The sequence below is a fragment of the Micromonospora sp. NBC_00821 genome (genome assembly GCF_036347035.1).
GTDB lineage: Bacteria > Actinomycetota > Actinomycetes > Mycobacteriales > Micromonosporaceae > Micromonospora > Micromonospora hortensis.
The window spans coordinates 114,381-1,029,791 of record NZ_CP108880.1 but is presented as its reverse complement, the minus strand read 5'-3'; the positions used below and the strand labels follow the sequence as shown (position 1 = coordinate 1,029,791).

Annotated in this window: 851 protein-coding genes, 12 tRNA genes, 10 pseudogenes and 2 riboswitches (2 of these 875 running past the window's edge); of the genes and pseudogenes, 362 read left to right on the top strand and 511 right to left on the bottom strand. The window is 71.0% G+C overall.

The window, feature by feature from the left end; translation table 11 throughout:
* Both cydC and OHB44_RS04900 read left to right on the top strand, forming a co-directional pair.
* Window positions 1-1,702, top strand: partial view of a thiol reductant ABC exporter subunit CydC gene (cydC, locus tag OHB44_RS04905; protein ID WP_330439731.1) — the 3' portion only. 92 nt of this gene lie to the left of the window's left edge; the window shows 1,702 of its 1,794 coding nt (coding positions 93-1,794); the start codon falls outside the window, past its left edge; it ends in the stop codon at window positions 1,700-1,702.
* Between the two features lie 68 nt (window positions 1,703-1,770).
* Window positions 1,771-2,445: a permease prefix domain 1-containing protein gene (locus OHB44_RS04900; RefSeq protein ID WP_266303697.1), complete on the top strand. Its 675-nt coding sequence runs from the start codon at window positions 1,771-1,773 to the stop codon at window positions 2,443-2,445.
* Between the two features lie 21 nt (window positions 2,446-2,466).
* Here the strand turns inward: OHB44_RS04900 and OHB44_RS04895 are convergent, their stop codons facing one another.
* The gene (locus OHB44_RS04895) at window positions 2,467-2,805 is read right to left on the bottom strand and encodes a PadR family transcriptional regulator (RefSeq protein WP_266303698.1); all 339 of its coding nucleotides are present in this window, start codon (window positions 2,803-2,805) and stop codon (window positions 2,467-2,469) included.
* Between the two features lie 160 nt (window positions 2,806-2,965).
* Here OHB44_RS04895 and OHB44_RS04890 point away from each other — a divergent pair, with 160 nt between their 5' ends.
* A complete protein-coding gene (locus tag OHB44_RS04890) occupies window positions 2,966-3,919 on the top strand; it encodes a DNA primase (RefSeq protein ID WP_266303699.1) in 954 nt (317 codons plus the stop codon).
* 39 nt (window positions 3,920-3,958) lie between these two features.
* Window positions 3,959-6,403: a transposase gene (locus tag OHB44_RS04885; protein WP_238684480.1), complete on the top strand. Its 2,445-nt coding sequence runs from the start codon at window positions 3,959-3,961 to the stop codon at window positions 6,401-6,403.
* A gap of 273 nt (window positions 6,404-6,676) precedes the next feature.
* On the opposite strand, the gene OHB44_RS04880 is transcribed toward OHB44_RS04885, so the two are convergent.
* The 4 genes from OHB44_RS04880 to OHB44_RS04865 form a co-directional block, all read right to left on the bottom strand.
* Window positions 6,677-7,270 (bottom strand): GTP-binding protein, encoded by a 594-nt coding sequence (locus OHB44_RS04880; RefSeq protein ID WP_007455465.1) that lies wholly within the window; start codon window positions 7,268-7,270, stop codon window positions 6,677-6,679.
* Between the two features lies 1 nt (window position 7,271).
* Complete coding sequence (locus OHB44_RS04875) at window positions 7,272-7,646, bottom strand: DUF742 domain-containing protein (protein ID WP_124820399.1); 375 nt, start codon at window positions 7,644-7,646, stop codon at window positions 7,272-7,274.
* A gap of 98 nt (window positions 7,647-7,744) precedes the next feature.
* The gene (locus tag OHB44_RS04870; RefSeq protein ID WP_030329023.1) at window positions 7,745-8,149 is read right to left on the bottom strand and encodes a roadblock/LC7 domain-containing protein; all 405 of its coding nucleotides are present in this window, start codon (window positions 8,147-8,149) and stop codon (window positions 7,745-7,747) included.
* The gene (locus OHB44_RS04865; protein ID WP_330439730.1) at window positions 8,146-11,829 is read right to left on the bottom strand and encodes a nitrate- and nitrite sensing domain-containing protein; all 3,684 of its coding nucleotides are present in this window, start codon (window positions 11,827-11,829) and stop codon (window positions 8,146-8,148) included. The genes OHB44_RS04870 and OHB44_RS04865 overlap by 4 nt, the downstream gene beginning before the upstream one ends.
* Window positions 11,830-12,331: 502 nt before the next feature.
* Here OHB44_RS04865 and OHB44_RS04860 point away from each other — a divergent pair.
* Window positions 12,332-12,625, top strand: coding sequence for a hypothetical protein (locus tag OHB44_RS04860; protein ID WP_238683575.1), 294 nt, complete (start codon window positions 12,332-12,334; stop codon window positions 12,623-12,625).
* Window positions 12,626-12,627: 2 nt separating this feature from the next.
* Here OHB44_RS04860 and OHB44_RS04855 read toward each other — a convergent pair whose 3' ends face one another.
* Together OHB44_RS04855 and OHB44_RS04850 are read right to left on the bottom strand one after the other, a co-directional pair.
* Window positions 12,628-13,701: an adenosine deaminase gene (locus OHB44_RS04855; RefSeq protein WP_238680481.1), complete on the bottom strand. Its 1,074-nt coding sequence runs from the start codon at window positions 13,699-13,701 to the stop codon at window positions 12,628-12,630.
* Window positions 13,702-13,754: 53 nt separating this feature from the next.
* Window positions 13,755-14,177, bottom strand: coding sequence for a PPOX class F420-dependent oxidoreductase (locus OHB44_RS04850; protein WP_266303701.1), 423 nt, complete (start codon window positions 14,175-14,177; stop codon window positions 13,755-13,757).
* Window positions 14,178-14,234: 57 nt separating this feature from the next.
* Between OHB44_RS04850 and OHB44_RS04845 the strand changes: the two genes are divergently transcribed.
* Window positions 14,235-14,723: a MarR family winged helix-turn-helix transcriptional regulator gene (locus OHB44_RS04845; protein ID WP_238683578.1), complete on the top strand. Its 489-nt coding sequence runs from the start codon at window positions 14,235-14,237 to the stop codon at window positions 14,721-14,723.
* Between the two features lies 1 nt (window position 14,724).
* Complete coding sequence (locus OHB44_RS04840; RefSeq protein WP_330439729.1) at window positions 14,725-15,603, top strand: putative RNA methyltransferase; 879 nt, start codon at window positions 14,725-14,727, stop codon at window positions 15,601-15,603.
* A 2-nt stretch (window positions 15,604-15,605) separates the two neighbouring features.
* Here OHB44_RS04840 and OHB44_RS04835 read toward each other — a convergent pair whose 3' ends face one another.
* The 11 genes from OHB44_RS04835 to OHB44_RS04785 all read right to left on the bottom strand — a co-directional run bounded on the left by OHB44_RS04835 (window position 15,606) and on the right by OHB44_RS04785 (window position 28,827).
* Window positions 15,606-16,286, bottom strand: a complete 681-nt coding sequence (locus OHB44_RS04835; RefSeq protein ID WP_330439728.1) for a DUF4272 domain-containing protein — start codon at window positions 16,284-16,286, stop codon at window positions 15,606-15,608.
* Window positions 16,287-16,396: 110 nt separating this feature from the next.
* Window positions 16,397-17,680 carry a thymidine phosphorylase gene (locus OHB44_RS04830; RefSeq protein WP_238683581.1) on the bottom strand — a complete coding sequence of 428 codons (1,284 nt, stop codon included), beginning with the start codon at window positions 17,678-17,680 and terminating at the stop codon, window positions 16,397-16,399.
* A gap of 174 nt (window positions 17,681-17,854) precedes the next feature.
* Window positions 17,855-18,565: a cytidine deaminase gene (locus OHB44_RS04825; RefSeq protein WP_238683582.1), complete on the bottom strand. Its 711-nt coding sequence runs from the start codon at window positions 18,563-18,565 to the stop codon at window positions 17,855-17,857.
* Window positions 18,566-18,757: 192 nt separating this feature from the next.
* On the bottom strand, window positions 18,758-20,038 hold the full coding sequence (locus OHB44_RS04820) for an ABC transporter permease (protein WP_238683583.1): 1,281 nt from the start codon (window positions 20,036-20,038) through the stop codon (window positions 18,758-18,760).
* 3 nt (window positions 20,039-20,041) lie between these two features.
* Window positions 20,042-21,415: an ABC transporter permease gene (locus tag OHB44_RS04815; protein ID WP_266303703.1), complete on the bottom strand. Its 1,374-nt coding sequence runs from the start codon at window positions 21,413-21,415 to the stop codon at window positions 20,042-20,044.
* The gene (locus OHB44_RS04810) at window positions 21,412-22,986 is read right to left on the bottom strand and encodes an ABC transporter ATP-binding protein (RefSeq protein WP_330441181.1); all 1,575 of its coding nucleotides are present in this window, start codon (window positions 22,984-22,986) and stop codon (window positions 21,412-21,414) included. The genes OHB44_RS04815 and OHB44_RS04810 overlap by 4 nt, the downstream gene beginning before the upstream one ends.
* A 251-nt stretch (window positions 22,987-23,237) precedes the next feature.
* Window positions 23,238-24,305 carry a BMP family lipoprotein gene (locus OHB44_RS04805; RefSeq protein WP_238683850.1) on the bottom strand — a complete coding sequence of 356 codons (1,068 nt, stop codon included), beginning with the start codon at window positions 24,303-24,305 and terminating at the stop codon, window positions 23,238-23,240.
* 277 nt (window positions 24,306-24,582) lie between these two features.
* Entirely contained in the window at window positions 24,583-24,924 is a 342-nt protein-coding gene (locus tag OHB44_RS04800) for a hypothetical protein (RefSeq protein ID WP_330439727.1), read from the bottom strand.
* 86 nt (window positions 24,925-25,010) lie between these two features.
* Window positions 25,011-25,940: a sugar ABC transporter permease gene (locus OHB44_RS04795; RefSeq protein WP_330439726.1), complete on the bottom strand. Its 930-nt coding sequence runs from the start codon at window positions 25,938-25,940 to the stop codon at window positions 25,011-25,013.
* Window positions 25,937-27,577 carry an ABC transporter permease subunit gene (locus tag OHB44_RS04790; protein WP_330439725.1) on the bottom strand — a complete coding sequence of 547 codons (1,641 nt, stop codon included), beginning with the start codon at window positions 27,575-27,577 and terminating at the stop codon, window positions 25,937-25,939. Before OHB44_RS04790 ends, OHB44_RS04795 begins: the two co-directional genes overlap by 4 nt.
* Window positions 27,577-28,827, bottom strand: a complete 1,251-nt coding sequence (locus tag OHB44_RS04785; protein WP_266303706.1) for a sugar ABC transporter substrate-binding protein — start codon at window positions 28,825-28,827, stop codon at window positions 27,577-27,579. Before OHB44_RS04785 ends, OHB44_RS04790 begins: the two co-directional genes overlap by 1 nt.
* Window positions 28,828-29,026: 199 nt before the next feature.
* Here OHB44_RS04785 and OHB44_RS04780 point away from each other — a divergent pair, with 199 nt between their 5' ends.
* The 3 genes from OHB44_RS04780 to OHB44_RS04770 all read left to right on the top strand — a co-directional run bounded on the left by OHB44_RS04780 (window position 29,027) and on the right by OHB44_RS04770 (window position 32,324).
* Window positions 29,027-30,073 (top strand): LacI family DNA-binding transcriptional regulator, encoded by a 1,047-nt coding sequence (locus OHB44_RS04780; protein WP_330439724.1) that lies wholly within the window; start codon window positions 29,027-29,029, stop codon window positions 30,071-30,073.
* Between the two features lie 32 nt (window positions 30,074-30,105).
* Complete coding sequence (locus tag OHB44_RS04775) at window positions 30,106-31,743, top strand: glycoside hydrolase family 13 protein (protein ID WP_330439723.1); 1,638 nt, start codon at window positions 30,106-30,108, stop codon at window positions 31,741-31,743.
* A 209-nt stretch (window positions 31,744-31,952) separates the two neighbouring features.
* Window positions 31,953-32,324 (top strand): VOC family protein, encoded by a 372-nt coding sequence (locus OHB44_RS04770; protein WP_238683590.1) that lies wholly within the window; start codon window positions 31,953-31,955, stop codon window positions 32,322-32,324.
* A 4-nt stretch (window positions 32,325-32,328) separates the two neighbouring features.
* Here the strand turns inward: OHB44_RS04770 and OHB44_RS04765 are convergent, their stop codons facing one another.
* The 6 genes and pseudogenes from OHB44_RS04765 to OHB44_RS04740 form a co-directional block, all read right to left on the bottom strand.
* Window positions 32,329-32,766 (bottom strand): hypothetical protein, encoded by a 438-nt coding sequence (locus OHB44_RS04765; protein WP_330439722.1) that lies wholly within the window; start codon window positions 32,764-32,766, stop codon window positions 32,329-32,331.
* Window positions 32,767-32,847: 81 nt separating this feature from the next.
* The gene (locus OHB44_RS04760; protein WP_238683591.1) at window positions 32,848-33,234 is read right to left on the bottom strand and encodes a GntR family transcriptional regulator; all 387 of its coding nucleotides are present in this window, start codon (window positions 33,232-33,234) and stop codon (window positions 32,848-32,850) included.
* A complete protein-coding gene (locus OHB44_RS04755) occupies window positions 33,234-34,160 on the bottom strand; it encodes a YihY/virulence factor BrkB family protein (protein WP_266303707.1) in 927 nt (308 codons plus the stop codon). The genes OHB44_RS04760 and OHB44_RS04755 overlap by 1 nt, the downstream gene beginning before the upstream one ends.
* Window positions 34,161-34,269: 109 nt before the next feature.
* Window positions 34,270-34,851, bottom strand: a complete 582-nt coding sequence (locus OHB44_RS04750) for a 2'-5' RNA ligase family protein (protein WP_372488292.1) — start codon at window positions 34,849-34,851, stop codon at window positions 34,270-34,272.
* A 14-nt stretch (window positions 34,852-34,865) separates the two neighbouring features.
* The gene (gene trpS / locus OHB44_RS04745; RefSeq protein ID WP_238683594.1) at window positions 34,866-35,891 is read right to left on the bottom strand and encodes a tryptophan--tRNA ligase; all 1,026 of its coding nucleotides are present in this window, start codon (window positions 35,889-35,891) and stop codon (window positions 34,866-34,868) included.
* A gap of 294 nt (window positions 35,892-36,185) precedes the next feature.
* A pseudogene (locus tag OHB44_RS04740) lies at window positions 36,186-37,160 on the bottom strand (hemolysin family protein); the annotation flags it as partial.
* Between the two features lie 195 nt (window positions 37,161-37,355).
* Between OHB44_RS04740 and galE the strand changes: the two are divergent.
* Entirely contained in the window at window positions 37,356-38,339 is a 984-nt protein-coding gene (gene galE / locus OHB44_RS04735) for a UDP-glucose 4-epimerase GalE (RefSeq protein ID WP_330439721.1), read from the top strand.
* Window positions 38,336-39,505 carry a galactokinase gene (gene galK, locus OHB44_RS04730; RefSeq protein WP_330439720.1) on the top strand — a complete coding sequence of 390 codons (1,170 nt, stop codon included), beginning with the start codon at window positions 38,336-38,338 and terminating at the stop codon, window positions 39,503-39,505. The genes galE and galK overlap by 4 nt, the downstream gene beginning before the upstream one ends.
* A 290-nt stretch (window positions 39,506-39,795) precedes the next feature.
* Here the strand turns inward: galK and OHB44_RS04725 are convergent, their stop codons facing one another.
* From OHB44_RS04725 to OHB44_RS04690, 8 genes are all read right to left on the bottom strand, one after another.
* Window positions 39,796-41,124, bottom strand: a complete 1,329-nt coding sequence (locus tag OHB44_RS04725) for a sulfate adenylyltransferase subunit 1 (protein WP_442932652.1) — start codon at window positions 41,122-41,124, stop codon at window positions 39,796-39,798.
* A complete protein-coding gene (gene cysD, locus OHB44_RS04720) occupies window positions 41,124-42,035 on the bottom strand; it encodes a sulfate adenylyltransferase subunit CysD (protein WP_091394617.1) in 912 nt (303 codons plus the stop codon). The genes OHB44_RS04725 and cysD overlap by 1 nt, the downstream gene beginning before the upstream one ends.
* Window positions 42,036-42,110: 75 nt before the next feature.
* Window positions 42,111-42,941 (bottom strand): 3'(2'),5'-bisphosphate nucleotidase CysQ, encoded by an 831-nt coding sequence (locus OHB44_RS04715; protein ID WP_330439719.1) that lies wholly within the window; start codon window positions 42,939-42,941, stop codon window positions 42,111-42,113.
* Window positions 42,942-43,073: 132 nt separating this feature from the next.
* A complete protein-coding gene (gene pth / locus OHB44_RS04710) occupies window positions 43,074-43,664 on the bottom strand; it encodes an aminoacyl-tRNA hydrolase (protein WP_266303711.1) in 591 nt (196 codons plus the stop codon).
* A 94-nt stretch (window positions 43,665-43,758) separates the two neighbouring features.
* Window positions 43,759-44,454 (bottom strand): 50S ribosomal protein L25/general stress protein Ctc, encoded by a 696-nt coding sequence (locus tag OHB44_RS04705; protein WP_266303712.1) that lies wholly within the window; start codon window positions 44,452-44,454, stop codon window positions 43,759-43,761.
* Between the two features lie 333 nt (window positions 44,455-44,787).
* On the bottom strand, window positions 44,788-45,768 hold the full coding sequence (locus tag OHB44_RS04700; RefSeq protein ID WP_091394633.1) for a ribose-phosphate diphosphokinase: 981 nt from the start codon (window positions 45,766-45,768) through the stop codon (window positions 44,788-44,790).
* 58 nt (window positions 45,769-45,826) lie between these two features.
* Window positions 45,827-47,386, bottom strand: coding sequence for a bifunctional UDP-N-acetylglucosamine diphosphorylase/glucosamine-1-phosphate N-acetyltransferase GlmU (glmU, locus tag OHB44_RS04695; protein WP_308193639.1), 1,560 nt, complete (start codon window positions 47,384-47,386; stop codon window positions 45,827-45,829).
* Window positions 47,387-47,496: 110 nt separating this feature from the next.
* Window positions 47,497-47,568, bottom strand: a tRNA-Gln gene (locus tag OHB44_RS04690).
* A 313-nt stretch (window positions 47,569-47,881) separates the two neighbouring features.
* On the opposite strand from OHB44_RS04690, the gene OHB44_RS04685 reads away from it, so the two are divergent.
* Window positions 47,882-48,847, top strand: coding sequence for an acyl-CoA desaturase (locus OHB44_RS04685; protein ID WP_238683600.1), 966 nt, complete (start codon window positions 47,882-47,884; stop codon window positions 48,845-48,847).
* 224 nt (window positions 48,848-49,071) lie between these two features.
* Complete coding sequence (locus OHB44_RS04680; protein WP_330439718.1) at window positions 49,072-49,770, top strand: TetR/AcrR family transcriptional regulator; 699 nt, start codon at window positions 49,072-49,074, stop codon at window positions 49,768-49,770.
* A gap of 6 nt (window positions 49,771-49,776) precedes the next feature.
* Here the strand turns inward: OHB44_RS04680 and OHB44_RS04675 are convergent, their stop codons facing one another.
* The 6 genes from OHB44_RS04675 to OHB44_RS04650 all read right to left on the bottom strand — a co-directional run bounded on the left by OHB44_RS04675 (window position 49,777) and on the right by OHB44_RS04650 (window position 55,788).
* Window positions 49,777-50,253 carry a DUF4383 domain-containing protein gene (locus OHB44_RS04675; RefSeq protein ID WP_238683602.1) on the bottom strand — a complete coding sequence of 159 codons (477 nt, stop codon included), beginning with the start codon at window positions 50,251-50,253 and terminating at the stop codon, window positions 49,777-49,779.
* A 203-nt stretch (window positions 50,254-50,456) separates the two neighbouring features.
* Complete coding sequence (locus OHB44_RS04670) at window positions 50,457-50,912, bottom strand: DUF4383 domain-containing protein (RefSeq protein ID WP_238683603.1); 456 nt, start codon at window positions 50,910-50,912, stop codon at window positions 50,457-50,459.
* Window positions 50,913-51,012: 100 nt separating this feature from the next.
* The gene (locus OHB44_RS04665; protein WP_330439717.1) at window positions 51,013-52,818 is read right to left on the bottom strand and encodes an ABC-F family ATP-binding cassette domain-containing protein; all 1,806 of its coding nucleotides are present in this window, start codon (window positions 52,816-52,818) and stop codon (window positions 51,013-51,015) included.
* A 120-nt stretch (window positions 52,819-52,938) separates the two neighbouring features.
* The gene (locus OHB44_RS04660; protein WP_238683605.1) at window positions 52,939-53,886 is read right to left on the bottom strand and encodes a 4-(cytidine 5'-diphospho)-2-C-methyl-D-erythritol kinase; all 948 of its coding nucleotides are present in this window, start codon (window positions 53,884-53,886) and stop codon (window positions 52,939-52,941) included.
* An 86-nt stretch (window positions 53,887-53,972) separates the two neighbouring features.
* The gene (gene rsmA / locus OHB44_RS04655; protein WP_238683606.1) at window positions 53,973-54,842 is read right to left on the bottom strand and encodes a 16S rRNA (adenine(1518)-N(6)/adenine(1519)-N(6))-dimethyltransferase RsmA; all 870 of its coding nucleotides are present in this window, start codon (window positions 54,840-54,842) and stop codon (window positions 53,973-53,975) included.
* 46 nt (window positions 54,843-54,888) lie between these two features.
* A complete protein-coding gene (locus OHB44_RS04650) occupies window positions 54,889-55,788 on the bottom strand; it encodes a TatD family hydrolase (RefSeq protein WP_330439716.1) in 900 nt (299 codons plus the stop codon).
* Between the two features lie 129 nt (window positions 55,789-55,917).
* Here OHB44_RS04650 and OHB44_RS04645 point away from each other — a divergent pair, with 129 nt between their 5' ends.
* Window positions 55,918-57,165 (top strand): hypothetical protein, encoded by a 1,248-nt coding sequence (locus tag OHB44_RS04645; protein WP_238683608.1) that lies wholly within the window; start codon window positions 55,918-55,920, stop codon window positions 57,163-57,165.
* Window positions 57,166-57,207: 42 nt separating this feature from the next.
* On the opposite strand, the gene metG is transcribed toward OHB44_RS04645, so the two are convergent.
* On the bottom strand, window positions 57,208-59,010 hold the full coding sequence (metG, locus tag OHB44_RS04640) for a methionine--tRNA ligase (protein WP_238683609.1): 1,803 nt from the start codon (window positions 59,008-59,010) through the stop codon (window positions 57,208-57,210).
* A gap of 476 nt (window positions 59,011-59,486) precedes the next feature.
* Here metG and OHB44_RS04635 point away from each other — a divergent pair, with 476 nt between their 5' ends.
* The gene (locus OHB44_RS04635; protein WP_266303716.1) at window positions 59,487-60,221 is read left to right on the top strand and encodes a hypothetical protein; all 735 of its coding nucleotides are present in this window, start codon (window positions 59,487-59,489) and stop codon (window positions 60,219-60,221) included.
* A 31-nt stretch (window positions 60,222-60,252) separates the two neighbouring features.
* On the opposite strand, the gene rsmI is transcribed toward OHB44_RS04635, so the two are convergent.
* The gene (gene rsmI / locus OHB44_RS04630; protein ID WP_274530802.1) at window positions 60,253-61,092 is read right to left on the bottom strand and encodes a 16S rRNA (cytidine(1402)-2'-O)-methyltransferase; all 840 of its coding nucleotides are present in this window, start codon (window positions 61,090-61,092) and stop codon (window positions 60,253-60,255) included.
* 149 nt (window positions 61,093-61,241) lie between these two features.
* Between rsmI and OHB44_RS04625 the strand changes: the two genes are divergently transcribed.
* The 3 genes from OHB44_RS04625 (at window position 61,242) to OHB44_RS04615 (ending at window position 65,319) form a co-directional block, all read left to right on the top strand.
* Entirely contained in the window at window positions 61,242-62,894 is a 1,653-nt protein-coding gene (locus OHB44_RS04625) for a dolichyl-phosphate-mannose--protein mannosyltransferase (RefSeq protein WP_266305222.1), read from the top strand.
* Between the two features lie 365 nt (window positions 62,895-63,259).
* Window positions 63,260-64,537 (top strand): VWA domain-containing protein, encoded by a 1,278-nt coding sequence (locus tag OHB44_RS04620; RefSeq protein ID WP_330439715.1) that lies wholly within the window; start codon window positions 63,260-63,262, stop codon window positions 64,535-64,537.
* The gene (locus tag OHB44_RS04615; protein ID WP_330439714.1) at window positions 64,537-65,319 is read left to right on the top strand and encodes a peptidase; all 783 of its coding nucleotides are present in this window, start codon (window positions 64,537-64,539) and stop codon (window positions 65,317-65,319) included. Before OHB44_RS04620 ends, OHB44_RS04615 begins: the two co-directional genes overlap by 1 nt.
* 46 nt (window positions 65,320-65,365) lie before the next feature.
* Here the strand turns inward: OHB44_RS04615 and OHB44_RS04610 are convergent, their stop codons facing one another.
* Window positions 65,366-65,635, bottom strand: a complete 270-nt coding sequence (locus tag OHB44_RS04610) for a hypothetical protein (protein ID WP_203122828.1) — start codon at window positions 65,633-65,635, stop codon at window positions 65,366-65,368.
* Window positions 65,636-65,833: 198 nt separating this feature from the next.
* Here OHB44_RS04610 and OHB44_RS04605 point away from each other — a divergent pair, with 198 nt between their 5' ends.
* Window positions 65,834-66,490: a 4'-phosphopantetheinyl transferase family protein gene (locus tag OHB44_RS04605; RefSeq protein ID WP_238683615.1), complete on the top strand. Its 657-nt coding sequence runs from the start codon at window positions 65,834-65,836 to the stop codon at window positions 66,488-66,490.
* 203 nt (window positions 66,491-66,693) lie between these two features.
* Window positions 66,694-67,464 carry a DUF4352 domain-containing protein gene (locus OHB44_RS04600; protein ID WP_238683616.1) on the top strand — a complete coding sequence of 257 codons (771 nt, stop codon included), beginning with the start codon at window positions 66,694-66,696 and terminating at the stop codon, window positions 67,462-67,464.
* A gap of 64 nt (window positions 67,465-67,528) precedes the next feature.
* Here the strand turns inward: OHB44_RS04600 and OHB44_RS04595 are convergent, their stop codons facing one another.
* Together OHB44_RS04595 and OHB44_RS04590 are read right to left on the bottom strand one after the other, a co-directional pair.
* The gene (locus tag OHB44_RS04595) at window positions 67,529-68,548 is read right to left on the bottom strand and encodes a hypothetical protein (protein WP_330439713.1); all 1,020 of its coding nucleotides are present in this window, start codon (window positions 68,546-68,548) and stop codon (window positions 67,529-67,531) included.
* Window positions 68,549-68,668: 120 nt separating this feature from the next.
* Window positions 68,669-69,754 (bottom strand): Gfo/Idh/MocA family protein, encoded by a 1,086-nt coding sequence (locus OHB44_RS04590; protein WP_330439712.1) that lies wholly within the window; start codon window positions 69,752-69,754, stop codon window positions 68,669-68,671.
* A 59-nt stretch (window positions 69,755-69,813) separates the two neighbouring features.
* On the opposite strand from OHB44_RS04590, the gene OHB44_RS04585 reads away from it, so the two are divergent.
* Window positions 69,814-70,548, top strand: a complete 735-nt coding sequence (locus tag OHB44_RS04585; RefSeq protein ID WP_330439711.1) for a hypothetical protein — start codon at window positions 69,814-69,816, stop codon at window positions 70,546-70,548.
* A 98-nt stretch (window positions 70,549-70,646) separates the two neighbouring features.
* Window positions 70,647-71,195 (top strand): hypothetical protein, encoded by a 549-nt coding sequence (locus OHB44_RS04580; protein ID WP_266303719.1) that lies wholly within the window; start codon window positions 70,647-70,649, stop codon window positions 71,193-71,195.
* A gap of 72 nt (window positions 71,196-71,267) precedes the next feature.
* Here OHB44_RS04580 and OHB44_RS04575 read toward each other — a convergent pair.
* The 6 genes from OHB44_RS04575 to OHB44_RS04550 form a co-directional block, all read right to left on the bottom strand.
* Window positions 71,268-71,341: transfer RNA gene (locus OHB44_RS04575), tRNA-Ala, on the bottom strand.
* Between the two features lie 251 nt (window positions 71,342-71,592).
* Window positions 71,593-72,375: a divisome protein SepX/GlpR gene (sepX, locus tag OHB44_RS04570; RefSeq protein WP_266303720.1), complete on the bottom strand. Its 783-nt coding sequence runs from the start codon at window positions 72,373-72,375 to the stop codon at window positions 71,593-71,595.
* 200 nt (window positions 72,376-72,575) lie between these two features.
* Window positions 72,576-73,226: a GNAT family N-acetyltransferase gene (locus tag OHB44_RS04565; RefSeq protein WP_196920962.1), complete on the bottom strand. Its 651-nt coding sequence runs from the start codon at window positions 73,224-73,226 to the stop codon at window positions 72,576-72,578.
* A 112-nt stretch (window positions 73,227-73,338) separates the two neighbouring features.
* Window positions 73,339-74,652, bottom strand: coding sequence for a molybdopterin molybdotransferase MoeA (locus OHB44_RS04560; protein ID WP_091394702.1), 1,314 nt, complete (start codon window positions 74,650-74,652; stop codon window positions 73,339-73,341).
* Window positions 74,649-75,611: a UTP--glucose-1-phosphate uridylyltransferase gene (locus OHB44_RS04555; protein ID WP_238683622.1), complete on the bottom strand. Its 963-nt coding sequence runs from the start codon at window positions 75,609-75,611 to the stop codon at window positions 74,649-74,651. Before OHB44_RS04555 ends, OHB44_RS04560 begins: the two co-directional genes overlap by 4 nt.
* 9 nt (window positions 75,612-75,620) lie before the next feature.
* Window positions 75,621-77,966, bottom strand: coding sequence for a diguanylate cyclase (locus OHB44_RS04550; protein ID WP_330439710.1), 2,346 nt, complete (start codon window positions 77,964-77,966; stop codon window positions 75,621-75,623).
* Window positions 77,967-78,051: 85 nt separating this feature from the next.
* Here OHB44_RS04550 and OHB44_RS04545 point away from each other — a divergent pair, with 85 nt between their 5' ends.
* Together OHB44_RS04545 and OHB44_RS04540 are read left to right on the top strand one after the other, a co-directional pair.
* Entirely contained in the window at window positions 78,052-78,729 is a 678-nt protein-coding gene (locus tag OHB44_RS04545; protein WP_238683624.1) for a 5-formyltetrahydrofolate cyclo-ligase, read from the top strand.
* A pseudogene (locus OHB44_RS04540) lies at window positions 78,726-78,932 on the top strand (FmdB family zinc ribbon protein); the annotation flags it as partial. The gene OHB44_RS04545 and the pseudogene OHB44_RS04540, both read left to right, overlap by 4 nt.
* Before the next feature lie 14 nt (window positions 78,933-78,946).
* Here OHB44_RS04540 and OHB44_RS04535 read toward each other — a convergent pair.
* Complete coding sequence (locus tag OHB44_RS04535) at window positions 78,947-79,183, bottom strand: hypothetical protein (RefSeq protein ID WP_238683866.1); 237 nt, start codon at window positions 79,181-79,183, stop codon at window positions 78,947-78,949.
* 314 nt (window positions 79,184-79,497) lie between these two features.
* Here OHB44_RS04535 and OHB44_RS04530 point away from each other — a divergent pair, with 314 nt between their 5' ends.
* The gene (locus OHB44_RS04530) at window positions 79,498-79,701 is read left to right on the top strand and encodes a hypothetical protein (protein WP_330439709.1); all 204 of its coding nucleotides are present in this window, start codon (window positions 79,498-79,500) and stop codon (window positions 79,699-79,701) included.
* Between the two features lie 10 nt (window positions 79,702-79,711).
* Here the strand turns inward: OHB44_RS04530 and OHB44_RS04525 are convergent, their stop codons facing one another.
* On the bottom strand, window positions 79,712-79,894 hold the full coding sequence (locus tag OHB44_RS04525; protein ID WP_112581848.1) for a hypothetical protein: 183 nt from the start codon (window positions 79,892-79,894) through the stop codon (window positions 79,712-79,714).
* Window positions 79,895-79,999: 105 nt separating this feature from the next.
* Here OHB44_RS04525 and OHB44_RS04520 point away from each other — a divergent pair, with 105 nt between their 5' ends.
* Window positions 80,000-80,347, top strand: coding sequence for a hypothetical protein (locus OHB44_RS04520; RefSeq protein ID WP_238683626.1), 348 nt, complete (start codon window positions 80,000-80,002; stop codon window positions 80,345-80,347).
* A gap of 241 nt (window positions 80,348-80,588) precedes the next feature.
* Here OHB44_RS04520 and OHB44_RS04515 read toward each other — a convergent pair whose 3' ends face one another.
* Complete coding sequence (locus OHB44_RS04515; protein WP_238683853.1) at window positions 80,589-81,071, bottom strand: DUF2231 domain-containing protein; 483 nt, start codon at window positions 81,069-81,071, stop codon at window positions 80,589-80,591.
* 201 nt (window positions 81,072-81,272) lie between these two features.
* On the opposite strand from OHB44_RS04515, the gene OHB44_RS04510 reads away from it, so the two are divergent.
* Both OHB44_RS04510 and OHB44_RS04505 read left to right on the top strand, forming a co-directional pair.
* Window positions 81,273-81,701 carry a Fur family transcriptional regulator gene (locus OHB44_RS04510; protein ID WP_330439708.1) on the top strand — a complete coding sequence of 143 codons (429 nt, stop codon included), beginning with the start codon at window positions 81,273-81,275 and terminating at the stop codon, window positions 81,699-81,701.
* A 61-nt stretch (window positions 81,702-81,762) separates the two neighbouring features.
* A complete protein-coding gene (locus OHB44_RS04505) occupies window positions 81,763-82,623 on the top strand; it encodes an oxygenase MpaB family protein (protein WP_238683627.1) in 861 nt (286 codons plus the stop codon).
* A 21-nt stretch (window positions 82,624-82,644) separates the two neighbouring features.
* Here OHB44_RS04505 and OHB44_RS04500 read toward each other — a convergent pair whose 3' ends face one another.
* The 11 genes from OHB44_RS04500 to OHB44_RS04450 all read right to left on the bottom strand — a co-directional run bounded on the left by OHB44_RS04500 (window position 82,645) and on the right by OHB44_RS04450 (window position 91,104).
* Window positions 82,645-83,595, bottom strand: a complete 951-nt coding sequence (locus OHB44_RS04500) for a RecB family exonuclease (protein WP_274530788.1) — start codon at window positions 83,593-83,595, stop codon at window positions 82,645-82,647.
* Between the two features lie 13 nt (window positions 83,596-83,608).
* Window positions 83,609-84,223, bottom strand: a complete 615-nt coding sequence (locus OHB44_RS04495) for a MarC family protein (protein WP_330439707.1) — start codon at window positions 84,221-84,223, stop codon at window positions 83,609-83,611.
* Window positions 84,224-84,264: 41 nt separating this feature from the next.
* Window positions 84,265-85,137, bottom strand: a complete 873-nt coding sequence (locus OHB44_RS04490) for a PHP domain-containing protein (RefSeq protein ID WP_330439706.1) — start codon at window positions 85,135-85,137, stop codon at window positions 84,265-84,267.
* 53 nt (window positions 85,138-85,190) lie between these two features.
* Window positions 85,191-86,453, bottom strand: a complete 1,263-nt coding sequence (locus OHB44_RS04485; protein ID WP_330439705.1) for a hypothetical protein — start codon at window positions 86,451-86,453, stop codon at window positions 85,191-85,193.
* Complete coding sequence (locus OHB44_RS04480; protein WP_330439704.1) at window positions 86,450-87,265, bottom strand: SigE family RNA polymerase sigma factor; 816 nt, start codon at window positions 87,263-87,265, stop codon at window positions 86,450-86,452. The genes OHB44_RS04485 and OHB44_RS04480 overlap by 4 nt, the downstream gene beginning before the upstream one ends.
* Before the next feature lie 103 nt (window positions 87,266-87,368).
* Complete coding sequence (locus tag OHB44_RS04475; protein ID WP_088951386.1) at window positions 87,369-88,244, bottom strand: PH domain-containing protein; 876 nt, start codon at window positions 88,242-88,244, stop codon at window positions 87,369-87,371.
* 6 nt (window positions 88,245-88,250) lie between these two features.
* On the bottom strand, window positions 88,251-88,409 hold the full coding sequence (locus OHB44_RS04470) for a hypothetical protein (protein ID WP_007455302.1): 159 nt from the start codon (window positions 88,407-88,409) through the stop codon (window positions 88,251-88,253).
* A gap of 116 nt (window positions 88,410-88,525) precedes the next feature.
* Window positions 88,526-89,203, bottom strand: a complete 678-nt coding sequence (locus tag OHB44_RS04465) for a DUF6758 family protein (protein ID WP_330439703.1) — start codon at window positions 89,201-89,203, stop codon at window positions 88,526-88,528.
* 79 nt (window positions 89,204-89,282) lie between these two features.
* Entirely contained in the window at window positions 89,283-89,906 is a 624-nt protein-coding gene (locus OHB44_RS04460; protein WP_112732894.1) for a TrmH family RNA methyltransferase, read from the bottom strand.
* A gap of 51 nt (window positions 89,907-89,957) precedes the next feature.
* Window positions 89,958-90,494: a hypothetical protein gene (locus OHB44_RS04455; RefSeq protein WP_238683633.1), complete on the bottom strand. Its 537-nt coding sequence runs from the start codon at window positions 90,492-90,494 to the stop codon at window positions 89,958-89,960.
* 94 nt (window positions 90,495-90,588) lie between these two features.
* Window positions 90,589-91,104 (bottom strand): MaoC family dehydratase, encoded by a 516-nt coding sequence (locus OHB44_RS04450; protein ID WP_030486570.1) that lies wholly within the window; start codon window positions 91,102-91,104, stop codon window positions 90,589-90,591.
* Between the two features lie 548 nt (window positions 91,105-91,652).
* Between OHB44_RS04450 and trxA (OHB44_RS04445) the strand changes: the two genes are divergently transcribed.
* From trxA (OHB44_RS04445) to OHB44_RS04435, 3 genes are all read left to right on the top strand, one after another.
* A complete protein-coding gene (trxA, locus tag OHB44_RS04445; RefSeq protein WP_007455291.1) occupies window positions 91,653-92,015 on the top strand; it encodes a thioredoxin in 363 nt (120 codons plus the stop codon).
* Between the two features lie 153 nt (window positions 92,016-92,168).
* Window positions 92,169-92,609 (top strand): hypothetical protein, encoded by a 441-nt coding sequence (locus OHB44_RS04440; protein ID WP_238683634.1) that lies wholly within the window; start codon window positions 92,169-92,171, stop codon window positions 92,607-92,609.
* The gene (locus OHB44_RS04435; RefSeq protein WP_238683635.1) at window positions 92,606-93,577 is read left to right on the top strand and encodes an HTTM domain-containing protein; all 972 of its coding nucleotides are present in this window, start codon (window positions 92,606-92,608) and stop codon (window positions 93,575-93,577) included. The genes OHB44_RS04440 and OHB44_RS04435 overlap by 4 nt, the downstream gene beginning before the upstream one ends.
* Here OHB44_RS04435 and OHB44_RS04430 read toward each other — a convergent pair.
* Window positions 93,541-93,960 (bottom strand): thiol-disulfide oxidoreductase DCC family protein, encoded by a 420-nt coding sequence (locus OHB44_RS04430; RefSeq protein ID WP_109819716.1) that lies wholly within the window; start codon window positions 93,958-93,960, stop codon window positions 93,541-93,543. The genes OHB44_RS04435 and OHB44_RS04430 overlap by 37 nt on opposite strands.
* A gap of 93 nt (window positions 93,961-94,053) precedes the next feature.
* Here OHB44_RS04430 and OHB44_RS04425 point away from each other — a divergent pair, with 93 nt between their 5' ends.
* Window positions 94,054-95,100, top strand: a complete 1,047-nt coding sequence (locus OHB44_RS04425) for an Rv2578c family radical SAM protein (RefSeq protein ID WP_330439702.1) — start codon at window positions 94,054-94,056, stop codon at window positions 95,098-95,100.
* Window positions 95,101-95,119: 19 nt separating this feature from the next.
* A complete protein-coding gene (locus OHB44_RS04420) occupies window positions 95,120-95,527 on the top strand; it encodes a CoA-binding protein (RefSeq protein WP_238683638.1) in 408 nt (135 codons plus the stop codon).
* A 127-nt stretch (window positions 95,528-95,654) separates the two neighbouring features.
* On the opposite strand, the gene OHB44_RS04415 is transcribed toward OHB44_RS04420, so the two are convergent.
* On the bottom strand, window positions 95,655-96,851 hold the full coding sequence (locus tag OHB44_RS04415) for an acyl-CoA dehydrogenase family protein (RefSeq protein WP_238683855.1): 1,197 nt from the start codon (window positions 96,849-96,851) through the stop codon (window positions 95,655-95,657).
* Window positions 96,852-97,028: 177 nt separating this feature from the next.
* Between OHB44_RS04415 and OHB44_RS04410 the strand changes: the two genes are divergently transcribed.
* Entirely contained in the window at window positions 97,029-97,568 is a 540-nt protein-coding gene (locus tag OHB44_RS04410; RefSeq protein ID WP_238683639.1) for a DUF4190 domain-containing protein, read from the top strand.
* 27 nt (window positions 97,569-97,595) lie between these two features.
* Here OHB44_RS04410 and OHB44_RS04405 read toward each other — a convergent pair whose 3' ends face one another.
* Entirely contained in the window at window positions 97,596-98,501 is a 906-nt protein-coding gene (locus OHB44_RS04405; protein ID WP_210781830.1) for an SDR family NAD(P)-dependent oxidoreductase, read from the bottom strand.
* Between the two features lie 118 nt (window positions 98,502-98,619).
* On the opposite strand from OHB44_RS04405, the gene OHB44_RS04400 reads away from it, so the two are divergent.
* A complete protein-coding gene (locus OHB44_RS04400; protein WP_238683640.1) occupies window positions 98,620-99,189 on the top strand; it encodes a DUF4190 domain-containing protein in 570 nt (189 codons plus the stop codon).
* A 75-nt stretch (window positions 99,190-99,264) separates the two neighbouring features.
* Here OHB44_RS04400 and OHB44_RS04395 read toward each other — a convergent pair whose 3' ends face one another.
* A complete protein-coding gene (locus OHB44_RS04395; protein ID WP_266303730.1) occupies window positions 99,265-100,221 on the bottom strand; it encodes an HpcH/HpaI aldolase/citrate lyase family protein in 957 nt (318 codons plus the stop codon).
* 128 nt (window positions 100,222-100,349) lie between these two features.
* Here OHB44_RS04395 and OHB44_RS04390 point away from each other — a divergent pair, with 128 nt between their 5' ends.
* Entirely contained in the window at window positions 100,350-101,174 is an 825-nt protein-coding gene (locus OHB44_RS04390; protein WP_266305223.1) for an SDR family NAD(P)-dependent oxidoreductase, read from the top strand.
* Complete coding sequence (locus tag OHB44_RS04385) at window positions 101,167-101,460, top strand: hypothetical protein (RefSeq protein ID WP_112673907.1); 294 nt, start codon at window positions 101,167-101,169, stop codon at window positions 101,458-101,460. Before OHB44_RS04390 ends, OHB44_RS04385 begins: the two co-directional genes overlap by 8 nt.
* 42 nt (window positions 101,461-101,502) lie before the next feature.
* On the opposite strand, the gene OHB44_RS04380 is transcribed toward OHB44_RS04385, so the two are convergent.
* A complete protein-coding gene (locus tag OHB44_RS04380) occupies window positions 101,503-102,447 on the bottom strand; it encodes a DMT family transporter (RefSeq protein WP_266303731.1) in 945 nt (314 codons plus the stop codon).
* A gap of 106 nt (window positions 102,448-102,553) precedes the next feature.
* On the opposite strand from OHB44_RS04380, the gene OHB44_RS04375 reads away from it, so the two are divergent.
* The gene (locus OHB44_RS04375) at window positions 102,554-103,273 is read left to right on the top strand and encodes an HAD family hydrolase (protein ID WP_266303732.1); all 720 of its coding nucleotides are present in this window, start codon (window positions 102,554-102,556) and stop codon (window positions 103,271-103,273) included.
* A gap of 8 nt (window positions 103,274-103,281) precedes the next feature.
* Here the strand turns inward: OHB44_RS04375 and OHB44_RS04370 are convergent, their stop codons facing one another.
* Both OHB44_RS04370 and OHB44_RS04365 read right to left on the bottom strand, forming a co-directional pair.
* Entirely contained in the window at window positions 103,282-103,812 is a 531-nt protein-coding gene (locus tag OHB44_RS04370) for a hypothetical protein (protein ID WP_238683645.1), read from the bottom strand.
* 12 nt (window positions 103,813-103,824) lie between these two features.
* Window positions 103,825-104,694, bottom strand: a complete 870-nt coding sequence (locus OHB44_RS04365; RefSeq protein WP_238683646.1) for a PhzF family phenazine biosynthesis protein — start codon at window positions 104,692-104,694, stop codon at window positions 103,825-103,827.
* A 33-nt stretch (window positions 104,695-104,727) separates the two neighbouring features.
* Between OHB44_RS04365 and OHB44_RS04360 the strand changes: the two genes are divergently transcribed.
* The 3 genes from OHB44_RS04360 (at window position 104,728) to OHB44_RS04350 (ending at window position 107,882) form a co-directional block, all read left to right on the top strand.
* On the top strand, window positions 104,728-106,014 hold the full coding sequence (locus OHB44_RS04360; protein WP_238671210.1) for a magnesium transporter MgtE N-terminal domain-containing protein: 1,287 nt from the start codon (window positions 104,728-104,730) through the stop codon (window positions 106,012-106,014).
* Window positions 106,007-106,657, top strand: a complete 651-nt coding sequence (locus tag OHB44_RS04355; protein WP_238683647.1) for a DUF1003 domain-containing protein — start codon at window positions 106,007-106,009, stop codon at window positions 106,655-106,657. Before OHB44_RS04360 ends, OHB44_RS04355 begins: the two co-directional genes overlap by 8 nt.
* Before the next feature lie 76 nt (window positions 106,658-106,733).
* Window positions 106,734-107,882 (top strand): Mrp/NBP35 family ATP-binding protein, encoded by a 1,149-nt coding sequence (locus OHB44_RS04350; RefSeq protein ID WP_238683648.1) that lies wholly within the window; start codon window positions 106,734-106,736, stop codon window positions 107,880-107,882.
* A 161-nt stretch (window positions 107,883-108,043) separates the two neighbouring features.
* Here OHB44_RS04350 and OHB44_RS04345 read toward each other — a convergent pair whose 3' ends face one another.
* Window positions 108,044-108,466 (bottom strand): preprotein translocase subunit TatB, encoded by a 423-nt coding sequence (locus OHB44_RS04345; protein ID WP_091394791.1) that lies wholly within the window; start codon window positions 108,464-108,466, stop codon window positions 108,044-108,046.
* Window positions 108,467-108,563: 97 nt separating this feature from the next.
* Entirely contained in the window at window positions 108,564-109,985 is a 1,422-nt protein-coding gene (locus OHB44_RS04340; protein WP_330439701.1) for a S1C family serine protease, read from the bottom strand.
* A gap of 314 nt (window positions 109,986-110,299) precedes the next feature.
* Here OHB44_RS04340 and OHB44_RS04335 point away from each other — a divergent pair, with 314 nt between their 5' ends.
* Window positions 110,300-110,869 (top strand): O-methyltransferase, encoded by a 570-nt coding sequence (locus tag OHB44_RS04335; RefSeq protein WP_238683858.1) that lies wholly within the window; start codon window positions 110,300-110,302, stop codon window positions 110,867-110,869.
* Between the two features lie 54 nt (window positions 110,870-110,923).
* Here OHB44_RS04335 and OHB44_RS04330 read toward each other — a convergent pair whose 3' ends face one another.
* Window positions 110,924-112,399 (bottom strand): leucyl aminopeptidase family protein, encoded by a 1,476-nt coding sequence (locus tag OHB44_RS04330; protein WP_330439700.1) that lies wholly within the window; start codon window positions 112,397-112,399, stop codon window positions 110,924-110,926.
* 147 nt (window positions 112,400-112,546) lie between these two features.
* Window positions 112,547-112,714 carry a DUF3117 domain-containing protein gene (locus tag OHB44_RS04325; RefSeq protein ID WP_007455245.1) on the bottom strand — a complete coding sequence of 56 codons (168 nt, stop codon included), beginning with the start codon at window positions 112,712-112,714 and terminating at the stop codon, window positions 112,547-112,549.
* Window positions 112,715-112,904: 190 nt separating this feature from the next.
* On the opposite strand from OHB44_RS04325, the gene OHB44_RS04320 reads away from it, so the two are divergent.
* The 4 genes from OHB44_RS04320 to OHB44_RS04305 are packed head-to-tail and all read left to right on the top strand — an operon-like array spanning window position 112,905 to window position 117,133.
* Window positions 112,905-113,723, top strand: a complete 819-nt coding sequence (locus tag OHB44_RS04320) for a PaaX family transcriptional regulator (RefSeq protein ID WP_091394799.1) — start codon at window positions 112,905-112,907, stop codon at window positions 113,721-113,723.
* A 4-nt stretch (window positions 113,724-113,727) separates the two neighbouring features.
* Window positions 113,728-114,519, top strand: coding sequence for an enoyl-CoA hydratase-related protein (locus OHB44_RS04315; protein WP_266303734.1), 792 nt, complete (start codon window positions 113,728-113,730; stop codon window positions 114,517-114,519).
* A 59-nt stretch (window positions 114,520-114,578) separates the two neighbouring features.
* Complete coding sequence (locus OHB44_RS04310; protein ID WP_266303735.1) at window positions 114,579-115,877, top strand: DUF1800 domain-containing protein; 1,299 nt, start codon at window positions 114,579-114,581, stop codon at window positions 115,875-115,877.
* Between the two features lie 14 nt (window positions 115,878-115,891).
* Complete coding sequence (locus OHB44_RS04305) at window positions 115,892-117,133, top strand: DUF1501 domain-containing protein (protein ID WP_330439681.1); 1,242 nt, start codon at window positions 115,892-115,894, stop codon at window positions 117,131-117,133.
* Here the strand turns inward: OHB44_RS04305 and OHB44_RS04300 are convergent.
* Window positions 117,130-117,753 carry a hypothetical protein gene (locus tag OHB44_RS04300; protein WP_330439680.1) on the bottom strand — a complete coding sequence of 208 codons (624 nt, stop codon included), beginning with the start codon at window positions 117,751-117,753 and terminating at the stop codon, window positions 117,130-117,132. The two genes, OHB44_RS04305 and OHB44_RS04300, sit on opposite strands and share 4 nt — an antisense overlap.
* A 13-nt stretch (window positions 117,754-117,766) precedes the next feature.
* Window positions 117,767-118,348, bottom strand: a complete 582-nt coding sequence (locus OHB44_RS04295; protein WP_323181883.1) for a DNA-3-methyladenine glycosylase I — start codon at window positions 118,346-118,348, stop codon at window positions 117,767-117,769.
* A gap of 113 nt (window positions 118,349-118,461) precedes the next feature.
* On the opposite strand from OHB44_RS04295, the gene OHB44_RS04290 reads away from it, so the two are divergent.
* The gene (locus tag OHB44_RS04290; protein ID WP_238683654.1) at window positions 118,462-119,382 is read left to right on the top strand and encodes a sterol desaturase family protein; all 921 of its coding nucleotides are present in this window, start codon (window positions 118,462-118,464) and stop codon (window positions 119,380-119,382) included.
* On the opposite strand, the gene OHB44_RS04285 is transcribed toward OHB44_RS04290, so the two are convergent.
* On the bottom strand, window positions 119,327-119,824 hold the full coding sequence (locus tag OHB44_RS04285; protein WP_238683655.1) for an SRPBCC family protein: 498 nt from the start codon (window positions 119,822-119,824) through the stop codon (window positions 119,327-119,329). The genes OHB44_RS04290 and OHB44_RS04285 overlap by 56 nt on opposite strands.
* Window positions 119,821-120,456: a DivIVA domain-containing protein gene (locus OHB44_RS04280; protein WP_266303738.1), complete on the bottom strand. Its 636-nt coding sequence runs from the start codon at window positions 120,454-120,456 to the stop codon at window positions 119,821-119,823. The genes OHB44_RS04285 and OHB44_RS04280 overlap by 4 nt, the downstream gene beginning before the upstream one ends.
* A gap of 156 nt (window positions 120,457-120,612) precedes the next feature.
* On the opposite strand from OHB44_RS04280, the gene folP reads away from it, so the two are divergent.
* Entirely contained in the window at window positions 120,613-121,482 is an 870-nt protein-coding gene (gene folP, locus OHB44_RS04275) for a dihydropteroate synthase (protein WP_330439677.1), read from the top strand.
* Between the two features lie 67 nt (window positions 121,483-121,549).
* On the opposite strand, the gene ndhC is transcribed toward folP, so the two are convergent.
* Complete coding sequence (ndhC, locus tag OHB44_RS04270) at window positions 121,550-121,927, bottom strand: NADH-quinone oxidoreductase subunit A (RefSeq protein WP_091394827.1); 378 nt, start codon at window positions 121,925-121,927, stop codon at window positions 121,550-121,552.
* A 129-nt stretch (window positions 121,928-122,056) separates the two neighbouring features.
* On the opposite strand from ndhC, the gene OHB44_RS04265 reads away from it, so the two are divergent.
* The 3 genes from OHB44_RS04265 (at window position 122,057) to OHB44_RS04255 (ending at window position 126,689) form a co-directional block, all read left to right on the top strand.
* Window positions 122,057-123,535, top strand: coding sequence for a hypothetical protein (locus OHB44_RS04265; RefSeq protein WP_266303740.1), 1,479 nt, complete (start codon window positions 122,057-122,059; stop codon window positions 123,533-123,535).
* 279 nt (window positions 123,536-123,814) lie between these two features.
* Window positions 123,815-125,662: a 2-oxoacid:acceptor oxidoreductase subunit alpha gene (locus OHB44_RS04260; protein ID WP_238683659.1), complete on the top strand. Its 1,848-nt coding sequence runs from the start codon at window positions 123,815-123,817 to the stop codon at window positions 125,660-125,662.
* Entirely contained in the window at window positions 125,655-126,689 is a 1,035-nt protein-coding gene (locus tag OHB44_RS04255) for a 2-oxoacid:ferredoxin oxidoreductase subunit beta (protein WP_330439675.1), read from the top strand. Before OHB44_RS04260 ends, OHB44_RS04255 begins: the two co-directional genes overlap by 8 nt.
* Window positions 126,690-126,758: 69 nt before the next feature.
* Here OHB44_RS04255 and OHB44_RS04250 read toward each other — a convergent pair whose 3' ends face one another.
* A complete protein-coding gene (locus OHB44_RS04250) occupies window positions 126,759-127,403 on the bottom strand; it encodes an FMN-dependent NADH-azoreductase (RefSeq protein WP_266303742.1) in 645 nt (214 codons plus the stop codon).
* 82 nt (window positions 127,404-127,485) lie between these two features.
* On the opposite strand from OHB44_RS04250, the gene OHB44_RS04245 reads away from it, so the two are divergent.
* Window positions 127,486-127,965, top strand: a complete 480-nt coding sequence (locus OHB44_RS04245; protein ID WP_238683662.1) for a MarR family winged helix-turn-helix transcriptional regulator — start codon at window positions 127,486-127,488, stop codon at window positions 127,963-127,965.
* Between the two features lie 68 nt (window positions 127,966-128,033).
* On the opposite strand, the gene OHB44_RS04240 is transcribed toward OHB44_RS04245, so the two are convergent.
* Window positions 128,034-129,047, bottom strand: a complete 1,014-nt coding sequence (locus tag OHB44_RS04240; RefSeq protein ID WP_112603739.1) for a potassium channel family protein — start codon at window positions 129,045-129,047, stop codon at window positions 128,034-128,036.
* Window positions 129,048-129,213: 166 nt separating this feature from the next.
* On the opposite strand from OHB44_RS04240, the gene OHB44_RS04235 reads away from it, so the two are divergent.
* The 6 genes from OHB44_RS04235 to OHB44_RS04210 all read left to right on the top strand — a co-directional run bounded on the left by OHB44_RS04235 (window position 129,214) and on the right by OHB44_RS04210 (window position 134,068).
* Window positions 129,214-129,726, top strand: a complete 513-nt coding sequence (locus tag OHB44_RS04235; RefSeq protein WP_238683663.1) for a SigE family RNA polymerase sigma factor — start codon at window positions 129,214-129,216, stop codon at window positions 129,724-129,726.
* 11 nt (window positions 129,727-129,737) lie between these two features.
* The gene (locus OHB44_RS04230) at window positions 129,738-130,859 is read left to right on the top strand and encodes a hypothetical protein (protein WP_330439672.1); all 1,122 of its coding nucleotides are present in this window, start codon (window positions 129,738-129,740) and stop codon (window positions 130,857-130,859) included.
* Window positions 130,860-130,980: 121 nt separating this feature from the next.
* Window positions 130,981-131,478 (top strand): helix-turn-helix domain-containing protein, encoded by a 498-nt coding sequence (locus tag OHB44_RS04225; protein WP_266303745.1) that lies wholly within the window; start codon window positions 130,981-130,983, stop codon window positions 131,476-131,478.
* A gap of 137 nt (window positions 131,479-131,615) precedes the next feature.
* Window positions 131,616-132,215 (top strand): ClpP family protease, encoded by a 600-nt coding sequence (locus tag OHB44_RS04220; RefSeq protein ID WP_330439671.1) that lies wholly within the window; start codon window positions 131,616-131,618, stop codon window positions 132,213-132,215.
* Window positions 132,216-132,299: 84 nt separating this feature from the next.
* Entirely contained in the window at window positions 132,300-133,616 is a 1,317-nt protein-coding gene (locus tag OHB44_RS04215; protein WP_330439670.1) for a M23 family metallopeptidase, read from the top strand.
* Window positions 133,617-133,995: 379 nt separating this feature from the next.
* Window positions 133,996-134,068 (top strand) — tRNA-Arg (locus OHB44_RS04210).
* Between the two features lie 332 nt (window positions 134,069-134,400).
* On the opposite strand, the gene OHB44_RS04205 is transcribed toward OHB44_RS04210, so the two are convergent.
* Entirely contained in the window at window positions 134,401-135,111 is a 711-nt protein-coding gene (locus tag OHB44_RS04205; RefSeq protein WP_266303748.1) for a CGNR zinc finger domain-containing protein, read from the bottom strand.
* A 196-nt stretch (window positions 135,112-135,307) separates the two neighbouring features.
* Between OHB44_RS04205 and OHB44_RS04200 the strand changes: the two genes are divergently transcribed.
* A complete protein-coding gene (locus OHB44_RS04200) occupies window positions 135,308-136,552 on the top strand; it encodes an MFS transporter (RefSeq protein ID WP_238683671.1) in 1,245 nt (414 codons plus the stop codon).
* A 110-nt stretch (window positions 136,553-136,662) separates the two neighbouring features.
* Here OHB44_RS04200 and OHB44_RS04195 read toward each other — a convergent pair whose 3' ends face one another.
* From OHB44_RS04195 to OHB44_RS04105, 19 genes are all read right to left on the bottom strand, one after another.
* Window positions 136,663-138,036 (bottom strand): glycoside hydrolase family 6 protein, encoded by a 1,374-nt coding sequence (locus OHB44_RS04195; protein ID WP_266303750.1) that lies wholly within the window; start codon window positions 138,034-138,036, stop codon window positions 136,663-136,665.
* Window positions 138,037-138,194: 158 nt separating this feature from the next.
* Window positions 138,195-141,074 carry an AfsR/SARP family transcriptional regulator gene (locus tag OHB44_RS04190; RefSeq protein ID WP_330439669.1) on the bottom strand — a complete coding sequence of 960 codons (2,880 nt, stop codon included), beginning with the start codon at window positions 141,072-141,074 and terminating at the stop codon, window positions 138,195-138,197.
* 100 nt (window positions 141,075-141,174) lie between these two features.
* Window positions 141,175-142,152 carry a carbohydrate kinase family protein gene (locus OHB44_RS04185; RefSeq protein ID WP_238683674.1) on the bottom strand — a complete coding sequence of 326 codons (978 nt, stop codon included), beginning with the start codon at window positions 142,150-142,152 and terminating at the stop codon, window positions 141,175-141,177.
* 15 nt (window positions 142,153-142,167) lie between these two features.
* Window positions 142,168-143,613, bottom strand: a complete 1,446-nt coding sequence (gene ahcY, locus OHB44_RS04180) for an adenosylhomocysteinase (RefSeq protein WP_238683675.1) — start codon at window positions 143,611-143,613, stop codon at window positions 142,168-142,170.
* A 106-nt stretch (window positions 143,614-143,719) separates the two neighbouring features.
* A complete protein-coding gene (locus tag OHB44_RS04175) occupies window positions 143,720-145,210 on the bottom strand; it encodes a peroxidase family protein (RefSeq protein ID WP_330439668.1) in 1,491 nt (496 codons plus the stop codon).
* A gap of 127 nt (window positions 145,211-145,337) precedes the next feature.
* On the bottom strand, window positions 145,338-146,723 hold the full coding sequence (locus OHB44_RS04170; RefSeq protein ID WP_330439667.1) for an acetyl-CoA carboxylase biotin carboxylase subunit: 1,386 nt from the start codon (window positions 146,721-146,723) through the stop codon (window positions 145,338-145,340).
* 4 nt (window positions 146,724-146,727) lie between these two features.
* Window positions 146,728-147,165 carry an acetyl-CoA carboxylase biotin carboxyl carrier protein gene (locus OHB44_RS04165; protein ID WP_266303753.1) on the bottom strand — a complete coding sequence of 146 codons (438 nt, stop codon included), beginning with the start codon at window positions 147,163-147,165 and terminating at the stop codon, window positions 146,728-146,730.
* A complete protein-coding gene (locus OHB44_RS04160) occupies window positions 147,152-148,813 on the bottom strand; it encodes an acetyl-CoA carboxylase carboxyltransferase subunit alpha (RefSeq protein WP_266303754.1) in 1,662 nt (553 codons plus the stop codon). The genes OHB44_RS04165 and OHB44_RS04160 overlap by 14 nt, the downstream gene beginning before the upstream one ends.
* Window positions 148,810-149,280 carry an SRPBCC family protein gene (locus OHB44_RS04155; RefSeq protein WP_238683679.1) on the bottom strand — a complete coding sequence of 157 codons (471 nt, stop codon included), beginning with the start codon at window positions 149,278-149,280 and terminating at the stop codon, window positions 148,810-148,812. Before OHB44_RS04155 ends, OHB44_RS04160 begins: the two co-directional genes overlap by 4 nt.
* A gap of 4 nt (window positions 149,281-149,284) precedes the next feature.
* Window positions 149,285-149,542, bottom strand: coding sequence for an acyl carrier protein (locus OHB44_RS04150; protein ID WP_091394916.1), 258 nt, complete (start codon window positions 149,540-149,542; stop codon window positions 149,285-149,287).
* Complete coding sequence (locus tag OHB44_RS04145) at window positions 149,539-150,003, bottom strand: cupin domain-containing protein (protein ID WP_238683860.1); 465 nt, start codon at window positions 150,001-150,003, stop codon at window positions 149,539-149,541. Before OHB44_RS04145 ends, OHB44_RS04150 begins: the two co-directional genes overlap by 4 nt.
* Complete coding sequence (locus tag OHB44_RS04140; RefSeq protein WP_266303755.1) at window positions 150,003-151,010, bottom strand: methyltransferase; 1,008 nt, start codon at window positions 151,008-151,010, stop codon at window positions 150,003-150,005. The genes OHB44_RS04145 and OHB44_RS04140 overlap by 1 nt, the downstream gene beginning before the upstream one ends.
* Window positions 151,007-151,348: a TcmI family type II polyketide cyclase gene (locus tag OHB44_RS04135; RefSeq protein ID WP_266303756.1), complete on the bottom strand. Its 342-nt coding sequence runs from the start codon at window positions 151,346-151,348 to the stop codon at window positions 151,007-151,009. Before OHB44_RS04135 ends, OHB44_RS04140 begins: the two co-directional genes overlap by 4 nt.
* A 4-nt stretch (window positions 151,349-151,352) precedes the next feature.
* On the bottom strand, window positions 151,353-152,975 hold the full coding sequence (locus tag OHB44_RS04130; protein WP_330439664.1) for an FAD-dependent oxidoreductase: 1,623 nt from the start codon (window positions 152,973-152,975) through the stop codon (window positions 151,353-151,355).
* On the bottom strand, window positions 152,968-153,294 hold the full coding sequence (locus tag OHB44_RS04125) for an antibiotic biosynthesis monooxygenase family protein (protein ID WP_210781784.1): 327 nt from the start codon (window positions 153,292-153,294) through the stop codon (window positions 152,968-152,970). The genes OHB44_RS04130 and OHB44_RS04125 overlap by 8 nt, the downstream gene beginning before the upstream one ends.
* Window positions 153,295-153,309: 15 nt before the next feature.
* A complete protein-coding gene (locus OHB44_RS04120) occupies window positions 153,310-154,368 on the bottom strand; it encodes a methyltransferase (RefSeq protein WP_238683683.1) in 1,059 nt (352 codons plus the stop codon).
* Complete coding sequence (locus OHB44_RS04115) at window positions 154,365-155,585, bottom strand: ketosynthase chain-length factor (RefSeq protein WP_330439663.1); 1,221 nt, start codon at window positions 155,583-155,585, stop codon at window positions 154,365-154,367. The genes OHB44_RS04120 and OHB44_RS04115 overlap by 4 nt, the downstream gene beginning before the upstream one ends.
* Window positions 155,582-156,844, bottom strand: a complete 1,263-nt coding sequence (locus OHB44_RS04110) for a beta-ketoacyl-[acyl-carrier-protein] synthase family protein (protein WP_238683685.1) — start codon at window positions 156,842-156,844, stop codon at window positions 155,582-155,584. The genes OHB44_RS04115 and OHB44_RS04110 overlap by 4 nt, the downstream gene beginning before the upstream one ends.
* Window positions 156,845-156,925: 81 nt before the next feature.
* The gene (locus tag OHB44_RS04105) at window positions 156,926-157,735 is read right to left on the bottom strand and encodes an AfsR/SARP family transcriptional regulator (RefSeq protein ID WP_196920881.1); all 810 of its coding nucleotides are present in this window, start codon (window positions 157,733-157,735) and stop codon (window positions 156,926-156,928) included.
* A 211-nt stretch (window positions 157,736-157,946) separates the two neighbouring features.
* Here OHB44_RS04105 and metK point away from each other — a divergent pair, with 211 nt between their 5' ends.
* Window positions 157,947-159,134 (top strand): methionine adenosyltransferase, encoded by a 1,188-nt coding sequence (metK, locus tag OHB44_RS04100; RefSeq protein WP_238683686.1) that lies wholly within the window; start codon window positions 157,947-157,949, stop codon window positions 159,132-159,134.
* A gap of 91 nt (window positions 159,135-159,225) precedes the next feature.
* Here metK and OHB44_RS04095 read toward each other — a convergent pair whose 3' ends face one another.
* The 6 genes from OHB44_RS04095 to OHB44_RS04070 form a co-directional block, all read right to left on the bottom strand.
* On the bottom strand, window positions 159,226-159,927 hold the full coding sequence (locus tag OHB44_RS04095; RefSeq protein WP_266303759.1) for a response regulator: 702 nt from the start codon (window positions 159,925-159,927) through the stop codon (window positions 159,226-159,228).
* Window positions 159,928-160,056: 129 nt separating this feature from the next.
* Complete coding sequence (locus OHB44_RS04090) at window positions 160,057-161,178, bottom strand: ScyD/ScyE family protein (RefSeq protein WP_238683688.1); 1,122 nt, start codon at window positions 161,176-161,178, stop codon at window positions 160,057-160,059.
* A gap of 88 nt (window positions 161,179-161,266) precedes the next feature.
* Complete coding sequence (locus OHB44_RS04085; protein ID WP_330439662.1) at window positions 161,267-163,342, bottom strand: multicopper oxidase family protein; 2,076 nt, start codon at window positions 163,340-163,342, stop codon at window positions 161,267-161,269.
* A 105-nt stretch (window positions 163,343-163,447) separates the two neighbouring features.
* Window positions 163,448-164,107 carry a response regulator transcription factor gene (locus tag OHB44_RS04080; protein ID WP_330439661.1) on the bottom strand — a complete coding sequence of 220 codons (660 nt, stop codon included), beginning with the start codon at window positions 164,105-164,107 and terminating at the stop codon, window positions 163,448-163,450.
* Window positions 164,104-165,222: a sensor histidine kinase gene (locus OHB44_RS04075; RefSeq protein WP_330439659.1), complete on the bottom strand. Its 1,119-nt coding sequence runs from the start codon at window positions 165,220-165,222 to the stop codon at window positions 164,104-164,106. The genes OHB44_RS04080 and OHB44_RS04075 overlap by 4 nt, the downstream gene beginning before the upstream one ends.
* Before the next feature lie 82 nt (window positions 165,223-165,304).
* Window positions 165,305-166,330: a methyltransferase gene (locus OHB44_RS04070; RefSeq protein ID WP_266303760.1), complete on the bottom strand. Its 1,026-nt coding sequence runs from the start codon at window positions 166,328-166,330 to the stop codon at window positions 165,305-165,307.
* Between the two features lie 127 nt (window positions 166,331-166,457).
* On the opposite strand from OHB44_RS04070, the gene OHB44_RS04065 reads away from it, so the two are divergent.
* Window positions 166,458-167,996, top strand: a complete 1,539-nt coding sequence (locus OHB44_RS04065; RefSeq protein ID WP_238683693.1) for an aminotransferase class III-fold pyridoxal phosphate-dependent enzyme — start codon at window positions 166,458-166,460, stop codon at window positions 167,994-167,996.
* Window positions 167,997-168,157: 161 nt separating this feature from the next.
* Entirely contained in the window at window positions 168,158-169,858 is a 1,701-nt protein-coding gene (locus OHB44_RS04060) for an MFS transporter (RefSeq protein ID WP_330439658.1), read from the top strand.
* 53 nt (window positions 169,859-169,911) lie between these two features.
* On the opposite strand, the gene OHB44_RS04055 is transcribed toward OHB44_RS04060, so the two are convergent.
* The 3 genes from OHB44_RS04055 to OHB44_RS04045 all read right to left on the bottom strand — a co-directional run bounded on the left by OHB44_RS04055 (window position 169,912) and on the right by OHB44_RS04045 (window position 172,291).
* Entirely contained in the window at window positions 169,912-170,478 is a 567-nt protein-coding gene (locus OHB44_RS04055) for a PadR family transcriptional regulator (RefSeq protein WP_266303762.1), read from the bottom strand.
* A gap of 65 nt (window positions 170,479-170,543) precedes the next feature.
* The gene (locus tag OHB44_RS04050) at window positions 170,544-171,218 is read right to left on the bottom strand and encodes a response regulator (protein ID WP_238683696.1); all 675 of its coding nucleotides are present in this window, start codon (window positions 171,216-171,218) and stop codon (window positions 170,544-170,546) included.
* On the bottom strand, window positions 171,215-172,291 hold the full coding sequence (locus tag OHB44_RS04045; RefSeq protein WP_330439657.1) for a sensor histidine kinase: 1,077 nt from the start codon (window positions 172,289-172,291) through the stop codon (window positions 171,215-171,217). Before OHB44_RS04045 ends, OHB44_RS04050 begins: the two co-directional genes overlap by 4 nt.
* A 334-nt stretch (window positions 172,292-172,625) precedes the next feature.
* On the opposite strand from OHB44_RS04045, the gene OHB44_RS04040 reads away from it, so the two are divergent.
* Together OHB44_RS04040 and OHB44_RS04035 are read left to right on the top strand one after the other, a co-directional pair.
* The gene (locus OHB44_RS04040; protein WP_330439656.1) at window positions 172,626-174,089 is read left to right on the top strand and encodes a multicopper oxidase family protein; all 1,464 of its coding nucleotides are present in this window, start codon (window positions 172,626-172,628) and stop codon (window positions 174,087-174,089) included.
* Between the two features lie 19 nt (window positions 174,090-174,108).
* Window positions 174,109-174,543, top strand: a complete 435-nt coding sequence (locus OHB44_RS04035; protein ID WP_238683699.1) for an SRPBCC family protein — start codon at window positions 174,109-174,111, stop codon at window positions 174,541-174,543.
* Window positions 174,544-174,640: 97 nt separating this feature from the next.
* Here OHB44_RS04035 and OHB44_RS04030 read toward each other — a convergent pair whose 3' ends face one another.
* From OHB44_RS04030 to OHB44_RS03995, 8 genes are all read right to left on the bottom strand, one after another.
* Window positions 174,641-175,924 (bottom strand): cellulose binding domain-containing protein, encoded by a 1,284-nt coding sequence (locus tag OHB44_RS04030; RefSeq protein WP_330439655.1) that lies wholly within the window; start codon window positions 175,922-175,924, stop codon window positions 174,641-174,643.
* 208 nt (window positions 175,925-176,132) lie between these two features.
* Window positions 176,133-177,278, bottom strand: coding sequence for an alanine racemase (locus OHB44_RS04025; RefSeq protein ID WP_238683701.1), 1,146 nt, complete (start codon window positions 177,276-177,278; stop codon window positions 176,133-176,135).
* Window positions 177,275-178,873 carry an IucA/IucC family protein gene (locus tag OHB44_RS04020; protein WP_330439653.1) on the bottom strand — a complete coding sequence of 533 codons (1,599 nt, stop codon included), beginning with the start codon at window positions 178,871-178,873 and terminating at the stop codon, window positions 177,275-177,277. The genes OHB44_RS04025 and OHB44_RS04020 overlap by 4 nt, the downstream gene beginning before the upstream one ends.
* On the bottom strand, window positions 178,870-180,498 hold the full coding sequence (locus OHB44_RS04015; protein WP_330439652.1) for an IucA/IucC family siderophore biosynthesis protein: 1,629 nt from the start codon (window positions 180,496-180,498) through the stop codon (window positions 178,870-178,872). The genes OHB44_RS04020 and OHB44_RS04015 overlap by 4 nt, the downstream gene beginning before the upstream one ends.
* Window positions 180,495-181,664, bottom strand: coding sequence for an ATP-grasp domain-containing protein (locus tag OHB44_RS04010; protein WP_330441180.1), 1,170 nt, complete (start codon window positions 181,662-181,664; stop codon window positions 180,495-180,497). Before OHB44_RS04010 ends, OHB44_RS04015 begins: the two co-directional genes overlap by 4 nt.
* A 50-nt stretch (window positions 181,665-181,714) precedes the next feature.
* A complete protein-coding gene (locus OHB44_RS04005; RefSeq protein WP_330439651.1) occupies window positions 181,715-183,214 on the bottom strand; it encodes an MFS transporter in 1,500 nt (499 codons plus the stop codon).
* Window positions 183,211-184,482: an MFS transporter gene (locus OHB44_RS04000; RefSeq protein WP_330439650.1), complete on the bottom strand. Its 1,272-nt coding sequence runs from the start codon at window positions 184,480-184,482 to the stop codon at window positions 183,211-183,213. The genes OHB44_RS04005 and OHB44_RS04000 overlap by 4 nt, the downstream gene beginning before the upstream one ends.
* Complete coding sequence (locus OHB44_RS03995; RefSeq protein WP_266303771.1) at window positions 184,479-185,189, bottom strand: siderophore-interacting protein; 711 nt, start codon at window positions 185,187-185,189, stop codon at window positions 184,479-184,481. Before OHB44_RS03995 ends, OHB44_RS04000 begins: the two co-directional genes overlap by 4 nt.
* An 81-nt stretch (window positions 185,190-185,270) precedes the next feature.
* Here OHB44_RS03995 and OHB44_RS03990 point away from each other — a divergent pair, with 81 nt between their 5' ends.
* On the top strand, window positions 185,271-185,831 hold the full coding sequence (locus OHB44_RS03990; RefSeq protein ID WP_266303772.1) for a GNAT family N-acetyltransferase: 561 nt from the start codon (window positions 185,271-185,273) through the stop codon (window positions 185,829-185,831).
* A gap of 33 nt (window positions 185,832-185,864) precedes the next feature.
* Here OHB44_RS03990 and OHB44_RS03985 read toward each other — a convergent pair whose 3' ends face one another.
* From OHB44_RS03985 to OHB44_RS03975, 3 genes are read right to left on the bottom strand one after another with little or no spacing between them, the layout of a single operon-like run.
* The gene (locus OHB44_RS03985; RefSeq protein ID WP_238683709.1) at window positions 185,865-186,563 is read right to left on the bottom strand and encodes a hypothetical protein; all 699 of its coding nucleotides are present in this window, start codon (window positions 186,561-186,563) and stop codon (window positions 185,865-185,867) included.
* Window positions 186,564-186,587: 24 nt separating this feature from the next.
* Complete coding sequence (locus tag OHB44_RS03980; RefSeq protein ID WP_266303773.1) at window positions 186,588-187,250, bottom strand: DUF305 domain-containing protein; 663 nt, start codon at window positions 187,248-187,250, stop codon at window positions 186,588-186,590.
* A gap of 14 nt (window positions 187,251-187,264) precedes the next feature.
* Window positions 187,265-189,145, bottom strand: coding sequence for a sigma-70 family RNA polymerase sigma factor (locus OHB44_RS03975; RefSeq protein WP_266303774.1), 1,881 nt, complete (start codon window positions 189,143-189,145; stop codon window positions 187,265-187,267).
* Between the two features lie 321 nt (window positions 189,146-189,466).
* On the opposite strand from OHB44_RS03975, the gene OHB44_RS03970 reads away from it, so the two are divergent.
* Both OHB44_RS03970 and OHB44_RS03965 read left to right on the top strand, forming a co-directional pair.
* Window positions 189,467-189,652, top strand: coding sequence for a hypothetical protein (locus OHB44_RS03970; RefSeq protein WP_330439648.1), 186 nt, complete (start codon window positions 189,467-189,469; stop codon window positions 189,650-189,652).
* 229 nt (window positions 189,653-189,881) lie between these two features.
* On the top strand, window positions 189,882-190,682 hold the full coding sequence (locus OHB44_RS03965) for an RNA polymerase sigma factor SigF (protein WP_330439647.1): 801 nt from the start codon (window positions 189,882-189,884) through the stop codon (window positions 190,680-190,682).
* 6 nt (window positions 190,683-190,688) lie between these two features.
* On the opposite strand, the gene OHB44_RS03960 is transcribed toward OHB44_RS03965, so the two are convergent.
* From OHB44_RS03960 to OHB44_RS03920, 9 genes are all read right to left on the bottom strand, one after another.
* On the bottom strand, window positions 190,689-191,756 hold the full coding sequence (locus OHB44_RS03960; protein ID WP_330439646.1) for a DUF2855 family protein: 1,068 nt from the start codon (window positions 191,754-191,756) through the stop codon (window positions 190,689-190,691).
* Window positions 191,757-191,825: 69 nt separating this feature from the next.
* Window positions 191,826-193,040, bottom strand: coding sequence for a PP2C family protein-serine/threonine phosphatase (locus tag OHB44_RS03955; protein ID WP_266303778.1), 1,215 nt, complete (start codon window positions 193,038-193,040; stop codon window positions 191,826-191,828).
* Between the two features lie 30 nt (window positions 193,041-193,070).
* Complete coding sequence (locus OHB44_RS03950; protein WP_330439645.1) at window positions 193,071-194,561, bottom strand: glycoside hydrolase family 130 protein; 1,491 nt, start codon at window positions 194,559-194,561, stop codon at window positions 193,071-193,073.
* A complete protein-coding gene (locus OHB44_RS03945) occupies window positions 194,558-195,610 on the bottom strand; it encodes a glycosyltransferase (RefSeq protein ID WP_238683717.1) in 1,053 nt (350 codons plus the stop codon). The genes OHB44_RS03950 and OHB44_RS03945 overlap by 4 nt, the downstream gene beginning before the upstream one ends.
* Window positions 195,607-196,743 (bottom strand): glycosyltransferase, encoded by a 1,137-nt coding sequence (locus OHB44_RS03940; RefSeq protein ID WP_266303780.1) that lies wholly within the window; start codon window positions 196,741-196,743, stop codon window positions 195,607-195,609. The genes OHB44_RS03945 and OHB44_RS03940 overlap by 4 nt, the downstream gene beginning before the upstream one ends.
* 115 nt (window positions 196,744-196,858) lie before the next feature.
* Window positions 196,859-197,863, bottom strand: a complete 1,005-nt coding sequence (locus tag OHB44_RS03935; protein ID WP_238683719.1) for a glycosyltransferase family 4 protein — start codon at window positions 197,861-197,863, stop codon at window positions 196,859-196,861.
* Window positions 197,860-198,033: a hypothetical protein gene (locus tag OHB44_RS03930; protein ID WP_238683720.1), complete on the bottom strand. Its 174-nt coding sequence runs from the start codon at window positions 198,031-198,033 to the stop codon at window positions 197,860-197,862. Before OHB44_RS03930 ends, OHB44_RS03935 begins: the two co-directional genes overlap by 4 nt.
* Before the next feature lie 289 nt (window positions 198,034-198,322).
* Window positions 198,323-199,354 carry a medium chain dehydrogenase/reductase family protein gene (locus tag OHB44_RS03925; protein WP_238683721.1) on the bottom strand — a complete coding sequence of 344 codons (1,032 nt, stop codon included), beginning with the start codon at window positions 199,352-199,354 and terminating at the stop codon, window positions 198,323-198,325.
* An 88-nt stretch (window positions 199,355-199,442) separates the two neighbouring features.
* Window positions 199,443-199,985 (bottom strand): TetR/AcrR family transcriptional regulator, encoded by a 543-nt coding sequence (locus tag OHB44_RS03920; protein ID WP_266303782.1) that lies wholly within the window; start codon window positions 199,983-199,985, stop codon window positions 199,443-199,445.
* A 266-nt stretch (window positions 199,986-200,251) separates the two neighbouring features.
* Between OHB44_RS03920 and OHB44_RS03915 the strand changes: the two genes are divergently transcribed.
* Window positions 200,252-200,743, top strand: a complete 492-nt coding sequence (locus OHB44_RS03915; RefSeq protein ID WP_330439644.1) for a winged helix-turn-helix transcriptional regulator — start codon at window positions 200,252-200,254, stop codon at window positions 200,741-200,743.
* Window positions 200,744-200,748: 5 nt separating this feature from the next.
* Here OHB44_RS03915 and OHB44_RS03910 read toward each other — a convergent pair whose 3' ends face one another.
* On the bottom strand, window positions 200,749-201,630 hold the full coding sequence (locus tag OHB44_RS03910; protein WP_266303785.1) for a helix-turn-helix domain-containing protein: 882 nt from the start codon (window positions 201,628-201,630) through the stop codon (window positions 200,749-200,751).
* Between the two features lie 132 nt (window positions 201,631-201,762).
* On the opposite strand from OHB44_RS03910, the gene OHB44_RS03905 reads away from it, so the two are divergent.
* Window positions 201,763-202,629: an oxidoreductase gene (locus tag OHB44_RS03905; protein WP_238683725.1), complete on the top strand. Its 867-nt coding sequence runs from the start codon at window positions 201,763-201,765 to the stop codon at window positions 202,627-202,629.
* On the opposite strand, the gene OHB44_RS03900 is transcribed toward OHB44_RS03905, so the two are convergent.
* Window positions 202,626-204,095 (bottom strand): MFS transporter, encoded by a 1,470-nt coding sequence (locus OHB44_RS03900; protein WP_330439643.1) that lies wholly within the window; start codon window positions 204,093-204,095, stop codon window positions 202,626-202,628. The genes OHB44_RS03905 and OHB44_RS03900 overlap by 4 nt on opposite strands.
* Before the next feature lie 211 nt (window positions 204,096-204,306).
* Between OHB44_RS03900 and OHB44_RS03895 the strand changes: the two genes are divergently transcribed.
* Window positions 204,307-204,786, top strand: coding sequence for a winged helix-turn-helix transcriptional regulator (locus tag OHB44_RS03895; protein ID WP_210785683.1), 480 nt, complete (start codon window positions 204,307-204,309; stop codon window positions 204,784-204,786).
* A 126-nt stretch (window positions 204,787-204,912) separates the two neighbouring features.
* Here OHB44_RS03895 and OHB44_RS03890 read toward each other — a convergent pair whose 3' ends face one another.
* Genes OHB44_RS03890 through OHB44_RS03870 form a run of 5 tightly spaced genes read right to left on the bottom strand, consistent with a single transcriptional unit; the run spans window position 204,913 to window position 212,289 of the window.
* A complete protein-coding gene (locus OHB44_RS03890; RefSeq protein WP_330439642.1) occupies window positions 204,913-207,126 on the bottom strand; it encodes a glycoside hydrolase family 27 protein in 2,214 nt (737 codons plus the stop codon).
* 46 nt (window positions 207,127-207,172) lie between these two features.
* Window positions 207,173-209,260, bottom strand: coding sequence for an alpha-galactosidase (locus OHB44_RS03885; RefSeq protein WP_330439641.1), 2,088 nt, complete (start codon window positions 209,258-209,260; stop codon window positions 207,173-207,175).
* Window positions 209,257-210,078, bottom strand: coding sequence for a carbohydrate ABC transporter permease (locus tag OHB44_RS03880; RefSeq protein ID WP_196920834.1), 822 nt, complete (start codon window positions 210,076-210,078; stop codon window positions 209,257-209,259). Before OHB44_RS03880 ends, OHB44_RS03885 begins: the two co-directional genes overlap by 4 nt.
* Window positions 210,075-210,992 (bottom strand): carbohydrate ABC transporter permease, encoded by a 918-nt coding sequence (locus tag OHB44_RS03875; protein WP_238683732.1) that lies wholly within the window; start codon window positions 210,990-210,992, stop codon window positions 210,075-210,077. The genes OHB44_RS03880 and OHB44_RS03875 overlap by 4 nt, the downstream gene beginning before the upstream one ends.
* A gap of 1 nt (window position 210,993) precedes the next feature.
* On the bottom strand, window positions 210,994-212,289 hold the full coding sequence (locus OHB44_RS03870; protein ID WP_330439640.1) for an ABC transporter substrate-binding protein: 1,296 nt from the start codon (window positions 212,287-212,289) through the stop codon (window positions 210,994-210,996).
* Between the two features lie 159 nt (window positions 212,290-212,448).
* Between OHB44_RS03870 and OHB44_RS03865 the strand changes: the two genes are divergently transcribed.
* From OHB44_RS03865 to OHB44_RS03830, 8 genes are all read left to right on the top strand, one after another.
* The gene (locus OHB44_RS03865; protein ID WP_330439639.1) at window positions 212,449-213,195 is read left to right on the top strand and encodes an SDR family NAD(P)-dependent oxidoreductase; all 747 of its coding nucleotides are present in this window, start codon (window positions 212,449-212,451) and stop codon (window positions 213,193-213,195) included.
* A 35-nt stretch (window positions 213,196-213,230) separates the two neighbouring features.
* The gene (locus OHB44_RS03860) at window positions 213,231-213,941 is read left to right on the top strand and encodes a FadR/GntR family transcriptional regulator (protein WP_330439638.1); all 711 of its coding nucleotides are present in this window, start codon (window positions 213,231-213,233) and stop codon (window positions 213,939-213,941) included.
* Complete coding sequence (gene dgoD / locus OHB44_RS03855; protein ID WP_238683735.1) at window positions 213,938-215,083, top strand: galactonate dehydratase; 1,146 nt, start codon at window positions 213,938-213,940, stop codon at window positions 215,081-215,083. The genes OHB44_RS03860 and dgoD overlap by 4 nt, the downstream gene beginning before the upstream one ends.
* Complete coding sequence (locus OHB44_RS03850; protein ID WP_330439637.1) at window positions 215,077-215,916, top strand: hypothetical protein; 840 nt, start codon at window positions 215,077-215,079, stop codon at window positions 215,914-215,916. Before dgoD ends, OHB44_RS03850 begins: the two co-directional genes overlap by 7 nt.
* 10 nt (window positions 215,917-215,926) lie before the next feature.
* Complete coding sequence (locus tag OHB44_RS03845; RefSeq protein WP_330439636.1) at window positions 215,927-216,547, top strand: bifunctional 4-hydroxy-2-oxoglutarate aldolase/2-dehydro-3-deoxy-phosphogluconate aldolase; 621 nt, start codon at window positions 215,927-215,929, stop codon at window positions 216,545-216,547.
* On the top strand, window positions 216,544-217,485 hold the full coding sequence (locus OHB44_RS03840; protein ID WP_330439635.1) for a sugar kinase: 942 nt from the start codon (window positions 216,544-216,546) through the stop codon (window positions 217,483-217,485). The genes OHB44_RS03845 and OHB44_RS03840 overlap by 4 nt, the downstream gene beginning before the upstream one ends.
* A 20-nt stretch (window positions 217,486-217,505) precedes the next feature.
* Window positions 217,506-218,387: an SMP-30/gluconolactonase/LRE family protein gene (locus OHB44_RS03835; protein WP_330439634.1), complete on the top strand. Its 882-nt coding sequence runs from the start codon at window positions 217,506-217,508 to the stop codon at window positions 218,385-218,387.
* A gap of 100 nt (window positions 218,388-218,487) precedes the next feature.
* Window positions 218,488-219,591 (top strand): major royal jelly family protein, encoded by a 1,104-nt coding sequence (locus OHB44_RS03830; protein ID WP_238683740.1) that lies wholly within the window; start codon window positions 218,488-218,490, stop codon window positions 219,589-219,591.
* A gap of 123 nt (window positions 219,592-219,714) precedes the next feature.
* Here OHB44_RS03830 and OHB44_RS03825 read toward each other — a convergent pair whose 3' ends face one another.
* On the bottom strand, window positions 219,715-220,470 hold the full coding sequence (locus OHB44_RS03825) for a dienelactone hydrolase family protein (protein WP_330439633.1): 756 nt from the start codon (window positions 220,468-220,470) through the stop codon (window positions 219,715-219,717).
* 152 nt (window positions 220,471-220,622) lie between these two features.
* On the opposite strand from OHB44_RS03825, the gene OHB44_RS03820 reads away from it, so the two are divergent.
* The 4 genes from OHB44_RS03820 to OHB44_RS03805 all read left to right on the top strand — a co-directional run bounded on the left by OHB44_RS03820 (window position 220,623) and on the right by OHB44_RS03805 (window position 223,046).
* Entirely contained in the window at window positions 220,623-221,585 is a 963-nt protein-coding gene (locus OHB44_RS03820) for an SDR family oxidoreductase (RefSeq protein ID WP_238683742.1), read from the top strand.
* A gap of 101 nt (window positions 221,586-221,686) precedes the next feature.
* Window positions 221,687-222,097 carry a hypothetical protein gene (locus tag OHB44_RS03815; RefSeq protein WP_330439632.1) on the top strand — a complete coding sequence of 137 codons (411 nt, stop codon included), beginning with the start codon at window positions 221,687-221,689 and terminating at the stop codon, window positions 222,095-222,097.
* Window positions 222,094-222,597: a universal stress protein gene (locus tag OHB44_RS03810; protein WP_238683744.1), complete on the top strand. Its 504-nt coding sequence runs from the start codon at window positions 222,094-222,096 to the stop codon at window positions 222,595-222,597. The genes OHB44_RS03815 and OHB44_RS03810 overlap by 4 nt, the downstream gene beginning before the upstream one ends.
* A complete protein-coding gene (locus tag OHB44_RS03805) occupies window positions 222,594-223,046 on the top strand; it encodes an SAV_915 family protein (protein WP_330439631.1) in 453 nt (150 codons plus the stop codon). Before OHB44_RS03810 ends, OHB44_RS03805 begins: the two co-directional genes overlap by 4 nt.
* On the opposite strand, the gene OHB44_RS03800 is transcribed toward OHB44_RS03805, so the two are convergent.
* The 8 genes from OHB44_RS03800 to OHB44_RS03765 form a co-directional block, all read right to left on the bottom strand.
* The gene (locus tag OHB44_RS03800; protein ID WP_330439630.1) at window positions 222,950-224,965 is read right to left on the bottom strand and encodes an FAD-dependent oxidoreductase; all 2,016 of its coding nucleotides are present in this window, start codon (window positions 224,963-224,965) and stop codon (window positions 222,950-222,952) included. The genes OHB44_RS03805 and OHB44_RS03800 overlap by 97 nt on opposite strands.
* Window positions 224,966-225,068: 103 nt before the next feature.
* Entirely contained in the window at window positions 225,069-225,749 is a 681-nt protein-coding gene (locus OHB44_RS03795) for a response regulator (protein ID WP_238683747.1), read from the bottom strand.
* On the bottom strand, window positions 225,746-228,295 hold the full coding sequence (locus OHB44_RS03790) for a sensor histidine kinase (protein WP_330439629.1): 2,550 nt from the start codon (window positions 228,293-228,295) through the stop codon (window positions 225,746-225,748). The genes OHB44_RS03795 and OHB44_RS03790 overlap by 4 nt, the downstream gene beginning before the upstream one ends.
* 73 nt (window positions 228,296-228,368) lie before the next feature.
* Entirely contained in the window at window positions 228,369-229,250 is an 882-nt protein-coding gene (locus tag OHB44_RS03785) for a potassium-transporting ATPase subunit C (RefSeq protein ID WP_330439628.1), read from the bottom strand.
* Window positions 229,250-231,445 (bottom strand): potassium-transporting ATPase subunit KdpB, encoded by a 2,196-nt coding sequence (kdpB, locus tag OHB44_RS03780; RefSeq protein WP_238683750.1) that lies wholly within the window; start codon window positions 231,443-231,445, stop codon window positions 229,250-229,252. The genes OHB44_RS03785 and kdpB overlap by 1 nt, the downstream gene beginning before the upstream one ends.
* A 20-nt stretch (window positions 231,446-231,465) precedes the next feature.
* Window positions 231,466-233,121 (bottom strand): potassium-transporting ATPase subunit KdpA, encoded by a 1,656-nt coding sequence (gene kdpA / locus OHB44_RS03775; protein WP_238683751.1) that lies wholly within the window; start codon window positions 233,119-233,121, stop codon window positions 231,466-231,468.
* Window positions 233,121-233,210 (bottom strand): K(+)-transporting ATPase subunit F, encoded by a 90-nt coding sequence (gene kdpF, locus OHB44_RS03770; RefSeq protein WP_036410889.1) that lies wholly within the window; start codon window positions 233,208-233,210, stop codon window positions 233,121-233,123. The genes kdpA and kdpF overlap by 1 nt, the downstream gene beginning before the upstream one ends.
* Before the next feature lie 463 nt (window positions 233,211-233,673).
* A complete protein-coding gene (locus OHB44_RS03765) occupies window positions 233,674-234,714 on the bottom strand; it encodes a TRM11 family SAM-dependent methyltransferase (protein ID WP_330439627.1) in 1,041 nt (346 codons plus the stop codon).
* A gap of 72 nt (window positions 234,715-234,786) precedes the next feature.
* Between OHB44_RS03765 and OHB44_RS03760 the strand changes: the two genes are divergently transcribed.
* Window positions 234,787-235,665, top strand: a complete 879-nt coding sequence (locus OHB44_RS03760) for a zf-HC2 domain-containing protein (protein ID WP_330439626.1) — start codon at window positions 234,787-234,789, stop codon at window positions 235,663-235,665.
* Window positions 235,666-235,674: 9 nt separating this feature from the next.
* Here OHB44_RS03760 and OHB44_RS03755 read toward each other — a convergent pair whose 3' ends face one another.
* The 3 genes from OHB44_RS03755 to OHB44_RS03745 all read right to left on the bottom strand — a co-directional run bounded on the left by OHB44_RS03755 (window position 235,675) and on the right by OHB44_RS03745 (window position 238,023).
* Complete coding sequence (locus OHB44_RS03755) at window positions 235,675-236,334, bottom strand: CGNR zinc finger domain-containing protein (protein WP_330439625.1); 660 nt, start codon at window positions 236,332-236,334, stop codon at window positions 235,675-235,677.
* A gap of 4 nt (window positions 236,335-236,338) precedes the next feature.
* Window positions 236,339-237,187: an MBL fold metallo-hydrolase gene (locus tag OHB44_RS03750; protein ID WP_330439624.1), complete on the bottom strand. Its 849-nt coding sequence runs from the start codon at window positions 237,185-237,187 to the stop codon at window positions 236,339-236,341.
* 182 nt (window positions 237,188-237,369) lie between these two features.
* Window positions 237,370-238,023, bottom strand: coding sequence for a TetR/AcrR family transcriptional regulator (locus tag OHB44_RS03745; RefSeq protein ID WP_330439623.1), 654 nt, complete (start codon window positions 238,021-238,023; stop codon window positions 237,370-237,372).
* Window positions 238,024-238,643: 620 nt separating this feature from the next.
* Here OHB44_RS03745 and OHB44_RS03740 point away from each other — a divergent pair.
* From OHB44_RS03740 to OHB44_RS03715, 6 genes are all read left to right on the top strand, one after another.
* A complete protein-coding gene (locus tag OHB44_RS03740; RefSeq protein WP_238683756.1) occupies window positions 238,644-239,810 on the top strand; it encodes an acyl-CoA dehydrogenase family protein in 1,167 nt (388 codons plus the stop codon).
* Window positions 239,800-241,014 carry an acetyl-CoA C-acetyltransferase gene (locus tag OHB44_RS03735; protein ID WP_238683757.1) on the top strand — a complete coding sequence of 405 codons (1,215 nt, stop codon included), beginning with the start codon at window positions 239,800-239,802 and terminating at the stop codon, window positions 241,012-241,014. Before OHB44_RS03740 ends, OHB44_RS03735 begins: the two co-directional genes overlap by 11 nt.
* Window positions 241,015-241,028: 14 nt before the next feature.
* A complete protein-coding gene (locus OHB44_RS03730; RefSeq protein WP_330439622.1) occupies window positions 241,029-243,185 on the top strand; it encodes a 3-hydroxyacyl-CoA dehydrogenase NAD-binding domain-containing protein in 2,157 nt (718 codons plus the stop codon).
* Window positions 243,182-244,312: a CaiB/BaiF CoA transferase family protein gene (locus tag OHB44_RS03725; RefSeq protein ID WP_330439621.1), complete on the top strand. Its 1,131-nt coding sequence runs from the start codon at window positions 243,182-243,184 to the stop codon at window positions 244,310-244,312. Before OHB44_RS03730 ends, OHB44_RS03725 begins: the two co-directional genes overlap by 4 nt.
* A 133-nt stretch (window positions 244,313-244,445) precedes the next feature.
* Window positions 244,446-245,402, top strand: coding sequence for an NAD(P)H-binding protein (locus OHB44_RS03720; RefSeq protein WP_330439620.1), 957 nt, complete (start codon window positions 244,446-244,448; stop codon window positions 245,400-245,402).
* Window positions 245,403-245,487: 85 nt separating this feature from the next.
* Window positions 245,488-245,766 (top strand): hypothetical protein, encoded by a 279-nt coding sequence (locus OHB44_RS03715; RefSeq protein ID WP_330439619.1) that lies wholly within the window; start codon window positions 245,488-245,490, stop codon window positions 245,764-245,766.
* Here OHB44_RS03715 and OHB44_RS03710 read toward each other — a convergent pair whose 3' ends face one another.
* Together OHB44_RS03710 and OHB44_RS03705 are read right to left on the bottom strand one after the other, a co-directional pair.
* Entirely contained in the window at window positions 245,767-246,624 is an 858-nt protein-coding gene (locus OHB44_RS03710; RefSeq protein ID WP_330439618.1) for a cytochrome c oxidase assembly protein, read from the bottom strand.
* Window positions 246,621-247,097, bottom strand: a complete 477-nt coding sequence (locus tag OHB44_RS03705; protein ID WP_238683763.1) for a DUF2243 domain-containing protein — start codon at window positions 247,095-247,097, stop codon at window positions 246,621-246,623. Before OHB44_RS03705 ends, OHB44_RS03710 begins: the two co-directional genes overlap by 4 nt.
* A 189-nt stretch (window positions 247,098-247,286) precedes the next feature.
* Here OHB44_RS03705 and OHB44_RS03700 point away from each other — a divergent pair, with 189 nt between their 5' ends.
* The 4 genes from OHB44_RS03700 to OHB44_RS03685 all read left to right on the top strand — a co-directional run bounded on the left by OHB44_RS03700 (window position 247,287) and on the right by OHB44_RS03685 (window position 251,078).
* Window positions 247,287-248,549 (top strand): DUF2786 domain-containing protein, encoded by a 1,263-nt coding sequence (locus OHB44_RS03700; protein ID WP_238683764.1) that lies wholly within the window; start codon window positions 247,287-247,289, stop codon window positions 248,547-248,549.
* 147 nt (window positions 248,550-248,696) lie between these two features.
* Window positions 248,697-249,053 (top strand): YciI family protein, encoded by a 357-nt coding sequence (locus tag OHB44_RS03695; RefSeq protein ID WP_238683861.1) that lies wholly within the window; start codon window positions 248,697-248,699, stop codon window positions 249,051-249,053.
* Window positions 249,050-250,303: an RNA polymerase sigma factor gene (locus tag OHB44_RS03690; RefSeq protein WP_330439617.1), complete on the top strand. Its 1,254-nt coding sequence runs from the start codon at window positions 249,050-249,052 to the stop codon at window positions 250,301-250,303. Before OHB44_RS03695 ends, OHB44_RS03690 begins: the two co-directional genes overlap by 4 nt.
* 91 nt (window positions 250,304-250,394) lie before the next feature.
* Window positions 250,395-251,078, top strand: a complete 684-nt coding sequence (locus tag OHB44_RS03685) for a class I SAM-dependent methyltransferase (protein ID WP_330439616.1) — start codon at window positions 250,395-250,397, stop codon at window positions 251,076-251,078.
* Between the two features lie 91 nt (window positions 251,079-251,169).
* On the opposite strand, the gene OHB44_RS03680 is transcribed toward OHB44_RS03685, so the two are convergent.
* From OHB44_RS03680 to OHB44_RS03665, 4 genes are all read right to left on the bottom strand, one after another.
* Complete coding sequence (locus OHB44_RS03680) at window positions 251,170-251,343, bottom strand: CsbD family protein (RefSeq protein WP_145787746.1); 174 nt, start codon at window positions 251,341-251,343, stop codon at window positions 251,170-251,172.
* An 83-nt stretch (window positions 251,344-251,426) separates the two neighbouring features.
* Window positions 251,427-253,673 carry a heavy metal translocating P-type ATPase gene (locus tag OHB44_RS03675; protein WP_330439615.1) on the bottom strand — a complete coding sequence of 749 codons (2,247 nt, stop codon included), beginning with the start codon at window positions 253,671-253,673 and terminating at the stop codon, window positions 251,427-251,429.
* A 12-nt stretch (window positions 253,674-253,685) separates the two neighbouring features.
* A complete protein-coding gene (locus OHB44_RS03670) occupies window positions 253,686-254,633 on the bottom strand; it encodes a hypothetical protein (RefSeq protein WP_330439614.1) in 948 nt (315 codons plus the stop codon).
* Between the two features lie 13 nt (window positions 254,634-254,646).
* Entirely contained in the window at window positions 254,647-254,856 is a 210-nt protein-coding gene (locus tag OHB44_RS03665) for a heavy-metal-associated domain-containing protein (protein WP_238681977.1), read from the bottom strand.
* Window positions 254,857-254,950: 94 nt separating this feature from the next.
* Between OHB44_RS03665 and OHB44_RS03660 the strand changes: the two genes are divergently transcribed.
* Window positions 254,951-255,247 carry a metal-sensitive transcriptional regulator gene (locus tag OHB44_RS03660; protein ID WP_030329541.1) on the top strand — a complete coding sequence of 99 codons (297 nt, stop codon included), beginning with the start codon at window positions 254,951-254,953 and terminating at the stop codon, window positions 255,245-255,247.
* A 6-nt stretch (window positions 255,248-255,253) separates the two neighbouring features.
* Here OHB44_RS03660 and OHB44_RS03655 read toward each other — a convergent pair whose 3' ends face one another.
* Window positions 255,254-257,302, bottom strand: coding sequence for a heavy metal translocating P-type ATPase (locus tag OHB44_RS03655; protein ID WP_330441179.1), 2,049 nt, complete (start codon window positions 257,300-257,302; stop codon window positions 255,254-255,256).
* 362 nt (window positions 257,303-257,664) lie between these two features.
* Here OHB44_RS03655 and OHB44_RS03650 point away from each other — a divergent pair, with 362 nt between their 5' ends.
* Both OHB44_RS03650 and OHB44_RS03645 read left to right on the top strand, forming a co-directional pair.
* Window positions 257,665-259,035, top strand: a complete 1,371-nt coding sequence (locus OHB44_RS03650; protein WP_238683770.1) for a YibE/F family protein — start codon at window positions 257,665-257,667, stop codon at window positions 259,033-259,035.
* Window positions 259,036-259,201: 166 nt separating this feature from the next.
* Window positions 259,202-259,332: riboswitch (cyclic di-AMP (ydaO/yuaA leader) on the top strand.
* Between the two features lie 4 nt (window positions 259,333-259,336).
* Complete coding sequence (locus OHB44_RS03645) at window positions 259,337-260,356, top strand: coiled-coil domain-containing protein (RefSeq protein WP_330439613.1); 1,020 nt, start codon at window positions 259,337-259,339, stop codon at window positions 260,354-260,356.
* A gap of 56 nt (window positions 260,357-260,412) precedes the next feature.
* Here OHB44_RS03645 and OHB44_RS03640 read toward each other — a convergent pair whose 3' ends face one another.
* Window positions 260,413-261,147, bottom strand: a complete 735-nt coding sequence (locus OHB44_RS03640; RefSeq protein WP_238683772.1) for a carbonic anhydrase — start codon at window positions 261,145-261,147, stop codon at window positions 260,413-260,415.
* A 228-nt stretch (window positions 261,148-261,375) separates the two neighbouring features.
* Here OHB44_RS03640 and OHB44_RS03635 point away from each other — a divergent pair, with 228 nt between their 5' ends.
* Complete coding sequence (locus tag OHB44_RS03635) at window positions 261,376-261,711, top strand: helix-turn-helix transcriptional regulator (RefSeq protein ID WP_238683773.1); 336 nt, start codon at window positions 261,376-261,378, stop codon at window positions 261,709-261,711.
* A gap of 50 nt (window positions 261,712-261,761) precedes the next feature.
* The gene (gene mycP / locus OHB44_RS03630; RefSeq protein ID WP_266303813.1) at window positions 261,762-262,991 is read left to right on the top strand and encodes a type VII secretion-associated serine protease mycosin; all 1,230 of its coding nucleotides are present in this window, start codon (window positions 261,762-261,764) and stop codon (window positions 262,989-262,991) included.
* A gap of 99 nt (window positions 262,992-263,090) precedes the next feature.
* Here the strand turns inward: mycP (OHB44_RS03630) and OHB44_RS03625 are convergent, their stop codons facing one another.
* The 3 genes from OHB44_RS03625 to eccCa all read right to left on the bottom strand — a co-directional run bounded on the left by OHB44_RS03625 (window position 263,091) and on the right by eccCa (window position 267,873).
* Window positions 263,091-263,369 carry a WXG100 family type VII secretion target gene (locus tag OHB44_RS03625; protein ID WP_030329555.1) on the bottom strand — a complete coding sequence of 93 codons (279 nt, stop codon included), beginning with the start codon at window positions 263,367-263,369 and terminating at the stop codon, window positions 263,091-263,093.
* A gap of 25 nt (window positions 263,370-263,394) precedes the next feature.
* Window positions 263,395-263,703: a WXG100 family type VII secretion target gene (locus OHB44_RS03620; protein ID WP_030329557.1), complete on the bottom strand. Its 309-nt coding sequence runs from the start codon at window positions 263,701-263,703 to the stop codon at window positions 263,395-263,397.
* A 204-nt stretch (window positions 263,704-263,907) separates the two neighbouring features.
* Entirely contained in the window at window positions 263,908-267,873 is a 3,966-nt protein-coding gene (eccCa, locus tag OHB44_RS03615) for a type VII secretion protein EccCa (RefSeq protein WP_330439612.1), read from the bottom strand.
* 166 nt (window positions 267,874-268,039) lie between these two features.
* Here eccCa and eccD point away from each other — a divergent pair, with 166 nt between their 5' ends.
* Entirely contained in the window at window positions 268,040-269,437 is a 1,398-nt protein-coding gene (eccD, locus tag OHB44_RS03610; protein ID WP_266303815.1) for a type VII secretion integral membrane protein EccD, read from the top strand.
* A gap of 22 nt (window positions 269,438-269,459) precedes the next feature.
* Here the strand turns inward: eccD and OHB44_RS03605 are convergent, their stop codons facing one another.
* Window positions 269,460-270,647 (bottom strand): type VII secretion protein EccE, encoded by a 1,188-nt coding sequence (locus OHB44_RS03605; protein ID WP_330439611.1) that lies wholly within the window; start codon window positions 270,645-270,647, stop codon window positions 269,460-269,462.
* A 164-nt stretch (window positions 270,648-270,811) separates the two neighbouring features.
* Between OHB44_RS03605 and eccB the strand changes: the two genes are divergently transcribed.
* From eccB to OHB44_RS03565, 8 genes are all read left to right on the top strand, one after another.
* Window positions 270,812-272,416, top strand: coding sequence for a type VII secretion protein EccB (eccB, locus tag OHB44_RS03600; RefSeq protein WP_266303816.1), 1,605 nt, complete (start codon window positions 270,812-270,814; stop codon window positions 272,414-272,416).
* 46 nt (window positions 272,417-272,462) lie between these two features.
* Complete coding sequence (locus tag OHB44_RS03595; RefSeq protein ID WP_238683779.1) at window positions 272,463-272,873, top strand: hypothetical protein; 411 nt, start codon at window positions 272,463-272,465, stop codon at window positions 272,871-272,873.
* The gene (locus tag OHB44_RS03590; protein ID WP_330439610.1) at window positions 272,866-274,161 is read left to right on the top strand and encodes a WXG100 family type VII secretion target; all 1,296 of its coding nucleotides are present in this window, start codon (window positions 272,866-272,868) and stop codon (window positions 274,159-274,161) included. Before OHB44_RS03595 ends, OHB44_RS03590 begins: the two co-directional genes overlap by 8 nt.
* A gap of 242 nt (window positions 274,162-274,403) precedes the next feature.
* Window positions 274,404-274,724: a hypothetical protein gene (locus OHB44_RS03585; protein WP_330439609.1), complete on the top strand. Its 321-nt coding sequence runs from the start codon at window positions 274,404-274,406 to the stop codon at window positions 274,722-274,724.
* 157 nt (window positions 274,725-274,881) lie between these two features.
* Window positions 274,882-275,700, top strand: coding sequence for a hypothetical protein (locus tag OHB44_RS03580; protein WP_330439608.1), 819 nt, complete (start codon window positions 274,882-274,884; stop codon window positions 275,698-275,700).
* A 33-nt stretch (window positions 275,701-275,733) separates the two neighbouring features.
* Window positions 275,734-276,075: a YkvA family protein gene (locus OHB44_RS03575; RefSeq protein WP_330439607.1), complete on the top strand. Its 342-nt coding sequence runs from the start codon at window positions 275,734-275,736 to the stop codon at window positions 276,073-276,075.
* 32 nt (window positions 276,076-276,107) lie between these two features.
* A complete protein-coding gene (locus tag OHB44_RS03570) occupies window positions 276,108-276,515 on the top strand; it encodes a pyridoxamine 5'-phosphate oxidase family protein (protein WP_330439606.1) in 408 nt (135 codons plus the stop codon).
* A 220-nt stretch (window positions 276,516-276,735) separates the two neighbouring features.
* Window positions 276,736-277,380 carry a C39 family peptidase gene (locus OHB44_RS03565; protein WP_091395184.1) on the top strand — a complete coding sequence of 215 codons (645 nt, stop codon included), beginning with the start codon at window positions 276,736-276,738 and terminating at the stop codon, window positions 277,378-277,380.
* 10 nt (window positions 277,381-277,390) lie between these two features.
* On the opposite strand, the gene OHB44_RS03560 is transcribed toward OHB44_RS03565, so the two are convergent.
* Complete coding sequence (locus OHB44_RS03560; RefSeq protein ID WP_238683785.1) at window positions 277,391-278,707, bottom strand: FUSC family protein; 1,317 nt, start codon at window positions 278,705-278,707, stop codon at window positions 277,391-277,393.
* 172 nt (window positions 278,708-278,879) lie between these two features.
* On the opposite strand from OHB44_RS03560, the gene OHB44_RS03555 reads away from it, so the two are divergent.
* Window positions 278,880-279,479: a hemerythrin domain-containing protein gene (locus tag OHB44_RS03555; RefSeq protein ID WP_238683786.1), complete on the top strand. Its 600-nt coding sequence runs from the start codon at window positions 278,880-278,882 to the stop codon at window positions 279,477-279,479.
* 97 nt (window positions 279,480-279,576) lie between these two features.
* On the opposite strand, the gene OHB44_RS03550 is transcribed toward OHB44_RS03555, so the two are convergent.
* Complete coding sequence (locus tag OHB44_RS03550) at window positions 279,577-279,747, bottom strand: antitoxin (protein WP_231393380.1); 171 nt, start codon at window positions 279,745-279,747, stop codon at window positions 279,577-279,579.
* 213 nt (window positions 279,748-279,960) lie between these two features.
* Here OHB44_RS03550 and OHB44_RS03545 point away from each other — a divergent pair, with 213 nt between their 5' ends.
* A complete protein-coding gene (locus tag OHB44_RS03545) occupies window positions 279,961-281,061 on the top strand; it encodes an AI-2E family transporter (RefSeq protein WP_238683787.1) in 1,101 nt (366 codons plus the stop codon).
* On the opposite strand, the gene OHB44_RS03540 is transcribed toward OHB44_RS03545, so the two are convergent.
* Window positions 281,062-281,712: a dienelactone hydrolase family protein gene (locus OHB44_RS03540; protein ID WP_330439605.1), complete on the bottom strand. Its 651-nt coding sequence runs from the start codon at window positions 281,710-281,712 to the stop codon at window positions 281,062-281,064.
* Between the two features lie 192 nt (window positions 281,713-281,904).
* On the opposite strand from OHB44_RS03540, the gene OHB44_RS03535 reads away from it, so the two are divergent.
* The gene (locus tag OHB44_RS03535) at window positions 281,905-282,099 is read left to right on the top strand and encodes a hypothetical protein (protein ID WP_091395197.1); all 195 of its coding nucleotides are present in this window, start codon (window positions 281,905-281,907) and stop codon (window positions 282,097-282,099) included.
* A gap of 130 nt (window positions 282,100-282,229) precedes the next feature.
* Here the strand turns inward: OHB44_RS03535 and OHB44_RS03530 are convergent, their stop codons facing one another.
* The 10 genes and pseudogenes from OHB44_RS03530 to OHB44_RS03485 all read right to left on the bottom strand — a co-directional run bounded on the left by OHB44_RS03530 (window position 282,230) and on the right by OHB44_RS03485 (window position 295,805).
* The gene (locus tag OHB44_RS03530) at window positions 282,230-284,602 is read right to left on the bottom strand and encodes a glycoside hydrolase family 65 protein (protein ID WP_238683789.1); all 2,373 of its coding nucleotides are present in this window, start codon (window positions 284,600-284,602) and stop codon (window positions 282,230-282,232) included.
* Window positions 284,599-285,402 carry an HAD family hydrolase gene (locus tag OHB44_RS03525; protein WP_330439604.1) on the bottom strand — a complete coding sequence of 268 codons (804 nt, stop codon included), beginning with the start codon at window positions 285,400-285,402 and terminating at the stop codon, window positions 284,599-284,601. The genes OHB44_RS03530 and OHB44_RS03525 overlap by 4 nt, the downstream gene beginning before the upstream one ends.
* Window positions 285,403-285,461: 59 nt before the next feature.
* Window positions 285,462-285,926, bottom strand: coding sequence for a DUF4442 domain-containing protein (locus OHB44_RS03520; RefSeq protein ID WP_238683791.1), 465 nt, complete (start codon window positions 285,924-285,926; stop codon window positions 285,462-285,464).
* A gap of 61 nt (window positions 285,927-285,987) precedes the next feature.
* Window positions 285,988-286,986, bottom strand: a complete 999-nt coding sequence (locus OHB44_RS03515) for a hypothetical protein (protein ID WP_330439603.1) — start codon at window positions 286,984-286,986, stop codon at window positions 285,988-285,990.
* Window positions 286,987-287,079: 93 nt separating this feature from the next.
* A complete protein-coding gene (locus tag OHB44_RS03510; protein WP_238683793.1) occupies window positions 287,080-288,378 on the bottom strand; it encodes an ABC transporter ATP-binding protein in 1,299 nt (432 codons plus the stop codon).
* Window positions 288,379-288,504: 126 nt separating this feature from the next.
* Window positions 288,505-290,715 (bottom strand): bifunctional glycosyltransferase/CDP-glycerol:glycerophosphate glycerophosphotransferase, encoded by a 2,211-nt coding sequence (locus tag OHB44_RS03505; RefSeq protein WP_238683794.1) that lies wholly within the window; start codon window positions 290,713-290,715, stop codon window positions 288,505-288,507.
* Window positions 290,716-290,729: 14 nt separating this feature from the next.
* Window positions 290,730-292,790, bottom strand: coding sequence for a DUF5941 domain-containing protein (locus OHB44_RS03500; RefSeq protein ID WP_372488295.1), 2,061 nt, complete (start codon window positions 292,788-292,790; stop codon window positions 290,730-290,732).
* A pseudogene (locus tag OHB44_RS03495) lies at window positions 292,787-293,392 on the bottom strand (ABC transporter ATP-binding protein); the annotation flags it as partial. The pseudogene OHB44_RS03495 and the gene OHB44_RS03500, both read right to left, overlap by 4 nt.
* A 142-nt stretch (window positions 293,393-293,534) precedes the next feature.
* A complete protein-coding gene (locus OHB44_RS03490) occupies window positions 293,535-294,362 on the bottom strand; it encodes an ABC transporter permease (protein WP_330439602.1) in 828 nt (275 codons plus the stop codon).
* A gap of 72 nt (window positions 294,363-294,434) precedes the next feature.
* Complete coding sequence (locus OHB44_RS03485; RefSeq protein WP_330439601.1) at window positions 294,435-295,805, bottom strand: L-serine ammonia-lyase; 1,371 nt, start codon at window positions 295,803-295,805, stop codon at window positions 294,435-294,437.
* 373 nt (window positions 295,806-296,178) lie between these two features.
* Between OHB44_RS03485 and OHB44_RS03480 the strand changes: the two genes are divergently transcribed.
* Entirely contained in the window at window positions 296,179-296,388 is a 210-nt protein-coding gene (locus OHB44_RS03480) for a PspC domain-containing protein (RefSeq protein WP_030486383.1), read from the top strand.
* A 194-nt stretch (window positions 296,389-296,582) separates the two neighbouring features.
* Here OHB44_RS03480 and OHB44_RS03475 read toward each other — a convergent pair whose 3' ends face one another.
* The 7 genes from OHB44_RS03475 to pdxH form a co-directional block, all read right to left on the bottom strand.
* Entirely contained in the window at window positions 296,583-297,437 is an 855-nt protein-coding gene (locus OHB44_RS03475; protein ID WP_238683798.1) for a DUF4230 domain-containing protein, read from the bottom strand.
* A 99-nt stretch (window positions 297,438-297,536) separates the two neighbouring features.
* Entirely contained in the window at window positions 297,537-298,700 is a 1,164-nt protein-coding gene (locus OHB44_RS03470) for an acyl-CoA dehydrogenase family protein (protein WP_330439600.1), read from the bottom strand.
* 44 nt (window positions 298,701-298,744) lie between these two features.
* The gene (locus tag OHB44_RS03465) at window positions 298,745-299,050 is read right to left on the bottom strand and encodes a type II toxin-antitoxin system VapB family antitoxin (RefSeq protein ID WP_030329612.1); all 306 of its coding nucleotides are present in this window, start codon (window positions 299,048-299,050) and stop codon (window positions 298,745-298,747) included.
* Window positions 299,051-299,237: 187 nt separating this feature from the next.
* Window positions 299,238-299,840, bottom strand: a complete 603-nt coding sequence (locus OHB44_RS03460; protein ID WP_091395235.1) for a nitroreductase family protein — start codon at window positions 299,838-299,840, stop codon at window positions 299,238-299,240.
* Entirely contained in the window at window positions 299,840-300,769 is a 930-nt protein-coding gene (locus tag OHB44_RS03455) for an aldose 1-epimerase family protein (protein WP_266303824.1), read from the bottom strand. The genes OHB44_RS03460 and OHB44_RS03455 overlap by 1 nt, the downstream gene beginning before the upstream one ends.
* An 18-nt stretch (window positions 300,770-300,787) precedes the next feature.
* Complete coding sequence (locus OHB44_RS03450) at window positions 300,788-302,086, bottom strand: MFS transporter (RefSeq protein ID WP_210782817.1); 1,299 nt, start codon at window positions 302,084-302,086, stop codon at window positions 300,788-300,790.
* Window positions 302,083-302,712 (bottom strand): pyridoxamine 5'-phosphate oxidase, encoded by a 630-nt coding sequence (pdxH, locus tag OHB44_RS03445; RefSeq protein ID WP_330441178.1) that lies wholly within the window; start codon window positions 302,710-302,712, stop codon window positions 302,083-302,085. The genes OHB44_RS03450 and pdxH overlap by 4 nt, the downstream gene beginning before the upstream one ends.
* A gap of 278 nt (window positions 302,713-302,990) precedes the next feature.
* Here pdxH and OHB44_RS03440 point away from each other — a divergent pair, with 278 nt between their 5' ends.
* The 3 genes from OHB44_RS03440 (at window position 302,991) to sepH (ending at window position 306,683) form a co-directional block, all read left to right on the top strand.
* Window positions 302,991-304,097 carry a citrate synthase 2 gene (locus OHB44_RS03440; RefSeq protein ID WP_210782815.1) on the top strand — a complete coding sequence of 369 codons (1,107 nt, stop codon included), beginning with the start codon at window positions 302,991-302,993 and terminating at the stop codon, window positions 304,095-304,097.
* A 196-nt stretch (window positions 304,098-304,293) separates the two neighbouring features.
* Window positions 304,294-305,421 (top strand): phosphoserine transaminase, encoded by a 1,128-nt coding sequence (serC, locus tag OHB44_RS03435; protein WP_330439599.1) that lies wholly within the window; start codon window positions 304,294-304,296, stop codon window positions 305,419-305,421.
* Between the two features lie 185 nt (window positions 305,422-305,606).
* Window positions 305,607-306,683, top strand: coding sequence for a septation protein SepH (gene sepH / locus OHB44_RS03430; protein ID WP_238683803.1), 1,077 nt, complete (start codon window positions 305,607-305,609; stop codon window positions 306,681-306,683).
* Window positions 306,684-306,737: 54 nt separating this feature from the next.
* Here the strand turns inward: sepH and OHB44_RS03425 are convergent, their stop codons facing one another.
* On the bottom strand, window positions 306,738-307,568 hold the full coding sequence (locus OHB44_RS03425) for an alpha/beta fold hydrolase (RefSeq protein WP_238683804.1): 831 nt from the start codon (window positions 307,566-307,568) through the stop codon (window positions 306,738-306,740).
* A gap of 15 nt (window positions 307,569-307,583) precedes the next feature.
* Window positions 307,584-308,249 carry a DUF4097 family beta strand repeat-containing protein gene (locus OHB44_RS03420; RefSeq protein ID WP_330439598.1) on the bottom strand — a complete coding sequence of 222 codons (666 nt, stop codon included), beginning with the start codon at window positions 308,247-308,249 and terminating at the stop codon, window positions 307,584-307,586.
* A 239-nt stretch (window positions 308,250-308,488) separates the two neighbouring features.
* Here OHB44_RS03420 and OHB44_RS03415 point away from each other — a divergent pair, with 239 nt between their 5' ends.
* Complete coding sequence (locus OHB44_RS03415; protein WP_330439597.1) at window positions 308,489-309,256, top strand: helix-turn-helix domain-containing protein; 768 nt, start codon at window positions 308,489-308,491, stop codon at window positions 309,254-309,256.
* Here the strand turns inward: OHB44_RS03415 and thpR are convergent.
* The 5 genes from thpR to OHB44_RS03390 form a co-directional block, all read right to left on the bottom strand.
* Complete coding sequence (thpR, locus tag OHB44_RS03410) at window positions 309,226-309,804, bottom strand: RNA 2',3'-cyclic phosphodiesterase (protein ID WP_330439596.1); 579 nt, start codon at window positions 309,802-309,804, stop codon at window positions 309,226-309,228. The two genes, OHB44_RS03415 and thpR, sit on opposite strands and share 31 nt — an antisense overlap.
* Window positions 309,805-309,817: 13 nt before the next feature.
* Window positions 309,818-310,327 carry a hypothetical protein gene (locus tag OHB44_RS03405; RefSeq protein WP_266303826.1) on the bottom strand — a complete coding sequence of 170 codons (510 nt, stop codon included), beginning with the start codon at window positions 310,325-310,327 and terminating at the stop codon, window positions 309,818-309,820.
* A gap of 96 nt (window positions 310,328-310,423) precedes the next feature.
* On the bottom strand, window positions 310,424-311,707 hold the full coding sequence (locus tag OHB44_RS03400) for an MFS transporter (protein WP_238683809.1): 1,284 nt from the start codon (window positions 311,705-311,707) through the stop codon (window positions 310,424-310,426).
* A gap of 72 nt (window positions 311,708-311,779) precedes the next feature.
* Window positions 311,780-312,229 carry a MarR family winged helix-turn-helix transcriptional regulator gene (locus tag OHB44_RS03395; protein ID WP_030486369.1) on the bottom strand — a complete coding sequence of 150 codons (450 nt, stop codon included), beginning with the start codon at window positions 312,227-312,229 and terminating at the stop codon, window positions 311,780-311,782.
* 114 nt (window positions 312,230-312,343) lie between these two features.
* Complete coding sequence (locus tag OHB44_RS03390) at window positions 312,344-313,822, bottom strand: NCS2 family permease (protein ID WP_330439595.1); 1,479 nt, start codon at window positions 313,820-313,822, stop codon at window positions 312,344-312,346.
* Between the two features lie 88 nt (window positions 313,823-313,910).
* Here OHB44_RS03390 and OHB44_RS03385 point away from each other — a divergent pair, with 88 nt between their 5' ends.
* The gene (locus tag OHB44_RS03385) at window positions 313,911-314,156 is read left to right on the top strand and encodes a DUF2530 domain-containing protein (protein ID WP_091395273.1); all 246 of its coding nucleotides are present in this window, start codon (window positions 313,911-313,913) and stop codon (window positions 314,154-314,156) included.
* A gap of 36 nt (window positions 314,157-314,192) precedes the next feature.
* Here the strand turns inward: OHB44_RS03385 and OHB44_RS03380 are convergent, their stop codons facing one another.
* Complete coding sequence (locus tag OHB44_RS03380; RefSeq protein ID WP_238683811.1) at window positions 314,193-315,032, bottom strand: DUF3027 domain-containing protein; 840 nt, start codon at window positions 315,030-315,032, stop codon at window positions 314,193-314,195.
* Window positions 315,033-315,120: 88 nt separating this feature from the next.
* On the opposite strand from OHB44_RS03380, the gene OHB44_RS03375 reads away from it, so the two are divergent.
* Together OHB44_RS03375 and OHB44_RS03370 are read left to right on the top strand one after the other, a co-directional pair.
* Entirely contained in the window at window positions 315,121-316,734 is a 1,614-nt protein-coding gene (locus OHB44_RS03375; protein ID WP_330439594.1) for an MFS transporter, read from the top strand.
* Entirely contained in the window at window positions 316,731-317,381 is a 651-nt protein-coding gene (locus OHB44_RS03370) for a futalosine hydrolase (protein WP_330439593.1), read from the top strand. Before OHB44_RS03375 ends, OHB44_RS03370 begins: the two co-directional genes overlap by 4 nt.
* 92 nt (window positions 317,382-317,473) lie before the next feature.
* Here OHB44_RS03370 and OHB44_RS03365 read toward each other — a convergent pair whose 3' ends face one another.
* Entirely contained in the window at window positions 317,474-318,343 is an 870-nt protein-coding gene (locus OHB44_RS03365) for a helix-turn-helix domain-containing protein (RefSeq protein WP_330439592.1), read from the bottom strand.
* Window positions 318,344-318,862: 519 nt separating this feature from the next.
* On the opposite strand from OHB44_RS03365, the gene OHB44_RS03360 reads away from it, so the two are divergent.
* Complete coding sequence (locus OHB44_RS03360) at window positions 318,863-319,711, top strand: 1,4-dihydroxy-6-naphthoate synthase (protein WP_112677681.1); 849 nt, start codon at window positions 318,863-318,865, stop codon at window positions 319,709-319,711.
* On the opposite strand, the gene OHB44_RS03355 is transcribed toward OHB44_RS03360, so the two are convergent.
* Window positions 319,672-320,058 carry a cold-shock protein gene (locus tag OHB44_RS03355; RefSeq protein ID WP_124816498.1) on the bottom strand — a complete coding sequence of 129 codons (387 nt, stop codon included), beginning with the start codon at window positions 320,056-320,058 and terminating at the stop codon, window positions 319,672-319,674. The genes OHB44_RS03360 and OHB44_RS03355 overlap by 40 nt on opposite strands.
* 27 nt (window positions 320,059-320,085) lie before the next feature.
* Window positions 320,086-320,709 (bottom strand): HAD family hydrolase, encoded by a 624-nt coding sequence (locus OHB44_RS03350; RefSeq protein ID WP_330439591.1) that lies wholly within the window; start codon window positions 320,707-320,709, stop codon window positions 320,086-320,088.
* 83 nt (window positions 320,710-320,792) lie between these two features.
* On the opposite strand from OHB44_RS03350, the gene OHB44_RS03345 reads away from it, so the two are divergent.
* Window positions 320,793-323,276, top strand: a complete 2,484-nt coding sequence (locus tag OHB44_RS03345) for a helicase-associated domain-containing protein (RefSeq protein WP_238683816.1) — start codon at window positions 320,793-320,795, stop codon at window positions 323,274-323,276.
* 33 nt (window positions 323,277-323,309) lie between these two features.
* On the opposite strand, the gene OHB44_RS03340 is transcribed toward OHB44_RS03345, so the two are convergent.
* Both OHB44_RS03340 and OHB44_RS03335 read right to left on the bottom strand, forming a co-directional pair.
* Window positions 323,310-323,546 (bottom strand): hypothetical protein, encoded by a 237-nt coding sequence (locus OHB44_RS03340; protein ID WP_091395293.1) that lies wholly within the window; start codon window positions 323,544-323,546, stop codon window positions 323,310-323,312.
* A 97-nt stretch (window positions 323,547-323,643) separates the two neighbouring features.
* Window positions 323,644-324,522: a L,D-transpeptidase family protein gene (locus OHB44_RS03335; protein WP_330439590.1), complete on the bottom strand. Its 879-nt coding sequence runs from the start codon at window positions 324,520-324,522 to the stop codon at window positions 323,644-323,646.
* 172 nt (window positions 324,523-324,694) lie between these two features.
* Between OHB44_RS03335 and OHB44_RS03330 the strand changes: the two genes are divergently transcribed.
* Window positions 324,695-326,374, top strand: coding sequence for a DNA repair helicase XPB (locus OHB44_RS03330; RefSeq protein WP_124854244.1), 1,680 nt, complete (start codon window positions 324,695-324,697; stop codon window positions 326,372-326,374).
* A gap of 379 nt (window positions 326,375-326,753) precedes the next feature.
* Here the strand turns inward: OHB44_RS03330 and OHB44_RS03325 are convergent, their stop codons facing one another.
* Window positions 326,754-326,963 (bottom strand): GntR family transcriptional regulator, encoded by a 210-nt coding sequence (locus tag OHB44_RS03325; RefSeq protein ID WP_238683818.1) that lies wholly within the window; start codon window positions 326,961-326,963, stop codon window positions 326,754-326,756.
* Between the two features lie 28 nt (window positions 326,964-326,991).
* Between OHB44_RS03325 and OHB44_RS03320 the strand changes: the two genes are divergently transcribed.
* A complete protein-coding gene (locus OHB44_RS03320; protein ID WP_330439589.1) occupies window positions 326,992-327,240 on the top strand; it encodes a hypothetical protein in 249 nt (82 codons plus the stop codon).
* A gap of 10 nt (window positions 327,241-327,250) precedes the next feature.
* On the opposite strand, the gene OHB44_RS03315 is transcribed toward OHB44_RS03320, so the two are convergent.
* Entirely contained in the window at window positions 327,251-327,823 is a 573-nt protein-coding gene (locus tag OHB44_RS03315; RefSeq protein ID WP_330439588.1) for a TetR/AcrR family transcriptional regulator, read from the bottom strand.
* A gap of 88 nt (window positions 327,824-327,911) precedes the next feature.
* Here OHB44_RS03315 and OHB44_RS03310 point away from each other — a divergent pair, with 88 nt between their 5' ends.
* On the top strand, window positions 327,912-328,283 hold the full coding sequence (locus OHB44_RS03310) for a DUF4267 domain-containing protein (RefSeq protein WP_330439587.1): 372 nt from the start codon (window positions 327,912-327,914) through the stop codon (window positions 328,281-328,283).
* 104 nt (window positions 328,284-328,387) lie between these two features.
* Here the strand turns inward: OHB44_RS03310 and OHB44_RS03305 are convergent, their stop codons facing one another.
* The 4 genes from OHB44_RS03305 to OHB44_RS03290 form a co-directional block, all read right to left on the bottom strand.
* Entirely contained in the window at window positions 328,388-329,107 is a 720-nt protein-coding gene (locus OHB44_RS03305; protein WP_330439586.1) for a hypothetical protein, read from the bottom strand.
* 237 nt (window positions 329,108-329,344) lie between these two features.
* Entirely contained in the window at window positions 329,345-329,689 is a 345-nt protein-coding gene (locus OHB44_RS03300; protein WP_330439585.1) for a type II toxin-antitoxin system HicB family antitoxin, read from the bottom strand.
* Entirely contained in the window at window positions 329,689-329,934 is a 246-nt protein-coding gene (locus OHB44_RS03295; RefSeq protein ID WP_238683824.1) for a toxin HicA, read from the bottom strand. Before OHB44_RS03295 ends, OHB44_RS03300 begins: the two co-directional genes overlap by 1 nt.
* 39 nt (window positions 329,935-329,973) lie before the next feature.
* Window positions 329,974-330,726 carry a TIGR03089 family protein gene (locus tag OHB44_RS03290; RefSeq protein ID WP_330439584.1) on the bottom strand — a complete coding sequence of 251 codons (753 nt, stop codon included), beginning with the start codon at window positions 330,724-330,726 and terminating at the stop codon, window positions 329,974-329,976.
* 144 nt (window positions 330,727-330,870) lie between these two features.
* Between OHB44_RS03290 and OHB44_RS03285 the strand changes: the two genes are divergently transcribed.
* Window positions 330,871-331,941: a hypothetical protein gene (locus OHB44_RS03285; RefSeq protein ID WP_266303838.1), complete on the top strand. Its 1,071-nt coding sequence runs from the start codon at window positions 330,871-330,873 to the stop codon at window positions 331,939-331,941.
* A gap of 54 nt (window positions 331,942-331,995) precedes the next feature.
* Complete coding sequence (locus tag OHB44_RS03280; protein ID WP_330439583.1) at window positions 331,996-334,302, top strand: esterase-like activity of phytase family protein; 2,307 nt, start codon at window positions 331,996-331,998, stop codon at window positions 334,300-334,302.
* Between the two features lie 317 nt (window positions 334,303-334,619).
* Here the strand turns inward: OHB44_RS03280 and ligD (OHB44_RS03275) are convergent, their stop codons facing one another.
* Both ligD (OHB44_RS03275) and ligD (OHB44_RS03270) read right to left on the bottom strand, forming a co-directional pair.
* Entirely contained in the window at window positions 334,620-335,531 is a 912-nt protein-coding gene (ligD, locus tag OHB44_RS03275; RefSeq protein WP_330439582.1) for a non-homologous end-joining DNA ligase, read from the bottom strand.
* Complete coding sequence (gene ligD, locus OHB44_RS03270; protein ID WP_330439581.1) at window positions 335,521-336,462, bottom strand: non-homologous end-joining DNA ligase; 942 nt, start codon at window positions 336,460-336,462, stop codon at window positions 335,521-335,523. The genes ligD (OHB44_RS03275) and ligD (OHB44_RS03270) overlap by 11 nt, the downstream gene beginning before the upstream one ends.
* Window positions 336,463-336,547: 85 nt before the next feature.
* Here ligD (OHB44_RS03270) and ku point away from each other — a divergent pair, with 85 nt between their 5' ends.
* The 6 genes from ku (at window position 336,548) to OHB44_RS03240 (ending at window position 341,849) form a co-directional block, all read left to right on the top strand.
* Window positions 336,548-337,573: a non-homologous end joining protein Ku gene (ku, locus tag OHB44_RS03265; RefSeq protein WP_238683830.1), complete on the top strand. Its 1,026-nt coding sequence runs from the start codon at window positions 336,548-336,550 to the stop codon at window positions 337,571-337,573.
* A gap of 75 nt (window positions 337,574-337,648) precedes the next feature.
* On the top strand, window positions 337,649-338,287 hold the full coding sequence (locus tag OHB44_RS03260; protein ID WP_266303843.1) for a DUF4241 domain-containing protein: 639 nt from the start codon (window positions 337,649-337,651) through the stop codon (window positions 338,285-338,287).
* A 145-nt stretch (window positions 338,288-338,432) separates the two neighbouring features.
* A complete protein-coding gene (locus OHB44_RS03255) occupies window positions 338,433-339,104 on the top strand; it encodes an FKBP-type peptidyl-prolyl cis-trans isomerase (RefSeq protein ID WP_238683832.1) in 672 nt (223 codons plus the stop codon).
* Window positions 339,105-339,296: 192 nt separating this feature from the next.
* On the top strand, window positions 339,297-340,124 hold the full coding sequence (locus OHB44_RS03250) for an SCO6745 family protein (protein ID WP_330441177.1): 828 nt from the start codon (window positions 339,297-339,299) through the stop codon (window positions 340,122-340,124).
* Window positions 340,125-340,156: 32 nt separating this feature from the next.
* Window positions 340,157-340,810, top strand: a complete 654-nt coding sequence (locus OHB44_RS03245; RefSeq protein ID WP_330439580.1) for an HAD family hydrolase — start codon at window positions 340,157-340,159, stop codon at window positions 340,808-340,810.
* Between the two features lie 28 nt (window positions 340,811-340,838).
* Window positions 340,839-341,849, top strand: coding sequence for an NADPH:quinone reductase (locus OHB44_RS03240; RefSeq protein WP_330439579.1), 1,011 nt, complete (start codon window positions 340,839-340,841; stop codon window positions 341,847-341,849).
* 183 nt (window positions 341,850-342,032) lie between these two features.
* Here the strand turns inward: OHB44_RS03240 and OHB44_RS03235 are convergent, their stop codons facing one another.
* Window positions 342,033-343,682, bottom strand: a complete 1,650-nt coding sequence (locus OHB44_RS03235) for a fatty acid--CoA ligase (protein ID WP_266303846.1) — start codon at window positions 343,680-343,682, stop codon at window positions 342,033-342,035.
* Window positions 343,683-343,738: 56 nt separating this feature from the next.
* Between OHB44_RS03235 and OHB44_RS03230 the strand changes: the two genes are divergently transcribed.
* Window positions 343,739-344,230: an NUDIX domain-containing protein gene (locus tag OHB44_RS03230; RefSeq protein ID WP_030334282.1), complete on the top strand. Its 492-nt coding sequence runs from the start codon at window positions 343,739-343,741 to the stop codon at window positions 344,228-344,230.
* Window positions 344,231-344,265: 35 nt separating this feature from the next.
* On the opposite strand, the gene OHB44_RS03225 is transcribed toward OHB44_RS03230, so the two are convergent.
* Window positions 344,266-345,300 carry an aldo/keto reductase gene (locus tag OHB44_RS03225; RefSeq protein WP_330439578.1) on the bottom strand — a complete coding sequence of 345 codons (1,035 nt, stop codon included), beginning with the start codon at window positions 345,298-345,300 and terminating at the stop codon, window positions 344,266-344,268.
* Between the two features lie 124 nt (window positions 345,301-345,424).
* On the opposite strand from OHB44_RS03225, the gene OHB44_RS03220 reads away from it, so the two are divergent.
* Complete coding sequence (locus OHB44_RS03220; RefSeq protein ID WP_330439577.1) at window positions 345,425-346,057, top strand: TetR/AcrR family transcriptional regulator; 633 nt, start codon at window positions 345,425-345,427, stop codon at window positions 346,055-346,057.
* A 61-nt stretch (window positions 346,058-346,118) separates the two neighbouring features.
* Here OHB44_RS03220 and OHB44_RS03215 read toward each other — a convergent pair whose 3' ends face one another.
* Window positions 346,119-347,795 (bottom strand): MDR family MFS transporter, encoded by a 1,677-nt coding sequence (locus tag OHB44_RS03215; RefSeq protein ID WP_330439576.1) that lies wholly within the window; start codon window positions 347,793-347,795, stop codon window positions 346,119-346,121.
* 157 nt (window positions 347,796-347,952) lie between these two features.
* The gene (locus OHB44_RS03210) at window positions 347,953-348,492 is read right to left on the bottom strand and encodes a type 1 glutamine amidotransferase domain-containing protein (RefSeq protein ID WP_238683837.1); all 540 of its coding nucleotides are present in this window, start codon (window positions 348,490-348,492) and stop codon (window positions 347,953-347,955) included.
* Between the two features lie 181 nt (window positions 348,493-348,673).
* Here OHB44_RS03210 and rfaE2 point away from each other — a divergent pair, with 181 nt between their 5' ends.
* The gene (gene rfaE2 / locus OHB44_RS03205; RefSeq protein ID WP_238683838.1) at window positions 348,674-350,509 is read left to right on the top strand and encodes a D-glycero-beta-D-manno-heptose 1-phosphate adenylyltransferase; all 1,836 of its coding nucleotides are present in this window, start codon (window positions 348,674-348,676) and stop codon (window positions 350,507-350,509) included.
* Window positions 350,506-351,384, top strand: a complete 879-nt coding sequence (locus tag OHB44_RS03200) for a glycosyltransferase family 2 protein (protein ID WP_330439575.1) — start codon at window positions 350,506-350,508, stop codon at window positions 351,382-351,384. Before rfaE2 ends, OHB44_RS03200 begins: the two co-directional genes overlap by 4 nt.
* A 1-nt stretch (window position 351,385) precedes the next feature.
* On the opposite strand, the gene OHB44_RS03195 is transcribed toward OHB44_RS03200, so the two are convergent.
* Genes OHB44_RS03195 through OHB44_RS03185 form a run of 3 tightly spaced genes read right to left on the bottom strand, consistent with a single transcriptional unit; the run spans window position 351,386 to window position 353,555 of the window.
* Entirely contained in the window at window positions 351,386-352,492 is a 1,107-nt protein-coding gene (locus OHB44_RS03195) for a glycosyltransferase family 9 protein (protein WP_330439574.1), read from the bottom strand.
* Window positions 352,493-352,500: 8 nt separating this feature from the next.
* The gene (locus OHB44_RS03190; protein WP_330439573.1) at window positions 352,501-353,052 is read right to left on the bottom strand and encodes an Hsp20/alpha crystallin family protein; all 552 of its coding nucleotides are present in this window, start codon (window positions 353,050-353,052) and stop codon (window positions 352,501-352,503) included.
* A complete protein-coding gene (locus tag OHB44_RS03185) occupies window positions 353,052-353,555 on the bottom strand; it encodes a DUF2231 domain-containing protein (protein WP_238683842.1) in 504 nt (167 codons plus the stop codon). The genes OHB44_RS03190 and OHB44_RS03185 overlap by 1 nt, the downstream gene beginning before the upstream one ends.
* 168 nt (window positions 353,556-353,723) lie before the next feature.
* Here OHB44_RS03185 and OHB44_RS03180 point away from each other — a divergent pair, with 168 nt between their 5' ends.
* Window positions 353,724-354,341: a pyridoxamine 5'-phosphate oxidase family protein gene (locus tag OHB44_RS03180; protein WP_238683843.1), complete on the top strand. Its 618-nt coding sequence runs from the start codon at window positions 353,724-353,726 to the stop codon at window positions 354,339-354,341.
* A gap of 309 nt (window positions 354,342-354,650) precedes the next feature.
* A complete protein-coding gene (locus tag OHB44_RS03175) occupies window positions 354,651-356,099 on the top strand; it encodes a hypothetical protein (protein WP_330439572.1) in 1,449 nt (482 codons plus the stop codon).
* A 15-nt stretch (window positions 356,100-356,114) separates the two neighbouring features.
* Here the strand turns inward: OHB44_RS03175 and OHB44_RS03170 are convergent, their stop codons facing one another.
* Together OHB44_RS03170 and OHB44_RS03165 are read right to left on the bottom strand one after the other, a co-directional pair.
* A complete protein-coding gene (locus OHB44_RS03170) occupies window positions 356,115-356,666 on the bottom strand; it encodes a DUF4240 domain-containing protein (protein ID WP_330439571.1) in 552 nt (183 codons plus the stop codon).
* 31 nt (window positions 356,667-356,697) lie between these two features.
* Window positions 356,698-357,147: a VOC family protein gene (locus OHB44_RS03165; RefSeq protein ID WP_330439570.1), complete on the bottom strand. Its 450-nt coding sequence runs from the start codon at window positions 357,145-357,147 to the stop codon at window positions 356,698-356,700.
* Between the two features lie 29 nt (window positions 357,148-357,176).
* Here OHB44_RS03165 and OHB44_RS03160 point away from each other — a divergent pair, with 29 nt between their 5' ends.
* The 4 genes from OHB44_RS03160 to OHB44_RS03145 all read left to right on the top strand — a co-directional run bounded on the left by OHB44_RS03160 (window position 357,177) and on the right by OHB44_RS03145 (window position 362,235).
* Window positions 357,177-357,821, top strand: a complete 645-nt coding sequence (locus tag OHB44_RS03160) for a class I SAM-dependent methyltransferase (protein ID WP_330439569.1) — start codon at window positions 357,177-357,179, stop codon at window positions 357,819-357,821.
* 84 nt (window positions 357,822-357,905) lie between these two features.
* Complete coding sequence (locus OHB44_RS03155) at window positions 357,906-358,781, top strand: patatin-like phospholipase family protein (protein ID WP_330439568.1); 876 nt, start codon at window positions 357,906-357,908, stop codon at window positions 358,779-358,781.
* A gap of 2,262 nt (window positions 358,782-361,043) precedes the next feature.
* Window positions 361,044-361,559: a hypothetical protein gene (locus tag OHB44_RS03150; protein ID WP_330439567.1), complete on the top strand. Its 516-nt coding sequence runs from the start codon at window positions 361,044-361,046 to the stop codon at window positions 361,557-361,559.
* 97 nt (window positions 361,560-361,656) lie between these two features.
* Complete coding sequence (locus tag OHB44_RS03145; RefSeq protein WP_330439566.1) at window positions 361,657-362,235, top strand: hypothetical protein; 579 nt, start codon at window positions 361,657-361,659, stop codon at window positions 362,233-362,235.
* Between the two features lie 101 nt (window positions 362,236-362,336).
* Here OHB44_RS03145 and OHB44_RS03140 read toward each other — a convergent pair.
* Window positions 362,337-362,410: transfer RNA gene (locus OHB44_RS03140), tRNA-Thr, on the bottom strand.
* A 144-nt stretch (window positions 362,411-362,554) separates the two neighbouring features.
* Between OHB44_RS03140 and OHB44_RS03135 the strand changes: the two genes are divergently transcribed.
* The gene (locus tag OHB44_RS03135) at window positions 362,555-364,309 is read left to right on the top strand and encodes a metallophosphoesterase family protein (RefSeq protein WP_238684761.1); all 1,755 of its coding nucleotides are present in this window, start codon (window positions 362,555-362,557) and stop codon (window positions 364,307-364,309) included.
* Window positions 364,310-364,490: 181 nt separating this feature from the next.
* Here the strand turns inward: OHB44_RS03135 and OHB44_RS03130 are convergent, their stop codons facing one another.
* The 6 genes from OHB44_RS03130 to tmk all read right to left on the bottom strand — a co-directional run bounded on the left by OHB44_RS03130 (window position 364,491) and on the right by tmk (window position 370,438).
* Entirely contained in the window at window positions 364,491-365,330 is an 840-nt protein-coding gene (locus tag OHB44_RS03130; RefSeq protein WP_238684762.1) for a PSP1 domain-containing protein, read from the bottom strand.
* A gap of 307 nt (window positions 365,331-365,637) precedes the next feature.
* Complete coding sequence (locus OHB44_RS03125; protein ID WP_266303922.1) at window positions 365,638-366,318, bottom strand: hypothetical protein; 681 nt, start codon at window positions 366,316-366,318, stop codon at window positions 365,638-365,640.
* Window positions 366,318-366,623: a type VII secretion target gene (locus OHB44_RS03120; protein WP_112725261.1), complete on the bottom strand. Its 306-nt coding sequence runs from the start codon at window positions 366,621-366,623 to the stop codon at window positions 366,318-366,320. The genes OHB44_RS03125 and OHB44_RS03120 overlap by 1 nt, the downstream gene beginning before the upstream one ends.
* A gap of 1 nt (window position 366,624) precedes the next feature.
* Window positions 366,625-366,954: a YbaB/EbfC family nucleoid-associated protein gene (locus tag OHB44_RS03115; RefSeq protein ID WP_007454690.1), complete on the bottom strand. Its 330-nt coding sequence runs from the start codon at window positions 366,952-366,954 to the stop codon at window positions 366,625-366,627.
* Between the two features lie 122 nt (window positions 366,955-367,076).
* Entirely contained in the window at window positions 367,077-368,339 is a 1,263-nt protein-coding gene (locus OHB44_RS03110; RefSeq protein WP_330439565.1) for a DNA polymerase III subunit delta', read from the bottom strand.
* Entirely contained in the window at window positions 368,339-370,438 is a 2,100-nt protein-coding gene (tmk, locus tag OHB44_RS03105) for a dTMP kinase (RefSeq protein WP_266305230.1), read from the bottom strand. The genes OHB44_RS03110 and tmk overlap by 1 nt, the downstream gene beginning before the upstream one ends.
* Window positions 370,439-370,745: 307 nt before the next feature.
* On the opposite strand from tmk, the gene OHB44_RS03100 reads away from it, so the two are divergent.
* Window positions 370,746-371,954 (top strand): amino acid deaminase/aldolase, encoded by a 1,209-nt coding sequence (locus OHB44_RS03100; RefSeq protein ID WP_238684766.1) that lies wholly within the window; start codon window positions 370,746-370,748, stop codon window positions 371,952-371,954.
* Between the two features lie 50 nt (window positions 371,955-372,004).
* Here the strand turns inward: OHB44_RS03100 and OHB44_RS03095 are convergent, their stop codons facing one another.
* Window positions 372,005-372,610 (bottom strand): TetR family transcriptional regulator, encoded by a 606-nt coding sequence (locus OHB44_RS03095; RefSeq protein WP_266303924.1) that lies wholly within the window; start codon window positions 372,608-372,610, stop codon window positions 372,005-372,007.
* A 226-nt stretch (window positions 372,611-372,836) separates the two neighbouring features.
* Here OHB44_RS03095 and OHB44_RS03090 point away from each other — a divergent pair, with 226 nt between their 5' ends.
* The gene (locus tag OHB44_RS03090) at window positions 372,837-374,153 is read left to right on the top strand and encodes a D-arabinono-1,4-lactone oxidase (RefSeq protein WP_238684768.1); all 1,317 of its coding nucleotides are present in this window, start codon (window positions 372,837-372,839) and stop codon (window positions 374,151-374,153) included.
* 31 nt (window positions 374,154-374,184) lie between these two features.
* On the opposite strand, the gene OHB44_RS03085 is transcribed toward OHB44_RS03090, so the two are convergent.
* The 9 genes from OHB44_RS03085 to OHB44_RS03045 all read right to left on the bottom strand — a co-directional run bounded on the left by OHB44_RS03085 (window position 374,185) and on the right by OHB44_RS03045 (window position 384,481).
* Window positions 374,185-375,285, bottom strand: a complete 1,101-nt coding sequence (locus OHB44_RS03085; protein WP_330439564.1) for a GDSL-type esterase/lipase family protein — start codon at window positions 375,283-375,285, stop codon at window positions 374,185-374,187.
* Entirely contained in the window at window positions 375,282-375,581 is a 300-nt protein-coding gene (locus tag OHB44_RS03080; RefSeq protein ID WP_330439563.1) for a hypothetical protein, read from the bottom strand. The genes OHB44_RS03085 and OHB44_RS03080 overlap by 4 nt, the downstream gene beginning before the upstream one ends.
* Window positions 375,578-376,204 (bottom strand): TetR/AcrR family transcriptional regulator, encoded by a 627-nt coding sequence (locus OHB44_RS03075; protein ID WP_330439562.1) that lies wholly within the window; start codon window positions 376,202-376,204, stop codon window positions 375,578-375,580. The genes OHB44_RS03080 and OHB44_RS03075 overlap by 4 nt, the downstream gene beginning before the upstream one ends.
* Before the next feature lie 142 nt (window positions 376,205-376,346).
* The gene (topA, locus tag OHB44_RS03070) at window positions 376,347-379,178 is read right to left on the bottom strand and encodes a type I DNA topoisomerase (protein ID WP_266303927.1); all 2,832 of its coding nucleotides are present in this window, start codon (window positions 379,176-379,178) and stop codon (window positions 376,347-376,349) included.
* Window positions 379,179-379,619: 441 nt separating this feature from the next.
* Window positions 379,620-380,381 carry a hypothetical protein gene (locus tag OHB44_RS03065; protein WP_330439561.1) on the bottom strand — a complete coding sequence of 254 codons (762 nt, stop codon included), beginning with the start codon at window positions 380,379-380,381 and terminating at the stop codon, window positions 379,620-379,622.
* Window positions 380,372-380,911 carry a hypothetical protein gene (locus OHB44_RS03060; protein WP_238684774.1) on the bottom strand — a complete coding sequence of 180 codons (540 nt, stop codon included), beginning with the start codon at window positions 380,909-380,911 and terminating at the stop codon, window positions 380,372-380,374. Before OHB44_RS03060 ends, OHB44_RS03065 begins: the two co-directional genes overlap by 10 nt.
* 103 nt (window positions 380,912-381,014) lie before the next feature.
* On the bottom strand, window positions 381,015-383,375 hold the full coding sequence (locus tag OHB44_RS03055) for a sodium-translocating pyrophosphatase (RefSeq protein WP_238684775.1): 2,361 nt from the start codon (window positions 383,373-383,375) through the stop codon (window positions 381,015-381,017).
* A gap of 315 nt (window positions 383,376-383,690) precedes the next feature.
* Window positions 383,691-384,128, bottom strand: coding sequence for an ATP-binding protein (locus tag OHB44_RS03050; protein ID WP_238684776.1), 438 nt, complete (start codon window positions 384,126-384,128; stop codon window positions 383,691-383,693).
* Window positions 384,125-384,481, bottom strand: coding sequence for an STAS domain-containing protein (locus tag OHB44_RS03045; RefSeq protein WP_091395433.1), 357 nt, complete (start codon window positions 384,479-384,481; stop codon window positions 384,125-384,127). The genes OHB44_RS03050 and OHB44_RS03045 overlap by 4 nt, the downstream gene beginning before the upstream one ends.
* Before the next feature lie 188 nt (window positions 384,482-384,669).
* Here OHB44_RS03045 and OHB44_RS03040 point away from each other — a divergent pair, with 188 nt between their 5' ends.
* The 3 genes from OHB44_RS03040 to OHB44_RS03030 all read left to right on the top strand — a co-directional run bounded on the left by OHB44_RS03040 (window position 384,670) and on the right by OHB44_RS03030 (window position 388,095).
* Complete coding sequence (locus OHB44_RS03040) at window positions 384,670-387,042, top strand: DEAD/DEAH box helicase (RefSeq protein ID WP_442932684.1); 2,373 nt, start codon at window positions 384,670-384,672, stop codon at window positions 387,040-387,042.
* Between the two features lie 99 nt (window positions 387,043-387,141).
* On the top strand, window positions 387,142-387,351 hold the full coding sequence (locus OHB44_RS03035; RefSeq protein WP_030334221.1) for a hypothetical protein: 210 nt from the start codon (window positions 387,142-387,144) through the stop codon (window positions 387,349-387,351).
* 165 nt (window positions 387,352-387,516) lie between these two features.
* A complete protein-coding gene (locus tag OHB44_RS03030; protein ID WP_238684778.1) occupies window positions 387,517-388,095 on the top strand; it encodes a hypothetical protein in 579 nt (192 codons plus the stop codon).
* A gap of 670 nt (window positions 388,096-388,765) precedes the next feature.
* On the opposite strand, the gene OHB44_RS03025 is transcribed toward OHB44_RS03030, so the two are convergent.
* The 10 genes and pseudogenes from OHB44_RS03025 to OHB44_RS02980 form a co-directional block, all read right to left on the bottom strand.
* Window positions 388,766-389,179, bottom strand: a complete 414-nt coding sequence (locus OHB44_RS03025) for an Rv3654c family TadE-like protein (RefSeq protein WP_442932651.1) — start codon at window positions 389,177-389,179, stop codon at window positions 388,766-388,768.
* A complete protein-coding gene (locus tag OHB44_RS03020; protein WP_266305232.1) occupies window positions 389,179-389,574 on the bottom strand; it encodes a TadE family type IV pilus minor pilin in 396 nt (131 codons plus the stop codon). Before OHB44_RS03020 ends, OHB44_RS03025 begins: the two co-directional genes overlap by 1 nt.
* A gap of 47 nt (window positions 389,575-389,621) precedes the next feature.
* The gene (locus tag OHB44_RS03015; RefSeq protein ID WP_081883916.1) at window positions 389,622-389,789 is read right to left on the bottom strand and encodes a DUF4244 domain-containing protein; all 168 of its coding nucleotides are present in this window, start codon (window positions 389,787-389,789) and stop codon (window positions 389,622-389,624) included.
* Between the two features lie 22 nt (window positions 389,790-389,811).
* Window positions 389,812-390,435, bottom strand: coding sequence for a type II secretion system F family protein (locus OHB44_RS03010; RefSeq protein WP_330439559.1), 624 nt, complete (start codon window positions 390,433-390,435; stop codon window positions 389,812-389,814).
* A 194-nt stretch (window positions 390,436-390,629) separates the two neighbouring features.
* Window positions 390,630-391,223 (bottom strand): annotated as a pseudogene (locus OHB44_RS03005) (type II secretion system F family protein); the annotation flags it as partial.
* A 701-nt stretch (window positions 391,224-391,924) separates the two neighbouring features.
* Window positions 391,925-393,136, bottom strand: a complete 1,212-nt coding sequence (locus OHB44_RS03000; protein WP_330439558.1) for a TadA family conjugal transfer-associated ATPase — start codon at window positions 393,134-393,136, stop codon at window positions 391,925-391,927.
* Window positions 393,133-394,236: a septum site-determining protein Ssd gene (gene ssd, locus OHB44_RS02995; RefSeq protein WP_266303932.1), complete on the bottom strand. Its 1,104-nt coding sequence runs from the start codon at window positions 394,234-394,236 to the stop codon at window positions 393,133-393,135. The genes OHB44_RS03000 and ssd overlap by 4 nt, the downstream gene beginning before the upstream one ends.
* Window positions 394,237-394,456: 220 nt before the next feature.
* Entirely contained in the window at window positions 394,457-395,467 is a 1,011-nt protein-coding gene (locus OHB44_RS02990; RefSeq protein ID WP_330439557.1) for a CU044_5270 family protein, read from the bottom strand.
* Window positions 395,467-396,021: an RNA polymerase sigma factor gene (locus tag OHB44_RS02985; protein ID WP_330439556.1), complete on the bottom strand. Its 555-nt coding sequence runs from the start codon at window positions 396,019-396,021 to the stop codon at window positions 395,467-395,469. Before OHB44_RS02985 ends, OHB44_RS02990 begins: the two co-directional genes overlap by 1 nt.
* A gap of 110 nt (window positions 396,022-396,131) precedes the next feature.
* Entirely contained in the window at window positions 396,132-397,319 is a 1,188-nt protein-coding gene (locus tag OHB44_RS02980) for a serine hydrolase domain-containing protein (protein ID WP_330439555.1), read from the bottom strand.
* Window positions 397,320-397,858: 539 nt separating this feature from the next.
* Here OHB44_RS02980 and OHB44_RS02975 point away from each other — a divergent pair.
* On the top strand, window positions 397,859-398,662 hold the full coding sequence (locus OHB44_RS02975) for an HAD family hydrolase (protein ID WP_030486293.1): 804 nt from the start codon (window positions 397,859-397,861) through the stop codon (window positions 398,660-398,662).
* A gap of 18 nt (window positions 398,663-398,680) precedes the next feature.
* Here OHB44_RS02975 and OHB44_RS02970 read toward each other — a convergent pair whose 3' ends face one another.
* Window positions 398,681-399,427, bottom strand: a complete 747-nt coding sequence (locus OHB44_RS02970) for an oxidoreductase (RefSeq protein WP_330439554.1) — start codon at window positions 399,425-399,427, stop codon at window positions 398,681-398,683.
* Window positions 399,428-399,647: 220 nt separating this feature from the next.
* On the opposite strand from OHB44_RS02970, the gene acs reads away from it, so the two are divergent.
* The 4 genes from acs to OHB44_RS02950 all read left to right on the top strand — a co-directional run bounded on the left by acs (window position 399,648) and on the right by OHB44_RS02950 (window position 408,570).
* Window positions 399,648-401,612 (top strand): acetate--CoA ligase, encoded by a 1,965-nt coding sequence (gene acs / locus OHB44_RS02965; RefSeq protein WP_330439553.1) that lies wholly within the window; start codon window positions 399,648-399,650, stop codon window positions 401,610-401,612.
* A 267-nt stretch (window positions 401,613-401,879) separates the two neighbouring features.
* Entirely contained in the window at window positions 401,880-404,675 is a 2,796-nt protein-coding gene (locus tag OHB44_RS02960; RefSeq protein ID WP_330439552.1) for an immune inhibitor A domain-containing protein, read from the top strand.
* Window positions 404,676-405,008: 333 nt separating this feature from the next.
* Window positions 405,009-407,447, top strand: coding sequence for an immune inhibitor A domain-containing protein (locus OHB44_RS02955; protein WP_330441176.1), 2,439 nt, complete (start codon window positions 405,009-405,011; stop codon window positions 407,445-407,447).
* Between the two features lie 190 nt (window positions 407,448-407,637).
* Window positions 407,638-408,570: an alpha/beta fold hydrolase gene (locus OHB44_RS02950; protein ID WP_112638703.1), complete on the top strand. Its 933-nt coding sequence runs from the start codon at window positions 407,638-407,640 to the stop codon at window positions 408,568-408,570.
* A 4-nt stretch (window positions 408,571-408,574) separates the two neighbouring features.
* Here the strand turns inward: OHB44_RS02950 and OHB44_RS02945 are convergent, their stop codons facing one another.
* On the bottom strand, window positions 408,575-408,940 hold the full coding sequence (locus OHB44_RS02945; RefSeq protein WP_266303938.1) for a hypothetical protein: 366 nt from the start codon (window positions 408,938-408,940) through the stop codon (window positions 408,575-408,577).
* On the bottom strand, window positions 408,937-411,735 hold the full coding sequence (locus OHB44_RS02940; RefSeq protein ID WP_330439551.1) for an SseB family protein: 2,799 nt from the start codon (window positions 411,733-411,735) through the stop codon (window positions 408,937-408,939). The genes OHB44_RS02945 and OHB44_RS02940 overlap by 4 nt, the downstream gene beginning before the upstream one ends.
* A gap of 152 nt (window positions 411,736-411,887) precedes the next feature.
* On the opposite strand from OHB44_RS02940, the gene mycP (OHB44_RS02935) reads away from it, so the two are divergent.
* Window positions 411,888-413,111, top strand: coding sequence for a type VII secretion-associated serine protease mycosin (gene mycP, locus OHB44_RS02935; protein ID WP_330441175.1), 1,224 nt, complete (start codon window positions 411,888-411,890; stop codon window positions 413,109-413,111).
* Window positions 413,112-413,322: 211 nt separating this feature from the next.
* Here the strand turns inward: mycP (OHB44_RS02935) and OHB44_RS02930 are convergent, their stop codons facing one another.
* Together OHB44_RS02930 and OHB44_RS02925 are read right to left on the bottom strand one after the other, a co-directional pair.
* Window positions 413,323-413,616 carry a WXG100 family type VII secretion target gene (locus OHB44_RS02930; protein WP_238684789.1) on the bottom strand — a complete coding sequence of 98 codons (294 nt, stop codon included), beginning with the start codon at window positions 413,614-413,616 and terminating at the stop codon, window positions 413,323-413,325.
* Window positions 413,617-413,637: 21 nt separating this feature from the next.
* Window positions 413,638-413,958 carry a WXG100 family type VII secretion target gene (locus OHB44_RS02925; RefSeq protein ID WP_238684790.1) on the bottom strand — a complete coding sequence of 107 codons (321 nt, stop codon included), beginning with the start codon at window positions 413,956-413,958 and terminating at the stop codon, window positions 413,638-413,640.
* Between the two features lie 362 nt (window positions 413,959-414,320).
* On the opposite strand from OHB44_RS02925, the gene eccE reads away from it, so the two are divergent.
* From eccE to rarD, 4 genes are all read left to right on the top strand, one after another.
* Complete coding sequence (gene eccE, locus OHB44_RS02920) at window positions 414,321-416,210, top strand: type VII secretion protein EccE (RefSeq protein WP_442932683.1); 1,890 nt, start codon at window positions 414,321-414,323, stop codon at window positions 416,208-416,210.
* A gap of 62 nt (window positions 416,211-416,272) precedes the next feature.
* Entirely contained in the window at window positions 416,273-416,659 is a 387-nt protein-coding gene (locus OHB44_RS02915) for a phage holin family protein (RefSeq protein ID WP_091395522.1), read from the top strand.
* Window positions 416,660-416,786: 127 nt separating this feature from the next.
* Window positions 416,787-417,284 carry a GNAT family N-acetyltransferase gene (locus tag OHB44_RS02910; protein ID WP_238684792.1) on the top strand — a complete coding sequence of 166 codons (498 nt, stop codon included), beginning with the start codon at window positions 416,787-416,789 and terminating at the stop codon, window positions 417,282-417,284.
* The gene (gene rarD, locus OHB44_RS02905; RefSeq protein ID WP_238684793.1) at window positions 417,281-418,207 is read left to right on the top strand and encodes an EamA family transporter RarD; all 927 of its coding nucleotides are present in this window, start codon (window positions 417,281-417,283) and stop codon (window positions 418,205-418,207) included. The genes OHB44_RS02910 and rarD overlap by 4 nt, the downstream gene beginning before the upstream one ends.
* A gap of 111 nt (window positions 418,208-418,318) precedes the next feature.
* Here the strand turns inward: rarD and OHB44_RS02900 are convergent, their stop codons facing one another.
* On the bottom strand, window positions 418,319-419,035 hold the full coding sequence (locus OHB44_RS02900; protein WP_238684794.1) for an anti-sigma factor family protein: 717 nt from the start codon (window positions 419,033-419,035) through the stop codon (window positions 418,319-418,321).
* Entirely contained in the window at window positions 419,032-419,547 is a 516-nt protein-coding gene (locus tag OHB44_RS02895; protein ID WP_051708644.1) for a sigma-70 family RNA polymerase sigma factor, read from the bottom strand. The genes OHB44_RS02900 and OHB44_RS02895 overlap by 4 nt, the downstream gene beginning before the upstream one ends.
* A gap of 226 nt (window positions 419,548-419,773) precedes the next feature.
* On the opposite strand from OHB44_RS02895, the gene OHB44_RS02890 reads away from it, so the two are divergent.
* Complete coding sequence (locus OHB44_RS02890; RefSeq protein ID WP_330439549.1) at window positions 419,774-421,900, top strand: PhoX family protein; 2,127 nt, start codon at window positions 419,774-419,776, stop codon at window positions 421,898-421,900.
* Between the two features lie 102 nt (window positions 421,901-422,002).
* Here the strand turns inward: OHB44_RS02890 and OHB44_RS02885 are convergent, their stop codons facing one another.
* Window positions 422,003-422,785, bottom strand: a complete 783-nt coding sequence (locus OHB44_RS02885; RefSeq protein WP_091395539.1) for an IclR family transcriptional regulator — start codon at window positions 422,783-422,785, stop codon at window positions 422,003-422,005.
* 154 nt (window positions 422,786-422,939) lie between these two features.
* Between OHB44_RS02885 and OHB44_RS02880 the strand changes: the two genes are divergently transcribed.
* Entirely contained in the window at window positions 422,940-424,169 is a 1,230-nt protein-coding gene (locus tag OHB44_RS02880) for an MFS transporter (protein WP_330439548.1), read from the top strand.
* Here OHB44_RS02880 and OHB44_RS02875 read toward each other — a convergent pair.
* The 25 genes and pseudogenes from OHB44_RS02875 to paaA form a co-directional block, all read right to left on the bottom strand.
* Window positions 424,145-425,230 carry a polyprenyl synthetase family protein gene (locus tag OHB44_RS02875; protein ID WP_238684797.1) on the bottom strand — a complete coding sequence of 362 codons (1,086 nt, stop codon included), beginning with the start codon at window positions 425,228-425,230 and terminating at the stop codon, window positions 424,145-424,147. The genes OHB44_RS02880 and OHB44_RS02875 overlap by 25 nt on opposite strands.
* Before the next feature lie 90 nt (window positions 425,231-425,320).
* Window positions 425,321-426,874, bottom strand: coding sequence for an NADH-quinone oxidoreductase subunit NuoN (gene nuoN / locus OHB44_RS02870; protein ID WP_238684798.1), 1,554 nt, complete (start codon window positions 426,872-426,874; stop codon window positions 425,321-425,323).
* A 52-nt stretch (window positions 426,875-426,926) separates the two neighbouring features.
* Window positions 426,927-428,462: an NADH-quinone oxidoreductase subunit M gene (locus OHB44_RS02865; protein ID WP_145794932.1), complete on the bottom strand. Its 1,536-nt coding sequence runs from the start codon at window positions 428,460-428,462 to the stop codon at window positions 426,927-426,929.
* Window positions 428,463-428,526: 64 nt separating this feature from the next.
* Window positions 428,527-430,452, bottom strand: coding sequence for an NADH-quinone oxidoreductase subunit L (nuoL, locus tag OHB44_RS02860; RefSeq protein WP_238684799.1), 1,926 nt, complete (start codon window positions 430,450-430,452; stop codon window positions 428,527-428,529).
* Between the two features lie 12 nt (window positions 430,453-430,464).
* Window positions 430,465-430,782, bottom strand: coding sequence for an NADH-quinone oxidoreductase subunit NuoK (gene nuoK / locus OHB44_RS02855; RefSeq protein ID WP_238684800.1), 318 nt, complete (start codon window positions 430,780-430,782; stop codon window positions 430,465-430,467).
* 58 nt (window positions 430,783-430,840) lie between these two features.
* A complete protein-coding gene (locus OHB44_RS02850) occupies window positions 430,841-431,611 on the bottom strand; it encodes an NADH-quinone oxidoreductase subunit J (protein WP_238684801.1) in 771 nt (256 codons plus the stop codon).
* The gene (nuoI, locus tag OHB44_RS02845; RefSeq protein ID WP_238684802.1) at window positions 431,608-432,249 is read right to left on the bottom strand and encodes an NADH-quinone oxidoreductase subunit NuoI; all 642 of its coding nucleotides are present in this window, start codon (window positions 432,247-432,249) and stop codon (window positions 431,608-431,610) included. Before nuoI ends, OHB44_RS02850 begins: the two co-directional genes overlap by 4 nt.
* A 1-nt stretch (window position 432,250) precedes the next feature.
* The gene (nuoH, locus tag OHB44_RS02840; protein WP_238684803.1) at window positions 432,251-433,603 is read right to left on the bottom strand and encodes an NADH-quinone oxidoreductase subunit NuoH; all 1,353 of its coding nucleotides are present in this window, start codon (window positions 433,601-433,603) and stop codon (window positions 432,251-432,253) included.
* A gap of 61 nt (window positions 433,604-433,664) precedes the next feature.
* Window positions 433,665-436,172, bottom strand: a complete 2,508-nt coding sequence (locus OHB44_RS02835; RefSeq protein ID WP_330439547.1) for an NADH-quinone oxidoreductase subunit G — start codon at window positions 436,170-436,172, stop codon at window positions 433,665-433,667.
* Complete coding sequence (gene nuoF / locus OHB44_RS02830) at window positions 436,172-437,488, bottom strand: NADH-quinone oxidoreductase subunit NuoF (RefSeq protein WP_112585688.1); 1,317 nt, start codon at window positions 437,486-437,488, stop codon at window positions 436,172-436,174. The genes OHB44_RS02835 and nuoF overlap by 1 nt, the downstream gene beginning before the upstream one ends.
* Entirely contained in the window at window positions 437,485-438,684 is a 1,200-nt protein-coding gene (nuoE, locus tag OHB44_RS02825) for an NADH-quinone oxidoreductase subunit NuoE (RefSeq protein WP_330439546.1), read from the bottom strand. Before nuoE ends, nuoF begins: the two co-directional genes overlap by 4 nt.
* A 52-nt stretch (window positions 438,685-438,736) precedes the next feature.
* The gene (locus OHB44_RS02820; RefSeq protein WP_210785487.1) at window positions 438,737-440,062 is read right to left on the bottom strand and encodes an NADH-quinone oxidoreductase subunit D; all 1,326 of its coding nucleotides are present in this window, start codon (window positions 440,060-440,062) and stop codon (window positions 438,737-438,739) included.
* Window positions 440,059-440,796 carry an NADH-quinone oxidoreductase subunit C gene (locus OHB44_RS02815; RefSeq protein ID WP_112620361.1) on the bottom strand — a complete coding sequence of 246 codons (738 nt, stop codon included), beginning with the start codon at window positions 440,794-440,796 and terminating at the stop codon, window positions 440,059-440,061. The genes OHB44_RS02820 and OHB44_RS02815 overlap by 4 nt, the downstream gene beginning before the upstream one ends.
* A complete protein-coding gene (locus OHB44_RS02810) occupies window positions 440,793-441,470 on the bottom strand; it encodes a NuoB/complex I 20 kDa subunit family protein (protein WP_124821345.1) in 678 nt (225 codons plus the stop codon). Before OHB44_RS02810 ends, OHB44_RS02815 begins: the two co-directional genes overlap by 4 nt.
* A 14-nt stretch (window positions 441,471-441,484) precedes the next feature.
* Window positions 441,485-441,850, bottom strand: coding sequence for an NADH-quinone oxidoreductase subunit A (locus OHB44_RS02805; protein WP_007454588.1), 366 nt, complete (start codon window positions 441,848-441,850; stop codon window positions 441,485-441,487).
* A gap of 135 nt (window positions 441,851-441,985) precedes the next feature.
* A complete protein-coding gene (locus OHB44_RS02800) occupies window positions 441,986-443,263 on the bottom strand; it encodes a geranylgeranyl reductase family protein (RefSeq protein WP_238684806.1) in 1,278 nt (425 codons plus the stop codon).
* A gap of 139 nt (window positions 443,264-443,402) precedes the next feature.
* Window positions 443,403-443,627 carry a hypothetical protein gene (locus OHB44_RS02795; protein ID WP_091395588.1) on the bottom strand — a complete coding sequence of 75 codons (225 nt, stop codon included), beginning with the start codon at window positions 443,625-443,627 and terminating at the stop codon, window positions 443,403-443,405.
* Window positions 443,628-443,714: 87 nt separating this feature from the next.
* The gene (locus OHB44_RS02790; protein ID WP_196920656.1) at window positions 443,715-444,425 is read right to left on the bottom strand and encodes a demethylmenaquinone methyltransferase; all 711 of its coding nucleotides are present in this window, start codon (window positions 444,423-444,425) and stop codon (window positions 443,715-443,717) included.
* Between the two features lie 876 nt (window positions 444,426-445,301).
* A pseudogene (locus OHB44_RS33415) lies at window positions 445,302-446,357 on the bottom strand (cell wall anchor protein); the annotation flags it as partial.
* Between the two features lie 374 nt (window positions 446,358-446,731).
* Window positions 446,732-447,922, bottom strand: a complete 1,191-nt coding sequence (gene mqnC, locus OHB44_RS02780; RefSeq protein ID WP_238684808.1) for a cyclic dehypoxanthinyl futalosine synthase — start codon at window positions 447,920-447,922, stop codon at window positions 446,732-446,734.
* A 219-nt stretch (window positions 447,923-448,141) separates the two neighbouring features.
* Window positions 448,142-449,251, bottom strand: a complete 1,110-nt coding sequence (gene paaE / locus OHB44_RS02775; protein ID WP_266303949.1) for a 1,2-phenylacetyl-CoA epoxidase subunit PaaE — start codon at window positions 449,249-449,251, stop codon at window positions 448,142-448,144.
* Window positions 449,248-449,760: a 1,2-phenylacetyl-CoA epoxidase subunit PaaD gene (paaD, locus tag OHB44_RS02770; protein WP_330439544.1), complete on the bottom strand. Its 513-nt coding sequence runs from the start codon at window positions 449,758-449,760 to the stop codon at window positions 449,248-449,250. The genes paaE and paaD overlap by 4 nt, the downstream gene beginning before the upstream one ends.
* Window positions 449,761-449,765: 5 nt before the next feature.
* The gene (gene paaC, locus OHB44_RS02765; protein ID WP_238684811.1) at window positions 449,766-450,491 is read right to left on the bottom strand and encodes a 1,2-phenylacetyl-CoA epoxidase subunit PaaC; all 726 of its coding nucleotides are present in this window, start codon (window positions 450,489-450,491) and stop codon (window positions 449,766-449,768) included.
* Between the two features lie 43 nt (window positions 450,492-450,534).
* Window positions 450,535-450,819, bottom strand: coding sequence for a 1,2-phenylacetyl-CoA epoxidase subunit PaaB (paaB, locus tag OHB44_RS02760; RefSeq protein WP_238679931.1), 285 nt, complete (start codon window positions 450,817-450,819; stop codon window positions 450,535-450,537).
* A 32-nt stretch (window positions 450,820-450,851) separates the two neighbouring features.
* Entirely contained in the window at window positions 450,852-451,928 is a 1,077-nt protein-coding gene (gene paaA / locus OHB44_RS02755; RefSeq protein ID WP_330439543.1) for a 1,2-phenylacetyl-CoA epoxidase subunit PaaA, read from the bottom strand.
* A 371-nt stretch (window positions 451,929-452,299) separates the two neighbouring features.
* On the opposite strand from paaA, the gene OHB44_RS02750 reads away from it, so the two are divergent.
* Both OHB44_RS02750 and OHB44_RS02745 read left to right on the top strand, forming a co-directional pair.
* A complete protein-coding gene (locus OHB44_RS02750) occupies window positions 452,300-453,286 on the top strand; it encodes a hypothetical protein (RefSeq protein ID WP_330439542.1) in 987 nt (328 codons plus the stop codon).
* Entirely contained in the window at window positions 453,286-454,248 is a 963-nt protein-coding gene (locus OHB44_RS02745) for a hypothetical protein (RefSeq protein WP_330439541.1), read from the top strand. The genes OHB44_RS02750 and OHB44_RS02745 overlap by 1 nt, the downstream gene beginning before the upstream one ends.
* Window positions 454,249-454,315: 67 nt before the next feature.
* On the opposite strand, the gene OHB44_RS02740 is transcribed toward OHB44_RS02745, so the two are convergent.
* The 3 genes from OHB44_RS02740 to OHB44_RS02730 form a co-directional block, all read right to left on the bottom strand.
* Window positions 454,316-455,167 (bottom strand): menaquinone biosynthetic enzyme MqnA/MqnD family protein, encoded by an 852-nt coding sequence (locus tag OHB44_RS02740; RefSeq protein ID WP_238684815.1) that lies wholly within the window; start codon window positions 455,165-455,167, stop codon window positions 454,316-454,318.
* 92 nt (window positions 455,168-455,259) lie between these two features.
* Window positions 455,260-456,630, bottom strand: coding sequence for an MFS transporter (locus OHB44_RS02735; protein ID WP_330439540.1), 1,371 nt, complete (start codon window positions 456,628-456,630; stop codon window positions 455,260-455,262).
* 42 nt (window positions 456,631-456,672) lie between these two features.
* Entirely contained in the window at window positions 456,673-457,257 is a 585-nt protein-coding gene (locus OHB44_RS02730) for a winged helix-turn-helix domain-containing protein (protein ID WP_238684817.1), read from the bottom strand.
* 421 nt (window positions 457,258-457,678) lie between these two features.
* On the opposite strand from OHB44_RS02730, the gene OHB44_RS02725 reads away from it, so the two are divergent.
* The 3 genes from OHB44_RS02725 to OHB44_RS02715 all read left to right on the top strand — a co-directional run bounded on the left by OHB44_RS02725 (window position 457,679) and on the right by OHB44_RS02715 (window position 462,239).
* The gene (locus OHB44_RS02725; RefSeq protein ID WP_330439539.1) at window positions 457,679-458,929 is read left to right on the top strand and encodes an HNH endonuclease signature motif containing protein; all 1,251 of its coding nucleotides are present in this window, start codon (window positions 457,679-457,681) and stop codon (window positions 458,927-458,929) included.
* A gap of 276 nt (window positions 458,930-459,205) precedes the next feature.
* Complete coding sequence (locus tag OHB44_RS02720; RefSeq protein ID WP_330439538.1) at window positions 459,206-459,571, top strand: hypothetical protein; 366 nt, start codon at window positions 459,206-459,208, stop codon at window positions 459,569-459,571.
* Between the two features lie 364 nt (window positions 459,572-459,935).
* Window positions 459,936-462,239, top strand: a complete 2,304-nt coding sequence (locus OHB44_RS02715) for an AAA family ATPase (protein ID WP_442932682.1) — start codon at window positions 459,936-459,938, stop codon at window positions 462,237-462,239.
* On the opposite strand, the gene OHB44_RS02710 is transcribed toward OHB44_RS02715, so the two are convergent.
* Genes OHB44_RS02710 through OHB44_RS02695 form a run of 4 tightly spaced genes read right to left on the bottom strand, consistent with a single transcriptional unit; the run spans window position 462,228 to window position 464,511 of the window.
* A complete protein-coding gene (locus OHB44_RS02710; RefSeq protein ID WP_330439536.1) occupies window positions 462,228-462,839 on the bottom strand; it encodes a hypothetical protein in 612 nt (203 codons plus the stop codon). The two genes, OHB44_RS02715 and OHB44_RS02710, sit on opposite strands and share 12 nt — an antisense overlap.
* On the bottom strand, window positions 462,839-463,183 hold the full coding sequence (locus OHB44_RS02705) for a YbaB/EbfC family nucleoid-associated protein (protein WP_330439535.1): 345 nt from the start codon (window positions 463,181-463,183) through the stop codon (window positions 462,839-462,841). The genes OHB44_RS02710 and OHB44_RS02705 overlap by 1 nt, the downstream gene beginning before the upstream one ends.
* Before the next feature lie 9 nt (window positions 463,184-463,192).
* Window positions 463,193-464,119 carry a WXG100 family type VII secretion target gene (locus OHB44_RS02700; RefSeq protein WP_238687144.1) on the bottom strand — a complete coding sequence of 309 codons (927 nt, stop codon included), beginning with the start codon at window positions 464,117-464,119 and terminating at the stop codon, window positions 463,193-463,195.
* The gene (locus tag OHB44_RS02695) at window positions 464,116-464,511 is read right to left on the bottom strand and encodes a type VII secretion target (protein WP_266303957.1); all 396 of its coding nucleotides are present in this window, start codon (window positions 464,509-464,511) and stop codon (window positions 464,116-464,118) included. The genes OHB44_RS02700 and OHB44_RS02695 overlap by 4 nt, the downstream gene beginning before the upstream one ends.
* A 134-nt stretch (window positions 464,512-464,645) precedes the next feature.
* On the opposite strand from OHB44_RS02695, the gene OHB44_RS02690 reads away from it, so the two are divergent.
* The 5 genes from OHB44_RS02690 (at window position 464,646) to OHB44_RS02670 (ending at window position 468,137) form a co-directional block, all read left to right on the top strand.
* Entirely contained in the window at window positions 464,646-465,284 is a 639-nt protein-coding gene (locus OHB44_RS02690; RefSeq protein ID WP_330439534.1) for a transporter, read from the top strand.
* Complete coding sequence (locus tag OHB44_RS02685; protein ID WP_238687147.1) at window positions 465,281-465,592, top strand: transcriptional regulator; 312 nt, start codon at window positions 465,281-465,283, stop codon at window positions 465,590-465,592. The genes OHB44_RS02690 and OHB44_RS02685 overlap by 4 nt, the downstream gene beginning before the upstream one ends.
* Window positions 465,589-466,530, top strand: a complete 942-nt coding sequence (locus tag OHB44_RS02680) for an ABC transporter ATP-binding protein (RefSeq protein ID WP_330439533.1) — start codon at window positions 465,589-465,591, stop codon at window positions 466,528-466,530. Before OHB44_RS02685 ends, OHB44_RS02680 begins: the two co-directional genes overlap by 4 nt.
* Window positions 466,531-466,540: 10 nt before the next feature.
* Window positions 466,541-467,278, top strand: coding sequence for an ABC transporter permease (locus tag OHB44_RS02675; protein ID WP_330439532.1), 738 nt, complete (start codon window positions 466,541-466,543; stop codon window positions 467,276-467,278).
* 94 nt (window positions 467,279-467,372) lie between these two features.
* The gene (locus OHB44_RS02670) at window positions 467,373-468,137 is read left to right on the top strand and encodes a VOC family protein (protein ID WP_091395664.1); all 765 of its coding nucleotides are present in this window, start codon (window positions 467,373-467,375) and stop codon (window positions 468,135-468,137) included.
* A gap of 16 nt (window positions 468,138-468,153) precedes the next feature.
* On the opposite strand, the gene OHB44_RS02665 is transcribed toward OHB44_RS02670, so the two are convergent.
* From OHB44_RS02665 to OHB44_RS02650, 4 genes are all read right to left on the bottom strand, one after another.
* A complete protein-coding gene (locus tag OHB44_RS02665; protein WP_238687150.1) occupies window positions 468,154-468,972 on the bottom strand; it encodes an ABC transporter ATP-binding protein in 819 nt (272 codons plus the stop codon).
* On the bottom strand, window positions 468,969-469,997 hold the full coding sequence (locus tag OHB44_RS02660) for a FecCD family ABC transporter permease (protein WP_238687154.1): 1,029 nt from the start codon (window positions 469,995-469,997) through the stop codon (window positions 468,969-468,971). Before OHB44_RS02660 ends, OHB44_RS02665 begins: the two co-directional genes overlap by 4 nt.
* A 154-nt stretch (window positions 469,998-470,151) precedes the next feature.
* Window positions 470,152-471,081, bottom strand: coding sequence for an ABC transporter substrate-binding protein (locus tag OHB44_RS02655; RefSeq protein WP_330439531.1), 930 nt, complete (start codon window positions 471,079-471,081; stop codon window positions 470,152-470,154).
* A gap of 355 nt (window positions 471,082-471,436) precedes the next feature.
* Entirely contained in the window at window positions 471,437-473,314 is a 1,878-nt protein-coding gene (locus OHB44_RS02650) for a M14 family metallopeptidase (RefSeq protein ID WP_330439530.1), read from the bottom strand.
* Between the two features lie 210 nt (window positions 473,315-473,524).
* Here OHB44_RS02650 and OHB44_RS02645 point away from each other — a divergent pair, with 210 nt between their 5' ends.
* On the top strand, window positions 473,525-474,862 hold the full coding sequence (locus OHB44_RS02645; RefSeq protein ID WP_330439529.1) for a C39 family peptidase: 1,338 nt from the start codon (window positions 473,525-473,527) through the stop codon (window positions 474,860-474,862).
* A gap of 72 nt (window positions 474,863-474,934) precedes the next feature.
* Here the strand turns inward: OHB44_RS02645 and OHB44_RS02640 are convergent, their stop codons facing one another.
* The 3 genes from OHB44_RS02640 to mqnE form a co-directional block, all read right to left on the bottom strand.
* Window positions 474,935-475,216 carry a DUF4229 domain-containing protein gene (locus OHB44_RS02640; protein WP_330439528.1) on the bottom strand — a complete coding sequence of 94 codons (282 nt, stop codon included), beginning with the start codon at window positions 475,214-475,216 and terminating at the stop codon, window positions 474,935-474,937.
* 73 nt (window positions 475,217-475,289) lie between these two features.
* On the bottom strand, window positions 475,290-475,727 hold the full coding sequence (locus OHB44_RS02635; RefSeq protein WP_238683250.1) for a hypothetical protein: 438 nt from the start codon (window positions 475,725-475,727) through the stop codon (window positions 475,290-475,292).
* Window positions 475,728-475,750: 23 nt separating this feature from the next.
* On the bottom strand, window positions 475,751-476,920 hold the full coding sequence (mqnE, locus tag OHB44_RS02630) for an aminofutalosine synthase MqnE (protein WP_238683249.1): 1,170 nt from the start codon (window positions 476,918-476,920) through the stop codon (window positions 475,751-475,753).
* Between the two features lie 239 nt (window positions 476,921-477,159).
* On the opposite strand from mqnE, the gene OHB44_RS02625 reads away from it, so the two are divergent.
* The 4 genes from OHB44_RS02625 to OHB44_RS02610 all read left to right on the top strand — a co-directional run bounded on the left by OHB44_RS02625 (window position 477,160) and on the right by OHB44_RS02610 (window position 483,287).
* Entirely contained in the window at window positions 477,160-478,710 is a 1,551-nt protein-coding gene (locus OHB44_RS02625) for a C40 family peptidase (RefSeq protein WP_238683248.1), read from the top strand.
* Window positions 478,711-478,824: 114 nt separating this feature from the next.
* Complete coding sequence (locus OHB44_RS02620) at window positions 478,825-480,303, top strand: hypothetical protein (protein WP_330439527.1); 1,479 nt, start codon at window positions 478,825-478,827, stop codon at window positions 480,301-480,303.
* A 197-nt stretch (window positions 480,304-480,500) separates the two neighbouring features.
* Window positions 480,501-482,564: a DEAD/DEAH box helicase gene (locus OHB44_RS02615; protein ID WP_442932650.1), complete on the top strand. Its 2,064-nt coding sequence runs from the start codon at window positions 480,501-480,503 to the stop codon at window positions 482,562-482,564.
* Between the two features lie 102 nt (window positions 482,565-482,666).
* The gene (locus OHB44_RS02610) at window positions 482,667-483,287 is read left to right on the top strand and encodes a putative glycolipid-binding domain-containing protein (RefSeq protein WP_124854297.1); all 621 of its coding nucleotides are present in this window, start codon (window positions 482,667-482,669) and stop codon (window positions 483,285-483,287) included.
* Between the two features lie 62 nt (window positions 483,288-483,349).
* On the opposite strand, the gene OHB44_RS02605 is transcribed toward OHB44_RS02610, so the two are convergent.
* Genes OHB44_RS02605 through OHB44_RS02595 form a run of 3 tightly spaced genes read right to left on the bottom strand, consistent with a single transcriptional unit; the run spans window position 483,350 to window position 485,813 of the window.
* Window positions 483,350-484,441 carry a PLP-dependent cysteine synthase family protein gene (locus OHB44_RS02605; RefSeq protein WP_238683246.1) on the bottom strand — a complete coding sequence of 364 codons (1,092 nt, stop codon included), beginning with the start codon at window positions 484,439-484,441 and terminating at the stop codon, window positions 483,350-483,352.
* A 32-nt stretch (window positions 484,442-484,473) separates the two neighbouring features.
* The gene (locus OHB44_RS02600) at window positions 484,474-485,304 is read right to left on the bottom strand and encodes an SDR family NAD(P)-dependent oxidoreductase (protein WP_238683245.1); all 831 of its coding nucleotides are present in this window, start codon (window positions 485,302-485,304) and stop codon (window positions 484,474-484,476) included.
* Window positions 485,305-485,354: 50 nt separating this feature from the next.
* Entirely contained in the window at window positions 485,355-485,813 is a 459-nt protein-coding gene (locus OHB44_RS02595) for an Lrp/AsnC family transcriptional regulator (RefSeq protein WP_030486226.1), read from the bottom strand.
* Window positions 485,814-486,083: 270 nt separating this feature from the next.
* Between OHB44_RS02595 and OHB44_RS02590 the strand changes: the two genes are divergently transcribed.
* Window positions 486,084-486,350 carry a BldC family transcriptional regulator gene (locus tag OHB44_RS02590; protein ID WP_007454516.1) on the top strand — a complete coding sequence of 89 codons (267 nt, stop codon included), beginning with the start codon at window positions 486,084-486,086 and terminating at the stop codon, window positions 486,348-486,350.
* A gap of 164 nt (window positions 486,351-486,514) precedes the next feature.
* Here OHB44_RS02590 and OHB44_RS02585 read toward each other — a convergent pair whose 3' ends face one another.
* Window positions 486,515-487,144 (bottom strand): UbiX family flavin prenyltransferase, encoded by a 630-nt coding sequence (locus OHB44_RS02585; protein ID WP_238683244.1) that lies wholly within the window; start codon window positions 487,142-487,144, stop codon window positions 486,515-486,517.
* A gap of 152 nt (window positions 487,145-487,296) precedes the next feature.
* On the opposite strand from OHB44_RS02585, the gene OHB44_RS02580 reads away from it, so the two are divergent.
* The gene (locus OHB44_RS02580; protein ID WP_330439523.1) at window positions 487,297-488,283 is read left to right on the top strand and encodes a terpene synthase family protein; all 987 of its coding nucleotides are present in this window, start codon (window positions 487,297-487,299) and stop codon (window positions 488,281-488,283) included.
* 21 nt (window positions 488,284-488,304) lie between these two features.
* Here OHB44_RS02580 and mqnP read toward each other — a convergent pair whose 3' ends face one another.
* Together mqnP and OHB44_RS02570 are read right to left on the bottom strand one after the other, a co-directional pair.
* Window positions 488,305-489,216: a menaquinone biosynthesis prenyltransferase MqnP gene (gene mqnP / locus OHB44_RS02575; RefSeq protein ID WP_238683242.1), complete on the bottom strand. Its 912-nt coding sequence runs from the start codon at window positions 489,214-489,216 to the stop codon at window positions 488,305-488,307.
* On the bottom strand, window positions 489,216-490,676 hold the full coding sequence (locus OHB44_RS02570; RefSeq protein WP_330439522.1) for a menaquinone biosynthesis decarboxylase: 1,461 nt from the start codon (window positions 490,674-490,676) through the stop codon (window positions 489,216-489,218). The genes mqnP and OHB44_RS02570 overlap by 1 nt, the downstream gene beginning before the upstream one ends.
* Window positions 490,677-490,860: 184 nt before the next feature.
* Here OHB44_RS02570 and OHB44_RS02565 point away from each other — a divergent pair, with 184 nt between their 5' ends.
* A complete protein-coding gene (locus OHB44_RS02565; protein ID WP_330439521.1) occupies window positions 490,861-491,826 on the top strand; it encodes an alpha/beta fold hydrolase in 966 nt (321 codons plus the stop codon).
* 140 nt (window positions 491,827-491,966) lie between these two features.
* Here the strand turns inward: OHB44_RS02565 and OHB44_RS02560 are convergent, their stop codons facing one another.
* From OHB44_RS02560 to OHB44_RS02535, 6 genes are all read right to left on the bottom strand, one after another.
* On the bottom strand, window positions 491,967-492,791 hold the full coding sequence (locus OHB44_RS02560; RefSeq protein WP_330439520.1) for a hypothetical protein: 825 nt from the start codon (window positions 492,789-492,791) through the stop codon (window positions 491,967-491,969).
* A gap of 8 nt (window positions 492,792-492,799) precedes the next feature.
* Complete coding sequence (locus tag OHB44_RS02555; RefSeq protein WP_330439519.1) at window positions 492,800-493,765, bottom strand: ATP-binding cassette domain-containing protein; 966 nt, start codon at window positions 493,763-493,765, stop codon at window positions 492,800-492,802.
* The gene (locus OHB44_RS02550) at window positions 493,762-495,243 is read right to left on the bottom strand and encodes a PH domain-containing protein (RefSeq protein ID WP_238683237.1); all 1,482 of its coding nucleotides are present in this window, start codon (window positions 495,241-495,243) and stop codon (window positions 493,762-493,764) included. Before OHB44_RS02550 ends, OHB44_RS02555 begins: the two co-directional genes overlap by 4 nt.
* A 35-nt stretch (window positions 495,244-495,278) precedes the next feature.
* On the bottom strand, window positions 495,279-495,725 hold the full coding sequence (locus tag OHB44_RS02545) for a PH domain-containing protein (RefSeq protein WP_266303967.1): 447 nt from the start codon (window positions 495,723-495,725) through the stop codon (window positions 495,279-495,281).
* A 61-nt stretch (window positions 495,726-495,786) separates the two neighbouring features.
* Window positions 495,787-496,077, bottom strand: coding sequence for a hypothetical protein (locus tag OHB44_RS02540; RefSeq protein ID WP_238683235.1), 291 nt, complete (start codon window positions 496,075-496,077; stop codon window positions 495,787-495,789).
* Window positions 496,078-496,166: 89 nt separating this feature from the next.
* A complete protein-coding gene (locus tag OHB44_RS02535; protein ID WP_238683234.1) occupies window positions 496,167-496,493 on the bottom strand; it encodes a LysR family transcriptional regulator in 327 nt (108 codons plus the stop codon).
* A gap of 608 nt (window positions 496,494-497,101) precedes the next feature.
* On the opposite strand from OHB44_RS02535, the gene OHB44_RS02530 reads away from it, so the two are divergent.
* Window positions 497,102-497,272, top strand: a complete 171-nt coding sequence (locus OHB44_RS02530) for an aureocin A53 family class IId bacteriocin (protein WP_238683233.1) — start codon at window positions 497,102-497,104, stop codon at window positions 497,270-497,272.
* Window positions 497,273-497,490: 218 nt separating this feature from the next.
* Here OHB44_RS02530 and OHB44_RS02525 read toward each other — a convergent pair whose 3' ends face one another.
* Window positions 497,491-498,045, bottom strand: coding sequence for a carboxymuconolactone decarboxylase family protein (locus tag OHB44_RS02525; RefSeq protein ID WP_330439518.1), 555 nt, complete (start codon window positions 498,043-498,045; stop codon window positions 497,491-497,493).
* Between the two features lie 83 nt (window positions 498,046-498,128).
* Between OHB44_RS02525 and OHB44_RS02520 the strand changes: the two genes are divergently transcribed.
* Window positions 498,129-498,605, top strand: coding sequence for a MarR family winged helix-turn-helix transcriptional regulator (locus OHB44_RS02520; RefSeq protein WP_238683231.1), 477 nt, complete (start codon window positions 498,129-498,131; stop codon window positions 498,603-498,605).
* 89 nt (window positions 498,606-498,694) lie between these two features.
* Here the strand turns inward: OHB44_RS02520 and OHB44_RS02515 are convergent, their stop codons facing one another.
* The gene (locus OHB44_RS02515; protein WP_330439517.1) at window positions 498,695-498,883 is read right to left on the bottom strand and encodes a DUF397 domain-containing protein; all 189 of its coding nucleotides are present in this window, start codon (window positions 498,881-498,883) and stop codon (window positions 498,695-498,697) included.
* On the bottom strand, window positions 498,874-499,680 hold the full coding sequence (locus OHB44_RS02510) for a helix-turn-helix domain-containing protein (protein WP_238683229.1): 807 nt from the start codon (window positions 499,678-499,680) through the stop codon (window positions 498,874-498,876). The genes OHB44_RS02515 and OHB44_RS02510 overlap by 10 nt, the downstream gene beginning before the upstream one ends.
* Window positions 499,681-499,962: 282 nt before the next feature.
* On the opposite strand from OHB44_RS02510, the gene OHB44_RS02505 reads away from it, so the two are divergent.
* On the top strand, window positions 499,963-501,324 hold the full coding sequence (locus OHB44_RS02505; protein WP_330439516.1) for a hypothetical protein: 1,362 nt from the start codon (window positions 499,963-499,965) through the stop codon (window positions 501,322-501,324).
* Between the two features lie 128 nt (window positions 501,325-501,452).
* On the opposite strand, the gene OHB44_RS02500 is transcribed toward OHB44_RS02505, so the two are convergent.
* From OHB44_RS02500 to hemL, 7 genes are all read right to left on the bottom strand, one after another.
* A complete protein-coding gene (locus OHB44_RS02500; RefSeq protein ID WP_238683227.1) occupies window positions 501,453-502,934 on the bottom strand; it encodes an AAA family ATPase in 1,482 nt (493 codons plus the stop codon).
* Between the two features lie 69 nt (window positions 502,935-503,003).
* Window positions 503,004-503,975: a c-type cytochrome biogenesis protein CcsB gene (gene ccsB / locus OHB44_RS02495; RefSeq protein WP_330439515.1), complete on the bottom strand. Its 972-nt coding sequence runs from the start codon at window positions 503,973-503,975 to the stop codon at window positions 503,004-503,006.
* A complete protein-coding gene (gene resB, locus OHB44_RS02490; RefSeq protein ID WP_330439514.1) occupies window positions 503,975-505,618 on the bottom strand; it encodes a cytochrome c biogenesis protein ResB in 1,644 nt (547 codons plus the stop codon). The genes ccsB and resB overlap by 1 nt, the downstream gene beginning before the upstream one ends.
* The gene (locus OHB44_RS02485; RefSeq protein WP_238683224.1) at window positions 505,618-506,436 is read right to left on the bottom strand and encodes a cytochrome c biogenesis CcdA family protein; all 819 of its coding nucleotides are present in this window, start codon (window positions 506,434-506,436) and stop codon (window positions 505,618-505,620) included. The genes resB and OHB44_RS02485 overlap by 1 nt, the downstream gene beginning before the upstream one ends.
* On the bottom strand, window positions 506,436-507,005 hold the full coding sequence (locus OHB44_RS02480; RefSeq protein ID WP_238683223.1) for a TlpA family protein disulfide reductase: 570 nt from the start codon (window positions 507,003-507,005) through the stop codon (window positions 506,436-506,438). The genes OHB44_RS02485 and OHB44_RS02480 overlap by 1 nt, the downstream gene beginning before the upstream one ends.
* The gene (locus tag OHB44_RS02475) at window positions 507,005-507,652 is read right to left on the bottom strand and encodes a histidine phosphatase family protein (protein WP_266303973.1); all 648 of its coding nucleotides are present in this window, start codon (window positions 507,650-507,652) and stop codon (window positions 507,005-507,007) included. Before OHB44_RS02475 ends, OHB44_RS02480 begins: the two co-directional genes overlap by 1 nt.
* A 64-nt stretch (window positions 507,653-507,716) precedes the next feature.
* Window positions 507,717-509,054, bottom strand: a complete 1,338-nt coding sequence (hemL, locus tag OHB44_RS02470; RefSeq protein WP_330439513.1) for a glutamate-1-semialdehyde 2,1-aminomutase — start codon at window positions 509,052-509,054, stop codon at window positions 507,717-507,719.
* A gap of 180 nt (window positions 509,055-509,234) precedes the next feature.
* Between hemL and OHB44_RS02465 the strand changes: the two genes are divergently transcribed.
* Window positions 509,235-509,570: an STAS domain-containing protein gene (locus OHB44_RS02465; protein WP_088951070.1), complete on the top strand. Its 336-nt coding sequence runs from the start codon at window positions 509,235-509,237 to the stop codon at window positions 509,568-509,570.
* Between the two features lie 15 nt (window positions 509,571-509,585).
* On the opposite strand, the gene OHB44_RS02460 is transcribed toward OHB44_RS02465, so the two are convergent.
* Window positions 509,586-510,140 carry a response regulator gene (locus tag OHB44_RS02460; RefSeq protein ID WP_091395745.1) on the bottom strand — a complete coding sequence of 185 codons (555 nt, stop codon included), beginning with the start codon at window positions 510,138-510,140 and terminating at the stop codon, window positions 509,586-509,588.
* Window positions 510,137-514,507 carry a HAMP domain-containing protein gene (locus OHB44_RS02455; protein WP_372488280.1) on the bottom strand — a complete coding sequence of 1,457 codons (4,371 nt, stop codon included), beginning with the start codon at window positions 514,505-514,507 and terminating at the stop codon, window positions 510,137-510,139. The genes OHB44_RS02460 and OHB44_RS02455 overlap by 4 nt, the downstream gene beginning before the upstream one ends.
* A gap of 291 nt (window positions 514,508-514,798) precedes the next feature.
* Here OHB44_RS02455 and OHB44_RS02450 point away from each other — a divergent pair, with 291 nt between their 5' ends.
* Together OHB44_RS02450 and OHB44_RS02445 are read left to right on the top strand one after the other, a co-directional pair.
* The gene (locus OHB44_RS02450; RefSeq protein WP_330439512.1) at window positions 514,799-516,871 is read left to right on the top strand and encodes a SpoIIE family protein phosphatase; all 2,073 of its coding nucleotides are present in this window, start codon (window positions 514,799-514,801) and stop codon (window positions 516,869-516,871) included.
* A gap of 48 nt (window positions 516,872-516,919) precedes the next feature.
* Window positions 516,920-517,351: a hypothetical protein gene (locus OHB44_RS02445; protein ID WP_238683218.1), complete on the top strand. Its 432-nt coding sequence runs from the start codon at window positions 516,920-516,922 to the stop codon at window positions 517,349-517,351.
* 69 nt (window positions 517,352-517,420) lie between these two features.
* Here the strand turns inward: OHB44_RS02445 and OHB44_RS02440 are convergent, their stop codons facing one another.
* Window positions 517,421-518,779, bottom strand: coding sequence for an FAD-binding oxidoreductase (locus OHB44_RS02440; protein ID WP_330439511.1), 1,359 nt, complete (start codon window positions 518,777-518,779; stop codon window positions 517,421-517,423).
* Between the two features lie 96 nt (window positions 518,780-518,875).
* On the opposite strand from OHB44_RS02440, the gene OHB44_RS02435 reads away from it, so the two are divergent.
* Window positions 518,876-520,972, top strand: coding sequence for a S9 family peptidase (locus OHB44_RS02435; RefSeq protein ID WP_330439510.1), 2,097 nt, complete (start codon window positions 518,876-518,878; stop codon window positions 520,970-520,972).
* Window positions 520,973-521,129: 157 nt separating this feature from the next.
* Window positions 521,130-521,315: a hypothetical protein gene (locus OHB44_RS02430; protein ID WP_266303978.1), complete on the top strand. Its 186-nt coding sequence runs from the start codon at window positions 521,130-521,132 to the stop codon at window positions 521,313-521,315.
* A 24-nt stretch (window positions 521,316-521,339) separates the two neighbouring features.
* Here OHB44_RS02430 and OHB44_RS02425 read toward each other — a convergent pair whose 3' ends face one another.
* The 4 genes from OHB44_RS02425 to OHB44_RS02410 form a co-directional block, all read right to left on the bottom strand.
* Window positions 521,340-522,869, bottom strand: a complete 1,530-nt coding sequence (locus OHB44_RS02425; RefSeq protein WP_330439509.1) for an FtsX-like permease family protein — start codon at window positions 522,867-522,869, stop codon at window positions 521,340-521,342.
* Complete coding sequence (locus OHB44_RS02420; protein WP_330439508.1) at window positions 522,866-523,567, bottom strand: ABC transporter ATP-binding protein; 702 nt, start codon at window positions 523,565-523,567, stop codon at window positions 522,866-522,868. The genes OHB44_RS02425 and OHB44_RS02420 overlap by 4 nt, the downstream gene beginning before the upstream one ends.
* A complete protein-coding gene (locus OHB44_RS02415; protein ID WP_238683212.1) occupies window positions 523,564-524,100 on the bottom strand; it encodes a PadR family transcriptional regulator in 537 nt (178 codons plus the stop codon). The genes OHB44_RS02420 and OHB44_RS02415 overlap by 4 nt, the downstream gene beginning before the upstream one ends.
* Before the next feature lie 210 nt (window positions 524,101-524,310).
* Window positions 524,311-524,925, bottom strand: coding sequence for a TIGR03086 family metal-binding protein (locus OHB44_RS02410; protein WP_330439507.1), 615 nt, complete (start codon window positions 524,923-524,925; stop codon window positions 524,311-524,313).
* Window positions 524,926-524,956: 31 nt separating this feature from the next.
* Here OHB44_RS02410 and OHB44_RS02405 point away from each other — a divergent pair, with 31 nt between their 5' ends.
* On the top strand, window positions 524,957-525,784 hold the full coding sequence (locus OHB44_RS02405; RefSeq protein ID WP_330439506.1) for an AraC family transcriptional regulator: 828 nt from the start codon (window positions 524,957-524,959) through the stop codon (window positions 525,782-525,784).
* Window positions 525,785-525,798: 14 nt separating this feature from the next.
* Here OHB44_RS02405 and OHB44_RS02400 read toward each other — a convergent pair whose 3' ends face one another.
* Genes OHB44_RS02400 through OHB44_RS02375 form a run of 6 tightly spaced genes read right to left on the bottom strand, consistent with a single transcriptional unit; the run spans window position 525,799 to window position 531,396 of the window.
* The gene (locus OHB44_RS02400) at window positions 525,799-527,328 is read right to left on the bottom strand and encodes a SpoIIE family protein phosphatase (RefSeq protein ID WP_266303983.1); all 1,530 of its coding nucleotides are present in this window, start codon (window positions 527,326-527,328) and stop codon (window positions 525,799-525,801) included.
* A 13-nt stretch (window positions 527,329-527,341) separates the two neighbouring features.
* Window positions 527,342-528,667 (bottom strand): sensor histidine kinase, encoded by a 1,326-nt coding sequence (locus OHB44_RS02395; protein WP_330441173.1) that lies wholly within the window; start codon window positions 528,665-528,667, stop codon window positions 527,342-527,344.
* A 32-nt stretch (window positions 528,668-528,699) separates the two neighbouring features.
* Window positions 528,700-529,713 (bottom strand): SpoIIE family protein phosphatase, encoded by a 1,014-nt coding sequence (locus tag OHB44_RS02390; RefSeq protein ID WP_238683252.1) that lies wholly within the window; start codon window positions 529,711-529,713, stop codon window positions 528,700-528,702.
* On the bottom strand, window positions 529,710-530,129 hold the full coding sequence (locus OHB44_RS02385) for an anti-sigma regulatory factor (RefSeq protein ID WP_238683209.1): 420 nt from the start codon (window positions 530,127-530,129) through the stop codon (window positions 529,710-529,712). Before OHB44_RS02385 ends, OHB44_RS02390 begins: the two co-directional genes overlap by 4 nt.
* A complete protein-coding gene (locus tag OHB44_RS02380) occupies window positions 530,126-530,536 on the bottom strand; it encodes an STAS domain-containing protein (protein ID WP_112586344.1) in 411 nt (136 codons plus the stop codon). Before OHB44_RS02380 ends, OHB44_RS02385 begins: the two co-directional genes overlap by 4 nt.
* Window positions 530,536-531,396, bottom strand: a complete 861-nt coding sequence (locus OHB44_RS02375) for an STAS domain-containing protein (RefSeq protein WP_330439505.1) — start codon at window positions 531,394-531,396, stop codon at window positions 530,536-530,538. The genes OHB44_RS02380 and OHB44_RS02375 overlap by 1 nt, the downstream gene beginning before the upstream one ends.
* 163 nt (window positions 531,397-531,559) lie before the next feature.
* Here OHB44_RS02375 and OHB44_RS02370 point away from each other — a divergent pair, with 163 nt between their 5' ends.
* The gene (locus OHB44_RS02370) at window positions 531,560-531,916 is read left to right on the top strand and encodes an STAS domain-containing protein (RefSeq protein ID WP_030332365.1); all 357 of its coding nucleotides are present in this window, start codon (window positions 531,560-531,562) and stop codon (window positions 531,914-531,916) included.
* 13 nt (window positions 531,917-531,929) lie between these two features.
* On the opposite strand, the gene OHB44_RS02365 is transcribed toward OHB44_RS02370, so the two are convergent.
* A complete protein-coding gene (locus tag OHB44_RS02365; RefSeq protein ID WP_442932649.1) occupies window positions 531,930-533,210 on the bottom strand; it encodes an MFS transporter in 1,281 nt (426 codons plus the stop codon).
* Between the two features lie 110 nt (window positions 533,211-533,320).
* Here OHB44_RS02365 and OHB44_RS02360 point away from each other — a divergent pair, with 110 nt between their 5' ends.
* From OHB44_RS02360 to OHB44_RS02345, 4 genes are all read left to right on the top strand, one after another.
* Window positions 533,321-534,001: a FadR/GntR family transcriptional regulator gene (locus OHB44_RS02360; protein WP_210786897.1), complete on the top strand. Its 681-nt coding sequence runs from the start codon at window positions 533,321-533,323 to the stop codon at window positions 533,999-534,001.
* A gap of 39 nt (window positions 534,002-534,040) precedes the next feature.
* The gene (gene mscL / locus OHB44_RS02355; RefSeq protein WP_238689216.1) at window positions 534,041-534,502 is read left to right on the top strand and encodes a large conductance mechanosensitive channel protein MscL; all 462 of its coding nucleotides are present in this window, start codon (window positions 534,041-534,043) and stop codon (window positions 534,500-534,502) included.
* 81 nt (window positions 534,503-534,583) lie between these two features.
* Window positions 534,584-534,835, top strand: a complete 252-nt coding sequence (locus OHB44_RS02350; RefSeq protein ID WP_238678688.1) for a hypothetical protein — start codon at window positions 534,584-534,586, stop codon at window positions 534,833-534,835.
* Window positions 534,836-535,090: 255 nt separating this feature from the next.
* Entirely contained in the window at window positions 535,091-535,462 is a 372-nt protein-coding gene (locus OHB44_RS02345) for a hypothetical protein (RefSeq protein WP_091395802.1), read from the top strand.
* Here OHB44_RS02345 and OHB44_RS02340 read toward each other — a convergent pair.
* A complete protein-coding gene (locus OHB44_RS02340; RefSeq protein ID WP_330439504.1) occupies window positions 535,375-536,670 on the bottom strand; it encodes a benzoate/H(+) symporter BenE family transporter in 1,296 nt (431 codons plus the stop codon). The two genes, OHB44_RS02345 and OHB44_RS02340, sit on opposite strands and share 88 nt — an antisense overlap.
* Window positions 536,671-536,725: 55 nt before the next feature.
* Between OHB44_RS02340 and OHB44_RS02335 the strand changes: the two genes are divergently transcribed.
* The 7 genes from OHB44_RS02335 to OHB44_RS02305 all read left to right on the top strand — a co-directional run bounded on the left by OHB44_RS02335 (window position 536,726) and on the right by OHB44_RS02305 (window position 542,740).
* Window positions 536,726-537,352, top strand: coding sequence for an XRE family transcriptional regulator (locus OHB44_RS02335; RefSeq protein WP_330439503.1), 627 nt, complete (start codon window positions 536,726-536,728; stop codon window positions 537,350-537,352).
* 49 nt (window positions 537,353-537,401) lie between these two features.
* Window positions 537,402-538,121, top strand: coding sequence for a PP2C family protein-serine/threonine phosphatase (locus OHB44_RS02330; protein WP_112586332.1), 720 nt, complete (start codon window positions 537,402-537,404; stop codon window positions 538,119-538,121).
* Between the two features lie 102 nt (window positions 538,122-538,223).
* The gene (locus OHB44_RS02325; RefSeq protein WP_238683203.1) at window positions 538,224-538,562 is read left to right on the top strand and encodes a PadR family transcriptional regulator; all 339 of its coding nucleotides are present in this window, start codon (window positions 538,224-538,226) and stop codon (window positions 538,560-538,562) included.
* Complete coding sequence (locus tag OHB44_RS02320; protein ID WP_330439502.1) at window positions 538,559-539,404, top strand: ATP-binding cassette domain-containing protein; 846 nt, start codon at window positions 538,559-538,561, stop codon at window positions 539,402-539,404. Before OHB44_RS02325 ends, OHB44_RS02320 begins: the two co-directional genes overlap by 4 nt.
* Window positions 539,401-540,093, top strand: a complete 693-nt coding sequence (locus OHB44_RS02315; protein ID WP_238683201.1) for an ABC transporter permease — start codon at window positions 539,401-539,403, stop codon at window positions 540,091-540,093. The genes OHB44_RS02320 and OHB44_RS02315 overlap by 4 nt, the downstream gene beginning before the upstream one ends.
* An 83-nt stretch (window positions 540,094-540,176) precedes the next feature.
* A complete protein-coding gene (locus tag OHB44_RS02310) occupies window positions 540,177-541,352 on the top strand; it encodes a GNAT family N-acetyltransferase (protein WP_330439501.1) in 1,176 nt (391 codons plus the stop codon).
* A gap of 197 nt (window positions 541,353-541,549) precedes the next feature.
* Entirely contained in the window at window positions 541,550-542,740 is a 1,191-nt protein-coding gene (locus OHB44_RS02305) for a hypothetical protein (RefSeq protein WP_330439500.1), read from the top strand.
* 141 nt (window positions 542,741-542,881) lie between these two features.
* On the opposite strand, the gene OHB44_RS02300 is transcribed toward OHB44_RS02305, so the two are convergent.
* Entirely contained in the window at window positions 542,882-543,964 is a 1,083-nt protein-coding gene (locus OHB44_RS02300; RefSeq protein ID WP_330439499.1) for an NAD-dependent epimerase/dehydratase family protein, read from the bottom strand.
* 147 nt (window positions 543,965-544,111) lie between these two features.
* Complete coding sequence (locus OHB44_RS02295; protein ID WP_124861128.1) at window positions 544,112-544,414, bottom strand: hypothetical protein; 303 nt, start codon at window positions 544,412-544,414, stop codon at window positions 544,112-544,114.
* A 211-nt stretch (window positions 544,415-544,625) separates the two neighbouring features.
* On the opposite strand from OHB44_RS02295, the gene OHB44_RS02290 reads away from it, so the two are divergent.
* Window positions 544,626-544,697 (top strand) — tRNA-Lys (locus OHB44_RS02290).
* A gap of 169 nt (window positions 544,698-544,866) precedes the next feature.
* On the top strand, window positions 544,867-545,454 hold the full coding sequence (locus OHB44_RS02285; protein WP_330439498.1) for a nucleoside monophosphate kinase: 588 nt from the start codon (window positions 544,867-544,869) through the stop codon (window positions 545,452-545,454).
* A 330-nt stretch (window positions 545,455-545,784) separates the two neighbouring features.
* On the opposite strand, the gene OHB44_RS02280 is transcribed toward OHB44_RS02285, so the two are convergent.
* A complete protein-coding gene (locus OHB44_RS02280) occupies window positions 545,785-546,510 on the bottom strand; it encodes a DUF4839 domain-containing protein (RefSeq protein WP_330439497.1) in 726 nt (241 codons plus the stop codon).
* Between the two features lie 186 nt (window positions 546,511-546,696).
* Between OHB44_RS02280 and OHB44_RS02275 the strand changes: the two genes are divergently transcribed.
* From OHB44_RS02275 to OHB44_RS02260, 4 genes are all read left to right on the top strand, one after another.
* Window positions 546,697-547,599: an SdrD B-like domain-containing protein gene (locus OHB44_RS02275; RefSeq protein WP_330439496.1), complete on the top strand. Its 903-nt coding sequence runs from the start codon at window positions 546,697-546,699 to the stop codon at window positions 547,597-547,599.
* A gap of 180 nt (window positions 547,600-547,779) precedes the next feature.
* Window positions 547,780-548,550, top strand: coding sequence for an IclR family transcriptional regulator (locus OHB44_RS02270; RefSeq protein ID WP_238685354.1), 771 nt, complete (start codon window positions 547,780-547,782; stop codon window positions 548,548-548,550).
* A 454-nt stretch (window positions 548,551-549,004) separates the two neighbouring features.
* Window positions 549,005-550,435 carry an extracellular solute-binding protein gene (locus tag OHB44_RS02265; protein ID WP_238685353.1) on the top strand — a complete coding sequence of 477 codons (1,431 nt, stop codon included), beginning with the start codon at window positions 549,005-549,007 and terminating at the stop codon, window positions 550,433-550,435.
* Window positions 550,436-550,560: 125 nt separating this feature from the next.
* On the top strand, window positions 550,561-552,468 hold the full coding sequence (locus OHB44_RS02260; RefSeq protein WP_330439495.1) for an ABC transporter permease: 1,908 nt from the start codon (window positions 550,561-550,563) through the stop codon (window positions 552,466-552,468).
* An 86-nt stretch (window positions 552,469-552,554) separates the two neighbouring features.
* Here OHB44_RS02260 and OHB44_RS02255 read toward each other — a convergent pair whose 3' ends face one another.
* Window positions 552,555-553,502: a GNAT family N-acetyltransferase gene (locus OHB44_RS02255; protein ID WP_330439494.1), complete on the bottom strand. Its 948-nt coding sequence runs from the start codon at window positions 553,500-553,502 to the stop codon at window positions 552,555-552,557.
* Window positions 553,499-554,110, bottom strand: coding sequence for a dihydrofolate reductase family protein (locus tag OHB44_RS02250; RefSeq protein WP_330439493.1), 612 nt, complete (start codon window positions 554,108-554,110; stop codon window positions 553,499-553,501). The genes OHB44_RS02255 and OHB44_RS02250 overlap by 4 nt, the downstream gene beginning before the upstream one ends.
* Window positions 554,111-554,247: 137 nt before the next feature.
* Between OHB44_RS02250 and OHB44_RS02245 the strand changes: the two genes are divergently transcribed.
* On the top strand, window positions 554,248-555,129 hold the full coding sequence (locus tag OHB44_RS02245) for a LysR family transcriptional regulator (RefSeq protein WP_266303997.1): 882 nt from the start codon (window positions 554,248-554,250) through the stop codon (window positions 555,127-555,129).
* Between the two features lie 9 nt (window positions 555,130-555,138).
* Here OHB44_RS02245 and OHB44_RS02240 read toward each other — a convergent pair whose 3' ends face one another.
* Window positions 555,139-555,783 (bottom strand): TetR/AcrR family transcriptional regulator, encoded by a 645-nt coding sequence (locus OHB44_RS02240; protein WP_238685348.1) that lies wholly within the window; start codon window positions 555,781-555,783, stop codon window positions 555,139-555,141.
* A 56-nt stretch (window positions 555,784-555,839) separates the two neighbouring features.
* On the opposite strand from OHB44_RS02240, the gene OHB44_RS02235 reads away from it, so the two are divergent.
* Genes OHB44_RS02235 through OHB44_RS02225 form a run of 3 tightly spaced genes read left to right on the top strand, consistent with a single transcriptional unit; the run spans window position 555,840 to window position 557,415 of the window.
* On the top strand, window positions 555,840-556,133 hold the full coding sequence (locus OHB44_RS02235) for a hypothetical protein (protein ID WP_330439492.1): 294 nt from the start codon (window positions 555,840-555,842) through the stop codon (window positions 556,131-556,133).
* The gene (locus OHB44_RS02230) at window positions 556,133-557,035 is read left to right on the top strand and encodes a class I SAM-dependent methyltransferase (protein WP_330439491.1); all 903 of its coding nucleotides are present in this window, start codon (window positions 556,133-556,135) and stop codon (window positions 557,033-557,035) included. Before OHB44_RS02235 ends, OHB44_RS02230 begins: the two co-directional genes overlap by 1 nt.
* Window positions 557,032-557,415: a hypothetical protein gene (locus tag OHB44_RS02225; RefSeq protein WP_330439490.1), complete on the top strand. Its 384-nt coding sequence runs from the start codon at window positions 557,032-557,034 to the stop codon at window positions 557,413-557,415. The genes OHB44_RS02230 and OHB44_RS02225 overlap by 4 nt, the downstream gene beginning before the upstream one ends.
* Window positions 557,416-557,455: 40 nt before the next feature.
* On the opposite strand, the gene OHB44_RS02220 is transcribed toward OHB44_RS02225, so the two are convergent.
* From OHB44_RS02220 to OHB44_RS02205, 4 genes are all read right to left on the bottom strand, one after another.
* Complete coding sequence (locus OHB44_RS02220; RefSeq protein ID WP_330439489.1) at window positions 557,456-558,352, bottom strand: helix-turn-helix domain-containing GNAT family N-acetyltransferase; 897 nt, start codon at window positions 558,350-558,352, stop codon at window positions 557,456-557,458.
* A gap of 175 nt (window positions 558,353-558,527) precedes the next feature.
* The gene (locus tag OHB44_RS02215) at window positions 558,528-560,852 is read right to left on the bottom strand and encodes a hypothetical protein (protein WP_330439488.1); all 2,325 of its coding nucleotides are present in this window, start codon (window positions 560,850-560,852) and stop codon (window positions 558,528-558,530) included.
* Window positions 560,853-561,170: 318 nt separating this feature from the next.
* Entirely contained in the window at window positions 561,171-562,331 is a 1,161-nt protein-coding gene (locus tag OHB44_RS02210; RefSeq protein WP_330439487.1) for a low temperature requirement protein A, read from the bottom strand.
* Window positions 562,332-562,407: 76 nt separating this feature from the next.
* Window positions 562,408-563,196 (bottom strand): SAM-dependent methyltransferase, encoded by a 789-nt coding sequence (locus tag OHB44_RS02205; protein ID WP_330439486.1) that lies wholly within the window; start codon window positions 563,194-563,196, stop codon window positions 562,408-562,410.
* Window positions 563,197-563,341: 145 nt separating this feature from the next.
* Between OHB44_RS02205 and OHB44_RS02200 the strand changes: the two genes are divergently transcribed.
* Window positions 563,342-563,806: a hypothetical protein gene (locus OHB44_RS02200; protein ID WP_238685340.1), complete on the top strand. Its 465-nt coding sequence runs from the start codon at window positions 563,342-563,344 to the stop codon at window positions 563,804-563,806.
* A 13-nt stretch (window positions 563,807-563,819) separates the two neighbouring features.
* Here the strand turns inward: OHB44_RS02200 and OHB44_RS02195 are convergent, their stop codons facing one another.
* Entirely contained in the window at window positions 563,820-566,216 is a 2,397-nt protein-coding gene (locus tag OHB44_RS02195; protein ID WP_330439485.1) for a glycoside hydrolase family 65 protein, read from the bottom strand.
* 170 nt (window positions 566,217-566,386) lie between these two features.
* Between OHB44_RS02195 and OHB44_RS02190 the strand changes: the two genes are divergently transcribed.
* Window positions 566,387-567,016, top strand: coding sequence for a phosphatase PAP2 family protein (locus OHB44_RS02190; RefSeq protein WP_266304004.1), 630 nt, complete (start codon window positions 566,387-566,389; stop codon window positions 567,014-567,016).
* Window positions 567,017-567,162: 146 nt separating this feature from the next.
* Here the strand turns inward: OHB44_RS02190 and OHB44_RS02185 are convergent, their stop codons facing one another.
* The gene (locus OHB44_RS02185) at window positions 567,163-567,840 is read right to left on the bottom strand and encodes a prepilin peptidase (RefSeq protein ID WP_330441171.1); all 678 of its coding nucleotides are present in this window, start codon (window positions 567,838-567,840) and stop codon (window positions 567,163-567,165) included.
* 854 nt (window positions 567,841-568,694) lie between these two features.
* Between OHB44_RS02185 and OHB44_RS02180 the strand changes: the two genes are divergently transcribed.
* The 12 genes and pseudogenes from OHB44_RS02180 to OHB44_RS02125 all read left to right on the top strand — a co-directional run.
* Window positions 568,695-569,204, top strand: a complete 510-nt coding sequence (locus OHB44_RS02180) for a hypothetical protein (protein ID WP_442932681.1) — start codon at window positions 568,695-568,697, stop codon at window positions 569,202-569,204.
* Window positions 569,198-570,124, top strand: coding sequence for a hypothetical protein (locus tag OHB44_RS02175; protein ID WP_372488348.1), 927 nt, complete (start codon window positions 569,198-569,200; stop codon window positions 570,122-570,124). Before OHB44_RS02180 ends, OHB44_RS02175 begins: the two co-directional genes overlap by 7 nt.
* Window positions 570,121-570,780, top strand: a complete 660-nt coding sequence (locus tag OHB44_RS02170) for an SAF domain-containing protein (RefSeq protein ID WP_238685336.1) — start codon at window positions 570,121-570,123, stop codon at window positions 570,778-570,780. Before OHB44_RS02175 ends, OHB44_RS02170 begins: the two co-directional genes overlap by 4 nt.
* A gap of 2 nt (window positions 570,781-570,782) precedes the next feature.
* Complete coding sequence (locus OHB44_RS02165) at window positions 570,783-571,583, top strand: ParA family protein (RefSeq protein ID WP_238685335.1); 801 nt, start codon at window positions 570,783-570,785, stop codon at window positions 571,581-571,583.
* Window positions 571,573-573,114, top strand: coding sequence for an ATPase, T2SS/T4P/T4SS family (locus OHB44_RS02160; protein WP_330439484.1), 1,542 nt, complete (start codon window positions 571,573-571,575; stop codon window positions 573,112-573,114). Before OHB44_RS02165 ends, OHB44_RS02160 begins: the two co-directional genes overlap by 11 nt.
* A 4-nt stretch (window positions 573,115-573,118) precedes the next feature.
* Window positions 573,119-574,021, top strand: a complete 903-nt coding sequence (locus OHB44_RS02155) for a type II secretion system F family protein (protein WP_238685333.1) — start codon at window positions 573,119-573,121, stop codon at window positions 574,019-574,021.
* Window positions 574,022-574,135: 114 nt separating this feature from the next.
* Window positions 574,136-575,008, top strand: coding sequence for a type II secretion system F family protein (locus tag OHB44_RS02150; protein WP_330439483.1), 873 nt, complete (start codon window positions 574,136-574,138; stop codon window positions 575,006-575,008).
* A gap of 25 nt (window positions 575,009-575,033) precedes the next feature.
* Window positions 575,034-575,237, top strand: coding sequence for a hypothetical protein (locus tag OHB44_RS02145; RefSeq protein WP_210784183.1), 204 nt, complete (start codon window positions 575,034-575,036; stop codon window positions 575,235-575,237).
* 5 nt (window positions 575,238-575,242) lie between these two features.
* On the top strand, window positions 575,243-575,686 hold the full coding sequence (locus OHB44_RS02140; protein WP_266304011.1) for a TadE family protein: 444 nt from the start codon (window positions 575,243-575,245) through the stop codon (window positions 575,684-575,686).
* Window positions 575,683-576,150 (top strand): TadE/TadG family type IV pilus assembly protein, encoded by a 468-nt coding sequence (locus OHB44_RS02135; protein WP_238685330.1) that lies wholly within the window; start codon window positions 575,683-575,685, stop codon window positions 576,148-576,150. The genes OHB44_RS02140 and OHB44_RS02135 overlap by 4 nt, the downstream gene beginning before the upstream one ends.
* Complete coding sequence (locus OHB44_RS02130) at window positions 576,147-576,596, top strand: pilus assembly protein TadG-related protein (protein WP_238685329.1); 450 nt, start codon at window positions 576,147-576,149, stop codon at window positions 576,594-576,596. Before OHB44_RS02135 ends, OHB44_RS02130 begins: the two co-directional genes overlap by 4 nt.
* A gap of 14 nt (window positions 576,597-576,610) precedes the next feature.
* A pseudogene (locus tag OHB44_RS02125) lies at window positions 576,611-577,711 on the top strand (LysM peptidoglycan-binding domain-containing protein); the annotation flags it as partial.
* Window positions 577,712-578,860: 1,149 nt separating this feature from the next.
* Here OHB44_RS02125 and OHB44_RS02120 read toward each other — a convergent pair.
* On the bottom strand, window positions 578,861-579,715 hold the full coding sequence (locus OHB44_RS02120) for a Rieske 2Fe-2S domain-containing protein (protein WP_238678720.1): 855 nt from the start codon (window positions 579,713-579,715) through the stop codon (window positions 578,861-578,863).
* Window positions 579,716-579,900: 185 nt separating this feature from the next.
* Here OHB44_RS02120 and OHB44_RS02115 point away from each other — a divergent pair, with 185 nt between their 5' ends.
* On the top strand, window positions 579,901-580,701 hold the full coding sequence (locus OHB44_RS02115; protein ID WP_330439482.1) for a crotonase/enoyl-CoA hydratase family protein: 801 nt from the start codon (window positions 579,901-579,903) through the stop codon (window positions 580,699-580,701).
* Between the two features lie 70 nt (window positions 580,702-580,771).
* Here the strand turns inward: OHB44_RS02115 and OHB44_RS02110 are convergent, their stop codons facing one another.
* From OHB44_RS02110 to OHB44_RS02075, 8 genes are all read right to left on the bottom strand, one after another.
* Window positions 580,772-584,467, bottom strand: coding sequence for a discoidin domain-containing protein (locus tag OHB44_RS02110; RefSeq protein WP_330439481.1), 3,696 nt, complete (start codon window positions 584,465-584,467; stop codon window positions 580,772-580,774).
* A gap of 189 nt (window positions 584,468-584,656) precedes the next feature.
* Window positions 584,657-587,524 carry a galactose-binding domain-containing protein gene (locus OHB44_RS02105; RefSeq protein WP_330439480.1) on the bottom strand — a complete coding sequence of 956 codons (2,868 nt, stop codon included), beginning with the start codon at window positions 587,522-587,524 and terminating at the stop codon, window positions 584,657-584,659.
* Window positions 587,525-587,667: 143 nt separating this feature from the next.
* Window positions 587,668-589,287, bottom strand: coding sequence for a glycoside hydrolase family 13 protein (locus OHB44_RS02100; RefSeq protein ID WP_330439479.1), 1,620 nt, complete (start codon window positions 589,285-589,287; stop codon window positions 587,668-587,670).
* Window positions 589,288-589,426: 139 nt separating this feature from the next.
* Window positions 589,427-590,314, bottom strand: coding sequence for a carbohydrate ABC transporter permease (locus OHB44_RS02095; protein WP_330439478.1), 888 nt, complete (start codon window positions 590,312-590,314; stop codon window positions 589,427-589,429).
* An 11-nt stretch (window positions 590,315-590,325) separates the two neighbouring features.
* Window positions 590,326-591,282 carry a carbohydrate ABC transporter permease gene (locus tag OHB44_RS02090; RefSeq protein ID WP_330439477.1) on the bottom strand — a complete coding sequence of 319 codons (957 nt, stop codon included), beginning with the start codon at window positions 591,280-591,282 and terminating at the stop codon, window positions 590,326-590,328.
* 86 nt (window positions 591,283-591,368) lie between these two features.
* Window positions 591,369-592,748, bottom strand: coding sequence for an ABC transporter substrate-binding protein (locus OHB44_RS02085; RefSeq protein WP_330439476.1), 1,380 nt, complete (start codon window positions 592,746-592,748; stop codon window positions 591,369-591,371).
* A gap of 333 nt (window positions 592,749-593,081) precedes the next feature.
* A complete protein-coding gene (locus OHB44_RS02080; RefSeq protein WP_238685321.1) occupies window positions 593,082-594,086 on the bottom strand; it encodes a LacI family DNA-binding transcriptional regulator in 1,005 nt (334 codons plus the stop codon).
* Between the two features lie 92 nt (window positions 594,087-594,178).
* Complete coding sequence (locus OHB44_RS02075; RefSeq protein ID WP_330439475.1) at window positions 594,179-595,666, bottom strand: dihydrolipoyl dehydrogenase family protein; 1,488 nt, start codon at window positions 595,664-595,666, stop codon at window positions 594,179-594,181.
* An 80-nt stretch (window positions 595,667-595,746) separates the two neighbouring features.
* Between OHB44_RS02075 and OHB44_RS02070 the strand changes: the two genes are divergently transcribed.
* Window positions 595,747-596,823 (top strand): serine hydrolase domain-containing protein, encoded by a 1,077-nt coding sequence (locus OHB44_RS02070; protein WP_330439474.1) that lies wholly within the window; start codon window positions 595,747-595,749, stop codon window positions 596,821-596,823.
* Here OHB44_RS02070 and OHB44_RS02065 read toward each other — a convergent pair whose 3' ends face one another.
* Together OHB44_RS02065 and OHB44_RS02060 are read right to left on the bottom strand one after the other, a co-directional pair.
* Window positions 596,824-598,137: a cryptochrome/photolyase family protein gene (locus OHB44_RS02065; RefSeq protein WP_330439473.1), complete on the bottom strand. Its 1,314-nt coding sequence runs from the start codon at window positions 598,135-598,137 to the stop codon at window positions 596,824-596,826.
* Entirely contained in the window at window positions 598,134-599,057 is a 924-nt protein-coding gene (locus OHB44_RS02060) for a phytoene/squalene synthase family protein (RefSeq protein ID WP_238685317.1), read from the bottom strand. The genes OHB44_RS02065 and OHB44_RS02060 overlap by 4 nt, the downstream gene beginning before the upstream one ends.
* A 65-nt stretch (window positions 599,058-599,122) precedes the next feature.
* On the opposite strand from OHB44_RS02060, the gene OHB44_RS02055 reads away from it, so the two are divergent.
* The 8 genes from OHB44_RS02055 (at window position 599,123) to OHB44_RS02020 (ending at window position 604,718) form a co-directional block, all read left to right on the top strand.
* Complete coding sequence (locus OHB44_RS02055) at window positions 599,123-600,265, top strand: polyprenyl synthetase family protein (protein ID WP_330439472.1); 1,143 nt, start codon at window positions 599,123-599,125, stop codon at window positions 600,263-600,265.
* A 28-nt stretch (window positions 600,266-600,293) separates the two neighbouring features.
* Window positions 600,294-601,775, top strand: coding sequence for a phytoene desaturase family protein (gene crtI / locus OHB44_RS02050; RefSeq protein WP_238685315.1), 1,482 nt, complete (start codon window positions 600,294-600,296; stop codon window positions 601,773-601,775).
* On the top strand, window positions 601,772-602,392 hold the full coding sequence (gene idi / locus OHB44_RS02045; protein WP_266304020.1) for an isopentenyl-diphosphate Delta-isomerase: 621 nt from the start codon (window positions 601,772-601,774) through the stop codon (window positions 602,390-602,392). Before crtI ends, idi begins: the two co-directional genes overlap by 4 nt.
* A complete protein-coding gene (locus tag OHB44_RS02040) occupies window positions 602,382-603,329 on the top strand; it encodes a MerR family transcriptional regulator (RefSeq protein ID WP_266305236.1) in 948 nt (315 codons plus the stop codon). The genes idi and OHB44_RS02040 overlap by 11 nt, the downstream gene beginning before the upstream one ends.
* A 75-nt stretch (window positions 603,330-603,404) precedes the next feature.
* On the top strand, window positions 603,405-604,187 hold the full coding sequence (locus tag OHB44_RS02035) for a polysaccharide deacetylase family protein (protein ID WP_238685313.1): 783 nt from the start codon (window positions 603,405-603,407) through the stop codon (window positions 604,185-604,187).
* A 154-nt stretch (window positions 604,188-604,341) separates the two neighbouring features.
* A tRNA-Glu gene (locus tag OHB44_RS02030) sits at window positions 604,342-604,414 on the top strand.
* Window positions 604,415-604,471: 57 nt separating this feature from the next.
* A tRNA-Asp gene (locus OHB44_RS02025) sits at window positions 604,472-604,545 on the top strand.
* A 99-nt stretch (window positions 604,546-604,644) separates the two neighbouring features.
* Window positions 604,645-604,718: transfer RNA gene (locus OHB44_RS02020), tRNA-Phe, on the top strand.
* A 416-nt stretch (window positions 604,719-605,134) separates the two neighbouring features.
* Here the strand turns inward: OHB44_RS02020 and OHB44_RS02015 are convergent.
* Window positions 605,135-606,184, bottom strand: coding sequence for a hypothetical protein (locus OHB44_RS02015; RefSeq protein ID WP_330439471.1), 1,050 nt, complete (start codon window positions 606,182-606,184; stop codon window positions 605,135-605,137).
* 166 nt (window positions 606,185-606,350) lie between these two features.
* Here OHB44_RS02015 and OHB44_RS02010 point away from each other — a divergent pair, with 166 nt between their 5' ends.
* Complete coding sequence (locus OHB44_RS02010) at window positions 606,351-606,878, top strand: SRPBCC family protein (protein WP_330439470.1); 528 nt, start codon at window positions 606,351-606,353, stop codon at window positions 606,876-606,878.
* 12 nt (window positions 606,879-606,890) lie between these two features.
* On the opposite strand, the gene OHB44_RS02005 is transcribed toward OHB44_RS02010, so the two are convergent.
* Window positions 606,891-607,592 carry a DUF2786 domain-containing protein gene (locus OHB44_RS02005; protein ID WP_266304023.1) on the bottom strand — a complete coding sequence of 234 codons (702 nt, stop codon included), beginning with the start codon at window positions 607,590-607,592 and terminating at the stop codon, window positions 606,891-606,893.
* Between the two features lie 129 nt (window positions 607,593-607,721).
* Between OHB44_RS02005 and OHB44_RS02000 the strand changes: the two genes are divergently transcribed.
* A complete protein-coding gene (locus tag OHB44_RS02000; RefSeq protein ID WP_238685309.1) occupies window positions 607,722-608,162 on the top strand; it encodes a hypothetical protein in 441 nt (146 codons plus the stop codon).
* A 57-nt stretch (window positions 608,163-608,219) separates the two neighbouring features.
* Here the strand turns inward: OHB44_RS02000 and OHB44_RS01995 are convergent, their stop codons facing one another.
* Entirely contained in the window at window positions 608,220-608,609 is a 390-nt protein-coding gene (locus OHB44_RS01995) for a hypothetical protein (protein ID WP_091396011.1), read from the bottom strand.
* Between the two features lie 155 nt (window positions 608,610-608,764).
* Here OHB44_RS01995 and OHB44_RS01990 point away from each other — a divergent pair, with 155 nt between their 5' ends.
* Entirely contained in the window at window positions 608,765-610,108 is a 1,344-nt protein-coding gene (locus OHB44_RS01990; RefSeq protein ID WP_330439469.1) for an ABC transporter substrate-binding protein, read from the top strand.
* 68 nt (window positions 610,109-610,176) lie between these two features.
* Here the strand turns inward: OHB44_RS01990 and OHB44_RS01985 are convergent, their stop codons facing one another.
* Both OHB44_RS01985 and OHB44_RS01980 read right to left on the bottom strand, forming a co-directional pair.
* On the bottom strand, window positions 610,177-610,920 hold the full coding sequence (locus OHB44_RS01985) for an enoyl-CoA hydratase/isomerase family protein (protein WP_238685307.1): 744 nt from the start codon (window positions 610,918-610,920) through the stop codon (window positions 610,177-610,179).
* Window positions 610,917-611,774: a 3-hydroxyacyl-CoA dehydrogenase family protein gene (locus OHB44_RS01980; RefSeq protein ID WP_330439468.1), complete on the bottom strand. Its 858-nt coding sequence runs from the start codon at window positions 611,772-611,774 to the stop codon at window positions 610,917-610,919. The genes OHB44_RS01985 and OHB44_RS01980 overlap by 4 nt, the downstream gene beginning before the upstream one ends.
* Before the next feature lie 177 nt (window positions 611,775-611,951).
* On the opposite strand from OHB44_RS01980, the gene OHB44_RS01975 reads away from it, so the two are divergent.
* Window positions 611,952-612,239, top strand: a complete 288-nt coding sequence (locus tag OHB44_RS01975) for a hypothetical protein (RefSeq protein ID WP_091396025.1) — start codon at window positions 611,952-611,954, stop codon at window positions 612,237-612,239.
* Between the two features lie 53 nt (window positions 612,240-612,292).
* Here OHB44_RS01975 and OHB44_RS01970 read toward each other — a convergent pair whose 3' ends face one another.
* Window positions 612,293-613,072, bottom strand: coding sequence for a class I SAM-dependent methyltransferase (locus OHB44_RS01970; RefSeq protein WP_330439467.1), 780 nt, complete (start codon window positions 613,070-613,072; stop codon window positions 612,293-612,295).
* A 54-nt stretch (window positions 613,073-613,126) separates the two neighbouring features.
* Between OHB44_RS01970 and OHB44_RS01965 the strand changes: the two genes are divergently transcribed.
* On the top strand, window positions 613,127-613,516 hold the full coding sequence (locus OHB44_RS01965; protein WP_238685304.1) for a PPOX class F420-dependent oxidoreductase: 390 nt from the start codon (window positions 613,127-613,129) through the stop codon (window positions 613,514-613,516).
* A gap of 113 nt (window positions 613,517-613,629) precedes the next feature.
* On the opposite strand, the gene OHB44_RS01960 is transcribed toward OHB44_RS01965, so the two are convergent.
* Together OHB44_RS01960 and OHB44_RS01955 are read right to left on the bottom strand one after the other, a co-directional pair.
* On the bottom strand, window positions 613,630-613,839 hold the full coding sequence (locus OHB44_RS01960) for a BldC family transcriptional regulator (protein WP_007073996.1): 210 nt from the start codon (window positions 613,837-613,839) through the stop codon (window positions 613,630-613,632).
* Between the two features lie 250 nt (window positions 613,840-614,089).
* Complete coding sequence (locus OHB44_RS01955) at window positions 614,090-614,929, bottom strand: hypothetical protein (RefSeq protein WP_238685423.1); 840 nt, start codon at window positions 614,927-614,929, stop codon at window positions 614,090-614,092.
* Window positions 614,930-615,122: 193 nt separating this feature from the next.
* On the opposite strand from OHB44_RS01955, the gene OHB44_RS01950 reads away from it, so the two are divergent.
* Window positions 615,123-616,205 (top strand): Glu/Leu/Phe/Val family dehydrogenase, encoded by a 1,083-nt coding sequence (locus tag OHB44_RS01950; RefSeq protein ID WP_266304026.1) that lies wholly within the window; start codon window positions 615,123-615,125, stop codon window positions 616,203-616,205.
* Window positions 616,206-616,506: 301 nt separating this feature from the next.
* Entirely contained in the window at window positions 616,507-616,722 is a 216-nt protein-coding gene (locus OHB44_RS01945) for a DUF3073 domain-containing protein (RefSeq protein ID WP_030332207.1), read from the top strand.
* A 136-nt stretch (window positions 616,723-616,858) separates the two neighbouring features.
* On the opposite strand, the gene amcA is transcribed toward OHB44_RS01945, so the two are convergent.
* The 5 genes from amcA to OHB44_RS01920 form a co-directional block, all read right to left on the bottom strand.
* Window positions 616,859-617,086, bottom strand: coding sequence for a multiple cyclophane-containing RiPP AmcA (gene amcA / locus OHB44_RS01940; protein ID WP_238685302.1), 228 nt, complete (start codon window positions 617,084-617,086; stop codon window positions 616,859-616,861).
* The gene (gene amcB, locus OHB44_RS01935; RefSeq protein WP_308193696.1) at window positions 617,055-618,158 is read right to left on the bottom strand and encodes a cyclophane-forming radical SAM peptide maturase AmcB; all 1,104 of its coding nucleotides are present in this window, start codon (window positions 618,156-618,158) and stop codon (window positions 617,055-617,057) included. Before amcB ends, amcA begins: the two co-directional genes overlap by 32 nt.
* 185 nt (window positions 618,159-618,343) lie before the next feature.
* Complete coding sequence (purM, locus tag OHB44_RS01930) at window positions 618,344-619,498, bottom strand: phosphoribosylformylglycinamidine cyclo-ligase (RefSeq protein WP_091396042.1); 1,155 nt, start codon at window positions 619,496-619,498, stop codon at window positions 618,344-618,346.
* Window positions 619,499-619,555: 57 nt separating this feature from the next.
* Window positions 619,556-621,094, bottom strand: a complete 1,539-nt coding sequence (gene purF, locus OHB44_RS01925; RefSeq protein ID WP_124853505.1) for an amidophosphoribosyltransferase — start codon at window positions 621,092-621,094, stop codon at window positions 619,556-619,558.
* Between the two features lie 168 nt (window positions 621,095-621,262).
* Entirely contained in the window at window positions 621,263-621,616 is a 354-nt protein-coding gene (locus tag OHB44_RS01920) for a sterol carrier family protein (protein WP_238685300.1), read from the bottom strand.
* Window positions 621,617-621,777: 161 nt separating this feature from the next.
* Here OHB44_RS01920 and OHB44_RS01915 point away from each other — a divergent pair, with 161 nt between their 5' ends.
* Window positions 621,778-623,793 carry a hypothetical protein gene (locus OHB44_RS01915; protein WP_330439464.1) on the top strand — a complete coding sequence of 672 codons (2,016 nt, stop codon included), beginning with the start codon at window positions 621,778-621,780 and terminating at the stop codon, window positions 623,791-623,793.
* Window positions 623,794-623,999: 206 nt separating this feature from the next.
* On the opposite strand, the gene OHB44_RS01910 is transcribed toward OHB44_RS01915, so the two are convergent.
* The 4 genes from OHB44_RS01910 to purS form a co-directional block, all read right to left on the bottom strand.
* On the bottom strand, window positions 624,000-624,755 hold the full coding sequence (locus tag OHB44_RS01910; protein ID WP_330441170.1) for a 2-phosphosulfolactate phosphatase: 756 nt from the start codon (window positions 624,753-624,755) through the stop codon (window positions 624,000-624,002).
* Between the two features lie 4 nt (window positions 624,756-624,759).
* Window positions 624,760-627,429: a phosphoribosylformylglycinamidine synthase subunit PurL gene (gene purL / locus OHB44_RS01905; protein WP_238685298.1), complete on the bottom strand. Its 2,670-nt coding sequence runs from the start codon at window positions 627,427-627,429 to the stop codon at window positions 624,760-624,762.
* 67 nt (window positions 627,430-627,496) lie between these two features.
* On the bottom strand, window positions 627,497-628,180 hold the full coding sequence (gene purQ / locus OHB44_RS01900; protein WP_266304029.1) for a phosphoribosylformylglycinamidine synthase subunit PurQ: 684 nt from the start codon (window positions 628,178-628,180) through the stop codon (window positions 627,497-627,499).
* Entirely contained in the window at window positions 628,177-628,440 is a 264-nt protein-coding gene (gene purS, locus OHB44_RS01895; protein ID WP_030491392.1) for a phosphoribosylformylglycinamidine synthase subunit PurS, read from the bottom strand. The genes purQ and purS overlap by 4 nt, the downstream gene beginning before the upstream one ends.
* A 357-nt stretch (window positions 628,441-628,797) precedes the next feature.
* Between purS and OHB44_RS01890 the strand changes: the two genes are divergently transcribed.
* Window positions 628,798-629,481 (top strand): S1 family peptidase, encoded by a 684-nt coding sequence (locus tag OHB44_RS01890; protein ID WP_238685296.1) that lies wholly within the window; start codon window positions 628,798-628,800, stop codon window positions 629,479-629,481.
* Window positions 629,482-629,505: 24 nt separating this feature from the next.
* Window positions 629,506-630,069 carry a YbjQ family protein gene (locus OHB44_RS01885; RefSeq protein ID WP_238685295.1) on the top strand — a complete coding sequence of 188 codons (564 nt, stop codon included), beginning with the start codon at window positions 629,506-629,508 and terminating at the stop codon, window positions 630,067-630,069.
* Window positions 630,070-630,224: 155 nt separating this feature from the next.
* Here the strand turns inward: OHB44_RS01885 and purB are convergent, their stop codons facing one another.
* The 3 genes from purB to OHB44_RS01870 form a co-directional block, all read right to left on the bottom strand.
* On the bottom strand, window positions 630,225-631,649 hold the full coding sequence (purB, locus tag OHB44_RS01880) for an adenylosuccinate lyase (RefSeq protein ID WP_266304030.1): 1,425 nt from the start codon (window positions 631,647-631,649) through the stop codon (window positions 630,225-630,227).
* A 174-nt stretch (window positions 631,650-631,823) separates the two neighbouring features.
* Window positions 631,824-634,166 (bottom strand): hypothetical protein, encoded by a 2,343-nt coding sequence (locus OHB44_RS01875; RefSeq protein WP_330439460.1) that lies wholly within the window; start codon window positions 634,164-634,166, stop codon window positions 631,824-631,826.
* Window positions 634,159-635,136, bottom strand: coding sequence for a glycosyltransferase family 2 protein (locus OHB44_RS01870; RefSeq protein ID WP_323181901.1), 978 nt, complete (start codon window positions 635,134-635,136; stop codon window positions 634,159-634,161). Before OHB44_RS01870 ends, OHB44_RS01875 begins: the two co-directional genes overlap by 8 nt.
* 273 nt (window positions 635,137-635,409) lie before the next feature.
* Between OHB44_RS01870 and OHB44_RS01865 the strand changes: the two genes are divergently transcribed.
* On the top strand, window positions 635,410-637,734 hold the full coding sequence (locus OHB44_RS01865) for a PKD domain-containing protein (protein ID WP_330439459.1): 2,325 nt from the start codon (window positions 635,410-635,412) through the stop codon (window positions 637,732-637,734).
* A 68-nt stretch (window positions 637,735-637,802) separates the two neighbouring features.
* On the opposite strand, the gene OHB44_RS01860 is transcribed toward OHB44_RS01865, so the two are convergent.
* Window positions 637,803-639,095, bottom strand: coding sequence for an acetyl-CoA C-acetyltransferase (locus tag OHB44_RS01860; protein ID WP_330439458.1), 1,293 nt, complete (start codon window positions 639,093-639,095; stop codon window positions 637,803-637,805).
* A gap of 55 nt (window positions 639,096-639,150) precedes the next feature.
* On the opposite strand from OHB44_RS01860, the gene OHB44_RS01855 reads away from it, so the two are divergent.
* The 7 genes from OHB44_RS01855 to OHB44_RS01825 all read left to right on the top strand — a co-directional run bounded on the left by OHB44_RS01855 (window position 639,151) and on the right by OHB44_RS01825 (window position 646,311).
* Window positions 639,151-640,509, top strand: a complete 1,359-nt coding sequence (locus OHB44_RS01855; protein ID WP_330439457.1) for a 3-oxoacyl-ACP reductase — start codon at window positions 639,151-639,153, stop codon at window positions 640,507-640,509.
* Entirely contained in the window at window positions 640,509-641,375 is an 867-nt protein-coding gene (locus OHB44_RS01850) for a MaoC/PaaZ C-terminal domain-containing protein (protein WP_330441169.1), read from the top strand. The genes OHB44_RS01855 and OHB44_RS01850 overlap by 1 nt, the downstream gene beginning before the upstream one ends.
* Window positions 641,376-641,526: 151 nt before the next feature.
* The gene (locus tag OHB44_RS01845; RefSeq protein ID WP_330439456.1) at window positions 641,527-642,282 is read left to right on the top strand and encodes an NUDIX hydrolase; all 756 of its coding nucleotides are present in this window, start codon (window positions 641,527-641,529) and stop codon (window positions 642,280-642,282) included.
* On the top strand, window positions 642,279-643,247 hold the full coding sequence (locus OHB44_RS01840) for a serine/threonine protein kinase (RefSeq protein WP_330439455.1): 969 nt from the start codon (window positions 642,279-642,281) through the stop codon (window positions 643,245-643,247). The genes OHB44_RS01845 and OHB44_RS01840 overlap by 4 nt, the downstream gene beginning before the upstream one ends.
* 9 nt (window positions 643,248-643,256) lie before the next feature.
* Complete coding sequence (locus OHB44_RS01835) at window positions 643,257-644,216, top strand: hypothetical protein (RefSeq protein ID WP_238685286.1); 960 nt, start codon at window positions 643,257-643,259, stop codon at window positions 644,214-644,216.
* The gene (locus tag OHB44_RS01830) at window positions 644,213-645,475 is read left to right on the top strand and encodes an adenylosuccinate synthetase (protein ID WP_238685285.1); all 1,263 of its coding nucleotides are present in this window, start codon (window positions 644,213-644,215) and stop codon (window positions 645,473-645,475) included. Before OHB44_RS01835 ends, OHB44_RS01830 begins: the two co-directional genes overlap by 4 nt.
* Before the next feature lie 203 nt (window positions 645,476-645,678).
* Window positions 645,679-646,311, top strand: coding sequence for a DedA family protein (locus OHB44_RS01825; RefSeq protein ID WP_330439454.1), 633 nt, complete (start codon window positions 645,679-645,681; stop codon window positions 646,309-646,311).
* A 6-nt stretch (window positions 646,312-646,317) separates the two neighbouring features.
* Here OHB44_RS01825 and OHB44_RS01820 read toward each other — a convergent pair whose 3' ends face one another.
* Together OHB44_RS01820 and OHB44_RS01815 are read right to left on the bottom strand one after the other, a co-directional pair.
* Window positions 646,318-646,959 (bottom strand): response regulator, encoded by a 642-nt coding sequence (locus OHB44_RS01820; RefSeq protein WP_238685283.1) that lies wholly within the window; start codon window positions 646,957-646,959, stop codon window positions 646,318-646,320.
* A complete protein-coding gene (locus OHB44_RS01815; protein WP_330439453.1) occupies window positions 646,956-648,107 on the bottom strand; it encodes a sensor histidine kinase in 1,152 nt (383 codons plus the stop codon). Before OHB44_RS01815 ends, OHB44_RS01820 begins: the two co-directional genes overlap by 4 nt.
* 170 nt (window positions 648,108-648,277) lie before the next feature.
* Between OHB44_RS01815 and OHB44_RS01810 the strand changes: the two genes are divergently transcribed.
* Window positions 648,278-648,943 carry a DedA family protein gene (locus OHB44_RS01810; RefSeq protein ID WP_442932648.1) on the top strand — a complete coding sequence of 222 codons (666 nt, stop codon included), beginning with the start codon at window positions 648,278-648,280 and terminating at the stop codon, window positions 648,941-648,943.
* Here the strand turns inward: OHB44_RS01810 and OHB44_RS01805 are convergent.
* Entirely contained in the window at window positions 648,918-649,556 is a 639-nt protein-coding gene (locus OHB44_RS01805) for a TetR/AcrR family transcriptional regulator (RefSeq protein ID WP_112586169.1), read from the bottom strand. The two genes, OHB44_RS01810 and OHB44_RS01805, sit on opposite strands and share 26 nt — an antisense overlap.
* Before the next feature lie 67 nt (window positions 649,557-649,623).
* On the opposite strand from OHB44_RS01805, the gene OHB44_RS01800 reads away from it, so the two are divergent.
* From OHB44_RS01800 to OHB44_RS01790, 3 genes are all read left to right on the top strand, one after another.
* A complete protein-coding gene (locus OHB44_RS01800; RefSeq protein WP_196920508.1) occupies window positions 649,624-650,076 on the top strand; it encodes an SCP2 sterol-binding domain-containing protein in 453 nt (150 codons plus the stop codon).
* Window position 650,077: 1 nt separating this feature from the next.
* Entirely contained in the window at window positions 650,078-651,292 is a 1,215-nt protein-coding gene (locus tag OHB44_RS01795; RefSeq protein WP_238685281.1) for an acyl-CoA dehydrogenase family protein, read from the top strand.
* Between the two features lie 196 nt (window positions 651,293-651,488).
* Window positions 651,489-653,051 carry an AMP-binding protein gene (locus OHB44_RS01790; RefSeq protein ID WP_330441167.1) on the top strand — a complete coding sequence of 521 codons (1,563 nt, stop codon included), beginning with the start codon at window positions 651,489-651,491 and terminating at the stop codon, window positions 653,049-653,051.
* Window positions 653,052-653,101: 50 nt separating this feature from the next.
* On the opposite strand, the gene purD is transcribed toward OHB44_RS01790, so the two are convergent.
* From purD to OHB44_RS01770, 4 genes and pseudogenes are all read right to left on the bottom strand, one after another.
* A complete protein-coding gene (gene purD, locus OHB44_RS01785; protein ID WP_330439451.1) occupies window positions 653,102-654,352 on the bottom strand; it encodes a phosphoribosylamine--glycine ligase in 1,251 nt (416 codons plus the stop codon).
* Between the two features lie 105 nt (window positions 654,353-654,457).
* Entirely contained in the window at window positions 654,458-655,027 is a 570-nt protein-coding gene (locus tag OHB44_RS01780) for an endonuclease domain-containing protein (RefSeq protein ID WP_238689268.1), read from the bottom strand.
* Window positions 655,028-655,252: 225 nt separating this feature from the next.
* Window positions 655,253-655,393 (bottom strand): annotated as a pseudogene (locus OHB44_RS01775) (type IV toxin-antitoxin system AbiEi family antitoxin domain-containing protein); the annotation flags it as partial.
* A 184-nt stretch (window positions 655,394-655,577) separates the two neighbouring features.
* Complete coding sequence (locus OHB44_RS01770) at window positions 655,578-656,867, bottom strand: adenylosuccinate synthase (RefSeq protein WP_238678776.1); 1,290 nt, start codon at window positions 656,865-656,867, stop codon at window positions 655,578-655,580.
* A gap of 124 nt (window positions 656,868-656,991) precedes the next feature.
* Here OHB44_RS01770 and OHB44_RS01765 point away from each other — a divergent pair, with 124 nt between their 5' ends.
* Together OHB44_RS01765 and OHB44_RS01760 are read left to right on the top strand one after the other, a co-directional pair.
* Complete coding sequence (locus tag OHB44_RS01765) at window positions 656,992-658,086, top strand: hypothetical protein (RefSeq protein WP_330439450.1); 1,095 nt, start codon at window positions 656,992-656,994, stop codon at window positions 658,084-658,086.
* A gap of 740 nt (window positions 658,087-658,826) precedes the next feature.
* Window positions 658,827-660,584: a chromosome partitioning protein gene (locus OHB44_RS01760; protein WP_442932680.1), complete on the top strand. Its 1,758-nt coding sequence runs from the start codon at window positions 658,827-658,829 to the stop codon at window positions 660,582-660,584.
* Window positions 660,585-660,628: 44 nt separating this feature from the next.
* Here the strand turns inward: OHB44_RS01760 and OHB44_RS01755 are convergent, their stop codons facing one another.
* Window positions 660,629-661,057, bottom strand: coding sequence for a DUF3151 domain-containing protein (locus OHB44_RS01755; RefSeq protein ID WP_238685276.1), 429 nt, complete (start codon window positions 661,055-661,057; stop codon window positions 660,629-660,631).
* A 249-nt stretch (window positions 661,058-661,306) separates the two neighbouring features.
* Between OHB44_RS01755 and OHB44_RS01750 the strand changes: the two genes are divergently transcribed.
* A complete protein-coding gene (locus OHB44_RS01750; protein ID WP_330439448.1) occupies window positions 661,307-662,500 on the top strand; it encodes an LOG family protein in 1,194 nt (397 codons plus the stop codon).
* A gap of 51 nt (window positions 662,501-662,551) precedes the next feature.
* On the opposite strand, the gene fbaA is transcribed toward OHB44_RS01750, so the two are convergent.
* Complete coding sequence (gene fbaA / locus OHB44_RS01745) at window positions 662,552-663,577, bottom strand: class II fructose-bisphosphate aldolase (protein WP_266304042.1); 1,026 nt, start codon at window positions 663,575-663,577, stop codon at window positions 662,552-662,554.
* A gap of 136 nt (window positions 663,578-663,713) precedes the next feature.
* Complete coding sequence (locus OHB44_RS01740; protein ID WP_238677616.1) at window positions 663,714-664,097, bottom strand: phage holin family protein; 384 nt, start codon at window positions 664,095-664,097, stop codon at window positions 663,714-663,716.
* Between the two features lie 124 nt (window positions 664,098-664,221).
* On the opposite strand from OHB44_RS01740, the gene OHB44_RS01735 reads away from it, so the two are divergent.
* Complete coding sequence (locus OHB44_RS01735) at window positions 664,222-664,434, top strand: hypothetical protein (RefSeq protein WP_238685273.1); 213 nt, start codon at window positions 664,222-664,224, stop codon at window positions 664,432-664,434.
* A gap of 146 nt (window positions 664,435-664,580) precedes the next feature.
* Window positions 664,581-666,173 carry an LPXTG cell wall anchor domain-containing protein gene (locus OHB44_RS01730; protein WP_330439447.1) on the top strand — a complete coding sequence of 531 codons (1,593 nt, stop codon included), beginning with the start codon at window positions 664,581-664,583 and terminating at the stop codon, window positions 666,171-666,173.
* A 109-nt stretch (window positions 666,174-666,282) separates the two neighbouring features.
* Here the strand turns inward: OHB44_RS01730 and OHB44_RS01725 are convergent, their stop codons facing one another.
* Window positions 666,283-667,344 (bottom strand): LCP family protein, encoded by a 1,062-nt coding sequence (locus OHB44_RS01725; protein ID WP_330439446.1) that lies wholly within the window; start codon window positions 667,342-667,344, stop codon window positions 666,283-666,285.
* A gap of 2 nt (window positions 667,345-667,346) precedes the next feature.
* Window positions 667,347-667,826: a SigE family RNA polymerase sigma factor gene (locus OHB44_RS01720; RefSeq protein ID WP_238685270.1), complete on the bottom strand. Its 480-nt coding sequence runs from the start codon at window positions 667,824-667,826 to the stop codon at window positions 667,347-667,349.
* A gap of 182 nt (window positions 667,827-668,008) precedes the next feature.
* Here OHB44_RS01720 and OHB44_RS01715 point away from each other — a divergent pair, with 182 nt between their 5' ends.
* Both OHB44_RS01715 and OHB44_RS01710 read left to right on the top strand, forming a co-directional pair.
* Complete coding sequence (locus OHB44_RS01715) at window positions 668,009-669,565, top strand: LPXTG cell wall anchor domain-containing protein (protein WP_330439445.1); 1,557 nt, start codon at window positions 668,009-668,011, stop codon at window positions 669,563-669,565.
* A gap of 158 nt (window positions 669,566-669,723) precedes the next feature.
* Entirely contained in the window at window positions 669,724-670,545 is an 822-nt protein-coding gene (locus OHB44_RS01710) for a DedA family protein (protein WP_238685268.1), read from the top strand.
* 165 nt (window positions 670,546-670,710) lie between these two features.
* Here the strand turns inward: OHB44_RS01710 and OHB44_RS01705 are convergent, their stop codons facing one another.
* From OHB44_RS01705 to OHB44_RS01685, 5 genes are all read right to left on the bottom strand, one after another.
* Window positions 670,711-671,088 carry an ArsR/SmtB family transcription factor gene (locus OHB44_RS01705; RefSeq protein WP_030332125.1) on the bottom strand — a complete coding sequence of 126 codons (378 nt, stop codon included), beginning with the start codon at window positions 671,086-671,088 and terminating at the stop codon, window positions 670,711-670,713.
* A gap of 57 nt (window positions 671,089-671,145) precedes the next feature.
* Window positions 671,146-671,685: an orotate phosphoribosyltransferase gene (pyrE, locus tag OHB44_RS01700; RefSeq protein ID WP_112586136.1), complete on the bottom strand. Its 540-nt coding sequence runs from the start codon at window positions 671,683-671,685 to the stop codon at window positions 671,146-671,148.
* 169 nt (window positions 671,686-671,854) lie between these two features.
* Window positions 671,855-672,664 (bottom strand): SDR family NAD(P)-dependent oxidoreductase, encoded by an 810-nt coding sequence (locus OHB44_RS01695; protein ID WP_091396159.1) that lies wholly within the window; start codon window positions 672,662-672,664, stop codon window positions 671,855-671,857.
* Window positions 672,665-672,674: 10 nt separating this feature from the next.
* Window positions 672,675-673,331 carry a hypothetical protein gene (locus tag OHB44_RS01690; RefSeq protein ID WP_330439444.1) on the bottom strand — a complete coding sequence of 219 codons (657 nt, stop codon included), beginning with the start codon at window positions 673,329-673,331 and terminating at the stop codon, window positions 672,675-672,677.
* 72 nt (window positions 673,332-673,403) lie between these two features.
* Window positions 673,404-674,102 carry a hypothetical protein gene (locus OHB44_RS01685; RefSeq protein ID WP_330439443.1) on the bottom strand — a complete coding sequence of 233 codons (699 nt, stop codon included), beginning with the start codon at window positions 674,100-674,102 and terminating at the stop codon, window positions 673,404-673,406.
* A gap of 514 nt (window positions 674,103-674,616) precedes the next feature.
* Here OHB44_RS01685 and OHB44_RS01680 point away from each other — a divergent pair.
* Window positions 674,617-674,910 carry a hypothetical protein gene (locus OHB44_RS01680; protein ID WP_238685265.1) on the top strand — a complete coding sequence of 98 codons (294 nt, stop codon included), beginning with the start codon at window positions 674,617-674,619 and terminating at the stop codon, window positions 674,908-674,910.
* Window positions 674,911-675,018: 108 nt separating this feature from the next.
* On the opposite strand, the gene OHB44_RS01675 is transcribed toward OHB44_RS01680, so the two are convergent.
* The 10 genes from OHB44_RS01675 to OHB44_RS01630 all read right to left on the bottom strand — a co-directional run bounded on the left by OHB44_RS01675 (window position 675,019) and on the right by OHB44_RS01630 (window position 684,272).
* A complete protein-coding gene (locus tag OHB44_RS01675) occupies window positions 675,019-675,609 on the bottom strand; it encodes a DUF4178 domain-containing protein (RefSeq protein ID WP_330439442.1) in 591 nt (196 codons plus the stop codon).
* A gap of 82 nt (window positions 675,610-675,691) precedes the next feature.
* On the bottom strand, window positions 675,692-676,546 hold the full coding sequence (locus OHB44_RS01670; protein ID WP_330439441.1) for a hypothetical protein: 855 nt from the start codon (window positions 676,544-676,546) through the stop codon (window positions 675,692-675,694).
* Window positions 676,547-676,615: 69 nt separating this feature from the next.
* A complete protein-coding gene (locus OHB44_RS01665; protein WP_330439440.1) occupies window positions 676,616-676,996 on the bottom strand; it encodes a hypothetical protein in 381 nt (126 codons plus the stop codon).
* A 112-nt stretch (window positions 676,997-677,108) separates the two neighbouring features.
* Window positions 677,109-678,701, bottom strand: a complete 1,593-nt coding sequence (locus OHB44_RS01660; RefSeq protein WP_330439439.1) for a polyamine aminopropyltransferase — start codon at window positions 678,699-678,701, stop codon at window positions 677,109-677,111.
* Window positions 678,702-678,753: 52 nt separating this feature from the next.
* A complete protein-coding gene (locus tag OHB44_RS01655) occupies window positions 678,754-679,176 on the bottom strand; it encodes a DUF350 domain-containing protein (protein ID WP_124815985.1) in 423 nt (140 codons plus the stop codon).
* Between the two features lie 33 nt (window positions 679,177-679,209).
* Window positions 679,210-679,635 (bottom strand): DUF4247 domain-containing protein, encoded by a 426-nt coding sequence (locus tag OHB44_RS01650; RefSeq protein WP_330439438.1) that lies wholly within the window; start codon window positions 679,633-679,635, stop codon window positions 679,210-679,212.
* The gene (locus OHB44_RS01645) at window positions 679,632-680,144 is read right to left on the bottom strand and encodes a DUF2617 family protein (RefSeq protein ID WP_238685259.1); all 513 of its coding nucleotides are present in this window, start codon (window positions 680,142-680,144) and stop codon (window positions 679,632-679,634) included. The genes OHB44_RS01650 and OHB44_RS01645 overlap by 4 nt, the downstream gene beginning before the upstream one ends.
* Before the next feature lies 1 nt (window position 680,145).
* Window positions 680,146-680,772: a DUF4178 domain-containing protein gene (locus tag OHB44_RS01640; RefSeq protein ID WP_238685258.1), complete on the bottom strand. Its 627-nt coding sequence runs from the start codon at window positions 680,770-680,772 to the stop codon at window positions 680,146-680,148.
* A 178-nt stretch (window positions 680,773-680,950) separates the two neighbouring features.
* A complete protein-coding gene (clpB, locus tag OHB44_RS01635; RefSeq protein ID WP_330439437.1) occupies window positions 680,951-683,542 on the bottom strand; it encodes an ATP-dependent chaperone ClpB in 2,592 nt (863 codons plus the stop codon).
* Between the two features lie 85 nt (window positions 683,543-683,627).
* Window positions 683,628-684,272 carry a TetR/AcrR family transcriptional regulator gene (locus tag OHB44_RS01630; RefSeq protein WP_238685257.1) on the bottom strand — a complete coding sequence of 215 codons (645 nt, stop codon included), beginning with the start codon at window positions 684,270-684,272 and terminating at the stop codon, window positions 683,628-683,630.
* An 85-nt stretch (window positions 684,273-684,357) separates the two neighbouring features.
* Here OHB44_RS01630 and OHB44_RS01625 point away from each other — a divergent pair, with 85 nt between their 5' ends.
* The 3 genes from OHB44_RS01625 to OHB44_RS01615 all read left to right on the top strand — a co-directional run bounded on the left by OHB44_RS01625 (window position 684,358) and on the right by OHB44_RS01615 (window position 687,332).
* Window positions 684,358-685,494: an epoxide hydrolase family protein gene (locus OHB44_RS01625; protein WP_330439436.1), complete on the top strand. Its 1,137-nt coding sequence runs from the start codon at window positions 684,358-684,360 to the stop codon at window positions 685,492-685,494.
* 117 nt (window positions 685,495-685,611) lie between these two features.
* A complete protein-coding gene (locus OHB44_RS01620; protein WP_030332098.1) occupies window positions 685,612-686,112 on the top strand; it encodes a cation:proton antiporter regulatory subunit in 501 nt (166 codons plus the stop codon).
* Window positions 686,113-686,117: 5 nt separating this feature from the next.
* Window positions 686,118-687,332 carry a cation:proton antiporter gene (locus tag OHB44_RS01615; RefSeq protein ID WP_238685255.1) on the top strand — a complete coding sequence of 405 codons (1,215 nt, stop codon included), beginning with the start codon at window positions 686,118-686,120 and terminating at the stop codon, window positions 687,330-687,332.
* On the opposite strand, the pseudogene OHB44_RS01610 reads toward OHB44_RS01615, so the two are convergent.
* Window positions 687,321-687,551: pseudogene (locus tag OHB44_RS01610) on the bottom strand (GNAT family N-acetyltransferase); the annotation flags it as partial. The gene OHB44_RS01615 and the pseudogene OHB44_RS01610 overlap by 12 nt on opposite strands.
* 219 nt (window positions 687,552-687,770) lie before the next feature.
* Between OHB44_RS01610 and OHB44_RS01605 the strand changes: the two are divergent.
* Entirely contained in the window at window positions 687,771-688,202 is a 432-nt protein-coding gene (locus OHB44_RS01605; protein ID WP_112677468.1) for a hypothetical protein, read from the top strand.
* A gap of 241 nt (window positions 688,203-688,443) precedes the next feature.
* Here OHB44_RS01605 and OHB44_RS01600 read toward each other — a convergent pair whose 3' ends face one another.
* The 5 genes from OHB44_RS01600 to dnaK form a co-directional block, all read right to left on the bottom strand.
* Window positions 688,444-688,638 (bottom strand): hypothetical protein, encoded by a 195-nt coding sequence (locus OHB44_RS01600; RefSeq protein WP_238685252.1) that lies wholly within the window; start codon window positions 688,636-688,638, stop codon window positions 688,444-688,446.
* 136 nt (window positions 688,639-688,774) lie between these two features.
* Entirely contained in the window at window positions 688,775-689,215 is a 441-nt protein-coding gene (locus OHB44_RS01595; RefSeq protein ID WP_030332087.1) for a heat shock protein transcriptional repressor HspR, read from the bottom strand.
* Window positions 689,216-689,245: 30 nt separating this feature from the next.
* A complete protein-coding gene (dnaJ, locus tag OHB44_RS01590; protein WP_210782998.1) occupies window positions 689,246-690,427 on the bottom strand; it encodes a molecular chaperone DnaJ in 1,182 nt (393 codons plus the stop codon).
* Between the two features lie 85 nt (window positions 690,428-690,512).
* Window positions 690,513-691,268 carry a nucleotide exchange factor GrpE gene (gene grpE / locus OHB44_RS01585; RefSeq protein ID WP_238685250.1) on the bottom strand — a complete coding sequence of 252 codons (756 nt, stop codon included), beginning with the start codon at window positions 691,266-691,268 and terminating at the stop codon, window positions 690,513-690,515.
* 48 nt (window positions 691,269-691,316) lie between these two features.
* Window positions 691,317-693,185: a molecular chaperone DnaK gene (gene dnaK, locus OHB44_RS01580; RefSeq protein ID WP_238685249.1), complete on the bottom strand. Its 1,869-nt coding sequence runs from the start codon at window positions 693,183-693,185 to the stop codon at window positions 691,317-691,319.
* Window positions 693,186-693,405: 220 nt separating this feature from the next.
* On the opposite strand from dnaK, the gene OHB44_RS01575 reads away from it, so the two are divergent.
* The 3 genes from OHB44_RS01575 to OHB44_RS01565 are packed head-to-tail and all read left to right on the top strand — an operon-like array spanning window position 693,406 to window position 698,189.
* On the top strand, window positions 693,406-695,226 hold the full coding sequence (locus tag OHB44_RS01575) for a GTPase domain-containing protein (RefSeq protein ID WP_330439435.1): 1,821 nt from the start codon (window positions 693,406-693,408) through the stop codon (window positions 695,224-695,226).
* Window positions 695,223-696,908 carry a GTPase gene (locus OHB44_RS01570; protein ID WP_238685247.1) on the top strand — a complete coding sequence of 562 codons (1,686 nt, stop codon included), beginning with the start codon at window positions 695,223-695,225 and terminating at the stop codon, window positions 696,906-696,908. The genes OHB44_RS01575 and OHB44_RS01570 overlap by 4 nt, the downstream gene beginning before the upstream one ends.
* A gap of 57 nt (window positions 696,909-696,965) precedes the next feature.
* Window positions 696,966-698,189, top strand: coding sequence for a hypothetical protein (locus OHB44_RS01565; protein ID WP_330439434.1), 1,224 nt, complete (start codon window positions 696,966-696,968; stop codon window positions 698,187-698,189).
* A gap of 120 nt (window positions 698,190-698,309) precedes the next feature.
* Here OHB44_RS01565 and OHB44_RS01560 read toward each other — a convergent pair whose 3' ends face one another.
* Together OHB44_RS01560 and OHB44_RS01555 are read right to left on the bottom strand one after the other, a co-directional pair.
* Window positions 698,310-698,933 (bottom strand): phosphatase PAP2 family protein, encoded by a 624-nt coding sequence (locus tag OHB44_RS01560; RefSeq protein ID WP_238685245.1) that lies wholly within the window; start codon window positions 698,931-698,933, stop codon window positions 698,310-698,312.
* Between the two features lie 65 nt (window positions 698,934-698,998).
* The gene (locus tag OHB44_RS01555; RefSeq protein ID WP_330439433.1) at window positions 698,999-699,874 is read right to left on the bottom strand and encodes a hypothetical protein; all 876 of its coding nucleotides are present in this window, start codon (window positions 699,872-699,874) and stop codon (window positions 698,999-699,001) included.
* Between the two features lie 524 nt (window positions 699,875-700,398).
* On the opposite strand from OHB44_RS01555, the gene pdhA reads away from it, so the two are divergent.
* The 7 genes from pdhA to OHB44_RS01520 all read left to right on the top strand — a co-directional run bounded on the left by pdhA (window position 700,399) and on the right by OHB44_RS01520 (window position 709,937).
* Window positions 700,399-701,574 (top strand): pyruvate dehydrogenase (acetyl-transferring) E1 component subunit alpha, encoded by a 1,176-nt coding sequence (gene pdhA, locus OHB44_RS01550; RefSeq protein WP_238685243.1) that lies wholly within the window; start codon window positions 700,399-700,401, stop codon window positions 701,572-701,574.
* Window positions 701,574-702,563 (top strand): alpha-ketoacid dehydrogenase subunit beta, encoded by a 990-nt coding sequence (locus OHB44_RS01545; RefSeq protein ID WP_238685242.1) that lies wholly within the window; start codon window positions 701,574-701,576, stop codon window positions 702,561-702,563. The genes pdhA and OHB44_RS01545 overlap by 1 nt, the downstream gene beginning before the upstream one ends.
* Window positions 702,560-704,014 carry a dihydrolipoamide acetyltransferase family protein gene (locus tag OHB44_RS01540; protein WP_266304058.1) on the top strand — a complete coding sequence of 485 codons (1,455 nt, stop codon included), beginning with the start codon at window positions 702,560-702,562 and terminating at the stop codon, window positions 704,012-704,014. Before OHB44_RS01545 ends, OHB44_RS01540 begins: the two co-directional genes overlap by 4 nt.
* A gap of 218 nt (window positions 704,015-704,232) precedes the next feature.
* Window positions 704,233-704,370, top strand: coding sequence for a hypothetical protein (locus OHB44_RS01535; RefSeq protein WP_165435866.1), 138 nt, complete (start codon window positions 704,233-704,235; stop codon window positions 704,368-704,370).
* Between the two features lie 343 nt (window positions 704,371-704,713).
* Entirely contained in the window at window positions 704,714-707,443 is a 2,730-nt protein-coding gene (locus OHB44_RS01530) for an LppU/SCO3897 family protein (RefSeq protein WP_330439432.1), read from the top strand.
* 82 nt (window positions 707,444-707,525) lie between these two features.
* Window positions 707,526-707,912, top strand: coding sequence for a hypothetical protein (locus OHB44_RS01525; RefSeq protein WP_238685239.1), 387 nt, complete (start codon window positions 707,526-707,528; stop codon window positions 707,910-707,912).
* A 186-nt stretch (window positions 707,913-708,098) separates the two neighbouring features.
* Window positions 708,099-709,937: an NHL domain-containing thioredoxin family protein gene (locus tag OHB44_RS01520; RefSeq protein ID WP_330439431.1), complete on the top strand. Its 1,839-nt coding sequence runs from the start codon at window positions 708,099-708,101 to the stop codon at window positions 709,935-709,937.
* Between the two features lie 33 nt (window positions 709,938-709,970).
* Here the strand turns inward: OHB44_RS01520 and OHB44_RS01515 are convergent, their stop codons facing one another.
* From OHB44_RS01515 to OHB44_RS01505, 3 genes are read right to left on the bottom strand one after another with little or no spacing between them, the layout of a single operon-like run.
* A complete protein-coding gene (locus OHB44_RS01515) occupies window positions 709,971-710,720 on the bottom strand; it encodes a LamB/YcsF family protein (RefSeq protein ID WP_238685227.1) in 750 nt (249 codons plus the stop codon).
* Window positions 710,704-711,666: a biotin-dependent carboxyltransferase family protein gene (locus tag OHB44_RS01510; protein ID WP_442932679.1), complete on the bottom strand. Its 963-nt coding sequence runs from the start codon at window positions 711,664-711,666 to the stop codon at window positions 710,704-710,706. Before OHB44_RS01510 ends, OHB44_RS01515 begins: the two co-directional genes overlap by 17 nt.
* The gene (locus OHB44_RS01505) at window positions 711,564-712,421 is read right to left on the bottom strand and encodes a 5-oxoprolinase subunit B family protein (protein WP_330439429.1); all 858 of its coding nucleotides are present in this window, start codon (window positions 712,419-712,421) and stop codon (window positions 711,564-711,566) included. The genes OHB44_RS01510 and OHB44_RS01505 overlap by 103 nt, the downstream gene beginning before the upstream one ends.
* A 107-nt stretch (window positions 712,422-712,528) precedes the next feature.
* Here OHB44_RS01505 and trhA point away from each other — a divergent pair, with 107 nt between their 5' ends.
* Complete coding sequence (trhA, locus tag OHB44_RS01500; RefSeq protein WP_112601190.1) at window positions 712,529-713,206, top strand: PAQR family membrane homeostasis protein TrhA; 678 nt, start codon at window positions 712,529-712,531, stop codon at window positions 713,204-713,206.
* A 555-nt stretch (window positions 713,207-713,761) separates the two neighbouring features.
* Here trhA and OHB44_RS01495 read toward each other — a convergent pair.
* Entirely contained in the window at window positions 713,762-714,049 is a 288-nt protein-coding gene (locus OHB44_RS01495) for a DUF6458 family protein (protein ID WP_238685224.1), read from the bottom strand.
* A gap of 103 nt (window positions 714,050-714,152) precedes the next feature.
* Here OHB44_RS01495 and OHB44_RS01490 point away from each other — a divergent pair, with 103 nt between their 5' ends.
* Window positions 714,153-714,692 carry a SixA phosphatase family protein gene (locus tag OHB44_RS01490; RefSeq protein ID WP_330439428.1) on the top strand — a complete coding sequence of 180 codons (540 nt, stop codon included), beginning with the start codon at window positions 714,153-714,155 and terminating at the stop codon, window positions 714,690-714,692.
* Window positions 714,693-714,742: 50 nt separating this feature from the next.
* Here OHB44_RS01490 and OHB44_RS01485 read toward each other — a convergent pair whose 3' ends face one another.
* From OHB44_RS01485 to OHB44_RS01470, 4 genes are all read right to left on the bottom strand, one after another.
* A complete protein-coding gene (locus OHB44_RS01485; protein WP_030487564.1) occupies window positions 714,743-715,012 on the bottom strand; it encodes a DUF6458 family protein in 270 nt (89 codons plus the stop codon).
* Between the two features lie 195 nt (window positions 715,013-715,207).
* Complete coding sequence (locus tag OHB44_RS01480) at window positions 715,208-717,064, bottom strand: acyl-CoA dehydrogenase (RefSeq protein WP_330439427.1); 1,857 nt, start codon at window positions 717,062-717,064, stop codon at window positions 715,208-715,210.
* A gap of 129 nt (window positions 717,065-717,193) precedes the next feature.
* On the bottom strand, window positions 717,194-718,318 hold the full coding sequence (locus tag OHB44_RS01475; RefSeq protein ID WP_330441166.1) for a PP2C family protein-serine/threonine phosphatase: 1,125 nt from the start codon (window positions 718,316-718,318) through the stop codon (window positions 717,194-717,196).
* Window positions 718,319-718,422: 104 nt separating this feature from the next.
* Window positions 718,423-719,058, bottom strand: coding sequence for a septal ring lytic transglycosylase RlpA family protein (locus OHB44_RS01470; protein WP_238685221.1), 636 nt, complete (start codon window positions 719,056-719,058; stop codon window positions 718,423-718,425).
* 187 nt (window positions 719,059-719,245) lie between these two features.
* On the opposite strand from OHB44_RS01470, the gene OHB44_RS01465 reads away from it, so the two are divergent.
* The 3 genes from OHB44_RS01465 to OHB44_RS01455 are packed head-to-tail and all read left to right on the top strand — an operon-like array spanning window position 719,246 to window position 721,366.
* Window positions 719,246-719,797: a phosphoribosyltransferase family protein gene (locus OHB44_RS01465; RefSeq protein ID WP_330439426.1), complete on the top strand. Its 552-nt coding sequence runs from the start codon at window positions 719,246-719,248 to the stop codon at window positions 719,795-719,797.
* 33 nt (window positions 719,798-719,830) lie between these two features.
* Window positions 719,831-720,877, top strand: coding sequence for a questin oxidase family protein (locus OHB44_RS01460; protein ID WP_330439425.1), 1,047 nt, complete (start codon window positions 719,831-719,833; stop codon window positions 720,875-720,877).
* Between the two features lie 57 nt (window positions 720,878-720,934).
* The gene (locus OHB44_RS01455) at window positions 720,935-721,366 is read left to right on the top strand and encodes an ASCH domain-containing protein (RefSeq protein ID WP_112700111.1); all 432 of its coding nucleotides are present in this window, start codon (window positions 720,935-720,937) and stop codon (window positions 721,364-721,366) included.
* Window positions 721,367-721,398: 32 nt separating this feature from the next.
* Here the strand turns inward: OHB44_RS01455 and OHB44_RS01450 are convergent, their stop codons facing one another.
* Complete coding sequence (locus OHB44_RS01450; RefSeq protein WP_330439424.1) at window positions 721,399-722,307, bottom strand: LLM class flavin-dependent oxidoreductase; 909 nt, start codon at window positions 722,305-722,307, stop codon at window positions 721,399-721,401.
* A gap of 123 nt (window positions 722,308-722,430) precedes the next feature.
* Between OHB44_RS01450 and OHB44_RS01445 the strand changes: the two genes are divergently transcribed.
* From OHB44_RS01445 to OHB44_RS01435, 3 genes are read left to right on the top strand one after another with little or no spacing between them, the layout of a single operon-like run.
* Entirely contained in the window at window positions 722,431-722,799 is a 369-nt protein-coding gene (locus OHB44_RS01445) for a hypothetical protein (protein ID WP_330439423.1), read from the top strand.
* The gene (locus OHB44_RS01440; RefSeq protein ID WP_330439422.1) at window positions 722,771-722,983 is read left to right on the top strand and encodes a hypothetical protein; all 213 of its coding nucleotides are present in this window, start codon (window positions 722,771-722,773) and stop codon (window positions 722,981-722,983) included. The genes OHB44_RS01445 and OHB44_RS01440 overlap by 29 nt, the downstream gene beginning before the upstream one ends.
* A gap of 32 nt (window positions 722,984-723,015) precedes the next feature.
* Window positions 723,016-723,660: a dihydrofolate reductase family protein gene (locus OHB44_RS01435; protein WP_330439421.1), complete on the top strand. Its 645-nt coding sequence runs from the start codon at window positions 723,016-723,018 to the stop codon at window positions 723,658-723,660.
* Window positions 723,661-723,685: 25 nt separating this feature from the next.
* On the opposite strand, the gene OHB44_RS01430 is transcribed toward OHB44_RS01435, so the two are convergent.
* Window positions 723,686-724,027: a VOC family protein gene (locus OHB44_RS01430; RefSeq protein WP_238685215.1), complete on the bottom strand. Its 342-nt coding sequence runs from the start codon at window positions 724,025-724,027 to the stop codon at window positions 723,686-723,688.
* Between the two features lie 185 nt (window positions 724,028-724,212).
* Here OHB44_RS01430 and OHB44_RS01425 point away from each other — a divergent pair, with 185 nt between their 5' ends.
* From OHB44_RS01425 to OHB44_RS01410, 4 genes are all read left to right on the top strand, one after another.
* The gene (locus tag OHB44_RS01425) at window positions 724,213-724,968 is read left to right on the top strand and encodes a hypothetical protein (RefSeq protein WP_330439420.1); all 756 of its coding nucleotides are present in this window, start codon (window positions 724,213-724,215) and stop codon (window positions 724,966-724,968) included.
* Window positions 724,965-725,318 (top strand): transcriptional regulator, encoded by a 354-nt coding sequence (locus OHB44_RS01420; RefSeq protein WP_238685213.1) that lies wholly within the window; start codon window positions 724,965-724,967, stop codon window positions 725,316-725,318. Before OHB44_RS01425 ends, OHB44_RS01420 begins: the two co-directional genes overlap by 4 nt.
* 645 nt (window positions 725,319-725,963) lie before the next feature.
* Window positions 725,964-726,902 carry an LD-carboxypeptidase gene (locus OHB44_RS01415; RefSeq protein WP_238685416.1) on the top strand — a complete coding sequence of 313 codons (939 nt, stop codon included), beginning with the start codon at window positions 725,964-725,966 and terminating at the stop codon, window positions 726,900-726,902.
* Window positions 726,903-726,929: 27 nt separating this feature from the next.
* A complete protein-coding gene (locus OHB44_RS01410; protein WP_238685212.1) occupies window positions 726,930-727,355 on the top strand; it encodes a DUF6924 domain-containing protein in 426 nt (141 codons plus the stop codon).
* Window positions 727,356-727,455: 100 nt separating this feature from the next.
* Here OHB44_RS01410 and OHB44_RS01405 read toward each other — a convergent pair.
* A tRNA-Gly gene (locus tag OHB44_RS01405) sits at window positions 727,456-727,529 on the bottom strand.
* Window positions 727,530-727,784: 255 nt separating this feature from the next.
* On the bottom strand, window positions 727,785-728,342 hold the full coding sequence (locus OHB44_RS01400; RefSeq protein ID WP_238685191.1) for a pyridoxamine 5'-phosphate oxidase family protein: 558 nt from the start codon (window positions 728,340-728,342) through the stop codon (window positions 727,785-727,787).
* A 99-nt stretch (window positions 728,343-728,441) separates the two neighbouring features.
* Between OHB44_RS01400 and dcd the strand changes: the two genes are divergently transcribed.
* Window positions 728,442-729,020 carry a dCTP deaminase gene (dcd, locus tag OHB44_RS01395; protein ID WP_030332009.1) on the top strand — a complete coding sequence of 193 codons (579 nt, stop codon included), beginning with the start codon at window positions 728,442-728,444 and terminating at the stop codon, window positions 729,018-729,020.
* Between the two features lie 74 nt (window positions 729,021-729,094).
* Here dcd and OHB44_RS01390 read toward each other — a convergent pair whose 3' ends face one another.
* The gene (locus tag OHB44_RS01390; RefSeq protein WP_266304074.1) at window positions 729,095-730,135 is read right to left on the bottom strand and encodes a C40 family peptidase; all 1,041 of its coding nucleotides are present in this window, start codon (window positions 730,133-730,135) and stop codon (window positions 729,095-729,097) included.
* A gap of 13 nt (window positions 730,136-730,148) precedes the next feature.
* Window positions 730,149-730,284: riboswitch (cyclic di-AMP (ydaO/yuaA leader) on the bottom strand.
* A 235-nt stretch (window positions 730,285-730,519) separates the two neighbouring features.
* On the opposite strand from OHB44_RS01390, the gene OHB44_RS01385 reads away from it, so the two are divergent.
* Window positions 730,520-732,502 carry an N-acetylmuramoyl-L-alanine amidase gene (locus OHB44_RS01385; protein ID WP_266304075.1) on the top strand — a complete coding sequence of 661 codons (1,983 nt, stop codon included), beginning with the start codon at window positions 730,520-730,522 and terminating at the stop codon, window positions 732,500-732,502.
* A gap of 55 nt (window positions 732,503-732,557) precedes the next feature.
* Here the strand turns inward: OHB44_RS01385 and OHB44_RS01380 are convergent, their stop codons facing one another.
* The 5 genes from OHB44_RS01380 to OHB44_RS01360 all read right to left on the bottom strand — a co-directional run bounded on the left by OHB44_RS01380 (window position 732,558) and on the right by OHB44_RS01360 (window position 738,833).
* On the bottom strand, window positions 732,558-733,571 hold the full coding sequence (locus OHB44_RS01380) for a C40 family peptidase (RefSeq protein ID WP_238685188.1): 1,014 nt from the start codon (window positions 733,569-733,571) through the stop codon (window positions 732,558-732,560).
* Window positions 733,572-733,738: 167 nt separating this feature from the next.
* Window positions 733,739-734,740: a hemolysin family protein gene (locus OHB44_RS01375; RefSeq protein ID WP_330439419.1), complete on the bottom strand. Its 1,002-nt coding sequence runs from the start codon at window positions 734,738-734,740 to the stop codon at window positions 733,739-733,741.
* Window positions 734,733-736,058 carry a hemolysin family protein gene (locus OHB44_RS01370; protein WP_330439418.1) on the bottom strand — a complete coding sequence of 442 codons (1,326 nt, stop codon included), beginning with the start codon at window positions 736,056-736,058 and terminating at the stop codon, window positions 734,733-734,735. The genes OHB44_RS01375 and OHB44_RS01370 overlap by 8 nt, the downstream gene beginning before the upstream one ends.
* Before the next feature lie 103 nt (window positions 736,059-736,161).
* Window positions 736,162-738,360, bottom strand: coding sequence for a (Fe-S)-binding protein (locus OHB44_RS01365; protein WP_238687705.1), 2,199 nt, complete (start codon window positions 738,358-738,360; stop codon window positions 736,162-736,164).
* Between the two features lie 206 nt (window positions 738,361-738,566).
* Window positions 738,567-738,833 carry a cell division protein CrgA gene (locus OHB44_RS01360; RefSeq protein ID WP_238687690.1) on the bottom strand — a complete coding sequence of 89 codons (267 nt, stop codon included), beginning with the start codon at window positions 738,831-738,833 and terminating at the stop codon, window positions 738,567-738,569.
* 221 nt (window positions 738,834-739,054) lie between these two features.
* Here OHB44_RS01360 and OHB44_RS01355 point away from each other — a divergent pair, with 221 nt between their 5' ends.
* The 4 genes from OHB44_RS01355 to OHB44_RS01340 all read left to right on the top strand — a co-directional run bounded on the left by OHB44_RS01355 (window position 739,055) and on the right by OHB44_RS01340 (window position 742,625).
* Window positions 739,055-739,855, top strand: coding sequence for a DUF881 domain-containing protein (locus OHB44_RS01355; RefSeq protein WP_238687689.1), 801 nt, complete (start codon window positions 739,055-739,057; stop codon window positions 739,853-739,855).
* Window positions 739,856-740,150: 295 nt separating this feature from the next.
* Complete coding sequence (locus tag OHB44_RS01350; RefSeq protein WP_330439417.1) at window positions 740,151-741,686, top strand: class E sortase; 1,536 nt, start codon at window positions 740,151-740,153, stop codon at window positions 741,684-741,686.
* 4 nt (window positions 741,687-741,690) lie between these two features.
* Window positions 741,691-741,972, top strand: coding sequence for a hypothetical protein (locus OHB44_RS01345; RefSeq protein ID WP_238687687.1), 282 nt, complete (start codon window positions 741,691-741,693; stop codon window positions 741,970-741,972).
* 2 nt (window positions 741,973-741,974) lie between these two features.
* Entirely contained in the window at window positions 741,975-742,625 is a 651-nt protein-coding gene (locus OHB44_RS01340; protein WP_330439416.1) for an aminodeoxychorismate/anthranilate synthase component II, read from the top strand.
* A 57-nt stretch (window positions 742,626-742,682) separates the two neighbouring features.
* On the opposite strand, the gene OHB44_RS01335 is transcribed toward OHB44_RS01340, so the two are convergent.
* The 8 genes from OHB44_RS01335 to OHB44_RS01300 are packed head-to-tail and all read right to left on the bottom strand — an operon-like array spanning window position 742,683 to window position 752,392.
* The gene (locus tag OHB44_RS01335) at window positions 742,683-743,345 is read right to left on the bottom strand and encodes a SanA/YdcF family protein (protein WP_330439415.1); all 663 of its coding nucleotides are present in this window, start codon (window positions 743,343-743,345) and stop codon (window positions 742,683-742,685) included.
* A gap of 52 nt (window positions 743,346-743,397) precedes the next feature.
* A complete protein-coding gene (gene pknB / locus OHB44_RS01330; protein WP_238687684.1) occupies window positions 743,398-745,215 on the bottom strand; it encodes a Stk1 family PASTA domain-containing Ser/Thr kinase in 1,818 nt (605 codons plus the stop codon).
* Window positions 745,212-746,612 (bottom strand): serine/threonine-protein kinase, encoded by a 1,401-nt coding sequence (locus OHB44_RS01325; RefSeq protein ID WP_238687683.1) that lies wholly within the window; start codon window positions 746,610-746,612, stop codon window positions 745,212-745,214. Before OHB44_RS01325 ends, pknB begins: the two co-directional genes overlap by 4 nt.
* 1 nt (window position 746,613) lies before the next feature.
* Complete coding sequence (locus OHB44_RS01320; RefSeq protein ID WP_330439414.1) at window positions 746,614-748,119, bottom strand: peptidoglycan D,D-transpeptidase FtsI family protein; 1,506 nt, start codon at window positions 748,117-748,119, stop codon at window positions 746,614-746,616.
* On the bottom strand, window positions 748,116-749,609 hold the full coding sequence (locus tag OHB44_RS01315; protein WP_266304081.1) for an FtsW/RodA/SpoVE family cell cycle protein: 1,494 nt from the start codon (window positions 749,607-749,609) through the stop codon (window positions 748,116-748,118). The genes OHB44_RS01320 and OHB44_RS01315 overlap by 4 nt, the downstream gene beginning before the upstream one ends.
* 30 nt (window positions 749,610-749,639) lie before the next feature.
* Entirely contained in the window at window positions 749,640-751,115 is a 1,476-nt protein-coding gene (locus OHB44_RS01310) for a PP2C family protein-serine/threonine phosphatase (RefSeq protein WP_238687680.1), read from the bottom strand.
* The gene (locus OHB44_RS01305) at window positions 751,112-751,597 is read right to left on the bottom strand and encodes an FHA domain-containing protein FhaB/FipA (RefSeq protein ID WP_238687679.1); all 486 of its coding nucleotides are present in this window, start codon (window positions 751,595-751,597) and stop codon (window positions 751,112-751,114) included. Before OHB44_RS01305 ends, OHB44_RS01310 begins: the two co-directional genes overlap by 4 nt.
* Before the next feature lie 6 nt (window positions 751,598-751,603).
* Window positions 751,604-752,392 (bottom strand): FhaA domain-containing protein, encoded by a 789-nt coding sequence (locus tag OHB44_RS01300; RefSeq protein WP_007454122.1) that lies wholly within the window; start codon window positions 752,390-752,392, stop codon window positions 751,604-751,606.
* Between the two features lie 206 nt (window positions 752,393-752,598).
* On the opposite strand from OHB44_RS01300, the gene OHB44_RS01295 reads away from it, so the two are divergent.
* The 3 genes from OHB44_RS01295 (at window position 752,599) to OHB44_RS01285 (ending at window position 754,667) form a co-directional block, all read left to right on the top strand.
* Window positions 752,599-752,684 (top strand) — tRNA-Leu (locus OHB44_RS01295).
* Window positions 752,685-752,748: 64 nt separating this feature from the next.
* Complete coding sequence (locus OHB44_RS01290) at window positions 752,749-753,864, top strand: NAD-dependent epimerase/dehydratase family protein (protein ID WP_238687678.1); 1,116 nt, start codon at window positions 752,749-752,751, stop codon at window positions 753,862-753,864.
* Window positions 753,861-754,667 (top strand): WecB/TagA/CpsF family glycosyltransferase, encoded by an 807-nt coding sequence (locus OHB44_RS01285; protein ID WP_238687677.1) that lies wholly within the window; start codon window positions 753,861-753,863, stop codon window positions 754,665-754,667. Before OHB44_RS01290 ends, OHB44_RS01285 begins: the two co-directional genes overlap by 4 nt.
* 66 nt (window positions 754,668-754,733) lie before the next feature.
* On the opposite strand, the gene OHB44_RS01280 is transcribed toward OHB44_RS01285, so the two are convergent.
* Entirely contained in the window at window positions 754,734-756,290 is a 1,557-nt protein-coding gene (locus OHB44_RS01280; RefSeq protein WP_330439413.1) for a S8 family peptidase, read from the bottom strand.
* 216 nt (window positions 756,291-756,506) lie between these two features.
* Here OHB44_RS01280 and OHB44_RS01275 point away from each other — a divergent pair, with 216 nt between their 5' ends.
* Complete coding sequence (locus OHB44_RS01275; RefSeq protein WP_238687675.1) at window positions 756,507-757,106, top strand: hypothetical protein; 600 nt, start codon at window positions 756,507-756,509, stop codon at window positions 757,104-757,106.
* On the opposite strand, the gene OHB44_RS01270 is transcribed toward OHB44_RS01275, so the two are convergent.
* From OHB44_RS01270 to OHB44_RS01260, 3 genes are all read right to left on the bottom strand, one after another.
* The gene (locus OHB44_RS01270) at window positions 757,074-757,472 is read right to left on the bottom strand and encodes a hypothetical protein (RefSeq protein ID WP_238658498.1); all 399 of its coding nucleotides are present in this window, start codon (window positions 757,470-757,472) and stop codon (window positions 757,074-757,076) included. The genes OHB44_RS01275 and OHB44_RS01270 overlap by 33 nt on opposite strands.
* A gap of 213 nt (window positions 757,473-757,685) precedes the next feature.
* Complete coding sequence (locus OHB44_RS01265) at window positions 757,686-757,907, bottom strand: DUF397 domain-containing protein (protein ID WP_091396369.1); 222 nt, start codon at window positions 757,905-757,907, stop codon at window positions 757,686-757,688.
* A complete protein-coding gene (locus OHB44_RS01260; protein WP_091396372.1) occupies window positions 757,877-758,758 on the bottom strand; it encodes a helix-turn-helix domain-containing protein in 882 nt (293 codons plus the stop codon). Before OHB44_RS01260 ends, OHB44_RS01265 begins: the two co-directional genes overlap by 31 nt.
* Before the next feature lie 624 nt (window positions 758,759-759,382).
* On the opposite strand from OHB44_RS01260, the gene OHB44_RS01255 reads away from it, so the two are divergent.
* Together OHB44_RS01255 and OHB44_RS01250 are read left to right on the top strand one after the other, a co-directional pair.
* The gene (locus OHB44_RS01255) at window positions 759,383-759,667 is read left to right on the top strand and encodes a hypothetical protein (protein WP_091396374.1); all 285 of its coding nucleotides are present in this window, start codon (window positions 759,383-759,385) and stop codon (window positions 759,665-759,667) included.
* A 103-nt stretch (window positions 759,668-759,770) separates the two neighbouring features.
* Window positions 759,771-760,226 (top strand): hypothetical protein, encoded by a 456-nt coding sequence (locus OHB44_RS01250; RefSeq protein WP_442932647.1) that lies wholly within the window; start codon window positions 759,771-759,773, stop codon window positions 760,224-760,226.
* 7 nt (window positions 760,227-760,233) lie between these two features.
* Here the strand turns inward: OHB44_RS01250 and OHB44_RS01245 are convergent, their stop codons facing one another.
* Both OHB44_RS01245 and OHB44_RS01240 read right to left on the bottom strand, forming a co-directional pair.
* Entirely contained in the window at window positions 760,234-761,085 is an 852-nt protein-coding gene (locus OHB44_RS01245) for a PASTA domain-containing protein (protein ID WP_330439411.1), read from the bottom strand.
* Window positions 761,086-761,246: 161 nt separating this feature from the next.
* The gene (locus tag OHB44_RS01240; RefSeq protein WP_330439410.1) at window positions 761,247-761,927 is read right to left on the bottom strand and encodes a PASTA domain-containing protein; all 681 of its coding nucleotides are present in this window, start codon (window positions 761,925-761,927) and stop codon (window positions 761,247-761,249) included.
* A 123-nt stretch (window positions 761,928-762,050) separates the two neighbouring features.
* On the opposite strand from OHB44_RS01240, the gene OHB44_RS01235 reads away from it, so the two are divergent.
* Complete coding sequence (locus OHB44_RS01235) at window positions 762,051-763,484, top strand: hypothetical protein (protein ID WP_330439409.1); 1,434 nt, start codon at window positions 762,051-762,053, stop codon at window positions 763,482-763,484.
* A gap of 174 nt (window positions 763,485-763,658) precedes the next feature.
* Here the strand turns inward: OHB44_RS01235 and OHB44_RS01230 are convergent, their stop codons facing one another.
* Both OHB44_RS01230 and OHB44_RS01225 read right to left on the bottom strand, forming a co-directional pair.
* Complete coding sequence (locus OHB44_RS01230; protein WP_238687670.1) at window positions 763,659-765,137, bottom strand: glutamate--cysteine ligase; 1,479 nt, start codon at window positions 765,135-765,137, stop codon at window positions 763,659-763,661.
* Window positions 765,138-765,447: 310 nt separating this feature from the next.
* Window positions 765,448-766,029: a YceI family protein gene (locus OHB44_RS01225; protein ID WP_330439408.1), complete on the bottom strand. Its 582-nt coding sequence runs from the start codon at window positions 766,027-766,029 to the stop codon at window positions 765,448-765,450.
* Between the two features lie 99 nt (window positions 766,030-766,128).
* On the opposite strand from OHB44_RS01225, the gene OHB44_RS01220 reads away from it, so the two are divergent.
* On the top strand, window positions 766,129-766,647 hold the full coding sequence (locus OHB44_RS01220; RefSeq protein WP_238687668.1) for a MarR family winged helix-turn-helix transcriptional regulator: 519 nt from the start codon (window positions 766,129-766,131) through the stop codon (window positions 766,645-766,647).
* Window positions 766,648-766,877: 230 nt separating this feature from the next.
* On the opposite strand, the gene OHB44_RS01215 is transcribed toward OHB44_RS01220, so the two are convergent.
* From OHB44_RS01215 to OHB44_RS01205, 3 genes are all read right to left on the bottom strand, one after another.
* Complete coding sequence (locus tag OHB44_RS01215; RefSeq protein WP_330439407.1) at window positions 766,878-769,532, bottom strand: ATP-binding protein; 2,655 nt, start codon at window positions 769,530-769,532, stop codon at window positions 766,878-766,880.
* Window positions 769,533-769,665: 133 nt separating this feature from the next.
* On the bottom strand, window positions 769,666-770,814 hold the full coding sequence (locus OHB44_RS01210; RefSeq protein ID WP_330439406.1) for an acyl-CoA dehydrogenase family protein: 1,149 nt from the start codon (window positions 770,812-770,814) through the stop codon (window positions 769,666-769,668).
* Window positions 770,815-770,892: 78 nt separating this feature from the next.
* Window positions 770,893-772,425 (bottom strand): acyl-CoA carboxylase subunit beta, encoded by a 1,533-nt coding sequence (locus OHB44_RS01205; protein ID WP_238669690.1) that lies wholly within the window; start codon window positions 772,423-772,425, stop codon window positions 770,893-770,895.
* A gap of 168 nt (window positions 772,426-772,593) precedes the next feature.
* Here OHB44_RS01205 and OHB44_RS01200 point away from each other — a divergent pair, with 168 nt between their 5' ends.
* On the top strand, window positions 772,594-773,154 hold the full coding sequence (locus OHB44_RS01200; protein WP_330439405.1) for a snapalysin family zinc-dependent metalloprotease: 561 nt from the start codon (window positions 772,594-772,596) through the stop codon (window positions 773,152-773,154).
* Between the two features lie 54 nt (window positions 773,155-773,208).
* On the opposite strand, the gene OHB44_RS01195 is transcribed toward OHB44_RS01200, so the two are convergent.
* The 5 genes from OHB44_RS01195 to OHB44_RS01175 form a co-directional block, all read right to left on the bottom strand.
* The gene (locus OHB44_RS01195; RefSeq protein WP_330439404.1) at window positions 773,209-774,129 is read right to left on the bottom strand and encodes a hydroxymethylglutaryl-CoA lyase; all 921 of its coding nucleotides are present in this window, start codon (window positions 774,127-774,129) and stop codon (window positions 773,209-773,211) included.
* Window positions 774,130-774,294: 165 nt separating this feature from the next.
* Entirely contained in the window at window positions 774,295-775,632 is a 1,338-nt protein-coding gene (locus OHB44_RS01190) for an acetyl-CoA carboxylase biotin carboxylase subunit (RefSeq protein WP_330439403.1), read from the bottom strand.
* Window positions 775,633-775,703: 71 nt separating this feature from the next.
* A complete protein-coding gene (locus OHB44_RS01185; RefSeq protein ID WP_238669677.1) occupies window positions 775,704-776,303 on the bottom strand; it encodes a TetR/AcrR family transcriptional regulator in 600 nt (199 codons plus the stop codon).
* Window positions 776,304-776,403: 100 nt separating this feature from the next.
* Window positions 776,404-779,274 carry a hypothetical protein gene (locus tag OHB44_RS01180; RefSeq protein WP_330439402.1) on the bottom strand — a complete coding sequence of 957 codons (2,871 nt, stop codon included), beginning with the start codon at window positions 779,272-779,274 and terminating at the stop codon, window positions 776,404-776,406.
* A 2-nt stretch (window positions 779,275-779,276) separates the two neighbouring features.
* Window positions 779,277-781,064 carry an HSP90 family protein gene (locus OHB44_RS01175; protein WP_238687661.1) on the bottom strand — a complete coding sequence of 596 codons (1,788 nt, stop codon included), beginning with the start codon at window positions 781,062-781,064 and terminating at the stop codon, window positions 779,277-779,279.
* A gap of 121 nt (window positions 781,065-781,185) precedes the next feature.
* On the opposite strand from OHB44_RS01175, the gene OHB44_RS01170 reads away from it, so the two are divergent.
* Window positions 781,186-782,409 (top strand): MFS transporter, encoded by a 1,224-nt coding sequence (locus OHB44_RS01170; RefSeq protein ID WP_330439401.1) that lies wholly within the window; start codon window positions 781,186-781,188, stop codon window positions 782,407-782,409.
* Here OHB44_RS01170 and OHB44_RS01165 read toward each other — a convergent pair.
* Window positions 782,406-783,563, bottom strand: coding sequence for an FAD-dependent oxidoreductase (locus tag OHB44_RS01165; protein WP_238687659.1), 1,158 nt, complete (start codon window positions 783,561-783,563; stop codon window positions 782,406-782,408). The genes OHB44_RS01170 and OHB44_RS01165 overlap by 4 nt on opposite strands.
* A 105-nt stretch (window positions 783,564-783,668) precedes the next feature.
* Between OHB44_RS01165 and OHB44_RS01160 the strand changes: the two genes are divergently transcribed.
* The 3 genes from OHB44_RS01160 to OHB44_RS01150 all read left to right on the top strand — a co-directional run bounded on the left by OHB44_RS01160 (window position 783,669) and on the right by OHB44_RS01150 (window position 786,059).
* On the top strand, window positions 783,669-784,250 hold the full coding sequence (locus OHB44_RS01160; RefSeq protein WP_266304092.1) for a TetR/AcrR family transcriptional regulator: 582 nt from the start codon (window positions 783,669-783,671) through the stop codon (window positions 784,248-784,250).
* A gap of 70 nt (window positions 784,251-784,320) precedes the next feature.
* Window positions 784,321-784,869, top strand: a complete 549-nt coding sequence (locus OHB44_RS01155) for a SigE family RNA polymerase sigma factor (RefSeq protein WP_330439400.1) — start codon at window positions 784,321-784,323, stop codon at window positions 784,867-784,869.
* A complete protein-coding gene (locus tag OHB44_RS01150) occupies window positions 784,866-786,059 on the top strand; it encodes a hypothetical protein (protein ID WP_330439399.1) in 1,194 nt (397 codons plus the stop codon). Before OHB44_RS01155 ends, OHB44_RS01150 begins: the two co-directional genes overlap by 4 nt.
* A 104-nt stretch (window positions 786,060-786,163) precedes the next feature.
* Here OHB44_RS01150 and OHB44_RS01145 read toward each other — a convergent pair whose 3' ends face one another.
* The 7 genes from OHB44_RS01145 to OHB44_RS01115 form a co-directional block, all read right to left on the bottom strand.
* Window positions 786,164-787,066 carry a sulfurtransferase gene (locus OHB44_RS01145; protein WP_238687655.1) on the bottom strand — a complete coding sequence of 301 codons (903 nt, stop codon included), beginning with the start codon at window positions 787,064-787,066 and terminating at the stop codon, window positions 786,164-786,166.
* Window positions 787,067-787,158: 92 nt separating this feature from the next.
* A complete protein-coding gene (locus OHB44_RS01140; protein WP_330439398.1) occupies window positions 787,159-788,517 on the bottom strand; it encodes a hypothetical protein in 1,359 nt (452 codons plus the stop codon).
* A gap of 129 nt (window positions 788,518-788,646) precedes the next feature.
* Window positions 788,647-789,093 (bottom strand): imidazolonepropionase-like domain-containing protein, encoded by a 447-nt coding sequence (locus OHB44_RS01135; protein ID WP_238687653.1) that lies wholly within the window; start codon window positions 789,091-789,093, stop codon window positions 788,647-788,649.
* A gap of 2 nt (window positions 789,094-789,095) precedes the next feature.
* Window positions 789,096-789,863 (bottom strand): SGNH/GDSL hydrolase family protein, encoded by a 768-nt coding sequence (locus OHB44_RS01130; protein ID WP_238687704.1) that lies wholly within the window; start codon window positions 789,861-789,863, stop codon window positions 789,096-789,098.
* Window positions 789,864-790,036: 173 nt separating this feature from the next.
* On the bottom strand, window positions 790,037-791,167 hold the full coding sequence (locus tag OHB44_RS01125; RefSeq protein ID WP_330439397.1) for a hypothetical protein: 1,131 nt from the start codon (window positions 791,165-791,167) through the stop codon (window positions 790,037-790,039).
* A 226-nt stretch (window positions 791,168-791,393) separates the two neighbouring features.
* The gene (locus OHB44_RS01120) at window positions 791,394-792,599 is read right to left on the bottom strand and encodes a hypothetical protein (RefSeq protein ID WP_330439396.1); all 1,206 of its coding nucleotides are present in this window, start codon (window positions 792,597-792,599) and stop codon (window positions 791,394-791,396) included.
* Complete coding sequence (locus OHB44_RS01115) at window positions 792,596-793,126, bottom strand: SigE family RNA polymerase sigma factor (RefSeq protein WP_112726603.1); 531 nt, start codon at window positions 793,124-793,126, stop codon at window positions 792,596-792,598. Before OHB44_RS01115 ends, OHB44_RS01120 begins: the two co-directional genes overlap by 4 nt.
* Before the next feature lie 141 nt (window positions 793,127-793,267).
* Here OHB44_RS01115 and OHB44_RS01110 point away from each other — a divergent pair, with 141 nt between their 5' ends.
* Genes OHB44_RS01110 through OHB44_RS01095 form a run of 4 tightly spaced genes read left to right on the top strand, consistent with a single transcriptional unit; the run spans window position 793,268 to window position 796,646 of the window.
* Entirely contained in the window at window positions 793,268-795,037 is a 1,770-nt protein-coding gene (locus OHB44_RS01110) for a proline--tRNA ligase (RefSeq protein WP_330439395.1), read from the top strand.
* A 57-nt stretch (window positions 795,038-795,094) separates the two neighbouring features.
* On the top strand, window positions 795,095-795,520 hold the full coding sequence (locus OHB44_RS01105) for a CBS domain-containing protein (RefSeq protein WP_030487636.1): 426 nt from the start codon (window positions 795,095-795,097) through the stop codon (window positions 795,518-795,520).
* Between the two features lie 35 nt (window positions 795,521-795,555).
* Window positions 795,556-795,984 (top strand): SufE family protein, encoded by a 429-nt coding sequence (locus tag OHB44_RS01100; protein WP_238687650.1) that lies wholly within the window; start codon window positions 795,556-795,558, stop codon window positions 795,982-795,984.
* Between the two features lie 20 nt (window positions 795,985-796,004).
* On the top strand, window positions 796,005-796,646 hold the full coding sequence (locus tag OHB44_RS01095) for a DsbA family oxidoreductase (protein ID WP_330439394.1): 642 nt from the start codon (window positions 796,005-796,007) through the stop codon (window positions 796,644-796,646).
* A gap of 74 nt (window positions 796,647-796,720) precedes the next feature.
* Here OHB44_RS01095 and OHB44_RS01090 read toward each other — a convergent pair whose 3' ends face one another.
* The 6 genes from OHB44_RS01090 to OHB44_RS01065 all read right to left on the bottom strand — a co-directional run bounded on the left by OHB44_RS01090 (window position 796,721) and on the right by OHB44_RS01065 (window position 800,233).
* The gene (locus tag OHB44_RS01090; RefSeq protein ID WP_091396461.1) at window positions 796,721-797,269 is read right to left on the bottom strand and encodes a YbaK/EbsC family protein; all 549 of its coding nucleotides are present in this window, start codon (window positions 797,267-797,269) and stop codon (window positions 796,721-796,723) included.
* Window positions 797,270-797,364: 95 nt separating this feature from the next.
* On the bottom strand, window positions 797,365-797,559 hold the full coding sequence (locus tag OHB44_RS01085; protein ID WP_030331904.1) for a hypothetical protein: 195 nt from the start codon (window positions 797,557-797,559) through the stop codon (window positions 797,365-797,367).
* Between the two features lie 37 nt (window positions 797,560-797,596).
* Window positions 797,597-797,740, bottom strand: coding sequence for a hypothetical protein (locus OHB44_RS01080; protein WP_330439393.1), 144 nt, complete (start codon window positions 797,738-797,740; stop codon window positions 797,597-797,599).
* Between the two features lie 79 nt (window positions 797,741-797,819).
* Complete coding sequence (locus tag OHB44_RS01075; protein ID WP_330439392.1) at window positions 797,820-798,473, bottom strand: GAP family protein; 654 nt, start codon at window positions 798,471-798,473, stop codon at window positions 797,820-797,822.
* Window positions 798,474-798,524: 51 nt separating this feature from the next.
* Window positions 798,525-799,913 carry an MFS transporter gene (locus OHB44_RS01070; protein WP_330439391.1) on the bottom strand — a complete coding sequence of 463 codons (1,389 nt, stop codon included), beginning with the start codon at window positions 799,911-799,913 and terminating at the stop codon, window positions 798,525-798,527.
* 59 nt (window positions 799,914-799,972) lie between these two features.
* Window positions 799,973-800,233, bottom strand: coding sequence for a hypothetical protein (locus OHB44_RS01065; protein WP_196920384.1), 261 nt, complete (start codon window positions 800,231-800,233; stop codon window positions 799,973-799,975).
* A 218-nt stretch (window positions 800,234-800,451) separates the two neighbouring features.
* Here OHB44_RS01065 and OHB44_RS01060 point away from each other — a divergent pair, with 218 nt between their 5' ends.
* Both OHB44_RS01060 and OHB44_RS01055 read left to right on the top strand, forming a co-directional pair.
* Window positions 800,452-804,894, top strand: coding sequence for a cation-translocating P-type ATPase (locus tag OHB44_RS01060; RefSeq protein ID WP_330439390.1), 4,443 nt, complete (start codon window positions 800,452-800,454; stop codon window positions 804,892-804,894).
* Between the two features lie 149 nt (window positions 804,895-805,043).
* A complete protein-coding gene (locus tag OHB44_RS01055) occupies window positions 805,044-805,562 on the top strand; it encodes a hypothetical protein (RefSeq protein WP_266304095.1) in 519 nt (172 codons plus the stop codon).
* A gap of 183 nt (window positions 805,563-805,745) precedes the next feature.
* Here OHB44_RS01055 and OHB44_RS01050 read toward each other — a convergent pair whose 3' ends face one another.
* Entirely contained in the window at window positions 805,746-806,945 is a 1,200-nt protein-coding gene (locus OHB44_RS01050; protein ID WP_330439389.1) for a DUF418 domain-containing protein, read from the bottom strand.
* A gap of 111 nt (window positions 806,946-807,056) precedes the next feature.
* On the opposite strand from OHB44_RS01050, the gene OHB44_RS01045 reads away from it, so the two are divergent.
* The 3 genes from OHB44_RS01045 (at window position 807,057) to OHB44_RS33410 (ending at window position 808,585) form a co-directional block, all read left to right on the top strand.
* Window positions 807,057-807,815: a TetR/AcrR family transcriptional regulator C-terminal domain-containing protein gene (locus tag OHB44_RS01045; protein WP_266304097.1), complete on the top strand. Its 759-nt coding sequence runs from the start codon at window positions 807,057-807,059 to the stop codon at window positions 807,813-807,815.
* Between the two features lie 432 nt (window positions 807,816-808,247).
* Window positions 808,248-808,514, top strand: coding sequence for a hypothetical protein (locus tag OHB44_RS01040; RefSeq protein WP_330439388.1), 267 nt, complete (start codon window positions 808,248-808,250; stop codon window positions 808,512-808,514).
* Complete coding sequence (locus OHB44_RS33410) at window positions 808,511-808,585, top strand: hypothetical protein (protein WP_442932678.1); 75 nt, start codon at window positions 808,511-808,513, stop codon at window positions 808,583-808,585. Before OHB44_RS01040 ends, OHB44_RS33410 begins: the two co-directional genes overlap by 4 nt.
* A 1,048-nt stretch (window positions 808,586-809,633) precedes the next feature.
* Here OHB44_RS33410 and OHB44_RS01035 read toward each other — a convergent pair.
* From OHB44_RS01035 to gyrB, 6 genes are all read right to left on the bottom strand, one after another.
* A tRNA-Ala gene (locus OHB44_RS01035) sits at window positions 809,634-809,706 on the bottom strand.
* A 43-nt stretch (window positions 809,707-809,749) separates the two neighbouring features.
* A complete protein-coding gene (locus OHB44_RS01030) occupies window positions 809,750-809,878 on the bottom strand; it encodes a DLW-39 family protein (RefSeq protein ID WP_209444550.1) in 129 nt (42 codons plus the stop codon).
* A gap of 42 nt (window positions 809,879-809,920) precedes the next feature.
* Window positions 809,921-809,994: transfer RNA gene (locus OHB44_RS01025), tRNA-Ile, on the bottom strand.
* A 150-nt stretch (window positions 809,995-810,144) separates the two neighbouring features.
* Window positions 810,145-811,059, bottom strand: a complete 915-nt coding sequence (locus OHB44_RS01020) for a DUF3566 domain-containing protein (RefSeq protein ID WP_266304099.1) — start codon at window positions 811,057-811,059, stop codon at window positions 810,145-810,147.
* A 4-nt stretch (window positions 811,060-811,063) separates the two neighbouring features.
* The gene (gene gyrA, locus OHB44_RS01015) at window positions 811,064-813,586 is read right to left on the bottom strand and encodes a DNA gyrase subunit A (RefSeq protein WP_238687641.1); all 2,523 of its coding nucleotides are present in this window, start codon (window positions 813,584-813,586) and stop codon (window positions 811,064-811,066) included.
* A gap of 130 nt (window positions 813,587-813,716) precedes the next feature.
* Window positions 813,717-815,663 carry a DNA topoisomerase (ATP-hydrolyzing) subunit B gene (gene gyrB / locus OHB44_RS01010; protein ID WP_266304100.1) on the bottom strand — a complete coding sequence of 649 codons (1,947 nt, stop codon included), beginning with the start codon at window positions 815,661-815,663 and terminating at the stop codon, window positions 813,717-813,719.
* 521 nt (window positions 815,664-816,184) lie between these two features.
* On the opposite strand from gyrB, the gene OHB44_RS01005 reads away from it, so the two are divergent.
* Window positions 816,185-816,739: a hypothetical protein gene (locus tag OHB44_RS01005; RefSeq protein ID WP_210782112.1), complete on the top strand. Its 555-nt coding sequence runs from the start codon at window positions 816,185-816,187 to the stop codon at window positions 816,737-816,739.
* On the opposite strand, the gene OHB44_RS01000 is transcribed toward OHB44_RS01005, so the two are convergent.
* Window positions 816,724-817,212, bottom strand: coding sequence for a MarR family winged helix-turn-helix transcriptional regulator (locus tag OHB44_RS01000; RefSeq protein ID WP_238687639.1), 489 nt, complete (start codon window positions 817,210-817,212; stop codon window positions 816,724-816,726). The genes OHB44_RS01005 and OHB44_RS01000 overlap by 16 nt on opposite strands.
* Window positions 817,213-817,337: 125 nt before the next feature.
* Between OHB44_RS01000 and OHB44_RS00995 the strand changes: the two genes are divergently transcribed.
* Complete coding sequence (locus tag OHB44_RS00995; protein ID WP_091396532.1) at window positions 817,338-817,565, top strand: hypothetical protein; 228 nt, start codon at window positions 817,338-817,340, stop codon at window positions 817,563-817,565.
* 9 nt (window positions 817,566-817,574) lie between these two features.
* Here the strand turns inward: OHB44_RS00995 and OHB44_RS00990 are convergent, their stop codons facing one another.
* The 5 genes from OHB44_RS00990 to dnaA all read right to left on the bottom strand — a co-directional run bounded on the left by OHB44_RS00990 (window position 817,575) and on the right by dnaA (window position 824,090).
* Window positions 817,575-818,180 (bottom strand): DUF721 domain-containing protein, encoded by a 606-nt coding sequence (locus OHB44_RS00990; protein ID WP_330439387.1) that lies wholly within the window; start codon window positions 818,178-818,180, stop codon window positions 817,575-817,577.
* The gene (gene recF / locus OHB44_RS00985; RefSeq protein WP_238687637.1) at window positions 818,170-819,303 is read right to left on the bottom strand and encodes a DNA replication/repair protein RecF; all 1,134 of its coding nucleotides are present in this window, start codon (window positions 819,301-819,303) and stop codon (window positions 818,170-818,172) included. The genes OHB44_RS00990 and recF overlap by 11 nt, the downstream gene beginning before the upstream one ends.
* A 16-nt stretch (window positions 819,304-819,319) precedes the next feature.
* Complete coding sequence (gene gnd, locus OHB44_RS00980) at window positions 819,320-820,192, bottom strand: phosphogluconate dehydrogenase (NAD(+)-dependent, decarboxylating) (RefSeq protein ID WP_091396544.1); 873 nt, start codon at window positions 820,190-820,192, stop codon at window positions 819,320-819,322.
* A 40-nt stretch (window positions 820,193-820,232) separates the two neighbouring features.
* On the bottom strand, window positions 820,233-821,366 hold the full coding sequence (gene dnaN, locus OHB44_RS00975; RefSeq protein ID WP_238687636.1) for a DNA polymerase III subunit beta: 1,134 nt from the start codon (window positions 821,364-821,366) through the stop codon (window positions 820,233-820,235).
* A 777-nt stretch (window positions 821,367-822,143) separates the two neighbouring features.
* Window positions 822,144-824,090: a chromosomal replication initiator protein DnaA gene (gene dnaA / locus OHB44_RS00970; RefSeq protein ID WP_274531851.1), complete on the bottom strand. Its 1,947-nt coding sequence runs from the start codon at window positions 824,088-824,090 to the stop codon at window positions 822,144-822,146.
* Between the two features lie 508 nt (window positions 824,091-824,598).
* Here dnaA and rpmH point away from each other — a divergent pair.
* From rpmH to rsmG, 6 genes are all read left to right on the top strand, one after another.
* Entirely contained in the window at window positions 824,599-824,736 is a 138-nt protein-coding gene (gene rpmH, locus OHB44_RS00965) for a 50S ribosomal protein L34 (protein ID WP_007453904.1), read from the top strand.
* Window positions 824,737-824,770: 34 nt separating this feature from the next.
* The gene (gene rnpA, locus OHB44_RS00960) at window positions 824,771-825,187 is read left to right on the top strand and encodes a ribonuclease P protein component (protein WP_330439386.1); all 417 of its coding nucleotides are present in this window, start codon (window positions 824,771-824,773) and stop codon (window positions 825,185-825,187) included.
* On the top strand, window positions 825,184-825,480 hold the full coding sequence (yidD, locus tag OHB44_RS00955; protein WP_091396555.1) for a membrane protein insertion efficiency factor YidD: 297 nt from the start codon (window positions 825,184-825,186) through the stop codon (window positions 825,478-825,480). Before rnpA ends, yidD begins: the two co-directional genes overlap by 4 nt.
* A 2-nt stretch (window positions 825,481-825,482) precedes the next feature.
* Window positions 825,483-826,472, top strand: coding sequence for a membrane protein insertase YidC (gene yidC, locus OHB44_RS00950; RefSeq protein ID WP_266305245.1), 990 nt, complete (start codon window positions 825,483-825,485; stop codon window positions 826,470-826,472).
* A 212-nt stretch (window positions 826,473-826,684) separates the two neighbouring features.
* Entirely contained in the window at window positions 826,685-827,302 is a 618-nt protein-coding gene (locus OHB44_RS00945; RefSeq protein WP_091397533.1) for a Jag family protein, read from the top strand.
* 4 nt (window positions 827,303-827,306) lie between these two features.
* Window positions 827,307-828,161, top strand: a complete 855-nt coding sequence (gene rsmG / locus OHB44_RS00940) for a 16S rRNA (guanine(527)-N(7))-methyltransferase RsmG (RefSeq protein ID WP_330439384.1) — start codon at window positions 827,307-827,309, stop codon at window positions 828,159-828,161.
* Between the two features lie 331 nt (window positions 828,162-828,492).
* Here the strand turns inward: rsmG and OHB44_RS33405 are convergent, their stop codons facing one another.
* Window positions 828,493-828,834 carry a hypothetical protein gene (locus OHB44_RS33405; RefSeq protein WP_442932720.1) on the bottom strand — a complete coding sequence of 114 codons (342 nt, stop codon included), beginning with the start codon at window positions 828,832-828,834 and terminating at the stop codon, window positions 828,493-828,495.
* Between OHB44_RS33405 and OHB44_RS00935 the strand changes: the two genes are divergently transcribed.
* The 3 genes and pseudogenes from OHB44_RS00935 to OHB44_RS33400 all read left to right on the top strand — a co-directional run.
* Complete coding sequence (locus tag OHB44_RS00935) at window positions 828,773-829,744, top strand: ParA family protein (RefSeq protein ID WP_442932677.1); 972 nt, start codon at window positions 828,773-828,775, stop codon at window positions 829,742-829,744. The two genes, OHB44_RS33405 and OHB44_RS00935, sit on opposite strands and share 62 nt — an antisense overlap.
* Before the next feature lie 27 nt (window positions 829,745-829,771).
* Entirely contained in the window at window positions 829,772-830,788 is a 1,017-nt protein-coding gene (locus OHB44_RS00930; protein ID WP_266304105.1) for a ParB/RepB/Spo0J family partition protein, read from the top strand.
* A 1,577-nt stretch (window positions 830,789-832,365) separates the two neighbouring features.
* Window positions 832,366-832,957: pseudogene (locus tag OHB44_RS33400) on the top strand (hypothetical protein); the annotation flags it as partial.
* A gap of 754 nt (window positions 832,958-833,711) precedes the next feature.
* On the opposite strand, the gene OHB44_RS00920 reads toward OHB44_RS33400, so the two are convergent.
* Complete coding sequence (locus OHB44_RS00920) at window positions 833,712-834,713, bottom strand: D-alanine--D-alanine ligase family protein (RefSeq protein WP_238687632.1); 1,002 nt, start codon at window positions 834,711-834,713, stop codon at window positions 833,712-833,714.
* A gap of 7 nt (window positions 834,714-834,720) precedes the next feature.
* Window positions 834,721-836,034 carry an aminotransferase-like domain-containing protein gene (locus OHB44_RS00915; RefSeq protein ID WP_238687631.1) on the bottom strand — a complete coding sequence of 438 codons (1,314 nt, stop codon included), beginning with the start codon at window positions 836,032-836,034 and terminating at the stop codon, window positions 834,721-834,723.
* 292 nt (window positions 836,035-836,326) lie between these two features.
* On the opposite strand from OHB44_RS00915, the gene OHB44_RS00910 reads away from it, so the two are divergent.
* Complete coding sequence (locus OHB44_RS00910) at window positions 836,327-836,992, top strand: GNAT family N-acetyltransferase (RefSeq protein ID WP_091396576.1); 666 nt, start codon at window positions 836,327-836,329, stop codon at window positions 836,990-836,992.
* A 14-nt stretch (window positions 836,993-837,006) separates the two neighbouring features.
* Here the strand turns inward: OHB44_RS00910 and OHB44_RS00905 are convergent, their stop codons facing one another.
* The 7 genes from OHB44_RS00905 to murJ form a co-directional block, all read right to left on the bottom strand.
* Entirely contained in the window at window positions 837,007-838,170 is a 1,164-nt protein-coding gene (locus OHB44_RS00905) for an N-acetylmuramoyl-L-alanine amidase (RefSeq protein WP_266304106.1), read from the bottom strand.
* Window positions 838,171-838,341: 171 nt separating this feature from the next.
* Complete coding sequence (gene trxA / locus OHB44_RS00900) at window positions 838,342-838,665, bottom strand: thioredoxin (RefSeq protein ID WP_030331849.1); 324 nt, start codon at window positions 838,663-838,665, stop codon at window positions 838,342-838,344.
* Between the two features lie 31 nt (window positions 838,666-838,696).
* The gene (gene trxB / locus OHB44_RS00895) at window positions 838,697-839,647 is read right to left on the bottom strand and encodes a thioredoxin-disulfide reductase (protein WP_330439380.1); all 951 of its coding nucleotides are present in this window, start codon (window positions 839,645-839,647) and stop codon (window positions 838,697-838,699) included.
* A 183-nt stretch (window positions 839,648-839,830) separates the two neighbouring features.
* Window positions 839,831-840,853, bottom strand: coding sequence for a hypothetical protein (locus tag OHB44_RS00890; RefSeq protein WP_330439379.1), 1,023 nt, complete (start codon window positions 840,851-840,853; stop codon window positions 839,831-839,833).
* Window positions 840,850-841,560, bottom strand: a complete 711-nt coding sequence (gene sigM / locus OHB44_RS00885) for an RNA polymerase sigma factor SigM (RefSeq protein WP_238687627.1) — start codon at window positions 841,558-841,560, stop codon at window positions 840,850-840,852. Before sigM ends, OHB44_RS00890 begins: the two co-directional genes overlap by 4 nt.
* A 43-nt stretch (window positions 841,561-841,603) precedes the next feature.
* Window positions 841,604-843,211, bottom strand: coding sequence for a protein kinase family protein (locus tag OHB44_RS00880; RefSeq protein ID WP_238687626.1), 1,608 nt, complete (start codon window positions 843,209-843,211; stop codon window positions 841,604-841,606).
* A 446-nt stretch (window positions 843,212-843,657) separates the two neighbouring features.
* The gene (gene murJ, locus OHB44_RS00875; RefSeq protein WP_238687625.1) at window positions 843,658-845,397 is read right to left on the bottom strand and encodes a murein biosynthesis integral membrane protein MurJ; all 1,740 of its coding nucleotides are present in this window, start codon (window positions 845,395-845,397) and stop codon (window positions 843,658-843,660) included.
* A gap of 126 nt (window positions 845,398-845,523) precedes the next feature.
* Between murJ and OHB44_RS00870 the strand changes: the two genes are divergently transcribed.
* Together OHB44_RS00870 and OHB44_RS00865 are read left to right on the top strand one after the other, a co-directional pair.
* A complete protein-coding gene (locus OHB44_RS00870) occupies window positions 845,524-846,984 on the top strand; it encodes a CCA tRNA nucleotidyltransferase (RefSeq protein WP_238687624.1) in 1,461 nt (486 codons plus the stop codon).
* Between the two features lie 272 nt (window positions 846,985-847,256).
* Window positions 847,257-849,368 carry a S8 family serine peptidase gene (locus tag OHB44_RS00865; RefSeq protein ID WP_330439377.1) on the top strand — a complete coding sequence of 704 codons (2,112 nt, stop codon included), beginning with the start codon at window positions 847,257-847,259 and terminating at the stop codon, window positions 849,366-849,368.
* Between the two features lie 128 nt (window positions 849,369-849,496).
* Here OHB44_RS00865 and OHB44_RS00860 read toward each other — a convergent pair whose 3' ends face one another.
* Both OHB44_RS00860 and OHB44_RS00855 read right to left on the bottom strand, forming a co-directional pair.
* Window positions 849,497-851,020: a flotillin family protein gene (locus tag OHB44_RS00860; protein ID WP_266304110.1), complete on the bottom strand. Its 1,524-nt coding sequence runs from the start codon at window positions 851,018-851,020 to the stop codon at window positions 849,497-849,499.
* 28 nt (window positions 851,021-851,048) lie between these two features.
* The gene (locus OHB44_RS00855) at window positions 851,049-851,606 is read right to left on the bottom strand and encodes a hypothetical protein (protein WP_372488438.1); all 558 of its coding nucleotides are present in this window, start codon (window positions 851,604-851,606) and stop codon (window positions 851,049-851,051) included.
* Window positions 851,607-851,704: 98 nt separating this feature from the next.
* Here OHB44_RS00855 and OHB44_RS00850 point away from each other — a divergent pair, with 98 nt between their 5' ends.
* The 3 genes from OHB44_RS00850 (at window position 851,705) to OHB44_RS00840 (ending at window position 852,972) form a co-directional block, all read left to right on the top strand.
* Window positions 851,705-852,184 carry a methylated-DNA--[protein]-cysteine S-methyltransferase gene (locus OHB44_RS00850; RefSeq protein ID WP_238687620.1) on the top strand — a complete coding sequence of 160 codons (480 nt, stop codon included), beginning with the start codon at window positions 851,705-851,707 and terminating at the stop codon, window positions 852,182-852,184.
* A 198-nt stretch (window positions 852,185-852,382) separates the two neighbouring features.
* Complete coding sequence (locus OHB44_RS00845) at window positions 852,383-852,589, top strand: ribbon-helix-helix protein, CopG family (RefSeq protein ID WP_238687619.1); 207 nt, start codon at window positions 852,383-852,385, stop codon at window positions 852,587-852,589.
* Window positions 852,590-852,627: 38 nt separating this feature from the next.
* Window positions 852,628-852,972 carry a hypothetical protein gene (locus OHB44_RS00840; RefSeq protein ID WP_238687618.1) on the top strand — a complete coding sequence of 115 codons (345 nt, stop codon included), beginning with the start codon at window positions 852,628-852,630 and terminating at the stop codon, window positions 852,970-852,972.
* A gap of 62 nt (window positions 852,973-853,034) precedes the next feature.
* Here OHB44_RS00840 and OHB44_RS00835 read toward each other — a convergent pair whose 3' ends face one another.
* Together OHB44_RS00835 and OHB44_RS00830 are read right to left on the bottom strand one after the other, a co-directional pair.
* Complete coding sequence (locus OHB44_RS00835) at window positions 853,035-854,114, bottom strand: inositol-3-phosphate synthase (RefSeq protein WP_238687617.1); 1,080 nt, start codon at window positions 854,112-854,114, stop codon at window positions 853,035-853,037.
* A gap of 23 nt (window positions 854,115-854,137) precedes the next feature.
* Window positions 854,138-854,776 carry a PadR family transcriptional regulator gene (locus OHB44_RS00830; RefSeq protein WP_030331823.1) on the bottom strand — a complete coding sequence of 213 codons (639 nt, stop codon included), beginning with the start codon at window positions 854,774-854,776 and terminating at the stop codon, window positions 854,138-854,140.
* 175 nt (window positions 854,777-854,951) lie between these two features.
* Between OHB44_RS00830 and OHB44_RS00825 the strand changes: the two genes are divergently transcribed.
* The 3 genes from OHB44_RS00825 to OHB44_RS00810 all read left to right on the top strand — a co-directional run bounded on the left by OHB44_RS00825 (window position 854,952) and on the right by OHB44_RS00810 (window position 860,165).
* Window positions 854,952-855,401, top strand: a complete 450-nt coding sequence (locus OHB44_RS00825; protein WP_030487681.1) for a DUF5318 domain-containing protein — start codon at window positions 854,952-854,954, stop codon at window positions 855,399-855,401.
* A 197-nt stretch (window positions 855,402-855,598) separates the two neighbouring features.
* The gene (locus OHB44_RS00815; protein WP_442932646.1) at window positions 855,599-858,526 is read left to right on the top strand and encodes a transglycosylase domain-containing protein; all 2,928 of its coding nucleotides are present in this window, start codon (window positions 855,599-855,601) and stop codon (window positions 858,524-858,526) included.
* A gap of 130 nt (window positions 858,527-858,656) precedes the next feature.
* Window positions 858,657-860,165 (top strand): glycosyltransferase family 87 protein, encoded by a 1,509-nt coding sequence (locus tag OHB44_RS00810; RefSeq protein WP_238687614.1) that lies wholly within the window; start codon window positions 858,657-858,659, stop codon window positions 860,163-860,165.
* Window positions 860,166-860,284: 119 nt separating this feature from the next.
* On the opposite strand, the gene OHB44_RS00805 is transcribed toward OHB44_RS00810, so the two are convergent.
* Together OHB44_RS00805 and OHB44_RS00800 are read right to left on the bottom strand one after the other, a co-directional pair.
* Window positions 860,285-862,345: a hypothetical protein gene (locus OHB44_RS00805; RefSeq protein ID WP_330439368.1), complete on the bottom strand. Its 2,061-nt coding sequence runs from the start codon at window positions 862,343-862,345 to the stop codon at window positions 860,285-860,287.
* A complete protein-coding gene (locus OHB44_RS00800; RefSeq protein WP_238687612.1) occupies window positions 862,342-863,133 on the bottom strand; it encodes a deoxyribonuclease IV in 792 nt (263 codons plus the stop codon). Before OHB44_RS00800 ends, OHB44_RS00805 begins: the two co-directional genes overlap by 4 nt.
* Before the next feature lie 626 nt (window positions 863,134-863,759).
* On the opposite strand from OHB44_RS00800, the gene rpsF reads away from it, so the two are divergent.
* From rpsF to rplI, 4 genes are all read left to right on the top strand, one after another.
* Complete coding sequence (gene rpsF / locus OHB44_RS00795; protein ID WP_036391391.1) at window positions 863,760-864,050, top strand: 30S ribosomal protein S6; 291 nt, start codon at window positions 863,760-863,762, stop codon at window positions 864,048-864,050.
* 80 nt (window positions 864,051-864,130) lie between these two features.
* Window positions 864,131-864,673 (top strand): single-stranded DNA-binding protein, encoded by a 543-nt coding sequence (locus OHB44_RS00790; protein WP_238687929.1) that lies wholly within the window; start codon window positions 864,131-864,133, stop codon window positions 864,671-864,673.
* Window positions 864,673-864,954: a 30S ribosomal protein S18 gene (gene rpsR / locus OHB44_RS00785; RefSeq protein WP_051723758.1), complete on the top strand. Its 282-nt coding sequence runs from the start codon at window positions 864,673-864,675 to the stop codon at window positions 864,952-864,954. Before OHB44_RS00790 ends, rpsR begins: the two co-directional genes overlap by 1 nt.
* A gap of 14 nt (window positions 864,955-864,968) precedes the next feature.
* Window positions 864,969-865,415: a 50S ribosomal protein L9 gene (gene rplI, locus OHB44_RS00780; RefSeq protein WP_030487689.1), complete on the top strand. Its 447-nt coding sequence runs from the start codon at window positions 864,969-864,971 to the stop codon at window positions 865,413-865,415.
* 112 nt (window positions 865,416-865,527) lie between these two features.
* Here rplI and OHB44_RS00775 read toward each other — a convergent pair whose 3' ends face one another.
* Entirely contained in the window at window positions 865,528-867,081 is a 1,554-nt protein-coding gene (locus OHB44_RS00775; RefSeq protein ID WP_238687611.1) for a hypothetical protein, read from the bottom strand.
* 203 nt (window positions 867,082-867,284) lie between these two features.
* Here OHB44_RS00775 and OHB44_RS00770 point away from each other — a divergent pair, with 203 nt between their 5' ends.
* The gene (locus OHB44_RS00770; RefSeq protein WP_330439366.1) at window positions 867,285-871,577 is read left to right on the top strand and encodes a replicative DNA helicase; all 4,293 of its coding nucleotides are present in this window, start codon (window positions 867,285-867,287) and stop codon (window positions 871,575-871,577) included.
* Between the two features lie 23 nt (window positions 871,578-871,600).
* Here OHB44_RS00770 and OHB44_RS00765 read toward each other — a convergent pair whose 3' ends face one another.
* The 5 genes from OHB44_RS00765 to OHB44_RS00745 all read right to left on the bottom strand — a co-directional run bounded on the left by OHB44_RS00765 (window position 871,601) and on the right by OHB44_RS00745 (window position 877,386).
* Entirely contained in the window at window positions 871,601-872,278 is a 678-nt protein-coding gene (locus tag OHB44_RS00765) for a maleylpyruvate isomerase N-terminal domain-containing protein (RefSeq protein WP_238687609.1), read from the bottom strand.
* Window positions 872,279-872,383: 105 nt separating this feature from the next.
* Window positions 872,384-872,767 carry a TFIIB-type zinc ribbon-containing protein gene (locus tag OHB44_RS00760; protein ID WP_210782052.1) on the bottom strand — a complete coding sequence of 128 codons (384 nt, stop codon included), beginning with the start codon at window positions 872,765-872,767 and terminating at the stop codon, window positions 872,384-872,386.
* A 22-nt stretch (window positions 872,768-872,789) separates the two neighbouring features.
* Window positions 872,790-873,422: a phosphoribosyltransferase gene (locus OHB44_RS00755; RefSeq protein WP_238687608.1), complete on the bottom strand. Its 633-nt coding sequence runs from the start codon at window positions 873,420-873,422 to the stop codon at window positions 872,790-872,792.
* A 41-nt stretch (window positions 873,423-873,463) separates the two neighbouring features.
* Window positions 873,464-874,813 (bottom strand): glycosyltransferase family 87 protein, encoded by a 1,350-nt coding sequence (locus tag OHB44_RS00750; RefSeq protein ID WP_330439365.1) that lies wholly within the window; start codon window positions 874,811-874,813, stop codon window positions 873,464-873,466.
* A 50-nt stretch (window positions 874,814-874,863) separates the two neighbouring features.
* Window positions 874,864-877,386, bottom strand: coding sequence for a putative bifunctional diguanylate cyclase/phosphodiesterase (locus tag OHB44_RS00745; protein WP_330439364.1), 2,523 nt, complete (start codon window positions 877,384-877,386; stop codon window positions 874,864-874,866).
* 748 nt (window positions 877,387-878,134) lie between these two features.
* Between OHB44_RS00745 and OHB44_RS00740 the strand changes: the two genes are divergently transcribed.
* The 5 genes from OHB44_RS00740 (at window position 878,135) to OHB44_RS00720 (ending at window position 884,241) form a co-directional block, all read left to right on the top strand.
* Window positions 878,135-881,239, top strand: a complete 3,105-nt coding sequence (locus OHB44_RS00740; RefSeq protein ID WP_330439363.1) for an AfsR/SARP family transcriptional regulator — start codon at window positions 878,135-878,137, stop codon at window positions 881,237-881,239.
* 260 nt (window positions 881,240-881,499) lie between these two features.
* A complete protein-coding gene (gene moaC / locus OHB44_RS00735) occupies window positions 881,500-881,991 on the top strand; it encodes a cyclic pyranopterin monophosphate synthase MoaC (protein ID WP_210782042.1) in 492 nt (163 codons plus the stop codon).
* Window positions 881,988-882,458, top strand: a complete 471-nt coding sequence (locus tag OHB44_RS00730; RefSeq protein WP_091397543.1) for a MogA/MoaB family molybdenum cofactor biosynthesis protein — start codon at window positions 881,988-881,990, stop codon at window positions 882,456-882,458. The genes moaC and OHB44_RS00730 overlap by 4 nt, the downstream gene beginning before the upstream one ends.
* Window positions 882,459-882,559: 101 nt before the next feature.
* Entirely contained in the window at window positions 882,560-883,816 is a 1,257-nt protein-coding gene (locus OHB44_RS00725; protein ID WP_238687604.1) for a molybdopterin molybdotransferase MoeA, read from the top strand.
* The gene (locus OHB44_RS00720) at window positions 883,813-884,241 is read left to right on the top strand and encodes a molybdenum cofactor biosynthesis protein MoaE (protein ID WP_330439361.1); all 429 of its coding nucleotides are present in this window, start codon (window positions 883,813-883,815) and stop codon (window positions 884,239-884,241) included. Before OHB44_RS00725 ends, OHB44_RS00720 begins: the two co-directional genes overlap by 4 nt.
* A gap of 4 nt (window positions 884,242-884,245) precedes the next feature.
* Here the strand turns inward: OHB44_RS00720 and OHB44_RS00715 are convergent, their stop codons facing one another.
* Together OHB44_RS00715 and OHB44_RS00710 are read right to left on the bottom strand one after the other, a co-directional pair.
* Window positions 884,246-885,712, bottom strand: coding sequence for a glycosyltransferase 87 family protein (locus OHB44_RS00715; RefSeq protein ID WP_238687602.1), 1,467 nt, complete (start codon window positions 885,710-885,712; stop codon window positions 884,246-884,248).
* Window positions 885,713-885,926: 214 nt separating this feature from the next.
* Window positions 885,927-886,472 (bottom strand): DoxX family protein, encoded by a 546-nt coding sequence (locus tag OHB44_RS00710; protein WP_238687601.1) that lies wholly within the window; start codon window positions 886,470-886,472, stop codon window positions 885,927-885,929.
* Window positions 886,473-886,605: 133 nt separating this feature from the next.
* On the opposite strand from OHB44_RS00710, the gene OHB44_RS00705 reads away from it, so the two are divergent.
* Window positions 886,606-887,154 (top strand): GNAT family N-acetyltransferase, encoded by a 549-nt coding sequence (locus OHB44_RS00705; RefSeq protein WP_091396674.1) that lies wholly within the window; start codon window positions 886,606-886,608, stop codon window positions 887,152-887,154.
* Window positions 887,155-887,177: 23 nt separating this feature from the next.
* On the opposite strand, the gene OHB44_RS00700 is transcribed toward OHB44_RS00705, so the two are convergent.
* The 3 genes and pseudogenes from OHB44_RS00700 to OHB44_RS00690 all read right to left on the bottom strand — a co-directional run.
* Window positions 887,178-888,419: an ATP-binding protein gene (locus tag OHB44_RS00700; protein ID WP_091396677.1), complete on the bottom strand. Its 1,242-nt coding sequence runs from the start codon at window positions 888,417-888,419 to the stop codon at window positions 887,178-887,180.
* Window positions 888,420-888,575: 156 nt separating this feature from the next.
* Window positions 888,576-889,025, bottom strand: coding sequence for an LppU/SCO3897 family protein (locus OHB44_RS00695; protein ID WP_330441164.1), 450 nt, complete (start codon window positions 889,023-889,025; stop codon window positions 888,576-888,578).
* Between the two features lie 397 nt (window positions 889,026-889,422).
* Window positions 889,423-889,905 (bottom strand): annotated as a pseudogene (locus OHB44_RS00690) (LppU/SCO3897 family protein); the annotation flags it as partial.
* Between the two features lie 417 nt (window positions 889,906-890,322).
* Between OHB44_RS00690 and OHB44_RS00685 the strand changes: the two are divergent.
* Both OHB44_RS00685 and OHB44_RS00680 read left to right on the top strand, forming a co-directional pair.
* Complete coding sequence (locus tag OHB44_RS00685; protein WP_330439360.1) at window positions 890,323-891,327, top strand: EamA family transporter; 1,005 nt, start codon at window positions 890,323-890,325, stop codon at window positions 891,325-891,327.
* Between the two features lie 10 nt (window positions 891,328-891,337).
* Window positions 891,338-891,991, top strand: a complete 654-nt coding sequence (locus OHB44_RS00680) for a prepilin peptidase (RefSeq protein WP_266304123.1) — start codon at window positions 891,338-891,340, stop codon at window positions 891,989-891,991.
* Between the two features lie 181 nt (window positions 891,992-892,172).
* On the opposite strand, the gene OHB44_RS00675 is transcribed toward OHB44_RS00680, so the two are convergent.
* The 5 genes from OHB44_RS00675 to OHB44_RS00655 form a co-directional block, all read right to left on the bottom strand.
* Window positions 892,173-895,352, bottom strand: coding sequence for a UvrD-helicase domain-containing protein (locus tag OHB44_RS00675; RefSeq protein ID WP_330439356.1), 3,180 nt, complete (start codon window positions 895,350-895,352; stop codon window positions 892,173-892,175).
* Window positions 895,353-895,413: 61 nt separating this feature from the next.
* Window positions 895,414-896,658, bottom strand: a complete 1,245-nt coding sequence (locus OHB44_RS00670) for a metallophosphoesterase (RefSeq protein WP_330439355.1) — start codon at window positions 896,656-896,658, stop codon at window positions 895,414-895,416.
* Window positions 896,659-896,672: 14 nt separating this feature from the next.
* Complete coding sequence (locus OHB44_RS00665; RefSeq protein WP_330439354.1) at window positions 896,673-896,927, bottom strand: MoaD/ThiS family protein; 255 nt, start codon at window positions 896,925-896,927, stop codon at window positions 896,673-896,675.
* Window positions 896,928-896,929: 2 nt separating this feature from the next.
* Entirely contained in the window at window positions 896,930-897,943 is a 1,014-nt protein-coding gene (gene moaA, locus OHB44_RS00660; RefSeq protein ID WP_330439352.1) for a GTP 3',8-cyclase MoaA, read from the bottom strand.
* Window positions 897,940-898,854, bottom strand: coding sequence for a fructosamine kinase family protein (locus tag OHB44_RS00655; RefSeq protein ID WP_330439350.1), 915 nt, complete (start codon window positions 898,852-898,854; stop codon window positions 897,940-897,942). The genes moaA and OHB44_RS00655 overlap by 4 nt, the downstream gene beginning before the upstream one ends.
* Window positions 898,855-899,027: 173 nt before the next feature.
* On the opposite strand from OHB44_RS00655, the gene OHB44_RS00650 reads away from it, so the two are divergent.
* The 4 genes from OHB44_RS00650 (at window position 899,028) to OHB44_RS00635 (ending at window position 901,614) form a co-directional block, all read left to right on the top strand.
* Entirely contained in the window at window positions 899,028-900,071 is a 1,044-nt protein-coding gene (locus tag OHB44_RS00650) for a DUF4192 domain-containing protein (RefSeq protein WP_330439349.1), read from the top strand.
* A gap of 59 nt (window positions 900,072-900,130) precedes the next feature.
* Window positions 900,131-900,382 carry a hypothetical protein gene (locus OHB44_RS00645; RefSeq protein WP_238687591.1) on the top strand — a complete coding sequence of 84 codons (252 nt, stop codon included), beginning with the start codon at window positions 900,131-900,133 and terminating at the stop codon, window positions 900,380-900,382.
* On the top strand, window positions 900,379-900,777 hold the full coding sequence (locus tag OHB44_RS00640) for a hypothetical protein (protein WP_330439347.1): 399 nt from the start codon (window positions 900,379-900,381) through the stop codon (window positions 900,775-900,777). The genes OHB44_RS00645 and OHB44_RS00640 overlap by 4 nt, the downstream gene beginning before the upstream one ends.
* 120 nt (window positions 900,778-900,897) lie before the next feature.
* Window positions 900,898-901,614, top strand: a complete 717-nt coding sequence (locus OHB44_RS00635) for a GAP family protein (RefSeq protein WP_238687589.1) — start codon at window positions 900,898-900,900, stop codon at window positions 901,612-901,614.
* A gap of 13 nt (window positions 901,615-901,627) precedes the next feature.
* Here the strand turns inward: OHB44_RS00635 and fdhD are convergent, their stop codons facing one another.
* Window positions 901,628-902,494, bottom strand: a complete 867-nt coding sequence (gene fdhD / locus OHB44_RS00630) for a formate dehydrogenase accessory sulfurtransferase FdhD (RefSeq protein WP_330439345.1) — start codon at window positions 902,492-902,494, stop codon at window positions 901,628-901,630.
* 249 nt (window positions 902,495-902,743) lie between these two features.
* Here fdhD and OHB44_RS00625 point away from each other — a divergent pair, with 249 nt between their 5' ends.
* The 3 genes from OHB44_RS00625 (at window position 902,744) to OHB44_RS00615 (ending at window position 905,076) form a co-directional block, all read left to right on the top strand.
* On the top strand, window positions 902,744-903,625 hold the full coding sequence (locus OHB44_RS00625) for an NTP transferase domain-containing protein (protein ID WP_330439343.1): 882 nt from the start codon (window positions 902,744-902,746) through the stop codon (window positions 903,623-903,625).
* Window positions 903,622-903,888, top strand: coding sequence for a DUF6457 domain-containing protein (locus tag OHB44_RS00620; protein WP_238687586.1), 267 nt, complete (start codon window positions 903,622-903,624; stop codon window positions 903,886-903,888). Before OHB44_RS00625 ends, OHB44_RS00620 begins: the two co-directional genes overlap by 4 nt.
* 81 nt (window positions 903,889-903,969) lie before the next feature.
* A complete protein-coding gene (locus OHB44_RS00615; protein ID WP_238687585.1) occupies window positions 903,970-905,076 on the top strand; it encodes a YbjN domain-containing protein in 1,107 nt (368 codons plus the stop codon).
* Between the two features lie 6 nt (window positions 905,077-905,082).
* Here OHB44_RS00615 and OHB44_RS00610 read toward each other — a convergent pair whose 3' ends face one another.
* Both OHB44_RS00610 and OHB44_RS00605 read right to left on the bottom strand, forming a co-directional pair.
* Window positions 905,083-906,039, bottom strand: coding sequence for a zinc-binding dehydrogenase (locus OHB44_RS00610; RefSeq protein WP_238687584.1), 957 nt, complete (start codon window positions 906,037-906,039; stop codon window positions 905,083-905,085).
* 72 nt (window positions 906,040-906,111) lie between these two features.
* Entirely contained in the window at window positions 906,112-906,576 is a 465-nt protein-coding gene (locus OHB44_RS00605; RefSeq protein ID WP_124770828.1) for an Lrp/AsnC family transcriptional regulator, read from the bottom strand.
* 59 nt (window positions 906,577-906,635) lie between these two features.
* Between OHB44_RS00605 and ddaH the strand changes: the two genes are divergently transcribed.
* Complete coding sequence (ddaH, locus tag OHB44_RS00600) at window positions 906,636-907,469, top strand: dimethylargininase (RefSeq protein WP_353962155.1); 834 nt, start codon at window positions 906,636-906,638, stop codon at window positions 907,467-907,469.
* Between the two features lie 68 nt (window positions 907,470-907,537).
* Here the strand turns inward: ddaH and OHB44_RS00595 are convergent, their stop codons facing one another.
* Window positions 907,538-908,725, bottom strand: coding sequence for an ABC transporter substrate-binding protein (locus OHB44_RS00595; protein WP_266304131.1), 1,188 nt, complete (start codon window positions 908,723-908,725; stop codon window positions 907,538-907,540).
* Window positions 908,726-908,805: 80 nt separating this feature from the next.
* Complete coding sequence (locus tag OHB44_RS00590) at window positions 908,806-909,603, bottom strand: alpha/beta hydrolase family protein (RefSeq protein ID WP_330439342.1); 798 nt, start codon at window positions 909,601-909,603, stop codon at window positions 908,806-908,808.
* 84 nt (window positions 909,604-909,687) lie between these two features.
* Here OHB44_RS00590 and OHB44_RS00585 point away from each other — a divergent pair, with 84 nt between their 5' ends.
* Window positions 909,688-910,290 (top strand): bacterial proteasome activator family protein, encoded by a 603-nt coding sequence (locus OHB44_RS00585; RefSeq protein ID WP_330439341.1) that lies wholly within the window; start codon window positions 909,688-909,690, stop codon window positions 910,288-910,290.
* A 2-nt stretch (window positions 910,291-910,292) separates the two neighbouring features.
* Here the strand turns inward: OHB44_RS00585 and OHB44_RS00580 are convergent, their stop codons facing one another.
* From OHB44_RS00580 to OHB44_RS00570, 3 genes are all read right to left on the bottom strand, one after another.
* On the bottom strand, window positions 910,293-911,105 hold the full coding sequence (locus OHB44_RS00580) for an HAD family hydrolase (RefSeq protein WP_238687580.1): 813 nt from the start codon (window positions 911,103-911,105) through the stop codon (window positions 910,293-910,295).
* Window positions 911,105-911,926 (bottom strand): HAD family hydrolase, encoded by an 822-nt coding sequence (locus tag OHB44_RS00575; protein ID WP_238687579.1) that lies wholly within the window; start codon window positions 911,924-911,926, stop codon window positions 911,105-911,107. Before OHB44_RS00575 ends, OHB44_RS00580 begins: the two co-directional genes overlap by 1 nt.
* A gap of 278 nt (window positions 911,927-912,204) precedes the next feature.
* Window positions 912,205-912,945 (bottom strand): hypothetical protein, encoded by a 741-nt coding sequence (locus OHB44_RS00570; RefSeq protein WP_330439340.1) that lies wholly within the window; start codon window positions 912,943-912,945, stop codon window positions 912,205-912,207.
* A gap of 131 nt (window positions 912,946-913,076) precedes the next feature.
* Between OHB44_RS00570 and OHB44_RS00565 the strand changes: the two genes are divergently transcribed.
* From OHB44_RS00565 to OHB44_RS00555, 3 genes are all read left to right on the top strand, one after another.
* A complete protein-coding gene (locus OHB44_RS00565) occupies window positions 913,077-913,508 on the top strand; it encodes an OsmC family protein (RefSeq protein WP_091396762.1) in 432 nt (143 codons plus the stop codon).
* Window positions 913,509-913,657: 149 nt separating this feature from the next.
* Window positions 913,658-914,005 (top strand): metallopeptidase family protein, encoded by a 348-nt coding sequence (locus tag OHB44_RS00560; RefSeq protein WP_238687698.1) that lies wholly within the window; start codon window positions 913,658-913,660, stop codon window positions 914,003-914,005.
* A 107-nt stretch (window positions 914,006-914,112) separates the two neighbouring features.
* The gene (locus tag OHB44_RS00555) at window positions 914,113-914,835 is read left to right on the top strand and encodes an AIM24 family protein (RefSeq protein WP_238687577.1); all 723 of its coding nucleotides are present in this window, start codon (window positions 914,113-914,115) and stop codon (window positions 914,833-914,835) included.
* An 80-nt stretch (window positions 914,836-914,915) separates the two neighbouring features.
* Here OHB44_RS00555 and pheA read toward each other — a convergent pair whose 3' ends face one another.
* Window positions 914,916-915,411 carry the 3' portion of a prephenate dehydratase gene (gene pheA, locus OHB44_RS00550; protein WP_238687576.1) on the bottom strand. Its footprint extends 458 nt past the window's final position, so the window shows 496 of its 954 coding nt (coding positions 459-954); its start codon lies beyond the right edge, outside the window; the stop codon is at window positions 914,916-914,918.

The following is a 915,411-nucleotide window of genomic DNA, read 5'->3' as shown; positions in this document are numbered from 1 at the left end:
GTACCTGGGCCGCCTGATCGGAGCCGGGCTGCTGGCGGCCGCCACCGAGTTCGCCGGCCTGGCCCTGATGGCCACCGCCACCTGGCTGCTGATGAGCGCCGCCGGTCAGCCTCCGCTGGACCGCCTCACTGTGGCGATCGTCGCGGTCCGGGCGCTGGCGATCAGCCGGGGCGTGTTCCGCTACACCGAACGGCTCGCCGGGCACGACGCGGTGCTCCGCATGATCACCGATGTCCGGGCCCGGGTCTTCGCCACCCTGGCGGCCCGCCGTGGCACTGCGCACCGCTCCGGGGACGTGCTGAGTCGACTGGTCTCCGACGTGGAGGCCGTCCAGGACCTGTTGTTGCGGGTGCTGGTGCCCGCCTCGGCGGCGGCAGTGGTCGGTGTCCTGGCGGTCGCCGTGGCGGCGCTGATCTCACCACCGGCCGCTGGCGCGCTCGCCGTCGGGCTGCTGGTCGCCGGGGTGGCGCTGCCCGCTCTGGCCACCGCTGTCACCCGCCGCAGCGCGGCCGAGGTGGCCCCCCTGCGGGGCGCGCTGGCCACCGACGCGATCGACCTCACCCACGGCGCGGCCGACCTGGCCGCGTTCGGGGCGACCGACGTCACGTTGCGCGCCGCCGAGCAGCGCGCCCACCGGCTGGCCCGGCTGGAACGTCGGCTGGCCGCCACCGGCTTCGCTGTGGACGCGGCCGGCGTGCTGGCCGCCGGCGTGACCGCGGCAGCGGTGGTGCTTGTCGCGCTCGCCGCCGACGTGTCGGGCGTGCTGGTGGGCGTCCTGGCCGTCGGCACACTGGCCGCCGTCGAGGTGACGCTGGCGTTGGTCGCGGCGGCCCGGCAGTGGACGCAGCTACGGCCCGGCCTGAGCCGGGTGGCCGACCTGCTCGACGCCGACCCGCCGACGGCCGCGCCGCCGGCGGCCGGTCCAACGGACCTGACCGGCCCGCACGAGCTGCGTTTCGACGACGTGACAGTGCGGTACCGGGCCGGTGCGGCGCCCGCCCTGGACGGGGTCAGCCTGGACCTGCCGGCGGGACGCCGGATCGCTGTCGTCGGCCCGAGCGGCGCCGGCAAGAGCACACTGGCCGCGGTGCTGACCGGCACCGTCCGGCCCGTGTCCGGCCGGGTCACCCTGGACGGTCAAGACCTCTCGGCGTACGCCGAGGAGGCCCTGCCGCGCGCCGTCGGCGGGCTGCTGGCCGAGGCGTACGTCTTCCATGCCACGGTGCGGGAGAACCTGCTGCTCGGGCGGGCCGGAGCGGGCGAGGAGGAGCTGACCGCGGCCACCGCCGCCGCCGGACTGCTGGACTGGGTCCGCGCCCAGCCGGCGGGCTGGGACACGCTGGTCGGCGAGGAGGGCGGGCAGCTCTCCGGCGGGCAGCGGCAGCGGCTGGCGCTGGCCCGGGCCCTGCTCGCCGCGCCGCCGGTGCTGGTGCTCGACGAGCCCACCGAAGGTCTGGACCCGACCGCCGCGGACGCGGTGCTCGCGTCCGCCCTCGCCGCCACCCCCGCCGGGCACTCGGTGCTGCTGATCAGCCACCGACTCAGCGGGCTGGCCGAGCTGGACGAGATAGTGGTCCTGGACGGCGGTCGGGTGATCCAGCGTGGTCGGCACGCCGAGTTGGTAGCGGCCCCGGGCTGGTACCGGGACCAGTGGCTGCTCCAGGCCGCGGCCGAACGGGGTTACCTGGCGCTCGCCCCCTGACCCGACTCGGGGACGGACCAGGGTTCTCCCGGACGTCGACCGGCGGGAGTCCGTGGCAGTGTGGTGCCATGGGGCGCGGTGAGGACGTGATGGTCGACGAGCACCTGCGGGAGCTGGCCGCTCGACTGCAGGGGCCGGCGCGACTCAAGTCCGATCTACTGACCGAGGCCCGACACGGGTTGCTGGACGCCGTCGAGGCGTACCGCGAGAGCGGGGTGCCACCCACCGAGGCGCAGCGCCGGGCGGTGGTGGAGTTCGGCTCACCGGCGCAGGTGCTCCCGTCCTGGCAGGCCGAGCTGGCGGTGGGCGCCCTGCGTGGGCTCTCCCTGCGGATGCTGGCGATCGCTGGGGTGGGGGTGTTCGCCGGTGATCTGACCTGGCGGGGGTCGAGCTGGAGTGGTGGCCCACGCCCTCCGGCCGGCTACCTGCTGCTCTCCAACTCGGTCGACTGGATCTGGATGAGCGCGCTGGTGCTCTCGGTGGCCGGTCTGCTGGTGGTCTGGGCGACCGCGCGAGCGCCACGGCCCGGCCTGGCCCTGGCCCAACGCGCGGTGGGCGCCGGCCTGACCGGCGTCCTGATCCTCGGCATAGTGGCCGGCAGCGCCCTCTTCACCTGGTCGCTCAACCTCTGGGACGCGGCGGCGCACTGGCCACCGATGATCATCGGTGCGGTGTTGGTGGGTGGCGCCTACTTCTCGCTGACCCGCGCGGCCCGCGGCTGGCTGCTGGCCGCCACGCGCTGATCGGCTTCGGATTCGAGCGGGTCAGGCCGGGGTGGGCGGGCTGCCGGGGTCGAGGAACCGGCCGACGGTCAGTTGGAACTCGCGCCAGCCGGCCCGCTCACCGGCCAGCGCCCGCCGGCCGGAGTCGGTGAGCTGGTACGTCCGCCGTTCCCGGCCGCTGACGGTGCTCCAGGCGCTCGCCACGTGACCGGCGCGTTCCAGGCGACGAAGCGCCGGATAGATGGTGCCGGTGGGCAGATCCAGACTGCCGTCACTGCGGGCGCGCAGCGCCTCGATGATCGCGTAGCCGTGCAGCGCGCCCTGTTCGAGCACGGCGAGCAGCAGAGCGTCGAGATGGCCGTGCAGTTCCTGGGCCTTCATGCGTAGCTACGCTACTTGTCGAACCGCCGCTTCGCCAGCGGTGACGACCAGCAGGTCGGACCCGTGCGCCAACCGGCCACCGGGGTGCGGGCATCGGTCACCCAGGGCTGCCGACTAGGGTATGTGCCCAGAGTCACTCGCCGGTCAGAGACCCCGGTGGGTGGGCAACCCGAAGCACACGGAGGTCAGCGTGGCCCGCCAGTCGCCCCAACGGCCCGACGCCGACGAGCCCGAGCTCGACGACACCACCGGCGCGGTCGAGCCAGACGAGACCGAGACCGACCGCCCGTCGGCGTCGATCGACCGCTCACTCTGGGACGAGCTGCGCATCGACCCAGTGGAGATCGCCCTGCCCGCCGGCACCGGCTTCACGCTCCGGGCGTACCGACCGGCCAGCTCGCTGACCCCGACCGACGTGACCGAGCGCGACCAGGACGACCCCTTCCTCGCCCGCCGCCAGGCGATCGAGGAGGAAGAGGACGACGAGACCGTCGTCATCCTCGACGAGGAGCTGGCCCAGGAGTTCGCCGACGAGGACGACGAGTCGAAGCGCCGCCGTGACGGCGCCGCCGCCGACACCGAGACCGACGACGAGTCGGACGAGGCCGTCACGGACGAGGCGGACGACGAGGAGGTGCCGGTCTTCCTCAGCAACCGAGGCAAGCTGCTGCTGTTCAAGACCCCCGAGTCGCTCGTCAGTTTCATCCGATCCGGTGCGCCAAACGATCTGTCCCAACTGGACAGCTGGAATGAATTGTCCGAACGGGTGGAGCCGGCAGATATCGCTCCGCTGGACGAGGACACCTACGAGCTCGACCTGGTCGTGGAGAACCTGCGCGGCGGGCACGACACGTGGGATTCGACCCTGCTGATCGAGGCGGGTGAGGCCGCGCGGGACCTCTCGTACGCATTGCGGCTGCCTGCGGTACTCGACATGCTCTCCGCCGGCTCCAGCCTCGACGACCTGGACGAGGCGCTGCGTGGCACCGCCAACGGTGGGATCGGCGCGTTCATGGCTCGGCGACGGCTGAAGAAGATCGGGGCGCAGACCGCAAGTTTGGGTTGGCGCACCATTGTCGGCAAGATCTCTGCGGTGGTGGACTGGCGCGACTGACCCGTACCGGGGAGCATCAGTTGCTGGCAGAGGAAAGACCTGTCCCGGGAGGAGGACGACGCCGTGGCGCTCGTGCGCGTTTACTGCGGTCTGGCCTCGGCGGATTCGGCTGACCGACCGGCCTCGGCCGGTTCGATGCTGACGTCCGCTGTGGTCGACGACGCAGGCCGTCTGCTGCATGTCTGCGAGATCAGCGATGACGCCGCTGGCTACGCCCAGCTCGTCGCGCTGCTCGTGGAGCGGTCGGGCGGGCCGAGCGGTGCGGCCATCGCCGCCGACAGCGACGACCACACGGTCACCTCGCTGCTGAGCGCGGCGGGGCGACCCCTGGCGATCGCTGACGACGACTCGGTGGACGACTTCGCCGAGCGGTTCGCCGATGACGACTCCCTTGAGGAGATGCAGTCGCCTCCGGTCGAACGACGGGCGGTCGGCCTCGCCCGCGCGTTGCAGGCGGGGGCGCTCTCCGCCGTCACCCTGCCGGCACCCCGGGACCTCGCCGGCTACAAGCAGGTGCTCGCCGCGCACGCCGCGCTGGCCAGTGGCCGACACTCCGCCGCCGTGGCGCTGCGCGAGGTTCTGCGGGAGCTCTACCCGGCTGCCCTGCGCGCATACCCGGACCCGGCCGAGCCGGTCTCCCTGGCCGTGCTGGACGCGCTGCCCGAGCCGGGCATGCTCGGCGGCACCGTGGCCCGGGGCCGCGAGGTGTCGGTCGCGGCTGATGCCATCGCCGCGCACCTGGCCGCGGACGGGGTCGCCGATGCCGAGGAGATCAACGAGGCGGTCACCGCCCTGCGGGTCGCCATCTCCGAGACACCCCGACGTGCCGCGGTCAACCGGGCGCTCACGTCCGCGGTGGCAGAGACGGTCCGCCAGGCCGTCGCCTCCGTACGGGCCTGCGACGCCGGCTGTGAGGCGCTGGTCAGCGCGCTCAGCTCACGGGTCAGCACGCCTGTCCAGGCACCCGGGCGGCGGGCCGCGGCCCGACGCGGCGAGTCCGTCGGCGAGTTGACCGGCCTGGCCGGCACCAACGCCGGGATGACCGGCCTCGCCGGCACCAACGCCGGGTTGCGGTCGGTCCGACCCACCCCGGCAGCCGCCGACCCGGCGCCCGCCGTCGGGCGGCGCAGCCGTCCCGAGCCGGTCCCCGGTAACGCGCCGTTGGCGTCGCCCCGCCCGCTCGGGCCGCCGCCGGTCGCCCCCGCGCCGGTCACGCCGCCGCCGGTCGCACCCGCGCCGATGACCCCGGCGGCGATGGCTGGTCCGCCGGCGTCCACGCTGCCCAGTCGCAGTGAGCCGCTTCCGAGCCGGATCGACGGCCCGACCAACCGGCCCGTCTCCTCTCCGCCGCCTCCGCCGCCCGGGATCACCCCGATCGCGCCGACGCAGCGCGGCATGGTGCCGCCAGCCGAGGCCGGTGAGCCGTTCCGGCCGACGCTGACCACCGCCGCGATCAACAACGCGCGGGCCGAACGGCAGCGGACGGTCATTCCGCCCCGCCCCAAGACCAACGGCGAGCCCCGGCCGAGCCACCAGCAACGCCCTGTCGACGAGCCACCCACCGGCGGGTTCAGCGCCACCGATCTCAGCATTCCGGTGCCGACCCCCCGACCGGGGCAGGAGGCGGCACCGCCCGGCTCCCGAGCCAACTGGCCGCTGGTCAACAACCCGGAGGACCCGTCCGACAGCTCACCGAACAACCCGGTGGCCTACTCGTACGGCGGCAGCCGCGGTGTCGACGCCCCGACCGACCCGGGTCGGGCCGACGGTCGGGTCACCCCGCCGTGGTTGGCGGACGACCTGCCTCCGGAGCCGCCGATGCTGCGGCTGGTGGAGCCGCCGCCGCTGGCCGACCGGGCGCTGCGCGAGGGGCTCAACCCTCCCGCGGACCAGCACCTGGAGACGCCGCCGCTGCGCCTGGTCGACCGGGAGCAGGCCGCTCGCAACGGTCGGGCGGCTGCCCGCACCGAGCGCGCCGCCGAGCACCGGCCGCCGCCCCCGGTCGAGCACCGGCCGCCGCCGATGGAGCACCGACCGCCGCCGGTCGCCGATGAGGGCGACGGCGATCTGCTGATCTTCGCGCAGGCCAAGTCGGCCTGGTTCGTCGGGCAGGCCGAGGAGTCCGACCTGGACTGGTCGACCACCGCCGACACCGGCTGGCAGGCCGCGGAGCAGGCCGCCCGCCCGGCGGTGGGCGCCGAGACCAACGCCGGGCTGCCGAAGCGCGTGCCGCAGGCCAACCTGGTGCCGGGTTCGCCGCTTCGCGAGGAGCGCCCATTGCGGATAGTGCGTGATGCGGCAAGCCTCGCGGAGAACACGACCGGCTACTTCCGTGGCTGGCGTCGCGGCCAGGAGATCGGCGGTTTCGCTGTGGGTGGTCGGCCCGGTCGCGAGGCGGCCGGCGGCTGGGACTTCAGCCGCGACCACGGGGACCGCGACGACGACCGGGAGTACGAGTACCGCTCGGCGGGCTACCAGTCCTGACCCCCCTTCTCACACGTAGAAGCGCCCCCAGCCAACTGGCTGGGGGCGCTTCTACGTCAGCAGGGCGATCCCCCGGGCACGCAGAAGCCGCCTCGCGAGGACCGTGGCTGGGCCTGGCCCCGGGAAGGGGCTGACAGCTTCCAGGTCGTCAGGAGGCGGCTTGGCGGCGCGCAGGCTCGTCTGAGCGACGAGTCGGCGCGGAGGCACCCACCGGGGCGGCTGGCAGCGCCCGGTGGCGGCCGGAGCCACCACCGGGGCGTGCAGCGTCCCGGATCAGGCCGGGGCGACGGCGCGCGTACGGCGCATGGTCAGCACGTACTCGACCAGCGAGATCAGCACGTGCTTCGTCGACTCCCGGTTACGGGCGTCGCAGGCCACCACCGGCACGTCGCTCGAGATCGCCAAGGCGTCCCGGACGTCCTGCGGGTCGTGGTACTGCATCCCGTCGAAGCAGTTGATCGCCACCAGGTACGGCAGGCGTCGGTGCTCGAAGAAGTCGATCGCCGCGAAGCAGTCGGCCAGCCGGCGAGTGTCCACCAGCACGACCGCACCGATCGCACCCCGCACCAGTTCGTCCCACATGAACCAGAAACGGGTCTGACCCGGCGTACCGAACAGGTACAGGATCAGGTCACGGTCGATCGAGATCCGGCCGAAGTCCATGGCCACCGTGGTCGTCGTCTTGCCCGGCACCTGCCGGGTGTCGTCGACGCCCACGCCAGCGGAGGTCATGATGGCCTCGGTGGTCAGCGGCGTGATCTCCGAGACCGAGCCGACCAGCGTCGTCTTACCGACGCCGAATCCACCGGCAATAACGATCTTCGCCGACGTCACGCGGCCGCTCGGGTTCGGCGGGCGGTGCGACATGTCAGAGCCTGCGAAGTCCACTCAGCACCCTCTCCAGCAGTTCAGTGCCCACCGCGTCGTCGGAGTCGTCCAAAATGGTCGGCTCGTGGACCGCGACCAGGCCGTCCGTCGCCATGTCGGCGATGAGCACCCGGGCCACACCGAGCGGGAGCTGCATCCGCGCCGCGATCTCCGCGAGCGATTGCACGCGACCGTCACACAGCGCGGCGATGTACTGGTGTTCGCGGCCACCACCGTTGCCATTGGCAGCGGTACGGCCGCGCACCGTCGTCTCGACGAGCGCCTCCAGCGCGATGTCGAGCCGGGGACGGGTGCGACCACGGGTCACGGCGTATGGACGGACCAACGCTCCGGTCGGTTCGTCACGATCGGCCATCTCGCCGCTCACCTCCTTCGCACCCGTTACCGGCTCCCACCGGTGAAACCCGTCGTTGTCGTTGCTGCAGTCGTGCCGACCTCACGATCGGCGAGACGTCAGCCCAGCATGCCCGCGGCCGCACGCGGCTGCGGGGTCAGTGCGTCGCCCACCCGGTCGACCAGCAGCGCCATCTCGTAGCCAACCTGGCCCACGTCGGAGCTGCGGGCTGCCAGCACGGCGAAGGACGAGCCGTCCGAGATGGACATCAGGAACAGGAAGCCATTGTCCATCTCCACGACGGTCTGCAACACCGCGCCTCCCTCGAAGCAGCGTGCCGCCCCTTGGGTCAGGCTGACCAGACCCGACGAGATCGCGGCGAGCTGGTCTGCCCGGTCGCGCGGCAGATCCCGTGACGACGCGAGGAGTAGGCCGTCCGCCGATACGGCGACCGCATGCGCGACGCCGGGCACCCGGTCGGCGAAGTTGGCCAGCAGCCAACCAAGATCCTGCGTAGTTGTCATCCTTCTTGCTCCTTCTGCCCGCTCCCGGCCACCGGGCCTGAGCCAGACTGCGAGGATTGCCCTCCCGGAGTCGCCTCCGGGCTGGTCGGGTTGTCCGAGGTGCTACGCCCTCGCTGCACGCCCCGGTGGTAGGCGGAGAGCAGGCCACGAACCGCCTCCGGGGAGCGCCGCTGGACCGAGGTGGTGGGCTTCTCTACCGCACCGGGTACCAGCTGCGCCATCGGCTTGCGCTTCGGCAGACCGGTAGTGGTGGTCTCGCTCACCGGCGCCGCGCCGGCCGCTGCGGAGGCAGCACGCCAGCCGTCGTCGGCGGCGGTCTGCCAGCCGTTGCTCTGCGGTTGGGGCCGGCGGTTCGGCAGGCTCTCGGCGAGGCTGGGGCGGGTGCCCTCGTTCGCTGTGGAGCCGTTGTCCCGCGGCGCTCCTCCGACCGTCGGAGTGTCTGCCATCGGTGTGTTACCTGTCGTCCCGGGTGGTGTCTTGTGGACTGCCCGACCGCTGGCCTCGACTGTGGCGAACTGCTGGGTCGCGGAGTCGCCGTTCGTCGTTGGCTGAGCGCCGGCCGCGGTCTCCTCGGAGCCCGGGCGACGGGTACGGAACCAGGCCGACTCGAGCTCCCGGAAGATCGGCAGCTCCATCGTCTCATCCGCGTACCGCTGACGGTTCTGCGCCTGCGGCTGCTGCGGTGCCGGCCGTGTCTGCGGAGCCGGAGCCGGAGCCGGCGCTGCTGCCGGAGTCGGCGCTGGAGCCGGAGGCTGGGCTGCGGCCGGCTGCTCGCCGGGTCGCGGCACCCGCGGCAGTTCCGTCGTCATGTCCAGCGCGGCGGCGAGCCGCTCGGGCACCGGCGGGGTGGCCGTGTCCCGGTCGCTACCCGGCACTGGCGGCCAAGCCGGCGGCGCCGGAGCGTTGGGTGCCTGCGCGGGCGGGGCGGATCGGGGCGCGAAGCCGCTGAACGACTGGCTGGACGCCGGCGGCGCCGAGTAGGGCTGGTTCGAGTACGGCAGACCGGACGACGGCGAGGCCGAGACCGGCGACGCGGACACCGGCGGACCGGCGTACGGCTGCCCGGAGGCCGGAGCGGCGGACACCGGCGCGCCGCCGTACGGCGCGCCCGAGTAGGGCTGGCCGGAGTACGGCTGGCCGGAGGCCGGCGAGGCGGAGACCGGCGCACCGGAGTAGGGCTGCGCGGAAACCGGTGGTGCCGAGTACGGGTGCGTCTCGGGGCTGCTCGGCAGCTGACGCGGAATGGAAGGCTGCTGGCCGGTGGTCGGGGTCTCGTCCCCGGCCCGGCGCTGCGGCAGCGGGTCGACCCCCGGGCCGTTCGCCGAGCGGGGGGTGAACCCGTCGCCGCCGTTGACGCCGTTCGTCCCGGCCGCGCCGGTCAGATCGGACCAGGCCGGCATCGAGCGGTACGCGCCGCCGTTGGCGGGAGTGCCGGCACCGTTGCGCGTCGCGGGGTCGAACGGGCGACCGCCCAGGGTGACCTGGTTGCCGGACTCGCTCGGGCGGGGGCCGTTGCCCAGCGCGGGCAGCGCGCCGAAGACCGGCGCGGGCCCACCGGACTGCGGACCACCAAACTGGGGAGCACCGGACTGCGGACCACCGAACTGGGGAGCACCGGACTGCGGGCCACCGAACTGGTGAGTACCGGCCGCCGGCAGCGCCGGAGGCTGCTGCACCCGACCGGACAGCGCCCGGGGCACCAGCACCGAGGTCGGCAGGCTCACTTCGGCGACGGTGCCGCGATCGCTGCCGGGGCGCAGCTCGACCCGGACACCGTGCCGCGACGCCAGCCGGGCGACCACGACCAGGCCCATCATCCGGGAAACGGCCACGTCCACCTGGGGCGGCGTCGCGAGCCGCTCGTTGAGGTCGTGCAGCTGGTCGGCGCTGATGCCGATGCCGCGGTCCTCGACGTACAGCGAGGAGCGGTCGCCGACTCGGCGAGCCTCGACCATGACCTGCGAGTCGGGCGGGGAGAACGCTGTGGCGTTGTCGAACAGCTCCGCGACGAGGTGCACCAGGTCGTTGACCGCGTGCGCGGCGACCTCGATGTCGCGGTCGATGACACCGAAATCGATCCGGGTGTAGTGCTCGACCTCGGACTGCGCGGCGCGCAGCACGTCGATGAGGGCGGCCGGCTCACGCTGCACACGGGTGGAGTCGGCACCGGCGAGCACCAGCAGGTTCTCGTCGTTACGGCGCATCCGGGTGGCCAGGTGGTCGAGCTGGAACAGCTCGGCCAGCCGGTCCGGGTCCTCCTCGCCGCGCTCCAGCCGGTCGAGGTGCCCGATGAGGCGGTCGACCAGGATCTGGGAACGGCGGGCCAGGTTGACGAACATGGTCGCGACGGAGGCACGCAGTGCCGCCTGCTCGGCGGCCGTGCGGACGGCTTCCAGGTGGACGGCGTTGAACGCCTCGGTCACCTGGCCGAACTCGTCCTTGCTGCGCACCGGCAGCGGTTCGGCGATCTGGTTGGCCAGCTGCACCGGGGAGAGCTGCCCGACGACCTGCGGGTCGCGCAGACGGGCCACCGCCTGTGGCAGGCCGTACTGGGCGACGGAGAGCGCGCCCTGCCGCAGCTCACGGAGTGAGCGGGCCATCGAGCGGGCCACCAGGTAGGCGAAGAGGATGGCCAGCAGCAGCATGCTGAGCAGCAGGCCGGTCTCCAGGAAGACCTGGCGCTGGACGTCCGAGCGGAGGGTGTCGGCCTGGTTGACCACTTCACTGTCGAGCTTCCGCTCGACGGTGCGGATCAGCTTGGCGTTGGCCGTCATGGCGGCTTCCCACTGGTCCGGGCCGAACGGCGCACCGCGCATGTCGCCGGTGGTGTTGCCGTCGATCCAACCGGTGTAGTTCTGTGCCTGCCGGCGGTCGCCGCCCGCGACCGTCTGGTCGTGGAACTTCGCGTCGTCCGGGGTGGCGACGGCCTTGAAGCTCTGCAGAGCCTGCTGCTGACCGGTGTCACTGGCGACGTAGTCCCTGCGCAGTGCCGGGGTCAGGCGCTGTCGGCCCTGAACGCCCAGCGCGCGGTGCACGACGACCCGGCGTACGGCCAGGAACTCCTTCTCCCGGGCGACCGCCGCGGCGGCGCGCATCCGGTCGCTCAGTTGGTTGTCACCGGCGAGCTGCGTGGACGAGTCGCGGATGGCGAGCAGGTCACTGATCAGACCCTCGTACGCCTGCACGGTCTCGGTGAGCGCGAGCTTTCCGTTGAACACCTGGCTGCGGACGCCCGCCAGGTCCTGGAGGTTCTGGTCGATGCTGTCGAGGAGACCCTCAAGGCTGCTCGGCAGGTCCTCGACCTCGGCCCGCTGCTGCCGGTACGGGGCCGCATCCTGATCCACCCGGGAGTTCACCCGGTTGTAGGCCTCCTGGTACTGGGCCGTCGGCTGCGTCCCGTTCGCGCCCAGCAGCAGCACGGCGGCGGTCCGCTCGTCCTGCAGGCTGTCGACCAGATCACCTGAATAGCTCGACAGATTCGCCAGGTCGCCAGCTCGGTTGGCATTGTTGAGCGTCTCCACGTGGTCGATAAGACCACTGGTGCCCACCACGACCGTGGCGATGGTCGGCACGATCATGATGAGACCGAGCTTGGACCAGATCGGCATGTCCCGGAGCCGGCTGGCCGGCCGGCGCAGCCGCGACAGGAAGGAGCCCGCCGTCTTTGGCCGTTTGCTCACGTCACCGCCCTCGCGATTACAGCTTGAACGCGTTGCCCCGGGCAACGCCCAGCGACCGACCCGGCGGGTCGGACCCCCGAGATTCCATCACGCCGGTCGACAAGAAGAAAGCCCAGGTTGTCCCGGACCGAAGGTGTGATGAGATGTTGATGCGATTTGATAGCAGTCTGTCTGGCCGGAGTAACTGAAGGTAATGGAACATCCGCACCGTGTTGTCCTACTGGCCGGCCCATCGGGGTCCGGAAAGTCGTACATAGCGCAGCAAACCGGTTTGCCGGTGCTGTGCTTGGACGACTTCTACAAAGACGGCGATGACCCTACGTTGCCGAGACGAAACGGGCAGGTGGATTGGGAATCGCCGCACTCTTGGGACGCCCCCAGTGCGGTGGAAATCATTGCCCAACTAGCCCGCGAGGGCCGAGCCGATGTGCCGGTTTATGCGATCGGTGCCGATCGACGGGTGGCCACCCGGCCATTTGATGTCGCCGGATCGCCACTTTTCGTGGCCGAAGGGATCTTCGCCGCCGAGATCGTCGAGGAGTGCCGCAGCCGCGGCCTGCTCGCCGGGGCGTACGCGCTGCGCCGCCCGCGCGGGGCCACCTTCCTGCGCCGACTCGCCCGCGACCTGTCCGAGCAGCGCAAGGCGCCTCGGGTGCTGATTCGACGCGGGGTGTCGCTGCTACGGGCCGAGCCCGCGGTGCTGCGTCGGCAGATGGGCCTCGGCGCGGAGGCGGCCCGCGCCCGGGAGGTGCTGCGCCGGGTGGCCGGGCTGCTCGCCGGCCACCCACATGGCTGAGCTCAGGCCAACAGCTTCGCGTACGCCGGCTTGATCACGTCATCGATGATCCGCAGCCGCTCGTCGAACGGGATGAAGGCGCTCTTCATCGCGTTGATGGTGAACCACTGCAACTCTTTCCAGCCGTAGCCGAACGTCTCCACCAGCAGCGACATCTCCCGCGACATCGAGGTGCCGCTCATCAACCGGTTGTCGGTGTTGACTGTGGCCCGGAAACGCAGGTCCCGCAGCAGGCCGATCGGGTGGTCCGCGATCGAGGCCACCGCGCCGGTCTGCACGTTCGACGAGGGGCACAGCTCCAGGGGGATCCGCTTGTCCCGGACGTACGCGGCCAGCCGGCCGAGTGATCCGTCGGGTGCGATGTCGTCGACGATCCGCACCCCGTGGCCGAGCCGGTCCGCCCCGCACCACTGGATCGCCTGCCAGATGGAGGGCAGACCGAACGCCTCGCCGGCGTGGATGGTGAAGTGGAAGTTCTCCCGCTGCAGGTACTCGAAGGCGTCCAGGTGCCGGGTGGGCGGGAAGCCCGCCTCGGCGCCGGCGATGTCGAAGCCGACCACCCCGGCGTCCCGGTGCCGCACGGCCAGCTCGGCGATCTCCTGGGAACGGGCGGCGTGCCGCATCGCGGTGAGCAGGGTGCCCACCCGGATGGTCAGGCCCGCCTCGACCGCCTGTGCGGTGCCCTCGGCGAACCCGGCCAGCACCGCCTCGACCACCTCGTCCAGGCTGAGGTCCCGTTCCAGGTGCTGCTCCGGGGCGAACCGCACCTCGGCGTAGACCACACCGTCGGCGGCCAGGTCGAGGGCGCACTCGCGGGCGACCCGACGCAGCGCGGGCGCGGTCTGCATGACCGCCACCGTGTGCGCGAACGTCTCGAGGTAGCGCTCCAGGGAGCCGGAGTCCGCCGCGTCCGCGAACCAGCGTCCGAGCGCCTCCGGGTCGGTGGTGGGCAGTTCGTGGCCCACCTCGGCGGCCAGGTCGACGATCGTCGCCGGCCTCAGCCCGCCGTCGAGGTGATCGTGCAGCAGCGCCTTCGGGACCTTGACGATGTCCTCGTACCGGATAGTTGCGACCATGCTCAGACCCTAGTCAGCGGCCTGGACGGACCGGTACGGGACCGGCCGGGGCGTCACGGCCGCCAGCCGTACACCCCGTGCACGTCGAGCCGGATCACGAGCCGCCCGTCGGCAACCATGGCGGCCCGGTAGTCCGCCCAGTCCGGGTGGTCGCCGCGAATCCGGCGGTAGACCTCGACCAGTTCGTCGACCGTCTCGTCGGTGGTGGCCCCTGCCGGCTCGCTGAGCGTCACGGTCCCCTCCGCGACCGCGTACGCGTCGCCGTCCGGAGTGGTCACGTGGAAGCTGGCCCGGGGATCGCGGCGCAGGTTGCGCACCTTCGCCCGGTCCCCGGTGGTGGAGCAGCGGATCAACCCCGGCTCGGCCAGGTAGTCGAGGTTGGAGAGCTGGGGCCGCCCGTCCCGACGCACTGTGACCAGCACTCCGCGCCCTCGCTGACCGAACAGCTCCCACAGTCGGTCGGAATTGGTTGACATGTCATCGAATCTAGAGCCAGATCGATGACATGTCAACGAAAGCGTTAGACTCGACGGATGGACGCACCCCGGTGGCTGGACGAACGCGAGGACCGCGCCTGGCGCGGCTACCGCAGGATGCGTCGACTGCTCGACCTGGAGCTGGCCCGGGAGCTGGCCCAGGACGCCGGCCTCTCCGAGCCGGACTACGACGTGCTGTCCGACCTCTCCGAGACGCCGCATGGGCAGCTGCGCCTGCGGGAGCTGGCAGACCGCATGCTGTGGTCGCGCAGCCGGCTCTCCCACCACCTGACCCGGATGCAGCAGCGCGGCCTGGTGACCCGCGAGGAGTGCGCCGATGACGCCCGGGGCTCGGTCGTCGTCCTCACCCCCGCCGGGCGGCAGGCCATCGAGTCCGCCGCCCCCGGCCACGTGGCCGCCGTCCGCCGACACCTGATCGACCTGCTCACCCCGGCGGAGATCGACGCCCTCGGCGCGCTCACCCACCGGGTGGTCGACCACCTCGGTGGGCGGGCGCCCCAGCCACGGCACGATGCGGAGGTCTGACGTGGACCCCCGCATCCTCGACCGGCTGCGCTGCCCGATTTGTGGCGAGCCGCTGGCCGAGGCGACCGCCGGCACCACCAGTGCGCTGCGCTGCCCGCGCCGGCACAGCTTCGACATCGCCCGGCAGGGATACGTCAACCTCCTCGCCGGGCGCGCCCCGCACGTCGGCGACAGCGCCGAGATGGTCGCCGCCCGGGCGGACTTCCTCGCCGCCGGGCACTACGACCACATCTCGGCCGCCCTCTCCACCGCCGCGACGGAAGCCGCCGGTCGGCGCCACGCGTCGCCGACGCCCGACTTCGGGGCGTACCCCTTGGTGGTGGATGCCGGCGCCGGCACCGGCCGGTACCTCGGCGCGGTGCTGGCGGCGCTGCCGGACGCCGTGGGTCTGGCCCTGGACGTGTCCAAGCCGGCGCTGCGCCGCGCCGCCCGCGCGCATTCCCGGGCCGCCGCCGCGCTCGCCGACACCTGGCAGCGACTGCCGCTCGCGGACGCCTCGACCGCCGTGCTGCTGAACGTCTTCGCCCCGCGCAACGGCCCGGAGTTCCACCGGGTGCTCGACCCGGCCGGCACGTTGCTGGTGGTCACGCCCGACACCGACCACCTCGCCGAGCTGGTGGACGCCCTCGACCTGCTGCGGGTGGACCCGGACAAGGCCGACCGGGTGGCCGGCAGCCTGGGTGAGCACTTCACGCCGGTCAGCTCGACCGTGCACCGGGCGGAACTGGCGCTGACCCGGCCGGAGGTCGCCACACTGGTCGGGATGGGCCCCAGCGCCTGGCACACCGACCCAGCCGCGCTCGCCACCCGGCTGGCCGCGCTGCCCGACCCGGTCCGGGTCACGGTGGCGGTCCGGCTCGACGTCCTGCGACCTCGCTGACCTCAGGTGGAGAGGTCGACCTCTTCCCAGCCGGGCGGCTCGTCGTGGTACGGCCCACGCAGGATGACCGCCCACTCCAGCGCCCAACGTCGCTGCCCGATCGCGTTCGCGTCGACCAGGCCCGGCGCCCGCCGGCCGCCGCGCTCGGTCTCCAGGTACGCCCAGTCCAGGCAGTAGTGCAGGTCGAGCAGGGCGGCCGCGTCGGCCGGGTGCTGCGGCGCGGTGAGGATCCGGGAGCGCCAGTGCGGGAAGGTCTCCCCCTGGGCGATGTGCGGCAGCCGCTCGACCAGCCGCTCGTCGACGGCCAGCGTCGGGTCGAGCTGTTTGCTCAGCCCGAGCACCCAGGCCAGCGCGAAGAGCGCGTCGTGGTGCAGCACGAACGACCGGTGGTCACCCTTGCCGCCCATCACGAACTGCCACTCCGGCGGGGTGACCATGTCGACCAGGTGCGAGCCGAGCAGCCAGCTCATCGCCGCCTGCGGGGGCATCCCGAAACAGCGGGCCAGGATCAGGTGCAACACCGCGATCCGCGCCTCGATCTCCGCTGTCGGGCGCAGGTCGATCTGGTCACCCGGCTCCCACACGAGGGGAAACTGGGCCGGCGGCAACGGCAGGCCGAGCCGGGACAACTCGTCCAGGCTCGCCTCGCGCACCTCACGTGGGTCGGGGGCAGCAACGGTCACGGCGGATCTTCCTGTCTGCTCGCGCCGGCGCAAGGCCGGTTGTCCCCCCTTGGCCTGCGACAATAGCGCTCCCAGGTGACCGGCACCACGCCAGGGCGACGCCGGATCGATCAGCCGATGCGCTCGATGACCAACGACGTCGCCGCCGGAGCCGTCGGCGCGATCCGCACCGCGTTGGCGGCCTCGGTCAGCGCGGCCGGAATCCGCGTCGCGTCGTCGGCACGCAGCTCGTAGAGCGCGTCACCGGCCCGCACCTCGTCACCCGGCCGCTTGTGCAACACCACACCGGCCGGCACGCTGACCGGGTCCTCCTTGCGCGCCCGACCCGCGCCGAGCCGCCACGCCGCAACCCCCATGGCGTACGCGTCGACGGCCGCGACGTACCCGTCCCGCTCGGCGCGGACCACCTCCACCTCGGCGGCCGTCGGCATCGGCGCGTCCGGGTCGCCGCCCTGCGCCCGGATCATCGCCCGCCACGAGTCCATGGCCCGGCCGTCGCGCAGCGCCGCAGCCGGATCGGCGTCCGGCAATCCCGCGGCGTCGAGCATCTCCCGGGCCAGTGCGAGGGTCAGCTCCACCACGTCGGCCGGTCCGCCACCGGCCAGCACCTCGACCGACTCGGTCACCTCGACCGCGTTGCCGATCGCCAGGCCGAGCGGGGTGGACATGTCGGTGAGCAGGGCGACAGTCCGCACACCGTGCGCGCCGCCCAGCTCGACCATGGTGCGGGCCAACTCGCGGGCCTGGTCGACGGACTTCATGAAGGCGCCCGAGCCGACCTTGACGTCGAGGACCAGCGCCCCGGTGCCCTCGGCGATCTTCTTGCTCATGATCGAGCTGGCGATCAGCGGGATCGCCTCCACGGTGCCGGTCACGTCGCGCAACGCGTACAGCTTGCGGTCGGCGGGGGCGAGCCCGGATCCGGCCGCACAGATCACCGCACCGACCTCGTCCAGCTGGGCGATGAACTCGTCGTTGCTCACCGTGGCCCGCCAGCCCGGGATGGACTCCAACTTGTCCAGCGTGCCGCCGGTGTGCCCGAGACCCCGGCCGCTCAGCTGCGGCACTGCCGCGCCACACGCCGCCACCAGCGGGGTGAGCGGCAGAGTGATCTTGTCGCCGACGCCGCCGGTGGAGTGCTTGTCGACAGTCGGGCGGCGTACCGCCGACAGGTCCAACCGCTCACCGCTGGCGATCATCGCGGCGGTCCACCGAGCGATCTCCGGGCCGGTCATGCCGTTGAGCAGGATCGCCATGGCCAGCGCTGACATCTGCTCGTCGGCGACAACCCCCCGGGTGTACGCGTCGACCACCCAGTCGATCTGCGCGTCCGACAGCACACCGCCATCCCGCTTGACCCGAATAACGTCAACAGCAGCAAAACCACTACTCATCAGAAGATCTTCCCTAGTCGGATGGAGATGCCGCCCCGCAACCGTGCCCTGGAACGGCGGGTGCCCACGACGGGGCCGGGGCCGACCGTGCCCGGCGGAGGGATCAAGCCTGACCGCCGGGAGCCGGGCACGGTCGGCCCCGGCCCCCAACCGCAACCAAACCCAAACTCAAGCTCAACCAGCAGCCCAGCGCACCGGAATCTCCACCGGCGGCTCACCCTCGCCAGCCCAGAAGATCGTGCCGGTGGCGTCCACCACTACCACCCGGGGCGTGCGAGCCAGACCCCAGGTGATCACCTCGGCCGGGTCTGCCCAGCTCGGCGCCTCCTCCAGCACCCCGGTCTCGGCGCCGGCGTCGTCTCCCGCCGACCGCTCCCAGTACGCCGTCCAGACCTGCTGACCAGCGGACATGTCGGGATGCACGAAGACGGTGCCGCGTCCGCGCCAGGCGGCGAGCCGCTCCGGGACCACCGGCACCGGCGTCTCCCCGGTGACAGCTTCCAGGTCCTCCACGCCGAAGGCGTGCGGCAGCAGCTCGGCCATCCGCAGTGGCCGGGTCTTGCTCTCGATCAGGCACTCCGGCCCGCCATGCTCCCAGAGCAGCTGCCGGCAGCGGCCGCACGGCATCAACGGCTCACCGGTCGCGTCGACACAGGAGAGCGCGACGAGCCGGCCGCCACCGGTGGCGTGCAGGCTGGACACGACACCGCACTCGGCGCAGAGCGTCACCCCGTACGCGGCGTTCTCCACGTTGCAGCCGACCACGACACGGCCGTCGTCGACCAGCGCGGCGGCGCCGACCGGGAACGTCGAGTACGGCGCGTACGCGTGCCTCATCGCTTCGATGGCGGCGGCGCGCAACCGCGCCCAGTCAATGTCGGTCATTCCACCATCCTGCCGAAGTAGCCCAGGTCAGAAGCCGTCAGGGTACTGCGATCGGCACGTCGGCCCGCAGTGAGCCGCGCTGCTCGCGCCGGCCCGCCGGCCGCGTCGATCATGCGGTTGTGGTGGCCGACAGATGCAACGTCGCGACTTCTGTGTGGCACCACAACTCCATGATCGACGGACCAGCGCGGGTCAGCCCTTGATGTACGGCTTGCCGTCGGCGGCCGGTGCCCGGACCCGGCCGACCAGCCCGGCGACGGCCAGGATGGTCGCCAGGTAGGGCAGCATGGCGAGGAACTGGCTGGGGATCGAGCTGCTGATCGCGCCCAGGTAGGTAGCGAGCTGGTCGGCGAATCCGAAGAAGAGCGCGGCGAGCAGCGCGCCGGTCGGGTTCCACCGGCCGAAGATCAGCGCGGCCAGGGCGATGAAGCCCTTACCGCCGATCATGTTCTTGGTGAACGAGTAGAGCGCCAGCGTGTAGGACGCGCCGCCGATGCCGGCGACCACACCGGCCAGCAGCACGTTGCGGTAGCGGACCCGCAGCACCTTGACGCCGAGCGTGTCGGCGGCGATCGGGTGCTCACCGACCGAGCGGGTCCGCAGCCCCCACCGGGTACGGAACAACCCGATGTGGATCACCAGCACCAGGAACAGCCCGAGGTAGAGGAAGATGTTGCCGCGGAACAGCGCCGGCCCGAGCACCGGGATGTCCTTCAGCAGCGGAATCTCCCAGTTGCTGAACCGGGGCGCGCTGTTGTACTTCTCGGCGTCGGTCTGCATCAGCCGCTCGTAGAGGAAGCCGGTGACGCCGACCGCCAGCAGGTTCAGCACGATGCCCATGACGACCTGGTCGACCAGGTAGCGGATGGCGAAGACGGCGAGCAGCAGCGAGATGAACGCGCCGCCGATGGCGGCGGCGACCAGGCCCACCCACACGCTTCCGGAGATGCTGCCGAACAGGGCCCCGCTGAACGCGCCCATCAGCAGTTGGCCCTCGATGGCCACGTTGACCACACCGGAGCGTTCGCAGAGCACCCCGGCGAGCGCACCGAAGATCAGCGGCAGGGCCAGGATGAACGTGCCCCGGATGATGTTGACCAGCGGCATGAAGTTCTGCCCGGCCGGCGCGGCGGAGACCTGCCAGCAGAGGAACGACAGCACGAAGCCGACGAGCCCGACGCCGAGCACGGGAAGGAACCACCGCTTCGGCACCCCGGCGAGCAGCGCCGCGCCGGCGGCGATCGTGATGATCCCGAACAGGATCGCCCCGATGGTGCCGTTGATCTCCAGTGCGGCGCCGGCCGCGTCGTCGCTGAGGGTGAACCGGGCCTGCTGGTCGGTGGCGAGCGCGCCGAAGAGCACCGCCGACAGCAGGCCGAGCGCCAGCAGCGTGAGACCGACCTTCCGGCTGCGGGTCCAGAAGCCCTCGTCGACCGGGGCGACCGCGATGTCGGGGACAGCCATGGTGGACATGAGTTACCAGCCCTTCGCCAGGCTCGTCTGCAACCGGGCGGCGCGCGCGGCCCGGAGCTGGAAGATCGCCTTCACCAGGGCCGGTGCGGCGATGAAGATGACGATCAACGCCTGGAGCACTGTCACCAGCTCCAGCGAGATCCCGGAGTACGACTGCATCCGGTTACCACCGGCCTGCAGCGCCCCGAACAGCAGCGCGGCGAGCAACACTCCCCAGGGCTTCACCCGCCCGAGCAGCGCCACCAGGATGCCGTCGAAGCCGATCTGCGCGACCACCAGTGGGGTCAACGCGCTGGCGGTGGAGCCGAGCACCATGTTCGAGCCGCCGAGGCCCGCCAGGATTCCGGCGAAAACCATGATCAGGATGTACGTCCGGGTGACGCTGATGCCGGCGGTCCGGGCGGCGTCCGGGTTGGCGCCGACCGCGCGCAGCTCGAAGCCGAGCGTCGAGCGGTTGAGCAGCCAGGCGACCGCCCAGGTGGCCAGCACGGCGAGCAGGATGCCGGCGTGCACCCGCAGGTTGTCACCGAGCAGCCGGGGCAGTTGGGCGGAGGTGTCCACCGCCTTGCTGATCGCGTCGGTGCGGTTCGGGTCCTGCACGCCGTTCTGCACGATCAACCAGGTCAGGAAGTACGTGGCGACGTAGTTGAGCATGATCGTGTTGATCACCTCGTGCGCGCCGGCACGGGCCTTGAGGATGCCGGGGATGAAACCCCAGATCGCTCCGCCCAGCGCGCCGGCCAGCACCGCCACCAGCAGGTGCAGGCCGGGCGGCAGCGGCAGCAGGAAGCCGGCCAGCGCCGCCATGATCACGCCGATGGTGGCCTGGCCCTGGGCGCCGATGTTGAACAGGCCGCCCCGGAAGGCCAGCGCCACGGACAGACCGGTGAAGACCAGTGGCGCCGCGTAGGTCAGCGTCTCCGAGATCGGCGCGAGCACTGCCTGCCAGCCGTTGGCGCCGTCCAGCCAGCCGGAGAACGCCTCCGGGTCGAAGATCGAGCCCTTGAACAGGTTCGCGTACGCCTCGCTGACCAGCGTCCAACTGGAGTTGATCGCGTCGGACGGCCGGGAGGTGATGTACGAGTAGGTGGAGAGCACGTCGGGATCAGAGATGATCATCAGCACCGCGCCGACCACGATCGCCAGCACCAGCGACAGCAGCGTCACAGTGAAGGTGTTCGCCGCCCAGAGGTTGTCCAGGAACAACCGGCCCAGGCTGGGCTTCGGCTCGGGCTCCGGGCCCGGCTTCGCCACCGAGCGGTCCGGCTCGGTGGCCACCTCGGCGCGTTCGGTGTTGCCGAGCGCGTTCTGCGCGGCCTGCGCCTCGCTCGCCGGCTCCTTGTCCGGGGAGCCGGACTGCGGGTTGGGGTTGGTCATGACTCGTCCTCGCTCGCGGAGCCTGCGTCGCTCGCCGGGCCCCCGTCGGCCGCACCCGGCTTGTCGGCGGCGGGTGCCGCACCGGGCTTGTCGTCGGCGGGTGCGGCGATGGCGTCGTGGGCCGCGTCCGGGCTGATGCCGGCCATCAGCAGACCGATCTCCTCACGCGGGGTGTCCGGGCCGACGATGCCGATGATCCGGCCGCGGTACATCACAGCGATCCGGTCGGCCAGCCCGATCACCTCGTCGAGTTCGCTGGAGACCACCAGAACGGCGGTGCCGATGTCCCGTTCGCGGATGACCTGGCTGTGGATGAACTCGATCGACCCGACGTCGACGCCACGGGTCGGTTGGGCGGCGATGAGGAGCTTCAGCGGCCGGGACAGCTCCCGGGCCACGATCACCTTCTGCTGGTTGCCACCGGAGAGGGTGCCCACCGCCGCGTCGGCCGATGAGGTGCGGACGTCGAACTGCTCGATCCGCTCCTTCGCCGAGGCGGCGATCGCGTCCGGCTTCAGCGCGAGCCCGGCACCGAACGGCGGCCGGTCGTAGATGTCCAGCACCAGGTTCTCCGCGACGCTGAACTCCTTGATCAGGCCGTCCACGCTGCGGTCCTCGGGCACGTAACCGACACCCGCCCGGAGCACCTTCTTGGGCTTCCAGCCGTTGATCCGGTCGCCAGCCAGGCTGATCGTGCCGGCGAGCGCCGGGCGCAGGCCCATGATCGCCTCGATCAGCTCGGTCTGACCGTTGCCCTGTACGCCCGCCACGCCGAGCACCTCGCCCGCGCGCACTGTCAGGTCGACGCCGTCGACAGCGCGGATCTGCCGGTCGTCGTCGACGACCAGCCCGGCCACCTCCAGCACCGGCTCGCCCGGCGTGGCCGGGGTCTTGTCCACTGTGAGCCGGACGTTGCGCCCGACCATCAACGCGGCCAGTTCGTCCCGGCTGGCCTCCGGCGAGGCGGTGCCGACGGTCTTTCCGCGTCGGATCACTGTGATCCGGTCGGCGATGGCTTTGACCTCGCCGAGTTTGTGGGTGATGAAGACGATCGACTTGCCAGCCGCCTTGAGCGACCGCATGACCGTCAGCAACTCCTCGGTCTCCTGGGGGGTGAGCACCGCGGTCGGCTCGTCCAGGATGAGCAGGTCGACGTCGCGGGTGAGCGCCTTGACGATCTCGACTCGTTGCTGGATGCCGACCGGCAGGTCCTCGATCACCGCGTCCGGGTCGACCCGCAGGTTGTAGCGCTCGGACACCTCGGCGACCTCGCGCCGGGCCCGCCGCCGGTCCAGGAAGCCGGCGACGCCGCCCCTGATCTGCTCGGCGCCGAGCATGATGTTTTCGGTGACGGTGAAGACCGGCACCAGCATGAAGTGCTGGTGCACCATGCCGATCCCGGCTCCGATCGCGTCGGACGGGCCCTTCAGCTTCAGCGGCTTGCCGTCGACCAGGATCTCGCCCTCGTCGGGCTGGTACAGCCCGTAGAGCACGTTCATCAGGGTCGACTTGCCCGCGCCGTTCTCGCCGAGGAGGGCGTGAATCTCTCCAGGCTCCACCGTCAGGTCGATGTGATCGTTGGCGACCAGATCACCGAACCGCTTGGTGATGCCGCGCAGTTCGAGTCTCAGCGCAACCTCCTGGAGTGCGAGCGATGGTGCAGCGTAGCTGCCGTCGTACCGGCCGGACCGGACCGGCCGCCGTGGTGCGCGATCGGCCGCTCCGACCCCGCGGGGTATCCGCAGAGCCGGAGCGGCCGATCGGGTCGTACCTGTCCCCCGCCGACCCCCCCGATGATCTCACCGGAGCGGCCGGCCGGTTGTCACTTGGTCGGCTGGGCCTTCGAGGTGACGGTGATGGTGCCGGCGGCGATGTCCGCCTTGATCTTGTCGACCTCGGCCTTCAGCTCGGCCGGAACCTTGCTGTCGAAGTCGTGGTACGGGGCGATCGAGACACCGTTGTTGGCCAGGGTGCCGACGAAGCCCGGCTTGGCCGGCAGCTTGTCGCCGGCGGCGGCCTTGATCACGGCCTCCTTGACGGCCTCCGGGATGTTCTTGACCACGGTGGTCACGATCGCGGAGCAGTCCGGGGTGCTCTCGCAGCCGTCCACGTCCACCCAGATGGTGCTGTACTTGCCACCCGAGGCCTTGGCCGCGGCGGTGGTGCCGAGGCCGGAGCCGCCGGCGACCGGCATGATGATGTCCGCGCCCTGGGCGACCAGCGCGTCGGAGACCTTCTTGCCCTCGTCCTGCTTGTCGAAGGCGTTGGAGAACGAGCCCTTCTGGGTCTCCTTGTTCCAGCCCAGCGCCTGGACGTTCTTGCCCTTGGTGGTGTTGAAGTACTTCACACCGTCGACGAAACCGTCCATGAAGATGGTCACCGGCGGGATCGGCACGGCGCCGTAGGTGCCGACCTTGCCGCTCTTGCTCATCCCGGCGGCCAGGTAGCCGGCCTGGAACGCGGCCTGAGCGGTGTCGAACTGCATCGGGTAGATGTTGTCCACGCCCGGGTTCGCGTCGACGATGCCGAACTCCTGGTTCGGGTTCGCCGTCGCGATCTTCTTGGTGGCGTCGCCCATCAGGCCACCGACCGCCAGGATGAAGTCGCACTTCTGGTTGACGAACTGCGTCAGGTTCGGCTCGTAGTCGGCCTCGGCCTTCGACGCGACGTACTTGATGTCGATGTTGTCGTTGGCGGCCTTGGCCTCCTCGAGGCCCTTCCAGGCCGAGGCGTTGAACGACTTGTCGTCGATGCCGCCAACGTCGGTCACCATGCAGGCGCTGAACTTCTTGGCGCCACTGCCGGCGTTGTTGTCATCCTTGGGCGCCTCGCCACAAGCGGCGGCGGTGAGCGCGAGCCCACCCACCGCGAAGATCGAGGCGATCCGCATCCCACGCACCGAGCGCAAGACGTCTCCTTCCCATTGCACACCGCGCCTTGTGCGGTGGCAGCCCATCAGCCGACCTGCGGGTGTGCCGCCGGCTGTCCCACGTTACGGACGGGAGCGTACGCCCGCGTCCACCCACCGGCCGACAATCGTGCACGACTGTTGAGCGCCTGTTACCCGGGTGTAACCCTTGCGTGGGGCAAGTCACTCTTCGTGCTGGTAAGCAAGCGCCACGGCGTCCGCAACGTCCGTTTTCTGGAGGCGTTTTCCTCCTCGGACGTTACCGCCAAAAGACCGCGACCGCCGCGTTGACCAGGGTCAGACCGACGATCGCGAGGAAATGACCGCGGTTGACCACGTCCCGCTTCCGGGAGAAGAAGACCATGACGAAGATCAGCAGCGCGATCACCAACTTCGTCACAAGTTTGGCCGGCGCCGGTTCGTCGCCGTCGCGCAGCGGCGCGGAGAGACCCAGCCCGGTCAGCAACTGGATCACCGCCCCCCACAGCATGGCCGGGTTGATCCGCAGCCGACCGCTGGCGTACTGGGCGATCGAGCCACCGAGCAGCAGGGCGAACCCGATCATATGGACATAGAGAAGGATGAGTCGGAGTGCTTCCACGCCGCCCATCCTCCCCCATCAACGACAGTTTGTAGTAGTGGGTGGGCCGGTCGGCGCGTCCCGGCCGCCCGGCCACTGTCGACTACCTATCCCTTCACGGCGCCGGAGGTGAGGCCGGAGACGATGTAGCGCTGGAGCAACTGGAAGACCAGCACTGTCGGGATCGCGGTCAGCAGGGTGCCGGCCGCGAAGATGCCGAAGTTGGTGTTCCGCTCGCCGCCCTGCAACATGCCCCGCATGCCGACCGCGAGGGTCTTGGCGTCCGTGTCGGTGAGGAAGACGCTCGCCATCAGGAACTCGTTTATGGTGTTGATGAAGGCGAGCAGCCCGGTCACCGCGAGGATCGGCGCCACCAACGGCAGCATGATCCGGAAGAAGACCTGGGCGTGTGAGGCGCCGTCCACTGTGGCCGACTCGTCCAACTCCCGGGGCAGGGTGTCGAAGAAGCCCTTCATCAGCCAGGTGTTCACGCCCAGCGCGCCACCCAGGTAGAGCAGCAACAGACCCCACGGGGTGTTGAAGCCGATGGCCGGCCACAGGTCGGTGATCGTGCCGAAGATCAGGAAGATCGCGACGATCGCCAGGAACTGCGGGAACATCTGGATCAACAGCAGTGACAGCAACCCCACCCGTCGCCCCTGAAACCGCATCCGGGAGAAGGCGTACGCCGCGAGCGCGGAGAGGAAGACCGAGGCGAACGCGGCCCCGCCGGCGATGAGCAGCGAGTTCAGGAGCCAGTCGGCGAACTCGGTGCGCGCGAACAGATTCCCGAAGTTCTCCAACGACACCCCGCCGGTCGGCACCAACTCGGTGGACGACAGGGTGCCGAGCGGATTGAGCGCCGCCGAGACGACGAACACGAGCGGAAAGAGACTGAACAGCACGCCGAGCAGGCCGACCAGGTGCCGCCAGCCGACCTCGGCGAACCATCGCTTCTTCCGCTTGCCCGCGTTGCGGTTGACCGCTGCCGGGCCGTTCGCGCCACCCGGGACGGCGGTGCCGGTGAGCATGGTCATGCGTACACCTCCTCCTGTTGGCGGGTCCGCCGGAAGCTGACCGCCGACACCACAGCGACGATGGCGAAGATGAACAACGAGATGGCAGCGGCGAAGCCGAACTGTGCGGCCTGGCCACCGAACGCCAGCCGGTAGGTGTAGGTGATCAGCAGGTCGGTGGCGCCGTTGCTGGGGTTGTCCGCCGGGAACGGCGCGCCCTCGGTGGTCAGGTAGATCGCGTTGAAGTTGTTGAAGTTGAACGCGAACGACGAGATCAGTAGCGGCGAGAGCGCGACCAGCAGCAGCGGCAGGGTGACCGCCCGGAACGACTGCCAGCGCGACGCCCCGTCGACCGAGGTGGCCTCTGTCAACTCCCGTGGGATGGCCTGTAGCGCGCCGGTGGCCACCAGGAACATGTACGGGTAGCCGAGCCAGAGCTGCACCAGGATCACCGCGGCGCGGGCCGACCAGTCCTGCCCGAACCAGTCGACGCCGAGCCCGAACAGATTGTTGATCAGCCCGAAGTCGGTGTTGAACATGTCCCGCCAGACCAACAGCATCGCGAAGGACGGCATGGCGTACGGCAGGATCAGCAACATCCGGTAGAGGTTGGTGCCTCGCATTCGGGGCGAGTGCAGCGCCAGGGCGATCACCATGCCGAGGATGAACGTGCCGCCGGTGGAGCCGATGGCGAAGGCGAAGTTCCAGATCAGCGTGCCGAGGAACGGCCCGGAGATCCGCTCGTCGGTGAGCACCCGGGTGAAGTTGGACAGCCCGACGTTCACCTTCCACCCCTGGGCGAGCCGCTCGCCGTCGGCGGCGACGAACGCGCCGACCTCGCCGTCCGCGGTCCAGGTCTTGCCACTGTCGCTGTCAGTGACGCAGTCGCAGCCGGCGTCGTACGCCCGGACGGCCTTGCCCTCGTACGCCCGGGACAGGCCGGACGAGCGCAGCGCGCCTCCGGCGGTCGGCACCACCAGGTCCGTGATGTCCTTGCTGCGGGCGCTGGCCTGGCCGACGTTCAGCACTGTGTAGCCGTCGGCCGCGGTGATCTTTCCGCCGGGGCCGACGGTGGCCGCGCCGGGATCGAGCGGACGCAGGCCGCCGGCGTCGCCGACGGAGACCGTGTCGCTTCCTGGCTTGGTGATCAGGAAGACCAGGGCGCCGGTGGCTGGGTCACCCTTGGTGGCGACCGACAACGGGTACTGGGTGGACCCCGGGACCTGCTTGACCGAGGAGCTCTGGATCGCGACGATCGCGTCGTCCTTGCTGCCGCGGTGGCCGTCGCCGAAGTTGGTGAAGGCGGTGCTCGCGGTGTAGAGCACCGGTACGACCTGGAAGGCGATCAGGAAGAGCGTGCCGGGGATGAGGTACTTCGCCGGGACGTGCCGGCGGCCCAGGTACAGATAGAACAGTGCGGCGGTGGTCAGCACGAGCACCGCCAGCCCGATCCACTTCTCGGCCGCCACGAGCGGGAAGGCCGCCCAGATCGCGATCCCGGCCACCAGGCCGAGCAGGATCACCTTCGCGGCGAGGCCGGCCACGGTGATCGGCGCGTGGTTCCGCGCGGTACGGGAGGTGCGCGGGGACCCGGTGCGGACGGGCCCCCGGCCCGGGGCCTGCTGGGCAGACCCCGGGCCGGACAGCGGTGCGCTCATTACTTGATCGAACCGGCGATCGTCTTGCCGGCCGCGGTGACCGTGCTGGTCGGGTCGGCGCCGCCGATGACGGCGGCCTCGGCCTTGCCGAACGGGTCCCAGATCGCGGCCATGGCCGGGATGGCCGGGAGCACCTGGCCGTTCTTGCCGGCCTCGATGAACTTGGCCAGGTCCGGGTCACTGCTCTTGACCTGGTCCAGCGCGGCGGTCAGCGCCGGGGGACGCGGGTCGGCCTGGTAGAGCGCCACGGCCAGGTCCGGCGTGGTGACGTGGTTGGCCACGAACTCCTGGGCGAGAGCCTTGTTCTTGCCCTTTGCCGCCACGTAGAAGGACTGGACGCCCACGAACGGCGCGGCCGGCTTGCCGCCGGCGAAGCCGGGAACGGCGGAGACGTCGTACGTGATGCCGGCCTTCTTCACGTCGGCGGTGGCCCACGGCCCGGAGACCAGGAAGGCGCACTTCTTGCCGGTGAAGGTGGCTGTCGCGTTGGTGTCGGCGATGGAGCGCTTCAGCACGCCCTCGCCCTTCTCACCGAGCGCGGCGATCTTCTTGAACGCGGCGATCGACTCGGGCTTGCCCACGCCCAGGTCCTTCGGGTCGTAGTCGCCGTTCGCCGTGGTGCCGAAGAGGTAACCGCCGGCCGAGGTGTACAGCGGGTAGATGTGGTACGCGTCGCCCTTCTGGCCGACCTGGAGGCAGAGCGTCTCGGTGACCTTCTTCTGCGCCTTGAGTTGCTTGCCGGTGGCGACCAGGTCCTCGATTGTCTTCGGTGCCTCGGGGGCCAGTTCGGTGTTGCGGATCAGCGCCAGGTTCTCCTGGGCGTAGGGCACGCCGTAGAGCTGGCCGTTGAACGTGACGGCCTTGACGGCGGTCTCGTTGAAGGCGGCCTTCTGCTCGTCGGACAGCTGCACCGGGTCGATGGCACCGTTCTGGACCAGGTTGCCGATCCAGTCGTGCGCGCCGATCACCACGTCCGGGCCGCCGCCCTGGCTCGACACGGTCACGAAGTTGTTCTGGAGGTCCTCGTTCGGGACGGCCTGGACCTCGACGGTGACACCGTTCTCCTGGCCGAACTTCTCGGCGAACGGCTTGAGGGCGGCGGTCCGCTTGTCGTCCGCCCAGATCACCAGTTTGCCACCGGCGGCCTTGGGGGTGTCCTTCGCGGCCGGCTCGTCGCTGTCGCCACCGCAGCCCGAGGCGGCGAGCGCCAGGGCGAAGAGGGCGACCACACCCGCGGTACGGATGCGCATCGGTGCTCCTGTCGTCATGGCGGGCCGCCGGGGGAAGGGCGGGCCCGCCAGTGGAAAGCTCTGGAAGTTCTTGCCAACCGGCGCATGGATGCTGCGCCGCTGCTATCGCATGTTGCGGGGACGTTAGCAAGGCGTTGCAAGTTATGGAAGGGCTTGCAGAGCACCCCGCAAGAACTTGCCGGTGGGCTAAAGTGCCGCCATGCGCGCTCGACTGTCCGACATCGCCCAGCAGGCCGAAGTCAGCGAGGCCACGGTGTCGCGGGTGCTCAACGACCGCCCCGGCGTGGCCCCCGAGACCCGGCAGGCCGTCCTCACCGCCCTCGACGTGCTCGGGTACGAGCGCCCGGCCCGGCTGCGTAAGCGCAGCGCCGGCCTGGTCGGCCTGGTGGTGCCGGAGCTGGACAACCCGATCTTCCCCGCCTTCGCCCAGGTCATCGAGTCCACACTGGCGCAGAGCGGTTTCACCCCGGTGCTCTGCACCCAGAGCGCCGGCGGCGTGACCGAGGACGAGTACGTGGAGATGCTGCTGGACCGACAGGTCTCCGGGATCGTCTTCGTCTCCGGTCTGCACGCCGACACGGCCGCCAACCACGACCGCTACCGGGCGCTGCTCGCCCGACCGTTGCCGGTCGTGATGATCAACGGCTACGTGCCCGGCATCGGCGCGCCCTTCGTCTCCTGCGACGATCGGGAAGCGGCCGAACTGGCCGTCGCCCACCTGGTCGCGCTCGGGCACCGACGGATCGGCCTGATCACCGGCCCGGACCGGTTCGTCCCGGTGCAGCGCAAGGTGGCTGGCTGGCGCTCCGCGATGACCCGGCTGGCCGGGGTCGCCGAAGCCGACCTGGGTCCGCTGGCCGAGCTGTCACTGTTCGGAGTGGAGGGTGGCGAGGCGGCGGCCGGCCGCCTGTTGGACCGCGGCGTCACCGGCGTGGTCTGCGGCTCCGACCTGATGGCGCTCGGCGCGATCCGAGCCGCCCGCCAACGCGGCCTCGACGTCCCCAATGGCCTCTCCGTGGTCGGCTATGACGACTCCCCACTGATGGCTTTCACCGATCCGCCGCTGACCACCATGCGGCAGCCGGTCACCGCGATGGCGGTGGCCGCCGTCCGCGCCCTGGTGGACGAGATCAACGGGCACGGCGCCCCGCACTCGGAGTACCTGTTCCGCCCGGAGCTGGTGGTGCGCGGCTCCACAGCTGTCGCGCCGAGTTCCGCACGCCTTTCTTACGCAAGATCTGCTTGACTCTTGCAGCGGCGGGCCGGCATATTGCTCGAATGATCAGCACCACCATCCCGCCGCACGCCACCGACGACGACTGGTGGCGCTCCGCCGTCGTCTATCAGGTGTACGTCCGCAGCTTCGCCGACAGCGACGGCGACGGCACCGGCGACCTCCAGGGCATCCGGCAGCGCCTGCCGTACCTGCGCGACCTCGGGGTGGACGCGCTCTGGCTGACCCCCTTCTACACCTCGCCGATGATCGACGGCGGGTACGACGTGGCCGACTACCGGGACGTCGACCCGATGTTCGGCACCCTCGCCGACTTCGACGCGATGATCACCGACGCGCACGCCCAAGGCCTGCGGATCATCGTCGACCTGGTGCCCAACCACACCTCCAGCGCGCACCACTGGTTCACCGCGGCGCTCGCCGCCGGCCCCGGCTCACCGGAACGGGCCCGCTACCTCTTCGCCGACGGTCAGGGCACGCACGGCGAGTTGCCCCCGAACGACTGGGAGAGCATCTTCGGCGGCCCCGCCTGGACCCGGATCGCTGACGGTCAATGGTATCTGCACCTGTTCGACCCTTCGCAGCCGGACCTGAACTGGCGTCACCCGGAGGTCCGCGCCGAGTTCGAGGACGTGCTGCGGTTCTGGCTGGACCGGGGCGTCGACGGATTCCGCGTCGACGTGGCGCACGGCATGATCAAGGCGGAAGGGCTGCCGGACGTCGGCTTCAGCTCGGCGACCACCGGCCAGCGCCAGGTCGAACTGCTCGGCAAGGGCCGGCTGCCGTACTTCGACCAGGACGAGGTGCACGAGATCTACCGGGCCTGGCGGCCCATCCTGGACAGCTACCCGGGCGGTCGGATGGCGGTCGCCGAGGCGTGGGCCGAGACGCCACAGCGCCTGGCCCGCTACATCGGTCCGGACGAGTTGCACCAGGCGTTCAGCTTCGACTTCCTGGACGCCACCTGGTCGGCCGACTCGTTCCGCAAGGTGATCGACACCGCGTTGGCCGAGGCGACAGTCGTCGGAGCGCCGACCACCTGGGTGCTGTCCAACCACGACAAGCAGCGGCACGTCACCCGGTACGGCGACGGCGTCGAAGGGCTGCGCCGAGCCCGGTCCGCCAGCCTGCTGATGCTCGCCCTGCCCGGCTGCGCCTACCTCTACCAGGGCGAGGAACTGGGCCTTCCAGAGGTCCTCGACCTCCCCGACGAGCTGCGCCAGGACCCGGCGTTCCTGCGCACCGGCGAGAGCCGCGACGGCTGCCGGGTGCCCATCCCGTGGAGCGGCGAGCTGGCCCCGTACGGCTTCGGGCCGGCCGGCAGTGAGCTGAGCTGGCTACCCGCCCCGGCGCTCTGGCAGGCGCTGTCCGTCACGGCGCAGACCGACGTGCCCGGCTCGACCCTGGAGCTGTACCGGACCGCGCTCCGCATCCGCCACGAGCATCCCGCGCTCGCCCTCGACGCCGACGGGGTCACCTGGCGGGAGAGCGAGCCGGGCGTGCTGGCCTTCTCCCGCCGCTCCGCCGACGCGACAGTGCTGACCTGCGTGGTCAACTTCAGCGGCGCGCCGGTCCTGATCGACGGGTACGGTCAGCCGCTCGTCGCCAGCGACGAGCTCACCGAACAGGGCTCCGGCCAGCTGCTGCCAATTGACGCGGCAGTCTGGTTGGAACGGCGCTGAACGGGTAACTCGTTCTCGACCTGGTCGTTCGTCGTGCCCCGCGCCGACGGGCGACTGGGCTACCGGCCCCTTGTGGTGGGGGGTGAGGTGCCACCGGCGCCGCGCGGAGTCCGCTCCGCGTGGCGCCGGTGTCCGTGTGCCACCCGCAGGTTAGATCCGCGGATGGCGCGGGTACCGAATCGGGCACCATCACTACGGAGGTGACCCCCATGGTGGTACGGATCGCCCAGTGCACGCTCGACGTCGAGGACCTGGACCTGATGGTCTCGTTCTGGTCCGCGGCGCTCGGCTACGAGGTCGAGAAGGGCGACGACGGCAGCGCCAAGCTCTGGCCGCCGGGGCAGCCGTCCGCCGCCGCGCCCACAGTGTGGTTGCAGGGCTCGGGCACCGCCAAGCGGGGCAAGAACCGGCTGCACCTCGACCTGGTCGCGGACACCGACCCCCAGTCCGAGGTACGGCGGCTGCTGAGCCTCGGCGCGCGGCAGGTCGACGTCGGGCAGACCGGGACCGAACAGTTCACGGTGCTCGCCGATCCCGAGGGCAACGAGTTCTGCGTGCTGGACCGCGCGCCGACCCGCTGAGGTCTCACTTCGCGGTGAGCAGCGCCGCGATCCGGGTGAAGCCGGCGCGTACCTCTGCCTCGTCCGGCGGTTCGGCGGGCTCACCGTGGCCGGCCTCGTCGGCCGCCGCGTCCAACTCCTCGTCGATCACGTCCTCGAAGTCCCCGTACAGGTCGGCCCCCTCCACCTGACGGGCCTCGTCCTCGGCGGCGACCTGCGCTGCGGTGATCTCGCTGCGGATCTCGTCGGCGGACAGCGCCGGCAGCAACGGCTCCACCACTGCCATCAACTGCTCCTCGGCCACCACCGCCTCGGCCAGGGCCAACGCGTGCGGTCGCTCGTACGGCCCGCAGACCACCGGCTCCCACTCGTCGAGGTCACCGAGCGGACCGAAAGTGATGATCCATGGCAGGCCGAGGAGCGGTGAGTCCGCCGGCAGGTCCAGTGTCATGAGTGCGCCCACCGGCTCATCATGGTCCGCGAACGCGAGCGACGACGCCGTTCCGCTCAGTTATCGCCCGACCGGCGGTCGATCGGCGGCCGGTCAGCCGGGACGGACCGCATCCAGGGCCGCGCGGACCAGGGCGAGCGCGGTGGCCGGCGGCACGCCGAGCCGGGCGGCCTCCGCCGCGTAGCCGGCCGCCGCCTGCTGCAACCTGTCGACGGCGTCGTTCCGCCCGGGGGCGACGAAGGTGCCGTTGCGCCCCCGGGTCTTCAGCAGCCCGGCCGCCTCCAGCTCCCGATAGGCGCGGGCCACAGTGTTCGCGGCCAACCGCAGGTCGGCGGCGAGCTGCCGGACGGTGGGCAGACGGCTGCCCACCGGCAACCGGCCGTCGCCGATCAGCTCGGCGAGCTGCACGCGCACCTGCTCGTACGGGGGCACCGACGAGTCCGGGTCGACCGAGATCAGCACCTGCGCGCCTTCCGTCATCAGCCCGCACCGCCCGGCGTACCGGGGTCGATGCCCTCATCGACATCCCTCGGTGGGGCGGGGGTTTCCGCCAGGTCCACCACTCGGCCGTTGGTGCTGGTCGCCAGGAGCGCCGCGCCGAACAGCACCAACTGGTTGAGCAGGTAGAGGTACAGCAGCAGACCGACGGCGCCGGCCACCACCGTGTACGCCGGGTTCCGCTCGGTCCGCACCACGTAGTATCGCCCGACGGTGTTGAGCAGCGTGATGCCGACAGCCACCAGCACCACCACCGGACGCAACCGGGACCGGCTCATCCGCAGCCGAGGCACGGCCAGCAGCAACGCGGTGGCGAGCACGGTGTTGACCAGCACGCTGAGCACCGCGCTGATGGTGGTCAGACCCACCGACCCGGTGCTGCGCAGCAGGAAACGCAGCAGCGACTCCAACGCGTCCACAGCCGCGACCGAGACGCCGAGCAGCACGAAGACGCCGATCATCACGCCCAGGTCGACGAGTCGCCGCACCACCAGATTGCCCGGCTGCTGGTTGAGCTGGTACATCAACCGCTGCGAGGACCGGATGGCCTCGACCCAACCGATCCCGGTGAAGACCAGGATGACCAGGCCCACCACACCGACGGTGCCGCTGGAGTTGGCGATCTGCTCGGCGTCCAGGAACGGCAGGTTCTCCTTGAGGAAGTCGGCCGCCGCCGCGCTGACCTCGTCGTTGTCCTCGAGGATCGCCCCGAAGATGGAGAACGCGACCAGGGCGAGGGCGAACACGGCGAAGAAGCCGTAGTAGGCGATCGCGGCGGCCAACCGGCCGGCCAGCACCTCGCCGTACAGCACCCCGGCCCGCCAGACATGATCGAAGAGCCCCGACCGGTGGCGCGCGGCGCTCACCCAGCGGTCGATGCCCGTCTCGATCCGGCCGATCACGTTCACGCGGTCATCCTCGCCGATCTCCCACCGCTGTAGTGGCAACCGGCTTCCGATGCTCGCCGGCCGGCGCGTCGCAGATGCTTCAGGTGCTGACGGCTCGGTTGCCGGCGTTTCAGTTGCCGAGGCAGAAGTCCCGACGCGGCTGCCACCTGGCCTGCCCGCTGTGCGAGAAGAGGGTGAACCCGTCGACCTCGAACATCGCGGAGAAGTCGGCCAGATCCTCGTACACCTTGTCCAGAGCCTCCGGTGCGACGTCCTGAGCCACTGTGACGTGCGGATGGTACGGGAAGCGGAGCTCGCGGTGCAGGCCCGGCGCCGCGGCGATTGCCGCGGCCAGCAGCTCGCACTCGCTGATCCCGGCGGCCACCGCGACGAACACCACCTGGGTGACCGGACGGAACGTGCCGGTGCCCCGCAGGTGCAGCGTGAACGGCAGGTGCCCGGCGGCGACGGCGGCCAGGTGCCGCTCGACCGCCGGCAGGTTCGCCGTCCGGATCTCGGTGGGCCCGAGCAACGTCACGTGCGCGGGCACCGCCAGCGGATCACCGGCCTCGACCCGCCGCCGGGTGAGCAGGGCACCCCACGGCTCGGGGATGTCCACCGCGATGCCGATCTGGATGGTGTCGCCGGCCGGCGGCACCCCGCCACTGCGATCCACGCTTCGCGCCGCCCCTCCGACCACCGAGCCGTCCACCTGTACCGCGGGAGCTACTCGCCGCGCACGGGCGGGAAGAACCCAACCCGCTCGTACGCGGACCGCAGGGTCGTCGCGGCCACCGCACGGGCCTTCTCCGCGCCGGCCGCGAGCAGCTTGTCCAACTGCGCCGGATCGTCGAGGTAGGCGCGGGTGCGCTCCTGGATCGGCCGGACGAAGTCCGTCACCACCTCGGCCAGCTCCTTCTTCAGATCGCCGTAGCCGCGGCCCGCGAACGCGGCCACCAACTCGTCGATGCCGCGGCCGCTGAGCGCCGAGTAGATGGTCAACAGGTTGGACACACCCGGCTTGGTCTCGGCGTCGAAGACGATCTCCCGGCCGGTGTCAGTCACCGCCGAACGGATCTTCTTCGCGGATCGGGCCGGATCGTCGAGCAGGTCGATGATGCCGGCCGGCGAGGACGACGACTTCGACATCTTCGCGGTCGGGTCCTGCAGGTCAGTGATCTTGGCAGTGTCCTTGACGATGTGCGGCGCGGGCACCGTGAACGTCGCGCCGAACAGCGAGTTGAAGCGCTGGGCCAGATCCCGGGAGAGCTCCAGGTGCTGGCGCTGGTCCTCGCCGACCGGGACCGCGTTGGCCTGGTACAGCAGGATGTCGGCGGCCTGGAGGACCGGATAGGTGAACAGCCCGACGCTGGCCCGCTCGTTACCCTGCTTCTGCGACTTGTCCTTGAACTGGGTCATCCGGCTGGCCTCGCCGAAGCCCGTGATGCAGCCGAGCACCCAGGCCAGCTGCGGGTGCTCGGGCACCTGCGACTGGACGAACAGGGTGCTGCGCTCCGGGTCGAGCCCAACCGCGAAGAGCTGGGCCGCGGCCACCCGGGTCCGCTGACGCAGCAGCGCCGGGTCGTGCCCCGCGGTGATGGCGTGCAGGTCCACCACGCAGTAGAACGCGTCGTGGGTGTCCTGCAGCGCCACCCAGTGCCGCACCGCGCCGAGATAGTTGCCGAGATGGAACGAGTCGGCTGTCGGCTGGATGCCGGAGAAGACGCGGGGCCGGGCGGGAACGTCGGACATGGCGATAATTCTGTCAGCAAGCACCCCGGTCCGTCATGACGGGCCGGCGGGTCGGCTCCGGCCCGCCGGTGCCGGGGTGCTGACCTCGCGTGGTTCGCCCGCGCCGACCCGGCGCGTCGGCCCGACCGCGACCCGGCGGTGCTGCCCCGCCATCGCCTCCCGGGCCGGCTCGGGGCCACCTGCCGAGGCCGACGCGGACTCGCGGCGCCGCCCGGTGCTCTGCCCGGTGCTCTGCTCGGTGCTCTGCTCGGTGCTCTGCTCGGTGCTCTGTTCGGTGCTCTGTTCGGTGTTCTGCTCGTGGCGCTGCTCGGTGCGGGCGGCGGAGACGGCGAGTTGGGCCACCCGGCGGCCGTCCAACGCGAGGACCCGCAGCAGCCAGCCGGCCGGCATCTCGGCCGGATCGGGCGCGCCGACCTCGGCGGTGGGCGCGCCCGGCACCGGCACCTCGTCGCCGGTCACCGGGAGCCGGCCCAGCGCGGCCATGACGAACCCGCCCACCGTCTCGTACGGTCCGGCGGGTAGGGCCACCCCGGTCCGCTCGGCGAAGTCAGCGAGGTTGAGGCGGCCGTCCACAACGGCGGGCAGGCCGGCGTGCACCGGGTCCGGGGTGGCGTCGTACTCGTCGTGGATCTCGCCGACCAACTCCTCGATGAGGTCCTCCAGGGTGACGATCCCGGCCGTGCCGCCGTACTCGTCGACCACCACCGCGAGGTGCTGGCCCTCGCGGCGCATCTCGGTCAGCGCGGCGAGCACCCGTTTACTGCCCGGAAGCCGCTTCACCTCGCGGGCCAACTCGCCGACGGTGACGCACGGGTCGGCGTCCGGGCGCAGCAGTACGTCACGGAGGTGCACGAAGCCGACCACGTCGTCGTGCGTGCCGTCGGTGACCGGGTAACGGGTGTGCGTTTCGGCGCGGACCAGTCGGGCGGCTTCGACGATGGTCAGCCGCGCCGGGAGGAAGACCACCTCGGTGCGCGGCATCATCACCTCGCGGATCAGACTGGCACCGGCCACCAGGACCTCGTCGATGATCCGCCGCTCGTCCGGGTCGAGCACCGTGTTCGCCGCCACCAGGTCCCGCAGATCAGCCTCGGAGATGTGCTCCCGGCCGGCCGTCGGACCGGTCCCGAGCAGATCGGTGACGAGTCGGGTGGCGCCATCCGCGGCGCGCACCAGCACCCGGGCGACGGCCCGGGCGAGCGGGCCAGGGTCGCGGCGGGGGTGTGCCCGCGCGTGTCGCCGGAGCCCGGTACGGGCCGCTTCCCGCATGACAGAGATGGTAGACACCGTGGGCCCACCACGCCGGGGATCACGCGGAGCGGCCGAGAGATGTTCGGCTCTGTTTAATCATGATAGATTATGATGGAATGGGGTTGACGGTGGCGACGGCGAGAGCGCCGACCACCGCCCTAGTGTGATCACCGAAGGGCCACGTCCCGGGCGGGCCAGGCAGGAGGCAACGACGTGAAACTGCTCGTCACCGGGGGCGCCGGCTTCATCGGGAGCGTGGTGACCCGGATGCTGCTCGACGCGGGTCACCAGGTGGTCATCCTGGACGACCTGCGCACCGGCCACCGCGAGGCCCTCGCCCCGGACGCCACCCACGTGGAGGCGTCCATCCACGACGCCGCCCGGGTCGTCACCGCGAGCGCCGGGTTCGACGGGGTGCTGCACTTCGCCGCCCTGATCGCCGCCGGCGAGTCGATGGTCAAGCCGGAGCTGTACTGGCACAACAACACCATCGGCACGCTCGCCCTGATCGACGCGGTACGGGCCGCCGGGGTGCCCCGGATGGTCTTCTCCTCCACCGCCGCCGTCTACGGCAACCCCACCGAGCTGCCCATCACCGAGAACGCGGTAAAGGCGCCCACCAACACGTACGGCGCCACCAAACTCGCCGCCGACATGGCACTCACCTCCGAGGCGATCGCGCACGGGCTGGCCGCCGTGTCGCTGCGCTACTTCAACGTGGCCGGCGCCCACCTCGACGGCGAGATCACACTCGGCGAGCGGCACGACCCGGAGACGCACCTGATCCCGATCGCGCTGGACGTCGCCGCCGGCCGGCGGGAGAAGCTCCAGCTCTTCGGGGACGACTACCCCACAGTCGACGGCACCTGCGTCCGCGACTACATCCACGTCGCCGACCTGGCCCGCGCGCATCTGCTGGCGCTGGACGCGGCCACCGGCGGCCAGCACCGGATCTACAACCTGGGCAACGGCAACGGCTTCACCAACCGGCAGGTCGTCGACGTGGTCCGCGAGGTCACCGGGCACCAACTGCCCGTCGAGGTCGCCCCGCGCCGCGAGGGCGACCCGGCCGAGCTGGTGGCGTCGTCCGCGCTGGCCCGCGAGGAGCTGGGCTGGGTGCCGCAGAAGCCGACCCTGCACGACATGGTCGGGGATGCCTGGGCGTTCTACCGCACGCACATCCTGGGCCAGTCATGAATCACCCGAGCGATGATGTCGCCGAGCGGGCTACGGCCGGCTTCTCCGCGCAGTTCGGTGCCGAGGCTGCCGGCCGCTGGGCGGCCCCGGGCCGGGTCAACCTGATCGGTGAGCACACCGACTACAACGAAGGTTTCGTGCTGCCGTTCGCCCTGCCGATGCGTACCGTCGTCGCTGCCGACCGACAGGACGGGGAGCACTGGACGGTCTGGTCCGAGCTCTCCGGCGAGGCGATCACCTTCGGCGCGGACGACGTCGCCGAGCCGGGTCGGGTCACCGGCTGGGGCGCGTACGTCGCGGGCGTGGTCTGGGCGCTGCGGGAGGCCGGTCACCCGGTGCCGGGCGCCCGGCTGGCGATCGCCTCCGACGTGCCACTGGGCGCGGGGCTCTCCTCCTCGGCCGCGCTGGAGTCGGCAGTGCTGGCCGCCCTGCTCGACCTCGGCGAGCTGGAGCTCGCCCCCGAACTGCAACCCCGGCTGGCGCAACGGGCGGAGAACGTCTACGTGGGCGCGCCGACCGGGATCATGGACCAGTCCGCGGCCATCCGTTGCCGCGCCGGGCACGCCCTCTTCCTGGACTGTCGCGACGAGTCGGTCGAGCACATCCCGTTCGACCTGGACGCCGACGGGCTGGCTGTGCTGGTCATCGACAGCCGGGCGCCGCACCGCCACGCCGACGGGGAGTACGCGGCCCGCCGTCGCTCCTGTGAGGCCGGGGCCAACGCGCTCGGCGTTGCCGCCCTGCGCGACGTGGGCGTCGACCAGCTCGACGCCGCGTTGGCGCAGCTCGACGACGAGGAGACCCGGCGACGAGTCCGGCACGTGGTGACCGAGGACCAGCGCGTACTGGACACTGTGGCGCTGCTCCGCGCCGCCCGGGTCCGCGACATCGGTCCGCTGCTGACCGCCTCCCACGTCTCGATGCGTGACGACTTCGAGATCACCGTGCCGGAGATCGACACCGCGGTCGAGGCGGCATTGGCGGCTGGCGCGCTGGGTGCCCGGATGACCGGGGGCGGCTTCGGCGGCTGCGTGCTCGCGCTGATCGAGGCCGACAGTGCCGACGCGGTAGCCGCCGCCGTGACCGACGCGTACGCGCAACGAGGTTTCACCGCCCCCGGCACCGTGACGGTCCTCCCCTCCCCCGGCGCCACCCGCCTGCCCTAACCCGAACCGCCCCCACCCACCCCCTCCCACCCACCCCCACCCACCCACCCACCCCCCACCCCAGCCGGTGATCAAGAGGTTTGCGTCAATTCGGGCCCGAATCCTGACGCAAACCTCTTGATCACCCGCCGCAGGCGGAGGGGGGTGGGGGAGTGGGAGGCGGGGCGGGGTGGGGATCGTGCTTGTTCATGGAAGTAGTGGCCTCACCCGTTGGGTGAGGCCACTACTTCATGGATCGAGCGCGATCTTGCGGGCGGGCGGGCGGGCTCGGGCTTGCCGGCGGGGTGGGGTTAGCTGGCTTCGACGATCATGGCGGCGCCTACCGTGCGGTTGGTCGCCTCGTCGATGATGACGAAACCGCCGGTGGTGCGGTTACGGCGGTACTCGTCGGCCAGCAGCGGCACCGTCGTGCGCAGTCGCACCCGGCCGATCTCGTTGAGCCGCAGTTCGTCGGCGGACTCGTCGCGGTGCAGGGAGTTGATGTCCAGCCGGTAGTGCAGCCCGCGCACGATCGCCCGTGCCGACCGGGTGGTGTGCTTGATCGCGTACCGGGCGCCGACCCGCAGCGGGGCCGTCTCGTCCATCCAGCAGACCATCGCCTCGATGTCCTGCGCCACCGCCGGTGCGTTGTTCGGCCGGCAGATCAGGTCACCCCGCGAGATGTCGATCTCGTCGGCCAGTCGTACCGTCACCGACATCGGCGGGAACGCTTCCGGCACCGGCCCGTCGGCGGTCTCCACGGCGGCGATCCGGCTGGTGAAGCCGGAGGGCAGCACCATCACCTCGTCACCCGGCTTCAGCACGCCGGAGGCGACCTGGCCGGCGTAGCCGCGGTAGTCGGTGACAGTGGTGGACTGCGGACGGATCACGTACTGCACCGGGAACCGGACGTCGACCAGGTTGCGGTCGCTGGCGATGTGCACCCGCTCCAGGTGGTGCAGCAGCGACGGGCCCTCGTACCAGGGCATGTTGTCCGACCGGGTGACGATGTTGTCGCCGCGCAACGCGGAGACCGGCACCACTGTCAGGTCCGGTGCGTCGAGCTTCGCCGCGAACGCTGTGAACTCGTCGGCGATCCGCTCGTAGACCTCCTGCGACCAGTCGACCAGGTCCATCTTGTTGACACAGAGGACCAGGTGCGGCACCCGCAGCAGGGAGCAGAGGAACGCGTGCCGGCGGGACTGCTCGACGAGGCCCTTGCGCGCGTCCACCAGGATCAACGCCAGGTCCGCCGTCGACGCGCCGGTGACCATGTTGCGGGTGTACTGGATGTGGCCCGGAGTGTCGGCGATGATGAACTTGCGCCGGGGGGTGGCGAAGTACCGGTACGCCACGTCGATGGTGATGCCCTGCTCCCGCTCGGCCCGCAGACCGTCGGTGAGCAACGCCAGGTTGGTGTATTCGTCACCACGGGCCGCGCTGACCGCCTCCACGGCGGCCAACTGGTCGGTGAAGAGCGACTTGGTGTCGTAGAGCAGCCGCCCGATCAGGGTCGACTTCCCGTCGTCCACGCTGCCGGCGGTGGCGAACCTCAGCAGGTCCATAGCCCGGGCCTCCGGCCCGGCCCCGGTGGCAGCCTGGGCCTCCGCATTCGCGGACGCCACGATCTCGGTGCTCATCAGAAGTAGCCCTCCCGCTTGCGGTCTTCCATGGCGGCCTCACTGACCCGGTCGTCACCACGGGTGGCGCCGCGCTCGGTGATCCGGGTGGCCGCCACCTCCTCGATGACCTTCTCCACGGTGTCCGCGTCGGAACGGACCGCGGCGGTGCAGGAGGCGTCGCCGACGGTGCGGTAGCGCACCTGCGCTTTGAACCGCTCCTCACCCGCGCGCGGACGGAAGAACTCGTTGACGGCGTAGAACATGCCGTCCCGCTCGATCACCTCACGCTCGTGGGCGTAGTAGATCGACGGCAGCGGGATGCGCTCCCGGGCGATGTAGTGCCAGACGTCCAGCTCGGTCCAGTTGGACAGCGGGAAGACGCGGATCGACTCGCCCGGGTGGTGCCGGCCGTTGTAGAGCGACCACAACTCCGGTCGCTGGTTCTTCGGGTCCCACTGACCGAACTCGTCCCGGAAGCTGAACACCCGCTCCTTCGCCCGGGCCTTCTCCTCGTCCCGGCGGGCGCCACCGAACAGCGCGTCGAAGCGGTGCTTCTCCACCGCGTCCAGCAGGACCGGTGTCTGGATCCGGTTGCGCATGCCGTCACCGGACTCCCGGACCATGCCGCTGGCCAGGGCCTCCGGCACGCTCGCCACCACCAGTTGCAACCCCAACTCCGCGACCCGTTGGTCGCGGTATTCGAGGACCTCGGGGAAGTTGTGCCCGGTGTCGACGTGCATGACCGGGAAGGGGACGTTGGCCGGGGCGAACGCCTTCTGCGCGAGCCGCAGCATGACGATCGAATCCTTGCCACCGGAGAAGAGCATCACCGGGCGTTCCATCTCGGCGACCACCTCGCGCATCACGAAGATGCTCTCCGCTTCCAAGGCGTCCAGGTGGGAGACCTGGTACGCCGCGGGGGTGGTCATGACACCGGCTCGATTCGCTCGCTCATCCGATTTCCAGACCTTTCCGGTCGGGCATGTCAAGAAAGTTCGCTCAGGCTACCCGGAATGCTTCTGCAGCGCTGCAAGCAACCGGGTGGCGAGATCCTCGCGGCAGACCAGGAGGTCAGGCAGCCGCGGATCCGCCTCGTTGTATTTCAGCGCAGAACCGTCGATCCGGGAAGCGTGCAGTCCGGTGGCCGTCGCCACAGCGATCGGGGCTGCCGAGTCCCACTCGTACTGCCCACCTGCGTGGATGTACGCGTCCACCTCGCCGGTGACCACTGCGGCGATTTTCGCTCCGGCCGAGCCCATCGGCACCAGGTGCGCCCCGACGTCCTCGGCCAGATCGGTCAGGAAGACCGGCGGCCGGCTCCGGCTCGCGGCCAGGCGGATCTTCCGCTCGCCGGCCGTCGCCGCCTCCACTGTCATCGGCGGGTACGCCGGCGGGTAGTCAGTGCCCAGCACCCGGTGCTGCGCCGGCAGCCCCACCGCCCCGGCGATGAGCCCGTGCGGGCTCGGCGCGTTGCGCGCCCAGAGCGCCACGTGCACCGCCCAGTCCGAGCGGCCCTCCTCGGAGAACTCCCGGGTGCCGTCCAACGGGTCGACGATCCACACCCGGTCCGCGTTCAACCGGGACACCGCTCCGGTGTTCACCTCCGCGGCCCAGGCCAACCGGGAACCCTCGTCCTCCTCGGAGAGCACCGCGTCCCCCGGACGCCACTTCGCCAACTCCGTGCGGATCAGGTCGTGCGACACCTTGTCCCCGGCCGACTTCAGCGCACCGGCGTCGGCGAAACCCATCTCCGTACGCAGGTCGAGCAGCGCCTGCCCGGCCCGGGACGCCAACCATCGGGCGAACGCGCCATCGATCATCGGAGGACTGCTCATCTGTCCGCTCCCGTCGCCTCGCCGCGCTGCCCGCACGGGCCGATCCGCCGCGACTCGCGTCGCCGGTCGCGGCACGCTGAAAGGCGCAGACTACCGGCCCGCCGTTTCCGATTCGGGTACGCCCCGCCCGGCTCAGCCGCCGTGGTAGAGGTTCTGGGTCGGCTCCACGCCCTTGGTGATCACCGACTCCACCACGTCGGCGGCCCGGTCCACCAGGAAATCGAGCTCCTTGCGCTCGGCCGCGCCAAAATCCGACAGCACGTAATCCGCCGGATCCTGCCGCCCCGGCGGTCGGCCGACGCCGAACCGCACCCGGGCGTAGTCCTTCGTCCCCAACGACTTCGACATCGAACGCAGGCCGTTGTGCCCGCCCTCGCCGCCACCGAACTTGATCCGCACCTGACCGAAGTCGATGTCCAGCTCGTCATGCACCGCGATCACCTGCGTCGTCGGCACCTTGTAGAACTGTGCCAACGCCGCTACCGGCCCGCCGGACAGGTTCATGTACGTCAGTGGCTTCACCAGCACCAGCTTCGGCCCACCGAACCCGAGCCGCGCCTCGGCCACCTCGGCCACCGCCCGCTTGTGCCTGCCGAAACGCGCACTCACCCGCCCGGCCAGCAGCTCGGCCACCATGAACCCGACGTTGTGCCGGTTGCCGGCGTACTCCCGACCCGGGTTGCCCAGGCCGACCACCAGCCACGGCCCCGCCTCGTCCGTCACTACCCGTCCCTTCCGACGCCCATCCCATCGACTCCCGATATGCCGACAGGCGCCCCCGAACATCCGGGGACGCCTGTCGCACAGTACGAACCGATCAGGCCTCGGTACGCGCCTCGGTCGTCTCGGCGCCCTCGGCCGGGGCGCCGTCCGCGCCCTCGGAGCCCTCGGTGGTCTCGCCGACCTCGGCCTCGGCCTCGTCGGTGGCGGCCTCGACCTCGGGCAGCGTCGCCTCGAGCTGCTCGGCGGTCGGGGCGGCGGTGATCGACGCGACGGTCAGCTCCGAGTCGACGGCCAGCTCGACGCCGGTCGGCAGCTTGACATCGCCGGCAGTCACCAGGGTGCCCGCCTCCAGGCCCTCGATCGACGCCTCGAGGTGGTCCGGAACCTTGGTGGCGTCCGCGGTCACCGAGAGGGTGTCGTGGTCGTGCACGATCAGGGTGTCCCGGGCGGCCTCGCCGGTCAGCTGGACCGGGACCTCGACGGTGACCTTCTCGCCCCGGCGGACCAGGATCAGGTCGACGTGCTCGAAGGTGTCGCGGATCGGGTCACGCTGGATCGCCTTCGGCAGCGCCAGCACCTGGGTGCCGTCGGCGATGTCGATCGCGAAGAGCTGGTTGGCACCACCCTTGCGGATCGCGGCGGCGAACTCCCGCGACGGCAGCGCGATGTGCTTGGGCTTCTCGCCGTGGCCGTACAGCACGGCGGGCACCTTGCCGGCCCGGCGGGTACGGCGGGCACCACCCTTGCCGAACTCGGTACGGGGCTCGGCGCTGATCTTTACCTCGGACACGGGGAAACTCCTGATGCTTTTCGCTGCGGCGGCTTGTCGTCTAACGGTGCTGGGGCGAGGGGCTCGCTGGGGCTCATGCGTCATGAACGACTGCCCGGAGCACCGCGTCGATGACGGTGCCTCCGTGCGGCGCTTTTCAGCGGCCCGCCGGGCACCCTCGCCGTGGCAACCGCACCAGTCTACCCGAGCTGTTTCCAGGGTTTCCGGCAGTCCCCGATCACGGCTCAGGACCGGCGCGTCGGTGGTGCTCCCACCAGCGTGCCGGCCCCGTTTCGACCAGTTTGCCAGCCCCGCCCCCGCCAGCGTGTCGAGTGGCGGAAACGGGGCTCAGGCTCAGCTCAGACCACCGAAGAGGGTGGTCACCGAGCCGTCGTCGAAGACCTCGCGGATCGCACGCGCCAGCAGCGGCGCGATCGACAGCACCGTGAGCTTGTCCAGCTGCTTCTCCGGCGGGAGCGGCAGGGTGTTCGTCACCACGATCTCGCTGATCGAGCTGTTCTTCAGCCGCTCGGTGGCCGGGTCGGACAGCAGCGCGTGGGTGGACGCGACCACGATCTCCGCAGCGCCCGACTCCTTGAGGATGTCGGCGGCCTTGGCGATGGTGCCCCCGGTGTCGATCATGTCGTCGACGATCAGGCAGACCCGGCCCTCCACCTCGCCGACGACCCGGTTCGCCACGACCTGGTTCGGCTTCATCGGGTCACGGGTCTTGTGGATGAACGCCAGCGGGCAGCCGCCCAGCCGGTCGGTCCACCGCTCTGCCACCCGCACCCGACCCGAGTCCGGTGCCACCACTGTCATCGGCCGGCCGGCGTACTTGTGTTCCACGTACTCGGCCAGGATGTCCATGGCGAAGAGGTGGTCCACCGGGCCGTCGAAGAAGCCCTGGATCTGCGCGGTGTGCAGGTCGACGGTGAGGATGCGGTTCGCGCCGGCGGTCTTCAGCAGGTCCGCCACCAGTCGGGCCGAGATCGGCTCCCGACCACGGTGCTTCTTGTCCTGACGGGCGTACGGGTAGAACGGCAGCACCACTGTGATCCGCTTGGCGGACCCCCGCTTCAGCGCGTCCACCATGATCAGGGTCTCCATGACCCAGGTGTTCACCCCGTGCGTGACGGACTGCACCACGAAGGCGTCCGAACCACGTACCGAGTCCTTGAACCGTACGAAGAGCTCGCCGTTGGCGAACTCGTACGCGTCGGCCGGCGTCGGCGCGACGCCGAGCACCTCGCCGATCTCCTTGGCCAACTCCGGAAAGCCACGTCCGGAAAAGAGCATCAGGCTTTTGCGGTTTTCGGCGACGATGCTGCCCATGGGCCCGTCTGCTCCCGTTATGTCGGCGGTACCCGACCCGGTGGTGGTGGGTCGGGGACTATTCGGTTGCAGTATCTCCCGCGCCGGATGCGCCGCCCACCGTCTCGGTCGCACCGTGGATTGCCTCACTGTGGCTTGCGGCACCAGTCGTACCGGACGCACCCTTCGCGTCGCCGGTCGGCTGCTCATCCTTCGCGTCGCGGGCCCGCTGCGCCGCCTCCGCCGCGGCAGTGCCGGCGCGCCGCTTGACCACCCAGCCCTCGATGTTGCGCTGGCGCGCCCGGGCGACGCCCATCGCTCCGGCCGGCACGTCGTCGACGATCACCGAACCAGCCGCCGTGTACGCCCCGTCGCCCACCTCGACCGGTGCCACGAACATGTTGTCCGCACCGGTCCGCGCGTGGCTGCCGATCACGGTGCGGTGCTTGTTGACCCCGTCGTAGTTCACGAAGACCGACGCGGCGCCGATGTTGGTCTGCTCGCCGATCGTCGCGTCGCCGACGTACGTCAGGTGCGGCACCTTCGCGCCGGCGCCGATCTGCGAGTTCTTCACCTCGACGAACGTGCCGACCTTCGCCTTCTCGGCCAACTGGGCGGCCGGCCGCAGGTACGCGTACGGCCCGACGGTTGCGCCCGCGCCCACCTCGGCGCCGACGGCGTGACTGCGGATCACCGACGCGGCGGGGCCGACGATCGTGTCGATCAGGGTGACGTCCGGCCCGATCAGCGCGCCCGCGCCGACCACAGTGCCGCCGCGCAACTGGGTGTTCTGGTCGACCACCGCGTCCCGGTCCAGCGCGACAGTCACGTCGATCCAGGTGGTGGCGGGGTCGAGCAGGCTCACCCCGGTGCGCATCCACGCCTCGTTGATCCGGTCGCGCAGTAGTCGACGCAGCGTGGACAGCTCCACCCGGTCGTTGCAGCCCAACGTCTCGACGTGGTCCACGGCAACGTGCACCGCGACCGGCTCACCGGCGGAACGGAGCAGACCGAAGACGTCGGTCAGGTACTCCTCGCCCTGGTCGTTGTCGGTGGAGAGCTTGCCCAGCGCCTCGCGCAGTCGCACGGCGTCGAACGCGTAGATGCCGGCGTTGATCTCCCGGATGGCGCGCTGCGTCGTGTCGGCGTCACGCTCCTCGACGATCTGCTCCAAGCGACCGTCGGCGTCCCGCACGATCCGTCCCAGGCCGGTCGGGTCGGGCACCTCGGCGGCCAGCACGGTGGCCGCCGCGGAGGCCTCCTCGTGCGCGGTCACCAGCGCGCCCACCGTCTCGGGTCGCAGCAGGGGCACGTCACCGTTGATCACCACGACGGTGCCGGCACCGTCCGGTACGGCCTCCAGAGCGATTCGTACGGCATGCCCGGTGCCGAGCTGCTCGGCCTGGAGCACCGGAGTGGCGTCCGGGGCGACCTCGGACAGGTGCGCCCGCACCTGGTCGGCGCCGTGGCCCACCACGACGACGGTGCGGTCCGCGCCCAACGGTGCGGCGGCGCTCAGCACGTGACCGAGGAGCGTCCGACCGAGCAGGGGGTGCAGCACCTTGGGCAGTGCCGACTTCATCCGCTTACCCTCACCGGCGGCAAGTACGACGACGGTACGGAGGTGGGGCTGGGGCACGACGTGGCTCCCGTCGGGACGGCGGACACTCTCGCGGCCATGCTAGCCGCGAGGCCCGGCACGTTCCTCTCTTACCCCCACCGGACCCTAAAGCGGACGTAGGTGGGCAGCTCGGCCGCCAGGGTTCGAACCTGAAATACGGGTACCAAAGACCCGGGTGTTGCCAATTACACCACGGCCGATCAGCGACGCGAGCACGTCGCACAGGGGATGGACATCCCGCCGCTACACCTTAGCGCCCCCGCCGTCGGATGCCAGCGCTCATCCCGCCGCAGGGCGAGTGGTCGATGCCGCCGGTCTTCCGGGAGTCGTCGGCCCGCGCCTCAGCCGCCCTCTTCCCGGACCGGTCAGGCACCCGCCACGGAGCCGGCTGACCTGCGACTTCGAGCAGTTACACGAAGACGATTCGAAAGTTCCTCGTGCGATCTACGGTGCCGTAAGTTACGGTGACGTAGGCGTAGCTTCGTGATCGTTACCATCCCCCTGCGAGGTCCCATGTCCACTGCTCTGCTCGATTCCAACACCGCCGGCCCCGGCCCCAAACCACTCACCGACGGCAGCCAGTCCCCCGGCATCCTGGCGGCCCTCTGGGCCTTCGTGGTGATCCCCTTCGTCGCCCTGCTGATCGCCGTGCCGGTGGCGTGGGGCGGCTGGCTGGGCTGGACCGACGTCATCATCGGCCTGGTCTGGTACGTCGTCTCCGGGCTCGGCATCACCGTCGGTTTCCACCGCTACTTCACGCACGGCTCGTTCAAGGCCAAGCGGTGGCTTCGGGTGACTCTGGCGGTCGCGGGATCGCTTGCGGTGCAGGGCGAGATCATTCAGTGGGTCGCCGACCACAGGCGTCACCACGCGTTCTCCGACCTGGAGGGCGACCCGCACTCGCCGTGGCGCTTCGGCACCAGCTTCTGGGCGTTGACCCGGGGCCTGTTCCATGCGCACGTGGGCTGGCTGTTCCGCCGGGAGCTGTCCAATCGCGGGCGTTTCGCACCGGACCTCATCGCCGACCGGGACATCAGCCGCGTCGACCGACTCTTTCCCGCGCTGGTGGCCATCTCACTACTCGGCCCGGCGCTGATCGGCGGCCTGGTGACCTGGTCCTGGCAGGGCGCGCTGACCGCGTTCTTCTGGGCCGGGCTGGTCCGGATCGGCCTGCTGCACCACGTCACCTGGGCGATCAACTCGGTGTGCCACGTCTACGGTGAACGTCCGTTCGCGATGCGCCAGGGCGACCGCGCGTCGAACTTCTGGCCGCTGGCGATCCTGTCGTTCGGCGAGAGCTGGCACAACCTGCACCACGCCGACCCGACCAGCGCCCGGCACGGCGTGTTGCGCGGTCAGGTGGACATCTCCGCCCGGGTGATCTGGTTGTTCGAGAAGACCGGCGCGGCGACGCAGGTGCGCTGGCCGAAGCCCGAGCGACTCGCCGCCAAGCTGGTGAAGCCTGTCGCACCCCACTGAAACCGGGCGGTGCACGGGGATGCCGCCTGGCAGGATGGCCGGGTGACCGAGCCATGCGGGGGGACCGGGCGGCTCGGCGGACGGGGAGCCGAGCCCGATCCGGGTACGGTCGAACGGCGCGTCAGGGCGGTCGAACCGCCCGACAGTGAGGCGACGACGTGAACGGGCACAGCGGAGGAACCATTCCACGGCAGGGCGTCACCGAGCGCCAGCGAGGCGGCGACATGCCCGAGGTCAGCGACGACGCGGCGGCAGCTGTCGGCGGCCGACGGGCGACGCCGACGGCGGCGCCGAAGGCCAAAGCTCCCTCCCGGGTCCGCATGTCGGCGGCCCAACGCCGGGAGCAGTTGATCGCGACCGGCCGGCAGCTCTTCGCCGAACGCGGCTTCGACGCCACCTCCATCGAGGAGGTGGCGGCCCGCGCCAAGGTCTCCAAGCCGGTGGTCTACGAGCACTTCGGTGGCAAGGAAGGGCTCTACGCGGTGGTGGTGGACCGGGAGGTCCGGGCCCTGTTGGACCGGATCACCACGGCGTTGACCGCAGGGCATCCGCGGGAGCTGCTGGAACAAGCGGCGCTCGCCCTGCTGACCTACATCGAGGAGGAGACCAGCGGTTTCCGGGTGCTGGTCCGCGAGTCGCCGCTGATGTCCGGCACTGCCAACTTCAGCAGCGTCATGAACGACGTGGCGCACCAGGTCGAGCACATCCTGGGCGCGGAGTACAAGAGCCGCGGGTACGACCCGAAGCTCGCCGAGCTGTACTCGCAGGCGCTGGTCGGCATGGTGGCGTTGACCGGTCGCTGGTGGTTGGAGGTGCGTAAGCCGCGCAAGGAGACGGTGGCGGCGCACCTCGTCAACCTGGCCTGGAACGGGTTGTCGCACCTGGAGGCCAAGCCGACGCTGATCACCGCGCGGCGCAGCTGACCTCGATCAGCGGCGGTGCACGTCGGCCACCGGGTGCTTGCGGTGCTCCAACTCCGCCTCGGCGGATTCCGGTGGGCCGACCTTGTCGTAGAGGCCGGTGCCGAGCAGGATCAGGCCGAACAGCATCGACACGACCACTGTCGACATCGAGAAGTTGAGAAAGTTCGCTTCGGTCTGCAGCACCGACATCATCAGGATGCTGGTCACCAGGAACACCACGCCCGCTGTGAGGTTCATGTAGTGGCCGAGGTTGGTACGCCGCGAGGCCCCGATGATCAGGACGATCCCGAAGATCACCGAGGCGAGCGAGAAGGCCAGGTTGGTCCGGAGGCCGAGGGCCCAGGTGCTGGTGCGGGCAAAGAGCGGATCCCCGATCGTCTCGGCGACGCCCCACACGCCGAAGACCAGGATGTAGACGCCGATCAGCCCGGAGAGGACCCGGTAGAGCGGCCGTGCCGGATGGTTGACCGGAAAATGCGGCATGCCCAGACCCCCTGATGTGACCGTTTCAGGGGAATTGTCGCCCAAGGCAGGACCGACTGTCCGAAGAACCACAAAGCCGGAAGGTCCGCCGAAGGCTGGACCGGGTCAGGGTTTCGCCGGAGCCCGAGCTGCGCAGGGATCAAGCCTGACCGCCCGGAGCAGCTCGGGCTCCGGCGAAAACCCACGGCCGCAACCAAAAGGGCTCAGAGAACCAGACGAGCCTTCTGGAACGCCTCCGCCTCGTCCTCGGTGCCGACCTTGCCGTACATGCCGACCATGAGCAGCACCAGGGCGGCAGTCATCACCACGACCACCGTGGTGATGCTGAAGTTGAAGATGTTGGCGTCGGTCCGGATGAACGCGAGACCGGCCAGGCTGACCACCATGAGGCTGTACGCCAGCCACTGGTTGATCGCCACGTCGATGTTGCGGCCGAGCGCGGTGCCGACCAGCACGATGATCCCGAGCAGCACGCTGAGCAGCGAGAAGCCGAGGTTGGTGCCCTGACCGAGGACCCGGGTGTCGTCCTGGGCGAGGATCTCGTTGCCGGTGCTCGCGATGATGCCGAGCGCACCGAAGACGACCAGGTACAGACCGGTCAGCCCGCCGATCGCCCGGTAGATCGGCCGCGCGGGGTGGTTGACGGGGGTGTGTGCCATGTCTGTGTCTCCAACGCCGTGGGGTAGGTGTCGCCGACGATTGTCTCGCATGTGGTGGTGTGACGCCGCACACGGGGCCCGGGCCGGCGCGCCCGGCCGGTCAGCTCTCGGGCAGGTCCTCGGCGAGGGTCATCCAGCTCTCCTCGATCCGCTCCCGTTCGGCGCGCAGATCCTTGAGCTGGGTGTCCAACTCGGCGACCCGGGCGTAGTCGGTGGCGTCCGCCGCGAGCTGATCGAGCAGCGTGGTCTCGCGCTGGTCGAGCTTGCTGAGCTGCCGCTCCAGCCGGGTCAGCTCCTTGCGGGCCTGACGGACCTCGGCGGCGGACATGCCACCTCCCGAGGGGGCAGCGGGCGCGGAGGTCGAGGTGGCGCCCGCCCGAGGAGAGCCGGCCCGCTCGGCGGTCCGCGCGAGGTATTCGTCCACGCCACCCGGCAGGTGCACCAGCCGACCGTCGCCGAACATCCCGTACGCCGTGTCGGTGACCCGCTCGATCAGGTACCGGTCGTGGCTGGCCACGATGATCGTGCCGGGCCACGAGTCGAGCAGGTCCTCCAGCGAGGCGAGGGTGTCCGTGTCCAGGTCGTTGGTGGGCTCGTCGAAGAGCAGCACGTTGGGCTCGCCGGCCAGCAGCCTCAGCATCTGCAACCGGCGGCGTTCCCCACCGGAGAGGTCACTGACCGGGGTCCAGAGGCGGCGGTCGTCGAAGCCGAACACCTCGGCGAGCTGAGAGGCGGAGACCTCCCGGTCGCCGAGCTGAACCCGGCGGGCGACCTCCTCCACCGCCTCCAGCACCCGTAGGTGCCCGGGCAGCTCGGTGAGCTCCTGGGAGAGGAACGCGGGCCGCACTGTCGAGCCGGTGCCGAGGCGACCGCCGTCGGGGCGGGTGATGCCGGCGAGCATCCGCAGCAGCGTGGTCTTGCCGGCGCCGTTGGCGCCGAGGATCGCGATCCGGTCGCCGGGGCCGACCAGCCAGGTGACGTCGCGAAGGATCTCCTTCGGGCCGGCGTGCAGCTCGACGTTCTCCAGGTCGTACACCTGCTTGCCCAACCGCGAGGTGGCCATCCGCTGCAACGACATGGTGTCGCGCGCCGGCGGCACGTCGGCGATCAACGCGTTCGCGGCGTCGATGCGGAACTGCGGCTTGGAGGTCCGGGCGGGTGGGCCACGACGCAGCCAGGCGATCTCCTTGCGGAGCAGGTTCTGCCGGCGGGCCTCGGTGGCGGCGGCGACCCGCTCACGCTCGGCACGGGCGAGGGTCCAGGCGGCGAAGCCACCCTCGTAGGCGCGGACGGTCTGGTCGGCGACCTCCCAGGTGTTGGTGCAGACCGCGTCCAGGAACCACCGGTCGTGGGTGACCACGACCAGGGCGCCCTTGCGGCCGACCAGGTGCCGGGCCAGCCAGTCGACCCCGCCGACGTCCAGGTGGTTGGTGGGCTCGTCGAGGATGAGCAGGTCGGAGTCGCGCACGAGCAGCGCGGCGAGCGCCACCCGGCGGCGTTCGCCACCGGACATCGGGCCGACCGGCTGGTCGAGGCCGAGGTGCGGCATGCCGAGGCCGTCGAGGATGGCCCGCACCCCGGAGTCGCCGGCCCACTCGTGCTCGGCGCCCATGCCCTCGGCGAGCCAGGCGGTGCCGAGCACCACGTCCCGGACGGTGGCCTCGGGGGCGAGGGCGAGCTGCTGCGGCAGCCAGAGCACACGCAGGTCACGGCGGTGGGTCACCCGACCGTCGTCGGGGTCCTCCTGCTTGGTGAGCAGTCGCAACAGGGTGGACTTGCCGGCGCCGTTGAGGCCGACCACGCCGATCCGGTCGGCGTCGTCCAGGCCGAGCGAGACGTCCGTGAGCAGCCGCCCGGCGGCGCCGTACCCCTTGGACACCCGGTCCAGATTGACGATGTTCGCCACGTTCCACCCTTCATGATCAAGGCGTCCCGGTGCCGGCGGGCACCTGGACGCCTTTCCCAAGGGTACGCGGAAGCCCCGGACGCCCGCGCCGCGCGCCAGCAGCTCCGGTGGAACGCGTCGTCAGCCGACGCGGGCGCCGGCTACCGGACCGTGCGCGACCCGCGCCTCCCGGCAGACGCCCGCGGCGGTCAGCTCGGCGGCGATCCGCTCCGCGTCGGCCGCGTTGGCGGCGAGAAACACGCAGGTCGGGCCGGAGCCGGAGACGATGCCGGTGAGCGCACCGGCCGCCTCGCCGGCCTTCAGCGTGTCGGCCAGCGCCGGGCGCATGGCCAGCGCGGCGTCCTGGAGGTCGTTGCCGAGCGTACGGGCGAGCACCCGGGGGTCACGCTGGCGCAGCGCGCCCAGCAGCGCGTCGGTGCTGCCCAGCGGGGCGCCGGCGGCGCCGGAGTCGCGGAGCCGATCCAGCTCCCGGTACGCGGTCGGGGTGGACAGGCCGCCGTCGGCGATCGCCACCACCCAGTGCCAGGAGGTGGGGCGGGCCAGCACGGGGCTGATCGCCTCACCCCGGCCGGTGCCCAGCGCGGTGCCACCGTAGATCAGGAACGGCACGTCGGAGCCGAGGTCGGCGGCGATGCCGGCCAGCTCGTCGCGGGACAGCCCGGTGCCCCAGAGCGCGTCGCAGGCCACCAGCGCGGCGGCCGCGTCGGCGCTACCGCCGGCCAACCCACCGGCGAGCGGGATCTGCTTGCGCAGGTGCAGTCGGGCGTGCGGCAGCACCCCCGCGTACCCGGCGAGGGCGTGCGCGGCGCGGATCACCAGGTTGGTGTCGTCCAGGGCCAGCTCGCCGGTGCCCTCACCCTCCATGGTCAGGGCGAGGGTGTCGCCCCGGCGGGCCGTCAGCTCGTCGTAGATCGAGATGGCGTGGTAGATCGTGTTCAGCTCGTGGTAGCCGTCCCGGCGCAGCGGGCCCACCCCGAGGTGCAGGTTGACCTTCGCGGGCACCCGCACCCGCACCGGGCCGATGGCCCCCCGTCGCTCGTCGTCGTCCGGTCGCCAGGCCTCGGTCACGGGGTGATGTCCCGCACGCGCAGGCGGATGTCGAACGGCTTGGCCACGATCAGCTCCTCAGCGTCCTGGGCGGGCACCGCGTCAGCCTACTTCCCGGCCGGCGTACCGACCGGAGCCGACGCGGCGATGGCAGCGAACTGCTCGACGGTCAGTGACTCCCCACGGGCGCCGGGGTCGACGCCGGCGGCGGTGAGCGCCGCGGCGGCCCGGTCCGCGCCACCGGCCCAGCCGGCCAACGCGGCGCGCAGCGTCTTGCGCCGCTGCGCGAACGCCGCGTCCACCACGGCGAAGACCCGCTCCCGCGGTACGTCGGTGCGGGGCGGCTCGTGGCAGGTGAAGGAGACCAGACCGGAGTCGACGTTGGGCACCGGCCAGAACACGTTCGGCGGCACCTTGCCGGCGCCCCGGGCCTGGGCGTACCAGGCGAGCTTCACCGACGGAATGCCGTACACCTTGGAGCCGGGACCGGCGACGAGCCGGTCGGCGACCTCCTTCTGCACCATCACCAGGCCGCGTCGCAGGCTGGGCAGCACGGCGAGCAGGTGCAGCACCACTGGCACGGCCACGTTGTAGGGCAGGTTCGCCACCAGCGCTGTCGGCGCCGGGTCGGCCAGCTCGGCGGCGGCGATACGCAGCGCGTCCGCGCGGTGCACTGTGAGCCGGGCGGCGTCAGCCCCGGCGTGCCGCGCGACGGTCTCCGGTAGCGCCCCGGCGAGCACCGGGTCGATCTCCACGGCGTGCACGTGCCCGGCGACCGGCAGCAACCCCAGGGTCAGCGAGCCGAGCCCGGGCCCCACCTCCAGGGCGACGTCGTCGGGGGTCAGGCCGGCGGCGGTCACGATCCGGCGCACCGTGTTCGGGTCGTGCACGAAGTTCTGGCCCAGCTTCTTGGTGGGCGCGACGCCCAGCCGGGCGGCGAGTTCCCGGATCTCCGCCGGGCCGAGGAGACCGGTCATGGCTGGCAGCGTAGCGACGGGGTCGGTGCCGACCGTCGAGCCGGGCTCACCACGGGCCGAAGGCCCGGTCGCCGGTGGCGGAGATGGCCGCGCACAGCTGGTCCAGGTCACTGCCGGTGGTCGCGGCGAGCGCGCGGACGGTGAGCGGAATCAGGTACGACGCGTTCGGCCGGCCGCGGTACGGCATCGGGGTGAGGTACGGGGCGTCGGTCTCCACCAGCATCTGATCCGCCGGGGTGAGCGCGGCGGCCTCGCGCAGCGCCGTCGCGCTGCCGAAGGTGACGGTGCCGGCGAAGCTCAACAGGTAGCCGCGGCGGACGCACTCGCGGGCGAAGTCGGCGTCGCCGGAGAAGCAGTGCAGCACCACCCGGTCGGGAGCACCCTCGTCGTCGAGGATCCGCAGCACGTCGGCGTGCGCGTCGCGATCGTGGATGACCAGCGTCTTGCCGTACCGCTTGGCGATGGCGATGTGCGCCCGGAAACTCTGCTCCTGCGCGGCACGCCCCTCGTCCCCGGTCCGGAAGAAGTCCATTCCGGTCTCGCCGATCCCCCGGACCCGATCGCGGGCGGCGAGTGACTCGATCTCCCGCAACGCCTCGTCGAGGTCGCTGAGCCGGGGTGCCTCGTTGGGGTGCAGCGCCACGGTGGCCAGCACGGCCGGGTACCGGTCGGCGGTGTCCGCGCCCCACCGCGAGGAGGCGACGTCGACACCCACCTGGACCAGCCGGTCCACGCCGACCTTCGTTGCCAACGCGATGGCCACGGCAACTGGGTCGTCGGCCGGCCCGCCGCCGGGCACGCCGGCCTCGCTGACAGTGATGTCCAGGTGGGTGTGGCTGTCCAGCACCGCCCGGGGCAACGCCTCGGGGGCGGGCGGAAACTCTCCGGCCCGCCGGGCGGCACGCTCGCGACGGGATTCAGTGGGCTCGCTCATCAGCGACAGCATCACACACCGGGCCTGTCCATCTGCCCGCCACCCGACGTTCACCCGGGCTACGCCGTGCGACTCTACGGTCGCTCACGAGCGGACGCGACAGCGTGCGGACCTCATCCCACCGAGCAGCGAGGCGACGGCATGAGCGTCACCCCCCAGGCCGGTGGCAGCGCCGGCGAACGGACCGGACTGCACGTGGCGTTCGGCGGCGGTCTCTACCCGGCTGAGGAGATCGCCCGAGGCGCCGCGTACGAGTTGTTCAGCGCCGACGAGGTGGCCGGCTTCGAGTGGGCGCCCCGCCCGGGCAGCGCCCTGCCGTGGCACCGGTTCGTGCACGTCACCGAGGTGACAGCTGTGCACGGTGCCACCGAGCCGGCCGACGAGCCGGAGACGCCGCTGCTGATCCCCGCTCACCGCGAGCGGGGTTGGGCGTACCTGCACCAGCTCAGCCAGCAGCCGGCGACGGCGGGCGACCCGATGCTGGTTGAGGCGCGCGCGTCGGCGGTGGTCCGGCGGGGCACCCGGATGATGAAGGTGCTCTCGGCCCAGCAGCTCGCCGGCTACGTACGGGGTTGGCTGCCGCACGGCTTCTGCTACCGCGAGCACGATGTGGCGCACCTGCGTACGCCGGCGACGACGACGGTGCTGCGTACCGATGGCGACGCTGGCCGGGACGGCCCGGACGTGGCGTACGCGCTGCGCTGGCGCGCGTCCGACCCGGGTGACTACGACGTGCCGGTGGGCCCGGCACACCGCGGCCTGACCGCGCTGGCCGCCCGGGACCGGCTCGGCGCCCCGGTGCTCGGCACCGGCTTCGTGCCCAGCAACGGTCAGCTCATCCCGGAGTTCATCACCAGGGACTTCGCCGACCTGCCGATGCCGGCGAACGCCGCCCTCATCGCGTACCCGGCGGAGGGGGTGGAGGTGGTGCTCTACACCTACCAGGCCGAACAGCGCGGGTGGCTGCGGATGGTGGGTCCGCAGTGGCGGCACCTGCTGGCCTCGGTGCCGGGCCTCTCCCCGGACCAGGAGTACGTGCCGAACGCAGACGCTCCCCGCTCCACCCAGCTGGTCGGCATGTACGGCGACAGCGAGTACGAGGCGGTCGCCGACCTACCCGGTGGGTTCCGGGTGCTGGCGATGACCCGGGCGGCCCGTTACCCGGTGGACGCGGTGGCTCGCCGGCTCCGGTTCGCCCAGTGGCGGGGGGTGCCGTGCCTGGTGCTGCGGGAGGAGGCCGGCTGGCTGCGGGTGCGCCTGCGCTACCCGAACCCGGACACGGTGGTCACGACCGGCGCGCAGTGTCAGGAACGCGGCGTCTACGAGGCCTGGGCGCCGGGCGCCGAGGTGACCGACGACCAGGTGATGGACACCCGGTACGCGATGTGACAGCGCGCGGCGGCGGGGCACCCGCCGCCGCGCGTCGCACGCTCAGTCGGCGAGCCGGGCCAGTTCCTCGTCGACGATCGACGGGTCGAGCTTGCGGAACACCGGCTTCGGCGCGGCCAGCGGGCGACCCGCCTCGATCGACACCGACTCCCAGCGCGCGCCGACTGTGTAGTCCCCGGTGAGCACCGGGTACGCCGGGCCGCCGTCCAGGTCGTCGACCTGCTCGATCACCGGCATCGGCGCGTGCACGCCGGTGCCCCCGAGCAGCTCGTGCACCTGTTGCGCGGAGTGCGGCAGGAACGGGGTGAGCAGCGTGTTGGCGTCGCTGATCACCTGAAGGGCGACGTGCAGGATGGTGCCCATCCGGGGCTTGTCCGCCTCGTCCTTGAGCTTCCATGGCGCCTGCTCGGAGAGGTACCTGTTGGCCTCGGCGACCACCTTCATGGCCTCGCCGATCGCCTGCTTCTGGCGGTGCCGGCCGATCAGGTCGCCGACAGTGGTGAACCCGGTCCGAGCGACGGCGAGCAGCGCCTCGTCGGCCTCGGTGAGCCCGGCCGGGTCGACCGGCGGGATCGCCCCGAAGTTCTTCGCGGCCATCGAGACGCACCGGTTGACCAGGTTGCCCCAACCGGCGACCAACTCGTCGTTGTTGCGGCGCAGGAACTCGGCCCAGGTGAAGTCGGTGTCGTTGCTCTCCGGGCCGGCGGCGGCGATGAAGTAGCGCAGCGCGTCGGCGTCGTAGCGCTCCAGGAAGTCGCGAACGTAGATGACCACCTTGCGGGACGAGGAGAACTTGCGCCCCTCCATGGTCAGGTACTCGCTCGAGACCACCTCGGTGGGCAGGTTGAGCCGACCCAGCTCGCCCGGCTCACCGTCGCGGGAGCCCTCGCCGGAGTAGCCGGAGAGCAGCGCCGGCCAGATCACCGAGTGGAAGACGATGTTGTCCTTGCCCATGAAGTAGTACGACTGGGCGTCCTTCCCCGCGCCGTCGGCGGACCAGTACTTCCGCCACGCGTCCGGGTCGCCGGAGCGACGGGCCCACTCGATCGAGGCGGACAGGTAGCCGATCACGGCGTCGAACCACACGTAGATCCGCTTGTCCGACCGGTCGCGCCAGCCGTCGAGCGGGATCGGCACGCCCCACTCCAGGTCACGGGTGATCGCCCGGGGCTGGAGGTCGTCGAGCAGGTTGCGGGAGAACCGCAGCACGTTGGGCCGCCACCCCTCGCGGGTGTCCAGCCACTGCCGCAGCACCTCGGCCAGGGCCGGCAGGTCCAGGAAGAAGTGCTCGGTCTCGACGAACTTCGGAGTTTCCCCGTTGATCCGCGACTTCGGGTTGATCAGGTCGATCGGGTCGAGCTGGTTGCCGCAGTTGTCGCACTGGTCACCGCGGGCGCTGTCGTACCCGCAGATCGGGCAGGTGCCCTCGATGTAGCGGTCGGGCAGGGTGCGCCCGGTGGACGGGGAGATCGCGCCCATGGTGGTCTTCGGCACGATGTAGCCGTTGCGGTACATCCCCTCGAACAGCTCCTGCACCACCGCGTAGTGGTTGCGGGTGGTGGTGCGGGTGAACAGGTCGTACGAGAGGCCGAGGCCGTGCAGGTCCTCGACGATCACCCTGTTGTACCGGTCGGCCAGCTCGCGCGGGGTCACCCCGTCGGCGTCGGCCTGCACCTGGATCGGGGTGCCGTGCTCGTCGGTGCCGGAGACCATGAGCACGTCGTGGCCGGCCATGCGCATGTACCGGGCGAAGACGTCGGAGGGAACGCCGAAACCGGAGACGTGGCCGATGTGGCGGGGGCCGTTGGCGTACGGCCAGGCCACTGCCGCGAGAACGTGACTCATGAGCAGTGAGCCTAGTGACCCGTCCGGGGCGTTCGCGAACCAATGGGGGGTGCCCGACCGTCGGACCGGGCCGACCACCTCGCCCGTTGGTCCGATTTGTCGTCGACACGCGGCTCACCTGCCCGTTTCATCTCCTGGCGCGGTGTGCAATGAACGTCGTGACGGGCAGAGGAGCGGCGCGGGACCACGAGGACCGTCCCACCGGGTCGGCGGTCGGCGACGACCCGGGGCCCGAGCCCGCCGTGTCCCGGGTCGCCGGGGTCGCACCGCAACCTCGGTTCGTGCGCAGCGCCGACCCGGGGACACAGCGGCCCACGCCGGCAGGGAGGTCCGCCGCCCCGGCCCGCCCCGCGCCGGCGGCACCGTCACCCACACCGACTCGTCCGACCCCGGGGGCACCCGTACCCAGCCCGGTCCGTCCCGGCTCGTCAGGCTCGCCGACCGGCGCGGCACCGACCGGCGCGGAGCCTGTGGAGGTGGAGCCGACCACCGGCGCGCCGGTGGACGCGGTGCCGCGTCGGGTGCCGGTCCGAGAGCAGGGCCGCCGGCAGCGCGACCACGGGCCCGACGGCGACCCGCCGGACGACGACGGCGGCGCTTTCTGGGCGCCGATCGAGCAGGTGCACTGGGACGGCACCCCGGTCCGCAAGGACGCGGCACCGGCACGGCTCCGCGGCTTCCGGCTGGCGCGGCGCCGGGCACCCAGCCGCACACCCCCACCGCCGGATCCGTTGCCCGGGCTCGCCGCGCTGGTGGTGCTGAGCCTGGTCGCGGCCTTCTTCGCCTGGGTCAGCGCCGGCCCGTTCTGGCTCGCGGTCGGGCACGCCCGGACGGGCACCGTGGTGATCGACGACTGTTCCGGCGGCGGGCTCACCCTGCGGTGCCGGGGGATCTTCACTGCCGAGGACGGGCTGTTCATCGCCCATGGTGTCCGGGTCAGCGGCGTGCCCGTCGATCAGCGCACGGCCGGCACCGCGCTGCCGGCGCGGATGACCGGCCCGGACAGCGGCACCGCGTACGCGGACGTCGGCGTGGGCCGGCACCTGCGGTGGCTGCCCGGTCTGCTGGTGGTGCTGGCCTGCGCCGCCGGCATCGTCCGGTGGACCGGGTCGGCACGGCTGCCCGGTCGCCGGCACCGCCGGTGGGCAGTGGCCGCCGCCATCGCCGGCCCGACGCTGATCACCGTCGGCTTCCTGGCCGCCGCGTGGTGAACCCTCCGCCCGGCGGAGCGCACCACATCGGTCAGCTGTGCACGATCGTGTAGACGTCCCGGCGGCGCAGCGCGTACTCGGTGGCGACGTCGGTGATGGCGTCCCGGCGGGACCGGCCGGCGGCCTCCCGCTCGGCGACGGCGGCGCGCAGGGTGTCGTCGTCGGGGCGTTCGGCAGCGGTCACCGGAGCTCCGGCCACCACCAGGGTGATCTCGCCGCGCGGGTCCCCCTCGGTGGCCCACCGGGCCAGCTCGCCGAGGGGGCGGCGGAGCACCTCCTCGTAGGTCTTCGTGAGTTCGCGGCAGACTGCGGCCGGCCGGTCCGCCCCGAACGTGTCCGCCAGGTCGGTGAGCGTCGCCCCGATCCGGTGGGGGGCCTCGAAGAAGACAAGGGTGCGCTCCTCGGCGGCGAGGGCGCGCAGCCGGGATCGGCGGCCGCTGGGGGTACGGGGCAGGAAGCCCTCGAAGCAGAACCTGTCGCAGGGCAGCCCGGAGACGGCCAGCGCGGTGGTGACCGCGCTGGGCCCGGGGGCGACGGTGACCGGCGCCCCGACGTCCAACGTGGCACGGACCAGCCGGTAGCCGGGGTCGGAGACGCTGGGCATTCCGCCGTCGGTCACCAGCGCCACCACGTATCCGCCGAGGATGGCCTCGACCAGCTCGGGGGTGCGCCGCTCCTCGTTGCCCTCGAAGTAGGAGACGATTCGACCACCGACGGTGAGGTCGAGATCGCGGGCCAGCCGGGTGAGTCGGCGGGTGTCCTCGGCGGCGACCACGTCGGCGCTGATCAGCACCTCCCGGAGTCGGGCTGAGGCGTCGGCGGGGTTGCCGAGCGGAGCACCGAGCAGGATCAGGCGCCCAACTTCGGACATTTCACCCACGGATTCGTCTCCTTCATTGCAGGGAATACCGGTATCAGGGACGACGGACGCCACCGGGCACCCTGGCAGCCTACGATCGCCGGGTGACGAGTGCGTCGACAGCGCAGAGCCCGAGCGCCGATCCGGACAAGATGATCCAGATGACGGGCGAGCCCAGTGCCACCCAGGAGCCGACGGCGCCGAGTGCCGAGGGCGGCGGGGTGGCAGCTGTGGTCCGGCGACGGTTCGCCACCGTCGACACCCAGGTGGACCGCTTCTCCTGGCTGGCCACGGCAGTGGTGGTGGCCATCGCGGCGATCGTGCGCTTCGTGGGGCTGTCCAGCCCGAAGGGCAAGATCTTCGACGAGACGTACTACGCCAAGGACGCCTACGGGCTGATCTCGCGTGGCGTGGAGTGGAACTACAAGGACAACGCTCCGTCGTACGTGGTGCACCCGCCCCTGGGCAAGTGGTTGATCGGCGTCGGCGAGTGGGCGTTCGGCTATCAGGACGCCGATTCCAAGGTCTCCGTCCCCGGGCACCTGATGACCACCGCACCGGAGTTCGGCTGGCGTTTCTCGGCGGCGGTCATCGGCACGCTGTCGGTGCTGCTGCTGGTCCGCATCGGTCGGCGGATGTTCCGCTCGACGGTGCTCGGCTGCGCGGCCGGCCTGCTGCTCGCCCTGGACGGCTTCCACCTGGTGCTGTCCCGGGCGGCCCTGCTCGACATCTTCCTGCTTTTCTTCGTGCTGGCGGCGTTCGGCGCGCTGGTGCTCGATCGGGACGCCCGCCGTCGGCGCTGGGCTCGGGCCCTGGACGACGGGCTCGATCCGAGCCAGCCGGGCCGGGCCGGCCGCCCGCCGACCGGTTGGCGCACCTGGCCGTGGTGGCGGCTGGCCGCCGGGGTGCTGATCGGCTGCGCCTGTGCGGTGAAGTGGAGCGCTCTGTACTTCGTGCCGGCCTTCGCGCTGCTGGTGCTCTTCTGGGAGGTCGGCGTCCGCCGCTCGGCGGGCGTCCGCCGGCCCTGGCGGGACACGCTCGTCGACGAGCTGCCCTGGCTGGTGCTCGCCGGCGTGCTCATGGTGGGCACCTACCTCGCCACCTGGTCGGGCTGGCTGCTCACCGACGACGGTTACTACCGGCTGGCGTCGTCCTACCCGGGCTCCCGGCTCAGCGACCGGCCGGTGATCGGTCCGCTGATCAACCTCTTCGAGTACCACCGCGCGGCGTACGGCTTCCACGCCCAGCTCGATGACGCGCACAAGTACCAGTCGTGGCCGTGGCAGTGGCTGCTGTTGGGTCGGCCGGTGGCGTTCCACTACGCGGGCGACGGCGTCTGCGGCGCGGCGAGCTGCGCCTCGGAGATTCTGCTGCTCGGCACCCCGCTGCTCTGGTGGTCGTTCCTGCCCGCTCTGGTGGCGCTGGTCTGGCTGGGTGTGGCCCGTCGGGACTGGCGGGCCGGCGCGATCCTGCTGACCGTGGCCGCCGGGCTGCTGCCGTGGTTCTGGTTCGCCCTCGACGGCCGGACGATGTTCTCGTTCTACGCCGCGCCGGCGGTGCCGTTCCTGGTGCTGGCCGTGGTGTACGTGCTGGGCGCGCTGATCGCGCCCGCCGGGGGTGACGTGGGTACGGTGGCGCCGCTGGTGCCCGGCGACCCGAGTTATGAGCGCCGACTGGTGGGCAGCATCGCGGCGGGGGCGTACGTGCTGCTGGTGGCGCTCTGCTTCGCGTACTTCTATCCGATCTTCGTGGGTCGGGTGATTCCCTACTCGGACTGGTTGTCCCGGATGTGGCTCGACGGTCGGTGGATATAAGCATCGACAGGCGACGCGCCGCACAGCGCGACGGAAGAAGGGCCCGCACGCCGAAGCGTGCGGGCCCTTCTTGACAAAGACGCGCGCCCCGATCGCCTGCCACGGGGGAAGCGGGCGATTGGGGCGCGCATGAAGAGCTTAACCACCCCGCACCACCGGCACAACGGGTCGACTTGGGTCAGATTTCCGACGGATGCTGGCCGAACCGACACCTTCCCTCGCACAGTTGACCGAGGGTGACCCGGCGTGGACCCTGAGCGCGGGCGCGGCCGGTCAGAGGCGATCCCCGGCGTGGCCGGAGTCGCCGGTTCCGCACGCCTCCACCCAAATGATCATCCAAAGTGGATCTCACTACACTGCGGGTCGTGATCAACTTCAGACGATCGACGGCGGTCCTTCTCGGACTGTTGGCGACCACCGCGCTGACCGGGCCGGCGCAGGCCGACGAGGAGCCGGCGCCCGAGCCGCCCCGGGTCGAGTTGGTGCTCGACGTCAGCGGGTCGATGCGCGCCGCCGACATCGACGGACGCTCCCGGATCTCGGTCGCCCAGCAGGCCTTCAACGAGGTGGTCGACGCGCTGCCCGAGGAGACACAACTCGGCATCCGGGTGCTCGGCGCGACCTACCGCGGCAAGGACAAGAAGGTCGGTTGCCAGGACACCCAGCAGATCGTGCCGGTCGGGCCGGTGGACCGGTCCGCCGCCAAGGCCGCGGTGGCGACACTTCGGCCGACCGGGTTCACTCCGGTCGGGCTGGCGCTGCGCTCCGCCGCGCAGGACCTGGGCACCGGGGCAACCACGAGACGGATCGTGCTGATCACCGACGGCGAGGACACGTGTGCTCCGCCGGACCCGTGCGAGGTGGCCCGGGAACTGGCCGCCCAGGGCACCAGGCTGGTCGTCGACACCCTCGGCCTGGCCCCCGACGAGAAGGTTCGCCGACAACTGCTCTGCATCGCCAGCGCGACCGGCGGGACCTACACCGCCGCGCAGAGCGCCGAGGAGCTGACCGACCGGATCAAACAGCTCGTCGAGCGGGCCGGGGACACGTACACCCGGGCCCCGACCGTGGTCGGCGGCACGAGCGCGTGCGACTCGGCGCCCCTGCTCGCCCCCGGCGTCTACGCCGACCGGGAGGCGTTCTCCGAGCATCGCTACTACCGGGTGCCGATCCGTCCCGGGCAGGAACTGCGGGCGTCGGTGAGCATGGCGTTGGACCGGGCCGTCAACCGGGACTACGGGGTGCTGTTGCGGGCCACCGCGGCCGACGGCCGGGAACTCGTTCGCGGCGCGGACGCCGGCAGCGGGCGGGCCGACGTGCTCTCCGCCGGGCTGCGCTGGTCGGCCACCGCCGACGACGAGGATGCCACCGAGACCGAGCAGAGCTCCGCGCCGGTCGTCGAACCCACCACCGTCTGCCTGGTGGTCAGCAACTCGTTCGCCCCGCGTCCCGGCACCGCGGCGACCCCGGGCATGCCTGTGGAGTTGACCATCGACGTGGTCGCCGCCGCACCCGCACCGGACGGACCGGACCTCGGCCGGGGCTGGGTGCTGCTCGCCCTGCTCACCATCGCCGGGCTGATCACCGGTCTGCTCGCCGGTCTGCTCACCCGCTGGTGGGTCGCCACCTGGAGGGAGAACTGATGCCTACCGCACTGTTCCGGTCGATGGCGGCGCTGCTCGCCGCCGGCGTCGCCGCTCTGCTTCCCGCTGCGGCCGTAGCCGCACCGACCCCCTCCCCGGGTGCCACGCCGGTGAACCGTGCCGGCACGTCGTTCCTCACCGCCACCCCGATCACCGCCGGACAACCGGTACGGGTGGACGCCTCGATCGGTGACCACCTCTACTGGTCGTTCCCCGCGACGGCCGGCCAGGTGCACGAGATCAACGCCACCGTCACCTTCCCGAAGGGACGCGGCGGCGCCTCCACCTGGACGGTGGACGTCTTCGACGGGCTGCGCCGACGCCAGGCGTGCACGGCGGGGGCTCAGACCCCGACCGTGGACGCGAAGGCGTCGAACGTGGCGCTGGGCTGCACGCTGCGCGAGGTGCGGCCGTGGGCGGAGCCCTGGTCGGCCGATCCGCTGCCCGGCACGTACGTCGTCCGGCTGTCCGTGATCGAGCTGCCGGAGGCGGATCTGGGTGCGCCGATCGACGTCGACCTGCTGGTCGGCACCATCGCCGACCGGGGCGCCTCGGCTGACGACGGCGAGTTGGCCGCCCCGCTGGTGCCGAACACCAAGGCCGGCACGGTGCTCAACGCCGTACCCCCGGTGGACGCGGAGGCCGACGACGAGAGCGGCTCGCTGGCGGACTGGTTGCCGGATCTCGGCTCGCGCTGGGTCTGGACCGGCATCGGCGGCGCGCTCGCCGCGGTGGCCGGCGTGTGCGGCTTCGCGGTGACCCGACGCCCTCGACGTCGCTGAAACGCCACCTCTGGTGGCCCCGCTCAGCGGCGGGGCCACCAGAGACTCAGCTACGTCGGGAGCCGCGCGGCAACCAGCCGATGAACCTATCCTGGAGCGACATCACCGGGGCCGCGCGCAGATCCTCGGTGGCGGCGGCGAGGCAGGAGCCCAGATAGACGCTGAGCATTGCGCGATCACCCCCGTACTCCGCCAGCAGCCGGGTGCGCTTCGTCGCGCACGGCCACTCGTCGCCGCAGGAGCCGCAGCTCCAGCAGGGGGTCTTCGGGGCGTGTTCGTCAGCCCGCACCCCCGGCCGTTCCAGGCCATCGGTCATCGCACGTCCTTCCAGATGTCCACGGGACTGGCGGCTGCCGTGCCGGCCAGCATTGATGGTGGTCCCCCCGGAGCCATCAGGGAGAGCGCTGCGCGTCCCTCCGGTGTTACATCTTTGCGGTACCTTCGACGGTCGTGGGAGTCGGAAATTTGACGGTTAACTCTGTGCGTCATTCCTACCGACCAGTAGGCCACCGAAATGCGTGACCTGCTTCCATCGACGGTCGCGGTCGCCGTCGCCGGGCCGGAGGACTGGACAGGCGAATTGCTCCCCGCTGAGCAGGCGTGTCTCGGCGAACGGGCGGTGCAGACCCGTCGGCGGGACTTTGTCGCGGGAAGGACTTGCGCCCGCAGGGCATTGCGCGACCTCGGCCTGCCGACGACCGCGGTGCCGGCCGCCAGCGACCGCGCGCCGGTCTGGCCGGCCGGGGTGGTCGGCAGCATCACCCACACCGCCGGCTACTGCGCCGCAGCGGCGGCGCACACCACCGACATCCGGTCCGTCGGGATGGATGCCGAGCAGCACCGCGAGGTCAATCCGGGAGTACGCCGACTCGTGCTGCTGCCGGAGGAGGAGGCCACCTGCGCACGGCTACCCGGCGGCACCCACTGGCCGGTCGTGCTGTTCAGTGCGAAGGAGACCGTCTACAAGGTGTGGCATCCGATCGTCCGCGGCTGGTTGGACTTCCACGACGCTCTCCTCGACATCGATCCGGATGCGGGCACGTTCACTGCCCGGATCGCACCGGCCCGCGTGGACGCGGCCGGGGTCGACAACCCCCCGACATCGATCAGCGGCCACTTCGTGATCGCCGACGGGTTGGTCCGCACCGCCGCTGCGCTTCCGGCGCGTTGACCTCGCCTGGTTACTCATAGCGATGATTGGAATACCGATCCACAGTGGCGTTCGGCGACCGACCAAACACCGTCCACGCTGGCCAGACTGGCTTCGCATCCTCGCGATGGGATGCCCTCCGGCGTGACCACTGGACGTTCCGCCACCCACGGTAACGTCGAAGAGTTCCCCGCACCGCACGTACCGAAGCGTCAAGGAGTACGGTGACCCACCCCCAGCCACGCGTCAGGCCGCACAATCCCCAACAGCCGAACCCGCAGCCGCCGGCCCGCTCCTTCGCGGCGACACCGCAGCCGCCGTTCTCGGGGCCTGCGTACCCGGCGGCCGGCGGGCACACGGACCATGGCGGCGGATATCGGGCACCCGGTGGGTCCGGCTACCCGATCATCGCACCACCACCGGCGCAGACGGACCGCGCCAAGAAGTCCGTCGTTGCCGTCGCGGTCTCCGCGGCCGTACTCACCCTGCTCACCTGCGCCGGCGGCATCGTGGCGGTCGTCATCGGCACCAAAGGCACCTCGACCACTGTGAGCGAGGCACAGGCCACCCCGCCGACCCCGCCGCCGGCGAACGGCGACACCCGCGACCTGTCGCCGGGCGACACCCTGGTCGTCAACAGCGAGGCCGGCACCGTCGAGATCACCGTGACGAAGTTCAGCAGCGCCACCAAACCCTGCAGGTCCCACGGACTGAAGCCCGGCGAGGGCATGTACGTGATCGCCGACGTGACTGTGGCTGTCACCAAGGGCACCGTGTCGACGAACCCGCTCTACTTCCAGTGGGTGGCCGCCGACGGCACCAAGACCACTGCGATCGGCGGAGCCTTCTCCGGCTGCGGCAAGCCGATGCCGGCCGTCGACGACCTGACCGCCGGCACCAGACGCACCGGCAGCGTGGTGTTCGACGTGCATGACACCTCGGGCGCGTTGGAGTACCAGGACCAGTTCCAGACCGCCGGTTCCTGGAAGCCGTGACGCGCTGACGCGACGTGGGGCCGACCCGTCCGGGCCGGCCCCACGCGGTGGGCGAGTCGGTGGGTCAGCAGCCCGTCCAACGCACCGGAGTCAACCGGTCGGCGAGGACGTTGCGGAACCCGACGATGGTGCCCGAGTTGGAGATGGACCGCGCACCGACGACCACCCCTTCGCCGCCGCCCGGCAGAACCCGGGAGGTGGCGCCCCTGGCAACGCGGTCACCACCCACCACGGCGCCCTTGGCGTTGACACCGGTCAGTGCCGGCATTTCCTGGTCGAGCAGCGTGTGCGAGCCGTTCCGAAGGTCCCACCGCACCCTGCTCGACGAGGTGGCGCCGCCCAGCCATACCTGGCCGATCGCCCAGCGCCCCGCCGCCTCGCCGGCAGTGCTCCACTCGGCGCCCGGGAACGTGAGCGCGTCGATCCGGCCGTTCGGCCGGCGGACCCAGCTGTTCCAGTCTCCGAAGGGCCCGGCGCTGCCGACGATGGTCCCGTTGTCAGTGATCCCACCCGCCTGGGCGTCGACCGGGGCGTCGAGCACCTCCACAGTGCCCGGACGGGCAGCCGGCCAGCGCAGCGCGACAATTTCCCCGGAGACGATGTCGGAGCCGTGGCCGACGATGTCGCCGGCATCGTTGATGGCGCTGACATACGTGGCGGTGGACGGCAGCACCGGCAACTGCTCGAGCTTGCCGTCGCGGTACCTCCACGGCTGCCCGTAGCCGGTCTCCGCCGATCCGTTGCCGATCACGACGCCGTCGGCGTTGATGTCGACGGGGGTGGCCGAGGCCTCCGACTCCAGCTCGGTGACCCGCTGCCCGTCCCAGAACAGCAGCAGGTACTGGTTGTCGGTCCCACCGACCCGCAGCGCGGTCCCCGCGACGTAGCGACCCGTCGGGTCGACCGCGTTCGCGTCGGCGCGATACGTGTCGGTCGGGTACGGCAGCGTACTGATCTTGCAGGTGCGGGGGGTCGCCCCGCCGGGCGCGGCGGTCGCCGTCGCGGAGACAGCGACGCCGAGAGAGGTAGCCAGCAGACCGGTCGCTGTGGCTGCGAGCATCCGGCGTCGAATGCTTCGATTCATGCTTGCTCCCCGTGTGCGGCCCGGGTGCTCCCGGGCATTCGGTTGATACCCGGCTTCACAGGTGAGCTGGCTTCACGGTTGCGCACTGTCAGCCAAGAGACAGAAACGGATCCGGCGGACCTACCGTCCCCATGCCTCGGTGGCGGTGACGACCGGCCGGCCGGTGCGTACCGATTCGTCGACGGCGAGGCTGATCAGGTGGTCCTGGCAGGCTTCGGCAAGCGGATACGGAGCCGGGCCCTCCTCCCGCGCCCACGCCCCGGCGCGGGCGACGATGTCGGCGACCGCGATGTCGTCGTCGGACATCCCGCTGCCGACGAACGGATTGCGGTAGACCACGTCGCCGTCGAAGCTGATGTGCTTGAGGTCGAGCCCTTCCAGGTTGAGGTCGAGACCGGTCTGCCGCCGGGTCAGGAACGACTCCACCGGCGTGCTCGGGTCGACCAGGCGGACCACCCGGTCGTCCACCAGCTCACCGCGCGAGCCCCGGACCACCAACCGGCGGGTACGCAGCGGGTTCCACCACTGGTTGTCGGTGAAGTCGTACAACCCCATCCGCCCGCCGAAGTCGATGGTCGCGAGGGTGGTGGAGAGCTGCTGCGGGGTGTCGTCGCCGCTCCAGCCAGCCGGCGAGAGCGGGTCGGCCAGCGGCGCGACGAAGGCGCGCGCGCTCACCTCGGCGCTCTCGTGACCGACGCCGAGAAGACCCCGGATCAGTGAGACCGCGTGGTACAGGTGGGTCGAGGAGATCTGGACCGAGGTCGGCTCGCCGAGCACCCCGGCGCGGACCAACGCCAGCCGCGCCGCGTGTCCGGGCATCAGCAGGTACTGCTCGGCAACCTGCACCAGACCGCTGCCTCCGACGTCGGCCCAGAGCGAGCGCAGACCCGCCAGGTCGGGGGCGGGCGGCGTCTCGGCGAGCACCGGTACGCCGGCCGCCACCAACTCCCGGGTCGCCTCTGGCGTCACCGGCCACGGCACCGACACGATGACGAAGTCCGGCCGCTCGTGGGCGAGCATCTCCCCCGTCGTGCGGAACGTCGGCACGCCCCAGTCGGCAGTCACGGCGGCTCCCCGTGATTCGGTACGCGTCACCACCCCGGTCACCCGGAACCGCTCGGGGAGCAGCCGGGCCAGGCGAAGGAAGAACTCACCTCGCCAGCCACTGCCGATGATGCCGAACCGGGTCTGGGCGACCGAAGTCATCTTGGCTCCTCACGTAGAGGTCCGGATGCTAACCGTTCTCCTTCGCTACGGTTGTGCCGATGACCACCGAGCCGACGCGGGCCGTACCCGTGCTGGTGCCCGACGCGGGACCGTCCCTGGACTACTACCTGGTCCTCCCTCGACGCGACGAGCGCGACCCGGCCACCACTGTGGAAGGGATCGTCGTCGAGGAGTTCACCCGCCACCACGACCTCACCACGACGGGGCTGGACAGCGCCGGTTGGACGCCGGAGACCGGCTGGTGGAGTTCCGCCACGCTGAGCCGCGGCATGCGCACCGACCCCGAGGTGCTGGAGCGGGTGTTCCCCACCTCCCGCCGGAAGGCCGAGGACGTCTACCGCGCGCTCGGTGGCGGGCAACTGCCGGACGAGTCGGTGCTTCGTACGCACTTCCTCGACCATCAACCGATCGCCACCGCCCCGCCGTTGCGGCTCGGCCCGGCGCGGCCACCGGCCGGCTTTCACGAGCGGCGGGTGTACCGCGTCCTCTTCGCCAAGGACCTCCGCGCCGAGCAGGTGGCGAGCCTCCGGACGGCCTGGCGGACACCGACGGGCGGCACTGTCGCGTCAGTCGCGAGCGGTCGTCTCGACGAGCACGGCGACCAGTTCGCCTGGGATCTGCGACGGGTCGGCCACACCCTGGCCTGGTGTCTCGACGTGACGGTTCTGCTGAGCACCGACGCGTCCGAGGCGGTGGGCTCGACCCTGACCGGCCTGACCAACGTCCTGCGCGAACACGGCCTGATACCGGTGACGACCGAACGCTTCGCCTAGCGCGTGGCACCTGACCACCTGACCGCCCGACAAGACTGGAGGCTTGGATGTCAGTCGACCTTGAGGCAACACTGGCCCGGCCCATCTCGCTCGCTGAGATGGTGACCGCCGCGCGCGCCACCCTGTCCGAGCTGCTCGGCGTGGACACGACGCCCGAGCTGAGCGTGTTCACCGACCGACGTTACGAGCAGGGACGCCGCGTCGCTTCCGGCCGCCGCCTCGACGCGGCGGAACTGCGGTCCACCACCATCGGCCACCGCATTGACCCCAAGCCCAACGGAATGCCGGGCTCGATCCACCTTGAGATCGACGTCTCGGGCTTCGCGGACGGTGCGTGGCTCCTGGTCATCGACCACGAGCCGGAGACCGGCGGTGTCCCGGAGGCAGTCTTCAGCCCCTACCGCACGTGTGTGAGTGTCGTCGTAACGCTGGCCATGGCGCTTGCCGTCGCCGACCTCACCGGCGGCCAGTTCACTGACGACCAGATCCGGCTGCTGCGGCCAGGCCACACCCACCCGCGCCATCTGGTCACGGCGACTCGACTGCCACGTGAGCCGGGCGAGTTCACCCAGAGATGCGAGCGCTACCTTCGCCAGTTCGCGCATCTCGGCGGGTGGCCGCGCCAGGTGTCGATGGAGCGCACGTGATGGGTTCGGTCCGCCACCCGGAAGATCGCAAAAGGCCGCCTCCGACTCGCGGAAACGGCCTTTGGCCTGGGGTGGAGCTGAGGGGATTTGAACCCCTGACCCCCTCGATGCGAACGAGGTGCGCTACCAGTCTGCGCCACAGCCCCCCGCCGGCGAACCGGCTTCGGTCCCACCCGGCTTACACCGGGCGGGCCGGCAGCAAGGCTAACAGGTCGTCGGCCTTCACCGCGAATCCGCCCCCGGCCCGGCGCTTCGACCCGCCCGAAGATCGACTCGGGCTCCTGGAAATCGGAGCATCCCGGACGCCACAACCACCCGACTTTCAGGAACCCGAGTGGATCAAGCCGGCCGGGCACGGCCGAGACCGCGGCACGGCCGAGACCGGCCGGGACCGGCGTCAGGCGCCTCGGCCGGCCTCGTAGGGACGGCCGCGCAGTCCGCCCGACCGCCGGTACGAGACCGATCCACCGTTGACCGCCGCCGGGAGGTCTCCCGGCCGGTCCAGGCCCATGGCGGCTCGGCGTACCCCCTCCCGCTGGGCGGCGAGGCGGCGCTGCGCCTCCCGGCGGGCCGCGGCCCGGCGGGCCTGCTCCCGGCGCACCTCGGCCTGCCGGGCGGCCAACCAGGCGGCCTCCCGGGCCCGGACGCGGCGGCGGCGACGCCCGGCCAGGGCCTGACCCCGCAGGTGCACGACGTACAAGGCCAGGAGCAGGAAGGTGACCCCGAAGCCGACCCAGAAGCCGGGGCTGACGAACAGCACGCCGATCAGCTCGACGACGTTGAGGAGCAGCAGGGCGGCGAGCACCCGGCGACGCCGGTACACGGCGGGGGTGTGCTGTCGGCGCGGCGGTGGGCGGCGACGGGACCGCTTCGGCGCGGCGGGCACGGCGCGCAGTCGACCGGAGCGGCGGACGGCTGGTGGCGCGGAGACCGGGGCGCTCAACGCACCGGTAGTCACGTCTTCACTGAGGGTGACGACCAGTGAGCGCGGAGGATGGACGGGTCGCCGTCCCGGCACAGTGCGGCGCCGTCGGCGGCGCTGGAGCACCCGCGCCGTCGACTGCGCCCGCTCCGCCACCAGCCGCTCGGTGGCGTCGTACCGACGAACCAACGCCGGGGCCAGGGCGAGCAGGCCGGCGGCGGCGAGGACGGCGAGGAGCACCGAGGTCGGCACCCTCACCCCTCCCGTCACCGAATTCGAAGCAACCGCCATCCGACCGCAGGATCTTCCATCGATCACGCCTGGGCGCGTGGATCGTCCGGCCGGGGAGCGCTTGCCGCAGCTTGCAGTTACTTGAGGTTACGGCGCACCGACCGGGATGCCACCGCGCCGCGCCGATCCCGTCCGTGGGACGAGTGGGCGGATGTCGGGAAATCCTCCTACCGAGCGGTGGCGCGAACCCGGTGCCAGCGGGCCAGCAGGCCACCCTCGGCGGCGATCTCCTCACTCGTCATCGCGTACCCGATGTGGTCCCGCCAGGCGCCGTCGATGTGCATGTAGCGCACGTGGTACGACTCCTCGCGGAAGCCCAGCTTCTCCACCACCCGCCGGGACGGCCGGTTCTCCGGACGGATGTTCACCTCCACCCGGTGCAGCCCGCCCGGGCCGAACGCGTGGTCCACGGCGAGCGCCAGCGCCGTCGGGATCACACCCTGGCCGGCGACCCGCGCGTCCACCCAGTAGCCGACGTAGCCGGAGCAGAGCGCCCGCCGCACGATGCTGCCCACGTTGATGTGCCCGACCAGCCGGTCCCGGTCGGCCTCACGCAGACAGACCGCGAACGGCATGCCCTCACCCTCACGGGCGGAACGCCGCTGGTCACGGTGCACCCAGCGGAACGCGGCCGGCGAGTTCATCTCGTCCCAACCGCCGGGCAGTGACGACTCCCAGGGTGCCAGCCAGGCCCGGTTGGCCCGCCGCACCTCCGACCACGCCGCCGCGTCGGAGCGCCGGTAGGGCCGCAGCAGCACTGGGCCGTCGGCCAACTCCACCGGCCAGCCCGGTGCCCGCGCGGGTCCGAAGAGACTCACCCGCACAGTCTCCCGCGCGGGACCGCGTCGCGCGCAAGTGGTCCCACCGCGTTCACCGCACAGACCCCGACGATCACCCGACGCGGGCCGCGAGCGGACCGGCCGGGACGCGTCACCGGCGGCGGTCCAGCAGCAGCACGTCCACAGTGGAACCGGCTGCGGCCGTGGTGACCCGCTCGCCGAGCACCAGCAGCCCGTTGGCCTCGGCCAACCCGGAGAGGGTGAACGGCCCGCCGCTGAGCGGTTGGACCGTATACCCGCCGCCGCGTCGCTCGGCGACGTGCGCCGGCCGGAACTCGCGCAGCCCCGTCGGCGACGACACGGTCTCCAGCAGGTGTGCCCGCACACTGGGTCGGAACACCGGCTCGGCGCCGGCGAGCAGTTGGATGGCGGGGCGGGCCAGCACCTCGAAGCCGATCAGCGCGGCACCCGGGTCGCCGGGCAGGCAGACCACCGGCACCTCCTCGGCGCCGACAGTGCCGAACCCGAGCGCGGTGCCGGGGTAGAGCGCCACGTCGGTGAAGGTGACCGGCCCGGCGCGACCGCCCTCACGGCGGGAGAGGATCCGACGCACCATGTCTCCGGGGCCGGTGCCGGTGCCACCGGTGGTGATGATCAGGTCGGCGCGCAGCGTCTGGTCCTCCAACAACCCGCGCAGCCCCTCCGGGTCGTCGTCGCAGATGCCCACCCGGTACGCCAGTGCGCCCACCTCGGCCGCCGCGGCGGTCAGCGCGTGCGAGTTCGCGTCCACCACCTGACCGGGCTGACTGCCCCGGCCCACGTCGACGAGTTCGTCACCGGTGGCCACGATGACCACCCGTGGACTGGGCCGGACCACCACGTGCCCGATGCCGGTCGCCGCGAAGACGGCGACCAGGGCCGGGGACACGTAGGTGCCGGCCCGGGCCAGCAGGGTGCCGGCGGGCAGCTCCTCACCCGCTCGGCGTACCCCGTACCCCCGTTTGGGGGTACGAAAGATCTCCACCGCGGCCATGCCCTGGTCGGTCCACTCCACCGGGACCACGACGTCGGCGGCGACCGGCAGCGGAGCCCCGGCGGCCACCGAGAAGCACGAGCCGGGGGTGAGCCGGACCGGCCGCCAGCTCGCGGCGCCGAGATCGCCGACCACGTTGAGCCGAATGGTGCGGCCTCCGGGCGTGCCGGAGGGGGCCGGGACGTAACTCGGCCCCCGGCCCCCTCCGGAAATGTCCTCCCAGCGCGCGGCGTAGCCGTCCACGGCAGCCTGGTCGAAGGCCGGGAAGGCGTGCGGCGCGACGACGTCCTCGGCGAGGACGTTGCCGTGCGCCTGGGTGAGGTCGAGGTCGAGTGGCGGCAGCGCGCGCAACCTGCGCAGCACGCTGCCCAGGTAGTCGGCGAGCGGCGTCAACTCGTTCGCGGCCGCCTCGGCGTCGGCCGTCGCGGTCATGTACCAGATCCGCCTGCCGCGTCGGCCTTGACGAAGTCGGCCAGCCAGGACCTGAACTCGGCGCCCAGGTCCTCGCGCTCGGCGGCGATCTGCACCACCGTCTGGAGGTATCCCAGCGGCATGCCGGTGTCGTAGCGGGTGCCGCGGTAGACGATCGCGTGCACCGGGATGCCCTCGGTACGCAGCAGCTCCATCGCGTCGGTCAGCTGGATCTCGCCGCCGCTGCCCGGCTTGGTCCGCCGGATCGCGTCGAAGATCTTGCCCGGCAACACGTAGCGGCCGAGCACCGCGAGGTTGCTCGGGGCGTCCTCGGGCTGCGGCTTCTCCACCATCCCGGTCACCTTGACGACCTCGCCGATGTCGGTCAGCTCCGACTCGGCCGGCTCGACGGAGGCGATCCCGTACCGCTTGGTCTCGGACGGGTCGACCTCGAAGAAGGCGAGCACCACACCGCCGGTGCGGGCCTGCAACTCGATCATCGCCGGCAGCAGCGGCTCCGACGGCTTGACGAACTCGTCGCCGAGCAGCACCGCGAAGGGCTGGTCGCCGACGTGCGACTCGGCGTACCCGATGGCGTGGCCGAGCCCGAGCTGCTCGGGCTGCCGCACTGTGTAGATCTCGGCCAGCTCGCTGGGCCGACGTACGGCGGCCAACCGCTCGGAGTCGCCCTTCTCCTCCAACCTGGTCTCCAGGTCCGGGCGTCGGTCGAAGTGGTCCACCATCGACGTCTTACCCCGACCGGTGATCAGCAACACGTCACCGATGCCAGCCTGCGTGGCCTCCTCGACGATGTACTGCAACACCGGCCGATCCACCACCGGCAGCAGCTCCTTGGGCACCGCCTTGGTGGCCGGCAGGAACCGGGTGGCCAGTCCGGCCGCCGGGATGACGGCCTTGACCGCCAGGGGACGGCCGTTTGCGGCGACCGTCGATGAGGGGTTCGCTGAGTGCTCCGACATGCCGCGAGACTATCGGCCACGGCTCTGCCGCGGCGGGTGTGGCCCAGAAGACGCGCCGCCACCCGGCCCCGGCCGGGCCGCGTCCGGGCCGGCCCGCGCCGCGCCCGACGCGCTGTCCGGCGTGTCGTCGACCGAATCCGGCCGGGCGTGCGCCGGGCCCGCCAGCGATGATTCCGGTACGCCCACCGCCGGGTCGGACCGGGCGGGCCCGCCCGGCTCCCGGCTGGCCTGCACCGGCTGGCCGGCGCGCGGCAGCCCGTCGGTCGGGCTCACCGCACACGCGAGCACCGGAATTTCCCGGGTCGGCAGATCCGAGCGCGCCTCGGCGACCCGGTACGTGTCGCGGCCCGCCGCCTTGGCCGCGTAGAGCGCGTCGTCGGCGGCCTCCAGCACCTCCCGTCCGGTGCTGCCGTGGTCCGGGAAGACGGCGATGCCCACCGACACTGTCACCAGGACCGGTCCGGCGTACGCCTCGACGGCGATGGGCGTCTCGCGCACCGCCGCGCCGAGCCGCTCTGCCACGATCGCCGCGCCCCGCGCGTCGGTTTCCGGCAGCAGCAGCACGAACTCCTCACCACCCTGACGGAAGGCCAGGTCGACCTCACGGATCTCCCCGCGCACCCGGCGGGCGAACTCGGCCAGGACGGTGTCCCCCGCGGCGTGCCCGTAGGTGTCGTTGACGTCCTTGAACCGGTCCAGGTCCAACGCGAGGACGCTGAGCATCCGCCCGAATCGGCTGGCCCGTTCGACCTCCCGCCGGATCGACTCGCGCAGGTAGCGGTAGTTCCACAGCCCGGTGAGCGGGTCGGTGAGGGAGAGCCGCTGCGCCTCCTCGTGCACCCGGACGTTGTCCACCGCCACTGCCGCGTGCCCGGCGAAGGTGCGCAGGGTGGCCAGGTCGTCATCGTCGAACTCGTCGGCGCCCAACCGGTCGTAGAGGGCCAGCACGCCGAGCGCGGCCGCCGCGCCCGCCTCGTCGACCGGCCCCGAGGGCCCGCCGAGGGTGGCCGTGGCACCGCCGGCCGGGGCGGCGAACGGAACGGCGACGTAGGTGCGACAGCGTGGCTCACCCGTTGGTGCCCCGGTCGGCTCCGTCCTGCCCCGCTGCGGTTCCCCGGTGGCGGCGACCTCGCCGACCACACCGACGCCGACCGGCACCCGCAGCGTCTGCGACCCGTCCGCCTCCTCGGCCGACCAGCGCCCGTCCAACCCCTCGGTGCACTGCGCGACGAGCACCCCGCCGGTCTCCACCAGCAGCACGGCACCCGCACGCGCGCCGGTGGCCCCGATGGCACTGCGCAGGATCACCCGCAGGATCCGTTGCAGGTCGTGCGTGCTGGCCAGGGTGTCGCCGAGCACCGCGAGGTGCCCGCGCAGCTGATCCCGGTTGCTGGTCAACGCCGCGACGTAAGATCCGGTCTCCCTCGTCATCCGGTTGAACGCCGCGGCCAACCGTCCCACCTCGTCGCGGCTGCGTACCGGCACCCGGGCGGTCAGGTCGCCCTGGGCCACCCGGTCGACAGCACCGGCCAGCTCCGCCAGCGGCCGGGTGGTCACGCGGGCCAGCCGCCAGGCGGTCAGCACCGCGAGCAGCCCGGCCAGCACGACCACCCCGACCAGCGTGGCGTGCAGCCCAGGTGGCCGTTCACTGGGAACGGAGAGCACCAGTGGCAGCGGCTGCGCGTCGGAGGGCCCGAGCCTGCGCACGTACCGGCCCTGGTTGGTCTCGGTGACCTGCTCTCCCCGTACGCCGACGGCGGCGGCCAGCACCGCGTCGCGGACGTCACCGGACTCGGTCGTGTGGGTGACCCGCGCGGCGCTCGCCCCACTGTCGAGCAGGGTGACCGCCACCCCGGTCACCGCCGCCAGTCGGGCCACGAAGGCCGGGTCGACCAGTTGCGCGGCGGTCACAGTGCCCAGCCGGGTGCCGGCGCGGTCGTGCAGGTCGACCTGGGCGGCCAACGCACGGACCGGGCCGGGGTTCGAGCCCCCGTTCGTGCCCTCGGTCGAGCCGGCGCAGTCCTTCCACGGGGTCGACGGAGCACCGGGCGAGATGTAGGTGACCTGGCCGGCCACGTCGGTGACCAGCACCGCTGCGGCCAGACCCCGGCCGACCAGTTGCGCGGCGGCGACCGCCGGATCGGCGGTGAGCGCCACCGCGTCGGCCGTGGCGCGTAGCTGCTGGCAGAGCGCGTCGACCGAGGTACGAACAGTGGACGCCGCCACCGCCAGGCGCTCGGTGGAGCGGCTACGGTCGACCGCAGCGACTGTGGAGGCGACGAAGAGCGCGCCGAGCAGGACGGGCCCGAGCACCACCACGAGGAAGGCTGCCGTCAACCGCCCGCGTAGCGTCACTCGGTCCCCCCGGAAGTTCCGCCTCCGTTGCTTGCGATGCTGACACAGTGCAACCGTGGGAGAGGCGTTGCGTCAGGAGTGTTGCGTGCCGGAATTTTCTGATGAAGCGGAAGTGACCCGGATGGCGAAGCGGGACACCCGCGTCGAGCTGCTCGCTCGCCGCCGGTCCCTGCCCGCCGAGACCCGGGCAGCCGCCGCCGGGCGCGTGCAGGCCGAGCTGGTCTCCCTGGTACGCCGGCTGCGCCCACACCGGATGACGGCGTACGTGCCGGTCGGCTCCGAACCGGGCGGCGCGGACCTGCCCGAGGTGCTGCGGGCGGCGCTGCCGGCGGACGCCGAGTTGCTGCTGCCGGTGCTCCTGACCGACCTGGATCTGGACTGGGCGGCATATGCCGGGCCCGCTGCCCTGATCGCGGCGGGACGGGGTATCCGTGAACCAGTCGGTGCTCGTCTCGGGGTGGCCGCCGTGGCGCACGCGGAACTCGTGGTCGTACCGGCTCTCGCTGTCGACCGCCACGGTCGACGGCTCGGGCGCGGCGGGGGCTCGTACGACCGCGCACTCGCCCGGGTGCCCCAGGCAGCCCTGACGGTGGTGCCGCTGCACGACGGTGAGCTAGTCGAGGCGCTGCCGGCGGAGCCCCACGACCGTCAGGTGCGCGCGGTCGTCACTCCCGCCGACGGGGTGCGTACGCTTGACGGCGGCCCAGGTGCGGCGCACGGTGTCGCGCCCCACACGTCTGCTGGACGAACCCGGGCCGAATGACGCACCATTGGCACTCGAATACGTCGAGTGCCAACTGGCTGAGCCCAGATCCGGAGGAGAACGTGCCCACGTACCAGTACGCCTGCACCACGTGCGGTCAGCAGCTCGAGGCGGTGCAGTCCTTCTCTGACGAGCCGCTGACCGAGTGCCCGGCGTGTCAGGGGCGGCTGCGCAAGGTCTTCAACTCGGTCGGCATCGTCTTCAAGGGTTCGGGCTTCTACCGCACCGACTCCCGGGCGTCCGGTTCCGAGACGACCGCCGGCGGCACGGCGACCAAGCCGGCGAAGTCCGAGTCGTCCTCCGGTGACAGCTCGTCGTCCTCGTCGGGGTCCTCGTCCTCGTCGGGGTCCTCGTCCTCGTCCGGGTCGTCTTCGGGCTCGTCGTCCTCCTCGGGGTCGTCTTCCGGGTCGTCCTCGGGTGGATCGGGCGGCGGCAAGGCGGCGGCCAGCTCCACGTCCTGATCGCCGAAGGCCCGACCCCACCACGGGTCGGGCCTCGATCAACTCGGTCGCCCCCTCAGCAGGCGGGTTGATCCACTCGGGTTCCAGGAAGTCGGCCTGTCCCCGTCGCTCTGACCACCCGGCTTCCGTGATCCGAGTTGATCAAGTCAGGTGCCTTAGCAGGTCGAGGCGGCGGATGGGCGTTATCCACAGGCCGTGCGGTTGTCCACAGGCGTCGGCCAGAGGGTCGGTCGAGGCGGCGAAAGCTGCCTAGCCTGCCGTCCATGGGTGCCACTGCGGCGCTCGGGGACGGGAGGCGGCAGAGGCGATGGTCGATCCGGATTCCGCGCGGGCGTTGCGCCCGCTGCGCCAGCTCACTCTGCCCGGCGGGCGCACCCTGCTTCGGGCCGGCCTGGTCGCCGCGCTGCTCGGCCTGGCCGCCGCAGTCCTGCACACCCCGACCGGATGCCCGCCGACCGCTGTGCCCTCCGACGCACCATCGGTGGCCGGCGACACGCGGGGAGCTGGTTGAGCCGCCGGGGTCAGTCCCAGTGCGGGGGGCGTTCGGCGAGCAACCAGTCGTCGTTGCCGCCGGACCGCTCGCCCCAACCACGGTCGGTGTCGTCAGAGGTCTGCTCGGGCAGCACCACGAAGTCTTCGCTCAGGTCGACGGCGCGGTCGTCGTCTCCACGTACGCCGTGCGTGCCGGGGTCTTCGGTGCTCACGAGCGGCAAGACTAGCGCAGCCGACGACGGTAGACCTGACGGTCGACCGTGGCACGCCGGCCAGAAGCGACCGGGCCGCCGGTGGCGTTGGTAGCGTCGGACGGCGTGACGACCCCCAGCGGTGGCAGCACCTCGGACGACTACTGGCGACGGCCCGACACCGGCGACGACGCCGTGGCGGACCAACCTCCCACCGCGCCCGCGGCCACACCACCGGCCGGGGGTCCTGCCACCGGATACTCCGGCCCGCCGCCGAGCGTGGCGCCGCCGGCGGGTTGGCGTCCACCCGTACATCTGCAGCCGGTGCCGCCACGACAGTTGCCGCCGCAGGACATGGCCGGCCTGGACGCGGCCGAGCAGCGCTCGCAGAGGGTCACCTACGGCTTCGGCGCGGCGGCCGGCGTGGTGCTGCTGGTTCTACTCTGCCTGCTCTGCTCGCGAGTGATCTTCTGATCCTCACCCCTGGGCAGCAGCAGTGGCACTGGCGTGGAGGAACAGGTCCGGGAGCGCAACCCCCAGCATGCGTGTTGGCTGGCCTGGCACGTCGATGTGCTGTTGAGCGGCATACCTCAGAGTCATATTCATACCTCTGAGGTATGCCGCTCAATGCCGTGTCCGCCCCGACGGTGGCGACCGCCGGCTGCGACCACAGCCCCAGCCAGGTCCAGTGCAGTCGATCAGAAGGGGCAGCAGCTCAGAGGGTGGTGCCCCAAACCGTCTCGGCACCGGAGTGGCCGGTCAGGTAGACGTAGACCAGTGCGGCGATGGAGAGCCCCACGGCCGCTACCGCCAGCACCGGGGTGACCAGCGCGGGCAGTTGCGGCACCCGAGGGTGCCCACTTGTCGCCACCAGCAGCAGGATGGCCACGATCCCGAGCGGCACCACGACGCGTAACAGGATGTCACCGTAGCGGGAGTGCTCGAAGATCTGATCGAGGATCGGCCCCTGGAAGCCCCGGGCCACCAGCGCGTCGGTCAGTGCCTCACCCGACTTGACCGCGACGTAGGCGGTCACCGGCGCGGCCACGGCGAGGAGGCCCAGGGCCCAGTCCAGCCGGTGCCGCCACCGCGGTAGCCCCACGTACGCGATGGCCAGCACCGCCAGCAGCGGCACGAACACGACGACAGCGTGGATTACCAGGACGTGCACCGGTAGACCCAGGATCTCCTCGAACATCGAACCCTCCAGGTGGATCATGGTCAGGGGTGGTCAGCCTATGGTCCGCCGATCGTCCGCAGGCTCTCGACCGGTGACACGCGCGGCGCGTCGATCGGGTTCATCCTCTGGGCCGTACTCCCGATCTTGCCTGGCTGTGTCGGTGGCCACCCGGAGCGGGCGACGGTTGTCGATGCGGGTCGGGCGTGTTGTCATTGGCCAATGTCCGGTGCCGAGGAGCTGCTGCGGTCGAGGGGCCTGCGCGTCACGCGCCCCCGCCTCGCGGTGCTGGACGTGCTCGCCGACGGCGGCCACCTGGAGGTCGACGAGGTCACCCGGCGGGTGCGCGAACGCCTCGACTCGGTCTCCACCCAGGCCGTCTACGACGTGCTGGGCGCGCTGTCCCGGGCCGGGCTGTCACGCCGGATCGAGCCGGCGGGCAGTCCCGCCCGCTATGAGGCGCGGGTGGGCGACAACCATCACCACGTTGTCTGCCGGGGCTGCGGCGAGATCGCCGACATCGACTGCGCGGTGGGCAGCGCGCCATGCCTGGAGCCGAACAGCGCGCACGGGTTCGAGGTGGACGAGGCCGAAGTGACGTTCTGGGGCCTCTGCCCGGGCTGCCGGGCCCGCCGCTCCGCCGACGTCTGATCAGCCGGCACCGGCAGCACGTGAACCGGCGAGGTCGGCCCGACCGTGGCACTCTTGGGCGGTGGACTCCGATGACCTCGGCCTTTTCGGTCCGGGTTCGGTCACGTGGAAGGTGCACGAGGAGCCGATCCTGATCGTCGCCGGCCTGCGCTCGCTCTACCTCCAGGCGTTGCACCCCCGGGCCATGGCCGGGGTCGCGCAGAACAGCAACTACCGCACCGACGCCTGGGGCCGACTGGTCCGCACCGCTACCTATGTGGCGACCACCGTCTACGGGACCACCGCCGAGGCGGAGGCCGCCGGGGCCCGGCTGCGCCGCCTGCACGACCGGCTGCGGGCCACCGACACGCTCACCGGTGAGCAGTTCCGGATCGACGAACCGGACCTGCTGCGCTGGGTGCACGTGACCGAGGTCGAGTCGTTCCTGAGCACGGCCCGACGCGCCGGGCTGCCGCTGAGCGACGACGAGGTGGACGCCTACTACACCGAACAGCGCCGCGCCGCCGCCCTTGTCGGCCTGGACCCGGCCACCGTTCCAGGGACCGCCGCCGAGGTCGCGGACTACTACGAGACCGTACGGCCACAGTTGCGGATGACCCGGGAGGCCGCCGAGACGGCGGTGTTCCTCACCGCCCCGCCGCTGCCGTGGAAGCTCAGCCTGCCGGTCCGGTTGGGGCTCACCCTGGGCCCGCCACGCTGGGCGTACCTGGGGATCGCCGGCACCGCGTTCGCGCTGCTGCCGACGTGGGCACGCCGAATGTACGGAGGTCTCGGTCTACCGACCACCGAGCTGTCGGCGGACCTGAGCCTGCGCGCGCTGCGGCTCGCGTTCGCCGCCGTCCCCCGCCGCTACCTGGAGGGACCGTTGATTCAGGCAGCGAAGGAGCGGGCCGCACGGCACGCCGCCTCGCTGCCCGGCTGACCCGACCCTCTGCACGGGCGATCAGCCGTCGGCGGGCCGGTCCATGGCCGCCCACGGCTCCTTGCCCGGGACCTGCGCGCCCGTCGGGCAGTGCCGCCGAAAGTCGCACCAGCCACAGCGCGGGCCGGGCGCCACCGGGAAAGCCTCGTCCGCGTCGGCGCCGTCGGAGACCGCGCGCTCGGCGGCCATGATGTCGCGGGCTGTCTCTTCCGCGCGGGTCAGTTGTCGGGCCAGCGACTCGACTGTGTGGTCGTGGCCGGCGACCGTGCCGGTCGGCAGGTGGTGCAACTCCACCCGGCGGCACGGCCGACGGAACACCCGCTCGGCGGCGTACGCGTAGAGCGCCAGCGCCTGCGAGCCCCGGGCGTCGTCAGTGTCCAGCCCGGTGCGGCCGGTCTTGTAGTCGACGATGACCAGCTCCGGCCCCTCCGGGCCGGGCCGCGAGTCGATCCGGTCGGTACGACCGTTGAACGCCAGCACTGCTGTCTTGACCGCCACCACCCGCTCCACGCCGAGCGGGTCGGAATCCGGCTCCAGCGTCTCGACGTACGCCTCGAGCCATCCCAACGCCCGCCGGTAGGCGGCCCGCTCCTGCTCGTCGTCGCGGTAGCCCTCGCGGACCCAGGTGCCCTTGAGCAGCGTGGCCAGCGCCTCGGGACGCCGCCGGTCGGCGGGCAGCGCATACCAGTTCTTCAGGGCGGTGTGCACGCTGGCGCCGAGCGAGTTGTGCGCCCACGGTGGGCCCTTGGGCGGGGCGGGGCGGTCGACGTAGGAGTAGCGGTAGCGACGCGGGCAGTCCGCGTACGCGCCGAGCTTGCTCGGGGTGCAGACGAACAGCCGCTCCGGCATGCCCTCGAAGCCGAGCTGCTCGGCGTCGCCGGCGCGTTGCCGCGGGGCCCGGCCGCCGGCGGCCGGCCGCCCCGCTGATGAGGATCGTCGCACGCCTGCGATCCTGCCATCCGCCTCCGACATCGCGCGCGTGCCGTCAGGCCATGTTCACGTACTGCCTGACGAAGGCGGCCACCGCGTCGGCGATGAGCTGCACGGCGATCGCGGCCAGCAGCAGGCCGGCGATCCGGGTCAGCACCTCGATCCCGCCCGGCCGGAGGATCTTCACGATGCCGCCGGAGAAGCGCAGGACGATCCAGACGGCGACCATCACGGCGAGGATCGCCACGGCGATGGCGCTGAACTCTCCCAGCCCGTCGGCCTGCTGGACGAAGAGCATGGTGGCCACGATGGCGCCCGGTCCGGCCAGCAACGGCGTGCCCAGCGGCACCAGCGCGATGTTGGAGGTGACCTGCTGGCTCGGGTCGTCGGCCTTGCCGGTCAGCAGCTCCAAGGCGACGAGTACGAGCAGCAGGCCACCGGCGGCCTGCAACGCCGGCAGGTCCACGTGCAGGTAGTCGAGCAGGGTCTGCCCGGCCACCGCGAAGATCACGATGACGCCGAGCGCCAGCGCGACGGCCTGCCAGGCTGCCCGGTTGCGGTCGCGGGCGGGCAGCGGGCCGGTCAGCGCCAGGAAGATCGGCATCATGCCCGGCGGGTCGGTGATCACCAGCAGGGTCACGAAAACCTCGCCGAACAGCTTCAGATCCACGTGATCAACCTAGCCGCGCAGCGATGGGCGAAATACCCGGATCAGCCCGAAGCGACCTCGGTCACCCCCTCGGCGACGATCCGCTCGTACGCCTCGACGCTGGTGCTGAACGCGCCGAGTTGGACGGTCTTGTGGGTGCCGTGAAAATCCGAGGAGCCGGTGACGAGCAGACCCAGCTCGGCGGCGAGCGCCCGCACGTGTTCCCGCTCGGCCGGGCTGTGGTCCTCGTGGTCGGCTTCGAGCCCGGCGAGCCCGGCGGCGGCCAGCTCGGCGATCAGCTCGTCGGGCACCACCCGGCCACGTCGGGTGGCTCGCGGGTGGGCGAAGACCGGCACGCCTCCGGCCGCCCGGACCAGCCGGACGGCCCGGAACACGTCGATGTCCTCCTTGGGCAGCCGGTACCGCTCGCCCAGCCAGTCCGGGCCGAACGCCTCCCGGACGCTGCCGACCAGGCCGACGCGGATGAGTGCCTGCGCGATGTGCGGGCGTCCCACTGTGCCGCCACCCGCACCGGCCAGGATGTCCGGCCAGTTCACGTCGATGCCGTCGGCCCGCAGGAGACCGACCATCCGTTCGCCACGCTCTTCCCGGGCGGCTCGGACCCGCGCCAGCTCGGCCACCAGCTCCGGGTGGCCCGGATCGAACAGGTACGCGAGCAGGTGCAACGACACCGCCGGCTGCGCACCGGACCAGCGACACGACAGCTCCGCGCCCCGGATCAGGCGCAGACCTGACGGCAGCGCGCCGACTGCCGGCGCCCAGCCGGCCGTGGTGTCGTGGTCGGTGATCGCCAGCACGTCCAGCCCGGCGTCGGAGGCCGCGCCGACCAGCTCGGCCGGGGTCAGCGTGCCGTCGCTGGCCGTCGAGTGGGCGTGCAGGTCGATCCGGGGGGCGGGGCCGGTACGCGAGGTCACCGCCCGACGTTACCGAGGAAACGGTGAGCCCGGCTCACATGGGTCACCCGGGGTCAGAAGCCCTTCACCAGGATCGGCCGCTCTCCGGCCGGCATGCCGGGCACCGCAGCGGGGCTGGCTGGCTTTCCCGCCCGCACCTGGCCGACGTCGACCCGGACCAGCTCGCCGGTGCCGTCGAGGTAGGAGGCGTGGGCCTCGTCGCTCCACACGATCGCCCCGGTCATCGGCGGCCCGGCCGCAACGGCTGTCGCTCCCGGCCCGAGCCGCTGAAGGTCGACGAGCAGGGACCGACCGCCAGTGCCGCTCCCCTCGTTGACCAGCAGCCACCGCCCGTCCGGCGAAACCCCGCCGACGCCGTCCCGGCTCAGGTCTGGACCGCAGCCGGTGCGTACCGGGTCCAGGCGACGTGTCGGGGTGAGGATGGCGAGGCACGTCCGGTCCGGATCGGTAGTGGTGACCTGGCCGACGAGCCGCCCGTCGGGCAGCCGCCCGTAGACGTTGAGGCTCTCCCGGTCGAGGGCCTCGGGCAACGGCCCCGCACCGGGCCGCCAGAGCGTGTGACCGGCGTCGGCCCTGTCGAGTCGGACCAGCACGCTGTCACCGACGAACCGGACGGGCTCCGCCGCCGCCGGCACCGGGGTGCGCACCGACCCGATGAGTTGGGTGCCGACCACGCCCGCCATCAGGAGATCGTCTCCGTCGCGCCAGGCGACCTGGTGGCTGTCCGGGGCCAGGACGATCGCGCCGGCACCGGCCAGCAGCACCTGCACCAGTCCGTCGTCCTGCACCACCCACAGGGAGCGTCCCGCGGTGCTCGGCGCGCCGACCACCAGCCAACCGCCGCCGCTGGGCAGCGGCTGGACGCGTTCGGCTGGCCCGACGTCGGGCAGCACCAGCCGCCGCCCGTCGGCGCTGACCAGCGTCTCGCTGATGAGAAGAGAGGTCGACGTCGTGGGCGAGGGTGCGGGCCCGGGAATGCTGGCCGTCGGAAGCGGTCGGTTTGTCGGGTCCGGGTCGCCTATCACGACGATGGGTGAGCCGTCCCGCCTGGTCTCGGCACCGAGCTGGGCCATGCCGGCGCTGAGCAGCACTGTGGTGACCGCCGCGAGGGCGAGGCCGGCGGCGGTGCGTCGACGCCGGATCCGGTTCGCGCGACGGATGGCCTGGCCGGCCGGATCGACGCTCAGCGGGCGGGCAAGCGCGACCTGGTGCGAGAGTGTCTCCCGCACCGCACCTTCCATCTCGTCAGGCCGCACCTGGTAAGAACGCTGCGGGCCGTCCCGCAGGTTGTCGCGCCGGCCCGGGAGATGACTCACTGCTGTTCCCCGGAGCCCGTGCCGACGGGCACGGCCGCCGGGGCGGTGGGCAGGACGACCTGCGGGGTGATCGCACGCGGCACGGCGGGGCGCGGCGCGGTCGGGCGGGCCACGGGTCGGCCAGCCGCCCGTCCGGGACGGGGTGTGGCAGCGGCACCGGTGGCCGGGACACGCCCGGTCCGGGAGCCCGACCCCGTCGTCCGGCCGGGGGCACCGGTCGCGGCCGCCGCTCCCGCACCGCCGGCAGCGGCAGACCTGCCGGCGATGCCGGCGGCGGCCGATCTGCCGGCGATGCCGGCGGCGGCTGCCAGCTCTGGTGCGTCCGCGCCCAGTCGCCGACGCAGCGTGGCGAGCGCCCGGGACGCCTGGCTCTTCACAGTGCCCGGCGAAATGTCCAGCATCGCGGCGGTCTGCGCCTCCGACATGTCCTCGTAGTAGCGCAGCACCAACACTGCCCGCTGCCGGTTGGGCAACTCCCGGAGATGCCGCCAGAGCAGGTCACGGTCAAGTTGCTGCTCGATCTCGTCGACGCCGGCCCGCTCGGGCAGCACCTCGGTCGGGCGTTCGCCGTGCCAGCGTCGCCGCCACCAACTGGTCGACGTGTTGACCATCACACGCCGGGCGTACGGCTCGACCGCCTCGATTCCGCCGAGCCGTTTCCACGCGAGGTAGGTCTTCGTCAGCGCCGTCTGGAGCAGATCCTCGGCCGTGGCCCAGTCGCCGGTGAGCAGATAAGCGGTGCGTAGGAGCGCGGCGGAGCGGGCCGCGACGAACTCGCGGAACTGCTCCTCCAACGAGTCCTTGCTCGCCACCGCCCACCTCCACACCCCTGCCGTCCTGGCAGAGTGCCACGTCAGGGGCGCTCTGGTCCATGACGAAAGGTGCGCACTTGCTCCGATGTTCGGTCGAAAACCTTCACGCTCCGTCGTCGGCCTTGGCCTCGTCGGCCTCCTTGCCGAGCCGCGCCTCGACCGCCTGCGGCTCGTACATCTCCTCGACGACGCGCAGGTAGAGCTCGTTCGGGTTGGGCAGGTTCTTGATCTCGCGGAGCGCCTGCTCCTGGCCGGCGGACTCCAGCACGAAGGTGCCGTAGTTGAGCGCTCGACCGGTCGGGGTCTGCTCGTACTTCATGTCGGTGACCCGGACCAGCGGCATCATCGCCACCTTGCGGGTGACGATGCCGTTGACCACCATGACCCGCTTGTTGGTCAGAATGAACCGGTCATACCACCAGTCGGCGACCTTCCACGCCACCCAGCCCATCACCGCGAACCACAGCAGCACGGCGATGGTGGTCAACGCGCCGACGTCCTGGCCGGCGAGGAAGCCGGAGAGGTAGCCGAGCACGAAGGTCGCCGCGACGCCGATCAACAGCGGGTTGGTGAGGTGGATCCAGTGTCGCTTCCACTCGCCCCGGTAGCGCTCGGTGGGGAAGAGGTAGCGAGCCACCAGAGAACTGGGCTCGTCTTCCAGTGGCAGCACCCGCCGAGGGGTCGAGCCGGTCGCGTCGGCGCGCAACCCAGCCAGCTCGTCCTCGGAGATCTGCGGCGGCTGGTAGCTGGCCTCCGGATCACGGATCCACCCCCGACCGGAACGACCCTGACCGGCATAGCCGGGCCCGTCGCCATAGCCGACGTCGTCCGAAAGGGACGGACCGTCGGACAGGCCGGGACCGGCCCCGTAGCCCGGGCCGTCATCAGGCCCGATCCGCGGGATCGGCTCGGTGTCGCGCTCGCGGCGTTCCCGGTCGGGGTCGTCCGGGTCGAAGGGTGGACCGGAGGGGCTGCCCATCGGCTGCTAGGCGACGAGGCTGGTGAAGAAGTCGCCAAACCCCTGGGCGATATCCATGATCCCGCCGCCGAGCGACTTGAACACGTCCGCCGCAGAGTTTGGCCGGTAGGCGACGAAGAAGATCAAGAATGCGATTCCGGCCCAGGTGAGGACCTTCTTGACCATGGCGGGCCATCCTCTCGCGCGGCGCCGGGTCCCATTACCGCAGCGGCACCCAGAGTATCAGTGTGGTGTCGTACAGTGAATATCTGCGTCCGTTCTCCGTCAATCCGGAAGAGTTGTCAAGCTCTACCGGGTAGATACGGGGACGGTGCGCCGTACACGAGCTCGGGCGGAGTCCACTCGGTCAGGTCGTGTAGCACGACGTCTTCCGCGAGCAGGTGACCCGCACTCGCCGGCCAGGCTATCGCATGGAGCCACATTCCCCGAGCTTCGCCGGCGTACGCGCTTCGATCCGTTGATGAATTCACCACCCACAGTGGAGTCGGGTGCCCGCCGACCTTGATCTTCGCCTGTCCGACGTGGTCGGGGTGACCCGACCCCGGGTCGGTCAACGCGTCCACCAACTCCGGCCCCGGATCCGGGCCGGTCAGACCGGCGAGCCGGGTGCCCAGGCCGACACCGGGTTCCTCGGCCACGAAGACCAGATCGGCCGGACCACCACCGAGCGGCGCCGGGCCCGCGCAGGCCACCACCGTCGCCCGCACGCCCGTCCGGTCGTCCCCGGCGTACGCGACGCCGGTGAGTGTCCAACCGGGCGGCAGCGGCCACGGGCACCACAACGGCGTCACCGGCGGATCGCCGGTCGCGGTGATCCGTTCCACCACGCTCGCCACGATGTCCGCTCCGATGTGCTCAGGCACGTGCAACGGCGGCACCGGGCCGCAGCGCACACACCTCGAGTCGGCGTTCATCAGATCCGGCGCCCGTACCGGGCCCCCGCATCTCGGACAACTCACCGCGACACTCACATCCCCACCGTCGCCCCGGACCGCCGGCACGTCAAGCCGGAACGTCCGATTCGGCACCGTACGTGGGTCAGTCCGGCGGCGTACCGGCGTGCGCGCGGATCCAGGCGTGCATGGCGATTCCGCTGGCCACGCCCGCGTTGATCGACCTCGTCGAGCCGTACTGGGCGATGGAGTAGAGCTGGTCGCAGGCCGCACGGGCCGGCGCGGAGAGGCCGGGCCCCTCCTGGCCGAACAGCAGCACGCAGTCCCGCGGCAGGGTGCCGGTCTCCAGCGGACGCGACCCCGGCAGGTTGTCGATGCCGAACACCGGCAACTGCCGCTCGGCCGCCCAGGCGACGAACTCCTCGATCGTCTCGTGGTGCCGTACGTGCTGGTACCGGTCGGTCACCATCGCGCCGCGCCGGTTCCACCGTCGCCGTCCGACGATGTGCACCTCGGCGGCGTTGAACGCGTTGGCGTTGCGCACCACGGTGCCGATGTTGAAGTCGTGCTGCCAGTTCTCGATAGCGACGTGGAAGCCGTGCCGGTGCCGGTCCAGGTCGGCGACGATCGCCTCGTGCCGCCAGTAGCGGTAGCGGTCGACGACGTTGCGCCGGTCCCCCTCCGCGAGCAGTTGCCTGTCGTAACGGGGGTCGTCCGGTGGGTCCCCCGGCCAGGGGCCCACGCCCACCTCGAGTTGGTCGTCGGTCACGGTCATCAGAGGGTACGGACCGCGCCGGCGCCGGCCGCGACGACCTGCCGGTCAGCCCAGGTCGAGGGCGGCACCGAGCCGGTCCAGGAAGCGCCGGTCCGCCGGGCTGGCCGGTGGGTCCACCCGGCGCGCGCCGGTGCCGGGCACCGCGCGACACACCCGGGCCGCTACCGACTGCACCCACTGGCGGTACGCGGCCGAGTCGGCAGGGTCGGCCCGCCGCCGAAGGACCCGGCTCGCCGCACGACAGGCGGCCAGCAGGTCCACCAGGTCGGTGAGCCGCTCGGCGGGTTGCGGGGCGCCGTCGTGGCGGGCGTAGATCGTGGCGACCACCGCACGGACCAGGTCGCTGTCGGAGGCTCGGCCCGCGGCCACGGCATCCAGACCGGCCAGGCCGGCCAGGACTCCACGCTCCGTCCGGCCGGGAGCGGGTGCCGCGGCGGCCACGAGAACCCGACCGGGCAGGCTGGTGAGCAGATCCCACTCGGCGGCGGAGTAGACAGCGGTGGTCAAGGGTGCGGCTCGGCGGCCGGCAGAGGACGGCTCTCCCGCTACGGAGTGGCTCATCGGAACCTCCGGCGTCAGCATATGCCCCGCGACGGGAACAGGGCCCCTTCCCCAGCAGACCCGCCCAGGGGAAGGAGCCCGGTGTTCGTCGGCGGTCGAGCCTGCCGCGCGGCTGTCAGCGCGGCTCGGGGAAGCTGGGCCGCTCCGGATCCACTCCGTCGGGCACCGCAGCGGCCGCGTACTCCCGCTTGGGGACCATCACCTTGCGCCGGAACACGCAGACCATCGTGCCGTCCTGGTTGTAACCACGGGTCTCCACCGACACCACGCCCCGGTCGGGTTTCGAGCCGGACTCACGCTTGTCCAGCACCGTGGTCTCGCCGTAGATGGTGTCGCCGTGGAAGGTCGGCGCGACGTGCCGCAGCGACTCGACCTCCAGGTTGGCGATCGCCTTGCCACTCACGTCGGGCACCGACATGCCGAGCAGCAACGAGTAGATGTAGTTGCCGACCACGACGTTGCGCTTGAACTGGCTCGCCGTCGCGGCGTAGTGCGCGTCCATGTGCAGCGGGTGGTGGTTCATGGTGAGCAGGCAGAAGAGGTGGTCGTCGTACTCGGTGACGGTCTTGCCCGGCCAGTGCCGGTAGACCGCGCCGACCTCGAACTCCTCGTAGTAGCGACCGAACTGCATGCTGGTCCCTTCGACGGGCGGCGATGGAGTTCGGCACAGCATGCCTTATCGATGGTTAAGGCGACCGGCGGGGCGCGACGGCGGCGGAAATGTCACACCGGTCACTCGCCTGGGGGGAGACGCAATGAGCGGCGGGGCCCTCCCCGGCACCCGCCGCCCACGCTCTGATGTGAGGAATTCTGCCCTACGCCTGCGTAGGTTCAACAGAGATCGCGGTCACATTTATCTTTTTGTAACACTACTGTGTGTGACGACGGGGAGGTTGATCAGCGATCTCCGCAGGCCGGATACCTCCTTGTCAAGGCCCAAGTTACCGATTCGTAGTGCTCAATCGCGTGGATCTCCCTGGAAACGCTCCCATTACCGCAGGTCACGCAAGTGCGTCATGCACTTGCGTTCCGCAGGTCGGGTGTGAACAGATGCACGTCGATGACCTGCGGCACCCCCCGGCAGCCCCGGGCACGTTTCGTGCCCCACCGCACGGGAATTCGATACGGTCAGCCCTGGTTCTACGGGACGTAGATAAACCGCGGTGATCGGAGAGTGCAATGGCAACCGTTGAGCTGACCTCGACGAACTTCGACGAGGTGACCGGCAACGACGGCATCGTCCTGGTCGACTTCTGGGCCGACTGGTGTGGTCCGTGCAAGCGGTTCGCCCCGGTCTACGAGCGCTCCTCGGAGAAGCACCAGAACATCGTCTTCGGCAAGGTCGACACGGAGGCTCAGCAGGAGCTGGGCGCCAAGTTCGACATTCGCTCGATCCCGACGATCATGGCGATCCGAGACGGCGTCATCGTCTTCGCCCAGCCGGGCGCCCTTCCCGAGTCCGCGCTGGAGAACCTGATCGAGCAGGTCGAGGCGCTGGACATGGACGACGTCCGCAAGCAGCTGGCCGAGCACAACCACTGAGTCGTCCCCACGACGACACCGAAGGCCGGGCCCGATGCGGGCCCGGCCTTCGTCGTACCCCCAGCAACCCCGCATGATCACCTGCCTGGTCAGGCCGAACTGGCCGTCGGAGGGACCCGAGGCCGTCGGTACATCCCGTATCGTCACGACCCGATGGAGAACCTGACCACCCGCGGGCGCGTGACCCGGCTGGGCGTGACCGCACTGGGCCTCGTCCTGCTCGTCGTCGGCACCTTCTGGGGCAGCGACGACGACTTCCCGTTCGGCCCGTTCCGGATGTACTCCACCTCCAACCCGCCGAACGCGCCAGCACCCGACACCCGCGTCGAGGGGGTGAACAGCTCCGGGGCGGTGATCGACCTGGACCAGAACGCGACAGGCATCCGCCGCGCCGAGATCGAGGGTCAGCAGGCCCGATACGCCGCCGACCCGACGCTGCTCACCGAGGTCGCCGACGCGTACGCCGAACGCCACCCGGACGCTCCCGCGCTGGTCGAGGTCCGCATCGTCATCCGCTGGCACGGCATCCGCGCCGGCCGACCGACCGGCCAACACACGGACCAGACCGTCGTCCGCTGGCAGGCCACCCGATGAACCGCTGGCTGACCGAGGCCGTACCCCGGGGGCGGGTGGCCGCCTTCCGCACCCTGATCTACCTTTTCGTCGCCGCCGATCTGGTGATCTTCACGCCCTGGGTACGCACCCGGGTGAGCGTGCCCGGCGACCTGTACCAGCCACTCCTGATCGGCCGCCTGCTCCCACTGCCGACGCCGACCGAGACGCTGGTGACGGTGATCTTCTGGGCGTTGCTGCTGCTCGCACTCCTCGCCGCCACCGGACGAGCGCCCCGGCTGCTCGGCTGGGCGGTGTGCGCGCTGTACCTGGAGTGGATGATCATCGCGATGAGCTACGGGAAGGTCGACCACGACCGGTTCGGGCTGCTCGTCGCCCTGGCCGTGCTGCCCACCGCCGGTCGCGCCCGACACGGCGACACCACCCGCACCGAGGCCGGCGGCTGGGCCCTACGCGTCACCCAGATCGCGGTGATCTGCACGTACTTCCTGGCAGCCTTCGCCAAGCTGCGCTTCGGCGGTCTGGACTGGCTGACCGGCTCGGTCCTGGCCCGCGCGATCATCCGGCGCGGCACCGACCTGGCGGACCTCATCGCCCAGGTGCCGTACCTGCTGATCGTCGCCCAGTTCGGCATCGTCGCGTTCGAGCTGCTGAGCCCGCTGGTCTTCTTCCTGCCGCCCCGCTGGCGACTCGCCATGGTCGGCTTCTTCTACTCGTTCCACGCGGTCACCATCGCGACCATCACGATCTCGTTCGCGCCGCACCTGGCCGCGATGACCAGCTTCCTACCGCTGGAGCGGGTGCGCCCGCTGGTCTGGGCACGCCGGCTCGTCGGCCGCGGCTCTCCCGAGGCGGCGACGACGGATGCCCCGGAGCCGCGCCCGGCCGACGTCGACAGGGTGCCGCCTGACCCGGGCCCGGTGACAGCCGGCGCGGGGCCGGCGCTGGACGATCAGGCGCCGGTGGTCGGGCGACCGGCCGGCCCGTAGAGCCGCTCCCGGGCCTCCTGCGGCAGGGAACAGGCAGCAGTGCCACCGGGAAGTCGGTGCCGGTTACGCGCCACCCAGCGGTACAACGGCCAGGCAGCGACGCGTACCGGAGGAATCCGCAGACCGGCGCCGGCGACCCGCCAGAGCGGACCACTCGCGGCGAGCAGCTTCGCGATGGCGTCCGGGCCGGCCGCCCGCGAGCCGTCCGCGCCCACCCACTGCACGGCCTCCTCGCACTCGGCCACTGTGAGGCCGAGCGCGTCCAGGTCGGCGAACTGCCAGGGCACGACACGTGCGGCGGTGGGGATGCGACGTTCGATGAACTCCGCACAGCTCGTGCAGAACGCGCAGTCCCCGTCGTAGACGAAGGTCGACGTCTCCATGGCGTCCATCCTCCCCTCTCCGACCACCCGGACGCCCACCGGTGTACGGCGGGTCACTTGCGCTTGCCTCGTACACGTGTTCGAATAGTGGCCATGCGCTGGGACAACCTCACCGCTCCCCCGGCCGAGGGAGACCCCGAGCGGGCAGCGCCAGCGACGCCACCCCTGCCGCTGGCGCTGCCCGGCGCCGTCGCCCGCACCTTCGACACCCCCGAGTTCGCCGGGATGACGTTCTACGAGGTGCAGGCCAAGTCCATCCTCAACCGGGTGCCCGGGCAGTCCCGCGTCCCGTTCGAGTGGACGATCAACCCATACCGAGGCTGCTCTCATGCCTGCGTTTACTGTTTCGCGAGGAATACACACACTTATCTCGATCTCGATGCCGGTGCGGACTTCGACCAGAAGGTGATCGTCAAGGTCAACGCCGGTGAGCTGGTCCGGCGGGAGCTGGCCGCGCCACGCTGGCGGGGCGCGCACGTGGCGATGGGCACCAACGTGGACTGCTACCAGCGCGCCGAGGGTCGTTACCGGCTGATGCCGCAGATCATCGGCGCGCTGCGGGACTTCGCCAACCCGTTCTCGATCCTCACCAAGGGCACGCTGATCCTGCGCGACCTGCCGCTGTTGCGCGAGGCTGCCGAGGTGACCACGGTGGGCATCTCCTTCTCGGTGGGGTTTGTCGACGAGCACCTCTGGCGCACCGTCGAGCCCGGCACACCGCACCCACGCCGCCGGCTGGACGCCGTCCGGGCACTCGCCGACGCCGGTTTCTCCGTCGGCGTGCTGATGGCACCGATCCTGCCCGGCCTCAGCGACAGCGACGAGTCGATCGACACCACCGTCTCGGCGATCGCCGCCGCCGGCGCGACGAGCGTGACCGCCCTGCCCCTGCATCTGCGTCCCGGCGCCCGGGAGTGGTACGCGCACTGGCTCGCCCGCGAGCACCCGCACCTCGTGCCCCGCTACCGCGAGCTCTACCGGGCCGGCGCGTACGCCCCGCAGGCGTACCAGCGGGAGCTGACCGCCCGGGTGCGGATCGCGGCACGCCGGCACGGGCTGCACCGCGGGGAGCGGGGCGACAACCGCAGCCTGCCCGAGCCACCGCCACCGTCGGCGGCCGAGCAGCTGACGCTGTTGTAGTCGGAGCTACAGTCGGCGGGTGCGTACCGCTCAGCAGATCCTCGCCGACTCCGCCGTGATCGCCGTCGTGGGCGCGTCCCGCGACCCGTTGAAGGCCGCGCACGGCGTGCCGTTGCAGATGCAGCGGTACGGCTGGCGCATCATCCCGGTCAACCCGACCGTCGACGAACTGTTCGGGGAACGGGCCTACAAGTCGCTGGCCGACATCCCGCACCCGGTCGACCTGGTGGACGTGTTCCGGCCGGCGGCCGACGCCGTGCAGGTGGTCCGGGACGCGGCGGCGATCGGCGCCCCGGCGGTCTGGCTCCAACTGGGCATCGTCTCGGCCGAGGCGCGGCGGATCGCCGAGGAGGCCGGCATGGACTACGTCGAAGACCGCTGCCTCATCGTCGAACGCGCCGCCGCCAACCTGACCCGCCTAACCTGACCCAGCCCTCACCCTCGCCCTCGCCCTCGCCCTCGCCCCCGCGATCTTGCACTTACTGTCCCGGCATAACCGACATAAGCGGCAACCGGGCAACCGAAAGTGCAAGATCGCGGAGGTTGGGCGCGGGTCAGAGCTTGTACTCCTTGAGGAGGCCTCGGGAGATGATGGTCTTCTGGATCTCCGAGGTCCCCTCGCCGATGAGCAGGAACGGGGCCTCCCGCATCAGCCGCTCGATCTCGTACTCCTTGGAGTAGCCGTAGCCGCCGTGGATGCGGAACGCCTCCTGGACGACCTCGGCGCAGTATTCGGAGGCGAGCAGCTTGGCCATCCCGGCCTCCACGTCGTTGCGCTGGCCGGCGTCCTTGAGCCGGGCGGCGTTGACCATGAGGGCGTGTGCGGCCTCGATCTTCGTGCCCATCTCGGCGAGCTTGAAGGCGATCGCCTGGTGCTTGGCGAGCGGCTGGCCGAAGGTCTTGCGCTGCTGGGCGTAGCTGACCGCCAACTCGAAGGCCCGGATGGAGATGCCGCAGGCGCGGGCGGCGACGTTGACCCGTCCCACCTCGATGCCGTCCATCATCTGGTAGAACCCGCGGCCCACCTGGTTGGCGCCACCGAGGATCGCGGAGTCGGGGACGGTCACCCCGTCGAGCACCATCTCGGTGGTCTCGACGCCCTTATAGCCCATCTTCTCGATCTTGCCGGGGATGGTGAGGCCGGGGGCGGTCTCGCCGAAGCCCGGCTCCTTCTCCAGCAGGAAGGTGCTCATGTTGCCGTAGACGGACTCCGCGCCGGTGTCGGTCTTGACCAGGGTGGCCACCACCGAGGAGTACGCCCCGTTGGTCAGCCACATCTTCTGTCCGTTGAGCACGTAGTTGTCGCCGTCGCGGACGGCCCGGGACTTGATCGCCGACACGTCGGAGCCGGTCTCGGGCTCGGACATGGAGAACGCGCCGCGCACCTCGCCGGTGGCCATCCTCGGCAGCAGGCGGGCCTTCTGCTCGGCGGAGCCGTGCTGGGAGATCAGGTACGCCACGATGAAGTGGGTGTTGACGATGCCGGAGATCGACATCCAGCCTCGGGACAACTGCTCCACCACCAGCGCGTAGGTGAGCAGCGATTCGCCGAGGCCGCCGTACTCCTCGTCGATGGTGAGACCAAACAGCCCCATCTCGCGCATGCCGTCGAGGATGTCGGTGGGGTACTCGTCGGCGTGCTCCAGCCGCTGCGCGTGCGGGATGATCTCCTTGTCGGCGAAGTCCCGAACGGTCTCCAGGATCGACTGTTGCACATCGGTCAGGCCGGGCGTCTGGGCGAGTCGGGCCATCTCAGCCTCCGGGGATCCGCGCACTACTCGTGGGTAACTGAACGCTGGGTCAGTATCGGCCCCTCGGGTCGACGAGGCCAAGGTGACCAGTCCACACAACCGCTGTGAAAAGGTTCACCGCTGCGGGTAGCGTCCGGCAAGAGGGACTTTTCCGGCACCGGCAGGAGGAGGACAGCTGTGAGCTACCCGCCGCCGTCGGGACCGCCCGAGGACGAGCCGCCGCCGTCACCCTACGAGCCACCGAAGGACCAGTCGCCGTACGCGCCACCGCCGGCCGGCCAGTCGCCGTACGCGCCGCAGCCGGACCAGCCGGCGTACGAGCTGCCAACGGAACGCTCACCGTACGGGCCACCGGCTGGCGAACCGTCCCCGTACGGCCACCAGGGGCCGCAGCAGTCGGCGCACTGGAGCCAGCAACCGCCGTACCCCCCGCAGGGCCCCTACGGTCAGTACGGCCCACCGCCTTCCGGGCCGGGTCGGGGCACCAACGTGCTGGCGATCCTGTCGCTGGTGTTCGCCTTCGTCTTCCCGCCGGCCGGCGCCGTCCTCGGCCACGTGGCCAAGCGGCAGATCCGCACCAGCGGCGAGGAGGGCGACCAGCTCGCCACCTGGGGGCTGATCCTTGGCTACGTCTTCACCGGCCTCACCGTGCTGGCCTGCTGCGGCTGGCTGGCGCTGGTGGCCTTCGGCAACACCGGCGACAGCGGCAGCTACTGACGACCGGGCCGCCGCGGACCGTCGTCGTCAGCGGAAGCGGGCCTCCCGGACGCTGTTGCCGCCGTCCACCACCAGCATCTGGCCGGTGATGTACGAGGCGGCCGGCGAGCAGAGGAAGCTGATCGCCGCGGCGACCTCGTCCGGCGTGCCCGGCCGCCCCACCGGGGTGCCCAACCCCTGCTTGATCTCGGCCATGGTGGACGCCGCGGTGTAGATGGTGCCCGGCGCCACCGCGTTGACTGTCACCCCGTCGGCGATCATCTCCATGGCCAGGGCCCGGGTCAGCCCGACGACCCCGGCCTTCGCCGCGGCGTACGCGGCCTCGGTGGGCAGGGCGTTGACCGGGCCGGCCGTGGCCGACAGGTTGACGATCCGACCCCAACCCCGCTCGGCCATCCCCCCGATGAACGCCCGGCTGCACAGGAACGCTGTGGAGAGGTTGCGGTCGATCTCACCGCGCCACTCGTCGTAGGTCAACTGCGCTACCGGCCGCAGCACCCCCTGGCTGGCGCGACTGGCCAGGCCAGCGTTGTTTACCAGCACCTCGACGTCGCCCAACTGCTCGGCGACCGCATCGGCCAGCGCGCCGACCTCGGACTCGTCGGTCAGGTCCGCGACGAAGCCGGTCACCCCCAGCTCGGTCGCCCGCTCGTGGATGCGTCGGGTGGTGGAGACGATGGCCACCCGCGCGCCCAGGTCGGCGAGTCGCCGGGCGGTGGCGTACCCGATGCCGTCCGGGCTGCCCGCCCCGGTGACCAGGGCGACCCGCCCGTCGAGGCGCATGGTAACCGGGTCGGTGAGCGCGACCGGCTCGTCGGGGCCGGGGCTGCCCGCCGGGGCGGCCGTCCGGGCGCGCCGGGCCGCACCCGGGCGGCTGACGTCCCGTCGGGGTCGACTGCCGGAGCGGTCCGCGGCGCGCGCGTCGTATGCCATGACAGGGATCCTGCCCGTTACGACCGGCCCGAGCAACGCGGCACCCGGAAGCAGGGGCGTCGGGTTTGGGCGGCGCTGGCTACCCTGTCTCCGCACCCCAACCTGACGGAGAGTTCGTATGACCAATCCCCCGCCGCCCGGCAACTGGAGCGATCCCACGTGGTCGGCCCAGCCGTCGAGCCCCGCACCGGATCCGACACTGGTGGCCGGTCAGCCGGTGCCCGCCCAAGCTGGCCCGGTCGACCCGTACGCCCCGGACCCGTACGCCCCGGCCCCGTACGCCCCGACCGCGTACGCCCCGGACCCGTACGCCCCGGTCGACCCGTACGCCGGTGCGAAGCAGCCAGCGGCCCAGCCGATGCCCGGTTACGCCCCGCCCGGTTATCCGCCGCAGTACCCCGGCTACGGCTACCCCCAGCCGCCGAAGACCAACGGGCTGGCCATCGCGGCGTTCGTGCTGGCCCTGATCGGTTTCACGTCCTGCATCACCGCGCCGATCGGCGCGATCCTCGGCCACGTGGCGCAGAAGCAGATCCGGCTCAGCGGCGAGGGCGGGGCGGGGATGGCGAAGGCTGCCATCATCGTCGGCTGGATTCTCACCGGGTTCCTGGTGCTGGTGATCCTCATCTACGTCGCCGCGATCGTCTACGCGATCGCGACCAGCGACAACAGCAGCAGTAGCTACTGACCGGCGGGCGGGCCGGCGTACCGCCGATTGTCGGGCCGGACCGACAGCCGGCGGCGGTCGTCCCGGCCCGGCCGGTCACTGCTCCGGTGGGGTGAACGACGAGGTGCGGCTCATCCCGGCGGCCCGGCCCTTGGCCGCGACCACCAGCGCCATCTTGCGGGACGCTTCGTCGATCATCTCGTCGCCGAGCATCACGGCGCCGAGCCGGCCGCCGGCCTCCGAGGTGTAGTGCTCGTACGCGTCGAGGATCAGCTCGGCGTGGTCGTAGTCGGCCTGGGCCGGCTGGTAGACCTCGTTGGCGGCGTCGATCTGGCCCGGGTGCAGCACCCACTTGCCGTCGAAGCCCAGCGCGGCCGAGCGCTTGGCCACCTCGCGGAACGCGTCGACGTCGCGGATCTGCAGGAACGGGCCGTCGATGGCTTGCTTGTCGTGCATCCGCGCGGCCATCAGGATCCGCATCAGGATGTAGTGGTACGGGTCGCCCGGGTAGTCCGGGATCAGGCCGCCGACCACCATCGACTTCATGTTGATCGACGCCATGAAGTCGGCCGGGCCGAAGATGATGGTCTCCACGCGCGGCGAGGCGGCGGCGATCGCGTCCACGTTGACCAGACCGGCGGCGTTCTCGATCTGCGCCTCGATGCCGATCCGACCGACCTCCAGGCCGATCGTCTTCTCGATCTGGGTGAGCGTCAGGTCCAGCCACTGCACCTGGGCCGCGGTCTGCACCTTCGGCAGCATGATGCAGTCCAGGTTGGCGCCGGCGCCCTCGACGACCTCGATGACATCCCGGTAGGTCCACGGGGTGGTCAGGTCGTTGACCCGGACCACCCGGGTCTTGCCGGCCCAGTCGCCCTCGTTGAGGACGGCCACGATGTTCTTGCGCGCGTCCGGCTTGGCCAGTGGGGCGACGGCGTCCTCCAGGTCGAGGAAGACCTGGTCGGCCGCGAGGCCCTGAGCCTTGCCGAGCATCTTCACGCTGGAACCCGGCACGGCGAGGCAGGACCTGCGGGGGCGACCGACTGCGGCCATGGATGCGCTCCTTCCAGCGTCCGGCGGGCATGCCGACGCCACCTGACGACAGATCCGGGACCTTAACGATCCCAAAGGGCGTTGTGACGCCACGGTAACCTCGCGCCATGACCGGGGTGAATGGACCTGTGGAAGATCTCACTGGGCGCCGACTGGTGGTGGTGACCGGGGCCAGCTCCGGCATCGGGCTGGCCGCCGCCGTGCACCTGGCCTGTCGGGGCGACCAGGTGGTGCTGGTCGGGCGGGACCCGGCCCGCCTGCAGGCCGCTGCCGTTCGGGTACGGGAGAACTCCGGTGAACGTCCGGAGCTGTTCCGGGCCGACTTCGCGATCCTCGACGACGTACGTCGACTGGCCGAGCAGCTCCGGTCCGCCTACGACCGGATCGACGTGCTCGCCAACAACGCCGGCGCGATCGCGCTGCAACCACTGAGCACTGTCGACGGCTTCGAGATGTCGATCCAGGCCAACCACCTGGCCCCGTTCCTGCTGACCAACCTGCTCGCCGACCGGGTGGGCCGGGTCGTGGTGACCGCCTCCGGCGCGCACCGTTTCGGCGCACTGGACCCGGACGACCTGAACAAGCCACTGCGTGACTACCGGCCGATGGGCGCGTACGGCACCAGCAAGCAGGCGAACGTCCTGTTCACCGCCGAGGCCGCCCGGCGCTGGCCGGACGTTGCCGCCTACAGCTTCCACCCCGGCGTGGTCCGTACCCGGTTCGCCAACGACAGCAGGCTTGTCGCGTTCGGCATGCGGTTCATGCCGTTCCGCAGCCCGGAGAAGGGTGCGGAGACCCTTGTGTGGTTGGCCAAACAGGAGCGCTCTCGGCTGATCAACGGGGGTTACTACGTCGACCGCCGACCGCGTCGACCGCTCCGGAAGGCTGCCGATCCGCAGCTCGCCGCCCGGCTGTGGACGGCGAGCGCCAAGGCCGTCGGTCTCGATGACTGACCGGGCCGGTGTGCTGACACTCGTCGCGATCGTCGAGTTCGCGGTCGGGGCCGAGGCCGCCGGGCAGCGCTACGAGGACGCCGTGCTGGCCCTGCTCGAACGGCACGGCGGCCGGTTGGAGCGGCGTCTGCGCGGCACCGACGGGCAGGCCGAGGTGCACGTGATCCGGTTCGACGGGCGGGCCGGCTACGAGTCGTTCCTCGCCGACCCGGACCGGGCTGCCCTGCGTACCGCCCTCGGCGAAGCCGCGCCGACGACCCGGGTGATCGAGGTGCACGAGGGCTAGCCCGGTAGGTGGGTGGGGCCTCGGTCCGCCCGCTTGGGTTGATCAGTCGGCCAGCGGGGTCGGGTCGGCCGGGAGGGCGGTGGGTTCGCTCCGCCGGCCGCCGAGCACCACCACCGCCACGCCGGCCAGCAGCAACGCCATCCCGAGCAACGCGTACGGGCGGGGCAGCTGACCCAGCCAGGCCCAGCCGAGCACTGCCGCCCCGGGCGCCTCCAGCAGGATCAGCACGCTGACAGTGGTAGCCGGGATTCTCCGAAGGGCGTAGTTGAACATCGAGTGCCCGAGCAGTTGGGCGCCCGCCACCAGGGCCAGGATGGCCAGCCAGGTACGCCCGTCGAAGCCGGTCAGCCGTACGCCGCCGACCACGCACAGGGTCAGCAGGATCAGCGCGCAGATCCCGTAGCAGATGGTGGTGTAGGTGGTGGTGCTGATGCTGACCCGGGCCCGTTCCCCGAAAGCGGTGTAGACGGCGGCGAACATGGCACCGATCAGCGCCAACACGTCACCGAGGACGGCCCGGCCGGAGACCCCCACGTCCACCCCGGTGGCGACCGCCGCGCCGCCGACCGCCACCGCGATGCCGATCCACACCACCCGGGGCAGCGGACGCCCCTGGGCGCGGGCGATCAGCCCCTGCCAGACCGGCTGGGTGGCGACCAGGGCTGTGGACGTGGCGACCGAGGTGAGCTGGGCGCTCGGCACCCAGGTCGCGAAATGCCCGGCCAGGGCGACCCCGGACAGCACGCAGAACAGACCCTCCCGCCGACCCGCACTCACTGTCAGTCTGCGGAACTCGGCGCGGCGTCGGGCCAGCGCGAAGGGACTCAGCACGGCCACCGCGAGCAGGTTGCGCCAGAACGCGATGGCCAGCGCGGGGGCTGCGGCGTACGCGATCAGCGGCGCGGACGACGACACGGCGACCACTGCCAGCCCGACCGCGCCGGTGGTCAGCGGGTCCAGGGACGGCCGGGGTGGAGGTGGGGGCACGGGACGTAATCCTCACACGTATGACGGTCAGCACGGAGGGTCATCACTCCGTTACGATCACGCGGGTTCGCGCCGGCGACCCTCGACCGCCCGGAGGCGCTCCCCCATGCCCAGCTACCAGGCGGTGCTGTTCGACTTCTTCGGCACCCTGACCCGTTCGGTACAACGCGGTGTCGCGCACGTCGGCACCGCCGAACTGCTCGGCTGTCCCACTGAGATCTTGACCGAGGTGCTGAACCGCACCTACTACGAGCGGGCCAGCGGCCGGCTCGGCGACGCGGAGGCGACGCTGCGCTGGGTGTGCGCCCAGGCCGGCGTACACCCCAGCGACCATGCGGTGCGGGCAGCTGTGGCGTCCCGGCACCGGGCGGTCCGCGCCGACACCTGGCTCCGGGCCGACGCGGTGCCGGTGCTGGCGGCTCTGCGCCAGCGCGGCCTGCGCACCGGCGTGATCAGCGACTGTACGCACGAACTGCCGGCCTTCCTGCCGCAGCTCGCTGTCGCCCCCCTGCTCGACGTTCGGGTCTTCTCGGTGCAGGTCGGGCGGTGCAAGCCGGATCCGACGCTCTACCTGACGGCCTGCCAGCGGCTCGGGCTCGCTCCGGGCGACTGCCTCTACGTCGGTGACGGCGGCAGCCAGGAGTTGACCGGCGCCGAGCGGGCCGGGATGACCGCCGTCCGGCTCGCCGCACCGGATCTGGCCACGCACATGGTCTTCAACGCCGACCGGGACTGGTGCGGCCCGACGCTCGGCGCCTTGGGCGACGTGCTCGCCCTCGTCGACGCCGACGCCGCGGTGGCGGGCGTCGGCGGTCGGACGGGCTGATCGACCGATCAGCGGCGGCGGACCCGGTGCAGTCGGAACGGCTTACGGGTGGCCCGGACCGCCGGAGTCGGCCGAGGTGGCTCGGCCTGCGCGTCGGCCGGCAACTCCGATCCGGCCAGCGGCGTACCGGCCGGGGCGAGCCGGTTCACCGCGCATCCGTCGGCCGCCCAGCGGGCCACCAGGTCGGCTGTCGGACCTGGCGCGTTGAGGCGCTTCGCCGCCACCAGCGGCGCGGTCACCTCCCACGCCTCGGTGCCTGGCTGCAACCGGCTCACCCGGGCCGGCCAGGTGACGATCCGACCGCCGTGGTCGCCGCGCAGGGTGACCTGGGCCTCGGTCGCGTCGGCCAGACCCGGTGCGGCCTGCTCGCCCGGCCCGCTGACCACCAGCAGCGCGCCCTCCAGCGGTGCGCACCAAAGCGCGAGCGCCGGCCCGTCCGCAACGCTGACCCAGGCCACGGCGGCCTTCTTCATCGCCTCGTCGACCAGTGGGGTGCCCCCGGGGGCGTCCTCGTCCGTCACACCAGCATCCTCCCGCATCGGCGCCTCCGCTCAGCCCACGAACGGCGGCACGGCGATCTCACCGCGGGCCACCGGCACCACCTGGCCGGCGACCGTCGCGCCGACCGCCACCCCGTTCGCCGCGGTGACAGTGCAGGCCAACGCGGACGGACGGTTCATCTCCACGCCCTGACGGACCGCGTACTCCGAGCGCCCCTCGCCGGGCAGCAGACCACTCGCCACCAGCCAGACACCGAGGCCGAGCGCCGCCGAACCGGTCGCCGGGTCCTCCGGAACGCCGATCCCCGGCACGAAGACCCGGGCGTGCGCGGTTTGCGCGGCCGCGTCCCAGGAGAAGACGCTGACGTGCGACACCCCGTACCGCTGCGCCGCCGCCGGGTCCACCCGGGCGCGGGCCACCGACTCCGGACGCACCGGCAGGTACGGGAACTCCAGCCCGCAGCCGGCGACCCGTGGGGGCGGCCCGAGGTGGTCGTCGGCGACCAGCCCGGCGATCTCCAGCAACGGCTCCGGGTCCAGCTCCGGCCCGAGCGTCGGAGCGCCACCGGTCAGCGTCGCCCCGGACGCGGTCACCTCGATCGGCAGCACACCGGCCCGGCACTCCTGAGTGACCTGCCCCACACCGAACATGCCCCGTCTGCAGGCGGTGACCGCCGCGCCCACGCTGGGGTGCCCGGCGAACGGCAACTCCTCCACCGGGGTGAAGATCCTGGCCCGGTAGGTGACGCCGACCTGGGTCGGAGGCAGCACGAACACCGTCTCGGACAGGTTGAACTCCAACGCGAGCGCCTGCATCTGCTCGGTGGCCAGCGCCTCCGCGCCGAACACCACCGCCAGCGGGTTGCCGGCGAAGGGGCGATCGGTGAAGACGTCCACGATCTCGTAGGCCAAGGTCGACATGTTGATAAACACTAGGCGCTTAGGCTGGTGCCCGTGAGTACGCCGACCCGGGTCTACATCGCCCGTCTCGCCGGAGTCGCCGTCTTCGACCCGAACGGTGACCAGGTGGGGCGGGTTCGTGACGCCGTGGCACGGCTGCGGGCGACGAAGCGTCCGCCGGAGGTGGTGGGTCTCGTCGCCGAGATGCCGATGCGTCGCCGGATCTTCCTGTCCATCAACCGGATCACCTCCATCGACGCGGACGCCGTGGTGCTCGGCTCCGGCACCCTCAACCTGCGCCGGTTCGAGAAGCGCCCGAACGAGCTGCTGGTGCTCCAGGAACTGCTCGACCGGCGGGTGCAACTCGACCCGGGCGGCCAGCCCGGCGCGGTCGTGGACGTCGCGATGGAGTGCACCCGGGGTGGCGAGTGGTCGCTGACCCGTGTCGCCGTACGCGAGCAGACCGGTCGGCTCAGCCGCCGCGGCCACCTGCACCAGGTCGAGTGGGACCGGGTGCGCGGGCTCAGCGGCATCGCCGACAACCGGGGTACGGCGAACCTGCTCGCCGTACTGGAGGACATGCGCCCCGCCGACCTGGCCAACGCGTTGCAGGATCTGCCCGACGCGCGACGCAACGAGGTGGCGGCCGCGCTGGACGACGAGCGACTGGCCGACGTGCTCAGCGAGCTGCCGGAGCACGACCAGGTGGAGATCCTCGCCGCCCTCGACCGGGAGCGGGCCGCCGACGTCCTGGAGGAGATGGACCCGGACGACGCCGCGGACCTGCTCAACGAGCTGCCCCCACCCGAGCAGGACGTGCTGCTGGACCTGATGGAGCCGGACGAGGCCGATCCGGTACGCCAACTGCTGAAGTACACCCCCGGCACGGCGGGCAGTGTGATGACCTCGGAGCCGGTCATCCTGCCGCCGGACGCCACAGTCGCCGAGGCGCTGGCCCGGATCCGGGAGCCACAGCTCTCCCCCGCCGTCGCCGCGCAGGTCTTCGTGACCCGAGCACCGCAGAACACGCCGACCGGCCGTTACCTGGGCATGGTGCACTTCCAGGCGCTGCTGCGCGAGCCCCCGGCCGACCTGCTCGGCAAGGTGGTGGTCAACGACATCGACCCGCTGCGCCCCACCACGCCGCTGCCGGAGATCACCCGCCGGATGGCCACCTACGACCTGGTCGCCATGCCGGTGATCGATCGCAACAACCGGCTGGTCGGCGCCGTCACCGTCGACGACGTGCTGGACCACTCGCTGCCCCGGGACTGGCGGGACCGCGACGCCCTCGCCGCCCCGGGCACCACCGACCCTGCGCTGGACGGCGCAGATGGCTGACCAGCGTCGGACGGAGCGTCTCGACCAGCCACGCGAGCCCCGGGGCGTGAAGCTGCCCCGGTTCGACGCGGAGGCGTTCGGTCGGTGGTCCGAGGGCATCGCCCGGGGCATGGGCACCGCGAACTTCATCGTCGTCATGACTGTGGTGATCGCGATCTGGTTCGTCTGGAACACCCTGGCCCCGGCGGACCTGCGCTTCGACCCGTACACCTTCACGTTCCTGACCCTGGTGCTGTCGTTGCAGGCCAGCTACGCGGCCCCGCTGATCCTGCTGGCCCAGAACCGGCAGGCCGACCGGGACCGGGTGGCCCTGGAGGAGGACCGGCGGCGGGCCACCGCGCAGAAGGCGGACACCGAGTATCTGGCCCGGGAGATCGCGGCCCTGCGGATCGCGCTGGGTGAGGTCGCCACCCGCGACTTCCTCCGCTCCGAGCTGGCCCGGCTGGCCGAGGAACTGGACGAGGTGGGGCAACGCCGGCAGCGACTGGAACGCCGCCAGCAGGAGAAGGACAGCCGGCAGGAGCGGCGTGGCCAGCGGCCGACCGACGGCGTCGGCCTGGAAGAACCCCGCGACGACCTGGACGGCGACTTCACCCGAGACGCCCGGCCGGACGGCACCGGCCCGCGCCGGTCGGAGAGCTGACCGACGGGTCATCGATTGGCTCACACCGCCCCGGGCAGCGGCGGCAACGGATGCCCCGCGACGTAGCATTGCGGGCATGTCAGCACCCGTGAGCACCGTCGAGGACGCGATCCAGGCCGCCCTGGCCACCGTCAACGACCCGGAGATCCGCCGGCCCATCACCGAGCTGGGCATGGTCCGCTCCGCCACGATCGGTGCCAGCGGTGTCGTCCGCGTCGAGCTGCTGCTCACCGTCGCCGGCTGCCCACTGAAGGACAAGCTGCGTAACGACATCACGGCCGCCGTCGCCGCGGTGCCCGGCGTCACCGGCGTGGAGATCGACTTCGGTGTGATGACCCCCGAGCAGCGGCAGGGGTTGCAGTCGCAGCTGCGCGGCGGCGGCGCGACCGAGGAGCCCGTCATCCCGTTCGCCCAGCCCGGCTCGCGCACCCGCGTGTACGCGGTGGCCAGCGGAAAGGGTGGCGTCGGCAAGTCCAGCGTCACTGTCAACCTGGCGGCGGCGCTCGCCGCCCGCGGGCTCTCCGTCGGCGTGGTCGACGCCGACATCTACGGCCACTCGGTGCCCCGGATGCTCGGCACGGAGGCACGGCCCACCCGCGTCGAAGACATGATCATGCCGCCGCAGTCGCACGGCGTGAAGGTGATCTCCATCGGCATGTTCACCTCCGGCAACGCCGCAGTCGTCTGGCGCGGTCCAATGCTGCACCGGGCACTGCAGCAGTTCCTGGCCGACGTCTACTGGGGCGACCTGGACGTGCTCCTGCTCGACCTGCCGCCGGGCACTGGTGACGTGGCCATCTCGCTGGCCCAGTTGCTGCCCAACTCGGAGATCCTGATCGTCACCACCCCGCAGACCGCCGCCGCCGAGGTCGCCGAGCGGGCCGGGGCGATCGCCCTGCAGACCCACCAGCGGGTGGTAGGCGTCATCGAGAACATGTCCTGGCTGGAGCTTCCGGACGGCTCCCGGATGGAGATCTTCGGCGCCGGCGGTGGTGAGGCGGTGGCCGCGTCGCTGAGCCGGACCATCGGCGCGCAGGTGCCGCTGCTCGGTCAGATCCCCCTGGACACCCGGGTCCGCGAGGCCGGCGACGCCGGCAACCCGATCGTGCTGGCCGAGCCGGGCTCCCCGGCCGCTCAGGCGCTCGGCACGATCGCCGACCGGCTCGCCCTGCGCCGCGAGTCACTGCTCGGCAAGCCACTCGGTCTCAAGCCCGCTGGGCGCTGACCACCCGGAACACCGTCAGCCCGTCGGCCACTGTTGGCCGGCGGGCTGAGTCGTGCCGGTGGGTGGTCCAGCAAGGCCGCCGCGGCGGGCGCGATCCGGCCGAGTCCGGGCAGGGCGGGACCAGCCGGTCGCGGGCACTAGCCGGTCGGGGCGCGGGTCGGTCAGGTGGCGTCGTCGTAGCTGGCGCGGGGGGCCGGAGCCGAGGGGCTGCTGGTGGCAGTGCCGGAGCGGGCCTCGTTCGACCGGAGGTCTGCGGCGTTGGCCACGTCCTTCAGGTCGTTGTGCACGCCGCTGACGTCCGCGCGCAGGTTGTCGTAGACGCCCTGCAACGGCTTGCGGATCGCCGCCTCGTCCTCCTCGCTGAGGAGGTGCTTGCGGATGAACGCCTTCGGATGCAGGTCTTCCAGCTGAATGTCGGTGCCCAGCTCACGGCTCAGGTCGCCGGTGGCGTTGCGGGCCATGTTGCGCAGGTTGCGCACCAACCGCAGGCCGTCGGTGATCACGGCGGGGAGCCGGTCGCCGAAGATCAGCAGCGCCAGGAGCAGCAGCGCACCGATCTCCCACCAGTTCAGGTTGTCGAGCATCCCGCGGGCCTCCTCTCGGCGTCAGCAGCAAGACTACGCACGGCGGACGGCTTTCGGGCAAGGGGTGCGCCGCTGTTCACTTCGCTTCCGTGGTGAGTCACTTCGCGTCCGCGGCGAGAGTTACCGAAGTGTTCTGCCGAGCGGAGCCCCGCCGATACTCGACGGTCACGACCGAGCCCGGCGCGTACTTGCGGACCAACGCCGTCAGATCCGTCGGCTCGGTCATCGGCCGCCCGTTGATCTTGAGAATCACGTCGCCGACCTTCAGTCCGGCGCCGTCCGCGGGGCCGGACGGCTCCACCTCGGCCAGCCGCAGGCCACCCCCGACAACCCCGGTGGGGCCGTCCGCCCGGGCGCCGATCACCGTACGCCGGGCCTTACCGGTGCCGATGATGTCCTGGGTCACCCGCTTGGCCTGGTTGATCGGGATGGCGAAGGCGAGCCCGATGTTGCCCGCCTCGTGTCCCTCGGCCACGAGTGACTTGATGGTGGAGTTCACTCCGACCACCCGGCCGGCACCGTCGACAAGTGGGCCGCCCGAGTTGCCGTGGTTGACCGCGGCGTCGGTCTGGATGGCCGCGTAGTACCGCACCGGGCCGCCCGGCTCACCGGCCTGCATCGTCCGGTCCAGCGCACTCACGATGCCGGCGGTGACCGTGTTGGCAAGCGACAACGGCGAGCCGATGGCGAGCACGGGGTCGCCGACCGCCAGCGCGTCGGAGTCGCCGAACTCCACGGGTCGCAACCCGGGACGACTCACCTTGATCACCGCGATGTCCGACTCCGCGTCCTGGCCGACGATGGTCGCCGGCGCGGTGCTGCCGTCGTTGAAGACCACCGAGGCCTTGCCGGTGCCGCCGGCCACCACATGGTCATTGGTGATCACATGGCCGTCGGCGGTGGCGATGAACCCGGAGCCCTCACTGGTCCCGCCGAGGCTGCTCATCCGTACGGTGACCACGCTGGGCAGAACCCGTTCGGCGACCCCGGCCAGCGACTCCGGTTTGCGCTGCGCCAGCGCCGGCACCTCCGCGGGCGCACCGCCGAGGACCGCCGCACCGGCGCCGCCGCGCACCGCGAACGCGTAGCCCAACGCACCGCCGAGGGTGCCGGCGAGCAGCGCGGTGATCACGGGAATGAGCAACAGGTGGCGCAGAGTCGGCCGGCCCGGCGCGTCGGGGTCGCTGACCGGCTCGGGCTCGGTGCCGGGGGCCACCACCCCGGGCACCACCACTGCGGTAGGGGCCGCCGGGTCGCGCCAGGGGTCGGCGAGCGCGTCCGACCACCAGGCCGACGCGTCGGCCGAGTTGGGGGCGCCCGCAGCCGGCCCCGGCCAGCCCGGTGTCGGCCCGCCGGCAGACGCCGGCCAGCCCGGTGCCGGTCCGCTGCCTGGCGGGGCGAGGGGCGCACTGTTGGCCCCCGGCATGGTCGGCGGCCCCACCGACGGGGCTCCTGCCCCGGGCGGTCGCGCCGGAGCCGGAGTCTCACCGCCCCGGCGCCAGTCCCAGCCGTCGGTCACGTCGGTGCCTCCCAGTCCGTCCCCGGATCCCGCGCCGCATCGCCCGGCCACGGGCCGGTCTGGTCGCGGCTGACGGGATACCGCCTCCAGGATTGCACGGATGGACGCGGTGCAGTCAGCGGTTGCCCCGGTGATCGCTTCCGGCGGAGGCGCGGCTGCGCCCCACGACGGTCGCCTCTACGCTCACAGTGCCAACCCGCCCCCGCACCACGCACCGCCCCCGGAGGTGCCCCATCGCCACGGTCGCCGGTTCCGGCAGTTCGACGACACAGGCCCAGCATTTCGCCGAGTCGTACGTCACCGAGGATCTCGTTCTGCGTACCGCCCGCAGCCTGGCCCGGGAGGTGGGCCTCGACGCGGTCACCCCCGGCGCGGGGGCGGCGCTGCGGCTGCTGGCCGCCGCCGGCAACGCCCGTGCGGTGGTGGAGATCGGCACCGGCACCGGAGTCAGCGGCGTCTGGTTGCTGCGCGGCATGCGCGTCGACGGCGTGCTCACCACCATCGACGTGGAGGTGGAGCACCAGCGGATCGCCCGGCGGATCTTCGCCGAGGCGGGTTTCGCGGCCGGGCGTACCCGGATCATCACCGGTCGGGCGCTCGACGTGCTGCCCCGGCTCGCCGACGGTGCGTACGACCTGGTCTTCGTGGACGCGGAGGCGACTGGCTTCCACGCCTGTGTGGAGGCGGCGCTGCGGCTGTTGCGCCCAGGGGGCGTGCTGGCGCTCAACGGTGTGCTGGCCAGCGGCCGGATCGGCGACCCGTCCGCCCGGGACGCGGAGACGGTGACGGTTCGCGAAACGATCAAGGCGGTCCGGGAGTCGGAGCACTGGATTCCCGCGCTGCTTCCGGTCGGGCACGGGCTGCTCGCCGCGGTGAAGTGCTGATCCGAGCCCAGGACGGGTCAGAGCCTCGGTCGGGCCGGGGCTCTGACCCACGCGCTAGTTGACGTCGGCGAGCCAGCGCAGCAACGAGCGGACTCCCCAACCGGTGGCGCCTCGGCTGACCTCGGCCTGGTCGCTGTCGGCCCAGGACGGGGCGGACATGTCCAGGTGCAGCCAGCGGTCTCGTAGCTCGCCGGTGAACTCGCGCAGGTAGAGCGCGGCCAGCACCGACCCGGCACCCTGCGCGGGTGCGCTGTAGAGATCGGCGATCTCGCTGCCGAGGTACTCGATGTAGTCGGTGTGCAGCGGCATCCGCCACGCCGACTCGCCGGCCGCCTCGGCCGCCGCCAGCACGCTGGCGGCCAACTCGTCGTTCTCGCTGTAGAGGGCGGCGGTGCGCTTGCCCAGCGCCACCGAGTTCGCGCCGGTGAGCGTCGCCAGGTCGAGCAGCAGGTCCGGTTTGAGCTGCTGCACCGCGTACGCCAGCGCGTCGGCGAGGACCAGCCGACCCTCGGCGTCGGAGTTGGTCGTCTCGCTGGTCGTACCGCCGTAGTGCCGGATGACGTCGCCGGGGCGGAACGCCGAGCCGCTGACCATGTTCTCGGCCAGCGGGGTCAATGTGGTGATCCGGACCGGCAACCGCAGCGCGGCGGCACCAAGGGTGGCGGCGACGACAGCGGCCGCGCCGGCCATGTCCTTGCGCATGAGCTTCATCGACGCCACCGGCTTGATCGAGATGCCACCGGTGTCGAAGGTGATGCCCTTGCCGATCAGCACCACATGGGTGCGCGCGTTGGCGGGGTGCCAGTCCAGTTCGACCAGCCGGGGTCCGCTGGCGGATCCACCGCCCACGGCGAGGATCCCGCCGAAGCCCTCGGTGGCCAGCTCTGCCGGGCCACGGACCCGCAACCGCAGGTCCGGAAGGTCGGCCGCGGCGGAGGCCACCTGGTCGGCGAACCACTGCGGGGTCTTCACCGACGAGGGAGTGTTGGTCAGGTCCCGCGCGAGATGGGTCATCGCGGCCGTGGTGCGGGCCGTGGCGACGGTGTCCTCGTACCCGGCGGGGTCGTCGAGCAGTAGGTCGACGCCGGTGAGCGCCGGTCGGTCGCCGGCCTCGGTGAGCCGGAACCGGTACGGGGCGAGCAGCAGCCCCTCGGTCAACCCGCGAACTGCGGCCGGGGTCACCTCGGCGGGCAGCGCGATGGTGATATGCGTCTCAGCTGAAGCTGAGCGGGCCAGGGCCGCGCCGGCTGTCCGCCAAGCCGCCTCGCCGCCGTCACCGATGCCGAGCAGCAGCAGCCGGCCGGGGGTACGCCCGGGGCGCAGCTGAGTGTGGATCTCGCCGGCTCGGCCCGTCAGCCGGGCCGCTGACGCCAGCGCGGCCGCCTCGTCGGCCGTGCCGTCCGGGCCCGCCACGGCTGTCGATACTGGCTCGGCCGAGGTGTCACCTTCCGCCGTCGAATCGGCGGAGCGGACGGGCAGGACGAGGACGTCGAGCCGGTCCGGCTCGGCGATCAGACGGATTGCGAGCACGCGGAACCGTACCTCCAGGAAAGTGTCGCGGACCGGTGGCGAACCCACCTGACCGCAGCGTTGAAGACCCTGAGCCACCGGCGATTCCGGTGGCTCAGGGTCCAAAGAACGTTCCGGGCGGCGTGAGCCGCCCGGAGCACTCCTTACTCAGCCGGCCGCTGCCTTCAGTGCGTCACCGAGCGCGTTGGCCTCGTCGGGAGTCATCTCGACGACGAGCCGGCCACCGCCCTCCAGCGGGACCCGCATCACGATGCCCCGCCCCTCCTTGGTGACTTCCAGCGGACCGTCGCCCGTCCGCGGCTTCATCGCCGCCATGTTGTCTCCCCTCAGACCTACACCAGGGTCGGTGGGTTGCCCCACAGCCACTTCGTCACGACCACCCGCAACGGTCACGGGGGTGTCGACAAACGATTTTCCCTGATGAACACCGCCGGACCCAAACCGGAGCAGCATTGATGTAACAGCATCTAGCTTATCTTGAGAAGGCCTGTCACAATGTGCGGTCATGCAGGCACGGTCGGCACTCTTCGACCTGTACGGCGACCACCTCCGTCCGAGGGGTGGCCGGGCACCGGTTGCTGCCCTGGTCAAGCTACTGGCGCCGCTGGGAATCGCACCGCCAGCAGTTCGCACCGCCGTCTCCCGGATGGTGCGCCAAGGCTGGCTCGAGCCCCTCCGGTTGGTCTCCGGACCGGGATATTCGATCACACCGAAAGCTGCCCGCCGACTCGACGAGGCAGCCGCCCGGATCTACCGGACCGGCCGGGTCACCTGGGACGGCCGGTTCGACCTCCTGGTGTTGGAGGCCCCGGGCTCCCGGCGGGACCGCCAACGGCTCGCCGCGAATCTGAGCTTCCTCGGCTACGGAACGCTCGACGAGCAGACCTGGGTCGCCACCCGCCCCGCCGAGGACGTCGACCTCCTCCTCGCCGAGACCGGCATCCGGTTCGAGCGGTTCACCGCCTCGCACTTCTCCGGCACCCCCGGCGCGATGGGCGTGGTCCGACGCGCCTGGAACCTGGCCGAGATCGGCCGCGCCTACGAGCGGTTCGTCGCGGACCAGCGCCCGCTGCTCGCTGCGGTCACAGTGCGCAGCAGCGACGAGGAGGCGTACGCGACGCGGTTCCGCCTCGTGCACGCGTGGCGTACGTTCCTCTTCCAGGATCCGCAGCTGCCCCCGGCGCTGCTGCCCGAGCGGTGGCCCGGCACCGCCGCGGCCAGTTTCTTCGACCGGCACGCAGCCCGCCTGCGTCCGGCCGCCGACCGGTACGTCGAACAGTGCCTCGACGCCGGCAACCGCATCGTCCGACAGAAGGGTCGTTAGACACGTGACCGAGCCGCTGCTGGTCGACCGGACCGACGCCGTCGTCACCCTCACGCTGAACCGGCCGAACGCGATGAACGCGCTCGACGTGGCGCTCAAGGAGGCGCTGCGGGACGCCCTCGCGGAGCTGGAGACCGACCGGTCCTGCCGTGCTGTCGTCCTGGCCGGGGCCGGCGGAGCGTTCAGCGCCGGTCAGGACCTACGCGAACACGTGGCCACCCTGGAAAACTCCGCCAATGACCCGCTGGGCACCGTGCGGGCGCACTACAACCCGATCGCCGCCCGGCTCGCCAACCTGCCCAAGCCGGTGATCGCCGCGGTCCGCGGGATGGCCGCCGGGGCGGGCGCGTCGCTGGCGTTCCTGGCCGACATCCGCATCGGCGGTCCGACCACCAGTTTCCTGATGGCCTTCGCCAAGATCGGTCTCGCCGCCGACACCGGCGCTTCCTGGACGTTGCCCCGGCTGGTCGGCCACGCCAAGGCGGTGGAGCTGCTGCTGCTGGCCGAGCCGGTCCGCGCCGAGGAGGCCTGCCGGTTGGGCCTGCTCAACCGGCTGACGGACGACGACGAGCAGGTGTTGCCCGTCGCCCAGGAGTTGGCCGCCCGCCTCGCCGCCGGCCCGACCATCGCGTACGGGGCGATCAAGCGACAGCTCTCCATCGCCGACGCCGGCACCCTCGCCGACGCGCTCGCCGCCGAGGCGCAGGCCCAGTCGATCTGCGGCGCCACCGCCGACCACCGGGCGGCCACCCTCGCCTTCGTCGGCAAGCAGAAACCGGTCTTCGAGGGACGCTGAACGCGATCCGGACGCCGCCCTTACCGTCCTCGAACACGGAACGCCTAGCGTCGGCCGGTATGAGCGATCGTGAATCGGTGGCGCACCTGCTGCGCCGGGCCACCTTCGGGCCGACCGCCGACGAGGTGGACGCGGCCGAGCGGGCCGGGCCGGCGGCGACACTGGACCGGCTGCTCACCCCGCCCGCGACGGACCGGGGTGCGGCGGCCACACCGGTTCCGACGCTACCCCCGGACCCGTACGCCGGGCTGACCAAGGACTCCACCCGTGAGCAACGGCAGCAGGCCAACGCGGAGCGCCGCAAGCAACTCCAGCAGGTCACCGAGTGGTGGCTGGACCGGATGGTGGCCGCCGAGGACGGGCTGACCGAGAAGTTGCTCTTCTTCTGGCACGGGCACTGGGCCACCAGCGCGCAGAAGGTCAAGTCAGCGCGGCTGATGGTGGGCCAGTTGGAGACGCTGCGCCGGCACGGTCGTGGGCCGCTGGGCCCACTGTTCGCCGCGATGGTGCGCGACCCCGCCCTGATCGTCTGGCTGGACGGGCAGAAGAACACCCGCAAGGCACCGAACGAGAACCTGGCCCGCGAGCTGATGGAGCTGTTCACCCTCGGCATCGGCGCCTACAGCGAGGCCGACGTGAAGGCCGGCGCGCGGGCCCTGACCGGCTGGGTGGTCGACCGGCGTACCGGTGCGGCCCGCTTCGAGACCCGCCGGCACGACCCCGGCGAGAAGAGCATCCTCGGACGGAGCAGCCGGTTCGACGCCGAGGCGTACGCCGGCCTGCTGGCGGCCCAACCGGCAGCGGCGACCTTCGTCGCCGGTCGGCTCTGGTTCCGCTACGCCGGCACCGAGACCCCGGCACCGGATGGCCTCGCCGGCGCGGACACCATCGCGACAGTGCGCGCGCTCTTCTCCGCGCCGGCCTTCGCGCAGACCCGGGGCACGCTGGTGAAGCAACCGGTGGAGTGGTTGGTCGGTGCGCTGCGGCAGCTCGGTATCCGACCGTCCGCGCTGCCCGAGCAGCAACGTCGACAACTGCTGGCCGGTCTGAACGCGCTCGACCAGGTGCCGTTGCGCCCACCGAGCGTCGGCGGTTGGCCGGCCGGGTCCGCCTGGCTGACCACCTCGTCGTTGCAGGCCCGGCTGCGGACGGCCGGGGTGCTCGCCGCCGCCACGGCACCAGCGGTGCTGGCCCGCCTGACCGCCGCGCCCACCGCCGGCCGACCGGACGCGCTGGCCCGACTGCTGGTGGTCGACGGCTGGGGCGCACGCACCCGGGCGGCTCTCACCCCGCTGGCCGGTGAGCCCCGCAAACTGCTGGCCGCCGGCCTGGTCAGCCCCGAATACACAGTCAGCTGAGCGGAGGAGTCGACATGGACGCAGTGACCCGACGCAGGTTCCTGCTGACCAGCGGGGTGGTCGGCGCGGGCGCGTTGGCCGCCGGGGCCGGCGCGTACAGCCTGCGAGACCTGCTGGACACCAGCGGGGACCGGGACCCGCAGTCCCGCACGCTGGTGCTGGTGACCCTCTACGGCGGCAATGACGGCCTCAACACTGTCATTCCGTACGGCGACCCGGCCTACCGGGCGGCTCGCCCGGAGCTGGCGTACCCGGATGGGGAGGTGCGGCGGTTGGACGACGACTTCGGCCTCAACCCGGCGCTGGCCGGCCTGCACCAGCGGTGGTCCGGCGGTGGGTTGGCGATCGTGCGCGGAGTCGGCTACCCGAAGCCGGACCGCAGCCACTTCCGTTCGATGGACATCTGGCACACGGCGCAACCGGACCGGCCCGGCAACACCGGCTGGCTCGGGCGGTGGCTGGACCGCGCCGGCGGCGACCCCCGGCTGGCGGTCTCCTTCGAGCCGGCGCTGCCGCCGCTGCTGGCCGGGGCCGAGAGCGCCGGTGCGGCAGTGCCGGTGACCGACCGGAAGGCCGCGAAAGGGCTGCCCGCGGCGACACTGACCGCGTTCGCCGCCGCCGAGGCGGGCGAGTCGGCGGCCCGGGGCCGGGCCGCCGCCTGTTTCGCCGACCTGCGCTCGGTGGACGAGATGATCCGCCAGGTACGCGACTCCGCCGACCCGGACACGGCGGACCCGGACGGCGAGCAGGCCCCCGCGACGGCCACCGGCGGGGCCCGCACCCCACTGGACGCGCAGCTCGACCTGGTCGCGCAGTGCGTCGAGGCGGGGGTGTCCACCCGGGTCTTCTCGGTGTCGCTGGGCGGCTTCGACACGCACGCCGACGAGAAGCAGTTGCAGGCCGTGCTCCTGGGTCAGCTGGACCGGGCGTTGACCGGGTTCGCCGACCGGATGAGTCGCACCGAGGCGGGCCGGAAGGTGGTGGTGGCGGTCTACTCCGAGTTCGGCCGTCGGGTACGGGCCAACGCCTCGGACGGCACCGACCACGGCACCGCCTCGGACGTGCTGCTGCTCGGCGCGGGCGTTCGGGGTGGCTGGCACGGCGCACCACCGAGCCTCACCGACCTCGACGACGGCGACCTGAAATACACCACCGACTTCCGGGACGTCTACGCCACGCTGCTGGAGCGGGTGCTGGACACCGACCCGGGCCCGGTCCTCGCCGACTGGCGGGGACGAGTGGAGAAGCTCTTCTAGTCGTCCTCTTCCGGGTCCTGGTTGGCCTGCTCGCCCAGCACGAACGCCTGCATGGCCAGCTCGTCGCCGGCCGGCGAGACGAAGGCGGGCAGCTCACGCGGGCCCAGCTCCTGCACGTAGGACCAGAACAGCCGAACCGCCTCGGCCGGCGTGCCGGCCTCGATCGGCAGGTCGAGGCTGACCAGCCAGGTGCGCCGCGCCGGGGGCGGGCCGAGCTGGTCGGCCAGCGCCCGGAAGGCCGCCGGCGCCACGGCGGTGACCGGCCCGTCGAACGTCAGCAGGTCGGCCGGCACCGGCTCGTCGAAGGCCCGCCGGGTGTACGCGACAACGAGCGTGCCCGGCTCGACCGGGGACTGCGGGTCGTCCGGGTCTTCGCGATGGCGTCGACCCGGCGCGGTGACCCGGCCGAGGGCCACCAGCCGTGGCGGCGCGTCGACAAGCACGGCCACCTGGTCGCCCAGCCCTGGCCGGGCGACGTCGGTCAGCCCGGTCAGCTCCAGCGTGTCGTGGTGCACGAGCCGCTCGGCCTCGTACCGTTCGGCGGGCAGCAGCACCGCCCAGGTGCCCACCCCGTCGGCGTTGCCGGCCGCACCGGCCCGGTGCGCGGTCTCGGTCGTCATGCCTGCAATCTCATCACGCCGCCGATGCAAGGGTGACGTGACAGCCGACGATGTGATCGTCGACCATCCCGGTGGCCTGCATGAGCGCGTACGCGGTGGTCGGGCCGACGAACCGGAAACCGCGCTTCTTGAGTGCCTTGGCCATCGCCGTCGACTCCGGCGTGATCGGCGCCAGCTCGGCGAACGAGGCGGGGCGAGTTGGTCGTGGCTCCGGCGCGAAGGACCAGAGCAGCGCGGACAGGCCCTCCGGCAGCTCCAGTGCGGCGCGGGCGTTGGCGATCGCCGCCTCGATCTTGGCCCGGTTGCGGACGATGCCGGCGTCGGCGAGCAGCCGGGTCACGTCGGCGTCGTCGTAGCGGGCGACGGTCGGGATGTGGAACTCGTCGAAGGCCAGTCGGAACGCCGGACGCTTGCGCAGGATGGTCAGCCAGGACAACCCGGACTGGAACGCCTCCAGCGTCATCCGCTCGTAGAGCGCGTCGTCGCCGCGCAGCGGCCGCCCCCACTCGGTGTCGTGGTAGATGGCGTAGTCGGGGGTGCTCGACCCCCAGGCGCAGCGAGGCAGCCCATCGGCGCCGATCACCAGGTCAGTCACCTCGTACACGCTAGGGCATCCGTCCGACACCCCATTGCCACCGGCCGTCCGGCTGCCTATGGTGCTTGTTACCGACCGGTAGGTCGAGGTCACCCGACGGTGCGCCCCGACCGGTGACGGCGAGCGGAGGCCGCGCGGTGAAGGAGTTCCCGGACGTCATCGCCTGGTCGATCCCGGCCTTCGTGCTGCTCATCGTGCTGGAGCGGGTCTCCTACCTGCTGCACCGCGACGACGACGAGGTCGGCTACGGCGGCGCCGACACCGCGACCAGCCTGACGATGGGCCTGGGCAGCATCTTCGCCGACCTGCTCTGGAAGGTGCCGATCGCCGCCGCGTACGCGCTGCTCTACGCGCTCACCCCGCTGCGGGTCGCCGAGCTCTGGTGGACCTGGCCGCTGATCCTGCTCGCGCAGGACTTCTGCTACTACTGGTCGCACCGCGGCCACCACGTGATCCGCATCCTCTGGGCCTCGCACGTGGTGCACCACTCGTCGCAGCGGTTCAACCTCTCCACCGCGCTGCGCCAGCCGTGGACCGGCCTGACCAGTTGGGTGTTCTACATCCCGCTGATCGTGGCCGGCGTCCACCCGGCCGTGGTCGCGTTCTGCGGCTCGGTCAACCTGCTCTACCAGTTCTGGATCCACACCGAGCGGATCGACAAGATGCCGCGCTGGTACGAGGCGGTGTTCAACACCCCGTCGCACCACCGGGTGCACCACGCGTCGCAGGGCAGCTACCTGGACCGCAACTTCGGGGGCATCCTGATCGTCTGGGACCGGCTCTTCGCGTCGTTCGCGCCGGAACGGGAGCGTTGCGTGTACGGCCTGACCACTAACGTCGGCAGCTACAACCCGGTCCGGGTGGCCTTCCACGAGTACGCCTCGATCGCCCGGGACCTGCGCGCCGCGGTGACCTGGCGGCACCGGGTCGGGCATCTCTTCCGCGCACCGGGCTGGCAGCCAGCGCCGGGCTCCCCGGTCAGGGCAGCCGGCCCTGCTCGACCAGACGGGCAAACCTCTTCAGCGCCTGGGTGAGGCCGAGCTTGGAGCCGGGCCAGAGCACCGGCCACGCCAGCCGACCGGCCCGACCGCCCGGCAGGTGGAACCACTCGTGCCAGACGACCTGGGTGCGGTCCCGGTCCAGTTGGGTGCAGCGCAGCACCCCCGGGCCGCGCAGCAGTTGGCCGTGGTGCACGACACCGATCTCGTACGGCTCGTCGACCCGGACCACCAGCATCTCGTCGCGCAGCGTCGCCCGGCCGAGCGCGGTCACCGCCTCGATCCGGCTGCCCTCGCGCCCGTCGCCCTCGACCACCCGGACGCGGGTGAACGGGATCCAGTCGGACTGACGTTCCCACGCGAGCAGCGCGGCGAACACCCGCTCCGCCGGGGCCTCGACGATCACCGTGGCGGTCACCTCACCGGCGCCGGGTCGGGCCGCCTCGCGAAGATCGTCGGCACCCCCCGGCTCGGTCATGCCGACTCCGACCGAACCACCGCGTCGCGCTGCTCGGTGTCGGCGGTCTGCTCACGATCGGCCGATTCGTCGTCGTCGGCGGGCGCGGCGGCAGGTGCCACCCCGTCGGAATCCGCCGGGGACGAGCTGGCGGCGGGCAACGGACCGGGAGTCGTCGAGCCGACCGGGGCCGAGCCCGCCTCGCCGTTCAGCGGCGCGTCCTTGCCCGGCTCCGCCGTCTCGCCCGGCTCGGTCGCCTCGCCGGCCTCGGCCGCGTCCACGGGAGTCACCCTGCTGGCGGACTGCTCACGGGCCTGCCGCAGCACGTCCGCGTCGTCGGTGCGCCCCTCACGCAAGGCGATGACCTCCGACTCCAGTACGCCGATCAGCTCGGACTTGTAACCGATGTCGTAGGCGGCACGGCGCAGCGCCTTATCGACCTGGTCCATCCGGTACCCGCGCAACCCGGTGTCGAAACGGACCGCCCCCACGTCGGATTCGCGCAACGGGCGGGTGCCCGGCAACGCCACGGCCTGCGAATCCGGCTCGGCCGGCACCAGACCGGGATCGCGCCCGCTGACCAGCACCGTCACGCCGAATATCACCGCCGCGACGGTCAACGCCACGACCAGGAGGAGCAGAAGCTGACCCATGCACTGATCGTGGCATGGCAGCCGGCCGGGAGCGACCCCGCCACCCGCCTCGATCATGATCGGTGCCGACGCCCGCCCGGAATCGTGGACGGGCGACCGACTAGCGTCGGGACCGGCCGACGCGGCGGCGACGGCGTGAACTTCCAGGAGGCGGGCATGGCCGGGGCGCTTCGGCTGGGTGGGCACACGTTCGCCCCCGGCGAGTTGGTGGTGATGGCGATCATCAACCGCACGCCGGACTCGTTCTTCGACCGCGGGGCCACCTACGCCGCCGACAGCGCTCTGCGCGCTGTGGAGCGGGCGGTGGACGAGGGCGCGGCCATCATCGACATCGGCGGCGTCAAGGCCGGCCCCGGCGCGGACGTGGACGTCGCCGAGGAGATCCGGCGAACGGTGGACACCATCGCTGCCGTCCGAGCCGCGTTTCCGGAGGTGGTGATCTCCATCGACACCTGGCGGGCCGAGGTGGCGACGGAGGCCGTGGCGGCCGGGGCCGATCTCCTCAACGACACCTGGTCGGGCGTCGACCCGGCGTTGGTCCGGGTGGCCGCGCGGACCGGCGCCGGCCTGGTCTGTTCGCACGCCGGCGGGCTGACGCCGCGGACCAGGCCACACCGGGCCGCCTTCACCGACGTGGTCGCCGACGTGGTCGCGACGGTGACCGGGCTCGCCGAGCGCGCGGTGGCGGCAGGGGTACGCCCCGACGGCATCCTCATCGACCCGGCGCACGACTTCGGCAAGAACACCCGGCACTCGCTGGAGATCACCCGCCGACTGGACGAGTTGACCGCGACCGGCTGGCCGGTGCTGGTGGCGCTCTCCAACAAGGACTTCATCGGTGAGACGTTGGACCTGCCGGTGGCGGAACGGCTGGAGGGGACGCTCGCCGCGACGGCCGTCTCGGCCTGGTCGGGCGCCCGGGTCTTCCGGGCCCATCAGGTCGGCCCGACCCGCCGGGTGCTGGACATGGTGGCCTCGATCCGAGGCGACCGCCCGCCCACTGTCACCCGCCGGGGGCTCGCCTGACCGGTCGTCGCCGTAACCGACAGCAAACGGTCGGACGGACCGACACGATCGCCGGAGGCAGTGGCGCTCAGGTCCAGCGAAGGATGTTCCTACGCCAGGCGTAGAGGATGCCGAGCGCGAGCACTGCCACGAACACCGCCATCTCCACCACCGTCACCAGACCGAAGCCCGGCCGGTCGAAGACCACCGCCCACGGAAAGAGAAACACCGCCTCGACCGCGAACAGCACGTAGAGGTAGGCGTACACGTAGTAGCGGATCTGCATCTGCGCCCAGTCGGCGCCGACCGGGTCGAGCCCGCACTCGTAGCTGGCCCGCTTGCCCGGCGGGTCGGCCGGACGCGCCGGGCGTAACACCCGGTTGGCCGAGAACGCCGTAACGAAGAAGAGAACGCTGGCGAGCAGCAGGAGACCGAGCGTCGCGTACGAGCCCAGGTATCCGTTCACAGTCGGCAGCCTACCGCCCGCCCGGACGGGCCGTCCCAAACACGTTACGGATTTGTTTCCAGATGGGACTAGTGCACCGGGGCAACTGTTACCGAATATTGGACACCCACCCATGTCACCGGAGGACAGATGGCCCGCGTGAAGGCATCGCCCGGTAACCGGGCGGAGGGGCGGCGTTCCACGCCCCTGCTGGCGACCGCGCTCGCGCTCGGCCTCCTCACGGCACTCGCCGTGGGGCCAGCCTGGGCAAGCGCGGCCGCACCGGACGCGGACCCGGTCGCCACCTCGGCCGAGCCGGTCAACGAGCCGGGAGGCGAGGAACCCCCGACCACACCGGCGGAGGAACCCACCCCGACCGAAGACCCGGGCGGTGACCCGGAGCCGACCGACCCGGCACCGGAGACCGCCGCGCCACCACCGGAGACGACGCCACCGGCGCCGGTGACCACCGCCCCGGAGGTCCCGCCACCGCCGACCACCAGCGCGCCCGCGCCGGGCAGCACCACCCGGCCGCCCAGCCCGGCTCCCCCGGTGCCACCGACGGCGCCCCCCGCCCCGCCGACACCGCCGGCCCCGACGGTCCGCCCGCCCGCGCCGGGTTCGGCGCCGCCGCCGCAGAGCCCGCTGGGCGTGCAGGTCACCACCGGCGACGTCACCCTCGGCGAGACGTACTGGAACACACCGAGTACGGCCGCCACCCTCCAGGTCACGGTGCACAACACAGGTACCACAACGGAACAGATCCGGCTCTCGTACACGCTGCCCGCCGGGCTGACCGACGCCGGAACGAAGGGCTGCGCCGCCGCCGGTGGTGGGACGTACCGCTGCGGTGCCTGGACCGCCGGGGCGGGCGTTCGGTTCAGCACTGTGCTGCGGCTGCGGGTCGCCGGCACGGCGTGGAAGCAGATGCCGCTCAGCGGCTCCGTCCAGGTCGTCGCGGACGCGCCGGGAGCCGCCGGAGAGGTGACCGACGACCAGGGCTTCGCGGTGCTCTTCCCGGCGGGCCCGCCGGTACCCGGGATCGACCTCGCCGCCGACGAGGTGGCCTTCGACATCAGCGGCGGCCCCAGCACCCTCACGCTCCGGCTGGGTAACACCGGCGCTGTGGACGCCGCCGGCCGGGTCGAGGTCGTCCTGCCGGCCGGGGTCACCGTGCCGACCCCGCCGCTCGGCTGCGTGGCGGTCGACCCGACGCGTACCCGCTGCGACGCCGGCCTGGTGCTGGCGGGCACGACCGCGGAGGTGCAGTTGCCGGTGGAGGCGACGCCACAGGCGCAGCGGGAAGCGCCGCTGTCCGGGGCCGTGGTCGGTCAGCTCGATCCGCGCAGCGGCCCGACCCGTCGGGTGCAGATGAGCTTCCGGATCACCGCGGCGGCCGCGCTGGCCACGCCGGTGGTCTCCCCGCCCGCGCCAACCGGCTCGCAGGGCGTACTGCCCGCCGGTGCCGCGACCGGAGACGGCGGGGTGACCTCGGTGCAGCGCACCGCCGTGATCCTGATCGCGGTCTCCACGCTGCTGGTGGTGCTGGCCCTCACGCTAGCCACGATCTCGCTACGCCGCCGGCTCGGCGGCCCGTCGCCGGAGCCCGCGCCCAGCCCCGCCGACTGATCGACTGACGACCCCCGCAGCGCGCGGCCGGGTCGTCGGCGGAAGCCGGTGGTGATCTGAATTACGGCGGGCGGTGCATAACCCCGCAAAAGCGGGCATTCTGCAACCCGATCCGGTCCCAGTCGGCGGACCTCCGGGGATGGTTAGGGCTCCCTTAGACGTAGGCTCTCAGGTGAGGAACGACAGCGGCCGGGCCAGCCTGGGGCGGTGCGGTGAAGCGTTGCGTCAAGGAGGTTCCGTGGCCGGGCAAGCCCCGCAGTCGCGAACGAAGGTGGCACAGTGACCAAGCAGATCCGTCAACTCGACCGCGTGGTCATCCGGTTCGCCGGTGACTCGGGCGACGGCATGCAGCTGACCGGCGACCGGTTCACCTCGGAGACGGCGCAGCTCGGCAACGACATCTCCACGCTGCCAAACTTCCCCGCCGAGATCCGGGCTCCCGCCGGCACCCTGCCCGGCGTGTCGAGCTTCCAGGTGCACTTCGCCGACTACGACATCCTCACGCCGGGCGACGCGCCCAACGTGCTGGTGGCGATGAACCCGGCGGCACTCAAGGCCAACCTGGCCGATCTGCCGCGCGGCGCGGACATCATCGTCAACACCGACGAGTTCACCAAGCGCAACCTCGCCAAGGTCGGTTACCAGGCCAGCCCACTGGACGACGACTCGCTGGCAGGTTACGTCGTGCACCCGGTGGCGCTGACCTCGATGACGGTCGGCGCGCTCGCCGCCCACCAGGTGTCCAAGAAGGACGCCGAGCGGTCGAAGAACATGTTCGCGCTCGGCCTGCTCTCCTGGATGTACTCCCGGCCCTACGAGTCGACGCTGCGCTTCCTGGAACGCAAGTTCGCGTCCCGGCCGGAGCTGGTCGCCGCGAACGTCGCCGCCTTCAAGGCCGGCTGGAACTTCGGCGAGACCACCGAGGACTTCGCGGTCCGCTACGAGGTCAAACCGGCCAAGATGAAGCCGGGCACGTACCGCAACATCACCGGCAACGCGGCGCTCTCGCTCGGGTTGGTCGCCGCCGGGGTCCGCTCCGGGCTGCCGGTCTTCCTCGGCGCGTACCCGATCACGCCCGCGTCGGACATCCTGCACGAGCTGAGCAAGCACAAGCGCTTCGGTGTGCTCACGATGCAGGCCGAAGACGAGATCGCCGCCGTCGGCGCGGCACTGGGCGCCTCCTACGGCGGGTCGCTCGGCGTGACCACCACCAGCGGCCCCGGCGTGGCGCTCAAGAGCGAGACGATCTCGCTCGCGGTGGCGCTGGAGTTGCCGCTGGTGATCGTGGACGTGCAGCGTGCCGGCCCGTCGACAGGCATGCCGACCAAGACCGAGCAGGCCGACCTCAACATGGCGCTCTACGGTCGGCACGGCGAGGCACCGGTCGCGGTGATCGCGCCCCGGTCACCGTCGGACTGCTTCTTCGCGGCACTGGAGGCGGCCCGGATCGCGCTCACCTACCGCACCCCGGTGATCCTGCTGTCCGACAACTACGTCGCCAACGGCTCCGAGCCGTGGCTGCTACCGGACGTGGAGTCGCTGCCCGACCTGCGGGTCGAGTTCGCCACCAAGCCCAACGGCGACGACGGCACCACCTTCCTGCCCTACCTGCGTGACCCGGAGACCCTGGCCCGACCGTGGGCGATCCCCGGCACTGCGGGCCTGGAGCACCGGATCGGCGGTCTGGAGAAGGCCGACAAGACCGGGGACATCTCCTACGACCCGGCCAACCACGACTTCATGGTGCGTACCCGGGCCGCTCGGATCGAGACCATCCCGGTGCCGGACATCGAGGTGGAGGACCCGGACGGCGACGCCCGGGTGCTGGTCCTCGGCTGGGGCTCGACGTACGGGCCGATCGGCGCGGCGTGCCGCGGGGTCCGTCAGCGTGGCCTCTCCATCGCCCAGGCGCACCTGCGGCACCTGGCACCGATGCCGGCCAACCTCGGTGAGGTGCTCCGCTCGTACGACAAGGTGGTCATCCCGGAGATGAACCTGGGCCAACTGGCCCACGTCATCCGGGCCCGCTACCTGGTCGACGCGATCAGCTACAACCAGGTCCGCGGCCTTCCGTTCACGGCCGCCGAGCTGGAGACGACGCTGGAAGAGGTGCTGAAGAATGTCTGAGCCCGTCGCCGTCAAGCTCACCGCGAAGGACTTCAAGTCCGACCAGGAGGTGCGCTGGTGCCCCGGCTGCGGTGACTACGCGATCCTGGCGGCCATCCAGCAGTTCATGCCGGAGCTGAACATCCCCCGGGAGCGCACCGTCTTCGTCTCCGGGATCGGCTGCTCGTCCCGCTTCCCGTACTACATGAACACGTACGGGATGCACTCGATCCACGGTCGGGCCCCGGCGATCGCGACCGGCCTGTCGGTGTCCCGGCCGGACCTGTCGGTCTGGGTGGTCACTGGCGACGGCGACGCGCTCTCCATCGGCGGCAATCACCTGATCCACGCGCTGCGGCGCAACGTCAACCTCAAGATCCTGCTGTTCAACAACCGGATCTACGGTCTGACCAAGGGCCAGTATTCTCCGACATCCGAGGTCGGCAAGGTCACCAAGTCGACACCGACCGGCTCTGCGGACGCCCCGTTCAACCCGCTCTCGCTCGCCCTCGGCGCAGAGGCCAGCTTCGTCGGCCGCACCATCGACTCCGACCGCAAGCACCTCCAGTCGGTGCTACGGGCCGCCGCCGAGCACGAGGGTTCGGCGTTCGTGGAGATCTACCAGAACTGCAACATCTTCAACGATGGGGCGTTCGAGCAGCTCAAGGACCCGTCCACGCGGGACAACTACCTGATCCGCCTGGAGCACGGCCAGCCGATCACCTTCGGGGCCGACGGGCAGTTCTGCGTGGTGCACCCACCGGGTGGCTTCGGCCTGGAGGTCCGGGACACCAGCTCGGTCCGCCCGGAGGAGATCGTCGTGCACGACGCGACGGTGACCGACCCTGCTTACGCCTTCGCGCTGTCCCGGCTGCCCGGCCTGGACCTGCGCAACACTCCGATCGGGGTGTTCCGCTCGGTGGACCGGCCGTCCTACGACAGCGTGGTGCAGGCTCAGCTCGCGGCCGCGAAGGCGAAGGTCACCGAGACCCCCGAGCAGCAGCTCGCCAGCCTGCTGGGCAGCGGCGACACCTGGACGATCATGTAACCCGTCCGCACCGACGAGAGCGGCCGTCCCCGATCCGGGGGCGGCCGCTCTCGTCGTACCGGCGCTTTATCAGCGCTGGGCGGTGGCCGGCATCCAGAGGTTGTCGATCTCCTTCTCGGCCGTCGCGAGGCTCGCCTCGTGCAGCGGGATCAACTCGGCCATCGCCGGCACCGACGGCGCCAGGGTCAGCTCGGCGCTGATGAAGCGCGGCTGCAGGCCGGTCATCGACAGGCCGTGCGGGAGCCACGGCTCGGCGTGGTCCCAGCCGAAACGAGGGGTGCCCTCGCCGTAGCCGCCGCCGCGGGTGGCCAGCACCACGAACTCGCGTCCGCCGAGCAGGCCCTCCTGCGTCGTCGGGTCGTACGCCAGCCCGGGAACGATCAGGTGGTCGACCCAGGACTTGACGCTGCTCGGCGCGCCGAAGTTGTAGAGCGGCAGGCCGAGCAGCACCACGTCGGCCTGCTTCACCTCGTCGACGAGCCGCTCGCTGAGCTGCCAGGACTCGCTCTGGGCCGGCGTGTGCTGGTCCGGAGGGGTCATTCGCGCCAGCCCGCCGTCCGCGTCCAGGTGCGGCAGCGGCTCGGCGCCCAGGTCCCGGTAGGCCACGGTGCCGTCCGGGTGGGCCGCACGCCATGCGTCGACCGCACGGGCGGTGAGCCGCCGGCTGACCGACCAGTCACCGCGGATGCTCGAATCAATATGCAGCAGATGCATCATTCCTCCTTCAGAGATCGTTCGTGAGGCACCAACTATTTATAGCAGGCCGATGTTCCGCTGAGTCGGTAGACTGGGTCACATGTCCGCGCAGCCGCTCGACTCCTCCGAGCACCGCTCGGGCGCACTCCTGGACCATCTGGCCCGGCGGATGCGACTGCGGTCGGAGTCGGTGCTGGCGCCGCTGGGGCTACGCCCCCGGCATCTGGTCGCACTCACAGTGCTGCGCGCCGGCGGCGGCACCGGGCAACAGGCGCTGGCCACCATCCTGGAAATGGACAGCACCAACATCGTCGGGCTGCTCAACGACCTGGAGGCGAAGCAGCTGATCGAACGTCGGCGCTCACCCGAGGATCGCCGCCGACACGTCGTCGAACTCACCGAAGATGGGGCAAAACGCCTCAGCGAGGCCGAATGCGCCCTGGCCGGCGCCGAAGACGAGGTGCTGGGCGCGTTGGATCGCGCCGAGCGGGAGACGCTCTACGAACTGCTCAGCCGGGCCTCCACCGGCACGGCCGTCAGCTGCACCGAGGCGATCTGCGTCGCCGACGACACCTGCTGACGCCGCCTCGCAGCGGCGAGAGCGGCACCGTCATGCCAGCGGTCACCACCGCGACAGCGGTGTGACGATCAGGCGGTGGTGGCCGACTGGGGGCGGTCGTCGCGTACGTGCACCAGCATGTCGCCGGTCTCGATCACCGCGCCGGCCCGGTCCGCCAGGGTTACCACCTTGCCCCGCCGCACCAGGGCGATCACCAACGACTCCAGCTCGCGCGGCGAGCGACCCACCTCGTCCCGCTCGGCGGAACGCATCGCCAGCGCCATGCCCTGGCCGGGGGTGAGCAGGTCCTCCACCACGTCGATCAGCGGCGGCGCCGAGGTGGACAGGCCGAGCAGCCGGCCCGCCGTGGCCGAGGAGACGATCACGTGGTGCGCGCCGCTCTGCTTGAGCAGCGGGGCGTTCTCCGCCTCCCGCGCCGCCGCGATGATCCGGACCTGTCCGGCAGTGAGCTGCCGTACCGTCAGCGCGACCAGCACCGACGCGTCGTCACTGTCGGTCGCGATGATCACGGCCTTCGCGTTCTTGACGTGCGCCTCGTTCAGCACCGACGAACGGGTCGCCGAACCCTCGATCGCCACCAGCCCGGCAGAGGTGGCCTGCCGCAGAGCGGCGGCGCTGCGCTCCACCACCACGATCCGCGAGCGGTCCAGACCGTTCTCCATCAGGGCGGACACCGCGCTGCGCCCCTTGGTGCCGTAGCCGCAGATGATGACGTGGTCCTTCACGGCTCTCCTCCACCGCGACAGGCGACGGCCGGTCCGGTACTGCTCGGTCAGAACTTCCAGGGTGGTGCCGACCAGGATGATAAGGAAGATCACTCGGGCCGGGGTGATGAAGAGGACGTTGACCAGCCGAGCCGACGGCGCGGCCGGGGTGATGTCCCCGTAGCCGGTGGTCGAGAGCGACACGACCGCGTAGTAGAAGCAGTCGAGGAGGGTGAGGCCGTCCTCGTTGACATCGCGGTAGCCGTCCCGGCCGAGGTAGACCGCGGCGACCACGGCGAAGACCAGGCCCAGCGCGGCGGCGAGCCGAAGGCTCAGCGCGCTCAGTGGGCCCCGGCGCTGCGCGGGAAAATGGATCACCGTCGAACCTGCTCCCCCGCCGTCGCCTGCACGCCCACAACATAGCGGGTACACCGTCGACCGCACGCCCGGGTTGCGGCGGACAACCGGCGGCGTGCCCGCACCCGACTACCGGACGACAACGACGAACCGGTGCAGGCCGGCAGACGGAGGGGGCGCGACCCTCGTGACGACGAGCGGCAGACGGCGAGCCGAGGCCGACGACGAATACACCGAGTACGTCAGATCCCGGATGGTGCAGTGGCGGCGCACCGCCTACCTGATGTGCGGGGACTGGGACCGGGGCGACGACATCCTGCAACGGGTGCTCACCGAGCTGTACCGCTCGTGGGCGCGGGCCCGGCAGGCCGATCACCTGGACGCGCTGGTCCGGACCATGTTGGTGCGGCGACTGATCGACGAGCGGCGGTTGCGGTGGGCGCGGGTCCGCCTCGGCGCCGCGCTGCCCGACGTGTCCAGGTCCTTTGCCGACCCGACCGACCGGATCACGGTGGTGGGCGCGCTGCGGCAGGTGCCGCCACGCCAACGGGCGGTGCTGGTGCTGCGGTACTTCCAGGACCTCAGCGTCGAGGAGACCGCCCGGGCCATGGGCTGCTCGACGGGGACGGTGAAGAGCCAGACCGCCAAGGGCCTTGCCACCCTGCGCACCCTGCTCACCCCCACCCTGACCGCGAACTGAGAGGAGCGACGATGCTTGACGAACGCCACATCGGCGACCTGATGCTGACCGAGATCGAGTCGGCCGAGCGGCCCTCCGTCGTGCTGGACGTGGAACGGGCGATGAGCACGGCACGGCGGCAACGCCGCCTCGCCCAGGGTGCCGGCGCCGCGCTGCTGGCGGTGGCACTGACCGTCGGCGGGCTCACCGTCCCCGACCTGCTCACCCCGGACCGACCGCCGGCCCCCGCCCCGTTCGGCACGGCGCCCGCCGATGGCGAGACCGGTCTGCCGGTCGCGCTCACCACTGTCGACCCACAGCGGGTTTACGTCCGGTTCGGCTGGCTGCCGGACGGGCTGCGGGATCTCCAGTACCAGGCCGGACTGCTCCTCTCCGGCCCGGGTGTGCACCTCAGCGCGTCGAACGGCCGCACCGACGACCAGCGACAGTTCGTGGCCGTCTCGCTTCTTCCGAAGGACGTGCAACCGTCGGCACCGCAGCGTGACAGCGGGGAGTTGGCCCTGGCCCGTGCCACCGAGGCCGGTCCCGAGCTGAACGGCGGGCCCAGCGTCTTCACCAGCTATTCCGGTGCCGAGAAGCCGGAGGCGATCCTGCGCTGGGAGTACGCCCCGAAGGGCTGGGCGCAGGTCCGGGTGTTAGGGGTGGAACCGGATGCGCGGGACGCCGCGGTGCAGGTGGCCCGTTCGCTACGGTTCGATACGAGCCTCGTCCCGATGCCGGCGACGGTGACGGTGACAGGCTTACCGGCCAACCTGGGGCTGATCACGGTCGACGTGTCCGAGTCCCTGGATGAGCCCCTGACCTGGTACGTCGGGATGACCTGGACAGCGGAGCCGGGCACCGAGCCCGGTCGGCAACGGGCCCGGACGCTGTCCCTCGGCGTCTCCCGCTACCGCAACATCACCGATCCCACGGCCAGGGGGTACGTCGACCCGAACACCACACTTGACGGACACCCGGCGCGGTTCACCGGAGAGAACGGCAACGAGTCGTTGACCGTCTACGACGTCCACGGAGTGAATGTGTCGATCGACGACAGCGCTCTGCTTCCCACCGGCGGCACCCGGGCGCTGTTCCCGGCGGTCACGCTGGTGGCCGATCCGGCCAACTGGCACACCCACCTGGCCCGGTGACGGGGTCGGGCCCGCGCCTGACGCGGCGCGGGCCCGCACGGGCAGCCGGCAGGTCCGGCAGGTCCGGCAGCGGGCATGATGGGGATGTCCCCCTGACGACGACCGCGAAAGTGAGGCCGGCATGTCGTTGCTGCGACGAGTGATCGGCGGGGTGCTGCGCCGCCACCGCCAGCGTCAGGGCCGCACGCTGCGCGAGGTGGCCGCGTCGGCGGACGTCTCCGTGCCCTACCTCTCGGAGGTCGAGCGGGGTCGAAAGGAGGCCTCGTCGGAGGTGCTGGCGGCGATCTGCCGGGCGCTCGGCATCAGCCTTGCCGACCTGCTCGGCGAGGCCCGCGACGACATGCGCAGGGTCGAGCCCCGCCTCCCGGCCGCGCCGCGCGCCGCGCTTACCGACCTGGAGCGGGTCGATGCGACTCGCCGGGAGATCGGCAACGCCACCCTGCTGGTGGGTCCACGTGTCGATGGGTTCGTCCTGCACCGCGGGCCGGTGGCGAGCGAGCCGACCCTCAGCGTCGGCGCGATGGCCTCCGCTGGTGGCTCGCGCCCCGGTCCGCGTACCCCCGCTCTGGTGGGCTGCGCGCGGGCCCGGGCGGGTGCGCGGCGGGTGACCGTCGCGTAGGCCGCGTGGGTTCTGCCGTCGGCGGATCTGCCGGCGGCAGAATCACTGGGCCAGCCACCGTCGTCGCCCGCACGCTGAAGGGGCCGGTCCACCGGGTGGTCCCCACCGCCCGCCGGCGCGGTGGAAGGCGGCGGCACATGATCGGGTACGACGTGCGGATGTTGGAGGGCGGGCAGCCGTCCTTCGGTGACCATGTGTTCGAGCGGCTGCTGCGCGAGCGGATCGTCTTCCTCGGCACCGAGGTGACGGAGGAGTCGGCCAACCAGATCTGCGCGCAGATCCTGCTGCTCGCGGCCGAGGACGACGACCGGGACATCTACCTCTACATCAACTCGCCGGGCGGTTCGGTGAGCGCGGGAATGGCTGTCTACGACACGATGCGCTACGTCCGCAACGACGTGGCGACGCTGGCGCTCGGGTTCGCCGGCTCGATGGGGCAGTTCCTGCTCTGCGCGGGTACGGCCGGCAAGCGGTACGCGCTGCCGCACTCGCGGATCATGATGCACCAGCCGTCCGGTGGGATGGGCGGAACCGCAGCCGACATCACCATCCAGGCGGAGAACATGCTGCACGTGAAGCGGACGATGCAGGAGCTGATCGCCCAGCACAGTGGACGCACCCTCGACGAGATCCAGCGGGACTGGGACCGGGACCGGTGGTTCACCGCCGAGCAGGCCCGGGAGTACGGCCTCATCGACCAGGTGGTCACCCGAGCCGAACAGCTCCCGTCGCTCTGATCAACGTCTGGTGGCCGCGGTACCGCAAGACCATCCCACCCATTAGCCTCCGTAGATATCTCGGCGGGTGCAGAAGGAGTGGGAATGACTGACGGTTACGAAGGCCGCTGCTGCGGCGACGACACGGCCACCTCCGCCGTGAGTCGCCGCACGATGTTACGCGCGGCGGTGCTGGGTGCGGGCGCCATCAGCGCCGGTGGCCTGCTGGTTCCCGAGGCCGCGCAGGCCGCGCCGTCGATCTACAACCCGTTCGGCGCCTACCCGATCACCGACACCTGGGAGGGCCACCTCCGCCGCGGGTCACTAGGCGGCATCGACTTCGGGATGGGGGTGGGCACGGCGTTGCCGGCCTGCGGCGCCGGCACCATCCAGAACATCCCCAACAACGGCACGGGCGGGCACACCGTCACGATCCAACACGCGGACGGGTACCGCAGCCAGTACCTGCACCTGTCGCAGTTCCTGCTCGGCAACGGTGCCAGCGTGGGCGCGGGCACGATCGTGGGCCGCTCCGGCGGCGCGGCCGGCGCACCCGGCTCGGGCAGCTCGACAGGCCCACACCTGCACTGGCACATGATCGACCCGTCCGGCACCCGGATCAACCCGCTGGTCTTCATCCAGCAGAACCCGGCCGACCAGCCCCGTCAGGTGTTCGAGGCGGCCAGCAACACCGGCTGGCGCGCCCTGCCGGTCTCCGGCAGCGCGGGCGCGGTCACCGGAACGGCGACGACCGCGATCACCCTCGGATCCACGAAGATCCTCTACACCCTCAACGGCGGCCGGGTCCACGAGGCCGCCAGCAACGCCGGCTGGACCAACCTGTGGACCGGCATCCACGGCGCACAGGGCACCGCACTGGCCGCGATCAACCTCGACGGGGTGAAGCTGGTCTACAACGTCGTCGACGGCTACGTGCACGAGGCCGCCAGCAACAACGGCTGGCGCAACCTCAACACCGGCATCGGCGGGGCAAGCTCGTCGTCGATCTCGGTGATCACGCTGAACGGCGTCAAGTACGTCTACAGCATCGTCGGCGGCTACGTACACGAGGCGCACAGCGCCAACGCCTGGCGGAACCTGAACACGGGCATCCCGGCCTCGGCGGTAGCGGCGATCACAGTGGGCAACACGAAGATCCTCTACACACTGAACGGCGGCCGGGTCCACGAGGCCGCCAGCAACGCCGGCTGGGCCAACCTGTGGACCGGCATCCACGGCGCACAGGGCACCTCGCTGGCCGCGCTCAACGTCAACGGGGTGAAGCACATCTACAACGTCGTCGACGGGTGGGTACACGAGGCCGCCAGCAACAACAGTTGGCGCAACCTCAACAGCGGAGTCCGCGGCACACGGGCGGCGGCACTCGGTCTGAATGGCGTCAAGCTGATCTACGCAGCCTGAGTCGCCCTCCGCGCCGCGAACCCCCCTTCGCGGCGCGGAGCACCACTTCTCTCAGCGGATCCCAGGCAGCGCGCCGGTCAGGGGCGGCCGTTGATGCTCGCTCGGGCGCGGAGCCCGGCGCGTGGTCCCTGGGGGAATCGGGCGGGTGGCATCGAGTGCGAATGCCAACCGATGAACGCGGGAACGTGTCCGCAGGTGATGAAGCTTTGTGGAGTCCCGCGCCAGCGCAGGGCGCCAATGAGACCGCCAGTCGAGAGCGAGGTTCGTTTGCCCGACTGTGGTCCTGGGCTGGGAAGACAGGGGTCCGGGTGGCAGGGTGAACCGGGACCACTCCCTGCCACCCCAGTTGAGTGCCCGGGTCGCTAGACTGGGCCCTCGCGCCCCCGTAGCTCAGGGGATAGAGCATCGGTTTCCTAAACCGTGTGTCGCAGGTTCGAATCCTGCCGGGGGCACCGTGAAGATCGGCCAGAACTGGCTCTGCGACTACTGGCCGTCCCGATCGTTAGCGGGCGACCTGTCCAGGGTGTGCGTCGACTCGACGAGGCGAGGCGTGGGCGCTTTCGGGGCGCGCGGTCGGTGCCGCGCTGCTGCCAGGTGACCTCGGATGTGTTCGACAAACCTAGGCGTACCGCCCCTGCTGAGACAATCAAGCAACTCGTCAACGCCAGTTGGGGCTTGCCGGCGGGCACGCTTCGCCAGCGCAACCTCGGATCTTCGCTGCTCAAGCCCCTGATGACCGGCCTGCACGCCATCTTTGCGCTGCCATAGCCGGTGGTCGGTCCAATCAGCCCGCCGCCGTGCCTGGCGCTGGTCGATCCGGCCCGTCATCGATTTCGGCGCACCTTTGGGCGCCGGAGGGCCGGGCGGCACGGCGGCGCTCGGTGAGCCGTCGCGCCTTCACCGCGTTGCCGCAGTCGGCCATGCGGCACCAGCGGCGGGAACCGTTGCGGCTCTGATCGAGGAACAGCCAGTCACAACCACCTTCGAGCACCGGGCAGCGGCGCACCCGGGTCAGGTCGGCTGTCAGCATGACGTCGAGGGCGGCCTCGGCGATCCGGTCGGGCACCAGCATGGCCGGCGCCGTGCCGTAGACCAGTCGCACCTGCGACGAGTCGAGCACGAATCTCGCTCGGGCGGCCGCGCCGGACCAGCGCTGATGTAGTGCGACAAGGGCGGCACCGGCCACGATGGGGTCACCCGCCGTGTCACCGTTCGCGTCGGTGATCGCCGCGAGCATCACGAGGTACAGCCCCTCACGGATGTCCCGCACGGCGGCCAGTCCCGCGTGCGCGGCGGCGGGCTCGTCGTGCCACGCCCGGCCCACCTGGTCGGCCTCCGCGTCGCTGATCACGCCCACCCGGACCGACCAGCGCAGCAGAGCGGAACTGTCGGACAGGAAGTCGTGCGGCGACTCGCCCCCTCGCTCCAGCGTGTTGGCCAGATCGAGTGCCGGGTGACCGCCGACCAACGGTAGTTGGCACACGTCGAGTGGCATACCGGCGATGCTACCACCTAGACCCTTTAAGGCGGTTACATTCTTCGCTGGCTCTTCGCATCTGCTCTCGACACACCGAGACCAGCAAGGAATCCACAACTAGCTATGCTACCGTCAAAACCCATTTAGCCGGGATCACGAGGTCCCATCGCCCTGGCTGATCGCTACACCTCGTCCAGGATCTGGGAGGTCGCCAATGGTGCACCAACGACGCGCGGTCTATGCCCTCGCCGCGTTGTCCGCAGCCACTTTCTGTTACGTCACCACCGAAGTGCTTCCGATCGGGTTGCTCACGCTGATCGCGCCAGACCTGGGACGCTCCAGGTCCGAGGCCGGTCTGCTGGTGACCGGGTACGCGGTGGTGGTCATGATTGTGGCGCTCCCGCTGACCCGGGTCACTCGGCGTGTGCCCCGGCGTCCGCTGCTCGCCGGCGCCCTCGGCGTGTTCGCCGCGGCGACGACGGTGTCGGCCTTCGCAACCTCCTACGAGGTGTTGCTCGCCGCGCGGCTGGTGTCCGCCACCACAAACGGTGTCTTCTGGGCTGTGGTGTTCCCGGTGGCGATCTCGATGTTCCCCGCGAACATCCGGGGCCGCATCGTGGCTCGGCTGTCGATCGGCAACGCGCTCGGCCCGGTCCTCGGCGTGCCGCTGAGCACCTGGTTGGGAGGGCAGGCCGGGTGGCGGGCGGCCTTCGTCGCGATGGCCGTCTTCGGCTTCGTCACCTGCGTCGCGGTCGCCCTGCTCCTACCGAGCGTCACACCGCAGGAGAGTGCGGGCGACATCGGGCCGATGCCGGACCGGCCACGCTTCGTCGTGCTCCTCCTCGCCACCGTCCTCGCGGTCACCGGCGCCATGGGCGCGTTCACCTACATGACCGTCTTCCTCCTCGACGTCAGCGGGTTCGCCGCGGCGTCTCTCGGCCTGCTGCTCTTCGTTCAAGGCTCGTTCGGCGTCGCCGGCACCTGGGCGGTCGGCCGGGTCCTGGACCGCTTTCCGCTCGGTGTCGTGCTGGTCCTACTCGGGCTCCTCACCGCCGCGATGCTCGGCCTCTATGGAGTTGGCTCGAGCAAGGTATTGACGATCCCGTTGCTCGCCGTGGCGGGGATGTCGTTCAGTTCGCTGATCGCGGGAGTCCAGCACCGCGTCATGCAGGTGGCCCCGTCGACCACCGACATGGCGTCGGCCAGCCTCAGCGTCGCGTTCAACTTCGGCCTCGCGGCCGGCTCGTTGATAGGCGCGGGTCTGCTGGCGACGGCCGGTGTGCGCGTCATCCCGTTGTTCGGTGGCCTGCTGACAGCCGTGGCGATCGCCTTGCTCGCCGGCCACGAAATGTCCCGCAGGAGAGGGAGGAACCACGAGCCTGACCACAGCGGTTGGTCGGTACGACCGAACCACAGCCGCGGTGCCGAGAAGCCGCAGGCCACCACCGTGCGGACATAGATCGCGGGGCGTCCCCTGAGCTGACGGGGGGGTGCGAGCGCTACCTGGGTGGCACAGAGCGGCCCGGCGCGGAGAGTGTCCTCCGTGCCGGGCCGCCGCATCGGGTGGAATCAGCTGGTCACGCAGTCGGCCAACACGCCGGGGCCGGTGCCGGTGCCCTGGAAGCCGAAGTTGGTCGACTGCCGGCCGAGGACCCGTCCGTTGTAGCTCACGTTGGTGAACCCGACGGTTCCGCTGGTGCCGCTGACCTGCGCGTTCCAGGCGCTGGTGACCGCGCCGCCGGGCAGCGCGACGGACACGGTCCAGCCGTTGATGTCCGACTTGCCGGCGGTGACCGTCACGCTCGCTGTGAAACCGCCAGCCCACTGGTTGACCGCGATCGACGCGTAGCAGCCGTCACCGGCCGGCGGAGTGGTGGTCGGCGGAGGGGTGGTCGGCGGCGTGGTCGTCGGCGGGGTCGTGGTCGGGGGAGTGGTAGTCGGCGGGGTGGTGGTGGGCGGGTTGGGCGCGCCGTTGGCCAGGCTGAAGGCCAGGTCGGGCTGGAACGAACCGGCAGTGAAGCGGCAGCCGTCCGCCTCCCCCGGCGGCTTCACCCACAGGTACGCGTCGATGTTGCTGTCACCCGTGTTGGTCGTCGGGTACTGCCCGATGCGTCGGTCGGTGTTGTCGTCGCCGCACCAGTCCCCGCTGGCACCCCCGTTACGGCTGGTGTCGATGACCTGGCGCTTGCCCGAGACCCCCATGCCGTTGAGCGCGGAGATGACCGCCCGACCGAAGTTCGCCTCGCTGGAGGTGGAGTTGTAGTTCGACACGTTGGTGAAGAAGCCGTCGGCGTACTGCACGCCGGCCGCCCGGAGGCGGTTGGCCGTCTCACCGGCGCTGTTCCAGGTGGAGTGGCCGCCGTCGAGGTAGACCTTGGCGTTGGGGTTACCTGACTTGATGGTCCGGGTGGCCGTCGAGATCGCCTCGTTGCGCGCGTTGATCTCGGCGCTGCTCAGGCACGTCAGCAGAGCGAGCGAGTCGGTTTCCAGGATGATGATGACGGTCTGGTTGCCCAGTCCCCTGGCGAAGTTGGACACCCACGTCTGGTACTGGTTGAGGTCGGGCGCCCCACCGGCGCTGGCCCCGCCGCAGTCCCGGTTGGTGATCTCGTAGACGGCCAGGACCGGGATCTGCTGCGCTGCGTTGGCGGCACCGATGAACCCGGAGACCTCGGACTGCACTGTCGAGGGGTTGAAGTTGGCGAACCAGCGTGCCTGCGGCTGACTCGCGATCTTGTCGCGGATGACGGCCGTGCGCGAGTCGCCGGGGTTGGCGGCGACCCAGCGGACGACTGCCGAACTCGGGTCGCGGTAGAGCGACCCGGACAGCGTGCCGGCGGAGGCGCTGCTGACGGCGAGGCAGACGCCGACGGCGGTGGCGCCCGCGACGGCCGCCACGCTGATGGCGGCCGATCTGCGGCGGAGCGAGGAGAGGATAGCCACGACGTGTTGCCTCCAGATCACATAGATGTATCTAAGTTCATGGGAGCGTTCCCATGGACGTTAGCGGAGGCGCGCACCGCTGCCAAGGTGTGAACACCCGTCGATGGGTTGGAGATCCGCGTTCGGGCCCATGTCTGATTGTCACGACCGGCAGGAGGTCAGGAGCCGTAGATGCTGACCTTCAGCTTTTCTCGAATGGCCGCCGCCTGCACCTCGTCGCGTCCGTTGTAGACATCCAAGGCCTGATGCCACACCTTCCACGCGGAGGCGAGGTCACCCGCCGCCTCGTAGGTGTCGCCGAGGCGGGCCAACGCGCTGGCTTGGAGGGTGGTCTCACCAACCTCCGTAGACAGGTCGACCGCGCGCCGCCCACAGGAGAGCGCCTGGGCGTGGTCACCTCGTTGGTGGTGAACATGCGCCAGGCTGTCCCACACGTACGCCTCACCGTGGAGGTCGCCCAGGCGTTGCGTGAGAGTGACGGCGCGTCCGCAGTAGTCAAGAGCGCGGGTGTGGTCCCCCAGCAGGCTGTGATACCACCCGACCGCATTGAGCGCGCTGGCTACGCCGGCTTCGGGGCCCACACGCCGGTAGAGGTGCAACATTTGTTCGGCGTGCGCCAGCGCGTCACCGTAGCTTCCCTGGCGCTCGGCCAACCAGGACAGATTGCTGTGGACCTGCGCCTGTCCCGTCCGATCCCCGATCTCGACGTACAGATTCAGGGCAGAGCCGTGGTGCTGGCGGGCACGGTCGTAGTGCCCCAGGCGGGTGTGGGCGTTGGCGAGGCCGCGATGACAGCGCGCCTCGGCCCTGCGGTCCTTCAGCCGCTGCGCGGCGACGAGACCCGTGGCCTCGACCGCGGCCCACTCGTGCCACCACCCGAGCCGGTTGAGGAAGGTGGTCAGTGTCCAGCCAAGTTGCCATGCGTGCGAGTCGAACCCGTTCGACGCTGCCATGTCGACCGCAATGACGAGTGCCCGCCGTTCGTGCGTATACCAGGCGAACGCCGCGTCGCTGTCAGCGAGGATCTCCGTGGTCACGCCGGGCTGCGGCGCCGCGAGGTCGATCGAGTCACGCCGGTGCGGATAGATCAGCCGATCGGCGACATGGGCGGTGTGCAGGTAGTGGTCGAGCATCCGATGCCGCGCGGCGCGTCGATCGCGCTCGGTCTCGTGGACATCGACGAGTTCGCGCGCGTACGCGCGCAGGAGATCGTGGAGCGCGTACCGGTCGGTCGAACGCCGCTCGACCATGTGGACGGCTACCAGGTCGGCCAGCAGTCGACTGGTCTGGTCCAGCGGCAGTCCGGCCAGGCTGGCGCAGGTCGAGACTGCCATCTCCAGGCCGTGGTGCAGGCCGAGCAGGCGAAACAGTCGGGCGTGTTCGGGGCTGAGAGCGCGGTAGGAACCGGAGAGAACTGTGCGGAGGTCGGAGCCCGGATCGTCTCCGGCAAGGACGTCCAGGTCCTTGCCGCTCCCGAGGCGACTGGCGAGGACCTCGATCGAGAGCTGGACGTCGGTGGCCGCACGCGCCGCGACGATGGCCAGCGCCAGGGGTAGTCCCGCACACCGGCGGATGATCTGGTCGACGGCTTCCGCGTCCCGCACGACCCGGGCGACGCCGAGGCGGCGGGTGAGCAACTCGTGCGCTTCCACCTCGGTGAGCATGTCGAGTGCGACGGGTTGAGCCCCTTCGTTCACGACGAGTCCGGTGAGCCGGTTTCGGCTGGTGACCACGACCAGGCAGGACGGGCTGCCCGGAAGCAGTGGGCGTACCTGTGCCGCGTCGCGGGCGTTGTCCAGCACTACCAGCACCCGCCGATCGGCCAGGACACTGCGGTAGAGACTCGCCTGGGCGTTGAGCCCGGGAGGTATCCGGTCCGGCGGAACGTTCAACGCTTCCAGGAAGTCTCGGAGGACGTCGGTCGACTTGAGGGCCGCCGTTCCGTCCGGGCCGAACCCGTCCAGGTTCACAAAGAGCTGCCCGTCCGGGAAACGGTCACGGACCCGATGTGCCCAACGGACGGCAAGCGTGGTCTTGCCGACACCGGCGTGGCCCACGATGGACAGGACCGTCGGGCGCGGCTGGTCGGTGGGATCGGTCGCCAGAGCCCCATCCAACTCGGCCAGACTGGCGGAACGGCCGACGAACAGGGCCCCTTGCATGGGAAGTTGAGCCGGGCGAACAGGTGTCGCACCGGCGCCGGACACAACGGCGACGCCCTCGGGACGCGCCGACGGGTCGAGGGCTCGGTCTTGCCGAAGAATCGCCTCGTAGGTCTTCCGCAGTTCGTCGCCCGGGTCGACGCCCAGTTCGTCGGCGAGCGTGGAAGCGACGCGCTGGTACGCCTCGATCGCCTCGGCCTGCCGTCCGGACTGGTAGAGGCCTGTCATCAGCATTGCCGCGAGCCGCTCGCGCAGCGGATGTCTCACCACCAGATCAGTCAGTTCGGCGACCACGGCAGCCCCGGCGCCGACGGTCAGCTCGCACTCCAGACACTCTTCGAGAACCGCGATGCGCATCTCCTCCAACACGGCCGCCTCGCGCTCCAGGACGATGCCGTTCAGATCCGCGAGCGCAGGACCCCGCCACATCGACACCGCCTGACGCAGCACGACAGCAGCCTTGCGCTTGTCATCGAGCGCCATGAGGCGCCGCCCCTCGGACACGGCGTCCTTGAATCGGGCGAGGTCCAGCTGACTCGCGTCGACCCGAAGCCGGTAGTTGGCGCGCTCACCAACCAGCAGATGCGCCGCACCGTAGCGATCAAGTGTGCGACGTAGCTGCCAGATTCCGCTGTGGATCTGGTTGCGAGCTGTCGCGGGCGGGTCCCCGCTCCAGGCGACGGCGATCAGGTCCGCGGCGGACACCAGCTGACCATGGCGGAGGAGCAGACCGGCCAGCAGCCTTCTCTGCCGCTCGCCGCCCATCTCTACGCGTTGGTCACCAACGCGAACCTCCAGGGGCCCGAGCACCATGAAGTCGATCGGCACCGCCACGATGACACCCCCGATGTGCGGATCGGCCCGTAGGGTAGTCATCCGGTATCACAGTGTCAAGATCGAGCTTCGCTAGTCGTCGTAAATCGTCTGAAGACCGCCCCCGGGACGGGCCCGGCTCGTCCCCGGGGCGGCGGTCCGATCAGACCCGAGCCAGCCCCAGCGCCCGCACGTCGACGGCGACGTCCGGGCCGTAGGAGTCGGCGATGCGGCGCTCGAAAGCAGCGGCGTCGACCGTGTATTCCTGCGGGCCCTCGACCTCCAGCACGTGCGCCGCCAGTACGCAGCCCACCTGTGCCGCGCGCTCGATGGGCAGGTCGGCGGCGAGCGCGGCGAAGAAGCCGGCCCGGAAGCCGTCGCCGACACCGGTCGGGTCGACGATGCGGCCCACCCGCGCCGCCGGCACCAGGAAGTCACAGTCCTGACCGGTGACGCGTACCCCGTTGGCGCCCAGGGTCACGACCCGCACGCCCACGCGGCGCAGGATGTCGTCCTCACTCAGCCCGGTCTTCGACTCCAGCAGCGCCGCCTCGTACTCGTTCGTCAACAGGTAACCAGCACCGTTGATCATGGCCTCGATGTCGGCCGACGGCATCCGGGCCAGCTGCTGTGACGGGTCCGCGGCGAAGGGCAGGCCCAGCCGGCGGCAGGCGGCGGCGCGGGCGAGCATCGTGTCCGGGTTCTCCGCGGCGACGATGACGAGCCCGAGCCCGCCAGCCCGCGCGGCGACACCGTCGAGGCTGATCCGGTCGGGCTCGCCCATCGCGCCGGGGTAGAAGGACGCGATCTGGCAGAGGTCGGTGTCGGTGGTGCAGATGAACCGGGCTGTGTGTGCGACGGAGCTGACCTGCACCTCCGAGCAGTCGACCCCGTGCCGCTCCAGCCAACTGCGGTAGTCCCCGAAATCGCCGCCGACCGCGCCGAGCAGCACCGGCCGGTGCCCGAGTTGAGCGAGCCCGAAGGCGATGTTGGCAGCGACCCCGCCGCGCCGGACGACCAGGTCGTCGACGAGGAACGAGAGCGAGACGGTGTCGAGGCTGCCGGCGATGAGTTGCTCGGCAAACCGCCCCGGGAAGCGCATCAGATGGTCGGTCGCGATCGAGCCAGATACGGCGATCATGCGAGGCGCGCCCTCTCAGTAGCGGTAGTGGTCGGGCTTGTACGGCCCCTCGACCGGGACACCGAGGTAGTTGGCTTGTTCCTTCGTCAGTTCGGTGAGGCGGACACCCAGCGCGGAGAGGTGGAGTCGGGCCACCTTCTCGTCCAGGTGCTTCGGAAGGGTGTGGACACCGATCGGGTACTGGTCGGTGGTGGTGAACAGCTCGATCTGCGCGATGGTCTGGTTGGCGAAGCTGTTCGACATCACGAAACTCGGATGCCCGGTGGCGTTGCCCAGGTTCAACAGCCGACCCTCCGACAAGACGATGATCGAGTGGCCGTCCGCGAACCGCCACTCGTCCACCTGCGGCTTCACAGTGATCCGCTCGACGTCCCCGCGCTTCGCGAGACCAGCCATGTCGATCTCGTTGTCGAAGTGGCCGATGTTCCCCACGATCGCCTGGTGCTTCATCCGCGCCATGTGCTCGTTGGTGATGACGCTGAAGCAGCCCGTCGCCGTCACGAAGATGTCGGCGGTCTCGACAACGTCGTCGATGGTCGCGACCTGGTAGCCGTCCATCGCTGCCTGCAGGGCACAGATCGGGTCCACCTCGGTCACGATGACCCGCGCTCCCTGACCACGCAGACTCTCGGCGCAGCCCTTACCGACGTCGCCGTACCCGAACACCACCGCGACCTTCCCACCGATCAGCACATCGGTGGCCCGGTTGATCCCGTCGATCAACGAGTGCCGGCAGCCGTACTTGTTGTCGAACTTGCTCTTGGTCACCGAGTCGTTCACGTTGATCGCCGGGAACAGCAGGCTTCCTGCCTGCTGCATCTCGTACAGCCGGTGCACGCCGGTAGTGGTCTCCTCGGTCACCCCCTTGATCCCGGCGGCGACCCGCGTCCAGCGACCGTTGTCCTCCCGCAGCGACTGCGTCAGCACACCGAGGATGACCTCGTACTCCTCGGAGTCGGCGCTCTCCGGCGACGGAACCGCCCCGATGGCCTCGAACTCGGCGCCCTTGTGCACCAGCAGCGTGGCATCACCGCCGTCGTCGAGAATCATGTTCGGGCCCTGCCCGTCCGGCCAGAGCAGCACCTGCTGGGTGCACCACCAGTACTCGTCGAGGGACTCGCCCTTCCAGGCGTAGACCGGGACACCCGCCGGGGCTTCCGGGGTGCCGGTCGGGCCGACAACGATCGCTGCCGCCGCGTGGTCCTGGGTCGAGAAGATGTTGCAGGACGCCCACCGGACCTGCGCGCCGAGGGCCACCAACGTCTCGATCAACACCGCCGTCTGGATGGTCATGTGCAGCGAGCCGGTGATCCGCGCACCCTTCAACGGCTGCCGCGAGGCGTTCTCCCTCCGGATCGACATCAGACCCGGCATTTCATGCTCGGCCAGTTCGATCTCCTTACGCCCGAAGGCCGCCAACGACAGATCCGCCACCTTGAAATCGCTGAAGTTGCCAGTCATGTCCGCACCCTCCCGCACCAGTGTCGAGGACCGTTGGAGTCCCGTTCAACCGCGCCCGTGCTCCACACACCGAGCCACTGCGGGCCCGGGTGCGGAGCAGGCGCCGTCAGGAGTTGCGACTGGCCGGGTCGACCCTGGCGTACGTGAGCAGGTCGGCCATCGTGAACTGGCCCGAGAAGCGGGCGGGCAGGGTCGGGCGCCAGTTGGGCTGCACCTTCAGGTAGCTCGCCGGGTCCAGCTGGGCGACGCCGATGAGCACCTCCGCCACGATTCGCCCCCCTACCGCGCCCAGCGAACCGCCGCCGGCCTGGAGTTGTGCCTCCTTGAGGATGTAGTAGAAGAGCGGGGTGTTGGAGTCCAGTCCGAGGCCGTACCCACTGAGCTCCGGGAAGTTGAAGCTGCCGAGGGCGGGCGCCCCGATGTGTGCGGCGACCCGCTGGCCCGATGGGATGCCGAAGGTGAGCTGACGGAGCAGGTCACGTCCGAGCAGGTTGGCCGACGGCGAGCCGGACGGCGGTGGGGGCAACGGAAAGCCGAACAGCGGCGTCGAGTTGCGGACGTCGATCCACTTGCTCCACCGCACCTGGCCGTCGAAGAACTGGAACCAGAACTGGTGGTCGAGGTAGCGACGGGCGGCCCGCTTCCCACCGCGCAGGTCGGCCGGGTCGGCGCCGCTCAGCGCCGGGTCGAAGAGCATGGCGTAGAACTCGTCGCCGCCGTTGCCGGTCCGGTTGACCAGGTAGGCCGGTCGTGGCTGGCTGTGGCCGAAGCGGAACGCCGCCGCGGTGAACTCGACCGGGATGAACGTCGCGTTCGGCTCCGGCTTGTAGAAGCGACGGCCGCCGTTGAGCACTGTGAAGACAGTGCCCGGGCCGGCGATCAGCGGAAGGAACTCGTTGAGCACGATCCACTGGTAGTGCCAGGTGACGAGTTGCCGGGCGGCGCCGAAGACCTGTGCCGCCGGTGTGCCCTGTGCGCGCACCAGGTCGACCACCCGGTTGTGGAAGAGGATGAACGCCGCCGTGATCTGCGCGATCGGCAGATTCTCGTCGTTGCGGACGTCGAACACGATCGCCCTGCCACTGGAGTTGCGGGGCAGGTCCTCGAAGCGTCCACCGGACTCGATCTTGAGTTTGGCGGGATCGGCCGAGTTGTACAGCTCCGGGTTCCCGGTCGGCCCGCCACCGTAGAGCGAGTCGAGGTCGAGGGCCGGCGTCCGCGGGTTGGGCACGGTGGTCGGGTCGACCGGCGTGCCCAGTGGCGCCGTCGTCTCGAAGGCCAGGTCGTGGTCGATGAACTGCCCGAAGTACGTCATGCCCTGCGGGATCGAGAAGTTGTCGGGGTTGTTGATGCTGTGCTGCTGCTGGTCGGCGAGCGCCTCCGCGCCGACGGTGAGCGGGTCGCGGGCGTCCATCGGGCCGCCGACGCGCGACAGGTCGATCAGCGCGTTCCGCATCTGGTTCGTCGCGGACCCGAACGCCGGCAGCGACGGGAACATCCGACCGAACCGGTTGGAGAACGCGGCCGCCGCCGGCGTCGCGTCGAGCAGGACTCCCCCGGTGCCGGCCGCGAGCGCCCCCGCGCCGACTCCGGCCAATAATCGCCGTCGGCTGACACCTCGAGAAGCGTTGTCAATTGCCATGTCGGCCACCTTCCGTCCGCGGGCGCCCGCGTGGACGCACGGGCCGCAAACCCGCGAACCGGCAGCAGTGTGAACCCTTCGGTTAGTGGCGCCCTGGAGCTTCGGTGGTGTCCGGCTGGAGGCCGGTGAGCATGGTGTCGACAAGCGAGGTGTCGTGTTTCGCGGCGCGGAACAGCGGGTGGTCGAGCGTCGATCGGAGGAAGTCCCGGGTGGTGGCCACACCGGGCCCTTCGATGGCGCACTCGTCGAGCGCCCGGGCCATCCGGGCCAGGGCCTGGGTGCGGTCGGGCGCCCAGACGACCACCTTCGCGAGGAGGGAGTCGTAGTCGGCCGGGACCCGGTAGCCGGCGTACCCGTGTGTGTCGACCCGGACGAACGGGCCGGCGGGCAGGTCGAAGCGGGTCAGCTCACCCGGCGTCGGTACGAAGCCGCGCGCCGGGTCCTCGACGTTGACGCGACACTCGATCGCCGTGCCACGCGGCGTCACGTCGGCCTGGGTCAGCGCCAGCCGCTCGCCGGCCGCGACGAGGATCTGTTGCCGCACCAGGTCGACGCCGGTCACCAACTCGGAGACCGGGTGCTCGACCTGGAGCCGGCAGTTGACCTCCATGAGGTGGAAGTCGTCCCCACCGCCGACCAGGAACTCGAAGGTGCCCGCGCCGACGTAGCCGACACCGAGCGCGCCGGTGACCGCGGCGGCGGTCATCCGGTCGACCATGTGTTGCGGCAACCCGGGCGCGGGTGACTCCTCGATCAGCTTCTGGTGACGCCGCTGCACCGAGCAGTCGCGCTCGCCCAGGTGGATGCCGTTGCCGTAGCGGTCGGTGAGCACCTGCACCTCGACGTGGCGGGCCGACTCGAGGTAGCGCTCGATGTAGACCCGGTTGTCGCCGAAGAGCAGCTGCGCCTCGGCCCGTGCGGACGCGAACTCACCCAGGAACGAGGCCGGGTCGCGGACCACCCGTACGCCCCGGCCGCCGCCACCGGCGACCGCCTTGATGATCAGCGGGAAACCGATCTCCTCGGCGACCCCGCGGGCGTGGGCCGCCGACTCGACGGCGTCGGTCGTACCGGGGAGTACGGGCAGGCCGAGGCCCGCCATGATGCCCCGCGTCCGAGCCTTGTCCCCCAGCGCGGCCATCACGGCGGGCGGCGGCCCGATGAACGTGATCCCGTCGGCCTCGCAGATCTCGGCGAAGTCCGGGTCCTCGGAGAGGAAGCCGTAGCCCGGGTGGATGGCCTCGGCCCCGGTGCGGCGGGCCGCCTCGATGATGGCCGGGGCGCTCAGGTAGCTGCGCCGGCTTGGACCCGGCCCGATCTGGACGGCTTCGTCGGCCAGCCGCACCACCGCCGAGTCCCGGTCGACCGTCGAGTAGACCGCAACGGTACGCAACCCCATCTCCCGGCAGGTCCGGGCGATCCGGACCGCGATCTCGCCCCGGTTGGCGATCAGCACCGACTCGAACACTGGGTCAGCCCTCCGACACAGCTAAGGCGATCAACCGTTCGCCGTACTCGACCGGGGTCGAGTTGGGCACCAGCACCTTCACCACCTCGCCCGCGCGGTCGGCTTCCACCGGAATCATCATCTTCATCGCTTCGAGAATCGCGACCTGCTGGCCGGGCACGACCTGGTCGCCCTCACTGACGAACGGGTCGGCGCCGGGCGACGGGGCGAGGTAGAGCGTCGCGACCATCGGCGCGCACACGTAGTGCAGGCCGGCGTCGGCCTCCACCGGCGGGGCCGCCGGGGCGGCCGCCACCCCGGGTGCGCCGTCCGGCCACTCCACCTCGACCACCAGGTCACCGTGCTGGAGCCGGGCGCGGCGGACCGGACCAGGCGTCGACCCGATCAGCCGCGCGAGACTGCGGACCGCGGCATCCAGCGGGTCGCCGTTACCCTCCGGCATTCGTCAGACCTCCGATCTGTCGGAAGCGGGCCCGGCGCTGGGCCCGCACCTCCTCGCGGTTGAGACCAGCCAACTCCGCGAACGCGTCGACAACCGCCCGGTGTACGGCCGACGCTGTCGCCCCGGGATCGGCCGGTGCCCCGCCGGGTGGTTCGGGGACCACCCCGTCGACGACGCCGAGCGCCAGCAGGTCGCCGGCCTGGAGCTTGAGCTGCTCGGCGGCCTCGTCGGCCCGGCCCGAGTCGTTCCAGAGGATCGCGGCGCAGCCTTCCGGGCTGATCACCGAGTACGTCGCGTTGGCGAGCATCAGCACCCGGTTGCCGACGCCGAGGGCGAGCGCACCTCCGCTGCCACCCTCGCCGGTCACTATCGCGACGACCGGAACCGTCAGCCCGGCCATCAGCCGGATGCTGTCGGCGATGGCGAGGGCCTGCCCGTTCTCCTCCGCGGAGATGCCGTGGTAGGCGCCGGGCGTGTCGATCAGCGTCACGATCGGCGTGCCGAGCTTCTCGGCCAGGCGCATCAGCCGGGCCGCCTTGCGATAGCCGGCCGGTGTCGCCATGCCGAAGTTGCGGCTGGCCACCTCGGCGACCGTGTGGCCCTTCTGATGGCCGATCACCACTGTGGGCCGGCCGTCGATCAGACCGAGGCCGCCGACGATCGCCGGGCAGTCACTCGCCAGCCGGTCGCCGTGCAGCTCCACGAAACCGTCCACGAAGTGGCCGATGTAGTCGAGTGTGGATGGTCGGCCGAGGTCGCGGGACAGCGCCACGACCGCCCATGGGTCCGCCGACTCGGGGGGCGTGGTGGCCCGTACCGGGTAAGGATCCGGCGCGGACCGGTCGGCCCCCGCGAAGGCCAGCAGCCGGCCGATCGTCGGCCGCAGGTTCGACCGGGGCACCAGGTCGTCGAGCATGCCGCGGGCGAAGAGGTACTCGGCGGTCTGGAAGCCGGCCGGCAGCGGCTGACGCAGCGTCTGCTGGATGACCCTCGGCCCGGCGAAGCCGAGGCGCGCGCCCGGCTCGGCGAGGATGACGTCGCAGAGCGTCGCGAACGATGCCGCGACACCACCGTAGGTCGGGTCGCTGACCAGCGAGATCGTCAACACCCCGGCCTCGTCGAGGGCCCCGAGCGCCGCGCTCGTCTTGGCCATCTGCATGAGCGACAACACGCCCTCCTGCATCCGGGCGCCGCCGGAGGCGCTGACGATCAGCAGCGGCGTACGGGTTTCGAGCGCCAACTCGGCGGCCCGGGTGATCCGCTCGCCGACGCCCGTGCCGAGGCTGCCGCCGAGGAACCGGAAGTCCATGACCGCAGCTATCAACGGCTGCCCCTCGACAGTGCCCCGGACGCAGACGACCGCCTCGTCGAGCCCGGTACGTCGGCGGGCGGCCTCGATCCGCTGCGGGTAGGGCCTGGTGTCGACGAACCCCAGCGGATCGCCCAAGGCGCCGACCGGTGGCAGCTCCTCGACCGAGTCGAGATCGAAGAGTTGCTCGATCCGCTGGTGTGCGGTGACCTGGTCGTGGTGGTCGCACTCCGGGCAGACGCCCAGGTTGCGCTCGACCCGGCGCTGGTAGAGCAGCGCCCGGCAGCCCGGGCAGATCAACCAGCTCTTGCCGACGGGCGTGTTGACGGTGGCGGTCATGACTGTCCGCGTTCGGCCGCGGCCTTCTCCACGATCTCCCGGATGCGTGCCTGCTGCTCACGTGTGGTCCGGTTGAGGTGGGCGGTCATGCCCTCGTCGTCGGCGTGCCCGCCCGCCCGCATCTCGAAGTCCTGTACCCACCGCATCCGCACGCCGCCGTCCGGGATCTCGGTGTACTCCCAGAACAGGTTCATGTACTTGAAGGCGCCGGTCTCCAGCCGCCGTGCCCGCACCACCCGGTCGCTGCGGTCGGGCACCCGCTCAGAGACCCAGCTCCAGACCCGGCCGGCCGGGTCGGGGTGCATGGTCAGGCGGAAGACGACGGCCCCGTCGGCGGACGTCGAGAGCACTTCGGTGCTGGCGTACTCGCTGAACAGGGAGGGCCAGTTGGGGATGTCGTTGGTCAGATCCCAGACGAGGTCGAACGGTGCGTTGATGACGACCGCGTTGTCAGTGTGTCCGGCCATGGGGTCACCGATCCGCGAGTCGTTGGTTGACGTAGTCGACGGCGAGCCGCGGCGTCTTCATGATCGACACAGCGTCGTCGGGGATGCGCACCTCGTACTCCTGCTGCACCCGCGCCGCCAGCTCCAACAGCGCGAGCGAGTCGTAGCCGAGGTCGTCGAACGGCGCGTCGAGCGTCGCCGGATCGGCCCAGTCGGTCTGCTCGACCACGCCGGAACTGGTCTCCAGGATCCGACGCAGGTCGTCGAGGGTCAGCTGGCTCATGAGGTTCCTCCCGTCGGTCGCTGCCACCCGTCGCGCACGCCGCCGACCTGCGGCACCGGCGACTCGGGGTGCGGGACCTCCTCGGTGTCGACGTGGCCCAGCTCGGGGCGCGGGGCCAGCGGGCTGATCTGGAACACGATCAGCGCGGTCTCGCCACCGGCGTTGACGATGCGGTGCCGCTGGCCGCGACGGACCATGAGAGCCTCGTCGGGCGCGAGCTTGACCTCCGCGCCGTCGACGCGGATCACCACCTCGCCGCGCACCAGATAACAGAACTTGTCCGAGTACGGGTTGTACTGCTCCGCCAGGAACTCGCCCGGCTCCAGCCGGACCGTGCCCATGAAGCCCTCCGTCGCGTCGACGGTCTTCGGGCTGAGCAGGATCCGCACCTCGCCGCCGATCCGGTTGATGCCGGGCACGTCGGTGGCGGCGACCTTCACGATCGGTTGCCGATGCATGATCATCCCTTCTCTGCGACGAGCACTCGGAACGGCAGGTCCGTCGGGTGGACGGCGGCCGGGCCGAAGCCCGCCGCTGCGAGGGCCCGGTTGTAGGCGGCGACGGAGTGCGACTCCCCCTCGAAGGTCCAGACCAACATCAACACCGAGAAGAGGTACGGCGCCGGGTCCAGTGCCGGCGACTCGTCGCCAGTGGTGAAACCGACGATGACCAGCCGCCCACCCGGCTTGACCACGGAACCGAGCCGGGCCACCAACTCGTGCACCCGCTCCTCGGAGAAGTGGTGGGTGACGTTGGTGAGCAGCGCGACGTCGTAGGGGCCGCCGAGATCGGTGGTGAACATGTCACCCGGCAGGAACGACGCCCGGTCGCGCACGCCGAGCCGCTCGGCGTGCTTCTCCGTCACGGCGAGCACGTTGGGCCAGTCCAGCGAGGTCACCGCCGCCTGGGGGTTGTGCTGCGCGAGGGTGTAGCCGTAGACGCCGTGGCCACAGGCGACGTCGAGGATGTCGAGTTCGGCGCGCTCCTTCGTCCACGGCGCGAGCGCCTCGGCCATCACCTCGGCGGTCGGCTGCGCGACCTTCGTCGCGTAGGCGGCGAAGTCCTCCCAGTAGGTGTACTCCGGGGTCTCGGCGTGCACGTCGAGCACTGTGCCGCCGGCCCGCACGGCGGCGCTGAGGTCGCGCAACGCGTCCCACTCCCAGTCGCTCGACATCACCTTGACCATGCCGCCCAGGTAGTCCGGACGGGTGCTGACCAGGTGGTCGGCGGCCGCCGGGGTGAGCGAGAAGTGCTCGCCGGTCCGGTCGGTGAGGCGGATCGCGGTGAGCGCGTCGAGCAGGATGCGCGCCCCCCGTGGGTGGATGCCGAGCTGCGGGGCGAGCCCGCTGGCCGTGGCCGGGCCTGCGGCGAGCGCGTCGAACACACCCAGCTCGACACCGGTACGCAGCAGGCTCGTCTTCTTGTATGCCTGCATCATGTCGTTGATGTCGCGGCGGGTCAGCGTCACGTGATGCTCCCTGTCTCGGGGCTCCAGGTGTAGAAGGGCGTGGCCTTCGAGTCCTGCAACTCGGTCATGCTGTCCGGGGCGTAGCGCTGCAGGTAGGCCGAGAGCCGCCGGTTGACGTCCTGGAAGTCCGCGCGGGCTCGGGCCGCGAGGAGCTTGTCGAAGACGTCGGTGTCGGCCTCGAGCAGGTGCATGTAGAGGTCCTGGTACTGGAAGAGCGTGCGCCGCGAGATGCCGACGACGTGGGGCATGTCGCCCTTGTCGTGCTCGGCGAAGAGCTCGGCGACCGCGTCGGCGTGACCGGGGGCCATCCGCATGACCATGAGGGCGCGGTAGGACATGTGCTCACGCTCCCCGCAGGATCGTGGCCAGGGCGGCGGCAAGGGTCTGCGCCTGGTCGTCGACCGGGCCGGCGCTGCGGAAGGCGACGATCCCGTCGGGGCGTACCAGCAGCGCCCCGCCGTGGCCGACTCCGCAGCTCGCGAGCCACGAACCGTCGTCGGCGAGGTCACCGTCGGGGCCGGCGGTCAGCGCCTTGATCGGAAGCCCGGTCTCCGCCGAGACCGCCTCGGCCGCCGCCAGCCAGGCGTCGTCGCCCGGAGCCGTGGCCAACGTCCAGCCCTCGGTCAGCACGTCGATAGTGGAGACCCGAGCGCCGTCGTGGTCCACCCAGCCGTGCGGGGCACGCGATCCGGGTTGGCCGGTGAAGGTCAGCTCGCGGGGCAGCAGCTCGGTGTCGGCGGGCGCGCCGACGATCGCGTTGGAGGTGTAGCGGTAGCCCATCGTCACGATGACGAAGTCCCGGTAGGCGGCCTTGTCCTCGTCGGCGAGCTGGCCCCGGGTGCGGAAGAGCATCCACGCCTGGTCGGCGGTAGCGGCGCCGACCGGACGACGCTCGGCTTCGTAGGAGTCGAGCAGGCTCTCGTCGGCCCGCCCCGCAAGGACGTCGGCGAGCTTCCACGCCAGGTTGTGCGCGTCCTGGATGCCGGCGTTGACGCCGAAGCCGCCGGCCGGCGGGTGGGCGTGACACGCGTCGCCGGCGAGGAAGACCCGCCCTGACTGGTACGCGTCGGCGACCATGTGCCGCGCGTCCCAGGGCTGGGCCGACTCGACCTCGACCTCCAGCTCGGGGTCACCGGCCGCGATCCGGGCCAGTTCGACGCAGCGTTCCGGTGTGAAGTCGGCCGGCGACTGCCCCCGCTCGGGGTAGTAGTTGACGCCGAACATCCACCGCCCCGGCTCGATGAAGAGCAGCAGACCCTGGGCGAGCTGGTTCATCAGGTAGATCAGCGTGAACCGGGGTGCCGACTCGGGCAGGTCGACCTTGGCGCGGAAGATGATGCTGACGAAGTTCCCGGCGACACCGTTGCTGCGGTCTCCGATCTCAAGCATGTTCCGGACGGGGCTCTTCACGCCGTCGGCCGCGACGACGTAGCGCGCCCGGATCGTGCGTGTGGTGCCGTTGTCGTTGACTGTCGCGGTCACCCCGTCCTGGTCCTGGGTCAGCCCGATCAGCTCGTTCTGGAAGCGGATCTCCGCGCCCGCCTCGACGGCGGCGTCGTGGAGCAGTGGCTCGTAGTGGTCCTGGCCGCACCAGATCGGCCAGCTCGGCGTGAACGGGTCGTAGTCGACGTCATGCGCCTCCATGACGAACGACTTGTGGAGATCGGCCAGGGACTGGGCGCCGAGCATGACCAGTGGCGTGGCGCGGCCTGCGCGGACGAGGTCCAGTTCGGCGCCCGGCCCGACGATCTTCATGCCGGCCTGCTGCACGGCCGGTTCCAGGCCGACGGTGCGGAAGATCTCCACAGTGCGGGCGTGCAGACCGGTCGCGCGGGGGATCGTCGACAGCCGGGGCCGACGTTCGACCAGGATCGGCCGGATCCCCTTGCGGGCCAGAAAGAGCGCGGTCGACAAACCGACCGGGCCGCCGCCGACGATCAGGACGTCGGTGCTTCCGTCAGACATGAGCGTCCTCCGTGTAGACGACTTTGTAGAGGTGGCGTTCCGGCGTGGCGATCGCGCGTACCTCGCCGAAGTGAGGGTGGACCTCGGGGTTCTGGAGCATCGCCGTGAAGTGCTCTTCGCTCTTCCACTGCGCGTAGTTGACGACCCGGGTTCCGTCGAGGCTGGCGTGGATGTTCGCCGACACGAAACCGTCGACCTTGGACATCACCGCGTCGGTGGCCTCGATCAGGATGTCGACGAGCTTCTGCTGGTTGGCCGGCTCGACGGTGAAGACGTTGACCATCGTCACGACCGGCTGGTCGATGCCGATGTGTGCCATTGCGGGCTTCCTTTCCTAGATCGGACGCGCTTCGAGCAGGGCCCAGCCGCGGGACGCCGGGGTGTTGACCAGCTCGAAGCCGGACGCGGTGAACAGCGCCTGCCATTCGCGGAGGTCGCGCTCCTTGCCGCCGAAGAGCACCAGCATGTCGATGTCGATGATCTTGGCGTGGTCCCACTGGTTGCGCGGCGGCACGATCTGGTCGATCGCGATGAGGCGGGAGTCGGCGTCGCCGATCGCCGCGCGGATCCGACGTAGCAGCGTGACGCAGGTGTCGTCCGGCCAGTTGTGGACGATCGACTTCAGGATGTACGCGTCGGCGCCGGCCGGCAGCTCGTCGGTGAAGAAGTCGCCGCCCCGCACCTCGACCCGCTCGGTGACACCGTGCTCCTTGAGCAGCGGCTCGGCATCGGCCACCACCTCGGGCAGGTCGAAGAGGACACCGGTGCCCTCGGGGTGACGCTGGAGCATCTTGGCCAGGAAGTAGCCGTTGCTGCCGCCGATGTCGGCGATCCGGCCGAACCGCTCGGGCGCCAACTCCGCCGCGAACCGGTCGGCGAGCCGCCGGCTCCAGTGGGCCATGAAGCCCTCGAAGAACCGGTTGGCCTCCGGGTGGGCCTGGAGGTAGTCGTAGAAGCCCATGCCGAAGACCTTGTTGAAGGCCGGCTCGCCGGTGCGGACGCTGTGCAGGATCTCCGCGTACGGGAGGCGGTTGAAGTCGGCGCCGCTGAACTGCACCATCGGCCGCAGCCCGCCGATTCGGGCCGACGTCAGCCCCTCGCCGAGCGGGGTCAGCGCGAACGCCCCGTCCTCCTGCTCGTCGAAGATGCCGACCGCGCAGGCCGCGCGCAGGATCCGCCGCAGCGCGTCCTCGTGCGACTCGGTCGCCGCCGCCAGTTGGGCTACCGGCACCGGTCCGTCGACGAGCAGGTCGGCAACGCCGAGCTCGGTGACCACGTAGATCACGTTGGCGATCTGTTTGGCGCTTCCCAGCACCGCGATCTGCCGTTCACGCAGGTCAAGTGCCTGCTGCTCGTCGAAGTTCGCGACGGCGGCGAGGCTGGCGTCGGTCATCGTCCATTCCTTTCGTCGGTCACGACCATGGCCGCGTTGAACCCGCCGTAGCCCCTGGCGAGGACGAGCGCCGCGCGTACGGGTGTCTCCCGCGCGACGTCGCGCACCAGGTCGAGGTGCAGGCCCTCGGCCGGCTGGCGGATGTTTGTGGTGGGCGGGATGACTCCGTGCCGGATCGACAGCAGCGCGGAGACGAGGTCGAGCGCCGCCCCGCCCGAGTAGAGCCGGCCGGTCATCGTCTTGGGCGCGGTCACCGGCACCCCGCGTGGGCCGAAGACCGCGGTGATCGCCTCGGCTTCGACGCGGTCGAGCTCCGCGACACCGGCGCCGTCGGCGAAGACGACGTCGATGTCGGCCGGTGTGAGACCGGCGTCGGACACTGCCATCTCGGCCGCCCGACGCAGACCCGGCGGACGGCCGGAGCCGGGCCGGGGGTCGAACGTCGCGCCGTAACCGGCGATCACCCCGTAGACGGCGGCCCCGCGCCGGGCGGCGGCGTGTTCGTCCTCCAACACGAGGATCGCCCCGCCCTCGCCCGGCACGTAACCCGACGCGTTGGCGTCGAACGGCAGGTACGCCGTGGCCGGATCGCGCCCCGTACTGAGGAGGCCGTTGGCGAGCTGGGCCGTCCAGCCCCACGGGCAGAGCGACGCGTCGACACCGCCGGTCATCACGAGCTGCACGCCCTTGCGCACCTGACGTCGGGCCTGCGCCACCGCGTCGAGCCCGCCCGCCTGCTCGGTGACGAGCACGCCGGTCGGCCCACGCATCCCGTGACGGATGGAGATCTGGCCGGTGTTGACAGCGTAGAACCAGGCGAACGACTGGTAGGCGCTGACGTGCTCCGAGCCCTTGCTCCAGAGCTTCTCCAGCTCACGATGGCCGAACTCGAAGCCGCCCGACGCGCTGGCCGTGACGACACCCATGCCGAACTCGGGCAGCGCCGACGGGTCGACCGACGCGTCGGCCAGCGCCCACTGCGCCGCCGTCAACGACAGCCGGGTCATGTGGTCCGTCTGCGCCATCAGCCGGCTCGGGATGTGCTCGGCCGCCTCGTACCCGGGCACCTCACCGGCCAACTGGGCGGGATAACCCGAGGGGTCGAAACGGCTGATCGGCCCGATGCCACCCACCCCGGCGACGGTGGCCGCCCAGAAGGCGTCGCGGCCCAACCCGTTGGGCGCGGCCACCCCGACCCCGGTGACGACAGTGGTCATGCCACACGCGCCAGGAGCATCGCGCTCTGGAAGCCGCCGAACCCGCTGCCCACGCTCAACACCACGTCGGTCTGCTGCTCACGGGCGGTGAGCGGCACGTAGTCGAGGTCGCACTCCGGGTCGCGTTCGTGCAGGTTGGCCGTCGGCGGCACCGCCCCGTACTTGATCGCCAGGGCCGACGCCGCGATCTCGATCGAGCCGATGGCGCCGAGCGAGTGGCCGATCATCGACTTGATCGAGCTGACCGGGGTGCGGTACGCGTGGTCGCCGAGGCTCCGCTTGAACGCCGCAGTCTCGTGCCTGTCGTTCTGTTTCGTACCCGAGCCGTGCGCGTTGATGTAGTCGACGGCGTCGCCGGGCAGCCGGGCGTCGGCGAGCGCGACCCGGATCGCCTCGGCCATCTCCCGCCCGTCGGGTCGCAGGCCGGTCATGTGGAACGCGTTGGAGCGCGAGGCGAACCCGACCAGTTCGGCGTAGATCTGCGCGCCTCGCCGGCGGGCGTGCTCGAGCTCTTCGAGGACGAACATCGCCGAACCCTCACCGAGAACGAACCCGTCGCGACTGTTGTCGAACGGCCGGGAGGCGTGCGTCGGGTCGTCGTTGCGGGCCGTGGTCGCCTTGATCGCGTCGAAGCAGGCCACGGTGATCGGCGAGATCGGGGCGTCGGTCGCGCCGGCGATCATCACGTCGGCCGAGCCCTCCCGGATCAGCTCCCGGGCGTGGCCGACCGAGTCGAGGCCCGACGTGCAGCCGGTGGAGACCACCGTCGCCGGACCTTCCGCCCCGACCGACCACGCCACCTCGCGGGCGAACGAGCTCGGTACCAGATAGTCGTAGAGGTGCGGGGTGGCGTACCGGTGGTCGGTCAGCCATTTCCGGCCGCCGTCGCTGACCACGACGTACTCCTCTTCGAGGCTCATCGTGGCCCCAACCGCCGTGCCGACACTCACGCCGACCCTTGTCGGGTCGACGACCTCGAAGCCGCTGTCGGCCAGCGCCTCCCGGGTGCAGACCACTGCCATCTGGGCCGCCCGGTCCATCCGGCGGACCTCCTGCGGCGACAGGCCCTCGGCGACCGGGTCGAAGTCGGCCTCCGCGGCCACCCGCGACCGGAAGGGGGTGGCGTCGAAGAACGACAGGGTACGGGTGGCCGTGCGGCCAGCGGTCAACAGTTCCCAGAACGCCTTGGTGCCCAGTCCACCGGGGGCGATGACGCCAATCCCGGTGATGACCACCCGACGGTCGGATGTGCTCGTCATGGAAGACCTCCTGGCCGCGATATCCGTGTGAAAGCTAGGGACGGCCGGTCGAACGGCGCTGGAGCGTCGGTCGAGGGCCTGTCACGAGGCCCTGGCGAGCCCCGGGCGCAGTGGCCCGCCGGCGGCCAACACCTCCCGCTGGAGCCGCTGGAGGTCAGGCGAAGGGTCCAGGCCCAACTCCTCACTGAGCACCCGGCGCAGGTGGTGGTACGCCTGCAACGCCTCGCCACGGCGCCCGGAGCGGCTGAGCGCCACGATGAGCTGGCGGTGGAACCACTCGTTGAGCGGGTACGTGCCCACGAGATAGCGCAGCTCGCCGATCAGCTCGCGGTGGCGGCCGAGCGTGATGTCGGCCTGGATGCGCAGCTCCAACGCGCGGATCCACTGCTCCTGGAGGTGGATCGCGTGCGCCTCCAGCGCCGGCCCGAACGTCACGTTGGCGCCCACCGGCCCCGTCCACATGGCCAGCGCCCGCCGCAGCACCTCGGCGCCCTCCTCGGGCCGGTCCGACTCGATGTGCGAGCGACCCTGGTCGAGCATCGTCTCGAACACCTCGGCGTCGAGCTGGCCCGGCTCCACCCTGAGCAGGTAGCCGCGGGCGCGGCTCTCCAACACGGTCCGGTCCGGGGTCTCTATGCCCTCCTTCGCGAAGAGCTTGCGCAGGTGGTAGATGTAGGTCTGCACAGTGGTGACGGCGCTGCGCGCCGGATCGTCACCCCACAGCTCCCGGATTATCGAGTCGACCAGAACGACCCGATTGGCCCGCATCACCAGCAGCGCCAACACGGTCCGCACCTTCGGCGGCGTCGGCGTGCAGATCCGGCCCTCGTGGATCACTTCAAGCGACCCGAGAATCTCGTACCTGACCACAGTGGTCCCCCCATTCCCCATAGCACTCGTCGAGACGCTCTCAAGCTATGGATGAGCAGGACGTGTCGGAACGACCGCAGGTAGCGACATCGCGGGTTCTTCCGAGGATCGATGCGTGTCGAAAGTTGTACGGCGCGTACCCCTTCGATCGCTCGATGTTTCCTCCAGGCAACCTCCACCAGGGGCGGGAAGACTCGCCGGGCCCCCACGCCCCTCGGGTTAGGAGTCACACATGTCGCGCCGCCTCTTCACCTCCGAGTCGGTCACCGAAGGTCATCCCGACAAGATCGCCGATCAGATCAGCGACGGGATCCTCGACGCGCTACTGGCGCAGGACCCGCACAGCCGGGTCGCCGTCGAAAGCCTGATCACCACCGGCCAGGTCCACGTCGCGGGCGAGGTCACCACGCAGGCCTACGCCGACATCCCGCGCATCGTGCGGGAAACGGTCCTGGGCATCGGGTACGACTCGTCGAAGAAGGGCTTCGACGGCGCCTCCTGCGGCGTCAGCATCTCGATCGGCGCCCAGTCGCCCGACATCGCGCAGGGCGTCGACACGGCTATCGAGCTGCGCGACGGTTCGTCCGGCGGTGGGCTCGACGCCCAGGGCGCCGGTGACCAGGGCATGATGTTCGGCTTCGCCTGCTCGGAGACGCCGGAGCTGATGCCGCTGCCGATCGCTCTGGCCCACCGGCTGGCCCGTCGTCTGGCCGCCGTCCGCAAGGACGGCACAGTGCCGTACCTGCGGCCGGACGGCAAGACCCAGGTCACCGTCGAGTACGACGGCCTACGCCCGGTCCGGCTCGACACCGTCGTGGTCTCCACGCAGCACGCCGCCCACATCTCCCTCGACGAACTGCTCGCCCCCGACATCCGGAACCACGTGATCACGCCGGAGCTGGAGGCGCTCGACCTCGACACCGAGGGTTACCGGCTGTTGGTCAACCCGACGGGCCGGTTCGAGATCGGTGGCCCGATGGGCGACGCCGGCCTGACCGGCCGGAAGATCATCGTCGACACCTACGGCGGGTACGCCCGGCACGGTGGTGGCGCCTTCTCGGGCAAGGACCCGTCGAAGGTCGACCGCTCGGCGGCGTACGCGATGCGGTGGGTGGCGAAGAACGTCGTCGCCGCGGGCCTGGCCGAACGGTGTGAGGCGCAGGTGGCCTACGCGATCGGCAAGGCCCACCCGGTGAGCCTGTTCGTGGAGACGTTCGGGACGGAGACGGTGCCGCTCGACCGGATCGAGAAGGCGATCGGTGAGGTCTTCGACCTGCGCCCGGCGGCGATCATCCGCGACCTGGACCTCCTGCGTCCGATCTACCAGCAGACGGCAGCCTACGGCCACTTCGGCCGTGAACTCCCGGACCTGACCTGGGAGCGCACGGACCGCGCCGCAGACCTCAAGGCCGCTTGTTGAGGAACGTCGCCGGTCGCCAGGGCCTGTTTCATGAGGGCGGTCGAGCCGAGGCGGGCCCGCCGCAGGCCGGCCAGTTCCTATGGAACAGGCCCTAGAACGGCGGGCGGCGCGGGCGTGGCACCAACCGGTCGTGTGGCAGCGTCACCAGTGACGCTGCCACCGCCTTGTTGACCGCGTCGATGCGGGAGACCGCGCCGAGCTTCGCGAAGATGCGACGCAGGTGGCTCTTCACAGTGGCCTCGGTCAGGTCGAGTCGCCGTGCGATCTGGGCGTTGGTCATCGCCTCGGCCGCGAGTTGCAGGATCTCCAGCTCGACGGGAGACAGAATGGTGGACTCCGCGTTCTGCACCTGCACGAGGCTCTGACCGGAGACCGAGAGCAGCACCGAGCCACTGCCGTCCCGTGCCTTGCGGATCGCGGCGACCAACTCCTCACGACCCACGCTCTTGAGCAGGTAGGCGCGAACCCCGGCGGCGATCAGCCGGCGCAGCAGGTCGGGGCTGTCATACATGCTGAGGATGACGACAGCGCTGTCCGGCGACACCTCACGGATGCGGCGCACCGTTACCACCGGGTCGTCGCCGGGAATCTCGACGTCGAGCAGCACCACGTCGGGCCGCTCCGACGCCGCCTTGGCGACCGCGGTGGACGAGTCGCCCGCCTCGTCGACCACGTCGAGGTCGGCGTGCACCTCGAGCACCCAGCGCAGCCCCTCGCGGACGAGAGCGTGGTCGTCGACTATGAGGATGGTGGTGGTGGCGCCGGCGGGAAACCCGCCGTCGGACCGCGTCAACCTAACCCCCAGACCCCATCCCCCGACGCCAGCGTGCACACGATTGGCACCGTATCGCGGACGTGTGACACCACAGCCATCGTGGCGTCCTCCCGACACGAAGAACGCCACGATCGCCGCGCGACTCTGTCAGTCTTGTGTGGACAGACGGACCAACTCGCCGATGCCGAGGCCCTTGTTGGCGATGTAGAAGCTGCCGTCCTTGGCGATGGCGAACGACATCGGGGAGTCCAGGCCGGTGCTCGCCAACTCCCGGTGGCTACCGTCGCGCTCCACCCGGATCAACGCGCCGGTGGAATCCCCGGAGCTGAGCCCGTTCTTCGCGATCTCCAGCACGACCAGTCGACCCCGCTTGTCGAACGCGATGTCGATGATGTTGGTGAAGCCGGTCGCGAAGATCGTCGGTTCCTGCCCGGGCACCAGCCGCCACACCCGGGCGCCGCCGTTCGGGAAGGGGTGGCCCGTCAGCTGCCCGATGTAGAAGGCGCCGTCCGGCCCACGGGTGATGGTGACCGGCACGAACTGGATCGGCGTCGTCGAACCGGGCGGCAGACCCCACTCCGGCGGCGCTGGAACCTGCTCCTGCGGCCACACGTGTTCGGCAGTGACCACACCGCGACGGTCGATCTTGAGCACGTCGTTTGCGGCCGCGTCGAGCGCGTAGACGTCACGCCCGTCGGCGACGACCGCGTACGGCTGGCTCTCCGGAATGACCCCGTCGGGGTTGTTTTGCCCCTCGTAGGCGGAGAGGTCGCCGACGACAGACCAGCGGCGCTTCCCTTCGACCCGGAGGATGGTTCCCATCGTGGCCCCGGCCGCACCGAGCAGGTCACGCGAGACCGGGTCGGTGCTGTAGCCCATCGCCACCAGGAGCTTGCCCTGCCGATCGAAGGCCAGGTCGTGTGCGCCGTAGACGGAGAAACCGCCGCCGGTGCTCCGCAGCGACGGCAGGCCCGTCACGACTCGCTTCTGCCAGCCGTGACGGACCGCAGTGATCGCACCGGTCGAGCCGTAGCAGAGGTTGGTGCCGAACGTGCCGGGGATGCACACGTCTTCGCCGCCGAGCCCGGCCTCGGCGACGTAGACGATGCCGGCCCGGTCGATGGCGACACCGCGAGGGTTGTCGAGGTTGCGGGCGACGACGGTCAGTCGCCCAGTGGTCGAGGTGGCCGCCGTGGCGGGCGCGGCAATGCCGGCCACCAGTACCAGCGGCACAGCCAGCGACAACGTTCGTCGCATCGCGTCGAGCATGGGTTCTCCTCAGCAAGCGGGGTTCGGATGCGAACGACGCTGCCGCCGTTGCCTCGAGGCCCGGTGGAGGAAGGCTCGACAGGTCCGCCTACTCCGGCTGATTGGGAGTGCCCCGCCCCAGCTCATAGGGGGATGTCACGCCCTCGTAGGCGAGGTGCATCACCATGCCGTTGGCCGCGTGGTCGAGGTTGTGGCAGTGGTCCATCCAGAGCCCCGGATTGTCCGCCTTGAAGCCGATCTCGTAGATCTCACCGGGAATCACGTCGAGGCTGTCGATCCACCACGGTGACCCGGTCGCGCGGACCCCGTTGCGGGACAGCACCAACGCGTGGTGGCCGTGCAGATGCATCGGGTGGTTCTGGTGGCTGCGGTTGACGATCCGTACCTTGACCACGTCGTCCATTCGGACCATGAGCGTCGGCGTGTTGGGGAAGCTGTGCCCGTTGATGATCGGCACCAGGTGGAGGCCCCCGTTGTAGAAGGACAGCCGGTCGTCGAGGAGCTGGGTGAACGAACGGTCGTACGACGAGCCCGCGTCGAAGGGCCGGGTGCCGCCAGACCCGTACGAGAGCGGGTCGAAGTGGTCCCCGTCGTCAACGATCTTCGGCGTCGAGGTGTCACCCGGTGGTGCCAGGACCAACCCTGCGTCACGGTTGGCGAGGTCGGTCAGGCGCACCGGGCCCGCCGGCATCGTGAACGTCACGTCGTAGCGTCCACCGGTCGCCAGACCGAACCGCGGCTCGGTCAGCGGGGTCGGACCGTTGACGTCGACCCCGTCGATAGCCGCCACCCGCACCGGCGTGCCGTTGACCGTCAGGGCCCGAGGGCGGCTGTCGGTGGACGGATTGTTGTCGGTGTTGATCAGGCGCAGCCGCACCGGCGTGCCCGGGGCCACCTCCTGGCGTTGCAGCGTGTCACTCGTGCCGAACGAGACGATGTTGTCGTCGGGCGTACGCCACTCGTGGGCCTGCACGACGAAGTCCCGCTCGCCGGCTGGTGGGCCGTCGCGCGGCTCCACGATCAACGCGCCGAACAGACCCCGCCTGATCGCCTCGAGCGGGTTCTGGTGGGTGTGGTACCAGAAGGTGCCGACCTGCTCGGCGATGAACCGGTAGGTGAAGCTGCCGCCGGGCTCCACAGCGTTCTGCGTCGCGCCGGCAACGCCGTCCTCACCGTTGGGGACGTCGAGGCCGTGCCAGTGGATGGTCACGTTCTCGTCGGGAATCTCGTTGTGCAGCGTCACCTCGACGAGGTCTCCCTCGCGGACCCGCAGCTCCGGCCCGGGCGACTGTCCGTTGTACGTCAGCGCCTCGATCTCGGTGCCTGACGAGAGCCGTACCGTGGCGTTCTTCGCGGTCAGGGTGAAGGCCTTGTTGGGCTTGCCGGTCCGCGGCCCTCGCAGGTCGTCGACGGAGGTCCCGCCGTGACCACCGTGACCGATCGACGGGCCGCCGCCGTAGTCGACGTTGTCGTGGGACGTCATGCTCATCCGGTCGGGCAGCCTGCTGCTCTGCGCCACGTAGGTGATACCGGCGACGACGACCAGCACCACGACGGCGGCCTGCGCGGTGGCGCGCAGGGCGCTGGCACGCCGGCCACGGCGTGCGAAGTCGGTAGCGGTCACGACCCGCAGACGATGCACCTGCCAGAACCACAGCACCAACACCGACAGCAGGATCGGCGCGGCGTGGGTCGCGATGTCGTCGAGGTAGGACGGGACCGGGCGGGACACGTACGCGAAGTAGACGCCGATGACCGTCGCCACCGCCGTCACCTGGACCGGCACGACGAATCGGGGATCGGCGGCGGCGGAGCGCGTCTCGACGTCGACCGGTGCGTCGTCGCGGTTGGCCAGGGTGCGCAGGCCGGGCACGGTCCAGATGACGACGGCCAACATCGGCAGCAGCAGGAGCGGCATCTGCACGATCACGCGGTTGTCGGCAAAGATCCAGTCGACGGCGAGCATCAGCCCTATCGCGACGCACTTGAGGACCAGCACCACCAGCGCGGCGACGAGCAGACGCAGCAGTCGACGGGCGCTCTTGCGCAGCGCCTCGGGCGTTGGCCGCCAGGCCAGCCGCGTGGCGAGGATCGCCGCGGACAGCCAGATCAGGAACAGGACCCCGGCCAGGATCCCATCGGCGTTCTCTCCGACCTCAAACATGACGCCAACATACGAAGGATGCGCACCGCACGGCATCCGTTGAGGAACGGTCGGTGCGTACGGCGATCGCCGTAGCGGGCACCGCCCGCGAAACACGGGCCGTAGTCAGCTGCCGGGAGCGACGAGCCCCGTCTGGTAGGCGAGGACGACGAGTTGCGCGCGGTCGCGGACGCGGAGCTTGACCATGGCTCGGTGGACGTGGGTACGGGCCGTGGCCGGGCTCATCGACAGGCGGCGCCCGATCTCCTCGTTCGTCAGCCCGCTGGCCACCAGGCTCATCACCTCGCGCTCGCGGTCGGTCAACACCGCCAGCCGGCCGCCGTCGACCGGCATGGGCGCGACCTTGCTGACGAACGCGCTGACCAGCCGGGCCGTCACCCGCGGCGAGATCAACATGTCGCCGCCGGCCACCACCCGCACCGCCTGGCGCAGCTCGTCGGGCTCGATGTCCTTGAGCAGGAACCCGCTCGCGCCGGCGCGCAGCGCCTCGAAGACGTACTCGTCGAGCTCGAAGGTGGTCAGGACGATGACCCGCACGGCCGGGAACCGCTCGACGATAGCGGCGGTCGCCCGCACGCCGTCGAGCACCGGCATTCGCACGTCCATCAGCACGATGTCCGGCCGGGTCGCGGCGACCATCTCGACAGCCTGGGCGCCGTTGGATGCCTCACCGACCACCTCCAGGTCGTCGCTGTGGTCGAGCAGGCCCCGGAAGCCGGCCCGCACGAGTGTCTGGTCGTCCGCCAGCACCATCCGGATCGTCACGCTGTCTCCTCCACCTCGACCGGCAGCCGCGCGGCCACTCGGAACCCCCCGCCCTGCGACCGGGGCCCGGCCTCGAGCGACCCACCGGCCGCCGTGGCCCGTTCCCGCATGCCGGCCACCCCGTGCCCCCGCCGGCCCGCCCCGGCCCCGACTCCGTCGTCGACGATCTCCACTGTGACGGCGTCACCCGCGTAGGCGATGGTGACGTCGACGGTCGTCGCCGCGGCGTGTTTGACGGTGTTGGTGATTGACTCCTGCACGATCCGGTAGACCGAGAGCGCCACCTCCGGCGGGATCGGGCGCGGGGTGCCGGCGATCCCCGACCGCACCTTCACGCCGGCCTGCTCGGCGACCGCGAAGACGCGGGCCAGATCGGGCACCTCTCCGGCGTCGCGGAGCATGCCGATCGCCGAGCGGACCTCGTGCATGGCGTCTCGGGCCGCGCCCCGGATGCTCCGCAGCGCGGCCCGCGCCTCGGCCGGCTTGCTGTCGAAGATGTCGTCGGCGAGGCTCGCCTGCACACTGATGGCGGCGATCGTGTGACCGAGTACGTCGTGGACCTCGCGAGCGATGCGGAGCCGCTCCTGGGCGACCTCGTGTTGACGCTCCTGGCGCATCACCGCGAGACGCTGCTGTGCCTCGGCCAGCCGGTCCCGGCGGGTGCGGATCGTCTCGGCGAGCAGCACCACTGCCGCGAGCAACGAACCCTCTTCGAGGGTGGCCGAGAGGGCGGGAAAGAAACCCTCGCCGAACAGCGTGTACCGCATGATCAGCTCAAGGACGACGAAGAACCCGGCGACGACGAGCGCCCAGGTGAACCGGCCGGCGGCCGCCACGGAGAAGAGGGCGGCGGCCAGCGGGAGGGCGGGCGGGATGCCCGGGTACTCGAGCGCGTAGTAGATCATCAGCGCGGTGACCGAGCCGACCAGCACCAGCAGCGGCCAGCGGCGCCGGAAGACCAGCAGCAGCCCGATCACCGCGCCGATCGCGTAGGCGCGCGCGTCCGGCGGCCGGGCGCCGGGCTCGTCGGCGACCCGGATCGCCACTGCCACGACGGCCGCGACGACGACCGCGATGAGCGCATCGATCGCGATTCGTCTGACCGCCGGTTTCATGTCCGCAACGGTACGACGCGCGCACGGTCCGTTAGCGAGGGCCCCTTCCCAACCGGAAACCGTCGGCAAGGGGCCCGTCGGCTCAGCCGCGGCGGAGCGAGAGCAGGGTCTGCCCGGTGGGGATCACGGTGCTGCCGTCCACCTGGAGCCCGGCCTTCTCGCCAAGTTCGGCGTACTCCCGCCAGGTCCTCGCCTTGCCCGCCATGAGCGAGAGGAGGCGCAGGTCCATCTGCGTGATGAACATCAGTCGGGCCGGGTCATCGGGGAAGTTGTCGTTCTCGTCCTTCACCAGGATCTGCACGATCAGCACCTTTCCGGTAGTGCCGATCGCGTCCGCCGCCCGCTGGAGGATCTTCTCGGCGGCGCTGTCGTTCCAGTCGTGCAGGACGTTCGACAGGATGTAGACGTCGGCGCCGGTCGGAAGCGGGTCGAAGATGCTCCCGCTGACCACCTCGGCGCGGTCGGCGATGCCCGCCGCCTCGAACCGGGCCCGGCCCTGCTCGACGACGCCCGGCAGGTCGACCACTGTGCCGCGCAGGTGCGGCTGGGCCTTGAGGATCTCGGTGAGCAGGGCGCCGGTGCCGCCGCCGACGTCGATGACGTGGTTGACGGTGCTCCAGTCGTAGCCCTGGACGACCTGGTCGAAGTAGCTCGCGTGGGTGGCCATCAGCGCGCCGAACGACGTGGCCCGGTCGGGGTTGGTGGCCAGGTCGTCCCAGAACTCGATGCCGTAACGCACGGGGTACGCCGCGTCGCCGGTGCGGATCGAGTGGGTCAGCGAGCTGAACGTGCCCTCGATCCGGCCGGCCATCGAGTCGACGTCGAGCCAGGGACGTTGGGCGGCGGGATGGTCGGTCTTGAGGAACTCGGCGGCTTCCGTCAGGGCGTACACCCGTGGCTCGGTCTCCTTGAAGACGCCGCGGACCGCGAGGTAGCGCAGCAGCCGGTGCAGCGCGTCGGGATTGGCCTTCGTCGCCGCGGCGAGCTCGTCGAGCGTGGTGGTGCCCGCGGCGATCAGGTCGGCGAGGCCGAGCGTCGCCGCGGCCCGCACTGCCCACGGCGTGATCGTGTCGGTCAGCGAGTAGAGATTGACCCGATTTTCCGTCATGGCGGCGAGCTTCGACGACGGCGCTCAAGACCTGCTCGAAGCCGCGTCGATCGACCGGTTCTCCAGCCGGGTTCGAGTGGGCGGGCGCAGGCTGCGCCTGTCACGGCCGCCATGCGAAGGGGACACGATGGGCGCCAGCCACCAGGAGCGCGGAGCGATCGAGGTCATTCAGGACCTCATGCAGCAGAAGTGGGTCTACGAGCTGTTCGGCGAGATCGGCGCGCGCCAGGGTGCCTCGGCCGCGCACGTCGAGCGGCTGAGGGCGGTCGACGCCGCCGCGCACGTGTTCTGGCCGTTCCAGGCACCGCCATTTCCGGTGATCGCGGCCACCGCCAGCGGATCGACGTTGACCGACGTCGACGGCAACGACTACCTCGACTGCCACATGGGATACGGCGCTCAGGCGCTGCACGGGCACAACCCGGCGCCGGTCGTCGACTTCGTCCGCGAGCACCTCGGCAAGGGCACCGGCAACGGCTACACCAACGCGTTGGAGCTGGAACTGGCGACGCTGCTGCGGGAACTCCTCCCGCACAACGAGAAGTTCGCCTTCCAACACTCGGGTACGGGTGCCACCCAGTCGGCGATCCGGCTCTGCCGTGCGCACACCGGGCGGAGGATGGTCGCCAAGTTCGAGGGCACCCTGCACGGGTCCCACGACCTGGCTGTCCACAACACCGCGCCCTGGTATCACGGGCACCCCGCGGTGCCGTTCCCAGAGATCGGCAAGGACGGCATTCCGCTGGTCTCGGCATTCGCCGGCGTCACCCCGGCCGAGCCGCGCGACCTGCTGATCCTTCCCAACGACACAGCTCTCGCTGTCGAGTTGATCGAGCGACACGCGGGCGAGTTGGCGTGCATCCTGGCCGAGCCGGCCGCCTCGTCGTTCCCGTTCGAGGAGACGACGATCCCGATGATCCGCGAGGTGGCGGTGGCCGCCCAGCGGCTCGGGGTGCCGTTCATCCTCGACGAGGTGCTGACGGGCTTCCGTTCGGGGCTCGGCGGCGCCGCGCAGAAGTTCGACATTCCGACCGACCTCGTCACCTACGGCAAGGTGATCAGCGGGCTCGGGCTGCCGCTGTCGGCGATCGGCGGTCGGGCCGACATCCTGGACATCTCGCAGACCAGTGGGCAGTCCTGGACCGACTTCGGCCAGAAGACCGGCCTGCAGGGCAGCCACACCGGCAACCACCTGTCGGTGGCGGCGTCGCTGGCCACGCTCCAACTGCTCCGCGACAAGGGGCCCGCCTACTACACGGACCTGCGGGCCAAGGTCGACCGGGTCCAGGCGCGGCTGGCCGCGTTCCGGGCGGCCGAGGGGATCCCGCTGCGCATGGTGGGGTTCGGTGACTACATCGGGTGCTTCCAGTTCCTTCCGGAAGACTCCTACACCGACTACCGGGACTACTCGCGGGCACTCAACCCCGCGACGTTCATCCTCACGCTGCTGCTGCGCAAGCGCGGCATCTACACGCTGGGCATGCCGATGTTCTTCGCCGGCGGCGCTCACAGCGACGCCGACGTGGACCGGCTGACCGACGCCGTGCTGGAGAGCACGCTGGAGCTTCGCGCCAACGACTTCCCCTTCGACCTGGCGTGGCCGGCGACGTCCGCGTGGGGCTCCGGCTCCTCCGAGTGGGGTTCGGGCTCCTCCGACTGGTCGTAGCCACCTCCGCGTCATCGGGCCCGGGTCAGCTCCTGACCCGGGCCCTCCTCATGTGCCGTACAGGTCATACGCAAATAGCCGTACTTGACTAATCGTACGCGAAAGCGTGTAGTCGAAGGGTGGGTCCGCTGTCGACCCCGTCCGACTTCAGGAGGAACGCGATGACGGAGAGCTGGACCGACGAACGCAGCGCCGCCCCACCCAATCCGCGCCGATGGCTGATCCTGGCCGTCATTCTGGCCGGGGCATTCATGATTCTGTTGGCAACGACGATCGTCAATGTCGCTGTCGCGCCGATCCAGCGCGACCTCCAGTCGACCTACACGGCGATGGAGTGGGTCATCGCCGGCTACGCGCTCGGCTACGGCCTGCTGCTCATCCCCGCCGGGCGGATCGGCGACCGCTTCGGCCACCGCAAGCTGTTCCTCATCGGCGTCGCGGGGTTCACTATCGCGTCCGCGGCGTCGGCGCTCGCTGCCACACCCGGCCAGCTGATCGCGTTCCAGGTGGTGCAGGGCATGATGGCCGGCATCCTCAACCCGCCAGTGCTGGCGCTGATCCAGACCACGTTCCCGGCGAAGGAGACCGGAAAGGCGTACGGGATCTACGGCGCGATCGGCGGCATCGCGACGGCCAGCGGCCCGCTCCTCGGCGGCCTGCTGATCGCGTGGGACCTCAACGGCTGGGACTGGCGACCGGTGTTCCTGCTCAACGTGCCGATCGGCCTGGCCACGTTCATCGCCGCGCTGATCCTGGTGCCCGAGTCGCGAGGCCGCCGCGGTGGGCTCGACGTGATCGGCATGCTGCTCGTCTCGGCCGCCGTCCTGCTGCTGGCCGTCCCCCTGGTCGAGGGCCAGCGCCTGGGTTGGCCGGCATGGACGTTCGTGTCGATGGCAGCGGCGCTGCCCGCGCTGGCCGTCTTCGCGGTGTGGGAGTTGCGCCGGGCCCGACGCGCCCAGGTCCCGCTCGTGAGCATGCGCCTGTTCTCGCACCGCTCGTTCTCCGCCGGCGTCGGCATCAGCCTCTGCTACTTCGCGGGCTTCATCGGCCTGCTCTTCGCACTCTCGCTGCACCTGCAGATCGGCCTGGAGAAGTCCGCCCTGACGACCGGCCTGATCCTGCTGCCGTTCTCGTTCGGCACACTGGTCGGCGCGGCCATCTCCGACAACGTCGCCCGGGCGCTCGGTCGTGGCGTTCTGATGCTCGGCGCGGGCATCGTGATCGTCGGCATGGTGGGCATCATCGCCACGATCCACTGGTGGGGCTCCGGCCTGGAACTACTGCCGGCCCTGCTCTTCGCCGGCTTCGGCTCGGGCCTGGTGATCGCGCCGAGCGTCGAGATCGTGCTGGCCGGTGTGCCCTGGCAGGACGCGGGCGCGGCCAGCGGTGTGCTCGGCACCGCCCAGCGTCTCGGCCAGGCGATCGGCGTCGCGGTGGCCGGCGTGGTCCTCTTCGGAACGCTCGGCTCCTACTCGGGGACGGCCGCCGAGAAGGCGAGCCCGGAGCTGCAGGCATCGCTCGTGGCGGCGGGCCTGCCGCCGGCCGAGGTGAGCGCCGCGACGACCACCTTCGCCGACTGTTTCATCCGCCAGTCGCGCGCGTCGGATCCGACGGCCACGCCGCCCGGCTGTGCGGACTCGGCGCCGGGTCCGGTCGGCGAGGCCTTCGACAGCGCTGCCACGTCGGCATTGGAGACCAACTTCAACCGCGCGGTCCAGTGGACCGTCGGCACCGTCCTGGTCGGCGTGATCCTCACGTTCCTTCTCGTCTACCTGCTGCCCCGCCGACCCGAAGAGCCCTGGGCCGAGGCGAGCAAGCCCGATTGGAACGTGACGACGACCCAGCCCGAGCCCGCTCAGTGACAGGCCGCCAGCCCCGGCCCCCGGAGATGCCACAGGGGTCGGGGCTGGCGTCGTCACGAGGTGGTCATCGAGGTCGGTTGGTTGGCCATCAGCTTGGGCAACTGGTCGAGCAGCTCGTCGTGCCAGGCGAGCTCGGTACGAAGTCGGAGTTCGGTATGACGGAAGGTCGTCCACTCCAGGCCGCGGATGTGCGGCGCCGCCAGCTCCCGGAGCGCGAGCCACGAGTCGAGCTGCTCGGCGAGGGCCTTCCGGCGCGCCACGATGATCGTGCGCAGCGCGGCCTCTCCGATGTCGATCACGTTCTGCAGGGCCAGGTCGACCGGGTCGTGACGGAGCTTGGTGTCGCGCAGCGCCTCGTCGCGGTGGTCGATCAGCTCCGCCGCGCCAGCCGAGGTGAGCGCGTAGATCGTGCGGGCGGGTCGGTTGCCCTCCTGCTCGGTCCGGACCGCCTCGATGACGCCCTCGACCTGCATTCGGTGCAGCGCGCCGTAGAGCGACCCCGGCTTGACGTCGCTCCACAGCTCGGTACGGTCGACCTGGGCCGCCCGGCGGATCTGGTGCCCATGCATGGGGCCCCCGCGCGCGAGCGCACCGAGTACGAACAGGCGAGTGCTATTCACGGCATTAGTCCAACACGAGTGCCCGTTTGCGGGCAAGTTACCCAGAGCAATCCTTGAGCGGCCCGCTATCCATGAAACGTCGGGTCGCAGAGCCTCGGCAGGACGATCAGCGAAGCCGCGATGGCCCTGTTGACCGCGTCGATCCGGGACACCGCGCCGAGTTTGGCGAAGATGTTGCGCAGGTGGCGCTTGACCGTCGCCTCCGACAGGCAGAGCCGGCCGGCGATCTGGGCGTTGCTCATCGCCTGACCGACCAACTGCAGGACCTCGCGCTCACGGTCCGACAGCGTGCTGTGCACCGGCCCTTGCACCTGGGTCAGGCTCTCCCGCGACACCGCCAGCATCACCGGCGCGTCATCGGCGCGGGCGCCGCGGATCGCCGCCACCAACTCCTGGCGCGTCGAGTTCTTCAGCAGGTAGCCGCAGATGCCGAGGGTCAACAACTCACGCAACAGCGTCGGGCCGTCGAACATGCTGAGGATGATGACCCGGCTCGCCGGCGCGACGTCGCGGATCCGGCGGACCGTCGTGGTCACCCCGTCGCCGGGGATCTGCACGTCGAGCAGCACGATGTCGGGCTGGCGGATTCGGATCTCGTTGATCGCGGCGCCGCTGTCGCCGGCCTCGCCGACGACCACCAGGTCGCGCTGGGCGTCGAGGATCTCCCGGAGGCCGTCGCGCACCACGACGTGGTCGTCGACCAGCACGATGCGGGTCGGCTCGATCATCGTGACGGTCACCGGCCGGCCCCCGCCCCGACGGCGAGCAGCGGCACGACAAGCTCGACCGAAGCGCCCTGGTGGCCCGCCGCGCGCAGCGCGAGGCGACCGCCGACGACCGCCGCGCGCTCAACCATGGCGCGCAGGCCGGAGCCGTCGCGCACCGTCGCGAGGTCGAAGCCCACCCCGTCGTCGGCGACTGTCGCCCGCAGCTCGTGCGGGGTGATGTCGATGACCGCGTGGATCACCCGAGCGCCGGAGTGGGCCACCGCGTTGCGCAGCGCTTCGCGGACGACCAGAAACACCTCGTCGAGCACCTCGGGCGGCACCCACGACTCGTCGCCGTTGATCTCGGTGTGCAGACGTGTGTCGCCCGTCTCGACAGTCGACAGGAAATTGGCCAGCGCCTCGTCGAGTGATCCGAGCGGCTGAGAGAGCCGAAGGTCGGCGATGAGCACACGCAGATAGCCGACCGCGTCGTGAAGCGACTCCCGGGCGATGACCACCCGGCGGTCCACGTCGTCGTGGCGTCGTTCCTGGGCAAGCTCGTGGGCCTCCAGGTTGCGGTACGCCGCACTGAGGCTGTGGCCCAGCCGGTCGTGCAGCTCGCGCGCGATCAACGAACGCTCGGCGATCTGCGCCTGATGGACCTCGTTCATCAGGCCGGCGGCATAGCGCGAACTCGCGTCGGCCAGCCGGGTCAGTGTCGTACGGGTGAGCGCGTCGGCGACCAGCGCCAGGATCGCGCCTTGATCGGGCTGGCCGGCCAACTGCTCCAGCGCGTCTGCCAACACGATGTCGGCCAGCGCGACGACCGCGCGAAAGCACTCGCGTGGGTGAAGCTCGACGTCCTCCGTGGACACTGCCGGCGGCGGTGTCGACAGCGGGTCGGTCGTCTCACGACGAATCTCGGCCATCGTCTCGTGCAGCAGGACGTCGGCCTGCGCCGTGTAGCTGTCGATCAGGCCAGCGGCTCCTTCGAAGTCGTCACTCGCAGCGGCAAGACGCTGACGGTAGGCGGCAAGAATCGGTTGATGCCTGCGTTCGAGAACCTTGGCAGCGGTCCTCCGCAGCGCATCGTTTCCAACAACCATTGCGGATCCCCCGGTGTGTGCCCTATTGCTCCCCAGGTGCGGGCACGGACGGCTCTCCCCAGCGCCGGCTGCCCGCCGTGTCGCCGACTCCCCCCGTCGTGGGCGACAAAAGCACTCAGATCGGATCGGCCTTCTACGAGTTGTCACGGCCGACTACTCGCACGAGTCTACGGTCTCATCGCGCATCGTTGGAAGCATCGAAGCTTAGCTTTTGGTAGTCACACCAAAACTTAAGGTGAAATCCATATTTGGCCGCGACCAGTTTTCGACGGCGCGTCGAGGGGCCTGCCCGACAGTTCACCCGAGACCTCGACCACCAGGAGTGGAGCGACCAATGGTGAGCAGACGCAACGTCATGAAGGCCGGTGCCACCGCGGGAGCAGCCGCGCTGGTCACGGCCACCGCGGCGGCGGCGGCCCGCGGTTCCACCCCGTCCGCGACACCGGTCCACGGCCCCCACACCGGCCATGGAAAAACGGCACACGTCGCGGCCGTCACCGCCCCGTTCGCTGTCCGGATGCCGATACCGCCCGTGCAGCAGCCGATCGCCTCGGTAGCCAACACCGACTTCTACGTCGTTTCCACCCGTAAGGCTCAAGCGGAGATCCTGCCCGGGACGCGTACCGAAGTGTTGACCTATGACGGGCTCTTTCCCGGCCCGACGTTCCGGGTAAAGACGGGCCGGCTCGCGGTCATCGCCCACAGCAACCACCTCGACATGCCGACCGCGGTGCACGTGCACGGAGGCCACACACCGTCGAGCAGCGACGGGTTCCCGACCGACGTGCTGGACCCGGGGAAGAGCCGGATCTACAGCTATCCCAACAAGCAGCGGGCGGCCACGCTCTGGTATCACGACCACGCCCACCACATGGAGGCCGAGCACGTGTTCCGCGGGCTCGCCGGCTTCTTCCTGATCGACGACCCAGCCCAGGCCGAACTGCGGTTGCCCTCCGGCAACCACGACATCCCGATCATGTTGCGCGACGCGCGGTTCGCCGACGACGCGAGCCTGGTCTTCGAACACGACGACTTCCAGTTCCGCAACACGATCCTCGTCAACGGCAAGCCGCAGCCCTACTTCCCGGTGGCCGCCCGCAAGTACCGGCTGCGCTTCGTCAACGCGTCCAACCTCCGCACGTTCACCCTGCGGCTCGGCAACGACGCCGAGGTCGCCCAGATCGCGAGTGACGGCGGGCTGCTCGCCGGGCCGACGCCGATCCGCTCGTGGAGCCTGACGCCCGGCGAGCGGATCGAGATCGTCGTCGACTTCGGCGCGTTCCCGGTCGGCAGCCAGGTCTTCCTCGACGACGCGGTGGCCGGGCCGGTGCTGCGCTTCGACGTCAACCGGGCTGCCGCCGACACCAGCCGGGTGCCCGACCGGCTGAGCACCATCCCCGCGCTGCCGGCGGCCACGAAGGAGCGGGCGTTCACGCTCAACTTCAACCCGTCGACCGGCCAGTTCCTCATCAACGGGCAGCAGTTCGACGCCGAACGGGTTGATACCGAGATCAAACGCAACACGACCGAGGTGTGGACGGTGACGAACGGCGACACGCTCTTCGGCATCCCGCACAACTTCCACCCCCACCTGGTCCAGTTCCGGGTGCTGGATCGCAACGGTCAGCCGCCGGCGCCGGGCGAGGCCGGGGTGAAGGACACCATCTCGGTGGGGCCGGGCGAGACGGTCCGACTCCAGGCGACATTCGGGCCATACCTTGGCCGATATGTCTACCATTGCCACATGATCGACCATTCGGCGAGTGGGATGATGGCACAGATGAAGATCATTCCCTGACCCCTGAGAAAGGTTTCTTGTGCCCTCGGCAGAGAAGACTGTGCAGATTGGACGGACCCCCGAGGCCGTCTTCGCCTTTCTCGCCCGCGGCGAGAACGACGCGCGCTGGCGTCCCAACGTGCTCGACGTCGCGCGCGTCTCCGGCGAGGGGGTCGGCGCTCGCTACAAACAGGGGCTCAAGGGCCCCGGTGGGAGCCGCATCCCTGCCGACTACGAGGTGACCGGGTTCGAGCCGGGTCGACGTCTGGCGTTCCAGGCGACCGGCAGCGTGGTACGCACCCAGGGCGAATACACGCTCACCCCGGCCGACGGCGGCGGGACGCGGCTCACGCTGAAGCTGGCGTGGCAGCCGAGCGGGCTGTCGCGCTTCCTCGGCCCGGTCGTCGGCAAGACGTTCGAGGAGGAGATCGCCGCCCTCGACGCCCTTCGCGACCTGCTGGAGAGCGAAGCCTGAGCGCGGCGTGAGCCGGTGGCGCCGGCGGCAACCGCCGCCAGTGGATGTCGCCCGAGGGCCCGGAGCCAACTGGCTCCGGGCCCTCATCCTGTCGAACTCAAGGACTGGCGCAGGTGACGTTGCTGGGTGCGGTGGCACCGTTGCCGGTGGCGGTGAACCCGAAGGTGGTGGAGGCGCTCGGGCCGACCGTGCCGTTGTAGGCGGCGTTCTTGACGGTGACACTGCCGGTGGTGCCCGTGTTGGTGCCGCTCCAGAGACTGCTGATGGCCTGACCACTGGCCAGGGTCAGGCCCACCGTCCAGCCGTTCAGGGGCGCTGTGGAGTTGTTGGCCACTGTCACCTCAGCCTGGAAGCCGCCGGGCCAGGTGTTGAGCGTCCGGTAGGTGGCAGCGCAGGTGCCGGGCTCACCGGTCGGCGGCGGGGTGGTCGGCGGATCGGTGGGCGGGTCGGTCGGCGGCGGGGTCGTCGGAGGCGTGGTCGACTCGAACTGGCTGAAGAACCTCCAGATCTCACCCGACGTCCAGGTCCGCGAGTCGTTGGGACTGCCCGACCCGTCCACCGGGCTTGGGGTGTGGTCCCCGTCGAACGCCGCCCACTGCACGGGGTAGCCGGCCCGGCAACCCGCGTACGTGGTGGTGATGTGGGTGAGGCTGCCCCGGCTCGGCTCGCGGGGGCTCTGCGCGGTGCACCCGTTGTTGCGCACGAACGTGTCGCGCAGCTGCCGACCCTGGGAGATGTTCAGCACGCTGTCGTAGATGCCGTGGATGCCGAAGTAGGCGACCGGCTGCGTACCCCCGTTGCATCCGCTGAGGTTCGCGCCGGATATGACGGTGACCGCGCGGATGATCGTGGGCCGGGCACAGGCCACCGCGTAACTCATCGCCCCGCCGTAGCTCCAGCCCAGGGCGAAGCGCTGGGTGGTGTCCACGCACAGATCGTTCTCGATCTGCCGGGAGATGTCGTCGAAGAGGGTCAGGTCCCGACCGTTGGTGTTGGCCCAGCCGGCGTTGAGACCCTGCGGAGCAACGAAGATCGTGCTGTTGTTCGACAGCGGCTGGAGCCCGTAGTAACCGGCCGAGGTGACGTTGTTGGCTGATCCGTTCAACCAGTGGAAGCCGAAAATCAGCCGGTACTGGCGGTTACGGTCGTACCCGTCCGGGATCCGCAGGTTGTACGTACGGCTCTGGCCGCTGCTCTGAATCGTCCGCGTCCCGGTGGCGAGTGTGGGGGCCTTGCCGCAGCCGGCGGTCGCCGCGAGGGTGCCGTTGGTGGCGGCCACCGCCGTCGCACCGAAACCGCCGCTCAACGCGGCGCCGGTGGTGGCCGCGAGGAGAAGCGCCGCGGCCGCGATGGATGGGAGGAAGAACCTACGTCTGAGCATTGCTTGGGCTCCTTGCCGTTCGACGACAAACAGTGGTCGCCAGGCATCAACGGGGGCCCGGACTGGTCACCGACCGGAAAGGCGGGAGGGGCGGACCCCTCGGCGCGTCTTCGCCGGCTGGCTCGGGTGACCGGGAGCGTGCCCTTCACTCCCGGGTGAAAGATAGCATGTTATCGATAACACGCCGAGCTGATCGCGCCTCGCGGGCTCACGTCCCGAGCGGCCGGGCCGCCCACTCGGCCGCCACTTCGTGCAGGTCACCGGTGCGGAAACGCGGGGGCTCGTGCAGCAGGAAGTCACGGTGGCTGATGTTCCAGGCGTACGCCCCGGCCATGGCGAAGGCCAGCACGTCGCCCACGCCGATCGGCCCCGCGGTGACCGACCGGGACAGCACGTCCTTCGGGGTGCAGAGCTGCCCGACCACTGTGACCGGCCCGCCGTCGGTGCGGGGGCCGCCGGCACCCGGTCGCGGGTGCACAGTGAACGGCTGCGCGTGTCCCTTCGCCGCCGGAGTCCGCAGGTGGTGCGTCCCGCCGGCCACCACCACGAACCACTCGCCGTAGGAGCGCTTCACGTCGACGACCTCGGTGAGGTACGCCCCGCAGTAGGCGGTGACCGACCGGCCCGGCTCGATGCGCAGCCGCACGCCCGGATGCCTGTCGAGGACGTCCGTCAGGGCCTGGCCGTAGCCGTCCCAGTCGAATCGCGCGTCCGGGTCGGTGTAGTCGACTGTCATGCCGCCGCCGACGTCCACCTCGGCCGCGTCGACCTCGGCCGCAGCCCAACCGACCACGGCGGCGGCGACAGTCGCGGCGAGCGGCGCGTCCAGTCCACTGGCCAGGTGGGCGTGGATGCCGCGTACGTCGATGCCGGCGGGCGGGCGGCGGGCGCACGCGATCGCATCGGCCGGGTCCATGCCGAACGGGCTCGGTCCACCGCCCATGACCAGGCTCGCGCCCGGCGCGTCGACCGGCAGGTTCACCCGCAGCAGCACCTGGGCCGACCGGCCAGCCGCGGTGGCCAGCGCGCCGAGTCGCGCCAGCTCGGTGGGTGACTCGACGTGGATGCGGTGCACCCCGGCGGAGAGAGCGGCGGCGAGGTCCGCGTCGGTCTTGCCCGGCCCGGCGTAGGCGGCCGGCGCCCGTCCCGGCAGCACCTCGGCCAGCCTGCGCAGCTCGCCCCGGCTGGCGGCCTCGAACCCGTCGACGATCGGGGCGAGGGTTCGCAGCACACCGGGATCCGGGTTGGCCTTGACCGCGTAGAGCAGCTCGACCGGCTGGGGCAGCGCCGCCCGGATGGCTCGGGCCTGCCCGGCGAGCGCGTCGAGGTCGTGGACGTAGACCGGGCGGGTCATCGTGGCCCACCCATCGGGTTCGGCACCGGCACGAACGGTGCGGCCCGGTCGGCGTCACGCCGCCACCGGACCAGCAGGTTCGCCTTGGCCAGCAGCGGCTCCCCGGTCAGCAGCGGGTGCAGCTCCTCCGGCTCACCGAGGTCGGCGGCCACCGCCTCGACGACGGCGCGCAGCTCCTGCCACAGCCGCCGTTCGATTCCCGGTCGCGCGTCGGCGAGGGCCCCACTGATCCCACCGAGGTGGTTGACGAACAGGCAGTAGACGATCCGGCGATGGGCGGCCCGGGGACCGTAGCGGACCTGCGCCGGGACGCCGTCCGGCCAGGTATCCCACCGATTGGCGTCCAGCTTCACCCCCTCCAGGTCGCGCAGCAGCATCCGTACCGGGCGGCGGTCCCGGTCGAGCACGACGACCACGTTCTGCAGGTGCGCCTCGTGCACGACGCCGTGGCTGAGCCAGCTGCGCAGCACCGCCGGCACCAGCAGGCCGACGTACGCGCGCCACCAGGCCACCGGGTCCGGTGTCACCAGCGGCGTCGCGGCCAGCGCCGCCGCGAGCACCGGGGTGTCGCCCGGACGCAGGTGCGGACGCAGGCCGTCGCGCAGGATCGTTCCGTACGCCTCGTCCGGGCCGGGTACGTCGACGGTGCGGTAGGCGGGCTCGGCGAGCAGCCCCACCCCGTCCGGCAGCGGCACCCGGGCCAGCAGGTCGGTCAGCGCCACCGCGCCGGTGAGTTCGTAACGCGCGTTCTTGCGCAGGCAGTTGGTGATCCGCACGTGCAGGCTGGTCTTCACGAACAGGTCGGCCTCGGGGGCGTAGAGGGTGCGGACGCTCGCCGTGGGTCGTACCGGCACACCGGCCGCCCCCAGGTCGCGCAGCCGTGGGTGGGTGGGCGGCATCAGCGACAGCTGCCAGGGGTGCACCGGCAGGACGCGGTGCCCGCGTGGGGGCCGTGGCGGGTCGAGCGCGGCCACCAGCGGATCGAACGGCCCGGCGTCGGCGATCAGGTCGTCCGGTACGGCCAGCCAGTGCAGCCGGAACGCCGTGCGCAGCTCCGGTGCGTACGCCCGCCACCTGTCCGGGTCGCCGCTGCGCCACTTCGGGGTGGGGTGGTGCGGGTGGCCGAAGACCAGCGACTGCTCGGAGTCGACGTACGCGTCGATGGCGGGCTCACCGGTGGGGGTCGGATCCTCGGCCGGTCGGTCGGCCAGCAGTCGGGCCACTGTGTCCCGGCTGGCCCGGACCTGCTCGGCGAACTCGTCGTTGACCAGGCCGGTACGTGTGGTGAGTTCCGCCGCTACCAGGGCGGCCAACCCGTCCGCGTCCAGGTCTTCCCACCGCCCGCCGCCGGTGGTGCGTTGGACCGGGCCGGTGTAGCGGTGCGCGCCGATCGGCGAGGTTCGCGCGACCTCGCAGCGCACCGTGACATCGAGGTGCCGCAGTGGCAGCCGGACGGCGCCGTCGACAACTGTCGGGGTGCCGTCCGGCGGGGCCAGCTCGCGCAGCAGGCAGCCGAAGACGGCGTGGGCGGCGGCCAGGTCGGCGCGCTGAGCGGTGTCGCTGGCCGGCCGGGAGCGCAACTGGGCGCTCGTCATCGTGTCTCCCGGAGGTAGTTCGGGCCGGTACGCAGGTAGTACTTGTTGATGTCGGCGCAGCCCAACCGCTGTTTGGGCAACAGGGTGCCGGCGGTGATCATCGCCTTGATGGGCAGCTGGGTGGCGTGCAGGACCCGCTCGGTGAAGGTCCGCGCCGCCGGTCCGTCGCCCCACCGGTCGCGGGCGGCGGCGAGCCGGGGCACCAGCGCCTCGGCGGGTGTCGGCACGGGCAGCCCCCGGGCGGCCAGGGCGACCAGTGGCGCGGCGGCGGCCAGGTGCAGGGTGATGGTGATGAACACGTCGGCCAACTCGAGCGGGTCGCGCGCCCACATCCGGTCGTCGTGCAGGGCGAGCCCGTTCGTGCCGTCGTGCCGCCTGTCGAGCCGGGCGCCGTCGTTGTCCTTGTAGAGCAGGCCGACAGTGCCGTCCGGGTGCACCAACAGGTGGATGTTCTGCGGGTGCGCCTCCAGTGCGATCCCGTGGCGTAGCAAGAGGAAGACGTGCCAGTCGAGCAGCAACTCCAGGTAGGACTCCAGCAGCGCGACGGGCCGCTGCGGGCTGATCCGTTCCAGGACCGTGCCCGCCACCGGATCGGCGGCGGCGAGGGCCGCTACCGGCACCACCTGGACGCCGGCCAGGTCGCGCGGAAATCGGCGCAGCAGGAAACCGCGGCGCTCGTCGCCGTCGACGTGCGCCCAGGTGCTCTCGTCGACGTGCCGGATCCGACCGGCGAAGCTGGGTTCGGCGGTGGCGATCCGGTCGAGCAGTCCGGCGACGGCGGCGCCGTCGGCAAGCGAGCCCGGTTGCAGTGTGCGTCGGTTACGCGCGCCGAGACTCGCGGTCGGCAGCGGCAGCTTGAGATGCAGGTACGGGTCGTGGTCGAGCGCCACCGTCCGCATGGAGAGGGTGGGTCGCACCGGGGTCACCGGCAGGTCGGCCACCGGGAGCGCGTCGCGGGCCACCGTGATCGGATGTGCCGGCAGCAGCAGCTGATCCGGTCGCGGCGCGCGCGGCCACCACGATGGAAGCTCGCCCGCGAGCCGGACGTCCTCGGCCGGGGCGGCGTACCAGCGCAGCGCGAACCGTGGGGCGTGCTCCGGGGCGTACCGGAGCAGTTCGTCGTCGCGCAGACCGTGCCGGCACCGGTCGGTGGGGTACACGGGGTGGCCGTGGTGGGCGGCGAGCACGTCGTCCAGGAGCGCCGCCGGCAGACCGGTCGGGGTGAGCGCGCGTTCGGCGGCCACCTCGGTGAACACCCGCGCCCGGCTGCGGGCGGCAAGCCGTCGGGCCCGCAGGTCGGCGCGGCACTCGACGCCGAAGTCCCGCCAGCCGGCCTCGGCCTCGGCGTTGTCGCGTGGGGCGAGCAGGGTCACCAGCCCGTCCAACGTCTCCGTACGCTGCGTTTCGCCGGCGCGGGTCACCAGCAGCACCATCGGCGCGGCGCTGCGCAGAGTCTGCTGGAACCCGTCCGCCCGGACCGGTATGCGCAGCAGGCCAGCGGGGTGTGGCACCTGCCACCAGTCGGGCCCGTCCGGTCGACCGGCGCTGCGCAGCCCGAGGTGGTCCTCGCGCAGCAGGGCGTCGAGCACCCGGGTGAAGACCTCCCGCTCGCAGTCGTCGCTCACTCGACTATGGTCCACTGGAGGCCGTTGCGGAGGGCGGTCAGCGACTGCCGGACGGTGCCCTCGTCGGGGCCGATTCCGTGCAGCACGGCCAGGTAGTCGCGGTTCGTGCCGGTGTGCTCGGCGGTGCGGCCCACCTCGCGCAGCGGACGGCAGCCCAGTCGGACGTCGCCGTGGACGGTGTCGAGTGGGCCCGGTGCGGCGACGAGTCGGCCGGACCGGTCCGCGCAGACGTACTCGACGTGGGCGTAGCGGTCGACGGTGTCGGGTAGGCCGAGGGCGGCCAGCGGCTCGCCCAGGTGCAGCCGGATGACGTACTCGAACAACGGGACACCGAGCAGGTCGGCGAGGATCAGGTCCATCCGGTCGCCGATGAGGCGGTAGTTCACCTCGATCAGCCGGACCCGGCCGTCGGAGACGACGTACTCGGTGTGGCAGGCGCCGAAGCCGACCCCGAGCGCGTCGAGCCGCGCCCGCAGCTGGGTGCGCGCCTGCTCCGCCGGGGGCGACCAGGCGAGGCTCTCCTCGGTGAAGGTCGGCGGCGGACCGAGGCCGGTACGCCATCCGCCGAGGGAGGCCAGCTCGGCGCCGTCGCCGAGGGTCTCGAAGGTCCGCAGCTCGCCGTCGAGGTACTCCTCGACCACCAGTGCCACGTCCGGCCGCCGGCCACGGATCTCGGCGACCCGGGCGACCAGCTCGGCGTGGTCGGCCACCAGGTACGCGTCTTCACTGGCCACCCCCTCGCGGGGTTTGACCACCGCCGGGAACATCCCGGTCGGCACGTCCGGCGTGGTGTCGGGGTCGATGGTGACGGTGCGGACCAGATCGAGGCCGGCAGCGGCGATCGCCCGGCGGGCCGCGGCCTTGTCCTTGCAGAGACGGGCGGCGTCCGGGTCCTTGCCGGGCAGGCCGAGCTTTCGAGCGGCGATCGCGGTGGCCTCCTGGAGATGGTCGCTGTTGGACAGTAGCGCCACCGCTCGGGTGGCTGCCGCCGCCGCGACCACGGCGGCCGGGTCGCGGACCGCGCAGCGCGCCACAGGCACGTCGGCAGGCCAATCGGCCGGCCGGTCGGTCAACACGGTGGCCGACAGCCCGAGCGACGCCGCCGCCGGGAGAAACCCGTCCAGGACGGCGTCGGTGGGGTTGAGCGCGGTCAGGTAGAGCCGCATACCGCCTCCGTCGACTACCACGATGTGACTATTAGGGTGGCCTACCCTTATTAGACGGTTTTGGTGCGATCTGCCCGGTGCAGCAACCCCGCGGCGACCAGGCCACCGATCAACACCGCAGCCGCGCCCACCAACTGCCCCATCTCCAGCGCCGAGGCGAAGGCGACAGTCACGGCCTCCCGTTCGGCCCCGTCACCTGCGGCGGCGAGAGCCGCCGGGAACGACCCGGCACCGGCCAGGGCCGCCGGCAGCAGCGCCGCGAACCGGGCGTTCAGCACGGCACCCAGCACCGCGATGCCGAGGCTGCTGCCGACCTCGGTCATGGTGCCGTCGACACCCGCGCCCGCGCCGGCCTTCGCCGCCGGGATCGCGCTCATCACCGCCTCGACGATGGCCGGATTGGCGAGCGCGCACCCAACACCCATGACGAGCAGCCCGACCAGCAGCACCGCGTACCCGTCGGACGGGAAGAGGGTGACCAGCGCGAGACCGGCCGCGAGCAGCGTCATGCCAACGGCGATGGCGACCGCCAGGCCGAGCCGGCGGATCACACTCGCGACGACGCCGCTGACGTTGAGCAGCACGATGGACAGCGCGAAGGGCGCCATCCGCAGACCGGCCTCCCAGGCGGGATAACCCCTGACGAACTGGAGGTGCTGGGTGAGCAGGAACAGCGCGCCGGTGGCGCCGAACGTGATCAGCACGACGCCGGAGATCGCACCGACGAAGCGCCGGTCCCGGAAGAAGCGCATGTCCAGCATCGGGTGCGCGATCCGTCGCTCCCACCGCACGAAGACACCGAGCAGGAGTACGCCGACGACCCCCGCGCCGATCACAGCGGTCGACGCCCACCCGCGCTCCGGCCCGGAGATGATCGCCCAGACGACAGCGGTCAGGCCGGCGGTGGAGAGCACCGCGCCGAGCACGTCGAGTCGGCCGCCGGCCGGCCCGCGGGACTCGGGGACCAGCGCGCGGCCGACGAGCAGGCAGACCAGCACGATCGGCACGTTCATCAGGAAGATCGCGCCCCACGGCAGATGCGCGAGGATCGTGCCGCCGATCGGCGGCCCGATGGCGAAGCCCAACGCGCTGGTGGCGGCCCAGATGCCGATCGCCCGGGAGCGCTCGGCCGCGTCGAAGACCTGCATCGCCACCGCGAGCGTCGCGGTGACCAGCAACGCGCCACCGACTCCCATCCCGGCCCGCGCGGCGATCAACTGCCCACTGGTGCTGGCCAGACCGGCGGCCAGCGAGCCGACCCCGAAGAGGACCAGACCGGCGAGCAGCATCCGACGACGGCCGTACCGATCGGCGGCGCTACCCGCGGTGAGCAACAACCCGGACAACACCAACGCGTACGCGTTGATCATCCATTGCACCTCGGCGGTGCTGGCACCCAACTCGGTGGTGAGCACCGGCACCGCCACGGTCAGCACCGTGTTGTCCAACACCACTACCAGTTGCGCGACGCACAGCACGGCCAGGATGAGCCATCGCTGTGGCAGTCGTGCCGATGTCGTGGTGTCGGTGGTCGGCTGAACGGTGGTCACGCCACCGCCTTGACGCCGTCCACTGCGGGCTGCTCGGTCGACTGCTCGGCCGTCGGGCCGACGGCGGGGCCGGGCCGGTGCGGGAATCGCCGCTGGTGAGAGAGGCCGAGGGCGACCCCGGCGGCCACCAGCACGATGGCCGCGACAGCTACCGCCGGATAGCCGACCCGGTCGGCCGCCGCGAGACCGATGGACGCGGCCACGAACGAGCAGACCAGGCCGAACGACGACAGCACAGTGAAGTCGGTGCCGCCGGTGTCGGGCCGGGAGTAGTCCATGTTGACCGTGTAGAGCACGACGTTGGCGATGGTGTAGGCCACCATGAAGCAGCAGAGCGCGGCGACCGTCCCGCCCAGCGGAGCGTTGCCGTTCATCAGCGGCAGCAGCAGCAACGTCGACACGGTGAGCGCCACGCCGCCGACCACCAGCACTCCACTGCGCCCGAACCGCCCGATCCCGAGCCCCGCGACAAGGCCCGCCACGATGGCCGGGGCGCTGATCACCACGCCGGTGACGACGCCGATCCGACCCAACGACCACCCGGCGTCGACCAGGGCCGGGGTGACCAGGGCGTACGCCATGCCCGCACCGACGTAGACCAGCGGCACCACGCCGAAGGTCCACCACCGGCAGCCCGGCTGGCCGAACACCGACAGCAACGCCCGGTAGGCAGCGCCGACCCGTTCCACCCGATCGGTGCGGGGAGGCTCCCGGAACCGCCACACCACCACCAGGCCGACCGCCGTCATCGCGGCCAGCAGGCCGATCGCCGGCACCCAGCCGAACTGGTCGTAGACCAGGACGCAGGCGCCACCGCCGAGCAGGTTGCCGAGGTAGCTAGCGGCGACCTGGATGCCGTTGCCGGTGCCCCGGGCCGAGTCGGCCAACATCCGGACCGCGACGGCGTCCACCGCGATGTCCTGGGTGGCCGAGAAGAACACGTACGCGGCGCAGATCGCGATGATCGGGCCGAGCGCGTCGGCCGGGCTGGCGAACGGCAGCAGCGCCAGCAGGGCGAGCACCAGGGCGGTCTGGAGCACGAGCAGCCAGGAGCGGTAGTGGCCGCGGTGCCGTGAGCCGTACCGGTCGAGGATCGGCGCCCAGAGGAACTTGATGGGCCAGATCAGGCCGACGATCTGCAACAGCGCCAGCGTGTCCAGCGAGGTGCCGCCGTCGCGCAGGATGGCGGTGAGCCCAACGGTGATGAAGCCGACGCCGAGGTACTGGGTGACGTACAGCGCGGTCAGGGTGCCGAGGCGGCCCTTCATGCCGCTTTCCAGTAGCCGAGGGAGGTCAACCGGTCCTTGTCGACGCCCAGCGTCTTGCGCAGGTGTCGGGTGATGCCCCGGGTGGTGGCCGCCTCGCAGGCCACCCAGTAGTGGCCAGCGCCGCTGGTCGGCACTGCCGAGCAGACCGTGTCGACGAGATGCTGACCCGCTTCGCGCCGCGGCACCCAGGTGACGTCGTGGTGCGCCCGGGCCCGCAGCGCGAGTGCCTTCTCGCCCTCGTGGGCGTACTCCAGCCACACCGTCGCCGGAATGTTGGCGCCGGCGTCGAGCAGGCTGTTCACCGCGGGCAGCGAGGCCGCGTCGCCGATCAGGTAGAGGTGCTCGGGCGCCGGGTCGGGCAGCTCGAAGGCGCTGCCCTGCATCGTCGCGCTGATGGTGTCGCCAACCGTGGCCGTGGTGGCCCAGCGGGCCGCACAACCGTCGTGGATGGCGAACTCGAGTGTGAATCGGCCGGTGGCCGGATCGGGGTCCACCAGCGTGTACGCGCGCTGGTGGACCCGGCCGTCGTTGTCGAACCACAGCCGGATCCACATCGTGGGGTGCACCCCGCACGTCTCCAGCAGGCCGCCCCCGTCCATGAGGAGCCGCTGGTAGTGCCCGTCGATCGACTCGGTGCTCAGGACGGTCAACTGAAAGTCCCGCCCTCCCATGGCCTTGAGGACCAGGGCCTCCCAGTTCCGTTTCACGCACCCCTCCAGGTAAGGTCATCCTTGGTTAGGGGAGGTTAACCTAAGTTGCGCCCCGGATGGAACAGAGGACAGCGCCCGATGACGTACCAGGAGAAGATCGCCGGTCTCGGCGAGCTGTCGTTGGTGACCGTGGACCCGGACCGGGACGCCGCACTCCTGCACGGTTGGGTGACCCTGCCCCGCAACTCCTTCTGGGGCATGGGTTCGCACAGCCTCGAAGAGGTCCGCGAGATCTATGCCTTTGTGGACAGTCTGCCCACGCACCACGCGTACCTGATCAGTGTCGACGGGGAGCCGGTCGGCCTCTTCCAGAGCTATCAGCCCGAGGCGGACCCGGTCGGCGAGCGCTACCCCGTCCAGCCCGGTGACGTGGGGATGCACCTGCTGCTCAGCCCCGACCGACGCCTCGCCCGCAGCCTCACCAACGCGGCCGGCCCGGCCGTCGCCCGCTTCCTGTTCCGCGACCCGGCCGCGCAGCGGATCGTTGTGGAGCCGGACGTCCGCAACCACCTCGCCCTGCGCCGGCTGGAGATCGAGGGCTTCACCTTCGACGCCGAGATCGACATGCCGGACAAGCGTGCCCAACTGGCGTTCCTGACCCGCGCCCGGTTCGCCGAGAGGCACCCGACGCCGGCCTGACCAGCGCCGTCAGCCGACGGCCCCTGGCGACCGTCAGCCGTTGGCGTTCCAGAACCCGACGAGGGTCGCTGTCCACCAGGCGAGCTGCGAGATCGTGGCAGCGGCGACACCCGGCAGCAGGGCGGACCAGGGTGGGCGGCCCCGCACGGCCACGAGTCGATCCCGGACCCGGCCGAGGAACAGCCCGTTGATGCCGACCACCAACACCGCGAGCAACTTGACCCAGACCAACGCGGACGACGTGTCCGGTCCGAGGGCGGTCCCACTGGCGAGCAGACCCACCAGACCCAGCCAGATGAGCAGGTGCGCGCCGCGGGCGGCGGTCAGCACGGTGCCGAGCGGTTCCTGGCGCAGCAGCCAACGCAGGCTGAACCAGTCCACAGTCAGCACCGCGCCGAAGCCCACCACGAGGCAGGTCAGGTGGCAGAAGAGGGCGACCATCCGCGCACCCGGAGAGAGGGTGACGTGCGGCGCGACCAGGATCGCGATCAGCCAGCCGAGACTGACCGTCAGCACCGAGGCGACGATGGTGGCCCGGCCGGCGGCGCGACGGTGGCCGCCGCGCCAGCCGGCCGCCGGCACCGGGGCGACCGTGTCGGGCGGTGACGCGTTGTGGGTCCGGTGCGTCGCGCGGCGCACCGGGCGGACGGTGTCCGACGTGACGGCACGGTGGGCGGGACGGGACGCCCGGGTCGGGGGTTTGACGTCGGCGCGCAGGTCAGACGTCCGCATCGACCGGTCCTCTGGGCCGCATGTTCAGCCGCCCGGCGCGGCGGGAGGCGCGCCGGGCCGGTTGTCCAGCGTGTTCAGCTCGGCGGCCCGCGCCTGCTGGATCCGGCCTGCGAGCGCCCTCAGCTCCGGGCTTCCCCCGGCGGTCTGCTCGCCCCGGCACAGCACCACAGTCTGCGCGAGGTGCGCCCGGATCAGGCCAGCCGCCCGGGACGACACCTCCGCGTCGGACGCGGCACGTAGCTCGGCGAGGCTGGCCTGGGTGACCATCCCTGGCATCTGATGGCCCTCGTGGATGTTCAGCTCCGGCACGTTTCCCGCGGCCAACAGCCCACGCAGGTCCCGCAACTCCGCCTGATGGGCCTTTCGGACCTCGCCGAGGAGAGCCCGTAGCGACGGATCCGCCGGGCGGGTGTCGAGCTGATCGATCAGCGCGAGCGCTCCCTCGTTCATCGGGATCAGCAGTTGAATGAAGGCATCATCGGTGCCGTTGAGCACCACCGGGGCGGTCGGCGCCGCAGCGGCCGTCGACGCTGCCACCGACGACGCTGCTGGTGCCTGGTCGGTGCGGCCCCAGCCCTGGGTGAGCCCGACGGCCACCGCCGTGGCGGCCAGTGTCGCGACGACGCCGACCAGCCGCCCGGCCCGCACGCGAAGCCCTCGGCGCTGCACCGTGATCTGCTCGTCCATCCGTTCGCCGGTGCTCAACGGGCCGCTTGGAACGCGCGGCCGACCACTGTCGCCTCGGTCCCGTCGCTGAACAACCCGGACCGATCCTTGTCCGTGGCGGGTAGCCCGAACCAGGCGTAGCGCTGCAGGTAGGGGAGTTGGCCGAGCATGGCGGTGGCCGCCGTGAGGAAGGCCGCCTGCTGCTGCTGACTGGGGAACTGCGAACCGCCACCGGCGAAGCGGATCAGCGCGAACTCGGTCAGCCAGATCGGCTTCCGGTACCGCTGGTAGACGGCCTGGAGGTACTGCCGGAGTTGGGCCACCGCGGCGGCGGTCGTGAAGTCGGCACCGAACCAGTGCAGCGTGATGAAGTCCACCCGGTGGCCGCGGGCCTGGGCCCCGGTCATGAACCTGTCCAGCCAACCCTGCGGGTCCGGCCCACCCCAGGCGACCGCCGGGCTGCCCAGCTTGCTGCCCGTCGCCATCAGCTGCGGCCACAGGTCCAACGCCTGCTCGACTGTCATGTTCGCCTGCTCAGGCATGTCCGGCTCGTTGAAGGTGAGCAGGTACGGCCCGGCGGCCTTGGCCCGAGCCAGCTCCGCAGCGGTGACGTTCTCCGCGCTGCGGATCATCGGCACGAACGTCGCACCGCGCGGCGTGCTGATCCCCGGGTGCTGGGTGCCCCAGGTGTAGTACCAGCTGGCCTTGGAGTTCGCCAACGCCTGAGTCGCCCCGGCGAAGTTCCACACCCCGACGCCCTTGCGGGCGGAGCTGACCGCCGGCGCGACCGGCGCCTTCGACGAGGGGCGTGCGCTCGGCGAGGGCGCGACGCTCGGGGCGGCGACGGTGGGCGCGGCAGACGGCGGCGCCGCCCACGAGGGCGCGGACGGATCGTCCGGCTGGATCACCACCGCCATGGTGATGGCCAGGACGGCGGCGGCCACACCGGCGGCGAGGGACGGCACGAGGCCACGGGGCCGGCTCACCGCGAGGTCGACGACACTCGGGCCGCCGCTGGCATCGGTGGGCACCGCGCTCTGTGGGGTCGGCCCGCCGGCGGATCCGGCCGTCGGGCCGGACGGCGCGACGGCCTGCGCGGCGGCTGCCGGGGCGGCAGCGCTCGGCAGGTGGGCGCCGAGACCCGCCGGCAGCGGCAGCAACGGCATACCGGCGAGCAGCCGGTCGATCGGCAGGAGGGTGGTGCCCAACCGTCCACAGAACGCGCAGTCGCGGACGTGTCGAGCCAGTCGTTTGCGCCACAGCGAGCTGGGCGTGCCGTCCCACTCGGCGGTCACGGCGCCCAGGTCCGGGCAGCCGGGGCGGGCGCGGAGCGCGCGTACGACGCCACGGGCGCTCTGGATCTGCTCCTTCATCCGGTGGATCCGCACCGCGACGTGCCCGGGTGACAACCCGAGCGCGTCGGCGACCTCGTTGCGGGTGATCTCGCCGGTCTCCTCCAGCCACCACAGCGAGAGCAGTTCCTGATCGTCCGGGTCGAGCCAGCGGGTCGCCTCGGCGACCTCACGTCGTTGGTCGGTGAGGCCGAGCCGGAGGATTGTCATCCCCGCGAAGTCGGAGGCGGGGTCGGGCACGTTGTGGATCGCGTCCAGCCCGGCGTCGCGGTTGAGCGCGACACGTCGGCGCGTCTCCCAGTCACGCACCTGACGGATGGTGATCGCCACCAGCCAGGACCGGTATGCCGCCGGGTCGTTGAGCGCGGGCAGGTACCGGATCACCCGTACCAACGTCTCCTGGACCACGTCGTCGACGTCGGCGTGCCCGCGCAGCGCACGCCCGACGATGTTGTAGACCAGCGGGAGCGAGGCCGCCACGACGTCGTCGAGAGCGCGCTGGTCGCCCTGCCGGGCCGCGACGACCAACCCGACATCGGGCAGTGCTCGACCGGCTGACGACATGGGTCTCACTCCTTGGGTGCTCATCCGCGCGGCGCCCACGCTGGGTGTGCTGACCGCCCTCAAGATCGGAGACTCGCGGCAGCGGGTGGGATTACAGAATTCCCGGGCGCCCGGTTCGCCACAAGCGAGACGGGTCCGTCGGCGGCGCATATGTGGTGCCGGCGCCGGGTATGGTGCGGGGTGTCGGTGTCGCCGGGCGTTCGCCCGTGCACAGGACACCAGCATTCGGGCGCCAGCGTGTGCGCCGAAGCGTCACCAGGTCGCACGGCCGACGTTGCCGAGGCCCCAGACGCACCCCTCTCGTAGAGACAGGATCCCTGCATGACATCGAACGACAACGGTCGACCCGCCCTGTTCCTCGCCACGTCGCACGGTGACGTGTTGGACGGACCGGCGGTGACCTTCGACAGCAGCGAGGAGGCCATGCGGCAACTGCGCCACCCGTTCGCCGTGAAGCCGGCCCAACCGGCCGCGACCGCCGCCGACGCCTCGGATCAGCGCGGCTGATCCCCGCCCGCTCGCCCCTTAAACGCCTAGCCTCATACTTTCGGCTAGAAAATAGTCGGTCTTTCGGGTAGTGTCCGGGTCATCAAGTGAACGACATGACGCGGTGGCGAGGCCCGTGCTCGTGGCCTTGCGACAGCGCACCTTCGCCCGTACGTGCGCCCCGGCGGCAGCCGGTTCGGAGACTCTTCCGGTCGACTCGATCGACGGGCCTGCGGGAAGGACCACCCACATGGCCACCATTGTCGACAACGCCACCACCGTCGATCAGCGGAGCAGCGAGCAGGACCCGGACGACCTCCTCGCCGTCCTGGCGGCGACCCCGGCGGACTCTCCCCGCCGCCCGGCAGTGCGGGACCGCGCCATCGAGGCGTGGCTGCCGCTCGCCCGGCACCTGGCGCGCCGCTACGGCGGGCGCGGCGCACCCGACGACGACCTGGTCCAGACCGCCTGCGTCGGGCTCATCAAGGCCGTTGACAACTTCGACCCCGACCGGGGTGTCGACTTCAGCGGGTACGCCATTCCCACCATCATCGGCGAGATCAAGCGATACTTTCGGGACCGCACCTGGGCGGTGCGCGTGCCCCGCCGCCTCCAGGAGCTGCGCCTGTCGATCAGCGCGGCGAACAGCGCCCTGACCCAGACCCTCGGCCGCTCGCCGACCGTCGCCGACATCGCCTCCTACCTCGACGTGACCGAGGAGACCGTCCTGGAAGGGCTGGAGGGCGCGCGCGCCTACCGGGCCACCTCGCTGTCCACCCCGACCGGGGCTGACGGCAGCCGGGAACTCGGGGACACCCTCGGCGACGACGACAGCGCGTTCGACCTCGTCGAGATCCGCGTCGCCCTCGGCCCGGCCCTCGCCACGCTGCCGGAACGCGAGCGCCAGATCCTGAGCCTGCGCTTCCACGGCAACCTGACCCAGGCTCAGATCGCCGACCGGATCGGCGTCTCACAGATGCACGTGTCCCGGCTGATCACCCGCTCGCTGGCCGCACTGCGTCACCAGCTCAGCCCGGACATCGCCGCCTGAGCCCGATCAAAGTTGGATGACGTGGCCCACCCGTGGCGGCGTACGACCGGCGAGAACGTCGAGCCAGGCGTGTCGCAGCGCCTCCGGCCCGGCACCCACCCGAACGTCCAACCATCCGCTCACCACTGCGGCGAAGCGTTGCCAGGCCTCGGTGAACCGCTGGTCGAGGCCGTCGCGGCCCCAGTCGTGGCTGCGCTTGCGCATCTGCACCGGCGCGAAGAACACCTCCTCGGCGGCGTCGGCGTTCGGCGTCTGGTTGGTGAGCCCGACCGCGATGTCCCGGACGAGCCGATCGCCGAGGCGTCGACGCAGGGCGGCACGGGTCGAGGGTGCCCCGGACAGGTCGAGGTAGACGGTCGGGACCACGTCGAGGGCGTCGATGTCGTCGTACGACACGACCTCGTCGTAGCAGCCGAGCGACCGGGTGAACTCCAGGTTGCCCGGTGAGGTGAGACCGACCAGGCGCGGCCCGCGCCGGTGCAGCTCGAACGCGGCGGCGTACGCGGTCTTGCTCGACGCCGACGACACCAGCAGCGCCTCGGCACCGTAGAAGTCGTTGTCGACGACCTGATCGGCCAGCATGAACGAGGTGAAGAACAGCGGCCGGAAAAGGATCAGCAGATCCTCCTGGTCGCGCTGGTACGCCGGGTCGCCGGTGGTCGACCGGTACGCGTTGTACGGCGACGGCAGCTCGGCCCGGTGCGGGCTCGCCTCCCGGAACCCGGACACGTCCACCCGGTCCGGCCGCACCACGAGGTGACCGGCGGGCGGGAGGTAGCCGTAGATCCGTTGCCCCACCTCGACGCCGGCCACCGCCGAGGCGACCACGTCGGCGAAGCCCCAGAGCGGCGGCAGGCCCCACTGCGGCCCGAGGCCCTGGGCCGCCGGCGGAAAGAACTGCCAGTACCGCATCGAGTCGCCGAGCACCGCGTAGGTCACGTTGTTGGCGGTGAGGCCGACGCGGTCCACGCGCAGCAGCGCCTCGCCGTCGGCCAGGGCGGGGGTGGAGCCATCGACGAGCGTGGTCCGCCCAAGGTCGTCACGCGCCACGGCGAAGGTCCATGAGTCAGCCATGAGGTGACGCTAGACAGCCTCACAACCGGAGACAAGTGCACTGGGAGTGCAAAATCCCACTGCGCGCGGTCAGTGTCGGAGCGCGGCGAGGTCGCGGAGGTGCGCGAGCGGCAGGTGCGGTGGCCGCCACTCCACGAAGAGGGCCGTCGCGTCGTCCTCGAGTTGGTCGTCCTGATAGCCGACGACCGCGCGGACCAGGCGACGCATCGTCTCCGGGCTGGGCAACCCGTCGTTCAGGGCACGGTTGACGAAGTCGACGAGCCGGTCCAGACCGAACTGCTCACCCTCCGCGCTGCGGGCGTCGGTGATGCCGTCGGTGTAGGCGAGTATGCGGTCGCCCGGGTGCAGATTCTCCACGTGCACCCGCGGTCGGCGAGGTGACAGGTGGCCCAGGCCGAGCGGCAACACGGTCGGCCCGGGTAGCTCCCGGACGGCCTTGCCGTCACGCAGCAACATCGCACCGGGATGCCCGGCGTTGATCATGCTGAGCTGACCGGTCTGGCGGTCCAACTCGATGAGCAACCCGGTCGCGAAGAAGTTCGGGTGCTCGGAGCGCACCCACCGGTCGATGCTGATCGCCGTGTCGACCAGGTCGAGGCCACACCGACGGGCATTGCGGTACGCGCTGACCACCAGCGAGGCCAGGGTGCTCGCCTTGATGCCGTGCCCGCAGGTGTCGAAGAGCCCGACGCTGAGCACGTCGTCGTTCAACGCGTAGTCGAAGATGTCGCCGCCGACGTCGTAACACGGTTCGAGGATGGCGGTGACCACCAGGTCGTCGGTGGCGAAGGTCAGCGGCGGGAGCAGGCCCCACACGATCTCGGCCGCGACCTGCATCGGCATCCGCCGCCGCATCCGCTCGACCACGTCACCGTAGAGCCGGCGGTTGACCAGGATCTGGGCGACGTTGACCGCCACCTCCCAGGCCGGGGCATCCATCGTCTCGTCGGCGGCGGCCGGGGAGACGATCTCCAGTACGCCCATCCGCTCACACCCGAGCAGCAGCGGCACCCACACCCGGTCCGGATTGTCGGGCGCACGCTGGATGTCGAGGGTGGTGAAGGCCCGGCCGGCGAGCGTCGTCTCGATCGGCAGCTGGTCCCGGTCGAGCCCCGCGCCGAGCAGCGGCACGAGCAGGGTCTGCGTGTAGTCGGCCAGATAGATCACGATCTCGCTGGCATCGAGAGCGGGCGCCGCGCGGGCGACCAGTTGCGACACCTCGTCCGGGCCACCCCGGGGCGCGTTGAGCTGCAACCAACGCACCACCTCGCCGACGTCAGCCATGCTCCACCTCCCCCCTGTCCAGCGGTGAGGCTACCTCGCCCCAGCGCATTCTCCGCCCGCCCCGACCATCGCGCCGAGGAGCGCGGACAACGGCACGGTGGCGAATCCCACTCGCGCGTCACTCGCCCCGTACGGCACCCACAGCTCACCGTCGTGCACGAGCGCACCGCAGGAATAGACGACGTTCGGCACGTACCCGTCCCGATCGTTGTCGTCGGGTGCGAGAAGCGCACCAGGCAGGTGGGCGACGACCCGCTCCGGTGTGTGCAGGTCGAGCAGGAGCGCACCGATCGCGTACCGACGCATCGGCCCGACGCCGTGGGTGAGCACGAGCCAGCCGACGTCGGTCTCGATCGGTGATCCGCAGTTGCCGACCTGGATAAGTTCCCAGCTCTCGCCCGGTGCGTGCAACGGGGTCGGGGCCTGCCAGCGGCTCTCGCCGTCCAGGGCGGTCAGGCCGATGGTCTCGCCGTCGGCACGGCACAGTGCCAGGTGCCGGCCGCCGACGGTACGCGGAAACAGCGCGAGCCCCTTGTTGCGGGCACCTGGTCCGCGCATCGGGGTCATCTCGAAACGGCGCAGGTCGTCGCTGGCCAGCGCGCGGGTGGCGATGTTCCGGCCGTCGTAGGCGGTGTAGGTGGCCCGGTACACCGGCCCGGATTCATCGACGAAGCGGACGAACCGGGCGTCCTCCATGCCGTTGCTCTCCGCCGGGGTCGCCGGCCACAGCACCCGTTCGTGCAGGGCCGTGTCCGCGGGGAAGGCAGTGGCGTAGCTACCGGCGTTGGTACGACGCAGTTGTTCGACGGTCGCCAACCCGGTGCTGCGGGAGAGCAGATCGGGTGGCAGGTTGCCGAGCACCCGCTCGAAGGCGGCCCCGTCGTACCACTCGGGCAACGCGTCCAGCACGGTGGCAGCGACCTCGTTGTCGCAGCCCTCCTCGGCCAAGCCGGCAACGAGCAGGTCCCGACGGTGCCGTACGCCAGTCCGTTGCCCGACGGCCAACGGCCCGGCCCGGTCGGCGATCCTGAGCTGTTCACCTGGTCCGACGATCGCGGTGGCGAAACCGATAGAGGACACGTGGCCCTCCCCGACCTGGCGCAGGCTGATGGCGACGCGCAGTTGCCCCGGGCCGAGACCGCCCTGGTCCGGGTGGACCACCATCGACGGGTTGCACAGGGCGGCGGCCTCGACGGCGTACTCGTGGCTGAAGTAGGCGCCGACCAGCAGCCGGCTGCTCGGTGAGAGGTCCCGGGCCCGTGCGGCGCGGTGCCGGACCAGCTCGTAGTGGTGGTGGAAGGTGCCGGCCAGGTCGCGGTGCCGGGCGCCGAACCGGTCGAGGGTTTCCCGCAGCAGCCGTGCGGTCTCCTCGTCGTCGAGCTGCCCGACCCGGTCGATCAGCGCCTGCGCGCGGGTCCGTACCACGGCGGCGTCCTCACCCGGCACGAAGAGCTTGACGATGACGCGGCGCGGATCCGGGGTGAGAGTGACGTCCTGTCGGACGGCCAGACTCCCTGTCACGACCACCGCCGGGCGTGCTGCAGCGTGGAGATGAGCGCGAGGGTGGACTCGGCGCCCTGGTTGAGGTTGGGCCCGTGCGCGGTCAGCCCGTCGTAGCCACCGCCGGTCGCCGGATCCCACATCGGCGTGCCGAGGTCGTTGTCGCCGAGGAACCACCCGACCGCCTGCCGCACCCCGTCGTCCCACGCCGGGTCACCGGTGACGGTGGCCGCCGTGGCGCAGGCATCGGCGAAGGCGGCGACCTCGATCGGCTGCTGGTCGTGGTGCAGCCGTACGGCGCCGCGCCGCCAACCTCCGGCCGGTACGACCGACAGCCGCCCGTCGCGGAGCTGGACATCGCGCAGCCAGGTCAACATGCGTAGGCCATCGTCGAGAGGTGGGCCACCCTCGCGAAGCTGACTCGCGGCGATGACCACCTCGGCGAGGGCGGCACTGGCGTACGTCAGCTCCTGCCGTGGCCACGGCCACCCCGCGTCGGAGGCCGGCGGGCCGATCGTGCTGGCCGCGTCCGCCAGCAGGGACGCGGCGGCGACGTGACCCGGGTGACGGCGAAGCACCTCGGCCGCGCCCAGACCGGCGAAGGCCATCGTGTGCGGGGCCTTGGCCCGGCGGGCGGCACCCCGACTGAAGGCGACCAGCGCCTCCTCGCGTACCCATGGGGCGGGGCTGCGGGCGACGGCAGTGCCCAGGCCCCACAGAGCTCGACCCCACCAGTCGCCGAGCCCTGCCTCGTCGACCCAGCGCCGGTCGTGCCCGAGCCGGTTGCGGAACGCTCCGCCAGCGTCCTGCGCGTGGGTCAGGAACGCCAGGTAACCCTCCGCCAGCCGGAGCAGTTCCTCGCTCGGCTCCGGCTCGCGGCTCACGACCAGCAGGCCACGGGCCACGTCGTCGGTGCAGTAACCATGCTCACGCCGGACGATGGCGTGCCGTGCGTGCTCGAACAGGCCGGTGTCATCGCTGAGCCGAGCCAGGTGCGCGAAGCTGGGCGCGGGTGCCGTCACCCAGCGCCCACCCGTCGACGTCCGGGAGCGTCCGGTGGTCGCCGTCACGCCGGCACGGCGCTGATGGCGGGTTTGCGGGCGTCGACGAGCTCTTCGGCGAGAGCGCCGTAGCGGGCCGCCACCGCAGGCCAACGCAGGTGCGCGGCCAGCGGACGAACCCGTCCGGCCAGCCGGGCGGCCAGGCCCGGTTCGATCAGGACCCGCCGGATCGCCTTGGCCAGTGCCGCCGGGTTCTGGTGGGGTACGACCAGGCCGGGCCCACCGGTCAGCAGCTCGACGGCGTGCGGGAACGCCGTCGCCACGACGGGCACTCCGGCGGCCACCGCTTCGATGAGTACTCCGGAGGTGACCTGTTCGCGGGAGTCGTAGGGCAGCACGACCACGTCGGCGGAGCGGATCAACCGGCCCAGCGCCTCCTGGTCGTGGTAGACGTCCTGGTAGTCGACGGCGTGCGCGACGCCCAACTGGGCACCGAGCTGGTGCAGCCCCGCCCGGTACGCCTCACCGTGGTGCTCGATCACCTTCGGGTGGGTCCGCCCCGCCACCGTGTAGGTCGGAGTCGGTTCCAGATCCTGCAAGCGCGCGAGGGCCCGCAACGACCACTCGATGCCCTTGCCCGGCCCGAGCAGCCCCCAGGTCAACAAGTGCGGGCGGGTACGTCGGTCGACGGGCACACCGGCGAGTTCGGCCGCGCCGTGCGGGATCACGGTCACCTTGCCCGGTGGCACGGCGTACCCGACGAGCAGCCGGTCGCGGGCCGTGTCGGTCATCGTGACGACCGCCCCGGCGGTCGCCACGATCTGCTCCAACAGGGATTTCTGCCGGGCCGAGGGCTGGCTGAGCACTGTGTGCAGCACCACGATGCTCGGCACGCTGAGCCGCCGCAGCAACGGCAGGACCTCCTCGCCGTCGGTGCCGGGGTAGATGCCGTACTCGTGCTGGACGATCGCCACGTCGTACGCGTTCAGAGCGGCCGCAGCCTCCCGCCAGCCGGCCGGGTTACGCGCCGACCAGGTGTGCACCACCCCGGGTACGGGCCGCTGGTCGTCGCCGTGATCGGTGACCCGGACGATGCCGCCGCGGGTGCCGTCGGCGGTCAACTGGGCGGCGAGGGCCGCGTTGAAGGTGGCCAGTCCGCACCGGGTCGGTGGGTGGGTGCTGAGGAATCCGTAGCTGAGCATGAACGTCGGGCCTTCCGGTTGTCGGCCACCGCAGGAGTACGGGTGAGCCTCACGCGGGGACGGCGCACGCCGGTCAGCGTGTGTGACCGGCGGAACGGAGAGCGGTGCAGTTCAGTCAGTTGCCGACGAGCTTGTCGTAGACGGCGAGATAGTCGGTGACCATCCGGTCCGCGCTGAAGCGCTTCAACGCCAGCGCCCGACACTGCACCCGATCGAGGCCGGCGACCTGGGTGATCGCTTCGACGGCCTGGTCGACGGTGGAGACGAGGAGACCCGTCACCCCTTCGTCGACGACCTCGGGCATGGACCCTCGCTTGTAGGCGACGACCGGTGTGCCACAGACCATCGATTCCACCACCGACAGCCCGAACGGCTCGTCGAAGGCGATCGGGTGCAGCAGTGCGGTGCTGTCACCCAGCACCTCGGCACGCCGTCGCGGACCCACCGACCCGAGGAAGATGACCTGGTCGCCGTCGATGTGTGGGGCGACCTGCTCAGCGAAGTACCGCTCGTCCTGCACGATCCCGCAGATGGTGAGGGGCCGGCCGGCGCGGCGGGCGATCTCGATCGCGGTGTGGGTGCCCTTGTCCGGGTGGATCCGGCCGAAGGCGGCCAGCCCAGGACCGGCCTCATTGGTGAACGGCAGTCCGGCGACATCGACGCCGTGGTAGACCGTGGCCACGTAGTCCAGCTCCGGCGCCCGGTCGGCGTCGGAGATCGACACGTACGACGAGCGGGCTCGGCCATAGGCGGGCAGGATCCCCGCGCCGGAGAAACCGTGCACTGTGGTCAGCAGTGGCGCGCGGCAGTGCTCCGCGAACGCCAGCGGCAGCCAGTCCAGGTGACTGTGCACCAGGTCGAACTGCGCCGAGCGGGCCATCGCGTGGGAGACGTGCATCGCCTCCCACACCCGACCGTCCAGATCAGGGTCGTCCGCGTACCCCCGTGGGCAGACTCCGTCGAGCTGGGCGGACGTGACGGAGTCCAGTGTCGCGAAGAGCGTCACGTCGACCCCGCGGCTGACCAGCCCCTCGGCGAGCAAGCCGGTCACCTGCTCCCACGGGCCGTAGTGGTGCGGGGGCGTACGCCAGGCGACCGGTCCGAGCAGCGCAACCCTCAAGGGGAGGACGCGTCGACGAGATCAGCTGGGTTGAGGTTCAGGGTGGCGAGCAGCCCCGAGTGCTTGGCCGGGTCCACGCGCTCCGGCAGCTCGCGCTCGACCCAGTCGGCCCGCGCCTGCTGGCCCCGGTCGCGAAGTGCGGCGACGATCCGATCCCTGGCGATCCTCATCTGGTACTCCCTAGTTAAGGCGTTCGGAACAATTCGCACGGAGGGTGTACCCAAGTGCGCGCGTCGGGCAACCGACCGCCGGACACCGGCGACGCGGCGCCGGTCGGTCGGGACGCGGTCTGCGATCAGCCGACACGACCGTTACGTCGCGGCGATGGAGAAGATGAGCGGTAACGCCCCTGGCGGGCTGGTGGCGACGGCGTCTGGCGGCCACCGGGGTCCCGGGCGACATGTTCACCGTACGCCCTCGCGGCGTCCCGCCGCACCAGCGCCCTGGACGGGCCGGAGGTCAGGGCTCCAGCACCACCTTGCCGGCCCGGCTGCGGTTCTCGGCGAACACCAGTGCCGCGGAGACCTCGCTGAGGGGGTAGCGAGCGGCGATCTGCGGCACGATCACTCCCTGCCGTAGCAGGTCGAGCACGATGCCGAGGTCGGTGCGCAGGCGACGGCGGAACGCGGCGCGGCGGGTGAGCTGACCGGCCCAGAAGTTGTAGAAGCCGGCCCGGTGGCCGTTGGGCAGCGCGTTCCAGGTGTAGAGGCGGGTCAGCAGCTTCACGAAGACCCACGCGACCGACTGCCCGGTGCCCACGGCGGCGGCGTTGCCGTAGACGACCAGCTTGCCGCCGGGGGCGAGCAGGGCGTACGAGGTGCGTACGCCCGGGCCGGCGACCGGGTCGAAGACGGCGTCGACGCCACCGGGCGACAGAGCGCGGACCCGCGCGGCCATGTCCGGGTCGCGGTAGTCGAGCGGTTCGACGCCGAGCGCGCGCAGCCCGGCGTGGTGTCGTTCGGCGGCGGTGCCGATGACCCGCAGTCCGAGGTGTCGGCCGAGTTGGACGAGCACGCTCCCGACGCCGCCGTTCGCGCCGTGCACGAGGATCGTCTGCCCGGCCGTCAGGTCGGCGTCCCGCAGCATCTGCCAGGCGGTCACCCCGTTGACGACGACGGTCTCGGCCGCGGCGGGGTCCAGGCCGACGGGCACCGGGGCCAGGGCGTCGATGTCGACAATCGCGTGCGTGGCCCAGGCGCCGGTCTTGGTGACCGCCGCCACCCGGGTGCCGACCAGTGCGTCGTCGCCGCCGGGACCCACCGCCCGGACGGTGCCGACGAGGTCGTAGCCGGGCACGAACGGGAACTTCGGCTGGCCGGGGTAGAGCGCGTGGCGCATCTGCTGCTCGGCGAACGAGATGCCGGTGGCCTCGACCTGGACGAGTGCCTGCCCCGGGGCGGGGACGGGCATGGCGCGCCGGTGCAGCCGGAGGCCGTCGGGCTCCACCACGCCGGGCAGTACCACTTCGGTGATCGTCGTCTCGGTGGTCATCGGGGTTCTCCCTTGTTTGTAAGTGTGCACTCACACACTTGTCGGTCCAAAAGAGTGGGCCGCCGAGGCGGCCCAGCATCGGGGTCGGTCAGGGGTGGCGAATGCCGGCGGTCAGGGCGCGAGCCCATGGCTCCGCGACCTGCTCCAGGCCGGCGGTCACGATCAGGTGACACAACTGGCCGTACGCGAAGAACTGCTGCACCTGCGCGTCGCTGGCCCGGGCCCGACTCTGCACGAAGGTCGCGACCCGCCGGTAGCCGGCCCGCACCGCCTCGGCGACCTCCGGGATGTCAGTGACGGCCTGCGCCTGCACCTGGAAGAGCAGCAGGTCGCGATCGGCGATCAGCTCCGCGTAGGCACCGCCCATGGCGTCGAGGATCTCCTCCGGGCTGTCACCCCCGGCGCGCTCCGCACCCGCCTCGATCGCGTCGGCGATCCGGTCGAAACACGCCCCCGCTGCCGCCACGAACAAGCCGAGCTTTCCGGAGAAGAGCCGGAAGACGTACGCCTCGGAGATGCCGGCGGCGGCGGCCACGGCGGTGACCGGGGTGGCGTGGAAGCCGGCGCGCGCGAACACCGACACTGCGGTGTTCAGGACGGTGACCCGGCGGGCCTCGGCGGTGGATCGCATGTTTGTAAGTGTGCACTCACAAACAAGTGTCGTCAAGTCCGCCGCCCTGCCATCCCGTCCGCCGCTCGGCCACCAGCGCCCATGCGGTCGCGAGGGCGCGGTGCGGTCGTCGGGGGCGCGGCGTGTCGTCAGGGGGCGATGCGCAGTCGCCGGATCGCGGTGTCGTCGTAGTCGCTGAAGCGGTACCGGAGGCCGGCGAACGGGCTGCCGGGGAAGTCACCGGTGATCGTCGCGGTCACCACGGTGCCGGCCGGAGTGTCCTCCGCTTGGAGGACCGCGAATGCCCGCTGTCCAGCGCGCTCGGCCACGTGGGCGAGTGGTGGACGCTGCTGATCCTGCACGACGCCTTCGACGGCTACACCCGGTTCGACCAGTTCCAGGCCAACCTGGGCGTGTCGTCCAGCATCCTGACCAGCCGGCTGAAGACCCTCACCGGGCAGGGGTTGCTCGAACGTCGCCGTTACCAGACCAGGCCCGACCGCTACGAGTACGTCCTCACCGACCTCGGCCGCAGCCTGCGGCCCGTCGTCGTCGCCCTCGCCGCCTGGGGTAACTCACGCCTCGATCCGAGCGAGCGCAGCATGATCCTCGTCGACCGGACCACCGGGGTGGAGGCCGACCCGGTGATCGTGGACCGCCGCACCGGCCGCCCGCTCGACGACGTCGACTTCGTGTACGCCGCCGGCCCGGCCGCCAGCGAGGCCATGCGCAAACGCTACGACCACCTCCCCACCCAGGTAGCCCCGCAGCGGCCCTGACCGGCTCACTCCAGCGGATAGAGGCGCGCCGGGTCGCCGGGCCGGAGGCTGTCCGGCGTGTCGTCGGCGCTACTGGCGGCGATCGAGCCGAGCAGCGCCAACGAGCGGGCCGACTCCGTACCGGGCTCGGCGTGGTAGATCACCAGTAGCTGCCCGTCGGCGCCCGCCACCGCGAGCTTGTCGCAGTACAGGTCGAGGTCGCCCACCTCAGGATGGTGCAGCCGGCTGACGATGCCCTCCCGCCGACGCACCTCGTGGCGCGCCCACAGTTGCCGAAAGCAATCGCTCTTGAGTGACAACTCGCCCACCAGAGCCGTCAACCGTGGGTCGTCGGTGGCCCCGCCCGAGTCGGCACGCATCTGCCCCACGACGCCCTGCATCGCCTGCCGCCAGTCGCGGAACAGCTCTCGCTCGGCCTCGTCCAGGAACACCGCCAGGAGTCGGTTGGCACCCGGGGCGAGATTCGGCGACAGCGCCCTCGCCATCGGGTTCGACGCCAGGATGTCGAGGTAGCGATTCTGCACGAAGGCCGGCATGGAGAGCTGCCGCAGCAGGTGCAGGATGCTGGCCGGGACCCGCTCGGCGGCCGGTCGGGACGCACGGCGCGACCGCGCACGGCTCAACCCGATCATGTACGCGGTCGCCTCCGGATCCAGCCGCAGCACTCCGGCGAGGGCGTCGAGGACCTGCACCGAAGGGTGCCGCTCGCGACCCTGCTCCAATCGGAGGTAGTAGTCGGCGCTGATGCCGGCCAGCATCGCCACCTCCTCACGCCGCAGTCCCGGCACCCGTCGTAGGCCCACGCCGGGGCCGAGCCCGACGTCCTCGGGCCGGGTCTGCTCCCGGCGGGCGCGCAGGAAGTCGCCGAGCGGGTTCGTTGCGTCCATGCCACCGACGGTAGATCGCCGGGCGGCCCGGTGACTGGCTGTGTCACTACCAGGAACAGCTCGCCCTGCCGCCCGGCCGGCTGCCGGCGGACAGTCGACGCGTACCTACTGCGATCACGGATAGAGGATGAGATGAGCGAGAACCTTCCCGGCGGTGCCCTCACCCCCGCTGACGGCCTCACCCTGAGCCGGATGGGCTACGGGGCGATGCAGTTGGCCGGCCCGGGTGTCTTCGGCCCGCCCCGCGACCGCGAGCAGGCGCTCGCCGTGCTCCGCGAGGCCGTCGACCTGGGCGTCCGGCACATCGACACCAGCGACTTCTACGGGCCCGTCGTCGTCAACGAGCTGATCCGCGAGGCACTCCACCCGTACCCCCAGGGTTTGCACCTCGTCACCAAGGTCGGCGCGCGCCGCGGCGCCGACCGCTCCTGGATCCCGGCTCTGGAGCCGGACGACCTCAAGGCCCAGGTACGGGAGAACCTGGAACACCTCGGCCTGGACGTGCTCGACGTGGTCAACCTGCGGGTAGGCATGGCCGAGGGCACCGGCGACGCGCCGCTCGGTGCGCAGTTCGCCGCCCTGGCAGAGCTGCGGCAGGAAGGGCTGATCCGGCACCTGGGGCTCAGCAACGTGACGCTCGACCAGCTCGACGAGGCGCAGGCCATCGCGCCGGTGGTCACCGTGCAGAACCTCTACAACCTCGCCAACCGGCGGGACGACGCCCTGGTCGACAGGTGCGCGGAGGAGAACATCGCGTTCGCGTCGTTCTTCCCGCTCGGCGGGTTCACGCCGTTGCAGTCCGACACGCTCGACGACGTGGCCGCCCGACTGGGCGCCTCACCGCAGCAGGTCGCCCTCGCCTGGCTGCTCCAGCGCTCCCCCACCACGGTGCTGATTCCCGGCACCTCCAGCCTGGCGCACCTGCGGGAGAACATGGCGGCGGCCGACCTGAAACTGCCGACCGACGCCGTCGAGGAGTTGGACGCGTTGGCTTCCTAGTGCTGGTGCGGCCGGTTGCGGATCAGGGTGACCGCCAGCACCGCGGTGACGAGGAAGACGACGCCGTTGACCCGCAATCCGGCCTGGACACCGGAGGTCAGTGCCTCGGCGATCGCCGCCCGGACCGGGTCGGGCAGTGGTTGGCCGCCGTTGGCGCCGGAGGCCACCGCAGCCTGCACGGCGGTGCGGGTGGGTTCGCCGATCTGGTGCGCGGCGAGCCGGTCCGGCAGGTCGGCCACCATCGTTGTGGTGAGGAGCGTGCCGAGCACTGACGAGCCGAGCACCGAGCCGACCTGGCGGGCGGCGTTGACAGCGCCGGAGGCCATGCCGGCCTGGGCGGGCGAGACGCTGGCCAACGCCGCCGCCGTCGCCGGGGCCACCACCAGACCGCCGGCCGCCCCGAACAACGCGAACAGTGCCCAGCGGTCACCGAACGACGTGGTCGGCCCCTGGTTCGCCAGCGCGAAGCTGGCCACCGCACCGAGGACCAGGCCGAGGGTCAACGGCGCCTTGAATCCGGTACGACGAATCGCGCGCCCGGCACCGAAGGCGACCAGCACGTACGCCCCGAAGAGCACCAGCATCCGCCAGCCGGTGTCCAGCGGGCTGAGCGCCTGGGCACGTTCGTGGAAGAGGACCAGCAGGATCGCCACACCGGTGAAACCGAACAGCGACACCGCGGCGACGACCATGACGGCGCTGAACGACGCGGACCGAAACAGCCGCACGTCGAGCATTGGCGCGCTGGCCCGCAGCTCGACCAGCACGAACGCGACAAGTGCGACGACTGCGACGACCCAGCCCGTCGACACCACCGGGCTGGTGTAGCCGACCTTGCCGCCCTGGATCAGCGCGTAGACGGCTGCCGCGATGGCGACGGTGCCCAGCAGCAGGCCGGGCACGTCGAGTCGGGCGGCGCTCGGCCGGGACTCGGCCACCCCGACGATGGCGACGACGAGGGTGACCAGACCCAGCGCGATCGTCGACAGGTAGACGCTGTGCCACTGGTAGTGCCGCAGCAGGAAGCCTGCGATGAGCGGGCCGATCGCGAGGCCGATGCCGGACGCCGCCGACCACGCGGTGATGACCTCGGTCCGTCGGTGCGGGTCGGTGAAGGTCGCGCCGAGGATCGCCAGACTGTTCGGCAGGATCAGGGCCCCGCCGAGGCCGGCGACCAACTGCCCGACGATCACCCACGCGACGGTCGGAGCGCCAGCCACGACGGCCGCGCCGGCGATCATCGCGACGACCCCCGCGCCGAACATGCGCCTTCGCCCGTAGCGGCTGCCCAGGGTGGCCGCGGACAGCACGACGCTCGCCACCATCAGGGTGTAGGCGCTGGGGATCCAGACCAGAGTGGTGGGGTCGACCCGCAGGTCCCGCTGGATCGTGGTCAACGCGGAGACCGTCGCGGTGATCTGAAGGAACGTGATCATCGCGCCCAGGCACATGGCGATCAGGGTCACCGGGCGGGACCCACGCACCGACGAACGAGCGGTCGCGGCCGGTCCTGGTGGGTTCTTCCCGGTTGGGGTCGCTCCGGGTGGGGTTGGGGCCGTGGCGCTGGTCGTCACTGAAGATCCTTCAGGCTGGTGATCTGACTTGCGTATGCTGAAGTCAGCGCAACCCAGTGAAGCGCCTGGCTAGCATCTACGCAAGCCAGGTAGGCTGGGGGGCATGGAGGACCTCCGAGACGATCGCGATTCCTGGACGAGCGAAAACTGCTCGGTGGCCCGGGCGATGGACATCGTGGGCAGCAGGTCGACGGTCCTGATCATGCGCGAGGCCCTGCTCGGCACGCGCCGCTTCGACGACTTCGTCCGCCGGGTGGGCGTCGGCGAGCCCGCCATGGCCGCCCGCCTCAAGGAGATGGTCGCCGCCGAACTGCTCGAACGAATCCCCTACCGGGAGCCCGGGCAGCGCACCCGCCACGAGTACCAACTCACCCGCAAGGGCCGCGAACTCCTGCCCGTCATCACCGCACTACGCAACTGGGGCGACACCTGGGCCGCCACCGACACCGGCCCGTCCGTCGTCGCCACCCACCACGACTGCGGCGAGCCGATCCGCGCCGTGCTCCGGTGCGCCGCCGGCCACGAGATCGCCGACGGCGACATCGACATCATCGCCGGCCCGGGCCTCGTCCGGCGCGACTGAAACCCCTGACCACGACCGGACCACCGCACTGCCACCACTGGAGGCCGTGTTGGTGCTGGCCGAGGCGGCAGCCGAGTCACGCTGGCGGGGTGGCGGGCCGTCAGGTCGACGGCCCGCCACCGTGAATCAGAGGGTGACCTGGTGCACCCGGTCGTCGACGCCACGCACCGCCAGCCAGGCGCTGCCGTTGGCACCGGCGGCGGCCCCGGGCGCACCCCGGAACGCGTCGGTGGCGAACTCACCGCGTCGGAACCAGCCGCCCCAGGCCCCGTCGGCCAGGTTGCGCTGCCAGAGCCGGTTGTCGGCGGCCAGCGCGAACAGGTAGACCCGGCCGGAGGTGGCAAGCAGTGTCGGGCTGCCGCTGGTGGTACCGCCCAGGTTGGTCCAGGCCGACCAGGTGGTGCCGGTCCGGCTGCTCCACCACACCTCGTCGGTGCGGCTGCGGACCGCCACGTGCAGCACACCGGCCTCGTCGACGACAGCGCTCGGCCGACCGTAGAACGGCCGGTTCTCCGGAGCCCCGACGCCGGTCCAGCCGGCGTTCGGCGTACGCGACCAGAGCTTGCCGTCGGCACCGCGGGCGACGAGCGTCCACTGCGTCGGACTGGTCCAGGCAACCGTCGGCGCGTCGGTCAGCGTGCCGCCGAGGCTGCGCCACGGTCCCCACCCGCCGGCCACGTAACTGCGCTGCCAGGCGGCGTTGTCGGTGCCACGGACGAAGACGTCGAGCCGCCCGTCGGCGGAGCCGTACGCCGCCGGCTGACCGAGGATCCGGCCGCCGACCGGGCCGCCGAGCGAGGTCCAGCGCGTGCCCCACGTCGTACCGGTGCGGGTGTTGACGGCCAGCGCACCGGAAGCGTCGCGAACGAAGGCGGTGGCGTGGGTGTCGCCCACCCGGACCAGCGCCGGGCTGGCGCTGGCGGTGCCACCGAGGTCGGCGCCGGCGACCTGGTCGGCGCCGGTCAGGCCGAGCATGGCCACCCCGTGCGCCGGCACCTCGACTGTGTACGAGCCGGTGAACGGCTGTACGCCGGGGGTGCCCGGCTGGGCGTCCACGTTGGAGCGGGACCACAGGTCACGGACCCTGACCGACCCACCGAGGGCGACGTCGGCGAAGTTCACTGTGATCCGCTGGGCGCTGTCGTGCCGGTTGAGCAGCGCGACGGCCCGCTTTCCGGAGCCGGCGAGCACCTTGCTCCACACCTGCGCGTCGGTGCCGGTGTCGGCGACCTTGACGCCCTGCCGGACCAGCGGGTCCTGGTCCACCGCGATGATCTCCGGGTTGGTCAGCGCCGAGATCATCTCCTTCGGCAGGCCACGCGGGTCGGAGCCGATCACCAGCGGCGCGGCCATGATGGCCCACATGCCGAGCTGCGTCTTGGACTCGTCAAGGCTCAGCTCGTACCCGCCGTCGGGCAGCGGGCGCATCGGCAGCAGGTAGTCCGGGTCGTTGTAGTGCCCCGGCCCGGTGGCCGCCGGGTGGTACGCGTTGACGTCCATGTTGCGCAGCACCCACGGGTACGCCCACTGCGGGGACGGGTCGGTGAGCCCCACGTCTGTATACGTCCGCCAGGAGTCGGCGATGGTGGGCGCGTACGTGTAGCTCCAGGTGGAGAGCTGCTCCGGGGTGTACGGGCCGCCGCCCCAGTCCGAGCTGACCGGGTTGCAGATGTTGAGCAGCATCGGTCGGGGCGACTGGCGTACCGCCTCGGCCAGTTCCCGGAAGGTGGTCTCCGGGTCGAGGCCGGCGGCCCGGCCGCACAGCCAGTCGGCCTTCAGCGCGTCGAAGCCCCAGCCGGCGAACTGGGCGATGTCCGCCCGGTAGTGGCCGTTGCTGCCGAGCCCACACTGCCCCGGCAGGTACGGGCCAGCGTCGGTGTAGATGCCGGCCTTCATCCCCCTGCTGTGGATGTACGCGGCCAGCGCCGCCATCCCGCCGGGGAAGCGGGCCGGGTCGGCGACGAGCTGACCGGCCTCGTTGCGCGGGGTGGGCGCGGCCCAGTTGCCGTCGATCCACACGTAGGTGTACCCGGCGTCCCGCAGGCCACTGTTGACCATGTAGTCGGTGACCGACCGTACTTCGGCCTCGGTGGGGTCGCCACCGAGACCGAAGTAGGTGTTCCAGCCCTGGTAGGGCGTCGGGGCGAGGCCGCTGTTGAAGAAGGTCGGCGCGCCCTGGTCCTCGGCGCCGGTGGCCGCCGGGGCGTGACCGGGGCGGCCGGGTCCATGGCCGGCCGGTGGCGGGTCGGCGTGGGGTGGGCCGGCCATCGCCGGCATCGGGCTGGCCAGGCCCAGGCCGAGCACGGCCAGGGCTGCGGTCATCTGTCGGTTCAGGCGCATGGAGGTACTCCTGTCCCTCGGGGGTGGGGGTGGTGGTGCTCCGAACTCAGTCGCGGGTCAGCACGATGAGGTCGGCGTCGTGGGTCGCGCTCCACCGCACGGGCAGGCCGACGGTGGCGAGGTGGCTGCCGGAGTAGTGCCGATCGCCGTGCGAGTAACGGGCCGCGGGGTCGAGGCCACGAAGGGGCAACCGGACCGGGCGGGACGGAAGCAGCCCCGCGCCGTCGAGCCGACCGGTGTGCCAGGCGAGCACGACGATCTGGTTCTCGTCCGGCGCGGAGTACTGCACCGCGCAGCGGGCCTGGTCGGGGCCACCGATCAGGTGCACCTCGCCGTGCGTGACGACGTCCCGGATCTCCTTGTAGCGGGCGATCCAGCCGGCCGCCTCGGCCCGCTCGGCGGGGGTCCACGACCGGATGTCCGCGCCGATGCCGAGCACACCGGCCATCGCCAGGACGAATCGGAACGCCAGCGACCGGGGGCGGGTGTCGAACAGGCCGGGCGCGTCGGTGACCCAGGAGCTGAGCAGGTGTGGGGCGTTGGCGTGCAGGAAGCCGTACTGGATGGCCAGCCGGTCCAGTGGGCCGGTGTTGTCGCTGGGCCAGAAGACGTCGGCCCGGGCGGCCATCGCCAGGTCGGTCCGCGCACCTCCCCCGGCACACGCCTCGATCAGCACACCGGGATGGTCCCGGCGCAACCGCTCGTAGATCCGATGCAGGTTGGCGACGTGCGCGCCGTCCAGGTCGAGGGGGCCCAACCCGCCGGACCGACCCGGCTCGGTACGCGGCCTGTTGAAGTCCCACTTCAGGTAGTCGATGTCGTACCGGCGCAGTAGGCCGTCGACCGTGGAGTGGACGAACTCGGCGACCTCCGGCCGGCCCAGGTCGAGCAGGTACTGGTTGCGGATCGGGGTGAGCGGTCGGCCGTCGACGGAGTAGACCCAGTCTGGGTGCTCGGCGTACAGGGATGACTTCGGGTTGACGCACTCCGGCTCGACCCAGAGCCCGAAGTTCAGCCCGAGGGCGCGGACGTCGGCGATGAAGGTGTCGAACCCGGCCGGGAACTTCGCCGGGTCGGGCGTCCAGTCGCCCAGCCCGGCGGTGTCGTCGTCGCGGCCCACGAACCAGCCGTCGTCCACGACGAACGTCTCCACGCCCAGCTCGGCGGCGATCCGGGCGAGCGCGAGCTGACTCTGCGCCTCGACCGCGAAGTAGGTCGCCTCCCAGGAGTTGTAGAGCACCGGGCGGGGGCTGAGCCGGTCGCCGGCCAGCGACCGCTGGTGGGTGTGCCAGACCCGGGCCAGCCCGTCCAGGCCGTCCGGGCTGTACGCCCCGGTGGTCACCGGCAGTGCCAACCGCTCGCCGGCGGCCAACTCCAGCGGCCCGTCGACCAGCTGACGGCCGACCCGGACGCGGGTCAGGCCGCCGGTGTCCCGCTCGGCGCTGATCTCCCACGAGCCGGTCCAGGCCAGCGCCATCCCCCACGCCGGACCGGCCGGCTCCGCCGTGTCACGCACGGCCAGCCAGGGCACGTGCAGATGCCCGGGTACGCCCTGGGAGCTGCCGATGCTGAACGCGCCGTGGCCCAGCTCGACGTGGGAGAGCTGGAACTCCTGCTCCCACTGGCCCCACTGGTGGCTGAGCAGCGCGCCGTGCGGCGTCGGTACGCAGAACCCGCCCGATCCGGCCCGGACGACCCGCAGCGCCTCGCTGCCGTCGTTGGCCAGTTCGACCCACCGCTGCACCACGTCGGTGCCGACCGGCACCCGGTAGTGCACTGTGGCGCGCAGCCCGGTGACCGGGTCGGCGAACTCGACGGCCAGCTCCCGCTGGTCGGCGTCGACCCGCGCGTCGGTGTGCACGAAGCCCACCCGGCGCTGCCCGTTCGAGGTCTCGATCACCAGGTCGGCGCCGGTGAACGGGCGGTCGGCGTCGGTGGCGTACTCGATGGGGGCCGCGTCCCCGGCGGTGAGGAACGGGACCGGGCCGTCGTAGGCGACCGGCGAGGGCCCGTCGGAGACGCCATGCGGCCCCCACGCGACAAGTTCCAGCCAGCGGCCGTGCGCCGGCACCGTCACCGTGTACTCGGTGTGCGTGCCGCGCAGCGTCCAGCGCTGCCCGGCCTCGGCGGTCACTTCACCGCTCCGAGCGCCAGGCCAGAGACGAAGTGCCGCTGGAAGCGGAGGAACACCGCGACGGTGGGCACGGCCGCGATGACGGTGCCGGCGGCGATGACGTTCCAGGACGAGACGAACTGGCCCTGGAGGGCGAGCAGCGCCGGGGTGACCGGCATGTTGTCATCGGTACGCAGCACGGTGATCGCCCAGAGCAGGTCGTTGAAGATCCAGGTGAACGACAGCGCCCCGAGGGCGGCCAGCGCGGGTCGGGTCAACGGCAGCATCACCTTGGTGAAGATCTGCGCCGTGCCGGCGCCGTCGATGGTGGCCGCCTCCTGGATCTCGCCCGGCAGGTCCCGCATGAAGCCGTGCAGGACGAACGTGTAGAAGCCGAGCCCGAAGCCGACCTGCACCGCGATCAACGCCCAGAGCGTGTCGTACAGGCCGGTCAGCTCGCTGAACTTGGCCACCGGGATGAGCAGGATCTGCGGTGGGAGCAGGTTGCCGGCGAGCATCAGCAGCAGGATCGTGCGCCGCCCGGGGATCCGGAAGCGACTCAGCGCGAACGCGGCCATCGCTGCCAGCCCCAGGCTCAACGCCACCGACGGGACGGTGACCAGCATGCTGTTGATCAGCGCGCGCAGCTCGCCGCCGTCGGTCCACGCCTGCCGATAGGTGTCCAGTGTGAACGACCGGGGCAGGCTGCCCACGCCGTGCGCGGCGATGTCGTCGAACGACCGGGTGGACATCACCACCACCCAGAGCACCGGGCCCAGCCAGAGCAGCGAGAGCAGGATCATGCCGGTGTGGAAGGCCCCGGTACGGAGCTTGTTCATGACGCTTCCTCCCGGAACGCGCGGACCAGGTAGCCGAGGATGACGGCCAGCGCGAGCACGAAGATCACGACAGCGATCGCCGAGGCGTAGCCCAGCCGCAGGCTCTGGAACGCGGTCGAGTACATGTAGGTGCTGAGCAGCTCCGACGAGTGGTACGGCCCGCCCTTGGTCAGCGACCAGACGATGTCGAACGAGCGCAGCGAGTCGATCACGATGACCGACAGCACCACTGCGTTGACCCCCTTGAGCTGGGGAATCGTGACGTGCCGTAGCCGCTGCCAGGCGCTTGCGCCATCCATCCGGGCCGCCTCGTGCAGGGCCGGGTCGATCGCCTTCAACCCGGCCAGGAACAGCACCATCACGTACCCGATCTGCCGCCACAGCGCGGGCAGGATCACCGCGTACAGGGCGGTCTGCGGGTCGGCGAGCCACGGCCGGATCAGCTGTTCCAGGCCGACGGCCCGCAGCAGCGTGTCGGCGACGCCGTCGGGCTGGTAGAAGACCCGCCAGACCAACGCGGTCACGACCAGCGAGAACACCACAGGGGTGAACAGCGCGGCCCGGTAGAAGCCGACAAAGCGCCGCTCCTTCTGCAGGACGAGCGCCATGCCGAAGCCACCCAGCACGGAGAGGCCGCCGAAGAGCACCAGCCAGATCACCGTGTTGACCAGCGCGCCCCGGAAGGTGGCGTCGCCGGCCAGCTCGACGTAGTTGTCGGTGCCGACGAAGGTCGGCGGTGTCATGCCGTCCCAGCGGGTGAGGGAGAACCAGAAGCCCTGGATCGCCGGCCAGAAGACCCAGACGCTCTCGACAGCGAACGGCACGAGGACGAACGCCACCAGCAGCGGCGACAGTCGAGCCGACCGTCGCCGCCGGGTGGGGGTGACCGAGGTCGTGGAGATCGTTGCTGTCACGTCAGCCCTTGAAGACCTTCTCGGCGCCGGCCTGCCACTCCCGCAGGATCGCGTCGATCTGGTCCGGCTTGTCGATGAACTTGGTCAGCGCGGTGTCCGCTGTCGGCTGGAGCGCGTCGCTGGAGTCGCGGTTGAAGAACTGGGTCAGCTCCTTGGCCTCGTCCAGCATCGCCTTGCCCTTGACCACCAGCGGCGAGTCCGACGCCTTGGCCTTGGGGTTGGCTGGCAGCACGATGCCGGAGCTGGCCTTGACGTACGCCTCCTGGGCCTCGACCCCGGAGAGGTAGCTGAGCAGGGCCTTGGTGCCGGTCGGGTTGGCGGTCTTCGCGCTGGCGAAGAAGCCGTCGGTCGGCGCCTCCTCGGCCAGCGGCACCGCCGGGTCGATGATCGGGAACCGGAAGAAGTCCAGGTCGCCGAGTGCGTCCTTGGGTGCGGCGTCGGCGAAGAACGTGCCGATCAGGAACATGCCGGTCTTGCCGGCCAGCAGCGCGGTGGTCGCCTCCTGGAACGGGTACGCCTTGCCCTTGGGGTCGAAGTAGGGCAGGGCCTCGCGCCAGCGGGTGAAGACCGCCTTGACCTTCGGGTCGTCGAAGCGCTGCTTGCCGGCGAGCAGCTCGCGGTGGAACGGCGCGCCGTTGATCCGGATGTTCAGGTAGTCGAACCAGGCCGAGGCCACCCACGGGGTGTCGCCGAGGCCGATGCCGATCGGCGGGACGCCCTTGCTCTTCAGCGTCTCGCACAGCGCCAGGAACTCGGTCCAGGTCTTCGGCTCCTGCACGCCCCACTTGGCGAAGTTGGACTTGCGGTAGAAGAAGCCCCACCAGTAGTTGTTCATCGGCACGAAGATCTGCTTGCCGCTGGCGTCGGTGGAGAGCGTGCGCAACGACTGGGGGTAGTCGTCCAGTGACTTCCACACCTCGGAGACGTCCAGCAGCAGGTTCTTGCTGGCGTAGTCGTTGGCGACCGAGCCCGCGTACCAGGTGTAGAGGTCCGGCGGGTTGGCCGAGGTCAGGTAGGTCGGCAGCTGGGTCCGGAAGGTCTCCGAGGCGATCGTGTTGAGACTGGCCGTGCCCTTGCCCTGCGCGTTGAACGTCTCGATCAGCTTCTCCATCGCCGCCTTGGCCTGCGGCGAGGAGAGGTTGGACTGGATGGTGATCGCGCCCGAGCCGTTGCTCGTGGTCGGCCCACTGGCGGAGCTGGCGCACGCGCTGAGGAACGAGCTGGCGCCGAGCGCGCCCAGGCCGGCGAGCCCAAGGTGGCCAAGGAATCGCCGGCGACCGGGGTCGAAGTCGCTCACGGAGGTATCCCTTCCTTTACGACACTCAGCGTCACCGCGCGATGTGTCGACCATGTGAATGCTGTGACGAGAAGGTTGCATCGGCCGTCGCCGACTGTCAAGATATCTTCGTAATTAATGATTAGACGAGACCAAGGCGAGGGCCAGGTGGATCAGCTTATGCGCCGGCTTGAGGGCAAGAACGCGCTGGTCACCGGTGCGATGGGCGGGATCGGTGCGGCCATCGCCCGGCGACTCGCTGCCGAGGGGGCAGCGGTCGCGCTGCTCGACGTGGCCGACCCGGCACCGTTGGCCGAGGAACTGACCAGGCGAGGCGACCGCGCACTGTCCGTAGTGGGCGATGTCAGCGACGAGGCCGACTGGACGGCCGCCGCGAGCGCCGTACGGGACCGCCTCGGCCCGGTCGACATCCTGGTCAGCACCGCGTACGCCGTGCGGGTCGCCCCGGCGCACGAAACCAGCCGGCAGTCCTGGGACCACCAGCTCGGCGTCAGCCTCACCGGCTCGTTCCTCGGCGTCCGCGCCTGCCTTGACGACCTGCGGGCACGCTCGGGCGCGGTGGTGCTGATCTCCTCGGTGCACGCGCTGGTCGGGTTGCCCGGCCGGCCCGCGTACGCCGCGGCCAAGGGTGGCCTGGTCGCGCTCGGCCGCCAACTCGCCGTCGAGTACGGCCCACAGGTCCGGGTCAACACGGTGCTGCCCGGGCCGATCCTCACCGCCGCCTGGGCCGACGTGTCCGAAGAGGACCGCCAGCGCAGCATCGCGGAGACCGTAGCGAAGCGCTTCGGCACACCGGACGAGGTGGCCGCCACCGTCGCCTTCCTCGCCTCGCCGGACGCCGCGTACGTCACCGGCGCGAGCCTCGTGGTGGACGGTGGCTGGACAGCGGTGAAAGCCTCGGCCTGAGAGATCGATACCGACCAGCGAAAAGGCCAGGAGCATTGGCACAGTACGCACGCCGCGGCGTCCACGGGCAGACCGTCGAAGCGATCGCCCGTCGCATCCTCACCGGCGAGATCGCCGCCGGCGCGACGCTGAACATCGTCGCGTTGCAGGAGGAGTTCGACGTCAGCCTCACCGCGCTCCGCGAGGCGCTGAAGGTCCTCTCGGCCAAGGGCATCGTCGACGCCCGACAGAAGCGCGGCACCTTCGTCCGACCCCGTGCGGACTGGAACCTGCTCGACGGTGACGTGATCCGCTGGCAGTTCGCCGAGGGCACCGACCAGCGGTTGCTCGACCAACTGCACGAGGTGCGCGCCATCATCGAGCCGGCCGCCGCACGGCTGGCCGCCACCCGCGCCACCGAGGACGACCTGACCGCCCTCGACCGGGCGCTGGCCGAGATGGCCCAGGCCAACGGTGATCCCGCCGCCGCCATCGCCGCCGACCTCGCCTTCCACCGCGCGCTGCTCACCGCCACCCACAACGAGCTGCTGGAGCGGATGGAGGTGGTGATGGAGACCGGGCTCGCCGAACGGGACCGGCTGGTGCACGGTGGCAGCCCCCACGACGACCCGGTACCCAGCCACCGCGCGGTGGTCGACGCGCTGCGCGACCGGAACGAGACGGCGGCCGAGACCGCTATGCGTCAGTTGCTGGACAAGGCCGTCCGCGACGTCGAGAAGGCACGGGGACGAAGGGGCAGTCAGTGAAGATCGAGCGGATCGAGACCTTCCTGGTCGCGCCACGGTGGTTGTTCTGCCGGGTGGAGACCGACGACGGGCTGGTCGGGTGGGGTGAGCCGGTGGTCGAGGGCCGCGCCGAGGTGGTGCGCGGCGCCGTCGAGGTGCTCTCCGAGTATCTGATCGGTGCGGACCCCCTGCGCATCGAACAGCACTGGCAGGTGCTCACCAAGGGCGGCTTCTACCGGGGCGGCCCGATCCTCTCCAGCGCGGTCGCCGGCCTCGACCAGGCGCTCTGGGACATCGCCGGGCAGGCGTACGGCGCGCCGGTGCACGCGCTGCTCGGCGGGCACGTACGCGACCGGGTACGGATCTACTCGTGGATCGGCGGGGACGAACCCGGCGAGGTGGCCGACGCCGCCGCCGCGCAGGTCGCCGCCGGCCTCACCGGGGTCAAGATGAACGCCTGCGGCCGACTCTCGCCGATCCCCACCTCGGCCGAGGTGGACGCGGTCATCGGCCGGGTGGCCGCCGCCCGTGAGGTGCTCGGCCCCGACCGGGACATCGCCGTGGACTTCCACGGTCGCGCCGGAATGGCCGCCGTCCGCCGGATCCTGCCCGAGCTGGCCGCCCTGCGCCCGTTCTTCGTGGAGGAGCCGGTCCTGCCGGACCAGGCTCACCACCTGCGCGACATCGTCGCCAGCACGCCCATTCCGGTGGCCACCGGCGAGCGGCTCTACGGTCGGTCCGAGTTCCTCGGCCCGTTGCAGGCCGGGGTCGCCGTGGTTCAACCGGACCTGTCGCACGCCGGTGGGATCTCCGAGGTCCGCCGGATCGCCGCGCTGGCCGAGACGTACGGCGCGCTGCTCGCCCCGCACTGCCCGCTCGGCCCGATCTCCCTGGCGGCCAGCCTCCAGGTGGCCTTCGCGACGCCGAACTTCCTGATCCAGGAGCAGAGCATCGGCATCCACTACAACGCCGGCTCGGAGTTGCTGGACTACCTGATCGACCCGGAGCCGTTCCGGTTCGTGGACGGGCACATCGCCCGCCTCGACCGGCCCGGTCTGGGCATCACCGTCGACGAGACGGCGGTCCGCAAGGCCGCCCAGACCCCACACGCCTGGCGCAACCCGGTCTGGCAGCACGCCGACGGGTCCTTCGCCGAGTGGTGACCGGCACGCGGCCGGTGGCCCTGCGAGTGGCGTACGACGCGGCGCACGGCGGTCGGTGGACGAGTCTGCGCGGCGGCGGCCGGGAGTGGCTGTGGCGTGGCCCGGAACCCGGCCGGCACGAGGTACGCCCCGACGGCGCGTTCGTCGACGCCGGCGGTCTGGAGGAGTGCCTGCCCACAGTGCGCGGCGAGCCCGACCACGGCGAGGTGTGGTCGCGGCCGTGGCGCGACGGCGGCCCCGGCACCGCGGTCCTCGAGCGGCCGACGTTCACCCTCACCCGCCGGATCACCGACTCCGCCGGCGTGGTGGCGGCCGACTACCTGTTGGCCGCCGACCCCGGGTACCGGTTCGTCTGGGCCGCGCACGCCCTGCTCGACCTCTCCCCCGCCGCCCGCCTCGACGCGCCCGCCGGCACCCCGACCCGGCTGCACCCGGAGGCCGCCGCGCTCCTGCCACCGGGCGGCTGGCCCGCCGGCGAGCCATGGTTGACCGGGCCGTGGCCGGCCCCGGCCGGGCTGACGCTGGACACGTTCGGCAGGGACGACGGGACGGCGCTCGGCGCGGTGCTGCTCGACTGCGCCCGGGTCCAGGTCATCGACGGAGCCGACCGGCTGACTCTGGAGCTGGAGTGCGCCGACCAGCCCCGCGGCACCGCCCTCTGGCGCAACCTGGGCGGCTGGCCGGCGAACGGCCCCTACCGCAGCGTCGGCATCGAACCGATGCTCGGCGCGGCCTTCGACCTGGCCGACGCCGGCCCCTCCGACGCGGCGGTCGTCCCGCCCACCGGCGAGGTCACCTGGCGACTCACCATCTCCGCCCACCGCGACCACTGAGGACACCGGAATGAACCTGCTCGACGAGCTGCGTACCCATCGACTGTTGGCCATCGTGCGCGGCCCGGACCCGGACGCCGCGCTGACCGCCGTACTCACAGTGGCCGAGAGCGGCGTCGCACTGGTCGAGGTCTCGATGACCAGCGCCGACGCGCTCGGTGTCATCCGCCGCGCCCGGGCCGCCCTCGGGCCCGACTTCGCCCTGGGCGCCGGCACCGTGCTCAGCGTCGAGGACGCCCGCGCGGCGGCCGACGCGGGCGCCGGTTTCCTGGTCACCCCGGCCATCGCGGCGAGCCTCGCCGAGGGCGGCCGGCTCGGGCTGCCGGTGCTCGCCGGCGCCCTCACCCCCACCGAGGTGGTGCGGGCCAACGACGGCGGGGCCACCGCGATCAAGCTCTTCCCTGCCTCACTTGGCGGGCCCGACTACCTCGGCGCCCTGCGCGACCCGTTCCCCGGTACCGCGTTCGTGCCGGTCGGTGGTGTCGACGCCGACGGTGCTCGGCGCTACCTCGACCGGGGCGCGACAGCCGTCGGCGTCGGTTCGCCGCTGCTCGGCGACGCCGTCCGAGGCGGCGACACGACGGCGCTGCGCGAGCGCGCCGCAGCCTTCCTCGCGGCGGTCCGGCCATGACCGACCTGCTCACCCTCGGCGAGACGATGGCGGCGTTCCGCACCACCGGCCCACTGCGACTGGGCGGCACCGCCGCAATCTCCGTCGCCGGATCCGAGTCGAACGTGGCGATCGGCGTGGCCCGGCTCGGCCACCGGGCCGCCTGGGTCGGCGTCACCGGCGCCGACGAGCCCGGTGAGCTGGTCCGCCGTACGCTGCGCGCCGAGGGTGTCGACCTGACCTGGTCCCGGGTCGACGCGACCGCCCCCACCGGCCTGATCCTCTTCGAGAATCGGGTCGCCGACATCAACCGGGTCACCTACCACCGCGCCGGGTCGGCCGGCTCGCGGCTGGGCCCGGCCGACGTGACCCGGGCCTTCGACGCGCCCGGGTCACCACCCCGGCTGCTGCACGTCACCGGCATCACCTGCGCGCTCGGCGCCGAGCCGTACCAGGCGGTGGTGGAGGCCGTGCGGCGCGCCCGCGTCGCCGGCAGCACGATCTGCCTGGACGTCAACCACCGCAACCGGCTGTGGTCGGTCGCCGAGGCCGCCGCCGCGCTGCGCCCGCTGCTGCCCTCGATCGACCTGGTGGTCGCCTCCGACGACGAGTTGGCGGTGCTGACCGATGCGACCGATCCGGCCTCGGCGCTACTCTCGGCCGGCGTCACCGAGGTCGTGGTCAAGCACGGTGCCGATGGAGCGACCAGCCACAGCGCGACCGGTGCCATTCACCGTCCAGCCCGGACGGTGTCGGTGGTGGACACCGTCGGCGCGGGCGACGCCTTCGTCGCCGGGCTGCTCTCCGGCTGGCTCGACGGCGTCGACGCGTCGGCCCGACTGGACCGGGCCGTCACCACCGGCGCGTTCGCTGTCGCCACCCGGGGCGACTGGGAGGGCCTGCCCGACCGGGCCGAGCTGGCGCTGCTCGACCACGGCCCCGGCGGTACGGTCCGCTGACGACCCTTTGGAGGAGCACCATGGAGCTGACCGAGCCGACCGTCTGGAGCACCGACCGGCTGGAGTTGGGTGAGGGCCTGCGCTGGGTCGACGACCGACTGGTCCTCGTCGACCTGCTGGCCGGGCGGCTGTTGGAGACCGACGGCGACGCCCCGAACCCGCTGCGGGAGCTACGCCACCTCGACGTGCCGCTCGGCGCTGTCGCCCCGGTGACCGACCGACCCGGTGAATGGCTGGCCGCCGCCGGGACCGGCGTCGCGGTGCTGCCCGCCACCGGCGACCCCCGACCGGTCGCCGAACTGGTCGCCGACGCGCCCGAGCCGACCCGGATGAACGACGCGGTCGCCGACCCGCACGGCCGCTTCTGGGCCGGCAGCATGACGTACGCGATGGTGCCCGGCGGGGGCACCCTGTTCCGCCTCACCCCCGGCGCCGAGCCGGTCCCCGCGGTGACCGGGCTGACCATCCCCAACGGGCCGGCGTTCGACGCGACCGGCACCACGATGTACCTGGCCGACACCCCGCGCGGCGAGATCGACCGGTTCACCGTCGACCCCGCCACCGGTGACCTGAGCGGGCGGGAGCCGTTCCTGCGGTTGTCCCCCGCCGACGGCGGGCCGGACGGCATGACGCTCGACGCGGCCGACCACCTCTGGATCGCGTTGTGGGGCGGCTCCGCGGTACGCCGTTACCGGCCCGACGGCACCCTCGACCGGGAGATCCGACTGCCGGCCAGGCAGCCGGCCGGCATCTGCCTGGGCGGCCCCGACCTGCGGCGACTCTTCATCGGCACGGCCCGGGTGGGGCTGGACTCGGCGGGTCCGCAGGACGGCGCGCTACTCGCTGTGGACGTCCCGGTGCCCGGCCTGCCCGCAGCGCGGGCCGGCGCGCCAGCGAGCTGATCGGAGGCATACCGGACGCCAGGGCGGGAACAACCGCACCGAAGCGCCGTAACAGCCGACCGGTAGGGAGCGAGCCGATGAGCACCGTGGGGCGGACGTCATGAACGGGCCGGTCGGCGACGAGCCGATGGGCGAACTGGAGCTGGTGCACACCTTCACCGGCCCGATGCCGACCGGGGTGAGCGTCTCGCACCGGGGCCGGATCTTCGTCAACTTCCCCAAGTGGGGCGACGAGGTGCCGGCCACAGTCGTCGAGCTGCGCGACGGTCAGGAGATGCCCTACCCCGACCAGGCCTGGAACGACCCGTCCGGCGACGACGACGCGGGCGCGTTCGTCTCGGTGCAGAGCATCGTGGTGGACCCGGCCGACCGGCTCTGGGTGCTCGACACCGGCAGCCCGATGTTCCAGCCCACCAAGCCGGGCGGCCCCAAACTGGTCCGGATCGACCTGGACACCGACACGGTCGCCCAGGTGATCACCTTCCCGACGGACGTGGCGCTGCCGACGACGTACCTCAATGACGTCCGCTTCGACCTGCGGCGGGGCGAGGCGGGGGTCGCGTACATCACCGACTCCGCCGACTCCGGGCCCAACGGGATCATCGTGGTGGACCTGGCCAGCGGGGCCTCCTGGCGGCGGCTGCACGACCACCCGTCCACCAAGGCGGAGCCGCTGACGTCGTTCCGGCCGGTGGTGGAGGGCCGACCGTTCCTCGAACGGCCGGCCGACGGCCCGCCGAAGCCGGTGAGCATGGGCTCCGACGGCATCGCCATCTCCGCCGACGGCGATCGGCTCTACTACTGCCCGCTGGCGTCCCGACGACTGCACAGCGTGTCCACCGAGGCGCTGGCCGACCCGGGCGTCACCCAGGAGGCGGTCGCCGCGACTGTCGTCGACGAGGGCGACCGGGGCACCGCCTCGGACGGGTTGGAGAGCGACGACGCGGGGCGGCTCTACCTCACCGCGTACGAGCACAACGCGGTGCTGCGTCGACTGCCCGACGGCGAGTACGAGACGCTGGTGCACGACCCGCGACTGCTCTGGCCGGACACCATGTCGGTGGCCACCGACGGGTACCTCTACGTGACCGCCAACCAACTGCACCGGCAGCCGCAGTACCAGCGGGGCAAGGATCTTCGGCGCAAGCCGTACGCGCTGTTCCGCACCCGCATCGACGCCGGCCCGGTGCTGCTGCGCCGCTGAGCGGCCGTCGCGCCCGTCAGCGCAGTTTCGCGCCGATCTTGCAGATTCTGTCGCGACAAAGCAGGTCTAAGCCGGCAATTCGACGACACAAAGTGCAAGATCGCGGAGCGGGGGCACAGCGGGTCAGCTGACGGGCAGGGTGCGGTTCAGGAGGTCGAACAGGGCGGCCCAGTGACGTTCGGTGGCCTGCTCGTCGTACGCCGGGGTGTCGGCCATGGTGTAGCCGTGGTGCGCCCCGGCGTAGACCTCGGAGCGGTAGCGCACTCCGGCGGCGTCGAGCGCCTCCTCCAGCGCGGCGATCTGCTCGGGCGTCATCGACTGGTCGGCGTCGGCGTGCCCGAAGTACACCTCGCCGGTGATCGAGGCGACGCCCCGGTGTGGGCTGTCCGGCGCCTCGGTGACGATCCGCCCGCCGTGGAAGCTGGCGATCGCGGCGATGCGGTCCGGGTGCGCCTCGATGGCCCGCAGCGCGTTCGTGCCGCCCATGCAGTAACCGGTGATGGCGACCGGACCCGGTCGGACGTCGTCGCGGGCGGCCAGGAAGTCGAGGAACGCGGCGGTGTCCCGGCTGATCACCTCGGGGGTCAACGCGCCGACCAACGGCATGATCTTCTCGAAGAGCGCGCCGCGCTGGTCGGCCTCGCCGAGCCGGGACAGGTCGAACAGAGGTGCCCGACCGGCCCGGTAGAACAGGTGAGGCGTCAACACCAGGTAGCCCCGGGCGGCGATTCGCTCGGCCATCTCGACCAGGCGCGGGCGCGGCCCGAAGGCGTCCATGAAGAGCAGCACCGCCGGGAACGGGCCGTCGCCGTCCGGTCGGGTCAGACTCGCGTCCGCCACTCCGTCACCGGTCGGGATGTCCACCGTCGTCGTCAGCACCGTGCCTCCTCGTACGCCGATCTTGGTCCGTTCGGAACGTTACTCGCCGGGCCGGCGAGTCCGGCACCGGTCCGTCAGGCAGGGACTACCGATCCCTGGACAAGACCACCCTGGGCGGTGGCCGAAGTCTGACCCAGTGTTGGTGGCGACCAATGAAGGACACCGTTGACCTGGGGGTTGTCGTGCTCGACCTGACCGTTCCAGAACTGACCGGAAAGCTCGCCGTGGTGACCGGCGGCAGCGACGGGCTGGGTCTCGGCCTGGCCACCCGGCTGGCGCGCGCCGGTGCCGAGGTGGTGCTGCCAGTCCGCAACCCGGCCAAGGGCGCCACCGCGCTGGAGGCCGTCCGGGCCGCCGCGCCGGGTGCCGTCGTGTCGACCCGGCCGCTGGACCTCGCCTCGCTGGGGTCGGTGGCCGCGCTGGCCGACACGCTGCTCGGCGAGGGCCGACCGATCCACCTTCTCATCAACAACGCGGGCGTGATGACCCCTCCCACCCGACATGCCACCGCAGAGGGCTTCGAGCTCCAGTTCGGCACCAACCACCTCGGCCACTTCGCGTTGACCGGACGGCTGCTGCCGCTGCTCCGGGCGGGGCAGGCCCGCGTCACCACGATGTCGAGCAGCGCCGCCCGCTCCGGCCGGCTGGACTGGGGCGACCTCCAGAGCAACCGCAGGTACGCGCCGATCCGCGCCTACAACGCCTCGAAGCTGGCCACCCTGCACTTCGGGCTGGAACTCGACCGGCGCAGTCAGGCCGGTGACTGGGGCATCGTGAGCAATGTCGCCCACCCGGGCACCACCATGACCAACCTGTACGCGTCCGGCCCCAATCTGGGCCGCAGCCGCCCCTCGCTGCACCACTCGATCATGGGTCGACTGGCCCACTGGGGGATCCTGGTGCATTCGGTGGATGCTGGGCTGCTTCCTGCCCTGTACGCGGCCACCAGCCCGCAGGCGCAGGGCGGCCGGTTCTACGGCCCGGACGGTCTGGGCCAGTTCACCGGCGCACCAACCGAGTTGACCGTCTACCGCTCGGCGCGCAATACCGACGACGCCGCCCGGCTCTGGGCCGCCTCGGAGCGGCTGGTGGGCGTCGAGTACCCCGGCAACTGACTGGGCGTCCGCCGTGAACGCGGCGTCAAGAAATGGCGGTGGCCCGTCGAAACCGCGTATCGACCGGTGTTCCGCAGTCGCGCGGTGGTGACGATGGGTCCATGAGTCCTTGGCGGATGACACGCTGGGAACGCGGCGAGCCGCCACCCGGTACCGACACGGCCAGCGATCCCGGCGAGCCCGTGACAGGAGCGGACGAGCCGGAGCGGCGGCACGAGGCGCTGGTCAGCGTCCGGCTCGGTCCGTCCGCGCCCGGTAGTCACCTGGTGGAGTACCTGCGGCGCGAGCCGTGCGCGGTCGCGGCGTGGTGGATCGCCGCCGACGTCGACGCGGTGGTCCGCCTCTCCGCCGACAGCATCACCGTGCTGCACCGCGCCGTGGCCGACCTGCGCCTGCGCGCCGGGGTGGAGGTGGCGGAGGCCAACTACATCCTGCGCGCGCTCGACCTGACCAGGCCGACCGACCCGCGTACCGCAAAGGAAAGTCCGGCCTGGGTGCGGTCCGCCGCATGAACCGCCGCACTGGTGTTCACCGGATCGTGGTGGGAGTCGACCGCTCGTTCGCCGGGATGCAGGCGCTGCGCCGGGCGATGGGACTGGCCCGCCGCGACGGCGCGCAGGTGGACGCCGTCCGCGCCTGGGTCTTCGCGCCGACGTGGCGGCCTGGCACCCTGACCTGGCGGTGGCAGGACGAGTGCGACCGGGCGGCCCTGGTCTACCTGCGTGGCGTCTTCGACGCGGCGCTCGGTGGCCTGCCCCGGGACGTGACAGTGCGGCTGGTGGCCACTCAGGGGTACGCCGGGCAGGTGCTTGTCGACCACGCGCACCGCGATTCCGATCTGCTGGTCGTCGGCAGCCCGGATCGCGGCCGGTTCGGCCGGTCCCGTGGCCACGTCACCCGATACTGCGTGACCCGTGCGGCCGTGCCGGTCGTCGCGGTGCCCGCGCCGACCTGGGCACGGGCCGCGACGATCCGCCGCTTCGCCCGCGACCTCGAACGATTCAGCCGATGACCAGTGCCCTGGCGCCGCCGCCGGTGACTGCCGCTCTCGCGACACGTGTGGAAAGGACCAACCCGACGATGGACGAGGCCCCGATGATCTTCGCCGTTCCGGTGCGCGACCTGCCGGGACGGCTGATACGGACGGTGCGGACCGGCAGTTCGCCGCAGGGGCAACGGGTGGGCATCGCCTTCACCCGACCGGAGTTACTGGTCGCCGCGATGGGCGCGGAGCAGCAGTGGGAGGAGCTGTGCGAACCCGCACTGCGGGGGATGCTGCGCCCGCTCGGCATCTCGGTGATCCAGGTCGACCCGCTGCTGGTGGCCCCGCCACTTGACCGGGTCGACCCGGCACCCGCCTCCGGTCAGGCGCGTACGAAACGCACCGCGTCCGCGACCACGTGGCCGTCGGTGTCCTCGGTGCGGATCAGCACGCTTCCGTCGCTGCCCGCAGTGAACTGATAGGTGCCCAACGGCACCCACTGACCGCCCGACTGTCGCTGGTTGACCGTCCGGGTGACCAACCCCCCGGAGTACGCGATGTCCACCGGCACGTTCGTCGCGCGGTTCGGGTCTGCGGTCCAGCGCAACTGCACTGTCCACGACCCGGAGGCGGGCAGTGAAGGGCGGAACCGCAGCCGGTTGACGCCCTTGGCGGTGTTGCCGTCGTGCTCGTAGTCCGGGCCGTAGTAGCCGCCGATGCTGGTGCTGCGCAGCCACGTTCCGGCCCTGGTGATGCCGCTGGACGCGGCGTTGTCCAGGATCACCTCGCTGGTGGAGCCCCACTCCAGCACCGCGCCGTCCTGGCGCAGCCGGGTCTGCAGGGTGGGCACGGAGACGGCCTGCACGGCGAGGTTCCCGGCGAGCGCCAGGGACGCCGCTGTGGCAGCGGCCTGCCCGAGGATCATGAACACGGGTTCCATCCGGATCGAGCCGTACGCGATGTGACTCGCCGAGAGACAGACCGGCACCAGCAGGTTGGCGCACTGCGCCTGGTGCGGCACTATCGCGCGGTAGCTCACCGGGTACGGCGCCGGCACGCCGATCTGCACGTCTCCCTCGTTGCGCACCCTGCCGTCGACGACCACCCGCTGACAGTTGTGCGAGTCCATCGTGTAGCTGGCCAGGCCCACGGAGTCGGTGGCGCGTACCCGGCCCCGACAGTCGGCCTCGGTCATCACGTACGCGGAGATCATCCGGCGTGCCTCGCGGATGTAGAGCATCGGTGGCCAGCCGCCGGTGCCGGTGAACTCGTCCACCGGCAGCCCCCACCGGGCCGTCGAGTCGCGGACCGACGCCGGCAGTCGGGGGTCGTTGGCCAGGAACCACATCAGCCCCTGCTGGTAGGTGCGGTGCTCGGCGATGATGCTCTCGCGCGTGGCCCAGCTCGCCGTCGGGTACGCGTAGTTGAAGCCGATGTTGTCGGTCGACACGGCGCCGTTGTTGTTGGAGTCGGTCTTCCCGCCGCCGACCGAGTGGGTGGTGAAGTACGGCCCGGTGTAACCGGCCTGGATGTGCCGCAGCAGCAGCTCGTACCGGATCGGGTCGTACCCGGACGGTTTGCCGAACGGGATCCGGTTGGCCGCCTGGGTCAGGCACATCCGGAAGCAGTACGCCTGGATCTTGTCGTCGCCGCTGCCCTGCGGGGCGAGCGGGGTGGCGGAGATGCCCGGCAGCAACCCACTGGCGGGCGAGCCGGCCGTCACGTACGGGTCGACGGGGTAGGCGAACTGGTGGGTGTTGCGCGACTGCACCCCGTTGATCGTCTCGCCGTAGGTGTCGTTGGACTCCCGCCCGACGGTGAACCCCACCCCGGCCATGGCCAGCAGATCGCCCTCGTAGGTGGCGTCGACGAACACCCCGCCCCGGTAGATCGACCCGTCCTCGGTGCGCAGCTCGGTGATCCGGTTCCCGGTTCGGCCCAGGCCGGCCAGCCGGGCGTCGACGACCACCGGGACGCCCGCCTCGGCCAGCATCTCGGCGAAGACGGCGGTGGCGACGCGCGGTTCGAAGGTCATCCGCAGCGGCGACGTCGGCGTGAGGGTTCCGCCGTGGTACTTCACGTACACCCGGCGGTAGAACTCGGCGGCCAGCCCGCCGATGGACGCCTGGACGCCGGTGTCGGTGGCGCCCAGCCCTGCCGTGCTCAGCCCGCCGACGTGACCGGTGGGCTCCACCACCACTGCGGTGTGGCCGAGCCGGCGCATGGTGATCGCCGCGGCCAGCCCGCCGGAGGTGGCGCCGTAGACGACAAGGTCGGCGGTGGTGACGGCGGCCCGGGCGGGGCCGGCCCGGAACGGGTCGGTGAGACCGGCCAGGACGAGGCCGGCGCCGCCGGCGACGAGCAGCCGACGACGGGACAGGGGCAGGGGCAGGGACACGGCGGAGCTCCCGAGGGGTAACCGGTGAAGGGGACGGTTACAGAAGCACGCCGCTGCCGCTGCGAAAGAAATTCTTCAATCTCTGCGGGCGGGTGTCAACGGTTCACGGCCGGTAGCGGTAACCCATTCCCGGCTCGGTGATGAGGTGGCGGGGGCGGGCCGGGTCGTCCTCCAGCTTGCGTCGCAGCTGGGCCAGGTACTGCCGCAGGTAGTTGGTCTCGTTCTGGTACTCCGGCCCCCACACGTCCTGGAGGAGCTGACGTTGGCTGACCAGCTTGCCGGGGTGGCGCAGCAGCTTCTCCAGCACGCTCCACTGGATGGGGGTCAGCTTGACCTCGGTGCCGTCGTCACGCAGCACGCTGTGGTCGGCCAGGTCGACTGTGTGCTGGCCGATCCGCAGAGCCGGCACCGCTTCGCTGGGCGCGCCCAGGCGGCGGGTCACCGCGCGGATGCGGGCCAGCAGTTCCTCCACCCCGAACGGCTTGGTGACGTAGTCGTCGGCGCCCGCGTCCAGCGCCGCGACCTTGTCCTCGCTGCCGGCCCGGCCGGAGAGCACGATGATCGGCACTGTGGTCCACCCGCGCAGGCCCCGGATCACCTCCACGCCGTCGATGTCGGGCAGGCCGAGGTCCAGCACCACCAGGTCGGGCGGGTGGCTGGCGGCGGCCTTCAACGCGGCGGCCCCGGTGCCGGCGACGTCCACGTCGTACCGGCGGGCGCGCAGGTTGATCCGCAGGGCGCGCAGGATCTGCGGTTCGTCGTCGACGACCAGGATGCGCGTCATTCCTGCGGCCCCTCCGAGCTGGTCGGCGCGGCGGGCAGCCGCAGCACCATGGTGAGCCCACCGCCGGGGGTGGTCTCCGGGGTGATGCTGCCACCCATCGCCTCGGCCAACCCCCGGGACAGGGCAAGACCGAGACCGACACCCGTCTGGTTGTCCCGGTCGCCGAGACGTTGGAACGGCAGGAAGACGTGCTCCCACTGATCTTCCGGGATGCCCGGCCCCCGGTCGATCACCCGCAGCTCCACCTGACCGGCGTGGGCGCTGGCGGTGATCGTGGGCGGTTGGTCCGGCGGGCTGTAGCGCAGCGCGTTGGCGACGATGTTGACAAGCACCCGTTCCAGCAGGCCCGGGTCGGCGGTGGCGGCCGGCAGGTCGGCCGGGATGTCCGTGCCGACCGTCGCGGCCACCGGGCCAAGTTCGTCCAACGCCAGGGGTACGGCGTCCTCCAGGCCGATCGCTGTCGCCGAGATGCCCAGCACGCCCGCCTGGAGCCGGCTCATGTCCAGGAGGTTGCCGACCAGCCGGGCGAGACGGTCCAGTGACTCCTCGGCGGTCTCCAGCAACTCCTCGCGGTCGGACTCGTCGAACTCGATGTCGTGGCTGCGCAGGCTGGTCACTGCCGCCTTCGCGGACGCCAGTGGCGTACGCAGGTCGTGGCTGACCGCCGCGAGCAGCGCGGTGCGCATCCGGTCGGCGGCGGCGAGGGGCCGGGCGGTGGCGGCCTCCTGGGCGAGCCGTTCCTGTCGCAGCGCGACGGCGGCCTGGGCGGCGAACGCCTCGACGATCCGCCGGTCGGCGGCCTCCAACCGCCGGCCGCTGAGCACGACGGTGATCCGGTCGTCGACCGGTACCGCCGTCTCGCCAGCGTCGGGCGTGCAGGCCGGCTGCTCGCCGACGCTGGCCACCACACACCAGGCGTGCTCCTCGCGGGCCCGCTCCGGTCGCCCGCTGGCCTCCTCGGCCAACTCCAGCACGCTCACCGCGCGGAGCCCGAACGTTTCCCGGAGCTGATCCAGCAGGGCGGGCAGCGGACGTTCGCCGCGCAGCACGCCACCGGCGACGGCGGCGAGGGTCTGCGCGTCGGCGGCGGCCCGCGCGGCTTCCCGGGTACGACGGGCGGCCACGTCGACGATCCAGCTCACCGCGAGGGCCACCCCGACGAAGACGGCCAGGGCGAGCAGATTGTCCGCCTCGGCGATGGTCAGCGTGCGGAAGGGCGGGGTGAAGAACCAGTTGAGCAGCAGCGAGCCGCCGAGCGCGGCGACCAGGGCCGGCCACACCCCACCGACCAGCGCGACCCCGACGACCCCGGCGAGGAACAGCAGGATGTCGTTCGTCAGCGTCAGGTCCGGCAGGGTCTTCAGCAGCACTGTGAGCAGCGGCATGCCCAGCACCGCCAGGCCGAAGCCAAGCAGCCGGCGGCGTCGGGACAGCGCCGCCGGTACCGCCGCCGCCCGGCGGCCCTTGCCGGCCTGCTTGTGGGTGACCAGGTGCACGTCGATCGAGCCGGACAGCGCTGTGGTGGTCACCCCGACGCCTCTGGCGAAGATCTGCGCGAGGCGACCCCGCCGGCTGGCTCCGAGCACCAACTGGGTGGCGTTCACGCCCTGAGCGAAGTCCAGCAGCGCGGCCGGCACGTCGGTGCCGAGCACCTGGTGGTACGTGCCGCCGAGGCTCTCCACCAGCACTCGTTGCCGGGCCAACTGGGCCGGGTCGGCACCGGCCAGGCCGTCGCTGCGGGCCACGTGCACGGCGAGCAGGTCGGCGCCCTTGCTGCGGGCCGCGACCCGGGCCGCCCGACGGATCAGCGTCTCACCCTCCGGGCCACCGGTCAGCGCGACCACTACCCGTTCCCGGGCCTCCCAGGTGGCAGCGATCCCCTGCTGGCTGCGGTAGCGGTCGAGCTGTTCGTCGACCTTGTCGGCCAGCCAGAGCAGCGCCAGCTCGCGCAGCGCGGTGAGGTTGCCGACCCGGAAGTAGTTGCCCAACGCGGCGTCGATCTTGTCGGGTCGGTAGATGTTGCCGTGCGCCATCCGCCGCCGCAGCGCTTCCGGGGTCATGTCGACAAGCTCGACCTGCTCGGCGGCGCGGACGATCTCGTCCGGCACTGTCTCCCGCTGGGTGGTGCCGGTGATCTGCGCGACGACGTCGTTCACCGACTCCAGGTGCTGCACGTTGACAGTGGACAGCACGTCGATCCCCGCGTCGAGCAGCTCCTGGATGTCCTGCCAGCGCTTGTCGTGCCGGGAACCGGGCACGTTGCTGTGTGCCAGCTCGTCGACGACAGCGATCTGTGGCCGGCGGGCCAGCACCGCGTCCAGGTCCATCTCGGTGAACGCCGCGCCGCGGTAGTCAATGGTCCGGCGGGGCACCTGCTCCAGGTCGCCGAGCATCGCGGCGGTGTGTTGACGGCCGTGGGTCTCCACGAAACCGATCACCACGTCGGTGCCGCGCGCGGCCCGCCGCTGGGCCTCCTCCAACATGGCGTACGTCTTCCCGACGCCGGGGGCGGCACCGAGATAGATGCGCAGTTCTCCGCGTGGCACGGGGACCATCCTCCCTGGTCAGATCGGCGGGCGGGGCCGCGCCCGGTTGGCACGGCCCCGCCCGCGAAGGTGCTCAGCGTGCGGCGAACTGCTTGTCGAGGGCGAGGTTGAGCTCCAACACGTTGACGCCGGGCGCGCCCATGAAGCCGAGCCCGCGCCCGTCGGTGTGCTCCTCGACCAGCTTGCGGACCGCCGCCGGGTCCGCGCCGCGCTCCCGCGCGACCCGGTTCACCTGCAGTTCGGCGTACGCCGGGCTGATCTGCGGGTCGAGACCGCTGGCGCTGGCGGTGACCGCGTCGGCGGGCACCGCCGGGTCGGCGGGCGCGTCGCCCCGGATCGGGGTGACCACGCCACCGGCGGCCACGTAGTCCTCGCCGGGCTGGGCCACCTCCACCGACACCCCCTCATAAGAGGAGACGAACGGCGTCGACGGGGCGGCCTGGTTGACGCTGACCACCCGAGTGACAGTGCCGGTCAGGCCGTCGGCGCGGAAGACCGCCAGGACGGCGCCCACCCCGTCGTCGGTGCAGTACGGGCGCCGGCCGTCGACGCCGTTGAGCTCGCCGACCGACTTGCTGCGCCCACACACCTGGGTGAGCAGGCTCTCGCTGGATTCCTCCGGGTCGGTGGCGATGGTGTCGACAACGCTCTCCGGGCCCAGGTTGCTGGCGGACGTGGAGGTCGGGTCGTAGCCGTCGCCGGCGGCGGAGGGGCGGGACTGGAAGTACCGGGCGACGGGGTTGCCGTCGGCGTCGGTGAAGGACTGACCGATCAGCGCGCTACCGACGGTCGTCCCTCCCGAGGAGATCAGCGAGCCGTCGGCCTTGTGGTTGAGGCCGGGTAGCTGACCGAGCGCTACCAGGGCCAGTGGGTAGACCAGGCCGAGCAGCACGGTGAAGACGAGTACGGCGCGCAGCGCGGCGAGGTGTTGGGCGATCCAGGTAGGTAGGCGCATCACGAAATCCCCGGGATGAACTGGATGAGCAGGTCGATGAGTTTGATCCCGATGAACGGCACGATGATGCCGCCCAGCCCGTAGACCAGCAGGTTGCGGCTGAGCAGCTTCGACGCGGCGGCCGGCCGGTACCGCACGCCACGCAGGGCGAGCGGGATCAGCGCGATGATCACCAGGGCGTTGAAGATGACAGCGGACAGGATCGCCGACTCCGGGCTGGACAACCGCATGATGTTCAGCGCGTCCAGGCTCGGGTAGAGGCCGGCGAACATGGCCGGGATGATCGCGAAGTACTTCGCGATGTCGTTGGCGATGCTGAAGGTGGTCAGCGCGCCACGGGTGATCAGCAACTGCTTGCCGATCTCCACGATCTCGATCAGCTTGGTCGGGTCGGAGTCGAGGTCGACCATGTTGCCGGCCTCCTTGGCGGCCGACGTGCCGGTGTTCATGGCCACCCCGACGTCGGCCTGCGCGAGCGCCGGCGCGTCGTTGGTGCCGTCACCGGTCATCGCGACCAGCCGGCCACCCTCCTGCTCCCGCTTGATCAGCGCGAGCTTGTCCTCCGGTGTCGCCTCGGCCAGGAAGTCGTCCACCCCGGCCTCGTCGGCGATCGCCTTCGCGGTCCGCGGGTTGTCGCCGGTGATCATCACGGTTCGGATGCCCATCCGGCGCATCTCGTCGAACCGCTCCCGCATGCCGGACTTGACCACGTCCTTGAGGTGGATGACGCCAAGCGCTCGGGCGGGCGCACCGTCGACGTGCTCGGCGACCACCAGCGGGGTGCCGCCGGTGCCGCTGATCGCGTCCACGATCTCGCCGACCTGCTCGGTCGGGTGGCCCCCGTTCTCCCGTACCCACTTCATCACCGCGGCGGCGGCGCCCTTGCGGACCCGGCGGGCGGTGCCCACCGCGCCGGCGTCCACGCTGGCGTCCGGTGTGAGGTCGACGCCGCTCATCCGGGTCTGCGCGGTGAACGGTACGAAGGTGGCGTGCGGCATCACGCCCGGCTCACGCTCGCGCAGCCCGAACTCGTTCTTCGCCAGGACGACCACCGAGCGCCCCTCCGGGGTCTCGTCGGCCAGGCTGGACAGCTGCGCGGCGTCGGCCAGGGCCGCGGGGTCGACCCCCTCGACGGGTACGAACTCGGCGGCCTGCCGGTTGCCCAGCGTGATGGTGCCGGTCTTGTCCAGCAGCAGGGTGTTGACGTCGCCGGCCGCCTCGACGGCCCGGCCGCTCATGGCCAGGACGTTGCGCTGCACCAGCCGGTCCATGCCGGCGATGCCGATGGCGGAGAGCAGCGCGCCGATGGTGGTGGGGATCAGGCAGACCAGCAGCGAGATCAGCACCACGCCGGTCACACCGGAGTCGGTGATCGCCCCGCTGTCCGGCGCGGCCGCCTGGTACGCCTTGGAGAAGATGGCCAGCGGCTGGAGGGTGACCACGGCCAGCAGGAAGATGACAGTGAGCGCGGCGAGCAGAATGTTCAGCGCGATCTCGTTCGGCGTCTTCTGCCGGTTGGCCCCCTCGACCAGGGCGATCATCCGGTCGATGAAGCTCTCCCCCGGCTTCTGGGTGATCTTCACGATGATCTGGTCGGAGAGCACCTTGGTGCCGCCGGTGACCGCGCTGCGGTCGCCGCCGGACTCCCGGATGACCGGGGCCGATTCGCCGGTGATGGCCGACTCGTCGACGCTGGCGATGCCCTCGACGATGTCGCCGTCGCCGGGGATGATGCCGCCCGCCTCGACGAGCACGACGTCACCCTGACGCAGGTCCGGCGCCGGCACCGCCTCATCGCGGTAGGTGTTGGCCCGCGCGCCCGGCTTCCAGTCGATCAGCCGGGTGGCGATGGTGTCCTTCTTCGCCTGCCGCAGGGTCGCGGCCTGGGCCTTGCCCCGGCCCTCGGCGACCGCCTCGGCCAGGTTGGCGAAGACCACTGTCAGCCAGAGCCAGATGGTGATCGCCCAGGCGAACACCGACGGGTCGATCACCGCCAGGACCGTGGTGAAGGCCGCGCCGACCTCCACGATCAGCATCACCGGGTTGCGCCAGAGCGTGCTGGGGTTGAGCTTGCGTACCGCGTCCGGCAGGGACCGGATCAACTGCTTGGGGTCGAGCAGGCCCCCGCCGATCCGGTTGCCCTGGGTGGCGGGCGTGCCGGGGAGTTGCTCTGTCGGGGCGGACGTGACGGACATGTCCTCGTTCCTCATGATGGTCAGAGCCCCTCTGCCAGCGGACCGAGCGCGAGCGCGGGCAGGAAGGTCAGCGCGACGAGGACCACTGTGACGCCGACGACCATGCCGATGAACAGCGGTCGGTGGGTCGGCAGGGTGCCCTCGGACGCGGGGGTGGGTGCCTGGCGGGCCAGCGAGCCGGCCAACGCGAGCACGAAGATGAGCGGCAGGAACCGGCCCAGCAGCATGCACAACCCGAGCGCGGTGTCCCACCAGGTCGTGTTGACGGTGATGCCGCCGAACGCCGAGCCGTTGTTGTTGCTGGCCGAGGTGAACGCGTACAGCACCTCGGAGAGGCCGTGCGGGCCGACGTTGAGCGCCGTAGAGTTGTTGCCGGTGCCGAACGCCGCAGCCGTGCCGACGAGCACCAGGATCGGCGTGATCAGGAAGTAGAGCGAGGCGAACTTGATCTCGCGCGACCCGATCTTCTTGCCCAGGTACTCGGGAGTGCGGCCCACCATCAGCCCGGCCACGAAGACCGTGATCACCGCGAGGATGAGCAGGCCGTACAGCCCCGAACCGGTGCCGCCCGGCGCGACCTCGCCGAGCATCATGTTGACCATCGTCATCATGCCGCCGAGCGAGGTGAACGAATCGTGGAACGAGTTCACCGCACCGGTCGAGGTGAGCGTGGTGGCGGCGGCGAAGGTGGCCGAGTTCGACACGTCGAACCGCACCTCCTTGCCCTCCATCGCCGCGCCGACCGCCTGCGGCACCGTGCCGTGGCCGGCCAGCTCGAAGATGTTGGTGATGGCGACGCTGAGGAACGCGAGGATGCCCATCACCGCGGCGATGGCGTAGCCCTGCCGGTTCTGCCCGACCATCCGGCCGAAGACCCGGGGCAGACTGAACGGGATCAGGAGGATCAGGAAGATCTCCAGCCAGTTCGTCCAGGTGGTGGGGTTCTCGAACGGGTGCGCGCTGTTGACGTTGTAGAAGCCGCCACCGTTGGTGCCCAGCTCCTTGATCACTTCCTGGCTGGCGACCGGACCACCGGTGATGGTCTGGGTGCCACCGGTCAGCGTGCTCACGTCGGTGCCGGCGGACAGGTTCTGCACCGCCCCGCCGATCATCAGCGCGATGGCGCCGAGCACCGCGATCGGCAGCAGGATCCGCAGCGTGATCCGGGTCAGGTCGACCCAGAAGTTGCCGAGCTGCCCGGTACGACTGCGGGCGAAGCCGCGTACCAACGCGACAGCCACCGCGATGCCGACCGCCGCCGAGACGAAGTTCTGCACGGCCAGGCCGGCCATCTGCACCAGGTGACCCATCGTCGACTCACCCGAGTACGACTGCCAGTTCGTGTTGGTCACGAACGACACGGCCGTGTTCCACGCGCCGTGCGGCACCACCGGGTCGAATCCCAGCGACAGCCACAGGTGGTTCTGCACCCGTTGGAACAGGTACAGGAACAGGATCGAGACCGCGGAGAACGCCAGCACGCTGCGGGCGTACACGCCCCAGGTCTGCTCGGCGGCCGGGTTGACCCCGACCAGACGGAAGACGCCCCGCTCGACCCGCGACTGCTTCGTGCCGGAGACCGCCCGGAACATGTAGTCGCCGAACGGCTTGTAGACGGCGACCAGGGCCGCCACCAGCGTCAACACGAAGATGACGCCCGCTGTTGTCATGGTCATCAGAAGCGCTCCGGAAACAGCAGGGCGAACACCAGGAACGCGCCCAGGACGACCGCGAGCACCAGACCGACGGCGTTGACAGCGTTCACAGCTTCTCCACCGCCCGAACCACCAGGGCGAGCACTGCGAACAGCACCACCGTCAGGACCACGAACACCACGTCAGACACGCTGACTCCTCAGCCGGAAAGGTTCGTCGCGACCGCCTTCCGGTCGCGCCGGGCAATCAAAGCCCCACCACCCGCCGGACGGCAGGGGTCATAACGCGACCATGACGGCGGCGGACCCTTTCTTGACGTGGTTTTCACACCTGCGCACTGAACAGGTGAAATGCGGCACAGACCCTCGGTGGCCCGCGAGGTCAGGACCGGTTGTCCGCCCTTTGCTCTGCACCCGCGGAGGCGACACTTGCTCTGCACCCGGGGAGGCGACACTCACGGTCTGTAGCTGGCGCCTCCGCGGGTGCAGAGCAAAGGGGAAAAAGCACGACAGAGACCAGGCGCGACCCGGAAGGGGTGCCTCATGGCACGGCGGGGCGGAGGTGCGAGGCCCGTCAGGCCGGGCGGCGGGCCACCAGCACGTCGCGCATGATCGACTGGTCCACCCGGTGCCGCAGCGCGCGGTAGGGCTCGGCGTCGACAACTGTCAGGCCGGCGTCGGCCAACGCCGCCGCCGCGTCGTCCCGGCTGGCGACGTGGGTGTTCCAGGAGACCCCGAGCGCACCACCGGGACGCAACAACCGGGCCCAGATCGGCGCGGCGTCCGCGAGCAACGCCAGCGGGTCTCGGGTCAACCCCTGCCCAGCGGTACGACTGCCGTGCTGCACGCCGTACGGCACGTCGGCGACGACCAGGTCCACCGTCTCCGGGCGGAAGAACTCCGCCGAGCGGGCGGTGTCGGCGTTGACCACGTCCAGCAACTGCGTCTGGCCGGCCTTGTGCTCCTCGCGGGTCGGCGCCAACTCGATCCGCACCCGCCGGCCGACCACCTTGCGCTCCCGCCGCACCGGTCCCGACTCCAGCACCCGGTGCTTGACCCGCTTCTGCTTCAGCCAGGTCGTGATGAACGCCCGGTACGCCTCGACGTCCTTCTGATCGCGCTCGACCCCGGCGGCGTCGAAGCCGTACATGAGCGCCTGGTTGAGGGTGGTGCCCCGACCACAGAGCGGATCGAGCACCCGAAACCGGCGGCTGGTCATCTCGGCGGCCCAGTCCGAGGCGAGCAGTGTCACGTTGAGCAGCAGCTTGGTGAACTGCTCATTGGTCTTGCCCGGGTACTTCTGGATGGTGAGCAGATCGTCGTCGTAGCGGTCCAGACGGCTCCACTCGATCGGCCGCAACAGCTCACCGACGATCTCGAACAACGCGTACCCGGCAGAGAGGTTGCCCAGGACGGCCAGATCACGCTCGGTCAGCCCGTCGCCGGTGAACGTGATGTACGACGCCCCTCCGACGACCTCGGTGTCCAACTCGCCGATCCGGCCGTCCAGCGCCGAGCGGCCGAAGATCTCCAGCTCGGCTCGGGTGAGGTCGACGGCGGCGCGGGCGTACACCCGGTTGGTGGCGGGCAGGATCAGCAGGCCGTAACGCGTCATGATCCGGCGAGTATTCCACAACCAGTCACTGTCGCCGGGAACCGGAGCGGCTGCCGGAGCGACTACCGGTACATGGGGTGTGAGCAGTGGCGGGAGGTCCTGTCCGCGCAGTTGGACCGGGAGGAGACCGCCGCCGAACTGACGGCGGTGCAGGGGCACCTCGACGGGTGTGCCGAATGCCGGGCCTGGTTCACGGCGGCGGCCGCGGTGACCCGTCGGGTTCGTACCCGATTGGTGGTTGAGGTGCCCGACCGGACGGCGGCGATCCTTGCCGCGGCCAGCGCGGCTCCGGCCCGCCAGTCACTGTGGCGGCGTGGCCCGCTGGTCGCCGGCCTGCGAAAGGCGCCCGGGCGGGGCCGGCTCGCCGCCGGATTGCGCGCGGCGTTCGGACGTGGCCCGCTCGTCGCCGGCCTGCGGTCGGCACTCGGGCTGCTCGGCGCGGTGCAACTGGTGCTCGGCCTGGCCCAGGTGGGCCGGGGCGCGACCGCCGACCACCTGCACCCCACCGGCCAGCACCTGTGGCACGAGTCGGCGGCGTGGAACGTGGCAGTGGGCGCGGGCTTCCTCTTCGTGGCGCTGCGCCGCAGCCCACCCGCCGGGCTGCTGCCAATGCTCAGCGCGTTCGTCGGCACGTTGCTGCTGCTGTCGGTAAACGACCTGGCCACCGGTTCGGTGGGCGGGGAACGGCTGATCAGCCACGGCTTCCTGGTGGTCGGCTACCTGATCACCGTGCTGCTGTCCCGCCCCGGCCTGCGCCCCGGAGGCCCGGCACCGCAGCGGCAGCCGACACCGTCGCGCTGGCGATTCGGGTCCGACGAGGTGGACCGGCCGCTGCGGGTGGTAGGCCCCGAGTCCTATCCGGCGCAGGCCGCCGATCGCTTCGCCGCCCCGGCGGCGCATGCCGGTCGATCCACCCGCACCGGCGAGGCCGAGGAACGCCGGGCCGCCTGATCGGCTGAGTCAGTCCACCTGCCGCTGCCGCGCCCGGTGGGCGCGCAGGTTGGTGGGGTGCCCACAGGCCCGTACGGAGTGCCAGACTCCGCTGTTGTTGCGTGAACGGTCGTAGAACGCCACTCGGCAGCGGGGGTTGCGGCAGGTCTTGATCCGCCGTCCGACGTCGGCGAGCTGCGCCTCGAACAGCGTGGCGAGGACGAGCGAGACCAGCAGATCGGCACCGACCCCGGCCGGGTCGAGGTGGACGGATCCGCCTCGATCGAGCCGGAGGGTGGCACCGCTGGTACGAGATCCGGTCGAAACCCGGTCCGACGCCGTGACGGGTTGCCCGGGGTCGGGCGTGACGTGGAGCCTGGCATCGATCTCGTCCAGCAACTCCTCGCGAAAGATCCGTAGTGCCCGGAGCCCCTCGGCGTCGAGCGTGACGTCGGGCGCCGGGCGCCCGGTGGCCGTCGACCACTGCCCGACGGCCACCCGTGCCCACTCGGTAGCGCTGCCCAGATCGTCCAGGAGGTCCGGATGCCGTGGCGCGCCGGCCGAGATCGTGTTCAGTAGATCCTGGACGAGACCGAGGCCGCCCGGGGCGTGGTCGATGCCGTACCTCGCGGTGGCGATCCACGGCCCGGCCACCGCATCTGCCGTGCGTTCGGGCATGGAAGGCGTCATCAGCTCACTTCCCGAGCAGGGCAAGTGCCCCGTACCACGCCGGTCCCGGATTCACCCAGTCTGGGTAGAGCCGCACCATCTCGTCGAAGAACTCGCGGGCGGTCGACTTCTCGGCCAGCAGTCGCTCCACGTTCAGCAGGTACTTCCGGGTCAGGTCGATGCTTGCCGGGTCGTCGGGGCGGTTCCGATTCTTGTGGCCGGCGACGACTGCGCGCGGTGCGAGCGCTTCGACGCGGTCGAGGGCGTCGAGCCAATGCCGTAGGCCGCCGTCGACCGTCTCCACGATGTACTGGTGAACCCCGTTGTAGACCACGTCACCGGCCACCACCAGGCCGATCGACGGAACGTGCAGGACGGTGGTCTGATCGGTGTCGGTGTGTCCGGTCTCGACGGGCTGGACGAGATTGCCCTCGAGCAGCAACCCTTCGGCCGGCACGGGCACCGCGTCGACTGGCGACGCCGGGATGAGGCCGGGGAAGACCCGGTCGAACAACTCACTTCGTCCGACGGTGGCCTGCTGGTGCATGACCTCGATGGTGCCGGGCGTCGCGTAGGTGACCGCGCCGGGGAAGCGCTTGACCAGCTCACCCGCGCCGAACCAGTGGTCGCCATGCCCGTGGGTGGCGTAGATGCACGTCAGCCGCTTACCCGACTGTGCGATCCAGTCGCCCACCTTCGAGATCTGCTCATGGGTGAACGGTGGATCCACGAGGAGCGCCTCCTCGGCTCCGAAGATCAACGTTGAAGAGACCGGATTCCAGTGGATCCGTGACCCGTCCGGCATGCGTTGGTCACCCGCTCGCACCGGACCGTCCGAGACGAAGACCTCGTAGGACAGGGCAGCTGTGGTCATGTCTCCTCCTCGGTGACTCGATCGCCCGCAGGTCCCGGGTGCGGTTACCCGCCGACCGTTGAAATAACCATAACCTCTATGCCTATTTCATCGCGATCATCGCGCCCGTGGCCCGCGGCACACCACAGGTCGGGCACGCCGAGGACCGCCGGCTGAAGGTGAGCCGGCCTGCCTTCCACTCCCTACGCCGGAGGCTCAGCCGGCCGGGTCGAACCGTCCACGCCGAGGACCTGCGGGATGACCTGTTCGACGATGGTCAGCAGGGTCGCGGTGAGCAGCAGGTGCACCTGGGCGCGGGTCAGCGCGCCACGCTGAAGCCATTCGCGGGCCGTCGAGGTGGCCAGACCCCCGTACGCCCGGACCATCCCGCGCAACTCCTCGCGGTGCTCCGCCTCGCCGGCCAGCCCGACGGCGACCAGCATGCGGTCCGCGGCGACCTCCTCGGCCTCGGCGAGCACCCGCTCCACGTCGGCGTCGCCGCCCATCCCCCGCGCGGTGACGGCCGCCAGCCACGAGGTGCTGTGCCGGGACACCACGTCGAGGAACCAGGTGACGCTGGCGTCGACCCGGGTCCGAAGATCACCCTTGGGTAGCCGCTCAAGGGCAACCTCGGGGATGGTCACCATGACCCGGACGACCTCCAGGTAGAGGTCCTTCTTCGCACCGAAGTAGTGGTTGACCAGGCCGCGGGCGACACCTGCCTCGCGGGCGACGTCGGTGGTCGACACGTCCGCGTACGGGCGCTCACCGAACAGCCGGACCGCGCAGGCCAGGATCTGCCCACGCCGGGCGTCCGGCTCCAAACGGCGGCGGCGCGGAGCCGTCTCGACACTCATCTGCCCGACCCTATCGACAGCCCACCGGCCGGCCGCCTTTCCTCACCATGATCACTTGATGCTCAGTAGTCGTCAGCGCTGTCTCTGAGCTTCTCAGCATCAAGTGATCGCCACGGGCCCCGGCGACGCCGTTCAACCGACAGCGCAGCGACCACTTTCGGTTGAGAGTCAACCTTTCGGGGACCCCTGATCGGGGATCGGCGCCGAGTAGTTCGCCCGCCCCGCCTCGCGCCCGCCCACTCGCCGCCCGCCCGTGGTGTCTGACAACAGCGGATTCGCACGATTAATGCACCCACACAACCCCGCAGGCCGCACGGCGCACGCCTCGCGGCGGGGCAAGTTCCCGCAATCTTGGACAGTTTCCGTTAGCTCGTAACGGAAACTGTCCAAGATCTCCGCGCACACGGCCCGCGTGCCGCCCGGACCACCGTCGACCTTGGAGGTGTGGTGGCGATATGGCCGCCCGTTCCCTCTTTGTGAGGCACCACAACTCCATGATCGGCCACGTCTAGGCCAGGGTCAGCGGTGCTGGGCTGCGGACCGGACGTCCAGACGGCCCGTGGCCGGACGTCCATCTCGACTTATTGACATGCCGCCAACAGCGCGCGAGGGTGGTGCACATGCCGACCCCCCCGCCCGACGGCTCCCCCTCACAGTGGCCCGAGCCGGAGCATGACGACCTGGCCGAGCTGGCCCGCGCCTTCTTCACCAAGGAGGTGTTGCCGCACGCCGACCGCCTTCAGGAGCAGGGCCACCCGGACCGCGAGCACTACCGGCGCGCCGGTGAGCTGGGGCTGCTCGGCCTGTCGGTCCCGGAGGAGTACGGCGGTGGGGGCGGCGGGTTCACCCACGAGGCGGTGCTGCTGCACGAGCAGGCGTACGCCGGGGAGAGCAGCCTCGGCCTGGCCGTCCACAGTGGCATCGTCACCGGTTACCTGGTGGCGTACGGCAGCGAGGAGCAGAAGCGACGCTGGCTGCCCGGCCTGTGCAGCGGTGAGCTGGTCGGCGCGATCGCGATGACCGAGCCGGACGGTGGCTCCGATCTTCAGGCGATGCGTACCCGGGCGGTCCGCGACGGCGACGACTATCTAGTGACCGGCGCGAAGACGTTCATCACCAACGGTGGTCTGGCCGATCTGGTCATCGTGGCCGTGAAGACCGACCCGGAGCAGCGGGCGTCCGGCGTCTCGCTGCTGGTCTGCGAGGTGGGCGGCGACCCGGAGGGCTTCCGCCGGGGCCGGCTGCTGTCCAAGATCGGCCTGCACGCCAACGACACGGCGGAGTTGTTCTTCGACGAGTTCCGGGTGCCGGCGGCCAACCTGCTGGGCGGCGCCGAGGGGCTGGGCTTCATCCAGCTCATGCAGCAGCTTCCGCAGGAACGGCTGGTCATCGGCGTCGGCGCGGTAGCGGTCATGGAACGGGCGGTCGCGCTGACAGTCGCGTACGCCAAGGAGCGCACCGCCTTCGGCAAGACCCTGATGGGTCACCAGAACACCCGGATGGTGCTCGCCGAGTGCGCCACCCGCACCCGGGTCAGCCGCGTCTTCCTGGACGACTGCATCGTCCGACACACGCGTGGCGACCTGGACGTCTCCACGGCGGCGATGGCGAAGTCATGGCTCACCGACGGGCAGTGTGAGGTCGTCGACAGGTGCCTTCAGCTCTTCGGCGGCTACGGCTACACGACGGAGTACCCGATCGCCCGGATGTACGCCGACGCCCGCGTCCAGAAAATTTACGGCGGCACCAACGAGATCATGAAGGAGCTGATCGCCCGTGCTCTCTGAGGCGTACGTCTATGACGCGGTCCGCACCCCGCGCGGACGCGGCCGGGACACCGGCGCGCTGCACGGGGTCAAGCCCATCTCCCTGGTGGTCGGCCTGATCGACGCGTTGCGGGAGCGCAACCCCGGCCTGGACGTCGGCCGGCTGGAGGATCTGCTGCTCGGCATCGTGACTCCGGTCGGCGAGCAGGGCGGCGACCTGGCCCGGGCGGCCGCGCTGCTGGCCGGGCTGCCCGACCAGGTGGGCGGGGTGCAGCTCAACAGGTTCTGCGCCTCCGGGTTGGAGGCGGTCAACTCCGCCGCCGCGCGGATCCGCTCCGGCTGGGAGCATCTGCTGCTCGCCGGTGGGGTCGAGTCGATGTCCCGGGTGCCGATGGGCTCCGACGGCGCGGCCTGGGCCACCGATCCGCAGACCGCGTTGGCCACGTCGTTCGTGCCGCAGGGCGTCAGCGCGGATTTGATCGCCACACTGGAGGGCTTCACCCGCGACGACGTGGACGGCTACGCGCTGCGGTCGCAGGAGCGGGCCGCCAAGGCATGGGCCGGCGGGTACTTCGCCCGCTCGGTGGTGCCGGTCCGCGACGGCAACGGGCTGGACATCCTCACCGTCGACGAGCACCCGCGCCCGGAGACGACCCGGGAGGCGCTGGCCAAGCTCACCCCGTCCTTCGCCACGATGGGTGAGGCGGCCGGCTTCGACGCTGTCGCGTTGCAGAAGTTCCACTGGCTGGAGGCCATCGAGCACGTCCACCACGCGGGCAACTCGTCAGGCATCGTGGACGGGGCGGCGCTGGCGCTGATCGGTTCGGAGCAGGTTGGTCGGGATCTCGGCCTCACTCCGCGCGCCCGGATCGTCGGCGCGGCGGTCACCGGCGCGGACCCGACGTTGATGTTGACCGGTCCGATCCCGGCCACCCACAAGGCGCTCGCCGTCGCCGGGCTGACAGTCGACGACATCGACCTGTTCGAGATCAACGAGGCGTTCGCCGCCGTGGTGCTCAAGTACGTCCGCGACCTGGGCCTCGACCCGGACCGGGTGAACGTCAACGGCGGCGCTATCGCGCTCGGCCATCCGCTCGGCGCGACCGGAGCGATGCTGCTCGGTACGGCGTTGGACGAGTTGGAGCGCCGCGACCTGCGCCGTGCCGTGGTGACCCTCTGCATCGGCGGCGGCATGGGCGTCGCCACAGTTCTCGAGCGCTGCTGACCCGGAGGACGACAATGACAAACACCATCCGGTACGACCGCGGCGCCGACGGCATCGTCACGCTCACACTGGACGACCCCACCCAGTCCGCCAACACCATGAACCGGGCGTACGCCGCCTCGATGAGTGCCGCACTGGACCGGCTGGAGGCCGAGCCCGATCTCGTCGGCGTCATCGTGACCAGCGCGAAGTCGACGTTCTTCGCCGGCGGCGACCTGCCCGAGATGATCCGGGCCACCCGCGCCGACGCGCCCGACCTGGCCGCCCTGCTCGGTGCCATCAAACGGGACCTTCGCCGGCTGGAGACGCTGGGCCGACCGGTGGTCGCCGCTGTCAACGGCTCGGCGCTCGGAGGCGGCCTGGAGATCGCGCTCGCCTGCCACCACCGGATCGCACTGGACGCGCCCGGCAGCCGGCTCGGGCTGCCCGAGGTGACGCTGGGCCTGCTGCCCGGGGCGGGTGGCGTCACCCGGACCGTGCGGATGCTCGGCCTGGCCGGCGCGCTGACCACTGTGCTGCTCACCGGCCGACGGATGCGCCCGGCCGACGCCCTGTCGGCCGGGCTGGTCGACCAGGTTGTCGCCACGCCCGCCGAGTTGCTGGAGCGGGCGCGGGCCTGGGTCGCGGCGAACCCGCACCCCAGGCAGCCGTGGGACCGGCCGGACTATCGGATGCCCGGTGGCACCCCGGCCAGCCGCTCGCTGGCCGCACAACTGCCCGCCTTCCCGGCGACGCTGCGCAAGCAACTCAAGGGTGCCCGGCTGCCCGCGCCCGAGGCGATCCTCGCCGCCGCCGTCGAGGGCGCACAGGTCGACCTGGAGACCGCCCTGACAGTGGAGACCCGGCACCTGATCGGCCTGCTCACCGGCCAGGTCGCCAAGAACATGATCGGTGCGTTCTTCTTCGACCTGAAGGCCGTCAACGGTGGCGCGGCCCGACCAACCGATGTGGACGCCGCACCGGTGCGCCGGGTGGCGGTGCTCGGGGCCGGCATGATGGGCGCGGGCATCGCGTACGCCTGCGCCAGCGCCGGGCTGGACGTGGTGGTCAGGGACGTCACGCCGGAGGCCGCCGGCCGGGCCCGCGAGCACGCCGAGCGGTTGCTGGCCCGCGCGGTACGCAAGGGTCGCACCACCGAGGCGGACGCCCGCGCCGTACTGGACCGGATCACCACCACCGACCAGGTGGACGCGCTGGCCGGCTGCGACGCTGTCATCGAGGCGGTCTTCGAGGACCCGGCGCTGAAACAGCAGGTCTTCGCCGAGGTGCTGCCCGTACTGGCACCCGACGCGTTGCTCGCCTCCAACACCTCCACCCTGCCGATCACCGGGCTGGCCGCCGGCGTGGACCGGCCGGCGGACTTCGTCGGCATGCACTTCTTCTCCCCTGTGGACCGGATGCCGCTGCTGGAGATCGTGGTGGGCGAGCGGACCGGGGACGTGGCGCTGGCCCGGGCGTTCGACCTGGGTCGGCGGATCGGCAAGACCCCGATCGTGGTCAACGACGGCCGGGGTTTCTTCACCAGCCGGGTGATCGGCAAGTTCATCGACGAGGCTGTCGGCATGGTCGCCGAGGGTGTTCCCGCCGCATCGGTGGAACAGGCCGCCCTTCAGGCCGGCTACCCGACCGGGCCGCTGGCGCTGGCCGACGAGGTCAGTCTCACGCTGATCCAGCGGATCCGCCGCCAGTTCGAGGCGGCCAGCGAGGAGTTCCGCCCACTGCCGGCGCACCGCCTGGTGGACGAGCTGGTCGACGCGTACGACCGGCCGGGGCGCACCGCCGAACGCGGCTTCTACTCCTACGACGACGGCGCCCGCGGCCGGCTGTGGCCCGGTCTCGCCGACCTGACCACCGACGCGGGCCGGGCGGTGCCGTTCACCGACCTCCAGGAGCGGATGCTCTTCGCCGAGGCGCTGGACGCGTTGCGCTGCCTCGACGAGGGGGTGCTGCGCACCGAGACCGACGCCAACATCGGCTCGATCTTCGGCATCGGCTTCCCGGCCTGGACGGGCGGGGTGATCCGCTACGTCCGGCAGTACGCGGGCGGCCCGGCCGGCTTCGCGGCCCGTGCCACCGAGTTGGCCGGCAACTACGGCGACCGGTTCACGCCCCCCGCCGACCTGGCCGACCGGCTCGCCACCCCTCGGGCCGAACCGGCTGACGTCGCGTGACGGCGGCACGCGGCGGGCCGCTGGCCGGGGTGCGCGTGATCGAGCTGGCCAGCCTCGCCCCGGCGCCGTTCGGCTGCATGGTGCTCGCCGACCTCGGCGCGGACGTGGTGCGGGTGGACCGGCCGGGCGCACCGGGAACGGGCCGGCTGGCCGCCCCGACCAGCGGGCCGTTGCAACGCGGCCGGCGGGTCACCGCGCTGGACCTGAAGTCCCCGGCCGGGGTGGCGGACCTGCTGCGCCTCGCCGAGCGCGCGGACGTGCTGGTCGAGGCGTACCGGCCGGGGGTGGCCGAGCGGCTCGGCATCGGGCCGGAGGTGTGCCAGGCCCGCAACCCCCGACTGGTGTACGCGCGGATGACCGGCTGGGGTCAGGATGGCCCGCTGGCAGCCCGAGCCGGGCACGACATCGACTACATCGCTGTGGCCGGGGCGTTGGAGCCGCTGGGACGGGCCGGCGAACGCCCGTACGCGCCGATGAACCTCCTTGGCGACTTCGGCGGCGGCGGGATGCTGCTCGCCGTCGGGGTGCTGGCCGCGCTGCTGGAGCGGGAGCGCTCCGGCTTCGGCCAGGTGGTCGACGCGGCGATGGTGGACGGCTCGGCGCTGCTCACCTCGTTCCTGCACGGGCTGCTCGGCACCGGCCTGTGGGCCGCCCCGCGCGGGCGCAACATGTTCGACGGTGGGGCGCCGTTCTACGACACGTACGCCACCGCCGACGGTGGATTCATGGCGGTCGGCGCGATGGAACCGGCTTTCTACGCCGTACTGCTCAGCGGCCTCGGCCTCGCCGACGATCCGGACCTACCCGCCCAGTACGACCCGAGTGGCTGGGACGAGCTGCGCCGCCGGTTCACCGAGCGGTTCGCCGAGCGCACCCGGGACGAGTGGACGGCGGTCTTCGCCGACCTGGACGCCTGCGTCGCGCCGGTGCTCGCGCCCGGCGAGGCGCACGCGCACCCGCACAACGCGGCCCGGGGCACGTTCGTCGAGGTGGGCGGCGAGATCCAGCCGGCCCCCGCACCCCGCTTCGACCGCACCCCGACCGACCGCCCAACCCCGGCACCAGATCCGGAGCAGGACGCCCTACCGGTCGAGGACATCCTTACCAACTGGCCGGAACACCCGTGACCTGGCGCGTGCAGGCGCGCCGACGGCCCGGCCCGCCGTTGCGGTGGCTGGTAGCGTTGACGACCTCACGATCCGCAACCTCCCATCGAGCGGGAGGCGCAAGATCTCCGCTTTCCTGCTGGAGGGTCTTGCCATGGCTGAAAACAATCGGGCGGCGGCTGCCTCACGCACTCGCCTGCTCCTGCTGACCGCGGTCAACGCCCGGATGGACGCGGGCAGCAGCCCCACGGGGATTGTCGGGCGGAGCCTCGCGCGGCAACTGCTGGACGCTGGTGACCGGGTGCGTGTTCTCGCCGAATCCGACCAGGTGGATGGCTGGCCCGACGGGGTCGAGGTCGTCGAGGGATCCATCACCCGGCCGCTCGAGCACGTCCAGGTCTACGACGACGTCGACGGCGTCTTCCTCGCCGGAGCCTCGCCGACGACGGTGCGGAATGCCCTGGACCTCGCCGGTGGTGCCGGTGTGCGGCGAATCGTCGTGCTGTCCTCGCACGGGCCGGAGTACGAGGAGAGGTACCCGCCCGAGACCTGGTTCTGGCTGTCGATCGAGCGGGCTGTCGAAGGCTCCGGGATGGAGTGGGTACACATCCGGCCGTCGGCGGTGATGGGCGCGGTGATCGAGGGCACCTATCCGGCCACCGGATCGGACTGGCCAGAGACGATCAGGGGCGAGGGCACCGTACGGGAGGCACACCTGGACGGCGGGCACTACCCCTTCATCCACGAGGACGACCTCGCCGCTGTCGCGTTGGCGGCGCTGCGTACCGACGACCATGTCGGCGCTGTCCTCGAAGCGGTAGGGCTGCCGATCAGCAGCCGTTCGCGGGTGGCGAGCATCGCCAGAGCGGTCGGCCGCGACATCGTCGCCATTGAGGTGACGCCCGACCACAGCCGTGCGAGTTGGCGGCGTCGCGGCTGGCCCGACAGCGGTATCGACGTGACCCTGTACGCCCTTGAGGAGTACGGCACGCGGCTCGCTGACCTCACCCAGTGGACGCTCGACCAGCGGCCGACCGTGCGCGAGATCATCGGCCGCCCGCTACGCGACTTCGACGGCTGGGCGGTTGAAAATGCCCGACTGTTCCGCTGAACGTGCCGCAACCGAGCGCTGCCATTCCAGCCGCGGCAATTCCTGGCCGGGACGGCAGCCAGAGCTTCACAGGGAGTCAACGAGCATGGGTACGGACAGCTGGAGGGGCCACGTCAACGGAATCCTCTACGGGGTTCAGTTCGACAGAACGCTCGACGATTCGGTGGTCACGCGGGTAGTCGACGGGGTGGCCGCTGGGCTCTACCCGGGGGACCGGGCCGAGACGCGGGACGCGCTGGTCCACGCGCTGCGCTACTCGGGTCCCCTGAATGAGCAGGCCGGAACGCACCACAGCGAGGACGACCTCATCGAGTTCCTCCGCCGGCTGTCCACCGCGCTGGCAGCGCCCGCTCCGTCAGATTGATCAAGAAGTTCGCGTCAGGGATTCGTCCTCCGGTGACGCAAACTTCTTGATCAACCTGGTTGGACGGGGTGGCCGCCGCCGACCAGGGCGGCGGGAGTGGTACCAGGTGGCGAAGAGGGCTGCCGCCAGGAGCAGCTCGGCCAGGTCGCCGCCGTAGTACATGAGTTGGGCGGCCGAGCGGAACGCTTCCGGGTCCCGGTCGGTGAGGCCGGGCGGGAGGGTTTCGGCCCGGGCGTACAGGTACTTGGCCAGCACGGCGTGGCCAGCCGACGCGGCCAGTAACGCGCCGACCCGTACCGCCAGTCGGGGGCGACGCGGCGCCGGGTCCGGCCCGGCCAAGGACCAGGCGAAGAGGTACCCGGCTGCCAGATAGTGCAGGTGCACGGCGTGGTGCAGGATGGGTTGCCGTTCGGCCGCCACGTACAGCGGGGTGAGCAGCACCAACGCCAACCCGCCGGTGGTCAGCAGCGCGGCGGTGACCGGGTGGGCGAGCAGGTGCAGCGGGCGGGCGCGCAGCAGCCGACCGACAGCTCGGCGTACCAGCGGCGGCGCGACCCGGAGCAGCAGCGTCACCGGGGCGGCGAGCACCAGCCCCAGCGGGGCCAGCATGCCGAGCAGCAGGTGCTGCGCCATGTGCCCGCTCGGGTTGTCCGGGAGTGGAGCCAGCGGCCCGACGGCGACCGCCAGCAGGGCGCAGCCGACCAGCCAGGAGGCGGTGCGACGGTGGTCCCAACCCCGCGGGTCCCGGACGGCGGCCAGCACGTAGCCGACCGCCAACAACGCGACCGGGAACAGTGGGAACCAGCTCGGCCCGGCCGCGCCGTGCCCGGCGTGCGCCAGCGGCCCGGCCACCGTCATCGGGCGCCGGGCTGGCGGGAGCGGGCCCGCCAGAGGACGGCGACGCCGGCCAGCAGCAGCACCGCGCCGGCCACGTTCCAGACCACGTCGTACGGCACCAGGTGTACGCCGTAGCGGATCTGGTGCAGCCGGAGCACCTTGTGGTCGACGAGACCGTCGAAGAGCTGGAATCCTCCGGCGCCGAGCAGGAGGCCACCCCAGGCCAGCCGGCTCGCCAGGGCATGCCGTCGACGCAGGTCGGCGAACCAGAAGAACCCACCGACCAGGGCGATCACCTCGGCGGCGTGCAGCAGCCCGTCGGAGAGCAACGCCACCGAGGGGGTGGAGCGGTCGTAGAAGTGGTGCCAGGCGAGCAGTTGGTGAAAGACGATCTCGTCGATCGCGGCCATGATCGCGATGCCGATCAGGACGCCGACGAGGGTGGAGGAACGAACGTCGACGGAACGGGGCCTTGGCAGGCTCGAATCGACCACCACACACCTCGCAGTCAGGTCGGATCGGGTCGTAAATACCCCGAACCGCACCAAACATGCCGGACCGGAGCAGCGGAAAGGCCCAGCGGGCCGGTGGCACATCCCCGTTTCGTGACTCCCGGGCCACTGACGGCATGATCATGGAGCCTGGAGGGGCAGCGACAGCCAGATACCGAGAAGGAGGTGCCCGTGCCGGACGCGGACGAACTCGTCGCCAACGCGCTCGCGGCGGTGCGCGGCACTGACGTACGGCAGGCCGAACGGCAGCTGGACCACCTGATGGTCGGCACCGGCGCCGCGGACGGCACCACGGCGGTGGACGCCGCTCTGCTGCGTCGCCTGGTCCGCGGCCTGGGCCGGCTCTGGCCGCGCGGTTGGCAGCCGGTCGACGTGGACCGGATCACCAGTCGACGGCTCGACGCCCGCGCCGCGCGGCTGGTCCGAGCCGCGATGGCCGCCCAGCGGCGCGACCAGGCCGAGCCGGTCCCGGCCTGGTGGGACGACCAGCTACGCGAGCTGGTGCCCGCCGACGGCGGTGCCGACGGCAGCGTGCTGGCCGGTTGGGCCAGCCGGGAGGGCCTGGACCGGGCCGACGCGCTCCGCGCGGCCGTGGACACTCTCGCGCTGGTGGAGAGCCTGCCGCCGATCGCGGTGCTGCGCCCACCGCCGGGCACGAGCGGCGCGGCACTGCCCCGCACGGCGGGCACGGCTCGCAGCGGGTCGCCGATGCTGGATCGGGTGCGGGCGCTGCTGGCGAAGGCCGAGTCGACCACCTTCCCGGCGGAGGCGGAGGCGCTGACCGGGAAGGCCCAGGAGCTGATCGCCAGGCACAGCATCGACGAGGCGCTGCTGGCGGCCGGGTCGGAGCGCGGGGATCTGCCCGGCGGCGTACGCCTGAGCACCGACACCCCGTACGCGGGCGCGAAGGCGCTGCTGGTGCAGGAGGTCGCGGCGGCGAACCGGTGCGAGGCGGTCTGGTCCGACGATCTCGGCTTCGCCACAGTGCTGGGCTGGCCGGCGGACCTGGTGGCTGTGGAGTTGCTCTACACGTCGCTGCTGGTCCAGGCCACGGCGGCGATGCTGCGGGGGCGTGCCGAGCGACGGCAGGGGTCGGGGCGACGGACGAAGGTCTGGGACGAGTCCTTCCTCAACGCGTTCGCGCTGCGGATCGGCGAGCGGCTGCGCACGGCCACCGAGGCGGCGACCAACGCGGCGGACCAGGCGGCGGCCGAGACCACCGGGGCGGAACGGCTGTTGCCGGTGCTCGCGGCCCGGGGCGAGGCGGTCCGGGAGCGGTTGGACACCCTCTTCCCCGGCGTCACCCGGCACCGGCTCAGCGTGCGCGACGCCGAGGGCTGGTCGTCCGGCACCTCCGCCGCCGACCGGGCTTCGCTCGACGTCGGCAGCGCCCGGAAGCCCCGACAGGTGCCCGGCCGACCCGATCCGCGCTGAACCATCCGGCGTGGGAGCGCCCCAGGCGGATGTTTCTGCGATTTTCTTCGGTACGCGGTAGGGATCGGGGAAACGACTCCGACCCTCCGCTGAGTCGCGCCCCGATCGGGGTGCGACCAGAGCCTGAGGAGCATCGCCGTGAAGTACATGCTGCTGATCTGGAACCGGCCCGGCTTCACCGAGGAGCTGAGCGAGCAGGAGCGCACCGCCCTGTTCGGTGAGGTCGACGAGATCATGAAGGAGCTGACCGAGACCGGCGAGCTGATCGGCGGCCAGGCGTTGGCCAATCCGTCGCAGACGGTGACGGCCCGACTCGTGGACGGCACCCCAGAGGTCCTCGACGGCCCGTTCATGGAGAGCAAGGAGCAGTTCGCCGGTTACCTGGCCGTCGACTGCGACAGCCCGCAGCGAGCTGCCGAGATCGCCGCCCGCTGGCCGGACGTCCGGTACGGCGGCGCGATGGAGGTCCGCCCGATCATGGACGAGGCCGGGACGGAGATGTGACCGAGGACCGGACGGTCGAGGATCTGCTGCGCACGCTCGCGCCGCAGGTCCTCGGTCTGCTGGTCCGTCGGCACGGACAGTTCGACAGGTGCGAGGACGCGGTCCAGGAAGCCCTGCTCGCCGCCGCGACCCAATGGCCCGGGCAGGGCGTACCGGACAAGCCGCGCGCCTGGTTGCTCACAGTGGCCACCCGCCGGCTCACCGACGAGTGGCGCAGCGAGAGCGCGCGCCGGGACCGCGAGGTGGCGGTGGCGCGGCGCGAACCGGCGTACGCCGGGGTGGTGCCCGCTGTGGACGCGGAGCCCGCCGTCGCGGCCGACGACGACACCCTCACGCTGCTGTTCCTCTGCTGCCACCCGGCGCTGCCCGGATCGGCGCAGGTGGCGCTCACGCTGCGCGCGGTCGGCGGTCTCAGCACCGCCCAGATCGCCAGGGCGCACCTGGTGCCGGAGGCGACGATGAGTCAGAGGATCCGGCGGGCCAAGCAGCGGATCGAGGCCGCCGGGGCACGGTTCACCATGCCCGGGCCGGCCGAGCGGGGCGAGCGGCTGGGAACGGTGCTGCGGGTGCTCTACCTGATCTTCAACGAGGGCTACACCGCGTCCAGTGGCCCGGAGCTGCGCCGGGCCGAGCTGACCGGCGAGGCGATCCGGCTGGCTCGCATCCTGCGCGGCCTACTGCCCGACGACGGCGAGGTGACCGGGCTGCTGGCGCTGATGCTGCTGACCGACGCGCATCGGGCAGCCCGGGTGGGGTCCGACGGGGAATTGGTGCCCCTCGCCGAGCAGGACCGTTCACTGTGGGACGCCGCCGCCGTCGCGGAGGGGGTCGCGCTGATCACCGAGGCGCTGACCTGGTCGCCGCCCGGCCCGTACCAGCTCCAGGCGGCGATCGCCGCTGTGCACGCCGAGGCGTCGACGGCGGCGGAGACGGACTGGCGGCAGATCGTCGCGCTCTACCGACTGCTGGCCCGGATCGCGCCGAACCCGATGGTCACCCTCAACCAGGCGGTGGCGGTGGCCATGGTCGACGGGCCCCGGGCCGGGCTCGCCCTGCTCACGTCGTTGGACGCCGACGACCGCACGGCCGGGCACCACCGGCTGGCCGCCGTCCGGGCCCACCTGTTGGAGCTGGCCGGGAACGTCGGCGCGGCGCGGGAGGCGTACCTGGTGGCGGCGCGGGGCACCACGAGCCGGCCCGAGCAGCGCTATTTGGAGGTACGGGCGGCCCGGCTGACCGGGCAGGGGTGAGCCACGCCGAATTGCCAATTTGGCAACAATCTTTGCGCATCGCCCGGTCGCCGGTCACAGTCGGGGGCGACGCGCGAAGGAGCAGACACAGATGACCGAGCAGCACGAGTTCGACAAGGACTACTGGGAGCGGCACTGGCACCAGGCGCACCACGACCGTCCCGGCGCGATGAGCACGAGTCCCGCGCACCCGTACCTGGCTCGGGAGATCGGCGCTCTGACGCCGGGCTCGGCGCTGGACGCCGGGTGCGGCGCGGGCGCCGAGGCGATCTCGCTCGCCGCCCACGGCTGGCAGGTCACCGCCGTCGACATCTCATCCGTCGCGCTCGCCCGAGCCGCCGAACGCGCGACGGAGAGCGGGGTCTCCGAGCGCGTGCGGTGGGTGGAGGCGGACCTGACGACCTGGGCCCCGGAGACGCGGTTCGACCTGGTCACGACGCACTACGCGCACCCCGCGATGCCGCAGTTGGCCTTCTACGACCGCGTCGCCGGGTGGGTGGCCCCCGGCGGCACCCTCCTGATCGTCGGGCATCTGCACACCTCGGAAGCCACCGCGCCAGGCCACGGACACGGGCACGGACATGGGCACGGGTCTGGGCACGGGTCTGGGCACGGGCACCCGCCGGACGAGGCGTCGGTCACCCTGGCGGACATCACCGCCGGCCTGGACGGCAGCACCTGGGAGATCGTCACCGCCGAGGAGCACCGCCGCACCGTGCCGGGCCGGGACGTCCCGCTGTACGACGTGGTCGTACGCGCCACCCGACGCCCCTGAGCACACCTCGGGTTCGACGGCCGAGAGGCCGGACACACAGCACGCCGGGCCGGTGATGATCACCGGCCCGGCGTGCGAGGTACGTCGTACGTCAGCTCTTGAAGGCGTCCTTGATCTTCTCGCCCGCCTGCTTGAGCTTGGCGGTGGACTGGTCAGTGCGACCCTCCGCCTCCAGCTGCTCGTTGTCGGTGGCCCGACCGGCGCCTTCCTTCAGCTTGCCGGTCGCGTCCTCGGTGGCGTTGTTGATCTTGTCGTCGAATCCCATTGCCAACCTCCATTGCAAGCATCGCAAGCTTCGCTACGACCACAGAGGTACCCCCGTCGTCACCGGCCCAACCATTACCGTCGTCACAGATCGGCAGCGGCCGGACGAAAGCGACGCAGCCGCAGGCTGTTGGCCACCACGAAGACCGAGGACAGCGCCATCGTCGCGCCGGCGATCATCGGGTTGAGCAGCCCGGCGGCGGCCAACGGCAGGGCCGCCACGTTGTAGCCGAACGCCCAGAACAGGTTGCCCCGGATGATGCCGAGCGTGCGCCGAGACAAGCGGATGGCGTCCACCGCGGCGTCCAGGTCGCCCCGGACGAGGGTGAGATCGGCCGCCTCGATCGCCACGTCGGCGCCGGTGCCCATGGCCAGCCCCAGGTCGGCCTGGGCCAGCGCCGGGGCGTCGTTGACCCCGTCACCGACCATCGCCACCGACCGCCCCTCGGCCTGAAGCCGCTTGATCACGTCGACCTTCCCGGCCGGCAGCACCTCGGCGATCACCTCGTCGACGCCCACCTCGGCGGCGACCGCGCGAGCCACAGTGGTGTTGTCCCCGGTCAGCAGGACCGGAGTCAGCCCCAGCCCGCGCAGCCGGGCCACCGCCGCCCGGCTGGTCGGCCGCACCACGTCGGCGACAGTGAGCACGCCTCGGGCCTGTCCGTCCCAGCCGGCGACGATCGCCGTACGGCCTGCGGCCTCCGCGTCGCGGACGGCCCACTCGACCTCCGGCGGTACGTCGATCTCACGCTCGCGCAGCAGCCGGACCCGGCCGACCAGCACGGCCCGCCCGTCGACGGTGCCGGTCACCCCCAGCCCTTCGAGGTTGCCGAAGGCGGTCACCGGGGGCAGCGCGCCCTCGGCGGCGGCAGCGGCGGCGATCGCACTGGCGATCGGGTGCTCGGAGGCGGCCTCCACCGCCCCGGCGAGCCGGAGCAGCTCGGCCCGGTCCACACCGCTCGCCGGCACCACGTCCACGACTGTCATCCGGCCGGTCGTCACGGTGCCGGTCTTGTCGAGCACCACGGTGTCCACCCGGCGGGTCGACTCCAGCACCTCCGGGCCCTTGATCAGCACGCCGAGCTGGGCGCCCCGACCGGTGCCGACCAACAGCGCGGTCGGGGTGGCCAGGCCGAGCGCACACGGACAGGCGATGATCAGCACGGCCACGGCGGCGGTGAACGCGGCGGTCGGGCCGGCCCCGGTGCCGAGCCACCAACCGAGCGTGCCGACGGCGAGGGTGATGACGATCGGCACGAAGACCCCGGAGATCCGATCCGCCAACCGCTGCACGGCTGCCTTGCCGCTCTGCGCCTGCTCCACCAGGTCGGCCATTCGGGCGAGCTGGGTGTCCGCGCCAACCCGGGTGGCGGTGACGATCAGCCGCCCACCCGCGTTGATCGTGGCGCCGACCACGCCGTCACCCGGGGCGACCTCGACCGGCACCGACTCACCGGTGAGCATGCTGGCGTCGACAGCGGAGGTGCCCTCGTCGACCACCCCGTCGGTGGCGATCTTCTCCCCGGGGCGGACCACGAACCGGTCACCGACGGCGAGCCGGTCCACGGGGATCAGGGTCTCCACGCCGTCACGCAGCACCGTCACGTCCTTGGCGCCGAGGTCGAGCAGGGCGCGTAGGGCGGCGCCGGCAGTCCGCTTGGACCGGGCCTCGAAGTAGCGACCGGCCAGGATGAACACGGTGACCCCGGCGGCCGCTTCCAGGTAGATGTTGCCGGCGCCGTCGCTCCGGGTGATGTCGAAGCGGAACGGGTGCGTCATGCCGGGCATCCCCGCGTCACCGAGAAAGAGCGCCCAGAGCGACCAGCCGAAGGCGGCCAGGGTGCCGAGCGACACCAGGGTGTCCATGGTGGCCGCGCCGTGCCGCAGGTTGGTCCAGGCGGCCCGGTGGAACGGGAGCCCACCCCAGACCACCACCGGAGCGGCCAGGGTCAGCGACAACCATTGCCAGTAGTCGAACTGCCAGGCCGGGACCATCGCCAGCAGGACCACCGGCACGCTCAGGGCCACCGACACCCAGAGCCGGGTACGCGGCCCCCGCAACGGGTCCACCGGGGGTTCGGCGCTGGGCGGGGCCGGCAACGCCGCCGTGTAACCGGTCTTCTGCACGGTCCCGATCAGGTCGTCCGGCGTGACGCCGTCGGCGTAGCGGACGGTCGCCTTCTCGGTGGCGTAGTTGACGGTGGCGCTCACCCCGTCCATCCGGTTGAGCTTCTTCTCGATCCGGGCGGCGCACGCGGCACAGGTCATTCCGCCGATCGCGAGTTCGATCCGGTTCGGCGCCTCGGGCAGCGGTCTGCTGGTGGTGGTCATCGTCTGGTCCCGTCAGTTGTGTCCGTGCCCGGGGGTGCCGTGGTCGGCCCCGCCGGTCGGTGCGGGCCCGCTCGGGGTGGGGTTGTCTCGGGTCGGGGCAGTGCCGGCGACCACAGTGAACTCCGCGGTGCGCACCCGCCCGCCGTGTTGGAAGTCGAGGTAGAGCCGGTAGCTGCCGGCCGAGGGCACCTCGGCGAGGAAGGTGACGGCCGGACCGGGCCGGGTGCGCCCATCGCCGGGCGTTCCGTCCGGGTGCACGTGCAGGTACGCCAGATCACCCCGACGTAGTGCCACGAGGTGCCCGTACGCGCCCAGGTAGGGCTCCAGGTCGGTGACCGGCTGCCCGGCCCGGCTGACGGTCAGTGTCAGCGGCGACGTGCGGCCGGGCTGCGGCGTGCCGGTCAGGGTGACCGTGTAGCCGTCGACCGTGGTGCTGGTCGCCGGGGCGGGCAACGGCCGTTCGGTCAACTCGCCGGGGACCGTCACGTCCACGCCGAGGGTCAGCGGCTCACCCCCGGTCGGGGCGAAGTCGGCGAACGCCCGCCACTGCCCGGGGCCGGCCAGCGGGGTGTCGACCCGCCAGGTGCCGTCCGGGGCCAGCTCGGGGTGGACGTGGCGGAAGCCGGAGAGGTCCCGACGGGCGACGATCAGGTGCATCTGCTTGTCGTGCGCCACGTCGTACCGTGTCACCGGGCGGCCGTTCGGGCCGGCGATCCGGAAGGCGAACTCGCCGGCCGGGGCGTCGACCGGTTCGAGGGTGTAGCCCCGGTCGGAGACGAGCAGCCCGCCGGGGAGCCGGTCCGCCGTCTCGTCGTGCTCGCCCGTCGCATGGGCGGCATCGCCGTCGTGTCGGCCCTCGACCACCGGGGCACTGTCGACGACCCGGCCGACCCCGTACGTCGTGCCGAAGATCGCCGCCAGGCCGACGGCGAACCCGGCCAGTCTCGTCACGGTGCGCACGCTGGCCCGCCGATCACGCGTCGACGAGGTCGTAGCCGGCCTCGTCGACTGCGGCTCGGACAACAGCGGTGTCCAGTGGCTGATCACTGCTGACGGTGACCCGGCCGGCCGCGAGGTCGACCTGGACGTCGCGCACCCCCGCGATGGCACCGACCTCGGCGCTCACCGCGCTGACGCAGTGCCCGCAGGTCATGCCCTGAACCTGGTACGTCGTGTCGACCATCGGATCGTCTCCTTCGCGGTACCGGTACCCGGTGGGGGTATCTCAACAGAACCGACCGTACCATACCCCCTGGGGGTACGCTATCCTTGTCGGCATGACCGCACCCACCCCGATCCGCGGATACACCGCCAGCAAGGACCAGCTGCTCGCGCGGCTCCGCCGCGTCGAGGGGCAGGTCCGGGGCATCGAGAAGATGGTCGACGACGACCGCTACTGCATCGACGTGCTCACCCAGATCTCGGCCATCCAGGCCGCCCTCGACAAAGTGGCCCTCGGGCTGCTCGACGGGCACGCCCGGCACTGCATGCACGAGGGCGCCGCCGAGGGTCGGGCCGACGAGATGGCCACCGAGATGATGGCGGCGGTCGGCCGGCTCATGAAGCGCGGCTGAGCGGGCTCAGTCCGGCGCGGGGTCGAGACGGACCCGGCGCAGCAACTGCGCGTTGAGCGCCACCACGATGGTGGACGCCGACATCAGCACCGCGGCCAGCGCCGGGCTCAACGCCACGCCGGCCCAGGCCAACACCCCGGCGGCCAGCGGCAGCGCCACCACGTTGTAGCCGGCCGCCCAGGCCAGGTTCTGTCGCATCTTCCGGTACGACGCCCGGGACAGCCGGACCACGGCCCCCACCCCGCGCGGGTCCGAGGATGCCAACACCACCCCGGCGGACTCGATGGCCACATCGGTGCCCGCGCCGATCGCGATCCCCACGTCCGCCCGGGCCAGCGCCGGTGCGTCGTTCACCCCGTCACCGACCATCGCCACTACCAACCCCCGCCGCTGGAGCTCGGCCACCCGATCGTCCTTCTCCGCCGGCAGCACCTCGGCGAAGACCTCGTCGACGCCAGGTCGGAAGCCCAGGTCGGCGGCGACCGCCTCGGCCACCGGCCGGGCGTCACCAGTGATCATGGCGATGGTGCGGACACCCTCGGCACGCAGCTCGTCGACGGCGCGCCGGGCCTCCGGACGCACCTCGTCGGTCAACGCGAACGCACCGAGCACGGCGTCCGGCAGCCGCACCAGGTGCAACACCGCGGCACCCCGCGCCGACCACCGCCCGGTCGCGGCCTCCAGCTCCGCCGGGAGCCGAAGGCCCAGCTCGCGCAGCAGCGCCGGCCCGCCCACCGCGTACTCCGTACCGTCGATTGTCGCCTGCACACCGCGGCCCGGCAGCGACCGGAACCCGGCCGCCCGGGCCGGCCCGGCGCTCCCGGCGGCCGCCACTATCGCCCTGGCCAACGGGTGTTCGCTCTCCGACTCGACACCGGCCGCGATCCGCAGCACCTCGTCCCGCTCGACGCCGGACGCCGCCACCAGGTCGGTCACCCCGTGCTCGCCCCGGGTCAGCGTGCCGGTCTTGTCGAAGAGCACCGCGCCGACGGTCCGCATCCGTTCCAGGGCCAACCGGTCCTTGACCAGGATCCCGGACCGCGCGGCGAGCGCTGTGGAGAGCGCGACGACCAGCGGGATGGCGAGACCCAGCGCGTGCGGGCAGGCGATCACCAGGACGGTGACCGCACGGACCACCGCCTCGTCCGGCTGACCGAGCGCGGTCCAGACCAGCACGGTCAGCACGGCGGTGCCGGTGGCCAGGTAGAACAGCGCGGCGGCGAACCGGTCGGCCAACAGTTGGGCCCGTCCACCGGAAGCCTGGGCCTGCGCGACCATCCGCTGGATGCCGGCGAGGGCGGTCTGCTCACCCAACGCCTCGACGCGCACCCGGATCGCCGAGTCGGTGGCGACGGTGCCGGCCACCACCCGGTCGCCCGTCGACCGGGCGACCGGCCGCGACTCCCCGGTGATCATCGACTCGTCCAGCTCGGCGCCGCCCTCGACGACCCGGCCGTCCGCCGGCACCCGACCCCCCGGCCGGACCAGCACCACGTCGCCGATCCGCAGACCGGTCACCGGCACCGCCTCGACCCGCCCGTCCGCCGCCACCCGTTCGGCCTCGTCCGGCAACAGCGCGGCGAGCGCCGCGAGCGCTCCCCGGGCCTGCCCGATGGCCTTCATCTCCTGCCAGTGCCCGAGCAGCATGATGGTGACGAGCGCGGCCAACTCCCACCAGAAGTCCAGGTCGAAGGCGCCGACGCTGGTCGCCAGGGACGCGGCGTACGCGACGGTGATCGCCATCGCGACCAGCAGCATCATCCCGGGCGCCCGGTCCCGCACCTCCCTGACCGCACCGACCAGGAACGGCCAACCGCCCCACCAGAACACCACCGAGCCGAGCACCGGCCCCACCCAGGCCTGGCCGGGGAGGCCGTCGTCCCCGGTCAGGCCCAGCCGATCCGATACGAGACGACTCGTCAACACCACCGGGACGGTCAACACCAGGCAGACCCAGAACCGGCGGCGGAACAACGCCGGATCGTGCCCGGCGTGTTTGTCGTGCCCGGCGTGTTTGTCGTGCCCGGCGTGCCCGGGGTGCTTGCCGTGCGGCATGGGCTCGGCGCGTCGCTGGCGATCCGGGTCGGGCGGTGACGGAGCGGGCATGGCTCCAACATGCCGCCCCGGAGGCCGCCGCGCGAGCGGTTCGGCCGCCCGACACTCCGCCACGACCTGCAACCCCCAGGAGGGCTGGCTAGCATCTCCCACGATGGCCCTCCGAATGCCGCTGCACAGTCGGGCACCGGCGCCGCCCCGTCGTGGCGTCGTCCCCGGCCGACCGGGCCGAGCACTGACCGTCCGTGATCAAGCGGTCGTCAGGCAGCGATCCGCCCCGCCGTCCGCCGCGTTTCCACCGCCACGGTGAACCGCTCGGCCCGCTGACCCGTATCCCGCACCGGATCGTTGGGAGTCTCACCTTGGCCGCCGACCACACTCACCCCGCTCCGTCCGCCCCGCCACGGGTGCGACGGATCCTCATCGTGACTGTGGTACCCCTCTTCGTCGCCACCGTGCTGGCCGCGTTACTGCTCTGGCCCCGCGGCGGGTCACCGCAGACCGATGGTGGCGCGGACGTGCCGCGCCACCCCGGCACCGTCACCCGGGTGGTGAGCGAGCCGTGCCCGCCGGCACCGTCGGTTCCGGAGGGCACACCGAGGGTCGGCGACGGGCGGTGCGGCACTGTCGACGTCCGGGTGGACGACGGGCCGACCGCCGGCCAGCAGGTACGGACACCGGTGCCCGACGGGCCCGGCGCACCCCGGGTCGAGGTCGGCGACGAGGTCGTCCTGGTCGAACTGGCCGATCCGATCGATCCCACGGTCAGCAACTGGAACATCGCCGAGCACCAACGCGGCACCCCGATGGTGTGGCTGGCGGTGGTCTTCGCGGCCGCGATCGTCGCGTTCGGGCGGTGGCGAGGTCTGGCAGCGCTCGCCGGGCTGGCCGCCAGCTTCGCCATCCTGCTCACCTTCGTGCTGCCGGGCATCAGCGCCGGCAGGTCACCGCTGCTGGTGGCGGTGGTCGGTGCGGCCCTGATCATGTTCGTGGTGCTCTATCTGACCCACGGGGTCACCGCACAGACCTCGGTCGCGGTACTCGGCACCCTGGGCAGCCTGGTGCTGACCGGCGTGCTCGCCACCATCGCCACGGCCGCGACCCACCTCACCGGCTTCGGCAGCGAAGACGCCACCACCCTGTCGATGTTCCAGGGCGACGTGGACCTGCACGGTCTGCTACTCGCCGGCATCATCATCGGATCGCTCGGGGTGCTCGACGACGTGACGGTCACCCAGGCGGCCACCGTCACCGAACTGGCGAACGCGAACCCCGGGCTGACCCGGTTGCAGCTGTACCGTGCGGCCACCCGGGTCGGCCGCGCGCACATCGCCTCCACCGTCAACACCATCGTGCTGGCGTACGCGGGCGCGTCACTGCCCCTGCTGCTCCTGCTCACCGCCGACTCGCGGCCGATCGGGCAGATCCTCACCAGCGAGTTCCTCGCGCAGGAGATCGTCCGCAGCGCGGTCGCCACCCTCGGTCTGATCGCCGCCGTGCCGTTGACCACCGGGCTGGCAGCGGTGGTGACCGCCGCCGGGCGCGGCGATGCCACGCCGTCCAGCGGCGCTCCCGCGCCCCGGCCCCAGCCGGACCGCAGCGAGGCTCTGGCCGCACTCAGCTCACCGCGTACGGCCGGCTCCGACGAGCCGGACCGGACGCGGACCGCACCCCCATCCGAGGCCACCGACCGGTGGCCGGAGTCGAACAGGAGCACGGATACGGCATGGTGACACTCCTCAGCGTGACCAGATCGGGCATCCACCCTGAGAACCGCGCCACTGGTCACTCAACGCTATGGCGAAATGACGCTTTTGGTCGGCATCCAGGCATAGCTCAGCCGGTCGACTCTCGGGTAACCTCGCTGCCGGTTACCGATGAAGGCGCGAAGCGGCGCCTGCGGTGCCACCGCCCAATCGCCAACCGGCGAGCCGGGGACCCAGGTGCCTGGGGTGAATCCGCGTCAGCGGTAGGGGCCACTTCCGCCCCGAACCCGTCAGCTAACCCGGTCGGCGGTCGACGGAAGGGAACATTGTGACGGCACCCCTACGCCGCTGGTTGACACCCGTGGTGGCCGTGATCGCCGCACTGACCGTGCTCGCCGGGCCGCTCCCGGCGCACGCCGCCCCGACGAACCCCACACCGTCCGGGCACGAGGAGGACGGCGAGCCCAAGCTGCTCAACGACGTCATCGAGCAGGCCAACCGCGACTACTCCGCCGCGAAGTCCAAGCTGGACAAATCCAAGAAGCGGCAGGGCGAGTTGGCGGCGGAGGTCAACCGCGCCAAGGCCGACCTGGACGCGCTGGCGCCGCAGGTCGGGCAGATCGCCGCCCAGGCGTACCGGACCGGCCGGATCGGCGCGGTCGCGATGCTGCTGGAGAGCGACGCTCCCGACTCGTTCGTCCAGCGCGCCGGGCTGCTCGACGAGATAAACATGGTCAACGAGAAGAAGCTCTCCGAGGTCAACGAGGTGAAGGCCCGCGCCGAGCAGGCCAAGCTGGCCCTCGACACGGAGGTCCGCGAGCAGCAGAAGCAGACCGCCCTGATGGCGAAGCGCAAGAGCGAGGCCGACAAGGCGCTCTCCCTCGTCGGCGGCAAGGGTTTCACCGGCGGCCTGGTGGATGCCACCTCCAAGGTCGCGAAGATTGGCCCGGGTCGCACTGCCGACGGTGACTGGAAGCCCCAGTCGTGCAGCGAGAACGACCCCACCACGTCCGGCTGCGTCACGCCGCGCACGCTGCACGCGTACAAGGAGGTCAAGGCGGCCGGCTTCAACCGGTTCGTCGGCTGCTACCGCCCCGGCGGTCCGTGGGAGCACCCGAAGGGCCGCGCCTGCGACTGGTCGCTGCAGAAGAGCGGGTTCTCCCCGTGGCACAACAACGACACCCGGACGTACGGCAACAACGTCGCCGCGTTCCTCATCCGTAACGCCGACCGGCTCGGCATCTACTACGTGATCTGGAACCGGCAGATCTGGTTCCCGGCCACCGGCTGGAGTTCGTACAGCGGGCCGTCGAACCACACCGACCACGTCCACATGTCGCTGCTCTGACCCGCACGATCCCCGTCGAGGGCCGTTCCGCGTCACGCGGAGCGGCCCTCGACGCGTCAAACGGTGGCAGGCGCGGCCGGGTCGGTCGACTCGGTCGAGGCCGGGGTCTCCACCGTCGCGAAGCCGGCCGGCACCGCGGCCACCGGGCGCACGGCTCCGGCGGCGAGCCGGTAGGACACCCCCACCACCGCACAGCGTCCCAGCGCCACCTCGTCGGCCAGCACGGGCGACTGCCCGAGCAACGTCTCGACGGTCTGGGCGATGTGGATGTCCACGATGCCGTCGATGTCGTCAACGCCCTCGGACGCGGCGCGGCGCAGACTGGGCAGCACGGCGTCGACCACCGCGCGCAGATGCCCACTCGGTGCGGTACCGGTCGCGGCGGACTCCCGGGCGGCCTGCACCGCACCACACGAGTCGTGGCCGAGCACCACCACCAGCGGGGTGCCGAGCACTGTCACCGCGTACTCGACGCTGCCGAGCACCTCGGGGCCGGCGGTGTGCCCGGCGGTGCGAACCACGAACAGGTCGCCCAGACCCCGGTCGAAGATGATCTCGGCAGCCAGCCGCGAGTCGGAGCAGCCGACGATCACCGCGAACGGGTGTTGCCCGTCGGCCACGGCGGCCCGGTGCCCGGCATCCTGGTTGGGGTGGCGTGGGGCGCCATCGACGAAGCGCCGGTTGCCGGCGACCAGTTCGGCGTAGGCCCGGGTCGGCTCGCTGAGCGCGGTGGCCCGGTCGGTGGTCCGCTGCGGACCCGGCTGACCGCCGGAGCTTCCGGTATGACTCATCCCCGCACCTCGTCTCGACGCGTCTGCCCTGGTCAAGCCGGCTTTCCGCCGGCCGGGCGGGCGGGCGCTGGCTCGTGCTCCACCGTCACACGCACCGTAAGATGCGTCAAGGTATGCGTGATTTAGATTTCATACGTTGACTCCGGCCGCACCCTGGGCAACCTTCCCGAGGCAGGGCGGACCAGACTCTCGCGAGGGCAGGCGGACATCCGGAAAGGCGGTCACACGATGGCGAGCACGGTGACGGACGACACCGGCGGCGGGCGGAACTGGACGTTCCTCACCAATCACGGGCACGTGCTGCTGGCCATCGCCCGCGATCCGACCGCCCGGCTACGCGACGTCGCGGCCGAGGTCGGGGTGACCGAACGGGCCGCGCAGGCGATCGTCGCCGACCTGGAGGCGGGCGGCTACCTGCACCGCACCCGGGTCGGGCGACGCAACGAATACACCCTCAACCCGGCCGGCCGGTTCCGGCACCCCGCCGAGGCCGACCGGCAGGTCGGCGACCTGCTCGCGCTGTTCGCCGACGTTCCCCCAGCGAAGGCAGAGCCCCGGGCCTGACCCCGGTCACCGGGGCCGCTGACCGACGGTCACGGCGGTAACCTTTGCGGGTGCGCGAATGCCCGCCGTTGAGCGCGACCCCGTCCCGCCGTGCCCTTCGCGGCGTCCTCAGTGGAACGCTGGCGGTCCTGCTCGGCGCCGGCCTGGTGGCACCCTCCCCCGCGACCGCCGCACCGCCCCTCTGCGGGCCCACCGGCACCGACAGCCTGGCCCAGATGCCGTGGGCGCTCCGCCGGCTGGAGCCGTCGTCGGCGTGGCCGCTGTCCCGGGGCGCCGGGATCACGGTCGCCGTGATCGACTCCGGAGTCTCCGCCGCCCACCCGCTCCTCAAGGGGCAGGTGCTCGAGGGTCGCGACTTCAACGGCCTGCCGGCCCGGCAGGGCCAGTGCGACGAGGCCGGGCACGGCACGCTGATCGCCGGCATCATCGCGGGCCGGGAGGGCACTGTCGTCCCCTTCAGCGGCATCGCCCCGGCCGCCCGCATCCTGCCGATCCGGGTTCTGCCACAGCTCGGCGCGGTCAACAACCCGCAACTCCCCGCACAGATCGCCGCGGCCATCGACTGGGCGGTCGCGCAGGGCGCCGACGTGATCAACCTGTCCCTGACCACAATTCCCCGCCCCGAACTGACGGAGGCCGTCGAGCGCGCGCTGGACAAGGGGGTGGTGCTGGTCGCCGCCGCGGGCAACCGGTCGGAAGACTCGCAGAACCTGCCGGGTTACCCGGCCGCGTACCCCGGGGTGATCGCGGTGGGCGGTGTGGACGAGCAGGGCGGCCACGTCGGCACCTCGATCAGCGGCGACTACGTCGACATCGCCGCACCCGGGATGAACATCGTCGGGCCGGCGCCCGGAAACAGCGGCTACCGCACCGTGCCGGAGGGCGGCACCAGCTACGCCGCCGCGTACGTCTCAGGAGTGGCCGCGCTGGTCCGGGCCGCCTACCCGAGTCTCGACCCGCAGCAGGTCGCGGATCGGCTGAAACGCACGGCGGACAACCCACCCGAGGGTCAGAACGCCGACATCGGGCACGGGATGGTCAACCCGTACCGGGCGGTGTCGAGCCTGCTCGGCACCAGGGCGAACCCGCCGGCCGGCGCGCTTCCGGCACCCGCCGTGCGGGACGACCCGCTGAGCTGGCAGCGCCCCACCGCGATCTGGGCGGCGGTCATCGGCGGGCTAGTCGCCGTGCTGCTGCTGGTCGCGCGACCGATCACCGCCCTTGGCCGTCGACGCGACTGGCGCCCCGGCCGACGCCCCGACGCCCCGACCGCCGGCTGAGCGGCGCACCGCAGCCCGGCGCCGACACCTGCCGCCAACGTCACACACAGAGCGGCTCCGGGCCGGGCGAACCGGACCGGAGCCGCTCGTGCGGATGCCTCAGCTCCACACCTTGGAGTTGCTCATCTCCGTGGTGAGGTAGTTTTCGCGGGCGATGCCCACGGCACCGCCGATCTCGTTCAGGATCCGGTTGATGTCCCGGACCGCCGCGTCCCACTTCGCCTGGTGCTGCTCGTAGGCAACCCGGTCCTCGCCGTCCCAGTGCAGCTTGGTCAGCATCGACCGCAACGTGTCGAGCTTCTCCTCAAGGGTCTTCGAGATGGCCTGCATCTGCTGGTTGCTGCTCTCGAGGACCGCATAGTCAACTTTGATCGTCACGATTTCCTCCTCTGCCGGCTACGGATCACGGGTTGAGAGCAGAGTGGAACTTGTCCAGCATCTGCTGCTGCTCTTCGTCGTTGACCTGGTGCGTCGTACCCGACTTGTCGAGCAGGTCAGCGATGCTGTCCATCGCCGTCAGCAGCTTGACGGTGTCCTCGTTCCAGCGCGTCATCAGCGACTGGAAGCCAGTGGACGCCTGACCCTTCCACGCGATGGCCAGGTCATCGACGACGTTCCACAGCTTCTTCAGCTCGCCGTCGACCTCGCTGCGCGTGGACCGCACGTCACTCGCGGCGGTATGCAGAGTCGCAGCTTCGACCTCGAACGCCATGCTTCACACCCTTCCGTCTGTTGTGGTGGCGGCTTCGCCGCACCCCTCCCCCGCGGCAAGGCAGCAACACCCCACCGACGGACACTCCTGTGAAGACCGTAGCGGAACGCGTCCAGCCCTCGCAGCCCTGACCGGTGACGTTCGATGGATGGTGGTGAATCGGGCCGGACGGCCCACCACCCCCTACCGAACGACCGACAGCGCTCAGGTCGGCTCAGACCACGCGGTCTGAATCAGCTGCTGGCCATCACGACGGCGAACCAGGGTGCCCCGACCGGGCGGTTGCGGGCTCGGCCGCAACGTGCCGAAGACCGCGCCCTCCTCCCGGTTGCCGGACATCAGTAGGCCCGGCGAGTCCAACTCGCGCAGTCGTTGCAGCACCGGCTCGTACAGCGCCCTGGACACACCACCGACCCGGCGCGTGACGATCAGGTGCAGACCGATGTCGCGGGCCTGCGGCAACAACTCGTGCAGGGCGCTCAGTGGGTTGCTGCCGCCAGAGGCCACCAGGTCGTAGTCGTCCACCAGGATGTACAGGTCCGGACCCTTCCACCAGCTCCGATCACGTAGCTGGGCGGTCGTCACGTCCGGGCCGGGCAGTCGGTTGGACAGCGCACTGCGGATCGACCCGAGCCCCTGGGCGAACGCCTGGTTCGACGGGGCGTAGTCGAGCAGGTGGTCACCCTCCACCGCCCCCAGCAGGCCACGCCGGTAGTCGGCGATCACCAACCGGGCCTGCGCCGGCGTGTACCGCTCGGTGATCCCCCGGGCGATCAGGCGCAGCAGGTTGGTCTTGCCGCACTCCGCGTCGCCGAAGACCGTCAGGTGCGGCTCGTTGGCCAGGTCCAGGTAGACCGGCGCGAGTGCCGACTCGTTGACACCGACCGGGAGACCCGGTGCCGACCGGTCGATGATCCGGGCCAGCTCCGCCACCGGCAGCCGACGCGGCAGCAACCGCACCTTCGGCGCCGGACGACCAGGCCAGTTCGCCGCCACGTGCCCGGCCAGGGACAGCGAGGCCTCGCTCAGATCGTCGATGTCGCGGCGGCCGTCGATACGCGAGATGGCAGTGAGGAAGTGCAGCTTGTCCCGGGTCAGGCCGCGACCGGGCGACTTCTCCGGCACATTGTTCGCCGCCCGACGGTCGATCTCGGACTCCGACGCGTCGCCGAGGCGCAGCTCCAACTTGGTGCCGAGCAGATCCCGCATGTTGATCCGGATCTCCGCCCACCGCACGGCGGTGAGGACCACGTGCACACCGAAGCCGAGGCCCCGGTTGGCCAACGTGGTGATGGTCTGCTCCAGCTCCTCGTACTCCTGGCGCAGGGTGTTCCACCCGTCCACCACCAGGAACACGTCGCCGAACGGGTCGTCGGCGAACTCGCCGGCGGCCCGACGACGGCGGTAACTCGCCACCGAGTCGATGCCGTGCTGGGCGAAACGCGCCTCCCGCTCGTCCAGGACGGCGACCACCTCGGCCACCGTCCGGCGGACCGCCTCGACGTCACGCCGACCCGCCACCCCGGCCAGGTGCGGCAACCGCTCCATGCTGCGCAGCGCGCCCCCGCCGAAGTCCAGACAGAAGAACTGCACCTCCCGCGGCGTGTGCGTGAGCGCCAGCGAGGCCAGCAGCGTACGCAGCATCGTGCTCTTGCCACTCATCGACCGGCCGACGATGACCACGTTGCCGCCGGCCCCGGCCAGCTCGACCATCATCGGGTCGCGGCGCTGCTCGTAGGGACGGTCCACCACGCCGACCGGCACTGTCAGTCGCCCGCGCCCGGGCCAGGAGGCGGTGCACAACCCATAGGTCGGGTCCACCGCCAGCGGACCGAGCAGCTCACCCAGGCCCGGCGGGTCGGCAAGCGGCGGCAACCACACCTGGTGCGCCGGGCGGCCCCGGCCCTTGAGCTGGTCGATCAGCACGTCGAGCATCGCGACGGCCTTGCCGTCGGCCGGCTGCTCCGGCTCCGGTGCCGCCGCCACCGGTACCTGCGGGACCTGCACCGGAACGAAGTCGAGACCGTACGGCACGATCCGGCGCTGCACCAACGCCTGCGAGGCGGACGCCTGCTGCCCCGGCGCCCGGTACGCCCCCGACACGTACGCGGCCCGGAACCGCAGCATGGTGCTGGTGTCCGTCTTCAGGTAGCCGTGGCCCGGCGCGTTCGGCAGCTCGTACGCGTCCGGTACGCCGAGCACGATCCGGCTCTCCACAGCGGAGAACGTCCGCAGACCGATCCGGTACGACAGGTGCGTGTCGAGGCCCCGCAACTTGCCCTCTTCGAGGCGCTGGCTTGCCAGCAGCAGGTGCACGCCGAGGGACCGACCCAACCGGCCGATCATCACGAACAGGTCGATGAAGTCCGGTTTGGCGGCGAGCAACTCGCTGAACTCGTCACAGATGATCAGCAGGCTGGGCATCGGCGCCAGCGGCTCACCGGCCGAGCGCGCCTTCTCGTACTCGAAGCGCGAGACGTAGTTGCCGGCCGCCCGCAGCAGTTCCTGCCGGCGCACCATCTCGCCGGCGAGCGCGTCGCGCATCCGGTCGACGAGCGGCAACTCGTCGGCCAGGTTGGTGATCACCGCGCTGGTGTGCGGCAGGGCCTCCAGCGAGGCGAAGGTCGCGCCGCCCTTGAAGTCGACCAGGACGAAGTTCAGTTCCTCCGACGAGTGGGTCACCGCCAACGCGGCCACCACCGTACGCAGCAACTCGCTCTTGCCGGAGCCGGTCGCACCGATCACCAGACCGTGCGGGCCCATGCCCTCGTGCGCCGACTCCTTGAAGTCGAGCTCGACCACGTTGCCGTCCGGGCCGACGCCGAGCGGGATGCGCAGCCGGTCGCGGTGCCCACGCGGGCGCCAGGTGTTCTGCACGTCCACCGCCGCGGCGTCACCGACGCCGAGCAGATCCGGCAGCTCCGTGCTGCGGGCCAGCGGCTCGTCGCCGCCGGTCTGCTGCTGGGAGAGCCGGAAGGGGGCGATCTGTCGGGCCAGCCCCTCCGCGGCCTCGGCGCTGAGCCGGTCGGGCCGACCCAGCGTCGACGACGAGCTGCCCCGGACCAGGTCGAGTGAACCTCCGTCATTGACGTCGAGGCAGAGCAGCCAGCGGCCGGCGTCGCGTGGCACCGTCCCGGAGAGGTCGATCACTGTGGCGCCGAGCAGCCCTGGACCAACCAGCTGGCAGGTCGGCGAGATCTCCCCGCCGTCGATCACCACGACCAGGTGCGGGGCGGTGGTGAGCGGCTTGGCCTCCGGCGCGAACCGGGGCCGCCCGGCCAGTTCGGCGGCGAGCGAGGCCTCGGCCTCGGCCAGGCTGGCGAAGACCAGACGGCGCGCGCCGGCCGCGTCCGTACGACCGCTGTGGTGGGCGTGTGGCAGCCACTTCACCCAGCCCCAGGAGGACTGCCGGTCGGGTGCGGCGACCACCGCGATCACCAGGTCGTCCGGTGCGTGGAAGGTGGCCAGCTGCCCCAGCGCCGCCCGGGTCAGGTCGAGCACCGGCTCGCGGTCGCCGCGCAGCACCACCCGGCTGAACGCGCGAACCGACAGCGCAGTCGGCAGCTCGGGCACAGTGGAGTGTGCCCGGACGAACCGGCGAAGCGCGATCGCGCTCATCGGCTCCAGGTCCTCCACCGGCTTCGTCTCCGGTGGGACGATCTCCACGGCGAGCCGCTGCGGGCCGAGGGCGATCCGGGTCTCGCCGAAATCGTCCTCGGTGATCCGCCGCTCCCAGAGTCGCCGGGACGCGGCGATCGACCAGAGCGCGTCGGGCTCCGGGTGCCGCCAGGCCATCGCGGCCCGCTGCTGCTCGGCGGCACGGCGGGTGCGCTTGCGCATCTGCGCCAGGTAGCGCATGTAGTCGCGGCGATCAGCGTTCAGCTCCGCCTTGTCCTTGCCACCGCTGTTGGCCAGCGAGCCGATTGCCATGCCGAGCATCGAGACACCGAACAGACCACCGGCGACGTAGGTCATCATGCCGCCGCCCTTGCCGGCGTAGAGGAACGCCATGGCGCCGACCCCGCAGAACATCGGCAGGATCATGAGTAGCTGCCCCATCCCGCGGGGCGTCGGCTCGGGCAGCTCGGGAGGCGACTCCAGCAGCACCTCGCCGCGCGGTAGGGCCGGCCCCGGCTGACGCGGGAGCCGGCGGAACACCACAGTGCTCACGGCTGTCTCCTCCCCAGAAGCGGCCCTGATGACGTGCGGCCCGCGGAACACCGCCCGCGGGTGGGCATCGTACGTGCCGTCATCGTAGGTAATCTGCCGTGTGCGCGGTGGACCCGGACCGCAGCATTCCAGCCAGCCGATCACAGACGCACACCTGGAGGCCACTGTGGCGACGAAGACGGCGACCGGTGGTCTCAGCCGAATCACCATCGTGGCTCCGCGTACCCGGATGGATCTGGCGCTGCCGTCGGACGTGCCGTTGGCCGACCTGCTCCCCACCCTGCTGCGCTACGCCGGTGAGGACATGGCCGACGAGGGTGCGCGGCACGGCGGATGGGCACTGTCCCGATTGGGCGGTGCCCCCCTCGACGGTGGTCGTACCGCTGCGCAGCTCAGCGTCCGCGACGGTGAGGTGCTCTACTTCAACCCCCGCTCCGACGCCGCACCGGAGATCGTCTTCGACGACGTGGTGGACGCGGTCGCCACCGCCACCAACCAGCGCCCCGGCGCCTGGCAGGTCGGCGCGACCCGCTCCTTCGCTGTGGTCTTCGCGGCGGCGGCGTTCGGCGCCGGCGCGCTGGCTGCCCTCTTCGCTGGTCCGCCCCACCTGCCCGGCGCGTTGGCCGCGCTGCTGGTAGCGGTGGCGCTGCTGGTGGGCTCGGCGGTGCTGTCCAGGGCCGCCGGTGACAGCGGCATCGGCTCGGTGCTGGCCCTGGTCGCCCTGGTGCACGCGGCCACCGGTGGCCTGCTGCTGCTCGCCGGTGATCGAGCGCTGACCGACCTGGCCAGTCCGCATGTCCTTGTCGCGGCGACCGCCGCCGTGGTGGCCGGCGCGGTGGCCGTGCTGGCGGTCGGCGACCGGTACCCCCTCTTCTTCGCGGCGATCGGTGTCGCGGCCGCGACCGGCCTGGGCGCGGTGCTCTGCCTGGCCCTCGGCCTCGACGCGGCGGCCTCCGCCGCGGTGGTGGCGGCTGTCGCGTTCGGCGTGGTGCCGGCGCTGCCGATGATGGCCTACCGGCTGGCCCGGCTGCCGGTGCCGTCGATTCCGACCGGCCCGGAGGACCTGAAGACCGACAGCGAGTCGGTGGACGGCAGGCAGGTGCTCCAGCAGAGTGAGCGCGCCGACCAGTTCCTCACCGGTCTGCTGTGGACGGTGTCGCTGCTGGTGCTGGGCGCGCAACTCGTGCTGGCCCTGGACGGGCGCCTGCCCGCGGTGCTGCTGTGCCTGGTGCTGGCCCTGCTGGCGCTGCTGCGGGCCCGCCCCCTCCTGGGCCGGGCCCAGCGCACCCCGGTGCTGCTGGCAGGCACCGTGGGTCTGGGCCTGGCCGCCGCGACCACGTTCGCCGGTGGGTCGCTGCCGGTCCGGCTCGGCCTGATCCTGGGCGGTCTGGTGCTCGCCGCGGTGATCAGCCTGATCTACGGTCTGACCGTCGCCGGCAAGCGCATCTCGCCGGTCTGGGGTCGCCTGCTCGACATCGCCGAGATCCTGCTCATCATCTCGCTGGTGCCGCTCGCCTTCTGGGTCTGCGGCCTCTACGGCTGGATCGTCAACCTCCGACCCTGACCGCGCGCCGCCGCCGCACCGGTCAGCGCGACCGCGGACCGGCGGAGACGCCCAGCGCCGACGCGACCGGAGCGGTCGCGTAGACGCCCGGAGCATGCTGGCCGTCCATCGGCCGGGTGGACGCGCCGACCCGGCCGGCGACCTCACGAACCACCTTGACCAGGGCCTCGACGTGGTTGTCCATCGCGGCAACCCGCAGCAGCGGTGCCGCCACCCGACCGTCCGACGAGACGGTCACGGCCACCGTGTGCGACGGCGCCGAGGTCGCGGTGATCGCGTCGACCAGCGGACCGAGCTGCGCGTCGAAGCGGCCCCGCAGCGCCATGCAGCGGTGCGTCCAGCCGCCGCCCCGCAACCCACGCCAACTCTCCGCCGGCGCCTCGGGCACCAGGTCCAGACCGGCGGCCGAGACGATGGCCGCGCGTAGCTCCTCCCGGCCCAGCGGGCGATGGGCCAGCCCCGCCGAGGTCAGCGCCTTGCCGAGCCGGCCGATCCCGGCCGCCACCGTCCGGTGTACGCCGGTCAGCCCGCCGCCCCGGCTCACGGCCTCGACCCGCGCGTCCCGGACGGTGAGCCGCACCGCGACCCACACGGTCCGGTGGGCAGCCGGCGGCGCACCGGGTGCCGGGTACCAGACCAACGTGTGCGCGACGATCTGGGCCCGGGAGACCGGGGCGCTGAAGTCCGCGAGCACCCGCAGCGCGTGGTCCACCGCGGCGGCGTCGACGGAGCCGACCGCCGCACCGGTCGCGGACTGCAGGGCGACGGCCGCGAACCAGCCCTGGTCGTCCCGCCCGATGCCGAGCCGGGTGCCCCGGTCGGTCAGCTCGATGACGCTCAGCTCGGGAGCGAGCGCAGCCAACCTCGGGTCGGTCGCCGTACCGCTGGCCAGCGCTGCCGACGCCCGATCGCCGCGTCGCCGCAACCGCTGGCGCAGCAACAGGTCCTCGAACCACCAGCGGCCACCCCGACGGGCGAAGGCGGCCAGGACCACCAGCAGCGCCGTGGCGCCGGCCGCGGCGAGCACCCAGCTGGGTCCGGCGGTGGCGGCCCAGACGCCGACCAGGCACAACTCCAGTACGACGAGCTGCCCGACCAGCACGGGGCCGACCCGCCCACGGCCGGGCCGCTCGGCCGGGGGCGCCGGCCGGGTCGGAACGTCGACAGGGTCCGTGACCGCTCGGACGGGTGCCGCCTGAACCTGCGTCATCGCTGACTGTCCCTCCTGCACGGTACGACTCTGCGCCGGGGTCTCCTCCGGTGCCGGCCACGAGCGGTGGTCCCAAGGAACCACCGTCGGCCCCTTATCGTAGGGAAGCCCGCGACGGCACTCCGACCCTGATCGTCGCGGATCCACCCCGCCGGAGGTAAGTCATGCGGACCCGCCGCGATCAGGTGCAGGCGTACCGCTTCGTCACCCGCCGCATCGTCTCCGCGTTGCTGTCGGGCGATCCGGAGACCACCAACCTGCCGATGCGACGGCTCGGCATGGCCGTCTTCGGCAGTGTCCTCACCGCGGCCATCGTGCTCGGCGGGGTGGGTGCCTACGGGCAGTTGACCGGTGGCGCGGCGCCGCTGGACGACCAGACCCTCGTCATCGAACGGGAAACCGGCGCGACGTACGTCTTCATCGAGGGCAAGCTGCACCCGACGCTGAACTACACCTCGGCGCGCCTCATCGTGAACGACGCGAGTGCCCAGGTGCGGACGATGTCCCAGGCGTCGCTGCGGGACCGGCCCCGCGGCGTCACCGTCGGCATCGTCGGGGCACCGGACGCCCTGCCGGACCGCAAGTCACTGACCGGGCTGCCCTGGTCGGTCTGCGACGTGCCCGACCCGGTCGACAGGCAGCGGTCCAGCACCCGGCTGGTGATCGACCGGGCCCTGCCCGGCGGCACGCCGCTGGGTGACCGGGCGGTGCTGGTCTCGGTGAACGACCAGCGATACCTGGTCACCAACAACACCCGGCTCCAACTGCTCGATCCGTCCCGCACGATCACGGCGCTACGGATGGCCGGCACCGAGCGACTCCAGGTCGGGCAGCAGTTGCTCAACGCCGTGCCGGCCGGGCCACCGCTGCGCCGGCCGTCGCTGCCGGGTGAGGGGGAGCCCAGCAGTCGCACGGTGGCCGGGCAGACGCACGACGTCGGTTCGGTGTTCAAGGCCGCCGGGCGGCACTACGTGCTGACCCGGGACGCTCTCGTCTCGATCAGTGAGATCACCGCTCTGCTGCTCGTCAGCAACGGCGGTCGGATCACCGACATCACCCCGAACCAGGCGAGCGAGGCGTTCGAGGAGCGGCGGATCGAGGAGGAGGGGGTGCCCTCGACGATGCCCGCCCTCTACCCGGCCCAGCCCGGTCAGACCACGCTGTGCGCGACGTACCGCAAGGGCACCGCGGGCGGCCCGCCGACCACCACACTGGAGGTCTTCGACCGGGTGCCAACCGAGTTGACCGACAGCGATCCGGGCCTGGTGCCGGTGCGCCAGACCAGGCGCGACGCCGTACGCACCGCCGAGGCGGTGCTGCTGCCCGGCGGCAAGGGTGTCATCGCACAGGCCTCACCCGGCGCCGGGACCAGCGGTTCCGGCGCCGCCGGGTCGACGATCTACCTGATCAGCCCGCAGGGCATCCGGTATCCGCTCGGCTCGGCGGCGACACTGGACGTGCTCGGCTACGGCGGGATCACCCCGCTGGCGGTGCCCGGCTCCCTGCTCGCCCTGATCCCGACCGGGCCGACTCTGGATCGCGAGGACGCATTCGCCGTCTTCACTGCCGACGGTCCGGCACCGTCCGCACCACCGTCGGCCGCGTCGGAGCCCGGCTCACCATCCGCTGCGCCGCCCTCGGGCACGCCGTCCGCGGCGCCACCGTCGGGGTCGTCGTCCGCGGCGCCACCGTCGGGGTCGGCCAGTGGCAGCCCGTCGAGCGGTGGGACCGGCGGGGGGTCCACGGAATCGACCGACGCCGACGGCTGAGCAGCTTCGACGGGTCGCCCGGAGTCGCACTGGTGGACTAACCTGAATGTCGCTGACGGTTGTCAACCAGAACGACGGGGATGTTGCCATGGCCGGGCGTACGGAAGTCGACCTGTTGTCCCTTGAGGACTTCCACGAGCACCTGGCGTCGCGGTTGAGTCAGGCCGAGTCGGTGCTGCGCAAGCTCAACACCGAGATGCAGTGCCGTCCTCCGGCGCTGGGCTCGTTCTTCGACGCCACCGACAAGGCGCGTCGCTACAGCGAGGTCCACCAGTCCTATGTCGAGCAGGCCGAACGAATCCGGCAGGCGGTGCTGGCGGCACAGCAGGCGACCAGCACGATCCTGAGCAACTACCGCACCGCCGAGGCGCGTAACGCCGCCAACGCCGACGACGTCACCGCCGCGCTGACCCCTGTCGACCGGGCGTTGCAGCCGAAGGAGGACGGGCGTGTCTGAATACACCCAGCGCTACCAGGACAACAGCCACCAGCAGCTGTACGACGGCCTGATGGCGGGCAAGCCGGAGCAGATCGAGGGCGTGGCCACCCAGTGGGCCGAGCTCAAGGGCATCCTCGACGGCCTCGGCCGGGAGTTGAGCGGCGACCTCGACAAGCTGAGCAACACGTGGACGGGTTCGGCGGGTCGGGAGTTCCACCGGCGACTCAGCTTCATCGTCGCCCACAGCGACGCGTTGGGCGAAGGGATGGCCGGCATCAAGCAGGGGTTGACCATGATGGCCGACCATCTGCGCGCCGCCCACAAGGAGGCCGAGAGCCCTGAGGAGACCGACGACAACGACAAGGCGATCGGCGGTGCGATCAAGGGTGGTGCCACCTTCGGGCTGACCGGTCTGATCATCGGGGGCATCGCGGGTCACCAGCAGGACAAGGCAGAGCAGGAGAAGGCCCACCAGCGGATGGTGAACCTGGTGGCCGGCCTGGCCAACAGTTACGAGATCTCCGCCTACGACCGGGTTGTCGAACCACCCCCGCCCGACCCGGACACTCCGACCACCGCCCGCAAGGATCCGACGACTCCACAGAGTGTCTCGGCCATCGCCAGGGTGTCCGGCGGTCCCACCACCGGCGCTGACACCGCGCGCACCGGTGACGCGACCATCTCGTCGCCCGACCGCGTTGCCCAACTGCCGGGCGACGGTTCGACTCCGGGTGAGGTCGGCTCGGGCACCGGTGGCAGCCCGGCTGTCGGCGCCGCGCCGATCGGCGTTGGCAGCGACCTCGCTGACCGCGGCACCTCCCTCGCCGGAGCCGACCCCCTCGTCGGTGGCGCGCTGCTCGGCGGTGGTGCCGCCGGGCTGGTCGGGCTGTCCGGGCCGGCCGGCGCGCCCCCTGCGGCGAGCACCGGTCCCGGCCTGCTCTACGGAGCACAGGGCGGGTCACCGGCCGGCGGGGTGTTGCGCAGCGGCGCGCTCGCGGGCTCGGGCAACGCACCCCCCGCCTCGGCTCGACCGACCGGCGGTGGTGCTCCCCCGGCGGAGACCCGCGCCGCCAACGGGGTCGGGCGCAGCATCGACGGCCAACGCGGTGGCAGCGGCGGGCGCCCGGCCATGACCGGCGGCAACGCCCGGCCGGGGTCCGGCGGCGGCCGGCCCGGTGTGCTCGGCGGGCAGGGTCGAGCGCAGGACGACGACTCCGACGAGCGGCTGACCTGGTTGACCGAGGACGAGATGGTGTGGCAGGGCGACGACAAGGCCGCGCCTCCGGTGCTCGGCACAAGCGACTGATGACGGCCTGACGCCGGCACACACCACCAGCGGTGCCGCCCCCGGCGACGCACGGTGCCCCCGATCGGACCCGCTCCGGTCGGGGGCGCTGCCATTCCTGGGCCCCGACCGTCGGCGTCCACAGTGCGCATGGTGGTGGCGGTCACGCCCGCGCCGTCCATCGCCGTGCTGCGGTAGGCCAGGACGGACGATAGGTTGGTCTGGTGTCGTCCGCAGCGTCTGTCCGCCCAGCCAGGTGGGCTGTGCTGCGATCACTGCGGGAACTGACCCGCCTGGCGGTCACCGCGCTGGTGCTCGCGGTCGGCCTCGGTGCCGCTCTCGCCGCGACCCCACCGCCCGCCCCCACGCAGCTGCGGCCCAGTGCCGTGAGCAGCCGGGTGCCGAGTGTCCGCCCCGATGCCGTTCCGGCCAACCAGCGGGCCGCCCAGCCCGCTGAAGCCCCGCCGGCTGGCACGTTCGATACCGCCACGGTGACCGGTCCGGTCGCGGCGGGCCCGGTGCACGTCCCGGCCATCGATCCCGGCCGTGGCTCTCCTGCACGACGCGGCCCGCCCGCCCGCTGAGCCAGGCCCGGCGACCCCCGGGGCCCGATCCCGGCTGATCATCCCGCACGGCACCCTGAGGTCGCCGTCGACGGGACCATCCCGCCACCGGGCCGACCGGCGATACCGGGCCCTCTGCCGCCCGTCGATACCCGCCTTCGACCGCGAGGTGCTGATCATGCAAACCATCCTCTCCGCCGTCCTGCCAGACATCTCCCGGGCCGCCGTCATCTGGCTGAGCCTGCTCGGGGTGGTAGCCGTCGCTGTCTCCACTCTCCTGCTGCGGCCCGGCCGATTCCGCTTCGACCCGGGCTCCCGGATCCGTCGCGCCGCCATGCCGAGCCACCTTGAGCAGGCGCAGGAGGAGCGGGAGCAGAGCCGCTACGCGCAGGAGGTCGCGGTGGCGGCGGAGCGGGCGACCACCACAGTGCGGCGCCGCCGGGAGGAGTGGGTGGCCGCGCAGGAGGCGGTCGAGGCGGCCTGGCTGGCGTACGAGGCGGCCGAGGCCGGCGTACGGCGGCTCGACGCGGCGGCCGCGATGCCGCTGCCGCACACCGCACGGACCCCCGCGGAGTACGCGGACCGCGAGCGCTACCTGCACCGGGCGGCACTGGATGCGTACTGGCGGCGGGAGCTGTCGGTGGAGCAGCTCAGCGACGTCTTCGCGCACCGCGACGGCTGGGACCCGCGACTGCACCCGGTCGAGCAGGAGCTGGTGCTCCAGCGGGCGATCCGAGACAACCTGGCGGCCCGGCACGCCGCAGCCCGCGAGCGGGAGCAGACCGCGTGGCGGGCGGCAGAGTTGGCGGTGGCCGCGGCTCGCAGTCTGCGCGAGGAGGCGTACGCCGCGACCGGTCGACGGGTCGCCGAGTCGGCGTCGGTGCTGCCGCTGAGCGAGGTTGCCCGACCGGTGGGCGCGCAGCCTCGGGAGAACGTCGAGCAGACCCGGGAGAACAAGGTGACCGCGCGCGGCCGTGCGACGGTGCCCGCGTTCTGAGCCGCGCGGGCTCGGGTGGGTTAGCGTGACGGCATGTCCCGACAGGCGTGGGTCCTCGTGGTGATCGCCAGCATCCTGGCGCTCGCCACACTGGTCGGTGCCGTGGTGCTGGCGGTGCGGGTGGTGCGTACCCGGCGGATGCTGACCGGGCTCGGCGCGGGCGGCAAGGTCGCCTTCTACGGGGCGTTGATCTACACGATCTTCCCGGTCGACGTGCTGCCGGACCCGATCTACCTGGACGACATGGGCGTCCTGGCCGCCGCGCTGATCTACCTGACCCGGCTGGTGCACCAACGTCGGGCGGCGGGTCGGCAGCTGCCCGGTCAGCCGGACGCGCCGACGGATCGGAGTCAGGTGCGCCGCCGCGTGCCATGATCGGGGTCGGTTCGGCGGACAGGGGACGGGGCATGACGGGCGATCATCGGTTGGACGTGCACGATGAGCGGGTTGTCGCCTTCTGCGCCGAACGACACCTGGCGACGCTGACCACACTGCGGGCGGACGGCACCCCACACGTCGTACCGGTCGGGGTGACTCTCGACCCGGCGGCCGGCCTGGCCCGGGTCATCACCTCCGGCGTCTCCCGGAAGGCCCGCCAGGTGGCGGCTGCCGGCGCGGCGGGCGCTGCGGTGGCCGTGTGCCACGTGGATGGCCGCCGCTGGTTGACGATCGAGGGCCGCGCGGTGCTGCGGTCGGATCCGGCCGCCGTGGCCGAGGCGGAGCGGCGGTACGCCGAGCGGTATCGGACACCACGGCCGAATCCGGAGCGGGTGGTCATCGAGATCACCGTGACCAGGCTATTGGGCAGTCTCTGAGCTGACAGTTTGTCCCCGACGACCGGTTCGGGTCGGGCAGGGACGCCGCGCGACACCGGTGCCCGCAGTCGGCGGAATTCTCCGTGGAGCAGAGCGGTTACGCCCTCGGTACGCCCAGGGCCGAGACCACCGATGGTCGGCCGTGTTGCGCCGAGCGCCATTCCCGGTGCTGCCGCCCTCCGCTGGCCGGAGGCGCCAACCCCCGAACGGAGACTCGACCATGAACCCGATCGTCCAGAAGAGCGGCCTGTCCGTCGTCGGCCTGCTCGTCGCCGGCGGCTGCGCCCTCGGCCCTGCGGTGGCCGCGCAGGCCGCCCCGGCTCAGGCGGCCCCGGCCTCGTCGAGCCAGAACGACCGGCACGCCGAGCGGATCCTCGGCGTCGACTACCAGGCCCAGCCGAACTTCTACTACTGCGGCCCGGCCGCGACCCGGATCGCGTTGTCCGCCCAGGGCAAGGCGCTGTCCCAGGACGAGGTGGCTCGGCTGCTCGGTACCACCGAGGCGGGTACCCCCTCCGCCCTGGACACCACCCGGGTGCTGAACGAGCTGACCGGTGGCAAGTACCGGACCACCGAGATCCGTGATTCGGTGGCCCGCCCCGACCAGGTCGAGCAGCTGCGCCGTGACGTGCTGGCGGCGGTGGACGCCGGTCGCCCGGTGGTGGCCAACATCAAGGGCACGACGGTGGATACCGACGGCAACCCGCACTCGTACGAGGGTGGCCACTACCTGACCCTGGTCGGCTACCGCGACGGTGGTGACACGATCCGGGTCGCCGACCCGGCCGACCCGGCGTTGGGCGAGTACTGGATGAGCCTGCCGAAGGTCGCCAACTGGATCGCCGAGCGCGGCTACTCCTCCTGATCACCACGGTTCACCGGGCCGGCCTCTCCCGTGCGGGGAGGCCGGCCCGACCGTCGTTACGGGCCCGGGCGGCGAGGTGCGCGCGTCGACGGGCTCGGGCGGCTCGCGTCGGTCGGGCCCGGTGCAGTTGTCGGCGGACCGGCGGGTGGATCTCCGCCTCGCCGGCTCCGGCCGCCCGGCGCACGATCCGATTGGCGTCCTCGGGTTCGGAACCGGCGGCCCGGAGCAGGTCGCTGGCTGCGGTGCGCAGTCCGGTGACGAGGGATTCGCCGAACGACTTGACGCCGGTCGCGGATGCCCGCCCGGCCAATTCTGCACACTCCTCGATCAACCGGCGGGTCCGTCGAGGGTCGTCACCGACCCTGCACTCCACCCGCATCTCCGCCACCGCCTGACCCAATCGGGCCATCGCCTCCGGCAGCTCCGGCGGAATCGGTTCGTCGTACTGCAACGCGGTGGTCGACCAACGGGCCATGGCGCGGGTGTCCAGCAGCAGCCGTTCCAGGTGACCCGCGCTGCGGGCGTAGCGGTGGTACTGCTGTCGACGGTGCCAGCGCACGGGGGCGATCGTCACCACCTCCTCGGCGCCGCTGAGCGCATCGTGCAACCGGCCCAGGTCGTCGTCGGTGCCGCGGAGCCGCTCCAGGACACCCATGGTCCCGGCGCCGTCGCGCTCCCGCAGCGCACGCGCCAGCTCGGCGAGTTGCTCGCAGAGGATCGTGAAGATCGGTGCCGCGGCCCGGTCCAGCACCCGCATCGGGTTGATCGGCAACAGGAGCGCGACAACCACCAGGCCGACAGCCCCACCGACCAGCGCGTCGAAGATCCGGGGCACCTCCAGGCCACGCTCCATCGGGGCCAGCGTGGCGATCAGCACGGCGGTACCGCCGGCCTGACCGACAAGCGGACCACCCTTTCCCGCGACCAGCAACGCGGCGGCGATGGCCAGCGCGACCACCACGCCGGTCTGCCACGGGCCCGAGCCGAGCAGGAATCGCAGCGTGTCACCGATGACGATGCCCAGGGCCACGCCGCCCAACAGTTCGAAGGTCCGGCGGGCCCGCTGCCCGATGGCGGTGGCGATCGTGCCGACGGCGGCGGCGGGGGCGAAGACGTGCGATCCGGGGCCGAGCAGATTCTTGGCGAGCAGGGCGGCGATGGCCGCGGCCAGCCCCGCCTGGATGGAGATCACCAGGGTGACCTCCCACTGCCGGGCCCGGATCCGGCCGGCCTGCCCGCCACGGTGCCGCACCCGCCGGACCGTCCGCTCGGCGGTCTCATCGAACCGCGACTGATCGCGGTCGGCGGGTGGGCGGTCGGCGGCCATGGCGGCGGTTACCCCGGCGGCGGCAGGGCAATCGTGGCGGCCGGGTCACCACCGCCACCGCCAGCACCACGGACACCGTCGGACGCATCGTCAACCATGGGTTCGCGCAGCCCGGTGGGGGTACCAGAGCCACACACCTCCCACCGATCCGCAACCGGTAAGGGGCCGTGACATGACCAATCCACCGACCACCGACGACCACGATGTCGTCGACATCCTGGTCTCCGATCATCGTGAGATCGAGGCAGTCCTCGTCGAGTTGGCGACCCGGCAGGGCACCCCCGAGCACCGCCGACGCCTCGCCGACGTGGTGATCGCCGAACTCGTCCGCCACTCGGTGGCCGAGGAGGCGTACGTGTATCCGGTCGCCCGAAAGGTGCTGCCCGACGGCAACGAGATCGCCGACCGGGAGATCGCGGAGCACGCCGACGCCGAGCGGACCATGAAGGAGTTGGAGTCCGTCGACGCGTCCGACGCCCGCTTCGACCAGCTGCTCGCCCACCTGACCAGCACCGTCCGACACCACGTGACGGAAGAGGAGAAGGAACTCTTTCCCCGGCTGCGCGCGGCGACGGCTCGGGAGGAACTCGTCGAGATCGCCGCCCAGGTGACGGCGATCAAGGAGATCGGGCCGACCCGGCCACATCCGGGGAGCCCGGAGCACCCACCGGCGAACAAACTGCTCGCACCCGGCCTCGGTCTCGTCGACCGGTTGCGCGACGCGTTGAGCGGCCGGCCCACCTCGATGGACGACCTACGCGACAAGCGCTGACCCGGCCATCATCCGGACCCGGCACTCCCGGGTCGCCGACGGCTCGGCGGCCCGGGAGGAGCGCGCAGGGTCAGCGGCCCGGGAGGAGCGCGCAGGGTCAGCGGACCTGGTCGCCCTCACCGGTGCGCGCCTGGGCCTGGTCCACGCCCTTGTCGATCTGATCGCCGTACTTGCCGCCGGTGCGCTTGTCGGCCATGTCGCCGGCCTTCTCCGCGCCCTGGTCGACCTGCTTGTCATGCTTGTCCGCGAAGTCCTTGGCCTTGTCCATGAAGTCACCCACGGTGTTCCTCCTCAGTCCGGTCCGTCCCCTTCGCGTTCCCTCGGCCGGACCACGCAAACGCCGCCGCTCCGGACGTGATTCGCGAACACCCGCCCACGTCATTCCGGCCGACGTACGATCCGCGCGGGCGACGGCCAGCGATTCGGGTGTCGGGGCACGGCCGACCGGGTACCGACCTCGTCGACATCGAGGAGGACCGACATGGCCGCAGAGGAACCCGGACCGACAGGCGGCCCCGGGCCGCGCCAGACCTGGGCGGCGCTGCCGTGGCTGGTCCGGACCGCTGTGTTGTGGAGCGCCTGCCTGGTGGTGATCGCCGCTGGGCTCTACCTGCTCGGCCGGATCGCCGTCCTGTTGGCGCCGCTGGCCATCGCGCTGGCCGCCACCATCTTCCTCACCGCGCTCCTCGACCCGGTCCTGCTGCTGCTGCGCCGGTTGCGCCTGCCGGCGGCGCTGGCCGCGCTCTGCACCGTACTGGTGCTGCTCGGCATCCTGGTCGGCGTCGGCGCCCTGGTGTGGAACCTGACCGCCAGCCAGTTCGATCAGCTCAGCCAGGAGTTGACGCAGGGGGTCGAACGCAGCCGCGACTTCGTGACGTCCACCCTGCCGGTCAGCGAGGCACAGCTGGACCGGCTGGTCGACCAGGCCCGGGAAGGGCTCAGCGGCAGCTCTCCGGACCCGGTGGCCGGCGCCCGGACCGCCACCGAGGTGTTCGGCTCCGCGCTGCTGGCTCTGGTGCTGCTCTTCTTCCTGCTCAAGGACGGCCGGTCGATGTGGCACTGGGTGCTGTCCCGGGTCTCCGGCCCGAACCAACCCGTGCTGGCCGAGGCCGGCCGGGCCGGTTGGCGGACGTTGGGCGCGTACAGCCGGGGCACCATGTTCATCGCCGCGATCGACGCGCTGGGCATCGGGCTGGCTCTCGTGGTGCTGCGGGTGCCACTCGCCCTGCCGCTTGCGTTGATCACGTTTCTCGGTGGGTTCGTGCCGATCATCGGGGCGACGGTGGCCGGTGCGGTGGCGGTGCTGGTGGCGCTGGCCGCGAACGGTCCCACCACAGCGCTACTCACCCTCGCGGCGGTGATCGCCGTGCAGCAGATCGAGGGCAACCTGCTGGAGCCGCTGGTGATGAAGCGGCAGGTCCGACTGCATCCGGCGGTGATCCTGGTGGCGGTCACCGCAGGCACGCTGATCGCGGGCATCGCCGGCGCCTTCGTCAGCGTTCCGATCACCGCCGTCCTCTGGCGCGTCATCGACACCGTCCAGCAGCGCCGCTCGACCTCGGCTCTCCTGCCCTCAGAATGATCACCGAGCGAGGTGCGTGGTGAACCAGGTGCCGGCCTGATCGGCGACCTGCTCAAGGGTGCCGGGCTCCTCGAAGAGATGGGTGGCGCCGGGGATCACCCCTAGCTCGCCGACCTGCCCCAACTCGGCCAGCGCCCGCTCGTTGAGCGTGATCACCTCTTCGTCCAGCCCGCCGACCAGGAGCAACGTGGGGGTACGCACCTGGGCCAGCGCGTTACCGGCCAGGTCCGGCCGACCACCCCGGCTGACCACCGCGGCCACCCGATCGGCGCGGGACGACGCCGCGACCAGGGCAGCGGCAGCACCTGTGCTGGCCCCGAACAGACCGATCGGCACATCGCCGGCGGGACGCTCGACGGCCAGCCAGTCGACGATCCCGGCCAGCCGACTGGCCAGCAGCCCGATGTCGAAGCGCAGTTCGGCTGTTCGCGCGTCCACCTCGTCCTCGGCCGGGGTGAGCAGGTCCGCCAGCACCGTGCCGAGTCCGCGGCCGTTCAACGTCCGGGCCACCGCCACATTGCGCGGGCTGTGCCGGGAACTGCCGCTGCCGTGCGCGAACAGCACCACGCCGACCGGCTGGGCGGGCAGCGTCAGGTCGGCGGGGAGTTGAGCGTCCCCGATCGGAATTGTCACGCTGCGCTGCTCGTCCATGCCCCCCACCTCCGCGTACTCGCCGGTGGTCCGGGTACCCCGCCCGCCGCCGGGCACGCACGCCGCGACGGCGTCACCCCGGGCCGTGGGCCCGCAGCCGTGCCGCGTTTGCCCGCTGGGGCGTCGGGTACGCGACGAGCGACCGCAGACCGTGTCGGCGCAGCCGCGCCCCGACGGATCGCGAGGATCGCCATGGCCAAGCAGCAGATTTCCCGGCAGCAGCAGCTGACCGAGCGAACCCAGCGTGAACAGGACGCCGAGCGCAACCAGGACGTCGGGGACCAGGATTTCGGGGACCAGGCCGCTTCGGCCCGGCTGCCCGACGACCCGAAGGCGGCGGCGCCCCGGGACGCGATCGGGCGTCCGTCGACCGGCGAGCCGGTCTGAGCGACCTGGGCCGGCGAGCCGGTCTGAGCAACCTAGGCCGGCGAGCGCCGGTCTGAGCGACCTGGGCCGGCGAACGCCGGTCTGACTCACAGCGCGGGCGGGCGGGGCGGGAAGACTCCCGTCCCGCCCGTCACTGTTCGCGTTCGGGCAGCCGCAGCAACGGAGACCGGCCCGGTGGCTGCTCGGGCGGCGGGCCGGACGGTTCGGCCGGTGGCACCGGCACGGTCACCGGCTCGTCGCAGGTCACCCGCAGCAACTGGTCGTGGTGGCGCAACTCCACCACGTCGTCCGGGCCGCCGTGGCGCAGCGAGTACGTCGTCTGGTGGGGCCGGACGTCCACCCGCAGCGCCAACCCCCGCCACTGGAGTGAGAACTCCAACCGGCTGAGTCGGCTGGAGAGCCGGGGGGCGAAGGACAGCTCGCCGTCGTGGTCCCGTAGACCGCCGAACCCGCTGACCAGGGCGAGCCACGCGCCGGCCAACGACGCCATGTGTACGCCGTCGCGGGTGTTCTCGTTGAGGTCGTGCAGGTCCATCAGCGCGGCCTCACGCAGGTAGGTGTGCGCGAGTTCGGGGTGGCCCACCTCGGCGGCGAGCACGGACTGGGTGCACGCCGACAACGACGAGTCTCGTACGGTGCGGCGCTCGTAGTAGAGGAAGTTGCGCACCTTCTCCTCGGGGGTGAAGGCGTCCCCCCGCCAGTGCATGGCGAGGACCAGGTCGGCCTGCTTCACCACCTGCTTGCGGTACAGCTCGAAGTACGGGTAGTGCAGCAGCAACGGGTACTTCTCCGCCGGTGTGTGCGTGAAGTCCCATTCCTGGAGCCGGGTGAAGCCCTCCACCTGCTGGTGGACCTCGAGCTCCTCGTCGTACGGGATGTGCATGGAGGTGGCGGCGTCCCGCCAGCTCGCGGCCTCCTCGTCGGTGACGCCGAGGTGGAACGCCTCGTCCCGGTAGCGCATGACCACGTCGGCGGCGGCGAGCAGGTTCCGCTGTGCCATCAGGTTGGTGTAGACGTTGTCGTTCTTCACGGCGGTGTACTCGTCCGGGCCGGTGACTCCATCGATGTGGAACTGCCCGTGCCGGTCGTGGTGGCCGATCGAGCGCCACAGCCGGGCGGTCTCCACCAGCAGCTCCAGCCCGATCTCCCGCTCCAACTGGGTGTCCCCGGTGACCATCACGTAGCGGCGCACGGCGTCGGCGATGTCGGCGGCGATGTGGAAGGCTGCCGTTCCGGCCGGCCAGTACCCGGATGACTCCGGGCCGCCGATGGTGCGCCAGGGGAACGCCGCGCCTCGGAGGTTGAGCGTCTCGGCGCGTTCCCGCGCCGAATCCAGCGTGCTGTGTCGCCACTGCAACGCGCTGCGCACCGCGCTCGGCTGGGTGTACGTGAGCACCGGCAGGACGAACATCTCGGTGTCCCAGAAGGCGTGACCGTCGTAACCGGGGCCGGTCAGCCCCTTCGCCGAGATCGGCCGCTGCTCGGCTCGCGCGCCGGCCTGCAACACGTGGAAAAGCCCGAACCGGACCGCCTGCTGCACCTCCGGGTCGCCCTCGACCAGCACGTCGGAGGCATCCCAGAACGCGTCGAGGTAGTTGCGCTGCTCCCGGTGCAGCCCGTCCCATCCGTCGAGCCGGGCACCGGCCAGTGCCGCGCCGACCTGGTCGCGCAGCGCCGGCAGGGACCGGCGACTCGACCAGCTGTACGTCAGATACTTGATCACCCGCAGCTTCTCGCCGGGCTGGAGCACGCAGGCGATGGTGGTACGCACCCAGTCCTGGTAGCCCTCGGACTCGATGGTGGTGTGGTCCGGGCCGTGCACCTCGTGCTCCATGGCCGAGGCGACCCGCAGACCGGAGACCTTCGTGCGGTGGATCAGCTGGCCGCCGTCGGGGGTGGTCAGCTCCTCCTCGGCCTGCAGCGGCGACTCCAGCACCGCCGCGACCCGCGGGTCCTTGCTCTGCGCTGGCAGCGACTCGTTCGCCACCAACTCGGACTGCACGATCAGCCGCAACGGGCCGTCGACGGCCTCCACCTCGTAGCTGATGGCGGCCACGGACCGCTGGGTGAACGAGACGAGACGGGTGCTGCGGACCTTTACCTCCCGGCCGGCGGGCGAGCGCCAGTGCAGCTCCCGGTGCAGCGTGCCGGCCCGCAGGTCGAGTATCCGCTCATGGGCGATCAGCTCGCCGTACCGCACGTCGAGTGGTTCGTCGTCTACCAGCAGCCGGATCAGTTTGCCGTTTGTGACGTTGACGATGGTCTGCCCGGACTCGGGGAAGCCGTAGCCCGCCTCCGCGTACGGCAACGGACGCAGTTCGTAGAACGAGTTGAGGTAGGTGCCGGGCAGGCCGTGCGGTTCGCCCTCGTCGAGGTTGCCCCGCAGGCCGACGTGCCCGTTGGAGAGCGCGAAGACCGACTCCGACTGGGCCAGCACGTCCATGTCCAGTCGGGTCTCCCGGACGTGCCACGGCTCTACCGGATAGGCGCGCTCCCGAATCATCCGGAGCCTCGTTCGGTGGCGATCGGGTCGGTCGCGGCGCGGTGCGGCGCCGGTGGGTCCTCGCGGTCGAGGAGGTCGGCGAGGTCCGTCACCACGATGTCGGCGCCGTGAGCGAGCAACTCGTCGGCCTGCCCGACCCGGTCGACGCCGACCACGTAGCCGAAGCCACCGGCGCGGCCGGCGGCCACCCCGGAGAGCGCGTCCTCGAAGACGGCGGCCCGCGTCGGGTCGACGCCGAGCAGCTTGGCCCCGGCGAGGAACGTGTCGGGGTGTGGTTTGCCGCGCAGCCCCTGCGCGCGGGCGACCAGCCCGTCCACCCGAGCCTCCAGCAGCGGCTCGAACCCGGCGACGGCCACCACCTCACCCCCGTTCGCGCTGGCGGTGACCACGGCTCGGCGGAGGCCCGCGGCGGTGGCCGCCTTCAGATACCGCACCGATCCCGGGTAGACCTCGACGCCGTCGGTACGCAGACGGTGCAGCAGCAGGACGTTCTTGCGGTTGCCCAGGCCGTTGACGGTCTCCGCCTCCGGCGGGTCGTCCGGGCCACCCTCGGGCAGCACGATGCCGCGGGAGGCGAGGAACGACCGGACGCCGTCGGCCCGGGGGCGGCCGTCGACATAGCGGTTGTAGTCCGGGCCCGGATCGAACGGTTGGAACGGTTCGCCGGAGACGGTGGCGCGCTGGCGGAGAAACTCGTCGAACGTCTGCGTCCAGGCGGCGTTGTGTACGCGGGCGGTCTGCGTCAGCACACCGTCCAGATCGAAGAGACAGGCGGTCACGTGAGCAGGTAGGCCCAGCACGGTTCGAATCTATCCACCCCGCTGGGCCCGCAAACCCATTTCGGCCGCCCTGGGGCGTTTCAGTTCGGTCGCAGCGTCCAGATCACCGTCATCTCCGAGGTCGGCTTGCCGTCCTCGGTGGCGATCTGGACCGCGACGGGGAATTCCGGGCGCTGACCGGCGGCCAGTTCCTCGGCCACCTCGGCCACCGGCCGGCCGAGGCGCGCGGTGGCCAGCACCGGGCCCATGGCGAGCTTCCGGTAGGCGATCTCGGCCCGGACGGCCAACGGCACGGCCCGGTCGAGCAGCTGCCCGAAGGCGGCCAGCACCACCGCGCCGGAGGCCGTCTCGCCGAGGGTGAACATGGCGCCGGCGTGCGGGCCCCCGATGTGGTTGTGGGTGGCCGGCGAGTCGGGCAGCCGGACGACTGCCCGCACGCCGCCCTCCGCCTCGGGTGCCACCTCGACGAACTCGATACCGAGCGTACGAGCGAACGGCACCGCTTCCAGCATGCCGGCCGCCACCTGGCGGGAGTCGATAGTCATGGCCTGACGTTACTAACCGGTAACCAGGCCGGCAACCAGCGACTTCGCCGTCAGGGCACGGTCAGAGGTTGCCGATGATCCGCAGGATCTCCGCATAGAAGTTGCCGTCGATGCTGCGGAAGAAGGAGAAATCCTGCCCCGGGTCGCCAAAGAACGGGCGCAACGTCCACGCCAGCTGGGTGCCGACAAAACCGAAGAGCAGGATCCAGATGTAGAGCAGGGTCATGCTGGCCGGCCGCTGCGTCGGCTCACCGCGTCGGGCCGTACGGCCGTCCCATGGGCGTTGCGCCACGTAGCCGGGCGGCAGCATGCCGGGCGGGAACGAGGCACCCGCCGGCTGACCGGCCCACTGCGTCGGAACCTGGGCCGGAGCCGTCGCGGTGGTCACGGCACCGTTCGCTGTCGACTCGGCCACTGCGGCCCCGGCCGGCACGGCGACCGGCTCGGCGCTCTGACCGGCGGCCGGCGACGGCCCGGCGGGCACCGCGGCTGGCACGGCCTGGACCGGCGCCGGGGCGCCGGCCCGCTCGTCGGCAGTGACCTTGGCGGCCTCGGGCGCGAGCAGCCCGTTGTCGTTGAGCACCTGCATCCCGCTGGTCAGGAAGCGCAACCCGACCAGCGCAGACAGGGTCAGGATCGACACGTTGAGCAGCTTGAAGAAACCGTAGTCGTTGGCCGTGATCAGGAAGAAGAGGCTGATCGGCGCGAACGCCACAGCGAGCATCGAGGTGACAGTGATCGCCACCATCACCAGCGCCAACGACTGCCGCACCGAGAGCCGGGCGCCGAAGACCAGGTTGAAGAGGTAGAGCGTGGGCAGGCAGATGACCAGGGTGACCAGGAACAGCAACGGCAGCTTCAGCGCCGAGGTCAGCGCCATCAGCGGGCTGTGGAAGAAGCCCAGCACCGCCCCGTAGCAGGCCAACGCGATGGCGGAGCTGGTCAGCATCCGCCCGGTGAGGGCGTTGAGGTCACGCTCGGCCACGATCTGCTGCCAGATGCTCTCGCGATCCCGCAGGATGCGCTCGATGACGAGCGGGCTGGGACGGTCACCCGACACGGGTGCACCCCTCTCGGTGGTCTTTCACAGTGGACTGGTGGGCAGACGGTAGGGCACGGGGTGGCGGGCCCGCCACCCCGTCCGGGTACGTCGTCAGCGCCAACCCACGTCGATCCGGTCACCGCGCTCGTCGAAGAAGTGCAGCGCGTCCATCCGTACCGAGACGGCGAGCGGGTGACCGGCGCTGACCGCCGGGTACGGCGCCAGCCGCACCGCCAACTCCGCCGGGCGGCGGTGGTGCCGGCCCGGATCGGGGAGCACGCTGGTCTGGACGCCACTGGGCGGGGCCTCCTGCGCGTCCACCGGCTTGCCGGTGAGTCGCTGCATCACCGAGCCGAAGCGGCGCAGGCCGCGCTGGCCGACCGGCGGCGGTTCGAGCGGGGCACCCATCTCGTCGACAACGATCGCTGTCGCGCCGATGTCGAGGAACGCCAACGACTCGTGCCCGTGGTGCTCCAGGTAGCGGATCCGCCCACGCAGCACGTCGCCGGGGCTGTCCGGTGCGACCGGAGTGAGCGCCTCGGCCCGCATGCCGACCACGATCCGCTCACCGTGGTAGTGCGCCACCGCCCGACTGCGGATGTCGTTCCAGGGCAGGTAGAGCGACTGGTCACCGAGGTTGAGCGTGACGTACCGGTCGAGATGGACGTAGACCGACGCCTCCAGCAGGTTCATCCGTGGGCTGCCCAGGAACGCCGCCACGTAGAGAGTCGCCGGCCGGCCGTACACCTGGGTCGGTGTGCCCACGTCCTGGAGCACGCCACGGCGCATGATGGCCACCCGGTCGGCCATGGTGAGCGCCTCGGCCTGGTCGTGCGTGACGTAGACAGTGGTGACGCCCAGCTCGCGGGTCAGGCCGGAGATCTCCGCACGCAACTCGGCCCGCAGGCCGCTGTCCAGGTTGGACAACGGCTCGTCCATCAGGAACAGGCCGGGCCGGCGGACGATCGCGCGCCCCATCGCCACCCGCTGCCGCTGCCCGCCGGAGAGCTGACCTGGCTTGCGGGCCAGCACGTCACCGATGCCCAGCGCGCTCGCCACGTCGCTGACCCGTTCGCCCCGCGGCTCGGGCTCGACCCCGGCCAGCCGCAGCGGAAACGCGATGTTGTCGCCAACGCTCATGTGCGGGTAGAGGGCGAAGTCCTGGAAGACCATGGCGATCCTGCGGTCCCGTGGGGGCAGGTCGTTCGCCACCTCCCCGTCGAGCATGACCGCGCCGGTGGTCGGCTCCTCCAACCCGGCGATCATTCGCAGCACTGTCGACTTGCCGCACCCGGACGGCCCAAGCAGCACCATGAACTCGCCGTCGTTCACATCCAGGTTGATGCTGTCGACGGCCAGCGTGCCATCTCGGAAAACCTTGGTCACATCCTTGAGCGTGACGGTGCTCACCGTCTTCCCCCCCAGCGCGCGTCGACCGAACCCCACAAGACTGTGACCAGGATCATGGGTTTGTGACATCGGGTAAACGTCTCATGTTCGATCGATGACACTGCTATTACACGACAGAAGCCGCGATCAGCAGCGCGTGGACCGCTCGCCCGGCTCCCCGAGGAACACCTGCCGCACCACCCGCTCCGCCGCCCGGCCGTCGTCCAACGTGCAGAACCGGGCCCGGAAATGCTCGCGGGCCTTGGTCGCCGCGTCCGAGCGCACACCGTCGGTACGGAACAGGTCGAGCAGATCGGCGAAAGTGGAGGCCACCGCGCCCGGCGGTTCGGCGGTGACGTCGAAGTAGACACCCCGGGCCAGCCGGTACGCCTCCCAGTCCGGGGTGTAGAGCACTATCGGCCGGTCCAACACCGCATAGTCGAACATGGCCGACGAGTAGTCGGTGACCAGCACATCCGCCACCAGGTAGAGATCCTCCACCCGTTGATGGCCGCTGACGTCACGAACCCTCTCCCAGTCCCTCGGCTGGCCGGGACGTCGATCACGGTCGTGGAAGTAGTGGCTGCGCATCAGCAACCGGCCGGAGTCACCCAGCGCCTGGACGAACCGGTCCGGGTCGAACGGCGGCCGGTAGCCGGGCAGGTGCTCACGGTGCGTCGGGGCGTACAGGACGACCTGCTCGTCGGGGTCGAGGCCGAACGTCGCACGGAGTCGGCGCACCTCGTCCGGGCTGGCCGTGACCAGGCGGTCGTTGCGCGGGTACCCCACCTCCAGCGTGGTGTACGTGGCCGGGTACGCCCGGTCCCACATCTGGGTGGAGAAGCTGTTGGCGCTGACGCTGTAGTCCCAGCGGTCCACCCGGCGCAGCAGCCCGGCGAAGTCCATCCGGCCCGCGCCGATCGGGTAGCGCTGCTGATCCAGCCCCATCACCTTGACCGGCGTGCCGTGGTGGGTCTGCACGTGCACCTGTTCCGGCCGCTTACGGACGAAGTCCGGAAAGTTGACGTTGTTGACCAGCCACCGGGCGCGGGCGAGCACCCGGTAGTACGCCGGCGTGCCGGCCACCACGTACTCCACTCCGGCCGGCACGGTGTCCACCCGGTCCCGGCGGACCACCCACACCCCGCGCACCCCCGGCGCCAACCGGCGGGCGACCTCGTAGATGGCCGCCGGGTTGCAGGAGTAACCCCGGTACCAGTACGCCGCGTACACCGCGAGCGTCGGGTCGACCGGCCGCCGCAACTCAGCCCGGTAGTACTCGCGCAGCAGCCCGTCCCGGGTCAGCCGGGCACCGCGCCGGGCGACCGGGCCGACAGTGCGGCGCGCGGTGCGGGCCCGCCGGCGGGCGGCGTCGCGGGCCCGGCTGGCGGCCCGCAACGCGCTGAAGGTGCGCCACCGGCCGGACGCGACCAGCTTGTGCTTGATCCCCTCGACCCCGTCCGGCACCGGGTAGCCGCCGGCCGGCAGCCAACGCTCGTAGTCCGCGGTGATCTGCGCGAAGAACGCCTCCCGCAGCTCCGGCGCGATCCGCTGACCGTTGCCGAGCACTGTCAGGTAGTGCCAGATCATCCGTTCGAAGACCGCCGGCCGCAGGGCCTCCGTCGCCGACCCCCACGAATCCATCAGGTGGAAGACGCGGTGCCACTGCGGAAAGACCTCGAAGTGCCGGTCACCCCGGGTCCGGGTGATCGCGCCGGCGCGGCGTTGGCGGTAGTTGACGCAGACCAGGTCCAGTACGCCGATCCGGTGCGCTGCCATCAGCACCGGGTAGCTGAACGAGACGTCCTCGTACCAGCCGGGCGCGAAGCGAAGCCCCAGGTCGGCGAGGAACTCCCGACGGACCAGCCGGTTCCACGCGGTGTGCAGCAGGTGCATCGCCTGCGGCCGGTCCCGCAGGCGGAAGGTGCCCGGGCCCGGCGACTCCGGAAACACCTCGGCCATCGCGCTGCGGGTGGCGGTGTCGTTCCAGTGGGTGCGCACGTGGTCGACCAGCAGGACGTCCGGGCGAGTGACCCGCAACCGTTCGGCGACCTCGGTCAGGCACTCCGGAGCCAGCCAGTCGTCGCCGTCGAGGAACCACACGTACTCGCCGACGGCCCGGTCCAGCCCGATGTTCCGGGCCGGACCGAGGCCGACGTTCTCCGACAGCCGGACCGAGTGCACCCGCTGGTCGCGGGCCGCGTACTCGTCGATGATGTCGCCGCTGGCGTCCGGCGAGCAGTCGTCGACGGCGATCACCTCGATGTCGGTCTCCGGCTGACCGAGGATGGAGTCCAGGCATTCCCGCAGGTATCCCTGCACCCGGAAGGCCGGCACCACGAAGCTGATCAGAGTCATCCGGCCGCCCTCCGTCAGCGCGGCGCGGCACCTCCAGCGCCCGCCGGCGCCACCGACGCCCGCGCGCTACGGGCCGGTCGCACGAACCAGGCCAGGACGACGCTCACCACGAAAACCACGAGAAGGTACGCACCGAGTGTAGCCAGTCCGATACCCGCAATACCGGCGATCGCCGCGAGGGCCAGCAGCACCGAGCGCCCCTCCCAGCCCAGCGTCGCCGCGTGCAGGGGCGGTGCCACCTGTCGCTTCTCCAGCCGGGCGGTCAGGTCGTAGTGGTGCACGGTGAGCACGAAGACGTACCCGAAGATCAGCCAGCCGGGCGCCTCGCCGACCACCCCGACCGCGATGGCGAACAGGTACTCGGCGGCCCGCAACGCGGCGGGCACCAGCCAGTCCAGCGGACCGTTGTGCGCCGCCCCGGCGCCCAGCCCTCCGACCAGCAACACCAGCAGCGCCACCGGCACCGCCCAACGCAGCCCTTCGGGCGCGTCGCTGAGCAGCGCCCCGACCAGCAGCACCGCCGGGCCGAGCGCGGCGATCACCGCCAGGGTCAGCGGCCCCATCGGGCGGACCACAGGCAACCAGCGGGCCAGCGGCCCGTCGTCGCGGTGCAGCGTGGCGTCGACAGTGTCCAGCACGGGCACCCACATCCAGCGGGCCCGCAGCGTCCGCAGCGCCCCGGTGTACGCGAACGCCAGCACCCCCCAGACCAGCACGGCGATCAGGCTGACCAGCGGGTTGAACAGCGCCACTGTCAGCGCGATCAACGCCCACCGCTCACCGATCGGGAAGACCACTGTCCGCTTCAGCCAGTACGACAGCGAGCCGGTGTCCGCCTGCACCCGGGTCGACGCCGCGTTGAGCCGGTCACCGATCCCGCCGCCGGCGTTCGTCGCCGTACGCGGCCGACGCGCCGCCTCGTCGTGCAGCACCCCGTACCAGGTGTCGGTCATGTGCCGGACGGTCTGCAACGTCATCGCGGCGATCGCGAGCGCCCACCCGTTGCCCAGCCCGGCGTGGCTCACCCCGAAGCCCAGCCCGGCGTAGACCAGGTACTCCTTGGCCCGGTCCGCCATCGTGTCCAACCAGCCACCCCAGGCGCTGAAGTGCCGGGTGTAGCGGGCCAGCTGGCCGTCGACGCAGTCCAGCACGAAACCCAGGTAGAGCAGCACCGCGCCACCGACCAGCGCGGGCCGCCCACCGACCCCGAACAGCACCGCCGCGCCCAACGCGAACAGCACCGAGATCACCGTCACCCCGGTCGGGGTGAGCCGGAGCCGGGCCGAGAGCCGGACCACGTACGGCGACCAGGTGCTGACGAAGTAGGTGGAGAAGAAGTCGTCCTTCTCCTTCACCGACAGCCGCAGCTCGGCCCGGTCCTCGTCGACAGCGGTCACCGCCGTCTCGGCAGCGGTCAGCCCGGCCTGGTCCTCGACCCGGTGGGCGACGAGCAGGCGTACCCGCTGGGCGAAGATCAGGGTGCCGAGCGCCGCGAGACCCGCGAAGATCCGGTCCACGGCGGACCCGGGGCCACCGGCCGCTACCGACCCTCCGGAGCCGGTTCCGCCGGTCGCCGGCAGCGGCGCCACGTCGCCGGCCGGGCCGATCGGGGCGGCGACGGGAAGCATCCCGGACGCGGCGGCACGGGCGGCGGCCGCGAGGTTCGGCAGGTCGTCCACGCCGACCCGCAGCGCGCCGCCGAACACGCCGGTGGCGGCCCCGTCGAGGGCGTCCAACGCGCCGGCGTCGACCACCTGGCCGCGCTCCTCGCGCACCGCGGTCCGACCGGGCACCGGCGGGTCGCCGAGGACCAGCGCGACAGTGGGGCCCACCGGGCTGGTGGCCAGGTGCCGCAGTACGGCGGTGTGCGCGACCAGGTCCGTGCCGGTGATCAGCACCGGGGCGGTCGCCCTGGTGACCAGGTCGGACAGCTCGTCGAGGTTGGCGGCGAAGCGCACCTCGTCCGCCCCGGCCAGGCGCAACTGGGCGGCCAGCCGGTCGGCCAGCGGCTCACCGGTCGCCGTGGTCAGGCCCGCCGCGGGTGTCCCGGCGGCGAGCACGATCGCGAGCGTCACCGCGGAACCGCGGCGTGGTACGCGTCGAGCGCCTCGGCGATGGTGCCGTCGAGCGTCAACCGGCCCGCGTCGAGGTACAACCCCCGACGGCAGAACCGGGTCAGGTCCTTTTCGTTGTGTGACACCAGCACCAGCGTGCGCCCCTCCCCGAGCAGACGATCAATAGTCGCGTAACACTTCTTGCGGAACTCCGCGTCCCCGACCGCGGTCACCTCGTCCATCAGCAGGATCGGGTGCGGCAGGTGCGAGATGATCGCGAAGCCCAGCCGCACCTTCATCCCCGACGAGTAGTGCCGCACCGACGTGTCGATGGCCCGTTCCACCTGCTCACCGGCGAACTCGACGATCTCGTCGAAGTGCCGCTTCAGGTAGCTCGTCGACAGTCCGTGCAGCCCACCGACCAGGTGCAGGTTCTCCCGCCCGGTCAGGTCGTTGGAGAAACCGGCGGACAACTCCAGCAACGGCGCCACCGCGCCGTGCACCCGGATGCCGCCCTCGTCGGGGATGAGCACCCCGGCGATCAGCCGCAGCAGTGTGCTCTTGCCCGTGCCGTTGCGCCCGATCACGCCGACCGTCTCGCCGGGCTCGATGGTGAACGACACGTCCCGCAACGGCCAGAACTGGCCGGGCAACGCGCCACGGGCGCCCCGGTGGATGAACAACTCCCGTAGCCGTAGCTGACGGCGACGGTTGCGGACGAACCGAATGCCCAGGCCGTCGGCCTCGATGATCGGCGCGGCCACCTCAGAGCTCCTTGAGCACGGCGGGCTCCAACCGGCGGAACGACCACCAACCGGCGGCCAGCACCAGCACGCTGCCGACGATCGTGGTGGTGAGCAGCCGCGCGTCCGGAAACTCGTCCGGGTACCAGATCGCGTGGTGCAGCTGGAAGATCCCGACCAGCGGGTTCAGCTCGTACACCACCTTCAACCAGCCGGGCAGCCCCGACTGCCGGACCAGGCTGAGCGGATAGATGATCGGCGTGGCGTAGAACAGCACCCGGATGATCAGCCGCATCAGCCGTTCCACGTCGCGCATCAGCACGTTCCACGCGGACAGCAGCAGGGCGAGTCCGGTCAACAGGACGGCCTGGACGGCCACCGCCAGCGGCAGGGAGAGCAGCGACCAACCGGTGTGGATCCGACCGTGCACCGCGTAGATCACCGCGATGGCGATCAGGATCGGCAGACCGGCCGCGTACTCGGCGAACCGGCCGGTGACCCGGCCGATCGGAAAGACCTGGCGCGGCACGTTCATCGTGGTGATCAGCCGCGACTGGCCGGTCAGCGCGTTCGTCGCCTCGCTCAGCGCCGAGCTGGTCCACATCCAGGCGAAGATGCCGGTGATCAGGAACAACGGGTACGACGCGGCCGCCTCACCGAGGTGCCGACCGGTGTCGGAGGAGTAGAGCACCCCGAAGACGAACCAGTAGATGGCGCCCATGCCGAGCGGCTCGATCAACGACCAGAAGTAACCCAGCACCGACTGCTGGTACTTGACCGCGAGATCCCGCCTGACCAGGATGCGCAGCGAGTTGCGGTGCGACCACAACGCCGCGACGCCAGAGGTCACCGCGAGCCTCCCGCCTCCTGAAACGGACGACAGGTTAGCAGTCGGTGAACGATTGCCCCGAATCGACCGGACTCAGCACTCGATCACGTTGACGGCCAAACCGCCACGCGCCGTCTCCTTGTACTTGACCTTCATGTCGGCGCCCGTCTCCCGCATGGTCTTGATGACCTTGTCCAGCGACACCTTGTGCACCCCGTCGCCGCGCAGCGCCAGCCGGGCGGCCGTGATCGCCTTGATGCTAGCCACCGCGTTCCGCTCGATGCAGGGGATCTGCACCAGGCCACCCACCGGGTCACAGGTCAACCCGAGGTTGTGCTCCATCCCGATCTCGGCCGCGTTCTCCACCTGCTCAGGGGTGCCACCGAGCGCCTCGGCCAGCCCCGCCGCCGCCATCGAGCACGCCGAACCGACCTCACCCTGGCAGCCCACCTCGGCGCCCGAGATCGACGCGTTCTCCTTGAACAACACACCGATCGCCCCCGCCGTCAGCAGGAACCGCACCACACCCTCGTCGTCGGCGTCCGGCACGAACCGGGTGTAGTAGTGCAGCACCGCCGGAATGATCCCGGCCGCACCGTTCGTCGGCGCGGTGACCACCCGGCCGCCCGCGGCGTTCTCCTCGTTGACAGCGAGCGCGAACAGCGTCACCCAGTCCATCACGTGCAGCGGGTCGACCGAACCGGCCTCCGCCTCCAGGCCGCGCCGCAGCTCCGCCGCGCGCCGCCGAACCTTCAACCCCCCAGGGAGTACGCCGTCCCGCTCGCAGCCGCGCTGCACGCACTCCTGCATCACCCGCCAGATCTCCAGCAGACCGGCCCGGATGTCCGCCTCGCTGCGCCAGGAGCGCTCGTTGGCCAGCATCACCTCGCTGATCGACAGCCCGGTGCGGGTGGTGACGTCGAGGAGTTGCGCCCCGGTCAGGAAGGGGTACCGCACCGCTGTGCTGTCCGGCTTGATCCGGTCCGCCCCGGCCGCCGCCTCGTCCACCACGAACCCGCCACCGACGGAGTAGTAGGTGCGGCTGCGCAGCACGGCGCCGGACCGGTCGTACGCCACGAAGGTCATCCCGTTCGGGTGGTACGGCAACGACCGGCGGCGGTGCAGCGTCAGGTCCCGATCCGGGTCGAAGTCGATCTCGTGCGCGTCGAGGATGTTGATCCGCCGCTCGGCCCGGATCCGCTCGACCCGAGGCCCGACGGTGTCCGTGTCGACAGTCTCCGGCGACTCGCCGGCCAGCCCGAGCAGCACCGCCGGACCGCTGCCGTGGCCGTGCCCGGTGGCACCCAGCGAGCCGAACAGCTCGGCCTGCACCCGCGCCGTGTCGCTGAGCAGCCCGTCGGCCTTCAGCCCGCCGACGAACGTCCGCGCGGCCCGCATCGGCCCCACAGTGTGTGAGCTGGACGGCCCGATACCGACGCTGAAGAGGTCGAAAACACTGATCATGGCTGCGCTTCCTCGCCGTCGTCCCGGCGTACGGGACCCGGCCGGGTCGTGACCGCCGATCTGGCGGCCCCGCTCGTGACCGTCCGGGGTATGGGGTGCCGGCCCTCCGGGGTGTGGAAGGCCGATCAGCCAGCCTACCCGCCCAGCTCACCGCCCACCCGGTCCGGGACGTGAACACCCGATCACCGTCTCCCGCCGGCACCGCCCCGCGGTGGGCGGGGCGCTGCGGGGAGGCGTCAGCGGGGGGCTGCCCGGGTAAAGCACCTACGGGTCCACTGGTTGCCGCTCCTCCTCGGGACCGAGGGCGAGGTGGCCATCCCTTTCTACCGTGGATTGCAGACGCGGCGCACCGCCGCAGAGTGGGAGTACGACGATGAGTCGCAAACTGGTCCGGCCCCGCGAGGGGCGCATGATCGCCGGTGTCTGCGCCGGCCTCGGACGGCGGTTCGGCATGTCGGCCGGAATGGTCCGGCTGCTGTTCCTGCTGTCGCTGCTGCTGCCCGGCACGCAGGTGATCGTCTACCTGATCCTGTGGGTGCTGATGCCGAACGAGGACCGCTACCTCGCCTCCACCGGCCACTGACCCGCCCGCCGCACCTCACGTAATCGCAGATCTTGGACGGTTTCCGTCAGCTGGGCGGGAACCGTCCAAGATTGCTCGTGTCGCGGCGGTCCTGGCATCTCAGGCCCGGCAGCGGATCGGGGCCGCAGGCCCCCACACGGAAGCGCCCGCTCCGACGGAAGTCGGTGCGGGCGCTTCGGCGTACGGGACGCAGGTCAGGGGGCTATGTAGGTGACAGTGATCTGCTGGTAGCCGAGGGAGCGGAGCAGCCCCTCCAGCATCTTGCGGGTGTTCTCCTCGGCTCGGGCCGAGAGCCCGCTGTCCCGGGCGGCGGCGGTGATCCGCTCCTCGGCGAGCTGGTAGACCTGCTGCTGCCGGTTGGGGTCGTTGCCGACCAGGTCACCGAGTCGGTTGAGCAGACCGCGCTGCTCGGCGAAGACGTAGCTCTTCTCCATGTCGAGGTTTGTCTCACCGAGCTGCGGCGCGGGCAGCTTGATCTCGACGGACTTGCCGTCGGCGGACTGGACGACGGCACCCTCACCGATCTTGGTGAAGTCGACGTACGCCTCGATGCTGCCGGCCCCGACGAACAGGGTGCGCTCGTTGAGCAGGAAGTCCGGAACGTTGCGCCGGTCGTTCTGCGTGTCGACCACTACCTGGAAGTTGCCTTCCGCCGCCACGTAGCGGCTGAGGTCCTGGATCGACTTCAGCAGCGGTGGCTGACTGCGGTCGGTCTGCTCCTTGGCGAACGGGTTGCGGAACTCCGGCAGGATCCCGGTCGCCTGAATGCCGAGCAGCGCGACAACGGCCAGCGCGGCGGCGCCGAGCAGCAGGAGCAGGCCTCGGGCCGCCCCACCGCCACCGCCACCGACGGGGCCATCGCCACCGCTCGTCGGACCACCGGGACCTCCAGGCCCACCGGGGCCAGCGGGACCGGCCGGCTCGCCGGGACCACCCGGCGCATCAGCGGTCCACTCGGGTGTCGCGGTCGACCGCGCCTTGAGATCGTCACCGGTCGGGTAACCGGGGAACTCTCTCGTGGGCTCGTTGCTGCCAGCGTCGCGGGCCATCACGCTCACCGTCCTCGTCAGACAAGTCGTCTGTCAATGACGGTACGGCCCCGATACGACAGTCGCGCGGCGAGCGCCAGGAAGCGACAAAAGGGCAGGTCAGGCGAACGCGGAGAGCCCGGTGAGCCGCTGCCCGATGACCAGTTGGTGGATCTCGGAGGTGCCCTCGTAGGTCAGCACGCTCTCCAGGTTGTTGGCGTGCCGCATCACCGGGTACTCACCGGAGACGCCGTTGGCACCGAGGATGGTGCGGCACTGCCGGGCGATGGCCAGCGCCTCCCGCACGTTGTTCAGCTTGCCCACGCTGACCTGCTCGGGCCGCAGCCGCCGGCCGTCGGCGAGCCGGCCCAGGTGCAGCGCGAGCAGTTGCCCCTTCACCAACTCGACGGCCATGTCGGCGAGCTTGGCCTGGGTGAGCTGAAAACCGGCCAGGGGGCGACCGAACTGGGTGCGGGTGCCCGCGTACGCCAGTGTGGTTTCCAGGCAGTCGCGGGCCGCGCCGACCGCGCCCCAGACGATGCCGTAGCGGGCCTCGGTGAGGCAGCTCAGCGGCGCCTTCAGCCCGACCGCCTCAGGCAGTTGGGCGTCGGCCGGGAGCCGGACGTCGTCGAGCACGATCTCGCCGGTCACCGACGCGCGCAGCGACATCTTGCGGCGGATCTCCCGGGCCGTGACGCCGGGGGTGTCCATGGGTACGGCGAAACCCCGTACGCCCTCGTCGGTGCGCGCCCAGATCACCGCGACGTCCGCGATCGGGGCGTTGGTGATCCACATCTTCCCGCCGGTGAGCACCCAGTCGTCGCCGTCGCGGCGGGCCCGGGTGGCCATCGAGGCGGGGTCGGAGCCGTGATCCGGCTCGGTCAGACCGAAGCAGCCGATCGCCTCACCGGTGGCCATCGACGGCAGCCACCGTTGCTTCTGCTCCTCGCTGCCGTAGCGCCAGATGGCGTACATGGCGAGCGATCCCTGCACCGAGACCAGGGAGCGGAGGCCGGAGTCGCCGGCTTCCAACTCCTGGCAGGCCAGCCCGTAGGCGACAGCGGAGGCGCCGGCGCAGCCGTAGCCGGTCAGGTGCATGCCGAGCAGGCCGAGCTTGCCGAACTCGCGGGCCAACTCCCGGGCGGGCACCGTGCCGTCCTCGTACCAGTCGGCGACGTGGGGTCGCACCCGGTCGTCGACGAGTTGGCGGACGACGTCGCGGATCTGCCGCTCCTCCTCGCTGAGCGACGGGTCCAGGTCGAGCAGGTCCAGCGCAGCCGTCATGGACGCCACCCTAACGAAGGTTCAGCTCGGGAAAGAAGGGCTCGTCACTCGATCGGCTCGGAGAGCACCAGCACCCGCGCGTGGATCTGGTTGCGCTGCTGGAGGGCTGCGCGCAGCGCCCGGTGCAGCCCGTCCTCCAGGTAGAGCCCGCCGTTCCACTGCACGACGTGCGGAAAGAGGTCACCGTAGAAGGTGGAATCCTCGGCGAGGAGCTTGTCCAGCGCCAACTCGCGCTTGGTGGTGATCATCTGATCCAGGCGCAGTGGCCTCGGCGGGATCTCCGCCCACTGCTTGAGCGTCAGATTGTGCTCCGGATAGGGACGCCCGTCCCGGACCGCTCTGAAGATCACGACGGCACGCTCCCCTCCCCGTGGCCGGGCCGACCGACGGCGCCGAGCCGGGCCGCGGCGGGCACCGCGCGGCGCGGCACCGATGACCGTGCCAGCCTAGCGGCCCAGCGCACGCTACGTTCTGCTCCCTGATGTCAGTTTCGCTATCGCTCGTCCGATCCTCAACCGGACGAACGGGACGTCCGCGTCAGTTCCACCGGCCTCGTCGCACGACCTCGTCCATCGGACGACGTCCACGGCGCAACGACGGTGACCGATGGTCAGCCGCGCGGTAACCGATTGTGACGGCTCCGATGGGTTGGTACTCCGCCGGCACGCCGAACGCGTCCCGGTAGGCGGCGAGCCGCTGCGGCGGAATCCCGAAGAAGCACGCCCCAAGCCCTTCGTCCACAGCGGTGAGCAGCATCAGCAACGCCGCGAATCCGGCGTCCACGTGCCAGTACGGCACCGGCCAGCGGTCCGTGGACTGATCCGTCCAGCCCTTGTCCGGCTCCGCGTACCGCCGCAGGTAGGCCGACTCGTTGGCATGCGGCACCACGATCAGGGGTGCCCGGCGCATGCCCGCGAGCCAGCGCTCCCGCCCACCGCCATCGGGGGTGGTGGCGGCCCAGAACCGATCCCGATCGGCCAGCTCCTCCAACACCAGGAAACCCCAGCCCTGGGCGAAGCCGGCCGACGGCGCGCGGACCGCGTGGTCGAGCAACCGGTCCACCACGTCGGGCGGGACCGGGCGGTCCGGGTCGTAGTTGCGCACCATCCGCCGTCGGCGGACGACCTCGGCGAACTCCATCAGGCGCCGGGGCGGATGCCCCAGGCACCTCGCCAGGTGGTGCCGGGCTTGAGGGTGAGCAGGTCCTTGCCCGACCGGAACGCGTCCGGTGGGCAGGTCATCGGCTCGACCGCCACCGAGCGGCGGTGCCGCTCGCCGGTGAGGGCGTCCCCGGTGAACACCTGCCACCAGCCGAACTCGGCGTCCGCCCAGATGCTCACAGCGGCCGAACCGTCCGGCGCGGCGAGGCTCACCGACGAACCGCCGTCGGCGTCGGAGATCACGTCGCCGAAACAGGAGTCCAGCACGGCCGCACCGATGCGGCGAGGGCTGGTCCAGTCGTACTCGGTGCCGGCCACCGGGGTCACCCCCACCGGCAGCAGCCGACCGTCCACCAGCACCCGGCTCCGGGTGGGCAGCCGCAGCACCAGGTCGTCCACAGCGACGCCCGGCAGTTGCAGGTACGGGTGTACGGAGAAGCCGAACGGGGCCAGCTCCCCACCGATGTTCGTCACCTCGTGCTCGGCGCGCAGCCCGTCCGCGTCGACGCTCCACCGGCTGCGCAGCCGCAGCGGCCACGGGTAGCCGGGCTGCGGCGGCAGGTCGTAGCCGACCGTCACGGCGTCCGCCGACTGCTCCAGCAACTGCCACGGCACCCAGTTGACCAGCCCGTGGATGGCAACGTGCCGCTCCGGCTCGGTCAGCGAAAGCTGGTGCGTCCGCCCGTCGAACGAGTAGCGACCGTCGCGGATCCGGTTCGGCCAGGGTGCCAGCACCTGCCCTGTGCAACCGGGGCAGACCTCGTCGGTCTGGTACCCGTCGAGCAGGTCGACACCGTCGTGCCGGTACGTCCGGAGCCCACCGCCGACCTCCACGATGACGGCCTCGTGGCCGGCGGCGGAGATGGTCCACTGGGCGCCGGAGAACGGGCGCGGATCGGGGCTTTCCATGCCGGCGACACTAACCGGTCAGGTCCGGTTGTCGCTCGACGCCGTCGCCGCCCGGTAGCGCAGCAGCGCCGGGAACGCGACAGCGAGCACCACCACGAGCACCGCGGAGGCGAGCCCACCGGCCACCCAGGCCACCCCGCCACCGAACCCGGCGGCCATGGTGCCGGCGCGCAGATCACCCAGGCGTGGGCCACCCGCCACCACTACCGTGTTCACGCCCTGGAGTCGGCCGCGCATCCGGTCCGGTGCGTAGACCAGCAGCATCGACTGACGCAGCACCGCGCTGATCAGGTCGGCGGCGCCGGCCACGGCGAGCAGCACGACCATCAACCAGAGCTGGTGGGCCAACCCGGCCGCGGCGATCGCCAGGCCCCAGCCGACCACCGCGAGCACCAGGCCGAGCCCTTGGCGGCGGAGCCGGCCGATCCAGCCGGACGTCAGCCCACCGATCATCGAGCCGATCGCGATGGCGCTGTAGAGCAGACCGACCGAGCCACCGCCGCCGAACCGCTCGTGCGCGATCTCCGGGAAGAGGGCCCGTGGCATGGCGAGGATCATCGCGATCAGGTCCACCCCGAAGGACAGCAGCAGGACCGGGGTGGTGGCCAGGTAGCGGAACCCGTCGACGACGCTGGCCAGACCGGCACGCCGGGCCTGGCCGTCGGCGGTGGGCTCGGGCGGGAGCGAGGGCAACCGCAGCGCGGCCCAGAGCATCGCGGTGAACAACACCGCGTCCAGCCCGTAGGCGATCGGTAGGACCACAGTGGTGTCCGGCGAGGCGGAGAGGATCAGGCCGGCGGCGAGCGGGCCGGCGACCGAGGCGGCGGTGAAGGTCGTGTAGTTCAGGGTGGTGGCGGACGCCACCAGGTCGTCGGGCACCAGCCGGGGCAGCATGGCGCTGCGGGCCGGCGAGCTGATCGCGAACGCCACCGACTGCAACGCCATCAACGCCAGCAGCAGCACCGGGCTGCCCACGTCCAGCACCGCCTGGAGCAGCAGCCCGAGAGTGGATGCCCAGAGCAACAATGAGCCGCCGAGCAGCACCGCACGCCGGTCACGGGCGTCGGCGACCGCGCCGCCCCAGAGCCCGAAGACCAGCAACGGTACGAAGGCAGCCACACCCAGCAGGCCCACCCAGAACGAGTCCCGGGTCAGGGCGTACATCTCCACCGGCACCGCGACGGCGGTGAACTGGAAGCCGAACATCGCCACCGTGTTGCCGAGCCAGAGCCGGCGGTACGCCGGAACCCGCAGCGGACGCACGTCGATCGCCCAGCGTCGCGCTGCGCGCGGCCGGGTCTCCCGCACACCCGTCACGGCGCCAACCGCTCGACGACCCAGCCACCCTGGTCGAGGCGGCGGAAGCGGAGCCGGTCGTGCAACCGGCCGGCCCGCCCCTGCCAGAACTCCACCGACTCGGGTTGGACCCGCAGCCCGCCCCAGTGCGACGGGGTCGGGATCTCCGCCTGGTCGGCGAAGCGCTCGGCCACCTCCTGGTACCGCTGCTCCAACGCCGCCCGACCCGACACCACCTGCGACTGCGGGCTGGCCCAGGCACCCAGTTGGGAGCCACGCGGCCGGCTGGCGAAGTACGCCTCGCTCGTGGCGCGGTCGACGGGCGCGACCCGTCCGGCGACCACCACCTGACGCTGCATGGGAAACCACGGAAAGACCAGGCTGGCGTACGGGTTGGCGGTCGTCTCGACGCCCTTGCGCGACAGGTGGTTGGTGAAGAAGACGAAGCCCTCCGGGTCGTACCCCTTCAGCAGCACCGTCCGCCCGCTCGGCCGGCCGGCAGAGTCGGCGGTGCCCACCACCATGGCGTTCGGTTCGGGCAGCCCGAAGGCCACCGCGTCGGCGAACCAGCCGTCGAACTGGGTGTGCCAGTCGACGGCCAGGTCAGCCTCGGTCAGGCCCAGGTCCGCGGCGTACTCGTTACGCATCGCGGCCGGGGCGGGTGTGTCACCCGTCACGTCCCCACTCCTTTTCGCGGGCCCCACCAGCACCCTCCCGCGCTGACCAGCCCGCCCTGCCCAGTCTCACTGAGCCGCGCGGAGAATGCGCGTCCGGGGATGTCGCGTGCGGCACAGTCGCAGCGGGTCGCGTATCCCTTACTCAGCAGGCAGTATGTTCCGAACACATCCCTGAGGGTCGCCTAAGGCGCTCGGCCGATCGGGCCGGATGAGCGATCGGGCGCACCGACCAGATCCAGGAGAGCGACATGGCCGATTTCAAACCCGGGCTGGAGGGCGTCGTCGCCTTCGAGACCGAGATCGCCGAACCTGACCGTGAGGGCGGTGCGCTGCGCTATCGCGGAGTCGACATCGAGGATCTGATCGGCCAGGTGTCGTTCGGCAACGTGTGGGCACTGCTGGTCGACGGCCGGTTCGGGCCGGGCCTGCCGCCGGCGGAGCCGTTCCCGGTGCCGGTGCACTCCGGTGACATCCGCGTCGACGTGCAGTCCGCTGTCGCCATGCTGGCCCCGTACTGGGGTCTCAACCAACTGCTGGACATCTCCGACGAGCAGGCCCGTGAGGATCTCGCCCGGGTCTCGGTGACCGCGCTCTCCTTCGTCGCCCAGTCCGCCCGCGGCCTCGGCCTGCCGGCGGTGCCGCAGAAGGAGATCGACAAGGCGCAGACCATCGTCGAGCGGTTCATGAAGCGCTGGCGCGGCGAGCCTGACCCGCGGCACGTCAAGGCCGTCGACGCGTACTTCATCTCGGCCGCCGAGCACGGTCTGAACGCCTCCACCTTCACCGCTCGCATCGTCGCCTCCACCGGGGCGGACGCGGCTGCCTGCATCTCGTCGGGCATCGGCGCCCTCTCCGGCCCGCTGCACGGCGGCGCCCCGTCCCGGGTGCTCAGCATGCTGGAGGCGGTGGAGCGCAGCGGCGACGCGGAGGGCTACGTCAAGGGTGTCCTCGACCGGGGCGAGCGGTTGATGGGCTTCGGCCACCGCGTCTACCGTGCCGAGGACCCGCGCGCCCGAGTGCTCCGGCGTACGGCCAAGGAGCTGGGCGCGCCACGCTTCGAGATCGCCGAGGCGCTGGAGAAGGCCGCCCTCGCCGAGCTTCAGGCCCGCCGCCCGGACCGGGTGCTGGCCACCAACGTCGAGTTCTGGTCGGCAGTGGTGCTGGACTTCGCCGAGGTGCCGGCGCACATGTTCACCTCGATGTTCACCTGCGCGCGGATGGGCGGCTGGAGCGCGCACATCCTGGAGCAGAAGCGCCTGCAGCGGCTGGTCCGCCCGTCCGCCCTCTACATGGGCCCGGAGACCCGCAAGCCGTCCGACGTCGAGGGCTGGGCGGCCATCCCGCACGGCGTCTGAGCTGGTAGGAAAGGGCCCCTCCCCGACGCCGGGCGTCGAGGAGGGGCCCTTCTCGTCGGCGACCGGAGCCGACTGTGGCGAAGGACTCAGACCGACCGCCGGGACCCCGCCCGTCGCCGTCCGGTGCGGGTGCGAGGATGAGGGCCGGCAGTGTCGCCGGGCCCGCCCTCGCCCTTGCGGAAGGATCTTCAAGACCGTGGCTGACGCACCGATCATCCGGATTCCCGATGAGATCAAGCCCGCCGATGGACGCTTCGGCTGCGGCCCGTCCAAGGTCCGCTCGGCGGCGGTTTCCGCTCTCGCCGAGGTAGCGACCACCTACCTCGGCACCTCGCACCGGCAGAAGACGGTCCGTGACCAGGTGGCCCGGCTGCGCTCCGGCATCGCCGAGTTCTTCTCCCTGCCCGAGGGCTACGAGGTGATCATCGGCAACGGCGGCACCACAGCGTTCTGGGAGGTCGCCACCTTCGGCCTCATTCGCGACCGGGCCCAGTTCGCCAGCTTCGGCGAGTTCGGCGCCAAGTTCGCCAAGTCGGTCAAGGACGCCCCGTTCCTGGGTGAGCCGACAGTGCGCAAGTCCGATGCGGGCAGCGCGCCGACCCTGGTCGCCGAGTCCGGCGTCGACGCGTACGCGACGCCGCAGAACGAGACCTCGACAGGTGTGGCCGTCCCGATCAGCCGGGTGGCCGGGGCCGACGAGGGCGCGCTGCTGCTTGTCGACGCGACCTCCGGCGCGGGTGGCCTGGATGTCAACGTCGGCGAGACCGACGTCTACTACTTCGCTCCGCAGAAGTGCTTCGGCTCCGACGGCGGTCTCTGGCTTGCTCTGATGTCCCCGGCCGCACTGGACCGGGCCGCCGAGATCAAGGCGTCCGGGCGCTACATTCCCGCCTTCCTCGACCTGGTCACCGCTATCGACAACTCGCGGCTGGAGCAGACCTACAACACCCCGGCGTTGGCCACCATCTTCCTGGCCGCCGAGCAGACCGACTGGATGAACGCGCAGGGCGGCCTGTCCTGGGCGGCGAAGCGCACCGCCGAGAGCGCCGCCGCGGTCTACGGCTGGGCCGAGCGGTCCAGCGTTGCCACCCCGTTCGTCACCGACCCGGCGCTGCGCTCCAACGTGGTCGCCACCATCGACTTCGCCGACTCGGTGGACGCCACGGCGATCGCCAAGGCGCTGCGCGCCAACGGCATCGTGGACACTGAGCCCTACCGCAAGCTTGGTCGCAACCAGCTGCGAGTGGCGCTGTTCCCGGCCGTCGAGCCCGCCGATGTCGAGGCGCTCACCGCGTCCATCGACTACGTGGTCGAGCGACTCTGACGTTCGTCACGGTCGGTGTCCGTTGGGGCCTCCACGGACACCGACCGTGATCATCGCCGCAGCTCAGTCACGACATGCGGGGTGTCGCTTCCCCCACCCCGAGGCAGATGCGCGTACGGTGGTCCGAGACGCCTGGGTGGCCGACTCGTGGCGTGCGGCCAGCGAAGCGGGACGGAGGCAACGCTATGCGCCCAGTACGCTTCGTCGCCCTCTCCGAGGACGGCCAGGCCCTGGTGCTCGCCGACGAGGTGGGGCGACTCCTCGCCCTGCCGATCGACGAACGCATCGCCGGCGTGATGCACCCCGAGCCGGGTGCCCCGCCGCTCGCTGTGGCACCGAGCACCGCCGATCCGATTCCCTCACTGTCTCCTCGGGACATCCAGGCCCGCATCCGTTCCGGTGAGTCCGCCGAGGATGTCGCCCGGATCGCCGGGGTGCCTGTCGACCGGGTGCTGCGCTACGCCGGCCCGGTGCTCCAGGAGCGGGCGATGCTCGCCCAGCACGCCCGTCGCACCCGCCTCAAGGGCGCGGAGAAGCCCACCCCGCTCGCCGAGGTGGTAAACGGTCGGCTGAGCCAGCACGGCATCGACACCGAGAAGATTTCCTGGGACGCCTACCGACGCGACGACGGCACCTGGCGGATCATCGCCACCTGGCCGTCCGGCAAGGCCACCGCCCAGGCCATCTGGGACATGGACAAGGCCCGGCAGGTGGTCACGCCGCACGACGACATGGCGCAGTACCTGTGCGCCGAGCGGCCCACGCCGATCCTCGGTCAGGAGCCGGCACCGGAGCGGACGGGGCACGCCCTGCCCGGTCCGTCGCGTGGCGAGCCGAGCCGTGGTGGGCACGGGTTGCCTGCCGCGTCCGAGCACCCGCGCCCCGGCCGCGATCCGATCCGGGCTGGCCGGGACGCGCTGCTCGCCTCCCTGGACCGCCCGCTCGGCGGCTCGTCGGGTCGTGGCCTTGAGCCGCGTACCCCGGCTGCTCTTGCCGGGTCGGACGCACCTCGGCAGCGGCCCGTCGCTGGGGGTGCCGCCGCGATGCTCGGCGGCGGCCAGGGGTCGGCCTTCGACGACGATTCGGACGCGCCCAAGGAGGTGCCGGCCGTGCCGTCGCTGGCGGTGCTGCGACCCCGACGGACGGCCGCCGCGGCGGCCTCCGGGGAGTCCACCGACGCCAACGGCAAGCCACGCAAGCGGCTGCCGAGCTGGGACGACGTGCTCTTCGGCAGCGGCCCGGCCGCCCGCGAATCCTCCTGACGCCTCGCGTTGACGGGTGACAGTGCGTCACCCGTCAACGCGTGCGTTCGGATCTCACCGACTGTCTCCGGCGTCTTCGCGATGAGGGGCGGCGACCCCGCGTACGGCCTCGGCGACGGCGCGGAAGTCCTTCTTGAGGATCGCACCGTGGTTGCTGGCGACCTTCGCCCCGATGGTGATGTGCGGGTTGCGGGCGGTCACGGCGTCGAGGCTGGCGCGGATCTGCTCCTGTTCGTCCCCGCGACTACCGAGGGACGTTCCCGAGGCGACCACGTACCGCACCGGGACACTGATGGCGTCCAGCACCGGGCCCAGTTCGCGCTCGCGGGAGAGTTCGCCGAGTTCGATGTTGCTGTCCGCCATCTGGTCGGCGTTCATCCGTGGGGTGAGGCCGGTCGGGCGGAGCAGCGGCATGAACAGGTTCATCCGTCGGAACATCGTGCGGATCCGCCGCGCCATGGCCTCGTCGAGCCAGTCGTGCGGGAACGCGCCGTCGACCAGGACCGCGCCCAGGGCCCGCTCCGGGTTCCGGTTGGCCCAGTGGGCTCCGACCACCGCTCCGTAGGACCAGCCCACCAGCACCGCCCGGGCCACCCCCCGGGCGGCGAGAACGGCGTCGACGTCCCGGACGGCCGCTTCGAACGAGTAGTCGGCTGAGCGCTTCGACTTCCTGCCGCGAGCCCGCTCGTCGTAGGTGATGTGCCGGAATTCGGTGCCCAGCTCGGCGATGACCCGCCGCCAGTAGCCCTGGGTGGCGAACTGGCCGTTGAGGTAGACCACCGGGATGCCGGGGCCGCCGGTGTCGGTGACGGCCAGGGCCGTGTCGTCGACCGGCACCATGCCGGTCCACGCCGAACTGGTCGAGGACACGCTGTTGTTAGTCATCTCGATTCGTCCTTTTCAGAGGCTGCGGGCGTTGATGTCGCCCTGCATGGTGCTGGCGTGGATGTCGAGCTCGACGGTGCCGTCGTTCTTGAGGGCGTTGCTGACGCGGCCGTGGCCGGTGCCGGCGTCAAGGGCGGCCGAGACGCCGGCCGCCGCCGCGATCGAGATGTCGCCGGACTGGGTGCGGAGGACGACAGTGCCGCGCATGGCCTCGGCGACAGTGATGTCACCCCGGGTGGTGCTGATCTCGGCGGGGCCGTTGAGCCGGCCGACCTCGACGTCGCCGTCGATCGCGGTGAGGCGAACACTCGCTGCCTCGTCAATCTTGATTCTCCGGTACGCCCCGTCGAAGGCCACGTCGCCGAGGCGGCCGACGCCCCGAAGCTCGGCGCTGGCGGCCCTGGCCTCGACGTGGGAGCCGGCGGGCACCCGGACGGTGACCTCCAGGGAGCCGGAGGGGCCGAAGAGCTTGTTGACGGGAGGTGCGGTCATGATGCGCAGGACGCCGTCGGCGTAGGAGACGGTGGTCTGCTCGGCGGCCCTCGTGTCGCTGCTCTTGGCGGGGTCGGCCGGGAGGACCTCGACGGTGGCGTCGGCGCGGTCCGCGGCGATGAGCTGGATGCGTCCGGCGGGAATGTCCAGGACGGCGGAGATGGGGGCGGGGGTGGCGAACGTCTGCATCGTGCTCTCCCAGGTCGGCGCTTGTTTCTTATGTGGGAAACGCTACGTTGCTTTCCAGATTCTGCAACAACTATGTTGCAGTGAGCCTGTGTTTACGCCGCTCAAAGCCGTGGTTTTGTTGCAACGACCCAGAATCTAATGCAACATCGCGGATTGCTGCGTTGCATTGGCATGGGAGTTAACGCTATGGTGGTGGAGGCTGGGGCCACCGCCCTACGGGGACCACGAGGGAGATCGCGATGCCGGGAGGCAGGCTCACCCGACAGGAACGTCAGCAGATCGCGCTGGGGCTGGCCGACAGCCTCCCCTACGCCGAGATCGCCCGACGCCTCGACCGTCCCACCTCGACTGTCACGCGGGAGGTGATGCGCAACGGCGGTCCCACCGGCTACCGCGCCGACCTGGCCCATCACGCGACCGAGCGCCGCGCCCACCGGCGCAGGCCCGCCCCCTCCCGAGGCACCGAGGCAGCCCCCCGACAGGACGGACGCGACGCCCAGGCGGCAGCCGACTACGAGGAGTCGTTCACCACGGTCCTCATGGCCTCCGGCCTGAACAAGATGGGGGCCCGGGTGTTGACCAGTCTGTTCCTCACCGACTCCGGCAGTCTCACCGCGTCCGAGCTCGCCCAGCGCCTCCAGGTCAGCCCGGCGTCGATCTCCAAGGCGATCACCTTCCTGGAGGGCCAGAGCCTCGTCCGCCGCGAACGCGACGAACGCCGCCGCGACCGCTACCTGGTCGACGACGAGCTCTTCTACCAGGCGACGATCGCCAGCGCTCGGGCCAACGACCATCTCGTCGCGATCGCACGCCAGGGTGTCGCCCTCCTCGGCGCGCACACCCCCGCCGCCGCCCGACTGGAGAACATCGCCCGCTTCCTCGACTTCATCAGCGAGAGCATCACCCGCGCGGCCGAACAGGCCCGCGAGGTTCTCCGCAGCAGGCCATCCAGCGCGACCAGCGACGTGCTGCCGACTCACAGCGACCAGGCGGCGATCCGTTCGTAGCGCGGTCGGCCGCCGAGGTGGCTGCGCACCAGCAGCAGCTCCGATGCCGGCCACGATGGTCCTTCGTACCCGTCCAGGCTGACCCGGTCGGCCTCGACGTCGGCCGGGTCCATCCGGTCGCCGGGCCGGGCGACGGTCAGGTGGGGCCGAAACGGCTTCTCGTCGTACGGCAGCCGGCCCTGGCTCAGCCGGGACCGGATCAGCCCGGCGAGCACGTGCAACGCCTCGACCTCCCCGCGCAGGTCCACCCAGAGCACTGTGGATCGGACCCGGCCGAACCGCCCACCGCCACCGAGGCTCAACCGGGGTACGGCATCCCGGCCGTCCCGGAACCGCTCGGTGGCCAAACCGAGCGCACTGTCCACCTCGACCAGCCGGGCAGACTCGACGGCACCGAGGAACGCCAGAGTGAGGTGCAGGTCGGCCGGGTCGGCGAGGCGGACATTGATGCCAGCCGCGGTCGCCGCGGCGACGCGCAGGCGCGCGACCTGTGCGACGAGATGATTGACGGCCTCGACGGACGGACGGACCGCGACGAAGAGTCGCACAGCGTACGGCCGATCAGCGGTGCCGCTGCCGAAGCCCAGCCCGGGCCGCGGGGAGGGCCAGCCCGGCGGCGTGCAGCACGCCCTCCACCCGGACCCGCTCGATCTCCTGATCGACGCCCTCCAGCTCGGCGAGGTGTTCGGCGATGCCGAGGGCGCGGCAGGCGAGGCGGAGCCTGTCGTCGTACGCCTGAAGCAACGCGCTGTGCCAGACCATCGAGCGACCGCTGCCGCCGACCCGCTGACCGCCGAGACGGCGCAGGTCGGCGGCGAGCTGCTCCAGCGGCCGGCGGTCAACGCTGTCGAACTCGCTGAGGTCGATGTCCCGGGTCAGCGCGTCGGCCTCGATGGCCCGGTCGAGACGGGCGATCGTGCGCTGCTCCCGGCGGCGGTCACGCCACTCGGACCAGCCGCAGACCACCCGGTCGACAATCTCGTCGTAGCAGAAGATCAGGGCGAATGCCACCGGCAGCGTGGCCACGGCGAGGAACGCCAGGGCCAGCATCAGCGCGCGTCCGACTCCCACGTATCGACGCTAAGCCCCACCGTGCCACCCCGCCACCGGTTTCGCCGCATCCGCGCGATCCGCGCAACCGGACGCGGCCGGCGCCGGTGGTAAACCTCAGCAGTCGGCGGAGGTGACGTAGAAGCGGGGCATCGGCAGCACTCGGAACCGCAGCCGGGCACCGGAGTGGCGCAGCTGCCAGGTGAGGGCGATCACCGCGGCGGCCAGCGAGATGAGTCCACCCATCCAGATGCTGGCACCGGCCCCGTAGTGCTCCGCGACCCAGCCGATCAGCGGCGCGCCGACCGGGTTGGTGCCCAGGAACACCAGCACCCACAGGGCCATCACCCGTCCCCGGAAGGCAGCGTCGACGCCCATCTGGATCCGCTGGTTGGCGGCCTGGGCGAAGAAGACCATGCAGAAGCCGGTGGGCACCAGCAGCGCCACGACCAGCCAGTACGCAGTGGAGAGGCCGACCAGGGTGCCGAAGCTGGCGCAGGCGATCGCCGCGCCGAGCACCAGCCACACCGACGGGCGGCTACGGCGACCGGTGCCGCTGAGCGCACCGCCGAGCGCGCCGACGGCAAGCGCCGTGCTGAACAGGCCGAAGGAGGCGGCGCCGGTGTGGAAGACGGTCTTCGCCAACGCGGCCAGGGTGAGCTGGAAGTTGAACAGCGACATGCCGATCACCGACATGATCGCCATTGGCAGCAGCAGGTCGGGGCGGCGCCACACGTACCGCAGCCCGTCGACGACCCGGGCGGACGCCCGCTCGTCGCGAGGCAGCAGGGCGTCGCGGTGCAGCTCGGTCGTCCGCATCCGGACGACATTGACCAGGGGCGCGACCGAGCTGAGGGCGGTGAAGAGGAAGACCGGGCCGACGTCGAACGCGGCGATGGCCAGGCCGGCCACGGCCGGGCCGACGATCCGGGCGGAGTTGAACACGGCGGCGTTCAGCGACAGCGCGTTGGGCAGCAGCGGCGTGCCGACCAGTTCGGAGACGAACGCCTGCCGGACTGGTGTCTCCACCGCGTTGGCAGTGCCGAGCAGCGCGGCGAAGGCGAAGACGTGCCAGAGCTGCACCAGGTCGGTGAGGACCAGCACCGCCATGCCGAGTGCCAGCAGGCTCCAGAAGGCGTTGGCGGCGAAGAGCAGCACCCGCTTGTCGTACCGGTCGGCGAGCCGGCCGGAGAGCAGGGTGAGCAGGAGCACCGGGGTGAACTGGCAGGCGGTGACCACGCCGAGCGCTGTCGCCGAGTTGTTGGAGAGCTCGAGGACGAGCCAGTCCTGGGCGATGAACATCATCCAGACGCCGATCAACTTGATCAGCTGCCCGGATGCGAAGAGGCGGTAGTTGCGGACCTGTAGGGACTGGAACATCGTGCTCAGCTTCGCCTGCACTCTTGGTGCGCCTCCTCCGGACGTACGCGTCATCGACACGTGACGGCACGGACCCGGTGGCGCGGGTGCGGCTCAGGCGCGAGCGAGCTGCTGAAGAATCTCGGCGGCCCTCTGCAGGGTCTCCCGTTCGTCCTCGTCGAGTGCGGCCAGCCGGTGGGCCAGCCACTCGTCGCGGGCCCGCTCGAACTGGTCGAGCACGGCCTGCCCTCCTTCGGTCGCCGCGAGGATGACCTGCCGCCCGTCGGTCGGATGGGGTGTCCGCCGCACGAGGCCGCGGTCCTCCAACTTTCCGACGATCTTGGTCATCGTCGGCGGCTGCACCCGCTCCACGTCGGCCAGCTCACGGGGTGTCATCGCGCCCGCCAGCCGCAGGCTGGTGAGCGCGGAGACCTGGGTGACCGTGAGGTCGCCGACCGGTCGGGCCTGTCGGACCCGCCGGTTGAGTCGGGTGATCGCATCACGCAGCTGGGGAGCCAGCTGCGCCGGTGGCACGCGTTCCGCCGTCACCGTCCGCTCCGTCACAGTAGTTAGCTTAACTAATGAGCATGGCTAACGACATCCGTTATGACCAGGCTCACGAGGGGATTCAGATGGTACGGGCGGGGAATCCCGATCGACTCCCCGCCCGGACGCGCCTCAGAGCACCAGGGACTCGATCGGCCCACGCAGGAAGTACAGCACGAAGAGCGCGGCCACCCCGTACAGCAACGGGTGGATCTCCCGGGCCTTGCCCCGCGCCAGCTTGACCACCACGAAGGTGATCAGACCAGCGCCGATCCCGTTGGAGATCGAGTAGGTGAACGGCATCAGCACGATGGTGAGGAACGCCGGAATGGCGATCTCGTAGTCGGACCAGTCGATCGTCCGCACCGCTGTCATCATCAGGAACCCGACCACCACCAGGGCCGTCGACGCCGCCTCGAACGGCACGATCACGACCAGCGGCGCCAGGAACATCGCGAGCAGGAAGAGCGCGCCGGTGACCAGGTTGGCCACGCCGGTCCGCGCACCCTCAGCGACACCGGCCGCGCTCTCGATGTACGACGTGTTGCTGGAGGTGCTGGCCGCACCGCCGGCCGCCGCCGCGATCGAGTCGACGAGCAGGATCTCCTTGGCCTTCGGCGGGGTGCCCGACTCGTCGAGCAGGCCGCCTTCCTGGCCGACAGCGACCATCGTGCCCATGGTGTCGAAGAAGTCCGTGATCAACAGCGTGAAGATGAACATCAGCACGACCAGCCAACCGGCCCGACCCCACGAGTCCAGCACGTTGAACTTGCCGAGCAGCGACAGGTCCGGCAGGTCGACCACCGACGTCGGCAGCTCCGGCACGTTCAGCGACCAACCCTTCGGGTTGGGCTGACCGTTGACGAACGACGGGCCGATGTTGCCGATCGCCTCCACGATCACCGCCAGCACCGTCGAGGCGAGGATGCCGATCAGGATCGCGCCCTTCACCCGACGGACCACCAGCACCAGCGTGATCAGCAGGCCCACCACGAAGACCAGCATCGGCCAGCTCACCAGCTTGCCGCCGATGCCCAGGCCGACCGGAACCGTGGTGTTGGCATCATCCGGGATGCGCCGGACGAAGCCGGCGTCCACCAGGCCGATGATGGTCAGGAACAGACCGATGCCGACCCCGATCGCGCTCTTCATCTGGGTCGGCACCGAGCGGAACACAGCGGTGCGCAGACCGGTCAGCACCAGCACCGCGATGATCAGACCCTCGATCACCACCAGACCCATCGCGTCTGCCCAGGTCATCTCGGGGGCGATCTCGTACGCCACCAGGGCGTTGACACCCAGACCGGCGGCGAGCGCCAGCGGGAACCGGCCGACCACACCCATCAGGATGGTCATCAGGCCGGCGACCAGCGCGGTCGCGGCAGCCAGCGCCGGAATCGGAAGGCTCTTGCCGTCACCGTCGACGGCACCGCCCAGGATCAGCGGGTTGAGCACCACGATGTACGCCATCGTGAAGAAGGTCGCCAGGCCACCGCGTACCTCACGGCTCACCGTCGAGCCACGGGCGGAGATCTCGAAAAACCGGTCGAAACCGTTACGCGGATGAGCGGGGTTGGAAGGTGTGCCGTTCTCGGGCGGCGCTACGGCCATCAGGTCCTCGCAGGTGATCTTCCAGTTGTCGCGCGCATCGTCCCAGATCGTCGGTGGGCAGGGGAAGTAGATCCCGTACGCTTGCCGAATGCCGAACGAGCAGCCACCGCGGCCCGCACCACTGGATCCGCCGATGGTGCCGTTCGCCCTCGCCGGGTTGATCGCGTGGGCGGTGGCCGGGCTGGTCCTGCTGATCTTCTTCCGGGGCTGGCTGACCGACCACGGTCACCAGAACTGGCTCTGGACCTGCCTCGCCGGTTTCCTGTGGGGCTTCCCGGGCCTCGCCGTGATGATGCGGCACGACGCCAACCGACGCCGCCGCCGCGCGAGGTGAGCTGGCCGCCGCGCCGGAGCACTCCGGCGCGGACGATCAGGAGTGTCCGTACGGCTCCGCCGGCTCAGCGGCCTCCACCGAACCCGGAGCCCGGCTGACCGACATGGCCTCCACCGCGCTGTCGTCGTACACAGTGGGCAGCTCGTCGACAGCGGTCTCGGCCGCCTCGATCAACGTCTCGGAGTGGGCGCCGCACCCGTGGTCGGCACTCACCACCCGGCCGTCGTCGGGGGCGTAGAAGTTGCCGCACGCCCCGAAGGCCTGCCGCATCGCACCGGCCAGCGGCAGGTAGAAGCCGCAGGTGCCGCAGCGGGCGGCGGACGGAGCGGCGGACGAGATGGCCGCGGCGGGGCCGTGGTCACCTTCGTACCAGCGCTGCGCCGTGTCGATGCGACCCTCCCGGGAGAGCACGCGGGCGCGCCCGAGGCCCAACTCCCAGGCCGTCTCCTCGACCGCCGGGTCGTCGGAGAGCAGGTAACCGGGGACCAGTCGATCGTCGTCGGGCGAGGTCGGGAGCAGGTCACCCGGCCCCAGGTCGCCCGGCTTGAGCCGCTCCTGCCAGGGCAGCCAGCCGGGTGCGAGCAGCGCGTCCGGGCCGGGCAGCAGCACCGTCTCGCAGATGGTCACCGTCTTGCTGCGCGGCACCCGGGTGACGGTGACCGCCCAGCGCCAGCCGTTGTAGCCGGCGAGGCGACATTCGAAGTAGTGGGTGACCAGCCGATCACCCTCGGCAACGACCTGCAGGTGGTCGCCGACATCGTCGGCGTCCACCTCGGTGATGCCGGCGCGGGCCACCTCGACGGCGGCGGCGCAGACCTGGTCGAGACGGGCGGCACGGGTGGAGACGGGCCTGGTCACCAGACCATTGTTCCCCATGCGCCCCGCAGGGGTGACAGGGACTCCCGGGGAACCTTTCCCAGCGGTGGTGCGGCGTACCCGGATCAGATGGGCGAGGATGGTGCACATGCCGTCGTACTCCCGCTCCGGGCGTTCCGTCCTCGGGCGGACCGTCGGCACCGGCATTCGCGCCATCCGTCTGCTGTTGCGTGGTTCGGTGGGCAGCGGCCGCTGGGTGACCCGCCGGGCCGGCCGGGCCCGCGCCCGGGGTGCCGGCGGCGAGGTCGGCATGGTTCGCCTGTTCGACCTGCACGCGCTCTCCTGCGCCGGCGACACCCTGATCGCCATCGGTCTGGCCGGCACGATCTTCTTCAACGTGCCGCTCGGCGAGGCCCGCAGCAAGGTCGCGCTCTACCTGCTGGTGACCATGGTGCCGTTCGCGATGCTCGCCCCGGTGGTGGGTCCGCTGCTGGACCACTTCCGGCACGGCAGGCGTTACGCCCTGGCCGCGACGATGCTCGGCCGCGCCTTCCTGGCCTGGTTGATCTCCGACTACATCCACGGATTCGGGCTCTACCCGGCCGCGTTCGGGGTGCTCGCGCTCTCCCGGGCGTACGGCGTGGCCCGCTCCGCGGCGGTGCCCCGGTTGCTGCCGGAAGGGCTCGGCCTGTCCCAGGTGGGTGCCCGGGCGAGCGTCTACGGCACTGTCGCGGGTGCGCTGGTGGCACCGATCGGGTTGGCCGCGTTCTGGTTCGGGCCGCAGTGGCCGCTACGGGTCGCATCGCTGATCTTCCTGGTCGGCATGGTGATCTCGCTGCGGCTGCCACCGAAGGCCGACTCGGAGCCACCGGAGCGGGTCCCCCGGCCCCTACGCGCGCTGGGCCGCCGCCGTGGCGACCGGCCGCTGGGCCGAGGCCGACCGTCCGGCCGGCTGGTGATCGCCACCCTGATCGGTGCGGCGACGCTACGCGCGCTCTACGGCTTCCTGCTGCTCTTCCTCGCCTTCGCGATCAAGAAGGGCGACCTGACCACAGTCGTGTTCGGCCGGGATCTGGGCGCCGAGTGGGCGTTGGGCGTGGTCGGCGGCGCGCTCGCTGTCGGCACCTTCCTGGCCACCGCCATCGGCACCCGACTGCGCATCCACCGGCCGACCGCCATCCAGTCCAGCAGCATGATCATCGTGGCCGGGGTGGCGGTGCTCGCCGTCATCCAGTTCTCGCTGCTGATGGTTGCCCTGCTCTGCCTGGTCGCCGCGCTGGCCAGCGGGGTAGCGAAGCTGGCCGTGGACGCCTCGATCCAGGAGCGCATCCCGGAACGGTTGCGGGCCAGTTCCTTCGCCCACTCCGAGACGGTGCTGATGCTCGCCTTCGTCGCTGGCGGCGGGCTCGGGCTGGTGCCGTTCGATGGCCGGATGGGCATCGCCGTGGCCGCCGGGGTCGGCGTACTGGCCGCGATCCGGGGTGTGCTGGCCGCCGCCCGGCTGCGCGGCGAGAAGCTGGCCGGCCGACCGCTCGGTGACGACGAGCTGACCGAGGACGAGCCGGCAGACGAGCCGGCGGACGAGCCCGGCGACCCCACACCGACCTCACCGGCGCCGACCCAGACCAGCTCACCGCAGTACGACGACCCGAGCCTCGCCCCGCCGGGCTACCACATCTACCGCCCGTCGTCGGCAGTTGGCGGCCCGGGTGGCGGGGCCGACGACGAAACCCGGCGCGAGTCCCCCGGCTCACTCTCGTGACCGGTCTGCTGGTGGTGACGGCGGTTCCCGCCGAGGCGGACGCGGTCCGCGCCGGGCTGACCGACCGCAGCGTGACAGTCACCCCGATCGGTGTGGGTCCGGCCGTCGCCGGTGCCGCCACCGCCCGGCTGCTGGCGCTGGCCGAGGCCGCCGGCCGCCCGTACCGTGCCGTCGTCAGCGCCGGCGTGGCCGGCGGCTTCAGCGACCGGGCCGAGGTCGGCGACACCGTGCTCGGCACGGCCAGCATCGCCGCCGACCTGGGAGCCGAGTCGCCCGAGGGTTTCATCCCGGTCGACGAGTTGGGCATGCCGCCCGCGCTGCTCGGTGCGGGCAGCAGGGTGCCCGCGGACCCGGGTCTGCTGGCGGCACTGCGAGCCGCCCTCCCGAGGGCCACGGCCGGTCCGGTGCTCACTGTCAGCACCGTCACCGGCACCACGGCCAGCACCGACGAGTTGCGTCGGAGGCATCCGGAAGCGGTCGCCGAGGCCATGGAGGGGTACGGCGTGGCGGTCGCCGCGGCGCAGGCCGGGGTGCCGTTCGCCGAACTGCGCACCATCTCCAATCCGATCGGCCCCCGCGACCGGGACGCCTGGCGGCTGCGCGAAGCCCTGGCCGCCCTGACCGCAGCAGCCCCAGCGCTGCGCTGAGCCGGCACTGCGCTGACTCGGCGTTGCGCTGAGCCGGCGTTGCGCTGAGCCGGCACTGCGCTGAGCCGGCACTGCGCTGAGCCGGACGACGGTCAGGAGAAGCAGCCTTTGCCCGGGTGGCCCAGGCGCAGTGCGGCCGGGCGGCGTCCCTCGATCTCGAAGCCGCACGCCAGCAGCAGGTCGGTGCCGGATCCCTCAGCGATAGCCGCCGCGTCGTCGATGCCCGCCTCGCGCATCCCGGTCACCAGCGCGGTGACCAGCCGACGCCCGAGCCCCAACCGCCGGTACCGGGCGTCGACAAGCACGCCGTCGAGCACCATCTCGCGCTCCGGCAGGTGCGGATGCCACTCTCCGTACTCCAGGAATGGGCTCCGCTCATGGGCCCGCAGCTCACCAACCAGCTTGCCGTCGGGAAGCTCGGCGACGTACCGCCAGCAGGTGGCCGGCAGGTCGTCACTGATCACCCGACGCACCCGCGCAGTCCGCCGGACCTCGGCAGCCCACCGCCGATTGTCGCGATAGCGCCGGTTCAGCTCGTACGCGGCCGGCGGCAGCGGGAGCGGATACCGCTCGGGCGGCAACCGGTACCACTCCGCCCACCAGGCACCGGGCCAGTCCCGCGGCTCGTGCACCGGCCAGACGTCGAGGTGAGCCGGGTATCGGCGGCCCGCCTCGTCACGCATGTCGTCGTGCGGAACCGGCGCGGGTTCGGTGACGCCGGACGCGGATGGTGGGACGCCAACGGCCAACGTCCCACCCGCGGCCTGGACGAGGCGTTCCACTGTCCGGAATCGGGGATCGAGCGCCCGCCCCGACTCGATGCGGGCAAGCGTCGGCTGGGGCACGCCGGATTTCTCGGCCAACTGTCGCTGACTCAGATCGGCCCGCCGACGCAGCGCGCGGAGCGCCCGCCCGAGGTCGGCGCCGCCGGTTTCGTCGGTGTGGTCACTCACCTCGGTCACAGGCCGATGTTCCCGGCTGGTCAGCGAGTTATCAACACCATGCGCGGAGCTGTGGATAACGCTGTGGACAACCTCGACCACCGGTGGATGACCTACTCCCTCGACCCCTTTGGAGCTGAATCGTCTGCGGCATCACCACCCTCTCGGGGCCCCGGTCAACCGGCCCCGCCCCTGTGGCTGGGTCTGAGGCCGGGGCTGGGTCTGAGGCCGGGGCTGGGTCTGAGGCCGGGGCCGGGGCCGGGGCCGGGGCCGGGGCCGGGGCCGGGGCTGGGGCCGGGGCCGGGGCTGGGGCTGGGGCCGGGTCCTGGTCTGCGAGCACCCTTGGCCCCAGCTCCAGACCACGGTCACCGACTCCGGGCGATTCGTTTACGACATCAGCTCCAAAGGGAGACCGGGATGGGTGCTCGACCCTGCTGGGCCAGTCGTTTCCCCGCGTTGTTCCACCCGGCGTCACGGTCGCGGATCACAGTCGTGGGGTGGGCGAGGAACTTGGGCGGAGGGCGGGGCTACCGTGAGGGTGTGGCGCTCTCCCTGGCGATCTCGCCCTGCCCCAACGACACCTTCGTCTTCCACGCGCTGGTGCACGGACGGGTGCCCGGCGCGCCGCCGGTCGAGGTGACGTACGCCGACGTGGACGTCACCAACACCGCGGCCGAGCGGGGTGCGTTCGACCTGGTGAAGGTGAGCTTCGCGGCGCTGCCCTGGCTGCTCGACGACTACCACCTGCTGCCCTGCGGCGGCGCCCTCGGTCGCGGTTGCGGTCCACTGGTGCTCACCCGGGGCGACCGTGACGGCGGGCCGGACCGCACCGACCTGACCGGTGCCACGGTGGCGGTGCCGGGCGACCGCACCACCGCGTACCTGCTGTTCCGGCTCTGGTCGGCCGGGCGACCGCCGGCCCGGATCGAGGTGGTTCCGTTCCACGAGATCATGCCGGGCGTGGCGGCTGGGCGCTACGACGCTGGGCTGGTCATCCACGAGGCCCGGTTCACCTACCACCGGCACGGCCTGAGCGCGCTTGTCGACCTCGGCGAATGGTGGGAGGCAGACACCGGCCTGCCCATCCCCCTCGGCGCGATCCTGGCCCGACGCGGGGCGGTCGACCCGGAGGCCGCGGCCGGCTGGGTCCGCGAGTCGGTCCGGCAGGCCTGGGCGGACCCGGCGGCCAGCCGGGAGTACGTGCTGGCGCACGCCCAGGAGATGGAGCTCGACGTGGTCGACCGGCACATCGGCCTCTACGTCAACGAGTTCACCGCTGACCTGGGCGAGGCCGGTTTCGCCGCGGTGGCGGCACTGCTCGACCGGGCCGCCACCGCCGGCCTGGTGCCTCAGACCTCCAGCTCGCGGGCCACCGCGTGGACCAGCTGAGCGATCTTCTGCGCGGACTTCTTGTCCGGGTACCGACCCCGGCGCAGGTCCGGCTGGACCTTCGCCTCCAGCACCTTGATCATGTCTTCGACCAGGCCGTGCAGCTCCTCGGCCGGCCTGCGGCGCAGCTCCGACATCGACGGCGGCGCGTCCAGCAGCTTGACCCCCATGGCCTGCGCGCCCCGGCGGCTGTCCACCACGCTGAAGTCGACCCGCTGGCCACCCTTGAGGTCGGTGACACCCGCCGGCAGCGCCCCCTTGGGCAGGAACACGTCGCCGCCCTCGTCACTCGTGACGAAGCCGTATCCCTTGGCCGTGTCGTACCACTTCACTCGACCCGTAGGCACCTGAAAACCCCTGCTTCACTTGAGCCGCTACTGCTCCAAGGCTAGCTGGATCATCCGGTCGAGCGCCGCTGGGAATTCGGTGAGCTCGTTCAGCACGACTTCCGCCCCGGCCGCGCGCAGCTCATCCGAGGAGCAAGGGCCGGTTGCCACACCGATGCCGGGCACCCCGGCCGCTGCGGCCGCCACCATGTCCGCGACATGATCACCGACGTAGTGGGTCGCGCCGTGCTCCCGCAGAGCGGTCGCCTTCTGCTCGGCGAACAGGTCGCCGGCCAACTCGTCGACAGCAAGACCGAGGTGATCGAGGTGCAACCGGGCCAGCCGGCCGATCTTGGACGTGACGACCAGCACCCGGCCACCCCGCGCACGGATCGCCTCGATGGCCTCCCGGGCACCGGGCAGCAGGAGCGTCGGGGTGATCGCGTACGCCGGGTACAGCTCGCGATACACCCGCACGGCCGACTCGACCTGCTCCGGAGGGAACCAGTGCGCGATCTCGGTACGCAGCGGCGGCCCGAGCCGGGACACCGCCAACTCGGCGTCGACCCGCACGCCGGTCCTGGCGGTCAGCGCCCGGTACGCCGCGGCGATGCCGGGGCGGGAGTCCACCAGGGTCATGTCGAGGTCGAATCCGACGGTCAGTGCGGGCATGTCGAGAAACGTACCGGCTACTCCCAGCCGACCGGACGTCCGAGGGGCGCGGAAGCCCGGTGCCGGGCTAGCGTGGAAAGACGATGACCACCTCACTCGCCGACCACCTGCGGTCGCTGCCCGACGAGTCACTGGCCGCGCTCCTCCAGCTGCGGCCCGACCTCGTCGTGCCCGTGCCGGCCGACGTCTCCGCCCTGGCCATCCGAGCCCAGTCCCGGGTCTCCGTGGCCCGCGCGCTGGACGGTCTGGACCAGTTCACCCTCCAGATCCTCGACGCCGCCCGCCTCACCCGGAGCCCGGACGACGCCACCACGGCCACCGACACCGTGCTCGCGATGGCGACCTCGGGGCCGCAACCGCCGGCTCCGACGGCCGTCCGGGCCGCCGTGGGCCGACTGCGTGCGCTCTTCCTGCTGTACGGCCCGGAGCACGCGCTCCAGGTGCTGCCAGCCGTCGACGAAGTCTCCCCGTACCCCGCTGGGCTCGGCCGACCGGCCGCGGAGCTGGACCCGCGCACTGCCGCGCTCTGCGCGGACCCGGCGAAGCTCCGACGGACGGTGCTCGCCGCCCCGCCCTCGGCCCGGGCGATCCTGGACCGGTTGGCGGCCGGCCCGCCGGTGGGCAGCGTGCCGCCCGGGGCGTTGCAGGCGCCGCCGCTCGGCGCGGCGGACCCGGTCCTGTCCGACCCGACAAACGGTGGCGCGCCGACCGGCTCCCCGGTGCGGTGGCTCGTCGACAACCGACTGCTGGTCCCGGCGACGACCGGTTCGTCCACGGCCAGCGGAACTGTGGAGCTGCCCCGCGAGGTCGGCCTGCTGCTGCGCCGCGACAGCGGCCCCCTCGGGCCGCTGCGTACCAGCCCACCGCCGGTGGCCGCCGCGCCGCGCGAGCCGAAAGCGGTCGACTCGGCCGGAGCCGGGCAGAGCATGGAGGTGGTCCGGCACACCGAAGGGCTGCTGGAGCAGCTGGGCGACGAGCCCGCGCCGGTGCTGCGTTCGGGTGGCATCGGTGTACGGGACCTGCGCCGGTTGGCGCGTACCGCCGGGTTGGACGAACCGACCACCGCGCTGCTGCTGGAGGTGGCGTACGCGGCGGGGCTCCTCGGTGAGCTGGAGATGCCCGGTGCGACCACCAGCCGGTACGGGGCGGATCAGCAGGTGCTGCCGACCGGCGGGTACGAGGTGTGGCGGGCCGCCTCGCTGGCCCAACGGTGGGAGCAACTCGCCCGGGCGTGGCTGACCATGACCCGGCAGGTGGGGCTGGTGGGCCGCCGTGACGACCGGGACCGGCCGATCACCGCGCTCTCCGCCGAGGCCGAGCGGGCCAGCGTGCCGGCCACCCGACGGGCGGTGCTCGGCGTACTGGCCGATCTGGAGCCGGCGACGGCGCCCACCCCGGAGGAGGTGCAGGAGCTGCTGGACTGGCGGGCTCCGCGTCGCAGCCGGGGCCGGGACGCCGCCCACCGGGAGGTGCTGGCCGAGGCCGCACAGCTGGGCGTGACGGGGCTGGGGGCGCTCACCTCGTACGGTCGGCTGCTGCTGGGGGACCTGACGTCGACCGACGGGCGGGGTGACGACCCGCTGGGCGTGCACGCCGACGTCGAGAGCGGCGACCCGTCCAGTGCCGCGCGGGCGCTGGACGCCCTGCTGCCCGCACCGGTCGACCACTTCCTGGTGCAGGCCGACCTGACAGTGGTGGTGCCCGGCCCACCCGAGCCGGCGCTCGCCGTCGAGTTGGAGGCGATGACGGAGCTGGAGTCGGCCGGCGGGGCCAGCGTGCACCGTGTCACGACGGCGAGTGTGCGGCGGGCCCTGGATTCCGGCTACACGGCCGACGACCTGCACGACGTGTTCCGGCGTCGGTCACGTACCCCGGTGCCGCAGGGGCTCACCTACCTGATCGACGACGTGGCCCGTAAGCACGGCGGGCTGCGGGTCGGCCTGGCCGGGGCGTACCTGCGCAGCGACGACGAGACGCTGATCAGCGAGGTGTTGGCCGACCGGCGACTGGAGTCGTTGGCGCTGCGCCGGCTCGCGCCGACGGTGCTGTGTACGCAGTACCAGGTTGGTCGGCTGCTGGGCGCGCTGCGCGACGCGGGGTACGCCCCGGTGCAGGAGGACGGCACCGGCAGCACGGTGCTGGCCCGGCCGCGAATCCGGCGGGCCCCGCCCCGAGTGTCGGTGACCACCCGGACGATCGACCCGCTGGCCGCCCCGAAGCTACCCATGCCCCGGCTGCTGGGCGTGGTGGAACACATCCGGCGGGGCGACGCGGCGGCGCGGGCCGCCCGACGGGCGCCGGCGGTGGTGCGCGGCGGGGCGCCTGGGCTGGGTGGCGGCCCGGTGCCGGCCCACACCCACAGCGAGGCGCTGGCGGTGCTCCAGCAGGCGGTCCGGGACAAGGCGCTGGTCTGGGTGGGTTATGTCGACGCGCACGGGGCGACGGCGTCACGTCTGCTCAAGCCGGTCTCGATCGGTGCCGGCTACCTGCGGGCCGAGGACGAACGGACCGAGATGCTGCACACGTTCGCGCTGCACCGGATCACCGCGGCGGTGGTGGCGGACTGACCGGCGGCGTAACCGCGCGGGGTGCACCGTCGGTCAGCGGCGGCTGCGGCGTACGGTGCCGACCACCGAGATGATCAGCAGCAGCGCGAAGCCGGCGCCGGCGGATTCCCCGACCGAGTCGACGAAGCCCTGCTGGAGCACCAGCCAGCCGAAGAGGAACCATCCGAGCAGGAGCGTCGCCGCGACGGCGTACGCGATCACCGTCGCTCGGGACACCTCGTCGGGTGGTGCGTGCTCGTGCTCCGCGATCACGTCACGGTCGACCGTCATACCCAGCCTCCCCGCCCGGTCCGGCCCTGGACTCCAAGGGTGACACTCAAGAGTCCGGTCGGACAGGGGGTTACCGCCGCGATTCGCTCAGTGTCACTCAGGTGCCGGGGCGTCGGCCGATCAGCACCACCCGGGTGCCGACCTTGCCGAGCTCCCACATCCGGACGGCGTCGGCGTGCAGCAGGTTGACGCACCCGTGCGAGCCGATCGACTTCTCGTGCAGGTAGGTGGTGGTCTCGTGGAAGCCCATCCCCTGGGTGAAGTGCTGCCAGTACGGCAGCCACACCTCGTACGGGTTGGACCATTCCTTGGGGTTGCGGTAGTTGACGGCGTACGTGCCGGCCGGGGTGCGGTAGCCGGACATGCCGGTGCGGGTCACCGTCGGTGCCATGATCACCTTGCCGCCGCGCAGCGCCCAGACGGTCTGCCGGGTCAGGTCCACGCAGAACGTGGTGCCGGTGCCGGCCTTGCAGCGGGTCGTGTCGGTGGTGGCGAGGCGCTGGGCCACGTCGAGGGTGGTGGGTCCGGCGCGACCCTCGACGGGGCGAATGCCGTACCTCTTCTGGAACTTCTTGATCGCCGCGCAGTCGGCGGCGGACTGCCGACCGTCAACTGTCACGGCCCCGAACCCGCCCAACCGGGCCAGGTGGGTCTCCACCGCCCGCTGGTGCTGCCCCTGGGGGCAACCGGCGACGGTCGGCGTACCGGTGCCGGGGGTTTTCGTGGGTGTCGGGCGGGTCGGCTTCGGCGTGGGTTTCCGGGAGGGTTTCGGGGTGGGCGAGACCGGGGTGGGCCGGCCGTGCTGGTCGGGCCCGGACGTGTCGCCCGCCCCCGTTGCCTGTTCCGCCGCACCGGCTGGGGCGGCTCCCCCGCCACCACTCCCGCCGGACTGCGGATCGAACGCGCACGCTCCCGCGCCGACCAGCACGACCACCACGAGGGCAACCAGCCGGGAAGTGGTCCGAACGTGCTTCATGGGCCCTCCCCAGACAGTCGTCCCTCTACTAGACGTTCGTGAGTGCCATCACGGTTGCGCCCGGTGAGCATCTTTCTTCCGCGGTCCCGCGTCGTGCAACACTGGATGGTCGGCCAGCAGCGGGTATGCGACCCGTTTCGGCCGGTCGGCCAACCGAGGAGAGGACGCTGGCGTGAGCGGTGGACCACTGATCGTGCAGTCGGACAAGACCCTGCTGCTGGAGATCGACCACCCCGACGCGCAGGCCTGCCGGATGGCGATCGCGCCGTTCGCGGAGCTGGAACGCTCGCCGGAGCATGTGCACACCTACCGGCTGACGCCGCTGGGTCTGTGGAACGCCCGCGCGGCGGGGCACGACGCCGAGGGTGTCGTGGATTCGCTGCTCAAGTACTCCCGCTACCCGGTGCCGCACGCGCTGCTGGTGGACGTGGCCGAGACGATGGACCGGTACGGCCGGCTTCAGCTCGCCAACGACCCGGCGTACGGGCTGGTGCTGCGCGCACTGGACCGGCTGGTGCTGATCGAGGTGGCCAAGAGCAAGAAGCTCGCCGGGATGCTCGGCGACAAGATCGACGACGACACCATCCGGGTGCACCCGTCCGAGCGTGGCCGGCTCAAGCAGGCGCTGCTCAAGCTGGGCTGGCCGGCGGAGGACCTGGCCGGTTACGTCGACGGTGAGGCGCACCCGATCGAGCTGGCCGAGGCCGGCAAGGACGGGCGCAAGCCGTGGACGCTGCGCTCGTACCAGCGGGAGGCCGTGGAGGCGTTCTGGGCCGGCGGGTCGGGGGTGGTGGTGCTGCCGTGCGGCGCCGGCAAGACCCTGGTCGGCGCGGCGGCGATGGCCGAGGCGAAGGCGACCACGCTGATCCTGGTGACCAACACGGTCGCCGGCCGGCAGTGGAAGCGGGAGCTGATCGCCCGCACCTCGCTGACCGAGGAGGAGATCGGCGAGTACTCCGGCGAGCGCAAGGAGATCCGCCCGGTCACCATCGCCACGTACCAGGTGCTCACCTCGCGGCGCGGCGGCGCGTTCACCCACCTTGACCTCTTCGGGGCCCGCGACTGGGGCCTGGTCGTCTACGACGAGGTGCACCTGCTGCCCGCGCCGATCTTCCGGTTCACAGCGGACCTCCAGGCCCGCCGCCGGCTGGGCCTCACCGCGACTCTGGTACGCGAGGACGGCCGCGAGGGTGACGTGTTCAGCCTGATCGGGCCCAAGCGGTACGACGCGCCGTGGAAGGACATCGAGTCGCAGGGCTGGATCGCCCCGGCCGAGTGCACCGAGGTCCGGGTGACACTGACCGACGCGGAGCGGATGTCGTACGCGACGGCGGAGGCGGAGGAGCGCTACCGGATGGCGGCGACCGCCCGCACCAAGCTGCCAGTGGTCAAGGCGCTGGTCGACAGGCACCCGGACGACCAGGTACTGGTGATCGGCGCGTACATCGACCAACTGCACCAGCTCGGCGAGTATCTCGACGCGCCGATCATCCAGGGCTCGACCACGAACAAGGAGCGGGAGCGGCTGTTCGACGCGTTCCGGTCCGGCTCACTGCGGACCCTGGTGATCTCGAAGGTCGGCAACTTCTCGATCGACCTGCCGGAGGCTGCGGTGGCGATCCAGGTGTCCGGCACGTTCGGCTCACGCCAGGAGGAAGCCCAGCGGCTGGGTCGGGTGCTGCGACCGAAGGCCGACGGTCGACAGGCGCACTTCTACACCGTGGTGTCCCGGGACACGATCGACACCGAGTACGCGGCGCACCGGCAGCGCTTCCTCGCCGAGCAGGGGTACGCGTACACGATCGTCGACGCCGACGACGTCCTCGGCCCGAAGCTCCCGACCGTCGACTGACCCGTGCGGCCTTGATCGACTCGGTCTTCCGGCCTTGATCGACTCGGTTTTCAGGACGTCGCGGTGTCCGGGGCGCTGTGATGCCCCGGCTTCCTGGAACCCGAGTCGATCAGCGCGGTGGGTGCGGGCGCGGGGCGGGGGACAGGGGTCTCGCGCGCTCGCTATGGAGCTGATGTCGTAGACGAATCAGCCGTCCGGGGTGGACGGCGGCCACTGGCAACGCCGGGCAGCCACGCCTCGTGCGCCGCGCTCCACACGCCCGCGCACCGCGCTCCACGCGCCCGCGCACCGCGCTCCACGCGCCCGCGCACCGCGCTCCACACGCCCGCGCACCGCGCTCCACACGCCCGCGCACCGCGCTCCGGGCAATCAGCGGAACTCAGCGCTTGCGGGACTCCGCGACGAAGACCCCGCGCCCCGGACGACCGACCAACACGCCCTCTTTCCGCAGCTTCGCCACCGCACGGCTGATCGTGGACTGCGAGACGTCGTATTCGTCTGCCAGCACGCGCCCGGACGGAAGCTGTGACCCTGGCGGATAGGTCCCGTCCTTGATCTTCTTCAGAAGATCGTCGAGCAGCTCGTCCATTGTGGGCGGGATAGGCACGTGGAGCCCCTTGCAGTCGGTTGGCTCGCCCAGTAACGATCAGCCGCTGCTGCGCGCCCGGATCTTCGCGCGTACCGCAGCTCGGGTGTTGGTCCGGCTCAGCGCGCGGGTCGAGCCGGGCGGGGTGACCGTCTCGGCGGAGGACCAGCAGGGCGTACGACATTGGGTCTTCTGTGACCGACCACTGCCCGGCGGCGCGCGGTGCGCCCTGCCGGTCGACCACCTCGCGCCGTGCGCGCGACGACCGCGTCAGCCCTGACCGGCGACGCTCACCGGGAGAAGCGGTCCACCAGGACCGCGAGCCGGCGGTCGTGGTCGGCGCGGCGGAGCCGGCCGCTGCGCATCAGCGTGACCAGCCCGTGCAGGCCGCTCCAGAACGTCTCGGTGACCGCCTCCAGGTCGTCGTCCCCGGCGACCGGGCGCACCGTCTCGGACAGTTCGGCGAAGCCCCGGGCCAGGTCGGTTGGCACGTCTTGGCTGGCGAACGGCAGGTCCACGGCGAGTGTGAACATCGCGTCGTAGATCGCGGGCCGCTGCTGGGCGAACGCGACGTACGCGGCTGCCACGTCGGCGACCGCCTGCCGGGGATCGGCGGCGGAGGCTCGGGCCGAGACCAGTGCGGTTGCCAGTTCGGCGAAGCCCTCGACGGCTACCGCCGCCATGATGGCGTCCTTGCCCTTGAAGTGGCTGTAGAGGACGGGCTGGCTGTATTCGATCTCGGCGGCGAGCCGGCGGGTGGTCACGGCGTCCCAGCCTTCCGTCAACGCCAGGTCGCGTGCCGCGGTGATGATCGCCTGCTCCCGTTTTGCCCGCTCGCGCTCCCGGCGCCCCTGTGTCGACATGACAGCAATGCTAGCACCGCTAGCGTTCCTGTCGGCGCTCTGCTAGCGTCGCTCGCGTATCTAGCGGCGCTAGCAATTGGAGCGGATCATGCTGTCCTTCATCGCCTACGGGCTCGCCGTCGTACTCAGCCTCTTCGTCGTCTTCATCGGTGCACGGTTCCTGCTGGTACCGCAGGCCGCCGCCGCCGGGTACGGCGTGCCGGCCCGCCCGGACGGCGACTCCGCCTACCTGACCGTCAAAGGGCTCAAGGACCTCACGTTCGGGCTGCTCGGCCTCGCCCTGATCGCCTTCACGACCGCCGACGCTGTCGCGTGGTTCATGCTGATCGTCGCGCTCGTACCGCTGGGCGACACAGTCATCGTGCTACGGAACGGCGGAACGAAGGCTGTCGCCTTCGGCATCCACTTCGCCACCGCCCTCGTCGTCCTCCTGAACGCCGCCCTGCTGTTCGCCCTGTAGCTGCCAAGATCGCCGGCCGCGCCCTCGCCCGTGTCGATCAAGAGATTTGCGTCATCGATCGGCCTGATGACGACGCAAACTTCTTGATCAACGGAGTCGATGGGTCACGACGTGGGGGGTGGGCAGCGGTCGGGGAGGGTTACCTCGCCGGGGCGGTGGTCGAAGGTGTCCATGGTGAACCATTCGTCCAGCTCCGGGTCGAAGAGGTTCTGCAGGCCGAACTGCAACACCTGCCACCACCGGCTCGGGTCGTGCTGGTCGACGTAGATGTCGCCGAGCGCGATCGGGAACCGGAAGAACTCCCCCGGCACCGTGGAACCGCCGACCACCCCGACCCGCCAGTGGTCCACGTGCCGGCCCTTCTCACCCTGCAGGATCTCGGGCCCCACATAGCGGGCGGTCTTCAGCTTGTCGTTGAAGATCTGGCGGTTGAAGAACCCCGGGACTTTGCTGCACGCGCGCGGCGGAAACAGCGGGATGTTCGGCCACCTGTAGGTGAGCGTGTAGAGCGTGTTCTCGTAGATCAGGTTCGTGAACCAGATCGGATGGTCCGGGCCACCGGCGGTCATCTGGCTGTTGCCGTCGCGGCCCTGCCAGGAGAACGGCACGTCGATGCCGAGGTCCCGCACGACGTACCGGCCGGTGCCCTGGAAATCGGCGGGGAGCAGCGGTGGGCGCGGCTCCCGCGAATCGGGGACCGTGGGGCCGTCGGCCTGCGTCGCGCGAGGCAGCGGCGCCGCCGCCGGACCGGGCGCGACCACCCCGAGGGCGAACAGAGCGCCGGCCACCGCCGAAACCAGAGTCCGACGGGTACGCCTCGACACCATGCCTCCTTCGCCGACGTGCACAGTGGCCGGCGCACTGACCGCGCGCGTGCCTTCGGCGAAGCGTAGGAGCAGGAAAAATGTGAGAACGGGCGGAAGGCTGCGGCTCCACCTGACGAGTGACGGGACGCGCACCGCCTGGAACCGAAAGCGGGCCCGAGCCGGCGTAAAGCGCACCTAGCCGCTTGATCAACAGCGCCCTTCGAGGCGCGGGCAGGACATGAGCTGTCCGACCGCTCAGGCGGCGCGGAGCTTACGAAGGACGTACTGGTTGAGACTCATCCCGTCCTCGGCGGCCTCGATGGCGAGCTCGCGATGCAGGCTCTCTCCGACACGGAGGTTGAACTTGCCCGAGTAGCTTCGCTCCGCGAACGGCTGCGGCACCGCCTCGCCCTGCTCCTGCATGTCGACGATCACCTCCTGCAACAGATCTTGAAGGCCCTGCAGCGCCTCCACCTGCGTGGGGGCCAGCCAGGAGAGCGACGCGAATTCGGCGCAGGTGGCGACAAACTCCTGGTCATCGATCGACCAGGTGACACGGTAGGTGTAGTGCGTGATCTCGGGACGGGCGTCGGCTTGCATCACATGGCCTCCTTCTTGTCGATCGCCTTGAGAACCTGCCGGACCTGGTACGCCTTGGCCTTGCCCTTGTCGTCCTGGATGTTGACGCGTGGGTCACCGGCCCACGGCATCCGGAACACGGCATGCGAGGTGCCCGTCTGCCGCGGCTTCCCGAAGTAGTGCTCGCACACCCGATAAAGATCGTTGTAGGCGATGTTCTGCTGACGCTGCCGCATCGCTTCGACAAGCCTGGCTATCGAGGGCACCCAGCAATGGTACTACCTGCAGTACCAGTACTCCACTCTTTAGAGGACCCGGGTCACCTGTTCGGCAGCGACCACCGCGTCCCGCCGCGCCGGGTCGAGGTTGGCGCTGATCACCACTGACGCGCCGGCCGAGAGCGGCGCGAGCAACCACTTCAGTGGCTGCTCGGTCTCGGCGGCGTCGACCAGGAGGCGGTCGCCGGCGCGCAGGTCCAGCATCGTGGCGAACTCCTGGGCGAGCGCACCCCACTGACCGTAGGTGGTGCCGTCCGCGGTGGCCGGATCAGACGGGTGGATGGCGGTGTGGTCGGGCACGCCGTCGCCGTGTCGCAGCACCTCGGCGGACCAGTCCAACCAGCCCAACGGCACGTCGTCCAGCCGCCCCGGCCCGGTGCCGACGAGATAGCGGTGCGGCGCGTCCGGCACGTCCTCCAGCCAGTCGTCCTGCCGCTCCGGCGTCACGAAGACCGCGTCGAACGGCCGATCGCCGCCCGGTTCGAGCACCGCCAGGCCCGCTGTGGCGCGCGGTCGGAACGACACCGCCAGGCCCGAGGCCCAGGCGCCCAACAACACCGCGGCGGTACGCCAGTGCGGCGGCAGCAGGACCGCTACGCGGCTGCCGGGGCCCAGTCGGCAGCCGTCCCGCAGCAGGCTCGCGCTGCGTGCCGCCCACTGACCGACCTGCTGTGCGGTCAGGTCGACGCGCTCGCCGGTCGCCTCGTCGCGGTAGCTGAGCAGCGGACGTTCGGCCTCGACGGGCCGGGCCGCCTGGTCGGCCGTGACGGTTGGCTGCATCTCCACGCTCCCCGGGTCGACGTCGGCACCACAGTACTCAACGACTTTCGTCGCAGCGGTCGTCGGCCGATGGCCGTATCGGGTGACCGGGTGGCCCGCGCACGGTGCAGAGAACGATCCCCGAAACGCCGCCGAGGAGCGCCCATGCCGACCGGACCCGACCCCGTCACCGCCGACCATCCCGCCACCGACCACCCGGCCGCCGCTGGCCGTCTGCCGCTGCGTCGGCGGCTCCTGCCGGTGATCGCGTTGCTGCTGCTCGCGCCGTGGGCGGCCGAGTGCTCGTGGGGCGGCTTCGCCATCGACGACTTCCTGCCGGTGCTGATCTTCCTGGGCCCGATGTACGGCGGCGCGGCGATCCTCATCCGGGAGACCGCTCGGCACCTCGGCGCGGGCTGGCCGACCATCGTCCTGCTCGCCGCCGCGTTCGGCGTACTCCAGGCCGGGCTGGTCGACCAGTCACTGTTCAACCCCGACTACCTCGACGACACCCAGTACGCCGACACCCGGGCCGCCGCCGAGGCGACGCTGGTGCCGGGGCTCGAATTCAGCCTCCGGCAGGCGTTCGACTACGTCGGCAACCACATCATGCTGACGATCTGCGCGCCGATCGTGCTCATCGAGTCGTTCCTCGGGCCGCAACGGCGGCTGCGGCCGTGGCTGGGCCGACCCGGTCTCGCCGTGGTGGGCGTGCTCTACCTGCTCGGCAGTCTGTTGATCTTCTCCGACAGCAGCGGCCGGAAGGGCTTCCTGGCCAGCCCGCTCCAGCTGGCGTTCGCGGCGCTGCTGGTCCTCGCCCTCGTCGCGACGGCCCTGCTCCCTCGCTGGCGTCGCGCCCACCCGCGCCGGGTCCGCCGGGTGCCGCATCCGCTCTGGGTCGGTCTGCTGGTCGTCGTCGTCCGCCTCGGCTCCGACCTGACGCCCGGCTGGACGGGGATGATCATCGCGCTTTCGCTGTCCGCCGTCGCCGGAGGGCTTGTGGCGTACTGGTCGTCGGGCAACGGCTGGGGGCAGCGGCACGTGCTCGTTGCCGGCACCGCGGGCCTGGTCACCGCCGCCGCGTTCGCGTACCTGGTGCCGCCGTACTCCCCTGCCTCCCCGGCGGCTGCCCTGGCCGGCGACGTCGCGGTCACCGTCATCACTGTCGCCCTGGTCGGCGGTGCCTGGTGGCAGCTGCGCCGTGCTTCGCCGACTGTTCATGTCGGCGCAAGCTGATGCTCCCCGACAACTGTCAGCCTCCGTGCGGGTACGACCTAACGGAGGAAGTCCTTGACACTCAGAAGAGCATTCACCGCGCTCACCGCAGCCGGTGTCGCCGCCGCCAGCCTGACCGGGGCCACCCCCGCGTCGGGCGGCGGGCACCACCATCCAGGCCTGTCGCTCGCCTTCGACCGGGTCGCCACGTACCCGGTGTTCCAGAACCGTCCGGCCGGCGAGGATCCGACGACAGCGACGGTCGCCGAGATCTCGGCGGTCAGCGAGGACGGTCGCACCCTGATCCACACCGACGCGCTGGCCCGGCGCATCGGCTTCCTGGACATCTCCCGTGTCGACCGGCCACGCGGCCTCGGCACGCTCTCCCTGTCCCAGCTCGGCGACGCCGAGGACGAGCCGACCTCGGTCGCCGTGGTCGGCAGGTACGTGCTGGTGGTGGTGAACACCAGCGCCAGTTACACAGCGCCGTCCGGCCGCCTCGACGTGATCGAACTGGCCAGTCGCGAGCGGGTGGCCAGCTTCGATCTCGGCGGTCAGCCCGACTCGATAGCGATCAGCACTGACAAGCGGTACGCCGCGATCGCCATCGAGAACGAGCGCGACGAGGAGGCCACCCCGCCCGGCGGCGAGGAGGGCGACCTGCCCCAGGCGCCCGCCGGTTTCGTGCAGATCGTCGACCTGGCCGGCACGTCTCCGGCCGGTTGGCGGCTGCGGCCTGTCGCGCTGACCGCTGCCGACGGCAGTGCGCTGCCCGCGCTGGCGCAGGCCGGCCTCGCCGCGCCGACCGACCCCGAGCCGGAGTACGTCTCGATCAACGGCCGCAACCAGTTGGCCGTGACGCTTCAGGAGAACAACGGCGTCGCCCTGATCGACCTGCCCACCGGCCGGATCACCACTGTGTTCAGCGCCGGCACCGCCACGATCAGCGGCATCGACACCAAGAAGGACGGTGTCATCGACCTGACCGGCGGCATCACCGACGTGCCGCGCGAGCCGGACGCGGTGGCCTGGGTGGACGACCGCTATCTCGCCACTGCCAACGAGGGCGACTGGCACGGCGGCACCCGTGGCTGGTCGGTCTTCGACAGCCGCAGCGGACGCGTCGCCTGGGACGCCGGCAACACCTTCGAGCGGCTCGCCGTCTCGTACGGGCTGCACAACGAGGACCGGGCCGGCAAGAAGGGCACCGAGCCGGAGGGCGTGGCCGTCGCCGAGTACGACGGTGTCCGGTACGCCTTCGTCGGCTCGGAGCGGAGCAACTTCGTCGCCGTCTACGACCTGGACGACCCCACCCGGCCGGTCTTCAAGCAGGTGCTGCCGACCACCAACGGGCCGGAAGGGCTGCTGCCCATTCCGTCGCGCGGGCTGCTCGCGGTCTCCAGCGAGGAGGACGACGCCGCGGTCAACGTCCGGGCCTCGGTGTCGCTCTTCCAGCTCGGCAGTGCCACCCCGGCGTTCCCGAGCATCGTCTCCGGCACCGACCGGGCCGGCACCCCGACCGGTTGGGGAGCGCTCGGCGCGCTGAGCGCGGTCCCGGGCAAGCGGGACCAGCTCTACAGCGTCACCGACGCGGCGTACGGCCAAACCCGCATCCTCACCGTCGACGCGAAACGGACGCCGGCCGTGATCACCGCCGCGCTGCCGGTGCGGGACGCGGCCGGCGCTCCGGTCGGGTACGACGCGGAGGGCATCTTCGCCCGCCCCCAGGGCGGCTTCTGGCTCGCCGTGGAGGGCGCCAGGGGCGCGGAGAACAAGCTGGTCCGGCTCGACGCCGCCGGGGCGACCCGGCAGACCGTCGCGCTGCCCGCCGAGGTCGCCGCCGGCCTCGGCAAGCAGGGCCTGGAGGGGGTCACCGCGACGACCGACCGGCAGGGCCGGGAGATCGTCTGGGTGGCCGTACAGCGGGAGTTGAGCACCGACCCGGCCGGCGTCGTCCGGCTCGGCCGGTACGACGTCGCGGCGGGCACCTGGAGTTGGTTCGGCTACCAGTTGGGGGCCACCACAGTGCCCGGCGACTGGATGGGCCTCTCCGAGATCACAGTGGTCGGTGACCGGCTCGCGGTCATCGAACGGGACAAGCTGAACGGCCCGGCCGCCACTGTCAAGCGGATCTACACGGTGCCGTTGCCCGGTGCGGCGGCGACCGGTCCGCTGACAGTGCTGCCGAAGACGCTCGCCGTCGACGTGCTGCCCGCGCTTCGCGCCAGCAACGGCTGGACGCAGGAGAAGCTGGAGGGTCTGACAGTGGCCGGCGACGGCGAGGTGTACGCGATCACCGACAACGACGGGGTCAAGGACGCCACCGGCGAGACGGTGCTCCTACGCCTCGGCTCCAGCCGCACGGTCTTCGGCCGCCGCTGACCCACCGCCAGTTCCCCTTCGGCCGGCGTCCACCCTCGCGGTGGGCGCCGGCCGATCACGTCGAGTGACCCCGGCTACAGGCCCACCGCACCCACCGAGGAGCCTTTGCTCTGCATACCTATATGCGACACGCACGCTCCGTGATGAGCGTTCCCACCCCTCGACCGCGCGGCCGTGATGAAGTCCCAGTTCAGCGCGGTGGTGCATATAGGTATGCAGAGCAAAGGCGGTGGGTGGCCCGGCCGGGACACTGCGGCCCGTGACACTCTGCTGCTGGTACCGCCCGCGAGCATCCGGGCATCGATCGTCACCCAGTGTCAGCCGGGCAACTCCGGGCCGCCGTCCAGCAGGGGGGCGAGCAGGTCGTCGTACTCGTCGACCCGGGCCAGGACCTCGGCTGCGGTGAACTGGCGGACGGCCGGTTTTCGGCCACGCGCGCCGGCCTCGACCTCGTCCCAGGTCAGCGGCGTCGACACCGACGGTACCGACTGGGCCCGCAGCGAGTACGGCGCCACAGTGGTCTTCGCCGCGTTGTTCTGGCTCCAGTCGATGAAGACCTTTCCCGGTCGGAGGTTCTTCGCCATCTTCGACACGATCAGCTTCGGGTGGGTCTTCTCCAACTCCTGGGCGATCCGTCGGGCGTAGTCGGAGACGAGGTCGGACGACTGGGTGCCGGCGATCGGGCAGCAGAGCTGCATGCCCTTCTTGCCGGACGTCTTCGGATACGACTCGATGCCGTCGTCCGCGAGACGGTCGCGCATCAGGACCGCCACCGGGCAACACTCGGCGAGCCCGGCCGGCGGGCCCGGGTCCAGGTCGACGACCATCATGTCCGGGTGTTCGCCCACCTTCCACTGCGGTGTGTGCAGCTCCAACGCGGCAAGGTTGGCCAGCCAGACCAGGGTGGGCAGGTCGTCGGCGACCACGTAGTCGATGGTTTCCCGGCCTTTCGTCGAGCCGGGCGCGGGCAGGTTCTCCACCCGCACCCAGTCCGGGGTGGCGGCCGGCGTGTTCTTCTCGAAGAACGACTTGTCGTCCACCCCGTTGGGGAAGCGGATCCGGGTGAGCGGCCGGTCCCGCAGGTGCGGCAGCAGCACCGGGGAGATCCGGGTGTAGTAGTCGATCACCTCGCCCTTGGTGAACCCGGCCGCCGGGTAGAGCACCTTGTCCAGGTTGGACAACTCCAGCGCGCGACCCTCGACGTTTACCCGTAGCCGTTCAGCCGGCATCGTCGACCTCCTCCGGCGGCTTGTCCGGGCGCAACCGCAGCACTCGGGGGAAGCGCAGCCGGCCGTCGGGGGTGCGCTGGCCGTACTTCACCTCCACCACCACCTGGGGTGTTACCCAGATGGCGCCCCGCGCATCCTCGCGCGGCACACCCGGCGCGAACGGTGACACGCCGGAGCGCAGCGGCTCCAGATCGGCGAGGAGCTGCCGCTCGATGGCCGCGCCGATCCCGCCGCCGACCCGACCCCGGTAGATCAGTCGGCCGTCCGGGCCGGGCACCCCGACCAGCAGCCCGCCGATCCGGCGCGCGCCCGGTCGCCAACCGCCGATGACGAAGTCGCCGGTCACCTCCAGCTTGACCTTCACCCAGTCCGGCGAGCGCACCCCCGGGCGGTAGACGGCCCCGACCCGCTTGGCCATCACCCCCTCCAGGCCGTGCTCCCCGGCCGCCTCGTAGGTGGCCGGCCCGTCGGCGAACATCGGCGGCACTGCCCAGCGGAGGCCACCGAGCGCGAGCGCCTCGAGGGCCTCCCGGCGGCGCTCGTACGGCCAGCCGGTCAGGTCGTCGCCGTTCAGCCGGAGCAGGTCGAAGATCATGTACGTCACCGGCATGACCGCTGCCAACCGGGCCGCCTTGGCCCGATCCCGGACGTGCATCCGCTCGGCCAGCGCGGTGAACGACGGCTGCCCGCCCTGGCCGAGCAGCACCACCTCGCCGTCGAGCAGTGCGTCGTCGACCTGCTCGGGCAGGGTGGCCAACTCCGGGTACGCGGCGGTGATCTCCACGCCGGAACGGGCATACAGGTGCTGACCGCCACCTGAGATGTCGGCCAGGGCGCGGACGCCGTCCCACTTGAACTCGTAGGCCCAGCCGTCACCCGCCGGGAGCGGCCCGGTCATCGCGAGCATCGGCTTGAGCGGCGCGCCGGGCACGACCCGACTGTAGTAGCAGCCCGAACACCTCGCGTCCGGTTCTTTCGGATGCGAGCATGGTCGATACCGGGGAAGGGAGCGCAGGATGCGTGCCATCTGGAAGGGAGCCGTGTCGTTCGGGCTCGTCTCGATCGGGGTGAAGCTCTACTCCGCGACCGAGGAGAAGGACATTCGGTTTCACCAGGTGCACCGCGAGGACGGCGGTCGAATCCGCTACAAGCGCACCTGCTCGGTCTGCGGCGAAGAGGTCACCTACGACGACATCGCCAAGGGCTACGACATCGGCGGCGGCGAAATGGTGATCCTCACCGACGAGGACTTCGCCGACCTGCCGCTGACCAGCTCCCGTGCCATCGACGTGCTGGAGTTCGTGCCGGCCGAGCAGGTCGACCCGATCCTCTACAACAAGGCGTACTTCCTCGAGCCGGAGGGCGCGGCGACCAAGCCGTACGTGTTGCTGCGCGACGCGCTCATCGACTCGGAGCGGGTGGCCATCGTCAAGGTGGCGCTGCGCCAGCGGGAGCAGCTGGCCACGCTGCGGGTCCGCGAAGGTGTGCTGCTGCTCAACACCATGCTCTGGCCGGACGAGATCCGCACACCGGACTTCGGTTTCCTCGACGAGGACCTCAAGGTGCGCCCACCGGAGCTGGCCATGGCCAGCTCTCTGATCGACTCGATGACCGGCGAGTTCGAGCCAGACGTCTTCACCGACGACTACCGAGCCGCGTTGCAGGAGGTCATCGACGCCAAGGTGGAGGGTCGGGAGGTCGTCCAGCCGGAGGAGGTCGAGGAGGCCCCGGCTGCGGCGGTGGACCTGATGGCAGCGTTGAAGGCCTCGGTGGAGCGTGCCAAGGCGGCTCGTGGCGAGCAGCCCGCCCGCGGCGGTGGTGGCGGCGAGCCGACGCCCATCTCGTCGGCCCGGTCGGCGCAGAAGGCAGCCGAGAAGAAGGCGGCCAAGGCACCCGCGAAGAAGGCCGCGGCCAAGAAGACGGCCGAGAAGAAGGCGGCGGAGCCGGCGAAGAAGACCGCCGCCAAGAAGACCGCCGCGAAGAAGGCGGAGCCGGCGAAGAAGACCGCCGCACGCAAGACCGCACCTCGCAAGAGCGCCTGACCGGGTACGGCAGCGGCGGCGGTGTCCGCCTCGCCGGGTACGCTCCGCCGGCCGCTGGCGACCGGAGGAGCCCCCATGCCGTACACCCCTGATCTGGACCGGTTACTGACGCCCGGCGCCCGCTTCACCGACCAGCACGGCGGGTACCTGATCGAGGTTCACCCGGTGGGCGACATCGTGTTGCCGACCGGTCGCGTGGTCGGGTGTGACCCGCTGGTCTGCCCGGAGGCGGAGCCGTTCACTGTGACAGTGCCGCCGGGGCGGCATCCCGCCCGCGCCTGGGTGGCGGTGGTGCTCCGGGAGGACGCCGAGGTGGACCGCCGGGTCGCCGCGCTGGAGCTGGTCGTCTCGGCGGAACCGACGATCCGCTGGGAGCCGGCCGTCGCGGGCGACCAGGACGTCGCCACGCTCGGCGCGGACGACTACTTCGGATACGGGGTGGACGCCGGTGTCGGCACCCTCGCCGACCCGACCGCGCTCGCCGTCCTGGAGAGCTGGGACTCCGACCGGGTCGAGGAGGTCTTCATCCCGACCGAGCTGCCGTCGTCCCCGGTCCCGGGGCTGATCACCGCAGTGTTGGACGAGGCCAGCGGCGCCAACGTCGTCACGGTGGCCACTGGTTGGGGCGACGGCTGCTACGGCACCTGGATCGGCCGTACCGCCGACGGACGGATCACGTCGTTCGTGACCGACTTCATGGTCGTCCCGGAATAACCGCCCGGGAAAGCCTCGGAATGTCGCACTGGGCGATCCGAGGCGTCGGCGGCGGGCACGGTAGGCCGCGGTGCGGGTACCGTGTGCGTCGGCTTTCCCCCCGGCACCGGGTGCCGGCCACACTTCGCAGCAGGGAGTCGACGACGTGAGCGAGCGGACGCAGCAGACGGGCCCGGACCAGAGCCCGGCAACCAAGTCGGGGCGCCGCCTGGCCGCCCAGTTGGCGGAGAAGAAGGCCGCCGACCGGAGGCGGAAGATCAACGCCGGGCTCAGCAGCCTCGCCGCCCTCGCCGTGGCCGCGACGCTGATCGGCGTCTTCGTGGCGATCGGTGGGGGCGACGACAAGCCCAAGACCCAGGCCGACGCGACCCCGTCCGCCTCCGCCCCGGCCCCCGACGAGGCTGGCGCGCCCCCCGCTCCGCAGCTGCCCGAGGGCTCCGACCCGGCGCTGGGCACCAAGCCGACGGTGACGCCGGGCACTGGCGAGCTCAAGAAGCTCACCGTCACCCCGCTGATCAAGGGCAAGGGTCCGGCAGTGCAGAAGGGCCAGAACATCACCACCAACTACGTGGGGGTGTTCTTCAAGGACGGCAAGGAGTTCGACTCCTCGTGGAAGGCCGGGCAGCCGGCCACCTTCCCGATCGGCGTCGGCCAGGTCATTCCGGGCTGGGACCAGGGCCTGGTCGGGGTGACGGTGGGCAGCCGGGTGCAGCTCGACATCCCGGGCGAGCTGGCGTACGGCAACGACGAGGCCGCCGCAGGTGGACGTCCCACCGGTCCGCTGCGCTTCGTGGTGGACGTGCTCGCCGCCCAGTGACCTGTCCAAGTCGTCCCGGTTGTCGCCGGGACGCGATGGAGTTGTTCACATGGGGCTTCCGGCCCGTCACCCAGCGGCAGTAGGTTCGGCGTCACCCCGGGCGGTTCGCCGCCCGGGGTGAGCAGCATCCGGAACCGGGACGCGGAGGTGCATGTGACGGCGCTGGACGAGCCTGGGCGGACCGCCCGGTCGATGTGGGCGTTCTTCGAGCCGGTGCACACTGTCACCTACCTGCACCCCCGGGCCCGGGCCGCGTACGAGGCGGTCGGGCTGCGCGGCTACTGGCGTGGTTACTTCGCCGGCCGGGCCGCGCCGCTGGGAGCCGCCGAGGCGGCCCCGGTGATCGCCGCCTTCTTCAACTTCGCGCCGCAGATGGTGGCCCGCGCGCTGCCGGCGGTGTGGCGGTTGGCCACCCCGCAGGAGGCGCTACGCGCCCGACTGACCGGTGCCGTGCAGGCGCTCGCCGAGCTGACCTACGAGCTACCCGAGTCGCACCTGGTGGAGGCCGCCGACCTGCTGGATCGGGCCGCCTCGGCGGCGCAGACCGCCGGCCGGGTGCTCGGCGCGGCCAACGCGGCCCTCCCGGCCGGCGAGTACCCGCTGGCGCGGCTCTGGCAGGCCGCCACCACGCTGCGCGAGCACCGGGGGGACGGGCACGTGGCGGCGCTGGTGGCCGCCGGCCTGGACCCGGTGGAGACGCTGGCCGGGCGGGTCGCGCTGGACGGTTCGTCGCCGCAGTACCTGCTGGGCCGGGGCTGGTCCGAGGAGCAGTGGCAGGCCGCCCGCGTGCGGCTCACCGAGCGGGGCTGGCTGACCGGGGACGGCGCGGCCACCGACCACGCCCGGGCCGGGTTCCAGGCCATCGAGGACGCCACCGACCGGGCCGCCGCGCACCCGTGGCAGGCGCTCGGCGCCCACGACACGGACCGGCTCCGGGAGCTGCTGGAGCCGATCGCCCGTTCCGGTCACACTCTGCTTCCCGAGGGCAGCCCGCTCGGTCTGCCCGCGTTGCCCGGCTGACCGGGCACCCACCGGTCGGGCAGGATGGGCCCGTGACTGATGCGGTGGTCTTCGACCTGGACGGCGTGATCGTGGATTCCGAGCCGGTGTGGGAGGAGGTCCGCCGGGCGTACGTGGCGGCGCACGGCGGGACGTGGCAACCGGACACGCAACGCCGACTCATGGGGATGAGCACCGGGGAGTGGGCCCACTACCTAAGCGGAGAACTGGGCGTCGACCGCACCGCCGAGCAGGTAGCCGTCGAGGTGGTCGAGGAGATGACCCGACGCTACCGGGACCACGTACCCCTCATCGACGGCGCCGACCAGGTCGTTCGCCGGCTGGCCGCACGGTGGCCGCTCGGGTTGGCCAGTTCGTCGCCGACCCGGCTGATCGAGGCGGCGCTGGCGGCGACCGGCCTGACCGACGCGTTCGGCGCGACCCTCTCCACCGAGCAGACCGAGCGGGGCAAGCCCGCACCGGACGTGTACCTGAGCGTGGCGCAGCGCCTCGGCGTGGACCCGACCCGCTGTGTGGCCGTGGAGGATTCGTCAAACGGGGTGCGTTCCGCAGCGGCGGCGGGGATGCGGGTGGTGGCGGTGCCGCACGGCTCGTACCCGCTCGACCCGGACGCGGCCGGGTTGGCGGTGGTGACGCTGAACGCGATCGGTGAGCTGACCCCGGAGCTGGTGGACGAGCTGGGTTGACCCGTGTCGAGCCGGGTAGAGACCACGGATGAAGGCCATCGTGTACGAGCGCAACGGCGACCCTTCGGTGCTCGATCTGGTCGACCGGCCGGTGCCGGAGCCGGGTGCGGGCGAGGTCCTGGTGCGGATGGCGGTTTCCGGGGTGAACCCGACCGACTGGAAGTCCCGCCGCAACGCCCCGCCGAACGGGTGGCAGATCCCCGGGCAGGACGGCGCGGGGGTGGTCGAGGCGGTTGGCGAGGGGGTCGACCCCGACCTGATCGGTGAGCGGGTGTGGGTCTGGGAGGCCGCCTGGCAGCGACAGTGGGGCACAACGGCGGAGTACACGCTGTTGCCGGTCCGGCAGGCGGTACGCCTCGGCGCCGCCCCGTTCGAGCTGGGCGCGGCCCTGGGCATCCCGTTCCTCACCGCGCACCGCTGTCTGACCGCCGGCGAGTTCATGCCGGACACGCTGCGGGCCGGCGCGTTGGCGGATCACACGGTGTTGGTGCAGGGCGGCGCGGGCGCTGTCGGCAACGCCGCGATCCAGCTCGCCCGATGGGCGGACGCCACTGTGATCGCCACTGTGAGCAGCGCGGAGAAGGCACAGCTCGCGGCCTCGGCCGGCGCTTCCTTCGTGATCAACTATCGGGAGCAGGACGTGGTCGAGGAGGTCCGCAAGATCGCCCCCGACGGGGTGCACACGATCGTGGAGGTCTCCCCCGCCCGCAACGCCTCGGTCGACGTACGGGTGCTGCGGCACGGCGGCGCGGTCTGCATGTACGCCGACAACGGCGGGGACGAGGTGAGCATCCCGATCCGGGCGATGATGGCGCCGAACGCCCGCTGGCAGTTCGTGCTGGTCTACACCGAGCCGAAGGCGGCCAAGGCGCAGGGCGTGAAGGACGTGGCTGCTGCGGCGAGCCAGGGTGGCATCCGGGTCGGCGCGGAAGCCGGTCTGCCGCTGCACTACTACCCGCTGGCGGAGGCGGCCGCGGCGCATCAGGCGGTGGAGGACTCGACGGTGGGCAAGGTGCTCATCACGACCAGCGATGCCTGATCGGGTCGCTGACCACCCGATTTCCCCGTCAGCAGGACAGAAGCGAACAACTTTCGCAACAATGACGGTGCGGGTCACCCCGCGTGGAGCGGGCGGCCCCGGCGCGGTGCGAACGCCGGGGCCGCCCCTGGGGAGGGTTCAGGAGTACTCCCGCCCCAACAGGCGACAGTGCCGGGGAAAACGTTACGGGGCTGTCAGCTCCCGGACAGTCAGCTCGCCCTCGGCGTACCGCGAACGGACGACCTTCTTGTCGAACTTGCCGACGCTGGTCTTCGGCACCGTGTCGATGAACGCCCAGCGCTCGGGCAACTGCCAGCGCGCCACCGACCCGGCCAGGAAGTCCCGCAACTCCTCGGCGGTCACCGAAGCGCCCTCCCGGACCACAACCGTGGCCAGCGGGCGTTCGTCCCATCGCTCGTCCGGGACCCCCACCACGCACGCCTCCAGCACCGCCGGGTGGGCCATCAGCGCGTTCTCCAACTCCACCGACGAGATCCACTCGCCACCGGACTTGATCACGTCCTTGGCGCGGTCGGTCAGGTTGATGTACCCGTCCGGCGAGAGGGTGCCGACGTCGCCGGTGCGCAGCCAGCCGTCACGGAACTTCTCCTCGTCCGGGGCGTCGTCTCCGACGTACCGGGCGGTCACCCACGGCCCTCGGACCTCCAGCTCCCCCACGGCCGTGCCGTCGGCGGGCATCGGGTCGCCAGACGGGCCGACGATCCGCGCCTGCACGCCCGCGGGCACCCGCCCCTGGGTGTAGCGGTAGCGCCAGGCCTGCTCACCTGTCGCACCGGCAGGCGGACGCGAGACCGACCCCAGTGGGGACATCTCGGTCATCCCCCAGGCGTGGATGACGTCGATTCCGTGCCGCTCGTCGAACGCGTGCATCAGCGCCGGCGGGCACGCCGAGCCGCCGACGATCACCTCACCGAGCGACGAGGTGTCCACGTCGTGGGTGTCCAGGTAGGCCAGCAGGTCGGTCCAGATGGTCGGCACCGCGCCGGCCAGTGTGGGCCGCTCGGCGGCGATCATCTCGGCGATCGGCGCGGCCTGGAGGAACCGGTCCGGCATGATCAGCGACGCGCCAGACAGGAAGGCCGCATAGGGCAGACCCCACGACATGGCGTGGAACATCGGCACGATGGCCAACTCGCGGTCGGTCGGCCCGAGGCCGAAACCCTCCGGCATGCAGACCTGCAACGAGTGCAGATAGATCGACCGGTGCGAGTAGGCCACGCCCTTCGGGTTGCCTGTGGTGCCCGAGGTGTAGCAGAGCGCTGCGGCGTCGCGCTCGTCCACCTCGGGCCAGTCGTACGTGTCGGGCCGGTCGGCGAGCAACGCGTCCCAGTGGTGCACGGTGATCCGGTCGCCGGCCGCCGCCACCAGCGGCGCCGGGTCACCACCGCCGACCACCACGACGTGCCGCACAGTGATCAGCTCACCGATCACCCGGCCCAACAGCGGGATGAGCGTGCTGTCGACGAGGACCACCCGGTCCTCGGCGTGGTTGGCGATGTAGACGACCTGGTCGGGGAAGAGCCGGATGTTGAGCGTGTGCAGCACCGCGCCCATGCTCGGCACCGCGAAGTAGGCGATCAGGTGCTCGTTGTTGTTCCACATGAAGGTGGCGACCCGCTCGTCGCCGGTCACCCCGCACTCGTCGCGCAGCCCGTGCGCCAGCCGGGCGGCGGCCCGGCCCACCTCGGCGTACGTCATCCGGCGGGCTTCGGCGCCCGTCCAGGTGACCACCTCGGCCGTGCCGTGCACCAGTGCACCGTGGTCGAGGATCCGGGAGATCTGCAGAGGGGCGTCCATCATCGTGCTACGCATGGGTAACAAGCTAGTGTCGGCGGTCACACGTTGGGAACCCCCGTAAGTTGTCGCAGGTGAGCATCTCCTGGGCCGACTCGTACGTGGGGCAGTTGCGCGCGCTCGCCGGGGACCGGACGCTGATGTTCGTCGGCGCCCGTGCCGTGGTCAACGACGATGCCGGGCGCATTCTGCTGATCAAACGCTCGGACAACGGCCAGTGGGCCATGCCGGCCGGCGCGATGGAGCTGGGCGAGTCGATCGCCGACTGCGCGGTACGCGAGGTCCGCGAGGAGACCGGGCTGCGCGCGCTGCGGGTCTGCGCGTTCGCCCTCTACACCGGCCCGGACCGGACGAGCACCAACATGTACGGCCACACCTACCAGGTGTTCACTACCGCGTTCAAGGTGGAGGAGTGGGACGGGCAGTTGGCCCGGGTCACCGACGAGACCACCGACGCCGGCTTCTTCGCCCGCGACCGGTTTCCCGCCCCACTCTCCACGTCGGTCATCGAAACCCTGGCCGACCTGGACGTCTTCGAGCAGACGAACCGGCTCATCCTCAAGTAGGGCGGCCCCGGAGCCACCGACCCCGGGGCCGTGCCTCACTGCGGCAGCCGGAGCCCGGCGAAGAACCCTTCCTGGATCCAGTTCGGGTACGCGACGGGCAGCTTGGTGGCCTCGTCCAGCTCGGTGAGGTCCTGCTCGGTCAGTGTGAGATCCGAGGCGGCGATGTTGTCGACCAACTGCTCGTGCTTGCGGGCACCGACGATCACGCTGGTCACTGCCGGTCGGGACAGCAGCCAGGCGACCGCCACCCGGGCCGGGCTCACCTCGTGCCGCTCGGCGACGCCCTTGAGCACGTCGACCACTCCGAAGGCGTGCTCGGGGTCGAACGGGGTGAAGCTGGCGTAACCGGGCTGGGCGCTCCGCGCGCCACTGTCGGCGACGGCACCGTCCCGGCTGACCTTGCCGGAGAGGAAACCACCGGCGAGCGGGCTCCAGACGGTCAGCCCGACACCCTCGTTGAGTGCCATCGGCACCACGTCGCGCTCCACGTCCCGGCCCAGCAGCGAGTAGTACTCCTGCACCGCGACGAACCCGGCCAACTTCTCCCGAGCGGAGATACCCAGCGCCTTGGAGATCTGCCAGGCGGCGAAGTTCGCAGCGCCGATGTAGCGGACCTTGCCCTGCCGGACCGCGTCGTCGAGCGCGCGCAGCATCTCCTCCATGGGAGTGATCTGGTCGAAGTTGTGGATCTGGTACAGGTCGATGTGATCGGTGCCCAGTCGGCGCAGGCTGTCCTCCAGGTTCTGCATGATGTGCAGCCGGGAGGTGCCGACGTCGTTCGGGCCGGGGCCCGTCCGTGAGTGCACCTTCGTCGCCAGTACGACGTCGCGACGCCGCTTGCCGAGCGCCTTGCCGAGCAGTTCCTCGCTCTCGCCGTCGCTGTAGCCGTCGGCGGTGTCGACGAAGTTGACGCCCGCGTCCAGCGCGGTGTCCACCAGTCGCTGCACCTCGGGCAGCGCCAGCCCACCCAGGGTGCCCCAGAGCGGGTGCCCGCTGCCGCCGAAGGTCATCGCGCCGAGCGAGATCTCCGAGACGTACACCCCGGTGGTGCCCAGCAGTCGGTACTTCACGTGTGTTGCTCCTCATGGTGGGTCGGAGGCCGAGGTCAGGCACTCCGTGGTCACTATGTCGGACACTGTGTCCGGCAACGAGCGTACGTCGCCGCCCCGACCCCGGCCACCTAGGATTCCGGCTATGCCCTCGATCACCCGCCGCCGCCCGCGCAATCCCGACGGACGCGCGGCCGTCGAAGCGCGGGTGCTGGCGGCCACCGAACGGCTCCTGAAGGAGGGGATCCGCTTCACCGACCTCGGCGTACAGCGGATCGCCGCCGAGGCCGGCGTGGCGCGGTCGACCTTCTACACCCACTTCCGGGACAAGAGCGAACTGCTCATGCGCCTCGCCGGCACCATGCGGGAGAGTGCGTTCGACCGCACCGGCGAATGGGACCCGGGCGGCCCCGGCGACCCGCTCGCTCGGCTCACCGACGTGTTCGCCGACGTGATCCGGATATACCGGACGTACGCCCCGGTGCTGGCCGCGGTCAGCGAGGTCGCCGCGTACGACGAGGTGGTCCGGGACTACTGGGCGGCCGGGCTGGAGCGGTTCGTCGCCCGCACCGTGGACGCGCTCCGGATCGAGCAGCAGGCCGGGCGTACCCGCGCCGACCTGGACGTGACGACGGCCAGCCGGCTGATAGTGGTCGGCGGCGACCGCTTCCTCGCCGACCACGTCAGCACCACCTCGGCCGACCCGGAGACCGACGCGGCAGCCGCCCGGGAGTTGGCCGCGACCTGGTGGTACGGCGCCTACCGCCGCCCCGCCTGACCTAGGGCCCCGCTGACGCCGACCGCCCCGGAGCGGTCCGGGGCGGTCGGCGTCGAGATGCTCAGATCATCGTCTGGGACTTGGCCTCCATGTCGGCGGCGGCCTCCTCCTTCGACTCGCGGGTCAACGGCTTGCCGCCCGGAGCCGGGGCCTCCCCGCCGAGCGGGTCGGCGCCACCGGTGGCACCCTTCGGGCCGGCACCCCGCAGCTGCGTGTTGGGCAGCGTCAGTGTGACCACCACCGCCACGATCGCGATCAGGCCGGCGGTCAGGAAGACCATGTCCAGCGCGTCGACGAAGGCGCCCTGGATGGCCGCGCGCACCGGGCCCGGCAGGGCCAGGATGGTGGCCGGATCGTTGATCGAGATGTTGGCGCCACCACTCGCCGCCACCGCGGCCTGCTCCTGCGGCGGGAGCTGCGCGATCGCGCCGGGCAACCGGTCGGCGAGTCCGCCGGTCAGCCGGGACGAGAGCACAGTGCCGAGGATCGCCACACCGAACGAACCGCCCAGCGACCGGAAGAAGGTCGCCGACGAGGTGCCGGCGCCCAGGTCGCGTACCGAGACCGCGTTCTGCACCGCCAGGATCAGCGACTGCATGCACAGGCCCAGCCCGACGCCGATCACCACCATGTACCCGAACGCCACCCAGAGCGAGGTGGCCACTTCCAACTGGGTGAAGAGGAACATGCCGACCAGGAGGGTCACCGAACCGGCCACCGGGAACCACTTGTACCGGCCGATCCGGGTCATCGCGCGGCCGGTCAGGATCGAGGTGACGATGATGCCGGCCATCATCGGCAGCATCAGCAGACCGCTGCGGGTCGGCGAGGCCCCCTTCACGATCTGCAGGTACAGCGGGATGAAGATGATCGAACCGAACATCACCAGACCGATGATGAGCAGGGCCGAGTTGGCCAACGCGAAGGTGGCGTTCCGGAACAGCCGCAACGGCAGGATCGGCTCGGCCACCCGGGCCTCCTGGAGGACGAAGAGCACCCCCAGCACCGCACCGACGACGAAGAGCCCGATGATCACGCCGGAGCCCCAGGCGTACTCGTTGCCGCCCCAGCTCAGCGCCAGCAGCAGCGAACTCACCCCGGCCACCAACAGACCGGCGCCGAGCCAGTCGATCGAGTGGTCCCGACGTTCGAACGGGATCAACCGCATCACGTGGTAACAGACGACGATGGCCAGGATCGCCAGCGGCACGTTGATGTAGAAGATCCACCGCCAGTCGGTCTCCGCGAAGTAACCACCCACCAGCGGCCCGGCGACCGACGAGATGCCGAAGACCGCGCCGAACAGGCCCTGGTACCGGCCACGCTCCCGGGGCGACACCACGTCCGAGATGATGGTGAACGCGAGCGTGAGCAGACCACCGGCGCCGAGACCCTGGATACCCCGCGTGACGATCAGCTGGGTCATGTTCTGCGACAGCCCGGCCAGCAACGACCCCAGCAGGAACGTGCCGATCGAGAAGAGGAAGACCGGCCGACGCCCGTACAGGTCGGCCATCTTGCCGTACAGCGGCGTCGACGCGGTCGAGGCGAGCAGGTACGCGGTGACCACCCACGAGTAGTGGTTGATCCCGCCCAACTCGCCCACGATGGTCGGCAGCGCCGTACCGACGATGGTCTGGTCGAGTGCGGCCAGCAGCATGCCGGTCATCAGGCCCAACATGAGCAGCCGGATCTGCTGACGGTTCAGCACCGGCGCATCCGAGGCTTCGGTGGTCATGTGGCCTTCTATCCCGCGAGCCGCAGAACATGCGCCGAACCACCAAAAAACCAACCCCGTGCCGCACCCGCTCCGCCAGCGTTGATCATGAAGCTATTGCCACGACACGCCGCGCCGAAGGGCAATAACTTCATGATCAACGGAGGGGTGGGTGGGGTCAGGAGGTGAAGGTTTTGGTGATCGCCGCGCAGAAGGCGGGTAGGTCGTCGGGTTTGCGGCTGCTGGTCAGGTTGCCGTCGGTGACGCACTCCTCGTCCACCCAGGTGGCCCCGGCGTTGGTCAGGTCGGTACGCAGGGTCGGCCAGGAGGTGATCCGCCGGCCGCGCACCACGTCCGCCTCGATCAGCGTCCACGGGCCGTGACAGATCACCCCGACGGGCTTGCCCGCGTCGAAGAACGCCTTCACGAACCGCACCGCGTCCGGGTCGCCCCGCAGGAAGTCCGGGTTCGCCACCCCTCCGGGCAGCACCAGCGCGTCGTAGCCGGCGGCGTCGGCCTTGTCGACAGTCACGTCCACGTCGTACGTCTTGGAGTGGTCCAGGTGGTTGAAGGACTGGATGGAGCCCGGCTTCAGCGAGACCAGCTCGGCCGTCGCGCCGGCGTTCTCGACCGCCTCGCGTGGCTGGACGTACTCGACCTCCTCGACGCCGTCGGCGGCCAGGAAGGCGATCCGCTTGCCCTGCAATGTCGCTGCCATCTCGGTACATCTCCTTTCCGGGGTACCTCAATCCCCTTCCCGCGCTCGAACGCCCGAAACAGGTCGGTCAGGTGTGGGACCGGCTCGGACCGGTCACGGAGCCACCGAGGACCGCTTGACCAGCGGCGGGACCGGTCGGCGCGCAGGTTTGTCCGGCAGGCCGCTGGGGACCCGGGGAGGCATGGCAGGAGCAGCAGCGGAGCAGCGCCGGTTCGCCACCGTCGTGGAGAGCTGGCTCGGACGCCCAGTCCTGATCGTCGGTGACGCCATGTTGGACGAATGGCGGTTCGCCGACTCCGACCGGCTCTGCCGGGAGGCGCCCGCCCCGGTCCTCACCCTGCGACGGCGGATCTCCGCCGCCGGTGGGGCCGCGAACACCGCCGTCAACGTCGCCGCCCTCGGCGGCCGGGCGGTGCTGGTGGCACCGGTCGGCGCGGACGTCGCCGGGGACGAACTGCACGACTGCCTGGACCGCGCGAGCGTCTGGGACCGCACCGTCAACCAACCCGGGCGACCCACACCGGTCAAGCGGCGGATGTTGGCCGGCAACCAGATCCTGCTGCGTGAGGACTCCGGTGACCCGGAGGACGCGCTGGACCACGACGGGGTCAGCCGGCTGCTCACCGCCCTGAGCTGCGCCACCGAGGAGTTGCGCGCCGCCGCCGGTGGGGAGGCGCCGACCCTGGTGGTCTGCGACTACGGCCTGGGCGCGCTGCCCGCGCCGGTCCGCGCGTGGCTGGTCGAGAACCGCCAGCGGTACGCCACCGTCGCGCTCGACGCCCACGACCTGGCCGACTGGCGGGGCCTCGCGCCGACAGTTGTCACCCCCAGCTTCGCCGAGGCGACCCGGTTGTTGGCCCGCGCGGGCGGTACGACCCGACCGACCGGCGGGACCGAACTGCACCTGGAACACCCGGACGGCGACCCCGTCGACGGACCGTCCGAGATGACCGTCGGCGCGGCCCCGGGGGCGGTACGCGCTGACGACACCGCCGCCGAACCGACCCGTGCCGACCGCCCCGGGCCGGTCGGCGAGCCCACCCCGGGCGAGGGGCGGGTCGCCCTCACCGGTGACGGGCTCAGCGTCACCGGCACCGGCGTCACAGTGAACACCCGGGCCGGAGAGGGCGTCGACCGGGCCGTCCTGGCCAAGTCGCGGCTGGCCGAACTGCGTGCGCACACCGGTGCCGACGTGGTCGCGGTGACCCTGGACACCGAGGGCGCCGTGGTCGGCGGCGCCGACGGGGAGCCACGACGCAGCCACAGCACTCCGGTGCCGGCGAGCCACGCCGTGGGTGCCGGCGACGCGTACCTGGCGGCGATGACGTTGGCCCTGGCCGCCGACGCGCCCCTGCCCACCGCCGCCCAACTCGCCCAGCTCGCGGCCACCATCACCGTCTCGGACACCGGCACCTGCGTGTGCCGACGGGACGACCTGCTCGCCGCGTTGGACCAGCCGACCGACACCACCAGCCACCCCGCGCTGGTCGGCGGCGACGAGTTGGACGCGATCGTCGCCGAGTACCGCGAGGCGGGACGGTCGGTGGTCTTCACCAACGGCTGCTTCGACGTGCTGCATCGCGGGCATGTGCGCTACCTGGAGCAGGCACGCGCGTTGGGCGACCTGCTCATCGTGGCGGTCAACTCGGACGGCAGCGTACGACGGCTGAAGGGCCCGGACCGGCCGGTCAACCCGGTCGAGGACCGGGGTGCCCTGCTCGCCGCGCTCGCCTGCGTGGATCACGTGGTGGTCTTCGAGGAGGACTCACCGGCCGCGCTGATCGAGGCGGTCCGACCGGACGTGTACGTCAAGGGCGGTGACTATCCGCCGGAGCTGGTGCCGGAGGCGCCGCTGGTACGCCGGCTGGGCGGCCAGGTGCGCACCCTGGGGTACGTGCCCGACCGGTCCACCTCCGCGATCATCGAGCGGATCCGGTCGCACAGCCAGGACCCGTCGCCCCACATCGACGACCGGGAGCCGGACCCGTCGCTGCGCACCCGCACCCAGGCGTCGTGAACCGCCCCCTCGACCTCGGCACCCCGGACGAGTTTCGCGCCGACCGGCTGGTGGACGTGCTGATTCCGACCCGGAACCGGCCCGCCGAGCTGGCAGTCACCCTGGGCGGGCTCGCCGCCCAGGACGGGGTACCCGGCTTCGGCGTGGTCGTCAGCGACCAGTCCGACGGGGATCCGGCGTACACGCACCCGGCCGCGGCCACAATGGTCCGGGCACTGCGCCACCGGGGTCACCCGGTGCTGCTGACCCGCCGACTGCCGCGACGGGGGTTGGCCGAACACCGGGCGTACCTGCTCGCCGCCTCGGCCGCCCGGTACGTCCTCAGCCTCGACGACGACATCTGGCTGGAACCGGGCGCGCTGCACCGACTGGTCACCGCGATCGGTGAGCTGGGCTGCGGGTTCGTCGGCAACGGCGTGCACGGGCTCTCGTACACCGATGACGTGCGGCCGGAATCGCACCGCCACTACGAGGAGTGGGCCGGGCCGCCCACACCGGAGCGGATCCGACCCGACACCCCGGAGTGGAACCGGGCCCGAATCCACTCGGCCGCGAACCTGCTGCACATCACCGAGCAGTTGGCGCTGCCTCCGGGCGCGTGGCGGGCGTACAAGGTCTCCTGGATCGGCGGGTGCGTGCTCTACGACCGGGCCAAGCTCGTCGACGCTGGTGGCTTCGACTTCTGGCGTCGGGTGCAGGAGAAGCACCAGGGCGAGGACGTGGCCGCGCAGCTCGCCGTGTTGTCCCGCCACGGCGGCGCGGGCATCCTGCCCAGCGGCGCGTACCACCTGGAGTCCCCCACCACCGTCACCGACCGGGACGTGGAGGCGTGGGAGGTAGTCCTCGCCGAGGAGGACACCCCGCAGCCGGCCTGAACTACTGGGTGAGCAACTCCCGGGCGGCTTCCAGCACCTCGATCACCGGTACGTCGGTCACGAACGAGTCCCGGTGCGGGCAGTCACCGTCGCCGGGCCGGTGCGGATAGATGCCCGGTGTGCAGTCGACACCGCAGACTGGGCAATGCACAGTCCACGAGCTGATCGGCCGGTGTCGACCCCGCAGCGGGCTGGCCCCGTTGATCAGGTTGCCGACCCAGAAGATGCCCACAGTGGGCGCGCCCACCGCTGCGGCCAGGTGCAGCGGGCCGGTGTCGTTCGAAACGACCAACGCGCAGTCGGCGTAGCAGCCGACCAGCCCGCCCAGGCTGAGCGTGCCCACCTGTGGACGCACCGGCACCTGCGCCGCGGCGACGACCCGATACACCACCTCCTGCTCGGAGGGCGTGCCGGTGACCAGCACCTCGTAGCCGTCCTCGTGCAGCGCCCGGGCCACCTCGGCGAAGCGCTCGGCGGGCCAGCGGCGGCGGGTGTCGGTGGCGCCCGGATGCAACGCCACCCGGGGACGGCGTCCCGGGCCAAGCACCCCGGCGGCCTCGGCCCGGTCGGCGTCGGTCACCGCCAGCGTCGGCGTGATGGTGGTGGCCGGCGCTCCCGCCAGCGCCACCACCTCCAGGTAGCGGATCACCTCGTGCTGGTAGTAGACGTAGCGCAGCCACCGGTCCAGCGGCGGCGCGTCGTCGGCGCGCAGGCCCACAGTCAACCGGGCACCAAGCCGACTGATCAGCGGGTTGGAGTTGGCACCCCCGCCGTGGATCTGCACCGCCAGGTCGAATTCCGCACCGGCGGCAGCGGCCACGAAATCGTCGATCGACGACTCCGGCTCGCCCGGCTCCGGCGTGCGGATGCCAGCTGCCGGCGGCACCACCAGCACCCGGTCCACCGGGCCGGGCCGGTCGCGCCAGAGCTTCGCGTGCCACGGCGCCCCGAGCAGCACGATCTCCGCCGAGGGGTACGCGCTGCGCAACGCGTCCAGCGCCGGCAGGGCGAAGATGAAGTCACCGAGCGCGTTGGCGCGCAGCACGGCGATCCGCCGCACGTCGGGAAGGCGCTCGGCCGTCGGGCCGAGCACTGACGGGGTGACCACCCTGCCCGCTACGGCCGGTCGATCTCGCCGGCGGTGTCCGGGCGGTGCAACTCCCGGTCCGCTGCGGGATCGGCTGGCATCGACGTACCCGTCCCGAAGTCGCCGGAGCGCGGCCCGGTGCGGCCGACGGTGATGGTGCGCGGCGCGGGCCGGGTCGCCCGTGGCAGCCGGACCCGGAGCAGGCCATGGTCCATCACCGCGTCGATGGTGTCCGGGTCGACCCGCGCCGGCAGGTTGACCCGGTACTCGAAGCCGCGCGTCTCGAAGCCGCCGGGGATGCCCTGGTCGGCGTTGACCTCCGCCTCCGAACGGGCCCGCACGCACAACTCGCGGTCGTCCAACTCGACGGCCACCTCCTCCGGCGCCACCCCGGGCAGCCGGACGACGACCTCCCAGCCGTCCGAGGTCTCGGTCAACTCGACGTCGGACGCCCCGCCGCGACCACCGACCAGGCGACTCAACTCGGAGCGCAGCGACTGCAACTCCCCCATCGGGTCCCAGCCCTGCTGCCGGTTGCCGCGCCACCCCCGGCCGAAGCCGCCGAACGGCTGCTCGCTCATCACACCTCTCCGATCCGCTGGGTGGCCGTCGGTGGCCGTAGTGAGCTGGGCGCATCCAGGCCCGCATCAGGGTCGACGCCCACACCGAGCCGGTCGACCAGCTCGCCACCGAGCCAGGCGCTGATGCCGAGAATCGCCAGCGCGACCACCTCGATGGCGACCAGTGCCCCGCCGGCGGCCCGGGAATCAGCGTTCAGCCGCACCGCCCACACGGCGGCGAAGAGCAGGATCACCGCGACGTTGGCGCCCGCGTGCAGCAGACCCACCCGCTTGGCGCGGGTGCCGGTCGGGATCGCCAGGAGGTCGAACGTGCCGGCCGCCGCGGCGAGCAGGCCGCCGATCAGGCCGACGGTGATGTTCCAGTACGCGACCTCGCCGAGGAAGTCGGGACCGCCGACGGTGTCCACCACGTCGAACAGCACCGCCGTGGCCAGCAGCGCGACCGGGAACATCACCAGCATCGGGTGGACTGGGTGACCCAGCACCTTGAGTCGGCTCTCCATCTCCCGGCCTCCACTGGTCGGCGTCCTGCGGAACGGTCTCGTGCGGGCGAGCGCGTCGGGTGAGGCCGTACCCCCGGCAACCAGGCACAAACCTCGCGCTGGTCACGGCGGCCTAGGCTGACGACGGTGGTGCCCCGCCACCGGGTCAACGGCTGAGGGAGGATCAACGTGACGGTGGAGATCACCTCGCACGAGGAGTTGCGCGAGCTTCTCGGCGTGCCGAACGCGCGGGCCGCCACCAAGGAACGCACCCGGCTGCACGAACGGGACCGCGAGTGGCTCGGCGCCTCGCCGTTCTGCCTGATGGCCACGGCCGGCGCGGACGGCAGCTGCGACGTCTCACCCAAGGGCGACCCGGCGGGGTTCGCCCTGGTGCTGGACGACACGACGATCGCGCTGCCCGAGCGGCCCGGCAACAAGCGGGCCGACGGCTACCGCAACATCCTCGACAACCCGCACGTCGGGTTGCTCTTCCTGATCCCCGGGCGGACCGACACGCTGCGGATCAACGGGCGGGCCCGCCTGGTCAGCGACGCGCCCTGGTTCGACGACATGGTGGTCAAGGGGCACCGGCCGGTGCTCGCCGTGGTGGTGGAGATCGAGCAGATCTTCTACCACTGCGCCAAGGCGTTCCTGCGGTCCGCGCTGTGGCGGCCGGAGACCTGGCAGCCCGAGGCACTGCCGTCCCGGGCGCGCCTGATCAAGGAGGTCGAGGCACCGACGGAGAGCCTCGAAGACCTGGAACGGCACTACGGCCCGGCGTACGCCACGAAGATCTACGTCTGATCCCGCCGCACGACGGAGAGAATCATGGGCGTCGACCTACGGTGTTGGCTGGAGTACCACGTGATCGTGCTTGAGAAGGCGTAAGGCTCCACCTGATCACTTGTGGGGTGCCGAGCACGCAGCGCCGCGGTCCGCAGCTTGTCGTCGCGGACCGGCATGTCTGTTGAACGACACTCACCGATGACGCTCGCACGCCTACGCTGGATCCCCACGGGAGGGGGTCCAATGAGGACTAACTGGCCTGGGTCGCACCCCGTCATCCGCAGGGCCGGCCGCTTCTGGGTCGCTCGCGCCTCAGCCTGGCAGTTGGTGACGGCGCTGGTCCTCTTCGTCGCGGCCGTCTCGGCGGCCTTCACCGTGGCCGCGATGCTCACCGCCGGCCCCGAGCCGACCGACCGTGGCGGACCGAAGGGCTTCCCGCAGACCTGGCTGGCGACCGCTCGGTCGCTCCTCGGTGCGGAGGACTTTCCCCGGCAGAATGGAAACACCTGGCACGAATTCCTCGCCACACTGGCGAGCCTTCTCGGTGCGGTCACCCCGGCCGCGATCATCGGCATCGTCATGATCCGGATCTTCGCCACCGAATTCTTCACCTGGCGGTCCAAGGGAAGTCTGTCCAGCCTCGCCGAGCTGCGCTCGGACACCGCCGGGCCGGTGCAGGTCAGCACGGACGGGATCATCGCGATCCGTTTCTACAAGAAGATCCACGGCGTCGCGCTGAGCGACATCCGGGCACGGGCCTACCTGGCCTTCCGTTCCACGTCGCTCATCGACGGCAGCACCTTCTTCAAACGCGAGCAGCTCCAGGTGCTCAGCCCGGAGGCCACTGAGGTGGAGGAACGGGTGTGGCCTCGGGTCGACTCGTGCATGCCGCTGACCCTCTGGATCCCGCTCAAGGCGCCTCTGCGCGACGGGCGGGCGACGAGTGTGCAGGGCCGGCAGCTCGACAGCCGCACCTACCACATCTTCGTGGTGGTGGAAGCCAGGGTCGCCGGGTTGAACATCAGCGTCCACGACCAGCACAGCTATGCGCTGGGCAAGGATTTCCACGAGGGTAGGGCGGTGCCGATCGAACCGGACCTGACCCGACGGCCTCGCGACTGGCGCGGCTGGGATCGCTTCGACGAGCCGGCGACGTACGGGATCTTCGCGTACGGCTCACTGGTCGCGCCCGAAACGGTCAGCGACCTGCTCGGTCGGCCCGCTCGGGAGGGCGTCGACTACTGCCGGGCCACCCTGAACGGCTGGCGCCGGACGTGGAGTGTCTGCACCGACAACACCGGACCGGGCCGTATCCGCTACCAGGACCTGGCGAGCGGCGACGAACCCGAAATCCAGGTGCTGTTCCTCAATGCCGAGCCGGACGCGGCTGCGCCGGCAGCCCTCGACGGAATCCTGATCCTGGTACGGGGAGAGCAACTCATCGAACTGGACAAACGTGAGGGCAACTACCACCGCACGGTGCTCACCACCGGGCTTTCGGTGCCGGCCGACACCGTGGTGCCCGACGTCGTGTGGATCTACACCGGGCGGCAGGAACAGGTGGACCGGGCACGCCAGGGCATCGTGATGGGCACCGCGCGGATCCGGCAGGAGTATCTGGACAGCGTCTGCAAAGCACACGCGCGGCACCAGGGCCTGCTGGAGAACCTGGAGCGGTATACCAGCGCTCCGCCGGGTGTCTCGGTGGTCAGCCTCCGCCGGATCGAATTGCCGGCGACGGAAGCAGCCCCACCCCAGCAGCGCAAACCGGGCTGAGGCGGATGGCAACGTTCAGGCGGACCAGCCGACCCGATTGCCGAACGACTCCCGGGAGATCCCGGAGCCGGTCTCCGGCCAGGAACCGAACCGGTCGTTGTGCAGGTGCGCGAAGAAGTAGCACATGCCTTCGCAGTCGGCGTCCAGCAGCGCCATCGCGGGGTCGGCGAGGACCGCCTCGTAGTACGACCGCCCCAGGGCCACGATAAAACCTCGGGCGTAGAGGAAGCCGTCGTCCGACCCGTCGGTCACCTCGTGGATGTCCTCCCGATCGATGTCGTACAGCTTGCGCTCCACCACCCGGTCGAGATCCGTCAACTCCTGCCCGGTCAGCTCGACCGTCAGCTGCCCGAGGCTGTCCAGGAAGGCATCAAGCCAGGCGTCGATCGCGGAGGACGGGCCGTCATCGTCGCCGTCGTCGTCGGCGGGGTCGCGCTCGACGAGAGCCTGCCGCAGCGCCAAGGGCTCGGCGCCCAACTCGGCCCAGGCCGCCTCGATGAGCGCCCACAGCCGGGCCTCGTCAGCGGGGGTGGGTAGCGTTCCAGGGGCATCGGTGGTCACGGTCACCCTCGGAACATATCGACCACCGCCGACAGTTTCAGGACTTCGAATCGGCGGACACCATCCACAAGTGGCCGTCCGGGTCTGCGAAGACACCCGCGTACGCCCAGGGTTGGTCTGCCGCCTCAGTGATGATCTCGGCGCCGGCAGCGCGCGCCCGCTCGACGAGAGCATCCACTTCGGTCGGCGAAGCGACACCAAGATTGAACAGGCATTCGCTCTGGCCCCTCGGGGCGACCTCGTGCCGGCCGATCACCCAACCGAAGCCACCGGTCGGGATGAGCATCAGCCGCAGCCCGTCGTTGACCACGAACTGCAGCGGCTCCGGGATGCCGTCGTCGGCCAACTCGCCCACGGCGTCGAGGCCGACTCCGTCGCGATAGAAGCGGTAGGAGGTGGCCCGGTCGGCGATGGGCAAACTCACGATCACCGGCGCAAAAGTCATGGGTGGACGCCTCCAAACTGTCGGTCCGGCACGGTCAGGCATCGGTGTGTCGCTGAATTAGCGTTGGACTCGTGACCGTAGACGATTGGTTGACAGCGACCCGCACCTCCTACGACACGGTCGCGGTCAGCTACGCGCACCTGGTACGTGACCTCCTGGCGGAGGCACCGTACGAACGAGCCGCCCTGGCCTCGTTCGCCGAACTCGTACAGGGTGCCGGCGGCGGGCCGGTAGCGGACGTGGGCTGCGGCACGGGTCGAATCACCGCCTACCTGCACACGCTCGGCGTCGACGCCTTCGGGATCGATCTCTCGCCCGGAATGATCGACGTGGCCCGCCGTGACCACCCGGAGTTGAGGTTCGAGATCGGCTCGATGACCGACCTCGAACTGGCCGACGGCTCGGTCGCCGGACTGGTCGCCTGGTACTCCCTCATCCACATCCCCGACGACGAGGTCGGCGTCGTGTTGGCCCACTTCCGGCGGGTGGTGCGCCCCGGTGGCCCGCTGCTGCTCGGCTTCCACGTGGGCGACGAAACGACAGTCAAGACCGAGGGCTACGGCGGGCACCCGATGAACGTGCGCGTCCATCGTCGGCAACCAGCCCAGGTGGCGGCTTGGCTACGCAAGAGCGGCTTCACTGTCGACTCGCAGACGACAGTCACCTCGGCGGAGAGCCGGCTCGGCGGCATCCTCGTCGGACGACGGGAGCCCTGATCGCCCGTTGTCAATTCTTCCTCGTCATTGTCAGCCTAAACTGCGTACAGTGTTAGCAGTATTCGACGTCGAATGAGGCGGCTGATGACGGACGACGTGCGGCCCGTCTGGGTGCTCGGTGGTGGTGGAGTGGCTGGCATCGCCTGGGAGGTCGGCATCCTCACCGGGCTCGCGGACGAGGGAGTGACGGTGGCTCCCTCGGCTGTCGTCATCGGCACCAGCTCCGGTGCCGTTGTCGGCGCCCAACTCGGCAGCGGCACCCCCCTCGCGGAACTCTTCGAGCGCCAGCGCGGCGGTGTCGCCCACGAAACCTCACCCGCACCGGGCCTTCTCCACCTGCTTCGGCTCGCGCGGGCACAACTGTTCGCGCGCAGCCCCGAGCAGGCCGCTCGCCGCCTCGGCCGACTCGCCCTCGGCGCACGCATCGACGACCCGTCCCGGCAGCGCCGGATAGCCGAAGCCCGCCTGCCCAACCATGCCTGGCCGTACGAGGTGGACCTTCGCATCGTGGTCGTCGACACCGAGACCGGCGCCAGCCGCACCATCACCCGGCACGACAGCGTCCCCCTGGTGGACGCCGTCGCCGCGAGCTGCGCCATGCCGATCTCCACGGCCCCGGTCAGCATCGCCGACCGCCGCTACATGGACGGCGGCATGCGGTCGACAGTCAACCTCGACCTCGCCCCCGGAGGCGGCCCCGTCATCGCCCTCGCGCCGAGCACCGCCGCCATCGGACCCTGGGCGCGCATCGACAAGCAGCGAGCCGCGCTGGGAACGGGTCGCCGGGTGGAGTTGCTGCTCCGGGACCCGGCCTCCAAACGAGCGCAGGGGACCAGCGTGATGGACCGATCCGTCGTGCCCGCGCTCGTGGCCGCAGCCCGCGATCAGGGTCGACGCGAGGCGTCCCGGGTGGCCGCCGCACTCGCGGCGACAATGCCGGGGCGAGAAGCACGAGGCTGACACCCCCAACGCCTCCGCGTGCCGCCCTCCGTACAGGACCGGCGCGGTGGCGGTTTTCCGCACGGACGCCGCCGCCTACCGCGGGCCAACCAAGACCCCCGACAAACCTTCGGGTCGTGGCGGTCATTCACCGTCGAACGTGACAAGTCCCTGGGATCAGCAGTCCACAACGCGATGGCCAGGCTTTATGCCCTCTATCGCAAATAAGTTCCGCCTTCTCCTAAATGTACCCAGATCCCATCAAAACCCCTCTCGACCGATCAAACAGTCGAATACGCTACGACTCGCCCATTGAACGACGCCAGGTGACTAGCAGGTAGCCCTGGGTGCATTGCATCGGGTGGCTCTGGAGGGGTCATGAGTAACAACCGACGGCTGCGACGCAGCCGGAACCATGGCCGGGCCGCTTCAGGGCTCAGCTCCGCCCTACTGGTAGTCGGGATGACCGGTGGGCCCGTAGCCGCAGCGCAGCCGGTGGAAACGAAGCCGTCCGCACAGGACGCACACATCGGTACGCCCGGTCCACTGGGCCAGCACGGCGGGTTCTGGTCAACTGTCAGCCAAGACGGCGACGGACCCGGCGATTCGTGGGACCAGTACCCCGATGGGCAGACGGACTACGGTCCGCAGGGCTGGCAGAGCCCCTGGGGTGGCCACGACAAGGACAAGGGCGACTACCCGCACGACAAGCATGGCGCTCAAGGCCCCCAGGGTGCCCAGGGCGACGCAGGAGCTCAAGGTGCTACCGGAGCCCAAGGTGCACAGGGCGACGCGGGCGCGCAGGGCTTCCAAGGCAATACCGGCGCTCAGGGCGACGCGGGCGCGCAGGGCTTCCAAGGCAATACCGGCGCTCAGGGCGACGCGGGCGCGCAGGGCTTCCAAGGCAATACCGGCGCTCAGGGCGACGCGGGCGCTCAAGGCGCTACCGGCGCTCAGGGCGATGCAGGAGCCCAAGGGGCGACCGGAGCCCAAGGGGCGACCGGAGCCCAAGGGGCGACCGGAGCCCAAGGGGCGACCGGAGCCCAAGGGGCGACCGGAGCCCAAGGGGCGACCGGAGCCCAAGGGGCGACCGGAGCCCAAGGGGCGACCGGAGCCCAAGGGGCGACCGGAGCCCAAGGGGCGACCGGAGCCCAAGGGGCGACCGGAGCCCAAGGGGCGACCGGAGCCCAGGGCCCGCAAGGCGACGCGGGCGCACAAGGTGCTCAAGGCTTCCAAGGCGCCACCGGCGCGCAGGGCGACTCAGGCGCTCAAGGCGCTACCGGCGCTCAGGGCGCGCAGGGCGACTCAGGCGCCCAAGGTGCCACCGGAGCCCAAGGCCCGCAAGGCGACTCAGGCGCCCAAGGTGCCACCGGAGCCCAAGGCCCGCAAGGCGACTCAGGCGCCCAAGGTGCCACCGGAGCCCAAGGCCCGCAAGGCGACTCAGGCGCCCAAGGTGCCACCGGAGCCCAAGGCCCGCAAGGCGACGCGGGCGCACAAGGTGCCACCGGAGCCCAAGGCCCGCAAGGCGACGCGGGCGCACAAGGTGCTCAAGGCTTCCAAGGCGCCATCGGCGCGCAGGGCGACGCAGGTGCCCAAGGCGCCACCGGCGCTCAGGGCCCGCAAGGCGACGCAGGCGCCCAAGGTGCCACCGGAGCCCAAGGCCCGCAAGGCGACGCGGGCGCACAAGGCGCGACCGGAGCCCAAGGCCCGCAAGGCGACGCGGGCGCACAAGGCGCGACCGGAGCCCAAGGCCCGCAAGGCGACGCGGGCGCACAAGGTGCTCAAGGCTTCCAAGGCGCCACCGGCGCGCAGGGCGACGCAGGCGCTCAAGGTGCCACCGGCGCTCAGGGCCCGCAAGGCGACGCAGGCGCCCAAGGTGCCACCGGAGCCCAAGGCCCGCAGGGCGACGCAGGCGCACAAGGCGCCACCGGCGCTCAGGGACCGCAGGGCGACGCAGGCGCCACCGGCGCGCAAGGCCCACAAGGCGACGCAGGCGCACAAGGCGCCACCGGCGCACAAGGCCCGCAAGGCGACACAGGCGCACAAGGCGTCCAAGGCTTCCAAGGCGCCACCGGCGCCCAGGGCGCGCAAGGCGACGCAGGAGCGCAAGGCTTCCAAGGCGCTCAAGGTGCTCAGGGGGACGCAGGCGCCCAGGGCGCGACCGGTGCCCAGGGTTTCCAGGGCGCCCAAGGTGCACAGGGGGCCCAGGGAGACACGGGGGCGCAGGGACTTCAGGGGGTGCCAGGACCGCAGGGCGCCACGGGCGCCCAAGGCACGCAGGGCGTGGCTGGCAACGGAATCCAGGCCGCTTACATTCAGGGCCCGCTGACCGTGATCGCAGACACCCCTGTCGATTTCGGCTGCGAGCCTGGAGACATTGCTGTCGGAACCGGCTATCAACTCTCGGGTGCAGGCGTCAACCCGGTGCTCATCCAGCCGCTCACCACCAGCGGCTACCAGTTCACCTTCACCGGCGGGGGTGCCGATATCTGGGTCTCCTGCATTTCACTCGCCACACCGCTGATGTTGGGGGCTCCGTCCAACACGTCGGGCCGGGCGACGTCCAACAGTAGCGAGGCCAACCGGCCGAACAGCAGGTCGAACAGCCCCGTTGCGGTCGAGGAGGCCCGTCGCCTCGCGGAGCGTCAGGATCTGCGCGAACCACCGAGCGTGCAGGGGGTGAGCGTCGAGCAGGTGATGACCGTGAGCGGCGCGAGGCCCTGTCACATCGTGAGTTTCGGATGGCCGCTGCGGGTGGCTGTCGATCAGGAAACGGGCGACGCGGACATGCTGCGGTAAGAGATGCCCGTCGGCGGTGACCGTCCTGGGCATCGGCTACTGGCACGTGGATGGCACGGACCACGCGTCAGGGGATCGAGGCCCTTAAGCTGTCGCGGTGCATGAGCATGGCGTGATCGATCTCGACGAGCACAAGCATGTGCCGGCCGAATCGGGTGCCACCTCTACCCGTCGTGCGGCCAAGAAGGCCCAACTGCGCCTCATCGCCGCCTTCCTCGTCGGCTTGCTGCTGGGCGGCGTCAGTGTCAACGAGTTGCGAGACCGTCGTGAGCAGCGGGAACGGGCCGCGTCGGTCAAACTCGTCGCCATACCGGGGGCGGCCCGTACCGACGGCGTCGTTACCAAGGGCGTCGCTGAGCTGGACGGGTCGGTGGAAGTGTCCAACTTTGGCCCTCTGCCGGTCACGATCCGTGCGGTGCAAGCACAGACATCTGGCGTCCTGATTCAGGACACCGGCCAGTCCCAGTCGCTGCGCCCCGGGAGCACCCGCTGGCTCGACGTCAAGCTGCGGTTTCAGTGCCCGCTCGAAGTCCGGGACGAGCCGCTGTCGATGGGCATTTCAGTAGAGACAGCCGACAGGAAAATCAGAGAGTTCCGCTACCCGGTAGCCCTGCACCGAAGCGGCTGGCACACCCACGCTGGGTTCCTGTGCTTGCAAGCAGGTCTGGACCGGTGAGATGTGACAACGGGGCCAAGGGTTTGAGGGACGTCCGGCGGCGCTGTCGTGGACCTTGGGAAACGGCGAAGCCCAGGCCAATGACCTGGGCTTCCGTACCGAGCCGCCTGACGGAATCGAACCGTCGACCTACGCATTACGAGTGCGTCGCTCTAGCCGACTGAGCTAAGGCGGCAACGATCAGCAAGTGTACGGCACCCCGGCGGCACCGACCGAACGGGATACCCCCGTCGCGCCGGCCAGCACCAACCGGACATCGGCCGCCATCTGGACGCTTACCGGACAGCGGATGATCGGAGCCGGGACTACGCTGCGGCGGGTGAGCGACGAACGCGACCACCCCGAACGTCAGGACGAGACGACCGAACGCCCTGACCGCGCGCCGGCCGGTGAACGCGCCGCCCATCGGCCGCGCAGCACCGACCCGTTGGAGTTGGGCTTCACGCCGCGCAAGCCGGTGCCATGGCTGGCGCCGTTTCTGTTGATCAGCACCGGCATCCGGACGCTGCTGGCGGTGCTCTTCGGGGCGTACCTCGACAAGCGCGAGTTGCAGAACGCGTTCGGCGACGGCGTCTTCCGCCAGGTCGGGCCGGACGGCGGGCTGTGGCTCGACTACGTGGCCGACCTCGGTGACGGCTTCAACGCCACCTACTCGGTGGCGTACCTGCTGGCGCAGCCCGAGCTGACCGTCGACGGGCACCGCCTGCCCCGGGCGCAGACACTGGTGATGGGCGGGGACCAGGTGTACCCGTCGGCGGCCTACGCCGCGTACGAGGACCGGTGCAAGGGCCCGTACCAGGCCGCCCTGCCGGTGGCGCCGGCCGAGAAGCCGACGCTCTTCGCGGTGCCGGGAAACCACGACTGGTACGACGGCCTCACCGCGTTCCTGCGGTTGTTCGTCCGCTCCCGGGACCGCAACTTCGCGGGCTGGGGCACCGGGCAGTCCCGGTCGTACTTCGCTGTGGAGTTGCCGGCCGGCTGGTGGTTGCTCGGCGTGGACGATCAGTCCGGCTCGTACCTGGACGACCCGCAGCTGGCCTACTTCGACGAGGTGGCCCGGCGGCTCGGGCCGGAGTCCAAGGTGATCATCGCCGCGCCGGCGCCGACCTGGGTCAAGGCTGCCGACAACCCCACGGCGTACGACTCGATCGACTACTTCATCCGCACGATCATCGACCCGACCGGGGCGCGGGTGCGACTGTTGCTCTCCGGCGACCTGCACCACTACGCCCGCTACTCCGGGCCGGACCGGGAGCTGATCACCTGCGGTGGCGGCGGCGCGTACCTCTACCCCACGCACAAGCTGCCGGAGCGCATCGAGGTGCCACCGCGGGACACGCTCGCCCGCAAGGCCAGCTCCGCCCAGCCGTACGACCTGGTGGCCCGCTACCCGGATGCCGCGCGGTCGCGCCGCTACGGCTGGGGCATCTTCCCCCGGTTGCCGTTCCGCAATCCCGGCTTCACCACGCTTCTCGGCACCCTGCACACCCTGCTGATGCTGGCCATGGCCGGTGCGACGGCGAACTGGGCTGACAGCACCAACCAGCGGTTGTTCAGTGTCCCGCTGGTGGTGATGGTGCTCGTGACGGTGATCGCGGCGGCCCTGTTCGCCAAGCCGCCGAGCGCGAGCGGCAAACGTCACGCCCGGCACTGGATCCTCGGAGTGGGCCACGGCGTGGCGCAGGTGGCGCTGGCGGCGGCCGGCACCTGGGTCTGGTTGGCGCTGCCGTTCTACGACTGGCCGTGGCCGCTGCCGGCGGTCGCCGCGGCGGTGCTCTACGGCCCGGTGATCGGTCTGGTCGCCAGTCAACTGGTCGCGGCGTACCTGCTGGTGGCGGGCTCTTTCGGAGTGAACGTCAATGAACTCTTCGCCGGCCAGGGCATCGAGGATTCGAAGTCGTTCCTGCGACTGCGCATCGACCCGGACGGCACGTTGACCATCTACCCGCTCGGGGTGGACCGGGTCTCCCGCGACTGGCGGGTGAACCCCGACCAGTCCCCCACCCACAGTTGGCTGATTCCCAAGTCCCCTCTAACCCCCCACCTAACCGAACCTCCCACAGTCCTGCACTAACCCACCCCACCCCACCCCACCCACCCCACCCCACCCGAGTTGATCAAGAGGTTTGCGTCATGACCGACCCGATTCCTGACGCAAACTTCTTGATCAACTGGGCTAAGCGGCGGGCGGGAGCCGGGGGGCCGGAGGGGCGGGGCGGGGCGGGAGGGGCGGGAGGGGCGGGAGGGGCGCGGGGTTAGGGGGTGTATTGCTGGTCGTGCGCTTGGCGGGAACCGCAGACGTCGGCGCGGGAGCACATTGAGCGCGAGCCGTCGGCGTCCAGGCGTACCGTCACCGCGTCTCTCGGGACGCTGTGGCCGACGACCCGGCCGTCGCCCTCGGGGGTGGAGACCCGACTGCCGACCGCTGGGGCGGTTTCCTGAAAGCGCTGGTACAGCGGGTGCTCGTACTTGAGGCAGCACATCAGTCGACCGCACGCGCCGGAGATGCGCAGCGGGTTGAGCGGAAGGTCCTGGTCCTTCGCCATCCGGATGGTCACCGGCTCGAAGTCGGTGAGGAACGTGGCGCAGCACAGGTCCCGACCGCAGGAGCCGATGCCGCCCTGCACCCGCGCGGAGTCCCGTGCGGAGAGCTGGCGCAGTTCTACCCGACAGTGCAGGGTCGCGCCCAGGTCGCGGACCAGGGAACGGAAATCCACCCGGTGCGGGGCGGTGAAGTAGACGGTGCTGCGCTCACCGCCGCTCTCGGCGGAGCCGAGCACATGGTCGACCGCCACCACCTTCATCGGAAGGCCGTGCGAGCGGATCAGCCGTTTCGCGGCGACCTTGGCCTCGGCCTTGCGCCGACGCAACGCCTCGTCCCGGCGGAGGTCGTCGTCGCCGGCCAGCCCGACCAGGCGGGGGAAGCCGTCGGTCTCCTCGGTCACCCACTGCGCGGCCCATACGCACTCCGCCACCTCGGGCCCGTCATCGGTGGGAACCAGCACCCGGTCGCCCACCTGCGGACGCAACTCGCCCGGGTCGAGGTAGTAGAGCCGCCCGTACCGGTTGAAGCTGACCGCGCAGAGCATGCCCATCCCCCCACCCTACGACGGGTCACGCCGTGAAGCGCAGCGGCTGGCTACGCCCCGCCGCCATTCATGACCGTCGACTCGACCTATTGCCGAACGTCCCGTCGTGCCGTTGCTGCTCGCCCGGACGGTTGAATCCGGGGCCGGGCAGGAGACAAGACGTGCCTCGGCGGCGTTGAGTGGAGGCAGACCTGCGGGGGGTGCAGGGGGAAGACCACGGCGTCGCCGTGGGCGCCGGCTTCAGGCCAGGTGCCCGTGAGCGACGCCGTGGCCCGTCCGCGGCAACGCGGCAACGGCCGGGGGTCGGGCTCGGTTACCAGCCGACGCGGGTGGGCTGGTCGTAGCGGGGTCGTCCGTCCGTTGGCGGACGCCACGCGGTCTCGGCCAGGCTCGGTGCCCACTGACGCAGCAGCGTCTCCGCACCGTCGTACGCGACGCAGAGCACCGCAAGCACCCGTGCGGCGATCTCGGCGGCGTCGGCCACACCGGGCCCGACCGGCCCGGGGCGCGTCGACGCACCGGTGGCGGTGGCGGCGACCACGGCTACCGCTTCGGCCGAGCGGAGCACGTCGGCCAGCGTGCGAGCCAGCGCGAGACGGCTGCCCTCCACCCAGTCGGCGAGGGCGTCGGCGTAACCGGCTGTGGATTCGAGTCGCCCGACCAGGCTGTCCGGCCCCTCGTCGAGGTGGCGTAGCAGCGCCGCCCGCTGTTGCCCGTACGCCGTGGCGGCCGGGCCGGACCAGAGCACCGAGTCGCTGAGCGCGGCGGAGACGTCGTCGTACCCCCGGACGAGCCGGCGCACCGCGTGGCCGGCGCTGGCGAGCGGCACCGGGTGCAGGTCGAGGAAGCCGCGAACCGCGTCGCCCGGCAGCACCTGCATGCGGCGCAGCAGCGGCCAGACCCGGTGCCCCTCGGGGACGCCGGCCGCGATCAGTCTGTCCACCCGGCGAAGCAGGTCGAGGCCGGGCTCGGCGAGCCGGTCCAGCGCGTCCATCACGGTTCCCCGGTGAGCCGGCGGCGGGCCGCCCGGTCGACCTCGGCGTAGCGGTCGGCGGCCTCCCGCACGGCCGCTGCGGCGGCGGCCAGTCGACCGGCCGCGGCACGGGCCTCCCGGGCCCGGTCGTCGGTGGCGGTGGTCCACTGCCGGTGCAGCGCCCGACCGATCTCGCCCGGGCGGCCCGGTGCGTCGGCGCCGAACGCGGCCTGGGCCGGATCGCTGGCGGTGACGGTGTGCGAAACGACTGTGAGCGTGGCGCTCGCCTCGTCCAGTCGGGCGGAGAGCGCGCGCAGTGTGTCCATCTCAGGCCCCCGCGAGCGGTCGGTAGGCGGCGAACGTCTCGTTGTGCAGCTTTTCCCGCGCCCACTCGGCGGCGTCGGCCGCCGCGGTGACCGCCGCCTGCACGGAACCGGCCACGTCGCGCGGGCTGCGGGTGTGCAGCGGCCCGAGGAACCGGACGTCGGTGATCCGTCCACCGGCGGTGACCACCACCTCGACCAGGCCGTCCGGCGAGCGGACGGTCACTTCGACGGTCGACACCGCCTGGTCGAACTCGGCCTGGAGGGACTCGATCCGGCGGTAGCGTCGCACCGCCTCCTCGATCCAGGCTTCGTCGATCTCCCCCCGCGGCATCGGCCGACTCCTCCCGGGTGATCCATCACTCAGTGTGGTGCCACCGTCACCACGGCACAGGGACCGTACCGCACCGCAATCGGGCCTGTCGATGCCTGTGGACAACGGCCGCGGAGTGCGGGTCAGCCCTTCCAGAGGGCGAGCATCATCGCCTCGACCGCGATCCGCGGCTTGACGTTCGCCTCGATCGCCGCACGGCAGGCGAGCACGGCCTCCAACCGGCGCAGCGACCCCTCGGCGTCCCACTTCTGCGCGCCAGCGCCGGCCAACGCGGCCGTGTCGGTGTGCACCGGGGCGACGGGTGCGCTCAGCGCCATGGTGAGCGCGTCCCGGTAGAAGCCCGCGAGGTCGACCAGCGCCCGGTCCAGTGCGTCCCGTTGGGCCCGGGTGGCCCGGGACTTCTGCCGCTTCTCCAGCTCCTTGAGCTGCCCGGCAGCGCCTCGCATGGCGCCGGCCGCGCCCCGGCCGGTGCCGCCCGCGCCGAGCGCGGTCTCCAGTGCCGCCCGCTCGGTCGAGTCGGCCTCGGTGACCGACGCCTCGGCCTCCGCCTCGGCCGCCTCGATCAGCGCCGACGCCGCGTCGAACGCCGCGCCGACACCGGTCAGCCGGCGGGGCACAGCGAGCACCGCCTCGCGTCGTTTGCGGGCCTCCGGGTCGCGGGCCAGCCGGCGGGCGCGACCCACGTGACCCTGCGCGGCCGCCGCCGCCCACTGCGCCACGTCGGGGGCGATGCCGTCCCGACGAACCAGCACCGCGGCCACATCGGCGGCCGGCGGCTGCCGCAGGGGTACGACACGACAGCGCGACCGGATGGTCACCGAGATGTCGTCCGGGTGGGTGGACGGGGCGCAGAGCAGGAAGACCGTGCGCGGCGGAGGTTCCTCGATCGCCTTGAGCAGCGCATTGCCGGCGGCCTCGGTGAGCCGGTCGGCGTCCTCGATGACGACCACCTGCCAGCGCCCGCCGGACGGGGTGCTGGCCGCGCGGAGCACCAGCGCGCGCATCTCGCCGACGCCGATGGAGAGCCCTTCCGGCACCACCATCCGCACGTCGGCGTGGGTGCCGCCCATTGTGGTGCGGCAGCCGGGGCACTCACCGCAGCCGGTGCCGTGCACGCACTGGAGTGCGGCGGCGAACGCCCGTGCGGCGACCGAGCGGCCGGAGCCGGGTGGCCCGGTGAAGATCCAGGCGTGCGTCATCCCGGTGGACGGGTCCACCCCGCCGGTCACGGCGTCGTCGGCGGCTGACTCGTCACCGCTGGCCGGGCCGGCGGTGACCAACGCGGCCGCGCCAGCACGCAGCACGGCGGCTGCCGCGGCGGCGGCGCGCCGTAGCTCGACCACCGCCTCGTCCTGACCGACCAGGTCGGCGAAGACGTCCGGCATCAGGTCTTGTGCTCCATCGTCACCAGCTCCGCGTCGGATAACTCAGGCTGCACCGACGTGTCCGGGCCCTGCGCCGGCCGCGGGTGCACGATGCCGCCCGGCTTGCCGAGCATCTCCTCGACCCGCCGGACCACCTTCCTGGTGATCTCGTCGGTCGGCCGGGACGCGTCGAGCACCAGGTAGCGCTTCGGGTCGGCGGCAGCGAGGTCGAGGAACGCGTACCGGACGCGTTCGTGGAAGGCGATCGACTCGGCCTCCAGCCGGTCGGTGCCGGTGTTGCGCGAGGCCACCCGGGACAGGCCGGTGCGCGGTTCGACGTCCAGCAGCACCACCAGGTCGGGCTTGAGCCCACCGGTGGCCCAGGAGGAGAGCCAGGAGACCTCGTCGACAGGCAGAGTCCGGCCGGCGCCCTGGTACGCCAGGGACGAGTCGACGTACCGGTCACTGATCACCACGCCGCCCCGAACCAGCGCGGGCCGGACGACCGTGGCCACGTGGTGCGCCCGGTCGGCGGCGTAGAGCAGCGCCTCGGCCCGGGGGGAGGGCGCGTCGTCGCCGGAGGTGTCCAGCACCAGCGACCGGATGCGCCGGCCGACGCCGGTGGCCCCCGGCTCGCGGGTGACCACCACCTCCCGGCCGTGACCGCGCAGCCGCTCGGAGAGCGCGCTGAGCTGGGTGGACTTCCCCGCGCCCTCGCCGCCCTCGAAGACCACGAAGAGCCCGGCGGAGACGAACGGCTCGGCGGGCATCAGCGGACGGCCCCGGATGGAGCCCCACAGGTCGGCGAGGACCGGGACACCCTTCTTGTCGTCCATCTGGCCGAACGCGCTGATGCCGGCGAAGATGCCGGCGGCACCGGCGGCGAGCAGCAGCAGTCGGGTGGAGGAGACGGAGATGCCGAGGTCGGCGATTGTCAGTTTGCGGGAGCCGCCGACGCCGACCAACACGCTGCTCAGCCCGATGGCCAGGATCAGCACCAGCCGGGTGCCGATCTGCACCACAGCGAAGACCCGGCCGCGCACCTCGTCGGCCACCTCGCCGCCCAGCAGCGTGGTGCCGGCCAGGAAGGCCATTCCGGCACCGGCGCCGACCAGCACCGCGCCGACGATAGCCATGGACAGGTGGATGGCGAAGGCGAGGGTCATCACCGCGGCGCTGGCCAGCACGATGCTCATGCCGAACCAGCGACGCCGGGACATCTCCTTGACGACCATCGGGCCGAGCCCGATGCCGAGCGCCAGGCCGACGAAGATCGCACCGAAGAGCAGCGAGAACGCCGCGTCGCCGGCGCCCAGCGAGTTGGCGAAGAACTTGGCGGTGCCGACCACGATGCCGCCGCCGGCGAACGCGCCGAAGATGCCCAGCACCAGGCCGCGGACGAGCGGGGTCTGGCCGATGTACTTCCAACCCTCGGAGAACTGCCGGAACATGCTCTGCTCGGCACGCTCGGCCTCACCGCGTTGCGCCTCGCTGATCTCCTTGATCCCGAATGCCACCACCAGTGCGGTGGCGAGCCGGGAGAAGGAGTTGATCCAGAGCGCGAGTTGGGCCGGCTCGGCCCAGGAGGGCAGGTCGCCGCCGACGGCACCACGGACGCCACGGTCGAGCACGGCAAGGCTGATGGCGGCGGCGACCGGGGTGAGGCCGTAGGTGGTGATCAGGGTGAGCTGGTTGGCCGCTTCCAGCCGGGCCCGCGGGATCAGGTTCGGGACCGCGGCCTCCTTGGCCGGGATCCAGAGCAGGGTGAGCGACTCGATCAGGAAGGTGGCGATCAGCGCCCAGCCGACCACCAGGCCGCCCGCGGCGCCACTGAGGGCGTAGAGCGGAATGGAGGCGAAGAGCACGAAGCGCAGCAGGTCGCAGATGACCATCGTCCAGCGCCGGTCGAACCGGTCGGCGAAGACGCCGGCCACCGGGCCGAGCACCAGCGCGGGCAGCAGCCGGATCGCGGTGACTCCGCCGAACGCCGCGCCCTGTGCGGTGCTGCCCTGCACCTGCGAGGCGGCGAAGAGGGCGGTGGCCAGCAGGCCGAGCCAGTCACCGAAGGAGGCCGCGCCGAGCACGATCCACAGCCGGCGGAACGGCCGGATGCGCAGCACGGACCGGATTGCGGCATAACCGGACGGATCAACCTGACCGCCGTTGGGCTGCTGGGCGGCGTTGTCCGACTGGTCACCCGAGCGCGACACGCCGGGCGACTCGCCGCTGTTCTGGCTTTCGATGGCCGTACCTCCACGTGCCGGCCCATCGCTGGGCACCTCCGGTGCAACACTCTAGACCCGGTGGGGGCCACCCCCCGGGCGACATTCTCCTGCTCGCTGAGCCTAGGCCGCCGGAGGTACCGACCGCAGCCCGGACGTACGCGAGGGTATTTCGCATTCTCCGTCGGACAGTTAGCGTGCACACGTGGCCATCGAAAGCGACAAACTTCGCGAGCGCCTGGATCGGGCGACTGCCCACCTCGACCCCCCGTACGCGGTGGTCGACCTCACCGCCTTCGACGCCAATACGGTCGCCTTGGCCGATCGCGCCGCGGGAAAACCGGTCCGCCTGGCCAGCAAGTCGGTCCGCAGCCGGGAGTTGATCAGTCGAGCTCTCGCTCGGCCCGGCTGGCAGGGCGTGATGGCGTTCACAGTGCCCGAGGCGATCTGGCTGGTCCGCGCCGGCGTCAGCGACGACGTGCTGGTCGCGTACCCGAGCGCGGACCGGGCCGCCCTCGCCGAACTGGGCGCCGACCCGACGCTCGCCGCCGCGATCACCCTGATGATCGACAGCACCGGCCAACTCGACCTCATCGACGCCATCACGGCACCGGGGCAGCGCGCCGAGCTACGGCTCTGCCTGGATCTGGACGCTTCCTGGCGACCGCTACGCGGTCGGGTGCACGTCGGCGTCCGCCGCTCACCGGTGCACAGCGCGCGGGCGGCCGGCGCGCTCGCCGCAGCCGTCGCCGGTCGACCCGGCTTCCGGCTGGTCGGGCTGATGTCGTACGAGGCGCAGATCGCCGGCCTGGGTGACGCGCCGCCGGGCAAGACGCTGCTGGCCGGCGCGATCAGGCTGGCCCAGCGTGGGTCGTACCGCGAGTTGCTGGCCCGCCGCGGCGCGGCGGTCGCCGCGGTACGCGAGCATGCCGACCTGGAGTTCGTCAACGGCGGCGGCACCGGCAGCGTGGCCGCGACCAGCGCCGATCCCGCGGTAACCGAGATCACCGCGGGATCGGGCCTGTACGGGCCGACGCTGTTCGACGCGTACCGCGCCTGGCGGCCCACCCCAGCGGCGTTCTTCGCCTGCGCGGTGGTCCGCCGACCGACGCCGGAACTGGCGACGGTGCTCGGCGGTGGCTGGATCGCCTCCGGCCCGGCCGCCGACAGTCGACTGCCCCGGCCGTGGCTACCGGCGGGGCTGAAGCTGGTCGGCACCGAGGGCGCCGGCGAGGTGCAGACTCCACTGTCCGGAGCGGCGGCGGCCGGGCTGAACGTCGGCGACCGGGTGTGGTTCCGGCACGCCAAGGCAGGTGAGCTGTGTGAACGGGTCAACGAGCTGCACCTGATCGAGGGCGACGCGGTGGTGGCGAGAGTCCCCACCTACCGGGGTGAGGGGCAGGCCTTCCTCTGAGACCGGACAGCCGCCCTCACCGGCGGCCGAGGACCGCGCGCCACACCGACTCAGGCGGGTTGGGGCGCCTCAGCCTGCTTGCCGACGGCGGGTCGGCCATTGTCCGGGCCGTCCACCTGGCGGTGCAGGTACTCCCGGATCAACGCCTTCGCCTCCAACAGCACCCGCTCGTCGCCTTCGGACTTCCGGCGGAACGCGAGCTTGATCAGCGCGTCCGCCGCCTCGACAGCGATCTCCAGCACGAAGCGCAGCTTGGGCACGTCGGTGAGCCCGAAACGTTCGGTGAGCACCCGGGCCAACTGGTCGGCGATCACGCCGTTGTTGTCCCGCTGCTCGTCGAGCAGGTGCAGGTCGACCACGTCGCCGAAGTGCAGGGTACGGAAGCCCGGGACGGTGCGGTGCATCGTGATGTACTCGTCGATGCCCGCGTCGACGCCGTCCCACCAGTGGGTCATCTCGTCGGAGGCGAACCGCTCGTCGAGGCGCTGGAGATAGGACTCCATGGTCCGCAGGGTCAACGCCTGCACTATCGCTCGCTTGTCCGGGAAGAACTGGTAGACCGACCCGATCGCCACCTCGGCCCGCTCGGCGAGCAGGGTGGTGGTCAGCCCCTCGTACCCCACCTCGTCGACGAGTTCGGCGCAGGCATCCAACATGCGCTGTACCCGCGCGACACTTCGACCTTGCACCGGTACGCGGCGCAGCGGCCCGGTCGTGGCGGCTGGTGTGGACACTCTGCGCCACCCCCCTTCGACGGATGAACATATCTCCACGTCACGAGTCCGTGACTACCGGTACAACGAGCGGATCGCAATTGCGGTATTTACCAGCTAGAACGTTCCTGATATGAAGTCAGTTCATATTCATGAATGAGGAGCGCGCATGGTCCGCACCGCACCGCTCGGGGCTGGATGGTCCAACTGGGCCGGGAACCAGCGTGGCAGCGCCAGCGCGATCCTGCGCCCCGGCTCGCCGGAAGACGTCGCAGAAGCCGTCAGATCTGCCGCCGCCGACGGCGGTCGGATCCGGGTGACGGGCAGCGGCCACTCATTCACCGCCGTCGCGCTCGCCGACGACCGCCGGATGGATCTGTCCGACCTGGACACGATGGTCAGCGTGGACGTCGCACACCGACTTGTCACGGTGCCGGCGGGCATGACCCTGCACGCGCTCAACGGCCTGCTCGCCCGGCACGGCCTCGCGCTGCCCAACCTCGGCGACATCGACGCGCAGACCGTCGCCGGGGCCATCTCCACCGGCACCCACGGCACCGGAGCCGGTTACGGGTGCCTCTCCACCTTCGTGGAGGCGATCACACTGGTCACCGGCACCGGCGAGGTGCTGCGCTGCTCCGCCGACGAGCATCCCGACGTCCTCGCCGCAGCCCGGGTGTCACTCGGCGCGCTCGGCGTCCTGGTCGAGGTGACCCTGCGCTGCGTGGACGCCTTCGTCCTGCGTGCCCACGAACGACCGGCCGAGCTGGCCAACGTGCTCGGCGAACTGCCCGACCTGATCGGCCGGCACGACCACGTCGAGTTCTACTGGTTCCCGTACACCTCCCGGGTCCAGGTCAAGGCCAACGACCGGGTACCCGCCAACGACCGGCCGCTGTCGCGCTGGCGCGGCTGGGTGGACGACGACTTCCTGTCCAATCGGGTCTTCGCCGGCGCCTGCCGACTCGGCCGGGCCGTGCCCGCGCTGGCCCCGGGGATCAGCGCGGTCTCCGCCCGCGCCCTCACCGAACGTCAGTACACCGGCCGCTCCGACCGGGTCTTCTGCACGCCGCGCCGGGTCCGCTTCGTCGAGATGGAGTACGGCCTGCCCCGCGAGGCGTTGCCCGAGGCGCTCGCCGCGCTCCAGCGGATCGTGGACGGCCTGCCGTTCAAGGTGCTCTTCCCGGTGGAGGTGCGATTCACCGCCGGCGACGACATCTGGCTGTCGCACGGCTACGGCCGGGACAACGCCTACATCGCCGTGCACCAGTACGTCGGCATGCCGTACGAGCCGTACTTCCGGGCCTTCGAGCAGGTGGCCGCCGGGCTGGGCGGTCGCCCGCACTGGGGCAAGCTGCACTACCGCGACGCCGCCTCGCTGGCCACTGCGTACCCGCGCTTCGCGGACTTCCAGGCCGTCCGCGACCGGCTCGACCCTGATCGCGTCTTCACCAACGCCCACCTGAACCACGTCCTCGGGGTCTGACGACTCCCATCGGTACGCGCGGTGACCAGCGCTAGCGCGCCAGGTCGTCCAGGTCCACCGCGTCGGCCATCGCCTCCGCGCCCCTGTCGTTCAGGTGCATGCCGTCGCCGCTGTCCAGCGCCGGGTGGATGTGGTCGGGGGCGTGCGGGTCCGCGACAGCGCTCGCCACATCGACGACGGCGTCGAAGGCGTCAGTCGTACGGATCCAGTCGTTCACCTCGCGTCGGGTGGCGAGGCCCGCCGGCGTGCTGATCTCCGGGCCGGCGCCCGCGAAGGGGCCGATGGTGGCGACGACGATCCGCAGACCGGCGCCGTGAGCGCGGTCGGCCAGCGCTCGGAAGCCCTCGACGAGGGCATCGGCGGTGACGGGCGGCTCGCCCAACATGGCCGGAAGGCCGAGGTCGTTGATACCGAAGTGGACCAGGACGTGGGTCAGGGCGGGGATGGAGAGAACGTCACTGTCGAAGCGCGCCAGACCGTGTTCGCCGACGCCGTCGCGCAGGAGACGGTTCCCGGCGATGCCCTGGTTGACCACCCACCCGCGCTTCAGACGCCGGTTGAGGACGTCGACCGAGCGACGATTCGCGCTCGTCGTGGTGCCGACCCCTTCGAACCAGGAGTCGCCGAAGGCCACGGCTACGGCGGTGTCCCGGGGGGCGAGCACGTCGACGCCCGCCAGGTAGAACCTCGCCTCGACCTGCTCGGCCCCCACCAGTGCGGGAGAGGTGACGTGATTGCCGTCGGCTATCCGGGCGACTTCGGCCGGCTTGTGCGAGTGGGTGGCCAGACCGGTCCGCTCCGGAAGGTAGAGGCTCAGCACCAGGTCCGTGCCGGCCGCGACGGGGATGTCCACCGGGTCGGTGACCGCCTCCTCGTCCGCCGGGATGACGTGGCGCTCCGCGCCGTCGACGGTGAGGGCGACCCACTGACCGCCGACGGCGACAGTGGCAGCCCCGATGGTCAACGGAGTGCGGCCGTAGCGGTTCGTCAGCCGTACCCGGAAGGCCTCCCCGCCGCCGGCCAGGTGCAGCACCTGACGAACGGTCTGGTCGGTGAAGCCACGGGGTTCGCTGAACTGGAGCCGCTCGTACGGACTGAGCACTCCGGTACGGAAACCGGCGGTCCAGATCATGGCTGGTCCAGGTCGGTAGTGGTGCCCTCCTCCATGCTGATCACCGAATCGATCAGGGAGAAGAACGTCTGGATGCCGGGCAGGTTGGCGCCCCGGCGGCGGGATTCGGCGTAGTCCTCTGACGAGCTCCAGAAGACGATGTCCAGCCACTCGTCGGCCGTCAGCCGGATCAGTCGCGCGTCGAGGAAGCCGCCACGATCGGCCTGGAAGTCGCGCAGCATCGCCGGCCGCGCGGCCGGCAGGGCGTCAGCGCGCTCGGCGGGGACGCGAAAGCGGGTGATTTCGACTGTGGTCATCGTGCCTCGATCCGTTCGGGTGGGGAGCCGTTGACGCCCAGCATCAGCCGGAGCTGGCCCAGGAGGACATCGCGGAAGTCAGCGGGTGCCGGCGTGGGGTGGCTCTGGACCCGGGAGATGATCAGACCGGCCAGCGCCGCGAGCAGGAGGTCCGTCACGGCCTCGGCGTCCTGGGCCAGCGTGAACGCACCCCGGGCAGCGCCCTCCCGGACGGCGGCCAGGAAGGGCGCCCGGTACCGCTCCTGCACTGTGGCGCTGTAGTCACGCAGCTCGTCGTCACGCATCGCGGAGCGCCAGAACTCCACAAGCACCTGCCGGGTCTGCTCCGAATTGTGCAGACTCCGGTCGACAAGCGCGACGAGTCGTCGCCACGGATCATCCTCGGCGGCGGAGACGGCCCTCAGGGCCTCGACCTCCCGGTCGGTGAACACCTGCATGGCCTCGATGATCATGTCTTCGCGGGAGCCGAAGTAGGTCTGGAGGGTGCTGATCGCGACCCCGCCGGCAGCGGACACGTCAGTGAAGCGGCTGTTCTCGTATCCGCGGGCGGCCAGCACGCCGGCCACGGCGTCGAGAACGGCGTCCCGCCTGTCTCCGCCAGCACGCCTCTTCCTGATCGGCATGACCATACGGTACGACCGTACCGGCGAAACAGTGAAGGACTGAGCCACTCGCGTGACCCGAAACACCGCAAAATAGATCTTGGACAGTTTCCGAACGGAAACTGTCCAAGATTCTGAAGCACGGATCAGACGGCGCGGAGGGCTACTCCGTGCTGGTCGCTGCCTTGCGTGGGGCGGCCTTCTTCGCCGGAGCCTTCTTCGCCGCCGTCGCCTTGGCCGTCGTGGTCTTCTTCGCGGCAGTGGACTTGCTGGCGGCGGCCGTCTTCTTGGTGGCTGTGGCCTTCTTCGCGGGCGCCTTCTTCGCCGCCGCCTTCTTCTTCGGCGCTGGGCCCTTCGCCCGCTTCTCGGCCAGCATCTCGGACGCTTCCTCGATGGTCAGCGCCTCGGGAGTCTGCCCGCGCCGCAGCGACGCGTTGAACTCACCGTCGGTGACATATGGGCCGAACCGGCCGTCCTTGATCACCATCGGCTTCTCGGTGGCCGGGTCCACGCCCATCTCGCGCAACGGCGGGGCCGCGGCTCGCCGTCCACGCGCCTTCGGCGCGGCCAGCAGAGCCAGCGCCTCGTCCAGACCGACAGTGAACATCTGGTCCTCGGACTCCAGCGACCGGAACTCCTCGCCCCGCTTGACGTACGGGCCGTAGCGACCGTTGTTCGCGAAGACCTCGACGCCGTCCGGCGCGACACCGATCAGCCGGGGAAGGCTGAGCAGCTTGAGCGCCTCCTCGAGGGTCAGCGAGTCCGGGGTCTGCGTACGCAGCAGCGACGACTTCCGCTCGCCGCTGGACACGTACGGGCCGAACCGGCCGGACTTGAGCACGATCGGCTCGCCGGTGCCGGGGTCGTCGCCGAGCTTGCGCTCGCCGCTGCCGCCCAGGAACAGCTCGTGCACCTTCTCCGGGGTCAGCTCGTCCGGGGCCAGGCCCTCGGGGATCGGCGCCCGGTCACCCTGGGAGCCGCCCTCCTCGCCCTCGGCAGCCGGTGCCGGCTGCTCACCGCCGGGCAGTTCACGTTGCAGGTACGGCCCGTAGCGGCCGACCCGCACCACGACCTCGCGGCCGTCGTCGTCGGTGAAGAGCGGGATGGAGTTGACGCTGCGGGCGTCGATGTCGCTGAGGTTCTCGGTGACCAGCTTCTTGAGCCCACCAGAACGGGCGATGTCCTGGTCGCCGGCACCGTTGGAGCTGCCGAAGTAGAACGCCGTGAGGAAGTCGACCGCCGCGTGGTCACCGCCGGCGATCTCGTCCAGCTCGTTCTCCATGGTGGCCGTGAAGTCGTAGTCGATGAGGCGGGGGTAGTGCCGCTCCATCAGCCCGATCACCGCGAAGGCCAGGAAGGTCGGGATCATCGCCTGGCCGCGCTTGGTGACGTACCCCCGGTCCTGGATCGTCTGCATGATCGACGCGTAGGTGGACGGGCGGCCGATGCCCAGCTCTTCCAGGGCCTTGACCAGCGACGCTTCGGTGTAGCGCGACGGCGGCTGGGTGTGGTGGCCCTGCGCGGCCAGTTCGTCGGCGGTCAGCGGCTGGTCCTTGACCAGGGTGGGCAGCCGGCGCTCGGCGTCCTCGGCCTCGGCGTTCTCGTCGTCGCTGGACTCGACGTAGGCGCGCAGGAAGCCCGGGTCGGTGATGGTCTTGCCGGTCGCGCCGAAGTCGGCTTCCTCCTGCGAGGTGGAGACCGCCCGGATGCGCACCGACACGCTGGAGCCGACCGCGTCGGTCATCTGCGAGGCGATGGTGCGCCGCCAGATCAGCTCGTAGAGCTTGAACTCCTCGGCGGACAGCTCCTTGGCCACCTCGCCCGGGGTACGGAAGTTGTCCCCCGCCGGGCGGATCGCCTCGTGCGCCTCCTGCGCGTTCTTCACCTTGCCGGTGTAGCGGCGCGGCTCCGGCGGAACGCTGCGCTCGCCGTACAGCTCGACGATCTGTCGACGCGCCGCCGAGATGGCGGTCTCCGACAGGTTGACCGAGTCGGTACGCATATAGGTGATGTAGCCGTTCTCGTACAGGCGCTGCGCGGTGCGCATCGTCTGCTGCGAGGACAGGCGCAGCTTGCGGGCCGCCTCCTGCTGGAGGGTCGAGGTGATGAACGGCGCGTACGGGCGACGGCGGTAGGGCTTCTCCTCGACCCGGGTGACGGTGAACGGCCGCCCCTCCAAGCGGGCCGCGAGACCACGGGCGCCGCTCTCGTCGAGGTGGACGACGCCGGCGCCAGGCTTCACCCGGCCGGTGGTCGGCTCGAAGTCCTTACCGGTGGCGATCCGGTCACCGTTGAGCGCGATGAGGGTCGCGTTGAACGCACGCGGGCCCTCGCCGACGTTGGCCACCGCGAGGGTGGCCAGGATGTCCCAGTATTCGGCGGTGCGGAAGGCCATCCGCTGCCGCTCCCGCTCGACCACGATGCGGGTCGCCACGGACTGCACCCGGCCTGCCGAGAGCCGCGGCATGACCTTCTTCCACAGCACCGGGGAGACCTCGTAGCCGTACAGGCGGTCGAGGATCCGGCGCGCCTCCTGGGCGTCGACCAGATCGCGGTCGATCTCCCGGGGGTTGGCCACCGCCGCCTGGATCGCCGGCTTGGTGATCTCGTGGAAGACCATCCGCTTGACCGGGACCTTGGGCTTGAGCGTCTCGACCAGGTGCCAGGCGATCGCCTCGCCCTCGCGGTCCTCATCCGTCGCCAGGAAGATCTCGTCGACTTCCTTGGCCAGCTTCACCAGCTTGCTGATCTGCTGCCTGCGGTCGGCGGAGACGACGTAGAGCGCCTGGAAGCCGTTGTCGACGTCCACCCCGAGCCGGGCCCAGGGTTCCTTCTTGTACTTGGCCGGCACGTCGGCGGCGTTGCGCGGCAGGTCGCGGACGTGACCGAAGCTGGCCTCCACGACGTACCCCGGGCCGAGGTAGCCCGAGATCGTCTTGGCCTTCGCCGGTGACTCGACGATGACCAGACGGGTGGTTCCAGCGTTGCTCGGCACGTCTCTCCCCGACCTCACTCCTGCTCGTGGTCTGCCGGCGCCCGGACAGCGACCGCTTTCGACCCCGCCGTCGCACCGGCGGTCCGGATGTCCAACGTAACGCGCCGCCCGCGTTTCGGGTTTCGCGGGCCGCAAACCGCTTCAAGGCGGCTGTCGACGCCACCCTGCCGCGCTCGGCACTGCCGGACGGCGCCACCGTACACCGTGGGTAGGGCTCGAAGCGGGTCACTGTGACGATGGCGGACCCACGACCGAGGCCCGAGCCGCCCGTTTTCCGCCTGGATCGACCCGCCCGCTGTCCGGCACCGGACACCCGGCCGGCCCACCCCCGGGCCGCCGCCCAACCCCGTCGATCACGGACTTGTGGTGGGCGTTTTAAGCCAGAACAAGCAGTACGTCCCCACCACAGCTCCGTGATCGACCCGGTGAAGGTGGGGTGGATCAGGTTGGCCAGGCGTCGACCGGCGCCGCGTTCGGCGGCCCGCCGACCAGCTCGGCGAGGCGGGCCAACCGGCGGCGGCCGATTATTCGGTACGCCGGGCCGCCCTCAGCCGGGCCGAGCAGCGTCCCCGCCATCCCCGCCGAGGCGAGCGCCACGCCGATCGGCTCCCAACACTCGTGGTCGTCGGCGCCCAGCCGCAACAGGAAGCAGTCCGGAGGCTCCGGCGTCCCGGCGGCGGCGAGCCACAGCCGCAACCGCCGACCGGTCAGGTGGAAGGCGGCCGGCGGGCGTTTCGTCGTACCGTGCAGCCAGGCGGCCGCGAGCGGCTTCAAGACCCGGGTGTACGACGTACGAACGGCGTGTCGCGCGCCCCCGGTCGGCTCCCAGCTCGCCGCCAGCCCACGCGACGCCAACTCGGCGACCAGCACGTGCACCCGCCAGGCGGCGTCCACCTGCACCGAGAGCCGGGCCGTGCCGCCCATCCGGACCACCTCACCGGGCCCGGCAAGCAGGCCGGCCAGGTCGGCGACTGTCGGTTCGGCCGCGTCCGCGCCGAAGAAGACAAGTTGCCGGCCAGCGTCGTCAGTCTGGGGTGGGCCGTTCTGGACTGAGCCGTTCTGCGACGGGCGGTTCTGCGACGGGCGGTTCTGCGGCGCGCCGCCGCGGCGTCGCCCGGGAGTGGGCGTGTCGGACTCGGGCGCGGGGAACAGCGCCGGGGGCGGCTGTGCCTTCCCGGTGTCACCGAGCCCGCTCAGCGACACTCCGGCACCTCGTCGAATGCCTGTTTCAACTCCTCGGAGTTGAGCTTGCTGGTGTCCAACGCGCTGGCGTCGTACTCCGTGTTGAGGGTCTCCACGGCGGCCCGCACGCCGTCGTAGAAGGCCGTCGGCTCGCCGGTGCCCAAGCCGTCGATGGTGTCCCGGGCACGGCCGTACGCGTCCCGCATCTTCCCCAGGGAGCTGCGGAAACCGGCGGAGATGGCCTCGCCGTTCTCCGCCTCCGGGATACCCGCCTTCTCCACCTTGCGGCGCGCGGCCTCGCTGGCCTGCTCCGCCCCATCGAAGAGCCGCACCAGGTTCTCCTTGGCCTGCGCCGGCGTGGTCTGCGCTGTCATCTGCTCGTCAGTGCTGCTGGTCAGCTTGTTGATCTCGGAACGCCACGGGGTGAGGGCACCGCAGACCGAGGCCGCCCAGGCCCGTGGGCTGGGACCCCCGCCGCAGCCGGCCAGGACGACGATCGTGGCCAGGACCACCGTGAGCTTTCCGGCGGCAGACGCCCGGCACGTACGCATGCGTTGCAGCGTACGGCCTTTGGCCAGGTGTGGCATCGGGCCGGACGGCCGGGGTCCCCGGTCGACGGGCTACGTCGACCGGGGACCCCGGGCCGTTGGTGGATCAGGCGTTCACCGTCTCCGGGCGGTGATCGGTGCTGCCCGCGCCGGTGTTGCCATCGGCGTCCGAGTCGGACATCGCGATGCCCTTGCGCTTGCTGAACACCACCGACGCCACGATGATCAGCGTCGCGACCAGCGCGATGCCGACCCGCAGGCCGACGTTGCGTTCGTCGCCGACGCTCCAGGCCACCACGGCGGGCGCGATCAGCAGCGAGACCAGGTTCATCACCTTGATCAGCGGGTTGATCGCCGGGCCGGCGGTGTCCTTGAACGGGTCACCGACGGTGTCGCCGATGACAGTGGCGGCGTGCGCCTCGGAGCCCTTGCCCCCGTACGCGCCGTCCTCGACCAGCTTCTTGGCGTTGTCCCAGGCCCCACCGGAGTTGGACAGGAACACCGCCATCAGGGTGCCGGCACCGATCGCACCGGCCAGGTACGCCGCGAGCGCGCCGGGCCCGAGGCCGAAGCCGACAGCGATCGGCGCCAGGATGGCGAGCAGGCCGGGGGTCATCAGCTCGCGCTGCGCGTCCCGGGTGCAGATGTCGACGACCTTGCCGTACTCCGGGCGCTGGGTGCCGTCCATGATGCCGGGCAGCTCACGGAACTGCCGGCGGACCTCCATCACCACGGCACCGGCCGAGCGGGACACCGCGTTGATGGCCAGCCCGGAGAAGAGGAAGACCACAGCCGCGCCGATGATCAGGCCGACCAGGTTGCGCGGGTTCGCCACGTTCAGCGCGTTGAGGATCTCGTTGCCGACGTCGCCCACGCCAGCCGTCGCGTACGCGCTGCTGAGCGTGTCGGTGTACGAGCCGAACAGCGCGGTCGCGGCGAGGACCGCCGTGGCGATCGCGATGCCCTTGGTGATCGCCTTGGTGGTGTTGCCGACCGCGTCCAGCTCGGTCAGCGTGCGAGCGCCGTGCTCGTCGATGTCGCCGGACATCTCGGCGATGCCCTGGGCGTTGTCGGAGATCGGCCCGAAGGTGTCCATCGCGACGATCACGCCGACGGTGGTGAGCAGGCCGGTGCCGGCCAGCGCCACAGCGAACAGCGACAGCGTGATGGAGCTGCCGCCGAGGAGGAAGGCGCCGAAGACGCCGGCACCGATCAGCAGCGCCGAGTAGACAGCCGACTCCAGGCCGATGCTGATGCCGGCCAGGATCACTGTCGCCGCACCGGTCTGCGAGCTCTTGCCGATGTCCTGCACCGGTCGCCGTTTGGTCTCGGTGAAGTAGCCGGTCAGCGCCTGGATCGCGGCGGCCAGCACGATGCCGATCACTACCGCGCCGATGGCCACCAGCCGCGGGTTGCCGGTGGCGTCGGTGAGGCCACTGTCGAACTCGCCGAAGGTCGCCGGCAGGTACGCGTAGGCGGCGATCGCCACCAGCACCGCGGAGAGCACCGCCGACAGGTAGAAGGCCCTGTTGATAGCGGTCAGGGCGTTACGGTCGGACGCGCGCAGCCGGGTGATGAAGACGCCGACGATCGCGATCAGCACGCCGATGGTGGAGATGATCAGCGGGAAGACCAGGCCCTCCTCGCCGAACGCGGCGCGGCCGAGGATCAGCGCGGCGACAAGCGTCACCGCGTACGACTCGAACAGGTCGGCGGCCATGCCGGCGCAGTCACCGACGTTGTCGCCCACGTTGTCGGCGATGGTGGCGGCGTTGCGCGGGTCGTCCTCGGGGATGCCCTGCTCGACCTTGCCGACCAGGTCGGCGCCGACGTCGGCGGCCTTGGTGAAGATGCCGCCGCCGACGCGCATGAACATCGCGAGCAGCGCGGCGCCGAAGCCGAAGCCCTCCAGCACCGTGGGCGCGTCACCCCGGTAGACGAGGACGACCATCGCCGCACCGAAGAGGCCGAGGCCGACGGTGAAGAAGCCGACGACGCCGCCGGTCTGGAAGGCGATCTTCATGGCCGCCTCGCGGCCACCTACTCGCTCCCGTGCGGCAGCGGCCACGCGCAGGTTGGCGCGGGTGGCCAACCACATGCCGGCGCCGCCGATGAACGCGCTGAACAGGGCACCCACCACGAAGAAGAGCGAGCGGCCGATCTTCACAGCCAGCTCACTGCCATCGGTGTCGTGCACCGGAAGCAGGAAGAGCAGCACGACGGCGACGACGACGAAGATCGCCAGGGTGCGGAATTGCCGGAGCAGGTAGGCCGAGGCGCCCTCCTGGACCGCCCCCGAGATCTCCTGCATTTTCTCGGTGCCCTTACCAGCGGCCAGCACCGTTTTTGTCAGGGCGGCAGCGAAACCGAGTGCCACCAGCGCGACAACCGCGGCGATGACGACGTAGGTGACATTGCTTCCGGTAAGGGAAAGCCCGCCGCCGTCGGCGGCCAAGGTCTCGGACATCTGTGTCCTCCTGTTACCGAACATCGCGCCGGTGAGTGGAGACGCACTGACCGACGCCTGGATGCGGACTCGCAAGCGCGCGCCAACCCACCAGCGGACCAGCGATGAACACCCATACCCGCTGGCTGCGGGATAGGTCACTTGCTGACAACCCGGGTACTGTAGCCCTCCGCAGTGTTGGAGGTCACACCCAGGTGGCACCGTGTCGCGATGATCTTCGTCGCTGTGTTATGAAACGAAATCTGATATAGGGCCCCATCCATGCAAAGAAGGCCGCATCCCCAGCAGGGGACGCGGCCTACGCAGCGGAACCAATCAGCGGCCGACCGGCCACACCATACGTACCTCGGTGCCGATGCCCTCGTCGACCGGGCGCACCTGGAGGTCCTCGACGAAACCGGCGAGCAGCGCGAAGCCGACGCCGGTGGTCAGCGCCTCATCGGTCAGCGCCTCGTTGGCCAGCTCGTCCGGCGGCAGCGCGGTCAGACCGATACCCGCCTCGATCGGCGCCCGGTCCACCACCCGCACGGCGTACGAGCCACCGTCGGACATCTCCACCAGCACCGGGTCGGCCAGGCCGTACTGCCGGTGCAGGGCCACCGCCCGCGTGCACGCCTCACCGATGGCCAGGCGCACCTCGTCCAGCAGGTCCTCACGCACCCCGGCGCGCCGGGCGACGGCGACGCCGACCAGGCGGGCGGTACGCACGTGCACCGGAGCGGGCGAGAAGGAGAGCTTGACTGTCGCCATCACGCGCCGGCGCCCGCCGAGTCGGCGCTGATCGCCGCGTCGACCGTCGGGTGCAGCGGAAACACCTGGTCCAGCGCGGTGATCCGGAAGATCTTGAGCAGCGGTTCCTTGTCGCAGACCAGCGCGAACGAACCGCTCGCCGAGCGGAGCCGCTTGAGCGCGCCGACCAGCACGCCCAGCCCGGTGGAGTCGAGGAAGTCCACCCGACCGAGGTCGACCACCACGTGACGGGCGCCACCATCGATCAGTTCGAGGAGTCGTTCACGGAGTCGGGGTGCGGTGTAGACGTCCACCTCACCACCGACCTCGAGCACCGTGTGCTCGCCCACGGTGCGGGTCGCCAGTGACAGCTCCATCGGTCCTCCTCGCCAGAGCCGTAAACTCTCGTGGGCATCTAACCACTACCGCCGGGGCGGCCTGCGGACGCCAGCGGAGGCTTCCCCTTACCCCGGTGTCCGACTTTTCATCTCCGAACACCAGTGCGAGAGTGCAGGGCGTGACCTCCAACGACTTCAGCTCCGCGCGCGGCACCCCGCGCCACGACCTGGAGTCGTCGTCCGCGGCCACCGTATCCGCTGGTCCCGGCCCCGGGCCAGCGCCGGCCGACCTGCTGCGCCGGCTACGCGCCCGGGGCGCCGCCGACCCGGTCACCCACGTCGAGCGGGTGCCGGCCCGCGCCGGTGTGCCCGCGCCGTGGCCGTCGTGGGCACCGGCGGAGTTGCGCGAGGCGTTCACCGGGCGCGGCGTGGTCGCGCCCTGGCAGCACCAGGCCGAGGCAGCCAACCTGGCGTACGAGGGCCAGCATGTGGTCGTCGCCACCGGCACCGCGTCCGGCAAGTCACTGGCGTACCAGTTGCCCGCCCTCGCCACACTGCTGGCCGACCCCCGGGCCACAGTGCTCTACCTGGCGCCGACCAAGGCGCTCGCCGCGGACCAGTTGCGCGCCGTCGCCGCGCTGGAGCTGGAGGGGGTACGCCCCGCCTGCTACGACGGGGACACTCCGCGCACCGAGCGGGAGTGGATCCGCCGGCACTCCCGGTTCGTGCTGACCAACCCGGACATGCTGCACCACGGCATCCTGCCCGGGCACGCCCAGTGGTCCGGTTTCCTGCGCCGACTCGCGTACGTGGTGATCGACGAGTGCCACACCTACCGGGGCGTCTTCGGCTCGCACGTCGCGCACGTGCTGCGTCGGCTGCGTCGGCAGTGCGCCCGGTTCGGGGCCACCCCGGTGTTCGTGCTCGCCTCGGCCACCTCCGGCGACCCGGCCACCGCGGCCGGACGGCTGACCGGCCTGCCGGTGACAGCGGTCACCGAGGACGCCTCCCCCCGCGGCGGGGTGACCTTCGCACTCTGGGAACCGCCGCTGCTGCCACCCGACTCGTCGGCCACTTCCCCGGTGCCGCCGCAGGCGACCGGCGAGCACGACGAGCTTCACCAGGTCCGTCGGTCGGCGCTGCGCGAGACCGCCGACCTGCTCGCCGACACGGTCGCCGAGGGGGTACGCACCCTCGCGTTCGTCCGCTCCCGCAAGGGCGCCGAGGTGGTGGCCGCCAACGCGCGTCGAGCGCTGGACGACGCCGTGCCCGGCCTCGGCGACCGGGTGGCCGCCTACCGGGGCGGTTACCTGCGGGAGGAGCGACGCGAGTTGGAACGGGCCCTGCTGCACGGCGATCTACTCGGCCTGGCCTCCACCAACGCGCTGGAGCTGGGCGTGGACCTGGTCGGGCTCGACGCGGTGCTGATCTGCGGCTACCCGGGCACCCGGGCGTCGCTGTGGCAGCAGGCGGGCCGCGCCGGGCGTTCCGGGCAGGAGGCCCTCGCGGTGCTGGTGGCACGGGACGACCCCCTGGACACCTACCTGGTGCACCACCCGGAGGCGATCTTCGGCGCGCCGGTGGAGGCAACGGTGCTCGACCCGGCCAACCCGTACGTGCTGGCACCGCAGCTGGCCTGCGCCGCGGTGGAGGCGCCGCTCACCCCGGCCGACCTGGTGCTCTTCGGCGAGGGGGCGAAGGAGGCGGTCGATCAGCTGGTCGCGGCGGGGGCGCTGCGACAGCGGCCCACCGGTTGGTACTGGCGGCACCGGGAGCGACCCGAGGTGGACCTGCGCGGCGAGGGCGGCGCCCCGGTCGCCGTGGTGGAGTCGTCGACCGGCCGGCTGCTCGGCACCGTCGACGGCGGCTCGTCGCACTTCCTGCTGCACTCCGGCGCGGTCTATCTGCACCAGGGCGTCTCGTACGTGGTCGACCAACTCGACCTGGCCGACGGCTGCGCGCTGGTGCGCGCCGAGGAGCCGGACTGGTCCACCCACGCCCGCGACGTCACCGACCTGTCAGTGGTGTCGGTGCGCTCCTACGTGGACGCCGGGCCGGTCGGCATGTTCCTCGGCGAGGTGGACGTGACCAGCCAGGTGGTGTCGTACCAGCGGCGGCGGATCGCCACCGGCGAGGTGATCGACACCCGGCCGCTCGACCTGCCCGCCCGGGAGCTGCGCACCGTGGCGGTCTGGTTCACCCTGTCGCCGCAGTCGTTGGCCCTCGCCGGGGTCCAGCCGGCCGACGTGCCAGGCGCGCTGCACGCCGCCGAACACGCAGCGATCGGCCTGCTGCCGCTGATGGCCACCTGCGACCGGTGGGACATCGGTGGGCTCTCCACCGCCATGCACCCGGACACCGAGGCGCCGACCGTCTTCGTCTACGACGGGCATCCGGGTGGCGCCGGCTTCGCCGAGCGGGCGTACGGAACGGCGGCGGCGTGGCTGCGGGCCACCCGGGACGCGATCGCGGAGTGCGGCTGCGAGGCCGGCTGCCCGTCCTGCGTGCAGTCACCGAAATGCGGCAACGGCAACAATCCCCTCTCCAAACCGGACGCGATCCGGGTGCTCGACGTGGTGTTGACGAACCTGCCCGACTGACCGGCTTGCATGAATCGGCATGGCACGGGGCACAATGATGTGGGAGCGCTTCCATCGATGCCAATGTTGCTGATCGCCCCCCGTGCCCGAGGAGAAGCTGTGGCCGACACCATCGCCGAGACCGTCGACCTGCTCTACACCATCGACCAGGACAATCTCACCCTCGACCAGCAGATCGCGCTGGGGTCGGCACTGGCCGCCCTGGCCCAGGCGGAACGGCTGGAACAGATCAACGAGCGGCTGCGCGGCATCCACCAGGTGCTGAACACCTGGGCGCTGCGAGCCGCGACCTCCGTCGACAGTCGCTGAGGCCTTCCGGAGTGATCCTGCTAGGGCACCAGTGATCACTCCGCGCTGGGTAGTCGTCCGGCGACCTCGACGGCTACCCAGCAGCAACTGATCTTGGGCAGCGGGGAGGGCGGTGCTTGTCGGGCTGTGCGAGACTCCGGCGCACCAACCCCCAGAGGAGTACTCATGCAGCTCGACAACTTGCAGGGCCAGCACCAGTTCCACATCCGCCAGCGCCTGCGCATGATGGTCAACCAGTACGAGGTCCGGGCGGTCTCCCCCGACGGCACCGAGGGTGAGCTGTTGGCGTTCGCGCAGCAGAAGCGGCTCGCCTTCAAGGAGCAGGTGACCATCTACACGGATGACTCCAAGCAGCAGCCTCTGCTCGGCTTCAAGGCCCGCCAGCGCATCGACCTCGGCGCCACGTACGACGTCACCGACGCCGCGGGCAACGCGATCGGCCTGTTCCGTAAGGACTTCGCCCAGTCGCTGCTGCGGTCCACCTGGCACGTCGAGCAGGGCGGCCTGCCGCAGGTGACGGGCCAGGAGCGAAGCATGCCGGTGGCACTGCTGCGTCGATTCGTCGACTCGCTGTCCTGGCTGCCGTACCACTTCGACTTCACCGCAAACGGCCAGCCGGTCTTCACGGTGGTCAAGAAGTGGGGCCTGCGCGACAAGTACGTCGTCGAGGTGCAGAACCCGCAGATCGACCGCCGCCTGGTCATCGCGATGGCCGTCGCCCTCGACGCGCTCCAGGCCCGCTGACACACCCGGCCCGGACCAAAGCGCCGCGGCGACCCACCACGGTCGCCGTCGCGGCCACCCAATCCGCGGCTGCCGGCCGGGACCTGGACCTCGAACAGTCCCGGCCGGCAAGCCGTCGGCCGTGATCCCCGGCCGGCCGGCAGTCGGCCGCGATCCTCGGCCGGCAGGCCGTCGGGCCGGCAGGCCGTCGGGCCGGCAGGCCGTCGGGCCGGCAGGCCGTCGGGCCGGCAGGCCGTCGGGCCGGCAGGCCGTCGGGCCGGCAGGCCGGCAGGCCGACGGGCCGGCAGGCCGACGGGCCGGCAGGCCGACGGGCCGGCAGGCCGTCGGGCGGCGCTCTCGGGCGGCGCTCTCGGGCGGCGTTCCGTTGGTGACTCGGAGCCCTGACGGGTCCGGTCCCCCTTTGGAGCTGATGTCGTAAACGCATCACCCTTGATGTCGTAACCGATTCAGCTCCATAGCACCCAACCAATCCCACCAGGGCCCCTGGCACCTTCGACCAGGCGGTGGCCCGTATCTGCGCCTGGTGCCGCAACGCGAGTCAATTCCGGAACGCCACAGGCCGCGCCCTGCGCACGCCGCGCCCTGCGCACGCCGCGCCCGACCACAGGGCACGCCTGGGCTGCCCGCACCCCGCCGGAGGCGGCGCTGAGCAGTGACGCCGCCGCAGGGGTCAGCCCCGCACCGGGCCGGCGCGGGCGCTCGCCGCGGCTACCCGGGTCAGGCCGGGTAGTGGCGTGAACGCCACCTCGACCGTCACCTGCACGTCCAACCCGTCGAGGTGGCAGCCGACCAGCCGGCCATCGTTGCGACCGGCGAGGTCGGCGGCGGACGCGCAGGCCACCGCGTCGCCGTCGAGCGCTCGGGCTGCCCCGGCCAGCGCGCCGAGGTCGGCTGCTACCGCCGCCCGCTGACTCGCCATTCCGGCGGCGACGATGGCGGCGCCGAACGTCCCGAACACCACGAAGACGAGCCCCATCGCCAGCAGCAGGACCGTCGCGCCACCTCGCTGCCGGTCCGACCGGCCAGCGACGATCCCTCCGGCAGCCGGTTGTCGGCCGGAGCGGGGTGACGGATCTCTTCGCACTACCAACTCCCCTCGTGTGCGCCCGGTTCGACGGCGGCGACGGCGGTGGCGACCACTGTGATTCGTGGTAGCCGGGCGCCCAGTGTCCGGACGGGTGCCCGTACCGTCGCCTGCACCCGGTCGCCGTCGACGGACACCGACACCGCCGCCCCCGGCGGCGCCGCCCGGCCACCCTCCGCGCTGCCGTCCGCGCCCCGGGCTGCGGCGAGCGCCGCCTCCCGGGCCGCGTGCAGGCAACCCGCCTGCACGCTGACGGCGTTGACAGCGGTCAGGCCGGCCAGCAGGAGCAGAAGCAGCGCCGGCAGGCCGGCCGCCAGTTCGGCGGTGAAAGAACCCCGGTCCCCGCCAACGGTCCGCGCGAGGACGCGAGGTCCCCGCCCGCCGCGTGCCGCCAGCCCGGGGACGCTCGACCCTGAATCGCGGCCGACCCGCCGGCGCTCGATCACTTCAGTGCCCGGTCGATGACGGCGGTCAGCGCCGACTGGACGTTGCCGGAGGTCAGCACCTTCAACAGGATCCCGGCGAAGGCGACCGCGGCGAGAGTGCCCACGGCGTACTCGGCCGTGTTCATTCCGGCATCGCCGCGCAGGCGAGCGATGAGTTTGCGCATGACTGTTTCCCTTCTCGATGGGTCAGAGCACATCGCCGAGGACGGCGACGATCACCGGCACGAGTCCGGCGAGAATGAACGCCGGCAGGAAGCACAGCCCCAGCGGCAGAACGATGAGGACACCCGCCCGGCGGGCCGATGCCTCAGCAGCGGTGGCCCGGTCGGCGCGCAGGTCGTCGGCGAGCCGGGTCAGCGCACCGGCCAGGGCGGCACCACTGTTGGCCGAGCGCAGCGCCGCCGCGGTCAGGCGCTCTGCGCCTGGCACGCCGTCCAGCGCGGACCATGCCTCCGCTGGGCCACCACGAAGCAGCAGCGTGCGGCCAACACGGGCCAGCCGGTCGGCGAGCGGCCCGTCCAGTGCCTCGGCGACGGCCAGCACCGAGCGATCCACCGGCGCGCCCGCCCGCATCGCCGCAGCCAGCAGGTCGGCGGCGAGCGGTAGGTCGGCGGCCTCCTGTTGCCGCCGCTTGCGCACAGCGGGCGACTCGATCCGCCGCAACAGAACATCGAGCAGGAACGCGGCCGGAAGAGCACCGAGCAGCCCGAGCCAGCCCTCGACGACGATGGCCACCGCGAGCCCAGCCAACACCGCCACGAGCCGGATCACGTCCGGTCGCCGCCGCCTGGTCGAGCTGGGCTGGCTCACTGAGCTGGGCTGGCTCGGCGCGCTGGTTTGGCTCGTTGAGCTGGGCCGGCCGGCTGGGCTGCGTTGGCCGGCCCAGCTGCGTTGGCTCCCCGAGCTGCGTTGGCTCCCCGAGCTGCGTTGGCTCCCCGAGCTGCGTTGGCCGGCGGCGCTGCGTCGGCCGGCTGAGTCGGGCTGGCCGGCTGGGCCGCGGGGCGTCATCCGGCCCGCCCCGGTGTCGCGCCCAGCCGTTCCGCCCAGAGGAGGCCCACGACCTGAAGTGCAACCGCGACAACCCCGCTAGCACCGCCGACAGGGCTGTGCAGGAGCACCGCCATGGGGTCGACGCCGATGCCGTACCCCAACCCGATCCCGCCAATCGGCAGGGCCGCCAGTAGCCAGGCCGTGGCCCGCGCACCGGCCGCCTGAGCCGCCGCAGCGGCCAGACCACGGTCGGTTGCCCGAGCGTCCGCCTCGATCCGTTCCAGAAGCTCCGCCAGCGGCGCACCGGTCCGGTCGGCCAAGCGCACCGCCGCCGAGGTCAGCTGACGTAGGCGGCTCGCCCCGTCACTCTCGACGGCCGTGACGTCGAGCGCGTGTGGGACGGGCAGGCCGGCCCGCAGGTCCGCCGCGAGGCCACAGAGCTGGTCCAGGCCACGTCGACGGTCCCGCTCGGTGCTCCGGTTCACTCGCCAACGCAACGCGGCGCGCACGGCCAACGTGCCGTAGCCGGCCATCGCGACTGCGGCCACCGGACCGCCGACCACGGCGCCCACACCTCCACCGAGCAGGCCGACCACAGGCAGCACGCGGGTCGCCGATCGCGAGATGCGCACCGACGGAGGCGTACCCGGTTTTCTGTCAATCGGGCCGACGCGCCCGTGGGCGCGACAATCGACGATCGCGCATTCGTCGGCCGTTGCCCCGGCGGACGTGTCGCCCCGACAGCCGGCGGCCAGGTCGCCGCGCCCATCGGTGGTTACCTGGCCGGAGCCATCGTTCCGGCCGGAAGTGTCCACGCCACTGACACCGATCGTGGTCGTGGCCGCCGATGCCCCCGGCCGCTGTTCGGCGTCGAGCATGGTGGGGGCCGCTTCCGGGCGGGCGGTGCCGGTCGGGCGTCGGGGATCCCGACGGGCCGGCGGGCGCGTGGGGCCTTCCGGACGAGTGAACCCGTCTGCCGCTCCCGGCCACCTCGGGCTGCGACTGACGTCCCGGTCGGGCCAGCCGAGTGCCGTCCGTCTTCCGTCGGCGCCCGCAGTAGTCGTCGACTCGAACGCGATGCCGACCTGATGACCCTTGGTCGGGGCGACGCCAGTGCCGTCGACCGGCCCGTCCGGCGTGCGACCGAGTTCCCTGATCCACTGCACCAGGGCCTCATCCGGATCGGCACCGCCGGCCCTCCGTCCCGGTGCCAGCACGCGACGTCGACGGGCCCGGATGCTCCGCATGGGCCACGCCACCAGGGCAGCGGCGACCAGGAGCAGCGCCGCCGCCAGCATCGTCTCGCCGGTCATGCCGGACCCGCCGATCCGGGCCACGGCTCGCTGAGGATGGGCGGCACCGCCACCCCACGCTCCCGCAGCAGCGCCCCGAGGGCACGGGCGGCGAGCCCGAGCCCACTGCCGCGTACCCAGGCGGGCACCACTGTCACCAGCCGTTCGGGCCCCTCGGGCAGCAACAGGCAGACCGACTCCAGGACGCGACCCCGGTCGCTGCGTCGCACCTGGAACAGCACCTGCAACGCGGCGGCCACCTGGGCGTGCAGCGCGGCGCGCGGCAGCCCACCCAACATGCCCAGGGCCTCCAACCGGGCCGGCACGTCCGACGGTGTGTTGGCGTGCAGGGTGCCGGCACCCCCGTCGTGGCCGGTGTTGAGCGCGGCCAGCAGGTCGACCACCTCACCGCCCCGGCACTCCCCGACCACCAGCCGGTCCGGGCGCATCCGCAACGCCTGCCGGACCAGGTCCGCCAGGCTGACGACGCCTGTTCCCTCCACATTGGCGGTACGCGCCTGGAGCCCCACCACGTGTGGATGCCCCGGGCGCAGCTCGGCGGCGTCCTCCACCAGCACGATCCGTTCGGTCGCCGGCACCATCCCCAGCAGGGTGTTGAGCAGTGTCGTCTTGCCCGACCCGGTGCCCCCGGTTACCAGGTACGCCAGCCGGGCCGCCACGACTGCGGCGAGCAGTGGCGCCAGCGGTCGCGGCACGGTCCCCTGGCGCACCAACTCGTCGAGGGTGAACGGCCGGTGTCGGAAGGTCCGCAGCGACAGGTAGGGACCTTCGGTCGCCACCGGCGGCAGCACGGCGTGCAGCCGGGTGCCGTCGGGAAGCCGCGCGTCCGCGTACGGGGAGCCGTCGTCGAGCCGCCGCCCCGCGCTGGCGATCAGCCGCTGCGCCAACCGGCGGACGTCCTCCGCCGAGCCCACCGGGACGGCGACCTGGTGCAGCCCCGACCCGCGGTCGACCCAGACCCGGGCGCCGTTGACGAGGACGTCGGTGACCTCCGGGTCGGCCAGCAGCGGCGCCAACGGCCCAGCGCCGACGAGGTCGTCGCGCACCCGGTCGGCGATCCGCAGCATGGCGGTGTCACCGAGCACTGCGGCGGCGGGCTCGGCCCGTACCGCGGAGACGATGGCCGCCGCGGTGACCGGGGTGGTGGCGGCGGCGATCCGCTGCCGTACCCGGGCGGCGAGGGTGCCGTCCTCCGGCCCGGCGGTCATGCCGCACCCGCAGCCGGAACGCCGGTGAGGTCGGTGACGATCCGTTGGCAGAGCGCGGCCAGTGGGCCCTTGCCCCCGGCGGCCGGCGCCTCGCCGCGTTCCAGCCCACGGCAGAGCCCCGGCTCGGGGCGCAGCGTGCCGGCCAACGGGAGGCCCAGCGCGCGTGCCACCTCGGACGCCCGCAACCGCCCGGGCGCAGGCCCGCGCACCACCACCGAGAGCGCAGCGCAGTGCGGGGCGGCCGCAGCCACCACCCGAGTGGCCGCAGCGGTGGCGCGCAACTCGGCCGGCACGACGACGAACGCCTGGTCGGCGGCTTGCAGCGCCACCACTGCCGCGTCGTCCAACTGTCGGGGCAGGTCGATCACCACGAAGTCCCGCCCACGCCGGGCCGCGTCGACAGTCGCTGCCATCGCCGTCGCCGGCAACGTCAGCATTTCGCCGCGGTCCCAGGAGAGCACCACGAGATCACCCCGGCTGGGCAGGGCCTGGACCAGCGCCGGGGCGTCCACCCGCCCGTCGGCGCTGGTGAGCGACGGCCAGCGCAGGCCTTCCAACTGCTCCCAGCCCAGCACGAGGTCGAGGCCACCACCGAGCGGGTCAGCGTCGACCAGGAGGGTGCGCAGCCGGGCCCGCGCGGCGGTCACCGCAAGACCACCGGCGAGCACACTCGCGCCCGCACCGCCCCGACCACCGAGGACCGCGACGACCCGGGCGCCGACGCCGGCCGGACGGTCCGGGTCATGCTCGGCGAACCGATCCACCAACCACGGCTCCGCAGCCGGCAGCGTGGCGACGTGCTCGGCCCCGATCAGCTCGGCGATCTGCCAGCCCGGGTCGAGCTGACCGGCCCGGCCGAGCAGCACCAGCCGGGGGCGCTGCGGCAACCGGGCACGCAGGCAGGCCTGCGCCTGGTCGGCGCCGAGCAACACCAGGGGCGCGGGAAGCCACCGGGTACGGGCAGCCGCTGGGTCCCGGGCCAACTCCACCTCGGTCCCGCCAACGGCGGCGAGCCGGAGCACATCATCGAGCAGATCGTCGTCGCCGGTGACGACCAGCGGGAGCCGGCGGATCGGCGGAACCGTGGTACGGGGTGGCATCGCGGCCTCCAGCGGTCGGGCTCGGGTATGCCGCCGACAGTGCTCGGAATCCGCCCCGCAGGCCGCCCGGATGTCGTCGCCTGTGGACAACCTGGTGGGCTGTGGAAAACGCCCGCCGAGACAGCTGATCTGCTACGGGCACGGGCAAATCCGCAGCTGGCGCCGCTGAGCCCAAAACAGCGGGGCCGCTCCCGAAAGGAGCGGCCCCGCGAGTCGGTGGTCAGCCGGGCTGATTTGTCCAGGCCGCATCGAGGATCACCTGGTACGAGCTGATCCGCACTGGCGACAGCGTCAACAGCTCAGCGGCGAGCAATTCACCCGTCCTCGGATCGAAGACCAGAAGAGATTGCTGGTCGTGTTCGCGGTCATCGAAGGTGACGGCGACGCCTTTGCGGCCGGCACGGTCCGTGACCTGCCCCCGCCAGCGGAAGCCGGGCACGTCGGCGAGGACCCGCAGGACCGCAGCTCGGGTCGCACGCGGCACGACGTACCGCGCGTAGAGCGTGCCGACCCACTTGCTCGCCGCCCCCGCGCCGTACTCGACCTTCAGCCGCTCCCGCAGCTCGGACGGGTCGGCCGACGGCGGCCTGAGCTCCTCGGGCGGCAGCGGAATGACGTCCGGCGCGGGGGTGCCGGTGGCTGCTGGTCGCCCGATGCTCTCGCGCTGCCAGTAGTCCCGAGACTCCTGGTCGGGGTACTGCGGCTCCAGTTGGGTCCTGATCTGGTTACCGGTCCCGTCGAGGGCCTGCCAGATCTTCGTCTCGCTGGCAAAGGCCACGTGGTGGCGACCGTCGGCAGACGTCTCCACTGGGTCGCCCCACACCTTGGTGTGGTGATACATGTAGCGCCCGCTCTGGCTGTCGTACGCCGCGTCTTTGATCTTGTTGGCCAGCATGCGTAGCTGCGGGCCGGCGGCCGGCGGATCCGCGTCGAACTGGTACGCGACCGGCACCAGCACCAACCCCGCTGCCGCCGGCGGCTCGGCCGGAGTGTCCGGTGCCCCCTCGCCGAACGGCTCGAGCACCGCCACGGCACCGACCGCGACCGCCAACGTCCCGGCCGCCAGGACCAGCCGGCGGGTCGGGCGTACGCGACGATGCTCGCCGACCGTTTCGGTAGCGCTGGCGCGTTCGATCAGCTCGCGCGCCGAGACCAGCGGTGACCCGACGGCGGCGTTCCGGGCCGGGTCGGCCGGGCCCAGAAGAGTACGGGTGCGCTCTGCTCCGAACATCACAGATCCTCTCGAATTGTCACCAACACCGGTCGACGCCGGGTCGGCGCGGGCCGGTCCGACATTGCTTCGGCAAGACGACGGCGAGCGCGATGCAGGCGCACTGCGGCGGTCGCCCCGGCGCAGCCGAGAACCTTTGCCGCCTCGGAGACCGTCAGCTCCTCCCAGCCGACCAACCGGAGGATTTCCTGGTCGAGGTCGTTGAGGGTGGCCAGAGCCGCCCGGACGTCGGCGACCCCGACTGTCGTGTCGGCACCCGACGATCCGGCCAGTCGCTCGAGGTCGACATCGGTGATCGAGAGGAGGTCCGGGGCGGCACGCCGCGACCGCCACTGGTTCGCCAGCAGGCGCCGGGCCACCCCGTACAGCCAGGGCAGGCTGCGGTCCGGCACCTCGGCGCGGCGACGCCAGGCGACGACGAAGACCTCCTGGGCAAGCTCCGCCGAGGCATCCCGGTCAGCAAGCCGGCGCAGGCCGTACCGGACTATGTGCTCGTACTCGGCGGCGTAGAGGCTGGTGAACCAGCCCTCGTCCCGCTTCTTCGGTGGACCCACCCGAACCCCCATTGCCTCGGCGACTCTCACAGTGGCTTGTGTCGCTGAGGGACCCGGGATTACCGCGCGGCCGAGGGCGGGTGCTGCCCACCGGGAAACGAACGCTGCGGTCAGTCGTCGATTGCCTGGTACACGGTGGTCCAGAAGTCGTGCCACATCGGCAGCCGCTGGTCGCCCGCGTGCGCCCGCTGGATGAACACGATCGTCGTCAGGTCCTCGGCGGGATCGTTGTACCAGGCGGTGCCGTAGAAGCCTGGCCATCCGTAACTGCCGACCGAGGGCCCGAGGTGTGTACGCCGGGTCCGGACCGACATTCCGAAACCCCAACTGATGGCGTCGAAGTATCCGGGCCAGAACCCGGAGATGGCTCTCTGCGTCGGGGTCAGGTGGTCGCTCGTCATCAGCGTCACCGCTGGCCGCGACAGCACCCGCTCGCCGCCGTGGGAACCGCCGGCAAGCAGAGCCGACGCGAAGGCGAGGTAGTCCTGGGCGGTCGACACGAGCCCACCGCCACCGGACTCGAACAGCCGCGGTCGACTGAACCGCCCGTCGGGGGCGTCCTCGACAACCGGGCCGGTCGCGGCGTTGTCCTGCTCGTACGCCGTCGCGAACCGGCCGAGGCTCTCGCTACCCACGCTGAAGGCGGTGTCGGCCATTCCCAACGGCTTGCAGACCCGCTCCCGCACGGCATCCCCGAAGGACATGCCGGTGGCCCGGGCGATGAGCACGCCGGTGACGTTGGCGGCGGTGTCGTACATCCAGCGCTCACCCGGCTGGTGGACGAGCGGAAGGTCACCGAGCTGGCGGATCCACTCATCCGGCGACTGATATTCGAGTGCGTCCAGCGCGTCGGCGATCGGGACCGTTCCCGGCTCGGCGGGGACCATGCCGGTGCCAAGGGTGCCGTCCAGGACGTCCCGCAGCGTTATCGGGCGTTCCGCCGGGACGGTGTCGTCCAGTGGGCCGTCGGGATCGGCGAGCACTGTCATGTCCGCCAACTCCGGGAGGAGATCGTCGACCGGATCGTCGAGGCGGAGGGTGCAGTCCTCGACGAGGGTCATCGCACACGCGGCGACGATCGGCTTCGACATCGAGCCCAGGCGACAGATCGTGTCGGCCGCCATCGGCGTCTGCGACCCGGGGCCCTCGAACGCGAGATGACCCGTCGCCTCGATGTGCACCTCACCGTGGCGGGCGAGGACGACCACCATGCCCGGGACGAAGCCGGACTCGACGTGGCGCTCAAGCAACCCTTGCAGCCGGGCCAGCCGTTTCGACGAGAAGCCGCCAGCAGCCACGTGTTTCCTCCTCAGCTCGCCTCGTTGGCAAATTACACGGCAGGCGGCGGTCGCACCGTCCGCGACGAGCTGGGGAGGGGACCCACCCGAGCGGTCCCGCACATCGCCAGACCGCTTCAACAACCGAGGGTGCCGCACGTTGCGGAGGTGTGTCGCGCACCGAGCCGTGGGGCCACACCGACTGCCGGGCGGCTCGCGCTTCTGCGGTGGAGCGTTTCCAGCAGAAAGGGACGACCCCCGTCGGGGGGAGACGGGGGTCGTCGGAGGTTCGGCTCCGGGGGGGTCGAGCCGAACCACTCAGCGGTCACGGGGGGTGCAACCGCTGAGGGTCTGCCTGTTTCGAGGATGTGAAAGCTCGTCGTACGGACAAGTCTGCCTGAGCGCGCCCGTCACGTCGAGTGGTGCTGCCTCCACTCACTGCGAAAATCTCCTCGCAGAGTGTGAGCGTGATCACGCGAAGCGGAGAGCCCGCAGGTCTGAGGGGTGGCATGACCCCGGGCACCCGCCGACGATAGACCATCCGGCTAGACTTTCGCGCCGTGGGCCGAAGTGCCGCTTTCTTCGATCTGGACAAGACCGTCATCGCCAAGTCGAGCGCCCTGGCGTTCGGTCGTCCGTTCTACCGGGATGGGCTGATCACCCGGCGTGACGTGGTCAAGTCGGCGTACGCGCAGCTGATGTTCCGGCTGGGCGGCACCGACGAGCAGACCATGGCCCGAACACGGGACTACCTGGCTGCGCTCTGCAAGGGCTGGCAGGTGGAGCAGGTCCGCCAGATCGTCGCGGAGACGCTGCACGAGCTGATCAACCCCTACGTGTACGCCGAAGCCGCCGCCCTGATCGAGGAGCACCAGGCGGCTGGGCGGGACGTGGTGCTGGTGTCGGCGTCCGGCGAGGAGATGGTCCGGCCGATCGGCGAGCTGCTCGGGGTGACCGACGTGATCGCCACTCGGATGACGGTGCGGGACGGCCGGTACAGCGGCGAGGTCGAGTTCTACGCGGCCGGTCCGAGCAAGGTCGAGGCCGTCAGCGAGTTGGCCGCCGCTCGGGACTACGACCTGGCTGATTCGTACGCCTACTCCGACTCGTACAGCGATCGTCCGTTGCTGGAGTGCGTGGGCCACCCGAGTGTGGTCAACCCGGACCGGCAGCTACGCAAGCTGGCCTCGGAGAACGCGTGGCCGGTGCTGGAGTTCCGGCACCCGATTCCGCTGGGCCGGCGGCTGCGGGAACGTCCTGCGGTCCCGGTGGCCGCGGCGGCCCTGGGGGTCGGGGTGGGCGTGGCGATCGGCATCGCCTGGTACGGCCGGCACCGTCGTACCCGAGCCGCCACCACTGCCTGATCCCACCCAGCCGACCGCTCAGGCGGCGGCGAGGATCTCGTCTCCGATGGCGGTGAGCTGGTCGGTGCCGACCTCGACGGCGGCCATGTAGTGGCGTAGCCAGGAGCGCAGCCCGTCCGGGGTACCGGTGGCGAAGGCGCCGGCCGCGCCGACGTACTCGGGTTCCCGCTCGCGGTGCCCCACGTCGACGGGGAGCAGGCCACGCGGGTCGAGGCCACTGGCGAGCAGCACCAGCCGGGCGGCCCCACGGGCCACCACGCCGGACGGCCCGGCGAACGGGCGCAGGTTCAGCAACTCCCCGTGTACGACAGCGGCGAGCACCAGCGGGGAGACCTTCGTGCCGCCGGCGACGAGGCCGGCCAGCCCGTCCAGCCGGGTGGCGACCACCGGGTCGGCGACCGGGCGGCCCAGCTCGGCCTCCGACACCAGGTCCCGGGCGGCGAGCACGTGCAGTTTCGCGAGGGCCTGGCGGGGCGCCTTCGGCCACAGCTCACTCAGGCCCGGCAGCGCTCCGGCGACCCGCAGCGCCCCCTGGAGCACCGGGTCGGTGACGGTGCCGGCCCGGACCGCCTCACGCTCGTGCCTGGCTCCCTCGAGGGCCGCGCTGGCCACCGCGGAGCGGAGGCTGACCTCGGCGGCTACCTGTCCACCGTGCCGGCGCAGCGCCCGGTGCCCGAGCGCCTGGTCGAACCGCGCGCGGGCCTGCTCGACGGCGGCGGTGATGTCGGCGAGCGCGAGCAGCGGGGCGAGCGGGTCGGTGGTCACCCCGCCACGCTAACGACCCGGCCTGGCGTGGCGGGCCGCACCCGCCCGCAACGCGACCCGGGCCACCCGACCCGGGGGGCGAACCGGCGGGGACGGGCCGTCGGGCGCGCGGCGGGGGCCACTCGGCGCGAGGCGGTGGGCAGCCGTGGCCGGTCGCGGGCCCCGCGACTACCCTCGTGCCATCGAGACCCAGGTCACCCCGAGGATGAGGAGTCACGGCATGAGCGAGGCATTGGCCAATCTGCTGAACGAGACGCGCCAGTTCCCCCCGCCGGCCGAACTCGCCGCGCACGCCAACGTCACCATCGACGCGTACGCCGAGGCGGAGGCCGACCGGCTGGCCTTCTGGGCGAAGCAGGCCGATCGGCTGGCCTGGTCGAAGAAGTGGGATGAGGTGCTCGACTGGTCGAACCCGCCGTTCGCGAAGTGGTTCGTGGGTGGGCAGCTCAACGTCGCGTACAACTGCCTGGACCGGCACGTCGAGGCGGGCCGGGGCGACAAGGTGGCGATCCACTGGGAGGGCGAGCCGGGCGACACCCGCACCATCACGTACGCGGACCTGCACGAGCTGACCTGCCGGGCGGCGAACGCGCTCACCGACCTGGGGGTGACCGCTGGCGACCGGGTGGCGATCTACCTGCCGATGATCCCGGAGGCCGCGGTGGCCATGTTGGCGTGCGCTCGGATCGGCGCCGCGCACAGTGTGGTCTTCGGTGGTTTCTCGGCCGACTCGTTGAGCAACCGGATCCAGGACGCCAGCGCCAAGGTGGTGATCACCGCGGATGGTGGTTACCGGCGGGGCAAGCCGTCGGCGTTGAAGCCCACTGTGGACGAGGCGGTGGCGAACTCCCCGTCGGTGGAGCACGTGCTCGTGGTTCGCCGTACCGGCGAGGACGTGGCGTGGTCGGACAAGGACCACTGGTGGCACGAGACGGTGGAGACCGCGTCGGCCGAGCACACCGCGCAGCCGTTCGACGCCGAGCACCCGCTGTTCATCCTCTACACCAGTGGCACCACGGCCCGCCCGAAGGGCATCCTGCACACCACCGGCGGCTACCTCACCCAGGCGTCGTACACGACGCACGCGGTGTTCGACCTGAAGCCGGAGACTGACGTCTACTGGTGCACGGCCGACATCGGCTGGGTCACCGGGCACTCCTACATCGTGTACGGCCCGCTCTCCAACGGCGCCACCCAGGTGATGTACGAGGGCACCCCGGACACGCCGCACAAGGGCCGGTTCTGGGAGATTATCGACAAGTACCGGGTGAGCATCCTCTACACCGCTCCCACCCTGATCCGGACGATGATGAAGTGGGGCGACGACATCCCGGCGGACTTCGACCTGTCGTCGCTGCGCCTGTTGGGCAGCGTCGGCGAGCCGATCAACCCGGAGGCCTGGATGTGGTACCGGCAGCACATCGGCCGGGGCGAGCTGCCGGTGGTGGACACCTGGTGGCAGACCGAGACGGGCGCGATCATGATCTCGCCGTTGCCGGGGGTGACGGCGGCCAAGCCGGGTTCGGCGATGGCGCCGCTGCCGGGCATCGTGGCCGACGTGGTGGACGACCAGGGCCAGTCGGTGCCGAACGGTGGTGGCGGCTACCTGGTGCTGCGCGAGCCGTGGCCGTCGATGCTGCGCACCATCTGGGGTGACGACGACCGGTTCATCGACACGTACTGGTCGCGTTTCCCGGGCATGTACTTCGCCGGCGACGGTGCGAAGAAGGACGACGACGGGCACATCTGGCTGCTCGGCCGGGTGGACGACGTGATGCTGGTGTCCGGGCACAACATCTCGACGACCGAGGTGGAGTCGGCGTTGGTGTCGCACCCGTCGGTGGCCGAGGCGGCTGTGGTCGGCGCGACCGACCCGACCACCGGTCAGGCGATCGTCGCGTTCGCCATTCCAAGGGGCAGCACTGACATCGCCGGTGAGGCGGGCGAGCAGCTCATCGCCGACCTGCGCAACCACGTGTCGAAGACGCTCGGCCCGATCGCCAAGCCGCGGCAGATCATGCTGGTGCCGGAGCTGCCGAAGACCCGCTCCGGAAAGATCATGCGCCGGTTGCTGCGGGACGTGGCGGAGAACCGGTCGCTGGGCGACGTGACCACGTTGCAGGACTCCTCGGTGATGGACCTGATCTCCTCGGGGATGAGCGGTACGAAGTCCGACGAGGACTGACGGTAGGCGTACTCATCGGAGGGTGGTGGTCCGTGCGGACCGCCACCCTCCGTCATGTCTTACGGGTACGGTTCGTGCCGCCTCGCCACTGTCACATCGGTCGGTCGGGGGAGTCGGGAGAAGCTGAACGGGCACAGGCATAGATCACCTCTGTCCTTTCGGCCGGTTGTGCTTTAGGTTCACGCAGGTTGGAAGAGTTCGACACACATCGCTTCGATGGTCGGCCACGCCAACGTCCTCCTCCCCATGCCCGAGAAACGGAGCGGCATGAACCACAAACCGCAGTCCAGGGCGCGCCGACGACTACTCGTCGCGCTGCCCGCCATCGCCCTCGCGGCCACGTCACTGACCGTGAGCGGTAGCGCGGCGGCCCAGTCGCCGTCCGGCACCCCTCTGGCGGTGATCGGGGCCGACGAGCACTACATCAACTACGCCGAGCCCGAGGTGCAGCCGGACACCACCGGCCGTGAGGTGAAGGGCAAGGGTGGCATCTACACCCCTGCCGCGGAGTCCGCCCGCGCGTTCGACCAAAAGCACGCCCGGGGCAACCCGGTGACCGCACGGCAGTTGGCCAAGGACGAGGCCAAGTCGCTGAAGACGGGCCAGAACCCCCGCAAGTTCAAGAAGGCCCCGACCACCCAGACGGCGAAGCTGCTGACGCTGCTGGTGGAGTTCAACGACAAGGCCAACGACGACTTCACCGGCGTGATGGTCCCCAAGACGGTGTTCGAGGACCGCACCTGCGTCCCCGGCACGGTCCAGAACGGCCCGAAGCACAACAAGATCCCGGACCCGGCGCGCCTGCCCCACGAGGACAACAACTCGATGTGGGTGCCGGACTTCTCGCCGCAGCACTACAACAAGATGCTCTACAGCAAGAAGGGCATCACCGAGCGGGTCCGTACGGACCTGAAGGGCCCGGACGGCAAGAAGGGCATCGACCTGTCCGGTCGCACCATGCACAACATGTACCTGGAGATGTCCAAGAACGCGTACACGGTGGACGGGCAGGCCAGCCCGTGGATCACCGTGCCGCACTCGGAGGGCTGGTACGCGGCCAACCGCTGCTTCCAGGACGAGACCGGCGCGTGGGTTCCCGGCCGTGAGCAGTCGATGAACGGCCACCCGGACAACCCGGCCGGCGCGGGCCGCCTGGCGACCGACGCGATCGACGCGCTCGTCGCGAAGGACCCGACCTTCCCGTGGGCCGACTACGACATCGAGGACCAGGCCGACCGCGACGGTGACGGCAACGTCTTCGAGCCGGACGGCGTGATCGACCACCTCGTGCTGGTGCACGCCGGTCAGGGCAAGTCCCGCGGTGGCGGCGCCGAGGGCGTGTACGCCGTGTGGGCGCACTCCTCCACGGTTGCCGGTGGTTACACCATCCCGGGCACCAACCTGAAGGCGTCGAACTACATCGTGCAGCCGGAGGACGCCGGCGTCGGCGTCTTCGCCCACGAGTTCGGCCACGACCTGGGTCTGCCGGACCTCTACGACACGTCCGGCAACGCCGACTCCGACGTGGACTTCTGGGACCTGATGGCCTCGGGCTCGCACTCGGGTGAGATCTTCCAGGCGTTGCCGACGCACATGGGCATCTGGGACAAGTGGGTGCTCGGTTGGGCCGACCCGCTGACCATCCGCCCCGGGTCGAACCCGCGCGAGGTGAAGCTCGGCCAGACGTCGCGCACCCCGATCGACTCCGAGGACGGCATCAAGGTCGACCTGCCGGACAAGGTGACGACGCTGGCGACCCCGCACAGCGGCACGAAGATGTGGCACAGCAACAACGACCAGGAGTGGGCCGACGTCAAGCTGAGCCGCTCGGTCGACGTGCCGGCGGCTGCCGACTCGAAGTTCTGGATGTGGAACAACTACATCATCGAGGAGGACTGGGACTACGGCTTCGTGGAGCTCTCCACCGACGGCGGTACGACCTGGACCGAGCAGAAGGTGTACGACGAGGGCGGCACGGTGGTCACCACGCCGGACGGCTACCCGGACCCGAACGGCCGCATGAACGACTTCGGCGGCAAGAAGTACGGCCTGACCGGCAGCACCGACGGCTGGCGGCACGACTACGTCGACCTGTCGGCGTACGCCGGCACGACGGTCCAGGTGCGGCTGCGCCTGGCCACCGACGAGGCGTTCGAGGAGCGCAACTGGTTCGTCGACGACTTCTCGGTCACCGGCGGCGGCGCCACCACCTGGAGTGACGACGTCGAGGGCGGCGACAACGGCTGGACGGCCACCGGCGGCACCTTCGTCGACACCACCGGTGGCGGCTGGAAGGTCTCCAGCGGCACCGAGGTGCACGCCCAGTACTACCTGGCGGAGTGGCGCAACTTCGACGGCTTCGACAAGGGCCTGAAGTACGCCTACGACACCATCTACTCGCACGAGGCGTGGAAGGTCGACCGGATCTCCTACAACGCCCCGGGCATGCTGGTCTGGTACCGGGACACCGCGCTCGGCGACGTCAACCACGTCACCGGGCAGATGACCTCGCTGCCCAGCTACGGCGCGAAGGGCGGGTTGCTCATCGTCGACTCGCACTTCGACCCGTTGCGGCGCACCGGTGAGGCGGCCGTGAAGGACCCGTCGGTGACGGACAACCTGCCGAGCCGCCCGCAGTCCTCGAACGCGGCCTTCACGCTGAACCGGACGTACCCGTTCACCGAGTGCCTGGAGGCGGCGGACGAGCCGTACAGCGCGTACTGCACGAAGTTCAAGGGACTGCCGCCGGTGAAGGCGTTCACCGACGCCAAGGGCTGGTACCCGGGCATCGAGATGCGCGATGGTGCTGCCTACGCCCGGGACAACGACGCGTCGGTGGTCCTGCCGTCGCGTGACAACGCGCCGTACACCACCCGGGTCACCAACCCGGACGGCAGCCCGGCGCCGGAGTTCTACGGCGTGACCCTGGGCGGTGGCGCGATCGTGCTGGGCACCGGAAACCCCGGCGACCAGGGCGTGAACTACGGCGTCTCGCTGACGATCAAGAAGGCTGCCGGGGACAACTCGTCGGCCATGATCTACGTGACCCCGGCCAAGAAGTAACGGTTTCACGGATCGCGAACTGACGGTGGGGCCGGTGGCGGAGACGCTGCCGGCCCCACTGTCGTATGTGCGCAAAGATTGATCGAAAAATGTCGTTGTATACGTTCGCGTCCGGGGCCGCGCTGGTCAGCGGGGCTGATGAACCGGCGGGGTGTGACGGTGAAAAGCATTCCCAACAAAATCTTGCAACAAATCGACGCGTTCGTCTTCCCACCCGTCCCGCCAGTAACTATGTTCACCAATGGTCCCACTAGTGGGATCGATCTCCCACCGGCCTGTACCCCCGTTGGGCCGGTTCCCTCACACCGGAGGTACCACGTGCGCAAAGTCGCAGTGGGTCTGCTCGGGCTCTCACTGACGGCGACAGGCCTGGCTTTCGGCCCGTCCGCCTCGGCGGCGCCTCAGCCCAAACTGCCGGCAGCAGCACCGGCCGCTGCCGAACCGCAGTCACTGCAGGATGAGCTCCCCGACAAGCTCGAGGAGAAGCGCCGCGCGCTGCGTCAGCAGGGTCTCAGCGACGTGCTGACCGGTCGCAGCAAGCCGATCGAGCGCAACGGAAGCACTGTTGTCAAGGTCGGCGAGGTCGGCAAGGCGGGCGGAACGGGCGCCAACGCCCGCGCGCGCGCCGGCGCCGCCGCGCAGACCAGGGATCAGTACGTCGAACTCAAGCGTGAGCGGACCGACAAGATCTTCGTGATCCTGGCCGAGTTCGGTGACGAGCGGCACCCGTCCTACCCGGACAAGGACATGAACCCGGACGTCGCCGGACCGGCGACGTTCGAGGGACCGCTGCACAACAAGATCCCCGAGCCCAACCGGGCCGTGGACAACTCCACCATCTGGCAACCGGACTTCAGCCCGGAGCACTTCCGCCAGCTCTACTTCGGCACCAACCCGGGCGACGAGTCGCTCAAGCAGTACTACGAGGCCCAGTCCTCGGGTCGCTACACCGTCGAGGGTGAGGTGACCGACTGGGTCAAGGTCAAGTACAACGAGGCCCGCTACGGTCGCTCCGACGACCCGAAGGCCGACGACGACCCGACCGGCGACCCCGCCGTCTGCGCCGACAACGTCTGCCCGAACACCTGGAACCTGATCGCCGACGCCGCCACCCAGTGGGTCGCCGACCAGAAGGCCAAGGGCCGGACGGACGCGCAGATCACCGCCGAGATGAAGTCCTTCGACCAGTGGGACCGCTTCGACTACGACGGTGACGGCGACTTCAACGAGTCGGACGGCTACATCGACCACTTCCAGATCGTCCACTCCGGCGGCGACCAGGCCGACGGTGACCCGCAGCAGGGTGAGGACGCGATCTGGAGCCACCGCTGGTCGGCGTTCAACAGCTCGCCCGTCGGCCCGCCGAACTTCCCGATCGGCGGCACCCAGATCGGCAACACCGGCGTCTGGATCCGCGACTACACGATCCAGCCGGAAAACGGCGGCCGCAGCGTCTTCTACCACGAGTACGGCCACGACCTGGGCCTGCCGGACGACTACGGCCCGGCGGACAACAGCAACGAGCACTGGACCCTGATGGCCCAGAGCCGGCTCGGCGCCAAGAACGACGCCGGCATCGGCGACCGTGGCGGCGACCTCGGGGCATGGAACAAGTTCCAGCTCGGCTGGCTCGACTACGAGGTTGTCGTGGCGGGGCAGAAGCGCACGATGGAGCTCGGCCCGCAGGAGTACAACTCGAAGAAGGCACAGGCCGTCGTGGTCGTGCTGCCGAAGCGGGAGTACACCTTCAACTACGGCGCGCCGTTCGAGGGCTCGAAGCAGTACTTCTCCGGCAACAAGGACAACCTCGACGGCACCATGACGAGGACGTTCGACCTCACCGGTAAGTCCGCGGCGGCGCTGTCGCTCAAGGGCAAGTACAGCATCGAGGAGACCTACGACTACCTCTACTTCGAGGCGTCGACCGACGGTGGTCAGACCTGGACCGATCTGGACGGCACCGTCAACGGCCAGCCGATCGGCGTCGACGGCGCCGGCCGCCCCGCCCTCGATGGCAGCAGCAACGGCGCCTGGGCGGACATCAACATTCCGCTGAACACGCTGGCCGGCAAGGTGGCGCAGGTCCGCCTGCACTACGTCACCGACGGTGGCGTGTCCGAGGGCGGTTTCTTCGGCGACGCGATCACCGTGACCGCCGACGGCCAGACCGTGCTCAGCGACGGTGCCGAGACCGACGCGGGTTGGGCGCTCGAGGATTGGGAGGTCGTCGGTGCCACGTACACCGACGAGTTCGACAACTTCTACATCGCCGGCAACCGCTCGTACGTCTCGTACGACAAGTACCTGAAGACCGGCCCGTACTTCTTCGGCTACGCGAACACCCGCCCGGACTGGGTGGACCACTACGCGTACCAGGAGGGCCTGCTCATCTCGTACTGGAACACCCGCTGGGACGACAACAACACCGCCCCGGCATCCCCGACCAACCCGGGTGGTCACCCCGGTGAGGGTCGCAACCTGTACATCGACGCGCACCCGCGCCCGATCTACAACCTGACCGGCGCTCCGTGGCGGGCCCGCGTCCAGATGTACGACGCACCGTTCAGCCTGAACAAGGCCGACTCGTTCACCCTGCACCTCAACAGCCAGCCGCAGTACATCCGTGGCCAGGCCGCTGAGCCGCTGTTCGACGACACCAAGAAGTACTTCTACGAGGAGCTGCCGAACCACGGCGTCAAGCTCCCCGCGACCGGTGTCAAGATCAAGGTTCTGGAGCAGGACGGCACCTCGATGAAGATCCGGGTCAGCTGACCACTGATCCCGCACCAACCAGCGACGCCCCGGGCAGGTCATCTGCCCGGGGCGTCGCCCTTTGTCCGGCCCTTGTGCCGCTGGTTCCGCCCGCCGGACCCCGGTCCCGCTCCGGGACTACCCGGGGCTTTCCCCTGTTCAACGCGACCACCAGGGTCGTCCGCGGCAACCGGGTCCTAGGCTGTCTGCCATGACCGACCAGCGCGGCGGGGCCGTCGACGAGTCCTGTGTCCTCACCGAGGGGCCGTGGACGCACCGTTTCGTCGGCGCCAACGGCAGCCGGTTCCACGTGGTCGAGGGCGGCACCGGGCCGATGGTGCTCTTCCTGCACGGCTTCCCGGAGCACTGGTGGGCCTGGCACCAGATGTTGCCGGCGATCGCCGACGCCGGCTTCCGGGCGGTCGCCGTCGACCTACGCGGCTACGGGGCCAGCGACAAACCACCCCGGGGGTACGACGGCTACACCCTCGCCGCCGACATCGCCGGGCTGATCCGCGCGCTCGGTGAACGATCCGCGACGATCGTCGGCAGCGGCCTCGGCGGCATGGTGGCCTGGACGGTGGCGTCGTTCCACCCGTCCCTGGTCCGCCGGCTCGTGGTGCTGGGGGCGCCGCACCCACTGCGACTGCGCGCCGCCATCTTCGCCGACCCACGCGGGCAGTTCACCGCCTCCACACCGGCGTTGAAGTTCCAGCTACCCCGCTACGAGCACGTCCTGACCCGCGACGGCGCTGCGGCAGTCGGCGAGATCATGCGCCGCTGGGGCGGCCCACAGTGGGTGGCCGGGCCGGACTTCGAGGCGTACGCCGAGCGGTGCCGGGAGGCGATGTGCATCCCGCAGGCCGCGTTCTGCGCGCTGGAGGGTTACCGCTGGGCGTTCCGTTCGCTGCTGCGACTGCACGGCTACCGGTTCGTCCGCCTGATGCAGAAGCCACTGTCCACCCCGACCCTGCAACTGCACGGTGCCCTGGACACCGCCTCCCTGCCGCGCACCGCGCTGGGTTCCGGCCGGTACGTCGTCGCCCCGTACGAGTGGCGGCTGCTCGACGGGGTGGGGCACTTCCCGCACCTGGAGGCACCGGAGCTGGTGCTCGGCGAGATCCTGCGGTGGGCGAAGACCTGACCGGTCAGACCCGCTGCTCCCGCAGGTCGGTGACCTCGGCGGCCGGCGCCCAACCCTGGTAGACGCCGAAGTCGAAGACCTCCAGTCGCATCGCCTCGGCCACCGGCCAGCGACCACCGGTGTATTCCACCCGCAACCAGGCGTCGTGCTTGCCGAGCACGATGAACGGCTGCCCCTGCCAGGTGCAGGTGGTCCGCACGTACGCCAGATCCTCGATCTCGCTCGCCGGCAGCACGCGGACGTAGCGGCCCGCGCGGACCTCCTCGAAGCCCTCGCCCGGCTCGGGCTGGTAGAGGCGGATGTCGTCGCCGTCCGGGCTGGCCTGGTATTCCCGGCCCTGCCAACGAGCCACGTAACCGTCGCGCATCACGCCTCCCCGACCCGTCGCCAGGTGACCGAGTCGGTGTCCAGCTCCGCGACCACCCGCTCGCTGCCGTCCGCGCCGATGCGCCAGAGCTGGGCGCCGTGCGGCAGCCGTGCGCTGTCCACCTTGAACTCCGCCACCACGTCGCTGCTCTCACCCGGGGCGAAGCCGTTGCCCCGGAACGGCGGACGTTCGATGACCCAGCCCTCCATGGCCCGCATCGCCGGCTCGTTCTGACCGCCGTACGGGATGCGGTAGAGACTCGGCCGGTGCGCCGGCCAGCGCAGCACGTAGATCTCCTCGGCGTCCGGGGCGAACGGCGAGCCGGGGTAGCTGAGGCCCAGCGCCTCGTGCAGCTGAGCCGGTGTGGTCAGGTGGGACAGCTCACCGGCCCGGTGCACGAACCCGGACACCCTGTCGTACCCACGATCCAGGTAGTACGCGAGCTGGCTGGGGGCGATCGCCTTCTGCATGACCGTCGGCCGGGTCGGGTCGACCGCCGCTGGGGCGTACCGGGGACGGGCGGCGGGTTCGGCCACGGCCGGCGCTTCCACCTGGTCCACTTCCAGGTCGTCCCCGAGCCCGACCTCGGCGGCCCAGTTGGCCAACGCGACGATCTGCTCGCCGGGCAACTTGGCACCCACCGGCGTGCCCGGGTTGACGGCGAACGACCAGTCCTCGTCGGGCCAGCGCCGGATCAGCTGGGCGAACTTCACCCGGACCGTGTCGACGTCCCCCTCGACATGGTCGGCGAGGCGCTCCGACGACGTGTAGACCACCACGTACGTCTCGCCGTCGAGCTGTCCGGTACGCCAGACGAAGCCGGGATCCCCGGGGCGGCTTCCCCGCACCGATTCCGGTGCCGCCGGCAGTAGCACCCGGGCCAGCAGGAGGGTGGACAGGAACGTGTCGGTGCTGCCCGAGCCTGCGGCGCTGAGCAGGTCCTCCTCGACCGTGTTGGCGGGCTCGAACTCGACCGGCGCCGGCTCGTCGGCCGGCGAGCGCGGAACGTCGCTCGGGCTCACGCTCGCGCCGCTGCCCTCGCCGTCGGCCTGGTCCGTACCGGCCGGGCCCACCGACGAGACAGCACTGTCGGCGCTGTCGTCCTGGAGCGGGGCGTCGACGCGGTCGTCGATCCGCGGGTCGCCCAGGCCACCGCCGGCTGCGCCGACCTCTGTCGGAACCACGGGGTGCGGGGCGGATGGGCTCGGGGCCGGCTGAGCGGGGCTGAACGACGGGGGCCCGGACGGGCTGGAACCGAAGGACGACGGGCCGAACAGGCCCGGGTCGGAGGACGTCGAGCCGAACGGCGGCGGGGCGGCCTCGGCGGGGCTGGGCCGCCGGGGCGCGTCGACCGGCGCGCTGCTCTCGACCGGGTCGGCGAGGTCGCGGGACTCGATGATCGTGCCCTCGATGACGATGGGCGTGAAGCCGCGGCGCGGCGCGGGCGGCCCGGAGACCGGTTCCGCGACTGACACCGGCAGATCCTCCGTCGGCTCGAACCGGCCCGGCCGGTCCTGAGGAATCGCCTGCGTCTCCTCCGCCGATGGCCGCCCAGGCGCACCGATCAGGGGTGGCTCACCGGTCACCCGGAACGCGCGGGTGGGCTCCTCAGCCAGTGGGTTGTGCCGGCGCGGCGGCAGCGGCTGGGTGATCTCCTCGCCGGATGGCTGCGCGTCCATCCCGCGGGACGCGCCGAGGCCACCTCCTGGCCGTCGTATCGGCTGGGTGGCTGCCGGGTCCGCCACCATCGGAAAGGCTCGCGTCGCGGGCTCGTCGGCCGGCGCGTCGGCCGGACGGCGGCGAGGAAAGGGCTGGCTGCCTCGCCCGAACCGAGTCGGCGGGGCCGCCCGGTCACCGGGGCGTCCCCCACTCGCGGCCGGGTCGCGGGTCGGGCTGGGGTCGAAGAAGGAGCGCCGAGGCGCGGCCTGGGGGCCGGCGTTGCCGTTGGCCGGAGGGGGGCCGTCGACGTCGCCCGGCCGGGTCGCTGCCGGCCAACCAGCGCCGGGCCCGGCCTGGTCGGTGGTGGGGCCGGCGGTCGCCAACGGGGTGAAACGGGACTGCCGGCCGGTGCGGGGCAGGGCTTCGGCGCCCGGTGTGGGCCGGGGCGGCTCGGTGGGGTGCCGCTGACCGGCGGCGGGCAGGCCCTCGTCGCCGGACCGGCGCGGTGGCTCAGCGGGAACGGGCGGCCGGGGCGCCGGGCCCGGTGCCGGCGGGGCACCCACTCGGGGGGCACCGCTCCGGCTGGGCCTGTGGGGTGTGAGCGGAGCACCATCGGGGCCGGACGAGGCCGCCCCCGTCGCCGGGCGCGATCCGGCGGCTGGCGCGGAGTCCCGAGCTGGCATGCCGGGCCGGGTGCGGGCCAACGTCTCGGCCCGTTCCAGACGGGCGCGGGCACCCATGGCGCGGCCGGGCAGTCGCACGTCACCTCGGGACAGCTGCGACACGAACCAGGCCGGCAGGTAACCCTCGACCGGCAGACCCGGATTGACGGCGAGCCACCACTCGTGGTTGGGCCAACTGGCCGCGAGGTCCGCGAAGGGGATGCGTCGGTTGCTGCCGGCGTGATCGCCGAGGCAGGCGCGCAGGGCGGCGGCGGAGGTGAAGGCCAGGACGTGGGTCCGGCCGCCGGTGGTCCAGGTGCCCCATCCGGCGGGTGGCTGGCCGGGCTGCGTCGGCGCGGAGACCGGCAGCAGCACATCGGTGCGGGACAGGACCCTGAAGTACAGCTCCTGGTCGTTGGCGCGCAGCGCGTCGCGCATCGCCACCTCGGCCTCCGTGGCCGGCTCCCATGCGGTCACGGCCACCTCCCCTTCCGAGAACAGGCCACAGGTATCGCGTACAACCTACAAGGTGGTACCAAGATCACAATGGCTGGCCGGCGGCGGCCTGCCAGGGCCAGGAGGAGGCGATAACATCCCGTTCCGGAGCCGATACGATACGGAGGGTGTCGATGTCCGGATCGATAACGCGCCCGGTCCTCGCAGGTCTGGCCGCCAGCCTGTTGACCGTACCGGCCCTTCCGACAGTCGCCGCCACCGCCGGGCTTCGGGCGGCACCGGCCTGCGCGACACCACTCGCCCCCGTCCGGCCGGTCGCGGCCAGGCCCTGGCCACAGCAACGGTACGACCCGGCGCGGCTCGCGTTGCTGGCCACCGGCGCCGGGGTGACCGTCGCGGTTGTCGACTCCGGGGTTGACCGCGTGCACCCGCAGCTGGTTGGGCGGGTGCTGGCCGGCACGGACCTGCTCGACCCCGGCGGGGACGGCGGTCGGGACTGCGCCGGGCACGGCACCGGTGTGGCAAGCATCATCGCCGCGGCGCCCCGCTCCGACGTCGCCTTCCGCGGTCTGGCGCCGGGTGCCCGAATCCTGCCGGTGCGGGTGAGTGAGCAGCAGGTGGTGCAGGGGCGGGAGTCGGGGCGTACGGTCAGCGCCGACGAGTTCGCCCGGGCCATCCGGTGGGCCGTCGACCATGACGCCGACGTGGTGAACCTGTCCGTGGTCCTGTACGCGGACGACCCGGAGGTCCGTTCGGCCGTGCGGTACGCGGTCGACCGGGACGTGGTGCTGGTGGCCGCCGCCGGCAATCTGCACGACAGCGGGGACCCCCGACCCTTCCCCGCCGGCTACGACGGGGTGCTCGGTGTGGGCGCGATCGGGGCGGACGGCGCGCGGGCGGCGTTCTCGCAGACCGGCCCGTACGTCGACCTCGTGGCCCCGGGCAGCGAGGTGCTGACCGCCGCACCCGGCGCCGGCCACCATCGGGTCGAGGGCACCAGTTACGCGGCGCCCTTCGTGGCCGCCACCGCCGCGTTGCTGCGGCAGTACCGGCCGGAGCTGACCGCAGCCCAGGTGGCGGAGCGGATCATCGCTACCGCCGATCCAGCTCCGGGCTCGGGCCGGGGCGGCGGGTACGGCGCCGGCGTGTTGAACCCCTACCGGGCGGTCACCGAGACCAGCGGCGGCCGTGCGGCCGGCGCGCGGCCGGTCGCCGCCCTCGCCGACGACCGGGCCGACCCGGCGCAGCTCGCCCACCAGGCCCGCCGGGCCGCCGCGCGGGACCGAGCCCTGCTGGTCGGCGCGGTGGCCGGCATCACGGCGGTCACAGTGGCGCTGCTCGCCCTGGTGGTGCCTCGGGGCGCCCGTCGACGCTGGCGCCCGGCCGACCCGGCCTGAGCCCGCCCGCACACGACCTGAGCCCGCCGGCGCGCGACCTGAGCCCGTCGGCGCGCGACCTGAGCCCGCCCGCGCGCGGCCTGAGCCCGCCCGCGCGCGGCCTGAGCCCGTCGGTGCGCGGCCTGAGCCCGTCGGTGCGCGGCCCTGACCACCGACCGGCGGCGGGCGGGGCGCCGACCCGGACACGGTCAGCGCTCCCGACCCACATCGCTCACTGGAACAGCCCGGTGTTCTTCTTTTCGGTGTCCAGGTAGTCAGTGGCGGAGTCGTTCACCGCCAACCTGATGTCACGCAGCATCCCCTGCAGGTCCTGCGAGGCCGAACGCCACCGCGCCTGCCGCTGCTCGTAGGCCTGCCGCGCGTCGCCCGTCCAGCTCGCCACCAGCGGGGCGGCGTCGCGTTCGAGTTGGCCGAGTTGCGCGTCGAGGGTGTTCAACGCCTTCTGAATGTCAGCGCCGGCCTGCTGCAGCGCGGCGAAGTTGACGACCAGCACACCATTGTCCATTGGATTCCCTCCCCAGCGGGATCAGAGCGGCAGTTGGATGCCGCCGCGGTTGGTGCCGGCCACCCGGCTGGCCACCTCGTCGTCGGACGCGTGGTATTGCCGACCGGCGGTGCGGATCGCACCGGCGGTCTCGCGCAGCGCGCGGTGCAGCGCCGTCTGGTCCTGTGACCACTGCTGCTTGACCTGCTCGAACGACCGGCCACCAGCGCCACGCCACGCCTGCTGCAACACCTCCAGCTCGGCCAGCAGGCCGGTCAGCATGGATTGCAACGACTGGTCCACCTGCTCGAACTTCGCGGCAGTCTGCTGCATCACCGCTGCTTCTGCCTTGGTTTGGGACATCCGGACGTCACCTCGTCTCTCGGATCGCACCTGGCCGTCGACGCGCCCACCCCGTGGCGACGCGTCGTCGCTTGGCCCGGTCGTCGAGCACTGAGACACGGGTCAGCGAAGGACTTCGTGGCTGACGGTAGCGACCTCGTAGCAGTTCTGCTACCCCGCCGGCTTCCCCTGTGGACAACCGAGGCGGCCATCGGTCGCTTACGATGTGCCGCAGCCACGTCGCGGCGCGTGACGGGCCGCCGGAGGGCGGCCGGCCGCCCGACCCGGTCCCCACTGGTCGAGGAGGCACGGTGCCGGCGATCACCACCGGAGGGCCGCACCCGCCGACCCCGACCGGATCCGAGGCAGGTGCCTCCCCACTGATGGGCGGGCCGGGCCGATCCACCGACAGCGGCCCGCTGTCGGTCGATCAGCGCACCCCCGGTCGCCGGTCGCCGGTGGCCCACTGGGTCGCACTCGGCCGTCGTGCGGCTGCCGGAGCGCGAGCCGGCCAACTGGTCGCCGCACAGGTCGCGGCGGCGCTCGTGCTCGTCACCCTCGGCCGACCCGCGCCGGTCGTCGCGGCGGCCGTCCTGGTGGCCGTGCTGCTGGTGGCCGGCGCCTGGGTACCGGTGCGAGGGCAGTGGCTGTTCGAGTGGCTGGGCACCGCCATCGGGCACCTCACCCGTCGACGGGTGTTGGCCGGGCCAGCCGACGCGGCCGAACTGCTCGACCTGGTCGCCCCGGGCACAGTGGTCCGCTCGACCGAGTTGACCGGCGGGCCGGCGGCCGTCCTGGAGGACACCACCGGCATGGTCGCGCTCCTGGAGCTCGGCGACCCCGGCGACCTGCTGGGCGACGTGTCCCAGGCGATCCCCGCCCCGGCCGCGTTGCTCCCGGCGACCGGGCCGGACCAGCCCCCGCTGCTGATCCAACTGCTGCTCGCCGGTGCGCCGGCGCCGGTGCCGAGCGCGGGTGGCACTGTCGGCACGTCGTACCGGCAGCTCACCGACGGGCGGCTCGCCGGGCGCGAGCGTGCGGTGGTGGCGGTCCGGGTGCTGCGGGTGAACGGTTGGTCCGAGGAGGACCTGCGGCGGGTACTCGCCGGCACGGTTCGCCGGATCGTCCGCCGGCTCGGGCCGTTGGCCGCGCGGCCGCTCGGGGTGCCGGCGGTACTGCGCGTCCTGGGCGAGCTGGCCCACCACGATGGCGAACCGGTTCGGGAGTCCTGGCCGGCGATCCGGTCCGGCACTCTCGTCCAGGCCACCTTCCGACTGCTCCACTGGCCCGATGCGGGCGCTGCGGCTACCCGGCGGTTGGTGCCCCGCCTGCTCGCGCTGCCGGCGACGGCCACGACGGTGTCGATCTGCTCAGGCCCGTCGCCGACGATGTCGGCGTCGTCGGGTCCGCCGACGGCCAGCGGAGTGCCGACCGAGCTGACCGTACGCCTGGCCGCCGGGACGGCGGCTGAGTTGGTGGCGGCCACCGAGGCGCTGACCCGCCTGGTGACCGACCTGGGCGGAAAGCTACGCCGACTCGACGGCGCCCACCTGAGCGGGCTGGCCGCCACGCTGCCGTTGGCGCTGTCGGCACCCGGGGCGCAGCCCCGCTCACCGGCGCCCGGAGCGCGACCCGGCCCGGCTGTGGACGCCTGGGAGCTGTCCCTGGGCGACGCGGGAATGATGGTCGGCACCAATCGACACGGCCGAGCCGTCACCGTGCGACTGTTCCGGCCGGAGAGCACCCGCGTGCTGCTGGTCGGCGGGGTGCGGGCAGCCCAGCTGGTGGCCCTGCGCGCCCTGGCCCTCGGCGCCCTGGTGGTGGTGCAGACCGCCCGGCCACGCGCCTGGGAGCCGTTCATCCGAGGGGTTGGCGCGCCGGGCGGCACGATCCCGTTGCTCCCTCCCGGTCGGGCGGTCGCCGACGGGGTGGGCACCGCGCTGCGTCCGTTGCTGCTCATCGTCGACGCCGGGCCGGTGGCGGGAGAGGCAGCGCCGGGCCCGCCGTGGCGGGCCACCCTTGTGGTACGCGACGAGCTGACCCCGGCCGATGTGGACGCGTTGAGCCGCGCCGACCTGGCGTTGCTCCAGCCACTGACCTCCGCCGAGGCCACCCTGGCCGGAGCGGCGCTGGGGCTGGGCGGCTCGGCCGAGTGGCTGACCCGGATCCGGGAGGACATGGTGGCCGTGGTCAACCGTCGGGCGCTGCGCTGGGCACTACTCTCCCCCACTCCGATCGAGGCGCAACTGATCGGCCCGCCGACGCGGGGCTGATTCCACCGGGACGGCCAGCTGGCGGGTTACGTCGGTGCGGTGTCCGTGGCACGATCCCCGCCATGGGTTTTCTGAAAGGTCTGCTGATCCGGCTGGCCAGCACAGCTCTGGCTTTCTGGCTGGCCACGCTCCTCATCCCGGGCATCTCCCTGGATTCGAACTCGGCCACCGAGACGGTGACCACGCTGCTCCTGGTGGCGGTGATCTTCGGCGTGGTCAACGCGGTTCTCCAGCCGATCATCAAGACCGTCGGTTGTGGCTTCTACCTGCTGACCCTGGGTCTCATCGCCCTGGTGGTGAACGGGCTGCTCTTCCTGCTCACCAGCTGGATCGCCGACCAGGCCGGGCTGCCGTTCTCGGTGGACGGTTTCTGGCCGGCGGCAGTGCTCGGCGCCCTCTTCGTGAGCATCGTGACCTGGATCCTCGGCGCCGTCCTCGACCGCGACTGATCGCCGACCAACCAGCACCGACCCGGTCCGTCCGGGGCTCCGACCTCGGTCGGGCCCCGGCGGGCCGATGACCAGAGTTCGGGAATGTGGCGGCCGGACCGCCCACCTCGGCGGTTAGCGTCGCAGCATGTTCTCGCTGACCTCTCCCGACGGCCACCTGCTCAGCACCGATCCGGCGCGGATCGACCTGGACCTGGTGCACCACTGGTTGTCCACCGACGCGTACTGGGCGCTCGGACGGGACCGGGAGACCACGGAGCGGTCGTTCGCCGGCTCGCTGCCGTTCGGCATCTACCGGCCGGAGGACGGCCGGCAGGTCGCTGTGGCCCGGGTCGTCACTGACGGCGCCACCTTCGCCTGGCTCTGCGACGTGTACGTCGACCGGGCCGCCCGAGGTCGCGGGCTGGGCGGGTGGCTGGCCGGCGCGGTCCGCGACCACCTGGACGAGCTGGGCGTACGCCGGATCCTGCTCTGCACCAACGACGCCCACCAGGTGTACGCGGGGGTGGGCTTCACCCCGCTGGACGCGCCGCAACGCTGGATGCAGCTGGACCGGCGACCCCCGGTGACCCCGATCACCGGAAAGGAACAAAGCAGCACTACGCCCCTTACGGTGGAGGCGTGACGCCACTCCGCCTGGGATATCTCTACGGCCTCGGCGCGTACCTGCTCTGGGGTTTCTTTCCGCTCTACCTGAAGCTGCTGCGACCCGCCGGCCCGCTGGAGATCCTGGCCCACCGGATCGTCTGGTCGGTGCTCTTCGTGGCCCTGCTGCTGGCGGCGCTGCGCAACGTCGGCTTCCTGCGGGCGCTGCTGCGCCGCCCCTGGGCGATGGCGGGGATCGTCGCCGCCGCCGCGCTGATCGCTGTCAACTGGGGCACCTACATCTACGGGGTCAACTCCGACCGGGTGGTGGAGACGGCGCTCGGCTACTTCATCAACCCGCTGGTAGTGGTGCTGCTCGGGGTGACTGTGCTGCGGGAGCGGCTACGCCCGGCGCAGTGGGTGGCGCTGGGGATCGGCGCGTCGGCGGTCGCGGTGCTCACAGTGGACTACGGCCGGCTGCCCTGGCTGGCGTTGACCCTGGCGTTCAGCTTCGCCGGCTACGGCCTGGTGAAGAAGCGGCTCGGGCTGCCGGCGGCGGAGGGGCTCTTCGTCGAGTCGGCGGTGCTGGCGTTGCCGGCGTTGGGCTACCTGGGTTGGCTGACCGCGAAGGCCGACCTGACCTTCGGGCACGTCTCGGCCGGGCACACAGCGCTGCTGGTGCTGGCCGGCGCGGCCACGGCGATCCCGCTGTTGCTGTTCGCCGGGGCTGCCAACCGACTGCCCCTGAGCAGCCTAGGCATGATCCAGTATCTGGCGCCCATCCTCCAGCTCGGCTGCGGGGTGCTGATCTTCCACGAGCCGATGCCGCCGGCCCGCCTGGCCGGCTTCGCGCTGGTCTGGCTGGCTCTGATCGTCTTCACCGCCGACGCCGTCCGAGCTTCCCGCCGCACCCGCCAGTCCCGCCACCAGACCCCCGTCCCCACCCCCCTCCCCACCCCCTGACCCCGCGATCTTGCAGTTTCGGTCGTCGATATGCCTGATCTGCCCCTTATGGAACAGCAGAAAGTGCAAGATCGCGGAGGACCGGGGTTGGGCGGGGCGGGGCGGGGTGGGTTAGGGGACGGCGTAGGTCAGGAGGGGCGTGCCGTCGGCTTTTTGCAGCTCCACGCTGACCAGCTCGGCGTCGGTGAACCTCGTCGCGCCGGTGAAGCTGAGGTCGTCGCCGGGCGCCGCCAACCAGGAGCCGATCTGCTCGGTGGCGCCGTTCGGACCACGCGCCACCAGCCGGAACGGGTACGCCTTGCCGTAGCTCGTCCGCGCGTCGTACCCGCAACGCATTCTCACCTCGGTGCCCCACTTGGTGCCGGTGAGCCCGAGGTCGGCGTGCACCGGCCCGGCGGCGGCCACCGGTCGCATGGCCACCATCGACACCTGCGGGGTCGGGTTGCCCTGCGCGCCGGGCGGCCCGGATGGGTCGACCGTTCGAGGCAGCGCCACTGCGGTGCCCACACCGACCAGCAGCGCCAGCCCGGCGGCGGCCAGTGTGGTCAGTGCGTATCGTCGCCGGTCCGCGGCGCGTTCCCGACGGCGGCGCTGGCGGGCCTCGTCGAGCAGCGCGGGTACCCGGGGCGGGGCCGGCGGCGGCAGGATCTGCTCCAACCCCGCCGGGTCGAGGCGTCCGAGCAACCCGGGCAGAACGGCGATCTCCGCGACCGCCTCCCGACACGAGGCGCACCCGCCGAGGTGCCGCTCGTAGGCCGCCCGTTCGGCGGGGGCCAGGGCGCCCAGCACGTACGCGCCGTCGTCATACGCGAACTCGCACCGGGTCATCCCGTCACCCCCATCTCGGCCAGGACCAACCGTAGAGACCGCAGCGCGTAGTGGGTGCGGGATTTCACGGTCCCTGGCGGTACGCCCAGGCGGGACGCCGCCTCGGCCACCGACCGCCCCTGGTAGAAGCACTCGACAAGCACTTCCCGGTGGGTCGGGCTGAGCCGGTTCAGCGCCTCGGCGACGGTCCACGCCTCCACCGCCCGTTCGGCCTCGTCGATCACCTCGGGCGGTTCGGGCAGATCGTCGGTGAACACCTCGCCGACCCGGGTGGATCGGCGCCGCCAGGCGTCGATGGCCAGGTTGCGCGCGGTGGTGAACAGCCAGGACCGCACCGATCCGCGTCTCGGGTCGAGAGACTCCGGATGTCGCCAGGCCCGCAGCAGCGTCTCCTGTACGAGGTCCTCGGCCCGCTGCCGGTCCCCGTTGACCAGCCGCAGGGCATGGGCGTACAGCGCCTCCGCGTGCTCGTCGTGCAGCGCGCGGAGCAGTTGGGCGTCGTGGTCGCTGATGGCGGTCTCCTCGCTTCCGGCGCGCGTCCGGCGGTGCGTTCGCTCGGGAATACGTGCTGTCACGCCGATCGGTTCAGCCCGAGGTCAGACCGGTGGCGTGGTGACGCCGCCGACGAAGGTGTTCATGCCTGGTTCACATCGCGGCTGACGAGCGCTCACCGCGTCCTCCTAGCGTCCGGCTGGTACGCCGCCTGTCGTGCCACCGACTTCTCTGGAGGCCTCCCCCATGAGCGACCGTCCCCGGCTGCTCCCCCTGTTGAACGGCACCCGCCATGGCACCCGTGATGCCATGACCTGTCTGTACCGGTGCGGAAACGCGTGTGACCACCCGGTCCCGAACACCTCCGACAACGCGTACTTCGGTGACGTGGTGAACGCCGAGGTGTCGCGGCGTGGCGTGGTCCGGGCCGGCGCTGTCGGCGCGTTGGTGCTCGGTTTCGGCGGCGCGGCAGCCGGCGCGCTCGCCGGGGCGGCCCCGGCCATGGCGGCCCCGACCGCCCCGGACGTTCCGGAGAACGTCGGGTTCGGTCGTCCCAGCACCGGGGTCGGCAGCGGCGCGCTGACCTTCAAGCCGATCCCACCGAACAAGCTGGACACCCTTGTCGTGCCGAACGGCTACGACCACGCCGTGGTGATCAAGTGGGGTGACCCGGTGCTGCCGGGCGCGCCGGAGTTCGACCTGCACCACCAGACCGCCGCCGCGCAGTCCAGGCAGTTCGGTTACAACAACGACTTCGTGGGCGTGCTGCCGCTGGACAAGCAGGGCAAGCGGGCGCTGCTCGTGGTCAACCACGAGTACACGAACGAGGACCTGATGTTCCCGGGCTTCCCCGGCCTGGACGGGCTCTCCGTGGAGCAGTTGCGCACCGCGATGGCCGCGCACGGCATGTCGGTGGTGGAGCTTGAGCGGGTCGCGGGCACCGGGCAGTGGAAGCCGGTCGGCAAGGGCCCCCGGCCGTACAACCGGCGGGTCACCGCCCTGAGCACCAAGTTCGACCTGACCGGCCCGGCCGCCGGCTCGGCCTGGCTGAAGACCGCCGCCGACCCCAGGGGCCGCACTGTCGTCGGCACGCTGAACAACTGCGCCGGTGGCGTGACCCCGTGGGGCACAGTCCTCTCCGGCGAGGAGAACTTCAACCAGTACTTCGTGGGCGCCGACGCCGTCCCGGCCGAGCTGAAGCCGAAGCTGGACCGGTACGGCATCGGCACCGCCAGCCGCTACCCCAGCGGCAGCCGCAAGTGGGAGCGCGCGGACGAGCGCTTCGACCTGGCGAAGCACCCCAACGAGGCACACCGGTTCGGCTGGGTCGTCGAGATCGACCCGTTCGACCCGGAGAGCCGCCCGCGCAAGCACACAGCGATGGGCCGGTTCAAGCACGAGGGCGCCAACGTGATCGTGGCGAAGGACGGTCACGTGGTCGCGTACATGGGCGACGACGAGCGGTTCGACTACCTCTACAAGTTCGTCTCGGACAAGAAGTTCATGAAGGGCAACTCCTGGGCTGCCCGCAAGCACAACCTGACCCTGCTGGAGTCGGGCACGCTGTACGTGGCGAAGCTCGACCAGACCAGCGCCGCCGAGATCGACGGCTCGGGCAAGCTCCCCACCGACGGCGCGTTCAACGGTCGGGGTCGCTGGATCAGGCTGGTCAGCGGCAACCGCTCGTTCGTCGACGGGATGACCGCCGCGGACGTGCTCACCTTCACCCGGCTCGCCGGCGACAAGGTCGGCGCGACCAAGATGGACCGACCCGAGGACGTCGAGCCGAGCCTGCTCACCGGCAAGGTGTACGTGGCGCTGACGAACAACACCAACCGGGGCGTCGGCAGCAACCCGAAGGCGGACGAGGCCAACCCGCGCACCGCCAACAAGCACGGGCAGATCCTGGAGCTGGTCGAGGACCGCAGCGACAACACCTCGGAGACCTTCGCCTGGTCGCTGCCGATCGTCTGCGGCGACCCGACCGACCCGTCGACCTTCTTCGCCGGGTACGACAAGACCAAGGTCTCCCCGATCTCCTGCCCGGACAACGTCGCCTTCGACGCCACCGGCAACCTCTGGATCTCCACCGACGGCAACGCGCTGGGCAGCAACGACGGCCTGTTCGCCACCGCCGTGGAGGGTCCGGAGCGGGGTCACCTCAAGCAGTTCCTGACGGTGCCGCTCGGCGCGGAGACCTGCGGCCCGTTCATCACCGGCGACAACCGCTCGGTCTTCGTCGCCGTACAGCACCCGGGCGAGATCACCGGGGCCTCGGTGGAGAACCCGGCCTCGAACTGGCCGGACGGTGACTACGCAAAGCCGGGCGTGGTGGTCACCTGGCGCCTCGACGGCGGCCCGGTGGGCAGCTGACGTCGCACCCGGGGCTGATCGGCCGCTGACGTTGCTCCGGCGGTCCGGCGCTGGACCGCACCGAGAGGCCCTCTCCCAGCCCGGGAGAGGGCCTCTCGGCGGTCAGTTGTCGGTGGCGATGCCGTCGGCCACGCCACGGGCCACTGTGAGCAGCTTGGCGCGTACGACCCGGGCGGAGGTCATCATCTCGCTGGCCGGCAACGCGCAGGCCAGCACGACGCGGCGTTCCATGTCCTTGTCTGGCGCGACGAGCACCGCGGCGCAGGCCACCCCCTGGCGGAACTGCCCCATCTCCAGTTGCATGCCGCGCCGGTCGCCGGCCGCCAGGTCGGCCTCGAAACTCTCGGTGGTGGTCAGCGTGGCGGTGGTGAAGGGGCGCATGCCGTACTCGCGCAGGTAGCGGTAGCGCTGGTCGGTGGTGAGGGTGGCGAGCAACGACTTGCCGAGCGCTGTCGCGTGCGCCCCCTCGTCGAAGCCGGGGACGAGATCCTCCAGGTAGGGCGAGCGGTGCCCCTCGGCGACAGCGGTGAGGGCCACCTGACCGCCGACGAACCGACCGAGGTAGTGGCTGTAGCCGGTGTCCAGGGCGGCCCGCCGCAGCGTCTCACCGACCGCTGGCGGGCCCCGGAACGCCGTCACCAACTCCCGGTACCGGTCGGCCACCTCCAACCCCACGATGTACGTGCCGTCCTCTCGACGGATCACGTAGCCCTCGTAGGCGAGGGTGCGCACCAGGTGGTAGGTGGTGGCCACTGTCAGCTCGCAGCGCCGGGCGATTTGCTTGACGGTCAGGCCCTTCGGGGCGCGACCGACCGACTCCAGCACCCGTAGCGCTCGGGACACGCTGCGAATCAGGTCCGAAGGTTCTGCCAAGGGGTCGCGCACAACCACCTCCGCCGCCGGGGACTTACACCATATGAAAAACAGGCCCGGTGCGAAATGCCTGTTCGGGTCGAGGATGCCAGATCACCATCCACAGCTTGTGGCCCGCCGGTCACCAGGAGTGCTGTGAGCGGGGTTCGCGTAGGTTTGCCGGACGATGACCGACACCTCCAACACCCCCGATCCGACCGTTGCCCAACGCCGTCCGGTCCGGGCCAGCGCGGGCGCAGTCGTCACCACTGTGGCCTGCGTACTCCCCGTGTTCCTGCTCGGCGGTCTCGCCGTGCAGATGGGCACGGACCTCGGCTTCTCGCCGGCCGGCCTGGGCCTGGCTGTCTCCGTCTACTTCGGGGTCAGCGCGCTGGCGTCGGTGCCCTCCGGGCGGTTGGTCGAGCGGTACGGGCCGGCACTGGTCGCTCGCTGCGGCATTCTGCTGGCCGCCGGGTCGATGCTGGCCGTGGCCGCCTTCGCCCGTTCGTACCCGGTGCTGGTCGGCCTGCTGGCGCTCAGCGCCGCCGCGAACGCGCTCGGCCAGTTGGCCAGCAACGCCGCGCTGGCCCAGCACGTGCCGGCCCGGCGGCAGGGGTTGTCGTTCGGTGTCAAGCAGGCCGCCATCCCGGTCTCCACCCTGCTGGCCGGGGTGGCGGTGCCCACCATCGCGCTCACCGCCGGCTGGCGCTGGGCGTTCGTGGCCGCCGCCGTGGCAGCGCTGACGACGCTGGCCGCCGTACCCCGGCAGTTGCCCGGCCTGGCCCGGCGGGCCGGCGCCGCCCGCGCCGGGCGGGCTACGGCGGCGCTGGTGGTCATCGGCGCGGCGGCGACGTTGGCCTCGGGCGCGGCCAACTCGTTGGGCACCTTCCTGGTGGACTCCGCCGCGGCAAGGGGCCTGTCGCCGGGCCTCGCCGGCCTCACCCTGACCCTGGGTAGCGCGGTCTGCGTGGCGGCTCGGGTGGGCGCCGGCTGGTTGGCCGACCGCCGCGAGACCGGCCACGTCGCCCTCATCGCCGCGATGCTGCTCGTCGGCGCGGTCGGGCTGGGCCTGCTGGCGTTGACCGGCTCGGTGCCGTTGATGGTCGGCGTGGTGCTCGGCTTCGGCCTGGGCTGGGCCTGGCCCGGCCTGATGAACTTCGCCGTGGTCCGGCTCCACCCGCAGTCACCGGCCGCCGCCACCTCGATCACGCAGACCGGGGTGTACGCGGGCGGCTGTCTCGGCCCGCTGAGCCTGGGCCCCCTCGCCGCCCACCTCGGTTACCCGGCGATGTGGACAATCGCTGCCGTGGCGATGCTGCTCGCCGCCGCCCTCATGCTCGTCGGCAGCCGACTGTTGACCCGCGCCGCCGCCGGAGCGGGCCGTGGCGTGGATCAGCTGGTGCGGTCGGCGATGTAGTCGCAGAGCGACTCGAGCGCGCTGCGGGACGGGCCGGGCGGCAGCGGGGCGAGCTGCGCGCGGGCCTCCTCGGCGTAGCTGCGCACGGTCTCCCGGGCCCGCTTGAGCGCCGGGCTCTCCCGGAGCAGGCCCAACGCCTCGGCGTGCAGCGCGTCGTCGGTCAACGGGCCGGTCGCCAGGATCTCCCGCAGCCGCACCGACGACGCGTCGGAGTCGTCCGCCTCGCGGGCGTAGAGCACCGGCAGCGTCGGGACACCCTCGCGAAGGTCCGTGCCGGGGGTCTTGCCCGACTGCACCGACTCGGAGGCGATGTCCAGCAGGTCGTCGGAGAGCTGGAAGGCGACGCCGATCGTCTCGCCGTACCCGGCGAGGGCCTCCACGTGCTCCGGGGCGGCGCCACCGAACATCCCGCCGAACCGGGCCGACGTGGCGATCAGCGAGCCGGTCTTCTCGGCGATCACGTGCAGGTAGTGGGCCACCGGGTCGTCGTCGGCGCGCGGCCCGACCGTCTCCGCGATCTGGCCGTGCACCAGCCGGGCGAAGGTGCGCGCCTGCAACCGGACCGCCTCGGGGCCCAGGTCGGCGGCGATGTCGGCCGCGCGGGCGAAGAGGTAGTCGCCGACCAGGATGGCGACCGAGTTGGTCCACCGGGAGTTCGCGCTCGGCGCACCCCGACGGACGGCGGCCTCGTCCATCACGTCGTCGTGGTAGAGGGTGGCGAGGTGAGTGAGCTCCATCACCACGGCGGCCGGGACCACCTGCGCACCGGTCGGGTCACCGAACTGGGCGCCGAGCGCCACCAGCAACGGCCGGAACCGCTTCCCGCCAGCCTCGACGAGGTGCCGGGCGGCCTCGGTGACGAACGGGTCGGCACTGGCCACGCTGGCCCGCAACTCGACCTCGACCGTGTCCAGAAGACCCAGCACGGACGCCTCGACACGAGGATCGGCGAGGTTGAGGCCAAGCGCGCCGAACTGACTCGTGCTCGCCCGACCCCGTCGACCGCCGGAGCCGGAGGCACCTGAACGCTCGCCCGCCGGTTTCACCACGCTAACAACCATGCCACACCCGTTCGACCTGCTCCGGCCCGGGGATACGCACCGGGGGCCGGCACGTGAACACGCGCCGACCCCCGGTGATCGATCCCTTGGTCATCGAACGAATTCGGCGGCTCCGGCAGCCAGATCGAGCAGCGGCGCCGGGGCGACACCCAACACCAGGGTCGCCAGCACACCGATCATCAGCGCGGCGGAGGTGAGCCCACCAGGCACCATGACGGTCGGGGTGGACTCGCCCGGCTCGGAGAGCCACATCATCACCACGACCCGCAGGTACGGGAACGCGAGAATCATGCTGGTCAGCACACCGGCGATCACCAGCCAGGCCTGGCCACCCTCCAACGCCGGCCCGAAGATGGCGAACTTGCTGGTGAAGCCGCTGGTCAGCGGAATGCCGGCGAAGGCCAGCAGGATGAACGTGAACAGCGCGGCGAAGAACGGCGACCGACGGCCCAGCCCGGCCCAGCGGGACAGGTGGGTGGCCTCGCCGTCGTCGTCCCGTACCAACGTCACCACGGCGAACGCGGCGAGCACCGAGAAGCCGTACGCGACGAGGTAGAACATCGTGCCGGCCAGCCCGTCGCGGCTCGGCGCCAACACACCGACCAGCAGGTAGCCGGCGTTGGCGATCGAGGAGTACGCGAGCAGCCGCTTGATGTCGGTCTGGGTGACAGCGAGCACCGCACCCACCAGCATGGTCAGCACCGCCACCGCCCCGAGGACCGGCGTGAAGTCCCAGTTGGCGTCGGCGAACGCGACCTGGAAGACGCGCAGCAGGGCCCCGAACGCGGCGACCTTGGTGCAGGCCGCCATGAACCCGGTGACCGGGGTCGGAGCGCCCTGGTAGACGTCCGGGGTCCAGACGTGGAACGGGGCCGCCGCGGCCTTGAAGAGCAGACCGATGGCGAGCAGCGCCATGCCGGCGAAGAGCAGCACCGGGCTGGCCGGCGACTCGCCCACCGCCGCGTGGATGGTGGCGAAGTCGACGCCGGCCGTCCGCCCCGGGACGCCGGAGGTGAAGCCGTAGATCAGGGCCACGCCGAACAGGAAGAACGCCGAGGCGTACGCGCCGAGCAGGAAGTACTTCATCGCCGCCTCCTGGCTCAGCAGACGCCGGCGACGGGCCAGCGCGCAGAGCAGGTAGAGCGGCAGGGAGAAGACCTCGAGTGCGATGAACATGGTCAGCAGGTCGTTCGCCGCCACGAAGATCAGCATGCCGCCGATCGCGAACGTGGTCAGCGGGTAGACCTCGGTGAGACCGTTGCGCCCCTCGGCCTGCCGCCGGTCGTCGGCCGACTCCGCGGTCACCGCGGCCTGGGCGACGAACGCCCCGCCCCGCTCGACCGAGCGGTCACCGATCAGCAGCAGCGCCATCGCTGCCAGCACCAGGATCGCGCCCTGGAGGAAGAGCGTCGGCCCGTCGATCGCGAGCGCCTGGCCCGCGGTGATGATCCGCTCATCGGCGCTGAGGACCACCATGGTCAGTGCCGCGAGCACGGCGAGCAGCGCCAGCGTCAACTGCACCACGTGCCGCCAGCGACGAGGCACCAGGGCCTCGACCAGCACGCCGAGCAACGCCGTGCCCAGCATGATCAGGATCGGAGAGATCGCCGCGTAGTCGATCGACGGCAGCTTCAACTCGGTCACTGGGCCGACCTTTCGTTCACGACTGCGGGGCTCGCAAGCTCACTCCTCGCGCTCACCGGCCTGCCTCCTGGACGGTGCCGCCCACGGACGGCGCCGGGTCGGTTCTGCCGATGTCGTCCATTGTCGCCTGGACGGCGGGGTTGATCACGTCAGTGACCGGCTTGGGGAAGAAGCCGAGAAGCACGATCAGCGCGATCAGCGGGGCGACCACCACCTTCTCGCGCAGGTTGAGGTCCCGGCGCATCCCGTCGACCTCGGTCAGCGCCGGGTTGAGGGTGCCCTGGGTGGTGCGCTGCACCATCCACAGCACGTACGCGGCGGCCAGGATGATGCCGAGCGTGGCGATGACAGCTACCGGCTTGTTCACTGTGAAGGTGCCGATCAGCACCAGGAACTCGGAGATGAACGGCGCCGTGCCGGGCAGCGCGAGCGAGGCGAGACCGGCGAAGAAGAGCACCCCGGCGAGCACCGGGACGAGCTTGCCAGCGCCACCGAAGTCACTGATCAGCGCCGAACCACGGCGGGAGATCAGCATGCCCACCACCAGGAAGAGCAGGCCGGTGGCCAGCCCGTGGTTGAGCATGTAGAGCACCGCGCCGGTGCCGGCCTGGGTGGTGAAGGCGAAGATGCCCACGCCGATGAAGCCGAAGTGCGCGATCGAGGTGTACGACACCAGCCGCTTGAGGTCGTTCTGGCCGACCGCCAGCAGCGCGGCGTAGACGATGCCGATCACGCCCAGGGCCAGCGCCCACGGCGCGAACCACTTCGACGCCTCGGGGAACAGCGGCAGGCAGTAGCGCAGGATGCCGAAGGTGCCGACCTTGTCCAGCACGCCGACGAGCAGCGCCGCCGCGCCCGCCGGGGCGGCGCCACCGGCGTCGGGCAACCAGGTGTGGAACGGGAAGAACGGCGCCTTGATGGCGAACGCGAGGAAGAAGCCGAGGAACAGCCACCGCTCGGTGCCGGTGCTGATGTCGACCTGCGAGAGCGCCTGCCAGTCGAAGGTCTTTCCGCCGACCACCCACAGGCCGATCACCGCGGCCAGCATGAACAGACCGCCGACGAGCGAGTAGAGGAAGAACTTCACCGCCGCGTACTGCCGCTGGTGGCCGCCGTAGCTGCCGATGAGGAAGTACATCGGCACCAGCATGACCTCGAAGAACACGTAGAACAGGAAGACGTCGGCGGCCGCGAAGACACCGATCATCGTGCACTCGAGGACCAGCAGCAGCGCGAAGTAGACGGGCACCGACCGCTTCGACGACTCGGCGTCGTGCCAGGACGCCAGGATCACCAGCGGCACCAGAACCGCGATCAGCATCAGCATCACCAGCGCGATGCCGTCGGCGGCGAAGGTGAAGCTGACCCCCCAGTTCGGAATCCAGGAGTACGACTCGCGGAACTGGAACCGGTCACCGCCGGCGTTGAAGCTGACCCACATCACCACCGAGAGCACCAGCACGAGCAGCGACCAGGCGAACGCCACCTGCTTCGCCAGCTCCGGGCGGTGGCGTGGCAGGAAGGCCACCACCAGGGCGCCCACCAGCGGCGCCACGGTGAGCACCGAGAGGAACGGGAAGTTGGACATTATGCGGCCTTACCTCCGTCGTGGATGCGTGGTCCGCCGGCGGGGGCGGGCGTATTGAGGTCGATCACGCGAACCACCCCGCCTGCACCGCCAGGAACGCCGCCATCACCAGCAGCGCACCGGCCAGGATCGAGGTGGCGTACGAGCGGACAAAGCCGGTCTGCATCCGACGGAGTCGACCCGAGCCCCCGCCGACCGCTGCGGCGAGCCCGTTGACGAGCCCGTCGATGCCCCGGTTGTCGAGGTACACCAGCGCCCGGGTGAGGAAGATGCCCGGCTTCTCGAAGACCGCCTCGTTGACCGTGTCGGTGTAGAGGTTGCGCCGGGCGGCGGTGACCAGCACCCCGGCCGGCTGCGGCACGGTGGCAGTGCCGGCCCGGAACAGGAACCAGGCGAGCCCGGCACCGAGCACGGTGACCAGCAGCGACAGGATGGTGATCACGGTGTGCGAGAGGACCGCCGCGTGCTCCGCGTGCTCGCCGCCCAGCCCGGCGGTCTCCGTCAGCCAGTCCGGAACGGACGTGGCGAGCAGGAACCCGGCGCCGACCGACCCGACCGCCAGCAGGATCAGCGGGATGGTCATCAGCTTCGGCGACTCGTGCGGGTGCTCGATGTCCTCGGTCCACCGCTGCGGCCCGTGGAACGTGAGCACGAACAGCCGCGTCATGTAGAACGCGGTGAGCCCGGCGCCGAGCAGTGCCGCACCGCCGAACAGCCAGGCGGTCCAGTCCTCCCGCTCGAAGGCGGCCACGATGATCGGCTCCTTGGAGAAGAAGCCGGAGAAGGGGAACATGCCGATGATGGCCAGCCAGCCCATCATGAAGGTCAACCAGGTGATCTTCATGTACTTGGACAGCCCACCGAAGCGGCGGATGTCGACCTGGTCCTTCATTCCGTGCATGACCGAGCCGGCGCCCAGGAACATGTTGGCCTTGAAGAAGCCGTGCGCCAGCAGGTGCACGATGGCCAGCGCGTACGCCGCGCCGCCGAGGCCGACACCGAGGAACATGTAGCCGATCTGGCTCACCGTCGACCAGGCCAGCACCCGCTTGATGTCGTCCTTCGCCGCACCGATGATGCAGCCGATCAGCAGGGTGAGCGCGCCGACGCTGACCACCACGAGTTGCAGCGTCGAGTTGGCCGAGAAGATCGGGTTGGACCGGGCGATCAGGTAGACGCCCGCGGTGACCATGGTGGCGGCGTGGATGAGCGCCGACACCGGGGTCGGGCCCTCCATCGCGTCCGGCAACCACGCCTGGAGCGGGAACTGACCGGACTTGCCGGCCGCCCCGAGCAGCAGCAACAGGCCGAGGACCAGCACCGTGGTGCCGGTCAGCGCGCCGACACCGTTGAACACCTCGTCGTACTGGGTGGTGCCCAGGGTGGCGAACATGATGAAGATGCCGATGGCCAGGCCGGCGTCGCCGACCCGGTTCATCAGGAACGCCTTCTTGCCGGCGGTGGCCGCGCTCGGCCGCTCGGTCCAGAAGGAGATCAGCAGGTACGACGCCAGACCGACGCCCTCCCAGCCGAAGTACAGCATCACGTAGTTGTTGCCGAGCACCAGCAGGAGCATCGCCGCGACGAACAGGTTGAAGTACGCGAAGAACCGACGACGGCCCGCGTCGTGCGACATGTACTCCACCGCGTACAGGTGGATCAGGAAACCCACCCCGGTGATCAGCAGCACGAAGACCGCGGCCAGCGGGTCGAAGAGCAGGCCGAAGTCGACACGCAGGTCACCGACAGCGATGAAGTCCCAGAGGCTCAGCTCGACCGACTTGTTCTCCAGGCCACGCAGCTGGAAGAAGAAGCTCAGGCCGAGCACGAACGCGGCGCCGATGGCGGCCACGCCCAACCAGTGCCCCCAGCGGTCGGCCCGGCGGCCGAGCAGCAGCAGGATGGCCGCGCTGAGCAGCGGGATCGCCACCAGCAGCCAGACGCCCCCAAGCAGCCCCGTGGCCTGGGCGTATTCCACAGTCTCTTCCACCGGTGGACCCCTCTAGTACTTGAGCAGGTTGGCGTCGTCGACGCTCGCCGAGCGTCGCGTCCGGAAGATGGACATGATGATCGCGAGCCCGACCACGACCTCGGCCGCCGCCACCACCATCACGAAGAACGCCATGATCTGGCCGTTGAGGTCACCGTTGATCCGGCTGAAGGTGACCAGCGTCAGGTTGGCCGCGTTGAGCATCAGCTCCACGCACATGAACAGCACGATCGCGTTGCGCCGGATCAGCACCCCGGCGGCACCGATGGTGAACAGCACCGCGGCGAGCACGAGGTAGTAGGTCGGCTCGACCGAGAAGAACGATCCCATTACTTGGTTTGCCTTCCGTTCGCGACTGCGAGGCTCCGCTTCGCTGCACTCCTCGCGCTCACCGGTCCGTACCCTTCAGGGCCGTCTCCTCGGCGGTCAGCTCGCGCTGCGGAAGGATCGCCGGGGTGCTGCGGTCGGTCAGGCGGCCGTCGGGCAGCCGGGCCGGGGTGGCCACCGAGGAGGAGGTCGCGAAGACGCCGGGGCCCGGCTTCGGGCCGGGGTAGTTGCCCGGGGCGAAGCGTGCCTTCATTGTCGACACCTGGTCGACCTTGTCCTGCTTACGCCGCTCGACGTGGGCCAGCACCATGGCACCGACCGCCGCGGTGATCAGCAGCGCCGAGGTCAGCTCGAACGCGAAGACGTACTTGGTGAACAGCAGCCGGGCGATGCCTTGCACGTTCCCCTCGGCGTTGACCTGGTCCAGACCGACCGTGTTGGTCCGGTCCAGCGCCTGGTAGAGGCCGGTGCCGACCAGGCCGGCGAAGCCCAGGCCGAGCACGATCGCCGCGACGCGCTGGCCGCGCAGCGTCTCGATCAGCGAGTCGGTGGAGTCCCGACCGACAAGCATCAGCACGAAGAGGAACAGCATCATGATGGCGCCGGTGTAGACGATGATCTGCACCATGCCGATGAACGGACCGGCCTGGAGCACGTAGAACACGCCCAGGCAGAGCATTGTCAGCACCAGCCACAGCGCCGAGTGCACGGCGTTGCGCGCGGCCACCATCCCGATCCCGCCGATCAGCGCGAGCGGGGCGAGGATCCAGAAGGTGACCGCCTCGCCGGTGGGGACAGAACCCGCCGCGGCGAGCACCGTAGACGTGGTCATGCTTCCTCTCCCTTGCCGGCCGCCACGCGCTGGGCGGCCTGCTCGGCGCCCGGGAACGTCACGCCGGGGTGCTCCTCGACCTTGTAGCGGCCGGGGCCCATCGGGGACGTCTCCGCACCGGCGGAAGTGCCCGGGTTGTCCAGCGCGCCGACGTAGTAGTCCTTCTCGCTGTCACCCAGCCGCATCGGGTGCGGAGGCTGCTCCATGCCCTCCAGCAACGGCGCGAGCAACTGCTCCTTGGTGAAGATCAGGTCCTGCCGGTTGTCCCGGGCCAACTCGTACTCGTTGCTCATGGTGAGCGACCGGGTCGGGCAGGCCTCGATGCACAGCCCGCAGAAGATGCAGCGGGCGTAGTTGATCTGGTAGATGCTGGCGTACCGCTCACCCGGCGAGAAGCGCTCCTCGTCGGTGTTGTCGCCACCCTCGACGTAGATCGCGTCCGCCGGGCAGGCCCAGGCGCACAGCTCGCAGCCGATGCACTTCTCCAGGCCGTCCGGGTGCCGGTTGAGGATGTGCCGCCCGTGGTAGCGCGGCGCCGACACCGGCGGCTTGAACGGGTAGTCGGTAGTGACGACCTTCCTGAACATGTGCGAGAAGGTGACACCGAATCCCTTGAACGTTCCGGTGATCGCGCCCACGTCACACCTCCCTGGAGTCCGAGCCGGCAACGATGTTGGCCGGCTCCCGCTCGGCGACCACGCGCGTGATGCGCGGGCTCGGTGGTACCTGAAGATCCATCGGTGGCAGCGGGAAACTCCCGTGCGGCCGGTTGTCGACCTGTTCCTGCGTCGTCGGCGTCGGCTTCGGGCGCCGGCTGGGCCAGAAGATCGTGACCAGCAGCAGGATGCCGGCCGGGATGCCGACGGCGATCACCTTGCCGCGGGTGTCCCAGTCCTCGATGGAGCGCAGGCCCGACAGGACCAGGATCCAGGCCAGGTTGATCGGCAGCAGCACCTTCCAGCCGAGCCGCATGAACTGGTCGTACCGCAGCCGGGGCAGCGTGCCACGCAACCACACGAAGACGAAGACCAGGGCGATCACCTTGCCGAAGAACCAGAGCATCGGCCACCAACCGGAGTTGGCGCCCTCCCAGATGGTGATCGGCCAGGGTGCCCGCCAACCACCCAGGAACAGGGTGGTGGTGACGGCCGACATGGTCACCATCGCGACGTACTCGCTGAGCATGAAGAGCGCGAACTTCAGCGAGCTGTATTCCGTCATGAAGCCGGCGACCAGCTCGGACTCGGCCTCGGGCAGGTCGAACGGCGCCCGGTTGGTCTCACCCACTGTGGCGATGAAGAAGATGATGAAGCTCGGCAGCAGCAGGATCGCGTACCAGCCCGGCGCCGGGATGGTCTGGCCGAAGACGGTCAGCTGGGTGCCGTCGCCCTGAGCGGCGACGATGCCGCTGGTGCTCATCGTGCCGGCGGTCATGAAGACCGCCACGATGCTGAGCCCCATGGCGACCTCGTAGGAGATCATCTGGGCGCTCGACCGGAGACCACCCAGCAGCGGGTACGTCGAGCCGGAGGCCCAGCCACCCAGCACGATGCCGTAGACGCCCATCGAGGAGCAGGCGAGCAGCAGCAGCACCGCCACCGGCACATCGGTGACCTGCAGCGGCGTGTGGTGACCGAAGATGCTCACCATCGGGCCGAACGGCACCACCGACAGGGCGGTGACCGCGCAGATCACCGAGATGGTCGGGGCGAAGAAGTAGACGACCTTGTCGGCCGCCTTCGGGAGGATGTCCTCCTTGAAGGCCATCTTCAGGCCGTCGGCGAGGGTCTGCAGCAGGCCGAACGGGCCGACCTGGTTGGGGCCGGGCCGCACCTGCATGTAACCGACCACGCGCCGTTCGAACCAGACACCGAGCAGGGTGGCCAGCAGACCGAAGGCGAACGCGAAGACAATCTTGCCGAGAACCAGCCACCACGGATCCCGGCCGAAGTCGGCCAGCGTCGGATCCTGGGCGAGGAAGGACGGACTCACTGTGCCCACCTTTCGTTCGCGACTGCGGGGCTCACTCGCTGCGCTCGTTCACTCCTCGCGCTCACTGGTTACCCCCGGAGTTGAGGAGCGGACCCGGGAGACCGGTCTCGTCGGCCGCCACGCGTCCGGCCGGGATGGCCGTACTCGGTGCGGGGACGGAGATCCGGACGACCGCGCCGGACGTCGCCCCGAGGCTGCGCCGCACTGTCGAGCCGGGTGAGTTGGTCGGCAGCCAGACCACGCCGTCCGGCATCTCGGTGAGTTCCGCCGGCAGGGTCAGTGCCCCACGGTCGGTGCCGACAGTGACCGCGTCACCGTCGACCACACCGAGCGCCTCGGCGGTGCCCTTACCCAACCGGACCACCGGCGGACGGGCGGTCCCGGCGAGGTTCTCGTCGCCCTCGGTCAGGGTGCCGAGGTCCACCAGCTGGTGCCAGGTGGCCAGCACGGCCTCCCCGGCGTTCGGCTGCGGGACCCGCCCCGGCGCGACCGACGGCGCGGCCGGGCGAGACATCCGCGTCGCCGGCAGCGTGGCCAGCTCACGACGCACGCTCAGCACGTCGGCAGTGCCGAGGCGTACGTCGAGCAACGCGGCCAGCGCGTCGAGCACCCGGCCGTCGGTCATCGCGGCGGTGGTCAGCACCGCCTCGAACGGGCGCAGCCGGCCTTCCCAGTCCAGGAAGCTTCCGGCCTTCTCGGCCACCGGCGCGATCGGCAGCACCACGTTCGCCCGCCGGGTCACCGCGCTGGCGCGCAGCTCGAGGCTGACCAGGAACGGCACCGCGTCCAGGGCGGACTCGGCCAGTCGCGGGTCGGCCAGGTCGGCCGGGTCGACACCGCCGACGACAAGCGCGCCGAGCTGCCCGTTGGCGGCCGCGGTCAGGATGCCGTCGGTGTCCCGCCCGGCCTGGCTCGGGATCACCCCGGCCGGGATGTCCCACGCCTCACCCAGCTCGGCCCGGGCGGCCGGCTCGGTCACCAGGCGTCCACCGGGGAGCAGGTTGGGCAGGCAGCCTGCGTCGACAGCGCCGCGGTCACCAGCGCGCCGCGGCACCCAGGCCAGCTTCGCGCCGGTACGCCGGGCCACGTCGGCCGCGGCGGAGAGCCCACCCGGCACGGTGGCCAGCCGCTCGCCGACGATCAGGATCGCGCCCGGTGCGCTCAGCGCCTCGCTGACGGTGGCGTGCTCGGCGAGCACGCTGGCCTCCTCGCCCGGCACCACCCGGGCCAGCTTGGCACCGAGCTTCTCCAGGCCGCGCGTGGCGAAGGGTGCCAGCGCGTACACCGTCAGGGTCTTCTTCAGGTACGCCTTGCGCAGCCGCAGGAAGAGGATCGGGCACTCCTCCTCGGGCTCCAGGCCCACCAGCACCACCGCCGGCGCGTTCTCCACGTCGGTGTAGGTGACGTCGGTGACCCCGGCGACCGAGCTGGCCAGGAAGTCGGCCTCCTCGCGGGAGACCGGGCGGGCCCGGAAGTCGATGTCGTTGGTGTTCAACGCGACCCGGGCGAACTTGGCGTAGGCGTACGCGTCCTCGACGGTCAGCCGACCACCGGTGAGCACCGCGGTGCCCTGCCCGCTCTCCCGGGCGATGTGCAGCCCCTCGGCGGCGACGGTGAGCGCCTCACTCCAGGACGCCTCGCGCAGCTCACCGGTGTGCTCGTCGCGGACCAGCGGAGTGGTCAGCCGGTCGGCGGCCCGGGTGTACTGGAAGCCCCAGCGGCCCTTGTCGCAGTTCCACTCCTCGTTCACAGCGGGCTCGTCGCCGGCCAGCCGTCGCAGCACCTTGCCACGCCGCCAGTCCGTGCGCTGCCCGCAGCCGGCCGAGCAGTGCTCGCAGACGCTCGGGCTGGAGACCAGGTCGAACGGGCGGGCGCGGAAGCGGTACTGGGCACCGGTCAGCGCACCCACCGGGCAGATCTGCACGGTGTTGCCGGAGAAGTAGGAGTTGAACGGAACGTCGCCGGCGTCGCCCTCTTCGCCGTACGCGTCGTCCCGGTAGATGTTGATCTCCTCGGCGGACGACCGGCCCATCAGGTCGATGAACTTGTCGCCGGCGATCTCCTCGGAGAACCGGGTGCACCGCTGGCAGAGCACGCACCGCTCGCGGTCCAGCAGCACCTGGCTGCTGATCGCCATCGGCTTCTCGTACTCCCGCTTGTGCTCGTGGAAGCGCGAGTCGGTACGGCCGGTGGACATCGCCTGGTTCTGGAGCGGGCATTCGCCGCCCTTGTCACACATCGGGCAGTCCAGCGGGTGGTTGAGCAGCAGCAGCTCCATCACCCCCTCCTGCGCCTTCTTGGCGACCGGGGAGGTGATCTGGGTACGCACGACCATGCCGTCGGCGACGGTCTGGGTGCAGGAGGCGACCGGCTTGCGCTGCCCCTCCACCTCGACCAGGCACTGCCGGCACGCGCCGGCCGGGGCCAGCAGCGGGTGGTCGCAGAACCGGGGGATCTCGGTGCCCATCTGCTCGGCGACCCGGATCAGCAGCGTCCCCTTGGGGGCGGTGACCTCGACGCCGTCGATGGTGAGGGTGACGGTCTCGGTCTGCTTGGCTACGTCGGTCATCAGTGCGCCCCTACCAGGGTCTTCTCCGACAGCTTGGGTGCGGTCCGACCCTCGATGTAGTCGAGGTAGTCCTGCTTGAAGTACTGCAGCGAGGAGGTCACCGAGCTGGTCGCGCCGTCACCCAGACCGCAGAACGACCGGCCGAGGATGTTGTCGCAGGTGTCCAGCAGGGTGTCCAGGTCTTCGTGGGTGCCCTGACCGGCGAGGATCCGCCGGTAGACCCGGACCATCCAGTAGTTGCCCTCACGGCACGGGGTGCACTTGCCGCACGACTCGTGGTGGTAGAACTCCAGCCACCGGTACGTCGCGTAGACCGGGCAGTCCTGGTCGGAGAAGATCTGGGTGGCAGTGGTGCCGAGGATCGAGCCGGCCGCCGCCACCCCCTCGAAGTCCAGTGGCACGTCCAGGTGCTCGGCGGCGAGCAGCGGGGTGGACGAGCCGCCCGGGGTCCAGAACCGCAGGTTGTGACCGGGCTGCATGCCACCGGCCAACTCCAGCAGCTCACGCAGCGTGACACCCATCGAGCACTCGTACTGGCCCGGGTTGGCGACCCGGCCGGAGAGCGAGTAGATCATCGGCCCGGAGGACTTCTCGGTGCCCATGCTCTTCCACCAGTCGGCCCCACCGAGCACGATCGGCGGCACGCTGGCGATGGTGCCGACGTTGTTCACCACAGTCGGGCTCGCGTACAGGCCGTGGGTGGCCGGGAACGGCGGGCGCAGCCGGGGCTGACCCCGGAACCCCTCCAGCGAGTCCAGCAGCGCCGTCTCCTCGCCGCAGATGTACGCCCCGGCGCCGGAGTGCACCACCAGCTCCAGGTCGTAGCCGCTGCGCAGGATGTTCCGGCCCAGGTAGCCCTTGTCGTACGCCTCCTGGACCGCGTTGCGCAGCCGGCGCGCGGCGTGCACCGCCTCGCCCCGGATGTAGATGTAGGCGCGGGCGGCCCGGATCGCGTACGACGCGATGATGACGCCCTCGACCAGCGCGTGCGGGTCGTGGGTCATCAGCGGCAGGTCCTTGCAGGTGCCCGGCTCGCCCTCGTCGGCGTTGACCACGAGGTAGTGCGGCTTACCGTCGCCCTGTGGGATGAAGCCCCACTTGAGGCCGGTGGGGAAGCCGGCGCCGCCTCGGCCCCGCAGCCCGGAATCCTTGATCAGCTGGATCAGGTCGTCCGGGTGCGCCTTGAGCGCCTTGCGCAGCGCGGCGTAGCCGTCCAACTGCTCGTACGTGCCGATGCGCCAGGCGTCCGGCGACAGCCAGCGCTTGGTCAGCACCGGCGTCAGCTTGGCCAGCGTCTCCGGGCGGGGAGTGGTCACTTCTGGGCCCCCGTTTCGTTCGCGTCCGCCGGTCCGGTGCCATCGGCGTCCGTGCCAGCCTTCGCTTCGGTGAGGTTGCGCTCCTGCGCCCCGGCCTCGTCGCCGGCGGGCTTGCCGTCGCCGGCCGGTGCGTTGGCCGCCACACCGGCGGCCTCGGCCGCCCGTGCGTCGCCAGCCTCGGGCGCGGTGCCGGTGCCGTCCGTCGGGACCTTGGTGCCGGGGGCGTCCGGCACCGCGGTGCCCGCGTCCGGCTGCCGGGTCTCGGCGGTACGCACCTGCGGCGACTTGTCGTCCGGTGCCTTGACGTCCCGCGTGGTGCTGCCACTGGCGTCTGCCGGCTTCGCCGGCCCGGTGGCCTCTGCCGGCTTCGCCGGCTCGGCAACCCCGGCTGCCCCCGTCGGGGCGGACGCCCCGTCGCCACCCTTGACCGGCGCCGCGCTGGCCTCGACGGGCGCCGGCTTGGCGGCCTCCGCCTTCGCCTTCGCCTCGGCGGCAGCCTTGTCGGCCTCGGCCTTGCTGCGGATCGGGGTGTTCGGGTCGAAGCCCGGCACCGAGACGTTGTGCTGCTGGGCCAGCCGCAGCCCGCGCAGGGTGGGCTCGCCCGGCCCGCCGTCGGCGACCGCACCGTCACGCTCGTCGGCGAAACCGGCGAGCTGCACCGCCATCTCCTTGAGCGTGCAGAGCCGGGCACCCCGGGTCGGCATCGGCCGGCCGCCGGCCCGCAGCTCGTCCACCACACCGACAGCGGTGGAGGCGTCCACACCGTCGAAGAAGTCGTAGTTGACGGTCATCACCGGGCCGTAGTCGCACGCCGCCAGGCACTCGGCGTGCTCCAGCGTGATCGTGCCGTCCGCTGTGGTCTCGTCGTGCCCGACGCCGAGGTGCTCGGCGAGGGTGTCGTAGACCTCCTGGCCACCGAGCACGTTGCACATCGTGTTGGTGCAGACGCTGACCAGGAAGTCACCGGTCGGCTTGCGCTTGTACATCGTGTAGAAGGTGGCCACCGCGCCGACCTGGGCCTTGTTCAGGCCCAGCACCTCGGCGCAGAACGCGACCCCGGCCGGGGAGACGTACCCCTCTTCGGCCTGCACCAGGTGCAGCAGCGGCAGCAACGCCGAGCGGGACCGGTCCGCCGGGTAACGGGCGATGATGTCGCGCGCCCGCTCCCGGGTCTCGTCAGTGAAAGTCGTCGTCATCAGAGCCGCCTTCCGTTCGCGACTGCGGGGCTCGCAAGCTCACTCCTCGCACTCACCTGTCACACCCACCCATCACCGGGTCCAACGAGGCGCCGCCGGCGATCACGTCGGCGATCAGACCGCCCTCGGCCATCGCCGGGAGGGCCTGCAGGTTGACGAAGCTCGGCTCCCGGTAGTGCACCCGGTAGGGCCGGGTGCCACCGTCGGAGACCGCGTGGACGCCCAGCTCGCCCCGGGGCGCCTCGATGGCGACGTACACCTGGCCGGGCGGAACCCGGAAGCCCTCGGTCACCAGCTTGAAGTGGTGGATCAGCGACTCCATCGACTGACCCATGATCTTCGCGACGTGCTCCAGCGAGTTGCCCATGCCGTCCACGCCGATGGCGAGCTGCGCCGGCCAGGCGATCTTGCGGTCGGCGACCATCACCGGGCCCGGACGGAGCCGGTCCAGCGCCTGCTCGACCAGCTTCATCGACTCCCGGATCTCGGCGAGCCGGACCTGGTAGCGACCCCACACGTCACCGTCGGGGTGGGTCGGCACGTCGAACTCGTACGTCTCGTAGCCGCAGTACGGCATGGTCTTGCGCAGGTCCCAGGCGAGGCCGGCGGAGCGCAGCACCGGGCCGGTGATGCCGAGCGCCACGCAGCCGGTGACGTCCAGCACCGCGACGTTCTTCGTCCGCTCGGTCCAGATCGGCTGGCCGGAGAGAAGGTCCTCGTACTCCTTGAGCTTCTTCGGCATCATCTTGAGGAACTCGCGGATCTTGACGATCGCGTCGTCCGGCACGTCCTGAGCCACACCGCCCGGCCGCACGTACGCGTGGTTCATCCGCAGGCCGGTGATGGTCTCGAAGATGTCGAGGATGTACTCCCGCTCACGGAAGCCGTACAGCATGATCGAGATCGCGCCCAGCTCCATGCCGGTGGTGGCCAGCCAGACCAGGTGCGACGAGATCCGGTTGAGCTCCATCATCAGCACGCGGATGGTGGTGGCCCGCTCGGTGATGTCGTCGGTGATGCCGAGCAGCTTCTCGACCGCGAGGGCGTACGCCGTCTCGTTGAAGATCGGGGCGAGGTAGTCCATCCGGGTCACGAACGTCGAACCCTGGACCCAGTTGCGGTATTCGAGGTTCTTCTCGATGCCGGTGTGCAGGTAGCCGATGACCGAGCGGGCCTCGCGGACCGTCTCGCCCTCCAGCTCCAGGATCAGCCGCAGCACCCCGTGCGTGGACGGGTGCTGCGGACCCATGTTGACAACGATCCGCTCGTCGTTGATCGGGTCGGTGCCCGAGACGATCGTGTCCCAGTCCCCACCGGTGACGGTGAAGACCCGACCCTCGTCGGTCTCGCGCTCGCTCGCGTAGTTCGACGTCGTCACTGGTACGACCTCCGCTCGTTCGGCGGCTGGATCTCCGCGCCCTTGTACTCGACGGGCACACCGCCGAGCGGGTAGTCCTTGCGCTGCGGGTGGCCCTCCCAGTCGTCCGGCATGAGGATCCGGGTCAGGTTGGGGTGGCCGTCGAAGACGATGCCGAACATGTCGTACGCCTCGCGCTCCTGCCAGTCCGCCGTCGGGTAGATGGCGGTGACGCTGGGCAGGTGCGGGGCCTCGACGGAGACAGCGGCTTCCAGCCGGACCCGCCGCCGGTACGTCATCGAGGTGAGCAGGTAGACCACGTGCAGCCGGCGTTCGTCGGCGCCCAGGTAGTCCGCACCGGACACCGAGGAGCACAGCTCGAACCGGAGCGCCAGGTCGTCCCGCATCACCTGGCACACCTCGGCGATCCGCTCCGGGCGTACGTGCAGGGTCAGCTCACCCCTGTCGACCACTACCTTCTCGATCGCGTCGTTGAAGGCCGGGTACGCCTCCTCCAGCGCGTCGCGGACCTCGTCGAAGTAGCCCCCGTACGGCCGGGACGCCTCCTCGATGGGCTGGCGCTGGCGGACCAGGCCGCCGTAGCCGGACACGTCGCCGGTGCCCTGGTTGCCGAACATCCCGCGACCGGCCGGACTGGCCGGCGGGAACTCGGCGGGGGCGCCACTGGTGGCGCCGGCCGGCACCACAGGCAGCGGTACGCCGCCGTCGTTTGGCTTGTCCGTGGGTGACGTCATTTCGGGCCTGCCTGCGGGTGGAGGTGGTTCTGAGCGTTCATCCAGTTCTCGATGCGCAGTTGCTCCTCGCGGCCCTCGCGGACCGCCCGGGTCCACTCGGCGCGCCGGGCCTTGTCGCTGCGGTACGAGGAGGGCATCGAGCCGTAGGGCACGATCGGAACGTCACCGCGCTCCTGGCGGGCCGCCAGCATCTTGCGGCCGTTCGGGCCCAGCGGCTCATACATGATCTTCTCGCGGAGCTTGAGGATCGCGTCGATGAGCATCTCCGGCCGGGGCGGGCAGCCGGGCAGGTACATGTCGACAGGCACCACGTGGTCGACGCCCTGCACGATGGCGTAGTTGTTGAACATGCCGCCGCTGCTGGCGCAGACGCCCATGGAGAGCACCCAGCGCGGCTCGGCCATCTGGTCGTAGATCTGGCGCAGCACCGGGGCCATCTTCTGACTCACCCGGCCGGCCACGATCATCAGGTCGGCCTGCCGGGGCGACGCCCGGAAGACCTCCATGCCCCAGCGGCCCATGTCGTAGTGCGGACCACCGGCGGCCATCATCTCGATGGCGCAGCAGGCCAGGCCGAAGGTGGCGCCCCACACGGACGACTTCCGAGACCAGTTGACCAGCTTCTCCACCGAGGTGAGCAGGACGCCGGCGGGAAGCTTCTCCTCGATGCCCATCTGACGTTCCTTCCTCAGTCCCAGTCCAGGCCGCCGCGCCGCCACACGTAGGCGTACGCAACGAAGACCGCGACGATGAACAGGACCATCTCCACGAAGCCGAAGATCGGCAGAGCGTCGAACGAGACCGCCCAGGGGTAGAGGAAGATGATCTCGATGTCGAAGACGATGAAGAGCATCGCCGTCAGGTAGAACTTGATCGGGAACCGCCCGCCGCCGACCGGCTGCGGGCTGGGCTCGATGCCGCACTCGTAAGCCTCGAGTTTGGCCTTGTTGTAGCGACGGGGACCGGCGAAGCGGGCGGCGCCAACGGAAAACAGCGAGAACGCCGCGGCGAGGGCGAACAGCCCGATGATCGGTGCGTAAGGCGAGAGCGACATCGTTTTCTCCTGCTCGTCCTTCCCTGCCCTCGGTGCTTGACGAAAATCACACTATTCACGTCCCTCGCAGTGGCAGTCGGCGGGGGTCGATCTTTGTCGGCATCGGCGCCGTGACCAGCGCCGATGCCGTCCTACTTATACGGCTGGGGCGGCCTTCGTCATCGCGTTGATGACCCGATCCATCGCGTCCCCGCCGCGCGGGTCGGTCAGGTTGGCCAACAGCTTGAGCACGAAACGCATCAGCGTCGGGTGCGGCATGCCGTGTTTGGTGGCGATCCGCATGATCTCGGGGCGGCCGATCAGTTTCACGAAGATCCCGCCCAGCCGGTAGTAGCCGCCGAGCCGGGCCTTCAGCTCGTTCGGGTACGCCAGCAGTGCACGCTCGCGTTCCGGGCCGGCAGGACGGGCGAGGGCCTGGACCATGGCCTCGGCGGCCAGTTCGCCGGACTCCATCGCGTACGCGATGCCCTCGCCGTTGAACGGGTTGACCATGCCGCCCGAGTCGCCGACCAGCAGCACGCCCCGGGTGTAGTGGGGCACCCGGTTGAAGCCCATCGGCAGCGCGGCGCCGAGGATCGGGCCGTCGGCGTTGGTCTCGTCGGTCATCCCCCAGTCTTCCGGGGTGTTGGCGAGCCAGTCGGTGAGCAGCCGGCGGTAGTTGGTCTTGCCGAACGCCGAGGACGAGTTGAGCACGCCGAGCCCGACGTTGACCCGCCCGTCACCGAGGCCGAAGATCCAGCCGTACCCGGGTAGCAGGTTGTCGCCGCTGTCCTTGCTGCGCAGCTCCAGCCAGGACTCCAGGTAGTTGTCCTCGTGCTTGGCCGGCGAGCGGTAGTAGCGGCGGACGGCCACGCCGATCGGCCGGTCCTCCCGCTTGGCCAGCCCGAGCGCGAGCGGGAACCGGCCGGAGACGCCGTCCGCCGCGACGACCAGCGGGGCGTGGAAGGTGGTGGGCTCCTTGCCCGGCCCGACCTCCGCCTCGACGCCGGTGACGCGGCCATCGCCGTCGAGCACCGGGCCCAGCACGTTGACGCTGGTCCGCAGTTTCGCGCCGGCGGCCACCGCCCGCTGGGCGAGCAGGTCGTCGAAGTCCAGGCGCGTGCGCACCAGACCGTAGTTGGGGAAGCTGGCCAGCTCCGGCCAGTCCAGTTCGAGGCGCACCCCGCCGCCGATGACCCGCAGGCCGCGATTGTGCAGCCAGCCCGCCTCGGGCGAGGTGTCCACACCCATCCGGATGAGCTGACGGACGGCGCGCGGGGTCAACCCGTCGCCGCAGACCTTCTCCCGGGGGAACTCGGTCTTCTCCAACAACAGCACCCGTACGCCGTGCCGGGCCAGGTGGTACGCAGTAGCTGATCCACCGGGACCGGCGCCCACGACAATGACGTCGGCGTCATGTTCCACCGCGGTCATTCGCGCCTCCTCCCGCACGCTCGTGAAATGCTTCACAAGCCAGACGGGACGAGTGTATGACCGGCGTCATACCAGCGCAGGATCAGGGGTACCTAACTCGCCGATGTGACAGCCCATGACCGTCCACAGCGGTCAGGTGTCAGGCCGGGCTGGAGGCGTCCAGGCCCGCATCGACCCGAATTGTCTCCGGCAGATGCTCGCGGAGCGCCCCACCCGCCGCCCGGTCCAGTGCCGCCAACACCTCGGCGACCACCTGCCGGACCTCCACCGGATCGGCCCCGGCCAACTCACGCAACTGGGAGATGAGTTCGGCCGCGTCGTCGTCGGTGGCGGCCACCGGGTCCGCCGGGTCTGCTCCGGTCATGCGATCGAGCGTACCGGGCAAAGTGGACTAAAGACCGATATTTACGGAACCTGAATAATGTCCATACCGGTCGGTGCGGTCCGTCCGCTACTCGCGGATCCCCCGGTGCAGGGCCACCACGCCACCGGTCAGGTTGCGCCACGCCACGCGCCCCCACCCGGCAGCGGCCACCCGGCCGGCCAGCGCGGACTGCGCCGGCCAGGCCCGGACCGACTCGGCGAGATAGACGTACGCCTCAGGGTTGCTCGACACCGTGCGGGCCACCGCCGGCAGCGACCGCATCAGGTACGACAGGTACACCGTCCGGAAGACCGGGTTGACCGGGGTGCTGAACTCGCAGACCACCAGCCGGCCGCCCGGCCGGGTCACCCGGGCCAGCTCACGCAGCGCCGCGTCGGTGTCGTTGACGTTGCGCAGCGCGAAGGAGATGGTCACCGCGTCGAAGCTGGCGTCGGCGAACGGCAGCCGCAGCGCGTCTCCGGCCAGCAGCGGCACCTCGGGCCGGGCCCGCTTGCCGGTGTGCAGCATGCCGAGTGACAGGTCGACCCCGACCGCGTACGCCCCGGACTGGGCCAGCTCGCGCGTCGAGACGCCGGTGCCCGCCCCCACGTCCAGCACCCGCTCGCCCGGCCGCAGCCCGAGCGCGGCCCTGGTGGCCCGACGCCAGGAGCGATCCTGACCCAGCGAGATCACCGTGTTGGTCAGGTCGTAACGCTCTGCCACGCCGTCGAACATCGCGGCGACCTCGTGCGGCTGCTTGTCCAGACTGGCGCGCTGGCCCTGCGGGGTACGGCTCACCCCCTCACTCTGCCAGCCGCCCGCCAACCGACGTGCGCTGGGTGGGCGGCACGCATCCCGTACGCGAAAGGGCGGGATGGTCGCCCACCCCGCCCTCGCGTCCTGCCCGCGTCCGTGACACCTCGGTCAGAACGCCTGTCGCCATCGCATCCGTCGCCATCGCATCCGTCGCGGTCGCATCCGTCGCGGTCGCGCCTCGCCTGAGCGCCGCCGGTCAGGGCACCGGTGTCAGTCGGTCGACTTCTCGTCGGTCGGCGAGACCAGGACCACCTTGCGGCGACGGGTGAGCACCAGCAGCGCCCCACCCACCAGCAGGATGATCACGCCGATGCCACCGATCAGGCCGACCTGCACACCGGTCACCGGCAGGCCGCCGCCGCCCGAGCCACCACCGGCGGAGCCACCACCGGCACCCGGCGAGACGGTAGTGCCCGGCGTCGTCGTACCGCTGGGGATCGGCGTCGGCGTGGCCGTCGCGGTCGGGTTCACCGTCGGGTTCACCGTCGCGGTCGGCGTGACCGTCGGCGTCTCCGTCGGAGTCGAGGTCGGGGTCGGCGTGACCGTGGGCGTCTTCGTCGGAGTGACAGTCGGCGTCGGCGTCTCCGTCGGGGTCGGGGTGACCGTCGGCGTCGGGGTCGGCGTCTCCGTCGGAGTGACCGTCGGCGTCGGCGTCTCCGTGGGAGTGACCGTCGGCGTCGGCGTCTCCGTCGGAGTGACCGTCGGCGTCGGCGTCTCCGTCGGAGTGACCGTCGGCGTCGGCGTCTCCGTCGGAGTGACCGTCGGCGTCGGGGTCGGGGTGACCGTCGGGGTCACCGTCGGCGTCGGCGTCGGCGTCGGCGTCGGCGTCGGCGTCGGCGTCGGCGTCGGCGTCGGCGTCGGCGTCGGCGTCGGCGTCGGGGTCGGCGTCTCCGTCGGAGTGACAGTCGGGGTGGGTGTGGGCGTCGGGTCGACGGCCTGGTCGACGAAGACGTCGAAGACCGCCTGGTTGTCGCCCTCGTCGATCTCGGTGAAGGCCTTCCGCTGGGCGGTGTTGGCCCGCCGCGGTTGCTCCTCGGGCTTGCCGGCTGCCGCGTCCAGGCCGTGCGCCACCAGCTCACCGACCCGCAGCACCGGCTCGGTGACGTTCTTGCCGACGGTCACCCTGATGTCCGCGGTGTAGTAGTCGCCGGGCCGGATCACCGCGCCGTCGTCCTGGCAGAGCGCCTGAACGACGCCGAAGGTCTGCGTGGTGCACGTGTCCGGCAGGGTGTCGAAGGTGACGCCCGCCGGGAGGGTCAGCACGTAGGCGAGGCCGGTGGCCTTGCGGCTGCCGTCGTTGTAGACCGCCCAGTCGACCGGCACCGTCTCGCCCGGCCGCACCGGCCGAAGGTCGGGGTCGTCGCCGTTGACGCCGTTCACCACGACGTTCGCGTTGACGTCCTGCACCCAACTGGTCAGGTCGTACCCGGGCTCGGTGACGGTGATGTCGTGCTGGACCTTGTTGTCGTCCTCGTTGGGGTCCTCGGTGGCCGAGCGGATGGTGACCACCAGAGTGCCGGCGGCGCCCCTACCACCGGTGGAGAAGATCGGGATACCGAAGTCCTCGCTGGTGCCGGCGGCCAGGTCGCCGAGGCGGCAGGTGAACTTCTTGCCGTTCACCCGGCAGCCGTCGGGCACCACGACCCGGACCTTGTTCGTCTTCAGCTTGCTGGTGTCCACCGTATAACTGACGCCCTTGGCGTCTTCCTTGCTCCGGGTGTTGTCGACGGAGAACTTGAACGGCTTGCTCTTGGCTTCCGTCACACCCTTGGCCAGGTTGTAGCTGAGCGGCACCAGGGCCAGATCGGCCTCCTCGGCCGCCAGCACCGGAGCGGCCACTGCGGCGATGCCGCCGGCCGCGAGCAGCGCCACGACACTGGCGCGCACCAGCGTCGAGCGGTGGAACGCTGTCATCAGTCCCCCGGGGGTAGGGAAGAAAGAATGGTTGCGGAACGAGCGGACGTTATCGGAGGCCGATCTTCCACGCCAGCAGGCGGAGCCGTTTTCAACCGTCCGGTCCGAGCTGCGCAGACAGTACGGGCGGGATGGTCACCCATCCCGCCCGTACTGCCGTGCGTTATATGAACGACCCGCAGCGGGCCGATGGAGGACAGCCCCGTCCGTCGACGGTGGTGACGGATATGAGCCGGGACGCTAGCCGCCGACGATCATCTCCACCAGCCCCGCACCGGAGAGGCTGACGCTGCGGCGGCGGGGACCACCCGTACCGCCGGGGTGATCCGGCGGGAGCATGAGCGTCGATCAGCCGAACGGCCGGGTGCCGACAGTCAGCTGACGTCCACCAGGGGCAGGGACTTCCCCGCCCCGCCGCCGGGCAGCGCGATCGAGGAGAAGTGCGAGACCACCCGCTCGTCGGTCGGGTCGTCGGCCGGCGTGTGGTGCACGGCGAGCCGGTGGTAGAGGGTGTCGCGCTGCGCCGGGATCCGGTCCGCGGAGCGGATCATGCCGATCAGCTCGTGCAGGTTGGAGCGGTGCCGGGCACCGGCGGAGGAGATGACGTTCTCCTCCAGCATGATCGAGCCGAGGTCGTCCACGCCCATGTGCAGCGAGAGCTGCCCGACGTCCTTGCCGGTGGTCAACCAGGACGCCTGCAGGTGTGGCACGGTCTCGAAGAAGAGCCGGGCCACCGCGACCAGGCGCAGGTATTCCAGCGTGGTCGCCTGGGTGCGGCCCTTGAGGTGGTTGTTCTCCGGCTGGTACGTCCACGGGATGAACGACCGGAAACCGCGGGTGCGGTCCTGCACGTCGCGGATCATGCGCAGGTGCTCGATCCGCTCGGCGTGCGTCTCGCCGGTGCCCATCATCATGGTGGCGGTCGACTCGATGCCCTGCCGGTGGGCCAGCTCCATGACCTCCAGCCAGCGCTCGCCCGACTCCTTGAGGGGGGCGATGGCCTTGCGGGGCCGCTCGGGCAGCATCTCCGCGCCGGCACCGGCGATCGAGTCCAGGCCGGCGGTCTTGATCCGGGCGATGGCCTCGTCCAGGCTCACCCCGGAGACCTTGGCCATGTGCAGGATCTCGCTGGGGCCGATCGAGTGGATAACCAGCTGCGGGTACGCCTGCTTGACCGAGGAGAACAGCTCCTCGTAGTACTCCACGCCGTAGTCCGGGTGGTGCCCGCCCTGGAGCATCACCTGGGTGGCGCCCAGTTCGACCGCCTCGCCGCAGCGGCGAAGGATCTCCTCGGTCGGGTGGGTCCACCCTTCCTTGTGCTTGGGCGCCCGGTAGAACGCGCAGAACTTGCACGCCGTCACGCAGACGTTCGTGTAGTTGATGTTGCGGTCGATCAGGTACGTGACGACGTTGTCCGGGTAGCGTCGCCGACGCACCGCGTCCGCCGCCTCGCCCAACGCGTGGAAGGGCGCCTCGGTGTAGAGCAGCAGCGCCTCCTCGGGCGTGATCCGCCCACCGTCCGCGCCGCGCTGCAGGATGTCGTCGATCTCCCGGCTCACCGTCACACCCCGAGCCTACGCCGGTCACCCGCCTTGGCCCTGAGGGGTGCTTAAGGCTGTGACTCGCTCCGCACAGGGCTGGATCGCGCTGGAGGCAGCACCGAAACGGGGCCACCCCCACACCACTCCGCGATCTTGCATTTACTGTCGCGACACACGGGGCATTCCGTGCATATCGGCGACCGAAACTGCAAGATCGCGGAAAGGCAGTGGCGTTCGGCGTCGTCATGCGTCGTAGTCGACGGTGAGCTTGTCGGTGGTCGGGCTGGACTGGCAGGTCAGCACGTAGCCAGCGGCCAGTTCGTCGGGCTCCAGCGCGTAGTTGCGGGCCATCGTGACCGCGCCGTCGACGACCTTCGCCTTGCAGGTCGAGCAGACGCCACCCTTGCAGGCGTACGGCAGCTCACCCCGCACCTTCAGCGCGGCGTCCAACACCCGTTCCTCGCGACCCATGGTGAAGCTCGACGACCGGCCGTCCAGCACGATGGTCACCTCGGCCCCGGCGCCCACCTGATCGACGGGTCGGCGCACCGGCTCCGGTGGCGTGTCGACGTGGAACAGCTCGGTACGCACCGCCGACTCGGGCAGCCCGCGTGCGGTCAGCACATCCCGGACGTCGACCACCATGCCGTACGGGCCGCACAGGAACCACTCCTCGATCAGGTCGCCCGGCACGATGGTGCCCAGCAACCGGCCCAGCCGCTCGGCGTCGATCCGACCGGAGAGAAGCGGCGACTCGCCCTGTTCCCGGGAGAGGACGTGCACCAGGTGCAGCCGGGTGGGGTAACGGTCCTTCAGGTCGGCCAACTCCTCGGCGAACATCACGGTGTTCGCCGTGCGGTTGCCGTACACCACTGTGAAAGTGCTGGCCGGCTCGACGGCCAGGGCGGTCGCGACCAGCCCGAGCACCGGGGTGATGCCGGAGCCGGCGACAACCGCGCCGTAGTGCCGCGCGCGGTCCGGCGCGAACGCCGTGGTGAAGGTGCCCAGCGGCGGCAGCACCTCGACGGTGTCGCCACCGCGCAGCGCCCCGCAGGCGAAGGCCGAGAAGGCACCGCCGGGGATCTCCCGTACCCCGATCCGCAACCGGCCGTGCCGGGCCAGGTCGTCGGGGGTGGAGCAGATCGAGTACGACCGGCGCACGTCAGTGCCGTCCTCCGCGGCTCGCCGCACTGTGAGGTGCTGGCCGGCGCGGAACGCGAAGGTTTCCCGCAGTTCCTCGGGTACGGCGAAGGTCACCGCCACGGAGTCCTCGGTGAGCCGGTCGACGGCGGCGACGGACAACGGGTGGAAGACCGGCCGGCGGCGAACCGGGCGGGTGATGGTGACAGTCACAGCGCCTTCAGGTGGTCGAAGGGTTCGGAGCAGGAACGGCACCGCCACAACGCCTTGCACGCTGTGGAACCGAACCGGCTGACCTGCTCGGTCTCCGGTGAACCGCACTGCGGGCAGCGGACCGCGAGCGTCAGCGAGACGACGCCGGCGGTGCGCACCGGGGCCGGCGGGGCGATCCCGGCGGCGGCGAGCTTGGCCCGCCCACGCTCGGAGATCCAGTCGGTGCTCCATGGTGGGCTGTAGACGGTCTGGACCTGCGCGTCCGGGTGGCCGGCGACGGCGAGCGCGCGGCGGATGTCGGCCCGGATCACGTCCATCGCCGGGCAGCCGGTGTAGGTCGGGGTGATGGTGACGGTGACCCGACCACTGGCCGGGTCCTCCTCGACCGCCCGCAGGATGCCCAGCTCGTCGATGGTGACGACCCGGATCTCCGGGTCCACGACGCTCGCGGCGGCCTCCCGTGCGCTCGCCGTGGCGGCGCGGTTCGCGATTGCGGGGCTCGCGCTCATCGCGCTCACCACGTCGCTCCTGGGTGGGCGCGGTGCAGCACCTGCATCTCGGCGAGCAGGTAGGCCAGGTGCTCGGTGTGCACACCGGCCCGCCCACCGGCGGGGGCCCAGGCGCTGTCCGGCTGGGTGAGCGTCGCCTCGGCCAGCACCGGGCCGACGACCTCGTCGAACGCCGGCCGCACTGTGGCCGGGTCGACCGGCGCCGCCGGGTCCGCGGCGAACAACTCGTGGGTGTACGGCCACACCTGGTCGACGGCCGCCTGCATCCGACGATGCGACTCCTCGGTGCCGTCACCGAGCCGCTTCACCCACAGCGCGCCGTGGTCCAGGTGGTACGCCGACTCCTTGCGCGCCTTCGCGCCGATCGCGGCCAACCGCTCGTCCGCGCAGCCGGCCAGCGCCGTGTACAACGGCAGTTGGTACGCCGCCAGGAAGAACAGCTTCGCCATCGTCACCGCGAAGTCGTCGTTGGGCAGCTCGACCAGTAGCGCGTTGCGGAACTCGCGGTCGTCGCGCAGGTACGCCAGCGCGTCCTCGTCGCGGCCGGCGCCCTCCAGCTCGCCCGCGTACGACAGCAGCAGGCGCGCCGCGCCGAGCTGGTCGAGGGCGATGTTGGCCAGCGCGATGTCCTCTTCCATCTCCGGCGCGCGGGTGGTCCACTCGGCCAGCCGCTGGGCCGCGATCAGCGCGTCGTCAGCGAGCGCGAGGGTGAAGTCGAAGGGCCCGTTCACGCCGTCACCTCGCTGCGCTGGTTGGTTCGCTCGCTCCGCTCGCTCACAGGTGGGCCACCCCGTCCGGCACCTCGTAGAAGGTGGGATGGCGGTAGACCTTGTCGGCGGCCGGGTCGAAGAAGGAGTCCTTCTCGTCCGGGCTGGACGCGGTGATCGCGCCGGCCGGCACCACCCAGATCGACACGCCCTCCTGGCGGCGGGTGTAGAGGTCGCGGGCGTTGCGCAGGGCAAGCTCGGCGTCGGGGGCGTGCAGGCTGCCGACGTGCGTGTGCGACAGCCCGCGCCGGGCCCGCACGAAGACCTCCCACAAAGGCGAATGACTCGTCATGCCAGGTTGTTCGGCTTGCTCGCGACGCTCGCTCACGCGGCCACCGTCTCCTTCTGTCCCGCCCGCTTCGCGGCGTATGCCGCGGCGGCCTCGCGTACCCAGGTGCCGTCGGCGTGCGCGGCCCGGCGGTGGGCCATCCGCTCCCGGTTGCACGGCCCGTCGCCCGAGATCACCCGCATCAGCTCGTCGTAGTCCGGCTGGGTGTAGTCGTACGCCTGCCGCTCGTCGTTCCAGCGCAGGCCCGCGTCGGGGATGCGCAGCCCGAGGATCTCGGCCTGCTGGACGCACATGTCGACGAAGCGTTGGCGCAGATCGTCGTTCGAGAAGCGCTTGATCTTCCAGGCCATCGACTGGGCGGAGTGCGTGGAGTCGCCGTCCGGCGGGCCGAACATGGCCAGCGACGGGTACCACCAACGGTCCACCGCGTCCTGGGCCATCGCCTGCTGCCCGGGGGTGCCGTGCGCCAGGGTGTGCAGGATCTCGTAGCCCTGCCGCTGGTGGAACGACTCCTCCTTGCAGACCCGGATCATCGCGCGGGCGTACGGGCCGTACGAGCAGCGGCAGAGCGGGACCTGGTTGACGATCGCCGCGCCGTCCACCAACCACCCGACGGCACCCACGTCGGCCCAGCTCAGAGTCGGGTAGTTGAAGATCGAGCTGTACTTCTGGCGGCCGTCGAGCAGCAGTTGGACCAGCTCGTCGCGGCTGATGCCGAGGGTTTCGGCGGCGGCGTAGAGGTAGAGGCCGTGACCCGCCTCGTCCTGCACCTTGGCCAGCAGGATCGCCTTGCGCTTGAGCGACGGCGCCCGACTGATCCAGTTGCCCTCCGGCTGCATGCCGATGATCTCGGAGTGGGCGTGCTGGGCGATCTGCCGGATCAGCGTCCGCCGGTACGCGTCGGGCATCCAGTCGCGGGGCTCGATCTTCTGCTCGGCGCCGACGACCTCGGCGAAGTACGCCGCCAGGTCCTCGTCCGGCGCGGGCCCGCCGCGCCGTCCGCGCGCCGCCGCTGCCCGCAGTTCGGCCTCGGCGGCCTCGACCTCGCCCAGCAGGCCGCCGGGCGCCTCGTCGGTGGCGCCGTCAGGAGCGGAGAAGTCGTTGCCATACATGAGGCTAAGTGTTACAGCTTGCGCCACGTTGCACCAGGGGGTGTAACAGGAATCCGCGCATCCCATCTGTGAGCGGATGAGCGCTTTGCGCTACTTGGACACCGCCGTCTCGCCGTGACCTAGGCCACGAAACAAAGGTGAATCCCTGCAAAAACCTCATACCGGCCCCAGATCCCGCCTTTATCGCAGGTTGCCTAGTGTCGAACCCTGGCGGTCTGCCGGTCCGGCCGTAGACTTCTGCCGGACAACCGATCGGCTGCCGACATCGACATCTCCACAGAGGCCACCTCCCCCGGCCTCGGCGATCGCACCCGATTCGTCCCGACGACAAGCCGGTCCCCCCGGCCCTGACACCTGGAGTTCACCCACTCATGCGATCTCGCGTGACCCTGGTGCTCGCCATCACGGCGGTCGTGCTCGGCGGCGTCCTACTGGTCCCCACCGCGTACGCCCGGCTCGCCAGCGACGACAGCGGCGGAGGTGGCGGAGGTACGTCGAGCGTCGCCGCGCCCGCGCCCACCCCACCACCGCCGCCCACCCTGGCCGCCGGCCCGGTGTCGGTGAGTTTCAAGGGTCAGTTCTTCTCGTGGGCTCTGCTGGACCGGAAGACGGGCAAGATCTCCGGGTCGCCGAACATGACGGCGACCAGCTCCACCGAGTCGATGATCAAGGCGTGGATCGTCTCCGACTACCTGCGGCAGCTCGGCGACAAGGAGCCGCCCGCAGCGATGAAGGAGCTGGCTCGACTCGCCATCGTCGACAGCAACGACGGAGCGGCCAACAAGGTCCACGCCGCCGCGGGCGGCTCCTACAAGCCCTCGTCGAGCAGCGTCCCCGACGCGGTGATCCAACGAGCGATCAAGATCTGCGGGCTGACCGACACCAAGCGTGGCAACGTCAAGCCGTACACCGGCTACTGGAGCTTCACGCGGATGTCCCCCCGTGATGCGGCCCGGGTCGGCGACTGCATCGCCGACGGTAAGGCCGCCGGCCAGAAATGGACCAAGTGGGTGTTGGACCAGATGAGCAAGGTCAAGGGCACCACGGCGGCCAAGGACCAGCGGGCCTCGTCCGGTGGTGGCCGCTGGGGGATCATCGACGGTCTACCCAAGTCGATCACCGCTCAGGGGCCGGTCAGCATCAAGAACGGCTGGACCCCCATCTACGGCGACGGCAACTGGCACGTCAACTGCCTCGCCGTCACCGGCAAGTGGAGTCTCGCGGTGATGCTGCGCTACCCGATCAGGACCGGTCTGGACTACGGCGCGAAGGTCTGCGCCAGCGTGGCCACCCAACTGGTCACCCCGCAGCCGGGCGCCGCGCTCAAGGTGCCGCAGCAGCCGGTCGGAAAGCTCTGATGGCAGGCAACCGTCGGGTCGACCGGCGCAACGGCGGCGAGGCCTCCCCGATCCGGCTGATCGCCATCGCGGTCATCCTGATCGGGCTGGTGCTGGTGTCGCTGCGGCTGCTGCCCGGGTCGCCGTTCGAGTCGTCCGCCGCGGCCAAGTGGGGCGATTCCGGTTCCGGCACGAGCGACCGACCCACCGGCGCCGGCACCGATCGCAGCGCCCGCAAGCCGTCCTCGCCGTCGCCGAGCCCCAGTCCGTCGCTGGAGCCGCTGCCCTTCGTGGCCAAGGACCTCAATCTGGACATCGAGGGCTGGTACTCCTGGAGCGTCCTCGACCGCCGGACCGGAAAGATCATCGGTTCGAAGAACATGGGCGAGACCAGCACGACCGCCTCGCTGATCAAGGCCTGGATCGTCGCCGACTACCTGCGGCGCGCGGCCGACGCCGGCCAGACCCCGAGCGACGCCAAGCTCGCCGACGCGACACGGATCATCCGGGACAGCGACAACACCCGTGCCGAACAGTTCTACAACCAGGTCGACCGGGACGCCTCGATCAAGCGGCTCATCTCCATGTGCAAACTGACCGACAGCAGCGTCGCCCCCGACAAGGGTTGGAGCCGGACGGCGCTCTCCCCCCGGGACACCGCCCGGATGGGCAACTGCATCGCCACCGGCACCGCCGCGGGGCCGAAGTGGACCAAGTGGCTGCTCAACGAGATGAAACTGGTTCGCGGTGCCGGCGACTTCGGTATCCGCAAGGCCTTCCCGGCCTCCGAGCAGAAGAAGATCGCCATCAAGAACGGGTGGATCGATCGGACCAGGGAGCAGGAGATGCACATCAACTGCCTGGCCATCGGTGACACCTGGACGATGGGTGTGATGGTCAAGTACCCGATCAACATGGGCTACGACTACGGCATGAAGAACTGCGAGAAGATCACCGAGGCACTACTTCGCCCCGGCACCTGAGCCCCTCGGGCTGACGCCTAGGCATGCGCCAGCCCGGCCGGCGCTTTGCCGGCCCGGCCGGCAGCGGTCAGCCGGCGAAGAACTCCGGGCCGCCGTCCGGCAGCGCCGGGGCCTCGCCGATGGCGGCGGCCCGTCGGGCCCACTCGCGCAGCCCGGCGACCTGCCGCTCGCCGAGGGAGAAGTCGAGGGTCCGGAAGTACGTGGCAAGCGTCTCCGCGTCGAAGGTCTCCCAGCGGGCAGCCGCCTCGGCGACCTGGTCCAACTCCGCCAGGCAGAGATCGCGCGAGCGCAGGAAGGCCTCGTGCACCTCCTTCACCAGGCCCGGGTGGGCGGCGGCGAAGTCGCGGCGGACCGCCCAGACGGCGAAGACCATCGGCAGCCCGGTCCACTCCCGCCACGCCTGCCCGAGGTCGGTGACGGTGAGGCCCTTCCGCGGCGCCTCGTAGTACGCCCGCAGCGCCACGTCCCCGATCAGCACGGCGGCGTCGGCCTCCAGCAGCATCTGGGTCAGGTCCGGCGGGCAGCGGAAGTACTCGGGCCGCACGTTGTACTGCTCGGCGAGCAGCAGCTGAGCCAGCATGACCCCGGTCCGCGAGGTCGAGCCGAGCGCCACCCGGGCGCCGTCCAGCTCGGCGAGCGGCCGGGTGGAGACCATGTTGACCGAGAGCACCGGCCCGTCGCTGCCCACCGCCAGGTCCGGCAGGAGCAGCAGCTCGTCGGCGTGCTTCAGATACTCCAACAGGGTGATCGGGCCGATGTCGAGGTCGCCGGCGACCAGCGCCGCGCTCAACCGGTCCGGCGAGTCCTTGTGCAGGTCCACGTCGAGCAGGGCACCGGAGCGCATCAGACCCCAGTAGATCGGCAGGCAGTTCAGGAACTGGATGTGCCCGACCCGCGGGCGTGCGATGCGCTCAGCCATGGCCCGACCGTATCCCCGGCCGCTGGCTCCGGCTCGGCGGGCCGGCCCGGAGTGGCCAACCCCGCACTTGACCGGGCTGCTCGCCGGCTGGCCTAACTGCCTGCGTGCGCGGCTGCCTGCCGGTCGTCTACCGGTAGGTCGGTCAGCGACGACCGTCGTACCGCCCGGGTCACGACCGGCACGAAGGCCAGCACCACCAGCAGCCCCACCACACCGACGCCGGCGATCAGCGGCCGAGGCGGAACGACCGCGAGCAACGCCCCGCCGATCAGGAAGCCCACCATCGAACCACCCTGCACCGCCGCGCCGTAGCTGGCGTACGCCCGAGCGCGCATCGCCTCCGGCACCCGCCGAGCGGTGAGCAGGTTGGCGAAGACGTTTTCGCCGCCGTTGGCCGCGCCCCCCACCAGCCAGAGCGGCACCAGCACAACCGCCGCCGGCACCGTCGCCGCGAGCAACACCATCAGGCTGCACACGGCCAGAGTCGCCAGCACCCCCCGTACCAACGCACCGTCGTCGTCGAGCCGCCTGGCGAGTCGTACGGCAAGCCAGCTCCCCGGCAGCATGCCGGCCATCCATGCGGCACTGACCAGGCCGTATGTGGTCGCCGAATCCCCCAGCGTCTCCCGGATGAAGAAGACCTCGATCACGTTGATACCGCCGATCGCCGCGATCACGACGGCGGTGGTCACCACCATGACGAGCATCAGCGGGTCACGACGCAGCCGCCAGCCGACCTCCGTACCCCCGGGGGGTGCCCCGCCGCCCGAGACGGCCTGGTTGCCCGAGACGGCCTCGCTGCTCACGGCTGCCGGGCCGGCAACGGCGGCCTCGCTGCCCACGGCTGCCGGGCCGGCAACGGCGGCCTCGCTGCCCACGGCGGGCCGGCGGCCGCCGCGGCGGGTCCGCAGCAGCAGGCCCGCGACCACGAGCGCCAGGTAGGTCGCGGCATCGAGAAGCAGCGGTACGCGGGTGCCGAACTGCCCCACCAGCAGGCCGGCCAGTACCGGGCCGCCGAGCGCACCGAGCGAGACGGCGTTCTGACTGATCGCGCTGGCTCGGGGCAGGTCAGCCGGGCGGACCATCGCCGGCAGCAGCGCCGCCAGGCAGGGTTGCGTCACCGCGAGCCCGCAGGCCAACAGGGCGACGAGCCCGACCACCAGGACCGGCTGTTCGACGACGGCGAGGAGCGCGCAGATCGCGGCCTGCCCGAACCCGATTGTCACCAGCAAGGTACGGCTGTCTATCCGGTCGGCGAGTCGGCCCGCGAGGGGGGCGAACACCACCAGAGGCAGCGTGGCGGCCAGCAGCAGCCCCGATACGGCCAGCCCACCTGCGCCAGCGCCCTGTAGGGCCAGCGCCAGCGCGGTCGCGGCGAGGAAGTCACCGCAGATGGTGGTGCCCCGGGCGGCAGCGGCGAGCCAGACATCCGACCAGCGCGATTCGTCAGGTGTGAAGGACATACTTCGAAAATAATGCTTCACAACTGATTCATGCAAGCCTGGCTATGCCAGCGGCACCGTCCGGTACTGCACAGCGACAGTGCGCGCCCCCGGCGGCGGGTCCCCCTGCCTCCGCCGCGGGTGATACGGCCTGAGCAGCGCCAGCACCGCCTCGTTCAACTCGGCCAACTCCTCGGCGGTGAGCAGCAACAGCGTGTCGGTGAACAGGGCCGTCTCGTACCACTCGGCGGGCTCGTCCCCGGCGCGCCGCAACCAGTCCCGGGTCCGCTCCATGGCCCGGACCGCATGCGCCTCCACCAGCGCCTGCTCGGCCGCGCGCGCCTCAGGCCCGGCATCCCGACCCGCCTCGACCAGCACACTCACACTCGGCACGCGCCACAGCCGCTCGCGCGCGTCCCCCCGGCTCGGCGCCTGCTCGACCAGGCCGAACTTCGCCAGCGCCCGAAGGTGGTAACTGGTTGCGCTCGGCGACAACCCGACGATCTCGGCACACTCGGTGGCGGTCCCACCACTCTTGCGACTGTTCAGGTACTCCATGATCGCGATCCGGGCCGGATGGGCCATCGCCCGCATCACCTGGGGGTCGCTGATCGTCATCCGGCGCGAATCGGAGCGGGCCTCGGTCATACACCCATGATCCCGGCAGCCCCGCCAACCTGCCATCACCCCCGCGCCCCGCTCGGACCACCGCGCGTCGGCCACGCCTTTGCCTTCGGCCGCGAGCAGGCGGATTTGACGGCGGGCACGGCTTGGCGGGGTGGCCTGAATAGGCGAGCGTGCCTGGCGTCGCCGTGGCTTGGCGTGGCTTGGCCTGGCGTGGCGTGGCGTGAGCGCGGCGGGGCGAGGCGGCTTCGCGGCACGGCGGTTCGGCGGCGCGGCTTCGCGGCGCGGCTTCGCGGCGCGGCTTCGCGGCGCGGCTTCGCGGCGCGGCTTCGCGGCGCGGCTTGGCGGCCGGACAAGCGGGCACATCACGATGATCGACGACATTTAGTTGGCTCATCGATCAGGGCGACTCCAAGTTGTCGTACACCAGTTCTATTCTGCTTTTATGGTGGAGGCGTTGGCGCAGGTGGATGGGGCAGTTGACGACTGCGCCGAGACCGCGCTCTGGGCGCTCTCCGATGACGAGTTGCTTGCTTCTCTCGACGCGACTCACGTGTTGGCGCAGCGGTTGGCCGCCGTTCAGCTCGGTCTGGTCCGCGAGTTGGACGGTCGTGGGCTGGCGGTCACCCAGGGCGCCTCGTCCACCGCTGTCTGGCTTCGGGAACGGCTCCGGCTCTCCGGTCGCAGCGCGCGCCAACTGGTCCAGCTCGCCGCCGTCATCGACGCCGCCCCGCCAGCGGTGCGCGACGCGCTGCTCGGCGGCGCCATCACCGTCGAGCAGGGTCGGGTGGTGGCCGAGACGATCGCCGCCCTCCCGGTCGAGGCCGGTCCCGAGGTGGCGGACAAGGCCACCCAACTACTGGTCACCTGGGCCGACCGTTTCGATCCGACAAGCCTGAGCCGGCTCGGCGAGCGCGTCCTCGCGCACGTCGCCCCGGAATTGGCCGACCAGGCTGAGTTGAAGGCACTGGAGCGGGCCACCGAGCGAGCCGAGGCCCGCCGGCACGTCACGCTCTCCGAGCAACGGAACGGCCAGGTACGCCTCAGCGGCAACCTCGACACCGAAACCGCGAGCCTGCTACGCGAGGCGATCGACCCGCTCTGCGCCCCAGCCGGTGAGCAGGATGACCGCAGTCCTGGTCAGCGCCGCGCCGACGCGTTGGGCGAGATCTGCCGACTGGCGTTACGTACCGGTCAGCTGCCCGACAACGGCGGTGACCGTCCTCAGCTGGTGGTGAGCGTTTCGCTGGAGGAACTAGTCAACGGCGTACGCGCAGGAACACTGGAGACCGGCACGCGCCTCACCCCCGGTGCGGTCCGCCGCCTGGCCTGCGATGCGGGCGTGCTGCCGGTCGTGCTGGGCGGCAACAGTCAGGTCCTGGACGTCGGCCGGCAGCGCAGGCTATTCACCGGCCCGTTGCGGCGCGCGCTGGTCCTGCGGGACGGCGGTTGCGCCTTTCCTGGTTGTGATCGGCCGCCGAGATGGTGCGACGGTCACCACATCCGACATTGGGCCGACGGCGGGGTGACGGCGCTGGGCAATGCGGTGCTGCTCTGTGGCTACCATCACCGGTTCATCCACCGCGGCGACTGGACGGTCCGTCTCGCGGCGGACGGTCGACCTGAATTCCTCCCGCCCACTTGGCTGGACCCACAGCGCACCCCGCGTCGCAACCTCTACCACCTGCGCTGCTGATTCCGGCAACCACGCCGGCGCCGCCCGCGCCCACATCTTGCGACGGCCGTTACCGCAGTCGCCACCGTCACCGCGCCTTGCCGCCGCGACCGCCTTGCCACCGCCACCGCGGTCGCCACCGCCACGGCCTCACCACCGCCGCCCCAGCACCGCGCCTTGCCACCGCCGCCTTGCCACCGTCACGGCCTCACCACCGCCACCTCGGCACCGCGCCACCGCCACCGCCACCGCCTTGCCACCGCCAGGGCCTCACCACCGCCACCTCAGCACCGCGCCTTGCCTGCCACCGCGGTCGCCACCGCCACGGCCTCACCACCGCCGCCTCACCACCGCGCCTTGCCACCGCCGCCTTGCCACCGTCACGGCCTCACCACCGCCACCTCAGCACCGCGCCTTGCCTGCCACCGCGGTCGACACCGCGGTCGCCACCGTCATCGCGACCGCGACCGCGGCCCCGACCCCGACCTCGACCTCGACCTCGACCTCGACCTCGACCTCGACAAGCCTGCTGTCCCTGCCGCCTCAGCCGTGTCCTCCGGTGATCGACTCGGCTTCCTGAAAACCGGGTTGTCGCACCGGCCCAGACACCGCGACTTCCTGAAAGTCGAGTGGATCACCGGCGTCGCGCGGGTCGCGGCGTGAGACAGCACGGCACGGCGGGGTGCGCGATCGCCCAGCGACACTCGACCGGCAACACGCCGTCTCGGACGGGTGGTCGCGTCGGTAATTCGCTGGATACGTCGGGTTGGGGAGCGTAGGGTTGCAGCCCGCTTGACGGCCGAGGTGAGCTGCACCGGAACGGACGTCTTCGCGCCGGGCGGGCGGCCATCCGCCCCCGGACACGCGAGCGCGCAGCAGATGTGAACGATGGGACGTCAGCATGCCCGCACTGGACCTCGACACCCAGCTCGACACCGACACCGACACCGACACCGACACCGACCTCGACGCGGACCTGGCCGCCGAACGCGAACACCTCACCACCTCGCGGGCCGCGCTGGGTCGGATGCGGGAGCGGGCCGAGTCTCTCTTCGCCACCGGTGACCAGGTGGCCGGCGATGCGTACGCGGCCGAGACGCTCGGCCGCACCCTGGCCCGCCGGGTCGCCGAGCTGGCCGACGACCCGACCACTCCGCTCTTCTTCGGCCGCCTCGACTTCGCCGGCGCCACAAACAACAGCAGCACCACGGACAACGGCACCACCAACGGCAGCGCCACGGACAACGGCAGCGCCACGGACAACAGCACCACCACGGACTACGGCAGCGCCACGGACAACAGCACCACCACGGACTACGGCAGCGCCACGGACAACAGCACCACCACGGACTACGGCAGCGCCACGGACAACAGCACCACCACGGACTACGGCAGCGCCACGGACAACAGCACCACCACGGACTACGGCAGCGCCACGGACAACAGCACCACCAACAGCGGGAGCACCAACCGCAGGCCCACCAACAGCGGCACCGGCAGGCCCGCCAACGACCCGACCGACCCCGACACCAGCGGTGATCATCACGGTCGGCGGTATCACGTGGGGCGGCGGCATGTCACCGATGAGCGTGGTGAGCCGTTGGTGCTGGACTGGCGGGCCCCTGTCTCCCGTTCGTTCTACCGGGCCAGTGTGCGGGATCCGCAGGGGGTCGCGGTTCGGCGGCGGTTCGGGTTCAGCAACGGCGTTCTGACCAGCTTCGAGGATGAGCGGCTGGATCGAGGCGAAGAACTCGGTACGACCAGTCGGATCCTCACCGCCGAGATCGAGCGGCCACGCGTCGGGCCGATGCGGGACATCGTCGCCACGATCCAGCCGGAGCAGGACGAACTGGTTCGGGCTGACCTCGCCGACTCGATCTGTGTGCAGGGCGCGCCGGGTACGGGGAAGACGGCTGTGGGTCTGCACCGGGCCGCGTACCTGCTCTACTTGCATCGGGAGCGGTTGCGGCGGGCGGGTGTGCTGATCGTCGGGCCGAACCGGGCGTTCCTGTCGTACATCGCGGCGGTGCTGCCGGCGCTCGGTGAGGTCGAGGTCGAGCAGGCCACGGTGGAGGAGTTGATCTCCCGGGTGGCGGTTCGGGCGGTCGAGGCGCCGGCGGTGGCCGCGCTCAAACACGACGTACGGATGGCGAGCGTGCTACGGCGCGCGGTGCAGGGGCAGATCGGCAGCCCGACCGAGTCGATCACCGTGTCGGACGGCTCGTTCCGCTGGCGGATCGGGGTGGAGCCGTTGCACCGGATCGTCGAGGAGACCCGCCGGGAGGGGCTGCCGTACGGCACGGGTCGGGAACGTGTCCAGGCGCGGGTGGTGAGCCTGCTGCAACGGCAGGCCGAGGCGCGGCGTGCGGAGTCGCCAAGCGATGCCTGGCTGCGCCGGATGAGCCGCTGCCGGCCGGTACTCGATTTCCTGGACGCGGTCTGGCCGGCGCTCACCCCGGAAGGGCTGGTGCACGGCCTGTTCTCCGACCCGGACCGGCTCGCCGCCGCGGCGGACGGCCTGCTCAGCGACGCCGAGCAGACCCAACTCCGCTGGACGAAGCCGGCCCGCACGCCGAAGGCGACCCGGTGGACCGCTGCCGACGCGGTGCTTATCGACGAGGCGACCGGGCTGCTGGAACGGCTCTCCGGGTTCGGGCACGTGGTGGTGGACGAAGCGCAGGACCTCTCCCCGATGCAGTGTCGGGCCATCGCTCGGCGCAGCGAGCACGGCTCGGTCACGCTCCTCGGTGACCTCGCCCAGGGCACCGCGCCGTGGGCGGCGACGGACTGGAGGGAATCCCTCGCCCATCTGGGCAAGCCGGACGCGGTGGTGGTCCCGTTGACAGTCGGTTTCCGGGTGCCCGCCGCAGTCGTCGCATTCGCGAACCTGCTGCTCCCGGCGCTCGCGGTTGACGTACCGCCGGCCGAGTCGCTGCGCCACGACGGCGGCCTGGACGTGCGTACGGTGACCGACCTGACGTCGGCAACGGTGGCCGAGGTGCGCGCGGCGCTCGCACACGACGGCTCGGTCGGTGTGATCGCCGCCGACGACGCGGTCGACGGCCTGCGCGCGGCGCTGGCCGAGGCCGGTGTCGAGACCGCGACCGCCGACGACGTGGCGGCCGCGGAGCGGGTCACAGTGGTGCCGGCGACGCTGGTCAAGGGCCTGGAGTACGACCATGTGGTGGTGGTCGAGCCGGCCGCGATCGTCGCGGCCGAGCCGCGCGGGCTGCACCGGTTGTACGTGGTGCTCACCCGGGCGGTGTCCCGGCTGGCGGTGCTGCACGTTGCGCCGCTGCCCGCACCGCTCGTCGGCGGGTCAGCCGGCTGACAGGGCGGCCGCGACCTCCCGCAGCGGGCGGCCGGAGTCGGCCAGCGACACGTGGAACGACAGCCACGACCCATCGGCGAAGTCGATCCGCAGTCGCTTCCAGTTCAGCCGGTACCTGCCGAACCGGGCGGTGACAGCCGTGCGCGGGACGGACCCGAGCAGTTCGATGTCGGCTTGGGCCCGTTCGTCCGCCGCCGAGTTGGAGAGCAGCCCGACGGGTGCTGTCGCGCCGAGCAGCAGCCGCTGGTCGGTGACCCCCAGCACGAGGGTTCGCAGGCCGGAGCCCTTCGTCGCCACGGTCACCGCATGGTGCAGCACGGACGCCTGGGAATCTGGCTCGCCTCGACCTCCGACACCGAAGAAGAGCCAGTCGACGGCGTTGTCCGCCCGACCGAAGGTGATGTTCGGTGACAGCACGTTGAGCAGGACACCCAGGAAGCCCGGCCCACCCGTGGCGGGTGGCGTCGACGGCTGCGGGGGCGGCGCCGGGGTCAGCCCGCTGCCGACTCGCACCTGGGCCACCGCGCGCACCTGCTCCCCGGCCGCGAGCAGTCGGGTGATCCCCTCGACGTACCGTGCCTGACTCTCGTCGGCCGTCATCAGCGCCCCTCGTGGTCGGCGGATCGGCGCGGACCGGCGCCTGGGTCGCCGATGACCTCGCCGACCAACTCCCGGACCAGGGCCGCTGCGGCCTCCTGCGCCCGGTTCGCGGCTGCGGTGAACTCCTCGGCCAGGCTGTAGGAGTCCAGACGCATCGCCCGCGCGTTCAACTCCGTATAAACGATCTTGCCGTCGGCCGCGGCGGTGACTCGCACCAGGCCGGAGTCGCTGACGCCCTCGGCGCTGGTCTGCTCCAGCTCCGCCATCCGGTCGGCGAGTTGCCGCTGCCATCCGTCCAGGTTGCGAGCCAGCGCCTCGATGCGGTCCAGGGCGGGGAAGGTCATGGCTGCCTCTCAGTTCACGATGGAGTCGAAGACATTCTGCACACCCACTGTGTACGGGCCCAGGTCCTCGCTGTACGTGCCGTCCACCAGGTAGTTGCGGTCCTTCTGCCCGTCGGAGATGTCGTGCAGGCCCACGCCGGTGTCCAGCAGAGCGCCGCCGAAACCGGGGATGTTGACCGGCGAGACCTGGTTGATGACGAACTTGCCCGGAAAGAGGGTCTTGAACTTCTCGACCTGGAAGGCACGCCCCTCGGGCGTCCAGCCGCCCTTGCTGAGCAGCTTGTACTGCTTCTTCCGCTGCTTGAGCTCCATGACTGTGTCGGCGTACTTGCGGAGCTGCCCGGCGACCTTGCCCAGCCGGGCGGCGAGGCGGGTGAGCACCTCGGCGAACCGGGCGACGATCTTGACCATCCGACCCACTGTGGTGGCCAGCCGGGCCAGCACCCGGACCACTGTGGCGGCCAACGAGACGCCGGCGCTCAGCGCCGCGGCCACCGCCGCGATGATCACCTCGGTGAGGAACCAGAGCAGGAACTCGAGGATCAGCTCGACCAGCAGGTTGAACGCGTCCACCGCCGCGTTCGCCGCCTCGACCAGCACGTCCTTGGTGCCGTCGAGCCCCTGGGCCAGCTCCTCGATCGCCGCCTCCACCGACTCCATCGAGGCATGGAAGCCCTCGGCGGCGTCGCCCGTCCAGGCACCGCGCAACCGGGCCCGGTCGGCGATCTGGTCACCGGCGATCTCCCGTACCGCCGCGCCGGTGTCCAGGCAGAGCTGTGCGGCCCGCATCAGGTCGTCCGGTTCGCCAGCGACCAGCTCCAGGAGCTGCTCGAACGGCCAGAGCACCGCGTTGGAGAGCGGCTTGAAGGGTTCGGGAGTGCCCGAGACGATCTGCTCGAAGTAGGTCTTGTTGCGCTGCAACGCCTCGGTGCTCACGCCGGCACCGAACCGTTCGGAGCGCTGGCGCCACCCGACCAGGGGCCGGGCGCGATGACGTCGGGAGCGGGTGGACGGCCGGGCACGAACAGGTCGGTGTTGGCCGCGTCGGTGCCGGTGTAGGCGGCGGCGGTGTCGGTGAGCCCCTCGGCGATGTCCGCCATCATCTCGGCGCCGTCGGCAAGCCCTTGCAGGCACGCCTCGAACTGCTCGGCGTACGTCGCCGCGAGGTTGAACGACGCCGGCATCACCCCGAAGGCGTGCCGGGGCACGTGCCCGTCGCCGAAGGCGCGGTGCAGCTCGCGGAAACGGGCCGCCCGATCCTTGGACCCGGCGGCGAACGCCGTCAGAGCCTCCGGCTGGACCTCCAGCTCATTGCTCGGGCTTGACACGGACCCTCCCCTATGGCCTGTGCGGCGAATCAGTCGCCACGACTGACCACCATAGGCATTGCTCGCCGTAATCGGGGGTCCCATCGGTGATGACGGGGTCACCCGTCTCGACTTTGTGTCTTAAAGTAGTTTGCGTGAACCCCGACGACGATTCACCACCCACTGACGCGGCGGCGGCGCTCCGGCTGATCCAGGACCAACGGTCGGCGACGGCACGCCGACTCGATCCCGACGCCCGCCTGCTCTACTGGCCGTGGGGTGTCGCCTGGCTGATCGGCTTCGGGCTGTTCTTCCTCCGGTTCACCCCTGGTGACCGGGCTCTGGTTGCACTGCCCAGCTGGCTGCCGCTGACCGTCCTCTTCGTACTGCTGCTGGCCGCTGCCGCAGTGCAGGCGACGGCCAGGGAGCGCGCCTACGACCAGGTGAGCGGCGACTCCGCCCAGCGTGGCCGCTGGTACGGGTACGCCTGGGGCCTGGGTTCGCTGGGCGTCTACGCCGGGCTCGGCCGGATCAGCGGGCACCTGCCGCACGATCTGGCGGCGCTGCTCTGGTCGACCACCTCGGTCGGGCTGATCGGCGCGCTGCAGATGGCGGGCGGGGCGATCTGGCTGGACCGGGATCTGTTCCGCCTCGGCGTCTGGATCAGCGTGATCAATCTGCTCGGCGCGTTCGCCGGACCGGGCTGGCACGCGCTGGTCATGGCGGTGGCGGGCAGTGGCGGGATCCTGGTGGCCGGCGCGCTCGCCCGGCGGCGACAGCGACAGCTGCCGTGACCGAGCTGGATCCGGTCATCCACGCGCAGGCCCGGCTGCGGGTGGTCGCCAGCCTCTCCGCCCTCGGCGAGGGCGACAGGATCGCGTTCCCCCGGCTACAGGAGCTGCTCGCGATGACCGCCGGCAACCTCTCTGTGCACCTGCGCAAACTCGAGGACGCCGGCTACGTGGAGATCAACAAGACCCATCGTGGACGCACCCCGGCGACCCTGGTCCGGCTCAGCCGGCGAGGCCGGCTGGCGTTCGAGGAGTACACCGAAGCGATACGCGCCCTGCTCGACCCCGCCCCGTCGAAGGAGCAGCCATGACCCTCGCCCGCGCCGACCAGGCCAGCCGCCGGTACGGCGACGTTCTCGCCCTCGACCGTGTCGACCTGGAAGTCCGGGCCGGTGAGCTGGTCGGCCTGCTCGGGCCGAACGGCGCCGGCAAGAGCACCCTGATGAACCTGCTGGTGGGTCTGCGCCGCCCCAGCTCCGGGCGGGTCGAACTGTTCGGTGGCGACCCCCGCGACCCGGCGAGCCGGCGGCAGATCGGGGTCACCCCGCAGGAGACCGGCCTGCCCGGCACGCTGCGCGTCGGCGAGGTCGTCGACTTCGTCTCCGCGCACTACCCCGACCCGGTGCCCCGGGCCGAACTGCTCGACCGCTTCGGTCTCGCCGACCTGGCCCGGCGGCAGACCGGTGGGCTCTCCGGCGGGCAACGGCGCCGGTTGGCGGTGGCGTTGGCGTTCGTCGGCCGGCCCCGGCTGGTGCTGCTCGACGAGCCGACCACGGGCCTGGACGTGGCCGCCCGGCACACCCTGTGGGAGGCGATTCGGGCATTCCACGACGACGGCGGCACAGCGCTGTTGAGCAGCCACTACCTGGAGGAAGTGGAGGCGCTCGCCCACCGGGTGGTGGTCATCGGGCAGGGCCGGGTGCTCGCCGACGACACAGTGGACGCGGTGCGCGGCATCGTGGGCGTACGCCGGGTCAGCCTGGTCGCCGACAACCTGCCCGACCTGCCCGGGGTGGTTCGCACCGAACGGGTCGACGGTCGGCTGCACCTGCTCACCACCGACGCCGACGAGCTGGTCCGAGCGCTGGTCACGACCCAGACCCCGTTCACCGACCTGGAGGTACGGCCGACCTCGCTGGAGGAGGCGTTCCTCGCCATCACCAGCGGAGAGGCGACCAGCGGCGACGTGCCCGCCGGCACCGGCCGACCCACCACCGCCGCTGCCGGCGGCCGACCCACCACAGTCTGAGGAGGCGACAGTGCAGCTCGCCCTGGTCCACGCCCGCTACCAACTCCTGGAGATCATCCGGATCCCGGTGGCCGTCTTCGGCAGCGCCTTCTTTCCGGCCGCCGCCATGATCTTCTTCGTGGTGCCGTTCGCCGGTGACGATCCGGTCGGCGCCACCTACGCCACCGCGTCGATGGTCACCTTCTCGGTGATGAGCGCCAACATCTTCCAGTACGGCGTCGGTGTCGCCGAGGACCGCGACCAGCCCTGGAACCCGTACACCCGGACCCTGCCGGCGGGGCCGGTCCCGCGGTTCGCCGGCCGGGTGCTGGCCGGCCTGGCGCTGACCTACCTCTCGCTGATCCCGGTTGTGGTGATCGGCGCGACGCTGACCGCGGCCCAGGTCACCCCGGCGGCGTTCCTGCTGGCCCTCGGCACCGTGGCCGTCATCTCGGTGCCGTTCACGCTGATGGGGCTCGCCATCGGCTACTCGCTGCCGAGCAAGGCGGCGATCGTGGTGGCACAGGTGCTCTTCCTGCCGCTGGCCTTCGGCGGCGGCCTGCTCTCCGCGCCGGGCGACGCGCCCGGGTTCATCGAGACGATCGCGCCGTACCTGCCCACCCGGGGCGCTGCCGAACTGATGTGGGCGGCGGCGACCGACTACGACGTGGAGCCGCTGGCAGTGATCATGCTCGGTGTCTGGGTGGTGCTGCTCGCCGCGCTCGCCGGCTGGGCGTACCGGCGGGACGAGGGTCGCCGGTTCAGCTGACGATTCGTCCGTTTCCGCCCCGGGCCGCGGCGGGACGGTGCCAGGATTCCGGCAGGGGGCCGCCGTGGCCGCCCGGGCCGAGAGGGGTCTTGACGTGAGCACCGTCCCGCCGGGTACGCCCTGCTGGGCCGACCTGGCCACCCCGGACCTGACCGACGCGCGGCGTTTCTACCCGGAGCTGTTCGGGTGGACCGGTCAGGTCACCCCGGAGCCCGAGGCGGGCGGCTACACGGTCTTCCTGCTCGACGGTAAGCCGGTGGCCGGCGCAGGCCCGCCCGCGATACCGGACCAGATTCCGATCTGGTCGACGTACCTCGCCACCGACGACGCCGAACTGGTCGCCGGCCGGGTCGAACGGGCCGGCGGGCAGGTCGTCGTGCCCCCGTTCGAGGTCTTCGACAGGGGCTGGATGGCGGTCTTCGCCGACCCGGCCGGCGCCACGTTCAGCGTCTGGCAGCCGCTGGCCATGGCCGGTGCCGAGGTGTTCAACGTGCCGGGCGCGATGAGCTGGAACGAGCTGGTCACCCCCGATCCCGAAGGCGCGAAGGTCTTCTACGAGCTGGTGTTCGGCTGGCAGCCCGACGACCAGGCGGTGGGCGCGATGACGTACACCGGGTGGCGGCTCGGGACGCAGATCGTCGCCGGGATGATGCCGCCGCTGGCCGACGACTTCCCGGCCGACCTGCCCGCGTACTGGACTGTGTACTTCGCGGTGGCCGACGCGGACGCCGCCGCGGCCCGCGCCGCCGAGCTGGGCGGAACGATCCTGGTCCCGCCCCGCGACATCCCGGCGGGCCGCTTCGCCGCCCTGCGCGACCCCCAGGGCGCCCTCTTCTCCGTCATCGACCTGGGCCCCTGACCCAGCGCCTGCGTGCTCAGGGGCGGGTGGGGCGGACGGGGACCACCAGCGGGCCGTGGGCGCCGGGGACCACCCGGACGCTGGCCCGGTAGTGGGTGGCGAGCAGCTCCTCGGTCAGCACCTCGGACGGAGTCCCGGCGGCCACCACCTGACCGGCGGCGAGCATCACCATCCGGTCGGCGTACTCACCGGCCAGGGAGAGGTCGTGCATCGTGGCCAGGACGGTCAGGCCGTGCTCGCGGCGTAGCTGGTCGACGACTTCGAGCACGTCCTGCTGGTGGCCGATGTCGAGCGCGCTGGTCGGCTCGTCGAGCAGCAGCAGCGTCGCGCCCTGGGCGAGCGCGCGGGCGAGGAACACCCGCTGCCGTTCGCCGCCGGAGAGGGTGGCCAGTTCGCGATGGTGGAAGCCGGCGAGGTCCAACCGCCCCAGCACCTCGTGCACGGCGTCGACGTCGGCTGTCGACTCCCGGCCCAGGGTCGGGATGTACGGGGTGCGGCCGAGCAGCACGTAGTCCAGCACCGACATGCCGGGCGGCACCACCGGGGACTGCGCCACAGTGGCCACTATCCGGGCGCGGTCCCGACGGCGCAGCGCGGCACTCGGCGTACCGAAGAGAGTGATCGCCTTCGGCGCGGGCAGCAGGCCGCCGACGGCGCGCAACAGGGTGGATTTGCCGGCGCCGTTCGGGCCGATCACCGTGACCCACTCGCCGACGGCGACGGTGAGGTCGACGCCGGTCAGGATCGGCGTGCCACCGAGGGCGACGTGCAGCCCGCGCACCTCGACGGCAGGCGCACCGGCGGCGGGCTCGCGGCTGGCGGGTTCGCGGCTCACGTGAGCACTCGCCGGGCGGTCCGCAGCACGAGGACGAAGAACGGGCCGCCCAGCAGGGCCGTCACCACTCCGATCGGCAGCTCGGACGGAGCGGCGACGGTGCGGGCCACCACGTCGGTCAGGGCCAGGAACGCGCCGCCGAACAGCAGTGACATCGGCAGGATCACCCGGTAGCTGGACCCGGCGAGCAGCCGGACGGTGTGCGGCACGATGATGCCGACGAAGCCGATCAGGCCGGTCGCGGAGACCGCCGCCGCGGTGCCCAGCGAGGCGGCGGCGATCAACAGGTATCGGGTGCGCTGCGGGTGCAGGCCCAGACTCCTCGCCTCGTCGTCGCCGACCGCGAGGACGTCCAGCTCACGGCGGTGCAGCAGCACCACCACAGTGGTCAGCGCGGCGTACGGCAGCACCAGCAGCACGTCGTGCCATCCGGCGGTGGCCAGCCGGCCGAGCAACCAGGAGTAGACCGGCTGGATGCTGTCGGCGTGTCGTTGCAGGAGGTACGTCTGCCCGGCGGAGAGGAACGCGGAGACCGCCACCCCGGCCAGGATCAGCATGGCCGGTGACCCGCGTCGCCCACCGGCCGCGCCGAGCACGTAGGTCATCGTGACGGCGAGCAGCGAACCGGCGAACGCGGCCAGCGGAATGGTCATCGGCAGACCGGAGAGCGTGCCCTGCCGGCCGGCGCCGCCGAGGGCGATCGCCGCGGTGACCGCGAGGCCGGCGCCGGCGGCCACACCGAGCAGGTACGGGTCGGCCAGCGGGTTGCGGAACACGCCCTGGTAGCAACCACCAGCGAGGGCGAGCAGACCGCCGACGAGCAGGCCCAGCACCACCCGAGGCAGGCGCAGCTCGGTGACGATCGCGATCTCACGCTCGGTCAGCCCGCTGTCGAGGTGCACCCCGGGAAACAGGTTGAGCAACTCGGCGGCGACGCTGCCCGGGGGCAGGCTCACCGGGCCGAGCGACACCCCGACGACGAGCGCGACGAGCACCGCGACCAACCCCGCGACCAGCCACCGCATGCGCAGCCCGGCCGGCCGGGCTCCAGACGGCAGCCCGGCCGGCCGGGCCACGGAACGTGGCTCGGCCGGCGAGGACGACGGCGGCGGCTCGGCCGGCCGACCGGTTGGTGCCGGATCGGACACCTGTCGCGGCCCGGTCACCGACGGACGACGGTCACGCGGGCACCTTGGCGACCGCGTCGATGATGACCCGGAGCAGGTCCACGACTCGTGGGCCCCAGCGGGAGGCGACGTCATCGTCGAGGGCGACCACCTGGTTGTTCTTCACCGCGGTGAGGCCCGTCCAGCCACTGCGCGCCTTGACCGTGTCGGCGCTCTGCTGGCAGCACTTGGCATCGGCCAGGAAGACGAAGTCCGGGTCGGCCTTGACGATGAACTCCTGGGACAGCTGCGGGTAGCCGAAGTTCTTACCGTCCGCGTCGGCCGGGTCGGCGATGTTGGTCAGGCCGGCCTGGCTGTAGAGCGAGCCGATGAAGGTCTTGCTGGTTGCGCTGTACAGCTCCGGGCCCAGCTCGTGGAAGTAGGTGAGCTTCTCGGCGCGCTGAGGCAGGTCCTTGACCAGCTTGGCGATGTCGTCCTTCATCCGGGTGGCGACGTCGGTGGCCTGGTCGGCGTGCCCGGTCAGCGTGCCCAGCTCGGTGATCTGCCGGTACGAGTCGTCGAGCGTGACCGCCGCCGGGGTCTGGTACACCGGAATCTTCAGCTTGCCGAGCTGTTCGACGATCTTGTTGCGGTCGTCGGAGAGCACCACCAGATCAGGGTTCTTACCGGCGATCGCCTCGGCGTTCGGCTGGAAGGCGGAGAGGTCGGTCTTCGGCACGTCGGCCGGGTAGTTCGACTGGTCGTCGACGGCTGTCACCTGCGGGCCGGCGCCGATCGCGAAGAGCATCTCGGTGGCGGTGGGCGACAGCACGACGATCTTCTCGGGGCGCTTGTCGAGGGTGAGCGCGCCCACGGTGACCGGGTAGGCGGCGGCCGCAGTGCCGGCGCTCGGCTGGTCGTCGGCCTTCTCGGCGCAGGCGCCGAGGGCGAGCGCGGTGACCGCGAGGGTCGCCGCGAAGAGCCGAGGGGTACGTCTGAACATGGGGGCCTCCTGTCGGTCGAGGAGTGTGGTGCTTCGCCGACAGGGACTTCCGTACGCCCGCCCACGAGGCGCCCTTCCTCGAGAGCGCGTTTCGCGACCGGTCCGCAGGCGACCTGGCTCGTCCCCACCGACCGGTGGGGCATCACAGTTGCGGGACAGCGCCGGGATGAGCACCGGCTTCGCTGCGGACTGGTCGCTAAGACGGTAGCGCACCGCCAGGACGTGCCGGATCGATCAAGGATTGATCGATCCGGCACGATCGGTGACCCGTCACGCACTGAGGGATTCGTCCCGGATTCAGAGGCTCGGGAACGGGTGGTGGGGCCCCGCCGGGGCGGGACGGGGCCCCACCCGATCAGGAGGACGTGATGGTGACGTTGTCCACAGCCGCCTCCACCAGGCTGGCTCCGGAAGCGTCCGCCGCCTCGACGAGCACGCGGACCGACTGGCCGGCGTACGGGGTGAGGTTGAGGTTGGCGACCGCCCAGCTCCCGTTACGGTTGCTGGCCGCGCCGGCCTGGGTGAGCAGCGCTGTGGTGCCGCCGTTGTGTACCACGCTCACCCGCAGGTAGTCCGCCGACGAGGCGTTCGAGCCGTGCGCCAGGTACCAGGCGAGCGAGAGGGTCAGGGTGCCGGACGACGGCAGGGTCACCGCCGGTGACCGGGCGCTGGTCACGCCGCCGTCGAGGTCGTAGTCACCGGCCGCCGAGCCGGCGAGCCGGCCGGTGACCAGGTCGTTGGACCCGGCGTACGGGGTGAGCTGCTTGGCCCCGGAGGACGTGGTCGCCTGGGCGGCGCCCCGCTCGAACGCGCCGACGGTGGCGGTGTCGGTGCCGCCCGGGTTGATGGTCCAGCCGGTGGCGGTCTCGAAGGTGTCCGACCAGACAGTGGTGCCGCCACCCCCGCCGCAGTACTGCGCCTGCTTGCCAATGGCCCGGTACGGGCAGTCGGCGTACTCGCTGAGGATCAGCACCGCCTCCCGGTTGCGCGAGGTCTGCGCCGGGATCACCTCGTCGGGCGGGTAGAAGCCGCCGCCACCGGACGAGCCCGGGTACATCTCGAACGTGTACGCCCAGATGTTGTGGGTGGCCCACATCCAGTCGATGCTGTCGCCGTCGGTGATGTAGAGGTCGCTGGACTGTTCCGGGGTGTAGCCGTTGGTGGCCGCCATCTGCTGACCGATGGTGGCGAAGGTGCTGTACTGGTCGGCGTTCATCCCGGTCGCGGTGTTCGCTGTGGTGTAGCCGTACGGCCAGAGCACCAACTGCGAGTACGTGTGGAAGTCGATGTTGGCCTTGATCTGCTGCACCCCGCCGACGACCCGGCCGTTGACGAAGGTGCGCAGCGCCTGCGTCTCCGGCGCGGAGAACGCCGACGGCCCCCGGTAGGTCTCCGACGAGGTGCTGCCGGACGAGCCGCCGCAGCATCCCCAGTTGTAGGACCAGTTGCGGTTGAGGTCGGTGCCGACGTTGGACGAGCCGCTGTTGGGCTGCCGGTTCTTGCGCCAGGACCGGTACGACCCGGTGGCGATGTCGTACTCGCTGCCGTCGGGGTTGACAGTCGGCACGATCCAGAGTTCCCGGCCGTTGACGATGTTGGTGATCCGGGAGTCGCTGCCGTAGTTGTCGGTGAAGAGGTTGAGCAGGTAGATCGCCATCTCGACGGTCAGGTGCTCACGGGCGTGCTGCTGGGAGTTGAACAGGATCTCCGGCTCGTTCTCGTCGGTGCCGACGTTGTCGGAGATCTTCACCGCCATCAGGTCGCGGCCCTCGTACGACGAACCGATGCTGATCTTGCGGGCGATCGCCGGGTGGTCGGCGACTACCTGGTTCACGACGGCGGTCAGTTCCGCGTAGTCGTGGTAGTTCGAGTCGGCCGGCGGGAAGGCCAGCGCGCCGAACTCGCCGGCGCCGCGCTCGGCGTTGGGTGGCGGGGCGAGCGGTTCCAGCCGGAAGCCGAGCTTGCCGATCGCGGCGGCCTCGCTCGCGGTGGCCGAGATGTGCAGCACGCCGTGTTCGGAGTAGTCGATGGCGGCTCCGGTGCGGGCCACCGCGTTGCGGTCGTCGAGGGTCCGGGGCCCGAGCACCCGGTAGCCGGCGGCGGCCTGCTCAGCGGTGCGGTCCGGTGCCGGTCGGGCGCCGACCGGGCCGGCGGCGACTGTGACGATGCCCAGCCCGGTGACGACAGCGAGCACCAGGACACGGCGGAGGGGGATGGGCGTGCGGAGGGCCATGGACTACCTCCTCGATGGGCGGGAGATCCCGCTCGGTGAAGGACACTTCACCACCTGTCACATGGTCATATCAACATTGATCGCTGCGTTGACCATCCCAAGCGGATCATCATGGCGGCAATGATTTTCCACCTATCAACATCTGGCGAAACTTCCCTCCAAGCGGAAAACTGACCAGCGACGATGCCCCCACGACACCGCGGAGCACCAATGGCCAGATCCCGCCTGCGCGCGGCCGCCCTCGCCGGCGTCACCACGCTCACCCTGCTCACCAGCGCCGCGCCCGCGCTGGCGGCCCACCCGCCCGCCCCCGCCCACGACGAGCAGATCACCTACCAGGACTGGTCCGGGCCTGCCGACTGGCACCGGGGCAGCCGGGCCGGCACCCGCGTCGTGCCCGGCGCCCGAGCGGGCGTCACACTGGCCCGCCCGGCCGGCACCATCGAGTACGCGGACCCGCACACCGGCGCCACCCAAACCTGGGAGTACGGCACCTGGACCTCGCCGGTGACCCGTGTCGGGTTCGACGCCACCGAGCTGATCGCCTCCTGGAACGCGGAGACCCCCGCCGGCACCTGGATCCAGGTGGAGATGCAGGGCAGCTACACCAGCGGCGACCAGACCCCGTGGTACGTCCTGGGTCGCTGGGCGTCCGGCGACACCGACATCAAGCGGACCAGCGTCAACCGGCAGGGCGACCCCTGGTCGACGATCTGGACCGACACCTTCAGCATCGACGACGCCACCGGCGGGGTGCTGCTGCGGTCCTACCAGCTCAAACTGACCCTCTACCGCACACCCGGGCAGAGCGCCGCCCCGGTGGTCCGGATGTTGGGCGCGATGAGTTCCACGGTGCCGGACCGGTTCACAGTGACGCCGAGCGCAGGGCACATCGCCTGGGGCCGGGAGCTGCCGGTGCCGCGCTACTCGCAGAACGTGCACTCCGGGCACTACCCCGAGTACGACGGCGGCGGCGAGGCGTGGTGCTCACCCACCTCGACGGAGATGGTGGTCGAGTACTGGGGACGCCAACCGTCGGCGGCCGACACCTCCTGGGTGGACCCGACCTACCCCGACCCGACTGTCAACCACGCCGCGCGGATGACCTACGACTACGCGTACGACGGGGCGGGCAACTGGCCGTTCAACACCGCGTACGCGGCAAGCTTCCCCGGGCTGGAGGGCCGGGTGACCCGGCTGCACTCGCTGGACGAGCTGGAGCGTTTCATCGCCGCCGGCATCCCCGTCGTGACCAGCCAGTCCTTCCTCGCCAGTGAGCTGGACGGGGCGAACTACGGCACCTCCGGGCACCTCTTCGTGGTGGTCGGCTTCACCGCCGACGGCGACGTGATCGTCAACGACCCGGCCTCGTCCAGCAACGACGTGGTGCGCAACGTCTACAAGCGTGCGCAGTTCGAGCAGATCTGGCTGCGTACCAAGCGCACCAACGCCAGCGGTGGCGTCTCCGGTGGCTCCGGCGGCATCGCGTACCTGATCAAGCCCACGTCAAAGCCCTGGCCCAAGGTCCCCGGCTCCACCAACTGGTAGACCCCTCCCCCGCACGTGTTGATCAAGAGGTTTGCGTCACCAGAACGGCTTCCGGTGACGCAAACCTCTTGATCAACGTGGGGGGTCGGTGGGGTCGGGGGTGGGGGTTTGGTCTTCGCCGGCCAGGGCGGAACGGAGGCGTTCCTTCTCGGTGCGGCGGCGCTCGGCTGCTTCGGCGATCTCCCCGGCCATCTCGTCCCGCCAACCGCGCAGCAGGAAGAAGGAGAGCGCGGCGGAGAACACCAGCGCCAGCATCAGCTTCAGGAACACGTTCATGTCGACCAGCCAGAGGCCCGCCAGCACGGCGACGAACAGCCCGATCCGGCCCAGCGTGTACTTGAGCGCGGCGCTCACCCGCACCACTCCGTTCTCTCCGTCGCCCGCCACTGCCGGCGGAAGGGTCGAGCCGCCCGACGGGCGGTCGTGGTCAGCCGGTCCGGCGCGCCAGCCAGCGGACACCCGGGAACCAGAGGGCCGCGTACGCCACAGTGAACGCCCCCGCCGCCAACGCGCCGGAGAGCAGCGGCGGCAACCCCGCGCCCAGACCGGCGATCAGCAGCCCGGCGAACACCCCGACGGCAGCGGCGACCACCGCCGCCACCACCCGGGCCGCGCCGAACTCCCAGGCCCGGAAGTCGTCCCAGAACAGCCAGGCCGGCAGGATCACCGCCAGCCAACCGTTCGTGTGCCCGAAGTCGCCGGCGCCGATCGAGGCAAAGGCCCAGTCGAACAGCACCAACGCGAGCGCGCCGATGACCAGGCCAGCCAGGCAGACCCCGAGCAGATCGCCCAGGGTACGGATGCGGCCCTCGGCGTCCCGGCGGGGAAAGCCGCCCTGCTGCTCAGGTCCTCGTTGCTCGGTCATCGACTGCGAGGGTACGTGGTGGCTCAGGCCCAGACCTGCTGCGGCTCGGCGCGCCGCTGCGCCAGCGACGGGGCCTTGTCGTACTCCCGGACCACGTTGTAGCGGGTGTCCCGCTCGACGGGCTGGAAGCCGGCGTCCCAGATCAGGTGCAGCAGGTCGTCCCGGTGCATGGTGTTCGGGGTGCCGTACGAGTCGGCGTCGTGGGTGATCTTGTATTCGACGACGGAGCCGTCCAGGTCGTCCACGCCGAAGTTCAGCGAGAGCTGAGCCACCGACAGCCCGTGCATCACCCAGAAGTTCTTCAGGTGCGGCACGTTGTCGAAGAGCAGCCGGGAGACGGCGAACGTCTTCAGCGACTCGGCCGGCGAGGCCATCGTGGTGCGCGCCTGGATCCGGTTACGGATCTTGCCGTCCGCCGAGTCGACGAAGTCGTGCTGGTAGCGCAGCGGGATGAAGACCGCGAAGCCGCCGGTCTCGTCCTGCAACTCGCGAAGCCGCAGCACGTGGTCGACGCGGTGCCGGGGCTCCTCGATGTGGCCGTACAGCATCGTCGCCGGGGTCTTCATGCCCTTGCTGTGCGCCAGGGCGTGGATGCGCGACCAGTCTTCCCAGTGGCAGGCGTGGTCGACGATGTGCTGCCGGACCTCCCAGTCGAAGATCTCCGCGCCGCCACCGGTCAGCGACTCCAGACCGGCGTCCATCAGCTCGTCGAGGATCTCGTCGGCGCTCAGACCGCTGATCTTCTCGAACCACTGCACCTCGGTCGCCGTGAAGCACTTGAGCTTGACGTTCGGCAGCGCCGCCTTCAGCTCGCGCAGCACCTTCGGGTAGTAACGCCAGGGCAGCGTGGGGTGCAGGCCGTTGACGATGTGCAACTCGGTGAGCTGCTCGTCCTCCATCTCCTTGGCCTTGCGGACCGCCTCGTCGATACGCATCGTGTACGCGTCCTTCTCGCCCGGCTTGCGCTGGAACGAGCAGTACGCACAGGACGCCGAACAGACGTTCGTCAGGTTGAGGTGCCGGTTGACGTTGAACATCACCCGCTCGCCGTTCAGCTCGGTGCGCTTGTGGTGCGCCAGCCGCCCCAGCCAGGTCAGGTCGTCGCTCTCGTAGAGGGCGACCCCGTCCTCCCGGGTCAGCCGCTCACCGGCGTACACCTTCGCTTCGAGCTCACGCTTGAGTCCGGCGTCCATGGCACGTCCCTTCCACCTGCGGTCCGGATCGAGCGTACGTCGCGGCGCCGACGGACCCGGCGGCACGGTCGCCGGCAGCGACCCACTTCACCAGACTCTCAGCCTCCCGTAACCCGACAACGCATCGACATGAGTGGCGCGGTGCGGTAGTAACAAGGTGGGGCGGAACACACACACTGGTACCGTCCCGGCGGTCGCGCCCACCGAGCGCGGCGACGAGCGGTTGGACGGGGAGCGGCATGGTCTACAGCGGGCGCGGGCGACGGCAGCGACGACGGAGCCCGGTGATCTCGCCGGTCCTGCGTCCGAAGCTCTGGGCCGCCCTGCTCGGCGCGATCGCCGCGGCCGTGCTGGCCACCCCCGCGTACGCGGAGCCCGGCGTGCCGACCACAGTGCCGGACACCGGTTCGCGCCCGGCGGTCACCGGCTCGCTCCAGCTGCCCGGCGGCGCGCCGGTCGCTGGCGTACCCGCCCCTCCGGTGGTCAACATCGGCAACGGTCCGCTGGCCACCGCGATCTCCGCCGGTGAGGTTCAGGTCGGCGCGCTCGGCGAGGATTTGCTGGTGAAGCGGCAGAAACGCGTCGATGCGCAGGCGCAGCTCGACGCCGCCGGCAAGGCGCTGGCGACCGCACAGGACGCCCTGCTCCGGGCCCAGCAGACGGCCGACACCGCCGCCGCCGAGGCAGTCAAGGCCGCCGCCGCGCTGCCGCCGGGCGACTTCGCCCAGGACATCCGTGGGCTCAGCCGCCTCCAGGCGATCACCCGTGGCGAGAAGGTCGACGGCGGCACCACCGGCGTGGCCGGGGAGCTGTCCCGGGCCCGCGCCGGCGAGCAGACCGCGTACCAGAAGCACAGCCAGGCCAAGGATCTGCTCGTCGCCGCCGAGGCGGAGTTCACCGCCGGTGAGACGGCGCTCCGCACCGCCGAGGCGAGCCTGCTCAAGCTGCGCCGTGACAACGCCGCCGCGCTGATCGAGATCGAACGTCAGCAGGAAGCCTCCGAGCAGCAGATCGGCGCCGGCTACGTCTCCAACCAGAGCATCAGCGGCATGGCCGCGCACCCCCGGGCGCTGGCCGCGGTCCGGTACGCGCTCGCCCAACTCGGCGATCCGTACAAGTGGTCCGAGGAGGGGCCGAACCAGTTCGACTGCTCCGGCCTGATGTGGGCGGCGTACCGGTCCCCCGGCGCCGACTACTTCGACCTGCCCCGGGTCTCCCGCGACCAGTACGCCGCCACCCGGGGCCGCACCGTCCCGCAGAGCGCGCTGCTCCCCGGCGACCTGCTCTTCTTCGCCTCGGGCAGCAGCTGGACGACGATCCACCACGTCGGCATGTACATCGGCAACGGCAAGATGGTGCAGGCGCCCACCACTGGCGACGTCGTCAAGATCTCGGTCGTCCGCTGGTCCCGGCTCTACGCCGCCACCCGGGTGATCGGCGCGGTGCCGGCACCCCCGGTCGTGACCAATCCGACCCCGCCGGTCTCGACCCCGAAGCCGAGGCCGACACCGTCGCCCACGAAGACCACCAAGCCGACGCCGACACCGTCGCCCACGAAGACCACCAAGCCGACGCCCACTCCGACGCCGACGCTGACGACCACCCCGACGCCCACCCCCACCGGCAGCACCACGCCGAAGCCGTCGAACACCCCGAGCAACACTCCGACGACCACGCCGAAGGCCAGCACGAGCGCGACGGGCAGCACCTCTCCGACGACCACGCCGAAGGCCAGCACGAGCGCGACGGGCAGCCCCAGCGCCGCGGGCAGCCCCAGCGCCACTGGCTGATCCGCCACGACCGGCTCCGGCTGTCCGCTCGGGAAGATCTGTGGCACCGTGACAACCAGGCACATCCGACTCGACGTCACGGGTCCGGGTGCGAGCATGGCGCGGAGGGCGGAAATGGCCGAGCAGAGAGATCCGGCGGAGACTGTCGACCCCGTGGTCGACCAGGCCGGCCCACCAGGGCCGGACACCGCCGACCCGGTGGCCGCCAGCGACGCCAGCCCGGCTACCAGCAGCTCGACAGGCAGCGACACCATCTCGGCGAACGCCGGCTCCGCTGACAGCGACGCCGCACCTGCTGTCAGCGGCCGGGTCGGCAGCGCCACGGCAGCGGACGCCTCGACCGAGGCCGACGACGACGCATCCGCCGGCGGCGACGAGCGGCAGAGCCCGGCCGCGGCACCGGTCCGCGCACGTGCCAGCGTCGTGACCGCCGGTGCTCTCCGCAGTGATCTGCCGGCCAGCGCTCCGGTCACCGCGACCACCTACCGTGCGACCGGCTCGGCCAGCCCGGCCGACGTGTCGTTGCCGGGGCAGCGAAGCGACTCCTCGACGCCGGCCCGGGCCAGCGCCACGGTTCCGAGCAGCAGCCGGGGCACTGCCAGCGCCCTGGGCACCCCGGACCGTCGCGAGAGCGCGCCCGGCGTCTATCGAGCCGCGCCGGTGGGTGCCGAGCCGGCCCAGCCTCCGACGCCGTCGACTCCGGAGCCGGAGCCGGACCCCACGCCACCCGGCCCCGGGCCGACCCAGCCGTCGCCACCGGAACCGGAGCCCGCGCCGGCCCCTGGCCCGTACCCGCCCAGTCCGGTGCCGACGCCGGGTCCTCGACCCACGCCGCCACCCGGTCCGGTTCCGCCCGTTCCGGGCCCGCCCACCCCGCCGCCCTCGCCGGTGCCGCCCATCCCCGGCCCGCCGACGCCGCCCGTCCCGAGCCCGCCGCTGCCGCCACCCGGTCCGCCGGTGCCGGCACCACCGGCCCCGCCCGGCCCGATGCCGGCACCGCCGTTCCCGCCGCCGCCCGCGATGATCGACACGCCCGGCGTACGAGCCAGCGCTTCGGTCTCCGCACCGCCGGCCGGGTGGCCGTCCCCCGGTGGGGCGACCCGGCCGACGTCCGGTGCCGGATGGGCCGGTGCGCCTGCCTCCGCGCCGCCGGTGGTGCCCGCACCAGCGCTGCCGAGCTGGCCACCGTCCACCGCCGGTGCCCCTTCGTCGACCGGGAACCCCGGGAACTCCCGCGTGACCGCGCCGCCGAGTGGCCCACCGGCTGGTTCCGCCGGACGGGACGCTGCCGGCACCCGTGGTGGGCGGCACGACAGCCGCACCGATCTGGCCGGCACCGTCTACGGCAACGGCGAGGGGGCCGGCTTCACCACTGTCGCGATACCCGCCAACGCGGTGGAGACCTCCGGCTCGCTGACCGGGCACATCCTGGCCCAGGGCTGGTCCGACACGCCGGCCGAGCGGTCCAGTAACGCCCGGGTGATGATCGTCCTGGCCGCCGCTCTGGGGCTGCTGGTCGCGATCAGTGTCATGGTCGTCCTGCTGGCCGGCGACGCCCTGGACGGTCTGGTGGGCAGCGTGCTCAAGGGGTGAGCCAGCGAGGGCCAGCGATGGTGAGTCCGCCCACTACGGTCGGTCAACCGGCTGGCGGCTTCGCCAGACCGCCGTACACTGGCTGAGATCACTGACCCGGCGCGCGTGGTGTGCGCCCCTGGGCGATCTTGCGGGCGATCCGGCGGTACAGCCGCGGCAGGCCATCGCGAAGATGCGCCCCGCTCGAAAGGTTTTTGTTGACCACCTCTGCTGACCCCAGCACCGTTACGTCCGTTTTCAACTCAGTCCCGGCGGCCGACGCCGCCCGGGAGCAGCTCGACGTCGCCCCGAGCGAAGCCGGCACCCCGCCGGTAGCGACCGCGCAGGCCGAGCCGACCGAGACCGCCGAGCCGATGAGCTTCGCCGCTCTCGGCCTGCCCGAGCCGCTGGTCCGCGCGCTGGCGCAGCAGGGCATCACCAGCCCGTTCGAGATCCAGCGGGCCACCGTTCCGGACGCGCTCGCCGGCCGCGACGTGCTGGGCCGCGGGCAGACCGGCTCGGGCAAGACGCTCGCGTTCGGGCTGCCGATGATCGCCCGGCTGGCCACCCGCAACCGGGCCCGGCCGATGCGTCCGCGCGCCCTGGTCCTGGTGCCTACTCGCGAGCTGGCCATGCAGGTCAACGACGCTCTGGTGCCGCTGGGCAAGTCCGTCGGCATCTTCCTCAAGACCGCCGTCGGCGGCGTTCCGTACGACCGTCAGATCGACGCGCTGCGCCGCGGCGTGGAGATCATCGTGGCCACCCCGGGCCGGCTCGGCGACCTCATCGAGCGGGGCATCTGCCAGCTCGACGACGTCGAGGTCACGGTGCTCGACGAGGCCGACCAGATGGCCGACATGGGCTTCCTGCCCGAGGTGACCGATCTGCTGGCGAAGACGCCCGCGAACGGTCAGCGGCTGCTCTTCTCGGCCACCCTGGACGGTGACGTCGACGCGTTGGTCAGGCGGTTCATGACCGACCCGGTCACCCACTCCACGGCGCCGTCCACCGCTTCGGTGTCCACCATGGACCACCACATGCTGTTGATCCCGCCGCACGAGAAGTTCCCGGTGGCGGCCTCGATCGCCGCCCGGGACGGGCGGACCATGGTCTTCGCCCGTACCCAGCTCGGGGTGGACCGGCTGGTCGAGCAGCTCGCGGCCGTCGGCGTACGCGCCGGTGGGCTGCACGGCGGCAAGACCCAGCGGATGCGCACCAAGACGCTCGCCGAGTTCCGTGAGGGCCGGATGAACGTGCTGGTCGCCACGGACGTGGCGGCGCGAGGCATCCACGTCGACGGAGTCACCCTGGTGCTGCACGTCGACCCGCCGAAGGACCCCAAGGACTACCTGCACCGCGCGGGGCGTACCGCCCGGGCCGGCGAGTCGGGCGCTGTCGCCACGTTGGTGCTGCCCAAGCAGCGCCGCACCACCCTGGCGATGATGGAGAAGGCCGGCGTCGCGCCGGCCGAGACCCGGGTCCGGGTCGGGGACGCGGCGTTGGCCGAGCTGGTCGGCGCCCGCGAGCCCAGCGGCGTCCCGGTTCGCGTCGAGGCGGAGCCTCGGGGCTACGGCGACCGCTCCGGCGGGCCGCGCCGGTACGACGACCGCTCCGGCGGCCCGCGTCGGTTCGGTGACCGCACGGGAGGCGAGCGCCGCTACGGCGACCGTCCGCAGGGCGACCGGCGCTTCGGCGACCGGCCCACCGGCGAGCGCCGCTTCGGCGACCGCCCGCAGGGTGACCGGAGCTACAGCGACCGCCCGCAGGGTGACCGGGGCTACGGTGACCGGCCGCAGGGCGAGCGCCGCTACGGCGACCGGCCCACCGGCGAGCGCCGCTTCGGCGACCGCCCGCAGGGCGACCGCAGCTACAGCGACCGCCCGCAGGGCGAGCGGCGCTTCGGCGACCGCCCGCAGGGTGAGCGGAGCTACAGCGACCGCCCGCAGGGCGACCGCAGCTACGGCGACCGGCCGCAGGGCGAGCGGCGTTACGCCGATCGGGACACCCGGGGGCACGGCGACCGTCCGCAGGGCGAGCGTCGGTTCGGCGACCGTCCGCAGTTCGGTGACCGCGACGGTCGGGGCGACCGGCCGCAGGGTGAGCGGCGCTTCGGCGACCGGCCGCAGGGTGAGCGGCGCTTCGGCGACCGGGACGCTCGGGGTGGGTTCCGCCCGGAGAGCCGGGTCCGGGATGACCGGCCCCGCGACGACCGGCCCCGCGAGGACCGCCCGCGTGACGATCGGCGCGGGTTCGGCGGGCGACCGGCAGCGCGTACCCACTGATTGATCCACCGAACGCCGTCGTGAAGCCCAGGCTTCGCGGCGGCGTTCGCGCATGCCCTGCCGATACCGAGCAGGTCGCGTAACGTCCGGCTCATGCCGACCATGCCGAAGTCAATCTTCTGGTCCCGGACGGACACCGCCGGCAGCGAGCAGGTTCTGCTCGACGACGGCCACGGGTTGGCGGCCCGGGGCACTCTGCTCGCCGTGGACCCGATTCCGTGGACCGCCCGCTACCAGCTGACCACCACGCCGGACTGGGCCACCACCCGCGTCGAGGTCGAGGCAGAGGGTCTCGGCTGGCTGCGCCGGGTGACCCTGGAGCGGGCCGCGGGCCGCTGGAGGGTGACCACCGCCGAGCAGGGCGACCTGGACGCGGCCCTGGTCGCGGCCGGTCATCGCCGGGCCGGTCTGCCGGGTACGGACGACCCGGACCGGCTGGCCGACGCGCTCGACGTCGACCTGAGCGGTTCGCCGCTGTTCAACACCCTGCCGGTCCACCGGCTTCGGATGGCGGCCGAGCCGGCCGACGTGGCGCACCGGATCACCGTTGCCTGGGTGCTGCTGCCCGGCTTGGAGGTGGTGCCGGCCGAGCAGATCTACACCGGGCTCGGGCCGGGTCGGGTGCGCTTCGCCAGCGGCACCTTCACTGCCGACATCGATCTGGACGACAGCGGCTACGTGGTGCGCTACCCCGGGCTGGCCGAACGGATCGACCCGCGCTGATCACCGGATCGGCGGCAGGCCCCGCCGATCGGCCTCAGGCGGGCCAGGCCCCGCCGACCGCTTCAGGCGGGCCAGGCCCCGCTGGCCAGGAAGCGGTCGATGGTGGCCAGGTGCGGGGTCAGGTCGAGGCCCTGGGCGGCCACCCAGTCGTCGGCGTAGTACGTGTCGGCGTACCGGTCGCCCGGGTCGCAGATCAACGTCACCACCGAGCCGGTCCGACGCTCGGCGAGCATCGCGGCGATCAGGCCGAACGCGCCCCACAGGTTGGTGCCGGTGGACCCGCCCACCCGGCGGCCGAGCAGCGCCGATCCAGCGCGCATGGCGGCCAGCGACGCCGCGTCCGGCACCTGGACCATCCGGTCCACCACCGAGGGCAGGAACGACGCCTCGACTGTGGGCCGGCCGATCCCCTCGATGCGGGAGCCCTTGCCGGTGCGTACCGACCAGTCGGCGGCCAGCCAGGCCGGATAGAACGCCGAGTTCTCCGGGTCGACCACGCAGAGCTTGGTGGCAAGCCTGCGATACCGGGCGTAGCGGCCGATGGTCGCGCTGGTGCCCCCGGTGCCGGCGCCCACCACGACCCAGGCGGGGATCGGGTGCCGCTCCAACTCCAACTGCGCGTAGATCGACTCGGCGATGTTGTTGTTGCCCCGCCAGTCGGTCGCCCGCTCGGCGTAGGTGAACTGGTCCATGAAGTGCCCGCCGGAGTCCTCGGCGAGCCACCGGGCCTCGACCACCACGCTCGCCGGGTCGTCCACCAGATGGCACCGGCCGCCCTGGAACTCGATCTGCGAGATCTTCTCGGGCGAGGTGGAGGCGGGCATCACCGCGATGAACGGCAGGCCCAGCATCCGGGCGAAGTACGCCTCGGAGACCGCCGTGGAACCCGACGACGCCTCGACGATCGTGGTGCGCGGCCCGATCCAGCCGTTGCAGAGCCCGTAGAGGAACAGTGAGCGGGCCAGCCGGTGCTTCAGCGAACCGGTGGGGTGTGACGACTCGTCCTTGAGGTAGAGGTCGATCCCCCATTCCCGAGGCAGCGGGAACGGCAGCAGGTGGGTGTCGGCGGACCGGTTCGCGTCTGCCTCGACGGCGGCGATCGCCTCGGTCACCCAGGTTCGGCTGGATTCGTCGCACCGGTCGAGATGAGTCACGCTCGGAAACCTAGCAAGCGGGCCAGCGGTGGTCAGCGTGGGTCCGGCGGCTTTGACCTGCGGCGTTGGCGGCGCTGACCGGCGCGGCCGGCGGCACGGACCAGCGGGGTGAGCGCGACGGCCAGCCTGGGCAGTGCGTCCAACAGGCGCACCTGGGCTCCCCGCCAGCGGGGCAGGCTGACCACCGGACGTGGCCGGCGGGCCAGCCGGACCGCCCGCGCCGCCACCTGCTGCGCGGTCAGCATCGATCCGGTGAACGAGGCCACCGCACCCGGGTCGTCCAGCCGGTCATGCAGCATCGGGGTCCAGATGCCGTCCGGGCAGAGGCAGGAGACGTGCACCCCCCGGTACCCGGCCATCCGCAGGTCGGACAGGGTGCCGAGGCTGAACGCCAGCAGGGCGTGCTTGCTGGCCGCGTACACCGTCTCGCCGGGCGCGGCGACGAGCCCGGCCAACGAGACGACGTTGAGCACGTGGCCGTGGCCCTGCCCCCGCATCACGCTCAGCGCGGCGAGGGTGCCGTTCATGGCGCCGTGGGTGTTCACGTCGAGCACCCGACGGCGGGTCGCGGCGTCGTGATCCCACGACGCCCCGGTGACCAGGATGCCGGCGTTGTTGACCCAAAGGGCGAGGTCACCCCGGTCCGCCGCGTTCGCGGCGATGGCGGCGCAGGCGGCCTCGTCCCGGACGTCCAGGGCGGCCGACCAGCCGCCGAGCGGCGCCGCGGCAGTCTGCACCGCCACCGGGTCGAGGTCGGTGAGCAGCACCGACCAACCGTCGGTGTGCAGCGCGGCGGCGATGGCGCGGCCCAGGCCGCCGGCAGCGCCGGTCACCACGGCCACGGGACGCGCCGGCGGGGTCATCGGCGCACGCTACCGCCGGCCGCCCCGGCGACACCAGGGGTACGCGGCGGTCAGGCCGCGGGTGGGCCGACCGGCTGGGGGCGGTTCTCCCACTTGGTGGAGAGCGCGATGGCGGTACGGGTGGAGGCCACCCCCGGCGTCCGGTTCAACCGCACGATCAACTGCTCCAGCTCGGCGATCGTGCCGACCCGCGCCTTGAGCAGGAACGACTCCACGCCGGCCATGAAGTAGCAGGACTCGATCTCGGGCAGCACCCGCAGTGACTCGAGCATGTCGTCGGTGTCGGCACCGGAGTCCTCGACGATGCCGATCAGCGCGGTGACACCCAGCCCGATCGACTCCGGGGCCACGTCCGCGCGGTAGCCCCGCACCACGCCGCTGCTCTCCAGCTTGCCGACCCGCTCGTGCACGGCCGGGGCCGAGAGGCCCACCTGTCGGGCCAACTCGGCGTACGAGAGGCGGGCGTTGCCGCGCAGCAGGTCGACGAGGCTCAGGTCGATGGCATCCACAGAGAGTGACCTTAACCGCTGACGCGTTACGTGCGGCCTTCGGCACCCGTTGGACTGAGCGGTGAGTCACTGTTCATAAACCGCCGGTCAGGGCAGAGGTAGCACCAGTAACATTACTAACTCCCCACTCAGTGCATTTTTCGCGTTTGGGCGGACAGGCCATGTCCCTGGTGCTGTAATTGCCATACGTCCCTCATGACGGCTCTGGGCTACGCACCAGCCGGGGGCAGTGTGTTCAGCCGGGGGCTTCGTCGACGCGAGGAGGGGGCTGTGGACACTGGAGATCGCCTGCTGACACCGGGTGAGGTCGCCGCGCTGTTTCGGGTAGACCCGAAAACTGTGACGAGATGGGCGGCGGCCGGCCGGATAGGAAGCATCCGGACTCCAGGCGGGCATCGCCGGTTTCGGGAATCCGAGGTGCGAGCCCTGCTTGAGGGGGAGGGCATGCTGGACGAGGTGGATGAGGTCGGTAAGCCACGCAATGTGGGGCCGGCGGCATCCACGGGGCCGGGTCCGGCCAACGCCGGCATGTACTGAACTGGTGCGGACAACGCCACGCGGACCGGACACCAGTCCGGTCCGCGTCCCGCTTCGGCCAACCGCCGGGCGGCAGCACCGCTCGTGCTGAGCAGCGGCAACGATGCCAGCGCGAGCGGACGGCTCAGCGCGAGCGGGACGGCGTCGCTTCGGGCCGCGCCGGCTCAGTTCCGGGCTGCGCCGAGCTGGCCGGACCACCGCCGGAACAGGGTGTGCTTGACGCCGAGCGCGTCCAGCACCTTGCCGGCCACGAAGTCGACCAACTGCTGCGCGCTGGCCGCCGCCCCGGCGCCGTAGAAGCCGGGGCTGGCCGGCAGCACCACAGCGCCCGCGTCGTGCAGGGCGATGAGGTGCTCCAGGTGGCTGCGGGTCACCGGTGTCTCCCGGGGGACCAGCACCACGGGACGGCGTTCCTTGAGGTTGACCTCTGCGGCGCGCTGCAACAGGTCCTTGGAGAGCCCGATCGCGATGCCCGCGCAGGCGGCCGTGCTGGCCGGGACCACCGCCATTCCGCGTACCCGGTAGGAGCCGCTGCTCGGCCCTGCGGCCAGGTCGCCGGCCGGCCAGTGCCGCACATCCGCAGTGGTCAGGTCCCGATCCAGCCAGGCGGCGAGGTCCTCGGCCCAGTGCCCGTCACGGAAGGATCGGCCGGTCTCGTCGAGCACAGTGAGTCGTGCCGCCCGGGACACGATCAGGTCCACCGGCTCGCCCGCGTCGAGCAGGCCGCCGATGACGGCCGCCGCGTACGGCGTCCCGGAGGCACCGGAGACCCCGACCACCCATGGTTCCCGCATGCCCCCAGCCTGCCTGGTCCGGCTGACCCGCTGGTGGGCACCCCCGGGGTTGGTCTGGTCCGACATGTCGGACGGGGTACCTGTCCACCCCACCGACCTGGCATGCTGCCGCTGGCGATTCGCACCGGAACCATCTCGAAGAGGAGGCATCGGTGACGACCGGCGAGATCCTCCGGACGCTGCGTGCCGAATGTCCGATCCCGCCCCGACTTCCACCACCACACACCGATCGTGTGCAGGACTGGCTGCTCGGTCTGCTGCCCGAGCTTGGCCTTCCACTGGACGACGTCGCGCTGCGCCGGCTGTCCCGGGGCGCCTTCGCCCGGTACGCCGCGCGGCTCTACCCGGCGGCGACCGAAGCCGACCTGCGGATGTTGGCCGCGCTGTTCACCTGGTTCTTCCTTGTCGACGACGCCTGCGACGGGCCGAATCGGTTGACGCCGGAGCAGATCCGGGCGCTGCGCAACGGCACCCTGGCGCTGCTGCACGGCGGCACCCGGCTGCGGCAGGCAGGGCTGACCGGCCCGCTGCGGCGACTGCTGGTGCTGGCCTGGCGGGAGCCGCGCCGCCGGATGCCGGCACGGTGGCGGCAGCGTTTCGCCGACGCGGTGGCCCGACACCTCGACGGCACCTGGCAGGAGGCCGTCACCAAGGAGGCCGGCCGCCGTCCCGGCGTGGACGAATACGTCGAGCTACGTCGGTCGACCTCGGCGGCGGAGGTGTCGTATCCGCTCGTGGAGTTCGTCAGCGGCCGGCCACTGCCCGACCCGGTCTACCACCACCCGCTGCTGCGTCAGATCGCCCGCACCGGCAACGACCTGCTCTCCTGGTACAACGACCTGGCCTCGTTGGAACGGGACCGGGTGACCGCCGGCGGGCACAACCTGGTCCTCGCCATCGAGACCGAACTGGGCGTTCCGGAGGCGGAGGCGGCCGAGCGGGCGGCCGAACGCTGGCGGGAGGCGATGCGGCGCTTCGTCGCGTTGCGTGCCACGGTGCCGTCGTTCGGCCCGGCGTTGGACGAGGCGGTCGCCGACCATCTCGACGGGATCGCGAACGCCGTGCGCGGGACCATCGACTGGACCTTCGAGAGCGCCCGCTACCCGGTCAGCACCACCCCGCCAGCCCCGGGGCCGTAGGCCGAGCCGGGTCACCCAGCCTCAGGGCCGTAGACCGAGCCGGATCACCAGGTCCAGCAGGGCGAAGAGGAACAGCGCGATGCCGACGAACCCGTTCGCTGTGAAGAACGCCCGGTTGACCTTGCTGAGGTCGGTCGGGGTGACCACCACGTGCTGGTAGGCGAACGCCACAGCTGTCAGTGCCAGCCCGATCCACCAGAGCCAACCGAGACCGATCAGCGCACCGAACCAGATGAACAGGGCGAAGGTCACCACGTGCGCGACAGTGGAGGCGTGCAGCGCGAAGCGCCGACCGTACCGGGCCGGAACGCTGTGCACGCCGATCTCCCGGTCGATCTCGGAGTCCTGGCAGGCGTAGATCAGGTCGAAGCCGCCGATCCACAGCCCCACTGCCGCGCCGAGCAGCCAGGCCGGCCCGGAGCCGTCCAGGGTGCCGGTGACCGCCAGCCAGGCGCCGACCGGGCCGACCGCCTGGGCGATCCCGAGGATGGCGTGCGGCCAGTTGGTGAACCGCTTGGCGTAGGGGTAGACGACGAGTGGCACCACGGCGAGCGGCGCGAGCACCAGGCAGAGCGGGTTGAGCAGGGCGGCGGCGACGAGGAAGACCACGAGTGCGACGGCCGCACCGGTCCAGGCCGTCCGCACGCTCACCGCTCCGGTGACCAGTTCCCTACCAGCGGTACGTGGGTTCCGCGCGTCGATCTTGCGGTCGAGGATCCGGTTGGCAGCCATCGCGAACGTCCGTGCGCCGACCATCGCCACGGTGATCAGCAGCAGGTCGAGCCATCGCACCCGCCCGCCGGCACCCTGCATCGCGGCCAGCGCGGAGAGAAACGCGAAGGGCAGCGCGAAGACGGAGTGCTCGACGGCGACGAGCTTCAGGAAGGACTTGGTCCGGCCCGGCTTCGCCGTCGGTGCGTCGATGACGGCCATCAGATTCCGTACTCCTTCCAGCGCTTGTCGACCAGGGCGGCGACTTCCGGGCTCATGCTCATTTCCTCCGGCCAACCGCGGGTGTAGCCCTCGGTGGGCAGCTTGCGGGTCGCATCGACGCCGGCCTTACCGCCCCAGAACTGCTGGTACGACGAGTGGTCGAGGTGGTCCACCGGACCCTGGGTGAGCAGCAGGTCGCGGGCGTAGTCGACGTTGCCGAAGGCCCGGAAGGCGACCTCGTTGTAGTCGTGCACGTCGCAGTCCTCGTCGACGATCACGATCAGCTTGGTCAGCGACATCAGGTGTGCGCCCCAGATCGCGTTCATCACCTTCTGCGCGTGCTTCGGGTAGCGCTTGCGGATCGAGACGATCGCGCAGTTGTGGAAGACGCCGGCGGCCGGCAGGTCGTAGTCGACGATGTCCGGGATCATCAGCTTGAGCAGCGGCTGGAAGATCCGCTCGGTGGCCTTGCCGAGGCCGTGGTCCTCCTGCGGCGGCTTCGAGGTGACGATCGAGTGGTAGACCGGCTTGCGCTGCATGGTCATCGCCTCGATGTGCAGCACGGGGAACGGCTCGACCGGCGTGTAGAAGCCGGTGTGGTCGCCGAACGGCCCCTCGGGCAGCCGCTCACCCGGCTCCAGGTAGCCCTCCAGCACGATCTGCGCGTGCGCCGGCACCTGCAACGGCACTGTGAGGCAGTCGACCATCTCCACCCGCTCACCGCGCAGGAACCCGGCGAACAGGTACTCGTCGATGTCGCTGGGCAGCGGCGCGCTGGCCGCGTACGAGACGATCGGGTCGCAGCCGATCGCGACCGCGACCGGCAGGCGCTGCCCGAGCCGCTCGGCGACAGCGTGGTGCGCTGTCGAGTCCTTGTGGATCTGCCAGTGCATGCCCAGGGTGTTGCGGCCGTGCTGCTGGAGTCGGTACAGGCCGAGGTTGCGCTTGCCGGTCTCCGGGTGCTTGGTGTGGGTCAGCCCGTAGTTGTGGAAGATCCCGCCGTCGTCGGGCCAGACCTGCAACCCCGGCAGCCGGTTCAGGTCGACGTCCTCACCCCGGTAGACGACCTCCTGGCAGGGGGCGGTCTTCACCTTGCGCGGCGGCACCGACTTGAGCTGCATGACCTTGCCGAGGCCCTCCCGGATGCCCGACCAGCCGACCGGCAACTCCGGCTTGATCATCGCGCCGATCCGGGCGCCGACCTCGTCGAGCGAGTCGACGCCGAGGGCCATCGCCATCCGCTTCTCGGTGCCGAACAGGTTGATCGCCACCGGCATCTCGCCCCGGGTCGGACGCTCGAAGAGCAGCGCCGGGCCGCCGGCCCGCACCGTGCGGGTGACCACCTCGCTGATCTCCAGCGTCGGATCAACCGGGACGTCGATCCGGCGCAACTCCCCCGCGCGCTCCAGCGCCGCGATGAAGTCCTTGAGATCGGTATACGGGAAGCCACGAGCCGCCATGTCGCCCAGTCTCCCGCACCGGCTCCCGCACGGCCCAAGCCGGGTGCTGTGACGCTCGCGATTGCCTGCCTGCCTGCCTGGCGGCGGCGGGCGGCGGGCGGCGGGCGGCGCGTCCAGATCGACTCGGCTTTCCGGAGACCGCGGGGTCCCAGGTCGCCGGATACCGCGATTTCACGGAAGGCGAGTGGATCGCCGCCGCCTCGGGGCATGGCGGGCGGTTGAGCGGGTAGCCGGGCAGGCGGCGGAGGGGCGGGACGGCGGACGGGGGGTGGCGATGGGCGGGGAGCGGGTTCCGGCGGGATTCACCGAGCAACGGGCTCGGGTCGGCCAGATCACCATGAACTACGTCCGTGGCGGCACCGGCCCGCCACTGGTGCTACTGCACGGGTACCCGCAGTGCTGGTACATGTGGCGGCACCTGCTGCCCGAGTTGGGGCGCTCCTTCGACGTGGTAGCGCCCGACCTGCGCGGCTTCGGCGGCAGCGACGCCCCGGACGGCGGGTACGACAAGAAGACTGTCGCCGCCGACCTGCACGGACTACTCGACCAGCTCGGCCTGGTCGGTGACCTTCGGCTGGTCGGGCACGACCTGGGGACCATGGTCGCGTACGCGTACGCCGCCGCCCACCCGCAGCGGGTGAGTCGGCTGGCGCTCACCGAGGCGCCGATCCCCGACGAGAGCATCTACACGTTTCCCGCGCTCACCTCGGCCGGGCCGGGGGTGTGGAACTTCGGCTACTTCTCCCTCGGCAACGGGCTTCCGGAGGCACTGGTCGACGGGCGGGAGGCGCTCTGGGTGGACAAGTTCACCGATGCGCTGATGGTGCGCAAGGGCAGCATCGCCGCGCCCGACATCGAGGAGTTCGCCAGCCATCTGCGCGACCCGGCGCATCTGCGGGCCAGCTTCGCCTACTTTCGGGCGTTCGAGCAGGACATCGCCGACAACGCGGCGTACCGGGGCACGAAGCTGACCATGCCGGTGCTGGCCGTCGGCTCGGCGGCCAGCCTCGGCGGGCAGGTCGCCGAGCAGGTCCGCCGGTACGCCGACACGGTGCGCGGCGAGGTGATCGAGGACTGCGGGCACTGGCTGTACGAGGAGCGCCCGGACGAGATGCTCGCCCTGCTGCGCGACTTCCTTCAGGCGGATTGAGCAGCGGCTCCCGCCGCCGGGACGCGTCAGCGTTCAGGCGGCGGGAGCCGGGCGTGGATGGCCAGTGGCGCGGCCACCGAGCGGTTTCCCCGCGGGCCGAGCGAATCGAGTGGCTGTTGTTCACACGTCCCGGCGACTGTTCACACGTCCCGGCGACGCAGGGACAACACAGCGAAGCCCGTGAGCGCGCCGGACCATGCCACGAGCGCCGCCACCGCGCCCAGCCATCGACCGGTGTTGTTTGCCGACTCCAGGAGGGTCGTCACCGCCGCCCCGAAGCTGTGGCTGGAGATCGCCGACGGAAGCACCTCCGCCGGGACCGTCATCAGGGCGATCGTCAGCACGATCAGCAGACCGAGGATGGCGAAGATCGCACCGGCTGAGCTGCGCAGCAGACACCCGAGGCTGATGGCCGACACACTCACACCTGCTGTGGCAACCACGGTGCCGACCAGACTCAGGACGCTGGCCCGGTCGTTGAGGGGTGTGCCCAGCGGACCCGGCGTGAGGGCGAGCCAGTTAACCACCGCGGTCACGAGAATCGTCACGCCAACCAGAGCGCTGGAGGCACCGCCGACTGCGGCCAGCTTGGCGGCCAGCACAGGTGTACGCCGGGGAGCCGCACCGAAGGCGAGCCTGATGGTGCCGTTGCCGAAGTCGCTGGCACCCGCGATCGCACCGATTGCGGCAATCAGGAAGATGGAGAGCTGCATGCCGATGAGGGTCGTGTTGATGAAGGTCGGCAGGAGCTCCGCCGCCGATTGTTGGGCATCCGGCTCGGTGAACAACGCGACCGGGATGCTGAGCCCAGCCGTGCAGAGCGCGGTCAGGACCAGGAGAACGACGAGCGAGCGCGCCGTGACGAGCTTGATCAGTTCGCTGCGCACGAGGCCACCGAAGGTCAGTTCATGTGTCGGTGGAACATGCCTGCGCAGGGGGGCATCGACCTCTGCTGCCGTGCTCATCGCCCGGCTCACCTCATCTCAATCTTGACATCGTCCATTGGCTCGGCCACCGCCCGCTCTGGCTCGCCGATGTCGCGCCCTCGGAACGTGACCGACTGCGCTGTGAGCTCCACGAATGCCTCCTCCAGTGAGGCCCGCAGGGGGACGAGTTCGTGCAGTCTGATGCGATGCTCGGCGGCCAGGTCACCCACCTCGACCGCAGTGAGTCCGTCCACGCGGAAGGCTCCCTCCGGCGCGTTCGACAGGTGTCCGCCGCTGGAGCGCACCAGTCGACCCAGTTCCTCGCCCTGAGGGGTGCGCAGGAGTACGCCCCGGGACCTGCTGCGGCCGATCAGCGCGCTGACGGTGTCGTCGGCGATCAGCCGTCCCTTACCGATGACCACCACATGGTTCGCGGTCAGTGCCATCTCGCTCATCAGGTGTGAGCTGATGAGCACCGCTCTGCCCTCGGCCGCCAGCTTCTTCACCAGGGTTCGCATCCAGAGGATGCCGTCCGGGTCCAGCCCGTTGATGGGTTCGTCGAACATGAGGCTCGACGGGTCCGCCAACAGGGCAGTGGCGACGCCGAGCCGCTGGTACATGCCCATCGAAAAGCCGCCGATTCGGCGGTTTGCCACCTCACCGAGACCCACCAGATCCAGCACCTCGCGGACCCGGGAGGTGCCGATCCCCGCGGTGGCCGCAACAGCTTGGAGATGGCGAAACGCGGTACGCCCGGGATGCCCCGACTTTGGGTCGATCAGCGCGCCCAGCGCGCCGAGCGGATTGCGGTGCTGGTTGAAGGGAGCCCCGTCGACGAGGACCGTCCCACTGTCAGGTTGAGTCAGTCCCAGGATCATCCGCATCGTCGTGGACTTCCCTGATCCGTTGGGACCCAGGAACCCGGTGACGATGCCCGGCCGCACCACGAAGGAGAGGTCGTCGACGACCGCTGTCCCGCCATACTTCTTGGTGACCCCGTTAACTTCGATCATGCCATCTTCTCTTTCCCCCGAAGCGTCGCCGCCCTGGTCGTGGCCTCGATGAACTGGTCGGTCAACGCTGGCCTGCCGACCGGCACCCACAGCCGGACGGTTCGTGAGTCGTAGATCCCGAGACACACCGCGCCGATCGACACGCGGTGGGCCGCGATCTGGTGTGAGTGGACGAAGTACACGGAGTCGAGGGGAACCACGTAGCGGGTGACCCACAGGAAACCGCGTCTGAAAGTGAGCACGGCGCCGTCCGGATCGAGCCTCGCGGCCACCCAGCAGTAGTTGCTGGCAATCAGCAGGACGAGCGCCAAGACGACCATGAGGGCGCCCGCCGTGACCGGGCGCAGGTTGCTTGCCGCCACGCCGGCCACCGTCAACACCACCGCGTTGACGGCGAGGAGCCACCAGGCGACGGAGCGTCGAACCGAGTACGACTCGTCGGCGGCAGCGGCGTACGCAGGGAAATGACGCCGAATCTCGTTGCGCAGGAACGCCAGGCGGGCTGCGGGGAAGACGACGTTGGCCCCGATCCGCTCCCCGGACTGTCGGGCCACGACATTCAGCCGGGCATGGCCCGTGGCGCGCATGAGCGGATTCTGTTGAATCTTGATCCCCGCCACCTGGGAGCGGGACACCTGGCGGGACTCCGCGGACACCAGCCCACCCGACATGGCGAGCACCGATCCCCTGAGGCGAACCTCGAACGATCGGTACCGCAGCCAGGCGACTGTCGTCCCGAACCCGATCGCGACCGGCACTGCCAGCACCAGGACGGCGGCCGCCAGCACCCACAGTGTCGCCGCACTGTCTGGAAGGTCGGGAGTGGCAGCGGACCAGGGCAACAGGATCGCAAGGTTGTCGTAGAGCCCGAACAGGAAAGGGACCACCAACAGGAACTGTCCGTAGGTGACCGAGAGCATGAAGTAGTCCCGGGGGCGGATCCGATAGATCAGGTCGTTGTCGCCCGACGGGTGACCCTCTTCCCGATCCACAGCGTCCGGCCGGTGCTCGGCAGACTCGGTTGCCGAAGCGACAGCGGGATGCCGGGGACGGGAGGTCGGGCGAGCCCGGTGGGCCTCGAACAGGTCCTCGATCTCGGTGGCCACCGCCTCCGGCACCGCCTCGATGACCAGGTTGGCCTTCGACTGCGCACCGATGCCGATCAGGACCCGCGAGCAGCCCAGGGCCCGACCGACCGTCGACCGGGAGGTCTGGACGCTGGTGACTTCCGACCAGGCCAACGAGGTGGAGCGCCGGAACACCAGCCCCGTGGCGAAGGTGACCCCGTCGGGACTCACCGAGAATCGGGTCATCCACCAGTCCACGATCAGACTGAGCACGATGACGCCACCCACCAGACCGAAGATCGCGTCTACCGGGATGCCGAGCACGGTTGGCCACTTGGCCCGTATCGAGAGCCATACGATGATCGCCGGGACGATGCCGGTCACGTGCTCGGCCGCACGAACGGCGAACATGGCCGGGCTGTTGCGACGATTCCGGATTTCTTGCGTCATTCCGGGTGCTCACGAATCAGCTGCTCGAAGCGGTCGGCCTCGGCCCGCCCGAGCGGGCCGAGGGACCGCGATTCGACGATCGTCGCCGCCCTGACGGTGTACAGGTTGAACAGGCTCAGGATCGGACCCTGGCGTACCTCGCAGTACAGGATGCGGGAGAGCGGGTACACCTGCCGCCGCCTCCAGAAGCGACCCTGCTCGATGATGATGCACTCCTCGGTCAGGGCATACCTGTAGTACCGGTAGCGCTGCGGGATCAGCACCAGAGCGTCGAGCACGGCGAAGGCCAGCGCGGCGAGAGCGAGCAGACGGATCCACACGTCCCACTGCGGCGTGGTGAAGGACGCCCGGGACAGGGTGAAGGCAACAACGAGCAGCGCGACGACGCCGACAGCATTCTCCACCTGCCAGAAGACGACCGACCGACGGTCCAGTCGCCTCATGCGGGGGTTCGGACCGTCGGCGTCCGGCGTCGCCCTGTCAACCGCATCGGTCACCGCGGCGTCACGACTCACGTCGCACTGAACCCGAAGGCTCGCTCGCCGCGGCCTTGCTTCTCGCCTGCCGCGCCCCCGCCCATATCCAGAGCAGCGTCACCAGGCCAGCGACCACCACCACGTACGGCTTTCCTGCCGGAATTCGCCCTTGGACGATGAGCACCACGGCTGCGATCACGAACAAACATGGAACCACCGCACCCATCCAGGCCGGCCCCCGGCGCGCCATGAGCAGGTGAAGGCCCAACACCGCCAGCACCGCCACAGTCACGCCGATAAGCGCAAGATTCTGCGACACGCGCTACCTCCTCTTTCGGCCCGAATCGGGCAGGACAAGGGACGGCGGATCCGCTGCCGCCCGGCCGGTTGTTATGTGTTGACTTCGGCTCACGAGGCATTTCTTTTCTTCAAAACGTTATCATCACCGTCGTCGAAGCGCTTATTCTGCCGCGTCTCAGCATTGGCCGGTGGTAGCGACTTCAGCTCAGCGGCGATCCGTAGCAGCTCCTGCGATATCCGCAGGGCCACGTGGCCGTTACGAGTGAGGTTGAGACCCCGGACCTCACGTTCGAACAGCTCAACTCGGCAGACCTTCTCCACCTCACGAATGTGATAGAGGACAGTCGATTTGCCATATCTGAGCTTCTTCGCGGCCTCCGAGACGCTGCCAGACGAGGCGGCGGTAACGAATGTTCTCAGCATTTCGGTATTCATGTGCTCCCCCATGTGACGTGCGGTTCACTGCCAGCGCTTCCCCCAATGACGTGCGGCCTACTGCCAGTCGGCGTCGATGCGTCCAGCTGGGTTGATCATCAGCAAAGCTGCGCTGAGCGCGATCTTGCGGCTGGGAGTTGAGCCAGCACCTCATCCCCCACTCTGGATCAAGCCGACCCCATGGCTTTTGCAGCGCTTGGGGCCGGCCAGGCACAAGGTATCAAAGGTTGAACCCCGCTAGGGCCCTTGCCATTGGCCGACGACTGTCGCTTACGGCTGCCCCGCAGCCCATGGTGATCCATCGGCACGCCGATTGCTGACTCAATGTCTGAAAGTTGCCATTCAGTGACGTCGGCCCATGCCAAGCAGTGCCCGTTAAGGGCCTTAGGTTAACTTCCGCCACGTTGCCGGGACGATGAGCGGACCTAAATACCACGGCGGCCATAACCTAGGCAACTGCCGTACGGAAACTTCGTCGTTCGTCGCTGTCTCTGAATGTGGGTGTTAGTTTTTCCTCGCCCAACCGGGGCGGAATTACAGCGGGTCGTTTCTGCAGGGAGTTCCTCTGCTTCACCTGTTCGAAACGCCACGATTATTGGAGGGTTCAGATGGGCTGGTTGACTCTGGCAGCGAAGATCATCAAGGCCGGCGCCAAGTACGGCACACGGTTCGCGAAGTGGGTGTGGGCGAACAAGACTCAGATCCTCAAGTGGTCGAACGCCGGCTACACCGTCTACGAGATCGTCCAGCTGATCGCTCGCATTCTCGGGCTGGCCTAAGCCCTTTCGGATCCCCCAGATCCTGAGCGCCTGTTGACGAAAAGGGGAGGTCGGCCATTCATCGGCCGCCTCCCCTTTTCGTATGCGTATGCAAGGCGCAACGCTGATGCCTATCAGCGGCGTGCCTGGTCGCGTTCGGCCCGAGTTCGCCGGGGCGGCAGTCGCTCTGGATGGACACCCCCCCGGGGCGGCCCGAGCAGGGCCGCAGGTGTCCTCGGTCAGGCTGCGGGCGTCCAGGCGTGGGCGGCTAGTGGCGGGTCGAGCGGTGCCCGGGTGAGCCGGTTGGCGAAGGTGGACATGGTGTACGCGCCGACGCCGAGCACCACGTCCAGCGCGTGCCGGGGCTGGTAGCCGGCGGCCAGGAAGTCGTCCATCTCGTCGTCGGGCACTGCGCCCCGGTGGTCGAGCACGGCCAGCGTGAATCGGCGCAGCGCCTCCAGGCGCGGATCGGGCAGCACCGACCCGGCACGCAGGGCGGTGATCAGCTCGGGGGTCGCGCCCAGTCCGGTGAGCTTGCCGGTGTGCAGAGCGACGCAGAAATGGCATTCGTGACTGGTGGAGACCGTCAGGATGACCACCTCCCGGTCCAGCGGGGCGAGGTCGGTCTGCTCGAAGCCTGCGCTGGCGGCGAGGAAGCCGCTGAGCAACTGAGGCGAGTCGGCCATCAGGGCCACCGGGGTGGGCAGCCAGCCGAACCGGCCGCGTACTCCCTCGATGGACCGACGGGCGGCGGCGGGTGCGGTCTCAGCGGTGTGGGCGGTGAAGACGGACACGGTTACCTGCTTTCCGGAGCCTGGTTCGGCGGACGGTAAGATAGTCAACATGGTTGACGAAATAGTAAACGTGGTTGTCGAACATGGCAACCGCTGATCCCGTGCGTCCCGGCTTCGCGCTGCCGCTGCTGCTGCTGGCCGGCTTCCGGACACTGATCGACGACCTGCACGCCGAGCTGGCCCGGGAGGGGCATCCGGAGCTGCGACCGCTGCACGGGTTCGTGCTCCAGGCCGTCGGCGCGGACGGCACCACAGCCACCGAGCTGGGCCAGCGGCTGGGCATCTCCAAGCAGGCCGCCGGCAAGACCGTCGACCGGTTGGTGGCCGTCGGCTACCTGGAGCGGGTCGACGACCCCTCCGACGCCCGACGGCGGCTGGTCCGGGTGACCCCGCGCGGCGCGGACGGGCTGCGCCGCTCAGCCGAGATCTTCGACCGGCTGCGGGCACAGTGGACCGAGACGCTCGGCCCGGAACGGGTCACCGCGATGGAAGACGACCTCGGAACGATGGCCTCGGCCAACTGGTTCCGACTCGACGTGCCCGGCTGGTTCGGCGGCTGATCGTGGGTGCGGGCGAAACCTCCGGGCCACAGTGCGGGGTGCCCAGGTCGGGTGCGGGAGCGCCCGCGGCCAGCCGGCTGAGTGGACGGTCAGCGAGTGCGGGCCAGCTCGACGAAGGCCCGCCACGCGGCCGGGGTGAAGGTCAGCAGGTCGCCGTCGCGGTCCTTGGAATCGCGGACGTGCACCCGGCCCGGCAGGTTGTCGGCGACCTCGACGCACGCGCCGGCGTCGTTGCCGCTGCGGGTGGACTTGTGCCAGCGGGCTCCGGTCAGATCCATGGCTTCACGATCTCCTCGAGCAGGTCGATCGACTGCTGCCGGGGCAGCGCGTCACTGCGCAGACTCTCCCACCTTCCGAGCAGGGTCGCCACCTCGAAGATGTCGTCCACGGCGGTGCCACCGGTCTGGTTGTCGAGGAAGCCGAGCCAACTGCCGTCGGCGGTGCGGCCCAGGATGAACGGCCCGAAGAGGCCGGCGTGCAGGCCCACGCCCTGCGGCAGCACGTGCACCCTGATGTGCGGACGGCGGGCGCACGCCACCAGGTGCCGCAACTGCTCGGCCAGCACCCCGGCGCAGCCCTCCGCGAAGCGCTGCAACGCGGCTTCGTCGATCACGGCGGTGAGCTGCGGCGGGTGCTCCCGGTCGAGGATCGTCTGCCGCTCCAGCCGGGCCGCCACCAACTCCTCCACCCGGTCGGCGGTGAGCCCGAGGTCGAGCCGGAACACCGCCCGGGCGTAGTCGGCGGTCTGCAACAGCCCGGGAATCATCGTCGCGCCGAAGCACCGCAGTTGGGTGGCGACCCGTTCGACCTCCAGCCAGGGGCGGAACCAGACCGGCTCGCCGTCGCGCCGGCCCAGCTCACGCAGCGAGACCAGCAGGCCGCCGGTGTCGAGCACCTCGTCGGCCCGGATCAGGTACGCCTCGTTGGGCGCCGTCTGACCCAGCTCGACGGCCGACACCATGGACGGCGAGTAGTGCGCCCGTTTGCCGTACTCCTCCTGGGTCAGCCCGGCCGCGAGCCGGGACCGCCGGAGCTGCTCCCGGATAAGCGCCGCCGTGGACACCACTGTGGTCACCGCACCCCACCTTCCGCCGCGATTGTCGGGTCGTACGACCCATCTGCCGCACGGTAGCGAGCGCCTGACACTGTGTCATGCCGTGACGCGCATATCGCGGTAACCCGAGCTGCGACCCCGCCTGACCGCCCGGCTCGGCCGCCTGGAAGTCGAGTGGATCAACGACCGACACAGTCGATCGAAAACCGTCACAGGTGATCTCTAAGATCATTGATGCCGATCGGGTCGGGGTGCTGCGAACCTGGCTTCTTCCGACCGGCTCATCCCTCACCAAGGAGATCCATGAGATCTGTGCACGTTGCGCGTGGCAGGCTCTTGCGCGGCCTGACCGCGCTGGTCGTGGGCACCGCAGGGGTCGCCGTGGCCGCTGGCCCGGCCGCGGCCCAGGACGACCCCGGCTGGGTCGACGGCTGGCTGGGTGACGTCACTGTCGGCGGCCCCGGCGCTCCCGGCCGGACGGTGCCACTGACCCTGAACAGCACCGGCGCCAGCCAGCCCCGGGTGACCATCGACCTGACCGGCCTGGTCGGCGTGGCCACCGCCGGCTTCCCCGACTACTGCGTCACCCAGGGCACCTCGGTGACCTGCCCGATGCCGCCGACGGCCATCGACGAGTTCGGCACGCTCACCGGCACCGTCCCGGTGGTGTTCCGGCCCGCGCCCGGCGCTGTCGACGGCGCGACCGGCACCCTCGACTACACGGCGCTCGGCGAGCAGACCGAGGCGTACACCCAGCAGGCGACTGTCACAGTGCGGTCCGGGCCCGACCTGCTCGACACCGTCGACGAGCACCTGACCGGCGTCGAGGTGGGCGACAACCTCGCCGTACCGGTGTCCGTGGTCAACGCCGGTGACCAGCCGGCGGTGGACCTGCGACTCACGCTCGGCTTCCCGGTGGGCCTGGTTCCGCCCAGCTACCGTAACTGCCGGTACGGCACCAACCAGTCGCTCGCCACAGTGGTGGTCTGCACCGTGCGGGGCACGTTCACGCCCGGCCAACGCCACGAACTGCGGGGTGGGCTCGACACCACTGTCGGCCCGGCGACGCTCGGCAGCAAGCGGATCACCCAGGCCGTACAGCCGCTGGCCAGTGCCGGGCCGCTCCCGACCGGCGTGAAGCTCAAGCGCCGCGACGCCGACCAGGCACTGCGGCTACGGCCGGTGGGCGCGGCGCTCGACGTGATCCCGGTCGAGGCGACCCGAGCCGACGGCCAGACCTACCTGCGCGGCGTGCACGGCGCCTTCGACATCGTCGCCAGGGGCGCGGCCGTCACCGGAGCCGTCGGGGACACCGTGCGGGTCACAGTGGGTCTGCGCAACAAGGGTCCGGGCGTGCCGGATGGCACCCTCTCCGGCGATGGTGTCGGGGCTTTCCAGTTCACCCCACCCACCGGGGTCACCGTGCTGGCCACGCCGTCGGGTTGCTGGCTCAGCGGTGACGAGGAAGAGCCCGAGACCGTCCCGGCAACCTGGTACTGCAACGGGTCGGGGTCGGTCTTCCCTGCCGGCAAGACGCACACGGTCGGGTTCGACCTGCGGATCGACAGCCACACCGGGGTCCCCGGCAAGGTCCAGCCGTCCCAGCGCTACCCCCGGGTGGACGACAACCCGAGCAACGACATCGCCCCGGTCACCGTGAGCTGACCGAGGCTGAATAATGCGGGCCGGTCACTGACGATTCAGTGACCGGCCCGCACCGCGTCGCCAGGGTCAGTCCGGCCGCGCGCCGCGACCGCCCGAGTTGCTCCCGGATCAGCGCCGCCGTAACCCCCTCAGTCGCCCGAATAAAGCCGCGACGGATCGACGAGAACGACATCGGGACGCTGACCGGCCGCGTGCCGAAGCTCGTCGGTGAACCCCGCCGCGCTCGCGAGCAACAACCGGGCGTCCCGCACGTCCAGGCCGGGCCGCGCGGCGAGTAGGTCACGTGCCCGGCTCAGCCGATCCAACTCGGGCAGACCCAGCGTGCGACCCCACTTGACCTCTCCGATGGCGAGCAGCGGCCGAGGGCCGTCGCCGAACGGCGGCTCACCGAACGCCACCAGGTCGAGTTCCAGGCTGGTGCGGGTGGAGGGATCGGTGAGGACGGCCGCGCTGGCCTCCGCGACGACACCGCCGAATGTCTCCGGCGCGGCGAAGCGCAGGGCCCACTGCCGGACGATCTCCTCGAACGCTGGCCCCAGCACCCCGCTTGAGTACCGGCGATTGGAACGCCTCCAGACGTCCGCGCCGCGCCGCTGCTCCAAGGCCGTCCAGGAGGGCCGCATGACCGCCTGATAGAAGGTGATCAGGGGTTCGGCGATGCGGTAACGGCTACGCCCACTACGGAGCGGATCGGGCTCGCGAATGAGGAGACCGGCGTCCTCAAGGACGGTGAGCGGGTGCTGGAGGTCGGTGGCCTTCCGTCCGATGTACCCGGCGATCCCCCCTCGGGTGCCGTTGCCTTCGGCGACCGCGGACAGCACAGAATGGTAGAGCGCGGTGTCCCGCAGGTCGGGATCCTCGGCGAGCAGATAGCGAGCCTCGCGGAACAACGGGCGGGCCGGATTCAGCACGGCGCGCACGACCCAGTCGTCGAAATCGTCCGGGCCGTCGGGCACATCGTCCTGGACGTATTCCCGTCGGTAGGCCGGCGTGCCCCCGACGATGGCGAACACGCGGGCAGCGAGGGCAGGATCAACGATCCCCCAGAACGTCGCGGCGGCCCGATAGTCCAACGGTGGCACGGGCAGTTCCAGCCCCGCCCGTCCGCGCAGCGGGGCCGAACCGGCAAGCAGACCACCCATGAACGACAGTGCCGAACCGCACAGCAGCAGGCGCGTACGAGATTCGGTGCGCTCGACCCGGCCCGGCGTGAGGGCGTGCTGAATGATCGACGGGAGATCCCGACTGGATCGGGCGAGGTAGGGGAACTCGTCGATCACCACGGTGACCGGGCGGCGCTGGCCCAGTGCGAGCAGCGCGTCGACCGCACTCGACCAGTCTTCCAGGCGAAGCGGACCAGGCGCGTCGGTGTGCCGGCCGAGAGCCTCCCCGAGTCGACGCAGCGATTCTGCCGGGGTCGCCTCGGTCGCCCCGAAGTAGAAACCGTCGGTAGCGCGGGCCAACTCGTACAACAGCAGAGTCTTGCCCTGCCGGCGACGGCCGCTGACCACGCCAAGCGTCGCGCCGGGCCGGTCGTCCGCGGCGAACCGGACCAGCTCCGCCCATTCGACGTCACGGTCGAAGATTTCCGCTGGTTTGGAGAGCTTCACTGCCACATCCCCACAGAACGTAGAACTACGCTTCTAAGAAGTGTAGTTCTACGTTCTGTCAGCCGTGGTTCAGTCCAGCCCGCCGTACGAGTGCAGACCGGTGAAGAAGATGTTCACGCCGAACAGGTTCATCAGCATGGTGAGGAAGCCGAGCACCGCGATCCAGGTGGCCACGTTGCGTTTCACGCTGGGCGTCGCGCGGGCGTGCAGGTAGCCGGCGTACACCACCCAGGAGATGAACGCCCAGGTCTCCTTCGGGTCCCAGCCCCACGGACGGCCCCAGGCCGCCTCGGCCCAGATGGCACCGGCGATCACCGCGAAGGTGAAGATCGGGAACGCGAAGGCGTGCAGCGCGAAGGTCAGCCGCTCCAGGCCGGCAGCGCCGGGCAGTCGCTTGGCCAGGGTGTACGGGAAGCTCCGCTTGCCCTGCTCGTACCCGTTGCGCATCAGGAAGCCGACCGCCGGCACCACGCCGAGCAGGAAGATGCCCGACGCGAAGACGATCGTCGAGACGTGGATGACGAACCAGTACGAGTTCAGCGCCGGGACCAGCGGCACGATCGGCACGTACAGCACCAGCTCGGCGGTGGCGACCAGCAGCACCATCACCAGGGTGAGGAAGAGCCCGAGCTTGCGCAGCGACTGTCGCTTCCAGAGCACCACCAACCAGGCGGCCACCCCGATGAACGTCACGGTGAGCACGAACTCGTACATGTTGCCCCAGGGCATCCGGTCCGCGGCGAGCCCACGGGTGACCAGCGCCGCGAGGTGCAGCGCGGCGGCGACCGCAGTGGCGCCCACCCCGATCAGGCCCGCCAGCCGGGCCCGCCCGGCGGAGCGGTCGACAGTGGGTGACGAAGGGACCGGCGCGGGGGGCGTCGGGACGACACCGCCGCCGGCACCGACCAGCTCGCGCACCGGCGCCGCCGTGGCGACCCGGGTACGCACGTTGCCCAGCGCGTACTCGACGGCGTGGCCGATCATCGCGATCAGGTACGCCAGGATCGCGAATGTCACCAGATTGTCGGAGAGTGCGGACATCACTCGGCTCCTTCTCGCACGCCGGCCCGGTCAGCGGAGTCAGCGCCAGCACCAGCCCGTTCGGCACCGCTGACGGCGGCGACCAGCTGGGTGAACTCGTCGGCGAACCCTGGATAGTCGGTACGCGGCAACCCACCGACCTCCATCAAGCTACTACCGCTCGTCGGAGATCCTTCCCCGGGGTCGGCCGGCGCCACCCGGAAGAACACCCGGCGGCGCTTCCCGAACAGCGAACCCATCAGACCGACCAGCAGGACGCCGCAACTGACCAGCAGCATCGTCGAGCCGGGATCGTGCCGGACGGAGAGGGTGACGTACCGCTCGGTGCCCAGGAACTCGACTGTCGTGCCGTCGTCCAGCTTCCAGGTCTCGCCCTTGCGGAGCAGTTTGGTGCCGACCTCCTTGACCTTGCCGGCCCGCACCTGCCGCTGGTCGAGTTGGTAGACCGAGCCGGGGATGCCGGCGTCCAGGCCGAGGTTGCCCCGGTAGGCGACCAGGTTCAGCGCCGGGTTGCGCTCGGTCGGGTACTGCGAGCGGACGAACGGCGCCTGCTCGGGCGCTGTGGGCAGGTAGATGCCGGTGAACGCCATCTGCTGATCCGGTGCGCGCTGGCCGGTCGCCGGGTCGACGTTCGCGTCCGGGAAGGCCGCCAGCCCCTCACTGGTGAGGCCCATGTCGCCGGTGGTCAGGAACGGCTCGTCACTGATCTGGCTGTTGCCGAACCGGTCGGTGTAGCGGATCACCGGCGCGTACCCGTGGCCGAGCAGGTAGACGCTCGCGTCGTTCAGGCGCAGCGGCGAGTTCACCGAGAAGTCGGCACTGCGGGTCGGCTCGTCCGGGCCGTCGACGGTGACCGTGGCGTTGAAGAACTCCGGCTGGCCGGACGCCAGGAACCGGGCCTCGAAGTCGTCCAGCCGCAGGCAGAAGCCGGGCAGGTCGGCGCTGTCCACCTGGGGGCCGAGCTTCGCCTCGGCGTACTGCTGGCGGGTGTTGCAGAACGCGTTGTCCGCGCCGGCCACCAGCAGCCGGTTGCCGCTCCAGCCGTACCAGGAGCCGAGCGCGACCCCGATCAGCACCGCGATCAGCGAGGTGTGGAACAGCAGGTTGCCGGTCTCCTTGAGGTAGCCCTTCTCGGCGGAGACCTCGTCGCCGCGCACCTCGACGCGCCAGCGGCGCTTCCGCAGCGCCTCGGCGATCGCCGCCGCCCCACCGGGCGGGGCGGGCAGCACAGTGTGCTGCGGCAGCCGGGCCATCCGCTTCGGCGCGGCCGGCGGACGCGACCGCAGTGTGCGGACGTGGTCGCGCAGCCGGGGCGTGATGCAGCCGATCAGGGAGGTGAACAGCAGCAGGTAGATCGCGGAGAACCAGACCGACCCGAAGACCTCGAACGCGCCGATCCGGTCCAGTCGGGGAGCCCAGTCCGGGTGGTCGACGAAGTACTCGTTGACCTTCTCCGGGCTGATCCCGCGCTGCGGCAGCACCGAGCCGGGAATGGCGGCGATCGCGAGCAGGAAGAGCAGGATCAACGCCGTACGCATGCTGGTGAGCTGCCGCCACGAGTTGCGCAGCAGGGCCAGCAGCCGGTTCGGCCGGCGGCGTGGCGCGGGCGCCGCGGTCTCCGGTCGGTCGTCGACGACCGTCATCAGATGCTCACCTCGCCCACCCCGACGGTGGTCTGCAGCCAGATCACGAAGCTCTGCCATCCGCCGGTGACCAGGGCCAGACCGATCAGGATGAGCAGGGCGCCGCCGACCCGGGTGACCCAGCGGCTGTTGCGCCGGACGGCGCGGAAGACCCCGAGCAGGCGTTCGAAGCCCAGCCCGAAGACGATGAACGGTATCCCCAACCCGAGGCAGTACGCCACGGCGAGCACCACGGCTCGGTCGCTCTGGCCGCTGGCGGTGGCCATGCCCATCACCGCGCCGAGCGTGGGGCCGGTGCAGGGCACCCAACTGAGCGCGAAGACCGCCCCGAAGACCGGTGCGCCGAGCAGCCCGGCCGACGGCAACCGGGAGATCCGGAACTCCCGTTGCAGGGCCGGGATCATCCCGAGGTAGCTCAACCCCGCCACGATGATCAGCACGCCGACGCCGATCTGCAATTCGCGCTCGTAGTCGAAGAACACCCGGCCGATGCTGGCGAAGAGGATCGCGGTGGCCACGAAGACGACAGTGAAGCCGCCGATGAACAGCAGCGTCCCGGCGAGCACCCGACCCTTGACCGCGCCCGCCCGCGCGACCCGTTCCTTGACCGCGACACCCCCGCTGGCCGGCGCGGGATCGGCCTCCGGCCGCCGGCCCTCCAGGTCGGCGCCGGCCAGACCGGTCACGTACGACAGATAACCCGGGACAAGCGGAAGCACGCACGGGGAGAGGAAGCTGACCAGGCCGGCGAGCGCCGCCGCGCCGATGGCGAGCAGCAGCGGCCCGCTGAGGGCCAGTTGCTCGAAGGTCTCACCCATCAGTTCGACGCCGGCTTCTCGGCGGCGACCCGTTCGACGATCGGTTGCAGGCCCTCCTGCTTGACGGCGGCCCGGATCACCGCGGCGATCCGACCGTCACGGTCGAGCACCACAGTCGCCGGCACGCTGTTCGGCGGGATGTCCAGCGCGAGTGCCGTCTTGCTGGACGGGTCGAACAGGCTCGGGTAGGTGACCCGGCCCTTCTCGAACGCCTTGGCTTTGTCCCGCGAATCCTGGACGTTGATGCCGAGGAAGTTCACCCCGGAACCCTTTGTGGCCTGATAGACGGCTTCCAGGTCGTCCGCCTCGGCGCGGCACGGCGCGCACCAGGAACCCCAGAAGTTGACCACCACTACCTGACCGCGTGCCTCGCTGACGTCGTAGCTGCCGCCGAGCAGCAGCTCACCGGCGAGCTTCGGGGGTGCGGAGCGCTGGTCCGGTGCGCACTCGAAGATCCCGTCGGTGGTGGTCGTGCAGGTCTTCTCCTGCGCCTTCGACGACGTGCAGCCGACCAGCGCCACGGCGGCGACGGTGGCGAGCAGACCGGCGGTCCACCTCCGGGCGTTCATCAGGCCCCCTTGGCCGTCCGGGCGGTCGCGGAGAGAGCGATCAGGTGCGCGGCCGGCTCGCTGTAGCCGATGCCCACCACCTTCGCGTCGTCGAAGTGGAACGAGGTGAGGCTCGCCAGCCCGCACTGCCGCTTGCGCGGGTCGTGCCAGAGCCGCTTGCGCTCGACGTAACGCCGCAACGTCCAGATCGGGAGCTGGTGCGACACCAGCACCGCCTCGCGCCCCTCGGCGGCGACCCGGGCGGCCTGCACGGCGGCGAACATCCGCTCGGCGATCACCCGGTACGCCTCACCCCAGGACGGGGTCACCGGGTCGCGCAGCACCCACCAGTTGCGCGGGTCACGGAACGACCCGTCACCCGGGGAGACCTTCTTGCCCTCGAACCAGTTGGCGCTCTCGATCAGCCGCTCGTCCACCCCGACCGGCAGCCCGAACTGGGCGGCGATCGGCTCGGCGGTCTGCTGGGCGCGCTCCAGCGGACTGGCCACCACGTGCACGATCTCCCGCTCGGCCAGGCCCTGCGCGGCGGCCTTGGCCATCTGCACACCCAGCTCGGAAAGGCGGAAACCGGGCAGCCGGCCGTAGAGGATCTGGTCGGGGTTGTACACCTCGCCGTGCCGAAGCACGTGGACCACCGTCTTGCTCAAGGCTGCGCTCCCTCTGTTCGCGACTGCGGGGCTCGCAAACCCGGCTCACTCCTCGCGCTCACGCTCAACCCCCGTGACCGGCCGCTGCCGCCGCGTTCGCCGCCGTCGGCAGCGCGTCGGCGATGTGCTCCAGAGCGGCGTCGTCGAGCGCCGCCGACACGAACCACGACTCGAAAGCGCTCGGCGGCAGGTAGACGCCTGCGGCGAGCATCGCGTGGAAGAACGCCTTGAACGCCGGCACCTGCTGGGTGCGCGCGCTGTCGTAGTCGACCACGTCGGCGTCGGTGAAGAAGACCGAGAACATGCTGCCCGCGTACGACAGTCGGTGCGGGACCCCGGCGGCGGCCAACGCGTCGGACGCCAGCTTGCCCACGACGGCGGCCGTCTCGTCGAGGCGCTGGTACAGCGCGTCGTCGGCGAGCCGCAGGGTCGCCAGGCCGGCGGCGCAGGCGAGCGGGTTACCGGAGAGGGTGCCGGCCTGGTAGACCGGGCCGGCCGGCGCGAGTCGCGCCATGATGTCCGCGCGCCCGCCGAACGCCGCGGCGGGTAGGCCACCACCCATGACCTTGCCGTACGTCCACAGGTCGGCGTCGGAGGCGTCGAGGCCGTGCCACCCGGCGCGGGAGACCCGGAACCCGGTCATCACCTCGTCCACCACGAGCAGGGCGCCGTGTGCGTGCGCGATCCGGGCGAGCTGCTGGTTGAAGCCGTCGCGGGGGGCCACCACGCCCATGTTGCCGGCGGCGGCCTCGGTGATCACCGCGGCGATGTGCTGGCCCTCGGCGGCGAACGCCTCCTCGACGGCCCGGATGTCGTTGTACGGGAGCACTATCGTCTCGCTGGCGGCCGCGCCGGTCACGCCGGGCGAGTCGGGCAGGCCCAGGGTGGCCACGCCGGAGCCGGCGGCGGCGAGCAGCGCGTCGACGTGGCCGTGGTAGCAGCCGGCGAACTTGACGATCTTCGAGCGGCCGGTGAAGCCGCGGGCCAGCCGGATCGCCGACATTGTCGCCTCGGTGCCGGAGTTGACCAGCCGGACCTGCTCCATCGGGGTCCGGTCGACGAGTTCGGCGGCCAACTCCACCTCACCCGGTGTGGGCGTGCCGAAACTGGTGCCCCGGGCGGCGGCGGCCTGCACGGCCTCCACCACCTCCGGGTGGGCGTGCCCGAGGATCAGCGGACCCCAGGAGCAGACCAGGTCGACGTAGCGGCGACCGTCGGCGTCGAACAGCCACGGGCCCTCACCACGGACCATGAAACGCGGGGTGCCGCCGACCGCCTGGAAGGCGCGCACAGGGGAGTTCACCCCGCCCGGCACGATGGCGCGGGCGCGGTCGAACAGGGCCTCGGAGGCCGGCGCGTCGGCTGGGTAGCGGCCGGATCCGGCGGGAAAGATGTCGGTCACGATGCCGCCATTGTGACAGCGCCGGACGGTCAACCAGCAGCCACCCCGTGGTGGGGTTACCCGGCTCACCTGTGACTCACGCCGGTCGGCAGCGCCGACACGGGGGGGCTTCATGGCCTGGACGGCAACGGCTCGCGGCCTCGACAGGCCAGGTCGGTCGGATCGCGCTAGGCTGACCGGGTGGATCGTGCCGAACTGTCCATCACGCTACACCGGACGGGCGACGAAGCAGTCTTGCGCCTGGCCGGTGAGATCGACATGCTCACGGCGGCCCAGCTCTCCACCGTCGTCAACGAGGTGCTGGCCGACCCCCCGCCGAAGATCGTGCTCGACCTCGGCGGCGTCACCTTCTGCGACTCGCAGGGCCTGGGCACCCTGGTCGTGCTCAGCCGCAAGGCCAGTCACGCGCAGAGCCTGCTGATGCTGACGCACGTGGGCGACTTCCTGATCCGCGTCTTGGACATCACCGGCCTGCGCAGCGCCCTGATGATCCGCAACGACCAGCCCACCGGCTGAGCCGCCCCGCCACTGTCAGGCGGTGTTGCCCCAACGGGCCTGTTCGAGCAGCCGTACCGCCCGGTCGCGGACCTCCGGGTCGTCCGACCGGAGCTGCGCGGTCGCCTCGTCGACAGCGTCGGTGAGCCGCCGCCACTGCGTGTCGCGCTCCCGGACCAGATCCGACTGGGTGGCGAGCTGCCGGGTCTTCACCCACAGCTCCACGAAGACCGACACCTTGGCCCGCAGCACCCACGGGTCGAACGGCTTGGTGAGGTAGTCCACCGCCCCCACCTGGTAACCCCGAAGGGCGAGCTGGGCGTCCCGGTCGGCGGCGGTGAGGAAGATGATCGGCACGTGCCGGGTCCGTTCGCGGCGCTTGATGTGACTCGCCGTCTCGAAGCCGTCCATGTCCGGCATCTGCGCGTCCAACAGGATCACCGCGAAGTCGTCCACCAGCAACTGCTTGAGCGCCGCCTCGCCGCTCTCCACCGCCACGGACTGGACCGGCAGGCCCTGAAGGATCGCCTCCAGGGCCGTCAGGTTCTGCCGCCGGTCGTCCACGAGCAGCGCTTTGGCCATCTGGGTCACGAAGTCTCCTCGGTCCGGCTGCCGTTGATCCAGGACGACATCAGTTCGATCAGGTCGTCCAGGTCGACCGGCTTGGTGATGTAGTCGCTGCCCCCGGCAGCGAGTGCCGACTCACGGTCACCCGGCATCGCCTTCGCGGTCAGGAAGACCACCGGAAGGTCGGCGAACCGGTGGTTGCGGCGAATCTGGCGGGTGGTCTCGTAACCGTCCTGGTCGGGCATCATGGCGTCCATCAGCACGATGTCCACCTCCGGATGCTCGGCCAGCAGACGGACACCGTCCGCCCCGTTGTCCGAGTACAGCACGGTCATCCCGTGCAGCTCCAACGCGCTGGTCAAGGCGAAGACGTTGCGGACGTCGTCGTCCACGATCAGCACCGTGGCGCCGTCCAGTTGACGGGTGGCAGGTGCCTCCGGCCGTTCCGGCAACAGATCCAGCGGCGGCATCAACAGCGACGACGGCAGCCCGGCGCGCTGCGGCGACGGAGCCTGCGGCGCGACCACCGCGTCCGGGGCCAGCACCTGCGGCACGAACAGGGTGAAGGTCGAGCCCTGACCGGGCGCGGACGACACGGTGATGGTGCCGCCGATCAGTCGGGCCAGATCGCGGCTGATCGACAGACCGAGGCCGGTGCCGCCGTACCGGCGACTGGTAGTGCCGTCGGCCTGCTGGAACGCCTCGAAGATGATCGACAGCTTGTCGTCGGAGATGCCGATCCCGGTGTCGATCACGGTGAACGCGATCACCTGCTGGGCGTTCGTCAGCGCCGGCACGTCGAAGACCGCGTTCTCCGCGGCCGGGGCGATCCGCAGCGTCACGGCGCCGTTGTCGGTGAACTTCACAGCGTTGGAGAGCAGGTTGCGCAGGATCTGCTGCAACCGCTGCGCGTCGGTCACCAACGCCGGCGGCAGATCCTTGCTCACCCGTACCTGGAAGTCCAGGTTCTTCTCCTCGGCCTGCGGCGCGAACGCCTGCTCGACGTAGCCGCGCAGCTCGGTGAAGCGAATCTCGGTCGGCTCGACGTCCATCCGGCCCGCCTCGATCTTGGACAGGTCGAGGATGTCGTCGATCAGTCGCAGCAGGTCCGAGCCCGACCCGTGAATGGTCCGGGCGAACTCGATCTGCTTCGGGCTGAGGTTCTGCTCCGAGTTCTCGGCCAGCAGACGGGCCAGCAGCAGCAACGAGTTCAGCGGGGTCCGCAGCTCGTGGCTCATGTTGGCCAGGAACTCCGACTTGTACGCCGACGCCCGGGTCAGCTGCTGCGCCTTCTCCTCCAGGCCCAGCCGCGCCAGCTCGATCTCCCGGTTCTTGGTCTCGATGTTGCCCTTCTGCTCGGACAGCAGAGTGGCCTTCTCCTCCAGCTCGGCGTTGGTGCGCTGCAACTCCGCCGACTGCTCCTGCATCTCGTGCGCCAGCCGCTGCGACTGGGCCAGCAGCTCCTCCGTACGCCGGTTGGCCTGGATGGTGTTGACAGCGATGCCGATGGTGAGCACCAACCGCTCCAGGAACGACAGGTGCAGCTCGGAGAAGGCCGACACGCTGGCGAACTCGATCACCCCGAGCAGCTCGCCCTCGAACAGCACGGGGAGCACCACCAGGTCGGACGGGGGTGTCTCGGCCAGGCCGGACCGCAGGGTGAGACGGCTGTTCGGGGAGGCGCTGACCCGGATTGTGCGACGGGAGAGCGCTGTCTGCCCGACCAGCCCCTCACCCGGCCCGAAGGTGACGTCGTGCCCCCGTGCCACGTACCCGTACGAGGAGGTCAGCCGCAGCCGCATGCTGCCGTCGGTGTCGTCGGCCAGGAAGAAGGCACCGAGCTGGGCGTCGACCAGCGGAGTCACCTCCGTCATGATCATGCGGCAGACCTCGCCGAGGTCGCGCTGGCCCTGCAGGAGGCCGCCGATCCGGGCGAGGTTGGAGTCCAGCCAGCCCTGCTCGGCGTTCTTCTTCGTCGTCTCCCGGAGGGTGACGATCATCTGGTTGATGTTGTCCTTCAGCTCGGCGACCTCGCCCTGCGCCTTGACCGCGATCCGCTGGGTCAGGTCGCCCCGGGTCACCGAGGTGGACACCTGGGCGATGGCCCGCAACTGCGTGGTCAGCGTCGAGGCGAGCTGGTTGACGTTCTCGGTGAGGTCGCGCCAGGTGCCAGAGACGCCCTTCACCTGCGCCTGACCGCCGAGCTTGCCCTCGATACCTACCTCGCGGGCGACCCGGGTCACCTCGTCGGCGAACGACGACAACTGGTCGACCATCGTGTTGACAGTCGACTTCAGCTCCAGGATCTCGCCCTGGGCGTCCACGGTGATCTTCTGCGACAGGTCACCCTTCGCCACGGCGGTGGTCACCGAGGCGATGTTGCGGACCTGGCTGGTCAGGTTCGACGCCATCGAGTTCACATTGTCGGTCAGGTCGCGCCAGGTGCCGGAAACGCCCTTCACCTGCGCCTGACCGCCGAGCTTGCCCTCGGTGCCCACCTCGCGGGCCACCCGGGTCACCTCGTCGGCGAACGACGAGAGCTGATCCACCATCGTGTTGACAGTCGACTTCAGCTCCAGGATCTCGCCCCGCGCGTCCACGGTGATCTTCTGCGACAGGTCACCCTTCGCCACCGCGGTGGAGACCTGGGCGATGTTGCGGACCTGGGCGGTCAGGTTGGACGCCATCGAGTTCACGTTGTCGGTCAGGTCCCGCCAGGTGCCAGCGACCCCGCGTACCTGGGCCTGCCCACCCAACTTGCCCTCGGTGCCCACCTCGCGGGCCACCCGGGTCACCTCGTCGGCGAACGACGACAACTGATCCACCATCGTGTTGACAGTCGACTTCAGCTCCAGGATCTCGCCCCGCGCGTCCACGGTGATCTTCTGCGACAGGTCACCCTTCGCCACCGCGGTGGTCACCGAGGCGATGTTGCGGACCTGGCTGGTCAGGTTCGACGCCATCGAGTTCACATTGTCGGTCAGGTCCCGCCAGGTGCCGGAAACCCCCTTCACCTGCGCCTGACCGCCCAGGTTGCCCTCGGTACCCACCTCGCGGGCCACCCGGGTCACCTCGTCGGCGAACGACGACAACTGGTCGACCATGGTGTTGACGGTGTTCTTCAGCTCCAGGATCTCGCCCTGGGCGTCCACCGTGATCTTCTGCGACAGGTCGCCCTTCGCCACGGCGGTGGAGACCTGCGAGATGTTGCGGACCTGGCTGGTGAGGTTGCCGGCCAACTGGTTGACGTTCTCGGTGAGGTCCCGCCAGGTGCCGGAGACGCCGCGCACCTGGGCCTGACCGCCCAACTTGCCCTCGATGCCCACCTCACGCGCGACCCGGGTCACCTCGTCGGCGAACGACGACAACTGGTCCACCATCGTGTTGACGGTGTCCTTCAGCTCCAGGATCTCGCCCTGCGCCGCCACCGTGATCTTCTGCGACAGGTCGCCGCGCGCCACCGCCGTCGAGACCTGAGCGATGTTACGGACCTGGGCGGTCAGGTTCGACGCCATCGAGTTGACGCTGTCGGTCAGGTCCTTCCAGGTGCCGGCCACGTTCGGCACCTCGGCCTGGCCGCCCAACTTGCCCTCGGTGCCCACCTCACGGGCCACCCGGGTCACCTGCTCGGCGAAGAGCCGCAGCGTGTCGGTGAGGTAGTTCATCGTGGCGGCCAGCTCGGCCACCTCACCACGCGCGCCGACCGTGATCTTCTGCGACAGGTCGCCCTTGGCCACCGCCGTCGCCACCTGCGAGATCGACCGCACCTGGCCGGTCAGGTTCGACGCCATGGTGTTCACCGAGTCGGTGAGGTCCTTCCAGGTGCCGGCGACGCCCCGCACGTCGGCCTGGCCACCCAACTTGCCCTCGGTGCCCACCTCACGGGCCACCCGGGTCACCTCGTTGGAGAACGACGACAGCTGGTCCACCATCGTGTTCACGGTGCGCCCGATGCGCAGGTACTCACCGCGCAGCGGCCGACCGTCGATCTCCAACGCCATGTGCTGGGACAGGTCACCGTCGGCGACCGCCACGATCACCCGGGCGATCTCGGTGGTCGGTCGACCCAGGTCGTCGATCAGCGAGTTGATCGCCCGCTGCCCCTCCGCCCAGGAGCCGTCCAGCCCCTCGTCGTCGAGCCGCTCGGTGAGCCGGCCGTCACGACCGACGATCCGGCTGATCCGCCGCAGGTCAAGGTACTGCCGCTCCTGGAGCGAGACCACCTCGTTGAAGGCGTCCGCCACCTCACCGGCCGCGCCGGCCCGGCGGGGAAGCCGGACCTTCAGATCGCCGCGCCCGATCCGTCGCAGTGCCTCGGCCAACTCACCGAGGAGCGCCTCGTGGTCGGACGCGGACGGATCCGCCACCGACTGCTTCGACGTGGTCATCATTCCTCGCTCAACTCGGGGGGCGCCGGTCCGTGCGGACACACCGGCACCCCATATTGTGCCCGCGCGCGCCGTGGTGCCAGGGTGCGCGACCCGCCAGGTGGCATCGATCGCGCGTCAACCCGCCCGATCGGCGTCGAGCCGGCACGGCGCGCCGCAAACCTCGCCCAGCCCCCGCACCGGTCGTTTCGACGCGTCACCCAGCACGCTGCCACCGGTGCCGCTGACCGACGCGACAGCCCGCGATCGGTGATCGGCTTGGCACCCGGCAGGGGGACGGTGGAGGATACGGGGGTGCCAGACGAGGCGGGGCCCGCGACGGCCGGGGCCCGGGACGGGGCCGTCCGGCGTGTGCGGCTGCCCGCCGACCGCCGTACGCCGGCCGCCGCCCGCGCCGTGGTCCGCTCGGTGTTGACCGAGTCACACCTGGACGAGCTGGCCAACGAGGCGCTGCTGCTCACCACCGAGCTGACCACCAACGCCGTCGAGCACGCCCGCACCGAACTGGACATCGAGGTCGTCGCGGACGAGATCGGGTTGACCGTCACCGTCTCCGACTTCGCCCCCGGTTCCGGCGACGAGCTGACCGTCGGCGACCGCAACGACTCCACCGAGATCAACGAGGTCTCCGTGCGGGGCCGGGGCCTGCTGCTGGTCGACCACTTCGCCAGCCGCTGGGGCACCACGTACCTGCCCACCGGCAAGGGCGTCTGGTTCCGGCTGGACCGCCCCGGCGTCGACCCGCCCTCCGGCGGGAGCATCGGCGAATCGACACCGGCCAACGCCGGCCCCCGGACGAGCACCGACGGGTCCGCGCCGAGCGCCAGCGCGATGAGCGAACTCATGCAGACCGCCCCCGACCTGTACGGGGACGACCCGCTGCCCGACTTCGCCACCAGCCTGCTCAGCCGGGTCGCCGAGATGGTGGGCGCAGCCGGCGGCACGATCCGCCTGGACCGGGGCGACGGGCAGGGCCGCCAGGTGCTGGCCCGCTTCGGTCGGCCACCCCGCCCCGACAGCGACCTGCTCCGGGTGCCACTGACCGTGCACCGCCCGTACGCCGGGGAGTTGGAGCTGGACGCCGCGCCGTCGGCGTACGCCCAACCGTTGGCGGTGCTCACCGCCGAGCGGCTGTCGCTGCACCTGGAGAACGACCGGCTGCGCCGGGCCGACGTCCGCCGGCAGGTGTGGCTGACGTTCCTGGCCGAGGCGAGCGAACTGCTGGCCCAGTCGCTCGACGTCGACCTGACCATGGCGCTGGTGCCGCAGTTGGTGGTGCCGCGACTCGGCCAGTGGTGCGCGGTGCACACCACCGATGAGTGGGGTCGGCTCCGGCTGGCGGCGGCCAGCCACGCCGACGAGTCGATGCTTCCGCAGTTGCACAAGGTGCTGGCGGAGACCGGGCCCGATTCGATCCAGGCCCGCCTGCGCGAGGCGTCCCGCAGCGCGGCGCAGATCCCCCTGGGCGGCCCGATGGAGGGTTTCGCCGTCCCGCTGATCGCCCGCGGGCAGCGGCTCGGGACCCTGGCGGTGGGGCGGCACCAGCGGCACCGGCACGACCCGGACGAGGTGGCAGTGTTGGAGGACGTGGCCCGGCGGGCCGCGCTGGCCATCGAGAACGCCCGGATCCACGCCGAACGCCGTCGGGTGGCGCAGACGCTCCAGCAGTCTCTGCTGCCGCCGGTGCTGCCGCTGGTGGACGGAATCGGTTTCGCCGCCGAGTACGTCCCGACCGGCGACGACGCCGAGGTGGGCGGCGACTTCTACGATGTGGTGCCGCTGCCCGACGGGCGCTGGCTGGTGGTGATCGGTGACGTCTCGGGCAAGGGTGTCCAGGCGGCCGCGGTGACCGGGCTGGTCCGGGACGTGATCCGGGTGCTGGTCGGCGACGGCAAACCGTTACCGGAGGCGCTGGCACGGCTCAACGAGACACTTGTCGAGCGCGGTGGCGGTCGCTACTGCACGCTCGCGCTGGCAGCGGTCGGGCCGGGCGAGGGTGACCAGTTGGACGTCTCGCTGCACCTCGCCGGGCACGACCGGCCGGTGTTGCTGGCCGCAACGGGCGGCGCCGGGTTCGTCGGCACCGGCGGCACCGCCCTCGGCCTGCTCGACACGATCACCTCGCCGACGGCGGAGATCACGCTCGCGCCGGGCGATTCGCTGATCTTCTACACCGATGGCGTCACCGAGCGGCGGCGCGGCCGGGAGTTGTTCGGCACCGATCGACTGCGCGACGCCGCAGCGCCCCTGGCCGGGTATTCGGCCGACGTGGTGGCCGCCCGGCTGCGCGCCGCGGCGATCAACTTCTCGGTCGAGCCGCCCCGGGACGACATCGCCGTCCTGGTGCTCCGCAACGACGCGAGCTGACCGCCGCGCCGCCCTCGGATATTCGGTCCGCTCGGTAGATTGACGGTCATGACGAGCGTCGCGCAGGTCACGTCGTACTCCCGGCCGGCAGTCCGGGCCCTGATCGTCGCGCAGCTCGCGACCCTTGGCGCGTTCGTCGCCGTGCTGCTGCTCTACGTCGGTCGGATGACGACCGCCGGCGTCGGCCCGGCCGAGATGCTGACCGGCGCGTACGACCCGAAGGACATGATCCCGTTCGGGATGGCTGGGCTGAACCCGTTCCTCTGGCTCTACGCAGTGGTCGGGATGCTCTACGTGGTGGGTGCGGTGCTCGCGCTGCCGTTGGCGATCGTCGCTGTGGCGCTGGCCGCCCGGGCGCGTGAGGCCCTACCCCGGGCGACCCGGTCACTGCTGCTGGTCGGTGCGGTAGGCGGTCTGCTGGTGCTGGTGGCCCGTTTCACCCCGCCGCTGCTGGACATGCACCGGTGGTGGCTGGACTGACCTCGGCCGGGCCGCACCGGCCGACAAGCTGACCCGGCCGGGCCGCACCGGCAGACGGCCAACCTGGCCTCACAGGCCGCCGGGGAGCCGCCCGGGTGCGAGCCGGTGCTCCGGATCCAGGTGCTGCTTCGCGGCCCGCAACTGGGCCAGGCCGGCCAGTTCGCCCCAGAGGTCGACCGCCTGGCGGACCGCCGCCGGAGCGGAGACCACCACGCAACGGCCATGCCGGGCCAGCAGCACCCCTCGGACGGCGGCCAGGATGGACGCCACCCGGTCGGCTGCCAACGCCCCGGGCAGTGCCGCATGAACCACGCCCAGCCCGGCGGAGCCGCGCACCGGCACCGGCGCTCCGGCAGCGTCGCGTAGCGCGTAGACGGCGGCGTGCAGGTCGCCGATCGGGACTTCCAGGCGCAGCGCCGTGTCACCGGGCGCGAACGGGTAGCGGCGCCACCACGTCGGCGCGGAGTGGGCGATCGTCGCCTCCCCGTGCAGCAGGCCGACCAGCCGCTCGGCACGCTCGCCGACGTCGGCGGGGCCGCCTTCCAGCAGCACCACCAGGCTGCCGGCCCGGGACGGGGCGCCGGCCCGGCCGGACATCGACGGATGACGCTCGCGGGCGGTGGCCGCCGGGTGACCGGGCGGGTACGGCGTACGTGGGCGGGGGGTGCCTCCGGGCAGGTCCAGCTCGATGGCCGACGGCTCCAGCCGAGCGGCGAGGATCGTCTGGACCAGGTCGTGCACCTCCAACGGCGTCCACACCGGGCGGGACACCCAGAGCCTGCTCGCCGGCACCGGCTGCACCCGCAGGCTCGCCGACACCAGCACGCCGAGCGCGCCCTGGGAGCCGCAGAGCAGGCGGGCCAGGTCGAGGCCGGGCGCGCCACCGCCGACGCTGATCAGCTCGCCGTCGGCGGCGAGGTAACGCACACCGAGCAGTTGGTCGCAGGGGCTGCCGTGGCGGTGGCGCAGCGGACCGGACTCGCCGGCGGCGAGCACGCCGCCCAGTGTCGCGCCCGGTGAGGGGGCGTCCATCGCGAGCCGCTGCCCGGTGCGCTCCAGGGTGGCCTGCACCGCCCGCAGTGGAGTGCCGGCACCCACGTCGGTCACCAGCGAGTCGACCGGCTCGTGACCGATGCCGGCGAGCCGGCCGGTGTCGAGCAGGATGTCGACCTGAACGGGGGCCGCACCCCAGTCGATCTTCGTGCCCGCACCTCGGGGCACCACCGCCAGATCGTGCACGGCGGCCAGCCGCAGCACCTCGGCGGCGGCGTGCGGGCCGCCCGGGACGGCCACCCAGCGCGCCGGTCGCCCGGCCACCTCGTCGGCCGGCCCGGCCAGCCGGGAGAACGGTGGACCGCAGATCGCCGCCAGCCGCCGGGTGATCTCGAGGGCTCCGGACCGGCCGAGGGAACTCGCTGCTGCCGCCATGCGGGCCATCGTACATGTGTTCGAAAGCCGTGGTGGCGAGTATCGGGATGCCGCTGGTCCGGCGCGCTGCGGCTGCCGGCCGGTAACGTGGCCGCCGTGACCACCGAGACTGCCCCGCCCGCGGCGAAGCGGGTGCCCAGCGAGCGCACCCACCACGGCGACACAGTCGTCGACGAGTACGCCTGGCTCGCCGCCAAGGACGACCCGGCGACGATCGCCTACCTGACCGCCGAGAACGAGTACACCGACGCGCGTACGGCACACCTGGCCGACCTGCGCGCCAACCTGTTCGAGGAGACTCGCCGACGCACCCAGGAGACCGACCTGTCCGTGCCGACCCGCAAGGGCGGGCACTGGTACTACACCCGGACGGTCGAGGGGCAGCAGTACGGAGTGCAGTGCCGCCGGGCGGTCCGCGACGGTGAGACCGACCCGCCGGTCAGCGCCGACGGCGCCCCGCTCGACGGCGAGGAGGTGCTGCTCGACGGCAACCTGCTGGCCGAGGGGCACGACTTCTTCTCACTCGGCGCGTTCGACGTCAGCCCGGACGGTCGCTGGCTGGCCTACTCCACCGACTTCTCCGGCGACGAGCGATTCACCCTGCGGGTGAAGGACCTGACCACCGGCGAGTTGCTCCCGGACGAGGTGCCGGACACGTTCTACGGCACCGCCTGGTCGTCGGACGCCTCCGTGTTGTTCTACGTGACAGTGGACGACGCCTGGCGGCCGAACCGGGTCTGGCGGCACACCATCGGCTCGGCGGCCGCCGACGACGTGGTGGTCCACCAGGAGGACGACGAGCGGTTCTGGGTGGGGGTGGAGCTGACCCGGTCGGAGAAGTTCATCCTCATCGACGTGCACAGCAAGGTGACCAGCGAGGTGCTGGTGATCCCCGCCGGCAACCCGACCGGCGCGCCGGCCGTGATCGCCCCCCGCCGACAGGGCGTCGAATACACCGTGGAGCACCACGGCCACCGCTTCCTGATCCTGCACAACGACGGCGCCGAGGACTTCGCGCTGGCGTTCACCTCGGCGGACGTACCGGGCGACTGGGTGCCGTTGATCGAGCACACCCCCGGCACCCGGCTGGAGGCCGTCGACGCCTTCGCCAACCACCTGGTGGTGTCGCTGCGCACCGACGGGCTCACCGGGCTGCGGGTGCTGCCGGTGGGCAGTGACGACGGGTACGACATCGACTTTCCCGAGCCGCTGTACAGCGTCGGGTTGGACGCCAACCCGGAGTACCGCACCGGCCAGGTCAGGTTGCGCTACTCCTCACTGATCACCCCCGACTCGGTGTACGACTACGACCTGGTCACCCGGCAGATGGTGCTGCTGAAGCAGAAGCCGGTGCTGCCCGGGCCGGACGGGCGACCGTACGACCCGGCCGAGTACGAGCAGCACCGCGACTGGGCGCTCGCCGACGACGGCACCCGGGTGCCGATCTCACTGGTCTGCCGCGTGGGCACCCCCCGGGACGGCTCGGCACCCTGCGAGCTGTACGGCTACGGCTCGTACGAGGCGAGCATGGACCCGTGGTTCTCGGTGGCCCGACTGTCCCTGCTGGACCGGGGCGTGGTCTTCGCTGTGGCGCACACCCGGGGCGGCGGTGAGCTGGGCCGACGGTGGTACGACCAGGGCAAGCTGCTGGCCAAGAAGAACACCTTCACCGACTTCGTGGCGTGCGCCCAGCACCTGGTCAAGGCCGGCTGGACGGCAAGCGACCGGCTGGTCGCCCGGGGCGCCTCGGCCGGTGGCCTGCTGATGGGCGCGGTGGCCAACCTCGCGCCGGACGCGTTCACCGGGATCGTGGCGCAGGTGCCGTTCGTGGACGCGCTCACCTCGATCCTCGACCCGTCGCTGCCGCTGACGGTCACCGAGTGGGAGGAGTGGGGCAACCCCCTCGACGACCCCGAGGTGTACGCGTACATGAAGTCCTACACGCCGTATGAGAACGTGGCCGCCGTGGACTACCCCGCGATCCTCGCGGTGACCAGCCTCAACGACACCCGGGTGCTCTACTCGGAGCCGGCGAAGTGGATCGCCCGGCTGCGGGCTGTCGCCCCGGGCGGCGACTACCTGTTGAAGACCGAGATGGGTGCCGGGCACGGTGGCCCTAGCGGTCGCTACGACTCGTGGCGCGAGGAGGCGTTCATCAACGCCTGGGTCCTGGACCGCATCGGCCACGCCTGACCCGTGGGACGGCATGATCGCGCTCGGTGGTGGGGTGGTCCCCTCGGCGGCTCGGGGAGACCACTGCTTCCATGATCGGGCGCGATCATGGCCGGGTCGCACATGCGCGGCCTGGCCTTTTCGGGTCGCGGCGGATGTCGCGGCCTAGACTTCCGGGGTGACCCCGGCCTCGGATAGTGACGGTGGAGCCGCCGAGGACGTCCGCCGACCGAGCGTGGCGGCGGTGGCACGGGACCGCCGGGTCTGGCTGATCCTCGCGGTGGTCGCCGGCCTGGTGGTCTGCTGTTGTTCGGCAGTGGTCGGCACCCTGATCGCACTCTCCTCCGGCCTGCTCGCCGCCTGAGCCGGCCGGTGGGGGCACAGTGGTTCAGGTCGTGCGCAGCTCGTCCAGGGCGGTGCTGGCGCGCAGGAAGAGCAGGCCGACACCGATCGTCAGCAGCACCGCTGCCAACGCGCCGGCACCGAGCCACGCCAGGTGTTCCAGGGGTACGGCGGGGACCCGCCTGACCTCGGGTAGTCGGACGAACTGGATGTACTGCCCACGGGTGGCCGGGTCGGCACAGAGCGCCTCCGTGCCGGTGCAGATCTCCGTCGACGATTCACCCCGCACGGCTCCGGGAAAGAGCCCACGACCGAGCAGCGTGCCCACGGCGAGCGCGAGCAGGATCGCCGGCACGGCCGGCGCCAACGCCTGCCAGGCCACCGAACGGCTCAGCGTGGCGCGCGGCACCCCGGTGGCGACCAACGCGGCGTACGCGCGTCGACGGGCGACGATCCCCTCGACCAGCGCGACGATCAACCCGCCCGCCGCGATCAGGATGGCCACCGCGACAGCGGCGTCGACCAGGTCCATGGTGTCCAGGTAGAACGAATCGGGACGCTCGTCCACGCCGGCGAGCAGGTTCTGCTCACGGTCGAGCTGGTCCTGAGTGGCGAACTGGGCGCGCAACGCGGCCGCACCGGCACCGAAGATCAGCGCGGCGAGCAACGCCGCGAACGTGCGGCTGCCCGCCCACGGGTCGGCCATCAGCCGGCCCGCCGCGAGCAGTGCCGGAGCACGGCGGGCGTGCCGTCGCAACAACCGGCCGCAGTGGTACGAGATCCAGCCGGTGCCGATCACCACCCCGATCATCGCCGCGAACGCACCCGCCGCGAACAGCAGCGGCACCAACCAGGCCAGCCCTCCGGTGTCGTCCACCGAGTTCACCGCGGGACGGATCAGCGCGAACGAGGCCACGCCGAAGCCGATCAGGAGTCCGGCCCACGGACCCGGACCACGCTCGCGGGCGGCCTTGCGGCTGACCCCGAGCGGGCTGGTGGTGACCGTACGCAGCATCAGGGCGGCGGCCAGCGCCGCCACGACCGGCAGACCGAGCACCACGCCGGCCAGCGCGCCGGTCGACGGCAGCACGTCGGTGGGTAGGGCCAGTTGGCCCTGCGCGTCCGGGCGGTGCAGCAGATCGCGGCCGACCAGATAGACACCCAGCCCGACGAGCGTGCCGAGCAGAGCAGCCACGCCCGTCTCCAGAACGACCAACCGGGTGACCTGCCCGGGAGTGGCGCCGGCCAACCGGAGCGCGGCCAACCGGCGATCCCGTGCCGGCGCGCCGAGCCGGGCGCACTGGCCGGCCAGCGCCAGCACCGGGATCATCAGCATCAGCACCGCGATCGCCGTGCCGCCGCGCAACCCGGGCTGCGCCAGCAGAGCGTTGTGGTACTGCTCCGACCACCTGTTCTGGTTCTCGTCCGTCGCCGCCGGGGTGGGGATGGCCAACACGGTGAGCGCCGTCAGCCCGGCCACTGTCGCCAGCAGGGCGCTGAGCGCGGTGAGCACCACCCGGGCGGTGTCGGTGCGGGTGCCGGCGAGCGCGAGTCGGAGCAGCGTCGCCGGTCTCACCGGGCACCGCCGGCCAGCGGCACGTCAAGCCCCAGGCCGGTGTGGTCCACCAGGCCGTCCCGCAGCACGATCTCCCTGTCCGCGTACGCGGCGATCCGCGGCTCGTGGGTGACCAGCACGACGGCGGTGCGCTGCTCGCGGGCAAGCCGGACCAACTGGGTGAGGACCTGCTCGCCGGCGAGCGTGTCCAGTGCGCCGGTGGGCTCGTCGGCGAAGAGCGCCCGAGGCTCGGTCACCAGCGCCCGCGCCGTTGCGCAGCGCTGCTGCTGGCCCCCGGACATCTCACCCGGCCGAACATCGGCCAGCTCGGCCACCCCGAACCGTTCCAGCCAGGTGAACGCCGCCGCCCGTGCCTCTCGCCGCCCCGTGCCGGCGAGGAGCAGGGGCAGGGCGACGTTCTCGGCGGCGGTCAGCTCGGCCACCAACTGACCGAACTGGAACAGCACCCCGAACTCGGTGCGCCGCAGCCGGGACCGGGCCGCCTCCGACCAGGTGTCGATGCGGTGCCCACGCCAGGTGACCTCGCCGGCGTCCGGCCGGAGAATCCCGGCCAGGCAGTGCAGCAGTGTCGACTTGCCGCAGCCGCTCGGCCCGGTCACGGCGACGATCTCGCCCTCGGCCACGTCGAGCGTCACGCCGCGCAGTGCGGGCGTCGGGCCGTACGCCCGAACCACGCCGCGAGCCTGGAGTTGCGTCACGGATGCACCTCCCGGTGCCAGTCGGCGACCCGGCCCAGGGTGGCGTGCAGCCACCGCAGATCCGCGTCGAGGTGGGCGATCGCGAAATCGGCAGCGACCACATCGCTGAGGGTGGCGGCCTGATCGGCCTTGACCGCTGTCAACTCCCGCAGCCGCGCGGTGTGCGCGGCCCGCTGGGCGATCAGGTACGAACGGGCCCGGTCGACATCGGCGACCAGGAGCGCCACCACGACCTTGGCGAAGAGTGTGCTGGCCACGTACGGCATGGGTGCTTCCACAGTGGACAACCACTGGTCCAGCGTGACCCGCCCCTGGTCGGTCAGCGCGTACGCGGTGCGATCTGGCCCGCCCACCCGGTCCTGGGCGGCGGCAGCCACCAGCCCGTCGCGTTCGAGTCGACCGAGAGTGGCGTAGACCTGCCCGAAGGCCAGCGGTCGAGCCCGCGGCAGCCGCTCGTCGTGCGCACGCTTCAGCTCATACCCGTGCCGGCTGCCCCCTGCGAGCAACCCGAGCAGGACATGCGGCGTAGACACCCAGCCAACTATTCACCCAGCGAATACCCAAGTCAACAGCCCACCCCCGCCCCCGCCCCAACCCCAACCCCGCCCCCACCCCGCCCCCACCTGGTTGATCAAGAGGTTTGCGTCACCAACGCGCCGGAATCTGACGCAAACCTCTTGATCACCCAGGGGGGCGGAAGGCCTTGGGGGTGGGGGTGGGGGTGGGGGCCGGAGGGGTGGGGGTTAGGGGGTTTTGGGCCAGGTGGGGGTGCGGCCGGTTTGGGTCAGGAGGTGGGCCAGGTCGTGGGCCAGATTGGGGGGCAGGTTGGGGGTGGGGTTGGGGAGCAGGTTGGGGGTTGGGGTGGGTAGGGGGTCGGCGAAGACGCCCATCTTGCGGGCGGTGGGACCCAACTGCTCCACCAGCTCGTGCAGCCGCGCCACCACCTCCGGGACCGGGTGGTACTCCTGGCCGGTGGCCACCGCGAGATCCCAGCCGTGCACTGTCAGGTCCAGCAGGGCCATGCCGCCGATGACGGGCTGCGGCATCCCCATGCCCGGCGACACGCCCTCCAAGGTGGACGGATCCGACCAGGCGGTCACCAACCGGCCGGTCTCCACCTCGAAGCGATCTCGCCAGCCGTCGCCCAGGTGGTCGGGCTTCTCGGCCCACTCCACCTGCCGCTTCTCGGCCAGGTCCTGAAAGTTGACCACCACCTGGAAGAGGTGGTTGAGCAGATCACGGACCAGGTAATCGCTGCACGGGGTGGGCAGGTCCAGCTGGTCGTCGGAGACACCCCGTACGACATCGACGGTTCGCGGCGCGGCGGCCGCCAGCAGCTCGCTAGTCTGAGTGGACATAGGGCCAGCGTATGAGGGTGGTCTTGAACAAATGCGACAGCGACCGCGTGGCGACAGCCGGGGCATTCTCGACCCCGGGCGTCTGCTGCGCGAGATGCGCTTCCGCCGACACCTACCGGCGGAGTCGCTGCGACAGTGGGTCGAGCACTACTGGTTGATCGACTGGGCGTTGAGCGCGCCGTTCGAACAGCGGGTCGTGCCGCACCCGGCGGTGAACGTGGTGTTCCGACGGGACGACGACGGGCCCGAGTCCGGCGAGGTGGCCGGGGTGGGCCGCGACCTGTTCCGGATCACGCTCAACGGCACCGGCCGGGTGTGCGGGGTGCAGTTCCGCCCCGGCGGCTTCCACCCGTTCTGGCGGCGCGCGGTCAGTGAGCTGACCGGCCGTAGGGTGCCGCTGCCCACCGGCCGGCTGAGCCTCCCGGACGTCCCGGTGAGCGCCGGCACGCCTCCGGGAGCGCCCACCTCGGCGGCCGGCGACGACGAGCGCTGCCGGGCGCTGGACACCCTCCTCACCGCCTGGCAGCCGAAGCCGGACCCGATGGCCGAGGAGGCCGTCCGACTGGCCGAGGCGATCCGCAAGGACCGGACGGTGCTGCGCGTCGACGACTTCGCCGCGCGCCACGACGTTCCGGTCCGCCGGTTGCAGCGGCTCTTCCTGGAGTACGTGGGGGTCGGGCCGAAGTGGGTGATCCGCCGCTACCGACTCCAGGAGGCGGTCGAACAGGCCGCCGGTGGCCCGCTGAGCTGGGCTGACCTCGCCGCCGACCTCGGCTACAGCGACCAGGCCCACCTGGTCCGTGACTTCACCGCCGTGGCCGGGGTGTCCCCCGCCGCGTACGCCCGCTCAGTTGGCTGAGGAGAGCTGACAGATCAGCGACGCCGCAGGACGACAACGGCGACGTCGTCCTGGATCTCCGGTGGGGCCAGTTCCACGAGCAGTCGGGCGCAGAACCGGTCCAGGTCACCGTCGACAGTCGCGGCGACGCTGGCCAGGGCGGCGAGCCCTTCGTCGATGGTGGCGTCCCGCCGCTCGATCAGCCCGTCGGTGTAGAAGACCAGAGTGGCGCCGGCCGGCACCACGAACTCCAGGTCGTCCGGGCGCGGGGCGCGGACGCCGAGCAGCGGAGCGGAGTGCTGCACGAACTCGACCTTGCCGTCGATGATCATCAGCGGCGGAAGGTGCCCGGCACTGGCCAACCGGACCCGTCCGGTCGGCGGGTGCATCAGCAGTACGCAGAGCGTCGCCAGCTCGTTCGGCAGCAGGGTCCGCATCAGCTCGTTGACCCGGTGCAGGATCTCGCCGGGCTGGTGGCCCTCGACCGCGTACGCCCGCACCGCGTGCCGCAGCTCGGCCATCACTGTCGCCGCGTGCAGTGAGTGGCCGGCGACGTCCCCGATCGCGAGCAGCAGGTGCCCGTCGAGCATCACCAGCTCGTAGAAGTCGCCGCCCACCTCGGTCTGCGCGCTGGCCGGCTCGTAGCGCACCGCGAGGTCCAGGCCAGCCACTGTGGGCAGCCCACGCGGGAGCAGGCTGCGTTGGAGGGTGACAGCGATCCGGTGCTCCTCGTCGAACGAGCGCTGCCCCTCCACGGCCGCCGCCACCGCCTGAGCCAACTGCTTGAGCACCGGGGTCCGTGCGGTCTGGGTGGCGGTCGGGACCACCACGTACAGCGGGGCCCGGTCCTCGCGCAGTCGGGCGGCGGCGACTGTCACCGTGTCGTCCGCCGGCCAGTCGACGAGCGCCCAGTTCGCTGGGGTCTCCACCCGGACCGTGGCACCGGTGGGCACACCGGTGTCGTCGACGACCCAGGGCACCACGGCGGCCACCGCGCCGGGACCGGCGCAGACACCCGCGAGGCAGTCGCCGTCGAAGGTTTCGGCGATCACCGCGGCCGGGCTCTTGAAGATCTGCGCGGCGCCCTCGGCTGCGGCCTCCAGCAGGCGCGCGAAGGTCGGCGCCGCGTGCACAGCGACTGTCGTGTCGGCCAACCCGAGCAGCCGCTCGGCGAGCAGTTCGGCGCGCTGGCGGGCCTGGTAGTAGCGCAGCACCGCCCGGGTGGTGGCGATCAGCTCCTCGGGCTCGATCGGCTCGGTCAGGTACGCGTCGGCACCCCGGGTCAGCCCCTGGGCGCGGTCGGCCACGTCCACTGCGTGCGCCGACACGTGGATCACCGGCATCGCCGGGTGCCGCGCCTTGATCTGTTCGCAGACCTCGTAGCCGCTCAGGTCGGGCAGCCGGACGTCGAGGACCACCAGGTCGATCCGGTCCACCTCGACCCGAGCCAACGCCTCGGCGCCGTTCTCGGCCTCCAGCACCGTGAACCCGGAACGGGTCAACCAGCTGACCAGCAGGTAACGCTTGGTACGACTGTCATCGACCACCAGGATGGTTGTCGGCATGCCGTCCACGCCGTCACGCCCCGCCGACGGGTAGGGAGACGGTGAATGTGCTGCCTTCGCCGGCCGCGCTGGTCAGCTCCAGTGACCCGCCGAGCAGCGTCACCAACCGCCGGGCGTACGGCAGACCGAGGCCGGTGCCGCCGACCCGGGTGGCACCGGGGATCTGGTAGAACTCCTCGAAGATCCGGTCGTGCAGCTCGGGAGCGATGCCCGGCCCGGTGTCGCGGACCTCGAACTGCCAACGGTCGCCGTGTTGGCTGGCCCGCAGGCGCACCTCGCCGCGCTCGGTGAACTTCAACCCGTTGTGCAGCAGGTTGCGCAGCACCTGGCCGAGCAGCACCTCGTCGGTGCGCAGCAGGGCCGGCGCGGCCGGCTCCTCCACTACCAACTCCACCTCGGGGCGGCTGGCTAGCGCGCGCAGCGTGCCGCGCAGTTGACCGAAGACCGGCCGCAGGTCGACCTCGGCCAGCTCCGGCTCGATCCGGCCGGACTCCGCCTTGGCCAGGTCGAGGAGTTCGTTTACCAGGTTGAGCAGGTCCGCCGCCGACGAGCGGATCAGTTCGATCTGGCGGCCCTGCTCGTCGGTGAGCGGGTCGGAGGCGGAGTCGGTGAGCAGCCGCCCCAGGCCGATGATCGCGGTGACCGGGGCGCGCAGCTCATGGCTCACATTGGCCAGGAACCGGCTCTTCGACTCACTGGCCGCACGGAGTTGGGCCGACTTCTCGTCCAGCTCGGCGTAGAGGGCGACGACGCCACGGTTGGTCTCCTCCAACTCCTCGGTGAGCTGGTTGTAGAGCGCCAGCACGCCGCGGTTGGTCTCGGCCAGCTCCTCGTTCAGCACGGCCAGCTCGTCGCGCTGACTGCGTACCTCGTCGAGTGCGGCGATGAGCTGCCCGTTCTGCACTGTCAACTCGTCCAGCGCACTGGACGGCGCGGTGCGGCCGAGTTCGGTACGGAACTCGGCCAGCCGCTCCGGGGTCGGCGTCGGCGCGTTGGCCGGGACTCGTCGGGACATCCGTACGACCGTAACCCCCTCGACGGTCGACACGCTCAGTGTGTCGACCAGTCGGGACACCGCGCCGGACTGCGGTTGGTAGCGATCGTCGGGCAGCGGGGACACCGGGGCCAGGTCGGCGCGCAGGTGGAAACGGCCGTCGGCACCCGCGTCGACGTGGAAGGAGACATCGGCACCGCCGACTGTCCGCAGCAGATCCCGGGCGACCTCGCTGAGCGCGGTGGCGATCCGCACCTGGTCCTGGTGTTCGAGGCCGACCACAGCGGCCACCTCGCGCCCCCGCTGACGGATCACGAAGATGTCCTGCTCGACCCGCAGCGCCATCTGGAGCAGCGGCAGCGCTGCCGGCTCTCCGCTCACGCCCACGACCTCGCGACCAGTACGCAGGCGTCGTCACGTCGTACACCGGCGTCCCGGAGCAGGGTCGCCGCCATGATCAGCGGGGATCGCTCCGCCAGGCCCGGGTAGTCGGTCATCCGCCACCGGTCGACCACCCCGTCGCTGTGCATCACCAGCCGGGCGCCGGGACCGAACGGGTAGTCGTACTCCCGGATCGTCGGCCGTTGGTGGCCGGCGATGCCGGGCAGCGACACCAGCCCTCGACGGCGGCCGTCACCCTCGACGACCACGCCGGCGATGTTGCCCAGGCCGGCGTAGTGCAGCACGCCGGCCTCCGGCATCAGCTCGCCGACGGCGAGCGCGGCGCCCCGGGTGTGCGACATGCTCCGGTGCAGGTGACCGACCACCATCGCCGGTGGGCCGGCCGGGGCGTCGCGGAACGCGGCCAGCGCCGCCTCGGTGGCGGCTCCGGCCAGCGGGCCGTGCCCCAACCCATCGCTCACCAGCACCTGGTGCCGCCCGTCGACGACCCGCACGGCGTAGCCGTCGCCGCTGATCGTCTCGCCGGTCAGCGGTCGGGTGAGAGCGCCGGCCCAGGACGGCCGAGCCGGCTCGGCCGGCCAGACCTGCACGGCGAGGACGGTGCCTCGGCCCGGCAGCGAGTATCCGTCGAACCAGCTGGCCTGCCGGACGATGGCGCCCAGACCGATGCCGAGTGTGCCGGTGGTGGAGTGCCCGTCCTGGGACGAGACGGTCAGGTCGGCCATGCCGGGCCCGGAGTCGATTGCCACCAACTCCACCCCGGCCTGCCCGGCGCGGCGTACCGGCCGGAGCAGCAGGACACCGTCGTCGGCGTGCTTGACCAGGTTGCTGGTCAGCTCGGCGGCGACGATGGCCAGGTCGGCGATGCGCGCCTCGCCCATCTCCACCTGCGCGCCGAGACGTTCGGCGGCACGCCGGACGGCACTCGCCGCGCTGCTGGCCTCCACCCGGAACCAGATGCCACTGTCGGTGACCGCGTCGGCGTTCACCTGGACCACTTGGTGACCGTGATCCGCGTACCGGTCTCCGCTGACGTCTCGATCTCGAACTCGTCGACCAGGCGTCGTGATCCACTGAGCCCGAGGCCGAGGCCACCGCCGCTGGTGTAGCCGTCGGTCATCGCCAGGTTCAGGTCGGCGATGCCCGGCCCGGAGTCGGCGAACACGATCTGCACGCCCTTGCGTCGGCCGTTGTCCACGACAGTCACCTCGACCGAACCGCCGCCGCCGTACACCAGGGTGTTGCGGGCCAACTCGCTCGCAGCGGTGACCACCTTGGTCTGGTCGACGAGGGACAGCTTGCTGGCCACCGCCACGGCGCGGACCAGCTGCCGGACGCGCACCACGTCCTCATCGCTGCGGACCGACTGCGCCTGTGGCTGGCCCAGGTCGATGCCCGCGGTCACGGCGTGGCCGTCTCGGCGTCCGGATCGTCGTCGAGCTGGTAGTCGAGCTCGTCGGCGTGGGCCGCCGCGATCAGCTCCATGCCACGCTCCACGTTCAGCGCGGTACGGATGCCGTTCAGCGACAGCCCGAGTTCGACAAGGGTGATGGCGACGGCCGGACGCATCCCGACCACCACCGTCTCCGCGTCCAGCACCTTGGAGATCGACGCGATGGTGGAGAGCATTCGCCCGACGAAGGAGTCGACGATGTCCAGTGCCGTGATGTCGATGATGACGCCGTGGCAGCCGGTCGCGACGATGCGCTCGGCCAGGTCCTCCTGGAGCTGGACCGCCGTCTGGTCGGACATGTCGAGCTGAATCGAGACGAGCAGGATGTCCCCGATCTTGAGGATCGGCACCCTCTCCATCAGGCGTCCCGGCGCGGCTGGCGGCGGGCGGTCTCCACCCCGTTGAGCCGCAGCACGTGGCGCAGCGCGTCGGCGAGGCTCGCCTTGGTGGCGATGTCGCCGAACTCGATGCCGAGCGCCACGATGGTCTGCGCGATCTGCGGACGGATGCCGGAGATGATGCAGTCGGCGCCCATCAGCCGGGCAGCCACAACGGTCTTCAGGATGTGCTGGGCGACCTGGGTGTCCACCGCCGGCACGCCGGTGATGTCGATGATCGCGTACGGCGAGCTGGTGTCGACAAGGGTCTGGAGCAGCCGCTCCATGACGACCTGGGCCCGGGCCGAGTCGAGGGTGCCGACCAGCGGCACGGCGACGACGCCCTCCCAGAGCTTGACCACCGGCGTGGAGAGCTCGAGCAACTGCTCGGCCTGGTCGGCGATCAGGCTCTCCCGGGTGCGGACGAAGCTCTCGAACGTGAACAGGCCCATCTCGTCGACCAGCTTCGAGAAGGCGACGAAGTCCTGGAGCGCGTTCGGGCCGCCGGCCTCCTGCACCAGCTCGGCCAGCACGTCCTTCAGCGCGAAGATGCTGATCGTGGTCTCGGTGGCGGAGAAACCCTGCCGGGCCCGGCCACGGGACAGCTCGGAGAGCGCGGCGCGCAGCTCGGCAGCGCCGTCGGCGGCCAGGTCGATGGTGCCCTGCTGGCCGGTGGCGACGATGGCACGGTGCAGGTCCTGGACCTGTCGGCGCAGCTCCGCCTGGCTCAGCCGGCCTCGCAACGAACTGGTGACGATCTCGGTCCACCGAGTCGTGACCCGTTCGTCCTGCCCGCTCAGCAGCGCGGCGAGCCGACCACTTTCTTCGGTGCTCAACGCCATTTCGAACCCCCTTGACCTGGACCGGGCGGACTCTATCACCGGGGTCTGATCAACTACTTGCCCCGTAGCAACGGAATGACGATGGCCACCGGATCACGGCTCCCGTTCTACCTCTGACCATGGTCGTGGGATACCGTTCCCCCGATAACAGGAGGTCTGGCGAATGTCGTTGACGGTGCACACGGAACAACGCGGCGACGTGGTCGTCGTGGCGGTCGCGGGCGAGCTTGACATGGCCACCGCACCGCAGCTTCAGGACCAGATCACCGACCTGCTCGACAAGGGCCGCAACCGGCTGGTGTTCGACCTGGCAGACGTCTCGTTCTGCGACTCGACCGGTCTGTCGGTCTTCGTCCGCGCCAAGAACAGCTGCGACGAGGCTGGCGGCGTGGTCCGGCTGGCCGCCCCGCAGCGCGGCGTGCTGCGCATCCTCGAGGTGAGCGGGCTGGTCGAGGTGCTGCACACCTACCCGACGGTGGATGAGGCAGTCGCCGGCGAACCGACGCCAGCTTCCTCCTGACCGTCAGCGTGCGTCACTCGTCCTCGACGTAACGAGGACGAGCGATCACCATGCCCGCCGTCGTCTGCACGGCCAGGGCGCCCAGCAGGAACCCGATCGGCGCGGTCCAGCCGCCGGTGGCCTCGTAGAGGATGCCGACCATCAGCGGGCCGAGGGCGGCGATCACGTACCCGGTGCTCTGCGCGAACGCGGAGAGCGCGACAGTGCCCTCGGCGGTTCGGGCGCGAAGGCCGATGGCGGTCAGGATCATCGGGAACGCGCCCTGACCGATCGCCAGCAGGGCGACCCAGAGCAGCGCGGCACCGTGCGGTGCGAACGCCAACCCCAGGTAGGCCAGCGCCGACGCGGTGGTCAGCCCGAGCACCAGCGGTCGCAGGCTGCCGAGCCGACCGGCCAGGGTGGGCATCAGCAGCGCGATCGGCACGCCGAGCGCGGTCACCCCGGCGAGCAGCAGCCCAGCCGACTCCGGCTGGTAACCGGCGTCGCGGAACAGTTGGGCCAGCCAGCCCATGATCGCGTACCCACTGAGCGACTGCGCCCCGAAGTAGACGGCCATCGCCCAGCCGAGCCGGGTCCGCGCCGGCCGGACCCGCACCGGCGTGGCGACGACCGCCGTCGGGGTCGCCCGCCGCGCCGCGGCGCGGGTCCGCAGTGCCAGCGGCACCCACGGGAGTACGGCCACCGCTGCCATCGCGGCCCAGACGCCGAGCCCGGCCCGCCACGACCCGAAGGCGTGCGCGATCGGCACCGCGGAGGCGGCGGCCACAGTCGTGCCCACTGTCAACGCCATCGTGTACGCCCCGGTGACCAGGCCGGTGCGGTGCGGGAAGTGCTGCTTGACCAGCATCGGCAGCAGGATGTTGGCGACCGCGATGCCGGACAGCGCCAGCGCGCTGGTGAGTACGAAGATCAAGGCCGAGTCGGTGACGACCCGGAGTACCTGGCCCACGGCGAGGGCGAACATGGCGACCACCAGCACCCGGGCCGGTGCCACCCGGCGGACCAGCCACGGGGTGAGCGCGCCGAGGCCGGCGAACGCGATGGTCGGCAGGGTGGTGACCAGGCCGGCGGTGACGCCGGACAGGCCCAGCCCGTCGCGGACCTCGTCGAGCAGCGCCCCGAGGCTCGTCACCACTGCGCGCAGGTTGAGCGCGACCAGCAGCATCCCGACCAGCACCAGCGCGCCACCGGTCGCCGGGTGCGTCCGCCGGCCGGTGCCGGGGTCCCGCGTCGGGCGAGGGTCGACGGCGACGGGGGCGGGCAGCGGCGGAGCGGCGGTTGGTGGCGGGGTCATGACCTCTAACCTACAATCATGGGATGAATTTGGGACCGGTGATGTAACCAGTGCCACCGTCTGTTGATTTCCCCTCCGCGCCGCTGGCGCCCCCCAGCGGCCAGCCAGCCGTGCCGCCCCACAGCCAGCCAGCCGTGCCGCCTCGCGGCCACCGGGTCCGGCAGACCACCGAGCAGCTCCGCGCCCGGATCCTGGGCGGCGAATGGCCCGTCGGCGGGCGCATCCCCACCGAGCCACAACTGGTCGCCGCGCTGGGCGTCGGGCGCAACACGGTCCGCGAGGCGGTCCGCGCCCTGGTGCACGCCGGGGTGCTGGAGTGCCGGCAGGGCTCCGGCACCTACGTGGTGTCCACCGACGAACTGGCACCGGTGGTCGCCCGCCGACTCGGCGACGACCGGATGACCGAGGTCATCGAGGTACGCCGCGCCTTCGAGGTGGAGGCCGCTCGGCTCGCCGCGTTGCGTCGTACCCCGGAGGACCTGGCGGCGCTCGACGGCGCGCTCGCCCAGCGCGAGGCCGCCTGGCACGGCGGCCGGGTCGACGCGTTCGTCGAGGCCGACGCGGCACTGCACACGGCGGTGGTCGCCGCCGCGCACAACGCCATGCTCGCCGAGCTGTACGCCTCGGTGGGCACCGCCCTGCGCAGCACTGTCGCCCAGGCCATGGGCGGGGAGCTCACCCCCGAGCGCTACGTCGATCACACCCGACTGGTCGAGGCCATCCGGGCCGGCGATCCCGGCCGGGCGGCGCTCGAAGCCGGCGCTTTTCTGGAACCCGCCGAACGGGCATAGGTTGTGCCCGACAGAAAAGCGGACACCTCGGGAGTACGAATGCTCAAGGGCTTCAAAGACTTCATCATGCGCGGCAACGTCGTCGACCTGGCGGTCGGCATCGTGATCGGCGCCGCGTTCACGGGCGTGGTCACCCAGCTCACCAAGTCGTTCCTCGAACCACTGATCAAGGCACTCGGCGGGGGCACCGGCCTGTCGGCCGGGAGGTGGGAGATCACCAAGGGCAACTACATGGACTGGGCGGGGTTCATCAACGCCCTGATCACCTTCCTGCTCACCGCGGCGGTGCTCTACTTCTTCGTGGTGTTCCCGATGAACAAGCTGGCCGAGCGCCGCAAGCGGGGCGAGGAGCCGCCGCCCTCGGCGCCGAGCGAGGAGGTCAAGCTGCTCACCGAGATCCGGGACGCCCTGGTCTCCGCCGGCCACACCACCCCCGGCCAGCAGCGTGGGGCGCTGGACGACGTGCTGGGCCGCCGCCCTGAGCCGCCGACGCAGCGCTGACCCGAACGGATGCACATCGGCCCCTGCGGGATTCCCGCAGGGGCCGCACCTTCTCGTACGTGTGTTCGATAGAGTCCCGCCATGGAGCAGCGAAAGCACTGGTGGAACGGGAAGTGGGGGCGGCTGGCCCGGCGGGACGTCTTCCTGCGGGTGGACGCCGACCGGTGGCACGTCGAGCAGCGGGCCGGCGGCGCCGAGGGCATCTCCCGTTTCTACGAGTACGGCAGTGCGGACGAGGCCGAGGACACCGTCCGGGCGCTGCTCGATGGCCCGGACACCTGGCGGGAGCTGTCCCCCCGCCCGCCCGGCGGCTGGACCCTCCCGAACGGCTGAGTGGGCGGGTGCAGCAGACAGTGCGGGGGCCCTTCGTCCGCCACCGTGGCTCCGCCTCCCGGTGGCGGTACTGCTCTTTACGGTGATGACTCTGAGGCATATTGATGCCACACAGTCATCACGCTCTCCGGCCCATCGCCTCGAACCACTGCCACTACCCCATCGGCGAGCGGGCCAAGCGACGCGCGCCAGCGAAGCGGCGACGCCTGCGAGCGACGGCGTTTAGCGGCGCGCCGCCCTGGGAACCGCAGCGGGATGGACCAGCAGGACGAGCAGCAGGCGACCATCTCGCGGATCACCACCGGGATGCCGGTGATCGACTCAGCTGGCACGGAGGTCGGCACCGTGGACCTCGTCCAGCGGGGTGACCCGAACGCGGTGACAGTCCAGACACCGACCGCCGACCCGGGCAGCAGCTTGGACGAGCTGATCGAGGCGACCGCGGTCGAGGAGCCGGACGTTCCGGCCGATCTGGCGGCGCGGCTGCTGCACAGCGGCTATCTGAAGGTCTCGACCGACCTGACCCGCACCGGCGCGGTCTACGTACCGGCCGACCGGATCGGGTCGGTGGCCGACGGCCGGGTGTTGCTGGCCGTCGGGGTGGCCGACCTGCCGCCCGAGGAGTGACCCAGCCGCCCTTCCCGCGCGGCGGGGGTGGGCTGGTCCGGCCCGGCAGGGGCGGGTTGGCGGCGGTGGAAGAGCAGCAGCATCAGGCAGCCCGCGACCAGGCCCCAGAACGCGCCGCCCACGCCGATCAGCGTCACCCCGGACGCGGTCACCACGAAGGTGACCACGGCTGCCTCCCGGGTTGCCGGGTCGGTCACCGCCGAGGCGAGCGCGGTGGCGAGGGCTCCCAGTAGCGCCAGCCCGGCGACCGCCTCGATGAGGATCGGTGGGGCGACCGCCACCAGCGTGGTGGCCACGCCAGCGCCGAGGCCGAGCACGGCCAGCCCAGCGCCTGCGGTGACCGAGGCGATCCATCGGCGCTCCGGGTCGGGGTGCGCGTCGGGACCGGCGGCCAGCGCGGCGGTGATCGCCGCGAGGTTCACCGCGTGCCCGCCGGCCGGGGCGGCGAGCAGACTGGCCAGGCCGGTGGTCCGCAGCGCGGCGCCGAACGGCGGCCGGTAGCCGTAGCCGACCAGCACGGCCATGCCGGGTACGTTCTGCGCGGCCATGGTGACCAGGAACAGCGGCAGGGCCAGACCGACCAGTGCTGACGCGTTCCAGGCCGGCGCGGTCAGCGTGACCGACGGGATCAGCGCGGCACCGGTCAGGCCGGTCGGCGGTGCGGTCAGTGCGATCGCCGCCACGGCCACCACCAGCGCACCTGGCACTGCCCAGCGTCGGGCGAACCGGTGCAGCAGCAGCCAACCGACCACCACCGATCCGGCCACCACCGGCAGCTCGACCAGCGCGCGGACCGGGGCGGTGCACAGCGGCAGCAGCACCCCGGCGAGCATCGCGCCGGCCACCGGCTTGGGGATGGCGGCCACCGCACGGCCGAGCGGTGGGAACAACCCGGCCGCGACGATCAGCACACCGGAGACGAGGAAGGCGCCCACCGCCACCGGCCATCCGCCCGGCGGCGGCCCGGTCGCCACCAGCAGCGCCGCGCCCGGAGTGGACCAGGCCACGCTCATCGGTATCCGGTACCGCAAGCCCAGCCAGGCGGCGGCGAGCCCACTCGCCACGCAGAGAGCGAGCAGACCGGAGGCGGCCTGCGCGTCCGACGCGCCCGCCGCTCGGAGCCCGGCCAGCACGACTGTGAACGAGCTGGCGAAGCCGACCAGCGCGGTCACCACCCCCGCCAGCACCGGTTGCACGCGTCCGGACACCCCACCCTCCCGACTGTTCCGTTTACGGAACGGAAGCGTGTAGCACGATAGCCGGGTGCCGCACCCACCACCAGCCCCGCGCCCGGGCCTCGACGTGGATCCCGCCGTCGTCGGGCGCCGGGTCCGTGCCCTGCGCGAGGAGCAGGGGATCTCGCTGTCCACACTCGCCCGGCTCGCCGGTGTCGGAAAGGCCACCCTCTCCGGCCTGGAGCACGGCACCCGCAACCCGACCCTGGAGACGCTCTGGGCGGTCACCGCGCAGCTCGGCGTACCGCTGACGGCCGTACTGGCGGAGCCGGCCGCCGGGCCCACCGTGCACGGCACCGCCGTCACCGCCACCCTGCTGGAGGTCTTCACCGACACCGACGCGACCTATGAGCTGTACCGGATGCGGGTCGCGCCCGGCCCCGGGCAGCTCTCCCCCGCCCACCCGGCGGGGGTGACCGAGCACGTCACCGTGTTCGCCGGGGTGCTGCGCGCCGGGCCGGCTGACGCACCGCTGACCGCCCCGGCCGGCGGTCACCTCCGCTGGGTGTCGGACGTGCCACACAGCTACGCGGCGGTGGGTGACGAGGAGGTCGCCGCGAGCCTGCTGCTGCGCTATCCGCGCCGCGGAGACCCCGCCGAACGGTCACGGACCGTCGACCCCGTCGACGAAAATCGCAATCATTTCTCGACCTAGGTAGGAGGCGTAGAGACGAATGCGGGTTGTTCTTGGCAAGCTTGTCCCCATGACGCTGATCCTCCGCTCGGTCATCCTCAACGACATCGGCTTGGTGCGCACCAACAACGAGGACTCCGCCCTCGCCGGTGACCGCCTGATCGCCGTCGCCGACGGCATGGGCGGGCTGCCTGCGGGCGAGGTGGCGAGCGAGATCGTGATCCGGATTTTGGACGAGCTGGCTCCGCCCACCGACCCCGACGGCGCCGCCGACGCGCTGCGTGCCGTGGTCAGCACCGCCAACCAGCGCATCCACGCCGCCATCACCGTCGACCCGAGCCGGGACGGCATGGGTACGACGCTCACGGCGGCGCTGCTGGCCGGGGAGACGCTGGTGCTGGCCCAGGTGGGCGACTCCCGCTGCTACCTGCTGCGCGAGGGGGAGCTGACCCAGCTCACCCGGGACGACACGTTCGTACAGGCGCTCGTCGATCAGGGCACCCTCTCTCCCGAGCAGGCCCGCCACCACCCGCAGCGGTCCCTGGTGACCCGGGCCGTGCAGGGCGCCGACACCCCACCCGCGGTCGGGGTGCTCACAGTGGTCCCCGGTGACCGGCTGCTGCTATGCAGCGACGGGCTCTCCGACTACGTCGAGGACGAGGCCATCGCCGCTGCCCTGGGCATGTACGCCGACCGCCAGCAGTGCGGCGAGCAGTTGGTGAAGCTGGCCCACCACGCCGGCGCGCCGGACAACGTCACAGTCGTGGTCTCCGACGTCGTCGCCCGCTGACCCGTACGGCTCGCTCGGCGGCTCACCCGGACCGACTGGTTCGGGTTCCGCTGCCACAGTAGGTGGTTGTGCCATCTAGCTAGCGCCGCTACTGTCCGACGCGTGGATTCCGACCGACGTGGGCAGTGGCTGCGGGGGGTGCTCGACATCTGCGTCCTGGCCCTGCTGTCCAACGGCGAGTCCTACGGCTACCAGCTCGCCCAGGCGCTCGACGCGGCGGGCGTCGGGCCGATCCAGGGCGGCACGCTCTACCCCGTGCTGCTGCGCCTACAGAAGACCGGCCTGGTGACCGCGCAGTGGCGGGAGGGCAGCGCCGGGCCAGCCCGCAAGTACTACCGGCTCACCGACGACGGGCACGCGGCACTCCGCGCCGGCGGCAGCGCCTGGCTCACCTTCGTCCGGCCGGTGAACGACATCGTCACGAAGGGGGTCAGCCGGTGAACGCCGACGATTGGCTGCGTACGCTCACAGCCGAGCTGCACCAACGCCGGGTCGCGGCGGACGCCGCACGGCACGTGGTCGCCGAGGCCGCTACGCACCTACGCGAGGGCGGCGGCGACCCCTGGGTCGTCTTCGGCCCACCCCAGCAGTACGCGGGTGCCGTCGTGGAGAGCATCGGCACCGCGCCCGGACCGCGCCCCGGCCCGGTCCGGTTGCACGCCGCGGGCATCACCAAGCGGTACGGACGGCGAACCGTGCTGCGCGACGCCACGCTGACCGTCCGGGCCGGACAGATCGCCGCAGTCGTCGGCGCGAACGGCTGCGGCAAGAGCACCTTCCTCCGGATCTGCGCCGGACTCATGTCACCGGACGCCGGTGAGGTGACCGTCTCCGGGCGGCTCGGCTACTGCCCGCAGTCCGGCGGCACCTCCGACTTCCTGCTCGCCGACGAGCACTTCGTGCTGATCGGCGCCGGCCAGGATGTGGCCCGGGGCCCGGCCCGCCGCGCCGGTCGGGCGGCGGCCCGGCAGCTCGGCTGGGAAGCGGGCGGCGACGTGCAGGCCCGCCACCTCTCCGGCGGCACCCGACAGAAGCTCAACCTGACCATGTCCACGCTCAGCGCCCCCGACGTGCTGCTGCTCGACGAGCCGTACCAGGGCTTCGACCAGGGCACGTACGTCAACTTCTGGGACCAGCTCAGCAGGTTGCGCGACGCCGGCACCGCCATCGTCGTGGTGACCCACCTGCTCAACCAACTCGACCGGGTGGACATCGTGCTCGACCTGACCCCGGCACACGAGACCCTGTGGCACGCGCCCGGCATCCAGGGAGGCCGCCCGTGAACCGGCTCGTCACCGTCGCCGAGATGACACTGCGGGAGCTGCTGCGGCGTCGAGGCGTACTCCTGCTGTTGTTGTTGATGCCGTTGACCTTCTACCTGATCCGGCGGGACGCCTACCTCGGGCAGTCGGTTCGCTCGCTGCTGCTCGGCGTGGGCTGGGCGGTGAGCACCGCCGCGCTGTTCGCCACGACCGCGGCCCGCGAGTTGGAGCCGAGGCTGCGGCTGGCCGGCTACCGCCCACACCACCTCTACCTCGGTCGGATGCTCGGTCTGTGGACGGTGGGGCTGGTCATCTCCGTACCCTTCTTCCTGCTCCCGATGATCGACGGCGCGGACCTGCGGTACGGCGGCCTGGCGGCGGCGCTGCTCTGTTCCGTCGCGGTGGCGGCGCCGTTCGGGATGCTGATCGGTGCGCTGCTGCCCCGCGAGTTGGAGGGCACGCTGCTGCTGCTCACAGTGGTGACGGTGCAGATGCTGATCGACCCGGCCGGGTCCGGGGCGAGGTTGACGCCGTTCTGGTCGAGCCGGGAGATCGCCACCTGGACTGTCGACAACACCGACCAGGGCTATCTCTTCCGTGGCCTGCTGCACGGGCTCGTCGTCACCGCCCTGCTGACCCTGGGCGTGGCCGCGGTGGCCAGCGTCCGTCTGCGCCGCCGTCGCCACCTGCGGCACCTGCCGGTCGGCTGACCGCCGCACCGGCCGCGGATCGGGCCAATCCGGTTGCTGCGACCCGCGCGGCGGGTTGAGATAGGCGAATGACCATTCGCCGGGTGACCGACGACGACCGTCTCACCACCAGCTTCCCGCTGGCCGCGTACGCCTTCGAGTCCTCGCCGCTCAGCGCTGCCCGCACCGCCGAGTTCCGCGACTACCTGCCCTACAACCAGGGCAACCGGACGCTGATCGCCGAGGAGGACGGCACCACGTTGGCCGCCGTCTCGGCCATCCCGATGCGACAGAACCTGCGCGGGGTGGTGCTGCCGATGGCCGGTGTCGCCGGGGTGGCGACCCATCCGCTGGCCCGCCGGCAGGGGCACGTCCGGACGCTGCTGCACCAACTCCTCGACGAGATGCGCGACGAGGGCCACCCGCTCAGCGCGCTCTATCCGTTCCGGCCCAGCTTCTACGCCCGGTTCGGCTACGTCGGGCTGCCCAAGCCGCGCCGGGTCACCTTCACCCCGGCCAACCTGGGTTCGCTGCTCCGGGTGGACCTGCCCGGCGAGGTCGGCTGGGAACGCGTCGCGGCCGGCTATCCGGCGTGGCGGGCGTTCACCGAGCGCAACCTCCAGGAACGACACGGCTTCGCGATCTTCCCGGACCACCGGGCGGTCGGGATGCGTGACCGTGACGAGTACTGGCTGCTCACCGCCCGGGTCGGCGGGGAGGTCACCGGCGCGGTGACGTACCGGATCGACGAACACGGCGGCACGCTGCACGGCAACGAGCTGCTTGTCGCCGACCCGCTCGCGCGGACGCTGCTGTTGCAGTTCTTCGCCCGGCACGTCGACCAGATCGAGCGGATCACCGTTCAGGTTCCGCCGGACGAGTTGCCCGAGCTGTGGCTGACCGACCTGGACGTGCACGTCGAGGCCCGTACGGCAGTGCCGGGTTCGTCCGCGCCGATGGCCCGGCTGCTGTCGCTGGACGCGTTGAGCGGGCTGCCCGCCGGCCCGGGCCGGGTGCGGATCGAGCTGACCGGGGACCGCTGGCTGGCCGGCACCCACCTGCTCGACGGCACGACCGGAGCGCTGGAACTGGTCGGCGACACCACCGGCCGCGCGCCGACCGCCACGCTCACCGCCGCCGGGCTCTCCGCCCTCGCGTACGGGGTGCTGGACCCGGCCGAGCTGCCGCTACGCGGTCTGGGTGAGGTGCCGGTGGACGCCGCCACGGAGCTGCGCGGCCTGTTCCCCCGCCGGGTACCGTACCTCTTCGCCGACTTCTGAGCCCGGTTTGCCGCCGGGGGCCCACCGCGCGGCGGGCGGCGGGCGGCAGCCGGCGGGCGGCGGGCGGCAGCCGGCGGGCGGCGGGCGGCAGCCGGCGGCGGCGGGCGGCAGCCGGCGGCGGCGGGCCTGGCTTAGCGGCGCATTAAACCGGCTCGGCGGATTCGTCGCGACGCCGTCGCGGCTCCTAGCATCAAGGGGTGCGCTTGACGTCGCTTGCCGCTCTCCTCGTCCTCGGTGTCGCCACCGCTACCCTGCCCGCCTGCGCGTCCAACGACCCGGCTCCCGCCTTCGAGGCCGGCTCGACCGCCTCACCGACGGCGCTGCCCACCGGTGGTCAGAGCGACGCGCCGGGTGCGCGGGACGGCCTCGGCGGCCCGGGGGCCAGCGCCAGCCCGAAGCCCGCCAACAAGGTGCTCGCCGCCGGCAACCCGAACGGCACTGCCACAGTGCCGGCCGAGGCGCGGGCGGTGAACACCTCGAAGCCGACCCGGACCATCGGCACCGGCACCCCGGCGAGCTGCACCTCCGCGGCCGTCGTGAAGGCCGTCGCGGCCGGCGGTGTCATCACCTTCAACTGTGGACCGGCCCCGGTGACGATCAAGATGGCGGCCACCGCGAAGGTCCGCAACGCCAACGGGCCGAAAATCGTGCTGGACGGCGGCGGCACTGTCACGTTGAGCGGCCAGGGGCGGCGCCGCATCCTCTACATGAACACCTGCGACGAGGCCCAGGGCTTCACCACCTCGCACTGCCAGAACCAGGATCACCCGCAACTCACAGTGCAGAACCTGACCTTCGCCGACGGCAACTCCACAGGCGAGAAGGCCGAGGGCGGCGGCGGTGGGGCGATCTTCGTACGGGGCGGGCGGCTGAAGGTGGTCAACTCGCGCTTCGTCCGCAACCGTTGCGACCGCACCGGCCCCGACCTGGGTGGCGCGGCCGTCAGGGTGCTGAGCCAGTACGAGAACAAGCCGGTGTACGTGGTGGGCAGCACCTTCGACGGCGGTTCCTGCTCCAACGGAGGGGCGCTGAGCAGCATCGGCGTGTCGTGGGTGGTGTTGAACAGCCTGCTCAGGAACAACGAGGCGATCGGCAGCGGCGCCAACCCGGCCAAGTCCGGTACGCCCGGCGGCGGCAGCGGCGGCGCGATCTACTGCGACGGCAACGAGTTCACCGTACGGATCGCCGGCACGATCATCGAGAACAACACTGCCAACGAGGGTGGCGGCGCTGTCTTCTTCGTGAGCAACAACCGCACCGGCACGATGAAGATCGAGAACTCGACCCTGCGCCGCAACCCCAGCGCCACGTTCGAGACCCGCGGCTTCCCCGGCATCTTCTTCCTGGGCGCCCGCAACCCCACGCTCACCAACTCCAAGCTCTCCTAACCCGCGCCCTGCCGCACGCCGACCCCCGCGCCCCCCGCACGCCCGCGCCCGCGCCCGCGCCCGCGCCGGTGATCAAGAGGTTTCGGTCATCGGGGCGGCGTTTTCTGACCGAAACCTCTTGATCAACAAGCTGGGGTGGGGTCAGTAGGGGTTTCCTTCGCCTGGGGGGCGGGCGCGGAGCAGGGCGGCGGGGCGGCCGGGCAGGTCCCGTGCGCCGGACATCGGCGGGCTTGCCGTGTGGTCGCCGTCGGCCATCCCGGCGAAGAGTTCCTTGAGCGCCGTCAGCGCACTGATCTTGGGCTGCCAGCCCAGCTCGGTCTCCGCGCGCTCGCTGGACATCAGCGGGGCGTTCAGACCCAGCTCCACCCAGCCCACGTCGACCGGTTGCAGCCGCGCCCGCCAGGTCAGCGCCGCCGCCGCCCGCAGCACCGGCGCGGCGACCGGCACCGTCCAACCGTGGAAGTGCCGGGCCACCAGCTCCGGAGTGAGCACCGGGTCCGCGGCGACATTGAAGGCGCCGCGCGCATCACCCAACACCGCCCGGGCGTACGCGTCAGCCACGTCATCGGCGTGCACCGCCTGCATCCGCAACCGGCGGTTCGTCGGCACCAGCGGGATCCGGCCGAAGCGGAGCAGCCGCACCGGCGCCAACGGGCCGAGGAAGTAACGGGTGATCTCGGCACCGGCGGCCCGCTGGAAGATCAACCCGGGTCGCATCCGCACCACCCGCAGCGCAGGTTGATCCCGTTCGACGCCGTCCAGCAGCGCCTCCACCTCCGCCTTGTGCTCGCTGTACGACGAACCGGGCACACCGGTGGCCGGCCACCGCTCACTGATCGGGTGATCCTTCGGGCCGGGCGCGTAGGTGCCGACCGACGAGGCGTACACCAGGGCCGGAACACCGGCCTGGACCACCGCGTTGATCACCGCCCGGCTGCCCTCGACGTTGGTCCGGCGCAGCACCCGCTGGTCGTGGCTGGGCTGGATCTGCCAGGCCAGGTGCACCACGGCGTCCGCACCCGCGAACACCTCGGCAAGCTGCCCGGTCGCGCTCGGCGCGCCGATGTCGCAGGAGTGCCACTCCACCTGGTCGTACGGCTCGCCGGCATCCGGGCCGGGCAACCGTCGAACGACCCCGGCCAGCTCCACGCCCCGCTCCCGGCGCAGCCGCCGCAGCAGCGCCGTACCGACGTTGCCGCTCGCCCCCACCACCACGATCCGCATGCCCGACCCCGTACCCGCCCAGCAGCAGCTCAACCGCCCACCAGCGCGGCGGGGGCCTGCGGCGCGTGCGGCTTGATCCACTCGACTTCCTGAAAGTCGCGGCATCCGCGCGCGCAGAACACCCCGACTTCCGGGATTCCGAGTCGATCAAGGGCGAGGAGACTCCCGTACCCAGCCGTGCTTCTCCTTGCCCCGCCTACCGGCGGTGGCGGCCAGGCAGCGTGGGCAGATCCAGCCCACGGCGTCCGCCTCAGTGAGCACGTCGGTACCCGAGTAGTCGAAGCGCACATGCGGGAAGCGACGCAGTCGGGTCCGGCTCAGTGCCAGGCCACAGACCGTCTGGTTCTGGCCGGGCAACCAGGCGTGCACCTCGCCACCCGGCTGGCGTACGCCGTCACGCCCGACCTCCTCCCCGGAGGCCGCCACGGCAGGCAATCGGCTCGATCCCATGCCGGTCCTGGTTCCCCACCGACCCACACCCATGCGCCGCCGGACGAGGTCGCTCGATCCACCCCAAATCACCGACCCAGCGCCCCGGACCCTCGGCCGCGCCCCGACAGGTGATGATCAACTGCGGCGGACAGCCGTCCAACCGCAGCCATCGACGGCCGGCCGGAAGCCGAGAGCCGTCGACGCTCACCGTCGGGTAACCTGAGCGCGCGGGCCGCTAGCTCAATGGCAGAGCTGTGGACTTTTAATCCATAGGTTCAGGGTTCGAGTCCCTGGCGGCCCACTCCGTTCCAGCTCAGCGGCCCTTTGCAGGGCCGCTGTCTTTGTCAGCACGACTCGTACAGCAGCGAAATGCAGCAGTAGCGCTCTACCGGTCCAGTGCTCTGCCGAGCCGCTTGAGCACGTTGCGGGTGGCTAGCTTGGCGCTTCGGCGTCATCCACATGGAGTACACATGCCCAACGTGGTCCTCATCGCCGGGCCGGTAGTCGACCTGGCTTCCGCTGCGTGGGCTCTGGCAGACGCCATCGGCCTACAGGTTGTCAGCGCAGGTAACGTCTTCCGCGGTCACGTGCAGCAGCAGACTCCGCTGGGCAAAGAGGCGAGCCGGTATATGCAGGCCGGACATCTTGTCCCGGATGAGCTAATGGTCAAAGCCATCGCTGACGCCCTAACCAACGCCGACGGTGGCTGGGTGCTGTACAACTTCCCTCGCAACATCCGCCAAGCTGAGTTGCAGACGCAGAGCGGCCATGTCACCGACACAGTGATCGAAGTTGTCCTTACGGAGGACCAACTCCGCCTCGCCGCGCAGCGCCGGGTGGAACGTCAGATAGGCCTGGACTCTCAGCAAGCCGAGCGACGCCAGGAACTCTTAGTGATGTACTCGCATTCACAGGAGACCTACCGAGAGCAGGTCGAGCCGTTGCGCGCCTATTACCGGGCCCATGGCCTGTGGCAAACCGTCAGTGGCTTCGGCGACTTCGAGGACGTAGCAGCCAGGCTGATCCCAATCGCCTCTGCCAGTAAACGCCACTCCTGACGGGCCGCACGCGCCGCCGTTTGGGCGCGCGTCCGTCGCTCCGACTCCGGCCACGCAACACGCCCGCCGGCTGGCGCGGAAGCGGTCAGCCCATGGGGCCGGCAGCCGGCCGGGCCGCGCGGTCACGAGCCCGCGGCATAGTGCAGCGCACGCCGGCTGCGTCGGCGAGCTGGTGGCGGGTAGCGGGGTTGCGGTTACTTCGCCTCCGGCGGGGCGCTCGGGCTCCAAGATGGTCGGGGGTCCGTCGGCGGGTCACGGCGCGGCCGTGACGTGTCCGCCTAGGTGATCACCGGGCAAGGCGGTCGGTGATGACGCCGCCGCCTATCTTGACTACCGGACTTCCGTCGAGACCGGGTCGAGGAAGAAGAGGCACTGGGCGGATTTGAACTCGCCTACCTCGGCGACGAAGCGGAACTTGTCGCCTTCGCCGACGGTGGCGGGGATCTGCTTGCCGGTCAGCTTCAGGTCGAGGATGTTGACGTCCTCGTACTTGAAGGCCGGGCCGACTGCCGTGTTCGGGCCTTTGTCGCCTGGGCCCAGAAGGAAGTCGTAGCGGGTGTCGTAGTCACCGTGGGGCACCATGTTCACGATCGAGCCGTTGAACGCGATCGTCTTGCCCTCGTGCCTGGTCGCGAAGGCCAGGTTCGCGTCGTCGCAACTGTCCGCCTTCAGCAGCGCGGCGAACTCCGGATTGTTCTGCGGCGTGATCACCTCAGTGGCAGCCGACTCGACAGCGGTCGGAGCCGGCGTAGCAGACGGTTTCTCACTCACAGCAGCCGTCGACTTGTCTGACTCGTCCTTCTTCTCGTCTCCGCCGCTGAGTGCAGAGGCGGCGCCGATGACGACGGCAAGGATCACGAGGACAGCGGCCGCCGCGCCGATCAGGAGCCACGGCTGCGGCTTCTTCGGCCGACGGAAGTCGACTGTGGAGCGAAGCGCGCCTGGGGTCTGTCGTACGAGCTCCCAGCCATCCTTCTGCATCTTCGAGATAACCCAGCCGTCGGTGCCGCGAACTGGCCGTACGGTCTTGTACTCGTACTTGATCTCGTCGGCCATGCGGCTACGCATCTCCTCAGTGGACTGCTCACACCAACTGCCTGGCGCAGCATAGGGGACAGGCACAACTGACACCGGCTCCGTGTAACGCCGGGCTGATCGACGACGCCGGACGAGTGGAGATCTTGATCTCCAATGCGGCCTTCACTCTCCTGGAAGGGCCGTCACCTGCGACGTGAGGAACCTATGCGCCCTCGTTCCCTTTCCCGCTCGATCCGACGTACCTTTTCCACCTCGCTGGCCACCCTCGCCCTCGTCGGGGGCACGGCGGCACTCGCTCCGGCCGACGCGGTGGCGGCCGGGCGACTCCAGCCCGATCTGGTCGTCGATCTGATGATGACCGACGTGCTGAATCCGGCGGAGGGCGAGACCTTCTCCGGCGAGATCGACATCCGGAACTACGGCACCGGAGCGTCGGACCCGATCAGCGTCACTGTCGCGGTGCCCGCCGGGCTCAGGACCACGACCCCGTCGGTCGTTGACCCTGCCTGGACCTGCACGGCAGTGAGCACGACGAGCTACACGTGCTCGTATCCGCAATTGGCGGCCGGTGGTCGGGCGAGCCGGCTGTTCGTGCCGTTCGTCGTGGCCGGCGCGACACCGGGCAGCAGGGTGCCCATCACCACGAGCATCACCCCGCAACGCCGCGAGGCGAACACCGACAACAACACCGCATCCGTCACGGTGGCGATCTCGGGCACGTGCGTCATCCGCGGCAGTGTGTGGCACGACCTTGACCGGGATGGGCAGCGCGAGGCGGATGAGCCTGCCATCGCCGGTGGCCCGGACGGCGTGTTGAAGGTGAGTCTGTCGAGTCCGCAGCGACAGGCGATTGGCGGTGGCTCGGCCACCGTCGACCCGGACGGAACCTGGTCGATCACCGCCCGCACCGAGCTGCTGTACGAGGTCCGGCTGGAGGCAGCCGCCACGTACGGCCGGACTGTCTCAGACGTGGGTGACGACGCCACGGACTCGGACATCGTGAGGTCGTACCAGTTCGAGCCGACCCTGCTCGTCGCCAGCGCCGAATTCCAGGCCGTGCATGGCGCAGAGTACGTGGTCGACGCCGGCCTGGTCAGCCAGAGCTGAGCCCCTCGCCGCCCGCCCGAGATGTTTCGGGCGGGCGGCGATCCGGACAGACAGCAGCGGCTCCGCCGGTGGGGGTGGTGATGACACCTGGCGCCGGAGGCTGACGTAGATATCCTCTTCAGGTGCTGGCCCGTGTGGAGATCGTTGACATGGGTCCGGCGCTGCGAAGGGACTATCGACATGCCCCGTGTGGTACCGGCGGTCAACCGTGCGCTCGACGTCCTCGAACTGTTCCTGGACTGCCCCCAGTTGTCGGCCCGTCAGGTGATGGAGCGGCTCGGGCTGCCCCGCACCACGGTCCATGAACTGCTCGTCACGCTTGAGGCTCGCTCGTACCTGATCTCCGTACCGGGGCAGCCGGTGCAGTATCGGCTCGGCATGCCGCTGTTCCAGCTCGGTGCGGCGTTCGCCGGCCGACTTGATCTGGTCCGCGAGGCGCAGTGTGTGGCGCGGGACGTGGCTGCCGCGTGCGACGAGGCGGTCCATGTGGCGGTGCTCGACGGCGCCGATGTCATCTACCTGGTGAAGTTCGACAGCACGCACCCCGTCCGGATGGTCTCCGCTGTCGGGCGGCGGCTGCCGGCGCACTGCACGGCTGTCGGCAAGGTTCTGCTGTCGGGCCTCGATCGGGCGGGCCTGGACGCCGTCCTGATGAAGAACGCCCTGCCGGGCATGACGCCGGACAGCATCACCGACCCGGCCCGGCTCCGCGAGCATCTTGATCGGGTCCGGGCGGAGAACGTCGCTGTGGACATCGGCGAGTCCGACACCGCCATGCGCTGCGTGGCTGCGGCGATCCGGGACCATTCCGGCACCACCATCGCCGCGATGAGCCTGTCCGCGCCGATCATCCGCTGGACGCCGGAGGCGCACGTGGAGTGGACCGGGCTGGTTCGCGAGGGCGCGGCGGCGCTGTCGGCTCGCATGGGTTACCGGGCCCAGCCTCGATAGCTGGCCGCCTCCCGTTTTCGGTTCGAAACCCCATCGAAACATTGACATTCTTCTTGACGCTGCTCTAGCGTCGCGACCACTCGATACGGTATCTCGAACTCAGTTCGAAATCTCGAACGGTGGTGGTCTCGTGGCCCGACCGAACTGCAACGTCAGCGCAGCTTTCTCGGCCCGGTCGCCGATCGCCTCAACCTCGTCGCGCTTCCCGGCGCGCGGCACGCGGAATCTCTCGCGCGGCGCGCTGGGCGGCCAAGACGACGCGTGCGTCAGCGGACAACCGACGGTGGGCGGCGGCAAAGGCAGGCCCGTCGCTACCCCGTCGACCGCAACAACGGGTACGCGAGCGCACTGATCGATGCGGGCGACGCGTGCGTGGTCGCCGTCATAGGGACACCTGGAGCACAGGCACGCCTTCGGCGTGCAATCACGCGGGAAACAGAGGAGGCGAACGTCCATGGAGGACAACTCGGGGTGGTCCCGGCGCGGCTTTCTGGGAATGGGAGTGGGGGTACTCGGCGCGGCCGGTCTGGCCGCGTGTGGGGACGGCTCCGAATCACCCACCAGGGTGCAGCCGGAGGTTCCGCAGGAGCTGATCGACGCCGCGGCGGCGATGAAGGGCTCCTCGATGGGCATGCTGTCGCAGAAGCTGTACTCGACGGCGGCGAACGAAGCCCTCGACAGCTCGATCAAGAAGTTCGCCGACAGCACCGGAACGAAGATCGAGAACAGTCTGGTCCAGGCCGACGCCGGTGACGTGGTGGCCAAGATCGACGCCGAGGTCAAGGGCGGGGTGGCCCGTGACCTGGCGTTCATGACCGACTCGCGGTTCGTCGCGCAGTTCCAGGCGCTGGGCGACCTGGAGGACGTGACTGACGTCGTCAAGGCGCTGACCGCCAAGTACGGCGAGCCCTGCGCCGAGGCCAAGAACTTCTGCGTCTTCGACGGCAAGTGGTTCGCCATCCCGTACCACTTCATCGGGATCGGGTCGTTCCTGCGCAAGGACTGGATGCAGGACAAGGGCATCTCTCCCAAGGACATCTACAGCTGGGAGGAACTGCGGGACCTGTGCCTGGAGATCTCCGATCCGACCAAGCGCCGGTTCGGCTGGGGCATGACGGTGAACCGGTCCGGTGACGGCAACGGAATGATCGAGGCGCTGATCAACGCCTACGGCGGGTCGATCGCCGCCAACGACGGCCGGAAGGTCACCTTCAACTCACCCGAGACGGTGCAGGCGGTGACCTTCCTCGGTGACATCTACACCAACCCCAAGTACAAGCCGATGTTGCCGCCGGGGATCGCGAGCTGGACCGACACCAGCAACAACGAGAACTGGCTCGCCGGGATCCTCGGCTACACCCGCAACCAGTTCAGCGTCTACGCGGACTCCAGGACCAAGAAGAACCCGGTGCACGCGAACACCCACGTGTTCTCCGACTGCATCGGGCCGGCGACCGACAATCCGCTGCTGCTCGGCCAGTCGCAGGGCTTCGTCGTCTTCAAGGGCGCCAAGAACCCGGCGCTCGCCAAGCTCCTGGCGCAGTACCTGGTCAGCGCGCCCGCGCTGCTCGGGGTGGCGAAGGAGGCACCCGGCCTGGTGATGCCCGCCTGGGAGAAGGTCTGGGACGCCGACCCGTTCTTCACCAGCGGCGACCCCGCGTTCCCCATGCTGCGCAAGATCACTGAACTGAAGCTGCCGCTGAACACGAAGAACGGCCTGGCCTTCCCGCAGAAGGCCAGCGCGGGCCAGCAGGCGGTGGGGTCTGCCTACGTCCTCACCGACATGATGCAGCAGGTCGTGCAGGGCACGGCGCCCGCGCAGGCCGTGACGGCCGCCCACGCCAAGATGGTGCAGATCTTCAACCAGCAGGGGCTGCGGCAGTGAGGTCGGTCCGTCCTGCGCGGGTCCCGACGGCGAGGAAATCCCCGCCGTCGGGGCCCGGCTCCCTCACGGCGGTCCAGCGGCGGCTGGGTCGTGACTGGCGACTCGCGGCACTGTTCCTGGCACCGATGGCCGTGCTGGTCGGCGGGCTCGTTCTCGTGCCGATCGCCCGTTCGATCGTCACCAGCACCACGGAACGGCACGGGCAGGACAGCGTCTTCGTCGGCCTGGACAACTACCTCGCGCTCGTCGGCGACGACCAGTTCCACACCGGCGTGGTGAACTCGTTCGTCTTCACCGCGTACGCCGAGGTTTTCAAGGTCGTGTTGGGGTTGGCCGCGGCCCTGCTGCTGCACCATCGCCGCCGTGGGCGGGCCGTGCTGGCCGGGCTGCTCCTGGTGCCCTGGGTGGTGCCGACGGTGGTGACGGCGTTCAGCTGGCGCGCGCTGCTCGACCCGATCTTCGGCAGCGTCAACACGCTGCTCACCGCCACCGGGATCGGGCCGCTGCTGGCCAGCGCGCACCTGGTCGACAGTTGGCCCGCCGGCTGGTTGTCCGACCCGTCGCTGGCCATGCCGTCGGTGATCCTCGTCAATGTCTGGAAGGGAGTGCCGTTCTTCACAGTGTGTTTCCTCGCGGGGTTGAAGGCCATCCCGGCAGACCTCTACGAGGCGGCAACCATCGACGGCGCCTCGGCGTGGCAGCGATTCAGAAGCGTGACGCTGCCCGGACTGCGCCATGTGATCACCGTGACGGTGACCCTGTCGTCGATCTGGACGTTCAACAACTTCGACCTGGTCTGGTTGCTGACGCAGGGCGGCCCGGGCGACGTGACAGCGCCGTACGTGCTCATCGCCTACTCGAAGGCCATCCTGCAGCTCCAGTACGGCGCGGGCGCGGCGGTCACGCTCGTCATGCTGCCGATCATCGGCGGGCTGGTGTTCGTCCTGGTCCGGTTGTTGCGGCAGGACACCAACATCAAACTGCCCCGGCGACGCCGGACAGCGCGGTGGACCGGGACACGGCGCTGGGCTCCGAAGGCACGGAAGGCGCTGCCGTGGGTCGTCGCCGCGCTGGTCACCGGTCTGCTGGCCTGGGCGTCACCGCAGATCTTCTGGAAGGCGGCGGTGGTCCTCGGTGTGATGCTGCTGATCGCGGCGGGGGTCGGCCGGGTGGTCTCGACCCTCCAGTCCCGAGGTGGTCGCCGTTCGTCGTCGGCGGTGTCGGGCCTGGGTTCCTGGGCGGCGCTGGCCGGCTTGCTGTTCTTCGTGCTGGGCCCGCTGTACTGGATCGCCGTCACGGCCTTCAAGTCCGAGGGTCAGGTCGTCATGCGTACCGACGACCTGTGGCCGACTCCGTGGACCCTTGAGCAGTTCGGCGCCCTGTTCGACAACCAGCCGTTCGGCCGTTGGTATCTCAACACCCTGCTGGTGTCCGCGGCGTCGACGGCCGTGGCACTGGTCTGCGCAGCGCTGGCGGGCTACGCGCTGGCCCGGCTGCGGTTCCGCGGGGCGCAGGGCTTCACCGTCACTGTGCTGCTCACCTACGTGATGCCGGGCGCGCTGCTGTTCATCCCGCTGTATCAGATGCTCATCGGCGCCCGGCTCACCGACTCGTTGTGGTCTCTGGTGGTGACGTACCCGACCTTCACGCTGCCGTTCGCCACCTGGCTGCTCGTGGGGTACTTCTCGTCGATCCCCATCGAGCTGGAGGAGGCCGCGTTGGTCGACGGCTGCAGCCGCATCCAGGCGTTCGGCAAGGTGGTGCTGCCGCTGGCCAAGCCAGGGCTGCTGGCGGTCGCGCTCTTCACCCTGACCAACGCCTGGAACGAGTTCCTCTTCGCCTTCGTGTTCATCACGAAGGACGAGTACAAGACGCTCCCGGTGGGGATGCAATCGATGATCGCCGGGGACGTCGTGCCGCAGGGACAACTCGCCGCGGCGTCGCTGCTGGTCAGCATCCCCGTGGTGATCATGTACGCCCTCGGGCAGCGCTTCCTGACCGAAGGGCTCACCGCGGGCGCGGTCAAGGGCTGAGTTCGTGCTGTGAACCGGACGGGCCGCTGGTGCCGATCGCGCACCAGCGGCCGCGCACGAAACGCTCCCCTACGGCACTCCGCCGGTCACCGCCAGGCCATGTTGATGGCCCGCTCGAAGTTGACGTAACCGGCGCGGGCGAAGGCCTGTGCCATGGGTGCGTTGCCCACGTCGGTGGCCGCGCGGATGCGTGGGACGCCCTCGGCGGCAAGGGCTCGGGTGCCTTCGGCGAGAAGGCCGTCGACGTACCCGTGGCCCCGGTGTTCGGGGACGACGCCGAGGTAGGCGATCACCGGGTGGTAGGCGTTGCGGGCCGGGACGACGAACCCGACGGGCTCGCCGCTCTCGCCCAACGTGCCGATGCGCCACCACTCGCGAGGGCTGGAGTACGTGGCGAGTTCCTGCTCGTAGTGCTTGAGCGCGGCCTCGTGCGGCGACATCTGCGCCAGGTCGGCACGGCTGTGCGCGTCCAGGGTCCCGTCCAGTGCGCGGGTCATCAGCGCGAGCAGCTCGTCGGTGTCCAGGGCCGGGCGGAAGGCCAGTCGCTGATCCGGCGTGGGCAGGCCGGCCGCGGGGCGCCACTCCAGGCGTAGGCGTTCGACAGTCAGGCGGGCGCCGGTGCTCTCGAGGACGCCCATCCTGGTACGCACGGCCCGGTAGGTGTCCGGGTTCTCCCGCCAGTCCGCCGGGATGAATCGGCCGTATTCGGGAGGGACCGTGCCGGGTGCCAGGACCTGCTTCGCGGCGGTCTCGTACAACGCCTGTGCCACCTCGGTCAGATCCTCGGCGGTGTCGTCGACGTCGAGGATGTCCAGCAGCAGCGGAGCGGTGTCGTCGCCACGGCCCCACCAGGCGACCCTGGCCAGCAGTCGGTCGCCGCGCACTGCCACCCACATCCACTCCGGTCGGCGGCGCTTGTCGGCAAGGTCGTCGTCGAGCTCGTGATTGATGGTGTACGGCAGGCGGTTGAACAGGGCGATCTCGTCCGGCCCGGTGATGGGACGGATCGTGACGTCCTCCCGGGACATGGTCATGCGGACGTGTTTCCGGTCTGTGTGCGCGTGTAGGTGAGGAAGAGGGCGCCACTGTCCAGAACGGTGTGGTCGGTCAGGCGCCAGGTGCGTGGTGCGAAGACGGCGTCGCGGCCGAAGAGCGGGATGCCGGCGCCAATTGTCAACGGGGCAAGCTTGATGATCAGCTGGTCGATCTCGGGGTAGAGGGCACCGGCCAGCGCGCCGCCGCCGATCACCCAGACGTCCTTGCCGTCGTGCCGCTTCAGCTCTCGTACCGTGGCAATCGGGTCCTGGCCGATGACCTCGACGGCCGGGTCCGGGCTGCTGCCCAGCGTGCGGGAGAACACCAGGTGGCGCAGGTGCGGGTACGCGTCGGTCACGCCGGCCTTCAGGCCCACCTCGTAGGAGTGGCGCCCTTCCAGCACTGTGTCGAACCGGCTGCCCTGGTCGGTGATGCCGAACGCCTGCCGGGCCGGACCGGGGAGGGTCTCCGGATATTCGCTGACGAGGTGGTGCAGGTAGTCGTCCGGGATGGGCCAGAAGCCGTCGGGGCCGGTGGGGTCGGCGCCGTCAGGACCGGCGATGAAGCCGTCCAGTGTGGCGGCGATGTAATACACGAGCTTGCGCACGACGATCTCCTCGTTCAGGCTGCCGGATGCTGTTCAGCGGCGACGTCCATCAGCCTGCCGGGCGAGGCACCGGGCTACAAGATCAGAACTGGTAACGTGCCATAACCCTTCGCTAATGCGTGGATCGGGAACGGTGCATGGAACTCCGCGACATCGAGATCTTTCTGACCCTGGCGGAGGAACTGCACTTCACCCGCACCGCCGAGCGGCTGCACGTGACCCAGGCCCGGGTCAGCCAGGCGATCAAGAAGCAGGAACGTCGGATCGGCGCCGCGCTGTTCGAGCGGAACAACAGGCAGGTGACACTCACGCCGATCGGCCAACGGCTCTTCGACGACATTCAGCCCATGTACCGAGGTCTGCACGAGGGCATGGACCGGGCCAGGCTCGCGGCTCGCGGCAAGACCGGGGTGCTGCGGGTCGGGTCGATCGCCGTCAACCTCCACGATTTCCGCGAGTTGTTCGACGGGTTCGCGAAGGACCACCCTGACTGCGAGGTGCAGCTGCGGCATGTCGACTTCGGCGATCCCTTCGGTCGGCTGCGCGCCGGCGACATCGACGTGCAGATCGTGTGGCTGCCCGTCAAGGAACCGGACCTCACCGTCGGCCCGGTGATCTACACCGAACCCATCGTGCTGGCCGTCGGGGTGACCCACCGGCTGGCCGGCCGGAAATCGGTCTCCTACGAGGACCTGGCGGACGAGACGGTCATGGGCGGGGCCCGGCCGGACTACTGGCGGGAGATCCTGGTGCCCGTACGCACACCCAGCGGACGGTTGATACCGATCGGCCCGTCGGTCTCCAACTTCCAGGAGATGATCCCGATCCTCGTCACCGGCGAAGCCGTCTCGCCGGTGCACGCCCAGGCCGCCCGCTACTACGCGCGGCCGGACATCGCCTACGTGCCCATCCACGACGCCCCGCCGGGTCGGTGGGGGCTGATCTGGCGTACCGGCAGCGAGACCGAGCTCATTCGATCCTTCGCCGGCATCGCGCAGGGTCTCCAGTCCGTCGAATAGCCCGCCGCGTTACCCGGCGCTGGCGATGATCGCGCCGCTGACGGTGTCCACATACCACCGCTGGTACTGCTCGATCGTCCATCCGCGTTGCCTGACGAACCAGTCGAAGTTGCGGACGTCCTGGGCCAACCAGAGGATGTCGGCCACCTGATCGACGCTCAGGTCGGGGCGTACGCCTCCGGTGCCGACGAGTTCGGCGGCGAACATGCCCATGCCGCGGCGGCGGTCGTCGACGTTCTTGCGCCAGATCTCGGCGACGTCTGGATCGGCAGTGGCCGCGCCGGCCAGCGCCAGCATCACCTGGGCCTGCCGGGCGTTGACCTCGGCCAGGTGACGGGCGTAGCGGACGAGCTTGGCCCGGGGGTCGGCGAGGGCGCGGATCTCGGCGACGAAGGGCCGGTCCGGCAGGGCCACCGGTTCGTCGTCGCCGGCCAGTGTGACGTCGACCAGTTGGGAGAGCAGTTGCCGCTTGCTGCCGAACACCGCGTACAGGGTCTGGACCGCGACGCCGGCTTCCACGGCGACAGCGGTCAGCGGTGTGGCCGCGTAGCCCGGGTCGACGAACAGCCGGCCAGCCGCTTCGAGGATCGTTCGCCGCGTCTGTCGGGCCTGCTCCTGTCGGCGCGAAGAGTCATAACGTCGCTTGACAACCACCTCCCAAGTGTAGTGCTCTATTGGATAGAGGCTCACTCTATCGAGAGGTGACGGTCATGCCGTTCGGTGTGTTGCAGGAGATGCCCGGCGTCAGCGAGGCGGAGTACCGGCAGGTGGAACGCCACCTCGGACCGGACCGACCGCCGGGTCTCCTCGCCCATGTCGCCGGGCCGACGGAGGACGGCTGGCGGATCATCAACATCTGGCAGGACGAGGCGGCATTCCGCCAGTTCCAGTCCGAACGGCTGGTCCGGGCTGCTGGCTTGGCGGCACAGGAGGACGGCTTCGACCCGACGAAGGCGGCTCACTTCCGCTCGGTGAGCGTCGACGGCGCCGAGATGCCGTTCTGATGGCCGACACCGCCAGCCTGCGGGCCCGCGGCGCCGCTTTCTGGGCGGGCTCGGCAGCTGGCTGGATTCGCCACGCCGATCGGCAGGACGAGACCGGTCGGCCGCTGGGAGCGGCGGCCATGGATCGACTGGCCGCACGACCCGCCGAACGAATCCTCGACGTGGGCTGCGGCTGCGGCGGCACCACAGCCGAGATCGCCGCCGCAGTCGGCGGGACCGGCGCGGCGATCGGTGTCGACATCGACGAGGCGATGGTGACCGCCGCGCGACGCCGGTTCCCCACCGACGGGCACCCGGGCCTCCAGTTCCACGTGGCCGACATCGAGACTCTCGATGTCGTGCCGGGTGCCCCGTTCGACGCGGCGTTCTCACGAATGACCCTGATGCTGTTGGCGGACCCGGTTGCCGGCTGCCGCACGATCCGGCGATCACTGCACCCGGGAGGGCGCCTCGCCGCGACCGTCTTCCGCGACAGCGGCGTCAACCCGTGGCTGTCCGCGGCGATGCTCGGCGCCGCACCGCATCTCGGACCGTTGCCACCGCTCCCGGTCGGTGACGAGCCCGGTCCGTTCGCGTTCGCCGACCCGGCGCGGCTCGTCCGGATCCTCACCACCGCCGGCTTCACCGCCGTCACGGTCACACAGTGCGATGTCGCCCTGGAAACACCGGACGACGCCGACGCGGTGGCCGAATGGCTCATCGAGGTCGGCCCGGCCGGTGCCGCGTACCGGGCGGCTCCGCCGGCTGGTCAGGCTTCGGCCCGGGCGGGGTGCGCCCGGCTGCTCGGCCGGTTCCGTGAGCCTGGCGTCGGCTACCGGCTGCCCACCGGCCTCTGGCTCGTCACCGCGAACGCCGCCGAAACCCCTACCCACCACGAAGCCCGTGAGGACAACATCCAATGAGTACGTTCCGACCGCTCGCACCAGCCCTCTGCCTCATGTTCGCCCTGACGGCGTGCACCGAGGCCGACGCGCCCGAGCCCGCTGCGGCGCCAGACACGACACGGTCGCCCAGCGCGGCCGGATCCACTCCGGCCGACGGCTCTGCGGTGTCGGCGAAGGACGTGTGCGCCTACCTGGACGGCCAGGTGCCGACGCTCAAGGGGATCGGGTCCGAGACCGGCGCGATGGCCAACCTCACAGTGAACCTCTATTCCTGGTACGAGAAGCAGGGCCCCGTACCCAACGGCCGCGACATCGACGACCAGACCCGCAAGGAATGCCCGGCGACCCGGACCGAGGTGCTGAAACTCGCCGGCATGGAGAGCTTCGAGCGGCTGTAGCCGCCGCTGACGCGACGCCCGATCACCGGACGGTGGGCCGTCACTGCCTGAGCTGCTTCTCGAACCAGTGGTGGGCGTAGCGCTCGGTGTTGTACGCCTCGATCTCCCGGTAACCGGTCGCCCGGTACAGGGCGATCGCCTCGGTGAGGTTGCGGTTGGTGTCCAGCCGGACCGCTGTCGCACCGCGCTCGGCGGCGTACCGTTCCAACTCGCCCAGCAGCCGCCGCCCGACGCCGAGCCCGCGGACGGTGTCGGCCACCCACACCCGTTTGATCTCGGCGGGCGCGTCGCTGTGGAGTTTGACAGCGCCGCAGCCGATCGGTTCGCTGTTGAGAGTGGCGAGCAGGAGCACCCCGTTGGGCGGGACGAGCGCTTCGTCGTGGACCGGGTTGCTCAGTGCGGGGTCGAACCCGTCGTCGAATCGTCGCGCGATGTCGCGGGCGTAGGCCCGCAGACACGCGCGGGCTCGCGGGTCGCTCGGCGGGCATGGCTCGATGACGACCATCGAGCCGATGAGCAGCCGTTCGACCTCGGCCATGGCGGTGACGAGTCGTTCGCGGCGGTGTTCGGTGAGCGGTTCGAGGATCGAGGCGGCGAGATCGTCCGACCGCCGGTCGAGGTCGGCCCACTGGGTCCGGCCGGCGTCGGTGAGCGTGGCGACGCGGACGCGGCCGTCGCCGCCGGTCTGGTCGCCTGGTCCGACGGTGATGAGGCCGTCGTTCTCCAGGGTGCGCAGGAGTCGGCTGAGATGTCCGGAGTCCAGGCCGAGCCGGGCCCGCAACGCGGCCACCTCGGCACCGGCGGGGCCGATCTCCCAGAGCAGCCGGGCCTGCCCCAGCGGGCGCCCCTGGGCCATGTACTCGTCGTCGAGCGCACCCACCCGTTGGGTGACAGTCCGGTTGAACCGCCGCACGGCGGCGAGAAGAGCCGAGTCCATATGCCTGACTTTAGTCAGGCTTCTCGCTACGCGCCAGCTCGGTGGCCGGGCCGGGGGCGTTGACCGGCGGGCGGCCCTTCACCCACCGACACGGCGATGGCGGGCAATCCCCTCCTCCACGCTTGGGAACCACCGCTGCGTGCCGCCGTAGGCCAGCGGCACGCAGCGGACCTGGTCAGTTGTCCCAGTCGACGATGAAGGTGTGCTCGTTCCAGCCCGACAGGGTGCCGTCGGCGCTCCGACTACGGATCTTCAGAGTGTGGTAGCCGGATTGGGTCGGGGTGTAGCTGAGAGAGATCTTCCCGTCCGCCCCGGCGGGGACCGTGGTCTCCGGTCCGCTCCGGAAATTCACCTGGAACTGGTAGACGTACTCGGTGACGTTCGGCATCTGCGGCTGAACGTCGAACGTGCCCTCGACGCCGACACCGCCGCCGGTCCTCCACGCGGGGTAGACAGTGGAATTCACCTGCGGTGCGCTTGAGACGTAAAAGCTGGTTCCCGAACCGCCGGAGAGAGCGCCAGTGGCGTTGCGGGCCTGCACCCCGAGGTAGTAGCTGCCGTCCTCGGTCGGGGTCCAGGTGAGCCGACCGACTCCGTCCGGCCCGGCTTGCAGGACATGCTTCTCCTCATCCGGCGCCAGCGACCAGACGTACTCCGTCACACCTGGCATCCGGGAGGTGAAGGTGAAGGTCATCGCCTGCCCGGGCTTTCCCTGCTCGGGGCCGGTGATCTCCGGGCTCACCTCATCGGGTCGGGCGTACGGCTCCGCGACGGCCGACAAGACGCCGCCCGCAGTGCGGCTGCGTACCTTGAGTTCCAGTGGCCACATCGCCATCGAGGGCACCCAGGTGAAGCTCGCCGTTCCGTCGGCCGCCGCGGGCACTGTCGTCTTCTCCGGCTCGTCGTTGAACCAGTACTCGTACTCGATCACGTCGGGCATGCCCGGGCTCAGCGAGACGGTGCTGACCTTCCCCATCATCAGATCCCCGTCGAACTGCACAGTGGGTGCGGTGTCGACGGTGAAGGTGTAGGTACGCCACGCACTGAGCGCGCCACTCGCGTCGCGGGTACGCACCCGTAGCGTGTTCAGCCCACCCACGCTGGGCGTGATGGTCACCGTGGTCGGCCCGTCCGAGGCGACCTGAGCGGTCTGATTCGCTCCCTCGTTGACCTGGTAGATGAACCGGGTCGCGCCCTCCTGACTGCTGGTGAACCGGAACTCACCGGGCACCCCGATCCCGCCGGCGGGGCCCCAGGGCGTGTAGAGCCAGGACTCGACCGTGGGCCGGGTGTCCCGCACCCAGTAGTTGTAGTAATTGACGTCGGAGGTGTTACCGGCCCGGTCGACGCTCTGCACCGTCAGGTACTGCTGGCCCGCATCCTCCGGTCGCAGGGTGATCGTCGCCGTTCCACCCGGACGGTCGGCCTTGACGTCGGTCTCCGGCCAGTGCCGGCCCCACCGGAAGGCGACCACATCGTCGTCGGTGGCGGTGAAGGTGAACTTCCCCGCGAGGCCGACGTCACCGGTCGGCTGCTCGGCGTTGGGATACTCCGGCGAGGTCACGGTGGGCGTGCTGGGTGCCGTGGTGTCGACGGTGAAGTAGCACGTCCGCGTCCATGGCGACGTGGCGTCACCGTCGTCGGCCTGGAGCTGCCAGGCGTAGGTCCGGCCCTGCTCGAAGCTCAGGTCGAGGTAGTAGGTGGAGAAGCTGACGTTGGGCCAGTGTGAGTAGGTCCGGCTGACCCGCTCCTGACGCTGGCTCTCATCGTCGACCGGCCAGACTGCCAGTCGTCCGAGCTTGTCCTCTTCCACGCCATCGGCGTCGTCCGGCAGCACGGCGTAGATGTCGGTGCTTGTCGCCGGTAACCAGAGGCCCGGCGCCGAGGTCGCGCAGGGGCGGCCACCCAGAGCGAGGTCGGTCGGCCGGGGCGGTGGCGTGTTGTGGTGCACGGTCAGGGTCGCACTGCTGGCGTACCGCCGGCCGTACCGCTCGTCGGTCTCCTTGTTACCGGCCACCCGAACGGCGAGGGTGAGCGTCTCCTGGTCGTTCTTCGCCGCCCAGGTAAGCGCCTTGCCGACGTCGAACTGCGCCTCCGCCACCGCGCAACCCGACTCGGGCACGCCAGCGCTCGCCACCCGGAACTTCTGGGCCGGCTGATAGTCCCACCGCGAGTCCTCGCTGTAGGGGTCCGTGACCCACACCTCGACCGCACGGTGTCCGCAGTCGTTCGCGTGCGTTTCGTTGGCCGCGAGAGTGGCGCTGATGATCTGCTTCCCTCGAAGGGCGGCGACGTCGAAGGTGAAGTAGGAGCGGGTCACGTGCTTCCCGCTCGGATCGACGGTGGCGCCGACCGGTAGGTCACCGGACGGGTTCGGGAAGGTCTGGTCCGGGGTGGCGCGGTCGACGTAGCCGCGCAACTGTGGCTCGATGGTGGCCGTCGGTTGGTACGTGTTCTCCTCGGCGGCCTGGGCTGCGCCGGCCGGGACCGACAACCCCACAGACAGGCTGCCGACAATCGCCACGCTGAGCGCGGCCCGCGTGACCCGGGCCCCGCTCAGGCTTCTCGGGCCCGACGTCCGGAGCCACCGGCGTCGGTGATGGTGGGTCAAGGCTCCTCCTCGTTGTCGCCCTGCACTAAGGCGGCGGCAAAATCATGGCAGGAGACCCCCTGTCCGCGTCTGCTCACATTCGGCGGTGGAATCGCGCTTTACGGGCGTGAGCAGCACCTGGGGCAGCACGGATGGCGAAACAAGAGATGAAGCGGTGAGCTGAATCAGGCCATCCGGTGGATGGGTGGTCGGAGCTGATTTCGGTCGTCAGCGGGTTCGCTCGTGGCGGTAGGACCGGATGCCGGCGTGATCCAGGACCACCACCACGAGCACCACCCCGGTGGCGACCGCACTGACCGCCAAAAGCGGCAGCCGCACGACGGCTGCCGCACCCGCCAGCACGACCAGGGCGGCGACCCGGGGCCAGGAGAGTCGCCGGTGGATCGCCGCCGAGAACAGAATCCGCCCGACGAGAAACAGCAACGGGCCGCTCAGGATGACCACGACCGCGACGGTGTCACCGGTGCGCAGAGGGTGGGCGATGCTCAGCTCGGCGCCGACGGCGGTGACCACCAACCCGGCGATCATCACGAGGTGCAGGTATCCGGTGGTGACACCGAGTCGGGACGGGTCGGCGTGCTCGATGGCCGGGCCGAGGCGCTGACCGGCAGGCGTGACGTAGAGCAGACCGATCAGCACCGCGGCGGCGAAGACCAGCAGGAACGCGGCGGTCTGCGGGAGGGCGAGGTCGCTGTCGGCGTACGACAGGCCGGCCACCAGGACGAGCTCACCGAGCGCGATGATCATGATTTGTTGGTACCGCTCGGCGAAGTGCTCACCGGCGAGATGCAACTCCTGCGGACCGGTCCGACCCATCAGTGGAGTGGGCCAGCCGAGGCGCGGGCCGGTGAGATCGATGGCGAGGGCGAGCAGCCAAAGCGGCACCCGCCACTCCGGCAGAAACCCACCGACCAACCACGGTACGGCCGACACGCTGAACCAGCAGAGGATGCGCAGCGCCCGGCTCTGCCTCGGGTGGCCGCGTAGCGCCAGGGCGGTGACCACGCCCCGGGCGATGTGCACCGAGACGTACGCGCCGGCGAAGAGCAGGCCCCGCCCGTCGAACGCCTGCGGGATCGCCGCCCCGGTCAGCAGACTGCCCAGCGCGGCACCGACCAGCAGCCACCGGACGGCAGGGCTTTCCGGGTCGTACCAGTCGGCGAACCAGGTGGTGGTCACCCAGATCCACCAGACGCCGGTCAACAGCACTGCGGCGTGCAACGCGCCGACCACGCTGAGGTCGTGCAACAGGTGGGCGGCCAGCTGACTGAGGGCGAGCACGAACGCCAAGTCGAAGAACAACTCCAGGAACGAGGCGCTCAGCGGCGAGTCACTTCCCCGCAGCAGCCGTTCGGGTCTGCTCGCCATCGGCGCTTCCTCCTCCGGTGGCACGCGCTGCGTCCGTCGTACCACCCGAAGCCCGCCGCTGACGGCGAAAGCGCTGTCAGCGGCGGACGCCGACCCCCGCGTACCCGTGGGCGTCCACGGTTTCCGGCTCGCCGTCCGGTCGCCACCGGGTGGTGGCGACCAGGCCGGGTTCCACCAGGTCGTACCCGGCGAAGAAGCGTGCCGTCTCGGCGCGCGTCCGGGGCACCAGCGGTGCGCTGCTGTTGCGGTAGACGGCCTGGCCGCGCTCGGCCAGTTCCGGCGAGATGCCGTCCAACGTCAGGTGGGACAGCACCAGGTGACTGCCGGGCACTGTGGCGTCGCGTAGCCGGGCGATCGCCGCCCACGGGTCGTCCTGGTCCGGCACGAAGTGCAGCACCGCGAGGAGCAGCACCGCCACCGGTTGGTCCAGGTCGAGGGTGGCCCGCACGTCCGGGTGGGCCAGCAGCTCGTCCGGCCGCCGCAGGTCGCCCTGAACGACAGCGGTGCCGGGCACGTCGGTCAGCAACTGCCGGGCGTACCCGACGGCCACCTCGTCGTAGTCGACGTAGACCACCCGCGCGTCGGGCGCCACGGCCCGCACCACCTCGTGCACGGCGTCCTGGGTGGGCAGCCCGGCGCCAATGTCCAGGAACTGGCGTACGCCCTGCTCGGCGGCGTACCGGACGGCTCGGCGCAGGAAGTGCCGGTTCGTCTGAGCGGCGACCCCGGTCTCCGGGAAGATCTCCAGCACCCGGTCGGCGGCGGCCCGGTCGGCCGGGAAGTTGTGGCTGCCCCCGAGGAAGTAGTCGTACATCCGGGCGACGTTGGGTCTGGTGGTGACGTCAGGTGCCGGCTGATCGGTCATGCGGGATCCCTTCGGCGGCGAGCGCGGAAATCGATGTCTAGCACCCGCGGCGACGACCCGCTGACCCCTCGTGTCGTTGATCCGGCTGCGCCCATGGTCACCGCTGACCACGGTGGGGGCACCGACTCAACGAGGAGGGACGCCGATGACCGCTCAGCGCGAGACAGTGCAGGTCGACAACGACCTGTTCCGCGCCGTGTACGACTCGCCCGCATCACTGCCCGGCCGACACCGCTGGACCACCCCCGAGTCGGACGTCCGGCGGCTGGAGAAACTGCTCGGCATGCCGGCGCGCAGCATCGGCGCCCCGCTCTGGGTCAGCGGCGACGAACCCGACTGCCCGAAGTGCCGCCGCCGGGTCACCTGGTACGACATCGTCTCGTCGGCGCTCTCCGGCCTGCACGACAAGGCCATGATCGCCACGGTCATCCTGGGCGAGCGCAAGTACGTCAACACCGAGATCCCGGATGCCATCGCCGGGGTGCGCTGCTCCGACTGTCACACGGCTATCGACGGTCTGCGCAGCTTCAAGTGCCACAACTGGGCGTACGCCTTCGAGGCGCTGGAGGCCGTCCGCGAGCGGATGGCCGGCGGTCCCGCGTCGATCTGAGGCGGCAGCGGGCTCAGTCGGCCGAGCGGCGGGTGGGGCGGCGGCCGGGCGGGGAGGGCGGCTCCGGGCCGGGGTCGGGCACCGGTGGCATCTGCCGGGTGACCGGCTCGGCACCGGTGACCCGCAGCGACTCGCCGTGGTGCCACAGCTCGACCTCGGCATCCGCGGCGGCGTCGGGCAGCTCGTAGCGGGCCTCGGCTGGAGTCAACGTGACCCGCAGCCGGTGGCCGCGCCAGCGCAGGCTGAACGCCAGCCGGTCGATCCGGCGCGGCAGCCGGGGGTCGAAGGAGAGCACCCTCCGGTCGTCGCGCAGCCCACCGAAGCCCTGCACCAGCGCCAGCCACGCGCCGGCCAGCGAGGCCAGGTGCAGCCCGTCGGCGGTCTTGTCGCCCAGGTCGGCCAGGTCCTGCAGGACAGACTCGGCGAACAGGTCGTACGCCAGATCCAGGTGCCCGACCTCGGCGGCCAGCACGGCCTGCGGTGCCGCCGACAGCGACGAGTCGCGGACCGTTCGGGCCTGGTAGTAGGCCAGGTTGCGGGCCTTCTCGTCGGCGGTGAACTCACCGGGGCAGAGCTGCATGGCCAGCACCAGATCGGCCTGCTTCACCACCTGCTTGCGGTACAGCTCCAGGTACGGGAAGTGCAGCAGCAGCGGGTAGTCGTCGTCGCCGGTGTTCGCGAAGTCCCACTCGGGCTGGTCGGTGAAGCCGGCGGCCTGCTGGTGCACCCCACGCTCGCTGTCGTACGGGACGGCCATCGCGTCGGCGGCGGCCCGCCAGCCGGCCACCTCGTCACGGCCCACGCCGAGCCGGCCGGCCAGCTCGGGATGCGCCTCGGCGGCGTCCGCCGCGCCGCGCAGATTGCGCTTCGCCATCAGGTTGGTGAACACGTTGTCGTCGACCAGTGCCGCGTACTCGTCGGGGCCGGTAACCCCGTGCAGGTGGAAGTCACCCTCGTCGGACCAGTGGCCGAAGCCGTGCCAGAGCCGGGCGGTTTCCACCAGCAGTTCCAACCCCGCCTCCGCCAGGAACCGCTTGTCGTCGGTGGCCGCCAGGTAGCGCAGCACCGCGTCGGCGATGTCGGCGTTGACGTGCAGCGCGGCGGTGCCCGCCGGCCAGTAGCCGGAGCTTTCCCGGCCGCCGATGGTGCGCCACGGGAAGGTCGCGCCGGTCAACCGCAGCTCGGCGGCCCGCTCCCGCGCCTCGGGCAGGTGGGCGTGCCGCCACCTCAACGCCGAGCGGGCCACCGTCGGAGCCAGGTAGGTCAGCACCGGCAGGACGTAACTCTCGGTGTCCCAGAGGACGTGCCCGTCGTAGCCGTTGCCGGTCAACCCCTTGGCCGAGATGGTCCGGTCGGAGTCCGGGCGACCGGCCTGGATCAGGTGGAACATCGCGAACCGAACGGCCTGCTGAAGCTCCGGATCGCCGTCGAGCTGCACGTCGGCGACCTGCCACGCCGCGTCCAGGGCGGCGCGCTGGTCGGTGAGCAGGGCGGCGAAGCCGTCCGCGCGCGCCGCGTCCGCCTCGGCGGCGACCAGGGCGGCCAACTCGTCGGCGGGCGTCGCGTCGAGCGCCGCCCACTCGTAGGCGGCGAACTTCGTCAGCCGCAACCGCTCCCCCGGGTGCAGGCGACCCGTCACTGTCAGCCGTACCCGGTCCGGGGTGCAGTCACCGCTGGTCGTCACAGTGCCCGGGCACTCCAGCACATGACTGACAGCGACCGCGACGCGCTGGCCGCTGCGCTCGGTGCGGTGCACCAGCACGCCGTCGAGGCCTGTCGCACGGTGCGTCTCGGCGGTCAGCGGGTCGGTGGGCACCGAGGCGGCCCGAGGGTCGTCCGAACGCTCCGGCACCTTCTCGTTGGCCAGCAGATCCGAGCAGACCCGCAGCTCGACGGCGGTGTCCAACGGCTCGACCTCGTACCGGACGGCGGCCACCGGGCGACGCGGCAGGGACACCAGCCGGGTGCTGCGGATGCGTACGCCCCGCCCGGCCGGCGAGATCCACTCGGTCTCCCGGCGCAGCACGCCGGTACGCAGGTCGAGCACCCGTTCGTGGCTGCGCAGCGTCCCGGTCCGGAGATCCAACGGCTCGTCGTCGACCCAGAGTCGGATCAGCGCGGCGTTCGGTGCGCTGATGACGGTGTCACTGGCTTGCGGGAACCCGTACCCCTCCTCGGGATAGCTCAGCTCGCGCCGCTCGTGGAAGCCACTGACGTAACTGCCCGGCATCCCGCACGGGGCACCCTCGTCGAGCACCCCGCGCCAGCCGATCCACCCGTTGCCCAACGCGAAAATCGACTCGGTTTCGCCGAGCCGGTCCACGTCGGCCTCCGTACGCCGGATCCGCCAGGTCTCGTCGTCCGCCGCAGCGGTGGACAGCTGTTGATCGGTGGCCGAACCGGTCTGCACGAGGCCTCCTGTCGATGTCGACGTCCTGCAACAGCCAACCAGAGCCGGCTGTGCGAATCCTGGACGAAGGTCTGAGGGACCACCCGACCTTCGACAGCAGCGATGCCCTCTGGCGCGTTCCTAGGGTGTGCCCAAGGTGAACAGGGTATGAACGTGAAGTGAGGTGATGCATGGTCGACAACGGCAGCATGGACGTTCCGGAGATCAGCGCTGAGTGGTACGACGACGTCGTCGACGCCGCCGCCGGCAGCCCAGAGCCGGTGCAGTGGTTCGTCGGACACGCCACCGAGGGGGTGATCCTGCTACTCGGCGCGCTGCTGGTGATGGCCGCGCTCAGCCGCCGGTCCGGCGGCCCGCACGATCGGGCACTCGCCCTGATCGCGCCGGTGCCGGCCCTCCTGGCGTACGTGGGCAGCGAGTTCTTCAAGACGGTGGTGGACCAGGATCGGCCCTGCCGGACGATCGGTCGGGAGATCATCGCGGGTGCCTGCCCACCGCCGGGCGACTGGTCGTTCCCCAGCAACCACGCCACCATCGCCGGTGCGCTGGCGGTCACCACGTTGCTGCTCTCCCGCCGACTCGGCCTGATCGCGCTGCCTCTGGCCGCACTCGGCGCCTTCTCCCGGGTCTTCGTGGGCGTGCACTACCCGCACGACGTGATCGCTGGTGTGCTGTTCGGCGCCCTGGTCGCCGTGGTGGTCACCCCGTTGCTGGCCCGCCCGACCAGCGAGGTGCTCCGCCGACGCGCCAACCGTCCCGACAGCCCGGTCGCCAAACTGGCCAGCCGCTCCCGCCCCTAGCGGCAGCGCGACCTGGAGTGAGACCGCGCCCCCTCGCCACGCCGATCTTGCACTTTCGGTTGTCGATATGAGCGGGACGCCCCTTATGCCGGGACAGGAAGTGCAAGATCGCGGGGGCGGGGGCGGGGGCGGGAGCGGGGGAGGGGTCAGGTCGCTAGTAGGAGGGCGGCCGTTGTGCCGAGCAGCAGGAACGGGCCGAAGGGCAGGTGGGTGCTCCAGTTGGCGCGGCGGGTGGCCAGCAGGGCCACACTCACCAGGGCGGAGAGCCCGAAGGTGAGCATCAGCCCGAACAGCAGCACCGGCCAGCCGTACCAGCCGAGCAGCGCGCCGACGCTGAGCGCCAGCTTGGCGTCGCCCAGCCCGAAGCCGCGGCGGCCGAGCAGCAGGGCGGTGCTGGCGAAGAAGAGCGCCAGCCCTGCGCCGCCGATGACGGCTCGCAGCCAGTGCCCCGGGTCGGCGTCGAGCGCGGCCACGCCGAGCAGCAGCCAGGTCCCGGCCGCCGCGGGCAGTGTGAGCCGGTCCGGCAACCGGTGCACGGCCAGGTCGACGAGGATCGCCGGGATGGTCCAGCCGAGCCACCAGATCAGCGCCGGCAGCGCCCCGCCCGGCGGACCGGCGAACGCCAGCAGCACCGCCGCCGCGAGCACGGCCAGCTCGACGGTGGCCGGCGGTGGGCCGACCCGGGCGCGGCACTGACCGCACCGGGCCGCCGGGCCCAGCGCCGGCCAGGAGCGGGTCAGGCCGACCGGCGCGCCGCAGGCGTCGCAGCCGGTCCGGCTGGGCAGACCCGGGGGTACGGCGTAGCGCAGCGCGGCCAGCCGCATCAGCGGACTGATCGCGAGGATCGCGAATACCGTCGGAACGCGGCTGCGTGCCACCGCCGAGGCGAGGCCCGCCGGTCGTTGGCTCGGCGAAACGGGCGTTGCCTGGCTTGGGGGTTCCGTCGTAGCACCGGACGGCGGGGGTGCCGGGCTCCGATCGGGTGGGTCCTCCCGACCGGGGATGGCCGCCGGGGGGCCGGTCAGCGCCATGTCGCCTCCATTGCGGCCAACTGCTCCCCCGCGATGCTGAACACGGATCGTGATTGAACGCTCGCAGTGGTGTAGCGGATGGCGCGGAAAGCGACGTGCCGACCGGAGCCTGTGAGCGCGCTTTCGACCGCTTCCACGTCAGGGGTGCCGTTGGACGCGGCAGCCCGCCAACAGGGTGCCGACGCCGGTCGAATGCCGGGATGAGACCGCGATGTCCCACTCCCGCGACCGGTGGCGTGACTCCGGTCAACCCATCCGGAGCGGCGACGCCCCACCAATAACGACAGTTTTCTCGCCCATTGCCCCCGGAGCAGTGCGGACACCCACTACCACCACCTGTCATCACGCAGAGTGTTCGCTTGAATTGCCTCTGTTGCATCGGCGATCGTCAGCCTATGCTCGCCCCTTGGGTGTGACGCAAGCCTCACCTTCACCATCGGACGACACAGGACCCCGAATTTGTAAAAGATCCGTAACGGTGAATGCAGAAGCGCAATGAACGGCTCCGGATGTGCTGATCCGGGCGCGCTTCCGCATGCCCGACGGCGGTGAACCGTCACCGCCCCGGGCGACCACGAGGAGGCTCGACGGTGCGCGGACGGCAGCTCAGAAGAGCGGCAATCTGCCTGCTGGTGGGCGTGGCGGCGATGCCGGTCACCGCCTGCGCCAGCGGACGGGAAGCGGTCGAACGGCCGACGGAAGTCCGCGACAACAGGCCCCGGACCGATTCCGACGTCGAACGACGCGCTGCCGAAAAGGCGGCACTTGACGCGTACTCCGGGTATCTCGCGGCCTCGCGCGCGGCGGGCCTGCGCAGTGATCCGCGTTCGCCGGAACTGTCCCGGTTCCTCGGTGATCCACTTTTGACTCGGGTTCGGGTGTCCATTCGCGAGGCTAAGGAGCACGGCGCTATGCGTACCGGGACGTTTAAGTCCGAGCCGACCGTTACCGCCGTCAGCCTGGACGCGAAGCCGGCCACCGTGGAGATCCAGGACTGCCTGGACACGACCGGCTACCGGCTGGTCTACGCCAAGGACAAGCGCTCGGTCCCGGGCAGCGGTGGCGGCAGGCACCTCTCCACCGCCACCGCGACCCGCTATCCCGACGGCCGTTGGCTGATCAACTACGGTGCGACGCACCGGGACCAGCCGTGCTGAGCGGGGCCGCGACAACCCGACGGGTGCTCGCCGGGCTCGGCCTCACACTCCTGCTGGTGGCCGGTGCGGCCCCGCCGACCGCCGCCGCCCTACGGGCCGACCCGGGAGCGGGCTGCCCACCCGACCAACCCGACTGCAGCGTCTGGGACGACGAGCCCGGCAATCCCGGTGGTCCCGGGGGCGGCGGGGACGACGGCGGGGGTGGGGACGACGGCGGCGGTGGCGGCGGCGGCTGCCAGTGGAACGGGCGGACCATCCCCTGCTACGACGAGGACCTGGGCTGGTTCAACAACGGCGACGGGTGCTACTACAAGCTGACCGAGGGGCCGGTCGAGCCGCCCGAGGGTGAGCAGTGGTATCTGCAGACCTGCAACGGCGGCGACCTGGGTGCCCAGGTCGTGGTGTCGCTGGCCGACCCGCCGGCCGGCTTCGGCGCGCCGCCAGACCCGGAGGAACTGGCCCGTCGCGCCCTGGCGTCGATCAGCCTGCTGCCGGCGCGCCTGAAGGTGGCACCCCGCAAGGACATCGGTCCGGGCCTGGTCGGTCTGCCGGTGTGGATGTGGGCGACCCCGACCCCCAGCTACTTCGGCCCGCTGACCGCGTCCGCGTCAGACCGGGGCGTGACCGTCTCCATCGAGGCGAAGGTCGACCGGATCGTCTGGGACATGGGCGACGACGAGTACGTCACCTGCGACGGTCCCGGCACCCCGTACGACCCGAAGGGCAGTCGCGCCGGCCTCACGTCCCCCGACTGCGGCTACGACGAGGGCTACTCGGAGGCCGACACCTACGACGTCACCGCCACCACCCACTGGAAGGTGACCTGGCGCGGCGGTGGCGAGAGCGGAGAAATCCTGGTGACCCGAAACAGCGGCATCGTGCAGATCCAGATCAACGAACTCCAGGTGGTCACCAGATGAGCCTCGCGACGCGCAACGGGACCCCGTCGGTGGACGCACCCGTCAATCCGCCCACAGTGGTCCGCCAGCGCCGGGTCCGTCCCGGGCTGCTCGGTCTCGCCGTCCTCCTGATCGCGCTGGGCGGGCTGGGCGCGGCCTTCGCTGTCACCTCGGTCCGGGCCACCGGCAGCTATCTGGCGGTAGCCCGACCGGTGGAGGTGGGCCGGGAGATCAGCGCCGCCGACCTGGTCACCGTGCAGGTCGCCGGCGGCCAGGGGTTGCGCCCGGTGCCCGCCGCACGGCTCGACGAGGTGGTCGGCAAACGGGCCGCCGTCGCGCTGCTACCGGGCACGCTGCTCACACTGGGACAGGTCACCGACGACCCGCTGCTCGGCCCCGGCCAGCAGCAGATCGCGCTCGGCCTGAAGACCGCCCAGGTGCCGGCCCGCGAACTGCACCCCGGCGACAAGGTGCTGCTGGTCAGCACTCCGGACACCAATGCCGACAAAGACACGGCCGCCGCCGGCACCCGGTTCGCGGCCACCGTCATCGACATGGTCAGCCCGGCCACCGACGACAAGGTCCTGTACCTGGCGCTGATCATCCGTGACGTGCCGGCGGTGGTGGCGCTCGCCGCACAGGAACGGCTCGCCGTCGTGCTGACCGAGGCGGCCTGAGCATGGCGATCATCGCGCTGGTGTCCGCTAAGGGTTCGCCCGGCGTCACCACCTCGGCGCTGGCCTGCGCGCTGGCCTGGCACCGGCGGCTGGTGGTCGCCGAATGTGACCCGGCCGGCGGCTCGATCCTCGCCGGATACCTCGGCGGCCAACTGGACGGCCCGCGCGGCATCGGAGAGCTGGCAGTCGGCGAGTTGCGCGACGGCAACCTGGAAACCGCATTCTGGTCCCAGCTGGTCGACCTGGACGCGCCCCGCCGGGAACGGCTGCTGCTGCCCGGCCTCGTCGACCCGGCCCAGGGCGGCAGCGTCACCCCCCTCTGGCAGCGCTTCGCCGACTACTTCGATGCCCTCGACCGCGGCACCCCCGGTTACGACGTCCTTGTCGACTGTGGCCGGCTGCACGTGACCGGGCCCCCGTGGCCGGTGCTGCGGGCCGCCTCGGTGGTGCTGTTGGTGACCCGGGCGAACCTGCCGGACCTCTCCGGCACCCGCGCGGTGGTCACCACTATGGAACGGGACTTCGCCGAGCATCGGGTGCCCCCGGGCACCCTGCGGCTGCTGCTGGTCGGCGACGGGCACGGGCGGTCCGAGATCAGCCGCGCCCTGAAACTGCCGGTCATCGCACGGCTGCCGCACGATCCGCGTACCGCCGGGGTGCTCGCCCTGGGCGGAACAGTGCGGGCCGGTCGGCCGCTGATGCGCGCGGCGGCCGCGCTGGAGGTCCCGATCGGGGCGCTCCTGGAACGGCGGCGGGCCCGGTTGGCGTGGCCCGTGCAGCAGGGGGTGCCGGATGCGGTTTGAGCCGGTCTCCACCGATCCGCGCCAGCAGCCACCGGCAGTGACCTCCACCGCGCCGCCCCTGGCCGTGCCGAACGGCCGGCACCACCAGTCCGGGCCGCAGCCGCAGCCGACGCCCGTGGCGACCCCGCCGCCGGAGTCGCCGCCCCGGGCCCGGAAGGACTTCCAGGTGGTCCGGGAGCTGCGCCGGGAACTCACCGAGCGGCTCACCCTCTGGCAGCGCGGCCGGGAGTTCACTGTCGACGAGGAGGACACCGAGCGGGCCCGACTCGCCGTCACAGTGGTCGCCGCGTACGCGGACTCGGTGCGCCGGGCCGGCACGCCGATGGCCGCCGGCGATGAACGCCTGCTGCTCGACCAGGTGACCGCCGAGTTGGTCGGGCTCGGCCGGCTCCAGACGCTGCTGGTCGACGACACCATCGAGGAGGTGCACATCCTCGGCTGCGACCAGGTGCGCATCACCCGGCACGGCGGCGGGGTGGACTGGGCCGAGCCGATCGCCGACAGCGACGCCGAACTGGTGGAGATCCTCCAGGCGGCGGCCCGTCGGGCGGGAGCGACCGAGCGGTCCCTCTCCACAGTGAAGCCCACCCTCGACCTGCAACTGCCCGACGGCAGCCGGCTGGCCGCGGTGTTCCTGGTCAGCCACCGCCCGTACGCGGTGATCCGCAAGCACAACACCCTGGACGTGAGCCTCGACGACCTCGCGGGCGCCCGGGGTGACCTGGACGAGATGATCGATCCGCTGCTGCGCGACTTCCTCCGCGCGGCGATGCGCGCCGGTCTGAACATCATGGTCGCCGGATTGGCCGGCGCCGGGAAGACCACTGTCATCCGGGCGCTGATGAACGAGATCCCGCAGGACGAGCCGTACGTGTTGCTGGAGGAGAGTCGGGAGCTGCTCCCGGCCCGCCGTCGGGAGCGGCACCGGGCGGTGATGAGCTTCGAGGCTCGGGAGGGCCACGGCGAGCGCGGCTTCGACGGGCGCCCAGCCGGTGAGGTGACAATCGCCGACCTGATCCCGCTGTCGCTGCGGATGGGCGTCCTGCGGATCATCGTGGGCGAGGTGCGATCCCGGGAGATCGTGCCGATGCTCCAGGCGATGACCACCAGCCGGGGGTCGATGTGCACCATCCACGCCCGTACCGCAGCCGGGGTGGGTGAACGGATCGTCGAGCTGGCCCTGGCGCACGGCCGCGAGATGACAGTCGACCAGGCCCGCCGAATGGCCGGCAACGCGCTCGACCTGATCGTCTACGTCACCATCGAGGACGAAACCGCGATCGGCGGGCGGAAGCACCGGTTCGTCTCGCATGTGGAGGAGGTGATCGGCGCCGGCGAAGCCGGTCGGATCACCACCACCACTGTCTTCGGGCCCGGCCCGGACGGTCGTGCGGTCCCCCGGCACCTGCCGGAGCGGGTCCGCGACCAGTTGCTGCGGGTGGGTTACGACGCGCGGCTGCTGACCCGGTGGGTCGAGGCCGGTGCCGGTGCCTGGCGGCGGCCACGGCAGACCCAACTGGCCCGGCGGTGACCTGATGCTCGGCAGCCTGGAGTTGATTGCGGTGGTGTCCGGCGCCGCCTGTGTGGCCGGGCTGCTGCTGGCCGTGGTCGCGCTGGTCGGCACCCGCCGACCCCCCGGGCCGCGGCCGGGCAGCGGGCCAGGGCTGAGCCGACTGTGGCGTGGGCCGGGCAGCACCCCGGCCGAGCAGCGGGGTTACCAGGCGCTGCTGGTGGCCGCACTGGTCGCCGGCGCGTTGGCGTTCCTGTTGACCGGGCTGCCGGTGGTGGGCCTGCTGGTGGCGGTGGCGGTGCCCGGCGCCCCGTGGCTGTTCGGAGTGGGAAAGGCCGAGCAGCGGGCGATCGCCCGGATCGAGGCGGTCGGCGAGTGGACCCGCCGACTCAAGGACGTCTCCGGCACCGGGCAGGGCCTCCAGCAGTCGATCATCGGCACGATCGGCAGCGTGCCACCCGGCGTCGAGGACGAGGTACGGCTGCTCGCCGCCCGCCTCCAGGCCGGCTGGATGGCCCGCTCCGCGCTGCTGGCGTTCGCCGACGAGATCGCCGACCCGGTCTGCGACCAGGTGGTCGCGGCGCTGATCCTGCACCTGTCGGACCGGGGTGAGCGGCTGGGTGACGTGCTCGGTTCGATCGCGGGTGCGGCGTCCGCGGAGGTGGCGACCCGTCGGGAGATCGAGGCCAAGCGCACCCAGCCCCGGTTCGCGGTCCGCTTCCTCACCGGGATGACGCTGGCGACCCTGGCGTACGGGCTGGTCAACACCGAGTACATCAGGCCGTACGGCACACCGGTGGGTCAGCTGGTGATGGCCGCCCTCGGCGCCGCCTTCATCGGCCTGCTGGCCTGGGTGCGGTCGATGAGCCAGCCGCAACGGCCGGCCCGGTTCCTGCCCGCGCCTAACCCGGCCGAGGTGATCGCGTGAGCGCGAGGAGTGCAGCGCAGCGGAGCCCCGCAGTCGCGAACGAAAGGCCAGCCCGGTGAGCGCGAGGAGTGCAGCGCAGCGGAGCCCCGCAGTCGCGAACGAAAGGCGGCTCCCATGATCGTGAACTGGCATTTTGTCCTCGCGGTCTGCGGTGGCGCCGGGATCGGCCTGGGTGTGTTCCTGGTGGTCCGGGAGTTGGTGCCGGCGACACCGGCGCTCGGGCCTGCGCTGCGCCGACTGCACCAGCCGCCGGGCACCGGTCGGGTGGCCACGCCCGCGTCCCGGCGGCTCGACTGGCTGACCGGGATGTCCCGCTGGTTGCGGCCACCGCAGATGCAGCTCGCCCTGATCGGTCAGACCTCCGAGCAGTACGCGTTGTCGGTGCTGCTCTCCGCGCTGATCGGATTGGCCACACCAACACTGCTCGGGGTGGTGCTGTGGGTGCTCGGCATCTCGTTCCCGCTGGTCGTGCCGGTGCTGGGCAGCCTCGGTCTGGCGCTGCTGGCCGGCCTGCTGGCGCACCGCGCCGTGCTGACCAGGGCCAACGCCGCCCGCGACGAGTTCCGCCAGGCCGTCTGCACCTACCTCGACCTGGTGGCGTTGCAGCTCTCGGCGGCGCACGGGCCGGTGCAGTCGCTGGAGCGGGCGGCGGCGGTCTGCGACGGTTGGGTGTTCGACCGCCTCCAGGAGTCGCTGCGGATCGCCCAGATGCAGATGCACGCGCCCTGGGACGAACTGCGCGACCTGGCCGACAAGATCGGCATTCCGGAGTTGGGCGACGTCGGCGCGATCATGCGCTCCTCCGGCAGCGAGGGCGCTCAGGTGCACGAGACGCTGCGCAGCCGGGCCGACTCGCTGCGCGACCAGATCCGCACCGACAACCTGACGCGCGCCGAAGGGGTGACCAGCAAGCTCGACATCCCGGGCGCGCTGCTCGTCTTCGTGCTGCTCGGGTTCGTCCTCTATCCGTTCATCGCCCGTGTCTGACCCCTCCCCCTCGAAGGAGAACGCCATGTCCATCCTCAGCTATCTGCACGTCGTGGTGACGACGCGCCTGGCCGAGCTGCGCCGGGACGGTGAACGGGGCGACAGCCCGGTGCCCACCGCGGTGATCATCGCCGGCCTGGTCGCCGTCGCCATGGCCATCACCGCCCTGGCCCTGACCAAGGCCAAGGGTTGGATGGACGGCATCCCGGACTACACGGTCCCGAAGTAGCCGGGATGCGTCGAGCCGCGTACCCGAGGTGGAGCCGGGTGGTCAACGCCACCCGGCGCCGCCTCGCGGCCGGCGACCGGGAGCGGGGCGCCAACCCGGTGGAACTGGCCGTGATGATGCCGCTGATCCTGGTGCTGCTCTTCGCCTCGATCCAGGTCGCAGCCGTCTTCCTCGCCCGCTCCACAGCGTTGAACGCCGCGCAGAGTGGCGTCAACGCGCAGCGGACCTACGAGGCGAGCAGCGGCGCCGGGGTGGACAGCGCCTCCCGCTTCCTGAGGGCCGCCGGCGGTTGGCTGGTGGGCTGGGACAAGGCCGGCCCGACCTGCGTGACCACCACGACCGACGTGACCTGCACGGTGAGCGGCCGGTCCCTGTCCGTGGTGCCGGGCGTGGACTTCGCAATACAGCAGACTGCCCACGGAACGGTGGAGAGGGTGACCCCGCCATGACCCGTACCGCCGAGCGGGGCTCGGTCTCCATCGAAGTGGCGGTGCTCGCGCCCGCGTTCATCGCGCTGATGGTGCTGGCCGGTGTGGTCGGGCGCAGCGCGGTTGCCGCGGAGGCGCTCGAAGCAGCCGCGCACGACGCCGCTCGGGCCGCGTCGATCTCCCGGAATGCCGACGTCGCCAAAGAAGAGGCGCGGGAGGCCGCCCAGAAACAGCTGGACTGGCACGGCCTGGCCTGCGCCAACGGCCTGGACCCGGCATTCAGCGGCAAGTCGCCCGGCAATGAGTCCAGCTTCGACAGAGCCTTCAGCAGCACAGTCGGTACGAACGCCACGGTGACGGTGACGATCAGCTGCCGCGTGTCCTTCAAGGACATCACCCTCGACATCCTGCCCGGGATGAAGAGTGAACGGCTGATCTCCGCGCAGTTCACCTCCCCACTCGACCGTTACCGGAGTCGGCAATGACGGCCACCACGTCGGCTGCCAGTCCCTCGCGGGCAGGTGAGCACGGCCGGGTGAGCATCTTCCTCGCGGTGACGATGGTCGGCGTACTGGCCATCATCGGCCTCTCCTTCGACGGCGCCGGGCAGCTCCGCACCCTGCAACGCGCCCAGAACCTGGCCGCCGAGGCGGCCCGGGCCGGCGGTCAGGCCATCGACCGGGCCACCGCCATCGAGGGCGGACCGAAGCGAATCAACGAGCCGGAGGCGCGCGATGCGGTCGCCAGCTACCTGGCCACCGTGAACACCGCCGGCCACACGGTGAACTTCCCCCAGGTCGACGGGGAATCCCTGATCCGAGTGACCGTCTCCATCACCTACCACCGCTCGATGGTCGGACCGTTCATCCAGCAGAAGACGGTCACCGTCACCGGCGAGGCGACCGCGCGTGCCATCACCGCAACACCGTAGGAAGGAAGGCAGCCATGCCCGTATCGGGTGGGTCCGTCGTACGGCGGACCGGACGGATCCTCACCGGCATCGGCGCGCTGGCCGTGCTCCTGGTGCTGCTGGTCGGCGCGCCGATCGCGCTGCTCGCCTTCGCCGGTAACCCGCTGCCCGATCACCTCCCCACGATCAGCGAGGTGGGCACCGCGCTGACCAGCCGGGACGACGGTCAGCTCTTCCTGCGGGCGTTGGCAGTGGCCGGTTGGTTCGGCTGGGCCACGTTCGCCTTCTCCGTCCTCGTCGAGTTGGGCGCACAGACCCTGCGCCGGCCGGCGCCGAAGCTGCCCGGGATGGGCCGCCAGCAGAAGGCCGCCGCCGCGCTGGTCGGCTCGGTCGCGCTGATCCTGGTTGCCAGCCCCGCCGCCGCCAGCGCCGCGGCGATCTACGGAACTCCGGTGTACGCGAGCCCGAGCGCAACGTCCGTCACCACCCTGGCCGCGCCGACCCGCGCCGCGACGACACCGGACACGGCCGCGCCGGTGGCCCGGGGCGGCCTGCTCGGCATGGCCGGGACAGGGCTGGCGGCAAGCGGTGCACCGACGGCGAACGACGAGGCCGCGCCGGTGTACCGGGTGGCACGCGGCGACTACCTCGGGGGGGTGGCCGAGCGATACCTGGACGAGTTCGGGGACTACCGACAGCTCGCCAAGCTGAACAAGCTCGACGACCCGGACCGGATCCGCCCCGGCCAACTGCTCCGCCTGCCAACGGAGGCCGCCGACCAGGGGGCCCGGCAGCACGCCACCGGCCGGGTCGTCGACCGGCCCGCAGCGCCGAAGCCGCCCGCGCCCCGGCCGGCGCCCGAGCGGGCCGCACCGCCGCGGGTGGCCCCGGCACCACCCAGCGGTACGGAGTCAGCGGGCCAACCGCCAGCGATGACGGTCGGCGCAGCCCGGGTCGGTGCCGCCGATCGGGTGAACCGCCCGCTGGCGGTCTCCGCCGTACTGGCGGTGGCGAGCATCGTCGGCGCCCAGATCGGCGCGGTCCTGGGACTGCGCCGCCGTCCAGCCACCGCCGGGGTGGCTCCCCGACTGGCCGCCTCCTCCCGCACATCCCGCCGCGGCGCGGGCCGAAGCCGCAGTGGCGCGGGGCGAAGCGGTGTCGCGGGGGGAAGCGGTGGCGCTGGGGGAAGTGGTGGCGCGGGGGGAAGCGGTGGCGCGGGCCGAAACAGCGACCCGGGCCGAAGCAGTGGCGCGGGCCAAAGCAGCAGTGGCGTGGACCAAAGCGGTGGCGTGGGCCAAAGTAGCAGCGGCGCGGGCCGGCGGGGCAGTGGTGGGGCGGCCGGGAGCGGTGCCGCCTGGGCTGCCAGCCGGGCGGCGGCGGCCATCGAAGCACCGGCGACACCGCACGGCAGCGCGGCACCGGGCGGGAGCGACTTCGGACCTCGCGACGGCGGGATGACGCCCACCGGCAGTGGGGTCGCACCTGCCCACACTGGGGTGACGCCCGCCGGAAGCGAAGTGGCGCCCGCCGGAAGCGGAATGGCCTACCCCGGCAGCACCGCGTTCCCGGGCAGCGGGATGGCTCTCTCCGGCGGCACGGCGCCCCACGGCGGCGGGATGACGGCCGCCGGCCCTGGCGGCTGGAGCGGTGACGAGGGCTGGGCCGGTGCCGGTGGCGAGGGCGGGCTGTTCGACGGCGGGCACGGCCTGGACTCCGTGCCCGACGGTCCGCCGGTCGGCCGACACCGACGCACCTGAGCGGGCCCGCACGACCTGGTGTCTCCGCTGTCCGGCGGAGGCTCGCGAACCCAGGCAGGGAGGTGCCGGGTGCCCCAGGCCAGCGACTCAGTCGGCCATCGCATACCGGGCCCACGACCTGGCTGACCACCGCACACACCCGATCGACGACCTGGCTGACCACCGATGCCGGAGTCGGTGTCTCCAGGGTCGCGCCGGTCGCGCCCGCGACGGTCGAGGCCCGCCGCCTGGCGGGAGTGGCCGGGGCAATGTCTCCGAGAGCGATATGCCTGTGAGTCATAAAAATGACTCACAGGCATATGCGTCGAAGGCGTTACTGCCGCGCGGCGAGGAGCACCGGCGCGGGGCGACATACCCAACGCCGGAGGCACCTGGGTAAGGGCAGGGCGGCCAGCGCAGGGCGGCCAGCGCAGGGCGGCCAGCGCAGGGCGGCCAGCGCAGGGCGGCCAGCGCAGGGCGGCCAGCGCAGGGCGGCCAGCGCAGGGCGGCCAGCGCAGGGCGGGCAGCGTAGGCGGTCAGGGCAGGCAGTCAGGGCAGGCGGGTCTGGAGCACGCCGTCCTGGATCCGGGTGGGCAGGATCTGCTGGTCGTTGCCGGACGGCCCCTGCACGACCTCACCGCCGTTGAGCCGGAAGGCGCTCCCGTGCCACGGGCAGACCACGCAGGCGTGGCCGTCGATCTCCTGCACCTCACCCTCGCCGAGCGGCCCGCTCTGATGCGGGCAGCGCTCCAACATCACGGTCACCTCGTCGCCGTGCCGGTAGAGGATCACCGAGATGTCGTCGTCCACCTCTCGGGTGATCAGGGTGCGTTGCGGCAGCGTCGCCATGTCGGCCAGCGAGTGCCAGCCATCGGTCATCCGGTGCAGTTCGGAGACGCTCTGGTTGACCTGCGCCCCCTGCTTGTACGCCAGGTGACCCCCGATGTACGCGCCAAGGCTCACAGTGGAGAGCCCGAGGAAGCCGAGGGCACGACCCATTCCGTGGCGGCCGGACAGCCGGGCGGCCAACGAGCCGGCGTAGAGCGTCATGCCGACGGTGTTGGCGGCGGCGTGCACCAGGCCGACCCGGCGCTGGTCCCGGGCGAGTGCCGCCCAGTCGTTCAGACCGGCGACCGCCGCCGGCAGCGCGCTGACGGTGCCCAGACCGACCAGCACGGTGGCAGGCCGGCGCTGCCCGGGCATGAGGTCCAGCACCGCGGCGCTGATCCACGCGCCGACCGGCACCTGCACCATCGCCGGGTGCAGCGGATGCCCGAGGGTCACCCCGTGCAGCAGGTCCCGCAGCCGGCGCGGACGCAGCGTTCCCAGGACGACCTTCTGCAACCGGTCACCCGCGCGGTCCAGCCGGGAGTCCTGCTCAACTTTCGTCAAAAGTGCTCGCACGAGTACCGACTTCCCGGCGATCGCCGTCGCAAACCGGTCGGCGGCGACAAACCTGTCGCACCACCCACACCGCCGATCTTGCAGTTTCTGCTCACATAATCCGGGGCACAAGCCGCGAAACGGCAACAGGAACTGCAAGATCGACGGGGATTGTGGGGGTGGGGGCGGGCCGGCATGCTGGCGGGATGGGTGTGCGGGTGGAGCGGGTCGGGGCGGTCACCACCGTCGTGCTGGATCGGGCGGACGCGCGAAACGCCGTGGACGGTCCTACCGCTCGGGCGCTGGCTGACGCGTTTCGGGCCTTTGACGCCGACCCGGACGCGGCGGTGGCAGTGCTCTGGGGCGCCGGTGGAACGTTCTGCGCCGGCGCCGACCTCAAGGCGATCGGCACACCGAGCGGCAACCGGGTCGAGCCGGAGGGGGACGGTCCGATGGGTCCGACCCGGATGACGCTCAGCAAACCGGTGATCGCGGCGATCTCCGGGTACGCGGTGGCGGGCGGGCTCGAACTGGCGCTCTGGTGCGACCTGCGGGTCGCCGAGTCCGACGCGACGCTCGGGGTGTTCTGCCGCCGCTGGGGAGTGCCGCTGATCGACGGGGGCACCGTCCGGCTGCCCCGGTTGATCGGCGAGAGTCGGGCCATGGACCTGATCCTCACCGGCCGCCCGGTGCCGGCCGACGAGGCGTACACGATGGGGTTGGTCAATCGGTTGGTGCCGCCCGGCCAGGCGCGGGCCGCGGCCGAGGAGTTGGCGGCGGCGATCGCCCGGCATCCGCAGACCTGCCTGCGCAACGACCGGGCGGCTCTGCTGGCCGGCGCGGGGCGGCCCGAGCCGGAGGCGCTGGCGACCGAGTTGGCGTACGGGATGGACTCACTGACGACGGACGCGGCGGCCGGCGCGGCCCGGTTCGCCGCGGGCGAGGGCCGACACGGCGCGACGCCGCCGGGAGGGGTACACCCCCCGGCGGCGTCGGCTACCGATTAGGCCTGTTTCCTGAGAACTGGCCGGCCTGCGGCGGGCCCGGCTCGACCGCCCTTATGAAACAGGCCCGAGCTCAGTTGCGGTTGATGGTGAAGGTTGTCGTGGGGTTCTGGATGTCCACCGCGTTGTTGCTCAACCGGAGGTTGTTGAAGGTCACCGACCCGACGGCCGGCCCCTGCCCGGCCTCCGGCATCGGGTTCGCCCAGATGGCGAAGCCAGACTTCGCGTCGTAGGCGTCCCCGCTCTTCCGAGCGCCGCTGATCGAGACGTTGGTGAAGACCGTGTCGGTGATCGGGTTCTGCGGCTGCCCGCCGACGTAGTTGGTCTGGAACATGATGCCGCTGTAGGTCGGATCGATGATGTCGACATCGCTGACCCGGATGCCCTGGAACACCTTCGAGGCGGAGAAGACCCAGATCGCCGGGAAGGTCTGCCCGCCCCAGAAGTGCCCACCGGCCCGCACGATCGAGATGTTCTCGAACCGGGTCGGCGGGTTGGCACCGAACCCGTTCATCGGGTAGCCGAAGTCGAGCGAGCTGATGGTGATGCCCGAGTAGACCAGGGTGTCCGCGATGTAGATGTTGCGGAACGTGTTGCCGTAACCGCCGTACACGGCGACACCGGCGGCCCGCCAGGTCAGGGTCGAGGTCAGGTTCTCGTAGATGTTGTCCTTCATGTCGGCGCCGCCCGCGTCGATCGCCGAGAACAGCGCGAAGCTGTCGTCGCCGGTGGCCCGGGCGTCGTTGTTGCTGACCAGGTTGTTGGTGCTCCCGTTGGTCATGTTGATGCCGTCGGCGAACATGTTCCGGATCCGGGAGTTCTTGATCGTCATGTAGTCGGTGTTCGCGCCCCAGTAGAGGCACACCATGTGCTCGTTCCAAATGTTGTCGATCACGATGTTCGACACGTTGGCGAAGTCGAACACCTTGCCCGGACCGTCGATCCGCGAGGTGTAGTTGCCGAAGTAGGCGAAGTTCTTGAAGGACGAGTTCGCCGCCGAGTTCTCCGCCCGGAAGCCGATGTCAGTGTTGTCCTGGCCCGACGGAGCGTTGAACCGGGTGTACCAGGGGCCGGCGCCGGTCACCTGGACGGCCTTGCCGTACACCTGGAACTTCGACGAGGTGGAGTAGTTACCGGCCGGCAGGTACACGCCGACCAGGTTGCCGGTGGTGTCCATCCGCACCCGGTCCAGGGCGTTCTGCACGTCCTGGTGGGTGAAGCCGGTCGGCGTGGTGTAGCGGGCCGGGTCCGGGTTGGCGATCGGCGCCACCTGCTCCGTGTTGATGAAGTCGATGGCGTACGTGGTGGTGTTGGCCGGGTCCTTCTGGAGGCGGATCTTGCTGCCGGCCGGGACTGTGGAGTTGAGCATGACGTTGGCTTCGTCGTAGATGTGCCGGGGTCCGCCCGCGCTCGGCGAGTTGCCCGGGCTGGCCTCGTTGCCGTAGAGCCAGGCGTACCGGGACGTCAGGTCGATGGCCTTGTGGAACGCGCCGTTGACGTAGACGCTCAGCGTCGAGTTGATCCCACCGCCGCCCGGTGCGTCCGGAATGGAGAAGCGGGTGACCAGAGTGTTGGTGCTGGCCCGGGTGGTGAACTCGACGTAGCTGCCGGTCGAGTTCAGGGTCACCGCCCGCCGACCGGACGCCTCACCGGCCAGGTCGCCGATCTCCCGGTTCGGTCCGACGACGCTGGCGCCGCCGCCGATCGCACCGTCCTCGGCCTCGTACATGTCGTACGGCATGTTGGCGCCGCGACCGACGAAGAGCGGCCGGTCACTGGTGTTGTTGGCCTGCTTCACCGGCAGCTCGTTGCCGTCCACGGCGAGCACCACCCGGACGGTGTACTTGCCGTTCGCGGCGGTCCAGGTGCCCAGGTTGATCGGGCCGACAGTGGCTCCGGCGTTGATCACGCCGGAGTGCGAGCCGGTCAGGGTACGGACCACGGTGCCGGACTCGTTGAGCACGGTCAGGGTGATGCCGTGCGCACCGGAGGCGGACGCCTGGTTGCCGGCGTTGCGGATGGACACGGAGAAGGTCACCGTGTTGCCCGCCGACGGGTTGCCCGGCGACCAGGCGACCGCCGAGGCGACCAGGTCGGAGCTGGCGACCGCGGCGACGACCAACGGGCTGGGGTTGGTGTAGCTGTTGTTGGTGTCGTCCTGCTCGACGACTGTGTTCGACTCGTCGACCTTGGCGCTGAGCGGGTAGCTGCCCGAGTCCCGGGTGCCGATGCTGGCGCTGACGGTGGTCGAGGCGCCGGCCGCGAGACCGCCGACCGAGGCCGTGCCCACCCGGGTGGAGCCCAGGTAGAAGTTGACGTTGGTCGCGCCGGAGGCCGAGGAGCCCGCGTTACGCACCGTAGCGGAGAGCGTGATGCTGCTGGTCTCCACCGGTGCGGACGGGCTGAACGACATGCCGGTAACGGTCAGGTCCGGGTTCGGTGCGGGGGTGCCGAAGACCTGGAACTCGGCCACCTGACCGGCCGGAGCACCGGTGTTCGAGGCGATCGAGAGCCGTACGTCGGCCGCCGCGCCGGAGACCGGGATGGTCACCGTGTTGCCGCTGCCCGGGTTGAAGGCGTAGTTCGCCGCGCCGACCAGGGTGGTGAAGCTCGACGAGCCCTGGTCCCGGCCCAGCACTGTGATGTTCTGGGTACGCGCGCCCCACGCCGAGTCCGGGTTGAGCTTCACGACGACCTGGCTGAGGCTGGCGTTCGCGCCGAGCTGCACTGTCAGCGTGCTCGGGTTGCCGTTGCCCTCCCAGTAGGTGGCCACGTTGTTGTCGTTGGCGTTTGTGGCCACGAACGTGTGCACGAACCCGGAGGCGGTGACCGGCTTGCCGATCGCCAGGTTGGAACCGGTCGGCGGGTTGCCGGTGCCGGTCCGGGTCACCGTGTTGCTGTTGGCCGACTGGTTGCCGGCCGCGTCCTTGGCCCGCACGTAGTACGACACCGTGGCAGTGGTCGGCTGGCTGTCGGTGTACGTGAGGGTCGAGCCGCTGACGCTGCCACGCAGCGCGCCGTTGGCGTAGACGTCGTAGCCGGTCACCCCGACGTTGTCGGTGGACGCCGACCAGGCGAGCCGGATCTGTCCGCTGGCCGGCTGGGTGTAGGCCAGGTTGCCCGGCACGCTGGGGGCCTGGGTGTCGTTGCTGCCGGTGGCGCCGTACACCTCGACCTCGGACAGCTGGGCGGCCGGCCAACCGGTGTTGCCGGTGACCTGCACGCGTACGTAACGGGTGCTGGCGGCGGTGAAGCTGACGGTCGCGGTGTTGCCGCTGCTCGGGTTGAACGTGTAGCCGGCGGACGCCTTCAGGGTGGTGAAGGACGAGCCGTTGGTCGAACCCAACACCGACAGCGTCTGCGTACGGGTCTGCCAGTCCGACGCGGGTGGCAGCTTGAGCACCACCCGGTCGACGCTGACGGTGGCGCCGAGGTCCGCCTGGATCCACTGCGGGAACGCGTTGTTGGCGCTCTCCCAGTAGGTTGACGCGTTGCCGTCGTTGGCGTTGCCCGCCACGTAGTTCTGGTTGTAGCTGCTGGCGGTCATGGTGGCGGAGAGCCCGGCGAGCATTGCCACGCGGGCGGCGGCCGCTGACGGGTCGGCCGCCGGTGCCGCGCTCGCCATGGGGGTGACGACCGGGGCGGTGGCGAGGAGCATCCCGGCGAGCGCGCCGGCGAGCATCCGACGGCGGCCCGTGCGGGCGGTACGGGGGACGGTGGTGGGCGCGCCGGTTGGCGGCGTGCCTCGTCTGGTGCCGGTCCTGGACATGGGGTCGCTACACCTCTTTCGGGGGTGGGTGTGGGTGCGTTGCCCGGTGACGGGTGCAGGGGTACGCCCGTCGTTCCGCGACAGGTGGGGGACGGTGCGGGTTGGGGACGGGGTCGGGCGGCTGGCGCGGCGTTGCGCCGGGGCGCCCGGACCGGGTGCCCCCGCCCGGTCCGGGCGGGGGCTCCCGACCTAGCTGGAGTAGATCTCGAACTCGCTGAGCTGGCCGGCTGGCCAGCCGCTGTTACCGGTGACGGTCAGCCGCAGGTACCGCTGGGTGGTCGCCGTGAAGGTCACGGTGACCGTGTTGCCGCTGGCAGGGTTGAAGCTGTAGCCGGCGGACGCCTTCAGCGTGCTGAACGTCGAGCCGTTCGTGGAGCCGAGCACCGCCAGCGTCTGCGTGCGCGTCTGCCAGGCCGATGAGGGTGGGAGCTTCAGCACGACCCGGGACACCGAGCGGTCGGCGCCCAGGTCCACTGTCAACGACTGCGGGAACGCGTTGTTGGCGCTCTCCCAGTAGGTGTTCGCGTTGCCGTCCACCGCGTTGGGGGCGGCGTACACGTCGGAGTGGCTGGTCTCGGTGATCGACCGTCCGGCCGCCAGGTTGCCGCTGGGCGGCGGCGTGGTCGGGGGCGGCGTGGTCGGCGGCGGGGTGGTCGGGGGCGGGGTGGTCTGGGTGCCGCCGTACACCTCGACCTCGGAGAGTTGCGCGGCCGGCCAGCCGGAGTTACCGGTGACGGTGACCCGGACGTAGCGGCGGTCACCGGAGGGCAGCCCGATCGACACGGTGTTGCCCGCGCCGGGGGCGAAGACCCGACCGGCGGACGACGCCAGTGTGGTGTACGACGAGCCGTCGGTGGAGCCGAGCACCGACAGGGTCTGGGTGCGTTGTTCCCAACCGCTGGGCAGCTTGAGCGCCACCCGGTCGACCGACCGGGACGCGCCCAGGTCGATGGTGACCGACTGGGGGAAGGCGTTGTTGGCGCTCTCCCAGTACGTCGACGCGTTGCCGTCGACCACGTTGGCGGCCGTGTAGCTCTGGTTGGTGCTGGTCGCTGTCGCCGGCCGGTTCAGGGCGAGGTTTCCACTGGTGGGAGGCGGAGTGGTCGGCGGCGGGGTGGTCGGGGGCGGGGTGGTCGGCGGTGGCGAGGTCGGTCCGCCACCCCACTGGGGGTTCGGCCACGGGCCGCAGTACGGGGTCGGGGTGTACCAGCCGGAGTTGCCGGAGCCCTGGGTGATCTGGAAGCCGGCACCCACGCAGTTGTGCATCGGGTTGCTCTGCGCGATGTTGGTGGCCCGCACGTTGGTGAACGACACCTGGCTGTTCGCCTGCACCTGGAGCGCGTACGTGCCGGCGCCGTCGATCCGTACGTTGTTGAGGTTGATCCCGTTGGTCTGGCCCTCGATCCAGTGCAGCGCCGCGTACGAGCTGTCCAGGATGTCGGTGTCGGTGATGTTGATGGTGGGGTTCTGGAACGCCTCGTTGAGCGCGGAGAACCAGATCGCCCCGACACCGAAGTTCCAGTTGTAGTCCGAGTTGCCGTTACGGATCAACGTGTTGCGGGCGATCGTCCAGGTGCCCTGGACTCCGGTGGCGCCCTGCACGCCGGGGTAGCGGTTCGCGACGTGGATGCCACCGCCGTTGGTCAGCGAGTCGGCCGTCACGTTGTCGGTGATCTTGATGTCCCGACCGCCGTAGCTGACCAGGTGGTTCGCCAGCAGGGTCACCCCGATGGTGTTGCGGGTGAAGGAGTTGTTGACGTTCGGCACGCTCTGCGCCCACATCGCCAACGCGTCGTCGCCGGTGTTGCGGACGAACGTGTTCGTCACCGTCGAGTTGGTCACGCCGGTGTGGAAGTTCACCCCGTCAGCGGTCTGGTCCAGGATCCGGCTGTTGCGGATCGTGAAGTTGTCCATCGGGCCGTCCATCCACGCCCCGACCTTGGTGTTCTCCAGCCAGAGGTTGTCCACCACCGAGTTGGTCATCGCCCCGCCCAGGGCGTTGACCTGGTCGTCGTCGACCCGTTCCCGGATGTCGCCGATGATGGCGAAGTCCCGCAGCGTGACGTTGCGGCTCGGCCCGTTCGCCTCGTGTGCGCGGACCGGGCCGGTGTAGCCGCCACCGGGGACGTACTTGCCGTAGATGCCGACGGACCTGTTCCGCTCGGTGGGGTGACGGCCGCCGAGCACCGAGTACCAGGGGCCCGCGCCGCGCAGTGTCACCCCGTCGACCACCACGTGATCCCAGAGGGTGAAGGTGCCGGTCGGGATCCAGACCGCCCGGCCCTGGGCCTTGCCGGCGTCGACAGCCGCCTGGAACTTCGCCGTCGAGTCGGTAGCGCCGCTCGGGTCGGCGCCGAAGTCGGTGACCACGTCGAGCACACCGGAAGGCTTGGTGATCGCCGGGGCGACCAGCTCGAAGTCGGCCAGGTCGATGGTGAACGTGGGCGACTGCGCGGTCGAGGAGACCTGGAAACGGATCTTCGTGCCGGCCGGCTGGGTGCTGCCGAACATGGCCCGGGTCTCGTCGTAGAAGTGGTGCGGGTTGGTGTCACCCGGGTTGTTGTTGAACGGGTATCCGCCGTAGTACCAGCCGTACCTCGACGTGACCGCTACCGACTTCAGCAGCGACCCGTTGGCCCGCAGGTCGATGGCGGCGTCCCGGCCGGTGCCGGCCGGGCTGTCCGGCAGGCTGTACCGGAAGGTGACAGCGTTGGCCGGGGCGGTGAGGGTGAACTCGACGTACTCGCCGACGGCGTCGAGGGTGACCGCCTCCCGACCGGACGCCTCGGACGGCAGCGTGCCGTACCGCCGGTCCGGGCCGATCTTCGTGCCGTTGTGGGCGGTCTCCTCCGCCTCCTGCTCGACGAACGGAACTGTGGCGCCCCGGTTGGGGATGTCGAAGGGGGACAACCCCGCCGCCGAGGCCGGGGTAGCGGTGCCGGTGACCGCGAGGACGGTGACCGAGGTGGCGGCGAGCACTGTGGCGGCGATGGCGGCCAACAGTGCGCGGGCCGGGTGTCGAAGGTGGTGCGGGGTGCCGGTGGTGTGGTTGGCCATGAGCTGCGCTCTCCCTTTCGTCAGGCAGGCCAGATCCCCCCGTGTTGGTGCGGTGTCGCGCGTCCCCCCTCGGTTCTCCCTTCTTGGTGGCGTGGTGCCGGCGACCGGGACGGGCCGCCGGCACCACGGCGAGCAGAGTCAGGTCAGGCCGGGCCGTCCGCCCCGCGCGGCCCGTCGGTGGACTCGGCGGTACGCAGCCAGACCGCTGTGTCGGACGGCAGCAACCCGTCGTCGAGCGGCCCGCTGGCCAGCAGCAACTCCCCCTGAGCTGGCATCGGGACCGGCGCGGCGGACAGGTTGACAAGGCAGGTGAAGCCACCGCCGCGGTGGAACGCCAGCACCCCGTCGGGGGCGGGCAACCAGGTCAGCTCGCCGTCACCGAGCGCCGGGTCGGTCTTTCGGGCCTGGATCGCCGCCCGGTACAGCTCCAGCATCGAGGCCGAGTCGCCGGTCTGCGCGCTGGCTGTCCGGTCCTTCCAGTCGGCCGGCTGCGGCAGCCACGGCGCCGCGGCGCCCTCGGGGCTGAACTCGAACGGCGGCTCGTCCCCGCCCCAGGGCAGCGGCACGCGGCAGCCGTCCCGACCGGGGTCGATCCGACCGGACCGCTCCCACATGGGGTCCTGCCGCAGCGCGTACGGGATGTCCTCGACCTCGTAGAGGCCCAGCTCCTCGCCCTGGTAGACGTAGGCGGCGCCGGGCAGCGACAGCGAGAGCAGCGCTGCGGCGCGGGCCCGGCGGGTGCCCAGCTCCAGGTCGGTGGGGGTTCCCTCGCGTTTGGCGGCGAAGCTGAACCGGGTGTCCGCGCGACCGTAGCGGGTGACGTGCCGGGTGACGTCGTGGTTCGAGAGCACCCAGGTGGCCGGCGCGTTGACCGGCGCGTGCGCGCTCAGCGTCCCGTCGATGCTCTCCCGCAGGGCCGCGGCGTCCCAGGCGCAGCCGAGGAAGTCGAAGTTGAACGCGGCGTGCAGCTCGTCCGGGCGCAGGTAGTTGGCGAACCGCTGCCGGTCCGGTAGCCACACCTCACCGATCAGCGCCCGGTCGGCGTACTCGTCGGCGACGCGACGCCAGCCCCGGTAGATGTCGTGCACGCCGTCGAGGTCGTGGAACGGGTGCGGCTGGTCCTCGCGGACCTCGGGCAGTGTCCCGTCCTTGACCAGGAGCCCGGCCGAGTCGATCCGGATGCCGTCCACGCCCCTGTCGAACCAGAACCGCAGGATGTCCTCGAACTCCTCCCGCACCCGGGGGTGGTCCCAGTTGAAGTCCGGCTGCTGGGGGGCGAACAGGTGCAGGTACCAGTCGCCGGGGGTGCCGTCCGGGTTGGTGGTGCGGGTCCAGGTCTCGCCGCCGAACTCGCCGACCCAGTCGGTGGGTCGCTCGTCGCCGTTCGGCCCCCGGCCGGGTCGGAACCAGAACAGGTCCCGTTCGGGCGCTCCGGGGCCGCCGGCGAGCGCTGCCTGGAACCAGGGGTGCGCGTCGGAGCAGTGGTTGGGCACCACGTCGACGATGGTCCGGATGCCCAGCGCGTGCGCCTCCGCGATCAGCGCCTCCACCTCGGCCAGGGTGCCGAAGACCGGGTCGATGTCGCGGTAGTCGGAGACGTCGTAGCCGGCGTCCGCCATCGGGGACGGGTACCAGGGGCTGAACCAGATCGCGTCGACGCCGAGCGCGGACAGGTGGTTCAGCCGGGACCGGATGCCGGCGATGTCGCCGATGCCGTCGCCGTTGCCGTCGGCGAAGCTCCGGGGATACACCTGGTAGATCACGGCTCCACGCCACCACGGACTTCTGTCAGCTGTGGACACGAGCACCTGCTTTCTGCGTCAGTACGTCGGCGGGTTCGCCGGACCTGGTTATGTGTCGGGCGAACGGTCGTTGTTCGCCGCGCGGGAGGACCGGTGGTCGCTATCCCTTGATGCTGCCCGTGGTCAGACCGGACATGATGTTCCGCTGGAAGATCAAGAAGATGATGACAGTCGGGATCGCGGCGATGACCGACGCGGCGATCACCACGTTCATCGGCGTGCCACCGGCAAAGGCGTAGATGCCGACGCTGACCGTCCGGGTCTCGGGCGACGGCATGACCAGCTTCGGCCAGAGGAAGTCCTTCCAGACCGCCGTCACGGCGAAGATCGAGACGACGCCGAGGATGGGACGCGACAGCGGCAGGATGATCGACCACAGCGTGCGCAGCGACGACGCCCCGTCCATCAGAGCCGCCGCCATCAGCTCCTCGGGGATCGAGTCGAAGAACCGCTTCAGCAGGAAGATGTTGAACGCGTTCGCGACCAGGGGCAACCAGATCGCGAACGGTGAGTCCAGCAGGTTGATGTGCACGATCGGCAGGTCGATCACCGTCACGTACTGCGGGACGATGAGGACCATGGCCGGGATCATCAGGGTCCCCAGCATCAGGGCGAGGATCACGTTGCCGAAGATCGGTCGAAGCTTGGACAGCGAGTACGCGGCGGCGGTGTCGAAGACCAGTTGGAACAGCACCGCGCCGATCGCGTAGTAGAAGGTGTTGAACAGCAGCTTGGCGAGGGCCAGGTTGTTCCACGCGTCGACGTAGTTCTGCGGCTGCGGGTCCTTCGGCCACAGCGACGGTGGGGTCTGGGCGATCTCCTGGCCGGACTTGAGCGCGCCGGTGACCATCCAGTAGAGCGGTCCGAGGAAGACGAGCGTGAACCCCGCCACGACCACTACCAGCAGCGTCCAGTAGATGACCCGGCCGCGCCCCCGGCTGAGCTGGGATTGGGAGATGAGGGTCCGGGTTCCGGAATCCTGTGCCATTCCTCGCCGTCCTAGTCCTGTTTCGCGGTCAGCCGCACGTACACGGCGGAGAAGCCGGCCAGCACCACGAGCATGATCACGCCCAGGGCGGCGGCGCCGTTGAGGTCGTTCTGGAAGAACCCGTGCTGGTAGATGAGGTACGCCACCGAGGTCGCCGAGTCCTCCGCGCCCGCACCGTTGGCGAGGATCAGTGGCTCGATGAAGAGCTGCATGGTGGCGACGATCTGCAACATCGCCAGGAGCGCGAGGATCAGCCGGGTCTGCGGGATCGTGACGTGGACGATTCGCTTCCAGATTCCGGCGCCGTCCAGCTCGGCCGCCTCGTACAGCTCCCCGGGAATGTTCTGCAACGACGCCAGGTAGATCAGCACCGCGCCGCCCATGTTCATCCAGGTCGACGCGACCACCATCGCCGGCATCGTCATCTCCGGCGACTGCATCCACTGCGAGGTGGGCAGGTGCAGCGCCTTGAGGATCGCGTTGAAGAGCCCGGCCTCGCTGGGGTCGTACGCGTAGAACTTGAAGAGGAAGAGCGCGGAGGCCGGCGGCAGCATCACCGGCAGGTAGACCAGGATCCGCAGGTACCCCTTGGCGTGGCGGAACTCGTTGAGCAGGATCGCCACGAAGAACGGCACCACGTACCCGAGGGCCAGCGCCAGGACGGTGAAGTAGAAGGTGTTCTGCCAGGCCGTCCAGAAGCTGGGGTCGGCGATGATGCGGGAGTAGTTGTCCCAGCCCACCCAGGTGGTCTCGCCGCGCCGGGTCCGCTGGAAGCTCATGACGATCCCGCGGATCATCGGGTACCAGGAGAAGACGACGAAGCAGAGCACCGCCCCGATCAGGAACGCGTGACCGGTGAGGTTGTCCCGTACCTTGCGGCCGAGGCTGGTGCGCTGCGGCCTCGCCGAGTACGGCGACGGCGGGCGGCCCGGTTTCCTGGGGGTCTCCGGGACGGTGGTGATCGCCAAGGCAACTCCTGGGTGAGTCGGTGACGTCGAGATGCGGTGCGAGTGGCGTGGGGGTCGGGTCGGCGTCCCGACCCCCACACGATCGGTCAGCTCTCGGCGGCGAGGAGCTGGTTGACCTTTTCCTCGGCGGTCTTGAGCAGTGCGTCGATGTTCGAGTTCGGGTTGGTCAGCACACCTGACATCGCGCCGTCGAGCACCGCGTAGACGGCCTGGGCGTTGCGCGGCTCACCCTTGATCGGGACCGGGGTCGCCTCGAAGAGCGCGAAGTTCGTCGTGTCGACGTTCGCGTTCGCCTTCCGCAGCTCCAGCTCCTGCTTCTGCGCGTCGCTGCCGTTGGCGAAGAGCAGCGGCTGGGGCAGACCCACCGGGTAGTTCTGCGGCTTGGCCCGCACGTAGTCGAACTGGCCCTTGCCCGGGGTGAGCTTCTGGTACGCGATCCACTTCAGACCGGCCTTGACCTGCTCGGGAGTGAGGTCCTTCTTGAAGAAGTAGCCCTCGCCACCACCGAGCGTCCCCTTCGCCGCGCCGTCCTGGCCCGGCAGCGGAGCCATCGCCCAGTCCTGGAACTTGCCCTGGAACTGGCTGACGATCGCCTGGGTGGCGTCCGGCGCGCCGATGAACATGCCGACCTTGCCGGCGCCGGCGTTCGTCAACAGGTCGCCCCACTGGAGGAGCTGACGGGCGCCCATGCTGTTGTCGCCGTACCGCATGTCCTTGAGGTTCTGCAGGACCTGCTTGCCCATGGCGTTGTTGAAGTCGGCCTTCTTGCCATCCTCGGTCAGCACCTTGCCGCCCTGCGAGTAGAGCAGGGAGGTGAAGTGCCAGCCGCCGGTGTTGCCGGCGCTGTACTCCGAGTAGCCGGCGATGCCGTTGCCGAGCGCGGAGATCTTCTTGGCGGCGGTACGGACCTCGGCCCAGGTCTTGGGCGGGCTGTTCACGTCCAGCCCGGCCTGCTGGAACAGGGCCTTGTTGTAGACCAGGCCCATCGAGTAGTTCTTCACCGGCACGGCGTAGAGCTTGCCGCCGTCGGTGAAGACCTCCTTGAGCGCCGGGTCGACGCTGTCCCAGGTCGCGATCGCGTCCTTGTTGACATGGGGGCTGATGTCCATCGCCTGACCGGAGTCGATCACCTGCTGGAGATCGGTCATGTACCCGTAGAAGACGTCGGTCACGGTGCCGCCGGCGAGGCGGGCGGTGAAGTCCGGCGGGTTGTTGCACTGCTCGCCGACGCTGACGCTCTTGATGGTGATGTCCGGGTTCTGCTTCTGGAACTCGGCGACGTCGTCGTTCCAGTTCTTCAACAGCTCTTTCTGGGCGCCGACCGGCTGGCAGTCGACAGTGATGGTGACCTTGCCGCCGGCGGTCGAGCCCTTGTCGTCGCTCTTCGTGGAGCATGCCGTGAGGCTGAGCCCCAGGCCGGCCACGAGCGCAACCGCCGCAGCCTTTCGGTATTGCGGTACGGACATCTGTCCATCCCTTCGGGAACGGGTGACTCCAATGACCTTTGCTGATCTGCGGTGATACGACCTGACGCCCAGTAGCTGCGTCGGAGCCAGGTGTGAGTGGAGTCACTGTAGCGAGGCCGACTCATTTCGGCAAGGTATCGACCCTGTTCCGAAAGGACACGACGCGATCACGACAGATGTTGGCAAGCCCTTGAAAGCAGACCGGTTTGCCGACTATTGATGCCTTATGGCCGATCATTCGGCTTGGTCGATGGCGACCGTGGCGGGCAACGACGAAAACGGCCGCCGACCGCGAGAGGCGGTCGACGGCCGAAGCGTCGTTCGGTGTGGTGCCTAGCGGCCGGGGGCGGGAGCGGTGGAACCCCGCACCACCAACTCCGGCTCGAACAGCAGCTCGTCCTGAAGGACGCCGGCGCCCTCGATCTGGGTGACCAGCAGATCCACTGCGGCCTGCCCCATCGTCTCGATCGGCTGCCGCACAGTGGTCAACGGCGGGTCGGTGCACGTCATGAACGCGGAGTCGTCGTAGCCCACCACCGACACGTCGGCCGGCACCGAGCGACCGAGCCGCCGGGCCGCGCGGATCGTGCCCAGCGCGAGCACGTCGCTGGCGCAGATGATGCCGGTCACGCCCCGCTCGACCAGTTTCGTCGCGGCGACCCGCGCCCCCTCCATGGAGAAGCTGGAGCGCTCCACGCACTCGGCGTCGCCCTCGTCCCAGCCGGCGGCCTTCATCATCGCGTCGAGTTTGCGCCGGGACGGCACGTGCCCCTCCGGGCCGAGCACCATCCCGATCCGTTCGTGCCCGAGCGAGCGCAGGTGCCCGTACGCCTGCTCCACCGCCACCGCGTCGTCGGTGGAGACCCGGGGGAAGCCCAACTCCTCCACACCAGCGTTGACCAGCACGACCGGAAGCCCTCGGTCGGTCAGCCGACGGTAGTGGTCGTGTTTGGCGTCGGCGAGCGCGTACGACCCACCGGCGAAGATCACACCGGAGACCTGGTGGTCGAGGAGCATCTCCACGTAGTCCATCTCGGAGACCCCGCCGATGGTCCGGGCACAGAGCGCCGGGGTGTAGCCGCGCTGGGCGAGAGTGCCGGTGACCACCTCGGCCAGCGCCGGGAAGATCGGGTTCTGCAACTCGGGCAGCACCAGCCCGACCAGCCGGGCGCGTTCGCCGCGCAGCTTGGTCGGCCGCTCGTAACCGAGCACGTCCAGCGCCGTGAGCACTGCGGTGCGGGTCGCCTCGGAGACCCCGTCGCGGCCGTTGAGCACCCGGCTGACGGTGGCCTCGCTGACGCCCGCCTTCTTGGCAACTTCAGTCAACCGCTTGGTCACGTTCGCAATCGTACGTCACCTGAATGAAAGAAATGAACAGCAAATTGCCGGCGTTTGCCAGCGCACTGCTTGATCGCCGCGCGGAGACGGGGTCAGGACAGGTCGCGTAGGGCGGTTTCGATGGCCCGGTGGAAGGTCGGGTACGCGTAGATCATGTGCCGGAGCTGACTCAGCGGCACCGCCGCGTGCACCGCCACCACCAGCGCGGACAGCACCTCGCCGCCGGCCGGGCCGGCCGAGGTCGCGCCGATCAGCACGCCCTGGTCGGCGTCGGCCACGAGCTTGATGAAACCGTCGTCGCCGACCCGGTGGATCCAGCCTCGGGTCGAGCTGCCGAGTTTGGTGAAACCCACCTGCACGTTGATGCCGCGCTCGCGGGCCTGCTGCTCGGTGAGCCCGACAGCGCCGATCTCGGGATCGGTGAAGGTCACCCGGGGCAGCGCCCGGTAGTCAGCTCGCGGGACGGTGCCGGCCGATCCGCTCGATCCGCTGGCGGCCAGCGAACTGGACGCGCCCATCGCCCCGCCGACCACGCTGGAGGTGCCGCTGGCGTCCGCCCCCGCCTTCGCCTGCCGGGCGCGGGCCAGGATGTCGGCGATCACGATCCCCGCCTGGTACATGGCGATGTGCGTGAAGGCGCCCTCGCCGGTGATGTCGCCGACCGCCCAGACGTGGTCGGTGACGTGCAGACGGTCGTCGACCGGGAGGTAACGCTGGCTGGCGTCCAGGCCGATCGTGTCCAGGCCCAGCTCGGCGAGGTGGGCCTTGCGCCCGGTCACCACCAGCAGCCGGTCGGCGGTGAACTTCGCGCCGCCGCCACCGCGCAGAGTGAACCTGGCTCCGTCGTGCTCGACCCGTTGGGCGCGTACCCCGGTGTGGATCTCCACGCCGTCGGCGCGCAGCGCCGCGGCGGCGACCTCGGACGCCTCGGGTTCCTCGACGGCCAGCACCCGGTCGAGCGCCTCGACCACTGTGACCCGGACCCCGAAGCGGGCGAAGACCTGCGCCAACTCCAGGCCGATCGCGCCGCCACCCAGCACGAGCAGCGACTGCGGCAGCTCCTCGACCTCGATCGCCTGATGGTTGGTCCAGTACGGGGTGTCGGCCAGGCCGTCGATCGGCGGCACCGACGGACGGGTGCCGGTGCCCAGGACCACCCCGTGTCGGGCCTCGAACACCTGGTCACCGACGCGGACCCGGCGCGCACCGTCGAGCCGACCGCTGCCCCGCACGAGTCGGCCACCCTTGCCGACGAACCGCTCCGCCGCGACCGTGTCGTCCCAGGTGTCGGTGGCTTCCTCGCGGATCCGCTTCGCCACCGGCGCCCAGTCCGGCTGGACCTGCGCCGTCCCGGCGAGCCCGTCGACCCGGCGAGCCTCGGCGAGCGCGTTGGCGGCTCTGATCATCATCTTGCTCGGGATGCAGCCCCAGTACGGGCACTCCCCGCCGACGAGATCCCGTTCGACGCCGACGACGTTCAGGCCGGCCTCGGCAAGTCGCTCGGCCACCTCCTCGCCGCCGACCCCGAGCCCGACCACGACCACATCCACCAGCTCCGGCTCCGCCACACCGAACAGCATCCCCCAGCGACACCACACCAACCACCGGGGTCGGCGGAAAAGTCGGAGCGTGCACCGGCCCGGACGCCTACCGTGGCCGGATGCACGCACGCTTCGCTCCGGTCCGGGACTGCTTCCACGACCTGTTCGCCTCCGGCCGGGAAACCGGCGCCGCAGTGACCATCTGGTACGACGGGCAGCCGGTAGTGGACCTGGTCGGCGGCTCCCGCCGCGGCCACGGGCCGGGCGGCGAGCCGTGGCTGCCGGACACGCTGGTGAACGTCTACTCGGTCGGCAAGCCGGTGGCCGCGCTCTGCCTGTTGCTGCTCGTCGACCGGGGAACCGTCGATCTCGACACGCCAGTGGACCGGTACTGGCCGGAGTTCCGCACACCCGCCACGGTCCGTCAGGTGTTGTCGCACACCGCCGGGCTGCCGGCCTTTCCGGTGCCCCGACCGGCCACCGCGATCGCCGACTGGACGGTGCTCACCGGGGACCTGGCCGCCGCCGACCCCGAGTGGTCGCCGGGCTCGGTCGCCGGGGAACACGCCTGGACGTACGGGCATCTGGTGGGCGAGCTGGTCCGCCGCGTCGACGGACGGTCGGTGGGCCGGTTCCTGGCCGAGGAGATCGCCAATCGGTGGCAGCTCGACCTCGGCTTCGGGTTGACCGAGGCGGACCAACTGCGCAGCGCGGACCTGCGGTACGGCGACCCGCAGTGGCCGACCCGAATGCTCGGTGAGCCCGGCTCGCTGCGGGCTCGGGCGATCGGCAACCCGGCCGGCGGGCTGGACCTGGCCGTGCTGAACAGCCCGATGTGGCGGGGCGCGGAGGTGCCCGCGGTCAACCTGCACGCCACCGCGGCCAGCCTGGCCCGGCTCTACGCCGGCCTGCTGGCCGGTGGTGTCCTGGACGGGGTTCGGCTGTTCAGCCCGGAGCTGGTAGCGGAGGCGACAGGGGTCCAGTACGACGGGCCGGACCTGGTGCTGGACCGCGACGCCCACTGGACCCTGGGCATGCAGTGGGAGCCGGACGGCAGTTGGGGCATGGGTGGCATCGGCGGCAGCAGCGCGTGGGCCGACCCCGAGCGGGGCTACACCTTCGCGTACGCCACGGCGCACCTCGCCGAGCACGACCGGGTGGACGAGCTGGTCGAGGCGTTGCACTCGGTGCTCTGATCAGCGCAGCCAGACGGGGTCGGTGCCCGGTACCGAGAGCGGCGGTGGGTAGTCGAACGCCTCGGGCAGCCGCCACGGTTGGTGGATGGCCTTGCCCCGCACCCCCGCCAGCTCCGGCACCCACCGGCGCACGTAGTCACCGTCCGGGTCGTACCGTTCGGCCTGCCGGACCGGGTTGAACCCCCGGTAGGGCTTCGTGTCGTTGCCGGTGCCGGCGACCCACTGCCAGTTGCCGGAGTTGTTCGCCACGTCCCCGTCGAGCAGCCACCGGAAGAACACCGCCACCCCGGACCGCCAGTCCTGCCCGAGGTGCTTGGTCAGGTAGCCGGCGGTGATCAGCCGGGCCCGGTTGTGCATCCAGCCCTGTGCCAGCATCTGCCGCATCCCGGCGTCGACGATCGGCATCCCGGTGCGTCCCTCGGTCCAGGCCGCCAACGCGTCGTCGTCGTAGCGCCACTGCTCGGTGGCACCCCGCCGGTACGCCGCTGTCGAGATCTCCGGGAAGGCTGCGGTGACCTGGTAGTAGAAGTCCCGCCAGCAGACCTGCCTGACGAACGGGCCGGATCGGTCGCCGGCGCGGTTCGCCACCGCCAGCGGCGACACGCAGCCGAAGCGCAGGTACGGGCTGAGCCGGGACGTGTCGTCGCCGGCCATGTCGTCGTGCTGATCGCCGTACCGGGTCAGGTCGGGCAGCCAGTCGGTGAGCCGCTGCCGGGCGATCCGCTCGCCACCGATGGCCGCGTCCGGTGAGTCTCCGGCTGGCAGCGCCGGCAACCGGCCCACGCGTACCCGGTCAGGCAGCGCGATCCGGCGCGGCGCGGCCAACTCCTCGCGCCACCGGTTGGCCGCCCAGGCCCTGTGGTACGGGCTGAACACCCGGTAGTGGTCGCCGCCGCCACCGGGCCGCAACGCGCCCGGCTCGACCACTGTCAAACCGGGAAACAGTCGCAGGTGCAGCCGGTGCCGCTCGCACTCGGTGCGTAGTCGCCGCTCCCGACGGACGGCGTAGTGGCTGACGTCGGCCGAGAGCGCGACGGCGGTGGCCCCGACCTCGTCGGCAAGCCGGATCGTCTCGGCCACCGGGTCGCCGTGCCGGACCACCAGGTCGCCGCCACGCTCACGGAGCTGGTCGCGCAGGTCGGCGAGGGCCTGGTGCAGGAAGCGGGTGCGGTTGGCGGAGAGGTCGGCCAGCGCCGGGTCGAGCACGTACAGCGGCACCACCTGGTCGAAGGCGGCACAGGTGGTTGCCAGCGCCGGGTGGTCGTGCACTCGCAGGTCGCGGGTGAGGAGCACGATCGCCGTGCTCGCTGTCACCGGCTCTCCGGTTGGATCGTCGGCCCGGGGATGACGACCGGCGTACCGGTCGAGCTGAGCAGGGCCCGCGCGGCCACCGCCATCCGTCGCCGCTGCGGCACCAGGGCCCGCCGGACGAAGACGTCGTAGTCCTGCGCGGCCACCTCGTCGAGGATGCCGCCGTAAAGCGCGTACGCGGTGCGCATGCAGGCCTGCGAGGCGGGTGCCAGCATGGTGATGCCCGGTGCGGCGGCGGCGTAGTGCGCCTGGGCGCGCGTCACCTCGTACTCGATCAGCTCGCGGATCCGGGGGGTGACGCGGCCCCGGGCGCGGGCCTCGGCCAACTCCTCGCGGGTGACCCCGAACTTCGCCATGTCCTCGTCCGGCAGGTAGGTGCGGCCCCGGTCGAGGTCCTCGGCGACGTCCCGGATGAAGTTGGTGAGCTGGAAGGCGAAGCCGAGTTGCCGGGCCGGCTCCCGGGCCGCCACCGGGTCGGAGGTGCCCAGGATCGGCAGCATCATGGTGCCGATGACCGCCGCCGAGCCCTCCATGTAGTCGAGCAGGTGGTCGTAGGTCGGGTACGCGGTGACGGTCAGGTCCATCGCCATGCTCTTCAGAAACGACGCAAAGTCGTCCCGGTCGAGATCGAAGACGGCGATCGTGTGCAGCACTGCCGGCAACAGGGGGTCGTCGACCGGCGCACCGTGCAGACCGGCCACGAACTGGCTGGCCCAGTGGTCCAGCAGGGCGGCCCGCTCGGCCGGCGGCAGGTCCTCGGTGCGGTCGACGATCTCGTCCGCGTACCGCGTGAACCCGTAGAGGGCGTGCACATGTCGTCGTTTCCAAGCGGGAAGCAGACGGGTGGCGAGATAGTAGGTGCGGCCATGGCGTTTGTGCAGCTCACGGCACCGGTCATAGGCAGCGGTGAGATCAGTTTCCACCGGCCCTCCTCCATTTATCGACGCACCAATCGACGCAACTCGTAGCCTAGGGTACGCTCAGTCGCATGGCCAACGACGCAGTTGCGGGCAACGCGACCCGCGTGGCGCCGACAGGGCCGGGGGACGGGGACGATCCGGTCCGCGCCGTTCTGGCTGCCTATACCCACGATCTGGTCACGGCGGTCGACGAGACCCTGGACGCCTTCCTCACCGCCGAGGTCGACACCCTCAACGACATCGACGCGTCGATGGGCAGCTTCGCCGCCACCGCCCGGGAGGCCGTCCTGACCGGCGGCAAGCGGATCCGCTCCACGTTCGCCTACTGGGGTTGGCGCGGAGCCGTCGGTGGCACCGCGCCTCTGCCACCCGTGCTGCCCGCGCTGGCCGCGCTGGAGCTGCTGCACACCTTCGCGCTGGTGCACGACGACGTGATGGACGCGTCCACCACCCGCCGCGGCCGGCCCACCGCGCACATCGCGCTCGCCGAACAGCACGTCGCCGCCGGCCACCGAGGTGATCCCGGCCGGTTCGGTGAGGCCGTCGCCGTGCTCATCGGCGACCTCTGCATGGTCTGGGCCGACCAGTTGCTGGCCCACGCCTCGGTGCCGTCGACGCGCCTCTTCGAGGTGCGCCGCTGCTACGACCAGATGCGGGTCGAGACGGTCGCCGGGCAGTATCTTGACGTGCTCGGCGAAAACGACCCGGGCAGCTGGTCGGTCGACCGGGCACTACGGGTGGCCCGATACAAGACCGCCAGCTACACCGTCCAGCGACCACTGCTCTTCGGTGCCTGCCTGGCCGGGGTGCCCGCTGACGACCCGCTGGTCTCCGCGTACACCCGCTATGGCCTGGCTGTCGGCGAAGCGTTCCAGCTCCGCGACGACCTGCTCGGCGTCTACGGCGACCCGGCGGCCACCGGCAAGCCGGCCGGGGACGACCTCCGCACCGGCAAGCCGACCACGCTGCTCATGCTGGCCCGTGAGCTGGCCACGCCCGCCCAGCTCACGGCGTTGGAGCGAGCCGCCGACGGATCGGTCGACACGCTCGCCGCGCTGGTCGCCGAGACCGGTGCGGTGACCCGGGTGGAGCAGATGATCGCCGAGCGGGTCAGCGACGCGCTGGCCGCGCTCGACGCCGCACCCGTGGACCAGACGGCGCGGACCGCGTTGACCGGGCTGGCCACCGCCGCCGCCAACCGGCGAGCTTGATGAGCGACTTGAGCGAGGAGGTGGTCACGTGCGGACGGTGACAGGACGGACGGACCGGGTGGTGGTCGTCGGGGCCGGGCTGGGCGGGCTCGCCTGCGCGCTGCACCTGGCCGGCAGCGGTCGACAGGTGACGGTGCTGGAGCGCGAGCCGGTGCCCGGCGGGCGAGCCGGGCGCCTCGGCGTGGACGGCTACGAGTTCGACACCGGCCCGACAGTGCTCACCATGCCCGACCTGATCGCCGAGGCACTCGGCGCGGTCGGCGAGGAGCTGCACGACTGGCTGGATCTGACCCCGCTCGACCCCGCCTACCGGGCGTACTACCCGGACGGCTCGACCCTCGACGTGCTCACCGACACCACCCGGATGGCGGCCGAGATTTCGCGGGTCTGCGGGCCCCGGGAGGCCGACGGCTACCTACGGTTCGTCGAGTACGCGCGGGAGCTGTGGCGGCTGGAGCGCACCGACTTCATCGAGCGCAACCTGGACGCGCCGACCGACCTGATCACCGGCAACCTGCTCAAGCTGCTCAGCGGCGGGGCCTTCCGGCGCCTCCAAACGAAGATCAACCAGTTCTTCCGGGACCCGCGTACCCAGCGGATCTTCTCCTTCCAAGCGATGTACGCCGGCCTCGCGCCGCATGACGCGCTGGCCATCTACGCGGTCATCGCGTACCTCGACTCGGTGGCCGGGGTCTACTTCCCACGCGGCGGCATCCACGCGGTCTCCAGGGCGATGGCCGGCGCGGCCGAGAAGCACGGCGTGCAGATCCGGTACGACACCACCGTGACCAGGGTGGAGACCGTGAACGGCCGCGCCACCGGCGTGCTCACCGCCGACGGCGACCTGGTGCCGGCGGACGTGGTGGTGCTCAACCCCGACCTGCCGGTCGCCTACCGGGACCTGCTCCCCGCCGCGCCGCGGCGCCGACTCACCTACTCGCCGTCCTGCGTCGTTCTGCACGTCGGCTCCCGACAGGCCTATGCGAAGATCGCCCATCACAACATCCATTTCGGACGCGCGTGGAAGGGCACCTTCGATGAGGTCATCCGACGGGGTGAGCTGATGACCGATCCGTCGCTGCTGGTGACCAACCCCAGCCGGACCGACCCCGCGGTGGCACCACCGGACCGACACACCTACTACGTGCTCGCCCCGGTGCCCAACCTGCACCGGGCGCCGTTCGAGTGGCGCGGCGACCTGACCCAGCGCTACACCGACCAGCTGATCGGCACCCTGGAGGAGCGCGGCTACGTCGGCTTCGGCGCCGGGGTAGAGGTACTCCGGGCGATCACCCCCGCCGAGTGGGAGGAGCAGGGGATGGCCGCCGGCACTCCGTTCGCCGCCGCGCACACCCTCTTCCAGACCGGCCCGTTCCGCCCGTCAAACCTGCACCGCGACCTGCCGAACGTGGTCTTCGTCGGCTCCGGGACCCAGCCCGGTGTCGGCGTACCGATGGTGCTCATCTCCGGCAAGCTCGCCGCCGGCCGGATCACCGGGGAAGGCCGATGATCAGTCGCGAGAAGCACCTCGTCGAACTCGTCGACGAGTCCGGCAAGGCCCACGGCGAGACGACAGTCGCGGCGGCGCACCAACCACCGGGGCAGCTGCACCGGGCCTTCTCGGTGTTGCTGGTGGACCCGGACGGCCAGGTGCTGCTCCAGCGGCGAGCCGCGGTGAAGACCCGGTTCCCGCTGCGCTGGGCCAACTCCTGCTGCGGCCACCCCCAGCCGGGGGAGTCGCTCGCCGAGGCGGCCAACAGACGGCTGAGCGAGGAGTTGGGCGCGGGCCCGGTCGAGCTGACCGAGGTCGGCGTCTACGTCTACTACGCCGAGGACCCGGCAACCGGTCGGGTCGAGTTCGAGTACGACCACGTACTGCGAGGCGAGTTCCTGCCCGGCGCTCCGCTACTGCCCGACCCGGACGAGGTGGCGGAGCTGCGGTGGGCCGACCCCGCCGCGCTGGAGGCCGAGTTGAAAGTCGACCCCCGGTCGTACGCGCCCTGGCTGGGCGGGGTGGTGAACCGCTTGCTACGCCCCGCGGAGTCCCGGTCCGGCGCAACCGGCCCGGCCCTGACGCCGCCCGGATCGTCGGCGAATGACACGGCGGAGCGGTCGGGTGGTCGATGAGGCGCTGAGCGCGGGCGCTGTCGCACGTCGGTTGGGGGTCGCGGTGACGACCCTCCGCACCTGGCACCAGCGCTACGGGCTCGGGCCCAGTGAACACATCCCCGGTCACCACCGCCGGTACACACCCACCGATCTGGCCCGTCTCGAGATCATGCGACGGCTCACCGCCGAGGGGGTGAGCCCCGCCGAGGCGGCTCGGTGGGCCCGCCAGGCACCGGACCCGACGCCCAACGGCGCCGGCACCGTCGCCCCCGCCCGGATCCACCCGACCGGCCGTGACGGCGGCTCCATCCCGGTCGGCCGCGCCGGTCCGGCGGCCCGTGGGTTGGCCCGGGCCGCCATGCGACTGGACGCGGCGGCGATCAGCGAGACGATCGCGCACGCACTGGCCGCCAGCGGGGTCGTCGCCACCTGGGAGGGCCTGCTGCGCCCGGTGCTCGCCGGCATCGGCGAACGGCACGCCGCCACCACCGGCCTGATCGAGGTGGAACACCTGGTGTCCCGCTGCGTCTCGGAGGCGCTCGCGGCGGCCAGTCGGGCCAACGTCCCCACCGGGCCGGCCCGGATCCTGCTCTCCTGCGCCGACGAGGAACAGCACACCCTGCCGCTGGAGGCGTTGGCGGCGGCTCTCGCGGAGGCCGGTGTCAGCTACCGGATGCTCGGCGCCCGGGTGCCGGTGGCCGCTCTCGTCGAGGCGGTCAACCGGACCGGACCGGCCGCCGTGGTGCTCTGGTCGCACACCCGGGCCACCGCCGACCCGACCCAACTCAGCGCGCTGCTCGCCGCGCCCCGACGCCCGTTGCTGGTGCTCGCCGCCGGGCCCGGCTGGCGAGCCGACACGCTGCCCGCCGGGGTGGTGCGGCCGGTCGACCTGGCCGAGGCGGTCTCGCTCTCCGCCGCCGTCCGCGACTCCCTGGACCAGTCGAGGCGTGATTGATCGCACTGTCGCCGGATCGCGGCGTGAACTACCGTCGGGCGGGTCCGCCTACCCCGACCCTCCGGGAGCGAGCAGATGCAAGCCCGCGCAGTCCTGGCGTCCGTCCTCGCCGTGGCGCTGCTCCTGTCCGGCTGCGCCCAGCCGACCCGCTCCATCACACCCGCCGCAGTTCCACAGCCTGTGGAATCGACCACGCCGCCCACCCCGAAACCGCACCCCAGCGTCACCAAGCCGGCCAAGCCGCCACTGCGGCCGCTGCCGGCCAAGCTGCCCTCCGGTCTGGGGCGCAACACCGGCGTACGCCCGGTGGCCCTGACGTTCGACGACGGGCCCAGCCCGGCCTGGACACCCAAGGTGCTCGACCAACTGAAGGCCGCCAAGGTGACGGCGACCTTCTGCGTCGTCGGTCGCGAGGTGCAGCGTCACCCGGAGTTGGTCCGGCGGATCGTCCGGGAGGGACACCAGCTCTGCAACCACAGCTGGCGTCACGACCTCGATCTCGCCCGTCGACCTGCCGGCGAGATCCGGGCCGACCTGGACCGCACCAACAAGGCCATCCGGAAGGCCGTTCCCGGCGCGAAGGTGTCGTTCTACCGGCAGCCCGGCGGCCGGTGGACGTCGGAGGTGATCGGGGTGGCCAAGGACCTCGGCATGCGTCCGCTGCACTGGTCGGTCGACCCGCAGGACTGGGACAAGCCGACAGCGGCCACGATCGGCAAGCGTGTCCACACCGCCACCCGGGCCGGTGCGATCGTTCTTCTGCACGACGGGGGCGGTAATCGGGCCGCGACACTGGCCGCATGCCCGAAGTTGATCGCCGACCTGAAGCAGCGCTTCGGCATCACCCGACTCCGCTAGAACCGGTCTGTCCTGCAGTTATGGCCCGTCCCAAGCCCTTGCCGACACCGATTTTGTCGACCGACGGAGCATCACGTATGCTTTCCAAGCCTCCGGCGGGGCCGGATGGGAGCAAGTCCGCTTGAAGTTGCGAATGTGCAATGATGGCGGGGCCGCCCTCATCGTCTAGCGGCCCAGGACGCCGCCCTTTCAAGGCGGTAGCACGGGTTCGAATCCCGTTGGGGGCACGACCGGCGTAAGCCGGAGCAAGGCAAGACCGGCGTAAGCCGGAGCAACACAAGCTAGGTCCTGTGGAGCAGTTGGAGTGCTCGCCGCCCTGTCAAGGCGGAGGTCGCGGGTTCAAGTCCCGTCAGGACCGCAGCGCTGACGCCGCGCCCCGCGCGGCGTTCTGCGTATCGGAGCAGGTCGCCTTGCCGCCGGTTCGTCCGGTTGCCGGGTAACATGAGCCGAGCGACACGGCCAGGTAGCTCAGTTGGTACGAGCGTCCGACTGAAAATCGGAAGGTCGGCGGTTCGACCCCGCCCCTGGCCACATAGCCTTTCGCCGGGCTACAGAGGTCCCCGCCAGCGGAAACGCAGGTGGGGATCTTGCTTTTTCCGGCGCCACTGCCGGCACGCGCGAGCAGAGCGCCGCGACCCCGCGACATCAGCGGCATGGCGCCGAAGCGACGACCTCCAAGATCGTGCTCGATCCAGGAAACAGGGCCCTCCACCCGCGTGCGAGGCCACTACATCAAGGATCGAGCGTGATCATGCGAGAAGGATGCCCTGGCACCGCTGCCGGCGACGCTCGGACGACAACCGCGAGCGGCGTCCATGCACTATCACCGAAACTGCTGCCTCCCGACCGGCTGAGGCAGCAGTTTCCCTGAAGATGCTCAGATCTTGGCGCCCTGTGCACGGCCACCCAGGTGAGACCGCCCCCGCACAACGAGGAACGGCGCGGCGTCAGTGGTCGCGGCGACCCTGCGGGCGGTGCTGCGTCACGCTGCCCTGGATCGCCTCCCACACGCTCCGTCCGGCCTGTCGCAGCGTCTCCCCCGCCTGCTCGGCCAGCTGCGCCGCGCCCTGGGCTGCGGCCTGCGCGGCACCCGGCAGACCACCGTCCCCATCCCCGGACGGGCTCGGACCGGATGCAGTCGACCGGCCTGGCTGGTTGCGGGTCTGCCCGGCCGCCGAACCCGCCGAACCCACCGATCCCTCGGGGCGCCGCTGCTGCCGGCCCTGTGGCTGCTGGCCCTCAGGACGCCGCCCCTCCGGCTGCGGGCCCTCCGGCTGCGGGCCCTGCGGATGCGGGCCCTGCGGATGCGGGCCGTGCGGCTGCGGGCCCTCCGGCTGCGGGCCCTGCGGATGCGACTGGTCGGCTGACCCCGGGCCGCCAGCTCGCGGCCCGGGTCCTCCGGCGTCCGGTGCCGACCCGACCGGACCCGCCCCGGATCGACCGGCATCCGCCCGATCAGAGCCCGGCCGGCCAGAACTCGGTCGACCTGAGCCCGGCCTGTCGAAACCCAGTCGGTCGCGGTCGGCCACGGGGCTGGCCGCGCCGACCTGCCGGCCCGGCTCGTCGCGTCCGTCGTCCGAGCGTCGACGTGATGCCTTGATCTCCGCTGCGCCCGCGGCCAACTGCTGGGCGCTGCGGTTCACGTCGTCGACGGCGGTGCCGGCCGTACGGGCGAGCGCCTCGATGATGTGCGGGTTGTGGTCGAGCGTGTCGAGTGCGCGGCCCAGGATTCTGGTCAGCTGCTCCAACCGCACCCGCAGTTGTGCCTCGGCGTTCACCCCATCGATGTTCAACTCGCCGCCGTTGAGGTGCACCCGTACGCCGGCGTCGACCTGGAGCAGGTTGGCCACTCGGGCCCGCAGCGACAGGTCGGCCTCCAGGCCGTCGACCGCCAGTCGGATGGAGTCGACGGAGACCTTCGGAATGTCGAGCAGGACGTCCGGGTCCCCGCTGTCGACGTTCCGGTCCGGCTCCCGCTGCTGACCGCTCTCGCTCATGCTCTCCCGCCCCACCTGCACACCGGCTCGGTCGTCCGAGCCGTTGGGCGCGGTTACCCGCTTTCCGGCGGGCCATCCCGTCCGTGACGACTCGACGACCCTCTGTCTGGAACCGGGCACCGCGCGAAGCTGCACACCGAGGCATCAGCCGGTATGGTCCGGGCCTATGGGACAGGAATTGACTGATCCGGCCGACATCCGGCAGGACGTCGGCCAGTTCTCTCTCCGGTGCAGCCTTCTCGTCCCGGGCTCCGCCGAGCACGCGTTCGCGGTCTTCACCGACGAGCTGACCGACTGGTGGGTCACCGAATACACCTGGTCCGGCCCGGACGCGCTGGCCGAGCTGGGCATGGAGCCCCGGGCCGGCGGCATGCTCTACGAGATCGGCCCGTACGGTTTCCGCGCCGACTGGGGCCGGGTGCTCACCTGGGATCCGCCTCGCCGACTGGTCTTCGTCTGGCAGATCGGCCCCGACCGGGCGCCGGTGCCGGACCCGGCCCGCGCGAGCGAGGTCGAGGTGCTGTTCCATGCCGAGGGGCCGGAACACACCCGGGTCGAGCTGGAGCACCGGCACTTCGACCGGCACGGCGAGGCTGCCGAGGGTTACCGCAAGGCGCTCACGGCCGGCTGGCACGAGCTGCTCACCCGCTACGTCGCCACGTTGTCGCGCCACCGCCCCAGCACGACGGCCTGACGACCCACCGGGTCACCGGCCGAGCCGTCGACCGGCGGCGGCGCCAAGGTCACGACCACCAAGGTTCGCGCGTTGGCCTGCCTCCGCCCCCGAACCGAAGCCGGTGCCGCCCAGGCGACGTGGCGGTGCGGTACGCAGCCGTGGGTACTCCTCGGTGAGCCGGCGCTGCACCCGGTCGGACCGGTCGGCCAGCACCAGTGCCATCGACGGTGCGCCCGACTCGCTGGCCGCGGCCGACTCGGCCGCCCAGAGTCGACCTCCGACCACCTCCGCGAAGCCGGCCAGCCAGGAGCGGCGGAAGGCTGCGGGGTGGTCGTCAGCGGGCACCTCGGTCGCGGCCAGGCCGTGCGCCGCCTGTACGAGCAGTGAGGTGAAGAGCAGGTCGACCCGTTCCAGGTCACTGGCGAAGCCGAAGAGGTGCAGGGCGAAGCCGTTGCCCTGCCGACGGCGTACGCAGCGGCAGCGCAGCGGCTCAGCCACCGCGGCGAGCAGGCCGACCTTGTCGCGGGCGTACGGGGCGACGACGTCGAGCACTCGATCGCCGACCGGGTCGGTGGTCGGGTCCCGGGCAGCGAGCAGCGCCCGGTCGACGCCGTAGCGGGCGATCAGCTCGGTCGCCTTGGCGGTGAACGCGGCGGCCTCGGCCGGCGTGCAGGCCGGGTCCTCGGCCTGGGCCAGCAGCTTGCGCACCTTGCTGAGCATCGCCTCGGACATGCCTACAGAGCTACCACACCGGCCGGACAACATCGGGGCCGCACGGTGATCGATCGATACGTATCATCGTCACGGCCAGATGATCAGTCCGATACGGACGGTCAACCAACTGTTTGGAGGAACGAACGGATGCCATCCCCGACCGCTCGTCTGCTCGCCGTCGCCACGGCCACCGCACTGCTCTCCGTCGGCACGCCCGCGCAGGCGGAGCCCACCACGCCGACCACGCCGGTCAGCTCCGGGCCGAACGCGTTCGCCCCGCTCGCCACCTGTTACGGCGGAGCGGTCCGCTCGTACTTCGAGACCGGCCGCTACGGCGGCTCGGCCGGCCAGTACCGCACCACGACGCGCTGTCGTGACATCAACGTGCGCAACGCGAGCGTGTACGCCACAGACGCGTGCGTGATCTTCGTCGACAAGACGAGTGCCTGCAACTACTGGACCTACCTGCCGGCCAACTCGGGTTGGATCACGGTGGCGACAAACGTCCGGGACGGCGTCAACTTCCGGGTCCGCTTCGAGAACCTGCGGTACGAGTACGAACCGCTGATCGCGTACCACGCGTTCTGACCGATCCGCACGGTCGCGGCGTCCGCCCCCCGACGGACGCCGCGACCCGGCGGCGGTTCACCCGGCGCGGCTGCGCAGGGTGGCGATCGTCGAGCCGGCGAGCGTGAGCAGGCAGTCGGGGAGCAGCCCGTCGGCTGCCGCGGCCCCGAACAGCGCCTCCCCGGTCGGCTCGTCCCGATTCGCGTACGCGCTGACGAAGCGGGCCACCCAGCGGGTGTCGTACCCGGCCTGATCGATCCCCGGAAAGTCGAGCGCCGCACCGCTGGCCGCCGGCGCGTCACCGAGCATGGTCGCGGCCAGACACCAGGCGACGCCGTACGCGCCGTCCAGGCCGGCCCGGTCGACGACCGCGTCGAACGCTCCCACCACCGCGTCTCCATCGCCGGTCAGCGCCGAACGGAGCACGGCGGCCGCGTCATCGAACGTCTGCTGTGGTAGGTCGGTCACGCAGCGCACAGTAGGACGGGTGGTCAAGCGTCCCCGCAACCGTCACTGTCCGTGTTCAACGCGAGCTACCTGCGCATTACGCCACCTCCACGGTCCCGCCGCCGGCCTCGGCACGCTAATGTGCGCAGCGGACCTTCGCCGGAGGAAGGACGACCATGTTCGTATCACGCCGCTCGCGGGTAGCCACACTGGCTGCCTGCGCGACGATCCTGCTCGCCACAAGCGCTTGCGGGGATGACAAGCCCGAAGAGGCCAGCGCCCAACAGGTGCGCCTCTACGGCACGGACGGCAACATGCTCAACTCCTACCCTGCGGAGTTGAAGGAACGAGCGAGTCTCGTCGACGGGATGAAGGGCACCACGCCCCTCGTTCCGCTGCCAGACGACTTCAAGGGCCGGCTACGGGCCGTCAATCCGGCGCTGACGGACTACGTGTACTCCGCCGAGACGTACGACGCGGTGGTGATCGCCGTGCTCGCCTCCCAGTTGGCCGGGAGCACCGACCCGGCCGCCATCACCAAGCAGATCGTCGCCGTGACCAACGACGGGCAGCGCTGCGAAGACCCGGCCAGTTGTCTCACGCTGGCCCGCAACGGGCAGGACATCGAGTACCGCGGCGTGTCGCTGACCCGGGCGGGCTTCACCGACAAGGGTGAGCCGGCCACCGCGAGCTACGCCACGCTGACCTTCGACGGGCAGCAGATCAACGACGGCAAGACCGAGTTCGTCGGCGCGGGCATCGAGTCGGCGGCAAGCACCAAGACGCCGCCGAAGCCGAAGAAGCAGCGCCCGGGTGCCGCCGCCGACCAGGAGCCGCTGATCCTGGGCGGACTGCTGCCGAAGACCGGTGACCTCTCGATCGCCTACCCGCCGATGGCCGCCGGCGCCGCGCTGGCGATCAAGGAGATCAACGCCGCTGGCGGCGCACTGGGCAAGCCGGTGACGTGGCTCGACGGCGACGACGGCACCAACCCGGCAGTGGCCAAGGCGACGGTGGCCAAGCACGTGACGGACGGCGTCAGCGTGATCATCGGTGCCGGCGGTTCGGGTATCTCCCGGGCGGTGCTGCCGGACGTGGTGCAGGCCGGGAAGATCCTCTTCTCCCCGTCCAACACCGACGCCAGCCTGACCGACGTCGACGACCAGGGCCTCTACTTCCGTACCGCCCCGCCGGACAGCCTCCAGGGCCGGGCGCTGGCCGACGTGATCCTCCGCGACGGATCACAGAAGATCGTCATCGTCGCCCGCAAGGACTCCTACGGTGAGGGCCTCCAGGGCACCGTCCGCGAGGAGCTGGAGAAGGCCGGTATCGCCAACGACCGGCTCAAGCTGTTGACGTACGAGCCGCCGGCCGACGCGAAGGCCGCTCCGGTCGACTTCAGCGGCGGCGCGAAGGAGATCAAGGAATTCGGCGCGGACGCCGTACTGATCATCGGTTTCGGTGAGTCCGCCCAGGTGATCCGCGGCCTGGCCGACGCCGGGGTGCAGATCCGGCAGTAGGCGAGACCCGAGAACCACTACGGCCGCACCGGCTTCCCGCCGGTGCGGCCGTTTTTGGGTACGCGGGATCAGCGCGGCCGGCGGCGCTCCAGGAACTCGGTCATCCGGCGGTGCTTCTCGTCGTCCTCGAAGAGCACCGCCTGGCTGACCAGGTCGAGATGCGGGTGCGCGGCGGCCGGCGCGTCCACCGCCAGCTTGGTCAGCCGCACCGCCAACGGTGAGCCCAGGGCGATCTCGTCCAGCAACGCGTGCGCCACCGTCAGCAGTTCGCCGGGCTCGTCCACCACCCGGTTCACCAGGCCGATCCGCAGGGCCTCCGCGGCGTCCACCCGCCGGCCGGTGAAGAGCAGCTCCTTGGCCCGGCCCTCACCGATCAACGCGGGCAGCCGGTGGGTCGCGCCGGCGCCAGCCAGGATGCCCAACCGCACCTCCGGTTGCCCGAAGACCGCCCGCTCCGTGCAGACCCGCAGATCGCAGGCGTACGCCAGCTCCGCGCCACCGCCCAACGCCGGGCCGTCGACGGCCGCCACGGTCGGCATCGGCAGCGCCCGGATGCGGGCGAAGGCGGCCGAGTTGATCGCGGCGAGGGCGTCCGTGCGACCCCGTTCGCGGAGCTGGCCGATGTCGGCGCCACCGGCGAAGATGCCCGACGCGCCGCCGGTGAGCAGCAGCAGGCGCGGGCGCGCCTCCAACTCGGCGCAGACCTGGTGCAGCTCGGCGATCAGGTCGGCGTCGATGGCGTTGCGCTTCTCCGGCCGGTCCAGGGTGACCACCAGCCGGTCCGGCCGCTCCTCGATCCGCAACCCGCTCACTGCTTGACACCGCCTTCCCAGCGGTAGAAGCCCTGCCCGGACTTCTTACCCAGCCGCCCCGCGGCCACCATCTCCACCAGCAGCGGCGGCGGCGCGAAGCGGTCCCCGTACGCGGCCTGAAGGGTGCGGGCGATGTCCAGCCGCACGTCGAGGCCGACCAGGTCGGTGAGCTCCAACGGCCCGATCGGGTGCCGGTAGCCGAGCACCATGGCCTTGTCGATGTCCGCCGGGCTGGCCACCTCGTCGGCGACCATCCGGATCGCCTCCAGCCCGAGGGTGACCCCGAGCCGGGAGGTGGCGAAGCCGGGCATGTCGCGTACGACGACGGGGTCCTTGCCGAGCCGGCCGGCGAGCGCGACGGCCGCGGCGGTGGTCTCGTCGGCGGTGGCCGGGCCGACCACGATCTCCAGCAGCGCCATCGCCCAGACCGGGTTGAAGAAGTGCAGGCCGACGAAGCGCTCGGGCGCGTCCAACTCGGCGGCCAGCGCCCCGATGGCGATGCTGGAGGTGTTGCTGCCCAGCAGCGCCGGGCGCAGCGCGGCGGCGTCCCGGAGCACCGCACGCTTCAGGGCGAGACGCTCCGGCACCGCCTCCACGATCACCTGGGGGGCGGGAGCGACGGCGGCGAGGGTCGGGCGCAGCGTCACCCGCTGCCGGTTCGTGGCGGCCTCGTCGGCGCTCAGCTTCCCGCGCTGCACCGCCCGCTCCCACAGCTCGGCGAGCCGGTTCAGCGCTGCCGCACCCCGCTCGGGGTCCACCTCGACCAACTCGACGGCGTGCCCTGCGCCGGCCGCCACGTACGCGATGCCAAGCCCCATCGTGCCGGCACCGACGACCACGAAACGATCGCTCATCACGCCTCCCTGTCCCGCCCGCCGACGCGCGGGGTCCCCGCTGCGCCGGCCCGGGTGTCCCGCCCGCTCCGCTCGCTCATGGTGCGACCCTAGACAGCGCGACGACCCGGCCCATGCGTGGGGGAGCGCCGGATCGGGTAATGACGGCCCGTCAACCGAGGGAAGGACCGCATCGACATGAGCCAGGCACCGGAGAGCGTCACCGACGGGGAGATCGTGGAGACCCGAGGCGACGAGCGGGTCGAACTGCTGCGCGCCGACACCAACAACGACGGCAAGACCGACGTGTGGGTGGTGGACACCGACGGCGACGGCAAGGCGGACCTGTTCCAGTTCGACACCGACGGTGACGGCAAGGTGGACATCACCATGGTCGACATCGACGAGGACGGCCAACCGGACGAGGTGGTCGACGGCGACGGCGGCCTTCCGCCCGAGCAGCTCCCCCCGACCGTCCAGGTCTGAGACGTACGGACGGCCCCCGCTCTCCGTCCGGCGGAGAGCGGGGGCCGTTCTGCTCAGTCGACGAGGCGCAGGGTGGCCAGGTAGTAGGGGGCGTCGCGGTCGTCCACATCGGTGAGCTGCCAACCGGTGCCGTGCACCAGGCTGGCGAACTCGTCCGCCGAGCAGACCAGGTAGTCGAACCACTCGGTGCTCAACTCGCGGTAGCGCAGCCGCAGCCGCAGCTGGCCACCGAGCCGGCCGCGTCGACGGTTGCGCTCGTGGTAGCCGGTGTGCAGCGGGTCACGGGTGCCGTACGGGTTGGTGCCCTGCGCGATGATCTGCGCCCCAGGCCGGGCCAGCGCGGCGAGCGCGGCCAGGAACTCGGGAGCACGCTCCCGCCCCTCGAACAGCCCAAGGTTGTTGCCGAGCAGCAGGAACGTGTCGTACCGCGACCCGTCGGCGACGTGCGTGTCGACGGTGCCGTGCACCAGCCGCCGGACCCCGCGACGCCGGCTCACCTCCAGCGCCCCCGCCGAGGTGTCCAGCCCGGTGACGGGTACGCCGCGCTCCTGGAGCAGCAGCGCGATCCGGCCGGCGCCGGTACCGATGTCCAGCGTCTCGCCGTGCGCCCGGTCCACCGCGCGGTGGTCGTACGGCTGCCACTCCGCCGGCCCGTCCAGGTAGTGCGCGGACGGGGCGCCGTTGATCAGACCGTCGTCCCGTTCGATGATCTCGATGACCGGTCGCGGCAGTCGACCACCGACCAGGGGCCGGGGGCCCACCCCGGTGGCCACGGCGAGCGTGTCTCGCAGCAGTTCGCCGATCACGTCACCGATTCGAGGTTCGACCGTCACGGCGTTCACGCTATCCGGCCACTCAGTGGCCCGCGCCGGCCGTATCCTGGCGGCGTGACCATGCTGGACCGGCTGTCGGCCGAGAAGTACATCCTGCTCACGACCTTCCGCACTGACGGTCGGGCGGTGCCGACCCCGGTCTGGGCGGTACGCGACGGGGAGGCGCTGGCGGTCTGGACCCGGGCCGACTCGGGCAAGGTGAAGCGGATCCGCCGCAACGGCGAGGTGACAGTGGCGCCGTGCGACGTGCGGGGTCGGCCACACGGGGCGGAGGTGTCAGCTCACGCCACGATCTACGGGGGCGGTGACACCGGTCGGGTCCGCGACCTGCTCAAGCACAAGTACCGCCTGATCGGTCGGCTGAGCCTGCTGGGCAGCCGGTTGCGCCGCGGCGAGGGCGGCACCGTCGGCATCCGGGTGACGTTGGCCGAGCCACAGCGCTGACCCGCGTCGCTGACCCGCGTCGCTGACCCGCGGCCCGGGGTCGTGCTCGGCTGGGCACACGAAAGGGGCGGCGGATCGAGATCCACCGCCCCTGACGTAGAACTGTTGCCTGCTCAGTCGCCCTGCCGCTGCTGCGGGATCTGGCCCTGCAAGAGCGCCCTGACCTCCGACTCACGGTACCGACGGTGGCCACCCAGGGTGCGGATGGCACTGAGCTTGCCAGCCTTGGCCCACCGGGTCACCGTCTTCGGGTCGACCCGGAACATCGACGCCACCTCGGCCGGCGTGAGTAGCGGCTCTGGTTCGTGCGTTCGCGATGCCATCGGTCACTCCTCCACATGTATAGACATCGGCCGGGGTCCCGCCGGCCGACGCGTCTCCCATGGTCCGGCTAGTCCCCGATGTCCGACATGGGCCGAACGGATGAAGGTCCCTAGACGGACGGATGAACCATGCCCGATTTTTACGACTTTTACACGGCAGAAACTACCTTATTCGGACTCATGATCACGGTTCGTGATGCGTCAACTACGAGCACAACTCACCTTGGGAGCGCTCCTAGGGTGATATGCCCTAGTTGCACCGCTCCAAAAGCTGCACCGCACGCCACCGAGCCACCAACTTGTCGTACGCCGCCGACGCCTCCTCGGCCTCGCCGCGCGACAGCCCCGCGAGGCCGCTGGCAACCAGTTCGGGCGAGTCGTCAGCGGCGAGCGTCTCGTCGGAGAGCAGGTCGACCAGGCCGCCGTAGTCCAGCTCGACCACGGACCGCGGATGGAACTCCTCCAGCCAGCGGGCCGCCTCCTCCACCGCCTCGGTGATCGGCGCCTCGCCCACCGACTTGCGCAGCACCGACAGCGCCCGCGACGAGCGGCGTCGCGCCTTGGAGATCTCGGTGCGGTAGCGCAACGCCCGCCGGCCCGGCTGGCTGACCAGGTCCCGCTCCTCTGGGTCGAAGAGCACGAACCACCGCAGCGGTACGCCCCAGGTGGCGATCTGCTCGTGCACCCGGGGCACCCCGTGCTCCAGCACCCGGGCGCCACTGCGCCAGTCGTCCACCACCGCCCTGGCCTGCCCGGCGAGCACCGGCGGCACGAAGGCGTCGGCGAGCACCGAGGGCACCCCGTCCCGGGCGCTGAGCGCCGCCTCAGCGACCCGGATGCGCAGGTTCCAGGGGCAGACCAGTAGGCCTTCGTCCGTCTCCAGGACGTACGCCTCCTCCGGCAGGTCCGGCAGCCGGGTCCAGCCAGCACCCAGCGCCTCGATCACCGCCGTCCGCTGCCGACCGGGCCCCTCGACCGGGGCGATCGCGCGCCCCTCCGAGACGTAGCGGCGCCAGTAGCTCTGCCGGTCTCGATCGAAGGCGGCCAGCGGTTCGTACACGCGCAGGTAAGAAGCGAAGAGCGACGGCACCGCGCGATCCTCCCACGAACCACGCCCGTACGCGGTCAGCGGCCGGAGCACGCGCGCCGCACCGTGGGACGGCGGCGGCGCGTCGAGCGCCCGCCCGGCGGCCGATACTAGGCTCGATCACACCGGCAGCATCCCCGCCGGGGTCCACCAGGTCCGCGTCCCACAAGGACGCACACCACAGTAGGAGCCAACAATGGGCGTTTTCGCGAGCACCGACGACCCGGTATCGACAGGTCACGAACAGGTCGTGTTCTGCCAGGACAAGCAGAGCGGCCTGAAGGCGATCATCGGGATCTACTCCACAGCGCTGGGCCCGGCGCTCGGCGGCACCCGCTTCTACCCGTACGCGAGCGAGGACGACGCCCTCGCCGACGTGCTGGACCTGTCCCGCGGGATGGCGTACAAGAACGCGCTCGCCGGGCTGGACCTGGGCGGCGGCAAGGCCGTCATCTGGGGCGACCCGGAGCAGATCAAGAGCGAGGCGCTGCTGCGTGCGTACGGCCGCTTCGTGGAGTCGCTGGGCGGCCGCTACTACACCGCCTGTGACGTCGGCACGTACGTGGCGGACATGGACGTCGTGGCCCGGGAGACCCGCTACGTGACCGGGCGCAGCGTCGAGCACGGTGGCGCCGGCGACTCGTCGATCCTCACCGCCTGGGGTGTCTTCCAGGGGATGCGGGCCGCAGCCGAGCACGTGTGGGGCACCCCGAGCCTGCGGGGCCGGCGGGTTGGCGTGGCCGGGCTGGGCAAGGTCGGCAAGTACCTCACCGGGCACCTGCTGGACGATGGCGCCGAGGTGGTCGCCACCGACGTCAACCCGAAGGCGCTGGCGTGGGTGCGCAGCAACCACCCGCAGGTCACCCTCGTCGACGACGCCAGCGCGCTGGTCGCCGCGGACATCGACGTGTACGCGCCGTGCGCGCTGGGCGGCGCCCTGAACGACGACACCGTGCCGGCGCTGCGCGCCAAGGTGGTCACCGGGGCGGCGAACAACCAGCTCGCCCACCCGGGCATCGAGAAGCTGCTGGCCGACCGGGGCATCCTCTACACGCCGGACTACGTGGTCAATGCCGGCGGCGTGATCCAGGTGGCCGACGAGATCGAGGGCTTCAACTTCGACCGGGCGAAGCTGCGGGCGACGCGGATCTACGACACCACCCGCGAGATCCTGCACCTGGCTGACGCTGAGGGCGTGCCGCCGGCGGTGGCCGCCGACCGTCTGGCGGAGCGGCGGATGGCGGACGTCGGCCGGCTGCGCGCGATCCACCTGCGCTGAGCTTTCCCCGGAGGCGGATCGACGAGATCCGCCTCCGGGCCCCGGTGCCGGGCGTCGCTGGGTAAGCTGAGCCGGGGTCAAATTTGATGCGGTTTGTCCGGTGTCACGGGTGCTAACCGTTCCGCTCCTTACCCGGTACACTGGGTGACGGCCGGATCGACGCGACGCGCAGAGCCGGCTGACGGTAACCCGAGGTGCCGAACGATGGCATCCCCATGTACCGTAAGAGCCACGAGAGATGCCTGACGTCATCGGGGCCCGCCTTCGGGCTGCCCCGCATTCTGTGCGAGGGGGTCGAGCCATGGGGCGCGGCCGTGCTAAGGCCAAGCAGACTAAGGTGGCGCGGGAGTTGAAGTACCACTCCCCGAACACCGACCTCACCGCTTTGCAGCGCGAACTGGCGGGTGCTGGTAAGTCTGAGCACCACTTCGACGACGACTCTAAAGAGTTCGTCGACGACGATGATGAGGATCACGCGGACGACGATCCGGATCCCTGGGTCCGTCCGACCCGCTGACCTATCGGCGCAGCTGAGCACGCGGTAACCCCCGCGTGCTCACGCACGTCCCGTGCAGGTGCAGTAGCCGACGATCAGGGGCCTGGCCCGACCGGATCCACTCCGGTCGCTCGACAGGCCCCTGACAACGGCTCCCTCAGCGCGGGCGATTGTTCCAGTTGTAGAACGTCGGGATGTTCTCAAAGTGGTTCCAGGCGCAGACCGCGCTGGAATCCTCCGCGCCCGACACCTCCGAACGCAGCCGCCGCGCGTCCTCGGCCTCCTGGAGCAGCACGACGAGCGCGGGACCCGCGTCCCGCACCCGTTCGGTGACTCCGTCGTCCGCTTCGCGCTCAGGCCGCCGGTGACTGGTGGTCTCGGGCATGCTCCAACACTCCCTCCAATAGGCGGATCTTGCTGTTGCGGCAGTGCTCGGTCTCCGTACCGTCAAAACGCCCCAGTTCGAAGTAACGGTTGGCGGCATGGCCGCCACCGCAGAAGCCGAAGTACGGGCAGGACGCCCGACACGCCTCCACCCCGGCCAGGAACTCCCTCACCCACGGCGTCGTCGCCGCGTTGCCGAGGATCTGCGCCAACGGCGTCGTCAGCACATTGCCGCTGCTGAAGTCGCCGTAGTGGGGGTCGGTGAAACCGGCCAACTCCGGGGAGAGCACGATCACCGAGCCGTCGTGACCGATGGTCGGGATCGGGTCCAGGTGGCGGGGCAGCACACCGTCCGCCGAGTTGTCGAGCACCGCCGCGGCGTAGCGCAACGACCACTCGATCTCCCGGAGGTGGATCCGGGGCTCCCGGCGCCACGCCCCGACCAACTCCGCCCAGAACGCGGAGACCTTCGACGGGTCGTGGCGGTTGTCGCGGGTGTTGACTCCCTCGGTCTCCTCGATGTTGATGCCCAGCACGTCGCAGCCCAGCTCGAGGAAGTAGTCGTACAGCTCGGTGGCGAGCCCCGGCTCGGGCCGGGACACCACGGCCAGCGCGGAGAAGGGCAGACCGCGCCGCCGCAGCACCGAGATGCCGTGCAGGATCCGGTCGTACGCCGGCTGACCGCCCCGGTTGACCCGGTCGCCGTTGCGCGCCCGGGGCCCGTCGACGCTGACACTCACCCGCATCTCGTGCCGGGCGAAGAAATCGCACCAGTCGTCGTCGATGAGGGTGGCGTTTGTCTGCACATGGTGCTCGACCTCTGGCCCGAACGGGGCGATCAGAGCGGCCAGGTGCTCTCGACCAGCGGCCAGGGGCTCGCCGCCATGCCACACGACGGAGAACCGACCGTTCGCCGCCCAGGGATTGACGGCGGCCGCGACCGCCTCGGCCACCGCCACCGGCATCCGGCGGTCGGCGGCGCGAAACGGCAGATAGCAGTACGCGCAGTCGAGGTTGCAGAGGGTGGTGGGCTGCATGACGACGTACGACGGGACGGCGGCCAGACCGCGCATCCCGCTGAACGACTGTCCCCGAGCAGCCATCGCCCTCCTTCGCCTAGCCTGAGGGGCGGTCGGGAAGCCTCGGAGCGAGCGAGGCGGAGTTCCCGACCGTCTCTGAAGGGTGCCCTTCAGGCTAGGCGGCATTGGCCACTCGGGTGAAGCCCTGATCAGGTGCCCGTACGATCACCGGAGGGTGATCATCCTCGGGTGTGCTGACCGACCATCTGCACGTTGCCGGTGCCCTCGATGATCTCGCCGGCCTGCCACGCCTCGACGCCACGGCCGGTCAGGGTGGCCAGCGCCCGGTCGGCGTCCTCGGCCGAGACGATCGCGAACATGCCGACGCCCATGTTGAAGGTCGACTCCATGTCGTGGTCGTCGATCCGACCCTTCGTCTGGATCAGGTCGAAGATCGGCTGCGGCTTCCAGGTGGACCGGTTGACCACCGCGTCGACGTGCTCGGGCAGCACCCGGACCAGGTTGCCGGGGATGCCGCCGCCGGTGATGTGGGACAGCGCCCGCACCTCGGCCTCGGCGATCAGCTTGAGGCAGTCCTTGGCGTAGATCTTGGTCGGCGTGAGCAGCTCCTCGCCGAGGGTCCGCTGCCGACCGAAGTCGTCGATCACGATGTCCAGACGCATCCGGGCCGCGCCCAACAGAACGTGGCGGACCAGCGAGTATCCGTTGGAGTGCAGGCCGGAGGAACGCATGGCGATCACCACGTCGCCCACCTCGACCCGGTCAGGGCTCAGGATGTCGGCTTCCTCGACCACGCCCACGCCGGTCGCGGAGATGTCGTACTCGTCCGGACGCAGGACACCGGGGTGCTCGGCGGTCTCGCCGCCCAGCAGGGCGCAGCCGGCGTAGCGGCAGCCGTCGGCAATGCCCGCGCCGATCTCGGCGACCTTGTCCGGCACGACCTCGCCGGTGGCGATGTAGTCGAGCAGGAACAGCGGCTCGGCGCCGCAGGCCACCAGGTCGTCGACGACCATGGCGACGAGGTCGATGCCGACCGTGTCGTGAATGTCCATCTGCTGGGCGATCACCAGCTTGGTGCCCACCCCGTCGGTGGAGGACGCCAGGATCGGGCTCTTGTACTTCTTCGTGTCCAGCCGGAACAGGCCGGCGAAGCCACCGAGGTCACCGAGCACCTCGGGACGGCGGGTCTGCCGCACCTTCGACTTGAGCAGCTCCACGGCGCGGTCACCCGCGTCGATGGAGACACCGGCGTCGGCGTACGAGACCGAGCGTTTGCGCGCCTGGCGGCCAGCACCGCCCGTCCACGGCTGGCGGTCGCCGCCGGCGCCGGTCGGGCTGCTTCCTGCGCCGCTGCGCTCGGACACGTGCGTCACGGTTCTCCCCTTTGGTTCTCGGTGCCGCCGGCGGTAGCCGGGCCGCGCCGGTTGGTGCTACGGGCGGTTTGCGGTAACGCCACCCGGAGTGGCGACGGACGAGCCGTTGGTGTGCGGGGCCTCCGGCGCCGAGTTGGCGACGCGTCGACCCACCCCTTCGAGCACGTGCTTGCCGATCAGGTTGCCGGCTGGCAACTCGATCGGGTACTCCCCATCGAAACACGCCCGACACAACCTGGTCTTCGGCTGCTCGGTCGCGGCGATCAGGCCGGGAAGGGATACGAAGCCCAGCGTGTCGGCGCCGATGGAGCGCCGGATGCCGTCGTTGTCCAACCCGTTGGCCAGCAGCTCCGCCCGGGTGGCGAAGTCGATGCCGTAGAAGCACGGCCAGCTGACCGGCGGGGAGGAGATTCGGACGTGCACCTCCAGCGCCCCCGCCTCACGCAGCATCCGCACGATGGCGCGCTGGGTGTTGCCGCGCACGATCGAGTCGTCCACCACCACCAACCGCTTGCCGCGGACGTTCTCCCGCAGCGGGTTGAGCTTGAGCCGGATGCCGAGCTGACGCAGGGTCTGCGACGGCTGGATGAAGGTGCGACCCACGTACGGGTTCTTCATCAGGCCGGCGCCGTACGTGATGCCGGACGCCTCCGCGTACCCGATGGCGGCCGGAGTGCCCGACTCGGGCACCGGGATCACCAGGTCGGCCTCGACCGGGTGCTCCTTGGCCAGCTGCCGGCCGATCTGCACCCGCGCCGAGTGGACGTTGCGCCCGGCGATCGTGGCGTCCGGGCGGGCGATGTAGACGTACTCGAAGAGGCAGCCCTTCGGCTCCGGCGCGGCGAACCGGGTGGAGCGCAGCCCGTTCTCGTCGATCGCGATCAGCTCGCCCGGCTCGACCTCGCGCACCACGCTGGCGCCGACGATGTCCAGGGCAGCCGTCTCGCTGGCGACTACCCAGCCGCGCTCCAGGCGGCCGAGCACCAGCGGGCGGACACCGTGCGGATCGCGGGCCGCGTAGAGGGTCGCCTCGTCCATGAAGACGAAGCTGAACGCGCCGCGCAGCTGCGGCAGCACCTCCAGCGCGGCCGCCTCGACCGACAGATCCGGTCGACTGGCGAGCAGCATCGTCACCAGGGAGGTGTCGTTCGTCGAACCGTCGGCGATGAGGCCGCGCTCGGCGACCTCCTTCTCCAGCTCGGCCGTGTTGACCAGGTTGCCGTTGTGGGCCAACGCGATGGTCGTGCCTGAGGTGGTCGACCGGATCGTCGGCTGGGCGTTCTCCCAGTTGGACGCGCCGGTGGTGGAGTATCGGGCGTGCCCGATCGCCAGGTGACCACGCAGGCTGGCCAGGGTGGGCTCGTCGAAGACCTGCGCCACCAGGCCGAGGTCCTTGTAGACCACCACGCCGGAGCCATCGCTCACCGCGATGCCCGCCGCCTCCTGGCCACGGTGCTGCAGGGCGTAGAGGCCGAAGTAGGTCAGATTGGCAACCTCTTCGCCGGGGGCCCAGACACCGAAGACGCCACAGGCGTCCTGGGGGCCAGGTCGTTGGGGGTCAAGGTCGTGGCTCAGCCGGCCGTCGCCTCGGGGCACCTACCGCTCCCTCATGCTGGTCTGGACCGGCCGGGCGGGGATCACGGGCGGATCCACTCTCCTCTGCCGGGACCACTGTCATCGCCTGACAGTGTACGCGAATCGACGTCAATACAGAAAGTCACGATTCCCCTGCTCAGCGTCACGGCCAGTGGGACATCGGGACGACTAGAGGGGCAGATACGCCGAGAGGTCCGCGCGGTTGCCACTCATCTGGACGCGACCGTCGGTGACCGCCGACGCCCAGTCGAGCCTGCCGGTGGCCAGCTCCAACCAGGTGTTCGGGGCCATCTCGACCACGTTTGGTGGATTTCCCCTGGTGTGTCGAGGCCCCGGTACGCACTGGATCGCCCCGTATGGTGGAACGCGCACCTCCACCGATCGGCCGGGGGCGCGCTCCGCGAGGACGGCCAACAACGACCGGACCGCCTCCCGGAACACCGGCCGTTCGGGTGTACGCCCCTCGTCGAGCGCCGACAACGCGGCTGCAACGGCAGCGGACTTACTGTGCGGAGAGGACACGACGGGACGATACGACCCTCAGGCCAGACACGCGACGCTGGCCCTGGGTCGCGCTCATGCAGTCGGACAAGGCATAGTTGCCGACGGCGTATTCGTACCGTGATGATCCCCGGCCCGGCGCCCCGCCGGTCAGAGGGAAGTCAGCCCGGAAGGCGGTGGACGTGTCAACACACCGACGTGCCTGGAAGCAGCGGGCCGGTGTGGTCGTAGCGCTGGTTGCCGGCGCTCTGCTCGCCGTCCCCGCCACACCAGCAATGGCCGCAGATGTCAGCGTTTCCCCCGGCTCGATCACAGTAAACGCCGGCAGCGACGCCACGATCACCGTAAGTGTCACCCCGGGTAACGGTGACGACAAGGCGACGATCAGCCTGGCCGGCCTGCCCTCGGGTGTTCGATGCGCCAGCGGTTGCGGCGAGGTTGACTTCCCCGGCCTGGGCAATCAGGCGAGGTCGCAGCTGGTCCGGATCGCTGCCAACGACAACGCTGGCGACGCGACAGCGACCGTCACGGTGGCCGTCGAGGCCGAGTCCGGCCCGGACACCGCCACCGTCTCGCTGACCGTCAAGGGCAAGGCCGCTCCGCCGCCGCCGCAGAACCAGACCGTGCGGTCGATCTCCGGCAAGGTGATCTCGCAGGCCAACAGCAAGGCGGTCGCGAACGCGGTGGTCATGCTGCGCGACAGCACCGGCCGGCAGCTCGACACCACAAGCAACGGAAGCGGCGACTTCCGCTTCACCGGCACCACCGACAAGCCGATCGCACCCGGTCGGATCGACCTGGGCGCGAGCTTCGACAACGTGGTGGCCACCAAGACCATCAACGCTGCCGCCGGACAGGCCGTCACCGGGCAACGGATCAGCCTCGCGATCAAGGTCGAGGTGACGCCCAGCGCCACCCCGTCCCCCACCCCCGAGGCCACCGCCACCGAAGAGGCGACCGAGGAGGGCACCGAGGAGGAGCCCACCGAGGAGGCCAGCCAGGGTGCTCCGGCGAACGCCGCGAACAACGAGGACAGCGGCGGCATTGGCTCGTACCTGATCATCTTGCTCGGTGGTCTCCTGGTCGCCGCAGGTGTCGGCACGATCGTGCTGCTCTGGATGAAGCGCAGGGAGAACGGCGACGACGACGACGCCCCGGCGGCTGCCGGTGGCGGCGGTGTGGTGCCGCCCTCGCGCGGCGGGTTCCGCGGTCCGGACGACCAGACCCGGGTGGTCGGCGGTCGTCCCGGCGGCGGAGCGGACCCGACCATGGTCGGCGGCGCGGCGCTGAGCGAGGCGCCGACGATGATGCACCGCCCGGTGGTCGACGACGTTCCGCCGGACCCGTACGGCGCGCCTGCCCAGGCGTACGGCGGCGCGGGTCAGCAGGGCTGGGGCGGCGCCGGATACGGCGAGGAGCCCGCGTCCGCCGGGTACGGTGCCGGCGGCTACGGCAACGCCCCCGCTTCCGGTGGCGGTTACGGCACTCCGGCCGGCCCGGAGGGCGGGTACGGCGCCGGTGCGGCCGGTGACGGTTACGGTGCCGCGCCCGGTGCCGGTTACGGCAATGCTCCGGCCTCCGGTGCCGGCTACGGGAACGCCCCAGCCTCCGGTGGCGGCTACGGCGGTCGTGACTACGACGCCCCGGGTGGCACCGCCGCCTACCCGCCGGCTCCCGCTGGCGGCGCGGCGTACGGCGAGCGGTTCGACGAGCCGACCGGCCGGTACACCGGTGACAGCACCCAGTACCCGGCCCCGGCCGACCCGTACGCCACAGGCGTCTACCAGCCGGAGCAGGGGCAGGGGTACGGCCAGCCCGATGCCGCCCCGTACGGCGGTCGCGCCGCCGAGCCGACCGCAGGGTACGGCGCTCCGGAGGCTGGCGGGTACGACCAGGGCGGCTACGGTCAACCGGCCGGCGGATACGACCAGGGCGGCAACTACGGCCAGGAGCCTCCGCAGCAGCGCGGCGGCTACGACGACCGGGGCTACGACCAGGGCGGCTACGGCCAGCCGGCCGGCGGATACGACCAGGGCGGCAACTACGGCCAGGAGCCTCCGCAGCAGCGCGGCGGCTACGACGACCGGGGCTACGACCAGGGCGGCTACGGCCAGCCCGCTGGGCGGAACCGACCGGACACCCCGCCGCCGCCACCGACCGAGCGCGGCGGTCGCCGCCTCGACTGGCTGGACGACTGACCCACCACAGCACATGGAAACGGCCACTCGGAGATCCGGGTGGCCGTTTCGCTGTCCCAAGAAAAACCCGACCCCGCGCCGATCTTGCAGTTTCGGTCGCCTTTACGGGCGGAATGCCCCTTACGTCGGGACAGAAAGTGCAAGATCGCCGCAGGGTCGGGGCGCGAGGTCGGGGCGCGGGGTCGGGGCGCGGGGTCGGGGCGCGGTCAGGCGGCGGAGAAGACGCCCTGGTGGAGCACCGGCACGACGTCCGACACGCCGATCCGGACGGCGACGTCCACGTCCGCGGCGAAGCCGCTCTCGGTCAACTCCCGTCCGGAGACGCTGCCGCGCACCGCGGCGGGTAGATCCGGGGTGCTCGCCAGCGCGGCGAGCGCCATGGCGGCCTCCACCGAGAGCCCACCCGGCACGCCGGACAGGGCGTCCAGCACCGACGCGGCGCCGAGTTGGTCCTCCACCGACGGGCGCAGCGACCCGTCCGGCCACCGCTCCCCCGAGGCGATCACGCCGATCGGAGCATCCAGCGTGCCGTACCCCTGGCGGCGCAGCCAATGCCCGACGGCGCGTGCGTTGCGCAGGCACGCCGCTACCACCGGCAGGCCGGTGGCGCTGGCGGCGGCGCTGATGGCGGAGCCGTTCGGGGAGGGCAGCACGAGGTCGGCCACCACGGGCGCGGTGCTCAGCGCGGCGGGCGAGAGCGACCACGGATGTTCAGTGGTCGTCTGCCGCCGCCCGACCGCAGCGGTCGCACCGACCCGGAGGGCGTACTCGGCGGCCTGCTCACCCCAGGGGAACGGGTGCACCCGCATGCCCCTGGCGACCGCCACCTCCACGGCGGTGGTGAACGAGAGAACGTCCACCACCACCAGCGCCGCGCAGACCCGGCCGAGTTCGGCCGCCCCGGTCAGCCCCCAGTCGAACCGGGCACCCGATCCGGGTTGGCCGTAGACGGCGGCCGTCAACGCCTCAGCGCTCGTCAGGCGACGGCTCGGCGACACCGGAGTCAGACTCGGACGCCCCGCCCGGCTGCTCTGACCCGATCGGCTCGACCGCGCCGGTCTCCGGGGACGGACCCGAGGAAGCGATCGGCTCGGAGACCACAGCCGCCGCGTCGACCGGCTCGGCCTGCGCGACAGGCAGCGGGACGGCCTCGACCGCACCCGCCACACCGGCGGCCGGCGCTGGCACCTCGACGGCCGCCGAGCCCCCGAAGAGGCGCGGCAACGTCTCGGTGTGCGCCGTGCGCAGCTCGTCCAGGCCGATCCGGAACTGGCCGTGCACCTCGAGCGCACCACCGGACGGGTCGGTGACCCCGATCAGCTCGAACGGCACGCCCCGCTCGGCGCAGAGCGCCGCGAACGCCTTGTCGTGGCCGCGCGGCACCGAAACCAGCGCCCGCGTGGCGGACTCGCTGAACAGGTAGACGAACGGCATCGAGCCCTCGGCGAACTGCTCCGGCACCGCGACCCGGGCACCGACGCCGCGACGCAGGCAGGACTCGACCAGGCTCTGGGCCAGGCCACCGTCGGAAAGGTCGTGTGCCGAGCTGAGGTGACCGACGCGGGCCGCCTCGGCCAGCAACTCGGCGAGCGCCTTCTCGCGGAGAAGGTCGACCTGCGGCGGAATCCCGCCGAGGTGCTCGTGCGTCACCCAGGCCCACTCCGAGCCGGACAGCTCCACGTTCGTCTCGCCGAGCAGGTAGAGCTGGTCGTGGTCGCCACCGGCGCGCGGCACGAAGCCCATCGGCACCCGGTCGGCGACGTTGTCCAGCACGCCCAGCACGCCGACCACCGGGGTCGGGTGGATGGCCGCCGCGCCGGTCTGGTTGTAGAAGCTGACGTTTCCGCCGGTCACCGGGATGCCCAGCTCCAGGCAGCCGTCCGCCAGGCCGCGCACGGCCTCGGCGAACTGCCACATCACGCCCGGGTCCTCCGGCGAGCCGAAGTTGAGGCAGTCGGTCACGGCGATCGGCTTCGCGCCGGTCACCGCCACGTTCCGGTACGCCTCGGCCAGGGCCAGCTTGGTGCCGTTGTACGGGTCCAGTCGGGCGTACCGGCCGTTGCCGTCGACCGACAGCGCCACACCGAGGCCGGTGCGCTCGTCGATCCGGATCACGCCGCCGTCCTCCGGCTGGGCGAGCACTGTGTTGCCCAGCACGTAGCGGTCGTACTGCTCGGTGACCCAGCTCTTGTCGGCCAGGTTGGGCGACGCGATCATGCGCAGCACGGTCTCCCGCAGCGCCTCCGGGTCGGCCGGGCGGGGCAGCGTCTCGGCCCGGTCGGCCTGAAGCAGGATCAGGTCGGCTGGCTCGCGCATCGGCCGGGCGTAGACCGGGCCGTCGTCGACAAGCGAACCTGGCGGCACGTCGACGACCAGGTGGTCCTGCCAGGTGATCAGCAGTCGACCCGGGCTGCCGTCCGGCTCCGGTGCGGTGACCTCACCGATCGCGGTGGCGAGGACGCCCCACTTCTCGCAGGTCTTGAGCACCGCGTCGAGCTTGTCCGGCGCGACGACCAGCAGCATCCGCTCCTGCGACTCGCTGGCCAGGATCTCGTGCGGGTCCATCGAGGGCTCGCGCAGCGGCACCCGCTCCAGCCAGACCCGCATGCCGGTGCCGGCGGCGGCGGCGGTCTCGGTGAGCGCGCAGGTCAGGCCGGCGCCACCGAGGTCCTGGATGCCGACGACCAGCTCGGCGTCGTACAGCTCGAGGCAGGCCTCGATCAGCAGCTTCTCGGTGAACGGGTCGCCGACCTGCACGGCCGGGCGACGCGCCTCGCTGCCCTCGTCGAAGGTGGCGCTGGCCAGCACCGAGACGCCGCCGATGCCGTCGCGGCCGGTCTTGGCGCCCATCAGGACGACAACGTTGCCCGGGCCGGCGGCGGCCTTGTTCTGCAGCCGACTGACCGGCAGCACGCCCAGGCAGAGCGCGTTGAGCAGCGGGTTGCCCTGGTACGAGGGGTCGAAGACCAGCTCGCCACCGATGTTGGGCAGGCCCAGGCAGTTGCCGTAGCCGCCCACGCCGGCGACCACACCGGTGAGCACCCGGGCGGTGTCCGGGTGGTCAGCGGCACCGAAGCGCAGCGGGTCCATCACCGCGACCGGGCGGGCGCCCATGGCGAGGATGTCCCGGACGATGCCGCCGACGCCGGTCGCCGCGCCCTGGTACGGCTCGACGAAGCTCGGGTGGTTGTGCGACTCGACCTTGAAGGTCACCGCCAGCTCGTCGGAGATCTGCACGACACCGGCGTTCTCACCGATGCCGGCGAGCATCCGGTCGCTGTGCGGGGCCTTCTCGCCGAACTGACGCAGGTGCACCTTGCTCGACTTGTAGGAGCAGTGCTCGCTCCACATGATCGAATACATCGCCAGCTCGGACTGCGTGGGCCGGCGGCCGAGGATCTGCCGGATCCGGTCGTACTCGTCGTCGCGCAGGCCAAGCTCGGTGTACGGCTGAAGCTCGCCCGGGGTGCCACCGGCGCGAGGCACGGTGTCCACGCCCTCGGTCCAGACGGCGGCGGCCGGCTGGGCGGGAGCGGTCGCCGGTGCGACCGGCTGCGCCGCGTTCGGCTCGGCCGGCTGCGCCGGGGCGGAGTACGCCTCCGGTGTGTCGCGTACCGGGTCCGGATGGGTGGTCATGACCTCTCCTCGCTGCGCTCGTGCCCGCCAGGCCGGCGGTTGAGCTGACCGATGATCGTGCCGCCGGTCATGCCGGCGCCCCCACCAGGTGCTTGAGGACCGACGTGAAGAAGCCGAGGCCGTCCAGCGAAGGGCCGGTGAGCGCCTCCACCGCGTGCTCGGGGTGCGGCATGATGCCGACCACGTTGCCCGCGGCGTTGGTGATCGCGGCGATGTCGCGCTGGGACCCGTTGGGGTTGCCTCCGACGTAGCGGGCGACCACCCGACCTTCGGCTTCGAGCTGGTCCAGCGTCGCGGTGTCAGCGACGTAGCAGCCCTCGCCGTTCTTGACCGGGATGAGCACCTCCTGGCCGGGCTGGAAAGCGTTGGTCCACGCCGTCCCGGCCGACTCGATGCGCAGGACCTGGTCCCGGTTGCGGAAGTGCAGGTGCTGGTTGCGGGTGAGCGCACCCGGCAGCAGGTGCGCCTCGCAGAGGATCTGGAAGCCGTTGCAGATGCCGAGCACGGGCAGACCACCCTGGGCGGCGTCCACGATCGTCTCCATCACCGGGGCGAACCGGGCGATGGCACCGCACCGCAGGTAGTCACCGTAGGAGAATCCGCCGGGCAGGACGACAGCGTCGACACCGTGCAGAGCCGGGTCGCCGTGCCAGAGCCGGACCGGCTCGGCGCCGGCGATCCGGACGGCCCGGGCCGCGTCCCCGTCGTCGAGCGAGCCGGGGAAGGTGACCACACCGACCCGGGCGGTCACGAGCGGGCGTCCGCAGTCTCGTCGGCCTCGACCAGGCGGACGGTGAAGTCCTCGATGACCGGGTTGGCGAGCAGTTTGTCGGCAATCTCCCGAGCGCGGTCCAGGTCCGGTTCACCGGTGAACTCGATCTCGATCCGCCTGCCGATCCGAACCGAGGCGACGTCACCGACGCCGAGTCGGGGCAGCGCGTTTGCGACGGCCTGGCCCTGCGGATCAAGGATCTCGGGCTTGAGCATGACGTCGACGACGACGCGAGGCACTGGGCACTCCTGACTGTGTACGCAGTTGGGTGCCGACCCACAATGGGCGAGCGCAGCCAGCGTACCTGGCAGATATCGCCGCGGACGCACCGGCCGGGTGCAGTTCAGGCAGTGATCGACATTACTGACGCTCAGTCTGACCTGTCAGGCGCGACAGGTGGCCCTAGCAGGACATATACGGCGCAGCGGGTGGCCGAATCGTTACATTGGGCAACCTCGATCACCTCCTTGATAACGATCGCGTCGCGCCCTACTCTACATCGACGTAAGTCGATTTCGCCGGCTCCGGGAATCCCCGCGGCCCGGCACCATCCGCACCCGGCGACCCCGGGCGCGCCCCGTCCAAGGAGTCCACCGATGCGCATCCGCCCCCTGCTCGCCGTACTCAGCACCGCGCTTATCGGCGCCCTCGGCGTCACGTCCGCCGCCTCCGCCGCCCCCGCCGGCCCGCAGCCCATCATCGGCGGCGGCACCGTCTCGTCCGCGCCGTGGGCCGCCGCGGTGCTCAGCAACGGCTCGTTCACCTGCTCCGGCAGCGTCATCGCCGCGCAGTGGGTGCTCACCGCCCGGCACTGCATCAGCGGCACCATGTCGGTGCGCGTCGGAAGCGTGAACCGCACCTCCGGCGGGGTCACCCGCACGGTCAGCGCCACCTACACCCGCAACGACCTCGCCCTCATGCGGCTCTCCAGCACCGTCAGCACCTCCGCGGTGAGCCTGGCCAGCAGCAACCCGCCGATCAACTCGACGAACTCGATCTACGGCTGGGGCATGACCTGCTACAGCGGCTGCTCGGCGTCGACCCAACTGAAGACCGCCACCGTCCGGGTGACCAGCAACAGCGCCACCGACGCGTACGGCGGCCAGGCGATCCGCAGCACCCGGGTCAACGGCAACGCCTGGCGTGGTGACTCCGGCGGCCCGCAGTTCTACAACGGCCAGCAGGTCGGCGTCGCCTCCACCGCCGACGGGTCGAGCATCCAGAACTACGGCAGCGTTGCGTACAACCGGGCCTGGATCACCTCGGTGGCCGGTGTCTGACGGTTAGCGCCCCGCTCGGCGCGGATGGTCGGCCACGTGCCGGCCGTCCGCGCCGCGTCGTTTTGCAGCATCCGATCAGGTGAACAATGCACACGATCGGGTCGGGCCACTCCTGACAGCATCGGAAACGTGCTGGTCGTGACGACAGAGCAACTGCCCGGCTACGAGATCCGCCAGATTCTCGGTGAGGTGGTGTCATCGATGGCCAGGACGCGCAACCCGTACCGCGAGGGTGTGAAGAACCTGCGCGGTGGCGCGTACGACCCGATGGCCCCGGACAACCTGACCCGGTGGCGCACCGACTCGGTGGCCCGCCTCGGCGAGGAGGCCCTGCGGCTCGGCGCGAACGCGGTGATCGGCATGCGGTTCGACAGCCGGGACTGTGGCGAGATGTGGATGGAGATCTGCGCGTACGGGACGGCAGTGGTCGCCGTACAGAAGATGCCCGAGGTCATGCCGGCCGACCAGCCGGCGGTCGCAGCGGGAACCGCGGAGGTCGCGGGCATCACGGAGTCGCCCGGCGGCATCGCCGAACCCGCCAGCGCCCCCAACCTGAGAACCGCCGCCGAAACCCCAACCGGCGAGTAACGCCCGACCTCACCGCCCAGCCCAGCCCGTCGCCCCGCCCTTCCCCTGTTGATCAAGAGGTTTCGGTCATCAGGGAGATCGAAGATGACGCAAACCTCTTGATCACCCGGGAGGGGGTGGGGTGGGGTGGGGTGGGGTGGGGTGGGGGTGGGGGGTTAGAGGATGGGGGGTGGGCTGTAGGTGGCGGCTTCTGGGTGGGCGGTTACCACTGTGGTGATGCGGCTTGTCACCGCTGCCACCTGGGCTTGGGCGGCGCCCACGAAGGCGTTGCGGTCGGCGACCAGGGTGTCGATGTCGGCGCGGGACAGCCCGAGTCGGCCATCCGCCGCCAGGCGGTCGAAGAGGTCGTTCTCCGGTGAGCCCTTCTCGCGCATCGCCAGGGCCACCGCCACCGCGTGCTCCTTGATCACCTCGTGGGCGACCTCCCGGCCGACGCCCCGCCGGACCGCCGCGACCAGGATCTTCGTGGTGGCCAGGAACGGCAGGAAGCGCTCCAACTCCCGGTTGATCACCGCCGGGTACGAGCCGAACTCGTCGAGCACTGTGAGGAACGTCTGGAACAGCCCGTCGGCGGCGAAGAACGCGTCCGGCAGCGCCACCCGGCGGACCACCGAGCAGGACACGTCCCCCTCGTTCCACTGGTCACCGGCCAGCTCGCCGACCATCGACAGGTAACCCCGGATGATCACGGCGAAGCCGTTCACCCGCTCCGACGAGCGGGTGTTCATCTTGTGCGGCATCGCGCTGGAGCCGACCTGACCCGGCTTGAAGCCCTCGGTCGCCAACTCCTGGCCGACCATCAACCGGATCGTGGTGGCCAGCGACGACGGCGCGGCGGCCGTCTGGGCCAGCGCTGCCAGCACGTCGAAGTCGAGCGAGCGCGGGTAGACCTGCCCGACGCTGTCCAGCACCCGGGAGAAGCCCAGGTGCTGGGCGACCCGTCGCTCCAACTCGGCCACCTTGTCGGCGTCGCCGTCGAAGAGGTCGAGCTGGTCGGCGGCAGTGCCGACCGGCCCCTTGATCCCCCGCAGCGGGTAGCGGGCGATCAGGTCCTCCAGCCGCTCGTACGCGATCAGCAGCTCCTCCGCCGCCGACGCGAAGCGCTTGCCCAGCGTGGTGGCCTGCGCCGCCACGTTGTGCGAACGACCCGTCATGACCAGCTCGGAGTGCTCGTGGGCCAGCCAGGCCAACCGAGCCAGGGTGGCCACCACCCGATCGCGGATCAGCTCCAGCGAGGCGCGCACCTGGAGCTGCTCGACGTTCTCGGTGAGGTCCCGGGAGGTCATCCCCTTGTGCACGTGCTCGTGCCCGGCGAGCGCGCTGAACTCCTCGATCCGGGCCTTCACGTCGTGCCGGGTGACCCGCTCCCGCTCGGCGATCGAGGCGAGGTCGACCTGGTCGAGCACCCGCTCGTACGCCTCGACAACGCCGTCCGGCACGGGCACACCCAGGTCGCGCTGAGCGCGGAGAACGGCGAGCCAGAGCCGCCGCTCCATCCGTACCTTCTCCTCCGGAGACCAGAGGGCGACCAGTTCGGGCGAGGCGTACCGGTTGGCCAGCACGTTGGGGATCGTCGTCACGTGCCTCATTCTCTCCTACCCGGCGGGTCGCCCAGCCGCGAGGCCACTACCGGAGCCGGTGGGACACGCTGGCCGGTTTGTCGGCCGGGCGGTGCGCTACCAGCCGGCCTCGACGCGATCGCGGTGACCGGCGGCACCCTGCCGACCACCGGGCGCCGTCGTGCGAGGGCACAGTCAGCGCAGCTCGTAGACCGTGACGCTGCCGGAGACGAGGCGTACCTCAGCCAACCCGGCCAACGCGGGCGACACCTCGCCGGCCCGGGTGTCGGCGAACAGCCAACGGACCCGGTAGTCGACGCGCAACTGGTCCAGGTCGGCCGCGGTGGGGGCCTGGAACACCCTCTCGTTCAGCGCGAACCGGGCCGGGTCCGGCGGATCCTGTCGTACGTATCCGAGACCCCGCCGTCCGTTGGCGGCAAGGGCGGCATCGGTGTAACCCCAGCTCTCCACCACCGTCCGGTGCCCACCCAGTCCGGTCACCCAGTAGGCGCGGGCGTCGCAGTGCGCGGTGGTTTGAACCGGCCGGCAGTGCACGTTGGTGGCCACCACGTCGTCGTCCGCGGCGTGCTCGTCCAGCCACAACGCGGCCCGCATCTCCGCTGCCGTCACTGTGGAAGGCTGCGCGACCGACGCGGGCAACCCCGGTGCGACCTGGACGTACCGGACGGCACCGTCGACGCCCCGGGCGACGCTCGCGCCCAGCAGCGCCGCCGTGACGCCAGCCAAGGCCACCGCCACTGTCCTCCGCCGCCCGCCGCCGTCCCGGCGACCCAGCAGCGCACGGACTCCGACCGCGACGAGCGCGGCCAGCAGGAGAAGGACCGCGAGCCGCAGGTACGAGCGGCCGAGGACGCCCATCCATCCAGTCATGGTCGCGGCCGGTCTGGGCATCATTGGCACAAGGAGATACGACGCCACACCGAGCACCGCTGCGGACACCGCCACCGGCCAGGGCGGCCGGGCGAGGGTGAGCAGCCACACGGTGAGCACGGCGCCGAACGGGAGCACGTCCAGCCAGAAGTAGACCTGGCTCAGCGACGGATGGTGCAGGGTCCAGATGCCGCCCGCGCCGGCGAGCACCGCGCCCGACAGCAGCCAGGGTGCCGGATCGGCACGGCGTGGCCCGGCGAGGACCAGCATGCCGATCAGCCGGGGCAACTGCACCAGCAGCCACCAGCCGAGCAGGACGAACGTCAGCAGCCAACCGGACGCCCCAGCCCTGCTCAGACCGAACGGCAGCAGCCCGCCGCCGCGCACCCCGTCGCCCGCGCCGATGGTCTCCCGGTACTGCGGCATCGCGTGCAGGAACGCGAACGCCTGTGGGGCCAGGGTGCCCGCTCCGCCTCCGGCGAAGAGGAGATAGCCGACGCCCATCGGCACCACGAGGCAGAGCAGGGTCGCGAGCGCCGGCCAGGGCACTCGTCGTCGCTGCTGCCACCAGGTGGCGGCGACAGCCACTGCGACACCGGCGATCAGCGGCGGCAGCGCACTGGACTTGGCGCCGGCGCAGGCCAGCCCGAGTACCGGCAGCAGCGCCCAGGCCACGCCCAGCGGCCGCCCGCGTACGGCGTCGACGCAGATGCCGGCGAGCAGCACCAGCAGTGGCAGGACGTACGTCTGTGACGGGCTGGAGAAGGAGAACGCGAATGCGCCGTCAGCGATGGCCGAGTTGACGGCCACCGGCATGCCGAGGCCAGCCGCCGCGCCCGCCACCGGGCCCGCCCACCAGCGGCCGGTCAGGTCCCGGGCCAGGCCGGCGGTGACCAGCACGCTGACGACGGCAACCGGCGCCAGCCACAGCCGGAGCAGTACCGTCGCGGGTGGAATGCCGGTGATCATGCTGCCGGCGGCCATGTGCGCGTCGGACAGGTAGTGGTAGCGCAGCGGCTCGCCGGCCATCTGCGGCAGTTGAAAGGGCAGGTCCCGGGTCAGCTCCTGGACCAACGACAGGTGGTAGAGCAGATCCTGGTAGTAGCCGTGGTTCACCGGCGGGAGCGGCACCAGACGCCACTGCGCGACGGCCCACAGCAGCACGAGTAGCAGCACCGCGACGACTGACCAGTGCCAGGCGAGTGGAAGCGGCCGGCGGGTCCCGACCCGCCAGTGCCGACGTAGCCGGGGAACGGCCAGGAAGGCCAGCACCAGGGGCACCGGCCACCACCGCAGCAGGTGCTGCTGACCGGTGGCCGCCGCGGCGACCCAGGCGGCGAGTTCGAGGAGCAGACCGGTGGCCGCGCCGAAGCCCAGGTCCTCCGGCAGGTTGCCGCGGCCACCGCGTACCGCCCGGTGCACCAGGGTGCCGGGTAACACCACAGCCAACGACCAGTAGGCCACGTAGCGGAGCACGTCGACGGCAGGCACGTCGGTGTACGACCAGGCGGCCGGCAACGCGGCGAGGAGCACCGACCAGGGCAGGGTCGCGACCACTGCGGACCCCAGCGACCGGGCGGGTCGTCGGGCCGGGTGCGGCGCGGGTGCTGGGGCCTGTCGTTCCACCAGTCCGAGCGAGTCAGCCACGGGCGCTACCCACCGGTGCGGCGGGAAACGGGGAGGACAGCTCGGTATCCGCCGAGTCGGCTCCGACGTGGTACGTCGGTCGACCCTGCACTGTCGCGTAGATCCGTCCGACGTACTCACCGAGCAGGCCGAGACAGACCAGTTGCACGCCACCGAGGAGTAGGACCGCCACGAAGGTCGACGTCCAGCCCGGGATGGTCAGACCACGCAGGTACGCCACGACGCCGAAGCCGATGAGGCCGAGACAGGCCAGGAAGCTGATCGCACCGAGCCAGGTGGCGAGACGCAGCGGCGCCGCGGAGAAGTTGGCGACGCTGTCCCAGGCGAGCGCGATCATCCGGGGCAGTGGATATTTCGTCTCGCCGGCCGCCCGAACTGCCCGGGAGTAGCGCACCTCCGCACTGGCGAAGCCGAGCGCGGGTACCAGCAGCCGGTAGACCGGGGTGCGTTCGGGCAGCTCACGCAGCGCCTCGATCACCTCCCGGCTGACCAGCCGGAAGTCGCCGGCCTGGGCGGGCACCTCGGCGCCGACGAGCCGGCGCATCAGTCGGTAGTAGAGCTGCGCGGTACGCCGTTTGAACACGGTGTCCGAGCTGCGGTCGGCTCGTACGCCGTACACCACGTCGACGCCCTGCTCACGGGCCACCCGCAGCATCTCCGCGACCGTCTCCGGCGGGTCCTGCAGGTCGGCGTCCAGGCTGACCACCCACTGCCCACGGGCGCGGTACAGCCCGGCGGTCAACGCCGCCTGGTGTCCGCTGTTGCGGCGCAACTGGACCAGGCGCAGTTGCGGCCAGCTCCGCGCGTGGGTGAAGAGCACAGTGACGGTGTCGTCCCGGCTGCCGTCGTCGACGGCCACCACCTCGTACTCGACGCTGAGCGCGTCGAGCACCGGACGCAACCGGGCGATGAGGGCCGGGATGACAGCGGCCTCGTTGTACATCGGAATGACGACAGACAGCACCAACACTTACCGGCCCCGTTCCGGACGCAGGTGGCATCGAACGCACCTCGTTCGGGGGTGCGGACGGTCACCGTTACCCGACAACCTCACGGGCGGTCAGCCACCCGCTGAACAGGACGTGAACGTCTACCTGCCGGCCGCTCCGATCCGCTGCGACCAGGACGATCACGAGGTGGGTGGCCGTTTTGTCACCCGGGTCAGCGCCTCGCCTGTTGATCATGCAGGATCGCCTTATCTGACTCCCGGCGTCGCCGGGTCCTCCTCATCTTCGAGGCCCGCATGCGTAAATCCTGCTTCGCCGCCTTCGCGACCGTCGTGGTGACCGGCGGCGCCCTGGTGGGCACCGCGCTGCCCGCCCAGGCGGACGCTCCGACGACCCTCTACGTCCGGCAGAACCTCGCCACCGGCTGCTCCGACCAGTTCCCGGGGACCTTGGCGCAGCCGTTCTGCACCATCAGCGCCGCGGCAGCGATCGTCACCGGCGGGCAGACCGTCGACATCGGCGGCGGTGTCTACATGGAGCGAGTCAGCGTCACCTCGTCCGGCACTCCGCAACAGCCGATCGTGTTCGTGGGCAGCTCCATCAACGCCTCCTTGGGCGGCGCATCGGCTGGTTTCGTCGTCGACGGCCAGCATGATGTGGTGCTTCAGAACATCCGCGTCGTCGGGTCGGGTGACGTGCCGGCCGCGGATGTGCGCAACTCCTCGGGCATCACCATCCGGGGCGGCACCTACGCCCTGCACACTCCCGCGACGTCGCCGGTGATCCGGTTCGCCGGTGTAACCGGCTCGAGCGTGTCGAAGACAAGCGTCACCGGGTTGACCTCCACCGCCGGCATCACAGTGGACGCCGCAAGCAGTGACGTGGACATCCAGGGAACGACACTGCAGGGCTATGCCAACTACTTCCTTGCCGACGACACGGTCGGTGTCCGGATCGACGGGCCGGGAAACTCGTACGTCGGTGGCCGCGTCGACGGCTTCACCGGCGCGGCGCTCGCGCTCGGGCCCGCCGCGGCCGGCACCGTGGTGGCCAACAACGTGATTTCCGGGGGCGGCGGCCACGGCGTGCACAACAACGGGGCCACCGGCACGGCGATCACCAACAACACCATCAGGGACCGCTGCCGCGACGGCATCCGCGTCGACGGAGCCTCGTCCGGCGTTTCCGTGCAGAACAACGTGCTGGTCACGAACGGCTACTTCAACCAGGGCTACTGCGAGCCGGCGTTCCTCGACGGCGTCGAGATCGGCGTCTACGGTGGGGCCGTCGGGAAGACGGTGGTCGACTACAACAACGCCCACCACTACTACAACGACTCACCGCAGATCTACGCCTGGAACACCCGGATGGGTCTCGCCGCGTTCCGGGCCGCCTCCGGCCAGGCCGCGCACGACCGCGAGACGGGACAGGCCCGGGACGACATCGACTCGGCGAACTCGGCGGCCCCCGGTTACCCGACCCTCGACCACGCCGGCTCGCCGCGCGTCGACGACCTGACCGTGCCGAACACCGGCGCCGGCCCGGTCACGTACGCCGACCGTGGAACCGTGGAGACTGTCCGAAGCCCTGTAGTGTCGTTCGACGTCGCCCTCAACATCCAGGCGCGCTCGGTGAGCGTGAACGCGTCCGCCTCCACCCCCGGCCTCAATCCGATCGCGTCCTACCGGTTCTCGTTCGGTGACGACAGCGTCGTCACCCAGTCGAGCCCGATCGCCTCGCACACCTACGCGAACCCGGGTAGCTACCAGGTCACCGTCACGGTCACTGGCACCGACGGCCGGTCGGATACTCGCCATACTCAGATCAGCATGTTGCGGCCGACCGGGACCGTTGGTCTGCGCGCCCTGTCCAACCGCCGCTACGTGAGTTACCAGACCGGCTTCGGGCTTCGACCGAACCAGGCCGAGCCGAGCACCATTGCGCAGTTCGACCTGGCGGACGCCGGCGACGGCAAGGTCGCCCTCTTCTCCCGGGTGGTCGGGCGCTACGTCGCCATCTCCCAGTTCGACCACGTCACGTTGACCGCGGACAGCGTTCTCGTGGACGTACGCGAAATGTTCACGCTGGTGCGCAACGGCGACGGCACCATCAGCCTCCAGGCCCCCATCACCACCCAGTACGTGACTGCCGACCCCAGCGGCACGCTCGCCATGAGCGCCAGCAGGCCCACCATCGGCACCTGGGAGAAGTTCCTCCAGGTCGTCGTACCGGATGCGAACCGATCCTTGAAGGCCCGGGTCAACGGTCGCTTCGTCAGCGCCGACGGCGCGGGGACCAAGCCGTTGATCGCGAGCGCGGCGACCGCCAGCAGTTGGGAGCGGTTCGACGTCGTGGATCTCGGCAACGGGCAGGTTGGCCTCCTCGCCCGCGTCAACAACCGCTTCGTGTCCGCCGACGGCGCGGGCGCCAAGCCGCTGATCGCGAACGCCCTGACGGCCAGCACCTGGGAGCGGTTCACCATGGTCCGCAGCAGCGACGGCACGGTCAGTTTCAAGGCCGCCGTCAACAACAAGTACGTCAGCGCCGACGGCGCGGGCAGCAAGCCACTGATCGCCAAGGGCCCGGTCGTCAGCACCTGGGAGAGGTTCACCATCGGCTGAGCCCTACCGCAGAGTCCGACGCCCGCCGGGACCCTCGGGTCCGGCGGGCGTCGCCCTGCACACTCCGCTCAGCGCTCCAGGATGGCGGTCACACCCTGACCACCGGCGGCGCAGATGGAGATCAGCCCGCGCCCGCTGCCCCGCTCGGCCAGCAGCTTGGCCAGGGTCGCCACGATTCGTCCGCCGGTGGCGGCGAATGGATGCCCGGCCGCCAGCGACGAGCCGTTGACGTTGAGCCGGTCGGTGTCGATCGCGCCCAACGGTGCGTCCAGCCCGAGCCGGTCCTTGGCGAACTCCGGCGACTCCCAGGCGGCGAGCGTGGCCAGCACCTGCGACGCGAACGCCTCGTGGATCTCGTAGTAGTCGAAGTCCTGCAACGTCAGCCCGGCACGGGCCAGCATCCGGGGCACCGCGTACGCGGGTGCCATCAGCAGTCCCTCGTCGCCGTGCACGAAGTCCACCGCCGCCGTCTCCGACCAGCTGAACCAGGCCAGCACGGGCAGGTGGTGCGCCGCCGCCCACTCCTCGCTGGCCAGCAGCACCGTGGACGCGCCGTCGGTGAGCGGTGACGAGTTGCCGGCGGTCATGGTGGCCTGCTCGGCGTCCGGGCCGCGGGTGCCGAAGACCGGCTTCAGCGAGGAGAGCTTCTCCAGGCTGCTGTCCGGGCGCAAATTCTGGTCGCGGGTGAGCCCCAGGTACGGCGTCATCAGGTCGTCGAAGAAACCCCTGTCGTACGCGGCCGCGAGGCGCTGGTGTGAGCGCAGCGCCAGCTCGTCCTGGGAGCGCCTGTCGATCTGCCAGCGCAGGGCCGTGCCGGCGGCGTGGTCGCCCATGGACAGGCCGGTACGCGGCTCTGCGTTGCGCGGGATCTCTGGCTTGAACGGCTGGAGAGGGCGCAGCTTCGCCGCGATCTTGAGCCGTTCGCCCAGCGTGCGGGCCGAGTTGAGCTTGAGCAGCGTGCGGCGCATCTCCTCGTTGACGGCGAGCGGGGCGTCGGAGGTGGTGTCGACACCGCCGGCGATGCCCACGTCGAGCTGACCGAGGGCGATCTTGTTGGCGACCAGGATGGTCGCCTCCAGGCCGGTGCCACAGGCCTGCTGGATGTCGTACGCCGGGGTGTGTGGGTCGAGCCGGGAACCGAGGACCACCTCGCGGGTGAGGTTGAAGTCGCGGGAGTGCTTGAGCACCGCCCCGGTGACCACCTCGCCGATGCGCTGCCCGGCCAGCCCGTAGCGGGCGATCAGGCCGTCGAGCGCCGCGCCGAGCAGGTCCGCGTTCGACGCGTCCGCGTAGCGGGCGTTGGAACGGGCGAAGGGGATGCGGTTGCCCCCGATGACCGCGACCCGCCGGATGCTCTGCACGATCCGCCTCCTCGACATATGTTGCTCGAACCCTACTGGCCAGTAGGCTACGCCCATGACCGACAGGTACGCGAGCTTCGTCCAATCGGCCGCCGGCCGCGCGCTGGTCAAGCGCCTCGGGCTGCCCGACCCGCCCCGACTGCGCCGGCACCACCCCGGCGACCCACTGCTGCCCGGCCCGGCCCTGCTCGGGGCGGCCACCGGCGGCCGGTACGCGACTCCGGTGACCATGCGACTGACCGCCGCAGGGGTCGAGCTGGCCGATCCGGCCGATCCGGCCGCCGCCACCCCGCAGCGGTACGGGGCACTGCTGTTCGACGCCACCGGGATCACCGACTCGACCGACCTGCGCCAGCTCTATGACTTCTTCCACCCGCAGGCCCGGGCCGTGCTGCCCAGCGGCCGGGTAATCGTGCTGGGCACCCCGCCGCAGGAGTGCGCGACGACCCGCGAGGCGACCGCCCAACGCGCCCTCGAAGGACTCGTCCGCAGCATCGGCAAGGAGTTCGGCCGGGGCATCACCGCGCAACTCGTCCAGGTGGCCCGCGCCCAGGGCGATCCCAGCATCGGCCTCGAATCGACACTCCGGTTCCTGCTGTCCGGCCGGTCCGCGTACGTGTCGGGGCAGGTCATCCGGGTCAGCGGCGGCGCGGCGAGCATCCCGGCCGACTGGGACCGCCCGCTGGACGGGCAGGTCGTGCTGGTCACCGGTGCCGCGCGGGGCATCGGTGCGGCGCTGGCGAAGGTGCTCGCCCGCGACGGCGCGAAGGTGGTGGCCCTGGACATCCCGGCCGCCGGCGACGCACTCGCCGCGGTGGCGAACGACATCGGCGGCACCGCCGTCCAACTCGACCTGACCGCGCCGAACGCTCCGACCCGACTCGCGGAGCACCTGGCCAGCCGGCACGGCCGGGTCGACGTGGTGGTGCACAACGCCGGCATCACCCGGGACAAGACGCTCGGCCGGATGGACGCCGACCGGTGGGACCAGGTGATCGACGTCAACCTCTCCAGCCAGGAGCGGATCAACGACGTACTGCTGGAGCGGGAGCTGATCCCGGCCGGCGGACGGATCATCTCGGTCTCCTCGATCGCCGGGATCGCCGGCAACCGGGGGCAGACCAACTACGCCACCAGCAAGGCCGGCGTGATCGGGCTGGTCGACTCACTCGCGCCGGCCCTGCGGGAGCGCGGGATCAGCGTCAACGCGGTGGCTCCCGGCTTCATCGAGACCCGACTGACCGCGCGTATCCCGCTGGTGGTCCGCGAGGCGGGCCGGCGGATGAACAGCCTGGCCCAGGGCGGGTTGCCGGTGGACGTCGCCGAGACGATCGGCTGGCTGGCCTGGCCGGCCAGCGGCGCGGTCAGCGGAAACGTGGTCCGGGTCTGCGGCCAGAGCCTGCTGGGGGCGTGATGGACGCGGGGCCGGAGTCGGGCAGCCGCACCCCTGTCGAGCTGTCTCGGATGCCGGCGGTCGGGGCGCTGCACCGACGGGCGTTGCTCGGCGCGTTGCCGGGCCTCGGCGGTGGGCGGCGCGGGCCCGACCTGCCGGCGGTCGAGTTGACGGTGGGCGGGGTGAGCGTCGACCGGGCGCAACTGGCCGACTACGACCGGGTCTGCGGGTTCCGGCTCACCGATCGGCTGCCCGCGACGTTCCCGCACGTCATGGGCTTTCCGCTGGCCCTGCGCCTGATGACCGCGCCGACTTTCCCCCTCCCGCTGATCGGGCTGGTGCACGTCGGCAACCGGATCACCACGCACCGCCCGATCACCGCCGACGAGACCCTCGACTTCACCACGTACGCGGAGAACCTGCGCCCCCACGACCGGGGGCGGCAGGTGGACGTCGTGCTTGTCGGCTCGGTCGACGGGGCTGAGGTGTGGCGCGGCGTCTCGACGTACCTCGGTCGGGAGCGCAAGCCGGGCGGACGCGAGCCCGGCGAACGTCCCGAGGCGCCGACGGCCACCGCCCGTTGGAGGGTGGAGCCGCGCATCGGTACGGAGTACGCGCGGGTCTCCGGCGACCACAACCCGATCCACACCTCCCGACTGGGGGCGCGACTGTTCGGCTTCCGCCGGCCGATCGCGCACGGCATGTGGAGCAAGGCGCGCTGCCTGGCCGCGTTGGAGGCCCGACTGCCGGACGCGTACGCAGTCGAGGTCGCCTTCAAGCTGCCCGTGCCGCTGCCGAGCACTGTGAACTTCGCGCTCCTGCCGGACGGCGGGTTCGCCCTGCACGACTCCCGTGGCCGACCGCACCTGACCGGTCTCGTGCGCTGAGCGCACCTGACTGCTTCGTGCGCTGAGCGCACCGAGCTGCTTCGTGCGGTGACCGCACCGAGCTGCTTCGTGCGCTGACTCGACCCTTGGCAGGCGCGCACTTCTACGCTAAGTTGTTCTCATAGCGAGATGTTCTCAGAGTGAGAGAGACATGATGAACGAGCAGGAGTTCCTTGCCGCGTACGACCCCCGGGCCTACCCGTCGGTCGCCGTGACCGTCGACGTGGTGGCGCTGACCATCCGCGACGGCGCACTGCACCTGCTGCTGATCCGGCGCGGCGAGGCGCCCTTCGCCGGGCACTGGGCGCTGCCCGGGGGCTTCGTCCGCCCCGACGAGGACCTGACCGCTGGCGCCGGACGGGAGCTGGCCGAGGAGACCGGGCTCGGCGGCGAGGCGCTGCGCCGCGTACACCTGGAGCAGTTGGGCAGCTACGGCGCCCCCGACCGTGACCCGCGGATGCGGGTCGTCTCGATCGCCCACCTCGCGTTCGCCCCCGACCTGCCGGACCCGGCCGCCGGCAGCGACGCCGACGACGCGATCTGGCTGCCGGTGACCGCGTTGACCAGCCGACAGCTCGCCTTCGACCACAGCCGGATCATCGACGACGCGTTGGAACGGGCCCGCTCCAAGCTGGAGTACACCCCGCTCGCCACCCGCTTCCTCGCCGCCGAGTTCACGATCAGCGACCTGCGGGCCGTCTACGAGACCGTCTGGGGGCACCCTCTGCACGCCGGCAACTTCCACCGCAAGGTCCTCTCCGTGCCGGGCTTCGTGGAGAGCACCGGCGCCAGCACCGAGCGCGGTGGCGCCCGAGGCGGCCCGCGCGCCCGGCTCTACCGGGCCGGCGACGCCCGCCTGCTGCACCCGGCGCTGCTGCGCCCCGCCCGCGAGGAGACGGTGCGGTGAGGGCCACGGAGGCGATCCGCCTGGTGGCGGCCGCCCGGACCGACGCGGACCTGTTCGGCGCCGACCAGCCGGCTCACCGCTACCGCGAGCTGGTCGCGGCCCTGCACCCCGACCGCCTGCCGACCGACCCGGCGGTACGCGCGGAAGCCATCGACGCGTTCATCCACGTCACCACCCGGTGGCAGGCCCGGCAGACCACAGTTCTCGGCGACTACCGGCTCGGCGCGCCGGCCCACTCGGGTGACCTGGCCGACCTCTACGACGTCGGCGACGACAGGCTGCTGAAGCTCCCCCGACGGCCCACCGACAACGACCTGATGGCCCGCGAGGCGCACGCCCTGCGCACCATCGCCGAGCGCGGCGACCCCCGCTACCTGCCGTACGTGCCCCGGCTGGTCGACGAGTTCCGGCACCGCGACGCCACCACCGGAGCGGAACGGCGGATCAACGTCCTCGCCACCGCACCCGGCCTGCACGACCTCGAGGAGGTGCGGCGCGCGTACCCCGACGGGCTGGACGCCCGGGACGTGGCCTGGATGTGGCGGCGGCTGCTGGTGGCGCTCGGCCTGGCCCACCGGGCGGGCGTGGTGCACGGCGCGGTCCTGCCCCGACACGTGCTGATCGAGCCGGACGCCCACGGCGTGGTGCTGATCGACTGGTGCTTCTCCGCGGCCGTCGGGAGCACGATCCCGGCGGTCGTGCCCGGCCACGGCTGGGACCCGGAGGAAGTCCTCAAGAAACAGCAGTGCGGGCCGGGCACCGACATCGCGATGGCCAGCCACTGCATGAGCTGGCTGATGGGGCCGCGTGTCCCCCGCGAGCTGCACACCTTCGCGCAGGGCTGCCGGCAACGGTCCCTGCACGCCCGGCCCGACGACGCCTGGCGCCTCCTGCGCGAACTCGACCAGGTGCTGGACCGGCTCTACGGGCCACGCACCTTCCGACCCTTCACCCTCACCCCCTAAGGAGCTGTCATGGGCAGTGGAATCTGGTCCACCGACGTGTACGACGCCGCCGACCGCTACCGCCGGTCCACCGGCAAGAGCGCCTTCTCCTACAGCGACAGCGGGGCGCGCACCGTGCACCCCGCGCTCGACCCCAGGGACGCGACCCGCGAGAGCCGCGACTCCGACGAGCACCCCCGGTCGACGCCCGTCGCTGTGCTCTTCGACGTGACCGGCTCGATGCGCACGGTGCCGCGGGTCCTGCAGACCAAGCTGCCGCAACTGCTCGGGTTGCTGCAACGGCAGGGCTACGCCAGCGACCCGCAGATCATGTTCGGCGCCATCGGCGACGCCACCTGCGACCGGGTGCCGTTGCAGGTGGGCCAGTTCGAGTCGGACAACCGGATGGACGACGACCTCGGCCGGATCGTGCTGGAGGGCGGTGGCGGCGGCCAGATGAGCGAGTCGTACGAGCTGGCCATGTACTTCATGGCCCGGCACACAGTCACCGACAACTGGGAGAAGCGCGGCCGGCGCGGCTACCTGTTCATCATCGGCGACGAACTGGCGTACCAGCGGGTGAAGGCCCGGGAGGTGGCCGGCCTGATCGGGGACGGCCTCTCCGAGGACGTGCCGCTGCGGCAGGTGGTCGACGAGGTGACCCGCCGCTGGGATACCTACTACCTGCTCCCCGCCGGCAGCCACTACGCCGGCAACGCCAAGGTGCTCGACTTCTGGCGAGACCTGCTCGGGCAGAACACCGTAGTGCTCGACGACCTCGACGCGGTCTGCGAGACCATCGCACTGACCATCGGCCTCGGCGAACAGGCCATCGACCTGGACGAGGGCCTGCGCGACCTGGACCGCGCCGGCTCCGGCGCCACCGGGACCGTGTCGAAGGCGCTGGCCCGCCTCGGCCGGGAACGGCGCGCCCAGGTGTCGACGCTGCCGACATTCACCGACACGGCCAGCGGGGTGACCCGGCTGTGAACCACGTGGCGGTGGTCGACCTCGGCTACGGCGACGCCGGCAAGGGCACCGTGGTGGACTGGCTCTGCGCCACCCGTCCCGTGCACACCGTGGTCCGCTTCAACGGGGGCGCGCAGGCGGCACACAACGTCGTGCTGCCCGACGGGCGGCACCACACGTTCGCACAGTTCGGCGCCGGCACGTTCCATCCCGGTGTGCGTACGCACCTGTCCCGGCACGTGGTGGTGGACCCGCTGGCGTTGGCCGCCGAGGCGGACCACCTCGGGACGGTGGGGGTGCCCGACGCACTCGACCGGCTGACCGTCGACGGGGACGCGCTGCTCGCCACCCCGTACCACCGGGCCGCCAACCGGGCCCGCGAGATCGCCCGGGGAGCCGACCGGCACGGCTCCTGCGGGCTGGGAGTGGGCGAGGCCGTCGCGTACGGTCTCGCCCACCCCGACGACGCGCCGCGGGTCGCCGACTGCCACCACCCAGCGCTGCTGCGCCGCCGGCTGACCACACTGCGGGATCGGCTGACGGCCGAACTGGGCCCCCTGGACGCGCCACCGATCGAGGACTGCCTCCCCGCGTTCACCGGCTTCGCCGGGCGGGTCGCCATCGTCGACGGCGGTTGGCTCGCCGGGGCGCTCCGCTCCGGGACCTGCGTCTTCGAGGGCGCGCAGGGGGTGCTGCTCGACGAGTGGCACGGCTTCCACCCGTACACCACCTGGAGCACCACGACGTTCGCCAACGTCGACGGCCTGCTCGCCGAGGCGGGCCGGCCCGGCGACGTGACCCGGATCGGGGTGCTCCGCGTGGTCACCACCCGGCACGGGCACGGCCCGCTGGTGACCGAGGACCGGAGCCTGCCGTTCGCCGACGCGCACAACGCCACCAACCCGTGGCAGGGCCGGTTCCGGTTCGGCCACTTCGACGCGGTCGCCCACCGGTACGCCCTCGCCGCAGCCGGCGGCGTCGACGGCCTGGCCCTGACCCACCTCGACCTGACCGGCCCCGACCTGCGGATCTGCCGCCGCTACGACACCACCGACCGGCTCACCCCGGGCCCGCCCGGTGACCTCGACCGGCAGGCCGCGCTCACCGCCCGCCTGCTGCGCTCCCGCCCGCTGTACGACGAAGCGCCGCAGGACTGGCCGGCAGCGGTGAGCGCGGAGCTGGACACCCCTGTGGTGCTCACCTCACACGGCCCCACCGCCGACAACAAGACCCCACAAGGTCCACTGCTAGCCCCACCAACCCTGGCCCACACAGCCTGACCCACCCCACCCCACCCCACCCCGCCCCGCCCCAACCCCGCCCCGCCCCGCCCCAACCCCGCCGATCTTGCACTTTCGGTCGTTGTTCTGCGGCTTTTGCAGGTATTGGTCCGGACACAAAGTGCAAGATCGGCGCGGGGAGAGGTGGGGGTTATCCGGCAGCTTCGGCCACCGGGCGGGTCGCACCCGGCGAGCATGGGGGCATGGACTCCGCGCTCGACCTGCTCCGGCAGCTGGTCACCTCACCATGGGTGTACCTGCTGATCTTCGGGCTCACGGCGGTCGACGCGTTCTTTCCGGCCGTACCCGGCGAGGCTGCCGTCATCACCGCCGCCGTGCTCTCCACCAGCGGAAATCCCAAGCTGGCGGCGGTGATCGTCGCCGCCGCGCTGGGCGCCTGCGCCGGCGACCACGTCTCGTACGCCATCGGGCGCGGTGGCGGCGCGAGACGCTTCGCCGGGTTTCCCGACGGCAGCCGCCGACGAGCCAGCTCGGAGTGGGCCCGGCGCGCACTGAACCGGCGTGGCGGGCTGATCCTGACCACCTCCCGGTATCTGCCGGGCGGTCGGACCGCCGTCACCCTCACCATGGGCGCGGTGCGCTATCCCCGCCGGTCGTTCCTGCTGTACGACGCGATCGCGACGGTCACCTGGGCCCTGTACTGCGGGCTGCTCGGCTACTTCGGTGGGCTGGCCTTCGAACGGCACCCCGTCAAGGGCATCCTCGCCGGGATCGGCCTGTCGGTGATCGTCACACTGGGCATCGAGGGCATCCGTTGGCTGCGCCACCGGGCGCGCCGCCGCGCCGCCACCACCGATCGGGCCGGACCGACCTGACATGCGTCACAGCAGGTCGGCATCGTGCACCAGGATGGCCAGCTGCACCCGATTGCCCGCGTGCAGTTTCGCCAGCGCCCGGCTGACGTGCGCCTTGACGGTGGCCTCGCTCATCGTCAGCCGCCGGGCGATCTCCGCGTTGCCGTGCCCGCGTGCCACCTCCCGGACGATCGCCAACTCCCGTTCGGTCAGCGGTGCGAGCCGCTCGCGGGCCGCGTCCCGGCGGGCCGGGCCACGCTCGGCGAACGAGCTGATCAGGCGCCGGGTCACCGTCGGTGCGAGCATCGCGTTACCGGCGGCCACCGTCCGGACGGCGGCGGCCAACTCCCGGGGCGGGGTGTCCTTGAGCAGGAAGCCGACAGCGCCGGCCCGCAGCGCCCGGTGCACGTACTCGTCGAGGTCGAAGGTGGTCAGCATGATCACCTTTGGGCCGACGGCGACCACGTCGGGCGCCACGGTCAGCCCGTCGACGCCCGGCATCCGCACGTCGAGCAACACCACGTCGGGGCGTAACCGCTGGGCCTGCTCCAGCGCGCCGACGCCGTCAGCCGCCTCACCGACGACAGTGATGTCCTCCGCCGCCTCAAGGATCAGCCGCAGCCCGGCCCGAACCAGCTGCTCGTCGTCGACCACCACGACCCGGATCACGCCGCACCCGCCAGCGGGATCAGGGCCCGGACCAGGAAACCGCCGTCCACCGGAGCTGCCTCCAGCCGGCCGCCGAGCAGCTCCACCCGCTCACGCAACCCGAGCAGCCCCTGCCCGGCACCCGGCAGCGCCGACCCGCCCTCGGAAGGGCCGTTGCGGACCAGCACCTCCAGCCCGTCGGGCAGGTAGCGCAGGCAGACGGTCGTCTCGGCGTCGGCCGCGTGCTTGCGCACGTTGGTCAGCGCCTCACGAACCACCCGGTACGCGGTACGCCCCAGCGTCTCCGGCAGTGCCGTCCGCACACCCTCGTCCTGCCGGGACACCCGCAGCCCGGCGGCACGGGACTCCCCGATCAACTCGTCCAACGTGTCGAGCCCCCGCTCCGGCGTCACGGCCGGGCCGGCCTGGCGCAGCACACCCAGCACCTCGCGCAGGTCGGTGAGCGCCTGCCGGCCGGTCGTCCGGATCAGCGCGGCGGCCTCGATGGTCGCCGGGTCCACGGCGGTCACCTCCAGCGCACCGGCATGCACCACCATCAACGAGACCCGGTGTGCCACCACGTCGTGCATCTCCCGGGCGATCCGGGTCCGCTCCTCGGCGCGGACCCGGTCGGCGCGGGCCTCCTGTTCGCGTTCCAGCCGCTCGGCCCGGTCCCGCAGAGCGGCGAGCGTGTCCTGACGGGCCCGCACCCAGAGGCCGAAGACCAACGGAAGCCCCACCAGGCAGGCGGCGAGCAGCAGCACGTTGCCGGTGCTGGCGGTGGTGATCCGGCGTACGCCGCCGACCTCCAGCCCGACCAGCACCCCGCCGGCCAACACCAGGGCCGCCCCGGCGAGGTAGCCGGCGAGTTGGCGACCGCGCAACCGCAGACCCGCCTGGTACGAGGCCAGCACCCCGGCCGCCGCCGCGGCGAGCACCAACCAGCCGACCGCCGCGGCCAGGAACAACGGCCAGCGGCGGGTCCGGACCGTGCCGGCGGCCCACGCCGAGCCCAGTGCGATCAGCAGCACGACCACGCTCGGCAGCGGCGAGCGGACCCCGATGTCACCGGTCGCGCTGGCCCACACGGCCGCGGCGACCAGGACGGCGAGCAGCGGCGGGGCGTACCGATGGACGACCCGCCGGAGGGCGACGGCGCTGGAGGCCACGCAGCGAGCCTAGGGCCCTTCGGGCGCAAGGGGCCGCCCCGCGCCCCGGGACCCGGGTGAGGTGGGGGATGACCCCGAGGCACAGTCCGGGCCGGCCGCTACCTAAGTAGTGCCGTCCACCTGACCACTGGCCGATGTCGGTAGCCGCCGTCCCGACCAGCATCGAAATCATGGATCTGCTCGACCTGCTGCACGACACGATGTCCTCGCCCTGGGTGTACCTGGCGATCTTCGCGATCGCGGTGCTCGACGGCTTCTTCCCGGTGGTGCCGAGCGAGACGGCGGTGATCACCGCCGGGGTGTTCGCGGCCTCCGGAGCGCCGTACCTGCCGGCGGTGATCCTGGTGGCCGCCGCCGGGGCGCTGGTCGGCGACCACATCTCGTACGCCATCGGGCGGGGTGGCGGCACCCGGCTGCTCGACCGGCTGCCGCCCCACGGTCGACGTCGAGCCGCCATCGACCGGGCCCGTCGGGGGATCGCCACCCGGGGCGGTCTGATCCTCACAGTGGCCCGCTACATTCCGGGCGGCCGAACCGCTGTCACGCTCACAATGGGTGCCGTGCGCTATCCACGGCGACGGTTCCTGGCCTTCGACGCGCTGGCCGCCGGCTCGTGGGGGCTCTACTCGGCGCTGGTCGGCTACGTCGGCGGGTTGGCCTTCGAGCAGGACCCGCTGCGCGGTCTCCTGCTCGGTCTGGGCCTCGCCCTGACGGTGACGGTGGTCGTCGAGGTGGTCCGCTGGCTCCGCAACCGCCGCCGTACGGCGCGGGCCGGCCAGCCGGACACCGACGCCCTTCCCGCCGGGGCCGTCAGTCGGCCGGCGGACGCCAGGTGACGCCGTGCAGCAGTTGGGCGGCACCCAACCAGGCCACATTCATCATCCGGGTGGCAGTCTTCTCCGGGTCCGCGTCCGGGTGGTCCGCGAGCCAGTCGGCCAACGACTCGGTCGCGCCGACCAGGGCGTACGCGACGACCTCCAGGTCGATGGCGGCGATCTCACGGCCCTCGGCGCGCAACGCGTGGTCGAGCATCCCGGCTACCACCTCGACCAGCCGAGCCCGCATGGTGGCCAGCTCTCCGGCGAACGGCTGCTCGCCCCGGGCCTGCCGGTAGAGCACCGCCCAGCCGTCCCGGTGGGCGCCCACGAAGCCGAAGAACGCCCTCAGCCCGCGCCAGAGCCGCTCGTCGGCCGGCAGGTCGGGAGCCGCCGCCCCGGCGATGGCCTGCATCATCCGGGTGCCCTCCCGGTGCAGGCAGGCGACGAAGAGTTCCTCCTTGGTGCCGAGGTACGCGTACACCATGGGTTTGGAGATGCCGGCGTCCTCGGCGATCTCGTCCATGCTGGCGGCGTGGAAGCCACGTCGAGAGAAGACCTTGACGGCCGCGTCGAGCATCTGCTGCTCGCGGACGGCGCGAGGCAGGCGCTTGAAGGCGGGGACGCTGGACACCTTGCGAGCATACCTACTCGTGCGTAGGGTTACGCGCGAGTAGCCAATCTTCCGGAAGGCGCACCTGATGACTGACTTCGACCCGGCCACCTTCGCCAACGTGGGCCCCAAGGAGTTCGCCCAGCTGGTCAAGTCCACCCCGGACGACAAGATCGCCCAGGTGATGTCCGGCGACCTGCGCGACAAGGTCCTGGGCGAGGTGTTCGGCCGGATGCCGTCGCTGTTCCGCGCGGACCGGGCCGGTTCCACCAACGCGGTCATCCACTGGATCATCACCGGTCGCCCCGACGGCGGCAGCGACACCTACGAGGTGGTCATCGCCGACGGCACCTGCGTCGTCAACGAGACCCCGCAGCACGACCCGAAGCTGAGCCTCACCATGGGCCCTGTCGAGTTCCTGAAGATCGTCTCCGGTGGCGCCAACCCGGTGATGATGTTCATGACCGGCAAGTTGAAGGCGAAGGGCGACCTCGGCCTCGCCGCCAACATCGCCAACCTGTTCGACATCCCCAAGGCCTGACATGGCTGAGTTCTCGCTCGACCTGAACGAGGAACAGCGGGATCTACGCGACTGGGTGCACGGCTTCGCCGCCGAGGTCGTGCGCCCAGCCGCAGCCGAGTGGGACGAGCGCGAGGACACCCCGTGGCCGGTGATCCAGGAAGCCGCCAAGGTCGGCCTCTACGGCTTCGAGTTCCTCGCCACCTGCTGGGCCGACCCCACCGGGCTCTCCCTGCCGATCGCCAGCGAGGAACTCTTCTGGGGTGACGCCGGCATCGGCATGAGCATCTTCGGCACCTCGCTCGCCGTCGCCGCCATCTACGGCGCCGGCACCCCCGATCAGATGGTCGAGTGGGTGCCGCAGTGCTTCGGCGACGTCGACTCGCCATCCGTCGCCGCCTTCTGCACCAGCGAGCCGGAAGCCGGTTCCGACGTCGGCGCGATGCGCACCCGGGCCGTCTACGACGAGGCCACCGACGAGTGGGTGCTCACCGGCCAGAAGGCGTACGCCACCAACGGCGGAATCGCCGGAGTGCACGTGGTCACCGCCTCCGTCGACCCCGCGCTCGGCTCCCGGGGCCAGGCGGCGTTCGTCGTACCGCCGGGCACCCCCGGCCTGGCCGCCACCCGCAAGCTGCGCAAACTCGGCCTCCGCGCGTCACACACCGCCGACGTCTTCCTCGACGGGGTACGCGTACCCGGCCGCTGTCTGCTCGGCGGACGAGACGCCCTGCTGGCACGCCTGGACCGGGCCCGCTCCGGTCAGCGGGCCACCGGACAGGCCGCGATGCGCACCTTCGAGCTGTCCCGACCCACCGTCGGCGCCCAGGCGCTCGGCGTGGCCCGGGCCGCCTACGAGTACGCCCTCGACTACGCGAAGGACCGGGTCCAGTTCGGACGCCCGATCATCGAGAACCAGGCGGTCGCGTTCGCGCTGGCCGACATGCGGATGGAAATCGACGCGGCGCGGCTGCTGGTCTGGCGAGCCTCGTGGATGGGCCGCAACAACCGCCCATTCACCGCCGGCGAAGGATCGATGTCCAAGCTCAAGGCCGGCGAGGTGGCCGTGTCGGTCACCGAGAAGGCAGTGCAACTGCTCGGCGGAGCCGGCTTCCTGCGTGACCACCCGGTCGAGCGCTGGTACCGGGACGCCAAGATCTACACCATCTTCGAGGGCACCTCGGAAATCCAACGACTGGTCATCTCCCGGGCGATCTCCGGGATGCAGATTCGCTGACCGCCGTCGGCCCAGCCCTTCCTTGAGCGGGGTCGGGCCGACGGCGGCCGAATTCCACGATCTGTGCCGTCTTTGTCACCCCACGCCGACGCCAACTGGGCCTTCAGCCGCGCCCAGTGCATGATCAAGGAAAGAAGCCCTGATGGACGGGCGGGCCACCGCCCCGCCCGCGCACCACCCCGAGGAGGTCTGCGGCATGGACCTGCCGTTCATCGTTGCCACGTTGACCCGTCGCGGGCTGCTCACCCCCGGCAGCCCGGTCCGAGTCGCCTCGCAGCTCAACGCGTTGCGCACGTGGGGGTGGAGCCTGGCCGGCGAGCTACGCCAAGCAGCCGCCCGGGACCCGGGCCGTCCCGCCGTCATCGACGAGAACGGCGTCGAACTGACCTACCACGACCTGCTCGACCGGGCCGAACGGATGGCCCGCTCGATGCGGGCCGGGCTCGGCGTACAGGCCGGCGACCGGATCGGCGTGCTCTGCCGCAACCACCACGGGCTGATCGAGACGATCGTCGCCGCCACCCTGCTCGGCGTCGACGCGGTACTGGTCAACACCGGGCTCAGCGCCGCCCAACTGGGCACCGTCGCCGAGGAACAGCGACTGCGGCTCCTCGTGCACGACGACGAGTTCGCCGAGCGGGTCCTCGGCCTCCCCGCCGAGCTGCCCCGGCTCGACGAACGCGCCCGCGAGGAGTTGGTGGCCGGGGCACTACCGGGTGACCTGCACCCGCCCGAGCGCGACGGTCGGATCATCGTGCTCACCTCCGGCACCACCGGTACGCCCAAGGGCGCTCGCCGGCCGACGCCCAGCGGCTTCGGCCCACTGGTGTCCATCATCGACCGCATCCCCCTGCACGCCCGGAATCGCGTGATGATCGCCGCACCGATCTTCCACACCTGGGGATTCGCCGCCCTCCAGGTCTGCCTGGCACTACGGGCCACCATCGTGCTGCACCGCCGCTTCGACCCGGCCGCCACTCTCGCCGCCCTGAGCACGCACCGGTGCGACGCGCTCTTCGCCGTACCGGTGATGATGCAACGGCTGCTGGAGGTGCCCCCGCCGGACCCGCGCCCCCAGCTCACCGTCGTCGCGGTCAGCGGCTCCGCCCTGCCCGGCGGGCTGGCCCCGAAGTTCATGGACGTCTACGGAGACGTCCTCTACAACCTCTACGGGTCCACCGAGGTCTCCTGGGCCTCCATCGCCGGCCCGCAGGACCTGCGTCAGGCACCCACCACCGCTGGCCGTCCGCCGCACGGCACCCGGCTGAAGCTGCTCGACGACGACGGCCAGCCCGTACCGGACGGACGGGTCGGGCGGATCTTCGTCGGCAACGAGATGCTCTTCGAGGGCTACACCTCCGGTGCCAACCGGGAAACCCACGACGGCCTGCTCGACACCGGCGACCTCGGCCGGCTCAACGCCGACGGGCTGCTCTTCGTCGACGGCCGAGCCGACGACATGATCGTCTCTGGCGGTGAAAACGTCTTCCCGTCCGAGGTGGAGGACCTGCTCGCGCAACTGCCACAGGTCCGCGAGGCCGCCGTGATCGGCGTGCCCGACCCCGAGTACGGCCAGCGCCTCTCCGCGTTCCTCGCCCTGCACCCCGGCGAGACCCTCGACCCCGAGGCGGTCCGCGAATACGTCCGGCACTTCCTGGCCCGGTTCAGCGTCCCCCGGGACGTGATCTTCGTGAAGTACCTGCCCCGCAACGCCACCGGCAAGGTGCTCACCCGAGAACTACGCCGCTACTACGGCTGACGGTGGCGAGGCACGGCGACTGGTGCGTGCCGCCGGGTCGACGTCGGTGTTCAGCCGGGAATCGTGATCCGATCCTCGATCGCGGCGGCGGCGATGTCGGTGCGATGCTGCGAGCCGGCCAACTCCACCCCGTCCACCAGCGCGTACGCGGCGTCCCGCGCGGCGGTAAGGTCGGCGCCGGTGGCCGTACCGCAGAGGACCCGGCCGCCGGCGGAGAGCAACGCGCCGTCGCTGGCCCGGCGGGCGGTGCCCGCGTGGATGATGCCCGGACGGTCCGCACCGGTGATCACATCGCCGGTGCGTGGCGCGGCCGGATAACCCGCCGAGGCGAGCACCACTGTCACGGCGCTCCCGTCCCGCCACCGCAGCGGCGGGTGCTCGGCCAACGAACCGGTGGCCGCCGCGTGCAGCAGCCCACCCAGCGGGGTCTCCAGCAGCGCGAGCACCACCTGGGTCTCCGGGTCACCGAAGCGCGCGTTGAACTCGATCACCCGCGGGCCGGCGGCGGTGATCGCGAGACCGACGTAGAGCAGGCCGGCGAACGGGGTGCCCCGGCGACGCATCTCCGCGAGCGTCGGGTGCACCACATCGCGCATGACATCCTCGACCAGGCCGGGCGGGGTCCAGGCCAACGGCGCGTACGCCCCCATGCCACCGGTGTTCGGCCCGGTGTCGCCGTCGCCGAGACGCTTGAAGTCCTGTGCCGGCACCAGCGGCAGGGCCGCCTCGCCGTCGGTGACCACGAAGAGGCTGACCTCCGGGCCGTCGAGGAACTCCTCGACCACGACACGTCCACACTCGTCCGCGTGCGCCAACGCGGCGGCCCGGTCGTCGGTCACCACCACGCCCTTGCCGGCGGCGAGCCCGTCGTCCTTCACCACGTACGGTGCGCCGAACTCGTCCAGCGCCCGAGCGGTGCTCACCTCGTCCGTGCAGACGTACGCCCGAGCGGTCGGCACGCCGGCGGCGGTCATCACGTCCTTGGCGAACGCCTTGGAGCCCTCCAGTTGCGCGGCCGCACCGGACGGACCGAACACGGCGATGCCCTTGACGCGTACCGCATCGGCGACCCCGGCGACCAGTGGGGCCTCGGGCCCGACCACGACCAGGTCAGCCCCCACCTCCACGGCCAACGCCGCCACCGCGGCCGGATCTGTCGGAGTGACCGCTCGCAGCTCAGCCACGCTGGCGATCCCCGGATTACCCGGCGCCGCGATCAGCGCGGAGACACCCGAATCCGCCACCAGGCCAAGCGCAAGCGCGTGCTCCCGCCCGCCACCACCCACCAAAAGAACGCGCACGCCCGAGATCCTACTGTCCCCCTCCACCTCGCCCGCCCCCGTAGGGCCTCGGTGATCAAGAGGTTTGCGTCAGCGGTGGACTCGTTCTTGACGGAAACCTCTTGATCACCTTCGTTGGGCGACCGCGACCGCGATCGCTTGGCGGACTGTTTGGGGGATGTAGGTGGGGTGGAGGGTGTCCTGCCAGGTGAATCGGAGGATGGTCCAGCCGGCGTTGACCAGGCGATTCTGGCGACGGCGGTCGGCGTAGGCGGCCTCCGGGGTGCCATGCGCGTCTCGGCCGTCCGCTTCGGCAATCAGCCTTGGGCCGCGCCAGCCCAGGTCGCCAATGCCGAGCAGATAGCCGTCATCGTCGCGCACTTCCAACTGCAGTGTGTCCGGCGGCACCCGGCCGTCCACGCACCGCAGCCGGCTACGCGTCTCCAGCGGCGACTGCGCCCGCCCGTCCGCCTCGGCGAGGCAGGCGCGTGCCATGACCGCGCCCCGACGTCCCCGGATCAGGCTCGGAATGGCCGCCAGATGTGCCGGATCGATGCGACCCTGGTTCAGAGCTGAGTCGAGGACCGAAACCGCTGGATAACGATCAACCCGAAGGATGACGTCCGAGACGGTGCGAAGCGGAGAGGTCGCCGGGATGCCCGCAACCTGGACGATGTCGCCGGGGCCGACGGTCACCTGATGCACCGTCAACCACGGCACCAGTGAGCGCTGAGGTCGGGGTCGATCGACTGGCACCGAGACGTGGACCTGTGCTGTCCGGCGAAGACCCGCGATGCCGTGCAACTCCAACGCGGAGTCCAGAACAGCGAAGGCGCCTGGGCCGAGGCTCACGACCGCAGCGCGGATTCGCGCGCGCCGACGCGTCGAATCACTCAACTCCGCTTCTGGAACGAAGCACCCACGGAGAACCCGCTGCCACCTGCCGGACCGGTGTAACTGTCGGATCTGGTCCCTGGTCAGGCCGGCACGCAATGCCTGGCCCAGGGTGACCATGCCGTCCTGCCCGGCCACGATGTGGCGTAAAAGTTGATGTGCACCCACACCCACACCCTGCCCACCCACCCCACTCGAACGAAGCCCCTGTGGACAACCCTCGAGCCCCTGTGGATAACCCCACAGTCCGCCCCGGTGATCAAGAGCTTTACGTCAACCTCGCGGCCAGATCTGACGCAAACCTCTTGATCACCGAGGCGAGCACCGGGGTGGGGTGGGGTAGGGGTGGGGGTTAGGGGAGGAGGGGGTGGAGGACTACGTTTTCTTCTCGGCCTGGGCCTACGCCTACGACGCTGACCTTCGTGTTGCAGAGTTCTTCGACCCTCGCGATGTAGCGGCGGGCGTTCTCCGGGAGGTCGTCGATGGTGCGGGCCTTGGTGATGTCCTCCCACCAGCCGTCGAGTTCCTCGAAGACGGGCTTGGCGTGGTGGAAGTCCGTCTGGCTCATCGGCATGTCGTCGACCCGGACGCCGTTGATCTCGTAGCCGACGCAGATCGGCACCTTCGGCAGGCCGGTGAGCACGTCCAGCTTGGTGATGACCAGGTCGGTGACGCCGTTGAGGCGGCAGGCGTACCGGGCGACGACCGCGTCGAACCACCCGCACCGGCGCTCCCGCCCGGTGGTGGTGCCGTACTCCGCGCCGATCTTGCGCAGGTGGTCACCGTTGGCGTCGAACAGCTCGGTCGGGAACGGCCCGGCACCCACCCGGGTGGTGTACGCCTTGCTCACCGCGATGACCTTGTTGATCGCGGTCGGCGGGATGCCAGCGCCCACGCAGGCGCCACCGGCGGTCGGGTTGGACGAGGTCACGAAGGGGTAGGTGCCGTGGTCCATGTCGAGCATGGTGGCCTGGGCGCCTTCCAGTAGCACCGTCTCGCCCCGGTCCAGGGCGTCCCAGAGCATCGCCCGGGTCTCCGCGATGTACGGCTTGAGCCGCTCCGCGTACGCCAGGTACTCCTCGACGGTCGCCTCGAGGTCGATCGCCTTGCGGTTGTAGACCTTGAACAGGATCTGGTTCTTCTCGCGCAGCGCGAGTTCCAGCTTCTTGCGCAGGATGCCCGGGTCGAGCAGGTCCTGGAGGCGGATACCGATCCGGGCGACCTTGTCGCCGTACGCCGGGCCGATGCCGCGGCCGGTGGTGCCGATCCGGGACGAGCCGAGGTAGCGCTCGATGACCCGGTCCAGCGCCCGGTGGTGCGGCATGATCAGGTGCGCGTCACCGGAGATCCGCAGCCGGGACACGTCGACGCCGCGCTCCGCCAGGCCGTCGATCTCGGCGAGCAGCACCTTCGGGTCGACCACCACACCGTTGCCGATGACGATCATCGCGTTCGGCGAGAGCGCGCCGGACGGCATCAGGTGCAGCGCGTACTTCTGGCCGTCCGGGGTGATCACCGTGTGCCCGGCGTTGTTGCCGCCGGAGTAGCGCACGACGTAGTCGACCCGCTCACCCAGCAGGTCGGTAACCTTGCCCTTGCCCTCGTCGCCCCACTGAGCGCCGATGAGCACGATCGCTGGCATCTTTTCCGCCTCCAGAAGGCTCGGGTGCCAGGTGGCGACCGCTCGGCGAGCCCGGGGTGTCAGGTTAACAAGTAGTGACGGCGTGGCCGGCAGGGGTCGCGTCGAGAGGCAGGAGGCTCCTTCCGTGTACGACGTGGTGCTGCTCACCCTCGGTTCGGAGCGGGACGCTCCCGGGGGCTGTGGCAGCGGCGGGGCCTGCTGCGGCGGCGCGACCGGGGCCGACACCGCCCCGACGAGCCAGACCGACACCGGCCACGCCAACAGCGACCAGACCGACTCCGGCCGGGCGAACACCGACCAGACCGACAGTGGCCAGGCCAGCACCGACACCGAGCAGTGCGCGACGGAGCGGCCACGGGTGCCGGTGCTGGCCTGCGCCGACGCGCTGAACGTCCGGGGCGCCCGGGTGGAGACGGTCACCGCCCGCTCCGACGCCGAGATCGACGCGGTGTTGGCCCGGCTCGACGGCCCGCCCCGCCCGGACGGCCTCACCTGGCCGGACCCGGACAGCAAGACCCGGCTGGTCATCGCCACGGCCAGCGACGGGCAGTTGCGCGCCGTGCTGCGCCGGCTGGTCAAGCGGTACGCCCCGGCGCCGAGCAAGCGCCCGGCGGATCTGCCCGGCAACCGGACCCTGCCCGACCTGCCGCCGGTGGCCGTACTCCCGCTCGACCCGGCCCGTGGTGGCACCCACCGGGACCTGGCCGCGCAACTCGGGCTGCCCCGTGATCCGGCGGCGGTGGCCGCCGCGGTGCTGGACGGCTCACCGCGGCGACTGGACCTGCTGCGCAACGACGGCGGCTCGGTGACCCTGGACGGCGCGCTCCTCGGCGCTGCCGACGACGCCGGCCGGCCGCTGCACTGGCGCGCCCGGGTGGAGGTCGACGACACCATCCTCACCGACGGTGCGGAACCGTTGCTGGCCTGTGCGGTCGGCAACGCCGGCGGGTACGCGACGCTCAACGACGTGACGCTGCTGACCGCGCCGGACCCGGCCGACGGCCAGGTCGAGGTCGCGGTGGCCGTGCCGGTGGTCGTCCGCTCGGCGTGGGGACGCAAGCGGGTACGCCTCGAAGTTCGGCGGGCCCGTGGGCGGGCGGTGTCGGTGCTGCCCAGGGAGGGCAAGGTGCCGTACCTCGACGATGGTGTCGAGGGCGAGCTGACCCGTAAGCGTTCCTGGTGGGTCGAGCCGGGCGCCTGGGCGGTCTGGTCGAACTGACCTCGACCGCACCGACCGGCCGACCTGCCTGCACCGATCGGCCCTGTTGGGTGATTGGGCCTATCCTCGCAGGAGGACTGGGGAGGGCCGTAATGGACGAGAACGCCGACCGGGCGCAGGTGCCCGGCCAGCAGCCGGTGCCGGAGCGGGACGTCGAACCACTCTGGCCACCGGATCCGGGTGACCGGGGCGCGGTGCCGCCGTGGGCTGCGGTCGCCGAGCAGCGGGGTGGGCCGTCGTCGGTCACGCCACCGGTCACGCCACCGGTGGCCGCGCCGCCGACCGGGCGACCGCCGGTGCCCGGCCAGCCCGGCGCCGCAGCCCAGTCGCCTCCCTCGCCGTCGGATTACCCGTCGCTCACCGGTGTCGTTCCGGCGCCCGGGGGGTGGGGGGTCAGCGGCCCGTCCGGCGCCGGGTCGGGTTGGGCACCGGCGCAGCCGAGTTGGCCGCCACCGACCGCCCCGGCCGCTGCGTCACCGCCGCCCGTTCCGCCGGCGACCGGTGCCCAGCCGACGCCTCCGTCGACCGGCTCGGGGAGCAACGGCGGGCCAGCCGTCCCCGGCATCCCGGATTCCGCCGCGACACCGACCACCACCTCCGCGCCGAGGGACGGCCGTCCCGCCACGAGCGACACGGGCAGTGCCGCGCCCGACGCGGCCAGCCAGGCCAGCGGAGCGGCGCAGGTACAGCCCGGCGACCGGGGTCCGACCGCCGCGCCGGTCGCCCCGGGCGGCGTCGACCTGAACCTGCCGTTCACCCTGGACCAGCCGACCCGCGCCGCCGCATCGGCACCCACCGACCGTCCCACCGCGTCCGCCGCCAGCCCGAACGCCACCGCCAGCCCGAACGCCACCGACGGCCCGAACGCCACTGACGGCCCGACGGCCGCCGGCCCCGCGCCGACAGACCCCTCGGCCGCAGGCCCTGCGGTGGCCGGTCCGGCACCGCAGCCTGGTAGTCCGGAAGCACAGCCCGGCGGGTCCGCACCGCAGGCCGGCGGATCAGCACCGCAGCCCGGCGGATCAGCACCACAGGCCGGCGGATCAGCACCACAGGCGGGACCAGCACCGCAGGCTGGTGGACCCGGTGCGGACGGGCCCGCTGACGGGCCGGCGCGGCCGATTGCCGAGTCGCCGTGGGCGTACCCGCCGCAACGCGCGGCCGGAACGGCCGCGCCCGCCCACGACGAGGCCGGCGCGACGCCTCCGATTCCGCCGCCGCCGATCGTTCCGCACGCCGGTCCCGCGCAGGCACACCCCGGGCAGCCGTTCATCCCCGGCCAGGCCGGCCCGGCACAGATTCCGCCGCCGCCCGACGTGACGCAGTTCAGCAACCCGCCGCACGGCCTTGCCGCACCGCAGCACGCTCCTGGGCAGGCCGGGCCGGGGACCCCACCGCCCGGGCCGTTCCCGCCCTCGCCGGGTTGGTATCCACCGCCCTGGCAGCAGGGCTCGCCCGGCGGCGCGCCCGGGCAGCCGTACCAGGAGGCCGACGGGGTGACCCGGGTGCCGGCCCCCGCGTACCCGGACGCGACCGCGTACCCGGACGCGAGTTGGACACCGGACACCACAGCCGCACCGACCGCCGAGGACTTCGCCCGACGCCGCCAGGTACGACCCGCCGACCCGGTGGCGACAATGGGTGTACGCGCGGTGGTCAACAAGATGGGCCTGCTCCGGCTCTCTCCGGGGCGGCACGAGCAGGAGCTCAAGCGGGACATCGAGATGGTGCGCCGCAACTTCGGCGGTCTGCGGCAGGTGACAGTCGTCAACCCGAAGGGCGGCGCCGGCAAGACGGTGGCCATCCTGCTGCTCGCGATGACGTTCGGTCAGAAGCGCGGCGGCTACGTGCTGGCCTGGGACAACAACGAAACCCAGGGCACCCTCGGGATGCGGGCCCAACAGGACTTCCACTCCCGCACCGTGCGGGACATGTTGCGTGACCTCGGGCAGTTCCAGGGCGCGCACGGGCGGGTCGGCGACCTGTCGCAGTACGTCCGCTCGCAGGGCGAGGGGATGTTCGACGTCCTGGCCTCGGACGAGTCGGCCACCGGTGGCGAGATGTTGACGGCTGCCGCGTTCGCCGAGATCCGTGAGGTGGTCAGCCGGTTCTACAAGTTGATCTTCGTGGACACCGGGAACAACGTCCGAGCGCAGAACTGGCAGGCGTCGATGGATGCCACCGACCAGTTGGTGGTCACCATGTCGGCCCGTAACGACTCCGCCGAGACCGCCGCCCGGATGCTCGACCACCTGGAGCAGAGCGGCCGGCAACGGCTGGTCCGTCAGGCCGTGACTGTGGTGTCGATGCCACCGTCCCGCAAGGAGATCGACCTGCCGGCCATCCAGGAGCACTTCGCGGCCCGCACCCGGGCGGTGCTGCTGGCCCCGTACGAGCGGCTCATCGACAGCGGCGAGCCGATCCGGTACGGCGGGCTCTCCTCGGCCACCCGGGACGCCTGGCTGAAGATCGCCGCGGCGGTCGCCGAAGGGTTGTAACCGCCGACGGCCGGCCCAATGTCGGGCCGGCCGCCGGGGCGGGGTCAGTTGCTCGCCAGCGCGTCCGCCGCTTCCGGGTCGCAGTCGCGCAGGAACTGGGCACAGCGGGCCGCCTCGTCGGCCTCGCCGATCTCGTCGGCGGCGCGGGACAGCACGTAGAGGCAGCGGAGGAAGCCCCGATTGGGCTCGTGTGACCACGGCACCGGGCCGTGCCCCTTCCAACCACTGCGGCGCAGTTGATCGAGGCCCCGGTGGTATCCGGTGCGGGCGTACGCGTACGCCGTCACCACCTGGCCCTGCGCGAACGCCCGCGCCGCGAGCTCCGCCCAGGCCGCGCTGTAGGTCGGGAAGCCGGCCGCCACATTGGCGTACGCCTCATCGGTGCCGGCCTCGGCGGCGGCGGCCAGGGCGGCGTCGGCCTCGTCGTTCACGGGCAGGCGGGTGGCCGGTGGCTCTGGCAAAAGGTTCTGCATCGCCCCATTCAACCCGCTGGACAGTGCGACACGCGAGCGGGTCGGCCGACGTGTCCCGCTGAACGGCTGAGGAGTTGGTCACGCCTGCGGCCTATGCCGCTGCCTGGTGTTTTCCACTACAACTAATGGTCCGGAGCCTCCCCAGGAACCGGTTATGCAGGAGCCCGGTGGCCACGACCACCGGGCTCCTGTCGGTTCCACCCCTGGCCCGAGGTTTGACCGGGCCTGGTGGAGGGGCAGGATGGCCCGGTGCCGACCCCACCTCCCGCGGACGTCATCGAGCCGCACCTGCACGCCGGTGAGATCCAGACCCGTGCCGAGTTCGACAATCAGTTGGCCACCGGTCGGCTGACCGGGCTGACCGTGCAGGGCCTACGGCTCGACCTCGCGCCGGTGCCCGACCTGACCGGCGTCGACGTCGCGGGCACCCTCTTCGTCGGTTGCCGGTTCGCGTCCCGGGACGTGGGCGCCGACCTGGTCCGGCGTGGCGCGAACGTGGTGCCGCCGTTCTCCGGGTTGCCGTACCCGACCCAGCCGACGCACCTCTACACCCCGGACGACCTGGCCGCCGGGTTCGCCGAGGGCGGGTTCACCGGGATGTACGACACCCGGGTGTACGACCACTACCGGGCGCACGGCGGCGCGTTGCCGGACGTCAAGGAGGCGTTGGGTCAGCGGCTGCACGACCACGGCGTGGACAACGCGCTGGCCGACGCCACCCGGGTCTGGCTGACCGCGTACGGGCCGCAGTCGGTGGTGGGCATCATGGGCGGGCACGCGGTGCGGCGCGGCAGTCCGGCGTACCGGATGGCGGCCGTGCTGGGTTGGGAGCTGGCGCGGGCTGATCGGCTGGTGGTGACCGGCGGCGGTCCGGGTGTGATGGAGGCCGCGAACCTCGGCGCCTACCTGGCGGACCGGCCGGCGACCGACGTGACGGCGGCGATCGACCTGCTGGCCACCGCCCCCGACTTCACCGACCACCACCGCTACACGGCTACCGCGCTGACGGTCCGGCAGCGGTACGCGGGGGTGCCCCGGCAGCGTGGCGACGACCTGGGCTGGGCGCGTGCGGGTGGCCTGGCCATTCCGACCTGGCTGTACGGACACGAGCCGGCGAACCTGTTCGCCGGGCGGATCGCGAAGTACTTCTCGAACGCGATCCGGGAGGACACCATCCTGCGCCTCGCCCGGGGCGGCATCGTCTTCGCGCCGGGGCGGGCGGGCACTGTGCAGGAGGTGTTCCAGGCGGCCACCAAGACCTACTACGGCACCGACGGCGCCAGCGGGGCGTACATCTTCCTGGACCGCACCTACTGGACCGTGGAGCTGCCGGTGGAGGCGCTGTTGCGTCCGCTGCTGGCCGCGTCCCCGTTCGGTGACCTGTCGTCGACGATCCACCTCACCGACGACGTTCGCGAGGCGGTACGCCTGCTGACGACCTGACGACGACGGCCGACTCCCCGTGCGGGGAGCCGGCCGTCGGGTGGGGCGTCGTTACTTGGTCATCGTGGTGCCGGTCGAGCGCAGGTGCTCGCAGGCCTCGACGACCCGGGCGGCCAGGCCGGCCTCGGCGGCCTTGCCCCAGGCACGCGGGTCGTACAGCTTCTTGTTGCCGACCTCGCCGTCGATCTTCAGCACGCCGTCGTAGTTGCGGAGCATGTGGTCCGCGACGGGGCGGGTGAAGGCGTACTGGGTGTCGGTGTCGATGTTCATCTTCACCACGCCGTAGTCCAGAGCCTCGCGGATCTCGCTCAGCAGGGAGCCCGAGCCGCCGTGGAAGACCAGGCTGAGCGGCTTGTCCTTGCCGTACTTGGCGCCGACGGCGTCCTGGATCTGCTTGAGGATCTCCGGACGCAGCTTGACGTTGCCCGGCTTGTAGACGCCGTGCACGTTGCCGAAGGTCAGCGCCGCCATGTAGCGGCCCTTCTCGCCGAGGCCGAGCGCCTCGACCATGGCCAGACCGTCATCGGTGGTGGTGTAGAGCTTGTCGTTGATGGCGTTCTCGACGCCGTCCTCCTCGCCACCGACGACACCGACCTCGATCTCAAGGACGATCTTGGCCTTGGCGGCCTCGTCGAGCAGCTGCGCGGCGATCTCAAGGTTCTCCGCGACCGGCACGGCCGAGCCGTCCCACATGTGCGACTGGTACAGCGGCTCCTCGCCGCGCTTCACCCGCTCCTGCGAGATGCCCATCAGCGGACGCACGAACCCGTCCAGCTTGTCCTTCGGGCAGTGGTCGGTGTGCAGGGCGATGTTCACCGAGTACTTCTTGGCGACCTCGTGCGCGTACGCGGCGAACGCCACCGCGCCGGTGACCATGTCCTTGATCGAGGGGCCGGAGAGGTATTCGGCGCCACCGGTGGAAACCTGGATGATGCCGTCGCTCTCCGCGTCGGCGAAGCCCTTGAGCGCCGCGTTCAGCGTCTGGGAGGAGGTCACGTTGATCGCGGGGTACGCGTACCGGCCAGCCTTGGCGCGGTCCAGCATCTCCGCGTAAGCCTCGGGGGAAGCGATGGGCATGTGATGCGCTCCTTACTTACCACTCTCGGCCGTGCTGGCCGCTGTTCTTCATTTGTGCGCCGGACCGCGCTGTCCTCCGCCCGGAAGTATCCCGTAGGTGAGGTGCGCCGGAACAACCGACCCGGGTCCTAGCCGTTCACCGGCGGTCCAGGTTGTCCGGCACGATGACGCTGATCAACCAGGTCACCACTGTCATCACGATGGCTCCCCAGAACGCCGGCCAGAATCCGTCCACCTGGAACGGCAGGTCGAGCCCACTGGCGATCCGGTCGGTGAGCAGGAACAGCAACGCGTTGACCACCAGCGCGAACAGGCCCAGGGTCAGCAGGTAGAACACACAACCGACGACCCGGATCACCGGCTTGAGCACCGCGTTGATCACGCCGAAGATCAGCGCCACCACGATCAGGGTGAGGACTGTGTTGCCACCCGAACGACCATGCACGTCGACCCCGGGCACGATCAGCGTGGTTATCCACAACGCGACAGCGGTGATCGCCAGTCTGATGAGGAAGCCCACTGCACCATCCTGGCACCGGGTCGCGTCGCCGAGGGCTGATTCCGCCTACTCCGCTTCCGGGCGGTGCGCCGGCCCAACCCGTACGGTGGGTGGGAACCGTGCCCCGAGACCCCCGGGAGGGATGATGGGTCAGCCCGACGAGGACTTCACCCCCGGCGACCACCTAGCGCCCAACGAACGCGACCCTGAGGCGGACCCGGCCGACGCGGTCGAGCAAGCCACAGTCGCCGGCCCGGCCGACGTCGACAGTGAGCCGCACCGCGGCCTGGAGGTCGGCGACTGGGACGCGATGGAGCAGGCCCGGGTGGTCACCGGGGACGAGGACGACTACCGCTGATCCGTCGCGGGGTCGGCTGCCCGTTGCGACAGGGGTGTTCAGCCGTTCGGGTCATTAAGATAGATATCGATCCGAAGGGGGTTACCGGAGGAGCCGAGGCGTCCCTAGGTTGGACGAGCGCCACCTGTACCCCCACGGGAGGACCCATGCTCAAGCACTCGCTCCGCTGGCTGACCGGGCTCGGCGCCGCAGGCGCGTTGATCGCCGCCTCCGCCACCCCCGCCGTCGCCGCACCCACGATCGAGCCCTACTTCCAGGACGCCACAGTGGCCGTCGGCTCGGAGCCGACCATCCGCGGCCTGTTGCTGTACGCCGACGAGCCGACGGTCCTCACCGACGTCTCCGTGCGGTACGACTACCGCTCCCTGGCCGACAAGGTCACTGTGACTCCTGCCGACGGCCAGGAGTGCGCCGCGCCGGAGCCTGGCGTTCTCGTCTGCACGGAACCCTCCGATGTCGTCCTGTTCGAGATGCCGCCGATAGGCAGCGGGATCTATCGCAACGGGGTCAAGCGGGTGCACCTCGGCGTCACCGCAGGTGCGCAGCTCGGCGACTCCGGCGACGTCGCGGTCAGCTTCGAGGCGGCGGGCGGGCGGAGCGGCAGCTACACCTCGCACGTCCGGGTCGGCGAGGGGGTCGATTTGGCCGGCGGCCCGTTCACCAGCCTCTCCGCGAAGCCGGGTGGAAAGTTCACTGTTCCGCTGGCCGTCTCCAATGCCGGCGACAAGGTCGTCAACGGATTCGTCGCGGTCTTCGACCTCCCCTACTCGATCCGCACCAAGGACCGGTTCAGCAACTGCCGCTACGCCGACGACCACCTGCTCTCCTGCCAGTTCGACGAGGACATCCCGGTGGGCACCGGGCTCGTCGCCACGCTGAACCTCGAACTCGCCAAGGACACCTACGCGCCGACCAACCAGTCCGGCTACGCCCAGTTCATGACCACTGCCGACTTCGAGGACCTGACCCGGGTGCGGACGGCAGTCGGCGCCCGGGCGGCCACCCCCGGTAGCGGTCCGAAGCTGACTCTGACCGGGGCGCCCGGCAGGATGCGGAAGGCCGCCCAGACCGACGTCGGCCCGGGCAACGACTACACCGGGTGGACCATCAAGGCGACCGGCACCAACGGCACCGACCTCGCGGCGATCGGGGCCACGCTCAGGGGCACGGCCGGCGCCGTCGTCACGGCGACCGTCGGCTTCCGGAACAACGGCCCGGCGACGCTCGACCGGACGAACGGAGACTTCGAGGCCGCCACCCACACGAACGTCGAACTACCGCCGGGCACCACCGCCGTCGAGGTCCCCGACAACTGCCGGTTGCGCCAGGACACCACCCGCACGTACCTGTGCGCCTCAAAGATGCTCCTGGTGGCCGGGCAGACCTACACCGTGAAGTTCCGGCTACGGATCGACAAGGTGATCCCCAACGCCCGGGGAGCGGTGCGGGTAAACGCGCCGTGCGAGTGCCCGGCCGGCGGCGGTTTCCAGGACGACATCAAACCGGCCAACGACAGGGCCACCATCGTGGTCAACGCGGCCCAGGGCGGCGGTGGCCCGGGCGATGGTGACGGCGACGGCGGCGGCGATGGTGGTGGTGGTGGTGGTGGTGGCGGTGGTTCGCTGCCCATCACCGGCGCCCCCACCAGCCTGATCGCCGGCATCGGCGCTTTGCTGCTCGTCACCGGCGCCGGCTGCTACCTGCTCGCCCGACGCCACAGCGGCCGTTTCCCCGCCTGACCCACCCCGACCCGCCTGACCCACCCCGACCCGCCTGACCCACCCCGACCCGACCGACGCCCGCCGGCCCGTACCGGGCTGGCGGGGCGTCGTGGTGATGCCTCGTCCGTCAGCGGACGGGATTGACCTGCTCCGGGTGCTGCGCCACCCACTGCGCCAACCGATCCTCGCGCAGCGCGGCGAGGAACTCCGGGCCCCGCTTCGGGTCCAGCGGCAGCCGCGAAGCGTTGCCTGCCGGAGGGCTGACCGGCAGGCTGAGCCCCACCGGGTCGACGCTCTTCAGCTCAGCCAGCACCGCCACCAGCCTGGTCAGCGGCAGGCCGTCGTCGTCGACCGCCAGATTCTTGCCGGCGGCCGACAGCAGCGCGGTGAGCCGTACCGGATTGGTCAGCACGTCCTGGGCGACCGCCCGCCGGACCAGCCCGGCGACGTAGCGCTGGGCGTTGCGGTCCCGGTCCAACGTGCCGTCGGGCAGGTAGCGCCGTTGCCGCAGCAGGTCGACGGAGGCAGCCCCGTCGAGCACCTGACAGCCGGCCGGGAAGGTCCGGCGGGTGTGCCAGGACCGCACCTCCGTCGGCAGGCACACCTCCACCCCGTCGACCGCCTCGGTGATCCTGCGCAGCCCGGCAAAGGTCAGCACCGCGCCGGCGTCGACACGTACCCCGGTCAGGTCGGCGACCACCCGGCGGGTCAGGTCGTAGCCGGCGTCCAGGTCGGGCCGGGGCTCGGCGGCACCGCTGTGGAACGCGCTGTTGAGCTTCTCGATCCCCCGGCCAGGGATCGACACCTCCAGGTCGCGCGGCAACGAGATGAGGTACGGCCGGCTCCGGTCGGCCGGGATGTGCACCAGCAGGACGGAGTCCGCCAACCGGTACGACGGTTGCTCGCCGAAGCCGTCCACCCCGAGCAGCAGGACGTTCAGCGCCCCGGACTGCACGCCAGCCGGTCGATCGGACAACAACGAGCCAACGACCGGCGGATCGGGGCGCAGCTGCGGCACCCCGACTCCGAGCGCGGCGAGCAGGGCGAGCGTGACGCCAGCGGCCTGGAACCGCTGCCGGCGGCGACGGCGGACAGCGGCGATCCGGTCGATAGCGACCCGCAGCGGGCCGGTCGACGGGGTCAACGTCTCGTGCCGGGCGAACGCGGCACGCAGGTCATCCTCGATCATGTTCACGCCTCCACGTACTCGGCCCGGAGCGTGGCCAGGGCCCGGGAGATGGACGAACGGACGGTCCCGACGGCACAGCCGAGAATCTCGGCGATCTCGACGTCGGGCAGGTCCTCGTAGTAGCGCAGCACCAGAGCAGCCCGCTGCCGACGCGGCAGCCGGGACAGCCACGACCAGATCTGGTCCCGGTCCACGGCGGACTGTGCGTGGTCGGTGGGCACCGGCACCGTCGCGTCGGGCTCCCCGCGCAACAGCACCCGGCGCACCCACGATCCGCGCCGCCAGTCGACGTACTGGTTGGTGAGCATCCGGCGTACGTAACGCTCGGGCGAGTCCGCGCGGGCGACCCGACGCCAGTTGAGCTGGACCCGGACCATAGTTTCCTGGACCAGATCCTGGGCCTGGTGTGGTTCGCCGGTCAGCATCACCGCGTACCGCAGTAGCGGGGCCAGCCGCGTGTCCGCGAACTCCTCGTACGTCACTGCACCTCCCGGGGGGCTCCTGCCTCAGATGACGGAGGCGGACCGACCGAACATTGCGGTGACTCTGATCAACCTTTTGGTTCGTCTTGCTCAGCGGGCGGATTTGAGGGCTGCAGTCAGCCTTAGCGATTCCTTAAGATCCGCAGGCTCCACCTGATCCCCCAACTGGAGGAACCCCCCTCATGCTCACCCACTCCACCCGGCGTTGGCTCGCCGGACTGGGCGTAGCAGGCGCGTTCGTCGCCGCCGCCGCCCCCGCCGCCGCCGCACCGGCAGCCCTCGCCGCACCGGTAGAGAATCTCGACCTGTACGCCAACAACGTGATCGTCGCGCCCGGCGGCACCGACAAGTGGCTCACCCTCTTCTCGCTCACCACGGAGCGGCAGCCCGACGACTACACGATCAAGGTGGACCGGAGCAAGGTCTACGGTTTCGCCGACGTCGAGAGCAGCGGGGACAACTGCACCGAGTCCGGTGCGATCCTGACGTGCAAGGTCGAGGACCAGGACGACGACGGCTCGTACCTGAACCTCGTCTCCCTCGTCGTTCGCGCGAAGGCCGACGCCAAGCCCGATCAGAAGGGCGAGCTGGGGTTCACCGTCACGCCGGACGGCAAGTCCGAATCCGCCTCCTACAGCTCGACTGTGGAAATCGGCGAGGGCGTCGACCTCACCACCAACGAGTCCCTGGAGCTCAAGGGGGCGCCCGGCGCCACGCTGAAGGCCCCGTTCCAGGTGACCAACCGGGGCGAGGTGCCGGCGAAGGACGCGGTTCTCTACGTCGTCGGCGCGGACGGTCTTCAGCCGTCGAAGCGCTACGAGAACTGCGAGTACACCGATGGCCCGCTGCACGACTTCGCGTTCGCCTGCCGCTTCGACACGACCATCGGCGAGAACAGCAGCTTCCGCCTCGACGACAGCTTCGGGTTCACCGTGCCCGCCGACACCTGGGCGCCGAACACCTTCGGCGGGTTCTCCACCTGGTTCACGCCCGCCGACTGGGACGAGTACAGGTCCGAGGCCGAACTCCCGGCCAAGATCGGGCCGAACGGGACCGAGGGTGAGCTGAAGCTCGAGCCGGTCATGAACCTGCGCTCCCGGCAGACCGACGTCAACCCGTTGGACAACTCGACCTGGGTCGACCTTCAGGTGACCGGCGACCAGCGGGCCGATGTGGCAGCGCGCGGCGCGACGGTGACCGGTGACGTCGGCGCCACCGTCGCGCTCACGGTCGGCTACGTCAACAACGGGCCGGCGGCCGTCAACGCGGGTGGCGGCGAGTCGCCATATGTCGGCACCACCGTCACGCTGCCGAAGGGCGTCACCGCCCTCCGCGCTTCGGAGAACTGCTTCGACTCCGAGGACGACGGGTGGGAGCCGGGCAAGCCCGGCGCGCGGGTCTACCAGTGCTTCGTGGACGGCTCGATCAAGAAGGGCGAGAAGGTCGACTACGAGTTCCAGGTGCGGATCGACCAGGCCGGCGACCAGGCCGGCGAGGTCACGCTGCGTACCGGGCGCGAGGAGACCGAGATCAAGGATCTGAACCCGGCCAACGACACCGCGCAGATCCTGGTGAACGGCGGCGGAGACGGCGGCCAGGGCGGCGGTGACGACGGCGGCTCGCTGCCGGTCACCGGTCAGTCCACCGGCCTGATCGTCGGCCTCGGCGCGCTGCTGCTCGCCGCGGGCGTCGGCGGCTACCTGGTGGCCAAGCGCCGCCGGACCCGCTTCGTCGCCTGACCCACCCCGCACCACCGGCGCCCCGTCGACCACCACGGTCGGCGGGGCGCCGTCGTTGGACCCCACGACGCCGGGGTGCCGTCGTTGGACGCCACGACGCGGGCGGGTGGTGACGGGCCGGTCCGGCGCGGCCGGGGCCTTGGGCTTCGGTACCCTTTGTGGCCGTGGACACAGCTGAGAAGACCCGCGCTCTCCTGGAGAGCGTCGCCCTGAACCCGCTCGATCCCAAGGATCTGTTGCAGACCTTCGGCCTGATCGGCGTGTGGGTGATCCTCTTCGCCGAGACCGGCCTGCTGGTGGGCTTCTTCTTCCCCGGTGACTCGCTGCTGTTCCTCGCCGGAGTCGCCTCGTCACCGGTGGCGGACGCGATCTTCGGTGACGGCACCCGCCTCTCCCTCACCGGTCTGCTGATCGGTGGGCCGATCTGCGCGATCGTCGGCGCGCAGTTGGGGCACTGGCTCGGCGCGCGGTACGGCCGGCCGATGTTCGAGCGGCCGAACTCCCGCCTCTTCAAGAAGGAGTACGTGGAGAAGGCCGAGTACTACTTCCAGAAGTTCGGCCCGGCGAAGGCCGTCGTGCTGGCGCGCTTCATTCCGATCGTCCGGACGTTCCTCAACCCGGTCGCGGGCGCGCTCGGCATGCCGGCCAAGAAGTTCCTGCTCTGGAACGTCGTCGGCGCGGTGCTCTGGGTGGACGGCATCCTGCTGATCGGCTACCTGCTGGCCGAGCAGATCTACCAGGCCATCGGGGACAAGATCGACCACTACATCCTGCCGGTGGTGGCCCTGATCATTGTGATCTCGGTGCTGCCGATCTTCTTCGAGTTCCTTCGCGACCGGCGGGCTCGTAAGCGCGGCGAGGCGGTCGCTGTGGTCGCGGCGGCCAGTGCCGCTGGCGCGGTGGAGGCGGCCCGTGAGGCGTTCGACCACGACCGGCACGAGCACGGCCGTCAGCGCCCGGAGCACGGTCAGGACCGTTGAGCGGTACGACGACGGCCGGCCCCCGGTGAGGGGGTCGGCCGTCGGCATGTCGAACCCGGCCTCCGGTGGTGCGACCGGGGACGAGCAGGTGTCAACCACCGGTGGCGCCACCCCTGGCTCGCCACCGGACGCCGCCCCGGCTCGGGACGGCGTGTAGTGCCTACGTCAGCGGGCCTTCTTGGTGGCCCGCTTACGCGGCGGGGTCAGCAGGTCGGCGATCGTCGCGATCGCACTCGGGACCAGGCTGTAGTACGCCCAGACACCGCGCTTCTCCCGCTGCAACAAGCCAGCCTCGGTGAGGATACGCAGGTGATGACTGACCGTCGGCTGAGAGAGGCCGAGCGGCGCCGTCAGGTCACAGACGCACGCCTCGCCCTCGGGGGCCGACTGGATCAGGCTGAGCAGCCGCAACCGAGCAGGATCAGCAAGGGCCTTGAGGACCCCGGCGAGACGCTCGGCATCGGCACGTTCGATCGGCTCGCCGTTTAGCGGCGAGATCTGAGGCATAGTCATTTCGGCCAACGCAGTTCCCACGTATTCCATCCTTCCACCAGCAGCATCGATCCGCCTGCATATCAGCAGATCCGAATCGGCAGACTTTTACGCCACAAGGCCGAGGTCAGCCAACGTATAGGCCGCCCGGTACGGCAATCCGGCGGCTCGCACCGCGTCGCCGGCGCCTCGATCAACAATAACCACCACGCCCACGACTTCCGCCCCGGCCTCGCGAAGCGCCTCGACAGCGGTCAAAACACTTCCGCCCGTCGTGGATGTGTCCTCCACCGCCAACACTCGACGGCCAGCCACCTCCGGTCCCTCGATCCGCCGTTGAAGACCGTGGGCCTTGCCCGCCTTGCGCACCACAAAGGCGTCCAGGGCCCGGCCGGTCGGAGCGGCGGCGTGCAGCATCGAGAGCGCGACAGGATCCGCGCCCAGGGTGAGGCCCCCAACGGCGTCGAACTCCCAGTCGGCGGTGAGGTCGAGCAACACCCGGCCGACCAGAGGAGCGGCCCGGTGATGGAGCGTGACGCGCCGCAGATCCACGTACCAGTCTGCCTCGCGCCCCGACGAGAGCACGACCCGGCCGTGGACCACAGCCAGGTCGGTAATGAATTTACGCAGGTCGTCGTGGTCCCCCATGGCGATAGAGGTTACTGCGCAACTCTGAACGCCGTGTGCGGGGTCCACCCTGATCAGCCCCGAGGGGAACCGATGACTGGCGATGTTCGACTACGCTCAGCAACTGGCCCGACAGCGGCGTGCCAACGCCGTCCCACCACTCGCTCGGGGTCGGCGTGCCGGTTGAAGCTCAGCGCTCGTCGCGACCGATCCGGCCGCGGGTGTCCCGCGCGACCGCCTGGAGCAGCCGCCGCGGCGCGTGTCGCATGCCGGCGACGACCACCTTGTACTTCCACGCCGGGATGCTGACCATCTTGCCTTTGCGCAGGTCACGCAGGGCTTCGTCGACCACATCCTCGGCCCGCAGCCACAGCCACTCCGGCGTCTTGGACATGTTGATGCCGGCTCGCTGATGGAATTCGGTGCGGGTGTAGCCGGGGCAGAGGGCCATCACCTGAACGCCGAACGGCCGCGCCGACTGCCCGACGGACTCACTGAAGTTGGTGACCCACGCCTTGCTGGCCGAGTACGTCGATCCGGGCATGGCCGTACCGAAACCGGCGACCGAAGAGACATTTATCACTGCCCCATTTCGCCGTTCAGTCATCGGTCGAAGCGCCGCCAGGGTCAGCCGCATGACCGCGTGCACGTTGAGTCGCAACAGTCGCGCCTCGTCCTCCGCCGTCGAGCGCAGGAACGGTTTGTTCAAGCTGATCCCCGCATTGTTGACCAGCAGGTGCACCGGGCTGCCGTCGGCGAGCCGCTGCTCCACCGTGGCGCAGCCGTCGTCGGTGGACAGATCCGCAGGGATCGTCTCCACCTCGCGTCCGTACGTGGAACCAAGCTCGGTGGCCAGCTCGGTCAGCCGCGCCGCGTCGCGGGCAACGAGCACCAGGTGCCAGCCGTCGGCGGCCAGCCGTCGCGTGAACGCCGCGCCGATGCCGGCGGTGGCCCCGGTGATCAGGGCTCGGCGCTCGGCAGTGGTGGGGTCGAGCGTCACGGAGTGGTCCTCACCTGGGCGGGTACGGGGGCGTGTGCGGCGCCGACGGGGGCTGGTGCGGGGCGGGCGGGAACATGGGCGGCGCGGTTGGCGCCGTCGGGCGGTGGCGACCGAACCATCTGTTCGCCGCCGGCAGCGCCAGCAGCGTAGCTACTACAAGGTAACCGAGCCCCTGGGCGACGGAAAGCCCGGCGTTGAGCGGGATCCACCAGGACGGGTACGCGTCGCCGAGCAGACCCAGCAACTCGGCGAGAGACTGCTCGCCGGAGCCCAGTTGCAGTGGCGCGGCCCGTTCGCCGACGACCACCGCCACGCTGCAGCAGCCGGCGAGCAGGCCGAGCCCGCTGACCACCCAGGTCGCCACCCGGACACCGTTGCGACCGGCCAGCAGCCCGAGGGCCAGGCCGGCGAGCAGCGGCGTGGAGAGCACCGCCACCACCGCCGACAGCACCGCGGATGCGCGGAGCAGAGTCACCACGTCGTCGATCCGCTCCGGGCTCGCCGAGGTGTCGCGGGCGGCGGAGCGGAACGCGTCGACCGTCCCGCCCAGCACCACCAGGTCGACCACCGCGTACGCGAGCGCGGCGACAGCCATCACCAACAGCACGGCCGCGGCCGACAGGACGGCGGCGGGCCGGCGGGCCGGTGCCGATTCCGGGTACGACACGACGAATCCCTCCGGTAGGCGTCGGGTTGCAACCTACTCGGAGGGATCGTCGGCGTCGTGCTTATCGAGCCGTCAGTTGGTCGGCGGCGGGGTTGACCCGGGCCGGTCCGTGGGCGGCGTGTCTTCCGGTCGGTTCGCGGCCGGTGGCGGCGGGTAGCTCGGCTCCCCACTCGACGGATAACCCGGCTCACCCGATGCCTGCGGGTAGCCCGGCTGACCGGGCGCCTGCGGGTTTCCCGGGTAGTTGGCGCCTGGGGCCGGCGGCTCCCATTCCGCGGTGGCCTTGCGGAAGAACGGGTGCGCCTTCGGAAGCGCCAGCAGGATCAGCGCCGCGAGCAGCGCCGCGAGCCCCAGGATGTTCACCGCCGCGCTGGTCGGGCCATACCAGGATGGGAGGGCATCCGACATGCTGCGCTCGACCTCTGCGCCGCTCGGCGCATCGCCGCCGCCGCCCGACGCGCCCTGCGAAAATCCGGACGCACCGCTGACGACCGAGCCACCGACACAACAGACCAGGATGCCGCCGACCACCCAGGTGGCGATCCGGGTTCCGTTGCGTCCACGGTTGTTGAACATCGCCAGCACGACCAGGACGAGCGCGAGCACCAGGACCACCGCGACGGAGGCAACCGCGAAGGCGACGGCGACCGTTCCAATGGTCTCGACATCCTCGGTGCCCTCGTACGCGTCCTGGAAGCCCTGCTTGATGCTGCCACTCACGCTGATGACCATGATCAGGCTGAGCAGCTGGGTGAACGCGAACAGCAGCAACAGATACGTCGAGATCGTCACGACACCCGGGCGCACTGGAGTCGGCTTGCTGAGAGGATTGGCCATGGCTCTCCTTATGTGATCAGGATGACACCGTATCGACACCGCCCTACGAGCGACAGTTCAGGGACAAAGGCCCAGGCGGAGATGTGGGTGCGATCCGCAGCGCCGGGCCACTGTGGGCAGAGCGTCGGACGGTCGACTGGCGCGCCTGCTCGTGATGGTCTCTCGTCGTCGTCGACCGGGGCCTTGGGCGGAAGAGCCGTCAACTTCGACGGTTGTCTGCGCCATAAGGCTAGATCGCAAACATTAGAGAAGCCTTGAACTGCAAAGACCTGAGTGGACACGGTGACCGGGGTTGCCAGCCAGGCCAGAGCATGTTCCCATAGATGGGCGTTGACGGCCAGCAATTGGTAGTCAACGAGGCTTCGTGGGCCCACGGGGGGTTTGCAAGCTGTCTTGGACAGCCGGCCTGTCTTGGACAGGAAATGCCAAACGCTCAGAAGGAGCAAGGATGCAAAAGATTGTTCGCGCTGCGGTCCTGTCCGGCGCGCTCGCTGTCGGTTCGCTCACCTTGGCCGCACCAGCGCAGGCTGCCCCGACCGTTTCAGCAGCTCCCGTGGCCAGCGCCGCAGGGGATTACCAGGCCATGGGCTGGCCGGCGTGGGGCGTCTACCGAAATCTCGCCACCTGCATCTCCGAAGGCGTGAGGCTCCAGAACGCCGGAATCCTCAGCGACTTCGCGTGTGTTCCCAATTTCTTCAACGTTCAAAGTATGCCGCACACCCTCCTCGGGCTGTTGGCTTAATTTCTGGATAGTTGCACCGCAGCCGGGTCGGTTCACATTTAAATAGCCGACCCGGCTGCGGAGCAGCAATTGGACGACGACCGAGCCTCCGTCCAATTCCCCCACCATTCAACTCGCTTGAGAGCCGCCGCCTGTGCGAATTACCAGATCGGCGGGGTCAAGCAGATTACCGCGGGCGACTCGCCAGCCCTCTTCGCCGTACGCCTCGAAGGAGAGCCGCGCGGCGCCACCGGACTGGTAGTCGTGGTAGCGCATCGTCCCGGTCGACGGCAGCTCGGTCTCTCCGGTGGCGGTGTAACGCGCCTGCCCGGTCTCGGCCCAGGTGTAGCGCCGCCCGCCCAGTTCGATGGTCGGTGCGCCCGGGGTGACGGTGGCGCCCGGTTCGGCGGTCCAGAACACCAACTCGAGTTCGGGGCCGTCCTCCACGGAGAGCCGGTGGCGGGTGCCGGAGTCGTCGTCGAGGAGGTGCTGCACCCAACTCCAGTCGCCCTCGACCAGACGGATAGTGGCACTCACCGCGTACTCCCGCTCCCGGATCCGCACGCGGTCGCCCGGGGTCAGGCGGAGCGGGCCGTCGCGCGGCGGCTCCGCCGGCTGGCCGTCGGGCCGGCCCGTCGGCCGTCGGCGGGCCCGCACGACGACCACTACCACCGCGAGTACGACAACAGCCGCCACCAGGCACGTCACCAGCGCGTCCACCCGACCACCTCCCCAGGTACGTCGGCGCAGACGGTAACAACCCTCGGCACCAGGAAGGCCCGCGCTGTGGCCGACAGCTCAGCTAGCGAAGGTGCCCGGGTGCGTCCTCCGGAGGCGCCGGCGGCGGTCCCGTCGGCCCTGGTGAGGTGCCCGGCGCTCCCGCCGTCAGGTGCGCGGCCGGGTCGGGGCAGATCAGGTAGCCGGGTGGGAGCGGCTGGTTCGGCGGCAGGAAGCCCGGCATGAGCGGAGCTGTCGGGTATCCGTAACCGGTCGGGGCGTAGCTGGGGACGGGCATCACCCAGGCTGGGCCGGGCAGCGCCTCGTTCGCGGTACGCGGCACGAACCAGCGGTTCGCCGGCGGCAGCGCCAGCAGCAGGACCACGGCGGCGGAAAGGGCCAGGACGGTGAGCACCCCCAGCCCCGCCGCGGGGAAGAACAGGTCGTCCCAGGGATCGGTGCCGGAGTAGAGCGTGTCGTAGAACGTCGAGGTCTCCCACTCTTCGTCCCAGTCCGGTGGCGGCTCGTCCCCCATCTCCGGCATGGTCAGCAGCGGCACGAGGAACCCACCGGAACAGCACTGCGCGAAGCAGACCAACAGCTGCGCGCCACTGGCCACGAAGACCAGGATCCGCGCGACGTTGGCGCCCCGCCGGACCCGGCCGGCGGTGGCCGCCAGCCAGACCGCGAGCAGCACCGCCGGCACGCCGAGGACCAGCGTCATCGCGACGTTGCCCTGCCGCTCGCCAGCCACCTCGCCCGGGTCGGCGTCCGGCACCAGTCGTGCCGCGCGGTCGATCTGGCCATCGAAGTGCACGGCCTCGGCCACCGTCAGCGCGGCCAGACCGAGCAGCACCAGCACCAATGCCAGTTGCAGCCAGAAGGCGATGGTCACGGTGACCGGGCGGGGCGGACGCGGCGCGGCGACGGGCGGGCTCATGGCTCGCAACGTACGGCGCGGCGTCGGCGACCGGCAGAACCAATCGGGCAGCACCGACCGGCGAATGGATCATGCTGCGGCGAGCCGCCGACTGGCGTACGTGCCAAGGGTTTCGCGGTCCATCACGCAGCCGACGAAGGTGGTGAACTCGCTCGGATCGCCCCGCAGCGACGTCCAGGCCGCTCGGGCCGCTTCCGGGTCGACGCGCTCCAGCAGCGTGGCCGCGTACGCCCGACCGGCGGGTGTGCCGTCGGCCAACACCCGGTCGAGCTGGCGGCGTACCTCCTCGGGGTGGTCGCTGACGGCGGCCTCGACCCGGTGGTACGCCTCGGTCACCGGCAACAGCGTGCCCGCGATCCCGACCCCACCGAAGGCGAGCGTGTCAGCCGCCACCAACTCGTCGACGGCGGCGCCCAATTCGCGCTCCCAAGCCTTCCGCATCCCAAACATGCCTCCACCCTTTCCCCGTCCGCCCCCACTCCACCCCGTTAATCACGAGGTTTGCGCCATGAGCGGACACTCTCCCGACACAGCGCCTAGTGCAGACGCCCGGTGGTGGGGGTCAGTAGCCGCGCCACTCCGTGCGGGCGTAGTCGAGGACCCTCGGTTGGAGGAGGGTGCTGGGGGGCACGTTCAGGCGGGCGCGGTCGGGGGGAAAGGCCGCCGCCGCCCGCAGCACGCCCGGGTCGAGGAAACGCAGCCGGGGCGCGTCGGCCGGCAGTTCGAGCACCGGCGGGACGGTTCCCGCCGTGGCGAGCAGGAAACCCCAGTCTCCGAAGGACGGCACGTCGACGTGGTACGGCACAGTGGCGAAGCCCGCTTCCCGCACCGACGCATCGATCGACCAGTAGGAGCGGGGCGCGAAGTACGGCGATCCGGACTGCACCACCAGCCGTCCCTGCTCGGCGAGCACCGACCTGATCAGCGCGTAGAACTCGACTGTGTAGAGCTTGGCAGTGGCCGTCTCGTCCGGGTCGGGCAGGTCGGCGACCACCACGTCGAAACGCTCGGCGGCGGTACGCAGCCAGCCGAACGCGTCGGTGTTCAGCACCCGTACCCGGGGGTCGTCGAGCGAGCCGCCGTTGAGTTCCCGCAACTGCGGCACTGTGCTGGCCAGCGCCACCACCGCCGGATCGAGGTCGACCACTGTCACCCTGCGGACGTCCGGGTACCGCAGGATCTCCCGGACGGCGAGGCCGTCGCCGGCGCCGAGAACCAGGACGTCGCCGCGCGGGCCGCGCATCGCCGGATGCACCAGCGCCTCGTGGTAGCGGTACTCGTCGACGGAGCTGAACTGAAGATCACCGTTGAGGAACAACCGCAGGTCGGTGTCGGCGTGGCCGACCTCCCGCACCGACCGGGTCAGCACGATCTCCTGGTAACGGGAGCGTTCGGCGTACACCACGGGGTCCCGGTAGAGCTGCTGCCGGGCGGTCACCTCGAAGTCGGCGGCGGTCACCCAGGCGTACCCCAGGCAGAGCGCGACCACGACAGAGCCGGCGCCGAGGACGAGCCGGGCGCGGCGGCTCAGCTCCCTCCGGAACACAGTGCAGACCAGGGCGAGACCGGCCACCGCGTTCACCGCGCCGACCACCAGGGCACCCTTGAGCTGGCCGAAGACGGGGATCAACAGGAATGGAAAGGCGAGCCCGCCGAGCAGCGCGCCGACGTAGTCGGCGGCGAACAGGTCGGCCACCGCACTGCCGGCGGCCTGCTCGCGGATGCGCTGCAGCATCACCATCAACAACGGAATCTCCGCGCCGATCAGCAGACCCAGCACAAAGGCGGTGCCGACCAGCGCCGGACCGTACAGGTCGAGCCAGGCGAAGGCGGCGTAGAGGCCGAGCACGGACAGACCACCGAGCAGGGCCAGGGTCAGTTCGATCACCGCGAACGCCGCGGCGGCCCGGGGCTGCAACGGCTTCGCGACCAGCGCGCCGACCCCCATCGCGAAAACCATCACGCCGAGCACGATCGACGCCTGCCCGACGGTGTCGCCGATCAGGTAGCTGCCGAGCGCTACCAGGGCCAGCTCGTAGACCAGCCCGCAGGCGGCGCAGACGAAGACCGCGACCAGCACCGCCGCGCGGGCCAGCCGCCAGTGCGGCCGGGCCTCTGTGCCGCCGTCGACCACCGGCGGCGCCCCGGTGCTCATGACCGCCCCGGGTACGGCCGACCGGCACCGCCCGGTCGCGGTCCCCCGGTCATCAGAGGATCGCGGCGGCGATGATCGCGCCGGTGGCCAGGTGCACCACTGCCGACACCCACACGGCGGGGTGCGGCTCCGGGTCGACCAGCAGCTCGCCGAGCCGGCCCGGGGTCACCGCGTCGAGCAGCAGGAACGCCGCGGCCATGATCACCAGGCCGACGATCCCGTACGCCGCCGCGCCGACCAGCCCCAGGGCGAGGTCGTCGTCGCTGGCGACGATCGCCGCGACCACGATGGTGCCGACGCCGAGCAGGTTGGACGCGAGCAGTAGCGCCGCGTTGCGGTTGCGCTCGGTCCAGATCAGTTCGTGGAGCTTGCCGGGAGTGGTCAGGTCGACCAGCCCGTAGCCGACGCCCATGAGGACGACGCCGACCGCGCCGAAGGCGAGGGTGGCCAGTAGATCGGTGACGAGGTTCTGCACGGAGGGCTCCAGGTCAAGGGGTCGGGCGTCGGGCTACTTGCCGGCGCCGGGGCCGCCGCCCCGAACGCTGCTGCCGCGTCCCCAGCCCCAGTACGACCCGACGGTCGAGTGGTAACGGGGGTGAGCGGTGTCCATGTCTTCGAGCAGGATCACCGAGCCGGCGGCGATCGGCAGGATCACCACCGAGTCGTCGTCGTAGCGCAGGTAGACGCCGCTGCCGTCGGCGTACCTGTCGGACGGCTTCCACGCGTCGGTCAGTTCCTTGGCGACAGTGGTCGGTGACCTGGACGAGGTGTACGCGATCGCTTCCCGGCCGATGTCCCGGCTGGCCGCTCGCGAGTACCTGTCCTGCACATAGGCACGCGGCGAGAAGGTGCCGTTGACGAGCGCGAAGGCCGCCACCAGCACGCCGACCACTGCCGTCGCCGCGCCCACCACGAACCAGCGTCGGTACGTCATCGCAGTGCCACCACCGTCTCGGTCAGGACCAGCTCGTTGGTCTGGGGGTACGCGTGCCAGGTACGCCAGCCGACCGACAGGTGCGGCAGGTCGGTGCGCACGGCCAGCGCGGTGACCGCGTCCGGGTCACCGGGAAAGACTCCGACCAGGGCGTACGGGTCGTCGGCCAGGTCGGCGCGGAGCCCGGCGATCCGGGTGTGCAACTCACCGTCGGCGGGGCGCAGCACGCTGGCGGTGAAGCGGTAGCCGCCCGCCTCGTCGTGCAGGGCGTCGGGCAGGTGCGGCGGCCGACCAGGCAGGCAGGCGACCGTCTCGGTGAGTTCGGCCGCACCGCCGGGTTCGGCCAGCACGACCTGGTGGGACGCGCCCAGCAGGCGCAGCCGCAGCCGGACGCCCCCGGGCAGCGTGAGGTCGCGGACGTGCAGCGCGGGCCGCTCCGGTCCGCCGAGTGCCAGGCTCAAGTCGGCGGCGCAGGTGTCGACGTACGGGGTGTGGAGGCTCACCAACACGTCAGCTGGCCTCCGGCCCGGCCTGCGGGTACACCATCACGTCGGCGCGGTGCAGCTGCTCGCCCAGGGAGACCTCCCAGCCGGCCTGGCCGTACGCCTCGAAGGAGAGCCGTTCGCCGCCCTGCGCCCGGTAGTCGTGGTATCGAAGGGTGCCACTGGGGTCGAGGCCGGTGCTGCCGGTGGCGGTGAAGCGGGCCTGACCGGACTCTTCCAAGGCGTAGCGGCGGCCGGCGAAGTCGAGGGTGGACCCACCGGGGGTGATCGTCGCGGCCGGCTCGGCGGTCCAGAGCACCAGCTCCAGGTCCGGGTCCTCCTCCACGGAGAGCCAGCGCTTGTCGCCCTCGACCGTGTCCAGCAGGTGCTCTGCCCAGCTCCAGCCGCCCTCGTTCAGATGCACCGAGCCTCGGACCGCGTACGACACCCGGCGGATCTCGACGATGTCGCCGGGCTTGAGCCGGCGCGGGTCGCCGCGGAGCGCGTCGCTGTCGGTGTCCCGGAACGGGTCTGCGGGTGCCGCCGGCCGGGCGGCCTTGCGGCCCTTGCGCACCGCCACCACCGCCACCACGACCCCGGCGACTCCGATCAGACACCCCAGCGTCGTCACCAGGTACGCCACGGGACCGTTCATGCCGACCACCTCCCCAAGTGCGTCGGCGGGAACGGTAACAACCCCGCGCACCTGGAGAAACTCATCGTCGTCTGGTGATACCGCAGCTACGGAGCGTTCCGGTGGGGTGCCGTCGGCGGCGAAGAGACGGGTCGGGCCGACCCCGCCCGCGAGGCGGGGTCGGCCCGGGTGCGACGGATCAGGCAGCGGTGACGGAGAGGGTGTTGGTTTCGGTGGCGCGGTCCACCTTCACCGTTTCGCCGTCGCGGATCTGGCCGGACAGGAGGGCCTTCGCCAGTTGGTCTCCGATTGCGGTCTGGACCAGGCGACGGAGCGGTCGCGCACCGTAGATCGGGTCGTAACCGTGCTCGGCCAGCCAGTCCCGGGCGGCATCGGTGATCTCCAGGCCCAGCCGGCGATCGGCCAACCGCCGCCGCATCCGGTTCAACTGGATGTCGACGATGGAGCGCAGGTCGTCCCCGCGCAGCGAGGCGAAGACCACTATGTCGTCCAGCCGGTTGAGGAACTCCGGCTTGAAGTGCGACCGGACCACGGCCAGCACGCCCTCCCGGCGCTGCTCGTCGGCGAGCGTGAGGTCGCTGATCACCGACGACCCGAGGTTGGACGTGAGGATCAGGATCGCGTTACGGAAGTCCACGGTGCGGCCCTGGCCGTCGGTGAGCCGGCCGTCGTCGAGCACCTGGAGCAGCACGTCGAAGACGTCCGGGTGGGCCTTCTCCACCTCGTCCAGCAGCACCACCGAGTACGGCCGTCGGCGCACCGCCTCGGTGAGCTGACCACCCTCGTTGTAACCGACGTAGCCGGGCGGGGCACCGACCAGGCGAGCGACCGAGTGCTTCTCACCGTACTCGCTCATGTCGATGCGGACCATGGCCCGCTCGTCGTCGAAGAGGAACTCGGCGAGGGCCTTGGCCAGCTCGGTCTTGCCGACGCCGGTGGGGCCGAGGAAGAGGAAGCTGCCGGTCGGGCGATCCGGGTCGGCGATACCGGCCCGGGCGCGGCGTACCGCGTCGGAGACCGCGCCGACCGCCTCGGTCTGGCCGACCACCCGGCCGCCCAGCGACTCCTCCATCCGCAGCAGCTTGGCCGTCTCACCCTCCAGCAGGCGGCCGGCGGGGATACCGGTCCAGGAGGCGACCACCGCGGCGATGTCGTCCGCGCCGACCTCCTCCTTGAGCATCGCGCCGTCGGACTGGAGCTGGGCCAGCTCCTCCGCGGCCTGCTTCAGCTCGACCTTCAGGGCGGGGATCCGGCCGTAGCGCAGCTCGGCGGCGCGTTCCAGCTCACCGTCCCGCTCGGCCCGCTCGGCCTCACCGCCGAGGCGTTCCAACTCCTCCTTGGCGGTGGAGAGCTTGGTGATGTGGCTCTTCTCCGTCTGCCAGCGCTCGGAGAGCACTGTGAGCTGCTCGCGCTTGTCGGCCAACTCCTTGCGGAGCCGCTCCAACCGCTCGGCCGAGGCGGCGTCCGGCTCCTTGGCCAGGGCCATCTCCTCGATCTCCAGCCGGCGGACCGCCCGCTCGATCTCGTCCACCTCGACCGGACGCGAGTCGATCTCCATCCGGAGCCGGGACGCGGACTCGTCGACCAGGTCGATCGCCTTGTCCGGCAGGAACCGATCGGTGATGTAACGGTCGGACAGCGTCGCGGCGGCCACCAGCGCGGCGTCGGTGATCCGTACGCCGTGGTGCACCTCGTAGCGCTCCTTGAGCCCGCGCAGGATGCCGATGGTGTCCTCGATGGTCGGCTCACCGACGAGCACCGGCTGGAAGCGGCGCTCCAGCGCCGGGTCCTTCTCGATGTGCTCGCGGTACTCGTCCAGCGTGGTGGCGCCCACCATCCGCAGCTCGCCACGGGCCAGCATCGGCTTGAGCATGTTGCCGGCGTCCATCGAGCCTTCGCCCTTGCCGGCGCCGACGACCGTGTGCAGCTCGTCGAGGAACGTGATGACCTGCCCGTTGGAGTTCTTGATCTCCTCCAGGACGGACTTCAGCCGCTCCTCGAACTGGCCGCGGTACTGGGCGCCGGCGACCATCGCGCCGAGGTCCAGCGAGATCAGCTTCTTGTCGCGCAGCGACTCGGGCACGTCGCCGGTGACGATCCGCTGGGCCAGACCCTCGACGATCGCGGTCTTGCCGACGCCGGGCTCGCCGATCAGCACCGGGTTGTTCTTGGTACGCCGGGAGAGCACCTGGATGACCCGACGGATCTCGGAGTCCCGGCCGATGACCGGGTCGATCTTGCCGTCCCGGGCGCTGGCGGTCAGGTCGACGCCGTACTTGGTGAGGGCCTGGTAGGTCTGCTCCGGGTCGGCGGTGGTGACCCGACGGTCCCCACCGCGAACGGTCGGGAAGGCGGCGACCAGGGCCTCCTCGGTGGCACCGGCGGTCTTCAGCGCGCCGGACACCGCCCCGCCCACCCGGGCCAGGCCGGCGAGCAGGTGCTCGGTGGAGGTGTACTCGTCGCCCAGCGGCCGGGCGATCTGCTCGGCGGCGCCGATGGCGTTGACGAACTCCCGAGCCAACGTCGGCTCGGCGATGCTGGAGCCGCGCGCGGCCGGCAGGTTGTCGACGGCGCGCTGGGCGGCCTGGCGCAGCTCGGTCGGGTCTGCCCCGACGGCGCGCAGCAGGCCGGTGGCGGTCGAGCCGTCGGTGTCCAGGAGTGACAGGAGCAGGTGCCAGGGCTCCACCGTGGCGTGACCACGCTGGTTGGCCAGGGCGACAGCGCCCGTGATGGTTTCGCGGCTCTTGGTGGTGAGTCTTTCGGTGTTCATGGGCTCCCCCGGATCGGCGTTGTCCATTGGGTTGGACACAACCAGAGTTGAGCGTATTCCGCTCAACCTTAGCGCGTGACGGCCATCACTCCCGGCGCCGCCACCGCCAGTCGAACTCGCCGGCCGCTGGCGGCGGGCCGGGCAGCGGGTCCGCTCCCGGCGCCGACGACAAACCGGCCAGCAGGACCGCGAGCTGCCGGCGGCGCAGTTGGCGGGTCCGCTCCGGATCGGGTACGCGGACCGCCGCGCACGCCTCCAACAACAACCCCAGATCGTGTACGACAGCGTCCGGGCGCAGCCGCCCGCTGGCGTGGGCTCGGTCGACCAGAGCTGTCGCCAACTCGCCGGCGCGCATCGCGTCCCGGCCCATCTCCTCGGTCGGGGTGAAGGTGCCGGCCAGGTGGACGGTGAGCGAGTGCACGTCGGCGTCGACCACCCGGGCCAGGAATCCGGTGAACGCGGCCCAGTCGTCCGGCTCGTCGAGGGCGGTCTCGGCCTCCGCGACGTACCGGCGCAGCCCGTCGTGGCAGAGCTGGCGCAGCAGGTCCTCCTTTCCCGCGTACCGCCGGTAGAGGGCGCTGATGCCGACGCCCGCACGCTCCGCGACGGCGGCGATCGGGGCCTTCGGGTCGTCGAGGAAGACGGCGCGGGCGGCTTCGAGGATGACCTCGTCGTTGCGGGCGGCCTGGGCACGGCGACCGCCCAGCGTCTTGCCGGAAGTCGTTGACATGCCCCCAGCCTAACAGTGGAACGGATCGTTCCGCTCTGCTATGGTGATTGCAGAACGAAACATTCCGTTCCGAAGGAGTTCCCGCATGAGCGCCACCGCGATCAGTCCGTTCCGCGTCGAGATCCCGCAGACCGCCCTCGACGACCTGGCCACCCGGCTGGGCCGCACCCTCTGGCCCGCCGAACTGCCCGGCGCCGGCGACTCGTACGGGATGAGCACCGACCGGGTACGCGCCCTCGTCGACCGGTGGCGGGGCGGGTTCGACTGGCGCGCCGTCGAGGCCCGCCTGAACGCTCACCCGCAGTTCGTCACCGAGATCGACGGCGAGCGGATCCACTTCCTGCACGTCCGATCGTCCCGGCCGGACGCCACAGCGCTGGTGCTCACCCACGGCTGGCCCGGCTCGGTGCTGGAGTACCTGGACGTGATCGCCCCGCTCACCGAGCCGACCGACAGGGACGCGCCGGCCTTCCACGTGGTCGTCCCGTCGCTGCCCGGCTTCGGGTTCTCCGGCCCGACCCACGGCGCCGGCTGGAACCGGTTCCGCATCGCCCGCGCCTGGGCCGAGCTGATGGACCGCCTGGGGTACGACAGCTACGGCGCGGTCGGCAACGACGCCGGCTCGATGATCGCGCCGGAGTTGGGCCGGATCGCCCCGGAGCGGGTGCTCGGCGTACACGTCACCCAACTCTTCTCGTTCCCCTCCGGCGACCCGGCCGAGTTCGCCGGGCTCTCCGAGGCGGACCAGGCGGCGCTCGGGCACCTCCAGTGGTTCTACGAGAACAAGTTCTCCTTCAACCAGGTGCACAGTCAGCAGCCGCAGACCCTGGCGTTCGCGCTGGCCGACTCGCCGGTGGGGCTGCTCGCCTGGAACGCCCAGCTCTTCGACGAGAGCCTGGACGCCGACTTCGTGCTGGCCAACATCGCGCTCTACTGGTTCACCGGCACTGCCGCCTCGGCGATCCGGCTCTACTGGGAGGACGCGCACGCCGGCGAGCCGCCGACCGAGCCGACCACCGCTCCGACCGCGCTGGCCATGTTCCCCGGCGACTTCCAGTCCATCCGCCGCTTCGCCGAACGGGACCACTCGAACATCGTCCGGTGGACGGCGTACGAGACCGACGTCGACGGCCGGGGCGACGTCGGCGGTCACTACGCGGCCCACCAGGCCCCCGGGGTGCTGGTCACCGACATCCGCGAGTTCTTCGCCAGCCTCCGCTGACCCCGACGTGCCCAGGTGCCCGCGCCCGCTCTGCCGGCGCGGGCACCGACCGCTTGATCCGAGGAGGGCTGTCCCTCCAAGATCTGCGTTCTGTTCACGAAGCGGTAGCCTTGGACTGTGCGAGTACGTGTCGAGCAGACCGCCTTACCCGGGATCGGGGTACGTCACGATCTGGTGACGGAGTCCGGACGCCGCCTGGGCGTCGTTTCCCACCGCAATGGCCGCCGTGATCTCGTTCTCTACGATCCCGACGACCCCGACGCCTGCCAGTCGGACATCCCGCTGACCGACGACGAGGCTGAGGCTCTCGCCGACATCCTCGGCGCGTCGCTGATGCTCGGCCAGCTCTCCGGGCTCCGGGAGCAGGCCGCCGGTCTGCTCACCGAGCAGATCGCCATCACGGCCGGCTCCCCGTACGTCAACCGGAAGCTCGGCGACACCAAGGCGCGTACCCGCACCAGCGCCTCCATCGTGGCTGTACTGCGTGAAGGCGAAGTGATCGTTTCGCCACTCCCCTCCTTCCGCTTCGCGGCCGGCGACGTGGTGGTCGTTGTCGGGACCCGTAGAGGTCTCGACGGCGTTTCCGCCATCCTCGCCGACAGTGACCCGGACGGCTGAGGCGGATGCACGATTTCACCACGCTGCTCATCGAAGTCGGTGCGCTGCTGCTGCTGCTTGGGCTTCTCAGCCGGCTCAGCCGGCGATTCGGCCTCTCTCCCATTCCCCTCTACCTGCTCGCCGGGCTCGCGTTCGGGCACGGCGGGCTGCTGCCGCTGGACGCCAGCGAGGAGTTCTTCGCGGTCGGCGCCGAGATCGGCGTCATCCTTCTGCTGGTGATGCTCGGGCTGGAGTATTCAGCCAACGAACTCGTCGGCAACCTGCGCTCGGCGGCACCGGCCGGGCTGATCGACGGCGTCCTCAACGCGCTACCCGGCGCGGGGTTCGCCCTGCTGCTCGGCTGGGACTGGGTCGCCGCCCTGGTACTCGGCGGCATCACCTGGGTGTCCTCCTCCGGGGTGATCGCCAAGGTCCTCGCCGACCTGGGCCGGCTCGGTAACCGGGAAACCCCGGTAATCCTCTCGGTGCTGGTCATCGAGGACCTGGCGATGGCCCTCTACCTGCCGCTCGTCACCGCCGTACTGGCCGGCACCGGCCTGCTCGGCGGCGGAATCGCGCTCACCATCGCGGTGGGCACTGTGCTGATCGTGCTGGTGGTCGCCATCCGGTACGGCCACCTGATCTCGTCCGCCCTGTCGGTGAAGGACCCGGAGGCGCTGCTGCTCGGCGTACTCGGTCTGACATTGCTGATCGCGGGCCTCGCCGCGTCGCTCAAGGTGTCGGCGGCGGTCGGCGCGTTCCTGGTCGGCATCGCGCTCTCCGGCCCGGTGGCGCACCACGCCACCGAATTGCTCTCGCCGCTGCGGGACCTGTTCGCCGCTGTGTTCTTCGTCTTCTTCGGCCTGACCACCGACCCGCAGGACATCCCCCCGGTGCTGCTGCCGGCGCTCGCGTTGGCAGTGGTCACCATGGCGACGAAGACGCTCACCGGCTACCTGGCCGCCCGCCGGGTCGGCATCGCGGAACCCGGTCGATGGCGGACCGGCCTGGCACTCGTACCCCGAGGTGAGTTCTCCATCGTCATCGCCGGGCTCGCGGTGGCCGCCGGGAGTGTCGAGCCGCGGTTGGCGGCGCTGGCCGCGACGTACGTCCTGATCACCGTGGTGACCGGGCCGATCCTGGCCCGGCTGCCGGACTACCCGTGGTTCAAGCGGTGGCTGCGCAACCGCGCGGCGGCCCAACGGCGGGAGCCGATCCCGGTCGCCGACTCACTGCACTGAGCTCCACCTGAACGCCGCGGCGGCGTGCGTCGCACCCTCGCGGAGGTAGAAGCGGTGCGCCTCCGTCCGGGCGAGGCCGGACTCCAGGAAGACATAGTCGGCACCCTTGTCGTGCGCCCACGCCCTGGCCGCCGCCAGGAGGCGGGAGCCGACACCCCGGGAGCGCCACTCGGGGTGCACGGCGAGATCCTCGCGAAAAGCCACTCCAGCCCTTCGACGAACTCGGCCCCGGCACCCCGCCGTAACCGTCTAACGTGGATTGTCATAGGAGCATCATCGGCTGCGCTGTCGATGCAACGGACCCGCCCGTGCCAACGGTTGCGGAATTGCTCCTCGCGGGTACTACCGCAGCACCCGACGGCGGGTTACCGTTTCGCCCCAGCAGCCAGGGTCCGCAGGCAGCGTTGCCAAACGCGGGCGAGAGCGGAAGGTTGGCCGGTGAGCGTGCAGGAGTCGACGTTCCACGGCTTCGCCAACCCCGTCGATCCGACTCCGGCGGAGTTGCGAGCCTGGGCGTACAAGCCCGATTCGGTGCCGTTGGCCTCGATGCCACCCGACTGGGACCTGCTGGTCTCCGGCGACCGGCTGGTGTTGACGCTCTTCGAGTTGGCGATGGATCCAACCTGCCCGGCCCGGCGTTTCGCGCTGCACTGCCTCTACATCTACGCGGCCGACGGCATCCGGACGAACTTCCGCGCCCACCCGAAGCGCCGCTTCCGCAAGCTCGTCGAACAGGCCGAGCGTGACGGCGACGAGCTGATGAAGGTCTGGGCGCACAACGGCCGGGTGCTGTTGGCCCGACCGGACCTCTTCGTCTACCGGGACTGGTGCGAGGGCGGCCTGGTCCGCGAAAACCGCCGCCTCGGCTGAGACGACTTAGGTGGCTCCCTCGCCCGCGGTGGCTGGGTGCTGTTGCTGTTCGCGGCCCTTTGGAGCTGATGTCGCAAACGATTCAGCTCGAAAGGACCTACGCGTCGGCTGGCCACCCACCCCGGGCCGAGGGCGGCGTCCCGACGTCCGGCCCGCACTCCGACGGCGAACGGGCCCCGACCCCGACGCGGCGAACGGGCCGGGACCCCCCGTGGGTCCCGGCCCGCACGTCGGTCACCGGTCAGTCCTGCTTGCGTTCCGTCTCGGCTCGGCCCCGTTCGCCGGCGTGGTCGCCATCTTCGGCGAACCGGCCCGCGATGATCCGGTCCCGGTAGGTCCCCTCGGTCACCTTGTCGAACTTCTTGCGGACGGTCTCGGCCAGGTTCTCCAACCGGTCCTCGGTCTGCTGGGCCACCTTCTTCGCCGATTCCGCCATCGCTCCCCCTCGCCATGCCGGTAGGTCCAGATTAAGCCGATTGGACCCTTATCGACAGGCTAACTGAAGCGGCCCGGACCGCGCCGGGAATCCAGCGCGGTCCGGGCCGAGAAGACAGATCCGGGTGAGCGGCAGGTCAGCGATCGGGCGTCCGGCGGGGGCGCCACACCACCAGCGCTGTGGACGTGCGGTTGGTCGGCACCAGATCCCGGCCCGGGAAGCGGGCCAACGACTCCAGCTCCGCCACCCGGCGGTACGCGGCGTCCAGCTCCGCCTCCAGCCGGGCCACCCGCTGCTGCGCCTGCTCCAGCAGCCGCTCCAGCCCGATGATCCGCTTGACGCCGGCCAGGTTGATCCCGTCGTCCTGGCTGAGCCGCTGCACCTCGCGCAGCAGCACCACGTCGCGGACGCTGTAGCGACGCCCGCCACCAGCGGCCCGGCCGGGCTGCACCAGCCCCAGTCGGTCGTACTGGCGCAGGGTCTGCGGGTGCATCCCCGCCATCCGTGCCGCTACCGAGATCATCAGCACCTTGGCCTCGTAGGCAGGGTCGCCCGAACCGAGGAACTCGCCCGACATCCCGCTCACCTCCGCGTCCATTCCACCGGACTAACTGACTCGACGCACCCGTGCGTCGAGATGTTCCCGGGCCGCCGGCGGGGTCTGCTCGGCGAACGACTCCAGCGCCGTACGCGCCTCGTCCGACAACCGGGCCGGCACCACCACGTCCAGCGTGACCAGCAGGTCACCGGCCTGCCCGTCGCGACGGACCACACCCTTGCCGCGAGCCCGCAGCACCCGCCCGCTCGGCGTTCCCGGCGGCACCCGCAGGGTCATCGCACCGTCGAGCGTGGGCACCCGCAGGTCCGTGCCGAGCACGGCCTCCGCGAAGGTGACCGGCACGGTCAGCGTCAGGTCGTCCCCGGTACGCCCGAACAGCTCGTCCGGCCGAACCTTGACGTGCACGAAGAGGTCACCAGCCGGGCCACCGCGCTCGCCCGGCTCGCCACGCCCGGCCAGCCGGATGCGTTGACCGTCGGCCACACCGGCCGGGAAGCGCACGTTCATGGTGCGGGTCTTGGTGACACCGCCGCTGCCGTGGCACTCCGGGCACTTCTCCTCGACCACTGTGCCGACGCCCTGGCAGTTGCGGCACGGCTCGGAGAAGCTGAACGACCCTTGGTTGCGGGTGGTCACGCCGGCACCATGACAGACCGGGCAGGTACGCGGCTGGGTGCCGGGCTTGGCCCCGTTGCCGTGGCAGGTGTCGCAGACTCCCGGCGCGCGTAGCGTCAGGGGCAGCGTCACTCCGCGCACCGCGTCGCCGAAGTCCAGCGCCACCTCGGTCTCCACGTCCCGACCACGGGCCGGACCGTGTGGTGCGGCCTGCCCACCGGCCTGACCACCACTGAAGATCGAGCTGAAGAGGTCCTGGAAGCCGGCGCCGCCGAAGCGACGATCGCCGCCTCCGCCTCCGCCGAACATGTCGGAGACGTCGAACGGCATGCCGCCCGGCTGACCCCCACCCCGGGCGTTGCGCCGGAACGCGCCAGAGCCGAAGAGCGAACGCATCTCGTCGTACTCGCGACGGCGGCCGCTGTCCGACAGCACGTTGTACGCCTCGGACGCGGCCTTGAACCGCTCCTCGGCCTTCGGGTCGCCCGGGTTGTGGTCCGGGTGCGACTCCCGGGCCACCTTGCGGTACGCCTTCTTGATGTCATCCGCGGAGGCGGCCTTGTCCACGCCGAGCACGGCGTAGAAGTCCTTCTCGATCCAGTCCTTCGAACTCACCGGTCCACCTCCTTCCGACCCTGGTGGCCCGGCCGTCCCGCCCACCGCTGAGCGGTGGACGGGACAGCTCGGTCACTGTCTGGCACTATTTCGGATCCGCGACCGCGACCAGCGCGGGGCGCAACAGCCGCTCACCGAGCTGGTAGCCGCGTCGCATGACCTGTACGCAGGTCGGCTCGCTGACGTCGGCCGAGGTCTGGTGCGCGACCGCCTCGTGCCGGGTCGGATCGAACGGGTCGCCCTGCTCGCCGAAGGCGTTCAGGCCGAACTTGCCCAGCGCTGTGGTGAGTTGTTCCGCCACAGTGCCGAACGGCCCGACCAGGTCGCCGTGTTCCCGGGCCCGGTCCAGGTCGTCCAGGATCGGCAGCAGCGCGGCCAGCACCGAACCGGTCGCCTGCTCCTGGACGAGGCTGCGGTCGCGGTCGACCCGCTTGCGGTAGTTGGCGTACTCGGCCGACACCCGCTGCAGGTCCTTGGTCCGCTCGTCGAGCTCGGCCCGGAGCGCCTCCAGCTCGGCGCCGAGCGAGGTGCCCGTGCCGCCGCCGTCCACCGGCTGCGCCGGGGCGTCCACCACCGGCGGACCGGACGGCTCCGGCCCGTCGGTGGAGTTGACCTCGACCTCGATCTCGTCGACCACTACCTCGGCGTCCTCGACCAGACCCTCGGCCGGAACACCGGTCTCCGCGTCGGCGGCGGTCCCCTCCGGCTCGGCGGTGTCGACGAGCTTGCGGTTGTTGCGGATGACGACCCGCTCCCCGTCGCCGGTCGGCTCCGTGGTCGCGGAGCCACCCGGCGTCGACCCGGTGTCGCCCGGGTCGGCGGCTCGTGGCTTCTGCGTCATGCGGCTACCTCATCCCCTTCGCCGTGCAAACGTGTCGGAGGCCGATGGTCACTTCTTGCCGTCCTCGTCCACGATTTCCGCGTCGACCACGTCGTCGGCGCCGCCGGCCTGCGTGCCGGTCGCACCGGTCGCGCCGGTCGCACCCGGTCCGGGCTCGCCACCCGGCTGCTGACCCTGCTCGGCCTGCTGCGAGTAGAGCAGCGAACCGGCCTGCTGGGAGACCTGAGCCAGCTTCTCGTGCGCCGACTTGATCTTCTCGATGTCCTGGCCGCCGAGGGCGCCACGCAGCTCGCCGAGCGCCTCGTTGAGCTGCTCGCGGTTCTCACCGGGCAGCTTGTCGCCGCTCTCGGCGAGGAACTTCTCGGTCTGCCACTGGAGCGCCTCGGCCACGTTGCGGGTCTCGGCGTCGTCGCGGCGGCGCTTGTCCTCCTCCGCGTGCTCCTCGGCGTCCCGGCGCATCCGCTCGATGTCGTCCTTCGGCAGCGAGGAGCCGCCGGTGATCGTCATCTTCTGTTCCTTGCCGGTGCCCAGGTCCTTGGCGTGCACGTTGACGATGCCGTTGGCGTCGATGTCGAAGGCGACCTCGATCTGCGGCACACCGCGCGGCGCCGGCGGAAGGCCGGTCAGCTCGAAGGTGCCGAGCTTCTTGTTGTACGCCGCGATCTCCCGCTCACCCTGGAACACCTGGATCAGCACCGACGGCTGGTTGTCGTCAGCCGTGGTGAAGACCTCGGAACGCTTGGTCGGGATGGTGGTGTTGCGCTCGATCAGCTTGGTGAAGATGCCGCCCTTGGTCTCGATGCCCAGGCTGAGCGGGGTCACGTCGAGCAGCAGGACGTCCTTGACCTCACCCTTGAGCACACCGGCCTGGAGGGCGGCGCCGACGGCGACCACCTCGTCCGGGTTGACGCCCTTGTTGGGGTCGCGACCGGTGAGCTGCTTGACCAGGTCGGTCACGGCGGGCATCCGGGTCGAACCGCCGACCAGGATGACGTGCTCGACGTCGGAGATCTTGATCCCCGCGTCCTTCACGGCCTGCTCGAACGGGCCCTTGCAACGGTCCAGCAGGTCCTGCGTCATCCGCTGGAACTCGGCACGGCTGAGCGTCACGTCGAGGTGCAGCGGGCCGGCCGCGCCAGCGGTGATGTACGGCAGGTTGATGTTGGTGGTGGTGGCGGCGGACAGCTCGATCTTGGCCTTCTCGGCTGCCTCGCGGAGCCGCTGGAGGGCCATCTTGTCCTGAGCCAGGTCGATGCCGTGCTCACCGCGGAACGTCTTGACCAGGTGGTCGATGATCCGCTGGTCCCAGTCGTCGCCACCGAGCTGGTTGTCACCGCTGGTCGACTTGACCTCGACGACGCCCTCGGCCAACTCCAGCAGCGACACGTCGAAGGTGCCACCGCCGAGGTCGAAGACCAGGACGGTCTGCTCCTTGGAGCCCTTGTCCAGCCCGTACGCCAGGGCGGCGGCGGTCGGCTCGTTGACGATCCGCAGCACGTTGAAGCCGGCGATCTCGCCGGCCTCCTTGGTGGCCTGGCGCTGGCTGTCGTTGAAGTAGGCCGGAACGGTGATCACCGCGTCGGTGATCTGCTCACCCAGGTACGCCTCGGCGTCCCGCTTGAGCTTCATCAGCGTCCGGGCCGAGATCTCCTGCGGGGTGTACTTCTTGCCGTCGATGTCGACGGACCAGTTCGTGCCGACCTCGCGCTTGACCGACCGGATCGTCCGGTCCGGGTTGGTCACCGCTTGGCGCTTGGCGACCTCACCGACGAGCACCTCGCCGTTACGGGCGAACGCGACGATCGAAGGAGTCGTCCGCGACCCCTCAGCGTTGGCGATGACGGTGGGCTCACCGCCCTCGAGAACGCTGACGCAGGAGTTCGTCGTGCCGAGGTCGATACCGACCGCACGTGCCATCTTCGCTTCCTCGCTTCATAAGGTTGTGCAGGTGACGGGCATCGCCCGTGGGCTGCTGGCGAGCACCGCTCGCAGCGGGCCCCACCACAAGTTGAGTGAACTTGACTCAATAGTGCCACGCGTTGGCCAATCGTCAAGTTGACTTGAGTCAACCCGACGCAACCCAGCCGTTATTACCGTCCGGTTGTCTTCCCTTGCATCGGTCGGGCACGCTTTAGCGGTGACGACGCACGGCGATCCCGCCACCCGTTCCGGTGCGCCCGCCGTCGCAGCCCGTACCGACCCGCCGGACGCCGCGGAGGAGCCGCCCGCCACCACCGGGGACGACAGCCTCCCCGGCGCACTGTCGGGCCTCCGGGAGGCGATCGGCGCGACCCGGTATCCCCTCGCGCTGCCCTCCGCCAACTCCGCCCGGCACAGCACCACAACACTCACCGACCAACTCGACGACTACCTGCTGCCCCGGCTCGCCCGGTTGGACGCCCCACTGCTCGTGGTGGTCGGCGGCTCCACCGGCGCGGGTAAGTCGACCCTGGTCAACAGCCTGGTCAAGGCCCGGGTCAGCGCCGCCGGCGTGCTCCGGCCGACCACCCGCTCCCCGGTGCTGGTCTGCAACCCGTCCGACGCGGCCTGGTTCCGGCAGGGTGACCTCCTGCCCGGGCTGACCCGCACCACCGAGCCGAGCGACGATCCACGCGCCCTGCACCTCGTCACCGCCCCGGCCCTGCCCGCCGGGCTGGCCTTCCTCGACGCGCCCGACATCGACTCGGTCGTCGACGCCAACCGGGCGCTCGCCACCCAACTGCTGGCCGCCGCCGACCTGTGGCTCTTCGTCACCACCGCCGCCCGGTACGCCGACGCGGTGCCCTGGGAGCTGCTGCGCAGTGCCCGGGCGCGCGGCGCGGTGATCGCCATGGTGCTGGACCGGGTGCCCGCCGAGGCCACCGACGAGATCGCCGCGCACCTGAGCGAGATGCTCGCCGAGCAGGACCTCGGCCGGGCACCGCTGTTCGTGTTGCCCGAGACCTGGGTCGACGGTCAGGGGCTGCTGCCCGAGGGAGTCACCGCCCCACTGGCCGACTGGTTCGCCCGGTTGGCCGCCGACGTGGACGCGCGGGCGGCGGTGGTTCGCCAGACCCTCGACGGGGCGCTGGCCGCACTCCACCCCGCAGTGGAGGATCTGGCCGACGCCGCCGACGAGCAGCTCGCCGCCGCCGACGGGCTGGACGAACGGGTCCGGGCCGCGTACCGGGGGGCCGAGCGCACCGTCGAGCAGGGGCTCCAGGACGGCCGGCTGCTCCGGGGTGAGGTGCTCGCCCGCTGGCAGGAGTTCGTCGGCACCGGCGAGCTGTTCCGCACGCTGGAGGCACGGATCGGCCGCCTCCGGGACCGGGTCGTGGCCGCCGTCACCGGCCGACCCGCGCCCGCCGCCGAGCTGCGCAACGCCATCGAGTCCCAACTGGTGACGCTGCTACGCGGGGTGGCCTCGGAGGCCGCCGAGTCCGCGTACACCGGGTGGAAGGCACACCCGGCCGGCGCCGGGCTGCTCGACCCGGCGCTCGCCCACCCGAGCGCGGACCTACCCGAGCGCGCCGAGCGCATGGTCCGGGACTGGCAGCGCGGAGTGCTGGAACTGGTCCGGGTCGAGGGCGGCGACAAGCGGTTCGTGGCCCGCACCGCCGCGTACGCGGTGAACGCCACCGGGCTGGCCGTGATGATCGCCGTCTTCGCCTCCACCGCGTTCATCCCGACCGGGCTGGAGCTGGCCACCGGGGCTGGCACCACTGTCGCCGCACAGGCCGTCCTCCAGGCGATCTTCGGCGACCAGGCGGTGCGTACCCTTGCCGCCAAGGCCCGCGCCGACCTGCTGGACCGGGTGCGGACGCTGCTCGACGCGGAGGCCGACCGCTTCCTGAGTCGCACCGCCGACGCCCGCCCCGCCGAGGACGCCGGCGACGGGCTGCGCCGGGCCGCCGGCCGGGTCGAGCTGGCCCGGCACCGCAGTGGCCTGTCCGCCGCCGACGAGGAGGGTTCCCGGTGAGCAACATCGCCGGCCGGGTACGCGAGGTGTTCCGCGGGGACCAGCGGGTCGACGCCGACGCGCTGATCGCCCGCCTGGACGCGGTACGCCGGTTCCTGACCGCCGTGGACGGTCTGCTGCCGGACTCCGACCTGGTGCCCGCGCACACGCTTGTCGAGCGGGCCGGCACCCGGCTCGCGCTGTCCCGGGACCACACGGTGGTCGCCCTGGCCGGCGCCACGGGCAGCGGCAAGTCCAGCCTCTTCAACGCGTTGGCCCAACTGGAACTCTCGCCGGTCGGGGTCCGCCGGCCGACCACCGGCGTCACCCACGCCTGCGTGTGGGGGGCCCTGGAGGGCGCCAACCATCTGCTCGACTGGATCGGCGTACTGCCCCGACACCGATTCGTCCGGGAGAGCGCCCTGGACGCGGACGACGAGACTGCCCTGCACGGGCTGATCCTGCTCGACCTGCCCGACTTCGACTCGGTGCAGCGATCTCACCGCCTCGAGGTGGACCGACTGCTCGGCCTGGTCGACCAGGTGGTCTGGGTGGTCGACCCACAGAAGTACGCCGACCGGGTCATCCACGACAGCTACCTGCGCGAGTTCCACAGGCACCGCGACGTCACAGTGGTCGTGCTCAACCAGGCCGACCGGCTGCCCCCGGCCGAGGTGCCCCGGGTCCTGGACGACCTGCGTCGGCTGCTCGACACCGACGGGCTGACCGGGGTGCCCCTGCTGGCCACCACCGCCCTCGATCCGGCCGGGATGGTCGGGCTGCGCGACGCGCTGGAGCGCACCGTCGCCGAGCGGCAGGCCGCGTTGCGCCGGCTCGCCGGTGACGTCGACACGGTCGTCGCCGGCTTGGACGAGCTGGTCGGTTCGGCCCGGCCCGCGGACGGGCCGGACGACACCGCCGTCAAGGGGCTGAACCGGGCGCTGGCCGGGGCGGCCGGGGTGCCAGCGGTGACCGAGGCCGTGGAGCGGGCGTACCGACACCGGGCCGGCGCGGCCACCGGCTGGCCCGTGGTCCGGGGCTGGCGACGGTTGCGCCCCGACCCGCTACGTCGGCTGCACCTGCCCGGCCCGACCGGTGACCAGGCCGACCCGGCGGAGAGCCTGGTGGCGGCCACCTCGGTACCGGACCCGACGGCCGCCCAGCGCTCGGCGCTCGGCCTCGCCATCCGCGCGGTGGCCGACCGGGCCGCAGCCGACCTGCCCGCCGCCTGGCCCGGCGCGGTGACCTCCGCCGCCCGGTCCCGCCTCGGCGACCTGCCGGACGCCCTGGATCGCACGATCGCCGGCACGGATCTCGGCCTCGACCGTCGCCCGCTGTGGTGGCGGGTCGTCGGCGGTGTGCAGTGGTTGGTCACCCTCGCCGCCGTGGTCGGGCTGGGCTGGCTGGTGCTCGGCTACGCGCTGCGGGCGCTCGGCCTGCCCGCGCTGGACAACCCGATGGTCGGCCAGGTGCCGCTGCCGACCGTCCTGCTGCTCGGCGGCCTGCTGGCCGGACTGCTGGTGGCGGCGCTGACCCGCCCGGTGGTGCGCTGGGCCGCCCGGCGCGCCAGGGCCCGCGCCGACCAGCGGCTGACGGCGCGGGTCGCCCAGGTGGGCGACGAGTACGTGCTGACACCGGTACGGATCGTGCTCGGCTCGTACGCGCAGGCACGCGACGCGCTGCGGGACGCCGCACGCCGCTGACGCTCCGCACGGCTCGCTACCGCTCTGCGTACGCCCCGGGCGGCGTAGGGTCGGAGCATGGCCACGCCTCAGACCCCCTACGACGCGGTGCTGCACGCCGCACGCGACGTGACCAAGCTGGAGTCCGCCCTCGACGCCGAAATGCTCGGCAGCGCCCTGCTGGGCAGTGTCTACGCGATCGCGGAGTCCGACCGCGACGCCGCCGTACGGGAGTTCGTCACCGGCTTTCTCGCCGCCACCGCCCGCCGCAGGATCGCGGCGGCGACCACCATCCGGCAGATCTTCGCCACGCTCGTCCCGACCGCCGAGGGCACCGATCGGGTGCGCCCGGGCAGCCAGGCGCCCACCTGGACGGCCCAGCTCGGCCGGGTGCACCTCACCGGCACCTGGGCGTACGGCGACGTGTACGGCGATCAGACCTCCTACCTCGCGACCTTCGCCTACGACGACGAGTCCGGCGGCTCGGAGCACGCGCTGGTGGCCCTGGTGGACCACAACATCGGGATCACCAAGGACATCTTCGTGGGCGGGCCGGCCGAACGGATCCTGGACCAGGTCCGGCAGATGTGCGCCGACGACGAGCTGACCTGGTTCCGTACCGAAGATCCAGCCCGGTTCCGGGGCGAGGTGGCCCGCCATCTGGCGGTCACCGACGACCTGGGCGAGTTGCCCGGCGAGGGGTCACTCGCCACCGACCGAGCGTTGGTCGGGGCCCGGCTGGCGATGCTGCCCACCGCGGCCGACCCGACCGGTCCGGCGGAGGTCGAGCCGCTCTCCGCTGCCGAGCGCACCGACCTGGTCCGGCGGTTCCTCGCCGCGCCGGAGGCCACCCGCTTCGGGCTGGACGCCGTGGACGGCCCGGAGCTGGCCTCCCTGCACTTCTGCCTGAGCCTGCTGCTGGACCACTCGGCGAGCTTCCCGGACGCCGATCCGATGCGCTGGAGTCCCGCCGTGTCCGGGCTCTTCCTCCTCGACTGGGTGCACCGCCGGGCCGTGCTGGACATGGACGACGCGGCGATGCTCCCCCGGGTGCTGCGGGCCTGGGCGCGGTACGCGTCGCGCCAGCGCGGGCTGCCCGAGGCGGCGGCGACGCGCACCGACGAGGCGATCGAGGAGATGGTGCCGGAGTTCGCCCGCCTCTACTCGACAGGTGAGCGACGCAGCGCTGCCACCGCCGCGGTGGCGCAGCTGATGGCCGACGGGGTGGACCCGGACGACCCGGCCGCGCTGGACGCGTGGATCGAGGCGAACCGCCACCGCCTCGCCGACGACGGCGCCTGACGGCGTTCGAGGGGTGGGCGGCTACGCGCCGCCCGCCCTGGGCCCGGCCGACATCGCCCGCCAGGGCCGAGCGGCACCGCCCACCAGGGCCGACCGGAACGCCGCCGGCCCCTGGTCGGGCTAGCGCAGCGGGCCGAAGATCACCGCGGCGATCAGGGCACCGAGGGCACCTCCGGTCAGCACCTGCGCCACAGTGTGGTCTCTCAGCCGTACCCGGGACCAGCCGACCACCGCCAGCAGCGGTGCGGCGACGATCAGCCGGGTCCCGAAGGTCAGCATCAGGATGACCAGCGTGCCCGCGGCCACCGCCGAGTGGATCGACATCTTCCACCAGTGGCTGACCGACACGGCGACGACGAGGCCGACGAGGCCGGACACCGCCAGTGCCAGCACCGGGCGGGGCGCGCCGAGCACGGCGAGCAGGGCGAGCCCCGCCGCGACCGAGCCGAGGCCGACCAGCAGCGGTGCCCGGCGCTGCTCCCGGCGGCCGACGTGGTGGTCGGTGAGCCGGCCACGGCGTACCCCGCCGACGATGTAGGCGAACGGGATGCCGGTGACGAACAGAGTGGCGAGCAGACCCCAGACGAGGCCCTGACCGGGGCGGCTGGCGCTGTGCCAACTCACCGTGATGATCAGCAGCGACACGAGCACCGCCGGGGCGGTCACCTCGGTGACCAGCCGGGCGATCCGCAGCCCCGGGCCGGGCCGGATGGTGACCGGGCGGGGTTCCGCACCGCCGCCCACGCCACCCCCTCCGGTACGCGCCTACCGCCGCATGCCGCCGTCGCCGGACGAGCCGCGCCTGATCGTCACCGTACCTTCGGCGACACCGCACCGTAGGTCGGTCCGGCCAGTGGCGCCGGGCTGACGCTTTGCGTCGAGGCGACGGCCGACGGCGAAGGGATCGCCGGGCTGGGTCGGCGGGTCGGTACCGCGGGCGGCGTGGGCGTGGGGGCCGGGACGGACCGGGTGCTGGTCGGCACGGCGGTCGCTGTCGCGTCGTCGGTAGGCGTGGGTGTCGGCCCCAGCGTCGGGTCCAGTGTGGGCGTCGGGTCCACCGTCAGGGTCGGGGTCGGATCGGGGTCGGCCGAGCCGGTCGGGTCCGGGTCCGGCGAGTCGGTGGGGTCCGGGTCCGGCGAGTCGGTCGGGTCGGGGTCGGTCGGGTCCGGGTCCGGCGGATCGGTCGGGTCGGGGCCGGTCGACGGCGGCGGAACGACGGGTGGGGGTGCCGGCGGCGAGGTGCTCCGCGTGGGTCTCGGTGCCACCGGCGGGGCTGTCGTCCAGCGGGCGGGCCCGGGATCGGCGGCGGGCCCCTCCCGTGGACGCGACGGGGCGGCCGGCAGCCAACCGCTGGTCGGGTCGACGCTGGGCGTGCCGAGCGGGGGAAGCGGTGGTTGGCTGGTCATCGGCATGGGAATCACCACCGGCCCGACGGACGGGGTCGGCATGAACGGGGTGCTGCTGTCCGGTAGGGCGGTGCTGCCCGGGGTGGCCGAGCCCGCGCTGATCGCGGCGAGGATGGGCATCGACGCTGTGCCGGCCAGCAGCGCGACGGTGAGCAGGTAACCGCGGGAGGGGCCACCGGCGCCGGGGGCCCGGTGGACACCGACCATCCGGCGGTAGCCGCCGGCCGACCGATGCCGGCCAAGCGCTGGTATGCCGGGACCGTCACCTGGCTCGAACACCGCACACCCCTAGTCGTCGGCCGTCGGTGGACATGAATGGACGCCGTCGTGGGTAAAAACCCGACAAATAACCCGATAGGCGCGATCCTGCGGTAATCAGCCTCGCGCAGTCACAGTGGGTCAGCCAACCTCCACCGCGTGTCGACACGCGGTGCTGCCCGAACGGTGACGAATCGTGCCGCAACGCATGGGAAACGCGGGCCGGCATGATGACGACAAAGGGTGTCAAATCATGGGCGGTCGGATTGCGGAGGCAGGCGTACTGTGGGCGCGCTCACCTGCTCTGCGAATATGGAGCACGACGGCAACGCAGCCGTGACCTCCGCGCACCCTCGCGGCAGGCGCGGTTGAGCGCCGGCGCTCCCGATCCGGGTTCGGCCAGAACCCGGATCACGCCGTGCGGCAACCCCCACCGGGGCTAGGCGCGGCCGCCAGGAACCGGTCCGGCAGCAGCCGGGCAGGCGCACGAGTTGCGCGGCCGGGTGACCCCCCGGTGCCGACGCAGACACGACAGGGAGAGACCGATGGCAAAGGGCGACCCCGGGGGCACCACCCGCAGCAAGCGGGCTGCACCCCGCTCCAGGAAGGGCGCGACCGGCGACCCCGCGCTGGTGCAGCTACTCACCCCCGAAGGCGAGCGGATCGACAGCGCCACCGGGCCGGACGGCACCGAGTACCGCGTCGACTTCACCGACGAGGAATACCGCGGTCTCTACCGGGATCTGGTGCTGGTCCGGAAGCTGGACGCCGAGGCGACCGCTCTTCAGCGCCAGGGCGAGCTGGGCCTGTGGGCCAGCCTGCTCGGCCAGGAAGCCGCGCAGGTCGGCTCCGGGCGGGCGCTGCGCACCCAGGACATGGCCTTCCCGACCTACCGGGAGCACGGCGTCCTCTACTGCCGGGGCATCGACCCGATCATGCCGCTCGGCCTGTTCCGTGGCGTCGACCAGGGCGGCTGGGACCCGAACGAGTTCAAGTTCAACATGTACACGATCGTCATCGGCGCGCAGACCCTGCACGCGACCGGCTACGCGATGGGGATCACCATCGACGGCAAGACCGGCACCGACGACGGCGAGGCGGCGATCGCCTACTTCGGCGACGGCGCCACCAGCCAGGGCGACGTGAACGAGGCGTTCGTCTGGGCCAGCGTGTTCAACGCGCCGCTGGTCTTCTTCTGCCAGAACAACCAGTACGCGATCTCCGAGCCGCTGGAGCGGCAGACCCGTGTCCCGCTCTACCAGCGGGCCGCCGGCTTCGGCTTCCCCGGCGTACGGGTGGACGGCAACGACGTGCTCGCCACGTACGCGGTCACCCGCACCGCGCTGGACAACGCCCGCCTCGGACAGGGCCCGAGCCTGATCGAGGCGTACACCTACCGGATGGGCGCGCACACCACCTCCGACGACCCGACCCGCTACCGCATCGCCAGCGAGGTCGAGGCGTGGCAGGCCAAGGACCCGATCGCCCGGGTCAAGGCCTTCCTCGAGAAGCAGCAGATCGCCGACGCGGGCTTCTTCGCCGAGGTCGACGAGCAGGCCCGCCGCGAGTCGGTGCACCTGCGCGAGCGGGTCCTGGAGATGCCGGACCCGGAGCCGGTGACGATGTTCGACCACGTCTACCCCAACGGGTCGCCGCTGCTCGACGAGCAGCGCGCGAAGTTCAGCCGCTACATGGAGTCGTTCGAGGGGAGCGCCCACTGATGGCCACGGAGACGCTCACCATCGGCAAGGCCCTCAACACCGGTCTGCGCCGCGCCCTGGAGAACGACCCCAAGGTCATCATCATGGGCGAGGACGTCGGCAAGCTCGGCGGCGTCTTCCGGATCACCGACGGTCTTCAGAAGGACTTCGGCGACCAGCGGGTGATCGACACCCCGTTGGCCGAGTCCGGCATCATCGGCACCGCTGTCGGTCTGGCCATCCGCGGCTACCGGCCGGTCTGCGAGATCCAGTTCGACGGCTTCGTCTACCCCGCGTACGACCAGATCGTGTCGCAGGTGGCGAAGATGCACTACCGCTCGGGCGGCAGGCTCAGCATCCCCATGGTGATCCGGATCCCGTTCGGCGGCGGCATCGGCGCTGTCGAGCACCACTCCGAGTCGCCGGAGGCATACTTCGCGCACACCGCCGGCCTGAAGGTGGTGACCTGCTCCAACCCGCAGGACGCGTACGTGATGATCCAGCAGGCCATCGCCTCGGACGACCCGATCGTCTTCCTGGAGCCCAAGCGGCGCTACTGGGAGAAGGGCCAGGTCGACCTGGACGCGCCGCTGTCCGCCGCGTACCCCCTGCACTCGGCGCGGGTCGTGCGGCCCGGCACCGACGTCACCGTGCTGGCCTACGGCCCGATGGTGCGGACCTGCCTGGAGGCGGCGACCGCCGCCGCCGAGGACGGCCGGGAGTTGGAGGTCATCGACCTGCGCTCGCTCTCGCCGCTGGACCTGACCGCGGCGTACGAGTCGGTGAAGCGCACTGGCCGTGCGGTGGTGGTGCACGAGGCGCCGTCCAACATCGGCCTCGGCGCCGAGTTGGCCGCCCGGATCACCGAGGAGTGCTTCTACTCCCTGGAGTCGCCAGTACTACGGGTGACCGGCTTCGACACCCCCTACCCGGCCGCCCGGGTGGAGGAGGAGTACCTGCCCGACCTCGACCGGGTGCTCGACGCCGTCGACCGCACCTTCGGCTGGTGAGCGACATGTCCCGGATCAAGACGTTCAACCTGCCTGACCTGGGCGAGGGGCTGACCGAGGGCGAGATCCTGGCCTGGCTGGTCAAGGTAGGCGACACCATCGAGCTGAACCAGCCGATCGTCGAGGTGGAGACGGCGAAGGCGGCCGTGGAGATCCCGGCGAAGTGGGCCGGTCAGGTCCAGGCGATCCACCACCCGGAGGGCACCACTGTCGAGGTCGGTACGCCGATCATCGCGATCGACACCGACCCGGGTGCCGGGCCGCTGGACGCGCCGTCGACCACTGCCACGCCCAGCGCTGACCTGCCCACCCCGTCGGCGGCCTCGCTGGCGGCGGTCGAGGTGGCACCGGCCGAGGGCATGGTCGAGCCCGGCCTCATCGGTGGTGCGGCCCCGGGTGGGCGGACGGCGGTGCTGGTCGGCTACGGCCCGCGTACCACCGCCGCGAAGCGCCGCCCCCGCAAGGGCGCGGTCCCGGCGCAGGCCGTGGCGGCTCCCGCACCGGCGGCGCCGACTCCGCCACCGGTGGTCGCGCCGGCCCAGAACGGGCGGGCCGCGACGGCGACCGGCGGGGTGCTGGCCAAGCCGCCGGTGCGCAAGCTCGCGAAGGATCTCGGGGTCGACCTCGGCACGTTGACCGGGTCGGGGCCGCTCGGCTCGATCACCCGGGAGGACGTCCAGCAGGCGGCGAGCGGCGCGAGTGTGGTGGTTGCCGAGCCGATCGCGGCGACGACCGCGCCCAGCTTCGGCGCGGACCGGGAGCAGCGCATCCCGGTCAAGGGCGTCCGCAAGCTGACCGCCGAGAACATGTCCCGCTCGGCGTTCACCGCCCCGCACGTGACGGAGTTCCTGACCGTCGACGTGACCCGGGCGATGAAGGCCCTGGACCGGCTGCGCGGCCGACGGGAGTGGCGCGACGTACGGGTCTCGCCGCTGCTGCTGGTGGCGAAGGCGGTGCTGCTGGCGGTGCAACGGCACCCGATGGTCAACTCGACCTGGGCGGGCGACGAGATCGTGGTCAAGGAGTACGTCAACCTCGGCATCGCGGCGGCCACCGAACGCGGCCTGATCGTGCCCAATGTCAAGGACGCCGGCCGACTCTCGCTGCGGGAGTTGGCGGACGCGCTGACCGACCTGGTGCAGACGGCGAAGTCCGGCCGCACCTCGCCGGCGGCCATGTCCGGCGGCACGCTGACCATCACCAACGTCGGCGTGTTCGGGGTGGACACCGGCACACCGATCCTGCCGCCGGGTGAGTCCGCGATCCTGGCCTTCGGCGCGGTGCGGGAGATGCCCTGGGTGCACAAGGGCAAGGTCAAGGTTCGCCAGGTCACCACGCTGGGGCTGAGCTTCGACCACCGGATCGTCGACGGTGAGCTGGGCTCGAAGTTCCTGCGGGACATCGGCGACTTCCTCACGGATCCGGAGGCGGCCCTGCTCGCCTGGACCTGATCGCTTCGAACGCCAGCCACGGCCGGTGTGCCACGGGTTAACGCCCGGCACACCGGCCGTGTCCGTTGGGCAACGGAACCGTCGGCCAGATGGCCTGTTGACCTTTGATTGTTAGGCAGGTGTCTCAGCTCACCTAATAATCGATGGAAGTTCGCCGGCTTCTGCTGTTGAATAGAGGCATCAGGGGCTGACAACCGAATAGCTAGGGGGACCCACCAATGAGCATGATCGAGCGAATCCGCAACCACCGCGACGCGACCCGCCGCGCCCGTGCCATCGAGCACGCGCTGCGCTCGGCGAACTCGCCGGCGGTTCGCGAGGAGATCCTCGTCATCGCCCAGCGTCACATGAGCTGACGCTCCACGACATTCCTCACCTCCTCCAGATCGATGGCCCACCCGGCCCACCGGGTGGGCCATCGGCGTTTCCGAACCACCACCACCGGGATTCCGCCCTGCCGCAGCGCCCGGTACGGTGGGCTTCGGTCGCCGCCCGCCGACCCGGCAGAGGCCGAGCCGACAGAAACTGCTCGACATCAACCGGCGACGGTGAGTGACGACCAGTGCTCCTTGGACGTGTCGTGCCACCACCCGATACCGTGCGGGGAGCCGGCACAGCGGTACGCCGGTGACGCCGGCAGCCACGCCGAGGAGACCGATCGGCACCGGCGAGCCGACATGTGATGGAGGAGGCGCACCCATGACGTCCGAGGGCCCGCACCGACCCGGCCAAGAGCCGGACGAGGTGTCGCCGGGCGCCGGCGGACCGGCGCCGTACGGCGACCGCCCGGCGCAGCCGGACAACGGCCAGAACGCCGCCGGCCCCGACCTGGGCTGGGCACCCCCGCCCCCGACACGGCCCCACCCGTCGGTGCCGGCATGGGCGGCCCAGCCCGAGCAGCCGGCGGCCCCCGCCTGGGGTGCCGCAGCCGCTCCGCAACCCAACGACCCGGCGCAGCCCGCCTGGGCCGCCGGTGGTGGCGCGAGCGAGCCGCCGCAGCAGCAGCCCGGCACGTGGCCCGGCAACGACGGTGCGCCAGCGCCGGCACAGCCCGACCCCTGGGCCGCGCAACAGCAGGGCTGGACGCCGGCCGAGCAGAGCGCTCCCGCACCGACCTGGACCCCGAACGCCCCCGCTGAGCAGCCGGACTGGGCTCAGGCCCAGCCTGCCGCACGGGGCGCCGCGCAGGTTCCCCCGGCCACCGCGGCCTGGCCCGCCCAGGAGGACCCGGCCAGCGGCTGGGGCGGCGCGGCGCAGGCCAACCCGCCCGCAGCAGACTGGCGAGCGGCCGAGTCTCCGCAATCCGAGGCACCGCAGGCCGCCGGCTGGTCCGGCGGCGCCCAGCAGGACCAGGCCACTGGCAACGGCGGCTGGCCCGCCGGTGCCGCCCGCGACGACCAGCCGGTGTGGACGCCGGCGGAGCAGTCGCCACCGACCTGGGGCCAGCCCGCCGAAGCGACCGAGCAGCCCGCCCCCGGCTGGGGTCAGGCCGCCCAGCCGAGCCCGGCCCGTGGCGCCGCCCAGGTCCCGGCTCCGACAACGAACTGGCCCGCGCAGGACGATCCGGCCAACTCCGGCGGGTGGGCCGCGCAGCAGCAGCAGGCGCAGCCCGCCGGGTGGAACGACGGCAGCGACGCACGGCAGGACCAGTCCGCGCAGCCGGCCGCCTGGGGCGAGGCCGAAGGCCGTCCGCAGCAGCCCGACTGGGTGCTCTCCCAACCGGAGCAGCCGACCGAGCGGCCGGAGCAGGCGGCGTGGACCCCGGCGGAGCCGACCAACCTCCCCGCCCGTGCCAGCGCCAGCGTGCCCACCAGCGGCGGCGCGCCCAACTGGGCCACCGGCCCGGACAACGCCGCCCAGGGCAACTCCGGCGGCGTGTCGGAGGTCGAGCCGTGGGCACCCGGTGAGGTGTGGGGTCGCGCGGAGGCCGAGGCTTCCGCCCAGTCCCGTGGAGGCTGGGAGGCGGACCGGGGCGACGAGGCACCGGCCTATCGGCCTGGGCCCGCGCCGGGCATCTCGCCGGCGAACGCGGTGCCGCTGCCCCCGCAGGAGCAGCGCGTCCCGGGTGCCAGCCTGGCTGCCGCCCCGCCGGCCGACTACGCGCCCCAGGCCCAGTTCGCTCCGATCCCCGAGCAGCCCGCCTACGCCGAGCGGGAGACCCCGGACGCCGCCGCGCAGTACGGTGGCCGCACCGAGGACGCCTCTGCGAGCGGCGCCGTGGTGCCCGCCCCGCGTACCTCTCCGGAGTCCGGAGCGGGCCGCGCGGTCGTACCGGTGTCGGACGCCGAATCGGCAGCCGGGGCAGCCGCCCGCGCCACGGCGAGCGCTTCGGTGCCGCTGGCCAGCCGGGTGATGCCCCCGACCGACCAGGCGATCCGACCGACCGGCACGGCCAACCCGCAACCCCGGGTGTACGGCCGTCCGGCGCGACCGGAGCCGGAGGCCGAGCCGGAGCCGGAGGCGTTCCAGGGCGACTCGGGCGCGGACCGCCAGGGTGCTCCGGAGTGGCAGAACGACGCGCCACGGCAGGCCACGCCCGACTGGCAGCACGAGGGGCAGCGTCAGATCGCTCCCGACTGGCAGAACGACGCGCAGCGGCAGCAGTCCCCACCCGATTGGCAGAACGACGCGCAGCGGCAGGCTGGACCCGGCTGGGGCGGCGAGTCCCCGGCCGATCCGCGCTTCGACGACCGGCAGGCCGCAGCGAACTCATTCAACGAGGCCCCGCCGGCACCGCCGGCGTTCCCGCCCGGTGTGCCGTCCTTCGTCGACGCCCCGGGCAACAACAGGCCGGTGAACGGCACCCGCCCGCACTCCGGTGCCGAGCCGCCGGCGGACCAGTTCGGCGGCCCCGGGTCGCCTGCCGCCGGTGCTGCCACTGTGAACGGGGCGGCGACCTTCGGTGCGCCGAACTTCGGTGGCCCGGGCACCGGCGCGCCGGGCTTCGGTGGGCCGGCGACCGAACCGGCGCCGGGCGGCGGCTTCCCGTCGTTCCCGCCACCGCCGCAGCCCGCGCCGTCCTGGGGCCAGGAGACCGGCCAGGCGGACCAGGGTCGGTTCGACTCGTTCAAGCCGGACGCCGACGAGCCGAAGGTGGAGCCACCGACGCCGAAGGTGCGCAACGGCCGGGTGCTGGCCGCGGTGCTGATCGCCGCGATGCTCATCCTGGCGGTGCCGCTCGGCCTGCTGCTGCTGCTCGGCAAGGTCGGCGGGGACGACACGCCGTCCTTCGACCCGGCGGTCGGCACCTGCGTGAAGCAGTCCGGGCAGGGCGGCGCCTCGGCGGCGGACTGCGGCGAGGCGGGCGCGTTCACGATCGTCTCGAAGGTGGACGCCAAGGAGAAGTGCACCGACACGACGCAGCCCCACGTGGTGCTGCCGGGTGAGGGCACCAACCGGGTGCTCTGCCTGAAGCCGGCCACGAAGTAGCTCCACCGACGGCGGGGTCACGGGCAACCGTGGCTCCGCCGTCGTCGTACCCGGAGCCTCTTGCTTCAGGCACAATCCGGTCGTGCAACGCGAGTTGGCGGCGGCGCTGGAGCCGATCTTGTCCGATCTTGGGAAGCCTGACGGGGTGCAGCCCGATCTCCGCGATGAACCGTGGCGAGACGACCCACAGACCGCCAGCGCCTTCCTCTACGCTTCCGACGGTTCCGGCCGAGGGATCTCGATCGACCTCGGCCTACCCACAGCTACACAGATCGTCGCGCTCGCCGACCAGGTTCAGGACTGGGCGGTGGAGGCACTGTGGTCACTGGGTCGTGCCACCAACTGGCCGCCCTGTCCCCAGCATCCCGAGAGCCACCCCCTGACAGCGGTGGTACGCGCCGACCGAGCGGTCTGGGCCTGTCCCACTCTTGGGACCGAGATCAGCGAGATCGGGAAGCTCGGCCACTGAGCAAGCTATTCGCAGCTCGGCCCGTCGATCTTGCAGCTTCGGTCGTTCTTTTGCACCAAATGCGCCCTAGGTCGGGACAGAAAGTGCAAGATCGCGTAGGTCACCGCAGCGAAGGCGGCGCAGGCTAGGACGCTTGTCGTACGGGTCACGGCGGCTGGGCCCACGGGGCGTGGCAGGCTGACAGGCATGGGAACGACAGCGCGTGTACGCGCCCCCGAACTGCGTGGTCGGGGCTGGCTGAACACCGGTGGGCGCGAACTGAAGCTCGCCGACCTCCGCGGCAAGATCGTCATTGCCGATTTTTGGACGTTCTGCTGTATCAACTGCCTGCACGTGCTCGACGAGCTGCGCCCGCTGGAGGAGAAGTACGGCGACCTGCTCGTCGTGATCGGCGTGCACTCGCCGAAGTTCGAGCACGAGAAGGACGCCGACGCCCTCGCCGCCGCAGTGGAGCGGTACGGGGTGCACCACCCCGTACTCGACGATCCTGAGCTGGACATGTGGCAGCAGTACGCGGCCCGGGCCTGGCCGACCCTGTCGGTGATCGACCCCGAGGGTTACGTGGTGGCCACCATGGCCGGCGAGGGGCACGCCGAGGGGCTGGCCCGACTGATCGACGAGTTGGTCGCCACCCACGAGGCGAAGGGCACCCTGCACCGGGGGAACGGCCCGTACGTCCCGCCGCCGGCACCGGAGACCGCGCTGCGCTTCCCGGGTAAGGCGGTGCTGCTGCCCAACGGCAACCTGCTGGTCTCGGACTCGGCCCGGCACTCCCTGGTCGAGATCGACCCGGACGGCGAGACGCCGGTGCGTCGGATCGGCTCGGGCGAGCGCGGCCGGGCGGACGGGCCGGCCACCGCGGCGACGTTCTCCGAGCCGCAGGGGGTGTGCCTGCTGCCCACGCACATCGCCGAGGTGGCCGGCTACGACCTGGTGGTGGCCGACACTGTCAACCACCTGCTGCGCGGCGTACGGCTGGAGTCCGGCGAGGTGGTCACCGTGGCCGGCAGTGGGCGGCAGTGGCGCGCCGAGGTCGACGACCACGCCCACGACGCGTTCGCCGTCGACCTCTCGTCGCCGTGGGACCTGGCCTGGTACGACGACAAGCTGATCATGGCGATGGCCGGCATCCACCAGCTCTGGTGGTTCGACCCGATCAAGCGGACCGCCGGCATGTACGCCGGCACCACTGTCGAGGCGTTGCGCGACGGCCCGCTGGCCGAGGCGTGGATGGCCCAACCGTCGGGGCTCTCCGTCTCCGCGGACGGCACCCGGCTCTGGGTGGCCGACAGCGAGTCCAGCGCCGTCCGGTACGTCGAGAACGGTGTGCTGGGCACCGCCGTCGGGCAGGGCCTGTTCGACTTCGGGCACGTGGACGGCCCGGCGGAGTCGGCGCTGCTCCAGCACCCGCTGGGCGTGTGCGCGCTGCCGGACGGCTCGGTGCTGATCGCGGACACGTACAACGGCGCGGTGCGTCGCTTCGACCCTGCCAGCAACCAGGTCTCCACCGTCGCCGACGGGTTGGCGGAGCCGAGCGACCTGGTGCTCACCCCGTCCGGTGAGGTGCTGGTGGTGGAGTCCGCCGCGCATCGGTTGACCCGGCTCGCCCCCGGTGCCCTGTCGGCGGCGGGTGCCAGCACTGTGGACGGGCCCCGGCGCCGCACGGAGCGCAAGCCGACCGACGTCGCCGCCGGCGAGGTCACCCTGGACATCGTCTTCACCCCGGCGCCGGGGCAGAAGCTGGACGAGACGTACGGGCCGTCGACCCGGCTGGTGGTCTCCGCGTCCCCGCCGGAACTGCTGGTGGACGGTGCCGGCACGGGCACCGAACTGTCCCGCCGGTTGGTGCTCAACGGCGAGGTCACCGCAGGGGTGCTTCAGGTGACCGCGCAGGCGGCGACCTGTGACGCGGACGTCGAGCACGCGGCGTGCCACCTGACCCGGCAGGACTGGGGCGTACCGGTCCGGGTGGTCGACGGCGCGGTGACCCGGCTGCCGCTGGTGCTTCGCGGCCTGGACGCCTGACGCGATCGGAGGGGCCCAACTGGGCCCCTCCGGTCAGGCGAACGGGGCCAGCGTGATGTCGGCGTCGATCAGGGTGGCGCGGACGAGTTCGGCTGCGGAAACCGCGCCCGGGGTGTCACCGTGCACGCAGATCGAGTCGACCGAGCACGGGATGACTGTGCCGTCGACCGCCACCACGCTGCGTTCGGTGGCCATCCGCGCCGCCCGTTCGGCGATCTGCTCGGGATCGGTGATCACCGCGCCGGGGGTGCCGCGCGGCACCAGCGCCCCGTTGGGCAGGTAGGCGCGGTCGGCGAACGCCTCGGCAACCACCGGCAGGCCCGCGCCCACGGCGAGTTGGGCGAGCGTCGAGCCGGGAAGGCAGAGTACGGGCAGCTCGGGGTCGTAGCCGCTGACGGCGGCGACCACCGCTGCCGCCTGGGACTCGTCGGTGCTGGCCGCGTGGTAGAGCGCCCCGTGCGGCTTGAGGTAGCGGACCCGGGTGCGGAACAACCGGCAGAACGCGTCCAGCGCCCCCAACTGGTAGGTCACCTCGTCGCGTAGCTCGGCGAAGTCGTACGCGATGTGCCGCCGGCCGAAGCCGGCCAGATCCCGGTAGCCGACCTGCGCGCCCACCGCGACCCCGCGCCGCGCGGCGCCCTCGCAGACCCGCCGCATGGTGGACGGGTCGCCGCCGTGGAAGCCGCAGGCGACGTTTGCGGAGGTGACGAGGCTCAGCAGCGCCTCGTCGTCGCCGAGTCGCCAGATGCCGAATCCCTCGCCCAGGTCAGCGTTGAGGTCCATGGAATCTGACGGTAGTACCTGGCCGGGCCTGCGCGAGCGGGGTCACGTCGGTGACCACCCCGATGACTGGGTATCCACCGGTGGTCGGGTGGTCCGCGAGGAAGATCAGGGGTTGTCCGTCCGCCGGCACCTGCACCGCGCCGAGCACGATGCCCTCGCTGGGGAGTTCGCCGGCCACCGCGCGGGGCAGCGCCGCGCCGGCGAGCCGCGCGCCGACCCGGTTGCTCACCGGGCTGATGGTGTACGCGCTGCCGAAGAGCCGGTCGAACGCGGTCGGCGTGAACCAGTCCTCGCGAGGACCGGGGACCAACGTCAGGTGCAGCTCCTCAGGCGGCGTGGGGCACACGGTCAGGTCCACCGGTGCGGGGGTGCCGACCGGGTCACCGAGCGGCAGCAGGTCACCGTCCCGTAGCCGGGGCGGTCCCAGCCCGGAGAGGGTGTCGGTGGCCCGGCTACCGAGCACTAGCGACACGTCGATGCCGCCCGCCACCGCCAGCCAACTCCGTACACCCCGCAGGGCGGGACCGATCCGCAGCACCGTCCCCGCCGGCACTGTGAGCGGGCGTCCGGTGTCACCGGGTCGGACACCCGCCTGGACGGCGACCTCGGCGCCGGTCACAGCCACCGTCGCCGCCCGGGTCAGCCGCACTGTGCAACCGGTCAGGGTGATCTCCAGGCCGGCCGCCTGCTCCGGATTGCCTACCAGTCGGTTGGCCAACCGCAGGGCACCCGGGTCGAGGGCACCGGACCGCGGTACGCCCAGGTGCGCCCAACCCGGCCGGCCCAGGTCCTGCACTGTGGTGAGCGCACCGGCGCGGAGCACCTCGATGGCGGCCGGGTGGGTCACGCCGCCACCATCCGGACCGTTGTGCCCGGACCGAGTCGGGCCGGCGGGTCGGCGGCCACGTCGAACAGCACCAGGTCGGTCCGACCGACCAGCAGCCAGCCGCCCGGGGAAGCGCCCGGGTAGATGCCGGCGTACGGGCCGGCCAACGCGACCGAGCCGGCCGGCACCCGGGGACGGGGCGTGGCCAGCCGGGGCAGCGCCAACTCGGTGGGCAGCCCGGTCAGGTAGGGGAATCCGGGGGCGAATCCGCAGAAGGCCACCCGGAACCGGGTGCTGGCCAACCGGTGCCGCACTGCCGGCACGTCCACGCCCCAGTGCTCCGCCACCGCTGGCAGGTCCGGCCCGTCGAAGATGACCGGTACGTCCACGTCCGCCGCGCCGTCGGCTCCGTCTCCGGTCGTGGCGCTGTGGGCGTGGGCATGGGCGTCGGCTTTGGCGTGGGCTTCGGCTTTGGCGTGGTCTTCGGCTTTGGCGTGGGCTTTGCCGTGGGCGTTGCCGTCGACGTTGCCGTCGACGTCGGCGTCGGCGTCGGCGTCGGCGTCGGCGTCGGCGTCGGCGTCGGCGTCGGCGTCGGCCTGATTGGGGCGGATGGTCGCGGTGGTGACGGCGGGCGCCCATCGGGTCAGCTGCTCGGCCGTGGTGGTCGGGTCGGGCAGGCCGTCGAGCAGGACTGTCCGGGCCGCCGGCACGATCTCCACGGCGATCAGGTCGCCCCGCTCCCGACGCCGCCACAGCTCGGCCCGCCACGCTTCGACAAACACGGCTTCCGGGATGTCGGCCGCGGCTTCGGGGGTGTCGGCGGGGGTGGTGCAGTCGAGTAGCAGGGCGTGCGCCCCGACGGGCCGGATCCGCATTCGCTCATCCTCGCCGATGTCGAGCCGATCCGGTGTTCACGTTGACGGTGCCAGGTGTCACCAACGCCACTACTTACAAGTAACCTACGGTGCCGTAACCTGACTGGGTGACCACCTCCGCCCCGCTTCGCCTGAAGCCGGTCGACATCGGTAAGCCCCGGATGCGCGGCTGGCTACACACGTACGCCTTCTTCGTCGCCGTGGTCTGCGGCATCGTGCTCTGCTCGATCGCCGCGACCCGGCCGGGGTGGGCACCCCTGGTGAGCTGCCTCATCTACAGCCTGACGGTCTGCGGGCTCTTCGGCACGAGCGCGCTGTACCACCGTCGTGTGTGGTCAGAGCGCGGCTACCAGGTGATGCGCCGGATGGACCACTCGATGATCTTCGTGTTCATCGCCGGCACGTACACACCGCTCTGCGCGATGCTGCTCGCCCCCCGGCCGGCCACCGTGATGCTGGCCCTGGTCTGGGGCGGCGCGCTGGCCGGCGTGGCGGTCAAGGTGATCTGGCCGCATGCGCCGCGCTGGGTGTCCGCGCCGCTCTACCTGGCGCTGGGCTGGGTGGCGGTCGCCATGCTGCCGGAGATCCTGCACGGGGGCGGCGTCGCAGCGCTGGTGCTGCTGATCGTCGGAGGCGCGATCTACAGCGTCGGCGCGGTCTTCTACGCGTTGCGCCGACCCAACCCGTGGCCGACCGTCTTCGGCCACCATGAGTTCTTCCACGCCTGCACGCTGCTGGCGGCGCTCTGTCACCACATCGCGATCTACTTCGCGCTGTTCGCCTGACCCGAACGGCCACGACGCAGGCGCGACCCGAACGGCCACGACGCAGGCGCGACCCGAACGGCCACGACGCAGGCGCGACCCGAACGGCCACGACGCAGGCGCGGCCCAAACGGCCGGTGCACAGGCGGCCCAGCGAACGCAGCCCGGCATAAACGCACCCTGGCGCGAACGCAGCCCGACCTCCTGGTCCCGGCAGCGCCGCTCGGCGCGAACGCAACGGCGGCGGCCGCCATGATCGTGCTCGATCAAGGATGTAGTGGCCTCCCTGGCACCCGAGAGCCCTATTTCCTGGATCGAGCGCGATCTTCGGCCGATCACCGCTCCCGGGCGGGCCCCGGCATCGGGCCCGCCCTCAAGATCCGCGCAACATCGGGGAAACTGCTGCCTCGCCGCACCCTCAGGCAGCAACTTCCCTGAAAGTGTGCGGATCTTGGCAGGGGTGGCGGGACGCCGGCGGTCCCGGCGCAGACGCGAACCGGGCGCAGACGCGAACCGGGCGCAGACGCGAGCCGGGGCCCCGCGACGCTGCGGGACCCCGGAGTGTGTGGGCGAGGATCAGACCGGTCGGCCCGGCCGACGCACCTCGCGGTACTCCTGCATGACCTGGTTGTCCTGGACCGGCACGACCCGGTCGGCCACCACGCGCTCCTCGCGAACCGGAGCGGCCACCACCGGGCGGCGGCGGCTGTTCCAGAAGTAGAGGGTGGTGAGCAGGCCGGCGACGCCGGCGAGCATCAGCACCCAGCCGACCACGGCCAGGTCCAGCCAGCCCAGGTCGGCCTCCACTGCGAATGCGAAGATCGCGCCTAATGCGATCAAGAAGATGCTGCCACCAATGCCCATGTCTCGCTCCTCGGCTCTAACGTCGCGCCGCGGCCGTCGGTAGGGGTGCGGCATCCATCGACTTACCCAGGCACGGAGATCGCCAATCGGGCAAGCTGGGGGCATGACGGACGTCGACCCCGACACACGGACTCTGGTGTTGCTGCGGCACGCGAAGGCCGAGCAGGGCAGCGACGCGACGGACGACGCGGAGCGGCCGCTGAGCGCACGCGGAAACGCCGACGCGGCTGCGGCTGGGGCCTGGTTGGCGCACCAAGGGCTGCTGCCCGACGTGGTGATCTGCTCGACGGCCCGACGCACCCGGCAGACCTGGCACGGGGTGGCGATGGGGATGACCGGTTCACCGCCGGAGGGCGGCCCGACCGGTCCTCGGCCAACCGTCCGTTATGAGCCGGGTGCGTACGATGCGCACCCCGAGGAGTTGTTGTCGCTGGTCCGCACTGTGGACCCGGCGGCTCGTACAGCGCTGGTCATTGCCCACAATCCGGGCATCTCACTGCTTTCGGCGCTCCTGGATCCCGAGGGAGTGGACGACGGGGGTTTGCGCACCGCCGAGCTGGCAGTGCACCAGGTCCCAGCCGCTTGGGCGGAAGTGAGTAGGGCGGGAGCGCCGCTCGCGGCTCGCCACACCGCGCGCGACTGAGCCACCCGCCGATCCGATCGGGTGGCTCAGGGGTACGCGTTGTGCGGGGATCAGGACGGCGGCGCCGTTGGTGGCGGCGGGTCCGGCGGTGGCGGCATCATCGCCGTCGGATGAGACAGCCGGTTCTCCTCCACGATGAGGGTTCGAGCCCGCTTGCGCCGGTCCTGCCAGAACCAGACAGTGGTCAGCAGTACGGCCAGCCCGGCCAGGATGAACACCCAGCCGACCGCGCGTACGTCGATCCACCAGACGTTGGCCCTCAGCGCGAAGGTCAGGATCGCGCCGATGGCGATGAGAAAAATGCCGCTTCCTACACCCATGTGCGCTGCACTCCCCCGTGCGGTGGCTCTGGGCGTTCCCTTTCGAGGTCACGCGACGGTTACCCGCCACGCCAGCGGCATACCCGACCGGGCTAGGCCAATACGTGCCGCCGCCGGGCGGAGACGGCGACGGCCGGCGGGGCAGAAGCCCCACCGGCCGTGGCAGGTGCCGGGTGGTGCGACCCAGCACAAGACCTAGAAGGCCTCCTCCGGGAGGTCCATGATGTCGAGGTCGGCACCCTCGATGATCCGCCGGTCGGCGCCGATGCGGGGCAGCACCTCACGGGCGAAGAAGCGGGCAGCGGCCACCTTGCCGGTGTAGAACGCCTTGTCGCTGGCGGAGACCTCGCCCGCGAGGGCCTTCAGTGCCACCTCGGCCTGCCGCTGGAGCAGCCAGCCGACCACCAGGTCGCCGATCGCCAGCAGGAACCGCCGGCTGCTCAGCCCGACCTTGTAGAGCGCGCGGGTGTCGCCGCCCTGCGCCTCGCCCAGCCAGCCGGTCAGCACGCCGAGGATGTTCTGGATCTCGGCCAGCGCCCTGCCCAGCGCCTGCCGCTCCTCCTTGAGCTGGCCGTTGCCCGCCTCGGAGGAGATGAACTCCTGGATCTCGCCGGAGACCGCGAGCAGCGCCTTGCCGTTGTCCCGAACGATCTTGCGGAAGATCAGGTCGAGGCTCTGGATGGCGGTGGTGCCCTCGTACAGGGTGTCGATCTTGGCGTCGCGGACGTACTGCTCCAGCGGGTAGTCCTGGAGGAACCCGGAGCCGCCGAAGGTCTGCAGGGCCTCGTGCCCGAGCATCTCGTACGCCCGCTCCGAACCGACGCCCTTGACCAGCGGCAGCAGCAGGTCGTTGACCCGCTTGGCCAGCTTGGTGGCCTTCTCGTCCCCGGCAGCCTCGGCCAGCGCGACCTTGTCCTGCCAGGTGGCGGTGTAGAGGACCAGAGCGCGAAGACCCTCGGCGTACGACTTCTGCAGCAGCAGCGAGCGGCGCACGTCCGGGTGGTGGGTGATGGTGACCCGGGGGGCGGTCTTGTCCGCCTGCTGGATCAGGTCGGCACCCTGCACGCGGTTCTTCGCGTACTCGAGGGCGTTGAGGTAGCCGGTGGAGAGGGTGGCGATGGCCTTGGTGCCGACCATCATCCGGGCGTACTCGATGATCATGAACATCTGCCGGATGCCGTCGTGCTTGTCGCCCAGCAGCCAGCCCTTGGCCGGTACGCCGTGCTCGCCGAAGGTCACCTCGCAGGTGTTGGAAACCTTCAGGCCCATCTTGTGCTCGACGTTCGTGGCGTAGACGCCGTTGCGCTCGCCAAGCTCGCCGGTGGTCTCGTCGAAGTGGAACTTCGGCACCACGAAGAGCGACAGGCCCTTCGTGCCGGGGCCACCGGCACCCTCCACGCCGACCGGACGCGCCAGCACGTAGTGCACGATGTTGTCGCTCAGGTCGTGCTCACCCGAGGTGATGAAGCGCTTCACGCCCTCGATGTGCCAGGTGCCGTCGGGCTGCTGGATCGCCCGGGTGCGCCCCGCGCCCACGTCCGAGCCGGCATCCGGCTCGGTGAGGACCATCGTGGAGCCCCACTGCTTGTCGATGAAGAGCCTGGCCCACTTCTTCTGCCGCTCGTTACCCTCGACGTGCAGTACGTGCGCGAAGGACGGGCCGGAGGCGTACATCCAGACCGGCGCGTTCGAGCCGAGCACCAGCTCGGCGAGCGCCCACCAGAGGGCGCGCGGCGCGTTGGTGCCGCCCAGCGCCGGCGGCAGGTCCAGGCGCCAGAACTCGGAGTCCATGAATGCCTGGTAGGACTTCTTGAACGACTCCGGCAGCGGCGCGGTGTGCGTCGCCGGGTCGAAGACCGGCGGATTGCGGTCACTGTCCGTGTAGCTGGCGGCCAGATCCTCGCGGGCGAGGCGGTCGACCTCAGCGAGGAAGCTGCGGGCGGTGTCGGTGTCGAGATCCGAGTACGGCTCCTGGCCGAACGCCCGGTCCGCCCCGAAGACCTCGAACAGGTTGAACTCGAGATCCCGGAGGTTGCTCTTGTAGTGGGTCATGCTCGCTGGCCCCGCTTCCGGACAGGTGTTACCGATCAGTAACCCCGACTGTATTACTCGCGGGTAGGCAGCGACAAGCGGATCACCCAAGTGACGGCGATTACACACCTGCGGGCGCTGTCGGCCGGCTCAGCTCTCGGCGGCGCCGACCTCCCAGCTCGGGACGGCTACGGCCGCGCCGGTACGGGCTCCCACGTACTCCATCAGGACCAGCGCGATGTCGTCGTCGAGCCGACCGTGCACCCACTCGACCAGGGCGGTCTCCAGCGATGCCAGCCCGTCGGCGACAGTGCCATGGCCGAGCAGTCGCCAGGCCCGGTCGGCGGTCGGGAAGAACTCGCCGTCCCGCCGCGCCTCGCCGAGACCGTCGGTGAACAGCAGCAGCCGGTCCCCGGGCTCCAGGCGTTCGACCCGGGGGCGGACCACCGGCATGAACCCGAGCGGAGGCGCCGGGGCCGGTGGTTCCAGTGGGATCACCGCACCCCGGCGTAGCAGCAGCGGTGGCGGATGCCCGCAGTTGACGATCGTGAGGGTGCCGCCACGCTCCTCGACCAGTGCCGCCGTGACGAAGTCCTCGTCGCCGACGTTGCGGGCCACCGCGCGGTCCAGGTCGGCGACGACGGCCCGCAGGTCGGCCCGCTCGTACGCCACGTGCCGGTAGGAACCGAGGACGATGCTGGCCAGCCGGACCGCGTCCAGGCCCTTGCCCCGCACGTCACCGATGATCATGCGGACGCCGTAGGGCGTGTCGATTGCCTCGTACAGGTCGCCGCCGATCTCGGCCGTCGCGGTGGAGGAGATGTAGCGTCCCGCGACCGAGAGCGTGCCGACCTGCGGCCCGAGCGGGCGCAACACCGCCTGCTGGGCCACCGAGGCGAGTTTGGTCAGCTCCACGATCCGCTCGGCCTGCCGCTGGCGAACCCAGGCCACCGCCACGGCCATCCCGGTGACGAGCGCGACCGCGACAACGCTGACCGAGGTGGCCAACGAGACCTTCGGCGCGATCAGCGCGAAACCGGCGCCGATCAGCGTCGCCGCGACGCCCACTCCCAGGACCACCAGCCAGGACGCCAGGGCGGCGGCGAGAACCGGCGCGGCCGCCAGGAGCGCGACGTAGTGCACCTTGCGGCCGTCCGCCGCCTCCACCGCCGAGACGATCGCGAGCAGAACGAGGGCCGCGCCGAGGCCGGCGCGGGATCCGGGGCTCAGCGGGCGACGGCCCGACTGGAGGAGTCGCGTGGGTACGAGGGACAGTTTGCCTGATCCACGTGAACCGGTGAATGAACCTGACCCGTCGTCCGAGGAGGTTCTGTCCGGCCGGCCCAGTCGGCCGGCCGAATCGGCGTCGCCGATCCCACTCAGCCGAGGACCTCGTAGCGGACGGTGAGCGCGCCCACGTCGACCGAGGCGATGCTGGCGAAGGCGGCCCGGGAGAGGTCCAGGCAGCGGCCGTCGATGAACGGGCCGCGGTCGTTGATCCGCACCGTCACCGACTTGCCGTTGGCCGGGTTGGTTACCCGGACCTTGGTGTTGAACGGCAGTGTCTTGTGCGCGGCGGTCAACGCGTCGGGGTTGAACGACTCGCCGTTGGCGGTGAGCTGCCCGTCGGAGTAGAACGAGGCGCCGCACGAGCCGCTGTCCAGCACCTTCGCCGCAGCCGTGGTCTTCTTGGCCGTCGGCTTCGGCTTCGGCGACGCGGTGCGCTCCTTGTTCCGAGAGGCGGCCTGCTGCGACCGGGTCGCCGACGGGCTGGCGGTCACGCTGGGCGAGGCGCTGACACTCGGGGTGACGGCCGGGGCGCTGGTGGGGGTGAGGCTGCTCGCGGCGGTGGTCGGGGTGAGGTCGAGAGCCACCTGCCCCGACTGGTCGGGGCCGGAGACCAACTGAACGGCACCTACAGTGCCTCCGACGGCGAGGGCGACGCCGACCGCCGCGGTGGCCACGATGCCCGCCGGGGAGGAGAAGATGCGGGTACGGGAGTGCTTGCCTGCCACCGGCCCGGTCCTTTCGTCGTCTGAACAAACCGGGTCGGACCGTAACGAGAGAAGCACTTCCGAAGTCAACGTGATCATGGTGCTATGACCGTATTTGCACAGGTACGTGTAGCCGATCATCCGACCCGGGATGGGCCGGGTGGCCCGGGTGCCGCCACGCCCACCCCCCGTGCCGCAGGATGAGCGGATGCCCGCCGATCTGACCGAACGCCTGGCCGCCCTGTTCCAGTGGATCGACCCCGGCCCGGACACCAGTCACCTGGTCAGCGACATCTCCGGTTGGTGGCGGGACCCGACGGTGCTGGCCGAGCTGGGGCCGGCCCTGGTGGCGCCGTACCGGGCCGCCCGGCCCACCGTGGTGCTCGCGCCGGCCGTCACCGGGCTGCTGCTCGGGCCGTTGGCCGCCACCGCCCTCGGGGTCGGCTTCGTGGCCGCCCACAAGCCCGGTGACGGGCGACTGCCGGCAGGGCCACTCACCTGGGCGCAGAGCCCACCGGACTACCGGGGCCGACGGGTCGACCTCGCCGTACGGGACCGACACCTCGGCCCCGACGACCGGGTGCTGGTGGTGGACGACTGGGTGCGCACCGGCGCGCAGCTACGCGCCCTCTACGACATCTGCGCCGCACGGGGCGCCGAGGTGCTCGGCACCGCGGTGGTGGCCGTGGACTGCCCGCCCGAGGTCGCTTCCGACCTACGGATCACCGGCCTGATCGACGCCACGGATCTGCCCGCTTGACCTGAAGCGAGGTTGAGCACCGACGATCGACGGATGAGTGACGGGATTCTCGACGAGGCGTACGAGCGGCTGCACCGCACCGGCCCCGAATATCAGGGCTGGCTGTCCAACCACGGGCCGATGGCCGTCGAGGCGTTGGTCCGACACGGGCACCCGCACCGGGTGCACCGTTGGCTCGACGACTACCTCGGCCGCCTCGACGAGGTGCCCCGAGGGCTGAACCCGATCGACGACTGGCGGTCAGCGCTGGGCGATCCGAGGCGCGCCGGTGACTGGCTGGCCTACTTCGACAGGCAACTGCGCGAACACCAGTGGCGTGCGGTGCTCGGCACCTGGTGGCCCCGGCTACTGCCGGGCATCGCCGCCGGCGCCACGCACGGTGTGATCCGGGTCGGGCACGCCGTACGCGCGCTCGACCCGGACGACGAGAACCGACAGCGGCTCACCGAGTTGGGTCAGGCCCTCGGCTACTGGGCGGCCCGTTGGCAGCCGATCCCCGGCACCGACCGGCTGTTCACCGGCGACCCGGACCAGCCGGGCGCCGACGACATCGACGTGGCGGCCGCGCTGGCCGGGCTGCCCCGGATCGACGACCAGACCGGCGGCGTCCGGGATCGGCTGGACCAGCTGCCGGGCGTACCCCGATGGGAGCCGGCACTCGCGACGCTGCGCCCCGCGCGGAGCCCGGCCGAGGCGGAGCGTGGGCTCACCACGCTGGTGCACCGGGCCGGCCTGGACTACCTGCGCTTCGGGCACGCAGCGCCGGTCATGCTGGTGCACGCGGTCACCGCGCCGACCGCCGTGCTGCGTACCCTGCCCGCACTCGACCGGGGTCTGTGGGCGCCGAGCTTCGCCGCGGCCTGGGCCGCGACGGCGGCCATGACCTCCGTGTACGCCCCGGCCACCGGCATCGCGCCCCCGACAGTGACCCCCGCGCCGCCGTCGGAGGTCTTCGCCCGCGCGGCCCGCCACGGCGACGAGCACGTGGTCAAGCTCGCCGACGCGATCCTCGACGCGTACGCGACGAGCGCTGACGAGCGGCTCCTCACCGCACCCGGCTACGCCGGCCAACTGATCTGAGCGGGGCGACGGGTATTGCGGCGGCGGCCCGGCCCGCGCTGGCCTAGCCTCGGCAGGATGTGGCCTCGGATCGGTGAACTACGCGCCCTCGCCCTCGGCACCCCCGGCGAGTTGCGGTCGACCCTCAACACTCTGGTGCTGGCGGGTGTGAAGACCGCGACGGCCGGCCGGCTCGCCGAGTACGCGGAAGAAGGCGAGGAGTTGGAGCACGTCGGCGAACGTCTGGCCCTTGTCGACGACGACAACGCACTGGCCGGCGTCGTGGAGATCACCGGAGTCGAGGTGGTCCGCTTCGCCGACGTGCCCTGGGACTTCGCCCACGCCGAGGGCGAGGGTGACCGCTCGATCGAGGAGTGGCGGGCCGGGCACTCGACCTACTGGGCGCGGCTCGGCACCCCGGTCGACGGCGACACCCCGATCGTCTGCCTGCGCTTCCGCCTGGTTTCCGGCGGCGAGGGCGGTGTGGCCAGCGGCGACCTCGGCACCTGACCGACCGCCCCAGCCGGCTCGGTGTGGCGGCCTCAGCCCTGTAGTAGTGGCAGCAACCGCGTCGCCACGTCCACCAGGATGGCCTCGTCACCGGCGTACCAACTGCTGGCGCGCGGCCAGTGCGTCACCACGTCGGTGAAGCCCAACTCGGCGGCCCGGCCGACCTGATCGGCGAAGAACTGTGCGCTGCTGAGCGAGAAGACCGGCGCCGCGTCCAGCGAGAGGTAGCGGTCCAGGCTGGCCGGGTCGCGGCCGGCCTCGTCCAGGGTCCGGTCCATCCGCGCGGACAGCGCCGACACACTGGCCCACCAACCCGCCAGGTCGTTGTCGTCACCGGTGCCGGTGGTCACCCAACCCTGCCCGAAGCGGGCCACCAACCGCATCGACCGTGGCCCGTTGGCGGCCACCACGAACGGCACCCGAGGCTGCTGCACGCAGCCGGGGTTGTTGCGGGCATCCACCGCGGCGAACCAGTCGCCACGCCAGGTGGTGCCGTCCTCCCGCAGGATCAGGTCCAACAACTCGGTGAACTCGGCGAACCGGTCGACCCGCTGACGCGGCGGCAGCGTCTCACCACCCAGCACCGCCGAGTCGAAGCCGATGCCGCCCGCGCCGAGGCCGAGCAGCAGCCGGCCGGCGGAGACGTCGTCCACAGTGGTGATCTGCCTGGCGAACGCGGCCGGGTGCCGGAAGTTCGGTGACGCCACGAGGGTGCCCAGTCGAATCCGCGAGGTCACCGTGGCGGCCGCGGTCAGCGTGGCCATCGAGTCGAACCACGGGCCGTCGACCAGGTCACGCCAACCCAGGTGGTCGTACGTCCAGGCGTGGTCGAAGCCCCACTCGTCGACCTGCCGCCAGCGACGCTGCGACTCCGCCCACCGCTGGTCCGGCAGGATCACGATGCCAATCCGCATGATCGCCACCCTAGTCGGGCCGAACATCCGCCCTCGGCATCACGCTTGCGAGGGTCGGGCTTCGTTGCGACAAACCCGTACTCTCCGGGGATGCCCACCGAAGGAACTGCTGCCCGCGTATCCCCGGGTGGCCGGACCCACCGGCTCCGCATGGTCCGCACGGGGGCTTTGCTGGTCGGGGTGATGATTCCGTCGCTCATCCTCCGCGAGCTGATCGAGTCTCGGTTCGGTCGCGGGCCGGTGGCCGACCTCAGCGCGGTCGCGGTGCCCATGGCGGCGACCGCGTGGCTCGCGCCGTACGCCTCCTATCGGCGGCGCGACGCCCTGCTCTGGCTGGTCGGCCCGGGCCTGTACTTCTTCGCGGTGATCGTCTGGCGGGTGGCCCTCGCGCCCTACCGGGACTGGAGCCCTCGCCCGGAGGAACGGGCCCGGATGCGCTGGTCACGCGACCCGGAACACGCCGGGACGTGGTACCTGATCGAGCCCGAGAGTGGCACGCGTCACACTTCTTCCCGGTAGGGACATCGCGTTCGACTCCGACCCCTCGGGGAGCGGCACCGGGGCGGGGGGTGTCGAGCTGACGCCGACCCGCGTCCTTGTCACCCCGCAGGTGACCCACATCCGGTACGCGGTGCGCGGTCGCGCCCCGCTCGTGCTCGACGACCGGGGCCGCGGCGATGGCCCGACGGTGACCGCGAACTGAATCACGGCCCATCGAAGGAAGGACGACACACCATGCCGCAACTGTTGCGGGTGCAGTGCTTCAACGTTTCGCGCGACGGGTTCGGGACCGGAGAGGGGCAGAGCCTGGAACGGCCCTTTGGTCACGCGGACCCCACCCCGCTGTTCTCCTGGCGTGCCGCCACCGCCAGCTTCGTGTATCGCACCGAGCCGGGCGGCACTCGTGGCCTGGACGACTACCTGACCCGCGACGCCGAGTGCAACATCGGCGCGGAGATCATGGGTCGCAACAAGTTCGGCCCGCAGCGCGGCCCCTGGAAGGATCACGAGTGGCAGGGCTGGTGGGGGGACAACCCGCCGTTCCACACGCCGGTCTTCGTGCTCACCCACCACCTGCGCCCGTCGTTCAGCCTTTCCGACACCACGTTCCACTTCCGCGATGTCAGCCCGGCCGAGGCGCTGGCCGAGGCGACGCAGGCAGCCGACGGTCGGGACGTACGCCTCGGCGGTGGGGTGGCCACCATTCGCGAGTTCATCGAGGCCGACCTGGTCGACACGATGCACATCGCCGTGGCGCCCGTCGACCTACACCGGGGCGAGCGGCTGTGGGACAGCCCTGACGAACTGCTGGACCGCTTCCACCTCGAGTCGGTGCCCAGCCCCAGCGGAGTCACCCATCTGCTGTTCTGGAGGCGATGACCGCCCTCCTCCCCGGCACCGTCGTCTAGAGCCGGGCCAGCACCAGCAACCGGTTGCCGTCGGGGTCGGTGACCCGGGCGGACCGCTCGCCCCAGGGCTGGTCGACCGGCTCCTCGGTGACTGTCGCCCCACCCGTACGCAGCGCGCCCACTGCGGCGTCGCAGTCGTCGGCGTAGACGCACAACTCCCAGCGGTGCGAGTCGGCCGGCCCGCCAGCCTCCGGGTTGGCGGCCAGGCCGAGTTCGCTGCTGCCCAGCCGCAGGGCGACGAACTCCGGGGCGCCCTCGTCCGGGAACTGGTAGGTCAGCTCGAAGCCGACCACGTCCCGGTAGAACGCGATCAGTCGTGGCAGGTCAGGTGTCGTCACGATCGGAAAGGCTTCGGTGAACACGGACCACCTCCAAGCCGGACCCTAGCCGCTGCCGAGGCCCGGCAGGAACTACCACGGTCGATCCCCGCGGATGTCGTCACTTCGCTGGAACACTTGCGCAGAATGATTTGCGATGCAAACCTATTGGCAGTGCAGATCCGCGCAGCAGCCTGGAGGTCACAGTGACGGACCGATCGAGCACCGCGCCGAACAGCGGCAGCACACCCGGAGAGCTGCTGGCCTCGGTGACCGCCCTCCAGCGGCGTACCCGGGCCGTCCGCAACGCCTACTGGCTGCCGCTGCTGCTGCTCGGCCTCCTGACGGCGGCAGCCGCACCCCTGTACGTCGAGTCGACCGATCCGCTCGGCATGCGTGTCGGGCAGGACAACCCCGCACTGACCGGCCTCGGCGGGGACTTCCTCGAACGCTCGGCGACCCTCGGCTGGTACTGGCTGGCGGCGCTCATCGGCGGCTACCTGCTCAGCCTCTGGTGGTACCGGTGGCATGGTGTGCGGGTGGGCGTCCAGACACCGGCTCGGCCGTACGTCATCGCCGGCATCGTGGGCACCCTCGTCGGGCTCGTGCTGCCGATCGTGCTGCGGTACCTGTTGCTCAACACGGCGACGGTGATCTCGAACGCGACCGGCTGGGTGACCACACCGCTGCTGGGCATCTCCGATCGCGGAATGATCCCGCACCTGGTCATCGCGGTGGGGCTACTGGTCCTGGCTCGACTGGAACGCAGTCGTGGCCTGACGGTCGTGGCCGTGGTCTACGCCGCGGCGGTCGTCCTCGTGAACATCTACTTCCAGACCGCCAACTTCCAGCCCGGGGACCTGAACCGCCACAGCTTCCTACTGGCGGCCCTGCTGCCCGCACCGATCCTGCTCGTCGGCGGCGGCATCGCCCTCCTCAACACGATCAAGAGGCCGGCGTGAGCAGCAACGCAGAGGCCGCCGGCACCGGCAACGGCGGTCACCCGACGAACGGGCTCAGCGACACCGTCCACCAACGCAACCGGCTCGGCATCCTCACCATCGCGGCGGAGGCCGAACGGGTGGAGGTCGCCTACCTGCGCGACGCCCTCGAACTCACCGCCGGCAACCTCTCCCGACACCTCGCCGTGCTGGAGGAGGCCGACCTGATCCAGATCGAACGGGGCTACCACGGCCGCCGGCCCAAGACCTGGATCAGGATCACCGAGCAGGGGCAGGCCGCACTGGCTGCCGAGATCAACGCACTACGGGAACTCCTGCGACGCCATCAGGAGTTCCGGGCTTCCACCTGAGCGCAGCTGTTGGATCGACACAGGGCCACGTTAACTCCGACTTCCGTGGCTGGCTGTCGATCCACTTCGTTCAGAACGCAGGCCCGCACACGCAGAGCCTGAAGCTGGGCTCGTTGTCCAAGCTGACGCCCGGCAACGTACGCGAAGCGATCCTTGCCACCCGCGAACTCCTGCGGCCCGTCGAGGCTCGCGGCGTCGATCTGCGGCGGCACCGCGGCGAGCTACTTCCGTTCACCGCGCCCGTCTGGCTGGCAGCACCGGCAATGGCCCGGCTGTTCAGGCACTTCCCGCCGATGCGCCTGGTCATGGAGGCCCACGCCAACCCCGAGGAGCTGCGCGCGGTCTGTCGCGACACCCTGGCGGAGGCGCAGGCTGGGCGTGGAGGTGCCCCGACTGGAGGCGGCCGAGCCCTACTTCGCCGCCGAAAGAACGATCTACGCATGTCACACGCTGGTGCTGAAACGCCTCGGGCGTGCGCGTCCACAGCCCTCGAATTGAGATGCGTACGGGCTCACGCACCTGTTGGATCTCGACATGGAGCATGAGCTTGTTAGTCCTCGGAAGGCACGCCCGGGGGACCACCTCGCGGTCCTCTCACCGTCCTTCGCCGCGGCCGGTGCCTATCCCGGGATCCACGAGCAGGCCATGCGACGGCTCGCCGACCTGACCGGCCTCGTTCCGGTCGAATACCCCACCACCCGCCAGGTGGGCGCGAGCGCGGCAGCGCGGGCGGCGGACATCAACGCCGCCTTCGCGGACCCCCAGGTACGCGGCATTCTCGCCGTCGTCGGCGGCGACGACCAGATCACCGTCATCCCCCACTTGGACGCCGACCTGGCCCGAGCCGACCCGAAGCCGTTCCTCGGCACCAGCGACAACACCAACCTGCACCACTGGCTCTGGGGCCTCGGCATCGCCAGCTTCTACGGCGGGTCCTCCCAGGTGCACCTCGGCCCCGGGCCTGCCGTCGACGACATCCACGTCCGGTCACTGCGAGCGGCGTTGCTCACCGGGGAACGACTGGAGATCACCGACCCGGGTGAGTCCGAGGACGTCGGCATCGACTGGGCAGATCCCCAGGCGTTGAAGTCGTTCGGCGAGCGCGAACCGACGGAGCCGTGGAGCTGGCACGGGCCGTCCCGCGCGGTCACCGGCCCCACCTGGGGTGGCTGCCTGGAAGTCATCCAGTGGATCCTGACGGCGGGACGCTTCCCGTTTCCGCCGGAGGTCCTGCACGGCGGAGTGTTGATCATCGAGACGTCGGAGGAGCTTCTCCCCGCCCGCGAGGTTGGCTGGATCGTCCGGTCACTGGGTGAACGCGGTCTTCTCAGCGCCGTCGACGCGGTCCTGGTCGCCCGTCCGCCGGTCTCCGACCACACCCGTCGACCCCCGGCCGAGGATCGTGCGCGACTTCGCGAGCAGCAGCGCGACACTGTCGTCGACGTGGTGACCCGCTACAACCCCGAGGCGGTCATCTGCGTCGGGGTTCCGTTCGGCCACACCAGACCACAGTGGGTTCTCCCCCACGGCGGCCCGGTCACCGTCGACGGCGTGCAACGTCGCATCTTCGCCGACTACCGATAGGGCCTGGCGGGGTGGAGGATCTTCGTCGTGCCCCCTCTGCCGCAACCCGACGACCTCGCATCGCTTGTGCTCCGGACCGACTTCACCGACGACAGCACGTGGGAGGCCGTCAAGGAAGAGTTTCGCCGGTGGGACTGCTACTACAGCGCGACCTTCGTCGACGATCCCGCCTACAGCAAGGCGACCGTCAAGCAGCTGATCGACGCGAACGCCCCCATCAGTGATGAAGACTGGCTCCCTTACCTGTTCGTGGCCGACGCGGCCACGATGATCGACGTCGAACGCCCGCTGCTCGCCGTCGACCTAAGCCGCGAGCCCGGTCGCACCTTCCACGTGCCGCCCCGCTGGTATCCGGACGTCTCGGCCAACCTCACCATCGCCAACATGGACTTCGCCGAGTTCGCCGACGCCGCCGACGAGTCCGGAACGTACCGGGGCTTCGAGGGGACTTGACGACCTGGAAAAGCAGCGGCTGATGACACGCGCCTGATCGTTTGACCGTGAACGTCGAAGGCCCTGGCCGGGACTCACGTCCTGGGCAGGGCCTTCGCAGTGGAGCGGGTGACGGGAATCGAACCCGCACTGTCAGCTTGGGAAGCTGATGTTCTGCCATTGAACTACACCCGCAAGCGGCACCACTGTACCCGAGTCGTCGAGCCCGTGCACCCAGGTACCCCCGCCGGCCGCAGGTGTCCGCGTACCCCTCCGTACGGGGTTGATCCACTCGGCTTTCCGGAAGTCGGGGCATCCGGAGCGCTGGGACACCGCGACTTCCTTGAAGTCGAGTTGATCACCGCGGGCGGCAGGGTGCCGGGCCGGTGCGTACGACCCGGTGCCGACTCCGTTACGACGGAGCCGGCACCGGTGATCTGCCGGCGGTGGTCAGGCGGCAGTGCACTGGACGTCACGGCTGAGGCGGGTCGGGCGCGCCTGCGGGACGGCGAGGGGCGCTGCCACCGCCAACGGGGCGTTTGGGTCGAGCCAGACCCGAACGGCCGGCCGACTCGGTGCGAGGCCCGGAATGCCCGCGATGTGCTGCTCGCGGCGGGTGAGCATGGCCACGTCGACTGTGAACTCGAAGAGCCGCCAGTCGACCTGCGGCTCGGCCCGGGCGCTCTGCGCCAACTGCGCCACCCGGATCGGATCGGTCACCGGACGGGCGTGCCCCGCCACGTACGCCTCGTCGTCGCTCTCCTCGGCAGGGAACGAGTGCAGCGCGTAACGGCCGTCACGTTCGAGGTCGCGGCGCTTGGGCGAGTCGATGATGAAGCAGAACAGCCCCTCGGCGGTGATGACCGGAGAGACCGGATGGACGCGGGGCCCGCCGTCGGCACGGACCGTGGCCAGATAGCCGAAGCCCGGCCCGTATTGCTGGAGGAGAACGCGGATCCCGTCGGCGAGTCGGGGCTCGTCGGCGGCGAATTCGGACCAGGAAGCCATGTGGGCATTCTATCGAACAAATGTACGAGCAGCGACCTCGACGCGCTGGTCACCGGCACCGAATCCGGCCACTTTTGGCAACGCGGCTATGGTGGTCCGATGCTGCTCTCCGACCGCGACCTGGTCTCCGAGATCAAGGCCGGCACGCTGGGCTTGGAGCCGTTCGAGCCCACCCTGGTCCAACCGTCCAGCATCGACGTCCGACTCGACCGGCTGTTCCGGGTCTTCAACAACCACCTCTACACCCACATCGATCCCGCGATGCAGCAGGACGACCTGACCTCGGCGGTCGAGGTCCCCGACGGCGAGCCGTTCGTGCTGCACCCGGGGGAGTTCGTGCTCGCCTCGACGCTGGAGGTCATCTCGCTGGGCGACCAGCTCGCCGGCCGACTTGAGGGCAAGAGCTCCCTGGGCCGGCTCGGCCTGCTCACGCACTCCACCGCCGGCTTCATCGACCCGGGCTTCTCCGGTCACGTGACGCTGGAACTCTCGAACGTGGCGAACCTGCCGATCACCCTCTGGCCGGGCATGAAGATTGGGCAGCTCTGCATCTTCCGGCTCTCCTCGCCGGCTGAGCACCCGTACGGCTCGGTGGTCTACGGGTCGCGCTACCAGGGCCAGCGGGGGCCGACACCCAGCCGCGCCTGGCAGCACTGGCGCACCTGGCCAACACGCTGAGGTTCAGCAGCCAGGACCGAGACGACGAGGGCCCGCCGCGACGGAATCGCGACGGGCCCTTCGATGACTCACTGTCAGCCTGGACGGCCGTAGCTGTGGATCGGGCCGTCGTCGACCTTCTTCATCTTGACCGGCTGACCGGCCTGCGAGGCGTGCACCACCCAGCCGCCGCCGACGTACATGCCGACGTGGTGGATGTCGCTGTAGTAGAAGACCAGGTCGCCGGGGCGCAGGTCGCCCTTGCTGACGTTCTTGGTCACCCGGCTCTGCGCGGCGGCGTTGTGCGGCAGCGACACGCCGGCCTTCGCCCAGGCGGCCAGCATCAGCCCTGAGCAGTCGTACGAGTTCGGGCCCTCGGCACCCCAGACGTAGGGCTTGCCGATCTGCGCGCAGGCGAACTTGACAGCGGTGCCCGCGCCGCCTCCGGGGTAGCTGCCCGGGCAGGGCGCCGGGCGCAGCGGACCGCCGCCGCCGCTGCCGTACACCTTGAGGCGCAGCTTCTGCAGGCGGTCGATCTCGTCGTTGATCTGCTTCTTCTTCGCCGCCAGCTGAGCTTCCGTGCGGGTCAGCTGGGCCACCATCTCGTCCAGTGGCGCCTTCTGCGCGGCCAACTGGTCGCGCAGGTCGGCCACCTGGCGTACGTCCTTCTGCTGGTTGTGCGCGAAGCGGTCGAGCATTTCGAGCTGGCCGACCACCTCGCTGGGCGACCGGCTGCCCAGCACGGCGTTGACTGTCGAGACGTTCTCACCCTTGTAGGCGCGTACGGCCAGGGCGCTGACCTTGTTCATAGCGGCGTCGACCTGGCGCTCGAGCGGAGTGATCCGGGCGGCCAGCGCGTCTGCCTGCTTGCGCTTCGCGGCGAGGTCGATGCGGGTGGCGTTGTGCCGTTCGATGATCGGTTCGAGCTTGTTCCAGTCGGCGTCGATCTGGCGCTCGATCTCGGCGACGGACGGGTCGGCGTGGGCCGCAGTGGCACTGCCGGTCAGAACGACGGCGATGCCGGCCAGCGCGGCGAGTGCGGTGGTGAAGCGGGACCAGCGTGGGCGCGGCACTATCGACGCCGGGCCGGCTGATGCCGACCGCTCGGACGACGGCCGCGGGGCATGGAGTGCCACCGGGGTTCCGTACTCCTTCTTCCTGACCGCCTACCGGGTTAGCTGACGGGTTCGGGCGGGAAGTCGGCGCCCTACCGCAATGGCTGCGGATTCACCCCGAGGGACCTGGGTCCCCGGTTCGCTCGGAAACGACTCGGCGGTGTCGGTCCGTTACCGCCCAGGTTGGGCGGAGCTGCTGTCGGGCCGACAAATGACCAGAGTAGAGACGCCTGTTACCGATCCGCAACCCGTGCGGCGGTGACACTCCGTACGGATTGGACGACGTCACCGACAGTGTGTGAAGAATTCTTTCCATCCACTTCGATAGATAGAAAGGTATTGACGTGACCTCCCGGACGGCGCGATGGTGACCTGACCTCACTCCGCGAGAATCTAGGGGGTTCGATGCACCATCCAACCCTGTCGACCGGCTGGCGCGCGCTGCTCGCCGCCACAGTGGTTGCCGCCGCGACCACCGTGCCACTCTCCGTCGGCCCGGCCGCCGCCGCGCCCAGCACCGACCGCCAGCAGCAGTACGCCGCAGCGGCCCTCGAGTACGGCGTGCCGGCCGTCGTGCTGCTCGGCGTCTCCTACCTGCAGTCCCGTTGGGACACCAACGCCGGCACGCCGAGCACCAGTGGCGGCTACGGTCCGATGCACCTGACCGACGCGCGGCACGTGGCCGCCCTACCCGGGCGCGGCCACCACGACGCCGGCGTCGAGGACCCACGCGGCGACGACTCCCGTCCCGCCCGAGTGCCCGCGCCCCGACCGGTCGAGGCACCCGCGCCGTCCACCGCCGCGTTGCAGACCGTCGACGCCGCCGCCACGCTGACCGGCGCCACTCCCGAGGCACTGCGCACCGACGCGGGCCTCAACATCCGGGGTGGGGCCGCGCTGCTGAGCGCGTACCAGAGGGATCTGGGCGCGCCGGTCGGCGCGGACACCGACCCGGCGGCCTGGTACGGCGCGGTGGCCCGCTACTCGGGCGCGGACAGCGCCGACGCCGCCGCGGCCTTCGCCGACGAGGTCTTCACCACCATCGGCGCGGGCGAGGCCCGGGTGACCGACGACGGCCAGCGGATCACCCTGCTGGCCCGCGCGGTACGGCCGGAGCGTTCCTGGCTGGACCGGCTGGGTCTGCGCCGCCTGGCCCGCCCGGACGGGGTGGAGTGCCCGCGCACCATCTCCTGCGAGTGGATCCCGGCGCCCTACGAGGCGTTCGGCGACGGGGACTACGGCAACCACGACCTCTCCGACCGGCCCACGCGGCAGAAGATCGAGTACATAGTCATCCACGACACCGAGGCGAGTTGGGCCACCACCCTGCAACTGGTCCAGGACCCGACCTACGTGAGCTGGCACTACTCGCTGCGCTCGGTCGACGGGCACATCGCCCAGCACGTGAAGACCAAGGACGTCGGCTGGCACGCCGGCAACTGGTACGTCAACGCGAAGTCGATCGGGTTGGAACACGAGGGCTTCGCGGCGCAGGGCACCTGGTACACCGAGGCGATGTACCGGACCTCGGCGAAGCTGGTCCGGCACCTGGCGCTGCGGCTGGGCATCCCACTGGACCGGCAACACATCATCGGTCACGACAACGTGCCCGGCACCATCCCCTCGACCGTGCGGGGAATGCACTGGGATCCGGGCCCGTACTGGGACTGGACGCACTACTTCGACCTGCTGCACGCGCCTCGACTGGACACCGGCACCCCGGCCACCGGAATGGTCCGGATCGATCCGGACTACGTCACCAACCAGCCGGCGTTCACCGACTGCGTCACCCCGGGCGTGCCCTGCGCGCCACGCGGCTCCTCCGCTGTGGTGCTGCGCAGCGCACCGTCCGCGGACGCGCCGCTGGTCAACGACATCGCGCTCCGCCCTGACGGCAGCCCGAACACGATGGCCGTGTCGGACCACGGGGCCCGGGCGTCAGCCGGGCAGACGTACGCGCTGGCCGGACGGCAGGGCGACTGGACGGCGATCTGGTACCTCGGGCAGCGGGCCTGGTTCCACAACCCGGCGTCCGCGCCGACCGCCAGCTGGACCGTCGGCATCGTGGCCACGCCGAAGCCCGGACGGACCACAGTTCCGGTCTACGGACGGGCGTACCCGGAGCAGTCCGCGTACCCGGAAGGGGTGCCCTACCAGGCGATCTCGCCGCTGCAATACACCCTGGCCGCCGGGCAGCGGTACGCCGTCGGCGCGGTGCTGGCCGGCGAGTACTACCGGGCCAGCACGTTCGACGGCTCCTCGTCCGGCGACTGGACGGTGATTCGCGGCAAGAACCGGTACGCGCAGATCCAGTTCGGTCACCGGATCATGTACGTCGACCTCGCCGACGTGCAGCTCCTGCCGTCCCCGGTCGGCGCGCCCCGCTGAGAACCACGAAGGCCCCCGGTCGGTGACCGGGGGCCTTCGTGTCGCGTGAGGTGGATCAGCCAGGTCTGCGGAACCCGGCGACCGGCATTGTGTTGATGCTGGACACCTGCACCGGCTTACCGGCACGTGGCGCGTGCACCATTGTGTTGTTGCCCAGATAGAGCCCGACGTGACTCAGGCCGGAGAAGAAGAAGACCAGGTCACCGGGGCGGGCGTCACCTCGCGAGATGGCCTTGCCCTCGTTCCACTGGTCACCGGTGTGGTGGGTGAGGTAGATCCCGGCCGCCTTGTAGGCGTACTGGGTCAGCCCCGAGCAGTCGAACGAGTTCGGCCCGGTGGCGCCCCAGACGTACGGCTTGCCGACCTTGCCGCAGGCGGTCTTGATAGCGGTGCGTGCCGCCTCGCTGACCACGCCGTTGATGGTCGGGCAGGCCGCGGTCTTGACCGTGGTCTTGGGCATCGACGCCTCGAGCTGCTTGATCTCGGCGTCGATCTGCTTCTTCTTGGCCGCCAGCTCGTTCTGCTGCTTGGTCTGGGTGACGATCAGCGCGTCCAGCTTCTGCTTCTCGCCGTCGTACTTGGCCCGCACGGCCAGCACACCCTCGACCTCCTTGCGCTCCTGCGAAGCGAGCCGGTCGAGGATGGTGAGCTGCTCGGTGAGCGTGTCCGGCTTGGCGCTGACCAGCAGCGCGCCGATGTCGTGCGACGGGCCCGAGATGTAGTAGCGGGAGGCGAGGTCGCCGACCCGGTTGAGCGCCAACTCGCTCTGCAGCGCCAGCGGCTCGATCTTCTTCTGCAGGTTCGCCGACTTCTGCCGGTTGACCTTCAACTGCGCCCGGACCTTGTTGTACTGCTCGATGGTGGGCTCCAACTGCTCCCACTTCTTGTCGATCTGCGCCTCGATCTCGTCGACCGTGGGCGCGGCATGTGCCGGCGCGGTCAGCAGACCGGCGCCGACCGCCGCGGCAGCGACCAGGATCAGCACCCGGTGCGCGACGCGACGCAGGCCACCAGAGCGAGCAGACGCATTCAGGTCGTGACGATGAGGGGGCATGGTTGCCACCGGCACCGACTCCTTTGCAACCGACCGCCGGGCGCCTCGCGTGAGGGAAGGGCCGAGGCAGACGACCCACAGCGGTCGGTGCCCCACATTAGGGAAGCTCGGGGCGGTAATCAAGGCGAGGGCGGTCACCATCACTGTCGTGCAACCGCTTGCACACCAAGGGTATTGGCTCATCACCCAACGATTGCGGTCAATACATCGTCAAGGGTGACCACACCGAGTGGCCGTCGCCCGTCGCTGACCAGCACCATGTGCCGCCGTTCGCGACGCATCGCCAGCAGCAGGTCGGCCAGCGTACGGTCCGGCGGCACCACCGCCAGCGGCCGGTAGACGTCGGCTGGCACCGGCGACCGGCGGCCCTGCCCGGCGTACCCGAGCACGTCCTTGACGTGCACAAAACCGAGCACCCGACGGGTCGACCGCTGCACCACCGGGAACCGGGACCGGCCGGTCCGGGTCGCCAGCACCTCCAGTGACGCCGGCGAGACGTCCTCGGCCACCGTCACCACCGTCGACCACGGTTGCAGCGCGTCCGCAGCCGTCCGGGCGTGCAGGGCCAGCGCGCCCGTGATCCGCGCGTGCTGCTCCGCGTCGAGCAGCCCCTCGGTCCGCGCCTGGGAAACCAACCCGGCCAACTCCTCGGCGGTGAACACCGTCTTCACCGCCTCGGAGGCCTCGATTCGCCAGAACGCGAGCACCCGCCGGGCCGCCCATTTCATCGCGAGCAACAACGGTTTGGTGGCCACACAGAATGCCAGCATCGCCGGGCCGAGCCAGAGCGCGGAGACCTCCGGACCGGCAAGCGTGATGTTCTTCGGCACCATTTCACCGACGACCGTGTGCAGAAAGACCACCACGCCCAGCGCCAGCACGAACGCCACCGGGTGCACCGCCCGCTCCGGTAGCCCGGCCGCGTGGAACGGCGGCTCCAGCAGGTGAGCCAGCGCCGGTTCGGCGATCGCGCCCAGACCCAACGAGCAGACCGTGATGCCGAGCTGCGCGCCAGCGATCATCAGGGGGATCTGGTTCATCGCCGACAACGCCCAACGGGCGCGTTTCGACCCGGCGGCCAGCGGCTCGATCACCGTCCGGCGGGACGCGATGAGCGCGAACTCGCTGCCCACGAAGAACCCGTTGCCGAGCAGCAACAGCACCGTCACGATCAGCTCAGTCATCGTCGTCCGGATCCGCCGGGCGCAACACCCGGACCTGCTCGATCCGGTGCCGCTCCACCTCGACCACTGTGAACTCCCAGCCGTCCGTCTCGACCGTCTCGCCAGCGAGCGGGATGTGCCCGAGTTGGGCCATCAGGAACCCGGCCAGGGTCTCGTACGGCCCCTCGGGCAGCCGGAAGCCGGTCTGCTCGGCCAACTCGTCGGAGCGGAGCACACCGTCGACCAGCACCGTGCGCTCACCGCCCGGCACTGTCAGCTCGGCCGACCCGTTGTCGTCCACGCTCGCCGGGTCGAACTCGTCGGCGATCTCTCCGACCAGTTCCTCGACGAGGTCCTCGACGGTCACCACGCCGTCAGTGCCGCCGTACTCGTCGACCACGATGGCCAGGTCGGCCCCGGCCTCCTTCAGCGCGGCCAGGACACCGTCCAGGTTCAGGCTCTCCGGCACGTACACCGGCTCGCGGGCCACCGAGCCGACCCGGGTCGACGCCCGGTCGGCCAGCGGGACACCCAGCGCGTCGGGCACACCGGCCACGCCGGTCACCAGGTCCAGGGTCTCCTCGTACACGGGAAACCGGGTCCGCCCGGTCCGCCGCGACGCCTCCAGCAGCTCCGCCACGGTGGCTGTGGCGCGCAGCGCGACCACGTCCACCCTGGGGGTCATCGCCTCCGCGGCCCGCTTGTCACCGAAGCGGATGGTGCGACGCAGCAACATCGCGGTGTCGGTGGGCAGCGCGCCGGCCCGCGCCGAGATGCCCGCCAGCAGGCCCAACTCCTCCGGCGAGCGGGCACTTGCCAACTCCTCCTGCGGCTCCACGCCGAGCGCGCGGACCAGTCGGTTCGCCGAGCCGTTCAACCCCCGGATCACCCAGCCGAACGTCCGGGAGAAGGTGTGCATCGGGCCGGCCGTGGCCAGCGCCGCCGGCATGGGCCGAGCCAGCGCCGCGTTCTTCGGCACCAACTCGCCGAAGAGCATGGAGATCAGCGTGGCCAGGCCCAACGCGATGAACGGGGTGAGCCGCTCGGTGCTGTCTCCCGCCAGCGGGCGCAGCAACGGGGTGAAGAGCCGGGCCAGGGCCGGCTCGGCCAGGTAGCCGGTGAGCAGCGCGGTGATGGTGATGCCGAGCTGCGCCCCGGAGAGCTGGAAGGAGAGTTCGCGCAACGCTGTGCGTACCGTCAGGGCGGCCTGGTCGCCCGCGGCGGCCCGCCGGTCGATCTCCGCCCGGTCGACGGTGACCAGGGCGAACTCGGCCGCGACGAAGAACGCGTTGCCCGCGGTCAGGGCTACGAAGCCGACCAGGGGCAACAGCGTCGTCAAGAGTAGGCCGTCGATGTCGCCTCACCTCGGCGAGATTCTTGCACGACGGCGGCGGCCCTCAGGGGCCGCCGCCGTCGATGAACAAATCCCAGGAGTACGCGTCTCAGCCGCCGATCGGCGCGGTCTCCTTGCCGCCCTGCGGCTGCTCGGGCTTGATCGAGCGGAGCAGCACGCTGGCCACGTCGATCACCTCGACCTGTTCGCCGGCACCCTTGCCGTTGACCCCGTCGCTGAGCATGGTCGAGCAGAACGGGCAGCCGACCGCTACCGTCTTCGCCCCGGTGGCCATGGCTTCCTCGACGCGGTCCACGTTGATCCGCTTGCCGATCTTCTCCTCCATCCACATCCGGGCGCCGCCAGCACCGCAGCAGAAGGAGCGTTCGCTGTTCCGCGGCATCTCTGTCAGGTCGCCATCGATGGCGTCGCCGAGGACCTCCCGGGGGGCCGCGAAGACGCGGTTGTGCCGACCCAGGTAGCAGGGGTCGTGGTAGGTGACGCCGCCGTCGACCGGCTGCACCGGCGTGAGCTTGCCGGTGGCGACCAGGTGCGCGAGCAGTTGGGTGTGGTGGACCACCTCGAACTCGCCACCGAGCTGCCCGTACTCGTTGCCCAGGGTGTTGAAGCAGTGCGGGCAGGTCGCGACGATCTTGCGCTTGGCCTTGTCCCGGCCCTCGAACGCCTCGTTCAGCGTCTCCACGTTCTGCTGGGCGAGCATCTGGAAGACGAACTCGTTGCCGATCCGTCGTGCCGGGTCGCCGGAGCAGGTCTCGCCCTCGCCCAGGATCGCGAACGTCACGCCCGCCTCGTTGAGCAGCGTGGCCACCGCGCGGGTGGTCTTCTTGGCCCGGTCCTCGAACGCGCCGGCGCAGCCGACCCAGAACAGGTACTCGAAGTCGTCCACCTCGCCGACCCGGGGCACCTCGAAGTCCAGGCCCTTGGTCCAGTCCTCGCGGGTGTTCTGCGGGGCACCCCACGGGTTGCCCTTGTTCTCCAGGTTGCGCAGCATCACGCCGGCCTCGGAAGGGAAGCTCGACTCGATCAGCACCTGGTAGCGGCGCATGTCGACGATGTGGTCGACGTGTTCGATGTCCACCGGGCACTGCTCGACGCAGGCGCCGCAGGTGGTGCAGGACCAGAGCACGTCCGGGTCGATGACACCGCCCTCCTCGGCGGTGCCGATCAACGGCTTGTCGGCCTCGGCGAGGGCCAGCACGTCCAGGTGGGCGAGCTGCGCCTGGGTGGCCTTCTCCTCGCCGGTCAGGTCCTTGCCGCCGCCGGCCAGCAGATAGGGCGCCTTCGCGTACGCGTGGTCACGCAGGCTCAGGATGAGCAGCTTGGGCGACAGGGGCTTGCCGGTGTTCCAGGCCGGGCACTGCGACTGGCAGCGACCGCACTCGGTGCAGGTGCTGAAGTCCAGCAGGCCCTTCCAGCTGAACTGCTCGACGTGGGCGACGCCGAACTGGTCCTTCTCCGGGTCCGCCTCCTCGAAGTCGAGCGGCTTGCCCTGGCTCGTCATCGGGCGCAGCGCGCCGAGACCGGAGCCGGCCGGTTTGGCCGGCTCGCGCTTGAAGAAGATGTTGGGGAACGCCAGGAAGCGGTGCCAGGCGACGCCCATCGTGACGTTCAGGGAGATGACGATCAGCCACGTCATCGAAATGATGATCTTGATGGCCGCGGCGACGCTGACGCCGTCCTCCCAGTCGGGCAGCACCGCACCGACAGCGTGGCTGACCGGGGTGGCCCAGAACGGGAACTCGAAGTGGTCGGTGGCGACCTTGAAGCCCCGGATCACGAAGCCGAAGATCAGGACCAGCAGCACGATCCACTCGACGAAGTAGCCCTGCCACATTGTCGAGCCGGTGAACCGGGACCGCCCGCCCGGGCGGGTCGGCCTGTTGCGCAGCCGGATCGCCATCAGCACCAGGATGCCGACCAGACTCAGCACCCCGATGATCTCGGTGACCAGACCGAAGATCGTCCAGTGGCCGATGATCGGCAGACCGCCGTCGGTGGTGCCCACCTCGAAGTACGCCTCGAGCACCAGCAGCGACAGCACGACGAAGCCGACCATCACGAACCAGTGCGCGGCGCCCACCACGCCCCACTTGAGCATCCGGGTGTGGCCGGCCGTCTCCACCAGCATCGTCCTGGCGCGGGCGACCTTGTCGGAGAACCGCTCCGGCGCGGGTTGCCCGAGCCGGATGACTGCCACCATCTTCAGGACCGCACGCACCGCAAGCCACACCGCCACAGCGGTGATGGCGGCCGCGAGGATCGTGGTGACGATCTGGACGCTGCCCATCAAGTTGGCCTCCCCGGTCTGCTGCCTGATGACCTCGCTCTGCTCGGTCATGCAGTGCAGCCTACGCGAAGGTTACCCAGCGGTAACGTGAGTCATCTCGCAGTAGGCCGCGCTGCCTGCGCACACCATAGGGGGCCCCACCCGATCCTGCTGGGCAGGGGCTCGACGGGGTGACGTGGGACCGCCGACGCGACGGTCCGCTCGGATCAGCGCCAGCGAGAGAGCAACCCCAGCGAGGCGACCATCGCACCGAAGCCGACGGCGAGGTTCCAGTAACCCCACGCCATGACCGGGTACTCCTGCTCGGACAGGTAGTAGAGCACCAGCCAGCCGATCCCGACGACGATCAAGGCGACCGCGGTGATCGGCAACCACACCGGGCTAGGCTTGCGCGACGAAGACGTCGTCGTCGTCGGACGTACGTCCGTCGGCGGGGTGTACACCTTCTTCTTACGGACCTGAGACTTGGGCACGGCGCTCTCCAGAGGGGTGACGACCTCGTCCGGCCTGACAACCGGGCGCGGGGGCGACGGTCCATGGCCAATAATGTTCGAGAGCTAGCGTAGTCCCGATTGGCCGCCTGGACCACGAATGGGGTCAGGCCGGTGCACGGAGTGACCGAAAGAGGCGGGACTGTTCGCATCACCGGCCCAGCCGGTACGGACCGATCCCTGACACGCGGAAGGAACGCTCGGTGGAGTACACATCCGGCGCAACCTCCTGGCAGAAGGTCCTCCGACGGGCCGCCGCCGGGCTGCTGCCCCGGCGACCGCGCCAACGCCGTCCGGGCTGGTCGATCGGGGTGCCCCTGATCGCCGCGGCGGCCGGGCTGCTCTTCACCACCACCGCGACCACCGCGGGCGGCACCGCTCTCCGAGAGGACCGGCGCCCCCAGCTCAACCAGCTCATCGAGGACCGCCGCGAACAGGTCGCCGCCAGCGAGCGCCGCGCCGCCACGCTGCGCGGCGAGGTCGAGCAACGGACCAACACCCTGGCCGGGTCGGACGCCCCGATCAAGGCTCAACAGAATCGCGCCCAGGGCAGCCTCCAGGACGCCGGGTTCACCGCCCTCAGCGGGCCCGGGGTGACAGTCGAGCTGAACGACGCGCCCCAGCTCGACCAGACCCAGTCGGACGCCAGCAACGACGACCTGGTGGTGCATCAGGGGGACGTACAGGCGGTGGTCAACGCGCTCTGGGCCGGCGGAGCCGAGGCCATGTCAATCATGAATGTCCGCGTGCTCACCACCAGCGCGGTACGCTGCGTCGGTAACACCCTGCTACTGCACGGCCGGGTGTACTCCCCACCGTTCAAGATCGTAGCGATCGGCGATCCCGCTGCCCTCCAGCAGGCCCTCGCCAGCTCTCAGGGAGTCCGGTTGTTCAAGGACGCGGTCGACGACTACCAGCTTGGCTACAGCGAGACGGCCTCCACGGTGCGAGTTCCCGCATTCGAGGATTCCACCGCCCTGCGCTCGGCTACGGTGCCCAAGTGAGCGGGCCGGACGAACGACGCGACGGGCGACACCGGGACCAGACCGACGAGCCGACCGCCTTTCTGCCCAAGTTCGACCGGCCCGAGTCGACACCGGGCCGACCGACCCCCGCCAGCAACTGGCCCGAGCCGGTGCTGCAACCGCCGCGCCCTGAACAGCCGCCGCGAGCCCCGCAGCCGCCGCGCACCGAGCAGCCGCGCGCAGAGCAGCCGCGCACCGAGCAGCCGCCGCCGAGCGGGGCTCGACCCGAGCCGACCGGGAACCCGGGCCGCCCGGGTGCCGAAGCGCCACCGCCATGGCCGGGCAGCGCGGCGGCCGGGCCGGGCTCACACGGCGGCGCGGGGGTTCCCTCCGCGACCACCCCCGGCCGACCGACCGCCAGCAACCAGGGCCCGGTTCGGCCGGCTGCCCCCGGCAACGCCCCGACCCGACCCCCGCGCCCGGCGCCGCGTCCACCCGACCGACGGCGCCCGGCACCGCACCGACCCGCCCGCCGACCACCGGCAACCCACCGGGCGCCGCACCGACCCGCCCGCCGGGCGCGGGCAACCCACCCGGCGCCGCACCAACCCGCCCGCCGGCCGGCAACCCACCCGGTGCGGCGCCGACCCGCCCGGCCACGCCCGGCGGGGTGCCGACGCCGACCCGGCCGTCGGCTCCCAGCGCGCCGAGCCGGCCTGTCTCCTCCGGGCCCTCGACGCCGCCGCTTGCCGACGCGCCGACCGCGTACATTCCGCAGGTCACCGCCCGTCCCGGCCGACCCACCGGCTCCCCGGCCACCCCGGTCTCCCCGGCCGCCCCCGAGCGCGTCGCAGCGGCCGGGCCGGAAGGCTTCCCACCGACCGGCCCCGGCTGGGTCCCGCCGACCGGGCCGGGCCGGGTCCCGCCGAACGCTGGCGGGGATCACGGCGCGGACCCGGCCGCCACCGCGTTGATTCCGGCAGTGCCCGCCACTCCTGCCACCAGGCCGCCGACAATGGACTCGACGGCGTTGATGGGTGCCGTCCCCCGCACCGCCGTCCCGGACGAGCCGACCGGCGCCAACCCCGCGGACCCTCCCCAACCCCGACGTGGCGAGCGGGTGGTGCAACTCCGGCCGCATCAGACCGGCGAGGGCTACAAGAGCGTCTACTCCGAGCTGACCCGCCCGTCGTTCGGCTCGCGACTGCGCACCGGCGTCCGCGTCACCGGCGAAATCCTGATCACCTTCGGTCTGGTGGTCCTGCTCTTCGCCGGCTACGAGGTCTGGGGCAAGTCGGCCATCGTCGACGCCCACCAGAACGACCTCAACAACCAGTTGACCCAGGCGTGGGGCCCGACCGACGACCCGACTGTGGCCCCGTCAGTCGGCCCGAGCGTCAAACCGTCCCCGCCGGTACGCGGAAAACCGCTCGCGGGCCTCTACATCCCCAAGCTCGACAAGAACTGGGTCGTCGTCGAGGGCGTCACTCAGCAGGACATCCGCTTCGCCCCCGGCCACTACCCGACCAGTGCGCTCCCCGGCCAGGTGGGCAACTTCTCCGTCGCAGGCCACCGCAACCGGGCTACCTTCTGGCGGCTGGACGAGCTGAACGAGGGCGACCCGATAGTGGTCGAGAGCAAGACCGACTGGTACGTCTACCGGGTGTCGCAGTCCCGGATCGTCCGGCCGACCCAGGTCGAGGTGGTGGCACCGGTGCCCGGCGAACCGGACAAGAAGGCGACCAAGCGGATGCTCACCCTCACCACGTGCAACCCGAAGTTCGACAACTACCAACGCCTGATCATCCACGCCGAACTGGACCGCACCCAACCCAAGTCCGCGGGCCGCCCGGCGGAGCTGGGAGGCTGACCCGGTGTACGCGTTCATCTGGCGCAAGCTGCCGTTCGGGGTGGTCGGGAAGTTGACCGGCTCGGTCCTCCTGGTGGCTGCCACAGTGGCCCTGCTGTGGTACGTCGCCTTCCCGTGGGCCGAGCCCCTGCTGCCCTTCGACGACGTGCAGGTCGAGTCCGGCGTACCCGCCGAGACGGGTGGCGGCGGCGACCCGGTGACCGGGGAGACGCCGGCCGGCGACGAGCACGATCTGCCGTACGACACCGACCAGAACAACCCCGCGCCCCCCTCCCCGAGCAGGTGACCATGCGCGTCCTGGTGATCGACAACTACGACTCGTTCGTCTTCAACCTCGTGCAGTACCTGGGCCAGCTCGGCGTGGACTGCGTGGTCCGCCGCAACGACGAGATCGACGTCGCCGAGGTGGGCACTGTTGGCGCCGACGGCATCCTGCTGTCGCCGGGGCCGGGCAGCCCGGACCGGGCCGGCATCTGCCTGGACGTCATCCGGGAGTACGCGGGTCAGCTACCGATCTTCGGTGTCTGCCTCGGCCATCAGGCGATCGGCGAAGCCTTCGGGGCGACAGTGACACGCGCCCCCGAGCTGCTGCACGGCAAGACCTCCGAGGTACGACACCACTCGGTCGGCGTACTCGCCGGATTGCCCGACCCGTTCACCGCCACCCGGTACCACTCGCTCGCCGTGCTGCCCGAGACGCTCCCCGACGAGCTGGAGGTCACCGGCTGGACCGGCTCCGGCGTGGTGATGGCGATGCGGCACCGGACACTGCCCATCGAGGGCGTCCAGTTCCACCCGGAGTCGGTGCTCACCGAGGGCGGTCACCTGATGCTGGCCAACTGGCTGGCCAGTTGCGGTCACCCCGAGGCGCTGGAGCGCGCACCCGCGCTCGCCGCCGAGGTGGACGCACGTCGTCGGGCGGCCTTCGCCACCGCCTGAGGGGCCGGACGTCAGGGCACAGTCACCGGATCATCGGGACCCCGCGCACCGGCCGGGTCAGCCCCGCAGCGCGTCCTGGACCGCGGAACTGGCGGGCGAACGCACCGCAGGCGGTCGGTCGCGCACCGCGTCCCACGCCGCCTTGCCACTGGCGAAGTAGTCCCGAACCGACTTCTCGGCGAGCAGGGCAGCACCGCAGCCGTCGCAGCGGGCGGTCACCCCGTCGACGTCGAGGCCGAGCTGCCGGCACAGCGTCACCGCCCGGGACAGGTGGTACGACTGGGTGACGATCAGGGCCCGCTCGACGCCGTACACCTCGCGGGCTCTCGCGCAGCTGTCGTAGGTGTCCAGGCCGAACGGGTCGGCCACCACCCGACGCCTGTCGACACCGCGCTCGGCGAGGTACGTCGTCATCACCGCCGGCTCGTCGCCGGACTCCCCACCGCCGTCGCCCGACACCAAGACCACTGTGGCTCGCCCGCTGGTCACCAACTCGGCGGCGGTGTCCAGGCGGCCGGCGAGACGGTCGCCCGGCCGCTGCCGATCGGCCGCCACCTCGGTGCCGAGCACGATCACCACGTCGGCGGCCGGCGCGTCGGCGGCGGCGTACAGGTGGCCGCGTGCGGCGAGCGTCGTCCACAGCCACGGGGAGCTGGCGAGCACCAGCACGACGAGGCCCGCGACGGCCAGCCGGCGGAGGCGTCGAGGCCACCGCCGCACCGGCCTGACCGGGGAAGACTCAGCCTCGGTCACGTCGATGCCCGCAGGTGGCCTAGTCCTGGGGCCGGCTCGGCGGGGGTGGGAACGGCAGACCGATGCCGCCCCCGTTACCGGGAGTGGTCGGCGTGCCCGTCGGCGTGCCCGTCGGCGTCACGGAGGGCGTCGGGTCGGTCTCCGGCTCGGGCTGACTCACCTTGATGATCACCCTCGTGCCGGTGGGCTTCTTCTCCTTGCCGTTCGGGCTCTGGTCGGTGACCGTCCCCGCCTGGTCGGCGGGCACCTCCGGCCCCTTCTGCACGTCGACAGTGAAGCCGTCGTTCCGGAGGACGCGGGTGGCCTCCTCCTGGCCCAACCCGACGACGTCCGGCACCTCGCGGATGTTGCCCTTCGAGACCGTGAGCTTCACCTGCGTACCTTCGGGAACGCTCTCACCCTCGGGCGGGTCGACGCTGAGGACCTCGTCCTGGCTCGCCTCGTCGTTGACCGTCTTGACGTCGAACTTGAGCTTCGCCTCGGTGAGCCGGGCGATGGCGCTCTCCCGCTTGCTGCCCTTGAGCCCGGCGGGAACACGCACCTCGGGCTTACCGCCACAGATCTGAATGGTGACAGTGCCGTTCTGCTTCACCGAGGTGGTCGGCAGCGGGTTCTGCTTGACGACAGTGCCCTCGGTGCAGTCACTGGCCAGCACCGGGTCACCCACCTGTGCGGACAGACCGGCTTTCTGGATCTCGGCGATCGCCACGTCCCGGGCCTTGCCGGTGAGGGTGGGCACCGACTTCAGGTCGTTGTCCTTCTGCATGTTCCAGAGCAGGGCGGCGACCAGGGCGATCACCGCCAGCACGCCGACCGCGCTGAACGTCGCGATCAGCCAGGAGGACGCCTTGCGCTGACGGGGGTCACCCACCCGGGCCGGGATCTGCCCGGTCTGCGGCCCACGGCCGGAAGCCGGATAGCCGCCCCCACCGCCGGCCGGGGCCATCGCCACCGTCTCCGCCTCGCGCAGCACCGGGGTGGCCAGCACGGGTCGGCCGGCGGCGGCGCGGAGCAGGTCGGCCCGCATCTCGCCAGCGCTCTGGTAGCGGTTCAGCGGGTTCTTCGACAGCGCCTTGAGCACGATCGCGTCGACGGCCGGGGTGACGTCCGGGTTGATGTCGCTCGGCGTCGGTGGCGTCTCCCGTACGTGCTGGTAGGCGACGCTGACCGGGCTGTCCCCGACGAACGGCGGGTGCCCGCAGACCAGTTCGAAGAGCACGCAGCCGGCCGCGTACACGTCGGAGCGCGCGTCGACGGCCTCGCCGCGTGCCTGCTCCGGTGAAAGATACTGGGCAGTGCCGATGACCGCGCTGGTCTGGGTCATGGTGGTCGCACCGCTGGCCAACGCCCGAGCGATGCCGAAGTCCATCACCTTGACCTGGCCGGTCTGGGTGAGCATCACGTTGCCGGGCTTGATGTCCCGGTGGATGATGCCGTGCCGGTGGCTGAACTCCAGGGCGGCGCACATGTCGGCGCAGATCTCCAGCGCACGGCGCGGCTGGAGCCGCCCCTCGGCGCCGAGGACCTCCTTCAAGGTCCGTCCGTTGACGAACTCCATGACGATGAACGGCAGCGTCTCACCGGTCGGCGCGGTCTCCTCGCCGGTGTCGTAGACCGCCACGATGGCCGGATGGTTGAGCGAGGCGGCGTTCTGCGCCTCCCGACGGAACCGCATCTGGAACGTCGCGTCCCGGGCGAGGTCGGTGCGGAGCATCTTGATCGCGACGTCCCGACCGAGCCGGAGGTCGCGACCACGGTGCACCTCGGCCATGCCGCCATAGCCGAGCAGTTCGCCGACCTGGTACCTGCCACCGAGCAGGCGGGCCTGCGCTGTCATCGCGTCTGTCGTCCTTCGCTCGTCGTCGTCCCGCCGTTGCCCGGCTGGAGTCGTACCTCTCGACGGTACGACGTCCGGGTCGGATCGTCGCGCCGGTCGAGTCGTAGCGCGCCGGACGCCACGGTGCGCGGCGCCAGCCCGGCCGATACACCGGCCTGCGACTGCTTCCGTAGGTTGTAGGAAATCACGCCGGAGCAGAGCAGGACCAGCACGGCCAGCAGGATGGCGAGAAGCACCATTCCCGGCCGGGACCGCTGGGGCTGGGGCGACGGCGTCGCCGGGCCGGCCTGCCGGACGTACGCCGGCGGGTGTTCCTGCCGGGGCGGCCCGGACGGCACCGCTGCCGCACCGCGCGGGTAGCCGTTCGGTGCGCCCTGCGGCCGGACGGCCGGCGCGACGGCGGTGGGGCGTGGCTGTTGGGCGGGTGCGACAGCGGTCGGCCTGGCTCCGGCCACCGGTGGACGGGCAGCCGGTGGACGCATCTGGTGCGCCTGCGGCACCTGGGCCCGGCCGGGCGCGGCGGGTGAGGCGGGCGCCGCGGACACCGGCCCGGAGTTGGCGCCGGCCCGAGCCTGCTGGGAGAGCGTGGCCTTGAGCTGACGGGCGACTCCGGCGAGTGCGGCGGCGCTCGGCCAGCGGGCGGCCGGGTCCTTTGCCAACGCCCGTTCGACAAGTGCTCGCACCTGCGGAGGGATGTCGGCCGGCAGGGGCCGGGGCGTCTCCCGGACGTGTCGCATCGCGATGTCGAGGGGGTTGTCGCCCTCGAACGGCCGCCGACCGGCCAGGCACTGGTAGGCGACCACGCCAAGGGCGTACACGTCTGACGCCGGGGTGGCCACGCCGCCGGTGGCCTGCTCCGGCGAGATGTACGAGGCGGTGCCGAGCACCGAACCGGCGGCGGTGAGCTGGCCGACCAGGTCGGAGCGGGCGATGCCGAAGTCGGTCAGGACCAGCGTGCCGTTCGGCCGGACCAGCAGGTTGCCCGGCTTCACGTCGCGGTGCACGATGCCCTTCTCGTGCGCGGCGTGCAGCGCGTCGGCGGCCTGCGCGACGAGGGCCATCGTCCGGGCCGGGGTGAGCCGGCCGACCCGGCTCAACGTGGACGACAGGGCGTCACCCTCGACGTACTCCATGACCAGGAAGGCGATCTGCTGGTCGTTGCCGAAGTCGTAGACGTCCACCACGCCGGGATGATTGATGGTGGCCATGGTGCGGGCCTCGCCGCGGAACCGCTCACCGAAGTCCGGGTCGTCGAGCAGGGCGGGCAGCAGGCTCTTCACCGCGACCGTCCGGCCGAGCACCTGGTCGGTGCCGCGCCAGACGTCGCCCATGCCACCGCTGGCGATCCGCTCGTCGAGACGGTAGCGGTTGCCGAGCTGCACGCCGGGGCTGAGCATGTCAGCGACCCCCTGGGTCGGCGATGGCGGCCCGCATGATCTGACCGGCGATCCGAGCCGCCTCGGCGCTGCCACCGGGGCCGGCCTGCTCCAGCATCACGCAGACCGCGGAGACGGGGTTACCGTTCTTGTCCAGGGCGAAGCCGATGAACCAGCCGTGGTCGGGCCGGTCCGGGGCGGACTGGGCGGTGCCGGTCTTGCCGCCGACCGTGTAGCCGTTGATCGCGGCCTTTCGCCCGGTGCCGTTCTGGACCACGCTGACCATCATCTCGCGCAGGTCGGTGGCGACCTGCGGCTCGACGGGCTGACGCAGCTCCCGCGCCTTCGCTGTGTAGTAGCTGGTGGTCCGGTCCGGAGCGAGCAGCTGCCGCACCAGGTACGGCCGCATCTGGCTGCCGTTGTTGGCGATCGAGCCGGCGATCATGGCGCCTTCGAGGGGCGTCATCCGGACGTTGTTCTGACCGATCGAGGACTGGGCCAGCGCGGCCGGGTCGGTGCTGCCGTCCTGGTTCTGCATCGTCCCGGTTCGACTGGCCGCCGTGGGCAGGCCGCCCTCGCCGAGCTGGCCGACGGTCAGGTCCTCCTGCTCGAAACCGAACTGGCGGGCCTTCTCCTTGACGGTCTCCGCGCCGAGCCGCACACCGAGCTGGGCGAAGCCGGTGTTGCACGACTTGGTGACCGCCTCCAGCAGGCTGACCTGCCGAGTCGGGCAGATCGACGGATCGGCGTTGCGGATCGGGGTGCCCGAGGTGGGCGCGGTGTAGCTGGGACCGGCCGGGATCTGGGTGGACTTGGTGACGCCGTTCTCCAGCGCCGCCGCCGCCACCACGATCTTGAAGGTGGAGCCCGGCGGCAGCGTCTCGGCGAGCGCGCGGTTCTTCAGCGGACCTTCCGGGTCCTGTTCCAGCTTGTTGTACGCCGCCGCCGCCTCCTTTGTGTCATGGCTGGCCAGCGGGTTCGGGTTGAAGCTCGGCATGGAGACCAGCGCCTGGATGGCACCGGTACGCGGGTCGATGGCGATCGCCGCGCCCCGCTTCGCACCCACCTCGTTGTTGCCCAGCTGCTCGTACGCCACGTCCTGGGCCCGCTTGGAGAGCGTGAGGAGCACGTTGCCGCCGCCGGTGTCGTCGCCGGTGAACATGTCCTTCAACCGGTCGCCGATCAGCTGGTCGCTGGTGCCGGCCAGGAAGTCGTTCTCCACCTGCTCGATGCCCTGGTCGGCCAGGTTGACCGGCTTGTAGCCGAGCACGTGGGCGTACTTGGCGCCGCTGGGGTAGGTGCGCAGGAACTTCAGGCTGCCGGTGGTCTCCTTGCTCGTGGCCACGGCCGTGCCACCAGCCTCGATGTTGCCGCGCTTGCGGTCGTACTCGGCGACCTGAACCCGACCGTTGTAGTCGCTGGTCCGGTATTCATCCGCCTTGTAGGCCTGGATCCAGTTGAGGTTGGCGAAGAGCAGACCGAACAGGACCATGACGACGACGCCAACGCGGCGCAGGGGTGCGTTCACGGCTTGATCACCTCCGTGGGAGCACCGTGCAGCTGCTCGGGCGGGCCACCGCCGGGTCGGACCGCCTTGCCCCCGCTGCCCCCGGTCACCGGTCGGCGGGCCCCGTCGGAGACCCGCAGCAGCACCGCGATGAGCAGCCAGTTGGCCATCAACGACGACCCGCCGGCGGACAGGAACGGGGTGGTCTGACCGGTCAGCGGGATGAGCTTGCTGATCCCGCCGACGATCACGAAGACCTGGAGGCCGAGGGTGAACGCCAGACCGCCGGCGAGCAGCTTGCCGAACGAGTCCCGTACCGCGAGCGCGGCACGCAGCCCGCGCTCCACGATCAGCAGGTAGACGACCAACAGCGCGGACAGGCCGAAGAGGCCGATCTCCTCACCGATGCCGGCGAAGATGAAGTCGTTCTGCACCTCGGGCAGGATCTCCGGCTGACCGCCGCCCGGCCCCGCGCCGAAGAGCCCGCCAGTGCCCAGGGCGAGCAGGCCCTGCACGAGTTGGTAGCCCTTGTTGGTCGGGTCGGCGAACGGGTCGAGCCAGATCTCCGCCCGCACGTAGAAGTTGGCGAACGGCCCGCCGACAGTCGAGCCGAGGACATAGGCGAGGTACGCGCCGCCGAAGAAGAGGACCAGGCCGATCAGCAGCCAACTGACCCGTTCGGTGGCGATGTAGAGCGTCACCACGAACATGCCGAAGTAGAGCAGCGAGGTGCCCAGGTCCTTCTCGAAGACCAGCACCAGGACGCTGATCAGCCAGACGCCGACCACCGGCCCGAGGTCACGGCCACGCGGAAAGTCGATGCCGAGGAAGCGCCGGCTGGCCAGCGACAGCACCTCACGCTTGCGCACCAGGTAGTAGGCGAAGAAGACCAGCAGCGCCAGCTTGGCGAACTCACCCGGCTGGATCGAGAAGCTGCCGACCCGAACCCACAGCTTCGCGCCGTTGATCTCGGAGATGCTCGGCGGCAGCACCGCCGGGATCATCACCAGCACGATGCCGGCCAACCCCAGGGTGTACGCGTACCGCGAGATCGACCGGTGGTCGCGCATGATCGCGAGCAGGCCGGCGGCGAGGATCACCGCACTGAGCGTCCAGGCCAGCTGCCGCCCGCCCTGCCCCGCGAAGACGGCCAGGCTCTCCCGCTCGGCCACCGGGGCGTCGCCCAGGTCGATCCGGCGCAGGAAGCCCACCCCGAGCCCGTTGAGCAGGGCCACCGCCGGCAGCAGCGCCGGGTCGGCGAACGGGGCCAGGAACCGGATGACCAGGTGCAGGCCGAGGAAGACCGCGCCGAGCGCGGCGGCCGGCATCCAGAAGTCCGAGGTGACAGTGTCCAGCAGGTTCGCCTCGACGGTCGCCCCGTACGCGGCCACCAGCACCATCGCGAGCAACAGCAGGTACAGCTCGGCGTTGCGGCGCGACCGCGCCAGGCGTACGCCGGATTGCTCGCCCGCGGTGGCGGGCGAGGGTGCCGGTGTGGCCGCTACGGTCACGGGTGGAGTCCTCAGGATCTCAGCCGACGCTCACTCAGGAGACCGGCAGCCGGCCGTGTCGAGCGCCGGTGTGGCCGAGTCGGAGGGCGTGACGTCGGGTGTGGTGGTCGCGCCGGCCCCACCGAGAGCGGTGGTGGCACCGACGGTCGGGCTTGCGCTGACAACCCCGTTGGGGGTCGGCGACGCGTTGGCGCTCGGGCTGCCGTTCGGGGTCGGCGTCGAACCGACCGGGGTCGGCGTCGGAGTCGGCGTGGTGACCCCGGCGGCGGTCGGGTCGAGCGGGCAGAGCGGCTTCAGGTTGGGGTTGCTCGGCGTGTCGCTGGTCAACTCGGCGAGTTGACGCTCGGCGTCCGGCTCACTCTTGGCCCGGATACCGACCTTGACGGTGTCCTGTGCGGCGACGGTGAGGTCGTCCAGGCGGGTGCCGCTGCGACGGTGCACGCTGGACAGGTCCATCCCGGCGATCTGACCCTGGACACCGCGGAAGACGGCAACCTGGCCCTCTTCGGTGGCTCCCACGTAGTACTGCCGCTGGGTGTAGGTCCAACCACCGAACGCCGCACCACCGACGATCACCAGCAGGGCCAGCGCCATGGCGGCGGTCCGGACCGGGCGTCGCTTCGGCCGGTCGGCGTCGTCGTCGGAGGCCGCCGGCTCCTCGGGCGCGGCCGGGCGCGGCGCGGAGAGCGCCGAGGCTCGGGCGGCCGGAGTCGAGTCGTCGGCAGAGGTCGCCATGCCGCGGTCCCGGGCGGCGGCGCCGCCCACGATCGGGGTCGCCTCGACGATGTCCTGGTCCGTGGCGTCGGCGATGATCACCGTGATGTTGTCCGGCCCACCGCCGCGCAGCGCGAGCTGCACCAGCCGCTCGACGCACTGCTGCGGGTCGGTGTACTCGCGCAGGGTCTCGCCGATGGTTTCGGCGCTGACCACACCTGAGAGGCCGTCGCTGCAGATCAGGTACCGGTCGCCGGGCATGACCTGGCGGACCGAGTATTCCGGGTCGATGTCCCGACCGTCGAGGGCGCGGGTGAGCAGCGACCGCTGCGGGTGACTGCTCGCCTCCTCGGCGCTGATGCGGCCTTCGTCGACCAGCATCTGGACGTAGGTGTCGTCCTTGGTGATCTGCGCGAACTCGCCATTGCGCAGCAGGTAGGCCCGCGAGTCGCCAATGTGGACCATCCCCAGCTTGCTGCCGGTGAAGAGGGTCGCCGTCAGCGTGGTGCCCATCCCCTCCAGCTGTGGGTTGGCGTCCACCGTGTCACGGAGTTGTTGGTTGGCGGTGCCCACGGCCGAACGCAACGCATCGACGAGAGCGTCCCCCGGGACGTCCTCGTCGAGCGGCGCCATGGCACCGATGACGATGTTGCTGGCGACGTCACCGGCGGCCATACCGCCCATGCCGTCGGCAACGGCGAGTAACCGCGGCCCGGCGTAGACGGAGTCTTGATTGCCGTCTCGGATCAGACCGCGGTCGCTGTGGGCCGCATAGCGCAGGGTCAGAGTCATGGCCGTAATTCGAGGGAAGTGCGGCCGATCCGGATCGGCACGCCGAGGGGGACGGGGGTTGGTCCGGAGACCTTAGCGCGATCGAGGTACGTGCCGTTAGTCGAGCCGAGGTCCTCGACGTACCACTGCCCCTCACGCGGCATGAGCCGGGCGTGTCGCGCTGAGGCGTAGTCGTCGGTGATGACCAGGGTGGAGTCCTCAGCCCGACCAATGGTGATCTGCGCTTCACCGAGAGTGATTTTGGTGCCGGCCAGCTGACCGGCCGTCACCACCAGCTGGTGCGCCGCTCTGCCCCGTTTCACCTTCGCCGGCTTCGCCGCCTGCCCCGTCGAGGCGCCTACCGCGCGTGGCGCGGCCACCAGACGACCGGACCGGGCGCCCGCGAAGAGGTCCCGGCGGATCACGCCGACCACCGTGAACACGAAGATCCACAGCAGGATCAGGAACCCGAACCGGGCAACGGTGATGACCAGTTCCGGCAAGGCGGGTCAGCCGTCCACGCGGAAGGTCAGCGTCGTCGTCCCGAGCTGGACCATGTCACCGGGGTTGAGCGCGACGGCGGAGACCCGCTGCCCGTTCACCATGGTGCCGTTGGTCGAACCCAGGTCGGTCAACACGACCTGGCCCCCGTCGAAATCCAGCCGGGCGTGTCGCCGGGAGATGCCGACGTCGGGCAGACGCAGGTTGGCCTGGTCGCCGCGACCGATCACCGTCGACCCCATCTGGAGGGGGTAGGTGCGACCGTCGCCGGAGACCAGCCGCACGTTGCGACCGCCACCGTGCCCGGGCGGCGGACCGTAGCCACCGCCCTGGTCGTACGCGGGGTAGGCGGGCGGGCCGGCGTCGTAGCCGGGCGCCGACACCGGGGCGACCTCACCGCCGGTGTAGACCTCGGCCGTGACACGGAACATGCCCGTGTCCAGACCCTCGCCTCGCTCGATCTCGACGATCACGTCGCCGTAGACCGTCCACGCCTGCTCGCCGATGAACTCCGCCTGCGACTGGGCCAACTCCTGGGCCAGCGCGGCGGCGTACGGCGCCAGCCGACTGTGGTCGAACGGCGAGAGATCGATCACGTAGCGGTTGGGCACCAACGTGCGCCCACCGGCCAGGATCGCCTTGTGCGCCTCGGCCTCCCGCTGCATGGCGTTGAGGATCTCCACGGGGTGAACCACCCCTTTGAAGACCTTGGCGAAGGCCCCTTCGACCAGGCCTTCCAGACGCTTCTCGAAGCGTTGCAGCACGCTCACCGGCTCCTCCTCGGGTCCCGAGGACATGATGGTATCCGGCCGGCGCGCGCGCAGCTCACACGCCGCTCGGCCGGCTGCTCTCGACCCGTTCGGAAGGGCCGGGATTGTCGTGCTAATCTTTCGTCCGCCACGAACGGTAATCGCTCGTGGCGAGCGCCGGGGACAGCGTAGTATTCCCGAGGCCCGTTGGAGACAGCGGGGCCGGGCGGCTAGAGTGTTCCGGGTTGTGCCACGGGGATGTGGCGGAATGGCAGACGCGCACGGTTCAGGTCCGTGTGCCCGAAAGGGCGTGGGGGTTCAACTCCCCCCATCCCCACCAACGACGAGGGCTCCGCTTCATGCGGGGCCCTTCCGTCATATCGGGGCGTGCTGGACGTCACGCTATGCTCCGATGGATTCTGCCTCCGATGGACCAGGAGTGGCGTGTGAGTGTCGCGTTGGTGACAGGGTCGGGTGGTCTGATCGGCTCCGAGGCGGTCCGGCATTTCGCCGGCCTCGGTCTGGATGTTGTCGGCATCGACAACGACATGCGCCGGTATTTCTTCGGCGAGGACGGCTCCACCTCGTGGAGCCTTGAACGGCTCGGTCGTGACCTGGGAAACGCGTACACCCACTTCGCGGTGGACATCCGGGACCGGGACGGCCTGGAGCAGGTGTTCAAGAAGTACGGCTCGGACATCGCCGTGGTGATCCACAGCGCTGCCCAGCCGAGCCATGACTGGGCAGCCAAGGAGCCGTACACGGACTTCGACGTGAACGCCGGCGGCACGCTCAACATCCTGGAGAACACGCGCCGGCACGCGATCGACGCACCGTTCATCCACTGCTCGACGAACAAGGTGTACGGCGACCGGCCCAACAGCCTGCCGCTCATCGAGCTGGAGACCCGGTACGAGCTGCCCGAGGACCACCGCTGGTACCAGGGCATCACCGAAGAGATGTCGATCGACCACTCGCTGCATTCGGTCTTCGGCGCCTCCAAGGTCGCCGCGGACGTGATGGTCCAGGAGTACGGGCGCTACTTCGACATGAAGACCGCCTGCTTCCGGGGCGGCACGCTGACCGGCCCGGCGCACTCGGCGGCCGAGCTGCACGGGTTCCTGGCCTATCTGATGCGCTGCGTCATGGAGGGCCGGACTTACAACCTCTTCGGCTACAAGGGCAAGATGGTGCGGGACGCGATCCACTCGCACGACGTGCTGACCGCGTTCGAGGCGTTCTTCCGGGCCCCGCGATCCGCTGAGGTCTACAACCTCGGTGGCGGCCGGCACTCCAACACCTCGCACATCGAGGCATTCCGGATCGCTGAGGAGATCACCGGCCGCGAGGCGCAGATCAACTACGTCGAGCAGAACCGCACCGGCGACCACCAGTGGTACGTCAGCAGCATGGCCCGGTTCGAGGCGCAGTATCCGGACTGGAAGATCACGTACGACGTGCCGATGATCCTGCGGGAAATCTACGAGGCCAACGTGGACAAGTGGGTGGCCCAGCCGTGAGTGTCCGGACGAAGCGCAACGTGCTCGGCGTCCTGGTCGACGCCACCGACTACGCCACGGCGACCGACGCGGTGGTGACCGCGGCACACGAGCGGCGTCCCCTCGCGCTGACCGCGTTGGCAGTGCACGGTGTGATGACCGGGGTGCTCGACCCGGCGCACAACGCGCGGCTCAACTCCTTCGACGTGGTCACGCCGGACGGGCAGCCGGTGCGCTGGGCGCTCAACCTGCTGCACCACGCCGGCCTCAGCGACCGGGTGTACGGGCCGACCCTGACCCTGCACGTGCTGTCGCGCTTCGCCGACGAGGGGCTACCGGTATACCTGTACGGCTCGACCGAGGAGACCCTCGCCCGGTTGATCCCGGCCCTGGAGCGGATGTTCCCGGCGTTGAAGATCGCCGGGGTGGAGCCGTCCAAGTTCCGTGCCGTCCAGCCCGGTGAGGACGCCGAGATCGCCGACCGGATCCGGTCCAGTGGGGCCCGGTTGGTGCTGGTCGGGCTCGGCTGCCCGCGCCAGGAGGTCTTCGCGTACGCCATGCGGCCGCTGCTCGACATGCCGCTGATGGCGGTCGGCGCGGCCTTCGACTACCACGCCGGGCTGCTGCGCCAGCCCCCGCCGTGGATGCAGCGGGCCGGTCTTGAGTGGTTCTGGCGCCTCGGTCTGGAGCCGAAGCGGCTCTGGCGCCGCTACGTCATCCTCAACCCGGTCTACCTGAGCCGGCTCGCCGCGCAGAAGATCGGCCTGTGGAAGGCCCGCCCGCCGGCCCCGGCCACCGAGCGGCCGGCCACCTTCTCGGTCTGAGCCCGATCCGTACGACGCGAGGCCCCACCCGGCGTGCCGGGTGGGGCCTCGGTCGTCAGAGACCGGTCAGACCGTCAGGGTCCAGGTGTTGATGTAGCCGGTGTCGGCCGAGTAGGTGTCCCGCACCTGGAGTCGCCAGATGCCGTCGGCGGCCTCACCGGACACGTTGACCGAGTACGTGGCGTTCACGTTGTCGGCGCTGTCCGAGGTGCTGCTGTTCTTCAGCCGGTACGAGCTGCCGTCCGGGGCGAGCAGGTCGATGACCAGGTCACCGCGGTAGGTGTGCACGATGTTCACCGCCACCGTGGAGGTCGAGGAGGCGTTGCGACCGCAGCCGGAGATGGTGATCGAGCTGGTCACCGCCGAGCCGGCGTCCGGGATCGACACGTCGGTGCCGTTGGTGCCGGTGCAGCCGGTGGGCGGCGGCGGGGTGCTGCCGGTACCCACGTAGAGCAGCAGGTTCGGTGAGCCCGAGCCGGGGTTGGTCACCACGTTGGGCGTGGCGTTGGCCACCAGTTGGTTGCGGACCTGAGCCGGGGTCCAGCTCGGGTTGGCGCTGGCCACCAGGGCCGCCGCTCCGACCACGTGCGGGGTGGCCATCGAGGTGCCACTGATCGTGTTGGTGGCGGTGTTGCTGTTGTACCAGGCCGAGGTGATCGACGAGCCGGGCGCGAAGATGTCCAGGCAGGTGCCGATGTTGGAGAACGACGACCGGGCGTCCGAGCTGGTGGTCGAGCCCACCGTGATGGCTTCCGTGGTACGCGCCGGCGAGGTGTTGCAGGCGTTCGCGCCGTTGTCGTTGCCGGCCGCCAGGCCGTACGTGACGCCCGAGGCGATCGAGTTGCGGACGGCGTTGTCCAGCGAGCTGTTCGCGCCGCCGCCGAGGCTCATGTTCGCCACCGCCGGCTTGATCGCGTTCGCGGTGACCCAGTCGACGCCGCCGATCACGCCGGCATTCGTGCCACTGCCGGAGCAGTTCAGCACCCGTACGCCGACGAGCTGGACGCCCTTGGCCACCCCGTACGCGGACCCGCCGACGGTGCCGGCCACGTGCGTGCCGTGCCCGTTGCAGTCGTCGGCCGACCCACCGTCCACCGCGTCGTAGCCGGACGTGGCCCGGCCGCCGAAGTCGTTGTGGGAGAACCGGATGCCGGTGTCGATGATGTAGGCGTGCACGTTGCTCGCCGTGTTCGGGTAGGTGTAGGAGCTGTCCAACGGCCGGTTGCGCTGGTCGATCCGGTCGAGGCCCCAGGAGGGCGGGTTGGCCTGCGTGCCGGAGATCGAGACGGTGTGGTTCTGCTCGACGTACGCCACCGCCGGGTCGGCCGCGATCCGCGCCGCCGCGCTCGCGTTCACGGTGGCCTCGAAGCCGCGCAGCGCCGCTCCGTAGGTGCGGGCCACAGTGCCGCCGTGGCGGCCGGAGAGCCGCTTCGCGGTGTCGCCGACCCGGTCCCGGGCCACGGCGCTGTCCTTGAGTACGACGATGTAGCTGTCCGGCACGGCGGTGGCTCCGCCGGCGGCCCGAACCACACCCACGGGTTCGGCGGCCAGGGCTGGGGTACCGACGGCCAGCACTGTCGCCGCGGCCACCCCGATCAGTACGGACCTTCGTGGAAGACCCATTTCCTACCTCCCTCTGACCGGCAGTGGAACGTGACCACCGGTCCCAACATCAATCGACACTCGCCGATCTAGCTGAGGGTAAGTCAGTCGTCGGGCAGTTGAACATGTCGAAACGGCCATACCTTCGAGTGATGACCCCCTACGGGCCCGGCGTCCGGGGCGAACGGGGGACGCGCCCGGATTCGCCTCGCCGGAATTCGGGAAAGACTCTCGAACATGGAGAGTCAGCTCACCATCCTGCTTCCGGTCGCCGCCGTCTGGCTGGCCGCCGGCGTCGTTGCCGACGGCCTCCCCGGGCTGCGCAACACCCGCATGCTGCGTCGGCGTACCGGATGGTTGCTGGCGCTGACCCTCACCGGCGTGGCGCTCACCGCGGCCGTGCTCGGCGGCGGGCTGCTCAGCGCCGGCACCGCGCCGGTCGACCGGGCCGCCGCCGGGCTCACAGTGGCCGCCGGCCCGGCGCTGGTGGCGACGGTCTGCTCGGTACGACGGATCCGCCGGCTCTGGGCAGGTGCGGGCGCGTTCGCCAGTGCCCCCGCCACCCCCGCGCCGCACGGGCTGCGCGCCGCCGCGGCCCACCCGCTCGTCGGGCTGCCACCACAGGTCACCGCCCTGGCCACGCTGCCGGCGTTGATCGCCGCCGCCGGTGCCGACCTCGGCGCCGACCCCGGCGTCACCGGGCCGGCGATCACGGTGGGGGCACTAGCGGTGATCGCCATCGGGGTCCGGCACGCGCTACGCCACAACCGCCTCGCGGAGCGGGCCCAGCCCGCCGTCGCAGGGTCAACGCGGGCGGCTGGCGCTCTGCACGTATAGCAGTTCCAGGATCGACCTGGTGGCCTCGAACCAGCGGTCCAGCCAGTCCTGCGAGGGCACTGTGCCCTTCGGCGGCAACTCCATCAGCAGACCCCGCAGCAACGGGTGGTCCGCCAGGGACTCGGGCGGCTCCATCGGCCAGCCCGCCGGCGGGAACGACGGCTCGATCAGCGGGTTCGGGTCCAGTGAGGGCAGCGAGAGCGGAGGATCCGTCGTCTCGGAAGCACCCTCCCGACCGCTCAACTCCTGGTCGGTCGAGACCACCTCGGTCAGAACCGTGTCCCGACGAGCACCGCGGTACTTGCCACCGAACCGCTCCGGCTTTGCCGGACCGGTGGTGAGGTTGTCTGAACCGATCGTCGTCATCCGTCTCGCCTACTCGCTCGGTTGCGGGTCGGTGCGGCGGGTCGTCGACCAGCGCCGTACCGATCGGTTCAACGAGACGGGGACGCTCTGGCGACGGGAATCCCGACGGAACCTCTCCGACCCCCGCCGCGACGCGACAGGCAGCCGCGCCCACCGCGGACACGGCAAAGTCCCCGTCCGGCGAACCGGACGGGGACTCCATTGACCAGTCGGTCAGACCGCGCCGAACACACCACCCCGGGTGCCGGCAACGAAGGAGTGCCAGTCACCCGGCGCGAAGACCAGGGCGGGGCCCGCCTTGTCCTTCGAGTCCCGCACTCCGACCGCCCCCGTCACGTACGCCACCTCCACGCAGTTGTCACAGTTCGGCCCGCTCTTCGAGCTCTTGAACCATGCTGCCTGCGTCAGGTCCACGGGGAACCCTTTGGTCGCCATTTCCACAACGGCTCCTCTGCCAGTTTTGCGATGTGTGCGACGGACTCCTCCGGACGTATGGCCGCAGCGCGGATGTGATCGAAGATGAAGCTGTACTTCTGTAGTTCGTCGCTCTTCTCGAGGAAAAGCCCACCCGTGGCGTTCTCCGCGTACACAACATCCGGATCACCGGGCTCAGGGAAGCTGAGGATCGTGAACGTGCCGTCCATGCCGGCATGCGCACCCACCTCGAAGGGCAGGATCTGCAGCGTCACGTTCGGCAACTCGGCCACCTCGACCAACCGCTTGAGTTGACCGCGCATCACCTCGTCCCCGCCCACCGGCCGACTTACCACCGCCTCATCGAGCACCACCCACAGATCGACCGGATCGTCCTGGGTCAATAACGACTGACGGCCCAAACGGACACGCACTCTTTGATGCACCTGATCGGCGGTGAAGTCCGGCCGAGCCGCACGGATCATGGCCCCGGCGTACTCCTCGGTCTCCAGAAGACCCGGAACGACCTGCTGTTCGTACGCCCGGATCGAACTGGCCGCCGCCTCCAGCCCGACGTATGCGCCGACGAGCACCGTGCTGTAGGGGTGCCACCAGCCCTTCTGGCGGGCCTCCCGGGCGATCTGCACGAGCTCGTCGCTCTCGGCGCCGACGACGCCGTAGATCCGCAGCATGTCCCGCACGTCGCGCGGGGTGGCCGTGGTGTGCCCGGTCTCGATCCGGGAGACCTTCGACGCCGAGCACTCCAACTGTTCGGCGACCACCTCGATGGTGATCCCGGCGGACTCCCGCTGGCGGCGCAGCTCGGCCCCGAGCCGCCGCCGTCTGATGGTGGGACTGCGCCGCTCACTCATCGCGCAACCCGTGAGTCACTGGTCCCCGCCGCTGGCTGCTCGACCCCACTCGGGCTACCTCCGGTAACGCGCCACTGGTGACACCCGCCGGGGGCGCGACCGTCGACCGGCGAGCGTTCGCGACGAAGGGGTGGTGCCGGTCCTCGGCCGGCCGCGACGGGCGAAACCGGTCCCCAGTCTGCCGCCCGGACGCGGATGGCTTCAATAGGCCTTTCGCGCGACACGCTCACGTATCGGCAAAAGTCGACGTGCAACTTGCATGAAGCACGTCCCTGATGCACTCTGTCCGTATGGCACGGATCACTCAGCGTCTCCGTCCGGTCCCTCCGAGTGGTGAACCCACCGCTTCGGGGAAGCCGGGCACGGCGCGGGCCCGGCCGACGACAACGCGACCTGCTCCGGGGTAAGGACCCCGCCGCTGCAAGCCGGCAAGCTGCGGCGGCGGGCGCGGTTCCCGGAAGCAACCGGGTGGTGGTCGGGTGGCGGCACGTCACCAGCGGGGTACGGCCCGACCACCGCCATCCGCACCACCGGTTCACGAGGCACGACCCCGTCACCGGCCGAGACGTCCCCCGTTCAGGCACCGCCGGCGCAACCGCCGGCCGATCCTCCCCAGGAGCCCATGTGCTTCCCCGCACCGGTGACGTACTGCACGTGACACGCGCGGCGAGTGTCCAGTTCCTCAGGCCGATCAAGTTCCGGGTGATCCGGGTGCTCGACTGGCCGACCTATGACGGCTGGCTCTGGCTCGACGGCTACGAGTTGAACGCCGCGGGCGACGCTGTCACCCGACGGTCGATCTTCGTCCAGCGGGAAGGGCTGCAGCAACTGCAGGCCGCCCCCGAACCCCGTCCGCACACAGTGCGGGCCCGCCGCCCGGTCGCGCGTACCCCGCTCCGGGTGGGCTGACCGACCCGAACCGCCGCCGGTGGGCGTGCCGTCGCCATAGAATCGGTACGCCCACCCCGGCACCGTTCCACCGCTCGTCCAGGACCCTGACCCTGGGATGGTCATGGTCAATCAGCCCGCCCTGCGGCGGCACCACCGCTCCCGTATCGCCTATGCCATCGGACTCCTCGCCCTCCTCGGGGCGATGGCGACACTCCTGGTCCTCGTCCGCGACCCGGCGATGTCGTCCACCCGGCTGACCGCACCGGTGCCCGCACCGGAGATCACCGTGCTCGACTCCGACCCGCCGACGGGCGACGGTCAGTCGATCTACGAGGAACCTGGCTGGATCGACACCGGCACCCCTGCCGACCACGCTGGTGGTGCCGACCCGACCGGGCCGGTGTCCGGCCTTGGCGCCGGCGGCCAGTCCGACGGCCCCCAGGAACTCACCGAAGCCGCTCCGGCCGGGCACAGCGCAACTGACATCCGCCGCTCCCTCTTCTGGTCCGGCATCTTCGGCCTCGCCATCTCGCTGGCCGGCATCGGTCTCGTCGGCACCCGCCGCCGGATGTGGTGACCAGCGGTCACGGTGTGTTCGTCACCGTGGGGCTCGGCGTGGTCGGGCTCGACCCGCTCGGCGGCACGGCCTGCGAGATGATCAACAACACCTCGTCGTCGGTCGACACCGACGTGCCCGCCTCCGGCTCGGTGCCCACCACCGTCCCCGGTGGCAGCTCCGACGGGCGGTACACCACCCGGTAGGCCAGGCCGAGCCGAGCCAACAGCCCCTCGGCGGTGGCCTGTGGCAGGCCGGCGAGCGGTGGCACGGGCAGCTCATCCGGCGCGTCAGTGGTCGGCGAACTGCTCGGCGACTCGCTGGTGGGCGCCGTCGACGTGGGGGCTGCGCTGGTCGGCGGGGTCCTGGGGGCACTGGTCGGCGGAGGGGACGGGGTGGGCCCCGGATCGTTGCGGTCGTCGTCCTGCTGGGCGAGCACCACCCAGAGCGCGCCCCCGAGCAGGCCGGCGAGCAGCAGCGCCAGCACGCCCCAGAGGATCGGCGACCACCACCGCCGACCACCCTGCTCCTCGACGTACCACTCACCGCCGGCGTCATCCGGTCGAGGCGAGCGCACCTCGGCCCGACCGGACCAGGCTGGCGGTATCGGCGCCGTCCGGTCGGCCGGCGGACCCGGCCGGGTGCCGGCGGACCGGTCGATCGGCATGGTCTGGTCGGGAGACAGGTCGGGACGAGCCGGGACAGTCCGGTCTATCGGTGCCGTCTCGTCCGGGCCGGTGGCCGCTGGCGTCGGTTGCGTCGGCTCCGGTCGGTCGGCGGCGGGCCCGGTCGGGGCCGGCCGATCAGCGGCGGAGGGCAGGGGGCGGGTCCGGTCGTCGTCGTGCTCGCCGGCGGGAGGCTCCTGGCGGTCGTCGCTCATCGCACGTCCTTTCCCGAACCCGGACGGGCGTCATGGCCCTCGACCGCCAACCTAGTCGCCCACACCCCCATCGGTGGGGACCAGCGTGCCGAGCCGCGCCGGCTGTCGGCGGGACAGGACGGCGGGTAGGCACCGGCAGGCTCGAACCCGCCGGCCTGACCTCACTGCGTGGGGTTCGCGGTCGGCTGGTTGTCCGAGCCGCACCAGATGCTGACCTGGTCGTTCCACCGGGCCGGGCCGTCCTCGGCGGGCTCCTGCCGGCTGACCTTCCCGGTACGTCCGCTGAGGTAGCGCGGGTAGAGGCCCTCGTCGACCAACTCGTCGGCGGCGTCGGCGCAACTCTTGCCGACCACGTCCGGCACCTCGGCGGCCGGCGCCGGCCCGGCGACCTGTAGTTGCACCGTCGTCCCCCGGGCGACAGCGGTGCCCACGGCCGGTGTGGTGCTCTCGACCGTACGGCCGGCGCCGCCACCGAAGACCAGCCGCCAACCCAGCCGCTGCTTGCGCAGCGTATCCCTGGCCTGCTCGAAGTCGGTGCCGATCACCGGCGGCACGGTCAGGCCGGCCGCCTTGGTCGGGGTGGCGGAGGTCTGGACCGCCGACGGTGTCGGCCGGCCGCTGCTCGGTCGGGGTGCGGTGACCCTGGTGGTCGACGCGCCAGCCGTGGTCGCAACGGCCAGCGGGTCACCAGAGGGTGCGTCGTCCTCGCCGGCCAGCAACCAGCCGCCGGTCGCACCCACGGCGGCGAGCAGCACCGCCGCCAACCCACCACCGAGCACGACGCTGGCCCGGCCCGCACCGCCACCGGCGGCATTCTGCTGGCCCGTGTTCGTGTCCGTCATAACGCCCACCGCCTCATCACCGGCGACCGTACCGCCCGCCGCCCAACCCGCCCGCACCGGCGGTCCACACCGGCGGGTCCTTGCGACTCGCCGCGCCGACGACGGGACGTTACGCTGCCCGGCATGGCCAGACAGGGCTGGGGAGTGTCGATCGCGACGGCGATCGGGGTCGCTGCCGGCGCGGGTGCCGCACAACTGGGCTTCGGCTACGGGCTCGGCGTCATCACCTGGACGCCCACCGATGCCGGTGCGACCGACACCGCCTGGGCGGACGGCCTTGCCTGGGCCACCTGGCTCGCCGCCAGCTCGACGGTCCTCGGCGCGGTCTGCGCGCAGCGGCTGCACCAACGGAACGCTCCGGCGAAGGCCGTGATCTCTCCGGAAACGCCGCCCGACGGTGCTGCCCGCCACGAGGGCCCGCAGCTCGACGATCGGAGGCCGGGGCACGAGAGCCCGGTTGACGGGCCTTCACCCGCCGTCGACACGGGCCGCCCGGAGGTGGCGGGCACGCCACCACCGGTGGCCGAGCCGCCGGTCCACGACCGAGGTGGCCTGCTGCGCCGGGCGACCCTGGCGCTTGGCGCCGGGCTGGGCGGGCTGGTCACTGTGCTGTTGATCGCGGTACCCGCGCGGGTCGCGACCGGCGCGGACACCGGCGCTCCGCAACGGACGGCCGCCGTACAGGCGACGCTGGGCATTCTGATCGGCGTCCTCGTCGCGATCTGGGCGCTTCGCTCCCGAGCAGCAGCGGTCAACGTGACAGCGACGGCCGCCTGGCTCTGGCTGCTCGCGGTGATCTCCGTGATCGACGGGGTACGCGTCGGACGAGGGCTGACCGGCGCCCAACTCGGCACCTGGCAGTTCGACCCGGACCACGCCCGGTACTGGATCGGGGGCCAGCTCTACTGGCCCGGTGCGCTGCTGGCGCTGGTGCCCGCGCTGCTGATCGGCGTACTGGCCGCCCGGCGGTCCGCCCGCTCGGGCGGGCACCGCGTCGGTGCGGCGGCCTCCGGCGCGGCAGGCCCGGTGCTCGTCGCGCTCGCCTACCTGACCACCCTGCCGCACTGGTCGACGCTGGGCCCCGCGCAGCTGTCCACCCAGCTGATCGCCCCGTACGCGGTGATCGCCGGTATCGGCGGCTCGGTGCTGGCCGCCCGCCTCGGCGAGCGAAGCGAGCGAAACCGCCCGGCCGAACAGAGCCGCCCGGCCGAGGTGAGTGCGGCGCCCCGGGACACGGTGGCCGACCCGGCCCCGGTCGCCGAGACCGAGCCCGCGCCGCCGGTCTCCGGCTCGACCGCCACAACCTCAGCCTCGACGGCCGGCTCCACGGCCTCGACGGCCGGGACCTCAGCGCGGCGCAGAAGGGCCGACGCCCCACCGCAGACGCCCCGGACGGGCTCGCCGCCGCCCGACGCCAGCGCCGTACCGCAGGTTCCCGCCCCGCGTACGGACCCGGACCTCGCGGATCCGGCCGGTCGTCCCACCGAAGCAACAGCGGCAGAGGATCTGACCCCCACCAGCCGGCGCACCCGCGCAGCACGCCGCACCACCGACTAACCCCGACCCACCCTGGCCCCCCGGCCCATCTAGGCCCCTGACCCACCTGTTGATCATGAAGTTGTTGCCACCTCGCCCGGCGTGTCATGGCAATAACTTCATGGTCAACGCGTTCGGGGGTGGGGTGGGGCCCGGGGTGGGTGGGGTGGGTGGGGTCGGGTGGGGTGGGGTGGGCTAGGTGGTTGGCCAGGTGTGGACGGGTTCGTTGGTGCGCTGGAGTTCGGCGTAGCGCTGGACCATGTGGTGCAACGCGTCCGTCCGGTCCATGCCGTGGTGCCGTTCCGCCGCCCAGACCGCCTCGGTCTGCCAGACGGCACCGTTGCGGCCGGTACGGCAGCGCTGCTCGATGATGTCGAGCAGCCGGTCCCGCTGCGCCGGGGCGACACCGAACCCGTCCAGACCGGTGGCGGCGGTGGGCAGCAGTTGGTCAAGGACCAGCTTGGTGACCGGCACGTCGCCGAGCCCGGGCCAGTGCAGCACGGCGTCGAGGCCACGTCGGGCGGCGGCGTGGAAGTTCTCCTCGGCGGAGCTGAAGGTGAGTTGACTCCAGATCGGTCGGTCGGCCTCGGCCAGACCGCGTACCAGCCCGAAGTAGAAGGCCGCGTTGGCCAGCATGTCCACCACCGTCGGACCGGCCGGCAGCACCCGGTTCTCCACTCGCAGGTGAGGGCGGCCGTTCATGATGTCGTAGACCGGACGGTTCCACCGGTAGACGGTGCCGTTGTGCAACCGCAGCTCCCCGAGCTGTGGCACACCTCCGGCGTGCAGGACCTCCACCGGGTCCTCGTCCTCGCAGATCGGCAGCAGCGGCGGGAAGTACCTGACGTTCTCCTCGAACAAGTCGAAGATCGAGGTGATCCACCGTTCGCCGAACCACACCCGCGGCCGTACTCCCTGGGCCTTCAGCTCGTCTGGGCGGGTGTCGGTGGCCTGCTGGAACAGGGCGATCCGTGTTTCGGCCCACAGTTGGCGGCCGTACAGGAAGGGGCTGTTCGCCCCGACTGCCACCTGCACCCCGGCGATGGCCTGGGACGCGTTCCAGTAGTCGGCGAAGCTGTCCGGGGCGACCTGGAGGTGGAACTGGAGGCTCGTGCAGGCGGCCTCGGGGGCGATCGAGTCGGTGTGCGTGCGTAACTGCTCGACGCCGCGAATGTCCAGCTCGATGTCCTCGCCCCGGGCGCCGACGATCTGGTCGTTGAGCACCCGGTAACGCTCGTTGGTGGAGAGGTTGTCCTCGACCAGGTGCCCCTCGGTGAGGGTGGGCAGGATGCCGACCAGGACGATCTTCGCGTCGGACCTGGCGGCACGCTCGTCGGCCCGGGAGAGGCTGCCGCGCAGGTCGTGCTCGTAGTCGGCGAAACCGGTGCCCTCGATCAGTCGGGGCTCGGCGTTGAGTTCAAGGTTGAACTGCCCCAACTCGGTCTGGAAGAGAGGGTCCGCGATGTCGGCGAGGATCTCCTCGTTGCGCATCGCCGGCTCGGCGGCCGAGTCGACCAGGTTGAGTTCGATCTCCAGGCCGGTCATCGGCCGGTCGGCGTCGAAGCCGAAGTCGTCAAGCATCAGGGCGAAGACGTCCAGGCACCGCCGCACCTTCTGCCGATATCGGACGCGATCATCCCGGGTGAAGGCGCCCTCTGAGACGTCCCTGCCCATGTGTCCTCCCGACGGCCGGCGCGGTCGGGATCATGCCGTCCCGGAAGCGCTTTGTGAAGCATCCACGGTAAGAGCGCCCACCTGACCGGGGCCAGAGGCCGACGGCGTTGATCCGACGGCGACCGGAGCGGACGCGCTCGTGGCGCCATCTGTACCCCGTCGTCGACTGGCTGGACCCGATTGCGGTGCGAACAACCCGTGACAATTACCACCAGTGGGAACGACGCAGGGCCCGCGCCGACGTGCGGCGCGGGCCCTGCGTTTCGGATCGCCGTGAGGGTTCCCCTGCCCTCCGGCGATCACTGGGACATCAGGCCTGACGGACGGCCTCGCCCTCGATCTCGATCTTGATCTTGCGGCTGACCAGCACGCCCCCGGTCTCCAGGGCGACGTTCCAGGTCAGGCCGAACTCCTCGCGGTCGATCTCGGTGCTCGCGGAGAAGCCGAAGATGTCCTGGCCGAACGGGCTGCGGCCGACACCCTCGAACTCCACCTCCAGCTCGACCGGGCGGGTGACGTCCTTGATGGTCAGCTCACCGGTGAGCACGAACTCGCTGCCGCGACGGGACTTGACCCCGGTGCTGCGGAACTCGAGCGTCGGGAACTTCTCGGCGTCCAGGAACTCGGGGCTGCGCAGGTGGGCGTCCCGGTCGGTCTGGGTGGTGTCGACGCTGGCGGCCTGAATGGTGGCGACGACCGACGACTGCAGCGGGTCCTCGGCGACGGTGATGGTGGCGGTGGCCTCGTTGAACTCACCGCGAACCTTGCTCACCATCATGTGCCGGGCAACGAAGCCGACCCGCTTGTGCGCCACGTCGAGCGCGTAGGTGCCGGCCGCCGGGATGGTGAGGCTGTCCCAGTCGCGGGTAACCGCTTCGATGCTGCTGGTCATGGTGCTGTCCTCCAGGAGATTGTTTAATAGCCCAACGACTGCTTGAGCAACTATAACCGTTGCAACATTCCTCGTGTCAACCACTGGTATGATGAACGGGTGACCAACGTCTTCGACGATCCCCGGATCACCGCCGTCGGCCTGCTCTTCGAGGCACACGCCGGGCTGTCAGCCCGGTTCAACGCCCAACTCGAGGAGCACGGCCTCTCCGCGGTCGAGTTCGAGGTCATCACCCGACTGGCCCGCTCGCCGGGCAACCAACTACGCATGACCGACCTCGCCGCACAGACCTCCCTGTCCACCAGCGGAGTGACCCGGGTGGTCGACCGGATGGAGCGCGACGGGTTGCTCACCCGCCGGGCCTGCCCGAACGACCGACGCAGCTCGTACGCGGTGGTCACCGCCGCCGGGATACAACGCCTGAACGAGACGCTGCCCGGGCATCTGCAGATGATCGAGCAGTGGTTCACCGGGCAGCTCGACCCCGAGGCGCTGGCGGCCCTCCTCGACGGGTTACGGCGGGTCCGCGACGCCGCGCATCCGTGCGCGACCGCCGGCAGTGACGACGTCAGCCCGGAGCAGGTCGCCGCCACCGGCAACGCCACCCGACGGCACTGATCAGCACCCGCCGTCGGGCGGCGGCAGCGGCAGAAAGACCGGCAGAAATGACCCAGCCAAGCTGGATGATTCGGTCCAAGCCGACTTTCTGCCACCGCATCGGTGGCAGGCTTTCCGCACCGGGGATCACCGGGGGGTGACGGCGCGGGCGATCAGCGAGGGGTAGCACCAAAGGGGGCTCTTCGCCCGCGCCACTCTCCCGTCGCGATCCGCTCGTGGGAAGGCGCAGGCTACTGAGCCGGTCCACCTCGGCCGGCGAGCAGCGCGTAGAGCAGGCCCGACTCCTGCGGCAACAGCCGGATACCGCTCTCCACACAGACCCGGTCCAGTCGATCGAGCACCGCCGGGTCCGCAGTGCTCGCAGCCAGCCCAACCAGCGCCTCCACCGCATCGCGGCGTTCCTGCCCCGCATGGTCGGCGGCGGCCGCGAACCACTCGGCAGCCAACTCCCGGTCTCCCCGGTGCAGCGCCAGGTTCCCCTCGATCAGCGCACAGAGCCCGACCTCCGACCCACCCCGGGCCAGCGCCGCGTCGTCCCCGCGCGGTCGCGGCACGGCCGGTCGCGCCGGGACTGCCTCCACGCCCCCGGCCCGCAACTCGGTCAGCACCTCGGTCGCCTCCGCGGCCCGCCCGTCCTGGGCGAGCGCCAGCCCGACGGTCCCGAGAACCCGACGGCGACGCCCGGGATCACCCAACTCGGACAGGGCGGCGATCGCCCGCCGACCACGATCGATGGCGTCCGCGTACCAGCCTTCCAGTCGGGCGACCTCGGCTCGGTTGGCCCAGCCCAACACCCGCAGTCGCTGCTCCCCACTCTCGGCGGCGAGTCGGTCCACAGCGGCGAGCCGGCGGCGCGCTGCAGCCAGATCGCCCGCGCGGATCTCGTGCCAGGCGAGGCTGTTCTGGGCCACCGCCAGGTCTCGGGTCCGCCCGTTGCGGGCGGCCAACCGCAGTAGCGCCTCGGCCTGCTCGCGAGCCTCGTCCTGCCATCCCACGGAGATCAGCAGGGTGCCGAGCACGTTTCGCGCCTCCAACTCCCCGGTGACGTCGCCGGCCTGTTGAAAGGTGTCCAACGCCGCACGGGCCGTCGACAACTCCTCGGCACCCGCGCCGTGCTCCGCCGCCAGCCGGGCGACCCCGAGGGCGGCCCAGCCACGCAGAAGAGGGTCGGCGTCGGCGGTTCGCGGGTCCGCCAGCAGCCGCCGCAACCACTGCCGCCCGACGACGTCGCGTCCGCGGAAACGCCACCAGCGGGTCAGGCAGGCCGCCAGCCGCAGCGCGGTCAACGGGTCGTCGGTAGTCGCGTGGGCCAACGACGAGCTGATGTCGCTGCTCATCTCGTCCAGCCGGTGCACCGCGTCGGGTAACCGTGGGCCGATCAGGTCGCTGGCGGTACGGGCCACCAGGCGCGCGATGACCTCGGCGTGTCGACGCCGGATACAGGTCAGCTCACCCGCACCGGCCGCCTGCTCGACGGCGTAGTCACGGACCGCGTCGAGCAGCCGGAACCGGAACGATCCGGTTCCGCGTACGCTCAGCAGCCCCAACTCGACGAAGCGGTCCAACAGGGGAACCGGATCGATCGCCACGGTGCCGTCCCGATCGGCCTCGTCGGCGAGCATCTCCTCGGCCAACTCGACCGACCACCGGTTACCGAAGACGGCCAACTGCCGCAGCGCGGCCTGCTCGTCCGCCGCCAACAGGCGGTAGCTGAACGCCACCGCGTCCCGCAGGGTGACGGCGACCGAGACCGCAGCACGGGTGTCGGGTCCGCTCGTCCGACTGCCGGGAGCCTCCGGTGCGTCCCAGGCCGGGTGGGCGGACGCCTCGGCCGGAGTGGCCAGGTCGAGCACCCGGTCGCCGTACCGTTCGAGCAGTTCGGTGAGGTCGAGGAGACGGCCCCGGGCCGCCATCAGCTCGATGGCCAACGGCAGCCCGCCCAACCGGCGCACCAACGCGGCGAGCGCGGGCAGCTCAGCGGGGGTGGGTGGCTCGCGGCGGACCTGGGCGAGGCGGGCGGTGAACAACGCGACCGCCGGCCACGATTCGAGTCCGGAGTGCTCGGCCTCCGGTGGTGGCACGTCGAGCGGCGCGACCGGCCAGACCCGCTCGCCGGGCAACCCGACCGGGTGTCGCCCGGTGACCAGCACCCGCAGCGAGGGCAGTGCGCCGAGCAACCGGTGCACTGTCGCGGCCACCGGGCCCGGGGCGCGCTCCACCGCGTCCATTACCAGCAGCGTCGGCCGCCCGGCGAGCAGCGCCACGAGTTCGGGCAGGCGCGCCACGCCGAGCACGGACATCGAGGCGGCGAGCACGTCCGGACCGTCCGCGCCCTCGCCCACCAGGACCCCGGCAACACCGGCCGGGTGGGCGGCGGCCACCAGGTGCGCCACCGACGTCGCCAGGGCGGTCTTGCCGACGCCGGCCAACCCGACGAGGCTCACCAACCGGGGCCCTCGCTCCACGGTCAGCATTCCGGCCAACTCGGTGAGGTCGCGCTCCCGGCCGATCAACGCGACCGGCGGCGGGAGCGCGACCGACGGGTCGGCGGGTGCGGCCGCCGACGTGGCGCTGCCGGCGAGCGCGAACGTCGTCGAGGCGGCGTCCGGCGAGGCCGGTTCGGCACCGACGCCGCGGGCCGCGGTCAGGAACGCCGCCCGACTGGTGCCGGTCAGCGCCAGCGCCCCGGCGAGCAGCTCGACAGTGGTGCGTTGTGGACGGATCGACCGGCCACGCTCCAGGTCACGCACCGTACGCACACCCACCCCGGCCCGGGACGCCAGCTCGGCCTGGGTCAGGCCGGCGGCGCGTCGATGCCCGCGGAGCAGCTCCGGCAGAGTGGTACGTCCGACCGGGCTCCGCGACCAGTCATGATCCGGAGTCATGGGCACGAAGAGTACGGATGGACTCCGACCGTCGGCAGTCGAACGTCGGGCTACTGACGCCCGCTCGCCGAAACCCGACAGCCGTACGGACAGTCCGTCCGGGACGACCGGCTGATCAGTTCGGCTGGGCCACTCAGAGGCCCAGGTCCCGAGCGATGATCATGCGTTGCACCTCACTCGTGCCCTCGCCGATCTCCAGGATCTTGGAGTCCCGCCAGAACCGGGCCACCGGGTACTCGTTCATGAAGCCGTACCCGCCGTGGATCTGGGTGGCCTCCCGGGCGTTGTCCACAGCGATCGTGCTGGCGTGCAGTTTGGCGATGGCGGCCTGCCGCTTGAACGGCTCGCCGGCCAGCATCCGCGCGGCAGCGTCGTAGTACGCCAGGCGAGCGGTGTGCGCCTTCAGCTCCATGTCGGCGATCTTGAACTGGATGGCCTGGTTGGCAGCGATCGGCTGACCGAAGGCGTGCCGCTCCTTCGCGTACTTGATCGACTCGTCGACACAGCCCTGCGCGAGGCCGACGGCGAGCGCGGCGATGGCGATCCGGCCCTCGTCGAGGATCCGCAGGAACTGCGCGAAACCGCGACCCCTGGCCCCGAGCAGGTTGGCGGCCGGCACCCGACAGTCGTCGAAGGTCAGCTCGTGGGTGTCCGAGGCGGTCCAGCCCACCTTGGAGTAGCCGGGCGCGACGGTGAACCCGGGCGTGCCGGTCGGCACGATGATCGTCGACAACTCCTTGGAGCCGTCCGGGTTCGTGCCGGTCACCGCCGTGACAGTGATCATGGCCGTGATGTCGGTCCCCGAGTTGGTGATGAACGCCTTCGACCCGTTGATCACCCACTCGTCGCCGTCCAGCACCGCCCTGGTCTGCGTGCCGGCGGCGTCCGAGCCGGTGCCCGGCTCGGTGAGACCGAAGCCGGCCAGCGCCTCGCCGCTGAGCAGCCGGGGCAGCCAGGTCGCCTTCTGCTCCTCGGTGCCGAAGCGGTAGATCGGCATCGCGCCCAACGAGACCGCCGCCTCCAACGTGATGGCCACGCTGGAGTCGACCCGGGCCAACTCCTCCAGGGCGAGGCAGAGCGCGAAGTAGTCACCGCCCATGCCGCCGTGCTCCTCGGCGAAGGGCAGACCGAACAGGCCCATCTTGCCCATCTGCCGGATCACCTCGTACGGGAAGGTGTGCTGCTCGTAGTGCTCGGCGATGACCGGGGCGACCACCTCGCGGGCGAATTCCCGAACGCTCTCGCGCAGCGCCTCTTGGTCGTCGGTGAGCCGGAAGTCCATCTCATCCTCCTGTAAGGACGGTCCGCCTCGGCGCTCGTGACGCCGGGGGCGGGTCGCTGTGCGGGCCCGAGTCGATGATCAGACCGGGGTGACGCCGTGCCGACGGCGGGAGAAGTGCCGATCCTTGGTACGGGCCGCCGCGAATCGACGGACCAGCTCGGTGCGCAGGTCGTGCGGCTCGACGATGGCGTCCACCACCAACTCGCTGGCCAGCCGGACGACGTCGATGTCCTGCTCGTACTCGGCCCGCTTGGCGGCGACGAAGGCCGCCCGCTCGTCCTCGTCCGCAATGGCGGCGATCTTGTTGGCGTAGACAGCGTTCACGGCGGCCTCGGCCCCCATCACGGCGATCTTCGCGGTCGGCAGTGCGATGGTCGCGTCCGGCTCGAACCCGGGGCCGGCCATCGCGTAGAGACCGGCGCCGTACGCCTTGCGGACCACCACGCAGATCTTCGGAACTGTCGCCTCGGAGATCGCAGTGATCATCTTGGCGCCGTGCCGGATGATGCCCTGCTTCTCCACGGCGCTGCCGACCATGAAGCCGGGCACGTCGCTGAGGAACAGCAGCGGCACGTTGAACGCGTCGCAGAGCTGCACGAACCGGGTGGCCTTGTCGGCCGAGTCGACGAAGAGCACGCCGCCCTTGAACATCGAGTTGTTGCCGACCACGCCGACGACCTGACCGTCGAGACGGCCGAAGCCGATGGTCAGCTCCTTGGCCCAAAGCGCCTGGATCTCGAAGAAGGAACCCTCGTCGAGCAGACCCTTGACGTACCGCCGCATGTCGAACGCCTGCCGCTCACTGGCCGGCACCAAGGCCGCCAGGTCGGCCTTCGCGGGCGCGGCGACCGCCGGTGCGGTCGGTGGCGCCTGCGTCCAGTTCGCCGGCAGGTACGACAGGTAGGTCTTCACGACGTCGAGCGCGTCGGCCTCGGTCTTGCAGAGGAAGTGCCCGACGCCGGATTCGGCGGTGTGCACCTTCGCCCCGCCCATCGCCTCCAGCGTGGTCTTCTCGCCAGTGACCATCTCGACCATCCGGTCGGAGCCGAGGTACATGCTGGCATTGCCGTCGACCAGCGCCACCACGTCGCAGAACGCCGGGATGTACGCACCACCGGCTGCGCTCGGGCCGAACAGCGCGCAGACCTGCGGGATCGAGCCCGAGGCGCGGACCTGGTTCCAGAAGATCTTGCCGGCGCCACGCCGGCCGGGGAAGAGATCGACCTGGTCGGTGATCCGGGCGCCGGCCGAGTCGACCAGGTAGACCATCGGCACGCCGGCGCCGTACGCCCGCTCGATGATCCTGATGATCTTCTCGACGGTGCGGGCGCCCCAGCTGCCGGCCTTGACCGTGGAGTCGTTGGCCATCAGGCAGACCTGTCGGCCGTCGATGGTGGCGGTGCCGGTCACCACGCCGTCGGCGGGCAGCCCTTCGGCCATCGTGTTGGCGTAGAGGCCGTCCTCGACGAACGAGCCCTCGTCGACCAGGAGCGCGACCCGTTCACGGGCGAAGAGTTTGCCCTTGGCCGCGTTGGCCGCGTGGTACTTGTCCGCGCCGCCGGACCGGGCCCGCTTGCGCAGCTGCTCCAGTGCCTCACCGTCGAGCGTCACGCCGACTCCTCCGCCATACTGACCTGAACGATCGTTAGGCTAGCGCATCGGCGAGGTTGTCGGCGACCTACGAGCGAACCAGACAGCGAAGCTGAGAGCAAGACATTGAAAAACGTGAATACATATCGCTAGGCTCCTGGCACCCCTCCTCCCAGATCGGAGTCAGCGATGACCTCACGACTCAATCGGCTCGCCGTCGCGTTGCTCACGACGACGCTCGCCACCCTCGGCATCACGGTCGCCAACCCCTCGCCCGCGTCCGCCGCCATGACCATCTGCTACAACACCAGCCAGGCGGGAAGCTACGCCAGCGTCGCCAACCAGGCCGCCTCGATCTGGAACAACGCCACAGTCAACCTGACGCTCTCCGCCAACTGCGGCTCCAACCTGCGCATCTACCGGATCACCGGCGGCGGCTCGTACGCCCAGCGGACCAGCCTCGGCAACGGCCGGGTCTACATCGACACCCAGCAGGCCGCCCAGTACAGCGTGCTGCGGATCATGACCCACGAGATCGGGCACATCCTCGGCCTGCCGGACAACTACAACGGAAACTGCGCGCTGCTGATGTCCGGCGGCAGCGCCGGCACCAGCTGCACCAACGCCTACCCCAGCTCCGCCGAGGCGAGCCGGGTGAGCAACCTCTTCGCCGGCACGTTCAGCGCCACCGACCGCAGCGCGGACATCTTCCGCGACAGTTGGCCGAGCGCGCTCACCTCGGTGAGCTGATCGACCTGGCACGTGGAGGGGCCGGCGCGTGCGCCGGCCCCTCCCCTCGCGTCCTCAGCTCGGCAGCGGCGTCAGCCGGGTACGCGGACCGGCCCGCAGCACGCCGGACGGCAGCTTCTTGCCGAGCAACTCCTCGGCCAGCTCCGCGGCCTCGATGAGCGCAGGCAGGTCGATGCCGGTGTCGATGCCCATGTCGTGCAGCATGTGCACGGCCTCCTCGGTGGCGAGGTTGCCGCTCGCACCCGGTGCGTACGGGCAGCCACCGAGCCCACCGACGCTGGCGTCGAACTCGGTCACCCCCAGCTCCAGCGCGGTCAGCAGGTTGGCCAGCGCCGTACCCCGGGTGTTGTGGAAGTGCAGCAGGACCGGCACTTGCGCGTTGCTGTCGCGTACCGCTGTCAGCAGCTCGCGAACCCGACGTGGGGTGCCCATGCCGGTGGTGTCGCCGAACGCGACCCGGTCCGCGCCGTCGCGGACGACCCGGTCCACGATCCCGGCCACCCGCTGCGGGTCGATGTCCCCCTCGTACGGGCAGCCGAAGCTGGTCGCCACGATCACCTCGACCCGCGCCGACGCCCCGTGCAGCAGGTCGATCAGCTCGGCGATGTCGTCCAGCGACTCGTCAGTGGACCGGTTGACGTTGCGCCGGTTGTGGGTGTCGCTGGCCGAGACCACCACCTCGATCTCGGTGAATCCGGCGGCGAGGGCCCGCTGGGCACCCCGGGTGTTCGGCACCAGCGCGGAGTACCGCACCCCGTCGGCCTTCACCGCCCGCTGCCACACCTCGTCGGCGTCGGCCATCTGCGGAATCGCCTTGGGGTGCACGAACGACACCGCCTCGATGCGGCGTACGCCGGTGCCGGAGAGGGCGTCGAGCAGCCGCACCTTGGCGTCGGTCGGGATCGGGTCCTCGTTCTGCAACCCGTCCCGCGGCCCAACCTCGCGGATCGAGACGGAATCTGGCAGGTCCGCCATAAGGGGTCACCTCACTGTGACGAAAGCAGTGCTTAGGGGGTCCTCCCAGCATGCCACCCCGCTGTTGATCAAGAGGTTTGCGTCATCCGCGGCGCGAATCCTGACGCAAACCTCTTGATCACCGGGGCGGTCAGCGGGGCGGTCAGCGGGGCGGTCAGGGTGGGGTCAGCGCATGCGGGAGACGATGCTGGTGTCGTAGGCGCCCGAGAGGAACTCGTCGTTGGTGAGCAGCTCGGCGAAGAAGGGGACGTTGTTCTTCGGGCCCTCGATCTGGAACGCCGCGACGGCTGCCGTGGCGCGGTCGAGCGCCTCGTCGCGGGTCGCGCCACTGACGATCAGCTTGGCCAGCAGGCTGTCGTAGAACGGGGTGACAGTGTTGCCCTCGGTGTAGCCCGAGTCCACCCGGACACCCTCGCCCGTCGGCTCCACCCACGTCCTGATCACACCCGGGCCGGGCAGGAAACGCTTCGGGTCCTCCGCGTTGATCCTCATCTCGATGGCGTGCCCACTCGGGGTCAACGCGTCCGGGTCGAACGTCGGCGCCAACCCGGAGGCCACCCGCAACTGCTCCTCGACCAGGTCGATGCCGTAGACGTACTCGGTCACCGGGTGCTCCACCTGCAACCGCGTGTTCATCTCCAGGAAGAAGAACTCGCCGGTGGCTGGGTCGAGCAGGCACTCCACGGTGCCAGCGTTGCGGTAGCCGACCGCCTCGCCGGCCCGCACCGCAGCCGCCAGGAGCCGGGATCGCAGCTCCGGCGAGACAGCCGGCGAAGGGGACTCCTCGACCAGCTTCTGGTTGCGCCGCTGCACCGAGCACTCCCGCTCGCCGAGCGCCACCACCCGGCCATCGGCCAGGCCGAGGATCTGCACCTCGACGTGCCGTACCCGGGGAAAGTACCGCTCGATCAACACCGAACCGTCGCCGAACATCCGCTCGGCGAACGCGCGCACCTTGTCGTACTCGGTGCGCAGCGTGGCCTCGTCGGCGGCCACGCCCATGCCCATGCCGCCACCGCCGGCAGCGGCCTTGACCATCACCGGGTAGCCGATCTCGGCCGCGGCCGTCACCGCGGCGTCCAGGTCGGCGGCCGGATCGGTGGTGCCGGGCGCGACCGGAACACCGGCCGCCGCCATCAGGTTCCGGGCGTTGATCTTGTCGCCCATCGCGGTGATCGCGTCCGCGTCGGGTCCGACCCAGATCAGGCCGCTCGCCTCGACGGTACGGGCGAACTCGGCGTTCTCCGACAGGAAGCCGTACCCGGGGTGGATGGCCTGCGCGCCCGTCGACTTCGCGGCGGCGAGGATCGCCTCGGTGTTGCGGTAGCTCAGCGCCGGGTTCGGTGGGCCGATGAGAACCGCCTCGTCCGCCTCCGCGACGAACGGCAGATCGGCGTCGGCCTCCGAGTGCACAGCGATCACGCGGATGCCGAGCCGCTTGGCGGTCCGGATGATCCGGCGGGCGATCTCGCCCCGATTGGCGACCAGCAGTGACTCGATCATGTTTCCTCCCGGCGTCCGGATGGTGGGACGATGTCAGGGAATCATGACCGGTACGGTTCTGACGAGTCGGCTCAGGCGAGCAGCGCGGCCAGGGTCGCGCCGCGCAGCAGCTCGGCGCGGCGCCGCCGGTCCACCTCACCACCGAGGAACGGCGTCGAGTTCATCAGGCCGAACGCGGCGTGCGCGAGAACCCGCGCCTCACCGTCGGGCATCCCCGGGTGCAGCGCGGTGAGCACTGTCACCCACTCCTCGACGTAGAGCCGTTGCAGGCGACGAATCCGGCGCCGTGGCTCCTCGGGCAGGCGGTCCAGCTCGTGCAGGTGCAACGCGATCACCGCCGGATTGGCCAGCGCGAACTCGACGTGGAAGTCGATCAGCGACTCCAGCACGCCGCGCGGGTCGTCCGAGCGCCCGACGGCACGTTCCCGCCCACCGGCCAGCAACCCCTCACTGACCGGAATCAGCGCGGCGGCCAGCATGGCTTCCTTGCCGGCGAAGTGGTGGTAGAGCGCCGGACCGGTGACCCCGGCGGCCGCGCCGATGTCGTCCATCGACACGCCGTGATAGCCACGCGCCGCGAACAGACCTACCGCGATCTCCAGGATCTCGTCCTTGCGGGACCTGCGCCGGCCCGCACCCGCCGCGCCCCGTGCCTGCTGCTCCACCGTCACCGGGCAAGCCTAGACCGCGAGGAGCCCGCGATGGTTGCCGGTCAGTTCCGTCCGCCCCGGGCCGGGCCGCCCCTGACCTGGCCAGGGGCGGCCGGCGAGATCAGTCGTCCTCGTTTAGGTCGTGCTCCGCGCGCAGCGCTGCCGCTTCCGCGGGTCGATCGAGCAGATCCAGCGCCCGAGCCAGCAGCCAGGCCGCCTGGCGGACCTGCCGCGAGGCGGCCGGTGACCCACCGAGCACGCGGCGCAGCAGCGGCTCCGCCTCGGCCGGCCGGTCCAGGCGCAGCAACAGCTCACCGATCAGGGTTTCCACCTGGGCGGCCTCGCCGAACGCCTCGATCGAGCGCAACCGGTCCGGCACCCCGGTGAGCCGGGCCAGCGCCTCGTCCGGTCGGTCCTGCCCGGTGAGCACGCGTGCTCCGGCCTCGGCCGCCATCGCCAACTCGTACAGCACCGGCGGATCGGCCTGCCCGGCCAGCTTCGCCGTTAACCCGTCCACCACCTCGACGGCGTGCAACGCCGCGTCCCGGTCGTCGGCCCAGAACCAGGCGTACGTCTCCCGCCGGCGGGCGCGCAGCTCGTCCAGCGGCAGGTCACCGAGCCGGTACGCCTCAGCCGCGGCGGCGAACCGCTCGCCCGCCGCCGCGTCCCGGTCCGCGTCGTAGAGGATCCCGCCGGCCTCCTCCAGCACCTGCGCCCGGTGCGGAAGGTTGTCCGGTCCGTCCAGATTGCTGGCCAGCTGCTCCAGCAGTGCCAACGACGGGTCGATCTCACCAAGGCCGGCGTAGACGCCGGCCAGCAGGTGTCGACAGCGATCGGCCTCCGCCTGGGCGCCCAGCCGATCCAGACCGAGCACGGCCTCCTCGGCGACCTCGGCGGCCTCGGCGAGCCGGCCCACCATCCGGTACGCGTTCGCCAGCTCCCACCGCAGGAACGCGTCCCCCTCGGCGCCCCGCTCCACGCACAGCGTCACCGCCTCGACGAAGTCGTCCACCGCATCCGGGGCCCGGCCGGCCGCCAACAGTGCCCGGGCGCGGGTGACCCGGACCGGCAACTCCGCGTCCACCGGTGCCGCCGCCAACGCCTCGTCGCAGGCGGCCACGGCGTCCGCCGGATCGTCGACCAGCCGCGCGTACGCCAGGCACGCACCCGTGACCACCTCGCCGACGCCCAACTCCCGGCCGATCCGGCGCGCCTCTTCGACGGCGGCGCGGGCCTCGTCGACGCGGTCCACCTGCTCCAGCAGGTGCCCACGGTGCAGTGCGATCCGGGCCGCCAGGTACCGATCGCCGCCCGCGTCGGCCGGTACCCGTTCGAGCGCGGCGAGCGCTTCCGCCCAACGCTCGCGGTGCAGCAGCGCCAACGCCACCCGGTCGTGTCCGGCCGCCCGCTGCTGGGCGTCGCCGAGCCGGTCCAGGACCTCGGCCGCCTCCCGGGCCAGCAGCAGGCCCTCCTCGGTGTCCTCGTCGGACCGGGTCAACAGCACGCCGAGCCGACCGGCAACCGTCTGGGCGGCCACCTCCTCGTCCGCCTTCCGGTACAGCTCCAACGCCGCCCGATTCAGCGTGATCGCACCCTCGATGTCGTCGTCGCCACGCTCGGACGCCCGCAGCGCCAGCCGGTGCGCGGACGTGCGGGCGGGCAGCTCGGCGGAGCCGAACCGGTCGTCGAACGCGACAAGTGCCGTCCGGAAGGTGGCCCGGTCGTGCCGGCCCCAGCTCTGCTCCGCGAGGTCCAGCAGATCGTCCGGGCCGGCGTCGGCGGGCACTGTCACGGCGGGTCGTTCACCCTTCGCGCTTCGCACTCGCTCGGCGGACGACGCTGGTGCGCTGGGCTGATCCCCGACCGGACGGATCGGGCGGGTCGGGCGGCGGCGGACGCTCGCGGACAGCGGCACATGCTCCCCGCTCGCCTGCACGGCCAGCCGACGAGCTACCCACTGCGACTGGTGGCTCGTGCCGTTACGAGCGTCGAAGCGGGCGGCCAGACCGGTCGCGGTCCCGGCCAGCTCGTCCGCCAACGACGCCGCCGACACCTCGGCGGCCGGCCGGCCGTCGGCGGCCCGGCGGTACACGGTCGACGGGCCGGCCTGACGCAGCGCCGCGGTGGCCGCCGCCGCGAAGTGCATGGCGGCGGCCGGCGACGGCGGCCGGTCCAGCCAGTCCAGGTGCCGCTCGACCAGCTCGATCGCCCGCGCCTCGTTGCCGGTCATCGTGCAGAACTCGATGTGGTCCGCGACGTCCCACAGGTTGGCGAGGTTGCCGCGCAGCCGGCGGTACGCCTCCCGGTGCGCGTCCCGCGCCTCCTCGGCCCGCCCGGTCCGCAGGTACGGCAGGAGCAGCGCGGTGAGGATCGACTGCGGCTGCTCGTTGCAGTTGAGCCGGCCGGCGAGCACCGGCTCGGCCAGCTCCACCGCCTCCGCGTCCCGCCCGGTGTCGGCGAGGTGGCCCACCTGGCTGGTGGGGTCACAACCGGCGCAGTCGGACAGGCCGTCGCGCGGCGTGGTCTGCCAGAGCCGGTACCAGTGCGCGGCGGCCTCGACGTCGCCCACGTGGTCGGCGACCCGGAACCGGTGCTTGTGCACTGCCTGCAGGCTGTGCCCGCCGGCCCGGTAGCGGCGTTCCATGTCGTCCAGCACGGCGTACGTGCGGTCGAGCGGCACCTCCGGGAAGTTCAGCAGCCCGTTGATCATGTACTTGAAGTGCCAGAGCAGATTGTGCAGGTGACGCTGGTGGTACGGCTGCGGGTCACTGTCGAATTCGGACAGGCACCAGGAGAAGGTCACGAAGGACTTGGCCGGCTCACCGCCGTAGATGTAGCTGGTGGTGGCCTGCATCCGGGTGACGAATGCAAGGTGCCGGTCGTCGGCGGCGTCCACCCGGCGCAGCAACTGCTCCAGGGCGGCGATCTGCCCCGCCCCGTACGGCATGTCGGAGATGCCGCGCAGCACCCGCCAGAGATCCTCGTCGCTCATGCTCACTCCCGTCCCGGGACAGCCCGGCCGAGCAGGCCGAGGAAGGAATCGTTCAGCAACGCCGCGTCGGCGGCGCGGATCGGATGGTGGCCGAGCAGCAGCGCCTGCCCGTACAGCGCCTCGATGGCCAGACCGACCAGCTCCGGGTCGCTCAGCATGGTCACCCGTCGGACCAGCGGGTTGCGGTGGTTGAGCACCAACTGCGGGCGGTCCGGCGGGGCGGTGGCGGCGAGCGCGTCGAGCACTCCACCCCACAGCTCGTCGGCCCGGTCCCGGCTGGCGGCGAGCTGGTCGTTGAACGCCGCCGACCGGCTGACCAGGTAGAGCGCGGGCAGCGAGACCGGGTCGTACGCCCGGATGACCACCTCGCAGCCGGACCGCTCGACGGCCCGCTGCGCCGCCGCGAGGAACGGCCGCAGCGCCAACTCCACCTGCGGGTCGAGCGCGTCGAACCGGGTGGTGAGGTCGCTCGGCTCCAGCCGCTCGATGAGCACCGAGCGGTCCACCACCGGCAGCCGCTCGATCAGTTCGGTGTCGTACGTGTAGCCGGCGTTGACCACCGCCAGGTCCTGCGCGGCGGCCACCGCGGCGAGCTGGCGGAACTCGTCGAGGCTGGCCGCGTAGCGGACCACGCCGTGGCGTTCACGGAACTCGGCGAGGGTGAGCGTGCCGACGTTGGTGTCCATCGGCCACCACTGGTCGACCAGCCGGAGCATCTCGTCGTCGTGCAGCGCCAGGGCCTTCACGCCGAGGTGGTGCACCTGGAGGAACTCGGCCAGCCGGTGCGGGTCGTGCCGGGCCAACCGGACCAGCCAGCCGCGCACCTGGTCGCCGAGCGCCTCTCGGGTCGCCGTCAGCAGGGTGTCCTCGTAGAGGGCCTCCCGGCTGGCGGTCGGGCGCAGCTCGGTCGCGTCCACCACACAGTGCGCGAAGAACGCCCACTCCGGCAGCAGCCCGTCGGCGTTCTCGGTGAGCAGCATCCGCTTGAGGTAGACGCGGTGCCCGGCCCGGGCCGCCGGGTTCACCGGCGTCGGCAGGATGACGGCGACACCGGTCAGCCCGGCCTCCGGCACGGCCAGCGGCAGGACGTCGAACGGGTCCACGCCGAGCGTCTCCCGGGCGTACCGGATCAGCGCCGCGCGGTCCAGTGGCGCACCCGGCGTGGTCGGCCAGGGCGGCTCCCCGGTGGTGGTGACGACGTCGCCGACGCGGACGGTGACCGGCAGCAACGCGCCGAAGAGCCGGGCCAGGTCGGTGACTGTCGCGGTGGTGAACCACTGGTCGGCGTCGCGGCGGGGCACCAGCGTGACTGTGGTGCCCGGCTCGGCTCGGGCGGCCTCCGGCGGGGCCACCGTCACCGCGTAGCGGCCGTCGGCGTACCCGGTCCAGTGAACCGTGGGGTTGTCGCCGTGCCGGGTGAGCACCTGGATCTCGTCGGCCACCAGGAAGCAGGAGAGCAGACCGATGCCGAACTGACCGAGGAACTCGTGCCGGGAGAAACCAAGCTCGTCGCGCTTCGAGCTGCGGCCGATGGTGGCAAGCAGCTCGTGCACCTGCGCCTCGGTCAGGCCGATGCCGGTGTCATGCACCCGTAGTGTGCCGTCGCCGGTGCTGTCCGGGGGTTCGATGCGTACCAGCGCCGGCGCGTCCGGCTCGGTCCTGCGTCGGGCGGTGATCGCGTCCACCGCGTTCTGGAGCAGCTCGCGGACGTAGACCCGCGGGCTGCCGTAGAGGTGATGACTGAGCAGGTCAACCACGCCACGTAGGTCGACCTGGAAAGTGTGATCCACGTCTGTTGTCTCCCCGGTCCCGATGCCGGCGCTCACCGTACCGATGATCACCGACAGGCGCGGTCCCCTTTCGCCCCGGCGGCTTGACCCTCGACCCGGTCGAACCGGCACGGTCGCCGGCATGACTTCCTCCGCTCTGGGCCGGGATTTCCGGCTCCTGTGGTCCGCGGCCGTCTCGTCCCGGTTCGGGGACGCGCTGCGTACCCCGGCACTGGCTCTGCTGGCCGCGACAGTGACCCGCGATCCGCGGATCATCGCGGCGGTCACGGTGGCCGGGCAGTTGCCGCCGCTGATCTTCGGTCTGCTCGGCGGCGTGTACGCGGACCGCTGGGACCGCCGTCGGACGATGGCGCTGGTCGACGGGGTACGCGCGGCAGTGGTGGCGGCGCTGGCGGTGGTGGTCGCGCTCAACCGGGTCAGTGTGCTGGTGCTGCTGGTGGCGGCGTTCCTGCTCGCCACGTTGGGCACTCTCTTCGACTCCGCGTCGTTCGCGCTGCTCCCCGCGTTGGTGCCGGCGGACGCGCTGCCCCGGGCGAACGGCCGGCTCCAGGCGGGGTCGGCGGTGGCCGGTGGCTTCCTCGGGGCGCCCGCCGCCGGTGTCCTGTTCGCCGTCGCCCCGGCCCTCCCGTTCGCCCTCGACGCCGTGACCTTCGCGGCGGCCGCAGTGCTCGTGCTGGCCCTCAGTCCGCGTCCCGCCATCACCACAGCGACGGCGCGACGGCGCGGCTCGGTGTGGAGCGAGATCGTCGAGGGGCTGCGTTGGCTGCGGGCGCACCGGACCCTGTGGCGGGTCACGCTGCTCACCGCCGCGAGCAACCTGGCGATCAGCGGAATCATGGCGGTGCTGGTGCTCTACGCGCTGGACGTGCTCCGGGTGCCGCCGGCCGGGTACGGGCTGTTCGCCGCCGCCGCCATCGTCGGGGGCGTGGCGGGGGCGCTCGGGGCGGGGCGGCTCGCCGCCCGGCTCGGCACGGTGCCGGCGCTGCGTGCGGTGCTGGCCGTGGAGACAGTGGCGCTGACCGGCTTCGCGCTGGCTCGGCATCCGGTGTCGGGCGGGATCGCGCTGGCCGTCTTCGCCGGCGGCACCGTGGTGTGGAACAGCCTGTGGGCGTCGTACGGGCAGCGGCAGGTGCCGAGCGGGTTGCTGGGCCGGGTCGGTGCGGCCCAGCGGATGGTTGGTCTGCTCACCGCGCCGCTCGGGGCGGCGCTCGCCGGGTTGGCCGCCGCGGCGTACGGCACGGCGCCGGTGGCGGGCGCGGCGGCGGCGACCTTCGCGCTGGTCACCGTCGCCGCGTGGCGGACACTGCGCCCGGCAGCGCCCGCTGTGTTGAGCCGCGCGGGCTAGCCCGGCGTCCGCTCCCGGTGCGACAGCCCGGACAGGCGCAGCGCGATGCGTCGGCGGGCCGGTGGAACGGCACCGAGCAGCCGGAGCAGCACGTCGCGGGCGGGCCGACGAGCCGGGGAGACACCGGCCATCCTGGTCAGCCCGGCGGCGAAGCTCAGCACGTCCTCGGCCATCGGCCGCTGCCGGGCGGTGTAGTCGTCGAGCAGCGTCTCCGGGCCGCCGTCGAGCACGTCCGCCACTGCGGTGCCGAGCGCTACCGCGTCGCAGATGCCGAGGTTCATGCCCTGCCCACCGGCCGGGCTGTGCACGTGTCCGGCGTCGCCGGCCAGCAGCACCGGCCCGGCTCGGAAGGTGTCGGCGATCCGGTGGTGCACCCGGAACCGGGAGCCCCAGAGCACTTCGGTCACCCGGTCGGGTCGTCGCGCCGGGCCGCGCTCGTCGAGCAGCGCCTGGAGGTAGGCCGCGTCCGGTTCGGCTGGGGCGCTCGCCACGGCGGCAACCAACCGGACCACCCCACCGGGCAGTGGTGCCCAGACCAGCGGTCCGGGGCGGGCGAGGAAGAGTGCCGCCTCGTCGCGGGGCAGCACGCTGCGCACCCGCACGTCGGCGAGCACGAAGGACTCCTCGTCGCTGTCGCCGGTGAAGCCGATGCCGGCCAACTGCCGGACCGTGCTGTGCAGGCCGTCCGCACCTACCACGAACCGGGCCCGCAGTGTCTCGTCGTCGACCTGCGCGAGCATGCCGTGACCGGCGCGGCTGAGCCCGGTGAGCTGGCACGGCCGTCGTACCTGGACACCCAGTTCCGCCAACTTCTCGGTGAGCACGGTCTCGGTGACCGCCTGGGAGACCAGCAGCGCGTAGGGGAAGCGGGACGGCAGCTCGTGGAACGGCACCGACAGCAGCACCCGGTCCCGGTCGCGCACTGTGAAACGCGGCGTCCGCACCGCCTGGGCGATCAGCGGCGCCGCGGCGTCGATCTGGTCCAGCACCTCCAGGGTGTACGCGTGCACGACGGCCGCGCGGGAGGTCGTCGGCGGCGCGGCCATCCGGTCCAGCACTGTCACCTCGACCCCGCGCCGGGCCAGCGTCAAGGCGGTGGCGAGACCGGTGGGGCCGGCGCCCACCACCAGGACGTCGGTGCTCGTGGGCAGCATGGCCACCTCCAGAAACCGTTGCCAACACCTGTTGGCAAACATGTGTTGGCAACGCTAGGGCCGTCCTGATTGCGTGTCAACACCTGTTGGCCTACGGTCGTTGGCATGACCCCGTCCGCGCAGTCGACCCAGCCCCGCCGCTCCGACGCCACCCGGGCGGCGATCCTGCGAGCGGCCCGGGAACGGTTCGCGGCGGACGGCTACGAGCGCGCCACGATCCGGGCCATCGCCGCCGACGCCCAGATCGACCCGTCGATGGTGATGCGCTACTACGGCAGCAAGGAGGGGCTCTTCGCGGCGGCGGCCGAGTTCGACCTCCGCCTGCCCGACCTGACCTCGGTGCCGCCCGCCCGCCTCGGTGAGGTGCTGGTCCGGCACTTCCTCGCCCGCTGGGAGGGCGACGAGACCCTGGTGGCGCTGCTGCGGGCCGCCAGCACCAACCCCGGCGCGGCCGAACGCATGCGCGGCATCTTCGCCGACCAGCTCACCGCCGCAGTGGCCACGTTCGGCAGCGACCCGACGCTGACCGCCCGACGGGCCGGCCTGGTGGCCAGTCAGATCCTCGGCCTCGCCTTCACCCGGTACATCGTCCGCCTGCCGCCCATGGTGGACACCACGCCGGACGAGCTGGTCGCCTGGATCGCGCCGACGCTCCAGCGCTATCTGACCGGAACGCCACCGAGCTGACCCAACCTTTTGCCGCCTCCCGTGCGTCTGCCAGGTGACGCCTACAGCGCGACGGCCGGGAGGAGGGCGGATGGCGCCGACGAGGGACGACGGACGCGACGGCTACCTCGCCTTCGTGGAGAACCACCAGCACCGGCTGCTCCGCGCGGCCTACCTGATCTGCGGCAACCGGCATCAGGCCGAAGACCTCCTCCAGGACGCGCTGCTCAAGCTGGCGCTGCGCTGGTCCTCCGTCCGCGACGGCGACCCCTCCGCGTACGTGCGGGCCATTCTCTACCGGGACTCGGTGTCGTGGTGGCGTCGCCGACGGCGGGAATGGCTCAGCGCCGCACCGCCGGACCAGGTGGCCCACGACCGTGACGGCGCGTTACGGCTGACCATGCACGACGCGCTGGGCCTGCTGCCACCGCGGCAGCGGGCCGTGCTGGTGTTGCGCTACTACGAGGACCTGACCGAGGTCGCCACCGCCGAGGCGCTCGGGGTGACGGTCGGCACCGTGAAGAGCCAGTGCCATGCGGCGCTGCGCCGACTCCGCGAGGTGGCCCCGGAACTCGCCCGCGATGCCCGACCGAGCCGAGGCTCGGCCGATCTGGCCAGCGGCCTGGAGGTGAACCCGTGAACGAGCAGGAATTGCGTCGACTGCTGACCGTCAGCGTCGAGGACGTGCTCCCCAGCCAGCCGGCCGCCGCCGGATGGGAGCGGGCTCGGCGTACCCGGCGTACCCGGCGGGCCGTCGCAGTGGTCGCCCTGGCCGTGGTGCTGGTCGGTGGCGGCACGGTGGCGGCGTTGCGACCGCCCGCCGACCGGACGCCAGCCCCTCCGGTCGGCCCGACGGTCACCCCGACCGTCGACCCCTCCCACGCGGGTCCGGTGCAGAAACCGCCCGCCGAGCTGACCTACCCGCCCGATCCGTTGGCCAAGCTCGGCGACCCGGCGACAGTGCCGCTCTCCGAGCGACCGGTCCAGCAGGCACTGGCAATGTTCCAGCCCGTCGACGAGGAGTATCGCGCCGACGGCCCGGTCCGGGTGCTCGGCAACGACGGCGTGGTGCGCAGCCTCGACGTGGTGACGCTGGCACCGACTCGGGACGCGGGCGGCAACGAGGCGCCCGCGCTGAAGCCGGGGGTGCTGTCGCCGGACGGCCGGTCGGCGGCGTTCGCGCAGACCAAAGAGCTGATCATGATCGAGCTCACCACGGCGGCCGTCCGCCGGATACCCCTCGACGGCTACCTGGAGCAGGTGGTGTGGGCGCACGACCGGGTGCTGGTCGGAGGCGACGACCGGACGTACGCGGTGGACCGGGTCACCGGGGCGGCCAGCACTATCGACGTGTCGACCTGGGAGTTGATCGCGCCCGACCCGGCCGCCGGGCGCGAGGCCCCGTTGATCGACATGTACGGCGAGGGGGCCAGCCTGAAGCTGCGCAGCCGGACCGCCCGGGAGGGCGAACTCCGCTCCGAACAACCGGTAAACACCTCGGGGCTGCCCTCGCCCTACCAGGTCAACGAGTTCTACGGCCGGGGCTGGCTGCACGGCGAGCGGCTGGCGCGGGCGGCCTGGATCATCAGCAGCGAGATCGACGGCGCCGAGGGAGCGGCAGTGCTGGACGCGCGGACCGGCGCCGTGCTCCACCTGCTCGACCTGGGCCGGGATCGCAGCAAGGGCTGCTGTGTCGTGCTGGGCTGGGACAACAAGGGCGCGGTGCTACTCCGACTCGAACCGGCCGCCCTGGCGCGCTGGCACCCGGAGACCGGCGAGATCACCGGCATCGTCCGCGACCTGCGCGGCGTGTTCGCACTCGCCAGCTGACACGGGTCTCGACGTGATCGACTCGGGCTCATAGATGTCGCGGTGTCCCGGCGAGGGGGACAGCCCGACGTCAGGGAACCCGAGTCGATCACACGACGATCTGGTCAGACGGTCAGGCCGCCGGGCTGGTCGCCCTTGACGACTGGCGCCCGGACCAGGTTGCCCCACTCCGTCCACGAGCCGTCGTAGTTGCGCACCTGCGGGTAGCCCAACAGGTGCCGCAGCACGAACCAGGTGTGGCTGGACCGCTCGCCGATCCGGCAGTACGCGATCACGTCGTCGTCCGGGCTCAGCCCGAGCTGGTCGGCGTAGATGGCCTTCAGCTCGTCGGCGGACTTGAACGTGCCGTCCTCGTTGGCCGCGGACTTCCACGGCTTGCTGAGCGCGCCCGGGATGTGTCCACCGCGCAGCGCACCCTCCTGCGGGTAGTCCGGCATGTGCAGCATCTCGCCGGTGTACTCACCCGGCGACCGGACGTCGACAAGTGGCCGCCCGGAGGCGACGTGCGCCATGACCTGCTCACGGAAGGCCCGCAGCGGCGCGTCGTCGCGCAGCGGCACCGGATAGTCGGCGCGCGGGCGAGCCGGCTTGTCGCGGGTCACCTCGCGTCCCTCGGCGATCCACTTCTGCCGGCCGCCGTCGAGCAGTCGCACGTCGGCGTGACCGAAGAGCGTGAAGACCCAGAGGGCGTACGCGGCCCACCAGTTGAAGTTGTCGCCGTAGAAGACGACAGTGTCGCCCCGGCCGATGCCCTTCGCGGCACACATCTCGGCGAAGCTCTTGGCGTCCAGGTAGTCCCGGGTCACCTGATCGTTCAGATCCAGGTGCCAGTCGACCTTGACCGCACCGGGAATGTGACCGGATTCGTAGAGCAGCACATCCTCGTCGGACTCGACGACGACGAGGCCTTCATCGCCCAGATGCTCGGCCAGCCACTCGGTGGTGACCAGCCGCTGGGGGTCCGCGTACGACTGGAGGCGGGGATCGGGATCGTTCGGCACAGACATGATCCCCAAGGTACGCCGGATCGCCCGCCGCGACCGCTGTAACAGGACCGGCCCACCACCCGCACGGGATGGTGGGCCGGCCGATCGGCGGGTTACTGGTCGCCGGCCTGCGCCGGGTTGCTCGGCGGCAGATTGCCGACGAAGAAGATGAAGGACGTCGAACCCGACTGGGTGCCGTTCCGGTCGATGCTCCAGACGGTGAGCATGGTCAGCCCGGCCTTGGTCGGCGTCCAGGTCACCGACGCGGTGCCGTCGGCCGCCGCGGCCACGGTGCTGGTCACCGTGTTGAAGCTGTAGCGGTAGCTGACCACGTCAGCCTGGCGCGGGGTGAAGGTGAAGACACCGGGCACACCCGGCCCACCACTGGTGCCGCCCTGCCGATAGACAGTCGCGGTTATCTTCGGGGCGGTGGACAGCGCGAAGGCGCTCGCCGTGGTGGCGGTCACGCCATCGGCGGTCACGCTGGTCACGGAGAGCGTCCGGTTGCCGCCCCGGGTCGCGGTGACGGTCAGCGTGGCAGTGCCGTCGGCCGCCGCCTCCACCGTCTGCTCGGGGTCGCCGTCCAGGTGGAACCGGTAGCGGACCACACCCGCCATCTGCGGCTGCACGGTGAACGTGGTCGGCACGCCGATCTCGGTGAGTCTGCCGGTGACGATCGGCGCGACGTCGCTGGCCCGGAATTCGTACCGCGCCTCCGGCGACCTGTTCCCTGCCGCGTCCAGGCTCCACACCACGAGAGTGTTGGGCCCCGCATCCGGGCGGAGCGTGACAGTGGCCGAGCCGCCGGGCTGGTCCGCCGGCACCGCGTGGACGCCGTCGCCGCCGAGCAGCTCATACCGGAAGCCGACCGCGTCCGGTGTCGCCGCCGCGTCGAAGGTGAACTGACCCGACAGCGCCGGGTGCCAGCCCTCGACCGGGAAGTCGGTGGAGGTGACGACCGGCGCGACCTCCGGGCCCTGGAAGTCGGTCCGGAGATAGCAGAGGCCACTCCACTCGCCGGTCGCCTGGCTGTCCGCCGCCCGGACCTGCCACGCGTACAACCGGTCGTGGGTGAGCGTTTCCCGTTCGAAGAGGCCGCTCTCCCGATCGCCTTCCCGACCGTTGTACCCGAATCGCTCGATCCGAGCCGTCGGCTCTTCAACCGGCCAGAGCGCGAAGGTCGCGGTCAACCGGTCGGTGCCACCGTTCTCGTCGACGTCCGGGTCGTGCAGGACGGCGGAGAGCGCCAGGTCGTCGTTCTGCCACAACTGGTACGGCTCGGCCGTCGTGCACGGCTCGCCGGAGGTGTGCAGCTCGGTCGGCACACCCGGCGGCTGGTTCAGCGCCTCGTTCGCTGCGGCCGGTGTGGCCGTGAGCGTGAGCGTCCCGGCGGCGACCGCAACGGAAAGCCCCACGGCCAGCAGTGCCCGGACCGGTCCTGCGGATGTCGTCGTGCCAGGTATGAGGGTCATCCCTCATCCACCTTTCCCCGATGTCCCCGCCTTCCGATCAGCGGGGGCAGCGGATGCTATCGAGGACGACGGACATCGGGCGACCCCGATTCGATCGATCGACTCCACAGTGGAGATCTTCCGACCTGTTCAGGCACGACGGTGGGCGATCCGACCAGCGACGACTGTCACCAGACAGGCCCCGTCGACGCCGTGCACCGCGAGGTCGGCCCGCCCGGCCGACCGCAGCGTCGGCGCCACGGCGGTGGCCAGCACCAGCAGGTCACCGCGCTCGGCTGCGGCCCGCAGGGCGGGGTCGGCAAGGTGTTCCGCCAGCACCGCCGTCACCCCGGTACGCAGCAGCGCGTGCACCCGCTCACGCGGGGTCGGCGCGGGCGGAAGCGGGCCGACGTGCAGCAGACCCGGCCCCAGCGTGCCGGGCCAGCGGCGAACTCGGGCGTTGGCGTACGCCGAACTCAGCTCGGCCAGCGGGCCGACGGCCTCGATCCGGTCGCCACTGACCAGCACGGCGTGGTCAGGCAACGACTCGCCGTCCCGGTCGCGGCGCAGCAGGGCCGCCGTGTGCAGGGTGATCATGCTCAGTCGACGAGCGGGCCGAGTTGCGGGCGCTTCGCCGTCACAGTGTCGCCGGACGACCGACCGGTCAACCGCCGCTTCACCCAGGGGGCGAGGTACTGACCGGCCCACCGCAGGTCGGAAGCGCGGGCGGCCAGCCACGGCGACGGCGACGGGTGCGGCGGAACCATCAGCCACTCCTCGTCGCAACCAACCCCGAGGGCGTTCAACACCTGCCCGGCGACCCGGCGATGCCCGGCCGGGGAGAGGTGCAGCCGGTCGGTGCTCCAGAGCATGGGGTTGAGGAACGTGTCGTCGGCGTACAGGTCGACCATGATGGCGCCGTGCCGCTCGGCGGTCTCACCGACCGCCTGGTTGAGCAGCTGCACCCGGGGGGCGACGAGGCGTTGGCCGGGGAGTCGGGCCATCACGTCCGCGAACCGGAAGAGGAGCACGTCCGCGCCACCCGAGCGCAGTTGCCGGACCACCTCGTCGAAGCGGGCGACCAGCGTGTCCGGGTCGAAGGTGCGCCGCAGCACATCGTTGCCACCGGCCGCGAAACTGATCAGGTCGGGCTTCATCGCGACGGCGGAGGGCACCTGCTCGGCGACCACGCTGGGAAAGAGCCGGCCCCGGATGGCCAGGTTCGCGTACCGGAAGTCGGGCCCCGCGTCGGCGGCGAGCCGGGTCGCCACCAGATCCGCCCAGCCCCGGAAGGTCCCGTCCGGGTACGCGTCGTCCATACCCTCGGTGAAGCTGTCCCCGACCGCGACAAAACTGCGCCAGCGCACCCGCGCCTCCCTCACGCCACTCGTTGCCTGCGGCGACCAGTCTGTCACCGCAGGAACGCCCGGCACCGCCCCGAATCCACTACGTGTCGGAGGTCATTGCACAGACGACGGGCGGAACCGGCCACCCCCGTGAGTGGCCGGTCCCTCGTACCCGGTGACGCTGCACCGGGAGCTCAGCCCAGCAGACCACCCCACGGCTGGCCGGCAGGCACCGACGCGGTGGCCAGCACCCGGCCACTGGCGGCGTACCGGACCAACCGGTACGCCGGCGCGCCGTCGGCCGGCGTCGCCGCGTTGATCTGCACCACCAGGCCGCCGTCGGCCAGGACGACCCCGTCGACGGCTTCGCCATGCCCGGTCGCCTGCTTCCACGCCGGGTCCAACGGCGCCAGCTCGGTGACGGCCCCGCTGACCGCGTCGAGCCGGTAGTTGCGGAACCGCTCGCTGCACCCACATCCCCCGGGGCTGGTCGTGTGGGCGCTGATCACCAGCGTCCGGCCGTTGCCGGAGATCGCCGCCACCCCACCAATGACGAGGCCGGCGGGGAGGCGCGGGCTGATCGCACGTCGGACGACTCGCTCGTCCCCGATCGCCACGGTCTGCGCGCCGACCTGGGCGATCCATCCGCCGGACACCGTCGGGCACTTCGGGTAGTGGGTGGCGAGCACCTTCTGCCCGGTCCCGTCGGCGTTGACCGCGATGAGCGTCAGCTCCTTCTCCCGCCCCAGGCCGTACAGCACCCGCCCGGAGTCGAGCCAGCTCGGCGCGCAGGTCTGCTGGCCCTGGGTCGGGATGACGTGCCGCTTCGTGCCGTCGAACGCGCTGATCACCAGCCGGCGGGCGGACCCTTCCACCCAGGCCGCCCGTCGGCCGTCCGGCGAGACGGCGAGCGGGCCGTTGAGGGCTTTGCCGTTCTGGGGACGGCCCGAACGCTCCACCTGCCACGTCCCAGCAGGGGTACGCCGCCAGATCCGGGCCGGGTCGTTCTGCTTCTGGCCGTGCTCCTCGGCGGTGTACCAGGTGAGCTGCGGCCACTGCGTCGAGCCGACCGCCGGGCGGGCCGGCGCGACGGCCGGGGCCGCATCCGGCACGGAGCCGCCGGTGCCGGCGGCCGAGGTGTCGCCGGCCGAGGGAGCGGCGGTGGCGGTGGCCGATTCGGCCGGAGCGGGCGCGGCCTTCGGGTCGGCGGTGCCGCAGGCAGCCGCACCGAACGCCAGAAGCAGCAGGGCAGCGGTACCGGCGAGCGCACCGGAACGACGGGCCGAGGCGGGACGGGTGGTGTGGGTGAACGGGCCGAGGTTCATCGCTTCCATCCTTTGTGGAGGCTCACAGTGCCTGACACCACCCAAGACGAGCCCCTGGCCCTGGCGAGTTGCCGCCGCGGCGCGCTACTACCTGACAGTCGGATCCGCTCGCACCGGCAACCTTTTCGCAGTTCACCGACCGTGATCAACACCGATTCGCTGGCGGTGCGCAGACGCGGAAAGGGCGGGCCTCCTGAGGGTGACCCGCCCGTCTCGCGCCGATCGGTCAGTCGACGACGGCCAGGATCTGCTCGTCCTTCAGACTCGCTGGCTCAGCGGTCTCAGAGATCTTCCTGCCGTCCTCGTCCACCAGCAGCAGCGCGTACCCGCTGCCGGCCTTGACCCGCACGACCATCGAGCCGTCCGACTGGAAGTAGACCTGTTCCAAGGTGCGCCCACCCAACGGCAACGAGACCTGCTTGCCCGTACGGGTGTCCAACACCACATTGGCCCGCAGATCACGCGCGAGGTTGCCGTCGTCCTCACCGAGTTTCATTCGCAGCAGGGCGATCCGGGAGCCGTCCGGGGAGAGACTAGCGATGTCGTTGCTGTGCCAACCGTCGAGGGAGAAGCCGGGGATGGCTCGCTTCTTCGTGCCGTCCGTGCCGTAGAGCACGACCCCGGCATCGACCGTGACCCCGACATCGGTGGTCATGGCGATGGTCTTACCGTCCGCCGACCAGACGGCATGGCAGGCCGAAGGTTCGGTGCGCCACCAGCGCACCGTCCTCTTCTCGGAGCGCGTATCCAATAACCCGAACCGGCCATGACCACCGCCTGGCAAATCCACGCGGAACAGCAACTGCCGCCCGTCTGGGGACCAGGCCGGAGTGACGCAGTACGGGTCGACCTCCGAGCGCATCTTCTGTTTGTTCGACCCGTCGACGTTGGCGATGTAGAGGTCGCCGCTGTCCTCGGCATCCTCGCCCGACCAGGCCACCCGGCGGCCATCCGGCGACACGTTCACGTTGAGGATCGCTGCTGTGTGCGGCAGCTCCATGAGTCGCACCGGGCTCTCACCCGGACGCCATGACCGCAGATTCCCGTTCTCGCCGACGGGGTTCCTGGCGGGGCCGTAGAAGAGCTTGCCGAACTGCACGGACGGGGTGTTCGTGCCCGTTCCGCCGCTGGGTGGGGCGCCGGGGGTGTCGCCGGCGCTGGTGGAGGGCGTCGGGGTGGGGGACGCCGACGGCGTCGGAGTCGCGGTGACCGACGGGGTGTCGGCGGGCAGCGGGGTCGGGGACTGGTCCGGTCGGATGGCAAAGGCGGTACCGGCCGCCGCGGCGATCAGCACCAGCGCGGCTGCCGACGTGGCCACCGCCCGTTGGATGCCGAGCCGGCGGGACGTACGCAGGGTCCGGTCCCGCAGGTCGACCGAGGTGACCTCGTCGGCCAGGGCGGTCAAATCGAGCCGGAGGCGCTGGTCGTTCATCGGGTACTCCCTTCCAGGACGTACAGCTCGGCGAGTTCGGGTGCGACGGTGCGCAGCCTGGCCAGTGACTTGGCCGTCTGGCTCTTCACGGTGCCGATCGTGACGCCGAGCAGGTCCGCCGCCTCCGCCTCGGTGCGGTCCTCGAAGAACCGCAGCACCAGCACGGCACGTTGCTTCGGGGAGAGCTTCGCCAGTGCCGCCCGCAGGGTGAGCCGCAGACTGGTCTGGTGGGCGTGGTCCGGGGCCGAGTCGCCTCCGCGTGGCTCGGGCAGGTCGCCCGGCATCGACTCGGGTACCCGGCGCCGACGCCACCAGGACACCTGTAGGTGGTACATGGTCTTGCGGGTGTACGCCTCGGCGTTGCCGCTGTGGTGCAGGCTGTTCCAGGAGCGGTGGGTCCGGGCCAGGGCCGACTGGACGAGGTCCTCGGCCAGGTGCTGGTCGCCGGTGAGCAGGTAGGCCGAGCGCAGCAACGCTGGCGTGCGGGTACGGACGAACGAGTCGAACTCACTCAACAGAGGGTCCACACGGGCCAATCCTTCAGGTCGGGGTACGAGGACTTGGTGTCCTTGCAGACGTCAGCAACGGTGCCGATGGTTGCCGGCATCGGGTCCGGCTCGGATCGAAATGGATCGCTCATCCTGCCGCACCGGCCGTAGGCTGCGCGGATGCTGCTACGCATGTCGACCCTGTTGCTGCGGACCCTGCGCGAGGATCCGGCCGACGCGGAGGTGCCGAGCCATCGGCTGCTGCTGCGCGCCGGCTACATCCGTCGTGCCGCACCGGGCGGCTACACCTGGCTGCCGCTGGGCAAGCTGGTGCTTGATCGGATCACCGAGGTCGTCCGCGCCGAACTGGTGGCGATCGGCGACCAGGAGGTGCACTTCCCGGCGCTGCTGCCCGCCGAGCCGTACCGCACGAGTGGCCGGTGGACGGAGTACGGCGACGACATCTTCACCCTCGCCGACCGGCGCGGTGCCGAGCACCTGTTGGCGCCCACCCACGAGGAGATGGCGGCGCTGCTGGTCAAGGACCTGTTCACCTCGTACCGGGACTTCCCGGTGACGCTGTTCCAGGTGCAGACGAAGTTCCGTGACGAGGCGCGGCCTCGGGCCGGGTTGCTGCGCGGCCGGGAGTTCCTGATGAAGGACGCGTACTCCTTCGACCTGGACGAGGCGGGGCTACGGGAGGCGTACGGGCGGCATCGCGCCGCGTACCGGCGGATCTTCGACCGGTTGGGGCTGGACTACACGGTGGTGCAGGCGATGTCCGGCGCGATGGGCGGCTCCGCCTCGGAGGAGTTCCTGGCGGCGACGCCGGTCGGCGAGGACACCTTCGTCGGCTGCACCTCCTGCGATTTCGCGGCGAACACCGAGGCGGTGGCCACCCGGGTGCCGAGCGCCGGTGACCCGAGCGCGCGGCCGGCCGTCGAGGTGCACGACACTCCGGAGACTCCGACGATCGCCAGCCTGGTGGAGTTGGCGAACGCGCGCCAATTGGGCGGTCGGGCCGGTTGGACCGCCGCCGACACCCTGAAGAACGTCGTGTTGTCAGTTCGTCAGCCGGGTGCCGACCGGGCCGAACTCCTGGTCGTCGGGCTGCCCAGTGACCGGGAGGTCGACCTGAAGCGGGTCGGTGCCGCGCTGCACCCGGCACAGGTGACCGTCTTCGACGAGTGGGCCGAGCATCCGGAGCTGGTTCGCGGCTACATCGGCCCGCAACTGCTCGACAAACTGGGCATCCGCTATCTGGTCGACCCTCGGGTGGTGACCGGGTCTGCCTGGCTGACCGGAGCGAACGAGTCGGGCCGACACGCGACCGACGTGGTGTGCGGACGGGACTTCACACCCGACGGCACCATCGAGGCGGCCGAAGTCCGCGCCGGCGACCCCTGCCCGGAGTGCGAGGCGGGCGAGCTGACCATTCGGCGGGGCATCGAGATCGGGCACATCTTCCAGCTCGGCCGCCGCTTCACCGACGCCTTCGCTGTCGACGTGCTCGGGCCGGCCGGCAAGCCGGTCCGGCCGACGATGGGCTGCTACGGCATCGGGGTTTCCCGGGCGGTGGCGGCCGTGGCCGAGCAGCACCACGACGACCGGGGACTGGTCTGGCCGGCGGCGGTCGCGCCGTGTGACGTACACCTGGTGGTTGCGGGCAAGGGCCCGCAGCTCGACGCGGCGCTGGAGCTCGGCGGGCGTCTCGCCGCCGCCGGCCTGCGGGTGCTTGTCGACGACCGCACGCACGTCTCGGCCGGGGTCAAGTTCACCGACGCCGAGCTGATCGGCATCCCTCGGGCCGTCGTGGTCGGCCGCCGGCTCGCCGAGGGGTACGTCGAGCTGCGCGAGCGGGCCGGCGACGGGCACACCGAGCTGCCGCTGGACGGTCTGGTGGATCGACTCGTCCACGAGGTACGCCAGGTTCGTGCGAGCCTGGTGTAGCTGCCGCGTCACGGGGTAGTGCTGTCGGATCGGGTGGAAACGTCTTCGGAGGCTCTCATGACCGGTTACCGGGTCAGTGACGTGATGACCAAGCAGGTCGTGTACCTGCCGGCCGAGACCACCCTGGACGAGGCGGCCAGGGTGATGAAGGAGGCCGACATCGGCGATGTGGTGGTCACCGACGGCGCCAGCCTCGCCGGCATGCTCACCGACCGGGACATCGTGGTGCGGGCCGTGGCGGAGAACAGCTCCCCCGCGGCCACCACCATCGGCTCGATCGTCACCCGCGAGGTCGTCATGATCGAGCAGCACTGCACTGCGGGTGAGGCGGCGGCGCTCATGCGGGATCGGGGCATCCGGCGGGTGTTGGTCTGTGACAGTGACCGCAAGCTGGTGGGGATCGTCTCGCTCGGTGACCTGGCCATGCAGCTCGACCCCACCAGCGCGCTCAGCGAGATCAGCGAGCAGTCACCCACCGTGTGACCGGCGCTCCCGCACGACGGCGGTAGCCTCGACGCATGGCTGACATGCCGGCCCGACTGGCCGAGATCGTCGACGAGTTCGCCGCCGCGCCGCGCGACCTGGTTCTGGAGCTGCTCCTGGAGTACTCGGACGTGCTCCCGGCGCTGCCGGAGGGCACCGCGGAGCGCGAGGGCATGGAACAGGTGCCCGAGTGTCAGACGGCGTTCTTCCTGCGCGCCCGGGTGACCCCGGAACGCACAGTGGAGACGCTCTTCGACTGCCCGCCGGAGGCGCCCACCACCCGAGCGTTCGCCGGGATCCTCGCCGAGGGGTTGGCGGGGGCGAGCGCCGAGCAGGTGCTGGCCGTGCCGGACGACCTGTATCAGCGGATGGGGCTGGCGCAGGCGATCAGCCCGCTGCGGATCCGTGGCGGCACGGCGATCCTGGGCCGTCTCAAGCGGCAGATCCGGGAACAACTCGGCTGACCGCGAGGTTGCCACCGATCATGGAGATCGAGATCTACGCGGACGTCATCTGCCCGTGGTGCTACATCGGCAAGCGCCGCCTGGATGAGGCCCTCGCCAGCTACGAGGGCGAGGTGACGGTCCGCTACCGACCGTTCCAGCTCGACCCGTCGCCGGTGGCGCAGCCCTTGCCCCTGGTGCAGGCGCTCGCCGGAAAGTTCGGTGGTCCGGAGCGCGCCCGGCAGATGGTCGACCACGTGACCCAGGTGGCGGCGGCCGACGGGCTGCGGCTCGACTACGACCGCGCGGTGATCGCCAACACCTTCGACGCGCACCGGCTGGTCTCCTGGGCGACCGACCAGGGCAGGGCGGCGGAGATGGTGGAGGCGCTCTACCAGGCGCACTTCAACAACGGGGTCGACGTCGGCTCGCGGGAGGCGCTGGCCACCCTGGCCGGTGCTATCGGTCTCGACGCGGCCGACGCGCGCCGGTTCCTCGACTCCGACGAGCGCGTCTCCGACGTCGCCGCCGACCTGGCCGCCGCCCGGGATCTGGGCATCACCAGCGTGCCGACCTTCGTGCTGGCCGGGAAGTACGCGGTTTCCGGCGCGCAGGAGGTGCAGACATTGCTTGCCGCGCTCGCCGAGGTCGAGCAGCGCGAGTCGGCCGCCCACTCACACTGAGTCACTAACGGCCGGGCGTCCGGCATCGATGATCACGATGTTTCACGTGCAACAACATCGATGCCGATGCCTGGTCAGACCGGCCTGGCCAGCCCTTCCACCACCTGGGCTCCCGGCAGCGCGCCCAATGCCGGCCCCGGCAGCGCTATCTTGCTGTGCCGTACGCCGGACCCGACGATCACGTGCGGTGTGGCGATGACCCGCGCGTCCACCAGGATCGGCCACTGCGCCGGCAGCCCGATCGGGGTGATGCCGCCGTACTCCATGCCGGTCAACTCGACAGCGTCGTCCATCGGGGCGAAGCTCGCCTTGCGGACGTCCAACGCCCGGCGGGCCACCCCGTTCACGTCGGCCCGGGTGGTGGCCAGGATGATGCAGGCGGCGTAGCGGACCACGCCCTCACGCTTGCCCGCCACCACGACACAGTTGGCCGACACGTCCAACCCCACCTCGTACGCCGCGCAGAACGCCGCGGTGTCGGCGAGGTCCGCGTCGATCGGCGCGACCAGCACGTCGTTGACGTCCACCGGCGCGTCGGCCGGCCACTGCGCGATGGCCTCCGCTACCGGCGGGGCGAGCAGATCCAGGCGGGCGCGGGCCGGTTCGGTCTTCAGCGTTCCCATCACGGGTGCGATCCTCGCATCCGCGACGCTGAACCGCCCAGCGGCTCCCCGGCCCCCCGGCGACGCCACCGGACCGGGCCGGATCGATCCGGCGCTCAACTGCCCGCGAGGAACGCGTTGTCGCGCATGAAGGAGCGGTCGCGGGCAGCCGCCAACTCCTCCTCGCGCTGGGCCTTGGCCCGTTGCAGCTCCAGATCCTCGAACGCGTGCCGGACACCCAGCCGGATCACGCCGTAGAGGAAGACGAAGCCGAAGACGTAGAGGATCACAGTGGTGACGACAGCGAACATGACGTCACGGTAAGACGAACGTGAACCGTTGTTGCTCTCATTTCCGGCCGGTTCCCCCGTACGTGTCGGCCAGGTGGTCAGCCCAGGTACGCACGCCCCGGACGCTGATCCTGTCGTCGCGCAACCGGCCCAGCACCGCACGGCCCGGACTGCCGGACGCCCCGGTGACCAGAACCCTCATCTCGTCCTCCTGCCAACCGATCCGATCCGTACCTGGCGTCGACGAGACGGCGCCGCAACCCGTGACGGCCGACGGCCACTCACCCCGATCGGATCAGGTCCAACACGGTGAGCAGCGCGAAGAACGCGATCACGATCTCGTTGACGATCCAGGCATGCCCCTGGGCCCATTCCCGCATCCGGGTCAGCACCCGCGAGGCCCTGCTCCCCAGCAGCAGCAACGCCAGCAGAGGCAGCGCGAGCAGAAGCACTGTGAGCAGCACGAACGGCACCAGGTGCCACCACGGCAGATCATGACGGGCCACACTCGCCCCAACGGTGGCCATGGTCAGGTCGTCGGTGGGCGTCGCCACGAAGAGCAGCGCACCCAGCCGCAGCGCCCGCGCAGTACCGGCGTGCTCGATGCTGCCCAGCCAGCGCGGCGGTCCGGAGCGGTCCCGGCGGACCCAGATCAGCACGGCCAGGCACACCAGCAGGGCCAGCACCACCAGGTCGATGACGGGACCTCGATCGACCTTCCCGGCGACGGCGCTGGCGTCGGCGGCCACTCCGCCCACCAGGCGGGTGAACAACCAGGCCACCGTCACCCCGGCGGCGACCACCAGCCCCGCGCCGGCGAGGAAGCCCAACGACGCCGCCCGGGGCCGGTCCGACGAGGCCAGGAAAACGGCCACCACCAACTGCGTCCCGGCGACCATGACCACGGCGAGCGGCAGAATGGTCAGGAGGTTCATCGCCCGCCATCCTTCCGGCACGAGCGGGCGGGACACGGCCGAATCCCCGGATCACCCGGCCTGTCGCGCACTCCCGCCCACCACGACCCGGCCGGCCAACAGCGCCCCGAGCAGCGCCAGCCCAGCGGTCACCACGAGCGTCGTCGTGTAGCTGGCCGGGCCCGGCGCACTTCCCGCCGCCAACACGGCCCCGGTCAACGCGAGCACGGTCGCCGCGAACAGAGAGTCGCTCAGCTGCAGTGACGAGCTGTTGCGGCCCTGCTCACCTGGTGCGGACAACTCCAGGGTGAGCACCGACAACGACGGATAGAGCAGGCCCATGCCCAGACCGGCGATCGCCCAACCGAGCACGGCGACGGCCACCGGCAGCTCGGGCCGGACGGCCAGCGCGACAGTGGCGGTGCCGACCGTGATGCAGGTCAACCCGGCACGCGGCAGACTGGCCCGCGACGCTGGAACCGGGATCCGGCCCTGCAACCAGGAGCCCGCCGACCACGCCAGCGCGCCGACAGTGAGGACCAGCCCGGCCGCCGTCGGGGAGAGGCCCCGTTCCCGGGAGAGCATCAGCGGGATGACCACTTCGGCGCCGACGAAGGCCGCCGACGCCAGCCCACGCAGCCCCACCACTGTGGGCAACCCGCGCGCGGCCCGGAGGAACCCCGCCGGCAGAAGGCGCGGGGCGCAGACCAGCAGGCCGACGACGGCGAGCGCGACAAGCACCAGAGCTGTGACACCGCGCTGCTGTCCCCCGATGTGCAGCAGTGCGGCACTCACCGCGGCCCCGCACGCCCAACCGATCCGCGCGGCCGCACCCGTCGGCGGGCGCGTTGTAACACTTCGGCCCAGCGACCGCAGGCCGGGATGGATCAGCAGCACCGCCGGAACGGCCACGGCCGGCACGGCCAGGAAGACCCACCGCCAGCCCAGGTACTGCACGATCAGGCCGGCGACAGCCGGCCCGACAAGCGACGGTACGACCCACGCCGCCGCGAACGCAGCGAAGATCCGCCGGTGCAGCTCCTGCGGGTACGCCTGCCCCACGATCACGTAGAGCGCCACCGAGAGCAGCCCGGAGCCGAAACCCTGCACGACCCGCCCGACGACCAGCGCGCTCATCACGGGGGCGGTCCCGGCGATCAGCAACCCGACCACGAACCAGGCGACGCCATGCCACATCGGCCCCTTGGGACCCCGCGAGTCGCACCAGATGCCGGAGACCACCATGGCCAGCACACCGGTGGCGAACGGGCCACCGAACGCGATCCCGTAGAGCGCCAGCCCGTCCAGGCTGCGCGCGACGGTCGGCATCGCCGTACCGACCGCCAACGCCTCGAACGCGAGGAGTGAGATCAGCGCGACACTGCCCACCGTCATCGCGCGCAGCCGCGGTGCGAAGAGGCCCGGTGCGGCGGGTGTGGCGGTGACGGCTGTGCTCGGCATCGACCGAGCATGCGACCTCAACCCTGATTCATGTCAACCGTCCGGTGACCTGGCTCTCGTCAGGCGTCCTGCAGCGCCTCCCCGACACCGCGCACCAGGCCGGAAAAATGCTGGTCTGCCAGCAGGTGACCGGCGGTGATCACCACAGCGATCGGCCACTCGATGACCTGTAGCGCGGCGAGCACCCCGAGCCCGGCGTAGTAGGCGACCTTGTCCGGTGGTGGCACCGCCACCTCACCCAGCATCGGCAGTTGCACCCGCCGGTTGTACATCGTGACGTTCTCCCGTGAACCGTTGAGATGTCGCGTCAGCGTGCTCATGCCGGCCTCCCCATGTCCGGTGATGGTCGTCGGGTTCCACGGCCCATCCCGTCCATGCGCCAGCGACTGCGGAAAATTCCGCCACTCAGGGGGCATAACGGATGGCAGGTCGGGAAGCCAGGCCGCCGGACGTGAGTGCGGTGGGAGGACGACATGGCCAAGGTCAGGACGATCGGCAACAGGGAGCCGGGCCGGCGCCCGTCCAGCCGTACGCCTCGATGACGGCGGCGGGTCGCGCTGCCGGCCGGATCCTGCCGTCCTTCGGCGTGCCGCACCTGGTCGGCGAGGCGTCCCGGTCGGTCAGCTCGGCCGCGGTCCGGCTGGCCCGGTCGGCCGGGCTGACGCGGCGTCGGGTCTGGTCCCGACCGGGCCGGCACCACATCGAGGTGCACGGTGTCTGCCAGGACGGTGGCAACCGGCTGGCCCGTCAGGTGGAGGGCGCACTGGAGCAGATGCCCGGGGTGGCCTGGGCCCGGGTCAACGCACCCTCCGGCCGGGTGGTGGTCGCCGTCCAAGCCCCCGAGCCGACGTTGCGCGACCTGATCGCCACCATCGACCGCGTCGAGCGGACCTGCGACCACGAACCCGACCCGGAGATCCCACCGCCGCACCCACCGGAGGAGGGGCCGCGCACGCCACGCACCCTCGGCGCGCTCGCCTCGGACGCGTTGGGCCTGACCATCTCGGCGGCCACCCGGATCCTGCCGTTCGCGCCGCTGCCCGGTGAGGTGGCGGGCCTGCTCTCCGCAGTGGATCTTCAGCCGAAGCTGCACGAGTTCATCGGCAGACGGCTGCGCTCCGACCCGCGCGCCGACATCCTCTTTCCGCTGGCCGAGGCGGTGGTGCAGGGCTTGACCGGCCGCTGGACGGGCATCGTCCTGGACGGCGCCCAACGGGTCGTGCAGTGGGGTGAGGATCGGGCCCAACTCTCCGCCTGGGAGAAGGCCGAGCCACGGCTGACCGGCGACGCCGAACGGGCCACCGCCCGCTGGCCGGTGATCGAACGTCCGCGGCCGAAGCCGGACGGCCCGGTCGAGCGGTACATCAACCGCATGCTTGCCGCCGGCGCGGCCGCCGGTGCGGCGGCGGTGCCGTTCGCCGGCCCGAAGCGGGCCACCGCGCTGGGCCTGTCCGCGCTGCCGAAGGCGCCAGGCAGCGGCCGCGAGGGGTACGCGGCTCAGCTCGGCCGGATGCTGGCGCGGCGTGGTGTGATCGCGATGGACCGGAGTGTGCTGCGCGAACTGGACCGGATCGACACGCTCGTGCTCGACGCCGCTGTGCTCGGCTCGGACCGGGGCGTCCTGGCCGATCTGGCGCCGGCGGCCGACGCGGACGTCGACCAGGTGGCCGAGCGGGCGTTCGCGTTGTTCGACCCCGACGAGCCGTCCGCTTCCCGGACGGCGGACGGCTGGCGGCTCGGGCCGCTGGAAAAGATGCCCGCGAACGACTCGGACATCCCGGACGCGGCCCGGTTGCGGTCCGCTGGCGGCCAACTCCTCGGCCTCGCCCACGGCGACCGGCTCGCCGCCCTGTTGCGGGTCGAGCCGGAACCCGCGCCGGGCGTCGACGGCCTGCCCGCCGCCGCCCGACATGCCGGCCTGCGGCTGGTCGTCGCCGGCGGCGACGAGCAGCGGTACGGCTTCGCCGACGCGATGCTCCCCGGCGGCGACCAGTTGGCCGAGTCGGTACGCGCGTTGCAGCGCGACGGCGCAGTGGTGATGCTGGTCTCCGCGGACCGGAAGGCACTCGGCGCGTCCGACTGCGGTCTCGGGTTCGCCGCTCCGGAAGAGCTGCCGCCCTGGGGCGCGCACCTGCTGGTCGGTGCCGACCTGCGGGTGGTGGCGCTGGTGATCGAGGCGACCGGGGTGGCCCGGCGTACGGCTCAACAGAACATCCGGCTGGCCATGGCCGGCACCGGTCTCGGGGCGTTGGGCGCGTTCACCGCCCCACCGACCCAGTTGCCGCACCGGGCGCTCGTCGCGGTCAACGGCGCGGCCGGGCTGGCCTTCGCCAACGGGGTCTGGCAGGCCCGCCGGTTGCACGACCAGTCGGACACCCCGGCGCCCGTGGCAACGGCCTGGCACCTGATGCCCGTCGGCACCGTGCTCGACCACCTGCGCTCCACCCCCGACGGCCTGGGCAGCGCCGAAGCGCAACGCCGACACCACGGCGCCGGCGGAAACGGCAATGCCGGGCCGGGGAGCGGCGGGCTGCTGCGTGCCTTCGTGGACGAGTTGTCCAACCCACTCACTCCGGTGCTGGCCGCCGGGGCGGTGCTCTCCGCGTCGTTCGGCTCACTTGTCGACGCCGCGCTGGTGGGCAGCGTGGTCGGTGGGTCCGCCCTGATCGGGGCGGTGCACGAACGCAACACGGAAAGGTCGCTGGCGGAGCTGCTGTCGCGCTCGGCGGTGACCGCCCGGGTCCGCCGGGACGGTGCCGAGCAGGTCTTCGCCGCCGAGGACCTGGTCCTCGGGGACGTCATCGCCCTCGAACCGGGCGACTCGGTGCCCGCAGACTGCCGGGTGCTCGAGTCGGTGGGCCTGGAGGCCGACGAGTCGTCGCTGACCGGTGAGTCGCTGCCGGTCGCCAAGTCCAACCGACCGGTGGTAGCCGCCGCCATCGCCGACCGACACTCGATGCTCTACGAGGGCACCACAGTCGCCGCCGGGCACGGCACTGCCGTGGTGGTGGCGACCGGGTCGGACACCGAATCCGGCCGCAGTCTCGCGCTGGTCAAGCAGGACCCGCCGGCCAGTGGAGTGGAGGCTCGGCTCGGCGCGTTGACCAGCGCCGCCATCCCGTTGGCGGCCGGTTCCGCTGTGGCGGTGGCCGGCGCGGGCCTGCTTCGAGGCGTACCCCTTGCCGAAACGGCGGCGACCGCCGCGAACCTCGCCGTGGCGTCCGTGCCGGAGGGGCTGCCGTTCCTGGTCAGCGCGGCGCAGCTGGCTGCGGCCCGGCGGCTGGCCGAGCACGGCGCGTTGGTCCGCAACCCGCGCACCATCGAGGCGCTGGGCCGGGTGGACGTGCTCTGCTTCGACAAGACCGGCACCCTCACCGAGGGCAAACTGCTGCTGGCCGGGGTCGGCGACAGCGTCGGCGACCGGTACGCCCCGCTGGACCGGTTGGACGACCGACTCCGGATGACGCTGGCCGCAGCGCTGCGGGCCACCCCCGCCGCGAAGAATCCGGAGGAGTTGGCGTTGCAGACCGACCGGGCGGTCCGGCGGGGTGCCGGCGAGGCCGGGGTGGTGGAGCAGACCGGTGCCGCCGGGTGGCGGGCCGCCGGGGGGCTGCCGTTCGAGCCGTCCCGCGGCTACCACGCCAGCATCGGACAGACCGACGGTCACCTGTTGTTGAGCGTCAAGGGTGCTCCGGAGACGGTGCTGCCGCGCTGTTCGTCCCGGCGCTTGGACGGTCGTCAGGAGCCGCTGGACGACGCCGGTCGCGCGGAGCTGGAGCGGATGCTCGCCGACCGGGCCGGTGCGGGAAACCGGATCCTGGCAGTCGCGGAGTGCCCGGTGAACGACCCGAAGGTGACGGACTCCGACGTTCGAGGGCTGACCTTCGTGGGTTTCCTGGCCCTCGCTGACGGTGTCCGGGAGAGCGCGGCCCCGGCGGTACGCCGGATCCGGCAGGCCGGCGTGCACACCATCATGATCACTGGGGATCACCCGGCCACCGCGGAGGCGATCGCCGCCACCATCAGTGAACACGACGAACAGCGGGTGGTCACCGCCGCCGAACTCGACAAGCTGGACGACGACGCGCTCGCCGAGCGGTTGGCCAACACCGACGTGGTGGCCCGCTGCACCCCTGCGCACAAGGTGCGGATCATCCAGGCGTTGCAGAAGTGCGGGCGGACCGTGGCGATGACCGGCGACGGCGCCAACGACGCCCCGGCGATCCGGCTGGCCGACGTCGGCATCGCCCTCGGTCAACGGGGCACCCCGGCCGCCCGCGCGGCAGCCGACCTGGTGGTCACCGACGACCGGCTGGAAACCATCATCGCCACCCTGATCGAAGGGCGGGCGATGTGGTCGTCGGTGCGGCACGCGCTCAGCATCCTGGTCGGAGGCAACCTCGGCGAGATCGCGTTCAGTGTGCTGACTGCTGCGGCGACCGGCCGATCCGCGCTCACCGGACGACAACTCCTACTGGTCAACCTACTCACCGACCTGGCGCCGGCGCTCGCCATCGCGGTCCGGCCACCCGCGTCGGACCGCACCGACGCGCTGCTCCGGGAGGGCCCGGACACGGCGCTCGGCGAGAGCCTCACCAGGGAGATCGGGCTGCGGGCGGCAGCCACCACGCTGGGCGCGACAGCAGGCTGGACGTTGGCCCGCTACACCGGACGCCGTCAGCGGGCCGGCACCGTCGCCCTGGTCTCCCTGGTCGGCACCCAACTCGGACAGACCATCCTGGCGGGCGGCACCAGCCCGGCCGTGCTGGCCTCCACGGCGGCGTCACTGGGCGTCCTCGTCGTGGTGGTGCAGACCCCGGGGGTGAGCCAGTTCTTCGGCTGCACCCCGCTCGGGCCGGTGGGCTGGACCATCGGGGCCGGGTCGGCGCTCGGCGCGACCTTCGCCAACGGCGCGCTCACCAAGCTTGTGGAACGTCTCCCGGAGGCCCACCCCAAGGCCGCCGGCGGCTCCGAAGGTTGACTGGCGGCGTTCGCAGCAAAGTGCGTGATGTCCCTGAGTCATCATGATGCCCCTGAGTCATCACGCTGACCGCAACGGGATCGCCCCGACCGGGCAGCGCCATCACCGCCCAGGACAACCTCATTGATTTCGATGGCTAACCTGACGCCATGCCGTCGTTCTTGGCCAACGGGACTCGTCCAAAGGTCTGGCCATCCCTTCCGCTGTCGCTGCTGCTGCCGTGCAGCTTGCTGATACTGATAGGCATCACCGATGACCGCCAGCCGCCCCCACCGGCCGGCGTACTGATGCCAGCGACGGTGGTCGCGGTGGAACCGGCCCACGGCGCCCAGGGCGCCTACGTGCAGGTACGTGTCGTCACCGCCGACGGACCGACCACCTGCGGTATCTACGCGCACTCGTTCCCCGACCGGCAGCTTCCGCCGCTGCACCAGCAACTGACCATCGACTACACCCCGGCCAGATGCATGCCGAAGCCAGTCAACACCGAGATGCCCCGAGGCGTGATCGTCGCCATGGGCGCCATTGGACTGGCGGCGTCGCTCTTCTGGCTTTGGGCCGGTCCCCGCTTCCGGCGGCTCAACCGCAGTTCCTCAGCGGCCGTGTCGAGGTCGTGCTCCTCGGTGGACCAGTCGATTCCGGCGGATCGCAGATCGGCGACCGCGTGACCGGTCATGGCAGCCGGAGCGGTGACCAGCACGTCGACACGGCAGTACAGGTGCAGGATGAAGGGTTCCGGCTGTTGGTCCACCGCTGAATCATGGCGAGCGCGGTGCCGGGTGAATAGCCGATTCCTCGGTGCCGGTGGGTCTACGACCCACCGGCACCGAGGCGCTTTCAGGCGGCAGCGATCACGCCCGGGGCCCGTAGGTCAGGCGGCGCAGGACGATCTCGGCGGGTCCGGGCTGCTTGCGCTTGTCGAGCTGGCGGGCGATCAGGACGGTGGCCAGCCAGACGGCCACCGCGATGAGCAGACCGGTCACCGTGGGGCTGCCGAACCGGTCGCCGAGGGCGAGCGTGAAGGGCGCAAGGAGAACGAGCCAGGCCACCGACTGGAACAGGTATCCCGACAGGGACCGCTGACCGAGGGCGGCGAGAGCGCCGACGACGGTGCCGGATCGGCTGACCCGCAGGGCTATCAGGCCGAAGACGGCCACGTAACCCGGTCCGGCGAACATGCCGCTCGCCCCGTGCAGCAGCATCATCAGGCTGGCGGCTGATTCGTCGACGTGCAGCCATCCGGCACCGACCAGGGCTGCCGGTAGGCCTCCGGCGACGGCGACGCCGAGACCGATGACTGCGGTCCAGGTGAGCAGGGCCCGGTGCCGAGCCGGCTCTTCGAGGATCCGGCGCCTGGCTGCCCACATGCCCAGCCAGGCGATCATGATGAAGGGCAGGACGGTCAGCGTGTGTGCCGGCCACTCGCCGAGGCGTTCCAGCATGGCCGCGACGTAACCGGGCGCGGCGAGGGAGTCGACGTGGCCCGACGGCAGCGGCGCCGACCCACCCGACCCTCCGAGGATGCCGCTCACCACCATGGCGCCGATGGCCAGCACCTCGACCGCCGACAGCGCCCAGAGCACCAGCGCTATGCGGTGGAACCTGTCGCTGCGGCGCAGCAGCAACACTGTCATCAGGATCCCGACGATCCCGTACGCGCCGAGGAAGTCCCCGTAGTACAGCAACGCGGCGTGCACGAAGCCGAACACGACGAGCCAGAAGTTGCGGCGCAACAGCACGGAGCGGACCTGCCTCGGGGTGGCTCCGGAGGCGTCCTGGCGGCGGGCGAGCTGGACCAGCCCGTAGCCGAACATCACGGCGAAGACCGGATAGCCGCGCGCATGGACGAGTTCGAAGAGCAGAAAGTTGAGGCCGCGGTCAACGCCTTCCGGCGTGGCGTCGAGGCCGGGCTCCCCGGCGAAGACGACTCCGGCGACGTTGGCCAGCGCGATGATCAGCAGCATCGCTCCCCGGGCCAGGTCCGGCGCGAGGGCACGCTCGGCGCGCAGCACCGGCCCTCTCGAAGTCCGCGATGCGGTGTCAATGCTCATGGACGTCCCTCCCCGTAACTCAACTATAGTTTCAGAGAGAAAGTATCAGTCGTACACAAATGCTGTCTGTCATGATGTGGACGTAACCTTCCGGGGCGAACGTGGGAGCCCATGACCAGCGACGATTTCGTTCCGGCGCCACTGCGCCGGCTGTGGGGGATGTCGGAGTCGTCGCGCCTCGGACGGCCCCCGTCCCTCGACGTCAACGTGGTCGTCGCCGCTGCGGTGAAGATCGCCGACCGGGACGGGCTCGACGGCGTGACGCTTCCCAAGGTCGCCACGAGCCTCGGCTTCACGAGCATGTCGCTCTACCGGCACGTCGGCTCCAAGGACGAACTGCTCACCCTCATGGCCGACGCCGCCTTGGGCCCACCGCCGAACATCGACGCCCCCGAGTGGCGGGGAGGGCTGCGCCGTTGGGCCTTCGCGCACCGCGCGGTGCTTCAGCGTCGGCCGTGGTTGACGCGCGTGCCCGTGGCCGGACCGCCCTCCGGGCCGCACCAGATCGCCTGGATGGAGGCCGCGCTGGCGATTATGTCCGACACCCTCCTCGACTGGGCGCACAAGATCGGCGCGATGTCACTGATCAGCGGCTACGTGGTTCAGTCGGTGCGGCAACACAGCGAACTCGCCGACGGCAGGGCTGAAGGCCAGGGCCAGGCCGACGCCGAACGCGACTACGGCCGGGCGCTGGCGCGACTCGTCAACCCCGACCGCTTCCCCGAGACAGCCCGGCTGTTCGCCTCGACACTGTTCGAGGCGCCGCCGTCCGACACTCCCGACGAGGCGATTGCCGACGCGGACTTCTCACTCGGGCTGGAGTTGATCCTCGACGGCGTCGCCGTCCGCGTCGCGCGCTCCGACCCCTGAGTACGGATGGCTGTACTTACCTGCCTTTGGCTTGGCGTGCACGGCGCTGAGGTACTTCGATGTACCACAGCGCCGCAGGGAAGGGACGGAACTCTCATGCCGAGGATCACCGTCAGTCGCGCCCTGGACGCTAGTGGCCTTGTGCGCCGTATGAAGATTGAGATTGATGGGCAGGTCGTGGCACGCCTGAAGCGTGGAGCCGTCCAGAGCGTCGACGTAGCGACAGGCCGGCATGTGGTACGGGCTCATCTGGACTGGCAGAGCAGTGCGCCTGTTGCCTTGCAAAGATCATGCGGCATGTCGGCGGGCGTCGACTGCTGCTGCTGACCTGCTCGGCCTGTCGGCTACCGCCGCTTCTCGCTCCCTTCGGTCGGCCGGCTTGGCTGTACGGTTGGCTGTACAGCCGTCGTCCCCGCTTCTCATACTCGACCGGTGACTGCTGCGGATCTTCCAGCCCGGTTCAGGCCCGTCATCGAGCAGGTGGTCGAACGGATTGCCGCCGGCGATTTCGCCGGCCTGGCGCGGGACTACTCGCGGTCGGGCCAAGACCTGGGCCTGTGGGCCCGCGAGCACCCCGCGACGTTCATCCCAATGCCGCCTGAGGCGTGGCATCACGTCGACGCCTACTTCCTTGCTGACCGCGGCGTTGGAAGGTCGATGTCGACCTGTGGTCTCAGGAGGAAGGGCGGAGCGACATGACCTTGCAGGTGAAGGTCTGGGAAGAGGCCGACGCGATCACGCTGGCCATTGATGACCTGCACACTCTCTAGTAACGGCCACCCTCACCGCACTGCCAGTTAGGAAGGACGAAGATCATGGCCGACAAGGACCTGGTGGGCCAGATCAATGCGCGAAGTGCTTGACCGTTCGTGCCCCCTGGTGACCGGCGGGGGGTACCGGCTATTGGCACGTTGATGGCACGCCGCATCGGATGAATCCCGCCTGCCGGTACGGTGACGCTTCACGGATCGCGCCCTTACCGTCGTAGCCTCGCCGTTCAGGGGGTAACGCGCATGCGAAGGACTAGCCGCATGGTGTGGTGGCCGCTCAGCATCTGCCTGATGGTGACGCCGGCTGCCTGTACGTCCTCAAGAGGGTCCAGCCAGGGTGAGGCCCGATCACCGGCACCAACTGCATCTCTGAAGGCTGACCCCAGCGCGTCCCCGTCAACCGACGGGAGCGCTAGGCAGGAGTCATGCACTGTATCGGGCTTTCCGCTACAGGAACCGCCGACGGATTATCGGCTCGTGGGAGAGGATGTCGCGGTACCTGACCGGACGGTGCTTCAAGCAGAGGAATCGGGGGAAGCGGATCCGGCAGCCCGGCTGTTCGCCAAATGGGGGTTGGTCGTACGCGGCGGCGCAGTGGTTGATCTTCGGGTGGCACCTGGCTGGGAGGACAGGGCACGTCTCGGATGGGGCTCTTCAGTGGTGCCAGCCCTGAGCGCCCATGTGCGTGCCTGCACACCTGTCGATGACCAACCTCAGTGGCTGGCCTTTGTCGGCGGCACGTGGGTTGCGCGGGCAACCTGCCTACCGCTGACAATTCGGTCGCGGGGGCAGACGGCACAAGTGCAGCTGGGTATCGGTGTCCCATGCGACGGGACTGACACGCCGACTTCCTAGTACTCCAACTGTGGACTATCGGGGAAAGTACTGATCCGGATGACGGCCGACACCTACGGCCACGTTCTGCCGGCGCGGGCTCGTCAGGCTGCCTCGGCCATTGGCCGAATTATCAGCCAGGGGGGACGGCGTGACCGGCTTGGCTGTACGGATGGCTGTACTCGGGAACGAGATCAACCGAGGAAAGTGCTCGTGGAGCCCAGGGGACTCGAACCCCTAACCCCTGCCTTGCAAAGGCAGTGCTCTGCCAGTTGAGCTAGGGCCCCGCGGGTGGCCTTGGCGACGATCGCTCGTCGCCAAGGCCGAGCGTCAGCGCAGGTCGGGCGCGGTGGTCGCCTCGTGCCACAGGGCACGCTCGTCGTTCGACGCCTTGATCTTGTTGAACACGACGGCGGCCACACCGACGACGCCAGCCAGAATCAGCAGCTTCTTGAACATGGGGCGACCCCTCGCGCTCGACTACCGTCGGACGACATGCGGTGGGGCTAGATGGAATCGAACCATCGACCTCAGAGTTATCAGCTCTGCGCTCTAACCGACTGAGCTATAGCCCCGCGTTGCGACGAGCAAGATTAACCCATCCGCTCCGCCGGCCCCAAATCGGGGTCCAGCTTGCGAGCCAGGCCCGTCACCACCTGCAAAACCTACCCGAGTACGGGACGCCGGAGCGACCGCTTTCCGCGGTGCCCCGGCGTCCCGGTCACTCAGTCCCGCTCGGCGAGGGTCAGCTCGATCCCGCCGACCAGGTCGGCGCAAACGTTGTAGACGAACGCGCCAAGGGTGGCCAGCGCGGTGAACAGCACCACGTTGACCAGGCCGATCAGCGCCGAGCTGAGAATCACGCCCTTGGCGGTGATCTGGAAGCCGCTGGTGCTCTGCCCACCGCCGGCGTTGACCAGATCACTCAGGCTGTCGTTGACGCTCTGGAACACACCCATCGCGTCCAGTGCCAGGTAGAGCACCGAGGTGGCGACCACCACGACGATGAAGAGCACCACCGACACCGCGAATGCGAACTTCATCACGGACCAGGGGTCGATCCGCTTGAGGTTCAGCCGGGCCCGACGCGGTCCGCGGGAGGCGGCCGAGCTGACCGACGTACGCGCGGCACGCACCGCGTCACCGACGCGGGCTGCGCCGACGGCGGACGCGTTGCCGATTCCCGGTGGCAGGCCACCACCGCTGGCCGGGCGGCCGGCAGCGGCGGCCGTACGCGTCGCGTCCGGCTGCGGCTGGGTCATCCCGGGTGTGATCCGCGGCTGGGTGCCGGTGGACCCGGTTGACGCCGCCTGACCGGGCCGGAGACCGATTGGCTGGGTGGTCGCCGGACGTGCCGAGGGTGCCGCCGCCGGACCAGGAGGACTGGCGGCGGCCGACGTCGGCGCCTCGGCGCTGGGCGTCTCGGTCTTGTCGCTGGACTCGCCATCTTCGCCCGGCTGCTCCGGCGGGGGTGTCATACCTGGAGCCCTGGTGAACTTCGGGGCAGGCGCGTCGGCGGGGACCGTCGCCCGGCCCACGGCCGCGCGGCCGGTCGCTGGTGTGCCGCCCTTGGCGGCCTCCTCGTCGACCGGTTTGGCCGAGGTCCCCGAGTTCCCCGACTTCGCCTGTGTCTCCGTCATTCAACTAGTCCTGTTCGTCAGGCTCGTCGGCATTGCGAGCAATCGCCACGATAGTCACGCCGTCCGGGAGGTCCATCAGCTTGACCCCCATTGTGTTCCGGTCACGCGTACGCCGTACAGGCTTCACCGGAGTCCGAATGACACCACCGTTGCTGGTGATCGCGAACAGCTCGTCGTCCGGATCGATCACCACCGCGCCAACCAGACCACCGCGCCGTTCGGTGATCTTTGCAGTCAACACGCCCTTACCTCCCCGGCCCTGCACCGGGTATTCCTCGATCGGGGTTCGCTTCGCGTATCCCCCGTTCGTGGCCACCAGAACGTCCAAACCATCCCGCACGACTTCCATGGCGAGCAGGACGTCGTCGTCCGTGAAGCGCATGCCGATCACGCCCGACGTGGCCCGGCCCATCGGCCGCAACGCCTCGTCCGAGGCGTTGAACCGGATCGCCTGCGCCTTCTTCGAGACCAGCAGCAGGTCGTTCTCCGGCGCAACCAGCGCAGCACCGACCAGCTCGTCCTCATCGCGCAGGTTGATCGCGATGATGCCGCCGGAACGGTTGGAGTCGAACTCCTCGAGCCGCGTCTTCTTCACCAGGCCGTTCTTCGTGGCCAGTACCAGATAGGGGGCTACCTGGTAGTTCGGGATCTCAATGATCTGCGCGATCTGCTCGTCGGGTAGGAAGGCGAGCAGATTGGCCACGTGTTGGCCCTTGGCTACCCTACTGGCCTCCGGCAACTCGTACGCCTTGGCCCGGTAGACGCGGCCCTTGTTCGTCAAGAACAAGATCCAGTCGTGGGTTGAGCAGACGAAGAAGTGGCTGACGATGTCGTCCTGCCGCAGCGTGGCGCCACTGACGCCCTTACCGCCGCGCCGCTGCGAGCGGTACAGATCGACCTTGGTCCGCTTGGCGTACCCGGTGCGGGTGATCGTGACGACCACGTCCTCGCGGGCGATGAGGTCCTCCATCGAGACCTCGCCGTCGAACGGGATGATCTGCGTCCGCCGGTCGTCGCCCCACTTGGTGACGATCTCGCCCAGCTCCTCCGAGACGATCTTCCGCTGCCGCTCGGGCTTGGCGAGGATGTCCTTGAGGTCGGCGATCTCGATCTCGAGCTTCGCCAGGTCGTCGATGATCCGCTGCCGCTCCAGGGCGGCGAGCCGGCGCAGCTGCATGTCCAGGATCGCGGTCGCCTGGATCTCGTCGATCTCCAGCAGCCGGATCAGGCCCTGCCGGGCGTCGTCCACCGTCGGAGAGCGCCGGATCAGGGCGATCACCTCGTCCAGCGCGTCCAGCGCCTTGCCCAGGCCGCGCAGGATGTGTGCCCGCTCCTCGGCCTTGCGCAGCCGGTACGCGGTCCGCCGGCGGATCACGTCGATCTGGTGCTCGACGTAGTAGCGCAGGAACTGGGCCAGGTTGAGCGTGCGCGGCACCCCGTCGACCAGGGCCAGCATGTTAGCGCCGAAGGTCTCCTGGAGCTGGGTGTGCTTGTAGAGGTTGTTCAGCACGACCTTCGCGACCGCGTCGCGCTTGAGCACCAGGACGATCCGCATGCCGGTACGACCGGAGGACTCGTCGCGGATGTCGGCGATCCCGGCGAGCTTGCCCTCCTTGATCAGCTCGGCGATCCGCTCGGCGAGGTTGTCCGGGTTGACCTGGTAGGGCAGCTCGCTGACGACCAGGCAGGGGCGGCCCCGCTTGTCCTCCTCGACCTCCACCACGGCGCGCATCCGGATCGAGCCGCGACCGGTGCGGTACGCGTCCTGGATCGCTGTGGTGCCGACGATCAGGCCGTGGGTCGGGAAGTCAGGGCCCTTGACGATGCCGAGCAGGGCTTCGAGGGTGGTTTCCTCGTCCTCCTCCGGGTGCTCCAGGCACCACTGCACCGCCGCGCCGATCTCCCGCAGGTTGTGCGGCGGAATCTTGGTGGCCATGCCGACCGCGATGCCCTCGGAGCCGTTCACCAGAAGGTTGGGGATCCGCGACGGCAGGATGGTGGGCTCCTTGGCCCGGCCGTCGTAGTTGTCCTGCAGGTCGACGGTGTCCTCGTCGATGTCCCGCAGCATCTCCATGGCGAGGGGGTCGAGCTTGCACTCGGTGTATCGCATGGCGGCGGCCGGGTCGTTACCCGGCGAGCCGAAGTTGCCGTTGCCGTCGACCAGCGGGTAGCGCAGCGACCAGGACTGCGCCATCCGGACCAGCGCGTCGTAGATCGCCGAGTCGCCGTGCGGGTGGAACTGACCCATCACGTCACCGACGACGCGGGAGCACTTCACGTAGCCGCGGTCCGGACGGTAGCCGGAGTCGAACATCGCGTAGAGGATCTTGCGGTGGACCGGCTTGAGGCCGTCCCGGACGTCCGGCAGCGCGCGACCGACGATGACGCTCATCGCGTAGTCGAGGTAGGAGCGCTGCATCTCCACCTCGAGCCCGACCGGTTCGATCCGGTCGTGCGCGACCACCGCGGCGATGGCCTCGGCGGGAACCTCGGGCTCGTTCGGTGTGGACTCGGGAGAATCGGTCACTGTATACCCTTATCAGACTCAGAGTCGTTTTCGTGCTGTGGATAACGGCTGTGGATACCGGCCAAGCTGTGGATAACTCTGTGGACCGCCGGATCGGCCGGGCACCGCCCGGCCGATCCGCAGCAGTCCGTCAGATGTCCAGGAACCGCACGTCCTTGGCGTTGCGCTGAATGAACGACCGGCGCGCCTCGACGTCCTCACCCATCAGCACACTGAACAACTCGTCGGCGGTCGCCGCGTCGTCGAGAGTGACCTGACGCAGGGTACGCGTCGCCGGGTTCATTGTGGTTTCCCACAGCTCGGGATAGTTCATCTCGCCGAGGCCCTTGAAGCGCTGAATGTCGTCCGGCTTGGCGTTCGGCTTCTTCTGCTGCCGCAGCGCGATCAGACCGTCCCGCTCGCGGTCGGAGTACGCGTACTGGGCGTCGTCGCCCTTCTTGTTCCACTTGATCTTGTAGAGCGGCGGGGCGGCCAGGTAGACGTTGCCCATCTCGACAAGCGGACGCATGAAGCGGAACAGCAGGGTGAGCAGCAGCGTCTGGATGTGCTGGCCGTCGACGTCCGCGTCGGCCATCAGCACCACCTTGTGGTACCGCAGCTTCTCCATGTCGAAGTCGTCGTGGATGCCGGTGCCCAGCGCGGTGATCAGCGCCTGGACCTCGTTGTTCTTCAGCACCCGGTCGATCCGGGCCTTCTCCACGTTGAGGATCTTGCCGCGGATCGGCAGGATCGCCTGGGTCCGCGGGTCGCGACCCTGCTTGGCCGAGCCGCCGGCCGAGTCACCCTCGACGATGAACACCTCGGACTCGCGGGGGTCGGTCGACTGGCAGTCGGCCAGCTTGCCCGGCATCGAGCCAGACTCCAGCAGCGACTTGCGCCGGGCCAGCTTGCGCGCCTGCTGCGCGGCAATCCGGGCGCGGGCCGCCTGGGACGCCTTCGTGATGATCATCTTGGCCTCGGCCGGGTTGCGGTCGAACCAGTCGACCAGCCGGTCGTTGCAGACCCGCTGCACGAAGCTCTTCACCGGGGTGTTGCCCAGCTTGGTCTTGGTCTGGCCCTCGAACTGCGGATTGGCCAGCTTGACCGAGATGATCGCCGCGAGCCCTTCGCGGATGTCCTCGCCGGAGAGCTTCTCGTCGCCCTTGAGGAGCTTCTTGTCGGTGCCGTACCGGTTCACAACGCTGGTCAGCGCGGACCGGAAGCCCTCCTCGTGGGTGCCGCCCTCGTGGGTGTTGATCGTGTTGGCGAAGGTGTAGACCGACTCGCCGTACGACTCGTTCCACTGCATGGCGATCTCGAGGGACATGCCCTCCTCTTCGGCCTCGAACTCGACCACTGTCTTGTGGATCGGGCTCTTCGAGGCGTTGAGGTGCCGGACGAAGTCCGCGATGCCGCCCTCGTAGTAGAAGGTGACCTCGCGCTGCCGGCCGTCCTCCTCCTCGGCCACCCGCTCGTCGAGCAGGTGGATGCGCAGGGCGCGGTTGAGGAAGGCCATCTCCTGCAGGCGCCGGTAGATGGTCTGGAAGTCGAAGTCGACGGTCTCGAAGACGTCGGGGTCGGGCCAGAAGGAGACCGCCGAGCCGGTGCGGTCGGTGGTCTCGCCCTTCTCCAGCGGGCTCGGCTTGGAGTTGGTGTAGTGCTGCCGCCACACGTTGCCGGACTTGTGGATCTCGACGAACATCTTGGTGGAGAGCGCGTTCACCACTGAGACACCGACGCCGTGCAGACCGCCGGAGACCGCGTACGCCTTGCCGTCGAACTTGCCACCCGCGTGCAGGATGGTCAACGCGACCTCGACACCGGGCTTCTTGAGCTTCGGGTGGAGGTCGACGGGGAAACCACGGCCGTTGTCGGTGACCCGGACGCCGCCGTCGGCGAGCAGCACCACGTCGATGGTGTCGCAGTATCCGGCCAGCGCCTCGTCGACCGCGTTGTCGACGACCTCCCAGACGAGGTGGTGCAGACCGCGCTCGCCGGTGGACCCGATGTACATACCGGGCCGCTTGCGAACCGCCTCCAGCCCCTCGAGAACGGTGATCGACTCTGCGCCGTACTCCTGCTTGTCCTGCGCTGCCACCCTCGGCCACTTTCTCGCGTCAGCCGCGCCGGTAGGGCGCGTCGGGCGCGGGTTCGGCGGACAGGACGCGACGTCGGCGCGCGGACCGGCACCGGAGAACTCCGGACAGCGGGTCGAACGCGCCGGTCGCCGCGGTTGCCCGCGGATCGCGATCGGCTCGACCCGACGTGGAGAATGAATCTGGGGCCACCGGCCCCGTCCCACTCCCGCACCGGGTCTTCGTCTCGCTGTCAATCCTACTGTGCGTGGGGGACAGAACCACCACTCGGCACCCTCAGCGAGGCGGCTGAGAAGTCCATAGCCGGCAGAACCACGCCGCCCACGACTCCCCCCACACGCCAGGCCCTCATCGCACGCGCCGCCCCGGAACGGGTTGACCCGCTGTCGGGCGGGTCGGGGGTCGCGGCCGAAGCGTCAGTGCCGTACGTTTGCGGCGCCCCGGAACCAGCCTTGATCTTTACCGGTTGGAACCGGGACGATCGACCCGATCGACCCGACACGTGCTCTTTAAGAGGTGACAGATGGGGCTGGACAACGTCGCGGTGCACTGGCCGCGGACCGGCCGCTTCTACGACCCGGTCGCGCCGGCCGAGTTCGTCGACTTCGGCGAGATCGTCGACCTGCCGCGCATCTCCGCGCCGACCGCGGCGCTGGCCGAGTTGATCGCGAAGACCGGCACCATCCGGGCGACCGCGTACACCGAGCTGGTGGATCTGCTTCTCGGCCTCGAAGGTGTGTTGTACGCCACAGACGCCGCAGCCGAGGACGAGGACCCGGTGATCGACCCGGACGGCTGCTCCTGGATCGCGAGCGGCATCGAACGGTTCGTGGCCGCGCACCGCGCGACCGGCGAGGCGGTCACCTTCGAGTCGGTGAGCATCGTGCTGCGCTCCCTGCTCGGCGACGGTCGGTTGGCCGAGCAGCAACTGCGCTGGCTGGAGAGCCGGCTCGACGCGCTGCGCGACGAGCGCGGTGACCCGCCGCAGTGGAACTTCACCTGCGCCGAGCTGGGCGTGCTGGCCGCGTTCTACAGGCGCTGCGCCGAGCGCGGGTTCGCCGTCTACGCCGACGCCTGAGGCGCCGCGTCAGTCTCCGAGGGGGCCGGTCGGTTGGCGGCCGAGATCAGCTGCGTGAGCACCGCGTGCAGGTGTTGCAGGTCCTCGACGGGCAGCCCGAGTCGCTGCACGATCGCGGCCGGGATCAGCTCGGCCTGACTCCGCAGCGCGGCACCGCTGGCGGTGAGGGTGACGGCGAGGCTGCGCTCGTCGCTCGGATCGCGTTCCCGGCGCAGGTAGCCGGCCGCCTCCAGCCGCTTGAGCAGGGGTGACAGCGTGCCCGGGTCGAGCTGGAGCAGGCGACTGAGATCGCGACCGGACAACGGCGCGTGCTGCCAGAGCGCCAACATCACCAGGTACTGCGGGTGGGTGAGCCCCATCGGCTCCAGCAGTGGCCGGTAGACGGCCACCACGCTGCGCGCGGCGACCGAGAGGGCGAAGCAGACCTGCTGTTCCAGGGCCAGCGGGTCGACGCCGTCCGGTCGTTCGCTCATCGGTTGCCCTCTCTCCGCACGGTGACTATCGTACCGATCATTGGTACACCAACCATTGGTGCCCCAAAGGTCTGCTCGGGCGACGGGCGAGAACCGGCGAGGCGACGCGGGGAAGAGGGCGGCAGATGAGCGAGGACGGCGCGATCACCAGGGCCCCGGGCGAGGGCGGTCGACTGATGCGCTGGGCCTTCCGGCACCTCGCCGGCCCAGCCGAGGGCGTGCAGGGCGCGGTGCAGGGCGGCTCGGCCGAGGCCCGCGAGGCGTGGAAACGTGACCTGGCCGAGCGCAAGCGCTTCACCAGGGAACAGCGGGAACGCAAGCGGGCAGCCCGCGAGGCCGACCGGCGCGGCTGAACGGCCGGCTCAGCCGTACGTGTCGCGCGGACCCCGGCCGCGCACCCGGCGCGGGCCCTTCCCCCAGGAGGGCGCGGCCGGGCCGTGGATGTGCAACTTGCGGACCACGTTGTGCCCGACCTCGCTGGCGATCTGCTTGAGCAGCGAGCCCGCGAGCAGTCGCAACTGGGTGGCCCAGGCGGTCGAGCGCGCCTCCACCGTCAGCTCGCCGTTCTCCAACTTCACCGGGCGGCTGTTCTGCGCGACCTCCGCGCCGACGACCCGCTCCCAGGCGCCGAACACGGTGGCCTCGGCCGCCGGCTGCTGCCAGCCGCGCGCCTTCACCAGCCGGTTCAGCACGGCGCTGAGCGGCTGCGGATCGCGCGGATCGGGGCCGGGGCCCGAGTAACCGCGCAACCGCCGCCCCGAGCCGCCGGCAGCGTCGCCGCTGCCGGGAGCACGCCGGGCGCGGGCCGCCGCCTGCCGTCGGGACAGCGCGGCGTCGAGCACCGCCCGGGCCAGCTCCGGCCCGCTGGCGGCCGCCGCCGGCTCACCGCCCGCCGACTCCGACTTAGGAGTACGCGCAGCCGGGGCATCGCCCGCCGCTGGCCGATCGGTGCCTGGCTTATCCGACACGGCGTACCGTCCCTTCGCCGACCTGGTAGCGGGTGCCGCGCAGGGCGGCCGGCACGTCGTCGTCCACCGCGCAGGTGACCAGCAGCTGACTCGCCCCGCCGACCAACTCCGCCAACCGCTCCCGGCGGCCGGTGTCCAACTCCGCGAAGACGTCGTCGAGCACCAGCACCGGCTCGATGCCGTCGGCGCGCAACAGGTCGTACCCGGCCAGCCGCAACGCGAGGGCGAACGACCACGACTCGCCGTGGCTGGCGTACCCCTTGGCGGGCAGTGGACCGAGGCTCAGCGCCAACTCGTCGCGGTGTGGGCCGACCAGTGTGGTGCCCCGCTCGATCTCGGCGGAGCGGGACGCGGCCAGGGCCGCCGTCAACGCCTCGGCCAGCGCGGCCCGATCGGTGGTCGGCTCGGCCAGCTCGATCGAGGGCCGGTAGGTGATGCCCGCCGCACCCCGACCGGCGGCCACCGCGTCGTACGCCTTGGCAACGTGCGGGGTGAGCGCTGCCACCAGCTCCAGACGGCCGGCGAGCAGCTCCGCACCGTGCTGGGCCAGGTGGGTGTCCCACACCGCGAGGGTGCCGAGGTCGCCACCCCTGGAGCCACCGGTCTTGCGGGCCAGGTACGCGGTGCGCAGCAGGGCGTTGCGCTGTTTGACGACCCGCTCGTAGTCGGCCCGCACGCCCGCGAACCGGGGCTGCCGGTTGACCAGCAGGTCGTCCAGGTAGCGGCGGCGCTCGGCCGGATCGCCCCGGACCAGCTCAAGATCTTCCGGGGCGAAGAGCACCAGCCGGAGCGCCCCGAGCACGTCTCGGGCCCGCCGTGCCGGTGAGCGGCCCAGTCGGGCCCGGTTGGCCTTGCCGGGCACGATCTCCAGCTCGACAAGGAGTTCGCGGCCGTCGTGCACCACCGCGCAGCGGATGACAGCGGACGTGGCGCCCATCCGGACCAGAGGCGCGTCGGTGGCGACCCGGTGCGAGTCCAGGGTCGCCACGTAGCCCAGCGCCTCGACGAGGTTTGTCTTGCCGACGCCGTTGGCGCCGATCAGGACGTTCGCTCCCGGCTGGAGGTCGACGGCGACCCGCTCGTACGAGCGGAAGTCGACAAGTTCCAGCCGGTGAACGTACACAGGTTGTGGATACCGCTCAGCGCTTGTGGACGGCGTGGCCACCGAACTGCTGACGCAGCGCGGAGACGGCCTTCATGGCGGGCGAGTCGTCCTGCCGCGAGGCGAACCGGGCGAACAACGAAGCGGTGATGACGTTCAGCGGCACCGCCAGCCGGACCGCCTCGTCGACGGTCCACCGTCCCTCGCCGGTGTCCTCCGTGTAGCCGCTCAGATCGGCCAGCTCCGGGTCCTCGTCGAGCGCCCGGTCGAGCAGGTCGAGCAGCCAGGAACGGACGACGGTGCCCTCCCGCCAGGACTTGATGACGCCCGGCACGTTTGTCACCAGCTCCGAGGCTGCCATCAGCTCGTAGCCCTCGGCGTAGGCGTGCATCAGGCCGTACTCGATGCCGTTGTGCACCATCTTCGAGTAGTGCCCTGCACCGACGGGGCCGGCGTGCACGAAGCCGAACTCACCCTCCGGCTTGAGCGCGTTGAAGATCGGCATCAGGCGGTCCACGTGCTCCTGGGCGCCGCCGACCATCAGCCCGTAGCCGTTCTGCCGGCCCCAGACGCCGCCGGAGACCCCGACGTCCATGTAGCCGATGCCCCGCTGGTTGAGTCGCTCCGCGCGGGGCGCGTCGTCGCTGAAACGCGAGTTGCCGCCGTCGATGATGATGTCGCCCTCGCCGAGCACCTCGGCGAGCTCGTCGATCGTGGCGTCGGTGACACCGGCGGGCACCATGACCCAGACCGCGCGCGGCGACTCAAGCTTCTCTGCCAGGCCCGCGATGGTCGTGACGTCGCTGATCTGCGCGTTGTGGTCGAAGCCGACCACCTCGTGCCCGGCCGAACGCAACCGCTCCCGCATGTTGCCGCCCATACGGCCGAGTCCTACCAGGCCGAGCTGCATGTGTTTCTACCTCCGTGGATCTGGGTGTTGCTGGGCGCGATCAGCGCGAGACGCGGATCGGCATGATGAGGTACCGGTACCCCGGAATGACCTCGCCATCCTCACCAGCGGGAGAGATCACCGCGGGCTTGAAGGCGTCGACGAACGAGAGCACGGCCGTCTGAGCGCCCAGGTTTGCCAGACCGTCGATGAGGTACTGCGGGTTGAAGCCGATGGTCAGTGCTTCACCGGTGAAGGTGGCCTCCATCGCCTCGCTGGCCCGTGCCTCCTCGGAACCGCCGGCCTCGACCACGAGACCGTCGGCGCTGAAGCTGAGCAGCACCGGGGTGGTCCGTTCGGCGACCAGCGCGACCCGCTTGACCACCTCGATCAGCGTGCTGACCGGCACCCGGGCCGCAGCGTTGTGCGTGGCCGGGAAGAGCGACCGCACCGGCGGGTAGTTGGCGCCGTCGAGCAGCCGGCTGGTGGTACGTCGGGTGCCGCCGGCGAGGCCGACCATGCCCTCGCCCGCAGCGCCCTGGGCGAGGGCGAGGGTGACCTCGCCGCCCAGCGGGCCGAGGGCCTTGGCGGTGTCGTTCAGGGTGCGGGCGGGCACCAGGGCGTTGATGCTCACCTCGGGGTCGTCCGGCCGCCACTGGATCTCGCGCAGCGCCAACCGGTAACGGTCGGTGGCGAGCATCGACAGGGTGTCGCCCGACAGCTCCACGCGGACACCGGTCATCATCGGCAACGTCTCGTCGCGACCGGCGGCGATGGCCACCTGGGCCACAGCTGTGGCGAACGCCGCGGCGTCGACGGTGCCGGCGCTCTGCGGCATCTCGGGCAGCGCGGGGTAGTCCTCCACCGGCATGGTGGGCAGGGTGAACCGGGCGCTGCCGCAGACCAGCTCGAGGTGCGCGCCGACCGCGGCGATGTCGACGGGCTTGGCCGGCAGCGCCTTGGTGATCTCGGCGAGCAGGCGGCCGGAGACGAGCGCGGCGCCGTCGGCGTCGCCCTGCACCTCGACTGTCACCTGGCTGGAGACCTCGTAGTCGAACCCGGAGACCCGCAGGTTGCCGTCGGTGACGCGGAGCATCACCCCGGCGAGCACCGGTACGGATGGCCGGTTGGGCAGGCTCTTCGCGGTCCACGCCACAGCCTCGGCGAGCGCGTCGCGCTCCACTCGGAACTTCATCAATGCCTCCGCGTCGACGTCAGCGACAACTCTCTCATGCCGACCGCTGCCTACCGTCCCGCCCGACCGTGCGGGTACCCATCGCACCTTAGGGCGCGGGGACATCGGCTGTGCGCCCGACCCCATGGATCGTGTCGATGCTGACCGGCTGATCCGACAGCGTTCGGCCCGATCCACAGAAAGCCCAACGGTGATGATTGGTTTTTGTTCTCTTAGAAGAGATAACTCATCGTCTTCATCGCACCTGTGCAAACTGTGGAAAACCGGGGTCTGCGCAGGTCAGACAGGTTATCCACCGGTGATTTAGCTGTGGAGAACCGGGGGTACAACCCGCTCGCGTGTCCACAGCCCGCCGACGACGGCCGGTTGTCCACCGTTGTCCACCGGTTGTCCACCGGTAATCCACCGACTTTCTCCCCAAGCCTGTGGATCGCGGGGAAGATCACCATTGCCGTCATCCCCAGAACCTTCAACAGCTCGTACACAGGTTGATGATGATCGGTGGATAACCTGACCGTCGTCCCCAGGCGTCCACAGCCTCGTACACAGGGTTTCTCCACAGCCTGTGGGTAACTGGCGGAGGACGGACCGTAGTTATCCACCGACGGTGGACAACGAGCTGTGGACAACGAGTGGGGATCGAGGCGGTCACGGCCTCAATGCTGTGGTCTACACCATGTCGAGAGTCCAGCGGACCGACCCAAAAAGAACGCCCGACCGGAGATCCGGTCGGGCGTGTCCTGCGGCTGTGCGCCGCCGCGAGGGCGGTCGTACGCCTCAGCTGTTCTGTTTGATGCGGTTGGTCAGCTCGGCGATCTGGTTGTACAGCGAGCGGCGCTCCGCCATCTGCTGACGAATCTTGCGGTCGGCGTGCATCACTGTGGTGTGGTCCCGACCGCCGAACGCCTGCCCGATCCGGGGCAGCGACAGCTCGGTCAACTCCCGACACAGGTACATGGCCACCTGGCGGGCGTTTACCAGTACACGGGACCTGGACTGACCACGCAGGTCCTCCAGGCTCACACCGAAGTAGTCAGCGGTCGAGGCCATGATCTGGTCAGCGTTGATCTCCGGACCGGCGCCGTCGGGCATGAAGTCCCGAAGCACCTCCTCGGCCAGCGACAGCTCGACGGTCGACCGGGTCAGGCTGGCGAACGCTGTCACCCGGATCAGCGCGCCCTCCAACTCCCGGATCGAGTTCGACACCCGGGAGGCGATGAACTCCAACACGTCCGGCGGGGCGTACATCCGCTCCTGCGCCGCCTTCTTCTGCAGGATCGCGATCCGGGTCTCCAGATCCGGCGGCTGGATGTCGGCCAGCAGCCCCCACTCGAACCGGGTTCGCATCCGGTCCTCGAGGGTCGCGAGCTGGCGCGGCGACCGGTCAGAGGTGATCACGATCTGCTTGTTGGCGTTGTGCAGCGTGTTGAAGGTGTGGAAGAACTCCTCCTGGGTGCGCTCGCGGTTCTCCAGGAACTGGATGTCGTCGATCAACAGGATGTCGACGTCGCGGTAGCGCCGCTGGAACGCGCTGGTCTTGTCGTCCCGGAGCGAGTTGATGAAGTCGTTCGTGAATTCCTCGGTGGACACGTACCGGACCGAGCGGGCGTTGCCGAGCGTCGTGGCGTAGTGCCCGATGGCGTGCAACAGGTGCGTCTTGCCCAACCCGGAGTGCCCGTAGATGAACAGCGGGTTGTACGCCTTGGCCGGCGACTCCGCCACCGCCACGCTCGCCGCGTGGGCGAAGCGGTTGGACGAGCCGATGACGAACGTCTCAAACATGTACTTCGGGTTGAGCCGGTTGCCGCCGGTGTCGGCACCTGGCAACCGACGGTCGTCGCGGCCACCGGTCCGATGGTCCACCGCGCTGCGACCCGGACCGCTGTCCGTTCCGCTGTCCCGGGGCAGCGAGCGGATCACGTGCTGGTCGCGCGGTGATGCCGAGTCGTCCCGGTAGCGGGGCTCGTACGGCCGGGTGTCGGGGCCGGACGGATCCAGGCGGGCGGCCTGCTCGTCGTAGCCGCGCCGGTCCGGGCCCGGCCGGGAGGGCCGCAGGGGCTCCGCGAAGGCAGCGCTGAACAACGCCTCCTGCCCGTCCCTGCTGGCGGGAATCAACCCCGCGCGATGCCCCTCCACGGGTGGCGCGAGCGGCGGACCCGCCGGCGCGGGCGGCGGACCCGGATCAGGGGTACGCGGCGCGGCCGACTGCTCAGGGATCATCGCGTCGGCCGACGGCCGAGCGCCCTGGTCGTCGTGGAACGGTGCGATGCCGGGACCGTCGATATCGAGTTGCCCGGTCTCCGGGGCGCTGCGATAGACGGTGCCGGCCGGGCGGCCGGTGGCGTCCTCGGCCACCCGAACGGTGACCGCGACCTGGATCGGTCGGCCCAGCCGGCGGGTGAGCGCCTCGGTGATCGCCGGGCGCAGCCGTGACTCGATCACGTCGCGTGTGAACGCGTCCGGAACGGAGAGCAGTGCGGTGTCCTCGACGATCGCTCGCAGCCGGGTCAGTCGGAGATAGGCACGCTGCTGGGCGGAGATGATCTCGTCGGCGAGCTCGTCGGTCGCCGCTAACCACACTGCGGCAAGGTCGGTCGTACCGGCCACCGTCGTGCCACCCCCTCGCTTCTGCTCCCGGCCGCCGCTGTCTGCCAGCCGGCCGTCCCGGGCCCGCCGCGTTCGCGGGTGGAACAACACCCACCCGGACGGTCGACCGGTGGTCATCCACAAGTTATCCACAGCCTGTGTACCGACCGATTGTGGCCGCCGCCGGTCGCGGGTGGGACCTGCCCCTGCCTGATCGGGCGCTGAAGCGGGTTCACCGTGCCGAACGATTCACTGCCATGTCCGGTCTTGCCTGCGCGACGACCGGAGCTTCCGACGCTCACCGCAATCGGGCACGGTAACAGCGTTGTCCCTGCGCCATCAACCGGCGACGCGGCAGCGCCCTTGTCGGCATCAGTGAAAACCGCCCTTCGGCCTCGGGCGCGTCCCGTTCTCCCCTGCTCGGGGTGTTTGACGGTCATTGCCCCCCTGCGTAGGCTGGAACGGCTGCTTTCTCGCCCTCTGCTAGGGTGATGGGTGCTTGCTGTCCGCGGTCGCATCCCCGCATCGCCGAGGTCCCGCTCCGCCGGGCAGCACCGATCGTGGGCCACCGTCGAGGTGGCCTGGACCACCACACGACCCCGGCGATCCCGTCGCGCGGGGCGCGTACGAAAACGGAGAGCCTGACGTGAGCAAGCGCACCTACCAGCCGAACAACCGCCGGCGCGCGAAGACCCACGGCTTCCGGCTGCGCATGCGCACCCGTGCCGGCCGTGCCATCCTGTCGAGCCGTCGCGCCAAGGGTCGCACCACCCTGTCGGCCTGAGCCGACCGGGCCGGTCCAGGGGACGTGGGCAGTCGTGCTGGCCGCCGCACAGCGACTGCGGCGCAGCACTGACTTCGCCGCAGCGGTTCGCGGTGGCCGACGCGCCGGACGTGGCGCCGTCGTGGTCCACCTGACCACGCCGGTGACCGTCGACCCCAGCACACCGACCTTGCCGGAGCCGGTACGGGACAACAGTGCGGAGCAGTCGTCCGTGCCGTCCCGTGCCGGCTTCGTCGTGTCCAAGGCTGTCGGCAACGCGGTGATCCGTAACCGGGTCCGGCGCCGACTGCGGGCGCTGGTCCGGGAACGGCTGACCGACCTGCCCGCCGGCAGCACCCTGGTCGTCCGGGCGCTCCCCGCCGCGGCGCAGGCGTCGTACCCTCGGCTCGCCGCCGACCTGGACGCCGCCATCGCGGTCGCCCGGTCGCCGCGCGAACGGCGGTCCCGATGAGCGGCACCGAGCAGAGCAGCCCCCGGCCGTCGACAACAGGTGCCAAGGTGCTGATCGCGCCCATCATCGCGTACCGTCGGTGGATAAGTCCGGCACTGCCGGCTCGCTGTCGGTTCTACCCGTCGTGCAGTGCGTACGCCCAGGAGGCGGTCGTTCGGCATGGCGCGCTCCGGGGAGCCGTGCTGGCGGCCCGGCGGTTGTTGCGCTGCCACCCCTTTCACCCTGGTGGATATGACCCGGTGCCGGAGCCGGGCGGCCGCCGTCGTGCTGATGTGACTGGAGCCCCGAATTGAGTCTGAGTCTCGACTGGATCTACTACGCGATTTCGTGGATCCTGCTGACCTGGCACTCTGCCTGGGACGCCATCGGGGTGCCCGTCGGCGCGGTGATCGGCACCAACTTCGCCTGGATCCTGTCCATCATCTTCCTGGTGGTCACCGTCCGGGTGATCCTGTTCCCGGTCTTCGTCAAGCAGATCAAGTCGCAGCGGGCGATGCAGGCGCTCCAGCCCAAGGTCAAGGAGCTTCAGGAGAAGCACAAGGGTGACCGGGAGACGCTCCAGAAAGAAATGATGGAGCTGTACAAGAAGGAGAAGGCCAACCCGCTTATGGGTTGCCTTCCGATGTTCCTTCAGATCCCGGTCTTCCTGGGCCTCTTCCACGTGTTGCGCCGGCTCGACCCGGACAAGAATGCCAAGACCCTGTACGGCTGGACCGCCGACCAGTTCGAGAGCGCCTCGCAGGCGAAGCTCTTCACCGCCCCGATCGCCGGTAAGTTCGGCTCCACTGCCGACGAGCTGGCCAGCCTCGGCGCCAACGGCACCACCGTGAAGATCATTGCTGGTGTCCTGGTCCTGGTCATGATCGCCACCACCTACCTGACCAGCCGTCAGATGATCCTCAAGACCGGCTGGGCCGAGGACCCGCAGCAGCGGATGATCCAGCGACTGATGCTCTACGGCATCCCCGCGTCGCTGCTGATCTCCGGCGCGATCTTCCCGATCGGCGTCATCATCTACTGGGTCACCAACAACCTCTTCACCCTCGGCCAGCAGCAGTGGGTGCTGCGGAAGTTCCCGCCGCCGGTGACCGCCAAGAAGGCCGTCGCGCCCGCCGCCAGTCGCAACCCGGTGCAGCCCGCCAAGTCCGGTGGTCTGTTCGGTCGCAGCAAGGCCGCCCCGCCCGCGCCGGTCAAGGCGACCGCGCCCAAGGTTGCCGGGCCGAAGCCGGGCGCCAAGCCGGCGAACAACCCGAAGAAGAGCCGCCCCGCCAAGCGGCAGGGCTGACCTGCGAGGGCCGCCGCCGGTGATCCGGCGGCGGTCCGCTCCGCACCGCGCAGCCGCCGTACGGCCGGCGCCGGGCGGAACCGACCGCGCACCGCGCGGCCACGGGCGACACTGCCCGTACAGACGTGCCCGTGGGCACCGGCGACCTCCAGCCGGCCCCGGGAAACCAGTCGGACCCGACGGTCCGGCCGAGCGAGTACGGAGATGAGACCGTGACCGAGACCAGCATCCCCCGCGCCGAGCAGTCCCTGGACGAGGAGGAGACCGCCACGCTCGCGGTGGACGGCGACGACACCGAAGCCGATGACACCGAGGCGGACGACGACACCGACACCGCCGCTGGCACCCGGGTGAAGAAGGCTGTGGGCGAGGGCGACCTGTTCCGGCAGAGCGAGATCGCCGCCGACTACGTCGAGGGACTGCTCGACATCCTCGACTACGACGGCGACATCGACGAGCTGGTCGCCGCCGGCCGTCCGATGGTCGAGGTGGTCGGCGAGCGGCTGCAGAACCTCGTCGGTCAGCGCGGGGCCACCCTGGAGGCGCTCCAGGAACTGACCCGCCTTGCCGTCTTCCGGCAGACCGGTACGCCGAGCCGTCTGCTGCTCGACGTCGGTGGCTACCGGGCGAACCGCCGTAAGGAACTCGCCGCGGTCGCCAAGAACGCCGTCGAGAAGGTCAAGGAGTACGGCGAGCCGGTCCGCCTGGAGGCGATGTCCGCGTTCGAGCGCAAGTGCGTGCACGACGTCGTCAACGCCATGTCCGGCGTGGCGAGCGAGTCCGAGGGTGTGGAGCCGAACCGGCGCATCGTCGTACGGCCGGCGGACTGACCGGGTGACCCACGACGACATCACGGCCGACGCCGTGTCCGGCCCGGGCGGCACGCCGCCCGGGCCGTCCGCTGTCCGCCCCGCCACCGCCGACGCCGACGCCGAATTGGCCGGGCCGGACACTGCCCCGTCACCGGCCGACGCGGCGTTGCCGCCCGAGCTGGCTCCGGCCGCGCTGACCCTCTTCGGTGACCGTCTCGACCTGGCCGCCGCGTACGCCGAACTGCTGGCCACCGACGGGGTGGTCCGCGGCCTGATCGGTCCCCGGGAGGCACCCCGCATCTGGGATCGGCACCTGCTCAACTGCGCTGCGGTCGCGGAGCGGATCCCGTCCGGCGCGACGGTGCTCGACGTCGGCTCTGGTGCCGGTCTGCCGGGTCTCGTCCTGGCCATCGCCCGCCCCGACCTCACTGTCACCCTGATCGAGCCGCTGGCCCGGCGGACGTCGTTCCTGATCGAGGTCGTCGAGCGACTCGGCCTGGCCAAGTCGGTACGGGTGTTCCGCGGCCGGGCCGACGAGGCGGCCAGCGGGTCGAGCGGCCGGGAGCCGATCAGCGGAGACGTGGTGACCGCGCGCGCGGTCGCACCCCTGGATCGGCTCGCGGGCTGGAGCCTGCCACTGGCGGTTCGCGGTGGTCGGCTGCTGGCGCTCAAGGGCTCGTCCGCCGGCGCCGAGATCGAGGAGCACGCCGAGGTGGTGGCGCGACTCGGCGGTGGGGAGCCGGCCGTGCAGCTCTGCGGGGTCGGGGTGATCGATCCGCCCACCACTGTCGTGGAGATCGTGCGCGAGCGGATGGTCGGCCCGGCCCGGCCGTCGGCCAAGAAGCGCGCCCGGGGTGGACGCTCCCGCCGAGGTTGAGACTTCGCGCCATCGGGCTTCCGGCCGGTGGGTTGCCTCGTTGTACCGGTACGGATGGACGAGGGGATGAGAACCCGACGTGGACCGGCCGCGCCCGTCCGCCGTAGGCTGACCGCGCGTCGATAGTGTGGAGCGGGTGACGGACGTCGCGGGTCTCCGACCGCTCCCGCGGGCCGTACGCTCCGGGTTGCGGGGCGTGGATGCGGCCAAGTTGACCGGGGCGCGGACCGACCATCCGAAGCGGGCAGGGATGACAGGTGCATGACGACGGCAGGTACGACGATCCACGCGTGACCGGGTCGACCAGCGATCCCGTTTCACGTGAAACCGACTACCCGAGCTGGTCGCCCGGCGCGACCGGGCCATCGACCCGACCTACCGACAGTGACCCACCGGCACCGCTCGACCCGTCGTCGGGTGCCGGGCAGCCGGAGGGCTCGGCCGTTCCGGAGCCGGCGAGTGGTCGTCGGACGCCGGAGGCGTCGAGTCGACCGCTCAACGCCGCCGAGGTGCGGTCGACCTCGGGTCGCCGCAACACCGCGGCGGCGGTTCGCTTCGAGCCAGCAGTCCCGCACCAACCCACTGCGGCGGCCGTTCGGGACGCCGCGCCGGTGGTCGTCGACGCTCCGGTCGCTTCGACCGAGTCGTTGGCCGCCGTGGCGACCGATCCCACGTACGTTTCACGTGAAACCCCGACGCGCGAAGAGGATGACCCACCGTTGGCTATGGAGGCGATGCGCGCCGTGCAGATCCTGAATCCCAGTGGCGAGGTGACCATGCCTCGGCCGGACCGGACCCGGGTCATGTGCGTCGCCAACCAGAAGGGTGGCGTGGGTAAGACCACCACCACCGTCAACCTTGCGGTGGCGCTCGCCCTGCACGGCAACCGGGTGCTCGTGGTCGACCTCGACCCGCAGGGCAACGCGTCGACCGGGCTCAACGTCCCACACCACACCGGAATCCCCGACGTGTACGACTGCCTGATCAACAGCGTGCCGCTGGCCGAGGTGGCACAGGCGGTCGAGGGCATCCCCAACCTCTGGTGCGTACCCGCGACCATCGACCTGGCCGGTGCGGAGATCGAGCTGGTGTCGGTGGTGGCCCGGGAGTCGCGCCTGGACCGGGCGATCGCCGCCTACCCGGGCGAGTTCGACTACGTCTTCATCGACTGCCCGCCCTCGCTCGGCCTGCTCACGGTCAACGCTCTGGTTGCCGCGCAGGAGGTGCTGATCCCGATCCAGTGCGAGTACTACGCGCTGGAAGGGCTCAACCAGCTGATCAACAACATCAACCTGGTACGCCAGCACCTCAACCCGAAGCTCGACGTCTCCACCATCCTGCTGACCATGTACGACCGTCGCACCCGGTTGGCCGACGCCGTCGAGCAGGACGTCCGGAACCACTTCGGCGACAAGGTTCTCCAGGCGGTCATCCCCCGCAACGTCCGGGTCTCCGAGGCACCGAGCTACGGCCAGTCGGTGATGACCTACGATCCCGGTTCGCGGGGTGCCACGAGTTACTTCGAGGCCGCCCAGGAGATCGCCGAGCGGGGCGTCAAGGAGCCGGTGGGCCGGAATGCGTAGTGCGGACGAGTTGCTGGGAGGCGTGGCATGAAGAACCGTCCTCGGGGCGGTCTGGGTAGGGGCCTGGGGGCGCTGATCCCGACCGGGCCGGCGCCGGCTGCCGCTGGCACCGCGACGGCCGAACCGGAGAACGAGCACCTGGACGACGCGGGCACCGTCGCCGTCGACACGGTGCCGGCCGGAGCGCCTGCCCACGAGCCGGAGCCCGTGCTGAGCCCGGTGCCCGGTGCTCGATTCGCCGAGATCCCGGTCGACGCGATCATGCCCAACCCGAAGCAGCCCCGCCAGGTCTTCGATGAGGAGGCGCTTGAGGAGCTGAAGACCTCGATCCAGGAGGTCGGCTTCCTCCAGCCCATCGTCGTGCGGCAGCTCGACGACGAGAAGTACGAACTGGTGATGGGCGAGCGGCGCTGGCGGGCCGCCCAGGCGGTGGGGCGGGAGAGCATTCCGGCGATCGTCCGGGACACCCGCGACGATGCGATGCTCCGCGACGCCCTACTCGAGAACATCCACCGAGCGAACCTGAACCCGCTGGAAGAGGCCGCCGCCTACCAGCAACTGCTGGAGGAGTTCGGGGCCACCCACGAGGAGTTGGCCCGCAGGATCGGCCGGAGTCGCCCGCAGATCTCCAACACGATCCGACTGCTGAACCTGCCCGCACAGGTGCAGCGCCGGGTTGCCGCCGGCATCCTGTCGGCCGGGCACGCCCGCGCCCTGCTGAGCCTCGACGAGGCGGAGGCGCAGGAACAGCTGGCCCTGCGGATCGTGGCCGAGGGACTGTCGGTTCGGGCGACCGAGGAGATCGTCGCCTTGGCACTCAACGACGGCCCGGCGAAGGGTCAGGCCGCGAAGCGGCGACCCAAGGCACACGCGCCGGCCCTGACCGATCTCGCCGACCGGCTGTCCGACCGGTTCGACACCCGCGTGAAGGTGGACATCGGCCGGAGCAAGGGCAAGATCACCATCGAGTTCGCGACGGTGGACGACCTTGAGCGGATCGTCGGGATCATCGGAGTGCAACAGGAGGAGGGCGGGGAGGACTGACCCCGCCCGTTCGCCTACGGCCGCGCTACCCCACCGGGGGCGCGGCCGTTCTGCATCCCAGGGTCGTCGCCGTTTCACGTGAAACACAGGACGGACCTGATGCCGAGGTCGGGATGATCCATGGACCGTCGTCATCCTCGGCTCGCCCAGCCAGCCCGGGGTCTCGCTCTGGCCGCAGGAGAAGTCGGCGGGGGTGGTGGGCGAATGTGGACGGCCGGTCGCAGCGGCCGGCACGTTCGAAGGCACAAGCGCCTCGCGCCTCGCGTAGTGCGCCTCGCGGTGGGCCTCGCGCCTCGCGCCTCGCGGTGGGCCTCGCGTCTCGCACCTCGCGCGGTGCGCCTCGCGCGGTTGGCGGCGGGCGCCTCGCGCGGTGGGCCTCGCGCGGTGGGCGCCGCGATGCGATGGCGACCGGTGGATGCGACGGCGACGGGCGAGGCGATGGGCGACGGGCCTGGCGGCCTGGGCGGCTGATGGCGGAGCGGACGCAACGGTGGGGCAGGCGCGGTGGCGGGTGGCTGGCGGCGGCAAAGTCGAGTACTGGCGTTGAGGAGATCCTCTACACGCGTCGCAGGAGGCCCCGGAATGGTCCACTCGACCACAACCACCCTCAGCGCCGGCCAAAGCGCCAGCGAGCCGCTGAGTGGTGCCAAACGACGTCTCCATGGTTGTCCGCAGGTGGCCCCAGGGCTCTCGGTCGCTGTCAGTCTCCGGGAGAAGCCTCGCAGACCTTGGCGGGACCGCCGATCGCCGGACCGCCAGACCGACCTGACCACCGGAGGGATCACCGGAGTTCCACCGAAGGCGTGGGGCCACCGGCCCGCCGGGCCGCCGGGCCGTCGGGCCGCCGGGCCGTCGGGCCGTCGGGCCGTCGGGCCGCAGAACTGGATGTACGAGCGGTAGTCCAGCGGGAGCCCGACCCCGGACCGCCGGATCGCCTGCCCACCCGGCGCGCGGTTTCACGTGAAACCGAGTTGGTGGCCCGCCGGCACGATCGAAAACCCTGGAGGTCGGAGTGGCTGGCCAAGCGGAGTCGACTCCTTGCCCCAGGCGCTCAACGTCGGTGCCGCGATTCGGTCTCCCGTCCCCGGCCCATCCGGAGCGTTCGGGCGTCCGGACCGCGGGGGGTGCACGGGTCGAGGTCTGTATGGGCGGGGGCCCGCAAACGAGCCATGTCGTCGCCGTCGACGTGTGCCAAATGAGCCAGCGGGTGGTCGTCGGTGGCTGGATACCGCGCTGGCGGTGGCACGCGAAGCGGATCAGTGCGCACCGGTCCGATTCCTTGTTCGGTGGCCACCGACCTCGCCGATCTGGCGGTTCGCGGACAACGACCGACTGGCCGAAAAGTTATCCACACCGGTTGTCCACAGGCACCCCCCGTTTCACGTGAAACAGCGCGTGGGAGCGGGTGTGAGCCTGTGGATGACGGCCTGTGTTCAGGATCTCGGCAGCCTGTGGATATCGCCTCTCGGTACCCGCGCGACCACGCGCACCCGGTCGACGATGGGCACCGATCCGGTGGCCCGCGACCGCTCGAACAGGTAGGGACAGCGGTGCCAGACTCGGTTAGGGTCAGCGTCGTGCACGACAACCCTCCCTCAGTCCCGGACTTCACCCAGTGGCCGTCATTTCCCTTCGAGGGTGACCTCCACGTGAAGCAACTCGATGATCCGGTCCCGGTCGAGCCGCCCCGGAAGGGCGAGGGTCTCCGGGAATGCACCGCCTGCAACGCACCCGACGACGCCTACATCTGGGTGGGCGAGCGGTGGCGGGTCCGCGCCATGGACCGGCCCACCGGCCTGCCCATGGTGCTCATCCTGGAATCGCGCACCCACCTCGACCTCGGCGACCTGCCGAACCTCCTGGCCGCCGAGCTGGGGGTAATGACCGTACGTCTGGAGCGGGCCATCCGGTCGCTCGACGGCGTGGCACGGGTGCACGTCAATCGCTGGGGCGACGGCTCGGCTCATCTGCACATGTGGTTCCTCGCCCGTCCGTACGGCCGGCTTCAACTGCGGGGCACGTTCCTGTCCCTGTGGGACTCGATCCTGCCGCCGATCTCCGAGGCGCAGTGGCGGGAAAATCTGGCGCTCGTCGCGGCCTGGCTCGCCGAGTTCGGCGGCCGCCCGCTCGCCGAGCCGCCCCGCATCCAGTGGCAGGCGCCGTCCAGTCTGCTGGCTCAGTCCGCTGCCGCGGATGCCGCTGCCGCAGCGGAGGCCGCCTCGGCGGCAGCAGCCGGGACGGAGGCGGTCTCGGTCATCGAGGCGGCGGAGGAGATCCCGGAGCCAGCTCTCGACTCCACCCCTGATCCGACCGACGCCGACAGCGGACCCCGGGCCGAACCGGTCGTCGACCCGGACGCCGGCGCCGGCTCGACGACGGCCACCGTCACCGACCACGCGGCTGAACCCACCCGGTCGGTCACGGGTAGCGGTCCGGCGGCTGAGCCCTCTCGGAGGGCATCCGCCACCAATCTGCCCGGCATCCCGGCCTCCGGCACCCGGGACTCCACCGACACGGCATCTGGCAGCGCGGCATCGGGCGGCGCCGCCACGACGGCCACCGATGGACTCCACATCCGCCAAGCGGAAAAGCCCACCGGCGGGCCGCACGTCGTCGGCTCAGCGGAGACGCCCACCGGCGGGCCCCACGTCGGCCCGGCGAGCGGAAGCGCCGACGAAGCTGGTTTCGCCGACCCGGCCGAGTCCGCCCCGGCCACCGGGGGCGCATCCGGAGAGGCCGTCAGCAAGACCGCCCCCGAGAGGGCCACCGGCACTCCGGGCGCTGCCGCGCGCACCAACGGCAGCGGCACACCCGATGTACGCGCGACCCACTGAACTGGAATCGACCGTGCGGTTGACCCCGACAGGCCAACCTCACGGTCGTCCGGCGGATGGTTCGCTCGGCGAGCGGGTTGGCGGGTAGGTCAGTGCTTGGTGAGGCGGGCGGCTGCTCGGGCGACCAGGGTGCCGAGGAGTCGGCCGAAGTCCAGCCCGGCGGCCTGCACGGCGAGCGGTAGCAGCGACGTCTCCGTCATGCCCGGCGAGACGTTGACCTCCAGCACGTGCGGCTGGCCAGCCGCGTCCACGATCACGTCGACGCGGGAGAGATCCCGTAGACCGAGCGCGGTGTGCGCGGCGAGGGCCACGTCAGCGACAGTGGCAGCCACCTCCGGGTCCAGCCGGGCGGGGGCGTGCCAGGTGGTCCGCCCTGCGGTGTAGCGGGCGGCGTAGTCGTACACGCCGTTGCGCGGCACGATCTCCACCGGCGGCAGCGCCTGCGGGCCGTCGCCGAGGTCGACGACGGAGACCGCCACATCCATCCCCGGCACGTACCGCTCCACAAGCGCCGTGGAGTAGTACGCGAAGCAGCCGACCATCGCGGCGGGCAGCGCGGAGGCGTCCCGGACCACCGCCCCGCCCAGCCCGGACCCGCCCTGCGCCGGCTTCACCATCAGGGGTACGCCCAGACGGTCGACGATCCGGTCCAGGACGGCGACCGCGCCGAGTTCGGAGAAACGATCGTGCGGGAGCGCGACCCAGTCGGGGGTGGGGATGCCGGCCTCGCGGAGCACCGCCTTGGCCGAGGGCTTGTCCCAGGCGACCCGGGAGGCCCGAGCGTCGCAGCCGACGTACGGGACGTCACACAGATCCAGCACCCCGCGCAGTGAGCCGTCCTCGCCGGTCGCGCCGTGCAGTGCGATCACCACCGCGTCCGGCGGGTCGGCCGCGAGCGACGGCAGAAGCGCCACGTCCGCGTCCCGCAACTCGGCCTCCACCCCGACGGCGCGCAGCGCGTCGAGCACCCGACGACCGGAGCGCAGCGACACGTCCCGTTCGTAGGAGAGCCCACCCGCGAGCACCACGACGCGCAGGTCGGCCGAGATGGCGGAATCGGTCACGAGGAGGCGCTCGGCGGTCGTAGCCATGCCGGCATCATGCCAAGTCGGGCCCGGGCACGTCGGAGCCGGCCCGGCCGCGTCGGCCGGCGGCGCCACCCACGGCACCGAAGACCCGGCGCATCGCGATCTCCTGCTCCATCACCCCGGCGAGCCGGCGGACGCCCTCGCGGATCCGCTCCGGCGGCGGGAAACTGAAGTTGAGTCGCATGGCGTCGGTGCCGGTGCCGTCGGCGTAGAAGCCGGTGCCGGGAACGTAGGCGACGCGGGCGGCGACCGCTCGCGGCATCATGGCCTTCGAGTCGAGCCCGTCGGGCAGGCTGGCCCACACGAAGAGACCGCCGGCCGGGGTCGTCCAGCTGGTGCCCTCGGGCATCAGGTCGGCCATCGCGTCGAGCAGGGCGTCGCGGCGTTCCCGGTAGACCTCGCGGTAGACCTTGAGCTGCTGCCGCCAGGGCATCGTGCTCAGGTAGGTGGCCACCGCGGCCTGGGCGAAACCGCTGGGGCAGAGGATCTGCGCCTCGCTGGCGATGACCAGTTTGTCGCGGACCGCGTGCGGCGCCAGGATCCAGCCGACCCGCAGGCCGGGGGCGAAGGTCTTGGAGAAGGTGCTGAGGTAGAAGACGCCGTCGCGGCGGCGGGCCCGCAGGGGGGCCGGGGCCTCACCCTCGAACCCCAGCTGGCCGTACGGGTCGTCCTCGACGACGAGCAGGCCGGCACGCTCGCAGATGTCGAGCACCCGTTCCCGGCGCTCGTCGCTGAGCGTCACGCCGGTCGGGTTCTGGTAGGTGGGGATCGTGTAGAGGAACTTGACCCGCTGGCCCGCGCGGGCCAGGTCGGCGATGGCCGTCTCCAGCGCCTCCGGGATCAGCCCGTCCGCATCCATCGGTACGTGGACGACCTGCGCCTGGGCGGCCTGAAACACGCCGAGCGCACCGACGTACGTCGGCCCCTCGGCGAGCACCACGTCACCGGGGTCGAGGAAGAGCCGGGCCACCAGGTCCAGTGCCTGCTGCCCGCCCACTGTGACCACGACGTCCTCCGGGGAGGCACCGCAAGCGGCGTCGATCCCGGAGAGCGACATCACCTCGCAGATCCGCTCGCGCAGCTCGAGGGTGCCCTGACCAATGCCGTACTGAAGGGTGGTCACGCCGTGCTCGGAGCCGAGCCGGCCGAGCATCTCGCCGACCGCGTCCAGCGGAAGGGCGGCGATGTACGGTGCGCCACCGGCGAGCGAGACGACCTCCGGACGACTGGCCACCGCGAACAATGCTCGGATCTCGGAGGCGGTCATCCCGCGTACCCGCCGGGCGTACCGGTCGGTGTAGTCGTCGAGTGTCGTGCCGGTCATGACCTCACCTCGATCGCTGCTCGAGTGGCTCCGCCCCGGGTACCCCGCACACCGCTGACCATGGCGGCGGGCACACCGATTGTCGATCCTAGTCCGCAAGAGTCGTGCCGCCGCGGTGCCGCAGCAGATCGACCACATGGCGGACCGTCCTCGGCGCCCCCGTTGCGGTGGGCATTCGCGCGTCCCCTCCCGTATCGCCGATCGGCGGCGTACGATCGCTCGTCGGGGCAGGAAGGCGGCGCTGTCGTTCCATGCCGGTCTCACCACCGAGCCTATTGTGGGGATGCGCCATATGTCGCGACGTCTGGTCAGCCTGACCCTCGACACGTTGGAAGACCTCCCGCGCCCGTGCCGGCAGTGCGTCTACTGGGAGCTCGATCCGGTTTCCGCGGACCGGGCCTGCGCCGCTGGCGATCCGGGCCTGGAGAAGGAGGCATGGGTCTCCCAGACGCTGCTGGAGTGGGGCTCCTGCGGCAAGCTCGCGTACGTCGACGGCATGCCGGCCGGCTTCGTGATGTACGCCCCGCCCGCCTACGTGCCCCGTTCGATGGCGTTCCCTACCTCACCGGTCTCCGCGGACGCGGCACTGTTGATGACGGCCAACGTGGTCGCCGCGTTCTCCGGCGGCGGGTTGGGCCGGATGCTTGTGCAGGGTGTCGCCCGGGATCTGACCAAGCGTGGGATCAAGGCGATCGAGGCGTTCGGCGACGCCAAGTTCGGCGATGCGGATGACCCGGCCGGCGGTTGCGTGGCCCCGGTCGACTTCTTCCTCTCCGTGGGCTTCAAGACCGTACGTCCGCATCCGCGCTTCCCTCGGCTGCGTCTCGAGCTGCGTACGGCGCTGAGCTGGAAGTCTGACGTCGAGTACGCGCTGGAGAAACTGCTCGGGTCGATGAGCCCGGAGACCCTGCTCCGGCCGGTCCGCCCGGCCCCGGCCACCCGCTCCACAAACGGCTGACGCCCGGCGGCGGATCAGTCCACCACGGTGCCGGCGGCCACCACGGCTCGCAGTTCGCTGACGTCGAGCGATCCGGTCGGGACGTCTCGCTCGATCGGGTAGTACATCCGCTGCACCGCGGCCACGATCGCCTCCACCACCCGGTCCCGGAACCGAGGGTCGACAAGGTGGGCGCGGTCCGTCGGCGAGGTAAGGTAGCCGACCTCGACCCGGACGGCGGGCATCCGCGTCAGTCGCAGCAACTCCCACGTCTTGGCGTGGGTACGGCAGTCCCGCAGCCCGGTGCGAGCGACGATCTCCCGCTGTACCAGCCCGGCCAGGCGTTCACCGGTCGCCGAGGTCACCCCGTTGTCGGTGCCGTAGTGGTAGGTCGCGACGCCCTCCGCATCCGGGTTGGCGTGGCCGTCCAGGTGCAGCGAGATGAACACGTCGGCGCCGAGCGAGTTGGCGAGCAGGGCCCGGTCGGTGTCCGGCAGGCAACTGTCGGGCGACGGGCCCCGGGTGAGCTGCACCCGCACGCCGGAGGCGGCGAGTCGTCCCTCCAGTCGGCTGGCCAGGTCGTGCACCAGGTCCGCCTCGGTCCAGCGCAGTGAGCCGTCGGGCACCACCATCCCGGGGTCGGTGCCGCCGTGCCCCGGGTCGATGACGACCGTCTTGCCGACCAACGCCGGCCCGGACTGCCGGATCGCGTCGGATTCGCGGAGCCACTGCGGGCGGCCACCGACCACCTTGCGGCCGATGCGGCGGAGCGCGTTCATGGTGTGTGGGCCGCAGGATCCGTCCGGGGTGAGCCCTACCTCACGCTGGAACTGGGCCACCGCCCGCGACGTCCGGACACCGTAGATCGCGTCCGCGCGGCCCACGTCGTACCCCATCTCCAGCAGCCGCTCCTGTAGCGACCGGACATCCTCGCCGGTGAGCGGCTCGGGGACCGCGTGGTAGAGGGTGCGGGCGCCGAGCCGCCAACGGGCGGCATCCAGGGCGCGCCAGGTTTCCGCGCCGACCCGGCCGTCCACACTGAGCCCGCGCGACTGCTGGAACGCGCGGACCGCCCGCTCGGTGTCGAGGTCGAACTCGTCGGTTTGCGGGCCGGCGGCGGCGAGCAGTTCGAGGCCGGTCAGGATGGTACGGATCTCCGTGACCGCGGGTCCCCGGTCACCGGGTCGGATCGGACGCACGCACGACCCCCTCTGCACGACGCTGGCTGGCCGGGCGGCCCAGGCTTGAGGCTATGCGTTCCGGGGCGGCGAGGTGGCTGGGGCCGAGAAATCCGTCGGCGGTACGGCCGGGAAGACACCGAACCCCGCACCCGGCGAGCGGGTGCGGGGTTCGGTTGATGTTTCTGCTGGTCAGAGGGCCGATTCGATGAGCCGGACCAGCTCGCCCTTCGGCTTGGCACCGGCGATCGACTGCACCGGCTGGCCGTTCTTGAAGACGGTGAGCGTCGGCACCGACATCACCCGGTAGGCCCGAGCGGTCTCCGGGTTCTCGTCGATGTTGAGCTTGACGATGGTGACCTGGTCACCCATCTCCCGGGCGATCTCCTCCAGCAGCGGCGACACCTTGCGGCACGGCCCGCACCACTCCGCCCAGAAGTCCACCAGCACCGGCTTGTCGGCCTGCAGCACGTCAGCGACGAAGCTCTTGTCGGTGACGGCCTTGGTTGTTCCCACTATGCCCCTCCTCCGGGATGTGTTCCTTGTTTCAGCTGAGCGTCGCGATGAACCGCTCGGCGTCGAGCGCTGCGGCACAACCGGTGCCGGCCGCGGTGATCGCCTGACGGTAGGTGTGGTCGACCAGGTCACCGGCGGCGAAGACGCCGGGGATGTTGGTGCGGGTGCTGGGGGCCTGGACCTTGACGTAGCCTTCGTCGTCCATCTCGACCTGACCACGGAAGAGCTCGCTGCGGGGGTCGTGACCGATGGCGACGAAGACGCCGGTCACGTCCATCACCTTGGTGTCACCGGTGTGCACGTTGCGGACCCGTACGCCGGTGACCTTGCCGTCGTCGCCCAGGATCTCCTCGACGGCGCTGTTCCACTCGACCTTGATCTTCTCGTTGCTCAACGCCCGCTCAGCCATGATCTTGCTGGCCCGGAACGAGTCGCGGCGGTGGATGATGGTGACCGATTCGGCGAAGCGGGTGAGGAAGCTGGCCTCCTCCATCGCCGAGTCGCCGCCGCCGACGACCACGATGTGCTGATTGCGGAAGAAGAAGCCGTCGCAGGTGGCGCAGGAGGAGACGCCGTGGCCGAGGAACTCCTGCTCGCCGGGCACGCCCAGCGGACGCCAGGCCGAACCGGTGGAGAGAATGATCGATCGGGCCCGGTAGGCGGTCTCGCCGACCCAGACGGTGCTCACCGAGTCGGAGCCGGCGTCGCCGGTGTCCACCAGCTCCACCCGGGTCACGTCGTCGGTGAGGAATTCGGCGCCGAACCGCTCGGCCTGCTTGCGCATGTTGTCCATCAGCTCGGGGCCGAGGATGCCGTCCGCGAAGCCGGGGAAGTTTTCCACCTCGGTCGTGGTCATCAGCGCGCCACCGGACTGCACGCCCTCAATGATCAGCGGCTTCAGGTTGGCACGTGCGGCGTAGACCGCCGCTGTGTAGCCGGCCGGCCCGGAGCCGATGATGATCAGGTTGCGGACCTCGTCCACTGCCGTCTCCCGAGTTGTGTGTGTTCGGCGTCGGCGTGAGCACCGATGCCGATCCGAGTCGCCGACGCCTGGGTGGAGCCGGCAGCTGACTTCCAGAACGTCATCGTACGAACCGGGGATTCCCTAGCCGGGCATCCGGTGGGTCAGGTCACGTGGAGGGGCATCGTGCCATTGACCGTGGATTCACCCTACCCGCGCCGAATACCGGCTGTCCGAGCCGGACCCGGGCACCCCGCACTCCGGGCCACTCACCCAGGCCCACCGGGCGCCGCTCGCGTCGGTGAAGTGGATGACCAACGCCTGATCGCCCTGGAACCGGGCGTAGTCGATCACCTCGACCACCAGTGGGGTCGATCCGTGCTCCGTCGCGACGCTGGCCAGACAGCTGGTCAGCGCGGCCTCGTCGGTCAGCCGGGCGAGCTGGTCCGAACCGTCGGGAGAGGGACGGCGCTCGTCCTCGGCATGCACCTCCGGCTGCTCACCCGGAGTGTTGTCGGTCGCCCGGGTGGCAGCCGATGTGCTTGGCGCGTCCGTGCCGTAGGCGTTGCCGAGGGTCTGCGGGCTGTAGTTCGTACCACTGCGCAGTGCCGGCCCGGTGGTGCGGGCCGTCCCGGCCCCCGCGACGCCCTCCGGCGCGCTGGCCGGCTGGTTCATGGCGTTGGTGCCACCCGAGTCGTCCGACGCCCGCATCGAAAGCTGGTTGAGGCCCAGCGCGACGGCGATGACGGCGATCGCGGCGGCGGCCACGGGTGCGCCACGGCGGGCCCAGCCGCGCTGCCGGCGGCCCGGGCCGGTGGACGCCCCGCGCCCCGACCCGCCGGGCGTGGGGACGGGAGGCCGGCGACCGGCCCCGCCCTGCGCCGGTACGACAAACGGCGTCGCCGCGTCGCCGTCCCGATCGACGCTGAGCGCGCCGGCGGGTGCCTCCTCGGTCGAGGTGTCGGTCGTCGGCCCCGCGCTGGCCAACGCGGCCAGGAGGCGGTCGGTGATCGTCGACGGCATCTCCGGGGACGGCTCGGCCCAGCGGGTCAGGTCCGTACGGACCTCGGTCACAGCGGGGGCCAGCAGCGCGTACGCCTCGGCCCAGGACGGGTCCGCGGAGACCAGTCGAGCGACCTCGTCCTGCTGCGGGGTGCCCTCCAACGCCCCGCCGAGGTAGTCAGCGAGGAGGTCGATGTCGACCTCCCGGAACCCCTCGGTCGTCACGTGTCCTCCTGGTTGGCGTCCCGCCGGTATCGACCTGACCCCGATCCGACGCCCTCCACCGGGCCGGGGTTCCCCGGCGTGACGCCGGGCACGCCCGTGATCGGGGCGGTGGGGTCCGGTCGGGCCGAAGGCGTCGCGACGGTGGCCGGGCGGAGATGCCCGAGCAGCACGGCCAGCCGCGCCCGGCCCCGAGCGCACCGGCTCTTCACAGTGCCCTCGGCGACACCGAGGATGCGGGCGACCTCGGCGACCGGATAGCCCTGTACGTCGACCAGCACCAGCGCCGCGCGTTGCTCAAGGGGCAGCGCGGCGAGCGCCTCGCGGACCACCAGCACCGTGTCGTGGTCCGTTGCCGGTGCCGCCGGCTCGAGCCCACCGGTGCCGTCGTCGGCCCGGTTGCCGTCCGGCAGCGGCACGGTGGGGTGCGCCTGCCGGCGTCGGATCCGGTCCAGGCAGGCGTTGACCACGATCCGGTGCAGCCAGGTGGTGACGGCGGAGTCGCCGCGGAAGCGGGCCGCAGCCCGATGCGCCGACAGCAGGGCGTCCTGGAGTGCGTCGGCTGCCTCCTCGCGGTCGCCGAGCGTCCGCAGGGCCACCGCCCACAGCCGGTCCCGGTGCCGGTGGAACAGTTCGGTGAAGGCGTCCCGATCTCCGGCGACGTGCGCGCGCAGCAGCTCCAGGTCTCTTGCGGCGGCGCGCTCGTCCATCACCGCGTCCAGTACGTGCGATGCCCGGATCGTGGTGCCCGGCTCACGACCCCTGGACCGTAATCTCCTGCACCCCCAGCTTGAACCCACCCTCGGCCGGAGCCAACTCGGTGATCCAGAACAGCAGGTACTGGTATTTCTGGTCGGCGTCGAAGCCGTTGAACGTCATGGTGGTGCCGTCGTGGTCCTCGAACGGCTGGCCGATGGCGGTCTTGTAGCTCGCGACCAACTGCTTGTCACCGTTGGAGCTGGACGGCGGGTTGGTAGTGCCGGCGAGCAGCTGGGCGGACGCGTTGGTGGCCGACAGCACTGCCTGCACCGACTTGACGGTGTGCGGCTGGCCGAGGTCGATCCAGACGCCCATGCCCTTCTTCAGGTTGCCGAAGTTGGGCCGGTCCCGGTAGGTCTCGGTCTCCCAGCCCTTGTCCTCGTCGCCGTCGATGACCTTGTCGGCGCCGTCGATCTCGCTGCGGTCCTTGCTGTCCGGGTCGATGATCCGGACGTTCTTCACCGTCAGCTTGCGGGCCGTCGCGGCGGCCGGGGTGGCGTCGCCGGCCGGGGCACTGGAGGTCGGCGCGGCGACCGGATTGGACTGCGGGTCCTTGTCGTCGCCGCCCAAGGCGATGATCCCGATCAGCAGACCGACCAGGGCGACGGCCAGCAGACCAGCGATCCCGACGGCGACCTTGCGGCCCCCGGCCGCGGCCAGCGGTGACGGCTCTTCCCCGGTTTCGGCGGCGAACCGCAGCGGCCCGCTGTTGTCGAGGTAGTGCTCGTCCTCGGCCGGCACGTCCAGTCGCGCCAATTCCGCGGCGAGCACGTCGGAGGACGGCGGCGCGATCTCGGCGTCGAGCAGGTCCATGGTCAGGTCGTCCAGGTACGCCGGAACGCCCGCCCGGACCTGGCGCGGTGCCGCGATGGCACCCCCGGCGTCCCGAACAGCGTCCGGGATGGCGGCGCGGCCGTGGCCGGCGGTGGCGCCGTGCAGTGGTGCCTCGGCGTGCGGCCAGGAGCCGGTCAGCGCAAAGTAGAGGACACCGCCGACCGCCCGGATGTCGTTCTCCTGGCTGTCGGCGCCGTCGGTGCGGGCGTCGGCCAGGACCACCCGGCCCTCATCACTGATCATGACGGTGCCGGGGTGGACGTTGCCGTGCACCATGCCGGTGGCGTGCACCGCGGCGAGCGCGCTCGCGACGGCGTTGCCGATCGCTGTGGCCCGAGCCGGGTCCAGGGGGCCATCGGTCGCCAGGTCGCGCAGGGACTGCCCGTCGACCCACTCGCGCACCACGTACGCCCGGTCGGCCTCGTCGATCGCGTCGTAGACGCCGACCAGGTTGGGGTGGATGACCCGGCTGGCCGCGACGGCGGCCTGAAGCATCTCGGTGGCGGAGTCGCCACCCGGGTAACGCAGCACCACGGCAACGGGACGGCGCAGGATGACATCGACCCCGCGCCAGACCAGCCGACCCGCACTGTCGTTGTTGATGTGCTCAACCAGTTCGTACCGCTCGGCGAGGACTTCACCGGCCGTGGGAGCACCGAAGGTCATGACCGGAGGAGCGCTTTCGTCCGCCTCCTGACCCTCGCCGACCTGGGTCACCCGTCCTCCCTCGGTGATCGTGTCGATCGATGAACCCGAACTGCTGGGCATGTGGCTTCCCGCTCTGCCGTTGAAGGAACCGGCCGACCGGTGTCGACGCCCAGCGTCGGCCCCTGCCGTACCCGTCGAGAGCGACCTTACCCGGGTTGCCCGTCACTCCGACATGTCATCTTCCCGCCGTACCTGGCGGGGTTTCCGGCAGTCGAAGAGCTCGTCCGGTTACGACCGTTGTCAGCCACGTTGCTGGCACATGTACTAGCTAATCTACGGCTTCACCGCAAGTGACCGACGCCGGGGCTGGGCTGGCGTGGCGCTCGCGCTGCCTCGTACGTTCCCACCGATCGGGTCGCCACCCTCAGCCGTACGGTTGGTTATCCACAGGCCGAAGCGGCGGTTGACCGGCGAATCGCGGAGTTATCCACAGGCGCATCCCCAGCCTGGTGATCCGTAGTCACATTCGGTATGAGTGCCAACTTGTTGTAATCGAATGCGGACGTTCAGCGACCGAGACGTCGGCGAACCATCCCGACCACCTCGGTGATCTCGCCGATCTTCAGCAGCATGGCGAGGCCCAGATAGGTAGCGCCGATCACCACGCCGCCGATCACGAGCTGGGTCGCCGCCTCGAACCAGCTCGGCACGTCGCCGCCGGGCAGCAGGGTGATCACCAACCATCCGACCAGCGCCGCTCCGAGTGCGGCGACCACGACCCGGCCGAGGGTACGCATGATGGCGCCCAGGCCGATCCGGCCGACCCGAGGCCGGAGCAACCAGGCGGACGCGACAGCCGCCGCCACGTAGGAGACCGCGTTGCCGATCATCATTCCGGCCGCCGCGAAGTGCGCCGCGAACGCGGCGAACAGCACGATCTGCACGCCGACCCGCAGCGCCACCACCGGAATGTTGATCAGGGCGGGCGTACGGGTGTCCGGCAGGGCGTAGAAGGCAAAGGTGAAGAGCTGGCTGATCGCGAACGGCACCAGGGCGATCGCGGCAAACAGCAGCACGGTGGACGTGGCTGACGCGTTCTCGGCGCTGAACGCGCCGTACCGGAAGACGACCACCGAGATCGGGGTGGACAGCACCGCGTAGCAGACCGCGATCGGCGCGAGCACCGCCGACACCATCCGGACACCTCGGGAGAGGTCTGCGGTGACGTCGTGGAACCGCCCGTCGGCTGCGGCGGCTGCCATCCGGGGCATCAGCGCGGTGATGATCGAGACGGCGATGATGCCGTGGGCCATCATCAGCAGCAGGAAGACGTTGTTGTAGATCAGGATGCCGGCCTGGTCCGTGCCCGCGGCCCGGGTGAGGAGATTGACCACCACGAAGAGGCCGAGCTGGTTGACCGCCACGTAGCAGAACATCCAGGCCCCGAGCTGGGCCAGCTCGCGCAGCCCCAGCTCGCGGAAGTCGAACCGCCACTTCCAGCGGAAGCCGACCTTGCGCAGCGCCGGCAACAGCCCGGCGGTCTGCACCGCCACGCCGAGCAGGGTCCCACCACCGACCAGCAGGATCCGGCCGGCGTCCATCTCCGACGGCTGTAGTCCCTTCGCCCCGTAGACCAGGATGTAGAGACCGAAGACGCCGATGACCACCAGGTTGTTGAGGATGGGAGCCCACATCGGCGCGGCGAAGTGACCCCTGGTGTTCAGCACCGCTGCGATCAACGCGCTGACACCGGTGAAGAACAGCATCGGCAGGATCAGCCACGACAGGCGTGTGATCAGTGTGGTGTAGGCCTCGTCCTTGCCGCTGGCGTAGATGGCAGTCAGCCAGGACGCCGACGCCACCGCGATCAGGGCCGCCACCGCCAACGCCAGCACCGCGAGGCTGAGCAACCGTTGGGCGTACGCCTCGCCCCGGTCCGGGTCGCTCTTGCGCCGACGGACCAGCACCGGGATCAGCACGCTGGTGAGCACCCCGCCGAGCAGGAACTCGTACACCTGGTTGGGGAGGAAGATGGCTGTCGTGTAGGCGTTGCCGATCAGGTTGCCGAGGGCGGCGCCGATCATCAGGTTCCGGATGAAGCCGGTGCCCCGGCTCACCAGACTGCCGACGGCCATGACCGCGCTGTTGGCGGCCGCGCTGGTCTCGCCGACGACCTCGGGCGGGGGTGCCGTCGCCTCCACCGCAGGCTGGTTCAGCGGCTCCGCGGAGATGAAGATCGCCCCGTCAGCCGGCGGCACGTTACCGTCCGGCGTGGCGTTGGCGCTGCGGTAGAGCCCGCCGCTCATCTCCAGCCTCCCAGGGGTACGTCGAGCCGGACACCGACCCGCACGCCACAGACCATAGTCAACCCCCACCCGTTACCCGCGCCCGGCGGATCGGATCACACCCCTGCCCGATAAGCTGGTGATCCCATGTCCGAAGCCTCCGCTCCTCACGCCGCCGACCGCCGCGAACTCACCGCCGCGCAGCGCAACGCCGTCGCCGAACTGCTCCGGGTGTCCCCGGTCGCCGACGAGTTGGGCCGCCGCTTCGTCCGCGCCGGTCACGAGTTGCACCTGGTGGGCGGTTCGGTGCGGGATGCCCTGCTCGGCCGACTCGGGGATGACCTCGACTTCTGCACCGACGCGCACCCCGACGAGACCCTGCGGATCATCAAGGGCTGGGCCGAGTCGATCTGGGAGACCGGTCGGGAGTTCGGCACCATCGGCGCTCAGCGCGACGGCCTCCGACTGGAGATCACGACGTTCCGTGCTGAATCGTACGACCAGGTCAGCCGCAACCCGGTGGTGGTGTACGGCACCAGCCTCGACGAGGACCTGAAGCGGCGCGACTTCACGATCAACGCGATGGCGGTCAGCCTGCCGGCCCACCGGTTCACCGACCCGCACGGTGGGCTGGACGATCTCTCGGCCAAGGTGATCCGTACCCCGAGCACGCCTGGTGAGTCGTTCGGCGACGACCCGCTGCGGATGCTGCGGGCCGCCCGGTTCGCCGCGCAGCTCCGCTTCGCCGTGCACCCCGACGTGCACCTGGCGATGACCGAGATGGCCGCCGACCTGGACCGGATCACCGCCGAGCGGATCCGCGACGAGTTCACCAAGTTGCTCTGCGGCGCGGACCCGATCACCGGGCTGCGGCTGCTGGTCGACACCGGGCTGGCCGAGCGGTTCCTGCCGGAGCTGACCGGGCTGAAGCTGGAGATCGACGAGCACGCCCAGCACAAGGACGTCTACGAGCACACGTTGACGGTCGTCGAGAACGCGGTCTCCTACGAGGAGGGGGGCTGCGACTTCATCCTGCGGATGGCCGCCCTCCTGCACGACGTGGGCAAGCCGGCGACGAAGGCGGTCGGGTCCGACGGCCGGGTCAGCTTCCACCACCACGAGGTGGTCGGCGCCCGGCTGACCAAGGCCCGGATGAAGGCGATGCGCTACCCGAAGGACGTCACCGCGCAGGTGACCGCGCTGGTCGCGCTGCACCTGCGCTTCTACGGGTACGGGCGGGGCGAGTGGACCGACTCGGCGGTGCGCCGCTACGTCGCCGACGCCGGTGACCTGCTGCCCCGCCTGCACAAGCTGACCCGCTCCGACTGCACGACCCGCAACCGGCGCAAGGCCGCCCAACTCGCGGCCGACTACGACGCGCTGGAGGATCGGATCGCCCGGATCGAGGCCGAGGAAGACCTGGCGCGGGTTCGACCCGACCTGGACGGCAACGCGATCATGGAGCTGCTCGGCGTACCGCCGGGGCCGGTGGTCGGGCGGGCCTGGAAGCACCTCAAGGAGCAACGCCTCGAGCACGGCCCGCTGGACCGCGACGCCGCCGAGGCGGAGCTGCTGCGCTGGGCCCGCGCCGAGGGCATCCTCAACTGACGCGCTCGACCTCGATGCTTGTCGTGTAGCGCGATCCGTCGTGGGGTGGCGGGAGCCGTCACTCGCAGGACGTGGCTGACGGCGATGCACAGCTGTCCGGTCGACGACGAAACGCGAGCGGATCGACCGAATGGCTGAGGTGTAGCGCTTTCATCGTCGTCCATGATTGCTGGGCGTCCGTCGGCTACCGGTCCATCGACACCGCCGCCGACCCCACCGCCCGTCCGGCCCTCCGGATTGGACGGGCGACGACCAAACGGGGAGATCATCTAGTGAAACGCCGTGGCGTGCTACGCCGCTCGGCGGTGGCGAGCCTTGTTCTCGCCTCCGCAACCATCATCGTCAGCGCCGCGACCGGTGGGGCCGCCATGGCCGAACCGTCCGCTCCGCTGGCGCCGAAGCCCGCGAGCAAGTTGACCGCCCCCAAGCCGGACAGCCGGTTGTCCAAAGCCAAGCCCGTCGAGGTCGTAGCGGATCGCTACATCGTGGTCTTCAAGAACAAGAAGACCACCCCGGCCAAAATCAAGGCAGCGGCTTCGGCCCTGGCCACGAAGAACGGCGGCAGCGTCCGTCGGCTGTACAGCAACGCCGTCAACGGCTACTCCGCCGCGATGACCGCGAAGCAGGCCGGCCGGCTGGCCGCCGACCCGGATGTCGCATCCGTGGAGCCGGTGGTCCGCTTCCAAGGGAGCGGGACGCAGAGCGCGCCCCCCTCCTGGGGCCTGGACCGGATCGATCAGGTTTCGCCCAAGCTGAGTGGCAGCTACACCTACCCCAACACCGGTGCCGGGGTGAACGCGTACATCATGGACAGCGGCATCGACATCAGTCACAGCGACTTCGGTGGCCGTGCCTCGTACGGCTACGACGCGGTCGACCAGGACACTGTGGCACAGGACTGCGACGGTCACGGCACGCACGTGGCGGGCACCGTCGGCGGCACCAAATACGGCGTGGCCAAGAACGTCAACCTGGTCGCCGTCCGGGTCCTCGACTGCAGTGGTGGTGGCACCACCGAGCAGGTCCTGGCCGGGATCGACTGGGTGACCGCCAATGCGCAGAAGCCTGCCGTGGTCAACATGAGCCTCGGCGCGCCGTATAACCCGGACTACCCGGCGATCCCCAACGCGGTCAGCAACTCCATCGCCACCGGTCTCACCTACGCGGTGGCCGCCGGCAACGATGCAGACGATGCCTGCGCGTACAGCCCGGCCAGGGTGTCGGCGGCGATCACCGTCGGAGCCACCGACAGGTTCGACCGTCGGGCCGTGACCGAGGAATTCGATTCGAACTACGGTCCGTGTGTCGACGTCTGGGCTCCGGGCGTGGACATCGTCTCGGCGGCAAACGGGACCACCGACGGGTCGGTGGCCTCCAGCGGGACCTCGATGGCGGCGCCGCACGTGGCCGGAGCCGCTGCGCTGCTGCTTCAGTCGAACCCGACGTGGTCCCCGTCGCAGGTGCGCAACACGATCGTGACCCGAGGGCTCGCTGGCGCGGTGCTGAACCCGCAGGGCGGGGTGGACCGTCTGCTCAACGTCGCGTCGGCCCTCTCTCCGGCGCGCACCTCGCACGGCCTGCTGGCACGTTCCAACGGCTATTTCGTCTCCGCTGACGGCGCGGGCAGCAAGCCTCTGGCCGCCGTCGGCCCAGTGCTGGGCGGCTGGGAGAAGCTCGACATCGTCGACGCCGGCAACGGCTTGGTCGCACTGCGGGCGAACGTCAACGGCAAGTACGTCAGTGCCACCGGTGCCGGCAGCAAGCCGCTGATCGCCACAGCCACGTCGGTGAGCACCTGGGAGAGGTTCCAGCTGGTTCACCAGATCGACGGCACGGTGAGCCTGAAGGCCACCGTCAACAACAAGTACGTCAGTGCGCCCAACAACGGTGGCCCGCTGGTTGCCAGCGCGGTGAACGCCAGCACCTGGGAGAAGTTCGACCTCGAAACGAACCTGATCGTCAGCTTCAAATCGGCCGTCAGCGGCAAGTACGTCTCCGCCGACGGTGCCGGGAGCAAGCCGTTGATCCCGTTGGTCGCGTCGGTGAGTACCTGGGAGAAGTTCGAGCTGTTCGATCTGGACTACTACGGCTACTTCGGCCTGCGTTCGTTGGCCAACGGCAAGTGGGTCTCGGCGACCGGTGCCGGATCGAAGCCGATCCTTGCTTCGGCCCCCGCAATCGATGACTGGGAGGTCTTCAACTTCTGGCACCGGGGTGTCGGGACCACTGACGGGTCGGGCTGGATCTTCGCGTACGTCGACGAGCAGGCGGTCAGTGCCGGCAGCGCCGGCACCAGCCAGCTGATCCCGAACAAGGACCCCAACTACTCGGCTCCGGACCTCGGCCTCTCGGCGGGCGAGCGCTTCTCCATGAACCTCGCCTGAACCAGCCACGGAATTACCACCGGCGCCCGCCGGCACCCCTCCCTCGGGAGGCGGTGCCGGCGGGCGCCGGTCGTTCGTGGGTCATCCGGTGCCGACCAGAGCCCTGACGCTCGGCCGGTCCCTCGGGCTCAGCGCGAGACGGTGCTGCCGTCCACCGTGTCGACCCCGGTGGCCGGAGCGGTGGCGTCGGTCCGTCCGGCACCCAGCCGTGCCAGCAGGCCGGGCAGGTCGATCCCGGTGAGATCGCTGCCGAGCTGTAGGCCCTGGGCCACGTTGCCGGCCACCGACTTCGTGAGCGACGACGCGCCGTCGGTGGAGATGACCGTCATCTTGTCGATCGCTCCGATCGGCGCGCTGGCCGCCTCGACGACCTGCGGCAGCACCTTGACCAGCAGGTCCAGCACGGCCGCCTCTCCGTACGCGGCGAACGCCTCGGCCTTGCGCGCCATCGCGTCGGCCTCGGCCTCACCCTTGGCGAGGATGGCCGCGGCCTCGGCCTGGCCTTCCCGCTCCACGGCCTCGGCGATGGCGGAGCGTCGCCGCTGCTCGGCCTCACCCTCCTTGGCACCCTCGATGGCGTTGGCCTCGGCGAGCGCGGCCCGTCGGGCCCGCTCACCCTCACCGGTGAGGCGGGCCTGCTCGGCGGAGGCCTGCGCGGCGGCGATGACGGACTGACGCTGCGCGTCGGCGTGCAGCACCGCCGCTGCTCGGGACGCCTCGGCCTCCTGCTCCACCTTGTACCGGGCCGCGTCGGCCGGCTTGCGAACCTCGGTGTCGAGCTGGCGCTGCTTGAGTTCGGCGTTGCGCTCGGCCACCTTCTGCTGTTCGGAGAGGATCGCCTGGTCCCGCTCGGCCTGGGCGAGCGGTCCGGCCGCCGCGGACTTCGCTTTCGCCGCGTCGATCTCGGCCTGGATGCCGGCCTGCTTGAGGGCCAGGTTGCGGTTGGCCTCGGCGATGGCCTCCTCGGCGAGCAGCCGCTCCTGCTCGGCCTGCTGCCGGGCCCGGGCCTCGGCGATCGCCGCGTCCTTGAGCACCCGGGCGGCCTCGGGGCGGCCCAGGTCCTGAAGGTAGGAGCCTTCGGCGAGGATGTCCTGGAGCTGGAAGGTGTCCAACACCAGACCCTGGTTGGTCATCGAGTGTTCGGCCTCCTCGGCGACCGCGCTGGCGAACGCCGCCCGGTCCCGGATGACCTCCTCGACGGTGAGCCGGCCGACGATCGAGCGCAGCGCGCCGGCCAGCACCTCCCTGGTGAAGTTGTCGATCTCGTCCTGCTGGTGCAGGAACCGTTGTGCGGCGGCCCGGATCGCGTCCTCGGTGCCGCCGACCTTGACGATCGCCACACCGTGCAGGTCGGCGCGGATGCCCTGCTTGCTGACAGCGCCCCGGATGCCGACGTCGATCCGCCGGCTGGACAGGTCGAGCGACTGCAGCTTCTGCACCACCGGCAGCACGAAGACCGAGGCGCCCAGCACGACCTTCTGCCCGGAGTTGTCGGTGGACCGCCCACCGTCGGCAGTCTGGGTGGTGCGGCCCTTGCGACCGGTGACGATGAACGCCTCGTTCGGGCCGGCCACCTTGATCCGGGAGAGCACGAAGAACACCAGGATGAGCGCGAGGAGGACCGCGCCACCGATGGCGATGAGTAGGGCCATATGAGGAGTCCCGTCTATGAGGGGGAGATCAGTAGGTCTCTACGTGCACGCTGGTGTCGCTGAGCGCCTGCACGACGAAGACCTGGGCGCCGAGCGGGATCGGCTGGTCCGCGCGGGCGCTGAGCTTGACCGGTTGGCCGGCGAGGCGAATGCGGACCTCGCCGTACCCATTGGCCGGCACCGGGGTGACGACCAGGCCGAGCGCGCCGACCAGGTCGTCGCGGGTGGGGGTGGGGTCGGTGCGCATGTTCCGCGCCGCCCGACCCAGCCGGGACGCCAACCAGCCGGTGGGAACGGCTGCGAGCACGCCGCCGGCCACCGCCCCGACGACCATGCCGGGTGTACGAGCACCGAGTAGTTCGTTGACGATGGCCGCGCCGAACCCGAACGCCCCGGCGAAGCCGGCGACCGTCTCGATCGAGATCGGCCCGTCCACGTCGGCGTGCCCGAACTGGAACAGCTCGGTGCCGAGCAGGGCGAGCGCGAGCACACCGATGCCCGCCCCGCCGATGATCAGAAAGATGAGCGTTCCCGTTGCCACGACCTTGACGGTATCGACGCCGCGCAACGCCGAACGCCCTGGCAGGGCGTGAAGATGATCTACCGATGCGGGTCGGGAGTGACGCTCGGCCCGAGGCTGGTGGCCGGGCCGGCGAGAGAGTCCGCGTGGGGGAGAATAGGTGGATGCGCTGGGCCGTGCTCGACTCACCGATCGGTGAGTTCTCCGTCGCCACCGACGGCACGAGCGTCCGCGGTGCCCATTTCGGCCGGCTCGAGGGTGCCACCAACGAGCCCGGCGACGCGCTGTCCCGGCAGGCCTTCGACGAGCTGCGGGCGTACTTCGCCGGCGAGCTGACCGCGTTCACCGTCCCGGTTTCGGTGCCGCGCGGCTCCGACTTCGAGCGCGCTGTGTGGCGGGAGATGACGCGGATCCCCTACGGGGAGACGCTGACGTACGGCGAGGTGGCGCGCCTGGTCGGCGATCCCGGAGCGGCACGGGCGGTGGGAGTGGCCTGCAACCGCAACCCGGTCCCGGTGATCGTGCCCTGTCACCGGATCGTCGGCGCGGGCGGCAAGCTGGTCGGCTTCGGTGGGGGCCTGCCCCGCAAGGTCAAGCTGCTGGAGTTGGAGGCCGGGGTCGCCCTGCGACACGCCTGGTCCTGACCCCGTCGGATGCTTCGCGGCGGATGGACATGTGATGGCTGTTGCACATTTCGATACCCCGTCCTCCGTGTCTGACTTTCACGCTCTGCCGTTGATCGGTGCGCGGCTTGCCAGCGGCAACCGAGATCAACGAATGAGGAGGTAGAGGCAGTGCCAAGCGTGGTTGACGTGCCACCGGAGGAGCTATACAAAAGTGGTATGGCCTTTACCCTGACGCTCAAGCCTGAAGTCGAACAGCGCCTCAAGGAGCTTGCCGAGGCCGAGCAGCGGTCCATGCACAAGACCGTCGAGGTGGCGATCCAGGCATATCTGGACCGCCGCGAGCGCGACGAGTGGACCCGTGGGGCGGTCAAGCGGGTGGAGGAGCGCAACGCGGAGTTCTACGAAATGCTCGGCGACCGGTGAGGCACCGCTGGCCGGACGCGGAGGATCTACTGCTCCTGATGGCACAAAGCACCGGCCCACACACGGTCGTGCGCGACGGTGGCATCCTTTTCGCGGCTGCCGCCCGGCCACACGCCCATCTACTCAATGGTCCCGTCTATCCGACAACCCTGGATCAGGCTGCCGCGTTGCTCCACGGGATCATGCTCTGGCGTCCGCTTGACTTGTGGAACGCCGGGCTCGCCTGGAGGGCTGCGGACGTCCGTTTCGAACAGGCTGGGCTGATCCTCAACATGCCCGCGAAGGAGCGGATGGCAGTGACCGACGCGCTGGTCAGTGGCGAGGTCGACTCGATCGACGAGCTGGCGCTGCGGCTGTCGCCGTACCTGGAGATGTCGAGCTGAACGCGGCGAAGGGCCGGGTCCGCACGGACCCGGCCCTTCCACGTGCGTGATGATTCAGCGCGTCAGCGCGTGACCTCACCGGCGATGAACTCCTCGACGGCCTGGTGGGCGTCGTGGTCGGCGTACTGCACCGGCGGGGACTTCATGAAGTACGACGAGGCCGACAGGATCGGGCCGCCGATCTTCCGGTCCAGGGCGATCTTCGCGGCCCGGACCGCGTCGATGATGACGCCGGCCGAGTTCGGCGAGTCCCACACCTCGAGCTTGAGCTCGGCGTTGAGGGGGGTGTCACCGAACGAGCGGCCCTCCAGGCGGATGTACGCCCACTTGCGGTCGTCCAGCCACGGCACGTGGTCCGACGGGCCGATGTGCACGTCGCTCTTGCTCATCTCGTGCGGGATCTGCGAGGTGACCGACTGGGTCTTCGAGATCTTCTTCGAGACCAGCCGCTTGCGCTCCAGCATGTTCATGAAGTCCATGTTGCCGCCGAAGTTGAGCTGGTACGTGCGCAGCAGCTCGACGCCGCGGTCCTCGAAGAGCTTCGCGAGGGCGCGGTGCACGATGGTGGCGCCGACCTGGCTCTTGATGTCGTCACCGACGATCGGCAGGCCCGCGTCCTCGAACTTCTTGGCCCACTCGGGGTCGGAGGCGATGAAGACCGGCAGGGCGTTGACGAACGCGCAGCCGGCGTCGATCGCGGCCTGGGCGTAGAACTTGGCGGCCTGCTCGGAGCCGACCGGGAGGTAGCAGACGACGACGTCGACCCGCGCGTCGCGCAGCGCCTGCGTCACGTCGACCGGGGTGGCGTCGGACTCCTCGACGATCTCGCGGTAGTACTGGCCCAGACCGTCGAAGGTCGGACCGCGCTGCACGCTGACGCCGGTCGGCGGCACGTCGCAGAGCTTGATGGTGTTGTTCTCGCTGGCGACGATCGCCTCCGCGAGGTCCATGCCCACCTTCTTGGCGTCCACGTCGAATGCCGCGACGAACTCCACGGCGTTGACGTGGTAGTCGCCGAAGGCGACGTGCATGAGACCCGGGACGCGGTCGTTCGGGTTGGCGTTCCGGTAGTACTCGACGCCCTGAACCAGGGACGAGGCGCAGTTACCCACACCGACGATGGCGACGCGGACGGAGCCCATAGCGTCTGCCTCCTTCTTTTCTGTCACGGCCGCTCATTCCTGGTCTCTCCAGGCGGAGGCGGGCTGTTGTCTTCTCGTCGGCCGCCGGCTGTCCCGATGTTCGGGACCGTCGGGGCTCGGCCGGAGCGCTCGTTGGCGATGAGCTCCTCCAGCCAGCGGACCTCGCGCTCACAGGCATCAAGGCCGTGGCGCTGCAGTTCCAGCGTGTAAGCGTCGAGGCGCTCGGCCGCCCGGCCCAGCACGTCGCGAAGCCCTTCGCGACGCTCCTCGATCTTGCGGCGGCGACCCTCCAGAATGCGCAGTCGGGTCGCCTGGTCGGTTCGGGCGAAGAACGCGAAGTGCACCCCGAAGCCCGTGTCGTCGTACGTCTCGGGTCCGGCTTGTGCGATCAGCTGGGCGAAGCGTTCCTTGCCTTCCGCGGTGATTTTGTAGACCACCCGACCTCGTCGGCTGGTCAGCGCGGGAACCTCCTCGGCAGTGGCGGGTGTCTCAGCAGCTTCGGTGATCCATCCCGCCGCCTGCAGCCTGCGTAGCGTGGGATAGAGCGAGCCGTAGCTGATCGCCGCCCGGATCGCGCCGAGTTTGGCGGTCAGCTCCTTGCGCAGCTCATAGCCGTGCATCGGAGACTCCTGCAGGAGGCCGAGGATGGCGAACTCGAGCACTGGCCACCCTCTCTTTACCCTCCGGCGTGGAGCGGTAACCGCCGCGATGTATCGGACCGATACATCGCACGTTAGCGGTTCGCGTGGGCCAGGGCAAACCCCCGCACCGAGATGCTGTCGTCACGGATTGTGAGCGTGGTCGCCTGCTCCGGTCGGACCGCGTACCCTTCTCCGCATGCGTACGCAGCGCCAGGTCGTCGACTACTCGCTTCAGAAGCGAGCAGTGCTGCGTGAGCTCCTGGCCGGCCGGGTCGGCACATACGACGTCTGCGACGCGTCGCCGTACCTGAAGAACGCCGCTCGGTTCCACGGAGAGCCGACGGACCGGCGCTGCCCGATCTGCCGCAGCGAAAACCTGACCCTGGTCCACTACATTTACGGTGACGAACTCAAGCAGTCCGCCGGCCAGGCTCGGACACTGACCGAGTTGCCAGTGCTGGCGATGACGCTGCGTGAGTTTCAGGTCTTCGTGGTGGAGGTGTGCCTCGGTTGTGACTGGAACCATCTCGTCGAGCAGTACCTGCTCGGCCGGGACGGTCTCACCGGCGACAGCGACGGCACGAGCGAGCAGGACGCGGCGGGCGCCGAAGGCGCCGGTCGGCGGAGGCGAGAGGCGCAACGGTGATCTCAGCTGGTTGGACCGGCCCCGGGGCCGTAGACGAAACCCGGGACGGTCAACCGCTTGTTGGCCCGATTGGCCCGATTGATACGACAATGACCCCGCTCGCTCGGCACCCCCGTGCCGGCAGCCGGGGTGAAGCAACTCACGGCAACCCGGTGGCGGCGCAGTCGCGCCCCACCGCGACCGGCAGGGTGTGAGGAATGAACTCGTACGGTGATCCCAGTTCTGCGCGCGGGCGGGCCCAGTACTCGGGTCCGGACGGTGACCCCGGACCGGGCGCGGACGACGCGTACCGCCGGCCCGGCGGTGACTCCGGCGGGAGCGGCTGGTCAGCCTCGGAGGGCGGCGCGGCAACCCCGGGCCGTGCCTCGGTGACGCCCCGGGCGACCGGCGGTCGCGCCACGGTCGGCGGTTCGGCCTCGGTGCCGCCGCGTGGCAGCGCGGCGGCCGGGTCCGCCTCGGTGGGTTCGGCAGCCAACGGCAGGGCCGGTCGGGCCTCGGTGCCGGTGTCGCCGGCACCGGGTGTGGCCGCTGGCCGTGCTGGCGCCGGTCGGGCCTCCGTGCCCGTCTCTCCCGCGCCGGGTGCGCCAGCAGGTCGGGCCTCGGTCGGTGCCGCCGCCGTCGGTGCGGCCTCGGTCGGCAGCGCCTCAGCAGGCCGGGCCAGCGTCGGCTCCGCGTCGGTCGGTGGTCGTGCGGCGGTCGCCCGAGCGAGCGTCTCACCGGTCTCCGGTGGACCGGGCGGCCCTGGGGGACCCGGTGGTCCGGGTGGTCCCGGTCGGGGCGGCCGTGGTCCGGGTGACTCGGGCGCGGCGCGGGCGAAGAAGCGCAAGCGAATGAACCTGCTGATCGCCGGGTTCGCCGTCTTCATCATGCTCGCCGGAATCGGCGTGGTCGGGTTCACCTACTACTCGACGAGCGTCGTGCTCCCGGACGAGATCACCCCGCCGCAGGCGACCACCCTGTACGCCTTCGACAACAAGACGATCATCGCCAAGGTGGGCGATCAGAACCGAACCCTGGTCACCATCGACCAGATTCCGGAGTACGTGCAGAACGCGGTTGCCGCAGCCGAGGACCGGAACTTCTACCGCCACTCCGGTGTGGACTACAAGGGCATTGCCCGCGCCGGCTGGAACAACCTCTCCGGCGGCGACAAGCAGGGCGCCTCGACCATCACCCAGCAGTACGCGCGTAACGCCTACGACAACCTGAAGGACGACACGTACGCCCGGAAGGTGAAGGAGGCGATCTTCGCCTCCAAGCTCAACGACGAGTACACGAAGCCGCAGATCATGCAGCACTACCTCAACGTGATCTACTTCGGCCGGGGCGCCTACGGCATCGAGGCTGCGGCGCAGACCTACTTCGGCAAGTCGGTGGGCAAGCTCAATCCGGCCGAGGGTGCCGTCCTCGCGGCTCTGATCAAGCAGCCAGAACCCAGCTCCACCCACCAGGGGTACGACCCGGCGATCAATCCGACAGCGGCCCAGGATCGCTGGACCTACGTGATCGAGGGCATGGTCAAGGAGGGCTGGCTCGGTGTGCCCGGCAAGGAACCGCGTCCTGCTGAGTACCCGATAAAGGCCATCAAGGCCCCGAAGAAGGGCGGCATCGGCGTCGACTTCGGCGTCGACACCCCGTACGGCAATGTCATCAACTACGTCCGGCAGGAGATGCGGGACAGGGGCATCTGCGTCGAGAAGGACACGGAGGTGACAGATACCAAGCCGCTGTGTTCCCAGGCGCTGATGGCCGGCGGTTATCGGATCCGCACCACTGTGGACACCAAGATGCAGGCGGCGGCGGTCGAGACGGCCCAGCGCAAGTCCAAGGGCTCCGAGTTGGCTGATCAGCCGTCCAACCTCATGGCCGCGGTGGTGGCGATCGACCCCACAAACGGTCGGGTCGTCGCGTACTACGGCGGTGACAACGGCACCGGCACCGACTACGCCGGCAAGAACACCGACTCCAGTGGCACGATCAGCGGCGGTCACTCGCCAGGTTCAAGCTTCAAGATCTACACCCTGGCGGCGGCGCTCAAGGAGAAGAAGGCGCTCGAGTCCCGGTGGAAGGGCAGGGCCTTCAAGCCGGAAGGCACCGAGTTCAAGGTCAGCAACGCGGGCGACGACAACCCCGACTGCGGTAACTCCTGCACCCTCAAGGTGTCCACCCTCAAGTCCCTGAACGTGCCGTTCTACTACGTCACCGAGGAGATCGGCGCGGACAAGGTCGTCGACATGGCCAAGCAGGCCGGCGTCACCACCATGTGGCGCACGGACACCAACCCGGCCAAGGCCTACGACCTGACCAAGACCGACCCGAAGGACATCACGCCGGAGCCGTTCTTCAACGTCGTCGGTTACGGCCAGTACCCGATCACCGTGCTGGACCACGCCAACGGCGTCGCCACCTTCGCCAACGGGGGCGTCTACAACAAGGCCCACTTCCTCTACTCGGTGGAGAAGCAGAACCCGAACACCGGTAAGTGGGACAAGATCTACAGCGAGAAGCTCGACTCGAAGCGGCGAATCGACAAGGGCGTCGTGGACGACGTGACGTCCGTGCTGAAGGACTACCCGGCCGCCGTCAACCACCGGCTCGACGACGGTCGCAAGGCGGCCTCCAAGACCGGTACCTGGGAGCTCAAGGGCGACAGCAGGGACAACGGCGACGCCTGGATGGTCGGTTACACGCCGCAGTTGGCCACCGCAGTGTGGGTGGGCAACGTGCGAGACCGGAAGCCGCTCATCCTCAAGGACAAGCGGAAGGTCAGTGGTGGAAACCTCCCAGGCGACATCTGGGAGCGGTTCATGGACGAGGCGCTGAAGGGCAAGCCCAAGGTCGACTTCCCGCCGGCCCAGAACGTCGGCGATCCGGATTCCGGAAACGGTGAAGCCCCGCCGCCCCCGCCGCCGCCACCCAACCCGGGGGGTCAGCCCGGCCAGGGCACCCCCTGTAACCCGCTGATCGACATCTTCTGCAACCCTGGGGGCAACAACCCTGGCGGTAACCCTGGGGGCAACCCCGGCGGTAACCCCGGCGGCAATCCAGGAGGCAATCCCGGCGGCGGCGGAACCGGTGGTGGCGGCGGAGGCCTGTTACCCGGGCTGCCACCCAACCGAGACTGACCCGCACCAGCACACGACGACACCGCCGCCGGCCGGACGACCTGTCCCGGGCCGGCGGCGGCGTTTTCGTACCCCGAACTCCGCGCCGCGCCGGGACGGGCACCCCTGTCGTACGGCAGGATGCCTCTTCATGAGCACCCAGTCGACGCCCGGCATCGACGACGCCGGAACCACCGATCACCCGTCCCGCTCCGACGGGTTCGTCCGCGGCGTCTCCAGCGTCATCGGCGGACCGCTCGGCGACCACGCGACAGCGCTGGACCGGCCGGCCGGTGGGGAGCGTCGCTTCTGGACCCCCGTGCGGATCGTGCTGGCGCTGGTGTGCCTCACACTCGCGCTGCACTGGGTGCAGAAATCGCCCTGCCAGAACGGCGCCTGGCAGAACAACGTCCAGTACACCCGGTTCTGCTACACCGACGTCCTTGCCCTCTACTACGCCGAAGGGCTCAATGAGGGCAAGGTGCCCTACCGCGACCACCCGGTCGAGTACCCGGTGCTGACCGGCTATTTCATGGGCGCGCTGGGCCTGCCGGTGCACGCCATCGGTGAGGGCGACCCGAGCATCAACCAGGTCCAGTGGTTCTACAACCTCAACGCGCTGGTGCTGGGTGCGCTCGCGGTGGCCACGGTGGGGGTGATCCTGGCGTTGCGCCGCCGACGACCCTGGGACGCGGCGCTGTTCGCACTCGCCCCGGCGTTGGTGCTCACCGCCACAGTCAACTGGGACCTGCTCGCCATCGGGCTGGCCGCCTTCGGCCTCCTGGCCTGGGCCCGAAAACGACCGGCGGCGGCCGGCGTGCTGCTCGGGCTCGCCGGCGCGGCGAAGCTCTGGCCGTTGTTCCTGCTCGGGCCGATCCTCATCCTCGCGCTGCGAGCCGACCGGATACGTGCCGCGCTCATTGCCATCGGGACGGCGATCGCGGCCGTGGTGCTGGTGAACCTGCCGGCCGCAAGGGCGTACCCGGAGAACTGGGACCGGTTCTTCGAGCTGAACACCACCCGACCGATCGACTGGGGCACGCTCTGGTACATCGGTCGCTACCTGGACGGCAAAGTCGGCAACGACCCCGCCAAGCTCGGCCCGTTCGAGTGGCTCAACGCCAACATCCCCACCCTCAACACCATCTCGTACGCGCTGTTCGGGCTTGCCTGCCTCGGTGTCGCGGTGCTGGCGCTGCGGGCGCCGCGCCGACCGCGGCTGGGTCAGCTCGCCTTCCTGGTGGTCGCCGCGTTCCTCATCTTCAGCAAGGTCTGGTCGCAGCAGTTCGTGCTCTGGCTGCTCCCGCTGGTGGTGCTGGCCCGACCGAAGTGGGGCGCGTTCCTGGCCTGGCAGATCGCCGAGGTCTGCTACTTCGTCGCCTTCTACGGGGAACTGCTCGGCGCGGCAACCAGCCGTCCGGTCTTCCCGGAAGGGGTGTTCGTGCTGGCCTCGACGCTGCGACTGGCCACCGTGGTGGTGCTCTGCGTCTTCGTCGTCAAGGAGATCCTGCACCCCGAGCAGGACGCGGTGCGGGCCACCTACCCGGACGACCCGGACGGTGGCGTTCTCGACGGCGCTCCGGACGCCCCCTGGATAGACCGCTGGCGCCGCACCACGACGACCAGCGAACAAGCACCGGTACCGGTGCCCACGACCTGACCCTAAGGCCACCGCGGCCGGCACCACGTCAGGGTTTTCGGGGGAGCCCCGCCCGGCGCAGGGATCAAGCCTGACCGCCCGGAGCCGGGTGGGCTCCCCCGAAAACCCGCCCTAAAGCTTCACAGGCGATAGACGACGGCGTCGCCGACCTCCTGCCGGCTGATGCCGAGCGACTCGACGGGCGCGTCGATGTTGATCTCCCATGGTGTGCCGGCCACCTGACCGCGCAGCAACACCACTGTGCGAACGCCGAGCGTGCGCAGGTAGTCGACGCTCGTCTGGTCCGGGAACGACTGGCTCACCCGACGGACGTCGTCGAGCTGGCGCGGCGTGAAGCCGCTACCGCCGTTGACCACGTCGGGGAACCCGCTGGTCGACCAGAGCATCACGTGCTGGTCCAGGCTCTGATTGCTGGGCAGCACCAACAGCGGACCCTCCGCCGAACGCATCGCCGCCGGCTGGGTCGGCACCACCGGGTGTGGGGTGGTGTTCAGGCCCTCGACGGTGACCAGCAGCAACGGCAGCAGGGTGGCCATCCGCAGCCACGGCCCCGGCCACGACGGGATCCGTTGCGCGGTCAACTCGCGGACCCGGTCGGTGAGCGCGGTGACCGCGCCCGCCGCGAGCAGGCCGAGCAACAACGTGGTCCAGAGCATCAACCGCCCGGGGGTACGCAGCCCGCTCCAACCCGGCAGATGCTCGAAGAGGGGCACGTAGGTGAAGGTGCCGTCGAAGAAACGGGTGCCCATGGCGAAGGCCATCGTCACCAGCACCCCGGCGAGCAGCAGCAGCCGGTGCCGCAGCCGCCACACCGAGAAGAGCAACCCGCCCGCGGCGAGCGCGTAGAGCACGAAGCCCGGCAGCAGGGTCATCTCCGGGTGCCACGGCAGCGCTGCCCGGGCGCCCTCGTGCAGCCCACCCCAGATCCGCGACTCCCCGGGCGCCGTCACGAAGCCCGACGCCGGTGGCGAGAAGAGGCTGATGTCGCCGACGGTGCGCTCGGCGTACGGGTGCAGCTCGGTCACCTTGAAGAACGGGAACGCCATCAGCAGACCGACACCGGCGAACAACACCCCGCCGAGCACGTCGGCGACGAACAACCGGCGACCGAACGGAACGGCCTGCCCGGTGCGCAACCGCCGCGCGATGAACAGGACGGCGGCAACCAGCACCGCGCCGGCCAGGAAGTACGCGAAGGGCAGCCCGATGCCGAAGCCGAGGCTGAGTTGCCAGGCCGCCACCAGCCAACCGGCGTAGACCCAACCGTCATGCCGGCGCTCCGGCCGGTAGCCGTGTCGGAGGGACCACCCGTGCCCGCGCGCCAACATCGCCAGCGCCAGCGGAATGCCACCGTTGGAGAGCACGTGCAGGTGCCCGGCCTGGGCCAGCAGCCACGGCGCGTAGGTGTAGCTCACCCCCGCGACGGCCGCACCGATCCGGCCGGCCCCGAGCTGTCGGGCCAGCGCGTACGCCCCGAGCGTCGCGAGCGCGTGCGCCAGCACGAACATGATGTTGTAGCGCAGCACGGCGTCCTCGGGACCGCTGCCGAGCATTCCGGCCGGGGCGTACCCGAGCAGAGTGTCGGAGAACGCGAAGCTCCACAGCTCGGGGAAGAACGTGTTGGACTGCCACAGCCGTGCTGGCTCGGCCAGCAGGATGTGCCCCGACCAGGCCATCTGCCAGGCTTGCAGGCTCGGGTCCCAGTAGTCCTGAGGGAGGGTGTAGCGCGGATAGCGCAGCGTCGGCCAGGTCATCAACACGGCCAGTGCCAACGAGCCGAGGGCGGCCAGGGTCCATTCGTGGATCAGGAACCGACCGACCGCCCGGCCCACCCGACTGAAGATGGAGGGCTTCGGCTCAGGGGCGGAGGCGAATGCCTCCCAACGCTCCGGGCCGACCGGCTTCACCTCGCTGTCGGCCTTATCCGTACCGTCGGTTTCGTCCGCCTTTGCGCCCTTGGCCGGGTCGCTGTCCTTGGCCGGGTCGCTGCCCTTGACCGCGTCGGTCCCCTTGGCAGTGCTGTCGCTGGCCGCGGTGGCGCCCTCGGCGGCATCCTGCTTGTTCGCGGCGTTCTGCTGGGTGGGGGTGCCGGCCGCGGCTGTGGTGGCGGCTTGGCTCTCGGCGGTCGCGCCGGTGGGGTTGGGCCGGGCGTTGCCGGTCCCGGGCTGTCCGCTCGTCATGCCGTCGGGCTCTTCGCTCCGAGCTGCTCACGCAGGAAGTCGATGTCGGCCGCCTGGCCGGTCACACCGCCCGGTGTCTCGACGACCACCGGCGCGCCGGCTGCCCGGATCACCGCCACCACAAGCTCCGGGTCGATCGTCCCGCCGTCCAGGTTGTCGTGACGGTCCTGGCCCGAGTTGAACGCGCCCTTGGAGTTGTTGGCGTGCACCAGGTCGATCCGCCCGGTGATCGCCTTGACCCGGTCGACCAGGCCGAGCAGCTCCTCGCCGCCCGCGTACGCGTGGCAGGTGTCCAGGCAGAAGCCGACCTCGTACTCACCGATGGCGTCCCAGAGTCGGGCGAGCGCGTCCAGCCGCCGGGCGCAGGAGTTGTCGCCGCCGGCGGTGTTCTCGATCAGGACCGGTACGCCGAAGCCGCCGGAGTCCGCCGCGTACGCGAACGTCTTGCGCCAGTTGTCGAAGCCGACGGCCAGGTCGTCGCCGGCGTTGACGTGCCCACCGTGGACGATCAGGCCCTTGGCGCCGATGGCGGTGGCCGCGTTGGCGTGCCCGAGCAGCAGCTTGCGGCTCGGGATCCGGATGCGGTTGTTGAGCGTGGCCACGTTGATGACGTACGGCGCGTGCACGTAGAGGTCGACCTCGGCGGCGCGTAGCCGCTCGGCATCTTCGCGAGGCTTGGGCGCCTTCCAACCCTGTGGGTCGGCGAGGAAGAACTGCACGGTCTCGGCGGACCGGGCGGCCGCCTCCGCCAGCGGGTCGGTCGAGTCGACGTGGGCTCCGATACGCATGCGAGCGAGCCTACGTCGCGCCCCCGACCGGCGGAGCGACGGTCGGGGCGGTGTCGCGTCACCGGAGGGACCGACGATCGTTGATGGGTTTGAACCGGCGACCACTCCCGGTTTCGCCAGCGGCGCGAGCGTCGCACGGCGACCGACGGTCGACGGCCGACAGCGAGGTCACCCCCGCGGCGCGGCCCGGCGCAGCGGGGGCGACCCCCATCGCACAGCGGATACCGAGCGACGACGAATCTCCGAAAATTGTGCTTTTCCCCCCGACAAGGTACGAGTGCTGTTGTATCGTCAGATAACAACACGATAAAGCTCCGCGGGGCGTCTTCGGTCCAACCTCATCGGTGTGGTCGTTCCTCCCCAGGTCCCACCCAAGGAATGCGGACCGGACGCCCCGCGGCCTCGTAGACGGGGGTCCACCACCGGCCAATTGACGGTCGGACGGTGGGCCCCCGTCGGCTCGTCTGGGTCTGGACCCGACCACCCCGGGCATGATCGTTGGGACCGGGTATCCTGGTCAGGTTGTCCGCGTCCGGCCGGGTTCCCTCGGCGCGTGCGGACGACGACACAAGACCTCCTGCCACGGAAGGACCGTGGCCGCTTAGCCCACAGGAGGTGAGCACGTCTTGCGTCACTACGAACTAATGGTCATCCTCGACTCCAGCCTCGAGGAGCGCACCGTCGCACCGTCGCTCGACACGTACCTGAACGTGATTCGGACCGCGGGTGGCTCGGTTGAGAAGACCGACGTGTGGGGCCGTCGGCGCCTCGCGTACGAGATCAACAAAAAGGCCGAAGGCATCTACGCCGTCATCGACCTGCAGGCCACGCCTGCTGCGGTGGCCGAGCTGGACCGTCAGCTCCGGCTCAACGAGTCCGTGCTGCGCACCAAGGTCATCCGACCGGAAATGCGCTAGAGCATCCAACCCCGGTTCGTCCGGATCAGCCTCCGCGACTCTGTCGTACGGCTCTGCGAGCCTGTACGACGAGACGCTGAGTGCGCGAGGAGATGGTCATGGCAGGAGACACCACCATCACGGTCATCGGCAATCTGACCGATGACCCCGAGTTGCGGTTCACCCCCTCCGGGGCTGCGGTCGCCAAGTTCCGAGTCGCTTCGACGCCCCGTTTCATGGACAAGGCGTCGAACGAATGGAAGGACGGCGAGCCGCTGTTCCTCGCATGCACCGTGTGGCGGCAGGCTGCCGAGCACGTCGCCGAGTCGCTGCAGCGTGGCGCTCGGGTGATCGTGTCGGGCCGGCTGCGTCAGCGGTCGTACGAGACCCGCGAGGGTGAGAAGCGCACTGTCATCGAGCTTGAGGTCGACGAGATCGGCCCGTCGCTGCGCTACGCCACGGCGAAGGTGCAGAAGATGTCCCGCTCCGGCGGTGGCGGCGGCGGCTTCGGTGGCGGCGGTGGCGGTGGCGGTGGCAACCAGGGCGGCGGCGGAGGCAACTTCGACGACCCCTGGGCTTCGGCTGCTCCTTCTCCCGCGCGTGCCGGTTCGGGCGCCAATTTTGACGAGGAGCCACCGTTCTAATGGCGCCTAGCGCTCGCGATCGCAAACCAGGAGCACGTGCAACGGCCAAGGCTGCGGCACTGCGCAAGCCCAAGAAGAAGGTGAACCCGCTCGACAAGGACGGGATCGCCTACATCGATTACAAGGACACCGCGCTGCTGCGCAAGTTCATCTCCGATCGCGGCAAGATCCGCGCTCGTCGGGTGACCGGCGTGACCTCGCAGCAGCAGCGGCAGATCGCCCGTGCGGTCAAGAACGCCCGTGAGATGGCGCTCCTGCCATACACGGCCACCACCCGCTGAGAGGAGGCACCGATATGAAGATCATCCTGACTCAGGAAGTGTCCGGCCTCGGTGCCCCGGGCGACATCGTCGAGGTCAAGAACGGCTACGGCCGTAACTACCTGCTGCCGCAGGGCTTCGCGATCGTCTGGACCAAGGGCGCGGAAAAGCAGGTCACGGTCATCAAGCGGGCCCGTGGGGCCCGCGAGATCCGCGACCTCGACCACGCCAACGAGGTCAAGGCTCAGCTCGAGGGTCTCAAGGTCAACCTGAAGGTCCGCGCCGGCGACGGCGGACGGCTCTTCGGCTCGGTCACTCCGGCCGAGATCGTCGACGCCGTCAAGGCCGCCAGCGGCCCGGTCCTCGATCGTCGCCGGCTGGAGGTACCCGGTCACATCAAGTCGATCGGCGCCTACCCGGTGAAGATCAAGCTGCACCCTGAGGTGACCGCGTCGTTCAACCTGAACGTCGTTCAGGGCTGACGTCCGCAACACCACCACGAGGGCCCGCACCGAGCAATCGGTGCGGGCCCTCGTGCGTACATCGTCCGACCCGGCACAGCCCGGCACGATGGTCCGGCGGCTCGCAGCCGGGTCACCCGATGGGCTGGCCCGTCACCGCGCTGATCAGCACAGTGGAGAGGCCACCGCCCACGACTGCGGCGGCAACCGCGATGGTGGCCGAGCGCCACGTCGTACCCACCCGCCGCAGCAGCGCCGCCACCACCAGACTGCTCACCAGCGCCAAACCGAAGCGCGGCGAACCAGCCAGTAGTGACTCCAGTGCCCGGGACCGGGCGGACTCACACCCGCCCCCGCTGATGTCGGTCACACAACCAGCCGGCGCCTGGCTGTCCAGCGTCAACAGCCAAACGAAGATCAGCATCGCCGGCACCAGGTAACAGGCCGCCGTGTACAGCAGAGGCCGGACGGACCCACCCGGATCCGGGTCCAGCAGGTCGTCCTCCAGACGCCGCGCCCAGGCACCAGTGGCCGCCGACTCGACCCGCCGACGTACCGACGCCGTTCCCACCGCCGGCCGGTCCGCCCGACGCCGGGGCGTACCCGCACGCGGTGCGCCCGAACGCGGCGCGGGCGCGCTGCGCGGCCGTGGGGCGGTGTATCCCACCACCGGCGACCGGGGCGCCGACGTCGTCGGATCCATCCAACGCGGGTCGTCATCGGCCAACCGGGTGCCGGACCAGAACCCGTCTTCCCGGCTCGGCCACCCCTCGGCCGCCACCGGACGATCGGAGCGTGGCGCCACCGTACGGTCCCACTGGTCGTCCTCGATCGCGGACCGCTCCCACTGGCCAGTGCGGTCCGACCGTTCCCAGCCACCGACGCTCTCCACCGCCGACCACTGCCCGCTCAGGTCCCCGCCGTCCGCGCCGGCCGTCGGCGGCCACGCGTGCACGCCAGAGGCGTCCCACGGGTCCACCGCAGGCGGGTACGACGGTTCGGGCTCCGCCGCCCGGTCCGATCCGCGGGCCCACGGGTCGGCCGCCGGACGGGACCAGGACTCCTCCGCCGCACGGCGGCTACGCCGGCTGGGACGGCTCGGCTCCTGATCCGGTACCTGCTCGCTCGGGGCGGACTCCGGCTCCCCGCCCGACCAGATCACCTGCGGGCGGCCAACGGGCGCGCGGCGGGGACGCCGGTCCGAGACAGCGCCGGAGACCGGCTCGTCCTCCCCGGCGTCGGCCCGCCGGCGGCCGGAGTACCCCTGGTCCTGTGGACGGTCGAGCGTCCACTCCCGGGTGTGGTCCGAGTCTGGCGCCGGGCCGATCGCTGCCTGCTCCCGCCGACGCGGCTCGCTGCCCCGCCGCCGACCACTCGACGACTCGGCGGACCGTCGGCCTGCCCCGGAGATCGGCCGCTCGGGCTCGTCCTCGTCGTCGTCCGGTGCCGCGTGGCGACCACCGCCGTCCGCGTGCCGGACCCCTGACTCCAGCGCCCACCGGGGCAGGTAGGCGTCGACAGGCTCGTCCTGGCCGCGGTCCAACGCACGCCGCCGGCTGGAGGTGCGGTAGCGCCCGTCCTCGTCGTACGGATCAACCGGAACGGACGCCGCGCGCTCACCCCACGAGGCGGTTGGCTGGCGCTCGCGCGGGCTGCCATCGCCGCGTCCCCAGTCCCGGTAATTCACGGCCGGAGTGTGACCCTTCTGAACCGAAAGCGGAATCCGCTGTCCAGGTGTAGCCGTTCGCTGGAGATAGTACGGGACGATCGTGTCACAGGCCCGACCGAAATATTCTCCTCCACAGGCTGGGGAGCATGTCTTCGCAGGTCAACGGCTTATAGCCGAGAATTCCCCAATGGTTATCCACAGGCTGTGCACACGCTGCGCACATGCTGTCCACCGGGATCCACAGGTTGTCCCGAGGCTCGTCCACCGGCGTTGTTGAGTCTCTGACCTCGGGGTCCGTATGGTTGGCCCTCGACCGCCGGCGATGGCCCCCGATCGACCGGCCCGGTCGGACGGAAGTGTCGTACCCCAGCGGTAGAGCTGGGGTTGGATCCGGCGCAGTGGAGGGGGGACCCGTGTCGGTCACCGACGACATGCGGGCAGAGCCGCGCTCCGGCGGAGGCCAGTCACCCGCACAGCGGGATGGCCAGTTCGACAAGACCCCGCCACAGGACGTCGCGGCCGAGCAGTGCGTCATCGGCGGCATGCTGCTCTCCAAGGACGCCATCGCCGACGTCGTCGAGATCCTCAAGACCAACGACTTCTACCGGCCGGTGCACGCCACCATCTTCGACGTCATCCTCGACATCTACGGTCGGGGTGAGCCGGCCGACTCGATCACCGTCGCGGCGGCGCTCGCCGACTCCGGGGATCTGGTACGCATCGGTGGCGCGCCGTACCTGCACACGCTCATCGCCAGCGTGCCCACCGCCGCCAACGCCGCGTACTACGCCCGCATCGTCAGCGAGCGGGCGGTGCTACGCCGACTGGTCGAGGCCGGCACGAAGATCGTGCAGCTGGGCTACGGCACCGCCAGTGGCGGCAGCCGTGACGTGGACGACGTCGTCGACCTCGCCCAGCAGGCCGTGTACGACGTCACCGAACGGCGGGTCAGCGAGGACTTCGCGATCCTGGCCGACATGCTGCAGCCGACGCTGGACGAGATCGAGGCGGTGGGGGCGACCGGCGGCATGATGACCGGCGTCCCGACCGGCTTCAGCGACCTGGACCGACTGCTCAACGGCCTGCACGCCGGACAGTTGATCATCGTGGCCGGAAGGCCGGGTTTGGGCAAGGCGCTCGCGCTCGACACCCCACTGCCGACCCCGGATGGCTGGACCACCATGGGCGAGGTCAAGGCGGGTGATCAGCTGCTGGCTGCGGACGGCTCTCCGACCACTGTCACACACGCCTTCGACGTGATGCACGACCGTCCCTGCTACGAGGTCGAGTTCTCGGACGGCACCGTCATAGTGGCGGACGCTGAGCACCTGTGGAAGACGACCACGCGGGCGATCCGGCGGCAGGAACCGGCGCGGCAGAGGCGGCACTGGCCCGAATCGTCGCTGGCCAACGTGCGTGCGGCACACGAGCGGCTGAGCTCTCTGGGGAACCAGCCGATCACGCTCTTCGACACGATCGAGCAGGTTGGGCCGGAGTTCCGGCATGTCCTGCACACCGTCGCCCGCGAGGTCGGGTCGGTTGGTCGGATCAGCCGTCCCATAGTCCGCAACGGCAAGCCACAGAACTGGACTGCACCGGGCTATCCTGCCGGTCCGCTTCTGGGCAGGCTTCTTCGACGAGCCGAGCGGGAGGTCAATGCCGGCAGCCGGGCCGACCACGACGGCGTTGTCACCACCGCCCAGATCGCGGCCACGCTGCGTACTGACACCGCCCAGCGACGGCTCAACCATGCCGTACGCAACTGCGCTCCCATCCAACTCCCGGACCGTGAGCTGCTGGTCCCGCCCTACACCTTGGGAACATGGCTCGGTGACGGGCACAGCGACGCCAGCCGCTTCACCACGGCAGATCCGGAGATGGTCGCGCACGTCGAGGCGGACGGCTTCGTCGTGCGGCCCAGCGGGCCGATGGTCTACACGATTCTGCTGCCGCCCGCGTCCGCTGCTCCGGGAAACGGTGTCTGCGGGGACTGCGGCGTTTCCACCAGGGCATTGCGTGAAAATCCGGCGACGAGGAAGTGTGCCGACTGCCGTCACCGGAACGGTTCATTCCTCGCGCTGTTGCGTCAGGTCGGGGTAGCGGGAAACAAGCACATCCCGGGCGTCTACCTGCGCGCCTCGGAGGCTCAACGCAGGGCGTTGCTCGCTGGGCTGATGGACACCGATGGGACCGTCGCCCCCTCCGGCAACTTGCAGTACACGTCGACCTCGAAGCGGCTGGCTAATGACGTACGCGAACTCGTCGTCAGCCTCGGCTACCGCTGCACGGTCAACGCGAAGCCGGTGCGCGGCCGCACCTCCGAGTCGTCGATCGCGTACACGCTGAACTTCTCCACCCCGGACGTCATCTTCCGGCTCAGGCGGAAGCAGGATGCACACACCGAACGCCGCCGCACCACCTCCGACGTTCGAACGACCTCGCGGTTCATCGTCGACGTCCGGCCGGTCCCCAGCGTTCCGGTGCGGTGCGTGACAGTCGATAACGACGAACACCTGTACCTGGCCAGCCGGGCGATGATCCCTACCCACAACAGCACGGCCAGCATGGACTTTGCCCGAAACGCTGCTATTCGCGCCAACCAGGCGGCTGCGATCTTCTCGCTGGAAATGAGCAAGGTCGAGATCGTCATGCGACTGCTGTCCGCCGAGGCGCGGGTGCCGCTGCACGTGCTGCGCAGCGGGCAGCTCTCCGACGACGACTGGACCAAGCTGGCCCGGTGCATGGGTGAGATCAGCGAGGCGCCGCTCTTCGTCGACGACACGCCGAGCATGAACCTGATGGAGATCCGGGCCAAGGCTCGGCGGCTCAAGCAGCGGCACGATCTCAAGATGATCGTGGTCGACTATCTCCAGCTGATGACCTCGCCGAAGCGCACCGAGAGCCGTCAGCAGGAGGTCGCGGACCTGTCCCGTGGCCTGAAGCTGTTGGCCAAGGAGGTCGAGTGCCCGGTGATCGCGGTCAGTCAGCTGAACCGTGGCCCCGAGCAGCGCACCGACAAGCGACCCCAGCTGTCCGATCTTCGTGAGTCGGGCTGCCTTACTGCGGAGACCCGAGTGGTACGCGCGGATGACAACACCGAGATCACGCTCGGTGAGCTGTTGTCCAGCGGTGCAAAGGACATCCCGGTCTGGGCGTTGGACGAGAGCCTTCGCTATACGCCTCGCACCATGACTCACGTTTTCCCGAGCGGCACCCGCGAGGTGTTCCGGCTGACCCTCGCGTCGGGCAAGCAGATCGACGCAACAGGGAATCATCCCTTCCTTGCGTTCACCGGCTGGTTGCCACTCGGTGAGTTGTCGCCCGGAGACCGCATCGCTACGCCGCGACACCTACCGCCTCCAATGGTCACCCGCCCGTGGGTCGACGCCGAGGTGGTCATGTTGGCGCACCTGTTGGGCGACGGGTCCTTCGTGCGGCACCAACCCATCCGGTACGCGAGTTGTGATGAGCTGAACCTGCAGGCCGTGACCGAAGCAGCGAAGCACTTCGGGATTTCCGCCGTCCGCGACGACTATGCGGCTGCGAGGGTGACAACCCTCCGCCTGCCAGCGCCCTATCCTCTGGCTCGCGGTCGGCGTAACCCGATCGCGTCTTGGTTGGACGAGTTGGGCCTCTTCGGTCTGAGGTCACACGAGAAGTTCCTCCCTTCTGCCGTCTTCAGCCTGCCCAAGGAACAGATCACCAGCTTCTTGCGGCACCTCTGGGCCACGGACGGTTCGGTGACCGTCAACGGCACGGGCCGCGGAGGGCGCGTCTATTTCGCGTCCACGAGCCGACGAATGCTCGAGGACATCTCTCGACTGCTCCTCAGGTACGGCATTACAGCCCGGCTGCGGGCCGTACCAGTCGTGGGACATCGCCCTCAGTACACGCTCGACATCTCCGGTCGGGACGACCAGTTGAGGTTCCTGCGCGAGATTGGCGTCTACGGGCAGCGCTCGGAGGGCTGCGCTGCTCTGCTTGCTGCTCTGGAGTCGACGGAGAGCAACACCAACGTTGACACCGTGCCGCGCGAGGTGTGGACCAGGGTAAAGGAAATCTTGGTCGAGCAAGGGATGACCCACCGTGAGTTCGCGGCTGCCATCGGCACCCAGTTCTGTGGCAGCGCCCTCTGGAAGCGCGCGCCCAGTCGTTCCCGGCTGGCGGCGATCGCCACCGTCCTCAATGCGGCCGACCTCGACTTGCACGCGACCAACGACATCTTCTGGGACTCGATAGTGTCCATCGAGTCGCTCGGTGAACAAGAAGTGTTCGACGCGACTGTGCTCGGGAAGCACAACTTCATCGCCAATGGCATCGCTACCCACAACTCGATCGAGCAAGATGCCGATGTTGTTATCCTTCTGCACCGCGACGACTACTACGACAAGGAGTCGCCGCGGGCCGGGGAGGCGGATTTTATTGTTGCCAAGCATCGAAATGGACCCACCGACACCGTGACCGTCGCGGCGCAGCTGCACCTGTCCCGCTTCGTCGACATGGCCATCGGCTGACCGACGCGGCAACCCGTCGTCGGTCAGCCGAGCAGTGGGAACCAGCCCGCCGACTCGCCCAGTTCCAGCCGGTCCCGGTCGGTCAGCGGGACGCGCCCGGTGGCCTTCAGCAGGAAGTCGTGGTCGTCCCATGCGCTGGGTCGAACGGTGTCGTCGCTGAGCAGGCCGTCCATGGTCGCTACCGCGACGCGTACCGCCACTGGGCCGGGCGGCGGCGCGTCGGGCAGTTCCAGCGTCAGGTCCAGGTGGTGGACGGCGGCCTCGGTGGTCAGGGTGGCGAGGAAATCCGGTACGCGCAGCACGTGTCCCTGGGTGGTCACGTACCCCTCGGGGTCGGCTGACGTGGCGGCGCGGACCGCCGCCGGCGCGGTGTCCCGCCAGAGTTCGACGATCCCGGTCGGACGGTCGAAGGCGGCAGCCGATCGGCGGACCCACCAGGCGTGCCGGGCGGCCTCGTCGTCGCTGGCGGGAAAGTCACGCCAGTAGCTCACGTCGTCGACGTCGGCGGGACCGTCGACGGGGCTGGCCAGGGTGACGAGTGCCCGCTGGGCGTCGCCGAGCACGTGCAGGAGCAGGTCGGCGATGAGCCAGCCACGGCAGCGGGTTGCTCGTTGCAGGCCGGCGTCGTCCAGGCGGCCGACCACCGCGGTGATCCCGTCGTAAGCCTGGGCCAGCGCCTCGTCCGGTCGGATCGCGGTCATGCGAATCAGCCTCGCATGAAGGATTGCCCCCGCCAACGATCAATGGCCCGGGTGGTGTGCCCGGGCCGACGCGTGGATCGACCCGGGCGGAACGTCGGCTCCGGCTCAGCCGAACATGTCGTCGAGGAAGCCCTTGCGCTTCTTCTGCCGGTAGTGGCCGTGGTAGCCGTGGTGCTGTTGCTGCTGGTGGCCGTACGCCGGCTGCGGCGGGTAGCCGTGGGCGGGCGGGGGCGGCGGCGGGACGGCGCCGTAACCGGGCTGGTGCGCCGGGGGCGGCGGGGGCGGGTAGCCGGCCGGCTGCTGCGCGGGCTGCCCTGGCGCGCCGCCGGCCTGTTGGCGGCTCCAGTTGGCCTCCGCCTCGAACAGCTTCTCCAGCTCGCCGCGGTCCAGGAAGATGCCTCGGCACTCCCCGCACTGGTCGATGACGACGCCGCTGCGCTCGTACTGGCGCATTTCTCCGTGACACTTGGGACAGGTGAGGCTACTCATCGCCCGACGGTACCCGTTGTTCCTATGCAGTTGCTGTGAGCGCCTCGGTGACTTCTTCGTCGGACACCTCGTGGAAATCGTCGTAGTAGACGCTGACCGCGCCGAAGTCCGCCGGGCGTTGCGCGCAGATGACCTGGTCGGCCTCGGCGGCGAGCAGTTCGTACGCCTCCTGTGCGCCGACCGGGACCGCGACTACGACGCGGTGTGCCCCGAGTTGGCGGACGACCTCGACGGCGACGCGGGCGGTTGCGCCGGTGGCGAGGCCGTCGTCGACGATCACGGCCGTCCGCCCGGTGAGGTCCACCTGTGGGCGGTCGCCCCGGTAGAGCCGTTCCCGGCGCTCCAGTTCGGCCTGCTCCCGATGGCGGACCTCAGCGATGTCGTCGCTGCTGAGTCGGCTGGCCACCGCGTCGTTGAGCACCTGGACACCGCCGGGCCCGAGTGCGCCGAAGGCGACCTCCCGAGCCCACGGCATGCCGAGCTTGCGGACGACGAGCACGTCCAGTGGTGCGCCGAGGCGTTCGGCGACGACCCGGGCGACCGGCACGCCACCACGGACGAGGCCCAGGACGACGATGTCCGGTTCGCCGATGAGCGCGGTGAGCCGTTCGGAGAGCACCCGGCCGGCGTCGGCCCGGTCGCGGTACGTGGTCATGCCTTCAGGTCTACGCCCTGACGCGCCGTTCCGCTCGGAAGTTACGCCGAAGTGGTCCGACCGGACCGCTCATCGGCAACCGCGGCGGTCGGTGTGTCGCCAGCGCGGTGCAGGGCGGGAGCCCAGGTCAGCAGGGCCAGTGGGTACAGCAGGTAGCCGAAGCGGGTCGAGGGCATCAGGGCGATGGCGGCGAGCAGCCCGTACCCGCAGATGAGCGCGGTGGCGACGGCGGTGCGGGGCGGGCGGCGGGCGAGCCGGACGGCGATGGCCACTCCGGCGGCGACCAGCAGCCCGGCGGCGATCAGCCGGCCGGCGGGTAGCGCGTTGGCGATCAGGTAGCCGGGGAACGGGGACTGCGCTGGGCTGGTGACCAGCCCGTGGCCGAGGGGGAAGCGCAGCACGTTCTCGGTGAGGGCATCGCGGTCCACCAGCAGCGCCGGTAGTAGTGCGGCGATGGGCAGTCCGATCGCGCCGATGGCGACTCGGGTGCCGGCGCGTCGGGTCAGGCCCCAGACGATCAGGACCAGGGCGACCGGCCAGGCGAACAGCTTCAGCGCGCCAGCGAGTCCGACCGCGAGGCCGGCCCGGCCGGGGCGGTCGGCGGCGGCGAACGCGAGGGCCAGCAGGCAGAGCGCGAGTACGGGTAGGTCGTCGCCGCCGGTGGCGAGGGTGAGGGCACAGATCGGCAGTACGGTGGCGGCCTGCACGCCGCGCAGCAGGGCGGCGTCCCGCCGGTGGGTCGCGGAGCTGGTGGCCTGGCCGGTGGTGGCGGGTGTTCTGCGCAGGGCGACCACGGCCAGGGCGAGGGCCAGCGCGGTGCCCACCGCGAACCAGACCCGGGAGTCGGTCCACCAACTGTCGAGCAGTGCTCTGGGTAGGCCGAAAACCGCCATGCCGGGCTGGTACGGGGTGTAGCCCATCAGTTGCTCGCCAGGTGGCAGGGCGGCGATGGCGTCGGGTCCGAGGTACGGCGTGCCGTGTTCCAGGAGGCGACTGCCGGCCTGCTCGACGACCAGCACCTCCTCCTGGGCCCGGTCGGTACGTCCACCGGCGCGGTCGATGCTCTGCCAGGCCAGGGGCAGCAGTGTGGTGGTGGCCCAGGCGAAACCGGTGACCGCCCAGCGGGCCGGCAGACCGGTCAGCCGGGAGGACGGAGAACGTCGACGCAGCAGAAGTTGGGCGATCACCGTCAGCGTCGCGAGCAGATAGCCGACGGCGGCGACAGCGCCCCAGGCGCGGTGCGGCAGCAGGGTCGACGTCACCGCGGTGATCGCGGCGAAGGTGGCCGATACGGCGTAGAGGCCCAGGTCGAGGGCGAGTCCGCCGGCGGCGTCGTCGAGTGTGCGCCAGTGCCAGCGACTGCGGTGGGCGGTCGGGTCGTCGACGATCACGCGCGACAGTCTGGCAGACCGGGCTGGCCGGGCAGCGGGGCGATGTCTGTTCAGGCGGGCAGGTGTGGCAGGCGGTCGGGCCTGGAGCGGCCGCCCTGGCGGCGGTTCTGGCTCAACCGGATCACCGCCCCGGTGTCGTGCAGCGGCGCGGCGAGGGTGCCCGGCCGGCCGCCCGAGCCGCGCTGCATCGCCGCGAGGAGGGTGCCGGACGGCATCGGTCGGGCGAACAGATGCCCCTGGCCGGCGGCGCAGCCCAACTCCCAGAGGGCACGCCGCTGCGGCTCACTCTCCACCCCCTCGGCCACCACGTCCAGGTCGAGGCTGCGACCCAGGTCGAGGGTGGAGCGGATGACGGCGGCGGCCTCCGCCGAACTCTCCATCGTCGTCACGAAGCTCCGGTCGATCTTCAGCTCGTGAACCGGGATTCGGGAGAGCAGCGAGAGGGACGAGTAGCCCGTGCCGAAGTCGTCCAACGCCAACCGGACTCCCTCGTCGCGGAGTCGGCTGAGCACCCGGTCGACCACGTCGAGTTGGCTGAGGGTCAGCGTCTCGGTCAATTCCAGGACCAGCCGGTCCGGTGGTAGGTCGTGGGCGCGGAGGCGGGCCAGCACCGAGCCCGGGAACCGCGCGTCGAGCAGGCTGCGCGGGGACACGTTGACCGCGACCGGTACGTCGAAGCCGGCGTCGCGCCAACTCACCGCCGCGATCAGCGCCTGGTCGAGGATCGCTTCGGCGAAGGCCGGTAGCAGTCCGGACCGTTCCACCGCCTCCAGGAACCGCAGCGGGTCGATCAGACCGTGGGTGGGGTGGTGCCAGCGGGCCAGGGCCTCAGCGCTGGTCACCTCACCAGAGCCCAGGTCGACGATCGGTTGGAAGTTGACGACGAACTCGTGGTCGGCGACCGCGCGCGGTAGGTCGCCGCCGAGGGTGAGGCGACCGAGGTCGGCGGTGTCGCGGGTCGGGGCGTACGTGGCGATCCGCTGCCCGGCCCGCTTCGCCTGGTACATGGCCACGTCGGCGCGGCGCAGCAACTCGGCCATGCCGCCGTTGGACGGGGCGCCGGAGATCCCGCCGCTGGCCTCGACGCTGATGCGCATGCCATCCAACTCGAACGGCTCGTGCAGAGCGGCGAGCAGCGTCTCGGCGCGGTGCGCGGCGACCGCCGGGGCCGGCAGACCGCGCATGAGTACGGCGAACTCGTCGCCGCCGAGGCGGGCCACCAGGTCGCTCGGCTGGGCGGCGCCCCGTAACCGGTCGGCCACCTGCACCAGCACCTGGTCGCCGGCGGCGTGCCCGAGCGTGTCGTTGACCTCCTTGAAGTGGTTGAGGTCGATCAGCACCAGCGCGGTCACCCCGTCGGCATGGCGGGTGCTCAACTGTTCGGTGCCCTCGTCGAGGAGGTGCCGGCGGTTGGCCAGGCCGGTCAGCGCGTCGTGCGAAGCCGCGTACGCGTGCTCGTCGGCGACCCGGGCCAGTTCGGCGTACGCCTGGGCGTTGCGGACTGCGGTGCACAGCGCGGAGGCGAAGGTCCGCAGGGTGTACTGCTCCCGCTCGGAGAGCTGGACCGGGCCGCGGAAGCGCAGTCGAAGCATGCCGATATCGACAGTCCGGTCGTGGCCTTCCAGCGGCGCGGGGACGATGGTGCCGTCCACGTCGGTGGGCGTGCCGGTCGGACCGTCGAAGGTGATGCCGCCGGTGCCGCCGCGTACGGTGCGGTCGCCGTCGCGTAGCTCGATCTCGACCTCGTCGGCGGAGAACAACTCGGCGGCCTGGGTGACGGCTGTGGTGAGGACGTTGTCCAGGTCGACCACGTTGAGCGCGTCGGTGGTGCGGGCGAGCCGCTGCCACGCCTGCTGCTCGGTGCGGCCTCGAATGCGCGCGGAGTAGGCCAGGTGCAGGCTCAGAACCAGGGGCGGGACGGCGAGCAGGAGCCGGGGGTCCGCCTGGAGGGTGAGCAGGGTCAGGGCCGCCACCACGAACCGGACCGCGTAGCCAGCCAGGCGAAGATCCAGGTTGCTGCGGAACTGAGTTGAGATCTTGGTGCCGGAGGCGAGCGCGATCACCGGGATCGCCAGCACCTCGTCGAGGAAGGCGGCGAGGAGGTACGTCACCGACAGGATCCCCACCAACTGCGGGGCCTGCATGGCGGGCCAGGTCCAACCGAGCAGTGCGAAGGCAATGCCTGCTCCGGCCGCGACGAGGATGTTCTTGCCGACGCCGAAGGCCAGCTTCATCGGTGGTAGGCGGGCCGAGGCGATGGTGATCCCGATGCAGGTGCAGAGCACCACCCATGGAACGGGAGCAATGGCAGCCGCAATGACGATGGCGGCCTCACTCCAACTGATCAGGTGCACCGTGGACCGGACACGTACGCGGGTCTTGACGAACGCACCCAAGGCGATCATCGCGGTCAGCGTTACCAGCGTTGCCGCGTCGGGTGTCGGAGCCTCGGCGGCAGGGAAGGTCAGTCTGAGGGAGGCGAGCGCAACGATCGTGGCAGCAACGACGAGGAGACCGACGATCAGCCGTAGCCGTCGATCGGTCCCGTCATCGCGTCGTTGTGAAGAGGCCACGCAACTCCTGGATTACCTCGCCTGTCGTGCTCGCAACCATATCGCCGGGCGCTGCAGAAGTCCTGCACCGATGTCAGCCCCACTCGTTTCCGCGCATTTCACCCACCCTCTCCTTCGTGTGGTTGTCAGGCTCTGTCGGAGCCGACTCTCTACGAAAGGAGCTTAAATGGGGTTGGCCCTAGTTAGGGATGATAAATGTCGTTATCCTCAACATTAGTTAATCCTGTGCGCATAAGTGACATTCTGTTTGCGTTCCGGTGCGGAGAGCGCTGGGATGCTCGCCTGTTGCATCCGGTCCGTCGCGGAATGTCGTGAGCGGTGCCGACTGATTAGACCGCGCCCTCAGTGTGGGTGCTGTGGTGCCCCCACTCATCCGCCGATTCGGTCGACCGTTCGTCAACTTCAGTCAGGAGTCCCCTTCGTCGACTGTGGGCGCACCGGTCGCAGATGAACATTGATGAGGGTGGCACTGCCCCGGACCGTTCGCGGGTTCGGGACCGAAGTCGGGGCCGAAACCACTAGTTGCTAGTTGGGGCTTTCGCTCCTTTTTCCCGCGCTGCGGCAGGAGTCGAGAACACTGACGCAACTGGTGGTTCTTGCAATGTTCGCATTGCGCTTGTCGGCCCGCTGCGGCGGACGGCCGCAGGAGCGTTCGCATCGGCAGCTTGATTGGCATCGGCCGTTACGTCCGGTGCCCGTAAGCTTCGTTGCGTGATCGGCTGAATACCCCGCTGAAGCAGGGGGACGGGTGGAGATTCAACTTCTGGGCGGCCTCTCGGTGCAACTGCTCGCTCGCAAGCTGCACCTGGGTACGCCTAAACAGCAGGCTGTGCTTGCCATGCTCGCGGTCCACCCCGGGCAACTGGTGACCCTGAGCGACCTGGTCGACGAGCTGTGGCCAGACAGGCCGCCGCGCTCCGCAGTGGCGAACGTACGGACCTACGCCGCCAATCTGCGCCGAACCTTCGAGGCTTCCGAGTCCGGTCGGGGTGTCCTTGTCAGGCAGCAGAGCGGCTACCGGCTCACCCTTGGGCCGGAAGCTATTGACGTGTTTCTCTTCGAGATGGAGTGCGCTCAGGGTCGCGAAGCCCTGATAGCCGGCCACGTCGACCGCGCCCTGGAACGGTTGGGGTCCGCCGTGGCGCGCTGGCAGGGTGCGATGCTCGCCGGCATAGCGCTCGGGCCCGTGCTCGACGCGCGTGTGGTGGCCGCCGAGGAGAAGCGCCTGCTGGCCGTGGAACTCCTTGCCGATGCGCAGCTCAGGGCGGGACGGGGCGACCAGGCAATCCCCCTGTTACGGGAGGTCATCGCCCGTCATCCCCTCCGGGAACCGGCGTACGTTCTCCTCGTGCGGGCGCTGCACGAGCGCGGCGACCACGCGGGTGCGCTCGTCACGTACGACGAGGTTCGGACGAAGCTGATGGCCGAACTCGGCGTCCTCCCGGGTTCCGACCTCCAGGCTCTCCACCGCACGATCGTTTCGGCGGTGCCATCCCGGCGACCGGTGAACCGCGCCGCATCCCGTCCGACTGGCCAGAGCGCCCGCCCTGATACGAACTCAACTTCCACAGTCGGTGTCCTTGTCCCCGTAAGAGCACCTCAGCCCGACCTGGTGGATCACCTCCCCCGAGCGGTCACCGACTTCGTCGGCAGAGAGGACGTCGTGTCGCGGCTGCTGGCGGAGACCTGGCGGGTCGAGGAGCGGGTGCCAGCCGTCCACATCATCGACGGCATGGCGGGTAGCGGCAAGACGACCCTCGCCGTGCACCTGGCCCGTCGGTTGTCCGATCGGTACCCGGATGCCGCGCTCTTCATCGACCTGTGCGGGCACGGCGAAAAGAACCGGGTCGAGCCATCGAGTGCTCTGGTTACCCTGCTTCGACAGTTGGGCGTTCCGGCTGGCCGTGTACCGGTGGAGTTCGACGACCGGGTGGAGTTGTGGCGACAGGAACTGGCCTGTCGGAGGTCAGTGGTGGTGCTCGACAACGCGGCGAGCAGCGAGCAGATCATGCCCCTGCTTCCGGCCGAGCCGACCACCGTCGTGCTGGTTACCTCGCGGCGGCGTCTGTCCCACCCGGATGTCGGGCCCTCGCAGACGCTGCCGCTCCTGAACCGACAGGAGAGCGTGGATCTCCTCAGCCTGAGCATCGGTCGGGACAGGGTTGAGGCCGAGTCGGAGGCGGCCGCCGAGGTGGTGCGTCGGTGCGGGTATCTCCCACTGGCGATCCGGCTGGCCGGTGCGCGGCTGGCGCACCGGCGCGGCTGGCGGTTGGCGGACCTTGCCGAGCAGATGGCTGGCGACGCTCCGGTGCTGCACCACCTGGCCCAGGAAGAGAGCACTGTCACCGGAGCTTTCGCCGCTTCCTATGAGCCGCTTGCCAGTTCGACCAAGCGTGTCTTCCGATTCCTGGGCCTGTATCCCGGTAGTCGCTTCAGTACGCCGGCAGTCGCCGCGCTGACCGGGCTGACGATCACGGAGGCTCGCGCGGCGCTCGACGACCTCGTCGACAGGAACTTGGTGGAGGACGTGGACTCGACGCGATACCGACTACACGACCTCATGCGGCAGTACTCCATCGAGCTGTGTTCGCATACCGACTCCGGGAGCGACCGAAAGGCCGGGTTGGCTCACCTGTTCGACTTCACTCTGGCGGCGGCGTTGAGGGTCGCCAAGACGCTGGAACTCAACGACCTGGAATCTCGCGTCACACATCTCCCGTTCGGGCGACCTGAGTTGGTCGACGCGATCGGGGAGCCCACCGCTGACTGGTTGGAAGCGGAGCGGACGGACTTGGTGACGATGGTGAGGGCAGCGCTCGACGAGGGCTTCCACGAGCACTCGTGGCGGCTGGCCCGTGCCCTCTGGCGATTTTGTTACATCCGCGGATACTTCGAGGACATCATCACGACCCACCGGCACGCGCTGACCGCAGCGGACGCATCCGGGGACGTCGGTGCGGCGGCATTGATGAGCAACTACCTCGCGTCCGGATATATCCGGACTGGCGACAACCGGGAAGCGCTGCACCATCTGACCCGCGCTGTCGCCCTCTCCAAAGACTCGCGGGACGTGCTCAGAACCGCGCGGTACCGCGCCAATCTTGCTGCTGTTTACTACTGGAGCGGCAACCTGACTGGAGCGGTGAGGGTCGGTTTTGAGCGCCTGCGTGACTACAAGGGATACGGCAGAGTCAAGGTGCCGATGGCGCTACCGAACCTCGGCATGGCACTTACCTCACTCGGTCGCTACGAGGAGGCGTTGCGCCTGCATCGCCTGCACCTGGCGTGGGCCCGGACGAACTCCGACGTCTTCCACACACTCAACGCCCTGAGCCACATCGGCGCCGTGCGGGTCCGAATGGGTGACCTTCCGCAGGCGATCCGAATCCTCCTGGCCTCGTTGGCGCTGCGCGATCGCACCGGCCACCGGTACGCCGAGGCCGAGGTACGCAACGACCTTGGGATCGCCTATCGCGGTCTGGGTCGTCTGGTGGAAGCCCAGCAGGAGCACGAGTTGGCCCGGGAGCTGTCGATCGGTTCCGGGGAGCGACACGTCGAGGCGGCTGCGCTCAACGAACTCGGCCGCACCCTGCTGGCGCAGGGGCGGGGCGGCGAGGCGTTCGACGTGCATCAGGAGGCGTTGCGGTTGGCCACCCGGATCGCGCACCCGCACGAGCAGGGTCGAGCGTTGGCCGGTCTCGCCGAACACTTCGCCCGCATCGACCCGGCCGAGGCGCGGAGGCACTGGGAGCGGGCGTTGGCGATCTTCCGACGGATGGGCGTGCCGGAGCGCTTCGAGGCCGAACGTCGCCTCGCCGAGTTGACCGGCGCGACAGTGGTCGCAGGGCGCTGACCAGTCAGCACGCGCTTATCGATTTCTTATCGGCGGGCCCGGTAACTTACCGGCCGTATCGGCGAACGGGGGAGGTTCTGCCAGTGGCAGAACCGGGTCGTCGACACGCGCCCGCTGCCGGGTCCCCCCAGCGACCTCGGCGACGGGCTGGTGAGGGAGGAGCGGCGTCCGGGCCGTTGCGCCGTCAGCACCCGGTGCGGTCGCCAGCGTGACGCCGCTCCTTCCGACCGCCGTCGTACCGCACCGATAGACTCACGACCGTGACCGAACCCGCGCAGCTCAGCCACGTCGATCGCGCCGGCGCGGCCCGCATGGTCGACGTCTCCGCCAAGGCGGTGACGGGTCGGTTGGCCGTCGCGGCCGGCCGTTTGCGGACCACGCCCGAGGTCATCGACCTGCTCCACCGCGACGGGCTGCCCAAGGGTGACGCGTTGGCCGTCGGGCGGCTCGCCGGGATCATGGGGGCCAAGCGCACTCCTGATCTGATCCCGCTCTGTCACCCGATCGCCCTGCACGGCGTCACGGTCGACCTGCGGTTGACCGCCGACACCGTGGAGATCACGGCCACTGCCCGCACGGCGGACCGGACGGGGGTGGAGATGGAGGCGCTGACGGCGGTCGCTGTCGCGGGTCTCGCCCTGGTCGACATGGTCAAGGCGGTCGACCCGGCGGCTTCGGTGGAGGCGGTCCGGGTGCTGCGCAAGGAGGGCGGCAAGACCGGCGAGTGGGTTCGGCCGGAGGACCGGCAGTGATCCGGGCTCGGGTGATCGTCGCGTCCAATCGGGCCGCGGCCGGTGTCTACGCCGACACCAGCGGGCCGTTGCTCGTCGCCGGCCTGCGTGAGCTGGGTTGCCAGGTCGACGACCCGGTGGTGGTGCCCGACGGTGAGCCGGTCGGCGACGCTTTGCGGGCCGCCCGCGCCGACGGTGTCGAGGTGGTGCTGACCAGCGGTGGCACCGGAGTGACCCCGACGGATCGGACCCCGGACGTGACACGGGGCCTGCTGGATTACGAGATCCCCGGCATCGCCGAGGCCATCCGCGCGCACAGTCGTGACCGCGTGCCGACGTCGGTGCTGTCCCGGGGCCTGGCCGGGGTCGCCGGTCGGATGCTGGTGGTCAATCTGCCCGGCTCGACCGGCGGCGCCCGCGATGGCCTGGCCGTTCTCGGGCCGATCCTCGGCCACACCGTCGACCAGCTCCGCGGCGGGGACCACTGACCGCTCCGCGGCAGCGGCCACTGACCGCTCCGCGGTGGCGGCCACTGACCGGTGCGCGCCAGGCCCAGGCGGGTGTCGGTCCGTGCCGATAGGCTCGGTCGGTGAGCACGGAAACCGCACCCACAGCGGATCGGGTCACCGCACCCCCGCCAGCCGGGTGGGAGGAAGCCCGTTCGCGGGTCTACGCGGTCGGTCTGGCCGCCGCGCTGCCCGCCACCGCCCGACCACTTGTCGACACCGACGGGTCGACCCTGGCCGAGCCGTTGACCACCCGCACCGACCTGCCGGCGTTCCCGACCTCAAGCGTGGATGGCTGGGCGGTGCGCGGCAGTGGGCCGTGGCGCGTCGTCGGCCGGGTCCTGGCCGGCAGCACCCCCGCGCCGCTCACCGAGGACGACACCACCGTCGAGATCGCGACCGGTGCGATGGTGCCCGAGGGCGCCACCGCCGTGCTGCGGGTGGAAGAGTCGACGAGCGCTGACGGCCTGGTCACCGGCGTTCCCCGGGAGTCGCCCGAGTGGCGGAACCCCGGCGAGGAGGCGTACGCCGATGAGGAGTTGTTGCCGGCCGGCACGCCGGTCGACCCGGCGGTGATCGGCCTGGCAGCCGCCTGCGGGCACGACACGCTGCGGGTCCGGCGGGTGCCGCGCGCCGCGTTGCTGGTCTTCGGCGACGAACTGCTGACGGCGGGCCCGCCCGCGGCCGGTCGCATCCGCGACGCGCTGGGTCCGGCGGTGCCGGCCTGGCTGCGGCGATACGGCTGCCAGGTCCGCCCATCCGACGTGGTCGGCCCGGTGGCCGACACGCTGCCCGCGCACGTGGCGGCCCTACGCTCGGCGCTGGGCCACGCCGATCTGGTCTGCACCACCGGCGGCACGATGAACGGCCCGGTCGACCACCTGCACCCGACCCTGGAGGCGCTCGGCGCCGACTACGTGGTCAACACCGTGGCGGTCCGCCCGGGCTTCCCGATGCTGCTGGCCCGGCTGACCGGCTCCGACGGGCGGGCCCGGTTCGTGGCCGGGCTGCCGGGCAACCCGCAGTCCGCCATCGTCGCGCTGGTGTCGCTCGTCGCCCCGCTGCTCGCCGGCCTCCAGGGTCGGTCGATGCCGGTGTTGCCGCAGGTCACGTTGGCCGAGGCGGTGCCCGGTCGCGGTGACCACACCCACCTGGCGTTGGTCCGACTGGACCGGTCCGCCGGCGTCGCGTTCCCGGTCCGTCACGTCGGCTCGGCGATGCTGCGGGGCCTGGCCGGCGCCGACGGGTTCGCTGTCATCCGACCCGGCACCAGCGGTGAGCCGGGCGACCGGGTGCCGATTGTGCCACTGCCGTTGTTTCCCGGGGAGCGTGCGTCGTGACGGCACCAGCGATCACCTTCGGCGAGGTCACCGACCAGCCGCTCGACCTCGCCACGCACGAGGCGGCGGTCGCCGACCGTCGGGCCGGCGCCGTGGTGTCCTTCCAGGGCGTGGTCCGCGACCACGACCACGGTCGCCAGGTCAGCAGACTGGAGTACGAGGGGCACCCGAGCGCCGAGCAGGTGCTGCGCGAGGTGGCCGCCGAGATTGCCGCGGAGCCCGACGTCTACGCGGTGGCGGTCTCGCACCGGGTCGGCCCCCTGGTCATCGGTGACGTGGCGCTGGTCGCCGCGGTCAGCACCGCACACCGGGCGGCGGCCTTCGCGGCCTGCGCCCGGCTGGTCGACGAGGTCAAGGCGCGACTGCCGATCTGGAAGCGGCAGGTCTTCACCGACGGCACCGAGGAATGGGTCAACTGCCCCTGACCGCTCAGCGGCGGCCGTTGACCACCACGGCTCGGGCGAGCCGGTCGCCGTAGAACGCCGGCTCCGCGCCTGGGCGCCAGGGCAGCGCGGCGACCAGGATGATCAGCGCGAGCGCGAGTGAGTTCTCCATCAGTGCCCCGAACAGGCCGTCCTGGTAGTGCGACATCTCCGGCAGTTGGTGTTCGTACGGCCAGATCGGAGAGATCAGGAAGAGCAGGTAGAGCCCGATCGCGGCGAAGCCGTGGCGGAGCCCGGTCAGCGCCGGGTACCAGATCGGCGGGCGGAGCCCGTTGACCCCGGGTAGACCGCCGAAGGCCGGCCCCTGGCCGGTGCGCTGCGGCATCCCCCGGCTCGCCTCGCGGCGACGCACGGCGGCGTCGGCCAGCACGATGATCGCCGGGATCACCCAGACCAGGTGGTGCGTCCAGGAGATCGGGCTGATCACGTTCGCGGTGAGACCGACCAACGTGAAGGCGGTCAGCTCGTCACCGTCGGCGCGGGAACTGGCAGCCCGGGACAGGCCCAGCGCCAGGACCAGCACCGAGAAGGCGAGCCACAGCAGCCCGGGGGTCTCGATCGAGTCGTACAGCCGGGCGAGCAGGCCGGCGAGGGACTGGTTGGGCGTCATGTCCGCCGCGCCGACCCGTTCGGTCTGCCACAGCACGCTGCCGAAGTAGGTCCGCGACTCGTCACCGACGATCGCGAAGGTCCCCACCGTCACGCCGATCGTGGTGCCGATGGCGGTGGCCGCCACCCGCCACTGACGGGTGATCAGCAGGTAGGCGATGAACAGTGCCGGGGTGAGCTTGACCGCTGTGGCGAGGCCGATACCGGCCCCGGCCCAGGCTCCGCCGTAGATGAAGCGCAGCAGCGGGCCGTCGGTGGCGGCGTAGTGGGTGCCCCGGCGGGACCGCCAGCGCAGGCCGATCAGGTCAGCCATGATCAGGGCGAACAGCAGGATGTTGACCTGGCCGTAGCCGAGGGTCTCCCGAGCTGGCTCGATGGCGACCGCGAGCGGCACCGCCAGGGCCACCGTGAACCACAGTGGCCACCCCAGTCGATCCACGATGGGTCGGAGCAGCCCGGCCAGCACCAACGCCAAGGCCGCGATGCTGGCGGCGGCGTTGACCAGGCCGGCCGCGCCGATCGGCAGCTGCGCCATCGGCAGCATGACCAGCCCGGCGAAGGGCGGGTAGGTGAACCCGAGTGTGGTTTCGGGCGCGATGAACTCGTAGAGCTCGTGACCGCTCGCCCACCACACCACGGCACCGTGGTAGATCTTCATGTCGAAGAAGTTGTACGGCCGCCCGAAGGTGCCGATGGCAAGCCATGCGGCATAGGCGACGGCGGCCACGATGGCGCCCCGTACGACGTTCCTGCGATCGATCCCGCGCGTCACACGGTCGATCCCGCGTGACACACGTTGGATTGGGGCGAGGCGGTCCGCCCGTCTACCGACATCCGTCGGCATGGCGTGGCCACCCCCGTACCAAGGTCGTCCTACCCGTCCAGGTCCTGCACGGAGCCTAGAACGGCGCCTCACGTCAGTGCCTCCCGCGTTATGCGACCGTGTCCGATCCCACACATGTTTTTTACATTTCCACCGCGTTAACGCCTACCGGGTGGTTCAGGTGATTCGTGGCCTTAGCGAGGGTGGGGGTGGGACGCAGACGGATCGACGCAGGTCAGCCGGGGAGTCGACGTGCGGTGGCCGCGGAGCGGACGGCGATTCGGGCCTCGCGGCGGGCGGTCCGGACGGCACGTTGCATGGAACGTCGAGAGTGGCCGATGCGATGGCCCGTCCGCCACCGCAGACCCGGCTTGCCTTCGGTGTCCGCCGCGGCGAGCAGCAGACCGCCGAGGAGCCCGAGGTTCTTCAGGACGTGAATCTGATTGTTGTTCTTGGCGATCGGGTCGTCGTTGTTCCAGAAGGGATGCCCGGCGATGGTCACCGGCACCAGTGTGCCGGCCAGAACCAGCGCCGCGGGTCGACTGAGCCGGCCGGTGGCCAGCATCAGACCGGCGCTGACCTGCACGGCCGCGTTGAGCCGGATCAACGTCTCGGTGTCGGTGGGGAAGCTCGGGTGTGCCTTCTTCAGCACCGGTGCGACCTTGTCGGTCACCGGTTTGGCGGCCACCGTGAGCCGGCCGGGGTCGCGTAAGTTGCGATACCCGCTGACCACGAAGATGCCGCTCAGCATGGCGCGGGCGAGGGAGCGTACGGGCGTCATGGATCAGTCATACCCCGTCGCGACGTTTGCTACCCCGTCAACCGCAGGATCGGATTGGTGTTCGTACACGTACGCCACGCCGAATCGAGCGACAGTCACTGATGGACGGGCGCCGGCGGGTAACGTCGCGCGGGTGACCACGCTGCGGCTACGCCCCGAGGACCCGGCCGACGCCGGCCCGGTCCGCCGCGTACTGGCCGCCGCCTTCGCCCGCCCGGACGTGGCGACGCCGCCGGAGGTCAGCCTGGTCGACGAGCTACGCGACACCACCGCCTGGTTGCCGGAGTTGGCCATGGTCGCCGAGTACGGCGGTGAGGTGGTCGGCTACGCGCTGCTCACCCGGGTACGGCTGCGGCCGGAGCGAGGCTCGGACGTGCCGGTCCTGGCCCTCGGCCCGGTGGCGGTCGCGCCGCACCGACAGCGTGTCGGGCACGGCACGGCGGTGGTGCAGGCCGCCCTGGACGCCTCCACCGAGTTGGGCGAGCGGCTCGTCGTCGTCCTCGGCGCTCCGGTCTTTTACCGCCGGTTCGGGTTCGGCCCGGCGAGTGAACTGGGCCTGACCGGCCCGTGGGCCGGCCTCGGTGAACCCTGGCAGGCGCTGGTGCTGCCGCCGTCCACCAGCGAGGAGGGCCCCCCGCCGCGCGGTGAGGTGCTCTTTCCGGCGCCCTGGTCGAAGGTCTGACCGAGTCCACGCGATTGCCGGGGTCAGGCCGGCTGCGTCCGCAGGTACCGGCCGAAGTGCGGGACGGTGAAGGCGACAGTGCCCCGCTCACCGGAGTAGATCAGCCCCTTCTTGATCAGCGCGTCCCGGGCCGGGGACAGACTGGCCGGCTTGCGGCCGAGGGCACGGGCGATCTCCGCGGTGGGCACCGCGGCATCCATGTCGTCGCGGACCACAGCGCCGGGCTCACCCTCGACCGCGGACATCATGGCCATCGCCCGCATGTATTCGCGTTCGGCGGGAGTGGCCCGTTCGAAGCGGGAACCGAAGAACCCGACCGCCAGCTCCGCCTCCGCCTCCGGCGCGGCGACCCGCACATCGGCGGCGGTGATCGGCGAGCGTGGCGCGTGGTCCCAGGTGGCCTTGCCATACGCCTGAACGAAGTAGGGATAGCCGCCGGACTTCTCGTAGAGCAGGTCGAGTGCCTTCTGCTCGTACTCGACCTCCTCGCGCTCGGCGGGCGCGCAGAGCGCTCGGTCGGCGGCGATCCGGTCGAGCCGGTCGATGCGTTGATAGCGGAACAACCGTTCGGAGTACGACTTGGCGGCGCTGAGCACGGCCGGCAGGTGCGGAAGGCCGGCGCCGACGACGATCAGCGGCGCGCCGAGCTGGGACAGCTCGTGGCAGGCGGCGCAGAGCGCCGACACGTCCTCCGGGCCGAGATCCTGCATCTCGTCGATGAAGATGGCGATGCCGGTGCCGACGTCACTGGCCACGGCGGCGGCGTCACTGAACAGCTCGACCAGGTCGATCTCGATGTCGCCGGAGTCGGCCCGGCCGCTGGCGGCCGGCACGTCGATGCCGGGCTGCCACCGGTCGCGCAGCTTGGTGGCGGCACCGGCCCGGCCGGTCGGGTTGGATCGCTGGGCGAACGCCTTGAGGACGCCGAGGAACGCGTCGATCCGGTCCGGTGCGCGGTGGCGGGGGGCGAGCTCCCGGACCGCCATGTGCAGCGCGGCGGCTACCGGTCTGCGCAACGACTGGTCGGGTCGAGCCTCGATCTTGCCGCTGCCCCAGAGCCGGTTGATCGCCTGCGACCGGAGCGTGTTGAGGAGAACCGTCTTGCCGACGCCGCGCAGCCCGGTGAGCATCAGGCTGCGTTCGGGTCGACCCCGGGCGATGCGTTCGAGCACGATGTCGAAGACGTCCAGTTCCCGCCCCCGCCCGGCAAGTTCGGGCGGACGCTGACCGGCGCCCGGCGCGTACGGGTTGCGGACCGGATCCACGCATCGCAGATTATCGGGCCATCTAGCTGCGAGGCTAGACATGGATAGATGGGGCTACCGGCGTGTCGAGACCGTCGACCATAAACTAGGGCTGTCTAGCGTGGACGCTAGACAGCCCTAGTTTTGGCAATCGGACCGGCGATCGGCCAGATCGGGCTAGCGCTTCTTCAGACAGAGCACGTAGTCGAGCAGGTCGACCGAGTTGTCGTGCACGTAGTTGGCGGTGGCCTGTGGCGCGAGCGTCTCGCACCGGTCGCCGTCGGTGGTCGCCGGAATTCGCAGCAGCACCTGGTAGGTGTTCGGGCCGCAGGGCACCTTGCGGAGGTCCGCGTCGTTCTCACTGCCGTCGTTCACCACGCAGTCACCCCTGGCGAACTCCTCACCCGGAGTAGGGGCGGCCGACGTCGGGGCGTCGCTGGGCAGCGCGGGTGGAACGACCGGGGCACTCGTCGATGGGGCACGCGCCGCGTCGCTGCCAGCGTCGGCCACCTTCCACACCGCCCACCCGGCCAGGCCGAGGCACGGACAGAGCACGAGCAGCACCACCACAGTGATGATGAGAGCGACGTTACGTCCGGTCTTCTTCGCCGGCGCGACGGGCGGCATCCCGTAGCCGCCGGGAGGCTGCTGATCCCACGGCCCGGCTGGCTGACCGGGCATCGGGCCCGCCAGTGGATACGGCCCGGCCGGCGGGAACGGCCCGGGCGGTGGGTAACCCGGGCCCGAGGTGGGCGGCGGCGCCCACATCGGCGTGGTCGGCGGCTCCGGGTTGGAGGGCGGCGGCGCCCACATGGGTGCCGTCGGTGGCTCGCCGTCGGTCGGGGGAGGACCCCACTGCTGCCGGGTCGGGTCGTCCCCGGCCGGCGGGGTGCTCAACTGGGGCACCGTCGGGTCGACCGGTGGTGAGCTGGCCGGCTCGTTGGGTGGGCGCTGGTACGGATCGTCCGGCTGATCGGAACCCGCAGGTCCGTAGGTCGTCATGTCATCCCCGGGGTGGGTGGTCTCAGCGTTGCTTGAGGCAGAGGACGAAGTCGAGAGTGTCCAGCTCACTGTCGAAGAAATACCAGTTGGTGTAGCCCTCGACCTTGCCGCACTTGGCCTCGGCGTCCCGCTCGCCGCTGGTCGGGCCGTCGATCCGGCTCAGCACCTCGTACGACTTCGCGGTGCAGCCGCTGATCAGCAGCTTCGGCTTGCCGCCGGCGGTGCCGTCGTTGCGGACGCACTGGCCGACCTTCGCGAACCGGGGATCGGCCGACGACTCCGGCGCGGCCGCGCTCGGCACGGGCTCGACCACGTCCGCGCTGGGCTCACCGGCAACGGCCGAGTTGCTCGGCGCGGCTGCCGGCGCTGGGTCGCTCTGCCCACGGCGCAACCAGAACGCGCCAGCGACGGCCACCACCAGCAGGACGACGGCCAGTACCGCGATCAACGGCCCCCGACCGCGCCGGCTCGGTGCCGGATCCTCGCCGTACGGGTCGTCGGGCCGGTACGGCTGCCCGTCGTACGGCGGGGTCGGCTGGTACGAGCCGCCGTAGGGCGTGCGGGGCTCGTGGCCGTAGGGCGTGTCAGTCCCGCCACCGTAGGGAGCGCCGGGCGTTGCCCCGTAGGGCTCGCCGGGCGCCGCTCCGTAGGGCGGGGTGGGTGGGCCGCCGTACGGCCCGGGACGTCCCTGCGGTGCGGGCGGGTACGACGGGACCGCCGGCGGGTAGGGCTCCGACGCGGGCGGGTAGGGCTGCTGCGCCGGTCGACCGGGCGTCTCGTCGGGTCTCTGCCCACGCCACGGCCCTGGGTGGCCGCCCCCCGGTTGTCCGTAGTTCGTCATGCCGCCCTCCTGCACGAGTGGTGAGAGGCCGGCCACCAAAGCGCGACGCGGGCTCCGGGGTCACCGTAGCGTGGTCCACTGATGAGCTCACCTCCACCGAGCACCACGGCCCTCGCCGGCCGTCGTGCCAGCAGCACGCCGACAGTGATCTGGACCGCGTTGATCGTGGTCTACGTGCTCTGGGGGTCGACCTATCTGGCCATCCGGATCACCGTGGAGACGATGCCTCCGCTGCTGTCGGCCGCCCTCCGGTTCGCCGTGGCCGGCCTGGTCCTGGCGGTGGTGCTGCGACTGCGTAGAGGCCCTGGCGCGCTGCGGGTGGACCGACGGCAACTCGGCTCGGCCGCGTTGGTCGGAGTGCTCCTGCTCACCGCCGGCAACGGCCTGGTGGTGCTCGCCGAATCGGGGCCGCCGGGAGTGGCGGTGCCGTCCGGGATCGCCGCGCTGCTGGTGGCCACGGTGCCGCTGCTGGTGGTGCTGTTGCGCTCGGCCACTGGGGACCGGCCGCCGATCTGGACGTTCGCCGGGGTCACACTGGGCTTCGTCGGCCTCATCCTGCTGGTGCTGCCGGGCGGTAGTTCGGCAGCGGTGCCGCTGCTCGGGGCGTTGACAGTGGTGGCGGCAGCCACCTCCTGGTCGGTCGGGTCGTTCCTGTCCGGACGGATCCGGATGCCCGCGGACCCGTTCGTGGCCACGGTGTACGAGATGATGGCCGGCGCGCTGGTGCTGGTGGCCGTCGCCGCCGGCCGGGGCGAACTGGCCGACTTCCACCCGGCGGAGGTGAGCACCCGGTCCTGGTTGGCGCTGGGCTACCTCATGGTGGCCGGCTCGCTGGTGGCCTTCACCGCGTACGTCTGGCTGCTGCACAACGCGCCGATCTCGCTGGTGTCGACGTACGCCTACGTGAATCCGGCGGTCGCGGTGGCGCTCGGCGCGCTGCTGGTGGCCGAGCCGATCACCCCGCAGGTGCTGCTCGGCGGCGCTGTCATCGTCGCCGGGGTCGCCCTGGTGGTGACCACCGAACGGCCGCGTCGGGCGGGCACAGGATCACGATCGGGGGACGCGCCGGTGCGCGACCGCCAGTAACGTCCGGTCCATGTCGGCCGCCGCGCTGGTGTCGATCGCGCTGCTCGGCGCGCTCGTCGGCCTCGTCGTACCAGTGGTGTCGCGGCGCTTCGCCACAGCGGACGCCCGGCCACTGACGTTTCCACTGCCGCAGCCGGTCCGACGGCCGTGGGCCGACCCGATGGTGGCGACCATCGTCTTCGTCGGCCTTGCCGTCGCCGTGGGTGACGACCCGGCGCTGCCGGTCTTCCTCGCGGTCGCGGCGGTCGGTCTGGTGCTCGCGCGGGTCGACCTGGCCTGTCTGCGGCTGCCCGACCCGTTGGTGCTCGTCGCCGGGTTGCTGGCCCTCGGAGGGCTGACCACAGTGGCGCTGCTGTCCGGCACTCCCGGCCGGCTGCTCGGCGCGATGGGAGGTGCGGCAATCGGTGGCGCGGCGCACGTGCTGCTGGCCTTGCTGCCCGGCTCACGACTGGGTTTCGGGGACGTGAAACTCGCCGCCGTCCTCGGCCTGCCGCTCGGCTGGTTGGGGTGGGAGGTCCTCCTGACCGGGCTGCTCCTGCCGCACGTGCTGCACGGCGGTCTGGTGCTCGGCCTGCTCGCCGCCCGAAAGGTGCACCGGAACACCCTGCTACCCCTCGGCCCGGCCCTGCTGGTGGGCACCTGGCTAGCCCCCCTCCTCACCTAAAGCGCCCCGCCCCGCCCCGCCCTGCCCCGCCCCCGGCCCCCCGCCCCCGGCTTCGTCGATCTTGCAGTTTCTGCGCCGACATAAGGTGCATTCCACGCACAACGACGACCGAAAGTGCAAGATCGACGGGGTGGAGGGGCGCGGGGTGGAGGGGCGTGGGGCGTGGGGCGTGGGGACCGGGTTAGATCAGGCGGAGTTGGCGGTCCTTGGGGCGGCGAGGCTCGGCTTCGCCGAAGCGTTCGAAGAGGCCGGGGTCGATGGTGTTGAGGAACGGCGAAGGTGTGCAGTCGCGCTCGGTGCCGTGCCGGGTGCGGCGGGCGGCGTGACTGACGTACAGCCGGTCCTGAGCCCGGGTCAGGCCGACGAAGAAGAGTCGGCGCTCCTCGGCCACGGCGTCCTCGTCCGGCGTCGAGCCCGGCCAGCGCAACGGCAACAGCCCGTCCTCGACACCGACCAGGAAGACCACCGGGAACTCCAGGCCCTTCGCGGCGTGCAGGGTGAGCAGCGTGACCGCCTCGGCGCGCGGGTCGAGCGCGTCCACTTCCGCTCCGGTGGCCAACTGCGACAGGAAGGCCTCCAGGTCGTCACCGCAGCGTCGGGCCAGCGGGGTCAGCAGGTCCACGGCCGAGCGGACGTCCTCGGGTCGGACCGCGTTGCTGGCGCCGTCCAGGGTGGGCACGGCGAACCGCTCGGCCACCACCTGACCGGCCAGCCGCACCCGGGCGGCAAGTGAGCCGGCCAGACCGTCGGCGTGCCGTAGCTCGCGGGCGATGGCGGCCACCCCGGGCCGATCCCGCAGCCGATCGTGGGAACGCTTCTGCACGGGGATGTTCGCCCGGGTCAGGGCGTCCACGATCGGGGCGGCCTGCGCGTCGGTGCGGTACAGCACGGCGATGTCGGAGAACGACAGCGACGTGGACCGGCCGTCGATGCGGCCCGAGTCCAACGAACGGTGCGACAAGCCACCGACCAGATCGTCGACGGTACGCACCACGAAGTCGGCCTCCTCCGCCACGGACGCCGCCGGGTAGCGCCCGACCAGCGGAGCCTCCGGGTCGAGCCGGGCCGGGTCCAGTCGCCGGCCCCGGACCAGCGAGGACGGGGCGATGGCCTGCACGGCGGCGGCCAGGATCGGGGCCGACGAGCGGTAGTTGCGGTTGAGCCGGACCAGTCGGGCGTCGGTGAAGTCCTCGGAGAAGCGCAGGAAGTAGCCGACGTCGGCACCCCGGAACGAGTAGATGGCCTGGTCCGGGTCGCCGATAGCGCAGAGGTTGCCGTCGGCGGGGCTGAGCAGCCGCAGCAGCTCGTACTGCACCTCGTCGACGTCCTGGTACTCGTCGACGAAGATCCACCGCCAGCGGTCCCGGTACCGATCGGCAAGCTTCCGGTCGGCCCGCAGCAGCTCCACCGGCAGGGTCACCAGTTCGTCCAGGTCGACCAGGTCCTGCTTGCGCAGCAGCGACACGTACGCGGCGCTGTCGCCGCCGGCCTCGGTGCGTGCCGCCGCCCGTTCGGCGTCGTCGGCGATCCGGAAGTCGGCCGGCAGACCCGCCGCGCCGGCGTTCTCCCGCAGGATGGTCAACCCCAAGGCGTGGAACGTGCCCACCGTGACGTCCTCGGCGACCGGACCGAGCAGGCCGTCGAGGCGGTGCCGCAGCTCCTCGGCTGCCCGACGGGTGAACGTGATCGCGAGGCAGTGCTCGGGAAAGACGTTCAGCTCCGCGCAGAGGTACGCGATCCGGTGGGTGAGCGTCCTGGTCTTGCCGGTGCCCGGACCGGCCACGATGAGCAACGGACCGCCGGGTGCGGAGGCCGCCACCCGCTGCATGGCGTCCAGTCGGTCCAGCAGGCCGGTGCCGACCTCCTCCATGCCGGAGAGCATCGGCTCGAACGGCTCGTGCGGAGACGGCGGCGACGCGATCGGCGGCGCGGGCACCGGGACCGGCTTCCGCTTCGGCTCCGCCTTGGCCGCCGCCGGGCGCTTGGCCGGGACCCGGGGAGCCGGCTCCGCGGGCCGTCGCTGCGCCGGCACCGGTACGTCGAACAGCGTCTCCTGCGCGCCCAGCTCGGCCCTGTCGAAGAGCGTGATCACGCCGTACTCGCCGTCGTAACCGGGCACCCGGCGGACGTCGCCGCGCCGAAGCCGTCCGATGCCCTCGGCGAGCAGCTCACCACCGGCCTGCGCGATGTCGGTCAGCGGGGTCGTGGTCAGGATCTCCAGCTCGGGGCCGAGTGCGGCCAGCAGCTCGTTGAGCCGCCCCTCGACCTTCTTCGACCGGGCACCCACCTTGTTGATCTCGCCGAGGATCTCGGCCAGCGGTACCAGGTGGGTGACGTCCCGGGCGTGCGCCGGCCGGTGACCGTCCGGGCGGTCGGCCAACTCCTCGATCCGGCTGAGGACACCCACGGTGAGGGGTTTGCCGCACTCGGGGCAGCGCCCGCCGGCCGCCCGGGTGCGCTCCGGAGACCAGTTGACCCCACACAGCCGGTGCCCGTCCGCGTGGTACTTGCCCTCCTCCGGGAAGAACTCGATGGTGCCGGCCAGGCCGTCACCGGTACGCAGCGCTTCCCGAACGGCGAAGTAGTCCCGTTCGGCGGTCAGCACTGTCGCCTCCCGGCCGAGCGCCGGTGGCGAGTGCGCGTCCGAGTTGGACACCAGTTGGTAGCCGTCCAGGCTGCCGACCCGCCAGTTCATGGCGGGGTCGGAGGAGAGCCCGGTCTCCACGGCGAAGATGTGCTCGGCCAGGTCGGCGTAGCAGTCCGCTATCGCGTCGAAGCCGGACTTCGAGCCCAGCGCGGAGAACCAGGGAGTCCAGATGTGTGCCGGCACCAGGTAGCCGTCCGGGCTGGCCTCCAGCGTGATCTCCAGCAGGTCGCGGGAGTCCAGGCCGAGGATCGGTCGGCCGTCGGAGCCGAGGTTGCCGATCCGGCCCAGCGCGGTGTTGAACCGGGCCACCGCGTCCAGATCCGGCAGGTAGATCAGGTGGTGCACCTTGCGGGTCCGGTCGTCCCGCTTGTAGATGGTGGAGATCTCCACGCTCAGCATGAAACGGACCGGGTCCGCCTCCGTCGTGTGCGCGAGCCGGGGTGGCAGCCGACGGGCGATGTCGCGTTCCGCCTCCGGGTCGAGCCGGTAGAGCCCCGGTTCGGCCGGGCGCAGCGTCTCCCGCAGGTGGTCGTACCAGGCGGGGTGGGTGAAGTCGCCGGTGCCGAGCAGGCCGATGCCCTTACGCCGGGCCCACCACGCGAGGTTCGGCAGGGTGAGGTCACGGCTGCACGCGCGCGAGTACTTCGAGTGGATGTGCAGGTCCGCGACGAATGGCGGTAGGCCACCGGGGGGTACGGCGCTGAACGGGGGCACGCCGCATCCTGTCACGCCCGCCGCGCCGGCCACCCGCCGCCACGCGCGTACGTGACCTCCGCTATGCCGAGCGCAGCTCCACCAGGCTGATCTGCGGCTCCGCGCCGACCCGGACCGGCGGCCCCCAGAAACCGGCGCCATTTGTCACGTAGACCTTGGTGCCGTCGACCTCGCCGAGCCCGCTGACCACCGGCTGCTCCAGCTTGACGGCCAGGTTGAACGGCACCATCTGCCCACCGTGGGTGTGCCCGGACAGTTGCAGGTCGACGCCGTAGCGGGCCGCCTCCTTGGCAGCCAACGGCTGGTGCGCGAGCAGGACCACGGGACGGCTCGGGTCGCGGTCACCGAGGGCGGCGGCGAAGTCCGGCCCGGCGGCGAGGCCGGTGCCTGCTCCGGTGAGGTCGTTGACGCCAGCCAGGTCGAGCACACCGCCCCGGGCCTGGATCTCCTGCCGCCGGTTCTGCAGCACCCGCAGACCGAGCCGGTCGACCTCCTGAACCCACTCCTCCACGCCGGAGTAGTACTCGTGGTTGCCGGTGACGAAGAAGCTGCCGTAGCGGGAGCGCAGGTCACGCAGCGGCGCGGCGGCCGAGCCGAGTTCGGCCACGGAGCCGTCGACCAGGTCACCGACGACCGCGACGATGTCCGCGTCGAGCCGGTTGATCGCGGCGACGATCCGCTCGGTGTGAGCCCGCCCGCGCAGCGGGCCGAGGTGGATGTCGGAGACGGTGGCGATGCGCAGGCCGTCCATGCTGCGGGGGAGTTTGGCCAGCGGGATCCGCACCCGGTCGAGGTGGGGCGGGCCCAGCGCCGTGCGGATGCCGTACCCGGTGACGCCGGTGGCGGTGAGGCCGGCGAAGATGGCCGCCCCACGGGCCAGCAGCAACCGGCGGGACGGGTCGTGGTCCGGTGCCGCTACGGCACCGGCGGCCGGCGGCTCGGTCGGGCCGGCGGCACCGACCAGCACCGGCTCGGGCGCGGCGGTGGTGGGCTCCGTGGCGACCACCCGGCGACGCAGCACCAGCCGGGCGACCAGCATCGGGACTTCCAGCACGACCAGGACGACCAGCAGGTAGAACATCAGCGCAAGCCACAGGTAGCCCGGCCAGGCGAGCCAGTAGAGCCCGGCCTGCGTTCCGGCGAGGGTGACCGGCACGAGCAGGGCCAGCACCAGGGCGGCGATCCCGCCGACCCGTCGCCAACGGCCCGGCGTGGTGGTGTCCCGAACGAGCCGCTTCCACAGGTAGAGGTGGATGAGACCGGTGACCAGCGCCAGGACAGCCACGAACCCCAGAACCGCAATCATTGCGAGCGCCTCCCTCAGCCGCCCGCGAACGGGGGCAGGATATCGATCGTGGCCCCGGCCGGAAGGGGTGCCCGACGATCATGACAGGTGACGCCGTTCACGAGGAAACTCGCCACCCGCAGCACCCCGGCGAGCCGGTCGCCGTGGCGCTGGGTCAGCTCGGCCGTGAGGTCGTCGAGTGACCGCCCGGCGGGGATGGCCTCCTCGGCGCGGCCGGCGGCGGCGCGGGCGCCCGCGAAGTAGCGGATGGTCAGCGGGGTCCCCTCCACGCTCAGCCTCCGATCGCGGACATCGGGCGGGTCGGCTGGAGGAAGGTGGGGTCGTCGATGCCGTGCCCGGCGCGCTTGCCCCACATCGCGGTACGCCAGCGTCGGGCCAACTCGTCGTCGTCCGCGCCGGTGCGCAGCGCGGCGCGCAGATCCGACTCTTCGGTGGCGAAGAGGCAGGCGCGGACCTGGCCGTCGGCGGTCAACCGGGTGCGGTCGCAGTCCCCGCAGAAGGGGCGGGTGACGCTGGCGATCACACCGACCCGGGCGGGGCCTCCGTCGACCAGCCAGGTCTCCGCCGGTGCCGCGCCGCGCTCGGCCGGGTCGGGGCTCAGATCGAAGACGGTACGCAGCGACGCCAGGATCTCCTCGGCGGTCACCATGGTGTCGCGGGCCCAACCGTGCTGGGCGTCCAACGGCATCTGCTCGATGATCCGTAGCTGGTAGTCGTGGTCGAGGGCGAAGCGGAGCAGCGCCGGTGCCTCGTCCTCGTTGACACCACGCATCAACACCGAGTTGATCTTCACCGGGCTGAGGCCGGCAGCCGCCGCTCCGGCGAGCCCGGCCAGCACCGCGTCGAGACGGGGGCGGCGGGTGAGCGTGGTGAACCGGTCCGGGTCCAGGGTGTCCAGTGAGACGTTCACCCGGTCCAGGCCGGCGACCCGCAACGCCGGGGCCAGTCGGTCCAGGCCGATGCCGTTGGTGGTCAGCGAGACCCGGGGGCGGGGCTCGAGAGCGGCGACCGCCGTCACGATGTCGACCAGCCCGGGTCGGATCAGCGGCTCACCGCCGGTGAACCGCACCTCGGTCACACCGAGCAGCTCGACAGCCACCCGGACCAACCGGACGATCTCCTCGTCGCTCAGCAACTCGGGGCCGGCCAGCCAGGGGAGACCTTCCGCCGGCATGCAGTAGGTGCAGCGCAGGTTGCACTTGTCGGTGAGGGACACGCGCAGGTCCCGGGCGACACGGCCGTACCGGTCGACGAGGACGCCGTCGGTCCCCGGGGCGGCGCTCACCTGTCGACCGTAGCGCGCTCGGCGCGGCTCAGGACGCCACGGGCGGTCTGGACGACCACATCTCGGAAGCTGACGCCGAAGAGTGCTGTGTGCACCAGCAGGAGATGCAGTTGATGCACTGGTACGCGGTCACGCCAACCATCCGGTAGTGGCCAACTCTCCTGGTAGGCGGTCAGCACCCGATCCAGGTGGGGGATGCCGCCGAAGAGGGCGAGCTGGGCGAGATCCGTCTCCCGGTGCCCACCGTGGGCTGCCGGGTCGACGAGCCAGGCCCGGTCGTCGGCCCCCCAAAGCACGTTGCCCGGCCACAGGTCGCCGTGGATGCGCGCGGGCGGCTCGTCGCCGCCGAGCCCGTCGAGGCGACCGATCACCTGCTCGACCAGAGCGGCATCGGCGCTGGTCAGCGCGCCACCGTCGACCGAGCGTCGCAGGTAGGGGGCGAGGCGTCGCTCGGCGAACCAGGTCGACCAGCGCCCGGCCGTGGGGGTGTTGTCCTGTGGGAGCGAGCCGATGAACCCGGGCCAGGTGGCACCGAAGGTGGTTGCGCCCGCCCGGTGCAGCCCGGCCAACTCCCGGCCGAAGCGCTCCGCGGCCTCCGGCGTCGGTTCGCCGGGCTCCACCCAGTCGAGCGCCAGCAGCTCCGGCAACACCACGATCACCTCGGGTACGCCGACCGCGCCCGCCTCCCGCAGCCAGCGCAGACCGGCGGCTTCGGCGGCGAAGAAGCCCTCCGGCGGCGGTCGGTCGGCGTCGTCAGGCCAGGACTTGGCGAAGACGGAGTGGCCGTCGTCGAGAGTGAGCCGGGCGGCCGCGCAGATGTTTCCACCGGCGACCGGCGTCTCCCGGAGCCGCTGATGGGTCCGGAAGGTCGGGAGGTGTGCCGGATGCGCGCGCAGGTACGCCAGGTCCATCAGCGCACGGTAACCGCTCCTTACGACAGCCAGGTGTCGCCCGACGACATCGGCGCTCTTTCCGCACCTGTAGGTGTGGCGTGAACAGGGAAAACACACTCAGTAACTGTGGATAAGTCGCGTGTCGTCCACAGGGGTGGCCGGGCCCGGCACGCCCGCCGCAGGCTTCCGACATGACCTCGACCGAACGCCCTCAGCTCGCCGTCCGCTCACCCGCGGACCTGATCGCCGCTGTGCCGTACCTGCTCGGCTTTCATCCCACCGACAGCGTGGTCGCCGTGGCGCTGGTCGGCCGGCAGATCGTCTTCGCCGCCCGCGCGGATCTGCCCGACCCGACCGAGCCCGGCGGGCTGGCCGTGCACCTGGCTGGTGTGATCCGCCGGCAGGGCGCCGAAGCCGCCACCGTCGTGGGTTACGGGCGAGCGGAGCTGGTCACCCCGGCCGTGGACGCGGTCCGCGACGCGCTGAACGACTTCGGGCTGCACGTGCTCGACGCGCTGCGGGTGACCGATGGCCGTTGGTGGTCCTACCTCTGCACCGAGCCCGACTGCTGCCCGCCCGAGGGTCGCCGCTACGACCCGACCGTCAACCGTCTGACCGCCTCGGCGGTCTTCGCCGGTCAGGTCGCACTCCCCGACCGGGCGGCCCTGGTGGCGCAGGTGGCACCGGTGGACGGCCCGGCCCGGGAGGCGGCACGAGCGGCCACCGCCCGCGCCGAGCTGAGACTGGCCGAGCTGATCGAGCAGGCACCCGAGAGCGACCTGCTCGGGGCGCGGGCGCTGCGCGCCGCCGGGGCGGCGGCGGTTCGCGAGGCCCAGCGCCGGCAGCGGCGTGGTGAGCGGCTCGACGACGACGAGGCGGCCTGGTTGAGCCTGCTGATGACCCACCTGCCGGTCCGGGATCACGCGTGGGAACGCACCGACGGCCGGGACCGGGACATCGCCCTCTGGACCGACGTGCTGCGCCGCGCCGAGCCGGAGGTGGCCGCCGCGCCGGGTGCGCTGCTGGCGTTCGCCGCGTGGCGCGCCGGGCAGGGCGCGTTGGCGGCGGTCGCGCTCGAACGCACGCTGAGCCTGCACCCCGACTACTCGCTCGCCCTGGTGCTGGACGACCTGCTCCGGCGGGGCGTGCCCCCGGCCGAGTTGGACGGCTGGCCGTCGGTCGGGATGCCCGGCGTCATCCGGCCCCGCAAGCGGAGCCGACGTGGCCGCCGCTGACCGGTCCCGCGCCTGCGTGGTAATACCGTGGGTGCTACCGGAATTGTAGGCTGACGGACGTGACAGTGAAGCGCTCCGTGAGCCTCCCCGACGACGTCGCCGAGTGGCTCGACCAGCAGCCCAACGTCTCGGCCGCCATCACCGCGGCGGTGCGGGCCCAGATGGAGGGCACGCACCTCGACGAGGTGCTCCGGCGCGCCGGCATCGAGGTGACCGAGGCGGGCAGGGCGCGATGGCGGGAGCGCCTGGCGACGCCCATCCCGGCGGACGCTCTGGCCGAGGGGCGCCGGATGTTGGGAGGCGCCGGATGAGCGATCAGATCGCTGTCGTGTTCGACGCGTCGGCGTTGACGGCCTACATCGAGGGCAACGTCTCGGTGGGGGAGTTGATGCTGGAGGTCGCCGACGAGGGTCGGCAGGTGGCCATCCCCGCGACCTGCCTGGCTGTCGCCTTCGCGAGCGTGGCCGACGAGATCGATGCCGCCCTACTGGCCCTGATGATGACTGCCCCGATGATCCGACTGCTGCCACTCGACGCCGAGGACGTGCGCCACACCGGCACGCTGGCCCGCGCCACGGCCGGAGACATCTCGTTCGGTCAGGCCACCCGTGCGGCACTCACCCACGAGGCGCACTACGCGACAGTGCGACCCACTGTGGCGGCGAAGGTGCTCCCCACCAACTGGAGCATCCTCGACCTGGCGTGACGGGTCCTCCGGCGACGCCCTCCGTCGAAGGATGTACGCGTTGCTCCTGTCCACGGCCGACGCGGCAGGCTCACCGCCGCCGGAGAATGATCTCGTGGCCCTTCTCCGCGTTGGTACGACATGACCCCCGAGTTGCTGCTGTCGCTGGCCGGGCTGGCGTTGATCGACAGCACCAGCATCGGCACCCTCTTCATTCCGGTCTGGTTGCTGCTCGCCCCGGGGCCGGTCAACGTCCGGCGGATCCTGGGCTACCTCGCCACCATCGCGGTGTTCTACCTCGCGGTTGGGCTGCTGCTGGTCTGGGGAGGCAGCAGGCTGGGCGACGCGCTGGGCGGCGCCCTGGACAACCGGGGTGTCCTCTGGGCACAACTCGTCCTGGGCGTGGGAATGCTGGCACTCAGCTTCCGCTACGACGGCAAGCGGCGTCCCCGTACCGGGGGTGTCCTGCGCTGGCGGGACCGGGCCACCGCCGGAGACTCCTCGGCCCGCTGGTTGGTCGGGCTCGCGCTGCTCGCGGCGCTTGCCGAGGTGGCGACAATGCTTCCGTACCTCGGTGCGGTGGGTCTGTTGGCCACCTCGGGGGTGGGAGCGGCGAGCGTGGTGGCGCTGCTCACCGGGTACTGCCTGGTCATGGTGCTGCCGGCGGTGTTGTTGCTGGGTGCCAGGGTGGCCCGCCCGCGACTGGTCGAGCCGGTGCTGGCCCGCCTGAACACCTGGATCGTCACCAAGGCGGGCAGCGCGCTGGGCTGGATCCTCGGCATCGCCGGTTTCCTGATCGCCCGTGACGCCGCCGCCCGGCTGGCCCTGTTCGACCTGATCGACCGGATCGGTAAATGACGGGCCGCTCGGGTCAGGCTGGCTGCTCCACACTGATCCGGTGTGGCCCGGTGTAGACGTTCATGGTCCGTCCGCGAAGGAAGCCGACGAGTGTCATCCCCGCCTCGTCGGCCAGTTCCGCGGCGAGGGTGCTCGGGGCGGACACCGCGGCCAGCAGCGGCAACCCCGCCATCCACGCCTTCTGGGTCAGCTCGAAGCTGGCCCGTCCGGAGACCAGCAGCAGGTGCCCGGTGAGCGGCAGCCGGCGTTCCCGCACGGCCCACCCGATCACCTTGTCCACGGCGTTGTGTCGGCCCACGTCCTCCCGGAGCACCACCAGCTCACCGTCGGGGGTGAACAGGCCCGCCGCGTGCAGCCCGCCGGTCCGATCGAAGCCGCGCTGGGCGGCGCGCAACCGGTCGGGCAGCTCGGCGAGCAACGTGGCCGGCACGCTCAGCGGGTCCGCCGCGACCGGGAAGAGCGACCGGGTGCGTACCGCATCGATGCTGGCCTTGCCGCAGACACCGCAGGAGCTGGTCGTGTAGAAGTTCCGGGACGGGTCGGTGGTCGGCTCCGGTACGCCGGGGGCGAGCACCACGTCCACCACGTTGTACGTGTTCGGCGTCTCCGCGCCGGCGCAGAGTTGCGCTGTCAACACGTCATCGGTCGACCGGATCAGCCCCTCCGTCAGCAGGAATCCGATGGCCAGGTCCAGATCGTCGCCGGGAGTACGCATGGTGACGGCGAGCGGCCGACGTTTGCCGGGACCGGCCGCGCCAACCCGGATCTCCAGCGGCTCCTCCACGGCGAGCGTGTCCGGCCGGCGAACCGATCCGCGCCCGGCGGTGGCCGCGTCCAGGTCGATCCGGAGTATGCCGCGTCGATCAGTTGCCCGTCCCATCCCGCCATCCTCCACCCCCCGCCGGCCCACCCGCACGACCACCGCCCGTCACCGACCGCCGACCCCACCCGAGCCCGGCGCGTTGATCATGAAGTTGTCCGCGCGTGTCGTCGGCGTGTCGAGCGATAACTTCATGATCACCGGGGCGAGGGGTCGGGCCAGCACGTCGGAGGAGTCGGGTGGGGGCCTTGCGATCGGGCTTGACCGGGCGTCGGCCTGAGCGGGCGCTGGCACGGCTACGGTGGCCGGGTGGGGACGTACGCCGCAGTGGTGCTCGCGGGTGGGGCCGCCCGACGGATGGGCGGGCTCGACAAGCCCGCGCTTCCGGTCGGTGGCCGGCCGATGCGCGACCGGGTGCTGGCCGCCGTCAGCGACGCGACGCCGCGGGTGCTGGTCGGTGCTGCCGACGCCGTACCGGCGGGTGTGCTGGTCGTTCGGGAGGACCCGCCCGGCGGGGGTCCGGTCGCGGCGGCGGCGGCCGGCCTGGCGCTGCTGGATCCCGACGTCACGGTGGTCGCGCTGCTCGCCGCCGACCTGCCGCTGCTCACCCGGGCCGCGATCGCTGAACTGCTGAAGCACCTCGACCGGGAGACCCCCGACATAGAACCGGCGGACGGCCCCTCTGCTCCGCCGCCGCCTGCCCACAGCGGCTCAGCTCCGGCGACGCCGGCCCGCAGTGGCTCTGCTTCCGCACCGACGGCCCACAGCGGCTTCGCTCCGACGCCGCCGCCGGTCCGCGGCGGCCTCGCTCCGACGCCACCGGCCGGCACTGCCCTCGCTCCGACGCCGGCCCGCGGTGGCCTCGCTCCGACGCCACCGGCCGGCGGTGGCCTCGCTCCGACGCCGGTCCGCGGTGGCCTCGACGGCGAGCGGGGGCCGGACGGGGCGTGCTTCGTGGACGGGGACGGGCGGCGGCAGTCGCTTTGTGGTGTCTGGCGGGTCGGCGCGCTGCGGGCGGCCGTGGACCGGCTGACGGTCGAGCGGGGCGGCAGTCTGTCCGGAGCTCCGGTCCGGGCGTTGCTGGCCGGTCTCGTCGTGCGGGAGGTGGCCTGGTCCGGCGAGGGCCCGCCACCGTGGTTCGACTGCGACACTGACGAGGACGTACGCCGGGCGGAGGAGTGGGCGCGATGACGGTGATGGACGACTGGGTCACGGCGGTCTGCGCCGAGTTGGATCTGCCTCCGGCTGCGGTGCCGGTGCCGGCGGTGCTGGATCTGGCCCGGGACGTCGCCCACCAGGTGCTGCGTCCGGGTGCGCCGGTCACCGCGTACCTCTTCGGGTTGGCGGTTGGCCGGGGCGCGGACCCGGCGGACGCCGCGGCCCGGCTCAGCGCGCTGGCGGGCGCCTGGCCGGTCGAGTTGGGCGCCGACCCCACGCACCCGACGGCCCCCTGACCGTCGGTGTCCGATCCCGGTCCGGGCTGATTGGACCAACAGGCGGCGTGGGTAGGGTGATCGTGACGGACGGAGGCGATCATGACGGCTGACCACCCCTCGGCGCCGCACGGTGAGCTGCCCGGCGCTTCGAGTGAGCCGGCGGAATCGATCCTGCTCGACGAGCCCAGCACCACCGACCTGCGGGCGAAGGTGACCGAGGCGTGGCGGGAGTTCGCCCGTGCGCTCGCCGTACGGCTGCGGGAACTTCCCGTCGGCGCGCACCTCGACGTGACACTGGATCCCACCGCCTCCGGCACCGGGGACGCCGTCTATTCGATAAGCGTCGACGTGGACGCGGACCTGGTGTTGTCCGCCCGCGCGGTCGGCAACGCCGCTCTGCCGGCGGGCTACCGACTGGACCGCGGCGCGGTGGCGGACATGGTCGCGCTCGGTTGGTCCCCGCCCGGGGTGGTCGCCGGCTCCGGCGGTTCCTTCGGGCTGAATGCCACGACGGCCGAGTCGACGCAGGTCGCCACGCTGCTCTCCCGCACGCTGCGGGACGTCTACGGTGCTCCGCACCCGGCCTTCCTGGTCTATCTGGTGCACGACGCCGAGGGCGAGCCGTTGGCAGTGGACCCGCTGGGCACCGCCCGCAGTGAGTTCGGTCCGGACGCCGACGTCGAGGCGGACCTGGAGGAGGCGTTGGCCGAGGCGGCCGCCTCGCAGGTCGAGCGAGACGACGTGCTCGACCTGGCCGATCGGGTCCGCACAGTGGTCTCCACCATGTTGAAGTCGGACACCGACCGGTTGCAGATCGACTCGGACGGCGACATCACCATCCGCGCCGGCTCGGCGATGGTCTTCGTGCGGGTGCGGGACAATCCGCCCCTGGTGGATGTCTTCTCCCCCGTGCTCACCGAGGTGGAGCCGACCGAGCGGCTCTACGTCAAGCTCTCCGAACTGACCAACCGGATGCCGATCGGTCGCCTCTACTGCGCCGACGACACGGTGTGGGCGTCCATCCCGGTCTTCGGCCGCAACTTCCAGGCGACCCATCTGATGCTGGCGGTGCAGGTGATGACCGGTCTCGCCGACGAGTTGGACGACCGTCTGCACGGCGAGTTCGGCGGCAAGCGGTTCTTCGGTGAGGGTGACAAGCCGGTCCGGCGCGACGAGTCGGAGCACCGCACCGGCATGTATCTCTGAGCCCGATCAGGCCACGTCCAGCAGGGTCTTGCCGACCGTCGCGCGCGCCTCGATGGCGGCGTGCGCGTCGGCGGCACGTTCCAGTGGGAAACGCTGGCCGATGAGCGGTCGCAGGCGGCCGGCCGCCGCGTCCGCCAGGGCCTGTTCGGTGTACGCCCGCAGCCGGGCCGGTGGTACGTCCGGGCGGACCAGTGTGACCTGCCGTGCCGTGGCGGCCTCCGCCGACACCGGTGACCACTCCCCGCTCGCCAGCCCGAAGCTGACCATCCGGCCGCCGGGAGCGAGCAGGTCGAAGGCGGCCCGGGCCACCGAACCACCGACCCCGTCGAGCACCACGTCGACAGCGCCCACCGCAGCGCGGACCTGCTCGGGCCACTCGGGCAGCAGGTAGTCGACGGCCAGCTCGGCGCCCAGGCCGGGTAGCAGGTCCACCTTGCGTCGCCCACCGGCCGCGCCGATCACCCGGGCACCGGCCCGGACCGCGAGCTGCACCAGCAGGCTGCCGACGCCGCCGGCCGCGGCCTCCACCAGCACCCGGTCACCCGGGCGGACGCCGACCGCCTCGATCAGCATGGTGGCGGTCCGCCCGTCGGCCAGCAGTGCCACCGCCTCGTCCAAAGCCAACCCGGCCGGCACCGCGATCGTCGCCGACGCGTCAACTGCCGCGCGTTCGGCGTAACCGCCGGAACCTCCGGTGGCGCTGACCACCCACTGCCCGGTCAGCGCCGGGTCGACGTCCGGCCCGACCGCCGTGATCACCCCGCCGACGCCGTTGCCGGGGATCAGCGGTGGGGTGAGGCGGAACGGGCCGGGGTGACCGGCGCGCAGCTGCGTCTCGATGAAGGTGATGTTCGCGTGGGCGACGTCGATCAGCACCTGGTCGGGACCGGGGACCGGGTCGGGCGCGGGACCGGGCACCAGCACCTCGGGCCCACCGAACTCACGTAACCAGATCGCCCGCATGACAGCCCCCTCGGCCTCGATGGGCTGCCTCGCCCACTCGGAGCCAGTCCATCTCCTCAACCTGGGTTGAGGTCAAGAGGTACCGGCGGACGGGCCGACGCCGGGCGATTCGACCAGCCGGGAGAGCACGATGGTGCTGCGGGTGGAGGTCACGAAGGACTCGGCACGCAGCCGCTCCAGTGCCGCCTCCAGGTGGCCGATGTCGGCGGCGCGCAGGTGCACGAGCGCGTCCGCCTCCCCGGAGACGGTGTACGCGCCGACCACCTCGGGGTGTCGGCGGGCGGCCACGCCGATCTGCGCGGGGGTGGTCCGGCCGGCGCAGAACAACTCGACGAAGGCCTCCGTGGTCCAGCCGACGGCCGCCGGATCAACGACGGCCGTGAATCCCCTGATCACACCGGTGGCGCGCAGTCGGTCGACGCGACGTTTGACCGCTGGGGCGGAGAGTGACACCCGGGCGCCGATGTCGGCGTACGACGCACGGGCGTCCGCGACGAGTAACGCAATGATCCGCTGGTCTACCGCGTCTATCTGCAACGTTCCGCCTCTGAGAAGCAACGCTTGTGGCTGTTTTCAAAGTTCCACGGTACCTACTCTTGGTGACCGTGAACCAGCAGCGTTTCCCGCGAAAGCGGACATATCTCATGTGCTCGCCGGAATACTTCGCGGTCGAGTACGCGATCAACCCGTGGATGGACGTGACCACCCCGGTCGACCGGGACCTGGCCGTCAAGCAGTGGGACCGGCTGCGCGAGACGCTTGTCGGCCTCGGCCACGACGTGCACCTGCTCACCGCCGAGCAGGGCCTGCCCGACATGGTCTACGCCGCCAACGGCGGCTTCGTGGTGGACGGCAGCGTCTACGGCGCACGGTTCAAGCACGAACAGCGGGCCGCCGAGGCCGCCGCCCACCACGCCTTCTACGAGGCGCAGGGCTGGCGGTTCATCGCACCCGGCGAAACCAACGAGGGTGAGGGCGACTTCGCGTACGTGCCGGAGGCGCACGGCGGGCTCATCCTGGCCGGGCACGGCTTCCGTACCGAGATCCCCGCGCACGCGGAGGCGCAGGAGGCGCTGGGTCGTCCGGTGGTGTCGCTGCGCCTGATCGACCCCCGCTTCTACCACCTGGACGTGGCGCTCGCGGCCATCGACGACGCGAACATCGTCTACTTCCCGGGCGCGTTCTCCGCGGCCAGCCAGCGGGTGCTCACCCAGCTCTTCCCGGACGCGGTCATCGCCGACGACGAGGACGCGATGGCCTTCGGGCTCAACCTGGTCAGCGACGGCGCGAACGTGGTGCTCAACAGCGAGGCCACCCGCCTGGCCGGCAAGCTCAAGGCGGCCGGGTACACCCCGGTCCCGGTCGAGCTGGCCGAGCTGAAGAAGGGCGGCGGCAGCGTGAAGTGCTGCATCGCCGAGCTGCGGCACTGACCCGCGAACGTCTCGGGGCCGGCCTCCCACTGGGAGACCGGCCCCGAATCGTGTTCCGGGGTGGGCGTTCAGCCCAGCGTGGCCAGCTCGTTGATCAGCACGTTCGACATGACCTGGCCGTCGCGCTGCACCTCGCGCAGGTACCACTTCTGCTGCGGGGTGCGCGGTTGGTTGAACTGCCAGATGCCGCGCGGGCTGTCGATCTGGCCGATCTTGCCCAGGGCCAGGTTGACCTGCTGCGGCGTGGGCTTCCCACCGGTCAGCTGGATGGCCTGGTCGAGCACCTGCGCCGCGTCGTACGACGCCATCGCGTACGTGGTGGGGGTGACCTGGTACTTCTTGCGGTACGCCGAGGCGAAGACCCGGTTCGACGTGTTGTTCAGGTCGGCCGAGTAGTTCAACGCGGTCTGGATGCCCAGCGCGTTGTCCTTCAGGTTCTCCAGCACTGTGCCCTCGGTGAGGAAGCCCGGTGCGTAGATCGGCCCGGCGAACTTCTCGCGCAGCTGCTTGATGAACTCCACGGCTGCCGCCCCGGCGAAGAAGCAGAAGACCGCCGTGGGCTTCTTGGCCAGCGCCCTGGTGATGTCCGAGGCGTACGTCGTCTTGCTGGGGTTGGAGGTGGCGTTGGTGTAGGTCACCGGGTCGCTGATCCGCCGGTCGTTCGCGCCGAACTCCTGCCGGAAGCCGCGGACCACGTCCGGGCTGCCGACGTTCTCCGGCATGATGATCGCGACGCGGCCGTTCGCCGGCAGCTGGTCGCGCAGGTAGCGGCCCAGCGCCCGGCCGGCCTCGTCGAGAACGTACGAGGTCCGCCAGATGTAGAAGACGCTCTGCAGGCTGCTCGGTGAGGCGTTGGAGCCGATCAGCGGGACCCGGGCCTGCTCCACGGTGTCCCGGATGCCGACCATCACCGCCGAGTTGACCACGCCGGTGAGTGCCAGAACGCCCTGCTTGAGCAGGCCCTCGACAGCAGCCTTACCGGTCTTCGCGGTGTCGCCCTCGTCGGCGGTCAGCAGCTCCACCGGGTGGCCGCCCAGCCGCTGGTCGTGCAGGTCGAGGAAGAGCTGGAAGCCATTGGTGATGTCGTCGCCGATGCTCTTGAAACCACCGGCCTGCGGCGTGATCAAACCGATCTTGATCGGGCCCCGGTCGGTGGTCGGATCGGCATCACCGTCTGAGCCACACGCGGCGACGAACCCGGTGGTACCGAGCGCGGCCAACAGTTGGAGCGCCCGCCTGCGATTCATCTGCGACACCGAGTTCCTTCCAAGGATGCGTACAGGGCCGAACACCGCCCCACCGGCGTTCTACCTGCTCCGCGACGCTGCGTCAATGGCTAGTGATCATCGTGCAGGGACCGCAACACGGCGAGGACCTGAGGCCAGGCGACGGCCTCCGGGTCGATCAGCCCGAAATGCTCGCATCCGGGCAGTTCAACAAGGGAAATATCGGAACCTGTGACACGCGCCTCCGCCACGAAATCCCGGCTCATCTCCACCGGAACCTGGCGATCGTCAGAGCCATGAACAACTACCGTGCGTGTTCGTATCGGTACCAACATCCGTGGATCCGCTCTCGCGTACCGGTCCGGGAACTGCGCCGGGCCGCCTCCGAGCAGCGCGGCGACAGCGCCCGAGTCCAGATCCCGCCGGTACGCCTCGCCCAGATCGGCCACCGGGGCCAGGGCGAGCACCCCGCCCACCGTTGCCGGGGCGGTGGCCGCCACGAACAGCGCCAGGTGGCCGCCGGCGGAATGCCCGACCAGGATCGGCGGGGCCAGGCTCACCCGGCCGGGCAGCGCCTCGGCCGCCAGCACCGGCAGCTCGGCCACCCCGGTCAGTACGTCGGTCAGGGTGCCCGGCCAGCCACCCCCGGGCTGCCCGGAACGGCGGTATTCCAGCTGCGCCACCGGGTAGCCGTCAGCGGCGAGGGCCGCTGCCAGCGGGCCGGTGTGCCGTCGGTCGTACTCGGCCCGCCAGAAGCCGCCGTGCAGGACGACGACCAGCGGCCGGGCCGGCCCGGTTCCCGCCGGCAGGCGCAGATCGGCCACCTGATCCGGGTGGTCTCCGTACGCCACTGTCCGGTCGGGCTCCGGTGCGGGCCGGGTCAACACGGCGCGCGGGTCGACAGGCATGGCGCGACGGTAGCGCGCCCCGCCCGGGTGGTTCGGCCCCGGTAGTCGGTCCCGGCCGGCATGGTTCGCGCCCGCTGGGTAAAGATGGACCCCATGACCGAAGCGCGCTCCGCTGGACAGAACGACGAGCCCGGCCCCGACGACTCCGGCCACTCCGGCACCGTGGTGGTGGTTGGCCCGGACGGCCGGCCGATCGGCACGATGCAGACCGACGAGGGCCAGGGCGAGGACCCGACCCGCCTGGTCGAACAGCCGGCCAAGGTGATGCGGATCGGCAGCATGATCAAGCAGTTGCTGGAGGAGGTGAAGGCCGCACCTCTCGACGACGCCAGCCGCAACCGGATGCGGGAGATCCACGAGCGGTCGATCGTAGAGCTCAAGGAGGGCCTCGCCCCCGAGCTGCGCGACGAGCTGGAGCGCATCTCGCTGCCCTTCGCCGAGGACAAGGCCCCCAGCGAGGGCGAGCTGCGGATCGCGCACGCCCAGCTCGTCGGCTGGCTGGAGGGCCTGTTCCACGGCATCCAGGCGGCCCTGGTGGCCCAGCAGATGGCCGCCCGGGTGCAGCTGGAGCAGATGCGCGGCGGCCGGCAGGCGCTGCCCAGCGGCCCCGGTGGGGTGGGCCCCGGGCTGCCGGGCATCGGCCAGCCGGGCGGCGGCGAGGGCCACAACACCGGTCAGTACCTCTGACCTCAGTCCACCCCGAAGATCTTCTCCAGGTACGCCGCCACGCCGTCCTCGGTGTTCGCCGTCGTCACGTCGTCGGCGACCGCCAGGACGGCGCGGTGCGCGTTGGCCACCGCCACACCACGCCCGGCCCAGGTCAACATCGGCACGTCGTTGGGCATGTCGCCGAAGGCCAGCACGTCCGCCGCGGCCACTCCGAGCTGGTCGCAGTACCAGGCCAGTCCCGCCGCCTTGGTCACCCCGGCCGCCGAGATCTCCACCAGCCCTGAGGACGACGAGTGCGTGGCCTCGGCCAACCCCGCCACCGCCGTGCCGATCAGCTCGGCGAAGGCGTCCGGGTCCTGCTCGCCGGCTCGGGCGAGGAGCTTCACCGCCGGGACCGAGAGCAACTCCTCCGGCGTCTCGATCGGCCGGATGCCGTTGGCGTCGGCGTCCCAGCGCAGCGGGTAGTGCGCCTCGTGCCGCATCTCCCGGCTGTCCAGGATCTCCACGGCGAAGCTGATCCCGGGCACCTCGGCCCGTAGCCTCCGGGCCACCTCGGCCAGGTGGTGCGGGGCGAGCGGGTCAGCCCGCACCACAGCGTCCTCGAACGGGTCGTAGACGACGGCGCCGTTGGCGCAGACCGCCGGCAGCGGTCGGGCGAGCTGGTCGTACACCATCTTGAGCCAGCGGACCGGACGGCCGGTGACCAGGACGACCGGCGTGCCACGCGCGGCGATCCGCGCGAGCAGGTCGGCGGTGCGTGGGCTGACGGTGTGGTCGTCGCGGATCAGCGTGCCGTCGATGTCGGTGGCGATGAGGCGGGGTGTGTCTCCCATTACCGGGACAGTAGCCGGTCCAGATACACCGCCACCCCGTCGTCGTCGTTGCGCAATGTCACCTCGTCGGCGGCGGCGCGCAGCGCGGGGTGCGCGTTGGCCACTGCCACCCGCGACCAACCTGCCCATTCGAACATCGGCAGGTCGTTGGGCATGTCACCGAAGACCAGCACGTCCGCCGGGTCCACCCCGAGGGTCTGCGCCACGACGGTCAACCCGGTCGCCTTGTCCACGCCCGGCGGGCAGATCTCGATGAAGCCGAGCCCGGCCTGGGTGAGCGTGGCGACCTGCGGCGAGACGATCCGGCGGGCCACCGCCAGCAGCTCGTCCACGTGATGGTCGGCGGTCCGGGCGAACGCCTTGATCACGTCGCAGGCGAGGCACTCGTCGCGGGTGCGCGCCTCGAAGCGGTCCTGGAAGGGCCAGCTCTCGTGGTAATCGCCCCACAGCGGGGCGTCGTGCTCGTCGGACGCCTCGACCATCACGGTCAGCGGGCCGACCTCCGCCTCCAGGTCGGCGAGGAGCCGGGCCAGCACCTCGGCGGGCAGCCGCTCGTCGCGGAGCACCACCGGGCCGCTCGGGTCGCTCTGGTCGACCACCCGTCCGCCGCCGGCCATCACCAGGAAGTCGGCGGCCCGGATGTCGTTGCGGGTCAACTCGGTCAACCGAGGGCCGCGTCCGGTCGCGCCGACCACCGGAATTCCGGCGGCGCGCACCCGGTCGAGCACCCCGTGGGTGTACGCGGAGACGGTGTTGTCGCTGCGTACCAGCGTTCCGTCGAGGTCGGTCGCGATCAACTTGGGCAGTCCTGGGCGGGTCATCGTTCCTCCTTCGCCCACCGCCGTCGCACCGCCAGGGTCAGGGAAACCGAGTCCCGGAGTGACGGCGGGCAGCAACCGTACCTCGCGGAACGGGTCGCATCCATGGCTTCCAGGCGAATCGGACGCCAACCCTCAGCGCCGGTGAGGTGTCCCGCGCGCACCACCCACACCTCACCGCGCGATCTTGCACTTTCGGTTGCCGTTTCGCGTACTTATGGGCCCTATGCCGGGACAGAAAATGCAAGATCGGCGCGGGGGTGGGGTGGGGTGGGGTGGGGTTAGGGCTGGGGGTCGGGGCGGGCGAAGGGGGCGGCGGGGGTGACGGTCAGGTCGGCTGGGGCGGGGAGGCCGTCCTCGATCGGGTCGGGGTCTCGGCGGCGGCGCCGGGGTCGTGGTGCTGGCGCGTCGGCGGGTTGGTCGTCGTCCGGCGGCCCGGCGAACGCGCCGGGAGGTGCGGCGGGGGTCAGCCGCAGGGCGGCCGCGAACAGCACACAGGCCACGAACGCCATCACCAACCCACGGCCGTACTCGACCTCGAAGCCGTCCTGGGGTGAGTAGAAGAAGTTTCGCTGGCCGGGGTTGTCGAGGCTGGCCGTGGCAGCCGCCAGCAGCGCCAGCAGGGCACCGGCCAGTGTGAGACCGGCCAGCCGGGCGTTCGGCCGCACGGCCGCCGTGCCGCGCAACGTCAGCGCCACGGTGCAGACGAGGGCGAGGAGCCCGACCAGGTAGCCGACCCCGAACCCACCGACCTCGGACACCCCGGCGGGCACCTTGATCGTCGCGTTTCCGTCGGGCCCGCCGTTCGGCAGGTTCATCACCAGCCACTCACCGACCAGCGAGGCGATCGCGGCCACCGCGCCCAGACCGGCGAGCAGGACGGGCAGCCGAGGATCCTGCGCGAAGTCGGCCAGGGACCACGCGAAGCGGCGTCGCGGGGCCGGCTCGTCGGCACCCCACTCGATCACCGCCGGGACCTCGGATCGGTCGCCCTGCCGCGGGATTGGAAGCTCCTCGGACATCGGCCACCCTTCCGCCGGTCACGGACCTGGGTCGCATCATGGCACAGCAAGCTGGTGGTGACAGGGATCGCAGGGCTGGCGAGCGCGCCGGTCTGTCGCTCCGCGGTCGCCTTTCCGCTAGCGTTTGCCCCATGCCTATCCGTACCGCTTCAGCACAATGGCAGGGCAATCTCACCGAGGGCGCGGGCACCATCCGCACCGGTAAGGGCGGCCTGTCCGGCAACTACTCCTTCAAGTCGCGCTTCGAGGAGGGTGAGGGCACCAACCCCGAGGAGCTGATCGCCGCCGCGCACGCCGGCTGCTTCTCGATGGCGTTCTCCAAGGCGCTTGCCGACGCGGGCTCGACGGCCACCTCGGTCGAGACCACCGCCAAGGTGCACCTGGACAAGACCGACGCCGGCATGACCGTGACCCGGATCGACCTCGAGACGGTCGGCCAGGTCCCGGGGATCGACGACGCGGAGTTCCAGAAGCTCGCCGAGGCCGCCAAGGCCAACTGCCCGATCTCCCGCCTGCTCTCGCCGGGCGCCGAGATCACCCTCAACGCTCGCCTGGCTGCCTGAGCCAGCCGGCCCACACCGTACGTCCACGGAAGGAGCCTCCGCCCGGTCCCGGGTGGTCGCTTCTTCCGTGCATGTGCGGATGACGGTCACCGGCGTCCAGCAGGACCGGGCCGCGTGCCCCCGCGTCGGGCACAATGGGCGAGGTGCCGGTGGAGATGAGCCGTGAGCGCTTCGAGGAGTTGGTCGGCGAAGCCCTCGACGAGGTGCCCGAAGAACTACTCGGCCTGATGAACAACGTGGTGATCCTGGTCGAGGACGACCCGCCACCGGGCGAGGTCGACCTGCTCGGCCTCTACGAGGGGTATGCGCTCACCGAGCGCGGTTGGGACTATGCCGGCGTGCTGCCCGACCGGATCTTCATCTACCGCCATCCGATCCTGCGGATCTGCGACAACGACGAGGACGTCATCGACGAGGTGGCGGTGACAGTGGTGCACGAGATCGCCCACCACTTCGGCATCGACGACGCGCGCCTGCACGCGCTGGGCTGGGGCTGAGCCCCGCGCTCACCCACCCGCGCCGCGCCGCCCGTCCGGCGGTCGGTGCTTGCCGAGGTCGCCTACCGTCGGTACAGCGAACGCGACCCTATTCAGGAGGCCCTTTCATGCGCAGCGAGCTGTTCTCCGCGGAGAATCTGGAGAAGGAGTCCGCGCAGCCCGGCATGCGGTTGCAGAACTCCAAGATGTTGAAGATCGAGCTCAACGGCGAGGCGATGGCCCGGGTCGGGTCGATGGTCGCCTACCAGGGGAATGTGCAGTTCCAGGCGTTGGGTTCAGGCGGGCTCGGCAAGTTCCTCAAGCAGAAGCTCACCGGCGAGGGCGTCCCGCTGATGAAGGTCACCGGGCAGGGTGACGTCTTCCTCGCCGAACTGGCCAAAGACGTGCACATCATCGACCTGGAGCCGGGCGACGCCCTCTCCATCAACGGCAGCAGCGTGCTCGCCTTCGACTCCACCCTCCAGTACGACATCAGGATGGTCGGCGGTGCCGGGATGGCGTCCTCGTCCGGCCTCTTCAACTGTGTGTTCAGCGGCCACGGGCGGATCGCCATCACCACCAAGGGCACCCCGGTAGTGCTGAACGTGGACGCCCCGACGTACGTCGACCCCCAGGCTGCGGTCTGCTGGTCGGCCAACCTCCAGACCGGCTACCACCGGGCCGAGCAGATGGGCCTCGGCACTCTGCTCGGCCGCCGCACCGGTGAGTCGTTCACCATGAGCTTCGCCGGTCAGGGCTTCGTGGTGGTGCAGCCGTCCGAGGAGCCGCCGATCATGGGCAGTGGCCAGCAGCAGCAGGAGGGCGGTCTGCTCGGCGGCCTGCTGAGCTGACCGGAAGCGGCGCTGGGCGCACCTGATCTGTCGAGCCGGCCGCGCGGGCGCCCCCTTCTCATGGGGGCGCTCCGCGCCGGTCAGGTCAACTCACCGGTACGCAGGCGGGTCAGCCAGGCCGCCGCGTCCGCGTAGTCGACGTCGGAGAGGCCCGCTGGCGCGGACACCGGGCGTTCGCCCGCCTCGGCCCACCGGTGCCGGGGGTAGGAGCCCAGGAAGCGGACGTCGGCACAGACCCTGCGGAGCCCCTGCAACGCCTCACCCAGGCGTACGTCGGCCACGTGGCCCGTGCAGTCCAGGAAGAAGACGTAGCGGCCCAACGCCTCGCCGGTCGGCCGGGATTCGATCCGGGTCAGGTTGACCCCACGGACGGCCAACTCCATCAGCACGGACAACAGCGCGCCGACCCGGTCGTGGGCGATGTAGACCGCGAGCGAGGTGAGGTCGTCACCGGTCGGCGGCGGTGGCGGCCCGGGGCGAGACACCAGCGCGAACCGGGTCACCGCGTCGGGATGGTCGGCGATCTTGTCGGCGAGGATGGTGAGTCGGTGCCGGGAGGCTCCGATCGGTGCGCAG

Bases quoted from the DNA above. Each gene is read 5' to 3' on its own strand.
- OHB44_RS04900 (WP_266303697.1), top strand. From the start codon at position 1,771: ATGGGGCGCGGTGAGGACGTGATGGTCGACGAGCACCTGCGGGAGCTG.
- OHB44_RS04895 (WP_266303698.1), bottom strand. From the start codon at position 2,805: ATGAAGGCCCAGGAACTGCACGGCCATCTCGACGCTCTGCTGCTCGCC.
- OHB44_RS04880 (WP_007455465.1), bottom strand. From the start codon at position 7,270: ATGTCGCACCGCCCGCCGAACCCGAGCGGCCGCGTGACGTCGGCGAAG.
- OHB44_RS04875 (WP_124820399.1), bottom strand. From the start codon at position 7,646: ATGGCCGATCGTGACGAACCGACCGGAGCGTTGGTCCGTCCATACGCC.
- OHB44_RS04870 (WP_030329023.1), bottom strand. From the start codon at position 8,149: ATGACAACTACGCAGGATCTTGGTTGGCTGCTGGCCAACTTCGCCGAC.
- OHB44_RS04855 (WP_238680481.1), bottom strand. From the start codon at position 13,701: ATGGTCGCAACTATCCGGTACGAGGACATCGTCAAGGTCCCGAAGGCG.
- OHB44_RS04850 (WP_266303701.1), bottom strand. From the start codon at position 14,177: ATGTCAACCAATTCCGACCGACTGTGGGAGCTGTTCGGTCAGCGAGGG.
- OHB44_RS04845 (WP_238683578.1), top strand. From the start codon at position 14,235: ATGGACGCACCCCGGTGGCTGGACGAACGCGAGGACCGCGCCTGGCGC.
- OHB44_RS04830 (WP_238683581.1), bottom strand. From the start codon at position 17,680: ATGAGTAGTGGTTTTGCTGCTGTTGACGTTATTCGGGTCAAGCGGGAT.
- OHB44_RS04825 (WP_238683582.1), bottom strand. From the start codon at position 18,565: ATGACCGACATTGACTGGGCGCGGTTGCGCGCCGCCGCCATCGAAGCG.
- OHB44_RS04820 (WP_238683583.1), bottom strand. From the start codon at position 20,038: ATGTCCACCATGGCTGTCCCCGACATCGCGGTCGCCCCGGTCGACGAG.
- OHB44_RS04815 (WP_266303703.1), bottom strand. From the start codon at position 21,415: ATGACCAACCCCAACCCGCAGTCCGGCTCCCCGGACAAGGAGCCGGCG.
- OHB44_RS04805 (WP_238683850.1), bottom strand. From the start codon at position 24,305: ATGCGGATCGCCTCGATCTTCGCGGTGGGTGGGCTCGCGCTCACCGCC.
- OHB44_RS04795 (WP_330439726.1), bottom strand. From the start codon at position 25,940: ATGACCATGCTCACCGGCACCGCCGTCCCGGGTGGCGCGAACGGCCCG.
- OHB44_RS04790 (WP_330439725.1), bottom strand. From the start codon at position 27,577: ATGAGCGCACCGCTGTCCGGCCCGGGGTCTGCCCAGCAGGCCCCGGGC.
- OHB44_RS04785 (WP_266303706.1), bottom strand. From the start codon at position 28,827: ATGCGCATCCGTACCGCGGGTGTGGTCGCCCTCTTCGCCCTGGCGCTC.
- OHB44_RS04780 (WP_330439724.1), top strand. From the start codon at position 29,027: ATGCGCGCTCGACTGTCCGACATCGCCCAGCAGGCCGAAGTCAGCGAG.
- OHB44_RS04775 (WP_330439723.1), top strand. From the start codon at position 30,106: ATGATCAGCACCACCATCCCGCCGCACGCCACCGACGACGACTGGTGG.
- OHB44_RS04770 (WP_238683590.1), top strand. From the start codon at position 31,953: ATGGTGGTACGGATCGCCCAGTGCACGCTCGACGTCGAGGACCTGGAC.
- OHB44_RS04760 (WP_238683591.1), bottom strand. From the start codon at position 33,234: ATGACGGAAGGCGCGCAGGTGCTGATCTCGGTCGACCCGGACTCGTCG.
- trpS (WP_238683594.1), bottom strand. From the start codon at position 35,891: ATGTCCGACGTTCCCGCCCGGCCCCGCGTCTTCTCCGGCATCCAGCCG.
- galK (WP_330439720.1), top strand. From the start codon at position 38,336: ATGAATCACCCGAGCGATGATGTCGCCGAGCGGGCTACGGCCGGCTTC.
- OHB44_RS04725 (WP_442932652.1), bottom strand. From the start codon at position 41,124: ATGAGCACCGAGATCGTGGCGTCCGCGAATGCGGAGGCCCAGGCTGCC.
- cysD (WP_091394617.1), bottom strand. From the start codon at position 42,035: ATGACCACCCCCGCGGCGTACCAGGTCTCCCACCTGGACGCCTTGGAA.
- OHB44_RS04715 (WP_330439719.1), bottom strand. From the start codon at position 42,941: ATGAGCAGTCCTCCGATGATCGATGGCGCGTTCGCCCGATGGTTGGCG.
- OHB44_RS04700 (WP_091394633.1), bottom strand. From the start codon at position 45,768: ATGGGCAGCATCGTCGCCGAAAACCGCAAAAGCCTGATGCTCTTTTCC.
- OHB44_RS04685 (WP_238683600.1), top strand. From the start codon at position 47,882: ATGTCCACTGCTCTGCTCGATTCCAACACCGCCGGCCCCGGCCCCAAA.
- OHB44_RS04680 (WP_330439718.1), top strand. From the start codon at position 49,072: ATGCCCGAGGTCAGCGACGACGCGGCGGCAGCTGTCGGCGGCCGACGG.
- OHB44_RS04675 (WP_238683602.1), bottom strand. From the start codon at position 50,253: ATGCCGCATTTTCCGGTCAACCATCCGGCACGGCCGCTCTACCGGGTC.
- OHB44_RS04670 (WP_238683603.1), bottom strand. From the start codon at position 50,912: ATGGCACACACCCCCGTCAACCACCCCGCGCGGCCGATCTACCGGGCG.
- rsmA (WP_238683606.1), bottom strand. From the start codon at position 54,842: ATGACCGGTCTCCTCGGCCCGGCGGAGATCCGGGAACTCGCCGCCCGG.
- OHB44_RS04650 (WP_330439716.1), bottom strand. From the start codon at position 55,788: ATGCTGTCGCTGATGAGCGAGCCCACTGAATCCCGTCGCGAGCGTGCC.
- OHB44_RS04645 (WP_238683608.1), top strand. From the start codon at position 55,918: ATGAGCGTCACCCCCCAGGCCGGTGGCAGCGCCGGCGAACGGACCGGA.
- metG (WP_238683609.1), bottom strand. From the start codon at position 59,010: ATGAGTCACGTTCTCGCGGCAGTGGCCTGGCCGTACGCCAACGGCCCC.
- rsmI (WP_274530802.1), bottom strand. From the start codon at position 61,092: ATGTCCGAAGTTGGGCGCCTGATCCTGCTCGGTGCTCCGCTCGGCAAC.
- OHB44_RS04625 (WP_266305222.1), top strand. From the start codon at position 61,242: ATGACGGGCGAGCCCAGTGCCACCCAGGAGCCGACGGCGCCGAGTGCC.
- OHB44_RS04615 (WP_330439714.1), top strand. From the start codon at position 64,537: ATGCCTACCGCACTGTTCCGGTCGATGGCGGCGCTGCTCGCCGCCGGC.
- OHB44_RS04610 (WP_203122828.1), bottom strand. From the start codon at position 65,635: ATGACCGATGGCCTGGAACGGCCGGGGGTGCGGGCTGACGAACACGCC.
- OHB44_RS04605 (WP_238683615.1), top strand. From the start codon at position 65,834: ATGCGTGACCTGCTTCCATCGACGGTCGCGGTCGCCGTCGCCGGGCCG.
- OHB44_RS04595 (WP_330439713.1), bottom strand. From the start codon at position 68,548: ATGAATCGAAGCATTCGACGCCGGATGCTCGCAGCCACAGCGACCGGT.
- OHB44_RS04590 (WP_330439712.1), bottom strand. From the start codon at position 69,754: ATGACTTCGGTCGCCCAGACCCGGTTCGGCATCATCGGCAGTGGCTGG.
- OHB44_RS04585 (WP_330439711.1), top strand. From the start codon at position 69,814: ATGACCACCGAGCCGACGCGGGCCGTACCCGTGCTGGTGCCCGACGCG.
- OHB44_RS04580 (WP_266303719.1), top strand. From the start codon at position 70,647: ATGGTGACCGCCGCGCGCGCCACCCTGTCCGAGCTGCTCGGCGTGGAC.
- OHB44_RS04560 (WP_091394702.1), bottom strand. From the start codon at position 74,652: ATGACCGCGACGGCCGACGCCGAGGCGGCCGCGAACGAGTTGACGCCG.
- OHB44_RS04555 (WP_238683622.1), bottom strand. From the start codon at position 75,611: ATGTCGGAGCACTCAGCGAACCCCTCATCGACGGTCGCCGCAAACGGC.
- OHB44_RS04530 (WP_330439709.1), top strand. From the start codon at position 79,498: ATGGTCGATCCGGATTCCGCGCGGGCGTTGCGCCCGCTGCGCCAGCTC.
- OHB44_RS04515 (WP_238683853.1), bottom strand. From the start codon at position 81,071: ATGTTCGAGGAGATCCTGGGTCTACCGGTGCACGTCCTGGTAATCCAC.
- OHB44_RS04510 (WP_330439708.1), top strand. From the start codon at position 81,273: ATGTCCGGTGCCGAGGAGCTGCTGCGGTCGAGGGGCCTGCGCGTCACG.
- OHB44_RS04500 (WP_274530788.1), bottom strand. From the start codon at position 83,595: ATGTCGGAGGCGGATGGCAGGATCGCAGGCGTGCGACGATCCTCATCA.
- OHB44_RS04475 (WP_088951386.1), bottom strand. From the start codon at position 88,244: ATGGGCAGCCCCTCCGGTCCACCCTTCGACCCGGACGACCCCGACCGG.
- OHB44_RS04470 (WP_007455302.1), bottom strand. From the start codon at position 88,409: ATGGTCAAGAAGGTCCTCACCTGGGCCGGAATCGCATTCTTGATCTTC.
- OHB44_RS04455 (WP_238683633.1), bottom strand. From the start codon at position 90,494: ATGCTGACGCCGGAGGTTCCGATGAGCCACTCCGTAGCGGGAGAGCCG.
- OHB44_RS04450 (WP_030486570.1), bottom strand. From the start codon at position 91,104: ATGCAGTTCGGTCGCTACTACGAGGAGTTCGAGGTCGGCGCGGTCTAC.
- trxA (WP_007455291.1), top strand. From the start codon at position 91,653: ATGGCAACCGTTGAGCTGACCTCGACGAACTTCGACGAGGTGACCGGC.
- OHB44_RS04440 (WP_238683634.1), top strand. From the start codon at position 92,169: ATGGAGAACCTGACCACCCGCGGGCGCGTGACCCGGCTGGGCGTGACC.
- OHB44_RS04435 (WP_238683635.1), top strand. From the start codon at position 92,606: ATGAACCGCTGGCTGACCGAGGCCGTACCCCGGGGGCGGGTGGCCGCC.
- OHB44_RS04430 (WP_109819716.1), bottom strand. From the start codon at position 93,960: ATGGAGACGTCGACCTTCGTCTACGACGGGGACTGCGCGTTCTGCACG.
- OHB44_RS04425 (WP_330439702.1), top strand. From the start codon at position 94,054: ATGCGCTGGGACAACCTCACCGCTCCCCCGGCCGAGGGAGACCCCGAG.
- OHB44_RS04415 (WP_238683855.1), bottom strand. From the start codon at position 96,851: ATGGCCCGACTCGCCCAGACGCCCGGCCTGACCGATGTGCAACAGTCG.
- OHB44_RS04405 (WP_210781830.1), bottom strand. From the start codon at position 98,501: ATGGCATACGACGCGCGCGCCGCGGACCGCTCCGGCAGTCGACCCCGA.
- OHB44_RS04400 (WP_238683640.1), top strand. From the start codon at position 98,620: ATGACCAATCCCCCGCCGCCCGGCAACTGGAGCGATCCCACGTGGTCG.
- OHB44_RS04395 (WP_266303730.1), bottom strand. From the start codon at position 100,221: ATGGCCGCAGTCGGTCGCCCCCGCAGGTCCTGCCTCGCCGTGCCGGGT.
- OHB44_RS04385 (WP_112673907.1), top strand. From the start codon at position 101,167: ATGACTGACCGGGCCGGTGTGCTGACACTCGTCGCGATCGTCGAGTTC.
- OHB44_RS04375 (WP_266303732.1), top strand. From the start codon at position 102,554: ATGCCCAGCTACCAGGCGGTGCTGTTCGACTTCTTCGGCACCCTGACC.
- OHB44_RS04370 (WP_238683645.1), bottom strand. From the start codon at position 103,812: ATGCGGGAGGATGCTGGTGTGACGGACGAGGACGCCCCCGGGGGCACC.
- OHB44_RS04365 (WP_238683646.1), bottom strand. From the start codon at position 104,694: ATGTCGACCTTGGCCTACGAGATCGTGGACGTCTTCACCGATCGCCCC.
- OHB44_RS04355 (WP_238683647.1), top strand. From the start codon at position 106,007: ATGGCTGACCAGCGTCGGACGGAGCGTCTCGACCAGCCACGCGAGCCC.
- OHB44_RS04350 (WP_238683648.1), top strand. From the start codon at position 106,734: ATGTCAGCACCCGTGAGCACCGTCGAGGACGCGATCCAGGCCGCCCTG.
- OHB44_RS04345 (WP_091394791.1), bottom strand. From the start codon at position 108,466: ATGCTCGACAACCTGAACTGGTGGGAGATCGGTGCGCTGCTGCTCCTG.
- OHB44_RS04325 (WP_007455245.1), bottom strand. From the start codon at position 112,714: ATGGCGGCGATGAAGCCGCGGACGGGCGACGGTCCGCTGGAAGTCACC.
- OHB44_RS04320 (WP_091394799.1), top strand. From the start codon at position 112,905: ATGCAGGCACGGTCGGCACTCTTCGACCTGTACGGCGACCACCTCCGT.
- OHB44_RS04310 (WP_266303735.1), top strand. From the start codon at position 114,579: ATGAGCGATCGTGAATCGGTGGCGCACCTGCTGCGCCGGGCCACCTTC.
- OHB44_RS04305 (WP_330439681.1), top strand. From the start codon at position 115,892: ATGGACGCAGTGACCCGACGCAGGTTCCTGCTGACCAGCGGGGTGGTC.
- OHB44_RS04300 (WP_330439680.1), bottom strand. From the start codon at position 117,753: ATGACGACCGAGACCGCGCACCGGGCCGGTGCGGCCGGCAACGCCGAC.
- OHB44_RS04285 (WP_238683655.1), bottom strand. From the start codon at position 119,824: ATGACCGAGCCGGGGGGTGCCGACGATCTTCGCGAGGCGGCCCGACCC.
- OHB44_RS04280 (WP_266303738.1), bottom strand. From the start codon at position 120,456: ATGGGTCAGCTTCTGCTCCTCCTGGTCGTGGCGTTGACCGTCGCGGCG.
- folP (WP_330439677.1), top strand. From the start codon at position 120,613: ATGGCCGGGGCGCTTCGGCTGGGTGGGCACACGTTCGCCCCCGGCGAG.
- OHB44_RS04265 (WP_266303740.1), top strand. From the start codon at position 122,057: ATGGCCCGCGTGAAGGCATCGCCCGGTAACCGGGCGGAGGGGCGGCGT.
- OHB44_RS04255 (WP_330439675.1), top strand. From the start codon at position 125,655: ATGTCTGAGCCCGTCGCCGTCAAGCTCACCGCGAAGGACTTCAAGTCC.
- OHB44_RS04250 (WP_266303742.1), bottom strand. From the start codon at position 127,403: ATGCATCTGCTGCATATTGATTCGAGCATCCGCGGTGACTGGTCGGTC.
- OHB44_RS04245 (WP_238683662.1), top strand. From the start codon at position 127,486: ATGTCCGCGCAGCCGCTCGACTCCTCCGAGCACCGCTCGGGCGCACTC.
- OHB44_RS04230 (WP_330439672.1), top strand. From the start codon at position 129,738: ATGCTTGACGAACGCCACATCGGCGACCTGATGCTGACCGAGATCGAG.
- OHB44_RS04225 (WP_266303745.1), top strand. From the start codon at position 130,981: ATGTCGTTGCTGCGACGAGTGATCGGCGGGGTGCTGCGCCGCCACCGC.
- OHB44_RS04220 (WP_330439671.1), top strand. From the start codon at position 131,616: ATGATCGGGTACGACGTGCGGATGTTGGAGGGCGGGCAGCCGTCCTTC.
- OHB44_RS04215 (WP_330439670.1), top strand. From the start codon at position 132,300: ATGACTGACGGTTACGAAGGCCGCTGCTGCGGCGACGACACGGCCACC.
- OHB44_RS04205 (WP_266303748.1), bottom strand. From the start codon at position 135,111: ATGCCACTCGACGTGTGCCAACTACCGTTGGTCGGCGGTCACCCGGCA.
- OHB44_RS04200 (WP_238683671.1), top strand. From the start codon at position 135,308: ATGGTGCACCAACGACGCGCGGTCTATGCCCTCGCCGCGTTGTCCGCA.
- OHB44_RS04190 (WP_330439669.1), bottom strand. From the start codon at position 141,074: ATGACTACCCTACGGGCCGATCCGCACATCGGGGGTGTCATCGTGGCG.
- OHB44_RS04185 (WP_238683674.1), bottom strand. From the start codon at position 142,152: ATGATCGCCGTATCTGGCTCGATCGCGACCGACCATCTGATGCGCTTC.
- ahcY (WP_238683675.1), bottom strand. From the start codon at position 143,613: ATGACTGGCAACTTCAGCGATTTCAAGGTGGCGGATCTGTCGTTGGCG.
- OHB44_RS04165 (WP_266303753.1), bottom strand. From the start codon at position 147,165: ATGCCGGAGGGTAACGGCGACCCGCTGGATGCCGCGGTCCGCAGTCTC.
- OHB44_RS04160 (WP_266303754.1), bottom strand. From the start codon at position 148,813: ATGACCGCCACCGTCAACACGCCCGTCGGCAAGAGCTGGTTGATCTGC.
- OHB44_RS04155 (WP_238683679.1), bottom strand. From the start codon at position 149,280: ATGGCCGGACACACTGACAACGCGGTCGTCATCAACGCACCGTTCGAC.
- OHB44_RS04150 (WP_091394916.1), bottom strand. From the start codon at position 149,542: ATGAGCCAGCTGACCCTCGACGACCTGCGTCGGATCCTGGAGACCAGT.
- OHB44_RS04135 (WP_266303756.1), bottom strand. From the start codon at position 151,348: ATGTCCTACCGCGCCCTCATGGTCATGCGGATGGCCCCCGGTCACGCC.
- OHB44_RS04130 (WP_330439664.1), bottom strand. From the start codon at position 152,975: ATGTCTGACGGAAGCACCGACGTCCTGATCGTCGGCGGCGGCCCGGTC.
- OHB44_RS04125 (WP_210781784.1), bottom strand. From the start codon at position 153,294: ATGGCACACATCGGCATCGACCAGCCGGTCGTGACGATGGTCAACGTC.
- OHB44_RS04120 (WP_238683683.1), bottom strand. From the start codon at position 154,368: ATGACCGACGCCAGCCTCGCCGCCGTCGCGAACTTCGACGAGCAGCAG.
- OHB44_RS04115 (WP_330439663.1), bottom strand. From the start codon at position 155,585: ATGACCACTGTCGTCACCGGGGTCGGGGTGGCCGCGCCCAACGGGTTG.
- OHB44_RS04110 (WP_238683685.1), bottom strand. From the start codon at position 156,844: ATGACGAGCACATCCGACCGTCGGGTGGTCATCACCGGGATTGGCGTC.
- OHB44_RS04105 (WP_196920881.1), bottom strand. From the start codon at position 157,735: ATGGGGAATGGGGGGACCACTGTGGTCAGGTACGAGATTCTCGGGTCG.
- metK (WP_238683686.1), top strand. From the start codon at position 157,947: ATGTCGCGCCGCCTCTTCACCTCCGAGTCGGTCACCGAAGGTCATCCC.
- OHB44_RS04090 (WP_238683688.1), bottom strand. From the start codon at position 161,178: ATGCTCGACGCGATGCGACGAACGTTGTCGCTGGCTGTGCCGCTGGTA.
- OHB44_RS04085 (WP_330439662.1), bottom strand. From the start codon at position 163,342: ATGTTTGAGGTCGGAGAGAACGCCGATGGGATCCTGGCCGGGGTCCTG.
- OHB44_RS04075 (WP_330439659.1), bottom strand. From the start codon at position 165,222: ATGAAACCGGCGGTCAGACGAATCGCGATCGATGCGCTCATCGCGGTC.
- OHB44_RS04070 (WP_266303760.1), bottom strand. From the start codon at position 166,330: ATGACGGAAAATCGGGTCAATCTCTACTCGCTGACCGACACGATCACG.
- OHB44_RS04065 (WP_238683693.1), top strand. From the start codon at position 166,458: ATGGGCGCCAGCCACCAGGAGCGCGGAGCGATCGAGGTCATTCAGGAC.
- OHB44_RS04060 (WP_330439658.1), top strand. From the start codon at position 168,158: ATGACGGAGAGCTGGACCGACGAACGCAGCGCCGCCCCACCCAATCCG.
- OHB44_RS04045 (WP_330439657.1), bottom strand. From the start codon at position 172,291: ATGGTTGTTGGAAACGATGCGCTGCGGAGGACCGCTGCCAAGGTTCTC.
- OHB44_RS04040 (WP_330439656.1), top strand. From the start codon at position 172,626: ATGGTGAGCAGACGCAACGTCATGAAGGCCGGTGCCACCGCGGGAGCA.
- OHB44_RS04030 (WP_330439655.1), bottom strand. From the start codon at position 175,924: ATGCTCAGACGTAGGTTCTTCCTCCCATCCATCGCGGCCGCGGCGCTT.
- OHB44_RS04025 (WP_238683701.1), bottom strand. From the start codon at position 177,278: ATGACCCGCCCGGTCTACGTCCACGACCTCGACGCGCTCGCCGGGCAG.
- OHB44_RS04020 (WP_330439653.1), bottom strand. From the start codon at position 178,873: ATGACGAGCGCCCAGTTGCGCTCCCGGCCGGCCAGCGACACCGCTCAG.
- OHB44_RS04010 (WP_330441180.1), bottom strand. From the start codon at position 181,664: ATGCGGCTCTACCTGACCGCGCTCAACCCCACCGACGCCGTCCTGGAC.
- OHB44_RS04000 (WP_330439650.1), bottom strand. From the start codon at position 184,482: ATGAAGGGCCGCCTCGGCACCCTGACCGCGCTGTACGTCACCCAGTAC.
- OHB44_RS03990 (WP_266303772.1), top strand. From the start codon at position 185,271: ATGACGTACCAGGAGAAGATCGCCGGTCTCGGCGAGCTGTCGTTGGTG.
- OHB44_RS03985 (WP_238683709.1), bottom strand. From the start codon at position 186,563: ATGCGGACGTCTGACCTGCGCGCCGACGTCAAACCCCCGACCCGGGCG.
- OHB44_RS03980 (WP_266303773.1), bottom strand. From the start codon at position 187,250: ATGGACGAGCAGATCACGGTGCAGCGCCGAGGGCTTCGCGTGCGGGCC.
- OHB44_RS03975 (WP_266303774.1), bottom strand. From the start codon at position 189,145: ATGTCGTCAGCCGGTCGAGCACTGCCCGATGTCGGGTTGGTCGTCGCG.
- OHB44_RS03970 (WP_330439648.1), top strand. From the start codon at position 189,467: ATGACATCGAACGACAACGGTCGACCCGCCCTGTTCCTCGCCACGTCG.
- OHB44_RS03965 (WP_330439647.1), top strand. From the start codon at position 189,882: ATGGCCACCATTGTCGACAACGCCACCACCGTCGATCAGCGGAGCAGC.
- OHB44_RS03960 (WP_330439646.1), bottom strand. From the start codon at position 191,756: ATGGCTGACTCATGGACCTTCGCCGTGGCGCGTGACGACCTTGGGCGG.
- OHB44_RS03955 (WP_266303778.1), bottom strand. From the start codon at position 193,040: ATGGCTGACGTCGGCGAGGTGGTGCGTTGGTTGCAGCTCAACGCGCCC.
- OHB44_RS03940 (WP_266303780.1), bottom strand. From the start codon at position 196,743: ATGCTCAGCTACGGATTCCTCAGCACCCACCCACCGACCCGGTGCGGA.
- OHB44_RS03930 (WP_238683720.1), bottom strand. From the start codon at position 198,033: ATGAGGATCGCCAGGGATCGGATCGTCGCCGCACTTCGCGACCGGGGC.
- OHB44_RS03925 (WP_238683721.1), bottom strand. From the start codon at position 199,354: ATGACCACCGAGACGACGATCACCGAAGTGGTACTGCCCGGCGTGGTG.
- OHB44_RS03920 (WP_266303782.1), bottom strand. From the start codon at position 199,985: ATGCGATCCACCGCCGAGGCCCGCCGGGTCACCGTCCTGAACACCGCA.
- OHB44_RS03910 (WP_266303785.1), bottom strand. From the start codon at position 201,630: ATGGACGCAACGAACCCGCTCGGCGACTTCCTGCGCGCCCGCCGGGAG.
- OHB44_RS03905 (WP_238683725.1), top strand. From the start codon at position 201,763: ATGAGCGAGAACCTTCCCGGCGGTGCCCTCACCCCCGCTGACGGCCTC.
- OHB44_RS03895 (WP_210785683.1), top strand. From the start codon at position 204,307: ATGGAGGACCTCCGAGACGATCGCGATTCCTGGACGAGCGAAAACTGC.
- OHB44_RS03890 (WP_330439642.1), bottom strand. From the start codon at position 207,126: ATGCGCCTGAACCGACAGATGACCGCAGCCCTGGCCGTGCTCGGCCTG.
- OHB44_RS03880 (WP_196920834.1), bottom strand. From the start codon at position 210,078: ATGAACAAGCTCCGTACCGGGGCCTTCCACACCGGCATGATCCTGCTC.
- OHB44_RS03865 (WP_330439639.1), top strand. From the start codon at position 212,449: ATGCGCCGGCTTGAGGGCAAGAACGCGCTGGTCACCGGTGCGATGGGC.
- OHB44_RS03845 (WP_330439636.1), top strand. From the start codon at position 215,927: ATGAACCTGCTCGACGAGCTGCGTACCCATCGACTGTTGGCCATCGTG.
- OHB44_RS03840 (WP_330439635.1), top strand. From the start codon at position 216,544: ATGACCGACCTGCTCACCCTCGGCGAGACGATGGCGGCGTTCCGCACC.
- OHB44_RS03835 (WP_330439634.1), top strand. From the start codon at position 217,506: ATGGAGCTGACCGAGCCGACCGTCTGGAGCACCGACCGGCTGGAGTTG.
- OHB44_RS03830 (WP_238683740.1), top strand. From the start codon at position 218,488: ATGAACGGGCCGGTCGGCGACGAGCCGATGGGCGAACTGGAGCTGGTG.
- OHB44_RS03820 (WP_238683742.1), top strand. From the start codon at position 220,623: ATGAAGGACACCGTTGACCTGGGGGTTGTCGTGCTCGACCTGACCGTT.
- OHB44_RS03815 (WP_330439632.1), top strand. From the start codon at position 221,687: ATGAGTCCTTGGCGGATGACACGCTGGGAACGCGGCGAGCCGCCACCC.
- OHB44_RS03810 (WP_238683744.1), top strand. From the start codon at position 222,094: ATGAACCGCCGCACTGGTGTTCACCGGATCGTGGTGGGAGTCGACCGC.
- OHB44_RS03805 (WP_330439631.1), top strand. From the start codon at position 222,594: ATGACCAGTGCCCTGGCGCCGCCGCCGGTGACTGCCGCTCTCGCGACA.
- OHB44_RS03795 (WP_238683747.1), bottom strand. From the start codon at position 225,749: ATGACGCGCATCCTGGTCGTCGACGACGAACCGCAGATCCTGCGCGCC.
- OHB44_RS03785 (WP_330439628.1), bottom strand. From the start codon at position 229,250: ATGCGCCTACCTACCTGGATCGCCCAACACCTCGCCGCGCTGCGCGCC.
- kdpB (WP_238683750.1), bottom strand. From the start codon at position 231,445: ATGTCCGTCACGTCCGCCCCGACAGAGCAACTCCCCGGCACGCCCGCC.
- kdpA (WP_238683751.1), bottom strand. From the start codon at position 233,121: ATGACCATGACAACAGCGGGCGTCATCTTCGTGTTGACGCTGGTGGCG.
- OHB44_RS03765 (WP_330439627.1), bottom strand. From the start codon at position 234,714: ATGACGCGTTACGGCCTGCTGATCCTGCCCGCCACCAACCGGGTGTAC.
- OHB44_RS03760 (WP_330439626.1), top strand. From the start codon at position 234,787: ATGGGGTGTGAGCAGTGGCGGGAGGTCCTGTCCGCGCAGTTGGACCGG.
- OHB44_RS03755 (WP_330439625.1), bottom strand. From the start codon at position 236,334: ATGACGCCTTCCATGCCCGAACGCACGGCAGATGCGGTGGCCGGGCCG.
- OHB44_RS03750 (WP_330439624.1), bottom strand. From the start codon at position 237,187: ATGACCACAGCTGCCCTGTCCTACGAGGTCTTCGTCTCGGACGGTCCG.
- OHB44_RS03745 (WP_330439623.1), bottom strand. From the start codon at position 238,023: ATGAGTGTCGAGACGGCTCCGCGCCGCCGCCGTTTGGAGCCGGACGCC.
- OHB44_RS03740 (WP_238683756.1), top strand. From the start codon at position 238,644: ATGCCGACCCCCCCGCCCGACGGCTCCCCCTCACAGTGGCCCGAGCCG.
- OHB44_RS03730 (WP_330439622.1), top strand. From the start codon at position 241,029: ATGACAAACACCATCCGGTACGACCGCGGCGCCGACGGCATCGTCACG.
- OHB44_RS03720 (WP_330439620.1), top strand. From the start codon at position 244,446: ATGGCTGAAAACAATCGGGCGGCGGCTGCCTCACGCACTCGCCTGCTC.
- OHB44_RS03715 (WP_330439619.1), top strand. From the start codon at position 245,488: ATGGGTACGGACAGCTGGAGGGGCCACGTCAACGGAATCCTCTACGGG.
- OHB44_RS03710 (WP_330439618.1), bottom strand. From the start codon at position 246,624: ATGACGGTGGCCGGGCCGCTGGCGCACGCCGGGCACGGCGCGGCCGGG.
- OHB44_RS03695 (WP_238683861.1), top strand. From the start codon at position 248,697: ATGCTGCTGATCTGGAACCGGCCCGGCTTCACCGAGGAGCTGAGCGAG.
- OHB44_RS03685 (WP_330439616.1), top strand. From the start codon at position 250,395: ATGACCGAGCAGCACGAGTTCGACAAGGACTACTGGGAGCGGCACTGG.
- OHB44_RS03680 (WP_145787746.1), bottom strand. From the start codon at position 251,343: ATGGGATTCGACGACAAGATCAACAACGCCACCGAGGACGCGACCGGC.
- OHB44_RS03675 (WP_330439615.1), bottom strand. From the start codon at position 253,673: ATGACCACCACCAGCAGACCGCTGCCCGAGGCGCCGAACCGGATCGAA.
- OHB44_RS03665 (WP_238681977.1), bottom strand. From the start codon at position 254,856: ATGGTCGACACGACGTACCAGGTTCAGGGCATGACCTGCGGGCACTGC.
- OHB44_RS03660 (WP_030329541.1), top strand. From the start codon at position 254,951: ATGACCGCACCCACCCCGATCCGCGGATACACCGCCAGCAAGGACCAG.
- OHB44_RS03655 (WP_330441179.1), bottom strand. From the start codon at position 257,302: ATGCCGCACGGCAAGCACCCCGGGCACGCCGGGCACGACAAACACGCC.
- OHB44_RS03640 (WP_238683772.1), bottom strand. From the start codon at position 261,147: ATGAGTCATACCGGAAGCTCCGGCGGTCAGCCGGGTCCGCAGCGGACC.
- OHB44_RS03635 (WP_238683773.1), top strand. From the start codon at position 261,376: ATGGCGAGCACGGTGACGGACGACACCGGCGGCGGGCGGAACTGGACG.
- OHB44_RS03620 (WP_030329557.1), bottom strand. From the start codon at position 263,703: ATGGCGTTCGAGGTCGAAGCTGCGACTCTGCATACCGCCGCGAGTGAC.
- OHB44_RS03605 (WP_330439611.1), bottom strand. From the start codon at position 270,647: ATGACGCAGGTTCAGGCGGCACCCGTCCGAGCGGTCACGGACCCTGTC.
- eccB (WP_266303816.1), top strand. From the start codon at position 270,812: ATGCGGACCCGCCGCGATCAGGTGCAGGCGTACCGCTTCGTCACCCGC.
- OHB44_RS03595 (WP_238683779.1), top strand. From the start codon at position 272,463: ATGTCGCTGACGGTTGTCAACCAGAACGACGGGGATGTTGCCATGGCC.
- OHB44_RS03580 (WP_330439608.1), top strand. From the start codon at position 274,882: ATGCAAACCATCCTCTCCGCCGTCCTGCCAGACATCTCCCGGGCCGCC.
- OHB44_RS03575 (WP_330439607.1), top strand. From the start codon at position 275,734: ATGTCCCGACAGGCGTGGGTCCTCGTGGTGATCGCCAGCATCCTGGCG.
- OHB44_RS03570 (WP_330439606.1), top strand. From the start codon at position 276,108: ATGACGGGCGATCATCGGTTGGACGTGCACGATGAGCGGGTTGTCGCC.
- OHB44_RS03565 (WP_091395184.1), top strand. From the start codon at position 276,736: ATGAACCCGATCGTCCAGAAGAGCGGCCTGTCCGTCGTCGGCCTGCTC.
- OHB44_RS03560 (WP_238683785.1), bottom strand. From the start codon at position 278,707: ATGGCCGCCGACCGCCCACCCGCCGACCGCGATCAGTCGCGGTTCGAT.
- OHB44_RS03555 (WP_238683786.1), top strand. From the start codon at position 278,880: ATGACCAATCCACCGACCACCGACGACCACGATGTCGTCGACATCCTG.
- OHB44_RS03550 (WP_231393380.1), bottom strand. From the start codon at position 279,747: ATGGACAAGGCCAAGGACTTCGCGGACAAGCATGACAAGCAGGTCGAC.
- OHB44_RS03545 (WP_238683787.1), top strand. From the start codon at position 279,961: ATGGCCGCAGAGGAACCCGGACCGACAGGCGGCCCCGGGCCGCGCCAG.
- OHB44_RS03540 (WP_330439605.1), bottom strand. From the start codon at position 281,712: ATGGACGAGCAGCGCAGCGTGACAATTCCGATCGGGGACGCTCAACTC.
- OHB44_RS03535 (WP_091395197.1), top strand. From the start codon at position 281,905: ATGGCCAAGCAGCAGATTTCCCGGCAGCAGCAGCTGACCGAGCGAACC.
- OHB44_RS03530 (WP_238683789.1), bottom strand. From the start codon at position 284,602: ATGATTCGGGAGCGCGCCTATCCGGTAGAGCCGTGGCACGTCCGGGAG.
- OHB44_RS03520 (WP_238683791.1), bottom strand. From the start codon at position 285,926: ATGACTATCGACTCCCGCCAGGTGGCGGCCGGCATGCTGGAAGCGGTG.
- OHB44_RS03505 (WP_238683794.1), bottom strand. From the start codon at position 290,715: ATGACTCTGATCAGCTTCGTGGTGCCGGCCTTCCGGGTGCAGGGATAC.
- OHB44_RS03485 (WP_330439601.1), bottom strand. From the start codon at position 295,805: ATGATCAGTGTTTTCGACCTCTTCAGCGTCGGTATCGGGCCGTCCAGC.
- OHB44_RS03480 (WP_030486383.1), top strand. From the start codon at position 296,179: ATGAGTCGCAAACTGGTCCGGCCCCGCGAGGGGCGCATGATCGCCGGT.
- OHB44_RS03475 (WP_238683798.1), bottom strand. From the start codon at position 297,437: ATGGCCCGCGACGCTGGCAGCAACGAGCCCACGAGAGAGTTCCCCGGT.
- OHB44_RS03470 (WP_330439600.1), bottom strand. From the start codon at position 298,700: ATGACGGCTGCGCTGGACCTGCTCGACCTGGACCCGTCGCTCAGCGAG.
- OHB44_RS03460 (WP_091395235.1), bottom strand. From the start codon at position 299,840: ATGGAGTTCGCCGAGGTCGTCCGCCGACGGCGGATGGTGCGCAACTAC.
- OHB44_RS03455 (WP_266303824.1), bottom strand. From the start codon at position 300,769: ATGGAAAGCCCCGATCCGCGCCCGTTCTCCGGCGCCCAGTGGACCATC.
- pdxH (WP_330441178.1), bottom strand. From the start codon at position 302,712: ATGCGTAACGAGTACGCCGCGGACCTGGGCCTGACCGAGGCTGACCTG.
- OHB44_RS03440 (WP_210782815.1), top strand. From the start codon at position 302,991: ATGGCCGATTTCAAACCCGGGCTGGAGGGCGTCGTCGCCTTCGAGACC.
- sepH (WP_238683803.1), top strand. From the start codon at position 305,607: ATGCGCCCAGTACGCTTCGTCGCCCTCTCCGAGGACGGCCAGGCCCTG.
- OHB44_RS03425 (WP_238683804.1), bottom strand. From the start codon at position 307,568: ATGACTAACAACAGCGTGTCCTCGACCAGTTCGGCGTGGACCGGCATG.
- OHB44_RS03420 (WP_330439598.1), bottom strand. From the start codon at position 308,249: ATGCAGACGTTCGCCACCCCCGCCCCCATCTCCGCCGTCCTGGACATT.
- OHB44_RS03415 (WP_330439597.1), top strand. From the start codon at position 308,489: ATGCCGGGAGGCAGGCTCACCCGACAGGAACGTCAGCAGATCGCGCTG.
- OHB44_RS03390 (WP_330439595.1), bottom strand. From the start codon at position 313,822: ATGGCCGTAGCGCCGCCCGAGAACGGCACACCTTCCAACCCCGCTCAT.
- OHB44_RS03385 (WP_091395273.1), top strand. From the start codon at position 313,911: ATGCCGAACGAGCAGCCACCGCGGCCCGCACCACTGGATCCGCCGATG.
- OHB44_RS03380 (WP_238683811.1), bottom strand. From the start codon at position 315,032: ATGGGGAACAATGGTCTGGTGACCAGGCCCGTCTCCACCCGTGCCGCC.
- OHB44_RS03375 (WP_330439594.1), top strand. From the start codon at position 315,121: ATGCCGTCGTACTCCCGCTCCGGGCGTTCCGTCCTCGGGCGGACCGTC.
- OHB44_RS03350 (WP_330439591.1), bottom strand. From the start codon at position 320,709: ATGCCCGCACTGACCGTCGGATTCGACCTCGACATGACCCTGGTGGAC.
- OHB44_RS03345 (WP_238683816.1), top strand. From the start codon at position 320,793: ATGACCACCTCACTCGCCGACCACCTGCGGTCGCTGCCCGACGAGTCA.
- OHB44_RS03340 (WP_091395293.1), bottom strand. From the start codon at position 323,546: ATGACGGTCGACCGTGACGTGATCGCGGAGCACGAGCACGCACCACCC.
- OHB44_RS03335 (WP_330439590.1), bottom strand. From the start codon at position 324,522: ATGAAGCACGTTCGGACCACTTCCCGGCTGGTTGCCCTCGTGGTGGTC.
- OHB44_RS03325 (WP_238683818.1), bottom strand. From the start codon at position 326,963: ATGGACGAGCTGCTCGACGATCTTCTGAAGAAGATCAAGGACGGGACC.
- OHB44_RS03315 (WP_330439588.1), bottom strand. From the start codon at position 327,823: ATGTCGACACAGGGGCGCCGGGAGCGCGAGCGGGCAAAACGGGAGCAG.
- OHB44_RS03310 (WP_330439587.1), top strand. From the start codon at position 327,912: ATGCTGTCCTTCATCGCCTACGGGCTCGCCGTCGTACTCAGCCTCTTC.
- OHB44_RS03300 (WP_330439585.1), bottom strand. From the start codon at position 329,689: ATGCAAGCCGACGCCCGTCCCGAGATCACGCACTACACCTACCGTGTC.
- OHB44_RS03290 (WP_330439584.1), bottom strand. From the start codon at position 330,726: ATGCAGCCAACCGTCACGGCCGACCAGGCGGCCCGGCCCGTCGAGGCC.
- OHB44_RS03285 (WP_266303838.1), top strand. From the start codon at position 330,871: ATGCCGACCGGACCCGACCCCGTCACCGCCGACCATCCCGCCACCGAC.
- ligD (WP_330439582.1), bottom strand. From the start codon at position 335,531: ATGCCGGCTGAACGGCTACGGGTAAACGTCGAGGGTCGCGCGCTGGAG.
- ku (WP_238683830.1), top strand. From the start codon at position 336,548: ATGCGTGCCATCTGGAAGGGAGCCGTGTCGTTCGGGCTCGTCTCGATC.
- OHB44_RS03260 (WP_266303843.1), top strand. From the start codon at position 337,649: ATGCCGTACACCCCTGATCTGGACCGGTTACTGACGCCCGGCGCCCGC.
- OHB44_RS03250 (WP_330441177.1), top strand. From the start codon at position 339,297: ATGTGGGCGTTCTTCGAGCCGGTGCACACTGTCACCTACCTGCACCCC.
- OHB44_RS03240 (WP_330439579.1), top strand. From the start codon at position 340,839: ATGAAGGCCATCGTGTACGAGCGCAACGGCGACCCTTCGGTGCTCGAT.
- OHB44_RS03235 (WP_266303846.1), bottom strand. From the start codon at position 343,682: ATGCGTAGCACGATGATGGACGCCCCTCTGCAGATCTCCCGGATCCTC.
- OHB44_RS03220 (WP_330439577.1), top strand. From the start codon at position 345,425: ATGCCCTCGATCACCCGCCGCCGCCCGCGCAATCCCGACGGACGCGCG.
- OHB44_RS03215 (WP_330439576.1), bottom strand. From the start codon at position 347,795: ATGACCACCGAAGCCTCGGATGCGCCGGTGCTGAACCGTCAGCAGATC.
- OHB44_RS03210 (WP_238683837.1), bottom strand. From the start codon at position 348,492: ATGGCAGCGACATTGCAGGGCAAGCGGATCGCCTTCCTGGCCGCCGAC.
- rfaE2 (WP_238683838.1), top strand. From the start codon at position 348,674: ATGGCAGGAGCAGCAGCGGAGCAGCGCCGGTTCGCCACCGTCGTGGAG.
- OHB44_RS03190 (WP_330439573.1), bottom strand. From the start codon at position 353,052: ATGAGCGAGCAGCCGTTCGGCGGCTTCGGCCGGGGGTGGCGCGGCAAC.
- OHB44_RS03185 (WP_238683842.1), bottom strand. From the start codon at position 353,555: ATGGAGAGCCGACTCAAGGTGCTGGGTCACCCAGTCCACCCGATGCTG.
- OHB44_RS03165 (WP_330439570.1), bottom strand. From the start codon at position 357,147: ATGCCTGACCGTGCCGGACCGACAGTTTGGAGGCGTCCACCCATGACT.
- OHB44_RS03155 (WP_330439568.1), top strand. From the start codon at position 357,906: ATGACGGACGACGTGCGGCCCGTCTGGGTGCTCGGTGGTGGTGGAGTG.
- OHB44_RS03130 (WP_238684762.1), bottom strand. From the start codon at position 365,330: ATGGGCATGCTCTGCGCGGTCAGCTTCAACCGGTACGGGCGGCTCTAC.
- OHB44_RS03125 (WP_266303922.1), bottom strand. From the start codon at position 366,318: ATGGACGCGCTGGACCGGCTCGCCGAGCCCGGCCTCGACCTGCTTCGC.
- OHB44_RS03120 (WP_112725261.1), bottom strand. From the start codon at position 366,623: ATGGACACACTGCGCGCGCTCTCCGCCCGACTGGACGAGGCGAGCGCC.
- OHB44_RS03115 (WP_007454690.1), bottom strand. From the start codon at position 366,954: ATGCCGCGGGGGGAGATCGACGAAGCCTGGATCGAGGAGGCGGTGCGA.
- OHB44_RS03110 (WP_330439565.1), bottom strand. From the start codon at position 368,339: ATGCCGGACGTCTTCGCCGACCTGGTCGGTCAGGACGAGGCGGTGGTC.
- OHB44_RS03095 (WP_266303924.1), bottom strand. From the start codon at position 372,610: ATGTTGGATGCCTGCGCCGAACTCGTCGACGAGGTGGGGTACGAGGGG.
- OHB44_RS03090 (WP_238684768.1), top strand. From the start codon at position 372,837: ATGGTCCGCACCGCACCGCTCGGGGCTGGATGGTCCAACTGGGCCGGG.
- OHB44_RS03085 (WP_330439564.1), bottom strand. From the start codon at position 375,285: ATGATCTGGACCGCCGGTTTCCGTACCGGAGTGCTCAGTCCGTACGAG.
- OHB44_RS03080 (WP_330439563.1), bottom strand. From the start codon at position 375,581: ATGACCACAGTCGAAATCACCCGCTTTCGCGTCCCCGCCGAGCGCGCT.
- OHB44_RS03075 (WP_330439562.1), bottom strand. From the start codon at position 376,204: ATGCCGATCAGGAAGAGGCGTGCTGGCGGAGACAGGCGGGACGCCGTT.
- OHB44_RS03060 (WP_238684774.1), bottom strand. From the start codon at position 380,911: ATGCGTACGTGCCGGGCGTCTGCCGCCGGAAAGCTCACGGTGGTCCTG.
- OHB44_RS03055 (WP_238684775.1), bottom strand. From the start codon at position 383,375: ATGTCCGAGACCTTGGCCGCCGACGGCGGCGGGCTTTCCCTTACCGGA.
- OHB44_RS03045 (WP_091395433.1), bottom strand. From the start codon at position 384,481: ATGGAGCTGTCACTGGCGACCCGCACCGTGGGCGAGCACACGGTGCTC.
- OHB44_RS03030 (WP_238684778.1), top strand. From the start codon at position 387,517: ATGCAGCTCGACAACTTGCAGGGCCAGCACCAGTTCCACATCCGCCAG.
- OHB44_RS03015 (WP_081883916.1), bottom strand. From the start codon at position 389,789: ATGCGCAAACTCATCGCTCGCCTGCGCGGCGATGCCGGAATGAACACG.
- OHB44_RS03000 (WP_330439558.1), bottom strand. From the start codon at position 393,136: ATGACCGCCGGGCCGGAGGACGGCACCCTCGCCGCCCGGGTACGGCAG.
- ssd (WP_266303932.1), bottom strand. From the start codon at position 394,236: ATGCCACCCCGTACCACGGTTCCGCCGATCCGCCGGCTCCCGCTGGTC.
- OHB44_RS02990 (WP_330439557.1), bottom strand. From the start codon at position 395,467: ATGTTCGGAGCAGAGCGCACCCGTACTCTTCTGGGCCCGGCCGACCCG.
- acs (WP_330439553.1), top strand. From the start codon at position 399,648: ATGAGCGAGGCATTGGCCAATCTGCTGAACGAGACGCGCCAGTTCCCC.
- OHB44_RS02960 (WP_330439552.1), top strand. From the start codon at position 401,880: ATGAACCACAAACCGCAGTCCAGGGCGCGCCGACGACTACTCGTCGCG.
- OHB44_RS02950 (WP_112638703.1), top strand. From the start codon at position 407,638: ATGACCGACCAGCGCGGCGGGGCCGTCGACGAGTCCTGTGTCCTCACC.
- mycP (WP_330441175.1), top strand. From the start codon at position 411,888: ATGTCCGGATCGATAACGCGCCCGGTCCTCGCAGGTCTGGCCGCCAGC.
- OHB44_RS02930 (WP_238684789.1), bottom strand. From the start codon at position 413,616: ATGGACAATGGTGTGCTGGTCGTCAACTTCGCCGCGCTGCAGCAGGCC.
- OHB44_RS02925 (WP_238684790.1), bottom strand. From the start codon at position 413,958: ATGTCCCAAACCAAGGCAGAAGCAGCGGTGATGCAGCAGACTGCCGCG.
- eccE (WP_442932683.1), top strand. From the start codon at position 414,321: ATGGGCGGGCCGGGCCGATCCACCGACAGCGGCCCGCTGTCGGTCGAT.
- OHB44_RS02915 (WP_091395522.1), top strand. From the start codon at position 416,273: ATGGGTTTTCTGAAAGGTCTGCTGATCCGGCTGGCCAGCACAGCTCTG.
- OHB44_RS02910 (WP_238684792.1), top strand. From the start codon at position 416,787: ATGTTCTCGCTGACCTCTCCCGACGGCCACCTGCTCAGCACCGATCCG.
- OHB44_RS02900 (WP_238684794.1), bottom strand. From the start codon at position 419,035: ATGACCCGGTGCGAGTTCGCGTATGACGACGGCGCGTACGTGCTGGGC.
- OHB44_RS02890 (WP_330439549.1), top strand. From the start codon at position 419,774: ATGAGCGACCGTCCCCGGCTGCTCCCCCTGTTGAACGGCACCCGCCAT.
- OHB44_RS02880 (WP_330439548.1), top strand. From the start codon at position 422,940: ATGACCGACACCTCCAACACCCCCGATCCGACCGTTGCCCAACGCCGT.
- OHB44_RS02875 (WP_238684797.1), bottom strand. From the start codon at position 425,230: ATGGTTGTTAGCGTGGTGAAACCGGCGGGCGAGCGTTCAGGTGCCTCC.
- OHB44_RS02865 (WP_145794932.1), bottom strand. From the start codon at position 428,462: ATGTCCAACTTCCCGTTCCTCTCGGTGCTCACCGTGGCGCCGCTGGTG.
- nuoK (WP_238684800.1), bottom strand. From the start codon at position 430,782: ATGGGATCGTTCTTCTCGGTCGAGCCGACCTACTACCTCGTGCTCGCC.
- OHB44_RS02850 (WP_238684801.1), bottom strand. From the start codon at position 431,611: ATGACCACGTCTACGGTGCTCGCCGCGGCGGGTTCTGTCCCCACCGGC.
- OHB44_RS02835 (WP_330439547.1), bottom strand. From the start codon at position 436,172: ATGACCGACGTAGCCAAGCAGACCGAGACCGTCACCCTCACCATCGAC.
- nuoE (WP_330439546.1), bottom strand. From the start codon at position 438,684: ATGACGACGACTTTCACTGACGAGACCCGGGAGCGGGCGCGCGACATC.
- OHB44_RS02815 (WP_112620361.1), bottom strand. From the start codon at position 440,796: ATGACGTCACCCACGGACAAGCCAAACGACGGCGGCGTACCGCTGCCT.
- OHB44_RS02810 (WP_124821345.1), bottom strand. From the start codon at position 441,470: ATGGGCATCGAGGAGAAGCTTCCCGCCGGCGTCCTGCTCACCTCGGTG.
- OHB44_RS02805 (WP_007454588.1), bottom strand. From the start codon at position 441,850: ATGTCGCTCTCGCCTTACGCACCGATCATCGGGCTGTTCGCCCTCGCC.
- OHB44_RS02800 (WP_238684806.1), bottom strand. From the start codon at position 443,263: ATGACCGCGGTGGAACATGACGCCGACGTCATTGTCGTGGGCGCCGGT.
- OHB44_RS02795 (WP_091395588.1), bottom strand. From the start codon at position 443,627: ATGACCGGAGCAGACCCGGCGGACCCGGTGGCCGCCACCGACGACGAC.
- paaD (WP_330439544.1), bottom strand. From the start codon at position 449,760: ATGAGCGCGAGCCCCGCAATCGCGAACCGCGCCGCCACGGCGAGCGCA.
- paaB (WP_238679931.1), bottom strand. From the start codon at position 450,819: ATGACGAGTCATTCGCCTTTGTGGGAGGTCTTCGTGCGGGCCCGGCGC.
- paaA (WP_330439543.1), bottom strand. From the start codon at position 451,928: ATGTATGGCAACGACTTCTCCGCTCCTGACGGCGCCACCGACGAGGCG.
- OHB44_RS02750 (WP_330439542.1), top strand. From the start codon at position 452,300: ATGCGATCTCGCGTGACCCTGGTGCTCGCCATCACGGCGGTCGTGCTC.
- OHB44_RS02745 (WP_330439541.1), top strand. From the start codon at position 453,286: ATGGCAGGCAACCGTCGGGTCGACCGGCGCAACGGCGGCGAGGCCTCC.
- OHB44_RS02740 (WP_238684815.1), bottom strand. From the start codon at position 455,167: ATGGCTGAGCGCATCGCACGCCCGCGGGTCGGGCACATCCAGTTCCTG.
- OHB44_RS02735 (WP_330439540.1), bottom strand. From the start codon at position 456,630: ATGTCCTTCACACCTGACGAATCGCGCTGGTCGGATGTCTGGCTCGCC.
- OHB44_RS02730 (WP_238684817.1), bottom strand. From the start codon at position 457,257: ATGACCGAGGCCCGCTCCGATTCGCGCCGGATGACGATCAGCGACCCC.
- OHB44_RS02725 (WP_330439539.1), top strand. From the start codon at position 457,679: ATGGTGGAGGCGTTGGCGCAGGTGGATGGGGCAGTTGACGACTGCGCC.
- OHB44_RS02715 (WP_442932682.1), top strand. From the start codon at position 459,936: ATGCGGGAGCGGGCCGAGTCTCTCTTCGCCACCGGTGACCAGGTGGCC.
- OHB44_RS02710 (WP_330439536.1), bottom strand. From the start codon at position 462,839: ATGACGGCCGACGAGAGTCAGGCACGGTACGTCGAGGGGATCACCCGA.
- OHB44_RS02705 (WP_330439535.1), bottom strand. From the start codon at position 463,183: ATGACCTTCCCCGCCCTGGACCGCATCGAGGCGCTGGCTCGCAACCTG.
- OHB44_RS02680 (WP_330439533.1), top strand. From the start codon at position 465,589: ATGACCCTCGCCCGCGCCGACCAGGCCAGCCGCCGGTACGGCGACGTT.
- OHB44_RS02660 (WP_238687154.1), bottom strand. From the start codon at position 469,997: ATGCGGTGGCTGGTCGCGGGGTTGGTCGCGGTGCTCGTCGCGCTCGTC.
- OHB44_RS02655 (WP_330439531.1), bottom strand. From the start codon at position 471,081: ATGTTCAGACGTACCCCTCGGCTCTTCGCGGCGACCCTCGCGGTCACC.
- OHB44_RS02650 (WP_330439530.1), bottom strand. From the start codon at position 473,314: ATGGCCCTCCGCACGCCCATCCCCCTCCGCCGTGTCCTGGTGCTCGCT.
- OHB44_RS02645 (WP_330439529.1), top strand. From the start codon at position 473,525: ATGGCCAGATCCCGCCTGCGCGCGGCCGCCCTCGCCGGCGTCACCACG.
- OHB44_RS02635 (WP_238683250.1), bottom strand. From the start codon at position 475,727: ATGACCGAGCAACGAGGACCTGAGCAGCAGGGCGGCTTTCCCCGCCGG.
- mqnE (WP_238683249.1), bottom strand. From the start codon at position 476,920: ATGGACGCCGGACTCAAGCGTGAGCTCGAAGCGAAGGTGTACGCCGGT.
- OHB44_RS02625 (WP_238683248.1), top strand. From the start codon at position 477,160: ATGGTCTACAGCGGGCGCGGGCGACGGCAGCGACGACGGAGCCCGGTG.
- OHB44_RS02620 (WP_330439527.1), top strand. From the start codon at position 478,825: ATGGCCGAGCAGAGAGATCCGGCGGAGACTGTCGACCCCGTGGTCGAC.
- OHB44_RS02610 (WP_124854297.1), top strand. From the start codon at position 482,667: ATGCCGAAGTCAATCTTCTGGTCCCGGACGGACACCGCCGGCAGCGAG.
- OHB44_RS02600 (WP_238683245.1), bottom strand. From the start codon at position 485,304: ATGACCCCGCCGGCGCGTCCCGTGGCCGTGGTGACCGGCGCTGCCGGC.
- OHB44_RS02585 (WP_238683244.1), bottom strand. From the start codon at position 487,144: ATGCGGGAACCATGGGTGGTCGGGGTCTCCGGTGCCTCCGGGACGCCG.
- mqnP (WP_238683242.1), bottom strand. From the start codon at position 489,216: ATGGCCGTCATCGACGCACCGACGGCGAAGCCGGGCCGGACCAAGTCC.
- OHB44_RS02570 (WP_330439522.1), bottom strand. From the start codon at position 490,676: ATGGCGGCTCGTGGCTTCCCGTATACCGATCTCAAGGACTTCATCGCG.
- OHB44_RS02560 (WP_330439520.1), bottom strand. From the start codon at position 492,791: ATGAGCACGGCAGCAGAGGTCGATGCCCCCCTGCGCAGGCATGTTCCA.
- OHB44_RS02555 (WP_330439519.1), bottom strand. From the start codon at position 493,765: ATGATCGAAGTTAACGGGGTCACCAAGAAGTATGGCGGGACAGCGGTC.
- OHB44_RS02550 (WP_238683237.1), bottom strand. From the start codon at position 495,243: ATGTTCGCCGTTCGTGCGGCCGAGCACGTGACCGGCATCGTCCCGGCG.
- OHB44_RS02545 (WP_266303967.1), bottom strand. From the start codon at position 495,725: ATGAGGCGACTGGACCGTCGGTCGGTCGTCTTCTGGCAGGTGGAGAAT.
- OHB44_RS02535 (WP_238683234.1), bottom strand. From the start codon at position 496,493: ATGAATACCGAAATGCTGAGAACATTCGTTACCGCCGCCTCGTCTGGC.
- OHB44_RS02530 (WP_238683233.1), top strand. From the start codon at position 497,102: ATGGGCTGGTTGACTCTGGCAGCGAAGATCATCAAGGCCGGCGCCAAG.
- OHB44_RS02520 (WP_238683231.1), top strand. From the start codon at position 498,129: ATGGCAACCGCTGATCCCGTGCGTCCCGGCTTCGCGCTGCCGCTGCTG.
- OHB44_RS02515 (WP_330439517.1), bottom strand. From the start codon at position 498,883: ATGGATCTGACCGGAGCCCGCTGGCACAAGTCCACCCGCAGCGGCAAC.
- OHB44_RS02505 (WP_330439516.1), top strand. From the start codon at position 499,963: ATGAGATCTGTGCACGTTGCGCGTGGCAGGCTCTTGCGCGGCCTGACC.
- ccsB (WP_330439515.1), bottom strand. From the start codon at position 503,975: ATGTCCGCACTCTCCGACAATCTGGTGACATTCGCGATCCTGGCGTAC.
- resB (WP_330439514.1), bottom strand. From the start codon at position 505,618: ATGACGGTCGTCGACGACCGACCGGAGACCGCGGCGCCCGCGCCACGC.
- OHB44_RS02485 (WP_238683224.1), bottom strand. From the start codon at position 506,436: ATGGGTGAGACCTTCGAGCAACTGGCCCTCAGCGGGCCGCTGCTGCTC.
- OHB44_RS02480 (WP_238683223.1), bottom strand. From the start codon at position 507,005: ATGAACGCCCGGAGGTGGACCGCCGGTCTGCTCGCCACCGTCGCCGCC.
- OHB44_RS02455 (WP_372488280.1), bottom strand. From the start codon at position 514,507: ATGATGACCACGTCGAAGCAGTCGGTGGCGGATCCGTCCGCGTCCGAC.
- OHB44_RS02445 (WP_238683218.1), top strand. From the start codon at position 516,920: ATGACGAGCGTCGCGCAGGTCACGTCGTACTCCCGGCCGGCAGTCCGG.
- OHB44_RS02440 (WP_330439511.1), bottom strand. From the start codon at position 518,779: ATGGCGGCAGCAGCGAGTTCCCTCGGCCGGTCCGGAGCCCTCGAGATC.
- OHB44_RS02410 (WP_330439507.1), bottom strand. From the start codon at position 524,925: ATGTCCACTCAGACTAGCGAGCTGCTGGCGGCCGCCGCGCCGCGAACC.
- OHB44_RS02405 (WP_330439506.1), top strand. From the start codon at position 524,957: ATGCGACAGCGACCGCGTGGCGACAGCCGGGGCATTCTCGACCCCGGG.
- OHB44_RS02400 (WP_266303983.1), bottom strand. From the start codon at position 527,328: ATGCCGACAACCATCCTGGTGGTCGATGACAGTCGTACCAAGCGTTAC.
- OHB44_RS02395 (WP_330441173.1), bottom strand. From the start codon at position 528,667: ATGGCGCTGCGGGTCGAGCAGGACATCTTCGTGATCCGTCAGCGGGGG.
- OHB44_RS02380 (WP_112586344.1), bottom strand. From the start codon at position 530,536: ATGGAGAGGGTGCCGATCCTCAAGATCGGGGACATCCTGCTCGTCTCG.
- OHB44_RS02375 (WP_330439505.1), bottom strand. From the start codon at position 531,396: ATGGCGTTGAGCACCGAAGAAAGTGGTCGGCTCGCCGCGCTGCTGAGC.
- OHB44_RS02370 (WP_030332365.1), top strand. From the start codon at position 531,560: ATGTCGTTGACGGTGCACACGGAACAACGCGGCGACGTGGTCGTCGTG.
- OHB44_RS02365 (WP_442932649.1), bottom strand. From the start codon at position 533,210: ATGACCCCGCCACCAACCGCCGCTCCGCCGCTGCCCGCCCCCGTCGCC.
- mscL (WP_238689216.1), top strand. From the start codon at position 534,041: ATGCTCAAGGGCTTCAAAGACTTCATCATGCGCGGCAACGTCGTCGAC.
- OHB44_RS02350 (WP_238678688.1), top strand. From the start codon at position 534,584: ATGGAGCAGCGAAAGCACTGGTGGAACGGGAAGTGGGGGCGGCTGGCC.
- OHB44_RS02345 (WP_091395802.1), top strand. From the start codon at position 535,091: ATGGACCAGCAGGACGAGCAGCAGGCGACCATCTCGCGGATCACCACC.
- OHB44_RS02330 (WP_112586332.1), top strand. From the start codon at position 537,402: ATGACGCTGATCCTCCGCTCGGTCATCCTCAACGACATCGGCTTGGTG.
- OHB44_RS02300 (WP_330439499.1), bottom strand. From the start codon at position 543,964: ATGCGGATCGTGGTGGTGGGGGCGAGCGGCAACGTCGGTACGGCGCTG.
- OHB44_RS02295 (WP_124861128.1), bottom strand. From the start codon at position 544,414: ATGGGATCGAGCCGATTGCCTGCCGTGGCGGCCTCCGGGGAGGAGGTC.
- OHB44_RS02285 (WP_330439498.1), top strand. From the start codon at position 544,867: ATGCCCAACGTGGTCCTCATCGCCGGGCCGGTAGTCGACCTGGCTTCC.
- OHB44_RS02280 (WP_330439497.1), bottom strand. From the start codon at position 546,510: ATGGCCGACGAGATCAAGTACGAGTACAAGACCGTACGGCCAGTTCGC.
- OHB44_RS02275 (WP_330439496.1), top strand. From the start codon at position 546,697: ATGCGCCCTCGTTCCCTTTCCCGCTCGATCCGACGTACCTTTTCCACC.
- OHB44_RS02270 (WP_238685354.1), top strand. From the start codon at position 547,780: ATGCCCCGTGTGGTACCGGCGGTCAACCGTGCGCTCGACGTCCTCGAA.
- OHB44_RS02265 (WP_238685353.1), top strand. From the start codon at position 549,005: ATGGAGGACAACTCGGGGTGGTCCCGGCGCGGCTTTCTGGGAATGGGA.
- OHB44_RS02260 (WP_330439495.1), top strand. From the start codon at position 550,561: ATGGCCGTGCTGGTCGGCGGGCTCGTTCTCGTGCCGATCGCCCGTTCG.
- OHB44_RS02255 (WP_330439494.1), bottom strand. From the start codon at position 553,502: ATGACCATGTCCCGGGAGGACGTCACGATCCGTCCCATCACCGGGCCG.
- OHB44_RS02245 (WP_266303997.1), top strand. From the start codon at position 554,248: ATGGAACTCCGCGACATCGAGATCTTTCTGACCCTGGCGGAGGAACTG.
- OHB44_RS02235 (WP_330439492.1), top strand. From the start codon at position 555,840: ATGCCGTTCGGTGTGTTGCAGGAGATGCCCGGCGTCAGCGAGGCGGAG.
- OHB44_RS02230 (WP_330439491.1), top strand. From the start codon at position 556,133: ATGGCCGACACCGCCAGCCTGCGGGCCCGCGGCGCCGCTTTCTGGGCG.
- OHB44_RS02225 (WP_330439490.1), top strand. From the start codon at position 557,032: ATGAGTACGTTCCGACCGCTCGCACCAGCCCTCTGCCTCATGTTCGCC.
- OHB44_RS02220 (WP_330439489.1), bottom strand. From the start codon at position 558,352: ATGGACTCGGCTCTTCTCGCCGCCGTGCGGCGGTTCAACCGGACTGTC.
- OHB44_RS02210 (WP_330439487.1), bottom strand. From the start codon at position 562,331: ATGGCGAGCAGACCCGAACGGCTGCTGCGGGGAAGTGACTCGCCGCTG.
- OHB44_RS02205 (WP_330439486.1), bottom strand. From the start codon at position 563,196: ATGACCGATCAGCCGGCACCTGACGTCACCACCAGACCCAACGTCGCC.
- OHB44_RS02200 (WP_238685340.1), top strand. From the start codon at position 563,342: ATGACCGCTCAGCGCGAGACAGTGCAGGTCGACAACGACCTGTTCCGC.
- OHB44_RS02190 (WP_266304004.1), top strand. From the start codon at position 566,387: ATGGTCGACAACGGCAGCATGGACGTTCCGGAGATCAGCGCTGAGTGG.
- OHB44_RS02185 (WP_330441171.1), bottom strand. From the start codon at position 567,840: ATGCGGCTGGCCGCGCTGCGCTACGCCGTACCCCCGGGTCTGCCCAGC.
- OHB44_RS02180 (WP_442932681.1), top strand. From the start codon at position 568,695: ATGCCGGTCACCGCCTGCGCCAGCGGACGGGAAGCGGTCGAACGGCCG.
- OHB44_RS02170 (WP_238685336.1), top strand. From the start codon at position 570,121: ATGAGCCTCGCGACGCGCAACGGGACCCCGTCGGTGGACGCACCCGTC.
- OHB44_RS02165 (WP_238685335.1), top strand. From the start codon at position 570,783: ATGGCGATCATCGCGCTGGTGTCCGCTAAGGGTTCGCCCGGCGTCACC.
- OHB44_RS02160 (WP_330439484.1), top strand. From the start codon at position 571,573: ATGCGGTTTGAGCCGGTCTCCACCGATCCGCGCCAGCAGCCACCGGCA.
- OHB44_RS02155 (WP_238685333.1), top strand. From the start codon at position 573,119: ATGCTCGGCAGCCTGGAGTTGATTGCGGTGGTGTCCGGCGCCGCCTGT.
- OHB44_RS02150 (WP_330439483.1), top strand. From the start codon at position 574,136: ATGATCGTGAACTGGCATTTTGTCCTCGCGGTCTGCGGTGGCGCCGGG.
- OHB44_RS02145 (WP_210784183.1), top strand. From the start codon at position 575,034: ATGTCCATCCTCAGCTATCTGCACGTCGTGGTGACGACGCGCCTGGCC.
- OHB44_RS02140 (WP_266304011.1), top strand. From the start codon at position 575,243: ATGCGTCGAGCCGCGTACCCGAGGTGGAGCCGGGTGGTCAACGCCACC.
- OHB44_RS02135 (WP_238685330.1), top strand. From the start codon at position 575,683: ATGACCCGTACCGCCGAGCGGGGCTCGGTCTCCATCGAAGTGGCGGTG.
- OHB44_RS02130 (WP_238685329.1), top strand. From the start codon at position 576,147: ATGACGGCCACCACGTCGGCTGCCAGTCCCTCGCGGGCAGGTGAGCAC.
- OHB44_RS02115 (WP_330439482.1), top strand. From the start codon at position 579,901: ATGGGTGTGCGGGTGGAGCGGGTCGGGGCGGTCACCACCGTCGTGCTG.
- OHB44_RS02110 (WP_330439481.1), bottom strand. From the start codon at position 584,467: ATGTCCAGGACCGGCACCAGACGAGGCACGCCGCCAACCGGCGCGCCC.
- OHB44_RS02105 (WP_330439480.1), bottom strand. From the start codon at position 587,524: ATGGCCAACCACACCACCGGCACCCCGCACCACCTTCGACACCCGGCC.
- OHB44_RS02095 (WP_330439478.1), bottom strand. From the start codon at position 590,314: ATGGCACAGGATTCCGGAACCCGGACCCTCATCTCCCAATCCCAGCTC.
- OHB44_RS02085 (WP_330439476.1), bottom strand. From the start codon at position 592,748: ATGTCCGTACCGCAATACCGAAAGGCTGCGGCGGTTGCGCTCGTGGCC.
- OHB44_RS02075 (WP_330439475.1), bottom strand. From the start codon at position 595,666: ATGCTGTTCGGTGTGGCGGAGCCGGAGCTGGTGGATGTGGTCGTGGTC.
- OHB44_RS02070 (WP_330439474.1), top strand. From the start codon at position 595,747: ATGCACGCACGCTTCGCTCCGGTCCGGGACTGCTTCCACGACCTGTTC.
- OHB44_RS02055 (WP_330439472.1), top strand. From the start codon at position 599,123: ATGGCCAACGACGCAGTTGCGGGCAACGCGACCCGCGTGGCGCCGACA.
- idi (WP_266304020.1), top strand. From the start codon at position 601,772: ATGATCAGTCGCGAGAAGCACCTCGTCGAACTCGTCGACGAGTCCGGC.
- OHB44_RS02035 (WP_238685313.1), top strand. From the start codon at position 603,405: ATGCAAGCCCGCGCAGTCCTGGCGTCCGTCCTCGCCGTGGCGCTGCTC.
- OHB44_RS02015 (WP_330439471.1), bottom strand. From the start codon at position 606,184: ATGAGCGAGAGCGGTCAGCAGCGGGAGCCGGACCGGAACGTCGACAGC.
- OHB44_RS02010 (WP_330439470.1), top strand. From the start codon at position 606,351: ATGGGACAGGAATTGACTGATCCGGCCGACATCCGGCAGGACGTCGGC.
- OHB44_RS02005 (WP_266304023.1), bottom strand. From the start codon at position 607,592: ATGTCCGAGGCGATGCTCAGCAAGGTGCGCAAGCTGCTGGCCCAGGCC.
- OHB44_RS02000 (WP_238685309.1), top strand. From the start codon at position 607,722: ATGCCATCCCCGACCGCTCGTCTGCTCGCCGTCGCCACGGCCACCGCA.
- OHB44_RS01990 (WP_330439469.1), top strand. From the start codon at position 608,765: ATGTTCGTATCACGCCGCTCGCGGGTAGCCACACTGGCTGCCTGCGCG.
- OHB44_RS01980 (WP_330439468.1), bottom strand. From the start codon at position 611,774: ATGAGCGATCGTTTCGTGGTCGTCGGTGCCGGCACGATGGGGCTTGGC.
- OHB44_RS01975 (WP_091396025.1), top strand. From the start codon at position 611,952: ATGAGCCAGGCACCGGAGAGCGTCACCGACGGGGAGATCGTGGAGACC.
- OHB44_RS01960 (WP_007073996.1), bottom strand. From the start codon at position 613,839: ATGGCATCGCGAACGCACGAACCAGAGCCGCTACTCACGCCGGCCGAG.
- OHB44_RS01950 (WP_266304026.1), top strand. From the start codon at position 615,123: ATGGGCGTTTTCGCGAGCACCGACGACCCGGTATCGACAGGTCACGAA.
- OHB44_RS01945 (WP_030332207.1), top strand. From the start codon at position 616,507: ATGGGGCGCGGCCGTGCTAAGGCCAAGCAGACTAAGGTGGCGCGGGAG.
- amcA (WP_238685302.1), bottom strand. From the start codon at position 617,086: ATGCCCGAGACCACCAGTCACCGGCGGCCTGAGCGCGAAGCGGACGAC.
- amcB (WP_308193696.1), bottom strand. From the start codon at position 618,158: ATGCGCGGTCTGGCCGCCGTCCCGTCGTACGTCGTCATGCAGCCCACC.
- purL (WP_238685298.1), bottom strand. From the start codon at position 627,429: ATGACCACCCATCCGGACCCGGTACGCGACACACCGGAGGCGTACTCC.
- OHB44_RS01890 (WP_238685296.1), top strand. From the start codon at position 628,798: ATGCGCATCCGCCCCCTGCTCGCCGTACTCAGCACCGCGCTTATCGGC.
- OHB44_RS01885 (WP_238685295.1), top strand. From the start codon at position 629,506: ATGGTCGGCCACGTGCCGGCCGTCCGCGCCGCGTCGTTTTGCAGCATC.
- OHB44_RS01865 (WP_330439459.1), top strand. From the start codon at position 635,410: ATGCGTAAATCCTGCTTCGCCGCCTTCGCGACCGTCGTGGTGACCGGC.
- OHB44_RS01855 (WP_330439457.1), top strand. From the start codon at position 639,151: ATGACCGACAGGTACGCGAGCTTCGTCCAATCGGCCGCCGGCCGCGCG.
- OHB44_RS01850 (WP_330441169.1), top strand. From the start codon at position 640,509: ATGGACGCGGGGCCGGAGTCGGGCAGCCGCACCCCTGTCGAGCTGTCT.
- OHB44_RS01845 (WP_330439456.1), top strand. From the start codon at position 641,527: ATGATGAACGAGCAGGAGTTCCTTGCCGCGTACGACCCCCGGGCCTAC.
- OHB44_RS01835 (WP_238685286.1), top strand. From the start codon at position 643,257: ATGGGCAGTGGAATCTGGTCCACCGACGTGTACGACGCCGCCGACCGC.
- OHB44_RS01825 (WP_330439454.1), top strand. From the start codon at position 645,679: ATGGACTCCGCGCTCGACCTGCTCCGGCAGCTGGTCACCTCACCATGG.
- OHB44_RS01810 (WP_442932648.1), top strand. From the start codon at position 648,278: ATGGATCTGCTCGACCTGCTGCACGACACGATGTCCTCGCCCTGGGTG.
- OHB44_RS01800 (WP_196920508.1), top strand. From the start codon at position 649,624: ATGACTGACTTCGACCCGGCCACCTTCGCCAACGTGGGCCCCAAGGAG.
- OHB44_RS01795 (WP_238685281.1), top strand. From the start codon at position 650,078: ATGGCTGAGTTCTCGCTCGACCTGAACGAGGAACAGCGGGATCTACGC.
- OHB44_RS01790 (WP_330441167.1), top strand. From the start codon at position 651,489: ATGGACCTGCCGTTCATCGTTGCCACGTTGACCCGTCGCGGGCTGCTC.
- OHB44_RS01770 (WP_238678776.1), bottom strand. From the start codon at position 656,867: ATGCCAGCGATCGTGCTCATCGGCGCTCAGTGGGGCGACGAGGGCAAG.
- OHB44_RS01755 (WP_238685276.1), bottom strand. From the start codon at position 661,057: ATGCAGAACCTTTTGCCAGAGCCACCGGCCACCCGCCTGCCCGTGAAC.
- fbaA (WP_266304042.1), bottom strand. From the start codon at position 663,577: ATGCCCATCGCTTCCCCCGAGGCTTACGCGGAGATGCTGGACCGCGCC.
- OHB44_RS01735 (WP_238685273.1), top strand. From the start codon at position 664,222: ATGGGTCAGCCCGACGAGGACTTCACCCCCGGCGACCACCTAGCGCCC.
- OHB44_RS01730 (WP_330439447.1), top strand. From the start codon at position 664,581: ATGCTCAAGCACTCGCTCCGCTGGCTGACCGGGCTCGGCGCCGCAGGC.
- OHB44_RS01725 (WP_330439446.1), bottom strand. From the start codon at position 667,344: ATGATCGAGGATGACCTGCGTGCCGCGTTCGCCCGGCACGAGACGTTG.
- OHB44_RS01715 (WP_330439445.1), top strand. From the start codon at position 668,009: ATGCTCACCCACTCCACCCGGCGTTGGCTCGCCGGACTGGGCGTAGCA.
- OHB44_RS01705 (WP_030332125.1), bottom strand. From the start codon at position 671,088: ATGGAATACGTGGGAACTGCGTTGGCCGAAATGACTATGCCTCAGATC.
- pyrE (WP_112586136.1), bottom strand. From the start codon at position 671,685: ATGGGGGACCACGACGACCTGCGTAAATTCATTACCGACCTGGCTGTG.
- OHB44_RS01680 (WP_238685265.1), top strand. From the start codon at position 674,617: ATGCAAAAGATTGTTCGCGCTGCGGTCCTGTCCGGCGCGCTCGCTGTC.
- OHB44_RS01670 (WP_330439441.1), bottom strand. From the start codon at position 676,546: ATGAGCCCGCCCGTCGCCGCGCCGCGTCCGCCCCGCCCGGTCACCGTG.
- OHB44_RS01665 (WP_330439440.1), bottom strand. From the start codon at position 676,996: ATGTTTGGGATGCGGAAGGCTTGGGAGCGCGAATTGGGCGCCGCCGTC.
- OHB44_RS01660 (WP_330439439.1), bottom strand. From the start codon at position 678,701: ATGAGCACCGGGGCGCCGCCGGTGGTCGACGGCGGCACAGAGGCCCGG.
- OHB44_RS01650 (WP_330439438.1), bottom strand. From the start codon at position 679,635: ATGACGTACCGACGCTGGTTCGTGGTGGGCGCGGCGACGGCAGTGGTC.
- OHB44_RS01640 (WP_238685258.1), bottom strand. From the start codon at position 680,772: ATGAACGGTCCCGTGGCGTACCTGGTGACGACGCTGGGGTGTCTGATC.
- clpB (WP_330439437.1), bottom strand. From the start codon at position 683,542: ATGAACACCGAAAGACTCACCACCAAGAGCCGCGAAACCATCACGGGC.
- OHB44_RS01630 (WP_238685257.1), bottom strand. From the start codon at position 684,272: ATGTCAACGACTTCCGGCAAGACGCTGGGCGGTCGCCGTGCCCAGGCC.
- OHB44_RS01625 (WP_330439436.1), top strand. From the start codon at position 684,358: ATGAGCGCCACCGCGATCAGTCCGTTCCGCGTCGAGATCCCGCAGACC.
- OHB44_RS01615 (WP_238685255.1), top strand. From the start codon at position 686,118: ATGCACGATTTCACCACGCTGCTCATCGAAGTCGGTGCGCTGCTGCTG.
- OHB44_RS01600 (WP_238685252.1), bottom strand. From the start codon at position 688,638: ATGGCGGAATCGGCGAAGAAGGTGGCCCAGCAGACCGAGGACCGGTTG.
- OHB44_RS01595 (WP_030332087.1), bottom strand. From the start codon at position 689,215: ATGTCGGGCGAGTTCCTCGGTTCGGGCGACCCTGCCTACGAGGCCAAG.
- grpE (WP_238685250.1), bottom strand. From the start codon at position 691,268: ATGACGCAGAAGCCACGAGCCGCCGACCCGGGCGACACCGGGTCGACG.
- dnaK (WP_238685249.1), bottom strand. From the start codon at position 693,185: ATGGCACGTGCGGTCGGTATCGACCTCGGCACGACGAACTCCTGCGTC.
- OHB44_RS01565 (WP_330439434.1), top strand. From the start codon at position 696,966: ATGGCCACGCCTCAGACCCCCTACGACGCGGTGCTGCACGCCGCACGC.
- pdhA (WP_238685243.1), top strand. From the start codon at position 700,399: ATGGCAAAGGGCGACCCCGGGGGCACCACCCGCAGCAAGCGGGCTGCA.
- OHB44_RS01545 (WP_238685242.1), top strand. From the start codon at position 701,574: ATGGCCACGGAGACGCTCACCATCGGCAAGGCCCTCAACACCGGTCTG.
- OHB44_RS01535 (WP_165435866.1), top strand. From the start codon at position 704,233: ATGAGCATGATCGAGCGAATCCGCAACCACCGCGACGCGACCCGCCGC.
- OHB44_RS01530 (WP_330439432.1), top strand. From the start codon at position 704,714: ATGACGTCCGAGGGCCCGCACCGACCCGGCCAAGAGCCGGACGAGGTG.
- OHB44_RS01520 (WP_330439431.1), top strand. From the start codon at position 708,099: ATGGGAACGACAGCGCGTGTACGCGCCCCCGAACTGCGTGGTCGGGGC.
- OHB44_RS01515 (WP_238685227.1), bottom strand. From the start codon at position 710,720: ATGGACCTCAACGCTGACCTGGGCGAGGGATTCGGCATCTGGCGACTC.
- OHB44_RS01505 (WP_330439429.1), bottom strand. From the start codon at position 712,421: ATGCGGATCCGGCCCGTCGGGGCGCACGCCCTGCTACTCGACTGCACC.
- OHB44_RS01495 (WP_238685224.1), bottom strand. From the start codon at position 714,049: ATGGGCATTGGTGGCAGCATCTTCTTGATCGCATTAGGCGCGATCTTC.
- OHB44_RS01490 (WP_330439428.1), top strand. From the start codon at position 714,153: ATGACGGACGTCGACCCCGACACACGGACTCTGGTGTTGCTGCGGCAC.
- OHB44_RS01485 (WP_030487564.1), bottom strand. From the start codon at position 715,012: ATGGGTGTAGGAAGCGGCATTTTTCTCATCGCCATCGGCGCGATCCTG.
- OHB44_RS01480 (WP_330439427.1), bottom strand. From the start codon at position 717,064: ATGACCCACTACAAGAGCAACCTCCGGGATCTCGAGTTCAACCTGTTC.
- OHB44_RS01465 (WP_330439426.1), top strand. From the start codon at position 719,246: ATGCCCGCCGATCTGACCGAACGCCTGGCCGCCCTGTTCCAGTGGATC.
- OHB44_RS01460 (WP_330439425.1), top strand. From the start codon at position 719,831: ATGAGTGACGGGATTCTCGACGAGGCGTACGAGCGGCTGCACCGCACC.
- OHB44_RS01455 (WP_112700111.1), top strand. From the start codon at position 720,935: ATGTGGCCTCGGATCGGTGAACTACGCGCCCTCGCCCTCGGCACCCCC.
- OHB44_RS01450 (WP_330439424.1), bottom strand. From the start codon at position 722,307: ATGTTCGGCCCGACTAGGGTGGCGATCATGCGGATTGGCATCGTGATC.
- OHB44_RS01445 (WP_330439423.1), top strand. From the start codon at position 722,431: ATGGTCCGCACGGGGGCTTTGCTGGTCGGGGTGATGATTCCGTCGCTC.
- OHB44_RS01435 (WP_330439421.1), top strand. From the start codon at position 723,016: ATGCCGCAACTGTTGCGGGTGCAGTGCTTCAACGTTTCGCGCGACGGG.
- OHB44_RS01415 (WP_238685416.1), top strand. From the start codon at position 725,964: ATGCGACGGCTCGCCGACCTGACCGGCCTCGTTCCGGTCGAATACCCC.
- OHB44_RS01400 (WP_238685191.1), bottom strand. From the start codon at position 728,342: ATGGCTTCCTGGTCCGAATTCGCCGCCGACGAGCCCCGACTCGCCGAC.
- dcd (WP_030332009.1), top strand. From the start codon at position 728,442: ATGCTGCTCTCCGACCGCGACCTGGTCTCCGAGATCAAGGCCGGCACG.
- OHB44_RS01385 (WP_266304075.1), top strand. From the start codon at position 730,520: ATGCACCATCCAACCCTGTCGACCGGCTGGCGCGCGCTGCTCGCCGCC.
- OHB44_RS01375 (WP_330439419.1), bottom strand. From the start codon at position 734,740: ATGACTGAGCTGATCGTGACGGTGCTGTTGCTGCTCGGCAACGGGTTC.
- OHB44_RS01365 (WP_238687705.1), bottom strand. From the start codon at position 738,360: ATGGGCAGCGTCCAGATCGTCACCACGATCCTCGCGGCCGCCATCACC.
- OHB44_RS01350 (WP_330439417.1), top strand. From the start codon at position 740,151: ATGGCCGGGCAGCGCGGCGGCCGGGCCGGGCTCACACGGCGGCGCGGG.
- OHB44_RS01340 (WP_330439416.1), top strand. From the start codon at position 741,975: ATGCGCGTCCTGGTGATCGACAACTACGACTCGTTCGTCTTCAACCTC.
- pknB (WP_238687684.1), bottom strand. From the start codon at position 745,215: ATGACAGCGCAGGCCCGCCTGCTCGGTGGCAGGTACCAGGTCGGCGAA.
- OHB44_RS01325 (WP_238687683.1), bottom strand. From the start codon at position 746,612: ATGCTCAGCCCCGGCGTGCAGCTCGGCAACCGCTACCGTCTCGACGAG.
- OHB44_RS01310 (WP_238687680.1), bottom strand. From the start codon at position 751,115: ATGACTCTGACCCTGCGCTATGCGGCCCACAGCGACCGCGGTCTGATC.
- OHB44_RS01300 (WP_007454122.1), bottom strand. From the start codon at position 752,392: ATGTCCTCGGGACCCGAGGAGGAGCCGGTGAGCGTGCTGCAACGCTTC.
- OHB44_RS01290 (WP_238687678.1), top strand. From the start codon at position 752,749: ATGCTCCGATGGATTCTGCCTCCGATGGACCAGGAGTGGCGTGTGAGT.
- OHB44_RS01280 (WP_330439413.1), bottom strand. From the start codon at position 756,290: ATGGGTCTTCCACGAAGGTCCGTACTGATCGGGGTGGCCGCGGCGACA.
- OHB44_RS01275 (WP_238687675.1), top strand. From the start codon at position 756,507: ATGGAGAGTCAGCTCACCATCCTGCTTCCGGTCGCCGCCGTCTGGCTG.
- OHB44_RS01270 (WP_238658498.1), bottom strand. From the start codon at position 757,472: ATGACGACGATCGGTTCAGACAACCTCACCACCGGTCCGGCAAAGCCG.
- OHB44_RS01265 (WP_091396369.1), bottom strand. From the start codon at position 757,907: ATGGCGACCAAAGGGTTCCCCGTGGACCTGACGCAGGCAGCATGGTTC.
- OHB44_RS01260 (WP_091396372.1), bottom strand. From the start codon at position 758,758: ATGAGTGAGCGGCGCAGTCCCACCATCAGACGGCGGCGGCTCGGGGCC.
- OHB44_RS01250 (WP_442932647.1), top strand. From the start codon at position 759,771: ATGGTCAATCAGCCCGCCCTGCGGCGGCACCACCGCTCCCGTATCGCC.
- OHB44_RS01245 (WP_330439411.1), bottom strand. From the start codon at position 761,085: ATGAGCGACGACCGCCAGGAGCCTCCCGCCGGCGAGCACGACGACGAC.
- OHB44_RS01240 (WP_330439410.1), bottom strand. From the start codon at position 761,927: ATGACGGACACGAACACGGGCCAGCAGAATGCCGCCGGTGGCGGTGCG.
- OHB44_RS01235 (WP_330439409.1), top strand. From the start codon at position 762,051: ATGGCCAGACAGGGCTGGGGAGTGTCGATCGCGACGGCGATCGGGGTC.
- OHB44_RS01230 (WP_238687670.1), bottom strand. From the start codon at position 765,137: ATGGGCAGGGACGTCTCAGAGGGCGCCTTCACCCGGGATGATCGCGTC.
- OHB44_RS01225 (WP_330439408.1), bottom strand. From the start codon at position 766,029: ATGACCAGCAGCATCGAAGCGGTTACCCGCGACTGGGACAGCCTCACC.
- OHB44_RS01215 (WP_330439407.1), bottom strand. From the start codon at position 769,532: ATGACTCCGGATCATGACTGGTCGCGGAGCCCGGTCGGACGTACCACT.
- OHB44_RS01210 (WP_330439406.1), bottom strand. From the start codon at position 770,814: ATGGACTTCCGGCTCACCGACGACCAAGAGGCGCTGCGCGAGAGCGTT.
- OHB44_RS01200 (WP_330439405.1), top strand. From the start codon at position 772,594: ATGACCTCACGACTCAATCGGCTCGCCGTCGCGTTGCTCACGACGACG.
- OHB44_RS01195 (WP_330439404.1), bottom strand. From the start codon at position 774,129: ATGGCGGACCTGCCAGATTCCGTCTCGATCCGCGAGGTTGGGCCGCGG.
- OHB44_RS01190 (WP_330439403.1), bottom strand. From the start codon at position 775,632: ATGATCGAGTCACTGCTGGTCGCCAATCGGGGCGAGATCGCCCGCCGG.
- OHB44_RS01180 (WP_330439402.1), bottom strand. From the start codon at position 779,274: ATGAGCGACGAGGATCTCTGGCGGGTGCTGCGCGGCATCTCCGACATG.
- OHB44_RS01170 (WP_330439401.1), top strand. From the start codon at position 781,186: ATGACTTCCTCCGCTCTGGGCCGGGATTTCCGGCTCCTGTGGTCCGCG.
- OHB44_RS01165 (WP_238687659.1), bottom strand. From the start codon at position 783,563: ATGCTGCCCACGAGCACCGACGTCCTGGTGGTGGGCGCCGGCCCCACC.
- OHB44_RS01160 (WP_266304092.1), top strand. From the start codon at position 783,669: ATGACCCCGTCCGCGCAGTCGACCCAGCCCCGCCGCTCCGACGCCACC.
- OHB44_RS01155 (WP_330439400.1), top strand. From the start codon at position 784,321: ATGGCGCCGACGAGGGACGACGGACGCGACGGCTACCTCGCCTTCGTG.
- OHB44_RS01145 (WP_238687655.1), bottom strand. From the start codon at position 787,066: ATGTCTGTGCCGAACGATCCCGATCCCCGCCTCCAGTCGTACGCGGAC.
- OHB44_RS01140 (WP_330439398.1), bottom strand. From the start codon at position 788,517: ATGACCCTCATACCTGGCACGACGACATCCGCAGGACCGGTCCGGGCA.
- OHB44_RS01135 (WP_238687653.1), bottom strand. From the start codon at position 789,093: ATGATCACCCTGCACACGGCGGCCCTGCTGCGCCGCGACCGGGACGGC.
- OHB44_RS01125 (WP_330439397.1), bottom strand. From the start codon at position 791,167: ATGAACCTCGGCCCGTTCACCCACACCACCCGTCCCGCCTCGGCCCGT.
- OHB44_RS01120 (WP_330439396.1), bottom strand. From the start codon at position 792,599: ATGAACGACCAGCGCCTCCGGCTCGATTTGACCGCCCTGGCCGACGAG.
- OHB44_RS01110 (WP_330439395.1), top strand. From the start codon at position 793,268: ATGCTGCTACGCATGTCGACCCTGTTGCTGCGGACCCTGCGCGAGGAT.
- OHB44_RS01105 (WP_030487636.1), top strand. From the start codon at position 795,095: ATGACCGGTTACCGGGTCAGTGACGTGATGACCAAGCAGGTCGTGTAC.
- OHB44_RS01100 (WP_238687650.1), top strand. From the start codon at position 795,556: ATGGCTGACATGCCGGCCCGACTGGCCGAGATCGTCGACGAGTTCGCC.
- OHB44_RS01095 (WP_330439394.1), top strand. From the start codon at position 796,005: ATGGAGATCGAGATCTACGCGGACGTCATCTGCCCGTGGTGCTACATC.
- OHB44_RS01090 (WP_091396461.1), bottom strand. From the start codon at position 797,269: ATGGGAACGCTGAAGACCGAACCGGCCCGCGCCCGCCTGGATCTGCTC.
- OHB44_RS01085 (WP_030331904.1), bottom strand. From the start codon at position 797,559: ATGTTCGCTGTCGTCACCACTGTGATCCTCTACGTCTTCGGCTTCGTC.
- OHB44_RS01080 (WP_330439393.1), bottom strand. From the start codon at position 797,740: ATGAGGGTTCTGGTCACCGGGGCGTCCGGCAGTCCGGGCCGTGCGGTG.
- OHB44_RS01075 (WP_330439392.1), bottom strand. From the start codon at position 798,473: ATGAACCTCCTGACCATTCTGCCGCTCGCCGTGGTCATGGTCGCCGGG.
- OHB44_RS01070 (WP_330439391.1), bottom strand. From the start codon at position 799,913: ATGCCGAGCACAGCCGTCACCGCCACACCCGCCGCACCGGGCCTCTTC.
- OHB44_RS01065 (WP_196920384.1), bottom strand. From the start codon at position 800,233: ATGAGCACGCTGACGCGACATCTCAACGGTTCACGGGAGAACGTCACG.
- OHB44_RS01060 (WP_330439390.1), top strand. From the start codon at position 800,452: ATGACGGCGGCGGGTCGCGCTGCCGGCCGGATCCTGCCGTCCTTCGGC.
- OHB44_RS01055 (WP_266304095.1), top strand. From the start codon at position 805,044: ATGCCGTCGTTCTTGGCCAACGGGACTCGTCCAAAGGTCTGGCCATCC.
- OHB44_RS01050 (WP_330439389.1), bottom strand. From the start codon at position 806,945: ATGAGCATTGACACCGCATCGCGGACTTCGAGAGGGCCGGTGCTGCGC.
- OHB44_RS01045 (WP_266304097.1), top strand. From the start codon at position 807,057: ATGACCAGCGACGATTTCGTTCCGGCGCCACTGCGCCGGCTGTGGGGG.
- OHB44_RS01030 (WP_209444550.1), bottom strand. From the start codon at position 809,878: ATGTTCAAGAAGCTGCTGATTCTGGCTGGCGTCGTCGGTGTGGCCGCC.
- OHB44_RS01020 (WP_266304099.1), bottom strand. From the start codon at position 811,059: ATGACGGAGACACAGGCGAAGTCGGGGAACTCGGGGACCTCGGCCAAA.
- OHB44_RS01005 (WP_210782112.1), top strand. From the start codon at position 816,185: ATGGGGCTGGACAACGTCGCGGTGCACTGGCCGCGGACCGGCCGCTTC.
- OHB44_RS01000 (WP_238687639.1), bottom strand. From the start codon at position 817,212: ATGAGCGAACGACCGGACGGCGTCGACCCGCTGGCCCTGGAACAGCAG.
- OHB44_RS00995 (WP_091396532.1), top strand. From the start codon at position 817,338: ATGAGCGAGGACGGCGCGATCACCAGGGCCCCGGGCGAGGGCGGTCGA.
- gnd (WP_091396544.1), bottom strand. From the start codon at position 820,192: ATGCAGCTCGGCCTGGTAGGACTCGGCCGTATGGGCGGCAACATGCGG.
- dnaN (WP_238687636.1), bottom strand. From the start codon at position 821,366: ATGAAGTTCCGAGTGGAGCGCGACGCGCTCGCCGAGGCTGTGGCGTGG.
- dnaA (WP_274531851.1), bottom strand. From the start codon at position 824,090: ATGACCACCGGTCGACCGTCCGGGTGGGTGTTGTTCCACCCGCGAACG.
- yidD (WP_091396555.1), top strand. From the start codon at position 825,184: ATGAGCGGCACCGAGCAGAGCAGCCCCCGGCCGTCGACAACAGGTGCC.
- OHB44_RS00930 (WP_266304105.1), top strand. From the start codon at position 829,772: ATGAAGAACCGTCCTCGGGGCGGTCTGGGTAGGGGCCTGGGGGCGCTG.
- OHB44_RS00920 (WP_238687632.1), bottom strand. From the start codon at position 834,713: ATGGCTACGACCGCCGAGCGCCTCCTCGTGACCGATTCCGCCATCTCG.
- OHB44_RS00915 (WP_238687631.1), bottom strand. From the start codon at position 836,034: ATGACCGGCACGACACTCGACGACTACACCGACCGGTACGCCCGGCGG.
- OHB44_RS00910 (WP_091396576.1), top strand. From the start codon at position 836,327: ATGTCGCGACGTCTGGTCAGCCTGACCCTCGACACGTTGGAAGACCTC.
- sigM (WP_238687627.1), bottom strand. From the start codon at position 841,560: ATGGACGAGCGCGCCGCCGCAAGAGACCTGGAGCTGCTGCGCGCGCAC.
- OHB44_RS00880 (WP_238687626.1), bottom strand. From the start codon at position 843,211: ATGCCCAGCAGTTCGGGTTCATCGATCGACACGATCACCGAGGGAGGA.
- murJ (WP_238687625.1), bottom strand. From the start codon at position 845,397: ATGAGCGGCGGGCTCTACCGCAGCGCCAACGCCACGCCGGACGGTAAC.
- OHB44_RS00870 (WP_238687624.1), top strand. From the start codon at position 845,524: ATGTCCGAAGCCTCCGCTCCTCACGCCGCCGACCGCCGCGAACTCACC.
- OHB44_RS00860 (WP_266304110.1), bottom strand. From the start codon at position 851,020: ATGGCCCTACTCATCGCCATCGGTGGCGCGGTCCTCCTCGCGCTCATC.
- OHB44_RS00850 (WP_238687620.1), top strand. From the start codon at position 851,705: ATGCGCTGGGCCGTGCTCGACTCACCGATCGGTGAGTTCTCCGTCGCC.
- OHB44_RS00845 (WP_238687619.1), top strand. From the start codon at position 852,383: ATGGCCTTTACCCTGACGCTCAAGCCTGAAGTCGAACAGCGCCTCAAG.
- OHB44_RS00840 (WP_238687618.1), top strand. From the start codon at position 852,628: ATGGCACAAAGCACCGGCCCACACACGGTCGTGCGCGACGGTGGCATC.
- OHB44_RS00835 (WP_238687617.1), bottom strand. From the start codon at position 854,114: ATGGGCTCCGTCCGCGTCGCCATCGTCGGTGTGGGTAACTGCGCCTCG.
- OHB44_RS00825 (WP_030487681.1), top strand. From the start codon at position 854,952: ATGCGTACGCAGCGCCAGGTCGTCGACTACTCGCTTCAGAAGCGAGCA.
- OHB44_RS00815 (WP_442932646.1), top strand. From the start codon at position 855,599: ATGAACTCGTACGGTGATCCCAGTTCTGCGCGCGGGCGGGCCCAGTAC.
- OHB44_RS00810 (WP_238687614.1), top strand. From the start codon at position 858,657: ATGAGCACCCAGTCGACGCCCGGCATCGACGACGCCGGAACCACCGAT.
- OHB44_RS00805 (WP_330439368.1), bottom strand. From the start codon at position 862,345: ATGACGAGCGGACAGCCCGGGACCGGCAACGCCCGGCCCAACCCCACC.
- OHB44_RS00800 (WP_238687612.1), bottom strand. From the start codon at position 863,133: ATGCGTATCGGAGCCCACGTCGACTCGACCGACCCGCTGGCGGAGGCG.
- rpsR (WP_051723758.1), top strand. From the start codon at position 864,673: ATGGCGCCTAGCGCTCGCGATCGCAAACCAGGAGCACGTGCAACGGCC.
- rplI (WP_030487689.1), top strand. From the start codon at position 864,969: ATGAAGATCATCCTGACTCAGGAAGTGTCCGGCCTCGGTGCCCCGGGC.
- OHB44_RS00770 (WP_330439366.1), top strand. From the start codon at position 867,285: ATGCTGTCCACCGGGATCCACAGGTTGTCCCGAGGCTCGTCCACCGGC.
- OHB44_RS00765 (WP_238687609.1), bottom strand. From the start codon at position 872,278: ATGACCGCGATCCGACCGGACGAGGCGCTGGCCCAGGCTTACGACGGG.
- OHB44_RS00760 (WP_210782052.1), bottom strand. From the start codon at position 872,767: ATGAGTAGCCTCACCTGTCCCAAGTGTCACGGAGAAATGCGCCAGTAC.
- OHB44_RS00755 (WP_238687608.1), bottom strand. From the start codon at position 873,422: ATGACCACGTACCGCGACCGGGCCGACGCCGGCCGGGTGCTCTCCGAA.
- OHB44_RS00715 (WP_238687602.1), bottom strand. From the start codon at position 885,712: ATGCCGACGGATGTCGGTAGACGGGCGGACCGCCTCGCCCCAATCCAA.
- OHB44_RS00710 (WP_238687601.1), bottom strand. From the start codon at position 886,472: ATGACGCCCGTACGCTCCCTCGCCCGCGCCATGCTGAGCGGCATCTTC.
- OHB44_RS00695 (WP_330441164.1), bottom strand. From the start codon at position 889,025: ATGCCGCCCGTCGCGCCGGCGAAGAAGACCGGACGTAACGTCGCTCTC.
- OHB44_RS00685 (WP_330439360.1), top strand. From the start codon at position 890,323: ATGAGCTCACCTCCACCGAGCACCACGGCCCTCGCCGGCCGTCGTGCC.
- OHB44_RS00680 (WP_266304123.1), top strand. From the start codon at position 891,338: ATGTCGGCCGCCGCGCTGGTGTCGATCGCGCTGCTCGGCGCGCTCGTC.
- OHB44_RS00670 (WP_330439355.1), bottom strand. From the start codon at position 896,658: ATGATTGCGGTTCTGGGGTTCGTGGCTGTCCTGGCGCTGGTCACCGGT.
- OHB44_RS00655 (WP_330439350.1), bottom strand. From the start codon at position 898,854: ATGGACCTGGCGTACCTGCGCGCGCATCCGGCACACCTCCCGACCTTC.
- OHB44_RS00650 (WP_330439349.1), top strand. From the start codon at position 899,028: ATGACCTCGACCGAACGCCCTCAGCTCGCCGTCCGCTCACCCGCGGAC.
- OHB44_RS00640 (WP_330439347.1), top strand. From the start codon at position 900,379: ATGAGCGATCAGATCGCTGTCGTGTTCGACGCGTCGGCGTTGACGGCC.
- OHB44_RS00635 (WP_238687589.1), top strand. From the start codon at position 900,898: ATGACCCCCGAGTTGCTGCTGTCGCTGGCCGGGCTGGCGTTGATCGAC.
- fdhD (WP_330439345.1), bottom strand. From the start codon at position 902,494: ATGGGACGGGCAACTGATCGACGCGGCATACTCCGGATCGACCTGGAC.
- OHB44_RS00620 (WP_238687586.1), top strand. From the start codon at position 903,622: ATGACGGTGATGGACGACTGGGTCACGGCGGTCTGCGCCGAGTTGGAT.
- OHB44_RS00615 (WP_238687585.1), top strand. From the start codon at position 903,970: ATGACGGCTGACCACCCCTCGGCGCCGCACGGTGAGCTGCCCGGCGCT.
- OHB44_RS00610 (WP_238687584.1), bottom strand. From the start codon at position 906,039: ATGCGGGCGATCTGGTTACGTGAGTTCGGTGGGCCCGAGGTGCTGGTG.
- OHB44_RS00590 (WP_330439342.1), bottom strand. From the start codon at position 909,603: ATGCCTGTCGACCCGCGCGCCGTGTTGACCCGGCCCGCACCGGAGCCC.
- OHB44_RS00585 (WP_330439341.1), top strand. From the start codon at position 909,688: ATGGACCCCATGACCGAAGCGCGCTCCGCTGGACAGAACGACGAGCCC.
- OHB44_RS00580 (WP_238687580.1), bottom strand. From the start codon at position 911,105: ATGGGAGACACACCCCGCCTCATCGCCACCGACATCGACGGCACGCTG.
- OHB44_RS00575 (WP_238687579.1), bottom strand. From the start codon at position 911,926: ATGACCCGCCCAGGACTGCCCAAGTTGATCGCGACCGACCTCGACGGA.
- OHB44_RS00570 (WP_330439340.1), bottom strand. From the start codon at position 912,945: ATGTCCGAGGAGCTTCCAATCCCGCGGCAGGGCGACCGATCCGAGGTC.
- OHB44_RS00565 (WP_091396762.1), top strand. From the start codon at position 913,077: ATGCCTATCCGTACCGCTTCAGCACAATGGCAGGGCAATCTCACCGAG.
- OHB44_RS00555 (WP_238687577.1), top strand. From the start codon at position 914,113: ATGCGCAGCGAGCTGTTCTCCGCGGAGAATCTGGAGAAGGAGTCCGCG.